We start from the raw sequence: 882,328 nt of genomic DNA, 5'->3' as shown, positions 1-882,328 counted from the left end.
GCGCGTGTGGAGGGCGATCATCTGTTCCTCGTCCGTCGGAAGGACCCAGACTGCGACGCCGCTCCCCGGGGTGCTGATCTGGGTGTCTCCACGTCTATTGGCCGCGGAGTCGAGTTGCACGCCAAGCCACGCCAGACGCTCGCAGATCGCAGCGCGGACTTCCGGACAATTCTCGCCAATGCCCGCGGTGAAGATGACCCCATCCAGGCCGCCGAGGGTTCCGGCCAACGCCGCCGCCTCCCGCGCCACCCGGAACACGAAGAGCTCGACGGCGTCCCGCGCCGGCGCCGCGTCGCTCTGGAGCAGCACCCGCATGTCGCCGCTCAGGCCGGAGACGCCCAACAGACCGGAATGCTCGTAAAGCAGGTCGCTGAGCCGCGCCCCGTCCAGGCCTAGCGTCTGCTGCAGATAGAGGATCACGCCCGGATCGATGGATCCGCAGCGCGTCGCCATCAACAGGCCATCGAGCGGGGTCGCGCCCATGGTGGTGTCGACGCTGCGCCCGTCCAGCAAGGCGCAGAGGCTCGCGCCCGAGCCGAGATGGGCGGCGACCACCCGCCCGCGGGCGACGGAAGGGTCCAATTGGCGCAGGCGGCCCGCGAGGTACTCGTAGGACAGGCCATGGAAGCCGAACCGGCGGAGTCCGTGCGCCTCATAGGACCGCGGCAGGCCGAGCCGGTCCACCACCGGATCGTGTCCATGATGGAACGCCGTGTCGAAGGCGAGCGCCTGAGGCAGGTTCGGACGGGCCTTGCCGATCTTGGCGGCCAGGTCGAGCGCCGGAAGCTGGTGGAGCGGCGCCAGCGGCGCGAGGGCCCGCAAGGCGCGGCCGATCTCCGGCGTCAGGATCACCGGCTCTCGGAAATGCGGACCGCCATGGACGACGCGGTGGCCCACCGCCCGCGCCGGCGTCTCAAGCTTGCCCTCGAGCCAGGTCAGCACGTCGACGACCGCGTCGCCGCGCCGCCCGCTCCGCACAGGGGGCGGCGCCGGCAGCGATCGGCCCTCGGCGTCCCAAACCCGGATCTCGGAGTCGGCGGATCCGTGGCGCAGGCGCGCGCGAAGGATGGGCTGCGCCTCAGGGCCGTCCACATCGAAGGCGCCGAGCTTGGTCGTCGAGGAGCCCGTGTTCACGGCGAGAAAGTATTGGGTCATGGCCGTCCCCGCCCGCTTGGTTCAGGCGGTCGCCAATGTCCGGTCGGGGCTGCGGTGCATCGACGTCTCGGCCGCCGCGACAGCCGTCTTAACGGCCATGAAGCTGTCCGGGTTGACCGAGATGGAGTCGATGCTGAGCTGCACCAGAAACTGTGCGAACTCCGGGTGGTTGCTCGGCGCTTCCCCGCAGAGCCCCACCTTGGCGCCCGCCCCGTGCGCCGAAAGGATCACGTGCTGGATCATCCATTGCACCGCCGCGTCCTGCTCGTCGAACAGTGGGGCCAGCTCGGCGGAGTCGCGATCGACGCCGAGGGTCAGCTGGGTGAGGTCGTTGCTGCCGATCGAGAAGCCGTCGAACAGCTCGGCGAACTGGCTCGCCAGGATCACGTTGGAGGGGATCTCGCACATGACGTAGACTTGGAGGCCGTCCTCTCCGCGAACCAGGCCGTTCTCGGCCATCACCTCCAGCACCCGGCGCCCTTCGCCGATGGTCCGGCAGAAGGGGATCATGACGATGACGTTGCGCAAACCGATGGCCTCGCGCAGACGGTGGATCGCGCGGCACTCCAGAGCGAAGCCTTCGCGGTAGCGCGGCGAGTAGTAGCGGGAGGCTCCCCGGAACCCGAGCATGGGGTTCTCTTCCTTGGATTCAAAACCCGCGCCGCCAATGAGGTTGGCGTACTCGTTGGTCTTGAAGTCGCTCATCCGGATGATCACCGGCTTCGGATGGAAGGCGACGGCGATCCGCGAGAGGCCGCGCGAGAGCCGGTCCACGAAATATTCGGTTCGATCGGCATAGCCGGCCGTCAGTCCGTCGATCGCGGCCCGCGCCGCCGGATCCTCGACCGCGTCGTAGTGGACGAGCGCCATGGGATGGACCTTCACGTGGTTGCTCACCACGAACTCCATGCGCGCCAGGCCCACGCCGTCGGCCGGCAAGCGCCACCAGCGGAACGCCGCGGCGGGGTTGGCGAGGTTGAGCATGACCTGGGTCGTGGTCGCCGGGATCGCGCTGGCGTCGAGCTCCTGCGCCTCGAAATCCGCGCGGCCCTCGTAGACGAAACCCTCGTCGCCTTCGGCGCAGGAGACGGTGATCTCCTGCCCTGCCTTGAGCACCCGGGTGGCCGTCTCCGCACCCACGATGGCGGGCAGTCCGAGCTCGCGGCTGACAATGGCGGCGTGGGACGTGCGGCCGCCGTGGTCCGTCACGATCGCCGCGGCCCGCTTCATGATCGGCACCCAGTCGGGATCCGTGGCGGTGGTCACCAGGATCGCCCCGTCCACGAACCGGTCGATGTCCCGGGGGCTGTCGATCCGGCAGACCTGGCCGGCCACGATGGCGTCGCCGATGGCCAGGCCCTTCGCCAGCAGGGCGCCCTTGGAGGTGATCCTGAAGCTGTGCAGGGCGCCGGCGCCGATGCGCGACTGGACGGTCTCCGGGCGCGCCTGGACAATGAAGATCTCGCCGCTCTCACCGTCCTTCGCCCACTCCATGTCCATCGGGCGGCCGTAGTGGGTCTCGATCGCGACGGCCCAGCGCGCCAGCGTCAGCACCTCGTCGTCGTTCAGCACGAAGCCGGACTGCTCGGCGGGCGTGGTGGGGACATTCCGCGTCGGGCGCTCACCGCCTTCGGCATAGATCATCTTCTGCGCCTTGCCGCCGAGGCGCTTCTCCAGGATCGGGACGATCCCCGGCTTGTCCAAGAGGGGCTTGAAGACCTGGTATTCGTCGGGGTCGACGGCGCCCTGCACGACGTTCTCGCCCAGGCCCCAGGCGCCGTTGATCAGCACGACCTTGTCGAATCCGGTCTCGGTGTCGATCGAGAACATGACGCCCGCGCCGGCCAGGTCCGAGCGGACCATCTGCTGGACGCCGATCGACAGCGCGACCTTCAGATGATCGAAGCCCTTGGTCTGGCGGTAGCTGATGGCCCGGTCGGTGAAGAGGGACGCGTAGCAGCGGCGGCAAGCCTCCAGCAGCGCGGCCTCGCCACGGATATTGAGGTAGCTCTCCTGTTGGCCGGCGAAGCTGGCGTCCGGGAGGTCCTCGGCCGTGGCGCTCGAGCGCACCGCGACGTCGGCGTCGGGCCTGCCGATGCGCTCGCAGAGCTCGCGGTAGGCGGCGCGGATGGCCTCGGCGTTCGCCTCGGGCCACGGCGCGGCCAGGATGGCCGAACGGAGCCGCGTCCCGGTGTCGGCGAGGGACGCCTTGCCGGCCGTCCAGTCACCGATGGCGGCCGCGATGACGGGACGCAGGCCGCTCCCGTCGAGGAAACGCCAGTAGGCCTCGGCGGTGGTCGCAAAACCGGGCGGCACGCGCACGCCGCGGTCGCCGAGATTGCGGACCATCTCCCCCAGCGAGGCGTTCTTCCCGCCCACCTGGGCGACCGACGCGCGATCGACCCTCTCGAATGGCAGGATCAGAGCGGCGGGCTGGGTCATGGCGTCAACTCGACAAGCAGGACGGTGGCCGGGGCGACGGCGAGGCCGCCGCGGGCCCTCAGGATGATTCAACTGACGCGGCCGCTCGGCGATCCTTACGCGGACAGAGTGGCGGCGGCGGTAATGTCGACCGGGCCGCCGCGTCTTGTGGTGTCAGGCGCTGTCCGCCCAGCTCAAGCGCCCCGATCGGAGAACGTCGTCAGCCATCGCCCCGCGACCGGGAGTTCTGCGAACGAGGTGCGATGCCACACGATCCGGTGAAGACTGGGCGTCAGCGTGGAGGCCGCCCGTGGCGCGCTTGATCCTTATCCTCGCCGCGGGCCTGCTGCTCGTTCTCGGTGGGGCCCGTGCCAACGCACAGCCCGCGAGCCCCCTCTCGGCCGCCGACCGGTCGCTCCTGCTCGCGACCCTCAGGGCCGCGCCCGAGCACGGGCTGCCGGCGAGCGAAGCCCGGCTGAAGGCCATCGAGCGCGACTTGGCCGCCGCCGATCCGGCGCAACGTGTCCAGGCCGAGGCCGAACTTCGCGTCGCCGTCATCGCTTACGCCCGCGCCCAGCGCGGCCTGCGGGTGCCGACCTCCCGCTTCCTGAACAACTGGGCCATCCGTCCGCCGCCCTATGACGCCGAAGCGGAACTCGCCAAGGCGCTGGCCACCTCGACCCTGGCGGCCTGGCTGGCCGGCCTGCCGCCGCAGGAGCCGCGGTATGCGGCGCTCGTGAGGGCATACGCCCGCTATCGCGCGATCGGGGTCGCCGGCGGCTGGCCTGCTCTGCCCAGCAAGACCGCCAAGCCGGGCGCCGTCGGCCCGGAGGTCGCGGCCTTGCGCCGGCGGCTGGCAGTGGAGGACGGAACCGTGGTGGTCCAGGGCGAGCGGTACGACGCCACCCTCTCGGCAGCCGTGTCCCGCGCCCAGGCGCGCTACGGCCTCAATGTCGACGGCGTGGCCGGGCCCAGCACGCTCGCGGCGCTCAACGTGCCGGTCGCCGCGCGGCTCGCGCAGATCCGCGCGAACCTCGAGCGCTGGCGCTGGGCGCCGCGGACGCTGCCCGGCGACCGCGTCGAGCTCAACATCGCCGGCGCCTGGTTCGACGAGTACGAGGGCGGCGACCGCGTACTCAGCATGCGCGCCGTCGTCGGCCGGCCGCAGGACCAGACCCCCAGCTTCATGGACCACATCCACGCGGTGGTGTTCTATCCCCCCTGGAACGTGCCGGCCCGAATCGCGCAGAACGAGCTCTGGCCCAAGGAGCGGCGCCAACCCGGATACCTGGCCAGCCAGGGCATCCGCGTCCTGCCCGGCGGTCGCCTGCAGCAGGCGCCAGGCCCCAAGAACTCGCTCGGCCTCATGAAGTTCGAGCTGGACGACCCCTATGCGGTCTATTTCCACGACACGCCGGCGCGCAGCCTATTCGCCCGGGAATATCGGTTCCTAAGCCATGGCTGCATGCGGCTGGAACGGCCCTACGATCTCGCCCGGCGCCTGCTGCGCAACGATCCCGACTGGACCGGCGGCAAGATCGACGCGGCGCTGAAGGCCGGGTTCACCCAGCGCGCGCCCATGACGCGGGTGATGGCCTACGTCTTCTATTGGACGGCGTTCGTCGACGACGACGGACAGATGCAGTTCCGCCCCGACGCCTACCGGTGGGACCAGGCGCTGCTTGGGATGCTCGGCGACTGACGCATCGGCGGCGCTGCAGCGCGCGGTGTAATGGTCCGCCGGACCTTGCGTCTAACCCATCACGACTTCGGCCGCCGGGACTCTTCCCCGCGTCGGCCGCAGCATGGGAGATGGACATGCAACTGGCGCGCGCCGGCTCCAGCCGCACCTTTGCCGCGATCGCGGTGCTGACGATCGCGCTCGCCGCTTGTGCGCCGCGGGCGGTCAAGGGCCAGTCGCAGGTCGTCGACGGGTTGAAGTTCGACTACGGCCTGGTGGCCGAACCGGCCGCCGGCGCCCCGCCCGCGAGCCATCCCGACGCATCGATGCATGGCGGCCCGCCCGCTCAGCCGAACAGCTACCACGTGGTCTTGAGCGTGGCCGACGCCAAGACCGGCCAGAAGATCGACGCTTCGAACGTGGCCATGGGCCTTTCCGGCCCCGGGCACCCCGGAACGAACATCGCGCCCATGGAAGCCATGATGGTGAACGGCCAGGCGAGCTACGGCCATTACGTCGTGCTGCCGGAACCGGGTTCCTACGAGTTCGAATTCCGCGTCACGCCGTCCGGCAAGCATCAGCCGGTGAAAGCCCGCTTCATTCTGGACCGGCCTGCCTAGTCCAAAGGAACAAAGACCGTGCCCGACCAACCCAACTCAAGACGCCTCCTGCGCGGTCTCATGATCGCCGCGCTCGGCGCGGCCATGGCCTATCTCTTCTTCGGGGAACACCGGGTGCATCTCCTGGGCTATTTGCCGTTCCTCTTCCTGCTCGCCTGCCCGCTTCTGCACATGACCATGCATGGCGGCCACGGCGCCCATGGCGGTCACGGCGGCTCTGGCGGTCACGGCCCTGGCGACAAGGCCGGCCCGTCCCAGACGGACGCGCCCCCGACGCAACCCACCCATCAGCACCAGTCCTGAGGAGCTTCCCATGCAGGAGCCACAAGCCTACGGCCTCTGGTCGCTCGTCATCCTGAACTCGGTGGTGTTCATCTTCTTCGCGTTCACCTTCTTCAAGCCAAAGACGGGCCGGGACTGGCGCTCCTTCGGCGCGTTCAGCGCCTTCCTCATCGCGCTCTTCACCGAGATGTACGGCTTCCCGCTGACCATTTACGTGCTCTCGGGCTGGCTGCAGAGCCGCTATCCGAACGTGAACTGGTTCAGCCACGACGCCGGGCATCTGCTGGAGATGATGTTCGGTTGGAAAGCGAACCCACACTTCGGCCCGTTCCACATCATCAGCGCGCTGTTCATCGGCGGCGGCTTCTGGCTGATCTCAGCCGGCTGGAGCGTGCTCTACCGCGCTCAGCGGGAGGGCAAGCTGGCCACCACCGGCCTCTACAGCAGGATCCGCCACCCGCAGTACGACGGCTTCATCCTGGTGATGTTCGGCTTCCTCTTGGAGTGGCCGACGATCCTCACCGTCGCGATGTTCCCGTTCCTGGTGTTCATGTACTGGCGCCTCGCGATGAACGAGGAAAAGGAGGCCCTGGCGACCTTCGGCGAGCAGTACGCCGCCTACAAGCGTGCGACGCCGGCCTTCTTCCCGCGGCTCGGGCGTCGGGACCGATCGTCGGGCCCGGCCCTCGGACGTTCCTGACGTCGTCCCGCCCCTCCAGCCCGACCGAGTTCCATGCGCACCATCACCGTCGATGTGTCGGGTTTCCGGACCCCGCTCGATCCGCTCGTCATCGAGAAGCACCTGCGCGCCCTCAAAGGGGTCCGCAGCGCCACCGCCAACTTCGCCTCCGCCTCGGCCAGCATCGACTATGACGAGGCGGCGGTCAGCGCCGGGGAACTGGAGCAGGCGGTGCGCGACTGCGGCTTCCACTGCCGCGGCGAACTGGTCCCGCAGCACGTCTGCGCGACAACGGGCGGGGCGGTCTCGCACCCGGCGCCGGCCCACGCGCACCGGCACGCGGCCACGCCCGGCGCGGCCGGCGGCCACGCCGATCACGACGACATGGCCGACATGGCCGACATGGGTCACGGCGCGGGCATGGACATGGCCGCCATGGCCCGCGACATGCGCAACCGGTTCCTCGTCGCGCTGGTCTTCACGATCCCGATCTTCTTCCTGGCCCCGATGGGCATGGAGGCGCTGCGGGTGGCGCCGCCGTTCGGGTGGCCGCTGAAGCCGACGCTGTTCGTCCTGGCGAGCGCGGCCATCCTCTACCCCGGCTGGACGTTCTTCGTCGCCGCGGTGCGCGCCCTGCGCAAGCGCGTCTTCAACATGGCCGTGCTGGTCCTCCTGAGCGTCGGCACCGGCTATCTGTTCAGCGTCGGGGCGACCTTCTTCTTCGAGGGGGAGCAGTTCTACGAGGCCTCGGCCCTGCTGTTGGTCTTCATCCTGCTGGGCCACTGGCTGGAGATGCGCGCCCGCGCCGGCGCCTCCGAGGCGATCCGCCGGCTGATGGACCTCGCGCCGCCCACCGCCAAGGTCCTGCGCGACGGCATGGAACGCGAGGTGCCCACGTCGGAAGTTGTGGTCGGCGACGTGGTCATGGTGCGGCCGGGCGGCAAAATCCCCGTGGACGGCGCGATCGAAGACGGATCGTCCGAGATCGACGAGTCGATGCTGACCGGAGAATCGCTCCCCGTCTCGAAGGGGGTCGGCGACACCGTGATCGGGGGCTCCATCAACAAGACCGGCGCCTTCCGTTATCGCGCCACCAAGGTCGGCGCCGACACGGCCCTGGCCCAGATCGTCAAGCTGGTGCAGGAGGCCCAGAACTCCAAGGCGCCGGCGCAGCTGCTCGCCGACCGCGCCTCGCAATGGCTGGTGCTGACGGCCATTGTTGTTGGGCTCGCGACCTTCGTCGTCTGGTTCTGGGTGATCGGCCAGACGCTGCTCTTCGCCCTAACCCTCACCATCACGGTCTTCGTCATCGCCTGTCCGGATGCGCTGGGTCTGGCCACGCCCATGGCGATCATGGTCGGCACCGGCCTGGGCGCGGCAAACGGCATCCTGATCAAGGACGCCGCCGCCCTCGAGGAGGCCGTGAAGCTCGACGTGGTGGTGTTCGACAAGACGGGCACCCTGACGACGGGGGAGCCCAAGGTCGTGCAGCTCACGCCGGCGGCCGGGATCGACGAGGCCGACCTCCTCTCGACCGCGGCGGCCCTGGAACAGGGTTCCGAGCACCACATCGCCAAAGCTGTCCTCGCCCGCGCCGAAGGGCTGCCGGTCAAGACCGCGCGCAATTTCGAGTCTTTCGGCGGCAAGGGCCTCAAGGGCGAGGTCGACGGCCGCCAGGTCCTGTCCGGCAACCAGATGCTGCTGGCCGACAACGGCGTCGAGCTGGGCGAGCTGGCGGCGGAGTCCGAGCGCCTCCAGGGAGCCGGCCGCACCGTCGTGCACATCGTCCGGGACGGGCGGGTCATCGGCATCATCGCCGTGGCCGATGCGCCGCGGCCCACGGCGAAAGCCACAATCCAGCGGCTGCAGGATCTCGGCGTGAAGGTCGCGATGATCACCGGCGACAACAAGGGCACGGCCAGTCGGGTCGCCGCCGAGCTCGGCATCGACATCGTGCTGGCCGAAGTGCTGCCGGGCGAGAAGGCCGCCAAGGTCAAGGAACTGCAGGCCCAGAAGCACCGGGTAGGATTCGTCGGGGACGGCGTCAACGACGCCCCCGCCCTGACCCAGGCGGACGTCGGCTTCGCCATCGGCGCCGGCACCGACGTCGCCATCGAGAGCGCCGACGTGGTGCTGATGCGCAGCGATCCGGCCGACGTGGTCAAGGCGATCGAGCTCTCGCGGGCCACCCTGCGCAAGATGCACCAGAATCTCTGGTGGGCGGTGGGTTACAACGTCATCGCCTTCCCGCTGGCCGCGGGCGCGCTCTATCCGATCACCCTGAGCCCCGAGGTCGCCGCCCTGGCGATGTCCGGCAGCTCGGCCCTGGTGGCGGTCAACGCCCTCCTGCTGAAGCGCACCCGGCTCGGCGCGAAGACGGGCGGCGCGGGGCGACCCCAGCCGGGCGCGCGCCTAGCCCCGCCGTAAGGTTTGGCGGCGGCGCGCGTCCTTCCGTGCGGCCGCTCAGAACGGTCGAGCCATCGGAGGAGACACCATGTCGACCACCCTCGATCAGTCCCGCCAGACCGGCGCCGCGCATCGCGGCGGCGTGGCGATCGTCCCGCTGGGACTTTCGCTATCCATCTTCCTGGCCGTGACCTTCCTGCTCTGCGCGCTCGGCGGGTTCCTGCCAGGCCTGGAGAACCTCCACTTCCTCGGGGCGCTCTATCCGAGCCTGGACTGGACGAGCCCGGCGCTGATCGTCGCCGGCGCGGCCTGGGCGTTCGCTTGCGGCTGGTACGTCGCCGTGTTCTGCGGCCTGCTCTACAACACCTTCGCCGGACAGCGCGGCTAAGGCGGCGGCCGCTCCGGCCGTACCGACGCCACCTGTCATCTGCCCCCGTCATGCGAGACTTCGTCCTGACACCGCTCGCGTCGAGCGCGAGCGTCGTCGAGGTGGTCGAGCGCAAGGGCGCGGGCCATCCTGACACCATCTGCGACGCGCTCGCCGAGCAGCTCTCGCGCGACCTCTGCCGCGCCTATCGCGAACGGTTCGGGACCATCCTCCACCACAACGTCGACAAGGCCCTGCTGAGCGCCGGACGCTCAGCCCCGGCGTTCGGCGGCGGGCGCGTCGAGCGCCCGCTCGAGATCTATCTCGCCGGCCGCGCCACAACGACGGCCGGCGGCAAGGACGTCCCGGTCGCGGACATCGCCATCGAGGGCGCGCGGCGGTGGCTGGGGGAGCATCTCCATGCCCTGGATGTGGATCGACACGCGCGCATCCACCCGGTGATCCATCCCGGCTCGGCGGATCTGCAGGGCCTCTTCAACCGCGGAGCCGCCGATGTGCCGCGCGCCAACGACACCTCGATCGGCGTCGGCTACGCCCCCCTGAGCCCGCTCGAGCAGCTGGTCCTCGCCGTGGACGCGGCCATCGCCGCGCGGGCGCATGCCAATGGCAGGCCCGCCTGGGGCGAAGACACCAAGGTCATGGGGGTCCGGATCGGGGCGCACGTGCGCCTGACCATCTCCTGCGCCCTGATCGGACGCCATCTCGCCGACCTCGACGCCTATCTCGCCGAGACGGCCGCCATCGAGCGTCTCGCGGTCGAGACCGCCGGCGCCTTCCCCTTCGAGTCCTGCGAGGTGACCGTCAACGCCGGCGACAGGCCCGAGGCCGGCGAGGTCTACCTCACGGTGACCGGGACGTCGGCCGAGGCGGGCGACGACGGCCAGGTGGGCCGCGGCAATCGCATCAATGGCCTCATCACCCCGGGGCGGCCGATGAGCCTCGAGGCGGCGGCCGGCAAGAACCCCGTCAGCCACGTCGGCAAGATCTACAACGTGGCGGCGCGCGACATCGCCCGTCGGATCGTGGAGACGATCCCGGGCGCCGCCCGAGCCGAATGTCTTCTCGTGAGTCAGATCGGCGCGCCGATCACCGAGCCGGCCGTCGTCGAGGTGCGGATCGACCATCCCGCGCGCGATATTCGGGTCGAAGTTCACGACGCCGCCCGGGCGATCGCCGCCGAAACGCTGGGCGGCCTAGGCGCCCGCGTGGAGGCCTTCGTGTCCGGCGAGGTCGGCCTCTACTAGGTCGCCCGGGTCGAGGCCAACCTTCCAACGATGTGAAGCTGACCTTCGCGACCTTCCCATGATTGGAATACTTGGTAGGTACTTATACCGTGTACGCGAGTTCTTTTTCACTGCTTAAGGCAATTGATCTAGCGCAAGGCTTGCTCGGCGAGCATGGGGCACTTTGCGGCCATCCTGAAGGGACGACCGCCGATGTCACTTGTAGCGACCGCCTGTACCGCCGCCGTTCCGGCAGATGATCGGGGCGTTCACCTCGTCTCAGGCGTCGCGCGGCCGGAAGAGGTGCTGCGCCTCGTGGAAATGCGTCTGCGGGCGGGCCGGCCGGGCCATCTGCGCTTCCTGCGGAGCCGCCTGCGCTCGCGGGAGGACGCCGAAGATGTGCTGCAGGAATTTGCGCTGAAAGCCATCCAGGGGGCGGGTCGGCTCACCGACCTCAGCAAGGTCGAGGCCTGGCTCGCCATCACGCTGCGCAACGCCCTCTTCGATCGCTATCGCCGCAACGCCGGTCGCGCCCGGCTGCAGGAGAGCGTGCGAGCTGAGCCGATCTGTGCGCCTGAGGAACCGGAGGCGCTCGACCGGCCGCTGGACTGCCTGAGCCGCGCCATCGACGGCCTGAAGCCCGAGACGGCCGCATTGCTGCGCCGCGCCGAGCTGCAGGAAACGCCCCTTAAGGCGATCGCCGCCGACCTGGCGATCACCGCCAACAATGCGGGCGTGCGCGTGCACCGTGCCCGCGAGGCGCTCCGCCAGGCGATGAAGGCCCGGTGCGCGGCTTGCGCCACGCCCTGCCCGCTGGCGGCGCGCTTCATCGATGGCATGGCGGCCTGAATCGGCCCGGGTCAGGTCCGCACGGCGTCCGCCAGCAAGCCGGCGAGCGGAATGCCGTTGCTCGGATGGGTGACCGCGTCGGTGGAAACGATGCGCTCGGCGACACCCGACAATTCGGCGTAAGCGTCATCGGCGAAGAGCGCATGGACGACCACGCAGACGGGCGGTCGAAAGCCCTGGGCGGCGAGCCCGCGGGCGGCCTCGATCAAGGTCCGCCCTGAAGAGGCGATGTCGTCGATCAGCACCGGCTGGCGCCCAGCCCACTGGCTCAGGTCAGGAGTCGCGATCTCGACGTTCCGATCGCCCCGGCGCGCCTTGCGGAGCACCACATAGGGGGCCTCTGAGCGGCCGGCGACGTCCGCCACCCACTGCTCGCTCTCGAGGTCCGGCCCGATGACCAGCGGCTGCGCGACGTTGGCGGCGATCCAGTCGGCGAGCAGGGGCGCAGCATGCAGGGCCACGGCCGGTACGGCGTAGATCTCGGCGAGCGCCTTGTGGCGATGCAGATGCGGATCCACCGTGATCACGCGATCGACCTCACGCGACAGCAGGTCGGCGAAGTAGGTCGAGGTCACCGCCTCGCCGGAATGGAACTGCTTGTCCTGGCGCATGTAGGCCAGATAGGGCGCGACCAGGGTGATGCGCGACGCGCCGAGCTCGCGCAGCGTGCGCGCGGCGAACACCAGGCGCAGGAACTGGTCGTCCGGCCTCGCCAGGGAGCAGACGAGAGCCACGTCGCGTCCCGCAACGACGGAGACGATCCGCACATAGGACTCCCCGTCCGGGAACCGCCGCGTTTCGAGGACGCCCGTCTCGGCGCCCAGCCGGTCCGCGAGGTCGCGGCCTTGCCGTTCCGACCCCGGTAAGGCGAAGACGAACGGGCCCGCGGTCACGCCTGGATCTCCACCAGATCGGGGTGCGCGCTGGCGTAGTCGAGCGCGTAGGCGAGCTCCCCGTCGGATTCCGCGTGGAGGGTGAGCAGCGGCTGTCCGGCGCCGATCTCATCGCCCAGACGCACCTCGAGTGTCAGGCCGGCGGCCTTGCGCTCCGGCGCGCCCGCGAGCTTCGCCAGGGTGGCGATCTGGCGATTGTTGATGTGAACCACGCGACCGGAGCGGCGCGCAAGGATCGGCGACTGGAGCCCCGCCGTGGGCGGCGTCCTCATCCCCCCCTGAGCGTCGCAGATCGCCTTGAACTTCGCCCAGGCCCGGCCGTCGGCAAGGACCGCCTCGGCGAGGACCGCGCCCTCCCCCGCCTTTGCGACGCCGGCGAGCTCGAGCGCGGCGCCCGCCAGGAGACAGGCTCGCGCGCTCAGGTCCTGGGGCGCCTCGGGGGCGTTCTGCAGCACCGCGAGGACATCGAAGGCTTCCAGCGCCGGCCCGACGCCACGACCGACCGGCTGGCTGCCGTCGGTGAGCACGCATCGGGTCTTCACGCCGAAGTGCGTGGCGACGTGCGAGAGGCGTTCGGCCAGTTCCTCGCCCGCCTCCGCGGACCGCACCTTGGCCGTTGGTCCGACCGGAAGATCGAGCACCACGTGGTTGGACCCCGCAGCGATCTTCTTGGAGAGCACGGAAGCGACCAGCTGGCCTTCGGTATCGACGTCCAGCACGCGCTCGACGCGGATGAAGATATCGTCGGCTGGGCTGAGGTTCACCGTGCCGCCCCAGACGATGCAGCCGCCTTCGGCGTCGACTACGTGGCGCATGGCCGCAAGATCGAGCTCGACCGGCGCCAGGGTCTCCATGGTGTCGGCGGTGCCGGCCGGCGAGGTGATGGCGCGCGAGGAGGTTTTCGGGCAGACCAGCCCGCAGGCGGTCAGGATCGCGACCACGATAGGCGTGGTCCGGTTGCCCGGCAGACCGCCGACGCAATGCTTGTCGACGACCATGTCGGCCTTCCAGCTCAGGCGATCCCCGACGTCGACCATGGCCTTGGTGAGAGAGATGGTTTCGCTTTCATCGAGCTGTAGAGCCGACGAGGCGGTCAGGAACGCGGCGAGGTGCACGTCGGTGTATCGCCCCGCCGCGACGTCGCGGACGATCGCGCCGATGGCGGGGTCGTCCAGGCGCGAACCGTAGATCCGCCGCCGGACGCTCGACATCGATTCCAGCGCCGGCGCGTGGCGGACCTGGATCGGCGCGCCCGGGGCCACGCCGAGCAGGCGCCACGCCTCCTCGGAAAGCGCGGCCTCGTCCAGCTCGAGGAGGTCGCCATCCAGCTGATAGAGGGTGGCGTAGACCTCGCGACCGCCGGCCATGAGCTGGACCTGGGAGCGGGCGGACAGCCCTTCCGCCCGGCACACATGGCAGTCGCGCCGCATCAGGACGATCGACTCGTGCTGTGCGAAGAGGCCCAGCCGCCGGGCGCGCAGCTGGTGCGCGCCTCTGGGGGAATGCGGATCGAGGCTCACAGCGTATGCGGCTCCATCATTTGCGGGACGACGCAATCCCAGCCGAGCTTGTCCTCGATCTTCAGGCGCAGCGCGTCCGAGGCGTTGGGCTCCCCGTGGATGATGAAGGTCTTCTTGGGCGGCCGCCGGAAGCCGGACAGCCAGCGCAGGATCTCGTCGGCGTCGGCGTGGGCCGACAGCATTTGCAGATTCTGGACCTCGGCGTTGATCGGGATCCACTGGCCGTGGATCTTGACCTCCTTGGCGCCCTCGACCATCGCTCGGCCGCGGGTGCCGGCGGCCTGGAAACCGGAGAACAGGATGGTGTTCCGGTGGTCCGGGCCATAGGCCTTGATGTGGTGCAGCACCCGGCCGCCCGTGGCCATGCCGCTGGCGGCGAGGATGACCTTCGGCATCCGGTCGGCCGTCACGGCCTTGGACTGCTCGACATCCCGGACGTAGGTGGCGATGTCGCACGATGCTGAACAGACATCCGGCGGCAGGCGATGGTCTTCGAGGTGCTTGCACAGCAGGTCCGTGGCATTGATCGCCATCGGGCTGTCCAGATAGATGGGGACGAGCCCCAGCCGTCCGGCCTGCTTCAGCTTCCAGAGGTGGTAGAGCAGCGACTGGGCCCGTCCGACCGCGAAGGTGGGGATGATCACCGTACCGCCGCGCTGGGTGGTCCGCTCGATGATGTCGCCAAGCGCCTCGTCCGGATCGCGCGTCTCGTGCTTGCGATCGCCGTAGGTGGATTCCACCAGAAGATAGTCCGCCTCCTCGACCGGTTCGGGATCGACCATCGTGGCGTCGCCGTAGCGGCCGAGGTCGCCGGAGAAGACCACCTTCGTCCCCTTCCAGTCGACCTGGACTGTGGCGGCGCCCAGGATGTGGCCCGCGCGGCGCAGCGTCACCCGGGCTCCGCCGGCGACCCGGGTCTCCTCGTGGAACGCGACGTCCGAGAAGAGCTCCATCGTCCGCTCTGCGTCGTGGACGCCGTAAAGCGGCAGCGCCGGCTTGTGCTTGCTGTAGCCGTGCCGGTTGGCGTCCTCGGCGTCCTTCTCCTGGATGTGGGCGCTGTCCTTCAAGATCAGCTCGGCGACATCGCTGGTGGCCGAGCTGGCGTGGATACGCCCGCGGTAGCCGTCCTTCACCAATCTCGGCAGATAGCCGGAGTGGTCCAGGTGCGCGTGGGTCAGCACGACCGCATCGATGGAGGCCGCCGGGATCGGCAGCGGCTGCCAGTTCTGCTCGCGCAGGCGCTTCAGGCCCTGGAACAGGCCGCAGTCGACCAGCAGCCGCTGTCCGTCCGCCTCCAGCAGATGTTTCGAACCGGTGACGGTGCCGGCGCCGCCGAGGCTGGTGAGTGTGATCACTTGGGATTCCTTGTTCAGCCGAGGCTCGCCTGGAGCGCGCGGGGGTTGGTCTTGCCCGCGACAGCGGTGGCTTCGCAGGGGTCGAGGAGATCGGAGAGGGGAGCCTTCATGACCTTCGCCGCCGCGTCGACGATGTGTCCCCAGGTGCAGCGGTTGGCGAAGAGCATGCCGAAGACATCGAGGGTGCCGCCCCGGCCGATGTAGCCCAGCGAGAGCATCCGATCCCGACCCGGATCGATCCGGCGCAACAGGCCCTGCATGGGTTCCGGCCGCGTGTGGGTCACCAGGACGCGCGGCAGGTCTGGAGGAAAGGCGGAGTTCAACGCCGCCTCGCCCAGCGTAGCGGCCGCTTCGAGCGAGTCTCGCGGCGCCCGCAAGCGGCCAGGCTCCAGCACCGCCGTCACACAGGCGCGGTGGCCGCGGGCCTGTAGACGATTGCACGCCTCCAAGGCCTCTATGGCCTGATAGGCGCCGACGGCCACGATCTGCACGTCGGCTTCAGCCGGATCGCCGGCCAGGTGGCCCCAGCCTCGCGTCGCGAATTCCATAGCGATCGGGCCGGCAAGAAGCGCCGGGAGCGGTCGCTTCGGCACGACCAGGCAGGCGATCTCTCCGCGGGTCCGATAGACCTCGGCCAGCCCCGCGACCGCGCTGTTGGCGTCGATGGGGAACAGCACCCGCGCGGTGTCGGACATCTCCCCCAGCAGCGCCTCGACGAGGGTGGGATCCTGGTGCGACTGCTCGTTCTTGGAATTCTCCCAGGTGTGCGACGTCGCGATCAGCGGGATGGAGATCCACTGGGGCGGAACCCCGACCTCCTTCTGGCGACGGGCGAAGACGATCTCCTGGCGAAGCGCGCCGAGCATCTTCACGGCGAAGGCCTCGTAGGAGATGATCAGGTTGAGGCCGCCCTTGTTGCCGAGCGCTGCGCCGCAGACCGCCTCCTCGTTGAGCGCCGTGATCACCGCCCCGTCGATGGCTTCCGCGGCGCCAGGCTCCGGCCGGTTCACCCGATGCTTCAGCCGATCGAGCGTGCGGCCCATATGGTTGCTGCGCAGCTCGTCGGGGTTCCCCACCCGCGGGCGCAGTCCGGGATTGGCGTCGACCAGGCCGACGACCCAGGCGTCGAGCGCGTCCATCGGCGAGGCCGCGACCTCCGTCCAAGCTGGGGGTGGCGCGCACAGGGCTGGCGGGTTGCGCGTCGCCGCGGCGTGGCGGCTCTCCAACGGCCGATGCTGGACGTCATGGGTCCTCAGGACGTCGATGGCCGCCGCGAGCTCGCGCTTGGGGACGAACAGGGATGCGGATGCGGCATTGAAGGTGTCCCGCGCGATGGCGTCCTGCCGCGGGTTGCCCTCCAGGGGCAGGTTGTGCGCGCGGTTCGTCCCAGCGCCCGGGAAGCCGAAACCCTTTACAGCCCGCGCGATCACGTAGGGCAGCGGGGCTGGATACCGGCGCTCGGGGTCGGCCGTGAAGCGTTTCACACGCTCCTCGGCCTCGAGGATCGCCCAGGCGAAGGCCGCCGGGTCGTGTCCGTCGATCACCATCGGATCGAACCCGCTCATCGACAGGTGACATTCCAGCCACGTCGCGCCGCCCTCCTGCTCGATCTCGCTCCGCTCCTCGATCCGGCGGCCGTTCAGGATCATCACCGGCGTGGCGAGGCCACAGTCCTCCGCCCGCCACCAGCGCGGCGCCCAGTCCGACCCACGCTGCTCCTCGAACGCCCCGTCGCTCAGGAACGCCACGAGGCTCTCACCCCGCAGTGGCATGTGGACGTACTGCAGCTCGGCGAATCCGAGGTAGCCGCCCTCCGCGACGGCGCCCGCGGTCGTTGGCCCGAGGTGGCTGCCCAACGGCGCCGCGGGCCGACCGTCGGGACGGATCTGATAGCCGTAGAAGTCGGACACGAGCTGCGAGAGGCCCGCTTCCGTGCGGGGGTATCGCGTCCGCTCGACGTCCGAGACATCCCCGGTCAGCACGTTCACAGCCTCGATGGCCGCAACGCAGTGCCCCTGACCCATCACCCAGGAGCGGGTGGCGCCCGACAGCACATTGGCGGTCAGGTAGCCCACGAAGGCCGGAACCATGTTAAGCGAACCGCCGGTGTGGCCTTCCGGATCGTCCTTGAAGGCTTCCTCCGGCAGGGGGGCGCCGGACAGGTCCACGCGCCTTGCGTAGGTCATGTGAACGACCAACCACATGGCCGCGCGCGTCAGCCGATCCGCAGCCGCCAGGACCCGGTACACGGATTCCGGATCCGGCCAGACGCCGCGCTGAACCAGCCGTTCGACGAGCACGGCGATCCGTTCGATGGTCGCCGGATCACGCCGAAGCAGGCCGAACCCGCGCGTCCAATCGTCGGCCCATTTTCGGCTCACGCAATCACCTCCGCACGCCTCAGGGCGTTGTAGGGTAGGACGTATGGGCGATCGATCGCTTACAGCCAACGAGCTTGCGCGGCATGGACAAACATCGTCTGTGTGAGACCCCAATCGGAGAACCCGGCAGCGATGTGCCTCTCGGCCCCAGTCAGCTTCACCGCGGCCGCCGTGCTCGTCCCGGCCGGAGCATTCGCGATCTGGCGTACGTGGCGCGACGACCGCCGCTTCGTCGGGATCGCAGCGCTTCCGATGCTGCTGGGCTTCCAGCAATTCGCCGAGGGCATGATCTGGATCGCTGGCGCCCACAACGACGTGGCGTCGACCGCGGTCTTTTCCCTCTACTACATGTTCTTCGCCTGGATCGGCTGGCCGGTCTGGATCCCCATCTCCGTCTACTTCACCGAGCCGCCGCGGCGGCATGCGCCGTACCTCATCTTTGCCGTCCTGGGCGGGATGCTCGGAAGCGTCCAGTTCCTCCCCTACCTGACCCATCAAGGCTGGCTGAAGGTCACCTTGCTCGAACACGCGATCCGCTACAGCGATGTCGAGCTGCTGGATGATATCATCAGCCGCCCGATGACCTACCTCCTCTACGTCTTCATCCTCCTGGCCCCGCTGCTGCTGGCGTCCGACCGCCGCTTGAAGATCTTCGGCGGCCTCGTGGGGCTCGTGCTCGCCATCACGGTGGGGTTCTTCCAGTGGGCCTACATCTCGGTCTTCTGCTTCGGGGGCGCGGTGGCTTCGGCCTACCTCCTGTGGGCGCTGCGGCGCGCTGCGTCGCCTGCGCCGCAGCCGTGTTGAAGGCGCCGGGCCGCCAACAGGATCGCATCCGTGTCGCCCCCGCTCGCCGCGGCGTCGCTCCGGGCCGGCGTAAGATCTGGCCGGAACCCGCGTCGTTAGAAGCAGCCGTCACGGGTGCGCGAGGGCGACACGGGAGACTGAGATGACGCATCTCGACCAAAGCGCGCTCGACCGGGTGGCGCCAGAACGCTTGGACATGTCGCTCGACGCGGGACTCCGCCGGTTCATGATCGGCGTCTACAACAAGGTGGCGCTCGGGCTCGTTCTCTCCGCCGGCCTGGCCTACCTGACGAGCATGGTCCCGCCGGTGCGGGACGCGATGTTCCGGACCACCGCCGACGGGCGCTTCGTCGGCTACACGCTGATCGGCATGATCGTCGCCTTCGCGCCGATCGTGGTCCTCTTGGGCTCCATGTTCGCCATGCGGACACCCACTGCGCGTGGCGCGAGCCTGCTCTATTGGACCATCAGCGCCCTGATCGGCGCCTCCCTGGGCGTCGTCGGCCTCGTCTACACGGGCGCCTCGCTCGCCACGACCTTCCTGATCACCGCGACAGCGTTCGGCGGCCTCAGCCTCTTCGGCTACACGACGAAGAAGGACCTGACGGGTTTCGGGAGCTTCCTCCTGGTGGGTCTCTTGGGGCTGGTCGTCGCCATGCTGGTGCAGATGTTCTGGAACCCGCCGGGCTTCTCGTTCGCGATCAGCGCCATCGGCGTCCTCATCTTTGCAGGGCTCATCGCCTACGACACGCAACGGCTGAAGCTCACCTATCACCAGCTGGGCGGCGACGCGGCGGCCTTGGGCGCGGCCAGCAGCTATGGCGCGCTCAGCCTCTATCTCGACTTCGTCAACCTCTTCCAGTTCCTGCTGAATCTGTTCGGACAAAGGCGCTGAACTGCGCAGGCGGCGCTCGCCCCGCGGTTCCACGCGCTTGAGCACGCCGGTCCGTTGAACGATCTTGCCTGGGCGCGCCGCGCGATGGCTCAAACAGGATTTCCATGACCCCCACGACACCCGCCTGGCTCGCCGCCACAGCAGTCGCCCTCGGCGCAATGGCGCCGACGATCGCCCTGTCCCACCCATCCGGCGCGGCGCCCGCGGCGCGGCATGCCTGGGCGCTGGCCGGGGAAGCGGCAGCCGCCGCACGCGTCGTCGACGCCTTCCACGCGGCGCTGAAGACGGGCGAACCGGACAAGGCCGCCGCGCTCCTGGCGAGCGACGTTCTGGTGTTCGAGGCCGGCGGCGCGGAACGGTCCAAGGCGGACTATGCCGCGGCGCACCTTGCCGCCGACGCGAAATTCGAGGGCGCCGCGGAGTCGACCCCGCAGCAACGGACGGGCGCGGCTTCAGGCGGCCTCGCCTGGATCGCGACGGAGGGGCGCGTGCGCAGCCAGTCGGGAGAGAAGGTCGTCGATCGCCTCACCACCGAGACGATGATCCTTCGTCGAACCCCGGAGGGCTGGCGGATCGTCCACATCCACTGGTCCTCCCGCGCGGCGTCGCCCCCGCTCCGCTGAGGCCTACGGAAGCGCGGCGCATGAGGCAGATCAAAGCGGCGGGTCGATGGGCTCGCTATCAGAGGGTACGGTCGGCGATGGACGTCCTGTCGGCGACGGTGCTATTTGGGAACCCATGTCGGTCAAGCTCGTAGTCCGGCTGCTGGCGATACTGGCCATCCTGGCCATTCCGCTGGCCGCGACGGCCGCCCCATCTGCGGGGGCGTCTTGCGATCCATGCCCGCCCGACTGCCCGATGATGGCCAAGGCTTCGACCACAGCCGCCACCGCCGCGACGCCCCCCGCGCCGGTGCGGGACGGCGGTTCGCACTTGCCATGCAAACCCGACGTCGCCTGTCTCGCCACAGTCTCGGCCATCGGCCTTCCCGGCGCGACGTCGATTCCCCTCGCTCCGGTCACGGCTGAGCGTTTTCGTTTCGCGCCGCTGGACGAGCTGCCGGCCGCCTCGCGCCCGCCCGACCGAAGTCTGAGGCCCCCCATCCAGCTCTGACCTCCTCAGACCCGGCGGTCGCCACCGCCGGCGCCCGCCGCCCTGCGCGGTGTCCCCGGAGTTGTCGGAACCATGTCCTCCCATCGATGGCTGCCCCTCGCGGCGGTCGCGGCGCTGGCCGCGGCCCCCGCCGCCGCAGAGCCCCTCACCTACGCCGGCGCGCTGGACCTAGCAGCCCGGTCCGCGCCCAGCCTTCAGGCGAGCGCCCTGAAGGTGGACGCCGCGCGGGCTGCCGCCCACGCGGCCGGCCGCCTGCCCGATCCGAAGCTCAGCGTCGGCGTCGACAACTTCCCGGTCTCCGGTCCGCCCGCGGGGCGCTTGAACGCCGACGAGATGACCATGGCCAAGGTCGGCGTCGTGCAGGACGTCCCCAACGCCGCGCGCCGGCGCGCCGAAGTCGCCGCCGGATCGGCCGAGATCGGTGTCGCCGAGGCGGAGGCGACCCTGCAGCAGCGCAATGTGCGGGTGGCCGCTGCGCTCGCATGGATCGACCTCGCCTATGCCGAGCGACGGCTCGCTGCTCTGGACCAGCTGGTGGGCGGACTGAAGGACCTCTGGTCGGCGCAGCCGGCCAGCGTGGCGTCGGGCGCCTCCCGGCCGGCCGTCGGCCTCGAACCGAGGCGCCTGCAGGCGACCTTCGCCGATCGGCGAAGCGAACTGGTCGCCGCCGTCGCCAAGGCCCGGGCGGAGCTCTCGCGCTGGACCGGCGATCGAGCCCCAACCACCGCGGGAGAGGCGCCCCATTACGACGTCGATCCTGCGGCGCTGCACGCCGCGCTGGACCGCCATCCGATCCTGCTCATAGCGGAGGCCGCCGAGCGGCGGGCCGACGCCGACGTCGACGCGGCGCGCGGAGCCACGCGGCCGGACTGGAGCTTTGAGGTCTCCTACGGCCGCCGCGACCCGATGTTCGGGGACACAGTGTCCGCGGGCGCAACCGTGAGCCTGCCTCTCTTCAAGAGCACCCGCCAGGAGCCCGTCATCGCGGCGCGTCTGGCCGACCGCAACCGCATGCGGATCGAGCGCGAGGATCGCCGCCGCGCGCTGGTGGCCGCCCTCGACGCCGACATCGCCGACCACGTGATGCATCACGACCAGTGGCGAAGGGCGGTGGAGGTCCTCGTCCCCACCGCCGAACAGCGTGCTCACCTGGAGCTCAGCAGCTACGCGGCCGGTCGCGCCGGCTTCGACGACATGCGCATGGCCTTGACCGACCTGGCCGACGCGAAGCTCGGGGCGCTGGAGCGCGAGGCGCTGGTCGCGCGAGACGGCGCCCGGATCGTCCTGACCTATGGGAGCGACCAATGAGCCGCCAGACCCTGCTCCTGTCGGCGGTCGGAGTGGCCGTCGCGCTAGGCCTCGGCTTCGCGGCAGGCCGGCTGACCAGCCATCCCGCGGCGCCGGCGTCCTCGCCCGCCCCGGCATCCGCCCGCAAGGTCCTCTACTGGTACGACCCGATGGTCCCGAACGAGCGCTATCCGGGGCCCGGTAAGTCGTCCATGAACATGGACCTCATCCCGAAGTACGCCGATGAGACCGCCGAGGCGGGCGTCCATATCGATCCGGCCCGGGTCCAGAATCTCGGCGTGCGGACCGCGACCGTCGAGCGCGCCGCCTTGCCCAGCGGCGTGACGGCGGCGGGTATCCTCGATTTCAACGACCGGGATGTCGCCGTCGTCCAGGCCAAGGCCGCGGGCTTCGTGCAGCGGGTCTACGGCCGAGCGCCGGGCGACGTCGTCGGCGCCGGGGCGCCCCTGGCGGACATCCTGGTTCCCGAGTGGGCCGGGGCCCAGGGCGAGTTCCTGGCGATGCGCCGCACCGGCGACGAGGCCCTGACCCGCGCGGCGCGCCAGCGCCTGCAGTTGGTGGGCATGCCGCCGTCGCTGATCGCGGCGGTCGAACGCAGCGGCCGGGTGCGGAATGTCGTCACCGTTTCGACGCCGACGGGCGGGGTGATCAAGACCCTCAGCGTCCGCAACGGCATGACCGTCGCCGCCGGCGCCACGCTGGCGGAGATCAACGGCCTGGCCCGGGTCTGGCTCAATGCGTCGGTTCCGGAAGCCCTGTCCGACGAGATCCGGGTCGGCGAGACCGCCACGGCCACCCTGGCCGCCTTCCCGGGCCGGACCTTCAACGGTCGGGTGACGGCGGTCCTGCCTCAAGCGCAGGCGGAAACCCGGACGCTTACCGCGCGCATCGAGCTGCCGAACCCTGGCGGCCGCCTGCGACCCGGCATGTTCGCGAGCGTCCGGTTCGGCGGAACCCTGCAACCCGCGCTCCTGGTTCCCTCCGAGGCGGTGATCCGCACCGGCAAACGGACGCTGGTCATGTTGGCCAAGCCCGACGGGCGCTACGCGCCGACGGAGGTCCGCACCGGACGCGAGGCGGACGGCCGCACAGAGGTGCTCGCCGGCCTCTCCGAAGGCGAGACGGTGGTCGCCTCCGGTCAGTTCCTGATCGACAGCGAAGCGAGCCTGGCAGGTCTTCGTCCCCGCCCCCTCGCGCAGGGCGCCGCCGACGCCCATGCCGGCCACGCCGGCCACGCCGCGCCTCAGGTCTTTGAAGGCGCCGGCCGGGTGGAGGCGATCACGGCCGCGACGATCACGATCTCACACGGCGCCATTCCCGCCGCCCAGTGGCCGGCAATGACCATGACGTTCCGGCTGCCGGACCCCGCCATGGGCAAGGGCTTCAGGGTGGGCGACCGGGTCGGGTTTGCGTTCGACGAGCCGCCGGAGGGGCCGACGGTGCGGCGTCTCACACCGGCGGGCGCGCGATGATCGCCGCCCTGATCCGCGCCGCCGTCCGCGGCCGGCTGCTCGTCATCCTCGGCGCGCTGGCGCTCCTGATCGCCGGCGCCCTCGCGGTGCGCTCCACGGCCGTGGACGCCCTGCCGGACCTCTCCGACGTTCAGGTCATCATCCGCACCAGCTATCCCGGCCAGGCGCCGCAGATCGTCGAGAACCAGGTCACCTATCCGCTGACCACCACCATGCTGTCGGTCCCGGGCGCCAAGACCGTGCGCGGCTACTCCTTCTTCGGCGACAGCTTCGTCTACGTGCTGTTCGAAGACGGGGCAGACCTCTACTGGGCGCGCTCCCGGGTCCTGGAATACCTGAACCAGGTGCAGAGCCGCCTGCCCGCGGCGGCCAAGGCGTCCCTAGGGCCCGACGCCACCGGGGTCGGCTGGGTCTACGAATACGCGCTTGTCGACCGCACGGGCCGTCACGACCTTTCCCAGCTTCGCGGCCTGCAGGACTGGTTCCTGCGCTATGAGCTGAAGACCCTGCCGGGCGTGGCCGAGGTCGCGAGCATCGGCGGCATGGTCAGGCAGTATCAGGTCGTGCTCGATCCGGTGCGGCTGGCGGCCTACGGGATCACCCATCAACAGGCGGTCGAGGCCATCCAGCGCGCCAACCAGGAGACGGGCGGCTCGGTGCTGGAGCTCGGCGAGGCCGAGTACATGGTCCGCGCGTCGGGCTACCTGAAGACCCTCGACGACTTCCGGGCCATCCCCCTGCGCGCCGCTGGCGGCGTGCCGGTGCGCCTCGGCGAGGTGGCGACGGTCCAGCTCGGCCCGGAGATGCGCCGCGGCGTCGCCGAGCTGAACGGCCAGGGCGAGGTCGCCGGCGGCGTGGTGATCCTGCGCTCGGGCAAGAACGCCCGCGCGACCATCGCAGCGGTGAAGTCCAAGCTGCAGGAGCTCAAGCGCAGCCTGCCGCCGGGCGTCGAGGTGGTGACCACCTACGACCGTTCACAGCTCATCGATCGCGCCATCTCCAACCTGACGCAAAAGCTCATCGAGGAGTTCGTGATCGTCGCCCTCGTCTGCGCGCTCTTCCTCTGGCACGTGCGTTCGGCCCTGGTGGCGATCCTCACCTTGCCGCTCGGCGTGCTCTTCGCGCTGCTGCTGATGCGCATCCAGGGGGTCAACGCCAACATCATGTCGCTGGGCGGAATCGCCATCGCCATTGGCGCGATGGTCGATGCCGCCGTGGTGATGATCGAAAACGCCCACAAGCGGCTGGAGCAGTGGGCGCACGAGCACCCCGGCCAGGCTCTCGATTCCTCGACGCGCTGGCGGGTGACCACCGAGGCAGCCGTCGAGGTCGGGCCGGCGCTCTTCCTTAGTCTGGTGATCATCACCCTGTCGTTCGTGCCGATCTTTTCGCTGCAGGCGCAGGAGGGGCGGCTGTTCTCGCCGCTCGCCTTCACCAAGAGCTACGCCATGGCCGGCGCCGCGATCCTGTCGGTGACCCTTGTGCCGGTGCTGATGGGCCTCTTGATCCGCGGACGGATCCCGGCCGAGCACGAGAACCCGGTGAACCGCTGGCTGACCGCCCTCTACCGGCCGGCCATCGACTGGACCTTGCGCCGTCCCCGGACCGTGCTGCTGATCGCGCTCGTGGCCTTCGCCACCACCGCCTGGCCCTTGAGCCGTCTGGGCGGCGAGTTCATCCCGCCGATGAACGAGGGCGACCTGCTCTACATGCCGTCCGCCCTTCCGGGCATCTCGGCGGCCAAGGCGGGCGAGCTGCTGCAACTGACGGACCGGATGATCAAGACGGTGCCCGAGGTGGCCACCGTCTTCGGCAAGGCCGGCCGCGCGGAAAGCGCCACCGACCCGGCCCCGATGGAGATGTTCGAGACCACCATCCAGTTCAAGCCCCGCGACCAGTGGCGGCCGGGCATGACGCCGGAGAAGCTCGTCGACGAGCTCGACCGGAGGGTGAAGGTCCCCGGCCTCGCCAACGTCTGGGTCCCGCCGATCCGCAACCGCATCGACATGCTGGCGACGGGCATCAAGAGCCCGATCGGCGTCAAGGTGTCCGGAACCAACCTCGCGGACCTGGATCGCGTCGCCGCCGCCATCGAGGCCGTCGCCAAGCGAACGCCGGGCGTCAGCTCGGCCCTGGCCGAGCGGCTGACCGGCGGGCGCTACGTGGACATCGACATCGACCGCGCGGCGGCCGCCCGCTACGGCCTCAACATCGCCGACGTGCAACAGATCGTCTCCGGCGCGATCGGCGGCGAGAACGTCGGCGAGACGGTCGAGGGCGTGGCGCGCTACCCGATCAACGTCCGCTACCCCCGCGAGCTCAGGGACAGCCTGGAGGGCGTCCGAAGCCTCCCGATCCTGACGCCGGCGGGCCAGCAGATCACCCTCGGCACAGTCGCAAACGTCGAGATCGCCGAGGGCCCGCCGATGCTGAAGACCGAGAATGCGCGACCGTCGACCTGGGTCTATGTGGACGTGCGCGGCCGCGACCTGAGCTCGGTTGTGAAGGATCTGCGGCGCGCCGTCGCCAGGGACGTCAAGCTGCCTGCGGGCGTCTCGATCCTCTACTCGGGCCAGTTCGAGTACCTGGAGCGCGCCGTCCAACGCCTGATCCTGGTCGTGCCGGCGACGCTCGCGATCATCTTCCTGCTGCTCTACGCCACCTTCCGCCGCTGGGACGAGGCCGGCCTGGTCATGGCCACGCTGCCCTTCGCGCTCACCGGCGGCGTCTGGATCCTCTACGGGCTGGGCTTCCACCAGTCGGTGGCCACGGGCGTCGGCTTCATCGCGCTCGCCGGCGTCTCGGCGGAATTCGGCGTGGTCATGCTGATCTACCTGAAGCACGCCCTGGAGGCCCGCGGCCCCGAGCCCGGCGAGGCCGCGACGGAAGCCGCGATCCGCGAGGGCGCCCTGCTGCGGGTTCGCCCCAAAGCCATGACCGTGGCGGTGATCCTCGCCGGCCTTACGCCCATCCTCATCGGCCACGGCGCGGGGTCGGAGGTCATGAGCCGGATCGCCGCGCCGATGATCGGCGGCATGTTGACCGCGCCGCTGCTGTCGATGCTGGTGATCCCGGCGGGCTATCTGCTCCTGCGCCGCCGGCGGCCGCTGCGCCAGCCCAGGGCCGGCGCAACGGGGAGCCGACCGAGCTAGCGCCGGGGATAGTCGCCGTAGTCGCGGTGGCTCCAATCGCCCTCGGCGTCCTGCTGCGCGTGGCCCTCCTCGTGGGCCTCGTGCATCACGTCGTGCAGCCGCTCGAGTCGCGCCTGGATGTCCCGGCCTTCCCAGGGGTTGAGATAGCCGTCGCGCGAGCGGTAGTAGGCCTCGCGCCGGCGGATATCGTCGAGCTGGCGGAAGAAGTAGCCGGCCTCCCGGCGTGAATAGGATCCGTCGCGCAGGCCGTGCTGGATGCCGGCGTATTCGTGCTGATAGAGCGCCTCGAACGACGGATAGCCGCCGAAGTACTGGGCATAGTCGCGCTCTTCCGGTTCGTGGGCCAGGGCGGGCGCAGCGATCGCGCCCAGCGCCACGGCCGCCAGGAGCGCAGTCAGGATCGTCTTCATGTGGATCTCCAAAGGCTGCGTGTCACGCGCCGGGAGAACGTTCCACACCGCGGCTGAGGTTCGCCTGACGCGCTCAGTCAGCCGCCGTTCATGCGCTTGCCAGGCGTCACCGTTCGCGATCCAGACCGCGGTCGCGTCCGACGGCCCTCAACAGATCGTCGCCCAGACGGCGTTGGGGGCGGCCGCGCTCCAGTCCGAGCTCGCTCCGTCGCGAGGCCAGCGCCTGCCGGAGTTCCGGATCCCGGTGTAGTTGGACAGCCAAGGCGCCGAAGAAGCGGTCCGCAGCCCGTTGGGCGGCCACATCATCGCCGGCCCTCGCGGCCTGCCGTTTGGCTTCGTTCCAAGCCGCCACGAAGCGATCGGCGCGCCGCGTGGCGGGCCCTTCCGGCTCCAGCCCCCGTCGAGCGGCGTAGCGGTCCAGATAGTCGAGGGTCGTGTCCTTGGGCCGCTCCCTGCTCAGCGTCGAGGTCAGCTCGCCGCGGCTGCGGAAGTCCTCCCGCGCATAGTGCAGGATCGCCTCCGTGCGATGGCGGGTCATGGCGACATAGGTCGCATGGCGGTCGAGGCCGCCGGTCGCCAGCAAGTGAGCGCGGTCCACCGTCACCCCCTGGCTCTTGTGGATCGTGGCCGCATAGCCGTGGTCGATGTGCGCGTACGCCCAGGTCGAGAAGGCGATCACCCGCGCGTCGGGGCCGTCGAGCCGGACCGCCAGGCTGCCGCCTTCGATCTGCTCGACGACGCCCAATGAGCCATTCTTGACGCCGAGCGACCGCTCGTTGCGCAGGAACATGACGCGGTCCCCCACCGCGAAGGCGCGTTCGCCGCGCTCCGTTTCGATGAGGTGGTCTTCTCCAAGGTGACCACTGGCCCTCAGGCGTTGTCGCGCCAGTCCATTCAGCTCGGCGACGTCGGCCCGGGTGTGCGCGAGTATGATCTGGCGCGCATCGGGATGCGCGGCGCGGGCCTGGTCCCAGCCCGCCACGACGCCCGCCCGCGCCTCGGCCCGCGTCGCATGTTCGACGACCGCGCCTTGCTCGGCGTAGCGCTCGAGCGCCTGGGACGTGCGGCCGGTGGCGAACTCCCGCGTCGCCTGCCGCTGCCAGTCCGCGGTCTGCCGGCGGACCTCGGTGATCTCGGCCGCCCCGTGGCGTTCGGCCAGGGCGCGGAAAGCGGCGCCGGCTTCGATGGCCTGGAGCTGCTCGACATCACCGACCAGCACCACCTTGGCGCCGGCGCGCTCCGCGGCGCCGAGGACACGTTCCATCTGGCGCGACCCGACCATCCCCGCCTCATCGACCACCAAGACGTCGTTCGGGCCAAGCCGGTCGCGGTCGTTCGCCCAGCTGTGCTCCAGGCTGGCGAGCGTGCGCGAGCGGATGCCGGAACCACCTTCGAGGCTCTCGCCCGCGATGCCCGAAAGCGCCGCGCCACAGACGGTCAGCCCCTGCGCCTCCCAGGCGTCGCGCGCCGCGCCCAGCATCGCGCTCTTGCCGGATCCGGCGTAGCCCACGACCAGCGCGAGGTCATGGCCCGAGGTGACGTGGGCCAGCGCCGCCGCCTGCTCGGACCCGAGCGCCGCGGCCCGCCCGTACGGACCCGCGCCGTCGACGCCATGGCCGCTGCGGCCGGCCAGCCGCTCGGCCGCGTCTTCCAGCCGCTGCTCGACGGCGAGCATGTCCCGCGTCGTGAACCGTTCACGCCCGGCGCCGTCCTTGCCCAGCGCGACCCGCTCGGGCGAGGTCCGCATCGCCGATAGCGCCCGCTGGAACTGCTCGGCGTCGTCGGTGTGCCGGTGCGCAAAGCGCATCAGGTCGTGGTCGGTGAAGGTGCTCTGCTGGCGGCTGATCGCATCGAGGCCGACCGACGGAGTCGCCGCGAGCACTTCGCCGTTCCGGCGCGCGATCTCGCGGTGCTCCGCGAGACGCTCCGCAAGCTCGCCGCGTTCGGCGCGACCCGAGGCTGCGGCGCCCACCTTGTTCTGCGGCTCGAGATCGATCCCCTGGTCCTTGAGGCTGCGGTGATCGACGGCGGCATCGATGTCGAGCGCAGCCAGCCGCGCGTTCACATGGTCCGCCCAGGCTTCGCGCCAGCTCACGAGCAGCTCTGTCCGGTTCCACGCGCGCGCCTTCTGGCCGAACCCCTCGGGGCTCGCCTCGCGCATCGTGAGCATCACGTGGGCATGGGGCTTCGGCGTTCCGTCGGCCGCGACGTCCCAGTGCACGTTGAGGTCGGCGACCATGCCGCGGTCGACGAACGCGCGCTGCACGAAATCGCGGGCCAGCTGAATCCCCTCGGCCTGGTTTATCTCCCGCGGGATGGCGAATTCCACCTCGCGGGCGAGCTGCGCGTCCCTGCGGCGCTCACCGGCCTCGACCTCGTTCCACAGCGTCTCGCGATCCCGCCATCGTGCCGGCGCGCCCTCCGGCAGCAGCACTTCCGAATGAACGACGCCGGCCTTGTTGGTGAAGTCGTGATGCCGGCCGAGCCGTTCATCGTTGAGGCGCGAGGCCGACCGATAGGCGGCCGCCGCCAACGCGCTCGAGCCGTTGGCGCGGCTGATCACCTTCGCGGAGAAGTGATAGATCGCCATGAGGCGCCACTCCGCAGCCGACGTCGGTCACGACGTATAAGCGCGCACTCAGACCTGCGGCCGTTCGTGACTCACGGGGCGCGGACTATCGCGCACTTGGCGAGCAAGCTCAACGTCTGGTAGCATTCTCCGCGGGGGCGCTTCCGTGGGAAGGACGACCGCCGCCATGCGCAAACCCCGCAACATCGACGCCGAACTTCGGGCGCTCGCCGACAAGGCCAAGGGGCTCAAGGCCCGCAAGATCACGCAGCTCGGCGAGCTCGTCGTGGCGACCGGGGCCGACAACCTGGACGCCGACACCTTGGCCGGTGCGCTGCTGAGCGCCCTCGAAGAACATGATGCGGACGCGAAGGAGGCGTGGCGCCGCAAGGGCGCCGCCTTCTTTCAGCACGCACGGCGCAGCGGCGCGCCGCGCAACCGAACTCCAGAGCACGCTCCGCGCGCTTCGTAGCAACTCCACCGCCGTCCGACGGGCGGAGGCCCGGCGGGCGCGGACGGACACGCGGAGTTGGGTCGTGGAACGACGCGAGCGGACGCACCGCCTCATCGAGCTGGGCGGGCTGGTGCAGAAGTCCGGTCTTGCCGAGCGCGTCGGCGACGATCGCGCGACGCTCTACGGCGCGCTGCTCTCGCTCGTGGACCGTCTTTCGTCGGACGAGCGGGAGACGACATTGGCGCTGTGGCGGCGGCGCGGCCGACGCGCCTTCGACCAAGAGCAGGCGCAGAAGGCGGCGGTCCAGGGCCCGCCGTCGGCCGCGCCATGATCGGCCGCTACATCGTCTGCGCCGTCTACCTTGTGCTGGGGTTCGCCATCGGCCAGATCCCCGGCGCGATGGCCGGCTGGTTCATCGATACGGTGGTGGGCGCCGGTCACGTCTGGCGGCCCATCGCCGTCTACGGCGGCGGCGCGCTGGGCGCCCTGATCGCGTTCGGCAACTGGAGCCGTCGCAACCCCCCTGGCGCAAAGACGGTCCATGGCTCCGCCCAGTTTGCGACGACGGCCTATGTCCGGCAGACGCTCGCCGACGCCGAGGGGCTGATCGTTGGCCGCGAACGCCGCCGCGGCGGGCGCCTGCTCCGACACGGCGGATCGGGTCATCTGCTGACCATCGCGCCGACCCGCTCCGGGAAAGGCGTGGGCGCCATCATCCCGAACCTGCTCGCCGGTGATCGTTCGGTGTTCTGCCTCGATCCCAAGGGCGAGAACACCGTCGTGACCTATGCGGCTCGGACGCGGTTCGGACCGGTCCATGTGCTCGACCCGTTCGGCGTCACCGGCATGCCGCAGGCCCGCTACAATCCGCTCGACCTGCTCGACCCGGAGAACCCGGACCTGATCGAGGACGCCGCGGTGCTCGCCGAGGCGCTGGTCTACGATCCGCCGGCGCACCTCGGCGAAGCGCACTGGAACGAGGAGGCCAAGGCGCTGATCGCCGGCCTCATGCTGCACGTGGCCTGCAGCCGCCCGCCCGCCGAACGGACCCTGGCTGCGGTCCGTGACCTGCTGAGCGGCAGCCCGGACGAGTTCGACGCGACGCTCGCGGAGATGCAGAGGAGCGCAGGCGCCGGCGGCCTCGTCCGCCGCGCCGCCAATCGGCACCTCTCCAAGAGCGACCGCGAAGCCGCCGGCGTATTGTCGTCGGCGCAACGCCACACGCACTTCCTCGACAGCGTCCGCATCAACGCCGCGATGGCGGGAAGCGACTTCCGCTTCTCGGACCTGAAGGCCTCCCGATGCACGGTGTTCCTGGTCCTACCGCCGGACCGCATCGACACCTATGCGCGATGGCTCCGGCTGCTCGTCGCCCAGGCGCTGCGCGAACTCGCGCGAGCCCCGGACCGCCACGCGCGCCCGGTGCTCTTCCTGCTCGACGAGTTCGCCACCCTGGGGCGGCTCGAGCCCATCGAGCGCGCCTTCGGACTGATGGCCGGCTACGGCGTGCAGCTCTGGGCGATCCTGCAGGACATGCACCAGCTGTGGGGCGCCTACGGCGAGCGGGCCGGCACCTTCCTGTCCAACGCGAGCCTGCTGCAGGTCTTCAACGTCGCCGACTACGAGACCGCCGACTGGATCTCGAAGTCCCTCGGGGCGACGACCGTGGCGTACGAGACCGGCGGGACGAGCGTCTCGCGCGCGCCCAACCAGCTCTTCAGCACCCACGGGTCATCGACGAGCACCCACCTGGCGCGGCGCGAGCTGTTGACCCCCGACGAGGTGATGCGGCTGCATCCCTTGCTGGAGATCCTGTTCCGGCCCGGCGAGCCGCCCGTCCTGGCCCAGAAGGTCCGTTATTACCTCGATCCCGAGTTCCGCGGCCTGTTCACCCCGGCGACGCATCCGACGCGGGAGATGAAGATCGACGCGGGCGCGACCGCCGCGCCGAGGTCTTTGGAGCCGCCGGAGCCTTCGTAGCCGACGGCTGCCAAGCCCGCGACGGACGCGTCTGCGCCTTCCTGACATTGACGGCCGCCGCGTCGATCGTGCTGGCGATATGGGCGGCGTAGAACTTCTCGATCATCTCGACGCTGGTGCGGCAGTTCTTGGCGATCTGGTAGATGTCCGCCCCTTCCATCAGCCGCAGGCAGATGTAGGTGTGCCTCAGGCTGTAGGCGGTCCGTACGTTGCCCTCCCGGTCGTGCTTGAGGCCGAGCTCGCCCAGCACGGTGTTGAAGAGCTCCCGCTGGACCTTGCCGAAGATCAGGTCGCTCTGGGCCGGCGCGCCGCGCGTGGCGAGCCGCTCGAACGGCAGGACCGCGCCCGGCATGCTCTTGCAATAGCCGACGCCGCGCTTGCCCCGCACCTCGATCTGCAGGATGCGCTCGCCGGTCGCGGGCTCGGTGACCGTCGAGACGTCGCGGAACTGCAGCCGCGACGCCTCGTCGGGGCGCAGCCCGGTGTTGGCCATGAACAGCACATAGTCGTGCAGCTTCTCGCACTGGGCGCGCCAGCGTTCGGCCTTCGGCGCGCGGGCCCGCTCGCGGGTGGCCTCGTAGAGCCGCTTGTACTCCTCGGGCGAGAACCAGGCGCGGTGCGAGACCTTCCCCGACTGCCGGTAAGGCGCGCTCATGTCCGGCAGCGCGTGGATCCAGCCCTGGCGGTTCGCCCACTTGAGGATCTGGCGCAGGGTGACCAGTTCCTGATGGAGGGTGCTCCTGGCGGGCGGCCGCCAGTCCTTGACGTCGCCGTCTTCCGGCGGCGTCATACGGCTGACCCGATAGGCCTGGATGCGGCCTGCGGTCATCCGGTGGAGCGGCGTTCGCCCGAAGAAGGGCTCGAGCCGTAGGCGGACGTGCCGCCCCTTTCCTTCGACATAGACCGCGTTGCGCTCGCCAAAGGTCAAGACCTGATATTCGGCAAGGAAGCCCTCGGCGGCTTCCTTGAAGGTGTGGCTACGCCCCTTTGGACCCGGCAGCCGCGCCCGGCGCAGACGGGCTTCCTCAGCGGCGACAATCTCGCCGCCGCGGCTGCGGACCCTGTGCTCGGTGTAGCGGTCCATGTACCAGTCGCGGGCGAACTCGGCCGCCAGAGCCAGGTTCTCCTGACGTGTGGACTGGCGAAGGTTGCGGCCATCCAGGTACGTCGAGCATTGCCAGTAGCGGCTGTTCTCCCGCCGATAGACGTGGAGCTTGCCGTCCATGAGCGTCAGTGGCTCACCGTCGGCCATGGCGCGCCTCCGCATCGCGCCCCCTCAGCCGCTCCATATTCGCGCAAGACGTGCAGTCTGCAACCTCGAACTGCGGGCGAGCGGCGGCGCCCGACGGCGCCGCCGCGACGGTCAGAGGGCCGATCGTTGCGCGCCGGGCTGCCGCCCGTGCAGGTGCTCGCAGGCGCGCTGAGCGTGCGCCGCAGCGGTGAAGATGAAGCGCTTGTCGCCCTTCAGCACCTGCAGCCAGCTGTCGAGATAGGCCGCATGGTCTTCGCGCGGGCTGAGTTCCAGCCCGAGATCGGCGCAGAGGAAGGCCGCGCCGAGTTCCGCGACCAGCTCCTCGCGGGCGTAGCCGTCGTCGCCCCAGCGCTGGCGCCCGAAGTCGCGGTCGAGGCGCGTGGGATGACGGGTCCAGTGCGTGCACTCGTGCGCCGCCGTCGCGTAGTAGCTCTGCGGATCGCAGAAGCACTCGAAGGGCGGCAGCTGCACGTAGTCGGGCCCCATGGCGTAGTAGGCCTGGGTTCCGCCGTGGCGGATGTCGGCGCCCAGGGCGGCAAAGAAGGCCTCGGCGTGGGCGATCCGGGCCGACACATCGAGCTTCGGTTCGGCGACGGCGTAGAAGTGCGCCGGCAGGCCCTCGACCTGCTCGACATTGAACACCGTGTAGGCCTTGAGGAACGGGATCTCCCGCTCGACGTCACGCCCGTCATCGCCCGTTTCGGTGCGGGTGAAGCGGTTGGCGTAGACCACCGTCGCGCCATGCTCGCCCTTGCGGACGTGCGCCCCGAGCGCCAGCGCCTGGCGGAAGGTCATCCAGATCGGGGCGGTGAACCCGTGGGCGACGGCTTCGGCCCACAATAGGACGATGTTGATGCCGCTGTAGGGTTCGCCGCCGTGGCGGAGCGGCCGGGTGATGCGGCCGGCCAGGTGCTCGGCCGACCAGGGCCTGGTCCAGGGACGCACGCCGCGCTCGAGATCGGCGACGATGGCGTTGGTGACCCGGGTGTAGAGGTCCGGCTTGGAGTCCGGGCGCGAGGTCTCGTTGAGGCGCGTCATGGCGCCCTCCTGTGAACTTGGGGTGTCTGGGGAGCGCGCCCCGCCGGCTGCGGCGGGGCGCATCGGGCGGGCGGTCAGTCGGCCTGGCGGCTGCGCGACCAGATCAGGCTGTAGCCCGACCCATGTTCGCCATCCGGGGCGTCGACGAGGCTGGCGTAGATCGGGGCCGGGAAACTCGGATCGTCCAGCTTGACCGAGAGGTAGTCCCGGTTCTCGCGGGAGGTCTTCTTCCAGGCGGCGCCGAACTCGGTCTGGCCGGCGAAGATGCGGAAGTCGGGGGCCTTGTCGTTGTCCTTCTCGACCTTGCGGAAGGCCGCCTGCTTGACGTTGAGGGTGAGGGTCTTGATCGCGCCGTTGTAGTTGCCGGCGTCGTCCATGCTGAAGGTGCCGATGGTCGCCATGGGAAGTCTCCTGAGGTCTGTCGGACCGCGCCCATCGCGGCCTCGATGGCGATCCGTGAGGACGAGGGGCGACGGCCGCCGCAGCCCGAAGGGCCCGGAGCGCAGCGGAGGACGCCGGCGGCGACTTGTTTGGCCCGCGAGGAATTGCGCCGCAGGCGCGAGGGGAAAGAAGTCGCTCAAGCCGGCGTTGCGGCGGACGGCGGGGCCGCCAAGCGGCCCGCACCCCTCGGCCAGATCAGGCCAGAGAGGCGGCCATGGGCCGGTGCGATCCTCAAGGGGAGGCCCTGGCGCTCCATCGTCCCAAGCCCTGGACGCCGGCGACGGCGCACGAAGAAGGGCCGCAGGCTCAACGCCCGCGGCCCTCAAGGTCAGGGGGACAAGGCCGCAGACGCGGCCCGCCGCCTCACGCGGCCTGTTCGGTCAGGTTCGACGCTTCCGGCTGAAGCTCCGGCGCGGGCTGAACCGGGACCGGCTTGCGCAGCAGCGGAGGTAGCCAGCCCGTCCCCGCCAACAACGCCTCGGCCTCGCTCGCCATGTCGGACTTCTTCAGGCCGCCGATCCGCTCGGCGGCCTCGTCCGACACCGCCTCGCGCACCGCCTCGGCGATCCGGCCCTTGGTGACGCGGCCCAAATAGCTCGCCACGGTGGGCGTCCAGTAGCCGGTCATGTCGAGGTCCACGGCCTCCGCCAGCCGGTCCGCGTGCGCCCAGGCGCCGGGCTTGCGGTCGAAGGGCGCCCGCACCGCGTTGACCGTCAGGCTCGCGCAGTGCGCCAGGAGGTCGAGCAGGTCCGTGGCGGTCAGCCCCTGCACGAACGACCAGAGGTCATCCGCCGCCTTCGGAACGCGGCCCGCCCAGGCCGCATGCCGCTCAGCGACGCTGCGTCCGGCGCGGGTGTCGTCGATGCCCGGCGCATGGCCGTCGAGGTCGGCGGACACGCTCTTGATCTCCAGGCAGGTCGGCCGCTCGTAGGCCGGGTAGAAGGCGGACAGGGCCAGGGCGTGGACCACCGCCGAGAGCGCCACCGTGGCGTTGGCCGCCAGGGCGTCCCCCAGGGCCAGGGTGCGCTGGGCGGTAAGATCGAGGACCAGCCGTTCGGAGAGCGGCGCGCCGCAGTCCTCCTCCGGCTCCTCGCCCTCCGGGGCGGGCTCGCCCCCCTCCCCCTCCGCGCGGACCTCAGTCTCACCGACCTCGGGCTCAGGCTCGGGCGCAGGCAGGTCCTCGGGCCGGATCAGGCCCCGCTCGATGCGGGCCACACCGTCCTGGCCGAGGATGACGAACACCCCGCCGCGCGCGATCTCCTGCGGATCGTAGGCCGTCCCGTCGCCGAAGGCGTCGAGGGCCGCGTCGATCTCCTTGAAGCGCGCCTCGATCTCGGGCGGAAGCTCCTCGACGGCGTCCCACTGGCTGACCAGGGCGTCGTACTCCTCCGACAGCGCGGCGATCTGCGCCGTCTCTTCCTCCGACCGCGCCACCGGATGCGGATAGACGCGGGCCAAGCCGAGCGCGCGCGGGAAGTCGATGTGGGGCTCCGCCCACTTCCACCCCTCCTTCAGCCGGACCGCCTCGGCGATCCCGTCCAACTTGTCGGCGACCAGCCGGTCCAGGAGCGCCGGGTCCTCGAACCAGCCCCCGCCGTCCTCGGTGAAGAGGTCGCGGAGGATGGTCCCGCCCGCCTCGCCGTAGGCCTCCGCGCCGATGAACACGGCGCGCCGGTCGCCGGCCGACACCTTCGCCTCGGTCATGGCGCGGCGGATCAGGTAGGGTGGGCGGTGCGCGCCCAGCTGGTCCAGAACCTGGGCTTGGCGGTCGTGGTCCTCGCTGACCGCGAAGGCCATCATCTGGTCGAGGGTCAGTTCGCCCGCCCGGTAGAGCTCCATCAGGACCGGATTCACGGCGCCGAGGCGAAGCCGCTGGCGCACCACCTGGGCCGACACGCCGAAGCGGGCGCCGATCTCCTCGGCCGACAGGCCACGATCCTCGGCGAGCCGCCGGAACGCCTCGAACTGGTCGGCCGGGTGCATGCCCGCGCGGGTGACGTTCTCGTCCAGACTGATCTCGTGCGGGTCGTGGCTGAGGTCCACCACGCAGCGCACCGGCGCGGTCTTCTTGATCCGCTTGCGCTGGGCCAAGAGGCCCAGGGCGAGGCGGCGTCCTTCCCCGATGGTGACGAGATAGCCGCCGGTCGGCCGCCCCTCCCCGTCCGTCTCGGGCTCCACCACCGGTGCCTGGAGGACGCCCTTCACCGCGATGCTGGCGGCCAGGGCCTCGATGTCGGCCTGCGCATGCGGGGTCCGCCGCGCGTTGCGCGGCGACCTCTTCAGCCTGTTGAGCGGCACGTCGATGACGTCGCCGTCCTGATGGATGACTTCGATCTGCTGGGTCATGGTCCTGCTCCTTCGGGGCATGGGTCGCAGGCGCAAGGCGCGCCTGCGGCCCTGCCCGTCGGCGAGACCGGGGGTGCAAGCGGAGGGGCGGCTTCGCGGGGAACCGGCTGCAGGGCTTTGAGGCCCTGTAGGCCTGCCGGTCCTCGCCCAGCCCGAAGCTGGGCGGAAGCCGCTCCGAAGCGCGCCGGGGGCGGAGCCCCAAGCCCCGACGCGCGTCCGCGCGTCGTCTTATGGGAGACCTGCCGCGCGCCAGCGCGGCGCAAGGGAGAAGGCTGCAAGGAGCCTGCGCGCCGTCAGGCGCTGCACGGCGGGACGCGCCGTCGAGCGGCCGGCGGCGCCGCAGGCGCCCGAAAGGGGCGGACCCGCAGGAGCCGCGTCAGCGGATGGCCGAGCACGCCCGCCGGCCGCTCTCCGAATCTTAGGGGGCGTTGCGGGGACCTCCCCGCTCGAAGGGGTCGGGCGAGACCGCGGGCTCGGCCGCAGGGGAAGGCCTTCCCCTCCCCCGACTCAGCGCCACGTGCCCGCGCGCGGCTACGCCGGCTTCAGCCGCACGCCAGGCCCACCGGTCTCATCGGCCTCCAGGAACAGGACCCCAGCGCCCTCGAGAGCCCGCTGCACCGCATCGACATTGGCCGCCGAGCTGCGACCAGGTCCGAGCTCACCTTCCATTCGCACTATGGTTGGGAGTGACACGCCGGAGCCCCTCGCCAAGTCAGGTTGGCTCCAGCCCAGCAACGCACGTGCTGCTTTGATCTGCGTGGCTGTCAGCACGATGATTTTCTAATCACTCTTGATAATTTTATGTTGACCACGAGGGTGGATGGGGTGATGATAAGATTATCATAGTTGATCAGTTGGTGAGTGTCATGAGCTCACGTCGAAAGACGGAGGGCGACGGCTTGCGCCTGCCCGAGTTGTCCCGCCGCGCCGTCATGGGCGGGACGTCCCTGATCGCGCTTGCCCCAAAGCACGCCGCGGCGGCGCCGGCCGCATCGGACGAGACCGTCCGGTGGTGCGCCCGCTGGCTGAGCTTGGACGCGCGCATCGCGCGCCTCCAGACGCGCTGGGGCCAGCTGGAGACGTGGCTCGCCAGGGAACATCGCTGGTTCAGCCTCACGCCTGAGCAGCAGCAAGCGCTACCCTGGGCGCGCGAGCTGCACGACATCGACGGATGCCTCGATACCTTGTTCGAGCAACGCGCGGCCCTGATGGAACGCGTGCCGCCGGCTGGCGCGCCGGATCTGTCCTCCATCATCGCAAGGCTGGCGGTGGCGGAGCGCCTGACCTGGCAAGAGGACCACCCCGAGGCCCACGCCCTCATCGTCGGGTCCCTTCTGGATCTCCGCGCAATGTTTCAACAGGGCTGACGAGCCCGGCGCGACGCCGGGCCCGCAAAGCGCCGTGATCGGACATTGGAACTGGTGCGGGAAGAGTAGACATTCGCTCTGAGGCGAGGTCGGCTTTCGGTGTGTCCCCCAATTGCGGGGTTAGCCGGTGACCTCCTCGGGGAGGACTAGGCCGAACCTGGCCAGCGTCCAAAGTCTCCCCCGGGCGATCCGATCGAACCGCGTCCACAGGAAATGATGCGGGTCCTCGGGGATTTCGCTGGTGATCACCTCATAGAGGCCATCGCGCGATAGCAGGCGGCATTCGCCCCAACCATCAGCTTGCCAAGCGTGGACGAGCTCACCGGGAGCGGCCGGTCGCATATCCGTGGCGCGATGGTTGAACTGATATTGAGGGCTCGGATAAGCCTTCAGGAATCGCTGCGTGGCGCAGGCGAAGAACCAATCGACGTTCGCTTCCACAGCACGATCGGCGGCTGCAATCAGGTCGTTGTTGGTGTGCCCCGCCGGGTAGATCAGCGTGATGTCGAGCCCCAGGTCCACCAGCGCGTCCACGAGCGGCTTAAAGTCGAGATCACCGGTGATGAGGGTCGCAGAGCTATACATGCCCCGCGCCGCCAAGCTCATCATGTCGACGGCCAGCTGAACGTCGACCATCTTCTGCGTCCAGGCTTTCTTGCGCCTGACCGCCTCGCCGCTGCGGACGTGATAGCCATCCTGGCGACCGATGAGCCCCAGCTCTTGGGCCTTCGCCTCGATCTGCTCGTCGCTGGCGTCGGCCCCCGACCGCGGAATTGCGTCGTAGTAGTAGACCTTGGCGTGCGTGCCGCGCAGGGCGCGGTAGTCGATCTCGAACACGAAACCCGGCTCAAGATATCGCTCTGACGCCGCTTGAATCATTTCCTGCAGGCAGGCGCCGTCGACAAACATATAGGCGGGGCGGTTGGGCAGGCTCTCTGAGACAGGTTGAAACATGCTGTACTCCCACCTCCTCTTGTCTCACGGGAGAGCTTAGTCGTTGGGTCATGCAGCGCCACCGTGCGCAGCGCGCCACGGCGAATACGCGCCATCAGCGGACCTTAGAGCCGGTGCGGAGAATGGACCTAAGACGCCTCACGATGCGCCGGTGCCCGCGCCCACCGATATCGCTGCGGCATGCGCAGCCACCCGCGCTTCGACCTCAGTGTAGAGATCCACGTTATGACCCCGCGCTGAAATGGAAATCGCTAGGGTATACCGGGCCTTGTCCTCCATGCGCCTCTGACCAACGTGAGTCTTCCACCAGCCGCTCCTGGGAACGATGGCGATCTGGTCGTGTCGCGCCAGCTCGATAGCGCGCCCCCGCCAGAGGTCGCAGTGCAAGGATCCCGCCGCCATTGCCTTAGGGCCTAGGAGCCAGTGGCTCGCTTCGGCTTCGGGCTTCTCGCCCTCGGCAGCCTGCGCCGCGTTGATCCGGGCTCGGAACTGGGCTCCGTTCTCTCCGGGGCGCTTCATCATGAAGCGCAGACCGAACGAGCGGTAGGTGTCTGGACGCGTGGCGGCGCGACCGGTGAGATTGGGCTCCATAAAGTAGGAAAGCGTCACCTTCAGTAGGACGATCTCGTTCTCAAGGGCCTCCAGGGCGTCGCGCGGCCAGGGCAGACTATAGAAGTGCATCTCATTGTAGACTGGGGGGCCCGCTGTTGGGCTGACGGCAAACGGCTGGATTTCCGCCTGAGCGATGAGGGTCAGGTCGTTGCGGGCTGAGCGGACAGCCCGCTCCAGGTCGGGCACACCATAGCCGACGCGCCGCACTAATTCCTGCTTGGCTGCTTTGCCCCCCAGACCGGGCTTAGTCGTCCAGTGCTCACCGCGGCCGATAAACAGGCTACGCAGGGGTGCCGGCCAATCGGCCGATTGAACGGTGAGCGCGCGATAGGTCTCAGGCCAGAGCCCTGGTAGCGCCGCCTCGAGTCGGCCCACGAAGTTGCCCGCCATAGCGGTGGCCGCGCTGGTCGCCCAGAACGGAGTGAGCGGCTCAGTCTGCACCTCTGCGCCTGTGGTGAGCAGGGAGACGGACGGGTTCCAGGCACAGAAGCCGGACCTGTCCATCAGCATGTTGCCCGCCTCGAATAGCACCTCCGGCTTAATCGGGGTGAGGTCGCGCGGAAGCATGTCCGACTGCAGGCTGAAGGGGCTGAGCGAATTGGCCGCCACCAGAGGCTGTAGCGGGTGGTCCTGGGGTACCACTGTCTCCTTGGCGGTGTAGCCGCCGATGGTAAGCGCGTTCCAGCTCTGGGCCGGGTCTTCGATCGGCTGCGGCGCCAAGACCTGCTCGGCCATCCCCTCGACGGAGTTGCCCGTCGCGACCAGCAACAGCCGCTTCGGCCGTTCCGAAGCCCGCTTGGGAGGATCGCCTTCGTCACCCGGAGACGCGCCGCCGGCGATCTGGTCCAGCGCACCGCTCCAGCTGGAGGGTCCGGCCGGCGAGAACTCGTCTGTAGTGGCTGCCAGGCAGTAGGTCCCGCAGGTCGCGCCGTGGGCGATCTCCACCATTGCCACGGCGCCTTGGGTGACCAGCCCGTAGTGGGCTGGCGCATGCCGATCGAAGCCCGGCGGCGGCAGCAGCTTCATCGAGACCGCGGCGTGGGTGAGGTCTACTGGCCGCTGATCGCTGAGAGGGCTTTCGAGATCGCCGTAGAGGACCAGGCCCACCATCCCAGTGCCATGCCCCCCTTGCGGGTGATGATCGTCGGCGCCCCAGGCGGCGTCGTAGGCGTAGGCGCCGGCCAGCCCCGGTTCGATCAGGGGGTGTCCGGCCGACACTCCGGTGTCGAGCACCGCCACGATCGGAGCCGCCGCGGTTGGCGGGACGATGCGCTCGAGCAGCTCATCGACGAACTCGCCTTGCCCCACTCCGCGATCGCCGCGCTCCAGGAAGGGCCGGATCGTGGCCGTCGCGGGCCGGACTTCGGCCACGGCCCCAAGGGTTTCGGCGATCAGCTCGCGAGCGCGCGCCGCACTCGCGTGCACCAGCACGATGATCGTGTCCGGAAAGATGAGGCGTTGCGGGTGGACGTCCAGTTCGCGGGCGCGGGCCCGGTTGGCGACGGCGTCGGCCACGGCGTCCGGTCGCCGGACCCAGAGCTCCCACCAGCGGGGCGGCGCGGCGAAATCTGTCGCTTCCGGGAAGAGGCTTTCGGCGGCACTCGCCCGAATCTGTTCGATGACCTCGAACTTTTCGAGGTCGGGACGACGCTGGTTGCCAGCATCGGCACCATAACTCTGGATGCGCCCCCTCAGGAAGCCACGCGACGCGTCCGGAACGAAGAGGATGGCACCTTCCGTGCGGTCCGGGTTGCGTCGGGTCTGCAGCTGCACCACGCCCTGCCCGGGAAATTCAAGCGCCGGAGGCACGCGGACGGCTTGGGCGCGGTCGCTCGTGGGGGGCATGGTCTCAAGGGCGACCAGGGCGCCGCGGCCCAGGCCCGGGATGTCGAGGCGGATGTCATCACGCGCGGCGGGGATAGCCGGCAGGGCCGCCGCCAACTGACCCAGCAGGCTCGCCGCGTGGGCGGCGTAGTCTTCGCGCAGCGGCTTCCGCACCTGCGCCTGCGACGGGTACTTGTAGGTCGTGGGCTCCCGCCAGGAATCGATAGAGATGTGCGGAAGGTCGCGTCCGTCGAAGTCGCCCCGATCGGCCATGGATTCCCGCTACGCGAATCTGTCCCAAAGGGGTCAATCTTGGGTGGTGAGCGCCTTAGGCTCAAGCCCCCCTGCGGAATCGTCCGCGCGCCGCCTGCCGGTCCCGCAACGCCTCGCAAAGCAGCTCAGGCGAGACGCCCTTGTCGCCATCCAGAATTGTCTGCTTCACTACTCGGTCCGCCGCGCGGGTCAGCTCGCCCTGACTTAGGCCAACGGCCAGATCGGCGGCAGCCGTCCAGACGCGCACGGGCAACTTCAGCTTGCCCAGACGACGTTGCACGATAGCACGCGCGCCGTCCGCGTCTGGAACTTCGTACGCGATGACCTCGTCGAAACGACGGGCCAGCGCATTGTCGAGGATCTCGACATGGTTGGTGGCGGCCAGCACCACGCTGTCGGTGGCGTTCGGTTCTTCCATGAAGGAGAGCACCGAGTTCAGCACCCGGCGGATTTCACCCACGTCGTTTGCCTCCGCCCGGCTGGCGCCGATCGCGTCGAACTCGTCCAGGAGATAGACGCCGCGCACCTGAGCGACCTGATCGAACAGCAGGCGGAGCTTGCCGGCGGTCTCACCGAAGAAGCGGCTAAACACCGAATCGAGCCGCACCGTGAACAGCGGCAGGCGGAGCTCTCCGGCCAAGGCCGAGGCGGTCATGGTCTTCCCTGTGCCGGGCGGCCCAACCAGCAGCAGGTGGGTGGAGGGACGCTGGCCGTGGTCGCGCAGGACGGTCCGCTCGCGCTGCTCACGGACCAACCGGTCGAGCTTCGCGCGGATAGGCAGGGCCAACACCATGCTGTCGAGGATGATCTTGGGATAGGCGCTATGGACAATCTCCTGCAGCTCGCCGCGCGGCCGAGCCAAGGGGATCGGCGAACGGCCGCCTGCACCGCCGGCCTCACGCTTGCGATCTCGCGCCTTCTGGACCAGCCTCTTCAGGCGATCGGCTTCGGCGTGGCGACCCGCACGCGCTTCATCGGCGGCGACCTGCAGGGCGAGCGAAAGGAATTGCTCCTCGTCGCCCTCGATATGGGAATTTAGCAGAGCGACGATCTGTTTAGCCGACATCGAAAGCCCCCTTCCCCGTCCGATAGAGGGTCAACGCCCAACCGTCGCATCTAACCGGCGCGCCGCTTAACGACGCGTTCACGCTGAAACCATCCATTAACGCAACCCAGAGACGGGCGCCATTGGCGACTGGTCGCACGGGAAGGCCGATGTGACGCCAAGCTGGAAGCGATTTTGTTCCCTCTTCGTTCTCGTGTCCAGTCGAAATCGCCGACTTAGGAGCGCGTTCACCCAGCGCACTTCCAATCCCTCAAAATCAAGAAGACGACGCCTGCCACGCTGGAGCGATTACCTTTTCTCTCAGATGTGACGGACAGCATCCTGCGAGCGGTCCTCGCGCCGCCCAACATCGAAGGAATGGCGGCGCTCGACGGTGATCGACCCCCAAGCGTGACTTCGGCGAGCGCACCTGTCCTGCACTGAGCCAACAGCGGATGTCAGCACTGGGCCCGAAACTTGACGTCCTTCCTCGACGGCCGTTCGTGAAGCGATAGGCAAGCTCTCGCCGCTACCTTAGGTTCGTCTATGATGGCGGAAGACATGGGCGAGGGCGCCGGACATTGGTCAACAGCTATCGAGTCGAAAACCAGGTCCACGAGGCCGACGACCTGATCCTCGGCTCCGAGGAGAGGACGGAGGTCGAGGCTCATCGCAGACGGATCGAACCCTGGCTCTCCGCCGTGTGCCAGAGCGAGCATCTGAACCTGCTGGTCGGGAGCGGTTTCAGCGCGGGCCTCGCGCTCGCCGCCGGCGGCAAGCCGGCCTCGATGGCGCCGGTGTCGATCGACACTTCGCTGGACGCCGCCATCAACGGCGATGCTGCGCTCGGGGCCAAGAAGATGAACCGTGGCGCCGCCAACATCGAGGATCAGTTCCGAAGCGCCCTTGCGCTTCATGCCGGACTTCAGGTGCTGAAGGATCCCCGCGCCACCGCTCTCAAGAGCGGGCTCGATCGGGCTCTCTCCACCTTCGCCAACAGCATCGTGGCCATGGAGCGGCAGATCTCGATGGCCGACATCTTTGACGCGGGCTCGGCGCGGAAGGTGGAGCGCCTGCTGACCGAATTCCTGCTGAGCTTCGCCAGCCGCACGGCTTCGCGAGACCGCCTCCACATCTTCACCACCAACTACGACCGGGTCATCGAGCATGGCCTGGACCTGCTGGGCGCTAGGCCGATCGACCGGTTCGTGGGCGCACTAACGCCGCGGTTCAGGGCCTCACGGTTTGAGGTGGATATCCACTACGCCCCGCCCGGCGGACGTGGTGACGCCCGGCCGCTGGAGGGCGTGGTGCGGCTGACCAAGCTCCATGGATCGGTGGACTGGCGCGAGATGGGCGGCGACATCGTGCGCGAGGCTTTGCCCTTCGGGGGACAGCGGACCCTCACGGAGGCGGAGGCTCAGGGCCTGATGATCTTCCCCAACGCCGCGAAGGACATCGAGACCGCGTTCTACCCGTACGCGGAGCTCTTCCGCGACTTCTCGACCGCAATCTGCCGGCCGAACGCCGCCCTGGTGACCTATGGCTACGGCTTCGGCGATGATCATGTGAACCGCATCATCCGGGACATGCTCACCATTCCCTCCACCCATCTGGTGGCGATCTCATACGACGACGCCGGTGGGCGGATTCCGGCCTTCCTGGAGGCTTGCGGTAGGCCGGCCCAGATCTCGTACCTGATCGGGCCCCAGCTGGCCGCACTGGAACCCCTGGCCGCGGATTTCCTGCCCAAGCCCGCGATCGACAGCATCAGCAAGCGCGAGACCGAGCTCTTGGAAAACCGGCGGCGGCCCGAGCCCGCGGCCAAGGCGGAACCATGATCCTCAGCAAGGTCGCGGGCCTTCACATCGGGTCTGTGGAGACCTCGTCCCCGGCGGAGCTGAAGGTCCTCCTGGACACCGACGCGCCCCACGACGTCGCCTTCAACGCAGGCCAGCCGCAGGGATTTCCGCGGCTGAACGGCTACGTCCTGGTCCCGAACGAGGCCGGGGCAGTCGTCGCAGTCATCGGGCGGATGACAATGGAGCCGGCGCCGCCGGGCAGCGCCTCCGAGCGTGAGGGGCGCGTGCCGCTGCCGGTTTCACGGCGCAGGCTTTTCGTCACTCCGATCGGGACCCTTGAGACGCGCCGCCTCGCGGGTGGCGCTACGAGCTACGCCTTGAAGCGCGGCGTTGGCTCCTACCCCGCCGTGGGCGATGCGGTCGCGTTGCCGACGGCCGACCAACTCCGGGCGGTCGTCGAGGCCTCCGGGACAGACCGCCGCGTCCAGATCGGCGCGTCGCGCCTGGCTCTTGAGGCTCCCGTCACGATCGATCCGGACAAGTTGTTCGGCCGCCACCTCGGCGTCTTCGGGAACACGGGCAGCGGCAAGTCCTGCACCGTGGCCGGCCTGATCCGCTGGTCGATCCAGGCCGCGGCCAAAGGCGAAAAAGCCAACGCTCGCTTCATCGTGCTCGACCCCAACGGCGAGTACCGGAATTGCTTCAAGGACCTCCGCAGCCTCATCGACGTAGAGGTGTTCAGCGCCGAGCCGCGAGAGGGTGAACGACCGCTGCGCGTGCCCGCGTGGATGTGGAACGGCCACGAATGGGCGGGTGTGGTGGAGGCCTCCCCTGGAGCTCAGCGGCCAGTGCTCATGCAGGCCCTGCGTCAGCTCCGAGCGGCGGCCATCAATGGCGCTGATCCCGAGGAGCCCGCCGGCCGTGTGCTGATCGCCGGGCACTTGCGCGCCCTGCTGGACTACCTGCGCGCGGAGCATGCCCAAGGCGTTGCGGCGCTGTCGAACTTCCCGCGCTTCAAGGCCATTCACGACAACCTGGAGGGTTTCAGGACTCAGCTGCAGCTGTTGCTTGAGGCGGTCGACCAGGAGGAGGATGCGCTCTTCGCCGCCATCGAAACCGCCATCGAGACGGTGACCGGGGTGAGGAAGCGGCGCACCTACGACCATCAGGGCGAAGAGCGCGTCGACCGCTTCCAGGCGGCGGACATCGAGGAGGTGATCATAGCGCTTGCGGACTTGGTAGAGCACTTGCCCACCTCGGCCATCGTCAGCGGCCCCTCGGAGGACATGCCGTCCCGCTTCGACCCCTATCGTCTGCCCGAGGCGATCAGCTTCCTTGCGACCGTTCAGCCCGGGAACATGCAGCAACACATGGGCGGGCTCGATCTGCGCATTCGCACGCTGCTCAATGACACGCGCATCACGCCGATCATTGCGCCGGACGAGGACACCAGCTCGCTGGCCGAGTGGCTAGCGGACATATTCGGGGGAAATGACGGACGCGGCCGGATCTCCATCCTGGATCTTTCCCTCGTCCCGGCCGACGTGCTCACCACCATCGTCTCGGTCCTCGGACGGCTGGTGTTCGAGGCCGCGCAACGCCACCGTCGGCTTTCCGGCGTGACCATGCCGACCGTTCTGGTGCTTGAGGAGGCGCACAACTTCGTCCAGCGCGCCGGGGCCGATACTGAGGACGGGCCGTCCGCCCGCTGCCGTCAGGTGTTCGAGAAGATCGCAAAGGAGGGCCGGAAGTTCGGGGTGGGCCTTCTGCTGTCCTCGCAACGGCCGGCGGAGCTCGCGCCGACGGTGGTTGCGCAGTGCAACTCCTTCGTCCTGCATCGGATCGTGAACGATCGCGATCAGGAACTGGTGGCGCGGTTGGCGCCAGATTCGACCGGCGCCTTACTGAAAGAGCTCCCAAGCCTTCCCACCCGGCAGGCGATCCTGCTGGGCATTGCCACCGAGATCCCGCTGGTATTCGAGGTACGTCCCTTGGCAGTCGCTGAGCGGCCGGACGCAGCGAATCCGGACTTCTGGGCGGCCTGGCGCAACGAACGGGAGATGAAGCTGGACTTCCCGGCGCTGGCGGCGAGCTGGGCGGAGTAGCATCGGGCTCGTGTCGCCTTGCTGTCGTTTCGGCATTTAGCCTCAACCCCAAGTTGGCGACAGCATCCAGGGTTCTGACGAGAAAGGCATGTAGGACGCTCAGGATCGAAGGCCGCGCGACCCACAGCTTCGATACAACGCAGGCGGTCATGCGGCTTGAGGCTCGGTTGAACTCCTCACTCACTCCGCATGCCGCCGAAGGCGGAAATTCCGAACGTCCGCACGGAGTCTGGGCCGGACCTCCGCGAGGCTCATCGAAGGCCTCCGCGCACGTGGGCTGCGCTCGGTCGTACTACAGTGACCTCCCAGCGCGACGCGACGCCGGCGTCGCTGATCGATCCTCACGACTGGCGCCTATCAGTGCCTTGGCCGCCGTCCCTCGAGCGCAGGTACTGCTTGTTCTTCTCGATGGCCGCCTCGACCGCCGCCCGGAGATTCGCAAGCGGCATCGTCGGCGGGCGAACGGGCGCCTGTAATTTCACGCCGCGATACCAGCCCGGCCGAGGAGGGATGGCGTCCTTCTTCATGTGGGCTCCATGGCGCAAGGCTGTGTCCCAAGGCTTCGGAATCGCGTCACTTCGGACCTCCATCGCTTTAGTAGCGGCGAGTCCGATGACCCATCTTCGTATCGTCAACCAGCCAGCCGAACTTGTGAAGCGCGTCATCCGGCGGACGGAACTGCGCAAGATCGTGCCACTCAGCGACACGACGATCTACGAACTGGAGCAACGCGGCGATTTCCCGCGGCGGTTCAACCTCACCCACCGATGCGTCGTCTGGGATTTGGCGGAGGTGGAAGCGTGGTTGGCGGAGCGTCGAGCCAAGTCGCAGGACCTGCCCAAGGCCACGCCGCCTGACGTTCGCCGCCGGCGGACCCGACCTGTGAAGGCTCGGTAGCCAGGCTTGGGCGCGGCTGCTGCGGTACGCGGAAGCACCAGGGCCAAGGCCGAGCGATCGGCGCATCCGGGGAGATGGTGCGGGCGGTCGGGATCGAACCGACATGACCAAAGGCCGCGGCATTTTGAGTGCCGTGCGTCTACCAATTCCGCCACGCCCGCGACGAGGCGGCTATCTAGCCCTGGAGAGGGGCGTTCGCCAAGAAGGCGCCTAGGTGTTCACCGGCGCCTTGGACGCGGAAGGAGCCTTCCGCGATTGAGGGCGGCCATTGAGGGCCGCTGCATCAAGGCGGGTCTTGATGTGTGACGCGTAGAATTTCTCGATCATCTCGACGCTGGTGCGACAGTTCTTGGCCACCTGATAGATATCCGCGCCTTCGAGCAGCCGGAAGCAGATGTAAGTGTGGCGCAGGCTGTAGGCGGTGCGCGGATTGCCATCGCGGTCCGTCTTCAGCCCGAGTTCGTCCAGCACGGCGTTCATCAGCTGCCGCTGGATCTTCCCGAAAATAAGATCGGTGGGCTTGGGGACGCCCCGCCGCTTCAGCAAGCGCTCGAAGGGCTCTACGGCGTCAGGCGTGCTCTTGCAGAAGCCGACGCCGCGCTTCCCGCGCACGTCGATCTCCAGGATCCGCTGGCGAGTGGGGCCGTCCATCACGATCTCTACGTCCCGAAACTCCAGGCGCTGGGCTTCGTCAGGACGGAGGCCCGTGTTCGCCATGAACTCCACGAAGTCGTGGAAGAGTTCGCACTCGGCGCGCCATCGGTCGCGCTTTGGGCTGCGGGCGCGCTCGTCAGTCGCGGCGCGCAGGCGCTCGTATTCTTCGGGCGAGAACCAAGCCCTGTGGGCGATCTTCCCTGACGTCTTATAGGGCGCAGACATGTCTGGGACTGCGGCGATCCAGCCGTGCCGGTTCGCCGATTTGAGCACCTGGCGAAGGGTGACCGTCTCCTGGTGCAAGGTGCTCCGGGCGGGTCGCTTGCCGCCAGTGTTGCCGAGGCGCGCGACGCGATACTGCTGGATGAGCCCCGCCGTCACTTCGCTAACCGGGCGTTTCCCGAAGAACGGCAGAAGATAGAGCTTCAGATGCCGCTCCTTGTTCTCAACATAGCGCGGGTTGCGCTCGCCCGCCGTGAGCACGCGGTACTCGGCCAAAAAGGCCTCTGCGGCTTGCTTGAAGGTCTTGGCTGTCGCCGAAGAAGGCGCTGGCTGCGGCAGCGCAGCCATCGCGGCGTTGAGACGCAGGCTGTGAGAGCCCAGCCGGTCCTCCGCGATACGGTCGAGCGCCCATTCGCGAGCGACGGTCAGCGCCGCGTCGAGGCGATCCTGATGGGTGGACGCTCGGTGATTTCGGCCGCGGAGATAGATGGCGCATTGCCAGAAGCGGCTGTTCTCGCGCCGATAAACGTGAACTCGGCCGTCCAGAAGGGTGTAGCGTTCGGCGGACATGTCTTCGGCTCCTGCTGAGGAGATGTGCAAGACATGTGCAAGTCTGGAAGCCTCTTAATCAGCTGATTTTACAGCAGAAAATAGACGTTCCTGGGTTTTGAGTCTGCCGCGTCTACCATTTCGCCACTGGGGCCCCGGTGCGCCGGGTTTGGGCGGGCGCGCACTCTAGCCAGAGCCGGCCGCCGGTCAACGCGTGGGAGACACGTCCACGGATCGGCAACGCTTCGCGCGCATTGAGCTTGGTCAATGTGCCCAGGACCCGTGCGGCGATGTTGCGTATAGGGTGGGCCTTGTATCGGGGGCTCACGCGGCGTAAATGATAATCACTCGCAAGAGCAGCAGGCGCCCCGCCCTATGCACGACATGTTGGCTCCAGAGATCTTGGCCGAACCGGTGAAGACCGAGGCCGCGGCCGCCGCCGAGGACGGCCGGCTGACGCGCCTGTCGCTGGCGCGGCCGGGCGACCGGGGCGTCATCGTCGAGGTGCGCGCCGAGACCCGCCCCGCCGACCACGGCGTCGGGGTCGAGGAGCTGCAGCGGCGGCTGCTGGAGTTCGGCTTCGTGGAAGGCGCCGAGATCGAGGTGCTGCACGAGGGCGCGATCCGCCGCGACCCGATCGCCGTGCGGCTCGATTCCATGCGCATCGCCCTGCGCCGGCGCGACGCCGAGGACGTCTGGGTCCTGCTGGAAAACCGATGAGCGAAGTCCTGGCCCGTCCGGCGCGCGTGGCGCTGGTCGGCAACCCCAACTCCGGCAAGACGGCGCTGTTCAACGCCCTGACCGGCGCGCGCCAGAAGGTGGCCAACTACGCCGGCGTCACCGTCGAGCGGAAGGAAGGCCAGCTGACCACGCCGGCCGGCCGCACGATCAGCGTGCTCGACCTGCCCGGCACCTATTCGCTGCGCGCCCGCAGCCCGGACGAGGCGGTGACCCGCGACGCGGTCCTCGGCAAGCTGGCCGGCGAGCAGGCGCCCGACGTGCTGGTCGCGGTGGCCGACGCCACCAACCTGCGCCTGGTGCTGCGGCTGATCCTGGAGCTGAAGGCCGTGGGCCGGCCGATGGTGCTGGCCCTCAACATGTACGACATCGCCCAGCGCCAGGGCCTGCGGATCGACCTCGCGGGCCTGTCGCGCGAGCTGGGCTGCCCGATCGTGACGACGGTGGCGACGCGCAAGCGCGGCATCGACGACCTGGTGGCCCAGGTGGACGCCCTGGCCGCCAAGGGCGAGCTGAGCGGCCAGAGCACCTGGCGCGAACCCGACGCGGGCGAGATCCGCCAGGCGCACCGCGAGGCCCAGCGGATCCTCAAGGCCCATGTCCGCCCGCCGGAGCGGCCGGACACCCTGACCGGCAAGATCGATTCCGTGCTGCTGCACCCGGTCGCCGGCCTCGCCATCCTGCTGGTGGTGCTGTTCCTGATGTTCCAGGCGGTGTTCACCTGGGCCGAGGGGCCGAAGGACCTGATCGACACCGGCTTCCAGGCGCTAGGCGCGTTCATCGCCGCCCACCTGCCCGAGGGGCTGCTGCGCGGCTTCCTGGTGGACGGGCTGATCTCCGGGGTGGGCAGCGTGCTGGTGTTCCTGCCGCAGATCCTGGTGCTCTTCCTGTTCATCATCCTGCTGGAAGACTTCGGCTACATGGCCCGGGCCGCCTTCCTGATGGACCGGATCATGGGCGGGGCGGGCCTGCACGGGCGAGCCTTCATCCCGCTGCTGTCGAGCTTCGCCTGCGCGATCCCGGGGATCATGGCGACGCGGGTGATCGACAACCGCCGCGACCGGCTGACGACGATCCTGGTGGCGCCGCTGATGACCTGCTCGGCGCGGATCCCGGTCTACACCCTGATCATCTCGGCCTTCATCCCGAACCAGACGGTGTTCGGCTTCATGAAGCTGCAGGGCCTCGTCATGTTCGGGCTCTACGCGACGGGCATCCTCTCGGCCCTGCTGGTCTCGTTCGTCACGCGGCGGCTGTTCTGGCGGGGGGCCGTCGAGCCGTTCCTCATGGAGCTGCCGACCTACAAGACGCCCGATCCGATGAACGTGGCCCGCAGCCTGTGGATCAGGGCCAAGATCTTCGTCAGCCGCGCCGGGCGGATCATCCTACCGCTGATGATCGTGGTCTGGTTCCTGGCCAACTTCCCGGCCGCCCCGGCCGGCGCGACGGAACCGGCGATCAACTACAGCCTGGCCGGCATGATCGGCCATGTGATCCAGCCGCTGCTCGCCCCGATCGGCTTCAACTGGCAGATGACGGTCGCCCTGATCCCCGGCTTCGCCGCGCGCGAGGTGGCGGTGGCGGTGCTGGGCACGGTCTATGCGGTCGGCGGCGACGCCGCCCCCGGCGCCCTGGCGACCTCGCTGGCCCAGCACTGGTCGGTGGCCACGGGGCTGTCGTTCCTGGCCTGGTACATCTTCGCCCCGCAGTGCGCCTCGACGCTCGGGGTCATCAAGCGCGAGACCGACTCCTGGCGCTGGCCGCTGATCGCCTTCGGCTACATGACCGCGCTCGCCTACCTGGCGGCGTTCACGACCTACCAGGTCGCCAGCGGATTCGGCCTCGGCTGAGCCCCAGGCGCCCGGCACAACCCGGGGTCGCATTAACCAATTGTTCGCCCTGAGCCTTAACCGGGCGTCAAATCTGCCGGGGCCAAAGTCGCTCCTGCCATGGGAAAGAACCTGGAACATTCCTCCGAGACGCACGGCAAAACGCCGGGCAAGGGCAAGCAAACCCTCGCCAAACGCGTCCGCGAGGTCCTGCTGGCGTTCGGCGGCGAAGCGCACCGAGCGTTGGTGATCGAGCAAGTGGCCCGTCAGATGGGCCACGACGTCCGTCAGATCCCCGAGGATCTGCAGCACGCCCTCATCCTGTCGTTCGAAGAGAACTGGCGCGACGAGCGCCGGCGAGCGGCCTACGGCTTCCACCTGCCGTTCGGCGAGGGGTCGCACCGCTGGAGCGTGCGGGTGCTGGAAGGCGCCACCGTCCACTAGCACGGCCGGCCGTCTGCAGCCCGGCCTCGTTCAGCCCGGTGGGTCGGCGTCCACCAGCTCGGTGGCGCGGGCCTGGAGCTTGAGGAGCAGGCGCTTGAGGTGCTCGACGTCGTCGGCGCTCAGGCCCTCGATCAAGGCCTGCTCGTAAGCCAGCGCCAGGGGCGCGATCTCGGCGTAGAGCCGCTCACCCTGGCTGGAGAGCGTCAGGACGTGGCTGCGCTGGTCCGCGTGGTGCGCGGTGCGCGCCACCAGATGGCGCCGGAGCAGGCCCTGGGCGGCGCGGCTGACCGTGACCTTGTCCATCACCGTGCGGGCGACGATCTGGCCCTGGGTCAGGGCGCCATCCTCGGCGAGCACGCAGATCAGCCGCCATTGCGGCACGGTCAGGCCGAAGCGGTCCTGGTAGGCGCGCGCGATGAGGCCGGAGACGGCGTTGGACGCCACCGACAGCCGGTACGGCAGATAGGCGTCGAGCTTGAGCCCGGCGTCCGTCTTCATGCCGCGGCGACCTCCTGCTCGATGGCGCCGAAGATGCTGTGGCGCCGGGCGTCCCTCATCTCGATGCGCACGGTGTCGCCGACCTTGAGGAACGGGGTCTTGGGCGCGCCGTGGAGGATGGTCTCCACCGTGCGGACTTCGGCGAGGCAGGAATAGCCGACGCCGCCCTCGGCGATCGGCTTGCCCGGGCCGCCGTCCGGCCCGCGGTTCGAGACCGTGCCCGAGCCGATGATGGAGCCGGCCGCCAGGCCGCGGGTCTTGGCGGCGTGGGCGATCAGGGTCCCGAAGTCGAAGGTCATGTGGACGCCGGCGTCCGCCTCGCCGAGCGGGGCGCCGTTGAGCTCGACCTCCAGCTTCCCGGAGAGCCGCCCGTCCTTCCAGCCTTCCAGCTCGTCGGGCGTGACCGCGACGGGCGAGAAGGCCGAGGCCGGCTTGGCCTGGAAGAAGCCGAAGCCCTTGGCGAGCTCGCCGGGGATCAGGTTGCGCAGGCTGACGTCGTTGCAGAGCATGACGAGGCGGATGTGCCCGAGCGCGGCCTTGGCGTCCACGCCCATCGGCACGTCGCCGGTGACCACCGCCACCTCGCCCTCGAGGTCGCAGCCCCAGGCCTCGTCCGCGAGCGGGATCGGATCGCGCGGCGCGAGGAAGCCGTCGGAGCCGCCCTGGTACATCAGGGGATCGGTCCAGAAGCTTTCCGGCATCTCGGCCCCGCGGGCCTGACGCACGAGCTGGACGTGGTTCACATAGGCCGAGCCGTCGGCCCACTGGAAGGCGCGCGGCAGGGGGCTGGCGGCGGAGTGCTCGTGGAAGCGCTCGCGCGGCACAGCGCCGTGCTCGAGGCTCTCGGAGAGGCCGCGCAGCTCGCCCTCGCAGACGTACCAGCGGTCGAGCGCCGCCTGCAGGGTCGGGGCGATGTGGCTGGCGTCGGTGAACCAGGCGAGATCGCGGGAGACGACGACGAGGCGGCCGTCGCGGCCGCCCTTCAGGGATGCGAGCTTCATGGGTGCTAGACGGTCTCCCGCTTGATCACGCGGGTCAGCCGGATCCCCGCCTCGTAGTTCTCGGGCTCATAGACGTGGACTTCCACCCGAATGTCGCCGCCCGGCTCGTCTTCCCACAGATAGCTGCGCTCGAACGACACTTCGCGGCCGCCCGGCGAGAAGCCGTCGAAGGTGTCGCCCCAGGGCGTCAGCTCGCGAAGCTGGCGCCAGGCCAGGGTGCAGGCGCGCTCCATCTCGTCGCGCGCGGCTTCGGCGAGGTCGGCCGCCAGGCTCATGAGGCCTTCCAGCTGTCGACGTAGGCCGGGTTCTCGACCGCCGCCGCGGCCTCGCCCACTTCGAGCGGATCGCGGGTGTCGATCATCACGGCGTATTCGTCGGTGGCGGGCTTGGCCTGGGTCAGCATGTTCTTCAGCGCCTTGGGGTGCGGCCCGTGGGTGAAGCCGGAAGGATGGAACGTCATCATGCCGGCGTCGATGTTGTCCCGGCTGAAGAAGTCGCCGGCGTGATAGAACAGCACCTCGTCGAAGTCGTCGTTGTTGTGGAAGAACGGCACCTTGAGCGCGCCGGGATCGGTCTCGAAGGGCCGCGGCGCGAAGGTGCAGACGACGAAGCGGTCCGAGACGAAGGTCGTGTGGACGCTCGGCGGCAGGTGATAGCGGTGGCTCATCACCGGCCGCAGGTCCGTGACGTTCAGGCGCACCGGCGCGAGCTCGCCGTGCCAGCCCACCGCGTCGAGGGGATTGTAGGGATAGGTGACGCGGGAGACCTCGCCGCGCTTCTTGATCTCGACCACGAACTCGCCGGCCTCGTCCTGGTGGGCGCGGAAGGCCTCGTCCATGACCGGGGTCTCGAGCATGGCCGGATCGAACAGGGCGTGGCCGCCGAGCAGGCCCTTGTCCGGCAGGCCGAAGTGGGTGTTGGTCGCCTGGATCATCAGCACGGCGGTCGGCTCGGAGGGCGCCAGGCGCCACATGGTGCCGCGCGGCAGGTAGAGGTAGTCGCCGGCCCGGTAGGCGAGGCGGCCATAGTCGCAGAAGAGGTCGCCGGCGCCCTGGTGGATGAAGAGGAGCTGGTCGCCGTCGGCGTTGCGGGCCAGGGCCGGCATGGCCTCGCCAAGCTTCCAGAAACGGATCTCGGTGGCCGGATTGAACAGCACCTTGCCCGCCGCCCAGGGCGACGGCTCGGCGGCGTTCAGCCGGGCGAGGTCGAAGGCGCGCGGACGCAGCGGCCCCTCGAACCTCACCCACCCCGTGGGCGGGCGGCGGTGGTGCAGGAAGGCGGCCGGACCGAAGAAGCCCTCCTTGGAGATCTCCCGCTCGTAGGTGCCGTCGGGCATGTCGGCGTGGGCCTGGCGGGAGTGGGCGCCTTGCGCGCCGCGGACCGGAATCCAGTTACGAGTCGCCATCACGGATCGTCCTTGTAGATGCCCACCTGCAGCGGCTCGCCGTCGGCGAGGCGGGCGCGGTACATGCCAGAGGTGTTGAAGCTCCAGGCCATGTGGCCTTGCGGGTCCACGGCGATCACGCCGCCGTCGCCGCCGAGCGCGGTCAGCTCATGCTGGATCACCTGGTCGAGGGCGGCCTGCAGCGGCAGGCCCTTGAACTCGACGAGGGCGCAGATGCGGTGGGCCACGGCCAGACGGATGAAGTACTCGCCGGTGCCGGTGGCCGAGACCGCGCAGCTGCGGTTGTCGGCGTAGGTCCCGGCGCCGATCAGCGGCGAGTCGCCCACCCGGCCCCAGCGCTTGGCGGTTGTGCCGCCGGTGGAGGTGCCGGCCGCCACGTCCCCGTTCGCGTCGCGGGCGACGAGGCCGACCGTGCCGAACTTGCGGACCGTTCCGGTGGGGCCCTCATCGTGCGCCAGAGCCGCGCGGCCAGCGGCCTCCGAGGCGCCTTCGGGCCGCGGCGGAATGGGCAGGCCCAGGGTTGTCAGGTCCTTCTGCAGCGCCCGCCAGCGCCGCTCGGTGAAGAACCAGGCGGGCTCGGCCTGCTCCAGGCCCTGGGCGGCGGAGAAGGCGTCGGCGCCGGCCCCGATCAGGAAGACATGCGGGCTCCTGGCCATCACCGCCCGGGCCAGCGACACCGGATGGCGGGTGCGCGTCACCCCCGCGACGGCCCCGGCGCCCAGTGACTTGCCGTCCATGACCGCGGCGTCGAGTTCGGTCTTCCCCTCGGCGGTGAAGACCGCGCCGCGGCCGGCGTTGAACAGCGGGTCATCCTCCAGGATCCGGATGCCGGCCTCGACCGCGTCGAGCGCCGCGCCGCCCGCCTTCAGCACCGCGCCGCCGGCCTCGACCACGCGGCCCATGGCCTCGCGATAGGCGCCGTCCTGCTCCGGCGTCAGGTGTGCGCGCTCGATGACGCCTGCCCCGCCATGCGCCACGAGAGCCCAGTTCGGCATTGCCGGCCTAGGCCTTGCCCGGCAGCACGCCGCGGCGGATCTGGTCGAGCTCGATGGACTCGAAGAGCGCCTTGAAGTTGCCCTCGCCGAAGCCCTCGTTGCCCTTGCGCTGGATGAGCTCGAAGAAGATCGGCCCGATCATGTTCTCGGTGAAGATCTGCAGGAGCAGGCCCTGGCCCTCCGTCGGCGCGCCGTCGAGCAGGATCTTGTCGGCTTGCAGGCGCTGGACGTTCTCGCCGTGGCCGGGCACGCGGCCGTCGAGCTGCTCGTAGTAGGTGTCGGGCGTGTCCTGGAACTTCACCCCCTTCTCCCGCATCGATTCCACCGACTGGAAGATGTCCTCGGTTCCCAGGGCCACGTGCTGGATGCCCTCGCCGTGGTACTCGCGCAGGAACTCCTCGATCTGGGAGTGCTCGTCCTGGCTCTCGTTCAGCGGGATGCGGATCTTGCCGCACGGGCTGGTCATGGCCTTGGAGAACAGGCCGGTCTGCTGGCCCTCGATGTCGAAGTAGCGGATCTCCCGGAAGTTGAAGATGCGCTCGTAGTAGTCCGCCCAGACCGACATGTTGCCGCGGTGCACGTTGTGGGTCAGGTGGTCGATGTAGGTCAGGCCCCTGGCGTTCTGGGCCATGGCCTCCTGGGCCCCCGGGATCGGCAGGAAGTCGACGTCGTAGATCTCCTGCGCGCCATAGCGGTCGACGAGGTAGAGGTTCGAGCCGCCGATGCCCTCGATGGCCGGGATGTTCAGCTCCATCGGGCCGACCGGACCGACCACCGGCTTGGCGCCCCGCTCGACCGCCAGCTTGAACGCCTTGGCCGCGTCCTTCACCCGGAACGCCATGGCGTTGGCCGAGGGGCCGTGGACCTTTCGGAACTCCGCCGGCTGGCCCTGGGGCTCCATGTTCAGGATGAAATTGATGTCGCCCTGCTGGAAGCGGAGCACGTTCTTCGAGCGGTGCCTGGCCGTGGCGGTGAAGCCCATCAGCTCGAACAGGCCCTTGAGCCGCTCTGGCTCGGGCGAGGTGAACTCGACGAATTCGAAGCCGTCGGTGCCCAGCGGGTTTTCGAACAGGTCGCGGGTCGGGGTTTTGGTCTGGATGGTCATGGGCGGGACTCCCGGTTTGGCGGAGGTCGTATCATCTGAAACTAATTCGCGATAGCCGTGTGACAACGCCCTTTCGCCGGCCCCGTGGCCCTGCTAGCTGAACTCCCGAACCTCCCTGCCGGATCGCCGATGCTTCGAAAGACGTACGACTGGGTCATGGGCCTGGCCGGCTCGCGCCACGCAGGCCCGGCGCTGGCGGCGGTGTCCTTCGCCGAGAGCTCCTTCTTTCCCGTCCCGCCGGACGTGATGCTGGCGCCGATGGTGCTGGCGCGGCCCGAGCGGGCCTACGTCTACGCCGGCCTCTGCACCGCGGCCTCGGTGCTGGGCGGGATGCTGGGCTACGCCATCGGCGTCTTCCTGGGCCCCCTGGCCCACCAGATCCTGGCGCTGTTCGGCCACCCCGAGGGCCAGCAGGAGTTCCAGGCCTGGTTCGCCCGCTACGGCCTGTGGATCATCCTCATCAAGGGGCTGACGCCGATCCCCTACAAGCTGGTGACCATCACCGCGGGCCTGGCGCGCTTCGACCTCTTCACCTTCGTCTGGGCCTCGATCGTCACCCGCGGGGCGCGGTTCTTCCTGACGGCGACGCTGCTCAAGTACTTCGGCCCGGCGATCCGCGCCGAGGTGGAACGGCGGCTGGCGCTCTATGCGGCGCTGGGCGTCGCCGCCCTGATCGGCGTGGTGGTCGCGCTCAAGGTCTTGGGCTGAGCCGTGAATTGGGCTTCTATCCGGCCCCGATGATCCTGACGCCCCTCCTCAACCGCTGGCGGCTGGCCGCCCTCGTCGTCTCGGCGGCGATGCTGGCCACGGCCCACGCCTTCCAGACCTTCGGCGGCTACCAGCCGTGCACCCTGTGCCTGCGGCAGCGCGAGGTCTACTGGGTGGTCGGGACGATCGCGCTCGCCTTCATGTTCCTGGTCCGCCTGCCCGGCGGGGCGCGTTTCCGCCAGCTTACCTGCTGGATCCTCGGCCTCGGCTTCCTGGTGAGCTTCGCCGTCGCGACCTACCACGCCGGGGCGGAGTGGAAGTTCTGGCCCGGCCCGTCCACCTGCTCGAGCGCCGGCTCGGCAGGGGTCAGCGCCCAGGCGATGCAGGACCTGCTCAACGGCGCCAAGATCAAGCCGCCGGCCTGCGATCAGGTGGTCTGGTCGCTGTTCGGCCTGTCCATGGCCGGCTGGAACGCGCTGATCTCGCTGGGGCTTGTGGGCCTGAGCGCGCTCGCCGCCCTGAACGAAAGGTCCAAGCCGTGACCGACAAGCCGATCCCCCCGCGGCCGGGCCGCGGCGCCCTCGCCCAGCGGATGGCCGAGATCCTGCGCGTCGACCACGCCGGCGAACTGGGCGCGGTGCAGATCTATCGCGGCCAGCGGGCGGTGCTGGGCTCGGCCCCGGGCCGGGACCGGATCAACGGCCAGCTCGCCGAGATGGAGGCCCAGGAGGCCGAGCACCTGGCGCGGTTCGACCGGCTGCTCACCGAGCGGGGGGTGCGGCCGACGGCGATGACGCCGGTCTGGCGGCTGGCCGGCTTCGCCCTGGGCGCCGGCACGGCCCTGCTCGGCGAGAAGGCGGCGCACGCCTGCACCGAGGCGGTGGAGAACGTCATCGAGCAGCACTACGCCGGCCAGATCGCCGAGATCGCCGAGCGCGAGCCGGAACTGGCGGCCGAACTGACCAAGTTCCGCGACGAGGAGCTGGCGCACCGCGACCTGGCGGTGGACGAGGGCGCGCGCGAAGCCCCAGGCTATGCCCTGCTGTCGGCGGTGATCCGCACCGGCTGCCGCGCCGCGATCAAGATCAGCGAGAAGATCTGAGCACAGCCGCGCCCAGCGCGCGGCCCCGGTTCAAATTGTCCATCTTCCGCCGCGGGTGAATCGCGGCAGGCTGCGCAGCCGGGCGCCTTGTCCACAGGCGTCCGCACCGCGCGTCGCCGCCTGGTTGCGGCGCGGGCGAAATGCATCCGCAGCGGAGTCGCACATGTCCGAAAGTTCTGCTTTTGTTCCGGAGGCGGTTGTTCCGGAAAGGGAGTCGAACATGGCTGACGCGCAACGGATCGCGACCCGTCCCTTCGCGCAGGCGCGCCTGCACCAGGCGCTGCTCGCCCGCTCCAGCCTGTGGGCGGTCTGCCGTTGCGGGCAAGAGGCCCAGATCGATCCGGCCAACTGGCTGGGCCAGGGCCTGAGGCGCCAGCCGCTGGGGGCGCTGGAGACGCGGCTGCGGTGCCAGTGCGGCGCCCGTCAGGCGCGGCTGGAGATCCGCGGCCTTTCCGAAGCCCCGGCCGGCCCGACCGGCGGCATCCACGTCTTCCGCTAAGACGGACCAGACGTTCGGGCGAGCATTCAGACGGGCGACGGCGCCAGCGCCTGAACGATGACGCGCGGCAGCAGGCGGCGCACGTCCTCGGCGCGGCAGAGTTCGGTGCCGTCGGCCATCAGCGCCGCCGAGCCCGCGGCCACCGCATAGGGGAAGGCCTCGGCCAGGGTCAGGTTGGAGGCGAGCGCCCAGACCATGGCGCCGAGGAAGCTGTCGCCGGCGCCGACGGTGGTGATCGGCTCGATGGGCAGGCCCGGCGCACGCAGCACAAGGTCCCGCGTCACCAGCATGGCGCCCTCCGCGCCGAGGGTCAGGGCGACGGCCTCCAGCCGGCGGCCGGCGATCAGCTCGCGGCAGGCGTCCAGCCGCGCGGCGTCGTCGGGCAGCGGCCGGCCGACCAGCTCGGAGAGCTCGCGCAGGTTCGGCTTGATCAGGAAGACGCGCTCATCGAGGGCGGCCTTGAGCGGGGCGCCGGCGCAGTCGAGCGCCAGCCGCGCGCCCCAGCTGCAGACGATCTCGGCCACGCGGGCGTAGAAGTCGTCGGGGGCGCCGGGCGGCAGGCTGCCCGAGGCGCAGACGATGTCCGGCTTGCGCGGCAGCTCGGCCAGGGCGCGAAGGCAGGCCATCCATTCGACGCCGTGGAGGTGCGGGCCGGGCAGGACGAAGCGGTACTGCTGGCCGCTGGCGGCCTCGAGCACGGTGAAGTCCTCGCGGGTCTCGCCGCCGGTCGGCACGACGATGGAGGCCACCTCCTCGCGCTCGACCAGCTGCTGGAGGAGCTGGCCGGTGAAGCCGCCGGCCGGATAGACCGCGATCGCCTCGGCGCCGAGGCGGCGCGCCACGCGGGCCACGTTGATCCCGCCGCCGCCGGGATCGCGGCGGCCCGGGCCGCACCGCAGCTTGCGCAGGGGCTCGACGCGCTCGGTCGAGGTCGAGACGTCGATACCGGGATTGAGCGTCAGGGTGGCGACGAGAGTCATGAACTGGGCCTCCGCCGGCCATGGTGGCGGGGCGGCCGGCGCGCGCCTTGAGGGAAGTCAATTGACCCGCATCAAGGAAGGGCCGGCGGGGGCGGCGCACAAGGGCGGTGCAATCGGTCCTTGCAAAGAGTGAAGCCCATGTCGTCGATCACCGCCGCCCCGGCGAAGACCCTCAAACACCCCTATGCCCTGCCCGGCCACCTGTCGCCGGAGCTGGCGCGCGTCCACGCCTACTGGCGCGGCCTGCTGCGCGGCGCGGCCGAGATGCCGTTCTGGGACGACGCCAAGCTCACCGACCTTCCCGACCTCGCGGACCGTCTGTTCCTGATCGACGTGCTGTCGCCGCCCGAGCGGTTCCGCTTCGCCAGCCTCGGCAAGGCGCTGACGGCCGAGGAGCTGGCCGGCCGCTTCCTGGACGAGATCCGTCCGGCCTCGCCGTTCGCCTTCCTCGCCTCCCAGGCCGCGGCGACGACCGAGAGCGCCCAGCCGACCTACTTCAGGGCCGAGAGCGAGCCCACGGCGGATCTGGGCGGCTACGCCCGCCTGCTGCTGCCCATGTGGGGCGAAGGCAAGATCTCGATGATCCTGGGCGCCGTCGACTTCGGCTGAGGCGCGCCCGCTGAAACGCGCACGGGGGCGCATCTCTCTCTGTCTTCAGTACCGGAGTAAGCCATGCCCGACCTGACCCCCGTGGGCGGTGAAGTCCTCGTCAACGTCGCCACGACCGGGACCCAGAGCCCCGCCGGCCTGGCCGTGCTGCGCGACGGGACCACCGTGGCGCTGTTCACCGACGACGGCGCCGGCGGGATCGCCAAGCTGCGGCTGTTCGATTCCCACGAGCAGCCGCTGGGCGGCGAGATCAGCCTGGGCCCGGCCTGGAACGCCCAGGTGACGGCGTTGGAGGGCGGCGGCTTTGCGGCGAGCTGGATCTCCACCGCGGCCGACCGTTCGGTGGTCCACCTGCAGACCTTCGACGCCGCCGGCCATGCCGTCGGGGCGGCGCAGGATCTCAAGAGCTACGACGAGAAGCTCGACCTGGCGTCGGGGATCAACAGCCAGCAGCACCCGCTCGGCCTGCACATGGCGAGCCTGGCCGACGGCGGCTACGCCGTCGCCTGGACGGTACAGGCCTCGGACTCGATGAGCTTCAAGACCCTGTCGATCCAGGGCCTCATCGTCCACGGCGACGGGCAGTCGCAGACCCTCGGCCAGATCGTGACCGGCGGGACCAAGGCGCTGGTCCCCTACGACACGGTGGCGACGCCGGTGCAACTCGCCGACGGACGGCTGATGCTGACCTGGTGGCAGCAGGCGGCCAGCGCGCCGGCCTCGCCGCAGGACCCGGTGTCCGGCCAGCACATCCTGATGTTCGACGCCGCCGGCGCGCCGATCGGCGCGGGCGTCCACCTCGACTCGGCCATGCCGGCCGACGGCGGGCCGATCGTCGACGGCTCGCACGGGCTGGGCGTCGCCGTGCTGGGCGACGGAGACGTGGCGTTCGGCTGGATCGCCGGCGGCAAGGTCTGGCTGTCGGTGTATCCGGAGAGCGGGCTGGGCCAGGGCAACCTGTCGGGCCGCACCGCGCCGGTGGCGGTGGGCGACACCAACGACGCGGGCGCGCCGCAGGTCGCCGAGCTCGGCGACGGGCGGCTGGTGGTGGCCTGGACGGCGGATGCGGCCGGCGGCAGCGACGTGCTGGCGCGGATCTACAGCGCCGGGGCGGTCCCGGCCGGCGCGGCCTTCCACCTCGGGGACATCACTAGCGGCGCCCAGGACCTGGCCCTGATCGCCGCCCACGGCGACGGGCTCTCGACCCTGTGGCGCGACGACAGCGGCCTGGCCTCGGGCGGCGGGACGGCGGACCTCAGCGGCGCGGGCGTGAAGCTGCAGCTTCTCGGCGCGGCGGCGAGCGGGCCGCATTCGCTGCTGGGCACGGCCGGGCCGGAAGTGCTGGCCGGCGGCGCGGGCGAGGACTGGCTGACCGGCTATGGCGGCGCCGACACCCTCTCCGGCGGCTTCGGCCACGACAAGTTCATCCTCGGCCAGGGCGCGGGCGTCGACCGGGTGCTGGACTTCACCGCCGGCGAGGACCTGATCCTGGTGACCGACGGCGCCGGGGCCATCGCCGACGGCTCCCACGGGGCGCTGATCTTCGACGCGGCGAGCCACACCCTGAGCTTCGATCCCGACGGCGGGCCGGGCCCCGCGGCGGCCGAGCCGCTGGCGATCCTCGACGGGGTAAGCCACGTCGGCGCAAGCGACCTCGCGGCCGGCTTCGCCCCGCACGCCATCAAGGTGATCGCCGCCGACGGCTCCATGGAAAAGACGGTCTTCGACGGCGGCGGCGCCGCCTGGGCGAGCACGGTGACCCAGACCAGCGCCGCGGGCGCGGTGACGAGCTACACGGTCAACCAGGACGACGGCTCTCACTGGACGACCTGGTTCGACGCCCCGGCGACGGAAACCTGGTCGAGCCGCACGGCGGTGGTCGACGCAGCGGGCGCGGTCAGCCTGTATGCCGTGACCTACGACGACGGGCGGCGCGAGGTGTTCAGCTTCGACACCCAGCACGCCCAGCCCTGGTCGCGGATGGTCGACGACTATGACGCGGCAGGGCGGCTCGCCACCCGCGCGACGGTCTATGACGATGGCGTGGTGAAGGTGGCCACCCTGGATGCGGACAACAGCCACCCTTGGAGCATGCTGGTCGACGTCTACGACGCGGCCGGCCGGCTCACCGGCCACTGGACCTACAACGACGACGGCACGTTCGTGGGCTGAGGCGCAGGCCGAGGCGCCCTAGGCCTCCAGCTCGATGTCCCAGTAGAGGTAGTCGAGCCAGCTTTCGTGCAGGTGGTGCGGCGGGAAGCGGCGGCCGTGCTCCTGCAGCTCGAAGGTCGAGGGGCGGCGCGGCTTGTGGCGCGGGTGCATGACCGCCTCGGCCGGCGTGCGGCCGCCCTTCATCAGGTTGCAGCGGGCGCAGGCGGTGACGATGTTCTCCCACGTGGTGCGGCCGCCGCGCGAACGCGGGATGACGTGGTCGAAGGTCAGCTCCTCGGTCGAGGCGCAGTACTGGCAGGTGAAGCTGTCGCGCAGGAACAGGTTGAAGCGCGTGAAGGCCGGCGGCCGGTCCTGGGCCACGTAGTGCTTGAGCGAGACCACGCTCGGCAGCCGCATCTCGAAGGACGGCGAGTGGACCATCTGGTCGTAGGTCGAGACCACGTCGACGCGGTCGAGGAACACCGCCTTGATCACCTCCTGCCACGGCCAGAGCGACAGGGGGTAGTAGGACAAGGGGCGGAAATCGGCGTTCAGCACCAGAGCGGGCCAGCCGGACGGCGGGCGGCTAAGCACCTCCATGAGAGGCGCTCCCGAGCTGTGGCTCCAAGCCTATGGACGCGTGTTGGACCCTGAAGACAAAGCCCTCTCAAGCGAATGCGCCAGCGGCGGATCGCCTCGGGCGGTCCCCGCTGCAGATCGAACTATACGCGTGATTCTGAGACAGCTCCATGTCGGGAGCGAAGTGGCCGGAGCTCGGCTCTACGGCCCGGCTTCCCCAAGCTCAAGTCTTGGTCGCGGGAAGCCACGGCCTCGCCCGGTGGGATGCGCGGGCGAGGCTCTAGCGGCGTCGCATCGGGCCCTTATGCGCCGACGGCGGCGGTGGCGCCAGCAAGCGCCAGGCCCAGGAACACCAGGGCGTACGAGGCGAGGGTGTCGAGGGCGCGGTTCATGGCGATCATGTCGAGCTCCTTATCGGTTGGGACGCCGGGGACCCGGCGCCATGTCCATCTGGACAACGCTTAGATAGCACAAATCTGAACAGTGCCTAGATGGCGATTGTTGCAGTGCAGCTATGCATAAATGCATGTACGCGCCGCACCGTCGGGGCCGTCGAAGTGACGGGAACGACGAAAAAGGGCCCCGGAAGGGTGCCCCTCTACGTCCGGCCTAGTTAAGGGGAGGTTTAGGCGCCGATCGCGGCGAAAGCCGCGGCCGAGGCCAGGCCGAGGAAGAGAAGGAACGCCGGAGCGACGCGGTCGAAGAGGCGTTCGAACCTGGAGAGTTTGGCGAGAGACATGGGACACACACCTTTGAGTTGGACGCCCGCCAAACCCCAGAGGGGAAGCGGGACTGTTCTTGTTGCGGCGCTTACATAGGCTCTATTTAAGCAGTGTCAACATATGAATTGCTGCAGCGCAGCCATTCATAAATGCATGAGATCTCACACGCCGACGGCGGCCAGAGCGGCTGCGGAAGCGAGTCCCAGGCCGAGGAGGAGGGCCGGGGCGAGGCGGTCGAAGAAGCCTTCGAAGCGAGCGATCTTGGCGAGAGACATGGGGCACACACCCTGAATTGGATCCCCGGGGGAGCGGGGCGCGTTCGTTATTTGAACAACGATAAGATAATCCCCATCTAAGCGACGTCAAGATGATCTTTACGTCGTCCAGATATCGATTAAAGTGGAGGTGCGATGAGAGAATCTCAAACCGCCGTTGAAGCCCGCCCCTACCACCACGGCGACCTGCGCCGTGCGCTGGTCGACGCCGCCCGCCGGATCCTCGAGGCCGAGGGCCCCTCGGCCCTGTCGCTCCGCGCCGTGGCGCGCGAGGCAGGCGTCAGTCCGGCGGCGCCCTACCACCACTTCAAGGACAAGGCAGAGCTGCTCGACGCGGTCGCCTCCGAAGGCTGGACCATGCTCGACGCGGCGATGGCCAAGGCCAAGACCGAAAGCTCTCCGCGGGCGGCGATGAACGCCCTGGGCGTGGCCTATGTCTGCTTCGCCCGCGCCAACCCGGCCCTCTATCGGGTGATGTACGACACCGCTCGCGACAAGGAAGCGCTGCCCGAGGCCATGCAGAAGGGCGAGGACAGCGCCTACTGCAAGGTGCGCGACACCCTGGTCGAGACCGGCGCCGATCCCGGCGCGACGGTCGACCTCGAGCTCGCCACCATCGCCGCTTGGTGCGCCGCCCATGGCCTGGCGGAGATGACGGGCTTCAAGCAGTTCGATCCGCTGAAGCAGGAACTCGGCGGCGAGCTGCTCTTCCTGCGGGCCGTGTTCTCCCACATGGGCCTGTTCCCGGGGCACCACGAGGACTAATCAAGCGGGGGTGACAAACACCTTCGTCACCCGCTTCGCCCCCTCGCCCACCGGCTACCTGCACCGTGGGCACGCCTTCTCCGCGCTCACAGCCTGGGAGGCCGCCCGCGCCGCGCCGGACCCCCTTGGCGGGCGCTTCCTGCTGCGCATCGAGGACATCGACCGGACGCGATGCCGGCCGGAGTTCGAAGCCGCCCTCGTCGAGGACCTGGCCTGGCTGGGGGTGAGCTGGGAGACGCCCGTGCGGCGCCAGTCCGACCACCTGGAGGACTATGCCGGCGCCTTGCGCGAGTTGGCGGAGCGGGGCCTCCTCTACCGCTGCTTCAAGACCCGCAAGGAGATCGCCGAAACCATCCAGAGCGCCCCGCACGGCGCCATGGAGGCCTATCGCGGCGAACCTCTGCCGCCGGCCGAGGAGGCGCGGCGGATCGAGGCCGGCGAGCCCTATGCCTGGCGGCTGTCGCTCGACCACGCCGAACGCACGCTCGGCGGCTTCGACACGCTCAGCTTCGTCGAGGAGGGCGAAGGGCCCAACGGCGAGCACGGGGTGATCGCGGCGCGGCCGCAGATCGGCGGCGACGTGGTGCTGGCCCGCAAGGACGTCGGCGTCGCCTATCACCTGGCGGTGGTGTTCGACGACGCCCTGCAGGGGATCACCCATGTGGTGCGCGGCCAGGACCTGTTCGAGGCGGCGCATGTCCAGCGCCTGCTGCAGGCGCTGCTCGGCCTGCCGACGCCCATCTATCGCCACCACCGGCTGCTCACCGGACCCGACGGCAAGCGGTTCGCCAAACGCGATAGGAGCGAGACGCTGCGCGATCTGCGCGAGCAGGGTAAGACGGCCGCTCAGATTCGGACGGAGCTCGGGTTTTGACGGACGTGACGGCCAAGGCGGGCGGAGCGGCGGGCGAGGGCGCCCCGCGCTGGCAGGCGCTGGCGGTGCTGGTGATGGGCGCCTGCGTGATCGGCCTCTCGCCGATCCTGGTGCGGCTGACCGAGACGGGGCCGGCGGCGGCTGGCTTCTGGCGCCTGGCCTTCGCCCTGCCGCTGCTGGCGATGATGACCCGGCGGTCCAACGGTCCGATCAGCCGGCCCTCGCCGCTGGCCCTGATCGCCGGCCTGATGTTCGCCCTCGACCTCGGCTTCTGGCACTACGGCATCAAGTACACCTCGGTGACCAACGCCACGGTGCTGTCCAACCTGACGCCCGTCGTGGTCACCGCCTTCGCCTGGATCTTCCTGAAGCAGCGCCCGCGGACCCTGTTCCTGGTGGCGGTGGCGGTGGCGCTCGGCGGCTCCTGGATGATGGCGCTGGAGAAGGGCGGCGGTCCGGGCGTCAACCCGCCGGTCGGCAACATCCTCTCGGCGACCACGGCCATCTGGTACGCCCTCTACATGATCGCCATCGGCGAGGGCCGCAAACGCGAGGGCGCGTCGAGCCTGATGTTCTGGTCGAGCGTCGTCGGCACGCCCCTGCTGCTCGTCGCCGCCCTGCTGCTCCGCGAGCAGATCATCCCGCTGGGGGCCGCCGGCTGGGCCGCCTGCGCGGGGCTCGGGCTGATGCATGTGGCCGGCCAGGGCTCGATCGCCTGGGCCATGGGCCGCCTGCCTACCTCGACCGCCTCCGTGGTGGTGCTGGTGCAGCCGGTGGTCGCCGCCTGGCTCGGCTATGTGCTGTTCGGCGAGGCGATCGGCCACATGCAGGCGCTCGGCGCGGCGGTGGCGCTGTCCGGCGTGGTGCTCGCCCAGTGGGCCTCGCGCCCGAAGGCCTGACGTCTCAGACCTTCTGCTGGGGCGGCAGGCCCCAGGCGCGGCGGGCGGAGTCGATGGCGGCGAGCTTGGCCTCGAAGACCGACCAGTCGTCAGCCTCGGCGATGGGCGCCCAGATCGCCTCGATCTCGTCGTAGAGCAGCTCCTCCGGCTCCCGCCGGGCGAAGTAGGGATGGCCCAGGCGCCCGGGACGGTCCGGCTCGTAGGTCTTCAGGAGACGCCGGAAGTCCTCGAAGCCTTCCTGGGCATAGAGCTCGGCACGCGGTCCGGCCAGGGCGCGCTCCTCGTCGGCGCAGAACCAGTCGAAGAAGAACGGCTCCCAGCGCAGCGGCTCCGAGCCCGCGGCGATGGCGCGGAACATGGCCTGGACGAAGCCGGCGTCCTCCTCCTCCGAGCGGGGCCTGAGACCCAGGCGATCGAGCATGGCGGCGATCAGTTCGCGGCGGTAGGCGGGGCCGAAGCCGTTCAGCGCCTCGACCAGCGGCTCGGTGGCGGTGACCAGGGAGAGGCAGCCGGCGAGCTGCTGCAGGTTCCAGAACACCGCCTCGGGCTGGCGGCCGAAGGCGTAGAGCCCGGCGCTGTCGAAATAGGCGGCGGTGAAGTTGGGGTCGTTGCGCGGCAGGAAGCGGTAAGGGCCGTAGTCGAAGCTCTCGCCGGTGATCGACATGTTGTCGGTGTTGAGCACGCCGTGGACGAAGCCGGCGGCCATCCAGCGGGCGGTGAGCCGCGCCATGCGCTGGACGACCTCGCCCAGCAGGGCGCTGGCCTTGTCCGCCGCGCGGTCCAGGTGCGGGTAGTAGTGGTCGATGACGTGGCCCACGAGCGTCTCAAGGGCGGCGGTCTTTTCGAAGAAGGCCTGGCGCTGAAAGGTCCCGAAACGGATGTGGCTGTGGGACAGGCGCACCAACACCGAGGCCCGCGTCGGCGAGGGCTCGTCGGTGCGCATCAGCGCCTCGCCCGTCTCGATCAGCGAGAAGGAGCGCGAGGTGGGCACGCCCAGCGCTTCGAGCATGGCGGTGGCCAGCACCTCGCGGACACCGCCCTTCAGGGTCAACCGCCCGTCGCCCTGGCGCGACCAGGGCGTCTCGCCCGAGCCCTTGGTGCCGAGGTCGAGGAGGCGGTTCGTCTCGGCCTCGCGCAGCTGGGCGTAGAGGAAGCCGCGGCCGTCGCCGAGTTCGGGGTTGTAAACGCGGAACTGGTGGCCGTGGTAGCGCTGGGCGAGCGGCGGGGCCAGGTTGTCCGGCAGGGGCTCGAAGCGGCCGAAATGACGGACCCACTCCTCATCGGTCAGGGTATCGAGCCCGACGCTCTGGGCGGCGCGGTCGTTGCGATAGCGCAGGATCGTCTTGGGGAAGTCGGCGGCCGCGACCGGATCGTAGAACTCCGCCCCCAGCTCCGGGAACTTCGGGTCGGCGCGGTAGGCGGGGGTCAGCGGCATGGACCCTCACATTGGCGCTTCCCGCGCCGCCTGCAATGGGCTTAGCCGCCGAGCAGCCGGGCGAGCATCAGGCCCGAGCCCAGCCCACCGACGAAGAACGCGACCCAGAGCAGCCATTCCGGCAGGCCGAGGTCGCTCCGGCGGCGGCGCTTGCCGACCTTGCCGAGGGCGGTGAAGTGGGCCTCGGCGTCGGCCAGCAGACGGGCGCGCAGCTTCGGCGCCTCGGCGCTCAGCAGCGGCTTCCACGGGTGGTCGAGCTTGTCGAGGGCGAGCGCCTGCTGGATGGCGCGGTCCACCGCCTGCTCGATCTTCTTCAGCAAGGCGTGCTCCCAGCGCTCGTTGGGCGTCAGCGGGCGGTTGATCGCCTCGTCGTAGCTGAGGAGGGCGTCCTTCACCGCCGGCTTCACCTCCGCCTCGATGGCCTCGGTGAGGATGAAGGCGACGCGGCGCATGTCCTGCGCCTGGAGGGTCTCGGCCTTGGCCTTCTCGCTGGCCAGCCGCCCGCCCAGCCGCTGGTCCAGGCGGGAAAAGATGCCGGAGACCCGATTCTCGAAGGCCGCATCGCTCATTGCCCGTGGAGGGTGTGGTGCGCCGCCCTGCGCGTCAACGATGCAGCCGGAGCGCTATCCGATGCGCACGCCCATGCCGCCGTCCACCGGCAGGATCGCCCCGGTGACGAAGCGCGACTCCTCGCAAGCCAGGAACAGGGCGGCGTAGGCGGTGTCCCAGGCCGTGCCCATCTTGCCGCCGAGCGGCACCTGGGCGTCGCGGCGGGCGCGGACCTCGGCCTGGCTCTCGCCGCGGGCGGCGGCGATGCCGGCGACCGCCATGGGGGTGTCCATGAAGCCCATCATGATGGCGTTGCAGCGCACGCCCCTGCGGGCGTTGGCCTGGGCGACCGAGGTGGTCAGCCGGTTCACGCCGGCCTTGGAGACCTCGTAGGCGAGCTGGGCGCCGCCGGCGATCGCCGCCAGGGAGGAGATGTTGACGATGGCGCCCGCGCCCTGCTCGCGCAGGACCGAGAGGGCCGCCTTGGTCATCAGCATCATGCCCTTGAGGTTGACCCCCAGGATGCGGTCGAATGCGGCCTCCTCGATCGCGTGGGCCGGCCCGTCGCCGCCGCCGCCGATGCCGACGTTGTTGACCAGCACGTCGAGGCCGCCGAAGCGGTCCTTCGCCGCCTGGACGAGGGCGGCGCAGTCGGCCGCCTTGCTGACGTCGGCCTGGACGGCGACCGCCTCGCCGCCCTCCCCGGCGATCATCCGCACCGTCTCCTCGGCGCGCTCGAGGATGCGGTCGGCGCAAACCACCCTGGCGCCTTCGCGGGCGAAGAGCAGGGAGATGGCGCGGCCGTTGCCGAGGGTCTCGCCCGGCGTCTGGCCGGCGCCGGTGACGATGACCCGCTTGCCTTCGAGACGGCCGGCCACGGCTCAGGAGACCTTCAGCTCTGGATCGACGGTCTGGCCGTCCTCGACCTGCACGCCGAAGGTGTTCAGGAACATCGAGACCTGGGTGTACTGGGCGGCGGTGAAGACCACGTCCATGCACTGCTTCTCGGACCAGTGGGCCTTCAGCTCGGCCCAGGTGGGGTCGGTGATGAACTGGTCGGCGTGCAGCTCGTCGCAGGCCTTGATGAGTACGGCGTCGGCCGGGCTCCAGCCGGCCCCGGCGCCCTGCTTGATGCGAACGATCTCGTCGGCGGTGAGGCCTGACTGCAGGCCGATGCGGGTGTGCTGGGTGAACTCGTAGCCCGAGCGGCAGAGATAGCCGATGCGCAGGATGACGATCTCGCGCTCGCGGGCCGGCAGGTCGTTGCGGCGGGAGAGCACATAGCCGCCCCAGTCGTTGAACCGCTTCAGGGCCTTGGGCGCGCGGGCCAGGGTGCGGAAGATGTTGAGCACCGGGCCGGGCCGGAAGGCTTCCAGCGCCTCGGCCTGCTCGGGCGTGAGCTCGGCGTCGGACAGGGGCGCGATGCGGGGCTTGGACAGTCTCATGGTTCCCTCCGGCACTTTGTTGGTTGGCCAACCTATAGCCGCCGCCGGGCCGCCGCGCAGCGCCGACGTCGATTGTGCTCGGATAGCGTGCTAACCGGGGCCCATGGCCCGGCGCATCACCCTCGATTTCCTGAAGACCGAGAGCGCTTCCGGCGCGATCCTGGCCACGGCGGCGCTGGTCGCCATCGTCATGGCCAACTCGCCGGCCGACGGGCTCTATTTCCGCTTCCTCGAGGCGCCCTTCACCATCCAGATCGGCGGCTTCGCCGAGACCCATCCGGTGCTGGACTGGGTCAAGGAAGGGCTGATGGCGATCTTCTTCTTCGTCGTCGGCCTGGAGATCAAATACGAGGTGCTGAAGGGCGAGCTGGCCAATCCCCGGCGCCTCGCCCTGCCAATCTTCGCCGCGCTCGGCGGCATGGCGGTCCCGGCGCTGATCTATCTGGCGCTGAACGCGGGCGCCGGCGGCGCGCCCCAGGGGTGGCCGACGCCGGTGGCCACGGACATCGCCTTCGCCATCGCCGCCCTGGCGGTCGCCGGGCCGCGGCTGCCGCCGGCGCTGCGCATCTTCCTTTTGACCCTGGCCATCGTCGACGACCTCGGGGCCGTGGCGATCATCGGCGCGGTGTTCACCACCCATGTGCGGGTGGCGGCCCTGACCGCGGCCCTCGCAGCCCTGGCCCTGATGGGGCTGATGGGCCGCTGGCGCCAGGCGCCCTACCTGTTCTACGCCCTCGGCTTCCTGATCGTCTGGGGCTTCACCTTCAAGTCGGGGATCTCGACCTCGGTGGCCGGGGTGGCGGCCGCCATGACCATCCCGGTCGAGCCGAGGAAGCCGGGCCGCCCCGGGGTGCTGCAGGACTTCATGGAGAGCCTGCACCCCTATGTGGCCTATCTGATCCTGCCGCTGTTCGCCTTCTGCGCGGCGGGCTTCGACTTCGGCCGGCTGTCGCTGGACGACCTGTTCGGCCCGGTGTCGCTCGGCGTGGCGCTCGGCCTCTTCCTCGGCAAGCCGCTCGGCGTGTTCGGGGCCATCGCCCTGCTGACCGGGCTGAAGATCGCCCGCCGGCCGATGGGGGCGAAGTGGGTCGAGCTGTTCGGCGTCTCCCTGCTCACCGGCATCGGCTTCACCATGAGCCTGTTCATCGGCGCCCTGGCCTTCCCCGGCGCCGGGCCCGAGCAGGGCCAGGTGCGGGCCGGGGTGATCATGGGCAGCGTGCTCTCGACCCTGGCGGGGTCGGCGGTGCTGGCCTGGGCGCAGGCGCGGCGCAAGGCGGAGGGCTGAGCCGCAAGCGCGGCCGCCGAACTTGCTTTCAGACGGCCTTTCGCGTATGTGCCCCGCTCTTCGGAGCCGCCTGGCCAAAAGGCATGCCAGGGCGGTTCATCAACACGACCTAGAAGGACGGGGCTTCGGCTCCGACGTGAAATGCCGAAACTGAAGACGAAGTCGGGCGCCAAGAAGCGCTTCAAACTCACGGCGTCCGGCAAGCTGAAGGCCGGCGTGGCGGGCAAGCGTCACCGCCTGATCAGCCACAACGCCAAGTACATCCGTCAGAACCGCGGGACCAAGGTGATGAGCGCGTCGGACGCGACCATCATCAAGAAGTTCCTGCCGTACGGCCTGTAAGGGAGATCTGACAGATGGCTCGCGTGAAACGGGGCGTTGTCGCCCACGCCAAGCACAAGAAGGTCCTCGAGCAAGCCAAGGGCTTCTACGGGCGCCGCAAGAACACCATCCGCACCGCCAAGGCGGCCGTGGACAAGGCCGGCCAGTACGCCTACCGCGACCGCAAGGTCCGCAAGCGCAACTTCCGCGCCCTGTGGATCCAGCGCATCAACGCCGCCGCGCGTCTGGAAGGCTTCACCTATTCCCGATTTATCTTCGGCCTTGAGAAGGCCGGGATCGAGATGGACCGCAAGGTGCTTGCGGACATCGCGGGCAAGGATCCGGTCGCTTTCAAGGCCATCGCCGACAAGGTTCGCGCCGCGCTGGCTTAAGGCCTGGGATCACCCGATCTCCAAAGCTTTCAAGAGCCCTCCGGCCGAACCGCCGGGGGGCTTTTTGCTGGCCCCCTTCACCCCGTGAAGACCTGAGGCTAGGACACCCGTCCCATGACTGACCTTTCCCAACTGCAAGCCGACCTGACGGCCCGCGCCGCCGCGGCTCAGGATCTGGCCTCGCTGGAAGCCCTGCGCGTCGAGGCGCTCGGCAAGTCCGGCTCCATCTCCGAGCTGCTCAAGGGCCTGGGCAAGATGAGCCCCGAGGAGCGCCGCGAGCAGGGCCCGGCGATCAACGGCCTGCGCGACGCCGTCGCCGCCGCCATCGCCGAGCGCAAGGCGGACCTCGAGGCCGCCGAGCTCGACGCCAAGCTCGCCTCCGAGTTCGTGGACCTGACGCTGCCGCCGGCCCCCGAGCGCCGCGGCCGGGTCCATCCGACCATGCAGGTGATGGACGAGATGATCGCGATCTTCGCCGAGATGGGCTTCGCCCTGGCCGAAGGTCCGGACATCGAGGACGACTTCCACAACTTCACGGCCCTGAACTTCCCGCCCAAGCACCCGGCGCGGGAGATGCACGACACCTTCTGGCTGCCCGAGGACGCGAACGGCGAGCGCAAGCTGCTGCGCACGCACACCAGCCCCGTGCAGGTGCGGGTGATGCAGCAGGGCCAGAACGGCAAGCTGCCGAGCTGGGTCGCCCAAGGCCAGGCGCCGCCGATCCGGGTGATCGTGCCGGGCCGGGTCTATCGTTCCGACAGCGACGCCACCCACACCCCGATGTTCCACCAGATGGAAGGCCTGGTCATCGACCGCGCCATCCACATGGGTCACCTGAAGTGGACGCTGGAGACCTTCTGCCGGCGGTTCTTCGAGACCTCGGCCGTGGTCACGCGGTTCCGGCCGCACCACTTCCCGTTCACCGAGCCCAGCGCCGAGATGGACGTGCAGTGCGACCGGTCCGGCGGCTCGATCAAGATCGGCGAGGGCGCCGACTGGCTGGAGATCCTCGGTGGCGGGATGGTGCATCCCAACGTGCTGAAGAACTGCGGCCTCGATCCCGACGAGTGGCAGGGCTTCGCCTTCGGCCTCGGCGTCGATCGCCTGGGCGCGCTTAAGTACGGCATGCCGGACCTGCGCGACATGTTCTCGGGCGATGTGCGCTGGATCGAGCACTACGGCTTCTCGGCCTTCCAGGCCCCCAACCCCGCCACCGGCCTGAGCTAAGGGAGAGCGCTGAGATGAAATTCACCCTCTCCTGGCTCAAGGACCACCTGGAGACCGACGCCGGCGTCGACCAGGTGGTGGACGCCATGACCATGGCCGGCCTCGAGGTCGAGCACGTGGAAGACCCGGCGGCCAAGCTGGCCGCCTTCTCGGTGGCCAAGATCGTCGAGGCCGTGCAGCACCCCAACGCCGACCGGCTGCGGGTCTGCCAGGTGGACACCAAGGACGGCCGCAAGGAGATCGTCTGCGGCGCGCCGAACGCGCGGGCCGGCCTGACGACCATCTACGCCCCGCTGGGCGCCTATGTGCCCGGCTCCGGCATCACCCTGGAGGCGCGCCCGGTCCGCGGCGTGGTCTCGAATGGCATGCTGTGCTCGGCCAAAGAACTGGAGATCGCCGAGGAAAGCGACGGCATCGTCGAGCTGCCGGACAGCCTCGGCGTCGGCGTCAGCGCCGCCGAGGCTTTCGGCCTGGAAGCCGTGGTCGACTTCGAGGTGACGCCGAACCGGGCCGACTGGCTGGGCGTGGCCGGCATCGCCCGCGACCTGGCGGCGGCGGGCCTCGGCAAGCTGAAGGACCTCTCGGTCGCGCCGGTGGCCGGCAAGTTCGCCGAGCCGATCGAGATCAAGGTCGACGGCGAGGCCTGCCAGGCGTTCGCCGGCCGGCTGATCAGGGGCGTGAAGAACGGGCCTTCGCCGGAGTGGCTGCAGCAGCGGCTGATCTCGGTGGGCCTGCGGCCGATCAACGCCCTCGTCGACGTCACCAACTACCTTTCCTACGACCGCTGCCGGCCGCTGCACGTCTATGACGCGGCGACGCTGAAGGGCGGCGTCATCGAGGCGCGCCTTGGCCGCGAAGGCGAGGCGGTCGAGGCGCTGGATGGCAAGACCTATCCGGCCGGCCCGGAGGTCTGCGTCATCGCCGACGGCTCGGGGGCCATCGGGCTCGGCGGCGTCATGGGCGGCGAGAGCACCAAGGTGACGGAGGCCACCACCGAGGTCTTCGTCGAGTGCGCCTGGTTCGATCCGATCCGCACGGCCCAGACCGGCCGCGCGCTGGGGCTGGTCTCGGACGCCCAGTACCGGTTCGCCCGCGGCGTCGATCCGGGCTTCGTGGTTCCGGGGCTGGAGCTGGCGACGCAGCTGATCCTCGATCTGTGCGGCGGCGAGCCCTCAGAGATCCAGATGGCCGGCGAGGTCCCCGCCCCGCCCAAGGCCTTCGCCTTCGACCGCGCCTACGTGAAGAAGCTGGCCGGCCTCGACCTGCCGGCGGCCAGGATCGACGCCATCCTGACCGCCCTCGGCTTCGAGCTTTCGGGCGATATGGTGCAGCCGCCCACCTGGCGGCGCGACGTGGAGGGCAAGGCCGACCTCGTCGAGGAAGTGGCGCGCATCGCCGGCTATCCGGCCCTGCCGTCCGAGCCCCTGCCCGAGATCGCCCGGCCGGCCGGCGGCATGCTGACCGTGCGCCAGACGCGGATGAGCAACGCCCGCCGCATGCTGGCGGCGCGCGGCTACGACGAGGCCCTGACCTGGAGCTTCATGCGCACCGACTGGGCGGCGCTGTTCGGCGGCGGCCAGGCGGAGCTGGTGCTGACCAACCCGATCGCCGCCGACCTCGCCTGCATGCGGCCGACGATCATCGCCAACCTGATCGAGGCGGCGGCGCGAAACGCCCGGCGCGGCTTCGAGGACGTGGCCCTGTTCGAGGTCGGCCCGCTGTATCGCGGCGACGGCCCCGGCGACCAGGTGACGGCGGTCACCGCCCTTGTCGCGCCGCATCCGCCGAAGAGCTGGATGAAGGCCCTGCCCGATCCGCTGTTCGCCCTGAAGGCCGACCTCATGGCCCTCCTCGACGAGCTCGGCGCGCCGGCGCTGCAGGTGGTTCAGGGCCAGGCCTCGCCGTGGTTCCATCCGGGACGTTCGGCCAGGCTGCAGCTCGGCCCCAAGAACCTGGTGGCGGAGTTCGGCGAGGTGCATCCCCGGATCCTGAAAGCGCTGGACGCCGAGGGCCCGATGCTGGCCTTCGAGCTGGTGCTGGAGAACATCCCTGAGCCGAAGAAGAAGTCGGTCAAGACCAAGCCGGCGCTGGAGCTCTCCCAGCTCATGCCGCTGACCCGCGACTTCGCCTTCGTTGTGGACGCGGCGACGCCGGCCGGCGAGCTGGCGCGGCCGATCCTGGGCGTCGACAAGCAGCTGATCGAAGCGGCTCGCGTGTTCGACGTCTACCAGGGGCCGGGCGTGCCGGAGGGGAAGAAGTCGATCGCCGTCGAGGTGACGATCCAGCCGCGCGAGAAGACCCTGACCGACGCCGAGATCGAGGCCCTGTCGGCCCGCATCGTCGCAGTGGCCGAGAAGGCGATCGGCGCCAAGCTGCGGGCCTAGCGGTCCGGGAGGGGATGCTGGCATGCTCGGGACATGTTCCCGGGCCCGGCGGCGTCCCCGCTCTTCCTGATCGACCTTGCGCTGCGCAGCGGCGCGGCGGTGCTGCTGGCGCTGCTGGCCGCCGTGCTGCTCCGCGACCACGGCCGGCAGACCGCCGCCCGGCTCGGCGCCGGGTTCATCCTCAGCGCCCTGGCCTATGTGGTCAGCTCCGCCCCCGGCTTCGACCTTGCGGGCCCGCTCGGCTGGCCGCTCGGCGGCCTGGCGGTGGGGGTCAACGTCCTCTTCTGGCTGTTCGCCCGCGCGCTGTTCGACGACGGCTTCCGGCCGCGGCCCGCCCACGCCGTCCTCTGGCTGGCGATCGTGCTGATGGGCCTCGTCCAGACGGCCAGCGAGAGCCTGGGGCCCGCGCCGGTGGCGGCGGCGCTCGGCACGCTGCGCGCGGTCCAGGCGGCGGGCTTCGCCCTGGCGGCCATCGCCCAGGCGCTGGCGAGCTGGCGGTCCGACCTCGTGGAGCCGCGCCGGCGCGTGCGGCTGGTGGTGGTGGCGGCGGCCTTCGCCCACACCATCCTCACCGTGATCGCCGCCGTGGCGACGCGCGGCCGGCCGGCCGCGCCCGAGCGGCTGGCGGACGTCGCCGCGCTGGCGGTCATCGCGCTCATCGCCGCCTGGAGCCTGCTGCGGACCGACGCCAGCGGCGTGCTGGGCGCCGCGCCCCGCCAGGCCGCCCCGGCGACGCGCGATCTCGACCCGGCTGAGCGGAAGCGGCTCGCCGAGCTCGAGCGGCTGATGCGGGAGGAGCGGCTCTACCGCCAGGACCGTCTCTCGATCGGAGAGGTGGCGCACCGCATGGGGGTGGCCGAATACCGCCTGCGGCGGCTGATCAACCAGAGCCTGGGGGAGCGCAACTTCAACGCCTTCCTGAACCGCTTCCGGATCGAGGAGGCGAAAACCGCCCTGGCCGATCCCGGGCAGGCGGAGGTCCCGATCCTGACCATCGCGCTCGACGCCGGCTTCAACTCGCTGGGGCCGTTCAACCGCGCCTTCAAGGCCGACACCGGAGCGACGCCGAGCGACTATCGTCGCACGCAGCTGGGCGGCGACTTGCCGAATTCGAAACTCGGCGCGAAGCGCGCCTCCGGCTGAGGGCAGATCGCGGCCTCCCAACTTCGGAAGGCCCCCATGCTTCGCACCTTGCTCGCTCCTGTCCTGGCGTTCGCCACCCTGCCCCTCGCCGGCTGCGGCACGCTGAGTCCCGTCCGCGCCGCGCGCGTGCCGACCGCCATGGCGGCGCACGAGATCTGCTCGGCCACCTTCGTCTCGGGTCAGGACCCGGAGCGGTTCTATCGCGAGGCGGTGGCGCCGCAGGTCGCGCCCTTGGCGGGGCTGCTGCGCCGCGATGTCGACCGCCAGGGCCAGGCGGTCACCACCAGCCTGGCGGGCCTGGCCCGCAGCCGGGCGGTGTTCCGCGGGCCGCTGGGCTGCGTCATCGATGAGGGCGTGACCCCGCCGGCCGTCGCCCTGCCGCGCGAGCGGGCGCCGGCCCTGCTGGCGCCGATCGCCGGACCCGCGCCCGTTGAGCCTGCCGACCCGGCGCTGAAGGCCGCGCTCGACCGCGCCTTCGCCGAGCCGGCGGCGGCGCCGCACCGCTGGACCCATGCGGTGGTGATCGTCCACGACGGCCGGATCGTCGCCGAGCGCTACGGCCCGGGTTATGGCGTCGACACTCCGGTGCACGGCTGGTCGATGACCAAGACGGCGACCAATGCGCTGCTCGGCGTGCTGGTCCGACAAGGCCGGCTGTCGATGGAGGCGCCGGCGCCCGTGGCCGCCTGGGCCGATCCGCGCGATCCGCGCCACGCCATCACGCCCGACGAGTTGCTGCGGATGACCAGCGGGCTGAAGCTCGGCCAGTCGCTGATGTCGGACTGGCGCACGGCCTTCGATCCCGCCGCCCAGACGATGTTCGCGGTTCCGGACATGGCCGGGGCCGCCGCGGCCGCGCCCCTCGCGCATGCGCCCGGGACCAGCTGGACCTATTCCGACGGCAGCACCGCCATCCTGGCGCGCATCGTCACGAACGCGACGGGCGGGCCGGCGGGCGTGCAGGCCTTCGCCCGCCGGGAGGTTTTCGACCGGCTCGGCATGGAGGATGTGACCCTGGAGACCGACGCCATGGGCTCGCCGATCGGCGCGACCCAGATGCTGGCGAGCGCGCGGGACTGGGCGCGGCTCGGCCTGCTCTACCTGGACGATGGGGTGGTGGGCGGCGAGCGGATCCTGCCCGCCGGGTGGGTCGCCTATTCCACGCGCCTGACGCCGGGCAGCGAGCGGTTCGGCTACGGCGCGGGGCTGTGGGTCAACGGCGACAACGATGGCGCGCGGGCGACGCGGCCGCACATGCCGGCCGGCAGCTTCATGGCCCGCGGGGCGCGCGGGCAGTACGTGGTCGTGGTCCCCTCGGCGCGGCTGGTGGTGGTCAGGCTCGGCGACGCCGACACCTTCGCCGGCGACATCCGCGCCGCCGACCGGCTGGTCGGCGACGCCGTGGCCTGGGCGAACGCCCGGCGCTGAACCTGCGTCCAGCCCATTGCGGGCGGGCGCGCGGTGACTACCTTGGCCTCATGGCCGAGCCCGACCGAACCCCGTCCCGCAAGCCCGCCGCCGAACGTGCGCTGGAGCTCTGGATCTTCCGCTCCCGCTGGCTGCTGGCGCCGTTCTACATCGGGCTGATCGTGGCGCTCGGCGCCCTGCTCGTCGTGTTCGCCAACGAGGCGGTCCACGAGCTGTCAGGCGTGATGTCGATGAAGCCGGAGGGCGCGATCCTCATGGCCCTGTCGATGATCGACCTGTCGCTGGCGGCCAACCTGCTGCTGATCGTGATCTTCTCGGGCTACGAGAACTTCGTCTCGAAGATCGACACCGGCGGGGACGAGGACCGGCCCGACTGGATGGGGGCGGTGGATTTCTCGGGCCTGAAGCTGAAGCTCATCGCCTCGATCGTGGCGATCAGCGCCATCGCCCTCCTCAAGGCCTTCATGAAGCTCACCGAGGGCGAGGGGCCGGACGACCGGACCCTGGCCTGGCTGGTCGGGGTGCACGTGACCTTCGTGGTCTCGGGCGTGCTGCTGGCGCTGATGGACTGGCTGTCGGGCAAGACCGAGAAGCACTGACGTCCCAGTCGACCAGGGCTCACTCGGCCGGAAGGATGACCTTCGTCCGGCCTGGACGCAGCGCAGCCGACCAGACCTTCAGCGGGTGCAGGTACTGGCCCATCGCGCCCTTGCCCATGTCCTCGCGCACGCCGAGCGGGACCTCGCAGGGGCCCGGCTGGTGGTAGGTGCCGAACGCGCGGTCGAAGACCGAGAACACCGTCGCGAAGTTCCAGCCGGCGCCCGGCACGTCGCGGGCGTGGTGCCAGCGGTGCATGACCGGCGAGTTGAACAAGAGGCCCGCCTTGCCGAGCGTCCAGGGCACGTCGGCGTGGATCACGTAGCCGTAGTAGTGACGCACGAAGACGTTGCCGGCCTGGGCCCAGAAGGGGAAGCCGAGGGCGGCGAGGATCACGGTGTCCAGCGCCGAGCCGAAGCGGTCGACCGGGTGCATGCGCTCGAGCGTGAACCAGGTCATGTGGGTGTCGGAGTGGTGGATGGCGTGGGCCGGCCACAGCCACTTCGAATGCTGGGCGCGGTGGCGCCAGTAGCCGACGAAGTCGCCGACGAAGACGGTGGCGAAGAGGGTCGGCGCCGGCCCGATGGTGGCCCAGAGCGCCGGCGCCTCGAAGCCCAGGCCGCGCTCGCGCAGCCAGGTCCCGAGCCAGGCGACGAAGAGCGAGACCGCGGGTGTGACGGTGAGCTGGTCGACCACGGACAGCACCATGGTGATGCGCGCCTGCGGCAGGGCGGAGCGGCCGTCCTCGACCCAGGTGGCAGGCTTCACCACGCGCGCCAGGGCGGCGAAGACCACCGCCAGCATGGCGAGGGCGACCAGGGCCTGCCAGAGACCGAGCGCGTCGTCGACGAGGAACTTGATGACCGGCGCCAAGGGACCCTCCACGCGCGCCATCCTGCGCGAGCGCGGCAAATCTTGGATTAACGGCCGGCGCGCAGGATGACGGCCTCGCTTAGAGGCGGAGCGCAGCGGCGCGATGAACTGGATCAAGGCCGGGAGACGGGGTGGCGGCCTGCGCCTCGCCCTGGCGATGGTCGGCCTCGCCGCGGCCGTCGCGCTGAGCGCCGAGCGGCTGTGGCTCGCCGCCGTCCAGCCGCTGTGGTTCGACGAAGCCTGGACCCTGGCGATCGCCACGGCGCCAGACTGGCGAAGCGTCGTCCACGAGGCCTGGATCGACGTCAACGCGCCGCTGTTCTACGCCCTCGCCCACGCCTGGACGGCGGTGGCCGGATCCTCGGATCTGGCGCTGCGCATCCCCGCCCTCGCCGCCGTGCTGATCGCCGCCGCCCTGCCGCTCGTCCGGCGCGTCGAGGGGCTGAAGCTCGAGGGCCGGCTGGCGCTGTCCATCCTGATCCTCGCCTGGTGGGGCGTGGACGTGTTCCTCGCGGGCCGCTGCTATGGGCTGCTGCTGGCCCTGACGACGGCCCAGACCCTCGCCTTCGCCGACCTGGCGCGCGCGCCGGGCGGCCGCCGGGCCTGGACCTGGGCGAGCCTCGCGGCGCTTTCGATCCTCACCCACTACTACGCCGCGATCCTCGTCGCCGTGCAGGGGCTGGCCTACCTGGCGAGCGGGCGGCGGGCGGCGCTCAAGACCTGGCCCGCGGCCCTGGCCTTCGCGCCCGCCCTCGCCTGGATCGCCTGGCACGCCCCGCGGCTGAAGGCCTATGCGGCGGGCGACGTCGCCTGGCACGCCGCCCTCGGCGCCGACCAGGCGGCCGGCATGGCGGGCTTTATCCTCGACCCCTCCGCGCCGGCGCTCGGGCTCGTCGCCGCGCTCGTGCTGGGCCTCGGCTTCCTGCTGGCGCGGAACCGGGCGGCGGACCAGCCCACGGCGCTGTGGCTGGCGGCCGGCTGTTCGCTCGTGGCCCTCGCCCTGACGCTGGCGTCGGGCGTCCTGCGCCCGAGCCTCACCGCCCGCTACCTGATCCCGGCCGCGCCCGGCCTGCTGCTCGGCCTGGTGCTGATGGCGCAGGGGATGCGGCGCCCGGCGCTGGCGACCGGCGGCCTGGTGATCGTCTACCTGGCGAGCGCTCTCTGGCCCGGACGGCTGGACGCTGGGCTGAGATCGCAGAGCCCCTATGGCTTCGAGGCGGCCTCGGCCGAGCTGACGCGGCAGGGCGTGAGCGACGTCGCCTTCGCCTGGGACCACGAGGTGACGGCCCTGATCCCGCCCGACACCCTGGCGCGGCTCGGCGGGGTGTTCTTCCGCCGGGCGGGGGCGAGCGTGCGCATGCATCCGGTGGTGACGCGGCCGGGCGACGACGTGAACCGCCTCGCCCTGGCGGCGGCGCGCGGCCCGCGGCCCGGGATCATCTGGATCTACAACCGCACGGGCCGCACGGCGGCGGCGCTCCATCCGCCGCAGATCGCGAGCGTCGATCCGCGATGGACCTGCCGGCGCACCGGCGACGAGAGCATCGGCGCCCTCGCCTGCTGGCGGCGCTGATCAGAACGGCAGGATGTGGCGCTTGCGGGTGTAGGCCAGGTAGCCGACGTTCGCGCCCAGCCGGAAGCCGATGCCCGCGCGCATGGGCGCCAGGATGATCTCGTCCGCCTGCTGGTAGTTCACCCCGATGCCGCCGATGAAATAGGCCGAGCCCTCGACCCCCGGGAAGCGCTGGAAGATCAGGTTCGGGTCGTCGAGGTGGTAGCAGAGGGTGAAGACGCGGCTGGCGTTGCCGCCGGTGTCGAAGCCGATCGACGGGCCCTGCCAGTAGACCTCGATGGGCGCGCGGTCCTTCATGTAGAGCAGGCCCTTGCCGTAGCGCGCGCCGATGCCGATGGCGCCGGAGCCCTCGGTGCCGGCGATGTAGGCGGTGGGCCGGCCCTGCTTGGCGAAGATCCGCTCGACGGCCGCGCCGGCGCTCTCGGCCGTGACGCCCAGGAAATCGGAGACCGAGCCGACGATCTCGTCCTCGGAATAGGTCTTGGCGTGCGGCGGGGGCGCGCCCTCGGCCGGATAGGCGGGCGTCGAGTTGGGGGTCGGCGGGGCTTCGGGCGGCGGCGGAGGAGGAGGCGGCGCGGCGCCGCGCGGCTCGGCCGGCGGCAGGGTGCGGGTCTCGGTCTGGGCGTGTGCGAAGCTCGCAGCCCCCAGGCTCACGAGTCCGGAGACGATCAGCGTACGGCGGTCCATCGGGCGCAAGGCCTCCAAGCAAGTCGTTCGATCAGCACCCCGCCCCCTGATTGCGGACCTGAGCTTAACGCCGGATTAACCACGTTCGCCCGGATGGCTCATCGGAGACATATCGAGCCCGCGACGCCGCGCGCCTCGCGAAGCGGCGGGAATGTGCTAGACGGGCGCGCAATGACGACCCCGCTCTCCAAGATCCGCAACTTCTCGATCGTGGCCCACATCGACCACGGCAAGTCGACCCTGTCCGACCGGCTCATCCAGGAGACCGGCGCGCTGACCCAGCGCGAGATGACCGAGCAGGTCCTCGACAACATGGACATCGAGCGCGAGCGGGGCATCACCATCAAGGCCCAGACCGTGCGCCTGCACTACAAGGCCGACGACGGCGAGACCTATGTCCTCAACCTGATGGACACGCCCGGGCACGTGGACTTCGCCTATGAGGTCTCGCGCAGCCTGGCGGCCTGCGAGGGCTCGATTCTGGTGGTGGACGCCTCGCAGGGCGTCGAGGCCCAGACCCTGGCCAACGTCTACCAGGCGATCGACAACAACCACGAGATCGTGCCGGTCCTGAACAAGATCGACCTGCCGGCCGCCGAGCCCGAGCGGGTGCGCCAGCAGATCGAAGACGTCATCGGCCTCGACGCCTCCGACGCGGTGGAGTGCTCGGCCAAGACCGGCATCGGCATCCACGACGTGCTGGAAGCGGTGGTCAAACGCCTGCCGCCGCCGAAAGGCGACCCGGACGCGCCGCTGAAGGCCCTGCTGGTGGACGCCTGGTACGACGCCTATCTCGGCGTGATCGTGCTGGTGCGGGTGTTCGACGGCACCCTGCGCGCCGGCCAGAAGATCAAGATGATGCAGACGGGCGCCACCTACCAGATCGACCGGATCGGGGTGTTCAGGCCCAAGCGCACCGACCTGGAAGAGCTCGGCCCGGGCGAGGTCGGCTTCATCACCGCCCAGATCAAGGAAGTCGCCCACGCGGCCGTCGGCGACACCATCACCGACGAACGCAAGCCCACGGACAAGCCGCTGGCCGGCTTCCGCGAGGTGCAGCCGGTGGTGTTCTGCGGCCTCTTCCCCGTGGACGCCGCCGAGTTCGAGGACCTGCGGGCCGCCATCGGCCGCCTGCGCCTGAACGACGCCTCCTTCACCTACGAGATGGAGACCAGCGCGGCCCTGGGCTTTGGCTTCCGCTGCGGGTTCCTGGGCCTGCTGCACCTGGAGATCATCCAGGAGCGGCTCTCCCGCGAGTTCGACCTCGACCTGATCGCGACGGCGCCGTCGGTGGTCTATCGGATCAAGCTCACCAACGGCGACGAGATCGAGCTGCACAACCCGGCCGACCTGCCGGACCCGGTGAAGATCGAGGCCATCTCCGAGCCCTGGATCAAGGCGACCATCTTCACGCCCGACGAGTACCTGGGCGGCATCATCAAGCTCTGCCAGGACCGCCGGGGCGAGCAGCGCGAGCTGTCGTACGTCGGCACGCGGGCGATGGTGGTCTACGACCTGCCGCTCAACGAGGTGGTGTTCGACTTCTACGACCGGCTGAAGTCGATCTCTAAGGGCTATGCCTCCTTCGACTACCAGATCGAGGGCTACCGCGAGGGCGACCTCGTGAAGATGTCGATCCTGGTGAATGCCGAGCCGGTGGACGCGCTCTCCATGCTGGTCCACCGCGACCGCGCCGAGACCCGCGGCCGCGGGATGGTCGAGAAGATGAAGGAACTGATCCCGCCGCACATGTTCCAGATCCCGATCCAGGCGGCGATCGGCGGCCGGATCATCGCCCGCGAGACGGTGCGGGCGCTGCGCAAGGACGTGACGGCCAAGTGCTACGGCGGCGACGCCACCCGCAAGCGCAAGCTCCTCGACAAGCAGAAGGAGGGCAAGAAGCGCATGCGCCAGTTCGGCAAGGTCGAGATCCCGCAGGAAGCCTTCATCGCCGCCCTGAAGATGGACGCGGACTGACGAACTCCCCCTAGGGGGAGGATCTGGCCGCGCTAGGCCTCGTCGCGCCCTTCGACGACCAGGATCTGGGCGCCGCCGCGGGGGTGGGCGACGTGTTCCTCGCCCTTCTGGATGTGCAGGATGTCGCCGGGCTCGAGGACGATGACGCGCTCCGCCCGGTCCGGGCCGCGGACATGCATGTCGACGATCCCGCCAAGAACGACGAACACCTCCTCGCCGGTGTTGGCGTGCCACTCGAAGGGCTGGTCGGTCCAGCGCAGCTTGACGAGCGCGTCCGGGATCTCGGCGATGTTCGGGCCGCGCCAGGCGGCTTCGGCGGTGAAGGCCGCCCCCTTGAAGGTCTGCATGGGGCCCTGCTAGAGCCGCCGCGTCGAGGCCGAAATGACAGACTTCCCACCTTTCCAGCCAGTCGACCTCAGCGCGGCCGGACCACCCGCCAGAGCCAGAGCGCATAGGCGAAGACCGCGAGATAGAGGCCGGTGAACACCCAGATCGGCAGGGGCCAGTAGATCAGGCTGTTGACGGTCCGCATGATCAGGGGATCGGCGCGGCCGCCGCCGGTGAGCGCGTCCTGCCACAGGGTCAGGACACAGGCGCGGCCGAGGACCGCCTGCACCGCGACCGCCGCCAGGGAAACGAGGTGCAGCGCCCGCCACCAGCGCACCCGCACCCAGACCCAGCCGCGCCAGGCGCCGAGCGGGGTGGCCACGAGGCCGAAGACATTGAAGGCGATGACCAGGAGGTGGAGCGCCAGCACCGCCCGGCCGAGCAACGCGGTCATGCCGCGAGCTTAGGCCTAAGCCTATGATGTGTCGCGGAACCGCCGCCGCGCCCGCGGGTTCGGCGCCCATGGCCATCGATCCCCGTGTCGCCTTCGACGAACCCCTCAATGTCACGGTTGCGGAGGGCGTGGTGGTCATCACCGGGCCCGACGCCGCGGCCCTCGCCCTGACGCCCGAGGCGGCCGACACCTCGGCCGAGCGACTGCGCGAGGCCGCCCAGGAAGCGCGGGAGAGCGGCGGCGAGCCGCCCCAGCCCATTGATCTGAAATAGGGCCGGCGCCCTAAGCTTCGCGCGCGATGCGCTTCATGTGCGACGAGATGCTGGCGAGGCTGGCCCGTCTGCTGCGCGCGGCCGGCTACGACACCCTGCTGGCCGCCGACGGCGGCCGCGACACGCCGATGCTGCAGCAGATCAAGGCCGAGGGCCGGGTGCTGGTCACCCGCGACCGCAGGCTGGCCGAGCGGGCCGGACCTTCGGCCGTGCTGCTGAGCCAGGACAAGACGGCCGACCAGGCGGCGGCGCTCGCCGCGCGGCTGCCGATCGACTGGGAGCACGCCCCCTTCACCCGCTGCGTCATCGACAATGCGCCGCTGCGCGAGGCGGACGAGGATGAGGTCGGGCGCATGCCGGCGGACGCCCGGGCGCTCGGCGGGCCGTACCGCGCCTGCCCGTCGTGCGGCCGGCTCTACTGGCCGGGCAGCCACGTCAAACGAATGGCGCGCCAGCTCCACGATCTCGCCCGAATGCGCCCGCAAGCTTGACTGTGAGGGCGGCGCGCACGACATCGGCGCCCATCCGACCTGGACTTGAAAGGGGCGTCCTATGCGCAAGCTGATCGTTCTGACCGCGGCCGCCGCCGCGCTGCTGGTCTCCGCCTGCAACACCGTCGAAGGCCTCGGGCGCGACGTGGAAGCCGCCGGCAAGGCGGTCACCTCCACGGCCTCCGACGCCAAGCACTAAAGACTGGAACAGGGGCCCGCGGACGGCGGTTCGGACCACGAACCCGAAAACCGCGAGGCCCCATGACCAGCTCCAAGCACAGCCCCTCCGGCCACACGCCGACCAGCCTGCCGCGCGACGATCTCCAGGACGATCCGGCGATCGGCGCCTCGCGCGGCACGACGATCTCCGGCGAGGATCCGCACATCCTGCGCGAGGGCGGCGCCAACACCGAGGAAGGCGACGCGCCGAACGACACCGACGCGACGGGCGCGCCGACCCCGCTCGAGCGCCAGAAGGACCATCCGAAGCGCCACTGAAGCGCCACGGCAGAGCTTTTTCTGCGACCTATGCGCCCGGGGCCCTTCCGTCGCCGCCGGCGCGGGCGCATATGGCGCTCATGCGTGAAACCGCTCATCCGATCGGCCCCTCGGTCATGCGGGGCCTGACGGGCCGCTGCCCCTCGTGCGGCAAGGGCCGGCTGTTCTGGAAGTACCTGAAGGTCTCCAGCCGCTGCGAGGCCTGCGACCACGACCTGGCGCGCTACCCAGCCGACGACGGCCCGGCCTATCTGACGATCCTCGTCACCGGCCACCTGATCGTCGCGCCGATGCTGTTCTTCCCGATCGTCTGGGAATCGAACCCGCTCTACTCGCTGCCGATCATCCTGTCGGCCCTGGCGGCGATCACCCTGACGGCCCTGCCGCGCATCAAGGGCGGCTGGATCGGCCTGATGTACGCCATCGGGGTGAAGGACACCGAGGCCCGCTTCCACACCGCCGACGCGGCCGACTGACTCCGGCCGCAGGCCACAGCGCTTCTTCTCCGGAACCTCCGCTTTGGGCCGTCCGTTCTGGAACGGCCAAGTCGGGACGTGACACGAAGGAGAGAAGCGTTGGGCCTTGGCACCATCCTGATCATCATCCTGATCCTGGCCCTGATCGGCGCCCTGCCGAACTGGGGCTACAGCCGCGGCTGGGGCTACTACCCATCCGGCGGCCTCGGCTTGATCCTGGTGATCATCATCGTCCTGGTCCTGATGGGCCGGATCTAGCGCTCGCCTCTTTGGCTTGAGCGCGAGGGCCGCTAGCATCGCCGCAACAGAGCGGGGGATGCATGGCGGCCAGCCAAACGGCAGATGAAGCGGCGCGTGGCGTGACGGCCATGTCGCCGCTTCAGCGCATCAAGGCGATCCTCGGCGGATCGGCGGGCAACCTGGTCGAGTGGTACGACTGGTTCGCCTACTCCTACGCCAGCCTCTATTTCGCCAGGCACTTCTTCCCGCACGGCGATGCGGTCGACCAGCAGCTGCAGACCGCGGCCATCTTCGGCGCGGGGTTCATCGCCCGCCCGCTGGGCGCCTGGCTGATGGGCGTGTTCGCCGACCGCGCCGGACGCCGCACGGCCCTGACCGCCTCGGTGGCGCTGATGAGCCTCGGCTCCTTCGCCATCGCCATCCTGCCGACCTATGCCCAGGCCGGCGTCTGGGCCCAGCTCGGCCTGCTGGCCGCGCGCCTGGTGCAGGGCCTGTCGCTAGGCGGGGAATATGGCGCGAGCGCCACCTACCTCTCCGAGATGGCGGGCCACAGGCGCCGGGGCTTCTGGTCCTCGTTCCACTATGTGACCCTGGTCGCCGGCCAGCTCTTCGCCCTGGTGGTGATCCTCATCCTGCAGGCGGTGCTGGCCAAGCCGGCGCTGGAGGCCTGGGGCTGGCGCGTGCCCTTCGCGGTGGGCGGGCTGCTGGCAGTGGTGGTGTTCTGGATCCGCACCGGCATCGCCGAGAGCAGCTCCTACCTGCGCGCCCAGGCCCAGCCGGAGCGGCGGCGCGGCGACACCCTGGCCATGATCCGCAGCCATCCGCGGGAAGTCGGCGCGATCTTCGTCCTGACCTCGGCCGGCTCGCTCAGCTTCTACGCCTACACGACCTACATGCCGAAATTCCTGGTCAACACCACCGGCCTGTCCAAGGACGCCTCGACCCAGGTGATGGCGGCGGTGCTGGTGATCTACATGCTGCTGCAGCCGCTGGTCGGCTGGCTCTCTGATCGGGTGGGGCGCAAGACCACCATGGCCGTCGGCCTGGGGCTCGGCGCCCTGGCGACCTATCCGGTGATGACGGCGATCGCCGGAGCGGGCAGCGCGGCGGCCGCCTTCGGGCTCGTGCTGCTGCTGATCCTCTGTCACTCGGGCTATGCGGCGGTGAACGCGGCGGTGAAGGCCGAGCTCTTCCCGACCCACGTGCGGGCGCTGGGCGTCGCCCTGCCCTACGCCATCGCCAACGCCCTGTTCGGCGGCACCGCGGAATATGCGGCGGGCTGGCTGAAGAAGGCCGGCCACGAGAGCGCCTTCTACGTCTATGTGGCCCTAGTCATGGCCGCGGCGGCCGTGGTGGCGGCGCGGCTGCGCAACACCAACCGCACCAGCCTCATCGAGGAGGACTGAGGTGAGCCTCGCCCTGCAGCCGCTCGACCTGCTGGCGCTGGCGATCTTCCTGGTCGCCTGGCTGTTCTACGAGCCGTTCCTCACCCAGCTCGGCCGCCGGGGGCGGCTGATCAACACCGACATGACGGTCATCCGCCACGCCTGGATGCGCAACATGGTGGGCCGGGAGAACCGGTTCATGGACGGCCAGCTTCTCGGCCAGGCGCTGAACTCCACCTCCTTCTTCACCTCCTCCAACCTGATCCTGATGGCGGCGATCGGCGGGGCCCTGTTCGGCGGCGAACGGACCTTCCGCTCGGCCTCGAGCCTGGCGCTGGTGCAGACCTCCTCGCGGGTGCTGTTCGAGGCGCAGCTCGCCCTGGTGCTGGCCTGCCTGGCGCGGGGCCTGCTCGACCTGATCTGGACGATCCGCCAGCTCAACTACTGCATCGCGGCGATCGGCGCCGTGCCGGTGCAGGTCCAGGACGAGGAGCACCACGCCTATGGCGACGTGGTCGCGCGGCTGCTCAATCCGGCCCTGAGCTCGTTCAACCGCGGCGTCCGCGCCTACTATTTCGCGCTGGCGGCCGCGGCCTGGCTGTTCGGCGCCTGGGCTTTCATGGCGGCGACGCTCGGCGCGGTGGCCCTGCTCGTCTGGCGCCAGCGCGTCTCGCCGACCGCCCGCGCCGTGGCGGACCTGCGGCGGCTGCTGGAGAAGGCCGAGGCGGAGCGCGCCTAGCCCAGCCCGAGCTCCAGGCGCGCCTTCTTCGTCAGCTTGGCGGCGATCAGCGAGTGCGCGGTGGCGATCCAGCCGGCGGCGTCCTCCGCCTCAAGGTCGTCGAGGTCGACGATCACCCACTGGCCCTTGGCGAGGTAGGGCGCCTGGCGGGCTGGGCCGCCCTCGTCGGTCAGGACGACGAAGCCGATCTCGCTGACCTTGAACGACAGGCCGCCGCGCAGGCCGCAGATGGCGAACACCTTGCCGCCGACCTTGTAGACGTCTGAGCCGCCCCACTGGACGACCTTGGTGGCCGCCGGCAAGGCCAGGGCGACCGCCTCCACTTCCTCGCGCGTCACGCCCCCAAGCCTCCCGGTCCCGCCGCCGTCAGGCGCGGACGCCGACCCCGATGGGGCAGGTCACGCCCGTGCCGCCGATGCCGCAATAGCCGTTCGGGTTCTTGGCGAGGTACTGCTGGTGGTAGTCCTCGGCGTAATAGAACGGGCCGGCGGGAGCGATCTCGGTGGTCACCTTGCCGTAGCCCTTCGCGGCGAGCGCCTGCTGGTAGGCCTCGCGGCTGGCCTCGGCCTCCGCGGCCTGGGCGTCGTTCACCACATAGATGCCTGAGCGGTACTGGGTGCCGATGTCGTTGCCCTGTCGCATGCCCTGGGTCGGGTCGTGGTTCTCCCAGAACAGCTTGAGCAGGTCGCGGTAGCTGACCTGGCGCGGGTCGTAGACCACCTTCACCGCCTCGGCGTGGCCGGTGCGGCCGGAGCAGACCTCCTCGTAGGTGGCGTTGGGGGTGACGCCGTTCTGGTAGCCGGCGGCGGTGACGTAGACGCCCGGGACCTGCCAGAACTTGCGCTCCACGCCCCAGAAGCAGCCCATGGCGAAGTAGGCGGTCTCCAGCCCTTCGGGGTAGGGCCCCTTCAGCGCATGGCCGTTGACGAAGTGGGTATCGGCCGTGGGGATCGCGTGGGCGCGGCCCGGCAGCGCCTCTTCCGGCGTCGGCAGGTCGAGCGACTTCTTGGCGAACAGCATGGGGAACGGGCCTCCTTGGAGGCTCCAAGATAGGGGCTCCGGACGGCGTTTGCACGCACGGCTGACGCCGGGGAACTTCCGTGCCAAGCTCGCATCGAACGCTGTTATGGGAGGAGGTGCGAGATGAGTCCCACCTTGAAGGCAGTGTTGTCGGTCGCCGCAGCGGCCGCGTTGGTTTCCATATCGGTCGGCTCCCGCGCCCTGGCCTCGGGCGGCGGGGGCGGCGGCGGCGGGTTCGAGGCGCCCAGCGCCTCGGCTCCGCAGTACGATCCGGCGGCGGAGTACGCCAAGGCCGTGGCGGCGCTGAACGCCAAGCAGTACCGCGACGCCGCCCGCGCCGCCCAGCACGTCACCGACGCCGTGCCGAAGAGCCCCGACGCCTGGCGGCTGCTCGGCGCCGCCAAGGCCGGCGACAATGACTGGAAGGGCTCCCGGCGGGCCTATGAGCGGGCCGTCAAACTCGCCCCGGACGCGGCGGTCGCCCACGCGGGTCTCGGCCTGGCCCTGGCCAACCTGAAGGACCCGAAGGCGCAGGCTGAGATCGACTGGCTGAAGGCCAAGGCCCAGGCCTGCGGCGACAGCTGCCCGGACGCCGCCAGCCTCAAGGGCATGGTGAGCGCCCTGGAGGCGGCCCAGCAGGGCGCCCGGCCCAGCGCCGCGCTCAGCGGATCGATGCTGTTCGGCGGTCCCAAGGCCGGGGACGCCGCCTACGTCCAGGCGGTCAGCCTGATCAACGAGGGCCGCTACGACGACGCCCTGGCCTCGCTGGCCAAGGCGCAGGCGGCGTTCGGGCCCCACCCGGACATCCTCACCTACGAGGGCTACGCCTGGCGCAAGAAGGGCGAGCTGGACAAGGCGGAGCGCTACTATCGCGCGGCCCTGGCGATCGCCCCGGACCACGTGGGCGCCACCGAATACTATGGCGAGCTGAAGGTGGTGCGCGGCGACCTCGACGGCGCCCGCAAGCTCCTGGCCAGGCTGGATCAGGTGTGCGCCTTCGGCTGCGCCGACGCCGAGGAGTTGCGCCGGTGGATCGCCCTCGGCCACGAGCCGCCGCGCTAGGCCTGGCGATCGCGACCGCCGCCGGGGCGCTCGGCCTGGCGGCGGAGCCGGGGGCCATCCGCGCCTTCCGCTGGGCGGCGCAGGACGTCGACCCGCAGGCCGCGTTCGCCCGGGAGCCGACCGAATGCCTGACCCTCCCGACCGGCCGCGCCGAGGCGCTGAAGGTGGAGGTGGGCCGGGCGGCGTTCCGCACGCCGCTCCTCCTGGGCGGCCAGGCGGCGCGGGCCGGGGTCGCCTGCGAAACCTGCCATGCGGGCGGACGCAGCAACCCGACGTTCCTGTTCCCCGGCGTCTCCGGCGCGCCGGGGACGGCCGACGTCACCGACTCGCTGTTCTCCAGCCATCGTGGCGACGGGATCGACAATCCGAGGCCGATCCCGGACCTCAGCGGCCCTAAGGCGCGGCTGAAGGTCGACCAGTCGCGGGCGAGCCGGAAGCTCGAGCCCTTCATCCGCGGCCTGATCGTCGAGGAGTTCGACGGGCCTGAGCCGCCGCCGGCGGTGCTGGACGGCCTGGCCGCCTATGTGCGCGCGCTGAGCCCGGCCGCCTGCCCGCGCGCGGCGAGCGCGCCGGTGACCCCCTCGCTCTATCTCGAGGACGCCAGGCGGGCGGTGCGCGCCGCCGAGGGCGAGATCGGGAGCGGCGACGCGCCCGGCGCGGTCCTCATGCTCGCCGCCGCCCGGACGCGGCTCGGCCAGATCGACGAGCGGTTCGCGGGCGATCGGCTGGCCGCCGTCCGCGCCGCGATCCGCCGCCAGGACGATCGCCTCGCCGCCGCCCAGGAGGCCGTCCGCCAGGGGCGAGCCGACGCCCGCGCCGGGCTCGAGGCCTGGCTTTCGGACTCCGTCCGGTTGGAGGCCGTGCTCAGGGCGAAGGCTCCCCGATCGCTGTTCGATCCGCGCCGTCTGACACAGGCCTTCAGGCGGCGCTTGCCCGGCTAGGCTTCCTCGCTATATTCCGCGCCTTCCAACGGGGCGGCCTGGCCGTTCCCGCGTGGGGTGAGGTGGCCGAGTGGTTGAAGGCGCACGCCTGGAACGCGTGTATAGGTGAAAGCCTATCGAGGGTTCGAATCCCTCTCTCACCGCCATCCCCATTGAAATACATGGGGATTTACACACCCCGGATGACAAACCCCCGGATTGATCCCCGGGATAGTCAGCTGCGATCGGTCCGAATTCTCGCCGCGGACATCACACCGCAACCTCCAAGCGTGGCTCAAAGCTCTCGAGCGTGGTGACGATGCGCGTTACCGACGGAGCGTCGAAGATGTCGCTGATCCCGTTTGGCGCTTGATCGGTGAACGGCGGCTCGTAGAGGGCTGCCGGATCCATTTTGCCGGATGAGGTCAGGTAGTCGACGATCATCTCTACGAAATGGATTTGGCGCGGCGACAGCGCCGTGCCTGCCAGGGCTTCATTGAAGGCGGTGAGAGCTGCGCGCCGTTCAAGCCCTACCAGCGAGCGGACGAAGTCCGGCAGATCCGGCATCTTGCGGATGCGGTCGAACTCTTCGGTCCCGGCTAACCCTGCATCCAGGAAGAGCTTCTGCAACTCGTCCAGATCGGTCGGCGTCAGCGGCCGGCCCTGGCGGAGACGGACGAGCGTCACGTGATCGGCATGCGCGTCGACATAGGCCCGCGCCTTGCGCCGGAACTGGGCGAGTGACGACGCGCCGCCCAAGTCCAGCAACTCCACCTCCCGTTTGGCGCCCATCACGTCGGCCACGTTCGTGGTGACGACCACCTGCTTGCCCGGCTCGATCAGGCTCATCAGGCCTCGCAGCCGCCGGCGCGCGACCTCGCCGGCCGCTTCAGCGCCTTCCATCTGGGCGTTGAAGAAGTCGAGATTGCCGAGGTAGTCGAAGACGTAAAAATATTCCTTGTCGCTCCGGTTGCCGTCCGCGTCGACGAAGATGCCTTCCCGCAGACGGGTACCCCGACCGATCATCTGCCAGAATTTCGATTTCGAGCGGACGATCTTGAAGAAGACGAGGTTGAGCACGTCCGGAATGTCGATCCCGGTGTCGAGCATGTCGACCGACACTGCAATGTGCGGCGTCTTCTCCGGTACTTCGAAGTCCTCGATAAGTGCGTGGGCGTATCGCACCTGATTGTCGATGAGACGGCAGAAGTGGCCCTTGAACGCCGGATAATTGGCATCGAACCGCTCGACTATGAACTCCGCGTGCCGGTGGTTCTTCGCAAAGATGATCGTCTTGCCTAGGCGGTCGCCGCCGGCCACCTTGAGGCCGTCTTCCATCAGCTGCTTGAGCATCTGGTCGACGGTGTTGATGTTGAAGAGCCAGTCGTTCACGTCCGCAGCGTCGACGCTGTCCGGTGGACCGTCTTCACCCCAGTCGAGAGCGTCCCACTCGTCCTTCTCGTCGTCGGTAAGGTCATCGTAGCGGATGCCCGCGCGGGGGAACTTGAGGGGCACATCGATCGCCTTCGGAGGCACAAGGAAGCCGTCCGATACCGCCTGCTTGAGGTCGTAAGCGTCCGTACCCGCCTTCACCGCGCGTATCGACGCCGGGTCCGATCTCGCTCGTGGTGCAGTGGACCCCGTCCGCCTTGAACCACAGATGCGCGCCGCCCGACGGCGTTCGGACGATGACGGGGGAAAGGGCTTCCCATCCGGGCACTGACGCGAAGCCGTCGTGTTTCACGTCAATATCCAGCACGTCGATTCCGCTGGCAGAGCCGGTCGGAATTCCGATCATTGCGTCAGGATGTTTGGTCCACCAGGCGTCAATCTGTGCGAGATCGCACGTGGCTTTCCTGAACCCCCCACTTCCCGGGACAGGGCGCCCCCCGCCGTCCCGATCAGGACCTACCAGCGGGCTCTTGTCCGCGGGTTTACAGGGAAATACGGGGATGCCTTTAGCCGCGTAGGCGAGCGCCGCATCCTTGAGGACGCCGCTCATCCCTCCTCCTCCACAGCGACGAGGACCACACCGTCCGGGCAGGACACGAGCAGCACGTTCTCGATGAGGGAATGCGCGGCATCCTCCGTCATTCTCGCCGCGGTACGGGAGCATGGATCCCACACCGAGATGCAGTCTCCAGGTTTCAGAACGAGGCCTTGGAAGAAGCCCCACTTGGACCGGATGACGAATAGCGGCGGCTCGCGCTCCGGATCCGGCCGCGCCGCCCCTCGCCGTGCCGAGCGGCTGTCGCTTCGCTGGGCCATAGGTCTCAAGGGTGGCCGTGAATTGCTCCCGGTGCTTCTTGTTCCGCCATTGGGCGGACTTGCTGGCGAAAAAGGCCTCCGCGGCCTCGCGGAAGGTGAGTTGGGTTTTCTGCTGAATGGTTGCAGCGTGGGCTTTTTCCGCCCGCTCGGCCGCCCGCGCTGCGGCTGGGTCCTCGCCCTCCCGCAGACGCTTCCGCATCTCTCTCGCCAGGTCCCGGGCCTCGTCTAGGTCGTAGGTGTGGGCCGGCCCAAGGCCCAGCCAGTGCTCCCTAGTTCTCGGCCTACCACTCGGCTTTAGGAGCGTTCTTCCCCTCTCATCGCGGATGACGCGTTCGTACCGAAACACCCACTGCCGGTTACGCGCCGATCGAACCTCAAGGTACAGGCCGAATCCGTCGCCATACCGCCCTGGCTCAGTCGCTCGCTCAACCTTCTTCAACGTAAGCGCCATCACTCACTCCCGCCGGAAAGGGACCCGGATCGGCCGAACCGACCCGCCCCGGTCGCTCCGGTCCGTTTTCGGTTGAAACCGGTCGCGTGGAAACAGGAATTTCAGGCTATCACGTTGTTTATGTTCAACAAAACTCCGACCTATGTCGGGAGTAGTCGGCGCTTACCGGGCCTTCTCGAACGATATGAGAACGGCCTCTCTCACCGCCAGCGCTCCGAGGGGCGCGGGCGGTTCTTGCCGACATCGCCGCAACCGAGACTGCGTCCGGCCCATTAGGGCCTCAAAGGCGCTTTTCCCGCATGCATGGCTCCAAGCTCGTCGTCCTGGCCGCGCTCGGCGGCAACCTGGCCATCGCGCTCGCGAAGTTCGTGGCCTTCGCCTTCACCGGCTCCTCGGCGGTGCTCACCGAAGCGATCCACTCGCTGGTCGACACCGGCAACCAGGGCCTCTTGCTGCTCGGCATGCGCCGAGGCGCCAGGGCGCCCGACGAGAGCCATCCGTTCGGCTACGGCATGGAGGCCTATTTCTGGTCGTTCATCGTCGCCCTGGCGATCTTCGCGCTGGGCGGGGCGGTGTCGATCTGGGAGGGCGTCGAGAAGATACGCGCGCCCGAGCCCATGCAGCGGCCGTGGATCAACGTCGTGGTGATCGCCGTGGCCATCCTCTTCGAGGGCGCTTCGTTCACCGTGGCGCTCCGCGAGTTCCGCAGCTTCTGGCGCGGCACGCCGCTGTTCCGCTCGATCCGCGGCAGCAAGGACCCGAACCTGTTCGCTGTGCTGCTGGAGGACAGCGCCGCCCTCACCGGCCTCGTCATCGCCCTCGTGGGCGTCAGCGCCTCCGCCTGGCTCGGCCAGACCTGGGCGGACGGGGCGGCCTCGATCCTCATCGGCCTACTGCTGGTGGCCGTGGCGGCCTTCCTTGCCAACGAGACCCGCAGCCTGCTGGCCGGCGAGGCGGCGACGCCGCGGATCGTGGGCGAGGTGCGCCGGGTGCTGGAGGCGGATCCGCGGGTGGCGGCGATCCCGGAGGTGCTGAGCATGCACCTCGGCCCACGCGAGATCCTGTTCGCCCTCACCCTGCATCTCTCCGATGCGCTCAGCCGCGCGGAGATGGAGACGGCGCTGGAGGAGCTGACGGCGAAGGTCCGGGCGATCGACGCGCGGATCACCCGCGTCTTCCTGCGTCCCGCCAAGCCTGCGCAGACGGTCGCCCGGGCCGACGGGCCGGATCAGTGGGCCAGGGCAGCCTCGCCCCTCAGCAGGGCCTCCACGTAGGCGACCATGGCCAGGAGCTGCTCCTCGCCCGCATCATCCTGGATCTCCAGGATCCGGCGCACGAGGACCGCGATGACCCGCGAGCGGTCGCTCGAAGCGCGGGCCAGAGTCAGGAACGTCTCGATCTCGTGCGGCGGCAGGACCGGCGCGCGGGCGGGGTCGAGTTCCAGCGCCACCTCGGACTCGAGGCCGAACGTCTCGGCCATGTCGGCGATGGCGCCGCGGCTCACCTGCACCTCGATGGCCTGGGCGACACCCTCGGCGTAGGGCGCCGGCAGGCCGAGCGGGCGCACCCGCCAGCCGGAGCCGGCCAGCATGCCGGGCAGGATCTCCAGGTCGATCATGCCGACGAGCCGTGTGGCGCCGCGGGCGCAGGCGACCTCCAGGGCGGCGAGGCGGATCTCCGCCTGCGGCTTGCGTCCGGCTCGGCCACGGCAGTGCGGGGCGGCGAAGTAGCGGCTGATCTCCCACACCTCGGCGACCTTCAGAGGCGGCTCGTCGTCGGCGACCAGGTGGGGGAAGATGTCGGCCAGCACCGAGCCCGTCTGCGCCGGCCGCATGCGCATCGAGCAGCCGACGCGCCCCTCCTCGTCCAGGCTCAGCAGATAGACCGCGAGGTGGTCGTCGTAGGGGTCGTATTCGCCGTCGTCGCGGACGGTCATCTCCGTCCAGCCGCGCTCCTCCACGAAGTGGGCCCGGCGCAGGCGGTGCATCTGCGCCAGGGCGTCCGCATAGAGATGTCGGTTCGCGCCGGTGACGACGTGGATCATGCCCTCGAGCCCCCCATGGCTTCGGCGTCGATCACACGCGGGCCGCAGTCTGGCGGGTAGTCGGCCGATCCGCCGACTTGCCGCCCTAGCGGAAGTCGTCGGGGTCGATCAGCCAGCCGCGGCGGGCGGCTTCGAGGATGGTCGGAATGGTCGCCTGATGGCCAAGCTTGGCCTTGGCGCGCTCGAGATGGGTCTTGGTGGTGCCGATGGAGATGTCGAGGATCTCGGCCACCTCCGGCGCCGTCTTGCCGCGCGACAGCCAGGTGAGCACCTGGGCCTCGCGGCGCGTGAGCACCGGGTCGGCCGGGCCGTCGTTCTCCAGTTCCAGCAACTGGACCCCGGCCACGGCGAACATCGAGGAGCAGGCCTGGAGCACGGCGCGGGCCTGGTCGGTGACGTCGGCGTCGCGGCCGGTGAGGAGCACGGCCGAAACCTCGCCATAGGCGCCGTGGATCGGCACCACCAGTCCCTCCGCTCCATTGGCGCGGGCCGTGGCGAAGAGATCGCGGGCCTCCTCGCTGACGGCGAGCGGCTCGACGTCGGTCCAGGTGAAGGCGCGGGTGGCGGAGAACACCGCGCGGAAGGTCGGATCGTAGTGCTGGCGACCGTCTGAGATGTACTGGTTGCGGCCGGCGATATCGCCGAGGCCGAAGAGAACGCGCGGGCGGATTGGACGGCCCGGCTCGGCCATCAGCACGCAGGTGGTCTGTTCGAAACCGAACTGGCTGATGAGGCCCGCGAACCGGGCCTCCAGCTCCGAAAGATTGCTGATCGACCGCGCTTCTCTAAGGAAGCTGAGGGCTTCCCCGTAGCGGTCAGTCATGCGTCAGCTCTCCCGGGCCAGGCTCCTCGCCAGTTCTAGGACAGCTCGGCGGACTCCGGGAGAGCGGATCTGCGCCAGGGCTTCGAGCAGGGGGGCGGCTTCGGGCTGGGTCAGCAGGTCCTGGCCCTCGTGCTTGTCGCCGGTGTCGAGCTGCTCCACCTCGGCCACCAGGTCCGCCACGTGGCAGTCCAGGGCCTCGCAGATGCGCACCATGGTGGAGAAGCTGACGCGGTTGGTGCCGCGCTCGTACTTCTGGATCTGCTGGAAGGAAACGCCGATGGCTTCTCCAAGCGCCGACTGGCTCAGGCCCCGCGCGTGCCGGCGCAGACGGATGGCGAGCCCAAGCGCCTGGTCCAACCTATCGGGACCACCCTCTTCCATGACAGTTTCCGCTGTTACAAGTGTTTGAGTCACTGATCGTCTAGCGGAAAAGCTTTGGGGACGCATCACGTCGGTTTCCGAACGAAATGGCGCCTACGCAACCGGGCCGCGAGCATATTCCGTAAGGTGATCGTTGGTCACCTAGACTGCGGCGCCCCGAAATCCACGCGCGAGGCGTGTAGAATGGGTGCGACCGCAGGCCGCACCTTATGTGTCTGTCGTGAAACCAAATCCGAGCTTCCGACCCGCCTCCAGCAGGATCGGACGCTGGCCACGGTGGATCTTGGCCAGGGCCGTCACGGGATCGAACCAGCCCGCGCGATCGACTTCGGGGAAGCGCTGCACCCGCCCGGAGCCGCGCGGCCACTCCATCTCGAAGAGGTTGCTGCGCACCTCGGCGACGTCGATGTCGGCTTCCACGAGCCAGGCGTGGATCGTCTTGCCGGACGGGGTGCGGCAGGGGGTGAGGGGCTGCGGCGCGCCGAGGATGGCCCGGCCGAAAAGCGGCTGGCCGAGCTCCTCCTCGAACTCACGGGCGGCGGCGGCCCAGGTCTCCTCGCCCGGCCCGACGAGGCTCTTGGGCAGCGACCAGGCGGCCTGGTCGCGGCGCGCCCAGAACGGACCGCCCGGATGGACGAGCAGGAATTCGACCTGACCTTCCGCCGTGTCGCGCGCCCGGCGCCAGGCCAGCACGCCGGCGCTGACCTCGGCGGCCACTCAGATCACCAGCGGCGGACGCGGCCGACGTCGACGTGGACGAAGTCGGAGGACGGATAGTAGCCGACGCCGCCGCGCTGCAGGCCGAGGGCGGCGTTGCGCAGGTCGGCCAGCTCGACGCCGGGGATGCGGATGTCCATCGCCAGGCCCTGCATGTGCAGGCTCTTGGTCGCCACGCCGTTGGAGCGTTCGTGCAGCAGGGCGTTGGTGTGGGGCGAGCGGTAGCCGGAGATGACGTGGACGGTCTGGGTGGTGTCCAGCCGGCCCTGCAGGGTGTTGACGAGGTCGAGCAGGTTGGGCGCGATCGGGTGGACGTCGCCGGTGCGGAAGTCGCGCAGCAGGCGGTTCATCGCCTCGAGCGCGTCGGGCAGGTACTCGCCGCCCTCGAAGTAGGTCGCCTTCAGCTTCTCGCCGGTGTGCAGGTTGAGCAGCGACAGGCTGCGCGGCTCGACCGCGGCGGCCCTGGCCGCGCCGCCGAACATCGTCGCGCCAGCGAATCCGCCGGCCAATCCTCCGGCCAGGCCGAGGGCGCCCTTCAAAAGATCACGGCGATGCGACTGCATGGTTGCTCCAGACTGCCCAGCTGAAGCTAACCTTGGCTTACCTCCGCGGGTCGGCGCAATCGGTTCCGGTGCGCGGCAAAGCGGCGCGGCGGACGGGCTCGGGCCCCAGCGCCGCCGCCAGCTTGCGGTCCCAGCCGTAGACGTCGGACTTGAAGTCGATCTCGCCGGCCTCGTCGGCGACCACGGTCCAGTAGGAGACGTAGAGCGGGACGGTGGTCTTCAGATCCACGCGGCGGGTGGCGCCGGCGGCGATGGCCTGGTCGACGTCGGCCTCGCTCCAGCCCTGGCGGGCGAGCAGGATGACAGCGAGGTCGCGCGGCTTCTCCAGCCGCATGCAGCCGTGGCTGAGCGCGCGGTTGCGCTTGCCGAACGCGCCCTTGCTGGGCGTGTCGTGCAGATAGACTCCGAACGGGCTCGGCAGGTCGAACTTCAACTGGCCGAGCGAGTTCTTGGGCCCCGGCTGCTGGATCAGCCGGCCGCTCGAGACGATGTAGTCGCCGCGCGCCAGATAGCCCGGGTCGCGCCGGACCTTGGGCCAGATCTCCTTGCTGGCGATCGAGGTCGGCACGAGCCACGGCGGATTGAAGACCACGGCGTTGATCTTGGAGATGAACATCGGGGTGTGGTGCTTGGGATCGCCGACCACGATCTTCATGCGCAGGATCGGCCGACCGCCCTGGAACAGGGCGGCGCGCTGGCCGCCGATGTCGACCATCATCCGCTCGGCCGGCAGGTTGCGGGGCATCCAGCGCCAGCGCTCGAGGTTGGCGCGGATCTGGTCCAGGCGGGCCTGGGCCGGGACGTTGAGCGCGGTGCGCGTCTCCGGCCCCAGCACCCCGTCGTCGGTCAGGTTGTGGCGTCTCTGGAAGGCGGCGAGCGCAGCGGTCAGCGCGGGATCGAAGCGGTCGAGTTCCGGGGCGGTGGACTGGCCGTAGCCCTCGGCGGACAGGCGCACGCGCAGCGCCTCCACCTCGGCGCTCCTGTCGCCCTCCTTGAGCTTGGCCTTGCCCGGCAGGCTGGTCCAGCCGCCGGCCGCGACCATGGCCTCGTAGCGGCGCTCGGCCGCCTGCAGCAGGCGGTACTGGCGGTTCGTGGGAGAGAGGGCCGCGAGCCAGGACCCGAGACGCCCGCCCGCCTGGGCGGCGGCGAGCTCGGCGGCCACGTCGCGGCGCGGCGGCTGGACGGCCCACATGCGGTCGACGGCGCTGGGACGCAGCCGCTGGCCGAGCTCGCGCTGGGCGTGGCGAACCACGGCGGCCTTGAGCTGGGCGTCCTCGGCGCCGGTGGCCGCCGCCTCCTCGGTGTCGCGCAGCGCCTGGACCATCAGCGCCCGGTCGGCCGCCGAAAGGGCCGGCGGCGCGGCGGGAGTCGGGGCGGGCGGCTGGGCCCAGGCCACGGCGGCCATGAAGACCGCCCCGGCGGCGGCGGCGAGGCTGACGGGAACGCGGACGCTGAACGAGATCGGGAACATGGACGCCATATGGCAGGTCGCGCCGGGCGGGCGCCTTGAGGCGGATCAACCCGGCCGCGAACCGGTGGCGAAGCGCGCCCCAGAAAGGAAAAGCGGACCCGCCGGCGAAGACGGGCCCGCTCTAGATTCGCCGCAGCCGGTTCGGGGGTTCAACTGCGGCCCGACCCTGGTCTCGCATGGAGCTCAGGACCCGCTTCGCCGGCGAGAGCGAAGCCTCTTCTGTGTAGCGGCGGGTTGGAGGGGGTGTTTGATCCAGAACAAATCGCGCGACTTTTCTGAACGCCCGGTCTGGCCGCCTTTCCGGCCCGATCTCAGGGGCCGGCGTTGGCCGAGGCGGTCGTGGTCGGTGCGGGCGGCGGCTCACAGGTCATCTCGGCCAGTCGCCCCTTGAGGAAGCCGCGGCGGACCATGCCGGCCAGCACGGCGGCGCGCAGGGCGCGGTCGCGTTGCTCGGCGCCGGTGACATGACGGACCACGCCGCGGAACGGCAGGCCGATGGCGCCGCCGACGAGATCGGCCGCCAGACCGCCGATGCTGAGGCCGCTGCCGGGCTTGTCGCCAGGCTTGAGGTCCGGGCCGAGGGCGGTGTCGAGCTCGGCGAGCTCGTGGGTCACCTGGGCGCAGGTCTTGACCTGCTCGCGGTCGTAGGGCTCGGCGACGGCGCGGGTGAGCACCGGCGGGGCCGCGTCGCGGATGAGGCTGAGGTCGCGCATGGGCTGCTGGACCGCGCGGCCCATGCCCTTGTCCTCGCCAGGCCTGGCCATGGGCTGGGCGGCGCAGGCGCCAAGCGCAGCCACCGCAAGGAGGGAGGAGAGGACGAGGTGTGGGCGCATGCGGGCCTCCGTTTCAGGACCGCAGACCAAGACCGCAGACCAAGACCGCAGACCGGGCGCGTCCGCACGGACGGACGGCCCGGCCCTGAGCTTGCCCACTCCGCCGCCGGCGGTCGCGTGCCGCGGCATTGGATACGGCGGGCTTGGCCGGTCCAGCCGAGCCCTGCCCTGTCGCGAGACGACGGGACACTATCCTGCTAGCCCCGTTCGGCGGGCCGCGAATTGATTGGCGTCAAAGCGTGACGGTCAGCGTCACTTGCCGGCCGGCGGCGCCTCGAGGCTGGCGATGTAGGCGGCGAGGTCGGCCATGTCGGCGTCGCTCATCTGCTGGGGCCGCATCTCGAAGTGGCCGAAACGGCCGATGCGCTTCAGCGCCTTCTCGAGGCCGATCGGATTGTAGCGCGCGGTGAGCTTGCGGAACGGCGGCGCGCCGTTGTTGGGACTGGCGCCTTCGCGCCCGACCGCATGGCACGCGGCGCAGCGTTGGGCCACCTCGGCGCCGTGGTCGACGGCCGGGGCCGGAGGCGCGGCCGCCAGCGTCGGGCCGGCGACCCCGACAGCCAAGGTCAAGGTCAGGGTGAGGGTCAGGGTCGAACAGGTTCGGCGCATGGCGGCCTCCCCGATTGGCTCAACCGCGGCGGGGGCGGCTGAAGAGCGCCACGCCGACGAGGGCGGCGACGGCGGCGAAGATGGCGCCGGCGGCGAACGGTCGGGCCTTGGCCTCACGTGCGGCGCGGACGGCGAGGGCCTTGCCCTGGACGCGGGCCTGGCCGGCGGCCCTGCGTGCGGCGACGCCGGCGCGTTCGGCGAACTCGGCGGCGGCCTCGCGGCCATCGTCGCGCAGGCGCGGCGCGGCCTTCTGCAGGGTGTGCTTCACGTCGCTCACCACGTCCTGGACGTCGCGGCTGACCTTGCGGGTGACGGACCTGGCCATGTCGGCTCCTCGTGCTGCTGGGCCGACATCAGCTTGGCCGCCGATCGGCCGCATTGACCGAGGTCAAGCCGGCGCCGGGCTCAGGCCGCCGGCGCGAGCTCCTCCAGCAGGGCCCGGGCGCGGGCCAGGATGCGTTCGCGGGCGGCGTCGTCCCCCGCCGACTCCAGCCGCTGGTCGAGCTCCAGGAGAAGCTGGCTGCGCAGGTTGTGCCAGTCGGGCGTGGACACGGCCTGGGGCCGCAGGCGCGGCGCGCCGAGCGGGGCCGCGGCGCTGGCGCCATCGGTGATCAGATAGCTCTCATCGAGCTCCGGCGTGGCGATCCGGTCGGCGGCCACACCCGCCGCGCCGAGGCGGCCGCGCAGGGCGGCAAGTCCTTCGGGCTCGCCGTGCGCCAGGAAGACCTGGCCGGCCGGCGCGCGCGCCTGGGCCCAGGCGACCAGGCCGGTGGCGTCGGCATGGCCGGAATAGACGTCGAGCGAGCGGATGCGGGCGCGGACCTGCACGTCGTCGCCCTGGATGCGCACCCGGCGCGCCCCACCCTGGAGGATGCGGCCGAGTGTCCCCACCGCCTGGTAGCCGGTGATCAGCACGGTGGCCTGGCGCCGCCACAGCAGGCGCTTCAGGTGCTTGCGCACCCGGCCGGCGTCGCACATGCCCGAGGCGGCCATGATGATGTGCCAGCCGGAGAGGCGCTCGAGCTGATCGCTCTCCCACGGCTCCTTGAGGAACTTCAGCCGCTGGCCGGCATGCAGGCCGGCGAACGGATTGACGCCGCTGGAGCGATTGTAGCCGCGCTCGCGGAACACCTCGGTCGCCTCGATGGCGAGCGGCGAATCCAGGAAGATGTCGGCCTCGGGGATCTGGCGGTCGTCCATCAGCTGCAGCAGGTCGGCGAGCAGCTCCTGAGTGCGCTCGACCGCGAAGGCCGGCATCAGCACCGGCCCGCCAGCCTCGTGCGCCGCATTGATCTCCTCGGCCAACATGGCGCGGCGCGTGGCCGGGTCGATGGCCAGGCGCTCGCGGTCACCGTAGGTGGATTCGAGGATGAGATGGTCGACGCCCGAAGGGCCGTCCGGGTCTTCGATGTAGTCGCGGCCGCCGGGACCGAGGTCGCCAGAGAACAGAAAGCTCGTCGGCCCCTCCGGCGTCTCGACATGGATCTCGATCGAGGCCGAGCCGAGGATGTGGCCGGCGCTCCAGTAGGTGGCGGTGACGCCGGGCGCGACCTCCACCGGCTCGTAGAGCTTCACCTTACTGAACAGCCGCATGGTCTCGTGCGCGTCGCGGGCGGTGTAGATCGGCTCCACCGGATCGCGGCCGCGCCGCTCGTTGCGGCGGTTGAGCTGGGCGACCTCGCTCTCCTGGATGTCGCCGGCGTCGGCCAGCATGATGGCGCAGAGGTCCCGCGTGCCGGCCGTGGCGTGGATCGGCCCCTCGAAGCCGGCCTTCATCAGTTTGGGCAGGAGGCCCGAGTGGTCGATGTGAGCGTGGGTCAGGAGGACCGCGTGGATCTCCTTCGGGTCGAAGGGAAAGGCGCCGTAGTTGAGCTGCTTCAGGGTCTTGGAGCCCTGGAACATGCCGCAATCGATCAGCAGCGTGGCCTGCGGGGTCTCGAGCCGCGCGCAGAAACCGGTGACGCAGCCGGCGGCGCCGTGGAAGGTCAGCTTGACGGGCAAGGATCAGAACTCCTGTTCGAGCGCGCCCGCGAGCAGGCCCGCCAGATGGATGGCGTTGGTCGGGTGCTCCACCGCATCGGTGGAGACGATCCGCCGCGCCCCGGCCCGCATGAGCCTGGCCTCGGCGCGCGCGTCGAACAGGGCGTGGACGACGGCGATCTCGGTGGTCTCGGCGCCCCGGGCGACCACCGCCTTCACCGCCTCGGCCAAGGTGCCGCCGGACGAGCAGATGTCGTCGACGATGGCGACGCGGCGGCCGGCGATCTCGGCGTCCTCGGGCAGCGTCAGGCGCACGTGCCGATCACCGTAGCGCTGCTTCTCGAACACCAGGCAACCGGCGCCGAGCCGGTCGGCGACGGCCTGGGCCCAGGGCGCGGACTCGGCGTCCGGGCCGATGATCAGGGGATCGCCGGCCGGTCCGATCGCGTCGGCGAGGAGCGCGGAGGCGGAGAGCACCGTGACCGGCCGGCCGGCGAACACCGGCGTCAGGTCGCTCGTCCGGTGCAGGTGCGGCTCGACCGTGACGATGCGGTCGAAGGCCGGGCCGAGCAGCGCGCCCATGACGTCACGGCTGAGCGGCTGGCCCGGCTCGAACACCATGTCCTGGCGCAGGTAGGGCATGTAGGGGGCGACGAGCACCAGCCGGCGCGCGCCGGCCCGCCGCAGGGCGTCGGCCGCGAGCAGCAGAGGCATGAGCTTGGGGTCCGGATCCTCGAGGGCGCGGTAGAGGATCGCCACCTCCGCCCCCTGCCCCACCTGCGGCAGACTCTCGCCGTCGGGGAAGCGGTGCAGGGCGATCTCCCGGAGCGGCCGGCCGAGGGCTTCGGCGAGACGCGTCGCAGGCGCGAGATCCTCCGAGAAGGCGAAGACGGCGGCGGTCACGTCTCCAGCCTCACGCCCGGATCCTCGCCCGCCGCCTCGATGGCGAAGGCGAAGTCGGACGGCTCGGAGCCGTAGATCCGGTAGAGCGGATCGCCGCTCGACACCGCCGAGCCGGTCTTGCGCAGGATCTCGATGCCGGCGCCTGGGTCGGTCGGCGCGCCAGCCAGCCGGGCGATGCCGGCGATCCGCAGGCAGTCGATGGCCGCCACGTGGCCGGAGCGCTTGGCGCGGATCTCGTGGACCATGTCGCCGGCGCGGTTGCTGACCGGCGAGGGGCCCTGGGCCTCGCAGATCTGCTCGAGCTTGGCCTTGGCCGCGCCGCCTTCGAGAAGCTCGCGGGCCCGGCGCTCGCCGGCCCCGCCGTGCAGGGCGGGATCGTTCTCCAGCACCCGCCCGGCAAGGCGGATGGCCTTCTCGCGCAGGTCCGCCGGCGCGTCCTCGCGGTTCTCCAGCACGGCCATGACGTCGCGCGCCTCGAGCACCGGGCCGATGCCGCGGCCGATCGGCTCGACGGCTTCGGTGATCAGCACCTCGACGTTGAGCCCGACCCCCTCGGCGATGTGCTCGAACAGCTTCTTGAGGCGCACGGCCGAGCGCGTATCGCGCACCTTGGCGGTCGGCCCCACCGGAATGTCGAGGACGAGGTGGGTCGAGCCGGCGGCGACCTTCTTGGAGAGAATCGAGGCGACCATCTGCTCGGGCGTGTCGATCGACAGCGGCCGCTCCACCGAGATCAGCACATCGTCGGCCGGCGACAGGTTCACCCGACCGCCCCAGACGACGCAGCCGTTGCAGCGCTCGACCACGGCGCGCATCTCCTGCTCGTCGAGATCGACGCGGGCGAAGACCTCCATGGTGTCGGCGGTGCCGGACGGCGAGGTGATGGCCCGCGAGGAGGTCTTGGGGATGATCAGGCCGTGGGCGGCGACGATCGGCGCCACGATCAGCGAGGTGCGGTTGCCCGGCACGCCGCCGATGCAGTGCTTGTCCACCACCATGGAGCCGTGGTCCCAGGTGAGCGTGCGGCCGGCGGCGATCATCCCCTTGGTAAGGGCGAGGGTCTCCTCGGGCGTCATGAAGCTGGCGCAGGCGACCAGGAAGGCGGCGATCTCCATGTCCGACCAGCGGTGGTTGGCGAGATCGCGGGCGATGTCGACGTAGTCGGCGTCCGACAGGGTCGCGCCGATGATCTTGGCGCGCACGGCGGCCAGGGTGCGGGCTGGCTGCGCCGGCGCGATGGTGACGTAGTCGCCGGGCTTCACGCCCAGGCGCCGGAACGCCGGCTGGGTCAGCCCGACCTCGTCGAGGCCGACGGCGGTCGGATCGTCGCTGATGTTGGGCACGGCGAGGAGGCTGAGCTCGCCCGCACGCACTTCGACCTTGCGCAGGCCGGCCAGGCGCTCGGGACGGACCGCCGGGCTGTTGCGCGGCAGGAGGACGACGTTTTCACGGAAGGTGTCGACGGCCACGAGCTTGGCCCGAAGGGGCGCGGGCCCGCTTCGGACGCTGGGCGCGGCGCCGCCGGACGGGCCCGGATTCAGGAGGTCAGGTTTCATTTCCACCGCCCGTTAGTGGCATGCGCCAAAGCGTCCCGCCCCTGATCTCGATCAAAGCGCGGATCGGCGCGCATGATCTCGATCAAGGCCTTGCAGCCTACCCGTGTGTTCCATGCAATGCACAGGAGGCCCCGTCATGAAGCACGCCATCGTCGTCGCCCACCCCAATCCCGATAGTCTGACCTGCGCGATCGCGCAGGCCTATGCCGAGGAAGCCAGGGCGATGGGCCACGACAGCGTCGTGCGCGACCTCTACCGCATGGGATTCGACCCATGCCTCAAGGCCGAGGAGATCCCCGGCCCCGCCGGCGCGCGGTTCGGCGACGACGTGGCGGCGGAGCGCAAACAGATCGCCGACTGCGACGTGTTCGGCTTCGTCTACCCCCTGTGGTTCAACGCCCCGCCGGCGATCCTGAAGGGCTATGTGGACCGGGTGTTCAGCCTCGGCTTCGGCTACGAGCCGGCCCTGCACGGCACCGACCCCCTGCTCTCCGGCCGCCATCTGATCAGCTTCACCACCTCCGGGGCGCCCGAAGCGTGGGTGCGCGACACCGGGGCGCTGAACGCCCTGACGGCGGTGTTCGACAGCCACGTGGCGGCAGTCTGCGGCATGACGCTGGTGGAGCACATCCACAACGGCGGCATCGTGCCGGGCATCACCGCCGAGGCGGCGGGCGAGATCCTGAAGGGCGTCCGCGCCGCCGTGCGCCGCTGCTTCGGCGCCGGGTCGGGCCTTCTCTAGCGGCTCCGGAAAACCCCTTAAGCGAAAGACCCGAATTTCGGCGCGCCCTGCCCAGAGGCACCTTCCATGCAACTTTCGGGAGAGAAGGAGCTCGACATGGATCTCGTCAAGGACGCGCCCGCCAAGGGCGCCGAGCTTGCGGCGGCCGACCTGGGCTGGAAGACGATCCTCGTCCATGTGGAGCCCGGCAAGCCCGCCGCCCCGCGCCTGGCGGCGGCCGTGGACCTGGCCAAGGGCTGCGACGCCCTGCTGATCGGGCTCGGCGCCGAGCTGGTGCAGCCGGTGATGTTCGCCGACCCCTACGGTTCCTGGGACGCCCAGGTGCTGACCGCCCTGCGCGAGCAGGTGCAGGACAACCTAGCCCACGCCGAGACCGATTTCACCAAGGCGGCCAAGGGCGTGCGCCACGAATGGCGCAAGGTCGAGGACAAGCCCTGTGACGCCATGGCCCGGGTGGCCCGCGGCGCCGACGTCATCGTCGCCGGCGGCATGCCGCTGGAGGGCGAGGACGGCTATCGCTCGGCCGATCCCGCCGAGCTGGTGCTGCTGGCCGGCCGCCCGGTGCTGGTCGCCCCGCCGGCCGGCGGGACCTTGAAGGCGAAGGCCGTGGTCATCGCCTGGAAGGAGACCCGCGAGTCCCGCCGCGCGATCGCCGACGCCCTGCCGCTGCTGGCCAAGGCCGACGACGTCGTGGTGGTCGAGATCTGCGACGAGGCCGAGGCCGTCGGCGACGCCCAGTTCCACGCCGCCGAAGTGGCCGAGGGCCTGAAGCGCCACGGCGTGAAAGCGCGCGGCAAGGCCGTCCAGGCGCCCGACGAAAAGGTCTGCCAGGTGCTGAACGAGGAAGCCAAGGCGATCGGCGCCGACCTGATCGTCGCCGGCTGCTACGGCCACAGCCGGATGAACGAATGGTTCTTCGGCGGCGTCACCCGCGACCTGCTGGCCAACCCCCAGCGCTTCATCCTGATGAGCCACTAGGCTCGACGCGAGCTCTCCCCCGCCCTTGCCTCAACTCTCGGGAGGCAGGAGCACCGCAGCCCCCGCGAAGGCGCCGTCCCGCAGATCCTGCAGGGCGGCGTTCGCGTCTTCGAGGCCATAGGTCTTCACGTGCGGGCGCACCCCGGCCCGGGCGGCAAGGGGCAGGTACTCGCGCCCGTCCTGGCGGGTGAGGTTGGCGACCGAGACCAGCCGCCGCTCCTCCCAGAGGATGGAATAGGGAAGGGCCGGGATCTCGCTCATGTGGATGCCGCCGCAGACGACGGTCCCGCCCTTGCGCACCGCCCTGAGGGCGGCGGGAACGAGGGCGCCCACCGGTGCGAAGATGATCGCCGCGTCGAGGGGTTCGGGGGGCGGCTGGTCCGAGCCGCCGGCCCAGGCGCAGCCGAGGTCGCGCGCCAGACCCTGCGCCGCCGCATCGCCCTCGCGCGTGAAGGCGTAGACCTGCTGCCCGGTCCAGATGGCGAGCTGGGCCAGCAGATGGGCCGCGGCCCCGAAGCCGTAAAGACCCAGCCGCTCCACCGGCCGGTGCTCGGCCGTCTTCTTCCAGCAGCGGTAGCCGATCAGGCCGGCGCACATCAGCGGCGCGGCCTCGGGGTCGGCGAGTTCGTCGGGGATCGGGAAGCAGAAGTCGGCGCGGGCCACCACCGCCTCGGCGTAGCCGCCGTCGCGGGTCCATCCGGTGAAGCCCGGGGCGTCGCAGAGGTTCTCCTCGTCGGCCAGGCAGTAGCGGCATCTGCCGCAGGTCTCGCCCAGCCAGGGGACGCCGAGCCGGTCGCCCGGCGAAACCCCGGAAACGCCCGGCCCCACGGCGTCGACAACGCCGATGATCTCGTGTCCCGGGACGATCGACGGCCGCACCGGCGGCAGGTCGCCGTCGACCACATGCAGGTCGGTGCGGCAGACGCCGCAGGCCCGCACCTTCAGGCGCACCTCGCCCGGCCCCGGCTGCGGCGCGGGCCGGACCTCTTTGCAGAGCAGCCGGCCGGGCGGCCGGCAGACCATGGCGAGCATGCAGCGCCTCGCAGCGTGAAGACGCCGCCGAGACTATCCGCGGCGCCCGCAAAATGGGAACAGGTTGACGCGTATCAACGCTGCTCCGGTCCTCCTTGGGACAAGACGTTCGACATGACGACACGCAATCTCGACGCCCTCTTCGAGCCGCGCGCCATCGCCTTCGTCGGAGCCTCGGCCCGGCCGGGCTCGGTCGGCGAGGTGATCACCCGCAACCTGCTCTCGGCGGGGTTCTCCGGTCCCGTGATGCTGGTCAATCCGAAGGGCGGCGAGATCCAGGGACAGGCCGTCCACGCGCGCATCGAGGACCTGCCGCAGGTCCCGGACCTGGCGGTCATCGCGACGCCGGCCGAGACGGTCCCGGCGCTGGTGACGGCGCTTGGTCAGAAGGGCTGCCGCGCCGCCGTGGTGATCAGCGCCGGCTTCGAAAGCGGCGGGCGCGAGGCCGAGCTGAAACAGGCGGTGCTGGACGCCGCCCGGCCGCACCTGATGCGGATCGTCGGCCCCAACTGCCTGGGCTTCCTGTCGCCGCTGCACCGGATCAACGCCAGCTTCGCCCACCGCATGCCGCAGGCCGGACATCTGGCGCTGGTGGCGCAGTCGGGGGCGGTGGCGGCCGCGGCGCTGGACTGGGCGCCGCCGCATGGGGTGGGCTTCTCGCACATCGTGACGGTGGGGGATTCCGCCGACGTGGACGTGGGCGACCTGCTCGACTACCTGGCGCTCGACGCCGAAACCGACGGGATCGTGCTCTACCTCGAGGGCGTCGCCGACGCCCGCAAGTTCATGAGCGCGGCCCGCGCGGCGGCGCGCAGCAAGCCGGTGGCGGTGATCAAGTCGGGCCGCAGCTCGGCCGGGGCCAAGGCCGCCTTTTCCCACACCGGCGCCCTGGCCGGCGCCGACGCGGTCTATGACGCCGCCTTCCGCCGCGCCGGCCTGCTGCGGGTCGACACCCTGGCCGAGCTTTTCGAGGCCGCCCAGGCGTTCAGCGCCGGCGTCCGCTCGTCCGGCGACCGGCTGGCGATCCTGACCAACGGCGGCGGGGCGGGCGTGCTGGCGGTGGACGCGCTGGAGGGCGCGGGCGCGGCGCTCGCCGAGCTTTCGGCCGAGACCCTCGCGGCCCTGGACGGGATCGCGCCCGCGCATTGGTCGCGGCGCAATCCGGTGGACATCCTCGGCGACGCCCATCCGGCCCTCTACGGCCAGGCCATGGAGGTGCTGATGCACGCCCCCGAGGTCGACGCGGTCCTCGCCCTGAACTGTCCCGTGGCGGTGGCGTCCTCCACCGAGGCCGCCAAGGCGACGGCCGACGCCGTGGCCCGGGCCGGTCGGCGCCACAAGCCGGTGCTGACGGCCTGGCTCGGCGAAGCCGGGACGGCCGACGCGCGCAGCCTATTCGCGACCTCGCGGATCCCCACCTACGACACACCCGAACAGGCGATCACCGCCTTTGGCCAGCTGGTCCGCGCCCGCCGCACCCACGAGCTGCTGGTCGAGGCGCCGCCGCCCGGCCCCGGCCCCACCGACCCGACCACCGCCCGCAAGATCGTCGAGGACGCGCTGCGCCAGGGCCGCACCGCCCTGACCGACCCCGAGGCCCGCGCGGTGCTGCGCGCCTATGGCGTCCCGGTGGTGGAGAGCCAGTCGGCCGCAACGCCCGGCGGCGCAGGCCTGGCGGCCGGGCGCATGGAGGGCAAGGTGGTGCTGAAGATCCTGTCGCGGGACATCAGCCACAAGTCGGACGTGGGCGGTGTGCGGCTCGGGCTGGAAGGCGCCTCGGAGACCGAGCTCGCCGCCCGCGACATGCTGGGCCGGATCGCCAAGCTGCGCCCGGAGGCCCGCGTCGACGGCTTCATCGTCGAGCCGATGATCGAACGGCCCAACGCCGAGGAGCTGCTGGCCGGCCTGGTGCAGGATCCGACCTTCGGCCCGGTGGTGATGGTCGGCCAGGGCGGGGTCGCGGTGCAGGTGACGGCCGACCGCGCCCTGGGCCTGCCGCCGCTGAATTCGGCCCTGGCCAGGGACATGGTCGCCCGCACGCGGGTCTCGAAGCTGCTCGCCGGCTATCGCGACCGGCCGCCGGCCGACCTCGAGGCGCTCGCGCGCGTGCTGGTCGCGCTGGGCGACCTGGCGAGCGACCTGCCCGAGGTCACCGAGCTCGACATCAATCCCCTGCTCTGTGACGCCGAAGGGGTCATCGCGGTCGACGCCCGCATCGGGGTGCGCACGCCGGACGCCCAGACGCCGCGGCTGGCGATCCTGCCCTATCCGGCGCAGCTGGCGCGCGACATCGAGGTGGGCGGCGAGACCCTCCGCATTCGCCCGATCCGGCCGACGGACGCCGACCGGCTGTGCGAGATGGTCGACCTGTCCTCGGACCGGGACGTGCGCCTGCGATTCTCCGGCGGGCTGCGCCGCCTGACGCCTGATCTCGCCCGGCGGCTGACCCAGATCGACTACGACCGGCACATCGCGCTGATCGCCGAAAATCCGGCCGGCGAGATCCTCGGCGTCGGCCGCCTGGTCTGCGCCCCGGAAGGCGACTCCGCCGAGTTCGCCCTGATGGTGCGCAGCGACCGCCAGGCGCGGGGCCTCGGCTCGTTCCTGCTGCAGGCGGTGGTCGACTATGCGGCGGCCAAGGGCATCGCGACGGTGTGGGGCGACGTGGCCCGCGACAACGAGCGGATGCGCGAGGTGGCCGCCCACCTGGGCTTCGTCGCCGAGGCGGCCCACGACACGGCGCGGGTGCGGATGACCCGACGCCTCGAGGCGCAGCCGGCCGAGGCGTGAGGAGGCGGCCTGAGGGGGCGCTTCAGGGCCGCTGCGGATGTCGGCTAAAGAAAAGAGCGCCGCCAGCCGGGAGGAGAGGGGGGACCGGCTGGACGGCGCTCGCAAGGAGCGCGTCGGGGGAACGCGCTCGGCTACAACGACGACGGAGGGGGATTGGGGGAGGTAAGGCCGTCGTCGGTCAGTGGGGCTTGCTGAGCGCGACTTCGACGTCACGCAGCAGGCCGAAGGCGCGCAGGTTCGAGGGGAGACGCATGGCCGCCCGCATCGCCTCTCGCATCGAGGCGAAGCTGGTGGCGGTGACCGGATCGGTCGTCCAGGCGGCCTGGCCCTGCGGGTTCAGCATCAGGTAGCTGGCCGGCTCGTCGGCGCGCAGCACGGGGCGCGACACCAGGGCGGGGTGGGCGGCGGTATGGGCGAGGGCTTCCGACATCACTGTCTCCATTCGTTCGTTGGCCCAAGGGTTACGGACCTGCGCCTTCCCCCGCCATTCGTGTCTGCTCCTTAGGGTTTCGACCTTACGGGATGCTACGTAGCCGCCGCCGGGGCCGGCGTCGGCCTAGCGGGGGCTTGCCGCGACGCAGCCCACGGGGCAGGTTCCCGCCACCGCTCACGCTCAGGATCTGATGGCTCGCAACGATTCTCCGCCGCCGCGCTCTTCCCGCGCCCTGCTGACGGGCTGCGGCGCAGCGGCCCTGGGTGCGGTGCTGGCGCTCCTCCTGCGCCTGAGCCTCGATCCCTACATGGGCGACAGCGCCCTCGGCTTCTCGCTCTACATCCCGGCGGTGGTCGCCGGAGCGGCCCTGGGCGGCGCCTTGCCCGGGATCCTGGCCACGGCGCTCGGCGTCGCGCTCGGCCTCGCCCCGCCGCTGCTGCGCGGCCACATCAACACCCCCGAATACTTCGCCGCCGGGATGTTCGTGGTCGGCGCGACGGCGGTGGTGATCGGCGGCGAGTGGTTCCAGCGGGCCCGGCGGCGCACCGACGAGATCGCCCGCAGCATGATGGACCGCGAGGCCCACCTGCAGTCGGTCCTGGACACCGTGCCCGACGCCATGATCGTCATCGACGAAGTCGGCGTCATGCAGTCGTTCAGCCAGGCGGCGCAGCGGCTGTTCGGCTGGACGCCGGACGAGGTGATCGGCCGCAACGTCTCCATGCTCATGCCCGCGCCCTACCGCGAGGAGCACGACTCCTACCTGCATCGCTACATGACCACCGGCGAGCGGCGGATCATCGGCATCGGCCGGGTGGTCGTGGGCGAGCGCAAGGACGGCTCGACCTTCCCGATGGAGCTGGCGGTGGGCGAGGCGCGCTCGCCCCACGCCCGGTTCTTCACCGGCTTCGTCCGCGACCTCACCGAGCGCCAGACCACCGAACGCCGGCTGCAGGAGCTGCAGTCCGAGCTGGTCCACGTCTCGCGCCTGACCGCGATGGGCGAAATGGCCTCTGCCCTGGCCCACGAGCTGAACCAGCCGCTGTCGGCGATCGCCAATTACCTGAAGGGCTCGATCCGCCTGCTGGCCCAGCCCGAGGTTCCCGTGGAGCGGCTGAACGACGCCCTGGAGAAGGCCTCGGAGCAGGCCCTGCGCGCCGGCCAGATCATCCGGCGGCTGCGCGACTTCGTCAGCCGCGGCGACACCGAGCGGCGGGTGGAGAGCCTGCCCAAGCTGGTGCAGGAAGCGAGCGCCCTGGCCCTGGTCGGCGCCAAGGAGCACGGCGTGCGCGTCCGCTTCCGCTACGACCGCGGCGTGGACCTGGTGCTGGCCGACAAGGTGCAGATCCAGCAGGTGCTGCTGAACCTGATCCGCAACGCGGTTGACGCCATGGAGGGCGGCCCGCGCAAGGAGCTGACGGTGGCGGTCCAGCGCGGGCCGGAGGACCTCGCCGAGGTGGTGGTGTCCGACACCGGGCCCGGCGTCTCCGACGAGGTGGCGGCCCAGCTGTTCCAGCCGTTCGTCACCACCAAGGCGACCGGCATGGGCGTGGGCCTTTCGATCTCGCGCACCATCATCGAGGCGCACGGCGGACGGATCTGGGTTGAGCGCGCGCCGGAGGGCGGGGCGGAGTTCCACTTCACCCTGCGCCTGGCCGAGACGGAGGAGATGGCGGATGAATAGCGGCGTGGTGCATGTGATCGACGACGATGCGGCCATGCGCGATTCCTTGTCCTTCCTGCTGGAGTCGGCGGATCTGGCGAACAAGACCTACGAGTCGGCGGTGGTCTTCCTCGAGCACGTGAAGCACCTGGAGCCGGGCTGTATCGTCACCGACGTGCGCATGCCCGAGATGAGCGGGCTCGAGCTCATCCAGCGGCTGAAGACGCTCGGCGTCACCCTGCCGATCATCGTCATGACCGGCCATGCCGACGTGCCGCTGGCGATCGAGGCGATGAAGGCCGGGGTCCACGACTTCATCGAGAAGCCGTTCGACGACGAGGCCCTGCTGACCGCCATCCGCGCCGCCCTCGCCCAGGCCGAGGACCAGGCCCAGCGCAGCGACGAGCTGGCCGGCATCCGCGGCAAGCTGGCCTCGCTCTCCACCCGCGAGCGCGAGGTGCTGCAGGGGCTGGTCGCCGGCCAGGCCAATAAGGTGATCGCCTACGACCTCGGCATCAGCCCGCGGACGGTGGAGATCTACCGCGCCAACGTCATGACCAAGATGGGCGCCGCCAGCCTCTCCGAGCTGGTGCGGATGACGCTCGCCGCGGAACGCGAGTAGTTTACGTAAGGATACGTAGAACCCCTTAAGGGATAGCCCCGAGTACCTTCAGGCAAAGGCTTGCGTCATGTCAGCTCGAGTTCACAAGGGAGCCGGGCATGTCGGGCCAACAACTGTACCTGGGCATGGTGGTCGTCGCCTATGCGGCGTTCATGCTGACCCTCTTCGCGGTCTCGTCCTTCGGCAAGACGAAGAGGTAGACGCCGGCTTCGGGTCGGGCGTTACTTACGAGGCGCCATGACCCAGAGCCGCCACCGGCCCTCCTCGCTCTATCGCCGCCGACGCCGGCCGCCGGGCCTCCTCAGCCGGCTCGGCCCGGGGCTGATCACCGGCGCCGCGGACGACGATCCGTCCGGCGTCGCCACCTATTCCCAGGCGGGCGCCCAGTTCGGCCCCAACATGCTCTGGACGGTGGTGCTGACCTATCCGCTGATGGTCGCCGTCCAGCTGATCAGCGCGCGCATCGGCCGGGTCACCGGCCGCGGCCTGGCGGCCAACATGGGCAAGGTGCTGCCGCGCCAGGTGGTCGGCCTGCTGGTGGCCCTGCTGTTCATCGCCAACACGGTCAACATCGGCGCCGACATCGGCGCCATGGGCGCCGCCGCCGAGCTGGTCACCGGCTGGGACGCCAAGGCGCTCACGGTGGTGTTCGCCGCAGCCTCGCTGCTGCTGCAGCTGTTCGTGCCCTACCACCGCTATGTCCATGTCCTGAAGTGGCTGACGCTGGCGCTGTTCGCCTACCTCGGCGTGATCTTCACCGTGCGGATCGACTGGGGCGAGGTGCTGACCCGCACCCTGGCGCCGCAGATGCCGCTGACCTCCGAGGCCCTGACCGTCGTGGTCGCGGTGTTCGGCACCACGATCAGCCCCTACCTGTTCTTCTGGCAGAGCTCGGAAGAGGTCGAGGAGCTCGAGGCCAACCACGAGCACGACCTGCTGCATTCCTCCGGCGCCAAGGCCAAGCGCGAGCTGAACCGCATCCGCTGGGACACGGTGGTCGGGATGCTGTTCTCGAACCTGATCGCCTTCTTCATCATCCTGACCACCGCCGCGACCCTGCACGTGGCCGGCAAGACCGACATCCAGACCTCGGCCGACGCGGCCCTGGCCCTGAAGCCGATCGCCGGGCCCATGGCGTTCGGCCTGTTCAGCCTCGGCATCGTCGGCACAGGCCTGCTGGCCGTGCCGGTGCTGGCTGGCTCTGCCGCCTACGCCGTGGCCGAGTCCTTCGACTGGAAGATGGGCCTGGAGCACGAGCCCTGGGAAGCGCCGGGCTTCTACTCGGTCATCGCCGCGGCCATGCTCCTGGCCCTGGGCGTGGTCTTCTCGCCGCTGGATCCGATCAAGGCGCTGTTCTGGAGCGCGGTGATCAACGGCGTCATCTCGGTGCCGATCATGGCCGGCATGATGCTGGTCGGCTCGCGTCGCCACGAGATGGGCCGCTACGTCGCCACCACGGGCATGCGGATCTTCGGCTGGGCGGCCACCGCCGTCATGGCCCTGGCGGTGCTCGCCATGTTCGTCTTCCCAGCCTGAGGTCCTGAAAATGCAGACCCGCGCCTCGCTGCTCGTCGCTCTGGTCGTTTCCGGCCTCGCCCTGGCGGCCGCCGCCTGCACGACCGCGACCGCGCCGGCCCCCGGCCCCGCCGCCGGCAACGCGTCCGGCCGCGCCTTCGTCGAGCGTGCCTGCGCCGGCTGCCACGCCACCGGCCCGAGCGGCGCCAGCGCCCATCCGCGGGCCCCGGCCTTCCGTGATCTGGCGCGCACGCGCAGCGACGCCCAGCTCGCCGCGGCGATCGGCGAGATCTCGCGGAACGGGCACGTGGAGATGCCGCCGATCTACGTCACCCCGGAGGAGACGACGGCGGTGGTGGCCTATATGCGCAGCCTTACCGGCCGCGCGAGCTGACCCGGGATCCGATCAGCCGGCGGCGCTCGCCGGCCGCCGCGGCCAGCAGGGCCAGACCGCTCATCAGCAGCCCGACCGCCGTCGGGCAGGCGGCGCAGTGGGGCAGGCCTTCCGAGCCGCAGATCGCGCCATAGGTCTGCGCCATCCAGCGCATGTGGACGACGGCGATCTCGCCGGAGACGGCGGCGCCGATGAAGCTCGCCGCGCCGGCGATCGTCAGGCCGGAACTCAGGGTGATGCGGGAAGCGGAACGGGTCATCACTGAAGGGCCTCTCGGCGGTACGCATCCGGGGACGCAAGCCCCGGTCGGATCAAGCTTCCTCATGCATGCGCCCGACGCGCGCCTTGATGCAGATCAAGGTCGCGCAATGCGGAAAGGCGCATCAGGGCCGCGACCCACCAAAGCGTTGTCGGGGATACATGTCAGTTCTCAGCAAACCGCGGGGGGAGGCGCCCTTTGACGCCGTCCTCCTTTTTGCGTTCGTGGCCGTGGGAGCATTCGTCTCCCTGCTCATGACCGCCTTCAGCCAGGACCCGCTGTTCCGGTTCTCCGGCTACATCTTCTTGGGAGCCTTCGTCCTCGCCGCCGCGGTGATGACGATCGGCCTCTCGGACGGCCGGTTCAAATCCGACCAGACCCGATACGAGGATGGCGTCGTCCGAGCAGGGGTGATCGCCACCATGTTCTGGGGCGTGGTCGGCATGCTCGTCGGCGTGCTGATCGCCTCGCAGCTCTCGTGGCCGAACCAGCTCTACTTCCCCGACATCCCGTGGCTGAACTTCGGACGCCTGCGGCCGCTGCACACCTCGGGCGTGATCTTCGCCTTCGGCGGCAACGCGCTGATGGCGACCTCCTTCTACGTGGTCCAGCGCACCTGCAAGGCGCGCCTGGCCGGCGGCATCTGGCCGTGGTTCGTGTTCTGGGGCTACCAGCTGTTCATCGTGCTGGCGGCGACCGGCTACCTGGCCGGCATCACCCAGAGCCGCGAGTACGCCGAGCCGGAATGGTACGTCGACCTGTGGCTGACGATCGTCTGGGTGGCCTATCTGCTGGTCTTCCTCGGCACCATCTGGAAGCGCCGCGAGCCGCACATCTACGTGGCCAACTGGTTCTACCTGGCCTTCATCGTGACCATCGCGATGCTGCACATCGTCAACAACCTGGCGATGCCGGTCAGCCTGCTGAACCACCGCAGCTACTCGGCCTTCGCCGGGGTCCAGGACGCGCTGACCCAGTGGTGGTACGGCCACAACGCCGTGGGCTTCTTCCTCACCGCCGGCTTCCTGGCGATGATGTACTACTTCGTGCCCAAGCGGGTTGAGCGGCCGGTCTACTCCTACCGCCTGTCGATCGTGCACTTCTGGGCGCTGATCTTCATCTACATCTGGGCCGGCCCGCACCACCTGCACTACACGGCCCTGCCGCAGTGGGCGCAGACGCTCGGCATGACCTTCTCGATCATGCTGTGGATGCCGTCCTGGGGCGGCATGATCAACGGCCTGATGACCCTCTCGGGCGCGTGGGACAAGCTGCGCACCGACCCGGTGGTCCGCATGATGGTCGTCTCGATCGCCTTCTACGGCATGTCGACCTTCGAAGGCCCGCTGATGTCGATCCGCGCGGTCAACGCGCTCAGCCACTACACCGACTGGACGATCGGCCACGTGCACTCCGGCGCGCTGGGCTGGGTCGGCTTCATCTCCTTCGGCGCCGTCTACTGCCTCGTGCCGTGGCTCTGGAAGAAGCAGGGGATGTACTCGAACCGTCTGATCGAGTGGCACTTCTGGATCGCGACGACGGGCATCCTGCTCTACATCGCGGCGATGTGGGTCTCCGGCATCATGGAGGGCCTGATGTGGCGCGAGTACACGCCGCAGGGCTTCCTGGCCAACTCCTTCGTCGAGACCGTCGCGGCCAAGCACATCGAAAACGTCATCCGCGCGATCGGGGGGCTCATGTACCTCTCGGGTGCGGTGATCATGTCCTACAACGTGTGGCGTACGATCCGCATGCCGAGCGTCGAATCCTCGAAGACGACGGCCATCGATCTCGCCCCCGCGGCCGCGCTGGCGGCGGAATAGGGGCCTCCTCCCATGTGGAAACATCACGCAAAGCTGGAGCGGCACTCCCTGCTGCTCGTCATCGGGATCCTCATCGTCGTCGCCATCGGCGGCCTGGTGGAGATCACCCCGCTCTTCTGGCTGGAGAGCACGATCGAGAAGGTGCAGGGCGTGCGTCCCTACACCCCCCTCGAGCTGGCCGGCCGGGACATCTACGTCCGCGAGGGCTGCTACCTCTGCCACTCGCAGATGATCCGTCCGCTGCGCGACGAGGTGGAGCGCTACGGCCACTACAGCCTGGCGGCCGAGAGCATGTACGACCACCCGTTCCAGTGGGGCTCCAAGCGCACCGGGCCTGACCTGGCGCGCGTCGGCGGCAAGTACTCCGACAGCTGGCACAAGCAGCACCTGGAGGACCCGCGGGCCGTGGTGCCGGAATCGGTGATGCCGCCCTACAAGTTCCTGGCCGAGAAGGAGCTGGACTACCACGACATCCAGCAGAAGCTCGAAGCCATGCAGAAGGTCGGCGTGCCCTACACGGCCGACGACGTGAAGAACGCGGCCAAGGACGTCGAAGACCAGGCCGATCCGTTCGCCAGCCCCAAGGGTCTGCAGGCGCGCTACGGCGCCAAGGTCAACCAGCGCGACTTCGACGGGAACCCGGACAAGGTGACCGAGATGGACGCCCTGATCGCCTACCTGCAGATGCTCGGCACCCTCGTCGACTTCCGCACCTATCACGCCGAAGACCCGAGGAACATGCGATGAGCGGCCTGACCTACGAGATGGTGGCCAAGTTCGCGCAGCAAGGCGGCCTCATCTACTTCGGCCTGATCTTCGCGGCCGGCACCGCCTACGCCCTGTGGCCCAAGCACAAGGAGGCGTTCGACCGCCTCTCCAAACTCCCGCTCGAGAAGGACGAGAGCGACCATGTCTGAGCGTAAGGTCGACGAGCATACGGGTGTCGAGACCACCGGCCACGAGTGGGACGGCATCCGCGAGCTGGACAACCCGCTGCCCCGCTGGTGGCTGTGGGTGTTCTGGGCCTGCGTGCTCTGGTCCGTCGTCTACTGGGTGCTGATGCCGGCCTGGCCGGGCCTGACCGGCTACACCCACGGCCTGATGCACAACTCGGCGCGCGCCAACGTGGACAAGCAGCTCGCCGAGCTGCGGGCCCAGCGCGGCGCCGAGGCGATCAAGCTGAAGGGCGCCTCGCTCGAGCAGATCGAGAAGGACCCGGAGCTGCAGAGCTACGCCCTGGCGCTCGGCGCCTCGGTGTTCGGCGACAACTGCGCCACCTGCCACGGCGCCGGCGGCACCGGCGGCAAGGGGTATCCGAATCTGCGCGACGACGTCTGGCTGCATGGCGGCACCCTGGAGCAGATCCAGCACACCATCACCTACGGCGTGCGCACCGGCGAGCCCACGGCGGTCTCCACCCAGATGCCGGCCTTCGGCCGCGATCAGCTCCTCAAGGAGAACGAGATCGACGACCTGACCGAGTATGTGGTGGCGCTGTCGCACCGTCCGGCCAACAAGGCCGCGGTGTACCGGGCGGTGACGCTCTATCGGGACCAGTGCGCGTCGTGCCACGGGGTCACTGGAACCGGCGACCAGGCGAAGGGCGCGCCGAACCTGACCGACAACGAGTGGCTCTACGGCCCGACCCGCGCCGACATCCGCGGGCAGATCTGGAACGGCCGCGGCGGCGTCATGCCGACCTGGGGCAAGCGCTTCGACCCTGAGACCATCAAAGCCCTCACCGTCTACGTCCACGCCAACGCAGGGGGTCAGTAGTTGCAGTGACCGTCGTCATCGATCGCACCAAGCCGCCGGAGAAGGGGTCCGACCCCGTCTCCGCGGCGGAGCGGGTGCGGCAGAAGAAGGGTTCGGGGGGCGGACTCTATCAATCGCGCGTACCGATCTATCCGAAGCTGGTCCACGGCACGTGGCGGCGCATCAAGTGGGCGGTCCTGATCGCCACGCTGGGCGTCTACTACGTCACCCCGTGGATTCGCTGGCACCGGCCCGAGGGCCTGCCGCAACAGGCGGTGCTGGTCGACTTCACCGGCCGCCGCTTCTACTTCTTCTTCCTGCAGCTGTGGCCGCAGGAGGTCTATTTCATCACCGGCCTGCTGGTGATGGCGGCCCTGGCGCTGTTCCTGATCACGGCGCTGTTCGGCCGGCTTTGGTGCGGCTACGCCTGCCCGCAGACGGTCTGGACCGACCTCTACATCTATGTGGAGCGCCTGTTCGAAGGCGACCGCAACGCCCGCATGCGGCTCGACGCCGAGCCGATGAGCTTCAACAAGGCCTGGCGCAAGACCGGCAAGCACGTGGTGTGGCTGGGCATCGCCTTCGGCACCGGCGGCGCGTGGATCTTCTACTTCCACGACGCGCCCTCGCTGATCCGCGACTTCTGGGTCGGCCAGGCGCCGCTCACCGCCTACATCTCGTGCGGCGTGCTGACGGCCACCACCTATCTGCTCGCCGGCTACATGCGCGAGCAGGTCTGCACCTACATGTGCCCGTGGCCCCGCATCCAGGGCGCCATGCTCGACGACCACTCGCTGCAGGTCACCTACCGCTATGACCGCGGCGAGCCGCGCGGGCCGCACAAGAAGGGCCAGACCTGGGAAGGCCGCGGCGACTGCATCGACTGCAACCAGTGCGTGGTCGCCTGCCCGATGGGCATCGACATCCGCAACGGCCCGCAGCTCGAGTGCATCAACTGTGGCCTGTGCATCGACGCCTGCAACGACATCATGGTGAAGGTCGGCCGGCCCAAGGACCTGATCTTCTTCGACACCGACCACGCCGTGGCCCTGCGCGCCAAGAAGGAGCCGGCGGCCTACCGCCTCCTCCGTTCGCGTACGATCTACTACTCGGCGGCCCTGGTGCTGGTCTCGGGCCTGATGCTCTGGGGCCTGATGAACCGGACCTTCCTGGACGTGCACGCCCTGCGTGACCGCAACCCGGTCTATGTGCGCCTGCAGGACGGCTCGATCCGCAACGGCTACACCCTGAAGATCGTCAATCGGACCTTCTATCCGAAGACCGTCACGGTGACCTTCAAGGGCGTGCCCGGCGCGCGGATGAAGACCCCTGGCGCCGACTCGGTGACCGGCCCGCTGCAGTTCAAGGTGGCCGGCAACCAGGACCAGTCGTTCCGCGTGTTCGTGATCGCCCCCAAGGGCGCGACCATGGCCACCAACGTCCCCGCCGAGTTCGAGGTCCGCTCGGACACCGACACGGCCGAGGCGAAGACCACCTTCATCTCGGGAGACCTGCGATGAGCCATCTCTCCGTCGTCGGCGAAGCCCGTCCGCGCGGCTTCCGGTTCACCGGCTGGCACTTCCTGGCGATCATCGTCGGCTTCTTCGGGGTGGTGATCGCCGTCGACGTCAGCTTCGCGGTGATGGCCTACAGGACCTTCCCGGGCGAGGTTTCGGTCACGCCCTACGAGGATGGGCTGCTCTACAACAAGAAGCTCGCCCAGATCGCCGCCCAGGAGAAGCTGGGCTGGAAGGCCGCCGCGGCGGCCGAGCCGACGGCGGTGGTGCTGCTGGTCGAGGACGCCAAGGGCCAGCCGGTGCGCGACCTGCGCATCTCGGCCAAGCTGGAGCGGCCGGCCACCGAGAGCGGCCGCATCAACGCCGCCTTCAAGGAAGTGGCCGCCGGCCGCTACGAGGCGCGCGTCGGCGGCCTTGCCGGAGCCTGGGACCTGACCGCCGAAGCCCGCGACTCGGCCGGCCATCTGTTCATGGCCGAGCGGAGGCTGACGTGGCCCTGACCTATCCGGCGGCGCCGGCGCCCGACTACTCCGCCTTCCTGCGCAAGCGCGAAGACGGCGCGCGCAGCCTCGACCTCTTGGTGAAGGGCGCGCGCTGCGCCAACTGCTTGGCCAAGATCGAGCGCGAGGTGCAGGGCCTGCCGGGCGTCGCCTCGGCGCGGCTGAACCTGACCACCGGCAAGCTCACCGTCGGCTTCGACGGCGCGGCCGGCGATGCGGCCAAGGTGGTCGAGGCGCTGGACAAGCTCGGCTATCCGGCGACCCCTTACGATCCGGCCCAGGCCCAGGTCGCCCACGACAAGGAAGGCCGCCGGCTGATCCTGGCGCTGGCCGTCGCCGGCTTCGGGGCGATGAACACCATGATGTTCTCGGTGCCGCTGTGGGCCGGGATCTTCGGCCAGGAGCTCGGCCCGGCGACGCGCACCGTGATGCAGTGGTTCGCCGCCGCCGTCGGCGGGCCCTGCGCCATCTACGCCGGCCTGCCGTTCTTCCAGTCGGCCTGGAACTCGCTGAAGCGCCGCCGCGCCAACATGGACGTGCCGATCTCGGTGGGCGTGATCCTCACCCTCCTGATCAGCTTCTCCGAGACCCTGCTGCACGGCCGCGACACCTATTTCGACGCCGCCGTCTCTCTGCTCTTCCTGCTGCTCATCGGCCGCTGGCTGGACCATCAGCTGCGGGCCAAGGCGCGCGGCGCGGCCGGCGACCTCCTGGCCATGCAGGCGCCCGCCGCCACCCGGCTCGACGCCCAGGGCCGCGAGCATCGCGCGCCGCTCTCCGAGGTCGCCGTCGGCGATCTCCTGGTGGTCCGGCCCGGCGAACGTATCCCGGTGGATGGGGTGATCGAGACCGGCGCCACCGACCTCGACAACGCCCTGCTGACCGGCGAGACGACGCCGGCCGCCGCCACTGCAGGCAACGCCGTGCGCGCCGGCGCCCTGAACCTCTCGGGCGTGATCACCCTCAAGGCCGCGGCCCGCTCCGAGGACTCCGCGGTGGCGGCGATCGCCCGCCTGGTCGAGGCCGGCGCCCAGTCCAAGTCGAAATACGTCCAGCTGGCCGACAAGGCCGCCGGCCTCTACGTGCCCGTGGTGCACCTCGCCGCGGCCCTGACCTTCGCCGGCGGCTGGGCCCTGGGCCTTGGCCCGCGCGAGGCGCTGCTGCGCGCCGTGGCGGTGCTGATCATCACCTGCCCCTGCGCGCTCGGCCTCGCGGTTCCGGCCGTGCAAATCACCGCCTCCGCGCGCCTCTTCCGCAAGGGCGTGCTGGTCAAGTCCGGCGCCGCGCTCGAGCGCCTGGCCGAGGTCGATCACGTGGTCTTCGACAAGACCGGCGTGCTGACCGAGGGCCGGCCGCAACTGATCGAGGCCGACGAAGTCGCGCTGCTGCGCGCCGCGCCGCTGGCGCGGGCCTCGCGCCATCCGCTGGCCAAGGCGCTGGCCGCCGAGGCCGGGATCGGCGTCGTCGCGGCCGAGGCCAAGGAACACGCCGGCCTCGGCGTCGAAGGCCTGATCGACGGCCGCCCCGCGCGCCTCGGCCGCGCCGCGTTCGTGGGCGCTGAGACCGAGGGCGACGGCGAGACCGAGCTGTGGTTCGCCGAAGAGGGCCACGCCCCGGTCCGATTCCGCTTCTCCGACACCCTGCGCCCGGACGCCGTCCAGGCGGTCGCCGCCCTGAAGGCCCGCGGCCTGACTGTCGAGATCCTGTCGGGCGACCTCGCCACCCCGGTGGCCCGGGTCGCCGAGACCGTCGGCGTCCGCGTCTGGCGCGCCGGCCTCTCGCCCTTCGAGAAGGCCGAGGCCCTCGAGGCCATGGCCGCCAAGGGCCGGAAGGCCCTGATGGTGGGCGACGGCCTGAACGACGCGGCCGCCCTCGCCAAGGCGCACGCCGCCATGGCGCCGGGCACGGCGCTGGAAGCCAGCCAGAACGCCGCCGACCTGGTGTTCTCCGGCGAGGGTCTGATGGCCGTGGTCGAGGCGATCGACACCGCCCGCCAGGCCCGCACCCGGGCGCTGGAGAACTTCGGCCTCGCCGCCCTCTACAACGTGGTGGCCGCGCCGGCCGCCATGTTCGGCCTGGTGAATCCCTTCGTGGCGGCCATCGCCATGTCCGGCTCCTCGCTGCTCGTCACCCTGAACGCGCTCCGCATGGGAGGCCGCAAATGAACATCGTCCTGTTCCTCGCCCCCTTCTCGGTCGGCCTCGGCCTGATGGCGCTGGGCGCCTTCTGGTGGACGCTGCGGGCCGGCCAGTACGACGACCCGGTGGGCGACGCCTCCCGCATCCTTCTCGACGACGACGACGACCGCCCGCTCTAGGCCGAGAGAGGCCCCAGTATGACCGCCACGCTTACCGCCCCGCTGTCCCGCGATCAGCTGATCGCCAAGTACGAGGGCCGTGCGCCCCGCTACACCAGCTATCCGACCGCCGTGCAGTTCACCCCGCAGGTGGACGCGGCGACCTATCGACGCTGGCTGGCGGAGCTGCCGACCGAGCGTGCGGTTTCGCTTTATGTCCACATCCCGTTCTGCGAGCGGCTCTGCTGGTACTGCGGCTGCAACACCCGGGCGGTGAACCGCCACGACCCGATCGCCGCCTACGTCCAGCTGCTCGTGCAGGAAGCCGAGCTGCTCGAGGCGGCGCTGCCGGGCAAGATGACGGCCGAGGCGCTGCACTTCGGGGGCGGCACGCCCAACATGCTGTCGCCCGACGACCTGGCGGTGATCTTCGCGGCCCTGCGGGCGGTGTTCCGCTTCGCGCCCGACGCCGAGATCGCCGCCGAGCTGGATCCGGCGGTACTGACCCGCGAATGGGTCGAGGCGGCGGGCTTCCACGGCATGACCCGGGCCAGCCTGGGCGTTCAGAACCTCTCGCCCGAAGTCCAGACGGCGGTTAACCGCATCGAGGCGTTCGAGGATATCGCCGCCTGCGTCGGCTGGCTGCGCGAGGCGGGCGTCCGCTCGATCAACTTCGACCTCATGTACGGCCTGCCGCGGCAGACGGTGGCCAACACGCTCTCCACCATCGACGGCGTCCTGCGCCTGAGGCCCGAGCGGCTGGCCCTGTTCGGCTACGCTCACGTGCCGTGGATGAAGTCGCACCAGAAATTGCTCGACGAGGCGGCCCTGCCCGGCCCGTCCGAGCGCCTCGACCAGTCCGAGGCCGCCGCCGAGCGGCTGGCGCAGGAAGGCTATGTACGCATCGGCCTCGATCACTTCGCGCTGGAGGGCGACGAGCTCGCCGTGGCCCTGAAGGAAGGCCGGCTGCACCGCAACTTCCAGGGCTACACCACCGACGCGGCCCAGACGCTCCTGGGGCTGGGGGCCTCGGCCATCGGCTCGCTGCCGCAGGGCTTCGTGCAGAACGTGGCCCAGGAGCTGCCCTGGCGCGCGGCGGTGCAGAAGAACGACCTGCCGATCGCCCGCGGCGTCGCCCTGACCGCCGACGACCGCTTCCGCGGCGAGATCATCGAGCAGCTGATGTGCAACCTCGCCGTGGACCTCGAGGCGGTCTGCGCCCGCCACGGCCGCCAGCTTTCCGAGCTGAGGGGCGAGATCGCCCGGCTGGCCGACTTCGCCGAGGACGGGCTGATCGCCTGGTCGGGCGCCAAGCTGACGGTCACCGACGCCGGCCGCGTGCTGGTCCGTTCGGTCTGCGCGGTGTTCGACGCCTACGTCGTCGCCGACGCCCAGCGCCACTCCAAGACGCTCTGACGAAAAAGACCCCGCGGACGAACCGCGGGGCCGAAGTCAGACGACAGATGAATTCGGTTCGGGGTTAGTTCAGGTCAGGCGTCCAGGGCCCGGTGGATGTCGCGCAGCAGGGCGTCGCCCAGCAGCGGCTTCTCGACGATCGGCACCCCGGCCTCGGCGGCCTCGGCGACCACGCTCCGGTGCGGGTGGCTGGTGATCAGGATGGCCGGCGAACTCACCTTGCGGTCGCGCAGCTGGCGCAGGGCTTCCAGCCCGCTGATGCCCGGCAGCTTCTGATCCAGGACGAGGCAGGTCGGCCGGTGCGGCAGCTGGCGCAGCAGCAGGGCCTCGCCGCTCTCGAAAGCCTCGACGTCGAAACCGTCGAGCTCAAGCGAGAAGGTCAGCGAGCCGCGCACAGCGGGATCGTCATCGACGACGACGACCAGCGGACGAGGGCTAAACGAATCCACGGCACTGTTCCATTGACGGGGACCAGGACAACCTGCGGGCCGGTCACGGCGGCGGTTTGATCCAGATCAAAAACTCCGGTTCAGGCTTTCAGGCTCTAGGCGGCGAGGCGTTCCAGGACTTCCCACTTGCGGACGCGGAACTGCCGGCAGGAGGCGAATTCGACGACCTTGGAGGACTGCAGCTGGGTCAGCATGCGGGAGACGGTCTCGATGGTCAGGCCGAGGTAGTCGGCGATGTCCTGGCGGCCCATCGGCAGGTCGATGGCCTCGGCCTCGCCGCGGCTGGCGAGGTCCATCAGGAAGGTGGCGACCTTCTCGGCGGCGGTCTTGCGGCCGAGCAGCAGGACGTGGTCCTGGGCCCGCTCGAGGTCGCGGCAGGTGGCTTCCCAGATCGCCCGGTCGAGCTCGCCTTCGTCCGCCTGGGCCTTCAGCGACGAGCGCTTGACCACCTGGATGGTGCAGTCGCAGAGCGCTTCGGCCGAGTAGCGGTGCTGGGCGCCGACCTCGAGGCCGAACAGGTCGCCCGTCTGGTAGAAGTCGCCCACCTGGCGGCGGCCGTCGGAGAGCAGGCGGGTCGTCCGCACCACGCCCGACACGACCCGGTAGACCAGGTCGGCGTCTTCTTCCTGGGCGTAGACTTCCTCGTCCTTGGCGAAGGTCATGCGCACGCCCAGGCGATCCATGACCTCGGTCAGGTTCTGCGACTGGATGGAGGTGCGGGCGTCGTCGAAGGGGTAGGCGAGGGTCATGGCGGCGGCTCCGGTTCGATGACCAGAAGCTACGTTCGACCCGCGTCATGGGAAATTCGGGACGAACCCTTACGGGCTTCTACGTAAACCGCGGGACGTGCCTACAACTTCAGGCCGAAGCGCGGCCCGGCCCAGGTCATGGCGAGGTAGAGGCCGATGGTCAGAAGGCAGCCGAGGCCCAGGGCCGGCCAGAACGGCATGCCGCGCCGGAGCATGGCCGGGATCGCCAGGAACATCGGCAGCGAGGGGAGCACGTACCAGAAGGTGGCCCCGGCGTGGGCCGCGAGGCGCTCCGGATCGCTCGTGTCCCGCCACAGCCACATCATGCCGAGCACCGAGACCAGCGGCAGGGAGGCGATGAGAGCGCCGAAACCCGGGCTGCGCTTGGCCACCTCCGACACCACCGCGATGATGACGCCGGAGATCCCGGCCTTGATCAGCAGATAGAGCATCCGCCCTCCCTCTAGAGCTTCGCCGCCCTCAGCCTCAGCGCATTGCCGATGACGCTCACCGAAGACAGCGCCATGGCGGCCGCGGCGATCTGGGGCGACAGCAGCAGGTTCATGGCTGGATAGAGCACGCCGGCCGCCAGCGGCACCCCCGCGACGTTGTAGACGAAGGCGAACACCAGGTTCTGGCGGATGTTGCGCATCACCGCCTGCGACAGCCGCCGCGCCTTCACCAGCCCCTGCAGGTCACCCTTCAGCAGGGTGACGCCGGCGCTCTCGATGGCGACGTCGGCGCCCGCGCCCATGGCCACGCCCACCTCGGCGGCGGCGAGCGCCGGGGCGTCGTTGACCCCATCGCCGGCCATGGCCACCGAGCGGCCCTCGGCGCGCAGCTTCTGGACCACCTTGGCCTTGTCCTCCGGCAGGACCTCGGCCTCGACCTCCTCGATGCCGAGCCGCTGGGCGACGGCGAGCGCGGTGGTGCGGTTGTCGCCGGTCATCATGACGAGGCGCACGCCCTCCGCCTTGAGCTGGGCGACGGCCTCGGGCGTCGTGGCCTTCACCGGGTCGGCGATGGCGAGCACGCCGGCCAGGCGGCCGTCGACGGCGGCGAACACGGCGGTGGCGCCCTCGCGGCGCAGGGCCTCGGCGCGGTCGGCCAGGGGCGAGAGGTCGACGCCCTGCTCCTCCATCAGGCGGGCCCCGCCGAGCGCCACCCGCCGGCCCTCCACCACGCCGGTGACGCCCTTGCCGACGGGGGAGTCGAAGTCGCTCGCCTCGGCGAGGTCGAGGCTGCGCTCCTGGGCGGCGCGCAGGATGGCGTCGGCCAGGGGATGTTCGCTGCCGCGCTCCAGGCTGGCGGCCAGGCGCAGGAGGCCCGGCTGGTCGAAGCCGGCGGCCGGCGCGATCTGGGTGACCGCCGGGCGCCCCTCTGTCAGGGTGCCGGTCTTGTCGACCACCAGGGTGTCGATCTTCTCGAAGCGCTCGAGGGCCTCGGCGTTCTTGATCAGCACGCCGGCGTGGGCCCCGCGTCCCACCCCGACCATGATCGACATCGGCGTGGCGAGGCCGAGGGCGCAGGGACAGGCGATGATCAGCACCGAGACCGCCGCCACCAGGGCATAGCCGAAGCGCGGCTCCGGCCCGACCAGCGCCCAGGCGGCGAAGGCGATCACCGCCACCGCGATCACCGCCGGCACGAACCAGCCGGACACCCGGTCGGCCATGCGCTGGATCGGCGCGCGGCTGCGCTGGGCCTCGGCGACCATCTGGACGATGCGCGACAGCAGGGTGTCGGCGCCGACCTTCTCGGCGCGCATGACGAAGGAGCCGGTCTTGTTGATCGAGCCGGCGATCACCTGGGCGCCCGTCTCCTTGGTGACCGGCATGGATTCGCCGGTGACCAGGCTCTCGTCGATGGAGACGCGGCCCTCGGTCAGGACGCCGTCGACCGGCACCTTCTCGCCGGGTCGCACGCGCAGGCGGTCGCCGACCTGGATGAGGTCGAGCGTTACCTCCTCGTCGGAGCCGTCGGCCTTGATGCGCCGGGCGGTCTTGGGCGCGAGGTTGAGGAGGGCGCGGATGGCGCCGGAGGTCTGGTCGCGGGCGCGCAGCTCCAGCACCTGGCCGAGCAGCACCAGGACGGTGATCACCGCCGCGGCCTCGAAGTAGACCGGCACCGCGCCGTCCATGCCTCGGAACGCCGGCGGGAAGGCGCCGGGCGCCAGGATCGCCGCCACGCTGTAGAGCCAGGCCACGCCCACGCCCATGGCGATCAGGGTGAACATGTTGAGGTTGCGGGTCCGCAGCGAGGCCCAGCCGCGGGCGAAGAACGGAGCGCCCGCCCACAGCACCACAGGCGTCGAGAGCGCGAACTGGATCCAGTTCGATGCGGTGGGCGAGAGGTAGCGGTGCAGGTCGAGGAAGTGGCCGGCCATCTCCAGCGCGAACACCGGAACCGTGAGCACGAGGCCGATCCAGAACCGCCGGCTCATGTCGGCCAGCTCGTGGTTCGGTCCGGCGTCGGCGGTGATCAGCTCCGGCTCGAGCGCCATGCCGCAGATCGGGCACGAACCCGGCCCTTCCTGGCGGATCTGCGGGTGCATCGGGCAGGTGTAGATGGTCCCGGCAGGCGGCGGCGGCTCGGCCGGACGGCTCTCCTTCTCGAGATATTTCACGGGGTCGGCTTCGAACTTGGTCCGGCAGCCGTTGGAGCAGAAATGGAAGGTCTCGCCCGCGTGCTCGGCGTGATGGGGCGTGGTGTTCGGGTTGACCTTCATCCCGCAGACCGGATCGGTCGCCGTCTTGCCGTCGTCGGCCGGCGCGGCGTGGTCGTGGTGATGGTGGGCGTGATCGGACATTCGCATTCTCCCGGCCCGGAGAGATATACCCCATGGGGGCATCTTGCAATTACCCGGCGGGGGTATATGTTCCGAGCCGCTGACGAGAAGGACTTCCGCCCATGAAGCGCGACAACAAACCGGGGCTGCTCAATCGCCTCAAACGCGTGGAAGGCCAGGTGCGGGGCATCGCCCGCATGGTCGAGGAGGACCGCTACTGCATCGACATCCTGACCCAGGTCCAGGCGGTGCGGGCGGCCCTCCAGAAGGTGGAGCACGAGCTTCTCAAGGACCACCTCGGCCACTGCATCGAGGGGGCGATCGTCAGCGGGGACAGGGAAGAACAGCGCAGGAAAGCCGCCGAATTGATCGAGCTTCTGGAGCGAACCAACCGATGACGCGCCTCTTCGCCACCACCGCCGCCCTGGCCCTTCTCGCCGCTCCGGCCATGGCCCAGCCCACGAACCAGCAGGCGGCGCCCCCCATGGAGCACTCCGGGATGGATCGGCCCGACATGGATCATTCCCAGATGGACCATTCCCAGATGGACCATTCGAAGATGGACATGGGCGAGATGGACGAAATGCCCGGCATGACGCACGCCGGCCACGCCATGAGCCAGGGCGCGCTCGGCTCCTACGCCATGACGCGGGAGGCCTCCGGCACCTCTTGGCAGCCGGACGCCTCGACCCATGAGGGCCTGCACCTGATGTACGGCCCGTGGATGGTCATGGCCCACGCCACGATCGACGGCGTCTACTCGTGGCAGGACGGTCCCCGCGGCGACGACAAGGGCTTCGTCTCCGGCATGATCATGAGCTCGGCGCGCCGCGAGATCGGCGACCATGGCACGCTGCAGTTTCGGGCGATGCTGAGTCCCGACCCGTTCATGGGCAAGCGCGGCTATCCGGAGCTGCTCGCCACCGGCGAGACGGCGGACGGCGTGACGCCGCTCGTCGACCGCCAGCACCCGCACGACCTCTTCATGGAGCTTTCGGGCGCCTACGCCTATCGCCTGACGGAAAAGGACAGCGTCTTCCTCTACGCGGGCCTGCCGGGCGAGCCAGCGTTCGGGCCGCCGGCCTTCATGCACCGGGCGTCGATCATGGACAGTCCGGAGGCGCCGATCAGCCACCACTGGCTGGACTCCACCCACATCGTCTTCGGCGTCGTCACCGCCGGCTATGTGCACGACAACTGGAAGGTCGAGGCCTCACGCTTCCGCGGTCGCGAACCGGACGAGCACCGCTTCGACATCGAGCACGCGACGCTCGACTCCACGGCCCTGCGCCTCTCCTACAATCCGACGGCGAACTGGTCCCTGCAGGCCTCGTGGGCGGACGTGAAGAGCCCCGAGCAACTCGATCCGGACACCGATGTGCGCAAGTGGTCGGCCAGCGCCATCTACACTGTGCCGTTCGGCGCGGACGGCTGGTGGTCCACCACCGCCGCCTGGGGCCGCCGCAGCGCCGAGCACCAGGACCTCGACGCCTTCGCCCTGGAGAGCGCCGTCAGGCTGAACCCGGCCTGGACCGTCTTCGGCCGCGCGGAGCGGATCGACACCGACGAGCTGGTGTTCACGGGCGGCCACCACGGCCCCACCTTCACCGTCGGCAAGGTGTCGCTCGGCGCGGTCCGCGACTTCCCAGTCAGCGAGCACGTGAGCGTCGGCCTCGGCGGCCTCTATGCGGTCAACTTCGTCCCCGGCGAACTGAAGGCGCTCTACGGCCGGTCAGAGCCCGGGGGCGCCATGGGCTTCGTGCGGCTCAAACTGCACTGAGACGGCGGGCCGGCGGAACCCTTCCGCCGACCCCGCTTTTTCGCAGCGTCAGCATGGAGAGGAGAGCCATGACGTCGCTGCACCGCGCAGTGCGCCCCACGCCGAACTTCACGGTCGTGAAGGTCCGCCGCATCAAGCACCGCATCCCGACCCCGGTGGGCCCGAGGCCTCGTGGCGAGGTGAACCAGGACCCGCCGGCCTGAGCCTTCGAGGCCAGGCCGGAGCCTCACCCAAAGGCGCCGTTGGCGCATGGAGGGTGCTGAGCTAGCGTCGCGTCATGAGCGACGCGATCCGTATCCTGGCCGACATCCCCGCCGCCCAGGCCAACGCCTTCGGCGACAAGCCGGCGGTCGAGGTCGAGGGCCGCACCCTCACCTACGCCGAACTCGATCGCCGCGCCGACAGGGTGGCGGGCCTCCTGGCCGCCGCCGGGGTCAAGCCGGGCGACCGGGTGTCATGGCTGGGCCGGGGCTCGGAAGCGTTCTTCGAGATCTTCTTCGGCGCGGCGCGGGCGCGCGCCTGCCTGGCGCCGATCAACAGCCGCCTCGCCCCGCCGGAGATCGCCTTCATCCTGAAGGACAGCGGCGCGGACCTGTTCTTCGTCACCCCGGACTTCTTCGACGTGGCGCAGGAGGTGGTCAGCCAGGTCGACCGGCCGATCCGCCTGATCGGGGTCGGCGACAGCCGGCCGGGGATCGAGAGCTACGAGGCGCTGCGCGACGCCGCCCCCGCCGGCCCGGCGCACACCCCCGTCCACGCCGACGACGTGCTGCAGCTCTACACCTCCGGCACTACCGGCCTGCCCAAGGGCGTGCGGCTCAACAACGCCAACTACGCCGCCTTCCTGAAGCTGCGGACGCAGGTCGAGGGCTTCGACTACGGCGCCGACGACACGGTGCTGATCGTCATGCCGCTGTTCCACGTGGCCGGGACCAACATCAGCTTCGCGGGCCTGGCGGCCGGCGGGCGGGTGATCGTCATGCCGGAGTTCAAGCCGGCCGAGGTGCTGCGCACGATGCAGGAGGAGCGGGTCGCCCACATCTTCCTGGCCCCGGCTATGATCAACATGCTGCTGCAGCAGCCGGAGATCGCATCGGCGGACTTTTCCGCCCTGAAGACCATCGCCTACGGCGCCTCGCCGATCAGCGAGGCGCTGCTGGCCGAGGCCAAGCAGCGGTTCGGCTGCGGCTTCATCCAGTTCTACGGCATGACCGAGACCACGGGCGCCGGCTCCTACCTGCCGCCCGACGCCCACGAGGGCGAGCTCTTGCGCTCCTGCGGCAAGCCCTGGCCGACCCTCGAGGTGACGATCATGGACGACGGGGGCCGCGAGGTCGGGCCCGGCGAGATCGGCGAGATCGCCATCCGCGGCGAGATCGTCATGGCCGGCTACTGGAACCGGCCCGAGGCCACCGCCGAGACCGTCACACCCGAGGGCTGGCTGCGCACCGGCGACGCCGGCTACCGCAACGAGCACGGGTTCTTCTTCGTCCACGACCGGGTGAAGGACATGATCGTCTCGGGCGGTGAGAACGTCTATCCGGCCGAGGTGGAGAACGCGATCCTGGGCTGCCCCGGCGTCGCCGACGCCGCGGTCATCGGCGTGCCCGACGCTCGCTGGGGCGAGGCGGTGAAAGCGATCGTCGTCCGCGCGCCCGGCGCCGATCCCCGACCCGAGGAGATCATCGCCTGGGCCCGCCAGCGGATCGCCGCCTACAAGGCCCCGAAGTCGGTGGACTTCATCGACGCCCTGCCCCGCAACCCGTCCGGCAAGGTGCTCCGCCGCGAGCTGCGCAAGCCCTACTGGGAAGGCCGCGACCGGATGGTGGGCTAAGAACCGGCGACCACCGGCCCGACCTCCTCGCGCGGGGCGCTTGGCGCGATCCGCAGGCGAAGCAGGCTGACGCAAGCCGCGAGGGCAGCCACCCCCGCCGCGCTCATCAGGGCCAGCGTCGTGGCGTGGGTTCCGGCCAGGTGGAAGAAGACCGCGACGGCGAGCGCGCCCGCGGTCTGGCCGAGGAGGCGCGCGGTGGCCAGCATGCCGCCCGCCGCGCCCGAGCGGTGCAGCGGGGCGGACGAGAGCATCGCCCGGTTGTTCGGTGACTGGAAGAAGCCGAAACCCAGGCCGCAGAGCGCCATGCGCCAGACGATCTGCCAGTCCGGCGCGCCGGGATGGAGGTTGGACAGGAAGGCGAGGCCGACGGCGAGCAGGCCAAGTCCGATCCCGCCCAGCAGGCCGGCCGGGAAGCGGTCGGCGAGGCGTCCAGCCAGGGGCGCGGCGACGCCGACGGCCAGCGGCCAGGGCGTCATCAGGAAACCCGTCTGCACCGCCGAGTGGCCGAGCACGGTCTGGAAGTAGAAGGGCAGGGAGACGTAGGCCAGCATCTGCGCCGCGAACGAGACCACCGAGGTGGCGATCGACAGGCCGAAGATCGGGATCGCCAGGAGGTCCAGCGGCACCAGCGGCGCCGGGCGGCCGAATTCCCGGCGGATGAGGATCACGAGCGCCACGGCGCCGACGGCCAGCTTGGCGAGGCCGATCGCCAGCCCCTCGCGCACGACGCTTTCCGCGCCGAGGATCAGGAAGCCGAAGGCCACGGCGTTGAGGCCGGCGGCGACGAAGTCCATCCGCTTGCCCGAGCCGACGGTCCGCGGCAGGGCGCGCGAGGCGATGGCGATGGCCACCGCGCCGATCGGGACGTTGATCGCGAACAGCCACTCCCAGGAGGCCACCGACAGGATCGCCGAAGCGACCGTCGGGCCGATGGCGGCGGAGATCGAGATGACGAGGGCGTTGAGGCCGATGCCCCGGCCGAGCAGGCGCTTGGGATAGGTGAAGCGCACCAGGGCGGCGTTGATGCTCATGATGCCGCCCGCGCCCAGGCCCTGCAGCACGCGCGCGGCGGTGAGCTCGGTCAGGGTGTGCGAGAGGGCGCAGCCGAGTGAGCCGGCCGTGAAGACCGCCAGGCCCGCCATGTAGACGCGCCGGTAGCCCAGCTTGTCGCCCAGCGCGGCCAGCGGCAGCAGGGTGACGGTGATCGCCAGCTGATAGGCGTTGACGATCCATATCGAAGAGGCGGCGCTGGCGTTCAGCTCGCGCGCGATAGTCGGCAGGGCCACGTTGGCGATGGCCCCGTCCAGCACCGACATGGCCATGGCCAGCCAGATGGTGGCCATGGACCAGTAGCGGCGCGGGATCGGCAGGCCGTCGGGCGTCGCCGGCGAGGCCTGCGCGTCGGTGTCGGAGGCGGGCGTCTGCATGGGTTCGGAAAACCCCTAGACCCGGGAGCCGTATCCCGGAAGCCCGCCCGCCGACGTCAGCCGGGGATCAGGCGCTGGCGGCCGCGCTCGGGCGCGCCTTCACGCGGTTGTACCAGTCGGTCAGCTTGGCGAAGCCGGGGTCCAGCGGCTGGCCCACCTGGAAGCCGAAGTCGATGAAGCCGAACAGCAGGATGTCGGCGAGGCTGAAGCGATCGCCGCAGATCCAGGGCCCCTTGAACTGGCTCTCCAGCCACTGCTCGCCGTCCTTGGCCATGGCCTTCAGGCCGGGGGAGGCCTCCGGCACGGTCAGCATGCGGTCCTTGAACAGCGGCAGGCCCTCGGCGAAGCGGAAGCCGTTGGCCATGGGCTCGCAGATCTTCAGGTCCACCCGACGGGTCCACATGCGGGTCTGCGCCCGCTCTTCCGGGGTGGAGCCGATCAGCGCAGGGGTCGGGTGCTTCTCCTCGAGGTACTCGCAGATGGCGGTGATCTCGGAGAGATAGGCGCCGTTGTCGAGCTCCAGGCAGGGCGTCTGGCCGGCCGGGTTCTTGCCCTTGTAGGGGTCCTGGCGGTTCTCGCCGCCCATGAGGTCCACCTCGACGCGCGGCACGTCCACGCCCTTCTCGGCGATGAACATCTTCACGACGCGCGGGTTCGGGCCGACGGACTGATGGAGCTTCATGGTGTTTCCCCTCTCAATTTGAGTGGGGGACCGTAGGAGGGCGCCGTCGCGTCGGTCAAACGAATCACCGAAACGTGTGGCCAAGTCAGAAAGTTACGAGCCTGTTAACTGTGGCGTTGTGTCGCGGAAAATGGCATAACGCCGTCCCATGACGTACCGGCAGCTGAAACCCGACCTCACGGGATCGAGCGAAAGTCTCGAGGATCTGCTCGAGCGCCTCCGGTCCCTCTCCAAGCACCCGATGGGCCCCAAAGGCCGGCGGTTCCCGCCCGGCTTCGGCCATTTCGTGAGTTCGCGTCGACCGCCCGGCGGCGCGGGCGCGGCGGAAGCCCCGATCCCGGCCGACAAGGGCCTGGCGGACGCCTGCGCGGCCTACTGAGCCCGACCTGAGGCCACCCTGAGCGCGCGAGATCAGGTGCGGGCCGCGCCGGCCACCACCTGATCGAGCGACGCCGGCCTGGGGCCGCCCGTCGCCCAGTCCAGCAACTCCACCGGATGGACCACCGGCGCCTGCACCGCGGGCGCGATCTGGGCTATGCAGCCGACATTGCCGGCGGCCACGACCAGCGCGCCGGTCCGCACGATGTTGGCCGCCTTGCGGTCGCGAAGCTGGTTGGCGAACTCCGGTTGCAGGATGTTGTAGACCCCGGCCGAGCCGCAGCAGAGGTGCCCCTCCGGGACCGCGCGCACGTCGAAGCCGGCCTCCGCGAGCAGCCGCGCCGGCGCCGTCGTCACCTTCTGGCCGTGCTGCAGCGAACAGGGCGCGTGATAGGCGACGCTGAGGCGCGGCCGGTCGGCGAGCGGCGGCAGGCCGACCTCGGCCAGGAACTCCAGGATGTCGCGGGCCTTGGCCGCCACCGGCGCGCCGGCCTCACCGAGCAGGTGGCCGTAGGCCTTCAGCGTCGTGCCGCAGCCGGCCGCGGTGGTGACGATGGCGTCGGGCGCCACATGGCCCCAGGCGAGCACGTTCTTGCGGGCCATGCCGCGCGCCTCTTCGGTGCGGCCGAGGTGCTCCGACAGGGCCCCGCAACAGCCCTCGCCGGCGGCCAGCACGACGTCGTAGCCCGCCCGCGCCAGCAGGCGGACGGCGGCCTCCCGGACCTGCGGCGCCATGGCCGGCTCGACGCAGCCCTGCAGCAGGATCACCCGCCCGCGCCGCGCCTCGACGGCGGGATAGGTCCCCGGGCCGCGGGGCGGCTTCATCGGCGACGGAACGAGCCGCAGCAGGGCGGCGATCGGACCCAGGCGCAGGCGGTGGAACCAGGGCTCCAGGTGCTGGACCGAACGGCCGAGGGCCAGCGCGGCTTTCAACCGATGCGGGTTGGTCATCACCGCCGGGATCAACCAGCGCAGCAGCCGCTCCCAGGGGGGACGCCGGTGATGGTCTTCGATGTAGGCCCGGGCGTGGCCGATCAGCTGGGCGTAGTCGACGCCCGACGGGCAGGTGGTGGTGCAGGCCAGGCACGACAGGCAGCGGTCGACGTGGGTGACCATCTCCTTGGTCGGGCGCCCGCCCTTCTCCAGCATGGTGCGGATCAGCTCGATGCGGCCGCGCGGGCTGTCACGCTCGTCGCCGGTCAGCACATAGGTCGGGCAGGTGGCCGTGCAGAAGCCGCAGTGCACGCATTTGCGCAGCGCCTGCTGGCTCCGGGCGTAGTCGGGATCGGCGAGCTGTTCTGGGCTGAAGTGGGTGCGCATGGTCAGATCCCCGTCCGGCCGGGATTGAGGATCCCCTGCGGATCGAACGCCGCCTTGACCCGCGCCGTCAGGGCCGCGAGCGCGCCGTCCAGCGGCTCGAACGCGGTCGCCTCGGCCTGGCCGCGATAGAGAGTGGCGTGGCCGCCGGCCGAACGGGCCGCCCGGCGCACCGCCGAAGCATCGTCGGACAGCGCCCAGACGAGCCCGCCGCCCCAGTCGTACACCACGTCGGAGAGGGCCTCGCCGATACGCCAGCCGGCGGCCGGCGGGACCGAGACGCGCCACAGCGGGCGCGGGTCGGCCTGGAAGGCATCCACCTCGCGCACCTGGGCCCAGAACTCGCGCGAGTGCTCCGCATCGAGCCGGTCGACCCGGCCGAATTCGCGCAGAGCCTCGGCCAGGCTCTCCACCCGCGCGGCGACCGAGGCCTCGAAACCTTCGAGCCTGAGCACTGTCACCGGCATCTGGGCCGCGAGCGGCGGCCGGGCGGCGACCGCGAGGGGCAGGTGCGCCGCGCCCGAGACCTCGACCGGCGCGTTCAGCGCCCGCGACATGGCTTGGATCGCCCGTCGGTCGTCGAGGCCGAAGACCAGCAGGCTCGCCTCGGTCTTGGCCCGCGGCAGCACCTTGATGGTCACCTCGGTCAGCACCGCCAGCGTTCCCCAGGAGCCGGCCATCAGCTTGGAGAGGTCATAGCCGGTGACGTTCTTCACCACCTTGCCCCCGGCCTTGAAGACCTCGCCGCGGCCGCTGACCGCGGAGAAGCCCAGCAGGTGGTCGCGGGCCGCCCCGGCGCGCACGCGGCGCGGGCCGGACAGATTGGCGGCCAGCACGCCGCCGAGGGTCGGCTCTCCCTTGGCTCCGAGCAGCTTGACGAGGCTCGGCGGCTCGAACGGCAGCATCTGGTTCTCGGACGTCACCAGCCGCTCCAGATCCGCAAGCCCGGCGCCCGGCCGGGCGGTGAGCACCAGCTCCTCCGGCTGGTAGTCGAGCACGGAGTCCAGCGCCTTGGTGCTGAGCGTCAGGACCGCGCCCTCGACGCGGCCGACGCCGCGCTTGGTGCCGCCGCCCATGACCTCGATCGGCCGCGCCTTGGCGGCGCAGTCGGCGAGGATCTCCAGCACCTCTTCGGGCGTGCCCGGCGTCTCCATGCGGGTGGGGGTGTCGAGCATCAGAACCTGGGAAGCTCGGGGAAGGCGATCTTGCCGCGGTGCACGTGCATGCGGCCGAGCTCGGCGCAGCGGTGCAGGACCGGGAAGACCTTACCGGGGTTGAGCAGGGCGTCGGGATCGAAGGCGCACTTGACCCGCTGCTGGCAGGCGAGGTCGGTGTCGTCGAACATCTCGCCCATCAGGTCCCGCTTCTCGACGCCGACGCCGTGCTCGCCGGTCAGCACTCCGCCGACCTCGACGCAGAGCTTGAGGATGTCAGCCCCGAAGGCCTCGGCCTTCTCGAGTTCGCCGTCCTTCTCGATGTCGTAGAGGATTAGCGGGTGCAGGTTGCCGTCGCCGGCGTGGAAGACGTTGGCGACGCCCAGGCCGTATTGGCGGGAGAGCGCGTTGATGCGCGTGAGGACCTGCGGCAGCTGGCGGCGCGGGATGGTGCCGTCCATGCAGTAATAGTCCGGCGAGAGCCGCCCGACCGCCGGGAAGGCCGCCTTGCGCCCGGCCCAGAAGGCGAGACGCTCGGCCTCGTCGCGGCTGACGCGGATGAAGTCGGCGCCGCGCGCCTGGGCCAGGGCCTTCACGTGGCCGGCCAGTTCGGCGCACTCGGCCTCCGGACCGTCCAATTCGACGATCAGCAGGGCCTCGGCCTCGGTCGGGTAGCCGGCGTGGACGAAGGCCTCGGCGGCCTGGATCGCGGGCTTGTCCATCATCTCCAGGCCGGCCGGGATGACCCCCGCGGCGATGATGTCGCCGACCGTCGCGCCGGCCGCCTCCACCGAGGGGAAGCCGAGCAGCAGGGCCTTGGCCACCGGTGGGGTCGGCAGGATGCGCACCGTGACTTCGGTGACGACGCCCAGCAGGCCTTCGGAACCCGTGACCAGGCCCAGGAGGTCGTAGCCGGCGGCGTCGTAGCCGCGGCCGCCGAGGCGCACGACCTCGCCGTCCATCAGCACCATCTCGACGCCGAGCAGGTTGTTGGTCGTCAGGCCGTACTTCAGGCAGTGCACCCCCCCGGAGTTCTCGGCCACGTTGCCGCCGATCGTGCAGGCGATCTGACTGGAGGGGTCGGGCGCGTAATAGAAGCCCTGCGCCTGGACCGCGCCGGTGATGGCGAGGTTGGTCACCCCCGGCTGAACCACCGCGCAGCGGTTGGCGTAGTCCACCTCCAGGATCTGGTTGAACTTGGCCATGCCGAGCACGATGCCGTCGGTGAGCGGCAGGGAGCCGCCGGAGAGCGAGGTGCCGGCGCCGCGCGGCACCACCTTGACCCCGTTGGCCTGGCACCACTTGAGCACATGGCTGACCTGCTCCGTGGTCTCGGGCAGCACCACCGCGATCGGCGTCTGCCGATAGGCCGAGAGGCCGTCCGACTCGAAGGGGACCAGCCCGTCGGGGTCGGCGACCACTCCCTCGCCGGGCACGATCTTGCGCAGCGCCCTCACGATCTCCCCCTTGCGGGCGATCAGGTCGGCGTCCGGGACGGGCATCTTCATCCCGCCCTGACTAGCGCGAAAGGGCGCCGCGGCTCCAGCGCTTCCCTGCCGCCGCGACATCGGCGCAAGCTCGGGCAAAAGGGAGGACGGCCATGGACATCCTGCTCGTCGACGAACCCGCGCCGCACGTGCGGCGCTTCACGCTGAACCGGCCGGAGAAGCGCAACGCCCTCTCCAACAGCCTGCGGGCCCAGCTGCTCGAGGGACTGGAGGCCGCCGACCGCGATCCGCAGATCCGGGTGATGATCCTGCGGGGCGCCGGGGCGTGCTTCTCGGCCGGCTACGATCTCGGCGGCGGCGCGGCCGAGCCCTACCCCTTTCAGACCGCGGCGGGCGCCGGCCAGTGGGCCCGCCACGTGGTCGAGGGCTGCTTCCGGATCTGGGACCTGGCTAAGCCGGTCATCGCCCAGGTCCACGGCTGGTGCCTGGCGGGCGGCTCCGAGCTCGCGACCGCCTGCGACCTGGTCTACGTCGCCGAAGACGCCCAGATCGGCTACCCGCCGGTGCGCATGATGAGCCCGCCGGACAACCAGTTCCACGCCTGGCTCTGCGGCCTCAGGCCCGCCATGGAGATGATGCTGACCGGCGACGCCATCGACGGCCAAGAGGCCGTCCGCGTCGGCTTCGCCAACCGCGCCTTCCCCGCCGAGCGGCTGGAGGCCGAGGTGCTGGCCATGGCCGAACGCGTCGCCAAGATCCCCACCGACGTGCAGCAGATGAACAAGCGCTCGGTGCACCGGGCGATGGAGATCATGGGCCTGCGCGCAGCCATCCGCGCCGGCACCGAGATCCAGGCGCTGGCCCTCACCACGCCCTCCAGCCGCGAGACCTTCGCCCGCTTCCGCGACGGCGTCCGCCAGGCGCTGGACGCCCGCGACGGCGACTTCGGCGACTACCGCACCAAGGGCGGCGACTAGATCGCCTCGACCACCGCCGCAAGGCCGCGGGCGACCGGCTCCAGCATCGCCGGCGAGGTCACGTCGGGCAGGTCGCGGCGGGTGTGGTGCAGGACGTGGCTGCCGACGAGGCTGAAGAGCGGCGCGTAGCCGCGCCGCTGGTATTCGGCGATCTCGCCGGGCGCGCGCTCCTTGTCGATGTCGATCGGCGCCTCGTACTTGAGCTGGCCCGCGAAGGCCTTGCGCGCCACCGGCAGCAGGGCCTCGCTCGCCGCCGCCAGGCGGCTGACCTGCGGATGGTCGAGGCGGGTGATCCTGCCGTCCGCGAGGGCGAAGTCGTAGCTCGCCACATTGGCGCCGATGTGCACCCAGCCGCGCGCCTCCGCGGGCCCGGGCGCCAGATGCTCGGCGAAGAGATGGCCGCCGTAGCCGTCGAACTCGTGGCCCGAGGCGGCCATGAAGACGAGGTTGCGGTCCGTGGCCGCCAGGCGGCGCGCGAGGCCGAGCCAGATCGCGATCCCCGAGCCCCGCTCGCCGGCGCATTCGAACCAGCCGCTCTTGGGCGTCGAGACGATCAGCGGCTTGCCCGTTCCCGGACGTCGGGCGACCAGGTTCTCGGCGCGGCCCTGACGCATCGCGCCGGCTATCGAGATGCGGCCCTCAGATCCAGTCGCCAGGAGGGCGGCGCTGCGGGCGGCGACCGCCACCACCGGAACCGGCCAGGCCGGCTGCTTGGGGGCGCAGTTGAAGGCCACGAGCTCGCCAAGCGGGTTCTCCGTGACCGCCACCACGCCGCTGGCGCCGGCCGCGATGGCGGCCTCGACCGGCTTGCGCCAGGCCTGGGAGACCTCGAGGGCGTGGCCCGTGCCGAACGGGAAGCGCAGCACCGCGATCGCGCCGCGGGCCGGCTCGGCCGTGATCCGCGCCGACGCCTGCCCCGCCGCCGGCGTCCAGAGCGGAAAGGCCGGAACGCTCGCCCCATCGACCGTGACGGTCGCGGCCTCGAGGTCGAACACCGGATAGTCGAAGCCCTGGCGCTCGACCGCATAGCCCTCGCGCTTCAGGGCCCGTTCGAGCCACGCCGTGCAGGCCTGGTCGCCGGCCGTGCCGGTCCGGTGCTCGCCGAGGGCCGCATAGGCCTTCACGTCGGCGTAGAGGGCCGCGCCGGACAGCGGATCGGCGGCGGCCCGGGCGCTCACGGCCGCCGACGCCGCCAGGCCGAAGCCGGCCGCTCCCACCGCTCGCCGCGTCCAACCCATCGCCGCATCACTCCCCCTTGAAGGCCGGCGTCCGTTTCTCGTTGAAGCTCGCCACGCCCTCGCGGCGGTCGGCGGTCTTGAACAGCCGGTTATAGTGCGAGAGCTCCAGCTCCATGGCGGCGGCGAGGTCCATGGCGGCGCCCTCGTGGACCACGTGCTTGAGCGCCTTCACCGACAGCGGCGCGTTGGCCGCGATCTTCTGGGCGGTCTCCAGCACCGCGGCCATCAGCTGGTCGGCCGGAACCACCTTGTTGACGATGCCGGCCTCGCGCGCCTCCTCGGCGGTGAGCGGCCGGCCGGTGGTGAGGATCTCGATCGCCCGCCGCTCGCCGGCCTGGCGGGTCAGGAGCTGGGTGCCGCCGAGCCCCGGCATGATGCCGAGTCCCACCTCGGGCAGGCCGAAGCGCGCATTGTCGGCGGCGTAGGCGAAGTCGCAGGCGAGCGTCATCTCGCAGCCGCCGCCCATGGCCGCCCCGTTGACCGCGGCGATCACCGGCACGTCGACGGCGAGCTGGGCGCGGATCATGGCCTCGAAGATCCTGTGCTGCTCGGCCCAGGCCTCGTCGGTCATGCCGTTGCGCTCCTTCAGGTCCGCCCCGGCCTGGAAGTGGCGGCCCTCGCCGGTCAGCACCACGCAGCGCACGTCGGCGCGGGTCTTGAGCGCGGCCCAGGTCTCCAGGAGCTCCAGGCCCATCTGGGTGGAGAGGGCGTTGGCGACGTCCGGCCGGTTGAACGCCACGACGACGACGCCGGGCGCGGGCTCGCTGATCTTGAGGGTCTCGGGCATCAGAAGCTCTTCGGCCTAGAATGACTTGGGCAGGTCGAGGACGTGGGTGGCCACGTGGGAAAGGATCAGGTTCGTGGAGATCGGCGCCACCTGGTAGAGGCGCGTCTCGCGGAACTTGCGCTCGATGTCGAACTCCTCGGCGAAGCCAAAGCCGCCGTGGGTCTGCAAGCACATGTCGGCCGCGTACCAGCTCGCCTCCGAGGCGGTGAGCTTGGCCATGTTGGCCTCGGCGCCGCAGGGAACGCCGGCCTCGAACTTGGCGGCGGCGTCGTCGACCATGTGGGCGGCGGCGGTCATCTGCACATAGGCCCGCGCGATCGGGAACTGGACGCCCTGGTTCTCGCCGATCTGGCGGCCGAAGACCTTGCGCTCCTTGGCGTAGGCGGAGGCGCGGTCGATGAAGAACCTCGCGTCGCCGATGCACTCGCTGGCGATCAGGATCCGTTCGGCGTTCATGCCGTCGAGGATGTACTTGAAGCCCTTGCCCTCCTCGCCGACCAGGTTCTCGGCCGGCACCTCGAGGTCCTCGAAGAACAGCTCGGTGGTGGCGTGGTTCAGCATGGTCCGCACGGGCCGGATGGTCAGACCGGCGCCGACGGCCTGCTTCATGTCGACGATCAGCACGCTCATGCCGTCGGACGGCTTCTTCGCCTGGTCGCGCGGCGTGGTGCGGCAGAGCAGGACCATCAGGTCGGAGTGCTCGGCCCGGCTGATCCAGATCTTGCGGCCCGAGACCACGTACTTGTCCCCCACTTTCTTCGCGAAGGTGGTGATGCGGGTGGTGTCGGTGCCGGCGTCGGGCTCGGTAACGCCGAAGGCCTGGAGGCGCAGCTCGCCCGTGGCGATCTTCGGCAGGTAGGCTTCCTTCTGCGCCGGGCTGCCGTGCCGCAGGATGGTGCCCATGGTATACATCTGGGCATGGCAGGCGCCGCCGTTGCAGCCCGAGCGGTGGATCTCCTCCAGCACCGCCGTCGCGGCGCGAAGGCCCAGCCCCGAGCCGCCGTACTCCTCCGGGATCAGCACCGAGAGGAAGCCGGCCTCGGTCAGGGCCCGGACGAATTCGGTGGGATAGGCGCGCTCGCGGTCGAGTTCGCGCCAGTACTGGCCGGGGAAACGGGCGCAGAGCTTGCGCACCGCGTCGCGGATTTCAGGGAAGGTTTCGCTCATGCGCCGGCATCAATGGCGCCTGCCGCTGGGGGAGCCAACCCTTCGCGGGCGCTGAGGGCTGGGATAGGCTGGCGACCAACAAGGGGAGGAACGCCATGCCCGAGCTCTCGTACGTGAGCGGGGTGAGCGACAGGCCGCTGATCGGCCAGACGATCGGGGCCTATTTCGACGCCGTGGCGGCGGGCCATCCCGACCGGCCGGCGCTGATCTCGCGCCATCAGCAGATCCGCTGGACCTACGCCGAGCTGAAGGACCGGGTCGACGCGTTCGCCGCCGGCCTGCTGGCGCTGGGGCTGGAGCCCGGCGACCGGATCGGGATCTGGGCCGCCAACTGCTGGGAATGGCTGGTCACCCAGTACGCCACCGCCAAGGCCGGGCTCATCCTCGTGAACATCAACCCGGCCTATCGGACGAGCGAGGCCGAGTACGCGCTCAACAAGGTGGCGTGCCGCGCGCTGATCACGGCGCCCAGCCACAAGACCAGCGACTATGTGGGCATGCTGCGCGAGCTCGCCCCCGAGCTGGCCGGCGCCCAACCCGGGCGGCTTGCCGCCCGGCGGCTGCCGCACCTGACGCTCGTCATCACGCTTGGCGAGGCGGCGCACGCCGGCTGCCTGCCCTTCGCCGAGGTCCTGACGGCCGGCGGCGACCAACACCGCGCACGCCTCGCCGAGATCGGCGCACGCCTGCAGTTCGACGATCCGATCAACATCCAGTTCACCAGCGGCACCACCGGCTTTCCGAAGGGCGCCACGCTCAGCCACCACAATATCCTCAACAACGGCTTCTTCGTCGGCGAGGCGATCGGCCTGCAGCCGGGCGAGAAGCTCTGCGCGCCGGTGCCGCTCTACCACTGCTTCGGCATGGTGATGGCCAACCTGGGCTGCCTGACCCACGCGGCCTGCGTGGTCTATCCGGCCGAGGCCTTCGAGCCCCTCGCGGTGCTTCAGACCGTCGAGGCGGAGCGCTGCGCCGTGCTCTACGGCGTACCGACCATGTTCATTGCCATGCTGGGCCATGCCGAGTTCGGGCGCTTCGACCTCTCGTCCCTGCGCACCGGCATCATGGCCGGCTCGCCCTGCCCCATCGAGGTGATGAAAGAGGTGGTCTCCCGGATGCACATGCCGGAGGTGACCATCGCCTACGGCATGACCGAGACCTCGCCCGTCAGCTTCCAGTCCTCGACCGACGATCCGCTGGAGCGGCGGGTCTCGACCGTCGGCCGCATCCAGCCACACCTGGAGGTGAAGGTCGTCGATCTCGAGGGCCGCATCGTGCCGCGCGGCGAGCCGGGCGAACTCTGCACCCGCGGCTATTCGGTGATGCTCGGCTACTGGGACGATCCGGAGCGCACCGCCGAAGCCCTGGACCGCGCCGGCTGGATGCACACCGGCGACCTCGCGACCATCGACGAGGGCGGCTACTGCAACATCGTCGGCCGCATCAAGGACATGGTCATCCGCGGCGGCGAGAACATCTATCCCCGCGAGATCGAGGAGTTCCTCTATCGCCACCCGGCCGTCCAGGACGTGCAGGTGGTCGGCGTGCCCGACACCCGCTTCGGCGAGGAGCTGGTCGCCTGGATCGTGGTCAGGCCCGGCGCCGCGCTGACGGAGGACGAGGTGCGAGCCTTCTGCAAGGACCAGATCGCCCACTACAAGATTCCACGGTACGTGAAGTTCGTGGAATCTTTCCCCACGACGGTCACGGGCAAGGTGCAAAAGTTCGCCATGCGCGAGGCAATGATTGCAGAACTCGACCTTGTGCTGGAAAAGACCGCCTAGCGCGCGGCGGCTCCGGCCGCGCGGGGGCCTGATCGGGGATATTTGCGAATGAGGAAGCTCGCCACGACCGTCGACCCCAGCGCCGACGGCTTCGCGACGAACGAGAAGGTCAACCGCGCCCTCGTCGAGGAGCTGCGCCAGCGGGCTGGCGAGGCGGCGCTGGGCGGGCCCAAGGCCTCGCGCGACCGCCACGAGAGCCGCGGCAAGCTGTTGCCGCGCGACCGGGTGATGCGCCTGCTCGATCCCGGCGCGCCGTTCCTGGAGGTCGGCCAGCTCGCCGCCTTCGGCATGCACGACGACGAGGCCCCCGCGGCCGGCATCATCACCGGCATCGGCCGCGTCTCCGGCCGCGAGGTGATGATCGTCGCCAACGACGCCACGGTGAAGGGCGGCGCCTACTACCCGATCACGGTGAAGAAGCACCTGCGGGCCCAGGAGATCGCCCTGCAGAACCGCCTGCCGTGCGTCTATCTGGTGGACAGCGGCGGCGCGAACCTGCCGCACCAGGCCGAGGTCTTCCCCGACCGCGAGCACTTCGGCCGCATCTTCTACAACCAGGCGCGGATGAGCGCCGAGGGCATCGCCCAGATCGCCTGCGTGATGGGCTCCTGCACCGCCGGCGGCGCCTACGTCCCGGCGATGAGCGACGAGACCGTCATCGTGAAGGGCCAGGGGACGATCTTCCTCGGCGGCCCGCCGCTGGTGAAGGCCGCGACCGGCGAGGTCATCTCGGCGGAGGAGCTCGGCGGCGCCGACACCCACGGCCGCCGCTCCGGCGTGGTCGACCACGTGGCGAACGACGACGAGCACGCGCTCTCGATCGTCCGCTCGATCGTCGCCAACCTGAACACCGTGAAGCGCGTCGACCTCGACCTCGCCGAGGCCCGGCCGCCGGCCTACGATCCGGAAGAGCTCTACGGCATCGTGCCGACCGACGTGCGCGCGCCCTACGAGGTGCGCGAGGTGATCGCCCGGATCGTCGACGGCTCGGAGTTCCACGAGTTCAAGCCGCTCTACGGCACCACCCTGGTCACCGGCTTCGCGCGGATCTGGGGCTACCCGGTGGCGATCCTCGCCAACAGCGGCGTCCTCTTTTCCGAGAGCGCGCTGAAGGGCGCCCACTTCATCGAGCTCGCCTGCCAGCGGAAGATCCCGCTCGTCTTCCTGCAGAACATCTCGGGCTTCATGGTCGGCGGCAAGTACGAGGCCGGCGGCATCGCCAAGGACGGCGCCAAGCTGGTCACCGCCGTCGCCAGCGCCAATGTGCCGAAGTTCACCGTCCTGATCGGCGGCTCGTTCGGGGCCGGCAACTACGGCATGTGCGGCCGGGCCTATTCGCCGCGCTTCCTGTGGACCTGGCCCAACAGCCGCATCTCGGTGATGGGCGGCGAGCAGGCCGCCTCGGTGCTGGCGACCGTGCACCGCGACGCCGGCAAGTGGAGCCCCGAGGAGGAGGAAGCCTTCAAGGCGCCCGTCCGCCAGAAGTACGAGGACGAGGGCAATCCCTACTTCGCCACCGCGCGCCTGTGGGACGACGGGGTCATCGACCCGGCCCAGACCCGCGACGTGCTCGGCCTCTCCATCTCCGCCTCGCTGAACGCGCCGGTTCCCGAGACGCGCTTCGGCGTCTTCCGGATGTAGGTCGATGGGTCTGGGCGCTCCCGAACTCGACGCCGCCACCGCCGACGCCATCGCCGGCGAGATCGGCCGCGCCTCCAAGCACGCCCTGCCGCCAGGAACGCCCTGCCCCAACTGCGGCACGCCCCTGCAGGGACCCTGGTGCCATGCCTGCGGCCAGAAGGGCGAGGCGTTCCATCGCTCCATCTGGCATCTGGCCGCCGAGGCCGTCGAGGGCCTCACCCACTTCGACGGCCGCTTCTGGCAGACCCTGCCCCGGCTGTTCCTCAAGCCCGGCCAGCTGACCCGCGACTACCTCGACGGGCACCGGGCCTCGCAGATCCCGCCGTTCCGGCTGTTCCTCGTGGTGCTGCTGCTGGTGTTCTTCGCCGGCGGCCTGAACCTCGGCGCCTCGCACCAGAAGTTCAAGCTGGCGACGCTGGGCGACCCGCAGGTGCAGGCCAAGCTGACGCCCGAGCAGAAGGCCAACCTGGAGTCGGCGCTGGGCGAGAAGGCCACGCACCTCCAAGCCAAGGACATCAACCTCGACATCACGGCCGACAAGGGCACGAACGCCTACTGGACGGCCAAGGTGAAGCACGCCCTGGAAGACCCTGAGGCGCTGATGACCGCGGTGGAACAGTGGGGCCACCGCTTCGCGGTCCTGATGCTGCCGGTCGCCGCCCTGCTGCTGACGCTCGCCTTCGCCTTCAAGAAGGACGTCTACGTCTTCGACCACCTGATCTTCTCGATGCACTCCCTGTCGTTCCAGGGGCTGCTGGTGACGGCCGGCTTCCTGCTCGGCATGCTCACCGACGCGGCTTGGCAGATCCTGTGGCTGGCGCCGGTCCACCTCTTCTTCCACATGCGCGGCACCTACCGCAGCGGCGTCGTCGGGACGCTGGCGCGCATGACCTTCCTGTTCTTCGGCTCCTCCGTCGCCGTCGCCGTCCTCATCGGCGCCCTGGTGATGGTGGGCCTGGCGACCATGCACTGAGGACCCAAGACCGCGATGTTCAAATCCCTGCTGGTCGCCAACCGCGGCGAGATCGCCGTCCGCGTCTTCGCCACCGCGCGCCGCCTCGGGCTCTCCACGGTGGCCGTCTATTCGGAGGCCGACGCCGAGGCCCTGCACGTGCGTGAGGCCGACGCGGCGGTCTGCATCGGCCCGGCCGCGGCGCGCGAGAGCTACCTCGTCCCGGAGAAGATCATCGCCGCGGCGAAAGCCGCCGGCGCGGAGGCGATCCATCCGGGCTACGGCTTCCTGTCGGAGAACGTCGAATTCGCCGAGGCGGTGACCGCCGCGGGCCTGATCTGGGTCGGTCCGCCGCCTGCCGCGATCCGCGCCATGGGCCTGAAGGACGCCGCCAAGGCGCTGATGGACAAGGCCGGGGTGCCGGTGACGCCGGGCTATCTCGGTGAGGACCAGAGCCCGGAGACGCTCGCCCGCGAGGCCGCCCGCATCGGCTTCCCGGTGCTGATCAAGGCGGTGGCCGGCGGCGGCGGCAAGGGCATGCGCCGGGTCGACCGCGCCGAGGACTTCGCCGACGCGCTGACGAGCGCCCGCCGAGAGGCCAAGGCCGCCTTCGGCGACGACCGCGTGCTGCTGGAGACCTATGTCACCCGGCCGCGCCACATCGAGGTCCAGGTGTTCGCCGACAGCACCGGCGAGACTGTCCACCTGTTCGAGCGCGACTGCTCGCTGCAGCGCCGCCACCAGAAGGTCATCGAGGAGGCGCCCGCGCCCGGCATGGACGAGGCGACCCGCGCCGCCGTCACCGCCGCGGCGGTCAAGGCCGCCCAGGCCGTGGGCTATGTGGGGGCCGGCACCGTCGAGTTCATCGCCGACGCCAGCGAGGGCCTGAAGCCGGACCGCATCTGGTTCATGGAGATGAACACCCGCCTGCAGGTGGAGCATCCGGTCACCGAGATGGTCACCGGCCTCGACCTCGTGGAATGGCAGCTGCGCGTCGCCGCCGGCGAGCCCCTGCCCCTGCGCCAGGACGAGATCCGCCTGACCGGCCATGCGGTGGAGGCCCGCCTCTACGCCGAGGCCACCGCCGGCGGAAAGTTCCTGCCGTCCACCGGCCGGCTCGAGCACTTCCGCCTGCCGGTCAGCGTGCGCGTCGATCCGGGCGTGGAGGAGGAGGGCGAGGTCACCCCCTTCTACGATCCGATGATCGCCAAGCTGATCGCCTACGCCCCGACCCGCGAGGGCGCGATCACCGAGCTCTGCGAGGCCTGCGACGAGGTCGAGGTGTTCCCGGTGAAGACCAACGCCGGCTTCCTCGGCCGCTGCCTCGAGAGCCCGGACTTCATCGCCGGCGACGTCGACACCGGCTTCATCGAACGCAACCTCGACACCCTCACCGCCGAGCCGGAGCCCAGCGCCGCGGCCCTGTCCGCCGCGGCCGGCGGGGCCATGCTGGCGGTCGAGGACGCGGTGGCCGAACCCCAGCCCTCGCCCTGGCGCGAGCTCGCCGGCTTCCGCCTGAACGCCGAGCCGGCCAACGCCGTGCGCCTGTTCCTGAACGGCCGCTCGGTCATGGCCAGGGCGGCGGAGGACCTGCAGCCGCGTTCGGTCCTGATCACCGACGACAACCACATCGTGGTCTTCGAGGCCGGCGAGGCCTTCGCCTTCTCCGACCATCCGCCGAGCGCCGATGCGGCCGAGGGCGGCGACGGCGAGGCCCAGGTCCGCGCGCCCATGCCGGGCAAGGTCACCGCGGTGCAGGTCAAGGCCGGCGATCAGGTGACCAAGGGCCAGACCCTGCTCACCCTCGAAGCCATGAAGATGGAATACGCCCTCGCCGCCCCGTTCGACGGCAAGGTCGCCGAGCTTTCGGCGGCGGTCGGCGCCCAGGTGGTGGAAGGCGCCGTCCTGGCGGTGCTGGAGAGCGCCTAGCCCTCGCGGGCTGCCGGGTTTAGCGTCGGCTCATGAGCCCGCGGTTCACGCCCGAGCAGATCGACGCCTGGCGCCGCGACGGCGGCGTGCTGGTGGAGGCCTTCTTCACGCCCGAGGAGGTGGCCGCCGTGCAGGCCGACTTCGGCCGGGTGTTCGGCGACGCCGCCGGCGCGGACCAGCCGCTGGTGAAGACCGCCGACGGCCAGGGCGGCGCCTTCCACGCGGCCCAGTTCAGGAACCTGGACTCCATCCCGTTCGACGGCTGCCACGCCCTGAACCTGATCGGCCTGCATCCGGCGCTGATCGCCTTCGCCCGCGCGGCCCTGGGCGTCGAGGAGGTCTACCTCTACCAGTGCCAGGCCTGGGCCAAGTACACCGGCGCGGCCGACTACGATCAGCCCTTCCACTGCGATTACCTCAACCACACCCTCGTCGCGCCGTCGGAGGACACCACCCGCAACACCTGCACGGTGATGTGCTACTTCAGCGACGTGACCGAGGGCCACGGGCCCATGCACTATGTGCCCCGGCCGCTGAGCGAGCCCATCGCCCCGCCCGAGGCCACCATCGGCGGCCCGCCGGAAGTCGCCGAGCTGCATCGCCGCCTCGCGCCCCACGCCCGCTCCACGGCCGGGCCGGCCGGATCGATCTTCCCCTACAGCATCGACCTCTATCACCGCGGCACGAACCTGACCGCGCCGGGCGGCGTGCGCTATGCGGTGACCGCCTGCTTCAAGCGGGCCGGCGACGATTCCATCGCCTTCACCGCCTGGCCCTTCCATCACATGAAGCCCTGGGGGCAGCTCTTCGCCCGCGCCACGGCCGACCAGCTGGCCTGCCTGGGCGTGCCCCGCCCGGGGGACCCGTTCTGGACGGAGACGACCCTCGCCCGCGCGCAGCGGCGCTATCCCGACTGGGATCTGGCGCCCTACCGCGCGGCGCTCCTCGCCAGCGCCTAGCCGGCGACGATCCCGGTGTCGTGCAGCCGCGCGATCTCGGCGGACGACAGCTTCAGCACCTCGGCCAGGACCTCATCGGTATGTTGGCCGAGCGAGGGCGCGGGAGCCACCGGCTTGCGGGTCTCCTGCGGGATGGTGCCCATCGCGCCGGGGATCGGATAGGTCAGGCCGCTCGGCTGGCGCACCGCCTCGAACAGCGGATTGTCCTTGTAAAGCCGGCGGTCCTCGAGGGCGGCCTCCAGCGACTGGTAGGCGCCCCAGGTGACGCCGCCGGCGTCGAAGGCCGGCGTCAACTCCGCCGCGGTCCTGGCGGCGAAGGCCTTCTCGAACAGCGGATAGATCCGCGCGCGATGGGTGAAGCGCAGCCCCTCGTCCACCGCGAAGGAGACGCCGAGCTCGCCCTCCAGGGCGGCGATCTCCCCGGAGATGCCGAGCGCCTCCAGGGCCTTCGACCACTGCTTGGGCGTGATCGCCAGCAGCATCAGCTTCTGGCCGTCCTTGGTGACGAAGTCGCGGCCGAAGGCGCCGAAGATGTCGTTGCCCATCCGCGGGCGCTGATGACCGGTCTGCATGGTCTCGGCGACGAAGCCGAGGTTGGCCATGGTCGCCGCAGCGATGTCGGACAGCGGGGCGCGGATCTCGCGGCCCTTGCCGTCCCGGTGACGCGCGATCAGGGCCGCGGCCAGGGTGAAGGCGCAGTAGGCGCCGGTGAGGAGGTCCCAAGCGGCCAGCACATGGTTGACCGGCCGCGGATCGTCGGCGGGCCCGGTCATCTGCGGCAGGCCGAGGGCGGCGTTGATCGTGTAGTCCATGCCCTGGGAACCGTCGGCCCAGCCCATGACGCGCACGCAGATGAGGTCGGGCCGGCGCTTGGCCAGCAGGTCGTAGGACAGGAAGCCGTCGACCGGGAAGTTGGTGACGAACAGCCCGCCGTCCTGCCCCGGGCCCTCGCCCGGCGCGGTGGCCAGGGCCTGGGCGATCTCGCGCCCCTCGGGCCGGGTGAGGTCGAGGGCGATCGACTTCTTGCCCTTGTTCAGCCCCTCCCAGTAGAGGCTCTTGCCGTTGTCGGCGAGCGGCCAGCGGCGGAAGTCGGGCCCGCCGCCGATGTTGTCGAAACGGATCACCTCGGCGCCCATCTGGGCGAGGTAGAGACCGCAGGTGGGCGCGGCCACGAAGGCCGAGCCTTCGACCACGCGAAGGCCTTTGAGCAGATCGTACATGCGGCGGTCCTTAAGCGGCCTGTCCCAAGGTCAGGCGAGGTGGGTCACGCCACCAGCTTGCCCACCTCCTCGACCTCCCCTGGCGTCAGCTTCCAGGCGGCGGTCGCGGCGTTGGCGCGGATCTGTTCCGGGCTCGTGGCGCCGGCGATCACCGAGGAGACCACCGGGTGGCCGAGCAGCCAGGCGAAGGCCAGTTCGAGGATCGTGTGGCCGCGCGCCTCGGCCCAGTCGGTGAGCGTCTCGACCTTGTCGAAGTTCTTGTCGTTGAGGGCCGCCGCGCCGCGCGCGCCCCAGGCCGCCAGACGGCTGCCCTCCGGCGGCGCCTCCCCGCGCCGGTACTTGCCCGACAGCAGCCCCGAGCCCAGCGGGAAGAACGGCAGGAAGCCGAGGCCGAATCGCTCGCAGGCCGGCAGCACCTCGTGCTCCACCTTGCGGTCGAGCAGGGAGTACTGGTTCTGGGCCGAGACGAACGGCGTCCGATGCGCCGTCCTCGCCTGCCAGTCCGCGTCGGCGATCTGCCAGCCGGCGAAATTGGAATTGCCGAGGTAGCGGACCTTGCCCTGGCTCACGAGGTCGTCGAGCGCGCGCAGGGTTTCCTCGACCGGCGTTTCGGCGTCCGGCTGGTGGAATTGGTAAAGATCGATGTAGTCGGTGCCGAGCCGGCGCAGGCTGTCCTCCACCGCGGTCATGATCCAGCGCCGCGAGCCGCCCTTCTTGGCGTCGTCGTCGCCGATGCGCATGCCGAACTTGGTGGCCAGCACCACCTGGTGGCGGCGCTTGCCGAGCGCCCTGCCGAGGAACTCCTCCGACTTCGTGCCGCCGTAGATGTCGGCGGTGTCGAACAGGGTGATCCCCGCCTCGATGGCCGCGTCGACCACCGCCTGGGTCTGCTGCGCGTCGATGCGCATGCCGAAGTTGTTGCAGCCCAGGCCGACCGCGCTGACCTTCAGGCCCGAGGCCCCGAGACGCCGCAGCTCCATGATCCGTCCCCTCACCTTTGTTGATTGGCTGACGCGACCCTAGTCCGATCGTCCGCTCCCGCGCCAGCGCGAGCGGCGCGCCAGACCCCGCGCCCTTCAGAATGGTTGCCGGCTGTTCACCGCGTTTGTTGGCGATATCGCAAGGCGGCGGCCGGTAACCCTATGAAGCACCTCAAAGTTTCCGCGGGCTTTGCCATATGCGCATGATCACCATCGTCAGTCTCGGCGCCTCGGCCGTGCTGGGCCTCGGCGCCCTGGTCGTCGCCAAGACCGTGCTGCCGAACGTGGCCGCCGCCAAGGCCGGCGTCGCCGCCTCGCCGGCCTCGGCCGGGGTGGCGATCGTGGTCGCCTCCAAGGACATCAAGTACGGCGACAAGCTCGACGCCAGCATGCTGACGATCGTCAAGGCGCCGGCCGAGGTCGCGCCCGTCGGCGCCTTCTCGACCATCCAGCAGGTCCTGTCGCAGGATCATGGCGGCGCGCCGGTGGCGCTGCAGCCGATCGCCGTGCGCGAGGCCCTGCTGCCCGCCAAGCTCTCCGGTCCGGGCGCCCGTCCCTCGGTCGCCGCCGAGGTCGCCGAGGGCATGCGCGCCTATACGATCAAGGTGACGGACGTCACCGGCGCCGGCGGCCATGCCCTGCCGGGCGACCACGTCGACGTCGTGCTGATGCGCGACCTGACGCCGACCGCCCAGAACCGCACCTACGTCTCCGACGTGGTGATCCAGAACATCCGCGTCCTCGGCGTCGACCTCAACGCCGACCTCGCCTCGAGCAAGGCCGCCGAGCCGAAGAACGTCACCCTCGAGGTGTCGGTGGAGGACGCCCAGAAGCTGTCCATCGCCGCCACCCTCGGCACGCTGTCCATCGCCCTGCGCCGCACCGGCGAGGCCGACGTGCAGCAGACCCGGATGATGGCGACGCCGGCCTTCCTGTCCAACGCCGGCGGCCTGCCCGCGTCCGGCGGCGTTCGCCGCGTGGTGAGCCGTGGCGGCGGGGTCTATCGCGGCCCAGGCCTGATCACCGTCGTCGAATATTCCGGCAAGGGCCGCGCCGCGGCTCCGGCGCCTGCGCCGGCCGCCCCCGCCCCTGCCGCCCCGTCCGCGCCGGCTAACGAAAAGCCCGCGGCCTGACCCCGATGCGGAGTTCGAAGCTTATGAAGCGTTCCCTGATCGGCTCCCCCCTGATCGGAGCCTTGGCCGGCGCGCTCGCCCTCTCGAGCCTGCACGTCGCCCCGGCGCAAGCCGCCACCCCGATGTCGGCCGAGCCAGCGGTCAGCCGCCGGATCACGGTGGCCAAGGACAAGACCCTGGCCTTCCGCCTCGCCGAGCCGGCGTCGAGGATCGTCGTCGCCCAGAGCGACATCGCCCAGGTGGTGCCCACCTCCGACCGCACCTTCTATGTGCGCGGCAAGGAGATCGGCTCGACGAACCTCCTGGTCTACGGCCCCGGCGGCCGGGTCGACCAGGTGATCGACGTCGACGTCGCCTATGACGCAAGCGGGCTGCAGGACGCCCTCGGCATGGCCTTCCCGGGCGAGCGGATCCAGGTCCGCAACGCCGGCCAGGGCCTGCTGCTCACCGGCCAGGTCTCCTCGACCGGCGTCGCCACCCGCGCGGGCGCCATCGCCGAACAGGCCGCCAAGGGCTTCGTGATCAACAACCTGACGGCGCGCGCCTCGCAGGAGGTGATCCTCGAGGTCCGGGTGCTGGAAGCCTCGCGCTCGGTGCTGCACGACATGGGCGTCACCGCCGACATCCACAACAACTCGTTCCAGTTCCTGACCACCCGCGGCCTCGTCGGCTCCGACGGTCCGAACGGCGTGCTCGGCCTGTTCGGCGGGGTCGGCAAGACCACCATCGACGTCGCCCTCGAGGCGCTCGAGAACAAGGGCCTGGTGCACACCCTGGCGCGGCCGAACCTCGTCGCCATCTCCGGCGAGAAGGCCTCGTTCCTGGCCGGCGGCGAGTATCCCTTCCCCGTGCCGCAGAGCGCCAACGGCAGCTCGACCACCATCACCATCGAGTTCCGCGAATACGGCGTGAAGCTCGACTTCCGCCCGGTGGTCCAGGACAACGGCCTGATCCGCCTGGAGGTCGCGCCGGAGGTCAGCCAGCTCGACCCGACCAACTCCCTGCGTATCAACGGCTACACCGTGCCGGGCCTGATCACCCGCCGCACCTCGACCACCGTCGAGCTGCGCGACGGCGCCGCCCTGGCCATCGGCGGCCTCTTCCAGCGCAACTACCAGAACAACATCAGCCAGGTGCCGGGCATCGGCGACATCCCGGTCCTCGGAGCCCTGTTCCGCTCGACCCGCTGGCAGAACAACGAGACCGAGCTGGTCATCATCGTGACCCCGCGGATGGCCACGCCGGCCGACTTCGCGGCGGCCCGGACGGCCTCGGTCAACGCGACCGAGCCCACGGTCCGCGACATGCTCCTGCGCGGCGACAACCTCGGCAAGGCGCCGCCCGCGCCCGCTCCGGCTCCCGTGCCGGCCCCGGCGCCTGCGCCGCTCGCCGCCGCCGTCCCCGCGCCGGTCTCGGCTCCCCTGGCGCCCACGAAGGGAACCCGCTGATGGCGCTGCTCGGATCCAAGGGCCGACAGAGCCCCGCGGGCGGGCTCGCCGGGCGCCGTGTGCTGGCGCTGGGAGCCTCGCTCGCCGAGCTGGCCGCGGAGCCCCTGGCCGGGGCCGAAGTCACCTCCGCCGGCGTCGAGGCCCTGGAGGGCCTGAGCCTGGCCGCCTGCGACCTGGTGCTGATCGACGCCGACGCCTGGGAGGCCGCCGCCCTCGCGGGCGCGGTCAAGACCCTGGCCGGCGCCAAGGCGCCGCCGCCTGTCCTGATGGTGGGCGAGAGCCTGCCCGCCGGTCTGGTGCGCAACCTCCTGCGCCTGGAACACGCCGATATCCTCGAGGCGCCGTTCTCGCCCGACCAGCTGGCTGCGGCGATCACCGGCCTGATGACCAACCTCGCCGCCGCAGCGGCCGCGCCCGCCGGCCCGGCCAGCGCCTCGCGCGTCTGGGCGGTGACGGGCGCGGTGGGCGGCGCGGGCGCCACCACCATCGCCGTCGAGATCGCCACCGCGCTCTCCGAGCGCCCGGGCAAGGAACGGGTCTGCCTGATCGACCTGAACTTCGCCGACGGCGCGGCCGCCGCCTATCTCGGCGCGACGCCGACCATGCGCCTGGCCGAGTTCGCGGCCAGCGCCGAGCGCATCGACCAGTCCGTGCTGCAGGCGTTCGTGACGCCGATCTCCGAGCGCTTCGACCTCCTGGCCCATCCGCGTGATCCGGGCGCCTTCGACCTCGCCTCGCGCGAGGCCGTCCTGCGCGTGCTGGAGATCGCCTGCGAGACCTACGACTGGGTGGTGCTGGACATGCCGCGCCACCGCCGCGCCTGGACCCTCGACGCGCTCGCCGGCTCCGACGAGGTGGTGGTGATCTCCGAGCTCACCGTGCCCGCCCTGCTCGCCGCCCGCGCCCTCTCCGACGAGATCGAGGACGGGCTCGGCACGGGCCTGAAGCCGCGCATCGTGCTGAACCGCCTGGCCAGCCGCATGTTCGGTCCCGCGCCGTCCATGGCCGAGGCCGAGCGCGCCCTGCAGCGCAAGGCCCTGGCCGGCATCTCGTCCGACTGGGAGGCGGCCGCGGCCTCGGCCAACCTGGGCGGTCCGATCGCCCAGCACCGGCCCAAGTCGAAGATCGTCAAGGACGTCCAGACCCTGGTCGAGAAGCTCGCCTCCGAGCCGGCCCGGCGCGACGGTCCGGTCACCATGAAAGGCGCCGCCTGATGGGTCGCTTCAGCCTGAGCCGCAAGGTCGAGACGCCGGCCCCGCAGCCGGCCCCCGCCCCCGAGCCGCCCAAGCCCGCGCCCGCCGCGCCCGTCGCCGCCGCCAAGGCCGAGCCGCGCCCCGCCCGGCCGGCGCCGCCCGCGCCGAAGTCGCCGCAGGCCCAGCAGATCGACATGCGCATGAAGCTGCATGCGCGCCTGATCGACGAGCTCGACCTGTCCAAGCTGGAGAAGCTCGACGAGAGCGAGCTGCGCCGCCAGGTGATGAACCTCGTGGCCGACTTCGCTCGCGCCGAGCGCCTGGCGCTGAACACCGCCGAGCTCGACGAGCTGGGCGCCTCGATCTACGACGAGATGGTCGGCCTGGGCCCGATCGAGCCGCTGCTCAAGGACGAGTCCGTCAGCGACATCCTGATCAACGGCCCCTACCAGGTCTATGTGGAGCGGCGCGGCGAGCTGGAGCTCACGCCGGTCCACTTCCGCGACAACGACCACCTGCTGCGGATCATCAACCGCATCGTCTCCGGCGTCGGCCGCCGGATCGACGAGAGCCAGCCGATGGTCGACGCCCGCCTGCCCGACGGCAGCCGCGTCAACGCCGCCATCCCGCCGATCGCCATCGACGGCGGCTCGGTCTCGATCCGTAAGTTCTCCAAGAGCCCGCTGAGCCTGGAGCGCCTGGTGGAATTCCAGGCCATGCCGATGTGCGTGGCCGACTTCCTGCACGGGGCGGTGAAGGCGCGCGTCTCGACCGTCATCTCCGGCGGCACCGGCTCGGGCAAGACCACCCTGCTCAACGCCCTCTCGGCCGCCATCAGTCCCGGCGAGCGCCTGATCACCATCGAGGACGCCGCCGAGCTGCAGCTCCAGCAGCCGCACGTGGTGCGCATGGAGACCCGGCCGCCGAACATCGAAGGCAAGGGCGAGATCCGCCAGCGCGAGCTGGTCAAGAACGCCCTGCGGATGCGTCCCGACCGCGTGATCCTGGGCGAGGTCCGTTCGGAAGAAGCCTTCGACATGCTGCAGGCCATGAACACGGGCCACGAAGGCTCCATGGCCACCATCCACGCCAACAACCCGCGCGAGGCCATCGGCCGCCTCGAGCAGATGATCGCCATGGGCGGCATGAACCTCAGCCCCGACGCCATGCGCAGCCAGATCGCCTCGGCGGTCGGCATGGTGGTGCAGGTCAACCGCCTGTCGGACGGCAAGCGGAAGGTGACCCACGTCACCGAGATCGTCGGCATGGAGGGCCAGGTGGTGCAGATGCAGGACATCTTCACCTTCAACCGCACCCACACCGATCCCGACGGCACGGTGCACGGCGAGTTCCGCGCCTCCGGCCTGCGACCCAAGTGCCTCGACGAGATGCTCCGACGGGGCATCGCCTTCGACGTCACCAACTTCGATCCCTCCAAGCCGCTGCCGGTGGGCTAAGCCATGGAAGCCGACTGGAAGACGCTGTTCATGGTCCTCGTAGGGGCGGCGGTTTTCACCGGCGCCCAGGCGGCCATCGGCCTGCTGACCACCGCCACCGAGCGCCGCAAGCTCACCCAGCGCCTCAAGGTCGCCGAGAAGGTCGACGGCCTGTCGGCGGTGATCCTCGAGCTGCGCAAGCAGCGCGGCCTCAACGCCAGTGGCGAGCGCGCCGGGCGCCTGCAGTGGCTGTCCGACCTGATCGTCGCCTCGGGCCTGCCCTACGACCAGAAGAAGTGGCTGACCTATGCGATCGCCGCCGCCGGCATCGCCGGGGCGGGCGGCTTCGTCCTGACCCACAATCCGCTGGCGATCCCGGTCGGCGCCGTGCTGGGCGGGGTCGCGATTCCGATCTTCTACCTGAAGTTCATGGCCGGCCGCCGGGCCAAGGCCCTGGGCTTCCAGCTGCCGCAGGCGCTCGAGATCATCGTCCGCAGCCTGGAGGCCGGTCACCCGGTGCCCACCGCCATCGCCCTGGTCGGCCGCGAGATGAGCGACCCGGTCGGTTCGGAGTTCGGCATGGCCGCCGACGAGATCGCCTACGGCGCGACGCTCGAGCAGGCCATCGCCCGCATGTCCGAGCGATGCCAGCATCCGGACGTCGACCTGTTCGCCGCCACCGTGCGCCTGCAGGAGCGGGCCGGCGGCAACCTGACCGGCCTTCTGAAACTCAACGCCGCCACGGTGCGCGATCGCCACAAGATGCGCCTGAAGATCAAGGCGGCCTCGGCCGAGGGCCGCGCCTCGGCCATGATCCTGACCTCGGCGCCGTTCGTCGCCTTCGGCCTGATCAACCTGACCAACCCGCACTTCTACGGCGACGTGAGCCACGAGCCGCTGGTGCGCTACGGCCTGATGGGCCTGCTCGTCTGGCTGGGCGTCGGCAACCTGGTCATGCGCAAGATGATCGACATGAGGCTCTGAAGACCATGGCGATGTCGCTCGAGAACCTCATCTACGCCGTCGGCCTGCTGCTGGTCGTCGGGGCCCTGGGGGGCGGCGCTTTCCTCGCCTTCGGCGAGCTGCGCCTGCGCTCGGCCCGGCGGGCGCGCTTCGCCGCCGCCGGCGGCGCGCCGACCGAGGTCAGCCGCGCCCCGACCAGCGGGGTCATCGCCGGCCAGGTGATGGCCGGGGTCCGCCGTCTCGGCCAGCAGAGCGCGGTACGCGACCCGGCCAAGCTGTCGCTGCTCCGCACCCGGCTGATGCAGGCCGGCTTCCACAACCGCGAGGCGCCGGTGATCTACCTCGGCGCCCGCGCCGCCACCCTGGTCATCGCCACGATCTGCGTCGTCCTCACCCTGCCGCTGATCGCCGGCGGCAAGGGCATGGGCGGCCTGCTGGTCGCCTTCCTGTTCGCCGGCGCCGCCATCTTCGGCCCGGACCAGGTGCTGAAGTCGCGCCGCACGGCGCGGGAGCGCGAATACGCCGACGGCTTCCCCGACCTGCTCGACCTGCTGGTCGCCAGCGTCGAGGCGGGCCTGTCGCTCGACGCCTCGGTAAGCCGGGTGACCGACGAACTCGTCCGCCGCTACCCGAACCTCACCGTGCACCTGCGTTTCCTGGTCCTGGAGCTGCGCGCCGGCCGCGCCCGCAAGGACGCCTGGTCCGCCTTCGCCGAGCGGCTCGGCATCGAGGACGCCCGCTCCCTGGCCACCATGCTGCGCCAGTCCGAGGAGATGGGCACGAGCCTCGGCGAGACCCTGTCGGTGTTCTCCCAGGACATGCGCTCCAAGCGGATGCTGAAGGCGGAAGAGAAGGCGCTCGCGCTCTCGGCCAAGCTGACCGTGCCGCTGATCATCTTCATCTTCCCGTGCCTTCTCGGCGCGCTGATGCTGCCGGCCGCCGCCCGCCTGGCGCACGTGTTCGGCAACGGATGAGAATTCAGGGGCGGCGGACCACCGTCTCGCCGCCCTTCATCACGAACACCGGCCGCTCCAGCACCGTGACGTCGGAGAGCGGATCTCCCTTCACGCCGACCATGTCGCCGAAGCGGCCGACGGCCACTTGGCCCACGTCGTGGCTCCACTCGCCGCCGAGCGCCTGGGACGCGTTGAGCGTGGCGGTCTGGATCGCCTGCAGCGGGCTCGCGCCATAGCGCACCATCACCGCGAACTGCCGGGCGTTCGTCCCGTGCGGATAGACGCCGGCGTCGGAGGAGAAGATCATCTTCACGCCGGCCTTCAGCGCCTTCCTGAAGTTCTGGCGCTGGATCTCGCCGATGTCGCGGTCCTTCTTCAGGTTCTCCGGCAGCACCCCGTTCTTGGCGCCCTCGGCCTGGGTGTAGTCGGTGTTGTAGATGTCCATCCCGAACCAGGCGCCCTTCTGGACGGCGAGGCGGATGCCCTCGTCGTCGACCAGGGAGACGTGCTCGATGGTGTCGACGCCGCCGAGGATGGCGGCCTTGATGCCCTCGGCGCCGTGGGCGTGGGCGGCGACCTTCATCCCCGTGCGGTGCGCCTCGTCGACGATCGCCTTGATCTCTTCGAGGGTGAGCTGCTGGGCGCCCGGCGTGTCGCCGTGGCTGAACACCCCGCCCGTGGCGCAGATCTTGATCACCGTCGCGCCGTACTTGTGCATCTGGCGGACCATCTGGCGGCCCTGGTCGGGGCTGTCGATCACCGAGGGCTCGCGCTGATTCATCGATGGCGGGAAGAAGGTCGAGTCGCAGTGACCGCCCGTGGAGCCGATGGCGTAGGCGGCCGCATCGATCCGCGGCCCCTCGATGAAGCCCTCGTCGATCGCCTGCCTCAGGCCCACGTCCTCGTAGTTCTCCGAGCCCACGTTGCGCACCGTGGTGAAGCCCGCCTCGAGCGTCGCCTTGGCGTGCCGGGTGGCGATGATCGGCCAGAAGCTGTCGGTGAACTGCAGGTAGTTGTAGCCGGAGTAGAGCGGCGAGGACGTCAGGTGGACGTGCATGTCGATCAGGCCCGGCAGCAGGGTCACGCCGGGCAGGTCGACCCGCTCCGCGCCGGCCGGCGCCGCATCGCCCTGATGACCGACCGCGGTGATCCGCGCGTCGGTGACGATGACCAGCGGCTTGTCGACGTACTTGCCGGTGGCCACATCCAGCAGCCGGTCGGCGGCGACCGCCACCGTCTTGGCCTCGGCCGCCCCGCTAGCCAGGCACGCAGCCACCCACCCGGCCGCAACCGCGGCCGCCACGCTCGACATCTTCATCGGGAACCCCCACGCGAACTCTACTGAAGCGCATGGCTTAGCACGCGCGCGCGAAGGTGACAGGGGGGCCGCCGTCCGCTATCGGGACGCCCGAAAGTTGGAGAGGGCCGCCACGTTGAGCGACGAGAAGCAAGAAGGCCAAGCTCAGGAAGGTCAGGGATGGGCCACGGCCAAGACCCTCGCCGAGGCCTTGCCCTACATCCAGACCTATGACCGCTCCACCGTGGTCATCAAGTACGGCGGCCACGCCATGGGCGAGGAGCAGGTCGCCAAGCTGTTCGCCGCCGACGCGGTGCTGCTCAAGATGCTGGGCGTCCATCCGGTGGTGGTCCACGGCGGCGGGCCGCAGATCTCCGCCTGGCTGGCCAAGGCGGGCGTGAAGTCGACCTTCGTCGACGGACTGCGGGTCACCGACGAGGCGACCATGGAGGTGGCCGAGATGGTCCTCTCCGGCGCGATCAACAAGGAGATCGCCTCCTGGATCACCCAGGCGGGCGCCGAGGCCGACGTGCGCGGCGTGGGCCTCTCGGGCAAGGACGCCCGGCTGATCACCGTCGAGAAGGTCCAGCGGACCAAGAAGGACCCGGACAGCGACGAGGAGCGTATCGTCGACCTCGGCTTCGTCGGCGAGCCCAAGAAGATCGACCCCAAGCTGATCCAGGCCCTGATCTACGCCGAGGAGGACTACATCCCGGTGGTCGCCCCGATCGGCGTCTCGGCGACCGGCGAGACCTACAACATCAACGCGGACACCGTGGCCGGCGCCCTGGCCGGCGCGCTCAACGCCAAGCGCATGCTGCTGCTGACCGATGTCGCCGGGGTGCTCGACAAGAACGGCGAGCTGATCCGCCAGCTGACCGTCGCCGAGGCCAAGAAGGCGATCGCCGACGGCGTCGCCACCGGCGGCATGATCCCCAAGCTCGAGACCGCCATCCACGCCGTCGAGGCGGGCGTCGAGGCGGTGGTCATCCTGGACGGCCGACGGCCCCACGCCATGCTGGTCGAGCTCTTCACCGAGCACGGGGCCGGAACGCTGATCTGCCGATGAGCGACCAGACCCCCGATCTGCGCCACGTGGACACCTGGCTCTTCGACCTGGACAACACTCTCTACCCGGTCGAGAGCGGCTTCATGCGCGAGATCGAGGGGCGGATGACGGCCTTCGTGGAGAAGGTCACCGGCCTGCCGCGGGACGAGGCCTACCGCCTCCAGAAGCAGTACCTGGCGGAGCACGGCCTGACGCTGCGCGGCCTGATGCTCAACCATGGCGTCGACCCGGCGGAATTCCACGCCCTGTTCCACGACATGTCGCTGGAGAGCCTGGCCCACGACCCGGCGCTGATCGCCGCCATCGCCCGCCTGCCCGGCCGGCGGCTGATCTTCACCAACGCCGACGACATCCACGCCCGTCGCGTGCTGGAGCGGCTGGGGCTGGCGTCGCTGTTCGACGACGTCTTCCACATCGGCTCCTTCGACTACACGCCCAAGCCCGATCCGGCCCCGTTCCGGCGGATGAGCGCCGAGCATGGCGTCGAGCCCGCCGCCGCCGCCTTCTTCGAGGACAGCGAGCGCAACCTGGCGCCCGCCGCGGACCTCGGCATGACCACCGTGCTGGTGGGCCCGCACGCGCCCGCCTCCACCGCCCCCTTCGTGCACCACCGGACCGACAAGCTCGCGCCGTTCCTCAGCGGCGCGCGGCTCAAGCAAGCCGCCTGAACGAAAGCATCTCCATGGACGACCTGAAGCGCATCATCGAAGCCGCCTGGGAAAACCGCGACGCGATCAACACCGCCACCAAGGGCGAGGTGCGCGAGGCCGTGCTCGAGACCATCGAGCGGCTCGACTCCGGCGCGCTGCGGGTCGCTTCGCGCGGCGACGACGGCGTCTGGACCACCCACCAATGGGCCAAGCAGGCGATCCTGCTGTTCTTCCGCCTCACCCCCAACGCCCTGGTCGAGGCCGACGCGCCCGGCCCCTACTGGGACAAGGTCCCGCTGAAGTTCACCGGTTGGGACGCCGGGCGCTTCGACGCGGCCGGCTTCCGCGCCGTCCCGGGCTGCGTGGTCCGCAAGGGCGCCTTCATCGCCAAGGGCGTGGTGATGACGCCCTCCTTCGTCAACATCGGCGCCTACGTCGGCGAAGGGACGATGGTCGACACCTGGGCCACGGTCGGCTCCTGCGCCCAGATCGGCAGGAACGTGCACCTCTCGGGCGGCGCCGGCATCGGCGGGGTGCTCGAGCCGCTGCAGGCCAACCCGACCATCATCGAGGACAACTGCTTCATCGGCGCCCGCTCCGAGGTAGCCGAGGGCGTCATCGTCCGCGAGGGCAGCGTGCTCTCCATGGGCGTCTACCTGACGTCCACGACTCCGATCGTGAACCGCCGCACCGGCGAGGTGACCACCGGCGAGGTGCCCCCCTATTCGGTGATCATGTCCGGCTCGCGCCCGAACCCCGTCGATCCCGCCCTGCCCGGCACCTACTGCGCGGTGATCATGAAGACGGTCGACGAGCGCACCCGCTCCAAGACCTCCATCAACGAGCTGCTCAGGGACTGAGGTCCTACTCCCCTTTCGGAGAAGGGGGGCTACTTCGCCGGATAGGGCGTGCCGTCCCGGTGCAGGTAGAGGTCGGTGGCGGGATCGGTCAGCATGTCGAGGTCGGGATAGTCGCAGGCGTCCTCGGCCGGCCGGCGCGAGCCCACCTCCAGCAGCACGGCCTCGCGGTCGGACCGGTTCTGCAGGTGGTGGCCGTCCGGCGCGCCCGCCGGGAAGGCCGCGCAGTCGCCGGCCCGCAGCACCTGTTCGCCGTCGTCGGTGACCAGCACCACCTCGCCCTCGACGATCCAGACGAACTCGTCCTCGTGGGTGTGCCAGTGGCGCTGGCTCGACCACTGGCCCGGCGGCAGCCGCATCAGGTTGACGCCGAACTGGCTGAGCCCGCCCGCGTCGCCGAGCTGCCAGCGCCGCCGCCCGCGGCAGGGCTCGTCGTAGGGCGGCGGATATGCCGTGCCGAACCGGGTCGGCGCCTTGTCGATGTCGATCTTGGGCATGGGCCCCTCATGCTCTAGGAAGAGCCCTACTTATGAACTCGAAGGCAAAGGTTCGAGCTTGATCGACGCCGTCGACCTCACGCGGGAGCTGATCCGCAAGCCGTCCGTCACCCCGGCCGACGCCGGGGCCATGGACCTGGTGGAAACGACGCTCAAGAGCCTCGGCTTTTCCTGCCGCCGCATGCGGTTCGGCCAGATCGAGAACCTCTACGCCCGCTATGGGACCGCCCGCCCCAACCTCTGTTTCGCCGGCCACACCGACGTGGTGCCGGTGGGCGACACGGCCGCCTGGTCCAAGGACGCCTTCGCCGCCGACGTGACCGACGGGGTGCTGATCGGCCGGGGCGCGGTGGACATGAAGAGCGCCATCGCAGCCTTCGCCGCCGCCGCCGCCAAAGCCATCTCCGCGGGCCAGGTGAAGGGCTCGCTCTCCTTCCTGATCACGGGCGACGAGGAGGGCGTGGCCCTCGACGGGACGAAGAAGGTGGTGGAGGCCCTCGCCGCCGAGGGCGAGGTCATCGACCACTGCGTGGTCGGGGAGCCGACTTCCTCGGAGACCTTCGGTGACATGGTCAAGGTCGGACGGCGCGGGTCGATCAACGCCGAGATCGAGGTCACCGGCATCCAGGGCCACGTGGCTTATCCACAGCGCGCCGCCAACCCGGCCCGCGTGCTGATCCCGATCCTGGCGGCCCTGCAGGCGCGAGTGCTGGACGAGGGCTATCCGGAGTTCCAGCCCTCGAACCTCGAGGTCACCTGGATCGACATGCCCAACAGCGCGACCAACGTCATCCCGGCCGCGGCGCGGGCCCGTCTCAACATCCGCTTCAACCCGAACCACACCGGCCAGGCCCTGGCCGACTGGATCGCCGCAGAAGCGGGCAAGGCGGCCGAAGGGACCCGCTGCCAGGTCAAGGTCGTGCCGCAGATCAGCGGCGAGGCCTTCCTCACCGAACCCGGCCCGTTCACCGATGTGGTCGCCGCCGCCGTGCGCGACGTCTCCGGCCGCGATCCGGAGCTCTCCACCTCCGGCGGCACCTCCGACGCCCGCTTCATCCGCGCCCTCTGCCCGGTGGTGGAGCTGGGCCTCGTCGGCAAGACCATGCACCAGGTGGACGAGCGCGCCCCGGTCGCCGAGATCCAGATGCTCCAGGCCGTCTACGAGCGCCTGATCGAGCGGTATTTCGCGGCGTTCGGCGGTTGAAGATGCTCCCCTTAGGGGGAGCTGTCGCGAAGCGACTGAGGGGGTTGAAGGGCAGGGCGTCAGGCGCTCGCGGGCTTCAACCCCCTCCGGCCCTCCGGGCCACCTCCCCCTGAAGGGGAGGACCTCAGTCCCCGTACCCCACCCCCATCAGATAGAGCCCCTCGGCGGGAGCCACGGGCCCGCAGGCGCGGCGGTCGCGCGCTTCCAGCGCCGTCTTCAGATCCTCGGCCGTCCAGCGGCCGACGCCGACCTCGGCCAGAGTGCCGGTCATCGACCGGACCTGCCGGTGCAGGAAGGAGCGAGAGGCGAACTCCAGGAGCACCTCGTCGCCCTCGCGGCGCACGGCGGCGAGGTCCAGCGTCTTCATCGGCGACTTCGCCTGGCACTGCAGGTCGCGGAAGGTGGTGAAGTCGTGGTGGCCGACGAGGGCCTGGGCGGCCGCGTGCATCGCGGCCGCGTCGAGCGGCTTCTTGACGTGCCAGACGCGGCCCTGGTCGAGCGCCGGCGGGCTGCGGCGGTTGAGGATCCGGTAGAGGTAGCGCCGCTCGGTGGCCGAGAAGCGGGCGTGCCAACCCTCCGGCGCCACCTGCGCGGACAGGATGGCGATCGGCTCGGGCACGAGGTGGGCGTTCAGCGCATCGCGCACCACGTCCGGCCGCCACTCCTTTTCGAGGTCGACGTGGACCACCTGGCCACTGGCGTGCACGCCGGTGTCGGTGCGCCCCGCCGCCTGGAGGCGCAGCGCCTGGCCGCAGAACGCCTTCACCGCCCGCTCGATGGAGGCCTGCACCGAGGGCAGCGCGCCCTGCGCCTGGAAGCCGTGATAGGGCCGGCCGTCGTACTCGACGAGGAGGCGGTAGCGGGGCATCAGGAAAGCTTCGTCCCGGGCGCCACGGCCTGGCCCCGCAGGAAGACCTCGGCGTCCTGCGCGCCGCGTCCCTCGCGCTGGACCTTCAGGAGGCGCACTGCGCCCTCGCCGCAGGCCACCAGCAGGCGCTCGTCGAGCACCTCGCCCGGCACGCCCTCGGCGTCCTCGAAGGTCGAGAGCAGCACCTTGACCCGCACAGGCCCCTTGTCCGTCGGCAGCTCGAACCAGGCGCCGGGATAGGGCGAGAGGCCGCGGATCCTGGCGTCCACCTCGCGGCCGGGCCTCACCCACTCGATGCGCGCCTCCCTGGGCCGGATCTTCTTGGCGTAGGTGACGCCCTCGGCCGCCTGCGGCGTCTCGGTCGCCTCCCCGCGCGCGATCAACGGCAGGGTGCGGACGAGCAGCTCCGCGCCGGCCTCAGCCATGCGGTCGTGGACGGTCTGGGCGGTGTCGAGCGGGCCGATGCGCAGGGTCTCGGTCGCGATGATCGGCCCCTCGTCGAGACCCTCGCTCATGCGCATCACCTGAACGCCGGTCACTGGATCGCCGGCCATCACGGCGCGCTGGATCGGCGCGGCGCCCCGCCAGCGCGGCAGCAGCGAGCCGTGCAGGTTGAAGGCGCCCAGGCGCGGCGCCTCCAGCACCTCGCGCGGAAGGATCTGGCCGAACGCCACCACCACCGCGGCCTCGAGGTCCAGCGCCTGGAAAGCGGCGATCTCGGCGGGGTCGCGCATGGAGGCGGGGGTGCGCACGGGGATGCCCTGGCTCTCGGCGTAGGCGTGGACCGGCGAGGGCTTCAGCTCGTGCCCGCGGCCGCGCGGGGCCGGCGGTTGGGAATAGACGCAGGCCACCTCGAAGCCCGCCTCCACGAGGCGCTTGAGCGAGGCGACGGCGAAGTCGGGGGTGCCGAGGAAGGCGAGGCGCATGGCGGCCATGTAGCGGTCCGCGCGGTCCCGTGCAAAATCGGCGACGGAACCGCCGGCCAAGCTTGGCAGTTAGAAGCCCGACCTCAGGAGGCGCTGCATGACCACCTCGAACCGGACCCTGATCACCGCCGCCGTGCTGGGACTCGTCTTCGCCGTCGCCGGCTGCAGCAAGGCCGACCAGCAGAAGACCAACACCGAGGCGAGCGCCACGGCGGCCGACGTCAAGTCCAGCGCCTCCAACGCCACCGAGGACGTGAAGACCGAAGCCAAGAAGCTCGGCGAGGATGTCAAGGAAAGCGCCAAGAAGAGCGGCAACGACCTGAAGGCGATCGCCAAGGACCCGGAAGTCAAGAAGGCCGCCGACGAGCTGAAGGGCTCGCTGAAGGACCTCGGCCACGCCGTGAAGGATGCGTCCAAGAAGGACAAGACCGACAGCGCGTCGAATACGAGCGAGGCGAAGAAATAGTCCGCCCTAGGCGGCCCGGACGAGCTTCTTGACCTTCTTCACCGCCTGCTCGCGCTTCAGCCGCGACAGGTGGTCGATGAAGAGCACGCCCTTGAGGTGGTCCATCTCGTGCTGGATGCAGACGGCGAAGAGGCCCTCGGCGTCCTCCTCCACCTGTTCGCCCTGGTAGTTGAGGTAACGCAGCTTCACCCGCGCCGGCCGCTCGACCTCCTCGTAGATCTCCGGGATCGACAGGCAGCCCTCCTCATAGGGGGCGGTGTCCTCGGACTCCCAGATGATCTCCGGGTTCACGAAGTAGCGCGGCTGCTTGTCCTCGCCCTCGCGGGCCAGGTCCATGACGATCACCTGCTTGGGCACGCCGATCTGGATGGCGGCGAGGCCGATGCCGGGGGCGTCGTACATGGTCTCCAGCATGTCATCCATGAGCGCGCGCAGCGCGTCGTCGACCTTCTCCACAGGCTCGGAGACCTGCTTGAGGACGGGGTTCGGCACGACAAGGATTTCGCGGATGGCCATGGCGAGCGAGGTAGGGGGCCTAATCCCGAGCGTCAAGGTGGGACATCGCCACCCTAGCCTTCTTCGCCGGCCACCAGCCGCACCTGCGGCGACTCGCCCTTGGAAAGCTTGGTGATCGGGCGCACGGCGCTCTCCAGCGCCTCCAGCTGCGGCACTTCCTTGCCCTCGTGGTCGACCTTCAGGTCCTCGAAGCGGCGGGCCTGGGTCAGCACCTGGGTTTCCAGCGAGCCGACGAACTGGTTGTAGCGGCTCACCGCCGCCTCCAGCGCCTTGCCCACCGAGCTGGCGTGGCCGCCCATCACGGCGATGCGCTTGTAGAGCTCCCGCCCGAGGTCGGCGATCTTGCGCGCGTTGGCCGCCTGCTCCTCGACCCGCCAGCCGTAGGCCACCGCCTTGCACAGGGCGAAGAGCGTCGAGGGGGTGACGATCACCACCCGCTTGTCCATCGCCTCCGTCATCAGGTCGGGCGCGTGGTCGAGGGCCGCCGCCAGGATCGAATCCCCAGGGATGAACATGGCGACGAAGTCCGGCGAGTGCTCGAACTGATCCCAGTAGGCCTTGGCCGAGAGGCCCTGGATGTGGCTGCGCACGCTCTGCACGTGGCGGCCGAGTGCGGCGGCGCGGCCGGCCTCGTCGGCCGCCTCCTGCAGCTCGAGGAAGGCGTTCAGCGAGCACTTGGCGTCGATCACGAACACCGCCCCGCCGGGCAGGCGCACGGTGACGTCGGGCCGTCGGCGCCCCTCGTCCGTGTCCGTGGAGGTCTGCTCCTCGAAGTCGTAGCGATGCGACAGACCCGCCGCCTCCAGCACGTTGCGCAGGGTCTGCTCGCCCCAGCGGCCCTGGACGCCCGCCCCGCGGCGAAGGGCGGCCGAGAGCTTGCGCGCCTCGTCCTGGGTGGCCGTCGAGGCCTGCAGCAGGGCTGCGATCTGCTCCTTAAGGCCGCCGGTCTCTTCCGCGCGGACCTTCTCCACGGCGGCGAGCTGCTCCTGGTACTTCTGCAGGGTCTCGGCGACCGGCTTGAGCTGCGCCTCCAGCTTGGCCTGCACGAGCTGCTCGCGGTTGTGCAGCACCTCCTCGTTGCGCTTCAGGATCGCCTCGGCGACGCTCTCGGCCGAGCGGGCGGCCTGGTCGCGCACCAGCACGGCCTGTTCTTCCAGCAGGGCCACCCGCGCCTCGGCGGTGGCGGCGCGCAGCCGCTCCTTGAAGGCCCACAGGACACCGCCCAGCGCCGCAGCGCCTGCGAGGATGGCGACGATGAGGATCGCGTTCATGGGTTGTTCTTACCGCGAACGCCGAGTCGCCGCCAGCACGGCGCTTCAGATACGCGGCGTCAGGCCGGACGCCTCGCGCGCATGGCCTGGGCGATGGTGCCATCGTCTAGCCAGTCGAGCTCGCCGCCGACCGGCACGCCGCGGGCCAGCATGGTCACCTGGACATTGGCGTTGGCCAGCCGGTCGGCGAGGTAGTGGGCCGTGGTCTGGCCGTCGACCGTCGCCGGCAGGGCCAGGATCACCTCGCGCACGCCCTCCTCGGCGGCGCGGGCGACCAGCGGGCCGATGCGCAGCGCCTCCGGCCCCACCCCATCGAGGGCCGAGAGCAGCCCGCCAAGGACGTGGTAGCGGCCGCGGAAGGCGCCCGCCCGCTCCATGGCCCACAGGGCCCCCACCTCCTCGACCACGCAGATCAGCGCGCCGTCGCGGCCTGGGTCGGCGCAGATGGCGCAGGGGTCCTGGGTGTCGAGCGAGCCGCAGACCGAGCAGGTCTTCACCCGCGCGGCGGCTTCGTTGAGCGCGTCAGCCAGGGGATTGAGCAGCTGCTCGCGCCGCTTCAGCAGCGCCAGGGCCGCACGCCGCGCCGACCGCGGGCCGAGGCCCGGCAGCCTGGAGAGCAGGCCGATCAGCCGCTCGATCTCGGGTCCGGCGGAGGCGGCCAAGCGCGGGTCAGAACAGTTTCGGCATGCCGGGCATGCCGGCGAGCGGTCCGGCCGCCTGTTTCATCAGCTCGGCCTGGGCGGCGTCCAGCTTGCGCTTGGCGTCGGCGTGGGCGGCGATCACCAGGTCGGCCACCACCTCGCCCTCGCCGGGCGCCATCAGGCTTTCGTCGAGGTCCACCTTGGCGAGCTCGCCCGAGCCCTTCAGCACCACCTTGACCATGCCGCCGCCCGAGGTCCCTTCGACCTCCAGCTCGGCGATCCTCGCTTGGGCCTCGGCCAGCTTCTGCTGCATGGCCTGAGCCTGCTTCATCAGGGAGCCTAGGTCCTTCACGCGTCAGTCCTCGTCATTGTCACTGTCGTCTTCCTCCGGCGGCGGCTCGGCGGCCGGCTCCGGGGCGGCGATGTTGCGGATGCCCACGATCTCCGCGCCGGGGAAGGCCTGCATGACCTCCTGCACGAAGGGGTCCTGTTCGATCTGGGCGCGGACCTCGCGCTCCTGGCGCTTCTGGCGCTCCCACAGGCTCTCGGCCCCGCCGCCGCCCTGGGCGGCGATCAGCCAGCGCTCGCCGGTCCATTCCTTGAGCCGGGCGACCAGCCGCTGGGCGAGGTCGCGCGGCGCGCCGGGCGCGGGCTCGTACTCGATGGCGCCGGGGCGGAAGCTGATCGGGCGCACGAAGCGCTCCACGTCGAGCTTCAGGGAGATGTCGCGCCGCTTCTCGATCAGCGCCAGCATGTCCTCGAAGGTCTGCAGCGCCATGGTCGGCTCGGCGGCAGGCCGGGCCTGGACCTGACCTTGCGGTTGGGCGCGGGCCACGGCCGCCACGCCGCCTCCCGACGACGCCGAAGCGCCGCCGCCCGCCCCGCCCCCGGACGGCCCGCCGCCGATCGGGCCGCCGCCCACGGCCTGGCCTTCCTGCAGCCGCTTCAGCGCCTCTTCGGGCCCGGGCAGGTCGGCCGCGTAGGCGAGACGGATGATCGCCATGTCGGCGGCCGCGGCCGCATCGGGAGCCCGGCGCACCTCGTCGTAGGCCTTCAGCGTCAGCTGCCAGATCCGCGACAGGGCGCCGGCCGAGACCGAGGCGCCGATCGCCGCCAGGCGCGCCGCCTGCTCCTTGGGCATGACCAGGGCCTGCGGGCCGATCGCCTTGGCCACCGAGGCGCCATGGGTGTGGTCCAACAGGTCCAGCATCACCTGGTCCGGATTGGCGCCGTAGCCGTAGATGGTGCGGAAGGTCTCGATGGCCGGCCCGGCCTCGCCGCGCATCACCTGCTCGAGCAGGCTGATGGTCTGCGCCCGGTCGGCCAGGCCGAGCATGTCGCGGATCGATTCGGCGGTGACCGTCTGGCCGGGCTCGGCCTGGACGATGGCCTGGTCGAGCATCGACTGGGCGTCCCGGACCGAACCCTCCGCGGCGCGGGCGATCAGCATCAGCCCCTCGGCCTCGACCCGCGCCTGCTCGTTCTCGCAGATCATCTCCAGGTTCTTGACGATCACCTCCGGCTCGACCCGGCGCAGGTCGAAGCGCTGGGTGCGCGACAGGATCGTCACGGGCACCTTGCGGATCTCGGTGGTGGCGAAGATGAACTTGGCGTGCGGAGGCGGCTCTTCCAGCGTCTTCAGGAGCGCGTTGAACGCCCCCGTCGACAGCATGTGCACCTCGTCAATGATGTAGACCTTGTAGCGCGCCTCGACGGGCGCATAGCGCACCCCGTCCAGCAGCTCGCGCATGTCGGCGACCCCGGTGCGCGAGGCGGCGTCGAGCTCCAGCACGTCCATGTGCCGGCCCTCGATGATCGCGCGGCAGTGGATGCCCTCTTCGCGCAGGTCGAGCGTCGGCTCGTGGACGCTGGCGGTCTCGTAGTTGAGGGCCCGGGCCAGGAGGCGCGCCGTGGTCGTCTTGCCGACCCCGCGGACGCCGGTGAGCATGAAGGCGTGGGCGATGCGGCCGGTGGCGAACGCGTTCTTCAGCGTCCGGACCATGGCCTCCTGGCCATAGAGGTCCTCGAAGGTCCGCGGCCGGTACTTGCGCGCGATGACGGTGTAGGCGGCGCTCTCCTGCGCCGGCGCGACGTCGGGCGCCCCGCCGAACATGTCGCGCGCGTTCGGGTCACGCTCGGGCGCCTGATCGTCGTCGAGCGTGAGGTCTTCGTCCGCCATCTGGCTCTTCAGGAGAGTGAGGTGGAGACCGGACAACGACCCGGAGCGAAACTCGTTACGGCTGCTTCCTTCCGGACCTGACCGGGTTGGCGAGGCGTCCGCCCGTCGCCGATCTCCGCCCCCTATATCGCTGGTGACGGGGCTTTCCGCAACCCGCCCGACCGCCGCAGCCGGTTGTCGTGACGCCGACGCCGAGGCGCCCTACAAGGCCGCCCATGGCTCTCGACGCATTCATGAACACCTTCGCCGGCAATCCGCTCGACCGCGCGAGCGACCGCCGTTCCGACAAGGACTGGATCGCCCGCCAGCTGGCGTCCGCCGACAGCCTGGCGCTCGCCATGTGGAACGGCCAGCCGCTGGTCGAGACCGGCAAGGACGGCGGGGTGCAGATCGCCTACCTGCCGACCAAGCTCGCCGCCGAGCTGGCGGACGGCAGCGAGCGGCTGCTGTTCATGGGCCTGTGGAAGGAGACCGCGGTCTTCGCGGTGGATCTGGAGGGTCAGGCCGATCCCGGCGACGGGCCGCTGCAGGGAATGGGCAAGTTCGAGGACCTGCGCCGCATCGCCCTCAAGCTGCCGCCCACCGACGCGGCGATCGTGTCGACCGCCAAGGCGATGTTCGAGTGGCGCCGGCGACACAAGCACTGCGCGGCCTGCGGCGAGCCGACCCGCGCCGTGGACGGCGGCTGGAAGCGCCAGTGCCCGTCCTGCGAGGCCGAGCATTTCCCGCGCACCGACCCGGTCGTGATCATGCTGCCCTACCATGGCGACCGCTGCATGCTGGGCCGCCAGGAGATCTGGCCCAAGGGCATGTTCTCGGCCCTCGCCGGCTTCCTCGAGCCGGGCGAGACGATCGAGGAGGCCTGCGCGCGCGAGCTGTCCGAGGAGGCCGGCCTGCGCACCCGCAAGGTGCGCTACCACTCCACCCAGCCCTGGCCCTACCCGTCCTCGCTGATGATCGGCCTGCTGGCCGAGGTCGAGGACGACGAGGGCACGCCCGACCAGACCGAGCTCTCCGAGATCCGCTGGATCACCCGGGAGGAGGCCAGGCAGCTGATCGCCGGCGGGCTCGAGGGCATGGCCTCGCCGACGCCGATGGCCATCGCCCACCAGCTCATCAAGGCCTGGGCCGAAGAGGGCTAGGCGCGCGCGGCGCGGAACGGATCGGCCGGATAGACCCCGAGGATCTCGAAGCGCTCGGAGAAGAACCGCAGCTCCTCGAAGGCCAGGGCCAGGCCCCGGTCTTCCGGGCGGCCGTCCACCTCGGCGTAGAAGAAGGTCGCCGTGAAGGCGCCGTTCTCCATGTAGCTCTCGAGCTTGGTCATGTTGACGCCGTTGGTCGCGAAGCCGCCGAGCGCCTTGTAGAGCGCCGCCGGCAGGTTACGGACCCGGAAGATGAAGCTCGTGATGCAGGGGCTGGTGAAGGGTGGCGGCGGCGGATTGGCCTCGGCCGTCATCACCAGGAAGCGCGTGGTGTTGTTGTGCTCGTCCTCGATGTCCCGCATCAGGATATCGAGGCCGTAGATCTCGGCGGCCAGCGCCGGCGACACCGCCGCCTTGCTCCGGTCGGGATGCTCGGCGAGCAGCTTGGCGGCCCCGGCCGTGTCGCCGGTCGCCTCGGTCTTCAGCTTCATCCGGCGGATCGTCTTGCGGCACTGGCCGAGGGCGATCGGCATCGACATCGCCGTCTTCACCTCGTCCAGCGTCACGCCCGGATTGGCCATCAGCTGGAAGTGGATCGGCTTGAACCGCTCGCCGATGATCTTCAGCCCCGACGAGGGCAGGAGGTGGTGCACGTCCGCCACCCGGCCGGCGATGGAGTTCTCCACCGGGATCATGCCGAGCTGGCAGGCGCCCGACTTCACCGCCTCGAAGGCGTCCTCGAAGCTGGCGTGCGGAACGGGCTCGTAGTCCGGGAAATAGGTCGAACAGGCTTCGTGGCTGTTGGCCCCGAGCTCGCCCTGGAAGGCGATGCGCGGCTTGGTCATGGGATCTTCCCGGCGTGCCGTTGGGCGAAGGATTGGGCGGCCTTCAGGTCGGCCGGCGTGTCGACGGAGATCGGCGCGGCGTCGGCCACCGCCGCCCAGATCGAGAGGCCGAGCTCGAGCGCCCGCAGCTGTTCGAGCTTCTCGCGGGTTTCGAGCGGCGAGGGCGCGGCGGCGTTGAAGCGCTCCAGCGCCTCGCGCCGGTAGCCGTAGATGCCGATGTGACGCCACACCGGCGCGTCGCCATAGAGGGTCGAGCGGGTGAAATAGAGCGCCCGGCCGGTGCGCCCGTCCGGCTGAAGCGACAGGACCGCCTTGACCACGTCCGGGTTGGCGCGGTCGTCCGGCCCGTGCTCGGGGGCCACCACCGTGGCGATGTCGCAGTCGGTCTGTTCGGCCAGCAGGCCGGCGCAGGCGGCCAGCACCGAGGGGTCCACGAAGGGCATGTCGCCCTGCAGGTTGATGACCACGTCGTGCTCGCCCGCCGGGTCCAGTTCGCCGAGGGCGGCGAGGATGCGGTCCGAGCCGGAGGGCAGGTGCGGATCGGTCAGGACGGCGCGGCCGCCGGCCCCTTCGACGGCGGCGACGATCTCGTAATCGCCTGCCGCAACGGCAACCGGACCGGCCCCCGCCGCCTCGGCCTGGCGCAGCACGCGCACGATCATCGGCAGGCCGCCGATATCGGCCAGCGGCTTTCCGGGCAGTCGCGTCGCGGCCATGCGCGCAGGGATGATGACGATGGGGTTCATGTGAGTGTCAGGGCGGTTGCGCGAGCGGCGGTAGCGTGTAAGAGAGCCGGGCGCAATAAGGGGCGGGATTCCCGCGCGTTCGCCGACCCGACGAGGGCCGGCCGTGGAGAGGGGCCGATTTAGGATCTATGAGCGATCTCACGTTCAACAAGGTCGCCGGCGCGCTGCTGGCGACGGGCCTGGCCGTTGTCGGCCTTCGCGAACTCTCGTCCGGCGTCTTCAACAAGGAGCCCGTGGCCAAGCCGGGCTACGCCGTGGAAGTCGCCGCTGAGGGCGGTGGCGGCGCGGCCGCCGCGGACGTTCCGCCGGACTGGGGCACGGTGCTGCCGAAGGCCGACGTCGCCGCCGGCCAGGCGGTGTTCGCCAAGTGCCAGTCGTGCCACAGCCTGACCGCCAACGGCACCGGCCCGAACCTGATGGGCGTGGTGGGCCGCAAGCCTGGCTCGGAAGCCGGCTTCGCCTATTCGCCGGCCATGCAGGCGTTCGGCGCCAAGACCCCGATCTGGGACTACGACCACCTCTACGAGTTCATCAAGTCGCCGCAGGCCTACGTGAACGGCACGAAGATGACCTTCGTCGGCCTGAAGAAGCCGGAAGACCGCGTCAACCTGATCGCCTACCTGCACACCCAGGGCTCCAGCCTGCCGGTGCCGCCGCCGAAGCCGGCGGCCGCCGCGCCGGCCGCCGCGGCCGAGGGCCAGCCCACCGCCACCGGCTCGACCGCCGGCGGCGCGACCGCGGGCGGCGAGAAGTCCAACGCCGGCGGTCCGGCCGGCCAGGGCACGGGCGCTCCGGCGCCGGGCGCGCCGGCCCAGACCTCCGCCTCCAAGGCCGCCCCGACCACCGCGGGCGCCGACAACAAGAAGTAATCCGGACCTCGGTCCAGACGGAAAAGGCGGCCTTCACGGCCGCCTTTTTTGTGCCTGACGCGTGACGCCGGCGGGTAGGTCCGTGGCTCGATCTAGGGCCGCCGGAACCCCGTCGGCTCGCCGTAGCCCTGGGCCGCGATGCGCGTGATCGCCTCGTCCAGCGGCTCGACGAAGGTCATCATGTGATGGCCGTTGGCGTGGACGATCCGGTCCTCGTCCAGCCCCATGGCCACGTGCCCCTTCCAGAACACGAGGTCGCCACGACCGAAGGCCTGGCGGCCGATCTCGCTGCCCATCGCCGCCTGCTGGTCGGTGTCCCGCGGGCAGGCCCGGCCGCAGGCGAACAGCGCCGCCTGCACCAGCCCCGAGCAATCGAGGCCGATGCTCTCGCGTCCGCCCCACAAATAGGGCGCGCCGAGGAAACGTTCGGCGATGCCGGCCGGATCGGCCGCGAAGGCGCCGATCGGCGTCAGATGCTCGAGGGTCATCCAGCCGGCGCCCGCCACCCTGGCGAGCCGCCCCTCGGTGGCCTCGACCGAAACGAGCGAATTCATCGAGTAGCAGCCGAGCGCCCGCGACTTGATGCTCGGCCCTTCGAACGCATAGGTCCGCAGCGCCGAGATTCGATGCGTGGGCGCCGGGCCCACCGGCCCCAGAGCCGCCGCCGGCACGAAGCCCACATAGCCGTCGCGCCGCGCCTGGCCCCAGACCCAGCCGTTGGCCTCTTCCTCCAGCTTGTCGAACAGCTCGCCGAACAGGAGCTGGTCCATCTGCTCGGAGCCGGCGTCCGGCGCCCGATGGATCCCCGCCGCCGGGACCACGCAGGCGAGCGGCTTCGGGTCCAGATAGACTTCCGCCGCCACCACCCCTTCCAGGGTGCGGCTGGCGATGCCGTCGCGCAGCGGCGTCAGGCGCGGGTCGAGGGTCACCGGAAGCGCTCCTTGAGCAGGTTGTAGAGGCCGCGGATCGCCTGGGCCTCGCCGCCCGTCGGGCGGCCCGGCTGGCTGCGCGGGTTCCAGGCGAAGATGTCGAAGTGCGCCCAGGCGCCGGCGGGGGCGAAGCGCTGCAGGAAGAGGGCCGCCGTCACCGAGCCCGCCTGGGCCCAGCCGTCGGGGTCGTTCTTGAGGTCGGCGATGTCGCTGTCGACGGCGGGGGCGTAGCCCTTCCAGAGCGGCATGCGCCAGACCGGGTCGGCGGTCTTCCTTGCGTGCGCCTCGATGGCGGCCGCGAGGTCCTCGTCGTCCGTGTAGAAGGGCGGCAGCTCCGGCCCGAGCGCGATGCGCGCCGCGCCCGTCAGGGTCGCGAAGTCCAGGGTCAGCACCGGCTCCAGCTCGGCCGCCCGGGTCAGGGCGTCGGCGAGTATCAGCCGCCCCTCGGCGTCGGTGTTGCCGACCTCGATGGACAGCCCCTTGCGCGAGGCGATGACGTCGCCAGGCCGCATGGCGTCGCCGCTGATGGCGTTCTCCACGGCGGGCACCAGCACGGCCAGCCGCACCGGCAGCCTGGCCGCCATCACCATCCGCGCCAGGGCCAGGGCGTGGGCGGCCCCGCCCATGTCCTTCTTCATCAGCCGCATGCCGGCGGACGGCTTGATGTCGAGGCCGCCGGTGTCGAACACTACGCCCTTGCCGACGATGGCCACCAGGGGCCGCCCGGCCTCGCCCCAGGCGATCTCGATCATCCGCGGCGCGCGCTCGGCCACGGCCGCGCGGCCGACCGCATGAACCGCCGGATAGTTGGCCTCCAGCAGCCCCTCCCCCGTCACCACCGTGATCTGGGCCCCATGCTGCTCGGCGATCTCGCGGGCGATGGTCTCGATCTGCAGGGGCCCGAGGTCGTTGGCCGGGGTGTTGACCATGTCGCGGGCCAGGGCGCAGGCGTGGGCGAGGTGGCGGACCTCCGCCACGTCGACGTCCTCGGCCACCAGCCGCGGCTTGTCGGCGTCGCGCGCCTTATAGCGGTCGAAGCGGTAGCTCCCGAGGGCGAAGGCCAAGGCCGCCTGGGCGCGGTCCACCTGCGCCGGCGCCTGGGCGATGCGATAGGTCCCCGCCGGCAGCTTGGGCGGCAGGGCGCGGAAGGTCATGGCCTCGGGTGCGTCACCCAGGCCGAACAGCACCTGCTCCACCTCGCCGGCGGGCGAGAGGACGCTCACCGCCTGGCCGGCCTTGCCCTTGAACTCCGCCAGAGCCGCGGCGCCGCGCGCCAGGGGCGAGGCGGCCTGGAGGAAGGCCGGGGTCTCGGCCTGGGTGAGCGCGATGACGGGAACGGCGGCGCCTTCGGCCGCCTCGAGGATCACTTCGGACATGGGCCGAACCTCGCCCAACCGGACCGCCGCCGCAACGCCTCAGAACGCCCGTAAGGCGGCCATGAACGGCGTCGCCGGGAAGGCCATCAAGGCGCCGGCGGCGATCGCCACGCCGTAGGGCACGTTCTCGCCCGGCTCGGCGAGGCGCGCGAACCAGGACGGGCCGGTCACGACATAGGGTCGCACGTAACCCGAGCGCAGGGTGAGGAGGCCGACCGCCAGCGCGCCGCCGGCCATGCCGGTCAGGGCCGCGTAAGTCAGGGCCGCGGGCCAGCCGAGCCACAGCGAGGCGGCGGCGAACAGCTTGGCGTCGCCGCCGCCGATCCAGCCCAGGGTCCACATGGCCATGCCGAGGATGAGGCCCACGACGCCGACGCCCAGGTGAAGGCCGATCTGCGGCAGGGTCAGTCCCATGGCCGGGGCGGCCAGGGCGAAACCGGCGATCAGCGCCGCCGAGATCCAGTTGGGGATGGTGTAGCTCGTCGCGTCGCGCAGGGCAGCGACGATCACGAGAGCCGGAAACACGGCGACGAGCAGGGCCTGCAGGACGTGGATCATGGGCGCGACCTCCGCAGCCACCATGACCTGCGCCGATGAACGGAGCGTTGAGCCCGCGACGTAATGAGCCGCAAAAGAAAAGGGCCCCGCGTGGTGCGGGGCCCCTTCCGGATACGCGTCTGCCGCGAGCTTACGGCAGGTTGTTGGCCACGTTGCCGAAGGTGTTGCTCAGCTTGCCGCCGAGCAGCGGCAGGACCGCCGCGATGGCCACGGCGACGAGCGCCGCGATCAGGCCGTACTCGATGGCGGTGGCGCCGGATTCGTCCTTCAGGAAGCGCTTCACGAACATGGTCTCTCTCTCCTAGTTCTGAGCGGCGCTGACTGAACGTGGGCCGCCGAAATGCAGGCGACAGTTATCGCGAAAGTTGTGAGCGAATTACTTCGTTGTATAGTTCACTTCTATTTACCAGAACGATCGCCGCCACTGTGCGGCGGGCAAAAGAAAAGGCCCTCCGTCGCCGGAGGGCCTCGCCAGGAAAAGCTGTCTTCAGGCTTACGGCAGCTTGTTCGCCACGTTGCCGAAGGTGTTGCTCAGACGGCCGCCCAGGGTCGGGAGCACGGCGGCGATGGCGACGGCCACGAGGGCGGCGATCAGGCCGTACTCGATGGCGGTGGCGCCGGATTCGTCATTCATGAAGCGCGAAACGAACTTGGTCATGGGGTGTCTCCTTCATCGGCGGGCAGGCGGCGGGAGGCTTCGTTCACCGCCTGCTCGCCCAATCGCAGGATCAATTTCGCGCATCGCGCTTAATTCCAAGTAAAGATCTAAGTAATCGCGCTGGCTTTTCTTTGGTTTACTGGAATTAATGCTGAACAGCGGTTAAGCATACGTCCGAAACCGACGAATTTTCCCCATACATTCCGCGCATTAGGAAATTCCGAGCGCGCCGAGAAGCAGGTCGACGAGCCGGCTGTCGCCGACGATTTTTCCGTCGAGCTCGGCGACCGGACGCAGGCCGATCAGGCTGTTGGTCAGGAAGATCGCCTCGGCGGCGGCCAGATCGGCGGGCCCGAACGCCGCCTCCTCCACCGCAATCCCGAGTTCGGCCGCCGCCGCGATCAGCCGCCCGCGGACGATCCCCGGCAGCACGCCGCATCCTAGGGCCGGGGTGAACAACCGCTCGCCGCGAATCCAGAAGAGGTTGGCCGCCGCCGCGCACGCGACCTCGCCGCGGGTGTTGAGCATCACCGCCTCGTCGCAACCCCTGGCGCGGGCCTCCCGGCGGGCGAGGACGTTGTCGAGGTAGGCCAGGGTCTTCAGCCGCGAGGCCGGCGAGCCGTCGTTGCGCCGCACCTGGGCGGTGGCGAGCCTCGCCGGGGCCGACGGGATCGGCGCGGGCGCGGCGGTGACCGCGAGGGTCGGACTGAGCGTCTCCGGCCGGTCGAGGCCGCGGCCGCCGCTTCCGGCGCTCCAGCTCACCCTTACAGCCGCGCGCGCGTGCGCGAGGCCGGCCGCCCTCAGCGCCTCTTCCATCCGGCGCTCGACCTCGCCAGCCCCGGGCGCCGGCAGGCCGAGGACGGCGCAGCCCTGCGCCAGCCGCGCAAGGTGCAGGTCCAGGTGGGCGAACGCCCCGCCCTCGGAGAGCACCGTCTCGAAGAGGCCGTCGGCCAGGGTGAAGCCGCGGTCGGTGGGATCGATCACGTGAGCTTGCGGCCGCCGCCCCGGACGAACATCAGCCCCACCAGACCGACCGCAAGCAGCAGCACGATGCTGGCGAAGCCGCCCTGCTGGCTGTGGGTCAGGCGCGTGCCGAGGTTGACGAGGCTCGGGGCCAGCCAGGCCGTGGCCACGCCGGAGAGGGCGTAGACGCCGAAGAAGGCCCCCGACTGGTCCGGCGGCGTCAGGCGCGTCAGCGTCGTGCGGCTGGAGGCGTACTGGCCGGTGATGAAGATGGCGTTGTTGAAGCCGATCAAGAGATAGATCAGGTCCGGCAGGGTCCTGAACACCGGCCCGTTCCACAGCGGCGCATGGGCCGCGGCGTCGTAGCTCCAGAAATAGAGGATCTTGTCCGGCGCCATGCCGAGCAGGGCGATCAACCCGACGATCGCGCCAAAGATCTCGATGCGCAGGGCGTTCTTGGGCCCAAGCCCCGCGTCGAGCCAGCGGCCGACGAAACCGCCGAGGACCGCGACGACGCTGAGGATGATGCCGGTGACCAGCAGCTCGAGCGGCCCCCACTTCATGACACCCGCCGCCAGCACGCCGAAGAAGAACAGCACCCCGTTCATGCCGTCGACGAAGAACATCCGCGAGCCGAGGTAGATCACCGCGTCGCGGTAGTGCTGCACGGTCTTCAGCATGCCCCAGAGCTCGCGCACCCCGTCGCGGAAGGCCTTCAGCACCGGGATCTCCGAACGCGGCGCATCGGGCGTGAACAGGAAGAGCGGGATCGCCCCGATCAGCAGGATGCCCGCCGCGAGCAGCGCGACGACCCGCTCCGGCTCGTGGGCGGCTGCGCTCAGCCCGAACAGCGGCTGGGCCGGCACCCAGCTCCAGCTCACCTTGCCGGGCAGGGCGAAGGCCCAGGCGGTGAAAGCGAGCGCCAGCACCGAGGCCGCGTTGCCGAGCGACAGCGCCAGGCCTGAGGCCTTGTGGGCGCTCTCCAGGCCAGCGGCGCGCACCAGCAGCGAGTTGTGCAGCACCTCTGAGTAGGCGAACAGCACATTGACCAGCAGGGCGATGGACATGGTGGCGGTGACCGACAGCGCGCTGCCGTCGGGCTTGGCCCACCAGAGCGCGGCGATCAGCGGCGTCATCAGTCCGACCGCGATGGCCAGCCAACCCTTGCGGCGGCCCAGCTTGTCGATGGAGGCGCCCAGGAACGGCGCCGTCGCCATAACGATCCAGCCCGCATACTGCTGCCAGCGGGAGATCACCTCCTGCCCCTTGACCGGGTCGCCGACCATCACCGACGCCACGTAGGGCATGAAGATGTAGATGGTCATCAGGATCACGTACGGATCCCGACCGCCCTGGAACACCGACCACGCAACCCCGCCCCGATTGAGCTTCTGGTCACCTCCCACCGTGGCGATCACAGGTGGGTCAATGGCGGAGGCAGGGCCATGGGCTTCGAGCGAAGTCGGGTCGATCAAGAGGGGCGTCCTTCCAGGGAGTCCGCCCTTATTGAGTGGGCGGTTTGCGGCGAACGTTAGCCGCATCCCCCGAGGGGCGCTAGGCGGCGAGCTTGGCGTCGGCGGCGGCCAGCACCGCCGCGGCGTCCAGCTTCACGCCTTGCGCGGCCAGGGCCTCGCAGAGGGCCGTCAGGCAGAGCCGCACGTGCCAGGGGGTCGCTGAAGCGCCCATCAGGCCGATGCGCCAGACCTTGCCCTTCAGCGGCCCGAGGCCGGCGCCGAGCTCGAGGTCCCAGTTCTTGAGCACATGGTTGCGGACGCCCGCCTCGTCGACGCCGTCGGGCACGACCACCGCGTTGAGCTGCGGCAGGCGGTGAGCCTCGTCGACCAGCAGCTTCAGGCCCGCCGCCTCGAGGCCGGCGGCCAGGGCCTGGTGCATCTTGGCGTGGCGCACGATCGCGGCCTGCTGGCCCTCCTCGAACAGCACCACCAGGCTCTCGTGCAGGCCGTAGAGGGCGTTGATCGGCGCGGTGTGGTGATAGGTCCGGCCACCGCCCCCACTTCCATCCGGGCCGCCCCAGTAGGACATCAAGAGGTTGAAATCGAGCAGCCAGTTGCGGACCTTCTCCTTGCGGTTCCGGATGGCCTCCTGCGCCCGCTTCGACAGGGCGATGGGCGACAGGCCGGGCGGCGCGGAGAGGCACTTCTGGGTGCCGGAATAGACCACGTCGGCGTCCCAGCCGGCGACGTCCACCGCGATGCCGCCCAGCGAGGTCACGGTGTCGACCACCGACAGCGCCCCGTACTTGCGGGCCAGGGCGCAGAGCGGGCCGGCGTCGGACCGCGCCCCGGTCGAGGTCTCGGCGTGGACGAAGGCCAGCACCTTGGTCGGCGCCTCGGCGAGCGCGGCTTCCACGCGCTTCACGTCCACCGGCTGGCCCCAGTCGTGGTCGACCGTAACCACCGTCGCGCCCGCGCGGCCGGCCATGTCGGCCATGCGGCCGCCGAAGGCGCCGTTGACGGCGATCACCGCCCGGTCGCCTGGCTCCAGCAGGTTCATGATCGCCGCTTCCATGCCCGCCGTGCCCGGCGCCGGCAGCGGCACGCAGGCGTGATCTGGGGCGTTGAACAGCCGCTGCAGCGCGCCCTTGATCTCTTCCATCAGCGACTGGAACTCGGGGTCCAGGTGGCCGATGGTCGGCCGCGCCATGGCGGCGAGCACGCGGGGGCTGACGTCGGAGGGGCCCGGCCCCATCAGGATACGGCGCGGCGGCTGGAAGCTTTGCATGATCACTCCGGTGTCTTAGGCGGCGGAGTGATTAGGCCTTCGCGGCCGCCTCGCGCAATCGTCGCCGGGCCGGATCAGCCCAGCAGGCGGCCGCGGATCTGCTCGCGCTGGTCGGCGGTGAGGCCGATCGCCTCCTCCAGGTAGCCATCGAGCGACCCGTGCGCCCGGCGTATGGCGGCGAAGGCCTCGTCGAGGAATTCCGGCTCGACTCCGACGATGTAGCGGATCACCCCGTCCTCCGGCATGCGCCCGGTGGTCTCGTGGATGAAGCCCTTGATCATGTCGGCGCGGGCCGCGGCGCGCACCGGATCGTTGGTCGCCAGATAGTCGGCGCGGATGTCCTCGTCGGCGACGCCGGCGATGTGGTGGGTGAGCGCGCAGATCACGCCGGTGCGGTCCTTGCCCGCCGCGCAGTGGACCAGGATGGCGCCGTCGGTGGAGGCCAAGGCCTCGAAGTAGCGCCGGTAGAGGTCGACGTAGCGCGGGTCGAGCGGAGCGGTCCGGTAGTAGTTGGTCATGTAGTCCCGGAACGAGGCCGCCGAGAGGTCGGACTCCTGGATGAAGTCCAGCCATTCCTGGCTGTGCTCCTGCTCGGCGTCCGAGGTGATCACCACGGGCTCGGGGCCCGTCGGCCAGGCGCGGTGCGGGAAGCGCTCCCGCTCGTTGGGCCGCCGCAGGTCGACCACCACCGAAAGGCCCAGCTCGGTCAGCTTCTGGAGGTCGGCGTCGGTGGCCGCCCCATGGTGGCCCGAGCGATAGAGCAGGCCGCGCCTCAGCCCCCGCCCGCAGGCGGTGTCGTAGCCGCCGAAATCGCGGAAGTTCTCGATGCCTTCGAAGGGGATGCGGCGGGTCATGCCTCGCCCCTTACACGCAAATGATGTCGAACGTCAGACGGACGCCACGTCACCGCCGGCCGCGATCTTGAGGCGCCGTTGGGGAACCCCGCCGACGCCCTTGCCGGGTCCCGACCCGACGGGCACGGTGCGCCGCCGCCGGACCGCTCCGCGCGTGAGAGGGAGAAGACAAGATGGCCACCTTGAAGCGATGGGTGCTGCGCCGCCGACCGGCGGGCGAGATCCAGCCGGGAGACCTCGACCTCGTGGAGGAGCCGATCCGCGACCTGGCGGAAGGCGAGGTGCTGGTGCGAACCCTCTACCTGTCCCTCGATCCCACCAACCGCATCTGGATGAGCGACCAGGATCAGTACATGCCGCCGGTGGGGATCGGCGACACCATGCGCGGCGGCTCCCTCGGGGTGGTCGAGCGGTCGCGCTCCGAACGCTTCAAGCAGGGCGACGTGGTCAACGCCGGCCTCGGCGGCTGGACCACCCACGTGATCTCCGACGCCGCCTTCCTGACCCCGGCGCCGCAGCTGCCCGGCGTCCCGCTGACCGCCTACATGAGCGTCCTCGGCGCCACCGGCCTGACCGCCTGGTTCGGCATGTGCGACATCGGCAAGCCGCAGCCCGGCGAGACGGTCGTCGTCTCGGCCGCCGCCGGCGCCGTGGGCTCGATCGCGGGCCAGATCGCCAAACTGAAGGGCGCCCGGGTGATCGGCATCGCCGGCGGCAAGGCCAAATGCGACTGGCTGACCGGCGAACTCGGGTTCGACGGCGCCATCGACTACAAGAACGAGGACGTGGGGACCGCGCTCGACCGGCTTTGCCCGAACGGAATCGACGTCAACTTCGAGAACGTCGGCGGCGACATCATGGACGCCGTGGTCTCGCGGATGAACAACTTCGGCCGCATGCCCCTGTGCGGCATGATCTCGACCTACAACGACGCCGACCGTCCGGCCGGGCCGAAGGATTTCGCGCGCGTGCTGATGCACCGGCTCACCATCCGCGGCTTCATCATCATCGACTTCCTGCCCCGCGCCGCCGAGGCGATGGCCGAGCTGATCCCGTGGGTGATGGAAGGCAAGCTCAAGTGGAAGGTGCACGTGGACCAGGGGCTGGAGGGCGCCATGGATTCCCTGCAGCGCCTGTTCACCGGCAACCATGACGGCAAGCTGCTGATCCAGGTGTCGCCCGAGCCCTGAGCCCAGGGCCGCCCCGAACGTCAAAGGGCGGCCCTTTCGGGCCGCCCTCCACACGCGTTCGGTTCGGCTCTCGATCAGTGGCGGTAGGTGAAGCCCATGAAGAAGAACCGGCCGAGGTCGTAGGCCAGGTCGTTGCCGGCGCCGATGGTCATGAACGGCGGATCCTCGCCGAACAGGTTGTTGACCCCGGCGTACACCTCCGAGCCCTCCAGCGGTTTGCCGAAGCGGTCGTCCAGCCGGTAGTGCACCGAGACGTCGTGGTAGAAGGTCGGGGAGATGAACGGCACGTTCCGCTCTTCCGAACGATCCACCGACACCGGGTCGAGGTTGAACAGCGCGGCCTTGCCCACGTAGCGGGTCTGCCAGTTCACCGTCCACGGGCCCTGCTTGTAGTTGACGGCCGCCAGGCCGCGCAGACGCGGGGTGCCCTCGTTGCTGGCGTTCACCGGCCGCCCTTCCAGCACCTGGTAGTTGGACGGATCGCCCTGGAACGGGAAGTTCCGCAGACGGGCGATGTAGTCGACCGTCATGTCGAAGCCGATGGCGCCCGTCATCCACTCGGTCGGCCGCCACCGGCTGGTGAGCGGCGAGACGTCGTGGTTGTAGGTGACGTGCAGCTCGTAGCCCTGGGTGTACAGCTTCGAGGCGTTCACGAAGGTCGTCTTGACGAAGTTGATATTGCCGTCAGCACCGCGCGTGAACAGGCTGCAATAGCTCGGGTCGAGATTGGCCGAGTCGTAGCAGTTGTTGATGATGTCCTGGGCCGCGACCTGGGTGATCGCGTCCTTGATCTTGATGGCGTAGAAATCGAGCGTCACCGCCAGGCCCGGCACTACCGGCGGCTGGAAGACGATGCCGCCCGTGTAGCTGATCGACTTCTCCGGATCGAGGTTCGGGTTGCCCGAGCTCTGGCCGACGATCGAGGAGTTCAGGTTGGCCACGAAGCCGGTCGGGATGCCCTGCTTGGCGCAGTTGGCGGCGTAGTTGGCGTGGCCCGTGATGTTCTCCACCGAGCACGGATCGGTGACGTTGAAATAGCCGGGGGACGGCGGCTGGAAGGCCTCGGAGATGTTCGGGGCCCGGATGGCGCGCGAATAGGTCGAGCGCAGCTTCAGCCACGAGACCGGCCCGTAGGTGCCGCTGAACTTGTAGGCGCCCACATTGCCGACCGTGGAGTAGTCGGCGCCGCGGTAGGCCGCGTCGAAGGTCAGCTCGTCGAGCAGCGGGGCGAAGCCCTTGAACACCGGGGCGTTCACCTCGACGTAGGCTTCCTTGACGTTGTAGCCGCCCGAGGAGTCCGACGAGAGGTTCTCGGTCGAGCCGTTGACCAGGGCCGGATCGTTGACGTCCTTGGTCCGCTCCATCCGGTACTCGGCGCCGACGGCCACGCCGATCGGGCCGCCCTGCAGGTTGAAGAACCGGCTGGTGTCGAAGTTGGCGTTCAGGCTCGCCACTTCCTGGCTCAGGGTGTCGCGGGTGGCGAACGAGCCGAAGGAGTAGCCGAACACCGCCGCGTTGTTCTGCTGGCCGAACGGGTTGTACGGCACACAGCCCGGGGCGGCGCCCGCGCCGATGCCGGTCTGCGGAGCCGAGGCCACGTTGATGCGGCAGGCCGGCTTGCCGGTGGCCGGGTCGATCACGGAGTCTAGCGCCGCAGCGAAGTTCTCGGTGATCATCAGGCTGTTGTTGGTGATGTGGTTCTTCACCTTGCCGTAGTTCAGCGAGGCGTCCCACTTCACGGTCGAGAAGCCGGCGTCGAAGTCACCGTTCAGCCCGGCCACCACGCGATAGGTCTTGCGGGTGATGTCCTGGGTCCGGCCGCCCGGCTGCAGGAAGGCCGAGATGAAGGGATAGTCGGCGGCGTCCGTGCCGGCGAGCGCCGCGGCCAGGTCAGGCCGGATGAACGCGTTGTCGGGGGCCAGCTGGTAGTCGCCGAAGGTGTAGGACGGCTGCACCGCGTTGCTGACGTCGGCCTGGACGTACTTGGCGTCGAGGGTGGCGTGCAGGTGGTCGGTGACGTCGAAGGCGAGGCGGAAGTCCGCGCCCTTGGTGTCGACCGGCGAGGCCTCCTGGTTGTAGTCGCTCTCGAAGTAGCAGTCCTGGCAGTCGGCCGGCAGCTGGCCGAAGGCGAAGCTGTTGTAGCCCGTGCGCTTCGCCACCGGGATCAGGTTGCCCTGGCGGTCGAAGGCGAACTGCGGGGCGAAGGTGTTGGCGTTGAGCAGGGTGCCGTTGGGCCCGAGGTACTCACTGCCGACGTGCGGGACGTAGATGGTGTCCGGGATGTGGTCGTTGCGGATCGGCGGGCGGCTCGACAGGAAAGTCGGGTCGACGCGGCCGGTCAGGTCGGCGGGGTTGGTGATGCGGCCCCAGTCGTTGGCGCCTGGGACGTTGCGGACCCAGATCGTCCGCTCCTTCTGCCAGAAGCCGGTGAGGTTCACGTTCAGCCGGTCGTCCAGGTAGCTGTGGCCGGCCATGAAGCTGCCGCTGTACTTCGTGCCGAAGCCATCGTAGCTGCCGATCTGGGCGTTGGCCTGGAAGCCGTCGAAGCGCTTCTTCAGGATGATGTTGACGACGCCCGACACCGCGTCCGAGCCGTAGATGGCCGAAGCGCCGCCGGTGACCACTTCCACGTGGTCCACGAGGGCGGTCGGAATCGAGTTGATGTCGACCGCGTTGTAGCTGACGTCGCCGTTCACGTGACGCTGGCCGTCGACCAGCACCAGGGTGCGCGACGGGCCGAGGTTGCGCAGGTCGAGCGCGCTGATGCCGGCAGTGTTGGAGAAGTTGTTCGAGTTCGCCCGGACGGTGCTGTTGGCGCCGACGGCCGGCAGCTGGACGATGATGTCGCCGAGGTTCTGCGGACCGGCCTGCTGGATCATGTTGGACGAGACCACCGACACCGGGGTCGGCTGCTCGAGGTTCGGCCGCGGAATGCGCGAGCCGGTGACGATCACTTCCCCGACGCTGTTGTCCGACGCCGCCGTCTGGGCCGACGCAACTCCAGCGAGCGTCATTCCAGCGAACAACGTTGTGCCCAACAGGGCAGATTTCCAGGCGATATTCATGCCCACTTCCCCAACAAATGACAAAAACGATCGCTGTTACGCGACGTTACGTAGGGAATAATTGGATGGCACGGTATGGGAGCGCGGCCACAAGATAACCGCAGTATCTCAACCTTTACGTGAGCGTAGTGACCTCGGCGCCACAATTCTGTCGCCTTGCGGCTCAGCCAGGGGCAATTGTGACGCCGTCGTCCGAACGGCGTCACCCGATCCCTCAGGCGAGCGGCTTCACCGGAACGGCGGCTCGTCGAAGCTGCGGAGCTTGCGCGAGTGCAGCCTGGCGCCCTCCTGGCGGAGCAGGTCCATGGTGGCGATGCCGATCTGCAGGTGCTGGCCGATGGCCCGCTCGTAGAAGGCGTTGGCCTGGCCGGGCAGCTTGATCTCGCCATGCAGCGGCTTGTCGGAGACGCAGAGCAGCGTCCCGTACGGCACCCGGAAGCGGTAGCCTTGGGCGGCGATGGTGGCGCTCTCCATGTCGATCGCCACCGCCCGGCTCTGGTTGAACTGCTGGGCGGAGGAGGAGTAGCGGAGCTCCCAGTTGCGATCGTCGGTGGTCACCACCGTGCCGGTGCGCAGGCGCCGCTTCAGCACCTCGCCGCTTTCGCCGGTGACGATCTCGGCGGCGCGGTTCATGGCCACCTGGATCTCGGCGATCGGCGGGATCGGGATCTCCGGCGGCAGCACCCGGTCGAGCACGTTGTCGTCGCGCAGATAGGCGTGGGCCAGGACATAGTCGCCGATGGTCTGCGAGCCCCGCAGGCCGCCGCAGTGGCCGATCATCAACCAGGCCTGCGGCCGTAGCACCGCCAGGTGGTCGCAGATCGTCTTGGCGTTAGAGGGGCCGACGCCGATGTTGACCAGGGTCACCCCCCGCCGGCCCTCGGCCATCAGGTGGTAGGCCGGCATCTGGTGCTTGCGCCAGGCGCCGGCGGCGATCTGCGCCTCCGGCTCCGGGGTGTCGGCGGTGACGTGCACATGGCCCGCGGCCGACAGCGCCGTGTAAGGCCCGCCGGCCTTCAGCTGCTGGCAGCCCCAGCGGACGAACTCGTCCACGTAGCGATGGTAGTTGGTGAACAGGATGTACTGCTGGGTGTGCTCCGCCGGCGTGCCGGTGTAGTGCGCCAGCCGCGCCAGGGAGAAGTCGGCGCGCAGGCCGTCGAACAGGGCCAGCGGCCGCGGCCCCTCGCCGGGGGTCAGCCAGGAGCCGTCGGCGATCTCGTCGCCGATGTGGGCCAGTTCCGTGGTCGGGAAGTGGCGGGCGATATCCTGCGAGCTGCGGTCGGCCAGCTCGATGTCGCGGGCCCCGTCCAGCACATAGGGGAAGGGGATTTCCTGGGTCGAGCGGGCGACCTCCACCTCGACCTCGAAGTCCTGCTGCAGCAGGGACAGCTGCTCGGTCAGGTAGTCGCGGTAGAGGTCCGGCCGGGTGACCGTCACCGCGTACTGGCCGGGCAGTCCGATGCGCGCGAAGGCGCGGCTGATGCGGGGATAGGGCCGTCCCTGCGGCCAGTGGAGCCGAAGCTCGGGATAGGTGAATGCCCGGTCGGCGCGCAACCTCGGGTCGGGCGGGGTTCCGTTGGCGAGGAACTCCCGGAGCGAGTTCCGGAGCGCATCGACGCTGCTCCGGTATTCATCTTCCAGCCGATCGACGATGCCGGCTGCATTCCTTTCAGTCATCATCGCGATTTATAGGCATGCAAGGCCCCGCTTGGCGAGCCGGCGGAATGGACGCGCCCGCACTTCGGGCTACAAAGGTCAAAACATTCCCCGGGGCGTCCTCTCCATGAATCGCAAGTTCACGAGCTTCCTCATCGCCGCCATGGTGCTCGGCGTGGCGGTCGGATGGGGGCTCAACCAGTACGCCTCGCCGGCCCAGGCCAAGACCGCGGCCGAGAACCTGTCGATCGTCACCGACGTCTTCCTGCGGCTGATCAAGATGATCATCGCGCCCCTGGTGTTCTCGACCCTCGTCTCGGGCATCGCCCACATGGAGGACGCCGCCACCATCGGCCGGACCGGCGCCAAGACGATGGGCTGGTTCATCTCGGCCTCGATCGTCTCGCTCCTGATCGGCCTCCTGATGGTCCACCTGCTGCAGCCGGGCGCGGGCCTCTCCCTCGCCCTGCCCGACGCCGGCCAGGCGACGAGCGCGGTCGACATGTCGAAGTTCACGCTCAAGAACTTCATCGTCCACGTCTTCCCGAGCTCGATCGTGGACGCCATGGCCAACAACGAGATCCTGCAGATCGTGGTGTTCTCGATCTTCGTCGGCACCGCCGTGGCCTCGATCGACGACCGCGCTCCGGCCGTCCTCGCCCTCGTCGAGCAGGTGGCCGCCATCATGCTCAAGGTGACCGGCTTCGTGATGCGCACCGCGCCGCTGGCGATCTTCGCCGCGCTCGCCTCGACCGTCGCCACCCAGGGCCTGTCGATCCTGGCCACCTACGCCAAGTTCGTTGGCGGCTTCTATCTATCGCTCGGCCTGCTCTGGGGCCTGCTGATCGGCGCGGTGGTGCTGATCGTCGGACCGCGCGCCCTGAAGCTGATCGCCGCCATCCGCAGCCCGGCCCTGCTGGCCTTCTCCACCGCCTCCTCGGAGGCCGCCTATCCACGCACGCTCGAGGAGCTGCAGAAGTGGGGCGTCAGCCGCAAGGTGGCGAGCTTCGTCCTGCCGCTCGGCTACTCGTTCAACCTCGACGGCTCGATGATGTACTGCACCTTCGCGACCCTGTTCATCGCGCAGGTCTATGGCATCCATCTCTCAATCGCCCAGCAGGTCACCATGCTGCTGCTGCTGATGGTGACCTCAAAGGGCATGGCCGGCGTGCCGCGCGCCTCGCTGGTGGTGATCGCGGCCACCCTCACCTACTTCAACCTGCCCGAGGCCGGCCTGCTGCTGATCCTCGCCGTCGACCACCTGCTCGACATGGGCCGCTCGGCCACCAACGTGGTGGGCAACTCGGTAGCCGCCGCCGTCGTCGCCCGCTGGGAGAACCAGATCGAGCCCCCGGAAGCGCAACCCGCGAGCGCCTGAGCCTGGCTCCTTCCCGGAGCGCACCGTCGCAGCCGCAGCTGAGGGAAGACATGGAGATCCGCCGGGACGATCTGTCCAGCGCCGAGACCCAGGCGCTCCTCCGGCTGCACCTGGCGGGCATGCACGCCAATTCGCCGCCGGGCCACGTGTTCGCGCTCGACCTGTCTGGACTGAAGACGCCGGACGTGACGGTCTGGAGCGCCTGGGCGGGCGAGGCGATCCTGGGAATCGGCGCCCTGCGGCGGCTGGACGCCGCCGCCGGGGAGGTGAAGTCGATGCGCACCCACCCCGACCACGTGCGCAAGGGCGTCGCCGCGGCCATCCTCGAGCGCATCATCGCCGAGGCGCGCGCCCAGGGGCTCGAGCGCCTCAGCCTCGAGACCGGCAGCGGCCCGGCCTTCGAGCCGGCCCTGCGGCTCTACCGCCGGCGCGGCTTCGTCAACGGCGAGGCGTTCGGCGATTACGAGGGCAGCGAGTTCAACCAGTTCCTGCACCTGCGGCTGACCTGACCTCCCCGGGGGCGGTGAGCGAGCCCGGCGGGAGCCTCGCCCTTAGATCCAGATTCACCATGTCCCTTGACCTGGGATTCACCTCACCTGGGCTCTTGTTCGGGTCTCTGTCCCTTGGTCCGAGGCCAAGCCCCGCGTGCCGGAACGTCCGCATATGGTCGAGTCAGCCGAACTCTCAGCGCTCGCCGCCCGCGTGGCCGAGCTCGAGTCCGAGCGCGAACTGACTCTGCGCCTGGCGCAGACGGACTCGCTCACCGGCCTGGTCAACCGGGGCGCGTTCACCGCCGCCCTCTGCGACCGGCTCGACCATGCGCGCGTGCAGGGCGGGCGGGTCGGCCTGTTCGTCATCGACCTCGACCGCTTCAAGCACCTCAATGACACCCTCGGCCATCACGCCGGCGACCTGCTGCTGGCCGAGATGGGCCAGCGCTTGCGCGAGGACGCGCAGGACGGCGAGCTCGTGGCGCGCCTGGGCGGCGACGAGTTCGCCCTGATCTCCGACGTCGCCGACGTGGCCGCCCGCGCGGCCCGGCTGCTGCAGCGACTCAGCCAGCCCCTGGCCATCTACGGCCGCAGCGTCTCGCCGGGAGCCTCGATCGGCGTGGCGGTCTATCCCGGCGACGCCGGCGACGCCTCGGACCTGCAGCGCTTCGCCGACATGGCGCTCTACCGGGTGAAGACCCGCGGCGGCCGGCGCTGGAGCGCCTTCGACGCCGAGCTTCGCGCCGAGAACGAACGTCGCCATACCCTCGAGGCCGAGCTTCGCCGCGCCATTCCGGCCGGCGAGATCGAGCCCTGGTTCCAGCCGGTGGTCGACGCCTCCAGCGGGCGCTTCGTCGGCGTCGAGGTCCTGGCGCGGTGGAACCATCCCGAGCAGGGACTGCTGGCGCCCGCCGCCTTCGTGCCGATCGCCGAGGAGCTCGGCATCATCGGCCGCATCGACGAGGCGGTGTTCGAGGCCGCCTGCGCCCGCGCCGCGCCCTGGGTCGCGGCCGGCCTGATCGAGAGCATCTCGTGCAACGTCAGCCCGCGCGACCTCCTCGACCCCGCCTTCTCGCGCAAGCTGATCGGGCGCCTCGCGCGCACCGCCCTGCCCGCGACCGCCCTGACGGTGGAGATCACCGAGACCTTCCTCCTGCAGGACCTCGGCCTCGCCCGCCGGCACATCGAGCGGCTGGCGGCCAAGGGCGTGCGCATCGCGCTCGACGATTTCGGCACCGGATATTCCAACGTCCGGGCGCTGATGAACCTGCCGATCCAGACCGTGAAGCTTGACCGCAGCCTGATCGAAGCCGTCGGCCGCGACGCGCGGGTGTCCAAGCTGGTCAGCTCCATGCTGCACGCCGCCCGCGCCCTGGGCGTCGGCATCGTCGCCGAAGGTGTCGAGGAAGAGGCCCAGGCCCTGTTCCTCCGCGCCGCCGGCTGCGACCGCATGCAGGGCTATCTGTTCGCCCGGCCGATGCCGGCCGAGGCCATGGAGCGCCAGCTCCGCGAGGGCCTCAGCCTCACCCTCGACCGGCCCGAACGGCGCCTCGAAACCCCGGCCGAGATCCTCCGTCGCCGCCTCGGCTGAAATTGCAGTTGAGGTCGTCGGGATCAAACAGGCGGCGCCGTGAGTTTCCTCTCCGCCCAAAGGCCGCCCGGGCTCGTTGAGACCCGGGACGGTCGCCCCTTGTCGGAGGAGACGTGTCTCGATGCGTACAGCAGCAACGAAGCTTACCCTCACGGCCCTGCTGACCGGCGCCGTCGCGCTCAGCGGCTGCGCTTCGATCGATTCGGTGAAGCGCGCCCAGGCCACGGCCGATCAGGCCCTGGCCATGGCGCAGTCGGACCAGGCCGCCTCGCAGCATGCGCAGTCGAGCGCCGATGCTGCCGCGGCGGCGGCCCAGCGCGCCCAGTCCAGCGCCGACGCCGCGGCCAGCGCCGCCCAGTCCGCCCAGAGCGCGGCCCAGGCGGCCAGCGCCCAGGTGGGCGACCTGTCGACCCGCGTGGACCGCATGCAGCGCCAGCGCGCGACGAGCGGCAAGCGCCACCACCGCACGCGCCACCACGCGCCGGCGGCGACCGGCGCCAACGCGGGCGAGCGCGGCTAGGTCCTGCGCTGCGGTTCCGGTCGCCCTGGGGGCGACCGGAAGCGCCTGGGGACGTTCAGCCCCTCGGCGACCGGAACCGCAGGTGCAGCTCGGTTTCGATGAGCTGACGGCGATGGTCGATCAGCCGCCGATGCTCGGCCGGCAGGGAGACGCCGACAATGGCTCCCTGGCCGCTGGCCAGGTCGCCGACCGGCAGGTCCATGACATAGGCCAGGAACGGCGCCCCGCCGCGGCCGCGCAGCACGATCTCGCCGTCCCAGGCCTCGCCGGCCTGTAGCCGGGCCATGATCGCCTCGGCCTCGGCGCGGCTGTAGCTGGCCGGCGTCAGGTCGACGACGTTTTGCCCGAGCGCCTCCTTGGCCTTCCACCCGTAGAGCCGCTCGGCCGCGTCGTTCCAGTAGGCGACCACGCCGGCGATGGTGGTCGCGATGACCGCGGTGTCGATGTAGGTCGGAATAGGATCGAGCATCAGCGCGGCGATGGCGGCGACGGCTTCGGCGACGCCGGACGGCAGAAGATCACGTTCGAACATGCAGGCTCCCGAGACCTGACCTCACAAGCCGCAGCGCGCCTCGCGCGGCTTTGATCTTCCGCAAAACGCCGTCGCGCTCCGCGTGGCTTCCGGCCGCGCTCGCGAACCCCCATATTCCGATCCTGGGCCGGGGGCGGCCTTCGAACATCGGACGCGATGCGCAACCACCTTCGCACCTTCATCCTGCTGGCGGCCCTGACGGCGCTGTTCGTCGGCGCGGGCTATCTGGTGGGCGGCCCGACCGGCATGGCCCTGGCCTTCCTGATGGCCGCCGGCATGAACCTGTTCAGCTACTGGAACGCCGACAGGATCGTGCTCTCCATGTACCGGGCCCGGCTGGTCGACGAGACCGACCCCGAGCCGCTGGTCCGCAACTATGTGGCCGACGTCTACGAGATGGCCGACCGCGCCGGCCTGCCACGGCCGCGCGTCCACGTCATCGACGAGGACCAGCCCAACGCCTTCGCCACCGGCCGCGACCCGGCCCACGCCGCCGTCGCCGCCACCCGCGGACTGCTGCAGATGCTGGACCGCCGCGAGATCCGCGGCGTCATGGGCCACGAGCTGACCCATGTGAAGAACCGCGACACCCTGACGATGACGATCACCGCGACCATCGCCGGGGCGGTCTCGGCCCTCGCCAATTTCGCCTTCTTCTTCGGGGGCCGCGACGAGGACGGCCGCCCTACGGGCCTGATCCCGATGCTGGTGGTGTCGCTGGTCGCCCCGCTCGCCGCGGCCCTGGTGCAGATGGCCATCAGCCGCGGCCGCGAATACGAGGCCGATCGCGGCGGCGCGGACATCTCCGGCGATCCGGAGGCGCTCGCCTCCGCCCTGCGCAAGATCGAGGCCTTCGCCCGCGGCGGCTACCGCAACCCGGAGGCCGAGGCGAACCCGGCCACGGCGCACCTCTTCATTATAAATCCGCTCGGCGGCCGGCCCGGGGACAACCTCTTCGCCACCCACCCCGCCACCGAGAACCGCGTGGCCGCCCTGATGCAGATGGCCGGCCGCGCGCCGGAGGCGCGGCCGGCTACGGCCGTGCCGATCACCGAGGCGGCGCGCGGCCCCTGGGGCTGATCCGCCCCTAGGCGGCGGGCCGGGCGGCGATGTCGCGCAAGCGCGCGAACAGCCGGCGCACCTCGGCCTCGTTGGCCGCCGCCAGAGCCTCCAGCGCCTGGCGCTGGGCGGACGGGGTCTGGGTCACCCAGCCTTCCTTCAGCTGGCGCACGAAGCCCATCCGGCCGAGCTCCATCAGCCGCCGGCGCACCCGCTCGCGCGGCATGCCGAGCTGGGTCGAGAGCCTGAGGCTCGGGCAGGGCGGCGCGCCCGGTCCCGTCGACCACATGGCGAGGAGGACGAGGCCGCTCATCAGCTCCCCGGTGAGGGCCACCATCCGGTCCGCGGTGCGCAGCATGAACTCGGAGAGCACCGTGTTGACCGGCCGCATGTGCGACGAAGGGAGGGGCCCGGGCAGGCTTTCCCCGGCTTGCAGGACGCCGATGCCGACCAGTTCGTCATGGAAGCGCTGCAGCCGCTGCAACCGCGCGGCCTGGATGCTCATGTGCGCCGGCGAGACGATCACCTCGCGCGGCACATAGGCCCCGTCGGGCGTCAGGACACAGCGACCGGCCTCGACCAGCGCCAGGACCCGCCGGCGCACGGTCTCGTAGGGCAGGGCGAGCGAGTTGGCCACGGCGTAGATGCTGATCGGCCGGCGGATCTCGTCGGGCAGGGCCTCGCCCGCCGCGTCCAGACGCTTGCGCTCCGGCTGGTTGCGCGAAGGCGCTATGTTGGCCTGGACGATGGCCGCGAAGACCAGCGGCTCCAGAAGGTCTCCGTCGCCGCGGCTGATGTTCGCCGCGTCGGTCACGAAGGCGGCCGAACGATGCAGGAGCTCGTCCAGCGCCACGCCTGTGCCTTCGACTAACTTTCTGGCCGTCCTGGTCGTCGCCGCCATGGCTTTGAATGTTCCGGTGATCTGCCGCCTTTGACAACGCTGTCCCAACGTCGCCCGCTGCGGCGAAAGCGCTTGCGAAACGCTGTTTGGATGGGCCCCATTCGATCGAAGGACGCCGGCGCGAGACCGGCGCCGCAGGAAGTCCGCTGGGAGGATCTGCCATGAGCGACGGATCGGTCGACCTCAGGAACGAGGCCCGCGCCCGGGTCTACGCCGAGCCGCTGGAGACGCTGAATCCGGCGCGCCCGGAACTCTTCGAGAACAACAGCTTCTGGCCGTACTTCGAGCGCCTGCGCGCCGAGGCCCCGGTCCACTTCACGCCGGAGAGCGACTTCGGCGGCTTCTGGTCGGTGACCCGCTTCGAGGACATCATGGCGGTGGACACCAACCACCAGGTGTTCTCCTCGGCCGACGGCATCGTCCTGCAGAGCCTGGAGGCCAAGGCCGAACAGGCGACGCGCCCGACCCGTCCCTCCTTCATCGCCATGGATCCGCCGCGCCACGACGAGCAGCGCAAGACGGTCAGCCCGGCCGTGGCGCCGGCCAATCTCGCGCGCATGGCCCCGGTGATCCGCGAGCGCGCCGGCGCCATCCTCGACGGCCTGCCGATCGGCGAGGAGTTCGACTGGGTCGACCTCGTGTCCAAGGAGCTGACGGCCATGACGCTGGCCACGCTCTTCGACTTCCCCTTCGAGCACCGGCGCAAGCTGACCTACTGGTCGGACATGTTCACCAACGCGCCCGGCCACGGCCCGGCCAAGAGCTGGGAGCACAAGCGGGAGGAAGCCAACAACTGCTTCGCCGCCTTCACCGAGCTGTGGAACGAGCGGGTGAACGCCGAGCCGCGTTTCGACCTCGTCTCCATGCTGGCTCACGGCGAGGCGACGCGGAACATGGATCCGCTCGAGTACCACGGCAACGTCGTGCTGCTGATCATCGGCGGCAACGACACCACGCGGAACACCATCTCCGGCTCGCTCTACGCCCTGAACAAGAACCCGGGCGAGTACGACAAGCTGCGCGCCAATCCGGCGCTCATCCCGTCCATGGTCTCCGAGACCATCCGCTGGCAGACCCCGCTCGCCCACATGGCGCGGACCGCCACCCAGGACCATGTGCTCGGCGGCAAGACCATCAAGGCCGGCGACCGGGTGGTCATGTGGTACGTCTCCGGCAACCGCGATGAGACCGCTATCGAGGATCCGGAAGCCTACCGGATCGACCGGGCCCAGCCGCGCAAGCACCTGTCGTTCGGCTTCGGCATCCACCGCTGCGTCGGCAACCGCCTGGCCGAGCTGCAGCTGACCATCATCTGGGAAGAGATCATGAAGCGCTTCCCGACGGTGCAGGTGGTGGCCGAGCCGACCCGCACCCATTCGATCTTCGTGAAGGGCTACGAGACCCTGCCCGTGGTGATCCCGGCGCGGAATTGAGGCAAGCTGATCCCGCGCCCCGGCGGGCGCGGGTGATCGGCATGAGCTTGGACGAGCGGCGTCACTATCACGTAGGCAACCTCAGGGCCCGGCTCATCGAGGCCGCGCGCGCGGCGCTGGAGACGGAGGGGCTGGCGGGCCTGAACCTGCGGGCCCTGGCCGCCCGCGCCGGCATCACCGCCGGCAGCGTCTATCACCACTACGCCGGCAAGACCGAGCTCCTGGGCGAGCTCGCCGGCTCGGGCTTCGCCGACCTGCGCCGCGCCCTCGAGCAGGCCGACCGCGCCGCCGGCGACGGCGGCCGCCTGCGCGCCTGGGCCCTGACCTATTTCGACTTCGCCCACCGCCAGCCGGCGCTCTATGGCCTGATGTTCGACCCCACGATCGCCGCCCTTCCCACCGTCGCCGAACCGCGCGAAGCGGCGCTCGACAACCTGCGCGGCCTCGTTGCCCGCGTCGCCGCCCAGCAGGAGCGCGAGCGGCCGGTCGAGCAGATCGCCCTGGCAATCTGGGCCGCCGCCCACGGCGCGGCGTCCCTGACCATCTCCGGGGCCGGCGGCGACCATCTGATGGAGGACGTCATCACCGGCCTCGAGGCGCTGTTCCGTCCCGCCTGAGGCCGCTCCTCTGCGCCGCCACAATCTGAACAGGCTTGCCCGCTTCCGTCCGGCCCGACATGAACCGACCCATGCGCAAGCTCCTCCTCGGATTCGGCCTCGCCCTCGGCCTCGCCGCCGCCTCCGCTGCGGCGGCCGCCCAGGGCTATTCCCCGGCCGCCCAGAAGGTGCTGACCCGCGCTCGCCTGGCGGCTGGCGGCGGCGCCTGGAACAGCCTGCGCGGCTGGCACGAGGCCGGCCGCCTCGGCGCCACGCCCTACGAGACCTGGCTCGATCCCCTGCGCTACGGCATGCGGGTGGAGACCCGCGAGGCCGACGGCCTGCACGTCCACGGCTTCAACGGCGGCGGCGACTGGCGCATCGCGCCCTCCGGCCAGGCCACCGGCGCCGACATCCGGGGCGTCATCTCGCAGACCCGTACCGACGCCTTCTTCGACATCCGCGGCTATTTCTATCCCGGCCGCTTCGACGCCCGCGGCGAGTACGTCGGCGTCCGCAGCTTCCAGGGCCGCAGTTTCGACGTGGTCATGGTCAAGCCCTGGGCCGCCGAGCCGCGCGAGCTGTGGTTCGACCGCCGCAGCCATCTGCTGGCCCGGATGGTCGACCGCACGGGCCCAAGGCCCGTCGCCCAGCAGTTCTCCGACTACCGCAAGGTCGGCGGGGTGCGGATCGCCTTCCGTATCTGGACCGAAGGCCCCTCCGGCACGCCCGTGGCGGTGCGCCAGATCGAGTCCGTCACCTTCGGCCCGGTCGACCGCAACCTGTTCAGCCTGCCCCGCCGCAACGCGGAGGCGGAGGCCGCGCCGGCGCCCGCCCGCTAGCGCCGCGAATAGACCGCGCCCTTGGCGTGGAGCAGGTCGCTCCAGCGCCAGGCGCCGGCGCCGAAGGCGATCCGCTGGCCGTCGGTCAGCGAGATCAGCACAAGGCCCCGCATCGGCTGGGCCCGGCACGCCTCCGGCGCGAAGCCGACCTCCACGGCGATCGCCTGGCGCACGCTGGCCAGGCCCCGGCCTTCCTCGCCCGGGCTCTGGATCCATTCGCCGTTCCAGATCAGCACCGCCTTGCCGCGATGGACCCCGGCGACGGCGCTGCGCACCCGCCCGTCGCGCCTTAGCGCCGTCTGCAGCCTCGCCACCATGTCGCAGGGCCGCCCGCCCGCGCCGTCGACCTCGCCGGCCCCGCCGCCGCCCTCGCCCTCGCCGGCCGTGGTGGCGCCGACCAGCTGGGCGTCGGTGAGCTCGGGCAGGGGCGCGGTCTCGGCGGCCTTGGCGACCACCAGGGGCTGGACCGGCGTCTGCGGCGGCGGCGTCTCGTGGACCTTGATCGCCGGCCGCGCCTTAGCTGGGGTCGGCGCGGGTTTGGGGACCGGCGAAGGGCTCGGCGCCGGCGGTGCGGGCGAGGGCTCCGGGTCGGGCGCCGGGACCTCCACGGGCTTCGGCGGGGGCTCGGCCAGGGCGACAGCGATCGGCTCGCTCTCCTGGATCACCAGCGGCGAGGACGCGCGGCTCATCAGTAGGGCGCCGAGCACCGCGGCGTGCGCCGACAGGCTCAGGGCCACCGCGCCCCAGCGTTTCGCTATTCGCCTGCCGCCCTCGGCCATGATCCTTCCGGCGCCGCTGAACCTCGGCCAGGAAGACCACGCGAGCGGGGCTGGATCGTGGCGAACGGTCAAGCTTGCCCCATTCAGGCCACGGTCGGGTCATGACCACGCCGCAACCCAACCTGCACTTTGCGAGTTGGCGATATGCCTCGGGGTGGGGTCAGGCTTGGAAGGAGAGGCTTTTTTGACCCACGCGATACTGAATACCCCGCTCAAGACCCCCGCGCTCAAGGCTCCGGTCCTGAAGAGTCTCGCCATCGGCGGCGCGGTGATCATGGCCGGGATCGCAGCCAGCGGCTGCGCCAGCCACAAGTTCGTCCGCGATCAGGTGGCCGTCGTCGATAACCACGTGACCGCCGTCGAGGGCACCGCCCGCGACGCGCTCGACCGCGCCAACGCGGCCCACAAGCTGGCCGAGGGCAAGTTCCTCTACCAGGTGGTCCTTTCCGACGACTCCGTGAAGTTCCCGACCGACCGGCACGCGCTGTCGCCGGAGGCCGAGCAGCGGCTCTCCGAACTGGCCGAGCGGCTGAAGGGCGAGAACAAGAACGTCTACCTGGAGATCCAGGGCCACACCGACTCCACCGGCACCGAGGCCTACAATGAGCAGCTCGGCGCTGCGCGGGCCGAGGCCGTGCGCCTTTATCTCAACAAGCAGGGCGTGCCGCTGAACCGCATGGCGACGATCAGCTACGGCCAGACCGTGCCGGTCGCGCCCAACGACACCAAGGAAGGCCGCTCGCAAAACCGTCGGGTGGCGATCATCGTCCTGAGCTAAGCGCTCGGGAACGCAGGCGGCGCGCGCCAGGCTCTTCGGCCAGCATCTTCAGCCCGGCCGCGCCGCCTCGCATAGGCACACCACCTCGCCGGCAAGCGCCGTCCCCCACGCGCCTGCCGCCTTTCCTGGCGTGCGGCTTCCGCCATGGCCGCGCCTGCGGTAAGCTTCACCATTGGGTCTTGGGGGGCTCCACGTGAAGAAGCTGATCTTAGCGGCGCTCGCCGCGGCCGCCATCGCCGGACCGGCCCACGCGGCTCCGACCTGCCAGGGAGAGGCCTGCGGCGACATCGCTTCCATCGGGGACGGCGACAGCGTGAGGCTGTCCAACCACGGAAAGCGGCCGGTCCTCATCATTTACAACGACGGGTGGGACGATATCTGGATGACGCTTCAGCCGGGCGAGACCAAGGCCACCGGCGAGGCGGTCCTGAGCATGTTCGCGCACTATGTGGCGACCGGGGCGAAGAAGAGGGCCGCCGGCCCTAACCCTCCTCAAAGCCGATAAACACCGCCGCTTCGTCGACGCTCTTGCGCTCAGAGACCACCGCGTTGGCGGGGAAGGTCTCGTCGGGCCAGCCGAGGGCGATGGACTTCATGATCACCTGGTCGTCGGCGATCCCGGCGTGCTCACGCACGACCGGCGACTGCATGATACCTTGGCTATTGATCACCGCGCCCAGGCCGCGGGACCAGGCGGCGTTGACCAGGGCCGTGGCGACGGCCCCGCAGTCGAAGGGCGCGTCGTCGCTGCCGTGCAGCTCCTTGTCGTAGGTCACGATGATGCAGACCGGCGCGTCGAACTGACGGAAGCCGCGCAGCACCCAGTCCTGGCGGCCCTCCTTGTCCTCGCGGGCGATCCCCATGGCGGCGAACAGCTGCTTGGCGACGCCGATCTGCCGTTCGCGGTGCTTGCCGGCGAAGGCCTCGCCGGTGCGGAATTCGCGGCTGTGCGGCACGCCGGCGAGGTTCCGTTCGGTGTTGCCGGCGCGGATCCGGTCCAGCGGCTCGCCGCTGATCACATAGAAATTCCACGGCTGGGTGTTCATCGACGAGGGCGCGCGCATGGCGAGCTCGAGGATCTCCTCGATCAGCTCCCGCGGCACCGGCTTGTCCAGATAGCCCCGGATGCTCCGCCGACCCTTCACCACCTCGTCGTACTGCAACGCCTGTCTCCCGATGTCTCGTTCGACCCCATCCTGCCACGGCTCGCCGCTGACGTCGGGTGAAGATCGTCGGGTGATTTACATCCGCGCCGCCAGCCCTTAAGAGCCTCACCCATGTCCGCCCGGACCATCCTGCCGATTACCCGCAAACCGACCCGCTCCGGCGGGGCGTCGGCGGGTGTGCGCGCGGTCTGAACCGAGCCTGACCCCCGAGAAGCCCCGCCGACGCGCGGGGCCGCTTCCTCACCGAAAGCCGCCGGTCCCCGCGCCTCCGCCCAACAGGAGACGTGACCTCATGACCCGCAACCTTCCCCAGGCGCCGAACGTCGGTATCGTCGGGGCGACCGGCCTCGTCGGCGAGATGATGCGCGAGATCCTCGCCGAACGCGGCTTCCCCGTCGGCCAGCTTCGCCTCTTCGCCTCGGCCCGTTCGGCCGGCAAGCGCCTGCCCTTCGCCGGCGGCGAGGTGGTCGTCGAGGACGCCGCCACGGCCGACTACGCCGGGCTCGACATCGTCTTCTTCTCGGCCGGCGGCTCCACCTCCAAGGCCCTGGCGCCCAAGGTCGCCGCCGCCGGGGCCATCGTCATCGACAACTCCTCCGCCTGGCGCGGCGACCCGGACGTCCCGCTGGTGGTCTCCGAGGTCAATCCCCACGCCCTGGCCTCGATCCCGAAGGGCATCGTCGCCAACCCCAACTGCACCACCATGGCGGCCATGCCGGTGCTGAAGCCGCTGCACGACGCGGCGGGCCTAAAGCGCCTGGTGGCCAGCACCTACCAGGCGGTCAGCGGCGGCGGGGTCGCCGGCATCCGCGAACTCGACCTGCAGGCCAAGGCCCTCGGCGAGGCCGGCCCGGCCCTCGCCCGCAACGGCGAGGCGGTGGCTTTCCCGCACGTGGAGAAGTGGCCCGTGCCGATCGCCTTCAACGTCGTGCCGCTCAACTATGTCCCGGCCGAGGACGGCTACACCGACGAGGAGCTGAAGCTGCGCGACGAGACCCGCAAGATCCTCGAGATCCCCGGCCTGCCGGTCTCGGGCACCTGCGTCCGCGTGCCGGTCTTCACCGGCCACTCGATCTCCATGAACCTCGAGTTCGAGCGCCCCCTGTCGGTCGAAGCGGCCCTCGCCCTGCTCGCCCAGGCCCCGGGCGTCGTCCTCGCCGACGTGCCGAACCCGCTCGCCGCCACCGGCCGCGACGAGGTCTTCGTCGGCCGCGTCCGCCCCGACCCGACCGTCGCGCACGGCCTGGCCCTCTTCCTCTCCAACGACAACCTCAGGAAGGGCGCGGCCCTCAACGCGGTCCAGATCGCCGAGGTGCTCCTGGCGCAGCGGCGGGCGCAGGCGGCGGCCTAGGCGCGCGCCTTCCTCTCCCCTCTACGCTTCGCGTGGGGGAGAGGAGGGGCAATCCCCGATCGATTGGCGCCACCTCCCCTCTCCCCGCTCGCGGGGAGAGGCGGAGAAACTCACTCCGCCGGCAGCACGTTCTCCGAGCGCTTCACCATCATCCGGTCGAATTCGGCCCAAACGCCTTCTTCGCCGTGCCACATGCCCTTGGTCGCAGCCTTGGAGTATTCGGTCGCGCGGGCTTCGAAGAAGTTGGCGTGCTCGACGCCGGAGAGCATCGACTGCAGCCAGGGCAGCGGGTTCTCCTTGACGCCATAGACTTCAGGAAGATGGAGCTGGCGCAGGCGCCAGTCGGCGATGAAGCGGATGTAGCTCTTGATGTCCTCGGGCGTCATGCCCTGGACCTCGCCGGCCTCGAAAGCGAGGTCGATGAACTTGTCCTCCAGGCCCACCACGGTGCGGCAGCAGTCGACGATGTCGTCGGCCACCGCCTTGGTCACCGCGCCGGTCTCGGCGTTGAAGGCGTGGTAGAGCTTGATGATCCCTTCGCAGTGCAGGCTCTCGTCGCGCACCGACCAGGAGACGATCTGGCCCATGCCCTTCATCTTGTTGTGGCGCGGGAAGTTCATCAGCATGGCGAAGGACGCGAAGAGCTGCAGCCCCTCGGTGAAGCCGCCGAACATGGCCAGCGTGCGGGCGATGTCGGCCGGGGTGTCGACCCCGAACTGCTGCATATAGTCGTGCTTGTCGCGCATGGCCTTGTAGTCGAGGAAGGCCGTGAACTCGCTGTCCGGCATGCCGATCGTTTCGAGCAGCAGGGCGTAGGCGGCGATGTGGATCGTCTCCATGTTGGAGAACGCCGCCAGCATCATTTTCACCTCGGTCGGTTTGAACACCCGGCCGTAGCGCTCCATGTAGTTGTCGTTCACCTCGACGTCCGATTGCGTGAAGAACCGGAAGATCTGGGTGAGCAGGGCGCGTTCGCGGTCGTTCAGCTTGGACGCCCAGTCCTTGCAATCCTCGCCGAGCGGGATCTCCTCCGGCAGCCAGTGGACCTGCTGCTGCTTTTTCCAGAACTCGTAGGCCCAGGGGTACCGGAACGGCTTGTAGGCGTAGGACGGCGTGAGCAGGCCAGGCAGGCTACGGACGTTGGTCACGGGCGTGGATCCCTGAATCGCGAGGTGCGGAACGACGACACGAACCGTGCCACTCAAACCGGTCAACATCTAGCGCCAAAGTGTCCGGGGGTCCCAAGATGTTGTGAATGGGCGGGGGATAAGGTGGCCCCGCCGTGAGATCGGTCGTGAAGTAAAAAGGCGGCCGAAGCCGCCCTTCTGCGTCCCCTTGCGTATTCCGCCGCTATTTCCGCGGGCGGATCGACAGGGAGAAGGCGACCATGTCGTCGTCGTGCGGGTCGATGCCGTACATGACGTGCTCGCCCTTCACCTTGCGGTGGACATAGCCGACCGAGGTCTGCACCGCGCCGCGCCGCCAGCCGACGCCGACCTGGGTGTCGCCGACCAGCTTGGAGGTCGCGTCGGTGGACCAGCCGGCCCGGTTCCAGCCGCTCTCGCCGTGCAGCATGTTCATGCCGACCGCGCGGCCCGAGGCGGCGGCGAAGAGATACCAGCGGCCCTGGTCGCCGAACGCGGAGCCATCCTTGACGCCCATGGACTTCAGCCGCTCGCCGGCGAGGTCGGCCTTGGAGACCGAGAGGGTGGCGCCGGCCTCGGCCGAGCCGCCGCCGGCCCGGTCGCCGCCGATCACCCCGACCCCGGCGTGGGGCGAGACGTCCACCGCCAGGCGGCCGGCGTCGAAGCTCACCGCGCCGGGCCATTTGCGGATCACGCTGACCTCGTAGTCGCTCGGGTCGACGGCGGAGCGCTGGGTCAGCGGAAGGTCGCCGGGCCGCGCCACGACCGCGCCCTGGCGGATACGTAGCGAATCGATGGGGCCGTCCGAGCGGGCGGACAGCGCCGCCTCGTCGGTGCGCCAGCTCACCAGGCCGGCGCCGGGGGCATAGGTGTCGTGGTCGAGCAGGGCGCCGATCGGGTCGGTCTCGACGGGCTTGATGTTCGGCTTGAACGCCGCCTGCGCGAGGGCGTCGCGGGTCGATGCGTGGGCCTTCGCCGCCGGCGCGGCCATCGCCGTGCCGCTCCAGGCGCCGCTTAGGGCGCCGCATCCGGCGCCACAACCCAGGACGATGGCCAGAACAGCCAACCGCCTCATCAGACGTTCTCCCAGCCCGCTTCTTTTGTAGCGCGGTTATCCCGCACCATTCCACGGACCTTCAAAGTCGCAAAATGAAATGCAGTTCCCGTGCCTAAATGGAATTCGTGACAGCACCTTGATGTGCCTCAATCGGGGGCGCTGAGCGGGCGCGAATGCCTGAAACAGCGAGGCTTCGCCCCGGTCCGGCCTTAACCAAGACGCCGGACACGAAAAAGCCCCCGGCGTCGCCGCCGGGGGCTCTTTTCATCTGACCTGAGCTACTGGCCTAACTCACTGGCAGGCCAAGCATTCCTCGTAGTCCGTCTTGGCCGCGCCGGCCATGTCGACCACCTGCTCGGCCACCTCGCCGCCGGCGTGGGCCGCCCGCTGCACCGACTTGGAGCGCAGATAGTAGAGGCTCTTGCAGCCCCGCTCCCAGGCCATCCAGTGCAGCATGTGCAGGTCCCACTTGTCGACGTCGCCCGGCAGGAAGACGTTGACCGACTGCGACTGGCACACGTCCGGGGTGCGGTCGGCGGCGAGCTCGATGACCCAGCGCTGGTCGATCTCGAAGGCGGTCTTGTAGACGTCCTTCTCGTCCTGGCTGAGGAAGTCCAGGTGCTGGACCGAGCCCTCGTTCTGCAGGATGGAGTCCCACACCGCCGGGGTGTTCTGGCCCTTCTCCTCGAGCAGGCGCTCCAGGTAGGGGTTCTTCACCGCGAAGGTGCCCGACAGAGTCTTGTGGCTGTAGATGTTGGCCGGGATCGGCTCGATGCCGGCGCTGGTGCCGCCGCAGATGATCGAGATCGAGGCGGTCGGCGCGATCGCCAGCTTATGGCTGAAGCGCTCCATCACCCCGCGCTCGGCGGCGTCCGGGCACGGGCCGCGCTCGGCGGCCAGGGTCCGCGAGGCGGCGTCGCATTGGCGGCGCAGCGTCTTGAAGAGGCGCATGTTCCAGCTCTTCGCCAGGGCGCTCTCGAAGGGCACGTTCTGCTGCTGCAGGAAGGAGTGGAAGCCCATCAGGCCCAGGCCCACCGAGCGCTCGCGGGTCGCGGCGTAGACGGCGTGCGCCATCTCCGGCGGGGCGCGCTGGATGAAGTCCTCCAGCACGTTGTCGAGGAAGCGCATCACGTCCTCGATGAAGGTCGGATGGTCGCGCCACTCGAGGAACTTCTCGGCGTTGACCGAGGAGAGGCAGCAGACCGCGGTCCGCTCCTGGCCCAGGTGGTCCTTGCCGGTGTGGAGCATGATCTCCGAGCACAGGTTCGACTGGCGGACCGACAGGCCGAGCTCGCGCTGATGCTGCGGCATCGAGCGGTTCACGGTATCGGAGAAGATCAGGTAGGGCTCGCCGGTCTGCAGGCGGATCTCGAGGATCTTCTGCCAGAGCGTGCGGGCGTCGACCTCGCGGATCACCTCGCCGGTCTTGGGGCTGCGCAGGCCGAACATCGCCCCGTCGCGCACCGCCTCCATGAACTCGTCGGTGATCGAGATGCCGTGGTGCAGGTTGAGGGACTTGCGGTTGAAGTCGCCCGACGGCTTCCGGATCTCCAGGAACTCCTCGATCTCCGGGTGGTGGACGTCGAGATAGACCGCCGCCGAGCCGCGGCGCAGCGAGCCCTGGCTGATCGCCAGCGTCAGGGAGTCCATCACGCGGATGAAGGGGATGATGCCGCTGGTCTGGCCCGCGCCCTTCACCTTCTCGCCGATCGAGCGGACGCCCCCCCAGTAGGTGCCTATGCCGCCGCCGTTGGAGGCGAGCGCCACGTTCTCGTTCCAGACGCTGACGATGCCGTCGAGGTTGTCGGGCACGGCGTTGAGGAAGCAGGAGATGGGCAGGCCGCGCGCCGCGCCGCCATTCGACAGCACCGGCGTGGCCGGCATGAACCACAGGTTGGAGATGTAGTCGTAGATGCGCTGGGCGTGCTCGGCGTCGTCCGCGAAGGCCGTGGCCACCCGGGCGAACATGTCCTGATAGGACTCGCCCGGCAGCAGGTAGCGGTCCTCCAGCGTGGTCTTGCCGAAGTCGGTCAGGTTGGCGTCGCGCGAGCGATCCACCTCCACCTTGCGCACAAGCTGCAGCTGCGGACGTTCCGGCCGCGCCTGGACCTGGCCCGCCGTTTCGGCAATCCCAACCTTCGCCGCTTCGCTCATCGTCCCCAAATCCATACTTTTGCGAGACTTACGGCCTCACCCCAGCCCGCCTCGCGCCCCCAAGATGTTGTGGGCGACACGCCCGAACAACCCACATATGGGGACACAGAGCCTAAGGAGTCGTCAATGAGGACAGCTCATCGGCGCCCAGGTTTTTTCGTTAACCAGACCTTAACGCGGTAAGGCCGCTCTCGGCAGATCAAGGCCTTGGCGGCGCCGCAAGGTCACCCCGCTCACGAGAGTGTGACCGGCCCGGACTCAACCCCTCAGCGGCCACACCATGGAGATGAGCAGGGTGCCCACGACCAGGACGAGCAGGGAGAGCGGCGCGCCCAATCGAGGGTAGTCCCAGAACCGGTAGCCGCCCGGTCCCATGACCAGGGTGTTGCACTGGTGGCCGATGGGCGTGAGGAAGTCGCAGCCGGCGCCGACGGCCACCGCCATCAGGAAAGCGTCGGGGTTGAGGCCCTGGTGGCGGGCGAATCCGGCCGCGATGGGCGCGAAGACCAGCACCGTGGGCGCGTTGTGCATGAAGGGCGCGCTGAGCATCGACAGCAGCATCAGAAGGCCAAGGCCCAGCAGCGGCGGGGCGGGGCCGAGGATCTGCGACAGGAAGGCCGCCGCCACCTCCGCCCCGCCGGTGGCGTGGATCGCCTCGCCCACCGGGATCAGGGCGCCCATCAGCACCAGCACCGGGCCGTCGAGCGCCGAATAGGCCGCGCGCATGCGAAGGCCGCCGAACGCCACCATGGCCACGGCCGCGCCGAAGAAGGCGATGGACACCGGCGCGACGTGGAAGGCGACCAGCAGCATGGCGGTCGTCAGGATCGCCAGGGGCGCGAACGCCCGGCGAAGGCCGCCCAGCCGCACGTCGCGTTCCACCAGCGGCAGCACGCCGAGGGTCTTGAGGGCGCCCGGCATGGTCCGCTCGCCGCCCTGCAGCAGGACGATGTCCCCGGGCCGCAGGCGCACCGTGTTCAACGCCTGGTTCAGGCGGTAGCCGCTGCGGCTCACCGCCAGCAGGTTCACCCCGTGCTTGCCGTGCAGGTCGAGGCGCTGGGCCGATTCGCCGCCCAGCATGGAATCGGGCGCGACCACCCCTTCCACCAGCAGCACCTCCTCGGTCGGCTCCTCCATGGCCACGGGCCGGTCCGAGCGGGTCAGCTTCAGCTTCGCGCGCGAGATCAGGCCGTCGAGGGCCTGCTGGGCGCCTTCCAGGAGGAGGACGTCGCCCGCCTGGAGGTGGGTGTTGGGGTGCGGCCGCGACCGCCGCTTGCCGTCCCTCAGGAGGGCGATGACAGCGACGTCGCCCTCGCCCGCCTTGTGCAGGTCGCCGATGCGCCGGTAGGGGCCGGTCCAGTCATCCGGCGCGCGCACCTCGGTGACGTAGGTGTTGGCCTCGAGCGCCGCCTCCAGGGTCTCGCCGGGCGGACGCGAGCGCGGCAGCAGGCGGTAGGCGAAGCACAGGAAAACCATCCCCATAGCGGCGAGTGCGAGGCCGACGGGGGCGAAGTCGAACATGCCGAACGGTGCGCCGAACAGGTTCTGGCGCACCTCGGAGACGATGATGTTGGGCGAGGTGCCGACCAGGGTCACCAGGCCGCCGAGCAGGGAACCGAAGGCCATGGGCATCAGCAGCCGGCTGGGGGGGGTGTCGGTGCGGCGGGCGGTCTGCAGGGCGATCGGCATCATGATCGCCAGGGCGCCGACGTTCTTGGTGGCCATGGAGAGCAGGGTCACCGCCCCGACGAACACCGGCACCTGGCTGGCGGCGCTCTTCAGCCGTGGCGCGATCGGCCTCAGCAGGGCCTCGATCAGGCCCGAGCGCGCGAAGCCGGCGCTGACCACCAGGGCCGAGCCGATGATCACCACCACGTCGTTGGAGAAGCCGTCGAAGGCCTTCTTGGCGGGCACGACGCCCAGCACCACGCCCGCCATCAGGGCGGCCAGGGCGACGACGTCGTAACGGAAGCGTCCCCAGACGAAGCAGCCGATCGTCACCACGACCAGGCCGAAGGCCAGGACCTGCTGATAGGTCATGCGTTCTCCCTGGCCCGATCCCCCATCCGGGATTCCTGGGATGGCCTGGGCATGAAACGCACAACGTGGCCGTAAGGCTGCTTTGTTGATCCCCGAATTTCGAGAGCCCCAAACGGAAAGAGCCCGGCCTCGCGGCCGGGCTCTCCCTAGAGACTTCCGAAGAAGCCGTCGTCAGATCGAGATCAGAAGTTGATGTCGATGGTCGAACGACGGTTCAGCGGCTCCTTCACACCGTCGCCGGTCTGCACGGCCGGTTGGGTCTCGCCCTTCCAGTCGACAGCCAGGGCGGTCTGGTTCACGCCCAGGCCCACCAGGGCGTCGGCGACCGCTTTGGCGCGGCGCTCCGACAGACGCTGGTTGTAGGCCGTGGAGCCCGAGGTGTCGGTGTGGCCGACGACCACGACCTTGGTCGCATGGCCGTCGTTCGCGTACTTGGCCGCTTCCTGCACGACCTGCTGCGCTTCCGGCGTCAGGATGTACTGGTCGAAGGGGAAGTACACGATGAACTGCTTCGCCTCGAAGGCCGGCGGCGGAGGCGGCGGCGGCGGAGGCGGAGGCGGCGGGGGAGGCGGCGGCGGCGGCGGGGGCGGCGGCGGCGGAGGCGGCGGCGGCGCGAACGAGTAGCGCAGGCCGAGCGTCAGCGAGTCGTCCTTGTACTTGCCCTTGAAGGTGCCGGGCTGCAGGCCGGCCGCGGCCGAGCCGGTGGACGCGAAGGTCGAGTCCGCGCCGCTCAGGTAGCGGTAGGTCAGGTCGACGTTCAGGCGGTCGGTGGCCTTCCAGGCCAGGCCGGCCAGCACCTGCCAGGCGAACGAGGTGTCGTCGTCGTCGATGGTCAGGTTCTGGATCGCCGGGTTGGTCGCGGAGATCACGCCCGGGATGTTGGAGAACTGGCCGTTCGCCTTCACCGACAGGTGGTTCACGCCGACGCCGGCGCCGATGAACGGATTGAGGTTCGACTCCGGCAGGATGTCGTAGATGACGTTGCCGAGGACGGTCCACGACTTCATGTCGCCGTCCGGCGAGCCGCAGTTCGGCGCCGTGGCCGAGCGGATCACACCGGGGGTGCAGAGGCCGATGACGGCTTGGTTCGAGCCGCCGCGGACCGAGTCGAGGTCACCGCCGCGATAGCCGAGCTCGAGCTCGACGCGCCAGTGATCGCTGACCTGGTAGCCAAGGCGCGCGAAGCCCGCCCAGTCTTCCTTCTGGTTGAAATCCCAGGTGTAGGGGATGCCGTTGGCGGCGTTCGTCGAAGAGGTCGCCCGGAGGCCTTCCGGCCAGTGGTAGCCGAGATCGACCGCGCCGTACCAACCGGGTTGCGCGGCAGCGCCGGAAGCGGTGAACACCGCGGCCATTGCGGCTCCCGCCAGGAGTTTGAACTTCATTCTCAGAGCCCTCTCGTTGCCCTCAGTGCTGCGGCCAATTGACCCAGCGGTTCTTATATCAAGGCCCCTCGGTCACGTAAGTGTCGCCGAAGCCACACTCAGTCCGCAATCTCGGGGCCCGTTTCAGCCTAGGCCAGGACCTTAGACGATGATCCCCTCTGCAATGGATGCGGAGGCGGGGAGACAGACTCCCCGACGATGGTCCTGATGGGCCTGGCGTCCATCCGAACCATCGAAGCTTGTGTAAAATCTTAATGCAGCACCTGCGCTCGACCGGCGCGCCCTACGCGCCAAGGCCGGAGAAGTCTTTGGATTTGCTTGTAAAGTGGACGCGAGGTCGCAGCGCCAATTTGGCGTCGCAAACGCTTCCGCAAGCTCCGGATCGGTGCCTACCGGCGACATTCAGCCCCACTGAACAGCCCTACGCGCCCCAATGTTGCGCCGCCCCTTAACGCCCACGGCTGCGCTTGGTTCCGTGATCTATCTCAAGTTTTCCGCCGCAATTTAGGCGCCGATCAGCCCGCGTTGCGGCGGGCCATCCGGCGGCGACCGCCAAGCGCGTCGGGCCGGTTCAGCTCGGCGCGGAATCCGTCCCGCCGTTCGTGCACCGAGGCGATCACCAGGCCCATCGGCACGCCGATCTCCACCAGCACCGCCTCGGAGAGCTGCAGGCTCGCCTCGACGGTCTCCGGCACCGCGTCCGTGGCGCCCAGCTCGTAGAGCCGCTTGGCGTGGCGGGCGTCGCGGGCCCTCGCCACAATGGTTAGATCGGGACGCAGCTGGCGTGCAACCTCTACGATAGTTTCCGCCCCTTCCGGATTGTCCATGGTGACGACCAAGGCCGCCGCCTCGGCCAGGCCGCAGCGCATCAGGAACTCGGGGCGCGAGGCGTCGCCGAAATAGACCCGCGCGCCGGCGTGGCGGCCGGCCTCGACCAGCCGCTGGTCCTCCTCCCCGGCCACCCAGGCGATCTCGTGGGCGTTCAGCATCTCGCCCACCAGCTTGCCGACCCGGCCATAGCCCGCCACCAGCACCTTCGGGCCCGGCGCAGCCTCCGGGTTCGGCGGCAGGTCGGGCGGGGCGGCCCGCCGGCCGCCGATGCGCGCGCCCGCCGTCGCCAGGGCGGGGATGGCGATCATCGTCAGGGTGACGGCGACCAGCACGCTCTGGCCGAGCGGTGCGGATACGAGCCCGCCCTCCATGGCCTGGCCGAGGATCACGAACGCGAACTCGCCCCCCGCCGCCAGCAACAGCCCCGCCTCGAGGGCGCTGCGCCAGGGCAGGCGGAAGAGCAGCGCCAGGCCGAAGACCACGGTGGCGTTCAGCGTCACCAGGCCCGCCGCCAGGCCGAGCACGGTCGCCGGATGGTCGAGCAGCAGGGGCACGTTGAGCCCGATTCCCACCGAGACGAAGAACAGGCCGAGCAGCAGGCCCTTGAACGGCTCGATCACCACCTCGACTTCGTGCCGGAACTCAGTCTCGGCGAGGAGCAGGCCGGCGATGAAGGCGCCCAGCGGCATGGAGAGGCCGGCGAAAGCGCTGACCAGGCCCGAGCCGATCACCACCAGCAGGCAGGCGGCCACGAACAGCTCCTCGCTCTTGGCCTTGGCCACCGAGCGCAGCATCGGCCGCAGGAGCAGCCGGCCGATGACCACCAGGGTGGCGATGCCCAGCACCGCCGGCGCGAAGGCGACCAGCAGGTTGGGCGTCAGCACCGCGTCGGCCTGGCGGCCGAGCAGGGCCAGGCCGACCAGCATCGGCGCGACTGCCAGATCCTGGAACAGCAGCACCGAGAAGGTGGCGCGCCCGGCCATGGTGTGCTGGCGATGGCTCTCGGCGAGCGTCGGCATGATCACCGCCGTCGACGACAGCGACAGGGCGCAGCCTAGCGAGATCGCCGCGCCCAGTGGCTGGCCGAGCGCCAGGGCCGTGCCCGCCCCCGCCGCCATGCAGACCAGCACCTGGGCCGCGCCGAGCCCGAAGACGAAGCGGCGCATCCGCCGCAGCCGCTCCCAGGAGAGCTCCAGCCCGATGGTGAACAGCAGGAACACCACCCCGAACTCGGCGAGCTGGGCGACCTCGTCGGGATTGTCGATGGTCAGGGCCGAGAGCCAGCTCACCTCGTGCGCCAGCCGGCCGAGCCCATAGGGGCCGAGCAGAACGCCCGCCGCCAGGAACCCGAGGATTGGGCTCACGCGCCAGCGCCGGAACAGCGGCACCACCACCCCGGCGGTGGCCAGGAACAGCACCACGTCCTTGTAGGCGCCCGGCTGGACGTGGCTTTCCATCAGCGCTCCTGGGTTCGCGACGACTTCGATTGGTCACTATGACCTAGGCCCGCCCGCTTGCGGAATCCCCCCAAAGGCATAGAGACGCCGCCATGCGCCCGATCGTCTTCGCCTCCGTCGCCACCTTCGCCCTCGCGCCGATTGGCGCCAGCGCCCAGATGTCAGGCCCGATCATGGTCTCCGATGCCTGGAGCCGGCCGGCCGTGCAGGGCACCACCGGCGCCGGCTTCATGACCTTGATGAACCATGGCAAGACGCCCCAGGCCCTGGTGAAGGTCGAGAGCCCGCTGGCGCGCAAGGTGGAGATCCATCGCTCGGCCATGACCGGTGGGGTGATGACGATGACCGCCCAGTCCAAGGTGGATATCCCGCCGGCCGGCATGGTGACCTTCGCGCCCGGCGGCTACCACCTGATGTTCATGGGCCTCGCCAAGGCCCTGAAGGCCGGGGACAAACTGCCCGCCACGCTCACCTTCACCGGCGGCCGCAAGGTCAAGGTCGACTTCGCCGTCGGCGCGGGCGCGCCGGGGGGCGCCGCGGGGGCGATGGACCATATGGATCATAAGGGCCACTGAACCCGGCCTGCCATATCAGGGGAGCTGATCTCCCCGGCTTCCTGATCGTGACGAAAAAATAACGTCCCTATTCCGCTGGGAGAGGGCATGGTCGCGCCAGTGAACTATTCGGGGTGAGATCTATCCTATGAAGACCTTCTGGTTTGCGGCCGCCGCGGCGACCGCCCTCCTCGCCGCTTGTCCGGCGCTGGCCGAGACGGCTGCGCCCGCCGCCGCGACGGCAGGCCCCGCGACCGACCTCACCAAGGCGCCGCGCCTTGGGACCTGGGGCTACGACCTCTCCAGCCGCGACCTCGCCGTGAGCCCTGGCGACGACTTCTTCCAGTACGCCAACGGCGCGTACCTCAAGACCCTGCAGATCCCGGCCGACCGCACCCGCTACGGCTCCTTCGACGTGCTCAACGAGCTGTCGCAGAACCGCATGCGCGCCGTGGTCGACAAGGCCGCCGCGGACAAGGCCGCCACGGGCGAGCGCGCCAAGGTCGGCGCCCTCTACCGCAGCTTCCTCGACGAGCAGAAGGTCGAGGCGCTCGGCGCCAAGCCGATGGCGGCCGACCTCGCCCGGGTGAAGGCGGCCAAGTCCAAGAGCGACATCGCCCGCATGATGGGCGCCTCCATGGCCGGCTTCGGCGGTTCCATCTTCTCGGCCGGCATGGCCGAGGACGCCAAGGACCCGGACCACTATGCGGTCTATCTCGGCCAGGCCGGCCTCGGCATGCCGGACCGCGACTACTACCTGCAGCCCAGCTTCGCCCCGCAGAAGGCCAAGTACGAGCAGTACGTGGCGAAGATGCTGACCCTGGCCCATTGGCCCAAGCCGGCCGAGAACGCCAAGGCGATCGTCGCCTTCGAGACGGAGATCGCGAAGGCCTCCTGGACCCGCGCCGAGCGGCGCGACGACGTCAAGATGTACAACGCCACGCCCGTGGCGGAGCTGCCCAAGCTGGCTCCCGGCTTCGACTGGAGCGCCTTCCTGACCGGCGCCAGGCTCACCAAGGTCAACCAGGTGGTGGTCGGGGAGAAGACCGCCTTCCCGAAGATCGCGGAGCTCTACGCCAAGACCCCGCTCGAGACGCTCAAGGCCTGGGAGGCCTTCACCCTCGCCGACCAGGCCGCGCCCTACCTGACGAAGGCCTTCGACGAGGCGCACTTCGATTTCCACAACAAGACCCTGGCCGGCCAACAGGCCGAGCAGCCGCGCTGGAAGCGTGGGGTCTCCCTGGTCGACACCCAGATCGGCGAGGCGCTCGGCAAGGTCTATGTGGCCGACTACTTCCCGCCGGAGAGCAAGGCCAAGATGCTGGCCCTGGTGGGCGACATCCGCACGGCCATGAAGGCGCGGATCGAGAAGCTCGACTGGATGAGCCCGCAGACCAAGGAAAAAGCGCTCGAGAAGCTCGCCACCCTGCGGGTCAAGATCGGCTACCCGGATAAGTGGCGCGACTACTCCGGCCTGGTGATCAAGGACGGCGATCTCTACGGCAACGTGCAGCGCGCCGCCGCCTTCGACTGGAACTTCCGGGTGGGCCGCCTCGGCGGCCCGGTGGACAAGGCCGAGTGGGGCATGACCCCGCCGACCATCAATGCCTACTACAACCCGACCGGCAACGAGATCGTCTTCCCGGCCGCCATCCTGCAGCCGCCGTTCTTCGACCCGGACGGCGACCCGGCCATCAACTATGGCGGCATCGGCGGGGTGATCGGCCACGAGCTGACCCACGGCTTCGACGACGAGGGCCGCCGCTACGACGCGAAGGGCCGGCTCACCGACTGGTGGACGCCTGAGGACGCCAAGCGCTTCGAAGCCGAGGCGGCCAAGCTCGGCAAGGAGTACTCGGCCTTCGAGGTCCTGCCTGGCGCGAAGATCAACGGCGACCTGACCATGGGCGAGAACATCGCCGACCTCGGCGGCCTGCTATTGGCGCTCGACGCCTATCACGCCTCGCTGAAGGGCCAGCCGGCGCCGGTGATCGATGGCCTGACCGGCGAACAGCGGGTGTTCCTGGGCTGGGCCCAGGTGTGGCGAGGCAAGATGCGCGAGGACCGTCTGCGCCAGCAGCTGGTCTCCGACCCGCACTCGCCCAACCAGGCGCGGGTCGACGTGCCGATTCGCAACATCGACGCCTTCTACGAGGCGTTCGGCGTGAAGCCCGGCGAGAAGATGTACGTCGCCCCGGCGGACCGCGTGCGGATCTGGTGACTTCTTCCCTCCCCCTCACGGGGATGGGACCTCCGCGAAGCGGACAGGGTGGGGAGGTGCGGGGACAGGCGGGAGCCTGGCCCTGGTCGCCCCACCCTTCTCGCGCCGTTCGTCACCCGCCCTGAAGGACAGGGACGTTTTTGACGCTGACGCTAAAAATTCGCTTTTGACAAAAATTTGGCCCGCTGCGGGGGATAATCGCAGCGGGCCTCATCTTGAGCAGTCGCTCTAATGAGCGGGCGTTTCCTCCCCGAAACGCCGGAGACCTCGGGACTAGTCGCCTTCATGTCTCTCGCCACATGAAGGAACGGCAATTTTCTGCCTGAGTCAACGGTCAGCAGCGCAGTTCCCGGCAAGGCTGGATCAGAATTTCGCGAGCGGACAAAAATTTACGCCGTTTTTTGACAGAACCGTCAAATAACGCGTTCGGCCAGTCGCGCCTTCAGGCGCTCGAACGGTGGGCAGCCGACCTCGAAGACGAAGTCCGGACGCGCCGCCGTGACGGGCCCAAGCCCTGCGGCGGTGAGCGCCAGGGAGGCGTCGGCCAGCTGGCCGGCATCGACCAGCAGGCCGTGCGGCCGCTTCGAGGCGCCGGCCGCCACCAGTCGGTCGACCGCGGCCGTTTCCTCCGCCCCGCCGGTAGCCGGCCAGGTGAGGGTGGCGCTGTTTCGCGCCGCGGTCCGCGCCTCGACGATCCGCAGCAGCCGCTCGGCCGCGGCCGCCTGGGTCTGGCTCCAGCGCGCCTGGAGGCTCGCCGCGAGCTGGGCCTGGCTCTTCAGGATCAGTCCGTCTGAGATCACCTTGAGCCCGTTCGCGACCAGGGTCGCGCCGGTGGTGGTGATGTCGACCACCAGCTCGGCCGCGCCGGACGCCGGCGCGCCTTCGGTGGCGCCCGACGATTCTGTGATCCGATAGTCGACCACCCCGTGGCGGGCGAAGAAGGCGCGGGTCTGGGCCAGGTACTTGGTGGCCACCCGCATCCGCCGGCCGGTGCGGGCCAGGTGCTCGTGGGCCACCTCCTCGAGGTCGGCCATGGTCTCCACGTCGAGCCAGCTCTTAGGGGCCGCCACCACCAGGTCGGCGCGGCCGAAGCCCAGCGCCTTGAGCAGCATGACCCGCGCGTCGAGATCCTCGCCCCGCTCGCGCAGCAGGTCCTCGCCGGTGATCCCGAGGTGGACCTCGCCGGCGTCCAGGGCGTCGGCGATGTCGGAGGCGGACAGCAGCCGCACCTGGGCGTCGGGCAGGCGCCTCAGCCTGGCGATGTAGCCGCGCGCCCCGCCCACCGACTGCAGGTCGAGCCCGCAGTCGCCCAGCCATTCCTCCACCTGTTCCTTGAGGCGGCCCTTGGAGGGCACGGCGATGATCAGGGGACCGCTCATGCCTCGCCTCCCGCGAACGCGCGCCAGGGCCGCACCATGCAGCCCACCGCCCGGCCCGACTGGCCGCCCAGCCGGGCGAGCAGGCCGTCATAGCGGCCGCCGACGGCCACCGGCCGCTCCGCGCCAAGGGCCTGGCTGCGGATCTCGAAGGTCAGGCCGTCGTAGTAGTCGAAGGCGTGGCCGAGGGCCGGGGCGAACCGCATGGCCTCCACGGGCGCGGCCTCGGCCAGGGCTTCCAGGCGCACCAGCCAGTCGTCCAGCGCCTTGTCCAAGGCCGGCGCCTTGCGGCCCGCCAGCGCCTTGACCTTCGGCAGGCCGGCGGCCGGGACGTCGGAGATGGCCATGAACTCGCCGATGGCGCGGGCTTCGGCGAGGCCCAGCGCCGGCGCCGCGGCCGCGTCGGAGCGGCGCGCCAGCCGGGCGGCGATCTCGGCGGGCCGTCGTCCGCCCACCGGCTCGATGCCGGCCAGGGCCCAGACCTCTTCCAGCAAAGCCGTCGCCTCCTCGGGCGAGCGCCCGGCCAGGAGCCCCGCGAGCCGGCTGCTCTCGAGCGCCTCTTTGGGCGCCTCGCCGGCCCGCGCCAGCTCGGCGGCCAGCATCCGGGGCCGGCCGGCCACCCGCTTCAGCCGCGCGGCGAGCGCCGCCGGCAGGGAGAGCGAGTCGATGAAGGCGCTGAACAGCCCCACATCGCCCAGCCAGAGCGTCAGGTCCTTGCGCCCGCCGGCTGCGGCCGCCCGCCAGGCGGCGGCGGCGATCTCGGCGTCGGCCGGCGGCGCGGCTTCGCCGGCGGGGGCGAACTGCTCCACCCCCATCTGCACGAACTCGTCCGGCTCCTCGCCGCGCGCGGCCCGGAACGCCGGACCCTCGTAGAAATAGCGCCCCGAGGCGCCCCCGCCCTCAATATGCCTGCGCGCCACCGCGACGGTGAAGTCGGGCCGCAGGCAGGCCTCGGAACCGCCCTCGGCCTGGACCACGAACAGTCGCGCCCGCATCGCCTCGCCGGCGAGGTCGAGCAGCAGGCCGAGCGGCTGCAGGATCGGCGCGTCGACCGCCTGCGCGTTCGGCGTCAGGGCGGCGCGGATCCGCCCGAGCGCCTCGGGCGGGACGGGGGGCTCGGTTCTCACGGGCGGGGGTCCAGGATCTTCTTGATGGTCGCCACCAGCTCGCTACGGGCGACGGTCGCCTGGCCCGGGCGCTCGGCGCGCCAGGCGGCGTTGTCGGTGACCCCCTTGGCCAGCTCGCGGCCGAGGTCGAGGTCTTTCACCGTGGCGGTCCCGGCGGCGAACTCGTCCTCGCCGATGATCACCGCCGCCGGCGACAGCCGCCGGTCGGCGTACTTCATCTGCGCCTTCATCCCCGACTGGCCCAGGTAGACCTCGGCCGGCAGCCCGGCGGCGCGCAACTCGCCGGCCACCGCGAAATAGTCGGCCATCCGCGCCTGGTCGAAGACGATCACCACCACCGGCCCACGCACGTCGGACGCTGCATCCTTGCCGGCCGCTCGCAGGGCCGCCGCCAGGCGCGAGACGCCGAAGGAGAAGCCCGTGGCCGGGGTGCGCTCGCCGGTGAAGCGGGCCACCAGGTCGTCGTAGCGGCCGCCGCCGCCGACCGAGCCGAAGCGCACCGGCTGACCCTTCTCGTCGGTGGCGTCGAGCAGCAGCTCGGCCTCGAACACCGCCCCGGTGTAGTACTCGAGCCCGCGCACGACGGACGGATCGAACACCGCCTGCGCGGCCCCGACCCCGAGGCTCGTCAGCGCTGCGTCGATCGCCGCCAGCTCCGCCAGGCCCTCGTCGCCCTCGGCCGACCCGCCGATGACATTGGCCAGCTGGCCGAGCGTGTCGCCCCGGCCTGCGCCGGCCTCGGTGAAGGCGAGCACCCGCTCGGCGGCGGCCGCGCTCAGGCCCGCGCCCTTGGTGAAGGCGCCGGACTCATCGAGACGCCCCTCGCCGAGCAGCAGGCGCACGCCCTCCGGGCCCAGTCGGTCGAGCTTGTCCACCGCCCGCAGCACCGCGAGCTTCTGGCCGTCGTCGGCGACGCCGGCCGAGGCCATCAGGCCATTGAGCAGCTTGCGGCTGTTGATCTTCAGGATCGCCGCGCCGGCCGGCACGCCGGCGGCCACCAGGCCTTCCGCGGCCATGGCGATGATCTCGGCGTCCGCCTCCGGGCGAGCCGAGCCCACCGTGTCGGCGTCGCACTGGACGAACTCGCGGAAGCGGCCCGGGCCCGGCTTCTCGTTGCGCCACACCGGACCGTAGGCATAGCGCCGGAAAGGCTTGGGCAGGGTCTCCCAGTTCTGGGCGGCGAAGCGGGCGAGCGGCGCGGTGAGATCGTAGCGCAGCGCCATCCACTGCCCAGAATCCGTATCTGGGTCGTCCTGCAGGGCGAAGACGCCCTCGTTCGGGCGGTCGGCGTCGGGCAGGAACTTACCCAGGGCGTCGGCGTACTCGAACGCCGGCGTCTCCAGCGGCTCGAAGCCGTAGCGCTCGTAGATCGCCGAGACGGCGGTCAGGATCTTCCGCTCCGCCACCAGGTCACGGGCGCGTCGGTCGATGAAGCCGCGCGGGGTGCGGGCCTCGGGGCGCTGGATGTCGCTCATGGCGCCGCGCTTAGCCTCTGCGGCGGCGTCACTCAAGGAAGGCTTGCTCGGAAGGTCCATCGGTCGGTCCTAAGGGTAGGTCTCGACGGACGGAGCCAAGGGGAGCCCCGTCCGCATTGGCGGGGCTCGGTGGGGGCTTGCGCTTAGGCCAGACGCTCCCAGGCCGATCCCGCGGGGGTCGGATGGTGGTGGTGGCCGTGATGATGCGAAAAACCGCTCATGGGGCTGGGCCTATAGCGGGGATATGTGAAGAAAGCGAGTCGGCGGCCCCAGCTGCGCCTCTGCCCGGGTCACGCCTTCAGCCGGGCGATCAGCGCCGCCGTCGACGGGTCGTGGTGGCCGGCCGTCCCGCCCTCCAGCTCGCCCAGCACGCGGCTCGCCAGGGACTTGCCGAGCTCGACGCCCCACTGGTCGAAGCTGTTGATCCCCCAGAGCACGCCCTCGACGAAGACCTTGTGCTCATGGAGCGCGATCAGCGCGCCGAGCCGCTCCGGGTCCAGCCGCTCGAGCACGAGGAAGCTTGAGGGCCGGTTCCCCTCGAAGGTGCGCTGCGGGGTGAGCGCCGCGATCTCGGCGGCGGGCAATCCCTTGGCCTCCAGTTCGGCTCGCACCTCGGCCGCGGGCCGGCCGACCAGCAGCGCCTCGGCCTGGGCGATGGCGTTGGCCAGCAGCTTCTTCTGCGCCGCGGGGTCGCCGTCCGTCGCCTCGCGCACGGCCAGGATGTCCACCGGCACGACGTCCGTCCCCTGGTGCAGAAGCTGAAAGAAGGCGTGCTGGCCGTTGGTGCCCGCATCGCCGAACACCGAGGCGGCGGTGAGCTGGCTCACCGGCCGCCCGTCCGCCGTCACCGACTTGCCGTTCGACTCCATCTCCAGCTGCTGCAGGAAGGCCGGGAACAGGCGAAGCCGCTGCGAATAGGGCACGACCGCCCGGATCGGCCGGCCAAGGGCGTTGCGGTTGAAGACGTGCGCCAGGGCCAGGAGCACCGGGGCGTTGGCCTCCAGGGGCGCAGTGCGGAAATGATCGTCCATGGCCGCCGCGCCGGCCAGCAGCCGCTCGAAGACCTCGAAGCCCAGGGCCACCGCGCAGGAGAGGCCCACCGCCGACCAGATCGAATAGCGGCCGCCGACCCAGTCCCAGAAGGCGAACACCTGCTCGGCCGGCACGCCGAAGGCCTGGGCCTTGTCCGGCGCGGCCGACACCGCCACTAGGTGCGCGTCCGAGGCCGGTCCCAGCGCGGCCCGCAGCCAGGCGCGCGCCGCCTCGCCGTTGGCCAGGGTCTCCTGGGTCGTGAAGCTCTTCGAAACCACCACCACCAGGGTTTCGGCCGGATCGAGCCCGGCCAGGGCCTGGGCCAGTTCGGCCGGGTCGACGTTGGCCGCGAAGCGCAGTTCGATCGTGGGCTCCAGCGGCTTCAAAGCCTCCCAGATCAGTCGCGGCCCGAGGTCCGAGCCGCCGATGCCGATGTGCACGATGGCGCGGAAGGCCTTGCCGGTCGCGCCCTTCAGCTCGCCCGAGCGCACGGCCCTGGCGAAGGCGGCCATCTTCGCCCGCGTCGCCTCGACCTCGCCCGAGACGGCCACGCCGGCGGCCTTGAAGTCCGCGCCCGCGGGCGCGCGCAGCGCCATGTGCAGGGCCGGCCGCGCTTCCGAGGCGTTGACGATCGCGCCGGCGAACAGCGCCTCGCGCGCCGGCTCGACGCCGGCCATCTGCGCCAGCACCAGGGCGGTGACCAGGTCGTCCAGCGACCAGGGCTGCTTGGAGAGGTCGATGAACAGCCCGGCGGCCGTCACGCTCAGCCGCTCCGCCCGGCCGGGCTCGGTCTCGAACAGCGACAGGATCTCGCTGTCCTGGGCCGTCTCCCCGGCCGCCAGCAGGCGGCGCCAGGCGTAGTCGATGGCGGAAGCGTCGGTCGCGGGCGGGCTCTGATCGTCCATGGCGCTCATTCTATTGTGCGGATGCGTACTTAACGCTGCAGCCGTACGGACGGGTCACGGGATGCGAGATCGGTTTGCCGGCCTTCAGCTCGGCGAGCGCCTCCAGCACATAGTCCTCGGCTCCCTTCAGGCTCTCGGGATCGACATAGGGCCGGTCGTCGATGCCGCCCATGTAGACCAGCTTCCCCGCCTCATCGATGATGAACATGTGCGGCGTGACCTTGGCCTCGTAGGCGCGCGCCACCCGGGCTTCAGGATCGAGCAGGATGTCGCTCGCCCGGCTCTTCTCCCTGGTGCGCCAGGCCCGCGCCTGCGCCGGGGTCATGTAGCCCGCGCTGTCCGGCGCGTCCGAGATCACCGTCAGCCAGACCACGCCCGCCTTCGCCGCCTCCGCCTGCTGGCGCTGCATGTTGCCGGCGTCATAGTGCTTGTGGGTGTAGGGGCAGGCGTCGCTCGCCCATTCCAGCACCACCGTGCGCCCCCTGAACTCCGACAGCGAGCGGGTGCGGCCGGCGGCGTCGCGGGCGCGGAAATCCGGCGCCGGCGCGCCCAGGACCGGTTGCGCCAGGGCGGGCGCGGCGAGCGCCAGCAGTGCGACGAGGATGGCGGCCAACTTGCTCATGCTCGCCAGAGGGCCCCTGTCAGGATTTTCGGGCGGCGGTCTCCAAGGCCTTGATGACCATGCCCTGGGTCAGGATCGCCGGCAGGATAGCCGGCTCGCCGCCGTTGGCGCCATAGACCAGATAGAGCGGCACCCCGGCCCGGCCGAAGCGGGCGAGCTCGCCGGCGATCACCGGGTCGCGCTTGGTCCAGTCGGCCTTGAGGTAGCTGATCCCGTTGGCCTTCATGGCCTTCACCACCGGCGCGGTGGAGAGCACCACCCGGTCGTTCACCTGACAGCTCACGCACCAGGCGGCTGTGTAGTTGACGAACACCGGCTTGCCCTCGGCCCTCAGCGCCGCCAGCCGCTCGGGGCTGTAGGGCTCCGACGCGGCCTCGGCGGTCTTCGCCCCCGCGCCGTCCGCCATCGGCGTCTCGGCGTAGGCCGGCCAGATCACCGCCGCCACCGCGGCCAGGGCCAGCAGCGCCGCGGCCCCGCCGGTGGTGAGAGGACGCCGTCCGGCCGCGGCGCTTCGCTGCGCCAGGCCGGCGAGCCAGGCCGCCAGCCCCAGCACGATGGCGGCGATCAGGATGCGCGCCAGGGCCGAGGCGCCGGCCTGCAGCGTCAGCACCCACGCCAGCCAAGCGGCCGCGCCGTACATCGGAAAAGCCAGGGCTTTGCGGAACACGTCCATCCACGGCCCGGGCTTCGGCAGGCGCGTCAGCAGCCCCGGCCAGAAGGTCACCAGCACGAACGGCAAGGCAAAGCCCACGCCCAGGGCCAGGAACACCGCGAGCCCGGCGGCCGGCGACTGAGTCAGGGCCCAGCCGATCGCCGTGCCCATGAAGGGCGCCGTGCAGGGCGCGGCCACCACCACCGCCAGGGCGCCGGTGAAGACGTCGCCGATCAGGCCGCCGCGGCTGGCGAGCCCCGCGCCGAGGCCCTGCAGCGAGGTTCCCACCTCAAAGACGCCGGAAAGGTCGAGAGCGATGGCCAGCATCAGGAGCGCCAGCACGGCCACCACCGGCGGCGACTGCAACTGGAAGCCCCAGCCGATCGCCGAGCCCGCCGCCTTCAGCCCGATCAGCAGGCCCGCGAGGCCCATGAAGGTGACCAGCACCCCCACGCCGAAGGCGAGTCCGTGCCGGCGCGCCTGGGCCTCCTCGCGGCCGCCGTGGCCGGCCAGCGAGGCGGCCTTCATGGCCAGCACCGGGAAGACGCAGGGCATCAGGTTGAGGATCAGCCCGCCCAGGAAGGCGAAGACCGCCGCCGAGACGAGGCCGAAGTCCGCGCCGCCGCCCTTGCCCCGCGCCGCAGGCGGACCCAGGCCCGCCGCGCCGGCCGGCGGTGCGCCGGGCCCGGCGGTGATCTCGTAGGCCGCGTCGTCCACCGCCAGGACGCCCGCCAGGCTCTTGGGCGGGCTCGCGCCCTGGAAGGCGTAGCCCGGCGTCAGGGTCAGGGTCAGCCCGTCGGGCCCGCGCTCGGCCGCCTGCGGCTTGGCATGGTCGATGACGGTGGAGTCGTAGGGATAGAAATAGGCGTCGTGGAGATCGGCGCCCTTCAGCGGGCCGCCGGTGACCGCCAGGACGAGGCCCTTGGCGGTCTTCTCGAACACGGCCGCCAGGCCCGCCGGCTTCGGCGCCGCGGCGACGCTCGCCTCGATGGGCCGGCCCCATTTGGGATCGAGGGGCGCGGCGGCGGGCGTCACCGGCAGGGTGATCTGCAGCGCCGCGTCCTCGGGCACGCAGATCTCCTTGCAGACCAGGAAGGCGGCCGCGGCCTTCAGAGTCACCCGCTCGCCCGGCCGGGCGTCGGCCGGCGCGCTCACCGGCACGGGCAGCAGCACCTCGTCCTCGTAACCGTAGTTGACCAGCGGCCCGACCGGCAGGCGCTTCGGCGTCGGCCAGATGAACTCGCCCGCCTTCCAGCCGGCCGGCAGGGTCCAGGTAAGCCGCGTCGGCTCGCCGCTGTCGCCGGCGTTGCGCCAGTAGGTGTGCCAGCCCGGCTGGATCTTCTGGCGCAGAGCGACGTGGATCGTCTGGCCTGGCGCGATCCCCTGCGCCTCGGGCACGAGCTCGGCGCTCAGGTGGCCCGTGTTGACGGCGTCGGCCTGGGCGGCGCTCGCCACGGCCAGATGCGCCATCACGGCCGTCAGCAGGGCAGCAAGCCAGCGCATCCAGACCTCGTTCCGCCGAACCCCCGAAGATGAGGGCTATATGGCCCGTCCCATGCCGTGACGCAAAGCAAGGCTCGCCTCGCGCCCGGCGCGCGGCCATCATGAGAGAGTCGCGTTCGTCCTTCGGAGACTGATCCAGTGCCCGCCCGCTTCGACGATATCGAGATCGGCCAGGTTGTGCCGCTTGGCGCCATGGCCGTGGACCCCGACGCGCTGGCGACCTTCATCTCCGCCTTCACCCCCGGCTGGACGCTCGACCGCGGGGCCCCGGACGCCATGGTCTACGCCATCTGGGCCAAGCTCGACGCGGTGGCTCACACCGATTGGCCGCAGACCAAGCGGCTCGGCGTCGACGCGCTGCGCTGGATGCGCAATCCGCCGCCCGGCGAGCTGCTGCGCGGCCGCATGACCGTCATGGCCAAGGATCCCGTGGGCGAGGACAAGGGCATCGTGATCTGCCAGCACGACCTCTTGGACGAGGCCGGCCGGCTGGTCTTCTCCTGCCTCACCCGCGGGGTGTTCCAGCGATAGGGGCGCGGCCCCTTAGGCGTTCGCGGCGGCTGGCTGGGCCGAGCGGGCCATGGCCAGGGCCACCAGGCGGTCCCAGCCGACCAGCGACACCAGGTGGGCGTAGATCTGGCCGAGCGCGCCGTTGTCGCGCAGCTCGACGAGCTTCTCGGCCGGCAGCTTGTTGAGCTTCTCTTCCGAGACGCCGAAGTACTCCGCGATCTTCTGCGGCGCGCCCTGGCTGCCGTCCGGATTGACCGGCGTGAAGTTGGCGACCTTCACCTCGAAGAGGTCGAGCTCCTTGAGCAGCTCGACGAAGGAGAGGGTGCGCTGACGCTCCTGCTCGAAGTTCTGGCAGAACTCCATGCAGCGCTTGGTGTAGTCGCTCGGCTCGCCGTCCTTCTCGAAGAACGCCATGTCGCCGCCCTCGACGATGAAGTCGGCCTGGCGGTCGATGCACAGCACCATCTGCTGGGCCGAGTCGTCCTGCGCGAACACGAACGGATAGCGGCGGATGTAGGCGGGGATGTAGACGCCCGGCTCGAACACGCCGCTCTCGTCGACGAACATGTTCTGACCCGAGTTCAGGCCCATGACGGCGATCGGCGTCTTCTCCTCGCCGACGAAGATGATCGGGCCGGAGACGGCGGCCAGCGGGAACTCGCCCACGGTGAGCGGCACGGCGTGGCCCTCGCGGGCGAACTTGAACGGCCGGTCGCTCTGCTTCACGCCCAGCTTGCCGTGCAGCTCGGGGGCCAGGGGCTCCGGCTGCTTGTAGAACAGGACGTTGCCGGTGACGGGGCTGTTGGCGGGAGCGGTGGTGGTGGTCATCCGAAGCCTTCGAGATCGAGAAGCATGGGCCGGTGCGCTCACCCCCACGCGAGGTCGCCGCTTCTAGCCCAACGGGGCGGAGGCGGCAATTGAGGCGGCTCGCCGCTTGCCGCGAACCGGGTTCGAGGCTTCAATCGCAACCATAAGTGAGAAGGCCCAGAACAAGGCCTCGAATTCTTGCAGCGCCCCATATTCCCGGAGGAAATTTCATGCCGATCTATTACCCCGACATCCTCGAGCAGAAGACCGAGCCGCGCACCTTCACCTATGGTGACAAGGACGTGATGCTCTACGCCCTCGGCATCGGCATGGGCCGCGACCCGATGGACGAGCGCGAGCTGCCGTTCGTCTATGAGAAGGACCTCAAGGTGGTGCCCACCGCCGCCACCGTGCTGGCCGCCGGCATGGGCCGACGCTCGGCCGCCCAGACGGAGCAGCGGCCCGGCCTGCGGGTCAGCCAGCTCAACTATCTCATGGTCGTCCACGGCGAGCAGAAGGTGGAGCTGCACAAGCCCCTGCCCGCCTTCGGGACCTTCACCGCCACCAGCCGCACGACCGGCGCCTTCGACAAGGGCAAGGACAAGGGCGCGGTGGTCGTCAATGAGACCGTGTGGACCGACGAGAAGGGCGAGAAGGTCGCCACCCTCACCGGCTCCACCTTCGCCCGCGGCGACGGCGGCTTCGGCGGTCCGAGCGACGGCGCGCCCGAGCCGCACGAGGTGCCGACGCGCAAGCCGGACCTCTCCGTGCCCTTCGACACCCGGCCCGACCAGGCGCTGGTCTATCGACTGAACGGCGACCGCAACCCGCTGCACTCCGATCCGGACGTCGCCCGCAAGGCCGGCTTCCCACGGCCCATCCTGCATGGCCTGTGCACCTACGGCATCACCTGCCGCGCCGTGCTCCAGGAGTTCTGCGACTACGACCCCACCCGCATCCTCAGCCACCAGGTGCGCTTCTCCGCCCCCGTCTTCCCGGGCGACACCATCACCGTCGACATGTGGAAGGACGGCGACGTGATCTCCTTCGAGGCGCGCGTGCTCGACCGGGGCGCCACCGTCATCAAGAACGGCAAGACCGTTCTGCGCAGTTAGGAGCCGCTTTGACCTTCAAGTACCTGCTTACCGGCGCGGTGCTGGCTGCGGCGATCGCCGCCGGCGCCGGCCTCGCCCAGGCCCTTCCGGCCCACGGGCCTTCGAAGACCCCGTCGGGCCCGCCCGTCGCGGGCCACCTGACCGGCTACCTGAAGAGCGACGACATCGACGGCGAGGCGGTGATCGGCCCGCCGCCGGCGCCGGAGTCCCCGCGCGGCCAGGCCGACCGGCAGATCTACCTCGCCACCCGCGCCGAGGCCGGATCGCCGCGCTGGTCGGAGGCGGTCCGCGACAACGACCTTTGGAAGGGCGGCGCGGTGGAGCGCTACGGCTGCGCCCTGGGCGTGCGGATCGACGCCAAGGCGACGCCCGTCACCTATCGCATGCTCCAGCGCATCGAGCTCGACGTGCGCACGGTCGGCACCCCGCCCAAGGACCACTACGGCCGCATCCGCCCGCTGATCGGCGACGACCGGCCGGTCTGCGTGCCGCGCGAGGACTGGATGAAGACCAACGCCTCCTATCCCTCCGGCCACGCCATGGCCGGCTGGGCCTGGGCCCTGGTGCTGAGCGAGATCGAGCCGGCCAAGACCGGGCCGCTGATGGCGGCGGGCTCGGCGATCGGCGACAGCCGGGTGATCTGCGGCGTGCACTACCAGTCCGACGTGGAGGCGGGGCGCAAGCTCGGCGCGGCCATGGTGGCGCGCCTGCATTCGGAGCCACAGTTCCGCAAGGACCTCGCCGCCGCCCGGGCCGAACTCGCCCGCGACCGCAAGGCCCCGCTGCGCTGCGACTACGCGCCCGCCGGGGGCCGTGCGGCCCCGTGACGCCTCACGCCGGCCGCGGCTGCGCCAGGAGGCCGTAGAGGTCCGTCCGCCGGTCGCGGAAGAAGCCCCAGGCGGCGCGGTGGGTGGCCAGGAAGTCGAGGTCGAACTCGGCCGACAGCACGCCCTCGTCCTCGCGTCCGAAGGCCGCCACGAGGTCGCCGCGGTGGTCGGCGATGAAGCTCGAGCCGTAGAACTGCTGGCCGCCGTTCGGATAGTTGTCCCAGGGCTCGAAGCCCGTGCGGTTGGCGCCGACCACCGGGATCACGTTCGACACCGCATGGCCCTGCATCGCCCGCCGCCACGGCGCGGCGGTGTCGAGGGTGGTGTCGTGCGGCTCCGAGCCGATGGCGGTCGGATAGAACAGGATCTCCGCGCCCATCAGGGTCATGGCCCGGGCGCACTCGGGGTACCACTGGTCCCAGCAGATGCCGACGCCCAGCCGTCCGAAGCGCGTCGGCCAGACGCGGAAGCCGGTGTCGCCCGGCCGGAAGTAGTACTTCTCCATATAGCCCGGGCCGTCGGGGATGTGGCTCTTGCGATAGACCCCGGCGAGGCTGCCGTCGGCGTCGGCAATGACCACGCTGTTGAAGTAGTGCGGCCCCTCCCGCTCGAAGATCGAGATCGGGATGACCACGCCCAGCTCACCGGCCAGCGGCGCCAGGGCGGTGACGCACGGATGCTCGCGCCAGGGATAGGCCTCGCCGAACCAGCGCTCCTCCTGGGCGACGCAGAAATAGGGGCCCTGGAACAGCTCGGAGGGCAGCACCACCTGCGCCCCCTCGCCGGCCGCCTGGCGGATGAAGCCCTCGGTCTTCTTGATGTTGGCGGCCATGTCGCTCCCGTAGGAGGACTGGATCGCCGCGACGTTGACGGTTCGCGCCATCAGGCGGGCTCCTGCTGGGTGATGCAGTGGAACGAGCCGCCGCCGGTCAGGATCGCGATCGACGGCAGGGCGATGACCTCGCGGCCGGGGAACAGGTGCTCCAGCGCCTGCACCGCGAACTCGGCCGGCTGCTCTTCGTACACGGGCACGATGACCGCCTTGTTGGCGATCAGGAAGTTCATGTGCGAGGCCGGGACGGGGCGGCCGCCCTCGCCTTCCACGAAGCCGGGCGAGGGGATGCGCGCCACCGTCAGCTTGCGGCCCGCCCCGTCGGTCATCTCCGAGAGCTTGCGGGCGGTGGCGTCGTAGACCTCGGCGTTCGGGTCGCCGCGCCCCCAGGCGATCGGGCAGGCGACGACGCCGGGCGCCACGAACCGCGCCAGATTGTCCACGTGCCCGTCGGTGTGGTCGTTGAGCAGGCCATCGCCCAGCCACAGCGTCTTGGTCGCGCCCAGCGCCCCGCCGAGGGCGGCCTCGGCGTCGCCGGCGCTCCAGCCGGTGTTGCGGTTGGGGTTGAGCAGGCACTGGGTGGTGGTCAGCACCGTGCCCTCGCCGTCGTGGTCGACGGCGCCGCCTTCCAGGATGAAGTCGTGGCGCACCAGCCGCGCGCTGGACGCCTTGGCGATCTGCTCGGCGACGGTGTCGTCGTGCTCGAGGTCGTACTTGCCGCCCCAGCCGTTGAAGCGGAAGCCCATGGCCACGGTCTCCTCGCGGCGCTTGGCGAAGATCGGGCCGGTGTCGCGCAGCCAGATGTCGCCGAAGGCGCCGGGCACGATCTCGATCCCGTCGACGTCACCCAGCATCTCGCGGGCTGCGGCCTCCCCGTCCGGATGGCCGGTCATCAGCATGACCCGCTCGCCGCCGGGGCCGGCGAGGGCGCGCGCCAGGGCGGCGACCTCTTCCTGAGCGGCCTCGAGGTCCTCCTGCCACAGCTCCGCATGGCTCGGGAAACCGAGCCACATGGCCCGGTGCGGGGCCCACTCCGGCGGGACGACGACGTTCATCCAGACCTCTCTCGCGAAGGACGCGCGCAGATGGGCGCCATCGGCGGCCACGTCAAGCATGGCCTTCGGCCCGCCAGGACCACAGGCCCCCACGAAAAAGGGCGGCCCGTGGCCGGGCCGCCCTCCGTCTCTCTCCGATCGTCGGAACGATCAGAACTCGTAGCGGAAGCTGATCTGCGCGTACCACAGCGACAGCAGGGAGTTGACCTGCTTGGTCACCGAGGTCGGCACGTTCGAGTAGCGGTAGCCGGCGCAGACCGGGTTCGTCGACAGGGTCGACGAGGTGGTCGTCGTAGCGTTGCCCGCCGCGTCGGTGCAGACCGCGCGCGCCAGCTGGATGGCGCCGGTGCCGGAGTTGTCGACCCACTCCGAGACGCGGCCCCACTTGTTGTTGAGCAGGTTCAGCACGTTGCGGACGTCGGCCTGGACCCGGAACTTGTGACCCTGGATCGGGCTCGGCAGTTCCTGGCTGACCGACAGGTCGAGACGCGCCACCGGGGCGTTGTCCTTGGAGTACTTCTCCAGGAGCTGGCCCTGCGGCAGGTTGAACTTCTGCACGTAGCTCTTGAACAGCGCCGCGTCGTTCGCCGTGGCGAAGGTCACGAAGCCGTACTTCAGCGGGTTGGTCGCGTCCGGCGCCGACATGTTCGGCACGTAGAGCGCCTGGGCGTTGCGGGTCACCCCGAACACCTGGCTGCGGCCGCTGGCCACGTCACCCATGGAGAAGCCGTAGGGACGGCCGTCCTGCTGCTCGGCGAACAGGTTGATGCGGGTCTCGCTGTCGCCGAAGAACTTGTGGTGGTAGCCGAACTCGAGCTTGTAGCGGTTCGGGATCTCGTAGACCGAGCGCCCGAGGTAGTCGCGGTTCGGGTCCATGCCGGCCGGAACGCTGCCGTAGAGCGAGCCGGCGGTGGTGCCGAAGAACAGGCCGGCGGTCAGATCGCGCATCTTCTGATGGGCGTAGCCGATGGCCAGGTCGCCACCCCAATCCCACGACTTCGAGAGAGTGAAGCCGGCGGTGTAGGAGTAGCCCTTGTCGCTCGAGCCCTCGATGATGTCGTTGCCGCCGGGCGCCGCGGCGCCGTTGTTCGACTGCTTGCCGGCGATAGCGCCGAGGCCGTCGTAGCGGATCCGGCCGTCCGGCAGGTACTGCTGGACGCCGTTGATCACCAGGCGCTGGGCGCGCAGGTCATAGAAGGTGAAGTCGTGCTGCACCTTCATGCCGACGAAGTCGGCGTTCAGGTTCCAGTCGCCCGGCAGGTGCCAGTCGCCCGACAGGAAGACCTTCCATTGGGCCGGCAGCTGGAACGTCGGCGACAGCGCGATCACCGAGCCCAGCGGGTTGATGGTCGGCGTGCCGCCGGCGATCAGAGTGCCCTGCTGGAGCTGACGCACCACGTTCGGGATCTGATAGCCGAAGTTGGAGTCGGAGGTCAGGTTGTCCAGGGCGGCCGAGCCGATGGCCTGGGTGAAGCCCGGGGTGTTGAAGGCGTCCGAGAAGCCCGCGCTGCTCCGGCGGATGTCCACCTGGGTGGTGGTGTAGCCGGTGTTGTAGAACGGCGTGCCGGTGAGCACGTCCGGGGCGCCGCCCGAGAACAGGCCGAGGCCGGCGTTGATCTTCAGGTCGGGGCTGACCTTCCACTCCGCCGACAGGCGCGGCATGACGATGGTCTGGCCGTCGATCGTCGTCGAGTTGGAGAAGCCGTACTTCGACAGGAAGTTCGGGTTCACGATCGGCTTGTCCGGATAGTCGTAGGTGTCGACCCGGACGCCCGCCGCGACCTTCAGGTTGTCGGTCACGTCCAGCGTGTCCTGGGCGAAGACCGAGTAGGTCCAGTAGGTGGTGTTGAAGCCGGCGTCGGCGGGGTTGCCGGTGACCGCGTTCTGGTACTGCAGCTCGCTCGCCTTGCCGGCGGTGAAGTCGGCCAGGGAGTCGAAGTAGTAGATGCCGTGCGACTGCGGCACGAACAGGTCTGCCGGGTTGGCGCGACGGGCCTGGGCGCCGAACTTGAAGAGGTGCGGCGGCAGCGAATAGTTGCCGGTGAACTGGAAGCGCAGCTCCTTCTCGCCGAGGGCGTTGGCGTGGCGGAACTGGTCAGGGCCGAAGTTCACCTGATCGAAGCCGGTCTGGCAGCTGGTCGGCGTCGCGTCGGAGGTCGGCGCGGTGCAGACCCGCACGTCGGCGTAGTTCTGGCCGCTCGGCGGCGTCTGCATGTCGACGTATTCGCGGCTCGTGGCCTTGAAGAAGGTCGAGAACCGGTCGGTCCAGTTCGAGTGCAGCTCGAGGGTGTAGGCCTCGTCCGAGTCGTAGCGGGTGTAGTTCTGCGAATCGAGCTGGATGGTCGTCTGGCCAATGTTCGGGCGCAGGACGTTCGAAGATTCCGCGTAGCGATAGGTGAAGCTCGCGCGGTGACGATCGTTGATGTTCCAGTCGAGCTTGGCCGAGTACTTCTTGTCCAGCACCGGGCTCGTGCGGGCGATGCCGCCGAGGTTGTACTTGCTGGCGTACTTGGTGTTGTAGGTGTTGACGACGCTGTCGACCGTCGCCTGCGTGCCGTTGTTCAGGAAGATGTTCGGCGCGCCGGACCCCTGGACGCCGAACTGCGCCGTCTCGGTGGTCTCGTAGTTCTCGTACGACACCGCGAAGAACAGGTGGTCCTTCCAGATCGGGCCGGAGAGGAAGCCGCCGTAGTTCCGCTGGGTGATCGACTGCTTGACCTTGGTGCTTTCGGTCTGCTTCCCGACCAGGCCGTCGTTCAGATAGTTGTCGAACAGCACGCCGTGGAAGTTGTTGGTGCCCGAGCGCAGCACGAGGTTCAGCGCGCCGCCCACGAAGTCGCCGTTCTCGACGTCGGTCGGCACTGCGGCCACCGCGAACTGGTCGACCGCGTCCAGCGTCACCGGGCCGCGGGCGGTGGTCATGCCGCCCTGGTTGAGGCCGAACTGGTCCTGGGCCGACACGCCGTCGACGGCGATGCGGTTGTAGCGGGGGTTGGAGCCGGCGATCGAGACGCCGCCCGAGTTGACGCCGATGCGGGCGCCGGCGTTGAGGTCCTGGGCCACCAGGATGTCGCGGCGGGCCAGGTCGCGCGGGTCGCGGTTGACGCTCACCACTTCCTGGATCTGCACGCGGTTGAGGACCGTCTTCGGGCCCTGCTCGGTGTCCTTCACGCCGGCGGCGGTGACGACGAGTTCCTCGACCTCGTTGGCGCCGGTGACGTCGATGTCGACGTCGGTGGTCTTGCCCACTTCGAGGAAGATGTTCCGCATCACCCGGGGCGGCGCGCCCTTGGTGGTGACGGTGATGGTGTACGGACCGCCGACGCGCAGGCCGCGCGCATCGAACGCGCCGCCGGCGCCGCTCGCCGTGGTCAGGCGCGTGCCGGACGGCGTGTGCAGCAGTTGAACCGAGGCGCCTTCGACGGGCGCGCCGCCGGACGTCACGACGCCGTGCACCGCCGACGTCGTTTCCTGCGCATAGGCCGCACTGGCCGCCGCACACATGAGCGCCGACACGGCGGCGCCAGCGGCGAGCCGCTTCATAGAAATCATGGAGAAACCCCCTTCATCGACCCATCGGGCCCGCCACCCCCGGCAGAGCCCGAATCCTGATGCCCCTATAGCGTGGAAAATCCGGACGTGGGTGACGCTTTTGCTACGGTGCGGCGTCGATGCGCAGCTTGTCGCCAACTGTGGCGCCGGCGCCTTTACAGGAGGCGGCGCGGCCTTAGGTTCCGCAACTCACGGTAAGGAAGGTCCATGGCGCGCGCCCCGAGCATTCGCAGCCCCGAAGCGTCGGATTGGAGCGCGGCGATTCTGTTGACGGCGGGCCTGACGCTCGCCCGCCTCGTCGCCCTCTTCCGCACCCCGCTCGAGCTCTATCCCGACGAGGCCCAGTACTGGCTTTGGTCGCGCACCCTCGACTTCGGCTACTACTCCAAGCCGCCGATGGTGGCCTGGGCGATCTGGGCCACCACCCACCTCGGCGACGCCGAGGCCCTGGTGCGCCTTTCGGCCCCGCTGTTCCAGGGCGGCGCCACGCTCGCGGTCTTCGCCATCGCCCGCAAGCTCTACGGCGGGCCGGCGGCGCTGGCCGCCGCCGCCCTCTACGCCCTGATGCCGGCCGTCCAGCTCTCCGGTATCGTCGTCGCCACCGATGCGCCTCTGCTCTTCTTCCTCGGCCTCAGCATCCTCGCCTACGTGCACCTGCAGCCGGCGACGGGCGGCCGGCGCCTGGCTCTGGCCGCCGGGTTCGGGGCGGCCCTGGGCCTCGCCTTCCTGTCGAAGTACGCCGCCGTCTATGCGGTCATCGGCCTTGCCCTGCACCTGATCCTCAGCCGCGAGGCGCGCCGCGCCTGGTCGCCGGCCGCCGCCGTCCTCGCCGCCGCCGTCTTCGCCGCCTTCCTGGCGCCCAACGTCGTCTGGAACGCCCACCACGGCTTCGCCACCCTGCACCACACCGCCGCCAACGCTGACTGGGGCGGCGGCTCGATGTTCAATCCGAGGGGCCTGGCCAGCTTCCTCGCCACCCAGTTCGGCGTCTTCGGGCCGATCCCGTTCGGCGTCCTGATCGCCGGCCTCGTGCTCGCCGCGCGCCGCAAGGCGATGGCGCGCGAGGACCTCCTTCTGCTGTGCTTCATCCTGCCGCCCCTCGCCATCGTCAGCGTCCAGGCGATCCTGTCGCGGGCCAACGCCAACTGGTCGGGGGCGAGCTACCTGCCGGGCGCGGTGCTGGTCGCCGCCTGGCTGACCCGCTGGCGGGCGCGCCGCTGGCTGACGGCGGCGATCGCCATCCAGGCCCTGCTCGCCGCCTATGTCCTGCTGGCCCTGGTCGATCCCAGGGTGGCCGACGCCACCGGCGGCTCCAACAGCCTCAAGCGCGTCCGCGGCTGGGCGGCGAGCGCGCGCCTGGTCACCGAACGCGCCCGCGTCGAGGAGGACGCCGGCCTCTCCGCCGTCGCGGTCAACAACCGCTTCCTCTACTACGCCCTCGCCTATTACGGCCGCGACTACTTCGGCCAGCCGGGCGCCCCGCCGCTCACCTATTGGCTGCGCACCGGCAAGCCGGCCAACCAGGCAGAATCCAACGCCCCGCTGAACGAGAAGGACGGCGTGCGCGTCCTGGCCGTCTCCTACGAGGGCTGGCTCATCGACGAGATGACCGGTGACTTCTCACGCGTGCTCGGCCGCGAGATCGACAGCGTCTGGCTGGACCGCAAGCACAAGCGCAAGCTCGTCATGTTCATCGGGCAGGGCTTCCGCCCCGCGCCGCGCGATCCGAAGACCGGCATCCCGCTTCAGCGGCCGCCCCAGACGGTCCTCAGCACCGCATCCCGCCCGCAGCCGACCCGATAGGCGTTGTAGCGCGCCGGATTCTTGTGGGCGAAGTCCTGGTGGTAGTCCTCGCCGACCCAGAACCGGGCGGCGGGCCGGATCTCCGTCGCCACCGAATGGCGCAGGGTCTTGGCCACCTTCGCCTTGACCGCCTCGGCCGCCTGGCGCTCGCCGGCGTCGGCGACGAACACCGCCGTGCGGTAGGTCGGTCCGCGGTCGCAGATCTGGCCGCCGGCGTCGGTCGGGTCGATGTGGTGGAAGAAGGCGTCCACCAGGGCTGGGTAGCTGATCTTCGCCGGGTCGTAGGTGACCTGGATCGCCTCGAGGTAGCCCTCGTGGTTCTGGTAGCTGGGGTTGGGCCGCGCGCCGCCCGCATAGCCCACCACCACCTTGGCGACGCCCGGCGTCCCCTCGATGTCGTGCTCGGCCGACCAGAAGCAGCCGCCGGCGAAGACCGCGGTCTTCAGCGCTGCGGCCGCCGGCGCCGCGTTTGCGCAGACGAGGGCCGCCGCGGCGCTCGCCGCGAAGAGACGGGTGTTCATGCGCACGCTCCGTGTCCTGTGGTTCGAGAATGGGCGCTCGCGGCCCGCTAATCCAGCTTCAGCGCGCGGTCGAGGCTGAGCGCGCCGCCGCCGCGGGCGATGAGGTAGAGCAGCAGCGCTGCCCAGGAGAGGTGGGTCGGCCAGGCGTCCGGGTAGACGAACACCTCAATCACCGTGGTCATGCCGAGGAAGGCCAGGGCCGAGACCCGGGTGAACAGGCCCAGCACCAGCAGGATCGAGAACAGGTGCTCCGAATAGGTCGCCATGTGCGCCGCGATCTCCGGCGGCACGAGCGGCACCCGATAGTCCTCGCGGAACAGGGTGTAGGTCCCGTCGGTGATGTGCAGGAAGCCGTCGACCTTCGAGCGGCCCGACAGGAAGAACACGCCGGCCACGCCGAGGCGGGTGACCAAGCCGATGGCGCTCTCCGGCACGCGGCGTGTCAGCGTCTCGGCGACAAGGCGGTAGGGATTGGCGGCGGGTCGCGGCGCGAGGGCGGCGGCGGTCATGGCAGTCTCCGTTCAGAGGGCGGGAGGTCAGAGGGGCAGGAGGCGCGAAAAGGCGCCGGCGGCGATCAGCTCGGCGAAGGTCGTCGCGAGCGGCAGGTCGGGTTGGGCCTCCAGCGCCGCCTCGGCGGCGAGCGCGAGGCTCGCGCCCTGACGGCAGGCGGCGAAGAAGGCGACGGCGCCGCGGCCAAGAACCCGCGTCTCCACCTCGAAACTCGGGCGGGTGAGCAGCAGGCCTTGCGGCTCGGCCTCGAGATCGGCGCCGTCCGGCGCCGCCTCGCCCTGGAGCGCGCGCCACAGGGACGGGATGGCGCAGTCGAACCACAGGGCGCCCGCCGCCGGATGCGGCTCGGCCCTGTGTGACGCGAAGTCCTCCGCCGCGAGGTCGGCCAGCGCCGCCGGCGCGAGCGGCCGCGCATCGGCGGCGAACTCGGCGCAGGTCCACGCCCAGTCGATGCGCGCCAGGTCGGGCAGGAACGGCATCTCCCGCGCCGGGGCAAAGCCCGCCAGCCAGTCGGGGAAGGCCTCGCCGTAGGCATGCAGGCTCGGCCGGCTCGGCGGATGGGCGCGGGCGAAGATCACGCCGGCCTGGCGCATCCAGGCCTCGCCCACCACCCGCTCGACGGTAGGGAACTGGGCGGCGAGAGCGTCGGCGCAGCCCTTGGCCACGGTGTTGCGATAGACCGAGACCCGCGCCTCGCCGTCGGCGCCGCGCAGCCACGGCGCCAGCGGCGCGATGTCGCCGGCGAGGGCCTCGGAAAAGGCGTCCTGGAAGGCCGACAGCTCACGCATCGGCGAGTTCCCGCGCGCCGGTCAGGAGGCCGTGCGCGCGGTCGCGCTCGGCCATCAGCACCGTGAAGTCGGGCAGGTTGTCGTCGCGCTCGATCAGGGTCGGGCGCGGCCCGATCCGTGCGATCAGGCGCTCATAGAGCCGCCACACTGGCTCGCTCACCGCCGCGTCGTGGCTGTCGATCAGCAGGCCCCCGGCGATGCGGTCGTCCAAGGTGTGACCGGCCAGGTGGATCTCGCCGATCGCCTCGGCCGGCAGGGCGTCCACATAGGCCTCGGCCGAATAGGCGAGGTTGTGGGCGCTGACGAAGACGTTGTTCACGTCCACCAGCAGCCCGCAGCCGGTGCGGCGCACGAGTTCGTAGAGGAAGCCCGTCTCGGTGAACGCGTGGCCGGCGAGCGAGGCGTAGAGCGCCGGGTTCTCGATCAGCACGCGGCGGCCCAGCGCATCCTGCATCCGGCCGATGTTGTCGGCGATGCGCGCCAGCGCCCCGGCGGTGCGGGGAAACGGCAGCAGGTCGGGCGCATAGGCGCCGCGCCGCGTCGACCAGGCGAGGTGTTCGGAGACCAGCGCCGGCTCGAAGCGGTCGATCAGCCGGCGGAGCGCGGCGAGATGCGCGCGGTCGGGCGCCTCATCGGCGGCCAGCGACAGGCCGACGCCGTGCAGCGACACGGGCCAGCGCTCGGCCACCGCGGCCAGGGCGGCGAGCCGGCGCCCGCCCTCGGCCATGTAGTTCTCGGGATGGACTTCGAACCACAGCCCCGCCGCATCCGCCGCGAGGGCGGGGGCGACATACTGGGGCTTGAGGCTGACGCCTGCGGTGAGGCTGTGGTTCATGGCGAAGGTCCCTTCGGGGGGAGGTCCTCAGGGGTGCGCGGGCTTAGGCCTTGGGGGACAGCGAGCCCATGCCCTTCGGCGTCTTGATGGTGACGCAGGTGCCCTTCGCCACTTCCTTGAAGGCGTTGCCGGCGTAGTCGGTCTTGGAGGTGCCGGCGCAGGTGGTGCCGGGGCCGGCCTTGCAGTCGTTCTGCCCGGCCTTGGCGACGCCGAAGCACTTCTCGGTGGCGGCCGGAGCCATCTTGCCCGACGCCATGTTGTTCTCGGCGGCCATGGCCGCGCCGCCCACCAGCGCGAGCAGGGTGGCGGCGGCGAAGGCGGTCTGGGTCTTGTTCATGTGGTAGCTCCTCGAGTTTTCGGCCCGCCAGGGCGGCGGGTTCGAGGGCTAGTTCGCGGCCGAGGTTTGGCGCGTTACAGCGTTTTTCGGATTTTTTATTTTGCGATTTGGGCTGTAACCTTCCGCTTCGGCGGGGCGAATTCATCCAGTTGGAGCGAGCTTTGGAGGCCGGTCTCGAACTCAGGCTGAAGATGCTGATGCTTCGCGCCCAGGACGGCGACGCCGCGGCCTGGCGGGCGCTCCTGGTCCAGTTGCAGAAGAGGCTCACGGCCTACTTCGCGCGCCGGCTCTCAGGGGACCTCGCCGTCGACGTCGACGACCTGGTGCAGGAGACGCTGATCGCCATGCACACGCGCCGCGTGACCTACGATCCCGCCCAGCCCTTCACGGCCTGGACGCACGCGATCGCGCGCTACAAGCTGATCGACTTCTGGCGTCGCCGCAGCCGCCGCCCGCACGTGGCGCTCGACGACGTGGCCGACGGCCTCTGGGCCGAGGGCGACCAGGAGGCCGCCGACGCTGCGGCCGATCTCGACCGTCTCCTGGCCAGCCTGCCGGAACGCCAGCAGGGCCTGATCCGCGACGTCAAGATCGAGGGCCTCAGCCTGGCCGAGGCCGGTGCGAAACAGGGCATGAGCGAAGGCGCCGCCAAGGTCTCGCTGCACAGGGCGCTCAAGGCGCTGACGATGAAGGTGGGCCGTGCAGACGGATGAGTTGATCGATCGTCTGGCGCTCGACGTCGCCCCGGTGCGCCGCGCCGCCGTCGGCCGGCGCTTCGCCGTCGCCCTGGTCTTCGGGGCGGCGGGCGCCTTCGTCCTGCTGCTCAACTGGCTGCACATGCGGCCGGACCTCGCGCAGGCCGTCCGCACCGCCCACTGGTGGCTGAAGATGACCTATGGCCTCGTCCTCGCCATGGCCGGCTTCGTGGCCGTCGAGCGGCTGTCGCGGCCGGCCGGCTCGGGGCGGCGCGGGATCGGCCTCGCCCTCGCGGCCTTCGCCCTGCTGGTCGTGCTCGGTGCGGCCCAGCTCGTGACCACCGCGCCGGAAGACCGCATGTCGGTCTGGCTCGGCCAGTCCTGGCGGCACTGCCCCTACAACATCCTGGCGCTGTCGGGGCCGCTGCTGCTGGCCAGCCTGTTCGTCGCCCGCGGCCTCGCCCCCACCCGGCTGGCGCTGGCCGGCGCGGCCTGCGGCCTCTTCGCCGGCGGCACGGCCATGGCGGTCTACTGCCTGCACTGCCCGGAGACCGAGCCCGCGTTCATCGCCACCTGGTATTCGGCCGGCGCGATCCTCACCACGGCCGTCGGCGCGGCGCTCGGCCGCTTCGCCCTACGCTGGCGCTAGGCTCTTCGCGACCTCGAGGGCCGGCTCGGTCTTGGCCTTCACCTCGTCGAGGCTGACGCCGGGCGCCAGCTCGAGCAGCGTCAGCGGGCTCTTACCGCGGTTCACCTCGAAGACGCCGAGGTCGGTGACCACCAGGTCGACCACGCCCTTGCCGGTCAGCGGCAGGGAGCATTGCTTGACGATCTTCGGCGCGCCCGACTTCTCGGTGTGCTCCATGACCACGACGACGCGGCGCACGCCGGCGACGAGGTCCATGGCCCCGCCCATGCCCTTCACCATCTTGCCGGGCACCATCCAGTTGGCGAGGTCGCCGGTGGGCGTCACCTGCATGGCGCCCAGGATGGACAGGTTGATGTGGCCGCCGCGGATCATGGCGAAGCTGTCGGCCGAGCTGAAATAGGACGAGCTCGCCAGCTCGGTGATGGTCTGCTTGCCGGCGTTGATCAGGTCCGGATCGGCCTCGCCCTCGTAGGGGAAGGGGCCCATGCCGAGCATGCCGTTCTCGCTCTGCAGGGTGACGCTCATCCCGGCGGGGATGTAGTTGGCCACCAGCGTCGGGATGCCGATGCCGAGGTTCACGTAGAAGCCGTCCTGCAGCTCGCGGGCGGCGCGGGCGGCCATCTCTTCACGGGTCCATGCCATCTTAGACTTCCTCTCCCGCCGCGGCGCCCACCGCTTCCTTGGGCCGGGTCGTCACTCGCTCGATGCGCTTCTCGAACACGGGCCCCTTCAGGATGCGGTCGACATAGATGCCCGGCGTGTGGATGTGGTCCGGGTCGAGCGATCCGACCTCCACCAGCTCCTCCACCTCGACCACCGTCGCCTTGCCGGCGGTGGCCATCATCGGATTGAAGTTCCGGGCGGTCTTTCGATAGACGAGGTTGCCCTCGGCATCGCCCTTCCACGCCTTGACGATGGAGAGGTCGGCCACGAGGCCCCGCTCCATCACATAGGTTTCGCCGTCGAACTCGCGGGTCTCCTTGCCCTCGGCGACCAGGGTGCCGACACCGGTCTTGGTGAAGAAGGCCGGGATGCCCGCGCCGCCGGCCCGGATCCGCTCGGCGAGTGTGCCCTGCGGATTGAACTCCAGCTCCAGCTCGCCCGAGAGGTAGAGCTTCTCGAACAGCTTGTTCTCGCCGACGTAGCTCGAGATCATCTTCTTGATCTGGCCGCCGGCCAGCAGGATGCCGAGCCCGAAGTCGTCGACCCCGCAGTTGTTGGAGACGACCGTCAGCTCCTTCACCCCCGAGGCGCGGATCGCCGCGATCAGGTTCTCCGGGATGCCGCAGAGCCCGAAGCCCCCGGCCATGATGGTCATGCCGTCGAAGAGCAAGCCCGCCAGGGCCTCCTCGGCGTTCGTCTGCACCTTGTTCGCCATGGCGGTTAGTTACGCTCGAAACGAGGGGTTGAGAACCGGTCGCGGCTTTATTTCATCATCTGATGAGATTTGGCGAGCCGAAAAACCGCGTGCACCGGGCGAGCAGCCGGGCTCTTTTCGCGCGATGAGTTCGAACGCCCTCCTGATCCAGGCCCTGGTCTATCTCGCGGCCGGGGTGATCTCGGTCCCGATCGCCAAGCGCCTGGGGCTCGGTTCGGTGCTGGGCTACCTGCTGGCCGGCGTCGTCGTCGGGCCGTTCGCGCTGAACCTCGTCGGCCAGGCGGGCGACGTCATGCGCTTCGCCGAGTTCGGCGTCGTCATCCTGCTCTTCCTGATCGGCCTCGAGGTGCGCCCGGCCCTCCTCTGGCGGATGCGCACCGCGATATTCGGCCTGGGGCTCGGCCAGCTCCTCGCCACCACGGCCCTCGTCGCCGCGGCCGGCATGGCGTTCGGCATCGCCCCGCGCACGGGGATCGCCGCCGGCCTGATCCTCGCCATGTCCTCCACCGCCATCGTCCTTCAGGGGCTGGAGGAGCGCGGCCTGCGCCAAGGGCCGGTCGGCGAGACCGCGTTCGGCGTGCTGCTCTTCCAGGACCTCGCCGTCATCCCGCTCTTCGCCCTCCTGCCCCTGCTCGCGGTCGGCGGCGCGGTCCCGGTCGCCGACCACGAGCCCCTGCTGCTCGACGGCTTGCCGGGCTGGGCCCGGGCGCTGGCTGTGCTGGCCGCCGTGGTGGTCGTCTGGGTGGCGGGGCGCTACCTGACCCGGCCGCTGTTCCGGTTCATCGCCGCCGCCCGCCTGCGCGAGATGTTCACCGCCTCCGCGCTCCTGCTCGTCGTCGCCGTCGCCGCCCTGATGGAGACCGTCGGCCTGTCGCCGGCGCTCGGCGCCTTCCTGGCCGGCGTCGTGTTGGCCGAGAGCGAGTTCCGCCGCGAGCTCGAGACCGACATCGAGCCGTTCCGCGGCCTGTTCCTCGGCCTCTTCTTCATCACCGTCGGCGCGGGGCTCGACCTCGGCGTGGTGGCCGCCCGCCCGGCCCTGGTCGCCGGGCTGGTCGCCGGGCTGATGATCCTGAAAGCGGTCGCCATGTACGGCGTCGGCCGCCTCTTCCGCCTCACCGAGCGCACCGCACGCACCAGCGCGGTGGCCCTCGCCCAGGGCGGCGAGTTCGCCTTCGTCCTCCTGGGCTTCGCCGCCGGCGCCCGCGTGCTCGACCCGGCCGACGCGCGCCTGCTCACCGCCGTCGTGGCGGTTTCGATGGCCGCCACGCCCCTCGTCTTCGCCGCCTACGCCCGGCTGGTGCTCGACCGCCAGGAAGACCGCGCCGAGCCCGAGCGCCTGCCCTTCGACGAGGGCGATCCCGACGCGATCATCGCCGGCTTCGGCCGCTTCGGTCAGATCGCCGCGCGCCTGCTGATCGCCAACGACTTCAACGTCGTCCTGCTCGATTCCAGCGTCGAGCAGATCGACGCCATCCGCCGCTTCGGTTGGCGGGTGCACTATGGCGACGCCAGCCGCCTCGACCTGCTGCGCACCGCCGGCGCCGAGAAGGCCAAGCTGCTGCTCGTCGCCATCGACGACCGCGACAAGACGCTGGAGGTCGTCGAGGCCGCCAAGGAAGCCTTCCCGCACCTGTCGATCATCGCCCGCGCCTACGACCGCCCGCACGCCTACGAGCTGCTCAAGCGCGGCGTCGACGCCGTCGAGCGCGAGACCTACGAGAGCGCCCTCAACTTCGGCCGCCACGCCCTCGAGCAGCTCGGCTTCACCGACCGGCGGGCGCTCAAGGCCGCGGTGCTCTTCCGCAAGCACGACGACGAGCTGTTCCGCGAGCTGCAGGCCTCCTATGGCCAGGCCGAGGATCAGTACATCAGCGCCACCCGCGCCTCTCGCGAGACCTGGGAGCGGCTGATCCGCACCGAGATGGCCAAGATCGCCGAGGCCGACGAGGACGAGGAGGCCGGCGAGGACGGCGGGCGCCAAACGTCGCGCCGTCTGGAGGCCTGATCCGACCAGGTGTAGGAAGGGCGCCATGAGCCAGGCTCCCACCCTCCAGCGCGGCATCGCGCCCGTCTCCTTCGCCGACTTCAGCCGCGACTTCGACGGCTTCTCCAAGGCGCTCGGGGACAGCTTCGCCCGGTACGGCTTCGCCGTCGTCGCCGACCACGGCATTCCGCAGGACCGCATCGACCTGGCGCTGCGCTCGGCCAAGCAGTTCTTCGCCCTGCCGGAAGAGACCAAGCTGAAGTACAAGCTGCCGGTGATGGGCCAGCGGGGCTACACCCCCTTCGGCATCGAGACCGCCAAGGGCCACGCCCACTACGACCTCAAGGAGTTCTGGCACGTCGGCCGGGACCTGCCGGAGGGCCACCGCTACCGCGACCACATGCCCGACAACGTCTGGCCCGACGCCGACGCCCCCGGGTTCCACAAGAACGTCGGCTGGCTCTACGGCGCGCTCGACGCCATGGGCTTCAAGGTGCTGGAGGCGATCGCCGTCTGGCTCGGCCTCGACCGCCACTTCTTCGAAACCACCGTGTCCGAGGGCAATTCGATCCTGCGCCTGCTGCACTATCCGCCGGTGCCGAAGGACGGGCCGCACATCCGCGCCGGCGCGCACGAGGACATCAACGTCATCACCCTGCTGCTGGGCGCCGAGGAGGCCGGCCTGGAGGTCAAGGAGAAGGACGGCAGCTGGCTGGCGATCAACCCGCCGCCCGGCTCCCTCGTCATCAACATCGGCGACATGCTGCAGCGCCTGACCAACCACAGGCTGCCGTCCACCACGCACCGGGTGGTCAATCCTTCGCCCGAGCGGCGCGGCTTTGCGCGCTACTCGACGCCGTTCTTCCTGCACTTCAACTCGGACTACCTGATCGAGACCCTGCCGAACTGCGTCGACGCCGAGCACCCGGACCGCTACCCGACGCCGATCACGGCCAACGAGTACCTCCAGGAACGCCTGCGCGAGATCAAGCTCGCCTAGGTCACGCCCCGTTGGCGGGGCGGGCTCAGATGGGCGCGGTCAGGTGGGCGCGCTCAGGTGGGCGCGCTCAGGTGGTCAGGGCCTCGGCCGCCTCGACGCCGCTCACGCTGACGTTCAGGTCGGTGATCAGGCCGTTGGCGATCGAATAGACCCAGCCGTGGACGCAGAGGTCCTGACCCCGCGCCCAGGCGTCCTGCACGAAGACGTCGGAGGCGACGTTCTTCACCTGCCGGATCACGTTGAGCTCCACGAGCCGGTCCCAGCGCGCGCGCTCGTCGGGCAGCCCGTCCAGCTCGCACTTGTGGTTGGCGTGCACCTCGCGGATCGGGTGCAGCCAGTGGTCGATCAGGCCCAGGCGCTTGCCGTCCACCGCCGCGGCGACGCCGCCGCAGCCGTAGTGGCCCACCACCAGGATGTGCTTCACCTTCAGCACGTCCACGGCGAACTGGAGGACGCTGAGGTAGTTGGCGTCCTGCGGCGGGGCGAGATTGGCGATGTTGCGGTGGACGAACACCTCGCCGGGGTCGAGATCGATGATCTCGTTGGCCGGCACGCGGCTGTCGGAGCAGCCTATCCACAGGTATTCCGGCGCTTGCTGGCCCACTAGGCGCTTGAAGAAGCTCGGGTCGACGGAGGTCTTCTTGTCGGCCCAGCGGCGGTTGTTGGCTTTCAGGTCCTCGAGCATGGCGCGCCTCTAGATCGATGGGACGGGCGCGACAAGCTTCCGTCGCGTCACTTTCGTTGGGTCAGGCGGGCCTGGCGTCCGGCTGCCGGTCCGGATGGGCCGCGGCGAAGGCGGGATGAGCCGCCGCCCGCTCGGCCACCGCGCGGATCGCCGGATAGGGCGCCACGTCGACACCGTAGCGCTCCGCCGAATAGACCTGCGGGATCAGGCAGCAGTCGGCCAGGCTCGGCGCCTCGCCAAAGGCGAAGCCCCGCCCATGACGAGCCACCATCGGCTCCAACGCCTTGAACCCGTCGTTGATCCAGCGCTGCGACCAGGCCTGCCGGCCGGCGTCGTCGACGCCCATCGCGGTGAGCTGCTGCTGGATCCGCAGGTTGTTCAGCGGATGGACGTCGCAGGCGACGATATCCGCCATGGCGCGCACCACCGCCCGGTCCTCGGGGTTGCCCGGCAACAGGGCCGGCTCCGGATGGGTCTCCTCGAGCCACTCGAGGATCGCCAGGCTCTGGGTGATCACCCGCCCGGCCTCGGTGACGAGGGCCGGGGTCAGCTCCTGCGGGTTGAGCGCGGCGTAGGCGTCCTCGTGTTGCACGCCTTTGGCGAGGTTCACCGGCGCGTAGTCGTACTCGAGGCCCTTCAGGTTGAGGCCGATCCGCACCCGGTAGGGCGCGGTCGCCCGCCAGTAGCTGTGCAGGACGAGGGCCATCTCAGACGATCCCGAAGGCGAGCGTTCCGACGCCCTCGACCTCGCCCTCGACCTTGTCGCCGCGGACCAGCGGGCCGACGCCCTCCGGCGTGCCGGTGAAGATCAGGTCGCCCGGCGCCAGGCGCCACAGCTTCGAGGCCTCGGAGATGATCTCGGCGACGTTCCAGATCATGTCGGCGACGGTCGCGTCCTGGCGCGTCTCGCCGTTCACCGAGAGCGCAATGCGGCCCTGCGGCGGCGCCCCGCTCCAGCGGCGGATCGCCGACATCGGCGCCGACTGGTCGAATCCCTTGGCGCTGTCCCACGGCTGGCCCTTGTCGCGCGAGGCGGCCTGCAGGTCGCGGCGGGTCAGGTCGACGCCGACGGCGTAGCCGAAGACGAGATCCAGCGCCGTCTCCACCGGCAGGTCCGCGCCGCCGCCCCCCAGGGCGACCACCAGCTCGATCTCGTGATGGAAGTTGGCCGTGCGCTGCGGATAGGCGACGTCGCGGCCCGGCTCGACCAGGGCGTCGGCGGGCTTGGCGAAGAAGAACGGCGGGTCGCGGTCATCGCCGCCCATCTCGCGCCGGTGGGCGGCGTAGTTGCGCCCCACGCAGAGGATGCGGCGCACCGGGAAGCGGGCGGTCTCGCCGTCGACGGGGGCGCTGACCGTGGCGGGAGGATCGATCACGTAGGAGGTCATGTCCAGCGACTTAGACCCGCGGGGCGGCCATGGAAAGCGGCGGCTATTTCAGCCGGTCGGCGAGCGCGCTCGCCACCTCGTAGTGGTGCTGGATCACTGGCAGGGTCTGGGTGGCGTACGCCTTCAGCGCCACGTTGTCGCCGTTCTGGGCGTAGTCCTGCGTCAGCGCCAGGGCTGCCCGGTGCGCCTTCACCTGGCCGGCCATGTAGGCCTTGTCGAAGCCCGCCGGATCGGCGCCGGAAAGCTCGGAGAGCGCGGCCTGCTGATCGTTGTCGAGGGCGCCGCCGGCCGGGAGCGCCTGGCCGGCGGACGCCAGGGCCTTCGTGAAGTCGTCGGACGACTGGCCGTGGTCGCGCAGCATCATCGCCGCGAAGCTCTTCACCTCGGGATTGGCCGCGCGCTGTGACGCCGCCTGGGCGGCCTGCAGCTCGAAGGCGTCGCCGGCCGCGGCCCTGGCCGCGAAGTCGGCGGCCGGCGTCGGCGGCGACGGCGCGGCGGCGATCACCATGGAGACCCGGCCGCTCGCCTGGCGGTCGGCGGTGAAGGCCGCCTGCTGCGCCCCCTCGCCCGCCTTGCCGCAGGCGGCGAGGCCGGCCAGGAGACACACGAGGAGCGGCAGTCGGCGGGGCATGGCGCCTCCGGACGTTGACAAGCGGCGCAGGGCACGGCTCCTGACGCCTTCGCCGAAAACGACACCGTCGCCTCGCCCGTTCCGCCGAAAGCCGCCGCTCCATGACCGACGCCGCCGCCCCGCCCGCCACAGGACCGCTGGCCGATCTGCGGGTGATCGAGATGGGCACCCTGATCGCCGGCCCGTTCTGCGGCCAGATCCTCGGCGACTTCGGGGCCGAGGTGATCAAGATCGAGGACCCCCGCGTCGGCGATCCCATGCGCCAGTGGGGCCGCAGCCTGCCCAAGGGCCAGTCGCCCTGGTGGCCGGTGATCGGCCGCAACAAGAAGTCGGTCGGCCTCGACCTGCGCACGCCGGAGGGCCAGGCGATCGCCCGTCAGCTCATCGCCTCGTCCGACGTGGTGATCGAGAACTTTCGCCCCGGCGCCATGGAGAAGTGGGGCCTCTCCTACGAGAGCCTCGCCGCCGAGAACCCGAAGCTGATCATGGCGAGGGTTTCGGGCTTCGGTCAGACCGGCCCCTATTCCCAGCGCGCCGGCTACGGCCTGATCGGCGAGGCCATGGGCGGCCTGCGCTACGTGACCGGCGAGCCGGACCGACCGCCGGCGCGCGCCGGCATCTCCATCGGCGATAGCCTCGCGGCCATGCACGCGGTCATGGGGATCACCATGGCCCTGCACGCCCGCGAGCGCACCGGCCGCGGCCAGGTAATCGACGCGGCCCTCTTCGAGAGCGTCCTGGCGGTGATGGAGAACCTGGTCACCGAATACGACCTGACCGGCTACATCCGCGAGCGCTCGGGCTCGATCCTGCCGGGCATCGCCCCGTCCAACGCCTACCCCTGCGCCGGGGGCGACATGATCCTGATCGGCGGCAACGGCGACACCGTCTTCGCCCGCCTCGCCGAGGCCATGGGGCGGCCGGATCTGAAGACCGACCCCAAGTTCGTCAGCCACGCGGCCCGCGGCCAGAACCAGGCCGAGCTCGACGCCATCATCGCCGACTGGACCGGCGGCCAGAAGCTCGACGACCTGCTGGCCCTGCTCGAAGCCAAGGGCGTGCCGGCTAGCCGCGTGTTCCGCGCCCCCGACATGCTCGAGGATCCGCAGTACCGGGCGCGCGAGGCCATCGTCGAGCTGCCGCATCCGGTGTTCGGCAAGGTGAAGATGCAGAACGCGTTCCCCAAGCTGTCGGCCACGCCGGGCCAGGTGCGCTGGCCGGGGCCGGCGCTGGGCCAGCATACGGACGAGGTGCTGCAAAGCGTGCTCGGCCTCTCCGCCGAACGCGTGGCGGAGCTGCGCGAGAAGGGCGTCGTCTGACGCCCGCGCAAGACGCGCCCTGGGTTCGCCCCAGGCGCGGGAGGTCGGGTCGCTTGATCCGGGCGATGTCCCATGGCCGCCGGTCCGGCCTCTGCGACTGAGCCGCAGATCCCCCGTCGCGCACTCTTAAGGCTCAGCTTGGCTTAGTCGAGGCGGCGCCTTGTCTCAGGTCAGCGTCAAGCCGTCGCAAGCAGTTCAGCCACCGCTGCGGCCACCTGGGTCACGTCGTAGGGCTTGCGGATCACCGGCGCGTCGAAGCCGCCGGGCCCCCCGCCCGCCTCGCCGTAGCCGGTGGCGAAGACGAACGGCACGTGCCGCGCCGCCAGGGCCTCGGCCACGGGCGTCACCGACTGGCCGTTGAGGTTGGCGTCGAGCACCGCCGCGTCGATCGGCCGGTCGAGCAGGGCCATCGCCTCCTCCAGCTCGTAGGCCGGGCCGATGACCTCGGCGCCGGCTTCGGAGAGCCCTGTCTCCAGCTCCAGCGCCAGCAGCACCGCGTCCTCGACGATCAGCACCCGCGCGCCCTTCAGGCTGGCCGCCCGGCCCGCCGGGGCGGCGGCCTCGGGGGCGCGCGCCGCCGGGGCTTGGGGCACGGTGTCCGGACGCGGCGCCAGCGCCGCCGCCCCGGCCCGTAGGGTCGCGCGCACGCCGGAGGGCCGGTATTCGACGCTCGCCCCGCCGTTCAGCTCGCGCCCGGTGACCTGCTGCAGCAGGGTCGAGCCGAAGCCACGCGTCTTTGGCGCGGTGACCCGCGGCCCGCCGCTCTCGGTCCAGACCAGCTCGAAGCCGCCGTCCGCCAGGCGCTCCCAGCGCACGTCCACGCGGCCGGCCTCGTTGGAGAGCGCTCCGTACTTGGCGGCGTTGGCGGCCAGCTCGTGCAGCGCCAGGGCCAGGGCGTTGGCCGCCCGCGGCGTCAGGAACAGCTCCGGCCCCTGCCAGCGGGTCTGGCCGGGAGCGATGGCGCCCAGCTCGGCGGCCGCCAGGTGGTCGATGGCCGCGCCGCGCCAGCGGGCGGCGGTCAAGAGCTCGTTGGCCGAGGCCATCGCCTTCAGCCGCCCGGCGAAGGCCTGCAGGAAGGCCTCCAGCGAGGTCGTCTGCTTGGCGGTCTGGCTGGAGAGGGACTGCACCGCGGCCAGCACGTTCTTCACCCGGTGATCGAGCTCGATCATCAGTTGCTGGCGGCGTTCCTCTTCGGTCTTGCGGGCGGTGATGTCCTCGGCGACGCCGGTGACGGTCCGCGCCTTGCCGGCGGCGTCGCGCACGATGATCCCGGCGATGCGGATCCAGCGCTGCCCCGGCTCCTTTGGATGCAGGTAGCGCAGCTCGAGGTCGAAGCCGTCCCCCTGCGCCAGGTTCGCGGCCCGGTCGGCGCGCAGCAGGCCGACGTCGTCCGGATGCACATAGGCGTCGAGGACCTCGCCGCCCTGGGCCGAGTGCTCGCCTTCCGGCAGGCCGGTGATCGCCGCCATACGCGGGCTGACGTGGATGACGTCCCGCGCCAGGTCCCACTCGAACTCGCCGAGGCCGGCCGCCTGGACAGCCCGCTCCAGGCGTGATCGGTCGGTCGGCCGGGCCAGGTCGTGCCGCGTCATAAGTCAAACATAGGCCGCGTCGCGGCGGTTCGCGACAAGGAACCCGCAGAACAGGGGAAGCCGAAAACTACGGTCCCGCTTAAGGGAACTCGCCAACAGCGCTCGCGTTTCGCGGCCCAGGATGGGGAAGGGCCTTGCCGCTCCGCCTTTGCCAGGAAGGCGGAACCGGCCTAGCATGACCGACGTTTCGGGAGCGCTTCCCCGCCGCCTCGCCCAGGCTGAGTTGGGGCTCGGTTTTGGGGCTCGATTTTGGAGACAGCAGATATGCCCGCGAACGCCGCAGATTACGCCGCCGACGAAACCAAGAATGGGGTCGAGACGGCCAAGAGCATGACGGCCGAAGCCCAGCGCACCTTCGCCGATGCGCGCGCCCGCATCGAACAGGTGGTGCAGGACGGCCTCGAACAGCTCCGCGCCCAGTCGCGCGCCTATGCCGACACCGCCGGCGAGCAGATCGACCAGGCCCAGCAATATGTCACCGAGCGCGTCCGCGAACGGCCCCTCGCCGCCACCGGCGTCGCCCTTGGCGTCGGCGTCCTGATCGGCCTGCTGCTGTCGGCCGGCCGTAAGTGATCTTCAAACGACTGATTTCCATGATCGCCGCCGTCGCCGCCATAGCGGCGGCGGCTGTCGTTGTGGTCATCGCGCTGTCGTTCGCCGTCTACGCGGCGCTGCGCGACCTGATCGGCCCGGCCTGGGCCGCAGCCGCCGTGGCCGGGGCCTTCGCCCTGCTGGCGGTGATCCTCGCTTTCCTGCTCACCCGCAAGGCCAAGCCCAAGCCGGTGAAGGGGGACGACCAGAACCTCTCGGCGCGGCTGATCGAGCTCGCCCGCGAGCGGCCGCTCGTGGCCGCCGGCGCCATGGCCGCGGCCGTGGTCGTGGTGGTGCGCAATCCGCGCATCCTCACCGCCATCGCCACCGCCGCCTTCGCCAGCCGCAAGCCGTCCAAATCCTGATCTTTTCCGAGCGGCGTTCGGTGGAACGGCCGGCCTCAGAGGGCGTTGACCTCCCGCAGACGCACCTGCGCCTGCGCCGTCAGCGCCGCCAGGCGGCGCGCTTGGAGAAGATCAAATGCTAGGCTGGGCCCTGACATTCCTGGTGGTCGCCCTGATCGCCGCTGTGCTCGGCTTCACCACGATCGCGGGGGCCGCGATGGGTGTGGCCAAGATCCTGTTCTACGTCTTCCTGGTGCTGTTCCTGGTTTCCCTGGTCATGCACTTCGTCAGGGGACGCGGGACCACGCTTTAACCGCCACGTCGGTCCACGGACCACGTGCGATAAGGCTCGAACCTCGAGCCGGTCCATGCAAGGGCGGCGATCCGTATCGCCGCCCTTTCTATATCGATGACATTGAACCCCGGCGGGACGCCGCGCTCGCGCACCGACAGGGTGCCCGCCCCCACCGCATAGGTCCGCCCGTCGCCGAACGGATAGGGCCAGACGAACGGCGCGTGGATATGGCCCGAGAGCACCAGATCGACCCCCGCCTCGGCGAAGGCGCGGGCCGCCGCCTGGCCGTTCCAGACCCGCGCGGTCATCGGCCCGCCGATCATCTCCATGAGCGGATGATGGCAGGCCACCACCCGCACGCACTCGGGGGCCGCCGCGTCGAGCCAGACCGCCGCCGCGCGCGCCTGGCGCGGGTCGATCTGGCCCTTGGACCAATTGAGGCGCGGCTGCGCGCCCCGCGCGGTGTTGAGCCCGCGCACGGCGAAGCCGTCTCCCAGATGGCTCTGGCTCCATGCCGGGCCGATCGCCGCCTCGAACCGTCGGAAGGGCGTGGCGATGCGCTCCACCCAGGCGAGGTAGGGCGCGTCGTGGTTTCCCGGCGTGACCAGCCGCGGCCCTTTGAGGCGCGCCAGCCATGCCGCCGCCGCGGCGAACTCCGCCGGCTCGGCGAAGCGGGTGAGGTCGCCCGAGATCACCGTCAGGTCGAACTCGCCGTCGTTGACGAACTCGGCCGCCGCGGCCACCGCCTCGCGGTTCTCGCCGCCGAAATGGATGTCCGACAGATGGACGAGGCGGGGCACGCCTCAGTCTTCCTTCGGCGGCGCGAGGATCCGCGCCACGTTCGGTCGCCAGCTCACCTCGGTGGAGGACGACAGTCGATGCAGCTCGCCGTCCAGCAAGGCGGGGATTCCCTTGGAGGCCCAGACCCGCGCCCGGCGGCATGGACGCGTCACCACCGCCGGGTCGTCGCGCCAGTCGCGCACCAGGGCGTTCAGCCCCAGCCGGAAGGCGTCGCCCGTGCCGTGCAGATCGAGCGCGGCGGCCTCCAGGGCCGGGGTCTCGTCGGCCATGGCGCGGGACACGTGCGGGCACATGAACACCACCGCCTCCGCCTTCTCCCGCTCGCCGCCGTCCAGGCTGTAGCGCAGCCGGCCGGAGAACGCCCGCTGGAACGCCCGCCGGGCCCAGGCCAGCGCCAGCCACGGCTCGCCGTAGCGCGCCGCCTCGCGGGCCGGCGCCCACAGGGCCGGCGAGCCCAGCACCGCGGCCACCAGGAATGGATGGTCGCCGACCATGCCGCCGCCGAGGTTGCGCGCCTCGCCCTCGGCCAGGGCCAGGGAAAGGGCGTCCTGCCAGGAGCGCTTGCCGTAGATCGTCCGCGGCAACAGGTTCATCGTCCCGCCGGGCAGCGGCGCCAGCAGCGGCCCCTCGGGCCCGCACAGCTCGGCGGCGGTCCGCGCCGTGCCGTCGCCGGCCAGCACGACGAGGAGGTCGGGCGCGGCGTCCACCGCCGCCCGCAGGCAGTTGGTCAGGTCGTGGGTCTCGGGCGCGCAGACGTGGGCGTTCAGCCCGTGGTCGGCGAAGATCTTCTCGATCTCGTCGGGCGCATCCTTGTCGACGCCTCCGGACGCCAGGTTGGCGACGACCTCGACGCGGCGGATGCGCGTCACGCTCGCGGTGTCCAGGATGGTCAGCCCGCCGCGTCGGACGCCTTGGCCCGCGCGCTGTCGGTGGCGTCGCGCACCGCCTGCCCGGCGTTGGCCGCGGCCGAGGGCGCCCGGTCGGCGGCGATCGACAGGCTGTGATCCACCACCTCGCCGGCCCGGCCGAAGGAGCCGTTGATCACCGCCAGCGCGAGCAGCACCAGGCCCACCAGGGCGAAGGCGAAGGTCAGGGTCATGCCGATCGGATGGCGCTTGCGGCGGGCGCGTTCGTCTCGCCGGCCGTGCTCGTACGCCTCGCGCAGGTCCTGCTTGTCCATCGCATCCCCCCGGACCGCGCCCGCTGACGTGTCACGGTCTTGAGGATCGTCGCCCAGGCGTCCGGCAACCATGGGACTGCTCCGCTAGAGGCTCTTCGTTGCGCCATCCAACGGCGTTCTTCCTCCCGGGTTCCGCGCCAGAGGCGGGGGAACTGCAACGCTTGACTGGCGTTAGGCCCGCCAGGGGACCCCGACTGGGGACAGCAAAGGAGAGCCAAGGATGCTCAAGCCATTGATCGCGCTCGCCGGCGCCGGCGTTCTGGTCGCCGCCTGCGCGGACGACCCGCACACCACCAACACCACGCTCGGCGGCGCCGCGCTCGGCGCAGTCGCGGGCGCCGTGATCGGCAACAACGTGGGCTCCGGCAATGCGGCGACCGGCGCGGCGATCGGCGCTGCGGTCGGCGGTGCGGCCGGCGCCGTGAAGGGCTGCCGGGACCAGGGCGGCTGCGGCTCGACGGCCAACGTCAACCGCCGCCAGTACTATGACGATCGTGCGGGCCGGTACTACTATTACGATCCTGCGACCGGCCGGTACTACTGGGAAGACGGCTCGCCGCGCTACTGAGGCGGACGGTTTCCGATCATCGATCGGCAGGGCGGCCGGACCTCCGGCCGCCCTTTATCGCGCCCCCTTCGAGGGGCTGGGAGTCTGAGGGCTGGAGGGGCAGATGAAGACCATGGTGCTGGCGACGGCCGTCGCCTTCGGGGCTGCGGCGAGCCTGGGCGGCTGCGCCACGGTGCAGAACGCCCGCGCCCGGCTGGTGCGCGCGTCCGCGCGCTGCGTGGACCAGACGGTGCAGATCTATTTCGAGCCGCAATCGGCGGCCCTGACCCGCGAGGGCCGGCTGGTCATCGATCAGGCGGCGAGCCAGGCGCGCGGCTGCCGCGTGACCACGGTCGATGTGGTGGGCCTGGCGGACGCCGCCGGCGCCCCTGACGCCAACCTCGAGCTCTCGAAGCGCCGGGCCGAGGCGGTCGCCGCCGCGCTCGCCGCCAACGGCCTGCCAGCCGCCGACTTCCAGGTCGGCGCCGCGGGCCAGGCCGGCGCCGTGACCGCCGACGGCAAGGCCGCGCCCCTGCGCCGCCGCGCCGACGTCACCCTTCACCTCGCCGCGCGCTGAGCCTGTCTCGGAACGCACGAAGGTGCATGAGGCGGCCATAAGGCCCGCCGCAAAGAAAGAGGCGGGCCATACGGCCCGCCAGTGTGCATCATCGAGAAAAGGGGTGCGGAGACGGCAGACTGGCATGGTCGCCAGTCTCAAGTCGGGGGGGGCGTCGCCGCCTCCGCACTGCCCTAAACACGCACTCCCCAAAAGGCGTTCCGCGTGCCGATCACTTTTTTCGAAAAAATTTGCGCGCCGCAGCCTGCCGCGCCCACGCGCTGCAAACGGGTCGACCAGACTCGCCCAGCACCCGCAAGACTTATCCACAGGCCCTAAAAACTCAAGCCGATTCTGAAGCTTGACCATGGACGGCCAGTCCGGATGGGCGCTTCCCTCCGCCCCGCCCCTGCGGCACTCTTGGCTTCATAAGAACGAAGGCGGGAGGAACGCCGATGCTGCTCGCGGGCGTGAAGGTCGTGGAGTGGTCGACCTGGGTGGCGGGGCCGGGCTGCGCCGCGGTCATGGCCGACTGGGGCGCCGACGTCATCAAGGTGGAGAGCGCCGCCGGGGACGCGACCCGCGGCTTCTGGCCCGACACCGAGGAGAGCCCGGGCAACCCGATCTTCTCCAACGAGAACCGCGGGAAGCGGGGGGTGGTGCTCAACACCGCCAGCCCCGCCGGACGCGCCGCCCTGCTGGCGATCCTCAAGGACGCCGACGTCTTCGTCACCAACGTCCGTCCCGGCGCCCTCAAGCGCGCCCGCCTTGACTACGAGAGCCTGAAGGACGAGCTGCCGCGGCTGATCTACGCCAATGTCACCGGCTACGGCCTCACCGGCCCGGAGGCCGACATCCCGGCCTTCGACCTGACCGGTTTCTGGACCCGCTCTGGCGTCGCCCACGCCACCATCCCGCCGGACCAGGAGCCCTTCACCTGCCGGCCGGGGTTCGGCGACCACGTCACCGCCCTCGCGACCCTCTCCGGCGTCCTCGCCGCCCTGCACGAGCGCCACGCCACCGGCCGCGGCCGCCAGGTGGAGACCGCGCTGATCCGCGCCGGCGTCTATGCGCTCGGCTGGGACTATTCGATCCACCTGCGCTACGGCGAGGCCGTCACCGCCCAGCCGCGCGACGACCGGCCCGGCGCCCTCTCCGGCTATTTCCGCACCCGCGACGAGCGCTGGTTCTGCGTCGCCTCGCGCGCGCCGCGCGACCTGCCGGCAGTGCTCGCCCAGCTCGGCCACGCCGACATGGTGGAGAACCCCCGCTACGCCGTGCCGATCCTCGACCTCGAGGCGGTGCGGGAGGTGCGGGCGGTGCTCGACGACGCCTTCGCCGGCCTCACCCTAGACGAGGTCAGGGCCCTGATGACGCGAGCCGACGTGATCTGGGCGCCCATGGCCACCCTCGACGAGGTCGTCGCCGACCCTCAGGCGCACGAGGCCGGCTGCTTCGTCGAGACGCCGGACGGCTGGGGCGGCGCCTTCGCCGCGCCCGCCGCGCCGGTCCGCTTCCCGGGCCTCGACCACGGCCCGCGCACGCCCGCGCCCCGCCTTGGCCAGCACACCCGTGAGGTGCTGCGCGAGGCCGGCTTCGGCGAGGCCGAGATCGAGGGGCTGTTCGCCGCCGGGGCCGCCCAGCAGGCCGTCTAGAAGCCGGCGTCGCGCAGGACGGCGTGGCCGATCCAGCTGGTGATGCCGGTGACGATCGCCGCCAGCACCGCCGCGACCAGGCCGTCCACGTGGAAGCCGCGCAGCAGGGCCGAGACGAGGAGGATCATCAGGGCGTTCACCACCAGCAGGAAGAGGCCCAGGGTCACCACCGTCAGCGGCAGGGTGAGCACGAAGACGATCGGCCGGATGAAGGCGTTGACGAGGCCCAGCAGCACGGCGGCCAGCAGCAGGGTCTCGGTGTCGCGCACCCGGATCCCCGGCACGAACCGCGCCGACAGCCACAGCCCCAGCGCGGCGAACAGCGCGCGGACGATGAAGTGCAGCACCATCTTATCGAGCTCCCGCCTCCGACGCGGCGAGTAGAGCCCCAAACTGCGCCGGAACGGAAGCGCTTCGGCGTGAAATACAAGCGGCGCAATTCGGCCGCGCCGCTGGGGCATGGCTCCGCGGATCGCGCAGCGGAGGGCCCGGATGAAGATGCTGAATCCGATGATCGTCGTGGGCCTCGTCGTCTCGCTCGCCGCCTGCGCCTCCGAGCCGCCGCGCCGGGGCGGCGGCCACGGCTTCCGCCGCGGTGGACCGCCCCGCGAAGGCATGGTTCCCGACGCCGACGGCGCGCGGCGCAGCGTCTTCATCAGCCCATCGGGTCAGCCATTCCGCGGCGCGGACGGGCTGCGGGCGTGGTTCGCCGCCGCCGACGCCGACCACGACGGGGCGCTCACGGCCGCGGAGTTCCAGGCCGACGCCATGGCCTTCTTCCAGGTGCTCGACGCCAACCACGACGGGACCGTCGACGGCTTCGAGGTCTCCGCCTACGAGCAGACCATCGCCCCCGAGATCGCGGCCATGGAGTTCGAGCGGCCGGACGCCGGCGGTCCGGGCTTTGGCCGCCGCGGCCGGGGTGGACGCCGCGGCCCGCCGGTCGGACCTCGCGGCCGCTACGCCCTGATCAACGAGCCCGAGCCGGTGGCCGGGGCCGACGAGAATGTCGACGGTCGGGTGACGGCCGAGGAGTGGAAGCACGCCACGGCCCGCCGCTTCGCCTTGCTCGACAAGGCCCGGACGGGCCGCCTCACCCTCGACGGACTGGAGGGCCGCAAGCCGCCCAAATCTTAACGCCGCCGCTCGCCGAACAAGGTTCCGTTCACCATTCCCCTGTAAGTTGCACTCAACCGCTGCGGCGGATTCCAAAAAGCCGCGACCAGAACGTCGCGACAGGGGAAGGCGGACGTGACCAAGGCGCTGGCCAAGCTGCTCGACGATCGGCTCGACGAAGTAGCGCGCACCTCCTGGTCCGTGCTGTTGGCCCGGGTCGTGGTCATCTTCGGCGCCGCCTGGATCAGCTGCAACCTGTTCGGGCTGAAGGTCGGCCTGGCCTGGTTCGTCGTCTGCCTCTGCGCCGAGGCGGCCACGCGGATCGCCTCGCGTAACGCCATGTGGGGCGGGTCGATGACCGTCCGCGAGCGGTTCGCCTACGTCCTCTGCATGATGATCAACTGCTGCGTCTGGTGCGGCATCGCGGTGCAGCTCTGGTTCGCCGGCTCGGACGCCTACCGGCTCACCGGCCTCGCCGTCCTGGCGACCCTCCTGATCCACGCTCAGTCGTTCTCGTTCCGCTCGCCGGTGACCCTGATGGCCATGGGCCTGCCGCCGACCGTGCTGTGGATCGTCCTGCCGAGCTTCCTGGGCGGCTACCATGGCGGTGACCTGCTGGTCGTCGCCTTCGGCTTCCCGCTGATCCTCGCCTATCTGGGCGTCACCGGCGCGGCCACCGCCCGCAGCACCATCCGTCTCACCGAGGCCGAGCGCCAGGCGGTGGCCGCCAACGACGCCAAGACCGCCTTCCTGTCCATGGTCACCCACGAGCTGCGCACCCCGCTCAACGGCGTGCTCGGCATGGCCCGCGCCCTGCAGCGCACGCCGCTCAACGCCCGCCAGCAGGGCTATGTGGAGACCATCCTGCGCTCGGGCGACGGCCTCTTGGCCATCCTCAACGACGTGCTCGACCTCTCCAAGATCGAGGCCGGTCGGATGGACCTCGAGGTCGCCGCCTTCGACCTCGCCGCCCTCGGCTTGCAGTCGACCGAGCTCTACGCTGAGGCCGCCGGCGCCAAGAAGCTGGCCCTCGCCTGCGAGGCCGACGCCCAGCTCCCCGCCCGGGTGCTCGGCGACGAGACCCGCGTGCGCCAGATCGTGCTCAACCTGCTCTCCAACGCCATCAAGTTCACCGACAAGGGCGGCGTCACCCTGACGCTTCGCCCCTCCCCCGGCGCCGACGGCGATGGCGGAGTGGAGATCCTCATCGCCGACACCGGCGTCGGCATGACGCCCGAGCAGATGACCCGCCTCTTCCGCCCCTACGCCCAGGCCGACGCCTCGACGGCGCGCAAGTACGGCGGCACCGGGCTGGGCCTGTCGATCTGCCGCAAGCTGGCGACCATGATGGGCGGCGAGATCACCGTCGAGAGCGAGCCCGGCAAGGGTTCGGTGTTCCGCGTCTGGCTGCCGCTGCCCGCCGCCGAGGCGGAGACCGTCGAGACGCCTGAGACCGCGCCCGCGGCGCTGCCGCCGCTGCGCGTGCTCGTCGCCGACGACAACCCGATCAACCTCGCCGTCGCCCGCGCCCTCCTCGAAGCCGCCGGGGTGGTGGTCGAGACCGCGGCCCACGGCGCCGAGGCCCTTGAGCGCCTCAGCCACGAGGCCTTCGACCTCGTCCTGATGGACGTGCACATGCCGGTGATGGACGGCATCGAGGCCGTCGGCCGGATCCGCGACGGCCAGGCCGGCCGCGCCTCCATTCCGGTGATCGCCCTCACCGCCGACGCCATGGCCGGGGAGGAGCAGCGCCTCAGGGCCGTCGGCTTCGACGCCCTGCAGCCCAAGCCCGTCCAGCCGACCGAGCTCTTCGCCGCCATCGAGCGGCTGGTCGCCGCCGCGCCCGGCGCGGCCCAGTCGGCGGCCTAGACCCTCACGACCTCGAGGTCCGGCACGGTCTCCTTCAGCCGGCCCCCGACGCGGATCGGCTCGATGCGGCGCGCCAGGCCGGTGGCCTCGTCGGTCTCGACGAACACGCCACACACCGTCGCCGGGCCTTCCGCCGGCTTGAACCGGCCGCCGTTGATGCGCGTGGTGAACCGTCGAAGCGGCTCTTCCTTGTCGTTGCCGATGACGCTGTCGTAGTCGGCGCAGGCCCCGGCGTCGGTCTGGTAGGCCGTGCCGCCGGTGAGGATCTGGGCGTCGGCGGTCGGCACGTGGGTGTGCGTGCCCACCACCAGGCTCGCGCGCCCGTCGCAGAAGTGGCCCATGGCCATCTTCTCCGAGGTGATCTCGGCGTGCATGTCGACGATCACCGCGTCGGCGGCGCCCCCCAGCGGGCAGGCCTCCAGCTCACGGTCGACCGCCGCGAACGGATCGTCCAGGCTGTCCATGTGGATGCGGCCGAGGAGGTTGATCACCAGTACGCGCCGCCCACGCGACGTCTCCAGGAGCTGCGCCCCGCGCCCCGGCGGATCGGCCAGGGCCGGATAGTTCGCCGGCCGCACGAGCCGCGGCTCGCGGACGATGTAGGTCAGCGCCTCCTTCTGGTCCCAGGCGTGGTTGCCGAGCGTCAGGCAGTCGGCGCCGGCGTCGAACAGCTCGCGCGCCGTGCCCTCGGTGATGCCGAAGCCGGCGGCCGCGTTCTCCGCGTTGACCACCACGAACTCGAGGTCGAGCCGGCGACGCAGGGCCGGCAGGTGCTCGGCCAGGCCCTCGCGGCCGCTGCGCCCCACCACATCCCCGAAGAAAGCAAATCGCATCGCTGGAACTTCAGTCCTTCTCGACCGGCTGATAACCGGCCTCGGTCAGAATGGCGTCGAGCCGCTGGTCGTGCGGCTCCATGGGGATCTCGTCCACCGCCTGTCCCGCATAGGCGAGGCCGAGGACGAAAACGGGTCCGGCGGCGCGAAGGTTCTCCAGCGTGCGGTCATAGTGCCCGCCGCCCTGGCCCAGCCGGCCGCCGCGCGCGTCGTAGGCCACGAGCGGCGTCACCACCACCCTAGGCGTCACCGCCTCGGCCGCCGCGCCGGGCGCCGGCACGCCCACCGCATCGGCCTCCAGCGCCTCGCCGATACGCCAGCGGCGGAACTGCAGTCGCCCGTCGCGGGCCTGCGCCGCCGGCAGGGCCACCGTCCGGCCGGCCGCCGCCAGCCGCTCGGCGAGCGGGGTCGGGTCGAGCTCGGAGCCCTGGGCATAATAGACCGCCACCGGCCCGTCGGGCAGGGCCTCGAGGGGCAGGGCCTCAGCGGCGCGGAAGCCCGCGTCGGGCGCCGCGGCAGCCAGGCTGCGCCGCAGCCGGCGCATGCGCTGGCGAAGCGCCGTCTTGTCGAAGGCAGGGGTCACGCGCTGGCTTGTACAGGAAAAATGGGCGGTGAGGAGAAAGGGTGGCGGCGCCGCGAGAACCGTGAAGGACTGTTTCATCCCCTCGACCTGGATACACCAGGTGGGCGCCGTTTGCCCGAGACCACGATCCCGGACAGGGACAGCTCCCTTAGAGAGAATTAAGGTCGCTGGGATATGTCGCCTTCGACGTGAGCCGCAGCACGACCCGCCGGCTCCCAAGGTAGTGGGCCGCGCCGGCGCGCGCTACCCCCCGAAGCTACCCCTCGGCCGCCAGCTTCTCGATCTTCGCCGCCGCGGCCTCCAGGGCCGAGACCGCCTTGGTCTCCAGCCGGCCGCGCTCGGTCTGCAGCCGGCCAACCTCGGCCTGCAGGGCGCCGAGCCGGTTCTTGGCGTCGGCCAGTTCGTCGGCCAGCAGCAGCGCTCCCATCAGGAACAGGCGCGTGTCGCCCAGCTGGCCCATGTCGGCGCTGACGTGGCGCACCTGCTGGTCGAACATCCGGGCGAGCTCGATCAGGTGCTGTTCCTGCCCGTCCTCGCAGCCCACCGCGTAGGGCCGGCCGTTCACCTCGACGGTCACCTGGGCCATGTCAGTGCTCCTGCGTCAGCTGCAGGGCCGGGGCCGCCCCGTCGAGGGCGGAGCGGATCTCCGCGATGGCGCGACCGAGCGCCGCAGAGGCCTCGGCGCCGGCTTCCTCCAGCGCCCGCTCGCGGGCCCGCGCCTCGTCCAGCTCGGCGGCCAGCTTGGCGCGGTCCTGGTCGAACAGCCCGCCGACCTCGGCGCCCGCCTGCTTCAGCTTCTGTGCGAGCCGCTGCTCCAGGGTGAGGATCGCCCGTTCCAGACGCTTGGCCGCCAACTCGAGGGCGCTTTCGCCGGTCATGCCATCCTCCAATAGACTCAAGGGTCTGGCGGACGATCTTAGACACGCCTTTCGCCTCTAGAGAAGGCGCCTGGCGCGGATCGGCCGCGGGGTGGGCCTAAGGCGGTATCGCGGCGGTTTCTTGACCCCGCGCCCATCGCATGCGAGGCCCCGCTCGCATTCCTTGACACCGCCACAATCAGGACCTCGATGCCCGCGCCGCTCAAGATCATGGCCGACGCCATCCGCGTGCTCTCTATGGACGCCGTGGAGAAGGCCAATTCCGGACACCCCGGCATGCCGATGGGCATGGCCGACGTGGCCACGGTGCTCTGGTCGAAGTTCCTGAAGTACGACGCCGCCGACCCGGCCTGGCCGGACCGCGACCGCTTCGTACTCTCGGCCGGCCACGGCTCGATGCTGCTCTACAGCCTCCTGCACCTGTCGGGTTTTAAGGCCATGACGATGGACCAGATCAAGGCCTTCCGGCAGCTCGGCTCGGCCACCCCCGGCCACCCCGAGTACGGCCACAGCCCGGGCGTGGAGACCACCACCGGGCCGCTCGGCCAGGGCCTCGCCACCTCGATCGGCATGGCCATCGCCGAGCGCCACATGGCGGCCCGCTTCGGCGCCGACCTCGTCGACCACCGCACCTGGGTGGTCGCCGGCGACGGCTGCCTGATGGAGGGCGTCAGCCAGGAGGCGATCGCCCTCGCCGGCCGCCTGAAGCTGTCGCGCCTCACCGTCCTCTGGGACGACAACCGCATCACCATCGACGGCGCGGTCTCGCTCTCGGACGCCACTGACCAGCTCGCCCGCTTCAAGGCCGCCGGCTGGGCGGTGAAGGCCATCGACGGCCATGACGTCGGCCAGATCCGCCGGGCGCTCGCCTGGGCCACCCGCCAGGACAAGCCCACCCTGATCGCCTGCCGCACCCAGATCGGCAAGGGCGCCGCCACCCTCGAAGGCCACCACGACACCCACGGCAAGGCCCTGGGCACCCAGGAGATCGAGGCCACCCGCGCCAAGCTCGGCTGGAGCCACGAGCCCTTCGTGATCCCCGACGAGGTCTATCGTCCCTGGCGCGCCGCCGGCCGCCGCGGCCGCAAGGACCGCAAGGCCTGGGAGGCCCGCCTTGCCGCCTCCGGCCAGAAGGCCGACTTCGAGCGCGCCGTCGCCGGCGACCTGCCGGCCCACGCCTTCGAGGCGCTCGACGCCTTCATCGCCAAGGCCGCCGCCGAGAAGCCCGCCGCCGCCACCCGCCAGCACTCCGGCGCGGTGCTCGAGCAGGTCTTCGGCCAGGTCCGCGAGATGGTCGGCGGCTCGGCCGACCTCACCGGCTCCAACAACACCTACGTCAAGAACACCCAGGTCCTCGACGCCCCCGACTACGCCGGCCGCTACGTGAACTACGGCGTGCGCGAGTTCGGCATGGCCGCGGCCATGAACGGCATGGCCCTGCACGGCGGCGTGATCCCCTACGGCGGGACGTTCCTGGTCTTCTCCGACTACGCCCGGCCGGCGATCCGCCTGGCCGCCCTGATGGGCGTGCGGGTGATCCACGTCGGCACCCACGACTCCATCGGCCTCGGCGAGGACGGCCCCACCCACCAGCCGGTCGAGCACCTCGCCTCGCTGCGGGCCATGCCGAACCTCAACGTCTTCCGCCCAGCCGACGCCATCGAGACCGCCGAGTGCTGGAAGCTGGCGCTCGACGCCAAGACCACGCCTTCGATCATGGCCCTGTCGCGCCAGAAGACCCCCGCCGTGCGCGGCGCCCCGGCCGGCGAGAACCTCTCGGCCCGCGGCGCCTACCAGCTCGCCGCCGCCGGCCATCCGGCCCAGGTGACGATCTTCGCCACCGGCACCGAGGTCGCCATCGCCCTCGCCGCCCGCGACATGCTGGAAGCCGACGGCGTCGGCGCTCGGGTGATCTCGGTCCCCTCCTTCGAGCTCTTCGAGCAGCAGCCGGCGGACTACCAGGCCGCGGTGATCGGCGAGACCGCGGTGCGCGTCGCCGTCGAGGCCGGCGTCAAGCAGGGCTGGGAGCGCTTCATCGGCGAGGCCGGCGTCTTCATCGGCATGAGCGGCTTCGGCGCCAGCGCGCCCGACAAAGTCCTCTACCCGCACTTCGGCATCACCGCCGAGGCGGTCGTCTCCGCAGTCAAGGCGAAGCTCTAAGGACGGGGTGAGGGCATGCGTCTCGGCACTCCCCTCTCCGACACCGCGCTCAAGGTCATGCTCCTGGGCTCGGGCGAGCTCGGCAAGGAGGTGGCGATCGAGCTGCAGCGCCTCGGCTGCGAGGTGATCGCCGTCGACCGCTACGACAATGCGCCGGCCATGCAGGTCGCCCACCGCAGCCACGTCGTCGTCATGACGGACGCGGCGGCCCTGCGCGCGGTCGTTGAGGCCGAGCGCCCGCACCTGATCGTCCCCGAGATCGAGGCCATCGCCACCGACGAGCTGGTGAAGATCGAGGCCGAGGGCCTGGCGACGGTCATCCCCACCGCCCGCGCCGCCCAGCTCACCATGAACCGCGAGGGCATCCGTCGCCTGGCGGCCGAGGAGCTGAAGCTTCCCACCAGCGCCTACGCCTTCGCCTCCTCCGAGGCGGAGCTCGCCCGCGCGGCCCTCGAGGTCACCGGCTTCCCCTGCTTCGTGAAGCCCGTGATGAGCTCCTCGGGCAAGGGCCAGTCCTACGTCGAGCGCCCCGACCAGATCGCCCACGCCTGGCGCTACGCCCTGGAGGGCGGCCGGGTCGAGCAGCCCCGCGTCATCGTCGAGGGGAAGGTCGAGTTCGACTTCGAGATCACCCAGCTCACCGTTCGCAGCCTCGCGGGCGGCGAGGTCGTCACCAGCTTCTGCGCCCCCATCGGCCACCGGCAGGTGAAGGGCGACTATGTAGAGAGCTGGCAGCCCCAGGCGATGAGCAACACCGCGCTCGCCCGCGCGCGCCAGCTCGCCAAGGCGGTGACCGACGCGCTCGGCGGTCAGGGCATCTTCGGTGTCGAGCTGTTCGTGAAGGACGACGAGGTCTGGTTCTCCGAGGTGAGCCCCAGGCCCCACGACACCGGCCTCGTCACCCTCGTCAGCCAGGTGCAGAGCGAGTTCTGCCTCCACGCGCGCGCCATCCTCGGCCTGCCGGTCGACGTCACCCTGCGCGAGCCGGGCGCCAGCGCGGTGATCTACGGCGGCCTGGACGCCGAGGGCGTCGCCTTCGAGGGGGTCGCCGAGGCCCTCGCCGTGCCGGGCGCGGACCTGCGCCTCTTCGGCAAGCCCGAGGCCTACGAGCGCCGCCGCATGGGCGTCGCCCTCGCCCGCGCCCGCAACACCGACCAGGCCCGCGCCCGCGCCGCCGAAGCCGCCGCCAAGGTCAGGCCGGTCCGCGGCTGAGCCTGCGCCCAAGGCGCTCCCAAGACGAACGACGCCTGTCGCGCTTCCCCTTCCAACGGACCTCAACCGCCGGTAGCGTCTCCACCAGAAACCCCCTGGGGAGGGATCCCATGCGCCGCCTGCTCATTGCTTGCGCCATCGCCGCCGTCGCCACCGCCGCCTCGGCGGCCCCGCCGGCGAAGCCGGCCGCCCCGCTGATCGCGCGGACCAAGTTGTTCGGCAATCCGAGCCGCTCGGCCGGGCGCGTCAGCCCCGACGGCAAGTGGATCTCCTGGCTCGCCCCGCGCGACGGGGTGATGAACGTCTGGGTCGCGCCGGTCGCCGACCCCGCCGCCGCCCGCCCGCTGACCGCCGAGAAGGTCCGCCCGATCCGCGCCTACTTCTGGTCGCCGGACTCGGCCATGGTGCTGTTCGTCAACGACAAGGGCGGCGACGAGAACTTCCTGCTCTACGGCGTCGACCTCGCCCGCGGCGCCCAGAAAACCCTCACCCCCTTCGAGAAGACCCGCGCCCAGGTGGTCGGCATCAGCCGGCTGGTGAAGGACCGCATCCTCGTCGGCATCAACAACCGCGACCCGCGCTGGCACGACGTCTACAGCCTCGACCTGAAGACCGGCGCCCTGACCCCCGTCTTCCACAATGACGGCTTCGCCGATTTCGGCGTGGATGCGCAGCTCAACCTCCGCACCGCCATGAAGCCGCGCCCGGACGGCGGCGCCGATATCTACCGGATCGAGAACAACCAGGTCGCCGCGAGCCCCGAGACCACCATTCCCTTCGAGGACACCGGCGGCACCGCGCCGATCAGCTACAGCCACGACGGCAAGACCCGCTACTGGCTGGAGAGCCGCGGCCGCGACACCTCCGCCCTGGTGGCCGAGGACCTCGCCACCGGCCAGCGCACCGTGCTCGGGCAAGACCCGCGCGCCGACATGGGCGAGGTCCTGGACGATCCAAAGACCGGCCGCATTCAGGCGTACGGCGTCGAGTACCTGAAGACCGAGTGGACTGCGCTCGACCCAGCCATCAAGCCCGACCTCGAGTTCCTGAAGCGCGAGCTGAAGGGCGAGCTCACCATCACCTCACGCAGCGACGACGACCGGCTCTGGATGGTCGCCGCCGACTCCGTCACCGCGCCGGTCACCTACTACCTCTACGACCGGCCGGCGAAGCGGCTGAAGCGCCTGTTCACCACCCGGCCCGAGCTCGAGGGCGCACCGCTCGTCGATGAGCATCCCGTGGAGATCAGGACCCGCGACGGCCTGACCGAGGTCTCCTACCTCACCCTGCCGCCGGGCTCCGACCCGAAGGGCCGCGGACGGCCGAGCCATCCGGTCCCCATGGTGCTGCTGGTCCACGGCGGGCCCTGGGCGCGCGACAGCTACGGCTCCAACAACCTCGCCCAGTGGCTGGCCAACCGTGGCTATGCGGTGCTGCAGCCGAACTACCGAGCCTCCTCCGGCTTCGGGAAGAAGTACCTGACCGCCGGCGACCTCCAGTGGGGCCGCAAGATGCACGACGACCTGCTCGACGCGGTGAACTGGGCGGTGACGAGCGGCGTCACCACGCCGGACAAGGTCGCCATCATGGGCGGCTCCTACGGCGGCTACGCCACCCTCGCAGGCCTCGCCTTCACCCCCACCACCTTCGCCTGCGGCGTCGACATCGTCGGCCCCTCCAACCTCAACACCCTGCTGGCCGCGATCCCGGCCTACTGGGAGGCCGGGCGGCGGCAAATGTACCGGCGCATGGGCGACCCGGGCACGCCCGAGGGTCAGGCGATCCTCAAGGCCGCCTCGCCGCTGTTCAAGGCCGACGCCATCCAGCGGCCGCTGCTGATCGGCCAGGGCGCCAATGACCCGCGGGTCAATGTCCGCGAGAGCCAGCAGATCGTCGACGCCATGAAGGCCAAGGGCCTGCCGGTGACCTATGTGCTGTTCCCCGACGAGGGCCACGGCTTCGCCCGGCCGGAGAACAACATCGCCTTCTTCGCCACCGCCGAGCACTTCCTCGAGCGCTGCCTGGGCGGGCGAAGCGAGCCGTTCGGCGCGGCCTTCGCGGGCTCCTCGATCACCGCGCCCTACGGCGCCCAGTTCGCGCCGGGGCTGAAGGAGGCGCTGCAGGCGGCCGGCAAGCCCGCCCCGTGACCGCTTTACAGGGAACAAGCATCACCTTGGGGAATTAAGGCGTCCGGACGAAGGCGCGGGGCGTCCTTCGTCACAATCCGTTGTCAGGCTTGACCTTCTCAAGCGTCGACATGGGGTTGACTTGAGGGGCTGCGCCCTCAAGAACGCCCCCCGCGCGCACGCGAACCCGCGTTCGCACGCCTTTTGAACGAGAGGGAGAAGCTCCAGATGACCGTTCGCGTCGCGATCAATGGTTTCGGCCGCATCGGCAGGAATGTCCTGCGCTCGATCGTCGAGCATGGCCGCCGGGACATCGAGGTCGTGGCGATCAACGACCTGGGCCCCGTCGAGACCAACGCTCACCTGCTGCGCTACGACAGCGTCCATGGCCGCTTCCCCGCCGAGGTGAAGGTCAATGGCGACACCATCGAGGTCGCCGGCTACGCCCCAATCAAGGTGACCGCCGTCCGCGACCCCAAGGAGCTGCCGCACAAGGCGCTCGGCGTCGACATCGCGATGGAGTGCACCGGCATCTTCACCGCGCGTGACAAGGCCGCCGCCCACCTCGAGGCCGGCGCCAAGCGCGTCCTCGTCTCCGCCCCGGCCGACAACGCCGACAAGACCATCGTCTACGGCGTCAACCACGAGACCCTGACCAAGGACGACCTCGTCGTCTCCAACGCCTCGTGCACCACCAACTGCCTGGCGCCGGTGGCCAAGGTCCTGCAGGAGCTCTGCGGGATCGAGCGCGGCTACATGACGACGATCCACTCCTACACGGGCGACCAGCCGACGCTCGACACCCTGCACAAGGACCTCTACCGCGCCCGCGCCGCGGCCATGTCGATGATCCCGACCTCGACGGGCGCCGCCAAGGCCCTCGGCCTGGTGATCCCGGAGCTGACCGGCAAGCTCGACGGCTCCTCGATCCGCGTGCCGACTCCGAACGTCTCGGTCGTCGACCTGAAGTTCGTCCCGGGCAAGTCGGTCACCGTCCAGCAGATCAACGAGGCGCTGGAAGCGGCCGCCAACGGCGCGCTGAAGGGCGTGCTGGCGGTCACCAAGGAGCCGCTGGTCTCGATGGACTTCAACCACAACCCGGCCTCGTCCACGGCCGCCCTGCCGCAGACCCAGGTGATCGACGGCGGCCTCGGCCGCGTCCTGTCCTGGTACGACAACGAGTGGGGCTTCTCGACCCGGATGAGCGACACCGCCGTCTACATGGCGAAGTTCCTCTGATCTGACGACCATGGCCGCTTTCCAGACTCTCGACGACGTCGAACTCGCCGGTAAGCGCGCCCTGGTGCGCGTCGACCTCAACGTCCCGATGGAGGACGGCAAGGTCTCCGACGACACGCGCCTGCGCGCCGCCGTGCCCACCATCGAGAAGCTGCGGGCGGGCGGCGCCAAGGTGATCCTGCTCGCGCACTTCGACCGGCCCAAGGGCAAGCGGGTGCCGAGCATGAGCCTGAAGCCCATCGCCCCGGCTTTGGCCGAGGTGCTGGGCCATCCGGTGGCCTTCGCCGACGACTGCGTCGGCCAGGTCGCGCGCGATGCGATCGCCGCCATGAAGCCGGGCGAGGTCCTGCTGCTGGAGAACGTCCGCTTCCATCCGGGCGAGGAGGAGAACGACGCTCAGTTCGCCGACGCCCTGGCGGCAAACGGCGACCTCTACGTCAACGACGCCTTCTCCGCCGCCCACCGCGCGCACGCCTCCACCGAGGCGCTCGCCCACCGGCTGCCGGCCTACGCCGGCGAGCAGATGCGGCTCGAGCTCGACGCCCTGCACCGGGCCCTCGGCCATCCCGAGCGACCGGTGATGGGCATCGTCGGCGGCTCGAAGGTCTCGACCAAGCTCGACCTGCTCAAGCACTTGGTGACCAAGCTCGACAAGCTGGCCATCGGCGGCGGCATGGCCAACACCTTCCTCTACGCCCAGGGGCACGACGTCGGCGCCTCCTACTGCGAGAAGGAGCTGGCCGAGACCGCCCGCGAGATCATCCGCCTGGCCGGCCAGAACAACTGCAAGCTCTTCCTGCCGATCGACATCGTCGTGGCCGAGAAGCTGGCCCCCGGCGCCCCGGCGCGGGTGCGCGACGTGGGCTCGGTCGACGATGACGAGCGCATCCTCGACGCGGGTCCCGAGACGGTCGAGCGCCTGTGCCGCGCCGTGGCCAATTCCAAGACCCTGATCTGGAACGGCCCGCTCGGCGTCTTCGAGATGAAGCCCTTCGACAAGGGCACCGTCGAGGCGGCGCGCTACGCGGCCGGGCTGGCCAAGGACGGCAAGCTGGTGGCGGTGGCCGGCGGCGGTGATACCGTCGCCGCGCTCAATGCGGCGGGCGTGGCGGACGACTTCACCTTCGTCTCCACGGCCGGTGGCGCGTTCTTGGAATGGATGGAAGGCAAAACCCTGCCCGGTGTGGCGGCGTTGAGCCGGTAAGAGGTTTTCAGAGGAAACGGCGATGGCCCGGATTACGCTCAGGCAACTGCTCGATCACGCCGCGGAGAACGGCTACGGCGTGCCTGCCTTCAACATCAACAACATGGAACAGGCGCTGGCGATCATGGAGGCCGCGGAGGCCACCGACTCGCCGGTCATCATGCAGGCTTCCCGCGGCGCCCGCTCCTACGCCAACGACATCGTGCTGAAGCACCTGATCGACGCCATGGCGGAGATGTATCCGCACATCCCGATCTGCATGCACCAGGATCACGGGAACAACGAGGCGACCTGCGCCACCGCCATCCAGTTCGGCTTCACCTCGGTGATGATGGACGGCTCGCTGAAGGCCGACGGCAAGACGCCCGCCGACTACGACTACAACGTCAAGGTCACCCGCAACGTCGTCGACATGGCCCACTGGGTCGGCGCCTCGGTGGAAGGCGAGCTCGGCGTGCTCGGCTCGCTCGAGACCGGCATGGGCGAGAAGGAAGACGGCCATGGCTTCGAGGGCAAGCTCGGCCACGACCAGCTGCTCACCAATCCGGACCAGGCGGTCGAGTTCGTGAAGGCCACCGAGGTCGACGCCCTGGCGATCGCCATGGGCACCAGCCACGGCGCCTACAAGTTCACCCGCAAGCCCGACGGCGAAGTGCTGGCGATGAACGTGATCGAAGAGATCCACCAGCGCCTGCCCAACACGCACCTCGTCATGCACGGCTCCTCGTCCGTGCCGCAGGAGCTGCAGGACATCATCAACCAGTACGGCGGCGAGATGCCTCAGACCTGGGGCGTGCCGGTGGAAGAGATCCAGCGCGGCATCAAGCACGGCGTGCGCAAGATCAACATCGACACCGACAACCGGATGGCCATGACCGGCGCGATCCGCAAGGTGTTCGCCGAGAAGCCCGGCGAGTTCGATCCGCGCGGCTACCTGAAGCCCGCCAAGGAGGCTATGCGCAAGGTGTGCGTGCAGCGCTTCGAGGAGTTCGGCACCGCCGGCTGGGCGTCCAAGATCACGCCACTGCCGATGTCGGCCATGGCCAAGCGCTACGCCTCGGGCGAGCTCGCGCCGAAGATCGGCGTCACCCGCGTCGCCGCCGAGTAGGCGCCGTCGAGGACGGTTCCGAAGGCCGCCGCTGGCGACAGCGGCGGCCTTCGTTGCTTCAGGCGTAGGCGGCGGCGATCAGCGCCTGGTCGCGCGGATCGCCGACAAGGTCCGTGCCCATGCGGTTCATGGCGTAGGCGATCGCCATCCGCCGCACCGGATCGACCACCACAAAGGAACCGCCCCATCCGGAGTGGCCGAAGGCACGCGGCTCGGGGCCGTAGAGGCCGTCGCTATTGAGGAGGAAGCCCGCGCCCCACCGGGCCGGCACGCCGAGCACCTCGTCGACACCGGCGATCCGCTCGCGCGTCGCCTCGGCCAGGGTCCCTGCCCCGAGGAGGCCGCCGGCCGCCACCTGGCCGAACAGGCGGGCGAGGGAGCGGGCGTTGGAGAAGCCGTTGGCCGAGACGAGCTCGCATTCGCGCCAGGCCGGCGTGTTGGGGGCGAGCGGATCGACCGCCGGATTGGTGTAGGTCGCGAGCTGCGACTCGTTCAGCTCCGGGCTCAGCATGTTCTCGGTGCCGAGCTCCGGCGGCGCCACCATCTCGGCCCGCCGCGCCTCCTCCGAAGCCGGCAGGCCGAGCGTGAGCTCGATGCCCATGGGCCCGGCCAGCTCCTCGGCGATGAAGGTCCCGAGGCTGCGGCCCTCGATGCGGCGGAAAAGCTCGCCCGCCAGCACGCCGATGCTGATCGCGTGATAGCCGGAGCGCGAGCCTGGCGGCCAGAAGGGCGCCTGGGCCGCGAGCCGCGCCGCCGCCCGCGGCTGGTCGTAGTAGTCCTCGATGGTCGCCGGGTCGCGGAAGCTGCACAGCCCCGCCTGGTGCGACAGCAGCATGGCCAGGGTGACGCCCGCCTTGCCCTGGGCGCCGAACTCCGGCCACCAGCGGGTGACCGGATCGTCGTAGGCCGCGAGCCCGCGGTCGACCATCAAGGCGAAGCACAGGGCGTTCACCGCCTTGGTCGTCGACCAGATGTTGACCACCGAGTCCGCCCGCCAGGGCCGCGCACCGGCGGCGTCCAGGCTGCCGCCCCAGAGATCGACCACCATCTCGCCGTCACGCATGATCGCCAGCGAGGCCCCGACGTCGCCGCGCTCGCGGAAGTTGGCCTCGAACTCACGCCGGGCGCTCTCGAAGCCCGGTGCGACGCTCCCCTCGATGCTCATCGAAACCTCTTGCTGCAGGTCACGCCGTCGGTGCGCGGCGCCCATAGACGCGGAAACGGTAGCGCCCGTCCACCTGCAGCCGCGCTGTCACGCGAGCCTGATGGCCTCGGGGCTGGAGCGACGGCCCGCCTCGGCCTAGGCTGCCGGAACTCCCAGGGCGTCCCGCAGATTGGGCTTCGGATGCACAGGCACATCACCGTCCTCGGTCTCGCCTTCCTCGGGCTCGCCGCCTTCGCGGTGTTCGCCGGCTGGGCGTTCTTCGAAGGCTCGCGGATCGGCGGCGGCTGGCGCAGCCTCGGGCCGATCTGGCCCTATGTGGTCGGGGGCGTGGTGGTGGTCGCAGCCCTCGCTGGCTTCCTCATGTGGCTGGCCTTCTATTCGGCCAACCACGGATACGACGAGCCCTACGATCCCGACGCCCCCTAGGCCTCGATCGGCGCGCCGCGCATCTCCTTCACGAACAGCGCGCCCACCACGACGGTCACCGCCGCCACGATGATCGGGTACCAGAGGCCGTAGTAGATATCGCCGGTCGCCGCGACCATGGCGAAGGCCGTGGTCGGCAGGAAGCCGCCGAACCAGCCGTTGCCGACGTGGTAGGGCAGGCTCATCGAGGTATAGCGGATCCGCGCCGGGAACATCTCCACCAGCGTCGCGGCGACGGGGCCATAGACCATGGTCACATAGATCACCAGCAGCCAGAGAAGCGCCACGACCAGCGGCTTGTTCATCTTCGCCGCATCCGCCTTGGCGGGGTAGCCGGCGGACTTCAGCGCCGCCGACAGCGTCTTGGTCCAGGCGGCCTTCTCGACCTTCAGCTCCGGCGGCGGCAGCACCTCGCCCTTGAAGCTGGGGATTCCGGTGTGGCCGATCCTCACCACCGCGACCGCTCCGGGCGGCGCGGCCTCGCTGGCGTAGGACACGCCCGCCCCCGCCAGCGCCGACTTGGCGAGGTCGCAGGAGGACGCGAAGGTCTTCTTGCCCACGGGGTCGAACTGGAAGGCGCAATCGGCCGGATCGGCGACGACCGTCACCGGCGCCCGCGCGCTGGCCGCGGCGAGGTCGGGGTTGGCCGCGACGGTCAGCGCCTTGAAGATCGGGAAGTAGGTGAGCGCCGCCAGGAGGCAGCCGGCGAGGATCACCGGCTTGCGGCCGATCCGGTCGGAGAGCCAGCCGAACACGACGAAGAACGGCGTGGCGAGCAGCAGCGCGATAGCCACCAGGCTGTTGCTCAGAGCGCCGTCGACCTTGAGCATCTTCTCGAGGAAGAACAGGGCGTAGAACTGGCCCGTGTACCAGACCACCGCCTGGCCGGCGGTGAGGCCGGCGAGCGCCAGGATGACCAGCTTGAGGTTCTTCCACTGGCCGAAGCTCTCGGCGAGCGGCCTGGCGGACGCCTTGCCCTCCTCGACCATGCGCTGGAAGACCGGGCTCTCGTTGAGCCGCAGCCGGATCCACAGCGAGACCGCGAGCAGGGCCGCCGAGACCAAGAACGGCACGCGCCAGCCCCAGGCCTTGAAGGCCGGCTCGCCGACCTGGTTGCGGACCAGGAGGATGACCACCAGGCTGAGGAAGAGGCCGAAGGTCGCCGTGATCTGGATGAAGCTGGTGTAGAGGCCGCGCTTCCCGTCCGGCGCATGTTCGGCGACGTACGTGGCCGCCCCGCCGTATTCGCCACCCAGCGCCAGGCCCTGGACGAGGCGCATGACGATCAGCGCCGCCGGCGCGATCACGCCGATCGCCGCATAGCTCGGCAGGAGCCCCACCGTGAAGGTGGAGAGCCCCATCAAGATCATGGTGATGAGAAAGGTGTTCTTGCGGCCCCAGAGGTCACCGAGCCGGCCGAACACCACCGCCCCGAACGGCCTCACCGCGAACCCCGCCGCGAAGGCCAGCAGGGCGAAGATGTAGCCGGTGGTGGCGTTCACGCCGGAGAAGAACTGGTCGGAGATGAACCCCGCCAGCGAACCGTAGAGGTAGAAATCGTACCATTCGAACACGGTGCCGGCGGAGGCCCCGCCGATCACCAGCCAGGTGTTCGTCCCCACGCGCTCGCGCGCCCCCGCCGCCGCCGCCACCATGCCGTTCCCCCCGAAACCGGTGTTCGGCGGGAGCCTATGGCCAAGGCGCGGCGGCTGGCAACGCGCTTAGTGGAGGGTCGGGCGGTCGCGGTTCTTGCGCCAGAGCTCCTCGGTGAGGACGTTGGCGAAGCCGATCCAGCCGACGTAGGGCGTGACCATGCCGGCGGCGGGCGCGTCGACCTTCTTGGCCCGCCAGACATAGGCGCCGGCCGTGCCGAGCGCGGCGGTGGCGGTCGCCAGTTGCCCGCCGAGGCGGCGCGGGCCGAGCGCCATCCACACCGCATTCAGCGCCTGGACCACGCCCCACAGCGTCAGGGCCTGGGTGCGGGCCGGGCTCTTCGGCGCGTTCCAGATCCGCAGGCCGGAGAGCGTCAGGGCCAGGAACAGCGGCGGCCAGATCAGGGAGAAGGCCGGCCGCGGCGGTTTGAACTTCGGCTGCTTCAGCTCCTCGTAGTCGGAGTAAGCCTCGGGATTGTCCTCGGTGGGCGCATTGGCCCGCGCGACGAGCGCCGAGGCGGTCACCGCCGCGGCCGTGAGGCCAAGGCCGATGAGAAGATGGCGCGCCGAGCGCCCACGGCTGTTGGCGAGGCTGTCCACAGCCCCGCGGATATCGATGCTCGGCATGCTGCCTCCCGCGTGTCCTGGCCCGGAAATCCATGGGCCCGGCGCGAGGTTCCGGCTCAGCTGTCGCCGAGATCGCCCATCGCGCTCTGCAGGATCAGGCTCGTGCGGCGGTCTGTCGCAATACGTGCGGACACTCTCGCGCGTTGTGGCGGCAGGGAGCGCATCGCCCGGCGGCGGGCGGGCGAGGCAGGGACATGGAATACGGGCTGCTGCTGTCACGGCTCCAGATCGCCGTGCCGTTCGCCTTCCACATCGTCTTCCCGGCGATCGCCTTGGGTCTTGCCAGCTATCTGGCGGTTCTCGAGGGGCTCTGGCTGACCACCCGCAACACGGCCTTCCGCAACCTTCGCCTGTTCTGGATCAGGATCTTCGCCGTCGCCTTCGGCATGGGGCTGGTCTCGGTGATCTGGATCCTCGCGGGCGGGGGCGTCGGCCAGGCGCTGACCGGCTGGCGCCCAGACCTGCTCTCCCCGGCGCTCGCCTATGGTCTCGGGCACATGATCCTGGCGGCCTATCTCGCCACGGCCCTCGTGGTCGGCGCGGCCTCGGCGTGGCGGCTGCTGAGGGAGCCGGACGAGGAGGAGTCCTGTCTCGCCATGAAGATGGCGGTCGGAATGTTCGCCATCGCCGCCCCGCTGCAGCTCGTCCTCGGGGATCTCTCGGGCGCCCGCTCGGCCGGCCCGGCGCCGATCGAGGCCGGCGCCGCGGGAGCCGTGGTGGTGGGTGTCGATCTGGCGCTGATGGCGCTCGGCGCCTGGGGGGCCTACCTGATCTGGCGCGGCCGGCTGGGCGGCGCGGCGCCGTTTCTGTGGACCTGCGTCGTGCTGGCGCCGGCCGGGATCGTCGGCGCCCTAGCGGGCTGGCTCGTGGCCGAGATCGATCGGTCGCCGGCGTCCCTGGTGGGAGCCGCCCAAGGCGTCCCCTCAGGGCCGTTCCTGACCTTCGTCGCGGTCTATGTGGTCGTCTTCGCCCTCGCCGCCTTCCACATCCTGACGCTGATCGGACGCGGGCCACGCCCGCTGCCTCTTGAAGGCGCCGCCTAGATGGGCTCTAGGGCCTTATGGCCCCGCCGCTCTGCCGCCTTTACCTGATCACCCCCCCGCGCCTCGACGACCTGGCCGCCTTCGGCCATGTGCTCGGCCACGCCCTCGACGCCGGCGACGTCGCCGCCCTGCAGATCCGCCTCAAGGACGCGCCCGACGAGGTGATCGCCGCGTCCGTCGACGTGCTGAAGCCCATCGCCCAGGCGCGCGGTGTGGCGGTGATCATGAACGACCGGCCCGACCTGGCCGCCAGCCTCGACTGCGACGGCGTGCACATCGGCCAGGACGACGCGCCCTACGCCGAGGCGCGCCGCATCGTCGGCAAGAACCGGATGGTGGGCGTCACCTGCCACGACAGCCGGCACCTGGCCATGGAGGCGGCGGAAGCCGGCGCCGACTATGTGGCCTTCGGCGCCTTCTTCCCGACGACCACGAAGGAGCCCAAGACCCGCGCCGACCCCGAGGTCCTGACCATCTGGCAGGAAACCATGGAGGTCCCCTGCGTGGCGATCGGCGGCATCACCGTGGACAACGCCCGCGGCCTGGCCGCGGCGGGCGCCGATTTCCTGGCCGTCTCGGCCGGGGTCTGGTCCTACGGCGAGGGTCCCGCCGCGGCGGTGAAGGCGCTCAACGCCGAGATCGCCAGGGGCATCGCCGACCGCGGCTGACGCCCGCCTTGCTTTGCGAGGCCCCTCACCCTAGGTTCCGCGCCCTCTATCCGTTCGAGATCTTTCCCATCGTGACCACCCAATCCGCCCTCCTGAAGGTGATGAGCGACGCCGCGCGCAAGGCCGCGCGCGGCCTGAACCGGGATTTCGGCGAGCTCGCCGAGCTGCAGGTCGCCCGCAAGGCGCCCGCCGACTTCGTCTCCGCCGCCGACCTCAAGGCCGAGCAGGTGCTGTTCGAGGCGCTGACCAAGGCGCGCCCGGGCTACAGCTTCCATGGCGAGGAACGCGGGCTGATCGAGGGCACGGACAAGACCCACACCTGGATCGTCGATCCGCTCGACGGCACCACCAACTTCCTGCACGCCATCCCCCACTTCGCCATCAACATCGCGCTGGAGCGCGAGGGCGTGGTGGTGGCGGCCGTCACCTACAATCCGGCGACCAACGAGCTGTTCTGGGCCGAGAAGGGCAAGGGCTGCTACGTCAACGACAAGCGCCTTCGCGTCGCCGCCCGCCGGCATCTGGACGAGTCGGTCCTCGCCACCGGCATTCCGTTCCTGGGCCACGGGCAGCACGGCCGCTTCCTGAAGGAACTGCACCAGATCACCCAGCGCGTGGCCGGCGTTCGCCGCTTCGGCTCGGCGGCCCTCGACCTCGCCTGGGTCGCGGCCGGCCGGTACGACGGCTACTGGGAGCGTGACCTGGCGCCGTGGGACCTGGCGGCGGGCGTGCTGATGGTCACCGAGGCCGGCGGCAAGGTGACCAACGCCGACGGCGGCGACGACGTGCTGGCCTCGGGCTCGATCTGCGCGGCCAACCTCGAGATCCATCCGCTGCTGCTCGAGCGGCTGGCCGTCGCCGCCAAGTAGGAACTGTCACACAAGTCTGTAAGCTGCGCCTCCATGCAGCTCACACGACGCGCCCTCGCCGCCGCCACCGCCGCGCTCGCGGCTTCTCCGGCCTTCGCCGCGGCGAGGCGACCGCGCCCGCTGGCCATCGCCCACCGCGGCGCCAGCGGCGAGCGGCCCGAGCACACCCTGATGGCCTACAAGCTGGCCATCGCCGAGGGGGCCGACTTCATCGAGCCGGACCTGGTGCCGACCAAGGACGGCCATCTGGTGGTGCGCCACGAGCCGGAGATCGGCGGCACGACCGACGTCGCCAACCATCCTGAGTTCGCCGGCCGCAAGACGACCAAGGTCATCGACGGCGAGACGCTCACGGGCTGGTTCACCGAGGACTTCACGCTCGCCGAGCTGAAGACCCTGCGCGCCCGCGAGCGCCTGCCGGGCCTTCGCCCGCAGAGCGCCAGGTACGACGGGCTCGAGACGATCCCCACCTACCTGGAGATGCTCGACCTCGCCCGCGCCGAGAGCCGCCGCCTCGGCCGAACCATCGGCACCTATCCGGAGATGAAGCATCCCAGCTACTTCGCTTCCATCGGCCTGCCGCTGGAGCATCGGCTGGCCGACTTCCTCAAGGCCAACGGCCTGAACAGCCACTCTGCGCCGGTGTTCGTGCAGTGCTTCGAGGTCGGGGCCCTCAAGACCTTCGCGACCCTCTCCAAGGCCCCGAGGGTGTTCCTCGTCTCGCGGGAGGGCGGCCCGGCCGACATGCCGAAGACCACCTATGCGGAGATGCTGTCGGGCTCCGGGATGAAGCAGGTCGCGGCCTTCGCCGACGGCCTCGGACCGGAATGGCCGATGGTCGTGCCGATCGTCGACGGCGGTCTTGGCCCGGCGACGCCGCTGGTGGCCGAGGCGCACGCGGCCGGCCTGAAGGTGCATCCGTGGACCGTCCGGGCGGAGAACGGCTTCCTGCCCGCCAAGTTGCGCAAGGGCGCGAACCCGGCCGACCACGGCGACGTCGACGCGGTCTACCGCGCCCTCTATGGCGCCGGGATCGATGGCCTGTTCAGCGACTTCACCGGGCTGTCGGTGAAGGTCCGCAACGAGATGTTCCCGGCCTAGGCGGCCTCGCCGAACTGCAGCGCCGCCAGGCGGGCGTAGAGGCCGCCCTTGGCGACGAGGTCGTGGTGGGTCCCCTCCTCGACCACCCTGCCGTCGTCCATGACGACGATGCGGTCAGCCTTGAGGACGGTGGCGAGGCGGTGGGCGATGACCAGGGTCGTGCGGCCGTGCATCGCCTTGTCGAGGGCGCGCTGGACCAGCTGCTCGTTCTCGGCGTCGAGCGCGCTGGTGGCCTCGTCGAGGAGCAGGATCGGCGCCTCGCGCACCAGGGCGCGGGCGATGGCCAGCCGCTGACGCTGGCCGCCGGAGAGGCCGCGGGCGCGCTCGCCGACCGGCGTCTCCAGGCCCTGCGGCAGGGCTTTCAGGAACACCTCGGCCTGGGCGGCGCGGACCGCCGCCAGGACCGCCGCATCGTCGGCCGCCTCGCGCCCGAAGCGCACGTTCTCCGCCGCCGATCCGGAGAACAGCGGCGAGTCCTGGGCCACCAGGGCCATGCGGGCGCGCACCTCGGCCGGATCGGCGTCGCGCACGTCGATCCCGTCCACGAGCACCCGGCCCGCCTGCGGATCGTAGAAGCGCAGCAGCAGCCGCAGCACCGTGCTCTTGCCCGCGCCCGACGGGCCGACCAGGGCCACCCGCTCGCCGGGCCGGACCGCGAGGCTGAAGCCCTTCAGCGCCGGCAGGTCGGGCCGGGCGGGGTAGGCGAAGGTCACGTCCTGCAGCGCCACCTCGCCGCGCGGCGGCACGGGAAGCGGCGTCGGGTTGGCCGGCGCGGCGACGCCGGGCTCGGCGTCGAGCAGCTCGCCGATGCGCTCCATGGCCCCCGCGGCCTTCTGGACGTCGCCCCAGGTCTCCCCGAGCGCGCCCACCGAACCGGCGGCCATCACCGACAGGATCGCGAACTGGAAGAGCGCGCCCCAGCTCATCGAGCCGGTGACGGCCGAGTGGACGCCCAGCCAGAAGATGCCGACCACGCCGTTGAAGACGACGCCGATGACGAGGGCGGTCATGACCGCCCGGGCGCTCATCCGCCGCAGCGAGGTGCGGAAGGCGGCCTCCACGGCGGCGCCGAAACGGCCTGACGCCGAGCCTTCGCGGCCGAACGCCTGGACCGTCTCCAGCGCATCCAGGCTCTCCCCGGCGTAGCCCACCGCCTCGGCGAACTGGTCCTGCGTCGAGGCGGTCAGCTTGCGCACCCGCCGGCCGAACAGGAACAGCGGCGCCAGCACCAGCGGGATCAGCAGCAGCACGAGGCCGGTCAGGTGCGGACTGACGACCACCATCATGACGAGGGCGCCGACCAGCATCAGGGCGTTGCGGGTGGCGATCGAGACGGAGGAGCCGACGAGGGTCTCGACGATCTGGATGTCCGTGGTCAGCCGCGACAGCACTTCACCCGTGCGGGTAGCCAGGAAGAAGGCCTGGTCCAGGGTCAGGATGTGGCCATAGACGACCTTGCGCAGGTCGGCGACGACCCGCTCGCCCAGCTTGGTGATGAAGAAGTAGCGGCCGGCGCTGGCGAAGCCGAGGGTCAGGGCCACGCCGCCGAGCAGCCAGAACCAGCGGTTCAGCCCATCCGCGCCGCCGCCCGCCTTGGCCGTGGTCAGATGATCGACCAGCAGGCGCACCGCTCCGGAGAGCCCGAGCGTGGCGCTGGTGGAGACCAGCAGGAAGAGGCTCGCCAGAACGGCGTCGCCCCAGTGATCGCGGACGAAGGGCGCCAGCCTGCGCAGGGCGCCGATGTTGCGGCTGCGGTCCCGCTTGGCGGCCGCCTCGGTGAGGCTCTGGGCGAGCGCCTGGCCGCTGTTGGGCCGGCCTGGCGCGGCGGATTCGCCGGACGGTTCACTCATAACCCACTCAAACCTTGCATTTCGCCCGACGTTTCAGCTATACGCGCGGCTCGTTTTCGAAGGCCCCCTCGCCGGCGGCCTCTTTTCTTTGGCCGCTCCTTTACGTCAGGCGCCCGCGCGATGAAACAAGACACGCACCCCGACTATCACTTCATCACCGTCGTGATGACCGATGGCACGACCTACAAGACCCGGTCGACCTATGGCCAGGAAGGCGCGACGCTGAACCTGGACATCGATCCGAAGACCCACCCGGCGTGGACCGGCGGCTCGCAGCAGCTGCTCGACCGCGGTGGCCGCGTGTCGCGCTTCAACGCCAAGTTCGGCGCCTTCACCCGCAAGTAGGCCGCGCTCGGCGCGGTCTCGGGCTCGCGGACGCGGGACGTGGCCGCCGCGAGCGGAACGATGTGTTCAAAAACCAAACGCCGCGGAGGATCTCTCCTCCGCGGCGTTTTCCGTTTCTCCCCCCAGAGAAGCGGATGTCCTCAGCCGATATCGCGGGGTCAGGTCCCGAAGGCCTGACGCAGGCGATCGATCTGCGACAGCACCGGGTGGGGCGCCTCGTCGACGGCGCCTTCCACGTACATGCGGCGATCGAGGTGACGAACACGGTCGTAGAGCCGCTCGGCCCTGTCGACGAGCTCCAGCAGTTCCAGCGGCAACTCGTCGGTGGCGTGATCGGGGTCTGCGGCGCGCGCTTCCTCGGAGTTCAGCCGATAGCGCTCCTCGCAGGCGGCGGCGGGCGCCATGTCCCCTTCGCGCACCGCGCGCTGGACGAGCAGCCAGGACGCCACCTGCATCAGCCGCGTGGTCAGGCGCATGCTCTCGGCGGCATAGGCGAGCGCCGCGTTCCGCGAGAGCGACTTCGAGGTCTGCCGGCCCGCGCCGTCCAGATAGCCCGCCGTCTCCTCCACGAGCTCCATCCCTTCCTGGAAGGTGCGCTCGAACAGCTCCGACCGGGCGAAATCCTGGATCACCTCGGCGCGCCAATCGGACGGGGCGTTAGCTTCGATCATCAAGAAGTCAGCCTCTCAATCTCTTCCCGCCCCAGGACGTCGCCCGTGACCCAGGTTTCATCCTGCAACCCCTGTGCCAACGCCCGCTCAGGTGGAGCGCGCGCCGAACAGGGCGTCGGCCGCCGCCCGGCCGGCGCGCTTGCGCTCGAGCTGGGCCTCGACCCGGGCGATCTCGGCCCTCAGCGTCTCCAGACGCTCCTCAAGCTCGACCACCCCGTACAACTCCAGGTCCTCGCGGACCGCCTCCGCCAGCCGCTGACCGCGGCCGATCCGAACTTCAGCAGGTTCTTCCACTCGCGAGCCTCCTTTGCCGGCCCCCGTTTGGGCGCTATCCAACCCCGGACCGGGCAGAGAAGCAAGATTCAGGGGACGAGGCCATGAGCGACACCATGACCGCCATCGCGATCGAGGGCGGCAAGGGCCCCGCCGACGCGCTGAAGCCGGAGACCCTCGCGCGGCCGGCGCCCGCCCCCGGCGAGGTGCTCATCAAGGTGCGCGCCGCCGGCGTCAACCGCCCGGACCTTCTGCAGCGCCTGGGGGCCTATCCGCCGCCGCCGGGCGCGCCGGCCACCCTCGGCCTCGAGGTCGCCGGGGAGGTGGCCGTGGCCGCGGGGCGCTGGAAGGTCGGCGACAACGTGTGCGCCCTGCTGGGCGGCGGCGGCTACGCCGAATACGTCGCCTGCGACGCGCGCCACGCCCTGCCGATTCCGAAGGGCTTCGATTTCGTCGAGGCCGCCGGCCTGCCGGAGACCGTCTTCACCGTCTTCGCCAACGTCTTCGAGCATGGGGCGCTCAAGGCGGGCGAGACCTTCATGGTGCATGGCGCGACTTCCGGCATCGGCGTGACCGCCATCCAGATGGCCAACGCCGCCGGAGCCAAGGTCATCGCCACGGCGCGCGGCGCGGACAAGGCCGCCCAGGCCAGGGCGCTGGGCGCGGACGTCGCCGTCGACACCACCCGGGAGGACTTCGCCGAGGTCGCCAAGCGCGAGGGCGGCGTCGACGTGGTGCTGGACATGGTCGGCGGCGACTATTTCGCCAAGGAGCTGGACGCCCTGAAGACCGGCGGACGGATCGTCTTCATCGCCTCGCTGGGCGGCGGCGAGGTGGCCCTGCCGATCTTCCGGCTGATGCAGAAGCGGGCCGTGGTCACCGGCTCCACCCTGCGGCCGCGCAGCGCCGACGAGAAGGCGCGGCTCGCCGCCGAGGTCGAGCGGGTCGTCTGGCCCTGGATCGAGGCCGGCAAGATCAAGACCGTGGTCGACGCCACCTTTCCGCTGGCAGTGGCCGCCGAGGCCCACGCCCACCTGGAAGCCGGCGCCCACGTGGGCAAGGTGGTCCTGACCGTCGGCTAACCTTCGCTAAGGCGCGGGAACGGGCGCTGCGGCGCGGCGTTCGCGCCGCATGCCCAAGCGCGCCCTGCAACGCGGCCTGACCGAACTGGGGGTGATGAGCGGCCACCCGGTCGCCTTCGCGATCCTCGGTCTCTATACCGTGGCCTGGGTGGTGTTCGATCGCGAGAGCCTGGACTTCCATGGCCTGGCGACCCTGGTCACCTGGACCATGACCCTGTTCATCCAGCGCGCGGAGCATCGCGACACCCAGGCCATCCAGGCCAAGCTCGACGAGCTGCTGCGGGCGCATGGCGATGCGCGCGACGAGCTCACGCATCTCGACGAACAGACCGCCGAGGAAATCGAGACGCATCGCGAGGAGGAGCGGTCCCGCGATCCGCGCTAGCCCTCAGGGACCGAAGATCCCCATCAGCAGCGGCCGCGCGAACACCGCCGGTCCGGCCTTCTGCTTCAGGCCCGGAACCCAGAAGCGGAGCTCCGAGGCGGCGTTGATGCCGGCGCCGAGCATCTGGGCGGCGATGAAGGGATCGACCGGCCGGATGGAGCCCTCGGCGATGCCGTCGGAGATCATCGAGGCGAAGCGGTCCGAGATGCGGGTCACCTGGTCCATCAGCGGGCCGTGGTAGGGCTCGGGGACGGCCGAGACCCCGGAGGGTCGCAGCATGGGCCCGGAGTCGGAGAGCTGGAATTCCGTGAGGGCGGCCGTCACGCTCGAGAGGCGGAGCCACTGGTCGCCGGGAAGCTCCATGGCCATGCGCTGCGCCCGGCGCAGCACGTCGAAGGTGCGTTCGAAGCAGGCGACGACGAGGTCATCCTTGGCGTCGTTGTGGTGGTAGAAACTGCCCTTGGTGACGTTGAGCTCGGCCGAGATCTTGTCGACCGACGCGCCGCGGTAGCCGCGCTTGTTGATCAGTCGGGTGGCCGCGAGCAGGAAGGTCTCGCGGCCGTTGGTCTGTCGATCCCGCGACAGCAGCTCATCGAGCTGCATGGCGCTCGGCTCCCACGCCCGGCCCGGGGCGGCGAACCCGTTCACGAGGATGTCGAACATCTTGTCGCGGACCCGCGGATAGTCCTCCGCGTCGTATTTCGACAGCCACGCCGCGGCCCAGAACAGCTGCTCCATCAAAAGATGGGTACGGGCCGCGCGCCGTCCCCGGCTGAGCCATTCGAGCTCAGGGCTGTCGAAGATCTGGCGCAGATGTCGGAACAGCCGGGCGTAGGCCTCGAAGGCCCGCTCCAGCACCGGCGAGTTGAGCGCCCCCAGATCCGCCAGGATCGGCAGGGGCGGCGCCTCGCCGACCACGGTCTGGCGCACGCGTTCGAGATAGAGATCGAGCAGGCGGCGAAGACGGTCCTGGGGCGTCGCCTCGACGAGGGCGGCGGCGACGATCTCCTCCATCTGCGCCATGCCGCGCATCATGCAGGCGCCGGCCAGCTCGTCCTTGCGCCGGAAGTAGTAGGTCACGCTGGTGGTGGAGAGCCCGACCGCGGCGGCGGCGGCGCCGAGCGTCAGGCCGCGCGCGCCGTGCGCGTTGAGAAGCACCGTGGCCGCGTCGAGGATCGCTTCCCGCTTGCGCTCAAACCTGTCGGTAGACCGAGCGACGTTACGCTGCATCTTGACGTTTCAACCCCGCAACTTTTCAAGCATTTGTGCATGCGGTTTGGTGGAACGCCAGCGCTTCTTTAATTCCCGAGCAGCGTCAACTCGACGCGAAGGGATAGGGCGAGATCGACTTTGTAAAGTCGTCCACGGTCAAGGTTCGGCTGATCGGCTCGGCCGCGCGCTGCGGGCAGGCGGGGCGCTCGCAGATCCGGCAGGCCGGGCCGATGGGGGTGGCCACGGGCTCGGCGAGGTCCAGGCCCTTCGAATAGACCAGCCGTTCGGCGTACTTGAGCTCGCAGCCCATGCCGATGGCCAGCTCTGCGTCCTCGCCAGCGTAGGGCGTGGAGACGCGCGACACCGTGCGCGCGATGGTGAAGTAACGCTCGCCGTCGGGCGTCTCGATGATCTGGGTGACGATCCGGCCGGGCGTGCGGAAGCTCGAATGGATGTTCCAGCGCGGGCAGGCGCCGCCGAACCGCGAGAAGGGAAAGGCCGCGCCGGCGAAGCGCTTTGAGATGTTCCCCGCCGAGTCCGTGCGCACCATGAAGAAGGGCACGCCACGCTGGCCCGGCCGCGCCAGGGTTGTGAGCCGGTGGCAGGCCTGCTCGAAGGAGACGCCGAAGCGGGCGCGGATCAGCTCGATGTCGTAGCCGGTGCGCTCGGCCGCATCGTGGAAGGCGCCGTAGGGCATCAGGACCGCGGCGGCCAGGTAGTTGGCGAGGCTCACCTTCAGAAGGTTGCGGGTCGGCCGGTCCGGGGGCGCGGCGCGGTCGGCGAGGCCGTCGAGCAGCGGTCCGTTCTCCAGCAGCGCCAGCTGGTAGGCGAGCGAGAAGGAGCGGCCGGCGCCGGTCAGCACCTCGGAGAGAAACAGCCGCCGGCGGTGATAGTCGAAGCGGCGCACGCTCTCGGGCAGGACGTCGACGGGCACGACGCGCACCTGGATGCCGTGGCGGCGCGCCAGCCGATCGCGGGCGGCCGTGTGGAACTCCTGCGGTTCGGCCTTGAGCTCGGCGGAGAGCAGGTCGGCCGCCTCCTCGAGGTCGGCGAAGTAGTTCTTCTGCGCCTGGATGAAGTCGCGCACCCAGTCCGACGGCGAGGGCTGGTCGAAGGTGCCCTCCTCCGGCCGGCCGACGGCGCCCAGCTCGGAGAGCCGGCGCTTCTCCAGGTAGGTGCGATAGAGGCGCACCATCGCCTCGGCGACGCCCGGCGCAGTCTCGGCCACCTCGGCGATCTCGTGGCGGGGCACGCCGAGGTCGCGGAACAGCTGGTCGGAGAGCACCTCGGCGAGGTCGCCGGCGCTGCCGCTCTCCTGGTCGTGCGACAGGGTCTTGAGGTCGAGGTCATAGGCCTCGGCCAGGCGCAGCAGCACCTGGGCGGTGACCGGCCGCTGGTTGCGCTCCAGCAGGTTGAGGTAGCTCGGCGAGACGCCGAGGTCCTCGGCCATGCGAGTCTGGGTCAGGCCGAGCTCGCGCCGCAGGCGCTTGAGGCGGGCGCCGAGAAACAGTTTGCGGTCGACGGTCGGCGGGTTGGCCATGGCTCTGTGAAATTGTCACAGATTTACAATTTTTACAATGTCTGCCTGTGACAGCGTGGCTTTTTCGCTGAGTGAAGCGGGTTCACATAGAGGGAATTCAAGCGTTAAAGGCCCGCGCGGCTTGTCAAAGCCACCCCAGATTACCCGGTAAAACGCGGAAGAGGCAGATGTCCTACCAAGACCACATCATCGAGATGAGCCAGCTCGTCAAAAACAAGAACGGCGCTTGGGACGGCATCGACCCGGAGGCCGTGGCCCGCATGCGCCTGCAGAACCGGTTCAAGACCGGCCTGGAGATCGCCAAGTACACCGCCGACATCATGCGCAAGGACATGGCGGCCTACGACGCCGACCCGTCCAACTACACCCAGTCGCTGGGCTGCTGGCACGGCTTCGTCGCCCAGCAGAAGATGATCGCGGTCAAGCGCCACTTCGGCACCACCAAGCGCCGCTACATCTACCTGTCGGGCTGGATGATCGCCGCCCTGCGCTCCGAGTTCGGCCCGCTGCCGGACCAGTCGATGCACGAGAAGACCTCGGTGCCGGCGCTGATCGAAGAGATCTACACCTTCCTGAAGCAGGCCGACGCCCGTGAGCTCGGCGGCCTGTTCCGCGATCTCGACGCCGCCCGCAAGGCCGGCGACCAGGCCAAGGAGCAGCAGATCCAGGACAAGATCGACAACTTCGAGACCCACGTCGTTCCGATCATCGCCGACATCGACGCCGGCTTCGGCAACGCCGAGGCGACCTACCTGCTGGCCAAGAAGATGATCGAGGCCGGCGCCTGCGCCATCCAGATCGAAAACCAGGTCTCGGACGAGAAGCAGTGCGGCCACCAGGACGGCAAGGTCACCGTTCCGCATGAGGACTTCATCCAGAAGCTCCGCGCGGTCCGTTACGCCTTCCTCGAGCTGGGCGTCGACAACGGCGTCATCGTCGCGCGCACCGACAGCCTCGGCGCCGGCCTGACCAAGCAGATCGCCTACTCGAAGACCCCGGGCGACCTGGGCGACCAGTACAACGCCTTCCTCGACTGCGACGAGATCACCCCGGCCGACGTCACCAACGGCGACGTGGTCATCACGCGCAACGGCAAGCTGCTGCGTCCGAAGCGCCTGCCCTCGAACCTCTTCCAGTTCCGCGCCGGCACCGGCGAGGATCGCTGTGTCCTCGACTGCATCACCTCGCTGCAGAACGGCGCCGACCTGCTGTGGATCGAGACCGAGAAGCCCCACGTCGAGCAGATCGCCGGCATGGTCGACCGCATCCGTGAAGTCGTGCCGAACGCCAAGCTCGCCTACAACAACAGCCCGTCCTTCAACTGGACGCTGAAGTTCCGCGAGCAGGTGTTCGAGGAGTGGGCGAAGGAAGGCAAGGACGTCTCGGCCTACGACAAGGCCAAGCTGATGAGCGCCGAATACGACGCCACGCCGCTGGGCATCGAGGCCGATCAGAAGATCCGCAGCTTCCAGGCCGACGGCGCCAAGCGGGCCGGCATCTTCCACCACCTGATCACCCTGCCGACCTACCACACGGCCGCGCTCAGCACCGACAACCTCGCCAAGGAGTACTTCGGCGAGCAGGGCATGCTCGGCTACGTCCTGGGCGTCCAGCGCCAGGAGATCCGCAACGGTCTCCCCTGCGTGAAGCACCAGAACATGTCGGGCTCGGACATCGGCGACGACCACAAGGAATACTTCGCGGGCGAAGCGGCCCTGAAGGCCGGCGGCGTCCACAACACCATGAACCAGTTCGCCTGATCCAAGGGCGACCGGCGGCCCAGGGCTCGCGCCCTGGGCTTTCCGGACCAGTTCAAGGGAGGCCGGCAACCCCGGCTTCAGAGTGCAGATGATGACCAAGGAACGCTTCTGGGTCGTCGGCGGCGAGTACAGCTGCCTGGCCTTCAAGACGCTGAAGAACGGCGCCCCTCAGGTGATGGGCCCCTACGAGACGCGCGATGAGGCCCGCGCGGCGTGGAAGCGGATCTCCGACGAGACCCGCAGCTGCGCCACCGCCCGGTACGCGATCGCCACCGAGCAGCTGACCCTGCCTCACTAGCCGTCCGACCCCACTTCCAGTGACTGGCTCCCTGCGGCCTCGGCGGCGGGGAGCCCTCTTCTCGATTACACTTTCAGAGCTTCTGAGAGCTCGGAGACCGCCATGTCCGTCGACCTCGCCGCCCGGCCCGTCCAGCTGAAGAACCCCGTCGAGGGCCGCGCCGCCGAGGTGCTGACGCCCGAGGCCCTGGCCTTCCTGGCCGAGCTGCACCGCCGGTTCAACGACCGCCGCCTGGAGCTCCTGGCCCTGCGCGACGAGCGCCAGACCCGCTTCGACGCCGGCGCCTCGCCCGACTTCCTGGCCGAGACCAAGGCCGTCCGCGACGGCGACTGGAAGGTCGCCCCGATCCCGGCCGACCTGCAGGACCGCCGCGTGGAGATCACCGGCCCGGTCGACCGCAAGATGATCATCAACGCCCTGAACTCCGGCGCGAAGGTGTTCATGGCCGACTTCGAGGACGCCTCCTCGCCGACCTGGGCCAACATGGTCGAGGGGCAGGTGAACCTGAAGGACCGCTGGGCCGGCAAGCTCGGCTTCACCGACGCCGCCACCGGCAAGAGCTATGCCCTGAAGGACAAGGTCGCGACCCTGATCGTCCGTCCGCGCGGCTGGCACCTGCCGGAAGCCCACGCCCTGGTCGACGGCGAGGAGATGAGCGGGTCGCTGTTCGACTTCGGCCTCTACTTCTTCCACAACGCCAAGGCGACGCTCGCCGCCGGAACGGGCCCCTACTTCTACCTGCCGAAGATGGAGAGCCATCTCGAGGCGCGCCTGTGGAACGACGTCTTCGTCTACGCCCAGGAGGCGCTTGGCGTGCCGAACGGCACGATCAAGGTCACGGTGCTCATCGAGACCCTGCCGGCGGCCTTCGAGATGGACGAGATCCTCTACGAGCTGCGCGACCACATGGCGGGTCTGAACTGCGGCCGCTGGGACTACATCTTCTCGTTCATCAAGCGCCTGAAGACCCACCCCGAGGCCCTGACGCCCGACCGCGCGGTCATGGGCATGGGCTCGGCGTTCCTGTCCGCCTACTCGCTGAAGCTGATCCAGACCTGCCACCGCCGCGGCGCCTTCGCCATGGGCGGCATGGCGGCCCAGATCCCGGTAAAGGGGGACCAGGCGGCCAACGAGGCGGCCTTCGCCAAGGTCCGCGCCGACAAGGAGCGCGAGGCCGGCAACGGCCATGACGGCACCTGGGTGGCGCACCCCGACCTCGTCCCCGTCGCCATGGAGGTCTTCGACCGGCTGATGCCCGGCCCGAACCAGCTCACCAAGCTGCGCGAGGACGTGAACGTCACCCGCGAGGACCTGCTGCGCGTCCACGAGGGCGAGCGCACCGAGCACGGCCTGCGCGAGAACATCCGCGTCGGCGTCCAGTACATCGAGGCCTGGCTGCGCGGCCGCGGGGCGGTGCCGCTCTACAACCTGATGGAAGACGCCGCGACGGCCGAGATCAGCCGCGCCCAGATCTGGCAGTGGATCCGCCAGAAGGCGAAGCTGAACGACGGCCGCGAGGTGACGCCGGAGCTGTTCCGCGCGCTGCTGGACGAGGAGATGGCGGCGCTTCGCCAGACCCTGGCGGCCGGCGCCTTCGACGGCGGCCGCTTCGCCGAGGCCCAGAAGATCTTCACCGAGATGAGCCTCTCGGACACGTTCGAGGAGTTCCTGACGCTGCCGGCCTACCGCGCCCTGGACTAGCCACAGGACTGACCTCTCACCTCATCCTTCGGGCGCGCCAGCCAACCACGCGCCCTTGGGATCTCGAACGGGCGTTCCCCCAGTCTGCGCCCCTTCGGTCGCCCGGTCCGGCCCCTCGCCGGCCGGGCGATTTTCGTTTGCGGCCTACTTGCGCGTCCAGGCGCCGCCGTTGGGCTTGTAGTACTCGCCCGGCTTCAGCTTGGCCTTCACGACGGTGTTGAAGGCCGAGGCGCCGGCGGCTTCGGGGCTGACGCCGTTCTTGGCGGCGGCCTCGCGGTAGAGCTGGGCGCGGCCGGCGTTGATCTCGTCCACCGCGGCCTTCAGGGCCGGGTCGGCGGCGCCGCTGACGAAGCCCAGGAAGCCGTCGCCCTGCTCGCCGACGATGCCGGCGGCCTTGGCGGAATCGACGCGGGCCTTGGCGTCCGACTGGGCGATGGCGACGGCGCCGGTGGCGAAGACCGCGCCGGCGAGGGCGAGGCCGAAGATGTTTCTGGCGTTCATGGGGCTACCTCAGAACAGGTCCGGGTTCTTCTGGATCAAGGCCTTCACGTCCTCGTCCAGGCGCAGGCGGACGTCGGCGTCCAGCTTGGCGTAGATGGTGATCGGATCGACCTTCACATGCACGGTCGGGGCGCAGGCGGCAGCGCCGGCCGTCACCGCGGCGTAGGCCGCCAGCATGGCGAGCGATCTGAAGCGTCGGATCATGGTCGGGTCCTTGGCCATTCCTATCCTCGTGTTTGCCGCCTCAACGCTGAACCGGCGGTGAACTGCGCAGCCGTTCGAAGTCGGCGTAGTCCTTCAAGAGGTCGTCCAGATTGAGCGTGGTGTCGAGGGTAAGATCGACGCCCGTGCCGGAGGGCAGCGGCAGCTTCCTGCCCATGAACTTCTTGCGGACGAGGTCCCACAGGGAGATGCGGATCTCCTGCGGCTTGGGCGGATCGTGGTAGCCGACGATGTGGAAGAGCACCCCCAACCGGCCGTTGGCGCGGGTGTTGAGGCCGGCGTCCAGCTTGTCGAAGGCGAGGTTCTCCAGCGCCTGGTAGGCGAAGTCGGTGAAGGTGTCGGTGAACTCGACCGCCTGCGCCGCCGCGGCCGGCGCCTGCACCGAGCCCTGGGCGGAAACCGAGGCCAGGGCCGTCCGGCTGATCGACAGGCGTCCGGGCGCGATGGCGTGAAGGTCGCCGCCGGAGACGCGGACCTTGTCGCCCTGCACCTCGAACGGCACATGGCCGGAGACGCGGGCGTCGAGGTCGACGCGGTCGCCGAAGGGCGAGGCCTCGACGAGGTCGTGAAGCTGGACCCCCTGCAGGTCGAGCACGCCCTGGATCGGCTGGTCGGCGACCAGCGGGATGGCCAGCCGCTCGACCTTGACGAGGCCGCCGCCCGTCGCGGCCTGGCCGCCGGTGACCACCAGGGCCTTCTCCTCGAGGGCGAAGGTGGTGGACAGGTCCGTGAGCGGCAGAACGGCGTCGATCCGGCGCGCCTTCAGCACCTGGCCGGGCGGGGCGATGAGCGGGGCGAGGCTGGTGAACCGCACGTGGCCCGAAAGCCCGGTGACCTGGCCGGCCGGGCTCTTGAAATCGAGCCCGGGCACGTCGAGCTCGCCGCTGCTCGTCGCGCCGTCCTTGGTCCAGCGGAAGCCGCCGGTGAAGGCCGCCTCGCCCTGCACGGCGGTCCCCAGAGGCTCGGCCAGCGGCGAGAGCTCGGCCGGCTGCAGCCCGCCCGGCGCGAAGGCGAGGCGCGGGGTGGTGATCTCGACGCCGCCGGCGCCGGAGCGGCCCTCGTGGCGCAGCACAGCGTGGGCGAGGACGGGGCCGGACTTGCTCGGCCGCTTCACGTCGAGGCCGCCGCTCCAGAGGTCGTGGGCGAGGCCGACGCGGCCGGCGATCAGCACCGGATGGAAGCGCGGCTTGTCGGCGGTGTCGTGGACCTCCGCCGAGGCGATCTGGAGGTCCGCCCCCAGCGCTCCGCCGCGGTCGGCCAGGCTCACCCGGCCGGCGCCCTGGGCGAGCCGCGCCTGGAGGAAGGGGACCGCGGCCCTGGCGCCCTCCGCCCGACCATGGAACGCCCAGCCGCCGGCCCCGAGGGTGAGCAGGGCGCCGCCGGCCGGGCAGACGCGGGTCTGGAGCGCCTCCACGTCGTTCTGGCCGAGCTCGACCTTGGCGGCCGAGACGTCGGCGCAGCGGCTGGCGGTCAGGCTGGTGACGCCGTTGGCGATCCGCAGGGTCCCGGCGGCGTCGAAGTTCGCCTTCTCCAGCGGCCCGATCGAGAGCACCGCCTTGGCCGAGCCCTCGGCCACCAGGCCCGAGTGGATGAAGCTGGCCCGGCGGACGTCCGCCGTCACCACCGGCAGGCCGCCGCCGGACGAGGTCAGCCGCCAGCCGGCGCCTGCGGGCGTCAGGCGCACCTCGCCGCCGCCGTCGGGCAGAAGGCGGGCCGGCGCGGTCAGCCGCACGGCGAGCCCCTGCGGACCGGCGCCGAGGGCGAGGCCCTGCAGGGAGACGCGGAAGGCGCGCACGCCCCGCTTCACCGCGGCGATCTCGGCGGAATCCTCCTTGGTGGACAGGCCGAGCCCGGTCCAGGCGCCGCGGCCTTCGGCGGCGCCGACGAGATCGAGCCTGGTCTCGCGGCCCAGGCTGAAGGATCCGGCGAGGTCGCCCGCCGCCGAGGCGAGGTGGAGGTCTGAGACCGCCAGGCCGTGGAGGTCTGCGGCCAGCTTGAGCCCGCCGGCCACCCGATCGCCGCCGTCGCGCCGCCAGGCGAGGTCCGGCGCGAGCGCCGTGAGCTGGACCGCCTCGGTCCGCGTGCCGCCGGCCAGCACCGCCCTGGCGCTCAGCGCGGCGCGCAGCGCGCCCTGGGCGGCCAGCGGCCTGGCGAGATCCGGGTAGACACCCTGGAAGCCGGCGGTCAGCAGGCCGTCGCGCGCCGTCGCCCCGTCGGCGTCGAGGGCGTGGAACGGCAGGTTGAGCTGGGCCTCGAGCCGACCGCCCTCGACGCGGGCCTTCAGCCGCGCCGCTCCCAGATCGGCGAGGTTATGGCCGCGGGTGAGACGTGCGGGCGCGGTGGTCGCGTCGAGGCTGACGAGGCGGCCGTCCCGAATGGCGGCGTCGAGGCTGGCCTGCAGCGGGCCGTAGTCGGTGGCGAGGAGCAGCCGGCCCTGCTCCAGAGCGACGGCGGGCGAAGGGGCGCCCGGGGTCGGCGGACGCTTGCGCATTTCGGCGATCAGGGGATCGAGGGCGCCCAGGGAGAAGCGCCCGGCGCGCCAGCTCGCCCTCAGCACCGGCCGGGTCAGGCGCACCGACGTCACCTGCACGCCCTTGCCGGCGATCAGGCCGGAGAGCGAATAGGTCACCTCCGCGCGCTCGACCACCAGGTCCGGGGCGACGGCGGGGCCGATGCGGACGCGGCCGACGAGACGGCCCGGCCCGATCTCCTCGAAGCTCGTCTCCGAGGCGATGCCGCGGGCGCGCAGCCAGTCGGTGACCGCCTCGCGGGCGAGCTGGCGCCGCGCCAGGTAGAGGGCCAGGACGAGGATGACGAGCCCAAGCACGACCGCCAGCACGGCGGCGGCGAGGACGCGGGAAACGCCCCGAACGCCTTGGCGGGTCTGTGCGGCCTGGTCGGTCACGGCGCTCCGATAGCTGACGGCATCCCCCATTGGATGCGGGAATGTCGCCTAAACCGTGACCGTTCCAAATCCCTTTAGCCGGCGGCCCCGCGCATCGGCAGGCTGGCCAGGGCCACGCCGCCGTCGACCGGGATGGTCGCGCCGACCACATAGTCCCCCGCGCGGCTGGCCAGGTAGATGGCGACGGCCGCCATGTCGTCGTCACGGCCGATACGGCCCTGCGGGATCGCCTGGGCGACCTCGTCGCCGTGGTCGCGGGCCGCGCGGTTCATCTGCGAGGCGAAGGCGCCCGGGGCGATGGCGGTGACCAGGATCTGATCCTTCACCAGCGTCGCGGCCATGCGGCGGGTCAGGTAGATCAGCGCCGACTTGGAGGCGTGGTAGGAATAGGTCTCGAGCGGGTTGAGGGCGATGCCGTCGATCGAGGCGACGTTGATCACCTTGGCCGGCTTGTCCGGCGTCGCCGCCGCCTTCAGCGCCCCGTGCAGGGCCTGGGTCAGGAAGAACGGCGACTTGACGTTGAGGTCCATGACCTTGTCCCAGCCGCTCTCCGGGAACTCGTCGAAGGGCGCGCCCCAGGCGGCGCCGGCGTTGTTGACCAGGATGTCCAGCTTGGGCTCGACCGCGGTCAACCGCGCGGCCAGCGCCTTGGCGCCCTCCACCGTCGAGACGTCCTGCGGCAGGGAGATGCAGTTCGGCCCGAGCTCGGCGGCGGTGGCGTCGCAGTCGGCGCCCTTGCGCGAGGAGATGTAGACCTTCGCGCCGGCGTCGATGAAGCCCTTGGCGATCATCCTGCCGATGCCCCGCGAGCCGCCGGTGACAAGGGCCACGCGGCCCTCCAGCGAGAACAGATTGATCGACATGGGCCTCTGGCCTCCCCTCGTTATTCGGTGGCGACCTGTTTAGCCGATCGGCGCCGTTGGGGAAGCCGCAAAGCCTTGTACGGCAACGGCTGAACAATTGACTCGCACCCCTGCGCCGGGGCCTATAACAACCGTTTGAATTTCGCGGCCGCCAGTCGACGAGCGGCCTCATTCCTAGTCGTTTTCCACATGTCGTTTTCGAGGACGCCCGCATGACCGAAATCAACTCGGTGACCACGCTGACGCAGGATGGCGACGTCGCCATCGTCACCCTCAACTCGCCGCCGGTGAACGCGCTCTCGGCCAACGTCCGTGACGGCCTCTTCGAGGGCTTCAAGCAGGCGATCGCCTCGGACGCCAAGGCGGTGGTCCTGATCTGCGACGGCCGCACCTTCATCGCCGGCGCCGACATCACCGAATTCGGCGGCGCCTCGAAGGGCGCCAGCCTGTTCGATGTGCAGAACATGATGGAGGGCTCGCCCAAGCCGGTGATCGCCGCGATCCACGGCACCGCCCTCGGCGGCGGCCTGGAAGTGGCGCTGTGCGCCCACTACCGCGTGGCCGTGCCCTCGGCGCGCCTGGGCCTGCCGGAGGTGAACCTCGGCCTGCTGCCAGGCGCCGGCGGCACCCAGCGCCTGCCGCGCATCGCCGGCGTCGAGAAGGCCCTGGAGATGATGACCTCGGGCCGTCACGCCCCGGCCAAGGAAGCCCTGGAGATGGGCCTCGTCGACGAGCTCGCCCCCGAGGGCCAGCTGAAGGAGGCCGCCGTCGCCTTCGCCCGCAAGGTGGTCGCCGAGAACAAGCCGCTGGTGAAGGTCCGCGACAACAACAGCAAGCTGGAAGCCGCCAAGGGCCATCCGGAGATCTTCGAGAACTTCCGCAAGGCCAACGCCCGCAAGTTCCGCGGCTTCCTGGCGCCCGAGTACAACATCCGCTGCATCGAGGCGGCGGTGAACAGCCCGTCCTTCGACGAAGGCCTGAACGTCGAGCGCAAGCTGTTCATGGAGCTGATGACCGGCTCGCAGTCGGCCGCCCAACGCTACTACTTCTTCGCCGAGCGCCAGGCGCAGAAGATCCCGGACGTGCCGGACGACACCCCCACCCGGGCGATCAACAAGGTCGGTATCCTGGGCGCCGGCACCATGGGCGGCGGCATCGCCATGAACTTCGCCAACGCCGGCATCCCGGTGACCATCGTCGAGCTGAAGCAGGACGCCCTCGACCGCGGCCTGGCGACGATCCGCAAGAACTACGAGCGCTCGCGCGGGGCCAAGCCGGAAGAGACCGAGAAGCGCATGAGCCTGTTGACCGGCTCGCTCGACATGGACGACTTCAAGGACTGCGACCTCGTGATCGAGGCCGTGTTCGAGCGGATGGACATCAAGAAGGACGTCTTCACCAAGCTCGACGCGATCTGCAAGCCGGGAGCAATCCTGGCGACCAACACCTCGGCCCTGAACATCGACGAGATCGCCTCGGTGACCAAGCGCCCCGAGGACGTCATCGGCCTGCACTTCTTCTCGCCGGCCAACGTCATGAAGCTCCTCGAGGTGATCCGCGCCGACCACACGGCCAAGGACGTCATCGCCACCTCGATGAAGCTGGCGAAGAAGATCGGCAAGATCGCCGTCCTGGCCGGCGTCTGCCCCGGCTTCATCGGCAATCGCATCCTGGCCCAGCGTCAGCGCGAGGCCCAGAAGCTGGTGTTCGAAGGCGCCATGCCGTGGGACGTGGACCGCGTGCTCTACGACTTCGGCTTCCCGATGGGTCCGTTCGCCATGAGCGACCTCGCCGGCCTCGACATCGGCTGGGTGAAGGAGAAGTCCAAGGGCGAGACCATCCGCGACGTGCTCTGCGAGATGGACCGCCGCGGCCAGAAGACCGGCGCCGGCTACTATGACTACGACGAGAACCGCAACGCCAAGCCGAGCCCGGTGACCGAGAAGATCATCAACGACTTCATCGTGAAGTCGGGCCGCAACCCGCGGAAGGTGAGCGACGAGGAAATCCTCGAGCGCTGCATCTATCCGATGATCAACGAGGGCGTGAAGATCCTCGAAGAGGGCAAGGCCATCCGCCCGTCGGACATCGACGTGGTCTGGGTCAACGGCTACGGCTGGCCGGTCTATCGCGGCGGCCCGATGTTCTACGGCGACCTGGTCGGCGGTCCGGCCAAGGTTCTTGAGAAGATGAAGGCGTTCCAGGCCACGATGGGCGACGACTTCAAGCCCGCGGCCCTGCTCGAGCAGCTGGCCGCCGAGGGCAAGAAGTTCGCCGACTTCAAGCGCTGATACGACCACCGGGCGGGCGGCTCCCACGGGCCGCTCGCCCTACTTTTTTACCTGCCACCTAACGTTAGGACACCCCTCCCCATGCGTGAAGCAGTCATCGTCGCCGCCAAGCGGACGCCCATCGGCAAGGCCTATCGCGGCGCCTTCAACAACACCTACGGCGCGACCCTCGCCGCGGAATCGATCCGCGCGGTGGTCGACCAGGCCGGCGTCGACCCCGGCGAGATCGACGACGTGGCGTTCGGCTGCGCCCTGGAGCAGGGCACGACCGGCAACAACATCGCGCGCCAGGCGGCGCTGCGCGCCGGCCTGCCGAACACCGTCTCCGGCATGACCATGGACCGCCAGTGCTCGTCGGGCCTGATGGCGATCGCCACGGCCGCCAAGTACATCATCAACGACGGCGCCCCGATCGCCATCGGCGGCGGCGTGGAGTCCATCTCGCTCGTCCAGAACGACAAGGTGAACCGCTACATGGCCACCGACCCGTGGCTGCGCGACCACGCGCCGGAGCTGGCCACCTCGATGATCGAGACGGCCGAGATCGTCGCCGAGCGCTACGGCGTCTCGCGCGAGGCCCAGGACGAGTACGCCCTGCAATCCCAGCAGCGCACCGCCCAGGCGCAATCGGAAGGCCGCTTCACGTCCGAGATCGTGCCGGTGACCACGGTCATGAAGGTGCTGGTCAACAAGGAGACCGGCGAGACCGCCGACAAGGAGATCACCATCGGCATGGACGAGGGCAACCGCCCGCAGACCACGCTGGAGGACCTGCAGAAGCTGCAGCCGGTGTTCAAGGGCGGCCGCTATGTGCCGCAGGGCAAGTTCGTCACCGCGGGCAACGCCTCGCAGCTGTCGGACGGCTCGGCCGCCGTGCTGATGATGGAGCGCAAGGAAGCCGAGCGCCGCGGCCTCGAGGTGCTGGGCGCCTACCGCGGCATGGCCGTGGCCGGCTGCGGCCCCGAGGAAATGGGCATCGGCCCGGTGTTCGCGATCCCGAAGCTGCTCGAGCGCAACGGCCTGAAGATCGATGACATCGACCTGTGGGAGCTGAACGAGGCTTTCGCCAGCCAGGTGCTCTACTGCCGCGACAAGCTCGGCATCGACCCGGCCAAGTACAACGTGTCGGGCGGCTCGATCTCCATCGGCCACCCCTACGGCATGACCGGCGCCCGCTGCACCGCCCACCTGATGTACGAGGGCAAGCGCCGCAAGGCCAAGTACGGCGTCGTCACCATGTGCGTCGGCGGCGGCATGGGCGCCGCAGGACTGTTTGAAATCTTCTGATTTCAAACAGGTCCGGCCGCGGCGCCCATCATCAAGAGTGGCTGAAATCGCTCCAGCGATTTCAGCGGGGCGCCGCAGGACTGTTTGAAATCTTCTGATTTCAACCAGGTCCGGCCGCGGCGCCCATCATCAAGAGTGGCTGAAATCGCTCCGGCGATTTCAGCGGGGCGCCGCAGGACTGTTTGAGATCTTCTAAGGTCTGAGACACAGCCACGATCGAGAGGGCCGCCCGCGAGGGCGGCCCTTTTTCGTGGTGCAGATCTCGCCCGATCTACTTCAAGATGTGAGGGCGTTAATTAAGGTAAATAATATCCTAATACTGCTTTTTCTATCGCCGCCCAGGGAACCGCCCAGTTTTCGCCGGATTTATACGGCGTCATGAGCCTCGAGGGACACAACTTATCGGAGCGACCGGCCGCTGCGCCGGCGCTGGAAGCGTTGTGACCATGGAAGAGCTCGAGCCCCTCTTCAGCCGCAGCCCGGCCCCTCGCCGCGAGGCTGAGGCGCGCCCGGATGACTGGGCCACGCGCGAGCTGAACCACCGCCTGGTCAACAGCCTGCAGCTCGCCGTCGACTTCCTCGGCCTGCAGCAGCAGCGCGCCGCCGACCCGGGCGCGCGCCAGGCGCTGGAGGATGCCATGGCCCGGCTCGCCGCCGTCGGGCAGCTTCACCGCTACCTGAGCGTCCAGGACCCCCACGCCCTGGTGGAGCTCTCGGCCTTCCTGCGCGGCCTTTGCGGGGTGGTCGGCCTCTCCACCGGCCTGGCTTGCGAACTCTCCGCCCAGCCGATCAGCGTGCCGGCGCACATGGCCCAGCACGTCGGCCTCCTCATCAACGAGTGCGCCATCAATGCCCGCAAGCACGCCTACGGCCACGACGGCGGAGTGCTGCGGATCGCCTGCGCGATCAGCCCCGGCCGGCTCACTCTGACCGTCGCCGACGAGGGGCCGGGCCTGCGGAGCGCACAGGGCCCGGGCCGCCAGGGGCTCGGCATGGACCTGATCGGGGCGATCGTGCGCCAGCTGCACGGGGCGTTCACCGCCGAGACCCGCGGCGGAGCGCAGTTCACCTTCACCATTCCGCTGGCCAGCGCCGTCCCGTTCGGCGGCCGCTCCTTCGCCGGCTGGAACGAGGTCTGATCCTTTCCGCGAATTCACGTGTCAGGCGACGGACCTGAAGCTATCGCGCCCTCCTTCCGGGGGGAGAACAGCGTATGTCGATGGTTCGTTTCCGCACTCTGGGCCTGGCCGCCCTGGCGTTCGTCGCGCTGGGGTGCGTCGCGCTGGCGGGAAGCGCCGCGGCGCAGAGCGCCGCCCCGGCGCTGAGCGCCGCTGACCTAGCCCTCGCCGAGGCGTTCATCGCCACCGCCAACAGCGCCGACCCCCGCGTCCGCGACGCCTTCCTGGCGCGCCACATGGCCGCCAAGCCGATGCTGCCGCCGGCGGAATTCCCGCTGATCCTGCAACGGATCGGGGCGACGAGCGGCGGCGTGCGCCTGACCTCAGCGAGCCGGCGCGGCCGGTTCATCCGGCTGATCGTCCAGGCCGCCAACGGCCGTACGGCGCGGATCGACCTCGACGTCGACCCTGCCGCGCCCGACAGCCTGCTGGGCGTGCTGCCGGTGGCGACGCCGACGCCCTACGAGGGGCCCAGGCTGACGGCGCCGGCGAGCCGGCGCGAACTGGCCGAGGCCATCGACCGGCGGGTGCGCTTCTCCGCCGAGCGCGACGATTTCTCCGGCGCGGTGTTGGTGATGAAGGGCGCCGAGGTGATCTACCAGGGCGCCTTCGGCCAGGCCGACAAGGACCTCGGCGCGCCGGTCACCCTGGACAGCCGGTTCAACCTCGGTTCCATGGACAAGCAGTTCACGGCGGTCGCCATCGCCCAGCTGGTCGAGCAGGGAAGGCTCAGCCTCGACAGCCGCCTGATCGACGTCCTGCCGGACTATCCCAACCGCGACGCCGCGCAGAAAATCACCATCCGCCATCTGCTCACCCACTCGGCCGGTCTCGGCATGCTGTGGGAGCGGCCGAAGTGGGAGCGGCTGACGACCTTCCGCCGCATGTCCGACCTGCTGCCGGTGTTCGCCGCCGAGCCCCTCGCGTTCGAGCCGGGGACGCAGTCGGACTACGCCAACGAAGGCTTCCTCGTGCTGGGGGCCGTGGTCGAGAAGGTCTCGGGCCAGAGCTGGTACGACTATGTCCAGAAGAACGTCTTCGACCGCGCGGGCATGAGTCACACCGGCTATCCGGCGCTCGACGAGATCGCGCCCGGCCGGGCCGTGGGTTACCGCTTCGGCGACGACGACCCCCTCGGCTTCGGCGCGCGGCGGCCGAACTGGACGATCGCCGTCTGGCGCGGCAACGCCTGCGGCGGCGGCTATTCCACGGTCGGCGACATGATCCGATTCCTGCAGGCGCTGCGGGATGGCCGGCTGATTAAGCCCGAGACGGCGGCCCTCTTCACCACCGCCGCGCCGCATGGCCTGGCCGACTACGGCATGGGCTTCGAGAACGCCCGCGCGGCCAACGGCCGGACGATCCGCGGCCACAACGGCGGCGGCCCGCAGTCGGGCATCAATTCCGAAGCCAAGATCGTCTGGGAGACGGGCTACGCCTATGCCGTGCTCGGCAACTACGACGCGCCCTTCGCCCAGGCCCTCGGTGGCGATATCGCCGAGATGCTGGCGCTCCAGGACTGAGCGGATGGCCTAGGCGAAGTCCTTCGCCAGCTCGGCCCGCGAGGCCGGGGAGACGCCGGCGAGGTGGCTGTAGTGCTCGTGGTCGCAGCCGACCAGGATCTGGGTCGCCGGATCGCGGAAGCGGGCGATGTGATCGGGCTTAAGCGGGAAGCGCAGGAAGTGCACCGAGGAGGTCTTGCCGTCCTCGCGGGTGCGTTCCACGTCGCCTTCGGGCACGCCGGACACCTTCTCCTCGCCGATCTGCAGGAAGAAGCGATCCTCCACCCCGCCGAGCCTGGCCAGCATCGCGGCGCGGCGCACCGGATCCTCGATCTCGAACAGCACCGTGGCGACGAGCTCGGAGCCCTTGGGGATCAGCGGATTGTAGGCCGCCAGCTCATCGGGCACCTGGGCCGCGCCGCCCTTCTCGATGAGCAGCATCTCCTGGATCTGGAAGAGCATGGTCTCGTAGCACTCGAAGTGCACCGTGCAGGCCGGCCCCAGCTCGACGCGGCGCAGGCGCTTGATCGGCAGCAGGGCGGCGCGGCGCTCCTTGCGCACCTTGGCGAACTCCGCGTCGGACAACAGGTCGGCGGGCGTCACTTCGCGTTGGGCTGAAGGCATCACATCAATCCATAGGCTTGGGCGAAGACTTCGATCGGATGGGCCTGGCGCGGCGGGTTCTTGCCGTCCTTGACCTCGGTCTCGAGGAGCTGGCCCAGGTGCTTGCAGGCGAGCGGGCAGTCCGAGCAGATCGTCTCGGCGTTCTTGCCGGCCATCTGGCGGGCGGCGGCGCGCCCGACCTTGTTGGCCACGGCGTGGGTCGCCTTCATCACCCCGAAGGTGCCCCCGTGGCCGGAGCAGCGCTCGACCAGCTCCACCTGGGTATCGGGGATCAGCTTCAGCATCTCGAGCGACTTGGCGCCCATGTTCTGGGCCCGGGCGTGGCAGGCGTGATGGACGGTGACGCCGCCGGCCACGGCGGTCAGGCCGGGCGCGACGCCGAGCGTTCGGTTCAGCTCGACGACATATTCGCAGACGTCGCGGGTGGCGCCGGAGAGCGCCTTCACCGAGGCGTCCTCGGGCAGCATCAGCGGCCACTCGAACTTCATCATCAAACCGCAGGAGGCGGTGAGGGCCACCACGTCGTAGCCCTTGTCGATCCACGGCCCGAAGGCGGCGGCGACCCGGCGGGCGCGGCCCGCCACGTCGGAGATGTTTCCGGCCTCGAGCTGGGGCATGCCGCAGCATTCCGGATAGACCAGCTCCACCTCGCAGCCCTGGTGGGCCAGCACCTTGGCGGCGGCCACGGCGGTGTCGGGCTCGTTGTAGTCGACGAAGCAGGTCGCATAGAGGGCGACCTTCTTCTTGCCGAAGGCCGGGCCTTGCGGATTGGGCGGGAAGGTCCCGCGCTTCACCCGGTCGGTGGCCGTCCTGGAGTGATAGGTCGGCAGCTCGGCCTCGGCGTCGATCTTGGCGATCGACTCCATGAGCTTGCGCAGCGGGGTGTTCTTGCGCGCCGTGGCCCAGTTGGCGATCGGGGCGACCGGCTTGGCGAGCTTGCCGTTGCGGTCGGTCTTGCCCAGCTGCTCGCGCACGAACTCGCGCTCGCCGGCCCGCCGCTTGGCGGCGCGGTAGCGCAGGATCAGGTGCGGGATGTCGATGTCGAACGGGTGCGGCGGGACATAGGGGCACTTCGTCAGGAAGCACATGTCGCAGAGGGTGCAGGCCTCGTCGACGTGGTCGTGCTCCTTGCGGCCGATGCCGTCGATTTCGCCCGTCGGGCTCTCGTCAATGGCGTCGAACAGCCTCGGGAAGCTGTCGCACAGGTTGAAGCAACGCCGGCACGTGTGACAGACGTCGAACTGGCGTTGCAGCTCGGCGTAGACCTTCTCGAGGTCGTAGTAGTCGTCGTCCTGCCAGGCGATCGGCCGGCGGAAGGGCGCATCGAGGCTGCCCTCTCGGCGAGGGTCTTTGACGTCTTCGCTCACGGGATCACCTTGCGGTCGGCCAGGATACGACTGTCATCCCGGAAGCCGCGGCGGCTTCCGGGACGACATTGAAGGAGAGAGCGGTCAGTCCAGGCCGTCGAGGGCGCGCTGGAAGCGGCCGGCGTGCGACTTCTCGGCCTTGGCCAGGGTCTCGAACCAGTCGGCGATCTCGTCGAAGCCTTCGTCGCGGGCCGTCTTGGCCATGCCCGGGTACATGTCGGTGTACTCGTGGGTCTCCCCGGCGATGGCGGCCTTGAGGTTGTCCGAGGTGCCGCCGATCGGCAGGCCGGTGGCGGGGTCGCCGACAGCTTCCATGAACTCCAGGTGGCCGTGGGCGTGGCCGGTCTCGCCTTCCGCCGTGGAGCGGAACACGGCGGCGACGTCGTTGTAGCCTTCCACGTCGGCCTTCTGGGCGAAGTAGAGGTAGCGGCGGTTCGCCTGGCTCTCGCCGGCGAAGGCGGCCTTCAGGTTCTCGAGGGTCTTGCTGCTCGCGAGGCTCATGGTGATCACTCCCTTATGTCTCGCCCGGACGCCGAAGGGCGTCCCTGGAATTCGGTGGGCCGGGGCCCGGCCGCAGTATGACGAGCGCGGCCGATAGAGCAAAATCGCTTCTCTCGATATCTCGCATAGATTTCATCTATATATGGCCTCGGGAACCGCGTGGCCGGCCCTGCGCTTGTTGGGCGACAGCGAGAGGAGCCTGACGATGGGCGACAAGAACCAGATGCAAGGTGACCAGGGGCGCGATCCGGGCCGCCAGCAGGGCCAGGGAAGCGACATCCAGGGCGAGGGCAACTACGACGCGGCCCGCCGCTTCGACGCCGAGGAGCGGTCCTTCGTCGAGAAGGGGCCCGTGGAGAAGAAGGCGCGCGAGGCCGAGCAGGCGCTCGACGGGCCCGAGGGCGAGGAGCTCGAGCGCGCCCGTCGCGAGAGCGGCGCCCGCGGCGGCGAGGCCGACGGCTGAGCCTCAGCCGGCCGCGTCGATCTCGGAGAAGGTCTTGCCCTTGGTCTCACGCGCCAGCAGGGCGGCCACGAAGCTGATCGCGCAGGCGGTCGCCACATAGGCCGAGATCGGCACGGTCGAGCCCGTGGCCTTGAGCAGGCCGATGGCGATGATCGGCGCGAAGGAGCCGCCGACGATGGCCGGCAGCTGGTAGCAGAGCGAGGCGCCGGAATAGCGCACGCGGGTCGGGAACAGCTCGGCGATGAAGGCCCCCTGCGGGCCATTCATGGCGCTGTGGATCAGCACGGCCAGAAACGTCGCGCCGGCGATCACCAGCGGCGAGCCGGTGCGCACCAACGGAAAGAAGGCGAACACCCAGAGTGACAGCCCCACCGCGCCGGCGATGTAGACCGGCCGGCGGCCGACGCGGTCGGAGAGCGCGGCCCACAGCGGCATGCTGGCCGCCCCGGCGACGCCGCCCGCCAGGACGCCGTTGAGCGCGACGCTGCGCGGCAGGTGCAGGACCTCGGTCAGGTAGGTCATGGCGAAGGCGGTGACCACGTAATAGGAGATGTTCTCCGCGAGCTTCAGGCAGGCGCCGAGCGCGACGCGGGAGCCCTTCGTCTTCAGCACCTGGACGATGGGGGCGGCGTGCGCCCCCTCGGCCTCTTCCAGGGCGGCCTCGAACACCGGGCTCTCGGCCACAGCGGAGCGCAGCCACAGGCCGACGACGATCAGGGCGGCCGAGAACAGGAACGGGATCCGCCAGCCCCAGGCCAGGAAGTCGTGCTCGGAAAGACCGGCCGCGAAGCCCGCGAGGATCGCGGTGGCCAGGAGGTTGCCGACCGCGCCGCCGGCCTGGACGACGCCGCACCAGAAGCCGCGGCGCGGCGCCTCGGCGTACTCGGCCGCCATCAGCATGGCCCCGCCCCACTCGCCGCCGACGCCGATCCCCTGCAGCAGGCGCATGAAGGTGAGGAGGATCGGGGCCAGCATGCCGGCCCCGGCGTAGGTCGGCAGCAGGCCGATCGCGAAGGTCGAGCCGCCCATCAGCATCAGGCTGGCCATCAGGAGCTTCTTGCGCCCGGTCCGGTCGCCGAAGTGGCCGAACACCACCGCCCCCAGCGGCCGCGCCAGGAAACCCAGCGCATAGGTGGTGAAGGCCAGCATGGCCCCGGTCAGGGGATCGGCCTTGGGGAAGAACACCCTGTTGAACACCAGGGCCGCCGCCGAGGCGTAGAGTAGGAAGTCGTACCACTCGATGGTGGTGCCGATGGCCGCGCCGAACACCGCTCGGCGGCGCTCCGATAGGGTCGCGATGCGGGGCAGCGCGCCGCGCGGGGCGGCGTCCAGGGTCGTCTCCGGGGCGGCGGTCATGCGGTCTCCGCGTCAATCTCGGCGAAGCTCTTGCCGCGGGTCTCGCGCGCCATCAACGCCGCGATGACGCTGACCGAGCAGGCGAGCGCCACATAGATGGCGATCGGCAGGGCCGAATGGGTCTGTTTGAACATGGCCAGGGCGATGATCGGCGCCAGCGAACCGGCGACGATCGAGGTCGCCTGGTAGGCGAAGGACGCGCCCGAATAGCGGAAGCGGGTGGGGAAGAGCTCGGCGATGAACGCCGCCTGCGGTCCGTACATGGCGCCGTGGCAGACGAGGCCGACGGCCACAGCCGCGACGATCAGCGGGGCGGAGCCGGTGTCGAGCAGGCGGAAGAAGGCGAAGGCCCAGAGCGCCATGCCGGCCGCACCGATCGCATAGACCGGGCGCCGGCCGACCCGGTCGGAGAGCCAGGAGAAGAGCGGCATGGTCACGACCTCCACCGCCGCCCCGATCAGCAGGGCGTTCAGCGCGATGGCGCGCGACAGGTGGGCGACCTCGGTCAGGTAGGTGATCGAGAAGGCGGTGAGCACGTAGTAGCAGATGTTCTCGCCCAGCCTGAGGCCCGCGCCGATGGCCAGGCCGCCAGGGCGCTTCCTCACCGCTTCGACGAGCGGCGCCTTGGGGATCTCATGCTCGCGCTCGGCGAGGGCCTGGAAGACCGGCGTCTCCTCCAGGCTGACCCGCACCCACCAGCCCACCGCCACCAGCACCGCCGAGAGCAGGAAGGGCACGCGCCAGCCCCAGGCCATGAAGTCGGCGTCGCTCTGGAAGGCGGCCATCAGCGCCAGGATGGCGGCGGCCACGAGGTTGCCGGCCGGCACCCCGACCTGGGGCCAGCCGGCCCAGGTCCCGCGCCGCTTCGCATCGCCGTATTCGGCGGCCATCAGCACCGCCCCGCCCCACTCGCCGCCGACGGCGAAGCCCTGCAGCAGGCGAAGCAGGGTGAGCAGCAGGGGCGCGAGGACGCCGACCTGGGCGAAGGTCGGCAGGAGGCCGATGGCGAAGGTCGAGCCGCCCATCATGACGAGGCTCGCCATCAGCAACTTCTTGCGCCCAATGCGGTCGCCGAAGTGGCCGAAAACGATGCCGCCCAGCGGTCGGGCGACGAAGCCGAGCGCGTAGGTGGTGAAGGCCAGCATGGCGCCGGTCAGCGGGTCGGCCTTGGGGAAGAACAGCTTGTTGAAGACCAGGGCCGCGGCGGTCCCGTAGAGGAAGAAGTCGTACCACTCGATGGTGGTGCCGATCAGGCTGCCGAAGATCACCTTGCGCATGGCGCCCGGCGCGGCGGCGGGCGGCGCGGCGCCCGCGGCGATGGTGCTCATGGTTCCTCCCGAACGGCCGATCATGACGCCGGCCTTGGCCGCACCATGCCCCGCGCCGCGCGCGGTGGCTACTTCGCCTTCAGGCTCGCCACATAGGCCCGCACAAGCGCGAGACCCTCATCGTGCACGGTGGATCGGCCGAGCTCGGGCATCATCACGCCAGGCTCGGTGGAGCCCATGCGGTGGACCAGGATCGAGCCGTCCGGGTCGCCAGGGGCGATGTCGAAGAGCAGGCCACCCGAACCCTTGCCGGCCGCGACCGGCCGCTTGCCGACGCCGATGACCGGCGCGCGGGTCTCCTCCAGGTCGAGGAACAGGCCGGAGTTGCTGGCCGCGCCGTGGGCGTTGTGACAGTGGCCGCAGTTGCCGTCGAGGTAGGCGCGGGCGCGGGCCTCGAGCGGTTCGCGCGCGTCGTTCCAGACCGCCGTCCGCGGTGCGGCGGCCGGCGCCGGCGCGCCGGCGAGCAGGCCCGTGCGGGTCCAGTGGGCGAGCTGGTTCTCGCGCCCCTCCGGATAGGCGTAGTCGCCGTTGAGATTGCGCGCCTTGGGCCCGATCGGCGTCAGGTCCTCGCCCACCGAGTGGCATTCCTTGCACTGGTTGGCGTTGGGCACCGCATAGTCCACGTGGCGCGGCCGACCGCCGGCGTCCAGGAAGTCGACGCCCAGCCGCTTGCCGGCGCGCTTCAGCACCGCCTCGGTCTGCTCCTCGTTCCAGACGTAGGCCAGCGCTACCCAGCCGCTCTTCCGGTGGATCAGCAGCCGCGTCTCGACGAAGCGCACCTTCTCGTCCGGGCGACGGAAGTCGGCGGGGTAGGCGAAAGTCTTGACCAGGGTCGCGCCGACCGGAAGGTCGAGCACCCCGCTCGGCCGGTAGCCGGCCTTCACGCCCGGCGGCAGGTAGAGGTAGCGCTGCTTGAGCGCATAGTCGGAGAACAGCGGCGTGTTCAGGGCATAGGGCGTGACGCCGGCGTTGGGCCGCCGCGCGCCCGGGTCGGTGAACAGGCGATAAGCGGAAAGCTCGGCCGCGGGCGTGTCGCTCATCAGGACGTCCCGCGCCACCGGGGCCGGCGGCGGGGCGGCCCCGACCAGCGCCAGGGCGAGGACCGCCGCGAACAGCCGCCTCAAAGCGTCGCCTGCGCCTTGGGCAGGACCACCGGCGCCGGCTCGGCGACGGCGCCGTCGTCGATGGCCGGGGTCACCTGCGGCTTGGCGGTGAACACCGCGCCGGGGGCGGCGAAGTGCAGGTTGGCGACCGGGCCGTCGGTGATCCGCACATGCACCGCCTGGGGCGCGCTGGCGCCCTTGGGCGTGAAGTTGGTCACCCCGTCCCAGATCACCGGCGGCAGGGCGCCGCCCATGGCCTTGGCCATGATCGCCCCACCCGGGAACTGCGGGTCGAAGCCGTTCTTGCCGATCTTGTTGTCGTGCACCGTGATGTCGCGCGGCAGCGGGTTGTAGGTCAGGTCCGCATAGTCGTTGGTGTAGGCGACCAGCATCACCGCTGCGGTGGCGTTGGCGTCGATGTCATTGCCGAACACGTGGACGTCACGGTTGGCCATGATCATCACGCCCGTGCCGGTCGGCACCTGGGCGACGATGTTGCCCTTGGGGGCGAAGTTCGGGGTGTCGTTCTGGACGACCCTGTTGTGGAAGATGCGGGTGGAGTGGCCGCCCATCTGCGGCAGGCCGGGCAGGTCGAAGACCAGGATGCCGCCGGCGTTATGGGTCGACAGGTTGTCGTGGACGTCGGCGTTCATCGAGTTCTCGATCTCGATGCCGGCGACGTTGAACTGCGCCGTGGAATTCCTGACCACGATGTTCTTCGACTGGCCGACGTAGATGCCGGCGTCGGAGGCGCCCTTCACGGTCACCTTGTCGATGAGGACGTTGGTGGAGCTCACCGGATAGACGCCGTAGGCGCCGTTGGTGGCCTTGGGCCCGCCGGTCCATTCGACCCGCAGGTTGACGAAGCTGATCTGGTCGACGCCCTTGGCCTTGATCCCGTCGCCCTTGGCGTCCTCGACTGCGAGGTCGCGGACCGTCACCTGGCTGGAGGAGATCAGGAGGCCCGAGCCGGAGCCCTTCTGGTCCTTGAACGAGAGCACCGTGGCCTCGGGCCCGGCGCCCTTGACCACCACGTTGGCGACGTCCAGCGACAGCCCGTCGGTGAGCTCGTAGCGGCCGGCGGCCAGCTCCACGGTGTCGCCCGGCTTGGCGTCGAGCAGGGCGGTCTGCACCTTCTCCTGGGCGTCGCCGCCCGGCGTCACCGCGATCACCTTCGCTTCGGCGGCGCTCGCCAGCAGCGTGGCCGACAACAGGCTCGACAACAGGGCCGCGCCCGTCAGCAGGGTCTTCATCCGATCCTCCCCGATCTTCTCGACGCCGCCTAAAACAGCGGTATGCCGTTGGCGGCAGGAAGGCCGGTTCGCCGCGCGCCGTCAATGCCGAGTGGGCCGGGGCGGGAGCCTCAGCTGCGGAAGTTGCGGAAGGTGATCGAGTAGCGGAGCTGGCCCACCGGCGGAATGGAGTGCTCCCATTCGGTGCGCGCCGCCCCGGAGAGCAGGTAGGCCGAGCGCGGCTCCAGCGTCAGGCTGGCGCGCTCGAAGCCTGCGGGCGTGCGCCGCCTGAGGCGGAAGACGCAGGGCGCCAGCAGCGAGATCCCGACCACCTCGGCGAACACCGGCCGGTCCCTGTGCCAGCCGATCGGGGCGCCCGGCTCGTACTTGTTGATCAGCACCTGCTGCAGGTCGGCCGGGGCGTGGCCGGCCAGGGCCGCCGCCGCCGCGCGCAGCGGCAGCAGCTCGCCCGGGATGTCGTCGGCCTTCAGCAGGTGGCTGCGGTTGAAGTCGTACTGCCAGCCGAAGGAGACGACCTGTCGGCGGCCCTCGTAGCCGCGGAACTCGAAGGCCCTGAATGGCAGGGTCCCGAGCCAGGCGGCCAGGGCGGCCTCGGCTTCGGCGTCGACGAACTCGCGGCGATAGACGAAACCATCCGGCAGGTGGGCCGGCGCGACGGGGGGCAGGTCGAACAGGCTGGCCTGGTGGGCGGGCGTCTTGGCCATAGCGCCATCCTAACGCGGCCGGCCTTGCCACGATGCGGCCATTGCGGCGTTGATGCTTTGGACGTCCGGTTTCCGCCGTGGTGCGCGCATGCAGCTCGAGTGCTTCAAGACCATTCCCGATCCGCCGCAGCTGATCCCTGGCCGGCCCGAGCGGCGCTGGATGGACGCCTTCGCCAGCCGCGCGCCCTACCGCTGCCTGCCGCTGACCATGGCCAACACCACCGGCTGGGAGATCCTCTGCCCGTTCGGCTTCACCGCCGAGTGGAGCGGCGGGACCTCGACGGCGGCGATCCGCATCATTCCGGACGATCCGAACATCAAGAACCCGCAGGGCTTCGTGCAGTCGCACTTCGCCTATGGGACCCTGACCTTCCACACCGGCTATCTGTTCCGCACCCAGCCCGGCTGGGCGGTGCTGACCTCGGGCCCGCCGAACCACCCCAAGCACGGCATCCAGCCGCTGACCGGCCTCGTGGAGACCGACTGGCTGCCCTTCCCCTTCACCATGAACTGGCTGTTCACCGCGCCCGGCCGCGTGCGCTTCGAGAAGGACGAGCCGTTCTGCTTCATCAACGTCGTCGAGCACAACCAGCTCGAGCGGTTCGAGCCGGTGCTGAAGACCCTCGACAGCGACCCCGAGCTGAAGCGCCAGTACGAGACCTGGTCGACCTCGCGGGCCGAGTTCAACCAGCAGCTCCAGGCCGGCGACCCCGACGCCCTCAAGCGCTCCTGGCAGAAGTTCTACTTCCGCGGCGAGACGCTCGAAGGCGACAAGGTCGAAAGCCACGTGAACAAGCGCCGGCTCAAGGCGCCCGAGACCGAGAAGTAGGTCAGCCGAGCCGCCCCACCGCCTCCGCCACCGCCTGCGTCTGTTCGAGGACGACCATGTGGCCGGCCTCGGGGATCGAGACCAGCTCGGCGCCGGCGATGCCCTTCTTGAAGGCGTGGGCGTAGGCCGGCGGGATCAGCCGGTCGCTGTCGCCCCAGACGATCACCGTGCGCGCCTTGATGCGGTAGAGCCGCTGCTGGAGCCCCCGTTCCGGGATGGGGAACAGGATGCGGCCCGCCATGCCGAGCTGGCGCGCGTTGGTCACCAGGTACTGCTGCAGGAAGCCCGGATCCTCGACGTTGCGCCCGGCGGTGAGCATGGCCGCGCCCGCCGCCTCGTCGTGGAACAGCAGCGCCGGCATCTCGTAGGGCAGGGTCGCGAAGAGGTCGGGGATCGGGTGGGCGTCGTCCCACAGGCCGGCCGGGGCGATCAGCGCCAGGCGGCTGACGTCGTTGGGCTGCACCGCGGCCATCTCGGCGGCGATCATGCCGCCCATCGAATGGCCGACGAGGATCGGGTCCTTCAGGCCGAGCGCGGCGGCCACGTCCCAGGTGTGGAGGGTGAAATCCAGCATGTCACGGATCTCGGGCGCCTCCTCGCTGTCGCCGTAGCCGGGGACCAGCGGGGCGTAGACGTGGTGCGTCTTGGCGAGGGCGGCGAGGAACGGATCCTCCGGCGTGACGCCGCCGGCGCCGTGCAGGAAGACGAGGTCGGGACCGGACCCGCCCTCGATGTAGCGGACCGGAACGTGGTGGGTCTGGACGGTCTTGAGTTCCATCGTGGCCTCCTCCCTCACTCGGCCGGGATCGGCGCGCGCGCCGGCGAGGCCGGCAGCGAGCCGGCGGCGACCTGGGCGATCGGCTTGCACCAGAACCGGTCGTCGTCGGCGTAGTCGGGGAACATGTTGCGCAGCTTGGGCATGACCTTCTCGGCGAACAGCCGGGTCGAATACATGCACTTGTCGGCGGGCATGTTCCCGACGTGCATCAGGCAAAAGATGTTGCCGACGTGCAGGCCCTTGATCAGGTCCTCCATCCGCTGGCGCACGGTTTCCGGCGAACCGGCGATGACGTGGCCCTGCTCGGTGAGGTCCTTCCAGGTGAGCTCGGCGTAGCCGCCGCGCGGCGGGGCGTATTGCGACAAGGCGCCGGTCTGGATGGTCTTGATGGTCCGGTAGCCGGGCGCGTCGGCGAAGCCCGGATAGACGTGCAGGCAGCGATTGTAGAAGTAGCTGACGTGCTCCGAATACAGCCGCTCGGCCTCCTCGTCGGTCTCGGCCACGCAGATCGTCTGGGCGAAGCCGGCGCGATAGGGACTCTTGTCCGGCGCGCCGCGCTCCTCCACCCGCTGCCAGTAGCCGTTCATCAGCGCCTGGGCCCGCAGGTACCCGGAGAAGCTGAGGTAGGAGTAGGAATAGGTGTTGTCGATGCAGAAGTCGTAGGTCTCGACCGAGCCGCCGCCGGGGATGTGCACCGGCGGATGCGGCTGCTGGATGGGCCGCGGCCAGATGTTCACGTGGCGCAGCTTGTTGTAGCGGCCGTTGAACGCGAACGGATCGCGCTCCGTCCAGGCGCGGATGATCAGCTCGTGCGCCTCGGCGTACTTCTCGCGGGTCAGCGAGGGGATCTGGCCGTAGCAGTAGTTGGTGTCCATCGAGGTGCCGACCGGGAAGCCGGCCACCAGCCGCCCGCCGGAGATGCAGTCCAGCATGGCGAACTCCTCGGCCACGCGGACCGGCGGATTGTAGAGGGCGATGGAGTTGCCGAGCACCACCAGGCCGACGTCCTTGGTGCGGCGCGCCAGGCCCGCGGCGATGATGTTCGGCGAGGGCATGATGCCGTAGCCGTTCTGGTGATGCTCGTTGACCCCGATGCCGTCGAAGCCGAGGTCGGCGGCGTATTCGAGCAGGTCCATATAGGTGTTGTAGACCTCATGGCTCTTCACCGGATCGAACAGGCGCTGGTCGATGTCGACCCAGACCGAACGGTTCTTCTCCCGGAAATCGTCCGGCAGATAGGGCCACGGCATCAGGTTGAACCAGGTGAACTTCATCGGTCTTCCTCCCATGCCCCGCCTCTGACGGGCGGTGGCTGAACGACGATAATCCAACGACGGGGGAGTCCAAGCGCCATACCGCTTCGACTTGCCGGATGTGAATCGGCCACCGGCTTTGCATCCGATGCTGCGCGAGCGTCCCGAGCGGCGTTAGAGAGGTCGCATGGCTTTCGAGATCCTCGACGTCCAGCCCATCTACGAGGGCTATTCCACCCTGGTCATGGCGACCCTCTCGGCGCCCGATGGCTCCACCTTCCGGCGCGAGATCGAGCACCACGGCGACGCCGCCTGCGTCCTGCCTTATGACCCAGAGCGGCGTTGCGCCCTGCTGGTCAGCCTGCCGCGGGCGCCGGTCACCTGGCGCGGCGGCCCCGACCAGCTCCTCGAGGCGCCGGCGGGGATGATCGACGAGGGCGAGGACGCGCAGACCTGCGCCCGGCGCGAGGCGCTGGAGGAGGCGGGGGTGAAGCTCGGAGCCCTGGAGCCGCTGGGCGCGGTCTACGCGAGCCCGGGGGTCTCCACCGAGCGCATCGCGCTCTATCTGGCGCCCTATGCCCGAACCGACCGGGTCGGCGACGGCGGCGGCCTGGACCACGAGCAGGAGCACATCACCGTGCTGGAAGTCCCCCTCGCCGAGCTCTGGAGCAAGCTGGAGGGCGGCGAGCTGACCGACCTGAAGTCCTTCACCCTCGTCTATGCGTTGAAGGCGCGTCGTCCGGAGCTGTTCGCATGACACCGGGTTTCATCGGCTGGGCCCTCGACCGCGGCGAGCGCGAGGCGCTGCTGAAGCGCTTCGCGCCGCGCTACCCCAAGCCGGTCGCCGACCACGTGACCCTGAAGTTCGGCGACGCGGCGGCGGCGCTGCCGACCGCCACGGCGGGCGAGATCGTCGGCGAGGCTGACGACGGCGCCGGCGTCCAGGCCATGGTCGTGCGCATCGGTGGAACGACAGACCGGCCGGACGGCTCGACCTACCACATCACCTGGTCGCTCGGTCCAGGCCGCCAGGCCAAGGAAAGCAACGACGTGATCCGGGACCGCGGTTGGCGGCCGTTCGAGGCGCCCGTGCCGCTGCGCCTGATCCCGAGCGCCTATCCGCGCTGACTGAGCAGGCTTGGCAGCAGGCCGACGAGCCGAGTGCTAAACACCTGATTTTGCAGGAACAATCTCGCGAATCGCGCATAGTTCCCTTGCGCGGCGCCCGCGCGCGCCGCGCATCGGACCAACAACGCCGAGGTTTGCGCATGATGGCGTCGCCCGAGTTCCGCAAGCAGCTGGAAGGCTACAGTCTGGCCACCGCGGAGATCCTTTACCGGATGCCGGACCATCCCAGCCTGCTGCAGAGCTACATCTGGCAGGACTACGATCTCTGTCCGGAATTCCCCGCCCTGCGGAAGTTCCTGGATTTCTGGAGCCGCACCCTGGACGGGCCGCTGTTCAAGGTGACCGTCGCCCACTGCCGGCTGATCAAGCCGGCGGAGCTGAAGGCTGTCGGCGCGGAGTTCAGGCTGCACTAGCCTCTTGTCACAGTCCCTCTAGCCAGGGCGCGGCGGGCGTGGACTGATGGCGGCGCTTCCCGTCGCCGAAAGTCCGCCGCTTGCGCCCCCTGATCCTCGCCTGCCTTGCCATTCTCGGGTTCGCGCTCGCCGGCTGCCAGGACAAGGTCCGGCGCCCCGCCTGCCCCGCCGGGCAGCGCTGCTTCGAGTTCGGCCTCGACCTGGAGCCCGCCACCCTCGACCCGCAGAAGGCCAACCTGATCTCCGAGAGCTGGGTGATCGGCGACCTGATGATGGGGCTGACCACCGAGGCGCCCGACGCCAGCCCGGCTCCCGGCGGAGCGACCTCCTGGGAGACCAGCCCCGACGGCCTCGTCTGGACCTTCCACCTGCGCCGCGACGCGCGCTGGTCCGACGGCGTCCCGGTGACGGCCGACGACTACGTCTTCGGCCTGCAGCGGCTGCTCGATCCGAAGATCGCCTCGATCTACGCCTACCTCGCCTATGTCATCGAGGGCGGCCAGGCGATCAGCGAGGGCAAGGCCGCGCCCTCGACGCTCGGCGCCAAGGCCCTCGATCCCTACACCCTGCAGCTCAAGCTCGCGCACCCCGCGCCCTACCTGCCCGAGCTGACCAAGCACCAGAGCTTCTATCCCGCGCCCCGGCACGTGGTGGAGAAGTACGGCGACAAGTGGGTGACGCCCGGCCGCTACGTTTCGAACGGTCCCTACAGGCTGGTCTCCTGGCGACTCGGCGACCACATCGGTCTGGCCAAGAACCCGGCCTTCTTCGACGCTGCCCACGTCTGTTTCGACCGGGTGGACTATTTCGCGACGCCCGACGCCATCTCGGTCGAGCGGCGGATCCAGCGCGGCGAGCTCGACGCCACCAACACCTTCCTGTCGAACCGGATCACGCGGCTGAGGTCGGTGATGCCCGGCTACGTGCGCACCCACACCTCCCTCGCCACCCTCTACATGTCGTTCAACCGCGCGGTCCCAGCGCTGCAGGACCTGCGGGTGCGCCGCGCCCTCTCTCAGGCGGTCGACCGCGAGTTCATCACCGGCAAGCTGCTGCGCGCCGGCCAGCAACCGGCCTACGCCTTCGTCCCGCCGGGGGTGGCCAACTATCCGGGCGGCGCGCGCACCGTCTGGGCGGGCCGGCCGCTGACCGCGCGACAGGCCGAGGCCAGGACGCTCCTGGCGCAGGCCGGCTATTCGCCGGGCCGGCCGCTGAAGCTGGAGATCAAGACCACCAACAATCCGGAAAGCCTGCTGCTCGCCCAGGCGGTGCAGGCCGACTGGCGCGCGATCGGCGTCGACGCGAGCCTCGTCCAGAACGACGGGCCCGTGGCCTTCTCAGCCTACGCCAACCGCGATTTCCAGGTGGGGATGATGGTCTGGTACGCCGACTTCAACGACCCGATGACCTTCCTGGGCCTGCTCAAGTCTGACACCGGCGCCCAGAACTACGGCGACTATCGCAATCCGGCCTACGACGCCCTGCTGGACGCCGCCGACCGGGAGGCGGACGCGGCCCGGCGCGGCCAGATCCTGGCCCGCGCCGAGCGGCTGATGCTGGCGGACGAGGGCACGGTTCCGATCGACTTCACCGTCAACCGCGCCCTGGTGAACCCGCGCATCACCGGCTGGGTGGACAACGCGGAGAACTTCCACCGCACCCGCTGGCTCTGCCCGCGCTGACCGGCGGAGCCGGTCAGGTGAGCGGGGCGGCGCGGTCAGTAGCTGCGCCACTCGTAGTGGCAGTGACGCTTGCCGTTGGACTTGGCGATCTGGTGGCCGGCCACGGCGCCAACGCCGGCGCCGATGATCGTGCCGCCGGTGCGGCCGCCGCCGTGGCTGACGGCGTTACCCAGCAGGCCGCCGGTGATGGCGCCGACGACGGTGCCGGTGTTCTTCGCATGTCGGCTCGCGCCGCAGACCAGCACCTTGTGCCGGCCATGTTGAGGTTGCGCGCTCGCGACCATCGGGGCCGCCGCCAGGCTCAGGGCGGAAACGGCGAGAGTCGCGGACGCGATCAGCTTGTTGCGCAAAGGTCAGTTCTCCTTGGTTGCGGCGACACGCATCGGTCTGAAACGCCTGAGATATGCTCAAGGTTGCCGTCCGCCGGCCAAACCGCCCTTTGGCCTTCATGCGGACAACCTCCGGAACCAACCGTCGCCTCTTGTCTTTTTTCGGGCATTCCGCCGGCCAACCTGTTGAAAGGCCGGCAGCTCGGAGAAACGCCATGTCTGTTCTTGCCTGGATTGTGCTGGGCCTGATCGCCGGCTTCATCGCCAGCAAGCTCGTGAACCGGACCGGCGGCAGCCTGCTGCTCGACCTCATCCTCGGTGTCGTCGGCGCGTTTGTCGGCGGCTTCCTGTTCACCCGCTTCGGCGCCGCCGGCGTCACCGGTCTGAATATCTATTCCATCCTTGTCGCCATCGTCGGCGCCGTGGTGGTCCTGTTCATCTACCACGCCCTGGTCGGCCGACGGGCCCTATAGGACCCTGAAGGCGCGTCTCCGGACACGTCCGGAGCGCTTGGGGAGAGTTAGGAAGGCCCCGCCGCGAGGCGGGGCTTTCTGCGTTCGGGGGTCGGAACGCCGCCAAGGCCCCGCGGGTTGGCTGCCCGAATCTGTGGTCCCGGAGCACCCGCCATGGCCGACATCCGCAAGACAGAGCAGCGCTCGGGACCGAAGACCGGCGCCGGCGGGGGCGCGGCCTACCGCACCGGCTATGGGGCGGGGGGCCTGGGTTCGGGCGAGGACCGCGCCGACCCGGACGAGGCGGTCCGCGAGACCGCGACCTGGGATGCGCCCGGCGTCACGCCCGACGGCCATCGCACAGGCTCCTCGACGGACGGCCCGCGCACCGCAATGGACGGCGAAAGCGAGCCCGAGGCCGGCGACGACGAGGCGGCGGACTAGTTCATCGCCGCCGCGAGGCCGAGCCCCGGCGTCGGGGCGCGGGCCATGATCACCGTCTGCGCGTCTATCCTGCGGCCGCGCCGCTCCAGCTCCAGATGGATGTGGTCGGTGATACCGGCATAGCGGCCCTGCAGGCTGTGCGCCGTGCCCACGGCGTGGCCGAGCTCCACCGTCTGGCCGACCTCCACCTTGGGGTTCACGTAGAAGACCCGCGCCTGGAGGTGCAGGGCCGGATTGTCGATCTCGACGTACTTGAAGCGCTCGTCGCCCGGATAGGCGTAGCCGATCTTCGAGACGTAGCCGGAGATCGGAGCGAGCACGAGCTGGCCCGACCGGCTGTCGTAGTCGACGCCCTCGTGCGCCCGGGCGCCGCCATCGCGCGAGGCGTGGAAATAGCCGTCGCCGAAAGCGTCATGGCCGCGCGGCTCCCCGCCGGTCGGATTGGCGAAGTCCGGCGCGCCGTCGCCGTCGATGTCGAGCCCGTCCCAGACCGGCCCCTGCGGAGCGAGCTGCACGGCCTCGCGCGGCGCCGGCGCCGAGGTCAGCTGGGCCAGGGCGGGGACGGCGTCCCCGTTCCGGGCCTCCGCACGCACCGCCGCCTCGGCAATCCCGAGGGAGCCCACAGCCACGCCGATAGCAAGCGCAAGTATGCCGCGCGGACCGAAGGATTCCACACGCTCGGCGATGCGATGAACGAGCGTGACTGTCGAGAGGATCTGGCGGCGCATGGAGCGCTAGATGGGACAAACGAGGCGGCGATCTAATGCGTCATCTCGCCGCGACAACGGCTATACTGACAGACACCTCGAAGAGCTGCCGGCCGCTCAGATAATTCTGGCGTGAATGGGGCGCCGCCTCGGCCGATCGCTTCGTCGACTCGGCGCCGTCGCAGCCGAACCGCGTTCCGCCGGATCCGCAGCGCAATTGTCATGAAGCGGCGCCATTTTGCGCGCCCTCATGAAAGCGATTCTCCGCCCCCTGTTCGCCGGCGCCTTCCTGGCGCTCTCCGCCCTCGGTTCCGGCGCCGCCGGGGCCGCGCCGCACAACGTGATCATCTTCGTGGCCGACGGGCTGCGCTCGCGGATCGTGACGCCGCAGACCGCGCCCGCCCTGGCGCAGGTGCGCAGCGAAGGCGTCGACTTCGCCAACAGCCACTCGCTCTATCCGACGGTGACCACGCCGAACGCCTCGGCCATCGCCACCGGCCACTACCTCGGCGACACCGGCGACTTCGGAAACACAATCTGGGTGGGGAAGGGCTTTCCCGCGCCCTACGCCTCGCCGCTGGCGGGGCTCGAGAACAACGTCGTCCTCTCGCACGTGAACGAGCGCTACGCGGGCAACTACCTCGGCGAGGTGAACCTGCTGACGGCGGCCCGCGCCAAGGGCTACGCCACGGCGGTTATCGGCAAGCAGGGCCCGGCCGGGGTCCAGGACCTCCCCGCGCTGGCCGGGCGGGAAGGGATCGTCATCGACGACGACACCGGCTGGAAGGACGGGGAGGGCGTGCCGCTGCCCCCAGGGATCGCCGAGGCCATCAAGGCGGCGGGCCTGCCGGCAGAGGCGCCCGACCGCGGCCTGAACGGGTCCGGCGGCGCCTACAACATGCCCGGCGCGATCGTCGCCAATGTGGAGCAGCAGGACTGGTTCCTGAAGGTGGCTACCCAGGTGCTGCTGCCGCGCTTCAAGGCCGAAGGCCGGCCGTTCGTGCTGGTGTTCTGGTCGCGCGATCCGGACGGCACCCAGCACAACGAGGGCGACAGCCTCAACAGCCTGACCCCCGGCATCAACGGGCCGACGACCATGGCCGCGATCCGGAACGCCTCGAACGACCTTCAGGCCCTGCGCGACGCCGTGAAGGGCCTGGGCCTGGAGGCCGAGACCGACATTGTGGTCACCGCCGACCACGGCTTTTCGGTGATGTCGCGCCAGAGCCGGACGAGCGGCGCGGCGAAGCTGAAGTACCGGGATGTGACGCCCGGCTTCCTGCCGCCGGGCTTCCTGGCCATCGACCTCGCCCGGGCGCTGAAGCTGCCGCTGCACGACGGCAACGGCCTGCCGGTCGACCTGAAGGGCGGCTTCCGGCCGAAGAACGGGGCGCTGATCGGCGCCGATCCGGCCCATCCCGAGGTGGTGGTGGCGCCGAACGGCGGCACGAACCTGATCTGGCTGCCGGGCGCCAACGCCAAGGCGCTCGCCCGCCGGATCGCCGCCTTCCTTGCGACCCAGGACTACACCGGCGCCCTCTTCGTCCGGGACGCGCTGGGGCCGGTTCCCGGCGCCTTGCCGACCAGCGCCGTCAACCTCGTGGGCGCCTCGCGCACACCGCCCCCCGACATGGCGGTGGGCTTCCGCAGCTTCTCCACCGGCTGCGCCGATCCGGAGGTCTGCGGCGCCGAGGTGGCCGACAGCGAGCAGCAGCAGGGCCAGGGCATCCATGGCTCGTTCGGCCGCCAGGACACCCACAACTTCATGGCCGCCACCGGTCCCGATTTCCGCAAGGGGTTCGTCGATCCGGCGCCGGTCAGCAACGCCGACTGGGCGCCGACCCTGGCCCACGTCCTCGGGTTCGACATGGCGCCGCGCGGCCGGCTCACCGGCCGGGTGATGGCCGAGGCCCTGGCCGACGGTCCCGCCCCGCCGGAGAGCAAGGCGCTCGTCCTGCGCTCGGCGCCGGCCGCCAACGGCTTCGTGACCGTGCTGAACGCCCAGGAGGCGGAGGGCCGGCGCTACTTCGACGCGGCCGGCATGCCGGGCCGGACGATCGGCCTCAAGCCCTAGTCGGAACTCTCGCCTAGAGGGTCCAGACGAGGGTCAGGACCGTGATCAGCACCGTGATCCAGATCAGGGTGTTGACCAGCATGCGGACCATGCCGCGCTCGTGCTCGTCGGAAATCCCCAGCCGGTCGCAGACCAGGTTCGAGGGCAGCATCAGCAGGCGGAACATGGGACGGGCCCTTCCAGAAAGCCTTCTATGAGGCGGCGACGCGCATCGGCGGCAGCTCGCCGCGGTGGGCGGCGATTCCGAGCTGCAGGCTCTGGGCGATGATCTCGGCCCGCGAGACGAACAGGGCCGCCGCCTCTGGCGGGCAGGTCTCAGCGGCCGTCTCGCGGAACAGGTGCAGCCAGCGCGCGAAGTGGGTCGCCCGCGCGTCGGGCAGGCGCACATGGGCGGCCATCGGCGCCCCGTGGAAGCGGCCGGTCATCAGGAGAACCGAGGACCAGAAGTCGCACAGCTTGGCGAGGTGCTCGTTCCAGTCGACGATCACCGCGTTGAAGATCGGCCCGAGCGCAGGGTCCTTGCGGACCTTGGCGTAGAAGGCGTGGACGAGGCCCTGGATCATGTCCTCGGTGACCCCGGCGGCGGTTCCGGGGGCCAGCTGGGCGCGGCGTTCCTGGATCGAGCTCATAAGATGTATTTAGAATATTGCTTATGGTTTGGCCAGGGCCTACCTGTCGCAGGCAAGGGCCGGTCGGCCCGATCGTGCGAAGGACCCCGCCGGTGCTCGTCCTCACCGAGCAGACGCCCAACCCGGACGCCCTGAAGTTCATTCCCGAGCTCGCCCCCGGGGCGCGCCTCACCGAGGGCGCGACCTACGCCTTGGCCCGCAGCGGCTTCGATGCGGCGCGCTCGACGCTGGCCGCGGCGCTGTTCGGGCTGGCGGGCGTCGAGCGGGTGTTCGTCGCGCCGGGTTTCGTGACCGTCACCCGCGCCGCCGCGGGGCCGCCCTGGAGCGCCCTGCGCTACGCCGTCATCGCCGCGATCGCCGAGCATCTGGCCTCCGGCGCACCGGCCATCGCCGACGACTCGCCGCCGGTCGAGGACGCCGGCCAGGATCCGATCGAGGAGGAGATCCGGCAGGTGCTGGGGCTGCATGTCCGCCCGGGCGTCGCCCGCGACGGCGGCGACGTGCTGTTCGAGCGCTTCGACGCCGACACCGGGGTGCTGTGGATCCGCATGCAGGGGGCCTGCGGCGGCTGCCCCTCCTCACGCCTGACCCTGAAGTCCGGGATCGAGCAGATCGTGCGCCGCTACGTTCCCGAGGTGGCGCGGGTCGAGGAGATCGGCGGGGCGCCCGCGCCCGCCGGAGCCTCGCGCCTGCGCCGCTGGATCGAAGGCTTCGGCGGCCGCGGCGCCGGCGCGCGGCCGGTGTTCACCCACGGCGGACGGGAGATCCCGCGGCGTCCGGAGCGGACGCCCTAGTCCGCGGGGACCTCGACGCGGCTCAACAGGCCCTCGAGGGCGGCGCGGTTCTCCACCAGGTCAGCGAGGGTGTAGCTGTCCAGCACCTTCAGGAAGGCCGCGCGGGCCTGGTGCATGGCGCCGCGGAGCCGGCAGGCCGGGGTGATGGCGCAGGTCGCGTTGACCAGATCCAGGCAAGGGACGAAGGCGAGGTCCGGCTCGGTCTTGCGGACCACCTCGCCGAGCACGATCTCGGCCGCCGGCCGGGCCAGCTTCAGGCCGCCGTTCTTACCGCGGGTGGTCTCGAGATAGCCGGCCAGGCCCAGCTCGTGGACCACCTTCATCAGATGGTTGCGCGAGATGCCGTAGCTCGCCGCGATGCCGGCGATGGTCGGCCGCGCCCGGGACGGCTCGCCCGACGCCTTGGGCTCGCCGGTGACGGCCACGTACATCAGAACCCGCAGGGCGTAGTCGGTATAGACGGTCAGGCGCATGGAAGGGTTCGTTGGCGACGGAAGCGGGACAGGAGCGAGGCAGCGAGGCCGGAAAATTGCGAGCCCGATTGCGAGTTCGGCGTCCAGCTTGCCCCGGCCGCGCCGGAACCTCCAGCGCGATCCCCTTAAAATACTGGCAGCCGGGTCGTCGAACGGCGCTTGCGCAAATCCGAGTTGGTTGGTTATCGTTGATAAGTTATCTTTGATCTGGATCAAGGGCGCCCTTGAGAGACGCCCGGACAGTGACGCCAAAAGCGCAAGAGGGAACCGTCCATGGATATGACCGCCAAGTCTCAGGCGAAGACCGAGCATTTCGACGTGCTGATCGTGGGCGCCGGCATCTCCGGCGTCGGCGCGGCCTATCACCTGAAGGAGCAGTCGCCCGACAGGAGCTTCGTGATCCTGGACGCGCTGGATGACTTCGGCGGCACCTGGCACACCCACAAGTACCCGGGCATCCGTTCGGACAGCGACCTCTACACCTTCGGCTACCGCTTCAAGCCCTGGGTCGGCGCGCCGATCGCCACGGCCGACGAGATCCTCAAGTACATGGGCGAGGTGATCGAGGAGAACGATCTCGAGCGCCACATCCGCTACAAGCACAAGATCGCCAACGCCCGCTGGTCGAGCGAGACCAACACCTGGACGGTCGAGGCCCAGCGCACCGACACCGGCGAGACCCTCACCTTCACCTGCAACTTCCTCTGGATGTGCCAGGGCTACTACCGCCATTCCGAGGGCTTCACGCCGGACTGGCCGGGGATGAAGGACTTCAAGGGCCAGATCGTCCACCCGCAGACCTGGCCCGAGAACCTCGACTACAAGGGCAAGAAGGTCATCGTCATCGGCTCGGGGGCGACCGCGGCCACCCTGGTGCCGGCGATCGCCGACGACACCGCCCACACCACCATGCTGCAGCGCTCGCCGACCTACTTCGTGCCGGGCCGCAACGTCGACGACATGGCCGACCAACTGCGCGCCCTGGAGATCGACGAGAACTGGATCCACGAGATCGTCCGCCGCCAGCGCCTGAAGATGGGCGAGGAGTTCACCCGCCGCGCCTTCGAGGAGCCGGAGGCGGTGAAGCAGGAGCTGCTGGCCGGCGTCTCGGCCTTCGTCGGCCCCGAGGTCACCGAGAAGCACTTCACCCCGCGCTACCGCCCCTGGCGCCAGCGCATCGCCTTCGTGCCGGAGGGCGACATCTTCCAGAAGGTCGGCGAGGGCAAGGCCAGCGTCGTCACCGACGAGATCGAGCGCTTCACCGACAAGGGCATCCTCCTGAAGTCGGGCCAGGAGCTGGAAGCCGACATCATCGTCACCGCCACCGGCTTCCGCCTGTGCGTGCTCGGCGATATCAAGTTCGAGGTGGACGGCAAGCCCATCGACTTCGCCGACACCGTCACCTACCGCGGCATGATGTTCACCGGCGTGCCCAACATGGTGTGGGTGTTCGGCTACTTCCGGGCCAGCTGGACCCTGCGCGTCGACATCATGGGCGACTTCGTCTGCCGCCTGCTGAACCACATGAAGAAGAAGGGCGTCGCCAAGGTCAGCGTCCAGCTGCGGCCCGAGGACAAGGACATGCCGCGCCTGCCCTGGATCGACGAGGACAACTTCAACCCCGGCTATCTGATGCGCGACATCGACCTGATGCCGCGCCGGGGGAACAAGCCCGAGTGGCAGCACACCCAGGACTACTGGGCCGAGCGCAACGAGCTCCCGAAGGTCGACCTCGACGGGCCGGAGTTCCGCTACGAGGGCCAGGCCGTGCGGCCCGAGGCGGTCGCCGCGGAGTAGGTTCAGACGCCCGCCTCTCCCGAGCGGAGCTTGGGAGAGGCTTTTCTTTGCGCGATCTCTACAGCTCGATCATGTCGAAATCGGCCTTGGCCGTGCCGCACATCGGGCAGCACCAGTCGTCCGGGAGGTCGGACCAGCGGGTTCCGGGCGCCAGGCCCTCGGCCGGATCGCCAGCTTGCTCGTCGTAGATGTAGCCGCAGGTGCGGCACTGCCAGGTCTTGTAGGAGGCGTCGCTCATGACTGTCCTTTGGGGCCGTTGGGAGGGCCGTTGGGGCGTCCTTCAGTCCCGAAGCTGAGGCGCAGGGTGGAAAGGCTGGTTTCGCGGATCGGGTCGACGTCGGTCTCGGGATCGACGAGCACCTGCATGGAGAGCCCCAGCAGCAGGGAGCCGATCATCAGGGCGGCGGCGTCGGCGTCGATCTCGCGCCGGATGGCCCCCTCGGCCTGGCCCTTCTGCACCAGGCCCTCGAGCCGGCGCTCGACGCGCGCGTGCTCGGCGGCGAAAGAGGCGCGCAGCTCGGTGGCGTCGGCCACCTGGGCCGACAGCAGCATGAAATAGGCGCGGGTCTCGCTCTGCTGCCCAAGGCCACGCAGGTAGAGGTCCACATAGGCCAGCACCGCCTCGAGGCCGGGCAGCTCGTCGATGCGGTATTCGGCGAGCGCCTGCTCCTGGCGCTCGTGCAGGTGCTGGATGACCGCCTCGATCAGCCCCTGCTTGGAGCCGAAGCGCTGGGTGGCGAGGCCCCGGCTGTAGCCGGCCCGACGTCCCACCGTCTCGAAGGTGGCGGCGCTGACGCCTTCGTCGGCCACCACCTCGATCGCCGCCTCCAGGAGGCTGCGGCCGGATTCGTCGCGGCGCTCGGCCTGGGTGCGGCGTCCGACGGAATGGGGGCTGATTTGCGTCACGGCTCCCCTGGTAACTTATTTGTTGGCTGACAAGCAAGTTAATGATAGCGACGTTCTGCCGGTCCGAACGCGGACCCAAGAAGATCAAGGAAACCCGAGGATGATGATCCCCAAGGACCTGGCCGACACCATCGTCGACCCGCGCGCCTACCAAGAGCGCAGCCGCAGCGACGAGGCCTTCAAGCGCCTGCGCGCCGAGGCGCCGCTGGCCGTCGCCCAGCCGGAGGGCTTCGATCCCTTCTGGGTCGTCACCCGCTTCGACGACATCCAGGCCGTCGAGAAGCAGAACGAGCTGTTCCACAACGGCGACCGCTCCACCGTCGTCACCACCATCGAGGCGGACCAGAAGGTCCGCGCCATGATGGGCGGCAGCCCGCACCTCGTCCGCTCGCTGGTCCAGATGGACAACCCCGACCACTTCGCCTACCGGCGCCTGACCCAGGCCTGGTTCCTGCCGCAGAACATCCGCGACCTCGAGGGCCGGATCCGCGAGATCGCCCGCGGCTTCGTCGATCGCATGGCCGCGCACGGCGAGCGCTGCGACTTCGCCCGCGACGTCTCCTTCCTCTACCCGCTGCACGTGATCATGGAGATCCTCGGCGTGCCGGAGGCGGACGAGCCGCGGATGCTGAAGCTCACCCAGGAGCTGTTCGGCAGCGCCGACCCCGAGGTGAACCGCTCCGGCTCGGCGAGCCTGGACGTCGACCAGGGCCTGGCCCAGCTGCAGGCCACGGTCATGGACTTCATGACCTACTTCAACGCCATGACCGAGGACCGCCGGAAGAACCCGCGCAAGGACCTCGCCAGCGTCATCGCCAACGGCGCCATCGAGGGCCAGCCGCTCGGCCACCTGGAGGCGATGAGCTACTACATCATCGCCGCCACGGCCGGCCACGACACCACCTCCAACACCACCGCCGGCGCGCTCTGGGCTCTTTGCGAGCACCAGGACCAGTTCCGGAAGCTGAAGGAGAACCCGGGCCTGATCCCCGGCCACGTGGAGGAATCCATCCGCTGGGAAACGCCGGTGAAGCACTTCATGCGCACCGCCACCGACGACGCCGAGCTGGCCGGCCAGAAGATCGCCAAGGGCGACTGGCTGATGCTCTGCTACCCGTCGGGCAACCGCGACGAGGCGCACTTCACCGACCCGTACCGCTACGACATCGAGCGCACGCCCAACAAGCACGTGGCCTTCGGCTACGGCGCCCACGTGTGCCTGGGCCAGCACCTGGCGCGCATGGAGATGCGGATCCTGTGGGAAGAGCTGCTGCCGCGCCTGGAGAGCATCGAGCTCGACGGCACGCCGACGCGCACCGCCGCCAACTTCGTCTGCGGACCGAAGTCGGTGCCGGTCCGCTTCAAGATGCACTGAGAACGATCGAACGGCCGAGCGTCGCATCAAGACGACGCCGGCCGCCCCTGGCTCCGGGCTGGGCGTGGGGGCCGGGAGGGGCGATGAGGAAGGAAACACCATGACGTCTCCGGCGATCGCCGCGAGCGCCGACCAGATCGACGCCGCCTGGATGACGGCCGCCCTCAGGGCGTCCGGCGCGCTCTCCCAGGAGGGCCGCGTGACAGGCTTCGACAGCAAGCCGGTGGGCAACGGCCTGGTGGGCGACAGCTTTCGCTTCACCCTCGCCTATGAGGGCGCGGGCCCCGAGGCCCCGCAGAGCGTGGTCGGCAAGTTCGCCGCCGCCGACGCCGCCAGCCGCGCCTCGGGCGCCGGCCTTGGCCTCTATGTGCGCGAGGTCTCCTTCTATCGCGAGCTCGCCCACACCGTCGGCATCATCACGCCGCGCACCTTCTTCGCCGACATCGATCCGGCGACCTCCGATTTCACTCTGATCTTCGAGGATCTGGGGCCGGCGCGGCCGGGCGACCAGCTCGCCGGCTGCTCGCCCGAGGACGCCCAGACCGCCGTCCTCGAGGCCGCCGCCCTGCACGCCCCGTGGTGGGGGAACCCGACGCTCGAGGCCATGCCGTGGATGCGGCTCTCCGAGGCGACCGCGCCGCAGATCCAGGCCGCCCTGCCCATGGTCGTGGCCGCCTTCAAGGACCGCTACGCCGGCCAGCTGGAGCCGGAGCTCATGGGCCTGGTCGACCGCCTGCCGGCCGCCGTGGTGGCGATGAACGCCGCGCGCGACGCCTTCCCGCTCACCGTCCAGCACGGCGACTTCCGCCTCGACAACATCCTCTTCGAGGTCCAGGGCGGCGCCCGGCGCATGGGCACGCTCGACTGGCAGACCGTGGCGCTCGGCCCCGGCGTCACCGACGTCGCCTACTTCTTGAGCGCCGGCCTCGACCCGGAGATCCGCCGCGTCCACGAGCGCGACCTCGTCGGGCTCTACCACGCCGAGCTGCAGCGCCTGGGCGTGACCGGCTACGACCGCGAACAGTGCTGGGCCGACTACCAAAAACTCGCGCTCCACGGCGTGCTGATGGGCGTCTTCTCGGCCATGGCCGTGGAGCGCACCGAGCGCGGCGACGCCCTGTTCCTCAAAATGACCCGCGGCGGCTGCCTCCAGGCCCTGGATCACCAGACCTTCGATCTCTGGGAGGCATGAGGGCGACCGCCGGTCTGCCGATCACGCGTTGCCATCTGCGTACGGCGCGCCTATCGCACCGGTTGTGCACTCCCCCTCGGTCCGCCGCCGCCTCCCGCGACTCAGCCGCGCGAGCCTGATCCGCAGTCGCCTGCACGCGCGGCGCGCACGGCGCACGGCCATCATCATCGCCGTCTCGGTGCTGGGCGGCCTGGCGGGTGCGGGATTCGCCCGGCTCAGCGACGGGGCGATGAAGGCCCACGCCGCCCTCTACGCGGCCGCCAAGTGGCCGACGCTGCTGCTCCTGCCGCTGGGTTTCGCCCTCGCGGCCTGGGTGACGCGCCGCTATGCGCCGGAATCGGCCGGCAGCGGCATCCCCCAGGTGATCGCCGCCGCCGAGGCGCGTTGGCACGGGCGCTGGGGCGGACAGCGGGTGACCCTGCGAACCGCCGCCTGGAAGGTCGTCCTCGCCGCCTGGCTCTATGTCTGCGGCGCCTCCATCGGCCGCGAGGGTCCGAGCGTCCAGGTGGTCGCCGGCATCGTGCGCTCGCTGACCCGCGGCCTGAAGGGCGGGCCGGGGCGGCGGGCCCTGATCCTGGCGGGCGGCGCGGCCGGCGTGGCTGCGGCGTTCAACACACCGATCGCCGGCGTGGTCTTCGCCGTCGAGGAACTCGCCAAGGGGTTCGAGAAGCGGACCCACACCACCGTCATCCTCGTGGTCGTGGTCGCCGGCTTCACCTCATATGCGGTGCAGGGCGACTACGCCTACTTCGGCCTGGGCTCGGGCGAGGTGACCCTCACCGCATCATGGCTCCTGGCGCCGCTGATCGGCGTGGTTGGCGGCCTCGCTGGCGGCCTCTTCGCCCGTGGCGTGGCCTTCTTCACCGGACCCGACCCGAACCCGGTGACCCGCTGGCGCCAGGCGCATCCGGTGGTCTTCGCCGGTCTCTGCGGGCTGGTGGCCGCGGTCGTCGCCGTGGCCTCCGGCGGGCTCACCTTCGGCGCCGGCTACGACGAGGCCAAGTCGCTGCTGCAGGACCACCCGGGCCGCGGCTTCGCCTTCGCCGTCTGGAAGTTCCTGGCCAACCTGGCGGCGGCGGTGTGCGGCGCGCCGGGCGGGATCTTTTCGCCCTCGCTCGCCACCGGCGCGGGGATCGGCGCGGCCTTCGCGCGGGCGGGCTTCGCCATCGCCGGGCGCGACGCGGTGGTGCTCGGCATGTCCGCCTATCTCTCCGGCGTCGTCCAGGCGCCCCTGACCAGCGCGGTGATCCTCATGGAGATGACCCGCGAACCGGGCCTCGTCGGCCCCCTGATGCTGGCCGCCCTGACGGCCCGCTGGGCGTCCGGCTGGATCATGCCCGAGCCGCTCTACCACCTGCTGTCGCGCAGCTGGCGGCCTAAGCCGCAGGGGTGAGGCGTCAGGGCAGGATGGCGGAGAGGGAGGGATTCGAACCCTCGATACCCTTGCGAGTATGCCGCATTTCGAGTGCGGTGCTTTCAACCACTCAGCCACCTCTCCGTACCGGGTGCGAGGCCGTCTGTTGAGGAGGCCTGCCGAGTGAGCGGCGGAACCTAATCAAGAGCCTCCGCCGCTGCAAGCGGGAAGCTTAGCGCGGCCACGGATCGGCAAGGCCGATCCGATCAGCGCGGATAGAGGATCATCTGGGTGCAACGGAACAGGGCCATGGTCTTGCCCGTCGTCTCGTTGATCGCCTCGGCGTCCCAGACCTGGGTCATGCGCCCGCCGTGGACCAGGCGCGCCTGGCAGGCGACCACCTCGCCTTCCTTGGCGGTGCCGAGATAGTTGGCCTTGAGCTCGATGGTGGTGAAGCCGCTGGCGCCCTCGGGCGCGGAGGCCATGCAGGCGTAGCCGCAGGCGCTATCGACGAGCGCGATCACCGAGGCGGCGTGCAGGAAGCCGTTGGGCGCCATGTGGCGCTTCGTGGCCCTGAAGCGACCCTCGGCCCGGCCGTTCTCGACCACCGACCATTCCAGCCCGAGCTCGCCCGGCAGCATGCCCTCCTGGCGCGCGGCGAACACCTCGGCGACATTGCCTTCCATCATCTGCGGATATCCCCTCGAAGAGCCCTTCTGACCTGAGGTGGGAAGGCGCCGCCGGGTAAGGCAAGGACCGGATCAGACCCGGGCTCAGAACCGGGCCGTCACCGCCAGACGGGCGGACCGCGGCTCCAGCGGGTGGATGTGGCGGTCCTCGACGCCCTGCGCCGGCTCGCCCGGCAGGCGGTCGACATAGACGTAGTCGGCGGCGTTCTGCCGGGAATCGAAGAGGTTGAAGACGTCGAGCTGCACGCGAAGGGTTGGCGTCAGCTTGTAGCCGAGGTCGAGGTTCACTTCCCGATAGCCGTCCGAGCGGTGCAAGTCGTCGGAGGAGAGGGCGTGGGCGCCGAGGTCGCGCAGTTCCACCGCGCCGAACCAGGGCCCGAGGTTATCCACGAGCACGCCGGCCGAGCCGACGAAGGCTGGCGCATCCTCGATGTGGTCGCCGGCCGGGTCCGGGTCGGTGTAGCGGGCGCGGCTGAAGGCGAGATTGGCGGAAAGCTCGATCCATGGCCGCGGGCGGTACTGGGCCGTGATCTCCACCCCGCGCCGGCGCCCGGGACGGCCCGCCTCGGTCTGGCCCACGTCGGCGTTGTAGGTCAGCTCCGAGGCGAACTCGGCCTGGAACAGAGTGACCGCCGCCTGCAGGTGCGGGACGGCGCTGGTCCGCAGGCCGACCTCGTAGCCCTTGGACTTCACTAGGAACGGCGGACGAGCGACGACGCCGACGTCGCTCAGCGTCCCCGCCCGCACGTCGTTGGAATGAAAGCCACGGCCGGCCGACAGATAGAGCTCGGTGCGCATCCAGGGGCCGAGGATCAGGCTGCCCTTGGGCTGCAGGAGGCCGGCCTGCTGGTCGCCCGAGATCCCGCCCACCAGGTTGGTGTCGCTGGCCGCGAAGTGGTCGGCGCGTAGGCCGCCGACCGCGCGGGCGTGATGGCCGAAATGGACCGTCGCCTCGCCGTAGGCGGAGAGGTTCCACTCCGCCACGCGGTCGGCCAGCAAGGTCGTCAGCGACGCCCGGGCGCGGGTGTGGCGGGCGTCCACATAGAGCCGGTCGTAGCGCCCCTGGAGGCCGACGATGGCGTCCGTCGGCAGGCCGAGGAGCGTGGTCCGGACGGCATAGCTGAGCGCGCCGCCGGCCGTCGTGCGGCGGTCGTTCTGGCCGTGCTGGTCGCCGTTCGCCGAATCGTCGAGGAAATGGGTGAAGTCGTTGAACAGGGTGAGCTGGCTGCGGATCGCGTAGGCGTTCGCCTCGATCCGGCCGCCGCCGAAGGCCAGCCCGAGATCGCGGGCGTATTCGGCGGAGAGGGAGAAGCGCTCCGAGCCGCCGCCGTCGGATGGATCGAGCGTGCCGAAGCGGCTGATCAGGCCCTGCCGCATGGCCCGCTCCGGCTGGTCGGTCGTGGCGTTCCACAGGCCGCGGTAATAGAGGGCGGTCAGCGACAGGCCGGCTTCGCCCACGTAGCGCAGCATGAGGTTGGTCTTGCGCAGGTTGTCCGGATGGTCCCACGGGCCGTCGAGATGCACCGCCTCGCCAGCCAGGATGAGCCGGTCGCCGCCGCGGAGTTCCAGCGTCGTGCCGGCGAACAGCCGCTGGTCGCCCACCGTGCCGGCGCTGGCGCTCACCTGGCCCGGCAGCTCGGCCACGAGGCCAAGGTGGTTGGCGCCCACCGAGGAGAAGTCGCCCTCGGTGGCATAGTAGGGCCCCTTGGTGAAGCGCACGCCGGCGGCGGCCTCGGGGATCAGGAAGTTGAGGTCGGTGTATCCCTGGCCATGGGCATGGGTGCGGGCGTTGACCGGCATGCCGCCGACGAAGGTGGCGAGGTCGGTGCCGTGGTCGAGATTGAAGCCGCGCAGCAGGTACTGGTTGGCCTTGCCCTCGCCGGAATGGACGGTGACGACGAGGCCCGGCACGGTCTCCAGGAGCTGGCCGACGCGATAGACGGGCCGCAGCTCCAGCTCCTGCTTGGTGATGACGCCCTCGGAGGCCGTGGCGGCCTTGCCGAGGACGTCCTGCGTCGAGGCGGTGACCACCACCTCGGACAGGGTCCTGCCGCCGCCACTTTCCGCAGCGTAAGCCTGGGCGCACGTCGAGGCGGCCGCGAGCCCCGCGGCGGCCGCCCACCCGAATGTCCACATGATGCTGTTTGCTGGACGCTACTTGCCGGCCGCCTTGGCGGCGACCTTGGCCTGGATGTCGGCCGGCAGCGGCGGCAGGGGATCGCCCTTGGCCGGGCCGTTGGCCTTCAGCTCCGGCTGGATCACGTACTGCTCGTGGCAGGCGGTGCACTCCTCGTAGAGCGCCGCGCCGGCCTTGAAGACCGCTTCCTTGTCGTGCTTCTCGGCGGCGGCCTTGGCGGCCACCGCGCGCTCGATGAGCACCTGGCTGTGGCGGTACCAGTCGGCTTCCGGCGCGCGGGCGCGGCCCGGCAACTGCATGGCGTTGCCCGCCTCGATGAGCGTGGCCGCCGCGTTCTCGAGCTTCGTCCAGCCTTCCTCGGTGGTCGGCGACAGGTCCTTCTCGCCCTTGGCGGTGACCTCCGTGCCGGAGCCCTCCCAGTACTGGAAGGAGGCGGGGTCGACCACGTGGCCCATGAACTCGTCCATCGGCAGGCTGGTGTTGAACTTGGCGGCGCCGGCCTCGGCCTTGGCCGCGGGCTTCGGTTGCGAGCAGGCGGCCATCAGGACAGCGGCGCTCAAGCAGGCGAGCATGGTTGTGGCGGTGCGCTTCAAGTTCTGTTCCCCCCGGATCCTCGTTTTGACTCGCCGGTCTGCGAGCGGCGGCGACCCAGCCTTACTTTGCCAAGCCGGCGTCCGTCCGCTTAATTACGGTGTCAGGCGCCGTTACAGCGACGTTACAGACACAAAGAACGGGCGGGGGGAGCGGCGTGGCCGCCGAGGACATCGCAGAACTCGCGGGGCGCCTGCGGGCGCGGCAGGCGCTCGGCCGGTCCGAGGTGCTGAACCGGCTATTCGACTTCCTGGCCGGGGCGTCCACGGAAGGCCGCAAGCCCAAGGAGCTGGAGGTGGCGGCCGCCGTGTTCGGCCGCGACGCGGGCTTCGACGGGGCGCAGGACGCCTCGGTGCGGGTCGCCGTCCACCGCCTGCGCCGCAAGCTGGAGGAATTCTATGCCGGGCCCGGCCGTGAGGACGAGGTGCGCCTCGTGGTGCCGCGCGGCGAGTACCGGCTGGAGACCGTGGCGGCCGCCGTCGCCGAGGCCGTCGCGCCGCCGCCGGCGCCGACCCGCAGGCCCTGGCGCATCGCGGCGGCTGTGCTGGTCGCGCTCAACCTCGCCGCCTGGGCCGGTTGGTGGGCGGCGCACCGCGACGGCTACGAGGGCCTGCGCCGCACCGCGCCGTGGGCTCAGCTCCTAGATCGCGACCGGCCGCTGCTGGTGGTGGTCGGCGACTACTACATCTTCGGCGACCTCGACGAGGCGACCGGGGCCGGGCGTCTGGTGCGCGAATACGGCGTCAACTCCGCCGCCGACCTCGACACCTGGCTGATGGACCATCCGGACCTCGTGGGTCGTTACCGCGACCTCGACCTCTCCTACCTGCCGGTCGGCGCGGCCCAGGCGCTGCGCGAGCTGATGCCCGTGCTGGCGCCGCGCACCGGCCGCCACGACGAGGTGCGGGTGATCACCGCCTCGGACCTCACGCCCGAGATGCTGAAGCGCGACGACGTGCTCTACGTCGGCTATCTGAGCGGGCTGAAGCTGCTGCGCGATCCGGTGTTCGCCGGCTCCCGCTTCCGGGTCGGCGAGACCTACGACGAGCTCGTCGACCTGAAGACCGGCCGCCGCTACGAGAGCCAGGAGGGGGGCCCCGTCGAGGGCCAATCGAGCCAGCGCGACCTCGGCTACTTCGCGGCCTTCCGCGGGCCTGGCGGCAACCGCATCGTCATCGTCGCCGGCGCCCGCGACACCGGCCTGATGCAGACCGCCGAGGCGGTGACCTCGAAGGGGACGCTGAAGGCCCTGCTGAAGTCGGCCGACGGCGCCGACGCCTTCGAGGGGCTCTACGAGGTGCAGGGCCTGAAGCGCGCCAACCTCGGCGGACGGCTGCTGGTGGCGAGCCCGCTGGACGCCCCGCGCATCTGGGCGCCGCCGAAGACGCCCCTGCCCTTCCCGGCCGGTTAGGCGATCGCCACACCTTTGTATTCGTCGCGCAGCTCGCGCTTGAGGATCTTGCCGATGTGGCTGCGCGGCAGGGTCGGCACCAGCTTGAGGTCGGCCAGACGCTGGGTCTTGCCGACCCGCTCGTTGAGCCAGGCCTTGAGCTCCTCGGCGCTGATCTTGGCGCCGGGCTTCAGCGCCACGAAGGCCACCGGCGTCTCGCCCCATTTCTCCGACGGCACGCCGACGACGGCGCTCTCGACGACATCCGGATGCTTGGCGAGCTCGGCCTCGAGGTCGCTCGGATAGATGTTGAATCCCCCCGAGATGACCATGTCCTTCTTGCGGTCCATGAGCGTCAGGAAGCCGTCCTCGTCGAAGCGGCCGACATCGCCGGTGCGGATGTAGCGCAGGCCCTCGGGCGACCACCACTCGGCCTCGGAGGTCTTGCCCGGCTGGTTGTGGTAGCCGACCATCATCGCGCCCGAGCGGCCGACCACCTCGCCGATCTCGCCTTGCGCCACTTCCTTGCCGTCCTCGTCGATCAGCCGGATGTCGTGGCCCGGCAGCGGCCGGCCCACCGTGTGCAGCTTGTCCGGGAATTCGTGGCACTGCAGGCCGCAGGAGCCGCCGCCCTCGGTCATGCCGTAGTACTCCACGAGCCCGCCCGGCCAGCGGTCGAGCACCTGGCGCTTGAGGGCCGCGGAGAACGGCGCGGAAGTGGAGAACTTCATCCGGTAGGACGACAGGTCGAAGCTGTCGAACTCGGGGTGGTCCATCAGCCGGCGGTACTGCACCGGCACCAGCATGGCGTGGGTGGCGCGGTGCTTCTGCGACAGGGTCAGGAACTGGTGGACGTCGAACTTCGGCATCAGCACCGCGGTGCCGCCGTTGGAGATCGTCGGCAGGAACGAGACCAGCGTGGTGTTCGAATAGAGCGGCGTCGAGATCATCGTCACGGAGTCGCCGGGATAGACGCCGCGGCGGATCTGGCCCCAGCGCATGCGGTGGGGCTGGACGATGCCCTTGGGCGCGCCGGTGGTGCCCGAGGAGTAGATGATGTTGAAGCCCTGGTCGGGGTCGACCTCGTGCAGCTGCGGCTTCGCGCCGACCGGCGCCAGCCAGTCCTCGAACGGCTGGCCGGCGGCCGAGCCGTCGAGCGAGACGCGCTTGGCCTTCACCTGATCCATCACCCCGGCCATGTGCTCGGCGAGCTGAGCGTCGAGGAAGAAGACCTTCGCGCCGCTGTCGTTGAGCTGGACGATCAGGCTCTCGGGCGTCGAGGAGGGGGCGAGCGGGGCCACCGTGGCCGAGGCGCGCAGGATGCCGAAGAAGGCCGCGCCATACTCGACCGAGCTGCTGGCGCAGATCGCGGCGACATCGGCCTTGCCCACGCCGTCGCGCTGCAGGGCCGTGGCGATGCGGTCCATCAGGGCGTCGAGCTCGGCGTAGGAGATCACCCGCCTGGCGTCGACCAGGGCCGGCTTGTCCTTCAGCTCCTTGGCCTGCTCGCGGATCACCGCCTCGATGGTCCCGAAATCTTGGGCGAGCAGCTCCTCGGCGGACATGGCCGATCCTCCTTCAAACAAATGTTTTGAGTATGCGGAAGCCTCTTAGCCCAAGGGCGCCCCAGCGTCAGCCCCCAAAGCCCGGCGGCGGCTTTGCGGCATGAGAAGCCTTGCTATCGCCGCCTTCGCCGGAGGAAAGTGAGGCACCGCCAGCCATAAGGCGGATCGCCATTTTTCAAGGCGCGGCCAGGAAATCGCTGGCCCGCCAGCCCGGGACGAAACGACCAGATGTCGGACGAATTCATCTCTTTCGGCGCCAAGCTCAAGCAGCACGCCCATTTCCAGCCCAACGCCCCCGCCGTGACCTGCGGGAGCACGACGCGGACCTACGCCGAGCTGCACGCCCGGACCAATCGCATCGCCCGCGCCCTCGCCTCGCTCGGCGTGAAGCAGGGCAACCTGGTGACCGTCGGCCTGCCCAACAGCGTCGGCTTCGTGGAAGCCTGCTACGGCATCTGGAAGCTCGGCGCGACGCCGCAGCCGATCTCCTTCCGTCTGCCAAAGGGCGAGCTCGAGGCGATCATGGACCTGGCGCAGACGCCGGTGGTGATCGGCGAGTTCAAGCACCAGATCGACCGGCCGCTGCTCACCGCCGAGGCGCTCGCCGCCATGAGCGACGACGAGAGCGATCTGCCGGATGCGATCCCGCCGATCTCGAAGGCGCCGACGTCCGGCGGATCCACGGGCCGGCCTAAGCTGATCCTGTCAGGCCAACCGGGCGTCTCGCCGAAGGAGACGCCGGAGCAGGGCGGCTTCCAGTTGAAGCCCGACTCCATCGCCCTGATCCCGGCGCCGCTCTACCACAACGCCCCCTTCGGCATGATGATGAGCACCACCCAGTTGGGCGGCCACCTGGTGCTGATGCCGCGCTTCGACCCGGAGGCGACCATCGCCGAAGTCGAGCGGACCAAGGCCAACTGGCTCTACCTCGTGCCGACCATGATGAACCGCATCTGGCACCTGCCGGACGAGACCAAGGCCAAGTACGACCTCTCCAGCCTGAAGACCCTCTGGCACATGGCCGCGCCGTGCCCGGCCTGGCTGAAGGAGGCCTGGATCCACTGGGTCGGGCCCGAGGTGGTGATGGAGCTCTACGCCGGCACCGAGGCCCAGGCGATCACCATCATCTCCGGTTCCGAATGGCTGACCCACAAGGGCTCGGTCGGCCGCGTCACCTTTGGCGAGATGAAGGTCTGCGACGACGAGGGCCGCGAACTGCCGGCCGGCCAGACCGGCGAGATCTACATGCGCCGCGCCCCCGGCACGCCGCCGACCTACAAGTACCTGGGCGCCACGGCCAAGACCCTGCCGGACGGCTGGGAGAGCCTCGGCGACCTCGGCTGGTTCGACGAGGACGGCTACCTCTACCTCGCCGACCGCCGCACCGACATGATCCTGGTCGGCGGCTCCAACGTCTATCCGGCGGAGATCGAGGCGGCCCTGCAGGAGCATCCGCAGGTGGAGTCCTGCGCGGTCATCGGCCTGCCGGACGAGGACCTCGGCAACCGCATCCACGCGATCGTCAACGCCAAGGGCAAGGTCGACGAGGCCGCGCTCCGAGCCCACGTCAACGAGCGGCTGGTCACCTACAAGCAGCCGCGCAGCTACGAGTTCGTCGACGAGCCGGTGCGCGACGACGCCGGCAAGGTGCGCCGCACGGCGCTCCGCGACGAGCGCATCGCCAGGCTGAAGCAGCCGGCCTGACCGACTGACCTTGGGTGCGGGGATGACAGCACGGCGCGCGCCGCGCTAAGCCGCGCGCCTATTCTTTCGACCGATACTTCCGGGGAGATTATGAGCATCAAGGGCAAGGCCTACATCATGGGCGCGTTCGAGCATCCGACGCGCGACGCGCCGGACAAGACGACCGCCCAGCTCCACGCCGAATGCGCCAAGGGCGCGCTCGAGGACGCGGGGCTCACCAAGGACGACGTGGACGGCTACTTCTGCGCCGGTGACGCGCCGGGTTTCGGGGCGCTCTCCATGCTCGACTACATGGGGTTGAAGAACGTCCGCCACCTCGACTCCACCGAGACCGGCGGCTCGTCCTACATCGTCCACGTCGGCCACGCGGCCCAGGCCATCGCGGCCGGCAAGTGCAACGTCGCCCTGATCACCCTGGCCGGGCGTCCCCGCCAGACCGGCAACCGGCCCGCCTCGCGCGCCGGCGGTGGCGGCGGCGCGCCCCAGGGCCTCTCCGACGGGCCTCCGGAGGCCGGTTTCGAGAACATCTACGGCGGCACCACCCACAACACCTACGGCATGTGCGCCATGCGCCACATGTACGAATACGGCACCACCTCGGAGCAGCTCGCCTGGATCAAGGTGGCGGCCAGCCACCACGCCCAGTGGAACGAGCACGCCTATCTGAAGAACGTGGTCACCGTCGAAGAGGTAGTGAACTCTCGCATGATCTCCGACCCGCTGCACCTGCTGGACTGCTGCGTGGTCACCGACGGCGGCGGCGCCCTGATCGTCACCAGCCCCGAGATCGCCAGGAGCCTGAAGCGGCCGAAGGTGAAGGTGATCGGCGCCGGCGAGGCGCCCAAGGGCCCGCTCGGCGGCCAGCACCTCGACCTCACCCACTCCGGCGCGGTGTGGTCCGGCCCGCGGGCGTTCGAGGAAGCTGGCGTCAAGCCGGCCGACATCAAGTACGCCTCGATCTACGACAGCTTCACCATCACGGTGCTGATGCAGCTCGAGGACCTCGGCTTCTGCGAGAAGGGTCAGGGCGGCAAATTCGTAGCCGACGGCAACCTCATCTCCGGCGTCGGCAAGCTGCCGTTCAACACTGACGGCGGCGGGCTCTGCAACAACCACCCGACCAACCGCGGCGGCATCACCAAGGTGATCGAGGCGGTCCGCCAGCTGCGCGGCGAAGCTCATCCGAAGGTGCAGGTGCAGAACTGCGACCTCGCCATAGCCCACGGCACCGGCGGCTCGCTCGGCGTGCGCCATGGCTCCGGCACCGTCATCCTCGAGCGGGAGGCCTAAGCGCCATGTCCGAGACCCAAGAAAAGCCCGCCCTGATGACCCGGCCGATCCCGGCCCCGGCCGTCACCGTCGAGTCCAAGCCCTTCTGGGACGCAGCCGCCGAAGGCCGCTTCCTGATCAAGCGCTGCAACGCCTGCGGCAAGGCCCACTGGTACCCGCGCACGATCTGTCCGCTCTGCGGCTCCGACGACACCGTCTGGCAGGAGAGCCCCGGCGAGGGCGTGATCTACACCTACTCGGTCATGCACCGCTCGCCGACCGGCCCCTACGCCCTGGGTTATGTGACCCTCGACGAAGGCCCGGCGGTGATGACCAACTTCGTCGACGTGGCCCCCGACGGGCTGAAGATCGGCATGCGGGTAAAGGTGAAGTTCCAGCCCACCGAGAACGGCCCGCCCGTGCCGGTGTTCACGCCGGTCTAGCGGCCAGTCGTTCCAGCAGCGGTTGCGCCTCCTGGGGGCGGCGCAGCCGGTGCTTGGAAAGGTGCGCGGCTTCGGGCGCCTCGAACAGGACGGCGTAGGCCGCCCGCCGCTCGTCGTAGGTGTCCCAGGCCCAGCGGATGGGGTGCTCCTTGTCCAGCCAGCGGCGAAACTCCTCGCGGTTGCCGGTGCCGGGCCAGAGCTCGCGCTTGGTGATCGCCCGTGCGAACGAACGCCAGAGCACGCGGCGAACGGTCAGCAGCCGCGGGTAGTCGAGCCAAACGAGGTGCGTGGCACGCGCCAGCACGAGGTCGCGGACCTTCGAATAGTTGCCCTCGCTCACCCAGGCGGGCGCCTCCACGGCCGCCGCCACCCGGCGGCGGAATTCGGGGACGTCGTGGGTGTTGAGGTCGCGCCAGTCCGCCTGCCAGTTGATGGCGTCGAGCTCCACGTGCGGGGCGCCGATCCGCGCCGCCAGGGCGCGCGCGAAGGTCGACTTCCCTGATCCGGAGGTACCGACCACCGCGACCCGCATTCACCCCGCCTCTCAGGCCTCCTCGGCCTCGCCGATCTCCGCCAGCACCTCCGCGGTATGCTCGCCGAGGCGGGGCGGATGGCGGCGGATGTTAGACGGGGTCTTGGCGAATTTCACCGGCGGCCGGATCAGCTTGTAGGTCCCGAGGTCCGGGTGCTCGTAGGGCTCGAAGAGGCCGACGGCGGCGATGTGCGGGTCGGCCTCTACGTCCTCCAGCCGGTTGGTCTTCACCACTGGGATGGACAGCGGCTTCAGGATGTCCAGCCACTCCTGGGTGGTCTTGGTGGCCGCGGCCTTCTCCACCAGGGCGTAGAGTTCGTGGATGTGCTTGGCCCGGGTCACATAGTCGGCGAAGCGCGGGTCGTTCTTCACCGCATCGCCATAGCCGGCCGCCTCGAAGAACTGGTCCCACTGCTTGTCGGTGTAGGGCAGGAGGCCGATGTAGCCGTCCTTCGTCGGGAAGGGCTTGCGGTTGGGGTTGATCACCCGGACGTAGCCGTACTGGCCGATCGGCGGCTCGAAGACGTGGTCGTAGAGGTGCTCGACCATCAGGAAGCTGGTCACGCACTCCAGCATCGGCACCTCGACGAACTGACCTTCGCCGGTGCGGGCGCGGTGCAGCAGCGCGGCGGTCACCGCCTGGGCCATGAAGAGGCCGGAGACCTTATCGGCCGCAAGGGTCGGCACCAGGCGCGGCGTGGGATCGCCATCGGTGCGCGGCAGGATGTCGGCCATCCCGGAGGCCGACTGGATGAGGTCATCATAGGCCGGCTCGCCGGCATAGGGCCCCTCGGAGCCGTAGCCCGCGGCGTGGACGTAGACGATGTCCGGCCGGATCGCCGCCACGTCCTCGTACGCGAGGCCCAGGCGCTTCAGCCCGTCGTAGCGCACCGAGGCGGCGAAGACGTCGCAGCTCTTGATCAGGCGGCGAAGGGCGCGCTTGGCCTTCTCGTCCTTCAGGTCCAGGACCACCGAGCGCTTGTTGCGGTTGATGGTCAGGAAGATCGGGCCCATGTCGCGCGGCGCAGTGTCGGGCACATGGCCGGCCCAGCGCATGATGTCGCCACCCCCGCCGCGGCCCGAGCCTGGGTCCTCGATCTTGATCACCTCCGCGCCCTGGTCGGCAAGGATCTGGGTGGCGTAGGCGCCATTGACCACGCTGGTGAGGTCGAGGACGCGGATGCCCTTCAGCGGGCCGGTCGCTTCCTTGGCCAGGTTTCTTGTTTCCGCCACGTGATCTATCCCCTCCTCGGTTCGGGCCGCTAAGATCACCCTACAAACCTGACGCTGCGTATGGGAGGGGCCGATGGACTTCGAGCTCTCTGACGAGCACCGGATGCTCAAGGAGTTGGTCGCGCGCTTCGTCCGCGACGAGCTGATGCCGCTGGAGGCCGGCGTCATGGCCCGCGAGGCCGAGGGCAAGGGCCTGGGCATCGGCGAGGCCGAACACAGGCGACTGGATCAGAAGGCCGGCGAGCTCGGCCTCTTCGGCCTCGACGCTCCCGAGGACGTCGGCGGCTCGGACCTGCCGATGACCGCCATGGTCGGGGTGGAGGAAGAGCTCGGCCGCTGCGTCACGCCCTACACCCTCCCGCCGGACAGCCCGAACCTGCGGATGCTGATGGCGACGGTCAACGAGCGCCAGCGCGAGGCCTATCTGGCCCCCTATGTGGCGGGCAAGACCGTCTCGGCGATCGGCATCTCCGAGCCCAGCGCCGGCTCCGATCCGGCGGCCATGACGACCCGCGCCGTGCGCGACGGCGACGACTGGGTGATCAACGGCCGAAAAATTTGGATCAGCCGCGCCGCGGACGCCGACTTCACCATCCTGATGGCGGTGACGGACCCGGAGAAGAAGGCGCGGGGCGGGATCACCGCCTTCATCGTCGACAAGGGAACGCCGGGCTTCAACGTCCTGCGCCGCATCCCGATGATCGGCGGCGCCTACACCTACGAGGTGGCGCTGGAGGACTGCCGTGTGGAGGGCTGGAAGCTGCTCGGCCAGGAGGGCGCGGGCTTCGCGCCCATGCAGACCCGGCTCGGCACCCGGCGCATCCAGATGGCCGCCTGGTCGGTGGGCATGGCCCAGCGGGCCCTCGACATGGTCATCGAGTACGCGCCCCAGCGGAAGACCTTCGGCGCGCCTTTGTCGGAGCGCCAGGCGATCCAGTTCTGGGTGGCCGAGGCCGCCACCAAGATCCACGCCACGCGCCTGATGACCTACCACTGCGCCTGGAAGCTCGACCGCGGCATGGACGTCCGCAACGAGATCTCGATGATCAAGTGGTTCGCCACCGAAATGGCGTATGAGACCGTGGACCGGGCCATGCAGGCCTTCGGCGCCATGGGCATGACCAAGGAGCTGCCCCTGTCGCTGATGCAGGCGAAGCTTCGGACCATGCGCATCTACGACGGCCCGACCGAGATCCATAAGTGGGTCGTGGCCCGCAACCTCCTGGGAACCCGAAAGTAAGGCGGAACGAGACGATGAAATCAGGCTTCGGAGATCATGTGACGGCGGCCCTCGACGGCCATGTGGCCGTGGTGACCATCAACCGGCCGCCGCACAACTTCGTCTCGGTGGAGTTCATGAAGGACCTCGCCGACGCCTGCGAAGCCGCCGACGCCGACGACAACGTCCGCGCCATCGTGCTGCAGGCCGACGGCAAGAGCTTCTGCGCCGGCGCCGACTTCCAGGCCTCCGACGACCGGGTGGCTGCCGGCATGGAGGGCGTCAACGCGCTCTACGTCCACGCCGTGCGGCTCTATTCGATCGAGAAGCCGATCGTCGCCGCCGTGCAGGGCGCGGCGGTGGGCGCGGGCCTCGGCCTGGCGCTGGTCGCCGACTTCCGCGTGGTCTCGCCCGAGGCGCGCTTCGCGGCCAACTTCGTCAAGCTCGGCTTCCACCCCGGCTTCGGCATCAGCCTGGCCCTGCCGCGCATCGTCGGCGAGCAGAAGGCGGCGCTGATGATGCTGACCGGCCGCCGGATCAAGGGCGAGGAGGCGCTGGCCTGGGGCCTGGCCGACGACATGGTCGAGGCGGACGCCCTGCGCGGCGCGGCCCTCGCGCTCGCCAGGGAGATCGCCGAGAACGCCCCCCTGGCCGTGGTCTCCACCCGCAAGACCCTGCGCGGCTCGCTCGCGGCGGCCATCAAGGCCCAGACCGACATCGAGCACCGTGAGCAAAGCGTGCTGCGCGCCACCGAGGATTTCCAGGAAGGCATCCGCTCGGTGAACGAGCGCCGCCCGGGCAACTTCAAGGGACGATGAGGGAGATGCTCCCCCACAGGGGGAGGATTTGTTCACCCGCGCTCGAAGCGCTGGCCGGCGGCGCGTTCGCACTCGGCGGCGAGCTCCTTGAAGAGCAGGGAGAGGATGACGAGGGCCCGGCCCTCCACGTCCGCCGCCTCCGCGCCCGGATGCCAGTCGACCATCATGTCGAAGGCCAGCTCGGGAACCATGGCGTTGCGGGCGAGGACGCTGACCGTCGCCGCGCCAGGATCACCCGGCCGCGCCCGGGCGGTGACGAGCCAGCGGAGCTGTTCGGGAGTGTGTTCAGCCATGCGGTTTCATAGACCGTCATGGCCGGGCTTGTCCTAGCCCTCGGTCGGCCCGGCCGGCCGCTGGGCGAGGGCCGCGGCTTCGCGGGCGAGGCGGGTGATGCGGTCCCAGTCACCGGCTCGCACCGCCTCCGGCGGGGCGACCCAGCTGCCGCCGACGCAGATCACGTTGGAGAGCGCCAGGTACTCGGCCGCATTGGCCGCGCTGACCCCGCCGGTGGGGCAGAACCGCGCCTGCGGAAACGGGCTGTGGAACGCCTTGAGGGCCGCGGGCCCGCCGGCGACATTGGCCGGGAACAGCTTGAAGCGCTCGAAGCCGGCGGCGAGGCCGGCCATCAGCTCGGTGGCGGTGGCGACGCCGGGCAGCAGCGGCACGGGGCCTTCGACGCGCTCACCCTCGATCAGGCCCGGCGAGACGCAGAATTCGCAGCCGAGGTCGGCGGCCGCCTGGCGCATGGCGCCGTCGAGCACCGTGCCGGCGCCGACGATCGCGCCCTCCACCTCGGCGATCATCGCCTCGATGCAGGCCGAGGCGACGGGCGTCCTGAAGGTCACCTCGAGCACGGGCAGGCCGCCGGCGACCAGGGCCCGGCCGAGCGGCACGGCGTGGGCGACATCCTCGATCACCAGGACCGGGATGACCGGGGCGGCGGCGAGGATCTCGTCGAGCGTCATAGCCGCTCCATCTGCTCCAGTTCGCGGGCCGACCCCAGGATCGCCGGATAGGGGTGCAGCACAAGAGCCGTCGGGATCTCCTGCACGAAATGGCTGAGGCGGCCCTTGGCCTCGAAGCGGGCGCGGAACTGGCTGGCCGCCAGCCGGTCGGCCATGCGCGGGGCGATGCCGCCGGAGATGAAGGCCCCGCCGCGGGCGCCGAAGCTCAGGGCCAGGTCCCCCGCCACCGAACCGAGGATGGCGCAGAAGCGGTCGAGCGCCGCGCCGGCGGCGGCGTCGCCGGCGGCTCCGGCCTCCATGACCGCCTTCTCGTTGGCGCAGGCGCCGTCGGTGTTCCCCAGTTCGCAGAGGCACCGGTAGATGTCGAACAGGCCCTGGCCGGAGAGCAGCCGCTCGATGGAGACGCGGCCGTACTTGGCCTGCAGCCGCTTCCAGATCTCCACCTCCACCTCGTCGGTCGGGGCGAAGCCGGCGTGGCCGCCCTCGGTGGCGATAGCGAGGTCGCCGAGCGGCCCGCGGGCCAGGCCCGCGACGCCGAAGCCGGTGCCGGCGCCCAGCACCACGATCGGGCAGTCGTGGCCGCCGCCGCGGATCGCCGGGCCGATGGGCTTCAGGTCCTCGGGATCGAGCCGCGGGCAGGCCAGGGCCTGGGCGGCGAAGTCGTTGAGCAGCTTCACCGCCTCGAACTCGAAGTGGGCGAGGAGATCGCCCTCCGAGACCTGCCAGTGCAGGTTGGTGAAGGTGATCTCGCCGTCGGTCACCGGCCCGGCCACGGCGATCACCGCGCGCGGCGGGCGGCGCTTGCCCATGGTCCGCTCCAGATAGTCGTCGATGACGTCGGTGAGCGAGGCGTAGTTGGCCGCCTGGTAGACGTGCAGGTTGCGGACGCGCCGATCGGTGTCCACCAGGGCGAAGCGGGCGTTGGTGCCGCCGACGTCGCCGACGAGGCCGAGGTACTGGGCTTTCATCAGGCGGCCTCGAAGAGGGTGCAGGCGCCGTCGTCGGCGCGGCCGGCGGCCTTGCGCATCCAGCCGAACAGGTCGCGGCCGTAGCCGAAGCCGGCCGCCGGCGCGCGCGCCGGGATGCGGGCCATCAGCTCCTCGCGCGCCACCTTGATCTCGAGGACCCCGGCGTGGGCGTCGAGGCGGATGATGTCGCCGTCGCGGACGTAGGCGAGCGGGCCGCCCTCCTCCGCCTCGGGCGTGACATGGATCGCCGCCGGCACCTTGCCGGAGGCGCCGGACATGCGCCCGTCGGTGACCAGGGCCACCTTGAAGCCCTTGTCGAGCTGGACCCCGAGGGCCGGCGTCAGGGAGTGGAGCTCGGGCATGCCGTTGGCCCGCGGTCCCTGGAAGCGGACCACCGCCACGAAATCGCGATTGAGCTCGCCACGCTTGTGCGCCGCCAAGAGCGCCTCCTGGTCTTCGAACACCAAAGCCGGGGCCTCTAGCACAAGATGCTCCGGCTTCACCGCCGAAGTCTTGATCACGGCGCGGCCGAGGCCGCCGGTCAGCAGGCGGATGCCGCCCTCGGACTGGAAGGGATCGTCGGCCGGCCGCAGGATGTCGCGGTCCAAGGACGCCGCGGTTCCCTCGCGCCAGACGAGCTCGCCGCCGTCGAGGAACGGCTCGGTCTGGTAGCGCCGCAGCCCCGGCCCGGCGACGGTCATCACGTCCTCGTGGGCGAGGCCGGCGTCGAGGAGCTGGCGGGTGACGAAGGCCATGCCGCCGGCCGCGTGGAAGGCGTTCACGTCCTCCGAGCCGTTCGGGTAGACCCGCGCGATCAGCGGGGTGACGCGGGAGAGGTCGTCGAAGTCCTCCCAGGTCAGGCGCACGCCGGCCGCCCGGGCCATGGCGATCAGGTGCAGGGTGTGGTTGGTCGAGCCGCCGGTGGCCAGGAGCCCGGCGACGGCGTTGACGATGCTCTTCTCGTCCACCACGGCCGAGAACGGCGTGTAGTCGTTGGTCCCGTCGCGGATCGCCACGGCCCGCTTGGGCGCCGCGGCCACCAGGGCGTCGCGCAGCGGGGTGTTAGGGCTGACGAAGGCCGAGCCGGGCAGGTGCAGCCCGGTCATCTCCATCATCATCTGGTTGGAGTTGGCGGTGCCGTAGAAGGTGCAGGTGCCCGGCCCGTGATAGGACTTCATCTCCGAGGTGAGCAGCTCCTCGCGGGTCGCCTTGCCCTCGGCGTAGAGCGCGCGGACGCGGGCCTTCTCCGCGTTGGAGACGCCCGAGCTCATCGGCCCGCCGGGCACGAAGATCACCGGCAGGTGGCCGAAGGCCGCCGCCCCGATGAACAGGCCCGGCACGATCTTGTCGCAGATGCCGAGCATCAGGGCCGCATCGAAGGCGTCGTGCGTCAGGGCCACCGCCGTCGACATGGCGATCACGTCGCGGCTGAACAGCGACAGCTCCATGCCCGGCCGGCCCTGGGTGACGCCGTCGCACATGGCGGGCACGCCGCCGGCGTACTGGGCCGTGGCGCCGATCGCGCGGGCCGCCGACTTGATGATCGGCGGGAAGCGCTCCAGCGGCTGGTGGGCCGAGAGCATGTCGTTGTAGGCGGAGACGATGGCCACGTTGGGGGCCGACGGGTCGCGCATTCGCTGCTTGTCGCCCTCGGGCGAGGCGGCGAAGGCGTGGGCGAAGTTCGCGCAGGAGAGCTTGCCGCGCCCCGGACCCGCGGCGCGGGCGGCGGCCATGCGCTCCAAGTAGTCGGCCCGGCTCTCGCGGCTGCGCTCGACGATGCGCTCGGTGACCTCGGCCGTGACGGGATGCATGGCTCGCCTCCTCAGCTCTCTCAGGACGGACCCTTGGGTGACGGGCTCCAGAGCACCCTGACGGGGACCTCGGACTGGTCGAGGATCGCCCGCACGGGCAGGTCCTCGCCGGCCAGGGCGCGCGCCGCCACCTCGCGCTTAGCCTCGCCGGCGATCAAGAGGAAGATGGCGCGCGACGCCAGCAGAGCCCGCAGCGTCAGCGAAACGCGCGCCAGCGGCGGCGCGCCGAGCCCCGGCGGCACGTCCACGACGAGCGCCGCGCCGGCCGGATCGAGATGGCGAGGCAGCGCCGGGTCGCCGGGCAGGAGGGACGCAATGTGGCCGTCCTCGCCCATGCCCAGCATGACCGCGTCGAACGGCAGGAGCCCCTCGACGACGGCCGGCTCCGGCTTTGGCCAGAGCGGCACGAAGTGGGCCTTGGCCGCCGCCTCCGCCAGCAGGCGTTCGCGCACCAGCCGGGCGTTGGCCTCGGGCGCCTCGGCGGCCACGCAGCGTTCGTCGGAGAGCGTCACCACCACCCGCGCCCAGTCGAGGCCCGGCGTGACGCGCAGCCGCTCGTACACCGGGCCCGGGGAGCGGCCGCCAGTGGCCACCAGGCACGCGCGGCCGCGGGTCTTCAGCCCGTCGGCCAGCGCCCGGGCGAGGCCGTAGGCGGCGGCCTCGGCAAGCGCGGAGCCGGTGGCGAACGTCTCGATCATCCCACTTCCCATAACGCCTTCCGCGCCTCGCGGAAGCTTCGCCGGGCCGTCTTCCGGACATCCCGCCCGGCATTGACCCGGGCCCAAAGGGCGCGCAGGTTTTGCAGGCGTCCAGGTCGAGGCCCACCGACAACCGGCGCCGCTGAGGCGGCGTTCCCGGCGGCTAGCGGGTTCGCATATGAGGATCGCACAGATCTCCCCCCTGTACGAAGCCGTGCCCCCACGGCTCTACGGCGGCACCGAGCGCGTCGTCGCTCACCTGTGCGACGCCCTCGCCGAGCTCGGCCACGACGTCACCCTGTTCGCCAGCGCCGAGGCCAGGACCCGCGCCCGGCTGGCGCCGGTCCGCGACCAGGCCATCCGCCTCGACCCCACGGCCCTGAAGTCCGACCTCGCCGCCCACATGAGCCAGCTCGCGGAGGTCCGCCGGCGGGCCCACGAGTTCGACGTGCTGCACTTCCACACCGACATGGTCCATTTCCCGTTCTTCGAGGACCTGGCGCACCACACCGTCACCACCCTGCACGGCCGGCTCGACATGAAGGACCTGGCGGGGGTCTATCGCCGCTGGCGGCAGTTTCCGCTGGTCTCGATCAGCGACGACCAGCGAAAGCCCCTGCCCTTCGCCAACTGGGCGGCGACGGTCCACCACGGGCTTCACGCCGACCTCTACCGCCCGTCGGCCGGCCACCGGGGCTATCTCGCCTTTCTCGGCCGTATCTCGCCCGAGAAGCGGCCGGACCGGGCGATCGCCATCGCCACGCGGCTCGGCCGGCCGCTGCGCATCGCCGCCAAGGTGGACCGCGCCGACCGGGCCTATTTCGACGACAAGATCGAGCCCTTGCTGCACCATCCCCTGGTCGCCTTCGTCGGCGAGATCGGCGACGCGGGGAAGTCGGGCTTCCTGGGCGGGGCCGAGGCCCTCCTGTTCCCCATCGACTGGCCCGAGCCGTTCGGCCTGGTGATGATCGAGGCCATGGCCTGCGGGACGCCGGTGATCGCCTACGACTGCGGCTCGGTGCGCGAGGTGGTGGAGGACGGACTGACCGGCTTCATCGTCCGCGACGAGGACGAGGCCTGCGCCGCCGTGGCCCGCCTGCCGACGCTCGACCGGGCGGCGATCCGGCGGCGGTTCGAGGAGCGCTTCTCCGGCCAGGCCATGGCGCGGCGCTATCTCGCCCTCTACGCGCGCCTCGCGCGGGGCGCCGCCGGCGCCCTCGGCGCGCTGGCCTGAGCCGTGGCTGACGCCGCGATGGACGATCTCGATCTCGCGCCCGGCCAGGACGCGCGGGTGGAATGGGGGCAGATGGAGGAACCGCGGGTCCCCGCCCGCCTCCACGCCCTGAAGGACCACGACACCTTCGTGGTGGCCGACAGCATGGGCGACATCCTGGGGCTGGCCGACGGGCTGTTCCACGACGACACCCGCATCCTGTCGCGCTGGCGCCTGCGGCTGGGCGCCCACTCGCCGACCCTGCTGTGCGGCGCGGTCAGCCAGGACAACGTCTTCTTCACCTCGCACCTGGTGAACGGCGCCCTGGTCACCCCCGGCGGTCCGGTCGGCCCGCCCGGAGTGCTGCACGTCGAGCGCAAGCGGCTGCTGTGGGAAGAGCGGCTCTTCGAGCGGATCACCATCGTCAACTACTCGCATGCCGTGGTCATGCTGCCCCTGGCCTTCGAGTTCGACGCCGACTTCCGCGACATGTTCGAGGTGCGTGGAGCGGTCAGGCCGCGGCGCGGCGTCCGCCGTCCGGTGGAGGTCGACGAGCGCTTCGTGCGCTTCCGCTACGAGGGGCTCGACCGGGTGGAGCGCTCCTCGACCATCGTCTTCTCCGATCCGCCCAGCCGGCTCACGGCCGACCACGCGGAGTTCCTCTACGCCCTGCAGCCCGACGGCCGGGTGGAGCTGCACGTGGAGATCGGCGCCCACGGCGGCTGCGTCCCCAGCCGCGAGCGGTTCCGCGCCGCCGCCGCCCGCGCCCGCTTCGCCATGCGCGCCCGCCGCCGCCGCGGCGGGCGGCTGCGCACCACCGGCGGACTGTTCAACGCTTGGGTGGAGAAGAGCCGGGCCGACCTGGCGCTGCTCACCACGCCGCTGCAGACCGGGCCCTACCCCTATGCCGGCATCCCCTGGTTCTCGACCGCCTTCGGCCGCGACGCCATCATCACCGCCTGGCAGATCCTGTGGTTCGATCCGAGCCTGGCCAAGGGCGTGCTCACCTACCTGGCGATGCAGCAGGCGGAGGAGGTCTCGGCCTTCCGTGACTCCGAGCCGGGCAAGATCATGCACGAGACCCGCCGCGGCGAGATGGCCGCCCTCGGCGAGGTGCCCTTCGGCCGCTACTACGGCGGGGTCGACACGACGCCGCTGTTCGTGGCGCTGGCCGGCGCCTATGCCGAGCGGACCGGCAGCCGCGAGCTGGTCGACCAGCTTTGGCCCCAGCTCGAGCGGGCCATCGCCTGGGTGGAGCGCCGGATCGACGACAACCCGTTCGGCCTGCTGGCCTACGCCAAGTCCTCCGAGAAGGGGCTCACCAACCAGGGCTGGAAGGATTCCGGCGATTCCATCTTCCACGCCGACGGCCGCTTCCCGCCGCCGCCGATCGCGCTGGTCGAGGTGCAGGGCTACGCCTTCGCCGCCTTCGAGGCGATGGCCAAGCTCGCCCGCCAGCGCGGCGACCTCGAGGACGCCACGCGCTGGACCGGGCGCGCCGAAACCATCCGCGCCCGGGTCGAGGAGCTCTACTGGATGGAGGCGGAAGGCGCCTACGGCCTGGCGGTCGACGGTGACGGCAAGCTGGCCCGCGTGCGGGCCTCGAACATGGGCCACCTGCTGTTCTCAGGCCTACCGTCGGCCGAGCGCGCCGCCCGGGTGATCAAGACCCTCACGGGGCCGGACTTCGCGTCGGGCTGGGGGCTCCGGACCCTGGCCGTGGGCGAGGCCCGCTACAATCCGATGAGCTACCACAACGGCTCGATCTGGCCGCACGACACCGCCATCTGCGCCATGGGCATGGCCCGCTACGGCGAGCGTAGGGGGGTGGCGCACATCACCGCCGGCATGTTCGAGAGCGCGGCTCAGTTCGAGATGCGCCTGCCCGAACTGTTCTGCGGCTTCCCGCGCTGTCCCGGCGAGCCGCCGGTGGCCTATCCGGTGGCCTGCCTGCCGCAGGCCTGGGCCGCCGGCGCGGTGTTCATGATGCTGCAGGCGTGCCTGGGCGTCCGGGTCGACGGCGAGGCCGGCCTCATCGAGGTCAAGGACCCGCACCTGCCGGTCGGCCTCGACCACTTCAGCATCCTCCAGCTCGGCGTCGGCGAGGCCAGCCTCGACCTGCATTTCGAGCGGCAGGGCGAGCGGATCGTCCTGCGCGGCCAGGACCGCCGCGTGAAGCTCGGCTAGCGCCGCGGCGTATGGGCGAGCCGCAGGATATTGGCCGCGCCCGGCGAGCCGATCGGCAGGCCGGCGAGGATCAGCACCCGCTGGCCGGGCGGGCCGAGGCCGGTCTTCACCGCCTGCTCGAGGGCGGCCTCGGTGAGATGCTCGGGATCGGTCGGCTCGGGCACCACCCGCGGCTCGACGCCCCAGGCCAGGGCCAGGCGGCGCGCGGTGTCGAGGTTGGGAGTCAGCGCCAGGGTCGGCTGCAGCGGCCGCTCCCGCGCCAGCCGCAGCGCCGTCTGGCCGGTCGTCGTGAAGGCCACGATGCAGGCGGTGGACGAGCTTTCCGAAGCCCGTCGGGCGGCGGCCACCAAGGCGTCGGCGTCGGCGTCCTCGACCGGGTACTCGGCGCGCATCAGCTCGGGCCAGCGCGGGTCCTGCTCCACCCGGGTGATGATGCGGTCCATCATGGTGACCGCTTCCAGCGGATAGTCGCCGGCCGCCGTTTCGGCCGAGAGCATCAGCGCGTCGGCGCCCTCGTACACCGCGCCGGCCACGTCCGAGGCCTCGGCCCGGGTCGGGGTCGGAGAGTGGGTCATGCTCTCCAGCATCTGGGTGGCGACGATCACCGGCAGGCCGCGCAGGCGCGCCGCGCGCACCAGCTTCTTCTGGAACACCGGCACCTCTTCCGGCGCCAGCTCCACGCCGAGGTCGCCCCGGGCGACCATGATCGCCTGGCAGAGGTCGAGGATCTCGTCGAGCGCCTCGAGGGCGGCGGGCTTCTCGATCTTGGCCAGCACGTTGGCGCGGCCCTTCACCAGGCTGCGCAGCTCGGCCATGTCCGAGGCGCGCTGGACGAAGGACAGGGCCACCCAGTCGACGCCCTCGTTGAGGGCGAAGGCGAGGTCCTCGCGGTCCTTCTCGGTCAGGGCCGGGATCGGGATCGACAGGTTCGGGAGGTTCAGCCCCTTGTGGTCGGAGAGCTGGTCCCCGGCCTCGACCACGGTCTCGGCGAAGTCAGCCCCGTGGCCCACCACCCGCAGGCGCACCTTGCCGTCGTCGAGCAGCACATGGGCGCCGGTGCGCAGGGCGGCGAACACCTCCGGATGGGGCACGCCGACCCGGGCGGCGTCGCCCGGCGTGCGGCTCATGTCGAGGCGGAAGTCCTGGCCGGGCTTGATCCGCGCCACCCCGTCGGCGAACTCGCCGAGGCGGATCTTCGGCCCCTGAAGGTCGGCCAGCACCCCCAGCGGGCGGCCGACGGCGGCCTCGGCCTGGCGGACCGCGCGGATGGTTCGCGCATGGTCGGCCTGGCTGCCGTGACTGAAGTTGATGCGGAAGACATCGGCGCCGGCGGTCGCGAGTTCGCGCACCCGCGCCGGGTCGCGACTGGCGGGACCGAGGGTCGCCACGATTCGGGCTCTGCGCGCGCGGATCATCCGGCGTCGGGATGTAAGGGAACGTTGTGCGCCGGGCAACTTATGCGCGTCCGGCGAGGCTTCCGGAGCCAATGTTTTTCGGTGCGCGTTAAGCGAGGACGCGCGGGGCGCGGGGCTTCGATTTCTGTGCGGACGACGAGCGGCGGAGCTGACAGCTTGAGCCAGACCTCATGACTCAGAACCTGGAGCTGTTTCCGATCGGCAACTGCGCGGCCAGCGCCCTCGTCGACGAGGCGGGCCGCTTCGTCTGGGCCTGCACGCCGAGAGTGGACGGCGACCCCTTCTTCTCGGGCCTGCTCTGCAGCCGCGATCCGGCCAGCGAGTCGGCCCGCGGCGTCTGGGCCGTCGAGGCGGAGGACACCCTCTCCATCCGCCAGTCCTATCTGCGCAACACCCCGATCCTCTCCACCGAGATCGTCGACCGCCACGGCGGGGCGCTGGAGGTGATCGACTTCTGCCCCCGCTACCGCCAGTTCGGCCGGGTCTACCGGCCGCTGGTCTTCATCCGCCTGATCCGACCGATCGCCGGCGCGCCGCGGATCCGTATCCGCATGCGGCCGACCTTCAACTACGGCGAGCGCGCCTGCGCCACGACCAACGGCTCGAACCACATCCGCTACGTCGGCGGCGAGACCACCATGCGCCTGACCACCGACGCGCCGGTCAGCCACATCCTGGAGGAGCGCGCCTTCCGGCTCGAGGAGCCGATCGCCATGTTCCTCGGCCCGGACGAGGGCTTCGACGCCGACATCGCCATCACCACCGAGCGGATGCTGCGCGAGACCACCTTCTACTGGCGAAGCTGGGTGCGCACCCTGTCGGTGCCGCTGGAATGGCAGGAAGAGGTCATCCGGGCGGCCATCACCCTGAAGCTCTGCGCCTACGAGGAGACCGGGGCCATCGTCGCGGCCCTGACCACCTCGATCCCGGAGCACCCGGTGGAGGACGGCGAGCCGGGCCGCAATTGGGACTACCGCTACTGCTGGCTGCGCGACGCCTACTATGTGGTCCAGGCCCTGAACCGGCTGGGCGCGGCCGACATGCTGGAGAACTACCTCGGCTATCTGCGCAACCTGGTGGACGTTGCGCGCCGGGGTCAGCTCGCGCCGGTCTATGGGCCGCGGGGCGAGCCGCCGGGCACCGAGCCCGCGCCCGCGCCCGCGCCGGGCCTGGAGCAGGGCGCGGGGCCATCGTCCGAGGAGGCTTCGCGGGCCGGCCATGTGCAGCCGGTCTACGGCGTGGGGCTCGAGCCCGTGCTCACCGAGTGGATCGCGCCGCATTTGGCCGGCTATCGCGGCATGGGCCCTGTCCGCATCGGCAACCAGGCGCACGAGCACCTGCAGCACGACGTCTATGGCCAGATCGTGCTCTCCACCGTCCAGGCCTTCTTCGACGAGCGGCTGTTCCGGCCGGCGACGGTGGACGACTTCTACGCCCTGGAGCCGATCGGCGAGCGCGCCTTCGAGCTGCACGACAAGCCGGACGCCAGCCTCTGGGAGTTCCGCGGCCGCGAGGCGGTGCACACCTATTCCTCGGTGATGTGCTGGGCGGCCTGCGACCGGCTGGCCAACGCCGCGGCGCGCGTCGGCCTGCCAGCCCGCTCGCACTACTGGGCGGAGAAGGCGCGCCAGGTCCGCGCCACCATCGAGGCCCGCGCCTGGAACGAGAAGCTCGGCCGCTACGCCGCGACCTTCGACGGCGATGAACTGGACGCGAGCCTCCTGCAGCTCATAGACGTGCGCTTCACCACCCCGGGCGATCCGCGCATGCGCGCCACCATGGAAGCGGTGGAGAGCGGGCTGCGGCGCGGCGGCTTCATGCTGCGCTACGCCCTGCCCGACGACTTCGGCCTGCCGAAGACGGCGTTCAACTTCTGCACCTTCTGGCTGATCGAGGCCCTGCACCTCTCCGGCCGCACGGCGGAGGCCCGCGACCTGTTCGAGCAGATGCTCGGCCGCCGCACCAAGGCCGGACTGCTGTCCGAGGACCTCGCCTTCGACGGCGAGGAGCTGTGGGGCAACTATCCCCAGACCTACTCCCTCGTCGGCCTGATCAACTGCGCCACCCTGCTGTCGCGGCCGTGGTCGACCGTGCGGTGAAGGACCGGGCCTGCCGGAACCTTCGCCGGCCGCCACCGCTTCCATGGGCATGGCAGAGCATGACCTGCGCGCCGCGGCCGAGGCCGCCAACCGGCTGATCTCGCGGATCGAGGAGATCGTCGCCGACCACCTGCAGCCCGGCCGCGACGCCGACGAGGCGCGCGGCTTCTACGAGATCGTCAAGGTCCTGGAGGACAGCCACGACGTCGCCGTCCTGCGCGAGGCCCTGGGCGACAGCCCGACCCGCTTCGGCGAACCGACGCCCTACGCGGCCGGCGACCACACGGGCTGAATTCTGCGGGCCGCAATCGGACCCGGCAGTCGCTCCTAGTCGTACCAGGCCCGCCCCGCCCGCTCGATGAGCGCGAAGGCCCCCGCCGGCCCCCACGAGCCGGCCGCGTAGGGCTTGGGCGTCAGGCCGGCTTCCTTCCAGGCGTCGGCGACGCCGTCGATCCAGCGCCAGGCCGCCTCCACCTCGTCGCGGCGCACGAACAGGGTGGAATTTCCGACGATGACGTCCAGCAGCAGGCGCTCGTAGGCGATGCGCCGGCGCGCGCCCGGCCCTTCGTAGGCGCGCAGCAGGGAGAGCGACAGCGGCAGGGACTGCAGCCGCATCCCCTCGCGGCTGATGCCCGGCGCCTTGTTCATCAAGGTGAGCTCGATGTCCTCGTCCGGCTGCAGGTCGATGACCAGGCGGTTGGCGGTGAGGTCCTGGCTGGCGGCGCCGCCGAAGATCGAGTGCGGCACCGGCTTGAACTGGATGGCGATCTGGGTGCGCCGCTCGGGCAGGCGCTTGCCGGTCCGCAGGAAGAAGGGCACGCCCGCCCAGCGCCAGTTGTCGATGTCGGCCCTCAGGGCCACGAAGGTCTCGATGTCGGAGGGCTGGCCGCGCTCCTTCTCGTAGGCATGGGCCGCCCGCCCGGCCACCACTCCGTCGCCGTACTGGCCGCGGATCGAGCAGCCCTGCGCATCGGCCCGGGTGAAGCCGCGGAGCGAGCGCAGCACCTTGACCTTCTCGTTGCGGACCGAGTCCGGCTCCATGTCCGACGGCGGCTCCATGGCCACCAGGCAGAGGAGCTGCAGCATGTGGTTCTGCAGCATGTCGCGCAGGGCGCCGTACTCGTCGTAGTACGGCCAGCGCTCGCCGACGCCTTCGGTCTCGGCCACGGTGATCTGCACGTGGTCGATGGTCAGGTTGTTCCACAGCGGCTCGAAGAGGGTGTTGGCGAAGCGCAGGGCGATCAGGTTCTGCACCGTCTCCTTGCCCAGGTAGTGGTCGATACGGAACACCCGCTCCTCGTCGAACACCGCCCCGACCGCGGCGTTGATCGCCCGCGAGCTCTCGAGATCGCGGCCGATCGGCTTCTCCAGCACGATCCGGCTCTCGGGTCCCGCGAAGCCGACCTTGGCGAGAGCCGCGCAGACCTTGGAATAGAGGCTGGGCGAGATGGCGAGATAGAACATCGGCCGGCTGGCCTGGGCCGTGTGCGGCTTGAGGGCGGCGAGCCCTTCGATACTGGTGGCGTCGGCGGGGACGTAGTCCAGCCGGCCGCAAAAGCGGGCCCAGACCGCCTCGTCCAGCCCTTCGGGCCGGCCCTTCAGGTCGCTGCGCACATGGTCGAGGAAGTCCTGCCGGCTGAGTTCGGCCCGGGCGGTGGCGACGATCTTGAAGCCGTCGGGCAGGAAGCCGTCGACGTCGAGGAAGTAGAGCGACGGCAGCAGCATGCGCCGGGCGAGGTCGCCCGTGGCGCCGAACAGGACGAGCAGGTCCGCACGCGGCGTCTCGGCCATCTGCGCCATCCCCTAGAGCTGCCAGGTCTCGACGCCCGCATAGCGCGGACTTCCAAACCAACGTCAAGGCCCAGGCGCAAGGTTCCGGACCAAGTTCCGCAGAGCTTCGAACAATTGGGATCGAAGCGGCCCAGTTGTGCGTTTCGTACCGGTTCGGGGGCGAGTTGATGTCGATCGAAGAAGTCACCGTTCAACTTCCCGCACCGAAGCCGCTGGCGCTTCGCGACTGCGCGCTGTTCCTGGATCTGGACGGCACCCTCGCGCCCATCGCCGCGAGGCCGCAGGACGTGCGCCCCGATCCGCGCCGCACGGACCTGCTGGAGCGCCTGGCCGAGCAGCTCGAAGGACGCCTGGCGGTGATCACCGGCCGCACGCTGGAGGACGCCGACCGGATCCTCGAGGGCCGGGTCGGCGCCATCGCGGCCGTCCACGGCCTGATCCGTCGCGATGCGCAGGGAACCCTGCACGCCCACGCCCCCCATCCGAGGCTCGCCGAGGCGGCCGAGGCCTTGCGCCGCTTCGCGGCCCGCGATTCCGGGCTGCTGGTGGAGGAGAAGGGCCTCTCCGTCGCCCTGCACTTCCGCCTGGCGCGGCACTGCGCCGACGCGGCGCGGGCCTGCGCCCGCCGGCTGGCCGCCGAGACCGGCCTCACCGTGCAGGACGGCGACATGGTCGAGGAGCTGCGCACCCCGGGCCCGACCAAGGCCGATAGCGTGCGCGCCTTCATGGCCGAGCCGCCCTTCGCCGGCGCGACGCCGGTGTTCCTCGGCGACGACATCACCGACGAGAACGGCTTCGCCGCGGCCCGCGAGCTCGGCGGCGCCGGCATCCTGGTGGGCGCGCCGCGCCCCACCGGCGCGCGCTATCGCCTCCCCGGCGTCGAGGCGGCGCTGGCCTGGCTGGAGGCCGCGCTTTGACCCGGCTGATCGTCGTCTCGAACCGCGTGAACCCGCCCACCGGCGCGGGCGAGGAGAGCGTCGGCGGCCTCGCCATGGCGCTCGCCGCAGCGCTGCGGGAATATTCGGGCCTGTGGTTCGGCTGGAGCGGCCAGTCGACGCCGACCTTCACCGGCCAGCTCTCGATGCAGAAGATCGAGGGCGTCACCGCCGCGACGATCGACCTCGAGGAGAGCGACGTCGAGGAGTACTACAACGGCTACGCCAACAAGACCCTGTGGCCGCTGTTCCACTACCGCACCGACATCGCCGCCTACGACCGGGCGTTCAACGAGGGTTACCAGCGCGCCAACCGCCGCTTCGCCGAGACCCTGCGCCCACTGATCGAGCCGGACGACCTGATCTGGATCCACGACTACCACCTGATCCCCCTGGCGCGGGAGCTGCGCCGACTGGGGCTGAAGAACCGCATGGGTTTCTTCCTGCACGTGCCCTGGCCAGCCTATCAGGTGTTCGTCACCCTGCCGGGCCACCGCCAGCTCGTGGAGTCGATGTTCGACTACGACCTGGTCGGCTTCCAGACCGAGGACTACCGCCAGGCCTTCGAGGAATATGTGCTGTCCGAAGCCGGCGGCGAGAAGGTCGGCGACGACCTCTTCAAGGCCTTCGGCCGCAGCGTCCGGGTCGGCGCCTTCCCGATCGGCATCGACGCGCCGGACTTCGCCCGCCTGATCAAGACCAACCGGGCCCGGCGCATGCGCGACCTGATGACCGCCTGCACGGTGTTCCGCCACCTGATCGTCGGCGTCGACCGGCTCGACTACTCGAAGGGCCTGGAGGAGCGCTTCACCGGCTTCGAGCGGTTCCTCGCCGCCGACCCGGACATGCGCCGCGAGGTGCTGATGCTGCAGATCGCCCCGGTCAGCCGCGAGAGCGTCGAGGCCTACCAGGAGATCCGCGCCCGGCTCGACGCCATCTCCGGCCGCATCAACGGCGAGTACGCCGACGTCGACTGGGCGCCGTTCCGCTATGTGAACAAGAACTACCGGCGCGACGAGCTGGCCGGCATCTACGGCGCGGCCCGCATCGGTCTCGTGACCCCGTTGCGAGACGGCATGAACCTGGTGGCCAAGGAGTTCGTCGCCTCGCAGAACCCGGAGGATCCGGGCGTGCTGATCCTGTCGCGCTTCGCCGGCGCCGCGCGGCAGATGAAGGAGGCCCTGCTGGTCAACCCCAACAGCCCGGACGAGATCGCCGACGCGATCCGCAGGGGCCTCGCGATGGACAAGCCGGAGCGGATTCGCCGCTGGAGCGCTCTGTTCGATAATGTCCAGCGCGAGGACGTGACCGCCTGGCGGGACGCCTTCGTGGACGCCCTCAAGGGGGTGGAGGAGCGACGCACCGCGCTGGCCAGTTGATTTAGGCCAGTTGATTTAGGCCAGTTGATTTAGGCCGGTTGAGAGGAGCCCACTTGGCCAAGGACCAGCTCGCCCGCTACCGCTCGATGCGGGACTTCTCGAAAACCGCGGAGCCCGCCGGCGCGGAGCACACCAAGGCCTCCAAGCGCCTGCGCTTCGTCATCCAGAAGCACGCCGCCACCCGCCTGCACTACGACTTCCGCCTGGAGCTCGACGGGGTCTTCAAGTCCTGGGCGGTGACCAAGGGCCCTTCCCTCGACCCGCACGAGCGGCGCCTCGCCGTCGAGGTCGAGGACCATCCGCTCGACTACGGCGACTTCGAGGGCACCATCCCCCAGGGCCAGTACGGCGGCGGCACGGTGATGCTGTGGGACCGCGGCTACTGGGAGCCGGAAGGCGATCCCCACGCCATGCTCAAGAAGGGCGACTTCAAGTTCCGCCTCGACGGCGAGCGGCTGAAGGGCAGCTTCGTGCTCGTCCGCATGAAGCGCCGCGAGCGGGAGAAGAAGGACAACTGGCTGCTCATCAAGCACCACGACGGCTATTCGATCGACGACAGCGGCATGGCGCTGGTCGAGGCGGAAACGACGTCCGTAGCCTCCGGGCGGCCCATGGAGGAGATCGCCGCGGGCAAGGGCAAGGGGCCCAAGCCGTTCATGACCGGCAAGGCGGGCCGCGCCTCGGCCAGGGCGGTGTGGAACTCCAACCGCGGCGATGACGCGCCCAAGGCCGCCGCCGCCCAGCCGCTGAAGGCCGCGCCGGCGCCGAAGCTGAAGGCCGCCGCCCTGCCGGGCTTCGTCGCGCCCGAACTCGCCAAGTCGGTGGACCGGCCGCCGCCGGGCGCCGGCTGGGCGCACGAGATCAAGTTCGACGGCTACCGGCTGCAGTTGCGCGTGCAGGGCGGCAAGGCGACCCTGAAGACCCGCGCCGGCCTCGACTGGACCGGCAAGTTCGCCGCCATCGGCGAGGCCGCCGAGCGCCTGCCCGACTGCATCATCGACGGCGAGGCCTGCGCCCTGGACGCCAACGGCGCGCCGGACTTCCCGGCGCTACAGGCGGCGCTCTCCGAGGGGCGAAGCGATCAGCTCGTCTTCTTCGCCTTCGACCTGCTGTTCGCCGAGGGCGCTGACCTTCGCGAGCGACCCTTGAGCGAGCGCAAGGCGAAGCTCGCCGAACTCATGAAGTCTGCTGGCGGACTGGAGCCGCGGATCCGCTACGTCGAGCACTTCGAGACGGCGGGGGATGCGGTGCTGCAATCGGCCTGCCGCATGTCGCTGGAAGGAATCGTCTCGAAGCGCCTCTCGGCCCCCTACCGTTCGGGGCGCGGCGAGGACTGGGTGAAGTCCAAGTGCCGGGCCGGGCACGAGGTGGTGATCGGCGGCTGGCTGGGGGAGACCGGCCAGGTGCGCTCGCTGCTGGTCGGCGTCCACCGGGGCGACAAGCTGGTCTATGTGGGCAAGGTGGGAACCGGCTTTGGCCGCGACACCGTGCGCCGCATCCTGCCGCGGCTCGAGGCCGCCGAGGCGAAGACGAGCCCCTTCACCGGCCCCGAGGCGCCCAAGAAGGGCGAGAACCTGCACTGGGCGCGTCCCGAACTCGTGGCCGAGATCGAGTTCGCCGGCTTCACCGGCTCGGGCATGGTGCGCCAGGGCGCCTTCAAAGGGCTGCGCGAGGACAAGCCGGCCGGCGAGGTGGTGGCCGAGGAACCGGCGCCCGTCGAGACCGTCGAGGCCGAGCCAAGGGTCGCACCCAGACCCGAACCCAGGGCCAAACCCGCGGCCAAGGCGAAGAGCGGCGACAAGAGCCCCGTGGTCCTCGGCGTCGTGCTGTCGAATCCCGACAAGGCGCTGTGGCCCGACGGCGGCGACGGGGCGCCCGTGACCAAGCTCGACCTCGCGCGCTATCTCGAGACCGTCGGCCCGTGGATGATGGAGCACCTGAAGGGCCGGCCCTGCTCGATCATCCGCATGCCGGACGGCATCGCCGGCAAGGAGCGCTTCTTCCAGCGCCACGCCGGCAAGGGCTCCTCGGCCCTGCTCACCGAGGTCCAGGTGTTCGGCGACCACAAGCCCTACCTGCAGGTCGACCGGGTCGAGGGCCTGATCGCCCTGGCCCAGATCGCCGCCATGGAGTTCCACCCCTGGAACTGCCAGCCGTTCCAGCCGGAGGTCCCGGGCCGCCTCGTGTTCGACCTCGACCCGGACGAAGAGATCCCGTTCACGCGGGTGATCGAGGGGGCGCTGGAGGTGAAGGCGCGGCTGGAGAGCCTCGGGCTGGAGGCGTTCTGCAAGACCACCGGCGGCAAGGGCCTGCACGTGGTCACCCCGCTCAAGGACGGGAAGGGCAAGATGGACTGGCCGACCGCCAAGGCCTTCGCCCGCGCGGTCTGCGACGCCATCGCCGCCGACGCGCCGGACCGCTACGTCGTCAACATGGCCAAGGCCAAGCGGACGGGCCGGATCTTCCTCGACTATCTGCGCAACGACCGCATGTCGACGGCGGTCGCCCCGCTCTCGCCCCGCGCCCGCCCCGGGGCCCCGGTCTCCTTCCCCCTCACCTGGGATCAGGTGAAGCCGGGGCTCGATCCCAAGAAATGGACGATCCGCACCGCCCCCGCCCTGCTCAGGAAGACCAAGGCCTGGGCCGACTACTGCGACGCCGAACGCCCCCTGGCCGATGCGACCCGCAAGCTCGGCAAGCGCTGAGAGGACGAGCGGCTCGCGGCTCGCGGCTCGCGGCTCGCGGCGGGTGAAGACTCGATCGCGCTTCATGTACTAGCGTTGCGCGAATGGTCGCGCCTGAGATCCGCCCCGCCAGGCCGGACGAGCTCGCTGGCGTGCTGGCGCTCTATCGGCAGCTCAATCCCGGCGATCCCGTCCTGAGCCTCGCCGCCGCCGAGCCGGCCTGGTCGGCGCTGCTCACCTCCGGCGTCACCACGACCTTCGTCGCGGACCTCGGCGGCCTGCTCGTCGCCTCCTGCACCCTGGCGATCGTCCCCAACCTGTCCCGCGGCGCACGCGCCTACGGAGTGATCGAGAACGTGGTCACCGACGCCGACCATCGCCGCAGGGGCTTCGGCCGCGCCGTCCTCGAGGCCGCGCTCGACAGGGCCTGGGCTGCGGATTGCTACAAGGTGCTGCTGGCGACCGGCTCCAAGCGGGAGTCCACCCTTCGCTTCTACGAAGGCGCGGGCTTCACGCGCGACGCGAAGACCTATTTCGAGATCCGCCGACCCTGAGGGGCGAAGGGTACCCGGGTCTCAAACTCCGCCCCTCCGCCTCGCGGCCGTGGCAGACACAATCGCGAAACAGCTTGGCCCTAGCCTCCGCGCAAAAGAGGGGGGAACCATGATCAGACGCGCGCTCGTCGCCGGCGCTCTTGCGCTGGCCGCCATCACGTCCGCCGCCGCGGCGCAGCCGGCCGGAGGGCTCGCCGCGGGGCCGGTGGTGAAGGTCCGCCAGGGCGCGCTGCAGGGAGCGAGCGCCGACGGCGTCTCCACCTGGCTCGGCATTCCCTACGCCGCCCCGCCGGTGGGCGAACTTCGCTGGCGCCCGCCGGCGGCCGGCCCGTCCTGGCGCGGCGTGCGCGAGGCCACCAAGCCCGGCGCGAGCTGCGAGAAGGACGTCGAGGACTGCCTCTACCTGAACGTCACCGCGCCGGCCGGGACCAAGCCCGGCGCCAAGCTGCCGGTGATGGTCTGGATCCACGGCGGCGGCTTCGTGATCGGCACCTCCATGGGATCGTTCGGCGCGACGCACGACGGGACCGAGTTCGCCAGAAAGGGCGTCATCACCGTCAGCCTGAACTATCGCCTGGGCCACGCCGGGTGGTTCGCCCACCCGGCCCTCGACCGCGAGGGCCACACGGCCAATTACGGCCTCGCCGACCAGATCGCGGCGCTGAAGTGGGTGCAGGCCAACATCGCCAGCTTCGGCGGCGATCCGAGGAACGTCACCGTGTTCGGCGAGAGCGCCGGCGGCATCTCGGTGCTCTATCTGATGCTGACCCCCGAGGCGAAGGGCCTGTTTCAGAAGGCGATCGGCGAGTCCAGCTTCCCGCGCCATACCCCCAATTCCCTGGAAAAGGCCGACGGCATGGGCGTGCGCGCCGCCAAGGCGGCCGGCGTCGATGGCGCGGACGCGGCGACCGCCGCCGCCCTGCGGGCCCTGCCGCTCTCCAAGCTGCCCTACGAGGGCGGCTTCGTGGAGCGCGCCCAGCCGATCCTCGACGGCAAGCTGATCGTCTCCGGCATCGCCCAGGGCTTCGCGGCCGGGCGGCAGGCCAAGGTCCCGCTGATCGTCGGCGGCAACTCCAACGAGGCGAGCCTCTTCCGGCCCAAGGCCGAGGACCTCGACAAGCTGCCGGCCGCGGCCCAGGCGGCGGTGCTCGCCGCCTACGACCCCGACCACACCAGCAACCGGCTGAAGATCGTCAACGACTTCGTCACCGACACCTACATCACCGAGCCGGACCGCAACCTCGCGAGGACGGCGACCAAGGCCGGCGAACCGGTCTGGCTCTACTTCTTCTCCTTCGTCCCGGAGAAGACCCGCGCCACCGCGCTCGGCGCCGGCCACGTCAACGAGGTCCGCTTCGTCTGGGGCGGTGAGAAGCAGCGGTTCGCGCCGGAGGAGGTCCCGGTCTCCAAGGCGATGAACGCCTACTGGGCGGCCTTCGCCAAATCGGGCAATCCGGACAGCGCCGGTGGCATGGCCTGGCCCAAGTTCGACGCCGCCCACGAGGCCTCGCTCGAATTCGGCGCCGACGGCGTGACCGCCCGCGAGCACCAGTTCAAGGATCGCCTGGACCTCGCCGAGAAGCTGCAGGGGAAGTAGCAAACGCCTCTCCCGCGGCAGCGGGAGAGGGGATCAGCACACCTGGCCGGCGCTCCAGCCGCTGGCCCAGGCCCATTGGAAATTGTAGCCGCCGAGCCAGCCGGTGACGTCCACCGCTTCACCGACGACGTAGAGGCCCGGTACGGCCTTGGCCTCCAGGCTGCGGCCGTCCAGCGCCTCGGTGGAGATCCCGCCGAGGGTCACCTCCGCGGTCCGGTAGCCCTCCGAGCCCACCGGCTTCACCCGCCAGCGGTTCACCGCGTCGGCCACGCGGCGCAGGGCCTTGTCGGGCTGGTCGGCGATCCGGCCGCCCGCGCCTTCAGCTTCGGCGAGATGGTGCGCCAGCCGCTGCGGCAGCCATCGGGAGAGCACCGTCGCCACCGCCTGCTTGCCGTGGCTCGTCTTGGCGGCCTTGAGGCCTTCGAAGACGTCGACGCCCGGCGCCATGTCCACCTCGATCGCCTCGCCCTCGCGCCAGTACGAGGAGATCTGCAGGATCGCCGGGCCGGAAAGCCCGCGGTGGGTGAAGAGCATGGCCTCGGCGAACGTCTGCCGGCCGCATTTCACCACCACGTCCACGGCGACGCCCGACAGCGCCTTGGTCTGCTCCAGCAGGCTGACGTCGAAGGTCAGGGGCACGAGGGCCGGCCGCGTCTCGGTCAGCGCCAGGCCGAACTGGCGGGCGACGTCGTAGGCGAAGCCGGTGGCCCCCATCTTCGGGATCGACTTGCCGCCAGTGGCGAGGACGAGCGAGGCGCAGGCGATGCGCTCGCCGCCTCCTCCCCTGCCTTCAAGGGCAAGCTCGAAGCCGTCCGCGAGCTTTTCGACCCGGTCGACGCTCGCGCCAAGCCGCAGGACGACGCCCGCGGCCTTCATCTCGGCCAGCAGCATGTCGACGATCTCGCGGCTGGAGCCGTCGCAGAACAACTGGCCCAGCGTCTTCTCGTGGAAGGCGATGCCGTGGCGCTCGACCAGGGCGACGAAGGCCGAGGGCGGATAGCGTCGCAGGGCCGAGAGGGCGAAGCGCGGATTGGCCGAGAGGTAGCGCTCGATCCGGCCGCCCTCGAGGTTGGTGAAGTTGCAGCGTCCGCCGCCGGAAATGCGGATCTTCTCGCCGGCCGCCTTGGCGTGGTCGAGGACGAGCACGCGGCGGCCGCGCTTGCCCGCCTCGATGGCGCACATCATGCCGGCCGCCCCGGCCCCCACAATGACGACGTCGAAGCGCTCCATGGGCGCTGCTTAGCCGGCTTGCCGCCCGCGCGTCATGGCTTAAAGAACCGCCGATGGCCTGGACCCGCCGCTACGAGGACGCCGAGCCCCAGCGGGTGAACCGCTGGCTGGCCCAGATGGGCGTCTGCTCGCGCCGCGAGGCCGAGGGGCTGATCGCCGAGGGCCTGGTCTCCATCGACGGCGAGCCGGTGGCCGACGTCGGCCGCAAGATCCTGCCCGGCCAGACCCTGACCCTTGCCGACCGCGCCGAGGCCGGGCTCTCGGCAAAGCTCACCGCCGTGCTGCACAAGCCGGTGGGCGTGGTCTCGGCCCAGCCCGAGCCGGGCCAGACACCGGCCGTGCGCCTGCTCTCGAAGGCGAACCTCACAGGCGAGGCGCCCTGCGTCCCGGACGCGGACACCAGCCTCGCCCCGCTCGGCCGCCTCGACATGGACAGCCGCGGCCTCCTGCTGCTCTCCGAGGACGGAGTGCTGGCCAAGGCGGTGATCGGCCCGGACAGCGAGCTGGACAAGGAGTACCTCGTCCGTGTGGCGGGCCAGGTGACCGAGGCGAAGATCCGCCAGCTCCGCTTCGGCCTGCGCCTCGACGGACGCCAGCTGCGCCGGGCGCGGGTCGACCAGCTCGGGCCCCAGAAGCTGCGGTTCGTGCTCAGGGAAGGCCGCAACCGGCAGATCCGCCGGATGTGCGAGCTCGTCGGCCTGACCGTCATCGACCTGTTCCGCGTCCGCATCGGCCCGCTGAAGCTCGCCGACCTTCCCGAAGGCCGCTGGCGCGCCCTGACGGGCGAGGAGCGCGAGGCGCTGATCTCCGCCTCCTCTCCCCCACGCGAAGCCTAGAGGGATCAGGCCCGCTTCTTGGCGGCCGCCTTCTTCGGGACCGCCTTCTTCGCGGGGGCCTTGCGGGCGGCGGGCTTCCGGCGCTCGCCGCCGGTCTGGCCGAGGCTGCGCTTGAGGGCTTCCATCAGGTCGATGACCTCCGCCTCCTGCGGCTCCTTCACCGCGGCGATCTTGTGGCCCTTCTCCTTCTCGCGGATCAGCTCGCGCAGGGCGTCCTCGTAGCGGTCGGTGAACTGGGAGGGATCGAAGGGCCCCTCGAGCTGGTCGATGATCTTGGCCGCGATGTCGACCATCTGGGCGTTGGGCTTCTCGTCCGGGATGCGGTCGAACAGCTCGTCGGGGTTCTTCACCTCCCGGTTCGAGCGGATCGAATAGGCGAGGATGCCTTTGTCGCGCGGCTCCAGCGCCATCAGCCGCTCGCGCTGGTGCATGACGAGGCGGCCGAGGGCGATCTTGCCGGCCTTCTCCATGGCCTCGCGGATGACGGTGAAGGCCTCCACCGCCATGTCGCCGTCGGGCACGAGGAAATAGGGGTCGTTCCAGTAGAGGCGGTCGATCTCGGCCTCGCCCACAAACCGCTCGATGTCCAGGGTGCGCGTGGTGGCGAGGCGCACGTTGGCGATCTCCTCGTCGGAGATCACCACGTAGTGGCCCTTCTCGATCTCGTAGCCCTTGACGATGTCCGAGCGATCGACGGGCCCGGTCTCCGGATCGGTGGGGATCATCCGGATCCGATTGTGGGTCGACTTGTGGAGCATGTTGAAGTGCACCTCGCTGGTGCGCGATGTGCCGGTGTAGAGCGCAACCGGACAGCTCACGAGCGACAAGCGCAGGTAGCCCTGCCAGGTAGGTCGCGTCGCCATGTCCGCATCTCCATCGTCGTTCCCGACTGCGGAAACGCGGCGGAAATTGATTCAGTTCGGGGACTTAGCCTCTCCATCCTCCCCGCAGGGGGAGGTGGCCCAACGGGCCGGAGGGGGTTGCAGCCCAAGAGCGCGCGACGCCCTGCCTGGCAATCCCCTCCGTCGCTTCGCGACAGCTCCCCTTTGAGGAGGAGCATGCTCAGTTCCCCAGCCCCAGCGTCGGCAGGGTGACGCGCTCCATGGCGTCGAGCTGGGGCTTGCGGAAATGGGTCCGCACGGCCGAGCCGGCGCCGAACTCCATCAGCTGGTCCTTGGCGGGATCGTAGGCCGGCCAGGCCTCGCCGCCGCAGCGCGGGACGCTGGTCTTGGCGAAGGCCACCCAGCAGGCGTGCATCAGCGAGGCCATGGCCTTGTCCTCCTCGGAGACCACGCTCATCGGCGTGCGCCGGCCCCAGTATTCGAAGACGTACTGGATCTCGGCCGCATGGCTCGCCCGCGTCATCGCCGGGCGGAAGCGGTTCCCGACATAAGAGAAGTAGTAGAGCCACGACGGCTGGCCGCCGGACGCCCTGGCCGCCACCCAGCGCGCCGGCCCGCCCATCACCCGGTCGGTGAAGATGGCGCGGGCCAGGGTCTCGTCGCCGGCCGCCGCCTCGTCCCGATAGATCAGCCGGGCGGCGGGCGGGATCTGGGCCTGGCGCTCCGGTTTGAAGGGCCCCGGCCCCATCAGGGAGTCCTCGCCGGAGTTGGAGCCGATGATCAGCGGCACATCTGCGAAATGGCCGTCGGCGAGCGCCTGGGAAGCGGTCTCGGTCATCAGCTTGCCGTCGGTGAAGGGGCCGTAGTCGGCGTCGAGCGCGACGAGCTTCTCCACCGGCAGGGCGCGCAGCTCGGCGGCCGTGGCGGTGGCCGGCGCCCCGGCCTTCTCCAGCAGGGCCGCGCCCTCGGCCTCCTTCTCGGCCAGGCTCGAGGGCCGGAACCAGCCGAGGCCGCTCTCGACGATGGCCTTGGCATAGAGCCCCTTGGCCGAGGGCGTCGCCAGCAGGGCGAGGGTCGACATGCCGCCGGCGCTCTCGCCGAAGACGGTGACGTTCCTCGGATCGCCCCCGAAGGCGGCGATGTTCCGCTGCACCCACTTGAGCGCCGCGATCTGGTCCATCAGGCCGAAGTCGCCGGTGGGCTCGGCCCCGGCCGCCTTGGTCAGGGCCGGGTGGGCGAGGTAGCCCAGCGGGCCGAGGCGGTAGTTGATGGCCACCAGCACCACCCCGTCGCGGGCGAAGTTCTGGCCGTCGTAGATCCAGCCCGCGCCGGTCCGGTGGCCGCCGCCGTGAATCCAGACCATGACGGGCGCCGCCTTCGCATTGCGCGGCGCGAAGACGTTGAGCTGCAGGCAGTCCTCGGAGGTCGGGCCGTTGGCGCCGCCCTCGTTGGGGGCGTTGTCGCCGCGCATCGGCTGCGGGCAGGAGGGGCCGGGATATATCGACAGGCGGTCGGCGGCCCAGGGCTGGACCGGCTGCGGCGGGCGCCAGCGCAGGGGCCCGACCGGCGGGGCGGCGAAGGGGATGTTGCGGAACACGTCGGCGTGTTCGTGCCGCACGCCGACCAGCACCCCGCTCTCGATCCTCACCCGGACCGTGGGCGGCGGCTGGTCCTGGACCGGAGCCTCGGCGTGAGCCGCGCCCGCCCTCAGCACCAGGCTCGTCAGCACCAGGCCCGCCAGCGCCCCCAAGATCCCCTCTAGGGCTATCCCGCGCATGATCGCCTCCCCGTTCCGTGAGGGGAAACCATGGGTGCGGCGCGTCGGCGCGGTCAACCTCCGGACTGGGGCCGGAACTTGACTCCGGCGCGAGGGTTACTAGAACAAAAATGGAACGCAATCCAGAACAGAAGGAGTCCGAAAGCCATGTCCGATTTTCGCGGGAAGGCGCTGGACGCGCTGCGCGCGGAGATCGCCGCCCTCGAAACGGGCGGGCGCTCGGCCACGGCCGTCCTGCCCTTCGGCGCCCCCGAGGTCGACGCCCTGCTGCCCGGCGGCGGCCTGCCGCTCGGCCGCTGGCACGAGATCGTCGGCCCGGGCCTGGAGGCCGAGACCGGCGTCGCCCCGGCGGCCTTCACCGCCCTGATGGCCGCGCCGCTCGCCCGCCGCGGCGAGACGGTCTGGGTGTTCCGCCGCGACGACCTGTTCGCCCCGGGCCTGACCGGCCTCGGCTTTCCCACCGAGCGGCTGATCCAGGTCTGCGCCCGCGACGAGGCCGAGACCCTGTCGGTCATGGAGGACGCCCTGTCGGCCGTCGGCGTCGCCGCCGTGGTCGGCGAGGTGGAGGACGTCGACCTCACCGCCGGCCGCCGGCTGCAGCTCGCCTGCGAGCGCCGCGGGGCCACCTGTTTCGCCCTGCGCCGGCGCCCGTTCGGCGGGACCGCCCGGCGCGAGGCGGGCTCGACCGCCGCCACCCGCTGGCGCGTCGCCTCCGCCCCGTCCGCGCCGCCGCAGGGCGAGTTCGGCCTCGGCGCGCCGCGCTTCGAGGCGGCGCTGGAGCGCTGCCGCGGCGGCCGCACCGGCGCCTTCCTGTTCGAGGCTCCCGGAGCCTTTGGCGGGGCCTATTCCTGGGAGATGAAGGATGGCGCGCATCCTCTGCGCCTGGTCGCCGACCTGGGCGATCGCCAACTGGCGCCGGCGCAACCCGACCGCCACGCGGCCTGACGAGCCGCCCAGCGGTGTCGAAGAAAAGACGGCCGGTTCGCCGCCTTTCGCCCTCGTGGAGACCGCCGGCGGAACCCGGCGCCTGACCGCCGTCAGCCTGGAGGCCGCGCGGCTCTGCCTCTATCCCGGCCAGAAGGTCACCGACGCCTTCGCCCTGGTCCCCGACCTCGTCACCGAGGAGGCCGAGCCCGCCGCCGACGCCGCCGCCCTGGAGGCGCTGATCGACTGGTGCGTGCGCTTCTCCCCTGCCGTCGCCGCCGACCCGCCCGAGGGCCTGTTCCTCGACATCACCGGCGTCGCCCACCTGTGGGGCGACGAGGCGGGGATGCTGGCCGACTTCCAGGCGCGGCTCTTGGCCAATGGCCTGCCGTTCCGCTGCGCCATCGCCGACACGCCCGGCGCGGCCTGGGCCGTGGCCCACTATGGCGAGGACGGGACCATCGTGCCGCCCGGCGAGCAGCAGGCGGCGCTCTCGCCCCTGCCGCCGGCGGCGCTGCGCCTCGACACGGCGGCCGCCGCCCAGATCGAGCGCCTGGGGCTGAAGCGGCTGGCCCAGGTCTTCGCCCTGCCCCGCGCACCCTTCGCCAAGCGGTTCGGCAAGGCCGCCCTGATGCGTCTCGACCAGGCGCTCGGCCGCAGCGCCGAGGCCCTGACCTATCGCCGCCCGCCCGCGCCCTTCGTCGCCGGCCTGGCCTTCGCCGAGCCGATCAGCGCGCCGGAGGACATGGCCCGCGTGGCCCGCGACGCGGCGGCCAGGCTCTGCGCGCGGCTGGAGCGCGAGGGCAAGGGCGCGCGCCGCTTCGAGCTCTTCTTCCACCGGCTGGACGGCAAGAGCCCCTCGGTGGCGGTGGGCCTCGCCCTGCCGGGCCGCGAGGCGATGCGCATCGCCAAGCTGATGACGCCGAAGATCGAGGCCATCGACCCGGGCTTCGGGATCGAGACCGTGACCATCACCGCCGCCGAGGTCGAGACCCTGTCCGGTCGCCAGGTGAAGCTGGAAGGCGCGGCCCAGCCGACGGTTGAGGACGGCCTCGCCCCGCTGGTCGACCGGCTGGCTAACCGCCTGGGCGCCGAGCGCGTCTGGCGGGCCGGGCCGGTGGAGAGCCACGTGCCCGAGCTGTCGGTGGCCCGCGAGGCGCCTTTCGCGCCGCCCTCCGAGGCGCGCGCCTGGGATCCGGAGGCGCCGCGGCCGGTGCGCCTGTTCCGCCGGCCCGAGCCGCTGGAAGGCGTCATCGCCCTCACCCCCGACGATCCGCCCAACCAGTTCCGTTGGCGCGGCCGCCTGCACCGCATCCGCCGCGCCGAGGGGCCCGAACGCATCGCCGAAGAATGGTGGAAGCGCGAGATCGAGGACGTCCGCGTCGCCCACGTGCGCGACTACTACCGGGTGGAGGACCAGGACGGCGCCCGCTTCTGGCTGTTCCGCTCAGGCCTCTACCAACCCGGAGAGCCGGCGAAGTGGTGGCTGCACGGGCTGTTCGGATGAAGGGCGCCATTCAAATGCTCCCCTCCAGGGGGAGCTGTCCGGAACGGACCGAGGGGGTCGACGCCCAAGGCGTCGGCGTTTCGCGGGCTGCAACCCCCTCCGTCGCTTCGCGCCACCTCCCCCTGCAGGGGAGGATCTTTCCGTGACCCGCTACGCCGAGCTGCAGGCGGCCAGCAACTTCTCGTTCCTGCGCGGGGCTTCGCATCCGTGGGAGCTGGTGGCCGGGGCCGACGCCCTGGGCCTGGAGGCGATCGGCGTCTGCGACCGCAACTCCCTGGCCGGCGTCGTACGCGCCTGGTCGCAGATGCAGGACCTCAAGGAGACCGGCTCGAGGATCCGCGCCTTGACCGGCTGCCGCCTCGACTTCGCCGACGGCACGCCGAACCTGCTCGTCTATCCCTCCGACCGCGAGGCCTATGGCCGCCTGACGCGCCTGCTCACGCTCGGCCAGATGCGCAGCCCCAAGGGCGAGTGCGAACTCCACTGGCGCGACTTCCTGGAGCACGCCCAGGGCCAGCTCGTCCTGGTGGTCCCGCCGGATCGACTGGACGCGGCGTTCGAGGCCGATCTTCGCCGGATCGCCGGCGAACTGCCCGACGTCTGGCTGGCCGCAGCGCGGCGCTATGGCGCGCGCGACCTGCACCGGCTCTCCAGGCTCGCCGATCTGGCGCGGACCTGCCGGGCGCCGATGGTGGCGGTGAACGACGTGCTCTACCACGGCCCCGAGCGGCGGCCGCTGCAGGACGTGCTGACCTGCATCCGCGAGACCTGCACCCTGGCCGAGGCGGGCCTGCGGCTGGAGGCCAACGCCGAGCGCCACCTCAAGGCGCCCGAGGAGATGGCGCGCCTGTTCGCCAGGTATCCCGGCGCGGTGGAGCGCAGCATCGAGATCGCCGGACGCATCGACTTCGACCTTTCCCAGCTCCGCTACGAATATCCCGACGAGCCGGTGCCGCCCGGCAAGAGCGCCATCCAGCACCTGCGCGACCTTTCATGGGCCGGGGCGAAGTGGCGCTATCCGGAGGGCGTGCCGGAGAAGGTGACCAAGCTCGTCGCCCACGAGCTGGAGCTGATCGAGAAGCTCGACTTCCCGAACTACTTCCTCACCGTCCACGACATCGTCCGCTGGGCGCGCGAGCAGGGGATCCTGTGCCAGGGGCGCGGCTCGGCGGCCAATTCCTGCGTCTGCTTCTGCCTCGGCATCACCGCGGTCGACCCGACCAAGCCCGACCAGGACCTGCTGTTCTCCCGCTTCATCTCCGAGAAACGCGGCGAGCCGCCGGACATCGACGTCGATTTCGAGCACGAGCGGCGCGAGGAGGTGATGCAGTACGTCTATCACCGCTACGGCCGCCACCGGGCCGCCATCGTGGCGACGGTGATCCACTACCGGCCGCGCATGGCGATCCGCCAGGTGGGCAAGGCGCTGGGGCTCACCGAGGACATCACCGCGGCCCTGGCGGGCACGGTCTGGGGCTCCTACGGCGACGGCGTGCCGGACGAGCACATCCGCCAGTGCGGCCTCGATCCGGACGCGCCGGAGATCCGGCGGGCGACGGCCCTCGCCCAGGAGCTGCTCGGCTTCCCGCGCCACCTCTCCCAGCACGTGGGCGGCTATGTGCTGACCAAGCGCCGGCTCGACGAGACCGTGCCGATCGGCAACGCGGCCATGCCCGACCGCACCTTCATCGAGTGGGACAAGGACGACATCGACGCGCTCGGCCTGATGAAGGTCGACGTGCTGGCGCTCGGCATGCTGACGGCGCTGAAGAAGGCCATCGACCTCCTTCCGCCGGGCCCTGACGGCTCGCGGATCCGCGACATCGCCGACATCCCGCAGGAGGAGCCGGGCGTCTACGAGATGCTGTCCCACGCCGATTCCGTGGGGGTCTTCCAGGTGGAGAGCCGGGCGCAGATGTCGATGCTGCCGAGGCTCAAGCCGCGCAAGTTCTACGACCTGGTCATCGAGGTGGCGATCGTCCGCCCCGGCCCGATCCAGGGCGACATGGTCCACCCGTATCTCAAGCGGCGCGAAGGCAAGGAGCCGGTCGTCTTCCCCGCACCCTCGCCGGAGCACGGTCCGGCGGACGAGCTGCGCCAGGTGCTCGGCAAGACCATGGGCGTGCCGCTGTTCCAGGAACAGGCCATGCGGCTGGCCATCGAGGCGGCGCGGTTTCCGGAGAGCGAGGCCGACGGCCTGCGCCGGGCGATGGCCACCTTCCGCGCCAACGGCCGGCTGCACGAGTACCGGGAGAAGTTCGTCGCCGGCATGACCGCCCGCGGCTACCAGCTCGACTTCGCCCAGCGTTGCTTCAAGCAGATCGAGGGCTTCGGCTCCTACGGCTTTCCGGAGAGCCACGCGATCAGCTTCGCCCTCCTGGTCTATGCCTCGGCCTGGGTGAAATGGAAGCACCCGGACGTGTTCTGCGCCTCGCTGCTCAACGCCCAGCCCATGGGCTTCTACCAGCCGGCCCAGCTGGTCCGCGACGCGCGCGAGCACGGGGTCGAGGTGCGCCCGCCCGACGTGATGTTCAGCGACTGGGACTGCACCCTCGAGGAGAAGGACGATCCGCGCACGCCCTATCGGCCGGTGCGGCTGGGGCTTCGGCAGATCAAGGGCCTGAAGCGCGAGGACGGCCTGGCCCTGACCATGGCCCGCGACGCAGGGGCGCGGACCCTCGAGGACATCGCGCTCCGGGCCGGGCTGTCGCGCCGGGCGCTGGAGCTGCTGGCCGAGGCCGACGCCTTCCGCTCGCTGGGGCTGGAGCGGCGCCAGGCGCTCTGGGAAGTGAAGGGGCTGGGCGGCGAGATCGGGGTCGAGAGAACCGCGCCGCTGCTGGCCCGCCAGGCCTTCAAGGAGACCCAGGTCGAGCTGCCGTTCATGAGCCAGCCGCAGCAGGTGGCGGAGGACTACCGGACCACCAGCCTGTCGCTGAAGGCCCATCCGGTGAGCTTCTACCGCGAGGACCTGACGCGCCAGGGCGTCGTCCCGGCCACGGCCCTGAAGACCGCGCGCGATCGCCGGCGCCTCTCCGTCGGCGGGCTGGTGCTGGTGCGCCAGCGCCCCGGCACGGCCAAGGGCGTGGTCTTCATGACGCTGGAGGACGAGACCGGCATCGCCAATGTCGTGGTCTGGAAGGACGCCTTTGAAGCCAACCGGCGCCTCGTCATGGGCGCCTCCTTCGTCGTCGTCCATGGCCAGGTGCAGAAGGAGGGCGAGGTGATCCACCTGGTGGCCGAGCGGTTCACCGACCTTTCCCACCGCCTGGGCGAGCTGCGCGAGGAGGAGGCGCCGCCCCCCTCGGTGCGCAGCCGCGTCACCGGACGGCTGATCCGCAGCCGGGACTTCCACTGAAGCTCCGCTCGACGCATGGTGCGCGCCATGGGGGAGCCAGCCAAACCGAAGGTCCCGCGCGGACCCAACGCCGAACGCCGCGCCTCGACGCGCGCGAAGATCCTCGCCGCGGGGGTGAAGTGTCTGGCCGAGTTCGGCTACGCCGCCACCTCCACGCCGCTGGTCGCCAAGATGGCCAAGGTGAGCCGCGGCTCGCTGCTGCACCAGTTCCCCACCAAGGTGGACCTCATCCTGGCGGTGGCCGAGCACGCCTGGCTGATCCAGCGCGACTATGTTCGGGCCGAGGTCGCCAAGCGCCCGACCGGCCGCGAGCAGTTCATCGGCGGGGTCCAGGCGGTTTGGAAGGGCCTTCAGCTGCCCGAGGCCATCGCCCTGATGGAGGTGATGATCGCCGCGCGCAGCGACGCCGAGCTCGCCGAACGCTACGACGCCTTCGCCGACGCGCGCGAGGCGGGCGTGTCGCGCACCCGCCGGCGCATGGCCATCGGCCAGCTCGGCGCGCCGGAACACTTCTCCGAGGTCGACGCCATGGCGCACCTGACCTCGGCCGCCCTGCGGGGCCTCGCGCTGGAGACGGTGTTCATCGGCCGCCCCACGGACAGCGCGGCCAAGGTGCTGGCGCTGCTGGAGGACATGCGCCGCCGCTTCGCCGACGAGGTCGAGGCCGAGCAGGCCAAGGCCGAGGACGTCTAGCCCACATCCTGTAGTCAACATTGACTACAAATATGCGACCGCTAAGCTTGACCCGTCAGAAGAGAAGAACGGGCCAGGGGAGGCGACGCAATGACCGACAACTCACATCGCACCGCCAGCCGCCGTGCGGTGATGGCGGCCGGCGCGGCCCTGGCCGCCGCCGCCGCCGCGCCGCGCGCCCTGGCCCAGACGCCCGCTCCCCCGGCCACGGCGCCCGCCGGCCTCGCGGCCGGCGGCGGCTCGTCGAAGATCTTCCGGACCACCGAGATCGCCACCGGCAAGGTTCAGGGCATCGCCAACGGCCCCGTCTGGGAGTTCAAGGGCATCCCCTACGGCGCGCCGACAAGCGGCCGGAACCGCTTCATGCCGCCGAAGCCGGCGGCCGCCTGGAGCGGGGTGCGCGAGTGCTTCGGCTTCGGCGAGTGCTGTCCGCAGACCCAGGCCGACATCCGGGGCGAGTACGGCCAGCTCATCCAGTGGGACCGGCACGACATCGCTGGCATGGGTGAGGACTGCCTGAACCTGAACGTGTGGACGCCGACCACCGATCGCGGCGCTAGGAAGCCGGTGTTCGTCGTCTTCCACGGCGGCGGCTTCGCCACCGGCTCGGGCAACGGCATCGGCTTCGACGGCAAGAACCTCGCCTACTACGCCGATGCGGTGGTGGTGACCGTCACCCATCGACTGGCCGCCTACGGCTACCTCGACCTGGTGGGGGCGGGCGCACCGTCGGAGTTCAGGTACGCCGGCGTGACCGGAATGATGGACCTTGTCGCCGCCCTGCAGTGGGTGCGCCAGAACGTGGAGAGCTTCGGCGGCGATCCCGGCAAGGTGATGATCTTCGGTCAGTCCGGCGGCGGGGCGAAGACCTCGACGGTGCTGGCCATGCCCGGCGCCAAGGGCCTGTTCCATCGGGCCGCCGTCCAGTCCGGCTCGGCCCTGCGGCTGGTGACGCCGGAAGCGGGCGCCGGGACCGCCGAGAAGCTCCTCAAGACCCTCGGCATCGGGCGGGCCAACTGGGGCGAGCTGCAGCGTATCTCCTGGCAGCGGCTCCTCGAGGCGCAGACCGCCACGGGGGGCAACTTCTCGCCGGTGATCGGCACCGACGCCCTGCCGAACCACCCGTTCGATCCCAAGGCGCCCGAGGTCTCCGCCGATGTGCCGGTGATCATCTCGACGACCCTGGAGGACGCCGCCCTCAGCCTGACCAACTTCGACCTCACGGAGGCGGGGCTCGAGGCGATTCTGGAGCAGCGCGCTCCCGGTCACGGCAAGGAGCTGCTCGGCCTCTACCGGCGCTACGATCCGGGCGCGACGCCGTTCCTTATCCAGGCCCAGGCCCTGACCGACGCCGGCGGTCGCCGGGCCGCCTACATCCAGGCGGCGCGCAAGGCCGCGCTCGGCGCCGCCCCCGCCTATGTCTACCAGTGGAACTGGCGCACCCCGGCCTACGACGGCAAGTTCGGCGCGGTGCACGGCATCGACGTTTCGGCCTCGCTGCACTCCTACCGCGACGCCTTCTTCGCCGGCTCGACGCCCGGCAAGCGGATGGCCGACCGGCTGGCCTCGACCTGGGCGGCGTTCGTCCGGACCGGCGATCCCAACAACGGTCACATCCCGCCGTGGACACCCTATTCGGACCAGCGCCGGGCGGTGATGGTGTTCGACAACGAGACGCGGCAGGAGATCGGGCCGCGCGGCGAAATCCGCGCCTTCTGGGAGGCCTATCCGCCGCCGCCCGGCCCGCGCGGCTGATCAGTGTCGGAATAAGGTGGTAAGCTTCGTCCTTGGGTCGGGAGGATCTCCATGGCCGAAGCCGTCCAACTGCTGATCGGCACGCGCAAGGGCGCGTGGCTGCTCAAGAGCGATGCGTCCCGCCAGGCGTGGCGCACAGAAGGCCCTCTGTTCCTGGGGCAGATCATCAACCACTTCCGGATCGATCCGCGGGACGGGACGACCATGCTGATGGCCGCCTCGACCGGCCATCTCGGCCCGACCATCCTGCGCTCGACCGACGGCGGGCAGAGCTGGACGGAGGCGAGCCGCCCGCCGGCCTTCCCCAAGGGCGAGCCGCACGGCCGCAGCGTGAACCACACCTTCTGGCTGGAGCCCGGGCACCCCGACGACCCCGGCGTCTGGTGGGCGGCCACCTCGCCGCCCGGCCTGTTCCGCTCGGCCGACGGCGGCGAAAGCTGGGAGAGCGTCGAGGGGCTCAACGCCCACCCCAAGGTCATCGACTGGCTGCCGCCGGACGGCGGCACCCCGGACGGAGCGATCGTCGCCGGGGTCGTGATCGATCCGCGCGATAAGGCGCACATGTACCTGGCGACCTGCTCGGCCGGCGTGCTGGAGACGGCCGACTACGGCGCCAGCTGGCGGCCGCTGAACCAGAACGTGCGCTGCGATTTCCTCCCGGACCCCTATCCGGAATACGGCCAGGACAGCCACCAGATCGCGCTGGCCCCGACCAATCCCGACCGCATCTGGCAGCAGAACCACTGCGGCATCTATCGCCTCGACCGGCCGGGCGAGCGCTGGGAGCGGATCGGCGAGGCCATGCCCAGCGACGTGGGCGACATCGGCTTCTCGATCGTGCCGCACGTGCGCGACGACCAGACGGCCTGGGTCTTTCCGATGGACGGGACGGAGGTCTGGCCGCGGGTCAGCCCGGGCGGGCGGCCTGCCGTCTACCGCACGCGCGACGGCGGGCGGACCTGGGAGCGGCAGGCCAATGGCTTCCCGGTCGAGCAGGGCTGGTTCACGGTCAAGCGCCAGGCGTTCTGCGGCGACGCCGGCGCGCCCCAGGGCCTCTATCTCGGCACCACGGGCGGGGAGATCTGGATGAGCGCCGACGAGGGCGAGAGCTTCCGCCAGGTCGCCGCCCACCTGCCCGAGATCTATTCGGTGACGGCCGCGCCCCTATGATCCCACGATGATCAACGTGCTGATCCCCTCGCAGCTCACGACCTACACCGACGGCGCCACGCGGGTGCCGGCGGCCGGCGCGACCGTGGACGAGGTGCTGATCGACCTCGACCAGCGCTTCCCGGGCCTGCGCTTCCGGGTGGTGGACGAGCAGGACCGGATCCGCCGGCACATGCGCCTGTTCGTCGGCCTCGAAGAGACCCGCTCCGTCGGCCGCGCCCTGGCCGACGGAGACGAGCTGCTGATCTTCGGGGCGCTCTCCGGCGGCTAGAACCGCAGGACGCGCGCTTCCTTCACGTGCGGCAGGGCGCGGATCTTCTCGACGAGGTTGTCGGCCGGGGGCTGATCGACGCCGACCATGGCGATGGCGTCCTCGCCGGCGGCGACGCGGCCGAGGTTGAAGGTGGCGATGTTGACGTTGGCCTCGGCCAGGAGTGCGCCGAGCGCGCCGATGAAGCCCGGCTTGTCGAGGTTGTTGACGTACAGCATCGTCGTCGAGAACGGCGCGTCGAGATCCATGCCCTTGACCTCGATGATGCGCGGGGCGCCGGCCATCACCGAGCCGGCGAAGGAGCGCTTGCCCTTCTCGGTGGTGACGGTGATGCGGATCAGGCTTTCATAGATCGGGCTCTCGTCCTGCTTGGATTCCGAGACGACGATGCCGCGCTCCTTGGCCACGGCCGGGGCCGAGACCATGTTCACCTCGGCCAGCATCGGCCGCATCACGCCCGCCAGGGCGGCGGCGGTCAGGGGGCGGGTGTTGAGCTGGGCCACGTCGCCCTCGTAGGCGATGTCGATGGCCTTGACGCCGAAGTCGACCATCTGGCCAGCCAGCAGGCCGAGCTTGTCGGCCAGCGCCACATAGGGCTTCAGGCGCGGCGCTTCCTCGGCGGTGACCGAGGGGCTGTTGAGGGCGTTGGTGACCGCGCCGGTGAGCAGGTAGTCGCTCATCTGCTCGGCGACCTGCAGGGCGACGTTCTCCTGCGCCTCGACGGTCGAGGCGCCGAGGTGCGGGGTGGCGACGAAGTTCTCGGCGCCGAACAGCACGTTGTCCTTGGCCGGCTCCTCGACGAAGACGTCGAAGCCGGCGCCGCCGACGTGGCCCTCGTCGAGCAGCTTGCGCAGGGCCTTCTCGTCCACCAGCCCGCCGCGGGCGCAGTTGACGATCAGCACGCCCTTCTTGGTCTTCTTCAGGTTCTCTTCCGACAGGATGTTGCGGGTCTTGTCGGTGAGCGGGGTGTGCAGGGTGATGACGTCGGCGCGGGCCAGGAGCTCGTCCAGCTCGACCTTCTCGACGCCGATCTCGACGGCGCGCTCGGGCGACAGGAAGGGATCGTAGGCGACGACCTTCATCTTCAGTCCCAGGGCCCGGTCGGCGACGATCGAGCCGATGTTGCCGGCGCCGATCAGACCGAGGGTCTTGCCGTAGAGCTCGACGCCCATGAAGCGGTTCTTCTCCCACTTGCCGGCCTGGGTGGAGGCGTCGGCGGCGGGCATCTGGCGGGCCAGGGCGAACATCATGGCGATGGCGTGTTCGGCAGTGGTGATCGAGTTGCCGAACGGGGTGTTCATGACGACGACGCCGGCGGCGGTGGCGGCCGGAATGTCGACGTTGTCGACGCCGATGCCGGCGCGGCCGATGACCTTGAGGTTCTTGGCGGCGGCGATGACGTCCTTGTCGGCCTTCGTGGCCGACCGGACGGCCAGGCCGTCATAGTCGCCGATGATCTTGAGCAGCTCTTCCTTAGGAAGGCCGGTCTTCACGTCGGCGTCGACGCCGCGCTGCTTGAAGATCTCGATGGCGGCGGGCGAGAGTTTGTCGGCGATCAGTACGCGAGGCATGGGTTTCGTCCTCTGTCGGGTAGCCCTCCCCGGCCCTTGGGCCAGGGAGGTTCATGTCGGGAAATCGGAAGCGGGAGGCGCGGCCGGTCAGGCCGGCGCGAACTCGGCGAGCGTGACCTCGAAGGCCCAGTCGAGCCACGGGGTCAGGGCCTCCAGGTCGGAGGAGTCGACGGTCGCGCCGCACCAGATGCGAAGGCCGGCCGGGGCGTCGCGGTAGCCCGCTACGTCATAGGCCACGCCCTCCTTCTCCAGCGCGGAGGCGAGCTTCTTGGCGAAGTCGGCCTGGGCGTCGTCGGACAGCGCCGTGACGCGCGGATCGACCACCTTCAGGCACACCGAGGTGTTGGAGCGGATCGAGGGATCCTCGGCCAGGAAGCCGACCCAGGGGGTCTTGGCGGCCCAGTCCTCGAGCACCTTGAGGTTCGAGTCCGCGCGGCGGCGAAGCTCGGCGAAGCCGCCGATCGAGGCGGCCCAGCGCAGGGCGTCGATATAGTCCTCCACGCAGAGCATGGAGGGCGTGTTGATGGTCGAGCCCTCGAAGATCTCGGCGTTGAGCTTGCCGGCCTTGGTCATGCGGAACAGCTTCGGCATGGGCCAGGCGGGCGTGTAGCTCTCCAGCCGGGCGACGGCGCGCGGCGACAGGATCAGCACGCCGTGGCCGGCCTCGCCGCCCAGCGCCTTCTGCCAGGAGAAGGTCACGACATCGAGCTTGGGCCAGTCGAGCGGCTGGGCGAAGGCGGCGCTGGTGGCGTCGCAGATCGTCAGGCCCTCGCGGTCGGCGGCGATGAAGGCCGCGTCCGGGATGCGCACGCCCGAGGTCGTGCCGTTCCACGGGAACACCAGGTCGGCGTCCTTGCGGACCTTGGAAAGGTCGGGCAGCTGGCCGTAGGGGGCGCTGAGCACCTCGGCTTCGAGCTTCAGCTGCTTGGTCACGTCGGTGACCCAGTCCTTGCCGAAGCTCTCATAGGCCAGCATCTGCACGGGCCGGGCGCCCAGCAGCGACCACATCGCCATCTCCATGGCCCCGGTGTCGGAGCCCGGCACGATGCCGATCAGGTAGTCGTCCGGAACCTGCAGTACCTCGCGGGTGCGGTCGATCGCCTCTTTCAGGCGCGCCTTGCCGAGCTTGGAACGGTGAGACCGTCCAAGGACTGCATTCTGGAGGTTTTCGGGGGTCCATCCGGGGCGCTTGGCGCACGGGCCGGAAGAGAACTCAGCACGCGCCGGACGCATCGCCGGCTTGGCGGGTGTAGTCACTGCGATGTCTCCCATCCTTGCAGATGGGCAGCGTCCCGTTGGGGGGACGTGGCCCGCCGGCCAACAACCCCGGTTCCTGCTGCAGCGCAAGAGAAAGTTTTCTGAAAGCGCCTTCAGCGCGGCGCTATGGCGCAGCCCGCCGGGGGCGACGCGCGCCTCAGGCGAGCTCGGCGAACGGCGGCGGGCTCGCCTCGGTCCGGCGCCGGCGCATGGCGATGATCGTGCCCGCGGCCAGGGCCACGGTGATGGCGAAGGTGTTGAGGTTGTTGATGACCGCGTGCGGCGTGTCCGACACCGAGCGCTCCGTCACCAGGTAGAAGGCGTCGAGCCCGAACTGGATGGCGTAGACCAGCATGACCGCGCCGAGCCAGAGGCTCGCGAAGCGCATCATCAGCAGCAGCATGAAGAGGGCGCAAAGACCGTCGACCGTCAGGTCGACCAGCTGGCTCTTGAGGAAGGCGTAGTTCGCGGTCGCCAGGACGAAGTTGGCGAGCACGGCCGCACCCCCCATCCGCTCGGCGACGCCGCCCTTGATCAGAGCGAAGAGGCCCGTCAGCAGGGAGAAGACGACCAACGCGTTGCTGAGCGCATACAGCATGTTGCACCCCTTAGATCACCAAGGGGTGCAACAACAGTTAAAGTCTTGAAACCTTAGGCGTCAGCCGACGTCTTGCAGCCGGACTTCGTCGGTGTTCTCGAGGAACACCGAGAGCTTCTGCACGCCGCCCAGGGTGGTGCGGATGCCGAGGCCGTCCTTGATCTGGTCCAGCTCGCCGTGCGCCGCGACGATGGCGGTGCGGGCCTCGCTGAGCGCCTTGATCGCTTCCATGAGCTTAGTCTGGGCCGCGTCCGCGGACACGGGCGACAGCTTCACGTCGCGCTGCGCTTGCAGGCTTTCGGCGAGAAGCTCGGAGGCTTCCTTCATCGCGCCGTCGATGGCCGCTTCGGTGGACCAGAGCTTCCGGGCCACGCGCTTCACCACAAAGATCTTTTCCATGTCCGGCCCCCCAAGGGCGTTAAGGTGAAAACCGCCGGTACGGTAAATGAATGGTAAAGCTCGCGGCAACCAGTTCATGAGTTGTTAACCATAATTTCTGCGTCCGAAGGTTGTATCGTGGCGCAAAAACAACATTTCTCCCGGGAGGCGAGCTGACTTTCCCCCTTCGCAACCCCTACGAGTGAAGCGAACCGTTAGTATTATTGACGTACAGCGGAAGCTCACGTGGTCCGATCGAAGGTCATGACCCAAGCTTCCGCCGGCTCCAGACCCGCGCCCGTTGCGACATTCCACGCCCGCGTTGCGCGGGTGGGCCTGATCACGACCCTGGTCGTGCTGATGGCCGCGTGCGCCACCTTCATGCTCCAGCAGTGGGCGGTGGCCCGCGCGCAATCGCATAGCGTCCTGCAGTCGCTCACCGAAATGACCGCGCGCACGGCCGCGCCCGCCCTCGCGCGCGGAGACACGGCGGCCGCCCAGGCGCCGTTGAGCGCCTTCGCCGCCGTGCCGCGGCTGGTGGCCAGCCAGATCACCGACCAGCACGGCCGCGTCGTCGCCCGCTACCAGGCCGCCAAGCCCGCCGACGGCGACCGTGACGAGGTGGTCCGCGACGTTGTCCAGGACGGCAAGGTCATCGGCCATGTCTCGATCACCATCGCGCGCCCGACGCTCGCGCCGACGCTGCCGAAGTACATCGCCCTGACCCTGGTGCTGCTGTTCGGCGGCATCGGCGTGGCCCTGTTCCTGGCCCGCAGCCTGGCGCACCAGGTGATCGCCCCGGTGCAGCGCCTCTCGGAAGGGATGCACAAGGTCGCCGCCGGCGGCAGCTTCGAGCCGGTCGAGGTGCAGGCCGACGACGAGCTGTTCCGCAGCCTCACCGCCAGCTTCAACCACCTGCTCGGCAAGCTCGGCGAGCGCGAAGACGACCTGCGGCGCGCCATGCGCGAGCTCGAGGAAGCGCGGGACGCCGCCAACGCCGCGAACGTGCTGAAGACCCAGTTCCTGGCCAACATGAGCCACGAGATCCGCACGCCGCTGAACGGCGTGCTGGCCATGGCCGAGGTCATGGCGATGGGCGAGCTCGACGCGGTGCAGCGCGACCGCCTCGACGTGATCCGCCAGTCGGGCAGCCTGCTGCTCGCCGTGCTGAACGACGTGCTCGACCTCTCCAAGATCGAGGCGGGCAAGCTCACCCTGGTGCTCGACGACTTCGAGCTCGGGGACGCCATGGCCGCGGCCGCCGAGCCCTTCCGCGTCATCGCCAGCGGCAAGGGGCTGAAGTTCGACTTCGCGGTCGCCGAGAACGCCCGCGGCTGGTGGCGCGCCGACAGCGACCGCCTGCGCCAGATCGTCGGCAACCTGCTGTCCAACGCCGTGAAGTTCACGCCGCGAGGGGCGGTGAAGGCCCGCGTCGACGTCAGCGCCGAGACCGGCGCGCTGCGCATCGTGGTCACGGACACCGGCGTCGGCATCGCGCCCGAGAAGCTGCCGACCCTCTTCGAGAAGTTCACCCAGGCCGACAACTCGGCGACGCGCCGCTTCGGCGGCACGGGCCTGGGCCTCGCCATCTGCCGCGAGCTGACCCAGATGATGGGCGGCTCGATCGACGTGGAGAGCCGCGAGGGCAAGGGCTCCACCTTCACCGTCGAGCTGCCGCTCGCCCGGGGTGAGCCGTCGGAGGCCGTCGCCGAGGGCGCGGACGGCCGCGGCGAGGACGGCGACCTGCGGCTCCTGGCGGCCGAGGACAACCCGACCAACCAGCAGGTGCTGCAGGCGGTCATGGATTCCCTGGGCATCGACATCGACATCGTGCCGGACGGCCAGGAGGCGGTCGACGCCTGGCGCACCGGCGGCTACGACCTGATCCTGATGGACATCCAGATGCCGGTCATGGACGGCATCGCCGCCGCGCGCGAGATCCGCCGGCTGGAACAGGACGGCGGCCGCCGCCGCACCCCGATCGTGGCCCTGACGGCGAACGCCCTGACGCACCAGATCGAGGAGTACCTCGCGGCCGGCATGGACGGCCACGTGGCCAAGCCGATCGAGATCGCCAAGCTCTACGAAGCGATCAGCGCCGCCCTCAACGCCGCCGCCGTCGGCGCGGCGGGCCAGGCCTCCGAGCCCGAGGCCTCCGCCGCCTGAGGCGGTCGCCCGCGAGGTGAACGGCGGACAACCGGCCCCTCAGACCCGCGTCAGCCGCCACATGGTCTTCTGACCTCCACGACGCCGGACCTTCCGGCTCCTGGAAAGGAAAGACCATGAAGAAGCTTCTGCTCCCGCTCGCCGCCGTCGCCGCGCTCGGCGCCGCGGCCGCCCCCGCCGCCGCCCAATCCTGGGGCTACGACCACCATGACCGCGGCGACTACGGCTATGGCGGCCGGCTCGACACCAGCTACGTGGACAGCCTCGACTGGAAGATCACCAACGCCGCGCGCGAAGGCCGCATCTCCTGGGGCGAAGCCCGCGGCCTGAAGCAGGACCTGCGTGAGGTGCAGCCGCTCGCCTGGCGCGTCCAGACCGGCGCCGCCAACCGCTGGGAGGCCGAGCGCCTGGAGCGCACGGTCGCGCACATCGAGCAGGCGGTGAACCGCGGCGGGCGCTACGGCCGATACGACCGTGGTGACCGTGACGACCGCTACGATCGCTACGATCGCAACTGGCGCTAGACGGCTCCCGGCAGGAAACCATACGGCCTCAGATGAGTTCTGATGGCCGTGTCGGGACAGAACCAAAGCAGAGGGACACCGAAGCAGAGGAACTGACCAATGACTAAGCTCAAGACCCTTGCGGCCGTGGCCGCGACCACCCTGGCTATTGGCGGCGCCGCTGTGACGACTGCCAACGCCCAGCCCTGGCGTCCTGCCTATGCTGACAATCGCCTGACCACGTCCTACGTGGACGGCCTCAACTGGAAGATCACCAACGCCGCGCGCAACGGCGCGATCTCCTGGGGCGAGGCCCGCGACCTGCGCGCCCAGGTGCGCAGCGTCCAGCCCCTCGCCTGGCGCGTCCAGACCGGCCGGGCCTCGCCGTGGGAAGTGCGCCGCCTCGAGAACGTCGTCGACCGCGTCGACAGCCTGACGAGCGGCTACGCCTACAACGCGCCGCGCTACCGCCACTGGTAAGCGCCGGAGCGTGACGGGCGAAGCGCCCCCGGAGAGCCTGCTGGGCGATCCGGGGGCGTTTCTCTGTGCGCTAGCGGAGCTGGCCGTCGAAGACGGTGACGGCGCGGCCGCGCAGCAGGACGCGCTCACCGCGGGCCTCGCAGTCGAGGTCGCCGCCGCGGCCGGGATAGGCCTGGTGGAAGCGCACCCCCGCGCGGCCGAGCTTGTCGGCGTAGAGCGGCGCCAGGATGCAGTGCAGCGAGCCGGTGGCAGGATCCTCAGGGATGCCGGAGCCCGGCGCGAAGAAGCGGTCGACCACGTCGTAGGGACGACCCACATCGGCCAGGGCGACCACGCCGATGTTGCCGGGCGCAGTGGCGGGCGAGACGACGGCGCCGAGGGCGGCGATGTCGGGGCGCAGGCCCCGCACGGCGGCCTCGTCCGCGAGCACGGCGATCAGGTAGCTGGACGCCCAGACCTCCACCGGCTCGACCCCGAGCGCGGCCGAAAGGCCCGTCGGCGTCGCAACGCGCGCGGGCGGCTGGGCGGGGAAGTCCATCTCGTAGCCCGCGCCGTCCCGGCGGACGATCAGCGGGCCGGACTGGGTGTCGAAGGTGACGGCCTCCGCCGCCACGCCGAGTTCGGCGAACAGGGCATGGGCGGAGGCCAGCGTCGCGTGGCCGCAGATCGGCACCTCGACGGTGGGGGTGAACCAGCGCAGGCCAAAGCGCGCCGGGTCGGCGGTCTTCAGCAGGAAGGCGGTCTCGGCCTGGTTGTTCTCGGCGGCGAGGGCCTGCATCCAGGCCGCGTCGCGCCAAGCGGCCTGGGGCTCGACCACACAGGCGGGGTTGCCCTTGAAGGGGCCGCTGGCGAAGGCGTCGATGGTCCACTGGCGCATGGGAGGGGCCGTCTTTTCTTGGAGTTGGATGGGCGTCTAGCAGCTATTGTGAATTAGCTAAATGGCTAATTACTGCAATCAAGGCTCGACCGAAAGTTCGGGCCAGCGGGCCTTGGCCGAGGCGGCGGTGCGGGCGAAGCCGTTGGTCCGTCGGTCCGGGTTGGGCCGCAGGCGCAGGGCGAAGATGTCGTCCAGTCCGAAGGGCGCGGCGATGGTCAGCCGCCCGTCCGTCTCCAGCCGCACGCCGACCGCGAACAGCGGGGAGACGAAGCGGCCGAGCGCCTCGGCGGTGCAGGTGAGCGGGGCGTAGGGCTCGCCGAACTTGCCCTCGAACCACAGGTGCACGCGCGCCTGGTTGCGCACCTCGACCATCTCGCGCAGCGGCGGCTCGAAGGCCGCAGCGACCTTACGGATCACCACGTCCTCTGCCTCGTAGGAGGTGTCGGAGGCGTCGAAATAGCCAAGGTCGTAGTCCTTGATCCCGTAGTCGAGGTCGCGGCCGGTCAGCTGGTTCAGCGCCCGCTGGTAGATCGCGCCCGAGAAGATCATCCAGTCCGGCAGGGCGAGGTCACGGGCGGTCGTCAGCACCTGCATCAAAGACGGCGAGGCCCGCAGGATATCTTCCAGCCGCCGTTCGAGGAGGTCGGTCATCGGCGCTCCCTTAGCGGCCAGGCGTGGTCGAGGGGGCCGTGGCCGGCGCCCAAGCCGGGCGCGCGGGCGATGGCCTCCTGCACATAGGCCCAGGCGCGGGCGACGGCCTCGGTGAGCGGCAGTCCCTGGGCAAGGCCCGCGGCGCAGGCCGAGGCGAGGGTGCAGCCGGTGCCGTGGGTGTGTCGGGTGATGATCCGCTCGGCCTCGAAGGCGGTCTCGCCCGCCGGGGTGACGAGCAGGTCGACGACCCGGTCGCCCTCCACATGGCCGCCCTTCATCAGCACCGCCTTGGCGCCCAGGGCCAGCAGGGCCTCGGCGGCGCGGCGCTGATCGTCGGGGCGTTCCACGGCGATCCCGGTCAGGGCCTGCGCCTCCGGGGCGTTGGGGGTGAGCAGGGCCGCGCGCGGAACCATCAGGTCGCGCACCGCAGCGACCGCGCGGTCGGCCAGCAGCGGCGCCCCGCCCTTGGCCACCATCACCGGATCGACCACCGCCGGCGCGCCGGGCGCCTCGTCCAGCAGGGCGGCGACGGTCTCGACCATGGCGACGTCGCCCAGCATGCCGGTCTTGAGGGCGTCGGCCCCGATGTCGGAGAGCACGGCCTCGGCCTGGGCGGCGACGACGTCGGCCGGGATCGGATGCACGCCGGTGACGCCGAGGGTGTTCTGCACGGTGACGGTGGTGATCGCCGTGGCCGCATAGCCGCCGAGCGCGGTGACGGTCTTGATGTCGGCCTGGATCCCGGCGCCGCCGCCGGAATCGGAGCCGGCGATGATCAGCACCCGTCCGCGGTGCGCAGGCGCCGTCGTCATGCCTGTCCCTCGCCCGCCTGCGCGATCGCCTGCCAGACCCGCAGCGCCTGGACCGTCTCGCGCACGTCGTGGACGCGCACCGCAGCGACGCCGGCCTTGGCGCCCCAGAGGGCTCCGGCGATGGAGCCGCCGAGCCGGGCGTCGGCCGCCGCCCCGCCATCGAGCCTGCCGATGAAGCTCTTGCGGCTGACGCCCAGCAGCACCGGAAAGCCCAGCGCCACGATGCGGTCGAGATGGGCCAGGAGCGGCAGGTTGTGACGGATCATGTGCTTGCCGAAGCCGATGCCCGGATCGAGCCAGATCTTGCCGCGCGCCACGCCCGCGGCCATGGCGGCCTCGGCCCGCCCGGCCAGCGCCTCGGCCACCTCGGCGGCGACGTCGTCATAGACGGGATCCGCCTGCATGGTCGCCGGCTCGCCCTTCATGTGCATCAGCACCACCTCGCAGCCGAGCTGGGCGGCGGTGGCCAGGCTGCCCGGCGCATGGGCGAGGGCGCTGACGTCGTTCCAGATCGTCGCGCCCGCCGCCACCGCCGCCCGGGCGACCGCCGGCTTCATGGTATCGACGGAGATGGCGATGCCGCTCTCCGCGCGGAGGGCGGCGATGAGGGGGACGACGCGGGCGATCTCCTCGGCCTCGGCGACCGGCGCGGCGCCCGGCCGGGTCGACTCGCCGCCGATGTCGAGGATGTCGGCGCCGGCCGCGATCAGGGCCCGCGCATGGGCGAGCGCGGCCTGCGGATCGGACCAGCGTCCGCCGTCGGAGAAGCTGTCGGGAGTGACGTTGACCACGCCCATGACACGGACCCCCGCGGGGCGATCCTGGGCGCCGATCAGCGCGCCGGACGGAAAGGTTGCGGGCGACGGGTCTGCCATTTGAGGACGCAATAGCTTCAAAGTCTTGGTATAGTGAAGGTCGCTCGGTGAGCTCGGTCCGGTCCTGCCGAGCTCAGGACACGACCGAGTTCGGGGAAGGACCGACTTCGGCCGGCGCCAGTAGGTCGGCCGCGGGGGTGTAGCATGATCCTCAACCCGTTGCGCCTCTACCGGCGCCGTCAGCGCCTGCGCCGTGAGGCGCTGGAGGAGGCTCAGTACCTGCGCCGCCGCCACGGCGAGGCCGCGGTGGACGCGGCCCGGGACCAGCTGCGCCGGAGCGACCTGACGAGCTGGGGCCAGCAGGTCATGGAACAGGCGCTGAAGCTGCTCAAGGGCGCTCGGGTCTGAGACCCGCGAGCCGCGCCGGCGGCAAGGGCTCCAGCGCAACTCTGAACTGGCGCGCGATCTGCTGGACCAGAGGGCGATTGTCCCATTCTGGAGCACCCCTGCCATGGCTCGTCACGCGCGGTTCGAGCGGTCCACGCCGGGGGGTGCGGTCCGCACCGCGCTGCGCCTGGCGCCGTGGGTCGTTTTCGGACCGATCACCGGATTCTTTACCGAGTTGGCGTTGCGTATGCTGCAGCGGGGACGCCCGGTCGCCGCCGCGCTGCTGATCTGCGCCAACATCGCCGCCGTGGCCTCCATTCCCCTGCTGACCGCCGCCATCGCCAGCAACGCCCAATGACCGCCGAATGACGGACGCGACCAGACCCGAGGCCGGCCCCGCCGGCGCCTTCGCCGGCATGGCGGGCCCGCGCGAGCGCCGGCCCGGAGCCCTCGCCGCGACGCTGTTCCTCGGCCTGCTGGCCGGCGGGATCGCCGCGCTGCTCGTGGGACTGCTCGTCAGCGGCCTCTGGGCGGGCGCCCTCGCCGCCCTCAAGGGCATGGGCTGGGTCGACGCCCTGGCGCTGCTCAGCGACAGCGGCCGCAAGGGCCGCACCCTCGGCAGCTACACCTTCGAGCTGGCGCTGCTGGGCTCCTCGTCGATCGCCGCCGCCCTCGCCTTCCTCGCCGTCGCCGCCGGCCTCGCGCGGCGCCGCATCCTCACCTTCGTCACCGCCGCCCGCCGGTTCCGCTGGAGCCACGCCCTGCTTGGGCTGGCGGTGTTCCTGCCGGTAGTGGCGCTGGAGATCTGGGTCGAAGGCCTGTCCGATCCCGCCCCCGGCATCGCCCCCATCCTGACGCCCGGCGCAGCGTTCGGAGAACGCCTCGCCTACGCCGCCGCGGCCCTCTCCTTCCTGTGGCTGGCGGCCTTCGGGGAGGAGGCGCTGTTCCGCGGCTGGCTGCTGCAGCAGACCTCCGCCTTCACCCGGCGGATCGCCATCGTCATTGCGGTGAACGCCGCCGTCTTCGCCCTGGCGCACGGCGACCTCGCGCCGGCGCCGCTCGTCGCCCGTTTCGCCATGGGCGCCGGCTGGGCCTGGGTCGTGCTGCGGCTCGGCGGCGTGGAGTTCACCAGCGGCGCGCACCTCGCCAACAATCTCGGCATCGCCCTCCTGGCCCGGCCGATCGTGCTGACCGTGCCGGAGCACGGCCCGACCCCCTGGCTGTCGCTCGGGCTGCAGACGGGCTCGGTGGCGGTGCTGGTGGTCGGGGTCGAGGCTTACCTACGGCGCCGCGTCCGCTGAGCGGTGGACCCCCACCCTATTCGGCCATGGCCTCGCCCGAGCCGCCGAACTCGGCCGGGAAGTCCTTCAGCTTGGGCAGGCCGTCGCGCATCGGCAGCACGGTCTCGGCGTAGTTGACGTGCACGCCCGGCTCGAAGGCCAGGGTCGGAATGGTGGCGGCGAAGACGTCGACGAGCCCGAGCGGCGGGTGGTTGGTCATCAGGTGGCCGCCGCAGACGTCGCAGTACTGGCGCTGGCTGAGCTCGGTCTTCTGGTAGGTCTTGAGGTGCTCGGCGCCCTTGGTGACCCTGACGTTCTCGGGCTTCCACAGGCTGAAGGCGTTGACCGGCCCGCCCGACCAGGAGCGGCACGAGCGGCAATGGCAATAGCCCATGGCCTCCGGCGATCCGGTGACCTCGATCTCGACCGCGCCGCAGAAGCAGCTTCCCGTGTGGCTCATCGCGCGCCTCGCTCGTCCACGCCGATTGAGCGCCGATCGTCCAAGCGTGACAAGGCCGCCCGCGGGGGCTGGGTTTTTTGCGGCCCGTCAGCCATCGACCTCGGCGCACACCGTATCGTCGTGACCGGCGTCGCGCAGCGCACGGCAGGCCGCCTGAGCCTGGATCTTCTTGACCCGCTTCTGCCCCGCGGTGCTCTTGGCATCGGCTTCCGTTGTCTGCCAGTCCTCCACCGCCTGGATCGCCGCGATGCGCAGGGAATCCGCCTGCGTGGCGTCGGCTGCGGCCGTCTTCCTGCGTTCCGCCGGATCGAGGCGCTCGGTGACGGGCGCGGCCACCTTGTCCGAATTGTCGGACAGCCACTTGCCGATCCCGGCGATCACCTTGTTGCCGTCGCGCACCTCGTGCACGTCCACCCGGAAGGTCACCGGAGTCGCCTGGGCCAGGTAGGCGTCGTCCTTGGCGATGAGGCCCTTCAGGCGCGTGAGCCTTTGCTGCCCGTCGGAGGTCTTCTTCTTCGCCTCCGCCTTTTCGAGTTCGTCGCGGTCCTTGCGGCGCTGGATGGTGTCAGCGAGCCGCGATTTCGCCGCGTCGGCGAGCGGCGGCATGGGAATCCAGTCGGTGGCGAGCGCGGCCAACTGGTCGGGCGCCACGGGCGCTTCGTTGGCCACGCGGCTGAGCAACAGGCTGCGCGTGGCGAGCGCGTCGCCGTTTCCGTCCTTCGACGGTTCCAGCAGGCTGATCGTCACCGTCAGGTCGCGGCCCTTGCCGTGGAAGCCGCCTTCGGTGAACGGCTTGCCCACATAGGCCTGCACCGGGACGAGGCGGAACGCCGAGCGGTCGTGCGAGACCTCGAGGCGCACCTCCATGTAGATCCCCGGCGCCCTGGCGAAGCCGACGCTCGGCAACCAGGCGGCGCCCTTGGGTCCGCCCGGATCTTCAGGCCTGCCCGTCAGCGCGACGCCATCTCCGCCCTTCACTCCGCTCGCGAAGCGCACGCACTTGCGGTAGCGGACGATGCTCGCCTCGTCGCTCGGCAGGGCGACCGCGTAGAAGTAGGTGGCGGTCTGGCCGACCACATGCACCTCGTCCGGGGCGGCCGCGTTCGCGAGCGCCGAGCCCAGCCCCTTGATCGCCGCGCCCACGGCCGGGCCGATGACCAGCGACAGGAGGCTGCCGGCCAGCGACTCGGCCCCGTCCCCGGCGTCCGCTCCGACGCAGTCGGAGGTGAAGTCCACCACCGTCACCAGGTTGTCCCTGGGGGCGGCCTGCGCCGCGCCCGAGACGGCCAGAGCCGATGCGCCCAGCAGGGCCGCAAACTTCCGCTTCATCTTCCCCTCCCCGATCCGTTCCGCGCCAGCCGGACGGGGCTGGCCAAGCTCGCCGCTAGGCTCGCCGGGACGGCGGCGGCGATACCGCCGCGCTCCATCAGCACGCCGGTCCCGGCGCGCCCGACAAAATCGCCGCACTCCTGGGACCCTGGGTTCTCGGCATTGTTCACGTGCACTCCGGCGACGGCCCAGACGCCGTCGTCGCGGCGCACGAACACCGGCGAGCCGCTGAAGCCCTTCTCGGTCTGGCAGCTGTGCTGGATGCAGGCGGAGCCGTCAGCGCGCACGGCCGTGTAGTCCCACAGCCTGCAATAGCCGGCGCCCACCTTCCGGGTGCTGCGCAGGGCCTCCGTCCAGGCGGGCGGGTCGCTGTGCCCGCCGGGCCCCGGGATGGCCCGCTCCGCATCGGCCAGCACGAAATAGCCCACCAGCAGGGCCTCGGAGACCATCACCCCGCTAAGCTGCGTCGGCGCCACAACGGCTGGGGCGGCGCGCAGGCGGACTGCCTGGGGCAGGCCGTGGGCCTCGATCACCAGGATATCGGACCGGCTCGACCTGAGGTTCGCGGGCGCAGGAAGGGGTTGCACGGCGGCGGGCGCCACCGGCGCATCCGAGACCGAGCGGTCCACGAGCGAGACCGTCGCCTTGGCCGCCTCCGGCCAGGGCTGGCCGGTGGCCGGGTCGAAGAAGCAATGACGGGCGGTCAGGAACCTGTCGCCGCCGACATGGACCGCCATGCAGTAGGGACCGTAGGCGCCGGAGATCACCGCCAAGTCCTGCAACGGCGGGGCCCCGCCCGGCGTCACCTTCTGCAGGCACGCCGCATCGAAGGCCTTGCTGAGGGCGATGAAGTCCTGGCGCTCGGGGTCGGTGCGGATCCGCGTCAAGCCGCCGTCGCTGTCGAAGAGCTCGTGCTCGGCCCTGTTGGCGAAATCGGTCCGGGCCTTGAGGCAGTCCGGTGTGTAGGCGCACACCGGTCCCGTCCACCCGACCACCTTGGCGCGGTCGCGCCATTGGGGCTTGAGGTTGGCCAGCGTCACGTCGGTGCTGCGCGGGTCGATCGTCTGCGAGGTCGCGCCCAGCTTGGTCAGGAAATCCGCCAGAGCCGAACTCTGCTCGCCTTCCCGGAAGCGGGTGATCAGCTCGGGTTTGGTGAAGGTCGGAAGGTCCTTCATCAGCTGCGGATCGATCACCACCTCGTTCGACGTGGTGGTCGGAACGCGCACCGTGACGATCCGGCCCGTGGGATCCTGCTTGAGCAGCACGCCCGCGGCTTCGCCCGCCGAAGGATGTTCCCGAAGCTCGGCAGCCCCCAGGCTCCGCAGTACGGTCAGATTGTCCGCGGATGAGTCCACGCCCTGCGCGCCCAGCGGCCCGGCGCGCGCGCCTGGTCCGACGGGCTGGGCAGCCGCGCCGCTCGCCACAAGCGCGACAACGAAGATCAGGGCTCGGATACGCGACATCAGCATCCCCCCCGACGCTGGATTGATCACGCACTGAAGCTTGAGAGCCCGGACGTCGCGAAGGTCACGCGCGCAGGCTCAAGGCGCCCGCAACGAGGACGCGACCTCAGACTGCGCAACACTTAACGTAATGTCCAGACGAATCTACTCGCCTCGGTTGATCTCGCGGAGATTGCATCGAGGCGCCGGGCGCCGCGACGCGCGCCGGCAACGGAGAGGAGCGGAGAGCGCCGCCTCAGACCTTCGCCGCAGCCTCCTCCAGGGTCGGCCAGTCGGTGTAGCCCCGGGCGCCGCCGCCGTAGTAGGCCGCCGGCGGCGCGACCGCGAGCGGCGCCCCCTGGCGCAGGCGCTCGACGAGGTCGGGGTTGGCGATGAAGGGTCGGCCGAACGCGATGATGTCGGCCGTGTCCGCCGCGCGGGCGGCGATGGCCATATCCCGGTCATAGAGGTTGTTGGCGATGAGCGCGCCCTTGAACAGGCGGCGCAGCTTCTGCAGGTCGAAGCTTGGCTCGGCGGTGCGCGAGATGCCGGTGTCGCCCTCCACGAGGTCGAGCCAGCCGACCTTCAGCTCGTTCAGCCGCTCGACGACATAGGTGAACAGCGGCTCGGGATCGGAGTCCCAGGCCTGGTAGGCGTGGCCGATGGGGGCGAGGCGGATGGCGGTGCGCTCGGGTCCCCAGACGCCGATGATCGCCTGCAGCACCTCGACCAGCAGGCGGGCGCGGTTCTCGATCGAGCCGCCGTAGGCGTCGTTCCGCTTGTTGGTCATGTCGCGCAGGAAGGCGTCGATCAGATAGCTGTGGGCGGCGTGCAGCTCGACCCCGTCGAAGCCGGCCTGCTTGGCGCGCACGGCGGCGGCCCGGAAGAGCTCGACGATCTGCTGCATCTCGTCCAGACGCAGGGCGCGCGCCTCCTCGTAGGGCTGCAGGCCCTGGGCGGTGAAGATCTGGCCCGGCTGGCGCATCGCCGAAGGGGCGACGGGCGGCTCGCCGCCGCTCAGCGAAGAGTGGCTGAGACGGCCGGCGTGCCAGAGCTGGCAGAAGATGACCCCGCCCTTGGCGTGCACCGCGTCGGTGACCTGGCGCCAGCCGGCGATCTGGTCGTCCGACCACAGGCCGGGGATGAACGGGCCGCCGCGGCCGCCGGGGGTGACCGGGGTCGCCTCGGTGATCAGCAGGCCGGCGGAGGCGCGCTGGGCGTAGTAGAGCGCCTGGAGCTCGCCCGCCTCCCCCGCGTCGTTCGAGCGCGTGCGCGTCAGCGGCGACAGCGCGATGCGGTTCTTCAGCCGCACGCCGTTGAATTCGCAGGGATCGAAGAGGTCGGTCATCGGGGGCTCCATCGCGCTCGACGCCAGCCTGGGAGGCGCGACGCCACGTCAGTCCAGGCTTGACGCACATCAAGGCCCGGCGGCGCCGCCTCGGCTTGGATCAGGCAAAACAGGCGAACGAGCGGGGCCGGATCTCTCATGCGCACGAAGCGCTCGACCATCCTTGTGACCGGCGCGGCCGGATTCCTCGGATTCCACCTCTGCCGCCGGCTGCTCGACGACGGCCATCCGGTGATCGGCCTCGACGACATGAGCACCGGCGTGCAGGCGCACGTCGACGAGCTCGAGAGCCATCCGGACTTCCGCTTCGTGCGCCACGACGTGCGCGAGCCGGCGCACATGCTGGCCCTGGAGAACATCGGCCAGATCTTCAACCTGGCCTGCCCCGCCTCGCCCGTGGCCTATCAGGCGCAGCCGATCAAGACGCTGGAGACCAGCGTCCTGGGCGTGCGCAACATGCTGCAGCTGGCCATGGCCCGCGGCGCGCGGATGGTGCACACCTCGACCTCGGAGGTCTATGGCGACCCGCAGGTCCATCCCCAGCCCGAGACCTACTGGGGCAATGTGGACATGAACGGGCCCCGCGCCTGCTACGACGAGGGCAAGCGCTGCGCCGAGACGATGATCTACGACTATCGGCGGGTGCACCGGGTGGACTGCCGGGTCGTGCGGATCTTCAACACCTATGGCCCCGGCATGCGCGAGGACGACGGCCGGGTGGTGTCGACCTTCGTGGTCGAGGCGCTGAAGGGCTCGGACATCACCATCCAGGGCGACGGCTCGCATACCCGCTCCATGTGCTACGTCGACGACATGGTGGATGGGCTGGTGCGGATGATGGCGGTCACGCCCCCGCCCGACGGGCCGGTGAACCTCGGCAATCCGCGCGAGATCAGCGTGCGCGAGTTCGCAATGATGGTGCTGGCGGCCACCGGATCGGACTCGCGGGTGGTGTTCACCCCCGAGGCGATCGACGATCCCCGGCAGCGGCGCCCCGACATCAGCCGCGCCGGGCGCGTCCTCGGGTGGACGCCGAAGACGCCGCTGGAAGACGGCCTGGCGCGGACCATCGACTATTTCCGCGGCCGGATGGCTGACCGCGCCCCACGGGACGTCGCGCCCGGCGCAGGCCGAACGGCGGAGGCGGCGGGATGACCCCGACCCCGCTCGACCCGAGCGGGGCGAATGCGGCGGGCGGGGCCGAGCAGGGCCCCGAAGAACGCCCCTGGGAGCTTCCCTGGGGGCGTCACGGCGCGCCGGCCTTCACCCTGGAGCGGGTGTTCCACGGCCGGGCCGCGGTCGCCAACCTCATGGGCCTGGCGGCCTGGTTCCTCGGCCTCTACTGGTTCTGGGTCTGGTGGTTCGAGCCGGGCCACTACACGACGCCGGTCCGCTGGCTCGCCACCACGGCGGTGCTCATCTGGCTGACCTGGGTGCCCGGCTATTTCATCGTCATCTTCAACAACGCCCGGGTGCTCAAGGGCCTGAAGGGCCCGCCGCCCGGCGCGCGGGTGGCGATCGTCGTGGCCAAGGCGCCGTCGGAGCCCTTCGCCCTGGCCAAGAAGACCCTGATGGCGGCCCTGGTGCAGGAGCGGGTGACGCACGACACCTGGCTGGCCGACGAGGATCCGGACCCCGAGACCCTGGCCTGGTGCGCCGCCCACGGGGTGAAGGTCTCGACGCGCAAGGGCGTGGCCGACTACCACCGGGCGGAATGGCCGCGGCGCACGGCCTGCAAGGAAGGCAACCTCGCCTATTTCTACGACCACTACGGCTACGATCGGTACGACTTCGTCAGCCAGTTCGACGTCGATCACGTGCCGGGGCGGTTCTACCTCTGGCACGCCCTGGCGCCGTTCAACGACCCGCGGGTGGGCTATGTCTCGGCGCCGAGCATCTGCGACGGCAACGCCGGGGAGAGCTGGGCGGCGCGCGGGCGGCTCTACATCGAGGCGAGCATGCATGGGGCCCTGCAGACGGGCTACAACGACGGCTGGGCGCCGCTGTGCATCGGCTCGCACTACACGGTGCGGACGGCGGCCCTGAAGGGCGCCGGCGGGCTGGGCCCCGAGCTCGCCGAGGACCACTCCACCACCCTGATCCTCAACGCCGCGGGTTGGCGCGGCGTGCATGCGGTGGACGCCATCGCCCACGGCCAGGGGCCGGAGACCTTCACCGACCTGGTGACCCAGGAGTTCCAGTGGTCGCGCAGCCTGGTGACGATCTTGATCCGGCACACCCCGCGCTACCTGTCGAAGCTGCCGCTGAAGCTGAAGTTCCAGTTCCTGTTCTCGGAGCTCTGGTACCCGACCTATTCGGCGATGATGGCGATCGCCTTCGCGAGCCCGATCGTCGCCCTGCTGACCCGCGCGCGCTTCGTCAACGTGACCTACGCCGACTACCTGCTGCACGTGGCGCCGATGTCGATCATGCTGATCGCCATGGCCTACTGGTGGCGCTCCACCGGCCTCTACAGGCCGGCCAACGCCAAGATCCTGAGCTGGGAGGGGGTCGCCTTCGTCTTCCTGCGCTGGCCGTGGTCGCTGATCGGCTCGGCGACGGCCGTCTTCGACTGCGTCGGCGGGCGCAAGGTGGACTTCCGGGTGACGCCCAAGGCGATGCTGCACACCGACCCGGTGCCGTTCCGGGTCCTGGCGCCCTATGTAGTCATCGCCCTGGCCTCGGCGGCGGCGGCCTGGCTGGTGAAGGAGCCGGGGTCGGCCGGCGGCTTCTACGTCTTCGCCCTGGTGGACGCGCTCTTCAACCTGGTCCTCATCCTCACCGTGCTGGTGCGGCATGCGCGCGAGAACCGCGGGCCCGTGTTCGGCAGGAGCCTGGCGGGCGCCCTCAACGCCGGCGCGGTGGCCGCGATCGCCCTGCTGATCGGTCTCGGCGCCTACGAGAACGGGCCGCGCGGCATCGCGGCGATGAACGCCGGCTTCACCGTCTTCACCCTCGCCGAGCCAAGCTCGCCGCCCGCCGGCGCCGGCCGCAGCCGGGCGGTCACCTGGCGCATCCGCCCCCGCTGGCACGGCTTCGCCGCCCAGACGCAGCCTGAGGCCGGATCGGAAGGGCCGCAGAGTCGGCGTCGCGGGCCCTGACAGACGCATCTGCCTGATCTGGATCAACGACGGCCTGGCTTGGGCGGGATGAATGGAGGCACACCGAACGCAAGAAAGTCAGTCATGCGCGAGCGCCTCCAAAACCTGTCCCGCCGGACGCTTCTCCAAGGATCCCTGGCCGCGGGCGGCGCCGCGGCGATCGTCACCGCAGGCGTGGGCGCCGGACCGGCCCTGGCCCAGGCCACGGGCGCGGGTCGCGACGTCACGCGCGACAAGCGGCCGGTGACGTATCCCGACGGGCTGAAGCTCGGCGCCTACGATCCCTACGGCGACTTCAAGGACGAGGCGGGCCTCGCCACCGAACACCTGTTCCTACCGTGGGAAGACGTCGAGCTCGGCGCCCTCGCCGCCGCCGATTCCTACGCCCTGCAGCGGGGCCGCAACGTCCTCGTGACCATCGAGCCCTGGTCCTGGGCCAAGGACTTCAACACCAGCCCGGCGCAGCTCAGGAACGCCATCCTCTCCGGCCAGCGCGACGACAACATGCGCGCGATCCTCAATGTGCTGGCCAAGTTCAAGAGCCCGGTGACCATCCGCTGGGCGCAGGAGATGGACAACCGCTTCTCCCGCTTCATCTGGGCGGCCTGGGCCGGACCGGACTATGTGAAGGCCTTCCAGCGCATGGCCGGCCTGATCCGCACGGTGACGCCGAAGGCGCAGATCATGTGGTCGCCGCGCGGCGAGCGGACCCTGGGCGGCTACTACCCCGGCTCCAAGTACGTGGACGTGATCGGCCTGACGGTCTTCGGCCTCGAGAAGTTCGACATGCTCGAGTACGGCCACGCCCGCAGCTTCGCCGAGTCCGTGAACCAGGGCTATTCGCTGACCGCCGGCTACGGCAAGCCGGTCTGGGTGGCCGAGCTCGGCTACGACGGCAGCCCGGCCTACGTCTCCAAGTGGGCGCAGGAAGTGGCTCAGAAGCGCCCCGAGTTCCCGCAGCTGAAGGAGGTCGTCTACTTCAACGACCGCGAGGTGTGGCCGTGGCCGCGCAACCTCGGCCGGCCCGACTGGCGCGTCGTCGCCGAGCGGCCGTTCCTCTATCCGCTCCGGGAGCGCCCGTAAGGGCGCGGCCGCCTCGGCCCAGGCTGAACCATGATGACCCAAGTCAAGGGCGAGGCGGGCGAGGGGGCCGGCACGGTCCTGGTGACCGGCGGGGCCGGCTATGTGGGCTCGCACGCCTGCAAGGCCCTGGCCGCCGCCGGCTTCCGGCCGGTGGTCTACGACAACCTGGTGACCGGTCATCCCTTCGCGGTGAAGTGGGGACCCTTCGAGCACGGCGACGTGCTCGACCGCAGCCGGCTGGACGAGGTGATCGCCCGCCATCGGCCGCGGGCCATCCTCCACTTCGCCGCCTTCGCCTATGTGCGCGAGTCCATGGCCGACCCGGGGCGCTACTGGCGCAACAACGTCCAGGGCAGCCTGACGCTGCTCGAGGCGGCCCGCGACGCCGGGGTCCGCGACATCGTCTTCTCGAGCAGCTGCGCCGTGTTCGGCATCCCCGCGGCGACCCCGATCGGCGAGGACGCGCCCCGGGCGCCGATCAGCCCCTACGGCGCCACCAAGCTCACCGTCGAGACCATGCTGCAGGACTTCGGCCGGGCCCACGGGACCCGCTGGGTGGCGCTGCGCTATTTCAACGCCGCCGGCTGCGACCCGGACGGGGAGATCGGCGAGTTGCACGATCCGGAGACCCACCTGATCCCGCTGGCGCTCGAGGTGGCGGCCGGCGAGCGGCCGCGGCTGACGGTGTTCGGCGCCGACCACCCCACCCCCGACGGCACCTGCGTGCGGGACTATGTGCACGTCGCGGACCTCGCCCGCGCGCACGTCGCGGCGCTGCAGCGGCTCGAGGCCGGCATGGCCTCCGCCGCCTTCAACCTGGGGGTCGGCCGCGGTTATTCGGTCCGCGAGGTGATCGAGACCGTGCGCGCCGTCACCGGGGCCGAGACACCCTTCACGGTGGCCCCGCGGCAGGCGGGCGACCCGCCGATCCTCATCGCCGATCCGACCCGCGCGGCCGGGGCGCTCGGCTGGGCGCCACAACTGCCCGAGCTCTCCGACATCGTCCGCACCGCCTGGAACTGGCGGGGCGCCAAGCAGGACGCGCGACAATGTGTCCTCGCTTAAGCATTGCCGTAAACTTCCTAGATGATCCTCACCGAGCAGCGTTCGCTGCGCATGAGGTCGTCCATGGACTCCAGGAACATCGGAAATTCGCGCCTGCGGGCGTTCGTCGCGACTGCGGCGGCAGTGTCAGCTCTGGCCTTTGCGGCCGCCGCCCAGGCCCAGCCCGGGCCGAAGGAGGCCGACGCCCAGCCCATCTCGGGGCCCATCTCGGGAATCGTCCAGGCCGAACCGGCCGCGGGCGGCTCGCAGACCGCCGCGCCCGCCGAGGTCAAGCCGGCGCTCTACGCCGGCCGGGCGCCCTACATCTGCTCGCCGAGCGGCTTCGGCGAGCGTTCCAAGTGCTTCCTCCGCTCGAGCCTGAGAGGCCGCTCGCGCTAGCCTGCTCCAAGTACGCATTCACCGGTCTTCCGGGCGTAGTTGAGCCGGTGCGAGGCGAATTCGCAGCGGACACCTCAACCCCGCCATCAATGGAGAGATCGGAATGAACCGCTTGCACGCGCGCCCCGCCCTGCTTTCAGGGGGATTGCTTTCAGGGGCGTTTTCCGGAGCCCTGGCGGCCGGCATGATCCTGGCCGGCACGGCCCATGCGCAAGGCGTGGAAGCGCCGGCCAACTCCGTGCTCGCGCCGTCGCCGCCGCCGGCGTCCGAAGGCACGCCGCCGAGCGGCTACGCCTGGGGCGGCGGCTGGATGAGCAATCACTACGCCGGCGCCTACGGCGGCGGCATGCTGGCGCTGAACCCGAACCGCAGCCTGTGGGAGGACGGCTTCGCCGTCCGCGGCGACATCTCGGCCGGCCGCTACAGCTACAACGCCATCGACCGCCACGTCGGCCTGTTCGACGGCGACCTGCTGGTCGGCTACCGCAAGGCCACTGAGGCCGGCAACTTCGGCGGCTATGTGGGCGTGGCCCACATCAAGCACGACAACAACGACCCGGCGGCGCGGCTGCGCGGCTCCAAGACCGGCGTGGCCGTGCTCGGCGAGTACAGCAACACGATCAACAAGAAGGTCGAGGTCAATCTGCAGGGCCGCTACGCCGAGCCCTTCTCCAGCTGGTCGGTCAGCGGCCGCGCGCTGTGGAAGATGGGCGACTACCAGTGGTTCGGCCCGCAGGTGAGCTTCCTGCGCAACGACGACTACAAGGAGATGACGGTCGGGCCGCTGCTCAAGACCATGACCAGCTTCGGCGAGGTCGGCCTCTCCGGCGGCTGGCGCCACCCGATCGATTCCAACAACAAGGACGGCTACTTCGCCTCGGTCTACGTGGCCGTGCCGATCCGCTAGGGCGCTGGGCGGGCGAGCGCAGCTCCTGCCCGCCTGATGCAGACGAAGAAGGCGGCCGCCGTGAGGCGACCGCCTTTTTTGGTTTCCGGATCCGCAGGTCGGCGCTTAGGCCGGCTCGGCGTCGGCCGGGCGGGGCGAGAGGGGCACGGCGACCGAGGGGCCGGCGGGCTTCTTGACCTCGGCTTCCTCGCGCACCGGGGGGACGCCCTTCAGCACATTGACGATCTCCTCACCGGAGAGGGTCTCGTACTCGAGCAGCGACTTGGCCAGGGTGTGGAGGGCTTCCAGCTTCTCCATGAGGATCCGGCGGGCCTCGTCCTCGCCGGCCTTGACCAGCTTCTTGACCTCTTCGTCGATGATCTTGGCGGTCGCTTCCGAGACGTTCTGGTTGCGCGCCACGGAGTGGCCGAGGAACACCTCCTCCTGGTTCTCGCCGTACTCGACGGCGCCCAGCTTTTCGGAGAAGCCCCACTTGGTGACCATGGCCCGGGCGAGCTTGGTCGCCTGGGAGATGTCCGAGGAGGCGCCGGAGGTGACCTTGTCCTTGCCGAAGATGATCTCCTCGGCGACGCGGCCGCCGAACAGGATCGCCAGGCGCGAGGTCATCTGCTCGTAGGTCATGGAGAACTTGTCCCGCTCGGGGAGCTGCATGACCATGCCGAGCGCGCGACCGCGCGGAATGATGGTCGCCTTGTGCACCGGGTCCGTGGCCGGGACGTTCAGCGCCACCAGGGCGTGGCCGCCCTCGTGATAGGCGGTGAGCTTCTTCTCTTCCTCGGTCATGACCATGGAGCGGCGCTCGGCGCCCATCATGACCTTGTCCTTGGCGTCCTCGAAGTCGCGCATGGTGACCATGCGGCGGTTCTTGCGGGCAGCCATCAGGGCCGCCTCGTTGACGAGGTTGGAGAGATCCGCGCCGGAGAAGCCGGGGGTGCCGCGGGCCACCACCTTGACGTCGACGTCGGCGGCCAGGGGGACGTTGCGCATGTGGACGCGCAGGATGCGCTCGCGGCCGTTGATGTCGGGGTTGGGCACCACGACCTGGCGGTCGAAGCGGCCCGGACGCAGCAGGGCGGGATCGAGGACGTCCGGCCGGTTGGTGGCGGCGATCAGGATGATGCCTTCGTTGGCCTCGAAGCCGTCCATCTCGACCAGCAGCTGGTTGAGGGTCTGCTCGCGCTCGTCGTTGCCGCCGCCCAGGCCCGCGCCACGATGGCGGCCGACGGCGTCGATCTCGTCGATGAAGATGATGCAGGGGGCGTTCTTCTTGGCCTGCTCGAACATGTCGCGCACGCGGCTGGCGCCGACGCCGACGAACATCTCGACGAAGTCCGAACCGGAGATGGTGAAGAACGGCACGCCGGCCTCGCCCGCGATGGCGCGCGCCAGCAGGGTCTTACCGGTGCCGGGCGGGCCGACGAGCAGGGCGCCCTTCGGGATCTTGCCGCCCAGGCGCTGGAACTTCTGCGGGTCCTTCAGGAAGTCGACGATCTCGGTCAGCTCTTCCTTGGCCTCGTCGACGCCGGCGACGTCCTCGAAGGTGACGCGGTTCTTGTTCTCGGTGAGCAGGCGGGCCTTGGACTTGCCGAAGCCCATGGCCCCGCGCGCCCCGCCCTGCATCTGGCGCATGAAGAAGATCCACACGCCGATCAGCAGCAGGATGGGCAGGGAGTTCAGGATGAAGCCCACCAGGGTGAAGCCGCCGGCCGCCTTGAAGTCGTAGTCGGCGTTGTGGGCCTTGAGGCTGTGCAGCAGGTCGTCCTGGTTGGTCGGGGTGACCGAGGTGAAGACGTGGTTCTGCGCGTCCTTGGCCTCCACGGCCGAGCCGCGGAAGATGGCCGACTTGATCTCGCCGGCCTCAGCCTTGTTGAGGAGCTGGGAATAGGAGATCTCGCTGGCCCCGGCCGCGTGGCCGCCGCCCGTCACCATGGAATAGATGCCGATCAGGGCGACGACGACGACGCCCCAGATGACGAGATTGCGCAGGTTCATCGGTTTCAAACCGCCTCAAGAAAATTGCGGGCTGGCTCTTAAAGATAGGACGCCGACCGTCGTTCCACCAGCAAACCGGCCTGTCGCGCGACCGAAGATCGCGCCTTGACCACAAATTTTGACCAGAAATGCGAAAGGCCGCGCCCTTACAGGCGCGGCCTTGAACTCATCGTCGCATCCCACCTGGGGCGCAGCGAAGTTACCGGCTGGGCTTCTTGGGGGCCGCGATCAGGCCTTCGCGCTGGGCGCGCTTGCGGGCGAGCTTGCGGGCCCGGCGCACGGCTTCCGCCTTCTGGCGGGCGCGCTTCTCGGACGGCTTCTCGTAATGGACGTGGCGCTTCATCTCGCGGAACGAGCCCTCGCGCTGCATCTTCTTCTTCAGCGCCTTGAGGGCCTGGTCGACGTTATTGTCGCGGACGAAAATCTGAACCAGAGGACTCTCTCCTGCCTATTCGATCCCGCTCGGCTCCCTGTCTCCCGAAAAGGGGGCGGCGGCGAGCGAACAAAAAGATTAAGGCCCGGAGGCTTGAGGCCTTCGGGTCCGAGCGCGGCGAGATACACCAAGAGACGGCCTGAGTCCACGCTCAGTCCACGTCGAGACGCGAGGAACGGAAAAGAGTAAGGGAAGGGCCATGAGCGACGCGTCGGGGCAGACTGACCGCAACGGGACCGACTGGGCCGCGGAGGCCGAACAGCGGCTGCTGGATGCCGCCCTCGAGGCCTGCGTCGCCGAGGGCTGGACGAGCCGCATGGCCCGTCAGGCGGGCAAGCGGGCCGGCTTCTCGGCCGGCGAGACCGAGCTCCTGCTGCCCAACGGTCCGGCGGACCTCGCCGCCCTCCTCTCCCGCCGCCACGACGGGCGGGCGATGCAGATCCTGAAGGACACCGATCCGGCGTCGCTGAAGATCCGCGAGCGGATCCGCGCGGCGGTGGAGGCGCGGATCGACGCGGCCGCCCAGGACGAGACCGCCACCCGCCATTGGCTGGGCTGGCTCGCCCTGCCGCAGAACCTTGCCCTGGGGGCCAAGCTCTCCTGGGAGAGCGCCGATGTGCTCTGGCGCTGGGCGGGCGACGCGGCCACCGACGAGAACCACTATTCGAAGCGCGCCATCCTGACCGGGATCCTCTCCGGGGCCATGGCCATCCGCATGGCCAGCGGCCGCGGCGACGCCATGCGCTTCGTCGACCGGCGGATCGCCGACGTGCTGCGCTTCGAGCAGTGGAAGGCGACGACCAGGGTGCGCCCCTCTCTGTGGCTGGCCGGCCTCGCCCACGCCCTCGGCAGGGCCCGCTACCGCACCGCGCCGCCTGCGGCTGCCGAACCCGAGATTCGGGACGTCCCCTAGCCCCGTCGGCAGAGCAGGCTGAGCCAGCGCTCGCCGCTCCGGTCGGCGCGGCTGTCGCCGACGACGTCCATGGAAATGAGCTGCAGGCCGCGCACCTGCGCCAGCAGTTCGGCCGCGCCCTCTTCGTCGAGGTCGGTGAAGCGGCGGCCGTTGGCGGGGCGCTCGAACGGCCCGTACTTGAAGGACATGAACCAGGCGCCGCCCGGAACCAGGGCGTCGCGCAGGCGGCGCAGGGTGGCGGGAAGGTCGACCCGCGGCACGTGCAGCAGGGAGCCGCAGGCCCAGATCCCGTCGAAATGGTCGCGCCAGGCCATCTGGTCGAAGGTGAGGACGTCGACGACTAGGCCGGTGTGCCGGCGGGCGATCTCGGCCAGGCGCGGCGCCGCCTCGGTCGCGGTGACCTCGAAGCCCATCTGGTGGAAGGCGAGCGCATCGCGGCCCGAGCCGCAGCCGGCGTCGAGCACCCGGCCGCCGGGCGCCACCTGGCTGGCGAAGAGGCGGCGGGCCGCGGTCATGTCGCTGTCCACCGTGCGGCGGAAGTAGTCCTCGGCGTTCTCGTCGTAGAAGCCGATGTTGGACATGGCGGCTAGAGCGCCTTGACCCGGTTGAGGTGGCCCATCTTGCGGCCGGGCTTGGCGTCGCGCTTGCCGTAGAGGTGGACGCGGGTCTCCGGCTCGGCGGCGAAGCGACGCCAGTCGTTCGCCTCCTCGCCCAGGAGGTTCAGCATCTCGACCCGGGCGGTCGGATGGGTCGGGCCGAGCGGCCAGCCGGCGACGGCGCGGATGTGCTGTTCGAACTGGTCGACCTCGCAGCCGTCCATGGTCCAGTGGCCGGTGTTGTGCACGCGGGGCGCGATCTCGTTCACCAGCAGGGTCCCGTCGCGCATCTCGAAGAGCTCGATGCCGATGACGCCGACGTAGCCGAGGCCCTTGAGCACCCGGGCGGCGATGCGCTCGGCCTGGTCGGCGAGGGCGGGCGTCACCTGGGCCGGGGCGATCGAGCGGCGCAGAATGCCGTGTTCGTGGTGGTTCTCGGCCAGGGGATAGACCGCGGTGGCGCCGTCGCGGCCGCGGGCGGCGATCACCGAGAGCTCGCGCACGAAGTCGGCGGCGGCCTCGAGGATCACCGGGACCCCGCCCAGGGCCTCGAAGGCGGCCGCGGCGTCGGCGGCGTGCTCGACCCAGCGCTGGCCCTTGCCGTCATAGCCCTCGCGGCGCGTCTTCATCAGCGCCGGGGCGCCGACCTGGTGAGCGGCCTCGACGGCCTCGGCGGCGCTGTCGGCCTTGGCGAAGGCGACGGTGGGCGCGCCGTTGGCGTTCAGGAACGTCTTCTCGACGAGGCGGTCCTGGGCGACCTCGAGGGCCTTGGCGCCGGGCGCCACCTCCACCCCCATCTCGACCAGCTTGGCCACCGAGGCGGCGGGCACGTTCTCGAACTCGTAGGTGACGACGGAGGCGACCTTGGCGAGCTTCTCGAGGCCGGCTGGATCGTCATAGGCCGCGGCGACCGCCTTGGCCGCGACGCGGGCGGCGGGGGCGTCCTTCTCCGGCTCGAGGATGGCGATGTCGAAGCCCAGGCGGCTGGCGGCCACGGCCAGCATGCGGCCGAGCTGGCCGCCGCCGAGGATGCCGATGGTCGAACCGGGAGCGAGCGGCAGGTCGGCCATGGCGGGGCTTTACGCGTCCTCGACGGTTTCGGCGACCGAGGCGGTCTGGGCGGCGCTGAAAGCAGCGACCCGGTCGGCCAGGGCGGCGTCGGTGACCGCCAGGATCCGCGCGGCGAGGATGCCGGCGTTCTTGGCGCCCGCCTCGCCGATGGCCAGGGTGCCGACCGGGATGCCGGCCGGCATCTGGACGATGGAGAGCAGGCTATCCATGCCCTTGAGCGCCTTGGACTCGATCGGCACGCCGAGCACCGGCAGGTCGGTCAGCGAGGCGGTCATGCCGGGCAGGTGCGCGGCCCCGCCGGCCCCGGCGATGATCACCTTGTAGCCGGCGGCCTTCGCGCCCTTGGCGAAGGCGTACATGCGCTCGGGCGTGCGGTGGGCGGAGACCACCTTGGCGTCGTAGGCGACCCCGAGCTCGTCGAGCATTTCGGCGGCCTTCTTCAGGACCGGCCAGTCCGATCGGCTGCCCATGATGATGGCGACCGGCGCGTTTGCGCTCATGTGGTGCTGCTTCCTTACGCCCCGGGTCGGGAAGGGCGCGGAGTATAGGCAGGCGCTTCCGTCGGGCAACCGTGAGGGTTAGGATTCTTCGACTCGGGGCGCGCGCCATTGATTCTCCTCATGGTTCGCCCCCGGCCCCGCGCGAGGCTCGCCGCATGAAGGGTGCAGGATGAAGGTCACGGGTTCGCGCAGCGAGCCGTTCTCCGCGATCCGCCGGCGGGCGCTGGCCCAGGCGGGCGCCCAGGCGGTCGCCGCCCCCGGCCCGACCGACACCGCCGCCTTCCTCGGCCTGACCGAAGCCGACCTGACGCCGGCCGTACGCGCCGCCCTGCAGACCCTGCTCGCCGAAGTCGACGACCTGCGCGGCGAGGTCGGGCGGCTGAAGACCCGGCTGGCCGAGACCGAGGGCCTGGCCGACCGCGACGCCCTCACCCCCCTGCTCAACCGGCGCGCCTTCCTGCGCGAACTGAACCGGGTGCGCACCTTCGCCCAGCGCTACGGCTCGCCGGCCAGCGTCGTCTATTTCGACCTCGACGGCTTCAAGACGGTCAACGACCGCTACGGCCATGCGGCGGGCGACGCGGCCCTGCGGGCGGTGGCCGAGCGGCTGCTGGCCAATGTGCGCGAGAGCGATGTGGTCGGGCGCATGGGCGGCGACGAATTCGCCGTGATCCTGATCCAGGCCGACCAGCAGGTGGCCGAGGCCAAGGCGGCTTCGCTCGCCCACGCCATCGAGAAGGAGCCGATCGCCTTCGGCGATTGGTCGGCGCCGCTGCACATCTCCTACGGCGTGCGCCAGATCAGCCTCGAGTTGGAGCCGGAGCAACTGCTGCACGAGGCCGACGCGGCGATGTTCAGCGCCAAGCGCCAGCGGGGCGCGGCCTAAGGCCGTCAGTCTTCAGTCTTCAGGCCGGGATGTCCGGCGTCAGCATGTCTTCGATGCGGGCGATCTCGTCCTTGAGCGCCAGCTTCTTCCGCTTCAGGCGGCCGATCAGCATCATGTCGGGCAGGGGCGAAAGGGCGATCGCCTGGATCGCCTGATCGAGGTCGGCGTGGTCCTGGCGCAGCTCGGCGAGCTTCTCGCGCAGGGCCTCCTCGGAGATGTCGGAAGGATCGGCCATCGGCGGCGCGATCCTAGCCCAGGGCGGCGGCGAGCGCAGCCAGCTCGGCGTCGGGGGCGGCGGGATTCCACGCCGCGGAGGCGGCCTTGAGGGCGTCCAGGGCGTGGGCGCCGCGCAGCTCATCGCCGGACAGCGCCTCGAGGGCTTCGAGCAGCACGCGCTCGGCCCTCAGCTCGGCGGCCTTGACCTCCTCGCGCAGGCCCTCGCGGGCCGCGTCCTCGACCAGCGGCAGGGCGGGCTTCAGCGCCCGGCGCGCGGCGCGGAGCGGCAGGATGGCGGCGTCCTGCCAGCGGCGGGCGAGATCGGCGGCGCGGGCCATCAGCGCCGGGTCTGCGGCCTCGGCCCAGACGGCCCAGAGCAGCAGCGGGGTGTTCTGGCCGAACTCGTCCTGCAGCCGCAGGCACTGTTCGGGCACGCCGGGCCGCGCATAGGCCTCCAGCGCCCATTCCCAGATCGCCATCAGGGCTCGCCCTTCAGGGTCGGCAGGTCCTCGCCCCAGCGCCGCACCGGCGTCCAGGAAAGGCCGAAGAGGTCGAGGGCGCGGCCCACCGACTGGTCGACCATCTCCTCCAGGCTCGAAGGCCGGGCGTAGAATGCCGGCATCGGCGGGGCGATCACCGCGCCCATCTGGGAGAGCTTGGCCATGGTGCGCAGGTGGCCGAGGTGCAGCGGGCTCTCGCGGACCATCAGCACCAGCGGACGGCGCTCCTTCAAGGTCACGTCGGCGGCGCGGGTCAGCAGCGAGGCGGTCACCCCGGTGGCGATCTCGCTCATGGTGCGCACCGAGCAGGGCGCGACGATCATACCCAGGGTGCGGAAGGAGCCCGAGGCGACGGCGGCGCCGATGTCGCCAACCTTGTGGACCACATCCGCCCGGGCGTTGGCCTCGGCCACGCCGAGACCGGTCTCCTGGGCGAGGGTCAGGGCGGCGGCCTTGCTCATGACGAGGTGGCTCTCGACGCCAAGCTCGCGGGCGGCGTCCAGGGCGCGCAGGCCGTAGACGATGCCGGAGGCCCCGGAAATCCCCACCACCAGGCGGGGACGATCCCCACCTGAGGAAGGCTGGGAGGGCTCGGCCGCCCCTGCGCTTGTGGCCATGCGGAAGGTCCTAAACGCCCTGTGCTCCGGCGCAGCTCAGCGGCGCCGCCTGCAAAGATATGTGATCTGACAGCCGAACACGACGGGTGTTCACTCCTTCGGCTGTCATTCAGCGAAGGAGGCGCTACGTCATGGCCGTGGAAGCCAGGCTCCGCGAACTCGGAGCTCGCCACCAGTCCCTGGAAAAAGCGATCCAGGACGAACTGCGAAGGCCCTCAGCCGACGACCTAAGGCTCCAGGAACTCAAGCGACAGAAACTCAAGCTCAAGGACGAGCTCGAATCCCTCCGAGCCGCGATGCACTGATTTCCCGACCGACGCAGATGAGCCCCTCCCCGATCCGGATCCCGGCCGGGGAGGGTCGCTGCGCGACGGTTTTCCTGCCGCCGGGTACCCCGACGATCAGTCTTCGTCGCCCTCGTCGCTGAACGACGAGAACACCGAGGCGGCGTCTTCGCGGGTCTCGCGGACCTCTTCGTGCGCCTCGTCGTCCACGGTCTCGGCGTCCTCGTAGACGCCGGTCTCGGAGGCCGGGCGCAGCGTCGGGCCATCCCCGGTGATGCCGCGCTTGGCGTCTTCCTTGGCCTTCTTGTCGGCGGCCTTGCGGACCACCTCGTCCAGCTCGAGCTGAGCGACGAGGCCGAGCGTCACCGGGTCCACCGGCTTGATGTTGGCCGCGTTCCAGTGGCTGCGGTTCCGGACCGAGTCGATGGTCGCCTTGGTCGTGCCGAGCAGGCGGGCGATCTGGCTGTCGGCCACTTCCGGGTGGTTGCGCAGGAACCAGGCGATGGCGTCCGGGCGGTCCTGGCGGCGCGACACGGGCGTGTAGCGCGGGCCCTTCTTGACCGGCTTGAGGAGCTCGGCGTGCCGGCTCTTCTGGGCCTTCATCCGGTAGCTGGCGTTCTTCTCCGCCTGGTCCAGCTCCTCGCGCGAGAGCTGGCCATTGGCGATTGGGTCGGCGCCGCGGATGTCGCGCGCCACCTCGCCGTCGGCGATGCCCTTCACCTCGAGCGGGTGAAGGCCGCAGAAGTCGGCGATCTGGTCGAAGGTCAGCGAGGTGTTGTCCACCAGCCAGACGGCGGTCGCCTTGGGCATCAGGATTTCGGTCATGGGCGGTCCCGTTGGGCGTGTTCCGCAGCGCGGATGGCTGGCTGCGGATATCGTGGTTCAGAAACAGAGCCGCCCGGCCTTTCGGCCGGGCGGGGTTGAGGCTTCCATATAGGCCCGAACGCCGGGCGAGGGAACGGATTTCGGCGTCAGGCCCCGAAGATCCAGCCCGGCGGCAGGCTCGACAGGGTGACGCCGTGCAGCGTCAGGCTCGATCCGCCGCCCAGGCTGATGGCCGTGTCCGAGCCCACCTGCGCGGCGGTGTAGGTGGTCCCCGGATCGAGCTGGATGCGGTCGCCCTCGGCGGCGTTGAAGTCGTTGATCACGTCGACGCCCTCGCCGTTGAAGGCGCGGAAGGTGTCGGCCCCGGTCCCGCCGGTCATGGTGTCGTTGCCGAGGTCGCCGGTCAGGTAGTCATTTCCGGCCCCGCCGGTCAGCACGTCGTTCCCCTGGCCGCCGCGCACCACGTCGTCGCCGGCGCCGCCGTCGGCGGTGTCGTTGCCGAGGTTGCCGTTGAGGATGTCGTTGCCGTCCTCGCCGTAGAGCACGTCGTCGTTCTGGCCGCCGGTCACCCAGTCGTTGCCGGCGTTGCCGTGCACCGTGTCGTTGCCGACGTTGCCGTTCTCGCGGTCGAAGGCCGCCCCGCCGTTGATCAGATCGTTGCCGCCGCCGCCGAACAGGGTGTCGCCCGTGTCCTGGCCGTTGAGGGTGTCGGCCCCGGAGCCGCCGAGCGCGGTCTCGATGGTCACGCCCTTGGCGACGGCGACGTTGCCGGTCAGCCCGCCGACGTTGGAGAAGAACCCGGGCCGCAGGTCGATCACCTGGTTCTGGTAGTAGCCGGAGAAGTCGAAGGTGTCGGCGCCGCCGGCGTCCCAGGCGGCGAACACGAGCTTGCTCGAGCTGGAGCTCGCCGCGAACCAGGCCTCGCCGGTGTTGGAGTTGAAGCCATAGACCGTGTCGCCGGTGCGGGTGGCCATGTTGGCCCCGTACTCGAGCTGAGCCGCGGCGATGTCGTCCAGCAGGGGGGCGGCGGCATAGGTCCCGCCGAAGCTGGCCCCGGTGTTGGTCTCGCTGAAGTAGCTCATCACCGTGTACTGGCGGTCGTCCTCGTAATAGGAGGCGTCGCTCGAATAGGTGAGGGTCTGGTCAGCGCTGGCGTTGTAGTCCGACGGATGGTCGAGGCCGATGGCGTGGCCGAGCTCGTGGACCAGCACCTGGCCGCCGTAGTTCCCCGTCGTCGGGGCCTGGTTGTAGCCGAAGGTGTTGTTGATCCAGACGTCGCCGGCCACCGAGCTGGCGGCGGTCGAGCCCGGGAAGTAGCTGAAGGCCGAGGCCCCCGCGACGCCGGACGAATAGTTGCCGAACAGGATGGCGGCGTTGTCGGAATAGGCGAACGGGCCGGTGTCGCCCGCGCCGACCCGCACGAAGTGGATGTTGGCCACGTCCGACCAGGCCTTCAGCGCCAGTTCCGCCTGGTCGATCTGCGCCTGGTTGAACTGGGAGAAGCCGGCGGTGTCGTCCGGCATGGTCGCCGGGGCGCTGGCCCGGTAGGCATAGGTGACGGTGAAGGCCTGGCCGAGCGCGCTGGACCAGCCCGGCGCGCCGCGGATGATCTGGCTGCCCGCCTCATCGATGGTGTAGCTGGTCTTGCCGTTCGGCCCGATGCCGGCGCGGGCGTCGGCGTTCAGATAGGCCTGCAGGCCGGACGAGGCATCGTAGGTCTCGGCCAGCGGGCCAACGCCGGACGCGTGCGCCGAACGGAAGTCGTCCTCGGGCCGCGTCGAGACGAGATCGATGGGCATGTGTTCCCCTGTAGCACACCCATCCCGGGCGAATTCTTAAGCCCAAATGGGCTCGCGAACAACGGCTGCAATTGCGGCGCAAGCGCGCAGAGGTTGTAGAAAAGCCGAGCTATTCCGGCGGCTTAGCTGAGCCGTAGGGCGCCGCGCCGGTGAGCGTCTGCAACCGCTGGGCGTCGAACGGGGCGGCGCTTTTCACGTCGTTGTCGAAGTAGGCGTAGACGTCGCGGCCCTCTGCGCGCCAGCCGGCGATGCGGGCCGCCCAGGCGGCGAGCTCGGCGTCGGGATAGCGGCCGTGGTAGCGCCCGCCGGGACCGTGGCCGCGGACATAGACCCACGAGGCCGTCACCTCCCAAGGCGAGGGCGCGGAATGGTGATCGGAGATGCAGAGCGCCGCGTCGAAGTCGGCGAGGATGCGGAAGACCTCCGGGGCGTACCAGCTGTCGTGCCGGAACTCGACCGTGTGCCGCCGCCCCTTGGGCAGGAGCTGCAGGAAGCCGGCCAGCCGCTCGTCGTTACGGCGCAGCTGCGGCGGCAGCTGGATCAGCGCCGGGCCGTAGTGGTCGCCGAGCGGGGCCATGCGGCCGAACACCAGGGCGACGGGCTCGGCGCAGTCGTTCAGCTTCTTGTTGTGGGTGATGAAGCGGCTGACCTTCCAGGCGAAGGTGAAGCCGGCCGGCGCGCGCCGGGCCCAGCCCTCCACCATGGCCTCCGAGGGCAGGCGGTAGAAGCTGGCGTTGATCTCGGCGGTGTCGAAGACGGACGCGTAGTGCGCGAGCCGGTCCCGGTCCTTGGTCCCCTCGGGATAGAAGGGGCCGGTCCAGTCCTTGTAGGTCCAGCCTGAGCAGCCGATGCGGAGCTCTGTCATCCTCTCACCGTCGTCATCCGCGGGACGCGCCCGGGATGACGAAAGAGGATGACGACGGTTCGGGTTGCGCCCCTAGTCCAGCGGCATGCGCCCGAGGATCTTCAGGCCGTAGCCGGCCGAGGCCGGCAGCACGGTCTTGGACGAGGACAGCAGCATGATGTCCCGCACCCCGAGGTCGAGGAGGATTTGCGCGCCGATGCCGTAGTCGCGCAGGATGTTTTCGCTCTGGTTGGCGTCCGGGCGGCCATAGCGCTCGGAGAGCCAGTGCGGGTTGGGGTCGCGGATGAACACCGCCACCCCGGCTCCGTCGTATTCGGAGATCGCCTGCAGGGCCTTCGGCACATAGTCGCGGCGAGCCTCGACGTGGCCCAGCATGTCGGCGGCCATATCGACGCGGTGCATGCGCACCAGGGTCGGCTTGTCGGGATCGATCTTGCCCTTGGCGAGGACCACGTGCTCGGTCTCGTCGAGGACGTTGCGGTAGACGATCATCCGGAAGCGGCCGCCGTAGGCGGAATCGAAGGGCCGCTCCAGCACCCGCTCGACCTGGCGCTCGGTGCGGCGCCGGTAGGCGATGAGGTCGGCGATCGTGCCGATCTTCATGCCGTGCAGCTGGGCGAAGGCGACGAGGTCGGGGAGCCGGGCCATGGTCCCGTCGTCCTTCATGATCTCGCAGATCACCCCGGCGGCGGAGAGGCCCGCCATGCGGCTGATGTCGACCGCCGCCTCGGTGTGGCCGGCGCGGATCAGGACCCCGCCGTCCTTGGCCACCAGCGGAAAGACGTGGCCCGGCGAGACGATGTCGTCGCAGCCCTTGGTCGGGTCGATCGCCACCGCGATGGTGTGCGCCCGGTCGTGGGCCGAGATGCCGGTGGTGACGCCCTCGCGCGCCTCGATCGAGACGGTGAAGGCGGTGCCGTGGCCGGACTGGTTGTCGGTGGCCATCGGCGGCAGGCGCAGCGCCCGCGCCCGCTCGGCAGTGATCGACAGGCAGATCAGGCCGCGCGCGTGCTTGGCCATGAAGTTGATCTGCTCGGGAGTGGCGAACTGGGCCGGGATGATGACGTCGCCCTCGTTCTCCCGGTCCTCGGCGTCCACCAGGATGTAGGGCCGCCCGTTGCGGGCGTCCTCGATGATGTCCTCGATCGGGCTGATCGCCGAGGTCATCGCATCCTCCGAGCTGGCGCCGCCGGACGAGCCGGGGGGCGGGACGAGATAGGGGCGCTTCATGGGCGGGCTCGCATATTGGCGAATTCCATGACCTGCTCGGCCACCGTGGCAAGCTGCCAGGCGTCCTTGGGTTCGCGGCATTCGCCCGCCTCGTCGAAGAGGCTGGTTCCGGCGTTGAGGGCTGCGCCGAACGGCGTCGGCCAACCCCGAAGGGCATGTATGATCGCGCGCAGCGCCATCAAGGTGGTTCCGGCGGCCTGCCAGCCGTCGGCGGTAATGATGGTCCCCACGGGACGGCCCTGGAAATAGGGCTTTTCGTCCTCGCGGGTCAGCTCGAGGGTGTCGAGGGCGTTCTTGATCACCCCCGAGATCGAGCCGTGGTAGCCGGGGCTGGCGACGAGGATGCCGTCGGCCGCCCGCACCGCCTCGGCCAGGGCCGTCTGCTCGGGCGTGGTCGAACCGGGCCTGGGATCGAAGATCGGCAGCTTGGACAGGAACTCGCCGCCGAACAGGCGGGTCTCGGCGCCCTTGGCCTCGGCCGCGCGCAGGGCGACGGCCAACGCCCGCTCCGTGGAGGAGCCGGCGCGGATGGTGCCGCCGAGGCCGACGATCAGGGGCTTCCGGCCGCTCACGCGGGCTCTTCCTGGAAGACCTTCTTGAGCTCGGTCTTGAGGATCTTGCCGTTGGCGTTGCGCGGCAGGGTCTCGGGCCAGAAGACCACCTTCACCGGCACCTTGAAGGCCGCCAGGCGCGAGCGCACCAGGTCCCGCAGCTCCTGCTCGGTCGCCTCGCCGCCCGGCTTGAGGTGGACCACCGCCGCGGGCTCTTCGCCGAGCGTCTTGTGCGGGATGCCGACGAGGGCGGCGTCCATCACCGCCGGATGGTCGTAGAGGACGTTCTCGACCTCGACGCAGTAGATGTTCTCGCCGCCGCGGATCAGCATGTCCTTGGCGCGGTCGATGATGAACAGGAAGCCTTCCTCGTCGATGCGGGCGAGGTCGCCGGTGCGCAGCCAGCCGTCGACGAAGGTCTCGGCGGTGGCCTCGGGCTTGTTCCAGTAGAGCTTCACCACCTGCGGGCCCTTGACCCACAGCTCGCCGACCGCGCCGGGGGCGAGGACGGTGACGCCGTCGGCCGGATCGCGGATCTGCATCTCGCCGACGGGGGCCGCCGGGCCGGCGCTCTCGGGCCGGTTCTCGTAGTCCTTGCCGAGGTGCGAGGTGAAGGTGGCGGTGGTCTCGGTCATGCCCCAGCCGTTGCCGGGGGCCGAGGCCGGAAAGACCTCGGGGATCTTGCGCACCAGCTCCGGGGCCGAGGGGGCGCCGCCGTAGGTGACGGACTGCAGGGACGAGAGGTCGTACTTCGTGCGGGCCGGATGCTCGATGAGCTGCCAGGCGATGGTCGGCACGCCGCCCGTGGCGTTGACCTTCTCGCGCTCGATGAGCTGCATGGCCGGCTCGGCGTCCCAGCGGCGCATCAGGACGATCTTGCCGCCGGCGTTGATCGTCGGGCCGAGGGTCGCGGAAAGGCCGGTGGCGTGGAATAGCGGCACCACCAGAAGGCTGGTGCGCTGCGGCGCGGTCTTCGGATCGACCACCGGGATCGGCTCGCCGGCGCGCAGGAAGTTGCGGGCCACCGAGATGCCGCCGGCGCCGATGTTGGAGGTCATGTTGCGGTGGGTGCCGAGCGCCCCCTTCGGCCGCCCCGTCGTGCCAGAGGTGTAGAGGATGGTGGCGTCGTCCTCCGGCCCGAGCTCGACGGCGGGCATGGGTTCGACGGGCAGTGCAGCCCAGCCGTTGACCGGGCCGATGACGTCCTCGAGCCGCTGGACGCGCGGATCGGCGGGCGCGTCGGCGAGGCGCGTGACGAGGACGCGCAGGAGGTCGGGACACTCGTCGAGGTGCGGCGCGATCCGCTCCAGCCGCTCGTCGTCGACGATGGCGACCTTGGAGCCGGAGTCGGCCAGGCCGTACTGCAGCTCAGGGCCGGTCCACCAGGCGTTCAGCGGAGTGACGATGGCGCCGGTGATGATCCCGGCGAAGAAGGCGACCGGCCATTCCGGCAGGTTGCGCATGATGACCGCGACCCGGTCGCCCTTGGTCACGCCCTCGGCGGTCAGGCGGTTGGCGAGGCGCACCGCGGCGCGGCCGAAGCCCTCGTAGGTGGCGCGATCGTCCTCGTAGACCATGAACTCGCGCTCCCCGAAGGCGCGGCCATTCTCGAACACGTGGCGCAGCGTCGGCGGGGCGTTCTTCCAGACCTTGGTCCGGATCCCGCGGATCACCTTCTCCTCGATCTCGAACGGCGCGCCCGGGGCGGTGAGACGGGCGTGGGCCTCGGCGATCGACATCACCGGCCAGGACTTGGGACCTTCGGACATGGAAATGGACTCGAAATTATCTGACGCATGAAAATCGGGCTCCCGCCCCGCCAGGGAGGGAGCCCGATGTCACTTATCCCCCGGCGCGGGCCGGCGGAAGCCTTTCGTGCGCGCGCCTCCCGCAAGGGGAGACGCGGGCAGGCACGGGGTGCTCAGGCCGGCTCGGCGGCCTTGCGGCGGGAGGCGTAGGCCTCCTTCAGCTCGGAGAGCTCCTTGGCGTAGCGCTTCTCCGCCTCTTCGCGCAGCTTGGGGATGTGGTAGCCGGGGAAGAGGTCGTTGTCGGGCCGGTAGTCCTTCAGGACCTGCTTGGCGACCGTCACCTTGTGCACCTCGGTCGGGCCGTCGGCGATGCCCATGACCAGCGAGCTGGTGACCATGTGCATGAACGGCATCTCGTTGGAGACGCCCAGGGCGCCGTGCAGGTGCGCGGCCCGGGTGGCGATGTCGTTGTAGACCTTGGGCATCATCACCTTGATGGCGGCGATGTCCTTGCGGACCTTCTGGTAGTCCTTGTGCTTGTCGATCAGCCAGGCGGTGCGCAGCACCATCAGGCGGAAGGCCTCGAGCTGGATCCAGCTCTCGGCGATCTGGTCCTGGACCATCTGCAGGTCGGAGAGCCGCCCGTCGCGGGTGGTGCGCGACACGGCCCGGCGGCACATCAGGTCCAGCGCGTTCTTGCAGGCCCCGACGGTGCGCATGGCGTGGTGGACGCGGCCGCCGCCGAGGCGGACCTGGGCGATGACGAAGGCGCCGCCGCGCTCGCCGAGCAGGGCGTCATAGGGCAGGCGCACATTGGTGTAGCGGACATAGCCCTCGTTGCCGCCGCCGATCTCGCCGCCGCCGCCGACCGCCACGTTGCGCACGATCTCGACCCCGGGCGTGTCGGTGGGGACGAGGAAGATCGAGGTGCGCCTGTAGGGATCCTTGGCGTCCGGATCGGTGATCGCATAGAGCACCAGCACCTTGGCGTAGCGGGCGTTGGTGGAGAACCACTTCTCGCCGTTGATCACCCACTCGTCGCCGTCGAGCACGGCGCGGGTCTTGAAGGTCAGAGGGTCGGAGCCGCCCGTCGGTTCGCTCATCGAGAAGGCGGAGCGGATCTCGCCGTTGAGTAGCGGCCAGAGGTACTTCTCCTTCTGCGCCTCGGTGCCGTAGTGGGCAATGATCTCGGCGTTGCCGCTGTCCGGCGCCTGGCAGCCGAAGACGGTGGGGGCGAGCGAGTTGCGGCCGAGCTTCTCGTTCATGAGGCCGAGCTTGAGCTGGCCATAGCCCTGGCCGCCGAGCTCGGGGCCGAGGTGGCAGGCCCACAGGCCCTGGTCCTTCACCTTCTGCTGCAGCGGCTTGATGAACTTCTCGCGGCCGAGCGGGCCGTGGACGGCCATGCCGAGGTGCGACAGCGGCTCGACCTCCTCGCGCATGAAGTCCTCGATCCAGTCGAGCTTCTTCTGGAACTCAGGATCGGTCTCGAAATCCCAGGCCATCGGCGTTCTCCCAGCAGATATATTTTCGAATTATCGGTACGTTTCTGAGGATCCCGGCATTATCAAACGGCCGTTCGGTTTACGCAACGTCCCTCTAGTCAGGTCTGACTAGAAACGCGCCTAGAAGGCGCCGCCGCGGCCCTGGCCGGCCGCGAAACGGGCGGCGCCTTCGCGGGAGGAGCCGGAGGCCAGGACGGCCATGCCGAGGCCGATCTCCCGGGCCTGGGCGGCGTCCCAGTCGAGACCCCACTGGTCGATGGCCGAGAGCCGGTCGTTGCGCATGCAGAGCTGCGGGAAGCCGGCGATCTGGCGCGCAAGGTCGAGGGCCGCGGCGAGCGCCCCGCCGGCCGGGGCGATGCGGTTGGCGAGGCCGATGTCGAGCGCCTCCTGGGCGGTGACCGGCCGGCCGGTGAGGATCAGGTCCATGGCCCGCGAATGGCCGATCAGGCGCGGCAGGCGCACCGTGCCGAGGTCGATCAGGGGCACGCCGAAGCGGCGGCAGAAGACCCCGAAGACCGCGTCCTCGGCGGCGACGCGCAGGTCCGCCCAACAGGCGACCTCCAGCCCGCCGGCCACGGCGTGACCCTCGACCGCGGCGATCACCGGCTTGCCGAGCCGCAGCCGGGTGCAGCCCATGGGGCCAAGGTCGCCCTCGGCATGGACCGGATTGCCGCCGCCCTCGCTGATCGCCTTCAGGTCGGCGCCGGCGCAGAACGCCCCGCCGCGGCCCTGCAGCACCGCGACGTCGAGCTCCTCGTCGGCGTCGAAGGCCTTGAAGGCGTCGTAGAGCGCCCGCGCGGTCGGTCCGTCGACGGCGTTGCGCCGTTCGGGCCGCTCGATGGTGACGACGGCGATGCGGCCATCCCGTTCGACGCTGACGGTGCTCATGAATTTCCTCCCTGATCGATGTTCATGTGGCGCTTGCGGGCGCCGGTAAGGCAAGGGCTAATGGCGGCCGACAGACCGCCCAGAAAGACGCCCGGAGGACCGCCATGGACCAGATGAGCCGCGCCACCTCGCTCGGATTTTCACCCGACCGCCTGGCCCGCATCGACCGCCACCTGAAGGCCTATGTGGACGCCGGCAAGCTGCCCTGCGCCCAGTTCGTCCTCGCCCGGCAGGGACAGGTGGTCCACCAGGCGCTGGCCGGCGAGCAGGACCCGGAGCGCGGCACGCCGCTCGCCGAGAACACCGTCTTCCGCATCTATTCCATGACCAAGCCGATCACCTCGGTGGCGCTGATGACCCTGGTCGAGGAAGGGCTGATCGCCCTCGACGACCCGGTGGCCAAGCACATCCCCGAATGGAAGGACCTCGGCGTCTTCGACGCGGGCATCGAGCCCGCCTTCATGACCAAGCCCTGCGCGCGACCGATGCAGGTGGTCGACCTGCTGCGCCACACCTCGGGCCTGACCTACGGCTTCCAGAACCGCAGCAACGTCGACGCCGCCTACCGGAAGCTGAAGCTCGAAGCCTTCCACGGCGGAGCCGACCTCGAAGGCTTCGTCCGCCAGCTCGCCAGGCTGCCGCTGGAGTTCTCGCCGGGCGAGGCGTGGAACTACTCGGTCTCCACCGACGTCTGCGGCTACCTGGTGCAGAAGGTGGCGGGCAAGCCGCTCGACGAGGTGTTCGCCGAGCGCATCTTCCGGCCGCTGAAGATGGTCGACACCGGCTTCTTCGTCCGCGAGGACCAGAGGAGCCGCTTCGCCGCCTGCTACGAGGCCAAGCCCGGCGGCGGCATCAAGCTGCAGGACGACCCCACCACCAGCCCCTACCTCGGCCCGCCGCAGCTGCTGTCGGGCGGCGGCGGCCTGGTCTCGACGGCCGCCGACTACCTGCGCTTCGCCAACATGCTGGTGAACGGCGGCGAGCTCGACGGGGCGCGGATCCTGGCGCCCAAGACCATCCGCCTGATGGCGTCCAACCACCTGCCGGGCGGGGCGGACCTGACCCAGATGTCGCGCTCGCTGTTCTCGGAGAGCACCAACGCCGGCGTCGGCTTCGGCCTCGGCTTCGCGGTGGTGTTCGATCCGCCGAAGACCCTGATCCCCTGCAGCCAGGGCGAGTTCTATTGGGGCGGCATGGCCTCGACCGCCTTCTGGGTGGATCCGGTGGAGGAGGTCACGGCGGTGTTCATGACCCAGCTCATCCCGTCCTCGACCTACGCCATCCGCCGCGAGCTGCGCACCCTCGTCTACGGCGCCCTGATGGAGACCAACGCCTAAGGCGGACTAGGAGCGGACCGGAGAGGGCTCACCGAGGGCCTTCTCCTCGGCCTCGATGATGGCCTCGCTCTCCTCGATCATCGGCTGGCCGAGCCCGGTGTCGGGCGCGTCCGAGCTCGGCCGCACGTCGAGCATGCGCGCCTTGCGCCAGCCGCCCCAGCGGTAGTAGCCCGCGGCCAACACCAGGGTCGTCAGGCTGCCGATCGGGAAGGAGAGCCAGACCGCGTCGGCGCCCATGGCCGGCATCAGCAGGTTGGCGAAGGGGATCCGCACCACCCACAGCGAGATCACCATGGCCAGCAGCGGCGGCCAGACCGCGCCGGTGGCGCGCACCACGCCGGAGAAGATGAAGGCCATGCCGAAGGCGATGAAGCCCCAGAGCACGAAGCTGTTGATGTGGACGGCGATCGGCAGGGAGGGGCTGGAGCCCGGCAGGAAGACCCGCAGGACGAGGCCCTCGGTCAGGTAGATCACCAGCACCGGGGCGGCGGTCATCAGGAAGGCGTAGAGCACGCCGGTGTGGGCCACCTTCTCCACCCGGTCGATCCGGCCGGCGCCGACGTTCTGCGCGGCCATGGAGGAGACCGCCGCGCCGAGCGCCATCGACGGCATCTGGACGTAGGTCCACAGCTGCGCCGCCGCGCCATAGGCCGCCGAGGTGTGCACGCCGTAGAGGTTGACCAGGCTCATCATGGTCACCGCCGCCAGGCTGATGACGATCATCTGGAAGCCCATCGGCAGGCCCTTGAGGATCAGGGTGCGGATGATCTTCAGGTCGGGGACCAGCAGGCCGAACTCGGCGGGCCTCAGCACCAGGATCGAGCCCGACCGGTAGAGGTAGGCCAGCATGGCGGCGAGCGTCACCGTCTGGGAGATCAGGGTGGAGAAGGCCGAGCCGGCGATGCCGAGCCTGGGGAACGGCCCGACGCCGATGATCAGCATCGGGTTGAGGATGACGTCGAGAACCACCGACATCAGGGAGAAGTAGAAGGGCGTGCGGCTGTCGCCCGTCCCCCGCATGGCCATCATCACGTAGCTGAAGAAGTACATGAACGGCATGGCGGTGAAGATCACCCGCAGGTAGGCGATCGCGTCGATCCGCGCGTCGGCCGGGGTGCGCATGGCGTCGAGGATGCCGGGCGTCAGCAGGTAGCCGGCGACGCCGACCATCAGCGACAGGGCCAGGAAGAAGGCGGTGCAGGAGCCGACCACCTTCTTGGCGAGATCGCGGTCCTCCGCGCCGATCGCCTGGCCGATCATGATGTTGGCGGCCATGGAGATGCCGAACACCGCGCCCAGCATCAGGAAGAAGATCTGGTTGGAGTTGGAGGTGGCGGTGAGCGCCGCCTCGCCGAGCTGGTGGCTGACCCAGAAGGCGTTGGCGGTGCCGTTCAGCGATTGCAGTATGTTGGAGCCCAGCACCGGCAGGGCGAAGGTGATCAGCGTCTTGCCGATCGGCCCGGAGGTCAGGTCCGGCCCCTTGCGGCCCCTCGCGCTGGCGTCCTTGGGCTGCAAGAGCTCTTCCCCATTTGGCCCGCCGGTATGCGCGGGCGCGCCGGTCACCCGGCCGCGGGGCGGCCGGAGACCGATTCTTCAAAATGCACCGAAATGGTAGGTAGCCGCCGCGCCGGCTTCAAGCGCGCGCCCACTCCAGCTTGAGCCGGCAGGGTTTCGCTGTAAGAGCAGGCTGTTGAGGGGCGCCGGTGGCGAAAGTCCGCCGACAAGCTAGAAAGACCGCATGAAGATCCTGATCACGGGCGGCGCCGGGTTCATCGGCTCGGCCGTCGTGCGCAAGGCGATCGCCGACGGCCACGAGGTGGTGAACCTCGACAAGCTGACCTATTCGGCGAACCTGGAGAACGTGGCCGGCGTGGCGGCGAGCCGGGCCTACGCCTTCGAAGAGGCCGACGTGGCCGATCCCCGGCGGGTGACCGACATCTTCGCGCGCCACCAGCCCGACGCGGTCATGCACCTGGCCGCCGAGAGCCACAACGACCGGGCCATCGAAGGGCCGATGGAGTTCGTGGTCTCCAACGTGGTCGGCACCGCCGTGCTGCTGGAGGCGGCGCGGGCCTACTGGAACGGGCTGCCGGCCGAGCGTAAGGCCGGCTTTCGCTTCCACCACGTCTCCACCGACGAGGTATTCGGCGCGCTCGGCGAGGACGGGGCCTTCTCGGAGGCGACGCCCTACGATCCCAACTCGCCCTACTCGGCCTCCAAGGCCGGCGCCGACCACCTGGTGCGCGCCTGGGGCCGCACCTATGGCCTGCCGGTGGTGATCACCAACTGCGCCAACAACTACGGGCCCTACCAATTCCCCGAGAAGCTGATCCCGACGGTGATCAGCCGGGCCATGGAGGGCAAGTCGATCCCGATCTACGGCGACGGCCGCCAGGTGCGCGACTGGCTGCACGTGGACGACCACGCCGAGGCCTTGCTGCTGGTGCTGACCAGGGGGCGGCTGCAGGAGACCTACTGCATCGGCGGCACGCCCAACCGGCGCAACCTGGAGATCGTTCAGCTGCTCTGCGCGGCGCTCGACAAGTACGCCCCGGCCAACACCGCCCACGCAGACAAGATCACCTTCGTCGCCGACCGGCCGGGCCACGATTTCCGCTACGCCATCGACGCCTCCAAGCTGAAGGCCGAGCTCGGCTGGCAGGCGAAAACCAGCCTCGAGGACGGGCTCGATGAGACCGTCCGCTGGTACGTCGAGAACAAGGACTGGGTGCAGCGCATCCGCGACCGCGGCTTCCACTCCGAGCGCCTGGGGCTGGTGAAGGCGTGAGCTTGCGGATCCTGCAGTTCGGCAAGACCGGGCAGCTGGCGACGGAGCTCCGCCGCCGCGCGGTGGAGGACGGCCTGGCGCTGAGCGCCCTGTCACACGCCGAGGCCGACTTCGCCGACCCCGAGGGCTGCGCGGCCCAGGTGGGCGCCCATGCGCCGGACCTGGTGGTCATCGCCGCGGCCTACACCGCCGTCGACCAGGCCGAGAGCGAACGCGAGCTCGCCTTGCGGATCAACGCCGAGACGCCGGGGGCGATCGCCGCGGCGGCCGACAAGGCCGGCGCCGCCGTGGTCCACGTCTCCACCGACTATGTGTTCGACGGCGAGAAGGGCGCGCCCTACGTCGAGACCGACCCGACCAACCCGCTCAACGTCTACGGCGCCTCCAAGCTGGCCGGCGAGGCGGCGGTGCTGGAAGCCTGCGCGCGGGCGACCGTGCTGCGCACCTCCTGGGTGGTCTCTGCCCACGGCAAGAACTTCGTGAAGACCATGCTGCGGGTGGCCGCGGAAGGACATCCGCTGAAGGTCGTCGATGACCAGTTCGGCCGCCCGACCGCGGCCGGCGACCTCGCCCAGTTCATCCTCGACCAGACCGCGCGGCTGACCGTCTCGGCGGGCGATCCGGCGTTCGGCCTGTTCCACTTCGCCAACGCCGGCGAGGTGAGCTGGAAGGGCTTCGCCGAGGCGATCTTCGAAGAGGCGCTCGGCGAGGCCGCGCCCAGGGTCGAGGCGATCCGCACCGCCGACCGCCCCTCGCCGGCGCGCCGGCCGCTACGCGGCACCCTCGACACCACGCGCCTGGAGCGCGTCTTCGGCTACAGCCCGCGGCCCTGGCGGACGGCGCTGGCCGAGATCATCGACGAGTTGAAGGTCACCTCATGAGGCGCGGCATCATCCTGGCGGGCGGCGCGGGCACGCGGCTGCATCCGCTGACCCTGGCGGTCTCCAAGCAGCTGCTGCCGGTCTACGACAAGCCGATGATCTACTACCCGCTGTCGGTGCTGCTGCTGGCCGGGGTGCGTGAGATCCTGATCATCACCACGCCGGAGGACCAGCCGCAGTTCAAGCGCCTGCTGGGCGACGGCTCGCAGATCGGCGTGCGGTTCGAATACGTCGTCCAGCCCACGCCGGGGGGCCTCGCCGAAGCCTACCTGCTGGGCGAGGATTTCGTCGGCGGCGAGCCGAGCGTCATGATCCTCGGCGACAACATCTTCTTCGGCCAGAACTTCGGCCAGATGCTGGCGAGGGCCTCGGCGCGAACCGAGGGGGCGACGGTGTTCGGTTATCCGGTGCACGATCCCGAGCGCTACGGCGTGGTCGAGCTCAGCCCCGAGGGCAAGGCGCTGTCCATCGTCGAGAAGCCGGCCAGGCCGAAGTCGAACTACGCGGTCACCGGGCTCTACTTCTACGACGGCCGGGCCAGCGAGCTGGCCAAGACCCTGACCCGCTCGGACCGCGGCGAGCTGGAGATCACCGCCCTCAACCAGCTCTACCTCGAGGCCGGCGAGCTGCACGTCGAGCTGCTCGGCCGCGGCTTCGCCTGGGAGGACGCCGGCACCCACGACAGCCTGATCCAGGCCGGCGAGCTGATCCGCACCTTCGAGCAGCGCCAGGGCCTGCGGATCGGCTGCATCGAGGAGATCGCCTTCCGCCAGGGCTGGATCGACGCCGCCCAGCTCAAGGCCATCGCCGACACCCAGGCCAAGAGCGAGTACGGCCGCTACCTGCGCGAACTCGCCGAGGCCGGCCCGGGGGTCGAGGAGCCGGCGGAGTAGGCGGGCGCCGCCCCCGGCGGGGCGTCCGTCAGGCGCTCGCCAGCGCGCTCTTCGTCCGGCCGTAGGCCAGGTAGACGACGACGCCCACGGCGTTCCACGCGAAGAAGAAGCCGATCGTCTTCGCCGACAGGCTGGTGAAGAGATAGAGGCAACCCAGCACCGCGGCCGGGCCGATGACCCAGACGAGCGGGGTGGTGAACGGCCGCTCCAGCTGCGGCGCGCGGCGGCGCAGCGCCATGACCGCGCAGGCGGTGGCGATGAAGGCCGCCAGGGTGCCGGCGTTGGCCAGGGACGCGATCTCGGAGAGCGGCAGGAAGCCGGCGATCACCGCCGAGATCAGGCCGGTCAGCACCGTCACCGCCACCGGCACGCCGCGCCGGTCGACGCCGGCGAGGCCGCGCGGCAGCAGGCCGTCGCGGGCCATGGCGAAGAACACCCGGCTCTGGCCGAACATGAAGACCATAATGACCGTCGGCAGGGCGACCACCGCGGCCCCGGCGATCAGCGAGGCGGCGCCCGGTCGGCCGAGCTGACGCAGGACGAAGGCCAGCGGCTCGGGGCTCTTGGAGAAGGCGTCGAAGGGCTGGGCGCCGAGGGCGGCGGCGGCCACCACCATGTAGATCAGGGTGCAGATGACCATCGAGCCGACGATGCCGATCGTCAGGTCCCGCCGGGGATTCTTGGCCTCCTCTGCGGCCGTGGAAATGGCATCGAAGCCGTAGAAGGCGAAGAAGATGATCGCCGCCGCGCCCATCACCCCGTACTTCTTGCCGTCGATCTCGTGCGCCCCGAAGCCGAAGGGTGCAAAGGGGTGGAAATGGCTGGCGTCGAAGGCCGGCAGGGTGAAGGCGACGAAGGCGGCGAGCGCCACCAGCTTCACGCAGACCAGGACGAAGTTGACCGTCGCGCTCTCGCGGGTGCCGACCAGCAGCATGCCGGTGACCGCGATGGCGATGAACACCGCCGGCAGGTTGACGATCCCGCCCGCCTCGGGGCCCGCCAGCAGGGTGGCCGGAATCGGCCAGCCGGCCGACCTGATGAGGCCGGTGGCGTAGCCGGCCCAGCCCACCGACACGGCCGAGCAGACCAGGGTGTATTCGAGGATCAGGCTCCAGCCGATCACCCAGGCGACCATCTCGCCGAGCGTCACGTAGGAATAGGTGTAGGCGCTGCCGGCCTGGGGCGTGAGCGAGGCCATCTCGGCGTAGCAGAGGGCGGCGCAGGCGCAGACCGCGCCGGCCACCGCGAACGAGAGGATCACGGCCGGGCCGGCGAGGCCCGCGGCCACGCCGGTCAGGGTGTAGATGCCGGTGCCGATGATGGCGCCGACGCCCAGCGCCACGAGGTGCGGCCAGCCGAGGGTCTTCTTGAGGCCCGAGCCCTCGCGATGGGCGGCTTCCACCGGCTTGCGGCGCGTGACGAAACTCATGTGCGAATCCCCCGAGGGCTGGAATCCCTGCCCTTTGGAGCGGCACCATGAGGGCATGAGCGGCCCCCGACAAGTGCCGTCAGGGGCGAAGTGTTGTGTGGCGTCCCGGCTTGCGCCAGCTTGGCGGCTCAAGATTTGGGGGAAGTCTCAGATGCGTCGCCTGCTCATCGCGCTCGTCCTGGTGCTCGTCGCGGGGCCGGCCCTGGCGGACGATCGGCCGCTCAACCGGCTGGTGGCCGACTACGAGGCCTGGGCCCTGGCCGACGATCCGTTCACCGCCGGCCGCGAAGGCGACAAGGCGGCCCTCGCCCGCCTGCCCGACCCGACGCCCGCGGCCGACGCCCGGCGCAAGGCGGCGCTCGGCGCCTTCCAGGCGCGGCTGAAGGCCATCGCGCCCAAGGGGCTCTCGTCCGGGGCGCGGCTGAACCGCGACTTCCTGGCCTGGACGCTGGATCGGCGCCTGAAGAGCCTTTCCTTCGACGAGGCGCGGCTGCCGTTCAATTCCGACGGCGGCTTCGACAACGAGCTCGACTACTTCGCCTCGACCACCAACCTCGACTCCGAGGCCGACGCGCGGGCCTGGATCGCCCGCCTGACCGCCCTGCCGGACTTTTACGCGGCCAACATCGACAACGCCCGCCGGGGCGCGCGCACCGGCTTCACCCAGCCGGTGGAGAACACCGAGGCGGTGATCGCCCGCGCCGAGCAGGAGGCCGCCCAGGCGCCGGAGACCGACCCGCTGCTGAAGCCGTTCGCGACCTTCCCCGCCTCCGTTCCGGCGGCGCGCCAGGCGGCGCTGCGGGCCGAGGCCGAGGGCTTGATCCGCGAGAAGATCCGGCCGGCCCGCGCGGCCTTCGTCAGCTTCCTGAAGACCGAGTACCTGCCGGCCTCTCGCAAGACCCTGGGGGTGCGCAGCGTGCCCGGCGGCGAGGCCTACTACCGCTGGCTGGTGGCCGACCACACGACCACGGACCTGACGCCGGACCAGATCCACGACATCGGCCTCTCCGAAGTGAAGCGCATCCGCGCCGAGATGGACGCGGTGATCGGCCAGACCGGCTTCAAAGGCGACCTGCCGGCCTTCATCGCCATGCTGCGCAAGGATCCGCGGTTCTACGTCACCAGCCGCCAGGCGCTGCTGGAGAAGGCCTCGGAGATCGCCAAGCGGGTCGACGACAAGCTGCCGCGCTACTTCGCGACCCTGCCGCGGCTGACCTTCGGCGTGCGGCCGGTCCCCGCCGAGATCGAGGAGACCTACACCTCGGCCCGCTACTTCGAGGGCTCGCCCAAGCAGGGCGTCGCCGGCGGGTACATGGTCAACACCAGCCACCTCGACCAGCGGCCGCTCTACGAGCTGCCGGCCCTGACCCTGCACGAGTCAGCGCCGGGCCATCACACCCAGATCGCCCTCGGCCAGGAGCTGGAGGACGTGCCGACCTTCCGCCGCGAGGCCGACGTCACCGCCTTCACCGAGGGCTGGGGCCTCTACGCCGAACAGCTCGGCGTCGAGATGGGCGTCTACCGAGACCCCTACGAACAGTTCGGCCGGCTCTCCATGGAGATGTGGCGCGCCTGCCGGCTGGTGGCCGACACCGGCATCCACTGGAAGGGCTGGACGCTGGACCAGGCCCGCGCCTGCTTCACCGAGAACACCGCGCTTGCGCCGCACAACATCGAGGTCGAACTCGCCCGCTACGTCGGCTGGCCCGGCCAGGCGCTGGCCTACAAGATCGGCGAGCTGAAGATCCTGGAATTGCGCCACAAGGCCGAGGCGGCGCTGGGCCCGAAGTTCGACGTCCGGCGCTTCCACGACGCGGTGCTGCTGGCCGGGCCCCTGCCGCTGAACCTGCTGGAGACGCGCATCGACGCCTGGATCGCCGCGGAGAAGGCGCGCGCCTGAGCCCTCCCCAAAACTGACGCCCGCGTCATCGAAACATTGATGCAACACGGGTATGCTGGATAGGATCGCTGAACGACGTTAAGTTCGGCGTTTCACACGCGGCCGCACGCACGGACCGCGGGATCGCCCGGCACAGACGGGGAGGAGATTTCCAGATGAAGACGGCGCGCATTTTCGTGCTCGCGGCGCTCGGTGGCGCGGCCCTGATGGCCGGCGCGGCGGCGACCGCCCTCAATCACAACGCCGGGCGCGCCGTGGCCGCGGAATCGGCGGCGGCCCAGCCGATGACCGTCGACAACTTCATGCTGGTCGACGCTGACCTCGGCGGCCACGAGCTCTACCGGATGGCCGACAAGTCGGCGATCGTGCTGATCACCCAGATGAACGGCTGCCCGATCTCGCGCAGCCAGGCGCCGGCCTACAAGGAGCTGCAGCAGCAGTTCGCGGGCAAGAACGTCGAGTTCATGATGCTGAACTCCAGCCTCCAGGACAGCCGCGAGGCGGTCCAGGCCGAGGCCAAGGAGGCCGGCTACGACATGCCGGTGCTGATGGACTCCAACCAACTGGTCGGCGAGTCCCTCGGCGTGCAGCGCACCGCCGAGGTGTTCGTCATCAACCCGAAGACCTGGCAGGTGGTCTACCACGGGCCGGTGGACGACCGCTCCGACTACGGCGGCGGGCAGAAGAAGGTGGAGCACCGCTTCGCCGCCGACGCGCTCACGGCCCTCCTGGCCGGCCAGCCGGTGCAGCAGGCCTCGCTGCAGTCGAAGGGCTGCCTGATCGACTTCCCGGCCAAGGCTAAGCCGCAGAAGATCTCCTACGCCCATGACGTGGCGCCGATCCTGGAGAAGAACTGCGTCTCCTGTCACCAGAAGGGCTCGATCGGCCCGTTCGCCATGGACAACTACGCCATGGTGAAGGGCTTCGCCCCGATGATCCGCGAGGTGATCCGCACCGACCGGATGCCGCCCTACAACGCCGATCCGCACGTCGGTAAGTTCTCGGACGACAAGAACCTGTCGGCCAAGGACATCAAGACCCTGGTCCACTGGATCGAAGAGGGCGCGCCGCGCGGCGACGGCCCCGATCCGCTGGCCGCCAAGCCGCACGTCGCCCAGGAGTGGCCGCTCGGCAAGCCGGACCTGATCCTCAACGTGCCGGCCTACACGATCCCGGCGACGGGCGTGGTCGACTACCAGCGGCCCTACGTCCTCAACCCGCTGACCGAGGGCAAGTGGATCAAGGCCTCGACCGTGAAGGTCGAGCAGCGCCAGGCGGTGCACCACCTCCTGACCGGCTACCTCAAGGAAGTGCCGGCCGACGGCAAGGCCAACGAGAGCCGCTGGGGCGTCTCGGTGGGCGGCTATGCGGTGGGCGCGGAGTCCGAGGTCTCGCCGACCAACGTCGGCACCTACCTGCCGCCGGGCGGCGCGGTGGGCCTGCAGGCGCACTACACCCCGTTCGGCAAGGAAGTGACGGACCACTCGCAGATCGGCCTCTACTTCTACAAGCCGAACGAGAAGCCGAAGCTGGTGCTGCACAACTCGGTGATCGTCGACAACTCGATCGTCCTGCCGCCGAACGACCCGCGTCACAAGGAAGTCGCCTACCTGGAGTTCGCGCACGACGCGCTGCTCTATTCGGCCTTCCCGCACGCCCACTACCGCGGCTACGCGGCCGACTTGTGGATCCGCTATCCGGACGGCAAGGAGAAGCTCCTGCTCAGCCTGCCGCGCTACGACTTCAACTGGCAGCGCGACTACAACTTCGCCGAGCCGATCAAGGTGCCGGCGGGCTCGAAGCTGATCGCCCACTTCATCTACGACAACTCCAAGGAAAACCCGGCCAACCCGGACCCGAACAAGACGGTGGTCTGGGGCGACCAGTCCTGGGAGGAGATGTTCTACACCGCGATCCGCTACCGCTGGGCCGACGAGACCTCGGATCGCTTCGTCAACTATGACGAGGCGCTGAACCAGGGCCGCATCTTCGGCATGCTGGACGACAACATCGACGGCAAGATCCAGCGGACGGAGCTGAAGGGCCAGGTGGGCGACAACCTCGCGAAGTATTTCGACCTGATCGACAAGGACCACGACGGCTCCCTCGACAAGGCCGAGATGGCCGAGGCCATGAAGATGATGGGCGGCTTCCGCCGCCGTCAGGCCGCCACCCCGGCGCCCGCGCCGGGCGCAGGCGCCGGCTCCGGGCAACCGGGCGCTGGCAAAGGCGGCCGCTGAGCGTGTAGGTCGGTCCCTCGCCTGACGCTGGGGACCGACCGATGCGCTTCCTGATCTACCACGCCTCCTATCACCGCCTGCAGGACGCCCTCGCCAAGGCCGCGCCCGGCGTCGAGTTTGTGCTGATGGACGACTCCGGCGCCCTCACCCTGGACACCCGGCCGATCGCCCTCGAGGAGGCAGGCGTCGAGGCCGCCTGGGCCAACGCCGAGGCCTGGTTCGGGCCGGCGGCGCGGGACTACACGGTCGCCATGCTGAAGAGCCCGGGGCTCAGGTGGCTGCAGAGCGGGGCGGCCGGTTTCGACCACCCGATGTTCAGCCAGCTGGTGCAGCGCGGCGTCAAGCTGACCACCAGCCACGGCCAGGCGGTCGGCATGGCCGACTATGTGCTGTGGGGCGTGCTCGACCACTTCCAGAAGGGGGCCGAGCGGCGCGCCGCCCAGGCCGCCCACCGTTGGGACCGGCTGCAGTTTCGCGACATCGAGCGCACGCGCTGGCTGGTGATCGGCTTCGGCTCCATCGGCCAGGGCGTCGGCCAGCGCGCAAGGGCGTTCGGCGCCCATGTGACGGGCGTGCGGCGCAACCAGGCGCCCCATCCGGCCGCCGACCTGATCGCCGCCGACAAGGACATCCCCGGCCTGCTGCCCGAGGCCGACGTAGTGGTCCTCTCCGTGCCGCTGACGCCCGAGACGCGTCACCTGGTCGACGCCGACTTCCTGGCGCGGATGAAGCCGCGCTCGGTGCTGGTGAACGTCGGCCGCGGCGGGCTCGTCGACGAGCCCGCCCTGCTGGCGGCCCTCGACAAGGGCGTACCGGAGTACGCACTGCTGGACGTCTTTGAGACCGAGCCCCTGCCGGCCGAAAGCCGGTTCTGGGACCACCCGCGGGTGACGCTCACCGCCCACGCCTCGGGGATCAGCGAGGGCCAGGCCCTGCGCAACGACGAGCTGTTCGTCGAGAACCTGCGCCGCTACGCCGCCGGCGAGCCGCTGCTGAACCTCGCCGATCCCAAGGACGTGCTGGCGGGCTAGTCCGTCCAGAGCTCCTGGATGTCGCCCTTGCGGTTCAGCATGCGGACCGCGCGCTTGACCACCTCGATCAGCCGCTCGCGGCGTTCGGGCACGTCGTAGGTCATGGCGCCGCGCGCGAGGCCTTCCAGCAGGAAGCGGCCGAGGTCGCGGCTGGTCTGGAAGCGCGGGTCGGCGCCGGCCTGGGCGATGGCGCCGAAGCGGGCGCCCACCTGGGCATGGTCGAAGGCGCTCTGCGCGTCGGCCAGCCGCTCGCGCAGCATGGGATCGGTGCGTGCGGCCGCCTCGAGCTCGGCGAAGGCGATGAACGGCGCCTCGTGCAGCAGCGACCAGTAGGCGTCGATGGCGTGCTCGGCGGCGTCGACCCCGGGCGCCGGCGGCTGTGAGGCGGCCTGCTCGAACAGCTTGGCGCGCTCCAGCTCGATGTGGGCGATGGCCGCCTCGACCAGCTCCTCACGGGTGGCGAAGTGATAGAGCATGGCGCCACGGGTCAGCTTGGCCGCGTCGGCGATCATGGCGTTGTTGGCGGCGTGATAGCCGACCTCAGCGAACAGCCGCATGGCGGCGTCGAGAATGCGCGCGCGGGTCCGCAGCGACTTGGGCGTCGCCTTGGCCGGGTAAGTACGGGCGTCCATCGGACCTTGTCGTCAGCGACCTGGGGAGGGTCTGCTCTGGGGGTCTAGGTAGTCGAACGGCGGTCTGGACGCCAGAAGGGCGCTCAACTGCGTCGAAATTGCGCCGCTTTGGCGCGGCATCGGGCGTTCGGGGGGCGCGGCGCCCGCCGATTCGGCGCTCAGGCCGGCGAACAGGGATCGATTGACAGCCGGACGCGAATACCGACAGTTGGCCTGCCACGAAAATCTGACAGTGGGGCTGTCATGAAAACGCCGTCTCCCCGGCCCTCTCCCAATCTGCGGGACCGCCAGCGGGAGGAGACGCGTGAGCAGATCCTGCGCGCCGTCGGCCGTCAACTGGAGAGCGCCCAGCTCGAGGACCTGTCGTTCTCGGAGATCGCCAAGGACGCTGGGCTCGGCGAACGGACCGTCTACCGCTACTTCCCCACCAAGGAGGCCCTGCTCGGCGCCTTCTGGGCCTGGCTGCAGAACCAGGCGGTCGCGCCCGCCGAGAAGCCGAAGAGCGCCGCCGCCCTGCCGCGCATCCGCGAGGCGATCACCGCCACCCGCGACGCCCACCGGCCGATGCGCATCCTGCTGGCCACCGACGCCTGGGAGCCGCAGGTCAACGGCGTGGTTCGCACCCTGACCCGGGTGGTCAAGGAGCTGCGCGATATGGGCCATGCGGTCGAGGTGATCAGCCCCGACCTGTTCAAGACCTTCCCGCTGCCGACCTATCCGGAGATCAAGGTGGCGATCGGCGCCTACGAGCCGGTGCAGGAGCGCTTCAAGGCCTTCGAGCCGGAGGCCATCCACATCGCCACCGAGGGCCCGATCGGCCTCGCCGCGCGGCGCATCTGCGTGGAATGGAAGCTGCCGTTCACGACCAGCTATCACACCCGTTTCCCCGAGTACGTCTCGGCCCGCCTGCCGCTGCCCCTGGCGGCCGGCTACGCCTACATGAAGTGGTTCCACAAGCCGTCGGGCCGGGTGATGGTCGCCACCCCGACCATGCGCGACGAGCTGTCGGGCCACGGCTTCCGCAACATCTCGTCCTGGTCGCGCGGGGTCGACACCGAAATCTTCCGCCCGCGCGGGCCCGAGGACGCGGACATCTTCAAGGACCTTCCGAAGCCGATCTTCCTCTATGTGGGCCGGGTGGCGGTGGAGAAGAACATCGAGGCCTTCCTCGGCCTCGACCTGCCCGGCACCAAGGTGGTCGTCGGCCCCGGGCCGCAGAAGGACGAGCTCGCCGCCAAGTACGCAGACGCGGTGTTCACCGGGCCGAAGTCCGGCGCCGACCTGACCGCGGCCTACAATTCGGCCGACGTCTTCGTCTTCCCCTCGCTGACCGACACCTTCGGCCTTGTCATCCTGGAAGCCATGGCCTCGGGCACGCCGGTGGCCGCCTATCCCGCCCCCGGGCCGATCGACATCATTCCGAACTCGGGCGCCGGCGTGCTGGCCCACTCGCCCACCGAGGGCCTGCGCGAGGCCTGCCTCGAGGCGCTGAAGCTCGACCGCAAGGCGGTGCGGGCCTTCGCCGAGACCTTCTCCTGGCGCGCCTGCGCGGAGGACTTCGTGCGCAACCTGCAGCCCTATCCGGAGCCCGAAAAGACCCGCTTCTGGCGCCGGTTGCGCCGTCTGGCGCGGGTGCGGCGGCGGCGGCCGGAGGCGGCCTAGACTCGCCCTACAGCAGCCGGCTGCGCATCGCCTGGCTGAGCAGGTCGATGAGGGTCACGGCCACGACGATGACGATGGCGATGGCCGAGACGGCCCGGTAGTCGAAGCCGTTGAGGCTGTCGAACAGCACCTGGCCGATCCCGCCGGCGCCGATCAGGCCGAGCACGGTGGCCGAGCGCGAGTTCGATTCGAAGCGGTAGAGGGCGTAGGAGGTCCACAGCGGCGCGACCTGCGGGATGACGCCCCAGACCACTTCCTGCAGCGGTGTCGCGCCCGTCGCGCGAACGCCCTCGATCGGGCCCTTGTCGATGGACTCGACGGCCTCCGAGAACAGCTTGGCCAGCACGCCGCCGGTGTTGAGCGCCAGGGCCATGACGCCGGCGAAGGGCCCGAGCCCGACGGCGACGATGAACAGGGTGCCTATGACCAGGTCCGGGATCGAGCGCAGCAGGTTCATGAGCACCCGCATGGACTGGGCGAGCCACGGCGGGGCGAGGTTGCGCGAGCAGGCGAGGCCGAACGGAATGGCCAGCAGCACCGCCAGCGAGGTGCCCCAGAGGGCGATCTGGATCGTCAGCCACATCTGGGCCACGTAGAGCCGCAGGTGGGCGAAGTCGGGCCGCAGGAACTCGCGGCCGAACTGCTGCATGTTCTGGGAATTGGTGAATAGGCGGGTGAAGTGGCCCACCTCCACCGGCTTGATGGAGATCAGCAGCAGGGCCAGCACACCGCCCCAGACCAGCAGGTCGGGGGCGCGCTGGGCGAGCGAGCGGCTCGGCGGCGAGGGAACCTCGCCCGGCTGGACGGCGGCGGTCATCAGACGTCGGGCTGGGCGGCGCGGCGCTGGGCGTTGGCGGCGCGGATCTGGTCGAAGGCGGCCTGGGCCTTGGCGATGCGCGCCTTGTCGCCGGTCTTGCGGGCCTCGCCGAGCTCGTTGGCGGCCTCCATCTCGCGGATCGGGTCGAGATAGGTGTCGTCGGCCGGCCGGAAGCCGCCGTAGGCCAGGTTCTTCAGGACCTCACGCTGCTTGTCGGCCTGCGGGCCCGTGCCCACGCCGTAGGTGAGGAAGAACTGGCGGATCTTCTCCTTCACGGCCGGATCGAGGTCCTTGCGCACCAGGATCGAGGATTCCGGCAGCGGCGGCGAGGTCCAGATGGTCTCGATGCGGGCGGCCGCCTCGGGGTTCTCGCGGGCGAAGAACAGGAGGCCGACGGTGTTGTTGGTGGCCACGTCCAGGACGCCGTTGGCCACCGAGTTCACATTGGCCTGGTGGCTGCCGTTCTTGACCGTCTTGAAGCACTGGGCGGGGTCGATGTTCTTCGGCGTGAAGAGGTAGGCCATGGGGGCGAGGGTGCCCGAGGTCGACTTGGTGTCGCCGAGGCCGAAGGAGTACTTCTTGCCGCAGGCCATCACCTTGTCGAGGGTGATGCCCGAGCCCTTCCTGACGATCAGCACCGACTTGTAGGTGGCGTCGCCGCCGGCGTCGACGACGCGGCCCAGCACCTCGGCGTCGGCGCGGCGCGTGGCCTCCAGGGCCGGATCGGCGGAGAACCAGCCGACCTGCACCTGGCCGAAGCGCATGGCCTCGATCAGCGAGGTGTAGTTGGTGGCGAAGTAGGGCTTCACCTTGACGCCGATCTGGTTCGACATGTCGTCGAGCAGCGGCTGCCAGAGCGGGCCCATGGAGGCCTGGTTCTCGGCCGACAGGATCGAGAAGGTCAGCTCCTTCGGCGTCTTGCCGGCGGTGGAGGGCTTCTCGCTGCAGGCGGCCAGCGACAGGGCCGCGGCCAGGCCGAGGACCATGCCCTTGAGGGCGCGGCCGCCAAGGAGGCTGCGACGGATCATTTGGGCGCTCCTTCCCAGAACACGTCCTCGAATTCCGGACCGTAGATGTCGATCAGCTTGTCACGCTTCAGCCCGGAGGCGGGACCGTCGTAAACGATTCTGCCCGCCTTCAGCGCGACCACGCGGTCGCAGTAGCGCAGGGCGTAGTCGACCTGGTGCAGGGTGACGACCACCGTCAGGCCGTCGGCCCGGTTGAGGTCGCGCAGGGCGTCCATCACGCGGCGGGCGGAGACCGGGTCGAGCGAGGCGACCGGCTCGTCGGCGAGGATGATCTTCGCCTTCTGGACGAGGGCGCGGGCGATGGCGCCGCGCTGCTGCTGGCCGCCGGAAAGGGTGTTGGCGCGCTGGCCGGCGTAGTCGGCGACGCCCATGCGGGAGAGCGCCGCCATGGCCGCGGTCTTGGTCTCGGCCGGCCACAGGCCGAAGAAGCCGCGCAACCGGTCGATTCGGCCGAGCGAGCCGAGCGCGACGTTGGTGAACAGCGACAGGCGGCCCACCAGGTTGAACTGCTGGAAGATCATGCCGATGCGGGTGCGCGTGCGGCGCACGTCGCCGGCGATGCGGCCGTTCTCCTGGACCGGGCCGCCGAACGCCTCGATGCGGCCGGCGCCGGTGTCGATGGTCTGCAGGGCGCTGATCGAGCGCAGCAGGGTCGACTTGCCCGAGCCCGACGGCCCGATGAGGGCGATCATCTCGCCCTTCCCAACCTCCAGGGACACCTGATCGAGCGCCCGTCGCGCGCCGAAGGTCTTGGAGGCGTTCCGTATCGACAGAACGGCGTCGGACATGGACGGCAGGGCTTCCCCGAAATCAGCACGCGCAAAGCGAGCCACCCCCCTGGATCGCCGAGCCTTGCGACGGCTTCATGACACGCCGGCGCCGGTTCGGTCCAGCCACCCGCGGTATCAGGCGATTCAAGCCTCTGATCGCCCAGAAGAAACAGGAGCTCAACACGGCGCGATAACCATGTTCTCGAAGTATGACAGTCTGACGCGCGGTAAGACTCTTTACATCCCCGACTGATACCCCTATTTGCGCGTCTTCCGGCGGACCCGATGTCCTAACAAGCGCTGCTAACGCCGGTCTGGGTTCAACAATTCCTTGGGGGTTGCGTGAGGTGCACACGTACCATACGCCCCTGGACCTGGTCCGCGAGCGGTCCCCGGAGCGTCCCGTCGCCCTAGCGCGACCGGACGTGGTGGCCACAGCGGCGCGCTGGTTCCAGGACAATTTCAAAGGTGACGTTTTCTACGCGGTGAAGGCGAACCCTTCGCCGTGGGTGGTCGAGACCCTCGCCGGCAACGGCGTGAACGCCTTCGACGTCGCCTCCATCCCTGAAGTCGAGCTGGTGGCCGAGCACGCGCCGGGCGCGCGCATGGCCTTCATGCACCCGGTGAAGAGCCGGGCGGCCATCGCCAAGGCCTACTTCGACTACGGGGTGAAGACCTTCTCGTTCGACACGCACGAGGAGCTCGCCAAGATCCTCGAGGCCACCGGCGGCGCCGACGACCTGTCGCTGATCGTCCGCCTGGCGGTCTCGGCGGACGGGGCGGCCTACTCGCTGTCGGGCAAGTTCGGCGTCGACCTCCACGAGGCCCCGTCCCTGCTGCTGGCCGCGCGCCGCGCGACCCAGGACCGCATGGGCGTCTCGTTCCACGTGGGCAGCCAATGCATGCGGCCGACGGCCTTCCAGGCCGCCATGGCCCAGGCGAGCCGCGCCATCGTGCGCGCCGGCGTCATGGTCGACGTGGTGGACGTGGGCGGCGGCTTCCCGTCGGTCTACCCGGGCATGGTCCCGCCGCAGATGTCGGACTACGTGGACTCCATCCAGCGCGGCTTCGCCGACATGATGGTCCACGAGGACACCGAGCTGTGGTGCGAGCCGGGCCGGGCGCTGGTCGCCGAGGCCCAGTCGATCCTCACCAAGGTCGAGCTGCGCAAGGGCGAGGCGCTCTATCTGAACGACGGCAGCTACGGCAGCCTGTTCGACGCCGCGCACGCCAAGTGGCCGTTCCCGGTGAAGCTCTATCGCGGCGGCGCCGAGGCTCAGGAAGTGGAGGGCCCCCTGAAGCCCTTTCGTTTCTACGGACCGACCTGCGACAGCCTCGACCACATGCCGGGCCCGTTCTGGCTCCCCGAGGACGTCCGCGAGGGCGACTATGTGGAGATCGGCATGCTGGGCGCCTACGGCGTGGCCATGAACACGCGCTTCAACGGTTACGGCGACGCCGAGACCGTGGTCGTGGGCGATGCGCCGATGGCGTCCATGTTCGGCCTGGCCGGCCGCACCATCCCCCTGCCGCGCGAGCGCCAGGAGGAGGAGCGCAAGGTCGTCCGCCTGTCGCGGCCAAAGGGCGCGGCCGGCAAGAAGCGCCGCAAGCGGTAACAACCGTCTTACGGGAAGTGTTATAGGCGCGGCCGGTCGCTCCGTCCCGGCCGCGCCTCGCTATTTGGACGGGCGCTCAAACCTCAAGGGAACGAAGGGTCATGAACGCTCCTTCCAAGAACACCAACAAGAAGGCCGAGCTGCTTTCGAAGACCGTCGAGCACGTGGCGATCGACCAGTACGACGCCCGCCCGGTGATCGACGCCATGCGCAAGATGAGCTTCACCAGCCGCGACACCGCGCGCGCGGCCGACATCTGGTCGATGTCGCTTGAGGACAAGGACTGCTCGACCTGGCTGACGCTGGCGGGCTCCACCTCGGCGGCCGGCTGCATGCACATCTACCGCGACATGGTGAAGTACGGGATGATCGACGTGATTGTGGCCACCGGCGCCTCGATCGTCGACATGGACTTCTTCGAGGCGCTGGGCTTCCGGCACTACCAGGCCCAGGGCGGCGTCGACGATCGCGACCTGCGCGACCTCTACATCGACCGGATCTACGACACCTACATCGACGAAGAAGAGCTGCAGAACTGCGACGGCACGATCTACGATCTGTGCAACGCGCTGGAGCCGCGCCCCTATTCCTCGCGCGAGTTCATCCACGAGATGGGCAAGTGGCTGGCGGCGGGCAACGCCAAGAAGCCCGGCAGCCTGGTGCAGACGGCCTATGAGGAAGGCGTGCCGATCTTCTGCCCGGCCTTCACCGACAGCTCCGCCGGCTTCGGCCTGGTGAAGCATCAGGTGGAGCGGATGAAGGAAGGCAAGCCCTACCTGACCATCGACAGCGTCGCCGACTTCCGCGAGCTCACCGACATCAAGATCAAGGCGGGCACCACGGGCCTGTTCATGGTCGGCGGCGGCGTGCCGAAGAACTTCGCGCAGGACACCGTGGTCTGCGCGGAGATCCTCGGCCACGAGGCGGAGATGCACAAGTACGCGGTCCAGATCACCGTGGCCGACGTGCGCGACGGCGCCTGCTCGTCCTCGACGCTCAAGGAGGCCTGCTCCTGGGGCAAGGTCGACGTCACCTGGGAGCAGATGGTGTTCGCCGAGGCCACCACCGTGGTCCCGCTGATCGCCTCCAACGCGTGGCATCAGGGCTCCTGGAAGACCCGCGAGAAGCGCCGCTGGGCCAAGCTGTTCGAAGCCAAGTAGGCCGTTCGACGGCCGACGGAACGAGGAAGCCCGCCGCGGTCGCCGCGGCGGGCTTTTTCGCGTCCGGCCGCCACACGGCCTGCGATCGGTTGAACCCCGGCCGCGGCTCTGCGACACCTGCCGCCTCAGGGGTTCGGGAGCAGGTCATGGGGATGAAGCTTGGCGCGGCGGCGGTCGCGAACGCCCTGATCCTGGTGGCGGGCGCAGCGATCGCCCAGCAGGCGGCTCCCCAGGCGGCGATGACGCCGGCGCCGCGGGCCTCCGGCTATCTCGGCGAGAGCGCGCCGGACACCTACGCCGTCCTGCCGCCGGCGCCCAGGCCCGGCGATCCGCGCGATCGCGCCGACCGGGAGATCTATCGCGCCACCCGGCGCTACGAGCACGACCCACGCTGGGCCATGGCGCAGAACGACGCCAACTCCGCCGGCATCGTCAAGGACCTGGCCTGCGCGCTCGGGGTCGAGCTGACGCCGAAGAACGCGCCGCGCACCCTGGCCCTGCTCGCCAAGGTGGCGCCTGATGCGAGCCGGGCGACGAACCGGCCGAAGGACATCTACCAGCGGCCCCGCCCCTACCTGCGCGACAAGGGCGCGATCTGCGTGCCGCGCGACGCCTCCCTGGCCGCCAGCCCCGACTATCCCTCCGGCCACAACACTTGGAGCTGGACGGTGGGCCTGATCCTCGCCGAGCTCGCCCCCGACCGGGCGGCCCCGATCCTCACCCGCGCGCGCGCATTCGGCGAGAACCGGCTGGTCTGCGGCGTGCACTCGCTGAGCGCGGTCGACGCGGGCCGCGACAACGGGGCGATCCTGGTGGCGGCGCTGCACGGCGTCGCCCAGTTCCGGTCGGACATGGACGCGGCGCGGGCCGAGGTGGCCGCCGCCCGCGCGGCCGGACCCGCGCCCGACGCCGCCGCCTGCGCCCAGGAAGCCGCGCTGATCGCCAAGAACCCGTACTGAACTCCACCATAGGCGCCTTGTCCGAACGCCTCGCGCCCCTCATCCTAGATACCGATGTTAGGTCTGGGGGAGCAGGCCATGACCGCACCCGCAACGGCCGCGCCGCTCGCGCCGCTCGGCGACGACGAAGGCCGGCTGCGGCTCATGAGCCGGCTGACGGTGGCCTATGTGCTCGACGCCGTCGCCATCGCCCGCGGCGACGGGCACGTGCTCGACACCCTTCTGGTCAGCGCCATCATCCAGGCCAACGTTCAGGAGATCAGCCGCCGGCCTGACCTGCACCGCGCCTACGCCGAGAGCGACGAGATCCCGCCCGACGATCTGCGCGTGCCGATTAGCATCAACGCCCTCTCCAGCTCCCTGCAGATCCCGTTCGAGACCGCCCGGCGTCGGGTGAAGGGCCTGGTGGCCGAGGGGATGTGCCGCACGGTCGGCGGCGGGGTCATCGTGCCGGCGGAGGTGCTGCAGCGGCCCCACTACTACGCCGACGCCTTCCGCGGCTTCCAGCGGCTGCAGACCTTCTATTACCAGCTGGCCGACCTCGGGCTGTTGCGCGACCTGCCGGCGTCGGCCGCCGAGCCCGGCGCCGTCTTCCCGATCCGCGCCGCGGCGCGCCTGGTAGGCGCCTACATGCTCCGGGTCGTCGAGGACCTGGCCAAGATCGGCGACCTGCTGGACGCCCTCATCCTGCTGGAGATCTTCCGCTCCAACGTCGCCGACTGGCCGGCCGACCTCGCCCATTCGGCCCCGATCCCGGACGACCGGCGCCTTCCCATGGCGGCCCAGTCCCTCGCCGTCCGGCTGGGCGTGCCCTACGAGACCGCCCGCCGGCGCGTCACCGCCCTGATGGAGGCCGGCTTCTGCGAGCGGGTGAAGGGCGGACTGATCGTGCCGGCCCGCACCCTCGCCGGGCCGAGGCTGCGCCCGGCGCTGATCGACAACGCGTCCAACCTGCACCGGCTGTTCGCCGCGCTGTCGCAGCTCGGGGTGCTGAAGGTCTGGGACGAGGCCCGACCGCTGGCAGGATGACGGGTCCGGCTAGATGCCGGCGTACCACTCGTAGCCGCGGTCCTCCCAGAAGCCGCCCTTGCCGCGCCCGAGATGGGCGAAGTCGGCCACCGCCTCCAGGCGCATGATGTACTTGGCCTGCTTGTAGCCGAGCTGCCGTTCGACCCGCAGGCGCACCGGGGCGCCGTGCGCGACCGGCAGGGCGGCGTCGTTCATCGCGTAGGCGAGGATGGTCTGCGGGTGATAGGCGTCGATGAGGTCGATGCTCTCGTAGTACTTGCCCGCCGCGCCAGGCTCCTCGCCGAGGCTGTCGGCGCAGTGGAAGACGATGTAGCGGGCGTCGGGCTTCAGCCCCGCCCGGTCGAGCAGCGGACCGAGCCGCGCCCCCTGCCACTTGGCGATCGAGGACCAGCCCTCGACGCAGTCGTGGCGGGTGATCTGGGTCCTGGCCGGCAGCGCGCGGAGCTCGGCGAGGCTGAGCTGCAGCGGCCGCTCGACGAGGCCGTCGATCACCAGCTTCCAGTCGGCGAAGCCGTTCGCGCTGTGGGCCACGTAGTCGGCGTCGCGCGGATCGATGGAGCCGTTGGGCTTGAAGTCGGGCGAGATGTCGGCGGCGGTGAACTCGCGCGCCAGAGCCTTGCGGTCGACCACCAGGCGCTGGACCCGACGGGTCAGGCCCTCGGCGCTCTTCAACATCCCGGCCGAGGTCGGGTTCTCGGTGAGCTTGTTGCAGGCGGCGAGCCACAGCCCGCCGAGGCCCGCGCCGGCGGCCTTCAGCCAGCCGCGTCGATCGAGGCTCATGCCGCCCCTCCCTCAGGTTTGTCGGCGTCGATGGCGTAACGGCCGGTGATCATGGAGCGCAGGTTGTTCCAGAGCCCGGAGGCGACGACCATCAGGAGGTGCACCAGCACGAAGAGGACGACCAGCGTGGCCGTCACGAAGTGGATCGAGCGCGCCGACTGGCGGCCGCCAAAGAGGTCCAGCAGCCAGGGCGCGCCGGCGTCGACGCCTGGCGACATGGTCAGGCCGGTGGCGACCATGGCCGGCAGGAGGACGAAGATCACGGCCAGGTAGGTCGCCTTCTGCAGGATGTTGTAGGTCCGGGCGGCCTCGCCCTTCGGGAACCGGAGCTGGGCGTGGGTGACGATCTCGTGCCAGACGTGGGCGGGCCTCAGCTGCCAGGCCCGGGGCCAGAGGTCGCGCTGGATGTGCCGCGTGAGGAAGCCCAGCGCCAGGTAGGCGAGGCCGTTCAGGACGAAGACCCAGGCGAAGAAGAAGTGCCAGCGCCGGCCGTCGGCCAGGTCGCGGTAGCTGGGGATCGTCGCCCAGGCGGGGAAGCCGCGCGGCTCGCCCATGCCCGGCCGCCCCGACCAGCCGAACAGGCCGGTGGTGTCGAACATGTGCCCGCCGAGCAAGGTGACGCCCACCGGCTGGCCGCCCCGCTCGCCCGGCAGCATGGCGAGCCAGGGATGGGCGAACACCGACTTGGCGCCCCAGTAGAGCGCCGGGTGGGCGTTGAAGATCTGCAGCCCGCTCATCAGCAGCAGGGTGAGCGCCAGCACATTGAGCCAGTGGGTCAGCCGCGTCGCCAGCGAGTGGCGGCGGATGAGGAGCTTGGCGGGCCGTGTCCCGCGCGCGTTCGCCATGGCGTCTCTCCCCCGTCCGTCGAAGTCTGCCACAGGGTGAGTTCGGCGGCGAGCCGGGGAAGGTTACAGCGCCCGCCGCGCGAAGGACGGGAACGCGGGCCCCGCCCCGGCGCTTCCCTCCGCGAGCAAACCCGATGGAGGCACGTGATGGCGGACGAACGCGAAGGCCAGTCCCACGACACCAAGCGCGCGGCGAACGAGGATCGGATCCAGACCTCCGGCCGCAAGGAGAACGACGCCCAGCCGCTCAACGCCTCGGACAACGAGGGCGGACCCGAGCGCTACCCCTCGGTGCGCCAGGACGATGCGGTGGAGCGCACCGGGCGGACCGAGCAGGTGACCGGTGAGAGCCGCAGCTTCCAGCCGAGCGCCAATCCGCAGCCGCGCCAGGGCGCTGGCGACACCTCCCCCGAGGCGGCCAAGCAGGAGGGGTTCGAGGGGCCGCAGGGCGACCCCAGCGAAGGCAAGCGCTAGGGCGCTCGCGCCCTAGGGAGCGACCGCCCGGCGCAGCGCCTCGGCGACGACGTCGGGCCGCTCCATGGGCAGGAAATGGCTCGTGCCGGGGACCACCTGGACGGTGATGCGCCCGTCGCGGGTCAGGCCGGCCTGATGGCCCTCGAGGCGGCAGGTGGAGGCGATCTCCGCCTGGCGGATGTCGATCGGACAGCGGCTCTGCGCGAAGGCCGCGAACGGGTCGTAGTTGTGGGTGCGGAAGTTCGAAGCCTCCCACGCCGGCGCGCAGGTGAGCGTCACCTGACCGTCGGCGGTGTCGCGGAACCCGGCCTCGACATAGTCGGCGACCTGTTCGGCGGTCCAGGTCTTGAAGGCGCCGCGGCCCTGGTAGGCCTCGCGGACCGCCGCCTTGGAGGGGAACACCGCCCGGCGGCGCGCCGCGCCCTGGGCGAGCGGGGATTCCTCCGCATCGGCGACCTTCGCAGACTCGAAGATCACCGGATCCAGAAGCGCCAGGCGCCGCACCCGGTCGGGCTGCGCCGCGGCCGCGAGCAGGCTGGTGGTGCCGCCCATCGAATGGCCGGAGAGCGCCACGGGGCGATCCGTCGCCGCCTCGAGGAAGGCCAGGAGGTCGTCGCGCATCTCGATCCAGCCTTCGCGCCCCTCGATCACCGTCGGCAGGGTTGTCGCGCCATGGCCGCGCAGGTCGATGGCGAGGATGCGCATCTCCCCGGCCAGCGGGCCGAGGATCGTGCGGTAGGTGCGAGCGTTGAAACCGTTGGCGTGGGAGAAGACGAGGTCGACCGCCCGCTCGGGCGGGCCGAAGTCGAGATAGGCCATCTCGCCGTCCCGGCTCGGCAGCGGCACGCGCCGCGCGACGGGTTCGTGACTGAGCTTCGCGTCCATGGAACCTCCCGACGAGGTCCCCATATAGACTTCACGCTAGGGAGACCAAGGGGAGAGACCGGCGATGAAGCCGCTTGCGACCATCGGCTACGAGCACGAGACCCAGGATGCGGTGATCAGCAAGCTGAGGGCGGCCGGCGTCGAGGTGGTGATCGACGTGCGCGCCGTGGCCGCCTCGCGCCGGGCCGGCTTCTCCAAGACCCTGCTGGCGGCGAGCCTGGCCGAGGCCGGCATCGACTACGTCCATTTCCGCGACCTCGGCACGCCCAAGCCGGGCCGCGACGCCGCGCACAAGGGTCACGTGGCCGAGATGCACAAGATCTACAAGGCGCACCTGGCAGAGCCCGCCGCGCAGCTGCAGCTCGCCAAGGCGACGGAGATCGCCCGCGAGCGCAAGGCCGCCCTGCTCTGCTACGAGGCCGACGCCGCCGGCTGCCACCGCCGCATCGTCGCCGACCGCATCCACGACGCGACGGGCTGCAAGGTCGAGGACCTCTGAGGAGCCGCTAGGTCTCCATCTCCGCGCCGGTGAGGTCGCAGCCGGCGACCTTGGCCTGGGTGAGGTCGGCCTCCAGGAGGCGGGCGCGCTTGGCCGAGGCGCCGCGCAGGTCGGCGGCGCGCAGGGTGGCGCGGGTCAGGTCGGTGCGCACGAAGCGACCCTCGGAGATCATCAGCGGGCCGAGCTTGGCGCCCCGAAGATCGCAGCGGGTCATCTGAGCGTCGACGAGCTTGGCGCCGCGAAGGTCGGCCTCGCGCAGGTCGGCGCCGCGGAAGTCGCAGCCGGTGAGGTCCGCGCCCTGGAGCTGGACCTTCTGCATGTCGAGCCCGAAGAAGATCGAGCCCGGGGCGCTGAGGCCGGTCAGGCGGCGGCCGCGCAGCGCCTTGAGCGGCCGGAAGTCGATGGCCGGCAGGCTGAGGATCGCGCCCTTGCGGCCGCCGGAGTCGCAATAGGTCTCGTGGTCGACCAGCACCTCGTCGAGGGCGCGGTCGTCGACGTAGACGATGGGCGGCGGGCCTTTCAGCACCTCGGTGAGATCGACGTTGTCGAGGTTGGCGTTGTCGAGGTTGGCGCCGGCCACCACCGTGCGCTTCATCGAGGCGCCGGAGAGGTCGGCCCCGCCGAGGTCGGCGCCCGACAGGTCCGCGCCGTCGAGCACGGCCCGCGTCAGCCGCGCGCCGGAGAGGTGCGCGCCGGAGAGGTTGGCGTCGGTGAAGTCGGAGGCCATGGCCACGGTCGAGGTCATCTGGGCGCCGGAAAGGTTGGCGCCGGTGAGGACCGCATAGTTGAGCTCGCCCGGGCGGTGCTCGTGGCGCAGGATGCGGAAGCCGTCGAGCTTGTCCTGCAGCGCGATGCGGCCCTCGCGCAGGTCGCAGCCGGAGAGGTCGGCGCCGGCGAGGTTGGCGCCGCGCAGGCAGGCGCCGCGCAGGTCGGCGCGCTTGAGGTTCGCCCGCCGCAGGTCGGCCTCGCGCAGGTCCGAGCCGAACAGGATGGCGCGAGTGAGATTGGTCTTGATCAGGCTGGCGCCCGTCAGCTTGGCGCCGGCGAGGTCGGCCTCGCGCAGGTCCAGCCCATCAAGCGAGCAGTTTGACAGGTCCGCATAGGTCAGCGACAGCCGCCGCCCGCCCGAGCGGCCCGCCAGATACTTCTGGTGAGCGTCGACGGCGTCGCGCAGGCTCTGGGCGTCGAGCGCCAGATGATAGGGTTGGGCTTGGGACGACATGCGGACCTTACAGGTCCGCGACCTTGGCCCGCCCGCGCTTAAGAAACGGTTGCACGGGCGCCGAAAAAGACGATTTCAGGTTTAGTCGATCCGGTATGCAACCCGGGCCGAGGCAGGGAGGCCGCCCGCTCGGGCGGCGCCCCCGAAACCTGGTCAGTTGCCGGCGCCGTCGCCGCGCGTGGCGGCGGCGATCAGGGCCGCGATGCGGTCGGTGGAGTCGGCCGCCTGGCTCAGGACCTGCAGCGGCCCGACGCCCGGACGGACGGCGGCGGCCACCTGGCTCGCGGCCTGCTGGGCCATGGCGATGGCGGTGTTCTCGGCCTTGGCGAAGCCCGAGGCGGCCATCACGCGGGCCTGGGTGTCCTGGTAGATGAAGCCATAGGTCGGATAGGTCGAGCCGCCCATGTCGCGGTTCGGGCCGTACCAAACCTTGACCATCGACCAGTCGCCGCCCTGGGAGACGTCGATCAGGGTGACGTCCTTCTCGATCTTGCCGCGCGAACCGTCGATGGGCGACCAGTTGGCGTGGGTGATCTGGATGACGCGGTCGGTGAGCACCTGGCTGACCACGGCCACGTGGCCGAGCTTCATCCGCTCGGTGGGCTTGAAGCAGAGGACGGCGCCGGCCTTGGGCTGGATGCCGCGCTCATAGCGGCCGATGGCCTGGGTCCACCAGGTATAGGCGTCGCCGAAGATCTGAATGCCGGAAGCCAGGCGCGCGAAGGTCGCGCACTGCCAATAGGTGTCCGCGACAGCGCCGGACGTGGGCGCGAGGATCAGAACGGCCGCGACGGCCAGGGAACCCAGCAGGGTTCTCGGTCGTTTCGACATGTTTTGGGCACTCCCCGACACTACGGGCTAAGGGATAACCCTATCTCCCAATGAGTGAAAAGAGGGTTTAAATCGATTCGGCCGCGACTCACGGCCGGTCATTCCGCGAACGCGGATCGCCTCGCCGCCCAATAGTTGCGAGACAAAAGAGCTTAGAAGCACAAATCCCTAACGCGCGACCCCGCTCACAGACAACTATGCCCGAAGCGGGCGCGGACCGACTGTCGTTAAGCTCTATAAACCAAGACGTTCTTCTCAGATCTACAGTGAGGCGACGCCCGATATTCTCACCTCACAAGATTGTAACGTGGTGAAACAAGCGCATCGGCGAGGCTAGCGCCTGTTTTCGCGCCGCCTGCGCTGCGCCGCGGCGGTGACTTCACAAAAATGCGAGGGCGGCCGCGCCTGCGATTTGTCCGAGATTTGGGCAGGCGCCGACCCTGCGCTGGGCGCATCGGGGCCTAGGCGGCGCCCACGGATCGGGTAGAAGAGCGGGCTGGGTATCCAACGAGGTCGGGACGCGAATGGACAATCTGGCGGCGCTGGTCACGAGCCCGGAGGCCTGGGCGGCGCTGGTGACCCTGGTAGTCATGGAAGTGGTGCTGGGCGTCGACAACCTGGTCTTCGTCTCGATACTGTCGAACAAGCTGCCGCCGGAAACCCGCGGGCGGGCGCGCCGGATCGGCATCGGCCTGGCGATGATCCTACGCCTGGTGCTGCTCTCGACCCTGGCCTTCATCGTCGGCCTGACCAAGCCGGTGTTCGCGCTGCCGTTCACCGCCCCGGCGGGGGCGGACGGACATCCGGTGATCGACCTCGCCTTCTCCTGGCGCGACCTGATCCTGCTGGCCGGCGGGCTGTTCCTGGTCTGGAAGGCGACCACCGAGATCCACCACTCGGTCGACCCGACGCCGAGCGACGACCTCCTCGACAAGCGGGCGCCGGTGCGGCTGGGCTTCACCGCGGCCATCGTCCAGATCTTGGCCCTCGACATCGTCTTCTCGATCGACTCGATCCTGACGGCGGTGGGCATGACCGAGCACCTGCCGATCATGATGGCGGCGGTGGTGATCGCCGTGGGCCTGATGATGGTCGCCTCCGGTCCCCTGGCGCGGTTCATCCAGAACAACCCGACGGTGGTGATGCTGGCGCTCGGCTTCCTGCTGATGATCGGCGCCACCCTGATCGCCGACGCCTTCGGGGTGCACGTGCCGAAGGGCTACATCTACGCCGCCATGGCCTTCTCGGGCCTGGTCGAAGGGCTGAACATCGCCGCCCGCAAGAACGCGGACAAGAAGACCGGTCATTGAGGGCGGGGGCCGCTCGCCCTAGCCTTCGGCCTTGAGGCGAATCACGCCTGGGACGACGCCGGGGGTTCGGGCGGCCCAATGCCCATCAGCTATCTGTCGCTGGCCCAGATCGCCAACCTGAGCGTCACCACGCTACAGGCGCTGACGACCACCCAGGTCTCGCAGATGACCTCGAGCCAGGTCGGGGCGCTGACCGGCACCGAGCTCGGGGCGCTGTCGGCCAGCCAAGTGCATGCGCTCACCGCCAGCCAGCTCAAGGGGCTGACGGCCACCCAGACGCCGCTGATCAACGACGCGATCGTCTTCGACACCACCCAGCTCCTGGCGCTGAACGGGACGCAGCTCAACGCCTTCACCGACAGCCAGTTCGCGGCCCTCGACGCCACCCATCTGGCGGCCCTGACGGCGGCGCAGCTCGGGGCGCTGACCACGACCCGCGTGGCGGGGCTCGACGCGACCCAGGTGAGCGGCATTTCGGCAACCCAGGTGAAGGGGCTGACCAAGACCCAGATCGCGGCGCTCAGCACCACCGACATCGGCGAGTTCTCCGCCACCCAGATCGGTGCCCTGACCGCGGCCCAGGTGGCCGGCCTCGCCGACACCCAGGCGGCGGCGCTCAGCCCGACCCAGCTCGCGGCGCTCTCGGCGAGCCAGCTCGCCAGCCTGACGACCAGCGCGCTCGCCGCCCTCGACGCCACCCAGATCGGCGCCCTCTCGGCTCCCCAGATCGGCGGGCTCACCGCCACCCAGATCGGCAGCCTCAGCGACACCGACTTCGCCGAGCTGTCGGCGACCCAGGTGAGCGGCTTCGCGCCGAGCCAGCTCGCCGCCCTCAGCCCCACCAGCCTGTGGTCGCTCGACGCCACAACGCTCGGGGCGTTGACCGCCAGCCAGGCGGCGGCCCTCACCACCACCCAGTTCGCCGGCCTGGCGGTGGCCGACTTCCCGAAACTGAGCGCGACCCAGGTGGCGGCCCTGACGCCCAGCCAGATCGGGGCGCTCTCCACCAGCGTGCTCTCGGCCTTCACCGACACCCAGATCGCGGCCCTCGACGCGACCCACGTGCAGGGCCTCACCTTCACCCAGATCGCCACCCTCAGCGTCACCGACTTCCTGCGGCTGGCGGCGACCCAGGTCGGCGCCTTCACCGCCACCCAGATGGGCGCGCTGTCGGTAAGCGAGTTCGACGTCCTGACGCCGACCGAGGTGTCGAGCTTCACCTCGACCCAGATCCGCGGCCTGTCGGCCTTCCTGACCCACAACCTCAGCAGCACCCAGGTGGGCGAACTCACCGCCTATCAGGTGGCGGCCTTCACCTCCGGCCAGATCGGCGTGCTCTCGGCGACCGCCATGGGGGCGTTCTCGACCACCCAGCTCAAGGCCCTAACCTCCAGCCAGATGGGCGGGCTGACCCTGACCGGCCTGCGCGCCCTGACCAGCACCCAGATCGGCCAGCTCTCCACCACACAGACCCAGGGCTTCTCCACCGCCCTGCTCGGCCAGATCACGGCCACCGATCTCGGGACCCTGACCTCGACCCAGGTAGGGGCGATGGCGAGCTCGCAGCTCGCGGCGCTGTCGACCACCACCTTCAAGGCCCTGTCGGCGACCCAGTTCGCGGCGCTGACCACGACCCAGGTGCGGGCCTTCTCGACCACCCAGGTGGCCAGCCTCGACACCACCGGCTTCGCGCGGTTGACGCTCGCCCAGTTCGCGGCGCTGACGGCGATGCAGACCGCCGCCCTGGCGGCCAGCCTGATGCCGACCCTTTCCACCACCCAGATTCAGGCCCTGACCCTGACCCAGATCCCGGCGCTGACGATCGCCCAGCTGCAGCAGTTCACCACCACCCAGCTCGCCGCCATGACCCCGGCGCAGCTCAATGCGCTGAGCGTCACCCAGGTCCAGAACCTGCCGGCTTAGAGGAAGCTGTAGGGGTCGATGTCGATGGCCACGCGGGTCTGCCCCTTCGGCCGCACGCGGGCCCGCCAGGCGGCCATATAGGCGGACAGGTCGACGGTGCGGTCGGCCCGCACCAGGAAGCGCTTGCGGCGGCGGCCGCGGATCAGGCTGAGCGGGGCGTCGGCCGGCCCGTAGACCTCGACGCCGGGCGTGTTGGGGGCGGCCTCGGCCATCTCGCGGCAGAAGGCGTCGAGCCGCGCGGCGTCGACGTCGGAGGCGACCACCGCGGCGAGGCGGCCGAAGGGCGGCAGGCCGGCCAGCTCGCGCTCCCCCATCTCGGCGGCGACGAAAGCTTCGCGATCCTGGGCGGCGAGGGCCTGCATGACCGGGTGGTCGGGGGCGTAGGTCTGCAGCAGGGCGCGGCCCGGGCGGTCCTTGCGCCCGGCGCGCCCGGTCGCCTGGGCGAGCAGCTGATAGGTGCGCTCGGCGGCCCGCAGGTCGCCGCCGCGCAGGCCGAGGTCGGCGTCGACCACGCCGACGAGGGTGAGGTTCGGGAAGTTGTGGCCCTTGGCGGCGGCCTGGGTGGCCACCAGGATGTCGATCTCGCCGGCCGCCATGGCCTCGATCAGGCGCTTGGCCTCGCGGGCGTCGAATACGGTGTCGGAGGAGAAGACGGCGACGCGGGCCTCGGGGAACAGGCTCCTCGCCTCCTCCTCCACCCGCTCCACGCCGGGACCGATGGACACCAGGCTGTCCCTGGCGCCGCAGTGCGGGCAGGCCTCGGGCTTGGCCATGGAGAAGCCGGTGAGGTGGCAGACGAGGCGGCCGGAGTAGCGGTGCTCGACGAGCCAGGAGTCGGTGTCCGGGGCGGTCATCCGCTCGCCGCAGGCGCGGCAGAGGACCAGGGGCGCATAGCCCCGCCTGTTGAGGAACAGGAGCACCTGCTCGCCGCGTGAGAGGGTCTCGCCCATGACCGCGACCAGCGGCGGGGAGAGCCAGCGGCCACTCTCGGGCGGGGTGTCGCGCAGGTCGATCAGGTCGATGTCGGGCAAGCGCGCGACGCCGTGGCGCGCGGAGAGCTTGAGCCAGTGGTAGCGGCCGGTCTCGGCGTTGCGCAGGGTTTCCAGGCTGGGCGTAGCGGAGGCCAGGATCACCGCCGACGCCTCGATCTTGCCGCGCGCCACGGCGAGGTCGCGGGCGTGATAGATGAAGCCCTCCTCCTGCTTAAACGAGCTGTCGTGCTCCTCGTCCACGACGACGAGCCTCAGGTTCCGGAACGGCAGGAACAGGGCCGAGCGCGCCCCGACCACGATGCGGCAGGCGCCGGAGAGCACGCCTTCCCAGACCCGGCGGCGGGCCGGCGGGGCGACGTCGGAATGCCATTCGCCCGGCTGGGCCCCGAACCGGGCGGCGACCCGGGCGATGACCGCCTGGGTCAGGGCGATCTCCGGCAGCAGGATCAGCACCTGGGCCGTAGGATCGGCGGCGAGCGCCTCGGCGGCCGCCTCCAGATAGACCTCGGTCTTGCCCGAGCCGGTGACCCCGTCGATCAGGGCCACCTGGAAGCCGCCGTCGCGGACGAGGCCGCGCAGGACCTCGGCGGCGGCCGCCTGGCTGTCGTTGAGCTTCGAGCCCGCCCGCAGCGGGTCCGGTGCCTCGAAGCGGACGGCGGGCTCGAGGGTGCGGACGGCGAGCGCGCCCTCCTCCAGGAGCCCCTTGACCACGCCCGCCGAGACGCCGGCGGCGCGCGCGAGGTCGGCGGCGCTGGCCGCACCGGCCTTGGCCGCCGCCAGGACCTTGAGCCGCGCCTCGGTCGGCCGACCCGGCAGGACGCCGGTGGGCTCGATCAGCTTCTGCGGCTTGGCCTTGGGCGCGCGGGCGCCGCGCAGGGCGATGGCGAGCGGCTGGCCCGGCGCATCCACCGCATAGCGGGCGGCCCACTGGACGAACTCGAGCGTCTTTTCGGGCAGGGCGGGCTCCTCGAGCCGCGCCTGCACAGCCTTGAGCGGGCGGTTGTGGCCGGCGCCGTCCCGCAGGCCGGTGACCACGCCGCGCATCAGGTTGGGGCCGAGCGGGGCGGCCACCTGGTCGCCCACCTGCAGTTCCATGCCCTCCGGCTCGGCGTAGTCGAAGGCTTCGGGCAGCGGCAGCGGCAGGAGGACGGAGGCGATGCGGCTCATGGGCGATCCTGGCCCTTCGCGCGCCCGTGCTCGCCCGCTACAAGGCTTCCATTCCCATTCAAGGTCTCAGCGATGCAGCTTTTCCTCGATTCCGCCGACGTGACGATGCTCAAGGACCTCGCCGCCACCGGCCTGGTGGACGGCGTCACCACCAATCCCACGCTGATCGCCAAAGCCGGTCGCCCCATGCTGGAGGTCATCGCCGAGATTTGCGAGATCGTCGAGGGCCCGGTGAGCGCCGAAGTCGCCGCCACGGAGTCGCAGGGCATGCTGGCCGAGGGCCGCAAGCTGGCCGCGGTCGCCTCGAACGTGGTGGTCAAGGTGCCGCTGACGCGCGAGGGGCTGATCGCCACCCACGCCTTCGCCCGCGAAGGCATCCAGACCAACGTCACCCTCTGCTTCTCCGCGCCCCAGGCCCTGCTCGCGGCCAAGGCCGGCGCCACCTACGTCTCGCCGTTCATCGGCCGGCTGGACGACTACGGCGCGGTCGGCTCGGAGCTGATCAGCGAGATCCGGGCGATCTACGACAACTACGACTTCGACACCGAGATCCTCGCCGCCTCGATCCGCAACCCGGCCCACGTGACCGCCGCGGCCATCGCCGGGGCCGACTGCGCGACCATCCCGCCGCCGGTTTTCAAGACCCTCTTCAAGCACCCGTTAACCGAGTTGGGGCTTCAAACTTTCCTGAGTGACTGGAAGAAGACAGGCCAGTCGATCCTTTGACCTGAAGGGGGCGGACATGGACGGATCGCAGGGCGAGATCGAAGGCGTCGCTCTCGAACCGTCGGCGGTCCGCCGCTTCCTCGCCGACAATCCGCAGTTCCTGCGCGAGGACCTCGGCCTCCTGGACGAGCTCGGCCTGCGCGTCGCGGCCGAGGGCAATGTGGTCGAGTTCGGCCCGGCCGCGCTCGCCCGCGTGCACGCCGCCCACCAGCGCGAGGCCACCCAGCGCCAGCAGCTGGAAGAAACCGCCCGCGCCAACTTCTCGGCCCAGGCCCAGACCCACGGCGCGGTCATCGACCTCCTCGACGCGCGCAACCATTCCGAACTCGCCTGGCGGCTCGACGAGTTGTCGCAGACCCGCTTCGGCCTCGCCGCCGCGGTGATCGCGCTGGAGCACCCGGAGCGGGTGCCGGCCGGCTGGAAGCTGCTGGTCGAGGGCCAGGTGGACATGATCCTCGGCAGCCCGAGCCGCCTGGCGCGCATGGGCTTTGCGCCCACCGCGCTCGGCCTGTTCGGCGAGCGCGCGCCGCAGGTGCAGTCCATGGCCATGGTGCGGATGTCGATCTGGGAGCCCGCCTGCCAGGGCCTGCTGGCGTTCGGCTCGGCCGATCCGGAAGGCTTCACCGAGGACATGGGCGCCGAGCTCGTGGCGTTCCTCGCCCGGGTGGTGGAGCGCACCGCCGAGCGCTGGCCGATCCTGTGAGGTCCGACGAGGCGCTTTCGGCCTGGCTGGAGCACCTGGCCAACGAAAGACGCGCCTCGCCCCGCACCCTGGAGGCCTACGGCTTCGCGGGGCGGCGCTATCTGGCCTTCCTGCAGGCGCACCGCGGCGAGACGATCTCGCTCAAGGACCTCGGCGGGATCACCGCCGGCGAGGTGCGCGCCTGGCTCGCCCACCTACGCCAGGGCGAGCATCCCCTGAGCCCACGCTCCCTGGCCCAGGCGCTGTCGGCGATCCGCACCTTCCACCGCTTCCTCGACCGCCGGCTCGACACATCCAATCCGGCCATCGCCCTGGTGCGGGGACCGAAGGTGAAGCCCGGCGCGCCCCGCCCGATCAGCGAGGACCAGGCGGCGGGCCTGATCGCCGAGCCGGCGCTCGACCCCGATCGCGAGGACTGGGAAGCCGCGCGCGACCAGGCGGTGCTGACCCTGCTCTACGGCTGCGGCCTGCGGATCTCCGAGGCCCTGTCGCTCAGGCGCTCGGACGCGCCGCTTCCGGAAAGCCTGCGGATCACCGGCAAGGGCTCCAAGACCCGGATCGTGCCGGTGCTGCCGGCCGTGCGCGACGCCATCGACGACTATCTCAAGGCCGTGCCGCACGTGCTGGACAAGGATGGGCCGCTGTTCGTCGCCAAGCGCGGCGGCGCCCTGTCACCCCGCCACGTGCAGGCGACGGTGCAGAACCTCAGGAGCCGGCTCGGCCTGCCGGCCAGCGCCACGCCGCACGCCCTGCGCCACTCGTTCGCCACCCACCTCCTGGGCGCCGGTGCGGACCTGCGCTCGATCCAGGAGCTGCTGGGCCATGCGTCGCTGTCGACCACCCAGCGCTACACCGAGGTCGACGCGGCGGCGCTGCTGAGCGCCTACAACAGCGCCCACCCGCACGCCTGAGCCTACTGCCCGCCCGCCGCGCGGCCGTCGAGCTCGACCTCGTAGGACACCACCACCGGAGCCGTGCAGCCCTCGACCTGCCGCAGGACGGCGATCTCGTGGTTGGCCTTGGGCAGCTCGCCCAGGCGACGATACTTCACCCGGGCGCGGTCCTGCGGACGCAACAGCAGGGCCGGATCGACCGGCGCGGCGGTCTGGATCGTCGCGGCCTGGCAGGCCGGCTTGGCGAGGGTCGGGCCAAAGCCCTGGATGACCCGGACGCCGGGCGCGGGCTGGGCGCCCTGGACCAGGCCGGCGGCGAGGATAGCGACGAGCATGGGAGCCTCCGTTCGCGTCTCCCGGGAGGATGCCGCCGGATGGCCGCGAGGAGCAAGACGTCTCCCGCAAGCGGGAGAAGCGAGTTCAGCGCTTCTCCTTGACCAGCCTCAGCCATTCCACGTCCGAGCCGGGATCCTGGCCGCGCTCGACGCAGGCGAAGCCCTCGCGGGCGTAGAAGCGCTGGGCGTGACGGTTGGGGAGCTGGACCTTCAGCGAGACCGGGCCGTCCGCGACGGCGCTCACGTGATCGAGGAGCGCCTTGCCGATCCCGTCGCCGCGCTCGTCAACATAGAGGGAGTGGAGGAAGTTCTGCGGCCGGTAGAAGGCGGCGAGGCCGAGGATGCGCTCGCCCGCGACGGCGACATAGACTTCCTCCTCGCGGGCCGCGCGCAGGAACTCCTCGCGGCGGTGCCGCTCGGGCGGCAACCAGGTGAAGGTCTCGCGCAGGACGCGGACATAGAGGTCGGCGCAGGCCGGAAGCTCGTCCGGCCTCGCCCGGCGGACCTGCAGACCCGCCGCCAAGCGGCCTTACGCCTGCATCGTCCACCCCTCGACGCCCATGGCGGCCTGGCGCAGCGCCTCGGAGCGGGTGGGGTGCGGGTGGCAGGTGCGCGCCACGTCCTCGGATGCGGCGCGGAAGGCCATGGCCACGCAGTACTCGCCGATCATCTCGGACACCGACGGACCGATCATGTGAACGCCCAGGACCTCGTCAGTGGCGGCGTCGGCCAGCACCTTCACGAAACCCTCGGTCTCGTGGTTGATCTTGGCCCGGCTGTTGGCGGTGAACGGGAACTTGCCGGTCTTGTAGGCGCGGCCCGCGGCCTTGAGCTCCTCCTCCGTCTTGCCGACCCAGGCGACCTCGGGGCTGGTGTAGACCACGCTCGGCACCAGGTCGTAGTCCACGTGACCCCACTTGCCGGCGATCATCTCGATGCAGGCGACGCCGTCTTCCTCGGCCTTGTGGGCGAGCATCGGGCCAGGGATCACGTCGCCGATCGCCCAGACGCCGGGCGCCGAGGTCTTGAAGTGGTCGGTCTCGATGACGCCGCGGGCGTTCGGCGTGACGCCGACGCTCTCCAGGCCCAGGCCCTCGGTGTAGGGCCGGCGGCCGATGGCCAGCAGCACGTAGTCGGCTTCCAGCGTCTCCGCGGCGCCGCCGGCGACGGGCTCGACGGTCAGGGTGACGCCCTTCTTCGAGGTCTTGGCGCCGGTGACCTTGGCGCCGAGCTTGAACACCATGCCCTGCTTGGTCAGGGCGCGCTGGAAGGTCTTGGCCGTCTCGGCGTCCATGCCGGGGGTGATGCGGTCGAGGAACTCCACGACGGTGACCTCGGCGCCGAGGCGGCGCCACACGGAGCCGAGCTCCAGGCCGATGATGCCGGCGCCGATGACCACCAGCTTCTTCGGCACTTCCGGGAGGGCCAGCGCGCCGGTGGAATCGACGATACGCTGCTGATCGACCTCGACGCCCGGCAGCCTCGAGGGCTCCGAGCCGGTGGCGATGACGATGTTCTTGGCGGCCAGGGTCGTGACCTTGCCGTCCTCGCCGGTGACCTCGACCTTGCCCGGGCCGGCGATCTTGCCGGCGCCCTTCACCCAGTCGACCTTGTTCTTCTTGAACAGGAACTCGATGCCCTTGGTCAGGGCGGTCACCGACTCGTCCTTCTGGGCCATCATCTGGCCGAGGTTGAGCTTGGGCGAGACCTCGATGCCGAGCTTGGCGAACTCGCCGTTCGCCGCCGCGAACAGCTCCGAGGCGTGCAGCAGGGCCTTGGACGGCATGCAGCCGACGTTGAGGCAGGTGCCGCCGAGCGTGCCGCGCTTCTCGACGCAGGCGGCCTTGAGGCCGAGCTGGCCGGCGCGGATGGCGGCGTTGTAGCCGCCGGGCCCGCCTCCGATGATGACGACGTCGTAAGTGGTCTCGGCCATGTCGCTTCTTCTCAAAGCAAGTCGGGGCGCACCCTAGAGCGCGCCCCTGAACATAATACGGAAAGCGGAAGGGGCGCTTAGAGGTCGAGCAGCAGGCGCTGCGGCTCCTCGATCGCTTCCTTCACGTGCACCAGGAAGGTGACGGCGCCCTGGCCGTCGACGATGCGGTGATCGTAGCTGAGCGCCAGGTACATCATCGGCCGGGCGACGATCTGGCCGCCGACCACCATCGGCCGCTCCTGGATCTTGTGCATGCCGAGGATGCCCGACTGCGGCGCGTTCAGGATCGGCGTCGACATCAGCGAGCCGTAGACGCCGCCATTCGAGATGGTGAAGGTGCCGCCCTGCAGATCTTCCAGGGCGAGCTGGCCGTCGCGGGCCTTCTTGCCGAGGGCGCCGATGGTCTTCTCGATCTCGGCGAGGCTCATCTGGTCGGCGTCGCGGACCACCGGGGTGACGAGGCCGCGCTCGGTGCCGACGGCCACCGAGATGTCGTAGTGGTTCTTGTAGATCAGGTCCTGGCCGTCGATCTCGGCGTTGACCTCGGGCACCTGCTTGAGGGCGTGGATCACGGCGCGGACGAAGAAGCTCATGAAGCCGAGCTTCACCCCGTGCTTCTTCTCGAAGACGTCCTTGTACTGGTTGCGCAGGGCCATGACGGCCGTCATGTCCACCTCGTTGAAGGTGGTCAGCATGGCGGCGGCGTTCTGCGCCTCCTTCAGCCGGCGCGCAATCGTCTGGCGCAGGCGGGTCATGCGCACCCGCTCCTCGCGCTCGTGGATCGGGCGCGGCGCGGCGGCGGCGGCCGGCGCGGCCGGGGCGTTGGCGCGGGACTCGAGCGCGGCCAGGGCGTCGCCCTTGGTGATCCGGCCGTCCTTGCCGGTGCCCTGGATGGCCGCCGGCTGGAGCTTGTTCTCGGCGACGATGCGCTGGGCCGACGGCGCCAGGACTGGTTCGGCCGCGCGCTTCCCGGAGGCGGCTTGGGGCGCGGACGTGTCGGGCACCGGGGCCGAGGTCGGGGCCGCCTTGCCGGGCTGCGGCTCCGGCTGCAGCTCGCCGGCCGGGACCGGGGTCGGCTTCGACGTCGGTGCGGCCGCCTTGGGGGCGGCCGCCGCGGCGGCGCCTTCGGTGATCTTGCCGAGCACCGCGCCGGGCTCGACCGTGGCGCCTTCCTCGGCCGAGATCTCGGCGAGCACGCCGTCGGCGGGGGCGGCGACCTCGAGGCTGACCTTGTCGGTCTCCAGCTCGACGAGGATCTCGTCCTTGCGCACCGTGTCGCCGGCCTTCTTGGTCCACTTGGCGACCGTCGCCTCGGTGACGGATTCGCCCAGCGCCGGCGTCATGATGTCGGCCATTTCGATGCGCTCCTCAGATCTTCAACACACAAACACAGTTGGTTGGCAAAGTCGGCTTGGCCAAGTCGCCAGTAGCTACGGACGGTCTCTTTACGCGAAGGCTTCCGTAAGGAAAGCCTCCAGCTCCCTCAGATGCCGGCTCATCAGGCCCGCCGCGGTGGAGGCGGAGGCCGGGCGGCCGACGTAGCGGGCGCGCTTGGCGTTCACGTCCAGGCGCTCGAGCGTCAGCTCCAGCCAGGGGTCGACGAAGGTCCAGCCGCCCATGTTCTTGGGCTCTTCCTGGACCCAGACCAGCTCGGCGTTCTTGAACCGCTTCAGCTCGTTGGACAGCGACTTCAGCGGCCAGGGATAGAACTGCTCCAGGCGCAGGATGTAGACGTCGTCGCGGCCGGTCTTGGCCCGCTGCTCGATGAGGTCGTAGTAGACCTTGCCCGAGCAGAGGATGACCCGGCTGATCTTGGCGTCCGGCTTGAGCGTCACGCCGCCCACGTCGCAGCCGGCCTCGGCGCCGTCGACCATCACGCGGTGGAAGCTGGTGCCCTCGGCCATGTCCGAGAGGTTCGACACCGCCCGCTTATGGCGCAGCAGGCTCTTGGGCGTCATGACGATCAGCGGCTTGCGGTATTCGCGCAGCAGCTGCCGGCGCAGAGCGTGGAAGTAGTTGGCCGGCGTCGTCGGATAGACGACCTGCATGTTGTCCTCGGCGCAGAGCTGCAGGTAGCGCTCGAGGCGGGCGGACGAGTGCTCCGGGCCCTGCCCTTCGTAGCCATGCGGCAGCAGCATCACGAGGCCGCTCATCCGCAGCCACTTGCGCTCGCCGGAGGAGATGAACTGGTCGACCACCACCTGGGCGCCGTTGGCGAAGTCGCCGAACTGGGCCTCCCAGAGGGTCAGGGTGTTGGGGTCGGTCAGCGAGAAGCCGTACTCGAAGCCGAGCACCGCCTCTTCGGAGAGCGCCGAATCCAGCACCTCGAAGTGGGCCTGGTTCGGACCGAGGTTGCGGAGCGGGAAGTACACTTCCTCCGTCTTCTGGTCGACGAGGCCGGAGTGGCGCTGGGTGAAGGTGCCGCGCACGCTGTCCTGGCCCGACAGGCGGACCGGGTAGCCCTGGTCGAGCAGGGTGGCGAAGGCGAGATGCTCGCCCGTGGCCCAGTCCAGCCCGGCTCCGGTCTCGATCGCCTCGCGGCGGCCGGCGATGACGCGGTCCACCGTCTTGTGGACGCTGACCCGCTCCGGGATGGTGGTGATCTTGCGGCCGAGGTCGAGCAGCTTCTGCTTGGAGACGCCGGTGACGTGGCGCTCCTCGCCGCCCGGCAGGGCCAGGCCCGACCACTTGCCGTCCAGCCAGTCAGCCTTGTTGGCCTTGTAGTTCTTGCCGGCGTCGAACTCGGCGTCGAGGAAGTCGTCGAACGCCTTGATCCAGCCGTCCACATCGCCCTGGCTGACCACGCCCTCGCCGATCAGGCGATTGGTGTAGAGCTGGCGCACCGACGGGTGGTCCTTGATCTTTTGGTACATCAAGGGCTGCGTCATCGTCGGATCGTCGCCCTCGTTGTGGCCGAACCGGCGGTAGCAGAACATGTCGACCACCACGTCCTTGCCGAACAGCTGGCGGTACTCGGTGGCGACCTTGGTGGCGAAGGTGACGGCCTCGGGATCGTCGCCGTTGCAGTGGAAGATCGGGGCTTCCACCATCAGGGCCACGTCGGAGGGATAGGGCGACGAGCGCGAGTTCTTGGGGCTCGTCGTGAAGCCGATCTGGTTGTTGACGATGAAGTGGATGGTGCCGCCGACGCCGTAGCCCTTGAGGCCGGAGAGGGCGAAGCACTCGGCCACCACGCCCTGGCCGGCGAAGGCGGCGTCGCCGTGCAGCAGGATCGGCAGCACGTGGCTGCGGCCGGCGGTCGGCGTCTCGCGCAGGGTGAAGGCCTGCTTGGCCCGCGCCTTGCCGATCACCACCGGATTGACGATCTCGAGGTGCGAGGGGTTGGCGGTCAGCGACAGGTGGACGTTGTTGCCGTCGAAGGCGCGGTCCGACGAGGCGCCGAGGTGGTACTTCACGTCGCCCGAGCCCTCGACGTCGGAGGGCAGGGACGAGCCGCCTTGGAACTCGTGGAAGATGACGTGGTAGGGCTTGCCCATCACCGCGGCCAGGACGTTCAGGCGGCCGCGGTGCGGCATGCCGATGATGATGTCCTTCACGCCCAGCGCGCCGCCGCGCTTGATGACCTGCTCCATGGCCGGGACCATGGCTTCGCCGCCGTCGAGGCCGAAGCGCTTGGTGCCGGGGAAGCGGCGGTGCAGGAAGCGCTCGAAGCCCTCGGTCTCGATCAGCTTCTTGAGGATGGCGACCTTGCCCTCCTTGGTGAAGGTGATCTCCTTGTCACGCCCCTCGATGCGCTCCTGGAGCCATGCCTTCTCCTTCGGATCGGAGATGTGCATGTACTGGACGCCGACGTTCCAGCAGTAGGTGCGGCGCAGGATCTCGAGGATCTCGCGCACCGTCGCCGTCTCGAGGCCGAGCACGTAGTCGAGGAAGATGGGGCGGTCGAAGTCGGCTTCCGAGAAGCCGTAGGTCGCCGGATCGAGTTCGGAGGCGTCCCCCGGCGTGGTGGCGATGCCCAGCGGGTCGAGATTGGCCTTCAGGTGGCCGCGCATCCGGTAGGCCCGGATCATCATGATGGCGCGCAGCGAGTCCAGGGTGGCGGCGCGCACCTGGTCGGTGGTGGCCGCCGGCTGGCGCTCGGCGATCTTGGTCTCGGTCTTGGCCTGGACCGCCGGCCACAGGCCGTCGAGGGCCGACAGCCAGTCGGGCCGGGCGGCCGGCGCCGAAGGAGCCGTCCACGCTGGCTTCTGGGCCTGGCGGCGGGCGTCCTCGGCCCGGTCGTGCAGGGTGGCGAAGAACGCCTGCCAGGACGGCTCGACGGACGCCGGGTTCTCGGCCCAGCGCGCGTAGAGGTCCTCCACGAAGGCCGCGTTGCCCCCGTAGAGGAAGGAGGTCTCGGCGAGCACCTCGTTGATCAGACCTGCGTCGTCCGCCATCTCTTCTTCTTCCCGGGCGGGGCCCGCGGAGCTTCTGACGAAGGAGCCGAGCGCGGACCGCCCTTACGCTAACAGTTCAGTCTCAGGCGCCCTTCAGCACCTCGAGCATGGTCGAGCCGAGCGCCGCCGGGGTGGGGGCGATGCGGATGCCCGCAGCCTCCATCGCAGCGATCTTGTCCTCAGCCCCGCCCTTGCCGCCGGAGATGATCGCGCCCGCGTGACCCATGCGCCGCCCGGGCGGCGCGGTGCGTCCCGCAATGAAGCCGACCATAGGCTTCTTGGTTGCTGAATTTTTAATGAATTCAGCCGCGTCTTCTTCGGCCGAACCGCCGATCTCGCCGATCATGATGATCGACTCGGTCTCGGGGTCCTTCAGGAACATGTCGAGCACGTCGATGAACTCGGTGCCCTTCACCGGGTCGCCGCCGATGCCCACGGCCGTCGTCTGGCCGAGGCCCACCTGAGAGGTCTGGAACACGGCTTCGTAGGTAAGCGTGCCCGAGCGGGAGACAACACCCACCGAGCCGCGCTTGAAGATGTTTCCGGGCATGATGCCGATCTTGCACTCGCCGGGGGTGAGCACGCCCGGGCAGTTCGGGCCGATCAGCCGGGACTTCGAGCCGCTCAGCGAGCGCTTCACCTTGACCATGTCCGCCACCGGGATGCCTTCGGTGATGCAGACGATCAGCGGGATCTCGGCGTCGATGGCCTCGAGGATCGAGTCGGCCGCGAAGGGCGGCGGGACGTAGATCACGGTGGCCTCGGCCCCGGTCTCCTTCACCGCCTCGCCGACGGTGTCGAACACCGGCAGGTCGAGGTGCTTGGTTCCGCCTTTGCCGGGCGTCACGCCGCCGACCATCTTGGTGCCGTAGGCGATGGCCTGCTCGGTGTGGAAGGTGCCCTGGGCGCCGGTGATGCCCTGGCAGAGGACGCGGGTGTTCTTGTTGATCAGGACGGACATGACTTAAGCGGCCCCCCGCACGGCCTTGACGATCTTTTCGGCGCCATCGGCCAGGTCGTTGGCCGGGATGACGTTGAGGCCGCTGTCGCGGATGATCTGCTTGCCGAGCTCGGCATTGGTGCCTTCCAGGCGAACCACCAGCGGCACCTTCAGACCCACCTCCTTGACCGCGGCGACGACGCCGTTGGCCAGCAGGTCGCAGCGGGCGATGCCGCCGAAGATGTTCACCAGGATGCCCTTCACGTTCGGGTCGGCCATGATGATCTTGAAGGCCGCCGTCACCTTCTCCTGGGTGGCGCCGCCGCCCACGTCGAGGAAGTTGGCGGGCTCGGCGCCGAAGTACTTGATGATGTCCATGGTCGCCATGGCCAGGCCCGCGCCGTTGACCATGCAGCCGATGTCGCCGTCGAGGGCGATGTAGGACAGGTCGTACTTGGAGGCCTCGATCTCCTTGGGATCCTCTTCGCTCTCGTCGCGCAGCTGCACAATCTCGGGATGGCGGAAGAGGGCGTTGGAGTCGAAGGACACCTTGGCGTCGAGCACCCGAAGATGATCGTCGGCGGTGACGATCAGCGGGTTGATCTCCAGCATCGACATGTCCTTGGCCAGGAACGCCGTGTAGAGCTGGCCGAGCAGCGTCGCCGCTTCCTTCGCCAGACCACCGGTCAGGCCCAGCGCCTTGGCGAGGCGACGGCCGTGATGCGGGAACACGCCCGTCGCCGGGTCGATGGAGAAGGTGACGATCTTCTCGGGCGTGGCGTGGGCCACGTCCTCGATGTCCATGCCGCCCTCGGTGGAGGCCACGACCGAGACTCGGCTCGTCTCGCGGTCCACCAGCAGCGACAGGTAGAATTCCTTGGCGATCGCGGCGCCTTCCTCGATGTAGAGGCGGTTCACCTGCTTGCCCGCGGGGCCCGTCTGGTGGGTCACCAGCACCCGGCCCAGCATCTCCTGGGCGTTGGTGCGGACCTCATCGGCGGACTTGACGACGCGGACGCCGCCCTTGGCGTCCGGACCCAGGCCCTCGAAGCGGCCCTTGCCGCGCCCGCCGGCGTGGATCTGGGACTTCACGACGAAAACGGGACCGCCGAGCTTCTTGGCGGCCTCGGCCGCTTCATCGACGGAGAAGGCGGCATAGCCGCGCGGGACCGCCACGCCGAACTCGGAGAGGACGGCTTTGGCTTGGTGTTCGTGGATGTTCATGAGGCCTTGAGGCGCTTTGCGGGAATGCCGCGCGCAAGTCCGACCTCGTTGCCGGGCTTCGAGCGGGTGGCCGGGGTTATAGGCGCCCCCTTTGGCGATGACAACCGCGTGAGGCGCTTAAAACGACGGTCTCTGACGCAGGGGCATCCGGTGGCTCGACGCGCCTGTTCCCCCTGAGGGAGCAAGGACTTGGCTGGCCTGCTAGCCGGCGTGTTCCAGGGCCGCCGTGGCCCGTCGCTCGAGCTTGCCCCAGCCGACCCGCGCGCCGTTCAGCGCCGCATCCAGGGAGCGCACCACCACCGAGTACATCAACTGGCGGTAGCCGAAGCGCTGGACCGGCATCCACATGATGTCGCCCCACGGCGCGCGGCGCTCGAGCGCCATGCCGAGCGCGCCGGCCGACAGGTCCAGGAAGATGAAGGCGGCCCAGTAGGCGAGCGGGCGGACGAGGTCGTCGGCCGACCATTCCTGCGGGTGCCAGATCCAGGAATAGGCCGAGGCCAGCAGACTCCAGACGATGGCCAGGTCGACCAGCGGGGCGATGGCGGTCAGCACGATCTGGAACAGCCAGATCTGCGGCAGGGCCACGAAGCCGAGCACCGGGTGCTTGAGGCTGAACAGGCCGGCGCGGTGCTTCCAGATGCATTGCAGGGTGCCGAACGACCAGCGGAAGCGCTGCTTGAGGAGGCCGGCGACGGTCTCCGGCGCCTCGGTGTAGGCCCGCGCGTCGGGGTCGAACTCCACGCGCCAGCCGGCGCGCTGACAGGCGAGCGTCAGATCCTGGTCCTCGGCGAGGGTGTCGGCCGGATAGCCGCCGAGTTCCTCCAGGGTGCGGCGGCGCCAGGCGCCGACCGCGCCCGGCACGACGGTGACCGCCCCGAGGGCGGCCAGGGCGCGGCGCTCCAGATTCTGGGCGGTGACGTATTCCAGGGCCTGCCAGCGGGTGATCAGGTTGTTGCGGTTGCCCACGAGGGCGTTGCCGGCCACCGCCCCGACCCGCGGGTCGACGAACCAGCGGGCGAGCTTGCCGATCGTGTCGGCCGGGAAGAGCGTGTCGGCGTCGAGCGCCACGACGATGTCGCCGTTCACCGACTCCATGCCGCGGTTGAGCGCCCGCGCTTTGCCGCCGTTCTCGAAGGTCAGGAGCTTGACCCGCGGCTCGCCGGCGAAGGCCTCGCGGACCACGTCGGAGGTGCGGTCCTTGCTGCCGTCGTCGAGGACCAGGACCTCGAGGTTGCGCCACTCCGAGGCGAGGATCCGGCGCACCGAGGCGACGATCACCTTCTCCTCGTTGAAGCAGGGGATCAGGACGCTGACCAGCGGCCCGGTGGCCGGGTCGAGGTCCGCCGGCGTGCGGCCCGGCGCAAGGAGGCGGTGCAGCAGGGCGAGCGGGGCCAGGAACAGCAGCCGCGCGACGCCGAGGGCGATCGCGCCGATGAACAGCCAGGAGAGCACCATCTCCACGTCGTGGAAGAAGCCGAAGCCCAGGCGATCGAGCGTCAGTTCCACGGACGAGCGGCTGGTGAGCGGCATCGCCTGCTCGGGGCTCATCCCGGCGAGTTCGGCGACGGTCACCAGGCGGTAGCCGTGGGCGCGGATCTCGTCGATCAGCATCGGCAGCGCCGCCACCGTGCGGCTGCGGTCGCCGCCGCTGTCGTGCAGCAGCACCACCTGGCCGGGGCGCACGGTGTCCTGCAGGCGGGCGATGGTGGTGTCGACGATGTGCTGCGGGTCGGGCTTCTTCCAATCGTCCGGGTCGATGCGCAGGCCGACGGAGAGGTAGCCCTGGTTCTGGGCCGCCAGGATCGGCGCCACCTCGCGCGGGGTCGAGGGCTCGGCGTCGCCGAAGAACGGCGGGCGGAAGAGCCGCGTCGAGTGGCCGGTGATGGTCTCGAACAGCCGCTGGGTGGCCGTCAGCTCCACCGTCGTCTGGGCGGCGGGGATCTCGGCGATGTTGGGGTGGGTCCAGGAGTGACCGCCGACGTCGTGGCCTTCGTTGACCTCGCGCTCCACCAGGTCGGGGAAGCGCTGCATGTTCTTGCCGATGACGAAGAAGGTCGCGGGCGCGTGCTTCTTCTTCAGGATGTCGAGGATCTGCGGGGTCCAGCGTCCGTCCGGCCCGTCGTCGAAGGTCAGCGCCACCAGCCCCGGATGGAAGCCGTAGCGCTGGATCACATAGGACGTCGGCAGGTCGTCGTAGGTCTCGCCCGAGATCAGACCGGTGTCGGGATCGAATTCCAGGGCCCGGTGGCCGGGGTGCGGGGTGTCGGAGACGTGCAGCACCTCGCCCTGGCCGTCGAAGTTCACGTCCTGGCCGGGCTTGAGGATGTCGAGGCCCTCGGCGCTGAGCTGGCCGTAGTTGTGGCGCAGCAGCTTCCAGGAGAGCTGGTCCTCGCCGCCCATCCGCCAAAGGGCGTAGCCCATCGGCCGGAAGCCGTCGGCGACCTTCATCTGGTTGAACAGGGTCGAGGCGTCGAGGAACCAGACGGTGTGGTCGCGGCCGTTCTCGCTGTAGTCGAAGTGCGGGTTGAGTTCGACGTCGTCCATGATCGGGCGGGCGCCGGAATCGTGCGCCCGCTGGGTCGCCTCGTTGAAGGTGACGGCCTCCGCCTTCCCCGGATCCTTGCCCTTCGGCATGGTCCAGTCATAGCCGTAGGCGCCCAGCGCCAGCACGGTATGGGCCGGATCGAGTTCGGCCATGCGCTGCTCGAGCGCCTGCTCGAACCACTCCTGGCCGGCGGTGGAGCCCGGATGCCCGGTGCCCCAGTGCTGGTCGTAGGCCATGAGCACGACCGTGTCCGCCGAGGCGGCGAGACGCTTCAGGGGGAAGCTGTCGTCGGTGAAGGGCGCGGTGACCCAGACCTCGCGGCCCGAAGGCTTCAGCGCCGCGCGGGCGGCGGCGACGAGGCCGGGATAGGCCTGGGCCGCCTGGGGCGAGAGGTTCTCGAAGTCGAAGACGTAGCCCGCGTAGCCGCGCTTGGGAGCCTGTTCGACGAGATTCTGGATCAGCCGCTTGCGGGCCGCGGGATTGAGGATCACCGCGTCGGCGGCCGGGCCGTTGAAGATGCCGTCCTTGGCGTTGTGCACGCCAGGCAGGATCGACGGCGGCTTCTTGGCCTGAGCGATGATGGCGCGGGCCTGGGCGTCGGAGGTGATCTCCACCTCGCCCTTGGCGCCCGAGAGCGCCACCCACTGCGGCGAGACCACGTCCAGCTGGTCGACGTGGTCGGCGAGCGACTCGCGGCTGTTCTCGTCCCAGGAGACGTAAAAGCCGACGGCCAGGGGCCGGGCGAGGCCGCCGCCGGCCGCCGGGCTGCGCGGATGCGGGATCTTGGTCCACTCCCGCCGACCCTTCAGTCGGTGGGTGTTCTCCTGGTGCAGGGCCTGGAGGACGCGCGGGTCCTTCAGCGTCAGGCTGGGCAGGCGGGGGGCGAAGGCCAGGGTGCCGAAGAAGGCCGCGACGGTCAGGGCGGCCAGCGCCAGGAGCAGGCCGCCCACCAGCCGGACCAGGCGCGCGCGACGTCCCGTCGGATCGTGGAATATCAGCTCGGCCATGGCAGTTCGGCAGGACGCCCCGGGTGGTCGTGCGCGCCATATGGGCCGCAAACGTGTCGGAAGCTAGTCACGCCGTGAGCGCCCGGGCCAGGTCAGGCAGCGAGAGACGCGCGACATCCTGTCGCTTCGCGCAGGGTCCCGGGGCTCGGTCAGCGCCGCGGTTGACACGATTCGGACAGGCGCCTTTCCTCCCGTGGAGACGGCGGCCGCGAGGGTTGCGCCGAACGGGGATGGCGACGCCGCCGTGGACGTGAACCAGCGCCTGGTCGAGGAGAGGGCCGCACCCGGCGAGGCTGCGCCCGCCATGGAGCGCCCCAACCCCGTCAGCTGGCGGCTCGTCGGCCGGGTGCTGGCGGTGGGCACGGCGATCGGCCTGTTCCTCAGCCTCCTCGGCCCGTTCGGGAACCTGAAGGTCTGGGCGGCGCACGCGGCTCTGAACTTCGCCTACAGCTGGATCGGTTCGCTCCTGGGGCTGGCGAGCGCACGCCTGAGCTGGCGGCTCGGTCTGTGGTCACGCGGGACCTGGGCGGCGGGGCTCGCCACCGGCATCCTCATGGCGCCGCCGATGTGCGCCGTCGTCTGGCTCGGGGTGACGCTGTCCAACGGCCATCCGCCGGCCAACCGCTACCTGCCGGAGATCCTGTGGGACACGGTCCTGATCTGCGTCGGCGCCTCGTTGGTCGCCATGCTGGCGGCGCGGCGGATGCCGGCCCAGCCGGCGCCGCCCCGGCCGGTCAAGTTCCTCGACCGCATCCCGCTGAAGCTGCGCGGCGGCGAGCTTTGGGCGGTCCAGGCCGAGGACCATTACCTCCGGCTCCACACCTCCAAGGGCCAGGACCTGATCCTGATGCGGCTCGCCGACGCCGTGGCCGAGCTGGACGGGATCGAGGGCGCCCAGGTGCACCGTTCCTGGTGGGTGGCGCGCGCCGCCGTGTCGGATGCGCGCCGCGGCGACGGCCGCGCGACCTTGACCCTCAAGGACGGCGCCGAGGTGCCGGTGAGCCGCACCTACGCCAAGGCGCTGCGCGAGATGCGCTGGATCTGATCGCCGGTGGCGGCTCGCTCCATCGCCTGAGACCGCTCACCTGAGACGATCCGTCTCGCGCCGGCTGCGGCGCAGGTTCTGGCGCAGCGGCGCTTTTTCGGTCTAACTGGCGGCGGGGAGAGTTCGGGGGCTGGCGCCCGCGCGGCCGCATGGCCGCGGGCAAGGCCTCCTGACGTCGAGGGACCAGCGTTCGGGGGGCACCCATGGTCCAAGACGAGTCTGCCGATCCATCATCTTCTGAGCCGCCTCGCGGCGAGCCGACGGCGCACGCGCCGCGCGTCAGCCGGGCGCTGCTGCTGGGCGGGGTCGCGGCGGCCTGCCTGCTCGGCGCGGGCGTGGGCCTGTGGGCGCGGCCGAGCGAGCTGGAACGTCCCGGCGCGTCGAAGGCCCAGCCCACGGCCATGGCTACGAAGCCGGCCGACCGGCGCCTGGCCATCGTGGTCGACGACACCCCCGCGCCGGTGGGCAAGCCGCTGGACGTGCTGAGCCGCCCCACCGTCGTCCCGCCGACGCCTCTCCCGCCACTGTCCGTTCCCGCCGCGCCGCCGGCCGCCCCCGAGCCGATGGCGCCGAAAGCCCCGCCCAGCGGACTGGTGCGCGTCGCCGCCCCCGTGCCCGGTCCGCTGGCGCCGGCGCTTCAGAAGCCGCCCGCGCCGCTGCCCGTCGCCAAGCCTGCCATCGCCGCCGCGCCCAGGCCGGCGGAGCCGAAGGCGGTCCCGAAACCGGCGACGCGCGTGGCGCAGGCGGAGGCGCCGAAGCCGAAGCTGAAGCCCCAGCGCCTGGCCGCCAACCACGCGGCCAGCCACAAGTCACGGCCGCCGCGCGAGGCCGAGGTCGCGGACGTGGCGCCGGCGCCCAAACCTCGCCATGGCTTGTCGGTCCTGACCCACGCCCTGGCCAAGCTCGCGCCGCACCACGCCCCGGCGGTCGAACCGGCGCCCGCCGAGGCGAAGCCGGCTCGCAAGCGTAAGCCCGAGCCAGAGAGCCGGCTGGCCAAGGCGAAGCCGCGGCCCGCGCGCGCCGCGCCGGTCAAGGTCGCGAGCGCGTCCCAGCGTTGCACCTCCGCCGATCCGGGCGAAGCGCTGGCCTGCGGCGATCCGAACCTCGGGGCCGCCGAGCGGCGAATGAACCGCGCCTATCGCGACGCGGAGGCGGCGGGCGTGCCGGCCGCCACCCTGGAACGCCAGCAGCAGCGCTGGCGTGCGGCCCGGGCCGCGGCGGCGCGAGAGGCGCCGTGGGCGGTCCGCGACGTCTACCAGGCCCGCATCGCCGAGTTGCAGGACCTGGCCCGCGAAGCCAAGGCGAACTGAGCCGCCGCCTACGGCAGGGGCGAACCGAATTCGCCTTTGTTAGCTCTGCGATTGCAACGGCGCGGCGCGGGCGGGGTTTAGCCGGGCGAGATGAGCAGGAGACCATCATGACCAGCGACCCCATGGGCGAGCCCTGGTCGGACACGACCTATCGCGGCTTCGCCGGGGCCGAGCCGCCCCCGCCGCGCCGGATGCGCCTGCCGCGCATCGGCCGCCGCGAGTTGATGATCGGGGCCGGAGCCGCGGTGGCCCTGGGCCTCGCGTTCGGCTTCCTGCTGCGACCGAACCTCGCCACCACCCATGACACCGACGCGGCCGAACGCGCCGCCCCGGCCGTGCCCGTGGAGGTCAACCGGCCGCCGCCGCCCGCGCCCTTGCGCTCCGACGGCAAGCTGGAGGTGCTGTCGCCCGACATGGCCGCCGCGGCGCGCATGCCGGCGGCCAGTGGAAGCTTCGCATCCGCGGCCGTCGCCGCCCCGGTGATGCCGAGCCTCGCCCCGCCGCCGCCGGCGCCGGCCGAGGTCCAGAACGGCCCGACGGTCATCCGCGGAATTCCGTCCGGCCCGCCGCCGGTCGCCGCCCGAAGCCGAGCCGGCGCTGACTGCGCGAGCGCCGCGGGCCTCGCCGATCAGATGATCTGCGGCGATCCGGAGGTCGCCGCCGCCGACCGGGAAATGAACCGCGCCTATCGCCGCGCGCTGCAGGCGGTCGCGCGGCCGGGCGCGCTGCGCGCCGACCAGCGGGACTGGCTGGCGATCCGCGAAGACGCCGCGCACCACTCGCGCCGCGCCCTCGCCCAGGTCTATCAGCAGCGCATAGATGAACTGAACGCCGCCGCGGAGGACCGCGACGGCGCTCAGGAAGCTCCGGAGTTCTAGGAGGCTCGGGCTTAGCCGAGCATGTCCTTGACGGTCTCGCGCTCGCCGACGAGCTCGTCGTTGGTGATCTTGATCTTCGACTTGGCGAAGTCGTCCATCTCGTAGGAGGTGATCACCTCGTAGCCGTCCGCCGTCGAGCGGACCGGCATGCCGGCCCAGACGCCTTCGGCGAAGCCGTAGCGGCCTTCGGAATCGACGGCCACGGAGTGCACCGCGCCCGGCGTGGCCAGGTCGCGCACGTGGTCGATCAGGGCGTTGGCGGCCGAGGCGGCCGAGGACTGGCCGCGCGCGTCGATGATGGCGGCGCCGCGCTTGCCGACGGTCGGCAGGTACTCGTTCTCGAGCCAGGCGCGGTCGGTGATCACGTCGGTGACCGCCTTGCCGCCGATCTTGGCGTGGGTGAAGTCGGCGAACATCGTCGGCGAGTGGTTGCCGTAGATGAACAGCTCGCTGACCTCGTTGATCGAGACGCCGGCCTTCTTGGCGAGCTGGGCGCGGCCGCGGTTCTCGTCGAGGCGCACCATGGCGGTGAAGCGGTTGCGCGGCAGGCGCTTGGCCTGGTTCGCGGCGATCATCACGTTGGTGTTGCAGGGATTGCCGACCACCGCGATGCGGGCGTTGTCGGCGGCCACGGCGTCGATCGCCTTGCCCTGGGCGATGAAGATCTTGCCATTGTCCTTCAAGAGGTCGGCGCGCTCCATGCCCGGGCCGCGCGGCTTGGAGCCGACGAGCAGGGCCCAGTTCACGTCCTTGAACGCGACGTTGGCGTCGTCGGTCAGCACCATGTCCTGCAGCAGCGGGAAGGCGCAGTCCTCGAGCTCCATGGCCACGCCCTTCAGGGCCTTCTGCGCGCCCTCGGTCGGGATCTCGAGCAGCTGGAGGATGACCGGCTGGTCCTTGCCGAGCATCTCGCCCGACGCGATCCGGAAGAGAAGGGCGTAGCCGATGTTGCCGGCCGCGCCGGTAACCGCCACGCGGATCGGGGGCTTCGTCGCCATGGGTGCTGCTCCGATTGTTGTCTTGGGGACGGCCGAAGGCCGCAACGTCGGCGGGGTCCCTAGCCCACCCTCAGTCTTGCTGCAATGCCGCAACGCAGCTGGCCCGGGCCTGGGCACTTGGCGATGGGGTGGGCTTGGTGTTCAAGCGGGGGCATGGTTCGCATCGATCCCGCCTTCCTGGCGACCTCCGAGGCGCTGGGTGAGCTGCCGCTCTGCCACGCACGGCTGCAGGCCGACGCCCGCTTCCCCTGGATCGTGCTGATCCCCCGCGTCGAGGGCGCCCGTGAGCTCGAGGATCTCGATCCGGGCCAGCGGCAGGCGCTGATGGAGGAGGTGCTGGCGGCGGGCGCGGCCGTACGGCGCACCGGGGACGCACTCGGGCGGCAGGTGACCAAGCTCAATGTCGGCCAGCTCGGCAACGTGACCCCGCAGCTGCACATCCATGTGGTCGGCCGGCGCGCCGACGATGCAGCCTGGCCGGGGCCAGTGTGGGGCGCGGGCGTGGCCGAGCCCTACGAGCCCGAGGCGCTGGCGACCGCGATGAGGGCCGCGCGGCAGGCGCTCGGCATCGCGGAGCCGGCCTAGGGCGCGGTCTTGGTGAGGGTCGCCGGCCGGCGGCGGCCGTTCTCGGCCAGCTCGCCGGACCAGCCTCCGGAGCCGGTGGCGGTCAGGGTGGCGATCGCCTGAACGCCCGGCGCGGGGGCGAAGCGCAGGATGAGCCGCGGGCCGTCGCGTTCCACGGCGTCGACGAAGCCGGACGCGCCGAGGGCGCCCGGGCGGCGGAGGTCGCGCCAGGCCGCCTCGACCTCGCCGTCGTGGTCGGCGAAGCGGATGGCGAACAGCGGGCCCTCGCCCCCGGCGGCGAGCGTCCAGCCGCCGTCGAGCGCGCCCTGGAAGCTCTCGGCCGCGGCGAAGGACTGGCGCACGCGCGCATCGTAGTCGGGCTCGGTCTGCCCCCAGGCGGGGGCGGCCAGGGCGAGCGCCGCCAGCACCGGCAGGGCGCGGGCCAAGGCCTCAGGCCTCCCGGGCGCCGATGGCGTCGGCCACCGCGATCAGCCGCTCGGCCTGAGCCAGGTGCAGCCGCTCGACCATCTTGCCCTCGACCTTGATGACGCCCCGGCCGGCGTTCTCCGGCGCCGCGTAGGCGGCGACGATGGTGCGGGCCCAGGCGACCTCGTCGCCGGGCGGGGCGTAGAGGCGGTTGGCCGTCTCCAGATGGCTCGGATGGATCAGGCTCTTGCCGTCGAAGCCGAGGGCGGCCCCTTGCGCGCATTCGCGGGCCAGGCCCTCGAGGTTGGTGATGTCGTTGTAGACCCCGTCGAGCACGACCAGGCCGTGAGCGCGGGCCGCCATGATCGCCAGCGACAGGGCCGGCAGCAGCGGGGTGCGCGCCTCGTCCAGGCGGCAGCGCATCTCCTTCACGAGATCGTTCGCGCCGATCACCCAGACGTCGAGCCCGCAGGCCCGGCTGGCGCCGGCCAGGGCGTCGAGGCGGAAGACCGCCTGGCAGGTCTCTATCATCCCCCACAGGCGCGCCCGGCCGGCGACCTGCTCGGCGCAGGACTCGATGTCGTCGGCGGAGGCGACCTTCGGCAGCAGGATCCCGTCCGGTCCCGCTTCCGCGACCGCCGCCAGGTCCGACCCGGCCCAGGGGGTATCGAGGCCGTTCACCCGGATCACCACCTCGCGTGGGCCGAAGCCGCCGGCCGCCACGGCCTCGACCGCCATCCTGCGCGCCTCGTCCTTCATGTCCGGAGCGACGGAGTCCTCGAGGTCGAGGATGATCACGTCGGCGGCCAGGGTGCGCGCCTTCTCGATCGCGCGGGCGTTGGCGGCGGGAAGGTAGAGCGCGCTGCGGCGCGGGCGGATCGGGGTCATCGCAAGCCTTGAGACTGAGCCTGGCGGCGCCAGGTGGCGCATGGAGCGGACGCAGGTTAGCCGCTAGAGTGCGCCCATGACCACACGCCCCGTCACCGAGCGCTACGACCCTTCGGCCAGGAACGTTCTCGGCGGCGAACTCGAGGCCTGCTCGCTCGATCCGGTGACCGGCTTCTTCCGCAACGGCTGTTGCGAGACGAGCCACGAGGACACCGGCATGCACACCGTCTGCGCGGTGATGACGGCCGAGTTCCTGGCCTTCTCCAAGGCGGTGGGCAACGACCTCTCGACACCCATGCCCGAGTACGGCTTCGCCGGCCTGAAGCCCGGCGACCGCTGGTGCCTGTGCGCGCCGCGCTGGAAGGAGGCGCTCGACGCCGGCGCCGCGCCAAAGGTGGTCCTGGCGGCGACGCACGAGGAGACCCTGGCCATCGTCCCGCTGGGCGTTCTGAAGGACCACGCCGTCGAGGCGTGAAGCCGCTCCCCGCAGCGCGCTACAGCCCGTATTCCGCCTCCAGCCGGTAGACCGCGCCCTCCTTGGTCTGGTGGCTGGAGAACAGGGCGAAGCTGTCCACACGGATCGGCGGCGACTTCAGGAGGTTGTTGGCCTGGACCCACTGGGCGACCTCGCCGGGGTCGGGCTGGCGCAGGTAGGCGAGGGTCACGTGCGGGTGGTAGCGGCGGCTCTCGGGCTTGAGGCCGGCGCGGCGGGCGGCGGTCTCGCAGGCCTTGGCGAGCCGGTTGAGCGCCGGGTTCTCGGCGACACCCGCCCAGATCACGTGGATGTCGCGGCCCTCGCCGAAGGCGCCGGCGCCGCTGAGCTCGATGTCGAAGGGCTCGGCGCTGAGCTGCGACAGCTCGGCGTCGAGGTCGCGGGCGAGGTTCTCGGGCATGTCGCCGAAGAACCGCAGGGTGATGTGCAGGCTCTCGGCCGGACGCCAGCGCGCGGCGTCGACGCCGGTCTGGCGGCGGGCGAGGCCCGCGGCGATCTCCGGCGGCAGGGGAAGGGCTGCGAACAGGCGGATCATGGCCCTTGTCTAACCCCCTTCCGTCCTCGGCAGAAGGTTAACAACCCTTTACTTTATAGGGCCTTGCTTCCGCCTTGGTGGGACCCGATATTTCGGTCGCGTCCGGTCTTGGGCGTTTGAATCAAGGGCTAAGCCTCAAATGAGCGACTTCAACCGCGGCTACGCGCGCACGATCCCGGCGGATCGCGCCGACATGTCGGTTGACGCGGGTCTCCGCAGCTTCATGCTCGGCGTCTACAACAAGATGGCGCTGGGCCTCCTGCTCTCCGCAGTCCTGGCCTGGCTGACCGCCGACTTCGCGCCGGTCCAGCAACTGCTCTACGTGGTCAGCCCCGAAGGCCGCCTGGTCGGCTTCACGGGCCTGGGCACGATCATCCGCTTCCTGCCGCTGGCGGTGCTGATCGGGGCCATGTTCATGCGCAACCCGAGCCCGCGCTCGGCCAGCATCGTCTACTGGTCGGTGGTCTCCGCGATCGGCGCCGGACTCGGCGTCTGGCTGCTGGCCTACACCGGCTCGTCGGTGGCGCTGACCTTCCTGATCACCGCCTCGGCCTTCGGTGCGCTGAGCCTGTTCGGCTACACCACCAAGAAGGACCTGACCGGCTTCGGCAGCTTCCTGATCATGGGCCTGTGGGGCCTGGTGATCGCCTCGCTGGTCGGCATGTTCTGGCACCCGGCGGGCTTCAGCTTCATCATCAGCCTGCTGGGCGTGCTGATCTTCTCGGGCCTCGTCGCCTACGACACCCAGCGCCTGAAGATGACCTACTACGCCCTCGGCGGGGACACCGCCGGCCTCGGCGTGGCCACCAGCTACGGCGCGCTGAACCTCTACCTGAACTTCATCAACCTCTTCCAATTCCTGCTGCAGTTCATGGGCAACCGCCGCTGACCGCAGCCGAAGAGACGAGATCGAGGGCCCCGGCGGGCGACCGCCGGGGCCTTTTCGTTGGGCTCAGCGCAGGCGGCCCATGACGTCGTAGGCGACCTGGGCGCCGATCAGTTCAGGGGTCGCGCGGCTCGATGCGGCGCGCCGCTCGAAGCCGTCCCGCCCGGCCACCAGGCGCGAGGCGCCGCGCGGCGGATCGCCGGTGGTGGCGAAGCTCGCCTTCAGGGTCGAGGTCGGCAGGTGGGTGACCCGAACGGTGAAGCGCACGCCGGTCGGCGAGGACGCGTCGTCGTCGGGCAGGATCTCGACCAGATATTGCACGCCCTTCTGCAGGGCGAGGGTCTCCAGGTGCTGGATGTCGAGCCGGTCGTCCTTGCCGCGCGCGGCCGAGACGCTTCGGATCAGCGCCTCGCGGCTCATCACCCGCGCGTCGGCGCCGATGAAGGCGTTCATCACCGAGCTTTCCACCGCCTTTGTGAAGAGCCCGTCGCGGAAGCCGTAGCGGCCGTCGTTGGCGCGCTGCTGATAGGTGCGGGTCTCCGCCACCACGGCCGCGCGGGAGGCCTCGCCGGCCACCGCCAGGCGATGGCCGCCGGCGACCACCGCGCCGCGCTCGGCGACGCCGGCGGCGGCCGAGGCGGTCACCGTGTCGTACTGGCTGGCCGAATCCTCGATCAGCTGGCGATTGAAGAAGACGAGGATGCTTGGCCGGCCGGCCCGCCGGCTCCAGGCCGAGAAGGCCGCCGCCACCGCGTGGTTGCCGGCGTCCGGGTCGGCCACGGCCGGGGCGGCGTTCACCGCCGGCATGTCCGGGCGATAGCCGGCCACGGCGGGCGTCTCCTCCCGGTACTGGGCGGCGGCCGGAGCCGCGCAGGCCGCGAGCGCCACGGCGGCCAGGAGGCGGGACTTCAGGGACATGAGACGGCTCCCGTTGCGGCGGCCTATTGGGCGCCGCGGATCTCGACGTAGTACTGGGTGGACGGCAGGCGCGCGGAGACCTGCTCGAAGGTGACCATGGCCTGCGGCTGGACGAAGAGGCGGGTCCAGGACTGCGCCGCGTCGGTGGGCACGCCGGCGGCGTCGAACCAGGAGGCGCGCGCCTCGATCGGGATCGCCACGTCGGTCTTGTTGCGGATCTGCACCGTGACCTTCCGGAACCCGGTCGGCGTCGTGGACAGGTAGACCCCCTCCACGTCCAACACGCTCTTCACCTCGTGGCGGGCGCCGGCGTAGCGGGCGAGGCCGGCGTCGATCACGCGCACCGAGTTGAGCGCCGGGTGGATGTCGTTCTGCTGGTCGATGCGCACTCCGCCCTCGGGGGCCTCGGGGGTGGCGCAGGCGGCGAGCGAGAGGAGGACGGCGCCTGCGGCGGCGGCTCGGAAGAGGCGGGTCTTGGTCATGGGGGGCTCGCTTTCGGTGGCTGGTGGGCGCGCACGAGGCAGAGGCTGGACCTGCCCTGCGTGTCGCATTGGATGGGCTGGTCCTCGCCCGCGACCGGGACGCCGTCCTTGAGGAAGCGGACGCTCATCTGCGGCGGCGGCTTGCCGCCCGTCGCCAGAGTGAGGACGTGGACGGTGTCGGGCAGCGACGACCAGGTGCGGGTGTCGGCCTGCGGCTTGGCGCTGGAGGAGACGAGCAGCAGCACCCCGGCGACGCCTCCGGCGATAGCCACCGCGTCGTTGGCTCCGGTGAAGTTGGAGACCACCACGCTGCCGTCGGCGATGAAGGAGCCGACCTGGCCGGTGTTCTGCTTCATCTGCGCCTTGCCCTGCAGGATGCGGTCGATCTGGCGCCCGCCCCGGGTCGAGGCCTGGAAGAAGATGTCTTCCATCGGATAGGCGCGCTGGGCGCCCGAGGGGCGCACCACCTCGGCCTGGTTCTCGGCGATGTTCTTGCCGCGCCGGTAGACGAAGTAGGCGTGGTCGGCGCCGTCGCCGAGCTTGCGCGGCGCGAAGCCGGTCTCGACCAACACCAGGGTGTCGTCCTTGGGCGCGATGCCCGGGAAGTCCGGCCGCAGCTTGGCGAGGATCGCCAGCGCCTGGTCGCGAAGGTCCTCGTCGTGGTTGAGGTGCGAGGCCCAGGCCTCGAGGAAGACGAGCAGGGCGAAGTCGGTGCGGTACTGCTGCTCCTCGGCGAAGGCGTCCTGCATCTGGCCCTGGCGGAAGGCCGCCCGGGCGTTCTCGTAGTCCCCGTCGTGGAGATAGAGCAGGCCCCGGTAGAGGAACGCCATGGCGCGCTCGTAGGGCTCGCCTTTGAAGTCCTTCGAGCCCTCGTCGTACCAGAGCTTGCGCGCCTTGGCGGCGTTGGGATCGTCGGCGAACACCGAGCCGATGCGGGCGAGGGCGTCGTCCAGGGCGACCTTGGCCTTCGGATAGTCCGAGCGCCACAGGGCCCGGGCGCCGATCTCCATCTCGTTGAGGACCCGATTGCGCTCGCCCTCCACCGGCAACCGCTGCTCGAAAGCCTCCGGACCGGCGTCGTAGGGCACGGGCGCGGGCGGCGGCGGGGCGGCCGCGCGCGCCGCCGCCGGCGCGAGGACCGCCGCGGCGATCAGGCAGGCGAGGCGGCGCACCGGCCTGGCCTCACCGGTAGACGACGTCGTCGCGGTTCTCCTTCTTGAACTCGTAGAGGTTCGACCAGACGATGGCGCCGTATTCCAGGTCGATGAGTTCGAAGGTGTACTGCGAGAAGCGCGAGGCCGTGCCCGTCCGCGGATCGAGGGCGTCGCGCGTGCCGATGCGGCCGACCAGCCGGTAGTCGGCGCCGGCCTGGGCGCGGGTGCGTCCCGTCGTACCGACATCGACCTTGCCGCTGTCCTTCAGGTCGCGCTCGAGCTCGACCATCTCGGCGTACTCGCGGCCGATGAACATGACGCGGCCGCCGGCGGCGCGGTTGAGGTTCACCCGGATGCGGTCGGTGATCAGCGACTTGTCGATGATCTCGGAGCTCTCGTTCCGGAAGTACTTGGAATCGATGATCACCCGCGGCGGCTTGGCCGCGTTCATCAGCTGCGGGACGGTCAGCAGGTCGCGCATCATGGCGTCGGCCATGGAGACGATGTCCTGAGATTCCGTGCCGATGCCCTTCACCGCGTCGGGCGAGGCCGTGTCCTTGTAGACGGTGGCCGAGGCGCCGGGCTTCAGCTTCTCGCGCGCCTCGGCGGTTCCGGCGAGGGCGGCGGCGGCCAGCACGACGGCGGCCAGGTTCACGGCTTTACACACGAGCGATGTCCTTCAGGCGATGGCCCTGAGCGGGAGAAGGGCCCGCGCGTCGGCGGGCCCTGGTGCGGCCACAGAGGCCGGGCGACCTACTTCACCGGCGCCGAGACGACGGCCGTGAGATAGACGTCCTTCATTTCCGGGTAGATGGACTCGGTGGCCTCGAGGATCTTCGGGTACTCGGGCGCGGTCGAGTACTTGGCGTACATGAACCGGCTCATGTCCTCGAGCGAGTTGAACGACAGGTCGGAGCTCGACTTCAGGAACTCCTCGCCGCCGATCGCCTTCAGCGCGATCGACCGGCCCATGGACTCGCCCGCCTTCTTGCCGAGGAAGCCGCCGATGAACGGCACCTGCTCCATGGCCTTCTGGCCGGCGTAGTTGCCGGCCATGCCGCCGATGGCGGTGGAGGCGCGGACCTGCATCGACTTGGTCACCCAGGCCGCGGTCACCCCGTCGGAGGTGAACGGGCTCATGTACTTGCCGCCGGTGCCTTCGATCGGCGCCGGCGCGGCCATCTTGGCCGGATCCGGCATCTTGGGCGCGCCCCAGGCGCAGAGCATCAGCGCGCCGGCGACGAGCGCCGGCAGATAGGCCTTCTTCATCTCAACTTCCCCCACAACCCCAATGAGGAGCTTTCCCCAGACGCCCGGCCGCGGCCGCGCGTGCTCCACCCTTTCGGCTAACACAGTGATTTCAGGGGCCGCTTCCCCCAGATAGGGTATGCGCGGGGCAGGGATCGCAGGATTTGCGCAGGCCGGAAGTGGGCCGGCGACCGCGTTTCTAGGGCGAGGGCGCGCCTGCGGTCTCGTCGAAACAGACCAGGCCCGGCGCATGGGCCCAGCGGATCTCCACGTCGTCGCGCGAGGACGCGGCGAAGACGGCGCACAGCCGATAGGTGGCCGCACCGGTGGTCTGGTAGCGGTAGGGCTGGCCGGTTTCCGGGTCGCGCAGGGTGGCGGCGGGGAAGTCGCCCGACTGGGCGGCAAGGACGTCCAGGCTCGGCGGCAGGGCGCGATGCCGGCGGTGGTAGGCGTCGACGGCTCCGGCGATGCGGCTCAGCGCCTCCGCGCGATCGGCGTCGAGGCGTCGCGAGCGCTCCTGGCCCGGTCCGCCCATGACCATGACGCCGGCGGCGATGGCCGCGGCCACCAGGGCGCCGGAGGCGGCGAGAAAGACGACGTGCGCCCTCACGCGGCTTCGTCCTTGCGGATGTCGGCGAGGAAGTAGCCGAAGGTCCCGCCGGCGATGACCGCCACGGTGGCCACCTTCAGCAGGAAGCGCGCGCCGAGCTCGCCGCCGAGCACGTTGTAGACCAGGGCCGAGACGTCGCCGATCAGAGCCGCGGCGGCGATGAACAGGGTGAGCCAGGTCAGCCACTTGCGCGGCCGGCTCTCGCGCTTGGTGGGGTCGCGGTCGATGGCCGCGTGGACGTGACGCAGGAGGAAGGCGAACAGCGGGAAGGCGACCACCAGGGCCGCGATGTTGCGCCGCACGCCGTCCATCAGCACGGCGTGGAAGACCCGCCGCGCGGGGTCAGGGACCGCGAGGTCGATGAAGCGGAAGACCAGCGCGCCGAGGTTCCAGGCGCTGGCGTAGAGCGCGGTGAACATCAGGGCGTAGACGAACACCTCCTGCGCCGAGAGATAGGGCCTGGGCCGCGGCACCGGCAGGGGAAAGTCGGTCTCGGCGAAGGCGGCGAGCGCGGCGTTGACGTCCGCCGGGCTCCAGCCTGCGTCATGCAGCGCCCCCGAGATCCGCTCGCGCGGCAGGCCCTGTTCGAGGGCGCGTCGGGTGAAGTCGAGAAGCTCGAGGTTCATCGCAGCTCCAGGGACGCCCGCGGGGGCGGGCCTGGCATTGATCTGGATCGGAGGGCTAGTCGACCACCTTGAAGCGGCCCTTGTCGAAGAACCGCAGCACCTGTTCGAGCTCGTGGCCGCGGCGCAGGATCAGGCCGCCGCGCCCGACCACCGCCCAGGCGCCCTGGCGCTTGGCGAGCGCCGGGCGCTTCTCGATGCGGTAGAGCGGCGCCTCGGAGGCGCGCTCGAACACGGAGAAGACGGCGGCCTCAGAGAGCCCGTCGATACCGTAGTCGCGCCACTCGCCGGCGGCGACCATGCGGCCATAGAGGTTGAGGAGCCGGTTGAGCTCTCGGCGGTCGAAGAACACCCGCGTCGGGCCGGACGAGGGGCCGGGACGCGGCGTGGACTGCTGAGGCGGATCGAATGCCATCTGGAAAGAGCCTGACTCGAATCTGTCACCGACGCCAGAGGGCGGCGCCAGAGGGCCTACGCGCCACCTGGCGGAGAGTTGCCGGTCTGAGACGCACAGCCCCGCCACGCCGCGAAATGACCTTATTTCGGTCCAGCCCGCGCCTGATGCGCCCACCAGATTGTACTCGTCGGTTGATCGGTGCTGTCGGTCCTGGATCCTGAACAGCCCCCCCAGCCCCCCTGGATCGGTAGGCCGGTCGACCGACGCTAGATTTCTCCTCCCCCAGCGCGAGCCCGCGCGGTCCCTCTCCAGGCCGCGCGGGCTTTCTCTTTTCCGCCCGTCGCGAGAGAGCCGTGATGGCGCGCAGCGGAGAGGCGCAAAGGGGTCGCGGTCTTCGCGTTCCGCGAAACCGGGATGAGGGTCAGTTCTTGGCCTGGGCGACGCCGAGGATGCGGCCGCCCTTGGCGGCCTGGACGATGACCACGGTCTTGAGGCCCTCGTCGGTGCGCTTGGGCAGGCGGAAGGCGACCGGGCGCCCCTTCCAGGCGCCGAGGCGTTTCACCTCGCGCACGACGTTCTTCTGGACGATGGTCTGGCCCTTGTTGTCGCCGCTCTTGACGGCGACGTCCTGCTCGCGCGGGTCGTAGCGGACGAGCCAGACCTCGGCGCCGCCCTTGGGCGGACGACCGGATCCCACGTCGACGCGCCGGCCGGCGGCGATGAAGCGGATGTCGGGCGGATTGTGGCCGGCCTTGGCGGCCTCCTTCACCAGGCGCTCGACCTTCTCGGTCTTGGCGCCCGAGGCCTGGACCCGGCCGTCGACCACGACCTGGGGCGTATAGGGCTCGTGCAGGGAGAGCTTGGCCACATAGGCCTTCTGGCGCTCGGCGAACTCGGGCTTGGCGAAGGTGTCGGCCCAGCCGAGGTAGTCCCAGTAGTCCACCGGGAAGGTGAGGACGAGGACGCCCTTCTGCTCGGCCAGCTTGGCCGCATAGGCGTTCGCATCGCCGCAGGCGCCGCAGCCCTGGGCGGTGTAGAGCTCGACCACCACCGGCGTCTTCGCGGCGGCGGCCGCAGGAAGGGCGAGCAGGATCAGACCAAGAAGCGCGGCTTTCCGCATTGCGGCGCACTTAACCGGAGTTCCGGCCCCGAGGATGTCAACAAGGCGTGAGTAGAAGCGGGCGGCCTGCGGATTCGCAAGCCGCCCGCCCCTGAGGTCAGGCTTAGCCCTGCCGCGCGAGGTTGCGCAGCACGTAGTTCAGGACGCCGCCGTTCTTGAAGTATTCGAGCTCGGTGGGCGTATCGATGCGGCAGCGCACCGGGAAGCGGGCGATGCGGCCGTCGGTGGCCCGGTAGAGCTCGACGATCAGCTGCTTGCGCGGCGACAGGTCGGTGAGGCCGCGGATAGAGACGATCTCCTCGCCGGTCAGGCCGAGCTTGTGCCAGCCTTCCTGGATGAACTGCAGCGGCAGCACGCCCATGCCGACGAGGTTCGAGCGGTGGATGCGCTCGAAGCTCTCGGCGATGACCGCGCGGACGCCCAGCAGCTTGGTGCCCTTGGCCGCCCAGTCGCGCGACGACCCGGTGCCGTATTCCTTGCCGGCGAACACCACCAGCGGACGGCCCTCGCCCTGGTAGCGCATGGCCGCGTCGTAGATCGACATGACCTCGCCCGAGGGGAAGTGCTTGGTCACCCCGCCCTCGATGTCGGGGGTGATGCGGTTGCGGATCCGGATGTTGGCGAAGGTGCCGCGCATCATGATCTCGTGGTTGCCGCGACGCGCGCCGTAGGAGTTGAACTCCGACTGCGGCACCTGGCGCTCACGCAGGTAGACCCCGGCCGGCGAGGTCGCCTTGATCGAGCCGGCGGGCGAGATGTGGTCGGTGGTGATCGAGTCGCCGAAGACGCCCAGAACGCGCGCCTCGATGACGTCCTTCACCGCCTCCGGCTCCATGCCCATGCCCTGGAAGTAGGGCGGGTTCTGCACGTAGGTGGAGCCCATGTCCCAGGAATAGGTCTGGCCGCCGGCGACCTTGATGCCTTGCCAGTTCTTGTCGCCCTTGAAGACGTCGCCGTAGCGGCTGGCGAACATCTTGCCGGTGACGTGCTTGCGCTGAAGGGCGGTGACCTCCTCGGTCGTCGGCCAGATGTCCTTCAGATAGACCGGCTTGCCGTCCTTGCCCTCGCCGATCGGATCCTTGTCGAGGTCGACCAGCATGGAGCCGGCGAGCGCGTAGGCCACCACCAGCGGCGGCGAGGCCAGGTAGTTGGCGCGCACGTCCGGGTTCACGCGGCCTTCGAAGTTGCGGTTGCCCGAGAGCACCGAGACGGCCACCAGGTCGTTCTTGTTGATCGCCTCGGAGATCGGCTCCGGCAGCGGGCCGGAATTGCCGATGCAGGTGGTGCAGCCGTAGCCCACCAGGTTGAAGCCGAGCGCGTCGAGCGACTTCGTCAGGCCGGCGGCCTTCAGGTAGTCGGTGACCACCTGCGAGCCGGGCGCCAGCGAGGTCTTCACCCACGGCTTCACCTTCAGGCCCTTCTCGACCGCCTTCTTGGCCACGAGGCCGGCGGCGATCAGCACCGAAGGGTTGGAGGTGTTGGTGCAGGAGGTGATGGCGGCGATCACCACGTCGCCGTTGCCGATGTCGAAGTTCTCGCCGTCGACGCCGACGCGCTTGTTGATCTCGTCGGCCTTGTTGAACTCACCGGCCATGGCGGCCTTGAATTCGCTGGACGCGTCGGAGAGCAGCACCCGGTCCTGCGGACGCTTCGGGCCGGCCATGGACGGCAGCACCGAGGCGAGGTCGAGCTCGAGGGTGTCGGTGAAGATGGGGTCCGGATCGGACGGGTCGTGCCACAGGCCCTGGGCCTTGGCGTAGGCCTCGACGAGCTCGACGCGGGCCGGGTCGCGGTTGGTGGCCTTGAGGTAGTCGATGGTCGCGTGGCTGACCGGGAAGAAGCCGCAGGTGGCGCCGTATTCCGGGGCCATGTTGGCGATGGTCGCCTGGTCTTCCAGGGTCAGGTTGGCGAGGCCCGGGCCGTAGAACTCCACGAACTTGCCGACCACACCCTTCTTGCGGAGCATCTGGGTGACGGTCAGCACCAGGTCGGTGGCCGTGGCGCCGTCGGGCAGCTTGCCGTCGAGGCGGAAGCCGATGACTTCCGGGATCAGCATCGGGATCGGCTGGCCGAGCATGGCGGCCTCGGCCTCGATGCCGCCGACGCCCCAGCCGAGGACCGACAGGCCGTTGATCATGGTGGTGTGGCTGTCGGTGCCGACGACGGTGTCCGGATAGGCCACTTCCTGGCCCTCGTCCGAGTTCGTCCAGACAGTCTGGGCCAGGTACTCGAGGTTAACCTGGTGGCAGATGCCGGTGCCGGGCGGCACGACGCGGAAGTTGTTGAAGGCCGAGGAGCCCCAGCGCAGGAAGCGGTAGCGCTCCATGTTGCGCTCGTACTCGCGCTCGACGTTCTCGCCGAAGGCCTTGGCGGTGCCGAAGTAGTCGACCATCACCGAGTGGTCGATGACCAGGTCCACCGGGTTCAGCGGGTTGATCTTCTCCGGATTGGCGCCGAGGTTGACCATGGCGTCGCGCATGGCGGCGAGGTCGACGACGGCCGGGACGCCGGTGAAGTCCTGCATCAGCACGCGCGCCGGGCGGAAGCTGATCTCGTGCTCGACCGAGCCCCTGTTCTCGAGCCAGGCGGCGACCGCCTTGAGGTCGTCGGCGCTCACGGAGTCGCCGTCCTCGTTGCGGAGCAGGTTCTCCAGAAGGACCTTCATCGAGTTCGGAAGGCGCGAGACGCCCGAAAGTCCGGCTTCCTCGGCCGCGCGAAGGCTGTAGTAAGCATAGGTCTTGTCACCCACCACGAGTTCGCGGCGGGTTTTCAGGCTGTCCACTGACGCCATGTGAGGGATCCTTCTCCTGTTCCCGGCCGCTCCGAATTCGCTTCAGGGATCGCGCGCTTTTAGAGGCGGACGCACAGGTTCCGTCTCCGCGCGGCGTACGTCCCCCAAGGCGACGGCGGCCGGGCGCTTCATAGGCCAGACCGGCGCCAAGGTCCATGCGCGGGGTCCCCATTGATTCACGCGCTCAGGATCGAAGCCCTCGCGGTGCGCCGGGGCGGCCGTCTGCTGTTCGAAAACCTGGCCCTGGAGCTCGGGCCCGGCGAGGCGTGCGCGCTCATCGGACCGAACGGATCGGGCAAGACCAGCCTGCTGCGCGCGGTGGCGGGCCTGGTGCGTCCGGAGGCCGGCGAGATCGTCTTCGACGGCGCCGAGGCCGACACCGCCCGCGGCGAGGGCCTGCACTTCATCAGCCACCAGGACGGGCTCAAGCCCGCCCGCACCGCCTGGGAGGAGCTGCGCTTCTGGAGCGCCTGGTGCGGCGCCGACGAGGCCCACGCCCGGGCCGCGGCCGAGGCGCTGGAGCTCGTTCCCCTGCTCGACCTCGAGGTCCGCCGCCTGTCCGCCGGCCAGCGGCGGCGCCTCGCGCTCGCCCGCCTGCTGGCCGCGCCCCGGCCGCTGTGGCTGCTGGACGAGCCGCTCAGCCCGCTCGACGCGCGCTGGCGCGGCCGCTTCGGCGAGATCATGGCCGATCACCTGGGCCGCGGCGGCCTTATCCTGGCCGCCGTGCACGATCCCCTGCCCGGCGCCACCAAGACCCTGGAGATCCCGTCGTGAGTTCGCTGGGGACCCTGCTGCGGCGCGAGACGGCGCTGGCCTGGGGCCGCGGCGGCGGACCGCTGGTCACGGTGGGCTTCTACGCCGGGGTCGCCACCCTGCTGCCGCTGGCCATCGGCCCGGACAGCCAGAAGCTCGCCGCCGTCGCCACCGGTGCGGCCTGGGTGGCTCTGGCGCTCGCCTCGCTGCTGTCGCTCGAGCGCCTCTTCGAGCGCGACTACGAGGACGGGGCGCTGGACCTCCTGACCCTGTCGACGACGCCCCTGGAGCTGACCTGCGCGGTCAAATGCCTGGGCCAGTGGCTGGCCACCGGCGCGCCCCTGGCGCTGGCCGCGCCGATCGCGGCGATCAGCCTCGGGGCCGACGTCCGCCTGGCGCCGATGATCTTCCTCTGCGCCCTGGCCGGCGGCCTCGCTTTCGCCTTCCTCGGCGGCATCGGGGCGGCCCTGAGCCTCGGCGCCCGGCGCGGCGGGCTGCTGACCGCGGTGATCGTCCTGCCGCTGTTCGTGCCGCCGGTGATCTTCGGCGGCGGGGCGCTCGCCGCCTATGCGGGCGGCCTGCCCTGGCAGGGCGGCATGGCGCTGCTGGGGGCCTATGCCGCCGCCGCCGTGGCCGTGGGCCCCCTGGCCATGGCCGGGGCCTGCCGCAACGCCCTCTCCTGAGTTGTCGCAGATCAACGACGGAACCCCGATTGGGGCGCGTGTAAGGGCAGGGGTGTAAGAAGGACTGCCCATGAAACTGACCAGCATCGCTCTCGCCGCCGCGCTCAGCCTGACCGCCGGCGCGAGCCTCGCCCAGCCGGCCCCGGCGCCGGCTCCGGGCGCCCACCAGCACATGATGATGCGCGAGCACATGGACCCGGCCCAGATGGCCGAGCGCCACGCCCAGCATCTGCGCGACGCCCTGCAGCTGCGGCCCGACCAGGAGCCGGCGCTCAAGGCCCTGATCGCCGCCATGCAGCCGCCGCCCGGCGCCATGGACAGGATGCGCGGCGAACACGAGGCCATGGGCAAGCTCACCACGCCCCAGCGCCTCGACCGCATGCAGGCGATGATGGCCGAGCACCAGTCGCGCTTCGCCCAGCACGCCGACGCCATCAAGCGCTTCTACGCCCAGCTCAGCCCGACCCAGCAGAAGGCGTTCGACGCCATGCCGATGATGGGTCACGGCATGATGGGCGGCCACGGCATGATGGGTGAGGGCATGAAGGGCCACGGCATGAAGGACCACGAAATGGGCCACCGGATGCACGGCGCCATGCCGGGCGCACCCGGCGCTCCGCCCGCCCCGCTGGCCCACTGACGCGACCAGGGCTCGAAGGCGTCCGTGACCGAACGGACGCCTGCAGCCCCACCGGCCCGCCGCGCCTGATCGCGGGCGCGCTTGCCGCAGGGCGCGGCGGGGGCTAATCGGCGGACATGATCCCGGCCCCCGCCTTCCTGGCCAATCCGGAGCGGTTCATGGCGTTCTCGCGCTGGGCCGCGCCGATGTTCGGCGTCATCGCCGCCGTGCTGGCGGCCGCCGGCCTGTGGCTCGGCTTCACCGCCCCCGCCGACTACCAGCAGGGCATGACGGTCCAGATCATGTTCATCCACGTGCCGGCGGCCTGGATGAGCATGTTCGTCTATCTCTGCCTCGGCGTCGCCAGCCTGCTGGCGCTGGTGTTCCGCCATGTGCTGGCGGACGCCGCCGCCCAGGCCGCGGCGCCCCTCGGCGCGGGCTTCACCCTCCTGGCCCTCGTCACCGGCTCGCTGTGGGGCCGGCCGATGTGGGGCGCCTGGTGGGTGTGGGACGCGCGCCTCACCTCCGTGCTGGTGCTGTTCCTGCTCTACGTCGCCTACATCGCCCTGCGCGCCTCCATCGACGACGAGGCCAAGGCCGGGCGGGCCGCGGCGATCCTGGCGCTGGTCGGCGCGATCAACCTGCCGATCATCCATTTCTCGGTGAACTGGTGGAACACCCTTCACCAGGGCGCATCCGTGTTCCGGCTCGGCGGCCCGACGCTCGCCACGGTCTACCTCTGGCCGCTGCTGCTGATGGGCCTGGCCTACATGTCGGCGTTCGGCGCGCTGTGGCTGGTCAGAATCCGCGGCGAGGTCTGGCGACGGCGCGCCGAGGCGGCCGCCCTGCGCGCCGCGAGAGCTTGAGCCCATGAAAGACTATTCCGCCTACATCTGGCCGGCCTATGGCGTGACCATCCTGATGTTCGCCGGCCTGATCTGGACCTCGCTCGCCCACGCACGGCGCTGGCGGAAGAAGGCGCAGGAGCGGGGCGTCAAATGAGCCGCTGGCTGACGTTCCTGCCGCTCGTCGTGCTCCTCGGCCTCGGCGTCCTCTTCGCCACCTTCGGCCTGCACCACAATCCGCAGGTCCAGCCCAAGGCCATGGTCGGCAAGCCGGTCCCTGACCTCGCCCTGCCCTCGCTGGACGACGGGACGCCGGTGAAGCTGCGCGAGATCGCCGGCGGCAAGCCGGTCATCGTCAACTTCTTCGCCTCCTGGTGCGCGCCCTGCGAGATCGAGGCGCCGGTGTTGATGCAGATGAAGGCCCAAGGCGTCCGCATGGTCGGGATCGCCTACAAGGACGCGCCGGCCAACACCCAGGGCTTCCTGAACCGGCTGGGCGACCCCTTCGCCCAGCGGCTCGTCGACCGCGACGGCGCCGCCGGCATCGAGTTCGGCGTCACCGGCGTGCCGGAGACCTATCTCGTCGGCGCCGACGGCGTGATCCTCGACAAGCACACCGGTCCGCTCGAGGCGGCGGACGCCAAGGCGTTGGCCGCGCGGATGTTAACCTCTCGTTGAGCCGCGCGCCGGCAAGCTCGCGTTAACCATGTTCTCGCCTGAGCCCCGCCCGTGACCTCGCCCGTCCGACCGCCGATCTTCCCGCCCAGCCAGGCGGCGCAGGCGCCCCGCGCCGAGGCCGGCCGCACCGCCGCCCAGAAGGCGTTCTTCGACATCGCCATGGGCAAGGCCACCGCGCCCGCCCAGGCCCCCGCGGCGGCCCCGACGGCGAGCGCACCGGCCGCGCCGAAACCGATTCAGAAGACGCCCGATCCGACCGCCGAGGCCCCGACCAGGATCCTGCGGCCCGGCTCGCTCCTCGACATTCGGGTCTGACACCAACCGTAAGCTGTGGTGAAAATTAACTTTTCCTAACAGGAACGGGCCGCGCGGGAACGTGTTTCCCCTGCATGACCGGACGGGATCAGAAGGTATATGAGGAGGCCGCCGCCCTGTGGCGCGAGGTCTTCGGCGAGCCGCCGCCGATCCGCGCAGACGGCGCCACCCTGCTCGACGTGGTCATGAAGGCCCTGCCCGAGAAGGGCTACGAGCGCATGACCTCCCCGTGGCTGCGGTCCTCGCAGATCCATGGCGGCCGCGGCCTGAACTCCTGAGGCCCTACTCCGTGGGTGGGGGCGGCATGTCCTCGGCGCGGATGTACTTGGCCAGGAACGGCGCCTGGGTGACCGAGAAGATCACCGTCAGGATGAGCAGGCCGGGAAAGCGGAACAGCACCCAGGTCGAGTCGCTCTGTGTCCGCCAGACCGCCTCGTTGGCGATCGCCAGGAACAGGAAGAACAGGCCGTAGCGCAGGGTGAGCTTGCGCCAGGCGTCCTCGGGCATGTCGAAGGTCTCGCCCAGCAGCAGCTTCAGCGGGTGCTTGCGCAGGGCCAGGCCGGCGAACAGCACCACCGCGAAGACGAGGTTCATCACCGTCGGCTTGATCTTCAGGAGCCGCGGGTCGTGGAAGAACAGCGACAGGCCGCCGAACACCAGGGCCGCGCCGCCGGCGATGGCCGGGAACGGCGCGACGCGGCGCTCGACGATTGCGCCGACCAGCAGAGCCACGGCCGAGCCGCCCACCAGCCACCAGGTCGCCTGGGGCAGGTTGCGGCCGGTGGCGAAGAACGCGACCAGGAAGACGACCAGGGCCGAGTAGTCGACGAAGTAGCGGATCCAGTCCCGCGTCCGCTGGTTCATTGCGGGACCTCCGAGAGGCCGACGACCGAGCGGGCGAAGGCGCGCGGGTCGAAGGGCTGCAGGTCGTCGATCCCCTCGCCGACGCCGATCAGCTTGATGGGGCTGTCCGAGGCCTGGGCGACCGGCACCAGGACCCCGCCGCGGGCGGTGCCGTCGAGCTTGGTCATGACGATGCCGCTGACGCCGATCTGGTTGCCGAAGATGTTCTCCTGGGCGAGGGCGTTGCGGCCGACGGTGGCGTCGAGCACGAGCAGGGTCTCGTGCGGGGCGTCGGGATCGAGGCGCTTGATGACCCGGATGATCTTCAGCAGCTCGTCCATCAGGCCCTGCTTGTTCTGCAGGCGGCCGGCGGTGTCGATCAGCACGACGTCGTAGCCCTGGGCCTTGGCCTTCTCGACGGAGTCGAAGGCGAGGGCCGCGGCGTCAGAGCCCGTGGGCCGGCTCTCGAAGTCGGCCTTGGCGCGGTCGGCCCACACCTTGAGCTGCTCGACCGCGGCGGCGCGGAAGGTGTCGCCGGCGACGATCATCACCTTGGCTCCGCGGCTCGTCAGGTCGGCGGCGATCTTGCCAAGCGTGGTGGTCTTGCCCGAGCCGTTCACGCCGATGAAGAGGACGATGTAGGGCCGCGGGCCCGACAGCGGGTCGAACGCGCCGACGCGGGCGGCCAGCTCGTCGCCGATCGCCTCCGCCAGCGCCTCCTTGATCTCGGCCTCGTCGACGTCCTTGCCGAACTTCTCGGCGGCGAAGCGCTCGGTGATGCGCGCCGCGGAGTGGGGCCCGAGGTCGGCCTCGATCAGCATCTCCTCGAGCTCCTCGAGCCGGGCCTGATCGAGCGGCGCCTTCTGGACGAAGGTCTGGGTGATCTGCTCGCCCATCGCCTTGGAGGTGCGGGAAAGACCCGCCGTGAGGCGCTGGAACCAGCCCTTTTTCGGTTCGCTCATGTGCCGGCTTCTAAAGCGACAGCCGGCAAAAGTGGACACCAGTTTTGCGTCCGGCGGCGCGCGGAGGCCCAAACCGCCGCTTGCCGCGGTCCACGCGTCACCGCAGGTTGGCGACCATGGACGCGCTGGCGCAGGCTCTGATCCTCCTGGACTACGCGGCCGTGGCGGTGTTCGGCGCCTCCGGCGCCCTGGCCGCCGCGCGCCGCAAGCACGACATCGTCACCTTCGCCTTCTTCGCGGCGATCACCGGCGTCGGTGGCGGCACGCTGCGCGACCTGCTGATCGGGGCGCCGGTGTTCTGGGTCCACCGGCCAGCCTATCTGGCGGTCACCCTGGCCGCGGCGGTGGCGGTCTGGATATTCGGCTGGGGCCAGGGCCGCGAGCGGTTCCTCACCTGGCTCGATGCGGTGGGTATGGCCGCCTACGCGGTGGTGGGCGCGCTGAAGGCGCTGTCGCTCGGAGCGCCGCCGCTTTCGGCCATCGTCATGGGGGTGCTGACCTCGACCTTCGGCGGCATCATCCGCGACGTCCTGGGCGAGGAGCCGTCGGTGCTCCTGAAGCGCGAGCTCTACGTCACCGCGGCCCTGGTCGGCGCCAGCGCCTTCGTCGGCCTCAACATGCTCGGCGTCGGCCTCATGGCCTCGGGCTTGGCGGCCGTGGCCCTGGGGTTCGCGACCCGGGCCGGCGCCATCCTCTTCCACTGGAGCCTGCCGGCGTTCCCCGGGCGGGCGCCGCCGCCCTAGGCCTCGTCCGGCTGCTGGCGCGAGACCACTCCGGCGAAGGTCTCCGCCGCGCCGAGGCCGGTCTTCAGGTTCGTCCAGGCCGGCAGCTCGCCGAGGTGATCCACGTAGGACAGCTTCTCCGGGAACAGCAGCTGGGTGACCGGAGGCGCCGCCTCCGGATCGTCGAGGGCGCCGATCATCACCCCGACATTGCCCTTGGACTCGAAGGTCAGCGGGGTCCCGCACCTGGCGCAGAAGCCGCGCTTCACCGCCTCCGAGCTCTGGAAATGGGCCGGCGGTCCGTTGGTCCAGACGAGCTCGAAGGCGTCGACATAGGGGCCGAAGAAGTTGCCCGTCGCCTTCTGGCACATCCGGCAATGGCAGATGCTGGCCGCCCCCAGACGTTCCGCCGTGAACCGCACCGCGCCGCACTGGCACCCGCCGCTGAAGCTCATTCCGCCGCCTCCAAGGCCTCGACATGGGCGATCGCCCGCTGGCCGTCATGGCCGGTGACGCGCAGGCGCACGATCGCGCCCGGCTGGCCGGCGCCTTCGAACGCGATCTCGGTGAAGTCTTCAGCGCGGGCCACGGCCGCCCGCTCCACGAGGGCGGAAAGCCTGCGACCGACCTGGGCGTCCAGGTGGCGGACGAGGGCGGCCTCGCCGGCGGCGCGCAGGCGGGCGGCCCGCGCCTTCACCACATCCCGCCGCAGCTGCGGCATGCGGGCCGCCGGCGTGCCGGGCCGCGGACTGAAGGGGAAGACGTGGAGGAAGGACAGGCCCGCCTCCTCGACCAGCCTCAGCGTGTTTTCGAACATCGCCTCGCTCTCGGTCGGGAAGCCGGCGATCAGGTCGGCGCCAAAGGCGACGTCGGGACGCACGGCGCGCACCTCGGCCACCAGCTTCAGCGCGTCGGCGCGCAGGTGGCGGCGCTTCATGCGCTTGAGGATCATGTCGTCCCCGGCCTGCAGGCTGAGATGCAGGTAGGGCATCAGCCGCGGCTCCTCGGCCAGGCAGCGCAGCAGATCGGGGTCGATCTCGGCGGCGTCGATGGAGGAGAGGCGCAGGCGCGGCAGCTCGGGCACGAGCTTCAGGATCCGCGCGACGAGTTGGCCGAGGCTCGGCTGGCCGGGCAGGTCGGCGCCCCAGCTCGTCACGTCGACGCCGGTCAGCACCACCTCCTGGTAGCCCTGGGCGGCCAGGCGACGGACCTGCTCGACGATCTCGCCGGCCGCCGCCGAGCGCGAGTTCCCGCGGCCGTAGGGGATGATGCAGAAGGTGCAGCGATGGTCGCAGCCGTTCTGGACCTCGACATAGGCGCGCGCGCGGTCCTTCAGCCCGTCGATCAGGTGGCCGGCGGTCTCGCGCACGCTCATGATGTCGTTGACCCGCACCCGCATGGGTTCGGCCGACGGCGCATAGGCGCCCGCCTCGCTCTTTTCGGCGTTGCCGAGCACGAGGTCGACCTCGGGCATGGCGGCGAAGGCGGTCGGGTCGATCTGGGCCGCGCAGCCGGTGACGATCAGCTTGGCGCCGGGCCGCTCGCGGCGGGCCTTGCGGATCGCCTGGCGCGCCTGGCGAACCGCCTCGTTCGTCACCGCGCAGGTGTTGAAGACCACCGCGTCGGCCAGGCCGTCCTCGGCCGCCCGCTTGCGGATGACCTCGCTCTCATAGGCGTTCAGCCGGCAGCCGAAGGTGACGATGTCGACATCCTTGGTCACGGCAGCTCGCCCGCGAAGTCGACGGCCGCCGGGCCGGTCATGATCACGTGGTTGTCGTCGCGCCACTCGATGAACAGCTCGCCGCCGTCCAGCTCGAGGGTGGCGGCGCGGTCGACGAGATCGCGGCGCGCGGCGGCCACCAGGGCCGCGCAGGCGCCGGTGCCGCAGGCCCTGGTCAGGCCCGCCCCGCGCTCCCACACCCGAAGGCGGATATGGCCGCGGTCGACCATCTGGGCGAAGCCGACGTTGACGTGCTCGGGGAACAGCGGGTGGCGCTCGATCGCCGGCCCGGCCTGAAGGATCGGCGCCTCGGCGATGTCGGTGACGAAGAAGGTGACGTGCGGATTGCCCATCGACACGCATCCGGGAGGCGCGCCGAGCTGGGGGTGTTCGTAGAGCACCACGTCGAGGGCGCGCGTGTCGTGCTCGGCGGCGAGCGGGATCTCGCGCCAGGCGAGGCGCGGCTCGCCCATGTCGACGCTGACCAGCCGCTCGCCCGCCTTTTTGGCGTAGAGCTTGCCGGCCTGGGTCTCGACGACCACCTCGTCCTTGCCGGTGGACTGCATCAGGAGCCAGCCGACGCAGCGGGTGCCGTTGCCGCAGGCGCCGACCTCCTCGCCGTCGGCGTTCCAGAAGCGCACGCGCGCGTCGACGCCGGGCGCCGGCTCGATGGCGATGAGCTGGTCGCAGCCGACGCCGCTCGTGCGATCGGCGATGGCGCGCACCTCCGCGGCCGTCGGCTGGAACGGCTGGGTGCGGGCCTCGACGACGACGAAGTCGTTGCCGAGCCCGTTCATCTTCAAGAACGGACGGCTCATGGTCGCGGACATATAGGCGAGATGCGCCCTTTGCGCACGCGCGGGGGAGACAGGCGCGGTTTCGTGACGCTAGAAACGGGGCATGAAATCGCTCGCCCTGGCGCTCGCCGCGCTCGTCCTTGCCGCTCCCGCCGCCCGTTCGCAGGAGATCAGCCCCGATCCCTTCCAATGGCTGGAAGACATCGACACGCCGAAGTCGATGGCCTGGGTCGAGAAGCAGAACGCCCGCACCGCCGAGCGGCTCGAGAAGGACCCGCGCTACGCGGCCTTCCACCAGGAGGCGCTGGCGATCTTCACCGCACAGGACCGTATCCCGACCCCGCACTTCCGGGCCGGCGGGGTCGACAACTTCTGGCAGGACGGCGCCCACGTGCACGGGCTGTGGCGGCACGCGAGCCTTTCCTCCTACCGCTCGGCGGCGCCGCAGTGGGAGACGCTGCTGGATCTCGACGCCCTCTCCAAGACCGAGGGCAAGAACTGGATCTGGAAGGGCGCGACCTGCCTGAAGCCGGATGAGCGGCTCTGCCTGGTCAGCCTCTCCAACGGGGGCTCGGACGCGGTCGAGGTGCGCGAATTCGACACGGTGGCGAAGCGCTTCGTCGACGGCGGCTTCCAGTTCGCCGACGGCAAGCAGAACGTCGAATGGGTGGATCGCGACACCCTGCTGGCCGACCGCGAGTGGACGCCCGGCGAGGTCACCGCCTCGGGCTACGGCTACGTGGTCAAGCTGGTCGGCCGCGCGGGCGCGCCGCGGGAGGTCTATCGCGGGACCGAGACCGACGTCTCGGCCCAGGGCGTGGTCCTGCGGGGCGCGGGCGGCAGGGCCGACGCGGTGATGATCCGCCGCGGCGTCACCTTCTTCGAAAACGAGTTCTACCTCGTCGGCGACAAGCCTTCGATCGGGGCGCCGACGCGCATCCCGCTGCCGCTGAAGGCCGAGTACCAGGACTATGTGGCCGGCCAGGCGGTCTTCACCCTGCAGGAGGCCTGGCATGGCTTCGGCGCCGGCGCCCTGATCGCCTACGACCTCGCGACCCTGAAGCGCGACCCGGCCGCCGCCCAGCCGACGCTGGTGTTCCAGCCGGGCCCACGCCAGGCGATCCAGTCAGTGGCCGCGACCAGGGACCGGCTGGCGGTCGACCTCCTGGAAGACGTGAAGGGGGCGCTGGACGTCTATGCCTATGCGGGCGGTCGCTGGACGGCGAAGCGGCTGCCGCTGCCGAAGGACGCCAACGTCGTGCTGGTGGACGCCGCCGGGGACAGCGACCAGCTGTTCGCCAATGTCGAGGGCTTCCTCGAGCCGACGGCCCTGTGGCTCGCCGACACCGCGTCCGGCCGGGCCGCGAAGCTGAAGCAGCTGCCGGCTCGCTTCGACGCGTCGAAGGACGTGGTCGAGCAGTTCTGGGCGACCTCCACCGACGGGACCAAGATCCCCTACTTCCTGGTCCGGCCGAAGGCGATGAAGGCCGACGGCTCCACGCCCACCATCGTGTACGGCTACGGCGGCTTCGAGCTCGCCAAGCCGCCGATCTACCTGCCGGAGATGGGCAAGATCTGGCTGGAGCGCGGCGGGGCTTATGTGATCGCCAACATCCGCGGCGGCGGCGAGTTCGGGCCGGCCTGGCACCAGTCGGTGATGCGCGAGAAGCGCCAGCTCGCCTTCGACGACTTCGCGGCCGTGGCCAAGGACCTGATCGCGCGTGGGATCACCTCGCCGCACCACCTGGGCATCTACGGTCGCTCCAATGGCGGGGTGCTGACCAGCGTCTCGATCACCCAGCATCCCGAGCTGTTCAACGCCGCGGTCATCGAGAGCCCGCTGATCGACATGCTGCGCTACAACCACCTGTCGGCCGGCGCGTCCTGGGTCGGCGAGTACGGCGATCCCGACAAGCCGGAGGACCGGGCGTTCATCGAGAAGTACTCGGCCTACCAGAACCTGAAGCCCGGAGTGAAATATCCGGAGGCCTACATCACCACCAACACCCGCGATGACCGCGTGCATCCGGGCCACGCCCGCAAGTTCGCCGCGCGGCTGGAGGCGATGGGGATCCCCTATCTCTATTACGAGCAGACCTTCGGCGGTCACGCCAACGACGCCGACCCGGAGCTCAACGCCCGGCGCTGGGCCCGGCACTATGTGTACCTGGCCCAGAAGCTGATGGACTGAGCCGAGACGCCCCTCCTTCGGGGAGGATCCGAAGGCCTCAGCTCTTCTCGATCGCCGCGGCGGTGTCGTCGAGGATGTTGACGATGCGGTCGATCTCCTCGGGCGTGATCGGGCGGCGCGACAGCCGCGCCTGCAGGGCCATGCCCAGATTGGCCATGGCGCGGCCGATGCGCGGGCGGCTGGACTCCGAGCTCTCCGCCACCTCGGCCATGCGGGCGAAGATCGCCTCCACGTGGGTGCGGGTCTCCTCGGTGAGCTTCTTGCCCTCGTCGGTCGGCTCGTAGAGCTTGCGGCCGGTCTCGCCGCCGGCCTGGCGGACGAGGCCCTCGTCTTCCAGCATGGCTAGGGTCGGATAGATGACCCCGGCGCTGGGGCGGTAGGCGCCGCCGGTGCGCTCCTCCAGCTCCTTGATCAGCTCGTAGCCGTGGCGCGGCTGCTCGGCGAGCAGGGCCAGGACCACGAAGCGGAGGTCGCCGTGCTCCAGCAGCCGGCCCAGCCGACGGCCGCCGCGCATGCGGCCGCGCCCATGGCGCTCTGCGTGTCGGGTCCAGTCACGGCTCATCCCATAGCTCCGGGGGTCGCGGATGCGCTCTTCATAACGGTCGTGTCTGTGGTGATGCCACATCGTTTTCGCTCCTATCGCGATATATCGATATTGCAGATATATCGAGATCGCATCGAAGCGCAAGCACTTTCGATATAGTCTAAATGTATCTAGGTGCGCAGGGTGTCGGCCAGGAGGCGGCCTTCGGCGGCGCGGCTGGACCCGGCGCGCCAGGCCACGACGATCTCGCGGCTGGGATGATCGGCAGCGATCGGGCGAACCGCGACCGGCGCGGCGTCGGTCAGCCCCGCCTCGATGGCCATGGCCGGCAGGAAGGTGACGCCCAGGCCCGAACCGACCATCTGCACGAGGGTTGGCAGTGAGGTGGCGGCGAACACCTCCTCGCCCGGCGCTGCCTTCGGCGGCTTCAGTCCGCAGGCGGCAAGGGCATGCTCGCGCAGGCAGTGGCCGTCCTCCAGGAGGATGATGTCCTCCTTCTCCAGGGCTTCGACCGTGGCGCTCTGCTGGCCGGCCAGCGGGTGGTTCGCGGGCACGGCGGCCATCAGCTCGTCGTCCGACACGTGAGCGTAGTGGAGGCCGGTGAGGTCGTAGGGCAGGGCGATCAGGGCGGCGTCGAGCTGGCCGGCGCGCAGGGCCGCGATCAGCCGGTGGGTCAAGTCCTCGCGCAGAAACAGGCGCAGCTTGGGGAAGCGCTCGCGCAGCAGCGGCAGGGCGCGCGGCAGCAGGAACGGCGCGATGGTCGGGATGACGCCCAGGCGGAACCGGCCGCTGAGCGGCTGGGAGGCGCTCTTGGCCGCCTCGACCAGCTCCTCCGCCTCGTTGAGGATGGTGCGGGCGCGGCGCAGGGCCTCCTCGCCCACCGGGGTCAGGATCACGCCCGCGCGGGAGCGCTCGACCACCGGAGCGCCCAGGCAGCGCTCGAGCTCCTGGATTCCGGCCGAGAGGGTGGGCTGGGTGACGTGGGCCGCCTCGGCGGCCCGCCCGAAGGCGCCGTTCTCGACGAGCAGCTTCAGGTACTGGAGTTGGCGAAGGGTGGGCAGCATGGGTCGAATATAGAGCCCATCTATGCGAATTCCAGGAACTATCGATTGGGCTTGTGGGCGGAGCCGGCCTATCTCAGGTCCCAGCGCGGCTCGCCTCCCTCCCAGCCCAAGCGGGCCGCCTGAAACGCTCCGGGGGACGGGCCCCCACGTTCCCCGGAGCCCATTCGCCACACCGCCTCACGGCGCGGCGGAGGCGTCTGGCCGGCCGGTCTCAACATACCGCTTCAGACGGGCGACCTGCTCGGCCAGCACGGTGTCGACCGGCGCGGCCCAGTGCTCCGCCAGCCCGCCCTTGGCGTAGCCGCCGACATCGTAGGTGAGGGTCAGGTCCGTGCCGCCGGGCGAGTCCTTGAGGGCGATCCCCATGTGCCCGGCCGCGCCGGTGAACTGCAGCGGTCCGAGGCCGCCGAACATCCTGAGCTGCGCACCCTGGTCCACATAGGTCAGCGTCATGTGGCGGACGAAGCCGCCCGCCAGCTTCTCGCAGAAGCAGCCGTTGGCGAGGTCGAGGGTCAGGTTGCGGGCGTCGCCCGACCAGCTGTGCTGGCTGTTCCACCAGGCGGCGGGCGTCATCAGGGCCGCCCACACCTTGGCCCGCGGCGCGAGGATGCCGACCTTCTCCGTCACCTCGAAGCCGGCCGGCGACTGGTCGGTCACCTCGGCCCGGGCGGCGCCGGCGACGAGGCTCATCGTCACGGCGGCGAGCGTCAGCATCTTGCGCATGGGGTTCCCCTTCCGGGCTCAACCCTAGCAGGTCGTCTCCCGCAACACGCGCGCCAGCCTACCCACGCCGGGGAGCATGGCCTGGGCCGGAAAGCCGGTGAAGCCGAGCATCAGCCCCGAGCGGGGCGGCGCGTCGTGATAGAGCCGGCTGATCGGGCGCACCACGAGGCCTCGCTGGGCCGCCGCGGCCTGCACGGCGACGTCCGACCGCCCGTCCTGCAGGAAGGCCATGAGGTGCATGCCCTGGTCGGGAACGTCGACCTCGAGGAGATCGGCGAGCTCGCCCTCGAGGGCCGCCACGAGCGCGTCGCGCTGGTCGCGGTAGGCCAGGCGGCGGCGGCGCACGTGGGCGGCGAAGTCGCCGCTTTGCATGAACTCCAGCACGATCGCCTGGGAGATGGTCGGCGGCTGGCGGTCGACCAGGCCGCGGGCGGTGGCGAAGGCGGCGGCGAGGGGCTTCGGCGCCACGAGGTAACCCAGCCGCAGCCCCGGGAAGAGCGACTTGTTGAAGGTGCCCACGTAGATCACCCGCTCGCCGCCATCGAGGCCCTGGAGCGAGGCCAGCGGCGGGCCCGAGTAGCGGAACTCCGAGGCGTAGTCGTCCTCGACGATCCAGGCGCCGGCCGCCCTGGCCCAGGCGATGAGCTCAAGGCGTCGGGCCATGGAGAGGGTGACCCCGAGCGGATACTGGGTGGAGGGCGTGATGAAGGCCATCCGCGCGTCCGGCGCGATCGCCACGCCGGCCGCCACGTCCAGGCCGGCGCGGTCCACCGGGATCGGGTGCAGCCGCGCGCCGACGGCCGTCAGGGCGCGCCACGTCGGCTCGTAGCAGGGATCCTCGACCCACACCGGCGCGCCGGGCTCGAGCAGGATGCGCGCCGCCAGGTCGGCGGCGTGCTGGGCGCCGGCGGTCAGCACCACTTGGTCGGGCTCGCAGACGACGCCACGGGCGGCCCGCAGGTAGTCGGCGATCACGGCGCGCAGCTCGGCCATCCCGGCCGGCTCGGTGTAGCCGAAGTGGATCGGATCCAGGCAGCGGAGCGCCTTGCGGGTAGCGCGCGACCAGGCGTCCTGGGCGCGGGCGTCCATCAGGGTGCGACCGTTGGTGAAGAGCTGCGGCTCGCGCGCGCCCGCCGGGAGCGTCAGTTCGGCGAGCTCGCGGACCCGCGGCGGCGGCTCGGGGGTGGCGGCCGGCTCGGGCTCGGCGGCGGGCCTGCGGACCTCCAGCACGCCGGACAGGTCGCCGGCCACGAAGGCGCCGGAGCCGCGGCGGCCCTCGATATAGCCCTCCGCCTGGAGGAGGTCGTAGGCTGCCACCACGCTGGCCCGCGCCACGCCGAGGTGCTCGGCCAGGCCGCGGCTCGACGGCAGGCGCCCGCCCGGCAAGAGCGCGCCCGCATGGATCGCCTCGCGCACCTGGTCGTAGACCTGGCGGATCACCGGCTCGCCGGCCTGCGGCGGGCGCCAGGCGTAGAGGTCGGCCCAACTGGTCTGCTGCATCATCGGAAACTGGACCTTTCGGCCAGACCACACAAGGCTTAGCCGGACCTCGACAGACACGGAGGCCCGAATGACCCCGCAGAAGATGCAGCTCGCCCACGCTCCGCTGGAGAACCGCTTCGTGCGCCTCGAGCCGATGGGCGAGGCCCACCGCGAGGATTTCCGCGCCGCCTGCAACGAGGACGAGGTCACCTGGCAGACGCTCTATCCGTTCTCCTACGCCGGCGAGCATTTCGACCCGAGCTGGGCGCGCGTGCAGCGCGACCGCGAGGCCGGGACCTTCCTGCCCTTCGCGGTGGTGGTCGACGGCCGCTGCCGGGGGATCAGCGGCTACCTGACCCCCGAGGCCACCAACGCCACGGTGGAGATCGGCGGCACCTGGTACCATCCCGACCTGCGCGGCGGCGCGGTGAACCCAGCGGCCAAGCGCCTGCTGCTCGGCCACGCCTTCGACGCGGGCGCCCGGCGGGTGCAGTTCAAGGTCGACGCCATCAACGCCCGCAGCCGCGCGGCGGTGACCAAGCTCGGCGCGGTGCAGGAAGGCATCCTGCGCCAGGACCGGCTGTGCTGGACCGGCCGGATCCGCGACACGGTCTACTTCTCCATCCTCAGGGACGAGTGGCCGGAAGTGCGCGAGCGGCTTGAGGCCCGGCTGGCGGCTTTCGAGCGGGAGCTGGCCGATGCCTGAGTTCACCCCAACCGAGCGCTCCCGGGTGCGGCGGCGGCCGCAGCGGGCCGCCTATGACGAGGCCACGGTCTACAAGGTGCTGGACGCCGGCATCCTCGCCCACGTCGGCTATGTCCTCGACGGCCAGCCGTTCGTCACGCCCACCGCCTACTGGCGCAAAGGCCGGCGGCTCTACTGGCACGGCGCCGCGGCGAGCCGGATGCTGCGGGCCGTGGGCGAGGGCCAGCCGGTGTGCCTTACCGTCAGCTTCCTCGACGGCTTCGTGCTCGCCCGCTCGGGCTTCCGGCACTCGCTCAACTACCGCTCCGTGCTGGCCTTCGGCCGCGCGCGGTTGGTCGAGGACCTGGAGGCCAAGCGCCTCGCCATGGACGACTTCATCGAGCGGCTCTATCCGGGCCGCACGACGAGCCTGCGTCCGGCGACGGAGGCGGAGCTGAAGCAGATCGCGCTCGCGGAAATGACCATCGAGGAGGCCTCCGCCAAGCAGCGCGCGGGCGGCCCCATCGACTACGCGCCGGACGAGGGCTGGCCGGCCTGGTGGGGCGAGATCCCGCTGGACCAGCGGCTTGGCGCGCCAAAACCCGCGGGGCTGGCCGCCGGGGCCGCGCCGCGGGTGGCCCTGGAAGCCGAGGCGCCCTGCGCGTTTCCGTTCTAGCCCCGCTCTAGGCCTTCTCGAAGTGCAGCGGACCGCCCCAGAAGGTCTCCACGAGGCCGTTCTGGGCGCCGGGGGCGCCGGTGGTCAGGAACAGGCGCTTGCCGCTGTGGCCGGGGTCGAACTCCGGATGCCGCTCCAGATAGCGCGTCAGGGCGTCGGCGGTCGCCTGCGGCTGGTGGATCAGCGGCGTGCCGGGGGGCAGGGCGGCGCGGAACAGGTCGGCGACGATCTCGTAGTGGGTGCAGCCGAGGATCGCCCGGTCGGGGGCGCGGCCGATGCGCTTGGCGAGGGCGGCGACGTGACGCTCGATCACCCGCTTCAGCTCCTCGCGGCCGGCGCCCTGCTCGATCATCCGCGCCAGTTCCGGGCAGGGCTCGGAGAACACCGCGACGTCCTGGCGGCGCTTGTCGATCTCGATCTCATAGACCCGGCTGCTGGTCGTCGCCGGGGTCGAGAAGACGCCGAGAATGTCGAGCTTCTCGACCTTGTCGCCGCGCCGCTCGGCCTCGTGCTCCCAGGGCAGACCGGTGGCCGCCTCGATGGTCGGGACGATGATGCCGATGACGTTCACCGGCCGACCGAGCGCCTTGCGGTAGCCCGGCAGCCAGGTCTGCTGCAGGCGGCGGAGCGCCACCGCGGCGGCGGTGTTGCAGGCCAGGACCACGAGGTTGCAGCCCTCGGCGAACAGCCGCTCGCAGCCGGCGCGGGTCAGCGCCACGATCTCCTCGCCGGGCCGCCCGCCATAGGGGCTGTTCGCCTGGTCGGCGAGATAGACGAAGTCGGCGGTCGGGAACCGCTCCACGAGCTTGTGATGGACGGAGAGCCCGCCCACCCCGGAGTCGAAGACGCCAATGGCCATGAGCTGGTGTTAGCGGGCGTCGCGGCGGACCGCCAGCGGCCAATCCGCCACGCCCGGCCGCCTCACTCGCAGGTGGCGTAGCAGGTGGGATCGCTGCCGAACCAGGTGCCGGGCGGCGGGAAGTAGCAATTGCCCTGCTGGTCCCAGGCCCCGGGGCCGCGGGTGCAGTTCTTCGCCGCCGGCATGGTCAGGTAGACGCTGCCGTACTGGCAGCTCATCTGGCCTCCGTCGACGCGCATGCCGATCAGCTTCAGGCCGGGGCCGTTGTTGTCGTAGCGGGCGAAGCCCGTGGGAATGCCCACCGTCGCCGCGATCGTCGCCGGGCAGGCGATGTTCCGCGTCGCCGCGGCCTTGGCCGTGGACGTCGGCTTGGCCGGCGACTGCAGTTTGGCCGGCTGGGCGAGCGCGACGCTTGGGGCGGCGGCGAATTGCGGGGCCAGCACGAGCGCTGCGGCCAGAAGGCCGGAAATCAAAGGCTGCAAGGTCAGCGTCTCCTCCAGGAACAAGCTTGACCGTAAGCTATGCCGTGATCCGCCGCTCAGGCGAAGAGGTCGCCTTGCGCCGCCGCCTTGGCCCCCTCGATTGCCAGCAGCCTGAGCTTGGTGTTGACCCCGCCGCGCGCCGAGAAGCCGCCGAGCTTCCCGCCCGCGGCCGTCACGCGGTGGCAGGGCACGACGATCGGCCAGGGGTTCTTGCCCAGCGCCTGGCCGACGTCCCGCGCCAGCAGCTTGTCCCCGAGCTTCTCGGCCACCTCGCCGTAGGTCAGGGTCTCGCCCGGCGGAATGGCGCGTGCGATCTCGTAGACCCGGGCGTGGAACTCCGGCGTGCGCGACAGGTCGAGGGCGACGCCCGTGAGGTCGGCCGGCTCGCCCGCCAGGAGGACGCGGATCGCCTCGATGGCCTGGGCGACGTCGGCCGGCGGCGGGGCTTCGACGATCTCCGGGAAGCGGCGCAGGAAGCTCTTGCGCGCGACCTCGGCCTCGCGCTCCGGAAGGTGCACCCCGACCAGGCCGGCCTCGCCCCAGGCGAGGCCAGCCCAGCCGATCTTGGTCTCGAACAGGGCGTATCGGGTCATGCCGCGAAAGATAGGCCGCACGACCGAGAACCGCTGGCGGCTTTCGGACCCGAACCTCGGATGCGGCGCAAGCCGCGCGGAGCCCGACGAAAATCGGCCGGCTGCGGGATTCCTTGACCTAAACCATCCACAGGCGCATAAGCGCGCCCTTCCGGCGCAACCTCGGTCAGCGCCCTCCACCGCCACGACCCCCATCACCATATGGGACGAGGGCGGCGAGGCCCCCCGTCCACGCAATCGTGCACGGGGGTCGATCGCGTTTGCGCCACTCCATTTTCGCGAATAGCGAAAATGGGCACTGGAAAAGCTACGCAATTCGCATCCGCGAATTGCTGGTGGAGTTCGTTTTGTTCGACGCGCTGTCAGATCGTCTGTCCACCGTCTTCGACCGGCTGTCCGGTCGCGGTGTGCTGTCCGACAAGGACATCGACGAGGCCCTGCGCGAGGTGCGCGTGGCCCTGCTCGAGGCCGACGTCGCCCTGCCCGTGGTGCGCGAGTTCATCGCCAAGGCCAAGGAGCGGGCGACCGGCGAGGCGGTGATCCGGGCGGTGAAGCCCGCCGACCAGGTGGTCAAGATCACCTACGACGGCCTCGTCGAGATGCTGGGCGGGGACAAGGAGCCCGAGGCCCTCAACCTCAGCCTCAACCCGCCGACGATCATCATGATGGCCGGCCTGCAGGGCTCGGGTAAGACGACGACCGCCGGCAAGCTGGCCCTGCGGCTCCAGAAGGAGCGCAAGAAGGTCCTGCTGGCCTCGCTCGACACCCGCCGCCCGGCGGCTATGGAGCAGCTGGCGACCCTCGCCACCCAGGCCGGCGTCGAGAGCCTGCCGATCGTCGCCGGCCAGGCCGCGCCGGACATCGCCAAGCGGGCCATGACGGCGGCCAAGCTCCAGGGCTACGACGTCCTGATCCTCGACACCGCCGGCCGCACGACCCTCGACGAGGCGATGATGAGCGAGGCGGCCGAGATCGCCCGCATCGCCAACCCGCACGAGACCCTGCTGGTCGCCGACAGCCTGACCGGCCAGGACGCGGTGCGCACCGCCAAGGCCTTCCACGAGCGCCTGCCCCTGACCGGCCTGGTGCTGACGCGAGCCGACGGCGATGGCCGCGGCGGCGCGGCGCTCTCGATGCGCGCGGTCACCGGCCTGCCGATCAAGTTCCTCGGCGTGTCGGAGAAGATCGACGGGCTCGACGCCTTCGACGCCCACCGGGTCGCCGGCCGCATCCTGGGCCAGGGCGACGTGGTCGCCCTCGTCGAGAAGGCCGCCCAGGACATCGACGCGGCCAAGGCCGAGGCCATGGCCAAGAAACTGGCCAAGGGCCAGTTCGACCTCGAGATGATGTCCGAGCAGCTCGGCCAGATGAAGAGGATGGGCGGCATGGAAGGCCTGATGGGCCTCTTGCCCGGCGTCCAGAAGGTCAAGAAGCAGATCTCCGAGGCCGGCATCTCCGACAAGATGCTCGACCGCCAGCAGGCGATCATCTCGTCCATGACCAAGGCCGAGCGGAAGAAGCCCGACATCCTGCAGGCCTCGCGCAAGCGGCGCATCGCCGCCGGCGCGGGCGTCGAGGTGGCCGAGGTGAACCGGCTGCTGAAGCAGCACCGCCAGATGGCCGACGCCTTCAAGATGATGAGCCGCGACGGCGGCAAGGGCTTCGCCCAGATGGCGCGCATGATGGGCGCCGGCGGCGGCAACCCGATGGCCCAGCTCAAGGCGCTGGGCGGCGGCAAGATGCCCCAGCCGACCCCCGAGCAGCTCGAAGAGATGCAGAAGCAGCTGCAGGGCCTCGGCGGCCCGGGCGGCCCGAAACTTCCAGGCCTGGGCGGACTGCCCGGCTTCAACCCCTTCAAGAAATAACCGGACTTAAAAGGACCTACCGATGCTGAAGATCCGTCTCGCCCGTGGCGGCGCCAAGAAGCGCCCCTACTACTCGATCGTCGTCGCCGACAGCCACGCCGCCCGCGACGGCCGCTTCATCGAGAAGGTGGGCTCCTACAACCCGCTGCTGCCGAAGGACCACGCCGACCGCCTGGTCGTGAAGGCCGAGCGCATCCAGGAGTGGATGTCCAAGGGCGCCCAGCCGACCGACCGCGTGGCGCGCGAGCTGGCCAAGCTCGGCATCACCAAGTGGGAGCACGGGAACAACCCGAAGAAGGGCGAGCCGGGCACGAAGGCCAAGGAACGCGCCGAAGAGCGCGCCCAGCGCGAGGCCGACCGCGCCGCCGCCGCGGCTGAAGCCGCCGCCGCCCCGGCCGTGGAAGAGGCTCCGGCCGTGGAAGAGGCTCCGGCCGAGGAAGCCGCTCCGGTGGAAGCCGCCGCCGAGGAGGCCCCCGCCGCCGAGGCCGCCCCGGCTGAAGAAGCCCCGGCCGCCGAAGAGGCTCCCGCCGCCGAAGCTCCGGCCGGCGACGAAGCCGCCGAAGGCTAAGCGTTCCGGGTGGGCGAGCCGCTCATCCTGGTGGGCCGCGTCTCGGGCGCCTTCGGCGTCCGCGGCGAGGTCCGCATCACGACCTTCACCGCCGATCCCCTGGCGCTCGCGACCTATCGCGACCTGAAACGCCAGGACGGGCAGCCGGCGCTGACCATCCTCTCCGCGCGCCTCGCCAAGGGCGGGATCATCGTGCGGACCAAGGAGGTGGAGACGCGCGAACAGGCCGAGGCCCTGCGCGGCCTGAAGCTGCACATCCCGCGCGACATCCTGCCCGAGCCGGAGGAGGACGAGTTCTACGTCACCGACCTGATCGGCCTCGCCGTCGAGACCTTGGCGGGCGAGCCGCTCGGCCGGGTCAAGGACGTGCGCGACTTCGGGGCCGGCGACCTGCTCGAGATCCAGCCGCCGGAAGGCGCGAGCTGGTATCTGCCGTTCACCCGCGAGTCGGTTCCGGAGGTGCGGATCGCCGAAGGCAAGGTCCTCGCCGTCCCGCCCCGAGAGGCCGAAGAGGCCGAAGACGCCGACTGATCCGGCGCAGTCAGGGCGCCGTTCACGCTCCCGGGAATTTCGGGAAGGCGGGCACCCCTTCGGGGAACTGGTGGAACTTCGGCGCGTCGGACGTCCACATGACCACCTGCGGCCCCTCGAACAGCGAGGTGTCGTCCATCGAGCCGACCTTGACGATGACGCCCTGCGGCAGGGCCGGCGCCCGGGTGGTGAGCGGCGCGCCGCAGGTTCCGCAGAACTCACGGGTCACGGCGTTCGGGATGTCGGTGCGCGTGAAGCGCTTGGGCTCGCCCTTGGTGTAGCGGAACCCCGCCGCCGGCATGGCCAGGAACAGGTTCTCCGCCCCGCCGGTGATGTGCTGGCATTCGCGGCAATGGCATTCGCCGCGCATCAGGGGCTCGCCCTCGCACTCGTAGCGCACCTCGCCGCAGTAGCAGCCGCCCGTCAGCTTCATCGCATCCTCCCGCTCTCGTTGGCGGGCAGCCTAGCTCAGGCCTTGGGCTTGCGCATCCGCATCAGGCCTTCCTGGGCGACGGAGGCCACCAGCACCCCGTCCTGGCGATAGATGCCACCGCGGTTGAAACCGCGGCCGCCCGAGGCCGAGGGGCTGTCCTGCACGTAGAGGTGCCAGTCCTCGAAGTTGGTCGGATGGTGGAACCACATGGCGTGGTCGAGGCTGGCCGACTGGAAGCCCGGCGTGCGCCAGCTGACCCCGTGCGGCCGCACCGCCGTGCCCAAGAGGCTCATGTCCGAGGCGTAGGCCATCACCACCTGGTGCATGCGCTCCTCGGAACCGACCGGCGTGCGCGAGCGGAACCAGAGGCGCTGGTAGGGATCCATCTTCGGCGGCGCGACCCCGTCGTTGCGCGGCTCGATGTTGCGGATCTCGATCGGCCGGACCTTGTCCATCCAGTCGATCTCGGCCTCGCCGGCGGCCTTCAGCCGCTCCAGCTCCTCGGCCCACTCGTCGCGCAGCCCCTCCGGCGAGGGCGCGTCCGGCATCTGCGCCTGATGCTCGAACCCCTGCTCCGGCGCCTGGAAGGAGGCGGCCAGGTTGAAGATCTGCTGGCCGTGCTGGACGGCGATCACCCGGCGGGTCGTGAAGCTGCCGCCGTCGCGGGAGCGGTCGACCTCGAAGACGATCGGCACGCGCGGGTCGCCCGGGCGGATGAAGTAGCAGTGCAGGGAATGGCAGACGCGCTCTTCGACCGTCTCGTAGGCGGCGAGCAGCGACTGGGCGATGACCTGGCCGCCGTAGATGCGGCCCGATCGGCCTTCGGGCGTGGTGCCGCGGAAGAGGTTCACCTCCAGGCGCTCGAGCCGGAGGGTGTCGACGAGGGTCTTCGTCGGAGCCTTTTGGCTCTGGGATTGGGCGGCGGCCATGGGGAGGGTCCGCTCCATGTTGCAACTGCGAAGTCGCCCCGCTTACGCGCGAGGCCCCGCCCAAGCAAGCTCCGAGCTTGACGTCGGGCGCGTCCTGGCCCCTTGAGCGGGCCATGTCGTTCGACGTCACCGTCCTAACCATGTTCCCCGAGGCCTTCCCCGGCCCGCTGGGCGTCTCCCTGATCGGGACCGCCTGGCGCGAGCAGGGGCTGTGGCGGCTTGAAACAGTGGACATTCGCGACTTTTCCAAGGATAAGCGCGGCTTCCTCGACGACACCCCTGCGGGTGGCGGTCCTGGACAGGTGATGCGGGCGGACGTGATCGCCTCTGCGCTGGACAGCGTGGAGCGTCGCGAACGGCCGCTTTTGTACATGAGCGCGCGGGGTCGGCCCCTGACCCAGGAACGCGTGCGTAGCTGGTCCGGCGGACCCGGGCTGATCGTCCTGTGCGGTCGGTTCGAAGGGGTGGATCAGCGGGTGCTCGACGCCCGCGGGTTCGAAGAGGTCGCCGTGGGCGATGCGGTCCTGGCCGGAGGCGAGGCCGCCGCGCTCGTGACGATCGAAGCGTGCGTCAGGCTCGTGCCCGGTGTGTTGGGCCAGCCCGAGAGTTTGAGTGAAGAGAGCTTCGAGGACCATCTCCTCGAGCATCCGCAGTACACCAGGCCGCGGACGTTCGAAGGGCGCGAGATCCCCGAAGTCCTGCTGTCCGGCCATCACGCCCAAATCGGCAAGTGGCGGCAGGCGCAGCGGGAAGAGACCACGCGGGAGCGGCGTCCGGACCTCTGGGCGAAGCGCCTCGCCAATCAACAGGCAAAGGGCAAGTAAAGCCCAGTAAGGATGAACCGATGAACGTGATCGAACAGCTCGAGCAGGAAGAGGCCCAGCGCCTTTCCGCCCGCAAGGTCCCGGAGTTCCGTCCCGGCGACACCGTCCGCGTCAACGTGAAGATCAAGGAAGGCGAGCGCGAGCGCGTTCAGGCCTACGAGGGCGTGTGCATCGCCCGCTCGGGCGCCGGCCTCCACGAGAACTTCACCGTGCGCAAGATCTCCTTCGGCGAAGGCGTTGAGCGGGTGTTCCCGATCATGTCGCCGATGATCGACTCCATCGAGGTGAAGCGCCGCGGCGTCGTGCGTCGCGCCAAGCTCTACTACCTGCGCGACCGTCGCGGTAAGTCGGCCCGTATCGCCGAGCGCGCCATGACGGCGGCCGCCAAGAACGAGCCCACCGAGACCCCAGCCTCGGAAGACTAAGCGCTTCCGGCCATCTGAATTCGAGCGGCGGCCCCGGCGACGGGGCCGCCGTTTTCGTTTCCGGGATCGGCCTCAGTTGCCGTCCTGGATGACCTCGGCGAGGCCCGCCGCCAGGTGGTCGAACATCAGCCGCATGCGCCGGCTGGTCTTCAGGTTCTCGTGCATGCAGACCCAGACCTCCATGCGGAACGGCAGGGCGCCTGGCAGCACCTGGGTCAGGCCGGCGCGCCGGGCGATGCCGTGCTGCAGCACTCCGATGCCGAAGCCGGCGCGCACGGCGGCGATCTGGGCCAGGTCGTTGTCGGTGCGGAAGGAGAAGATGTCCCGCGTCACCGGCCGGCCGAAGTCGGCGCCCTCGGGCAGGGTCGGCGGGCGGGTGTCGTAGCCGATGATCGTGTGGTCCTCGAGGTCGTCCCAGGTCTGCGGACTGCCGTGGCGCTTCAGATAGTCGGGCCGGGCGTAGAAGCCGACGCCGACCGAGCCCGCCTTCTTGGCCAGGAGGGTGTTCTGGGTCGGCCGCGACATGCGCACGGCGATGTCGGCGTCGCGCCGCGTGAGGTCCTCGATGCGGTTCGAGAGCACGACCTCGATGTCGATCTGCGGGTTCTTCTCGCGGAACGCCGAGAGGATCGGCGGCAGGACCTCGACGCCGACGATCTCGCTGGCCGTCACCCGCACCACGCCCGCCGTTCCGTCGGCCGCGCCGGCGGCGTCCCGGATCGCCGTCTGGGCGGCGGCGGCCATGTCGTCGAGGTGCGGCCGCAGCGCCAGGGCCAGCTCGGTGGCCTGCAGGCCCCGGGGACTGCGCAGGAAGAGCGGCGCGCCGAGCTCCTTCTCCAGCTGGTCGATGTGGCGGCCAACGGTGGGCTGGGTGAGGCCCCGCAGCTTGGCGGCGGCGGACAGGCTGCCGGCGGTGAGCACCGCGTGCAGGCTCTGGAAGAGGTCCCAATCGGGCAAATCAGCCATGCGTAATTGTAGAGCCGGGCCGAAAAGAAACGCAATTCCGTTCAGGTGGCCCGGGCTCCATGTTCAGCCCGAACAGGAGACCTGAGCCATGACTGCTCACACGCTCGGCCAGAAGCCCTTGGCCCTCGTGATCGGCGCCACCGGCGCCTTCGGCGGCGAGACCGCCCGCCAGCTCGTCGCCGGAGGCTGGCGCGTCCGCGCCCTGCACCGCCGTCCCGACCAGGCCCGCGTCCAGACCGGCCTCGCCGCGGACTGGGTGAAGGGTGATGCGATGAGCGCGTCCGACGTTCGCCGCGCCGCGGAGGGCGCCCGGGTGATCGTCCACGCCGCCAACCCGCCGGGCTACAAGAACTGGCGGGGGCTCGCCGCGCCGATGCTGGACAATTCGATCGCCGCGGCGAAGGCGGAGAACGCGCGCATCCTGCTGCCCGGGAACGTCTACAACTATGGCCCCGACGTGTTCGGCCGCCCGATCGACGAGGCCGCCGCCCAGACGCCGCGCACCCGCAAGGGCAAGATCCGCGTCGAGATGGAGCGCCGGCTGCGAGACGCCGCGCAGAGCGGAGCCAAGTCGCTGGTGCTGCGGGCCGGCGATTTCTTCGGGCCGGCCTATCGCACGGGCTGGATGGGCCAGATCATCTTCCAGGCCGGCAAGCCGATCCGCTCCCTGACCTATCCCGGCGACCTTTCGGTGCGCCACGCCTGGGCCTATCTGCCCGACCTCGCGGCCACCGCCGTGCGGCTGCTGGAGAAAGAGGACGAGCTGTCGGCCGTCGCCGGCTTCCAGTTCGCCGGCCACGCCTTGACCGGGCACGAACTGCGTGCCGCCTTCGAGCGGGCCGTCGGCCGCAAGCTGCCGGTGATGCCCTTCCCCTGGTTCGCGCTCGCCGCGGTCGGCCCGTTCAACGAGACGTTCCGCGAGCTCTACGAGATGCGCTACCTGTGGCGCGAAACGGTGACCATGGACGAGGCGCGGCTGAAGGCCGTGCTCGGGACCGTGCCGCACACGCCGATCGACGAGGCCGTCACGACGACCCTGACGGAGCTCGGCTGCGTGGCGCCGACCGCGACCGCGCGGGCGGCCTAGGGCTTGGCGCTGGTCCGCGCGGGCCAGGAGATCAGCATCACCGACATGGCCTGCTGATGCTGGGCCTGATCGTCCCACGCGGCGAGGATGCCGCGCGGCGGCTGGGGCGGGATCGGCGGCTCGACGGCGATGGCTGCGAGGGCCGCCACGAGGACGCCGGTCAGCACCACCAGTCCGCCCTCGACCCCGCGCTCGCGCACCGGCCGGCAGAGCTGCTCGACCCGCAGCTCGAGCGGGTGGCGGCTGCGCGCCGGCCAGTAGCAGCCGAGCGGCAGGGGCGCGGCGGCCAGCTGGGTCTTCAAGAGGGTCTTGGCGTAGGCGACGCGGCAGGTCGGATGGCGGCGCATCACCGCCGCGTCGCAGGCCAGCTCCTGATCCAGGCGCGCCAGATGGGCGGCGACGTGGACCAGCGGGTTGAACCAGGCGAGGCACTGGAAGAGCGCCATGACCGCGCCGGCGCGCGGATCGTCGCGGCTGATGTGCGTGCGCTCGTGAGCGCGGATCAGCGCCCGCTCCTCTTCGCTGAAGCGGCCATCGTCCGGCGGCATGACCACGCGCGGCGCCAGCACGCCGACCACCGCGGGCCCGGCGCGGCCCTGGCGGGCGGCGCGCAGGAAGGCGGCCTGGGCGCGCGCCATCAGGACGATGGCCAGGACCACGCCCGCGCCCCAGAGGCCGAGCAGGACCGGCGACAGGTTCGCCGGGGCGATGTGGTCGAGCGGCGCGAGCGCGGCCTTGCCGGTGCGTAGCGGGATCAGGGTCGCCAGGGCGGCGAGCGGCGGGGCGGCCCAGAGCCGGTAGGCCATCTCGGGTCCGAAGCGGCGGCGGGCCGGCGCGCGCAGCGCCATGACCGCCAGGATCACGGCCGCCGCGACCAGATTGGCCCGCAGGAGGGCGTCGACGACCTCAGCCATCACCCTTCTCCGCGTCGTCCTTCTCCATCTGGGCGATCAGCGCCTTGAGACGGTCGATCTCCTCGGCCGACAGCGGCCGGTGTTTGGCGTAATGGGCGACCAGGGGCGCCACCTCGCCGCCGAACAGCCGGTCCAGCAGGCCCTGGCTCTCGCCGGTCACGTAGTCGGCGCGGCTGACGAGCGGGCGGTAGCGCGCCCGGCCGCCGACCCGCTCGGAGGCGATGGCCTTCTTCTTCAGCAGCCGGTTGATGAGCGTCTTGACCGTGGCCTCGCCCCAGCCCTGCGGCCCGCCGACCTCGCGCACCAGGTCCTCCGCGCCCAGCGGGCCGCGGGCCCAGAGCGCCTCCATGATCTGGCTTTCCGCGCCAGAGATACCGGTCGAGATCCTTGCCGAGAGCCGGGCCATCTTCTTACGCCTGTAGAACGAGCCGAGCCTACGCCTGTAATCCCGGGCGTCAAGAGCGGCGCCCGAGGTCGGTTCCGGCAAGAATTTGCTGCGCCTGCACTCAGAATGCGGCGTTGCAGCACTAGACGTGCGCGCCTTTGCGGACCTACATGCGGCCCATGCCCGGAAAGACCCTGTACGACAAGATTTGGGACGCGCACGTCGTCGACCAGCAGGACGGCGAGGCCATCCTCTACATCGACCTGCACCTGATCCACGAAGTGACCTCGCCGCAGGCCTTCGCCGGGCTTCGCGCCGCGCACCGGCCGGTGCGCCGTCCCGACCGGACGCTCGCGGTCGCCGACCACAACATCCCGACCGAGGGGCAGAGCCTGGGCGTCGCGGCGGTGGCCGACGAGGAGGCGCGCCTGCAGCTCGAGATGCTGGGCCGCAACGTCGCCGAGAACGGCATCGAGTTCTTCCCGATGGGCGACATCCGGAACGGCATCGTCCACGTGGTCGGCCCCGAGCAGGGCCGCACCCAGCCGGGCATGACGATCGTCTGCGGGGATTCCCACACCTCGACCCACGGCGCCTTCGGGGCCCTGGCGCACGGCATCGGCACCTCCGAGGTCGAGCACGTCCTGGCCACCCAGACCCTGCGCCAGAAGAAGTCGAAGAACATGCGCGTCGTCATCGACGGCGCGCCGGCGCCGGGCGTCGGCGCCAAGGACTTCGCCCTGGCGGTGATCGGCGAGATCGGCACGGCCGGCGGCACCGGCTACGTCATCGAATACGCCGGCGAGGCGGTGCGGGCGCTCTCCATGGAAGGCCGAATGACGCTCTGCAACCTGACCATCGAGGGCGGCGCGCGGGCCGGCCTGGTGGCCCCCGACGAGACGACGTTCGAGTACATCAAGGGCCGCCCCGCGGCGCCCAAGGGCGGCGCATGGGAGATGGCGCTGAACTACTGGAAGACCCTGTTCTCCGACCCCGACGCGGTGTTCGACCGCGAGATCCGCATCGACGCCGCCCAGATCGCCCCGCTGGTCACCTGGGGCACCAGCCCCGAGGACGTCGTGCCGGTGACCGGGGTGACCCCCGACCCGGACAGCTACGCCAACCCCGACAAGCGGGCCTCCGCCGAACGGGCGCTGGAGTACATGGGCCTGGCGGCCGGCCAGCCGATCTCCGAAGCCAAGATCGACGTGGTGTTCATCGGCTCGTGCACGAACAGCCGGATCGAGGACCTGCGCGCCGCGGCCCAGGTGCTCGACGGCCGCAAGGTGGCGCCGGGCGTGCGCGCCATGGCGGTGCCGGGCTCGGGCCTCGTTCGCGCCCAGGCCGAGGAAGAGGGCCTCGACGAGGTGTTCAAGGCCGCCGGCTTCGAATGGCGCGAGCCGGGTTGCTCCATGTGCCTGGCCATGAACCCCGACAAGCTGCAGCCCGGCGAGCGCTGCGCCGCCACCTCGAACCGCAACTTCGAGGGCCGACAGGGCCGCGGCGGCCGCACCCACCTGATGAGCCCGGCCATGGCGGCCGCGGCGGCGGTCGCCGGCCACATCGCCGACGTCAGGGACTATCTGAAATGATCGACGGCCTGGACCACGTCGTCGTCGCGGTCCGGGACCTCGACTCCTCGGCGGAGGGCTATCGCCAGCTGTTCGGCCGCGCGCCCGTGATCCTGACCGGCGGCGGCGCCCGACGGGCCTGGTTCCAGTTCCCCAACATGGCGCTGGAGCTGATCGCGCCCGAGCAAGGCGCCGGCGGCGAGGGCCGGGCCGGCGATCGGGCGCGCGCCTGGCTGGAGAAGGGCGAAGGCGTCTGCGCGCTCGCCTTTCATGCGCCGGAGCTGGAGGCCACGGGCAAGCTGATGGCCCGCCGCGGCCTCGGCGCCGGCGAGCCTGCCGTCTCCCATCTGAAGGACGAGCGCGGCCGCGACCATGTCCTGCGCGCCGTGCGCCTCGACCCGGCCGCCACCGGCGGCCTCGAGATGGTGCTGATCGGCCGCGGCGAGCCGATCCATCCGCCGGAGCCGCAAGGGCCCGCCCCGATCGCAGCCCTCGACCATGTGGTGGTCACCACCGCCAACCCCGACCGGGCGTTGGCCGTCTATGGCGCCAAGCTCGGCCTCGACCTGCGGCTCGACCGCGAGAACACCGGCTGGAACGCCCGCCAGATGTTCTTCAGGTGCGGCGAGGCGGTGGTCGAGATCGGCGCCCGCATCGGCGGGCCGGTCTCCGATCAGCCGGACCGCTTCGGCGGCCTCGCCTGGCGGGTGGCCGACCCGCTCGCCGCCCAGGCGCGCATCGCCGCCGCCGGCTTCGACGTCTCCGAGGTCCGCACCGGCCGCAAGCCCGGCACCCACGTCTTCACCGTCCGCAACGCCCCAGGCGGGATCCCGACGATCATGCTGAGCCACCAACCCGCCGCTTCCCACGAGTCCGCCTGATGCAAGCCTTCACCCGCCTCGACGCCAAGGCCGCGCCCCTGCCGCTGGCCAACATCGACACCGACCAGATCATCCCCAAGCAGTTCCTCAAGACCGTGGAGCGCGAGGGTCTGGCCAAGGGCCTGTTCTACGACCTGCGCTTCGACGGCGAGGGCAAGGAGCGGGCCGACTTCGTGCTGAACCGGCCGGAGTACAAGGGCGCGGGCGTGCTGGTGGCCGGCGACAACTTCGGCTGCGGCTCCTCGCGCGAGCATGCCCCCTGGGCGCTCATGGACTTCGGCATCCGCTGCGTGATCTCCACCAGCTTTGCCGACATCTTCTACAACAACTGCTTCCAGAACGGCCTTCTGCCCGTGGTGCTGAAGGCGGACGAGGTCGCCCAGCTGATGGACGAGGCCAAGGGCGGCAACCACGTGGTGACCGTCGACCTCGAGGCCCAGACCGTGACCTCGCCGTCCGGCAAGGCCTTCCGGTTCGACATCGATCCGCAGCGCAAGGAGAAGATGCTCAAGGGCCTCGACGCCATCGGCGAGACCCTTCAGTCGGCCGAGGCCATCGACGTCTACGAGATGAAGCGCGCCCTGGCGCAGCCCTGGCTGGAAGACGCGTGAGCATCATCATCGCCGGCACGGTGCGGGTGCCGCCGGAGAACCTTGCGCGCTTCAAGCCGCACATGGAGGCGATGCTGGCGGCCAGCCGGGCGGAGGACGGCTGCCTAGTCTATTCCTACGCCGAGGATGTGGCCGAGCCCGGCCTGATCCGCGTGTTCGAGGCCTGGCGCGATCAGGCGGCGATCGACGCCCACTTCCAGACGCCGCACATAGCCGCCTGGCGCGCCGCCTGGCCCCAGTTCGGGGTTTCCGACCGCCAGCTCTCGCTCTACGAAGTCGCCGCCGAGCGGCGGCTCTAGCTCCGCGCGTCACCGTCAGACCCAGTCACACCGAGGACGACCCAGTATGACCGACCTGCTTCTCCTGCCCGGCGACGGGATCGGGCCCGAGGTGATCGCCGAGGTGAAGAAGGTGGCGGCCAAGCTCTGTCCGGACCTGACGCTCGACGAGAAGCCGTTCGGCGGCTGCAGCTTCGATGCGCACGGCACGCCCCTGACCGACGACGCCCTGGCCGCGGCCAAGGCCGCCAAGGCGGTGCTGATGGGCGCGGTGGGCGGCCCACAGTGGGCCGGCGCGCCGCGCGACAAGCGCCCGGAAGCCGGGCTCCTGGCCCTGCGCGCCGGCATGGGGGTGTTCGCGAACCTCCGCCCCGCGCTCTGCTTCCAGCCATTGGCCGACGCTTCGACGCTGAAGCGGGAGGTGGTCGAGGGCCTCGACATCATGATCGTTCGCGAGCTGACCGGCGGCATCTACTTCGGCAGCCCGCGCTTCATCGAGGAGATCCCCGGCGGCAAGCGGGCGGTCGATACCCAGGTCTACACCACCGGCGAGATCGAGCGGGTCAGCCGCATCGCCTTCGAGCTCGCGCGCGGCCGCCGCAACAAAGTGACGAGCTGCGAGAAGTCCAACGTGATGGACTCGGGCCTGCTCTGGCGCGAGGTGGTCACGGAGCTGCACAAGCGCGACTACGCCGACGTGCAGCTGGAGCACATGCTGGCCGACAACGCCGCCATGCAGCTGGTCAAGAACCCGCGCCAGTTCGACGTGATCCTGACCGACAACCTGTTCGGCGACATCCTCTCCGACGAAGCCTCGCAGCTCACCGGCGGCCTCGGCCTTCTGCCGTCGGCGGCGCTCGGCGTCGCCGGGACGCCGGGCCTCTACGAGCCGATCCACGGCTCGGCGCCCGACATCGCCGGCAAGGGCGTCGCCAATCCGCTGGCCGCGATCCTGTCTTTCGAGATGGCGCTGCGCTGGTCGCTCGGCCGGGCGGAACTGGCCGACCGTCTGTTCGCCGCCGTGGTGGCGGCGCTCGACGGGGGCGCCCGGACACCGGACATCGGCGGCCGACTCACCACCGCCCAGATGGGCGATGCGGTGGTCGCACAACTCTGAGGCGCCCTGCGGCGTCCTGACGCAGCCCGCCAGCCCCAGGAAAAATACGCCGTACAGACAAGGCCTTACCCTGTTCGGTCGCTCGCCTCCCCAAAATGGGGAGCTTGGGGGTGGCAATCCGATGTTAACTGCGTTCCCCAACTCCTGGGGGTAGGCGCTCGACCTTCGCTGTTCGGTGGCGCGAGCCAAGGAACCGCGAACGTCCGGCGCTCCGGTTCAGGAGGGTCAGGCGCCCATGGCGCTGGACGTCGCTTCACGTGCTCGGTTCAACCTGGAGAGAGCGGCCGTGCTGCTCTTGGACGACACGCCGATGGGCATGTCGATCCTGGTGCAGATCGTGACCGGCCTGGGCGCCAAGCACCTCTACCGTTGCACCAGCGTCGAGGCGGCCAAGGACGTCGCCATGACCGCCGAGATCGACCTGGCGATCGTCGACGCCATGGCGCCCGAGGGCAAGGGCTACGACTTCGTCGAGTGGCTGCGCCGCGAGGCCTCCGAGCCGAACTGCTACACCCCCACCCTGATCACCACCGCCCACACCCCGGCCAGCGACATCGTCCGCGCCCGCGATTGCGGTGGGCACTTCATCATCAAGAAACCCATCGCCCCCATTGTGATGCTCGAAAGGATCATCTGGGTGGCGAAAGCCGGCCGTCCCTTCCTGTTCACCGGGACCTATGTCGGACCAGACCGGCGGTTCCGGGACGACGGCCCGCCCGACGGGATCGGCCGTCGGCGGGAGGACCAGCAAAAGGCGGCGGAGGCGGAAGCCCACGCCGTCGGCGCCCCGCCACCCGACGAAGAAGCCCCGCCGGAGCGCAGCGCCGCCTCATGACCTCGGTCCGTTTCGTCTTTCCGAAGCCCAGGCTCAACGAGCTCCTACGCTCGCCGGGCGGCCTGCCCGTGGCCGAGGCCCTCGAACGCGCCCAGGCGAACCTCGAGAGCATCAAGCCGACCTGCGCGGCCGAGCTGATGGCGCTGCTGGAGCTGTGCGAAGCCTCCTACTGGAACCTGAAGGACGACTACGACGAGCCCGCGGTGACCGAGCTCTACACCTTGGCGGTGAAGGGCATCGGCGCGGGCGAGGTGTGCGGCGTGCCCGCCGTGGACCCGGCCCTGACCAGCTTCTGCGACCTGCTGGACCACCTGCGGACGCTGAAACGCTACGACCACGACGCCGTCGGCGTGCACGTGCGGGCCTGGCGCCTGCTGATGACGTCCGACCTGCCGAAGGCGGGCGCCGACCAGATCCTCGACGGCCTGACCAAGGTCAGCGGCCGCTACGGAGCCGAGGTCAAGGCCTCGGCCGACGCCGCCGCCTAGAGGGCCGTCTCAGCCTTCCACGGTCATCTGGGTCTGGGTGACGAGCGCGAGCAGCTTGCCGTCCTCGGCGGTGATCCGTGTCTGCCAGACGCTGGAGCGGCGACCGATGTGCAACGGCGTCGTTTCGCCGATCACCCGCGACCCCACCCTCGCCGAGCCCAGGAAGTTGGTCTTGCTCTCGAGCGTGGTGGTGCGCGCCCCCGGCGGCAGGTTGAGGAAGCCGCCGATGGCGCCGAGGGAATCGGCGAACGCCATGTAGGCGCCGCCGTGCAGGATGCCGCCGGCCGTGCAGAGGTCTTCGCGCACGGTCAGACGGCCGACGATCCGGCTCTTCTCGCGCTCGAGGATCTCCACGCCCATCAGATTGGCGAAGGGCATGCCGACGTCCTGGACGATGGCGGCTTGCGGCATGAAGGGCCTCTCCTGTGATGCTCGCTCCAGCCGAGCCGCTTCCGCCCCGCCCGTCAATGACCTCCGAGGTCATGGAGGTTGCGCAAGCCCAGCTCAGCGGCCATCTCACCCCCAGGCGCGTTTGCCTTGCCTCGGAAGCCCCCGGAGAGTACGGGGTCGCTCCCCGCTGAAATGGAGAATTGCGATGGGCTACCGGGTGGCCGTCGTCGGCGCCACGGGCAATGTGGGCCGCGAGATGCTGAACATCCTCGAGGAAGTGAACTTCCCCGTGGACAAGATTCACGCGATCGCGTCGCGCAAGTCCATCGGGCAGCTGGTCTCCTTCGGCGAGCACAACATCGCCTGCGAGGACGTCGAGCAGTTCGACTTCTCGACCGTCGACCTCGTGCTGATGAGCGTCTCCGGCTCGTTCTCCAAGGAATGGTCGCCGAAGATCGGCGCCGCCGGCCCGATCGTCATCGACAATTCCTCGGCCTGGCGGATGGACCCCGACGTGCCGCTGATCGTGCCGGAGGTGAATCCGGACGACGTCGAGTGGGCCGATCGCAAGAACATCATCGCCAACCCGAACTGCTCGACCGCCCAGCTCGTCGTGGCCCTGAAGCCGCTGCACGACCGGGCGAAGATCAAGCGCGTGGTGGTGGCGACCTACCAGTCGGTCTCCGGGGCCGGCAAGGAAGGCATGGACGAGCTGTGGGACCAGACCAAGGGCGTCTTCGTCCTCGGCCCGTCCGAGCCCAAGAAGTTCCCCAAGCAGATCGCCTTCAACGTCATCCCCTTCATCGGCTCGTTCCGCGACGACGGCTACACCGACGAGGAAGCCAAGATGTGGGACGAGACGCACAAGATGATCGATCCCGACATCAAGCTCACCGTCACCTGCGTGCGCGTGCCGGTGATGGTCGGCCACTCCGAGGCGGTGAACATCGAGTTCGAAAGCCCGCTCGACGAGGACGAGGCCCGCGAGATCCTGCGCGAGGCGCCGGGCCTGGTGGTGATCGATAAGCACGAGCCCACCGGCTACATCACGCCCAAGGAAGCCCAGGGCGAGTTCCCGGTGTTCGTCTCGCGCATCCGCAACGACCCGACGGTCGAGCACGGCCTGTCCCTCTGGGTGGTGGCGGACAACCTGCGCAAGGGCGCGGCGCTCAACGCGGTGCAGATCGCCGAGCTTCTCCACCAGCGCGGCCTCATCCGCCAAGCCGCGCTCGCCTAGGCCATGACGAACTCGTCGGCGTCCGGCGACTCCCGCCTGGCGCTGTCGGCGGGGATCGGCTGCTACCTCATCTGGGGCTTCGTGCCGCTGGTCTTCCAGACCATCGGCCACATGGGCGTGGGCCCGTGGGAGATCCTCTGCCATCGGGTGCTGTGGAGCCTGCCCACGGCGGGACTGCTGGTGGCGCTGGCCGGCCAGGGCCGCCACCTCGTCGAGGCGCTGAGGGCGCCGCGCGTCTTCGCCTGGCTGGCGCTCTCCTCGCTGCTGATCGCCACCAACTGGGTGATCTACATCGGGGCGGTGAACACCGGCCACGTGCTGGAGGCGAGCCTCGGCTACTACATCACCCCGCTGGTCAACATGGCCGCCGGCGCCCTGCTCTTCCGCGAGCGCATCGACCGGCTGGGCTACGCCTCCATGGCCCTCGCGGCAGTCGGCGTGGCGATCCAGGCGGTGGCCATGGGCGGCCTGCCGGTGATCTCCCTGGTGCTGGCGTTCAGCTTCGGCGGCTATGGCATCGTGCGAAAGCGGGTGGCGGCCGACGCCCAGACCGGCTTCTTCGTGGAGTGCCTGGTGGTCGGCCTGCCGGCCCTCGCCTACGTCGTCTGGCTGCAGCGCAGCGGCGCGGGGCACTTCGGCCACGGGGCGGCGGTGTCGGCGTGGCTGGTGGCGGCCGGACCGATCACCGCCATTCCCCTGGTCCTGTTCGCCTGGGCCGCGCGACGGATCCCGCTCTCGGCCATGGGCTTCCTGCAGTTCCTCTCCCCGACCATCGGCTTCTTCATCGGCCTGGCGGAAGGCGAGGCCTTCACCCCGCTCCGGGCGCTGTCCTTCGTCTTCATCTGGGGCGGGGCGGCGGTCTTCCTGTGGGGCGCCTGGCGCCGGGCGCGCTCGGTGCGGATCGCGGTCGCGGAGGCCACGCCGGCCGAATGATCGGTATGAAACAAGCGCTGCCCTAGCCCGAAAGAAGCCGCACTGGCGTCAATCCCAGGCCCCAAAGCGCCACAACGGTGGCCGGGGTCGGGGACACGACAGACCCACAGGGAGTTCTCCATGCGGCTTCTACCGATCCTCAGCGCCCTGGCGCTGGCCGTGCCTGCCATCGCTGCGGCCCAGGCCCCCGCTCCGGCCACGGGCGGCGCGTCCTCAACCACCCCGCCGGCCGCCGACGCCGCGGCCGGCGCGCCGGCCGCCTCGGCCGGGACGACGGCCAGCGTCGCCAGCGGCATGTCGGTGAAGGACAAGACCGGCGCCTCCATCGGCCAGGTGACGGAGGTCAAGGCCGACGCCAGCGGCAAGCAGGTGGCCACGATCAAGATGGGCGCCGACACCTTCGCCGTCGACACCTCCGCCCTCGCGGTCGACAACGGCGCGGCGACGATCAACGCCACCCAGGCCGAACTGAAGTCGATGCTGCCGAAGAAGAAGTAAGCGCGCTTTCCCCTTCAAGGGGCGCACACCCGGGCACGCGCGGATCCGCCGGCCCGGGTGTGTCTGTTTCTAGAGGCTGGCGTAGACCGCCTCGATCAGCCGGCGCGGCCGGTCGTCGCCCAGAAGCTGGGTCGACTGCTTGTTCATCACATAGGCGCCGCCGAGCTTGCGCTGCGGGTCGGCGAAGGCGCAGGAGCCGCCCCAGCCGGAGTGGCCGAAGGTCTCATCGCCCGGGCCCCAGGGATGGACGGCGGCGTTGCGCATGAAGCCGGCGGCCCAGCTCATCTCGAACGGCAGGACGAGGTCCTGGCCGCGGATCCGCTCGCGCGAAGCCTCGGCGATCAGGGCGGGCGACAGGATGGTCTCGCCCTCCAGCCAGCCGTCGTCGGCGAGCGCGCCCATCAGCCGAGCGAGCGCCTCGGCGGTGGCGTGGCCGTTGGCGGAGGGGATCTCCATGCGCCGCCACTCGGCCTGGCCGCGCCCCGCGGGCGAGGACCATGGCGTCAGGAAGGCGGCGCGGGTGGCGGGATTGAGCTGGCCGAAGGCGGGCAGGGCGCTGGGCCGCTGGAGCTCGGCGACGCGGTCGAACTCGGCGTCCGGCAGGCCGATCCAGAGATCGAGCCCGAACGGCTCGGCGAGGTCCTCGCGCAGGGCCACGCCCATCGTCCGGCCCTCGACGCGGCGGAAGATCTCGCCGGCGATGTAGCCGAAGGTGATCGGGTGATAGCCGCTCGCCGTGCCCGGCGGCCAGAGCGGCGTCATGGCGGCCAGGCGGGCGCAGATCAGGTCCCAGTCGAACCAGTCGGCCGGGTCCATCCTGTCAGGAAAGCCCGAGAGGCCCTCCTGGTGAGACATCGCCTGCTCGACGGTGATCGCGCCCTTTCCGGCTTGCGCGAACTCCGGCCAGACCGAGGCGATGGTCTGGTCGTAGGCGAGCTTTCCCTGGTCGACCAGGCGGGCGATCAGCAAGGCGGCGATGGCCTTGGTGGTCGAGAACACCGGCGTCAGGGTGCGCTGGTCGAAGGCGATGGTCCGCGCCCGGTCGGCGTGGCCGGCCCACAGGTCGACCACCGTCTCGCCGGCCTCCACAAGGGTGAAGCGGCAGCCGAGTTCCTCGCCGGCCGCGAAGTTGGCCGCGAAGGCGTCTTTGACACCGCCGAAGCGTGGGTCGGCGGAGCCCTCGATCTCGACCATCTAGAGCGTCGCCCTTTCCTCGAAGCCGTCGTGGCCTTCGTCCTGCGCCGCATGGCGGCGGATCGCACGCACCTCGGCGGCGGCCGGCCCGGTGGCGCAGGCCGCGACAAGAGCCTCGACGGCCTCAGGCGCGCCGACCACCAGCGCCTCGACCGAGCCATCGGCGCGGTTGCGGACCCATCCGGCAAGACCCAGCGCACGGGCCTGGCGCACCGTCCACCAACGGTAGCCGACGCCCTGGACGCGACCCTCGATCTCCAGCCGGACGGCGATGCGCATCAGAGCCGTTCAACCCGCACCGCGGCGGTGGGGTTCACCAGCCGGTCGGCGATCGCCACCAGCGGCAGGTCGGCCGAGCGCCGGGCGCGGGAGGCCGCGACCGCCTCGGCGGCGGCGCGGGCGGCCCGCTCGGCGGCGGCGGCCGGCGCCTCGCCGGCGAGGAGGGCCGCGCCGAAACAGGCGGTGACGAGATCGCCCGTGCCGTTCGGCGCCTGGTCGAGCCTGGGATGGGCGATCAGGACCGCCTGCGCCGCGTCGACCAGCAGGATGCCGATCTCGCCGTCGCGGGCAGGGACCGAGGTGATCAGGGCGGGGCGGCCGAGCCCGCGCGTCACGGCGACGGCGTCCTCGGCGCCCACGACCTCGGTTCCGGCCAGCCGGCCGAGCTCCCAGAGGTTCGGCGTGATCCAGTCGGCGAGCGGGACGAGGCGGTCGGCGACGGCCTCGGCCACCTCCGGCTTGACATAGAGGCCCTTAGGCGCGTCGCCCATGATCGGATCGACGATGAGCATCGGCCGCCGCTCGGCGCCGAGCCGCACCCGCTCCAGAAGGTTGGCGGCGATCTCCACCTGGGCGGCGGAGGAGAAATGGCCGGTGATGACGAGGTCGAGCATGCCGAACATGGCGTCGGCCTCGATGTCGGCGAGCATCCGGCGCAGCACCGCCGGCGAGGTCACCTCGCCCGCCGCCCCCGTGGCCGGGCTGCGGCCGAACATGACCGTGGGCGCCAGCACCGGATCGATGCGGTGGGCGGCCAGCACATACTGCTGGGCCGCGCCGCCGATCCGGCTGGCCGCCACGAAGGACGAGAGGATGAGCGCCACCGGCATAGCTTATTCCTAGCGCGTCGGGCCGGGCGCGTCAGCGGGCGCCCCGAAGGTGCGGTCGAGGCCGAAGCTGAGGCGCAGGCCCACGGCCAGGGCGTCCGGCAGGCCCGCGCGCGAGGCCGGATGGCGGACGTACTGCAGGTCCGGCTGCACGGCCAAGGCGTGGCTGAGCTGGTAGCGATAGGTGAGTTCGACGGTGGTCTCGGCCGCCGGCAGGCCCGCCGCCCGCCGCGCCGGTCCGCCCAGGCCCGCCCGCCCGACGGCGAGGCCGATGGCGTCGTCGGGCCGGCTGGCGAACGGGGCCTCGCGGGTGAGCCCGCCGCCCAGGTAGTCCGACACCGTCGCGACGCCGCGGTCGGTGAGGCCGGCGCGCAGCCACCCCTTCACATGCTCCACCGGCAGCGGCCCCTCGACGAAGGCATAGGTCCCGGCCCAGCCATGCTGGCGCAGGTCCGGCCGGTCGAGGCGGTCGAAGCTGGCGGTGTAGCGCCAGGCGCCGAGCGCGACGCGCGCATCCTCGCCGAGGCTCCAGTTGGCCTGGCCGATCAGCAGGGCGCCGTCCCGGGCCGATAGGCGCGCAGCAGCGAAGGCCTTGGGGTGGGCGAGGTCGCCGGGCGTGCCGCCGAACGCCGCCGCGGCGAGCGACAGGCGCTTCGAGGGCCGCCATCGCGCCTGGGCGCCCGGCGCGCTCACCGGGAAGATCGACGGGCCGTCGAGCCCGCTCTTGGACAGGTCCGGCCCGATGCCGTGCGAGCTGTTGAGGAACAGGCCGGCCGCGCCGATCGAGTCGAACTCGGCGTTGAGGTCGATCAGGCCCGCCTTCAGGTCGCCGCGCCCGAACCGGCGGGCGACCCAGGCCTCCATCAGCCGGTCGGTGCTGAGGGCTTCGATGTTGCTGGCGGTCTGGACGTCGCCGATGCGGCCGCCGCTGAGGCGCTCGCCGTTGGCGCGGAAATACTGCAGGCGCGCAGTCCAGCCCGGCAGGCCGAGGTGCGTCCCGTTGAAGTCGGCGACGAGCTGGAGCTTGTTGAGCTGAGTGTCGCCCACCTGCAGACCGCCGCGGGTGTTGCGCCAGAGGTCGAGGGTTTCGCGCAGGTGGAGGGCGAGGGGCGCAGGCGGCGGATCGTCGTCGTCGGCCCAGGCGGGCGCGGCCAGCAGCACGGCGGCGCAAAAGGCGGCGATTCCCGTCAGCCGACGGGCGCGAGGAGCTGGGGGCCGAGGACGGGCGTGGCGCATCGCCGGGCTCCGCGCAGGAGGCGCGCCGCCGGACCGATCGGCCCGGCGGCGGCTGGTCTCAGTAGCGGTAGTGGTCGGGCTTGAACGGGCCCTGGGGCGTGACGCCGATGTAGTCCGCCTGGTCCTTCGAGAGCTTGGTCAGCTTGGCGCCCAGCTTCTCGAGGTGGAGCATGGCCACCTTCTCGTCGAGGTGCTTGGGCAGGGTGTAGACCTTGGTCTCGTACTTCTTGCCGTGCTGCCACAGCTCGATCTGGGCGAGCGTCTGGTTGGTGAAGGAGGCGCTCATCACGAAGCTCGGGTGGCCCGTGGCGTTGCCGAGGTTCACCAGACGGCCTTCGGAAAGGACGATGATCTTCTTGCCGTCCGGGAATTCCACGTGGTGGACCTGCGGCTTGATCTCGTCCCACTTGAAGTTGCGCAGGCCGGCGATCTGGATCTCGGAATCGAAGTGGCCGATGTTCGCGACGATGGCGTTGTTCTTCATCTTCCGCATGTGGTCGACGGTGAGCACGTCCTTGTTGCCCGTCGCGGTGATGAAGATGTCGGCCTTGTCGGCGACGTCGTCGACGGTGACCACCTCATAGCCTTCCATCGCCGCCTGCAGGGCGCAGATCGGGTCCACTTCGGTGACCATGACGCGGGCGCCGCCGTTGCGCAGCGAGGCGGCCGAGCCCTTGCCGACGTCGCCGTAGCCGAGGACCACGGCGGTCTTGCCGGCCAGCATCACGTCGGTGCCGCGGCGGATGGCGTCCACCAAGCTCTCGCGGCAGCCGTAGAGGTTGTCGAACTTCGACTTGGTGACGCTGTCGTTGACGTTGATGGCGGGGAACGGCAGCTCGCCGCGCTCGGCCATCTGGTACAGGCGGTGGACGCCCGTGGTGGTCTCTTCCGAGACGCCCTTCACGCTGTCGCGGATCGCCGAATAGAAGCCCGGCTTTTCCTTCAGGTAGCGCTTCATCACGGCGAAGAGGGCTTCCTCTTCCTCGTTCTGCGGCTTGTCGAGGACCGAGGGATCCTTCTCCGCCTTCGGGCCGAGGACGCAGAGCAGGGTGGCGTCGCCGCCGTCGTCGAGGATCAGGTTCGGGTAGCCGCCGTCGTGCCACTCGAAGATCTTGTGGGCGTACTCCCAGTACTCGACCAGGGTCTCGCCCTTCACGGCGAACACCGGCGTGCCCTTCACGGCGATGGCCGCGGCGGCGTGGTCCTGGGTGGAGAAGATGTTGCACGAGGCCCAGCGGACCTCCGCGCCGAGGGCCTGCAGGGTCTCGATCAGCACCGCCGTCTGGATGGTCATGTGCAGGGAGCCGGCCACGCGGGCGCCCTTCAGCGGCTGGTCCTTGCCGAACTCGGCGCGCACGGCCATCAGGCCCGGCATCTCGGTCTCGGCGATCTCGATTTCCTTACGGCCCCAGTCGGCGAGCGCGATGTCTCTGACGATGTAGTCGGGCATGGGATGTCCTTGGGGCGATTTGGGAGGGGCGGTTTTCCGTGCCGGCTCCTATAGCGGCGCGTCCGCAAGGTCGCAACAAGGATATAAAGAAAGCTTTATGTCTCTGCCGTGGCGCGGTGGGGCCGTTTCCTGGAGCCGCCAAGGCACGAAACCCACGAACGGGCTGGGCGCGCGGATTTGCGGCGCGGACCGATCGGCTGCGCGGGGTTCGTGGGTTTCGTAGTGCTGGGCGCCTTCGGCTCGGGTCAGCCGGGGTCTTCCTTCTCCCCTTGCGGGAGAAGGGGGGCGGCGTCGAAGGCGTCGCGGTCTTGAGCGGCGGTGGAAGGGATCATCGACCCCTCATCCGTCGGGCTTCGCCCGCCACCTTCTCCCGCAGGGGGAGAAGGCAGGCCCAGGTCCATGCAGAGCCTGGCGATCTCGGCTTCGGGGGACAGGTCCAGGAAGTCGTCTTCGAGGGCGTCGGCGTCGAGGAGGTCCTCGAGGATGCTTTCGCGCCTGTCGGCGTCCTCGCCTTCGTACTCGGTCCAGATGAGCTGTTCGACCCGGGCTTTGATGCGGGTCTTGCGCAGGTCGACCTGGCGCTCACGGTCGGCGCGCACCGCCGCCTGGTCCTCGCGGACCGCGCGCTTGGCCTCGCGTTCGAGGCGCAGCTTGAGGGCCGCGGTCTGACGGACGGAGCGGGAGATGCGGTGGAAGGCGGCAGCGAGCTTGGCGCGGGTCTCCGGCTGCTCGGCCTCCATGGCGTCCTGCTGGATGCGCTCGGCCAATTCCATCCCGAGACGGAAGAGACGGCTCAGGCCAGCCTGGAGATCGACGTCGGTCGCCATGAACAAAAGTAGAACATGAAAATCCCGGAAAGGCAAATCCAATCTGCAGATGCTCCCCCCGAGGGGGAGCTGTCCCGGAGGGACTGAGGGGGTTGAGGGGCAGGGCGGCTGAGGGGTGAGTGGGGTTCAACCCCCTCCGGTCCTCCGGACCACCTCCCCCTCTTCGCGCTGCGCGCTGGGGGAGGATCGAGGGCCCTTGGGCCGTCATCCGGCGCGGAACCGTTCGCACGCGCCGGCCCTCACCCTTCCTCTCCCGCAGGCGGGAGAGGGCTTTAGGCCCAGAACGGCCGGTCGGCGGCGAGGCGGGTGAGGGCCTTGGCGGCGGCGGCGAGCGTCTTGGCCTTGTCGGCCATGCGCAGGCCCTCGAGTTCGCCGGCGGCGAAGGCGGCTTCGGGGGTAAGGTCGAGGCCGGCTAGCAGGGTCTCGGCGGTGGCGATGTCGTTGAGCACGCCGAGGTCATCCTGCAGGGTCTTGAGGCGGCCGACGAAGCGGTCGGCTTTCTTCTCCGAGAACAGACTGGCGAAGCCCTCGGCGGCGTAGCGCAGCTTCTTGGCCTCGATGCGCACCTCGTGACGGGCGGCGTCGTCGCGGGCCTCCAGGCTCTTGCCGCGCTTGACGAGTTTCCTGAGCCGCTTGGCGAGGACGCGGGCGGCGTAGTCGCGGGCCGGTTCGGCGGCAGCCTCGCCGCGGGTCCAGTCGCCGGTCTCCACCCAGGCCACGGCGTCGATCATCAGGGCGCGGAAGCGCTCGCCGGCGGCGGTCTCGCAGGCGGCCTTGCGCGCCTCTTCGCGGGCGGCTTCCACGGCCTCGCCCAAGGCCGGTAGGCCGGCGGGCGGGTTGGCCATCCTTTGGGCCGGCTCGAGGACCTCGGCGGCGAAGACGTCGAGATTGCGGGCCTGGTCGAACGCCTTGGCGAGCCAGCGCAGCTCGTCTTTCACGGACTGGTAGCCGGCGTCCTCGACCACGGGACGGAAGGTGGCCAGCGCGCTGCGCAGGCGGCGGGCGGCGACGCGCAGCTGGTGCACGGCCCCGGGCGTCGGCGCCTCGCGCAGCACCTGGGCGTTGGCCGCGATGTGGGCGAGGGCGTTGCGGGCGTTCGCCTGGAAGGCCTCGCCGACGCTGCAGTCGTGGCCGAGCACCACCTTCTCCTTGCGACGGGCGACCACCGGCTGGTCGGCGACGAGCGCCTGGCCACGCGTCGACTTGGTGTCGAACGACAGATAGAGCGGCGCGGCCCTGGAGAGCTCGCGGGCGAGCTCGAACAGCGCCTCGGGACGGCCGGCCTTCAGCTCCAGCTCGACCTCGCTGATCGGCGAGGCGCGGCGGCCGCCGGTGACCTCGCCCTGGTCGAGCGCCAGCTCGATCTCGGAGTCGCCATAGCGGACCAGCCGCTGGCGGCGATTGACCCGGACATTGAAGGCGGGCTTCAGCGCCGCGGCGTCGCCGTCGGTCAGGATCTCGCGCAGGGGCGCGAGCTCGGTCGGGGCCTGGTCGCCCTCGAGCGGCGCCTCGTACTCCTCTCGCGAGAGTCCGACGCCGCGCTTCATGGTCAGGACACGGCGGCCCTTGCTCTCACGCACCCGCAGCGAGACGCCGGCCTTCTGGAGGGCTAGGTCGGGGGTGTCAAAATATACGCTGATGAGTTCGCGGGACTCGTCGTCGCCGTCCGGCGCCGCGGCCAGGACCGCCCCCAGGTCGGAGGGCGCGCAGAGGAATTTCAGCTCGATTTCCCGAGACCCGCTCACGGTCGGCTCCGGCCGCGTTGGACGCGGACTCCTAGCAAATGTTGGCGAAGAAGCTCGTGACAGTTTGATGACAGAGTTCATTGGCGCTCCACGCCGCCCGCAGCCTTGATCCAGGTCAGGGGGGCGGCCTGACGCGGGGAAGGCGCCGTAAGGGAAAGCCGGCTTGCCCCACGCGTCGACGCGGGCTCTAACCGCCCACCGCAAGTTGAGGATCCCGCCGATGAACGCTCCCGTCCGTCCCGCATCGACCCTCGCGGCGGATCCCGCCCTGCCCCGTCACGACTGGACCCAGGCCGAGGTGGAGGCGCTGTTCGAGCTGCCGTTCACCGAGCTGGTGTTCCGGGCGGCGGAGGTCCACCGCCGGTGGTTCGACCCGACCGAGCTGCAGATCAGCCAGCTGTTGTCGGTGAAGACCGGCGGCTGCCCGGAGGATTGCGGCTACTGCGCCCAGAGCCAGCACTTCAAGACCGGCGTCGGCGCCTCCAAGCTGATGGACGCCGAGACGGTGATCGCCGCGGCCGCCGAGGCCAAGGCTGGCGGGGCGCAGCGCTTCTGCATGGGCGCGGCCTGGCGTGACCTGAAGGACCGCGACCTGCCCAAGGTGGCGGCGATGATTTCGGGCGTGAAGGCGCTGGGGCTGGAGACTTGCGCGACCCTTGGCATGCTGAGCCCCGAGCAGGCGCGGGCCCTGAAGGCGGCCGGCCTCGACTTCTACAACCACAACCTCGACACCGGCCCCGACTACTACGACCAGGTGGTCACCACCCGCACCTACCAGGACCGGCTCGACACCCTTTCGGCGGTGCACGAGGCGGGCCTCTCCACCTGCTGCGGCGGCATCGTCGGCATGGGCGAGACGCGGCGCGACCGGGCCGGGCTGCTGCGCCAGCTCGCGGTGCTGCCCGCCCACCCCGAGAGCCTGCCGATCAACGACCTGATGCCGATCCCCGGAACGCCGCTGGGCGGGTCGGAGGCGGTGGATCCCCTGGAGTTCGTGCGGATGATCGCCGTCGCCCGGCTGGTCTGCCCCAAGTCGGTGGTGCGCATCGCGGCGGGCCGCGAGCACATGAGCAAGGAGCTGCAGGCCCTGTGCTTCCTGGCCGGCGCCAACTCGATCTTCGTCGGCGGGCGGCTGCTGACCACCAACAACCCCGACCGCAACAGCGACGAGGCCCTGCTGGCCGACCTGAAGATGCGGCCGATGGGGACCGCCTGAGCAACCCTCTCCCCGATGCGAAGTCCGGGGGAGAGGCGATGGGCAGCAGATCGACGTGAAGGCCTGAGCCGGCTCGCGCCGTAAGCGGGAGACACGGGCGTCGGCCTGGCCCTAGCTCAACCGTCCTCGGGTCCCTATCTGGTGGGTCCTGGGGGTTCCAACTTGCAGCCGATCATCTCCATCCAGGGTCTGTCGAAGACCTACGCCGGCGGATTCCAGGCGCTCAAGAACGTCAGCCTCGACATCGGCCAGGGCGAGATCTTCGCCCTGCTGGGCCCCAACGGGGCGGGCAAGACGACGCTGATCGGGATCACCTGCGGCCTCGTCAATCCGACCTCGGGCAAGGTGCTGGCCGACGGCCACGATATCCGCGCCGACTATCGCGCCGCGCGGGCCAAGATCGGCCTGGTGCCGCAGGAGCTGTCCACCGACGCCTTCGAGACGGTCTGGGCGACGGTGAAGTTCAGCCGCGGCCTGTTCGGCAAGCCGCCGAACGACGCCTATCTGGAGAAGGTGCTGAAGGACCTCAGCCTCTGGGACAAGAAGGACGCCAAGATCATGGCGCTGTCCGGCGGCATGAAGCGCCGGGTGATGATCGCCAAGGCGCTGAGCCACGAGCCCAAGATCCTGTTCCTGGACGAGCCCACGGCCGGCGTCGACGTCGAGCTGCGCCGCGAGATGTGGGAGATGGTGCGCGGCCTGCGCGAAGACGGCGTCACCATCATCCTGACCACCCACTACATCGAGGAGGCCGAGGAGATGGCCGACCGGGTGGGGGTGATCTCCAAGGGCGAACTGATCCTCGTCGAGGACAAGGACGCCCTGATGCGCCAGCTCGGCAAGAAGCAGCTGACCCTGCACCTGCAGGAGCCGCTGACGGCCGTGCCGGAGGGGCTCGGCCAGTACCAGCTCGCCCTCGCCGCCGACGGCGCCGAGCTCGTCTACACCTTCGACGCCCAGGCCGAGGCGACCGGCATCGCCGAGCTGCTGCGCGAGCTCTCCAAGAAGGGCATCGACTTCCGCGACCTGCAGACCGAGCAGAGCTCGCTGGAGGAGATCTTCGTCAGTCTGGTGAAGGGGCGCGCCTGATGCTCAACGTGCACGCCATCAAGGCCATCTACCGCTTCGAGATGAACCGCTGGGTGCGCACCGTGGTGCAGAGCCTGGCCGCGCCGGTGATCACCACCAGCCTCTATTTCATCGTCTTCGGGGCGGCGATCGGGCGGCGGATGCCGGCGGTCGACGGGGTGAGCTACGGCGCCTTCATCGTGCCGGGCCTGATCATGCTGTCGATCCTCACCGAGAGCATCTCCAACGGCAGCTTCGGCATCTACATGCCCAAGTTCGCCGGCACCATCTACGAGGTGCTGTCGGCGCCGATCTCGGCGCTGGAGATCGTGCTCGGCTACGTCGGCGCGGCGGCGACCAAGTCGGTGATCCTCGGGGTGATCATCGCGATCACGGCGCGGCTCTTCGTGCCCTACGAGATCGTCCACCCCTTGTGGGCCCTGGCCTTCCTGGTGCTGACCAGCGTCACCTTCTCGCTGTTCGGCTTCCTGACCGGCATCTGGGCCGACGGCTGGGAGAAGCTGTCGATTATCCCGATGATGGTGGTGACGCCCCTGACCTTCCTCGGCGGCAGCTTCTATTCGATCGCCATGCTGCCCGGGGTCTGGCGCGAGATCGCCCTCTTCAACCCGGTGGTCTATCTGGTCAGCGGCTTCCGCTGGGCCTTCTACGGCGTCTCGGACGTCGGCGTCGGCGTCAGCCTGGTGGCCACCTCGGCGTTCCTCGCGGCCTGCCTCGTGGCGGTGACCTGGATCTTCCGCACCGGCTGGCGGCTGAAGACCTGAGGCTCGGGCTTACTCGTCCTCGTCGAAGCGGGACTGGACGAGGTGGGAGAGGGCGTCGAGGGCGGCCTGGGCCTCGGGGCCCTCGGCCTCGATCTCGATGCAGCAGCCGGGGCCGGCGGCGAGCATCATCAGGCCCATGATCGAGCGGGCGTCGACGGCCTGGCCGTCCTTGGCGACGCGCACCTCGGCGTCGAACCCCGAGGCGACCTTGACGAACTTGGCGGAGGCGCGGGCGTGCAGGCCGCGCTTGTTGACGATCTCGACGGTGCGGCTGAGCGGTTCGCTCACTTCTCCCCCGCCAGGACGTAGGAGGCGACCGAGATGTACTTGCGGCCGGCTTCCTGGGCGCAGGCGACGCAGTCCTCGAGGTTCTGGCGGTTGCGGACGCTGGCCAGCTTGATGAGCATCGGCAGGTTGAGGCCGGCGATCACCTCGGCGCGGGTCTGCTCCATCACCGAGATGGCGAGGTTCGAGGGCGTGCCGCCGAACATGTCGGTGAGCAGGATGACGCCCTGTCCGGAATCGACGCGGCCGCAGGCGGCCAGGATGTCCTGGCGGCGCTTTTCCATGTCGTCGTCGGGACCGATGCAGATCGCCTCGACCGCCGTCTGGGGGCCGACCACATGCTCCATGGCGAAGATGAACTCCTCCGCCAGTCGCCCGTGCGTGACGATCACGAGCCCGATCATGCCATTGCTCTCAAGGGTATCCCCACCCGCCGCGGCGTGAGACGTCTTCTCCGCGAGCCGTGCTACATACGACGATCAGGGCCACCGTCAAACCTCGCGAGCGCGCGACTGAGTTTCGCAGGGGCCGAGGATTCTCGTGCGGCGAGCACCACCAGCGGCAGCTCGCGGCCGAGGACGTCCAGGGTCTGCGGACCCGGGATCCGCTCGGGTTCGCCGCAGCGCGCGGCCAGCAGGATCTCGCAGAACGGCAGGTGCGGCTCGGCCACCACGTCGAGGCCGCGAACCTCGATGAGGCCGGCCAGGCTGTCCGGCGCACGGCCGAACAGCCGGCCTTCGGAGCGCCAGACGAGGGTGCGGTCGTCGGCCACCAGGCGGAAGCCGGCGTCCAGGCAGCGCAGGGCGAGGTCGCTCTTGCCGGACCCCGAGGGGCCCTCGATGAGCGCGCCGGCCCAGCGGCCGCGAAGGCGCAGGGCGACGAGGCCGGCGTGACGGACGCTCATCCCCGCGCCTCGGGCAGGGTGAGGATGAAGCTCGCCCCGCCCACCGTGCCGTCGGGATTCATCCGGTTGGCGGCGCGCAGGGCGCCGCCGTGGGCCTGGGCGATCTGGCGGGCGATGGAGAGGCCGAGCCCGGAGTTGCCGCCGAACGCCGCGCCCTTGGGCCGCGAGGTGTAGAACCGCTCGAACACCGTCTCGAGGTTCTCCGGCGGGATGCCCGGACCGGAGTCGGCGACCGTGGCGACCACCAGGTTCTTGGCCTTGGCGAGGCCGACCACCACCTCGCCGCCCGGCGGGGAGAAGGAGCGGGCGTTGTCGATCAGGTTGCGGAAGATCTGGCTCAAGGGGCCCTCGCGACCCATCACCGCCGGCGGCTCCAGTCCCTGGGGCGGCACGAAGCGGACACTGACGTCGCCCGGCTTGGCGGTCGCCTGGTAGAGGGCGACCACGTCGAAGATCAGCCGCTCCATGTCGATGAACTTCGGCTGGTCGCGCGACAGCTCGGCGTCAAGGCGCGAGGCGTTGGAGATGTCGGTGACCAGGCGGTCGAGGCGCTGGACGTCGTTCTTGAGGATGGCCAGCAGGCGCTCGCGCGCAGCCGGGTCCTTGACCAGGTCGAGGGTCTCCACCGCCGAGCGCAGGGAAGTCAGCGGGTTGCGGATCTCGTGCGCCACGTCGGCGGCGAAGCGCTCGATGGCGTCCATCCGCTCGGACAGCGAATCCGTCATGTCCTCGAGGCTGCGGGTGAGGTCGCCGAGCTCGTCGTCGCGGGTGGCGAGGTCGGGCAGGGAGATCGCCCGGGCGCGGGACAGGCGCACGCTGTCGGCGGCGCGCGCCAGGCGGCGCACCGGCTGGGCGATCAGCCGGTTGAGCAGCAGCGAGGAGGACAGGGTCACCGCGATGGCGATGAGGATGAACGGGATCAGCGCCGCGCGCTCGCGGGCGATGATCGCGTCGACGTCGTTGGCCTCCAGGGTGAGGACGCCGAGCACCGCCTGGACCCGCTGGATCGGGATCGACACCGAGACCACCCGCTTGCCGTCCTCGCCGACCCGCATCCCGGCCCAGCGCTGGCCCTTCAGGGCGTGGGCGACCTCGGCCTGCAGCTCCTGGTGCGCCTGTCTCTCCGACGGCGGGCTGCGCAGCCGCCGCAGCTCGAAGCGATTGCCGGTCTCGCCGCGCTTGCGGGCCGGCGGCAGGACGCGCCACTGCACCCGGTCGGCCACCCAGTCGCTGTCGGCGACGATGTGGCCCTGGGCGTCGAACAGCCGGGCGCGCTGGGTCTTGGGATTGGCCAGCATCTGCAGCATCTGGCTGCCGAGGGCCGAGTTCATCATCGGCTCGGGATCGCCGGCCGTGGCGTACTCGTCCATGATCGTGGCGATCAGCTCGCCCTGAGTGGTCAGGCTGTCGATGCGCGCGTTCACGAGGCCGCGGCGCAGCTCGTTCAGCACCAGGGCCCCGGCGATGAGGATCGCCAGGCCCAGGACGTTGAGGACGATGATCAGCCGCCCGAGGCGCGAGCCCGGCAGCCAACGGAAGCGCGATGGCTTCGCCGCCCGCTCAGGTTTCCCGGTAGCGGTATCCGACGCCATAGAGGGTTTCGATCGCGTCGAACTCAGGGTCCACTTCCCGGAACTTCTTGCGCATGCGCTTGATGTGGCTGTCGATCGTGCGGTCGTCCACATAGACCTGATCGTCGTAAGCCGCGTCCATCAGGTTGTCGCGGCTCTTCACGAAGCCGGGGCGCTGGGCGAGGGCCTGGAGCAGCAGGAACTCGGTGACGGTGAGCTTCACCGGCTTGCCGTCCCACAGGCAGTCGTGACGGGCGGGATCGAGGGTGAGCTTGCCGCGCTTGAGGGCCCGGGCGCTGGCCTCGGCCGCCGCGGCGGCGCTGCCGGCCGGCTCCTCGCCGTCGATGCCCGAGCGGCGCAGCACCGCCTTCACCCGCTCGATCAGCAGGCGCTGGCTGAACGGCTTGTGGATGTAGTCGTCGGCCCCGAGGTTGAAGCCGAGAATCTCGTCGATCTCGTCGTCCTTCGAGGTGAGGATGATCACCGGCAGGTCGGAGGAGCGGCGCAGCCGGCGCAGCACCTCCATGCCGTCCATGCGGGGCATCTTCACGTCCAGGATCGCCAGGTCCGGCGGCTCGTTCTCGAGCGCGGCCAGGCCCGCGGCCCCGTCGTAGTAGGCTTTGACGGCGTGGCCATGGCTCTCCAGCGCGAGGCTCACCGACGTGACGATGTTCTCGTCGTCGTCCACCAGGGTGATCTTGGCCATTCGGGTTCGCTGTCTCCTTCGAACACAATCGCGAAGCTAGTCGGCCTGCACCGTGGCCTCAATGGGGCGCGCCGCGAGGGGGCGTTTCGAAGCCTTCCGGAGGCCTTTTTCGAAAAGGCCGTATGCAAGTCTGTCCAATCAACGCGGCTTTAAGGTTGATCGATCAACTTATGCGGCGTCTCCGGGGGGAGCTGACCTAAAGATGGGTAACGGACGGGTGCATTTCGAGGTCTACGTCAGAAAGACGCCGGGCTCGACCTGGACGCTGGAAATGGCGACGGAGAACAGGGCGGCGGCGATCAGCTGCGCCGAGGATCTCTGGCGCGAGGGCCGCGTGGTCGCTTCCAAGGTCACCAAGGAGACCCTCGACGAGGAAACTCGCGGGTTCATGACGGTGACGGTCTTCAAGGCGGGCGATCAGACGATCGTTCACAAGAAGGCGGTCGTGCGCGAAAGCGTCGAGCCCGTCTGCGTCACGCCGCAGGACCTCTACACCATCCACGCCCGCGAGCGGATCGGCCGGCTGCTGGAAGGCTGGCTCGAGCGCAACCACGCCACCCCCTTCGAACTGCTGCACCGCCCCGACCTCGTCGAACAGCTCGAGAGCTCGGGCACCGACCTGCAGCACGCGATCCAGAAGATCGCCATCCCCGAGGCCCAGGCCCGCGGCGTCTCGGTGCACGAGATCATCCGCGCCTTCCACAGCCTCATCGAGCGCTCGATCGAGCGGCTGCTCAGCGACCGCAAGGCCGGCAAGCTGCCGGACGTGGACAAGGAAGGCTTCTGCGCCGCCGCCGAGCGCGTGGCGCACGAGCCGGAACGCGGCTACCTGCTGGGCGCCGGCGTCGCCGCCTCGATCTCCCCGGCCCGCGGCTGGACCGAGAAGGTCATGCGCCTGCTCGACCTCGCCGACGCCGCCCCGACCAAGGGCCCGGCCCGGGTGCTGGCCCTGGCGACCATCGCCCAGCCGCTGGCCGAGATCCTCGGCTCCAAGCCCGGCCTCGAGGACATCCTCGGCAAGGGGCTCGATCTCGGCGGCAACCTCGCCGCCATGACCCGCCTGGCGGCGGCCGATTCGGTCGACGCCCTGATCCGCATCGAGGCCTCGGTGGCCAAGGTGATGCCGCCGCTGTCGCCGGCCGCGACGCGCCTCGCCAAGTGGCTGGCCGACGACGCCTTCCTCGACGTCCGCTCGGCCATCGGCCAGCGCATCCTGCGCGAGCTGAACGGACCCCGGCGCCTGCGGCCCGGCGACGCCGTCTCCGAGATCGACGTGCTGCGGGCGCTCGCCATGTCGCTGACCGCGGCCGCCGGCAAGCTGCTGCCCCTCGAGGACGTGCAGTCGGCCTTCTCGGCGCGGTCGAAAATGCTGACCACCGGCGAGTTCGTGGAGGCCTACCTGGGCGCCGGCAAGTCGGCGCGCGAGGAGGCCGAGGCGCTGATCTGGCTCACCGAGAACGTCATCGGCCCGGCCAACAAGCGCCAGGCCGGCCGCTGGCTGAAGGCGGTGATCTCGTCTCTGAAGTTCGAGAAGGAATTCCGCAACGCGCCCGACGGGGTGGCCGGGCGGCTCGCCTCGCTGGCCAGCCTGCAGCGCGCAGCCGGCCGTTGCGGCCTGGTGGCAGAGGATTGCGAGCCGATCCAGATGAAGCTCGGCGACATCGGCGGCCTGGTGGAGGCCGACGCCCGCCTCACCCTGCAGCTCGCCAAGGCCAGCGCCTCGGCGGTGCATCGCCTGACCCTGCTGCTCAAGCTCGCCTGCGGCGAGACCGCGCCGCTCGGCCCCGCAGCCGACCGCGCCCGGGCCGAGGCCCTGAAGCTGGTCCGCCACGACGATCTCAGGATCGAGCTTTCCCAGGCGCCGGAACAGGTGGAGCAGATGCGCGGCCTGATCCAGCAGGCCGGCCTGGCCGCCTGACCCGATGCGCCGGCGTGATCTTCTGCCGCTGATCTGCCTCGTCCTGGCGCCGGCGTCGGCGCTGGCCGGCGAGAAGGAGGATCCGAAGAAGCGCGTCGGCGGCGCCACCTACGTGGCCATGGACACCCTGACCGGGGCCACCACCAAGGCCAACGGCCGCCGCGGCGTGCTGTCCGTGGAATGCGGGCTCGACATTCCCGACGCCGGCCTGCGGGCCCGCGCCGAGGCCTCGCTGCCCCGGCTGCGCGCGGCCTTCCTGCAGACGGTGATGATCTACGCCGCCGGCCTGCCGCCGAACGTGCCGCCCAACGCCGACTTCATCGGCCGCGCCCTGCAGCGCGAGGCCGACGCCGCCCTGGGCCGCCCGGGCGCGCGCCTGCTGCTCGGCGCGATCCTGGTGAGCTGAGCGGGATGCTCCCCCACAGGGGGAGCTGTCCGGAACGGACTGAGGGGGGTTGAGAGGCGAGGCGTCGAAGGCTCGGGGGCTTCGACCCCCTCCGTCGCTTCGCGACACCTCCCCCTGAGGGGGAGGGCCTGGGGCTTCAACCCCCTCCGTCGCTTCGCGACACCTCCCCCTGAGGGGGAGGGCCTGGGACGCCTCACATCGCGCTGATGCCGCCGTCGAGCTTGAGCTCGGCGCCGGTCATGAACTTGCTCTCGTCGGAGGCCAGGTAGAGCACCGCATTGGCGATGTCGTCCGGCTGGCCGATCTTGCCCAGGGGGACCTGCCGCGCGAGCTTGGCCTCGGCCTCCTCCTTGCCGAACTGCTGGCGCAGCGGGTCGAGGATCGGCGTGTCGATGAAGGTCGGGTGGATCGAGTTCGAGCGGATGTCGAGCTTCTGCTTGGCGCAGTGCAGGGCGATCCCCTTCGACAGCAGCCAGACCCCCGCCTTGGAGGCGTTGTAGGACGGCGAGTTGTGGGCCGCGATCAGGCCGGCGATCGAGGAGATGTTGATGATTGAGCCGGGCTGGTTCTGACGCATGTACTTCAGGGCGTGCTTGGTCCCGAGGAAGACCGAGTCGACGTTGACGCTCATCACCTTCTTCCAGTCGTCGAAGGAGAGCTGCTCGATGTTGCCGCCGATGGAGATGCCGGCGTTGTTGACCAGCACGCTGATCCCGCCCATGGCCGCATCGGCCTCCTCCAGGGCGAAGATCCACTGATCCTCCTTGGTGACGTCGAGCGGGAAGGCGAAGGCCGTGCCCTCGCCGTGCGCGGCGTTGATCTCCGCGGCCACCGCCTTGGCGCCCTCGATGTTGATGTCGGCGACGCTCACCTTGGCGCCTTCGGCCGCCAGCTTGCGCGCCATGGCCGCGCCCAGACCCTGGGCCCCGCCGGTGATGAAGGCCTTCTTGCCCGCGACCCGTCCTGGCATTTGGTGTCTCCTCCTTCGCTTCTTGTGGCCGCTCCCGCCGAGGTGTGAGGGCTGACTACTTTGCGCGGAGATCGCCGGCCGCCTGGTCCATGAACGTCGCCAGGGTCACGTCGAGTTCGGTGACCCCGTCGGCGTCGTGGGTGGCCAGCGTCACCTCGACCCGGTTGTAGACGTTGAACCATTCCGGATGGTGGTCGAGCTTGTCGGCCATCAGCGCCACCCGGGTCATGAAGCCGAAGGCCGCGTTGAAGTCGGCGAAGACGAAGGTCCGGCGGATGGCGTCGCGGCCGCCCTCGACCGCCGACCAGGCCGGCAGGCCCTTGAGCGCCTCGGCGGCGCCGATCTTCACCGGCCGGCTCATGCGAAGGAAAGGCCCGTGGCGGCGGCGAGCTCGGCCAGGGTCTGGTCGACGTCCACCACCTTGATGGCCTTCATGCCGAGCTCGTGGGCCGGCTTGCAGTTGATGCCGAGGTCGTCGAGGTAGACGCAGTTCTGCGGCGCCACGCCCAGGAGCTCGCACATCATCAGGTAGATCTTGGGGTCGGGCTTCCTGACGCCCGCCTTGGAGCTCTCGATGATGGCGTCGAAGAACGGCATCACCTGGCCCATGGCCCCTGCCGCCTGCTGGACCTCGTTCTGGCCGGGGCTGTGCATCGAGACCACGTTGTTGGTGATGCAGCCGACCTTGAAGTGCTGCTTGCAGGCCTTCAGCGCCTCGACCATCCGCGGGCGCAGCTCGCCGGAGAGCCTCGGAAGCACGTCGCGGCCGCGGATCGGGAAGCCCAGCGCGGTGGATTCCTCCAGGAACAACTCGTCGAAGCGGGCGGCGTCGATCTCGTTCCGCTCGAAAAGCGCCCAGGCGTTCTCGTGGTGGTTCGTGGCGTTGACCCGCCGGATGTGATCCTTCGGCGCGCCGATCTCGGCCTCCAGGCGGTTGAAGGCCTCGAACGGCGAGGAGGTGAAGACCCCGCCGAAATCCCAGATCACCGCCTCGACCGCCATCTGCCGCTCCATCTCCTGAACCCCAGGCGGTCTAGAGACGCCGACCGGGACGTGCAAGAAGGCGCGCATGGGTATCGACCGTCTGCCGGTGGTGCTGCGCCTGGGGCTCTACGCCCTGGCGATCGCCGTTCTGCTCTATCTGTGCCTGGCGCCGGCCCGCGAGCTGCCGCAGGTGAGCCTCTGGGACAAGGCCGAGCACGCCACGGCCTGGGCCGTGCTGGCCGGCCTCGGGCTGGTGCTGTTCCCGGCGCGCCCCTGGCGCGTGGCGGGCTTCGCCCTGGCGCTCGGGGTGCTGGTGGAGGTGCTGCAGGGCACGCCGGCGATCCACCGCGATTCCGACTGGCGCGACGTGGTGGCCGACACGGTGGGCGTCACCGTCGCCGGCGCCGGCTTCGCGCTCGTCGGACGGAGGCGCGCATGAGCCTGCCCCATCGCCCCTGGGAGGACGGCGGCGACTTCTCCATCGGGCTGAAGCCGATCACCGAGGCCCAATGGCTGGAGGGCGGCGAGGCGGAGCCCTGGCGGCGCAAGGACCCGCTGTTCGCCAGCGTCCCGGCGCTGGTGTGGGCCGAGGCGCCCGGATCGCGCGAAGCCCAGCAGGAGGTGCTGGAGCTGGTCGAGGCGGCCATCGGCCCCGCAGATCCGCAGGCGGAGGGACCGGGACAGGACTGGCCGCCGCTCTACGCCGCCGCCCGGCGGGTCTCCGACGACCTTTGCCTGATGCAGAAGATCGACGGTGAGTGGCGCCTGACGGCCCTGTCGCTGTCGGCCGGAAGCTTCTTCAAGGCCGGCGAGGTGGTGGGCAGGAGCCTGGCCGAGCTGCACGGGCCGGTGAACGGGTTCGGCGGCCGCTTCCTGACCCGCGTGCAGCGGATCTTCGAGGGGCTGCGGCCCGACCTGATCCTCGAGCGGCGCAACTGGACGGTGCTGAACACCCCGGAGCTGCACACCCCGGACTCAGGGCCGATCCGCGCCCGCATCGGCGAGATCGACGCGGCCGAGGCCGGCCGGGCGCTGAGCCTGCGGGTGGAGCGCCAGACCCTGCGCCGCCTGCCGCGCACCGGCGGCGCGCTGTTCACGATCCGCGTGTGGGTCGGGCCGCTGGCCAGCGTGGCGCAGAGCCCGGAGCGGCTCGCGGCCTTCACGCAGGCCTGGCGCAGCGCCACGCCGGACTTCCGCGCCTACAAGCGCTTCGACCTCTACGACGAGCTCGTCGAGGCCTTCGTGGCCGGGGCCCGGGCGGAAGCGCCCGAGGGCGCCGCCTAGGCCTCAGGCCCGCCCGTTGGCCCTCACCAGGTGGACGGTGGAGGCCTGGGGACCCTTCTCGCCCTCGCGCTCGTGGAAGCGCACGTGCGAGCCGACGGCGAGCTTCTCGAAGTCGCCGTTCAGGAGCGCGTTGCGGTGGAAGTAGATCTCCCGCCCGTCGCCGCTTTCCAGGAAGCCATAGCCGTCGACGGGGTACACTTGGACGACGCGGCCCATGGGCGGCTCCTCGTGGAGCTTCACCTGGCCCTGCGCCTTGCGGCGGCGGTCCTGCAGGCGCCGGCGCGCCGCGGCGAAGGCGTCGCGGACGGCGACGAAGGCGTCCTCGTGGGCGTGGTCGGCGGGCGGGTTGCGGTCGACCACCACGTCGGCGACGTCGGGGCCGGTGATCTGCAGGCGCACGGCGTAGAGATCGCCGTGGCGCTGGCGGTGGCTGCGGCCGATCACGGCCACGCGGCAGGAGGTGATCCGGTCGTGGAACTTCTCGAGCTTGGCGGCTTCGCGCTCGATCCGGGCGCGCAGCGCGTCCGAGGGTTCCAGGCCGCCTTCGAAGGTGATCTGCAGCGGAATCTGCATCGAATGCTCCAGATGGAGGAAGGTGGACTTCAGGCGGGCAGGACGTGGTCCAGCCACTTGGACAGGGTGGCGTCCGCCGCCTTGGTGAGGTCCTTGTCGAGGGCGCCCGCGACATTGGCCTTGTGCTGGGCGAGACGGGTGCGCAGCGGCTCGAGCAGGCGGGCCGGGGCGGCGACGACGACGCCCTGGTAGCCGTCGGCCTTGGCGATCTCGGCGGCGCGGTCGGCGACCTCGTGGACGAAGGTCTCCTTGGCCTGACGCTCGTAGTCGGCGCCGTGCACGTCATGGCGCTGGTTGGTGCCCGACTGCTGGCTGGCGAAGCCGGAGTTGCCCTTCAGCTCGCGGCGCAGGCCCTTGAGGCGGCCGGAGCCGTCGATCTCCGCGAAGGTGACGAAGTCGCCGGTCTCGTGGGAGCGCTCCACCAGGCGCGCATGGGCGCCGTCGGCGAGCACATAGAGCATCTTCAAGTGGGGCATCGCGACCTCATCCAAATCTCGGCCCCGCCGGGGCGGGGCCACCGAGGTCAAGCCTAGCCCCCGCGGGGGTGGCCGCTTTGACGCCGATCAAGTGGAGAGGAAGGCCGCTGGCGCACCCGACACGATTCGAACGTGTGACCTTTGCCTTCGGAGGGCAACGCTCTATCCAGCTGAGCTACGGGTGCGGGTCAGCGGAGCGGTGTCTCTAGCGGAAAGCCGGGGCGGCGGCAAATCGATCCCTCCGCTTTCGGCGCGGGATGCGAAGCGAACTCACGCCGCGCCGGTGACTTCGTCCCAGAAGCGTTTGGCCTTGCCGAGGAACTTGGCGGACTTGGGGTGCTGCTGCTCGCCGCAGATGCCGGCGAATTCGGTGAGCAGCTCCTTCTGGCGCGCGGTGAGGCGGGTCGGCGTCTCGATGAACAGCTCGACCACGAGGTCGCCGCGCTCGCGGCTGCGCAAGCTGGGCATGCCGCGGCCCTTGAGGCGCACGGTCTGGCCGGTCTGGGCGCCCTCGGGCACCTTGACCTCGATCTTGCAGTTGCCGTCGCAGTTCTCGCCGCCCATCAGGCAGGGCGCCTCGACCATGCCGCCGAGGGCCGCCGTGGCCATGGGCACCGGCACGGTGCAGAGCAGGTCCAGGCCGTCGCGCTCGAAAAGCTCGTGCGGGCGGACGGAGATGAAGATGTAGAGGTCGCCGCGCGGGCCGCCGCGGTCGCCCGCGTCGCCCTCGCCCGCCAGGCGGATGCGCGCGCCGTCGTCGACGCCGGCCGGGATGCGGACCGAGAGGGTGCGCTCCTTGCGCACCATGCCCAGGCCCCGGCAGTGCTCGCACGGGTCGAGCACCATGCGGCCCGAGCCGCCGCAGCGGGGGCAGGCGCGCTCGATGGAGAAGAAGCCCTGGGTCGCCCGCACGCGGCCGGCGCCGCCGCAGGTGGTGCAGGTGGTCGGGCTGGTGCCCGGCTTGGCCCCCGAGCCGTCGCAGGGCTCGCAGGTGAGGGTGGTGGGGGCGGTGATCTCCACCTCGGCGCCGGCGTAGGCCTGCTCGAGGGTGATCTCCAGGTCGTAGCGCAGGTCCTGGCCGCGGGCCGGGCCGCGGTTCTGCCGGCCGCGCATGCCGAACATGTCGCCGAAGATGTCGCCGAACACCTCGTTGAAGATGTCGTGGGCGTCGTGGAACTGGGCCCCGCCGCCGCCCATACCGTTGACGCCGGCGTGGCCGAAGCGGTCATAGGTGGCGCGCTTCTGCGGGTCGGAGAGGACCGAATAGGCCTCGTTCAGTTCCTTGAAGCGCCCGGCGGCCTCCTCGCAACCGCCGTTGCGGTCGGGGTGGTGCTCCATGGCGAGCTTGCGGAAAGCGGACTTGAGCGCGGCCTCATCGCAGCCGCGGTCGACGCCCAGGATCTCGTAATAGTCCCGCATCAGATCGTCTGGCGCCCAAAAATGTCACTGAAGGTTGAGGTGGGATGATCCCCGCCGCGCTGCAAGGCTTTTCGCCGAGCGGGCGGGGATCCCTTCACCGTGGAAGCGGCGGCGACGTTCCCCAGGACGACCAGATCGCATGTGATGACGCCGGTCGCCATGGGGCGCGTTGTCACGCCGACTTCTTGCCGTCGCCGTCGACTTCCTCGAACTCGGCGTCGACGACGTCGGAGTCCGCGGAGGCCTCGGCCGAGGCGCCGGCGCCTTCGCCGCCGCCGGCCTGGCCCTGCTGGGCCTGGTACATGGCCTCGCCCAGCTTCATCGAAGCCTGGATGAGGGTCTGGGTCTTGGCCGAGATCGCCTCGGCGTCACCCGATTCCAGCGAGCCCTTCAGGTCGTCGAGCGCCGTCTGGATCGCGGTCCGCTCGGCCTCGCCGACCTTGTCGCCGTGCTCGGCGAGGGCCTTCTCGGTCGAGTGGATGATGGCGTCGGCCTGGTTCTTGGCCTCGACCACCGCCTTGCGCTTTTCGTCCTCGGCCTTGTTGGACTCGGCTTCCTTGACCATGGCGTCGATGTCCGAATCCGAGAGGCCGCCGTTGGCCTGGATGCGGATCGACTGTTCCTTGTTGGTCGCCTTGTCGCGGGCCTGGACGTTGACGATGCCGTTGGCGTCGATGTCGAAGGTCACCTCGACCTGCGGCACGCCGCGCGGGGCCGGCGGGATGCCGACCAGGTCGAACTGGCCCAGCATCTTGTTGTCGGCCGCCATCGGGCGCTCGCCCTGGAAGACCCGGATCGTCACCGCCGACTGGTTGTCCTCGGCCGTGGAGAAGACCTGGGAGCGCTTGGTCGGGATGGTGGTGTTGCGCTCGATCAGCGGGGTGAACACGCCGCCGAGCGTCTCGATGCCGAGGGTCAGGGGGGTGACGTCCAGCAGCAGCACGTCCTTGACGTCGCCCTGCAGCACGCCGGCCTGGACCGCGGCGCCCAGCGCCACGACCTCGTCCGGGTTCACGCCCTTGTGCGGCTCGCGGCCGAAGAACTCCTTCACCGCCTCGACGACCTTGGGCATGCGGGTCATGCCGCCGACCAGGATCACTTCGTCGATGTCGGACTTCTTGAGGCCGGCGTCCTTCAGCGCCTGCTCGCAGGGGCCGATCGTCTTGGCGATCAGGTCCTCGACCAGGGCTTCCAGCTTGGCGCGGGTCAGCTTGATGTTGAGGTGCAGCGGGCCCGAGGCGTTCATCGAGATGAAGGGCAGGTTCACGTCGTACTGCGGAACAGACGACAGCTCCTTCTTCGCCTTCTCGGCCTCTTCCTTCAGGCGCTGGAGGGCCAGCTTGTCCTTGCGCAGGTCGACGCCCTGCTCCTTCTTGAACTCGTCGGCCAGGTAGTCGACGAGGCGCAGGTCGAAGTCCTCACCGCCGAGGAAGGTGTCGCCGTTGGTCGACTTCACCTCGAACACGCCATCCCCGATCTCGAGAATGGACACGTCGAAGGTGCCGCCGCCGAGGTCGTAGACGGCGATCTTCTTGCCGTCGTTCTTCTCGAGGCCGTAGGCCAGCGCCGCCGCGGTCGGCTCGTTGATGATGCGCAGGACTTCCAGGCCGGCGATCTTGCCGGCGTCCTTGGTCGCCTGGCGCTGGGCGTCGTTGAAGTAGGCCGGGACGGTGATGACCGCCTTCTCGACCTTCTCGCCGAGGTGCTGCTCGGCGGCTTCCTTCATCTTCTGCAGGATGAAGGCCGAGATCTGCTGCGGGGAGTAGTCCTTGCCGTGGGCGCGCACCCAGGCGTCGCCGCTCGGACCCTTGACGATCTCGTAGGGCACCATGCCCTTGTCCTTCTCGACCATCGGGTCGTTCCACTGGCGCCCGATCAGGCGCTTGATGGCGAAGAAGGTGTTGGACGGGTTGGTGACCGCCTGGCGCTTGGCCGGCTGGCCGACGAGGCGTTCGCCGTCTTCCATGAAGGCCACGACGGAGGGCGTGGTACGCGCGCCCTCGGCGTTCTCGATCACCTTCGGCTGCTTGCCGTCCATGATGGCGACGCACGAGTTCGTGGTGCCAAGGTCGATGCCGATGATCTTGCTCATTGAGAGTCTTGCTCGCTCCTTGATGGCGGACGCTGCGGGGAAGCCTTCCTAGGTGAAGCGCTTCTGACTGTGCCTCGTCCCCGGTTCGATCAGTCTCGGCCGGCGCTGGCCATACTCGCCAACACCGACGTCGCCTGCCGATATGGGGGAAATTGCGGGGCCTGCAAGAGCGAAAGCCCCTAATCCTGACAAGGACATACCCCCTTAGCACGGTTCAGCTGGCCATCACGAGACGCTTTGCAGAGCTTGAAGGTTCCCTCGGCCGGACGCGGCATTTGAACCCGCTGGCCCTTTGACTCCGCGACGAGCTGCGGCGCAGGATCGCACCTTCACGGTCATACCCGGCACAGAGCCATCGCGGAGGCGCCCATGGTCACCCTCACCCGTCCGGACGGAAACTGGGCCGGCGACCTCGACCTGACCCGGCGATCCATCGCCCTGGCCCTGGCCGGCGGCTATGCGGTGGCCGCCTTCTCGGCCGAGGCCGAGCCGATCCACACCGACGAGGCGGGCCTCGTCGCCGGCATGGTCGAGATCCCCGCCGCCGACCGGAAGATCCCCGGCTACCTCGCCCGGCCGTCCGGCAAGGGCCGCCATGCGGTGGTGCTGGTGAACTCGGAAATCTTCGGCGTCCACGAATGGGTGAAGGACGTCTGCCGCCGGCTCGCCAAGGCGGGCTATGTGGCGCTCGCCCCCGACCTCTTCGTCCGCGCCGGGGATCCCTCCAAGACCGTCGACATGAAGGCGGTCATGGACATCGTGAAGGCGACGCCCGAGGCCCAGGTCACCTCCGACACCGCCGCGGCGCTGAAGTTCCTCAAGGCCCAGCCGTTCGCCGACATGAGCCGGGCCGGCGTCACCGGCTTCTGCTGGGGCGGCGGCAAGACCTGGCTCGACTGCGAGCGCTTCGCCGAGTTCAAGGCCGGCGTCGCCTGGTATGGCCCCCTGAAGGCCGGGCCCTACCCGCGCACTCCGCCGATCGACCTGGTGAAGGACCTGAAGGCGCCGGTGCTCGGGCTCTACGGCGGCCAGGACAAGGGCATTCCCGCCGCCGACGTCGAGGCCATGCGCGCGGCCATCAAGGCGGCGAACAAGCCGGCCGAGATCATCGTCTATCCCGAGGCCCAGCACGGCTTCCTGGCCGACTATCGGCCGAGCTACGACGCCAAGGCCTCCGCCGACGCCTGGAAGCGGATGCTGGCCTTCTTCGCCGCGCACGGGGTCAGGTAGCCGCGCGCCCGTCGCTCGCCGCCGGCGTCAGTGCGGCGGCTCTTCGGGGGGCGGGGTGGCCTGCTGGATGAGGTCGCCGACGCGGTCCTGGGCCGGGGTGGCGTTGGTCGCGCCGCCCGGCTTGGCGGGCGGGGTGATCGGCGGCACCGGCAGGGTGTTGGTCGCCTGGTCGGCCGTGTCCTGGTCCTCGTCGTCAGTCTTGTTGGCCGCGGGCTTCTCGGCGGTCGGCGCCGGGCCCTCGATGCGCTCCTGGCTGAGCGGGGTGGCCTCGGCGGCGTTGATCACCGCGCCCGGCGCGCCGGCCTGGCCCGCGGGCCGCTCGCCCGGCAGGCGGCCGCCATGCTCCGGCGCATTGATGATCCCCAGGGCGAAGGCGGCCAGGGCGCAGAGCCCGAGCACGCCGGCGACCACCTGCAGAACGGGACGGGGCATGGTCCAAGTCATGGGCGTCCAAGTCATGGGCGGGGACCCTAATGCGGCGGAACCGGCGGCGGAAGAGGCCTGCCGCCCGCGCCATGGTAAACGCCCGTTAACGCCTCGCCGGGCAAACAGGGCCGAGATCCAAGATTGGGGCTTTGCGCATGGCGCGGGTGGCGCGGAAGACGGGAACGGCGTGGGCGATGGAGGTCGCGGGCCTGGCCTGGGCCCATCCGCACACCGCCCGCATGCGCGGCGGCTTCACGGCCGCGGCCGGCGTCGCCCTGGCGGCCGCCTTCGCCACCTACAATCCCGCCGACCCGAGCCTGAACGCCGCCGGCGGCGGCGCGCCCACCAACATCCTCGGCGGGCCCGGCGCCATGCTGGCCGACCTCGGGGTGCAGTCGCTGGGGATCGCCAGCGCCTTCGTGGCCCTGCTGATGGTCGTGCTCGGCCTGTCGCGCGTCACCGCCGCCTCCCCCGGCCTGAGCCGCAGCGAGATCCGTCTGCGGGCGCTGGTCGGCGCGCTGGGCGTCCTGACCCTGGCCGGCGCCCTGGCCGGCCCGCCGCCGCCCGCCGCCTGGCCGCTGGCCAAGGGCCTGGGCGGGCTGTGGGGCGATGCGCTGCTGGGCGGCCTTTCAGGCCTGATGCGGCTCGCCCACGTCCCGGCGGCCCACGCGGTGGGCGCCCTGGTGCTGGCGCTGGCCGGCGCCGGGGCCCTCGGCTGGGCGCTCGGCCTGCAGCGGCTGGACGTGGCGGGCTTCGCCGGCTGGGCGCGCGAGGCGGTCAAGCCCAAGGCCCCGATCACCCTGCCCGAGCGCAAGGCGCCGATCGCCCGCCGGGCGGTGCGCGAGCCCGGCATTCCGGAGGGCGCCCTCGATCCGGCGCCCGAGGCCGCCGCCTATGACTCCGAGCCCGCGCTCGACGCCGCCCCGCTGAAGGTGAAGCCGCCCAAGGCGCCGCCCAAGCCCTCGGCCCGCGAGGAGCGCGAAGCCCAGGCGACCTTCGAATTCGTGCGGCCGGGTGGCTTCCGCCTGCCCGAGCTCTCGATGCTGGCCAAGCCCAAGCCCCGCGCCGCCCAGTTCGACGAGGGCGCCCTGCGCCAGAACGCCCAGCTCCTGGAGAGCGTGCTGGCCGAGTTCGGCGTCCGCGGCCAGGTGGACCAGATCCGCCCGGGCCCGGTGGTCACCCTCTACGAACTGGTGCCGGCGGCCGGCGTGAAATCGGCCCGCGTCGTGGCCCTGGCCGACGACATCGCCCGCTCCATGAGCGTCGCCGCCTGCCGCGTCTCGGTGGTGCCGGGCCGCAACGCCATCGGCATCGAGCTGCCCAACCAGAAGCGCGAGACCGTCTATCTGCGCGACCTGCTGGCGGCGGCCGAATACGAGCGCGGCGGCCAGAACCTGCCGGTGGCCCTGGGCGAGACGATCGGCGGCGAGCCCTACATCGCCGACCTCGCCAAGATGCCCCACCTGCTGATCGCCGGCACCACCGGCTCGGGCAAGTCGGTGGGCGTCAACGCGATGATCCTGTCGATCCTCTACCGCCTGCCGCCCGAGCAGTGCCGGCTGATCATGATCGACCCCAAGATGCTGGAGCTGTCGGTCTACGACGGCATCCCGCACCTGCTGGCCCCGGTGGTCACCGACCCCAAGAAGGCCATCGTGGCGCTGAAGTGGACGGTCCGCGAGATGGAGGACCGCTACCGGCGGATGTCCAAGATCGGCGTCCGCAACATCGGCTCCTACAACGAGCGCGCCAAGGAGGCCCTGGCCAAGGGCGAGCACTTCGAGCGCACGGTCCAGACCGGCTTCGACGACGCCGGCCGGCCGATCTTCGAGAGCGAGAAGATCATTCCCGAGGCCATGCCCTACCTCGTGGTGATCATCGACGAGGTGGCCGACCTGATGATGGTCGCCGGCAAGGACATCGAGGGCGCGGTGCAGCGCCTGGCGCAGATGGCGCGGGCCGCCGGCATCCACCTGATCATGGCCACCCAGCGCCCGTCCGTGGACGTCATCACCGGCACCATCAAGGCCAACTTCCCGACCCGGATCTCCTTCCAGGTCACCTCGAAGATCGATAGCCGCACCATCCTCGGCGAACAGGGCGCCGAGCAGCTGCTGGGCCAGGGCGACATGCTCTACATGGCCGGCGGCGGCCGGATCACCCGCCTGCACGGGCCGTTCGTCTCCGACGGCGAGGTGGAGGCCGTGGCCAAGTTCCTGCGCGAGCAGGGTCAGCCGCAGTACCTCGAGGAGGTCACCGCCGGCGGCGAGGAGGAGGGGGACGAGGGCCCGAACCTCGGCTTCGGCGGCGACACCGGCGACGCCAACGACCTCTACGACCGCGCCGTGGCCGTGGTCACCCGCGACGGCAAGGCCTCGACCAGCTACATCCAGCGGCGGCTGCAGATCGGCTACAACCGCGCCGCCTCGATCATGGAGCGCATGGAGCAGGAAGGCGTCGTGGGCCCGGCCAACCACGCCGGCAAGCGCGAGATCCTGGCCGGCCCGCCGCCGTAATTGGCCTCTCCCGCCGCCGGGAGAGGGTAGGCCCTGCCCTCTCCCTCGGGCTTCGCCTCGGGGAGAGGCGACTAGCGCCGCCGCCCGCCGGGCTTGTGGCCCTTGGTCATGGGATCCGGCTTCTTCGGCAAGGTCCCGCCTTCGCTGGCGTAGCGCTCCTGGCTCGAGCCGAGGCCCATCTTCCCGGGAACCTGCTGGCGGATACGGCTCTCGCCGGACTCCAGGCGGCGGATCGCGTCGCGCAGCAGGGCGGCGGTCTCGAAGTCGCCTTCCGCGGCCGCGGCCGCCATGCGGGCTTTGAGGTCGTCGATCATCGTGCGTACAGGAACGGTCGGCTAAGCGTGGGCGTTGCCGCTTGTTCCACGAACAGGCCCAAATGTCGCCGCTCGCATGCGGCAGGCTAACGCCCATATGGATGCCAAGATGAGCTTCACCCGCCGGACTCTCGCCCTCGGCCTCGCGGCCGCCGCCCTCGCCGGACCGGCGCTGGCGCAGGGCGCCCTCAGCCCCGCCGACCAGGCGCTGGTCGACAAGGCGGCGACCTACCTGCAGGGCCTCACCGAGGCGCGCGGCCGGTTCGTGCAGACCGACGCCATGGGCAAGTCCACCCAGGGCACGGTCTATCTGAAGCGCCCGGGCCGGGCCCGCTTCGAGTACGACGCCCCGTCCGGCATGGTGGTGGTGGCCGACGGCGCCGCGGTGACCGTGGCCGACTCGCGGCTGATGACCTTCAACCGCTACCCGCTCGGCTCGACGCCCCTGTCGCTGTTCCTGGCGCGCAACATCCGGCTCGACCGCAGCGTGGCGATCACCGGCGTCGACCGCATTCCGGGCGGCTTCGTGATCGTCGCCCGGGACGGTGCGCGCAAGACGCCGGGCCAGCTCGCCCTGACCTTCCAGGACAGCCCGATGGCGCTGACCGCCTGGTCGGTGACCGACGCCCAGGGCCGCACCACCCGGGTGAAGCTGATCGGGCTGGAGCGGGCTTCGGGGCTCGACAAGGCGCTGTTCACGCCGCGCGATCCGCGCCGGAGCCGGCCCGCCAGTTCCTGAGGCCGGCACCAGATCTGCGACGTGACATTTGCGCAACACGCAAGATGTGGGGCGCGGTTTCGATTGACTTTGGAGCGCCTCTGTGGCCTTAATGCCACTACGCCGTCTGCGCAGTTCTGCGCGGACGAGTCCGTGCCGGAACAATCCCCTCCCGGCGGCGGCATGAGAGACAGACCCTCATCGCCCGGATGGCCCCACCATCCGGGCGTTTCTTTGCGACCTCGCGCGCATGGGCCGGCTTGCGCGAATGGGCCGCCTTCCAGAACCGGGCGGCGGCGCCATATGGATGGGCGATGCGCCTCCGCCTCTGCACCTGGAACGTCAATTCCGTCCGCCTGCGCGCCGAACAGGCCGCCCGCTTCGTCGCCGAGCAGGCGCCCGATATCCTGTGCATGCAGGAGATCAAGTGCCGCGAGGGCGAGTTCCCGAAGGAAGCCTTCGTGGAGATGGGCCTGCCGCACCTGAAGATCGCCGGTCAGAAAGGCTGGCACGGGGTGGCCATCGCCTCGCGCCTGCCGATCGAGGAGGTCGCGCCGCTGGACGTCTGCCGGGAAGGCCATGCCCGCTGCGTGGGCGGCAGGATCGCCGGGATCGAGGTGCACAACTTCTATATCCCCGCCGGCGGCGACGTGCCCGACAGGGCCGAGAACCCGAAGTTCGACCACAAGCTCGATTTCTACGAGAAGCTGACTGCCGAGCTTTCGAAGCGCGACCCGATGGCGCCGCTGGCGATCGTCGGCGACCTCAACGTGGCGCCGGGCGAGTTCGACGTCTGGAACCACAGGTACATGTCGAAGATCGTCAGCCACACCCCGGTGGAGATCGAGGCGTTCGCCGCCATGAAGGCCTCGCTGAACTTCATCGACCTGCCGCGCGAGACCACGCCCGAGCCGGAAAAGATGGCCTCGTGGTGGAGCTACCGGGCCCAGGACTTCCGAAAGTCGGCCCGAGGCCTGCGCCTCGACCACATCCTGGTGACGCCGGGCCTGAAGGACGCCGCCTTCCGGCTCGGTTGCGCGGCGAGCCGCGTGCACGAGGACGTCCGCGCCTGGGAGCGCCCCAGCGACCACGCGCCGGTCAGCGCGGACCTGGTGCTGTAGGGAGCCCAATCCTCCCCCACAGGGGGAGGTGGCCCGGAGGGCCGGAGGGGGTTGCGGCCCACAAACAGCCGACGCCTTGCCCTTCAACCCCCTCAGTCGCTTCGCGACAGCTCCCCCTGTGGGGGAGCATCCGAGGCGACTAAGGCGCGAGCTTGTAGCCGCCGGCTTCGGTGAGCAGGAGCTTGGCGTTGGCCGGATCGGGCTCGATCTTCTGGCGCAGGCGGTAGACGTGGGTCTCGAGCGTGTGCGTCGTCACGCCGGCGTTGTAGCCCCAGACCTCGGCCAGAAGCTCCTCGCGCGACACCGGCTTCTCTCCGGCGCGGTAGAGGTACTTCAGGATGTTGGTCTCCTTCTCCGTCAGCCGGATCTTCTTCTGGTTCTCGTCGACCAGCAGCTTGGCGGCGGGGCGGAACTCGTAGGCGCCGAGGCGGAAGACCGCGCCCTCGGAGTGCTCGTGGCTGCGCAGCTGGGCGCGGATGCGGGCGAGCAGCACGGCGAACTTGTAGGGCTTGGTGACGTAGTCGTTGGCCCCGGCTTCGAGGCCGGCGACGGTGTCCTCGTCGGCGGCGGCCGCGGTGAGCATGATGATCGGCGCGGCGACGCCAGTGGCCCGCATCTGGCGGCAGGCCTCGCGGCCGTCGATGTCGGGCAGGTCGACGTCGAGCAGGATGAGGTCGGGCCGGATCGCCTGGGCGGCGCGGACGCCTTCGCCGCCAGTGGCGGCCTCATGGGTCGCGAAGTCTTCCGCCTGGAGCTGCTCGGCCACGGCCCCGCGAAGGTCCGCGTCATCGTCGACGATGAGGAGGGTCTTGCGTTGAGCCATCGTCAGGAACATGCACCGTATGACGCCCAACGGGCAAAAGGATTTGAGGCTCCATGGTGAAGTTCGTGGCTCACCCGGACGGGCGCTTCGATTTCGGCCAGCGGACGCTGCGCTGCGCCCTGGGCCGCTCGGGCGTGACGCCGGCGGCGGAGAAGCGCGAGGGGGACGGGGCCTCCCCCGTCGGCGTCTGGGCGATCCGCAAGGTGCTCTACCGGCCGGACCAGACGGCCGACGGGCGCGCGCCGCAGACGGCCCTGCCCTGCGAGCCTATCGCGCGCGACGACGGCTGGTGCGACGATCCCGAACACGAGGCCTATAACCGCCCGATCAAGCTGCCGTTCACGGGCAGCTTCGAGAAGATGTGGCGCGACGATCATCTCTACGACCTGGTGGTCGTGCTGGCGCACAACGACGACCCGCCCCGCCCCTATCACGGCAGCTGCATCTTCATGCACCTGGCGAAGGAGGGCTATTCGCCGACCGAAGGCTGCGTGGCCCTCGCGCGCGAGGATCTGGAGGCGGTGCTGGCGGCCGCCAGGCCGGGCGATGCGGTGGAAATCGCCGCCGACTGAGCGGCCCGCGCTCGACGCGGGCAAGGGCGTTGACAGGAGCGAACAGCGTTCGCTACCTCGCGCCCATGGTCCGCAAAGCGATCACCGCGCAGCAGCAGCAGAACCGTCTTTCGACGGCGCGGGCGCGCGCGGGCCATCCGGACTAGGCGATCTCGCCCGATCCGAGCCCTGCCAACCCCGCCCGGCCGGCGGGGTTTTTTGATGCCGCGCGCCCGGGCTCCCTTCGAGGACCGCCAAGATGACCACTCACTATCCCGACGACGCCGCGATCGAGCGCCTGGCCCGCGGCCTGATCGAGCGCAGCCTGCCCAAGTCCGTATGGACCCACGCGGCCCATTTCGGCGCGGCGCTGTGGTTGCTCCGCGCTCATGGCCTCAGCGAGACCACCCGGCGCATGCCGTCGATCATCCGCGCCTACAACGAAGCCACGGCGACGCCGAACACCGACGACAGCGGCTATCACGAGACCATCACCCTGGCCTCGCTGAGGGCGGCCGACGCCCTGCTGGCGGCCCGGCCCGGCGCGCCGCTGCACGAGATCCTCGACGAGCTGATGGCGACGACGATGGGCCGCCCGGACTGGCTCCTCGCCCACTGGTCGAAGGCGGTGCTGTTCTCGGTCGCGGCGCGGCGCGGCTGGGTCGAGCCGGACCTCGCGCCCTTCCAGCCCTGAGGCGGCCTCAGGCCGCGGGCTTCGGCCGCGCCCCGAAGATCGCCGAGCCGACGCGCACGCTGGTGGCGCCGAAGCGGATGGCGGTCTCGAAGTCGTCGCTCATGCCCATGGAGAGCTTCGCGAGCCCGTTGCGCTGGGCGATCGCCTTGAGGAGGGCGAAGTGCGGACCGGCCGGCTCGTCCACCGGCGGGATGCACATCAGCCCTTCGGGATCGAGGCCGTAGGTCCCGCGGCAGGCGGCGATGAAGGCGTCGGCCTCGGGGGGCGTGACGCCGGCCTTCTGCGGCTCCTCGCCGGTGTTGACCTGGACGTAGAGGCGCGGCCGGCGGCCCTGCTTCTGCATCTCCTCGGCCAGCACCCGGGCGAGCTTCTCGCGGTCGAGGGTCTCGATGACGTCGAAGAAGGCGACCGCCTCCTTGGCCTTGTTGGTCTGCAAGGGGCCGATCAGGTGCAGGGTCAGGGCCCCCACGACTTGGGGCGCCTTGCCCTCCCAGCGCTGGTAGGCCTCCTGCACGCGGTTCTCGCCGAACACGGTCTGGCCGGCGTCGAGCACCGGCTGGATGGCCTCCCACGGCTGGGTCTTTGAAACCGCCACCAGGGTGACGTCCCTGGGATCGCGACCGGCGGCTTGCGCGGCGCGCCCGATCCGGGCCACCACGTCGTGATAGCCGGCGGCGCTATAGAGGGGCTCAGCCATTCCCGCGACCTTCTGGACCATGAGGCGGACGGCCGCGTTCCTAAATGGAGCCGCGGCGCGACGGAAGGGCCAAGCCCGCGCCCTGCCCGCCCTGCTGTTCTTCACCGACCCGCAGCGGACGCCCGACGCGGAGCCGATCGCCCGGACCCTGCCGCGCGGCGCGGCGATCGTGTTCCGGGCGTTCGGGGCGGCGGATGCGGCGGCGCAGGGCCGGCGGCTGAGGGCCATCGCGCGCGCCAGGGGACTGCGCCTGCTGGTCGGGGCGGATCCGGAGCTGGCGCGGGCGCTCGGGGCGGACGGGCTCCATCTGCCGGAGCGGCTCGGCGGTCGGGCGCGCGCCTGGCGACAGCCCGGCTGGATCGTCACCAGCGCCGCCCACTCCCTGGCCGCGGCGCGCCGGGCCAAGGCGGCGGGGGCGGACGCGGTGGTGGTCTCGGCGATCTTTCCCAGCGGCAGCCCCTCGGCCGGCGCGCCGATGGGGCCGGTGCGCCTGGCGCTGCTGGCGCGCCAGGCCGGCCTGCCGGTCTATGCGCTCGGTGGGGTGAACGACAAAACGGCCCGCCGTCTGAAGGACGCGGGCCTCGTCGGTCTGGCGGCGGTGGACGCCTTCCGGACCTGAACTAGAACTTGAACTTGGTCTCGAGACGGACGCGGGGCAGGCCCTCGTCCGGGGTGGGCGTCCGCGCGCCGGGTTGCAGCTGCTGATCGCCGAGGGCCACGGCGCCGCCGACGCGCAGCGACGGGGTGATCCGGAAGTAGGCGCCGGCCGCCACGTCGTTGAGGGTGCTCTGGCGGGTGTCGGGCTGCTGCATGTTGAGCGTCACGCCCCAGCGGCCGCGGCGGGCGTCGAGGTTGACGGTCTTGCCGCTCACCACCGGGCTCGCCGCCGGTTCGGCGCGGACGGAGAAGTCCACGCCCTTGGCCGCGTCGGCCGCCTGCGCGGCGGTCGCCGCGCCGCCTATCAGGGCGGCGGCGCCGATCAGCACAGCGATATGGCGGGCACGCATGCTCACTTACTTAGGTCCTCATGACCGTAATCGCAGCTCCACCGGAAAGGATCGGTCGGCCACACGGTCGAGGTCGATTAAATTCCGCCGTACTGCGGGGTCAACCGACTCCAGCGCCGCGGGGTCCCCGTTAACGCTCTAAGCCCGGAGGCTGTGGCCGATGGGTCACGCGATTCCTGTTTGGCGTCCGCAATGGCGTTGTTATAGAGGGCGCGGCGCGGGGGGCGCCGTAGCGCTTGCGACGCGCAGGCCGCCGCGGAAATTCATATGTGGAGACGGACGCGAATGGCGTTTGTGCGAGGCGTTTCGATGCGGCAGGCCGCAACCGGCGCGGTGGTGTTCGCCGCCCTGGGCCTGTCCACTCTTGGCCTTTCCGCCTGCTCGACCCCCCATCTGTTCGGCTCGAAGTCGAACAATGTGCCGAACCCGGCGAGCGCCACGTCCGTGTCGGTCAACGGCTACCTGTGGCGCGCGACGCTGGACACCCTGTCGTTCATGCCGCTGGCTTCGGCCGACCCCTACGGCGGCGTGGTCATCACCGACTGGTACGTGAACCCGGAGAAGCCCGACGAGCGCTTCAAGTGCACCGTCTACATCCTGGACTCGCGCCTGCGCGCCGACGGCCTGAACGTCACGGTCTTCAAGCAGACCAAGGACGCCGCGGGGAACTGGGTGGACGCCCCGGCCGCGACCCAGACCGAGACCGACATCGAGAACGCGATCCTGACCCGGGCGCGCCAGCTTCGACTTTCGAACATCAAGGGCTGATTCCAGCCCCGATCCGTTCGAAGGTCGGCCTCTCGTGACACAGGCGGTTGACCGGACGCACTAACCCAGTCCAAAGGCCGCCTGTCATGGCCCGCTACAATCCCAAAGAAACCGAGCCCAAATGGCGTCAGGCCTGGGCCGACGTCGATGCGTTCCGCGCGGCGATCGATCCGGCGCGCCCGAAGTACTACGTGCTGGAGATGTTCCCCTATCCGTCGGGGCGCCTGCACATGGGCCATGTGCGCAACTACGCCCTCGGCGACGTCATCGCCCGCTTCAAGCGCGCGCGGGGCTTCTCGGTGCTGCACCCGATGGGCTGGGACGCCTTCGGCCTGCCGGCCGAGAACGCGGCCATGGAGCGCGGCGTCGATCCGCGCGGCTGGACCTACGACAACATCGCCCGCATGCGGGACGAGCTGAAGGAGCTGGGCCTGTCGATCGACTGGTCCCGCGAGTTCGCCACCTGCGACGTGGAGTACTACGGCCAGCAGCAGGCGCTGTTCCTGGAGCTGTACGATCGCGGCCTGGTCTACCGCCGCGAGGCGACGGTGAACTGGGATCCCGTCGACCAGACGGTGCTGGCCAACGAGCAGGTGGTCGACGGCCGCGGCTGGCGCTCCGGCGCGGTGGTCGAGAAGCGCAAGCTGAACCAGTGGTTCCTGCGCATCACTGAGTACGCCGACCAGCTGGTGGACGACCTGGAGACCCTGGACCGCTGGCCCGAGAAGGTCCGCGTCATGCAGGAGAACTGGATCGGGCGCTCGCGCGGCCTGCGCTTCAGGTTCCCGTTCGCCGCGAGCGCGCCCGCCGGCTTCGAGGCCGGGCTGGAGGTCTACACCACCCGCCCCGACACCCTGTTCGGCGCGAGCTTCGTCGGCATCGCCCCCGATCACCCGCTGGCCGAGCTGGCGGCCAGGTCCGATCCCAAGGCGGCGGCGTTCATCGACAAGTGCCGCAAGGGCGCGATCTCGGAAGCCGAGATCGAGACCCAGGAGAAGGAAGGCTACGACACCGGACTGAAGGTGAAGCACCCGTTCGATCCGAACTGGGAGCTGCCGGTCTGGATCGCCAACTTCATCCTGATGGACTACGGCACCGGCGCGATCTTCGCCTGCCCGGCGCATGACCAGCGCGACCTGGACTTCGCCCGCAAGTACGACCTGCCGGTACGCCCCGTCGTGCTGCCGCCGGGCGAGGACCCCAAGGCGTTCGACGTCGGGACGGAGGCCTATGTCGGGCCGGGCGTGATCTACAATTCGCAGTTCCTCGACGGCCTGGACGTCGAGACCGCCAAGACCAAGGCCATCGACGTCATCGAGGGCCAGGGCCTGGGCCAGGGCGCCACGGTCTATCGCCTGCGCGACTGGGGCGTGGCGCGCCAGCGCGGCTGGGGCTGCCCGATCCCGGTGGTCCACTGCGAGAAGGACGGCGTCGTGCCGCTGCCGAAATCGGCCCTCCCGGTGGCCCTGCCGCAGGACCTGGACTTCGGCAAGCCGGGCAACGCGCTCGGCCGCCACCCGGCCTGGAAGCACACCACCTGCCCCAAGTGCGGCGGCCCGGCGACCCGCGAGACCGACACCCTCGACACCTTCGTGGATTCGTCCTGGTACTTCGCCCGCTTCGCCAATCCGCATGCGGCCGAGCCGATCGACAGGGCGGCGGCGGACTACTGGATGCCCGTCGACCAGTACATCGGCGGCATCGAGCACGCGGTGCTGCACCTGCTCTACGCGCGCTTCATGACCAAGGCCCTGGCCGACGCCGGCCGGCTGAGCGTGCGCGAGCCGTTCGAGGGCCTGTTCACCCAGGGCATGGTCACCCACGAGACCTATCGCCGGCAGAACGGCGAATGGCTGGAGCCCGGCGAGGTCGAGATCGTCGTCGAGGGCAAGACCCGGCGCGCGACGCTCGGCGGCACCGACGAGGTGGTCGAGATCGGCGACGTCGAGAAGATGTCGAAGTCCAAGAAGAACACCGTCGCGCCCGGCGAGATCTTCGAGGCCTACGGCGTCGACGCCGCACGCCTGTTCGTGATGTCCGACTCGCCGCCGGACCGCGACGTGCAATGGACCACCGGCGGCATCGAGGGCGCCTGGCGCTTCGTCAACCGCGTCTGGGACGAGTTCGAAAGCCAACCGCAGGGGGCGTCTTCGGGCCTCGCCGCGGGTTCCGACGATCCGGCCGCCCAGGCGCTGCGGGTCGCGACGCACAAGACGGTCAAGGCGGTCACCGAGGCCATCGAGACCTTCCGCTTCAACTCCGGCATCGCCCGCCTCTACGAGTTCCTGAACGCCCTGAAAGCGAACCCGGCCAAGGACGCCACGCCGGCGGTGCTGGCCGCGCGGCAGGAGGCTCTGGAGGCCTTCGCCCGCCTGGTCGCGCCGTTCACGCCGCACCTGGCCGAAGAGGCCTGGGCGCGGATCGGCGGTCAGGGCATGGTGGTCGCCGCGCCGTGGCCGGCCTTCGATCCGGCGCTCACCGAGGACGCGGTGAAGGTCCTGCCGGTGCAGGTGAACGGCAAGCGGCGTGGCGAGATCACCGCGCCGGCGGGCGCCGAGCCAGCCGACGTGGAGAAGATCGTGCTTGACGATCCGGAGATCGCACGGCGCCTTGAGGGCCTGACCATTCGCAAGGTGATCGTGGTGAAGGATCGCATCGTCAACATCGTGGCGGCCTGACGCATGAAGCGCCTCGCCCTCGCCGCCGCCCTGACCCTCGCCACCGCCCTCGGGGGCTGCGGGTTCGCGCCGCTCTACGGCCAGCCGGGGGTGACCTCGAACCTCGCCGCCATCGAGGTGGAGGCGCCGCAGGGCCGCACCGGCTTCCTGATGCGCCAGCACCTCGACGACGCCTTCGCCCGCGACCGCTCGGCCCGCGCCGCCTACCACATGCAGCTCGCCCTCTCCGAAGCGCGCTATCCACGCGGCGTGCGGGTCGACAACGTGGCGACGCGCTACGAGTACGTGCTCACCGCCACCTACGCCCTGACCACGGTGCCGGCGGGTGCGCTGGCCAAGCGCGGCACGGTGCGCGTCGAGCTGACCTACGACTCGGCCGACCAGCCCTACGCCTCGGTGGCCGCCCAGCAGGACGCGCAGGACCGCGCCGCCCAGGAGGCCGCCCGCCGCATCCAGCTCGAGCTCGCCGCCTGGCTGGCCAACGGGGCCAAGCCGAGCTGAACGGGCTGAGCGCCAGGGCCCTCGGGACATGATCCTCAACAAGCGCCCGGACATCGAACGCTTCCTGAAAGGGCCGGACGGCAAGATCCGGGCGGCGGTGATCTATGGCCGCGACATGGGCGTGGTGCGCGACCGGGGCCATGCCCTCGCCCGGACGATCGCCAAGGATCCGGACGATCCCTTCGACGTCGCCCAGCTCACCGACGGTGATCTCGACGCCGACCCCGGCCGGCTGGAAGGCGAGCTCGCCGCCCAGTCGCTGATGGGCGGGCGGCGGCTGATCCGCCTGCGCCTGACGAGCGACAAGGCCGGGCCGGATAAGACCGCGGCCGAGGCGCTGACCCGGCACGCGGCCGGCGAGCTCAATCCGGACGCCTTCCTGATCGTCGAGGCCGGCAACCTCGGGCGGGACTCGGCGCTGCGCAAGGCGGCGGAGAAGTCCGACGGGGCGGCCGCCATCCCCTGCTACGAGGACGAGCCGGGCGATGTCGCGCGCCTGGTGCGCGAGTTGCTGGCCAAGGACGACGTCGGCCTTTCCTCGGACGCCCTGAACCTGCTCGTCGCGCGCCTGCCCAAGGAGCGGGGCGTCGCCCGCCAGGAGATCGAGCGGCTGGCGCTCTATCTGGGGCCGGGCTCGGGCGCGGTGGCGACGCCGGCCGACCTCGAGGATTTCTTCGGCGTCGAGCCCGAGGCCTCGCTGGCGGACGCGGCGGCCGACGCCTTCGGCGGCAAGCTCGCCGACGCCCAGGCGGGCCTGCGCCGCGCCGCCCAGGAGGGCGAGGCCGGCCCGGCCGCGGTCCGCGCGCTGGGCATGCACCTCGGCCGCCTGCGCCGCACCCTCACCCTCGCCAAAGCAGGGGCGGGCCTGCAGGAGGCGGCCAAGGCCTCGGGCGTCTTCTGGAAACAGGAACGCGAGTTCCTGCGCCAAGCGCGGGCCTGGAGCCTCGACGAACTCGACAGGCTGCAGCCCGAGATCCTGGCGGCCGACAAGGCCTGCAAGAGCGCCGGCTCCCCCGACCAGCTCATCGCCCAGCGGCTGGCCCTGACCATCGCCGGCCGGGCGCGGCGGCTGGGGTTGTAAGGAAAGATGCTCCCCCACAGGGGGAGCTGTCGCAAAGGGACTGAGGGGGTTGAGCGGCCAGGCGTCCGACGCCCGTAGGCTTCAACCCCCTTCGGCGCTTCACCCTTCCTCTCCCCGCATGCGGGGAGAGGGGTTTCGCGTCACCGCCGCGTCAGGCGGCGGCAGAGCTCGTCGAGCTGTTCGAGGGTGGCGTAGCGGATGCGCAGCTCGCCGGCGCCGCCGCGGTCGATCACCTCCACGGCCATACCGAGCGATTCCTCGAGGTCGGCTTCGAGGGCGTGGGTGTCTGCGTCCTTGGGCTTGGCGCGGGGGCCGGAGGCCTTCTTCGGCGCATCGGTCTTGGCGCGCGCCAGGGCTTCCGTCTCGCGCACCGAAAGGCCTTTTGAAACAACGACTTCCGCCAGGGCCGCCGGGTTCTCGGCGGTGAGGATGGCGCGCGCGTGGCCGGCGGTCAGGCGGCCGGCCATCAGGTGCTCCTGGACGGTCGGCGGCAGGGTCGCCAGGCGCAGGGTGTTGGCCACGTGGCTGCGGCTCTTGCCGACCACCTTGGCCGTCTCGTCCTGGCTGTACTGCATGCGGCCCATCAGCGCCGCGTAGGCCTTGGCCTCCTCCAGCGGGTTGAGGTCGGCGCGCTGGACGTTCTCGACGATGGCGATCTCGTAGGCCTGGTTGTCGCCGAGCTCGCGCACCAGGGCCGGCACCGCCTTCAGGCCCGCGCGCTGGGCCGCACGCCAGCGGCGCTCGCCGGCGACGATCTGATATTCGCCTGGCTGCTGGCGCGAGGGCCTGACGAGGATCGGCTGCAGCACGCCTTTCTCGCGGATCGAGTCCGCCAGCTCGGCCAGTTCCTCCTCGGCGAAGTGGGTGCGCGGCTGCTCGGGATTGCGGTGGATCAGCTCGATCGGGATCTCGCGCGCGCCCTCCCCGGCCGGCGCCTGGCCGGCCTGGACCTCCTGGCCTTCCTCGGCCTCGCCCAACAGGGCCGACAGCCCGCGGCCCAATCCTCTGCGGTTTTCCGCCATCGGTCTTCCCTACGCCGCCGCCCTGCGCTCGCGCTCGCGCAGAACCACCTCGCGGGCGAGCTTCAGGTAGGCCTGGCTCCCCGCGCACTTGAGATCATAGACGAGCGCCGGCTTGCCGAACGACGGCGCCTCGGAGACCCGGACGTTGCGCGGGATCACTGTCTGATAGACCGCCTCGCCGAAGTGGGCGCGCACGTCGCTGGCCACCTGCTCCGACAGGCTGTTGCGCCGGTCGTACATGGTCAGGACCACGCCCTGGATCTCGAGCTTCGGATTGAGCGAGCCGCGCACCAAGTCGACCGTGCGCATCAGCTGGGTGAGGCCCTCGAGGGCGAAGAACTCGCACTGCAGCGGCACCAGCACCGCGTCGGCCGCCGCCATGGCGTTGACGGTGAGGAGGTTCAGCGACGGCGGGCAGTCGATCAGGACGTAGCTGTATTCGCCGGCCTCGCGGATGGCGTGCAGGGCGTCGCGCAGTTTGTAGGAGCGGCGCGGCGCGTTGCCGAGCTCCAGCTCGACGCCGGAGAGGTCGGGGTCGGACGGCGTCAGGTCGAGACCGGGCACGGCCGTGTGGACGATGGCGTCGGTGAGCGGCTTCTCGCCCATCAGCACGTCGTAGAGGGTGGTCTTGCGCTGGGCGCGGCCGACGCCGAGCCCGGTGGAGGCGTTGCCCTGGGGATCGCTGTCGATCAGCAGCACCCGCTCGCCCACCGCGGCCAGGGCGGTGCCGAGGTTGATCGCCGTGGTGGTCTTGCCGACGCCGCCCTTCTGGTTGGCGACGACCAGCACGCGTAGGCCCCGGAAAGACTGGTCAGACTTTGCGGGCACGCTTGAGCCTCCTCACGCGGACGATCCGGCCTCTCGGGTCGCTCAGGGACGGAACGGTCTCCGCCTCGAACTCCCAAGATTTTGTAGCCTCTTCCAGCTCAGACGCAACATCTTGTCCCTTGAGGAACAGGGCCGTTGCGCCCTTCTGCAGGTATGGCCGGGCATACCCGAGCAGGCGCGAGAGCGGCGCGCAAGCGCGTGCGGTGACGATGTCCACAGCCAGATCGAGGTTTTCCGCCCTGTCGTTGTGGACGCTGGCCGGCAGGTCGAGGGCGGCGACCACCTCGGAGAGGAAGCGGCAGCGCTTGGCCATGCTCTCGACGAGGTGGATGTGAAAGCCCTCGCGGCCCTTGCCGAGGATCGCCAGCACGATGCCGGGCAGGCCCGCGCCGGCGCCGAGGTCGGCCCAGGTGAGCGCGTCGGGCGCCAGCGGCAGGAGCTGGGCGCTGTCCCAGGCGTGGCGGTTCCAGAAATCGGGGATGGTGGCCGGCCCGACGAGGTTCATCACCTCGTTCCCGGCGGCCAGCATATCGCGGTAGCGCTCGAGGTTGGCCACCTGGGCCGGGCTCGCGCCGCTGGCCCGCGCGAAGGACGCTGCGTCGGTGACGGGCTCCACCTCAGGCCGCGCGGCGACGGACATGGGCGAGAAGCGCGGTCAGGGCGCCAGGGGTGACGCCTTCGATGCGGGCGGCCTGGCCAAGGGTCAGCGGCTTCACCGCGGCGAGCTTCTCGCGCACCTCGTTGGAGAGGCCGCCGACGGCGCCGTAGTCGAGATCGGCCGGCAGGCGCAGGTCCTCGTCCTTGCGGAAGGCGGCGGCATCGGCCGCCTGGCGGTCGAGGTAGCCGGCGTAGGAGGCGTCGATCTCCACCTGCTCGCGCACCGCCGGACTCCAGTCCGACAGCTCGGGCCAAAGGCGGGCGAGATCGTCGAAGCCAATCGAGGGATAGGCCAGGAGCTGGGTCAGGTTGCGGCGCTGGCCGTCGGCCTTCACCGGCAGCCCGGCCTTGGCGGCCTCGGCCGGCGTCAGGATCAGGGCCTCGGCGCGGGCGCGCGCGGCGGCCAGGGCCTGCGCCTTCTCCCCGAACGCGCGGGCCCGCGCCGAGCCGACGACGCCGAGCGCAATGCCCTTGGCCGTCAGGCGCTGGTCGGCATTGTCGGCGCGCAGGCTGAGGCGGAACTCCGCCCGGCTGGTGAACATCCGGTAGGGCTCGGTGACGCCGCGGGTCACGAGGTCATCGATCAGCACGCCGATGTAGGCCTCGTCGCGGGCGAACTCGGCGGGCGTCGATCCGCCGGCCGCGCGGGCGGCGTTGAGGCCGGCGACGAGGCCCTGGGCCCCCGCCTCCTCGTAGCCGGTGGTGCCGTTGATCTGGCCGGCGAGGTAGAGACCCGGCAGGCGCTTGGTCTCCAGCGTCGGATAGAGCTCGCGCGGATCGACGTAGTCGTACTCGATGGCGTAGCCGTGCCGCTTCACCGCCACCTGCTCGAGGCCGGGGATGGTGCGCAGGAAGAGGTCCTGGGTCTCGGCCGAGACCGAGGTCGAGATCCCGTTCGGATAGACCGTGTCGTCGTCGAGGCCTTCCGGCTCGAGGAAGATCTGGTGGCTGGTCTTGTCGCGGAAGCGGACGACCTTGTCCTCGATCGACGGGCAGTAGCGCGGGCCCTTGCCCGACACCCGGCCGCCGTACACCGCCGACTCGCTGAGCCGATCGGCGATGATCCGGTGGGTCTCCTCGGTGGTGTAGGTGACCCCGCAGGCGATCTGCGGCGTGGTGATCGAAGAGGTCAGGAAGGAGAACGGCACGGGCGCCTCGTCCGCCTGCTGCATCTCCAGGCGGTCCCAGGCGATGGTCCTGCCGTCGAGGCGCGCCGGGGTGCCGGTCTTCAGCCGGCCCAGGCGGAAATCGAGGGCGTAGAGCCGGTCGGAGAGGCCGATGGCCGGGGCATCGCCCACCCGGCCGGCGGGGATGCGCTCCTCGCCCCGATGGATCACGCCCTTCAGGAAGGTGCCGGTGGTCAGGACGACGCGCGGCGCGCGATAGGCTTCGCCGCTGGCGCCGAGCACGCCGGCCACCCGGCCGTCCTCGAGGATGAGGTCCTCGACGGCCTCCGCCTTCACCGTGAGGTTCGGCGTCGCCAGCATCTCGGCCTGCATGGCTTCACGATAGAGGCGCCGGTCGATCTGCGAGCGCGGGCCGCGGACCGCCGCGCCCTTGGAGCGGTTCAGCAGGCGGAACTGGATGCCGGACTGGTCGGCCAGGCGGCCCATCACCCCGTCGAGGGCGTCGATCTCGCGGACGAGATGGCCCTTGCCCAGGCCGCCGATCGCCGGGTTGCAGCTCATCTCGCCGATCGTCTCGACCTTGTGGGTGAGCAGCAGGGTGTGCGCGCCGAAGCGCGCCGCGGCCGCCGCAGCCTCGCAGCCGGCATGTCCGCCGCCGATGACGATCACGTCCCACATGGAGGCCGGCATATAGTCGATCGGCGGGCCTGTTTCACGTGAAACGTCGCCGCCGCGCCGCTATGTCGGGGATGCGACATTCGCGCCCACCTCTTGAAGGCGCCGCTTGGCGCACCACCTGAAGGGCAACTGGTCGTCCCTCCCCGTCGGAACGAGCCCCCCAAACTCCCGCGGTCCCGGAGCCGGCCAGCAGCTAGCAGACCTAGGTCGACCCGCGCGGCGCACTCTCCAGGCCGCGCGGGTTTTCTGTTTGGGCGTGTTTCACGTGAAACAGCGGCCGGCCTAAATCCTCCCCCCAAGGGGGAGGTGGCCCAGAGGGCCGGAGGGGGTTGCAGCCCACAGGCCCCCAACGCCCTGCCCCTCAACCCCCTCAGTCGCTTCGCGACAGCTCCCCCTGTGGGGAGCATCTATTTCCCGATACAGAACGTCGAGAAGATGCGGCCGAGCACGGCCTCCGGATCGATGCGGCCGGTGATCCGGTCGAGGGCGCGGGCCGCGAGACGGACGTCCTCGGCGGCGAGTTCCAGGCGGTCGTGTTCGGCCAGGGCATGGCGCAGGCGGGCCGCGGCCTCGGCGAGCAGTTCCTGGTGACGCAGCCGTGTGGCGGCCGGCGGCTCGGCCCCCGCCAGGGCCTCCACGACCCGCTCGGCGAGCAGGGACTTCAGCCAGGCGACGTCGTTCGGGCTTTTGGCGGTCACGGCGGCGACGGCGAGGCCGCGCGCCTGGGCCGCGTCGGCGGCCTTCCAGCCGGCCTCGTTCTCCGGCAGGTCGCGCTTGGTGATGACCAGCACGTCCCCCGGCTGCAGCTCGCGGGGGATCTCGACCGGCTCGGCCGAGGCGCCGTCGACCAGCCAGAGACGAAGGTTGGCGTCTTCGGCCCAGGCGCGGGCGCGCCGCACGCCCTCGGCCTCGATCTCGTCGGCGGTGTCGCGAAGGCCGGCGGTGTCGGCCAGCAGCAGCTTGTAGCCCTCGAGCACCAACGGAACCTCGATGATGTCCCGCGTCGTGCCCGGCGTCGCCGTGACGATGGCCGCCTCGCGGCCGGCGAGGGCGTTGAGCAGTGTGCTCTTGCCGGCGTTGGGCGCGCCCAGAAGCGCGATCCGATAGCCCTCGCGGATGGATGTTCCACGTGAAACATCGGCCGCAGCCGCCTCGAGCTCGCCGGCCAGGGCCTCCAGCACCGGCCTGGCCCGCCCCGCCACGTCGGTCGGCACCTCCTCGTCGGGAAAGTCCACCGCCGCCTCGAACATGGCCAGGGCCTCCTCCAGGGCGCCCCGCCAGCGCGCCTGGACCTCGGAGAGCCGTCCGCCGAGCTGCTCAAGCGCCTGGCGGCGCTGGGCCTCGGTCTCCGCCTCGACGAGGTCGGCCACGCCCTCCGCCTGGGCGAGGTCGAGCTTGCCGTGCTCGAATGCGCGGCGGGTGAACTCCCCCGGCTCAGCCAGGCGAAGGCCCAGGCCCGCCAGGGCGCCGACGAGGGCCTCGACCACGGCCGGGCCGCCATGCAGGTGGAACTCGGCGGCGTCCTCGCCCGTGTAGCTGCGCGGCCCCTTGAAGAAGAGCACCATCGCCTGGTCGATCTCGCGTCCGTCGGGGCCGAACAGGCGGCGCACGGCCGCGGTCCGGGCCTTCGGCACGTCACCGGCCACGGCCGCCACGGCCATGGCGCTCTTCGGCCCGGACACCCGGACGATCGCCACGGCGGCGCGGCCGGCGGCGGTGGCCGGGGCGAAGATCGTGTCGCTCATCCTAGGCGCCGGGGGTCTTGGCGCCCGCGGCGGCGGAAAGGCCGACCTCCATCAGCTTTCGGAACTGCTCCTGCGCCCCGGCGCCGAAGCTCATCCAGCTCTTCATCAGTTCGTCGGGCGACAGCGCGGTCATGTTGGCGCTCATCCGCGCCTGCATCTCCTTTACGAGCGCCTCGTTGAGGGCGCTGACGTCCGGCAGCCCCAGGAACCGGCGCGCCTCCTCCGGCGTGCAGTCCACCTCGACGGTCATCTTCATGTGGCTCTCCCGAGGGCCGCGATCTCGGCCCGCTTTCAGCTTTTCGATATGGCCCGGGCCGCGCTCTCCGCGCTAGTAGCGATGAGCATTCCAGTGAGGAGACGGCCCATGGGCGAGCGCACCACCATCACCACCAAGGACGGGTCCTTCTCGGCCTATGTGGCGAGGCCCCAGGCGGCCTCTGCCCCGGCCGTGGTGGTCATCCAGGAGATCTTCGGGGTCAACCAGGTGATGCGCGACATCACCGACGGCCTGGCGGCCCAGGGCTATCTGGCGATCTGCCCCGACCTCTTCTGGCGGATCGAGCCGGGCATCGACATCACCGACCAGTCCGAGGCGGAGTGGAAGCGCGCCTTCGAGCTGTTCAACGCCTTCGACGTCGACGCCGGGGTGAAGGACATCGCCGCGACCATCGCCGAGATCCGCAAGGACCCCGGCTGCAGCGGCAAGGTCGGGGCGGTGGGCTTCTGCCTGGGCGGGCTGCTCGCGTTCCTGACGGCGACCCGCACCGATGCGGACGCCGCGGTCTCCTACTATGGCGTCGGCATCGAGGGCCGCGTCGCCGAGGCGGAGAAGCTGGCCCGCCCGCTCCTGCTGCACATTGCCGAAGAGGACCAGTTCGTGCCCAAGGAGGCGCAGAAGGTCATCCTTCAGGCGCTCAAGGACCACCCGAACATCGAGATCCACACCTATCCGGGCCGCGACCACGCCTTCGCCCGGGTCGGCGGCGAGCACTACAACGAGGCCGACGCCAGGCTGGCCGGCGGCCGCACCCTGCAGTTCTTCAAGAAGACCCTCGGCTGATGCGCGCCATCCGTTTCGAGGCGCCAGGCGGGCCGGAGGTGCTCCAGCTCGTCGAGGTCGACACGCCCGCCCCCGGTCCGGGCCAGGTCCTGGTCCGGCACGAGGCCATCGGCATCAACTTCATCGACACCTACCAGCGCTCCGGCCTCTATCCGGTGAAGCTGCCGTCGGGCCTCGGCTCGGAGGCGGCGGGCGTGGTGGAGGCGGTGGGCGACGGGGTTACGCGCTTCAAGGTGGGCGATGCGATCGCCTACGCCGGCGGCGCCCTCGGCGCCTACGCCGAGCACGGCGTCGTGGCGACCGATCGCGCCGTGAAGCCGCCGGCGGGGATCGACGCCCGCATCGCCGCGGCCGCCCTGCTCAAGGGCATGACCGTCGAGGCCTTCATCCGCCGGCTGCATCGTGTGGAGCCGGGCGAAGTGGTGCTAGTCCATGCGGCGGCCGGCGGCGTCGGCCAGATCATGACACAGTGGCTGAAGGCGCTCGGGGCAGTCGTCATCGCCACGGTCGGCTCGGAGGAGAAGGCGCAGGTGGTCCACGACCTCGGCGCCGACCACGTGATCCTCTACCGCGAGCAGGACGTGGCCGCCGAGGTGAAGCGCATCACCGGCGGCGCGGGCGTGCCGGTGGCCTATGACTCGGTGGGCAAGGACACCTTCGAGGGCACCCTGGCGAGCCTGTCCCGGCGGGGCCTGTTCGTCAGCTTCGGCAACGCGTCCGGACCGGCCCCGCCGGTGGACCCGATCCGGCTGATGCGCGGCGGCTCGCTGATGTTCACCCGCCCCACCCTCTTCGACTACATCGCCACCACGGCCGAGCTCGACGCCAGCGCCGCGGCGCTGTTCGAGGTCATCGGCTCTGGCCAGGTGAAGATCGACATCGGCCAGACCTTCCCGCTGGCCGAGGCCCGGCGCGCCCACGAAGCGCTCGAGTCGCGGAGCACGGTCGGCGCCAGCCTGCTGATCCCCTGACCGGCGTTTCACGTGAAACAGGGGCCGGTTTCGACCGGCCTCTGTGGCGCAGCGAGCCGCAAGGGACACGCCTTTCGCCGCTAATTTCGCGACAGAGCCAATTTTCCAAAACGAAGGGGCTCCGGTTTCCCGAAGCCCCTGAAAACGTTCAGCTTTTCTAGTCGGTGATCTAGGTGTTCATCGACTGGAAGAAGTCGTCGTTGTTCTTCGACTGGCGCAGCTTGTCGAGCAGGAACTCGATCGCGTCTTGGGCGCCCATCGGGTTGAGGATGCGCCGCAGGATGTAGGTCTTCTGCAGGTGCTCCTTCGGGGTGATGAGCTCTTCCTTCCGGGTGCCGGACTTGAGCACGTCGATGGCCGGGAAGATCCGCTTGTCGGCGACCTTGCGGTCCAGCACGAGCTCGGAGTTACCGGTGCCCTTGAACTCTTCGAAGATGACTTCGTCCATCCGGCTGCCGGTGTCGATCAGGGCCGTGGCGATGATCGTCAGCGAGCCGCCCTCCTCGATGTTCCGCGCCGCGCCGAAGAAGCGCTTCGGCCGCTGCAGGGCGTTGGCGTCGACACCGCCGGTCAGCACCTTGCCCGAGGACGGGACGACGGTGTTGTAGGCGCGGCCGAGGCGCGTCACCGAGTCCAGCAGGATGACCACGTCGCGCTTGTGCTCGACCAGGCGCTTGGCCTTCTCGATGACCATCTCGGCCACCTGGACGTGGCGCGTCGCCGGCTCGTCGAACGTCGAGGAGATCACCTCGCCCTTCACCGTGCGCTGCATGTCGGTGACTTCTTCCGGCCGCTCGTCGATCAGCAGGACGATGAGATAGCACTCGGGGTGGTTCTGCTCGATCGACTTGGCGATGTTCTGCAGCATCACCGTCTTGCCAACCCGCGGCGGGGCGACGATCAGGCAGCGCTGGCCCTTGCCGAGCGGCGCGACGATGTCGATCACCCGGCCCGAGCGATCCTTCAGGGTCGGATCGTCGATCTCCATCTTCAGGCGCTCGTCCGGATAGAGCGGCGTCAGGTTGTCGAACAGCACCTTGTGCCGGACGTTCTCCGGCGCTTCGAAGTTGATCTGGTGGACGGTGACCAGGGCGAAGTAGCGCTCGCCTTCGCGCGGGGCGCGGACCGCGCCATCGACGCTGTCGCCGGTGCGCAGGCCAAACTTCCGGATCTGCGAGGGCGAGACATAGATGTCGTCGGGGCCCGGCAGGTAGTTGGCTTCCGGCGAGCGCAGGAAGCCGAAGCCGTCCTGCACCACTTCCAGGGTGCCCGAGCCCGAGATCTCCACCCCTTCCTCAGCGAGGGTCTTGAGGATCGCGAACATCATGTCCTGCTTGCGCATGGAGTTCGCGTTCTCGATCTCCAGCTGCTCGGCGAAGGACAGCAGGTCGGCCGGCGACTTGTCCTTCAGCTCCTGCAGGCTCATGCGCTTCAGGCCCATGGCGGCGATCGCCTTGGCCGCTTCGGTCGGCTCTTCCGGGCCGCCGTCGCCGTCGTCGCCCTGGCCTTCGGCCATCTGCGGCTCGAGGGTGTCGAGCTCGGGGGCGTCGACCTCCGGAGTGTCGGGCGCGTCGCTCGGGATGTTGTTGTCGTCTTGCATTTGAATTTACTCAGATATTTCGCGCCGCCGCCACAGAACGGTCTCCGGGCGCCGGCTTGTTGAAGCTGTAGGCGCGCGCTGCGCGCCGTTGTCTCGTCTCGTCGTCCCTGGGACGTCTCTTGGGGAACCGGCTGGGTCCGCGGCTGTCTCTCAGCGGCGGGAGCCGGGAAAAGGCGGGGCGCGCGGCGGATCACGCCACGCGTAAGGTCATCGGAACCACAGTTGGCCCGGCGAGGTCAAGCGCCGCGACAGTCGCAGGCTTCGCCCGCACCCCGCCGGCGAAGCCGCTAGCTTCCGAACTCCGTCGTCACGGCGATGACCATGACGATGGCGGCGATGAACGGCAGCTCGTTGGTCATGCGCCAGAACTTGGCGGTCCGCGGCCGCTCGCCGCGTTCGATCTTCTTGCGCGCTCCGGCGAGATAGCCGTGCCAGGCGGAGAGGAAGACGATGCCGGCGAGCTTGGTCAGCATCCAGGGCTTGAGGAGGAAACCCCAGCCGAGCCGCTGCGTCCCGTCCACATATATGAGCGCCAGGCCGAAGATGAAGGTCAGGATCATCGCCGGATTGATGATGATCCGCAGGAGCTTGCGCTCCCACACCTTGAAGTGGGCGTCGAACTCCGAGCCGGGGGGCGCGGTCTCGGTGTGATAGGCGAACAGTCGCGGCAGGTAGAGCATGCCGGCCATCCAGGCGATCACCGAGATGATGTGCAGGCCGCGCAGCAGATCGTACCAGTTCATCAGCCCCCTCCCGAGACGTCGTGGCCCTGCTCGAGCCCTTCCTCATAGCTCGACTCGGGCCGGCAGGCGCAGCGCGCAAGTCCCGCGCCGCATTGCCATGGACCGTAAGGCCGGGCGCCGTCCAGTCGGCCGAGGCTGAGGATCACCGCCTCCGCGAGGCCGTCGACGAAGGCCTGGCGCACGCCGGGCGTCGGGCTGCGCAGGTAGGGCGAGCAGCCGACCTCGGCCGCGAGCCTGGCGTATTCGTGGTCGAGCTCGACCAGGGTCTCCACATGCTCGGAGACGAAGGCCACCGGGGCGACGATGACGCCCTTGCCCTCGGCGCCGGCCCGCCGGATCTCCGCGTCTGTGGAGGGCTCCAGCCACTTGAGCGGTCCCACCCGGCTCTGGAAGCAGACCTCCCAGTCGGGCAGCTCCGGCAGCTGGGCGGCGATGGCGGCGGCCGTCGCCTGGATCTGCGCGCGATAGGGATCGCCGGCGTCGACGACCTTCTGCGGCAGCCCGTGAGCAGAGAACAAGAGCCTGATATTACTAGGCTTTCCGGCTGTTATCCACTTGTCGCGGATCGCCTCGGCGTGGGCCTCGATGAGGCCCCCGGCTGTCGGGTAGCAGCAGATCTCGCGGCTGCGGCCGGGGCCCTTGTAGGCCCGCTTCCAGTCCTTCAGCGAGGAGGCGGAGGTGGTCGTCGAATACTGCGGATAGAGCGGCAGGAGCACGATCTGGTCGGGAGCGAAGGCGGCCACCGCCTTGGCCGTCTCGGCGGCGAACGGCTTCCAGTAGCGCATGGCGATGAAGACCTTCGCCTCGTCGCCGGGCGCGAGCCTCTTCAGCGCCGCCTCGAGCTCGCGCGCCTGGGCCTGGGTTTCCGGCAGCAGGGGCGAGGCGCCACCCATGATGGCGTAGTTGGCCTGGGCGGTCTTCTCGCGGGTGGTGGAGATGAAGCGCGCCAGCGGATAGCGGACGAGGGCCGGCGCGCCGATGATCGCCGGATCCTTGAACAGGTTGTAGAGGAACGGCTTCACCGCGGCCGGCCCGTCCGGCCCGCCGAGGTTGAAGAGGACGACCGCGAGCTTCACGCCGCGGCCTTTACGCTCTTGCCGGTCACCTGAGAGACCACCCGGGCGATGTGCGGGATCGGCGTCGCCGGCATGATCCCATGGCCGAGGTTGAAGATGTACGGCCCGCCGCCCCATTGTTCGACGAGCTGCTCCACACGAGCGTCGAGGGCCGGGCCTCCGGCCAGCAGCAGCAGGTTGTCGAGGGCGCCCTGGATGGTCTTGCCCTGGGCCTGCAGCCGGCGGCCCATGGCGGCGCTCGCCTGGGTGTCCAGCGCCACGCACTCGACGGGAGAGCCCTGCGCATAGTTCTCGACCAGGGCGCCGGCGCCGCGCGGGAAACCAATGAACGGGGTCGTCACGCCGGCGGCGCGGACCCGCTCGACGATCGCCGCGTGCGGCTTGACGACGATGCGCTCGAAGACGTCCTCGGCCAGGTTCTCGGCCCAGCTCTCGAAGAGCTTCAGCGCCTGGGCGCCCGACTTCGCCTGCATGATCAGATAGCGCGCGGTGGCATCGACCAGCACCTCGAGAAGGGCGTCGAGCTTCTCCGGCTGCTCGTAGGCGAAGCGGCGGGCCGCCTCGCGGTTCGATCCCCGGCCCTCGATCATGTAGGTGGCCACCGTCCAGGGCGCGCCGGCGAAGCCGATCAGGGCCCGTTCGGGCTCCAGCTCGGCGCGGACCCGCGACAGGGTCTCGCCGATGTTGGCGAGCCGGCCGGTGGAGGCCTCCACCTGGTCGGCCAGGGCGGCGATGTCCGGCAGGGCGCCGAGCCGCGGCCCTTCGCCGGCCTCGAACCAGACGTCCTGGCCGAGCGCCTGCGGGATCAGCAGGATGTCGGCGAAGACGATGGCCGCATCGAGCGGGAAACGCCGCACGGGCTGGAGGGTCGCCTCGGCGGCCATCTCGGGGTTCATGCAGAAGCTGATGAAGTCCGCCGCCTTGGCGCGCAGTTCGAGATACTCCGGAAGGGACCGGCCGGCCTGGCGCATGAACCAGATGGGTGGCCGCTCCAGGGTTTCGCCGGTGAGGGCGCGCAGGAGCCGGGGCGTGATCGGATCGCTCATGTCAGGCGTTAAAGCCCGAGGGGACGCCGCGCTCAAGCCCGCCGGTCGGCGAGCCATACCCATCCGGCCTTCTTCCTTCCTGAAAGATTTAAAAATGGATTGAAGGAGGGAAGGTAGGGCCTGTCGAGGAGGTGGAAAACTCCGCCCCGCCCGCGACATCCCGGGCCTTATCCCCAGATCGTCCCAAGGCGCGCGGCCGCGTTCTCCCACCCCTGTGGAAAGCGGGGAGATGCGGCTTAGCCCCCTGCGGGCCTTAAGATTTCATTAACTGTTGGCGGGAGGAGGCGGCGTTGAGCCAGATCAATCCCGGCCATGTCGACAACCCGGCGGGCGCCGCAGCCGGCCGGCGCGGGCCTGGGGGTTAATGATCGGTAAACGGCCCGTCTTATGCCCGTCATGAATCCGGGCCGTGCGGGACCCCTTACCTTGCGCGATCTATCCCCAATCGCGCCGGGCTTCGCTAAGAGAGGTTCCACAGGACTTGTCCCCAGATATTTCGATCAGGACCCCGTCGCCGCCTTGCCGAACGCCGCCGCCCCCCCGCCGAGGCTCGCCACCTATTTCCACGTCCACCTGGTGTCGGACTCCACCGGCGAGACGTTGAACGCCATGGCGCGCGCCGTGTGCGCTCGCTTCGACAACGTCCTGCCCATCGAGCACATCTACGCCCTGGTCCGCTCGCAGCGGCAGCTCGACCGCGCCCTGGGCGACATCGAGGAGGCGCCCGGTGTCGTCATCCATACGATCGTCGACGAGAAGCTGCGCCACGCCCTCGAGGAAGGCTGCCGGCGGATGGACATGCCCTGCATCCCGGCCCTCGACCCGCTGGTCTCGGCCCTGTCGCGCTATCTCGGCGCCTCGACCACTACCCGGGTGGGCGCGCACCTGCGGCTCGACACCGACTACTTCAACCGCATGGACGCCCTGAACTACGCCATCGGCCACGACGACGGCCAGGGCGGCCAGGACCTCGACCGCGCCGACGTGGTGCTGCTCGGCGTCTCGCGGACCTCCAAGACGCCCACCTGCATCTACCTGGCCCACCGCGGCGTGCGCGCGGCGAACGTGCCGCTGGTGCCAGGCCGTCCCCTGCCCGATCGGCTGTTCCACCTGAACAACGCCCTGGTGGTCGGCCTGACCATCTCGCCGGACCGGCTGATCCAGATCCGCCGCAACCGCCTGCTCAGCCTGAAGGAGGAGCGGGAGTCGGCCTATATCGACGTGGATGCGGTGCGCGACGAGATCGTCCAGGCGCGCCGGCTCTACGAGCGCCACAGCTGGCCGGTGATCGATGTCACCCGCCGGTCGGTGGAGGAGACCGCCGCGGCGATCCTCAACCTGCTGCATGGCGGGCACGGCCAGGTGGAGGTGCTGGGTTGAGCGCTCCCGTGATCGCCCCCGTCATCCTGGCCTCGAAGAGCGCCGCCCGCCGCGCCCTGCTGGAGGGCGCCGGGGTGCCCATCGACATCGCCGTCGCCGGTGTCGACGAGGACGCGGTCAAGGCGGGCCTGCTGGCCGAGGGCGCGACCCCGCGCGACGTCGCCGACGCGCTGGCCGAGATCAAGGCGCTGAAGGTCTCCAACCTGAAGCCGGGCTTCGTCGTCGGCGCCGACCAGACCCTGGAGTTCAGGGGCCGGCTCTACGACAAGGCGCCGACCATCGAGGAGGCGCGCGCCCGTCTGAAGCTGCTGCGCGGTGAGCCGCACAAGCTGCACTCGGCGGTGGTCGTGGCCCGCGACGGCCAGGCCCTGTGGCGCGAGGTGGCGACCGCGACGCTCACCATGCGCGAGTTCTCCGACGCCTTCCTGGAGGACTATCTCGCCACCGAGGGTCCCGAGGCGCTGGCCTCGGTCGGCTGCTACCGGCTGGAAGGCCCCGGCGCCCAGCTCTTCGCCAAGGTGCAGGGCGACTATTTCACCATCCTCGGCCTGCCGCTGCTCGGCCTGCTCGACTTCCTGCGCAACAACGGGGTGCTGGCCGCATGAGACTGCCGATCACGGGCGCGACGGTGGTGGCAGGCGTCGCAGGCAACCCCGTGCGCCACTCCCTGAGCCCGGTGCTGCACAACGCCTGGCTGGAGGCCGCCGGCCTCGACGGCGTCTATGTCGCCTTCTGCCCGCCAGCCGACAACTTCGAGCGGTTCGCGAACGGCCTGCGCGGCGGCGCGATCCGCGGCCTGAACGTCACCCTGCCCTTCAAGGAGGCCGCCCTGGCGGTCAGCGACCGCGCCACCCCGAGGGCCGAGACCGCCGAGGCCGCCAACCTGCTGCTGTTCGAGGCCGACGGGACGATCACCGCCGACAACACCGACGGCCTGGGCCTGCTCGGCGCCTTCGCCCACCAGGCCCCCGGCTTCGACGCGAGGTCGGGACCGGTGGTGATCCTGGGCGCCGGCGGCGCCGCGCGCGGGGCGGCCGCGGCGTTCAAGGAAGCCGGCGCGCCGCAGGTGCGGATCGTCAACCGGACCCTCGCCAAGGCCGAATTCGTGGCCGGCGCCCTGGGCGTCGTCGGCCGGGCCTATGCGCTGGACGCCAGCGATGAGGCGCTGAGCGGCGCCGCGGCGGTGGTCAACGCGACCTCCGCCGGCCTGACCAACGGCGGCCGGCTGGACGTCTCGCTCAAGGCGACACCGGAGGCGGCGGTGATCATGGACATGGTCTACCAGCCGCTGATCACTCCCTTCCTCGCCGAGGCCCAGGCGCTCGGCCGGCGCACGGTGGACGGGCTGGAGATGCTGATCCGCCAGGCCGCGCCCTCGTTCGAGGCCTTCTTCGGCCGCCCGCCGCCCGAAAGCGCCGACGTCCGCAGCCTCGCCCTTCGCGCCCTGGAGCAGAAGACATGATCCTGATCGGCCTCACCGGCTCCATCGGCATGGGCAAGTCGACCACCGCGGCCATGTTCCGCGAGGCGGGCGTGCCGGTCTATGACGCCGACGCCGCGGTGCATGCGCTCTACGCCAAGGGCGGGGCGGCCGTCGGGCCCGTGGGCGAAGCCTTTCCGGGAGTGGTGAAGGACGGCGCCGTCGACCGCGAGGCCCTGCGCCAGAAGGTGCTGGGCCATCCGGAGGCCCTGAAGCGGCTGAACGCCGTGGTCCATCCCCTCGTCGGCCAGGACCGCATCGGCTTCTTCAAGGCCGCGGAGGATGCGGGCGCCGACCTCGTGGTGCTCGACATCCCCCTGCTGTTCGAGACCGGCGGCGACCGGAACGTGGACGCGGTGGTGGTGGTGAGCTGCCCGGCCGACGTCCAGCGCGAGCGGGTGCTGGCGCGGGAGGGCATGAGCCCCGAGCGCCTCGCGGCGATCCTTGCCCAGCAGACGCCGGACGCGGAGAAGCGGGCCCGCGCCGACTTCGTGGTCGACACCGGCAACGGCCTGGAGAGCGCCCGCGGCCAGGTGGCCGAGATCATCGCCGCCATGCGCGACCCGGCGCGACGTCCCGCCGCCCGCCGCGGCGGTTGAGCAAGCCGGCGAACCGCGCCACAAGAAGGTCATGGCGCGGGAGATCGTCCTCGACACCGAAACCACCGGCTTCGAGCCGCACCTGGGTCACCGGCTGGTGGAGCTCGCCTGCCTGGAGATCGAGGATTTCATCCCGACCGGCCGCAGCTTCCACGTCTACATCGACCCGTGCCGGGACATGCCGGTCGAGGCGGAGCGCGTGCACGGTCTGTCGGCCGCCTTCCTGAAGGGCAAGCCGAAGTTCGATCACCCCGAGGTGGTCGACGCCTTCCTCGATTTCGTCGGCGACGCCCCGATCGTGGCCCACAACGCCGGCTTCGACCGCGCCTTCGTCAATTGGGAGCTGAAGGCGATCAACCGCGTGGAGATCCACGAGGAGCGCTGGGTGGACACCCTGGCCCTGGCGAAGCGCCGCTTCCCGGGCATGCACAATTCGCTCGATGCGCTCTGCAAGCGCTTCAAGATCTCGCTCTCGGAGCGCGAGAAGCACGGGGCCTTGATCGACGCCAAGCTGCTGGCGGCGGTCTATCTGGAGCTGAAGGGCGGCCGTGAGCGCCGCCTGGAGCTGACCTCGGCGGCGGCGGTGAGCGCGGTGGCGGCGGCGACCCGCAACGAATATGGCGTGCGGCCGCGGCCGCTGGCGCCCCGTTCGACCGAAGCCGAGCGGGAAATCCACGCCGCCTTCATCCGCGACGTGCTCAAGAGCGACGAGCTCTGGAGCAAGTACGGGCTGTAAGGCCAGATGCTCCCCCCCGAGGGGGAGCTGTCGCGGAGCGACTAAGGGGCTAAACGGCAGGGCGGCAGACGGCCGAGGGCTGCGCCCCCCCCTTCGGCCCTCTGGGCCACCTCCCCATGAGGGGAGGATCTCAGGTCAGGCGTTGCCGACGACGGGGCCGGCGGCCTCGGCCTTACGCTGGGCGTAGACCTGGGCGAAGTCGATCGGATCGAGCAGGAAGGGCGGGAAGCCGCCTTCCGACGACAGGTCGGCGATGATCCGGCGGGCGAACGGGAACAGGTAGCGCGGGCACTCGACGAGCAGCACCGGCTCGAGGTCTTCCTGCGAGACGCCGGCGATCTGGAACAGGCCGCCGTAGAGGATCTCGACCACGAACAGGGTCCCGTCGTCGCGGCCGGCCTGCGCCGAAAGCTTCAGGTCGACCTCGAACAGGCCGTCCTCGCGGCCGCGGGCGTTCATCTCGACGCCAAGGTCGATCTGCGGCTGGGCGGCGCCGGCGCGCAGGCTCTCGGGCGCATGCGGGTTCTCGAACGAGAGATCGCGGATGAACTGGGCGAGGATGCGGATGCCCGGGGCTTCCGGAGCGCCCTGGCCCTGCGCGGCGCCGGCGTCGATATCGGTCATAGTTCGGCTTCAAATCCGTGGTCTGACGCGAACGGAACGCGCCTTGTTGCGCCGAGCGGCTATCACGCGGTCTTGACCGATGCAACGTCGCCCCTGACGGGGACGTTCCCAGGGCCTATATAGGTTCAAATCACTGTTCGAATTTCAGGAAGGCGTCTGTTGCCAGTCCTCGAGCTGATCATCTTTGCGGGCCTGGCCGTGCTGATCCTCTATCAGCTCTATTCGGTGCTGGGCCGACGGGTGGGCCGACAGCCGGAAGACACGCCGGCGACCGAGGCGGCGCGGAGCGGCGTGCGCCCGGCCGAACGGCCCATGGAGCAGGTCGAGGAGGGCGTCACCCTGACCGGCCTCGCAGCGGTGAAGGCGCGCGATCCCGGCTTCGACGTGGGCCACTTCCTGGCGGGTGCGAAGTCGGCCTACGAGATGATCGTCAAGGCCTTCTCCGAAGGCGACCGGGCGACCCTGAAGAACCTGCTCTCGGCGCCGGTGATGGCGAGCTTCGATGCGGCCATCGCCGCCCGCGAAGCCGAGGGCCGCACCGAGACCGTCGAATTCCTGCACACGCCGCGCGCCGACCTGGAAAAGGCCGAGCTGGCTGCCGGCGACCTGGCGCAGATGACGGTGCGCTTCCTGGCCGAGTTCCGCGCCCGCTCCAAGGGCCCGGAAGGCGAGGCGGTGGACGACCGCCGGACGGCCGAGCTCTGGACCTTCGAGCGCAGCCTCAAGAGCCGCGACCCCAACTGGACCCTGATCCACGTCGACGCCGCGGAGGCGTGACCCGGGTGACCCTGCGCGCGCTGGGCTCCGCGGCCTTCGCCGCGCTCCTGCTGGCGGCCTGCGCCACCGCGCCGCCGGCCCGTCCGGGCGGCGGACCGCCCTCGCCCTTTCCGCCTGAACCGCGGCCGCCCGAGCCCGTGGAGAAGACGCTGCCGGTCTCGGCCCTGCCGGGCTGGGCGGCGGAGGACCACGTCGCGGCCTATGACGCCTTCCGGGCGACCTGCGGGGCGGCGAAAGACGCCCAGATGGCGGCGGTCTGCCGGGGCGCGCGGGCGATCGGGCCGCTCGACCGCGACCACGCGCGACGGTTTTTCGAAGCGAACTTCGAGGCCGAGCGCCTGACGGGCGAGGGGGTGCTCACCGGCTACTTCGCCCCGGAGTATGCGGCGCGGAAGGCGCCCGACGCCGAGTTCTCCGCCCCGCTGCGCCGCAAGCCGGGCGACCTGAAGACGGTCGACGCCGGCCTCTTCGATCCGGCCCAGGCCGGCCATGCCGGCGCGGCCATCGACCCGCCCGGCGGCGCCCTGCAGCCCTATCCCGACCGCACCGCCATCGAGGCGCAGCCGGCGGCCGACGCGCTCGCCTGGATGCGGCCGGAGGACCTGTTCTTCCTGCAGGTGCAGGGCTCGGGCGTGCTGACGTTCGAGGACGGGCGGCGGATGAAGGCGCTCTACGCCGCCAACAATGGGCGGCCGTTCGTGGCGATCGCCAACCCGATGCGCCAGATGGGCCTGCTGCCGGCCGACAACACCTCCGGCGAGGCGATCCGGTCCTGGCTCGCCGCCCACCGCGGGCCCGAGGCCGACGCCATCATGCGGCTCAACCCGCGCTACGCCTTCTTCAGCCTGGCGGCCGACGACGGCAAACCGCCCGTCGGCGCGGCCAACGTCCCGCTGCCGGCCGGCCGCTCGCTGGCCATCGATCCCACCCGCCACCTGATGGGCGAGCTCTTCTGGGTCGACGCCGAGGCGCCGCTGCTCGCCGGCGCCTTCCCGGCCTACCGCCGGATGGCCACCGCCCTCGACACCGGCGGCGCGATCAAGGGCGACATCCGCGCCGACCTCTACGTCGGCCAGGGCGCGGCGGCGGGGGCCGAGGCCGGCCGCATCCGCCACACCCTTCGGCTCTACAAGCTCGCCCCGAAATGAAGCGGCCGTTGAAGCCGGAGGAGGCGCGGATCTGGGGCTTGGTGGCGGCCACCGTCCATCCCCTGCCCGGCCGCGAGACCCCGACCACCGAGGCCGCCCCGCCGCCCGCCAAGGATCCTGGCGCGGCGGGCCTGCGCATCCCGCCGCCGAAGGCGCAGGGTGCGAAGGCGTCGGCTCGCGAAGGCGTCGACGTCATCGAGCCGCGCCGCAAGCACCGGATCAGCAAGGAGCGCGAGGAGATCGGCGCGCGCCTCGACCTGCACGGCTACGACCAGGACCGCGCCCGCGCCGTGCTCGAGGCCTTCCTGCACCGCGCCTGGGACGACGGCTATCGCGCCGTCCTGGTGATCACCGGCAAGGGCTTCCAGGGCGACGGGATCCTGCGCCGCCGCACACCCGAATGGCTGGCCGCGCCCTATCTGGCGCACATCGTGGCCGGCGTGTCCGAAGCCCACCGTCGGCACGGCGGCGAAGGGGCGCTCTATGTGGCGCTGAAGCGCAAGCCGCGGGGCTAGGCTCCCCTAAGAAGGATTGCGGCTGGCCTTCTCGGCGAGGCCGGAGGTTCCTTCCCGCGCTTCGAGCTTGGCGGCGACCTCGTCGAGGCTGACCCCGGCGGCGGCGAGCACCACCAGCCAGTGATAGACGAGGTCGGCGCTCTCGGCGGCGATAGCGTCCTTGTCGGTCCCGATGGCGGCGATGACCGTCTCGACCGCTTCCTCGCCCAGCTTCTTGGCCGCGCGCAGCGGATCCGACAGCAGCTGGGCGGTGTAGGACGCCCCCTGATCGGCGGCCCGGCGCTCGGCGATGGTGGCGGAGAGGCGCGCCAGGGCCTCGGCGAAACGCTGGCTCATGCGGCGGTCTCCAGATCGGTGCGGCGCACCGGCACGCCGGCGGCGGCCATGGCGGCCTTCACCTCGGAGATCGAGACCTCGCCGAAGTGGAAGATCGAGGCGGCGAGCACGGCGTCCGCCCCGCCGACCTTCACCGCGTCCACCATGTGCTGGGCGTTGCCCGCCCCGCCCGAGGCGATGACCGGCACGGACACCGCCGAGGTGATCGCCTTGAGGAGCTCGAGGTCGTAGCCGATCTTGGCGCCGTCGCGGTCCATGGAGGTGAGCAGGATCTCGCCGGCGCCGTGGGCGACCGCCTCGATGGCGTAGTCGACGGCGTCGAGGCCGGTGTCGTTGCGCCCGCCATAGGTGAAGACGCGCCATTCGCCGGGGGCGGTGGCCTTGGCGTCGATGGCGACGACCGTGGCCTGGCTGCCGAAGGCGTCGGCGCACTCCGAGATCAGGCGGCGGTTCTCCACCGCGGCGGTGTTGATCGAGATCTTGTCCGCGCCGGCCAGCAGCAGGCGGCGGGCGTCCTCCACCTTGCGGATGCCGCCGCCGACCGAGACCGGCATGAAGCAGACCTCGGCGGTGCGGGCCACCACATCGAGGATGATGCCGCGGTTCTCGTGGCTGGCGGTGATGTCGAGGAACATCAGCTCGTCGGCGCCGGCCGCGTCGTAGGCCCGCGCCTGCTCCACCGGATCGCCCGCGTCGCGCAGGGAGACGAACTGCACGCCCTTCACCACGCGGCCGTCCTTGACGTCCAGGCAGGGGATGACGCGCACCTTGAGCATCAGGCGGCCACCTTCAGGGCTTCGGCCGGGACGATGTCGCCGTTGTAGAGCGCCCGGCCGAGCACCGCGCCGGCGATCGGCGTGCCCTTGCGGGCCTTCAGCTTGACGATGTCCTCCACCGAGGCGAGGCCGCCGGCGGCGATCACCGGGATGGCCACGGCGTCGGCGATGGCCCCGAAGGCCTCGACGTTGAAGCCCATGGTGGTGCCGTCGCGATCGATGTCGGTGATGATCAGCGCCGAGACCCCGACGTCCTCGAAGCGCTTGGCGACGGTGATGGCGTCGAGGTCGCTGTCCTCGGTCCAGCCCTGCACGGCGACCTTGCCCGCCCGCACGTCGACGCTGACCGCGATCTGCTCGGGGAACAGGCGCGCCGCCTCGCGGACGATCTCCGGCTCGCGCACGGCGACCGTGCCGAGGATCACGCGGCTGACGCCGGCTTCGATCCAGCGCTCGATGTCGGCCAGGGTGCGGATGCCGCCGCCGAGCTGCACCGGAATGCTCACCGCTTCGAGGATGGCCTCCACGGCCTTGGCGTTCACCGCCTTGCCCTCGACCGCCCCGTTGAGGTCGACGACGTGCACCCAGTGGAAGCCGCCGTCCGCCCAGGCGCGGGCCTGGTCGGCGGGACTGGAATTGAAGACCGTGGCCTGGCCGAGGTCGCCGCGCACCACGCGCACGCACTGGCCGTCCTTCAGGTCGATGGCGGGATAGAGGATCAAGGGCGCCACTCCAGGAAGCGCTTGAGAAGCGCGAGGCCAGGCTTTTGCGATTTTTCGGGGTGGAACTGAACCCCTGCGACGTTGCCGCGCGCAACGGCCGCGGGGAAGCGGTCGCCATGCTCGGCATAGGCCATCACGTCCGCCGGATCGCTGGGGAAGAAGGCGAACGAATGGGTGAAGTAGACCGCCTCGCCGTTGCGGAAGGGCGCGAACAGCGGGTGGTCGGCGACGTCGGACAGGGCGTTCCAGCCCATGTGCGGGATCTTGATGGCCGGATCGGCGGGCTCGAGCTTGCGCACCTCGCCGGGAATCCAGCCAAGGCCGGGCGTCTCGCCGAACTCCAGGCCGCGGCTGGCCAGGAGCTGCATGCCGACGCAGATGCCGAGGAAGGGGACGCCCCGGCCATGAACGGCGGCCTCCATGGCCTCGATCACGCCGGCGCGCGCCTGCAGGCCGGCCATGCAGGAGGCGAAGGCGCCGACGCCGGGCAGCACGACCCGATCGGCCTTGGCGATGAGGTCCGGATCATGGGTGACCACGATCTCGGCCGTTCCCTCGGCGATCCGCGCCAGGGCTTTCTCGGCCGAGCGCAGGTTGCCCGACCCGTAGTCGATCAGGGCGACGCTCTGCATGGATGAGTTCCTAGAGCACGCCCTTGGTGGAAGGGGCGTGGCCGTGGGTCTTTGGGTCGAGCTCCACCGCCTGGCGCAGCGCGCGCGCGAGCGCCTTGAAGCCGCTCTCGGCGATATGGTGCGAGTTGGCCCCGTAGAGCGTCTCGAGGTGCACGCAGGCCCCGGCGTTCATCGCGAAGGCGTGGTGGAACTCCTTGAACAGCTCGGTGTCCATGTCGCCGACCTTGGGCGTGCGGAAGTCCACCTTCCAGATCAGGTAGGGCCGGTTGGACAGATCGAGCGCGCAGCGCGTCAGGGTCTCGTCCATCGGGATGTAGGCGTGGCCGAAGCGGCGCACGCCCTTGAAGCCGTCGAGCGCCTGCTTGATCGCCTGGCCCAGCACGATGCCGGTGTCCTCGACGGTGTGGTGCATGTCGATGTGCAGGTCGCCCTTGGTCTCGACCTTCAGGTCGATGCCGCCGTGGCGGGCGAAGCTTTCCAGCATGTGGTCGAAGAAGCCGATGCCGGTGGAGATCTGGGACACGCCGGTCCCGTCGAGATCCACGCTCACGCGGATCTGCGTCTCCTTGGTGTCGCGCGCGACCTCCGCAGTCCTGCTCATTGTCGGCGGCTCATGCCTGCTAGTATCCCTTCGAGGCCGCCAGCTCTTTGAGGCTGACCTGCGGCCGCGGTCCGTAGTGCGAGATCACCTCGGCCGCCGCGAGCGAACCCAGCTTGCCGCAGAGCTGCAGCGGACGCCCCCGCGCGAGGCCGAACATGAACCCGGCTGCGTATTGGTCGCCCGCGCCCGTCGTGTCCACGACTTTTTCCACAGGCTCGGCCGCCACGGTCAGGCGCTCGCCCTTGGTCAGGATCACCGAGCCGTGCTCGGAGCGGGTGACGGCGGCCAGGGTGACCCGTTCGCGCAGGGCGTTCACCGCCTCATCGAAGCTGGAGGTCTCGAACAGGGCGGTCACCTCCGCCTCGTTGGCGAACAGGAGGTCCACCTGGTTCTCGATGAAGCCGAGGAGGGCGCCGCGGTGGCGCTCGACCACGAAGCTGTCGGAGAGGGTGAGGGCGATCATCCGGCCGGAGCCGTGGGCCAGGGCGGCGGCCTTGGCGAAGGCCCGGCGGGCCGGTTCGGCGTCGAACAGATAGCCTTCGAGATAGGCGATCTTGGCCCCCTCGATCACCGCCGCATCCACGTCCTCGTCGGTGAACTGGGTGGAGGCGCCCAGATAGGTGCACATGGTGCGCTGGCCGTCGGGCGTGACATTGATCATCGACACCGCCGTCGCCGGGCCGCCGGCGAGCGGCGCATTGGCGAAGTGGGCGCCGATGGCGCGCATGTCGTGGGTGAAGACGCCGCCGAGCTGGTCGTCGGCGACCTTGCCGAGGAAGGCGCCCTTGCCGCCGAAGCTGGCGAGACCGGCTATGGTGTTGGCCGCCGAGCCGCCGGAGGTCTCCACCCCGGCCGCCATCTTGGCGTAGAGGGCCGCCGACTGGTCCTGGTCGACCAGCATCATGGCGCCCTTGGTCAGACCCTGGCCGGTGATGAAGTCGTCTTCGGCCGGCGCGATCACGTCGACGATGGCGTTGCCGATGGCGGCGACGTCATAGAGGTCTGGCATGCTTGAGCTTTCGTTCGCAGGACCGGGCGGACTTAGCGGTAATGCGCCGCCTTGTCAGCGGCCGACGAACAGCTTGCGGCTTGGGCAGAGGTCGGCGACCGGGCATTCCTCGCATTTCGGGCGCCGGGCGACGCACACGTAGCGGCCGTGCAGGATCAGCCAGTGGTGGGCGCGGGTCAGGTAGGGCTGGGGCACGACCTGCTTCAGCTCCAGCTCCACCGCGTCCGGCGTCTTGCCGGCGGAGAGGCCCAGCCGGTGGGAGACGCGGAAGACGTGGGTGTCGACGGCGATGGCCGGTTCGACGCCGAGCTCGTTGAGCACCACCGAGGCCGTCTTGCGACCGACCCCGGGCAGGGCCTGCAGCTTCTCGCGCTCCAGCGGCACCTCGCCGCCGTACTGGTCGACCAGGATGCGCGAGAGGGCGATGACGTTCTTGGCCTTGGTGTTGAACAGGCCTATCGAGGAGATGAACGGCTTCAGCCCCTCCTCACCGAGCGCCAGCATCTTCTGCGGCGTGTCCGCGACCTCAAAGAGCCGACGGGTGGCCTTGTTGACCGAGACGTCGGTGGCCTGGGCCGAGAGCGCCACGGCGACCACCAGGGTGTAGGGGCTGTCGTACTCCAGCTCGGTGCGCGGATCGCTCTCCTGGGCCTCGAACCGCTCGAACAGCTCGGCGATGCGCGCCTGCTCGGCAGGCTTGAGCGTCTTGCGGGCGGGCGCTTTGGCGGGCTTGGCCATGGGGCTGCTATCCCACAAGGGGGAGTGGAGCGGAAGCGGCCGGCGGCTTATCCTGGCTCGGCATGCACGGCCCGCTCTACATGGACGCCGAGATCCGGCCCAACCGCTCGCTCACCGAGCGCGGGTTCATCGTGCTGATCTCGGTGGTGACGGCGGCCAATGTGGCCAGCGCGGCGGTGTTCGTCTCCATGGGGGCGACCTTCGTGCCGGTGTTCCTCGGCTTCGACGTGCTGGCGGTGATCGTCGCCTTCTGGGCGAGCTTCCGCTCGGCGCGGCGCATCGAGCGGGTGCAGGTCTCCTCCCGCGAGGTGCGGGTGGTGCAGCAGACGCCCAGGGACACGCGGCTCGTCTGGGAAAGCCCGACGGCCTTCACCCGGGTGCGGGTCGAGACCGACGACGGGCGGGCGGTGGGCGTGAAGCTGCTGCTCTCCGGCCGCGAGATGGACGTCGCCGCCGCTCTCAGCCCGCGCGAACGGGCCCAGTTCGCCGAGGCGCTGGAGCGGGCCATCTGGCGGGCCCGGCGCGAGCGCGGGTGACCGGCCGCTAGAGGATGAACTTCGACAGGTCGGCGTTCTTTGCCAGGTCGCCGATGCGGCCGGTGACATAGGCGGCGTCGACGGTCACGGTTTCGCCGGATCGGTCGGCGGCGGAGAAGCTGATCTCCTCCAGCACCTTCTCGAGCACGGTCTGCAGCCGGCGCGCGCCGATGTTCTCCACCGCCCCGTTCACCTGCACGGCGGCGTCGGCCAGGGCGTCCACGGCGTCTTCCGTGAAGACGAGCGTCACCCCTTCGGTGGCCAGCAGCGCCTGGTGCTGGCGGATCAGGTTGGCCTCGGGCTCGGTGAGGATGCGGCGGAAGTCCTCGCGGGTGAGGGCCTTCAGCTCGACGCGGATCGGCAAGCGGCCTTGAAGCTCCGGCAGGAGGTCCGAGGGCTTGGCCACGTGGAAGGCGCCGGAGGCGATGAACAGGATGTGGTCGGTCTTCACTGGCCCGTACTTGGTGGCGACGGTGGTCCCCTCGATCAGGGGCAGGAGGTCGCGCTGGACGCCTTCGCGCGAGACGTCGGCGCCGGCCCGCTCGCGGTTCGACGCGACCTTATCGATCTCGTCGAGGAAGACGATGCCCTGGTTTTCGGCGAGTTCGAGGGCTTCCTGGGTCAGGGCCTCCTGGTCGACCAGCTTGTCGCTCTCCTCGGCGATCAGCGGCGCCCAGGCGCCGGAGACGGTGGTCTTGTGGGTCTTGGTGCGGCCGCCGAGCGCCTTGCCAAAGATGTCGCCGAGGTTGAGCACGCCCATCGAGGCGCCGGGCTGGCCGGGAATGTCCATCATCGGCAACGCCGGGCCGCTGTCGGCCACCTGCAACTCCAGCTCCTTGTCGTCGAGCTCGCCGGCGCGGAGCTTCTTGCGGAACGCCTCGCGGGCGGCGGTGGAGCCGGGGCCGGTGAGGGCGTCGAGGATGCGCTCCTCGGCGGCGGACTCGGCCTTGGCGCGCACGGCCGCGCGGCGCTTCTCGCGGACCATGCCGATGGCGCTCTCGACGAGGTCGCGGACGATCTGGTCGACGTCCCGGCCGACGTATCCCACCTCGGTGAACTTGGTGGCCTCGACCTTGAGGAACGGCGCCTGGGCCAGGCGCGCCAGGCGGCGGGCGATCTCGGTCTTGCCCACCCCGGTGGGGCCGATCATCAGGATGTTCTTCGGGGTGACCTCGTCCCGCAGGTCCTGCGGCACGTGGCGGCGGCGCCAGCGGTTGCGCAGGGCCACGGCGACGGCGCGCTTCGCCTCGGCGTGGCCGACGATGTAGCGGTCGAGCTCGGAAACGATCTCGCGGGGGGAGAACTCGGTCATCGGCCTTAGATAGTCACGACTTGCCCGATTATGACTTCTGGGGCGGCGAGGGGAGCAGCTCGTCGAACAGCAGCCGCCAGCCGGCCGCGTCGTTGCGCCAGATCCTGACGTAGTGGCCGCGCCGTTCCTGTCCGTCCGTCGTCCATTTCGCGGCGCCGTAGGTCCAGGCGAGGTCGCCGGCCGAGGAGGCCTGGCCGCCGAGCGGCGAGAAGCTGACTGCGGTGGGGCGCGTCGCCAGCTCCGTCTCGATCTCGGCGCGGCTCGCCGGCGGCCTGGCTTTCGAGCCGACCACGCGGGCGTCGTCCGCCAGGACGGCGAGGTAGGCGCCCTTGAGGTCCTTGGCCGCGCCGGCCGCCAGGGCGCTCTCCGCGTGGCTGACCTGCTCCATCGCCTTGGCCGGGGCGCCGGCGGCGCGGGCCGCGGCCCTGGCGTAGGTCACCGGCGAGTCCTGCGGCGCCGCTCCGGTCGGATCGCTGGGCGGGCCGCCGTCGAACAGCCACTTCCAGCCGCCGTCCGGCTGGCGCGCCCAGACGGTGAAGTACCAGGCGCGCGGGGCGTCATTGACGCTGAACGGGCCGGTGGTGAAGCCGAGGTCGCCGGACCGGGCGATCCCGGCCCAGAGCGGCCACCAGACGAGCTTCGTCGTGCCGCCGTCGGGCGCCGCGCCATAGACCGCCTGGGCGAGCTGGGGCTCGGGATTGAAGACGATGCCGGTCGGCGCGGAATGCTTGAGGAAGCTCTGCTTGACGCCCAGCGCCAGGCCGTCGGCGGCGAAGGCCCGCTCGGCGGCGACCACCTGGGCCGGATCGGCTTTGGAGGCCATGTGAGGCGCAGCCCAGGCGGCCGAGGGCAGGACCAGGGCGGCGGCGAGGCCGGCGACGAGGGCCGCCGCGTCAGACGGTTTCAACGACGAGCTCCCGGTTGGTGTAGACGCAGATGTCGGCGGCGATGCCCATGGCCTTGCGGGCGATCGCCTCGGCGTCGAGGTCGGAGTCCATCAGGGCGCGGGCGGCGGCCAGCGCATAGTTGCCGCCAGAGCCGATGGCGGTGACCCCGCTCTCGGGCTCCAGCACATCGCCCATGCCGGTGACGGTGAAGATCTCGGTGGCGCTGGCGACGATCAGCATGGCCTCGAGCCGACGCAGGTAGCGGTCGGTGCGCCAGTCCTTGGCGAGATCGACGCAGGCCCGGGCCAGCTGCTCGGGATATTGCTCGAGCTTGGCCTCGAGCCGCTCGATGAGGGTGAAGGCGTCGGCGGTCGCCCCGGCGAAGCCGGCCACGACCTTGCCGCCCGCCAGCCGGCGGACCTTTCGGGCGTTGCCTTTGACGATGGTCTGGCCCATCGAGACCTGACCGTCGCCGGCGACGACGGTTGCGCCGCCCTTCCGGACGGCCAAGATGGTGGTCCCGTGCCAGTTCGGGTGCGGAGCGGCGTCGGACATGGCCGCCGATGTGGCCACGGCTCTAGGACAGGTCAAGTTACATGGTCTTCACCGACCAGGAGATCGAACGCTATGCACGCCACCTCGTGCTGCGCGAGGTGGGCGGGCCCGGCCAGCAGAAGCTGAAGAGCGCCAGCGCCCTGATCGTCGGGGCCGGCGGACTGGGCGCCCCGGCCGCCCTCTACCTGGCCGCGGCCGGGGTCGGCACGATCATCCTGGCCGACCCGGACGACGTGGATCTGTCCAACCTGCAGCGCCAGGTGATCTACACCGAGGAGGACCTCGGCCGGCCCAAGCCCGAAGCCGCCGCCGACCGCCTTGCGGCGCTCAATCCGCACATCTTCGTGGCCGGCTTCAACGGCGCCTTCTCCGACGAGACGGCGGACAAGCTGGTCGAGGGCGTCGACCTGGTGCTCGACGGCACCGACGACTTCGCCACCCGCTTCTGCGTCAACGCCGCCTGCGTCCGGCACGGCAAGCCGCTGGTCTCCGGGGCGATCGGCCGCTGGACGGGGCAGGTGGGCGTCTATCCCGGGCGGCCCTGCTACCAGTGCCTGGTGCCCGAGATCCCGCCGGACGCCGAAACCTGCTCGGCCGTCGGCGTGGTCGGCGCCCTGGCGGGGGTGATCGGCTCGATGATGGCCCTGGAGGCGATCAAGCTGATGACCGGGGCGGGCGAGCCGCTGACCGGCCGGCTGATGATCTACGACGCGCTCGCCGCCGAGACCCGGACGGTGAGGGTCGCCGCCGATCCGGAGTGCCCGGTGTGCGGCGGGGGCGCCTAGAGCCCCTCGCCTACAGCATCTGGGGCAGGACGCGGTCCGGCGGCTTGTGACCGTCCATCCAGGTGCGGATGTTGATGATCACCTTCTCGCCCATGTCGATGCGGCCCTCGATGGTGGCCGAGCCCATGTGGGGCAGCAGCACTGCGTTGGGCAGCTTGAGCAGCTTCGGATTGATCGTCGGCTCGAACTCGAAGACGTCGAGCCCGGCGCCGGCGATCGCGCGGCTCTCCAGCAGGTCGGCCAGGGCCTGCTCGTCGATGATCTCGCCGCGGGCGGTGTTTATGAGGATGGCGTGCGGCTGCATCAGCTTCAGCCGCCGGGCCGAGAGCAGGTGATAGGTGGCCGGCGTGTGCGGCGAGTGCACCGTGATGATGTCCATCCGGGCCATCATCTGGTCGAGGCTCTCCCAGTAGGTGGCCTCCAGCTCCTCGGCGATGCGCGGCGAGACCGGCTTGCGGTTGTGATAGTGGATCTGCAGGCCGAAGGCCTTGGCGCGGCGCGCCACCGCCTGGCCGATGCGGCCCATGCCGATGATGCCGAGCCGCTTGCCGGTGACCCGATGGCCCATCATCCAGGTCGGCGTCCAGCCGACGAACTGGCCCGCCTCCACCGCCCGCACGCCCTCCACGATCCGGCGCGAGACGGCCATGATCAGGGCCATGGTGAGGTCGGCGGTGTCCTCGGTGAGGACGCCGGGGGTGTTGGTGACGGCGATGCCCCTGGCCGTGGCGGCGGCGACGTCGATGTGGTCGACCCCGGCCCCGAAGTTGGCGATCAGCTTGAGCTTGTCCCCCGCCTTGGCGATCAGCTCGGCGTCGATCTTGTCGGTGATGGTCGGCGCCAGCACCTCGGCGCGGCCGACCGCGTCCTCGAGGCGGGCGCGCGTCATCGGCTCGTCTGAGAGGTTGAGCTCCGCGTCGAACAGCTCGCGCATCCTCGTCTCCACCGGATCGGGGAGTTTGCGCGTGACGATGACTTTCGGCTTGCGGGCGGGCATGTGCGACTTGAAAAGGGGACGTGCCTTGAGCGCTGCTTCGGCCGCGCCTGGGGCTTCACTTGAGCACCTCTAGCAAAGGGGCTCCGAGCGGCCAAGGCGAGCCGCGCGGGAATGGGGATCGGGTTGACGCGGCGGACAGCTTCCTTGGTGGGCGCCACCCTCGGTTTTCTGCTCGCGGCGAGCGCCGTCCCGAGCGCGGGCGCCGAGCGCCAGACCCCCTCGGGCCTGCCGGTGCCGCGCTACGTCTCCCTAAAGTTCGACCGGGTGAACGCCCGCGCCGGCCCTGGCGACGACCACAGGCTGCTGTGGGTCTACACGGTGAAGGGCCTGCCGGTGCAGGTGGTGGCCGAAACCTCCGAGTGGCGGCGCGTCTGCGATCCGCAGGGCGGCCTCGTCTGGGTGCACAAGCGGACGACTGACGGCCGCCGCATGGTGATGAACACCCGCGAGGCGCGGGTGACCCTGCTCCGCAGGCCCAAGCCGGACGCCAAGCCGGCGGCCTTCCTGAACTCGCGGGCGCTGGCGGCGTTGGACCGCTGCGAGAAGGGTTGGTGCCGCGTGAAGGCCGACGGCGTCTCGGGTTGGGCTCGGGAGGGCGACCTCTGGGGCACGGCCGAAGCGCCGCAATGTCATTGAGCCGTCGAACCGGCTCATGCTAGGGGCCTGACGCCTCAAGGGAACGAAAACACCAGATGACCAGCGTCAAGGCCAAGGACCATTACAGCTTCGACGAGCTCATGGCCTGCGCCCGCGGCGAGATGTTCGGCCCGGGCAATGCGCAGCTTCCGGCTCCGCCGATGCTGCTGTTCGACCGCATCATCAAGATCACGGACGAGGGCGGGAAATACGGGCTCGGCTACATCGAGGCCGAGTTCGACATCAATCCCAAGCTCTGGTTCTACGACTGCCACTTCATCGGCGACCCGGTGATGCCGGGCAGCCTCGGGCTCGACGCCATGTGGCAGCTGGTCGGCTTCTTCCTCGGCTGGATCGGCGGCAAGGGCCGCGGCCGGGCGCTCGGCTGCGGCGCGGTGAAGTTCGCGGGCGAGGTGACGCCGGACAAGAAGCTGGTCACCTACAAGATCGACATGAAGCGGGTGATCAACCGTCGCCTCGTCATGGGCATCGGCGACGGGGTGCTGGAAGCCGACGGAGAGCCTATCTATACGGCGGAAGACCTGCGCGTCGGCCTTTATCAGCGGTCGTAAGAATCGCGCAGACGGGAAGGAAGCATGCGCCGCGTCGTCGTCACCGGGATCGGGGTCGTGTCCTCGATCGGCAATAACGCCAACGAGGTCCTCGCCTCCCTGCGCGAGGCCAAGTCGGGCATCGTCGCCGCGCCGGAATACGCCGAGCTCGGCTTCCGCAGCCAGGTCCACGCCCCGCCGCAGATCGACTGGGAGTCGATGGTCGACCGCCGGGCGGCCCGCTTCCTCGCCCAGGGCACGGCCTTCGGCCACATCGCCATGGAACAGGCGATCGCCGACAGCGGCCTCGAGGACGGCGACATCTCCAACGAGCGCACCGGCCTCATCGTCGGCTCCGGCGGCGCCTCGACCCGCTCGATCATCGAGGCGGCCGAGACCGCCCGCACCAAGGGCCCCAAGCGCGTCGGCCCCTTCGCGGTGCCCAAGGCGATGAGCTCGGGCCCGTCGGCGACGCTGTCGACCTGGTTCAAGATCCGCGGCCTGAACTTCTCGATCTCCTCCGCCTGCGCCACCTCCACCCACTGCATCGGCACCGGCTACGAGCAGATCGCGATGGGCAAGCAGGACATCGTCTTCGCGGGCGGCACCGAGGAGATCGACTGGACGCTCAGCGTGCTGTTCGACGCCATGGGCGCGATGAGCTCGAACTTCAACGACCGGCCGGCGGTGGCCAGCCGCGCCTACGACAAGGACCGCGACGGCTTCGTGATCGCCGGCGGGGCCGGGATCGTGGTGCTCGAGGAGTACGAGCACGCCAAGGCGCGCGGCGCGAAGATCTATGGCGAGGTGGTGGGCTACGCCGCCAACTCCGACGGCTACGACATGGTCGCCCCGTCGGGCGAGGGCGCGGCGCGCTGCATGCGCCTGGCGATGCCCAACGACAGGCGGCCGATCGACTACCTCAACACCCACGGCACCTCGACGCCGGTGGGCGACATCAAGGAGATGGAGGCCGTGCGCGCGGTGTTCGGCGACAAGGCCCCGCTGATCTCCTCGACCAAGTCCCTGACCGGCCACAGCCTGGGCGCGGCGGGCGCGCAGGAGGCGATCTACTGCCTGCTGATGCTCAACAACGGCTTCGTCGCCGAGAGCGCCCACATCGACACCCTCGACCCAGCCTTCGCCGACCTGCCGATCCTGACCAAGCGCCACGACAAGCCGATCGAGACGGCGATGTCGAACAGCTTCGGCTTCGGCGGCACCAACGGCTGCCTGGTGATGAGCCGGGTCTAGACCCCCCGGCCGCGCCGCTCAGCCCTTGGCCTCGCCGTAGATCTCGAGGTGCTGGCGCTCCAGCTCCGAGGCGTAGCGGCGGGTGACGTAGGCCTCGCCGACCAGCCCCAGCACACGGCCCTCCTCGTCCACTACCGCCAGGTCGTCGGCCTCGGCCGCCTGAAAGGCGCGCATCACCGCCTCGATGTCCTGGTCCGGCGCCAGGGTCGCCTGCTGCTGGACCGCCAGGCTGGCGGCCTTGGCGTCGGGGTGGACGTCGTCGGCGAAGGCGGAGGGCGTCAGGAGGATGCCCGCGTAGCGGCCGGCGTCGTCGGTGAGGATCACCCGCGAGGTGGAGCCCAGGGGGAAGCGGCGGCGGAACTCGGCGATGTCGCCGTCGGCCGGGAAGACGCGCGTGTCCTGGCGCATCATGCGGCCCGCCGTGAGGGTGCGGATCCAGCCGACGTCGCGGGCGGAGCGGATGGTCTCGCCGCGCAGGTGAAGACGCCAGGTGGAGAAGGAGTAGCCGAACCGCTCGCGCACCACGGTCGAGGCGATCAGGGCGGCGGCGAGGGTGGCGGCGGCGACGCCGAAGTCGCGCGTCGCCTCCAGCACCAGGAAGCTCATCGTCAGGGGCCCGCCGACGATGGACACCGCCAGCGCGCCCATGCCCACGAGGGCCGCGTTCTGGGCTGAGACCTCCGTCGCCATCGGAATGTAGGCGATGGAGCGGGCGTAGATCTGGCCGAGCAGGGAGCCCAGGAACAGGGAGGCGAAGAACAGGCCGCCGCGGAAGCCGAAGCCCAGGGCCGTCGAGGAGGCCAGGATCTTGAGGCAGAACACCGTCGCCAGGAAGGCGATCGAGGCGTCCATGGACAGGTCGAGGTGCAGCGCCCCGTGGCCGGCCGACATGGTCTGGGGCGAGGCGATGGCGAGGCCGGCGAGGATCACGCCGCCGATCGCCGGCTTGAGGAACGAGGGTCCCGGCATCAGCCGCGCCAGCTGATCGACCCGGGCGGTCAGCCGCATGATCACCACGCCCGCCAGGGCGCAGACGAGGCCGAGCCCCCCGTAGAGCAGGTAGGCGGCGATGTCGGGCGCGCGCAGCGCCTGGACTTGGATCACATAGGGGATGCCGCCCAGCGCCTGGGCGGTGACGACGCTGGCCAGGGAGGCGGCGGCCACGGGCGCGATCGCCGAGGGCGTGTAGGAGCCAATGACGATCTCGAAGGCGTAGAAGGCGCCGGTGAGCGGCGCGCCGAAGGCCGCGCCGATGGCGGCGCCCGCTCCGGCGCCGACGAGGATGCGCATGTCGTGGCGGCGCATCTTCAGCCGCTGGGCGGTGAAGGAGGCGGCCGCCCCGCCCGCCTGGGCATAGGCGGCCTCGAGGCCAACCGAGCCGCCGACGCCGTTGGAGATCAGGGTCTGGGCGCAGACGATCGCGCTGTCCGAGAGCGGCAGGGCGCCGCCGTGCAGCGCGTTGGCCTCGACCACGTCGATGAGCGGGGCCTGGCGCCGGCGGCGCACCAGCCAGGAGACCAAGCCCAGCACGAGGCCCCCGAGCGGCAGCCAGATCATGTCGATGAGCTGGATGCGGGCCGTCGCCGAGAGATGCTCCTCGAAGTCGATCCCGTAGAACCACATCTGCAGATAATGGGCGATGCGCGCCTGGAAGACCGCCAGCAGGCCGGCGGCGGCCCCGACGCCGATCGACAGCACGATCAGCCAGAGCTCGCTTTCGCGCAGCCTCCGGCGCAGTCCGGCCAGGAACCGGGCGGGTCGCGGTCGCGGGAGATAGGGGATCTCGGCCATCGCTCCTGCCCGGTATCGCCCAGCCCGGGCGGGAAATGAAGCCTTTCAAGCCCAGGCTTGCCTAAGCCGGCCGCCCCGTCCACAAACCGCGGACCGGGAGAAGCGAGGGAGAGCCCACGTGGCCGAAGACTACCAGATGCCCAAGGGCGAGCTGATGAAGGGCAAGCGGGGCGTGATCACCGGGGTCGCGAACCACCAGTCCATCGCCTGGGGCATCGCCAGCCAGCTCGCCGCGCAGGGCGCCGAAATGGCCTTCCTGCACCTGCCGGGCATGGAGCGGCGCGTCGAGCCTCTCGCCGAGCAGGCGGGGGTCAAGGTCCTGGCGCCCATGGACGTCACCGACGACGCCTCGATGGACGCGGCGTTCGACACGGTGAAGAACGCCTTCGGGACGATCGACTTCTTCCTCCACGCCATCGCCTTCGCCAACAAGGACGAGCTGAAGGGCTCGTTCGTCGAGAACACCACCCGCGAGGGCTTCCTGCGGGCCATGAACATCTCGGCCTTCAGCTTCGTGGACTGCGCGCGCCGCGCCGCGGCCCTGATGCCCGAGACCGGCGGCTCGATCGTCACCCTGACCTACATGGGTTCCGAGCGGGCAATCCCGAACTACAACACCATGGGCGTCGCCAAGGCCGCCCTGGAGGCCGCGGTGCGCTACGCCGCCCGCGACCTCGGCCCCAGGAAGATCCGCGTCAACGCGCTCTCGCCGGGAGCCATGAAGACCCTGTCGCTGGCCGGCATTTCCGGCGGCCGCGGCATGCTGGCCAAGGGCCGCTCGCTGTCGGCGATGAGGGAAGACACCTCGATGGAGGGCGTCGCGGGCGCCGCCCTGTGGCTGCTGTCCGACCTCGGGCTGTCGACCACCGGCGAGGTGGTCCACGTGGACGCCGGCTTCCACATCATGGGCTTCACGGAAGACGAGGGCGGCGAGGGCTGACCCTTTCGGAGTGCGACATGGCGAAGTTCGACGCCGATGTGATCATCGCCGGGGCCGGCATGGCCGGGGCGACCCTGGGCCTGGCGCTCGCCAAGGCGGGGCTGAAGCCCCTGCTGATCGATCCCGTCGCCTTCGACGCCCAGATCGCCCCGACGTTCGACGGCCGGGCCTCGGCCATCGCCTACGCCAACTTCCGCCAGTGGCGCGCGCTCGGGGCCGCGCCGCATCTGGAGCCGCACGCCCAGCGTATCGAGCAGATCCTGGTCACCGACGGCCGCCTGCCGGGGGCCTCGGCGGGGGCTCATTCGCCCTTCTTCCTGCGCTTCGATTCCGAGGAGATCGCCGACCGCTCGGAGGGCGAGCCGCTCGGCTACATGCTGCAGAACCGGCACACCCGGGCCGGCCTCGCCCAGGCGCTGCTGGACGCCGGGGTCGAGGTGCTGGCGCCGGCCCGCGTCGTCGGCGCCGAGGCGGGGCCGCGCGAGGTGTCGGTGTCGCTGGCCGACGGCCGCACGCTCACCGCGCCGCTGGTGGTGGGCGCCGAGGGCCGCGGTTCGGTGATCCGCGAGCAGGCCGGGATCGGCACGATCGGCTGGGACTACCGCCAGGTGGGCGTCGTCGCGACGGTCAAACTCGACCGGCCGCACGAGGGCGTCGCCCACGAATACTTCCTGCCCTCGGGCCCGTTCGCCATCCTGCCGCTCACCGAGGACCGGGCGAGCCTCGTGTGGACCGAGAGCACGAGCCGGGGCGCGGCCCTCAAGTCGGCGCGCGACGAGGTCTTCCACGCCCACCTGCAGCGCCGCTTCGGCGACTTCCTGGGCGAGGCCAAGCGCCAGGGGCCGGTCTTCACCTATCCGCTCAGCCTGCAGCTCGCCGAGCGGCTGACCGCGCCGCGCATCGCCCTCCTGGGCGACGCCGCCCACGGCGTGCACCCGATCGCGGGGCAGGGGCTGAACCTCGGCCTCAAGGGAGCGGCCGCCCTGGCAGAGACCATCGTCGAGGCCGCGCGCCTGGGCGAGGACTTCGGCTCCGAGGCCGTGCTGGAGCGCTACGCGGCCTGGCGGCGGTTCGACACCGCCTCGCTCTCGGCCGGCATGGACCTGTTCGTGCGGCTGTTCTCCAACGACAACCCGCTGCTGCGGCTGGGCCGCGGCCTCGGCATGTCGGCGGTCAACCGCATTGGCCCGGCGCGCAAGTTCTTCATGCAGGAGGCCGGCGGCGCCGTCGGCGACCTGCCGCGGCTGCTCCGCGGCGAGGCGCTGTAAACGCGATGCTCCCCCTCAGGGGGAGCTGTCCGAAACGGAGTAAGGGGGTTGAGGGGCAGGCGCGCCTGAAGCCGGTGGGCTTCAACCCCCTCCGGCCCTCTGGGCCAACTCCCCCTGTGGGGGAGGACTTGGGCCCTACTCGCCCTCGCCCAGCTCGCGGGCTTCTTCCGGCAGCATGATCGGGACGCCGTCGCGGATCGGGTAGGCGAGCTTCGCCGAACGGCTGATCAGCTCGCGCTTGGCGCGGTCGAACTCCAGCGGGCCGTGGGTCACCGGGCAGACCAGGATCTCCAGCAGCCGCGGATCGACCTCTACGGCGGGGGCGGTGTCGGCGGGTTCGCTCATGGCGCCCGTCTACTGCATGGAGTGGCTTTCGTCATCGCCATCCTCCAGGCAGTCGATCTCGAGGAGGGTAGTGAGCGCCTCGAAGCGGTCGGTGAGGCCCGGCGCCTCGAGCAGCGCCTGCTTCTCGGCCGGATCGAACGGCAGGCCCATGGCGAGGCTGTTCACCAGCGGCTCCAGAGGCGCAGTGGTCGCCGTCTCCCAGTCGATGTCGAGATCGCGGTGGTTGAGGTAGCTCTTCAGCGCCTTGGCGAAGCGGCTGCGCACCGCCTCGGGCGCCTCGGCCTTCTCGTCGGTGGCGAGGTCGGCCTCGAAGCGGTCGTAGCGGGCGCGGACCTGGCGGTAGGGCGTCCGCAGGTTCAGCTCTTCCTGCGGCTCGAACCGGCAGAGGCCGGTCAGGGTGATGAGGTAGCGGCCGTCCGAGGTCTCGGCGTAGCTGGTGATGCGTCCCAGGCAGCCGACAGCCGCCAGGTTCGGCCGCTCGCGGTCGCCGCCCTTGGTCTGGATCATGCCGATCACCCGGTCGCCGGCCATGACGTCGTCGACCATGTTGAGGTAGCGCGGCTCGAAGATCTGCAGCGGTAGCTCGCCGCCGGGCAGCAGGAGCGCCCCATCGAGCGGAAACACCGGGATCAGCTGCGGCAGGTCCGCCGCCCTTCGATAGCCCGGCATGCGCGCCTCCCGTCCCAAGTGGGTCAGCTGAAAAGGATGGCCGACAGGCGTCGTCGGCCGGTTTTGGCGAGGTCGGACATGGGCCCCGCCGCCTCGAAAACCTTGAGCAGCTGCTGGCGCGCCGCCTGGTCGTTCCAGTCGCGATCGCGCTCGATGATGTGCAGCAGGTGGTCGGCCGCCTGGTCGAGATCGCCGGCGCCGGCCAGGGCCTGGGCGAGGGCGAAGCGGGCCTCGTGGTCGTCGGAGTTCTGGACCAGCCGGTGCTCGAACTGCTGTACCTCGGCCGATGGCGCGGCCTGCTCGGCCAGGTGCAGGGCGGCGCGGACGCTGTCGAGGTCAGGGTCCTTGGCGTCGGCCGGCGCCATGTCGAGGAGCTCGCGGGCCCGCTCGGCGTCACCGTTCTGCATGTAGAGCTTGGCGAGGCCGCCCAGCGCCTTGGGGTTCTCGGGGTCGTGCTGGAGGATCTGGGCGTAGGCCTGGGCCGCGCCACCGAGGTCGTTCACCTCGAGCGACTCCCTGGCGATCTCCAGCAGCTCGTCGACGGGCGAGGCGCCGCCGCCGCCGGCCTTCGCCAGCCGTTCGACGAAGGCCTTCACCTGGCTCTCGGGCAGGGCGCCCATGAAGCCGTCGATCGGCCGGCCCTCGTGGAAGGCGAACACCGCCGGGATCGACTGGACGCGCAGCTGGCCGGCGAAGGAGGGATTCCGGTCGATGTCGATCTTGACCAGCTTCACCGCGCCCTTGGCGGCGGTGACGGCCTTCTCCAGCGCCGGGCCGAGCTGGCGGCAGGGGCCGCACCAGGTGGCCCAGAAATCGACGATGACCGGCTGGGTCTTCGACGCCTCGATGACGTCGGCCATGAAGGAGGCGTCCGTGCCGTCCTTGATGAGGTCGCCCGCAACCCCGCCCGCCGCGCCGCCGCTCGGGGCTCCACTGGTCTCGCCGATCAGGGTCATGACCCAATCCCTCTCGAATCCGAACTCAAACGCTCGCCTGCACAGATGGTCGCAAGGCGCGCGGCCCGCAACGTCGGCGAGCTCACCGATCAACCACCTTCATGGCCTCGAAGTCCACCACCAGCGGCTCGACGCCGATGGCCGACAGGAAGGCGGTCAGGCCGGCCCGGGGCACGGTCGTCGTCGCGGTGTTGGTCAGCGGATGGAAGTTGACCTCGTCCGCCTCGGCCAGGGTGCGATCGAGCACAAAGCGGACGCGGCGGTCTTTGTCATTGATCAAGGCGAAGGCGGTCACCGAGCCGGGCGTCACGCCCAGCACCTCCTGCATGAGTTCGGCCGAGCCGAACGACAGCCTGGCCGAGCCGATCACCTGGTGCAGTCGCTTCAGGTCGATGGCCGCGTGGCCCTCGGCGGAGATCAGCCAGAGCTGGCCCTTGGCGTCCTTCAGGAACAGGTTCTTGGTGTGGGCGCCCGGGATGCGCGCCTTGATCTCCTCGCCCTCCTCGACGCGGAACACCGCCGGGTGGTCGAGGGTCCTGGGCTCGGCGCCGATCTTTTCCAGAAACGCCAGCAGGCCGGCGCGGGTGGTCTGTGCGGTCATCCTGCCTGGATACCTGAACTAGACGCCGAGGCGAGGGGAGGACTAAGGGTCGGGACCCGATTTCGTCTCTTTGGTCGAGCCTGCCCATGGAACTGGAGTGCTACCCCACCACCGAGCGGCCGCCGGAGCTGGTCCCCGGCCGTCCGAACCGCGCGTGGATGGATCATTTCGCCGAGCGCCACCCCTATCGCTGCCTGCCGCTGTCCATGGCCAACACCTCGGGCTGGGAGCTGCTCTCGCCGATGGGCTTCACGGCCGAGTGGACCGGGGGCAACCACCAGCAGGACATCCGGCTGACGCCCGACCATCCGCACCCCGACTTCCACAAGCACGCCCAGAGCCATTTCAGCCACGGCGTCCTGACCTTCCACTCCGGCTACCTGTTCCGCACCCCGCCGGGCTGGTCGATGTGGGTCATGGGGCCGCCGAACCAGGTGAAGGACGGGATCCAGCCGCTGTCAGGGGTGGTCGAGACCGACTGGCTGCCCTTCCCCTTCACCATGAACTGGCTGTTCACGCGCCCCGGCAAGGTGCGCTTCGAGAAGGGCGAGGCCTTCTGTTTCATCACCCTGCTCGAGGACAAGACCCTGCACGACATCCAGCCGGTGATCCGCCGGATGGATAAGAACCCCGAGCTGCGACACCAGTACGACGTCTGGGAAAAGCACCGCTCGGAATTCAACCAGAAGATCTTCCGCCAGGACCCCGAGGCGACCAAGCAGGCTTGGCAGCGCTACTACTTCAAGGGCGAGTTCCCGGAGGAGGTGGCGCCGGCCCGCACCGACCACGTCAACAAGCGCCGGCTGAAGGCGCCGAAATTCGGCGGATAGGCCGCTTGCCAAGGCGAGGGGCGTCTGCCATAAGCCCGCTCTCGAATTTCGGGGGCCGCCTTTTACAAGGCGATTTCCGAGGAGCGCGGGCGTAGCTCAGGGGTAGAGCACAACCTTGCCAAGGTTGGGGTCGTGAGTTCGAATCTCATCGCCCGCTCCAATATTCCGCACGATCACGATATCGCCACGGACCGGTCCTAGTGACCGGCCGCTGGCGCTTGTCTAAGCGTTGGCGGGAAGAGGCCTGTGGGGGGCGGACGATGACGCACGATCCGGCGCTGGAGGCGCACGAACACCGCGAGCATGCCGAGCATGCGGCGCACGAGCACGACAGCTTCATCTCGCAGGTGTCGATCACCGTGGCGGTGCTGGCGGTGCTGGCGGCCTCGATCGGCAGCCTGGAGACCGTCGAGGCCGGCGGGGCGATCACCGCGGCCAGCGAGGCGGTGCTGTCGCAGGACCAGGCCACCGACGCCTGGAACGAGTACCAGGCCGACAGCCTCAAGAAGCACCTCTACGGCATCGCGGCCGCCGCGCCGGGTCCGAAGGCGGAGGAATTCGCCCGCACGGCCAGGGAGCAGGTCGAGAAGCAGGCCGAGATCAAGAAGCGCGCTCAGGAGGGCGAGGCCGAGCGCGACAAGCTGATGGCGCAAAGCCGGCTGCACGAGCATCGCCACCACTGGCTGACCGGCGCGGCGACCATGGTCGAGATCGGCATCGCCATCTGCACCGTAGCGATCATCACCCGGCGGCGGCAGTTCTGGCTGGGCTCGATCCTTCTGGCCGTGATCGGCCTCGGGCTGTTCGGCGCCGCCTACCTGACCTGAGGCCTGACCTGAGGCCTGACCTCAGGCCGGGCGCGTCGGCGGCGCCGTTCAGGCCTATTTGCGCGGAGCCGGGTACTGGATGCGCGGCCGCAGGTTGTCGATCACCGCGCGGGCGTCGAAGGCGCGCGGATCGCCGGCCGGCTTGGCGCCATGGTGCATGACGACCTCGGCCGCGGCCTCGAAGCGCTCGACGGTGGTGACGTCCACCCGGTCGGCCCAGAAGGGGTCGCCCCAGAACGGATCCCAGCTGCGCCAGCCGCCGAAGCGGTGGCCGTAGTAGCGCCAGCTCGGCCGCCAGTAGCTGTAGCCGTACCAGGGGTGATAGAGCGGGTCCGGCTCGACGTAGGTGTGGGCGTCGCGGTTGGTGTGCCGGTCGACGATCTCGAACCAGTCGTAGCCCTGCTGGACCGTCAGCTCGGCCGAGCGGAACAGCAGGTAGGCCTCCACCGTCTCGCGCGAGGTGAGGCTGTTGCCCGCGAAGGTCACGCGCCAGCGATCCGGCTCCAGCCGCATCTCCGAATACCCGCCCGAGGTCGCCTGACCCGGAATATTCGGCTGGTACGGCGTGGGCGTCGCGCAGGCCGTGAGCCCGGCGGCCAAGGCCACGGCGGCGGCGAATGCGACGATTTTCTTTGCCATTGTTGGACTCAGGTTATCCAAGCGTCCCTCGAAGACGGACGTCTTGGCCACAACACTTCGCCGCAATTGTGGTTGCCTTGTTGCAGGTCAATTGCAGCCGCACGAACGTGGTCTTCAGGCGCCGGCGACCGCCAGCACATAGACGACGCGGCCCAGCGCCCCGAACAGCAGCACCGCGCAGGCCAGAGCCTGGATGACGAAGCCTGTCTCGCGCTTGGCCGGATCGGCCACGTAGCCGCGGCCGTAGAGCACGCGCCCGACGATCCAGACGAGGCCGACGCCGGCGGCCACCAGGTCGTTCCAGTAGAGGGCGAAGAGCCACATGGAGACCAGGAAGATCGGCAGCCACTCGAGGGTGTTGGCCTGCACCCGGATGCAGCGCTCGAGCACCGGGTCGCCGGTCATGGTCGGCGCCTGGATGCCGCACTTCTGGCGGGCGCGGGCGACGCCCAGGCCCATGCTGAAATAGAGGATGAGCGAGAGCAGGGTGACGATCGCCACCAGGCTGTGCGGTTGCATGTGACTTCCCCCCGAACGCCGGCGGTCACGCGGCCGCAGGCTTCACGGCGAAGCTGGCACGCTTCCGTGCGGAAGGGAACCGGCGCCGGCGGTCCCGCCGTTTTGTCGGCGCGACACAGCCTTTGGAGAAGGCCGATGGAGACGACATCCGCGGCGATCCAGGAGATCGACTACGACGCCGAGCGCGCCAAGCTGCTCGTGTGCTTCGCCTCGGGCGAGCGCTACGTCTATGTCGGCGTGCCGGGCGAGGTGCACCGCTCGTTCCTGGAAGCCGACTCCAAGCGCCGGTTCTTCCAGGCCGAGATCCAGGACCGCTATCCCTACAACCGGCTCGACAGCTGAGCGGCGCTACGCCGCGCCGCGCTTGTCGCGGTTGGCCTTCACCCGCAGGCGCAGGGCGTTGAGGCGGATGAAGCCGGCGGCGTCGCGGTGGTCGTAGGCGACCGCGCCTTCCTCGAAGGTGACCAGCTCCTGGTCGTACAGCGAATAGGGGCTGGTGCGGCCGATGACGGTGACGTTGCCCTTGTAGAGCTTCACCCGCACCTGGCCCGAGACCATCTCCTGGGACAGGTCGATGGCCGCCTGCAGCATCTCGCGCTCCGGGGCGAACCAGAAGCCGTTGTAGATCAGGCTGGCGTACTTCGGCATCAGCTCGTCCTTGAGGTGCATGGCGCCCCGGTCGAGGGTGATGCTCTCCATGCCGCGGTGGGCGTGGAGCAGGATGGTCCCGCCGGGCGTCTCGTAGACGCCGCGCGACTTCATGCCGACGAAGCGGTTCTCGACGAGGTCCAGGCGGCCGACGCCGTTGTCGTGGCCGAGCTGGTTCAGCTTGGTCAGCAGGGCGGCCGGCGACAGCTTCTGGCCGTCGATGGCGACGGGATCGCCCTTCTCGAAATCGATGGTGATGACGGTCGGCTTGTCGGGCGCGGCCTCGGGACTGATCGTGCGCATGTGCACGAACTCCGGCGGCTCGACGGCCGGATCCTCCAGCACCTTACCTTCGGAGGAGGAGTGCAGCAGGTTGGCGTCGACGCTGAACGGCGCCTCGCCCCGCTTGTCCTTGGTGATCGGGATCTGGTGCTTCTCGGCGAAGTCGAGCAGGGCCTCGCGGCTCTTGAAGTCCCATTCGCGCCAGGGGGCCACGACGCGGATGTCGGGATCGAGGGCGGCGTAGGAGAGCTCGAAGCGGACCTGGTCGTTGCCCTTGCCGGTGGCGCCGTGGGCGACCGCGTCGGCGCCAGTCTTGTGGGCGATCTCGATCTGCTTCTTGGCGATCAGCGGCCGCGCGATCGAGGTGCCGAGCAGGTACTGGCCTTCGTAGACCGTGTTGGCCCGGAACATCGGGAACACGTAGTCGCGGACGAACTCCTCGCGGATGTCCTCGATGAACACGTGCTCCGGCTTGACGCCGAGCATCAGCGCCTTCTCGCGCGCCGGGCCGAGTTCCTCGCCCTGGCCGAGGTCGGCGGTGAAGGTCACCACCTCGGCGCCGAGCTCCACCTGCAGCCACTTGACGATGGTGGAGGAGTCCAGCCCGCCGGAGTAGGCGAGCACGACCTTCTTGACGGGCTTGTCGGCCATGGGTGTCGGAAGTCCTGAAGTCGGGAGGAAAGACGTCGCGCGCCTTTAAGGGCAGGTGGCGCGCGGGTTCAAGGATTTAAGCGGCGCTCAGCGTCGCTCGAGGGCCGCTTTCAGCCATCGCAGGTGGAGGAGGGCGAGCAGCGAGGCGGCGGTGGCGCGGACGCCGAAGAGGATCACCGTGGCGTCGCCTTCCTGGTCGCGCGCCTGCAGGGCGAGCCAGAGGGAGAAGGCGAAGGCCGCGCCGGGCAGGGCCCAGATGCCGAGCCCCCGGCCGATCTCGCCGATGGGCAGGCGCAGCTTCTCGCCGGGCGTGGTCTGGGCCCAGGCCTGGCGCGAGGCGCCGAACATGATCGCCAGGGCCAGCACCCACAGCGCGTCGCCGAGGTAGGTCAGGATCACCCTACACCGTCACCTGGGCGCCCATCTCGACCACGCGGCCGGGCGGGATCTTGTAGAAGTCGGTCGGGTTGGCGGCGTTCTTCATCAGGTAGATGAACAGCTTGTCCTGCCAGAGCGGCATGCCGGACTGGGCCGAGGGCACCACCGAGCGGCGGCCGAGGAAGAAGCTCGTCGCCATGATGTCGAACTTCAGGCCGAGCTTGCGGCACAGGGCGAGGGCCTTGGGCACGTTCGGGCTTTCCATGAAGCCGTAGGTGACGTGCACCTTCTTGAAGTCGTCGTTGAGCGGCTCGATCCGCACCCGCTGGGCCTCGCTGACCCGCGGCGTCTCGGCCGTGTGCAGGGTGAGGATGATGTTCTTCTCGTGCAGCACCTTGTTGTGCTTGAGATTGTGCATCAGGGCGACGGGCGCCATGTCCGGGTCGGAGGTCAGGAAGATCGCCGTGCCGGGCGCGCGGTAAGGCGCGCGGGCCTTGAGGATCTCCGACAGCTCGGCGAGCGGCACCGAATCCCGGCGCGTCTTCTCGGTGAGGATCTGAGCGCCGCGGTTCCAGGTGACCATCACCGTGACGAGGCCCCCGCCCAGCACCAGGGGGAGCCAGGCCCCCTGCGGGATCTTCAGCAGGTTCGAGGAGATGAACACCAGGTCGAGGACGCCGAAGAAGCCGGAGGCGAGCGCCGCCTGCCACACCGGGCGCTTCCACATCCAGCGGACGATGACGAAGAACAGCAGGGTGTCGACGAACATCGCGCCGGTCACGGCGATGCCGTAGGCCGCCGCCAGGTTCGACGAGGTGCGGAACATCACCAGCAGGACCACCACGCCGACCATCAGGAAGGTGTTCACCTGCGGCACGTAGATCTGGCCGGCCTGGGTCTCCGAGGTGCGGCGGATATCGATGCGCGGGAACAGGCCGAGCTGCACCGCCTGCTGGGTCATGGAGAAGGCGCCGGTGATCACCGCCTGCGAGGCGATGATGGTGGCCAGGGTGACCAGCAGCAGGACCGGCCAATAGATCGGGTCCGGGATCATCCGGTAGAACGGATCGACCCGGTCGGCCGGGTGGCGCAGCACCAGGGCGCCCTGGCCGAGGTAGTTGAGCAGCAGGGCGGGCAGCGCCAGGAACACCCAGGCCGCCTGGATCGGCTTCTTCCCGAAGTGGCCCATGTCGGCGTAGAGCGCCTCGGCGCCGGTCACGGCCAGGAACACGCTGCCCAGGATGACGAAGCCCAGGAAGCCATTGTCCCACAGGAAGATCGCGCCGTAGTGCGGCGACAGGGCCCGGAAGATCGAGAGGTCTTCCTTGATGTGGAAGAGCCCAAGGCCCGCCAGCACCAGGAACCAGACGGCGGTGATCGGGCCGAAGAACTTGGCGACGCTCGCCGTGCCCTTGGACTGGACGAGGAAGAGGGCCACCAGGATGCCGATGGAGATCGGCAGGACGAACTCGCCGATGCCGTGCGGGGCGCCGGGCGCGTCGCGCACGCCCTCGACCGCCGAGAGCACCGAGACCGCCGGGGTGATGATGCCGTCGCCGTAGAACAGGGCCGCGCCCAGCATGCCGAGGAACAGCACCAGGCCCGAGCGCTGGGGTACGATCCGCTGGGCCAGCGCCATCAGGGCGAGCGTGCCGCCTTCGCCCTTGTTGTCCGCCCGCATGAGGAAGACGACGTATTTGACGGTGACGATGAGGATCAGCGCCCAGATCACCAGGCTGACGACGCCCAGCACCGCCAGCTGAGGGTCCACCGTGGCGCGCGAATGGTGCAGCGCCTCGCGCATGGCGTAGATCGGACTCGTGCCGATGTCGCCGAAGACCACGCCCATGGAGCCGAGCGCCAGGGCGAGGAAACTTTCGGAATGCGGGGAGTGACGGGTCTCCTCCGACGCCTCGGCGGCGCCGCCGGCGGGATCAGCCATCCATTCTCTCCGGGAACGCGCTTGTCGTGGTTCCCTTGGTCGGCCCCATGCCGTCGATCGGCGGGCGCGATACACCCAAAGCAGTTCCTGTTCAATGCCATGGCTCGCCGCCCTGGGGCGGCCGCCCTACGACGAGCCTCGGCGGCCCTTTGAATGCGCGGGCGGACGCCCTAGTTTCCGCAGGAGGCGCAAAGCGCCGCTTCGGGGGACGGCATGGATCGCAGATTGGCCCTGGTGACGGGGGCTTCCGCCGGGATCGGCGCGGCCTTCGCCAAGATCTTCGCCAGCCACGGCTACGACCTGGCCCTCACCGCGCGGCGCACCGATCGGCTGGAGACCCTGGCCGAGGAGATCCGCCTGCGCCACGGAGTCGAGACGCTGGTGGTCGCCGCCGACCTGGCCAAGGCGGGGGCCGCGGACCGGATCCTCGGCGCGCTCTCCGCCGAGGGCCGCAGCGTCGACGCCCTGGTGAACAACGCCGGCTACGGCCTGCCCGGAACCTTTGCGGAGACCAAGTGGGAGGACCAGGCGGCCTTCCTGCAGGTGATGGTCACCGCCCCCTGCGAGCTGGCGCACAAGGTGCTGCCGGGGATGGTCGAGCGCCGGTTCGGGCGGATCGTGAACGTGGCCTCCCTGGCTGGCCTCGTGCCCGGCGCCGCGGGCCACACCCTCTACGGCGCCTCCAAGGCGATGCTGGTCCGCTTCTCCCAGAGCCTGCACCTGGAGGGCGAGCCGAGCGGGGTGCACGTCACCGCCCTCTGCCCTGGCTTCACCTATTCGGAGTTCCACGACGTCAACGGCACCCGGGCCCAGGTCAGCGCCTCGACGCCCCCATGGCTGTGGCTCGGGGCCGACGAGGTGGCGGCGGCAGGCTACGAGGCGGTGGAGGCCAACCGCGCGATCTGCGTGCCCGGCGCGCCGAACAAGGCGATTGCCGCCGTCGCCAAGCTGATCCCCGACGACTGGGCCCTGGCGCTCATGGCCTCGCAGGGGCCGCGCTTCCGCAAGGTCTAGCGCGTCGCGTAGGGCTGGGCGGTCTCGTGGCGGATGAGGCCGCGGGTGGCGTCCGAGAAGCCGACCAGGATGAACTGCACCGCCATGGCGCAGAGGATCAGGCCCAGCACCCGCACGACGATGGTCAGCCCGATTTTGCCGAGCAGCCGGGTGATGACCGGTGTCGCCAGGAAGGACAGCAGCACGGTGAGAGCGACGGCGGCGATGACGCCGACGCCGGTCGCTGCGCCGGTCAGGCCGAAGGCGCGGCCCTGGCTGGCGTAGATGATGACGGTGGAGATGGCGCCGGGCCCGATCAGCAGGGGCATGGCGAAGGGCACGATCATCCGCTCGAACTGCCGTCCGGCCGCGCCCCGCTTGGATTTCGGCGCCGCCGCCGCGGCGGTCTGCGGGTTCTCCGCGCCGATCTCGCCGCGCACCATGTCGAGGCCGAGGATGAACAGGATCACCCCGCCGGCGATGCGAAAGGCCGGCAGGGAGATGCCGAAGAAGGCGAGCAGACTGAGGCCGGTGAAGTAGAAGAAGGTCAGGAAGCCGACCACGAACAGCGAGATGTAGAGGGCGATCTGCGCCCGGTCGCGGCTCGACACGCCCTGGGTGCCGGCCGCGAAGAACGGCACGTTCCCGACGGGATCGATCAGCGCGAACAGCGCCACGAAGAAGTTGACCGCGAACTCGCCCTGGCCCATGCACGGCTCTTAGCCCAATTCGCTGCGCCGCCGAACGCTCTTCGCGAGCGGGACCTCGCGCGCCTGCCAGATAAGGACCGCCCATGGCCGTCGCCGACCTCGTCAAGGCCGATCCCCGCCTGATCGTGCCGCTGGACTTCCCGACCGTCGAGGAGGCGCGGGCCGCGGTCGACCGGATCGGCGACGCGGTCAGCTTCTACAAGGTGGGGCTCGAGCTGTTCGCCACCGGCGGCATGGACTTCGCCAAGGCGCTGAAGGCCGAGGGCAAGCAGGTGTTCCTTGACTGGAAGCTGCACGACATCCCGACGACGGTGCAGAAGGCGGCGTCGGCGCTCTCCGGCTCCGGCGGCGACTTCCTCACCGTCCACGGCGAGCCGCAGGTGATGGAGGCCGCGGTGCGCGGCGTGGGCGGCTCGGGGCTCAAGGTGCTGGCGGTGACGGTGCTGACCAGCCTTACCGACGAGGACCTGAAGGCGATGGGCTACGCCGAGGGCGCCAAGGCGCTCGTCGAGCGGCGCATCCACCAGGCCCTGGCCGCCGGCTGCGACGGGGTGATCGCCTCGCCGCACGAGGCGGCCCTGGCCCGCGCGATCGGCGGCAAGGACTTCCTGGTGGTGACGCCGGGCGTGCGCCCCGATTGGTCGGCCAAGAACGACCAGGCCCGGGCGGCGACCCCGCTCGACGCGCTGAAGGCCGGCGCCTCGCACATCGTCTGCGGCCGGCCGATCACGGCGGCCAACGATCCGCACGCCGCGGCGTTGCGGGTCGTGGCGGAGATGTCCCAGGCGGGCTGACGGTCGCGCTCGGCGCGGGCCGCGCGTCAGAAGTCGCTGGCGATGCCCTTGCGCTCCCAATCGCCGAATCGCGTGGGTTCGGGGCCGCGCGGGCCGCGCACTTCCGGAGCCAGCTCGGACTTCGCCTCGGCAGCCTTGCGCTGGGCGGCTTCTTCGAGGGCGCGGAGAGCCTCGGGGCTGAGCGCCTTGCCGGGCGCGGCGTTGGGCGGGGCGTCTTTCATGTCGAAAATTTAAGGCCTTAGGGCGCCGCGCGCCAGATTGCGTCTCTCGCGGAACGCTGGTTTCTTGCCGGCAATCTCAATTTCTGTTCGGGGGAACAGCAGAATGTCCCGCATTTCCATCGCTTTCTTCGGCGCCGCCGTCGTCTACGCCCTCGGGGGGATGGTCCTCGGCATGTACATGGGCGGTTCGGGCGACCACTCGATGGCGCCGGTCCACGCCCACATCAACCTGCTCGGCTGGGCGAGCCTGGCGCTCATGGGCGCCTTCTACGGCCTCGCCGCGGACAAGGCGCCCGCCAAGCTCGCCTGGACCAACTTCGGCCTCTCCAATGTCGGCAACCTGATGTCCCTGCCGATGGTGGCCATGATCCAGTCGGGCAAGCCGCCGATCGTGCCGCTGCTGGTGGGCGGCGAGGTGCTGATCGTCGCCGGCATGCTGACCTTCGGCCTGTCCCTGATCGTCGTCGCCCGCGCCGCCCCGGCGGCGGCCGCCACGGCTTCCGGGATCAAGAAAGCCGCCTAAGTCTCTTGCGCCGGCGTCCCGATGCGGGCACGCCGGCGCTCGTGACCTCGACCGAAACCACTGAAGCCGCCGGCCGGCCCGCCCGGGCCGCGGCGCTCGACATCCTCCACGCCGCCCTGGCCGCCCGCGCCGGGCTGGAGGGGGGCCTCGCCCATCCCTCGGTCCGCGCCCTCGAGCCGCGCGACCGGGCCTTCGCCCGCGCCCTCGCCATGGCGACGCTCCGCCACCTCGGCGCCATCGACGCGGCGCTGCAGGCCCGGCTGAAGAAGCCGCCGCCCGAGCGGGTGGTGAACATCCTGCGCATCGGCGCGGCCCAGCTCTTCGTGCTGAAGACGCCGCCGCACGCCGCCGTCGCCGCCACCGTCGACCTCGCCCCCAAGAGCTTCACCGGCCTCGTCAACGCCGTGCTGCGCGGCCTGACGCGCGAGCCGCCGGATCTCGCCACGCCGGAGCTCCTGGCTCCGCAATGGCTCTACGCCCGCTGGATGAGCGCCTATGGCGCGGAGACGGCGCGCGCGATCGCCGCCCAGATCGGCGAGGAGCCGCCGACCGATCTCAGCCTGAAGCCGGGCGTCGCGCCCGAGGGGCTGGAGGGTGAGGTGCTGCCGGGCGGGAGCTTCCGCGCCGCCATGGCCGGCGACGTCACCGGCTGGCCGGGCTTCGCCGAGGGGCGCTGGTGGGTGCAGGACGCTTCGGCCGCCGTGCCGGCGCGCCTGCTGGCGGTCGGACCCGGCGAGACCGCGCTCGACCTCTGCGCCGCGCCGGGCGGCAAGACCCTCCAGCTCGCCGCCGACGGGGCCCAGGTGGTCGCCGTCGACCGCAACGGCCAGAGGCTGAAGCGCCTGCGCGAGAACCTGCGGCGCACCGGCCTCGCGGCCGAGGTGGTGGAGGCCGACGCCGCCGACTGGAAGGACGGACGGACCTTCGACGCCGTGCTCCTGGATGCGCCGTGCTCGGCGACCGGGACCTTCCGCCGCCATCCCGACGTGCTGTGGGTGGCGAGCCCCAAGGATGTCGCCAACCTCGCGGCGGTGCAGTCGCGCCTGCTGGACTCCGCCGCGCGCCGCGTGCGGCCCGGCGGCCGCCTCGTCTATTGCGTCTGCTCCCTGGAGCCCGAGGAGGGCGAGGCGCAGGCGGCGGCGTTCCTTTCCCGCACGCCCGGGTTCGCGCTCGAGCCGGTCGCGGCGGGGGAGGGCGGGGCGCCCGAGGCGAGCCTGCGCGCCGACGGCACGCTGCGCATCCTGCCGCAGCACCGGCCCGGCGGGACCGACGGCTTCTACATCGCCCGCTTCCGGCGGGCCGGCTGATCGGCTAAGGCCAAAGCATGACCGGCAAGACCATCATCGCGCCCTCCATCCTCGCCTCCGACTTCTCGAGGCTCGGCGAGGAGGCGCGGGCCGTGGAGGCGGCGGGCGCCGACTGGCTGCACGTCGACGTCATGGACGGCCACTTCGTGCCCAACATCACGATCGGCCCGGATGTGGTGAAGGCGCTGCGCCCGCACGTGAAGATCCCCTTCGACGTGCACCTGATGATCGCCCCCGCCGATCCCTACCTCGAGGCCTTCCGCGCCGCCGGCGCCGATCTCATCAGCGTCCACCCCGAGGCCGGCCCGCACCTGTCGCGCACCCTGCAGCGGATCCGCGAGCTGGGCGCCAAGGCGGGCGTGGTCTTCAACCCCTCGACCTCGCCGGAGGTGATCGCTCACATCATGGACCAGGTCGACCTGGTGCTGGTGATGAGCGTCAACCCGGGCTTCGGCGGCCAGAGCTTCATGTCCTCGCAGCTCAAGAAGATCGAGCGCCTGCGCCGGATGATCGACGAGACCGGCCGCGACATCCTGCTGGAGGTGGACGGCGGGGTCACCGCGCTGACCGCGCCCCAGTGCATCGCCGCCGGGGCGACGGCGCTGGTCGCCGGCACGGCCGTCTTCAAGGGCGGCCCCGAGAAGTACGCCGAGAACATCGCCGCTCTGCGCGGCTGAATCGCCCGCGGTCCCTGAGTCCGGTTGACCTGACGGCGCGCGCGGCGTTAATCCGCGCCCATCCCGCGTGACTGGCGATAAAGGTGGGCGACCACCGGGGAGCGCGGAGACCATATTCCGCCGCTCGCCTGGGCATTCCTTCGGTTTCAACCAGGAGAATGCCGTGCCTGCAGCCCCCGATTTCCCCGCCGCCCCCGACCGCGCCCCGATCAAGCGGGCGCTGATCTCCGTCTCCGACAAGACCGGCCTGATCGAGGCCGCCCAGGCGCTGAGCCGTATGGGAGTCGAGCTGGTCTCCACCGGCGGCACCCGCAAGGCGATCGCGGACGCCGGCCTGCCGGTGAGGGACATTTCCGACCTCACCGGCTTTCCCGAGATGATGGACGGCCGCGTGAAGACCCTGCACCCGGTGGTGCACGGCGGCCTGCTGGGCGTGCGCGATGCGCCGGAGCACAGACGAGCCATGGACGAGCACGGGATCGGCGGCATCGATCTCGTCTACGTGAACCTCTACCCCTTCGAGTCGACCATCGCGGCGGGCGCCGACTACGCCACCGCCATCGAGAACATCGACATCGGCGGCCCTGCGATGATCCGCTCGGCGGCCAAGAACCACGGCTATGTGGCGGTCTGCACCGAGCTCGCCGACCTGCAGGAGGTCCTGGCCGAGCTGAACGCGTCCGGCGCGACGAGCCTCGAGCTGCGCAAGCGCCTGGCGGCCCGCGCCTATGCCCGCACCGCCGCCTACGACGCGGCGATCTCCGGCTGGTTCGCGAAGACGCTGGGCGAGGACTATCCGCGCCGCAAGGCCTTCGCCGGCGAGCTTGTCCAGACCATGCGCTATGGCGAGAATCCCCACCAGAGCGCCGCCTTCTATCGCTTCGCGGCTCCGCGCACCGGCGTCGCCACCGCCACCCAGCTCCAGGGCAAGGAGCTCAGCTACAACAACATCAACGACACCGACGCGGCCTATGAACTGGTCGCCGAGTTCGACCCCAAGGCCGGCCCGGCCTGCGCCATCATCAAGCACGCCAACCCGTGCGGCGTGGCCACCGGCAAGACCCTGGCGGAGGCTTACGAGCGGGCGCTGGCCTGCGACCCGACCAGCGCGTTCGGCGGCATCATCGCCCTGAATTCGAAGCTGGACGCGGCCACGGCGGAGAAGGTGCTGGAGATCTTCACCGAGGTGGTCATCGCCCCGGAGGCCGACGAGGCCGCGGTGGCCCTCTTCCGCAAGAAGAAGAACGTCCGCCTGCTGGTGACCGGCGGCCTGCCCGATCCGTTGGCGGCCGGCGAGACCTTCCGCTCGGTGGCCGGCGGCTTCCTGGTGCAGGCCCGCGACACGGCCCACCTGACCGCGGCGGACCTCAAGGTCGTCACCAAGCGCGCGCCGACCGAGACCGAGATCCGCGACATGCTGTTCGCCTTCACCATCGCCAAGCACGTGAAGTCGAACGCCATCGTCTATGCGCGCGAGGGCCAGACCCTGGGCATCGGCGCCGGCCAGATGAACCGCAAGGACTCCGCCCGGATCGCCGCCCTGCGCGCCGCCGACTTCGGCCTCGACCTGAAGAGCTCGGCCTGCGCGTCGGAAGCCTTCTTCCCGTTTGCCGACGGCCTGATCCAGGCCGCCGACGCCGGCTGCACGGCGGTGATCCAGCCGGGTGGCTCGGTGCGCGACGAGGAGGTCATCCAGGCCGCCGACGAGCGGGGCCTGGCCATGGTCTTCACCGGCGTGCGGGTGTTCCGACACTAGCGCCCGCGATCATCCCCTCAAGGGGGAGGTGGCCCGGAGGGCCGGAGGGGGTTTCAGCCGCCCGCGTCTGAGCGGAGAACCCCCTCACCGGCTTCGCCGGAGCCCGCCCTGAGGGGGAGCAATTTGCACGGCTACTTCCGCCGCCGCCCCCGCTCCTCGGCGAGTTCGCGCAGGGCGGCGTTGGCGATGGTGAGCTTGGCGAACGACCAGGCGCCGCCGGCCTGTTCGATCTCGTCCACCGTGCGGCGCGCCGCCTCGGCCTTGTCGCGGCGCAGCCCGGCCCACTCCTCGACCGCGGCGCGGGCGCGCTCGGCGTCCTCGCCGGCCTTCTGCGAGCCGGCGTGCTCCATCACCGCGCGGGTGAGGACCGCCTGCTCGGCCAGGAGATCCTCCAGGAGCCGGCGCAGCGCCGTCCGCTCGAAGGAGTCGCCCACCGCGAAACCGGCCGCCGCCGCCCGCAGGCGGTCGAAGCCGAAGGCCGCGCCCGCGGCGTGGTAGAGCCGCGCGACGGCCGGCAGCGACCAGCTCGAGGCCTCGGCGAGGTCGACGAGGTCGGCGGCGGTGGTCAGCGACTGGACGATGGCCGCGCCCTCGGCGCAGGCCTCGGGCGCGCCGGCCTCGGCGAGCTGGCGCGTGCGGGTGGCGATCGCCCGCTGCTCGATGGGCGAGGCGACGCCCGGCATCAGGCCGCGCAGGCGCTTGAAGCCGGCCGCGTAGCGTTCGACGAGTGCGGCCACGTCGAGGTTCTCGCGCATCGCCCGGCGGGCGAGCCAGAAGGTCGCCCCGCGCAAGGCCGCCGCCAGCCGGCGGTAGAGGGCGAGCTGTCCCGCCGCCGGGATCCTGTTGTCGAGCGCGTCGACCGCCGCCCACTGGGCGTCGAGTTCGAGCACCGCCTTGGCCGCCTCATAGCCGGCGGCGAAGGCCCGCACGTCACAGCCGGCCGCCGCCATCAGACGCGACGGGAACGAGGGCCCGCAGCGATTGACGATGTCGTTGGCGATGACCGTGGCGATGATCTCGCGCCGCAGACGGTGGCGGCGCATGGGCTCGGCGTACTTGCGCAGCGGCTTGGGGAAATAGTCCTCCAGCACGCCTTCGTAGAACGGATCGTCCGGCAGGTCGCTGGCCACCAGCTCGCGCTTCAGCTCGAGCTTGCCGTAGGCGAGCAGCACGGCGAGCTCGGGCCGTGTCAGCCCCTGACCCGCCTGCCTGCGCTCGGCGAGGGCGGCGGCGTCGGGCAGGCCCTCGACCGCGCGGTCGAGGCGGCCGGCGGCCTCCAGCTCGGCCATGAACCGCGCGTGCGGCTCCAGTTCGCCCGGCGCATCCATCTGCAGGAGCGAGAGGGCGAGGGTCTGGTCGGAGTTGTGGGCCAGGACGTGCTCGGCCACCTCGTCGGTCATCGACTGGAGCAGGGCGTCGCGCTTCTTGCGGTCCAGGGTTCCAGTGCGCTCCAGGCCGCCGGTGAGGATCTTGATGTTCACCTCGTGGTCGGAGGTGTCGACGCCCGCGGAATTGTCGATGGCGTCGGTCTCGATGTGGCCGCCGAGCTTTGCGAACTCGATGCGGCCGGCCTGGGTGACGCCGAGATTGGCGCCCTCGCCGACCACCTGGACCCGCAGGTCGGCGCCGTTGACCCGCACCGCGTCGTTGGCCTTGTCGCCGACGTCGGCGTTGGCTTCGGATTTGGCCTTCACATAGGTGCCGATACCGCCGAGGAAGAGCAGCTCCACCGGCGCCTTCAGGATGGCGTTGATCAGCTCCGCCGGGGCCATCGCCTCGGCGCTGACGTCGAGCAGCTTGCGGACCTCGGCCGAGAGCGGGATCGACTTCTGGGTCCGGGGGAACACCCCGCCGCCCTTGGAGATGAGCTTCCGGTCGTAGTCGTCCCAGGACGAGCGAGGCAGGTCGAACAGCCGCTTGCGCTCGCTCCAGGACTTCGCCGGATCCGGGTCCGGGTCGAGGAAGATGTGGCGGTGGTCGAAGGCGGCCATCAGCCGGGTCTGCTTCGAGAGCAGCATGCCGTTGCCGAACACGTCGCCCGACATGTCGCCGACGCCGACGCAGGTGAAGGGTTCGGCCTGGATGTCCTTGCCGAGCTCGCGGAAGTGGCGCTTCACCGCTTCCCAGGCGCCGCGCGAGGTGATCGCCATGGCCTTGTGGTCGTAGCCGGCCGAGCCGCCCGAGGCGAAGGCGTCGCCGAGCCAGAAGCCGTAGTCCTCGGCCAGGCCGTTGGCGATGTCGGAGAAGGTCGCCGTGCCCTTGTCTGCGGCCACCACCAGGTAGGGGTCGTCGCCGTCGTGGACCACCACGCTCTTCGGATGGGTGACATTGCCGGCCGGCGTCAGATTGTCGGTGATGTCCAGGAGGCCCTGGAGGAAGATCTTGTAGGCCCGGACGCCCTCGGCGCGGACCGCGTCCGGCGAGCCGCCCTTGGGCAGCATCTTGGGGAAGAAGCCGCCCTTGGAGCCGACGGGCACGATCACCGCATTCTTGACCTGTTGCGCCTTCACCAGGCCCAGCACCTCGGTGCGGAAGTCGTCGCGCCGGTCGGACCAGCGCAGGCCGCCGCGCGCCACCGGGCCGAAGCGCAGGTGCACGCCCTCAACCCCGACGCTCCAGACGAAGATCTCGCGGAACGGCTTGGGCGCCGGCAGGTCGGCGAGCTGGCCGCTCGCCACCTTGAAGGAGATGTAGGGCTTGGGCGCGCCGTCAGCGCCGGGCTGGTAGAAGTTGGTCCGCTGGATGGCCGCCACCAGCATGGCGAGGCGCCGCAGCACCCGGTCGTGGTCGAGGCTCTCGACGGCCTGCAGGGCGTCGGTGATCTCGCCCATCAGCCGTTCAGTGGCCGCCTTGCGGGCGTCCAGGTCGCCCTTGGCCGCCGGATCGAAGCGCGCCTCGAACAGGGCGAGGATCAGCCGGGTGACCTCGGGATGGGCGGCCAGCGCCTCTTCCTGCACCCGCTGGCTGGGATCCAGGCCCGACTGCTGGCGGAAGCGGGCGAGGGCCCGGACCAGCGCCGCCTCGCGCCAGGGCATCGACAGCTCAAGCACCAGGCGGTTGAAGCCGTCGTTCTCGGTCTGGCCGCACCAGACGGCGACCACGGCGTCCTCGAAGGCCTGTTTGATCTCGGCGAAGACGAGGTGCTCGCCGCGCGGATCCTCGATCTCGAAGTCGTGCACCCAGACCGGTGCGCCGCCGCCCGGCGACACCGGGAAGCCCGCCTCGGCGAGCGCCTTCAGGCCCATGTTGTCGAGGATCGGCAGGACGTCGGCCAGCGCCGCCGGCTCGCCCGCGCGGTAGATCTTGAAGCGGAACTGGAGGGGGTTGTCCTTGGCGGTGCGGTAGGCGCGCACGCGGATCGTCTCGGCCGCGCCCATGGCCTCGATGACGGCGAGGTCGGCGAGCGCCTCCGCCGCGTCGAAGCGATCGCGGTAGCCGGCCGGGAAGGCCGGGCGATAGCGCAGCAGGACCTGGGCGAGGTCCTCCGGCTCGCGGCCCTGCGTCGCGCCTTGGGCGCGGACGGCCTCCTCGAAACGGTCCTCCCAGGTGCGGGCGGCCTCGGCGATCTCGGCCTCCACGGCCTTGAGGTCGGGCCAGGCGTGCTGGCCGGGGGTGAAGCCGACGATGTAGTGGACCCGCGCCAGGGCCCCGTCCGAGAAGCTCGGGTAGGAGGCCGAGACGTGGCCGCCGTAGGCGCCGGCCAGGATGCGGCCGGCCCGGGCCTCGAGGTCGGAGGTGTAGCGGTCGCGCGGCAGGAACAGCAGCACCGAGGCGAACCGGTCGAAGGGATCGCGGCGCTCGAACAGCCCGACCCGCGGCCGGTCGTAGAGGTGGAGGATGCCGAGCGCCTGGTCGAGCAGCTCGTCCTCCGTCACCTGGAAGAGCTCGTCCCGGGGATGGTTCTCCAGGATGTTCTTCAGCCGCTTCTCGTTGTGGCTGCCCGGCGCGACCTTGGCCCGGTCGAAGACCTTGGCGAGCTTCTCGCGCAGCAGGGGCACGGCGCTGGCCGGCTGATCGTAGGCCTCGGCGGTGAACAGGCCGACGAAGCGCACCTCGCCGTGCGGCAGGCCGCGGTCGTCGTAGCGCTTCACGCCGACGTAATCGAGGTAGGCGCGGCGGTGCACCCGGCTGCGGGCGTTGGCCTTGGCGACGGTGACCGCCGGGGCGGCGACGATACGCTCCTTGGCCTCCGCCATCCGCAGCGCGGGCTCGTGGGCGCGGCGCAGCACGGTGCGCTCGGGATCGCGCAGGATGCCGAGGCCGTCCTTGGCCTGGTAGACGGGCTCCTCCGGCGCATAGTCGCCGTTGGCCAGCTTCGGGTACTCGTAGGCGCGGGCGCCCAGGAAGACGAACTGCTCGGCCTCGAGCCAGCTCAGGAAGGCGACCTCCTCCGCGCTCGCCTTGTCCGGGTGGGCGCGGGTCTCGGCGACCGTGCGGCGCATCAGCTCCAGCATGGCGGGGAAGTCGTCCACCGCGGCGCGGACGTCGGCCAGGGTGGCTTTCAGGCCGGCCAGCAGGGCGGCCTCGCGGTCGGCGCCGACCGGATCGAGGATCACCTGCACCATCGATTCCCGGCGCGCCGTGCCGGTCGCGCCGCGCACGCCGGCGCGGTCGCGGGCGACCTCGACGATCGGGTGGAACATGGCGCGGACGGAGAGGCCCTGGTCGGCGATCTCGCCCATGATCGAATCCACCAGGAAGGGGGCGTCGTCCTGGACGATCTCCAGCCGGTCGAGCTTGGCCTTGCGGCCCTCGGCCGGGACGATGCGCATGGTCGGCCCGCGGCCCCGGCGGCGTTCGCCGAAGCGCCAGAAGTCGGCCAGGTTGGCGGCGAGCTCGGGGGTGGAGAGTTCGGGCAGCTCGTCGGGGGCGGCGTCGGCGGCGGCCTGGCCGGCGAAGTCGCGGGCGGACTCCTTGGCGGGGTCTTCGCCGAGCGCGGCCATGACGGCGCGCACCAGGCCGGCGGCGCGGGGATTGCGGCTCATCGGATGGCCCCCTGGAACGTGGGCGCAGGTCCAGAGACGAGGGCGCTGCCGCCAAAAACGAGGGCGCCGCCGGAGGAGAGTGTCCGGCGGCGCGTGGCTGCGCCGTGGGGGACCGGCGAAGCCTTCAGTGCTCGCAGCGTCCGCGGGCTTGGGGGACGGACGCCGGGGCTCGAACCGTCTCGATCCGAGCAAACCTTAGATGGGAACTGGCCGCGCAAATGGAAGACCCTGGTCACTGTTAGGCTCTCTCAGGCCGGCGCGCTGAGGCGTCGGCGGCTTCTTCATCGACCCGGTGCGGCCCTTCGTCGGGCGAGCGGCCGGGGGTGCGGTTGCGCAGCTGCTCGGGCTCGCCGTCGGCCGACAGCAGGACGGCGATCCAGCGTGCCCCCTTGAACTGGGCGAGGATGACCATCGCCATGACGGTCAGCGGCGTGGACAGGAACATGCCCGCGATGCCCCACAGAGCGCCCCAGAAGGCGAGGGCGAGCAGGACGACGATCGGGTCGATGTTGAGGCTGCGCCCCTGCATGCGCGGATAGACGACGTTGCCGATGACGATGCCGATGGCCTGCAGGGCGACCAGCAGGATGACCGCCGGCCAGTAGCTGTCGAACTCCATCAGGGCGAACAGCGGCGGGGCGACCCCGGCGAAGGTGCCGCCGATCACCGGGATGTAGACGGCCAGAAAGATGAGGAAGGCCCAGAAGACGGAGTTGTGCAGCCCGACCGCCGCCATGGCCACCCAGGACAGGCCGGCGACCATCAGGCCGGTGACCGTCTGCACCCACAGGTACTGCTCCACCGCATCGCGGATGCGCAGGAAGGTGGCGGTGGCGTCCTGGCGCTCGGCGCGCCCCGGGAAGAGGCCGACGATCTTGCGCTCGAACCCTCGCCGCGAGGCGAGGATGAAGCCCAGGTACACCAGCACGAAGGCCGCCGTGGAGGCGAAGCTCTGCAGGGCCCGGGCGACCTCGCCCAGGTACTGGGCCGGATCGAGCTGGCGGACGAGCTCCTGCACGGTGTGCGGCACGCGGACCCCGATCAGGCCGGCGACCCGGCCGATGACCTCCATCAGCTTCGGCGAGAAGTCGATCAGCTCCCCGAAGAACGACGGGGCGCGGGAGACGACCACGAAGGTCGCGCCGCCGAACAGCAGCACCGAGAGCAGGAGGGCCAGCGGCAGGGCGGCGCGCCGCGACACCCCGGGCAGGCGGTGCTCCAGCACCCGGGCGAAGCCGTCGATCATGATCGCCAGGAAGACGGCGAGGGCGAAGGGCGTCAGGATGCCGGACAGCCAGTAGGCGGCGCAGCCGGCGGCGATCACCGCCAGGACCACGAGGGCGTTGCGGGCGACGGCGGGGGTCTGGGCGGCGCTGGGCATACGGGCTTTCGCGAGGGCGTGCTCGACTGTCCCCGGCGGTTACGCCGGCGTCAACGGCGGTGACGGTTACCCCTATTCTAGACGGAATGGGAGTGAATTTGCCCTGCGCTTACGGGCAATCGACAATTTCCTGTCTCACCGCACGATTGCGTCGCTGTCCGGAGCCCCTGAGCGACGGCTCCGGCGTTTCGTTCTGGAAGGGTCTGCTGGAGAGAGAGCCATGGCGGGCGAAGGTGTGCTCATCGGGATGTCGGACAAACCCGAGGTGCTGCGGCTGGATCGCGCCAACCGCCACGGCCTTGCGGCGGGCGCCACAGGCACGGGCAAGACCGTCACCTTGCAGGTCCTGGCGCAGGGCTTCTCAGACGCCGGCGTGCCGGTCTTCGCCGCCGACGTGAAGGGCGACCTCTCCGGCGTCTGCCAGCCGGGCCAGCCGAACGACAAGCTCACCGCCCGCGCCAAGGAGCTGGGCGTCAGCCTCAATCCGCGCGGCGCGCCGGTGATCTTCTGGGACCTGTTCGGGGAGCAGGGGCATCCGATCCGGGCGACGGTGTCGGAGATGGGCCCGCTGCTCCTGTCGCGGATGCTGGAGCTCAACGAGGTGCAGGAGGGCGTGCTCAACGTCGTCTTCCGGGCGGCCGACGAACAGGGCCTGCTGCTGCTCGACTTCAAGGACCTGCAGGCGGCGCTCACCTACGCCTCGGACAACGCCCGCGAGCTCGGCGCGCGCTACGGCAACATCTCGCCGGCCACGGTGGCGACGATCCAGCGCAAGCTGCTGGTGCTGGACCAGCAGGGCGCGGCCGGCTTCTTCGGCGAGCCGGCGCTGCAGCTCTCGGACCTGATGCGCACCGATGCGGCCGGGCGCGGCTATGTCAGCCTGCTGGCCGCCGACCGGCTGATCTCCTCGCCCCGGCTCTACGCCACCTTCCTGCTGTGGCTGATGAGCGAGCTCTTCGAGGAGCTGCCCGAGGTCGGCGATCCGGAGAAGCCGCGGCTGGTGTTCTTCTTCGACGAGGCGCACCTGCTGTTCCGCGATGCGCCCAAGCCCCTGCTCGAGAAGGTCGAGCAGGTGGTGCGCCTGATCCGCTCCAAGGGCGTCGGGGTCTATTTCGTCACCCAGAACCCGGCCGACGTGCCCGACACCGTGCTCGGCCAGCTCGGCAACCGCATCCAGCACGCCCTGCGCGCCTACACCCCGGCCGAGCAGAAGGGGCTGAGGGCGGCTTCCGAAAGCTTCCGCCCGAACCCGGCCTTCGACACGGCCGAGACGATCCAGGCCCTGGCGGTCGGCGAGGCGCTGGTCTCGGTGCTGGACGAGAAGGGCGCGCCGACGGTCGTGGCGCGGACGCGGGTGCGGCCGCCGGACTCGCGGATCGGCCCGGCGACGCCGTCCGAGCGGCAGGCGGTGATCGCCCAGAGCCCGGTGCGCGGGCTCTACGACCAGGTCACCGACCGGCAGTCGGCCTATGAGATGCTGCAAGGGCGCGCGAGCCAGAAGGCGGCGGAGCCCGAACCCGCGCCGGCGCGCCAGCCGGCTCAGAAGCCATCGGAGATCGAGACGATGGCCAAGGCGTTCGGGACGTCGATGGTGCGGACCATCGGAACCCAGGTCGGCCGCGAACTGATCCGCGGCCTGCTGGGCGGGCTGACCGGCGGCAGCGGAAGCCGCCGCCGGCGCTATTGACCGCTTAGCGCGGCGCCATCCGGATCGCGCCGTCCAAACGGACGTGCTCGCCGTTGAAGTAGCCGTTGGTGACCATCTCGAGGGCCAGGGAGGCGTACTCTTCGGCATTGCCGAGGCGCTTGGGGAACGGCACCGAGGCGGCCAGGGCGGCCTTCACAGGCTCCGGGGCGCCCTGCATCAGCGGGGTGTTGAAGATGCCCGGCAGGATGGTGTTGACGCGGATGCCGTCGCCCATCAGGTCGCGGGCGATCGGCAGCGTCATGCCGACCACGCCGCCCTTGGAGGCCGAATAGGCCGCCTGGCCCATCTGGCCGTCGACCGCCGCCACCGAGGCGGTGTTGATGATCACGCCGCGCTCGCCGTCTTCCAGCGGCTCGAGGTCCAGCATGCCCTTCGCCGACTTGGCGATGCAGCGGAAGGTGCCCACGAGGTTGATCTGGATGATGAAGTTGAAGGCGTCGAGCGGGAAGTGCTTGGTCTCGCCCGTCTGCTTGTCGCGGCTGGCGGTCTTCATCGCGTTGCCGGTGCCGGCGCAGTTGATGAGGATCCGCTCCTGGCCGTGGGCCGCGCGGGCCTTGGCGAAGCCGGCGTCCACGTCCTCTTCCGAGGTCACGTTCACCTTGCAGAAGACGCCGCCGATTTCCTTGGCGACCGCTTCGCCCTTGGCTTCGTTCATGTCGAAGATGGCGACCTTGACGCCCTGGGCGGCCAGGGCCCGCGAGGTGGCCTCACCGAGGCCCGAGGCGCCGCCCGTGACGATCGCCGCGACATTTGAATTCAGTTTCATGGACGCACCGCTCCCGTAAGATCAGAAGGAAAATTGAGATCAGACCGAAAATTCTGGCGAGGCTTTAGCGCGATGAGCAGGGCCGAAAAAGTGTCACCCGGCGTCAACCCCGGGTTTGACCCGGCCGGGCCGCTCGACCCGAGCCGCTCGCTGGTCCCCCGCACGGTGCGCCTGAACGAGCGGATCGTCGCCCGCGGCTTCTGGCCGAAACTGACCAAGGCCGCCGCCCGCGTGCCCTTCGCGGCCGAGGCGCTGTCGGTCTGGTACTGCGTCCAGGACGCTCGCACCCCAGCGGGGGCCAAGGGAATGATGCTGGCGGCGCTTGCGTATTTCGTCCTGCCCACCGACGCCATCCCCGACTTCATCGCCGGCCTCGGCTACACCGACGACGCGGCGGTGTTCGCCGCCCTGCTGGGCCTGGTCGGCCGGCACCTGCGGCCCGAGCACAAGGACGCTGCGCGCGAGGCGATCGAGCGGCTGCGGCGCAAGAGCTAGGCGCAAGATCTAGGCGCAGGATTCAGATGGTCTGGGCCGCCTTGTGGGCGAGGTGCTCGCGCCAGGTGATGAACAGGGTCGAGGCGACGACGATGCCGGCGCCGATCGCGGTCCACAGGCCCGGAATCTCGTGGAACAGCAGGAAGCCGGCGGCGGCGGCGAACACCAGGCGGGTGTAGTCGATCGGCGACATGGCGGCCGCGTCGCCGATCTGCATGCCCTTGATGTAGCACCACTGGTTGACCGTCGCGATCGCGCCCATGGCCGCGAGCAGGGCGAGGTCGAGCGGGCGCGGCCAGCGCCAGTCGATCACCGCGCCCGGGATGGCCAGCAGCAGCCCGAGCGTCGCCGACCAGACGAGCAGGACCATCGGCGAATGGTCCCGGGTCATCACCTTCATGCCGAGGATGGTGAAGGCGAAGAGCAGGGAGGCCACGAGGGCCGCCAGGGCCGGGGCGCCGATGGCGAAGTGTCCGCCGGCGCCCGGCCGCACCATCAGGAGCACGCCGAGGAAGCCGATGACCGCCGCGCCGATCCGCAGGGGCCCGAGCTTCTCGCCGACGATGATCGCCGCCAGCGGCACCATCCACAGCGTCCGGGTGAACGACAGGGCGTTGGCGTCGGCCAGCGGCATCTTCTGGTAGGCGTAGAACTGCAGGATCATCGCCACCGTCCCCGCCGCGGACCGGAAGATCAGGATGCCCGGGCGGGTGGTGGCGAAGGCCGCGCCGCGATGCTTGAAGATCACCGGCAGCAGGATCAGGAAGCCGGCGAGCTGGCGATAGAAGGTCTGCAGCGCCGCCGAATAGCCCGCGCCCAGGTATTTGATGAGCGTGGTCATGGCGGTGAAGGTCACCGCCGAGGCCAGCATCCAGAGCGCGCCGTGGAGGTTGGGGCTGAGGCCCGACGGGCGGCGGACGTCCGGCCCGGCCGCGGCGGCCACGTTCAGCCCGCCTGGCCGGCGGGGGGCGGGACGAGGTCGCCGAGGATGGTGGCGAAGGGGCTCTCCATGGCCGTGTCCCACGAGTGCCGGCCGCCGACGGTGATGCCGCCGTCGACCACCAGGTGCGTGCCGGAGACGAACAGCGAGTCGTCGGACGCCAGGTAGAGCGCGGCCTTGGCGATGTCGTCGGGCACCCCGGCCTTGGGGATCGGCTGGGCCTTGGCGCCGTTGGCCGCGACCATGGCCGCCATCTGGTCGGCGACCTCGCGCGGCAGGCCGAAGGAGGCGCCGAAGATGGAGGTGGCGATCAGGCCGGGGCAGATGGCGTTGACGCGGATCTTCTGCGGCGAGAGCTGGGCGGCGGCGACGCGGCTCATGTGGATCACCCCGGCCTTGGCCGTGGAATAGGCGATCGGGCCGTAGCCGGCCTGCAGCCCGGCGATGGAGGCGGTGTTGATGATCGAGCCGCCGCCGCGTTCGATCATCAGCGGGGCGGCGTGCTTCATGCCGAGCGCCACCGCGCGCACCAGGATCGAGAAGATCCAGTCCCAGCCTTCGGTGGTGACCTCGGCGATGGAGGTCATCCGGTCCGAGATGCCGGCGTTGTTGAACAGCACGTCGAGGCCGCCGAACTCGGACTTGGCGAGGCCAAGGGCCGCGGCGATGTCCGCCTCCTGGGTGACGTCGCAGTGGGCGTAGCGCACCTGGCCCTTGAACCGCTGCTCGAGCATGCGGCCCTTCTCGTCCTGGATGTCGCAGGCGACGACGCGGGCGCCCTCCGCGGCGAACAGCTCCACGGTCCCCAGGCCAATGCCCGAGGCCGCGCCCGTGATCACCGCCACCTTGCCGTCCAGACGTCCCGCCATGATCCCCTCCCGGTTTATGGGTTATCAGCGATCACTAGCGGGACCTTGGGCCTCAGTCGATAGTGACGACGACCTTTCCCATCGCCTTGCGGCTGGCGAGGTGGGCGATGGCGTCGGCCGCCTTGGAGAGCGGGAAGCGCTCGGAGACGTACGGCTTGATCTTGCCGTCCTCGTACATCTTGAGGAGCTCGGCCACGCTCTCCTGGTGCCGCTTCGGGTTCTTGCCGACCCACGCGCCCCAGAACACGCCGACGATCTCGCAGCCCTTCAGCAGCGCGAGGTTCAACGGGATCTTCGGGATGTCGCCGGCGGCGAAGCCGACCACCAGGTACTTGCCCTCCCAGGCGATGGAGCGCAGCGCGGGCTCGGCGTAGTCGCCGCCGATGGCGTCATAGATCACGTCCGCGCCGTTCGGCGCGCTGGCGTCCTTGAACAGGTTGGCGAGCTCCTTCTGGCCATCGCGGTCGAAGGGGCCGCGGCCGTAGACCACGCCTTTGTCGGCGCCGTGCTTCTTGCAGAGGTCGACCTTTTCCTGGCTGGAAGCGGCGGCGATCACCGTCGCGCCCATCGCCTTGCCGAGCTCGACGGCCGCGAGGCCGACGCCGCCAGCGGCGCCCAGCACCAGCAGCGACTGGCCGGCCTTGAGCTGGGCGCGGTCCTTCAGCGCATGCCAGCTCGTGCCGTAGGTCATGATGAAGGCCGCGGCCTCGTCGAAGGGCATGGAGTCCGGGATCTTCACCAGCCGCGCGGCCTCGAGGGCCAGCTCCTCGGCCATGCCGCCCCAGCCGGTGTTGCCGAGCACGCGGTCGCCCGGCTTCACATGGGTGACGCCCTCGCCCACCGACTTCACCACGCCGGCCACCTCGCCGCCCGGCGCGAACGGGCGGGCCGGCTTGAACTGGTACTTGTCCTCGATGATCAGCACGTCGGGGAAGTTGACGCCGACCGCCTTCACCTCGACCACGGCGAAGCCGGGCTTGGCCTGCGGGCTCGGCACATCCTCAAGGACCAGGGTCTCGGGCCCGCCCACTTGCTTGCTCAGCAGCGCCTTCATCGAAGCTCTCTCCCCACGGGTCGTTTTCCAAAAGCCGGCGGACGCTAGCCCATTCGAACGGGCGTTTGAAGAACCTTGGCGCTCGGGTTCGCATCGACCCCGCCTCGCGTAGCGATTTGGTGAGCGGCGCGGGTCCACCTATATTCCGCGACCACCGCAAGCATCGGACCTCTTCCCTTGGGCGTGACCCTCGACCTTACGCGCGCGCCGGCGGCCCCAGCGCTGACCTCTGTGGCCGCCGCCAAGCCGAACATCACCGGCATGACCCGTGCGGAGCTGCGCGAGGCCATCGTCGCGGCCGGCGTCGCCCCGCCGGAGAAGGCCAAGATGCGCGCCAGCCAGGTCTGGCGCTGGATGCACCACTACGGCGTCACCGACTTCGCGGCCATGACCGACGTGGCCAAGGAGACCCGCGCGGCGATGGCCGACGCCTTCACCCTGGCCAGGCCGGAAGTGGTCGAGCGGCAGATCTCGAAGGACGGCACCCGCAAGTGGCTGATCCGCATGGCGCCGGGGATCGAGGTGGAGACCGTCTACATCCCCGACGTCGGCCGGGCCGGCGCGCTCTGCGTCTCCTCGCAGGTCGGCTGCACGCTTAACTGCACCTTCTGCCACACCGGCACCCAGGCGCTGGTGCGCAACCTCACCGCGGCCGAGATCGTGGCCCAGGTCCAGGTGGCCCGCGACGACCTCGGCGAATGGCCCTCGCCCAAGGAGGACCGCCGGCTCTCGAACATCGTGTTCATGGGCATGGGCGAGCCGCTCTACAATCTGGACAACGTCGCCGCCGCCATCGACATCATCGCCGACAACGAGGGCATCGCCATCTCGCGCCGGCGGATCACCGTCTCGACCTCGGGCGTGGTCCCCGAACTGGGCAATCTCGGCACGCGCACCCAGGCCATGCTGGCCATCTCGCTGCACGCCACCAACGACGCGCTGCGCGAGAAGCTCGTGCCGCTGAACAAGAAGTACCCGATCGCCGAGCTGATGGCGGCGATCCGCGCCTATCCCCAGCTCTCCAACGCCAAGCGCGTGACCTTCGAGTACGTCATGCTGAAGGGCGTCAACGACAGCCCGGCCGACGCCAAGGCGCTGGTCCAGCTGCTCAAGGGCGTGCCGGCCAAGATCAACCTGATCCCCTTCAATCCGTGGCCGGGCAGCAGCTACCAGTGCTCCGACTGGTCGACCATCGAGGCCTTCGCCGCGATCCTCAACCGCGCCGGCTACGCCTCGCCGATCCGCACGCCGCGCGGCCGCGACATCCTCGCCGCCTGCGGCCAGCTGAAGAGCGAGAGCGAGAAGCTGCGGGCCAGCGCCCGGCGCGCGGCGGAGCGCGAAGGCGCCTCCGGGGCCGCGTCGGAATAGCGCAGCTTTAGGGATCGTAGGGCTCCCCATGTTATCGGGGGGAGAGTCGCAAAGGGGCGGTCCCGCATGTTCCCATCGCCTGAGGTCCAGGCCTTCGCCACCGGCTTCCCGGTGACCCTTCTCCACGTCACGGTGACGCTCGCCCTGCTGTTCGCCGGCTCGGGCGTCTACATCATGCTGACGCCGCACAAGGAGGTGTCGCTGGTCCGCGAGGGCAACCTCGCCGCGGCGGTGTCGCTGGCCGGCATCCTGCTGGGCCTGGCGATCCCGCTCGCCGCCTCGATGAAGGCCTCGACGAGCCTGATCGACCTGACCCTCTGGGGCGTCGCCACCCTCGTGGTGCAGCTGCTGATCTCGCGCCTCACCGACCTCGTGCTGCACGGCCTGCCGCGACGCATCCAGGACGGGGAGGTGGCGGCGGCCACCCTGCTGGCGGCGGTGAAGGTCGCCACCGGCCTCGTGCTCGGGGCCGCCGTCGCCGGCTGAGACCTCCGATGCATTTTCCCAGGCTTCCCGATTGGTTGATCTACGCGGTGGTGGTGGCGGCGCTGCTGTTCCTCGCCGTGGGCCGCCGCGAGCGCGCCGACGCGCCGCCCGCCCCGCCGCCGCCGACGGAGGCCGAGGGCGGCATGCTGGCGCCCGCCTCGCCGTTCGATCCCTCGGTGGTGGTGGAGGTCGCCCAGAAAGCCGAGCCCGCCGCCGGCACCGCCTTCTCGGTGGCCGACAGCGGCGTCTGGGTCACCGCCCGGCACGTGGTCGATGGGTGCACCCAGACGGCGGTGGTGGTCGGTCCGGGCCGCGGCGTCGAGGCCCAGGTGAAGATCGATCCGCGCGGCGAGGCGGCCGTGCTGACCACCAACGGCGGGGCGCCGGCCCTGCCGCTCAACCTCGGCGGCGACCTGCGGCGCGGCGAGCGGGCCTTCCACCCCGGCTATCCGCAGGGCGAGCCGGGGGAAGCGACTTCGCGCCTGCTCGGCCGCGAGAACCTGGTGGTGCGCGGCCGCGGCGCGCGCACCGAGCCGGTGCTGGTCTGGGCCGAGGCGGGACGCACCGACGGCCTGCACGGCACGCTCGGCGGACTGTCGGGCGCGCCGGCCCTGGACGATCGGGGGCGGGTGATCGGAGTGACCATCGCCGAGGCGCCGCGCCGGGGGCGGATCTACACCACCTCGCCCGACACCGTGGCCCGCGCCCTGGGCGTGGTGCGCGAGCCGATCGTCAACAACGGAGCGAGCGAGGCGATCACGCCGGACAACTACGGCCGCGTCGCAGACGACCTGCGCCGCAGCCTGCGCATCGCCCAGGTCATCTGCCTGAAGACCTAGCCCTTGGCGGCTGCCGCCTTCTCGCGACGGTCGTGCAGCCAGCCGAGCAGCAGGAAGAGCAGGGCCGGCGGAACCGCCATCAGCCCCGTGCCCACGAAAGCCGTGGCGTAGGCGCCGAGCAGGCCGTGCGTCGGCGTCAGGGCCTCCACCGCCGCCCCGGAGAAGCCCTTCAGGAACTTGCCGAGCAGGGCGTAGGTCGAGGACAGCAGGGCGTACTGGGTGGCCGTGTAACCGAGGCTGGTCAGGCTCGACATGTAGGCGACCAGGGCGACGCCGGCGAAGGCCTGGGCGAAGCTGTCGAGCCCCATCACGGCGGCGAAGGTCGCCCCGTCCACATGGTAGGCCAGAAGCGCGAAGGCGGCGGTTCCGAAGCCTTCCAGCACCACGCCGATCATCAGCGCCCGGAAGACCCCCAGGCGGATCGAGGCGATGCCGCCCAGGGCGATGCCCGCGAAGGTGGCGAACAGCCCCACCGAGCCGCGCACCAGGGCCACCGTGTCCTTCGTCAGCCCGAGGTCGTGGTAGTAGGGGTTGTACATCGGCCCCATGACGAAGTCGGGCAGGCGGTAGAGCGCCACGGCCAGCAGCATGACCAGGCCCAGCCAGCGGTGCTTGCCGAAGAATTCGGCGAACGGACCGATCACCGCGTCGAAGAAGCCGCGCGGCGTCCACAGGGGCGCCTTGTCCTGCAGCGCGGCCTCGGCGCGGGCCGGCTCCATGGCGAAGAAGGTGGCGACGACCCCGATGGTCATGAGCGCGGCCATGGCGACGTAGCTCATCGGCCAGCCGACGCGGGCGGCGGCCGCGATCACCAGGGCGTCGGTGACCAGCAGCGCGACGCGGTAGCCGAGCTGGTAGCCGGAGGTCAGCAGGCCCTGCTCGTCGCTGTCGGCCGCCGCCTCGATCCGCCAGGCGTCGATGTTGATGTCCTGCGTGGAGGAGGCGAAGGCCACCAGGAGGGCGAAGGCGCCGATGGCGGTCAGGCCCGCGCCGGTCCCGACGCCGGCCATGCCGATCAGGCCGGCGATCACCAGGATCTGGGTGAACAGCATCCAGCCGCGGCGGCGTCCCAGCCGCCCGAGCAGCGGCACGTCGACCCGGTCGACGACCGGCGCCCACAGGTACTTGAAGGTGTAGGCGAGGCCGACCCAGGAGATGAAGCCGATCGCCTTCAGGCTCGTGCCTTCGTCGCGCAGCCAGTAGCCGAAGGTGTTTGCGGTCAGCAGGAACGGCAGGCCCGAGGCGAAGCCGAGCGCCAGCATGACCGTGACCTTGGGCTGGCGCAGGGAGGCGAGCACCTCCATCACGGTCCGCTTGCGGCGCGGCGCTGCGCTCGTGGTCATGCTCGGTCCCGGATCAGGAGCGCCCCCGCGCCCTAAAGGTCAGGCGAGCTTGGCGTGCGCCGCCGGCTGCGTCCAGCCGCGCCCGACCCAGCGGGTCAGCATGGCGCGCAGGGCGTCCGGCGAGAGCGGCTTGACCAGGAAGTCGTTCATCCCGGCGGCCAGGCATCGACGCCGGTCGTCCTCGAAGGCGTTGGCGGTCAGGGCCACGATCGGGGCCGTGACGCTCATGGCGCGGAGGGCGCGCGCGGCTTCCTCGCCGGACATGCCGGGCATGCGCATGTCCATGAGGATCAGGTCGTAGGCGCCGACCTTGGCCGCGGCGACGGCGTCCTCGCCGCTCGCCGCGTGATCCACCGAGCAGCCCTCGCGGGCCAGCAGGGCCTTGGCCAGGAGGGCGTTGATCGGATTGTCCTCGACCAGCAACACCCGCGCGCCGGGCGCCGCGGCCGCGGCGATGCGGTCGTCCTCCGGGCCGGCGGTGGTCTCGTGGCCTTCGCCGGCGGCGATGCGCACCCGCTCCACCAGCGAGGCGCGGCGCAGCGGCTTGATCAGGTAGCCGGCGAATCCCGCCCGGCGGTAGGCGCTCATCCGGTCGCGTTCCTCCGGCGCCAGGAGGACGATGGCCGGCCGATCGGCCCCAGGCCGCAGACGGCGCTTCAGCGGCTCGAGAGCATGGTCGATCAGCAGCACGTCGCCCGCCCGGGCGCGGTCCATCAGGTCGTCGAGGTCGGCGGTGACGAGCGCTTTGCCGTGGCAGCCGGTCACCTGGCGGCGGGCGGCCTCGCGCAGGATCGGGTTCGGCGAGGCGACGGCCACGCGGCGGCCGGCCAGGGTGCGGGCGAGGTTCGCTTCAGGCTGGGCGCGCAGGCTGGCCTCGAACCAGAAAGAGGCGCCGCCGCCCCGGCGGTCCTCGACGCCGACCTCGCCGTCCATGGCCTGGGCCAGGCGCCGCGCGATGGCGAGGCCGAGGCCTGCGCCGCCGGGATCGGCGCGGCCGACGTCGGCCTGGGCGAAGGCCTCGAAGATCCGCTCGCGCTCTGCGGCGGTGACCCCCGGCCCGGTGTCCTCGACGGTGAAGCGCACCCGTCCGGGCGCGGCGAAGTCGGCGGCGATCAGCACGCCGCCGGCCGGGGTGAACTTGATTGCGTTGCCGGCGAAGTTCAGCAGGATCTGGCGCAGGCGCGCCTCGTCGGCCCAGATCTCCGTCAGGGCGGCCGGGGCGGTCCAGGCGACTTCCAGGCCCTTCTCCCGGGCCCGCGGCGAGAGCAGCTCGGCGACGCCCCGCAGCAGGGTCTCGACGTCGGTGGACTCGGTGTGCAGCTCGACGCGGCCGGCGCCCAGCTTGGCGAAGTCCAGCACGTCGTTGACCAGGGTGAGCAGGTGCTCGCCGGACTCGCGCAAGGCGGCGGCATAGGCGCGCTGCTCGGCGGTGAGGCGCGTGCCCTCGAGCAGGCGCGCCATGCCGATGACGCCGTTGAGCGGCGTGCGGAACTCGTGGCTCAGCGAGGCCAGCTGCTCGGCGCTGATGGTGTCGCGACGGGGGCGTCGCTCGCTCAGGGGTCGGGGAGGTCTGCGCATCGGGCGCCGACCCTGCGCCCGAACGGCTTAACGGCTGGTCAAATCGTCGCAGATCTCAGCTGCGGACCTCAGCTGCGGACGCTGGCCATCTCCTGGGCCAGGGTCAGCAGGGCCGACCGGGCGCGCGAGTCCGAGATGGTGTTGAAGGCCCGCAGCATCTCGATCGCCCCGGGGCGGGCGAGCGCCCGGAACAGCTCGTCGTCCTCGTCCCTGGCCGGCCCGTCCTCGCCGACCAGGCCGGCGACGCTCGTCGAGAGGGCTTCGGCGGCGGCCACGAGGGTGGAAGCGGCGATGCGATTGGAGCCGCGCTCGTATTTCTGGACCTGCTGGAAGGATACTCCGAGCTTCTCGGCCAGATCGGTCTGCGACAGGCCGAGCTGGCGGCGCCTGGCGCGCAGGCGGGCCCCGATCGAAAGCTCGAGGGCGCGGTGCCGACCCTGGTCCTGAGCGTCCATGGCGTCTCTCCGAAGGCCAGATGAGCATACCTCAAGGACACGCCCATGTTGCGGAAAACTGGACGTGCAACGCTTGGCGGCGTTTATTAGCGCCATGCCCACGCGTACCGAGGCTTCTACCGACGCGGTCGGCCTGCTCACGCCCAGAGAGCGTGAGTGCCTGCGCCTGGTCGATCAGCATCTGTCCTCGAAGCAGATCGCGCGCGAGCTGGGCATGTCCAAGACCTCGGTGGACACCTACTGCGACCGCGCCCGCAAGAAGCTCGGCGTGGACGACCGCTACGCCGCCGCGCGCCTGCTGCGCCAGCTCGACGTTAACCATGTCCTGATCGAGTCAGGACAGGACACGATCAGGACAGACAATCGCCCCGCCCCCTGGCTGGATGAGCCGGCAACAGAGGGGGCGACCCATGGGCGACTGGCAGAACTTCGACAACCGCGACGTGATCGGCAAGGCGCTGCGTCTGCGCCGGGAGATCGACGACTTCGAGGCCCGCTGGCCGACGAGATCGGACCGCGGGGAGACGATCCCGACCTTCTCCTGGGAGCAGCTGGAGCGGCAGCTCGTCGATTTGGCGGCTACCGAGACCCAGGCGGAGATGGTGCGCCATCTGGTGTCGGCTACGCGCAAGCTCGCACCGTTCAAGCCTTCGGAAATGGTGCTGAGGGAAATCCTCTGCATGACCTGGGTTCTCTTGGACGAGAACTTCAGGCCCGAAGCCGACGAGGGCTCGGCCGAAATGAGCTAAGTCCCGCCGCCCGCCTGGGCGCGATCATGGGGCTCGCCGTCGTCACGGCCATGGCGTTCGGGGCCATGCTGGCGGGACTCCACGCGCTCCAGGAACTCGGTTCAAGTTTTTCCGGTCTCTGAGAACCGGATCGCAACCATACCCAACCTAGGACTGCGGACGCGCGCCACGAAGAGGGCGCGTGCAGGAGAGAACTCATGCTCAAAGAACGTCGGATGGTGGCCGAACAGATCGCTGGCGCTCTGTTCGAAGCTGAGGCGGCGATCGACGCCGCGATCAGCAAGACCGCTCAGCTCACCGGTGTGATGCCGGCGCTGCGCAAGCAGGCGGGCGCCTCGGCGCTCGTCGGCCAGGACGCCGTGGAACGGGCCAGCCAGGCCATCATGGCCCTGGCCGAGGCCCGTCGCGCGATCGTCGAGACCCACAAGGAGCTCAGCGTCGCACAGGTCCAGGTCGGCCTGGGGGCCGTGGCGATCGATGGCGGCGGCACCAAGCCCGCAACCTCGGCCCTCGGCGGCCGGGCGCTGCGTACGGTGAGCAGCGCGGCCTAAGCGCTTCGGCCGGCTCCGCCCGCAGCGGCGGAGCCGCGCCGTGCCTCTCCGCTCCGCCCCGCTTTTCAGGGCGCGCGCGCTCTGCCAGTTTGGCCGGGCGCCGAGGGGGGATCCGCCGCTGCACCACATGCCTGCGCTTCCTTACTGGATACCGGCCGTGGTCATCGGCTGCTCGTGCCTCTACGCCTGCTGGAAAGGCGGGACCGAGGAGCGCGTGGCGGCGGTCTATTTCGCCCTGGCCGCCCTCGCCGCGCCCTTCCTGCTCGACCGCCGGTGGGCCGGCACCCAGTGGGCGATGTTCGCGGTCGACCTCGGCTACCTCGCCCTGATGCTGGTGTTCGCCTTCCGCACCGCGCGCTGGTGGCCCCTGCCGGCGGCGGCGTTCCAGCTCCTGGCGGTCCTCACCCATGTGGCCAGCCTGTTCGACCATCAGCTGCGCGCCTGGGCCTATGTCACGGCCGGCGTCATCTGGACCTACCTCGGCCTCGCGGCGATCGTCGTCGGCGCCCACAACCGGGCGCGAGAGCGGGTCGTCCTGGCTTGAGCTGGCTCAACGCGCCGCGCGCCTGGCCCCGCTAGATCTTCGCCATCAGGCGGAGACAACACCATGGTCCCTCACGTCAGGACTTGCGCCCCGGCGGTCCTCGCCGCCGGTCTCGCGAGCCTTTTCCTCCCCTCAGCCCAGGCCGCGCCCGAAGCGCTGCGCGCGCCCCGGCCGCCCGCCGTCGCCTCCACATCGGCCTATCCCGTGCGCATCGATTGTCCCGCCACCAGCACCATGGACGTCCCGGCGACCTACCTCGCCCCCGGGTGGTTCGCGACCGGCCACGGCGTGGTGCTGCGGCGGCTGAAGCTGATCGAGTACCAGGGCAAGCAGGAGCTGAACTGCGAGTACGACCTTACCAGCGTGCCGAACAGCTACGCCACGGTGCTGCGCCATCCGGTGCCGCTCGGGTCCTGCGTCATGGGTCCGGACGAGGCGTGGTTTCAGTGCCGCGCCGGCACGCCAAAATAGCCAGCCCTCAGGCGGCCCCGAGCGCTGCCACGCGGCCGGGTGCGACCCGACGATAGATCAGCGCCTCGGCCACATGGACGCGACGCACGGCCTCGCTGCCCTCCAGGTCGGCGATGGTCCGCGCCAGGCGCAGGGTGCGCGTCCAGCCCCGCGCGGTGAGCCCGCCGGCCTCGGCCGCCTTGGCCAGCAGGGCGCGGGCGGGCGGATCGAGGGCGCAGATCCGCTCGAGCCAGTCGCCTTCCGCCTGGCAGTTCAGCGGCGTGGCGTTGATCCGGTCCTCGCCCGCGGCGTCGGCGACCCTGGCGGCCTGGAGGGCGCGCGCCTGCGCCACCCGCGCGGCGGCCTCGGCGGTGCCTTCCGCCGGCGGCGGCAGGGCGAGGTCGGCGGCGGTCACCGGCGGCGCCTCCACCTGCAGGTCGATGCGATCCATCAGCGGGCCGGAGACCCGGCCCTGGTAGTCGGTCTGGCAGCGCGGAGCGCGCCCGCAGGCGCCGCGGCCCGGACCGCCGTTCCCGCAGCGGCACGGGTTCATGGCCGCCACGAGCTGAACGCGGGCCGGATAGCGCACGTGGGCGTTGGCGCGGGCGACGATCACCTCGCCGGTCTCCAGCGGCTGGCGCAGCGAGTCCAGCGCCTGCGCGGAGAACTCCGGAATTATGTAGCAAACGCACCCAAAATTCTTATGTGAAATCAGTTCTCTATCCCATCATCGGGGTATGAACGATCTCATTCCCCCAGACGCCGAGCACCCGAACGTTCTGCACGCGCTGATAGGAAAGCGCGCCGAGATCGCCGGTCGCATTGAGCACACGCAGCTCCAGTTGCGCCATCTGATCACTGAGCTGGACCATCTCGACGCGACCATTCGAGTGTTCGACCCGACTGTCGACGTCGGCGACATCAGGTCCAAGCCCGTCCCTCCACGACACGCCGCATTCAAGGGAGAGGTCACTCGTATCGTCTTCCGGACCCTGCGCAGCGCCGACGGGCCGGTCACGTCGAGGGACATCGCGCGTCGTCTTATGACGGAGCGCGGATTGAACCCCGAGGACCGCGAACTCTCCATCATAATGGTGAAACGGGTCTGCGCCTGTCTCAGAGTGCAGAGGCACCGAGGACTTGTTCGGAACGCCCCCGCTGAGGGTAGCCTTCAGGGCTGGACGTTGGCGACCGGGGCGGAGGTCATCCGTCTGGATGACCGCCATGGCTAACCCGCATCCTCTAGAGATAGCCCCGACAGCCGTCATCAAGCGCCACCCTAGAGCGATTCCAGAGGCGCCCGGCGTCTACGTTTTCCTGTCGCCAAGGGGAGCCGATATCATGCGCTCGCTCCGCTTTTCAGCGCATCAGATAGAGCACCGTCTGAAGGTGGGCGGGCTAGATGCCCTCTACCTGGGCTCCACTTTAAACCTGCGGGCGCGCATCCATTCGCACCTGGGCGGCTACCGATCGAGCAACCTCGTGAGCACGATTCTGGCCGCGGAGCTGCGCTTCCACATCATTGCGGGGTCACCTGCTGAAGACATCGGAATTCTGAGTCAGCGCATTCGCGAGTGGTTGATCGCGGAGACGTGGACGGGACACGCCGTAACGGATGAATTCCGAGAGGCCGAGCGAAAATGGATGCGGGTAGGTAAGACATGCTTCAACATCACCCTGGGTAGCGCCAGACCCGGGGACTGTCGCCATTGGTGTGCGCAGCATTTTCCGCACCTGCGCCTGAGTTGAGAATGGGAGGACTCTGATGAGCGAGCCGACGATCACCTGCCCGAACTGCAAACACGAAATTAAGCTCACCGAATCCCTTGCCGCTCCGTTGATCGCTGCTACGCGCCAAGAATTCCAAGCGCAGTTGGTCAAGAAGGATGAGGAAGTTGCGGCGCGCGAATCTGCCCTGGAGAAAGAACGTGAGGCGCTTGCCCAGCAGCGTGCCGAAGTCGAGGAATTGGTCGGCGCCAAGGTGGAGGAAGCTAGGGCCAAGATCGCCGAGCAAGAGGCGCGCAAGGCTCGCGCGCTCATCGAAACCGACTTGCAGGAAAAGGATCGCTCCATCGCCGATCTGCAGACCGTGCTGCAGCAGCGGGAAGCCAAGCTCGCCGAAGCGCAGCAGGTGCAAGCCGACCTTTTGAAGAAGCAACGCGCGCTGGATGACGAAAAGCGTGAACTCGACCTGACCATCGAAAAACGAGTCCAAGAAATGCTTGGCTCAGTGCGGGACAAAGCCAAGCTCGAAGCTGAGCAGGCCCTCCAGTTGAAGGTTCGGGAGAAGGAGGAGACGATCGCCTCCATGCAGCGCCAGATCGAGGACCTTAAGCGCAAAGCGGAGCAAGGGTCGCAGCAGCTCCAAGGCGAGGTCCAAGAGCTAGAGCTTGAAAGCCTGCTGAGGTCGAAGTTCCCTCACGATGACATCGACGCCGTTCCAAAGGGGGAGTTCGGCGGCGACCTCATCCAGCGTGTGCGCGGCCCTGGCGGTCAAGTGTGCGGCTCGATCCTGTGGGAGATCAAGCGCACCAAAAACTGGAGCGATGGATGGCTCACTAAAGTCCGCGGCGACCAACGCGCGGCGAACGCCGACGTCTCCCTGATTATCTCTCACGCCCTTCCAAAAGACATGCTCACGAACTTCGACTTGGTGGACGGCGTCTGGGTGGCTGAGCCGAAATGCGCCGTCCCGGTCGCATTGGCATTGCGGGAGTCGATCATTGCGCTGGCCGCGGCCCGGCAGGCGAGCGAAGGCCAGCAGACCAAGACCGAGATGATCTATGCATATCTTACGGGGTCGCGGTTCAGGCACCGCGTCGAGGCCATCGTGGAACGCTTTACAGAGATGCAGGCCGATCTGCAGAAGGAGCGGACAACGATGACCCGGCTGTGGGCGAAACGCGAGGAGCAAATTCGCGCAGTGATCGAGTCAACCGCCGGGATGTACGGCGATCTTCAAGGCATTGCGGGCAAGAGCCTGAAGGAGATCGCTGCGTTGGACGTGCTCTTGCTTGAATCTCCTGAATAGTGGGCAAGCGCATGACCGACGCCGCTAAGATGGCCCCCCCTGCGTTCCGACGGGCGCGCTATGCTGTGGAGCGCACGGAGGAGGGCATGTCGGTGGTTGATATTTGGACTGGTCACACCGTCGTCCTAGGGCGAGCGCCTCAGATGGGCCTTACCGCGGCGAAGGCGGAGAAGCTTGTATGGAAGCTCAACTTCGCCGCCGGAGATCGCAACATTCGGCAGTAGCCACGCCCGCTCCTTAGAATGGCACCTCGTCTTCGAGTTCTTCGACGATCTGAACAGGCCATTCGCGACGACGCGGGACTTTCATCTTGTCGGCGGACGCACGACCCAACACGAGGCGCACAACTCGAACCAGCTCCGGCCGCTGGCCGTGGGTCGTGTAATAGTGTCCCTCGTCGAGGCCGTAGATCGGCATAACCGCGGCCTCAACGTGCTGAGCCATGAACAAGGCGAGCCCCTCCGCCTCAAGCTCCCTGAGGCGCTCGTTCAAATTGGCGATGCTCTCCAACTGCTGCACCACCGAGGGAAACTGCCGCGGCTCGTGGATCGGCGCCTCGTCCCACGGATCGGGCGGTAGGTGCTGCGCCAAGTCGCTCACGACATTCTTGAGCAGAGAAAGATTCTCACGGGTGGGCTCGACTTCATACTCCAGGCTGGCCAAGCGCGCCGCCTTGAGATCTTCGAGCAGTTTGCGCCCAGACTCGACAGGTCGAGCGGTAACCCAGCCCTCCTGTTGGTTTTCGTCCTCGCCTGGCTCCGCCCGTGCAAGAAGCGCGTCTGGCGGTACTCCCAAGGCAGCCGCGAGGTCCGCCAACGTTTCGGCCGAGACGGCGGCGCCGGCCTCGGCGCGCTGGACCGTTCTCCGTTCCACCCGCGCGAGCAGCGCGAGCTTCTCCTGAGTCATGGCGCGGGCTTTCCGAAGGCTCACAATCTTCTCCGCATCGCACTGCACTGCTTGGCTCCTTCGCTTTCTCAGTGAAGCCATGGCTAACTTGAATTCCTGCGACAGGGAGACGACGCGTCAGCGACCGCATAGCACAGCTAAGGCGACAGCATGGCGACATGTTGCGCCCCGGTGGGGTCATGCATGGGACAAACGCGCGCAACGATCACGAAATGTTGTGCGTGCGTCACCTTATCGGGCGCCGCCAGTAAATAATGACACCTTATCGCATGTATAGATAGTGCCACGTGTCACGATATTGGAGTCGTGGGATAGGATACACGTAGCGGGTGGCATTGATAACGCCCGTCTCGTCCGTAAATCGACGGATAACGATCTACGGATGCACGTTGGCGCAGAACTATCGCCTATCCGCGGCCTCACGGGACTTAAGTCCATTGAGTATCGCTCGCCTCTCCGAGGAAGAGGCTCGAAAGCAGTTTCGAGCTATACTGTTTGCTGCGACAGATGGGCGGCCGGTCTGCCCCCGATGCCAATGCGATGCCGCGCATGAATACAAAGTTCGCGCCGAATTCAAATGCAAACGGTGCGCGCGTCGATTCAGCCTCACGACTGGAACTCCGTTTCACCGGCGAAAGCTAAGCTTCAACAAGATACTCTGCGGGATCGCCATCTTTAGTCAAAGCCCCGCCGGAACAAGCGCCGTCCATCTAAGCCACGTTCTTCAGGTGAACTATCGAACTGCGTGGCGGATGGCTCACATGCTGCGTGAGTTCATAGCGACCCGCGACATCCCCAAGCTAAGCGGCTCCGTCGAAATCGACGGAGCGGAGTTCGGCGGCCATATTCGGCCGCGCAACATCAGGGCCGACGCCAAAGACCATCGCAAGTATCCATATCGCTCGCCGAAGCGGAAGAAAGTCTTGGTCGTCGCCGCGGAACGCGGCGGTCGCGTTCGAACTACCGTCGTTAAGCGGGAGAGCGACGCCAAACCGTTCATTCTCGAACACGTTGATCGGTCAGCTACAGTCTACACGGACTCGATGCCCGGGTGGAATGATCTGCATGCATTCTTTGACGTGAAGACCGTCAATCACAGCAAAGAGTATGTTTCGCAAGAAGCGAACACTAATCAGGCTGAAAGCTTCTTCTCCGAAATGCGTCGCTCACAGATTGGTGTCTACCACAAGGTCGCCGGGCCGTACTTTTCACGATATGGGGACGAACTCGCGTGGAGACACAACCACCGTCTATGCAGCGACAAAGCTCGCTGGGAATCCATGTGTCGCGCCGTGATACGGCGCGCCCCGTCGGAGTGGGTGGGCTACTCCTGGCGCAAACGTAGGAGGGCTACGGGAGCCGCCATCGCTTCGGCTTCTCGCCCTCAGAGAGGATGAGCCCACTCTCTGCCCGTCTCTTAAGTGCGCTGTCCACGGCGGCTACGATACGGGCGATGGTGAGTGTGTCGGTGGAGTCGACGCCGCGCATAGCGCGAACTGCCTCCGCCACCTCGTTCGTTGTCATTGGCCCAGTCGCTTTGCGCAGGACTGTGAGCGCGGCTTGAGACCAATACCCAGGGGGCTTGTTCTCTCGTTTTGGCGGCGCCGGCGAGAGTTCTCGGGGGCTAAGGGGAAAGCCTCGCGCTATAAGCTCAGCTCCCATCTCTTGGAGTTCGCGGCGCAACTCCTCCGCCTTGGCCATAGTCTCCTCATAGCGCGCAAGCCTGCGCCGATACATCTCCGCCAATTTCCATCGCGGAAGCGTGGCCATGGGCGCAGGCTGACTGAGCTTTGCTTACGAACGCTTAAAGGGGGGGTATGGCCAAGGCTCAGCGGAGACTGCCGCCCGCGCCTCAATTGGATCGCTCTCTCTCCCGACGTCAAAGCCCGAGGCTCTTGCGGCGGCCGAATTGAGTCGGACTGAGTCATCGCGTAGTTGTCGTGTGATGTACCCTAGGGATTGGAAGCTTTTCCTGCGGCACGGGCAGGGCAAAGAGATCGCTGTCGCGCAGCTTTCGGCCGATATGGTCGCGCATCTCAATGCCGCGTCAGATAAGGTCTTCTATCGCCACGATTATGTGATGAAGGCCTTTGCCCAGCACGGGACGAGGCACGATGACTTCGGCTACTTGTTTGACGTGGTTGACTATGGTCGCGCGCTGCTGGACCGACCGAACCACATTCTGTTCATGCACCTAACCCCGCGGGGCTGGTTTCAGGCTGCAGTAAAGTGTTCGAAAGACACGCGACGACTCTATGTCTGCACGTTTTACAAAACGAACAATTTGGAAGTGAATCGGAAGACTCGAAAATATCCGGTCCTCCGAAAAGACAAATGGACGGCATGAGCCGTCCATAAGCCGCGCGGTGGGGACTCCAGTATTCCCCCACATAATGCCAATTGGATCAGCTATTAACCAATCCGGCCACGGCCTGGAGATTCACCGTGTCGCACGCTCCGGAATACTAGCGAGCGATTCGGCACGAATCAACCGCGCAGACTCCGAATCACAAAAGAGTCAACGTGCATCCGGATCGAGATGCTCATTTCTCTCTGGCGCAAACTGGTGAGCCACCAGCCGACGCCGAGGTCGAGTTGGGTGGAAGATTAGGGCTCTGGGAATAGGAAGGCTGGGCGCTGGCACTTCGCCTCCGCGTATTCGACCAGATCGCTCCTCCTAATCCGTGTGTGGTCGTCTATGCTGATGCTGCCGAACTTGGCCAAGGTGGCGTCAATCCCGCTTAGCGGAGCCCGTGGAAGTTCTCCGTCATGAACTGCGGCCTTGAGCATGGCCAACTTGGCGTTGGCAGCGTCGCTCCGTGGGAACAGCGCATTCGTTGGCGGCAATTCTTCTGCAAATAGGCTTGCCGCCTCCCAGAGTTCGAACGAGCCGACCTTCCCCCACTCTGCGATGATCTTTCGCCGGTTGGCGTCCACTAGTGCGAGAGCAATGCGCCCGTCCGCCGCATTATGGCGGGGTGTGACCACTGGAGCTGGTGCTGTGGTGGGCTCGGTTGTTCCGGACCGCGGGGGCGCCACGACGCGGGCTTCCGGAGCAGACCGCAAAACTTGCTCAGCGGCCTCGACGCGCTGATGGAGCCGATAGGCCACGACCAAAAGGCCCGCCCCCACCAAGGCGGCAGAGATTATCTGCCACCCCCAGCCAGGGATGCCCCAATCCCGCAACTGCAGGACGCCGCTCACTGCGTTGTAGATGAAAACGGCTACGCCCCCGACGATGAGGACGACCGCCAACACCTCCTCGCGGACGAAGCGAATGATCCGCTGCATGCCGCGATCCTGCCCAGACTCCGGCCGCAACGGCAACGCTTGCTGCAGTTCGTTGGCACGTTTGGAGTTCCCCAAAGGCATTACGAACTTATTCATCTGGGCCCCCGCTTTGAGGGCACGTGTAGCTCGGCTCAAATCCGGTGATGTGCGCCGCCGTTCTGGCGGCAGTCGTTAGGACCTAGGTGTGTTTGCTACATAATTCCGGAGAACTCCGGCAGCTCGTCGAGGAACAGGACGCCGTTGTGCGCCAGGCTGACCTCGCCCGGCTTGGCCTTGAGACCGCCGCCGGTGAGGGCCGCCATGCTGGCCGAGTGGTGGGGGCTGCGGAACGGCCGGGCGCGGGTCAGCTGCCCACGGGCGATCAGGCCGGCCACCGAATGGACCATCGAGGTCTCGAGCAGCTCTTCGGAGGTCAGCGGCGGCAAGAGGCCCGGCAGCCGCTGGGCCATCATCGACTTGCCCGATCCCGGCGGGCCGACGAACAGCAGGTTGTGGCGTGGAGACCCCACTGCTACGAGGCTGTATGACCTCTCGAAGAGCCTACAGCTACGTCCGCTTCAGCACCCCTGAGCAAGCCCGGGGCGACAGCTTCCGCCGCCAATGGGCCATGGCCACCAAGTACGCGGCTGACCATGGTCTGGAGTTGGACGAGACGATGACCTTCCAGGATCGTGGCGTGTCCGGCTACGGGTCTCGCCCGCCCAGGCGGCCTCGGCGCCGCAGGGCTCCGGGCAGATGAGGCCGAGGTCGAGGCTGCCGGCGGCCATGGCGGCGGGCAGGGCGCCGGCCACCGCGGCGATGCGGCCGTCGAGCGACAGCTCGCCCATCGCCGCCCAGCCCTCGAGCGCGTCGGGCGGGATGACCCCCATCGCCGCCATCACGGCGAGGGCGATCGGCAGGTCATAGTGGCTGCCGACCTTCGGCAGGTCGGCGGGCGCCAGGTTGGCGATGATGCGGCGGCCGGGCCAGGCGAGGCCGAGGCCGGCGAAGGCGGCGCGCACCCGCTCCCGGCTTTCCGTCACGGCCTTGTCGCCGAGGCCGACGATGATGAAGGCCGCTTCCCCGGAGGTGAGCTGCACCTCCACCTCGACACGGACCGCCTCGACGCCTTGGAACGCCAGGGTGACGACGCGAGCGGCCATGTCTGCTTCCCGACCCCTACAGCTTGTGGTTCCAGTCAAGTTATCCACAAGGGGCTGATGCGCCCTGGGGCAAATCTGGAACCAAGCTGGAACATAACGGGAATAGCGCTACCGTATCCCGCGGGGTTATGCAAGCGCAGGTGGGCGGTTCGCGAAAAGCCTCAACCGGCGCGGATCGCCTCGATGCGCTGCCACATGATCTCGGCCGCATCGACGCCCGTGAACCGCTTCAGCGCCTGGGCGCCGGTGGGCGAGGTGACATTGATCTCGGTGAGGTAGTCGCCGATCACGTCGATGCCGACGAACATCAGGCCGCGCTTCTTCAGCTCAGGGCCGATGATCCCACAGAGCTCCCGGTCGCGGCCGGTGAGGTCCACCGGCTCGGCCCGGCCGCCTACCGCGAGGTTGGAGCGCACCTGGCCTTCCTTGGGCACGCGGTTGATGGCCCCGACGGGTTCGCCGTCGACCAGCAGGATCCGCTTGTCGCCCTTGGAGACGGCCGGAATGTACTTTTGGGCGATCACCGGCTCGCGGCCGATCATCACGTGCAGGTCGAGCAGGGCGTCGAGGTTGGGATCGTCGGCCAGCAGCCGCGCCACCCCCGAGCCGCCGCCGCCGTAGAGCGGCTTCAGGACGATGTCCCCGTGGCGGGCGCGGAAGTCGTAGATCGCCTCCTTGTCGGAGGTGATCAGGGTCGGCGGCTGCACGCCGGGGAAGCCGGTGACGAACAGCTTCTCGGGCGCGTTGCGCACCTCGGCCGGGTTGTTCACCACCAGCGTCTTCGGATGGATCACGTCCAGAAAGTGGGTGGAGGTGATGTAGGCCATGTCGAAGGGCGGGTCCTGGCGCAGCAGGACGACGTCGAACTCCGACAGGTCGCGCAGCATCCAGGGGCCGAGCTCGGCGTGGTCGCCCTTGACGCGCTTGACGCGGACCTCGCGGCCGCGGGCGTAGACCTTCCCCTCTTCCAGCGACAGCCGCTCAGGGGTGTAGACGAAGAGCGAATGGCCGCGTTCCTGCGCCCGCTCCATCATCAGGAAGGTCGTATCGCCTTCGATGTTGATCCCCTCGATGGGGTCCATCTGCACGGCGACCTTCAGCGACATGCGCCCTCTCCCCGAAACCGTTGACGGCTCCGGACATAGGGCCTCGCCGGCCGTTCGGCTAGTTCAGGCGCAGCCTGACGCGTTCGCGCTGGGCCCGGGCGGCGAGCGCGGCGCCTCCGTCCAGCGCCGTGGCGCGGGCCAGGGCCTCCAGCGCGCCGGCCAGGGCGCCCTGGCCCTCACGGGCGGCGGCGACGTCCAGCCAGGGCCGGTGGTCGTTGGGGTCGAGCAGGGCGCGGCGCAGGGCGGCCCGCTCGGCGCGGGGGTAGTCGCGCACCGCGCTGGCGCGGGCGAAGATGTTGTTCTGCAGCCGGATCAGGACGGCCCGGTCGGGCACCGGCGCCATCAGCCGGTCGAGGCGGTCGGCGACGTTGGGGGTAAGGCCCGCGTGCAGGGCGCGGCGGGTCAGCTCGGACGGCAGCACCACCCGGCCCTCGGAGAACGGGTCCAGGGCCAGCGGCCCCTCCTCGGTCTCGATGCGCAGCAGGAAGTGGCCGGGGAAATCGACGCCCTGGAGGTTCAGGCCGCACTTCCTGGCGCAGTGCAGGTAGTAGATGCCGAGCGCCACCGGCAGGCCCTTGCGTCGCTCGGCCACCGCGATGATGTCGGCGTTGTCCGGGTCCTCGTAGGTGAAGAGGTCCCCCGAAAGACGCAGGTCGCCGGCCATGGCCTCGGCGATCGCCTCCTCCGGGCTCTCACGCTCCAGCCGGCGCGCCAGGCGCTCGACGCCGACGCGCGCCAGATCCAGCGCCGCCTTGGGGTCGCGGCTCGGGTCCTCGTGGACCGCGCACGCGATCGCCGCCTCGAGCAACGGGAACTCGCCGTCCTCGCCGCTGCCGGCGTCCAGCAGGAAATCCTCGGCCTCTTCGCGCGTCATCCGTCCCGCCAGGGCTCCTCAAGCGCCCTTCCAAGCGTCGGGAATATGCACAGGAAGCCGCCCGGGCGCGAGGGCCACGAGATCGAGGCGTACCGCCGCACCCGCCAGATCGCGCCTGCGCGCCGCCAGGCCTGCGCCCGCACGCCGCAGGCGCTCGCGCTGATCGACGCCGACGGCCTCCAGCGCCGTGAGCAGATCGCCGCGCCGCTTGACCTCCACCACGGCGAGGACGCGGCCGCGCAGGGCGAGGATGTCGATCTCTCCCTGAGGCGTCTTCAGCCTGAAGCCGAGAATCCGGTAGCCCTTGAGCATCAGCAGCAGGGCGGCGATCACCTCGGCGCGGCGGCCCGTTACGCGGCCGGCGGCGCCCCGGCTGGCGCGGGCGGCGGCCCGGGCCGCCTTCATTTCTTCAGCTCCATGGCCCGGCGATAGAGATCGCGGCGGGGCAGGCCGAGCTGCTTGGCGACTTCGGAGGCGGCTTCGGCGGGCTTCAGCCGGGTGAGCGCGTCCCTGAGCGCCGTGTCGGCGTCGGCGGCGGTGGCGGCGGTCTCGCGGCCGGGGCCGACCAGGACGACGATCTCGCCCTTGGGCGCGGCGAACTGCGGGTCGGCGGCCAGGGCCGACAGCGGCCCCCGCACGACGGTCTCGTGCAGCTTGGTGAGCTCGCGGCAGACGACGGCCTCGCGGTCTCCGAGCACCGCGGCCATGTCGGCCAGACTGTCCGCCAGGCGCGAGCCGCCCTCGAAGAAGACCAGTGTGGCGCGGATGCCGGCCAGCTCCTCCAGGAAGGTGCGCCGCGCCGCGCTCTTGGGCGGCGGAAAGCCGGCGAACAGAAAGCGGTCGGTGGGCAGGCCGGCGACGGAAAGGCCGGCCAGCAGGGCCGAGGCGCCGGGGATCGGAAACACAGCGTGCCCGGCCTCGGCCGCTTCGCGCACCAGCCGATAGCCGGGATCGGAGACAAGCGGCGTGCCGGCGTCGGAGACCAGGGCCACGCGCTTGCCCTCGGCCAGGGCCGCCAGCGCCTTGGGGCGCGCCCGCTCGGCGGCGTGCTCGTCATGGCGCTCCAGTCTGGCCGAGAGGCCGAAGGCGGTGAGCAGCTTGCCGGTCACCCGCGTGTCCTCGGCCAGCACCAGGTCGGCGGCCGCCAGGACGTCGAGGGCGCGCAGGGTGATGTCGCGCAGGTTGCCGATCGGCGTCGCCACGACATAGAGCCCCGGCGCCAGCGGCGCGTCGTTGAGGGCGGGCGGGGGCAGGAGCCGGGCCATGGGGGCAGGCTTCGCCGGTCCGGAGCCGGATGGCAAGCGTCGGCGGCGCGGCATACCATGGCGCGATGCGCCAGCGCCTGGTCCGCCACCCCGACACCCCCTGCGACGCGGTCACCGAGATCGGGGTCGAGATCGCCCGTATCGCGCCGACCGTGCTGAAGCTGACCTATATGGTCCAGGGAGAGATCGCGCGGCTCGCCATACCCGCAGCCGCCGGCGCCGCGCGAACCGACGAGCTGTGGCGTCACACCTGCTTCGAGGCCTTCGCCAAGCCGGCCGGCGGCGAGGGCTATCTGGAGTTCAACTTCGCCCCGTCCGGCCAGTGGGCGGCCTACCGGTTCGACGGCTATCGGCAGGGCATGCGCCTCGCCGAGGACGTGGTCCTGCCGAACGTCGCGGTCCGGCGCGGGCCGGGCTGGCTGGAGATCGCCGCCCTAGCGGACGTCGGCGAGGGGCCGGTGCGGCTCGGCCTGTCGGCGGTGATCGAGGCGGCCGACGGGCGCAAGTCCTACTGGGCGCTCAGGCACCCGCCGGAAAAGCCGGACTTCCACCACCCCGATTGCTTTGCGCTGGAAATCCCCGCACCTCTGGCCTCATGAAATTCGGCATCGATCGTCTCCTGGCGGAGCCTGAGCTGCGCAAGCCGCTCGAAGGCCGCCGCGTCGCCCTCCTGGCCCACCCGGCCTCGGTCACAACGGACCTGACCCACTCCCTCGACGCCCTGGTGGCGACCGGTCTGAACGTCAGCGCCGCCTTCGGCCCGCAGCACGGCCTGCGCGGCGACAAGCAGGACAACATGGTCGAGAGCCCGGATTTCAACGATCCGGTCCACGGCGTGCCGGTGTTCAGCCTCTATGGGGAGGTGCGCCGCCCGACCGGCCAGTCGATGAACACCTTCGACGTCATGCTGGTGGACCTGCAGGACCTCGGCTGCCGCATCTACACCTTCATCACCACCCTGCTGTACGTGCTCGAGGCCGCCCAGGCGCAGGGCAAGTCGGTCTGGGTGCTCGACCGGCCCAATCCCGCCGGCCGGCCGGTCGAGGGCCTGACCCTGCGCCCCGGCTGGGAGAGCTTCGTCGGCGCCGGCCCGATGCCGATGCGCCACGGCCTGACGCTTGGCGAGCTCGGCCACTGGTTCGTCAAGGCGATGAAGCTCGACGTGGACTACCGGGTCATCGAGATGGAGGGCTGGGCGCCCGACCAAGGGCCTGGCTACGGCTGGCCCCTCGGCGAGCGGGTGTGGGTGAACCCCAGCCCCAACGCGCCCAACCTCTGGATGGCCAGGGCCTACGCCGGCACGGTGATGCTCGAGGGCACGACCCTGTCCGAGGGCCGCGGCACGACCCGGCCGCTGGAGCTGTTCGGCGCCCCGGACATCGATGCCCGCGAGGTGATCGCCGAAATGCGCCGCCTGGCGCCGCGGTGGCTCGAGGGCTGCCTGCTGCGCGACTGCTGGTTCGAGCCGACCTTCCACAAGCACGTCGGCAAGCTCTGCAACGGGGTGCAGATCCACACCGAGGGGCCGGCCTACGACCACGAGGCGTTCCAGCCCTGGCGGCTGCAGGCGCTCGGCTTCAAGGCCATCCGCCGGCTCTATCCGGACTACGACCTGTGGCGCGACTTCCCGTATGAATACGAGCTCGGCAAGCTGGCCATCGACGTGATCAACGGCTCGCCCCTGTTGCGTGAATGGGTCGACGATCCGGCCGCGACGCCCGGCGACCTCGACGCCCTGACCCGGCCGGACGAAGCGGCCTGGCGCGACGAGCGGCGGGCGTTCGAGATCTACCCCTAAGCGGCCAGTTCGGCGGTCAGCCGGTCCAGCACCAGCCGCCCCGCGGGGGTGGCGCGCAGACGCGCCGGATCGTCGGCCAGGAGGCCGAGGCCGATCAGCCCGGCGATCGTCTCCGCGGGAATGTCGAGCGCCGCGACTTCCTCGCGCGCGACGCCCTCGGCGATGCGCAGGCCCAGCAGGATCCGCTCTTCCGCCGCCTCGCGCGCGGTCAGGACCTCCCGGCTCGCAAAGCCGGCCCCCCGCTCCGCGACCGTGGCGATGTAGTCGGCGGGCTTGGCCGCCGCGAGGGTGGCGACCCGCCCTTCGGCCGTGACGATGCGGCCGTGCGCGCCCGGCCCGGCGCCCACATAGTCATGGCCCTGCCAGTAGACGAGGTTGTGGCGCGAGCGGGCCGCTTCGCCCCTCGCATGGTTGGAGACCTCGTACGCCTCGAAGCCGGCTGCCTCGAGCACCGACTGGGTGGTGTCGAAGAGGGCCGCGCCGAGCTCCTCGTCCGGCGGGACGAAGGTTCTGCGGCGGACCGCGCGGTCGAACGCCGTGCCGGCCTCGATGGTCAGCTGGTAAGGCGAGACGTGCTCCGCGCCCAAGGCGACGGCCGTCTCGAGTTCCGCGGCCCAGGCGGCGGGCGTCTGGCCGGGCCGGGCGTAGATCATGTCGATGGAGAGCCGCGGGAAGGCCGCGCGCGCCTTCTCGGCCGCGCGGACCGCGGCGGCCGCGTCATGGTTGCGGCCGAGGAAGGCGAGGGCCTCGTCGTCCAGCGACTGCAGCCCGAGAGACAGGCGGTTCACCCCGGCGTCGGCGAAGGCGGCGAACCGGTCGGCCTCGGCGTCGGTGGGATTGGCCTCCAGGGTCACCTCGAGGACGCCCGCGGGCGTCCAGAGCCGGCGGGCGGTCTCGACGATCTCGGCGGCCCAGGCGGGGTCCATCAGGGAGGGGGTGCCGCCACCGAAGAACACCGAGGCGAGCGCCCGGGGGCCGGTGATCGCCGCTTGCGCCTCGAGGTCGGCGAGGATGGCGCGGGCGAGGGCCGCCGGCTCGGCCTCGCGCCGGACCCGGAAGACGTTGAAGTCGCAGTAGGGGCAGATGCGCGCGCAGTAGGGCCAGTGGACGTAGACCCCGAGCGGCGGAAGGGGGGTCACAAGAGCGCCGCCTTCAGCTTCTCGAACGCCCGCGCCCGGTGGCTCATCCGGTCCTTCGCCTCGGGGTCCATCTCGCCGAAGGTCTCGTGGAAGCCGACGGGCACGAAGATCGGGTCGTAGCCGAAGCCTCGGGTCCCGCGCGGCGGGAAGGTCAGGGTCCCGTCCACCCGCCCCTCGACCACAACCCCGGGCCCGCCCGGCCAGGCGACCGCGAGGGCGCAGGTGAACCACGCCGAGAGGTCGTCGCCGTCGGCCTCTTCCAGCCGCTCCTCGACCTTCTTCATGGCGAGGGTGAAGTCCTTGGCGGGGCCGGCCCAGCGCGCGGAATAGACGCCCGGCTGGCAGTCGAGCGCCTTCACCGAGAGGCCGGAGTCGTCGGCGAGGGCGACGAGGCCGCTGGCCTCGGCCGCCGCCCGCGCCTTGAGCAGGGCGTTGCCGACGAAGGTCTGCTCGGTCTCCTCCGGCTCGGCCAGGCCGAGCTCGCCGGCGGTCACCAGCGTAAAGCGGTTCTCCAGGATCAGCGCCAGCTCGCGGGCCTTGCCGGGATTGTGGGTCGCCACCACCAGCTTCAGGCCGGGCTCGAGCTTCAGGACCATGGGTCACCTCCGGGCGCGGACCCTACCGCCCGCGCCCTGCTGTTGCATTGCAAAAGTTTAATATCGTTACTCGATATTCATTTGATCGAAAATCGATGCGGTCATATTGATCGTCGGCATCGGAACACCGCGTTCCACCCAAACACACGCTGCACCGCAGCAAATTCGGAGATACGGAAATGATCGCTCGCCTGAACGCCGCCCTGGACCGCACCGCCCTCACCGTTTTCATGACCGTCGCCGCCATCACGGTCTTCGCCTTCCCCTTCATGACGGTCGCGACCGCCAACGCGATCTACTAGGGTCGGCCGCTCGTGGGGTTCGCCCGGATCCGCGCCGGCTACCGGCGCGGCATGGCTGAGGGGCAGTTGATGCGCGCTCTGGGTCCAGGCTCGGTGTCGAGCTTCCTGAAGATCATCCTGGACGTGGTCTACGCCGCCCTGTGGGTCGGCGTCGGCGTGGCGGTCCTGATGGTCATCGCCGCCCTGCTGTTCACCTTCAACCCGGGCCTCCTGGACGACGTCAGCCTGTCGACCGGCCAGTTCGCCGGCAAGTGGCCGACCTACACCGGCGGCCTGGCCGCGGCCTCGCTCTACATGGGCGGCATCCTGGTCATCGTCGGCACTCTGCGGCGGATCTTCATGACCCTGACCGCCGGCGACCCCTTCCACCCCGACAACGTCCGCCGCCTGCGCCTGATCGGCGTCATCCTGGCGGCCCTGGAGCTTGGGCGCTATGTGGTCGCCGCCATCGGCCGCTGGCTGCTACCGGGCGTCGCCAAGGTCGACACCGACATGAGCCTCACCGCCTGGTTCTCGGTCCTCGTGGTCTTCGTGCTGGCGGAGGTGTTCCGCGAGGGCGCGCGCCTGCGCCGCGAAGCGGAGCTGACGATCTAGCCATGCCGATCCGCGTCCAGCTCGACCGCGTGCTCTTCGAGCGCCGCATGTCCCTGACCGAACTCGCCGACCGGGTCGGCGTGACCATCGCCAACCTGTCGATCCTCAAGACCGGCAAGGCGCGCGCCGTGCGCTTCTCGACCCTGGCGGCGCTGTGCCGCGAACTCGACTGCCAGCCCGGCGACCTGCTGACCTACGAGCCTGGTCCGTCGGACGAGCCCGACGACGACGAGATGGGCTAGCGGGCCGCCGCGCGCTGCAGCTCGCAGAGTTCGCGGATGCCCTTACGGGCCAGGGAGAACAGGGCCTCGAACTCGGCCTCGGAGAAGCCGCGCTTCTCGCCGGTGGCCTGAATCTCGACGATGTCGCCCTTGCCGGTCAGCACGAAGTTGGAGTCCGCCTCGGCGGTGGAGTCCTCCTCGTAGTCGAGGTCGAGCACCGGCGTGCCGGAGAACACCCCGCAGCTCACCGCCGCCACCTGGTCGAGGATCGGGTCCTTGGTGATCAGGCCCTCCTCCAGCATGTAGCGGGTGGCCTGGCGCAGGGCGACCCAGGCGCCGGTGATCGAGGCGGTGCGGGTGCCGCCGTCGGCCTGGATCACGTCGCAGTCGATGCTGATCTGCCGCTCGCCGAGGGCCTTGAGGTCGACGACGGCGCGCAGGGAGCGGCCAATCAGGCGCTGGATTTCCTGGGTGCGGCCGCTCTGCTTGCCCTGGGCCGCCTCGCGCCGGCCGCGGGTGTGGGTGGCGCGCGGCAGCATGCCGTACTCGGCCGTGACCCAGCCCTCGCCGCGGCCGCGCAGGAACCCGGGCACCCCTTCCTCCAGGCTGGCGGTCACCAGCACCTTGGTGTGGCCGAAACTGACCAGGCACGAGCCCTCGGCGTAGCGGTTCACCCCCGTCTCCAGGGTCACGGCGCGAAGGGTGTCAGGGCTGCGTTCGGAGGGGCGCATGGGGATATCTCGGAACCTGCTGATCGGTCGGGCGTCTTGCGCCGGAAGAGGTGGCGCTTATCCTAGATCGGGAAGGTCCAGTCCATGGGCGCTATTCAGAGATCGCCGAAGCCAAAGGTGCAGAGTCCCATCCTAGGCCGCGGGCCCTCGCTCGCCGAACTCGACGAACGCGCGCGCGACATCTTCCGGCGCATCGTGGAGAGCTATCTGGAATCCGGCGAGCCGGTCGGCTCGCGCACCCTGTCGAAGGCCGGCATCGCCCTGTCGCCGGCCTCGATCCGCAACACCATGCAGGACCTGACCCAGCTCGGCCTGCTGGGCGCGCCGCACGTCAGCGCCGGGCGCCTGCCGACCCACGCGGGGCTTCGGCTGTTCGTCGACGGTCTTCTGGAGGTGGGCGACGTGGCCGAGCAGGAGCGCCGCTCGATCGAGGCCCGGCTCATGGCCCATGGCCGCAACTACGAGGACGCGCTCAACGAGGCGAGCTCGATCCTGTCGGGCCTGGCCGGCGCCGCCAGCGTGGTGGTGACGCCGGTCCGCGACGCCGGGGTCAAGCACGTGGAGTTCGTCTCGCTCGGCGTCGAGCGAACCCTGGCGATCATGGTCTTCGAGGACGGCACGGTGGAGAACCGGCTGATCCGCCTGCCGGCCGGAGTGACGCCCTCGGCCCTGCAGGAGGCCTCGAACTTCCTCAATGCGCGCCTGCGCGGCCGCACCCTGGCCGAGGCGCGGGCCGACCTGAAGGCGCAGATCGAGACCGCCAGGCGCGACCTCGATTCCACCGCCGCCAGGCTGGTGGAGGACGGCCTTGCGGCCTGGGGCGGCGGCGAGGGCGAGGAGCGGGCGCTGATCGTCCGCGGCCGCGCCAACCTGCTCGAGGATCCCGAGGCCCTGGACGACCTGGAGCGGGTGCGCTCGCTGTTCGCCGACCTCGAGGAAAAGGGCCAGCTCATCCAGCTGCTCGACGGGGTGCGCGACGGCCAGGGGGTGCGCATCTTCATCGGCGCCGAGACGCGGCTGTTCTCGCTTTCGGGTTCCGCCGTCATCGCGGCGCCCTATATGACGGGCTCCCAGCGCGTGGTGGGCGCGATCGGCGTGATCGGGCCGGCGCGGCTGAACTACGCCCGGGTCATCCCGTTGGTGGACTATACGGCCCGCGTGCTGGGCCAGGTGATGAACGCTTAAAGAGAAGAGACCTAGATGTCCGAAGACATGGATCCGCCGGTCGACGCGACCGCCGACAGCGCCGAGATCGAGGCGCTCAAGGCCGAGGTCGCGGGCCTCAAGGACCAGGTGCTGCGCTACGCGGCCGAATCCGAGAACACCCGCCGGCGCGCCGAGCGCGAAGCCAACGACGCCCGCGCCTTCGCCATCCAGAAGTTCGCCCGCGACCTGTTGGGTGTGGCCGACAACCTGTCGCGCGCCCTGGCCGCCCACCCGTCCGACAACGCCGATCCGGCGCTGAAGAACTTCATCCTCGGCGTCGAGATGACCGAGAAGGAGCTGACGGCGGCGTTCGAGCGGAACGGGCTGAAGAAGATCCATCCGGCCAAGGGCGACAAGTTCGACCCCCACCAGCACCAGGCGATGATGGAGCTCGCCGAGACCGACGTCGCGCCGGGCGCGGTCGTCGAGGTCATGCAGTCCGGCTACGAGCTGCTCGGACGACTCGTGCGTCCGGCCATGGTGGTCGTCGCCGCGAAGAGCGCCGGCGGGGCCAAGCCGAACGGCGGCTACGGCGCGGGCGAGGGCGGCGAGTCCGGGGGCTCGGTCGACACGCGGGCCTGACGGCCCCGCTTGCGAGCGGCGGTTTTCGGAGCCTAGGCTGAGGCTCCAGGCAGTCCGGCGCTGCGGCGCCGGCCTGCCGAGTATGCGTCCCTTCCTCAACGAGCCGGTCGCCTCTGCGCGGGGCGGGCGAATTGAAAGGGCTAGTCATGAACCTGCCGACCTTCGTCACGACGGCCGCGCTCGGGCTGATGCTCGCGCCGGCGTTCGCCGCGTCCGCGCCCCCCGCCAAGGCCGAGAAACCCGCGCCGCCCGAGGCGACGGTCCGTCACTTCATCGACAGCTTCAACAAGGGCGACCTGAAGGCGGCCGCGGCCACCCATACGGCCGACGCGGTGATCATCGACGAGATGCCGCCGCACGTGTGGCGGGGCCCGAATGCGTTCCAGGCGTGGACGGGCGACCTGCAGAAGGCGAGCCAGGCGGCGGGCCAGACCGACGAGCGCGTCACGCTGGGGCCCGCGGTCCGGAGCGACGTGAACGGCGAGACCGCCTACGCCGTCGTGAAGGCGACCTTCAGCTTCAAGCAGAAGGGCAAGTCGATGTCGGAACCCGCGGAAATGGTGGCCGCGCTTCGCCGCGAGGGGGGCGGCTGGAAGATCGCCGGCTGGGCCTGGAGCGGCGGCGCCCCGCACCCATCTGCGGCCAAGCCGAAGCATTAGGATCGGGCAGCGGCGCCGCTCCCTCACGGACCCGCTTCCGCCCGCTTCGAATTTCGCTATTGTCCGTGGTCCCTTCCAGTCGGGGCGTGGCCGCGAGCGAATCGGCCATGCGGTGAGGTCCGGGACACAGGCATGAAGCTGACGATCGAGCGGGCGGCGCTGTTGAGGGCGCTTGGGCACGTGCAGAGCGCCGTGGAGCGGCGCAACACCATCCCCATCCTGTCCAATGTGCTGCTGTCGGCGGAGCGCGACCGGCTGATCTTCTCGGCGACCGATCTCGACATGGAGATCGTCGATGAGGCCGCGGCCCAGGTCGATCAGCCCGGCCAGATCACCGCGCCCGCCCACACCCTCTACGAGATCGTCCGCAAGCTGCCCGAGGGCGCGGACGTGTCGCTGAGCTTCACCGGCGAGGACCCCCGCCTGACGGTCCAGGCCGGCCGCAGCCGCTTCAACCTGCCGGTCCTGCCGGCCGGCGACTTCCCGGTGATGTCCTCCGAGGGCCTCTCCGGCGCGATCACCATCGACGTCACCGACCTCATCCGGCTCGTCGACAAGACCCGCTTCGCCATCTCGGCGGAGGAGACCCGCTACTATCTGAACGGCCTCTATCTCCACACGGTGGTCGAGGACGGGACCCAGAAGCTGCGCGCCGTCGCCACCGACGGCAGCCGACTGGCGCTCGCCGACATGCCGGCGCCCGAGGGCGCGGCCGGCCTGCCGGGCGTGATCGTGCCGCGTAAGACCGTGGGCGAGGCGCGCCGCCTGCTGGAGGACGCCGGCGAGAACGTCGAGCTGCAGATCAGCCCCCAGAAGGTCCGCTTCGCCTTCAACGGCGCGGCCCTGACCTCCAAGGTCATCGACGGCAACTTCCCCGACTACAGCCGGGTCATCCCGAAGGACAACACCCGCTCGGTGCAGGTGGACGCCAAGCTGTTCGCCCAGGCCATCGACCGCGTGGCCACCATCTCGGCGGAGAAGAGCCGCTCGGTGCGCCTCGCCTTCGAGCCGGGCAAGGTGGTGCTGACGGTCCGCAACATGGAAGCCGGCCAGGCGGTGGAAGAGCTGGAGATCGACTACGACGGCGACGCCTTCGAACTGTCGTTCAACGCCCGCTTCCTCCTGGACATCACCGACCAGATCTCCGGCGACACCGCCGAGCTGCGCTTCGGCGGCCCCAACGACCCGGCCCTGGTGCTCGATCCGGCCGACGGCTTCGTCCAGTACATCCTGATGCCGCTGCGCGTCTGAGCGGGCGATGAAGCTCAACCTCGGCTGTGGCAACCGCAAGCTCGCGGGCTTCGTCAACGTCGACGCCGCGCCGGAGTGCGAGCCGGACCAGGTCGTCGACCTGGAGACCTTCCCCTGGCCCTGGGCGGACAACTCCGCCGAGATGGTGGTGCTGACCCACGTGCTGGAGCACCTGGGCGCCGAGACCAAGGTGTTCCTCGGGGTGATGAAGGAGCTCTACCGCGTCTGCGCGCCGGGCGCCCGGGTGCAGATCGCCGTGCCCCATCCGCGCAGCGACAACTTCCAGGGCGACCCGACCCACGTGCGGGCGATCTCGCCGAAGATGCTGCGGCTGTTCGACCGGGCCCTGAACGACGAGTGGAAGGCCACGGGCGCGGCCAATACGCCGCTGGCCCACTACACCGGCGTCGACTTCGCGATCACCAACACGGTGCTGCTGCTGCAGGAGCCCTATGCGGGCCAGCTTCGCTCCGGCGCGCTCACTCAGGAGCGCATGGTCGAGCTGGAGCGGACGCTGTTCAACGTCGGCGACGAGTGGCAGATCGAGCTCGTCGCGCGGAAGTGACGGGCCTTAGTGCCCGTGCGGGCCTTCGTAGACGCCGGGCGCCAGGCGCTCGTCCTCCGCGCCCTCGGAGCCGGCGGCCAGCACGAAGCGGCGATCGCAGTAGGGGCACTCGACGAACGTCGCCTCGCCCATCTCCAGCCAGACGCGCGGATGGCCAAGCGCGCCGCCGACGCCGTCGCAGGCGATCCGGCCCGAGCGCACCTCGACGACCTCGGGGGCCGGCAGGTTGGGCGTCAACGCCGGCTGGGCGGGCGCCGGTTCCGGGCGCTTCTGGGCCTTGGCGCCCTGGTTTCGAACTTGGCGAGCCATCTGAAATTCCCTGACCGGCCGCGGAAGCTTGGCGCGGCGCGGACGCCGCCCTAGGTATGCGAGGCGGCTTCGCCCCGTCAACGACTGGAGACCCCATGGAGCTTCCCGAATTCGCCATCGAGGCCAAGGGCCTGGTCAAGACCTACGCCGCCACTAAGACGACGCCCGAGATGCGGGCGCTGAAGGGCGTCGACCTGGCCATCCCGCGCGGCTCGATCTTTGGCCTCCTGGGGCCGAACGGGGCGGGGAAGTCGACCTTCATCAACATTCTGGCGGGGCTCTGCCGCAAGACCTCTGGCCAGGTGAAGATCTGGGGCCGCGACATCGACGAGCGGCCGAGGGACGCCCGCGCCGCCATCGGCGTGGTGCCGCAGGAGATCGCCGCCGATCCGTTCTTCACCCCGCGCGAGGCGCTGGAAGTCGCCGCCGGCATGTACGCGGTGCCGCCGAAGGAGCGCCGCACCGACGAGCTGCTGACCGCGCTCGGCCTCGCCGACAAGTCCAGCGCCTACGTCCGCCAGCTCTCCGGCGGCATGAAGCGGCGCCTGATGGTCGCCAAGGCGATGGTCCACAATCCGCCGGTGCTGATCCTCGACGAGCCGACCGCCGGGGTGGACGTGGAGCTGCGCCGCCAGCTCTGGAACTACGTGCTGGAGCTGAACCGGCGGGGCGTGACCATCGTGCTCACCACCCACTACCTGGAAGAGGCCCAGGAGCTCTGCGACCAGATCGCCATCATCAACCGCGGCCTGGTGGTCGCCTGCGAGCCGACCACGACGCTGCTGCGCCGGATGGACACGCGCAAGGTGCTGGTGACGCCGGAGGAGCCGGTGGAGGCCGCGCCGAACCTGCCAGGCTTCGACACCCACCTGCTGCCGAACGGCGGCTTCTCCGTCAGCTACCGCACCGGCCAGTCGAGCGTGGAGCAGGTGCTGGCCGCCATCCGCAAGGCCGGCCTGCACATCAAGGACATCTCCACCGAGGACCCGGACCTCGAGGACGTCTTCGTCAGCCTCACCTACGCGGCCGAGGAAGCCGCGGCGGTCTAGATCGGCGCGGTCTCGCTGCTGAAGGCGGCGACGTCGTCCATCAGGCCGGCGACGGCGGCGGCCACCAGCTCGCCGCCCTTTTCGGGCGTCGCCTGGCCGGGGTCGGAGCCCATACGGCCGTCCGGATAGCGGGCGCGGAAGTCGATCGCCTCGCGGATCGGGCCCGTCGGCGCGATCTGCGGCGCGTAGTTGGCGGTCTTGATGGCGTCCGGATAGGCCCACTGGGTGACGGCGATCTCGGACGGCGTCGCGTGACTGCCGTGGCCGGTCGGGAACTGGCGGTTGGCGAGCGGCAGGACGCCCTTCAGCTCCCACCAGTTCTTCAGTTTCATGGCGAAGCCGCGCCGCTTCTCCAGGAAGGTGGCCTCGGCGTAGATCTCCGAGAAGGCGGCCTCGACGGTGGCGACGTTGCCGCCGTGACCGTTCAGGAAATAGAGCCGCTCGAAGCCGGCCAGCCCCAGGCTGCGGCACCAGTCGCCGATCGCCGCCATGAAGGTCGAGGGCCGCAGGGCGATGGTGCCCGGAAAGCCGAGATGGTGCTGGGCCATGCCGATGTTGAACGTCGGCGCGACCATGAGATCGGGGTGCTGCTTCTGCGCCTCGTGGGCGATGATCTCCGGGCACAGCCAGTCGGTGCCGAGCAGGCCCGTCGGCCCGTGCTGCTCGTTGGAGCCGATCGGAATGACCACCGTCTTCGAGCGCTTCAGGTAGTCCTCGATCTCCATCCAGGTGGAGAGGTGCAGCAGCATGGCGACGTCCTTCTGAGGTCCCTGGCCTAGCAAGCCCGCGGAGGCCGGCCTAGCCCTTCTTCGGCGGCTCGGCGGGGACCTCGATCTTGCGGTCGGCGGCGGGCATAGCGACGAGGCGCCAGCCGTTCGGCTGGCGGGCGAAGGTCAGGATGCAGGCCTGGGCCGGGGTGAGGTCGTGCACGCAGACGTGGTCGCGGTCGATGCGCTTGCTCATCAGCGCGACCTGGGCGGGCGAGGGCGGGGCGGCGAGCGGCGCCTCGGTTCCCGCCGCGACGAGGTGCAGAAGGTCCGGGCCGATCATCCGGTCGAGGGCGGCGTCGGAGGGGCCACCGTCGACTTCCAGCCCGCTCTGCTGGGCGAGGCCGGCGATCTGCCGGCGCAGGTCAGCGCGCACGGCTTCCCGGTCCGTGTGGTCCTCGAAACCCTTGGCGTCGCCGCTGGCGACGGCGGCCAGCAGCCCCTGGGCGGCGGCCTGGGGCTCGGCGTCCCCCTTCCGGCCGCAGGCCTGCGCCAGGAGGAGGAGGGCAAGGAGGGCGGCCGCCCGGAACTGTCGAACCATGGGCCGGACCATGGCCGCGCCGCCGCCGAGGGGCAAGCTTGGCCACAAGCGGTTCGCGCAAGTCTTGCGTGAGCCGGGCCGGAGCGCGTATTCGCGCCCAGGACATGCCCGCCGCCGCCACCCAGACCGCGACCTACGATCCCTCGCGGACGCTCTATTCCCTGCATGTGCCGAAGACCGCCGGCACGAGCTTCCGCCACGACCTGGAGAGGTGGTTCGGGGCGGAGAACATGGGCTACCACTACCATGGCTACCATCGCGAGCCGCCGCCGCGCTTCGAGCCGCGGGCCGGCCTTTGCGTGCACGGCCATTTCAACCGCCTGCGCGGAATCGGCGTGCGGCGGTACTATCCCGAGGCCTCGCAGTTCATCGTCTTCCTGCGCGATCCCTTCGACCGCTTCGTCTCCAACTGGCGCTACCTGCAGTTCCAGGTGCGAGACGGCTTTCGGGTGCCCGAGCTCGACGACAACCCCACCTTCGCCGGGTGGCTCGACCGCCGCCGCCGCGCGGCCGAAGAGGGCGAGGACCCGTTCTCCTACCTGGCCCAGCTGCCCGATCCGGTGGACCCGGCGCGGGCCGGCGAGGCCTTCGGGTCTGAGTTCGTCGGGGTCGGCATCGCCGAGCGCTATGCGGAGTCCATGCGCATGTTCGCCGCCGCGCTGGGCAAGCCCGCGCCTGAGGGCGTCACCCGCCTCAACACACGCACCGATCCGCACCGCGAGGGCGAGACCCACGAGGATCTCTCGGCCTACCGGGCTGAGTACGAAGCCGCCTTCCCGCTGGAATACGCCGTCTACCGGGCCGGCCTGGCGCGGCTCGAGCGCGATCTGCAACGCCTCGGCGCCTGAGCCGGCGGGGCGCCTCACCCAGGGGCGGGTTGCGCCGGGCGACGTCGGGGCATAGTGGCTTTGGCAAGGGCGGCGACGACGACTTGGGAGTGAGACGATGAGTGAGGTCGAGGTCTTTCCGGTTCCGGCGGAATGGGCGAAGCGGGCCCACCTGGACCAGGCCGCCTACGAGGCCGCCTGCCGTCGGGTGGAAGCCGATCCGACCGGCTTCTGGACGGACGTCGCGCGCCGGCTCGACTGGATGACCTTCCCCACCGAGATCAAGGACGTGTCCTTCAACAAGGAGGACTTCCACATCCGCTGGTACGGCGACGGGATCCTCAACGTCTCGGTCAACTGCCTGGACCGGCACCTCGCCACCCGCGGCGACCAGACGGCGATCATCTGGGAAGCCGACGACCCCCACATCTCCACCAAGCTCACCTACAAGGAGCTGCACGCCCGCGTCTGCCGGATGGCCAATGTGCTCAAGGCCAAGGGCGTCAGGAAGGGCGACCGCGTCACCATCTACCTGCCGATGATCCCCGACGCGGCCGTGGCCATGCTGGCCTGCGCGCGGATCGGCGCGGTGCACTCGGTGGTGTTCGGCGGCTTCTCGCCCGACAGCATCGCCGGCCGCATCCAGGACTGCGACTCCAAGCTCGTCATCACCGCCGACGAGGGCCTGCGCGGCGGCAAGGTCGTGCCTCTCAAGCTCAACGTGGACGAGGCGCTGAAGACCTGCCCGGGCGTGACCGACGTCATCGTCATCCGCCGCACCCAGGCCGAGGTGCCGATGACGGCCGGCCGCGACCACTTCTATTCCGACCTCAAGGACAGCGTCTCCGACCGGTGCGACCCCGAGCCGATGAACGCGGAGGACCCGCTGTTCATCCTCTACACCTCCGGCTCCACCGGGAAGCCGAAGGGCGTGTTGCACACCACCGGCGGCTACCTGGCCTGGGCCTCCTACACCCATGAGCTGGTGTTCGATTACCGGCCCGGCGAGGTCTTCTGGTGCACGGCCGACGTGGGCTGGGTGACCGGCCACTCCTACGTGGTCTACGGCCCGCTCGCCAACGCCGCCACGACGGTGATCTTCGAGGGCGTGCCCAATTACCCGACCTCCTCGCGCTTCTGGGAGGTCTGCGACCGGCACCAGGTGGAGATCTTCTACACCGCCCCGACCGCCATCCGCGCCCTGATGCGCGAGGGCGACGCGCCGGTGAAGGCCACCTCGCGCAAGTCGATTCGACTGCTCGGCACCGTCGGCGAACCGATCAACCCCGAGGCCTGGCTCTGGTACCACCGCGTGGTGGGCGAGGAGCGCTGCCCGATCGTCGACACCTGGTGGCAGACCGAGACCGGCGCCACCCTGATGAGCCCGCTGCCGGGCGCCACGGCCCTGAAGCCCGGCTCCTGCACCAAGCCGCTTCCGGGCGTGAAGCCGCAGCTCGTCGACGCCGACGGCAAGGTCCTCGAAGGCGCCATCAACGGCAACCTCTGCCTGACCGATTCCTGGCCGGGCCAGATGCGCACCGTCTACGGCGACCACCAGCGCTTCTTCGACACCTATTTCTCGACCTATCCTGGCAAGTACTTCACGGGCGACGGCGCCCGGCGGGACGAGGACGGCTACTACTGGATCACCGGCCGGGTGGACGATGTCATCAACGTCTCCGGACACCGCCTGGGCACCGCCGAGATCGAGAGCGCCCTCGTCGGCCACGATGGCGTCGCCGAGGCCGCGGTGGTCGGCTATCCGCACGAGATCAAGGGCCAGGGCATCTACTGCTACGTGACCCTGCGCACCGACGTGGAGCCGTCCGATTCCATTCGGGCCGACCTGCGCCAGTGGGTGCGCCGCGAGATCGGGCCGTTCGCCGCGCCGGACGTGATCCAGTTCGCCCCGGGCCTGCCCAAGACTCGTTCGGGCAAGATCATGCGCCGCATCCTGCGCAAGATCGCCGAGGACGACCTCTCCAACCTGGGCGACACCTCGACCCTCGCCGATCCGGCGGTGGTGGACGACCTCGTCAAGAACCGCGGCCACCGGCGCGGCGAGGAGCAGCTGAGCGTCGCCGGCCACAAGCTGAACGCCCTCGACCTCGAGGCCTGCCTCAGGGCCCACGACGCGGTCGCCGACGCGGCGGTGGTCGGCGTCCCGGCCAAGGGCGGCGAAGAAGCGATCCACGCCTTCGTGCGGCTGGAGCCGGACGTCACGCCGACCGACGTGCTGCAGGCCGACATCAAGGGCTGGATGCGCCGCGAGATCGGGGCCCATGCCGCGCCGGAAGTGGTGCAGTTCGTGGCCGCCCTGCCGCACACCAAGTCGAACGAGATCGCGCGCGGGCTCCTGAAGAAGGTGGCCGAGGGCCAGACCAGCGGCCTCGACACCGCCGACCTCGCCGACCCGTCGGTGGCCGAGGCGCTGGTGAAGGGCCGGGCGAAGGCCGAGGCCTGAGCCTCGGGCGCGGCGCAGCCGTCTGGTCTGGCGCGCGCCAAGCGCTAGGTTGGCGGCGATGCGCCTCGCCCTCTTCCTCCTCGCCGTGCTCGCCGCCGCCTCGGCGGCGGCGGCCTTCGACCTGGCCCCGCGCGAGCAGGCGGCGCTGGACCAGGGCCGGCCGTTCGTCGACGTCCGCCCCGCCGCCGACGGCGACTCCGGCCTGATCCAGGCCGCCATCGACATCGAAGCCTCGCCGGAGGTCGTGTTCTCCGTGATCGCCGACTGCGACCTCGCCCCCCGGATGGTCATGAGCCTGAAGAGCTGCCGCATCACCGAACGCGACCCGGCCGGCCGCTGGGACGTCCGCGAGCAGGTCTCCAAGATGACCTTCCTGCCCTCGGTGCGGAACGTCTTCCGCTCCGACTACGAGCCGCCGCGCGCGATCCGCTTCCACCGGGTGTCCGGCGACCTGAAGGTCTACGAGGGCGAATGGCGGATCGAGCCCCGCGGCGCCGGCGCCCGCGTGACCTACGAGGCGCAGGTCGGGACGCCGTTCCGGGTGCCGCGGCCCCTGGCGCGCATGGGCCTCAGGATGGAGGTGCCGCGCGCCCTCCTGGCGTTGCGCCGCGAGGCCCTGGCGCGGGCCCGGGCGTACGGACGATGAGCGTCGAGCTGCCCGCGCCCCTGCGCGCCGCCATCGAGCAGGAACTGGAAGGGGTCTCGCGCAAGGACCTCGCCCAGCGCGCCGGCCGGACCACCGCCGCCTACCGCGCCGGCCAGGGCTCGGCCGGGGTGATCCGCAGCACCGCGGACGCGCTCGCCTACGCCCTCGCTCGACTGCCCGCCACCTACGCCGCCTGCACGAGCGTCCTCGACGCCTTGGCGGAAGCGGCTCCCGGCTTCGCCCCCAGGTCGCTGCTCGACGCCGGGGTCGGCACCGGCGCGGCGAGCTGGGCCGCCAGCGCGGCCTTCGACCTTTCGGCGGTGAGCTGGCTGGACGAGAGCGCCATCTTCCTTGACCTGGCGCAGCGCCTGGCGAAGGCCGGCCCGGCGCCGCTGAAGGGCGCCGACGCCCGCCGGGGCGATCTCGCCGCCGGCGGCCCGTTGCCGAAGGCCGAACTGGTCATGGCGAGCTATGCCATCGCCGAGATCGCCCCGGCCGCCCAGGGCCGGGTGGTCGGCGCGCTCTGGGAGGCGTGCGAGGGCGTCCTGGCCCTGGTGGAGCCCGGCACGCCGGCCGGCTTCCAGCGGATCCTCGCGGCGCGCCGGGAGCTGATCGAGGCCGGCGCCCGCATTCTCGCGCCCTGTCCCAACGCCGGCGACTGCCCGCTGGCCGCGCCGGACTGGTGCCACTTCAGCGTCCGGCTGCCGCGCAGCCGCGATCACCGCCTTGCCAAGGGCGCAGAGGTCCCGTTCGAGGACGAGAAGTTCGCCTACCTCCTGGCCGCGCGCCCGACCGTCGAGGTCGAGCCGCCGGCCGGGCGCATCCTGGCGCCGCCGCGGGCGGGCAAGGCCGGGGTCGAGCTGAAGGTCTGCGGACGTGATGGGCTGGAGACGCGCGCGGTCCCCCGCCGGGACAAGGCGGCCTACGCCGCCGTCCGCCGGCTGGGCTGGGGCGATCGGCTGCCTTAGGCGCTCTCGCCCCGCATCTGGCGCAACTGGGCCTCCCGGATCCTCAGGTCCTGCTGCACGTGCGGGACGAGGAAGTCGATGAAGGCGCGGATGCGCGGGGTGTCCTTCAGGTCCCGCCGGGTGACGATCCAGGACGAGGCGCGCGCCTCCGCGATCGGCTCCGAAAGGCGCAGCAGGTTGGTGTCGGCATCGGCCAGGAGGCAGCCGATCGGCGCGATCCCAAGGCCGGCGCTCACCGCATGGCTGAGGTTGGAAAGGCTGTTCGAGATGTGCGCCGGCGGCTTGCCGCCCGCCTGCTGCAGCATCCAGGCGACCCCCGGCATCATGCCCTGGGCGGTCTCGCAGCTGATCAGGTCGTGGTCCTTCAGGTCTTCCAGGCTGGTGAGCACACCCATCCGCTCGGCGTAGTCGCGGCTGCAGTAAAGGGCGAATTCGTAGTCGGCGATCTTGCGGGCCACGAGGTCGGAGATCGGCAGGGCGCGCCCGGAGCGGATCGCGAGGTCGGCCTCGCCGGCCTCGATGTCCAGGGCCTCGTCGGTGATCACCATGTCCACCTGCACCTCCGGGTACTGGCGGCGGAAATGGGCGATGGCCGGCGTCACCCAGAAATTGGCCAGGATCTCGCTGCAGGTGAGCTTGATCGAGCCGGCGAGGCCGCGCTGATGCGCCTGGGCGCGATTGCCGAACGCGACGGCGGCGCGCTCCACCTTCTCCGCCTCGGCCTGGAGGTCGCGGCCGGCCTCGGTCAGGCGGCTGCCCGACTGGCCGCGCTCGAAGAGGCGCACGCCCACCGCCGCCTCCAGGGACTCGAGCCGGCGGGCCACGGTCGTCTGGTTGACGCCCAGCGCCTTGGCCGCCGACAGCGTCGAGCCGCCGCGGGCCACGGCCAGGAAGGCCTTGAGGTCGTTCCAGTCGTACATGGCTGCATTCTGCGATTGTGCAGAACCTGCCTGCAAGAGCGCTGATTGCAGCCGCGCCGCTTTGCCTTTAACCCCGCGCCCTTCCGAACACCGGTCGCCGAGCGCGACTCGTCCACTCCGCTGAAGACTGTTCCGAAGAGGGCCTGGGGCAATGAAGCTCTACTGCGATCCGATCTCCACCACCTCGCGGCCGGTGATGCTGTTCATCGCCGAGCACGGGTTGGACGTCGAACTCGTCCATGTCGACCTGATGACCGGCGGCCACCAGGACCCCGCCTATCTCGCGGTCAATCCGAACGGCATCGTGCCCTATCTGGTGGACGGCGACTTCGCCCTCGGCGAGTCCTCGGCGATCCTCAAGTACCTGGCCGAGAAGGTGGGCTCGCCGGCCTACCCCGCCGAGCTTCGCGCCCGCGCCAAGGTCAACGAGGCGCTCGACTGGCTGAACACCCAGCTCCACGAATACTACTGCCTCTTCACCATCTATCCGCACATGGGCGTGCCGCACGGCCTCGATCCCGTGATCGCCCAGGGCCTGATGACCTATGGCGAGAGCCACTGCGTGCGCTGGCTGAAGGTGCTCGACGAGGTGATGCTGAAGGATCGCAAGTTCCTGTGCGGCGACGACATCACCCTGGCCGACTATCTCGGGGCGGCCTACGTGACGCTCGGCGAAATCGCCGCCTTCGACCTCAGCCCCTATCCCAACATCGAGGCGTGGGTGGCGCGGATGAAGGCGCGCCCGCACTGGGACAAGACCTACGCCGGCTTCTACGGCATGGTCGCCGTGCTGCGCGGCCAGGCGGCCATTCCCGCCTGAGGCGAACGGGCTGACGCTCACACGCACGCTTCCTAAGACCGGCGGCGGTGCTAAGGATTCCGGCTCCTCGAGTTCGGGACCTTCCGCATGCTCCGCACAGCGCCCGCCGCCGCCGGCCTGATCCTCTCGCTGATCCTATCCCTGGCGTTCGCGCCCGCCGCTCAGGCGGTGAGCCCGGCGACACCGCCGGGGGCGGCCGAGGTCCCGCCGATCCAGTTCAAGCAACGGCGGCTGGCGAACGGCCTCCTGGTGCTCACCTCCGAGGACCGCGCCACGCCGAACGTGTCGGTGCAGGTCTGGTACGGGGTCGGCTCGAAGAACGACCCGGTGGGCCGGTCCGGCTTCGCCCACCTCTTCGAGCACCTGATGTTCAAGGCGACGAAGGATCTCCCGCCCGAGAGCTTCGACCGCCTGACCGAGGATGTCGGCGGCTTCAACAACGCGTCCACCTGGGACGACCTCACCAACTACTACGAGGTGGTGCCGGCCAACCACCTGGAGCGGCTGCTCTGGGCCGAGAGCGAGCGGATGAGCGCGCTCGTCATCGACCCGGCGTCCTTCAAGTCCGAGCGCGACGTGGTCAAGGAGGAGCTGCGCCAGCGGGTGCTCGCCTCGCCCTACGGCCGGCTGTTCTCGCTCTACGTCCCGCAGGCGACCTACAAGGTCCACCCGTACCATCGGCCCGGCATCGGCTCGATCGCCGACCTCGACGCGGCGACGATCGACGACGTGCGCGCCTTCCACCAGGCCTTCTATCGGCCCGACAACGCCGCCCTGGTCGTTGTCGGCGCCTTCGACGAGGCCAAGCTGGACGCCTGGGTCGACCGCTACTTCGGCGGGCTGAAGCCGCCGAAGCTGCCCATCAAGCGGGTCACGGCCGTGGAGCCGCCCCGCAAGGGGCCGGGCGTGTTCGACGGCTATGGCCCGAACGTGCCGCTGCCGGCGGTGGCGATCACCTGGCTCGGGCCGAAGGCGTCCGATCCCGACGCCCCCGCGCTGAAGCTGCTCGACCAGATCCTCTCGGGGGGCAAGTCGTCCCGGCTCTACGACAGCCTGGTGTACGAACAGCGTATCGCCACCGAGGTCTATTCCAACGCCGACCTGCCCCAACAGCCGGGCAACTTCATGGTCGGGGCGGTGATGGCCTCCGGCCACGGGATCGCCGAGGGCGAGAAGGCGCTCCTCGCCCAGGTCCAGCGGCTGCGCCAGGCCCCGCCCAGCGCCGCCGAGCTCGAGGAGGCGAAGAACGAGCTGATCGCCGCCAAGCTCCGCGAGCGCGAAACCATCGACGGCCGCGGCTTTGCGCTCGGCTACGCGGTCCGCATCCAGGGCGACCCCAACAAGGCCAACACCGAGCTCGCCGATCTCGCGGCGGTGACGCCGGAAGAGGTCCAGCGCGTCGCCCAGAAGTACCTCGATCCCGAACGGCGAATGACCATCCGCTACCGCTCCGAGAGCGAGCGGCCCAAGGGCCAGCCGGCGCCCAAGGAGGCGCCGCCGCCGAAGCGTGTCGTGAAGTACACAGGGCCGGTCTTCAGCCTCGCCCCGCCGGCGCAGCGCCAGAAGCCGCCGCCGATCGCCGCGCCGATCCAGCCGGTGCTGCCCAGGCCCGCCGAACGCACGCTCGCCAACGGGCTGCGGGTGATCGTCGCCCAGTCCACCGACCTGCCGCTGGTCACCGCCGACCTGACCATCAGGACCGGCGCCTGGGCCGACCCCGAAGGCCTGGCCGGCGCGGCCTCGATGACCGCCGACATGCTGACCGAGGGGACAAAGACCCGCTCCGCGCGGGAGGTCGCCCGCCAGGTGGAGGCGCTCGGCGCGACGCTCGAGTCCGGCGCCAATCTCGAGGCCTCCTCGGTGACGCTGAACGTCATGCCCGACAAGCTGACCAAGGGCCTGCCGATCATGGCCGACGTGGCGCGCAACCCGGCCTTCGCCCCCGAGGAGCTCGAGCGCCAGCGCCAGCTCGCCCTCGACAATCTGTCCGTCGCCTACCAGGAACCGGGCCAGGTGGCGGGCTTCGCCGCCGCGCCCGTGGTGTTCGGCGGCACGCCCTTCGGCCACGTGGCCAGCGGCACGCCGGAGAGCCTCAAGAAGCTGACGCCGTCGGACCTCGCCGCCATCCACCGCGCCTGGTTCCGGCCCGACAACGCCATCCTGGTGTTCACCGGCGACATCGCTCCCGAACAGGCCTTCGCCCTGGCCGAGCAGACCTTCGGCGACTGGGCGCGGCCCGCCGAACCCCTGCCGCCGGCGCCGGTGATCCGCCCCGATCCGCGGCCGAAGGCCATCGCCATCGACCTGCCCGGCACGGGCCAGGCGGCGGTCACGGTCGTCAAGCCCGGCGTCGCCCGCAGCGATCCGGACTACTACACCGGCATCGTCGCCAACACGGTGCTGGGCGGCGGCTATTCGGCCCGGCTGAACGAGGAGATCCGCATCAAGCGCGGGCTCTCCTACGGAGCGTCCTCGCGGCTTTCCGCCAATCGGACGACCGGCTCGTTCCGCGCCTCGGCCCAGACCAAGAACGCGTCCGCGCCGCAGGTGCTCGACCTGATCCGGGCCGAGATGGGCAAGCTCGCCGCCGCTCCGCCGACGGCGGACGAACTGACCGCCCGCAAGTCGGTGCTGGTCGGCTCCTTCGGCCGCGAGCTCGCCACCACCAACGGCCTCGCCGACATTCTGGGCAACCTGGCGCTCTATGGCGTGCCGCTGGATGAGGTGGGCCGCTACACGGCCAAGGTGGAGGCCGTGACGCCGCAGGGCGTGCAAGGCTTCGCCGGCAAGGTCCTGTCCCCCGACGGCGCCAGCGTCATCGTCGCCGGGGACGCCAAGGCCTTCGCCGGCCCGCTGAGGGCCAAGCTGCCGGACCTGGAGGTGATCCCGGTGGACCAGCTCGACCTCGGCTCGCCGTCGCTGAGAAAATCCAGGTAACGGCGGTCGGTGGGATGTTGCGGCGCAGCAACGGCGTCACCATGTGTGGCGTCCGCGGCGCAGCCGCGGCTTGTGGGACGCCATCAATCGGGGCTTTGCAGCGCCACCATGCGCAACCTGGCGGAAATCTCGGCCACGGCCAGCCTGTTCGGCTGCGCCCTCGTCTATGCGGCCCAGACGACTGCCGCGCAGGCGGCGCCGGTGGACTACGCCGCGCAGGACGCGGCGCTCGCCCGTGAGCTGGTCGAGGTCGGCGTCTGGGTCAGCCGGCCCCTCGCCCAATGCTATGCGCGCGAGCTGGCCGTCGACGGCCTGCAGGACGGCTCGGAGCCGGCGCGCGCCCTGGCCTGCGATGGCGGCGCCCTGTCGCCGACGGTCGGCTAGGCCGCCCGCCCGGTCCACAGCGAGAGGTCCCGTTCCCGCCCGATGAGGGCGAGGCCCGAGGCGATCGATTCCAGCTCCGCTCCGCTCTCGATGCGCTCGGCCGGGAAACGGCGGCGGAAGATCTCGCGCACCGCGGGCACCAGCGAGGATCCGCCGGTCAGGAACACCCGGTCGATGCCTTGGGGCGCCAGGCCCGCATCCGCCAGGGCCGCGTCGACCGCGCTCTCGATCTGGCCGAGCTCCGGGGCGATCCAGCCCTCGAACTCTCGCCGGGCCACGGACCGGGCGATCTCGATCGAGCCGGCCTCGAAGCGGAACTCCGCCTCCTCCTGCGCCGACAGCGCCTCCTTCAGCTGCGAGACCGACCGGTAGAGCCGGTAGCCGTAGTTCTCGTCGAGGGTCTCGATCAGGCGGGCGATCTTCTCCGGCTCGACGGCCTCGCGCAGCAGGCTGCGGATCTCGCGCATGTCGCGGCTCGCCCGCATCAGGGCGAGTTGGTCCCAGCGCGCGAAGGCGGCGTAGTAGCGGTTGGGCACCGGCAGCGCCTTGCCGTAGCTCGCATAGCTCGACCCCTTGCCGAGCTCGGGCGAGACCAGCTGGTCGATGATCCGGTAGTCGAAGGCGTCGCCGGCGACCCCGACTCCGGCCCGCCCGAGCGGCGTCGACCGGATCTCCCCGCCGTGACGTTCGAAGCGGATGATCGAGAAGTCGCTCGTGCCGCCGCCGAAGTCGCCGACCAGGACGGTGGCGTCGTGGTCGAGCGTTCGGGCGAAGAAGAAGGCCGCGCCCACCGGCTCGTAGGCGTAGAGGATCTCAGAGAAGCCGAGGCGCGCGAAGGCGGTCTCGTAGCGCTGCAGGGCCAAGGGTTCCGAGGGCGCCGCGCCGGCGAAGGTCACCGGCCGGCCGACGATCACCCGCGCCGGCAGCTCGGCCATCTCGGCCCCGGCATAGTCCCTGAGCTTCAGCAGGAAGGTGGAGAGCAGGTCTTCGAATCGGTAACGGCGGCCGAGGATCTGGGTCTCGGTGAAGCTCTCGGAGGCCGCGAAACTCTTGAAGGACTGGATGAACCGGGTCTCGACCGGGTCCTCCACATAGGCCTCGATCGCCCAGGGGCCGGCCGCGACCGTGCGCTCGCTCGGCCGCTCGGGCGGGGCGTGGAAGGACAGGCATGAGCGGAAGGCGAAGAGCTCGCGCTCCGGCGCCGGGAACCTGACCAGATGCGCCGGTCCGTCCGCGCCGGCGAGCGCCACCACCGTATTGGTGGTGCCGAAGTCGATGCCGATCGTAAGGGGCCCGTGCGGAAAGGGGCTGGGACTCATCGAACGCGCTCCTGATCGGCGGGGGGCGGGACGGCGATCGCCCGCTCCCCCGACCGGCGCGCGACCTAGTTCGACGTGACTGCTGCGCCCCGCATCAGGACTCGATCTCAGCGAGCGGACGATCGTAGGCGCACAGCGTCGCCATCTGCAGGATGCGCGAGACCGACGCCGACAGCGGGCAGATCTGCACCGACCGCTCGAGGCCGAGCAGCATCGGGCCGATCACCGTCGCCCCGCCCATGGACTTGAGCAGCTGGGTGGAGATCGCCGCCGAGTGGATAGCCGGCATGATCAGCACGTTGGCCGGGCCCGAGAGCCGCATGAACGGGTAATTGCCGCGCCGCGCCGGTTCGAGCGCCAGTTCCGGCGGCATCTCGCCTTCGTACTCGAAGTCGATGCCTTCCATCTGGTCGAGGATGGCGACCGCGTCGCGCACCTTCTCCGAGCGCTCGCCCATCGGGTTGCCGAAGGTCGAATAGCTCATGAAGGCGACGCGCGGCTTGAAGCCCAACGTGCGCACCGCGCCCGCCGCCTCGATCGCGATCTCGGCGAGGTCCTCGGCCTCCGGCATCTCGGTGACGTTGGTGTCGGCGATGAACAGGGTCCGGCCCTTGGCCAGCACCACGCTCATGCCCATGACGCGGCCGCCGGGCGCCGGGTCGATCACCCGCAGCACCTCCTCCAGCACCTGGTCGTAGGCGCGGGTGACGCCGGTCACCATGCCGTCGGCGTGGCCGAGCGCGACCATGGCGGCCGCGAAGGAGTTGCGGTCCTGGTTGACCAGGCGCTGGACGTCGCGGCGCAGGTAACCCTCGCGCTGCAGGCGCGCATAGAGGTGGTCGACGAAACTGGCGTTCCAGTGCGACAGCCGCGCGTTGACGATCTCCAGCTTGGCTTCGACCGGATCGAGGCCCACGAGCTTCATGTTCTCGTGCACCAGCTCCTCGCGGCCGACCAGGATGGCGTCGCCGAGGCCTCCCGACTGGAAGGCGTAGGCCGCGCGGATCACGCTCGGCTCCTCGCCCTCGGCGAAGACGATCCGCTTCTTCGGCCCCGCCAGCACCGCGCCCTGCAGCTTCTGCAGGAAGGCCGCCGTGGGGTCGAGCCGCTGCGCCAGGCTGGCGCGGTAGGCGTCCATGTCCTCGATCGGCTTGCGCGCCACGCCGGTGTCCATCGCCGCCTGGGCGACGAAGGGCGGGATGTACCAGATGAGGCGCGGGTCGAACGGGGTCGGGATGATGTACTCGGGCCCGAACTTCAGCTGCATGCCGTGATAGGCGGCGGCCACCTCGTCCGGCACGTCCTCGCGGGCGAGCTGGGCCAGGGCGTTGGCGCAGGCGACCTTCATCTCCATGTTCACGCGCCGGGCCCGAACGTCGAGCGCGCCGCGGAAGATGTAGGGGAAGCCGAGGACGTTGTTGACCTGGTTCGGATAGTCCGAGCGGCCGGTGGCCACGATCGCGTCGGGACGGACCGCGTAGACCTCTTCCGGCGTGATCTCCGGATCGGGGTTGGCCATGGCGAAGATGATCGGCTTGGGGGCCATCAGCTTGACCATCTCGCCGGTCAGGGCGCCCTTCACCGATGTGCCGATGAAGACGTCGGCGCCTTCGAGGGCTTCGGCCAGGGTGCGCTTGTCGGTGGGCACCGCGTGCGCCGACTTCCACTGGTTCATCGCCTCGGTGCGGCCCTGGTAGAGGACGCCCTTGGAGTCGACGGCGATGACGTTGTTGTGCGGCACACCCATGGCCTTGATCAGGTCGAGGGTGGCGATGCCGGCGGCGCCCGGGCCGTTCAGCACGACCTTCACCGTCTTGATGTCGCGGCCGGTGATGGCGCAGGCGTTGATCAGGCCGGCGGCCGAGATGATCGCCGTGCCGTGCTGGTCGTCGTGGAAGACCGGGATGTCGAGGAGCTCCTGCAGCTCCGTCTCGATCCGGAAGCACTCGGGGCTCTTGATGTCCTCGAGGTTGATGCCCCCGAAGGTCGGGCCGATGTTCTTGACGACGGTGATGATCTCGTCCGGATCGGTGGCCGAGACCTCGATGTCGAGCGCGTCCACGTCGGCGAACCGCTTGAAGAGCACCCCCTTGCCCTCCATGACCGGCTTCGACGCTAGGGCGCCCAGATTGCCGAGGCCCAGGATCGCGGTGCCGTTGGAGATCACCGCCACCAGGTTGCCCTTGGAGGTGTACTCGTAGACCTCGTCCGGGTTCTCCGCGATGCGCAGCACCGGCACGGCCACCCCCGGCGAATAGGCGAGGCTCAGGTCGCGTTGCGTCGCCATCGGCTTGGTGGCGGCGATGGCGATCTTCCCGGGCTTCGGGTCGCGGTGGAAGGCGAGGGCTTCCTCGTCGGTGAATGTGCGTTTTTCGGCGTCGCTCATGGCGCGCGGCGGAGTCCTTGAGCTTGGGGGGCGTTGAGGGGCGGAACCTATAGAGACCTGGGCCTCGCCAAACAACCTTCACCCTGAGGGAGCGGCGCCTATGAGGGAGCGCAGATCAGGTCGACGGCGGCCCGCGCCACCCGCTGGAGCCCCTCGCGGTCCTCGCCGGTGCGGGCGCGGATCGCCAGGGTGTGCAGCGTCGCCGTGGCGATCGTCGCCGCCGCGTCGGGCGTGATCCCGCCCGCCAGCTCGTTCGCAGCGCGGGCGAAACGGCCGCGGAAGACCTCGTCTTCGTCAGCCACGAAGGCCGCCGCCAGGGCACGGGCTTCGGGATCGTTCACCGCCTGGGTCACCGCCGTGCCGACGATGAAGCAGCCGCGCTGGCCCATCTCGCCGGCCACGTAGGCGCCGATGGCGGCGTCGAACAGGCTCGAGAGCACCTCGCGCAACGTCCCCTCGCGGCCGAGCATCGCCGTCATCGCGGTCCGTGCGCCCGTCCGCGTGTGCTCGAGCGCGCGCATGTAGAGCGCGTGCTTGTCGCCGAACGCGGCGTAGAGGCTCGGGCGGTTCAGCCCGGTGGCCTCGGCGATGTCGTCCAGGCTCGCGGCCGCATAGCCGAGGTTCCAGAAGACGCCCCGCGCCTTCTCCAGCACCTCGCCCTCGTCGAAGCTGCGGGGGCGGCCGCGCCGCCGGGGCGCATCGCCTGCATTATTTTGTACCACTTCGCAAACAATCCTTGACGTGCGACCATTATGTGCGAGACGGTATATAAATCACAGACCGGAGTCTCGCCATGGACCTCTACTTCTCCCCGCTCGCCTGCTCGATGGCCAGCCGGATCGTCGTCTACGAGACCGGCGAGGCGGCGCGCTTCCACCGGGTGGACACCAAGGCCGGCCGCACCGCCGACGGCGCCGATTACCGCACGATCAATCCCAAGGGACTGGTGCCGGCCCTGCGCACCGAGGACGGCGAGGTGCTGACCGAGAACGCCGCCATCCTGCAGTTCCTCGCCGATCGGGCGCCGCAGGCCGGTCTCGCGCCGACGGGGTTCCAGCGCTACCGCCTCCAGCAGTGGCTGAGCTTCGTCGGCTCGGAGCTGCACAAGTCGGTGTTCACCCCCCTGCTCAGCCCAACGGCCGACGCCGCGGCCAAGGCGGCGGCCCGCAAGGCGGCCGAGCCGCGCTTCGCCTACCTGGACGAACACCTGGCCGGCCGCGAGTGGCTGCTCGACGACTTCAGCGTCGCCGACGCCTACATGGCCGCGGTGCTCAACTGGGCCCAGTTCGTGGGGCTCGACCTCGCGCCCTGGCCGAACGTGGCGGCCTATCGCGAGCGCCTGCACGCCCGCCCCTCGGTGGCCCGGGCGCTTGGCGAGGAGATGGAACTCTACCGGCAGGCGGCCTGAGTCCGGCGCCGACGCCGGAATGGATTGACCCCGCGCCTTCCCTCGCGATGCTAGCGGCTCGTTCGCCGTTCGCCCGGGGGAGGCGCGTTTGACTGAGCCGCTGAAGATCGCCATCGCAGGCGCCCTGGGCCGCATGGGCCGGGCCGTGGCGGCCATGGTCGAGAGCCAGCCGGGCCTGGTCGTCGCCGCGCGGTTCGACCGGCCGGGGATCGACGCGGAGGGACTCGTCACCCAGGACGAGGCCATGAGCCTGGCGGACGTGATCATCGACTTCACCACCCCGGACGCTTCCGCGGCCCTGGCCCAGGCCTGCGCGGAGACCGGCGGCCCGGCGCTGGTGGTCGGCGCCACGGGGATGAAGGACTCCCACATCGCCGCCATCGACGAGGCGGCGCTGGCCATCCCGATCGTCCGGACCGGCAACTACTCCCTGGGCGTCAACATCCTGATGGGCCTCGTCCGGCAGGCCGCGCGCCTGCTGCCGCCGGACGCGTACGACATCGAGATCTTCGAGGCCCACCATCGCCACAAGGTCGACAGTCCCTCGGGCACCGCCCTGATGCTCGGCCGCGCGGCCGCCGCGGGGCGGGGCGTCGAACTCGATCAGGTCGCGGTGCGCGGCCGCGACGGCATCACCGGCGAGCGCCGGGTGGGCGACATCGGCTTCTCGGTGATGCGCGGCGGCGGCATTATCGGCGAGCACCAGGTGACCTTCGCCTCGGAAGAGGAAATCGTGACCCTCTCCCATTCCGGCATCGACCGGTCGCTGTTCGCCCGCGGCGCGGTGGCCGCGGCGCGCTGGGTCCCGGACCGGCCGCCCGGCGTCTACGACATGCAGGATGTCCTCGGTTTCTCGAAGGAGGCCTGACCATGGCCGATGTGCTGGAGCTCGACGCGGGCGGCCAGCTCGCGGCCCTGGCGGGCAAGCGGATCTCGGCGGCCGAACTCCTCAAGGCGGCCATGGCCCGCCACGAGCAGACCCACGAGGCGCTGAACGCCGTGGTCATGGCCGACCCGGAACGGGCGCTGGAGCGCGCCAAGGCCATCGACGACCTGAGGGCCAAGGGCGAGGCGCTCGGCCCGCTCGCCGGCCTGCCCATGACCATCAAGGACACCCTCGATGTGGTCGGCATGCCGGCCTCCTCGGGGCTCGAGGCCATGCGCCGGCGCCAGGCGGAGGACGCCACCTCGGTCGCGCGGGCCCGGGCCGAGGGCGCGGTGATCTGGGGCAAGACCAACACCCCGGTCATGGCCGCGGACTGGCAGACCTACAATCCCCTCTACGGGACCACGAACAATCCGTGGGATCCCTCGCGGACGACCGGCGGCTCCTCCGGCGGCGCCGCGGCGGCGCTGGCCGCCCGGGTGACGGCCCTCGAGATCGGCTCGGACATCGGCGGGTCGCTGCGCGTGCCGGCGAGCTTCTGCGGGGTGTTCTCGCACAAGCCCACCTGGGGGCTCGTGCCCCAGCACGGCCACGTCCCGCCGCGGCCGGGCTCCTGGGTCGAGCGCGACCTCAACGTGGTCGGGCCGATGGCGCGCTCGGCCCGCGACCTGCGCCTGCTGCTCTCGGTGCTGGCGGGCGGCTCGGTCGCGCCCAAAGCCCAGCCGGCCGACCTCGCCAAGGCGCGGATCGGGCTCTGGATCGAGGAGCCCCTGTTCCCGCTGGATCCGGAAGTGCGGGCCCTCATCGAGACCCTCGCGGTCGAGCTGGCCCGCGCCGGCGCGGAGGTGACGCCGATCGCCTCGCCGGTGGACGCGCGGACGCTGATGGGCGCCTATCACACCCTCCTCGGCGGCGTCCTCGGCGAGGACCTGCCGCCGCAGGCCCTGCGCCAGATGCAGATGATGCGGCCGTTCGCCAGGATGGCGCTCAAGCGCGGGGCCGACCCCCTGTCCCCCGCCGCCATGGCTCTGGCCTACACCGCCACCCATCGCGAGTGGATGGAGGCTGACGCCGTCCGCTGCCGCCTGCGTCACGAGATCGAGCCGGTGTTCGAGCGCTTCGATGCGATCCTCGCGCCGATCACGCCCCTGGCCGCCTTCCCGCACGACCATCGGCCGTTCCAGTCGCGCAGCCTGCGCCTCTCCACCGGCGCGACCATTCCCTACAATTCGATGCTCAACTGGATCGCGCTCGCCACGGCCCTCGGCCTGCCGGCGACGGCGATCCCGGCCGGTCGCGCCGCGGCGAACCTGCCGGTCGGCGTCCAGCTCATCGGACCGTCCGGCGGCGACGCGCGCACCCTCTCCCTCGCCCAGGCGATCGATGAGAATATCCGCGGCTTCATCGCCCCCGGGACCTTCACCGAGGTTCGCGTCTGAGTGAGCTTGTCGGGCGACCATCGCCCGGGGCTGCGCAACCGCCCTTGCCCGCCGACGCCTAGGTCCCAACGCAAACGGGCGGCCCAAGGGCCGCCCGCGCAGTGTCTGTAGTGATGGCGCCGATCAGGCGCCCTTCTTGCCCTTGGAAGGCGCGGCGGCCGGCGGCGCCGCGGCCTTGGCGGCGGCTTCGGCGGCTTCCTTCTCCTGGTTGCGAGCGCCGGCGAGCATGCCGGGCAGGGCGTAGTTGCCCTCGTGGCAGGCGTATTCGTAGAGCTCGCCCTTCAGGGTCGAGAACTCGTACTCCCCGCCCCACGGCTTCTCCCACAGGCTCGGGTCGTCGATGGTGAACTGGTAGAGCAGCCGGTTGGGGGCCACCCGCGTGAAGCGCTCCGTGACCTTCAGGTTCTTCCACGAGCCGAAGAAGTTCTGCTGCTCGGGGATGTTGGTGGTTTCGACCACCAGGGTGTCGCCCTCGTAGTGGCCCACCGAGTCGCCCATCCACGGCCGCACCCCGTCGGTCCGGTGCTGGGCGTTCAGGCGCACGATCCGGATGTCGTGGACCATCTCAACGTCGATGGCGACGTAGGTCGGCGTCTGAACGATCTGGTAGTTGTTGTTGTAGAAGCCGTTCGGGAACATCGGCGGCCCGGCGTTGCGGCCGAAGCCCAGGATGCAGCGCTCGCCGAGCGAGCGGGTCTCGTAGGAATCGAACGAGCCGAGGCCATTGCGGAAGCCAGCCGGCGCGGGCGCCCCGTCGCGGCGCTTGGGCGGACGGCCGTCGCTGGTGGTGATCAGGGAGGTGCGGGGCTCGCCGCCAACGCGCATGACCTGCGAACCGGGGTCGAGCCAGCCGATGTTGTAGCCGCCCACGTCGCCGCCGGCCGCCGCGAACTCGGGACGCACGTTCTTCTCCACGCCCTGCTGCACGCCGGCGTTGGGGTCGGTCGGCTTGTTGCCCTCGGCGAACTGCCGGGCCATCTCGGACTCTTCAGCCTTCACCGCATCCGGCGGCATGACCAGCTGGGCGCCGTACTTCGGGTTGCGGATCAGCGGGGTGAGGGTCGCATTGGTCCAGTTGCCGGCCAGGTCCGGCTGGCCCATGGCGTTGCGCGGCGCCTTCCAGGCGGCGGCGGGAGCAGCCGAGGCCGCCTTCGCCGGGGCGGCGAGGGAGGGGCCGGCGAGGGCCAGGCCGAGGGCCGTGCTGACGGCGAGAATGGCTGCGCGTTTCAATGGTCTGCTCCCCAAATATCGTTTTTAGCGTCTAGGCGCGGATATCTATCCGGCCGTACTTATCGTTCAATTTTACGAACGGTGTGTCCGCCCGGCAATGATTGAGAACGCCGGTCGTGATTTCTTGCGAGACGCCGCGCTCCGCCTGACGAGCCCGAACGGGTCGCAGCGGCGCGGCCGAGGATACAAGGGGGGACTTGGGATGAGGGTCGTCGGGATCTTTGCGCCGTTGCTCGCGGCGATGGCGGGCCTCGTCCTGTCCGGCCACGCTTCGGGAGGCGCCGCGCAGGCCCAGCCGATGGCGGCGGGCTCGGCCCTGTTCCAGCAGCGCTGCAAGGCCTGTCACGAACCGGCGGTGGAGCGCGCGCCGGGCCTTCCCGAGCTTGCCCGCCGACCCAAGGACGACATCGTCAGGGCCCTCACCTCCGGCGTCATGGCGCCCATGGCCGCCGGCCTCAGCGACGCCGACAAGGAGGCGATCGCCGGCTACATCGTCTCGACCGCCGCGGCCGCGACGCCGAAGCCGCCGCCCGGCGCCGGGACCGAGATGCCGCAGATCGCGCTGAAGACCGGGCCGATCGGCAAGGATCCGAAGTGCGCCCGCGTCCCGCCGATCCGGCCGCAGGCGGGCGACTGGGCGAGCATGGGCGTCGACGAGCGGGCCAGCCGCTTCCAGCGCAATCCCGGGCTCGCCGCCGCGGACGTCCCGCGGCTGAAGCTGAAGTGGGCCTTCTCCATGACCGGCGGCGGCCAGCCGGTGGTCGTCGGCGACTGGCTGTTCGTCACCAACCGCTCCGGCAAGTTCTATGCGCTGGACGCCAGGAGCGGCTGTGTGCGCTGGTCGGTCGACGACCTGGTGGCGCGCACCACGCCGATGATCGTGCGATCGAAGATCGCGCCCTCCGGCTGGGCCACCTTCATCGGCCAGAGCGACCGCGTGGTCCGCGCCTTCGACGCCCAGACCGGCAAGGAGCTGTGGCGCAGCCCGATGCTCGAGGACCACAAGGCCTCGCTGCTCACCGGCACGCCGGTGGTGGCCGGCGACAAACTCCTCGTGCCGATCTCCTCGATCGAGGAGGCGGCGGCCATGAGCAAGGCCTACGTCTGCTGCACCTTCCGCGGCTCGCTGGCCGCCCTCGACCTCGCCACCGGCAGGCTGCTCTGGAAGACCCACACCATCTCCGAGCCGCTGCGGGCCCATCGCGAGTCCGACGGCAAGACCCTGACCGGCCCGGCCGGCGCCGCCATCTGGGCCGCGCCTTCCCTCGATACGAAGCGCGGCCTCGTCTACGTGGTCACCGGCGACAGCTACACCGATGTCGACACCATCGGGGCCGATGCGGTGATGGCCATCGAGATCGCGACCGGCAAAATCCGCTGGCAGCACCAGGTCACCGCCAAGGACAACTTCGTCATGGGCTGCGGGCCGATCTCAGCCACCGGCAACTGCCCGACCCCGCTGGGTCCCGACTTCGACTTCGGCGCCACCCCCGTCCTGATGACCCTGAAGGGCGGCAAGCAGGTGCTGGTCGCCGGCCAGAAGTCCGGCCTCGTCTACGGCTTCGATCCCGACACCGGTTCGCTGCTGTGGAAGACGACGGTGGGCTCGGGCTCGGCGCTCGGCGGCGTGGAATGGGGCATCGGCGCGGACGACGCCCGCGTCTATGTGCCGATCTCCGACCTCGGCCTGGTGTTCGCCGAGATGCGCGGCATCAAGACGCCGGCTCCGGCCAAGCCGGGCCTCTACGCCCTCGATCCCGCCAACGGCGCCATCCTCTGGTCCGCGCCGGCGCCCAAGGCGCCGTGCCACTACGCCAGCGATGGTGAGAAGCCGAGCGCCTGCGCCCGCTCGCTCTCGGCGGCGCCGGCGGTGATCCCCGGCGCGGTGTTCGAGGGCGGCCTCGACGGCTGGCTCAGGGCCTACGACGCCCGCACCGGCAAGGTGATCTGGGAATATTCCACCACCGCCCAGACCTACGACACGCTCAACGGGATCAAGGGCCAGCCGGGCGGCGGCATCGACGGCATGGGCCCGACCGTCGCCCACGGCATGGTCTATGTGACCAGCGGCCACAACGGCGCGGCGCGGGTCGGGTCGAACGGAGTCAATGTGCTGCTGGCCTTCTCGCCGGACGGCAAATAGCTCGGCCTCAGCCCGCCGCCTCCTGCAGGGCGGCGGGCAGCTCGTCCGGCAGCTCGCGGGCGAGGAAGCCCAGGGGGCCGATCCGCTCGGTCAGCCGCGCCCCGGCGCGGGCGTGCAGCCAGACGCCCCAGGCCGCCGCGCCCAGCGGCGAACAACCCCGCGCCAGCATCCCGCCGATCACCCCCGCCAGCACATCGCCCGAGCCGGACGCGCCGAGACCTGGCAGGGCGGCCCGATGTCGCCAGGCCGCCCCGTCCGGCGTGACCACGAAGGTCTCGGCGCCCTTCATGACCACCACGGCCTGCAGCCTGCGGGCGGTCTCCCTGGCCATGCGCAGCGGGTCGTTCTCCACCTCACGGCGGGCGGCTCCGGTCAGGGCGGCCATCTCGCCGGCATGGGGCGTGACCACCAGCCGTCCGCCCGCGCGCCGCACATCCTCGGTTCGTTCGGCGAGGCCCGTCAGGGCCGCCGCATCGATGACGAAGGCCGCCGCGTCCGCCGCTTGCAGCGCCCGCAGGGCGAGCTCGCCCGCCACCGCGTCCTCCATCATGCCGGGGCCGATCACCACCGCGTCGGTGGCGGCGAGCTGCGGGGCGAGGCGCTCGGCCGCCTCGCCGGCGATCTCGCCGGCCACGGCGGGCACCTCCAGGATACGCGCCTCCGGCATGGCGAGGGCCAGGGCGGGCGCGAGCGCGGCGGTGGCGGCCATCTGCAGCTTCCCGGCCCCGACCCTCAGGCCGGCCACGCCGACCAGGATCGCCGCGCCCGCCACCTGCGCGCCGCCGGCGACCACCAGCAGCCGCCCGCGGTCCTCCTTGTCGCTGTCGGCCTTCAGGGCCGGCGGCCCGCAGCCGCGCAGCATTTCCAGGTCGATCGCGCCCGGCTTCGTCACATCAACTGGCTCACTTCGGCGCGACCGGCGCATCCGCGGCGGCGGTGAGCGGCGCCCCCGCCGCGACCAGCGGCGCGGTGAAGTTGTAGCGATGCAGGGCCAGTCCGCCGGACGGGCCGGCGTGGGGGTCGAAGCGGTACTCGGTGACCCCGCAGTTCATCACGTCGCCCTGGGCGTCGATGGCCAGGATCTCCTGCTCGGTGAGCTTTTCCAGCAGATAGCGCAGGCAGAGCACCACCACCTGGTGCCCGACGATGATCACCCGCTGGCCGGCGTAATGCAGGCTGAGCGTGTCGAGTGCGCTGCGCAGCCGCAGGATCACGTCGCACCAGCTCTCGCCGCCGGGCGGGCGGTGATAGAACTTGCCCACGTGAGCGCGCAGCTCGGCCTGCTGCGGGTGCAGCTCGAGGATCCCCGGGGTGGTCAGCCGGTCGAGGATGCCGAACTCGCGCTCGCGCAGCCGCTCGTCGAGGCAGTGCGCCGGCGCGCCGGGCGCGAGGCCGCCGGCGCGGCCGATGATCTCGGCGGTCTGCACCGCACGGACATAGGGCGAGCAGAGCACCGCCTCGGGCCGCTCCTCGCGCGGAAGGCCCGCGTACCAGCGCCCCAGCGCTTCGGCCTGCTCGACGCCGCGGGGACTGAGAGGGACGTCCTGGTCGCGGGTCTCGAGGGCGATGCGCGCCAGTCCGGCCAGCCGCGCTTCGTCGCGCGCGACATTGCCGGCGCTCTCGCCGTGACGGACGATCCAGAGGACGGAAGGCCAGCGCGACACCATGCGGCTGACCAAACGCGCCGGGCCGCCCTGCGGCTCCGCGTTGTCACGGTGAAACGCTCCCGCCATGCGGGAAATGGGCTCCGCCCTCGCTGGGCGTGCAGTTTTTCTCCGCCAGTTTACGCAGCGTTCCCTGCAAGGGCTATCAGAAAATCTACGTAGCTTAACCGTAGCAGGTCGGGTGTGTGCGCCTATCTATTCGATAGGAATTGCTCGATGAACCGCCTGCCCAGCCTTTTCGCCGCCGCCGCGGTGGCCGCCCTCGCGACGGCCGCCGCCGTCCCGGCCCACGCCACCGACGGCTATTTCATGAGCGGCTACGGCGCCCAGTCGAAGGGCCTCGCCGGCGCCGGCCTCGCCTATCCGAAGGACAGCCTGGCGCTCGCCACCAACCCGGCGGCGGCCACCGCGCTCGGCGATCGCTGGGACGTCGGCGTCGATGTCTTCACCCCCAAGCGCGAGGCGGCCTATCGCGGCACGGCTCTCGACAGCAGCTACTCCGGCGACGACAAGAAGACCGCCTTCATCCCCGAGGCCGGCTATGTGCGCCAGCTGAACGACCGCCTCGCGGTGGGCCTCGTCGCCTACGGCAACGGTGGCATGGTCACCGCCTACCGCGACAATCCCTTCGCGCGTTTCGGCGCTTCCGGCACGGCCGGGGTGGAGCTGCAGCAGCTCTTCATCTCGCCGACCATGGCCTACAAGCTCACCCCGACCCAGAGCGTCGGCCTCTCCGTGAACCTCGCCGGCCAGACCTTCCGGGCGCGCGGTCTCCAGCCGTTCGCCGGCTTCAGCCAGGATCCGGCCCACTTCACCAACAACGGCGTCGACACCGAGTACGGCGCGGGCGTGCGCCTGGGCTACCTCGGCCAGCTCACCGACCGGCTCTCGGCCGCCGCTTTCTGGCAGTCGAAGACGGCCTTCCACGAGTTCAAGAAATACCGCGGCCTGTTCGCCGAGCGCGGCGGCTTCGACGCGCCCTCCACCTACGGCGTCGGCCTGGCGTTCAAGGCGACGCCGCAGCTGGACCTCGTGGCCGACTGGCGGCGCATCGAGCTCTCCAAGGTGAAGTCGGTCGGGACCTCCCTCGCGCCGCTGTTCGCCGGCGTGCCGTTCGGCGCCGACAACGGCCCCGGCTTCGGCTGGCGCGACGTCGACGTCTGGAAGGTGGGCGCCAACTACAGGATCAACGACGCCTGGCAGGTCCGCGCCGGCTACGACCACGCCAAGAACCCCGTCCCGTCCAGCCAGACCCTGCTCAACATCGTCGCCCCGGCGGTGGTCACCGACCAGTACGCCGCCGGCGCCACCTGGTCTCAGCTGTCGGGGACCCGTCCCTCGGGCCTGGAGGTTACCGGCTACGTCCAGTATTCGCCGAAGCAGACCGTGCGCGGGTCGGGCTCGATCCCGGCCAACTTCGGCGGCGGCAACGTCGACCTGTCGATGAGCGAAACCATCTTCGGCCTCGCCGTGGGCTGGAAGCACTGAGCGGAGGCGTCATGCACCCCTACCTGCAGTCCCTGATCGGCGGCCTGATGATCGGCGCGGCCAGCGCCGGCCTGCTGCTGGTCAACGGGCGGATCGCCGGGATCAGCGGCATCCTCTCCAATGCCGCCGCGCTTAGGCCCGGCGCCTGGCGGTGGGCCTTCCTCGGCGGTCTGGCCGCGGTCGGGCTGGTGGCCCTGGCCCTCGGACGCGCTGCGCCGCTGGCGCTGACCGAGACCGCGCCGGGGCTGCTCGTGCTTGGCGGCCTGATCGTCGGGGTCGGGACCCAGGTCGGCAACGGCTGCACCAGCGGCCATGGGGTCTGCGGACTGTCCAACCTGTCGCGTCGCTCGCTGGTGGCGACCGCGACCTTCATGGCCGTGGCGGGGCTCACCGTGCTCTTCGTCCGGCACGGGGCCCAGCTCTTCGGAGGCCTGTCATGAGATCCCTCGCCGCCGCCTTGTTCGGCGTCCTCTTCGGCGCCGGCCTGCTCGTCTCGGGAATGCTCGATCCGGCCAAGGTGATCGGCTTCCTGGACGTGGCCGGCGCCTGGAACCCGCAGCTCGCCTTCGTCATGGGCGGGGCGATCGCCGCCGCCTTCCCGGCGTTCCTGATCGCCAAGCGTCGCCGCACGGCCCTGCTGGGCGGCCCGATCCAGCTTCCCGAGACCAAGCTCCTCGACGCCCGCCTGGTCGGCGGCGCGGCCCTGTTCGGCCTCGGCTGGGGTCTGGTGGGCATCTGCCCGGGGCCGGGCGTGGTGCTGCTCGGCTTCGCCGGGCCGCACGCCTGGCTGTTCGGAGCGGCGATGGTGGCCGGCCTGCTGGGCGCGCGTTTTGCAATCCGGCCGCGCCTGCCGACCGTCGCCCCGGTGGCCGAGCCCGCCCGTCCCTAGGCCTTCTTGACGAACTCGGCGCGCAGCACGAGGCCCTTGATGCCCTCGTAGCGGCAGTCGATCTCCTGGTCGTCGCCGGTCAGGCGGATCGAGGGGATGACCGTGCCGCGCTTCAGCGTCTGGCCCGCGCCCTTGACCTTCAGGTCCTTGACCAGGACCACCTTGTCGCCGTCGGCCAGGAGGTTGCCGACGCTGTCGCGGACCTCCACCTGGCCGGCCGTCTTGGCCTTCTCGGCCGCCTCGGCGGCGCTGATCCACTCGCCGGTGGCCTCGTCGTAGACGAACTCTTCCTCGCCGCCGCTCATCGCGCAGAACTCCTTACAGAGGGCCTCACTGGGCGCCTCATTGGGCGCCGGTCGAGCCGAAGCCGCCGGCGCCGCGGGCGGTCTCGTCGAGGCTCGCGACCTCGCTCCACTTGGCCTGCACCACCGGGGCGATCACCAGCTGTGCGATGCGGTCGCCGCGGCGGATGGTGAAGTCCTCCTCGCCGAGGTTGATCAGGATGACCTTCACCTCGCCGCGATAGTCGGCGTCGATCGTGCCGGGCGTGTTGAGGCAGGTGATCCCGTTCTTGGCCGCCAGGCCCGAGCGCGGCCGCACCTGGGCCTCGAAGCCGTCCGGCAGCGCGAAGGCGAGGCCGGTCGGCACCATGGCCCGCGAGCCGGGACGCAGCACCATCGGCGCGTCCTCCGGCACGGCGGCGCGCAGGTCCATGCCCGCGGCGTGCGAAGTCTCGTAGGCCGGCAGCGGCAGGTCGGTGTTGTGCTCCAGGCGGCGGATCGGGACGACGGGGGCGGTCACTTCAGCTCCTCGGCCATGCGTTGGGCGAGCCGACGGGCCACCTCGGCCTTCGGCGCGGCCTCCCATCGCTCGATTCCCGTGTTCGTGACGATGGCCACGGTGTTGGCGTCCCCGCCCATGACGCCCGCGACGCTGACGTCGTTGGCGACGATCCAGTCGCAGCCCTTCCTGGCGAGCTTGGCCTGGGCGTTGGCCTCGACGTCGTTGGTCTCGGCCGCGAAGCCCACCACCAGCGTCGGCCGCGCCTTGCCCTTGGACAGGGTCGCCAGGATGTCGGGGTTCTCGACGAGCCGGATCGGCGGGGCTTCGCCGCCGTTCTTCTTGATCTTGGCCTGGCCGACGCTCTCGGGCCGCCAGTCGGCCACCGCGGCGACGCAGACGGCGATGTCGGCCGGCAGGGCCGCCTCGCAGGCGGCCAGCATCTCTTGGGCGGTCTCCACCGGGACGCGCTTCACGCCCGCCGGCGCCGGCAGCGCGACGGGGCCGCTCACCAGGGTCACCTCGGCCCCGAGGCCGGCGAGCGCGGCGGCGATCGCATAGCCCTGCTTGCCCGACGAGCGGTTGGTGATCACCCGCACCGGATCGATCGGCTCGGCGGTTGGACCCGCCGTGACGATGGCCCGCTTGCCGGCCAGCGGTCGGGCGGTCTGCAGCTCGGCGAGGATGGCCTCGAAGATCGCCTGCGGCTCGGCCATCCGGCCCGGACCGAACTCGCCGCACGCCATGGCGCCTTCGTCCGGCCCGACGAACCGCACGCCGTCGGCCTTCAGGGTCTCGAGGTTCCGCCGGGTGGCCGGGTGATCCCACATGCGCACGTTCATCGCCGGCGCCATCAGGACCGGCTTGTCGGTGGCGAGCAGGGTCGTGGAGGCGAGGTCGGAGGCGAGGCCGTTCGCCGCCTTGGCCATCAGGTCTGCGGTGGCCGGCGCCACGACCACGAGGTCCGCCGAGCGCGAGAGCTCGATATGCCCCATCTCCGCCTCGTCGGTGAGGGAGAAGAGCTCGGAATAAACCTTGTCCTCGCAGAGCGCTGACAGGGACAGGGGCGTCACGAACTCCGCCCCGGCCCCGGTGAGGATCGGCCGCACGCCGACGCCGGCCTTCTTGAGCAGGCGGACGAGCTCCAGCGACTTGTAGGCCGCGATCCCGCCCCCGACGATCAGGAGGATCCGCTTCTCGTCCAAGGCTTTCCGCCCCCTTCGACTGACCGGCCCCGCTTTACGCCAGATGGGGCCCGCGGCCAAACCCGCAAGCCGCCCGTTCCGCCGGCGTTCCGCCTCGCGCAACTTTTGCGGGAAAGGGACTCGACAAGCGTGCAGTTCTCTGTTCTTTCTTTGTTCCAACCTTGGCTATAACCGGGAGAGAAGAGATGGCTGGGTTCAGGACGGCGCTTGGGTTGGCGCTGGGGATTTCCGCGGCCGCTGCGGTGCTCAGCGCCTGCGACAACGGCCCCTCGGCCGTGCATGCGAAGTCGGCGAGCCAGGGCGCGGCGCCTGCCGCCGGCGCCTCGGACGAGCGGAGCGGCTATGCCAGCCGCGATCGCGGCGCGGAGCCGGGCGTCGACCATCGCAAGGACGAGGTGAAGCTCGTCGACGGCAAGCCGATGTGGTCGCCGTCGAAGCGGTTCTCGGCGGAGGAGAACGCCGAGCGCTCCTACGAGCGCAACGGCGAGGCCTTCGGCGCCCGCTCCATCGACCAGTACGTGAAGAAGGCCCACGCCTTCGTCGACCATCCGCCGGCCGGCACCCTCACCCTGACGCGGGCCAACGGCGACACCCTGTTCTACGATCCGAAGGCCAATGTCTTCGCGGTCGCCAACAAGGACGGGGCGCCGCGGACGATGTTCAAGCCCGACGAGGGCCGCGCCTACTGGGACAAGCAGAAGGATCGCGAGTCCAAGCGCGAGGCGAGCCGTTCGGACCGCCGTCACCGCTCCAGCGACGACGAGGCCTAGCGCAGCAGCGTCCCGGCCAGGAACGCCAGGCCGGAGAGCACGGCGCCGAGCGCGACCCAGGGCCAGGGCGAGAGGTGGTGGATCTCGGTCTCCACCACGTGCTCGGCCCGAATGAAGGGGGTCTCGGCCATGCGGGCGAGGCTCTTCACCGCGGCCCTGGCGTCCTCGGCGAAGCGGCGGACCTGGTTGGCGGGCGAGAGCTCGCGGGCGATCCAGCGCCGGACGACCGGCTCGGAGGCGGCCCAGATGTCGTGGTCCGGGTCGATCCGGCGGGCGACGCCCTCGACCGTCATCATGGTCTTCTGCAGCAGGACGAGCTCAGGCCGCAGGCGCATCTCGAAGAGGGCGGTGATCTCGAAGAGCTGGGTCAGCACGCGGCTCATCGGCACGCCGCTGGCCGGCTGCCCGAAGATCGGCTCGCCGACGGCCCGCAGCGCCTGGGCGAAGGCCGCCACGCTGTGGCGCTCCGGCACATAGCCGGCCTCGAAGTGGACTCGGGCCACCTTGTCGTAGTCGCGCTGCAGGAAACCCCAGAGGATCTCGGCCAGGTAGCGCCGCTCGGGCGCGCCGAGCCGGCCGATGATGCCGAAGTCCACCGCCGTCAGCTGGGCCGGGGCGGCGACGAACAGGTTCCCCTCGTGCAGGTCTGCGTGGAAGACGCCGTGGTCGAGGGCCTGGGCCAGGAAGGCGCGGATCAGGTTCTCGGCCAGGGCCCGGCGGTCGAGGCCTTCCAGCTCCAGGGCGTCCGGCTCGGAGAGCGGCCGGCCCTTGGCCCATTCCATGGTCAGGACCCGCTTGCCGACGCCTTCCCAGATCACGACGGGCGCCCGCATGTAGCCGTCCTCGGCCATGACCTCGCAGAGCTCGTCGGCGCCGGCGGCTTCCAGCCGCAGATCGAGCTCGAGCTCGGTGGCGCGGATGACCGTCGCCGCGAAGCCGCGCGGCTCCAGTCGGCGGGCGGGCGGGGCCCAGCGGTCGACCAGCCGGGCGGCGAGGGCCAGCACCTCGGCGTCGTCGGCGACGCGGCGCTCGATCGCCGGCCGCAGCACCTTCACCGCCACCTTGCGCCCGTCCAGCAGGGTCGCCTCGTGGGCCTGGGCGAGGGAGGCGGCGGCGACGGGCTCGCCGAAGGCCGCGAAGACGCTCTCCAGCGGCCGACCGAGAGAGGCCTCGATCTGGGCGCGGGCGAGCGCGGTGGGGAAGGGCGGCAGGCGGTCCTTCAGCCGCGACAGGTCCTCGGCGAATTGGCGGCCGAAGATGTCGGCGCGGGTGGAGAGGAGCTGGCCGAGCTTGATGGCCACCGGCCCCAGCCGCTCGAGCGAGCGCGCCAGGCGCTCGCCGGGCCGCCCCACGCGCGCCTCGCGTCCGGCGAACAGGCGAAGCGTCTTCGAGAGGGTTCGGACGGGCTGGGAGTAAAGGGCGTCCAGCTCGTCCGGCAGCAGGGCGTCGTTGCGCACCAGGACCCAGGCGGCGCCGAGGAGCCGACCGAAAGCGCCGATCCCGCTCATCGGCTCAGAGCGCCCGCCCGGTGTGCAGGGCCGCCACCCCGCCCGAGAAGTTGGTGATGTCCACGAACTTGAAGCCCGCCTCGCTGATCATGGCGGCGAAACGCTTCTGGTCGGGAAAACGTCGAATGCTCTCGACGAGGTACTGGTAGGAGTCGCGGTCGCCGGCGACCCGCTGGCCGATCTCCGGGATCACCTTGAAGGAATAGGCGTCGTAGAGCTTGCGCAGCGCCTCGGTGGTGGGCCGCGAGAACTCCAGGCACAGGAACCGCCCGCCGGGCTTCAGCACGCGGCGCGCCTCCCGCAGGGCCTTGGAGATGTCGGTCACGTTGCGAATGCCGAAGGCGATCACATAGGCCTCGGCGCTGGCGTCTGGCAGCGGCAGGCGCTGGGCGTCGCCGACCGCCCAGGCGATCTCTGGCTCCGAGCCGCGCTCGCGGCCGGCCATGATCATCTCGGCGTTGTAGTCGACGATCACCACCTTGGCGTCGGGGCCGCCTCGCCGCGCCTTGGCCTGGCGGGCCAGCTTGGCGACGCGCCGGGCGATGTCGCCGGTGCCGCCGGCGCAGTCGACGATGGTCTCGCCGGGCTGCGGGTTCAGCCGGGCGGCGACCGCGTCCTTCCACAGCCGGTGCACCCCGCCGCTCATCAGGTCGTTCATCAGGTCGTAGCGGCCGGCCACGCGGTCGAAGACGCCGCGCACGAGGCCCGGCTTGGCCTCGGGGTCCACGTCGCGGAAGCCGAAGGTGGCGGTGGGTCCGGTCATGGGTCAGCCTCATAGCCTTCAAGGCCCTGGCGCGCCATCCCGACCATGCCTAGGTTCGTCGGGCATGCCTGAACTTCCCGAGGTCGAAACCGTGCGCGGCGGCCTGGCCCCGGTGCTCGAGGGCCAGCGGCTGGCCCGCGTGGAGGCCCGCCGGCCGGACCTGCGCTTCCCGTTTCCCGACAACTTCGTCCAGGAGCTGACCGGCGCCCGCATCCTCAGGCTGGAGCGGCGCGCGAAGTACCTGCTCGCCCGCCTCGACCGCGAGGACACCCTCGTCATGCACCTCGGCATGAGCGGGCGCTTCGAGATCGCCCGGGCCGAGGGCGAGGAGCGCCCGGGCCACTTCCACTACGCGCCCGATCCCGACCCCAGGCACGCCCACGTGGTCTTCGAGACCGACGCCGGCGCGCGCGTCACCTACTACGACCCCCGCCGCTTCGGCTTCATGGGCCTGGTCAACACCGCCACCCTCGACCTGCACCCCTGGTTTGCGGGGCTCGGCCCTGAGCCCCTGTCCGACGCCTTCGACGCGGCGCATCTGAAGCACGCCTTCGCCGGCCGCAAGCAGGGGCCCAAGACCCTCCTCCTCGACCAGCGGATCGTCGCCGGCCTCGGCAACATCTACGTCTGCGAGGCCCTGCATCGGGCGCGCATCTCGCCCTTCAAGCCTGCGGGACGGATCTCGGCCGCGCGGCTCGGGCCGCTGGTGACGGCGATCAAGGACGTCCTGGCCGAGGCGATCCGCGCCGGCGGCTCCACCTTGCGCGACTACGCCCAGGCTGACGGCGCACTCGGCTATTTCCAGCACCGCTTCCGCGTCTACGACCGCGAAGGGCGGCCCTGCCCGAACGACGGCTGCCCGGGCGTCATCGCCCGCAAGGTCCAGGCCGGCCGCTCCACCTTCTACTGCCCGACCTGCCAGAAGTGAGCTCGCGCATGAAATCCCCGTCCCGCGCCGTCTGGGCCGCCGTCGTGGGCGCGGTCGCGACCCTCGTGGTCGCCGGACCGGTGTGGGCCCGGCCGCCGGTCTGGGTGGTCAGGGACAAGGATTCCGAGATCGTGCTGTTCGGCTCGATCCACGTCCTGCCGCCGGGGCTCGACTGGCAGCCGCCGGAGCTGAAGTCGGCCCTCGCCCACGCCGACGACGTCTGGTTCGAGCTGCCGGTGGACGTCTCCACCGAAACCGAGACTGCGCGGCTCGCGAGCCAGCTCGGCCTGCTGGCCCCGGACAAGTCGCTGTTCAAGATGATGCCCGCTGCCGACGCCGCGCGGATGATGCGCATCGCCCAGGCCTACGACCTCGCGCCCTCCCTGCTCGACCGGCTGCAGCCCTGGCTGGCCGAGGTGGCGCTGGCCGGCGCGGCCTATCGCAAGGCCGGCGCGGCGACGGGGTCCGGCGTGGAGCAGACGCTGGCGGCGGAAGCCCCGGCTAAAGCGCAGCGGCGCGCCTTCGAGACCCCGGCCGAGCAGCTGCAGATGTTCAGCCAGACGCCGATCCCCGACCAGATCGCCTCCCTCAGCGAGACGCTGAAGGAGATGGAGGACAAGCCGGACGAGTTCGAGGTGCTGGTGCGGGCCTGGAACCGGTCCGACATCCCCGTCCTCGAGCGCGAGGCCATCGATCCGCTGCGCAAGGCCTCTCCGTCGCTCTTCCGGCGCATGGTGACCGACCGCAACGAACGCTGGATCGCCACCCTGCAGGAGCGGCTCAAGGGTCACGGCCGCACGGTGGTGGTGGTCGGCGTCGGCCACCTGATCGGAGCCCAGGGCCTGCCGGCCCGCCTGCGGGCGCTTGGCTATTCGGTCGAGGGGCCTTAAGCGGCGAAGGACAAAGACAAGACCCTTAGGAGCGGGCCATGGCCTTCGAGACCCTACTCGTCGAGACGACAGACGGCGTCACCCTGATCCGGCTGAACCGGCCGGAGGCGCTGAACGCCCTGAACTCCCAGCTGCTGGACGAGCTCTGCGCCGCCCTCGACGCGGCCGAAGCGGACGCCGCCGTCGGCTGCGTGGTGCTGACCGGTTCGGACCGCGCCTTCGCCGCCGGCGCCGACATCAAGGAAATGTCGGACAAGACCTACGCCCAGATGTTCGCCCTCGACTTCTTCACCAAGGGCGCGCGCCGGATCGAGCAGTTCCGCAAGCCGATCATCGCCGCGGTGGCCGGCTATGCGCTCGGCGGCGGCTGCGAGCTCGCCATGCTCTGCGACTTCATCATCGCCGCGGAGACCGCCAAGTTCGGCCAGCCCGAGATCAATCTCGGCGTCATGCCGGGCATCGGCGGCACCCAGCGCCTGACCCGCCTCGTCGGCAAGTCCAAGGCCATGGACATGATCCTGACCGCCCGGATGATGGACGCGTCCGAGGCCGAGCGCGCCGGCCTCGTTTCGCGCATCGTGCCCGCCGACAAGCTCCTGGAGGAGACCCTGGCCGCGGCCAGGAAGATCGCCGGCCAGTCTCCGCTGGCCGTGATGATGAACAAGGAGCTGGTCGAGGCGGCCTACGAAACCACCCTGACGACGGGCGTGGCCATGGAGCGGCGGCTGTTCCACTCGCTCTTCGCCTTCGAGGACCAGAAGGAAGGCATGGCCGCCTTCATCGACAAGCGTCCGCCCAAGTTCACGGGCCGCTGATCGGTGCGGATCCTCGCCTTCGGCGACAGCTTCGTCATCGGCGCCGGCGATCCCGACCATCTGGGCTGGATCGGCCGCGCCCTGGCGGGCCGGCGCGAGATCACCCTCTACAACCTCGGCGTTCGACGCGAGACGAGCGCCGACATCGCCGCGCGCTGGCGGGCCGAGGCCCTGCCGCGGATGGTCGACCACGAGCCGATGCGGATCGTGTTCTCCTTCGGCTGCAACGACTGCAACCTGGAGGACGGCGCGCTGCGGGTGCCGACCGCCAAGTCCCTGCTGAACGCCCGCGCCATGCTCACCGAGGCGGCCCGGCTGGCGCCGGTGCTGATGGTCGGCCCGCCGCCCACCGCCGAGCCTGACGTGGTGGTCCGGGCGGAGGAGTTGAACGAGCACCTGAAGGTCCTGGCCGCGCGGCTGCAGGCGCCCTTCATCGACGTCTTCCGCCCGCTGGCCGCCGACGGCCTGTGGGTCCGCGAGGCGGCGGACTGGGACGGCGCCCACCCCGGAGCGGCCGGTTATCAGCGGATGGCCGACCTGGTCGCCGCCCATCCGGCGTGGCGGACTTTCACGGGCGTCGACTGAATGGCCAAGAATGCGCGCACGGCCATTGACCGGGGGCCGGTCCTTGCGTATATCCGCGCCTCCGAATTTCACGCCCGGTTCTGCCGGGCGCGTCCGTTTTTGTGAGAAGCTCAGACGATGGCCAACACGCCCGGCGCCAAAAAGGCGGTCCGCAAGATCGCCCGCCGCACCGAAGTCAACAAGTCGCGCCGTTCGCGCGTCCGCACCTTCCTGCGCAACTTCGACGAGGCGGTCACCGCCGGTGACGTCGACAAGGCCAAGGCGGCCTTCATCCAAGCCCAGTCGGAGCTGATGCGCGCGGTCACCAAGGGCGTGCTGCACAGGAACACCGGCTCGCGGAAGGTGTCGCGTCTGGCGGCCCAGCTGAAGAAGCTCTCCGCGGCCTGAACCGGCGTCGGGCGGCGGGAGTTTACCCCGCTGCTCCGCTAGGAATTTGGCTTCGAAAAGGCGTCCTCCGGGGCGCCTTTTTTGTTGCCTACGGCGCCGCTTTGGGTGCGACGCGTGCGGCCAAACTACCCACTCGAAGTTCGAAAATTTGGCGTTTCCCTTGGCCGAAAAAGGGCTCCTCGCGAGTCAATGAAAATATCAACCGGGGCCGCTAAGAATCCCCGTTGACCGGCCACTGGCCCCGACTAGTCTCAGCGGTCTTACAGGCGTCTTTGAGTGATCCCGGGCTTAAACCTGGGCGCCGGCGAACACATCTGTTCCCGGAGTAAGCGTCTGTTTGTCTTGAGAAAAGCCGGCCGGGGCGAGGGGTCCCGGACTGGTTGGCGGGTTCGATGGGGTTGGCAAGGATGATGAGCGGGGGGGCTGCGGGAGCTATGGCTGGCGCTCCGGCTACGGCCGTGTGGACGAAGACGTGCCAGGTGCTCAAGCACGAGCTGGGCGAGGCGACGTTCGGGTCCTGGCTGGGCCAGGCGTCGCTGCGCGAAAGCGGTGACGATGTGTGCCTGGTGGCGGCCACCGGCGTGGCCCGGGACTGGATCCGTCGGCATGCCTGGCGTCGTATCGGCGAGCTGTGGGCGCAACACGATCCGATGGGTCGTCGTCTGGACCTGAAATCTCGCATGGAGATGGATTCCGCCGGCGCCATGGCCGCGCCGATGGGCGCGCCGCTGGCCGCCAACGGCGGCGGCGCGGCCGCCGTAGCCGCCGCGCCGGCGATCTTCGAGGTGGAGGCCGAAGCCGCCCCTGTGGCCGCCCGCCAGGGCCGCCTGCTGGGCCTGCAGGAACGCTTCACCTTCGACACCTTCGTGGCGGGTCCCGCCAACGAATTCGCCTTCGCCGTGGCGCGCCGCGTGGCGTCCTGGGCCGACGGCCACTTCAACCCGGTGATGTTCCACGGGCCCTATGGCTTCGGAAAGACGCACCTCCTCAACGCGCTCGCCTGGGAGGCCATCCGCAACGAGCCGTCCAAGCGCGTGGTCTATCTGACCGCCGAGCGGTTCACCTCGACCTTCGTGCGCGCCCTGCAGGACCGCCAGACCGCCCAGTTCAAGGAAGAGCTGCGCAACGCCGACCTGCTGCTGATCGACGACGTCCATTTCGTCGCCGGCAAGCCGACCACCCAGGAGGAGCTGTTCCACACGCTCATCTCGCTGGTCGAGGACGGCCGCCGCGTGGTGATGACCGCCGACCGCTCGCCCACCGAGATCTCCGAGATGGAGCCCCGGCTGCGCTCGCACCTGCAGGCGGGCCTGGTCTGCGGCATCGAGCCGGCCGACCGGACGCTGCGCCTTGGCATCCTGCAGCGCAAGCTGGCCACCCTGGCCCTCCAGGGCGGCTTCAAGCCCGACGCGCGGCCCGACGTGCTCCAGTTCCTCGCCGACCGCTTCACGGACAGCGTGCGCGAGCTGGAAGGGGCCCTGAACACCCTGGTGGCCCGCGTGGGGCCCCAGGTGGCCAACCTCTCCCTGGACGAGGCCCAGTCGATCCTGCGGCCGCACCTGAGCTGCAATGAGCGCCGCGTGACCGTGGACATGATCCAGAAGACCGTCGCCGAGCACTACAGCCTCAAGCAGGCCGACCTGATCTCCGAGCGCCGCGCCCGCGCCGTCGCCCGGCCGCGCCAGGTGGCCATGTGGCTCGCCAAGCAGATCACCACGCGGTCGCTGCCGGACATCGGCCGCCGCTTCGGCGGGCGCGACCACACCACCGTGCTGCACGCCGTGCGCCGCATCGAGGCGCTGAAGACCGAGGACGCAACCATCGCCCGCGACATCGACGTCCTGATGCGCAAGCTGCGCGGCTGACGACCGACTAGAGTTTGAGGAGAGTAACGAGGGGCCCGCCGCAAGGCGGGCCTTTTTGTTTGCGCCTGTCCTCCCTGACGGCGGGAAGAAAACGAAAGGGCGGCTGGATCGCTCCAGCCGCCCTCTGGTCGTTCAGGCTGTGAAACCTGCCGGGCCTTAGGCGTCGGCGGCTTCCTCGGCCTTCTCGTCCTTCTTGGAGAGGTCTTCGCCGGTCTCCTGGTCGACGACCTTCATCGACAGGCGGGTCTTGCCGCGATCGTCGAAGCCCAGGAGCTTCACCTTCACGGACTGGCCTTCCTGCAGGACGTCGGAGACCTTGTCGACGCGCTGGTTGGCGATCTGGCTGACGTGCACCAGGCCATCCTTCGAGCCGAAGAAGTTCACGAAGGCGCCGAAGTCGACGATCTTCACGACCTTGCCGGTATAGATCTGGCCGACCTCGGGCTCCGAGGCGATACCCTTGATCCACTCGCGGGCGGCGTCGATCTTGGCCTGCTCGGCGGCCGCGATCTTGATCGTGCCGTCTTCGCCGATGTCGATCTTGGCGCCGGTCTTCTCGACGATCTCGCGGATCACCTTGCCGCCGGAGCCGATCACTTCCCGGATCTTGTCGACCGGGATCTTCATGGTCTCGATCTTGGGCGCGTACTCGCCGAGGTGGGCGCGGGGCGCCTCCATGGCCTTGGCCATCTCGCCGAGAATGTGCTCACGGCCGCCCTTCGCCTGGGCGAGGGCCTGACGCATGATCTCCTCGGTGATGCCGGCGATCTTGATGTCCATCTGCAGCGAGGTGATCCCATCCTCGGTGCCGGCCACCTTGAAGTCCATGTCGCCGAGGTGGTCCTCGTCGCCCAGGATGTCCGACAGAACCGCGAAGCCGTCCTTCTCGAGGATCAGGCCCATGGCGATGCCGCTGACCGGCTTCTTCAGGGGAACCCCGGCGTCCATCAGGGCCAGCGAGGAGCCGCAGACCGAGGCCATCGAGGACGAGCCGTTGGACTCGAAGATCTCCGAGACCAGACGGATCGTATAGGGGAACTCCTCGACGCTCGGCAGCATCGGGCGGATGGCCCGCCAGGCGAGCTTGCCGTGGCCGACTTCACGACGGCCGGGCGCGCCCATGCGGCCGGTCTCGCCCACCGAGAAGGGCGGGAAGTTGTAGTGCAGCATGAACTTCTCGAAGTACTTGCCTTCGAGCGCGTCGATCAGCTGCTCGTCGTCGCCGGTGCCGAGGGTGGCGACCACCAGGGCCTGGGTCTCGCCGCGGGTGAACAGCGCCGAGCCGTGGGCCCGGGGCAGCACGCCCACTTCGGAGACGATCTGGCGGACCTGGTCGACCTTGCGGCCGTCGATCCGGATGCCGGTGTCGAGGATCGAGCGCCGGACGATGTCGGCCTCGAGTTCCTTGAAGACGCCGCCCAGCTTGTTGGAGTCGTAGCCGTCCGGGTTGGCTTCGGACTTGGCGAACTTGGCGACCGCCTTGTCCTTCGCCGCGCTGATGGCCGCGTGGCGCTCCATCTTGCCGGTGATCTTGTAGGCGGCGGCGAGGTCCTTGGAGATCAGCTTGCCGACCTCGGCCTTGAGGGCGTCGGTGTCGTCGGGCTGGAAGTCGAAGGGCTCCTTGGCCGCATGCTCGGCGAGCTCGATGATCGCGTCGATGACGGGCTGCATGCCGGCGTGGGCGAACATCACCCCCTTCAGCACTTCGTCCTCGCTCATTTCCTTGATCTCGGACTCGACCATCATGACGGCGTCCGTGGTGCCGGCGACCACCAGGTCCATCCGGCTTTCCTTCATCTCGTCGAGCGTCGGGTTGAGGACGTACTCGCCGTTCACGTAGCCGACGCGGGCGCCGGCGATCGGGCCCATAAAGGGCGCGCCGGACAGCACGAGGGCGGCCGAGGCGGCGACCATGGCGACGATGTCGGGATCGTTCTCGAGGTCGTGGGCGAGCACGGTCGCCACCACCTGGACCTCGTTCTTGAAGCCCTTCACGAACAGCGGACGGATCGGCCGGTCGATCAGGCGGGAGGTCAGCGTCTCCTTCTGGGAGGGCGCGCCCTCACGGCGGGGGAAGGAGCCCGGGATCTTGCCCGCGGCGTAGAACTTCTCCTGGTAGTTCACCGTGAGCGGGAAGAAGTCCTGACCGGGCTTCGGGCTCTTGGCGTACACCGCGGTGGCCAGGACCATGGTCTCGCCGTAGGTGGCGAGGACGGCGCCGTCGGCCTGGCGGGCCATGCGGCCGGTTTCGAGCGTGAGCTTCTTGCCGCCCCACTCGATCGTCTTGCGTTTGATATCGAACATTTTCGGTTTCTTTCTCATCCCGCGGGCGGATTCCTCGCGGGGGCGGACAGGGCGTCGGGTTTCCGAAATCCTCTCCAGTCGAACAGGCGGATGAGGATTTCTCTCGAACCCTCGGCGTACGGACGGGTCCCGTTACGGGAAACCCTGGAAGCGCCGCATCGGGTCCCCCGGCCTGTTACGGAGGAGCGGCTTAGAGAACTGGCCCCAGCCCGCCGCACCGTGAAGAGGTCCGACGGGGCCGGGGTGATCGGGCTTGGCCTTAGCGGCGCAGGCCCAGCTTCTCGATCAGCGACTGATAGCGGCCCTCGTCGGACTTCTTCAGGTGGTCGAGCAGCGAACGGCGCTGCGAGACGAGCTTGAGCAGGCCCCGGCGCGAGTGGTTGTCCTTCTTGTGCGTCTTGAAGTGCTCGGTCAGGTTCGCGATGCGCTCGGAGAGGATCGCCACCTGGACTTCAGCGCTGCCCGTGTCCGCTTCGCCGCGGGCATGGGTCTTGATCAGTTCCGCCTTGCGGTCGGCCGTAATCGACATCGGTTCAGTCTCCGCTCTTTTCAAGATGGAAGACCCGCGAGGGTTCGAGCCGGCCCGCGCGCATCTCGCAGAGGGCGACCATCGATCCGCCCGCCATGGCGGAAACGGTGCGCGAGCCCGGCTTGAGCCTGGCTTTCACCGCTTCGACCTGTCGGGGAACGAGAACGATCGACCGTCCCTGCTTCAACCGGAAGGCGTCTTCATCGGTCACGGCCAGCGCCGGGATGTCGTCCAGCGCGGTCTCGACCGGAAGCAATGCCTCCGATTGGCGGGCCTTATGCCCTAAATCTTCCAGATTATCCAGCGTAACGGCATTTTCCTCCGTGAACGCCCCGACCCGGGTGCGCCGCAGCTCGCTCACGTGAGCGCAGGCGCCGAGCGCGTCCGCGATGTCGCGGACCAGCGCCCGGACGTACGTGCCCTTGCCGCACTCGGCCTCCAGGACCACGTGGTCCGCGTCCGGCGCGGCGACCACCCGGATATCGTCGATCCGCACCGGCCGCGCCTTGAGCTCCACCGTCTCGCCCGCCCGGGCGAGGTCGTAGGCGCGCTCGCCGTCCACCTTGATAGCCGAGTAGGCCGGCGGGACCTGCTCGATCTCGCCGACGAAGCCGGGCAGCACGGCGGCCACCGCGTCCGACGTCGGCCGCACGTCGCTCTCGGCCAGCGTCGCGCCCTCGCGGTCGAGGGTCGCGGTGGTGCGGCCCCAGGCGATGGTGAAGCGGTAGGCCTTGTCGGCGTCCATCAGGAACGGGACCGTTTTGGTCGCCTCGCCCAGGGCGATCGGCAGGATGCCGGTGGCCAGCGGATCGAGGGTGCCGGCGTGGCCGCCCTTCTGGGCGTTGAAGATGCGCCGCACGCGGCTGACCGCGTGCGTCGAGGTCAGGTCGTAAGGTTTGTCGAGGTTGATCCAGCCCGAGACCGCATCGCCCTTCCGGCGGCGGGCCATCAGTCCTCGTCCTTCCAGCTGTCCGAGGGCTCCTGCGGCCGCAGATCCTGCTGCACCCGCGGATCGTCGAACAGCCGGTTCATCCGGGCCGCCTCGTTGAAGCTCTCGTCGTGCAGGAACTTCAGGTCCGGCGTGAACTTCATGTCGATCATCCGGCCCAGCCGGCCGCGCAGGAACTTGGCGTGGCGGTTGAGGCCCGCGACGACCTCCGGCGCGTGGCCGCCGCCCAGCGGCTCCACGAAGATGGTGGCGTGGCGCAGGTCCGGGCTCATGCGCACCTCGGTGACGGTCACCGAGACGCCGGCGAGGTCGGTGTCGGAGATCTCCTCCTCGCGGAGGATCTCGACCAGGGCGTGGCGGACCAGTTCGCCGGCGCGCAACTGGCGCTGCGAGGGACCGGAGGGTGCGCCCCGGCCTTGGTGCGGATGGCGTGACATCGTTCGAAACCTTCTCAGGCCTGGGGCGCGGTTCGGACGCGGCCCTCAGGGGAAGCGGCGGCTTCTAGGCGCGTGGGTCCGCGAAGTCCAGCCTCACGCCCCCGTCCGCTCCTTGAAGAAGGCGATCACCCGCTGTTCGGCGGCCTTGGTCGGGCCGGTCTCGGCGAGGTTCAGGGTGAGCACCGAGTGCGGGTGTTTGAGCGGTCCGGGCGCAGCGTCCTCGGGGTCGATCTCGATGGCCTCGAAGCGGTCGCCGAATTCGCGCTTGAGGGTCTCGAACCGCGCGTCGGGGACGAAGGGATCGCCGTAGAAGCGCAGGCCGATCATGGACAGGTCCTCCTCGGCGAAGCGCTGCTTGGCGCAGGCGATCTCGGCCGGGAAGGCGTCCAGCCCGGCGGCGTTCCTCTTGCCCATGGGCAGCGAAGGCTGGGAGAGCACCGGCGCGACCATCGCCGGCTCGGTCATCATGGCGAGGGCGAAGCCGCCGGTGAAGCACATGCCCACGGCCCCGACGCCCTTGCCGCCGCACTCGGCGTGGGCCTTGCGCGCCAGGGCTCGCAGCCAGTCGACGATGGGCGAGGACTTGCCGGTTCGCCAGGCGTTGAACTCGAAGCGCACGCACATGCCGGAGAGCATGGTCAGGGCGCCGGCCGGGTGCGTCGCCGGCCGCCCGGGGACTCCGAACAGCACCGGCAGGAAGACGGTCATGCCGGCCTCGGCGACCCGGTCGGCGAAGCGGACCACGCCCGGATGCAGGCCGGGCATCTCGTGGATGATGATCACCGCCGGGCCGGAGCCCTTGCGATAGACGGTCCGCGTCCAACGGCCGTCGTCGAACTCGGTCTTGGCGTAGCCCGCCAGCGCGGCCTCGTAGCCCATCGTCGCACCCCCATCACCCTGATCCCCAGGGTGGCGGATCGGCGAGCTTCAACGCAAGCCTTACAGCTTCAGCTTGAGGTCCTTCATATCGCCCTCGAAGCCGGTGAGCTTCCAGACGCCGTCCTCCTTGGTGAAGATCAGCGTGCAGGGGCCGTCCTTCTTCTTCACCGCGCAGACCCGGCCGTCGGGCAGGGGCTTCAGGGCGCCGGCGATGGCCACGGCGCCGGGGATCTTCGTCTGTTCCGAATAGCCGTACTGCTGGGCCACCAGCTTGAAGACGCTGGGCTGCACGAGAGTGTCGCCGGCGAATTCCGCCAGGCCCGGCGCCAGCGCCGCGAGCGCGCCGTAGCGCTTGGCGGCCTTCTCCTCGATCTTGGCCTGGATCTCGCGCTTCAGGGCCGGGCGGTCGACGTGGGCGTCAAAGGCGGCGACGTCGTTGTCGCGGATCGACACCAGGAGGGCGTGGACGTCGTTGGCCGCATCCAGCCGGTGGGCCGTGGCGCAGGACGCCACGAGGCCGGCGAGGGCCGCGATGGCGAAGATCTTGGGCGCGAAGATCTTGGGCGCGAGGGTCTTGCGCAGGGAGATCATGGCGGCGCCTGTCGTGTGAAGCGAAGCATTGCGGTGTCATAGCCCAGGGCGCGGACGCGCTGAACGAGTTCCTCCCGCCGCGCGGGGCTGGGCTGAGCCTCGCGGGTGAGAATCCAGAGGAAGCGGCCGGAGCCCTCGCCGACGATCGCCCAGCTGTAGTCGTCGGCGCGGTCCAGCACCCAGTAGTTGGCGAACAGGGCCGGGCCGAAGAAGCTGACCTTCAGCTTGGCCCCGTTGCTGCCGGCGACGGGCGTCGCCTTGCCTTTGGCCACCTTCACCGGGCCGTCCGGCGCGCCTGCATGGCAGGTGTTGGTGACGTCGATCTTGCCGTCGGGCCGCAGGGCATAGCGCGCCGTCACGCCCTCGCAGCCCTTTTCGAAGGCCATGTCGTAGCGGGCGAACTCGTGCCAGAGGCCGAGATAGCGCGGCAGCTCGACCGCCTTCGCCGGCTGCGGCACATGGGCGTTGCCGGAAGGGCCGGCGATGCAGCCGCTCAGGGCTCCAGCGATTAGGAGCGGGGCGAGGCGGCGAAGGTGGGCGAAGGCGACCATCGCAGTCTCAGATAGGCGCTGTTTGCGGCGGCGCTACGGCGCCGCAGCGTTCAGCTCCTTCAGCTGCAGATAGATCGCCGTCACGCCGGGGTAGGCGAGGGCCGTGGTGGCGGTGGCGATCAGGGCCGAGCCGAACACACGCGGGACCGAGAAGATGTCGAGCGAGCCGAAGCTCGCCGCGAGCCCCACCGCGCCCAGCACCGACTGGACGAAGGCCTGGGCGATGAAGAACAGCAGGAAGACGGCGAACAGCATCCAGCGGTGGCCGCGCGTCAGGTCGGTGCTGCGGCGGAAGCTCTCGGTGATGCCGGCCTGCTCGGCCATCAGCGCCGGACCCGAGACGCACCACATGAGCGCCAGGATCACCCCGGGAACCACCAGCAGGATCATGCCGGCCAGGACGCCGAGGAAGAACAGAATGTTGAGGCCGAGCAGCGGCAGGAACATCTGGCCGCCCCGGCGAAAGACCTCCTGTGGCGTCGGCGTCTCGCCTTCCAGCTCGCTGAGAGACAGGCTGTAGAGGCTCGCCGCCAGGAACGAGGTGGCGAACAGCATCACCACCATGTGCAGGAGACCGAAGCCCGAGAAGAAGATGTCGCTCGGCGAGTGCAGGTGGCGGCCGGTGAGCAGTCCCCCCAGGAAGCTCGGAACGCCGGCGAGCAGGGCCGAGAGCCCGAGGACGAAGCCCGGCCGCTTGCCCGTTACGGCCAGGGTGTCGCGCACCACCCGGCCCAGGTCGAGCTTGCCATGGCTGGCGCTGGCGATGTCGGTCATCTCTTGGTCCCCCCATGAACCTCACAACCCTTCCGCAAGGTAAGCACGGGTTCGGCCACCTGTCATCGCCAACGAAAAAGCCCCGGAGGCTCGCTCCGGGGCTTTGCCAAGTGCAGTTCTGGACGGGGCGCTTACAGCGACCGCTTCACTTCCTCGAGGTTGAAGCACTCGATGACGTCGCCGGCCTTGATGTCCTGGAAGCCCTGGAACGCCATGCCGCATTCCTGGCCCGACTGGACCTCGTTGACCTCGTCCTTGAAGCGCTTGAGCGTCTGCAGGACGCCCAGTTCGAGCACGACCACGTCCTGGCGGACGATACGCACCCGCGCGCCCTTGCGGACCACGCCCTCGGTGACGCGGCAGCCCGCGACCTTGCCCACCTTGGTGATGTCGAAGACCTGCAGGACTTCGGCGTTGCCGAGGAAGGTTTCGCGCTGGATCGGCGCCAGCATGCCCGAGAGCACGCCTTTGATGTCGTCGATCAGGTCGTAGATGATCGCGTAGTAGCGGATCTCGACGCCTTCGCGCTCGGCCAGGTCGCGCGCCTGCTTGGAGGCGCGGACGTTGAAGCCGAGGATCGGCGCGCCGGCGCCCTTGGCCAGCAGCACGTCGCTCTCGTTGATCGCGCCGGCGCCGGAGAGGATCACGCGGGCGCGGACCTCGTCGGTGGCCAGCTTGTCGAGCGAGCCGACGATGGCTTCGGCCGAACCCTGGACGTCCGCCTTGATGAGCACCGGCAGCTCGGAGACCTTCTTGTCGGCGAGCTTGGCCATCATGTCGGCCAGCGAGGCGCCCAGCGCAGGCGCGCCGGTCTTCTCGCGCTTCTGACGCTGGCGGTACTCGGTGATCTCGCGGGCGCGGGCCTCGTTCTCGACGACCGCGAAGGGCTCGCCGGGATCGGGGGTGCCGTCGAGGCCGAGGATCTCGACCGGGGTCGAGGGACCGGCTTCGTCGAGCTGTTCGTTGCGCTCGTTCAGCAGGGCGCGGACACGGCCCCAGTTAGCGCCGGCGACGACGATGTCGCCGCGCTTCAGGGTGCCGCGCTTGACCAGAACGGTGGCCACCGCGCCGCGGCCGCGGTCGAGCTGGGACTCGATGACGATGCCGTCGGAGGTGCGGTTCGGGTTGGCCTTCAGGTCGAGCACCTCGGCCTGCAGGAGGATGGCCTCCACCAGGTCGTCGAGGCCCATCTTCTGGGTCGCGGAGACCTCGACCGCCTGGGTGTCGCCGCCCAGGCTCTCGACCACGATCTCGTGCTGCAGCAGCTCGTTGATCACGCGGGTCGGGTCGGCGTCCGGCTTATCGATCTTGTTGATCGCCACGATGATCGGCGCGCCGGCCGCCCGGGCGTGCTGGATCGCCTCGATGGTCTGCGGCATGACGCCGTCGTCCGCCGCCACCACCAGGATGACGATGTCGGTGGCGTTGGCGCCGCGCATCCGCATGGCCGAGAAGGCTGCGTGGCCAGGGGTGTCGAGGAAGGTGACCCGCTGGCCGCCTTCCAGACGCACCTGATAGGCGCCGATGTGCTGGGTGATGCCGCCGTGCTCGCCCGACACCACGTCGGTGGAGCGCAGGGCGTCGAGCAGGCTGGTCTTGCCGTGGTCGACGTGGCCCATGACGGTGACGACCGGCGGGCGTGGCTCCATGGCCTCGTCCACGTCCTCGGCGCCGATGAAGCCTTCTTCGACGTCGGCCTCGGACACGCGCTTCACGGTGTGGCCGAACTCGGTGGCCACCAGCTCGGCGGTGTCGTTGTCGATCACGTCGTTGATCTTCAGCATCACGCCCTGACGCATCAGGAACTTGATGATCTCGACGCCGCGCACGGCCATCCGGTTGGCCAGCTCGGCCACCGTGATGACGTCCGGGATGACCACTTCGCGGGCCACGCGCGCCTGTTCCTGGACGCCGCCCTTGCGCTTCTCACGCTCGCGTTCGCGGGCGCGGCGCACGGAGGCCAGGGAGCGCATCCGCTCGGCGCTGCCCTCGTCGCCGCCGGCCACCGCCTGGATGGTCAGGCGGCCTTCGCGGCGCTGAGGGGCGCCGCGGACGCGGCTGATCGCCTTGCTCGGCGCGGCCTTGCGGCGATCGTCCTCGGTGTCGTCGGGACGGCGGTCGAGGTTGGCCGAGCCGGGGCGCGGCGCCTGGCGGGCGGCGCGCTGGATCTCGGGGGTGGCGGGCGGAGAGGCGGCGCCGATGCGCGGCGGACGCGGACCGCCCGGACGGCCGTCGCCGCGCGGGCCGGCCGGCCGCGGGGCCAGGGCCGAATAGCGGACGGTGCCTTCGGGACGCGGGCCGCCTTCGGCGCGCTGCGGACGGTCGCCGCCCGGACGCGGGCCGCGATCGTCGCGCGGCGGCCGCGGGCCGCGGTCGTCGTCGCGCCGCGGGGCGCGCTGGTTGAAGGTCGCGCCTTCGAAGCGGGCCGACGGCCGCTCAGGCCGATAGGTCGTCGTGGAGGCCCGGTCGTCCCGACGGTCGGGCGAGGGCTGGTAGGTGCGGGTCTGGCCCGATGAGGACGCGGCGGGGCGAGGCGCCTCGCTACGGGGGGCCTCGCTGCGGGGAGCCTCCGCACGCGGAGCTTCGGGCCGCGGAGCCTCGGCGCGCGGCGCTTCCGGAGCGCGGGCGGCCGGCGCTTCGACCGGCGGCGGCGCCGCGGGCGGCGCTGCTTGCGGCGCAGGTGCGGCGGCCGGAGCCTCGGCGGCCGGCTGCTGGGCGGCGGCGGCCTGCTGAGCGGCGGCGCGGGCGGCGGCCGCGCGGGCTTCCGCCTCGGCGCGGGCGCGCTCTTCGGCGGCCCGGCGGTCGGCGGCCTGGCGCTCCTGCTGCTGGCGCGCGAGCTCGATGGCGCGCTGGCGGGCGGCGCGCTCTTCAGCCGAGAGGCCGTCGTTCGGCTGCGGTCCGCGCGGCGCCTGCTGCGTCGGGGCCGGACCCGGGCGGGTCTCCTGCACGCGGCGCTCGGCCGAGGACGGCGCGGCGAGGTTGCCGGCCGGCTGGGTGTGCGTGCGCGGACGTTTGGTCTCGACGACCACCGTCTTCGAACGGCCGTGGCTGAAGCTCTGCCTCACCGTGCCGGCGCTGACCGATCCCGCCCCACGGGGCTTGAGGGTCAGAGGCGGACGTCCACCCGGGGTGGGACCGCGGCCATTGTTGTTGTCGTCGCTCATTCGCTCGCTTTACTCACCGACCGGGCGGTCCCGGCCAACAGATCGAAATTCCAATGCCGGCGTCCGGGACTTTGGTCCCGGTTCGCCATTCAAGGCTCCTCGCGCCAACTCTCAGGAAGGAGCGGGCAGAAGCCCGACAACCGATGGACGTCCTGCGCCCAGCGTTCGGCGGCTCGCCCCGCAAGGAAGGCGGTGTGTATCACATTCTCCAGTCCCAAGGCCAAACCCAATTCCGCCGCCGTGAAGACGCCGATCAGGCCCGGGACCCTGGGCTGCTTGCGGGCCATGGCCCAGAGCTTGCGGCGGCCGTCGTGGGCGCCGTCCGACGCCTCGATCAGCCACGCGGTTTTCTGGGAGGTGATGGCCTGGGAAACCTTTTCGAATCCTGAGGTAAGCTCGCCCGCCTTCCGTGCAAGGCCCAAGCCGGCCAAAAGACGGCGTTTCAGCAGGATTTCGACCTGTGTCGCGAGGTCGCCCGGCGGGGCCAGCTTGGCCTTGGCGGCGCGGGAGAAGAGGTTCTTCTTCGCCGCGGCTTCCACCGAGGCGCGGTCGGCCGCGACCCACAGTCCCCGGCCCGGCAGCTTGCGGGCGAGATCCGGCGTGACCAAACCGTCGGGCCCGGCGACGAAGCGGATCAGCGCCTCCTCCTCCATCACCTCGCCGGAGACGATGTCGCGCCGTTCGCGGTCTGCTGCAGCTTTCGTCTCGGCGGCCACTTCGGCTTCGAACCCCGCAAAATGCGAAAGACACGAAGCCGGGGGACGGCCCCGCCTTCGTGCCTTCACAGGTCTCAACTCACGACCGGGCCTTTCGGGCCAGGCCGCACGCGTCAGGCGTCGCGCGCCTCGCCTTCCATCTCGGCCTCGGCATAGGCCTCGGTGTCCTCGATGGCGGCCTCGTCGCCGAGTTCCTCACCGAGGTCTTCCTCGGGCTCGGGCTCCGGCGGCGCCTCGACCCAGCCCATGGCCACGCGGGCGCGCATGATCAGCAGCTCGGCGTCGGCCGGATCCAGGCCGAAGCTCTCGAGGATGCCCGGCTCGCGGACGCGCTCGCCGTTCTTGCTCTCGTACCAGCCGCGCAGGTCGTCCGGCACCAGGCCGGCGAGGTCCTCCACGGTCTTCACGTCGCCTTCGCCGAGGGCCACGGCCATCGGCAGGGTGACGCCCTCGATCTCCAGAAGGCCGTCCTCGACGCCCAGCTCGCGGCGCTTGGCGTCGTACTCGGCGGCTTCCTTCTCCAGGTAGTCGCGGGCGCGGGCCTGGATCTCCTCGGCGGTGTCCTCGTCGAAGCCTTCGATGGCCGCGATCTCCGAGGGCTCGACGTAGGCGACGTCCTCGACCGAGGCGAAGCCTTCGGTGACCAGCAGCTGGGCGATCACCTCGTCCACGTCCAGGGCTTCCTGGAACAGGGCCGTGCGCTCGGTGAACTCGCGCTGGCGGCGCTCGCTCTCCTGGCTCTCGGTGATGATGTCGATCTGCCAGCCGGTCAGCTGGCTCGCCAGACGGACGTTCTGGCCGCGGCGGCCGATGGCCAGCGACAGCTGCTCGTCCGGCACGACCACTTCGACGCGGTTGTCTTCCTCGTCCATGACGACCTTGGAGACTTCCGCCGGCGCCAGGGCGTTGACGATGAAGGTGGGATCGTCCGGCGACCACTGGATGATGTCGATCTTCTCGCCCTGCAGCTCGGCCACGACCGCCTGCACGCGCGAACCGCGCATGCCGACGCAGGCGCCCACGGGATCGATCGAGCTGTCGTTGGAGACCACCGCCATCTTGGCGCGGCTGCCCGGGTCGCGGGCCACGGCGCGGATCTCGATGACCCCGTCGTAGACCTCCGGCACTTCCTGCGCGAACAGCTTGGCCATGAAGCCGCCGTGGGCGCGGCTGAGCAGGATCTGCGGGCCCTTGGTCTCGCGGCGGACGTCGTAGATGTAGCAGCGGATCCGGTCGCCGATGTTGAAGTTCTCGCGCGGGATCGACTGGTCGCGGCGCATGATGCCCTCGCCGCGGCCCAGGTCGACGATGACGTTGCCGTATTCGACGCGCTTGACGACGCCGTTCACGATCTCGCCGACGCGGTCCTTGAACTCCTCGTGCTGGCGCTCGCGCTCAGCCTCGCGGACCTTGCCCATCACCACCTGGCGGGCCATCTGGGTCTGCACCCGGCCGAACTCGAAGGGCGGCAGGGTCTCCTCGTAGGTCTTGCCCACGAAGGCGTCCTTGTCGGTGCGCTTGGCGTCGGCCAGGCGGATGATGCCCGCCGGCTCCTCGAAGGGCAGCTCGTTGCCTTCCTCGTCGAACCCGCCGCCGAAGGTGGCCTCGTCGTCCACCACCGTGACCACGCGCTTGATGGTGGTCTCGCCGGTCTTGGGATCGATGTGCACGCGGATGTCGTGCTCGGCGCCATAGCGGGCGCGGGCGCCCTTCTGGATGGCGTCCTCGATCGCCTCGATGACGATCTCCTTGTCGATCGCCTTCTCGCGGGCCACGGCCTCGGCGATCTGCAGAAGCTCAAGCCGGTTGGCGGAAATGCCGGTCAGGCTCATGGGATTTGCCTCTTACTCGGTGTCTTGTTGTTGCAGTCGGGCGGCCCGGGATTGGGCGCCGCGTTTCATCAGCTCGTCGGTCATCACCAGCTTGGCTTCGACGATCCAGGCGAAGGGGATGAGGGTGGTCTCCTCCTCGCCTTCCAGGTCGATGGCGATGTTGTCGCCGTCGACGCCCGCCAGCACGCCGCGGAAGCGCTTGCGGCCCTCGGCCAGGCGGTCGAGCTCGAGGCGCGCCTCGTAGCCCTCGTAGGTCTCGAAATCTTCCTTGCGGGTCAGCGGGCGGTCGACGCCTGGCGAGGAGACTTCCAGGGTGTATTCGCCGGCGATCGGATCGGCGGCGTCCATCACCTCGGAGATGGCGCGCGACAGCTTGGCGCAGTCCTCGATCAGCATCTCGCCGTTGGCGTCTTCGGCCATGATCTGCAGGCGGCGCTTCTCGGACCCGCCCATCAGGCGCAGCCGGACGATGCCGTAGCCCGCGGCCTCGGCCACGGGGTCGAGCAGCTCCAGCAGTCTTGCGTCCTCGGCGGTCTTCCCGCGCATGAGCTTGGCCGTCCTCCGGCAAAGAAAAAAGCGGCCGGGCCGGGGCCCGCCGCTTGAAAGCGCCATCCAGCGCGATCAGCGATGTTGTGGGGAATATAGGCCGGCCGCGCGCCTTTGTCAGCCCTCATTGCGTGGACCCCTTTCCTCAGGCGTGCGGATGGTCCAGAGAGCGCGCCTCTTTGTGTGTCCCTCTTCAGAAGGTCATCCTCCCCATGGACCTCTCCAAGATTCCCGTCGGGCAGAACCCGCCCTACGACGTCAACGCGGTCATCGAGATCCCGCAGGGCGGCGAGCCGGTGAAGTACGAGCTCGACAAGGAAAGCGGCGCCATGTTCGTCGACCGCTTCCTGCACACCGCCATGTTCTATCCGGGCAACTACGGCTTCATCCCGCACACCCTCGCCGACGACGGCGATCCGATGGACATCATGGTGGTGGGGCCGACGCCGGTGGCGCCCGGCGTGATCATCCGCTGCCGTCCCATCGGCGCCCTGATCATGCGCGACGAGGCGGGCGGCGATGAGAAGATCCTCGCCGTGCCGGTGGACAAGCTGCACCCCTATTACGGCGGCGTGGATTCCTGGCGGGCCCTGCCCTCGATCGTCACCGAGCAGATCGCGCACTTCTTCAAGCACTACAAGGACCTGGAGAAGGGCAAGAGCGTCGAGATCGTGCGCTGGGCCGACGCCGAGGAAGCCGGCGACCTGATCCGCCAGTCGATCGAGCGCTACGCCGCCGAGGCGTGAGGGTGGGCCGATGCTCCCCCTCGGGGGAGCATCGTCAGGCCCGCTCGAAATCCAGGAACACCGGGGCGCAGTCGCCCAGGCGCTTTTCCTCATAGCGGGTGGTGACGTGGTCGGCCGGGCGCTTGCGCCAGTCGTCCGCGCGGTCGGCCCTCCAGCGGAAGGCGGGATTGGCCAGGATCCGCTCCAGGGCCCAGTCCACATAGTGGGCGACATCCGAGGCGAAGCGCAGGCGCCCGCCCGGCTTCAGCACACGGGCCAGCTCGGCGACGGTCTCGGCCTGGATCAGTCGCCGCTTGTGGTGGCGCGCCTTGGGCCAGGGATCGGGGAACAGCACGAACACGCGCTCGACGCTGGCGTCGGGCAGGCGGGCCAGGAGCTCGCGGGCGTCGCCGTCCTGGACGCGGACGTTGGTCAGGCCCTGCTCGTCGATGTGGCGCAGGGCGCTCGCCACCCCGTTCTGGAAGGGCTCGGCGCCGATAACCAGCACGTCGGGACGGCGGGCCGCCTGGGTGGCCATGTGCTCGCCGCCGCCGAAGCCGATCTCCAGCCAGCAGGCGCGGGCCTGCGGGGCCAGCGCCTTGGGATCGAAGGGCTCCTGCGGCGCCCGGATCCGGGGCAGCAGGCTGTCCAGCAGCGCGGCCTGCCGCGGCTTGATCGGCCGCGACTTGATGCGGCCGTAGGTGCGCAGGGCGGGGTGAGCTTCGTCGGACATCGTCAGCCAACTACCACGTGTCATCCCGGTTTTGGCGCAGCCAAGGACCGGGACCCACGACGTCGATGATCCAGGCCTGAATGAGACGACGCCGCGGGGCGTCTCCGAAATCCGGCGCGATGGGTCCCGGACAAGCCGCTCTGGCGGCTTTCCGGGATGACACCCAGGCTTACGCCAGGCCGCGCAGCTGGTCGACGAGGTCCGTGCGCTCCCAGGAGAAGCCGCCCTCGTTGTCGGGCTGGCGGCCGAAGTGGCCGTAGGCCGCGGTGCGGGCGTAGATCGGGCGATTGAGGCCGAGGTGCTCGCGGATGGCCCGCGGCGTGGCGCCGCCGATCATCTCCGGCAGGGCGATCTCGAGCTTGGCCGGGTCGATCTCGCCGGTCTCGTGCAGGTCGACATAGAAGCTCAGCGGCTGGGCGACGCCGATCGCATAGCTGATCTGGATCGTGCACTTCTTGGCCAGGCCCGCGGCGACAACGTTCTTCGCCAGGTAGCGGCAGGCGTAGGCGGCCGAGCGGTCCACCTTGGTCGGATCCTTGCCAGAGAAGGCGCCGCCGCCGTGCGGCGCCGCGCCGCCGTAGGTGTCGACGATGATCTTGCGGCCGGTGAGGCCGGCGTCGCCGTCCGGACCGCCGATCTCGAAGCGGCCCGTCGGGTTGACGTGCCACTTGGTCTTCTTGGTGATCAGTCCCTCGGGGAAGACGCTCTCCACATAGGGGCGGATCTCGGCCATCAGCCGCTTGGGCGTGCAGCTGTGCAGGCCGATGCGCTTCTTGTGCTGGGTCGAGACGACGATCTGCAGCACCTCGACCGGGCGGCCGTTCTCGTAGCGCAGGGTGACCTGGCTCTTGGCGTCGGGCTCGAGCACGTGGCACTCGCCGGAGTGACGCACCTCGGCCAGCTTGCGCAGGATGTCGTGCGAGTACTGCAGCGTCGCCGGCATCAGCGCGGGGGTCTCGTCACAGGCGTAGCCGAACATGATGCCCTGGTCGCCGGCGCCCTCGTCCTTCTTCTCGGAGGCGTCGACACCCTGGGCGATGTGCTGGGACTGTTCGTGCAGGTAGCAGGCGTACTTGGCCTTGGCCCAGTGGAAGCCCTTCTGCTCGTAGCCGATGTCCTTCACCGCCTGGCGCACCTTCGGCTCCAGGCTCTTCACGATCTCCTTGGTGAGGGCCTTGTTCTCGGCCTTCGAGGCGCCCGGCCGGCCGGCGCGGACTTCGCCGGCCAGGACGATGCGGTTGGTCGTCACCAGGGTCTCGCAGGCGACGCGCGCCTCCGGCTCGACGCTCAGGAAGGCGTCGACCACGGTGTCGGAGATCCGATCGGCGACCTTGTCCGGGTGACCCTCGGACACGCTCTCGGAGGTGAAGATGTAGTTGGAACGGCTCAAGCGCTCTCTCCGGAAATCACGGCCGCGCGCGCCCGGATTCGCTCCGGGGGGCGGCCGTCTAACGAGGTCGCAAAGCCTATAAAGAAGTCTTTATGTCCCGCCAAGCGCGGCCGAATGCGCCGACGCGGAAATGGGGCCCGACGTCGGGCCCGCTCAAGCCGCCGCGTTCAGGCCTCGACGCTTTCCGGCTCTTCCACCAGCGCCCGCACCAGCTCCAGCACCTTGCGGCGCAGGCGGGCGCTTTCGATGCGCGGGAAGGTGGCGGCGAGCTCCAGGCCCTCGGGCGTCAGCAGGAAGTCCTGCATGCTCTCCCGCGGCAGGTGCTCGGCGCCCATCTCGAGCAGGCCCTCATAGAAGTAGGCGATGTTGGTGCGCAGCGCCTGCGACAGCTCCCACAGCTTCGAGGCGCTGACCCGGTTGGCCGCGCGCTCGTATTTCTGGATCTGCTGGAAGGTCAGGCCCACCGCCTCGGCGAGCCGCTCCTGGCTGATGCCCAGTTCCTTCCGGCGCATCCGGATGCGCAGGCCCACGTGCCGATCCACAGGGTTCGGCCCGCGGTCGAGTTCAACAAGCTTGTCCATGCCCCCTCCGTAGCGGCGCTTCTAAGGAGGCGATTTACGCCGCTGTCAATCGACCATCGGTCGCTGAAAGCGGTTCGCAACGATCACCAGCGCCGACAGAACGAGCATCAGGGCGAAGCCGGTGTCGCCGAAACGGGCGTAGAGGGTGGGCCTGAGCGCCGGCGGCAGGCGCGCGTCGATGACCCCGAGCTCGCCGAGTCCGAGCCGCGCCCCGGATTGGGTACGGCCGAAGGCGTCGATCACCGCCGAGACGCCGGTCGGCGTCGCCCGTACGATCGGCAGGCCTTCCTCGATGGCCCGGTAGCTCGCCATGTTGAGGTGCTGCAGCGGGCCGCTCGTGCGGCCGAACCAGGCGTCGTTGGAGACATTCAGGATCCATGCCGGGCGCAGGCCCGAGCGGACGGCGGCGGCGCGGGTGAAGCCGGGGAACAGGGCCTCGTAGCAGATCAGCGGCTGGACCGCCGGCACGCCCCAGGGCGTCACCGGTTTGGGCTCCGGCCCGGCGGTGAAGTCGTCGGGCATGTGCACGAGGCTGCGGAAGCCCACCTTGGTGGCGAGCTTGCCCAGCGGCATGTACTCGCCGAACGGCACCAGCCGGTACTTGTCGTAGATCGCCGTGACCCTCAGCCCCTCGGCCTCGCGGCGGAAGGCGATCAGGCTGTTGAAGTAGAGGTAGTCGGTCTCGCCCGGCCGGGCCTCGGCGCGGTTGGCGCCCATCAGCAGTGTCTGGCCGGGATCCAACGCATCGCGCAGGCGCGGTCCATAGGGCGAGCCCGGCGACACCAGCTCGTCGATCACCGCGGGCAGGGCGCCTTCGGGCCAGACGACGATGTCGGGATGGGCGGGCCCGGCCTTGCGGGACAGGCTGACGTAGGTCTCGAAAATGGAGGCCAGGTTCTCCGGCTTCCACTTGTCCTTCTGGTCGATGTCGGCCTGGACCACGCGGATCAGCGGGGCGCCCGGCGCGGGCGTCGGGGCCTGGGAGATGCGGATCGCGCCATAGGCGTAGAGCAGGCCGACGAAGCCGGCGATGACGGCGGCGGTGATCGCCTTCTCCGCCCGGCTGGTCCGGTCCAGCAGCAGGGCCGGCGCGGCGCCCAGCGCCAGCGTCAGCCAGCTCAGGCCATAGGCGCCCACCAGGCTGGCGGCCTGCGATGGCGCCGAGCCGGCCCGCCAGGCCTCGCCCGGCAGGTCCCAGGGAAAGCCGGTGAGCACGTGGCCGCGCAGCCATTCCAGCAGCGCGAAGCAGCCGGCGAAGACGAGGACGCGGGCGGTGTTGTTGCGCGCCGCCAGCCGATAGGCGAGGCCGGCCGCACCCCAGAACAGGGCGAGGCCTCCGGCCATCAACGGCAGGGCGATGGGGGCCATCCAGGCCTGGTTCTTGGCGTCGACGAAGAACGGCTCGACGATCCACCAGCAGCCGACGCCGAAGTAGCCGACGCCGGCCAGCCAGCCGCGCAGGAACGCCGAGCGCAGCGGGCGCTCGCCCACCGCATCCAGCAGCCCCATCAGCAGGGCGTAGCCAAGCAGGCCCGGCAGGACCCCGAACGGCGGATGGGCCAGGGCCGCGGCCAGGCCCGCGCACAGCGACCAGAGGCGAAGGGCCCAAGGTCGGCGCAATGCGGGCCGGGGCGATGGAGGAAGCGGCTGCGTCAACGGCTCAGGATCAGGTTTCTGAGGCGGCCACGGCCGAGCGGCGCACGCGCACCCGCTTCACCCGCCGCGGATCGGCCGACAGCACCTCGATCAGATAGCCGCCCGGGTGAGCGATGGTCTCGCGCCGCTGCGGCACCCGTCCGGCCAGGGCGTTGACGAGGCCCGCCACGGTGTCGATCTCCTCGTCGAGGTCGGGCGGGGCGAGATCGACCCCCTCGCCGAGGGCGGCTTCCAGGTCCTCGAGCGAGGCGCGCCCGTCCACCAGCCAGCCGCCGTCGTCGCTGGCGATGCCGCCGGCGACCTCGTCCTCGGCCTCGTCGTGCTCGTCGGAGATGTCGCCGACCAGCTTCTCCAGCAGGTCCTCCAGCGTCACCAGGCCGTCGGTGCCGCCGAATTCGTCGATCACCAGGGCCATGTGGGTCCGCTTGGCGCGCATCTGCGCCAGGAGGTCCGAAGCCGGCATGGAGCCCGGCACGTAGAGCACCTCGCGCAGCAGGTGCCGCCGGCCCTGCAGCACCTTGTCCTCGGGCTTCGGCCGCCGCGCCGGCTTGGCGGCCAGCAGCTTGAAGACGTCCTTCACGTGGACGACGCCGCAGGGCTCGTCGAGGGTCTCCTTGTAGACCGGCATCCGGCTGTGCTCGGCCTCCACGAAGCGGTCGACCAGCTCGGCGAAGGTGCAGCCCCTCTCGATGGCGACGATGTCGGCGCGGGGCTTCATCACGTCGTCGACGGTCAGGTCGTCGAAGGCGCGCGCCTGGCTCACCAGCTCCTCGGCGGCGGCGTCGGACGGCTCGTCGGCGGCGTGGTGCGCCTCGGGCTCGCGCCCGCGGAATCGGTCGAACAGACCCATCAGACCCCGTCGTCGGGGCGGATCGGATCGACTGGACGGGTCGTCAGTCATGGTCTCCCTCGCCGGCCGCGTAGGGATCGGGAATCCCCAGTCTGGCCAGGACCACACGCTCGAGGCCCTCCATGTCGGCGGCCTCCTCATCGGTCATGTGGTCGTATCCTAGAAGGTGGAGCACCCCGTGCGCCACCAGATGCTGCAGATGATGGGCCAGCGGCTTGCCCTGTTCGGCGGCCTCGCGGGCGCAGGTCTCGTAGGCCAGGGCGACATCGCCCAGATGCTGTTCCGGATTCGGCGGCGCCGGGAAGGACAGGACGTTGGTCGGCTTGTCCTTGTCGCGGAACTGGGCGTTCAGCGCCCGCACCGCCTCGTCGTCGGTGAGCAGCACGACGAGGTTGCGGTCCGTCAGGCGCTCCTCGGCGAGGACCGCCTCGGCGACGGCGCGCGTCAGGGCCTCGGCGTCGGCCAGGGCCGCCGTCCAGGCCGCAGCCTCGATCTCCACGTCGATCAAAAGCTGCGTCCGCGCTTGGCCGCGTCGGCGTCGTAGGCCCGGACGATCCGCTCGACCAGCGGGTGGCGGACCACGTCCTCGGCCGAGAAACGGACCACGCCGATGCCCTTCACGTCCTCGAGCAGGCCCACGGCATGGGCGAGGCCGCTGTCCTGCGGATTGACGAGGTCGATCTGGGTCGGGTCGCCGGTCACCACCATCCGCGCGCCTTCGCCGAGGCGCGTCAGCACCATCTTCATCTGCAGCCGCGTGGCGTTCTGCGCCTCGTCGACGATGATGTAGGCGTGGCTCAGGGTGCGCCCGCGCAGGAAGGCGATCGGCGCCACCTCGATCTCGCCCTTCTCCCGGCGACGGCGCAACTGCTCGGCGCCGAGGATGTCGGTCAGCGCCTCCCAGACCGGGGCCATGTAGGGGTCGACCTTCTCGGTCAGGTCGCCGGGCAGGAAGCCGAGCCGCTCACCCGCCTCGACGGCCGGGCGCGAGACGATCAGCCGGTCGACCTCGCCGCGCAGCAACAGGCCCGCGCCGTGCGCCACCGCGAGGAAGGTCTTGCCCGTGCCGGCCGGGCCGAGCCCGAAGGTCAGGTCGCACTTGGCGAGCGCCTGGAGATAGTTGGCCTGGGCCGCCGTCTTGGGCGCCACCTGGCCGCGCCGGCCGACCGGCAGGCCGCCGGCCGAAGCGCCTCCTGGGCCGCCGGACTTCGCCTGGCCGATGGCGACGCGCACGTCCGCCTCGGCGATCTCCAGCCCCTGGTCGGCCCGCTCGGCGATGGTCTGCACCGCCTTCTTGGCCTGGGCCCGGGCTTTGGAGTCGCCCTGCACGGACACCCCGCCGCCGGGCGTCTCCAGGAGCACCCCGAAGGCGTCCTCGATCAGGGCGGCATGGCGTGAATTGGCGCCGGCCACCGCGCGCACCGCGGCGTCCGACAGGTGGATGAACTCGGGCGCGCGGCTCAAGTCGGGTTCCTCAAGCGGTCTCCAGTTCCAGCACGCCGGCCAGGCTGTTCCTGGCTGCGCTGTCGACACGCACCGGAACGATCTGGCCGAGCAGGCGATCCGGGGCGGTGGCGTGGACGGCCTGGAGGTAGGGGCTGCGGCCGATCAGCTGGCCCGGATGACGGCCCGCCTTCTCGAACAGCACCGGCAGGACCCTGCCTTCCTGGCTCAGGTTGAAGGCCGCCTGCTGCTCTTCCAGGAGGGCCTGGAGCCGCGCCAGCCGCTCGTCCTTCACCGCCTCGGCGATCTGGCCCTGCATGGCCGCGGCCGGGGTGCCCGGGCGGCGCGAGTACTTGAAGGAGAACGCCGAGGCGTAGCCCACCTCGCGGATGAGCTGCAGGGTGGCCTCGAAGTCCGCGTCCCGCTCGCCGGGGAAGCCGACGATGAAGTCGCCGCTGATGGCGATGTCCGGCCGCGCGGCGCGGATCTTATCGATCAGGCGCAGGTAGCTCTCGGCGGTGTGCGCCCGGTTCATCGCCTTCAGCACCTTGTCCGAGCCGGACTGCACCGGCAGATGCAGATAGGGCATCAGCTCTTCCACCTCGCCGTGGGCGGCGATCAGCGCCTCGTCCATGTCGCGCGGGTGGCTGGTGGTGTAGCGGATGCGGTCCAGGCCATCGATCCTGGCCAGCCGGCGGACCAGGGCGGCGAGCCCGCCCCCCTTTTCGTCGTCCGGCGCTGCGTAGGCGTTGACGTTCTGGCCCAGCAGGGTGACCTCGCGCACGCCCTTCTCCGCCAGCGCCCGGGCTTCCGCCTCGATGGCCTCGGCCGGGCGCGACCACTCCGCGCCGCGGGTGTAGGGCACCACGCAGAAGGTGCAGAACTTGTCGCAACCCTCCTGCACCGTCAGGAAGGCCGTGACGCCGGTCGGCCGGCGCTCGGTCGGCAGGGCGTCGAACTTCTCGTCGGCCGCGAAGTCGGCGGCCAGCCGCTCGCCGCGGGCGCGGTGGGCGCGGGCGATCAGCTCGGGCAGCTGGTGATAGGACTGCGGCCCGACCACGAGGTCCACCGCAGGCTGGCGGCGCATGATTTCCTCGCCCTCCGCCTGGGCGACGCAGCCGGCGACCGCGATGGTCATCTCTGCGCCCTCGCCGGCGCGCGCCTGCTTCATCAGCTTCAGTTGGCCAAGCTCGGAATAGACCTTCTCGGTGGCCTTCTCGCGGATATGGCAGGTGTTCAGCACCACGAGGTCCGCGGCCGCGGGATCCTCGGTCACGCCATAGCCCAGCGGCGCCAGCACGTCGGCCATCCGCTCGCTGTCGTAGACGTTCATCTGACAGCCGTAGGTCTTGATGTAGAGGCGCTTGGTCGCCGCGGGATCGGACATCAGTCTTCCAGGGGAACGCCGAACAGCTCGAGCCGGTGGTCGATCAGCCGATAGCCGAGGCGTCGGGCGATCGCTTCCTGCAGGGCCTCGATCTCGGGGTCCGAGAACTCCATCACCTTGCCGGTCTTCATGTCGATCAGGTGGTCGTGGTGGACCTCAGGCTGCTCCTCATAGCGCGAGCGCCCGTCTCGGAAGTCGAGCCGGTTGATGATCCCGGCCTCCTCGAACAGGCGCACCGTCCGATAGACCGTGGCGATCGAGATGTGCGGGTCGATGGCGTGGGCGCGGCGGTGCAGCTCCTCGACGTCCGGATGGTCGTGCGCGTCGGACAGCACCCGGGCGATCACCCGGCGCTGCTCGGTCATGCGCATGCCCTTGTCGACGCAGAGCTTCTCGATACGGTCCGGCAAAAGGGGCTCCTGAAATACGTTCGGCGGCTAAAATAAGGTCAAGTGGACGTGACGTTAAGCGGGGGTGTTAAGCCGGGGTGTTGAGATCGAGGCGCATGACCAGGGCGTCGATCATGCCCTCGGCTCCGCGATCGTAGTAGCGCTTGCGCAATCCGGCGCGACGGAATCCGAGGCCGGCATAGAGGGCGCCGGCCCCGTCGTTGTCCACCGCCACCTCGAGGAAACAGGCCTCGGCGCCGGCTTGCCGGGCAACGCCCAGGGCCGCGGTCATCAGCGCCTTGGCGACTCCGAGCCGGCGGGCTTCGGGCCGCACGCCGACGGTCAGCACCTCCATCTCGCCGGCCGCGATGCGGCTGAGGATCACGCCCAGCGGCCGGTCCTCGTCGTCGACAGCGAGGAAGCCGAACACCCCGTCGCCCTCGAGCAGGTCCTCGAAGTCCTCCTCGCGCCAGGAGTCGGCGAAGGCGCCGGCGTGCGCCTGCGCCATACCGGCGGCCTCGGTGGCGGTGGCGCGGATCAGCTTCATGCGGCGGGATTGTCCCGGGCGCTGGCCGGCAGCTTGGCGTCGGGCGCGCGCAGATAGAGCGGGCGAAGGGGCGAGGGCGCGCGGGCGGCGCCCAGGCGCGCCACCTTGCGGGCGTCGCAGCCCTCGGCGGCGATCACCGGCGCGCCGGTGATCATCGGCGCCAGCAGGGCCGCGCCGGAGCCGACCAGGGTCGGGGTGCGGCCGCCGGCGATCTCGGCCAGGCGCGCGGCGGCGGTGTCGATGTGCAGGGCGTCGGGCGCCATCAGGGCGTGGCCGTCCTCGAAGGCCTGCAGGTAGATCTGGTCGCGGCGGGCGTCGATGGCGGCGAACACCAGGCCGGGCGCCTCGGCGGCCAGCGCCTCGAGCGTGCCGACGCCCGCCGCGCCGATGGAGAGCGAGGCCGCCAGGCCCTTGGCGAAGGCGACGCCGACGCGCAGGCCGGTGAAGGAGCCGGGGCCGACGGTCACGGCGATCCGCTCCAGGGCGCCAAAGGCGAGCCCGGCGTCGGCCATCACCGCCTGGGCCATGGGCGCCAGCCGCTCCTGGTGGCCGCGGGCCATCACCTCCGCCCCGTAGGCGAGCACGCGCCCGCCGCCCCCCGCCTCGGTGTCGAGGACGGCGACGGAGCAGCTCGAAAGGCAGGTATCGAGTCCGAGGACGATCACGCCCGCCCGATAGCGGGTCTAGAGCGTCTGTTCCACCCGTGTGACCTCGGGAACGTAGTGCTTGAGCATGTTCTCGACGCCGGCGCGCAGGGTGGCGGTGGACGACGGACAGCCCGAGCAGGCCCCGCGCATGTTGAGCCAGACAACCCCGGTCTCAACGTCGAAGCGGCTGAACAGGATGTCACCGCCGTCCTGGGCCACCGCCGGGCGGATGCGGGTGTCAAGCAGGTCCTTGATCTCGGCGACGATCTGGGCGGTCTCGCCCTCGTAGACGCCCTCGTCATGGCCGACCGCCTCGCCCTCTCCCGCGAACAACGGCTTTCCGGAGGAGAAATGATCCATGATGGCCGCCAGGATCGGCGCCTTCAGGTGCGACCAGTCGTGGGTCTCGGCCTTGCCGACGGTCAGGAAGTCGGGGCCGAAGAAGACGCGGGTGACGCCCTCCAGCCCGAACAGTTCGGCCGCCAGAGGCGCGGCGGCGGCCTCCTCGGCGCTACGGAAGTCGCGGCTGCCCTCGCCCATCACCTCGCGGCCGGGCAGGAACTTGAGGACTTCGGGGTTCGGGGTCGCTTCGGTCTGGATGAACATGGGCAAGATGTGAGGGCAGGCGGCGCGCCTTGCAAGCGCGCCAAACGCCTCTCCCCTCGCCGAGCGAGGGGAGAGGGTAGGATGAGGGGCGGCTGGGCCAGCTCCCGATGACGCCTCAAGGGCCCTCGGGCGGGCATCCGGTGCGAACCGACTGCACGAGCCGGCCCCCACCCTGCCCTCTCCCGCACGCGGGAGAGGCGATCAGCCGGCCCAGAAGCCGACGATCTTGCGCACCTCGGCCATGGTCGGGGCGGCGATCTCGCGGGCGCGGGCGGCGCCCTCGGCCAGGACCCGGTCGATCTCGGCGGGGTCGCCCAGCAGCCGGCGCATCTCGCCGCCGATCGGGCCGAGCTTCTCCACGGCGAGGTCGGCGAGCTTGGGCTTGAACACCCCGAAGCCCTGGCCGGCGAATTCGCCCAGCACCTGTTCGGAGGTCATCTCCGCCAGCGCCGCATAGATGCCCACCAGGTTCTCGGCCTCGGGCCGCTCCTTCAGTTCCTCCAGCGTCGCCGGAAGCGGCTCCGGATCGGTGCGCGCCTTGCGGATCTTCTGGGCGATGGCGTCGGCGTCGTCGGTCAGGTTGATGCGCGAGTAGTCCGACGGATCGGACTTCGACATCTTCGCCTTGCCGTCGCGCAGGCTCATGATCCGCGCCCCGGGCCCCTGGATCAGCGGGTCGGGCAGGGGGAAGTAGTTCGGCACGCCGAAGTCGTGGTTGAACTTGCCGGCGATGTCGCGGGTCAGCTCCAGGTGCTGCTTCTGGTCCTCGCCCACCGGCACGTGGGTGGCCTTGTAGATCAGGATGTCGGCCGCCTGGAGCACCGGATAGGTGTAGAGCCCGACGCTCGCCCGCTCCTTGTGCTTGCCGGATTTCTCCTTGAACTGGGTCATCCGGTCGAGCCAGCCGAGGCGGGCGACGCAGTTGAACACCCAGGCGAGCTCGGCGTGCTCGGGCACGCCGGACTGGGCGAAGATGCTGGCGACCTTGGGGTCGAGGCCGGTGGCCAGGTAGGCGGCGGCGATCTCGCGCACCTGCTGCTTCAGCTTCGCCGGGTCCTGCCACACGGTGATGGCGTGGTAGTCGGCCACGAAGATGAAGGTCGGCGTCTCGTGCTGCAGCTTGGCGAACTTGGCGAGGGCGCCGAGATAGTTGCCCAGGTGCAGGTCGCCCGACGGCTGGACGCCGGAGAGCACGCGCTTGGGGCCCGCGTAGGGGGCCGGAGCTTGGTCGGTCATGATGGGATCGGCTTCTGGTACGAACGGACGTGCGGGGGCAAGCCCCCGTTTCGGATCAGGGGTTCGGGCCTAGGCCCGCCATCGCCAGCTGCTGGTCGTCCGGAGCGCCATGATGGCTGCGATCTAGTCCCAGGCCTGGCCTAGGGCAAGTCCGCCGGACCTTCCGGCGCCGCGCCCTTGCGCCGCCGCAGCGCCGCCTTGGCCTCGGTGAGGGTCAGGCCGCCGACGGCGAACAGCAGCAGCGGATAGATCGCCCCGGCCGCTATCACCACGACGACGATGGCCAGCTCCTTGCCGTGCACCGGGCCGAAGGCGATCGCCGAGAGCACGTGCTCGATGGCGCCGCGGAAGTGGGAGGCGAGGCCCAGCAGGCCGCCGAGCACGACGCTGGCGATAAGGATGCGCAGCACCCGCGACACCGCCCGCGCGCTCGGGGTGTAGTGGTCGCGGCGATGCAGCTCCCAGGCCATCATGATGACGTTCAGCCACCAGGCGACCGCGGTGGCCGCGGCGATCCCGGCGACGCCGATCAGGTGGAACAGGGTGACGCCGACACCGATGTTCACCCCCACCGTGATCAGGCCGTAACGCATCGGCGTCTTGGTGTCCTGGTGGGCGAAGAAGGCGCGATTGAAGATCTGCGCCAGGACGAAGGCCGGCACGCCCCAGCCGTAGTGCATCAGCGCCGCCGCCGTCTGGTGGGCGTCGGCGGTGGTGAATTCGCCGCGGGTGTAGAGGGCGTCGATCATGAAGAACGGGATCGAGGCGAGCGCGGCCGCGGCCGGCAGGCACAGCGCCAGGGCGAAGACGATCGCCTGGTCCATGGCGGCGCGGGTGGCGGGCTTGTCGTCGGCGCTGGCGGCCCGCGAGAGCTGCGGCAGCAGGGCGACGCCGATGGCCACGCCCACGAGGCCCTGGGGCAGCTGGTAGAGACGGTCGCACACCGCCAGCCAGGTCCGCGCGCCGTTCACCTGGCTGACCAGGATGCCCGAGACGAAGATGTTGATCTGGGTGGCGCTGGCGGCGATGGCGCCCGGCACCGCCAGCATGATCAGCTTCTTGATGTCCGGCGTCAGCCGCGGCCAGCGGAAGCCGACATGGGCCCCTGTCCGCTTGCAGCCCCACCAGAGCAGGGCCGCCTGGCTGATGCCGGCGAAGATCACCCCCACCGAGGCCCACTCCGCCGCCTGGACCGGCGTCTTGGTCGGCAGCACGGCGACCAGGGTCCAGAGGTTCAGCAGGATCGGCGCCGAGGCCGACAGGATGAAACGGTTGCGCGCGTTCAGCACGCCGGACAGGTGGGCGTAGATCGCCATGCACGGCAGGTAGGGCATGGTGATCATGGTCAGGATCACCGCCAGGTGGAACTTCTGCGGGTTGGCCGCGAAGCCCGGCGCGATCAGGTACATCAGCCAGGGCATGGTCAGCTCGGCCAGCACGGTGATCGCGATGGTCGCGGCGGCCAGGACGGCCATGGCGTCGGCGGCCAGCACGTCGGCCACTTCTTCGCCGTCCTTCTCCAGGCTGCGCGAATAGGCGGGCACGAAAGCCGCGGCGAAGGCGCCCTCGGCGAAGATCCGCCGGAACAGGTTCGGGAACGCCGCGGCGGTGTTGAAGGCGTCGGCCGCGAAGGTGGCGCTCGCGCCCATGGCGTAGGTGACCGCCAGGTCGCGGAAGAAGCCCATGAACCGGCTGATCAGGGTGAAGCCGGAATAGACCATCGACGAGCGGATCAGTCCGCCCGGCTTGGCCGGAGCTGGCTTGGCGGCGGCGCGCTTGGCGGCGGGCTGGTTCACGGGAATCGGCGTCTCGGTCACGGGCGCAGGCTAGCGTGCGCCGCGGGGGCGCGCGCGCTGCAAATTAGCGCGGGTCAGCCGTTGGCCTTGCGCCGCTTGGGCTTCTTGCGCAGCGGCGGACCATCGCCGGGCGGCGGGCCCTTGCGGGGGCCGGGCCGCGCATTGCGGGGCGGGCCGGATCGCGTCTGCGGCGCTGCGCCGCGCGGCGCCTTCGGGCCCGGGGCGCCCGCCGGCTCGACCCGCATGTCGCCGGCCTCGCGCGCGGCCTTGATCGCCTCGCGGAAGCGCGGCTCGGCCTCGGGCGAGATCTCGAACTTGGTCTCGCGGTCGAAGATGCGGATCTCGCCGATGTCCTTCTTGGTCACGTGGCCGACCCGGCAGATCAGCGGCACGAGCCACTTGGGATCGGCGTTGTTGCTGCGGCCGACCGCCATGCGGAACCAGGCGCCGCCGCCCACGGCGTGGTCGGCGGAGGCGCGGCGCTCGGGCCGTTCGGAGCGTTCGGCCCGCGGACGCTCGCCGCGCGGCGGCGGCGGCGCGCCGCCACCCTCGTCGAACAGCTCCTCCGGTTCGGGCAGGCGGGCGCGGTAGAGGCGCACCAGGGCCGCGGCCACCGCCTGGGGCGTGCTGCCGGCCAGGATGCGCTCGGCCAGGGCCTGGTCCTCGGGCGAGGCGGGCTCGGTCAGGGCCGGATCTGCCAGCAGCCGCTCCTCGTCCTTGGCGCGGATCTCCTCGGCCAGGGGCGGCCCGGACCACTGGGCCTCGATGGCGGCGGTGTCGAGCAGACGCTGGACCAGGCGCTGCTTCTGGTAGGGCGCGAGGATCACCGAGACGCCCTTGCGGCCGGCCCGGCCGGTGCGGCCGCTGCGGTGGAGAAGGGTCGCCTTGTTGGCCGGCAGGTCGGCGTGGATCACGAGGCCGAGGTCGGGCAGGTCGAGGCCCCGGGCGGCCACGTCCGTGGCGACGCAGGCGCGCGCATGGCCGTCGCGCAGGGCCTGGAGCGCGTCGCTGCGCTCCTTCTGGGAGAGCTCGCCCGACAGGGCCACGACCGGGAAGCCGCGCTCGCGCAGCGCCCCGTAGAGCTGGCGCACCCGCTCGCGCGTGGCGCAGAACACCAGGGCGCCGGGGGATTCGAAGTAGCGCAGCAGGTTGACGACGGCGTGCTCGACGTCGTTGGGCGCGACCCGCACGACCCGGTACTCGATATCGCCGTGGGCTTCGTCGCGACGCGTGGTGTCGATGCGCTCGGCGTCGCGCTGATAGCGGCGCGCCAGGGCGGCGATATCCTTGGCGATGGTCGCCGAGAACAGCAGGGTCCGCCGCTCGGCGGGCGTGGAATCGAGGATTTCCTCCAGGTCTTCCCGGAAGCCGAGGTCGAGCATCTCGTCGGCCTCGTCGAGGACCACGACGCGCAGGGCCGACAGGTCGAGGTTCCCCCGCTCCAGGTGGTCGCGCAGGCGCCCGGGCGTGCCGACCACGACGTGGCAGCCGGCCTGCAGGCCGCGCTGCTCGCGCCGCGCATCGGTGCCGCCGACGCAGGTCTCCACCCGCACCCCCGCCTCGGCGTACAGCCACGCCAGCTCGCGGCTCACCTGCATGGCGAGTTCGCGGGTGGGCGCGATGACGAGGCCCAGCGGCGCCCCGGGCGCGCCGAAGCGCTCGGCCCCGCCGAGCAGCGGGCCGGCGGCGGCGAGGCCGAAGGCGACGGTCTTGCCCGAGCCGGTCTGGGCGCTGACCAGCAGGTCGCGGTCGGCCTCGGCGGCGAGGACGGCGGCCTGCACGGGCGTGGGCTCGGAGTAGCCCTGCGCGGCGAGCGCGCGGGCCAGCGCCGGGTGGGTCTGCGGAAACGGCATCGAAAATCCTTCGCCCGTCAGGAAAAACGCGGACGGTCGCGCCTTGGATCGGAGCGGCGCGCCGAATGCAAGCTCCGAGATGAGGGCGCGCGGCCCTTCGGCTCAGCGCGCGACGCTGGCGCGCGCCCGTTGCAGGTTGGCGCGGCGGCCCTGCGCCTGCTCATCCTCCGGCTCGGCCAGGGCCGCCAGGACCGCGGCCTTGACCGCGTTGCGCTTGCGCGCGTCCCCGAGCTTCTGCCCTGCGGCGTCGACCACATAGAAGGCGTCCACCGCCCGCTCGCCATAGCCGTCGATGTGCGCCGAGACGATGGAGAGCCCGGCGTCGGACAGGGTCTTGGCGAGGGCCGCCAGCAGGCCCGGTCGGTCGCGTCCCGAGGCCTCGACCACGGTCGCGGTCTCCGAGGCGTCGTTGTCGAAGGTGACGGTGGGGGTGATGTCGAAGGCGGCGCTGCGGCCGAGATCGCCGGGCCGCCGCGTCTCGCGCGCAGTGGGCTCGCCGCGGGCGGCGGCCTCCAGCGCCTGGATCAGCCGCTCCAGGGCGCGCGGATCGTGCACGCCATAGGGCTCACCCGCCGCGTCCTGCACATTGAAGACGTCGAGCGCCTGGCCGGTGCGCGAGGTGAAGACCCGCGCCCCCACCACGTTGCCGCCGAAGCCGGTGATCGCCGCGGACAGGTCGACGAACAGGCGCGGGCGGTCGGCGGCCGCGACCGCCACCTCCGCCGCATTCCGCTCGGGCCGGACCCGCCCTTCGGCGGCCGCCCCGCCACCGGCCTGCGCCTTGCGCGCCAGACGGCCGTGCGACAGCACCTCGGCCTCGGTGAAGGCGGTGAAGTAGGCGTCCTCCATGGCGTCGGCCCAGGCCTCGGCCGCCGGGTCGATCTTGGCGAGGGCCACGCGGGCGTCGTAGGCGGCGTTCTCGAGATAGCGCCGCAGGGCCTGGGCCGCGCCTTCCGAGCCGCGCCCGCCGCGGAACACCGCCTCTGTGGCGTGGTAGAGCTCGCGCATCAGCTGGCCCTTCCAGCCGTTCCAGACGCCCGGTCCCACCGCCCGGATGTCGGCCACGGTCAGCACTTCCAGGAGGCGCAGGCGCTCGGGCGTCTCCACGATCCGGGCGAAGTCGGCGACGGTGCGTGGGTCGGAGACGTCCCGCTTCTGGGCGAAGTCGCTCATGACCAGGTGGTGCTCCACCAGCCAGGCGACGAGCTCGATCTTCGAGCGGTCCAGTCCCAGCCGCTCGCAGGCCTGGCGCGCTGCCCGCGCGCCGGCCTTCTCCTGGCCGCCGGCCCCGCCCTTGCCGGTGTCGTGCAGCAGCATGGCCAGGAAGAGGGCTTCCTTGTCGGCGATCAGCGGCAGGATCGAGGTCGCCAGCGGGTGGTCCTCGGCGAAGCGCCCGGCCGCGATGTCGGCGATCACCCCGACGGCGCGCAGCGTGTGCTCGTCCACCGTGTACGAGTGGTACATGTTGAACTGCATCTGCGCGACGATGCGGCCGAACTCCGGGATGAACCGGCCGAGCACGCCGGCTTCGGTCATCAGGGTCAGGGTCCGCTGCGGGTCGCGCCCGCGCGCCAGGATATCGAGGAAGACCTTGGCCGCGTGATGGTCGCGGCGCACTGGCGAGGTGATCAGGCCGGCCGCCCGGGTCGCGGCGGTGAAGGCGTCCGGGTGCAGGTCGAGATTGCGCTCGTCGGCGATCTTGAACAGCCGCAGCAGGTTGACCGGATCGCGCTCGAAGACCTCGACCCCGTCCACGTCGAGGCGCCCGCCGACCTCGTGGAAGCCGGGCACGTCCAGCGGCTTGCGCCTGTGCTTGCGGTTGTTGATCAGCCGCGAGAGGCCGCGCGGCTCGCTCTTCACCCGCTCGGCCTCGAGCTTGGCGGCGAACACGCGGGTCAGCGCCCCGACCTCCTTGGCGAACAGGAAGTAGCGCCGCATGAACCGCTCGACGGCGGGATTGTCGCCGCGGTCGCCATAGCCCATCCGCCGGGCGATCTCCGGCTGCAGATCGAAGGTCAGCCGCTCCTCGGGCCGGCCGGTGGTGAAGTGCAGATGGCAGCGCACCGCCCACAGGAAGTCGAACGCCCGGATGAACGCCCGTACTTCGCGGCCGGTGAACATCTCCAGCTGCATGACCTTCTCGATCGGCTGCCCCGGATGCAGGTACTGCGCGATCCAGAACAGGGTGTTGAGGTCGCGCAGGCCGCCCTTGCCCTCCTTGACGTTGGGCTCGACCATGTAGCGGCTGGCGCCGGCGCGGTTGTGGCGCTCGTCCCGCTCCTTCAGCTTGGCGGCGACGAACTCGGCGCCCGTGCCCTTCACCACCTCGGCCTGGAAGCGCTTGATCAGCTCGTCGGCGAGGGCCTCGTCGCCGGTCAGGCGCCGGGCCTCGAGGATCGAGGTGCGGATCGTGAAGTCCTCGCGGGAGAGCTTGATGCACTCCTCGACCGTGCGCGAGGCGTGGCCGACTTTGAAGCCCAGGTCCCACAGGGCGTAGAGCATGTACTCGATCACGCTCTCGACGTGGGCCGTCTGCTTGTAGGGGCGCAGGAAGAGCAGGTCGATGTCGCTGAACGGCGCGAGGGTGCCGCGGCCGTAGCCGCCCACCGCCATGAGGGCCAGGCGCTCGCCCTCGGTCGGGTTGCGGGCCCGGAACACGTGGACGGTGGTGAAATCGTAGAGCGCCGAGACCACCTCGTCGGTGACGCCGGACAAGAGGCGCGCGGTCTCGATGCCGCCGGCCCCATTCTCCAGACGCTCCTTGGCGATCATCCGCCCGCGGAACAGGGCGTCCTTGAGGATCTTCAGCGCGGCCTTGCGCTGGCCGGTCTCGTCGCCAAGGTGCTCGAGCGCGGCGGCCGACAGCTGGGCGCGCAGGCGCACGCCGTCGACGACGTATTCCAGGCGGGTGGGGCGCAGGCGGGGCGGCATGGCTCGTCCCGAGATATAGGGGAGTTTCGGCCCAAGCGCATGGGTTTGGCGCAAGAGCCGACGCCGCGGATCAGGCGATCGCCAGGAACTTGATCAATCCGAGCGCCAGGAGGGTGATCAGCGCCAAGGACAGCAGCACCACGCCCGTGACGCTCGGCCCGGCCCGGGCGACGTCCTTGAGGTCGACGCCCAGGCCGAGGCCCGCCATGGCCACGACGGTCAGCTGGCCGGCCGCCTCGGCGGTGGGCCGGAGGGCGGCGTGCGGGATCAGGTCGGCCGAGCGGGCGGCCGCCAGGGCCAGGAAGCTCAGCACGAACCACGGCGCGACCTGGCCGATCTTCGGCCCGTGGCGGGCGGCGCGCTCGCCGCGGCCGTAGAGCCAGGCCAGCACCAGGAGGATCGGCCCGAGCGTCAGCACCCGCACCAGTTTGACAAGGGCTCCGACCTGGGTGGCGAGGGCGCCGGCCGGCGCGGTGGCGGCCAGCACCTGCGGCACGGCATAGACGGTCAGGCCCGCCAGCACCCCGAAGGCCTTCGGCGGCAGGTGCAGCGCCTGGGCCAGCAGCGGCAGGGCCAGCACCACGGCGACGCCGAGGACGGCGGTGAAGGCGATGGAGGCGGCGACCTCCTCGCCCTCGGCCTCGATCACGGGGGCCACGGCGGCGATCGCCGAGTTGCCGCAGATCGAGTTGCCGCAGGCCACCAGGGTCGCCATCCGCGGCGCGAGCCCGAAGGCGCGGCCCACGAGGTAGCTGCCGGCCACCGCGGCGGCGACCAGCGCGAGCGTCCCGCCGAGCAGGCCCGGCCCCATCGACAGGATCGCCTGGGCGCTCACCGTCGCGCCCAGCAGGGCGACGGCCACTTCGAGCAGGGTCTTGGCGGAGAACTGGACGCCCGGGGCGAAGCGCTCCCCCGGCCGCCAGGCGGTGCGCACCGCGGTCCCGATCAGGATCGCCAGCACCAGCGCTTCGAGCGGCGGGCGCCCGAACAGGTGTTGCTCCAGCGCAGCCGCGCCCAGCGCCGCGCCGGCGACGGCAAGGCTCAGGGCAAGACCGGGAAGGAGGCGAAGCGGGGCCATGGCGGCAGAGTCGCGCCAGGGTCGAAACAACTCCAACGCATTAAAAAGACAGAACTGATCGATTTTGCTTATGTATGGACCGTGACCCTCGAGCAGCTCCGCATCTTCGCCGCCGTCGCCGAACGCCAGCATATGACCCGGGCGGCCGAGGCGCTGAACCTCACCCAGTCGGCGGTCAGCGCGGCCATCGCCGCCCTGGAAGGCCGTTACGGCGCGCGCCTGTTCGAGCGCGTCGGCCGGGGGGTCGAGCTGTCCGCCGAGGGCGCGGCCTTCCTGCCCGAGGCGCGCGCGGTGCTCGAACGCGCCGAAGCCGCGGCCCGGGCCCTGGACGACCTCGCCGGCCTGCGACGCGGGCGGCTGACGCTCGCGGCCAGCCAGACCGTGGCCAGCTACTGGCTGCCGCCGCGCCTCGCCCGCTTCGCCCGCGCCCATCCCGCGATCGGCCTGAAGCTGATGGCCGGCAACACGGCCCAGGCCGCCGAATGGGTGAAGAGCGGCTCGGCCGACCTGGCGTTCGTGGAGGGCCAGATCGAGACGGCCGAGCTCGCGCGCGCACCGGTCGGCGGCGACACCCTCGGCCTCTACGCCGCGCCGGACCACCCGCTGGTGGGGCGCCCGATCGGGCCCTCCCAGCTCAAGGCGGCGAGTTGGGTGCTGCGGGAGACCGGCTCGGGCACCCGCTCCCACTTCGAGCAGGCACTGGCCGCCCGCGACGTTCCGATCCAGGCGCTCTACGTTCGCCTCGAGACCCCGTCCAACGAGGCGGCGCTGGGGGCCGTGGAGGCTGGCGGACTGGTCACGGCGGTCTCCGATCTCGCCGCCGCGGCCCTGGTCGGGGTCGGCCGCGTGAGCCGCCTCGCCTGTGAGTTGCCGCCCCGCGATTTCGCCCTCCTCGCCCATCGCGAGCGGCGTCGCAGCCGCGCCGCGGCCGCCTTCCTCAAAATGCTCTAGCGGGCGCTTCCTAAAGCCGCCGCGATCCCTATGTTGCGCGGCCCCATGGCGACGGTCTGCAGATGAGCAAGGGCTCCTACCGGGGCGGCTCCACCCTCACGGGATGGAACGCCAACGGCTATGTGCCGGCCTCGCGCAAGCTGAAGGCCCGCGGCCGCACGGCTCAGTCCAAGGCGGAGAGCGCGCTCAAGGACGAACTGGTCCGCAAGCGCCACGGCCTGATGCCGCGAAAGCCCGATCTGCGCGCCAAGGACGAAGCCAAGGTCGAGGCCAAGCAGAACCTTCGCAAGAAGAGCCGCACCACGGCGCCCATCGTGGTGAAGCTGAAGCGCCGGCGGGCGAAGACCCGGGGCCTGTCCCCTCTTCCGCGCCAGCGGGAGAGGTAGGGTGAGGGCCGGCTCGGCTGACTCTGGAGAAAGGGGCGTCAGGCCAGAAGGCCCTTGAGCTTGTAGAGCGCGTCCATAGCCTCGCGCGGGCTCATGCCGTCGGGGTCGAGGGCCTTGAGCGCCTCCTCCACCACGCTGGGACCGTACTTCGCCTCGGGCTCGGCTACGGCGGCGAAGAGGGGCAGGTCCTCAAGGTGCGCCGGTGCGCCCGCCTCGCGCTCGAGCCGCTCCAGCACGTCGCGCGCCCGCGACACCACCGCCGGCGGCACGCCGGCGAGCTTGGCCACCTGCACGCCGTAGGAACGGTCCGCGGGGCCGGGACCCGCTTCGTGCAGGAAGATCAGGTCGCCGTTCCACTCCTTGGCCCTGAGGCTGAGGTTGGCGACGTAGGCGAGCCGGCCCTCGAGGGTGGCGAGCTCATGATAGTGCGTGGCGAAGAGGGCCCGGCAGCGGTTCACCTCGTGCAGCGCCTCGGCGCAGGCCCAGGCGATGGCCAGGCCGTCGTAGGTGGCGGTGCCGCGGCCGATCTCGTCGAGGATGACCAGGCTGCGCGGCGTCGCCTGGGTGAGGATGGCCGCGGTCTCGACCATCTCGGCCATGAAGGTCGAGCGGCCGCGCGCCAGGTCGTCGCCGGCGCCGACGCGGCTGAACAGCTTGTCCACCACCCCGATCCGCAGCCGCTTGGCCGGCACGTAGCAGCCGGCCTGGGCGAGCACCGCCAGGAGGGCGTTCTGGCGCAGGAAGGTCGACTTACCGGCCATGTTCGGGCCGGTGACGATGGAGAGCCGGGCGCCGGCCGCGCCGACGCCGTCGAGCCGGCAGTCGTTAGGGGTGAAGGCCTCGCCGGCCCGCTTCACCGCGGCCTCGACCACTGGATGGCGGGCGGCCTCGGCCTCGAAGGCAGTGGAGCGGTCGACCGTCGGGCGGCTGGCGCCCGCGTCCTCGGCCCATTCGGCCAGCCCCGCGGCGACATCGAGCCGGGCGGCGGCCTCGGCGGCGGCCTGGATCCCGTGGGCGACGCGGATGGCCGCCTCGCGCCAGGCCTCGAAGGTCTCCGCCTCAATGGCGAGGGCGCGCTCGCCCGCCTGGGCGATCTTCGCGTCCAGCTCGGCCAGCTCGACCGTGGTGAAGCGCACCTGGTTGGCCAGGGTCTGGCGATGGATGAAGGTTGCGTTCAGCGGCGGCGCCATCAGCGGCTCGGCCGCCTTGGCGGTGGTCTCGACGAAATAGCCCAGCACCGCGTTGTGGCGGATCTTCAGGGCGACGCCGCTGTCGGCGGCCAGCCGCGCCTCGAGGCCGAGGATCACCCGGCGGCTGTCGTCGCGCAGGGCGCGCGCCTGGTCGAGCTCGGGCCGCACGCCCTCGGCCACGAAGCCGCCGTCGCGGGCGAGCGCCGGCAGTTCGCCGCCCAGGCCGTCCTTCAGCATGGCGCGGAAGTCGGCGAGGTCGGCGTGCAGGGCGGGATTGAGCGCCCGCAGGGCGGCGGCGATCTCCTCCGGCGGCTGGACCAGCGGGTCGCGCATGGAGGCGAAGAGGGCGGTGATCTGCTCGGCCATGCCGAGGCCGTCGCGCAGGGCGCCGAGGTCGCGCGGCCCGCCGCGGCCGAGCGCCAGGCGCGAGAGGGCGCGGGCCATGTCGCCCATGCTGCGCAACAGCTCGCGAAGGCGCTGGCGCTGGGCGCGGTGCTCGATGAACCAGGCGATGGCGTCCAGGCGGGCGTCGATGGCGGCGGGGTCGAGCAGCGGCCGCGCCAGACGGGCCGCCAGGAGGCGCGCGCCCGGCGCGGTGATCGTCCGGTCGATGGCCGCCAGCAGCGAGCCGTCCCGAGACCCGGAGGTGGCCTTCTCGATCTCCAGGCTCGACCGTGTCGCCGGGTCGATGACCATGACGTCGGCTTCGCCGGCCCGGCGCGGGGCCGAGAGCGCCGGCGCCTTGCCGGCCTGGGTGGTCTCGAGGTGGGCGGCGATCAGGCCGAGGGCCGAGACTTCCGCGCCCGAGAGCTGGCCGAAGCCGTCCAGGGTGTCGACGCCGTAGAGCCGCTTCAGCCGTGCCTCGGAGGCGGCCGGCTCGGCGAGCGCCTGGGGCAGGGGCTGGACGAAGCCGCCGGCCGCCTTCAGCGCCGCGGACACCGCCTCGTCGGCGAACAGCCGGTCAGGGACCAGGATCTCGGAGGGGCTGAGCGCGGCGAGGGCCGAGGCCAGGCCGGGAACCTGCACCGCCAGGCATTCCACCTCGCCGGTGGAGAGCTCGACCGCCGCCACGGCCGCCGCGCCGGCCCGCACCGAGATCGCCGCGAGGCGATTGGCCCCGCGGGCGTCGAGCAGGCCTTCCTCGGTCAGGGTGCCGGGGGTCACCACGCGCACCAGATCGCGGCGGACGACGGACTTCGAGCCGCGCTTCTTGGCCTCGGCCGGGCTCTCCATCTGCTCGCAGACGGCGACCTTGAAGCCCGCGCGGATCAGCTTGGCGAGATAGGCCTCGGCCGCGTGCACCGGCACGCCGCACATCGGGATCGGCTGGCCGCCGTGCTCGCCGCGGGCGGTGAGGGTGATGCCGAGCGCCGCGGAGGCCTTCTGGGCGTCCTCGAAGAACAGCTCGTAGAAGTCGCCCATGCGGAAGAACACCAGCGCGTCGGGCTGGCGGGCCTTGGCCTCGAAGAACTGCGCCATCACCGGCGAGGCGCCGGCGGCGGGATCTCTCTCAGGAATGGTGGGGGCCTGGGCGTTCATGGATTCGGGAGGATCGCAGATTCGCCGAGGCTAAAGGTCGCCCCGCCCCGCGTCAGCCCCCGAACCCCCTTGAACCTCGGCCCGGCAGCGCCAAGCTGTGGAAGGATGTCGCAATCTCGTGGCGCGTCGGTCTCTCACCTCGTCCTGCCGGCCGGTCCCGCCGACGCCGAGGCCTTGGCCCACGTCCATGTGCGGGCCTGGCGCGAGACCTACCGGGGCATGCTGCCGGACGCCTATCTGGCGCGGATGAGCGAAGCCGACTACGCCCGCCGCTTCCGCCGCGCCCTGACCCATCCCGGACCGCACGAGGTGACGCTCGCCGCCGTCGCGCGCGAGGGCCTGGTCGGCTATGCGCAAGGCGGTCCATCCCGGGCCCGCATCGAGGGCGAGGCGGAGATCGCCACCCTCTACCTCCTGCCCGAGGTCCAGGGCCTGGGTCTGGGGCGGCGGCTGCTGGTCGGGGCCGCGCGGGCGCTGGCGGCCCAGGGCGCGCGGTCGCTGATGATCTCGGTGCTGCGCGACAACCTGCGCGCCCGCGGCTTCTACGAGCACCTCGGCGGCGCGGCCGAGCCGCCGCGGCCCGAGCGCGGGCCCGGCGGCGCCCTCCTGCACGAGGTCGCCTATCGGTGGCCGGACATCAGCACCGTGATCTGATCAGAAACTCTTGCCGGGCATGGCCAGGCGGCGGGTCTGCTGCTTGGGCCGGCCCTGCCAGTCGAGGTCCTCCGGCTTGACGATCGCCGAGGCGTCCTTGGCCACCGCGTTGGGGGTGACCAGCTCCGGGACCTTTTCGCCCAGGGTCGCCGGGGCCGCGGCCGGGGCGGGGGTGGCGATGGGGGCCTGGGCGGCGGCCATGACCGGCCCGTCGGTGGTCGCCGAGACCAGCGCGCGCTGGGTGGCGGCCTTGCCGAGGTTGTCGAGGGTGGCGACGCGGATGCCGGCGCTTTCGCCGCCGGCGTAGCGGCCGCCGAAGGCGGGCGGCAGGCCGGCTCCGCCGGTCCAGCGGTAGAAGATGTGCTGGCCGACCACGGCGACCTTGACGAGAGTCGGGCTCCAGTAGGGGGCCACGTATTCGGCGTGATAGTGCGTCGCCTCGCCCACCTTCTTCATCACATAGCCATTGAGCGCCGCCTCGGCGACCTTGCGGGCGCGGGCCCAGGCGGCCTCGTCGGGCTTGCGCGCCAGCGCGCCGTCGCAGGTGAAGGTGAACTGGCAGCCGGTCTTGTGGTCGGCGCCCTGGAAGACGACGCCGCAGACGCTCTTGGGGAAGGCCGGGTGGCGCATGCGGTTCAGCACCACCTGGGCGACGGCGCGCTGGCCGTCCGTGCTCTCGTAGCCGGCCTCGTAGTAGATGGCGGCGGTCATGCAGTCGACCGCGCGGGCCTCGTCGAGCACGCCCTCGGTGACCAGCTTGAACGGCTTGGCGGCCGGGTTCGGCCCCTTGGCGATCGGGTTGGCGGCGTTCCACTTGCGCGCCTGGTCGGGGTCGAGGTCCTGCAGCCGGATGACCTCGTCCGGCGCGTCGACCGCGGGCTGAGCCTGGGCCGTGGCGACGGCCACCGGGCCGAGGCGGGCGCTCATCAGCCGCGCCTCGTGGCGCGACGGCGCGGCCGCGATCGCCAGGCCTGCGCTCATCGCCACGACGAGCGCGAGCTGCGCCCCCGCCAGGTGGATGGCGTGGTCGAGATCTTTCAGCTGGCGCAGGCGATGAAGCAAAGCGTCCCCCGGAGTTCGGCCCTACGGCCCCGCTCGCAACGCGCGACCCCATAGGCCGGGGACGCGGCGGAGGCGAGTCGAAAATTTACGCGTGGTTAACCGTCTCATTCCGAGACATGCGCAAATTCAATGCACTAACCGGGCCGCCACGAGGCCGCGCGGAATGCCGATTTCGCTCAGGCGGTGAACACCGCCCCGTCCCTCACCACCACCTGCCAGTCGGTCAGGCGCTGGCCTGTGCAGGGCCCGGCGACGCAGGCGCCGCCGAGGTCGAATAGCGCCCCGTGGCCGGCGCAGAGGATGTGGCGCGCGTCGCGCGTCAGGTAGCGGTCGTCGATGCCGGCCAGGGGCCAGCCGGCGTGCGGGCAGGAGTCCACGAAGCCCGCCACGTGCTCGCCCTGGCGCACCAGGAAGCCGGCGAACAGCCAGCGCTCGGCGCGAAAACGGAAGCCCTTGGAGCCCGGGTCGGCCAGCTCCGCCACGTCGCAGAGCCGCACGCCGGCCGCGGGCTTCGCCGGATTGTCAGATCTGTCCAAAGGTCGTCCGGAACGGCCGGATGTCGACCGACTGCCAGAGCCCGGCCTTGGTGTAGGGGTCGTTGGCGTTGAACGCCTTGGCCGCCGCCAGGTCCTCGGCCTCGATGATCATCAGCGAGCCGGCCATGTCGCCCTTCTCGTCGAGATAGGGGCCGCCGAGCTTCAGCATGCCGGTGCCGCCGACCCAGGCCAGGTGATCCTGGCGCGCGCCCATGCGCACCTCGAGCGAATTGGGCTTGTCGATGCAGGAGAGGGCGAACAGCGGCATGGTCAGGCTTCTTCCTTCAGCGGCCGGGCCAGGAGGCCCACGATGGCTTCGTCGACGCCGGTCTCGCCAGCCAGGATGGCGGCGACGGCGTTGCAGATCGGCACCTCGACGCCGAGCCTGGCGGCGAGCTGGCGCACCGCCGGGGCGGAGGCCACGCCCTCGGCCACCGAGAGCTTGCCGGCGAGGGCCTCCTCCAGCGTCTGGCCGCGGCCCAGCGCCAGGCCGACGGAGTTGTTGCGCGACTGGGCCGAGGAGCAGGTGAGCACCAGGTCGCCCAGGCCGCAGAGCCCGGCCAGGGTCTCGGCCCGCGCGCCCAGGGCCACGGCGAAACGGGTCAGTTCGGCGAAGCCGCGGGTGATCAGGGCCGCATGGGCCGAGCGGCCGAGGTCCTTGCCCTCGACGATGCCGGTGGCGATGGCGAGCACGTTCTTCACCGCCCCGCCGGCCTCGGCGCCGATCATGTCGGTGACGCGGTAGGGCCGGAAGGCCGGCGTCGCGATCGCCTCGGCCAGTCGCCTGCCGAGGTCCTCGTCCGGGCAGGCGAGGGTGATGGCGGTCGGCAGGCCCATCGCTACCTCGCGGGCGAAGGACGGGCCCGACAGCACCGCCGGCGCGGCCTGGGGCACGGTCTCGGCCAGCACCTCGGTCATCAGCTTCAGCGAGGCCTGCTCGACGCCCTTGGCGCAGAGCACGATGGGCAGACCCGGCTCGACCATGGGCGCGAAGGCGGCAAGCGTGGAACGCAGGTGCTGAGCCGGCGCCACGGCGAGGATGAAGTCGCTGCGCGCCAGGTCGACGAAGTCGTGGGTCGCGTGGATCGAGGCGTCGAGGGCCACGCCCGGCAGGAACAGCTTGTTCTCGTGGACGGCGTTGACGTCGGCCACCACCTCGGGCTCACGCGCCCAGAGCACGGGCTCCAGCCCGGCCCGGGCGCTTACCTGGGCGAGGGCGGTGCCCCAGGCCCCGCCGCCGATCACGCCGACACGCTTCACGCCTTGGCTCCCTTGCGTCCTGCGACATGGGTGGGATGGGCTGCGGCCGCCGCCGCGTCCAGCGGCCAGCGCGGCCGGGCGGGCGCATTCAGCGGGTCGGCCATGCCGAGCGCCAGCCGTTCGGCGCCGGACAGCGCGATCATGGCGGCGTTGTCCGTGCAGTAGCGGAGCGGCGGAGCGCTGAAGCTGAAGCCGCGCTCGGCCGCCACCTCCATCAGCCGCTGGCGCACCGCGCCGTTGGCGGCGACCCCGCCCGCCACCACGAAGCGCAGGTTCCGGCCCTCCTGCTCGCGGGCATAGAGCTGCATGGCGCGGTCCGAGCGCTCGGCGAGCTGGCGCGCGATCGCCGCCTGGACGCTGGCCGCCAGGTCGCGACGCTCGTCGTCCGTGCTCAGCCCCTCGGCGAGCCGCGCCGCGGCGGTCTTGAGGCCGGAGAAGGAGAAGTCGCAGTCCTTGCGGCCCAGCAGCATGCGCGGCAGGGCGAAGCGCTCCGCATCGCCGCCCTCGGCCAGCCGCTCCAGCGCCGGCCCGCCGGGATAGGGCAGGCCCATGGTCTTGGCGATCTTGTCGAAGGCCTCGCCGGCCGCATCGTCGATGGTCGAGCCGAGCCGCCGGCAGGCGCCGACGCCCTCGACGCTGAGCAACTGGCAATGGCCGCCGGAGACCAGCAGCAGCAGGAAGGGATAGGGGATGTCGGCCGCCAGCCGGGCCGAGACCGCGTGGCCCTCCAGATGGTTCACCGCCACCAGCGGCAGGCCGCGCGCCAGGGCCACCGCCTTGCCGAAGGAGAGGCCGACCATCACCCCGCCGACGAGGCCGGGCCCGGCGGTCGCGGCGACGCCCGTCAGCTCGCCATAGCCGAGGCCGGCTTCGGCGAGCGCCCGCTCGGCGATAGCGTCGATGGATTCCACGTGCGCCCGGGCGGCGATCTCCGGCACCACCCCCCCGAATGGCGCGTGTTCGGCGATCTGGCTCGCCACCACCGAGGACAGCACCTCGACCGTGCCGTCCGGGGCGCGGCGGACCACGGCCGCGGCGGTCTCGTCGCAGCTGGTCTCAAGTCCCAAGACGGTCTGGCTGGGGTTCATCCGGTTGCCGCTCGCGCCCGGCTCCTGTAGCGAGGCGCATCTTCATGAACGCTTGCAGGTAGACCGAGGCCCGTGCCCACGCAACCAGTCGTCCGTATCGGCGCCCGCGGCTCGAAGCTGTCCCTGGCCCAGGCCGGCCACATGCAGCGCCGCATCGCCGCCGCCCTCGGCGCCGCCCCCGAGGACGCCGAGAAGGTCGCCCCGCTGATCGTCATCACCACCACCGGCGACCGCGTCCAGGACCGCCGCCTGCTGGAGATCGGCGGCAAGGGCCTCTTCACCAAGGAGATCGAGGAAGCCCTGCTCGACGGCCGCATCGACTGCGCGGTGCACTCCATGAAGGACATGCCGGCCGACCTGCCCGAGGGCCTGTGCATCGCCGCCATCCCCGAGCGCGAGGATCCGCGCGACGCCTTCGTCAGCCTGACCGCCGAGCGGCTGGAGGACCTGCCCAAGGGCGCGCGCCTCGGCACCGCCAGTCTGCGGCGCCAGGCGCAGTCGCTGCACCGGCGCCCCGACCTCGACGTCCAGATGCTGCGCGGCAACGTCGACACGCGGCTCGCCAAGCTGGCGGCCGGCGAGGCCGACGCCATCCTGCTGGCCTATGCGGGCCTGCGCCGGCTGGGCCTCGGCGACCGCGCCAGCGCCCTGATCGATCCGGCCGAGTGCCCGCCGGCCCCCGGCCAGGGCGCGCTGGCCATCGAGACCCGCATCAGCGACCGCGACCTGCCATGGGTGGCGGCGCTGCGCGACCATCCGACCACCGTCGCCGTCGCCGCCGAGCGCGGCGCCCTGCAGGCCCTCGAAGGCTCGTGCAAGACGGCCATCGGCGCCCACGCCTGGTTCGAAGGCTCCAGCCTGAAGCTGATCGTCGAGGCGCTGTCGCCCGACGGCGCACGGCGCTTCCGCCACGCCGGCGACGTCGACCTCGGCGAACTCGCGGACGCCGAGGCCTCGGCCCGGGCGCTCGGGGTGTCGCTCGGCGAGGCGGTCAAGGCGGAAGCGGGAGACGCGATTTCGCTCTGAGGCGACACACGCCAGCCGCGAGAATCCGACTCGCCTCTTGCGTCCTCAGGGTTGCAGGCGCCAAAGGATAATCCAGTTCGTTTAGGAACGCGGAATGGCCCCGCGCCGACAGAAGATCTGGATCACCCGCACCCAGCCGGGGGCGGACGCCACCGCCGAGCGCGTGCGGGCCATGGGACATGAGGCGGTGGTCGCGCCGCTGCTCGCCGTCCGCGCGGTCGAGGATCCGGTCATCGACCTCAGGGGCGTCGCCGCCCTCGCCTTCACCAGCGCCAACGGCGTGCGCGCCTTCGCCGAACAGTGCGGCGAGCGGGACCTGCGGGTGTTCGCGGTCGGCGCCGCCACCGCCCAGGCTGCCCGCAGCGCCGGGTTCAAGACCGTGCTGTCGGCCGACGGCGACGTCGAGGCCTTGGCCGAGGGCATCGCCTCGCGGCGCACCCAGCTGCGCGGCGCGGTGCTGCATCCCGGGGCCGTCGAGCCGGCCGGAGACCTCGCCGGCGCCCTGGAGAAGCATGGGGTCGAGGCGCGCCGCCTGATCCTCTACGAGACCGGGCCGGTGAAGCTCTCGGACGCCGAGGCCGAGGCGCTGGTGCGCGCCGACGCCGCCCTCCTGCACTCGCCCCGCGCCGCCAAGGTCCTGGCGCAGGTGCTGAAATCCCACCCGGCCCCGAACCTGCGGGCCCTCGGCCTCTCCAAGGCGGTCATCAAGCCCCTGGCCCGCACGCCGATCGCCGTGAAGGCCTGTCCGCCCTTTCCGCTCGAAGCTGCGCTGCTGAATCTGATAGACCGGGGGCCATGAGCCCGCGTCAGCACGCCGACGTCTCTGCGCCGAAGGATCCTGCGGAATACCGTCCGCGCGCCCTCAAGGGGGGCGTCAGCCCATGGGCCGTCCTGGTCCTGAGCCTCGCCTGCCTGGCCGCCGGCATGGCGGTGGCGACCTTCGCGCCCAAGTATTTTGCCACCCGGCCGGCCGCTCGCCAGCCGGAGGCGCCGCCCGCGCCCGAGCCGCTGCACACGCTCACCGTTCCGGCCGCGCCGGAGGCGATCACCCCGCAGACGACGGTCCCGGCCCTCGTCCAGGCGCCGCAGCTCGAACGTCTCGAAGGCCGCGTCACCAGCCTCGAGGCCCAGGCCAACCGCGCCAACCACGCCGCGGCTGCGGCCCTCGCCGCCGCCGCCCTCGTCGAGGCGAGCCAGGGGTCGCGCCCGTTCCCCGAGGAGGCCGCCGCCCTGCGCGCCGTCTCGCCCGACTCGCCCGAGCTCGGACAGCTCACTCGCCTGGCCGCCGCCGGCGCGCCCAGCCGCGAGTCACTGACGGCCAGCTTTCCCGACTACGCGGCCCGCGCCGCCAGCGCCGCGCGCAAGCCGGGCGAAGGCGCCCCCCTCTCCGACCGCATCGCCTACTACCTGTCGCAGGTGGTGATGGTCCGCCGGGTGGGGGACGTGGCGGGCGAGGGCCCGGACGCCCAGCTCGCCCGCGCCGAGCGCTCCGTGGAGGACGGGGACTTCGACCGCGCCTTCGCCGCCCTCGACAAGCTGCCGCCGGCCGCCCGCGACGCCATGGCCCCCTGGCGCACCCGCGCCGAGCGCCGGGCCGAGGTCGACCGCCTGGCGGCCAGCCTGCGGGCCCGGGCGCTCGCCGAGCTCGCGGCCGTCAGCCGGAGCGGCGCATGATGGGGCGCACATGATTCGCGGCGGCATCGTCATCTTCATCGTCGCGGCGGTGGCCGTGGCGATCCTGGCCCTGACCGGCGATCCCGGCCGCGCCAGCGTCGCCTGGCTCGGCTGGCGCGCGGACATGACCGCCGCCACCCTCGTGCTGATCGTCTTCTTCACCTCCCTGGTCGCCACCGTCGGCTGGCGCACCCTCTTGTGGATCCTCGCCGCGCCGCAGCGCGCGGCCCGCGCCCGCGAGGACAACCGCCGCCGCCAGGCGGGCGAGGCCCTGACCCGCGGCTTCCTGGCCGCGGCGGCTGGCGACGGGCTCGAGGCGCGCCGCCTCGCCCTCAAGGCCGCCGACCTCGCCGAGGAGACGCCCGGCCTGGTCCGTGTGCTTGCCGCCCAGGCGGCCGAAGCCGCCGGCGACCTCGCCGCCGCCGAGGCGGCCTACACGGCCATGCTCGGCTTCCCCGAGATGCGGCTCGCGGGCCTCAAGGGGCTGATGGACCTCGCCTTCGAACAGGGCGACCGGGACACGGCGCTGAAGTACGCCGAGCAGGCCTATGGCCAGACCCGCGCCGCCCGCTGGGCCTGGCGCGCCCTGCTGGAAGCCCGCCTCGACGCCGCCGACTGGCAGGCGGCGCTGGACCTCGTCAAAGGCGCCCTCGACCGCAAGATCGTGCCGCCGATCACCGCCGAGCGGGCCCGCGCGGCGCTGCTGGCCGCGCTCGCCGCCCAGCTCGAGCATTCGCCCGAGCCGAAGGCCCGCGCCCAGGCGCTCGACAACGCCGTCGAGGCCGCCAAGCTGCAGCCCGGCTTCGCGCCAGGCGTGGTCATGGCCGCCCGCCTGCTGGCCCAGGACGGCAAGCTGGCCAAGGCCGAGGGGGTCATCGAACAGGCCTGGAAGACCGCGCCGCACCCGGCGCTGTGGCTCGCCTACCGCGACCTGCGCACCACCGAGACCCCGCAGCAGCGCGCCAAGCGCCTGCGCGAGCTGGCCGGCGAGAACCCGACCCACCGCGAAAGCCGCATCCTGCATGTCGAGCAGGCCCTGGTCACCGGTGACGCCGCCGCCGCCCGCGACGCTGCCCGCGCCCTCGAGGGCGAGCCGGTCACCGCCCGCACCGCCGGGCTCCTGGCCCGCGTCGCCTACGCCTCCGGCCAGCCGGACGAGGCGCGGGTCTGGATGGCCCGCGGCATGTCGGCCCCGCACGAGCCGGACTGGTCCGACCTCGATCCCGAGGGCCGCGCCTTCGCCTACCACGCCTCGGACTGGGCGCGGCTGGTGGCGACCTTCGCCGAGACCGGCGAGCTGATCCACCCGCGCTTCGAGCGCCACGAGCGGCCGATGAGCGAGCTGCCGGAGCTGCCGATCTCCTACGCCGACTCCGCGCCCTTCCTCGGCCCGGACGGCCGCGAGCCGGTCCTGCACCCGGCCGAGGACCACGGCTTCGACGAGGAGGAACCGGTGGAATCCATGGGCCCCGCGCCCCGTCGCCGCGGCGCTGTCCGTCGCCGCTTGGCGAGCGGCCGTAGAGCCGCTAAATAGGCGCCTCCCGAGCGGCCGGGTCCTCCGGTTCGCGCTCTGGAACGCCCCTTGGGCCGCCATAGCTCAGCCGGTAGAGCGGCGCATTCGTAATGCGTAGGTCGGGTGTTCGAGTCACCCTGGCGGCACCATCCTTCTCCCGAGATCCTCATCTTACGACCGCGGGCGCCCCTCAATCGGGGATGTTCGGCCGGGCCAGGCCTTGGCGAAATGCGGCCATGGGGACGGTGGTCACCGACTGGGCGGCGGTCTTCGCTGCGGACGGGCCCGGCGCGCGAGCGCGGCGGCCGGTCCGGCGCGCGCCGGCCTATGCGGGCGACGACGCCGGCGAAGGCGTCGCCCTCGCGCTCGCCGCCCTGCAGGCTTCCGGTGTCAGCGCCGCCCTCTGCCGCTGCGACGGTCACGTCCTCGGCCTCACCGGCCGGGCCGCGCGCCTGACGTCGGAGAGCTGGCCGTGGCGCGTGACCGAAGGCCGGCTCGACGCCGCCGCCTCGGGCGACCGCGAACGCCTGCACGACCTTCTCGCCCGCGCCGCCGACGGCTCCGACGCGGAGGAGGAGGCTCAGACGCACGGCGACCCGCGCGTCACCCGGCTGGCGGTCTTCTCGCGCGCCGGGCCGATCCTGTTGGTCAGCTTCGGCGGCGGCGCCGACCTCGACCTCGCCGCCTGGCGCGCGCGGTTCGGCTTCACCGCCGCCGAATGCGAGATCGGCGCGGCCGTCACCGTCGGCCGCTCTCCCAGCGAGATCGCCGCGGCCCGCGGCGTCTCGGTGCTCACCGTGCGCACCCAGCTCAAGACCATCTATCAGAAAGCCGGGGTCAACCGGCTCTCCCAGCTCGCGGCGCGACTGCTCGACGCCGGTTAGGCGCCGCCGCGCCGACCCTTGCCGTGCGTCCCGGCGCCTGCGATTCTGACGCGCGATGACGGCTGTCCCGCACGCCTCCGCCCTGAACTCCACCCGGAACTCCACCCGGCGCTCTGCGCCGGAGTCGGGCCCGGATGGAGCCGCGGACAGGTCTGCGCAGCGCGAGCACATCATCGACACCCTGATCCTGGAGCGGGCGCCGCGGCTCGCCGCCACGCCGCTCTGGCCGGTGCTGCGGCCCGCCCTCTACGCCATGCTCGACTATGCCAAGGCGCGCCGCATGGCCGACGCCATCGCCGGCATGGCCGGCCGCGAGGCGCTGGAGCACGTCTCGCGCCTCCTCGCCCTCGAGGTCGCCGCCTCGGGGCTGGAGCGGATCCCCCGCCAGGGACGCGTGGTGGTGGTCTGCAACCATCCCACCGGCATCGCCGACGGGGTGGCGGTCTATGACGCGCTCAAGGCCATCCGTCCCGACCTCTGCTTCTACGCCAACTCCGACGCCCACCGGGTCTCGCCGCGCTTCGACGAGGTGCTGATCCCCGTGGAGTGGGTGGAGGCCAAGCGCACCCGCGAGCGCACACGCCTGACGCTGCAGCTCACCAGGGAGGCCATGGAGGCCGAGCGCTGCCTGGTGATCTTCCCGGCCGGCAAGCTCTCGCGGCGCGGGCCCGACGGCCTGCTCACCGATCCCGCCTGGGCGCCGAGCGCGGTGTCGCTGGCCCGGCGCCACGAGGCGCCGGTGGTTCCGATCCACGTGGCCGGGCCCTGGGCGACCCTGTTCCACCTGTTCGACCGGTTCTCGCGCGAGCTGCGCGACATCACCCTCTTCCACGAGCTGCTCAACAAGAAGGGTCAGGTGTTCAGCCTCACGGCGGGGCCGGCGATCGCGCCCGCGGCCCTGGCCGGCGAGGCGGCCGAGGTCACCGAGCGCCTGCAGCGCCACGTGGAGCGCGTCCTGCCCGGCAGTCCCGAGCTTCCGTTCGCATGAGGCCCGCCGCGTGAGACTGGCCGACGAAGCGGCCACCGCGAGGCTCGGGCAGGCGATCGCCGCCGCGCTGCGACCCGGCGAGGCGGTCTGCCTTTCCGGCCCGCTCGGGGCCGGCAAGTCGACCCTGGCCCGCGCACTGGTCCGCGCGCTGACGACTCCCGAGGAGGACGTGCCGTCGCCGACCTTCACCCTCGTGCAGTTCTACGAAGGGCCGCGACTGAAGGTCGCCCACTTCGACCTCTATCGCCTGTCGAATCCGGACGAGGCCTATGAGATCGGTCTCGACGAGGCGCTGGACGAGGGCGCGGCGGTCATCGAGTGGCCGGAGCGGCTGGAGGGCCAGCTTCCCGGTGATCGACTCGATGTAGAGATCGCCCCCGACGACGACGGTGAAGGCGAGGGGCGGCGCGTGCGGCTCACCCCTCATGGCGCGTGGGAAGGGCGTGAGCTTGGATTTGGCGAAGGGCAGTGATCGCGAGGCGCTGAAGCGGGCGTTCCTGGAGTCCGCGGGCTTCGGCGCGGCGGAGCGGATCGCCATGGGCGGCGACGCCTCCACCCGGCTCTACGAGCGCCTGCGCATGCCGTCGGGCCAGAGCTTCATCTTCATGGACCAGCCGCCGGCCCTGGAGAGCGCGGTCTGCCCGCCCGGCGCGACCGAGGCCGAACGCATGGCCCTGGGCTACAACGCCGCCTCGCGCCTCGCCGCCGGCTCGGTGGCGGCCTTCGTGACCATCGCCGCCTACCTTCGTTCCCTCGGCCTTTCGGCGCCGCAGGTCCCGGCCCACGACATCGACCAGGGCCTCGCCGTGCTGGAGGATCTGGGGGACGGGCTCTACGCCACCCTGATCGCCGAGGGCCTGGGCGAGCGCCCGCTCTACGAGGCCGCAGTGGACGTGCAGGTCGCGCTGCACGCGCAGCCGCCGCCGGACGTGCTGCGGGAAGGCGACGCGGCCTGGCCGCTCCTCACCTACGACGCCCTGGCCCTCAAGGTCGGGACCGACACCTTCCTCGAATGGTGGCCGCAGTTCGCCGGCATGCCCGCGTTCGGTGCCGAGGCGGCCGCCGAGTGGGAGGCGCTCTGGACGCCAATCTTCGCCCGCGGCGCGGCCGGGGCGAGCGTCTTCACCCACCGCGACTACCATGCCCAGAACCTGCTCTGGCTGCCGCAGCGCGCCGGCGCAGCCCGCGTCGGCCTGCTCGATTTCCAGGACGCCCTGCGCGGTCACCCCGCCTGGGACCTCCTGCACCTGCTGCAGGACGCCCGCCGCGACGTCTCGCCGGAGCTGGAGGCCGCCATGCTCGACCGCTACCTCGCCGCGCGCCCAGGTCTCGACCGCGCGTCGTTCCTGGCCGAATACCGCGAACTCGCCGTCTCCAACGCCGCGCGCATCCTCGGCCGCGTGTTCGCCAGGCAGGCGCTCCTCGGCCGGACGCAGTACAAGGCCTTCATGCCCCGCACCTGGCGCTATCTCGAACGCAACCTGACCGACCCGGCGCTCGCCGGGCTCAAGGTCTGGTTCGACCGCCACGTCCCCGCGGAGTTCCGCGCGTGAACGGGGCCGGCCCCAAGACCGCGATGGTGCTGGCGGCGGGCCTCGGCACCCGCATGCGGCCGCTCACCGACCACACCCCCAAGGCGCTGATCGAGGTCGCGGGCCGGCCGCTCATCGACCATGTGCTCGACCGCCTGGCGGACGCCGGGGTCGAGCGCGCGGTGGTCAACGTCCATCATTTCGCCGACCAGATGGAGGCCCATCTTTCCCGGCGCAGCGACCTCGAGGTGCTGATCTCCGACGAGCGCGGGGAGCTGCTGGATTCCGGCGGCGGCATCCAGCACGCCCGGCCATTGCTGGGCGAGGCGCCGATCTTCGTCGCCAACATCGACTCCCTGTGGCTCGACGAGGGCCTGCCGCCGCTGGAGAGCCTCAAGCGCGCCTGGCGGCCGCAGGACATGGACATCCTGATGCTGCTGGTCCGCCGCGGCCACGGCATCGGCTTCGAGGGGCCGCAGGGCTTCTTCATGGACGAGGCCGGCCGCCTGACCCACTCCACCTCGCCGGACGTCGTGACGCCCTTCGCCAACATCGGCTTCGGCATCCTCAAGCCGCAGGTGCTCGACGACCAGCCGAAGGCCGGCCCGTTCCCGATCCAGCCGGTCTGGCGCCGGCTGCAGGCCGAGGGACGGTTCTTCGGCGTCGAGATGCAGGCCTTCTGGATGCACGTGGGCGACCCCGCCGCGCGCGACGCCGCGGAGGCGAGGCTCAAGGAGCTCACGTGAGGCCAGCCCCAGGGACCGCGGTTTTCCTGGATCGGCCGGCGCCGCGCTGGTTCAACATCCCGGCACACCGGCCGTTCGTGCAGGACCTCGCCCTGGGACTGATGGACGCCCTGGCGCCGCTCGGCCCCGAGGCGCTCTCGCAGGCGACCATCCTCACCCCCACCCGCCGCGGCGCCCGGGCCCTGGCCGACGCCTTCGTCGCCGCTGCGTGCGGGCGGGCGGTCCTGCCGCCGCAGATGCGCCCGCTCGGCGACCTCGACGAGGGCGAGCCGCCCTTCGAGCCGGGCGACCTGGCCCTCGATCTGCCGGCCGCCATCGATCCGCTCACCCGCCGCTTCGAGCTGACCCGCCTTGTGGCCGGCCACGCCGGCCTGCTGCCGGGCCGCGAGCTCACGGCCGCCTCGGCCCTGGAGCTCGCCGACGCGCTCGGCGGCTTCTTCGACTCCGCCCAGATCGAGGAGGTCGAGCTGGCCGGCAAGCTGGAGGGCCTCGTGGCCCAGGACCTCGCCGAGCACTGGCAGGTCTCCCGCGGCTTCCTCGAGGCGGCCATCGAGGCCTGGCCCAGGCGGCTGGCCGAGCTCGGCCTCGCCGATGTCAGCGAGCGGCGCGTCACCCTGCTGCGGCGGCTGGCCGACACCTGGACAGCCCGCCCGCCCCAGGGGGTGCTGGTCGCGGCCGGCTCCACCGGCACCGCGCCGGCCACCCGCGACCTGCTGGTCGCCATCGCCGCCGCGCCGCAGGGCTGCGTCGTCCTCCCCGGCCTCGACGAAGGCCTTGCCGACCGGGCCTGGGCCAAGGTCGACGTCCAGCATCCGCAGGGCGCGCTCAAGCGCCTGCTCGACCACGCCGGGGTGGCCAAGGATCAAGTGGCCATCTGGCCCGCCTCCGGCGGCGCCGACGCCCAAGGCCGCTGGCGGCGGCGGATCGTCAACGAGGCGCTTCGGCCGGCCGAGGAGACGGCCGACTGGCTGGGCGTCATCGCCCGGCTGCGTCAGGCCGAGGCCGGCGCGCCGGCCGATCCCATCGCCGAGGGGCTGGAGGGCCTCTCCCTGGTCAGCGCGCGCACCGAAGAGGAGGCCGCCAGCGCCGCGGCCCTGCTGCTGCGCGAGGCGCTGGAGACCCCCGAGCGCACCGCCGCCCTCGTCACTCCCGACCAGGCGCTGGCCCGCCGCGTGACCGCCAAGCTCGCCCGCTGGGGCGTGGTCCCGGACTCCTCGGCAGGCGAGAGCCTGGCCGGCTCCCCGTGCGGGGCTCTCGCCGCCCTGCTGGCGCGCGCCGCGGTCGATCCGCTGGATCCGGTGGTCCTGCTCGGGCTCGTCAAGCACCCCTACGCCCGGCTCGGCCGCGCGCCGGAGGACCTGGCGCGCCTCTCCGAGATCCTGGAGCGCTGCGCCCTCCGCGGCCCGCGCCCGCGCAGCTGGGACGAACTCGCCGCCCGCCTGGCCGGGCGCGGGGGCGAGGCCCAGCCTCTGGCGGCGGACCTGCGCAGGATCGTCGAAACCCTCGCCTGGACGGCCGGCCACGACGCCCCGGCCGCCGCCGCGCGCCGCCTCGCCGCCGCCATGGAGGCGGTCGCGGCGGACGCGTCGGGTTCGACGGGCGACCTCTGGGCCGGCCACGGCGGCGAGGCCATGGCCCGGCTGATCGCCGCGCTGATCGCCGACAAAGGGTTGCCGAGCGTCGATCCGCGCGGCTTCGCCGATCTCCTGGAGCGGCTGACCTCGGGCGAGACCATCCGCTCGGGCGGAGCCACCCACCCGCGCCTGCGCATTCTCGGCGCCATCGAGGCGCGGCTCGTGCGCGCCGACCGGCTGATCGTCGCCGGCCTGGAGGAGGGCGTGTGGCCGCGCGCCGCGCCGCTCGATCCGTTCCTGTCGCGCCCGATGCGCCGCGAGCTCGGCCTGCCCTCACCCGAGCGCCGCATCGGCCTCGCCGCCCACGACTTCGCCCAGGCCGCCTGCGCGCCCGAGGTCATCCTGCTCCACACCGAGCGGCGCGAGGGCGCGCCCTCGGTGAAGTCCCGCTGGCTGTGGCGGCTGGAGACGCTGGCCGCCGGCGCCGAGGTGGAGATCCCCGGCCGACCCGAGGCGCTCGCCTGGGCCCGCGCCCTCGACGCGCCGGGCGAGTACCGCCCCGCAGCCCGCCCCGCGCCGGTCCCGCCGCTGGCCGCCCGGCCGCGGGAGATGGCCGTCACCCGCGTGGAGACCCTGACCCGCGACCCCTACGCCGTCTGGGCGCGCGACATCCTCAAGCTCTTCCCGCTGGACCGGCCGGACGTGGCCGCCGACGTGCGCGCCCGCGGCACCGCGATCCACGCGGCGTTCGAGCGCCTGGCCGAGGCCTATGCGGAAGACACCGCCGCCGAGCGGTTCGAGTCCTACTACCTCGAGGAGCTGGAGAAGGCCGGCCTGCCGCACGAGGCCCTGGCCCGCGAACAGGCCCTGGCGCGCGAGGCGGCGCAATGGGTCGCCGAGCTGGAGGCCGAGCGCCGCGCCGACGGGCGCGCGGTGCACGTGGAGCTGAAGGGCGAGCTCACCTTCGCCGCCCCGGCCGGACCCTTCAAGGTCACCGCCCGGGCGGACCGCATCGAGGCCACGCCCGAGGGCTTCGGGCACATCCTCGACTTCAAGACCGGCAAGGCGCCGTCCAAGAAGGAAGTGTCCACGGGCTTCTCGCCCCAGCTCACCCTGACCGCGGCGATCCTGGCGGCCGGCGGCTTCGCCGAACTGGGCAAGCTGGAGCCTGGCGACCTGACCTATCTCGAGGTCACCGGCCGCAAGCCCGCCGGCAAGGTGGAGACCCGCGCCGCGGCGGGCGAGGAGAGCGCCGAGGCCGCGGCCCGCGCGCTGGAGGGGCTGAAGGCCCTGATCGAGCGCTATGACGGGCCCTCCCAGCCCTATCCCTCGCGCACCGCGCCCCAGTTCGTGAAGGCGCGCGTCTCGGACTACGACCATCTGGCCCGCGTCTTCGAATGGTCCACCAGCGGCGAGGAGGGCGAGGAGTGAGCCTCATCGACGCCGCCCGCCCCGCCGTCGATCCGCAAGGCCTGGCCGCCGATCCGCGGCTGTCGGCCTTCGTCACCGCCAACGCCGGCTCGGGCAAGACCAAGACCCTGATCGACCGGGTCGCGCGCCTGCTGCTGGCCGGCGCCGAGCCCGAGACCATCCTCTGCGTGACCTACACCAAGGCCGCGGCCGCCGAGATGCAGCGGCGGCTCTACGAGCTGCTCGGCGGCTGGTCGGTGCGCGCCGACGACAGCCTGCGCGAGGCGCTGGCGAAGCTCGAGGGCCGCGACCCCGCCGCCTACGATGACCGCCGCCTGTCCGAGGCGCGCGCCCTCTTCGCCCGCGCCCTGGAAACCCCCGGCGGCCTGAAGATCCAGACGATCCACGCCTTCTGCGAGAAGCTACTGCGCCGTTTCCCGCTCGAAGCCGGCGTCTCGCCCGGCTTCCGGGTGATGGACGACGCCGCCTCGGCCGCCGTCGCCCAGGCCGCGCGCCGGGCGGTCGCCCGCCACGCCATGAAGGGCGAGGGGGCGGTGGCCGAAGCCTATGCGCGGTTCTCCGTCGCGCTCGACTTCATGAGCTTCGAGGCGATGTTCGCCGACTTCGAGACCCGCCGCGGGGCGCTCGCCGCGTTCCTGCAGCGGGAGGGCGGGCTCGCCGGGGCCATGGACTGGGTTTGGAGCGCCTGCGGCTTCGCGACGCCGGACGACCCCGAGGCGATCGCCCGCGCCGCCATGGCCACCCTCGATCGCGATCTGTGGCGCCAGGCGGTGGCGGTGCTGTCGGCCGGCACGGCCACCGACCAGAAATGCGCCCGCCAGATGGGCCTCGTCGCGGCCGACCCGCAGGCGGAGCTTTCGGCGGCGCTCGGCGTCTTCTTCACCCAGGGCGGCGAGGGCACAGCCGCGACCTGGGTCGCCAAGACCTCGGGCCTGAAGGCCCGCGAGGAGCTGCGGCTGAAGCTGCTCTCCGAGCAGGCCCGGTTGGAGGCCGCCCGCGACCGCGTGCGCGCCGCCCAGGTCGCCTGGGACACGGTCTACGCCTTGACCCTGGCCGACGCCTACCTCACCGCCTACCGGCTGGAGAAGGACCTCGCCGGCGCCCTCGACTTCACCGACCTGATCGAGAAGACGCGCCACCTCCTGCGCAGCGCGCCGGCGGCGGCCTGGGTGCTCTACAAGCTCGATGGCGGCGTCGACCACATCCTGGTGGACGAGGCCCAGGACACCGCCCCCGACCAGTGGCGCATCGTCCGCGCCCTGACCGAGGAGTTCTTCTCCGGCGACGGTGTCGACCCTGAGGCCGGCCGCACCCGCAACCTGTTCGTCGTCGGCGACGAGAAGCAGTCGATCTATTCCTTCCAGGGCGCCCAGCCCGAGCTCCTGATCCACGAGTTCGAGTTCCATCGCGACCGGGCGACCGGCGCCGGATTCCGCTTCGAGCGGGTGGACCTCCTGGCCTCCTGGCGCTCGACGCCGCAGGTGCTGTCCTTCGTCGACGCCGTCTTCGCCCCGGCCGAGCTCGCCGGCGCGATCCAGCCGCGGCCCGACCTGGAGCCCATCCTGCACCAGCCGATGCGCGCCGATCACGACGGCTGCGTCGACGTCTGGCCGCTGGAGAAGGAGCCGGAGAGCCCGGAGCGCCAGGCCTGGGACGCGCCGCTCGACGCGACGCCCGAGGACAGCGCCAACCGCTCCCTTGCCCGCAAGATCGCCTGCGAGATCCGCGACCTGATCGCCCGCGGGGATGCGGTGTTCGACAAGGAGCGGCGCGAGTGGCGGCCGGCCAAGGCGGGCGATGTGCTGATCCTCGTGCGCCGCCGGCGGGCCCTCTTCGAGGAGATCCTGCGGGCCCTCAAGCAGGAGGGAATCCCGGTCGCCGGCGCCGACCGGCTGGCGCTCTCCGAGCATATCGTCTTCGACGACCTGCTGGGGCTCGCCCGCTTCGCCCTGTTCCCCGGCGACGAGCTGACTGTGGCGGCCCTGCTGCGCAGCCCGTTCTGCGAGGTCTCCGACGACAGCCTCTACGACCTCGCCTTCGGCCGCGAACGAGAGCCGCTGTGGGAGCGCCTGCAGCGCCGGGCCGGCGAGCGGCCGGAATGGAGCGAGGCGGCGGCCTTCCTCTCCGAGGTGCTGGCCCGCGGCCGCACCGCGCGGCCGTTCGAATTCTACGCCGGAGTGCTCGGCCTGACGGACGGCCAGGGGCGGTCCATGCGCCGGCGGCTCCTGCGCCGGCTCGGCGGCGAGGCCGAGGACGCGCTCGACGAGTTCCTGGCCCAGGTGATGGCGGCCGAGGGCCGCGGCGTGCACGAGCTGGAGCGTCTGGCCTTCGACTTCGAAAGCCTCTCGATCACCGTCAAGCGCGAGATGGAGGCCGCCCGCGACGAGGTGCGGGTGATGACCGCCCACGGGGCCAAGGGGCTGGAGGCGCCGATCGTCTTCCTGCCGGAGACCACGCTCACCCAGACCCAGCGCGGCTCGCCGCTGATGGAGACGGAAGCCAGAGAAGGCCTGGGATCCGGGTTCCTGTGGTGCGCCTCGTCGGCCCGCGACTGCGGGGCCTCGGCCGCGGCCCGCGAGCGCCGCGCCGGGCGTGAGGCGGACGAGGCCTACCGCCTGCTCTACGTGGCCCTGACCCGCGCCCGCGACCGCCTGGTGCTCTGCGGCCGCGCGCCCAAGCGGGGCGACGAGGCGAAGCTGAAGGGCTGGTGGGGCGCGGTCTCCGCCGCCCTCGACCAAGACGAGGTGGCCCCCAAGGTCCGCACCGTCGCCTGCGGCGAGATGCAGGTGCGCCGCTATGGCCCCGACCCGCGCGCCCTCGGCGCCGCCGGCGTCGCCGTGACCGCCGCCGCCACCCTGCCGGCCTGGGCGGGTGCGCTCGCCCCGCCCGAGGCCTTCGGCCGATACGCCTCGCCCTCCGACCTTGGCGAAGGCGCCCGGGTCGCCGCCCCTTCGCCGCTGGCGGAGACCGGCGGCCTCGGCCGCTTCCGGCGCGGCGACCTGATCCACAAGCTGCTGCAGCTCCTGCCCGACCTGCCGGCCGAGGGCCGCGCGGCCGGGGCCGCCGCCCTGCTGGGCCGTGAGCGGGACCTGGACGCGGCCCAGCGCGCCGAGATGACCGCCGCCGCCCTCTCGGTGCTGGACGATCCTCGCTTCGCCGAGGTGTTCGGCCCCGGCTCGCGGGCCGAGGTGGCGATCGCCGGCTCCGCGGCGGCCCTGCCGCCGGGCCTGAAGATCTCCGGGCGGATCGACCGCCTCGTCGTCCTGCCCGACCGGGTGCTGGTCGCCGACTTCAAGACCAACCGGCCCTCGCCCTCGGCCATCGCGGACGCCGACCCGGCCTATCTGCGCCAGATGGCGATCTACTGGGCGGTGCTGTCGGAGGTGTTCCCGGGCCGTCGCATCGAGGCCGCGCTTGTGTGGACCGACGGCCCCAAGCTGATGCCCGTGCCAGAAAACTTGATAACGGCAAGCCTTGCGGGACTCAGCGCAAGCGGTTGATACGAGCTATAGCGCCGCCTACATCGGCGGATCGGAGGACCGCGAACCCGCGTTCGCTGGTCGATCCGAAGGTTTTAGGAGCTTCCACATGAGCAGCGTGAAGGTCACCGACGAGTCCTTCGAGCAGGACGTCCTGCAGGCCGACAAGCCGGTGCTGGTCGATTTCTGGGCCGAATGGTGTGGTCCCTGCAAGCAGATCGCCCCCGCCCTGGAGCAGATCGCCGAGGAGCTCGCCGGCAAGGTGACCGTGGCCAAGCTCAACATCGAAGAGAGCCCGACCACCCCCTCGCGCTACGGCGTGCGCGGCATCCCGACCATGATGCTCTTCAAGGGCGGCCAGATGGCCTCCATGAAGGTCGGCGCGATGCCGAAGGCGAAGATCGTCGAATGGCTGACCGAGGCCGGCGTCGCCGCCTGAGGCGGCCGGCCTGACAAACGACTGGCGGACGGCGGCGGAAACGCCGCCGTTTGCATGTGGGGGGTGAGATGAAGCTCTATTCCGACGACCAGTCGCCGTTCTGCGCCCCAGTGCGCGCGGCGATCTACGCCAAGGGTCTGGATCTTTCGATCGAACCGCCACCTGGCGGGTTGAAGAGCGAGGAATACGCCCGCGCCTCGCTGACCGGCACCATCCCGTGCCTAGTGCTCGACGACGGCTCGCCCCTGCCCGAGAGCGCGGTCATCATCGACTATCTCGAGGACCGCTTCCCGGAGCCGGCGCTGCTGCCGCAGGGCCCCGAGGCCCGCGCCCGGGTGCGCCTGCTGCGGGCCTTCGCCCAGGACCTGACCGCGGCCGTCGTCGGCCTGTTCCACGACCTGCAGGAGGGCGGCGGCGAGGCGGCCAAGGCGAGGGCGCGAGAGAAGATGGAACGCGCGCTCGGCCTTTTGGAGACCAGCATGTCCGAGGACGGCTTCGTCGCCGGGGCGGACTTCACCCTGGCCGACTGCGTGCTCGGCCCGGCGCTGCAGGGCGTGCCGGTCATGGGGCCGCTGGTCGGTCGGCCGACCCTGCTGGAGGACCACCCGCGCGTGGCCGCCTACTTCGGCCGGGTCAGCCAGCATCCGCCGGTCGGCCGCGTCCTCGGCGAGGTCCAGGCGGCGCTCGCAGCCAGCGGCTTCAGCTTCGGCTGAGTCGTGGGTGGGCCCTGGGTCGGCTCTGAGTCGGCCCTAGGTCGGCCACGTCTCCGGGCTCATGGCCAGCACCTCGCCGGCGAAATGCAGGCCGCCGCAGACCAGCAGGTGCGGCGCGGGGCCCTTGCCCGAGAGCGCCTTGCGCACGCCGGCTTCCACATCGGCGACGATCTCGGTCTCCAGGCCTGCGGCCAGGGCGGCGGCGGCGATGTCCTCGGCCGGCGCGGCGTTGGGGCTGTCGAAGGTCGTCGCATAGACCTTCGGGTGCATCTCGGCGAAGGGCCGGAAGAAGCCCTCGGCGTCCTTCCTCGCGAACATGCCGGCGACCAGCACCAGCGGCCGCGGATCGCGGTCGACGAGTCGCGAGGCGGCCTCGGCCAGCGCCCGGCCGGCGTGCGGATTGTGCCCGCCGTCGAGCCACAGGTCCGCGCCGCGCGCCCGGGCGAGCTCGGCCAGCGGGCCCTTGGTCAGGCGCTGGAAACGCGCCGGCCAGAAGGCGCCCGAGACGCCGCCGGCGATCGCCTCCTCGCTCACCGAATGGTCGAAGGTCAGGGCCGCCGCCACGGCGAGGCCGGCGTTCTCGAACTGATGGCCGCCGAACAGCGAGGGCGCCGGCAGGTCGAGCAGGCGGTCGGGCATCTGCACCATCAGCCGGCCGCGCTCCTCCCAGGCGTCGAAGTCGCGGCCCATGAGGAACAGCGGCGCCATGCGGTCGTCGGCCTCGCGCTCGATGACCTCCAGCGCCTCCTCCATCTGCCGGGCGACCACCACGGGCCGCCTGGGCTTGATGATGCCGGCCTTCTCCCAGGCGATCTTCCAGAGCTCCGGCCCGAGCATCTCGAGGTGGTCGTAGTCGATGGGCGTGATGACGCTCACCGCCGGGGCTTCGAAGACGTTGGTCGCGTCGAAGCGTCCGCCCAGCCCCACCTCGACGATGCAGAGGTCGGCCGGCGTCTCGGCGAAGGCCAGCAGGGCGAGGACGGTGGTGATCTCGAAGAAGCTGATCGGCTGGCCGGCGTTGGCGTACTCGACCCGGGCGATCAGCGCCTCCAGGGCGTCGTCGCTGATCAGCTCGCCGGCCAGGCGGATGCGCTCGGCGAAGCGCACCAGGTGCGGCGAGGTGATGGCGTGGACCTTGAGCCCCGCCGCCTCGGCGATGGCGCGCATGTAGGCAACCGTCGAGCCCTTGCCGTTGGTGCCGGCCACATGGATCACGGGCGGCAGCCTGGTTTCGGGATGGCCGAGCGCGGCCAGCAGGCGCTCCACGCGCCCGGTGGTCAGGTCGATCAGGCTCGGATGGTTGGCGCGCAGCCGCTGGATCACGGCGTCCGACGCGCGGATCGGATCGTACATCTCTCAGGTCCTCCCCTGTCCGGGGAGGCGGGTCCGGATCACGCCGCTTTCGAAGGCGCGCGCCCCATGGTCAGAGTCTTCAGGATCGAGCCCAGGACCGCCGGCAGCTCGGCGCGGGTCACCACCCGGTCGATCATGCCGCGCTCGACCAGGAACTCGGCCCGCTGGAAGCCGGCCGGCAGGGTCTCGCGGATGGTCTGCTCGATCACCCGGCGGCCGGCGAAGCCCACCAGGGCGTTCGGCTCGGCCAGGTGGACGTCGCCCAGCATGGCGTAGGAGGCCAGCACCCCGCCGGTGGTCGGGTCGGTCATCACCACGATGTAGGGCAGGCCCGCGGCCTTGACCTCGTTCAGCGCCAGGGTGGTGCGCGCCATCTGCATCAGCGACAGCGTGCCTTCCTGCATCCGTGCGCCGCCGGCGGCGGTGAAGATCACGAACGGGACCTGGCGCTTCACCGCTTCCTTGGCGGCGGCGATGAACGCCTCGCCCACGGCGATGCCGAGCGAGCCGCCCATGAAGGCGAAGTCCTGCACCGCGGCGACGGCGGGCTGGCCGTCGATGGTTCCGTAGCCGATCGCCAGGGCGTCCTGCTCGCCGAGCGCCTTGCGCGTGGCGGCCAGCTTCTCGCCATAGGGCTTGATGTCGGGGAATTTCAGCGGATCGTCGACCGTCGCCGGCGCAGCGATGCGCTCGAACTGGCCGTCGTCGAAGGTGACCTTCAGGCGCTGGGTGGCGCCGATCCGCATGTGGTGGCCCGAGGGCGTCACCCACAGCGCCGCCTCCAGATCGGGGCGGTAGATCATCTCGCCCGTCTCGGGGCACTTCACCCAGAGGTTCTCGGGCGTGTCGGCGCGCTTCTGGAACGCCTTGCGGACGCCGGGCGCGATGCGCGACAGCCATCCGGACCGCTCTCGCGGGGCTGCCGGGCGGGCCGGCTTGTCGTTCTTCTGGTCAGCCATCGCCATGGGGTCTTAGACCGTCAGTTGGCCGATACGGGCGGAGCGCACAGCCTTAGCCAATGATTCGGCTTTGAGAAGAACCCGCGCGCTCACGTCTTCGTTCATCTCCACCGCTTCGGCCACTTCATCCACAAGCGCGGAGCCGACCACGGCCGCGTCCGCCACCCGGGCTATCGCGGCAGCCCTTTCCGGAGTCTTGATCCCGAAACCGACCGCCACCGGCAGGCCCGAGGCCTTGCGCACCCGCTCGACGGCCGGCGCGACAGCCTTCTCGTCGGCTTCCTTCACGCCGGTCACGCCCGCGACCGAAACGTAATAGACGAAGCCGGAGGTGTTCCTGACGATCACTTTCAGCCGTTCGTCGTCGCTGGTCGGGGTCGCCAGCCGGATCAGGGCGATCTGCACCGCGTCGAGGGCGACGAGCAGGGGATCGGCCTCTTCCGGCGGCAGGTCGACGACGATCAGCCCGTCGATCCCGGCCGCCGCCGCCGCCTGGGCGAAGGCCTCGTAGCCCTGGTGGAACAGCGGGTTGGTGTAGCCCATCATGATGATCGGCGTGGTCTGGTCGCCCTCGCGGAACCGCCGCGCCAGCTCGAGCGTGCCGGCCAGGGTCATGCCCTTCTTCAGCGCCCGCTGGGCGGCGCGCTGGATCGGCGGGCCCTCGGCCATCGGGTCTGAGAAGGGAAAGCCCAGCTCGATCAGGTCGGCGCCGGCCGCGGGCAGGCCCTTGAGGATCTTCAGCGAGGTCTCGGCGTCGGGATCGCCGGCCATGACGTAGGAGATGAAGGCCGCGCGGCCTTCGCGCTTCAGCTCGGCGAAACGCGCTTCGATACGGGCCTTGGTCAAATCTGACGTCCCAGGTGGGCGGCCACGGTGGCGACGTCCTTGTCGCCGCGGCCGGAGAGGTTCAGCACCACGACGCCGCCCTTGCCCACCTCGCGGGCGATGTCCCCGACGCGGGCGATGGCGTGGGCGCTCTCGATCGCCGGCAGGATGCCCTCCAGTTCGGCGCAGAGCTGGAAGGCGGCCAGGGATTCCTGGTCGGTGGCGGTCAGGTAGGTGGCCCGGCCGACGTCGTGCAGCCAGGCGTGCTCGGGACCGATGCCGGGATAGTCGAGGCCGGCGGAGATAGAGTGGGCCTCCTCGATCTGGCCTTCGCGGTCCTGCAGGAGATAGGTCAGGTTGCCGTGCAGCACGCCCGGCTCGCCGCCGTTGATCGCCGCCGCATGCCGGCCGCTCTCCATGCCCTCGCCGGCTGCCTCGACGCCAAAGATCTTCACCTCGGCGTCGTTGAGGAACGGGTGGAACAGGCCGATGGCGTTGGAGCCGCCGCCGACGCAGGCGACGATGGCGTCCGGCAGCCGGCCTTCCTGCTCCAAGATCTGCTCGCGCACTTCCTGGCCGATGACCGCCTGGAAGTCGCGGACCATGGCCGGGTAGGGGTGCATGCCCGCCGCCGTGCCGATCAGGTAGTAGGTGTCGTGGACGTTGGTCACCCAGTCGCGGAGCGCCTCGTTCATGGCGTCCTTGAGGGTGGCCGAGCCGGAGGTCACCGCCCGCACCTCGGCGCCGAGGAGGTTCATCCGGAAGACGTTGGGCTTCTGCCGCTCCACGTCCACCGCGCCCATGTAGACGACGCACGGCAGGCCGAAGCGGGCACAGACGGTGGCGGTGGCGACGCCGTGCTGGCCGGCGCCGGTCTCGGCGATGATGCGGGTCTTGCCCATCCGCCGGGCCAGGAGGATCTGGCCCATGCAGTTGTTGATCTTGTGGGAGCCGGTGTGGTTCAGCTCCTCGCGCTTCAGGTAGATCTTCGCCCCGCCGAAGTGGTCGGTCAGCCGCTCGGCGAAATAGAGCGGCGAGGGGCGGCCCACATAGTGGGTCAGGAAGCTCTTCAGCTCGGCCTGGAAGGCGGGGTCGGCCTTGGCCGCCGCATAGGCCTGGTCCAGCTCGTGGACCAGCGGCATCAGCGTCTCGGGCACATACTGGCCGCCGTAGTCGCCGAAGCGGCCCTTGGCGTCGGGGTAGGCCGAATAGTCGTTGGGTCTGGCGGGCGCGTTCACGAGAATTTCGGGGCCTTCAATCAGGCCTTGCGGACGGCGTCCAGGAACGCCGTGATCAAGGCGGGGTCCTTTAAGCCGGGTCCGCGCTCCACGCCAGAGGAAACGTCCACGATAGGCGCGCCCGAGCGGGCGATCGCCTCGCCCACGTTCCACGGGTCGAGCCCGCCGGCCAGCAGCCACGGGCGTTGGAAGCGGCGGCCTGCGAGCAGGGTCCAGTCGAACGGCTCGCCAAGGCCGCCGGGCCGCTCGGCGTCCTTCGGCGGCTTCGCGTCGAACATCAGGTGCTCGGCGACCCCCTCGTAGTCGCGGGCGGCGTCCACGTCGGCGGCCGCGGAGACGGGCAGCACCTTGATGACCCCGCGCCCGCTGCGGGCGGCGATCTCGCGGGCGCGGCTCGGGCTTTCCTTGCCGTGCAGCTGGACGAGGTCGGGGGAAAGCCCCGCCACGATGCGGTCGACCTCGGCGTCGCTGGGATCGACGGTGAGGGCGACGATCTTGACCCCCCTGGCCCGCGCCGGCTCGGCCAGCCGCCGGGCGGCCTCGGGCGCGATGTTGCGGGGACTCTTCTCGAAAAAGACGAAGCCCAGGAAGCCGGCGCCGCCCTCGACGGCGGCCGTGACCGCCTCCGGCGTCCTCAGCCCACAGATCTTCGCGCCTACGCTCATGGCGAGGCATTAGGGGGCTGAACGGCCCGCCCGCAAGTCCGGAACAGCGCCAGTGGGTAGGCTGTTCATGGGGCGACCCTCAGGAGAACCTCCATGCCTCACGCCCAAAACGGCTCGTTCGGCCGCCTTGCCGCCGGCGCCGCCCTCGGTCTCGCCGCCGGCCTCGTCCTGCCCCACGCCCGCAAGCTCGCCATGCAGGGGCCGACCATGGCCGCCGGCAACTGGGTGGAGGCGCTGACCGCCGAGCACCGGATGGTCGAGAAGATGTTCGAACAGCTGATGACCACCACCGAGGACGAGATGGCAAAGCGCGAGATGCTGCTGAGCAAGATCGCCTACGCCCTCAACAAGCATGCGATCCAGGAGGAGAACGTCATCTATCCGGCGCTCTCGGAGAACGCCTACGCCGACCAGTCGCGGCATCTCGCCGAAGAGCACCTGCAGATGAAGACCTTCATCTACGACCTGCGGCGAATCCCCTCGACGGACGCCCAGTGGATCATCAAGGCGCGCGAGTTCTTCGACGCCGTTCTCGCCCATGCCCGCGAGGAGGAACAGGAGGTCTTCCCGGCCTTCCGCGACAGCCTGCCGGCCGAGGAGAACGGCAAGCTCACGGCGATGATGAACTGGGAAGGCCTGAAGGTCGCCTGACGCAGGCCAGGCCATCCCGGACGCACGGAGCGCGAGCCGGGATCGAAGGGGTCAATGCCGGGTCGGAGTCTCGGGCGCCTGCGCCTTGAGGAGGTCGCGGATCTCCATCAGCAGGGCTTCCTGCGGGGTGGGCGGCGCCTTCTCGGAGTCCGGCTTGGCGGCCTCGCGGCGGCGGATGGTGTTGACCAGCTTGACCAGCAGGAAGACCACCCAGGCGACGACCATGAACTTGATCAGGGTATTGAAGAAGGCGCCGTACTGGATCGCCACCTCTTCGTTCGCCTTGGTCAGAGGATTGTCTGGCTTCAGCACCCACTGCATGTGGGAGAAGTCGATGCCGGACATCAGGAGGCCGATCGGCGGCATCACCACCTGATCCACCAGCGCCTTGACGATGTCGTTGAAGGCCGCGCCGATGATCACACCGACGGCCAGGTCGATGACGTTGCCGCGGGCGATGAACTCGCGGAACTCGCCCAGGATGGGCACCCGCTTCTCCGCTGCTTTGAGGGGATCCGGCAGGGTGACGGCCATGGGCTCTTACTCGTCCGTTGCGTTGAGCCGCTCACGCAGCTCCTTGCCGCTCTTGAAGAAGGGGACGTGCTTGGCGCGGACCGACACCGGCTCGCCGGTGCGGGGGTTGCGCCCGGCCCGGGCGTCGCGCGAGCGCACCGACAGCGCGCCGAAGCCGCGCAGCTCGACCCGGCCGCCCTGCTCGAGGGCCTGGATCATGCGCTCCAGCACCACGCCAACCACGCGCTCGATGTCGCGCTGGGTCAGGTGCGGGTTTTCCTCGGCAAGCTTGGCGATCAGCTCGGACTTGATCATCGGGACCCCTTGAACGGCGCGACCATGGAAGAGTCCGCCTTTGTATTCAAGGCGCAAATCGGGGTTATGCGCCGCTACGGCCAAGCTTTTCGAAACTGTGGCATTGCAACCCTGGGGCGCACGCCGGCCGCGATCGGCTCAACCGAGGCGAATCCTGGCTGATCCTGGCGGGATTCACAAAAGAAAACGGCGGACCGGTCGCCCGATCCGCCGCTTCGGCGTCAGCTTGGAGCTGAAACCTATTCCTTCTGGGCCTTCTCGCGGAGAGCCGCGCCCAGGATGTCGCCCAGCGAGGCGCCGGAGTCCGACGAGCCGAACTGCTCGATGGCTTCCTTCTCCTCGGCCATTTCCAGCGACTTGATCGACAGCGAGACGCGGCGCGCGGCCTTGTCCACGTTGGTGATCTGAGCGTCGACGCGGTCGCCCACGGCGAAGCGCTCGGGGCGCTGGTCGGCGCGGTCGCGCGACAGGTCCGACTTGCGGATGAAGGCCGTCATCGGCGCGTCGTCCTCGCCGAACTTCACCTCGATGCCGCCCGAGGTGATCTCGGTGACGGTGCAGGTGACGGTCTGGCCCTTGCGGTAGCTGTCGCCCTGCATCGGGTCGCCGGCCAGTTGCTTGATGCCGAGCGAGATCCGCTCCTTCTCGACGTCGACGTCGAGAACGCGGGCCTTCACCATGTCACCCTTGTTGTAGCGGGCGATGGCTTCCTCGCCGGACACGGTCCAGTCGAGGTCCGACAGGTGCACCATGCCGTCGATGTCGCTGTCGAGGCCGATGAACAGGCCGAACTCGGTGGCGTTCTTGACCTCGCCTTCCACGGTCGAACCGATCGGGTGAGCCTCCAGGAAGGCCTCCCACGGGTTGGCCATGGCCTGCTTCAGGCCCAGCGAGATGCGGCGCTTGGAGGCGTCCACGTCCAGCACGACGACTTCCACTTCCTGCGAGGTGGAGACGATCTTGCCAGGGTGCACGTTCTTCTTCGTCCAGGACATTTCCGAGACGTGCACCAGGCCCTCCACGCCGGCTTCCAGCTCCACGAAGGCGCCGTAGTCGGTGATGTTGGTGATGCGGCCCTTGAACTTGGCGCCCACCGGGTACTTGGCCTCGACGCCGTCCCACGGGTCCGACTGCAGCTGCTTCATGCCGAGCGAGATGCGCTGGGTCTCGGGGTTGATCTTGACGATCTGCACCTTGACCGTGTCGCCCACCGCCAGGACCTGGCTCGGGTGCGAGACGCGCTTCCAGCTCATGTCGGTGACGTGCAGCAGGCCGTCGATGCCGCCCAGGTCAACGAACGCACCGTAGTCGGTGATGTTCTTGACCACGCCTTCGCGGACTTCGCCTTCCTGCAGCTGGCTGACCAGCTCGGTGCGCTGCTCGGCGCGGGCTTCCTCGAGGATGGCGCGGCGCGAGACCACGATGTTGCCGCGCGGGCGGTCCATCTTCAGGATCGCGAACGGCTGCTCGCGGCCCATCAGCGGGCCGACGTCGCGCACCGGACGGATGTCCACCTGCGAGCCGGGCAGGAACGCCGAGGCGCCGCCCAGGTCGACGGTGAAGCCGCCCTTCACGCGGCCGACGATCACGCCGTTCACCGGTTGGTTCTGCTCGTAGACGGCCTCCAGACGCGTCCAGGCTTCCTCGCGGCGCGCCTTTTCGCGGCTGATCACCGCTTCGCCCATGGCGTTCTCGACGCGCTCCAGGAACACCTCGACGGTGTCGCCGGGCTTCAGCGGGGCCTTGCCGTCCTCGCCCGGGCCGAATTCCTTCAGCGGCACGCGGCCTTCGGTCTTCAGACCGACGTCGACGATGGCGAAGTCCTTCTCGATGGCCACGACCTTGCCGTGGACCACTTGGCCTTCCATCAGATCACGCCCGCCGAGGGACTCGTCGAGCAGCGCGGAGAAGTCGTCGCGCGTGGGGTTGAGGCTTAGATCGTCAGCCATGAGTCACTTTCGTCTTCGAATGGCGTATGGCCCCGCTGCGATCGCAGTCGGAGTCCAGGCGCCGGGTTGAGAGATTTGATCGCCCGCGGCCGTCCAGAGGCTAGGCGCGGTTGGATTTGCTCGGTCGGGAAGGCTTCCTTCAGGAAGCGTCCCAACGGGCGCGCGCCGCCTCGACGATGCGGCGGGCCGCATCGGCGGCCTGCTCTATAGTCATTTCGGAGGTGTCGAGCAACACCGCGTCCTCGGCCGGGCGCATCGGGGCGGCGCCGCGGCCGCCGTCGCGGGCGTCGCGCCGGCGGATGTCGGCCAGGATGTCCTCGTAGGTCACGGCCTCGCCCTGGCCCTGGAGCTGCTTCCAGCGGCGCTCGGCGCGCACCTCCGGCGTCGCGGTGACATAGAGCTTGGCCGGCGCCTGCGGCCAGATCACCGTGCCGATGTCGCGTCCGTCCAGGATCGCGCCGGCCTCCTGGCCTGCGAAGGTCCGCTGGAAGTCCAGCAGGGCGTCGCGCACCCGCGGATGCACCGCCACGCGGCTGGCCAGCTCGCCGGCCTCGCGGGTCCGCAGCGCCGGGTCGCCGAGCTGATCGGCCGTCAGCGTCACCGCCGCGGCCGCGCAGGCCGTCTCGTCGTCGAGGTCCTCGCCCGCCCGCTTCGCCAGCACCCCGACCGCCCGATAGAGCAGGCCGGTGTCCAGCACCGGCAGGCCGTAGGCCTCGCCCAGCCGCGTCGCGATCGTCCCCTTGCCCGACGCCGCCGGCCCGTCCACCGCGATGACGAAGGCGCCGGTCATACCGCGGCGATCTCGCCGCCCAGGCTGCGCATCAGCTCGACGAACCCCGGGAAGCTGGTGGCGATCATGCCCGGCTGGTCGACGCTGACGGCCTCCCCGCTGGCGAGGCCCAGCACCAGGTGGCTCATGGCGATCCGGTGATCGCCGTGGGTGGTCACCGCCGCCCCGCCGGCGACGCCATGGTTGGCGCGCACCGCCCCGACCACCGTCAGCCCCTCCGGCTCCTCCTCGACGGCGACGCCGCAGGCTTCCAGGCCGCGGGCCATCAGGGCGATGCGGTCGCTCTCCTTGACGCGCAGCTCGGCGAGGCCCCGCATCACCGTCGGCCCCTCGGCGAAGGCCGCCGCGACGCCGAGGATCGGATATTCGTCGATCATCGAGGGCGCCCGCCCGGGCGGCACCACGACGCCGGTCAGGGCCGAGTGGCGGGCGGTGATGTCGCCCACCTGCTCGCCGCTCTCCTCGCGCACGTTTGAATAAGTCAGGTCGGCGCCCATCTCGCGCAGGGTCTCGAAGAGGCCGGTGCGCAGCGGATTGAGCAGGACGCCTTCCACCGTCACCTCCGAGCCCGGGGTGATCAGGGCCGCCACCAGCGGGAAGGCGGCCGAGGAGGGATCTCCCGGCACGCGCACGAATGTCCCGGTCAGGGCCTGGCCGCCCGGCACGACGATGCGGCGCTCGTCGTCGGCGTCCTTCACCTCGACGTTCACGCCGAAGGCCCGGAGCATGCGCTCGGTGTGGTCGCGCGTGGCCTCGGGTTCGATCACCTCGGCTCCGCCGGCGGCGTTCAATCCGGCCAGCAGCACCGCCGACTTCACCTGCGCGGACGGTTCGGGCAGGCGGTAGGCGATGCGCTTCAGCCCGCCGCCCTTCAGCGTCAGGGGCAGGCGTTCGTTGGAGCGGGCCGTCCAGCTCGCGCCCATCTCGCCGAGCGGCTTGAGCACCCGGCGCATGGGCCGGCCGCGCAGCGACTCGTCGCCCGTGAAGGTGGCCGCCAGGTCGTAGCCCGCCGCCGCGCCCATGATCAGGCGCACCCCGGTGCCCGAGTTGCCGCAGTCGACCACGTCCTTCGGCTCGGCCAGGCCGCCGTGGCCTCGCACGCGCCAGGCGCCTTCGCCCAGGCGCTCGACCTCGGCGCCGAAGGCGGCCATGGCCGCGGCCGTGCGCTTCACGTCCTCGCCTTCCAGAAGGCCTTCGATCTTGGTCTCGCCAGTGGCCAGCGCACCCAGGATCAGGGCGCGATGGGAGATGGACTTGTCCCCCGGAGCCCGGACGCGCCCCTTGAGCGGTCCGCCGCGCCTGGCGGTCAATTGCGCCGCCGTCATCGGTTGAAAACGAGCCTCCCGAGGCCTTGGGATTTCACGAGGGGGATTGCTTTTGACAGCCGCCCTCCCTCATGGCAAGGGAGCCGGCTTCCGCGACATCCGAGACCTCAGAGGCACGCGACATTGGCCACTCCCGAGCTGGGCGCCAAACAGATCTGCCCCAACTGCCAAGCTAAGTTCTACGACCTCAACAAGCGGCCGGCCCATTGCCCCAAGTGCGGCAACGAGTTCGACCCTGACGAGGCGATCCGCAATCGGCGGGTCCGCGCCCGCGTGGCGACGCCCGAGCCCGAGCCCGACGAGGATCGTGACGATCAGGTCAAGGGCGGCGCCGAAAGCGACGAGGACGAAGAAGAGGACGTCGGCGCGCCCGAGCTCGACGAAGTCGTCGACGAGCCGCCGCTGGGCGGCGACGACGACGAGGACGACGCCGAGCCTGCGCCGGCGGTCTCCGAGGACCTCGGCGAATTCGCTGACGACGAGGACGTGGAAGACGCCGACGACGTGCCGTTCCTCGAGGAAGACGACGACGATTTCGACGATTCCGAGATCGAGGGCCTGCCCGACGGCGACGAGGAATAGGGTCGAAAATCAGGGGCTGGCCGGGGCCGCGACAAAAATCGTCTCCGGCCGCTCTTGATCTTGTCGATCTGTCTGAATAGGTTCCGCGCCTCTCGCGGGACCAACCCCTGCCGAGAGATGACCTCGGGGCTATAGCTCAGTTGGTAGAGCGCTTGAATGGCATTCAAGAGGTCAGCGGTTCGACTCCGCTTAGCTCCACCATGGAGGCCCGCCGGACACCCCGGCGGGCCTTCGCCTTGTCCGGCGTGGTGTCGTCCGGCGCCCTCTCCGGAACCCTGCTGCTCCTGAGTCTGGCCGGCCTTGCGCTCGCCGCGTGCGACGAGGCCAAGCCGCGCCCGCCGGTCCCGGCCGAAGGCCAGCCGCCGCCGGGGCCGCGCGACGCCGCGGCCGCCGCCAAGCGCGCCGAGGCCGAGGCCAGCCTCAGCAAGGAATCCCTTCCCGACACCGTCGCCTGGGCCAAGCCCTATGTCGGCGAGAAGCTCGACCGGCTGTTTCCCAAGCGCGACGGCGCCTGCGTCGGCAACACCGACCTCGTGACCCAGCGCTACGGTGGCGAGGCGCCCGGCGTGCGGGTCCTCGGCTGGGCCTGGGATCCGGCGGCCAGGAAGCCGCTCCAGCACATGCTGCTCTCCGACGAGCGCGGGACCATCGTCGGGGCCGGGGAGACGGGGGCGGAGCGCACCGACGTCACCGCGGTGCGCAAGGATGTCACCTCGCACCTGACCGGCTGGCTGGGCTACACCGCCAAGACCCGCGGCGAGGTGGATGGCTGGGCCCTGATGCCGGACGGCAAGACCCTCTGCCCGCTCGGCCACTTGACCCTCTGACGGCCGCGCTTCCGAGCGGCTATAGCAATCCCTAAGACTTCGCCCCCATCCTGCCGGACCTCATGACCGCCACCACCACCAAGGCCGCCGCCCAAGCCGCACCCGCCGCGGCGCCGGTCGCCGTGCGCTCCAGCCGTGGCAAGCGGCTGTCGCTGGTGGTGCCGATGCACAACGAGGCGCCGGTGTTCGACGCTCTGTTCGAGCGGCTCGAGGCCACCGTGGGCAAGCTCAGGATCGATCTCGAGATCGTCTGCGTCGACGACGGCAGCCGCGACAACACGCTCGACCTCCTCCGCGCCAAGGCCAAGGCCGACAAGCGCATCCGCGCCGTCGCCCTCAGCCGCAACTTCGGCAAGGAGGCGGCCCTCACGGCGGGCCTCGAGGCCGCGACCGGCGACATGGTCGTGCCGCTCGACGCCGACCTGCAGGACCCGCCGGAGCTGATCGCCGAGTTCGTGGCGCTGTGGGAGCAGGGCTACGACGTGGTCTATGGCGTGCGCAGCGACCGGACCAGCGACACAGTGCTGAAGCGGACCACCGCCAACCTGTTCTACCGTGTGTTCAACATGCTCTCGGACTATCCGATCCCGGCCTCCACCGGCGACTTCCGGCTGATGGACCGACGGGTGGTCGAGGCGCTGATGCGCCTGCCCGAGCGCAATCGCTTCATGAAGGGCCTGTTCGCCTGGGTCGGCTTCCGCCAGGTCGGCGTGCCCTACGTGCGCCCGGCGCGCATGGCCGGCGAGACGGCCTGGGGCTATCGCAAGCTGATGCGTTTCGCCGTCGACGGCCTGACCGCCTTCACCACCCTGCCGCTGCGCATCTGGACCCTGGTCGGCATCGGTTCGGCCGTGCTGGCGGTGATCACCGGCCTCGGCCTCATCGTCCGCGTGCTGGTGGTCGGGCGCGACGTGCCCGGCTACGCCTCGCTGATGGTCGTCCTGTTGTTCGGCTTCGCCCTGCAGATGATCGCGCTCGGCGTCATGGGCGAGTACCTCGGCCGCATGTACCAGGAGGTGAAGGGCCGCCCCACCTACCTGGTCAAGGACCGCATCGGCTTCGACTCCTGATGGAACGCGCCGTCTACGATCAGATGCGGGTCCTGCAGCGGGACCACTGGTGGTTCGCCGCCCGCCGCGAGATCCTCGCCGGCCAGATCGGCCGCCTGCCGCTGCCCCGTCCGGCGCAGATCCTCGAGGCCGGCTGCGGCCCGGGCGGCAACCTCGAGATGCTCAAGCGGTTCGGCGAGGTGGTGGCCATCGAGCCGGACGACGAGAGCCGCGCCTATGCCGCCGAGACCTTCGGGGTCGACGTCCGCGGCGGCTTCCTGCCCCAGTCGGCGCCTGATTTCGGCAAGGCCTTCGACCTCGTCGCCTGCTTCGACGTCATCGAGCACGTGCCCGACGACGCCGGCGCGGTCGCCCGGCTCGGCGAATACCTCAAGCCGGGCGGCTACATGGTCACCACCGTCCCGGCCTGCCCCTGGATGTGGAGCGACCACGACGCCGCCCACCACCACCAGCGCCGCTACAAGCTGCCCGCCTACCGCCGCCTGTTCGAGCAGGCGGGGCTGAAAGTGCTGCGCGCCAGCCACTTCAACACCCTGCTGTTCCCGCCGATCGCCGCGGTGCGGCTGGCCAAGAACGCCATGGGCCGCACCGGCGGCGACGAGGGCATGCCGGGCGCGCCGGTGAACGCCCTCCTGAAGACCGTGTTCGGCGCCGAGCGCGGCCTGCTGGCCGCCGCCGACCTGCCGTTCGGCGTCTCCATCCTGCTGATCGCCCAGCGCCCGCTGCAGCGTCCCGCCGAATGAGCCTGCGGGCCGACGCCGCCACCGTCCGCCAGGGCGGGACCTTCCTCGTGGTCGGCCTCGCCGCCACGGCGGTCCACGCCGCCGCCTCCCTGGCCGCTCGCGAGCTCGGGCACCTGGCGCCCACCGCCGCAACCACCGTCGGCTACCTGTGCTCGGTGGGGATCTCCTACCTCGGCAACGCGCGCTTCACCTTCGGACGGCCGGCGCTCGACGGGGCCCAGTTCGTCCGCTTCCTCGTGGTGTCGCTGATCGGTTTCGCCGCCAACCTCGGCGTCACCCACCTCTTCGCCGAGGTGCTGAAGTGGCCCTTCGTCGCCGCCCTTGGGGTCGTCGTGGTGGTGATCCCGGCGCTGTCGTTCACGGCCTCCAAACTCTGGGCCTTCGCCGAGCGGCGCGCTTAGCCCAGGCCGGTCTCTGGCCCGTCTTTGGCCCGTCTTTGGCCCGTCTCAGGCCGGCAGCTCGCCCTCGTACAGCACGCCCGGCATGCCGCTCGAGTCGTAGTAGACCACCGCGCCTTCCGCGAAATAGTGGCCGACGATCGAGCGCCGCGACTTCGACATGTCGAGCCGCATCGAGCCGGCGTGCATCAGGTTCTCGTGCCAGATCAGCACCGTGCCGGCCTTGGGCCGGTAGACCTCGCGGCGGAACTTGTTGTCGAGCAGGCGAGTCCAGAGCGGCGTCACGGTCTCGCCGAACTGGCTCCAGTCCTCGCCGACCTTGGGGATGCCGGCGTCCTTCATATAGACGCGCGGCAGGCGATGGCTGCCGGGGAAGACCACCAGCTCGCCGGAGTCCGGCTGCACGTCTTCCAGCGCCGTCCATACCCCGCACATCCGGCCGGCCGGGAACGAGGTCAGGTGGATGGTGTCCTGATGGTGCTCCTGCTGGGAGCCGAACACATAGGTGAGCGACTGGCAGGGCCGGCCCGCCGCGCCGAAGATCAGGCGCAGCATCCTGATGACCTTGGCGTGCAGCCAGAGCTCGCGGATCGCCGGGTACTGGAGGTGCAGGTTGTGCAGCCGCTGGCTGACCCCCCACTCGTAGCCCTCGACCTTCTTGGCCACCGCGTCGTCGAGCGCCGCGTTGAGCCGGCTCAGCAGGTCCTCGTCCACGACGCCGGGGACGACCATGAAGCCGTCGCGCGTGAACTGGCGCAGGGCCTCGACCTCCTCGGGGCTCGCCTGGCCCGTGTCGCCGAGCATCTTCAGGTGCGCCTCGATCGCCTCGGGCGAGCGGTCGTACCAGGCGGCGAGGCTGTCGTCGGCGTAGTCGTAGAGCCGCGCGTCCAGCTCATCCACCACCAGGGCGACGCCGCGCGACGTCAGGCTCCGGCGGGTGATCTCGGCGAGCTCGCCCTCGTTGCGCACCTTCAGGGTCAGCCGGGTCTGGGCCAGCACCGCGCCGGCGGCGTCGGCCAGCTCCAGCCGCACCGCCAGCGGTCCGTTGGCGACCAGGTGGCCGTGGATCGCCACCCAGGTGCGCAGCTCCTGCGGCCCGAAGCTCAGCGGCTTCTCGAAGGCGGGCGTCGCCGCCGCGCCCACGAAGACCCGCAGCGTCGCCGTGGTCGGCGCGGCCGCCTTGGCGGCCAGCTCCACCGTCAGCAGGCCCGAAGTCGGCTGGCTTTCGGCCGAGGACCCGGCGGTCAGGCCGACGGCCGGCTCCTGCGCGGATCGGGCGGGGCGGGGCCTGTCGAACAGGCGAAGCAGGGAGCGCACGTGAAACATCCTGGACTTGCGCCCACACCCTGGGCGCGCGGCCAACCAACCTGCGTTAAGGTCCCGGCGTCAAGAGGCGGGCGCGGCGGGTCCTGGCCCCTTGCGTTGAAAAGGCCCTTCCGACGTCCCACATAGAGCTTGTCCGGATGAGCCGCGCCGCTACCGGGCGGCCCGTCCGGAGAGTCGCTTCAGGCAAGGACTCTGATGGGAATGAATCGCTCGATCCTCTTCGACAGCCCATTTCTGCTGGGCTTCGAACACACCCGCGCCCTGGCCGAACGCGCCGCCAAGGCCGCCGCCGAAAGCTATCCGCCCTACAATGTGGAAGACCGCGGCGACGACGGGATCCGCATCACCCTGGCCGTGGCGGGCTTCTCGCCCGACCAGCTCGAGGTGACCGTCGAGGACCGCCAGCTGGTGGTCGCCGGCCGGCGGGAGGCGGGCGCCAAACCGGAAGAGGCCTACCTGCATCGTGGTATCGCCTCGCGGGGGTTCCTTCGGACCTTCGTCCTGGCCGACGGCATGGTGGTGGAAGGCGCGACCCTGGAGCACGGCCTACTCCACATCGACCTCGCCCGGCCGGAGCCGGAAAAGCGGATCGTCAAGGTTCCGATCCGCAGCGCCGGTTGAGCCGATCAGTTGAGCGAGGCCGAAAGGTAAGTAGTGACGGCCGGATGGTCCGGCGTCGAGTGCATAGGATGGTTGGCTGAACCGGCGACCGTCCGACGCGTTGAGTTCTCGGAGGTGGTCATGATGACACCTGTACTGTCGACTGAAGCCTTTGCCGCGCTGGGCGCGCCGCAGCTGGTCTATGTGAGGCCCGTGAAAGCCGCGGAAATCATCGCCAGCGTGCCATCGGCCCAGATCCAGGGGATCGAGCTAGATCCCGACCAGACCCTTTACGCGGTGCACCGCGCCGACGGCGAGCGCCTCGCCGTCCTCACCGACCGCGACTCCGCGGTCGCGGCCGCCCTCGCCCACGAGCTGGCCCCGGTCTCGGTGCACTGAGCATCGCCAAGCGCCGCCCTCCTTCTCCCGCCTCAGGGGGAGGGCGGCGTGGAGGCACGAACTTCCAACCACGGATTTCACGGACCCTACGGACGACACCGTCCGCGCCATCCGTGCGGTCCGTGGTTTTCGATTGAGGTGTCAGGCCGCGCTGGTGCGGACCGTGTCGCCGTCCTGCACCAGGATGGCGTGGATGGCGTCGGCGCCGCGGGCTTGTCGCAGGCGCTCGCGCACCTCGCCCTGACGCAGCAGGCGCGACACCCGGGCCAGCGCCCGCAGGTGCTCGGCCCCGGCGTCCTTCGGGGCGAAGAGGGCGAACAGCAGGTCGACCGGCTGGTCGTCCACCGCGTCGAACGTCACCGGCTGCTCCAGGCGCACGAAGACGCCGCGCATCCGCTCCAGGCCTTCCAGCCGGGCGTGCGGCACGGCGACGCCGTGGCCGACGCCGGTGGAGCCGGCGGTCTCGCGCTCGGCCAGGGCGTCCAGCACCTCGCCGCCGTCCAGCCCGAAGCTGCGGGCGGCGATTTCCGAGATGACGGCTAGGGCTTGGCGCTTGTTGGCGGCGCTCACGCGCAAGGCGATCGCGCTGCGATCGAGGAGGTCGCCGATGTTCATCTGTCTCTGAACGCTCACAAAGTCACAGGCCCGCCCCTGCGGGGCGGCTCCTTTAGAACGGACCCTCACTAGCGTCTAGTGCGCCGAAGGAGTTCCGTCCGCCCCATCCCCTTTGACTCCCCGTTGGCCGCCGCCGTTCGCGCTGTCGTTGGCGCCTGGGCTGCGATCGGGGTCTATCCAGCCGATATTCCCGTCCGCGCGGCGATATACCACGGACAATCCGCCGTGAGCGGCGTTCCTGAACACGATTGTTTGAGATTCGGTCAGGTCCAGTTCCATCACCGCCATGGCCACGGTCATGGTGCGGACCGGGCGCTCCGTCTCGGCGATGACCACCGGCTCGGGGAAGCTCAGCTCCGCCTCCTCCTCGAAGGCCTCGTCCTCCTCCTCGGTGGGCTGGAGCACGAAATAGGCGGCGGTCTCGGCCTGTTTGGCCTGGGCCTGGAGGTGATGATCCTTGAGGCGCCGGCTGTAGCGGCGGACCCGCTTCTCCATCTTCTCCAGGGCGGCGTCGAAGGCCATGTGGGCGTCGCCGCCGACGCCGTGAGTGGTCATCTGGGCGCCCGAGGCCAGGGTGACGGCGCAGTCCACCTTGAAGGCGGCGCCTTCTCGGGTGACCACGACGTCCGCGCCGCCTCCGCGGTCGAAGTACTTCTCGATGCGATTGGCGAGTTCGTCGGAGACCCGCGCACGCAGGGCCTCGCCGACGTCGACGTGCTTGCCGGTGACTTGGACTTGCATATGCGATCAACGCGCCCGGCCCCGGAAGGTGTCAAGGCCATGACGATCGCGTGCGAGACGCCCCGGATCGCCGCGTTCAGGCGGCGGTGATGGCTCCGAGAACCTGGCCCAGCCCGCGGGCGATCAGGCCCGCCGCCAGCACCAGGACGCCGGCGCTGGCCGCCGTCAGGGCGTAGCCCACCAGGGCCAGGGCGCCGTCGCGCTGGACGAGCGCCAGGGCGAGGACGCTGACCGCCGCCCCGGGCAGCAGGTTGCCGAGCGGGATCGGCAGGATCAGCACGATCGCCAGCACCGAACAGATGAGGCCGATCAGCCGCTGGCCCCAGGACCCGAACAGGAAGTGCAGCCGCGGCTTCGACACTGCCTCGGCCCGTTCCAACCAGGGCAGCACCCGCGGCAGGCCCTTCTTCAGGTCGGCGGTGGGCACGTCGCGGCCGCGCAGGCCCTGCGGGATCCACGGCGCGCGCGCGCCGAACAGCAGTTGCGGCCCCAGCAGCACCAGCGGCAGGCCGAACACGGTGGTGCCGCCGGGCGGCAGGGGCAGGGTGCAGGCCAGGCCGAAGATCAGCAGAAGGGCGCCCAGGGCGCGGCCGCCGAACCGGTCGATCAGCTCGCCGACGGAGACGCGCTCTTCGTCGGCCACCTCGCGGAGGACCTCGGACAACGGTCGATGGTCAGGGGCTTTGGGCATTCGCCCCATCATCTGGCCACGCCGCGTGTTGGAACCAAGACCCTGGAGGTTGCAGGCCGCAGATTTTGCTGCGTCAGACCGCCGCCTTCAGCATGCGCCGGCGCTCCACCGACGAGGGGATGCGCATGGCCTCGCGGTACTTGGCCACGGTGCGCCGGGCGATGTCGACGCCGGCTTCCTTGAGGATCTCGACGATCCGGTCGTCGGAGTGGACGTCCTCTTCCTTCGCCTCGGCCTCGATCAGCTGGCGGATCTTGTGGCGCACGCTCTCGGCCGAGTGGGCCTCGCCGCCTTCGGTCGCCTGGATCGCCGAGGTGAAGAAGAACTTCAGTTCGAACAGGCCCCGCGGGGTGGCGATGTACTTGTTCGAGGTGACGCGGCTGACCGTCGACTCGTGCATGCCGATCGCCTCGGCCACGGTCTTCAGGTTCAGCGGCCGCAGGTGCTCCACCCCGAACGCCAGGAAGGCGTCCTGCTGGCGGACGATCTCGGAGGCGACCTTCAGGATCGTGCGGGCTCGCTGGTCGAGGCTCTTCACCAGCCAGTTGGCCTGGGCCATGCAGTCGGCCACGAAGGCCTTCTCCTGGTCCGAGCGCGCCGCCTTGGAGACCTGGGCGTGGTAGCGCTGGTCGACCAGCAGCTTGGGCAGGGTGTCGGAGTTGAGCTCCACGTGCCACAGCCCGCCGGGGCCTTCCTTGACGAAGACGTCCGGCGCCACCGGCTGGGCCGCCTCGCCGCCGAAGGCCGCCCCCGGCCGGGGCGTCAGGCCCTTCAGCTCGGCGACCATCTCGCGCAGGTCCTCGTCATCGACGCCGCAGGCCCGCTTCAGCGCCGCCATGTCGCGCCGCGCCAGGAGCTGCAGGTTGTCGAGCAGGGCCGCCATGGCCGGATCGTAGCGGTTGCGGTCCTTCAGCTGCAGCATCAGGCATTCGCCGAGGTCGCGCGCGCCCACCCCGGTCGGCTCAAAGCCGTGGATGACGCCCAGCACCTGTTCGACCAGCGCCAGCTCGCAGCCGAGGCGCTCGGCGGTCTCCTCGAGGTCCAGGCGCAGGTAGCCGCCCTCGTCCACCGCATCGATCAGCACGGTGGCCACGGCGCACTCGGCCGGCGTGAGGCCGGAGACCGCCAGCTGGTCGTGCAGGTGCTCGTGCAGGGTCTTCTCGCGGGTCAGGCTGTCGCCCAGCCCCTCGAGGTCGCCGTCGAAGCCGCCCTTGCCGGCCTTGGACCAGTCCACCGAACCGCCGGCGTCGGCCGCCGCCGACGCGTCGGCGGCATCGCCCGTGGCCCGCTCGCCGGGGCTGGATTCGTCGGGGGTGACGTCGAGGTCGTGACCCGCATCGCCTGCGTCGTGGCCGGCGTCCCCGGCCTCGGCCGCCGCTTCGTCGCGCTGCGCGTCGAGGGATTCGACCCCTTCCGGTTCGCCGTCCTCGCGCTGCAACAGCGGGTTGCGCTCCAGCTCGGCCTCGACGAACGCCTCGAGCTCGAGGTTCGACAGCTGCAGCAGCTTAATGGCCTGCTGCAGCTGGGGCGTGATGACCAGCCCCTGTCCCTGCCGAATCTCGAGCCGCGCACTGAGCGCCAAGGAAGCCCCCTCTGGCCGTAACTCTGGCCGTAACTCTGGCCGTCACTGTTGGCCGATGCCGCAGGCCACTGGCCTGTTTCTTGCTGAGGGAGGCTAGAGTGCGTTCCCCACCGATTGGTTAACCGCGCAGCTTGCCGGATCTCGTCAGGCGGCGACCGCCTCGGCGCCCTGCGCCCGCCAGGCGAACTCCGGGTAGAACTCGGCCATCATGCGATCGACATAGGCGGTGAGGTTCTCGAACTGCTCGGCCTGCCGGCGCAGCTCGCTTTCGAAGTAAGGCGTCAGGATGAAGGCGAGGACCGCGAACACCGTGGCGTCCGCCCCGCAGGGCCGCTCGCCCATCAGGTAGGGCTTGGCGCCGAGCACGGCCGACAGGGCCGCCAGCGAGCGCATGCCCAGGGCGACGATCTCGGCCTCGGAATGGCGGCCGATGCCGACGGCGAAGACGTTGCCGCGCACCGCTTCCTGCACGTCGCGCCGCACCGCCTCGCGGACGGCCTCGGGCACGTCGTCGAAGAAATGGGCGGGGCCTTTGCGGAAGTTGTCGGCGATCAGCCAGCGGGCGTGGACGCCGGTCCAGGCGAGGTGGTTCTCGCACATCCGCTCGATGGCCCAGGCCTGGCCGCGCTGGGCGCAGTCCAGCCCCTCGTCGAAATCCAGGCCATAGGTGCGCTCGAGGAACCCTCGGATAAAGGTGGAGTCGGCGATCCGCTGGTCGCCGGCGTCGATGAACGGCAACTGGCCCTTGGGCGAGTCCGCACGATCGCCCTTCAGCTTGCGATAGGGCAGGGCGGCCATCTTCAGCTGCACCTCGGTCTTGGTCACATAGGGACTGATCTCCGGCAGGCCGAAGCCTTCGCCCACGCCGTAAAGGGTGATCATCGCGCGCTCTCCATCGTTGACACGACAGGGTTACGCGGGGTCTGTTGCCAGCCTTCTGTCAGCAGCTTGGCAAGGGGAGCCGGGTGTAGCCATGCGGCGCGCGGACCGCCTCTTCCAGATCATCCAGATCCTGCGCCGCCACCGCGGGCCGGTGACCGCCGACGTCATCGCCGCCGAGCTCGAGACATCCAAGCGCACGGTCTATCGCGACATCGCCGACCTCTCGGCCCAGCGGGTGCCGATCCGCGGCGAGGCCGGCATCGGCTATGTGCTGGAGAACGGCTTCGACCTGCCGCCGCTGATGCTGACGCCCGACGAGGTGGAGGCCGCCGTGCTCGGCGCGCAGTGGGTGGCCAGCCGCGGCGATCCCGAACTCGCCCGCGCCGCCCTCGACCTGATCGCCAAGATCGGGGCCACGGTGCCCGAGCGCCTGAGGCCCATGGTGCTGGAGCCCGCCACCCGCGCCGCGCCGAACCACCGCGCCCTGCCGGACCGCCTCGACATGGCGGCCGCCCGCCGCGCCATCCACGAAGGGCGCAAGATCCGCCTCGTCTATCGCGACGAGCAGGAGCGCGAGACCGAGCGCGTCGTCTGGCCCTTCGCCCTCGGCTACCACGAGGCCGTGCGTCTCCTGATGACCTGGTGCGAGCTGCGCCGGGATTTCCGCAGCTTCCGCACCGACCGGGTGTCCGTCGCCGAGTTCCTGGACGAGCGCTACCCTGACCGCCCGGCCGCGTTGCGCGCCCGCTGGCGCAAGATCCAGATGGACGAGTGGCGCGAGCGCCAGGCGGCTCGCAGCGAGGCGGCGGAGTAGCGCGATCCTCACCCCGCGTCAGCGTTGACCGCTCCGCCGCGCCGGACGCTGATGCCGCAAAGCCCGGCCCGCAGAGTCCGGCAGCGTGTGTGGGAGGTGTGGCGTGCATGACATCGTGATCCGCGGCGGGACCATCGTCGACGGGACGGGCGCGGCGCCGGTGACCGGCGACCTGGCCATCGACGGCGGCCTGATCTCGGCGGTCGGGCGCGTGGAGGGCCAGGGGCGGCGCGAGATCGACGCCGCCGGCTGTATCGTGGCGCCCGGCTTCATCGACCTGCACACTCACCTGGACGCCCAGGTCGGCTGGGATCCGGCGATGACGCCGATCGCCTGGCACGGCGTGACCACCGCCCTGATCGGCAACTGCGGCCTGACCTTCGCCCCCTGCAAGCCGTCCGACCGGGCGATCCTCGCCGGCATGATGGAGACGGTGGAGGACATTCCGCGCGAGGCGATCCTCTCGGGCCTGCCGTGGAGCTGGGAGGCCTACGAGGAATACCTCGACACCCTCGATTCCATCGGCCCGGGCCTCAACGTCGTCGGTCTCGTGGGCCACAGCGCCCTGCGCTACTACGTGATGGGCGAGCGGTCCTTCGACGACCAGGCCACGCCGACCGAGCTCGGCGCCATGTGCGCCGTGATGGACCGCGCCATGGCCCGCGGGGCGCTCGGCTTCTCCACCAACCGCTTCGAGCCGCACAAGGCGCCGGACGGCCGCTCGATCCCGGGCACCTTCGCCGACGTTTCCGAACTGATCGCCATCGCCAGGGTCGTCGCGGCGCGCGGCGGCCTCGTCCAGGCGGTGGGCGCCCACCCCGATGTGCTGCGCGAGCTGGCCGATGCGACCGGCGTGCGGATCCTGTTCAGCTATGGCGTGGGGCCGAACGCCGGCGACGGCCGCCGCGCGGCGGGCCTGCTCGACGGCCTGTGCGAGGGCCGCGACATCACCGCCATCACCCACGTGCGCGGCACCGGGTACCTCTACAACCTGATGGGCATGCTGCCCTTCCGCGGACCGGCCTGGGAGGAACTGCGCGCCCGCGATTCCGCGGGCCGGATGGCGGCGGTCCGTGACGGGGCCTTCGCCGGGCGGCTCGTCGCCGAGGCCCGCTCGCGGGTGCAGTTCAGCCAGGTCTTCGACCTCGGCGACGGGACGACGCCGGTTTATGCGGCGGCTGACGAGCTCAGCGTCGAGGCGCAGGCCGCGGCGGCGGGCGAGACCGTGGCCGAGCTGATGGTCCGCCGCTGGCGCGAGACCGACGGCCGCGCCTTCTTCAACTACCGCATGTTCTCCCCGAGCGTGGACGAGCTCAGCGAGGTGATCCGCGGCGACCATTGCTTCCCGGGCCTCGGCGACGCCGGCGCCCACGTGGCCCAGGTGATGGACGGCGACTGGCCGAGCTTCATCCTCGCCTACTGGGTGCGCGAGCGGCGGCTGTTCAGCCTGGCCGAGGGCGTGCGCCGGATGACCTCGGGCCCGGCCCGGGTGCTCGGCCTTGCCGACCGCGGCGTGCTGGCGCCGGGCAAGCGGGCCGACGTGGCGGTGTTCGACTTCGACCAGGTCTCGGAGCTGCAGCCGACCACGGCCCACGACTTCCCGGGCGGCGCCCCGCGCTACATCCAGCGCGGCCGCGGCTATCGCGCCGTGCTGGTCAACGGCGAGGTGAGCCTGGAGAACGACGAGCTGACGGGCGTGCGGTCGGGGCGGGTGTTGCGGCCCGGCGAACAGGAGCGCCGGCCCGAGGCGGTCAGTTGAACCGGTCGCCCAGGTAGACGCGGCGGACCTCGGGGTCGTCGACGATCTCGTCGGGACGGCCCTCGAACAGCACCTCGCCGGCATGGATGATCGAGGCGCGGTCGATGATGTCCAGCGTCTCGCGCACGTTGTGGTCGGTGATCAGGATGCCGATGCCGCGCTGCTTGAGGTAGCTGATCACCTCGCGGATGTCGGCGATGGCCAGGGGGTCGATGCCGGCGAACGGCTCGTCCAGCAGCATGAAGGCCGGCTCCGAGGCCAGCGCCCGGGCGATCTCCACCCGCCGCCGCTCGCCGCCGGACAGCGACACCGCCGGCGCGTTGCGCAGGTGCTCGATGTGCAGCTCCTCGAGGAGCTCGGTGACCATGTCGCGCGCCTTCTTCTTGTCGCGCTCGCGCAGTTCGACCACGGCCATGACGTTCTCGCCGACGCTCATGCCGCGGAAGATCGAGGTCTCCTGCGGTAGGTAGCCGACGCCCATCCGGGCGCGCTGGTACATCGGCAGGGCGGTGATGTTCTCGCCGTCGAGGTAGATGGCGCCGTAGTCGGCCGGGATCAGGCCGGTGATCATGTAGAAGCAGGTGGTCTTGCCCGCGCCGTTGGGGCCGAGCAGGCCCGCCACCTCGCCGCGGCGCAGGCGCAGCGACACGCCCTTCACCACCGGCCGGCCGCGGAACGACTTGCCGATGTTGTCGACGACGAGGCCTTCGCCCGCGAGGCCGGGCAGGCTGGCGGACCGGTCCTGCTTCAAAGGGGCTACCTGCGCTGGCCGGCCTGAGCCGGCTGCTGGGGCTTGCTGGACTGCTGCGGATAGAAGACGCCGCGCACGCGGTTGGGCTTGTTGCGGCCCTGGGCGGAGCCGACCATGTGGCCCTCGCCGGTCTTGGTGTTGATCACCATGCGCTCTCCGCGCAGCACGTTCTGGCCCTGGGCCGCCACCACGTCGCCGGTCACGGTGAGGGTGTCGGTGGTCGCCTCATAGAGGGCGTTGTCCCCGTGCACCCGCTGCTGCGGCGTCACATAGTAGACCGCCCCTTGCGCTTCCATGCGGATGAGGTCGCCGCAGTTGCCGCCGCCGGCGGAGCCGGGGCGCGCGCCCTTCTGGAAGTACATCTTCAGCAGATCGGTGCGCAGACGGGCGTTGTCCTGCAGCGCCTCGACATTGCCGCGCCAGGTCGAGACGCACTCGTTGTTCGCCGTCTCCAGTTGGTCGGAGGCGATGTCCACCGGGCCCTTGCCCTGCGACAGCTGGGCGGCCGCCGGACCGGCGAGGAGGACAGCGACCACAGCGGCGATTGGCGCCGCGATCGTGGGAAGGCTCTTCATAGCGTGCGTTTCCACCAGCCTACTTCTTCGGGTTCAGGCGGGTGTGCACGCCGCCCTGGAAGACCATCCGTTCGCCCTTGTCATAGACGCCATAGGACTTCGCATCGATTTGTCCAAGAGCACCGGAGCCCTGAACCGGCCCTGAACCGACCAGCTCGCCCGTCTTCGTGTCGAACTGTGACGCTGCGGTCTCAAATGCCCCCTGGGACGACGACATCCGCACCCCGCCGCTGACTTCCAGCTTGCCGGAGTTCTCGTGGAAGACGCCCTGCTTGGCGACCAGGCGGGTCGGGTCGGGCCCCTGCTCGTCGAGCACCAGGGCCGGATGGTCGAGATAGACCTTCTGGTAGTCCTGGGCGTCGCGGGTGGCGCTGGCGGCGGTGACCACGAAGGCCCGGCCCTTGTCGTCGCGGCCGACGAAGCGCGGATTCATCAGCCGGATCGGCTGGTTGGTCTCCTGCGTCGGCTCGGCGCCGGGCTTCAGGGCGTTGAAGGCCACCAGGCCCGCCAGGCTCAGGACGATCACCGCGATCAGCCCCGGCGCCGCCACGCGCAGGACGCGCACGGCCCGGCTGCGCCGGCGCCAGCGCTCGATGTTGCGCTCGCGCAGCGTCGCTTCGTTCGGCGGGGTGTTGAGGCGCTCGGTCACCATGAGCGACGGCCTCAGCTATGGGCGAAGATGTCGGTGTCTTCCCAGCCGGCCACGTCCAGCAGGGCGCGGTGGGGCAGGAATTCGAAACAGGCCTTGGCGAGGGCGTCGCGGCCTTCCCGCGCCAGCATGTCGTCGAGGCGCGCGCGCAGCGCATGCAGGTGCAGCACGTCGGAGGCGGCATAGGCCACCTGGTCGTCGGACAGCTTGGCCGCGCCCCAGTCCGAGCTCTGCTGCGCCTTGGACAGGTCGACGCCGATGAGCTCCTTGGTCACGTCCTTCAGGCCGTGGCGGTCGGTGTAGGTGCGGGCCAGCTTGGAGGCGATCTTGGTGCAGTAGACCGGAGCCGTGACCACGCCGAGGTGCAGGAAGAACATGGCGATGTCGAAGCGGCCGAAGTGGAAGATCTTGGTCACCGCCGGGTCGGTCAGCAGGCGCTTCAGGTTCGGGCAGTCGTAGTCGGGCCGGCGCAGCTGGACCACATGGGCGTCGCCCTGGCCGTCGGAGAGCTGGACGACGCAGAGCGGGTCGCGGCCGAGCCGCAGGCCCATGGTCTCCGAATCGATGGCCACCGCCGAGGCGCTCGCCAGAGCGTCGGCAGGAAGGTCGCCATCGTGCAGGAAAGTCGTCACAGCGTCTCGCTCGCTCCTCGGCGATCTGGCGCCGACTCCCAATATAGAGGGAGGGACGGCGCTCCGGAAAGCACCGCCGGGCGAAACCCTCTTCCAACCGATGGTGCCCAGGAAAGGACTCGAACCTTCACGGCCGTTAAGCCACTGGCACCTGAAGCCAGCGCGTCTACCAATTCCGCCACCTGGGCCCGACCCACCGGATCGCGCGAGCCGGCTTCCATAAAGGTCGGAATTCGGTCGGTCAACGGGGACCGTCACAGCTAATTCAGACGTCGCATTGCGGCGCGGGGCCGCATCGTCTATCGGCATCCTCCGCGGACACCAGCTTTCCAGACGGCCAGCGCAAATGCAGAATCTCGTCACGGTCTTCGGCGGTTCGGGCTTCATCGGCAGCCAGGCCGTTCGTCAGCTCGCCAAGGCCGGCTGGCGGATCCGGGTGGCCGTGCGCCAGCCCAACCTCGCCTACGCCATGCGCCTGCACGGCGACGTCGGCCAGATCGACGTGGTCCAGGCCAACATCCGCAACGAGGCCTCGATCCGCCGTGCTCTCGAAGGCGCGACCGCGAGCCTCAACCTCGTCTCGGTGCTCTACGAGCAGGGCCGCCAGGGCTTCCAGTCGCTGAACGTCATGGGGGCCCGCAACGTGGCCGCCGCGGCACGGGCCGAGGGCGTCTCGCGCGTGGTCCAGATGTCGGCCCTCGGCGCCGACCTCGAGTCCGAGTCCAAGTACGCCCACACCAAGGCCGAGGGCGAGGTGGCGGTGCGCGAGATCTATCCCGACGCCGTCGTCGTGCGCCCCTCGATCGTGTTCGGTCCCGAGGACGACTTCTTCAACAAGTTCGCCTCCATGGCGACCACCAGCCCGTTCCTGCCGTTGGTCGGCGGCGGCAAGACGCGCTTCCAGCCGGTGTTCGTCGGCGACGTGGCCCGCGCCCTGACGATCGCGGTCACCTCTTCGGAAGCCGCGGGCCAGACCTACGAGCTGGGCGGCCCGGCCGTCTTCACCTTCCGCGAGCTGATGGAAATGATCCTGGCGGAGATCGACCGCCGCCGCGTCCTGCTGCCGCTGCCCTTCGCCGCGGCGGAGGCGATCGGCTCCCTGGCCGAGCTCGGCAAGGTCCTCGTCGCGCCGCCGATCACCGCCGACCAGGCCAAGCTGCTGCGCGCCGACAATGTGGTGAGCGGCCGGTACCCCGGCCTCGCCGATCTCGGCATCACGCCCACCACCCTCGAGGCGGTGCTGCCGACCTACCTCTACCGCTACCGCAAGGGCGGCCAGTACGCCGACCAGGACGAGCGCGAGCTCGCCGCCGGCCGCGCCTGAGGCCGCCTAGAGCAGGTAGAGCGCCGCCAGGCCGGCGCCGCCGACCAGGATGCGGAACCAGCCGAACGGCGCCATGCCGCGGCGGGTGAGCAGCGCCAGCATGGCCCGGATCACCACGAGGGCGACCACGAACGACACGCCGAAGCCGATGGCGATCAGCGGGATCTCGCCCTTCACCGCCATCAGCTCGTGGCGGTTCTTGTAGGCGTCGACCACGAAGGCGCCGGCCATGATGGGGATGGCCAGGAAGAAGGAGAACTCGGCCGCGGCCTTCTTCTCCACCCCCAGCAGCATCGAGCCGACGATGGTCGAGCCCGAGCGCGAGGCTCCCGGGATCAGGGCGAAGCACTGGAAGAGGCCGATGCCGAGCGCCGTGCCGAGCGGCAGCCTCATGGAGTCGGTGCGGCGCGGCGGCGGCGCCAGGCGGTCGATGAACAGGAGGATGATCCCGCCGAGGATCAGCGAAATGCATTGCGTCGTGGGGCTGTCGAACAGCACCTTCTTGATGAAGTCGTGCGCCAGCACCCCGATGGTCGCCGCCGGCAGGAAGGCGATCAGCAGCGACAGGACGAACTTCCGCGCCTGCGGGTCGCTCGGCAGCCGGACCAGCACGTTCCAGAACCGGCCGAAGTAGAGGACCACCACCGCCAGGATGGCGCCGAGCTGGATGAGCACGGCGAAGGTGTCCCAGAAGCCGTCCGGCAGGCCGAGCAGCCGCTTGGTGAGCAGCAACATCCCCGTCGACGACACCGGGATGAACTCGGTCAGCCCCTCCACGACCCCCAGGATGACGGCGTTGATCCAGTCCGGCACGTGGCGCTCCCCCAAATCCGCTGCGCGGCAGAGGGCGCCAATATGGTGAACATCGGGTTCATCTCAAAATTGGACTAAATGAGTTCGCCGGCCGCGCTGTGCTGGCCGGAGCGTCACCTTGCCGCGGAATCATCGTCCATAATCGGGACGAAAGCCTTCCGTTGCGTCCGCGCGCGTCTTAGATGGCGGCTCGCAGGAGGGCGTCTCATGGCCGAGCGGATGCTGAAGTTCGTCACCACGCCGCGGGCGATGCCCGAGAAGCGCGCGGCGGAAGCGCGCGCCGGCGACTTCCACGAGATCTATGCCGACTTCATCGACGCCAAGGCCCGCGAGCAGGCCTCACGTTGCTCCCAGTGCGGCGTGCCGTTCTGCCAGACCCATTGCCCGCTCCATAACAACATCCCCGACTGGCTGCGGATGACCGCCGAGGGCCGGCTGGAGGAGGCCTACCGCCTGTCGCAGGCGACCAATCCCATGCCGGAGATCTGTGGCCGCATCTGCCCGCAGGACCGCCTCTGCGAGGGGTCCTGCGTCATCGAGCAGTCCGGCCACGGCACCGTCACCATCGGCGCGGTGGAGAAGTACCTCACCGACAAGGCCTGGGAGCAGGGTTGGGTGGCGCCGCTCGTCGCCGGCGAGGCGCGCGGCCAGAGCGTCGGCGTCGTCGGCGCGGGTCCCGCCGGTCTCGCGGCCGCCGAGCGCCTGCGCGAGTTCGGCTACGCCGTCACGGTCTACGACCGCCACGACCGGGCCGGCGGCCTCATGGTCTATGGCATCCCCGGCTTCAAGCTCGAGAAAGACGTCGTCGAGCGCCGCACCCGCCGCCTCTCCGAGGGCGGCGTCGAATTCCGCCTGGGCTTCGAGGTCGGCCGCGACGCCAGCCTGGCCGACCTGCGCCAACGTCACGACGCGGTGCTGATCGCCACCGGCGTCTACAAGGCCCGCGACCTCGAGCTGCCCGGCTCGGGCTCGGCCGGGGTCGCCCCGGCGCTGGCCTACCTCATCGCCTCCAACCGCGCCGAGTTCGGCGAGGCCGTGCCGGCCGACCTCGACGCCCGCGGCCGCCACGTGGTGGTGGTCGGCGGCGGCGACACCGCCATGGACTGCGTGCGCACCGCCATCCGCCAGGGCGCCGCCTCGGTCACCTGCCTCTATCGTCGCGACAGGGCCAACATGCCCGGCTCGGTGCGCGAGGTGGCCAACGCCGAGGAGGAGGGCGTGCTCTTCGAATGGCTCGCCGCGCCCAAGGCGATCACCGGCGACGCGCTCATGGCCGCCGGCGTCCACGCCGCGCGCATGCGGCTGGCCGCGCCCGACGCCACCGGCCGCCAGGCGCCGGAGGAGATCCCGGGCGGCGATTTCGAGGTGAAGGCCGACCTGGTCATCAAGGCCCTGGGTTTCGATCCGGAGGACCTGCCCGATGCCTTCGCCGCGCCGGACCTCGGCGTCACCCGCTGGGGCACGCTGAAGACCGACTTCCGCACCCTCGCCACGACCGTCCCCGGCGTGTTCGCCGCCGGCGACATCGTGCGCGGCGCCTCGCTGGTCGTCTGGGCCGTCCGCGACGGCCGCGACGCTGCCGAGGCCATGCGCCGCTATCTCGAATCGCAAGCCGCCGGCGCCGCCGCGCGGATCGCCGCGGAGTGATGCCGATGGATGAGATCCAGCACTACCTCGCCGAACGCCAGCGGCTGATCGAGGCCCACGCCTATGATCCCGCCATGGAGCGCGATGCCTGCGGCGTCGGCCTCGTCGCCGCCATCGACGGCCAGCCCCGCCGCGAGGTGGTCGAGCTCGCCATCCGCGCCCTGAAGTCCGTCTGGCACCGGGGCGCCATCGACGCCGACGGCAAGACCGGGGACGGGGCCGGCGTGCTGGTCTCCGTGCCTCAGGACTTCTTCGCCGACCAGGTGACCCGCATCGGCCACGTTCTGCGGCCGGGGCCGATCGCCGTCGGACAGGTCTTCCTGCCGCGCACCGACCTCACCGCCCAGGAGGCGGCCCGGACCATCGTCGAGGCCGAGGCCCTGCGCTTCGGCTTCTACATCTACGGCTGGCGCCAGGTGCCGGTGGACACCTCGGTGATCGGCGAGAAGGCCAACGCCACCCGTCCCGAGATCGAGCAGATCATGCTCTCGCCGCCGCCGGGCATGGACGGCGAGGCGCTGGACCGCGCCCTCTTCCTCTGCCGCAAGCGGATCGAGAAGCGCGTCGCGGCGGCCAACATCCAGCACTTCTACATCTGCTCCCTGTCGGCCCGCTCGCTGATCTACAAGGGCATGTTCCTCGCCCAGCACATCGACGAGTTCTATCCGGATCTGAAGGACCCGCGGTTCACCGCGGCGGTGGCGATCTTCCACCAGCGCTATTCGACCAACACCTTCCCCGAGTGGCGGCTGGCCCAGCCGTTCCGGATGTTGGCCCACAACGGCGAGATCAATACGCTCAAGGGCAACGTCAACTGGATGAAGTCGCACGAGATCCGCATGGCGGCCTCGGCCTTCGGAGACCTCCAGGACGACATCAAGCCCGTGATCCAGCCGGGCGGCTCCGACAGCGCCGCCCTCGACAACACCTTCGAGGTGCTGGTCCGCGCCGGGCGCGATGCGCCCATGGCCAAGACCCTGCTGATCCCCGAGGCCTGGAACGCCAAGACCGCCGAGCAGATCAAGCCGGCGCACCGGGCGCTCTACGCCTACTGCAACGCGGTGATGGAGCCGTGGGACGGCCCGGCCGCGATCTGCGCCACCGACGGCCGCTGGGTGATCGCCGGCAAGGACCGTAACGGCTTGCGGCCGCTGCGCGTGGCGGAGACCGCCGACGGCCTGATCATGGTCGGCTCGGAGGCCGGCATGTGCCGGGTCGAGGAGACCCGCATCGTCCGCAAGGCCCATATCGAGCCCGGCCGCATGCTGGCGGTCGACCTGGCCGAGGGCCGCCTCTACGCCGAGGCCGAGATCATCGACCGGCTGGCGACCCAGCACCCCTACGACCGCTGGCTCGGCAACATGGTCGACCTGGAGGAGCGCATCGGGCCCGGCGCCGAGCCGCGCCTGTTCGAACGCGAGGCCCTGATGCGCCGGCAGATGGCGGCCGGCCTCAGCCTCGAGGACCTCGAGCTGATCCTCTCGCCCATGGTCGAGGAGGCCAAGGAAGCCGTCGGCTCCATGGGCGACGACACCCCGCTGGCCGTGCTGTCGGACCACCACCGTCCGCTTAGCCACTTCTTCCGCCAGAACTTCAGCCAGGTGACCAACCCGCCGATCGACTCGCTGCGCGAGACGGCGGTGATGAGCCTCAAGACGCGCTTCAAGAACCTCGGCAACATCCTCGCCGAGGACGAGGCCCAGACCGACGTCTTCGTGATGGAAAGTCCGGTGCTGACCACCGGCATGTACGAGCGCCTGGTCGAGGCGATCGGCGAGAAGCACATCGCAGTGATCGACTGCACCATGCCGCTGCCAGTCGACGAGAGCCGGCCGGGCGACGCCCTGCGCGCCAACCTCGACCGCGTCCGCGCGGAGGCCGAGGACGCGGCCCTGCGCGGCTGTTCGACCATCGTGCTGTCCGACCTCGCGGCCGGACCCGAGCGGGTCGCCCTGCCGATGGTCCTGGCCACCGGCGGGGTCCACACCTGGCTGGTCGAGAAGGGGCTGCGCTCCTACGTCTCGCTGGTCGTCCGCGCCGCCGAGTGCCTCGACACCCACAGCTTCGCCGTCCTGGTCGGCGTCGGCGCAACCGCGGTGAACGCCTACCTCGCCCAGGAGAGCTTCATCGACCGCATGGAGCGCGGCCTGACCGGCGAGCTGTCGCTCCGCGAGCTGTGCCTGAACTACAAGAGAGCGATCGAGACCGGCCTTCTCAAGATCATCGCCAAGATGGGCATCTCGGTGGTCTCCTCCTACCGCGGCGGCCGCAACTTCGAGGCGGTGGGCCTGTCGCGCGCCCTCGTCGCCGAGTTCTTCCCCGGCATGCCTTCGCGCATCTCCGGCATCGGCCTCGCCGGCATCGAGGAGCGGACGGTCGAGCTGCACCGCAAGGCCTGGAACCCGGCCGCGGTCACCCTGCCGGTCGGCGGCTTCTACAAGGCGCGCCGCGCGGGCGAGGCCCACGCCTTCGAGGCGCGGATGATCCACACCCTGCAGTCGGCCTGCGACCGCGGCGACTACGGGCTCTACAAGCGCTGGTCCGAAGGGCTCTCCGCCCAGCCGCCGATCCAGCTCCGCGACCTCCTGGACGTGCGCCCGGACGGCAAGCCCGTGCCGCTCGACGAGGTCGAGAGCGTCAACGAGATCAGGAAGCGCTTCCTGACCCCGGGCATGAGCCTCGGCGCCCTCAGCCCGGAGGCGCACGGCGTGCTCAACATCGCCATGAACCGGATCGGCGCGAAGTCGGTGTCGGGCGAGGGCGGCGAGGACCGCGCGCGCTATCGGCCGCTGCCGAACGGCGACAACCCCAACTCCGCCGTCAAGCAGATCGCCTCGGGCCGGTTCGGAGTCACCGCCGAGTACCTCAACGAGTGCCGCGAGATCGAGATCAAGGTCAGCCAGGGCGCCAAGCCCGGCGAGGGCGGCCAGCTTCCCGGCTTCAAGGTCACCGAGCTGATCGCCCGGCTGCGCCATGCGACCCCCGGCGTGATGCTGATCTCGCCGCCGCCCCACCACGACATCTACTCGATCGAGGATCTGGCCCAGCTCATCTACGACCTGAAGCAGATCAACCCCGAGGCCCGGGTGACGGTGAAGCTCGTCGCCATGACCGGCATCGGCGCGATCGCGGCAGGCGTGGCCAAGGCCAAGGCCGACGTCATCCTGATCTCCGGCAACGTCGGCGGCACCGGCGCCTCGCCGCAGACCTCGATCAAGTATGCCGGCTCGCCGTGGGAGATGGGCCTCTCCGAGGCCAACCAGGTCCTGACGCTCAACAACCTGCGCCAGTTCGTGCGCCTGCGCACCGACGGCGGCATCCGCACGGGCCGCGACGTGGTCATCGCCGCCATGCTGGGCGCGGAGGAGTTCGGCATCGGCACCGCCAGCCTCATCGCCATGGGCTGCATCATGGTCCGCCAGTGTCATTCCAACACCTGCCCGGTGGGGGTCTGCACCCAGGACGAGGCCCTGCGCTCCAAGTTCGCCGGCAGCCCTGAGAAGGTGATCAACCTCTTCACCTTCATCGCCGAGGAGGTCCGCGAGATCCTCAGCGGCCTGGGGGTGAAGTCGCTGCAGGAGATCGTCGGCCGCACCGACCTGCTGGTGCAGGTCTCCCGCGGCGGCGAGCACCTCGACGACCTCGACCTGAACCCCCTGCTGGTCAAGGCCGACCCTGGCCAGAACAAGCCGTTCTGCACGGTCGCGGGCCGCAACGAGGTGCCCGACACCCTCGACGCCCAGATCGTCCGCGACGCGGCCCCGTTCCTCGAGCGGGGCGAGAAGATGCAGCTCACCTACACGGTGGCCAATACCCAGCGGGCGATCGGCACGCGCGTCTCCTCGCACATCGTCCGCAGGTTCGGCATGGACGCCCTGGCGCCCGGCCACCTGACCGTTCAGCTCAAGGGCTCGGCGGGCCAGAGCCTCGGGGCCTTCGCGGTCCAGGGCCTGCGGCTGGAGCTCACCGGCGAGGCCAACGACTACGTCGGCAAGGGCCTGTCGGGGGCGACGGTCGTCATCCGGCCCTCGCCGCACCTGGCCGCCGGCCGCAACGCCCTGATCGGCAACACCGTGCTCTATGGCGCAACCTCCGGCGCCCTGTTCGCCGCCGGCCTCGCCGGCGAGCGCTTCGCGGTGCGCAACTCCGGCGCCACGGCGGTGGTCGAAGGCTGCGGCGCCAACGGCTGCGAGTACATGACCGGCGGCACGGTGGCGGTGCTGGGGCCCGTGGGCTTCAACTTCGCGGCCGGAATGACCGGCGGCATGGCCTTCGTCCACGATCCCGAGAACCGCTTCGCCGCCTGCGTGAACGGCGAGAGCGTCGTCGTCGCCCGGGTCGCCGACGGTCACTGGGCCGAGGTGCTGAGGGCGCTCGTCGAGACCCACGCCCGCGAGACCGGCTCGCACCTCGCCCACGAGCTGCTCCGCGACTGGAGCCGCGCGAACGCCCAGTTCTGGCAGGTCTGCCCGAAGGAGATGCTCTCCCGCCTCGAGCACCCGGTCGAAGTCGCGGCGGCCTAAGCCAGCTCCGGCTCCGGGCCCACATAGCGCGCGCGGGGGCGGATCAGGGCGTCGGTCTGACCCTGCTCGATGGCGTGGGCGATCCAGCCGGCGCAGCGGGCCACGGCGAAGAGGGCGAAGGGGGCGTCCTCGGCGAGCTTCAGCGACTCGCAGGCGGCGACCAGGGCGAAGTCGATGTTGGGCGCCATGCCGCTCGTGCGCATCACCGCCTCGCTCAGCGCCGCCAGCGCCGGCGGCGCCGCGAACCGCCCCAGGAGGGCGGCGGCGCGCGGGTCGCCGTCCGGATAAAGCGGGTGGCCGAAGCCGGGCAGGGCGCGGTCCTCGCTGAGCCGGTTCTCGATCGCCCTGGCGGGTCCGAGGCTCTCGGCTTCGGCGGCGAAGGTGCGCACCGCCGCCGTCGCCATGCCGTGACGTGGCCCGGTCAGGGTCGCGAGGCCGGCGAGGGCCGAGGCCGCCAGGGACGCGCCCGTCGAGGCCGCCACCCGCGCCGCGAAGGCCGAGGCGTTCAGCTCATGGTCGGCGACCAGCACCAGGCAGCGGCGGATGAGGTCCGCGCCGGCGCCGCCGGGCCCCACGCCCCAGGCCAGCGCCAGGCGGTTGTGGATCGCCCCGCCGCCGACCTCGCCGGCGATGGCGTCGGTCAGCACGTCGAGCAGGGTCGCCGCCTCCACCGCCAGGGCCAGCGCCGCCTTGCCGCGGGCCGGCGGGTCGGTCGCCGCACGGCGGGCCATTGCCAGGAAGCCGCGGGTGCGCATGTCGGGCGCCGCAGGCGGCTCCGGCCGCTCCGTGCGTTTCAGCGCCGCACCGTGGCCGCCGCGCAGCAGGCGGGCCACCGATTCCAGGGTCTCGGTGTCGGCCAGCCGGATGGCGTCGCGGCCGCGGTAGAACAGCCGCCCGCCGCTCACCGTGGTGATCTGGCTCTCCAGCACCGGCTCGCCCCAGGCGATGGCGCCGGCCGCCACGTCCGACACCTTGCGGCTGCGCGATTTCTGCTGCGTCAGGGCGGCGATGTCGGCCGCCCGGTAGAGGCTGCGGCGCGGGTCGTGCGGGTCCGGCCGCACAGCCACCCGGCCGCGGCTCACATAGGCGTAGAGCGTCTGGGGCCTCACCCCAAGCCGCTCGCGGGCCTCCTCGGCGACGATCCAGTCCAGTCCAGGCATATGTTGATTATGTTGATCAAGATTGACGGGGCCAGTCTGACGTCTTTTCTGCAGTGCAGCAAGATTGGAGATCGCACATGTCCGCATCCGCCGTTCACGTGTCCGATGGGCTCGAAGACGTCGTCGCCGCCGAGACCGTCCTCTCCGAGGTCGACGGCCAGGCCGGCCGGCTGATCATCCGCGGCCGCTCGCTCGACGACCTGGCCGGCCGCGCCGCCTACGAGGACGTCCTGCACCTGCTGTGGGACGGCTTCTTCGCCGACCTGCCGAAGGACCTCGGGCCCGCCCTGGGCGCCGCCCGCGCGGCGGTGTTCGCCGAGGTGACGGCTCTCGACACCGGCCTTCTCGACCGCACCCCGATCGAGGCCATGCGCGCGCTCACCGCGCGGCTCGCCGACGGCGACGAGCTGGAGGTCGCGCTGCGCCTCGTGGCCGCCCCCGCGGTGTTCACCGCCGCGGTGGTCCGCGGGCAGGCGGGCGAAGCGCCGGTGCGCCCCGACCCCACCCTCAGCCACGCCGCCGACATCCTGCGGATGATCAAGGGCAAGGCGCCGTCGAAGGGGGAGGCCGACGCCCTCGACACCTACCTCGTCACCGTCAGCGACCACGGCCTCAACGCCTCGACCTTCGCCGCCCGGGTGATCGCCTCGACCCGTGCCGGCCTCGCCTCGGCCGTGCTCGGCGGGATTTCGGCGCTGAAGGGCCCGCTGCACGGCGGCGCGCCCGGCCCGATCATCGACATGCTGGACGGCATCGGCGCGCCCGAGAACGCCCGCGCCTGGCTGGAGGACGCGCTCGCCCGCGGCGACCGGCTGATGGGTTTCGGCCACCGGGTCTACCGGGTCCGCGATCCGCGCGCCGACGCGCTGAAGAAGGCCGTGCGGCGGATGGGCGAGGGCTCCAACGTCCTGCCCGGCCGCCTGGAATTCGCCGAAGCCGTCGAGCAGGCGGCGCTCGCCATCCTCAGGGAGAAGAAGCCGAACCGCACCCTCGACACCAACGTCGAGTTCTACACCGCCCTGCTGCTCGAGGCCCTGGCCTTCCCGCCCACCGCCTTCACCTGCGTCTTCGCCATGGGCCGGGTCGGCGGCTGGGTCGCCCACGCCCGCGAGCAGCTGGCCGGCGGACGCCTGATCCGCCCCCAGTCGCTCTACGTCGGGCCGATGCCGAAGGTCGCGGCCTGAGCTGCGAGTCGTTAGCGCTGGCCTCCGGCGGCGGCGGCGCTAACTTCCCGGGCCGATGAACACGGTCCATGGCCTGAGCCCCGCCGAAAGCGCCGCCCTCACCCGGCGGGTCACCCTCCTGTCGGTGACCACCGCCGCGGTGCTGGTGACCATCAAGCTCGTCGCCTGGCTGGCCTCGGGCTCGGTCGCCCTCCTGGCGTCCATGGCCGACTCCGGCCTCGACCTGATCGCCTCGCTCGGCACCTTCTTCGCCGTGCGCTACGCCGTCGCCCCGCCGGACACCGAGCACCGCTTCGGCCACGGCAAGGCCGAGGCCTTCGCCAGCCTCATGCAGGCCGGCCTGGTCTTCGCCTCCGCCGCCCTCATCGCCCGCGAGGCGATCGGCGACCTGTTCGGCGCGCACCCCTTGAAGGACACCGGCTGGGCGATCGCGGTGATGGTCGTCTCCACCGCCCTGACCTTCTTCCTGATCACCGCCCAGACCCAGGTCCTGAAGAAGACCTCCTCCGTGGCGGTCTCCGGCGACCGGGCGCACTACGCCTCGGACCTCGCCTCCAACATCATCGCCCTGATCGGCATCGGGGCCTCGGCCTGGCTCGGCTACAACAATCTCGACGCCATGGCGGCGATCCTCGTCGCGGCCCTGCTGCTGTGGGGCGCGGTCGGCGTGTTCCGCGAAGCCTCGGCCCAGCTCATGGACCGCGAACTGTCCGACGAGGCGCGCGCCAAGATCGTCGCCCTGATGACCGAGGACCCGCGCCTTTCGGACGTGCACCAGCTGCGCACCCGCGCCTCGGGCCCGTACGTCCATATCCAGATGCACGTCGACCTCGACCCGGACCTGACGCTGGAGGCCGCGCACGAGGCCATCGTCGCCGCCGAGAAGCGCGTGCTCGCCGTCTTCCCGTCGGCCGACATCATCGTCCACGCCGACCCCAAGGGCCGCGCCGAGCCGCACGGCGGCGCCTTCTCCGAGGCCCATCACGCCGAAGCGTGACCGCAACCCGTTACAGTAAACGGGTGCTTAAGGGGTGCGGCCTCAGTTCAGGCCGTTGATTCTCCGTCAGGACGGCTTAAGCCCCCCGCCATGGACCTCACCCTGCACCACTTCCCGCTCGACCCGGCCTCGCGCCAGGTGCGGCTGGCGCTGGGCGAGAAGCGGCTGCCGTTCACCGAAGTCCAGGTCCGCTACTGGGAGCGGCCGCGCGAGTTCGCCAAGCTGAACCCCTCGGGCATGACGCCGGTGCTGGTCGCCGGCGACGGCGACGACCGGCTGGTGCTCTGCGAGGCGCGCGCCATCCTCGGCTGGCTGGAGGAGGCCCATGCCGAGCCGGCCCTGCTCGGCCGCGAGGCCGCCGAGCGCGCCGAGGCGCGGCGGCTGATCCAGTGGTTCGACCGCAAGTTCGAGTACGAGGCCGGCGGCTTCATCCTGCACGAGAAGATGGAGAAGCGGCTCCTGGGCCTCGGCGCCCCCGAGCTCGCCAACCTGCGCCAGGGGCGCGAGGGGCTGAAGAACCACCTGTTCTACATCGACGGCCTGCTGCAGGCCCGCGAATGGCTGGCCGGCCGGCGCCTGTCCCTGGCGGATTTCGCCGCCGCCGCCCATCTGTCGGTCATCGACTACTTCGGCGACGTGCCCTGGGCCGACTTCCCGGGCGTGAAGACCTGGTACATGAAGCTGAAGTCCCGGCCCGCCTTCCGGCCGCTCCTCAACGACCGCTGGCCGGGCCTCAATCCGGCCAGGCACTATGACGATCTCGATTTCTGAAGCCGACAAGGACGTGATCCGCGCCGAGGCCAAGGCGCTGGGCTTCGACACCTGCCGCTTCACCGATGTCGAGCATCTGGGCGACGACGCCTGGCCCGCCGCCGCGCGCCTCGCCGACTATGTGGCCAAGGGCCGCCACGGCGACATGGGCTGGATGGCAGAGACCCTGGAGCGCCGCCGCCATCCGCGCGCCATGTGGGACGGCGCCCGCTCGGCCCTCGTGCTCGGGGTCAACTACGGGCCCGACCACGACCCGCTGGAGATCCTGAAGCACCCGGACCGCGGGGCGATCAGCGTCTACGCCCAGGGCGACGACTACCACGACCTCGTCAAGTCGCGCCTGAAGGCCCTGGCCCGCTGGCTGCAGGCCCGCTTCGGCGGCGAGCTGAAGGTGTTCGTCGACACCGCCCCGCTGATGGAGAAGCCGCTCGCCGAGCGCGCCGGCCTCGGCTGGCAGGGCAAGCACACCAACCTCGTCTCGCGCCAGTTCGGCTCCTGGCTGTTCCTCGGCTCGATCCTCACCGCCCTGGAGATCCCGCCCGACGCGCCCGAGCGCGAGACCTGCGGCTCCTGCCGCGCCTGCCTCGACATTTGCCCGACCAAGGCCTTCCCGGCGCCGTTCCAGCTCGATGCGCGGCGCTGCATCTCCTACCTGACCATCGAGCTGAAGGGGCCGATCCCGCGCGAGCTGCGCCCCGCCCTCGGCAACCGGATCTACGGCTGCGACGACTGCCTGGCGGTCTGCCCCTGGAACAAGTTCGCCGCGACCGCCGCCGAGCAGAAGCTCCAGGCCCGCGAGGCCCTGCGTGCACCGACCCTGGCCGAGCTCTCGCGCCTCGACGACGCCGCCTTCCGCGCCGTGTTCTCCAAGAGCCCGGTCAAGCGCCTCGGCCGCGATCGCTTCGTACGCAACGTGCTCTACGCCATCGGCAATTCCGGCGACGCCGCCCTTTGCCAGGAGGCGCTGCGCCTGCTGGACGATCCTTCGCCCCTGGTCCGCGGTGCGGCCGCCTGGGCGCTCGGCCGACTGATGGACGAGGGCGCATTCGACGCGCTCAGGGCCGAGCGGATGCCGCTGGAGACCGATCCCGAGGTGCGGTCGGAATGGAGCTGATCAGCGGCTGGCGATGACCTTGGCCTGGGCGTCGGCGGTTTCGCGCGTGGCGTCGGCGCGGGCCTGGGCCTGGCGCTTCACGATGTCCGCCTCGCGCGCCAGGGCGTCGCCGCGCACCTGCAGGCGCTGGCCGGTGTAGCCGCCGGCCTGCTTGGCCTGGGCGTGCAGCCCCTCCGCCTGCTGTTCGAGCGCGGCGGCCTGCGACTTGGCCTGCGCCTCGATCTGGCTCGCCTGCCGGTCGGCGGCGTTCTTGAGGGCGTCGGCCTGTTTGTCCTGCGGACTCTTCTGGCAGGCCGCCAGCGCGCCCATCGCCAGAAGGGCCACGCAAGCTCGCGTCATCATCTTCGGACCTCCGCGTTCCGCGCAGCAAAGCGACGAAACGCGGCCGTGGTTCCGGGCCGGGTCAGAAGGCGATCGCGCCCAAGTCCTTGAGCCTGGGGAGCTTCTGGTCCTTCTCCGACAGCACCGGCTCGTGGTCGATCGGCCAGGGGATGGAGAGGTCCGGATCGCTCCAGATCACCCCACCCTCCAGTTCCGGCGCATACTGGCCGTCGACCTTGTAGAAGAGCTCGCAATCGTCGGTGAGGGTGCAGTACCCGTGGGCGAAGCCGCGCGGCACGAAGAGCTGCTCGCCGCCGTCCGCCGTCAGCTCCGCGCCGACCCACAGGCCGAACGAGGGCGAGCCCGGACGCACGTCCACCGCCACGTCGTATATCGCGCCCTTCAGCACCCGCACCAGCTTGCCCTGGGCGTGCGGCGCCTTCTGGAAATGCAGGCCGCGGATGGTGCCCTTCTTGGCGTTGAAGGCCTGGTTGTCCTGCACGAAGGGGTCGGTCAGGCCGGCCTTGGCCATGACCTTCTCGCTCCAGGTCTCGGCGAACCATCCACGCGCATCGCCATGGCGCTTGGGCGTGATAAGCAGGACTTCGTGCAGCGCGAGCGGCGTGATCTCGGTCATGTCGGCTTGAGGCAGGGGAAAGACGCCCTCGGATGGCCCGACAGGCCCAGAAAGACAACCAGAAAGACAAGCCTCCGTCGCCGGCCGTCAGCGTCGTCGTGGTCACCTTCCAGAGCGGCCCGACCCTCGCCCGCTGCCTGGCGGCCCTGAAGGCGCAGACCTTCACCGACTTCGAGCTGATCCTCGTCGACAACGCCTCGGCCGATGGCGCCGCGCAGGCGGCCGCCGCCGTCGATCCCGCCATCCGCCTGATCGCCAACCGCGAGAACCGCGGCTTCTCCGGCGGCTGCAACGACGGCGCCCGCGCCGCCCGCGGCCGCTGGCTCGCCTTCCTCAACCCCGACGCCTACGCCGAGCCCGACTGGCTGGCGCGGCTGATGTCCGCCGCCGCCGCCCATCCGGACGTGCGCGCCTTCGCCTCGCGCCAGCTCATGGCCGACGATCCGGCGCGCCTCGACGGACTCGGCGACGTGATGGCCTCGGCCGGCTTCCCGTTCCGCGGCGGCTACCGCCAGCCCGACCCCGGCCTCTCAGCCATGGGCGAGGTGTTCTCCGCCTGCGGCGGCGCCATGCTCATCGATCGCGGCCTGTTCCTCGACCTCGGCGGCTTCGACGAGCGGCTGTTCTGCTATTGCGAGGACGTCGACCTCGGCTACCGGCTGCGCCTTGCCGGGATGCGCACCCTGGTGGTTCCCGACGCCGTCGTCCGCCACGAGGGCTCGGCCTCGAGCGGCGGCCCGCGGTCCGACTTCGCGGTCTTCCACGGCACCCGCAACCGGCTCTGGGTGTTCGTCAAGGACACCCCGCCGGTGCTGTTCTGGCTGACCTTGCCGCTGCACCTGGCGACCACGGCCCTGCTGTTCGCGCGCCACGCCACGCGGGGCGAACTCGCCGCTCCCTGGCGCGGGCTGATGGCGGGCCTCGCCGGCCTGCCGCTGGCGCTCGCCATGCGCAGGGAGGCTCAGGCGGCCCGCAAGGTGGGCTCGCTGGCCATCGCCCGCGCCATGACCTGGAACCCGCTCGACCTCTTCATGCGGCGCGTCGTCGTCCGGCCGATCAGGACCCGCTGATCAGGCTCCCGCGGCGGCCCACTCGGTCAGCCGGCGCATGAAGGCCGCGCCGCGTTCCATCTGGCTGATCTCGACATATTCGTCCGGCTGGTGGGCCTGGGCGATGGAGCCGGGTCCGCAGAGCACGGTGGAGAAGCCCGCCCGCTGGAACTGCCCGGCCTCGGCCGCATAGCTGACCACCCGGGCCGGCCCGTTGTCGCCGGCCAGCCTCCGCGCGAAGGCTTCGGCCGCCCCGTCCGTCTCGGGCGCGAACGGCGGCACGTCGGAGAACTGCTCGATCCGCACCCCGCCTTCCGGCGCGCGCGCCTTGATCTCGCCGTCGAGCGCCGCCGCCTCTTCGAAGAAGCCCTTCAGCACCGTCTCGGTGTCAAACCCCGGCGGGCAGCGCAGGTCGAAGTGGAAGTGGCACTCCCGCGCTAGGATGTTGTGCGCCGTGCCGCCGTGGATCACGCCGATGGTCAGGGTCGCCCCCTTGGGGGTGAAGGGCGAGGCAGGATCTGCCTCCCGCTCCAGCCGCTCGGAGATCTCCACCAGGGCGGCCATCAGCCGGATCGCCGCCATGTTGGCCGAGACACCCTGCTGGGTCTGGCTCGAATGGGCCTCGCGGCCGGTTACCGTCACGTGGAAGGTGGCGATGCCCTTGTGGCCGCTGACCGCCTCCATGTCGGTGGGCTCGCCCACCACCACCAGCGAGGGCAGGGGCAGTTCGCGCCGGATCGTCTCGATCATCGCCGGCGCCCCCAGGCAGCCGATCTCCTCGTCGTAGGAGAAGGCCAGGTGCACGGGCTTCTTCGCATCCGCCTTCGTGATCTCCGGCGCCGCGGCCAGGGCCAGCGCCAGGAACCCCTTCATGTCGCAGGTCCCACGCCCATAGAGCCGCCCGTCGCGGGCGGTCAGGGTGAAGGGATCGGAGCTCCACGGCTGGCCGTCCACCGGCACCACGTCGGTATGGCCCGACAGCACCACCCCGCCCTCGACCGCCGGCCCGATGGTGGCGATCAGGTTCGACTTCGTGCCGTCCGCATTGGGCACCCGCCGGTGCGGGATCGAGAGATCGTCGAGATAGTGCTCCACCCACTCGATGAGGGCGAGGTTCGATCCGCGCGAGGTGGTGTCGAACCCGACCAGCGTCTGCAGGATCTCGGCGGCCTGTTCATAGGTGGGCATGGGCCGGAGGCTAGATCAAACTCTCGACGTTCGCGATCAAGATCCTCCCCCGGAGGGGGAGGTGGCCCAAAGGGCCGGAGGGGGTTGAAGCCCACAGACCTCCAACGCCCTGCCGCGCAACCCCCTCAGTCGCTTCGCGACAGCTCCCCCTGTGGGGGAGCACCTGCTCCTCTACCCGTTCGCCACGCGCCCGGGGCCCGGCAGCACGCCGAGGAGCTCGATCTTGAAGATCAGCACGGCGTTGGGCGGGATCTCGCCGCCGCCGGCGCCCTCGGCGCCGTAGCCGAGGTTCGGCGGCACGTAGAGAATCCACTCGTCGCCCGGCCGCATCAGCGGCAGGGCTTCCTGCCAGGCCGGGATCAGGCCCTTGAGCGGCATGGCCGCCGGCTGGCCGCGCTCGTAGGAGCTGTCGAACACCTTGCCGTTCGCCAGCTTGCCCTCGTAGTTGACTTTCACCTCGTCGCCGAGCTGCGGCCGCATGCCGGTGGGCTCGCCCGAGCGGACGACCTTGAACATCAGACCCGACGGCAGCTTCTGCACGCCGGGCTCGGCTGCGGTCTTGGCCATGAAGGCCTGGGCCTCGGCGTTGGCCTGGCTGAGCTTGGCCGGGTCCGGCTTGGCCGGGCCGTGGCAGGCGGCGAGGGCCCCGGCGAGGGCGAAGACGCCGGCGAGGGCGAGGATCGCACGGCGCATCAGACGGCCCTCGGCGGGTAGCCGTGCTCGCGCAGGGCGTCCATGACCTCCTGGGCGTGCTGGGCGTCGCGGGTCTCGATCATGATGTCGAACTCCGCGCCCTTGGCCGGCACGTCGAGGGCCAGGCGGTTGTGCGCCACCTCGATGATGTTGGCGCCCATCTGCCCGATCACCGCCGAGACGGTGGCCAGCAGGCCCGGGCGATCGTCGCCGATGATCCGCAGGGAGACCAGCCGCTGGTCGCGGACCAGCTCGCGGGTCAACACCGAGGCCAGCAGGCGGGTGTCGATGTTGCCGCCGGTGATGACCAGGCCGCACTTCTTGCCCTTGAACTTCTTCGGGTGCGCCAGCAGCGCCGCCAGGGCGGCCGAGCCCGCGCCTTCGGCCACGGTCTTCTCGACGTTGGCGTAAAGGGCGATGGCGCGCTCGAAATAGGGCTCCTCGATCAGCAGCACCTCGTCGATCAGCGGCCGGGCGATGGCGTAGGTCTCGTCGCCGACCTCCTTCACCGCGATGCCCTCGGCGATGGTCGAGGCGTGCGGCGAGGCGGCGGTGTTCATGCCGCGCATCTTGGCCGTGAACGAGGGGTACATGGCCGGCTCGACGCCCACGATGGAGATGTCGCTCTTGATGTGCTTGGCGACCGTCGCCATGCCGGCGATCAGGCCGCCGCCGCCGATCGGGATCGGCAGCACCTCGAGGTCGGGCACCTCCTCCAGCATCTCCAGCGCCACCGTGCCCTGGCCGGCCATCACCTTCACGTCGTTGAAGGGGTGGACGAAGGTCAGCTCGCGCTCGTCGCAGAGCTTGCGGGCGGTGCCCGAGGCCTCGTCGTAGCCGTCGCCGTCCAGCACCACCTCGGCGCCGTGGGCGCGCGTCTGCTGCACCTTCACGAACGGGGTGCCGCGCGGCATGACGATGGTCACCGGAATGCCGAGGCGCGCGGCGTGGTAGGCCAGGCCCTGGCTGTGGTTGCCGGCGCTAGCGGCGATCACCCCGCGCTTGCGGGCGTTCTCGCCGAGCTGCAGCAGGGCGTTCAGCGCCCCGCGCTCCTTGTAGGCGGCGGTGAACTGCAGGTTCTCGAACTTCACCCACACGTCGGCCCCGGTAATCTCCGACAGCGTCCGCGAATGCCGGCAAGGCGTGCGCTCAATGTGCCCCTGCAGCCGGTCTCGGGCTGCGAGGATGTCGTCGAAGGAAAGGGTCATGGGTAAGCCGGTTGGTACGCCGCAGACGGCGAAAGGCCGGCAACCTAACGGCCGAGGCCCCCCGGGGCAATGTTCCCCGCTTCGCAGGTGCGAAATGGCCGCCCGCTGACGGCCCGTCTACAGCAGGTCCGCCCGGCCCTTGGCCTTGAGCTGCTCGACCAGGGCCTTGACCGCGGCCGGGTCGTCCTTGGCCGCCACCAGCACCACGCCGTTTTCCACGATCACCACCAGGTCCTGCACGCCGGCCAGGGCCACCGTCGGCCCGTCGGTGCGCACCAGACAGCCGGCGCTCGCGACGCTGACCACGTCGCCGTGCAGGGCGTTCTGGTCGTCGGCCTGGTCGGCGAGCTCCCAGAGCGCCCGCCAGGCGCCGACGTCACTCCAGCCCAGCTCGCAGGGCGCCACCACCGCCTTGTCGGTCTTCTCGAAGACCGCGTAGTCCACCGAGATCGCGGGCGCCTGGCCGAAGGCTTCGCCCAGCCGCACCTCGCGCCCGCGCCGCGCCGCCGTCGCCACCGCCGCCTCGGCCGCCGCCGCGACCTCGGGAGCGAGCCGCCGCGCCTCGTCGAGGAACGCCTTCGCGCCGAACAGGAAGAAGCCGGCGTTCCAGGTGTAGTCGGGATCGGCCACATAGGCCCGGGCGGTCGCCAGGTCCGGCTTCTCGACGAAGGCCGCCACCGGTCGCACCGCGCCCTGCGAGGACGCCGCCCGGATGTAGCCGTAGCCGGTCTCGGGCCGGTCGGGCCTCAGGCCGAAGACCACCAGCTTGCCGGCCTCGGCGGCCGGCCGGCCGGTCTCGATGGCGGCGCGATACGCCTCGAGGTCCTTGATCACGTGGTCGGCGGGCGCGAGCAGCACCAGGCCATCGGGGTCGCGCTCGGCCACCAGGGCCGCCGCGGCCACGGCGCAGGCGGCCGTGTTGCGCGCCACCGGCTCCAGCACGATCAGCGGGTCGAGCCCCGCCTCGGCGAGCTGGCGGCCTGCGATGGCCGCATGGCTCTCGTTGCAGATGACGATCGGCGGCTCGAAGCCCTCGCCGCTGGCCCTCAGCGCCGTCTCCTGGATCATCGTCCGCTGGCCGCCCAGCGCATGGAATTGCTTGGGGGCGCCGACGCGGCTCACCGGCCAGAGCCGCGTGCCGGCGCCGCCGGACATGATGACAGGGGTGATCTTCGCCATGGTCGAGCTTTAGGGCCTGTCGGGGCTTGCGTCGAATTCGGCGACCCGATGGCCGGGCGCGATCTCCGTCAGCTCGGACGCGATCTCCGCGAGGCCCTCCGGCCGTTTCAGCCGCACGCGCGTGCGCTCGACCCCGGGGTCCGGAACCGGCGCGGCGGACAGCAGGGCGCGCGTGTAGGGGTGGCGCGCATCGGAATAGAGACGCTCGGCGTCCGCCTCCTCGACCACGCGCCCGCGGTAGAGCACCAGCACCCGGTGGCTGATCTCGCGCACCACCGCCAGGTCGTGGCTGATGAAGATCATCGAGAGGCCGAGCTCCGCCTGCAGGGCGATCAGCAGATCGATGATCTGGGCCCGGATCGAGACGTCGAGGGCCGACACCGCCTCGTCGCAGATGACGAGCTTCGGCTTCAGGATCATCGCCCGGGCGATGCCCACCCGCTGGTTCTGGCCGCCGGACAGCTCGTGCGGGTAGCGGTTGATCAGCGCCGGATCGAGCCCGACCTTCGCCATCATCGCCCGCGCCGCGTCCTCGCGCGCCGCGCGGCCGAGCTCCGGCCGGAACACCGTCAGCGGCTCGGCGATGGAGGTTCCGATCGTGGCCCGCGGGTCGAGGCTGGCGAGCGGGTCCTGGAAGACGATCTGCAGGTCGCGCCGCGCCTTGCGCAGGGTCTCGCGTTCGGCGTGGGTGATGTCGCGCCCCATCACCGTCACCGTGCCGGCGGTCGCCGGGATCAGGTTCAGCGCCGCCCGGGCCAGGGTCGACTTGCCCGAGCCGCTCTCGCCGACCACGGCCAGGGTCTCGCCCTGGCGCACCTGGAACGAGACCCCATCCACCGCCTTCAGCACCCGCTTTGCGCCCAGCAGACCTTCGGACATCGGGAACCAGACCCGCACGTCCTCGCCGGCCGCCACCACCGGCGCGTCGGCCGCCACCGGCGCCACCACCGGCCGCCCGCCGCGGCCGGTTCGGTCGAGGCGCGGAATCGCGTCCAGCAGTTGGCGGGTGTAGGCGGTCTTCGGGCTGGAGAAGATATGTTCGACCGCGCCTTCCTCCACATAGGCGCCGTCCTTCATCACGCAGACCCGGTCGGCGAGGCGCGCGATCACGCCCATGTCGTGGGTGATCAGCACCAGGGCCGCGCCGCTCTCGCCCGTCAGCTCGGCCATCAGGTCGAGGATCTCGGCCTGCACGGTCACGTCCAGCGCCGTGGTCGGCTCGTCGGCGATGAGGAGCTGCGGGCCCGTCGCCATGGCCGCGGCGATCATCACCCGCTGGCGCATGCCGCCGGAGAGCTCGTGCGGATACTGTCGGGCCCGCCGCGCCGCCTCCGGGATGCGCACCTTCTCCAGCCACTCGCGGGCGCGCGCCTGCGCCTCGGCCCCCGACAGCCCCAGGTGCTGGCGCAGCGGCTCGGCGATCTGCTCGCCGATCCGCACGTGCGGGGTCAGGGCGGTCAGCGGGTCCTGGAAGATCATGGTCATCTTCGAACCGCGGATGCGGTTCAGGGCCCGCGGCCTCAGCCCCAGCAACTCTTGCCCCTGGAACCGCACAGACCCGCTCGCCCGGCCGTTGCCGGCCAGGAGGCCCATGGCGGCCATGAAGGTCTGGCTCTTGCCCGAGCCGCTCTCGCCGACCACGCCGAGCGTCTCGCCGCGCCCGACTTGCAGCGAGACGCCGCGCACCGCCTCCACCGCCCCGTCGGGGGTCGCGAACCGGACGCGCAGGTCTTTGAGCTCGAGGACGGGGTCGGCCATTCGCGGTCGAGCTAGACACGGATTCAGGCAATTTGAAATCGCCTCCGCCGCCGGGCCCGCTATAGACTGGCCCCGTGTCCGACAGTCCGCTTGATAGCCATCCGCGCCCGGCCCTGTTCCTCGACCGCGACGGGGTCCTGAACGAGGACCGCGGCTATGTCTCCCGCTGGGAGGATTTCGCCTGGATCCCCGGCGCCCGCGAGGCGGTGGCCGCCTTCAACGCCGCCGGCTGGATCGTCGTCGTCGTCACCAACCAGTCGGGGGTCGGCCGCGGCTACTACACCGAGGACGACATGCACGCCCTGCACGGGCGGATGGGCGAGGAACTGGCGGCGGTCGGCGGCCACATCGACGCCTTCTACTTCGCCCCGCACCATCCGGAATCGCCGATCGAGCACTACCGCCATCCCGACCCGCCGGACCGCAAGCCGAACCCCGGCATGATCCTGCGCGCGCTCGCCGATTGGCCGATCGACCGCGAACGCTCGGTGCTGGTCGGCGACAAGCCCTCCGACATGGAAGCGGCGGCCCGCGCCGGAATCCGCGGCCTGCTGTTCGGCGGCGGCGACCTCAAGCGCTTCCTGATCGACGAGGCCCTGCTGCTCGCCTAGCCGCCCTCCATCTGGGCCAGCATCCGGTCCAGCGTCGCCAGTTCGTCGGCCTCGCCGGGCGGCTTGTCCCAGCGGGTGCGGCTGATGCGCGGGAAGCGCATGGCCACCCCCGAGCGGTGCCGCGTGGAGCGCTGCAGTCCTTCGAAAGCCACCTCGAACACCAGCCCGCGGTGCGGCTCGGCGATCACCGCCCGCACCGGCCCGAAGCGCTCGGTGGTGTGGTCGCGGACGAACTTGTCGATCTGCTTCAGCTCCTCGTCGGTGAAGCCGAAATAGGCCTTGCCGACCGGCGTCAGCACGCGGCCGCCGTCCTCGCCTTCCGTCCAGACGCCGAAGGTGTAGTCGGAGTAGAAGCTCGAGCGCTTGCCGTGCCCGCGCTGGGCGTACATCAGCACCGCGTCGATCAGGTACGGGTCGCGCTTCCACTTGAACCACGGACCCTTCGGCCGCCCGGCCTCGTAGATCGAGTCCCAGCGCTTCAGCATGACCCCCTCGGCCACCTGCGGGTCGCCGGCCGGCGGCTCGGCGCGCAGCGCCGCGAGCGTCGCCCAGGTCTCGAACGGCTGCAGGGGCGAGAGGTCGATGCGCGGGCTCGCCTGGCGCGCCACGAAGGCCTCCAGCCGCTTGCGCCGCTCGGCGAAGGGCAGGGTGCGCAGGTCCTGCGCCCCCTCCGCCATAAGGTCGTAGGCGCGGATGCCGGCCGGGTATCTGGCCACCAGCTTCGCATCGACGCTCTTGCGGTTCAGCCGCTGCTGCAGCTCGGCGAAGCTCGCGACCTTACCCTCGCGCAGCACCAAGAGCTCGCCGTCGATCACCCCCTCTTCGAGGAGGGCGTCCACCACGTCCGGGAAGGTGCGCGAGATGTCGTCGCCCGTGCGCGTGTAGAGCCGCCGGACCCCGCCCTCGTGGACGAGCTGGACCCGGATCCCGTCCCACTTCCACTCCGCCGCATAGTCGGCCGGATCGAGCTTCGCGAAGTCCACCGCCTCGTCGATGGCCTGGGCCAGCATCGCCGGCCGGAACCGTCCCGGGTTCTCGGCGGACGGCTTCTCGCTGCGTCCCTCCAGCCAGGCGAACAGGTCCTCGTACGGCGGGTGGAGGGCGTGCCACAGCTCCTCGATTTCGGCCGGGTCGACCGTGAAGCCCTGGGCCATCTCCGCCGCCGCCCGCTTGGCGAGCCTGGCGGTCAGCCCGACCCGCAGCTCGCGGGTCATCAGCTTCAGCAGGGCCCAGCGCTCGCGCGGGTCCTCCATGGCGTCGAGCCAGCCCTCGATCAGCCGCTGAACCTCGGCGCGGCTGGTCGTGCGCAGGGCCTCCACCACCTCGGAAAGCTGCGGCTCGCGGTTCGCGCCGGGGCGCCTCGGCCAGACCAGGGCCACCGTCTCGGCGAGGTCGCCCACATAGTCGTAGGACCACCAGAAGAGCTGCGGGTCCATCCGCTCTTCCACCGCCTTCCGGATGAAGGCCGGCTTGGCCGCATCGAACGCGAGGTCGCCGGTCAGGGCGGCGAGGGCCCAGCCGCGGTCCGGGTCCGGCGTGTCGCGCAGGTAGTCGCGGACGAGCCGCAGCTTGGCGTTGCGCGAGGACGTCAGGCTCAGCCGGTCGAGGAGTTCGGCGAAGGCGCGCACCTAGTCCTCGTCCTCTTCCTCGTAGCCCACCAGAGCGAGGGCGCGCGCCGGCACGCCGTGCAGGCTCGCCCACCTCGCCAGCGCCTCCTCGCGGCCGTGGGTGATCCACAGCTCGCCAGGGCGCAACTCGTCCACCGTGGCGGTCAGCTCGTCCCAGTCGGCGTGGTCGGAGATGATCAGCGGCAGCTCGACCCCGCGCTGGCGCGCCCGCGCCCGGACCCGCATCCAGCCGGAGGCGAAGGCGCTCACCGGATCGGGGAAGCGCCGGCTCCAGCGGTCCTGCAGGGCCGAGGGCGGGGCGACGATGATCTGGCCGGCGAAATCGGTCTTTGCCGCCGTGGTCGCCGCCCGCAGGTCGCCGAGGTCCACCCCGTGCCGGACGTAGAGCGCGTTCAGCCGTTCCAGGGCGCCGTGCACATAGATCGGCGCGTCCCAGCCGGCCTCGCGCAGGAGGGCGATGATCCGCTGCGCCTTGCCGAGCGCATAGGCGCCCACCAGGTGCGCCCGATCGGGGAACTGCGCCACCGAGCGCAGCAGCCGGCCGACCTCGTGGCCGGCGTCGGGATGGCGGAACACCGGCAGGGCGAAGGTCGCCTCGGTGATGAACACGTCCGCCGGCACGGGCTCGAACGGCGGGCAGGTCGGGTCGCGCCGGCGCTTGTAGTCGCCGCTCACCACCATGGTCAGGCCCCGCCAGCGGACCACCGCCTGGGCCGAGCCCAGCACGTGGCCGGCCGGGACCAGACTGACCTCCACGCCATCGCGGTCCACCCGCTCGCCGTAGGCCGCCGCCTGCCTGGCCTCGGCGAAAGCCAGGCCATAGCGCTCGGCCATGATGTCCAGGGTCGCCGCGGTCGCCAGCACAGCCCCGTGGCCGGCCCGGGCATGGTCGGAGTGGCCATGGGTGATCACCGCCCGGGCCACCGGCCGCACCGGGTCGATGTAGAAGTCGCCGGGCGCGCAATAGAGCCCCTCGGGCTTCGGGCAGAGCAGGTCCTGCGGCCGGATCATGCCTCTGAACCTAGGGGCCCCGTGGGGCGGCGCAACCTTACCAAGTATTCATCTTGTGAATTCGGCGTCATGACTAACACTTAACGAGTATTCGGACCGGACGTTGCGTAGAACGCTCTCATCGGGACGACGAAGTCCGCCGCCCCCGCCCCGCAAGGGGCCCCAACCCAGGAGAGAGACCATGACCCACGCTTCGTCCCCGTTCCTCGGCTTCGCCAACCTCGTGATGGCCGCCACGCCGCTGCTGGCCCTGTTCGTGGCCTATGTGGTTCCGGTCATCCGCTGAGCTGACCCGCCTCCGAAGCTTCCCCTCGGGCAAGATTGACCCCCGACCGGTTCGCCCCTAACCCCGAAGGGATGAGCCTCGATCCAGAAACGCTCAGCCAGCTTGGCCAGCACATGGCGACCACCGTCCCCCAGGCGGCCGCCCTTGGCTTCCAGTTCATCTCCGCCGGGGACGGCCGTGGCTGCCTCACGGTCCCCTGGCGGGAAGAGCTCGTCGGCGATCCCGACACCGGCGTGATCGCCGGCGGCGTCGTCACCAGCCTCCTCGATCACACCTGCGGGCTGGCGATCACCTCGGGCACCGGCGGTCGGATGTTCGGCACCGCCACCCTCGACCTGCGGATAGACTACATGCGCGCCGCGGCCCCGCGCTCCGGGGTCACCTGCGAGGCGCACTGCTACAAGCTCACCCGCTCCATCGCCTTCGTCCGGGCCGAGGCCTGGGACGTCGACCGCGCCGACCCGATCGCCACAGCCCAGGCCGCCTTCATCCTGAACCGCCCGCCGGAAGCGGCCGTCGCCGAGGCGCCGTCCAAGCCATGAGCGATCCGGCCCGCCAGCTCGAGGACTTCCTCCAGCGCGTCCCCTACGTCCGCTTCCTCGGCATGCGCGCCGAGCTGGCCGGCGACGAGATGACCGCCATCCTGCCGTTCTCCCAGCACCTGATCGGCAACGTCATGCTGCCCGCCCTGCACGGCGGGGTGATCGGCGCCTTCCTGGAGACCACCGCGCTCGCCCAGCTCTCGGTGGCCCAGGCCGCCTCGCCCGGCGGCCAGAAGATCGCCAAGACCATCGACGTCACCATCGAATATCTGCGCCCCGGCCGGCCGCTGACCACCTACGCCCGCGCCGATCTGCGCAAGGTCGGACGGCGCATCGCCAACGTCCACGTGGAAGCCTGGCAGGAGGCCCGCAGCCACCCCATCGCCTTCCTGCGCGGCCACTTCCTCCTGGCCGGCGAATAGGCGCCTATTTCGGAGCCGCCGCCTTCTCGGTCCTGATCTGGTCGAGCGAGGCCTGCGCCTTGGCCATGCCCGCCGCATCGCCCTTGGCCTTGGCCTCGGTGAGCTGGCCGATGGCCTCGATCTCGCGCACCGGCAAGAGGTGCGAGTTGTCGGCGTGCTTGAAGGGCCCGGTCTGGATGCGCTCCAGCACGGCCCGCTGGCGCACCGCCTCGGGCGTGTCGCCGACGCCGTAGCTGAAGATGAACTTGGCGATCTTGGCCTTCATGGCGGGATCGAGGTCGGCGCGCCAGACCATCGGGTCCTCCGGGATGGTCGGCGAGCGCCAGATCACCTCCAGGTTGGCCAGGGTCTTGCGCGCCATGGGCGTGTCCAGCACGGCCATGCGGTCCATCGAGCGGGTGTTGTCGGTGGCCGCGTCCAGCAGGCCCGAGCCCACCGCGAACAGGTTGGCCTCGGCGTTGGCCGAGCGCACGGTCTTGAAGCACTTGGCCGGCTCGATGCCGCGCGGCGAGAATAGATAGGCCATGGGCGCCAGGGTGCCCGAGGTCGACTTGGCGTCGCCCATCCCGAAGTTGACCGTCCGGTCGCACTTCAGGAGCTTCTCCAGCGTCAGGCCGTGGCCCTTGGGCACGACGATCACTCCCTGGTAGCCGTCGTGGCCTTCGGGGTTCGTGGTCCGCGCGAACACCTCGCCGCCGCCCCGCCGCACGGCCTCCAGGCCCGAGGCGTTGGTGAACCAGCCGAGGTCCGACTGCTTGAAGCGCATGGCCTCGATGGCGGCGGTGTAGGTGGTGCCGAAGAACGGCTTCACCGGCACGCCGATGCTGCGCTCCATGTCGGTCAGGAACGGCCCCCATTCCTGCATCTGGGTCTGCGGGTTCTCCGTCGAGACGATGGAGAAGGTCAGGCCCTGCGGCTTTTCGGCCGCGGCGGGCGCCTCGCCCTTGCCGCAGGCCGTCAGGACGAGGAGCGCGCTCAGCGCGAGGAGGCGTCGGATCATCCGTCCACCATAGCCCAGCTTTGTGACGCCCCGTCAAAACCGCCGACATTCCCCCCGGCGGTCAGATCAAGACTTGAGCCCGCGCGCTCAGGGGCGTACCGGCACGGCCCATGTTGCAAGGTCTCTCCCACCAGGCCCGCGAAGCGAAGAGCTGGCCGTTCGAACAGGCGCGCATCCTCCTGGACCGCATCCTGCGCCTGCGCCTCTCCGACGCCGAGCGCGACCTCGCCTCGGCCCTGATCGCCCAGGGCAAGTTCGACGAGCTCGTCCGCACCCTGCCCGAGGCCTTCGCCCGGCCCGTCGTCTTCCAGTGCGGCTACGGCGCCTCGGGCCTGCCGCACATGGGCACCTTCGGCGAGGCCGCCCGCCCGACCATGGTGCGCGGCGCCTTCCGCGCGCTCACCGAAGACGCCATCCCGACCCAGCTCATCGTCTTCTCCGACGACATGGACGGCCTCCGGAAGATCCCCGACAACGTGCCCAACCGCGCCATGCTGGAGGAGGATCGCGACAAGCCGGTGACCTCGGTGCGCGATCCCTTCGGCGAGCACGAGAGCTTCGGGGCCCACAACAACGCCCGCCTGCGCGCCTTCCTCGACGGCTTCGGCTTCGACTACACCTTCATGTCGTCCACGGAGACCTACAAGTCCGGCCGCTTCGACGAGGTGCTGCTGCGCATCCTCGAGCGCTTCGACGCGATCCAGGCGGTGATGCTGCCGACGCTCGGCGAGGAGCGCCGCGCGACCTATTCGCCCTTCCTGCCGATCAGCCCCAAGACCGGCCGCGTCCTCCAGGCGCCGACGCTGGAGCGCCACCTCGACCGAGGCACCATCGTCTTCCCGGACGAGGACGGGACCCTCACCGAAGTCCCGGTGACCGGCGGCCACGTGAAGCTGCAGTGGCGCCCCGACTGGGCCGCCCGCTGGACGGCCCTCGGCGTCGATTTCGAGGCCTCGGGCAAGGACCTGGTGGACAGCGTCCGGGTCTCGAACCGGCTGGTGAAGGTGCTCGGCGGCGAGCCGCCGGAAGCCTTCCACTTCGAGCTCTTCATGGACGAGAACAACCAGAAGATCTCCAAGTCCAAGGGCAACGGCCTGACCATGGAGGAGTGGCTGCGCTACGGCACGCCCGAGAGCCTAGCCTACTACATGTACCAGTCGCCGAAGTCGGCCAAGCGCCTTTACTTCGACGTGATCCCCAAGGCGACGGACGAATACCTCTCCCACCTGGACGCGTTCAACAAGGCGCGGGGCGAGAGCGACCGGCCGGCGATCGACAACCCGGCCTGGCACGTCCACCGCGGCGCGCCGCCGCAAAAGGGCTCGCCGGTCAGCTTCTCCCTGCTGCTCAACCTCGTCTCGGCGGCCGACGCCTCGACGGGGGACATCCTCTGGGGCTTCCTGGAGCGCTACCTGCCGGGCGCGACCCCGCAGTCCGAGCCCCTGCTCGACAAGCTCGTGGGCTACGCGCTCAACTACTACGAGGACTTCGTGAAGCCCTCGAAGAAGTTCCGCGCCCCCGACGCCAAGGAGCGCGCGGCGATGGAGGAGCTCTCGAAGCGGCTGAAGGCCCTGCCCGCCGACGCCGACGCCGAGGTGATCCAGAACGAGGTGTTCGAGGTCGGCAAGACCGCCGGCTTCGAGCCGCTGCGCGCCTGGTTCGGCGCCCTCTACGAGGTGCTGCTGGGCCAGCCCACCGGCCCCCGGTTCGGCTCCTTCGCCGCCATCTTCGGCCTTGCCCGCACCACGGCCCTCATCGACCGCGCCCTGGCCGGCGAGCTGACCGCCGCGTAGCTCAGCCCGTCTACGCCCCCAGCCCGCGGCGTACCCGATTTCGTGCAGAATCAGCGCCGAAACCCTATATAGAGGGCTGACATTCCGTCAGGGCCTCACGCGCGCGTGCGCGAGGAAGACGAGGCCCGGCCGCCCCAGCTGGACGACGCATGAGCGAAGACAACGAGATCCCTTCGGATTCCAACGGCGGCGCCGAGTACGGCGCGGAGTCGATCAAGGTCCTCAAGGGCCTCGACGCGGTGCGCAAGCGCCCGGGCATGTACATCGGCGACACCGACGACGGCTCGGGCCTGCACCACATGGTCTACGAGGTGGTCGACAACGCCATCGACGAGGCCCTCGCCGACTACGCCACCCGCGTCGAGGTGATCCTCAACGCCGACGGCTCCTGCACGGTCACCGACGACGGACGCGGCATCCCTACCGACATCCACGAGGGCGAGGGCGTCTCGGCGGCCGAGGTCATCATGACCCAGCTGCACGCCGGCGGTAAGTTCGACCAGAACTCCTACAAGGTCTCCGGCGGCCTGCACGGCGTTGGCGTCTCGGTGGTCAACGCGCTCTCCGACTGGCTGCGGCTGCGCATCCACCGCGGCGGCATGACCCACGAGATGGAGTTCCGCCGCGGCGATCCGGTCGCGCCCCTGGCCATCGTCGGCAAGTCGCCGCTGCGCGAGAACGGCGAGTTCCTGACCGGCACCGAAGTCACCTTCCTGCCGTCGATCGAGACCTTCTCGTTCATCGAGTTCGACCGGAAGACGCTCGAGCACCGCCTGCGCGAACTCGCCTTCCTGAACTCCGGCGTGACCATCTGGCTGAAGGACCTCCGCGAGGCCGAGCCCTTCGAGGAGGTCATGCACTACGAGGGCGGCATCGAGGCCTTCGTGCGTCACATCGACAAGGCCAAGACCCCGCTGGTCAAGGACCCGATCGTCATCCGCGGCCGCCGCGAGAACGTCGAGGTCGACCTCGCCCTGTGGTGGAACGACAGCTACCACGAGAACGTCCTCTGCTTCACCAACAACATCCCCCAGCGCGACGGCGGCACGCACCTCGCCGCCTTCCGCTCGGCGCTCACCCGGATCATCACCGGCTATGCGGAGAGCTCCGGCGCGGCGAAGCGTGAGAAGGTCTCGGTCAGCGGCGAGGACGCCCGCGAGGGCCTGACCTGCGTGCTGTCGGTGAAAATCCCCGATCCGAAGTTCTCCTCCCAGACCAAGGACAAGCTGGTCTCCTCCGAAGTCCGTCCGGCCGTGGAGGGCCTGGTCAGCGAGGGCCTCGGGACCTGGTTCGAGGAGCACCCCAACGACGCCCGGATGATTGTCACCAAGATCGCCGAGGCCGCCGCCGCCCGCGAGGCGGCCCGCAAGGCCCGCGAGCTCACCCGCCGCAAGTCGGCGCTCGACATCACCTCCCTGCCCGGCAAGCTCGCCGATTGCTCGGAGAAGGATCCGGCCAAGTCCGAGATCTTCCTGGTGGAAGGCGATTCCGCCGGCGGCTCGGCCAAGCAGGCGCGCAACCGCGAGAACCAGGCGATCCTGCCGCTGCGGGGCAAGATCCTGAACGTCGAGCGCGCCCGCTTTGACAAGATGCTGTCGAGCGAGCAGGTCGGCACCCTGATCACTGCGCTCGGCGCCGGCATCGGCCGCGACGACTTCGACATCGAGAAGGTCCGCTACCACAAGATCATCCTGATGACCGACGCCGACGTCGACGGCGCCCACATCCGGACCCTGCTGCTCACCTTCTTCTACCGGCAGATGCCGGAGGTGATCGAACGCGGCTACCTCTATATCGCCCAGCCGCCGCTCTATAAGGCGTCCAAGGGCAAGTCGGTCCGCTACCTCAAGGACGACGCCGAGCTCGAGATCTACCTGATCGACGAGGGCGTCGACGGGGCCACCCTCGACCTCTCCAGCGGCGAGCGCCTGGCTGGCCAGGACCTGCTGGCCCTGGTCACCACGGCCCGCGGCGCCAAGGCCAATGTCGAGCGCCTCGCGGCGCGCGCCCCCGCCTTCGCCATCGAGCAGGCGGCCCTCGCCGGCCTCCTCGCCGAGGGCGGCGATGCGGAGAAGGCGGCCAAGCGGCTCGACCTCTACGCCGAGGAAGGCGACGGCCCCTGGCAGGCCGAGTCGGCCGCTGGCGGCGGCTATGTGTTCAGCCGCGTCAAACGCGGGGTCTCCGAGCGCATCGTCCTCGACGAGCTCCTGCTGCACGCGGCCGACGCCCGGCGCCTGGCCGAGCGCTCCCGCGAGCTCGCCAAGATCTTCGAGGGCGCGGCCACCTTCACCCGGCGCGACCGGGCGACCACCGTGCGCGGCCCGATCGACCTCGTGAACGCGGTCATGGACAACGGTCGGCGCGGCCTTTCCATCCAGCGCTACAAGGGCCTGGGCGAGATGAACGCCGACCAGCTCTGGGAGACCACGCTCGACGCCGACGCCCGCACCTTGCTGCAGGTGAAGGTCAACCACGTGGACGACGCCGACGACATGTTCAGCCGCCTGATGGGCGACCTCGTCGAGCCGCGCCGCGAGTTCATCCAGGAAAACGCCCTCGACGCCGAGGTCGACGTCTAGGAGCCGGCGCCTCTCCCGCTCGCGGGAGGGGCTTCAGCCCTCGAAGCCGCGCACCACCTCGAGCACGGCGTCGCCGTAGCGGGCGAGCTTGCCCTCGCCGACGCCGTTCAGCCGCACCAGCGCCGCGCGCGTGCCGGGCCGCGCCCCGGCGATCTCGGCCAGGGTTGCATCGTGGAAGATGACATAGGGCGGCACGTGCTGGGCCTTGGCCTCGCGCGCCCGCCAGGCGCGCAGGGCCTCGAACAGGCCCTGGTCGTGCGGCGCGATGGGGTGGCTGTCGCCGCGCTTCTTGCGCCGCACCCTGGGCTCGCCCTCGGCCGGCTTGCGCATGGTCACCCGGCGCTCGCCGCGGAAGACCTGCTTCACCGCCTCGGCGTCGCCGATCCCGACCAGCGGGCGGCCGTCGTTGGGATCCTCCTTGAGGAGGGCCTCGAACAGCAGCTGCTCGGCGAGGTCGCGCCACTGCACGGCCGACAGCTCCGTGCCGATGCCCCAGGTCGACAGCCCGGCCTCGAAGTCGGTGACGTCCTTGGTCTTGCCGAGCAGGTGGTCGACGAGGCGGCCGCGACCGAACCGGCCGCCCAGCCGATGGGCCGCCGACAGCGCCTTCTGGGCCGGCTCGGTGACGTCGATGGTCTCGACCGTCCCGGCGCACAGGTCACACTGGCCGCAGGCCTCGACGCCCTCCTCGCCGAAATAGCGGCGCACCGCCGCCGCCCGGCAGCCGGCGCCGTCGAGCAGGGCGTAGAGCTGGCGGACCTTGCGGGTCTGCACCTGCTTGACCTCAGCGTCGACGTCGCGGTCCCCGATGCGCCGCAGCGCCCAGGCCATGTCCGAGGCGCCGTAGAGGGTGATGCCCTCGGCCGGGTCGCCGTCGCGCCCGGCGCGGCCGATCTCCTGCCAGTAGGCCTCGATCGAGGCCGGCGGATCGGCGTGGATGACGAAGCGGACGTCCGGCTTGTCGACCCCCATGCCGAAGGCGATCGTCGCCACCATCACCGCGGCGTCGGCTTCCAGAAATTCCTCCAGCCGCTCCTCGCGCAGGCGGCGGTCGAGGCCGGCGTGATAGGCGAGCGCCGGCACGCCTGCGCCGCGCAGCGCCTCGGCCAACTTCTCGGTGCCTTCGCGGCTGCCGGCATAGACCACGCCCGAGCGGTTCGGCCGCGCGGTGACCAGCTCGATCACCCGCTTCTCCTTCGCGCCCTTCTTGCGCTCGGCCGAGAGGATCAGCTCGGGCCGGGCGAAGCTCGCCACGAACTCGGCGCAGCCCTCGAGCCGCAGCTCGGCGCGGATGTCCTCGCGGGTCCGGGCGTCGGCCGTCGCCGTCACCGCCAGGCGCGGCACGGTCGGGAACAGCTCGGCCACCCGGCCCAGCATCCGGTACTCAGGCCGGAAGTCGTGGCCCCATTGGCTGACGCAGTGGGCCTCGTCGATGGCGATGAGGGCCAGCGGCGTGCGCTTGAGCCGGTCCAGCATCCAGGGCTGCATCAGCCCCTCGGGCGAGACGTAGAGCAGGTCGAGCTCGCCGCGCTCGATGCGCCGCCAGGTCTCGCTGCGCTCGTCCAGCCCGATGTTGGAATCCAGCCGCGCGGCGGCCACGCCGGACTGCTGCAGCGCCGCCACCTGGTCGGTCATCAGGGCGATCAGCGGCGAGACCACCAGGCCGAGGCCCGGCCGCACCAGGCTGGGGATCTGGTAGCAGAGGCTCTTGCCGCCGCCGGTCGGTAACACGGCCATGGCGCTGCGCCCGGCCAGCACCTCCTCGATCACCTGCGCCTGCAGACCGCGGAAATCGGCGTGGCCGAAGGTGCGGCGCAGGATGTCGCGCGCGACCTCGAGGGGCGCAGCTTCAGGTTCGGCGACGGCGAGGGACATTCGTCCTTTATGGGCGCGAATCAGCGCCGAGGCGATGCGTCCTTGTGGTGTTCAGCCCGCAGCGTCGAGCCGGCTGATGGAGATCTTCTGCGCCCAGTGCGAGCCCATCCGGTTCTGGAAGAACGAGGGCCGATCCTCCAGGACCTCGGTCTCCAGCCATAGACGCTTCAGGTGGCGGACGCGGCCGCTCTCCCGGTCGTCCACATAGGCAGTGCGCCCGTGCAGCACGTGGTAGTTGTTGATGAACTGCATGTCCCCGGGCTGGAAGTCCATCAGCACCGAATAGGCGCCGCTCTCGGACATCTCCTGCATCCAGGTCAGCGCCTCCTCCGCCTTGGCGGTGAGGCGCGGCGCGTCCGCATGGCGTTGCGAGGCCAGGATGTAGGGCCGGATCAGGCGCATGAACAGCCGCTCGCCGTGGCGCGTGAACACCGGCATCGGATACCAGCCGCGCCCGCCGGGCGGCTGCTCCCCGCGGTAGTCGTACGGCTGTGGCTTGTAGAGCTCTGCGGCGAGGTCCGGCCGTTCGCGCACCAGCCGGTTGTGCAGGGCCACCGAGTTGCAGACCGCCGAGAGCCCGCCGGAGACGCCGCTCTGCAGGCAGAGCAGGCCGACGAGATCCGAGCCGTCGCAGTGGAAATCGAGCCCGATCTGGCCGAGCTCGTTGCCGCGGGCGGTCGGATCGCCCGGCTGCTTTCCCTGATCGGTGACATCGCCCAGCACGTGGCCCTTGGCGTTCTGCGGCCACGGACGCCCGAGGTGCGCGCCAATACCCCAGTACGCGAGGCACATCTCGTCGTTGGACCACCGCTGGCGCGGCAGGCCCCGGATCAGCACAAAGCCTCGGCCGTTGATCAGCTCGGCTTCGATGCGCTTCAGCCGCGGGCCGAGCGTCGGCAAGGGGAAGTCCGCCTTCCCGATCTGCAGGAAGTCGTCCGAGACCTTGCGTGCGTGAGCGACGGCGGCGCCGAGCTCGAGGATGTCCGCCTCGCTGAGGTGTTCGGTCCAGGCGGCGGGGTCGGAGACCTGCTCTGCCGTCCACTCGCACTGCGGTTCGAGCTCGACCGGCACGACCTGTGCCGGCGCGATCTCGGGGCGATCGTCCGCCATGGGCCTCTCCCTATTCCGCCGCCATCGCCGCGGGCGTCGTCTGGGCGCCGCGTAGCAGCCGGCCGGGCAGGGCGCCGGTGGGCTCGCCGTCGCGATAGGTCACCTGGCCGGCGACGATGGTCGCCGCATAGCCCTCCACCCGCTGGATCAGCCGGCGGCCGCCGGTCGGCAGGTCATAGGCCACCTCCGGCGCCTTCAGCTTCAGCCGTCCGTAGTCGATGACGTTGAGGTCGGCGCGGTAGCCGGGCGCCAGGATCCCGCGGTCGTAGAGCCCGACCAGTTCGGCCGTGTCTCGCGCCTGGGCCTTGATCATCTTCTCCAGGCTCACCTTCGGTCCGCGCGTGCGGTCGCGCGTCCAGTGGACGAGGTTGGTGGTCGGGAAGGAGCCGTCGCAGATCATGCCGACGTGCGCCCCGCCGTCCGAGAGGCCGGGCACCACCTGCGGATGGTTCAACATTTCGTAGGCCGGGTCGAGATTGCACCAGGCGTAGTTCAGGAACGGCAAGTAGAGCATGCCGCGCCCGCCGTTGGAGAGCATGTGGTCGAGGGCGACCTCCTCCGGCGTCAGGCCCCGCTGGGCGGCGATGTTGGCCACCGTCCGGTCCGGCGTCGGCTCGTAGTTCGGCTCCGATCCCAGGAGGAACATCTTGTCCCAGGCCCGCGGCTGGGTTCCGGCGAAGCCGCGCACGTGCTCCACCTCCTCGGCCATCAGCCGGGCGCGGTAGGCGGGGTCGGAGAGGCGCGCCACGCGCTGATCGAGCGGCAGGTCCTTGATCGCCTGGTAGCTCGGGTGCTGGCTGAACGGGTTCAGCGTCAGCTCGAAGCCGAACAGCACGCCCACCGGCCGGCTGGCGGCCTGCGCCTTCATCGGCAGGCCCTTGGCGTGGGCCTTGGCCAGGCGATCCAGAAGATAGCGGAACTGCTCCGGGTCGCGCGGGCTCTGCACCATCGAGAACGACAGCGGCCGCCCCGAGCGCTCGACGATCCGCTGCAGCATGTCGAACTCCGCCTCCGGATCGGCGAAGTCGGAGACGAACTGCAGCACGCCGCGGCCGGCGGCGGCCAGGCCCATGGCGATGCCGGTGAGTTCGTCCTCGCTGGCGGTCAGGGTCGGCGTCGGCTGGCCGTCGGAGGTCTTGTGGTTCAGGGTGCGGGAGGTGGAGAAGCCGAGCGCGCCGGCCTCCATCGCCCGCTTGGCGATCGCCGCCATGGCGTGGATGTCGGCCTCGGTGGCCGGCTCGCGGTTCGCGCCGCGCTCGCCCATCACATAGACGCGCAGCGCCGCGTGCGGCAGCTGGCTGCCGATGTCCACGTCGAAGTTGCGGCGCGCGAGGCTGTCGAGATAGTCGGGATAGCTCTCCCAGTTCCACGGCAGGCCGGCGCTCAGCACAGGGAAGGGGATGTCCTCGACGCCTTCCATCAGCCGGACGAGCCGGTCGTGGTCCTCGGGGCGGCAGGGCGCGAAGCCGACGCCGCAGTTGCCCATGATCACCGTCGTGACGCCGTGCCAGGACGAGGGCTGCATGCGCTCGTCCCAGGTGGCCTGGCCGTCGTAGTGGGTGTGGACGTCAACGAAGCCCGGCGCGACCACCATGCCCTTGGCGTCAATCTCCTCGGCGCCCGCGCCGGCGATCCTGCCGACGGCCGCCACGCGCCCGTCCTTGACACCGACGTCGGCTTCGAAGCCCGGCTGTCCCGTGCCATCGACGACGGTCCCGCCGCGGACCACCAAGTCATAGGCTCGTTCCATGGATCGCCTCCCTTCAGGCGCTGTCGCTTTGTTCTTTCTCCCAATTTGCCGCCCTGACGGTGGGGCCGGTCAAGCGAGGAGTCGGTATGGCGGCCCCGGGTTCGTCCTTCGGAGGCGCTTACGAACCGTTCAGCCTGTTTGATTCCGGCCCGTTAAGGCCCGTGGCGGAAACTGGGCGAAAGCGCGAACGGAAGAGGGACCCGTTATGACGCCCAAACTGCTGGTGGCGGCTATCGCGGCGCTCGCGATAGCCGTGGGGTGTGCATTGCCGACGGCGCATGGCGACAGCGCCAGCGCGCGTGAACAGATTCCGACGCTGGAGATCGGCAAGGGCTGATCGCTCGCGTACGCTGAGCCCGTGAGTCGCGGGCCCTTCACCTTCTACGAATTCTTCGCCGGCGGCGGCATGGCCCGCGTGGGCCTCGGGCCGCGCTGGTCGTGCCTGTTCGCCAACGACTTCGATCCGGTGAAGGCGGCGACCTACCGCGCCAACTTCACCGACGCCGCCGACCATCTGCGGGAAGGCGACGTCTGGCGGCTGGGCGTGGCCGACCTGCCGGGCCAGGCCGACGTCGCCTGGGCGTCGAGCCCCTGCCAGGACTTCAGCCTCGCCGGCGCGCGCGCGGGCCTCGCGGGCGGCCGCTCCTCCGCCTTCTACGGCTTCTGGCGGCTGATGGAGGCGCTGGGCGCCGAAGGGCGCGGGCCGCGGACCATCGTCATCGAGAACGTCTCGGGCCTGCTCACCTCGCACGGCGGCGCCGATTTCGCGGCGGTAGGCGAGGCGCTCGCCTCCCAGGGCTATCGCTTCGGCGCGCTGGAGATCGACGCCGCCGCCTTCACCCCGCAGTCGCGCCCCAGGGTCTTCATCATCGCGACGCGCGATCCGATCCCCGCCGCCCTCGTCGGCGACAGCCCCTGGCGCACCCGCGCGGTACGCGCCGCGGCCGGGCGCCTGCCGCCCCACCTCGCCGGGCGCTGGATCGACTGGGCGTGCCCGGCGCCGCCGGCCCGGAACGCCGACCTCGCGGCCATCCTGGAGGACGACGCCGCCGTCGCCTGGCACCCGCCGGACCGCACGGACCGCTGGCTGGCGCTGATGTCGCCCCTCCACCGCGCCCGCCTGGAGGCCGCCCGCGCCCGGGGCGAACGGACGGTGGGCGGGGTCTTCCGGCGGATGCGCATCGAGAACGGGGCCAAGGTGCAACGGGCCGAGGTTCGCCTCGACGGCCTGGCGGGCTGCCTGCGCACGCCCCGCGGCGGCTCCTCGCGCCAGGTCATCGTCGTCGTCGACCAGGGTCAGGTCCGCACCCGCCTCCTCACCCCGCGCGAGGCGGCCCGACTGATGGGCCTGCCCGACGCCTATGTGCTGCCGAAGTCGGCCACGGCCGGGTTGCACGTCGCCGGCGACGGGGTGGCGGCGCCGGTGGTCCGCTGGCTGGCCGAAACCATCCTCGAGCCGCTGCTCGCCGCGCCTGCCGCCATCGCCGCCGAATAGGCGTTTAGAAAAGCTGGGGGCGGCGCCACGTACGCGCCCTTCCATTCGCCTCAGGAAGTCTTAGGTTCGCCGGACACGAAGGGCTGTTTTCCCAGCAGGTTTCCCAGCAGGTTTTCCAGAGGTCCCGTTCCATGGACGCCACCCCCGACAAGGTCTACGACGCCGCGCGCTATCATCGCGAGGGCCGGGGCAGGATCTACGACTCCGTTCTCGACCTCGTGGGCGACACCCCCATCGTGCGCCTGCCGCGCCTGATGGCCGCGCTGAAGCCGAAGGGCGAGGTGGTCGCCAAGCTCGAGTTCTTCAATCCGATCGCCTCGGTGAAGGACCGGATCGGCGTGGCCATGGTCGAGTACCTGGAGGCCAAGGGCGTTCTTAAGCCCGGCGGCACCATCGTCGAGCCCACCAGCGGCAACACCGGCATCGCGCTCGCCTTCGTCGCCGCCGCCAAGGGCTACAAGATCATCCTCGTGATGCCCGAGAGCATGTCGCTGGAGCGGCGCAAGATGCTGCTGCTGCTCGGCGCCAAGCTCGAGCTGACGCCGCCTGAGAAGGGCATGGCCGGCGCGGTCGCGCGCGCCAAGGAGATCGTCGAGGCCACCCCCGGCGCGGTTATCCCGCAGCAGTTCGACAACGCCGCCAATCCGCTGATCCACCGGGTCTCCACCGCCGAGGAGATCTGGCGCGACACGGACGGGCGCGTGGACGCCGTGGTCTCCGGGGTCGGCACCGGCGGCACCATCACCGGCGTCGGCCAGGTGCTGAAGGCGCGCAAGCCGTCGGTGAAGATGATCGCCGTCGAACCGACCACCTCGGCCGTACTCTCCGGCGGCCAGCCTGGGCCGCACAAGATCCAGGGCATCGGCGCCGGCTTCGTCCCCTCGATCCTCGACCGCGGGATCATCGACGAGGTGGTGCAGGTGACCAACGACGACAGCTTCGTCATGGCCCGGCGGATCGCCCGGGAGGAAGGTATCCCGGTCGGCATCTCCTCCGGGGCGGCCCTGACGGCGGCCTTCGACGTCGCCTCGCGCGACGACATGGAGGGCAAGCTCATCGTCACCATCATCCCGAGCTTCGCCGAGCGCTACATCTCGACGGCGCTGTTCGAGGGGCTGTGATCCTGCGTCCTCTCCCCTCGCGCGGCGAGAAGGGAGAGGTCGGGGGAGGGGGGCGGTGAGCGACGTCTATCCGCCGGAGAAGCGCTCGGCGGTGATGCGCCGGGTGAAGGGCAAGGACACCTCGCCCGAGCTCGCCGTGCGGCGGGCGCTGACGCGGCTCGGGGCGCGCTACCGCCTGCATCGCAAGGACCTGCCGGGCCATCCGGACATCGTCATGCCGGGGCGACGGCTGACGCTGTTCGTCCACGGCTGCTTCTGGCACGGCCACGACTGCGCCCGGGGGGCCCGGGTGCCCAAGGCCAACCGCGATTATTGGGTGGCCAAGGTCGAGCGTAACCGCGCCCGCGACGCTCGCAGCCGCGAGGCGCTGCAAGCGGCTGGCTGGCGGGTCGAGACCCTCTGGGAATGCGAGCTCAAGGACGCCGCAGCGCTCGAGGCCAGGCTGCGCGGTATTCTGCGGACGACCTAGCCGCGTCCGAACAGGCGCCACCCGTCTCAGGCCGGCTCGCGCTCTTCCACCACCACCTCCGTCTTCACCGAATTGGCGATGAAGCATTCCTCGTGGGCCAAGTGGTGCAGGTGCTCGCTTTCCTCGGCGCTCGGGGCGCGGCCGGCATAGGAGATGGCGGGGCGCAGGGTCACCCGCGTGACCGCCATGCGGCCCTCCGGCGTCTTTTCCATCACCCCCACCGCTTCGTCCACGTAGCGTTCGACCACGAAGCCGGCCTCGCGCGCCTTATGCAGGAAGGTCAGCATGTGGCAGGTGGAGAGCGAGCCGACGAGCATCTCCTCCGGGTCGACGGCGTTGGGCGCGGCCCACTTGTTGCCGACCACGTGGTGCGAGGCGGTGCCCGGCACCTCGACGCCCGAGCCGAAGCTGAGCGTATGGCCGCGACCGTAGCGGCCCTTCAGGAAGTCCTCGGGGCTCGCCTGCAGCGTCCAGTCGGTGGTGGCGCGATAGCTCGCCATCAGAACGCCTCCGCTGGGAGGGCCATCAGGAGCTCGGCGCCGGTCTTCAGCTTGGCGAGGTGGGCGGCGGTGTCGGGCAGGACCCGCTCCATGTAGTAGCGTCCGACCGTCAGCTTCTCGGCGTAGATCGGATCGCTCGCGCCGCCGGCGATCGCCGCCTGGGCGGTCTCGGCGGTCAGCGCCCACATGTAGGCCAGCGCCGTCAGGCCGAAGAGGTGCAGGTAGTCGGTAGAGGCGGCGCCGGCGTTGTCGGGATTGGCGAGGCCGTTCTGCATCAGCCACATGGTGGCCTCCTGCAGCTGGGCCTTGGCCGTTGCCAGCGGCCCGGCGTAGGGCGCGAGCTTGTCGTCGCCGGCGTGGGCTTCGACGAAGGCGTCGATCTCGGCGAAGAAGGTCATCACCGCCCGGCCGCCGTCGGCCGCCAGCTTGCGGCCCACGAGGTCCAGCGCCTGGACGCCGTTGGCCCCCTCGTAGATCAGGGCGATGCGCACGTCGCGCAGGTACTGGCTGGCGGGGAAGTGCTCGGTGAAGCCCGAGCCGCCGTGCACCTGCATGGCGTCGGAACAGACCCTGAAGCCGCGGTCGGTCAGGAAGGCCTTCAGCACCGGCGTCATCAGGGCCATGTAGTCGTGGCCCTTCTGGCGCACCGCCTCGTCGGGGCTGGCCTGGGCGAGATCGCCGTGCAGGGCGGTCCAGAACAGGAAGGCGCGGCCGCCCTCGATGATCGCCCGGCTGTCCAGCAGCATCCGCCGCACATCCGGGTGGACGATGATCGGATCGGCCGGGCCGTCGGGGTTCTTCGGGCCGGTCAGCGAGCGGCCCTGCAGGCGCTCCCTGGCGAACTGGGCGGCGGCCTGGTAGGCCGCCTCGGCCTGGGCGAGGCCCTGGAGTCCGACCCCGAGGCGCGCCTCGTTCATCATCACGAACATCAGGGCGAGGCCGCGGTTCTCCTCGCCGATCAGCCAGCCGGTCGCCTCCTCGTGGCTGATCACGCAGGTGGCGTTGCCGTGGATGCCCATCTTCTCTTCGAGGCCCAGGCACTTCACCGAATTGCGCAGGCCGGGCTTGCCGTCGGCGTCGGGGATGAACTTCGGCACGATGAAAAGGCTGATGCCGCGGGTGCCGGCCGGCGCCCCCTCGATCCGGGCCAGCACCAGGTGGACGATGTTCTCGGTCAGGTCCTGCTCGCCGCCGGAGATCCAGATCTTTTGCCCTGAGATCCGGTAGGTCCCGTCAGCCTGCGGGACCGCCTTGGTGCGCAGGAGCCCGAGGTCGGTGCCGCAATGCGGCTCGGTGAGATTCATGGTGCCGCCCCACTCGAACGAGGCGAGCTTCGGCAGGTAGAGGTTCTTCTGCTCGTCGGAGCCGCCCGCCAGGATCGCCGAATAGGCGCCGTGGGTCAGACCCGGGTACATGGAAAAGGCCATGTTCGCCGAGGAGCTCATCTCCGAGAAGGCGAGGTTGACCACGTGCGGCAGGCCCTGGCCGCCATAGGCGGGCTCGGAGCCGAGGCCCGGCCAGCCGCCTTCCACCAGGGCCTTGTAGGCGTCCTTGAAGCCTTTCGGCGTGGTGACCGTGAAGTCGGGGTTCCAGGTGCAGCCCTGCTTGTCGCCGACCGGATTGAGCGGGGCCAGCACCTCGGCGGTGAACTTCGCCGCCTCGTCCAGGATCTGCTCGACGGTGTCCATCGACGCGTCCGCGAAAGCCGGCAGGTTGGCGTAGCGGTCGAGCTTCAGCAGGTCCTTGAGGACGAACAGGTGGTCGCGAACGGGGGGCTGGTAGGTCATGGACGCTCCGGTGGCGAGCCCTCGGGGTGGCCGCGCGCGGCGGCCATCCCCTTGGGTCAGTGCGTCGGACGAATACCAGCCGAAGCGGCCTGCGGCCTAGTGCCCCGCTTGGTCCGGGCTCAGTGTTCGACGCCGTCCAGCTGGCGCCGCATCGCCTGGTCGTAGGCCTCGGCGCGCGGCATGAGGTCCGGGCGGCTGGTCTCCAGGCGCTTTTCCATCGCCTCGACGCCGCGCTGCAGCTGGGCGATCTGTTCGTCGATGTCGACCTTCTGGCGTTCCAGGGCGACGATCCGCTCGCGGAACTTGCGCAGCGACTTGGCGGCCTGCTGGGCGCCGTTCTCGTCGGCTTCGTAGAGGTCGAGGATCTCGCCGATCTCGGCCAGCGAAAGGCCCACGCGCTTGCCCTGCAGGATCAGCTGCAGCCGGGCGCGGTCCTTGTAGTTGTAGACGCGGTTGAGCCCCTCGCGCGCTGGAGCCAGCAGCCCCTTGTCCTCATAGAAGCGCAGGGCGCGCGGGGTGCATTTGAACTCAAGGCAGAGCTGGCGGATCGTATAGGAACGATGGGGCCGGCGCAGGTCGGCGATCATGGGCTTCCTCCCGGTGATGCGGGTTATTCTTACGGCGTCAACCTAAAGCCCTGCTTGCCGTTTACGTCAAGGTCGTTGACGCGCTGGTTAACTGCGGCAAGTTGACGTTGATAACCTAGGGTGAGCGCGGGCCGATGCGCCTCAGCTCGCCAGGGCGTAGCCGCTCAGATCGGCGTCAGCTCGGCGCCTTCCACCTTCACGCCCTGGGCCCGGCCGGCGATGCCCTCGAAGAGGTGCTCGTCGGCGCCGGTGAGGAAGGCCTGAAGGCCGAGGGCTTCGATCTCGTCGAAGAGGGCGCCGCGGCGGCGGGCGTCGAGGTGGGCCGCGACCTCGTCGAGCAGGAGGATCGGGCCGGGATCGGCCGGCGTGCGCGCCAGGCGCGCGGCCTGGGCGAGGACGAGGTTGAGGATCAGCGCCTTCTGCTCGCCGGTGGAGCACTCCGCGGCCGGGCGATCCTTCTCCAGGTGGGTGACGGCGAGATCCCCGCGGTGCGGGCCGGTCAGCGCCCGGCCGGCCGCGGCGTCGCGGTCACGGGCGGTCCTCAGGGCTGTCGCCAGACGCGCCTCGATCTCGGCCAGGTCGGCCCCGGCGCCGGCCATCTGCTCCCACTCGCCGGTGAGCGACAGGCGGGCCTGGGGAAAGGGCCGCTCGCCGCGGCTCTCGATCTCGGACTGCAGGGCCGAGAGGGTGCGTGCGCGGGCCTCGGCCATCAGGGCGCCGGCCTCGGCGAGCCGCGCCTCGAGCGCGTCCAGCCACGCCGCGTCGGCCGGGCCCTCCGTCAGCAGGCGCATCCGCTCGCGCATCGCCTTCTCATAGGCCTGGGCGTGCGCGGCGTGCCGCGGCAGGCCGGCGAACACCAGCCGGTCGAAGAACCGCCGCCGGTCGCCGGCCCCCTCGAGGAACAGCCGGTCCTGCGCCGGGGTGAGCCAGACCTGGCGGATGTGCTCGGCCAGCCGCCCGGGCGGCACGCTCTCGCCCTCCAGCCGGACGGTGCGCCGGCTCGCGCCGGCTTCGGCGACTCCGGTGCCGATGCGCGTCTCCTCGCCGTCGGCGGCGACGGTGGCGGCCACCGCCCAGGCCCGGCCACGCGTCTCGCCGGGAAGCCGGCGGCCCACCTCGGCGAGGCTCGATCCACGCAGGCCGCGGCCGGGCGTCAGCAGGCTCACGGCCTCCAGGAGATTGGTCTTGCCGGCCCCGTTCGGCCCCACCAGGAACACCGGCGCGCCCGTCATCGCGAGCTCTGCCGCCTCGTAGGACCGGAAGTTGGTCAGGGTCAGGCGGGTGAGGGCCGTTCGCACGGGATGGGTCTTACAGGGTTTCGCACGTCGATGTCCGCATCCGGCGAGCGGATGTCACACGAGCCCCTATATCTCCGTCTTCAGGCGAAGCTTGGAAGGTTCGGAGGGATCATGAGCCAGAAGGACAAGGCGGAGGCGTTCCGCAAGCTGCACACCGGGGCCGAGATCCTGGTGCTGCCCAACGCCTGGGACGGCGCCAGCGCGGCCATCCTGGCGGACGCGGGAGCCAAGGCGGTGGCCACCTCCTCGGCGGCCGTGGCCTGGGCCCATGGATATCCGGACGGCGACGCCCTGCCGCGCGAACGCCTGCTGGCGACCATCGAGGCCGCCGCGCGAGCGGTGGGCGACAAGCCGCTGACCGCCGACATCGAGGGCGGCTACACCGACGACCTCGGTGAACTGGCCGAGGTGATCGCCGCAGTGATCGGGGCCGGCGCGGTCGGGATAAACCTCGAGGACGGCAGGCGCGATCCGGCGCTGCACGCCAGGAAGATCACCGCCGCCCGCAAGGCGGCCGACGCCGCCGGCCTGCCGCTGTTCATCAACGCCCGCACTGATGTGTATCTGAAGGGCCTCGCCGAGGGTCACGCGGCCTATACGGAAGTCGTGCAGCGGGCCGAGCGCTACAAGGACGCCGGGGCCGACGGCTTCTTCGTCCCGGGACCCAAGGACGAGGATCTGATCGGCCGCCTGGCCGACGCCATCGCCCTGCCGATGAACATCATGCTGCTGCCGGGGATGGCGAACGCGGAGCGCCTGCAGGCGCTGGGCGTGCGGCGTCTCAGCTCGGCCACCGCGCCGTTCCGGGCCGCCTACGCGCCGCTCGCCAAGGCGGCCGCCGCCTTCATCGCCACCGGCGAGGCCAGCGCCTGGGCGGCGGGGGCGGAGGGCCTGGCGAACCTCAACCAGCGGTTCGGCTGACCCGCGGCCCGCAACGCGCCGCGTCGCAGATGACCTTGTGGCCCGGCGCGCCTATCTTGGGACGATGAGCGACACTCTCGACTCCCCGACCCAAGCGCCGCCCCAGACCTTGGCCGAGACCCCGCGCGAGCCGACACAGGACGGGCCCAAGGTCCGGCTCTATCTGGTGGACGGGTCGGGCTTCATCTTCCGGGCCTTCCACGCCCTGCCGCCCCTGACCCGCAAGACCGACGGCCTGCCCGTGGGCGCGGTGTCGGGCTTCTGCAACATGCTGTGGAAGCTGCTGGTCGACATGAAGGCCCAGGCCGACGCGCCGACCCACCTGGCGGTGGTGTTCGACCACTCCGAGAAGACGTTCCGCAACAAGCTCTACGACCAGTACAAGGCGCACCGGCCGCCGCCGCCCGAGGACCTCGTCCCGCAGTTCCCGCTGGTGCGCGAGGCGACCAAGGCCTTCGGTGTCCCCTGCCTGGAGCTGCCCGGCTACGAGGCCGACGACCTGATCGCCGCCTACGCCTGCAAGGTCCGCGACATGGGCGGCGAGGTGGTCATCGTCTCGTCCGACAAGGACCTGATGCAGCTGGTCGGCGATCGGGTGTCGATGCTCGACACCATGAAGAACGTCCGCATCGGCCCCGATCAGGTAATCGAGAAGTTCGGCGTGCTGCCGGACAAGGTGGTCGACGTGCAGGCCCTCTGCGGTGACTCCGTGGACAACGTGCCTGGCGCCCCCGGCATCGGCATCAAGACCGCCTCGGCCCTGATCAACGAGTACGGCGACCTCGACACGCTTCTGTCCCGCGCCTCGGAGATCAAGCAGGAGAAGCGCCGCCAGACCCTCATCGACTTCGCCGACCAGATCCGGCTTTCGCGCGAGCTGGTGAAGCTCGACTGCGACACGCCCCTGCCGAGCCCCATCGACGACCTGTCGGTGAAGGATCCGGAGAGCACCGAGCTCGCCGAGTTCCTCGAGCGCATGGAGTTCCGCACCATCGCCCGCCGCGTCGAGGCGCACCTGAAGGGCGAGCACGGGATCGAGACGCCGAAGCCGGAGGCCAGGCCGCTGGCCGCGCCCAAGCACGCGGCGATCGATGTCAACGCCTATGCCTGCGTGCGCGACATCGAGACCCTGGACCGCTGGATCGCCCGCGCCCACGAGGTGGGGATCGTCGCCTTCGACACCGAGACCGACGCCCTTTCGGCCTCCAGCGCCAATCTCTGCGGCGTCTCCCTGGCCGTGCAGCCGGGCGAGGCCTGCTACATCCCCGTCGGCCACGAGCACGAGCACGAGGCCACCGGCGGGCTCGACTTCGAGGCCAAGAGCGCCGTCGAGCAGATCCCCTGCGAGGAGGTGATCGCCCGGCTGAAGCCGTTGCTGGAAGACCCGGCGGTGCTGAAGGTCGCGCAGAACGGCAAGTACGACCTCGCCGTCCTGAAGCGCTACGGGATCGAGGTGGGGCCCATCGAGGACACCATGCTGATCAGCTTCGTGCTGGAGGGCGGTCTTCGGAAGAGCCACGGCATGGACGAGCTCTCCAAGCAGTGGCTGGAGCACGAGCCGATCAGCTTCAAGACCGTGGCTGGCACGGGCAAGGCGCAGAAGAGCTTCAAGCACGTCGAGCTCTCCCAGGCGACCTGCTACGCGGCCGAGGACGCCGACGTCACCTTGCGGCTCTACGAGCACCTGCGGCCGCGCCTGGCGCACGAGCACCTGCTGACGGTCTACGAGACGCTCGAGCGGCCGATGCCCAGGGTCCTGGTGGACATGGAGCTGGCCGGCGTGAAGGTCGATCCGGACCGGCTGCGCCAGCTCTCCAACGACTTCTCGGTCCGCATGGGCGAGCTGGAGATCGAGGCGCACCGTCTGGCTGGACGGCCGTTCAACCTCGGCAGCCCAAAGCAGATCGGCGAGGTGCTGTTCAAGGAGATGGGGCTGGCGTCCGGCAAGACGACCGCCACCGGCGCCATGTCTACCGACGCCTCGATGCTGGAGGATCTCGCCGCCCAGGGCCACGAGCTGCCGCGCGTGCTGCTCGACTGGCGTCAGCTCTCGAAGCTGAAGGGCACCTACACTGACAACCTCGTGGCGGCGATCGACCCGAAGACCGGCCGCGTTCACACCTCCTACTCGCTGGCGGCGGCGACCACCGGCCGCCTTGCCTCGTCGGATCCGAACCTGCAGAACATCCCGGTCCGGACGGAGGAGGGGCGCAAGATCCGCCGTGCCTTCATCGCCGAGCCCGGCCATGTGCTGATCAGCGCCGACTACAGCCAGATCGAGCTGCGGCTCCTCGCCCACATCGGCGACATTCCGCAGCTGAAGAAGGCGTTCGCCGACGGCCTCGACATCCACGCCATGACGGCCTCGGAGATGTTCGGCGTGCCGATCGAGGGCATGCCCGCCGAAACCCGCCGGCGAGCCAAGGCGATCAACTTCGGCATCGTCTACGGCATCTCGGCCTTCGGCCTGTCCAACCAGCTCGGCATCAGCCGGGAGGAGGCAGGCGCTTACATCAAGACCTATTTCGAGCGCTTCCCGGGGATCCGCACCTACATGGACCGCATGATCCAGCAGGTTCGCAGCCAGGCGTTCGTCACCACTATCTTCGGGCGCAAGGTCCACGTGCCGGCGGCGCGCGGGAAGAGCCAGGCCGAGCGATCCTTCGCCGACCGCGCGGCGATCAACGCGCCGATCCAAGGCGCGGCCGCCGACATCATCCGCCGGGCGATGATCCGCATGCCCGATGCGCTGCGCGAGGCCGGGCTGACGGCCAGGATGCTGCTGCAGGTGCACGACGAACTGGTCTTCGAGGCGCCAGAGGCGGAGGCCGACAAGGTGATCGCCGTGGCCAAGCGGATCATGGAAAAGGCGGCCGAGCCGGCCATCGCCCTGTCCGTGCCGCTGGAGGTCGAGGCGCGCGCCGCGACCAACTGGGACGACGCGCACTGATCTAGCGGGCGCGCAATCGTTGCGCTGCTGCGCTCCCGAGCGGATGCGCGCCGGTCAGGCCGCGGGCTGGGCGGCGCGGCGGTGGGCGCGTACCTGCAGCACTTCCTGCTCGTCGTGGTGCAGGCGCACGGCGGTCAGCACCCCGGTGGCGTAGGCGCCGGTGTCGACGCCGAGCCGGTTGGCGGTGAGCTGCGGCTCCTCCATCGGCGTGTGGCCGTGGACGATCATCTTCTCGAAGCGGCCGCGCTCCTGGAGGAACTCCTGGCGGATCCACAGGAGGTCGCGCTCGGTCTGCTGGGCGAGCGGTACGCCGGGCCGCACGCCGGCGTGGACGAAGGCGTAGTCGCCCTCGGTGACCATCAGCTCCAGCGAGCGGTAGAAGGCCAGGTGGTCGATCGGCAGGGCCTCGGCGAAGGCGTCCCGCACCGGCCGCCAGGCCTGCGGGTCGGTGCGCTGGGCGGGCGGCTGGACGCCGTAAGAGGCGAGGGTCGCGGCCCCGCCGTGCTCCAGCCAGGTGGCCCCGAACGCCGGCTCGTCGAGGAACTGCAGCAGGGCCTCCTCGTGGTTGCCCTTCAGCACCCGCACTTCGAACTTGGGCCAGCTCTTCATCTGCAGGATGAGGTCGACGACGCCCCGGGAGTCCGGCCCGCGGTCCACATAGTCGCCCAGGAAGACCAGCATCGGGCGCGCATCGGCGCCGGCGGCGCTCGACTGGGCGGCGACCGCGTCCTTGGCGATGTCGTGCAGCAGGGGCCCGAGCACGTCGAGCCGGCCGTGGACGTCGCCCACGGCGTAGATCAGCCGGCCTTGGGTGGACGGCGCGAGGTCGCGCTCGCGACTGCGGCCGAAAAGACGGGCGAACACCTTGAGCCACTTCCCCCTTCAGTAACCGCCAGGATACGGCGCGCCGCCGCGCGCTTCAACGAAGGCGCGATTAGGCCGCAGGCGGCGGGGCGGTGTAGCGGGAAAGATCGGCCAGGCCGAGCCTCTGTTCGATGGCGCCCACCTGCTGCAGGGCCAGGTCGAAGCCGTCGCCCTTGAAGGTGTCGTGCTCGATGTCCTCGAACTTCTCCGACCATTCGGCCAGGCCCTTGTCGCCGATGGCGGCCTTCCAGGCCTGGAACACGACGGTGTCCTCCAGGGCGGCATGCGCCTCGTACATCCGTGCGAAGCTCTCCAGGGCGGCAGCCACGGGCTCGCCGTCGCCGAGCGAGGGCGCCTTGGTCCGGGCAATGACGTAGTCGTTGATCTGCCGTCCGCGGCCGTGCTGGGCGATCAGGGTGTCGATCAGACCGGCCGCCGGCCCGCCGGCCTTGAGCACCATCGGGAAGACGTGCGCCTCCTCCAGGCCCTTCTCATGGTAGCTCTCGCCGAAGGTGCGGAACAGGTCTGCGGCCGACGCCAGGGCCGCCAGATCGAAGGTCTTGGGCTCGCGCCGGATCACCGCGGCGGTCTCGCGATAGACGATCAGCAGGCGGCGCAGGACGCCGTGCTCGCGCATCAGGTCCTCGGTGGCCGAGACTTCGGGCGTCTTTTCCTTGTCCTCCTTGGACTTGGCGCACCCCGGCAGGGTGAGCGCGGCCGCGGCGCCGACCAGGCCAAGGCTCGCGAAAGCCGCGCGCCGCGAGACGTCGTTGGGGGAATTCGACATGGGTAGCAGCCTCCTCGGCGACGGGACGCCCGTTCCACCTTAACGCGCAAGTCGCCCGGCGCCGTCGCTCGCGCCAAGCTTGAGCATGAACTATTGCGCCAATGCTGCACCCTGAGGGCGAAGATGAGGCGGCCTGTGTCGGGTTGTTGACAGTTTCAGCGCATCATCCGCCAGATCGCGCCTCAAGTTTGCTACGGGCAGGCCGTGACCGTCGCCACCAGCGCAGATCCCGTCGGAACCCTTGAGACCGCCCTGGCCCATGCGGGCCGGCTGCTGGCGGCCGAGCCGTCCATGGCGCGGGCCCAGGCGCAGGAGATACTCAGGGTTGTCCCGGACCATCCCCAGGCCCTGCTGATCCAGGGCCTCGCCGCCTCGCGGCTCAGCGACGGCCCCGCCGCCCTGAAGGCGCTGGAGCGGGCGGTGGCCGTGGCCCCGAACTACCCGCCGGCCTGGCTGGCGCTGGCCGACCAGCGGCGGCTGGCGGGCGATGCCGCCGGGGCGGACCTGGCCTACGACCGCCACATCCAGGCCTCGGCGCGCGATCCGGAGCTGGTGGCGGCGGCGACTGCGCTGGTCGACCAGCAGCTCGCGGTGGCCGAGCGCCTGTTGCGCGATATCCTTAAGCGGCGTCCGACCGACGTCGCGGCGATCCGCATGCTGGCCGAAGTCGCCGCCCGGCTCGGCCGCTACGAGGATGCGGAGATGCTGCTGGGCCGCTGCCTGGAGCTGGCGCCCGGCTTCACCGCCGCGCGGCACAACCTCGCCGCCGTCCTGCACCGCCACAACAAGCCCATGGAGGCCCTGGCCGAGGTGGACCGGCTGCTCGCGGCCGATCCCGGCAGCGCCAGCTACCAGCTCCTCAAGGCCGCGATCCTCGGCCGCGTCGGCGAGTACCAGGGCGCCATCGCCCTCTACGAGGCGGTGCTCGCCGGCTACCCGACCCAGCCCAAGATCTGGATGAGCTACGGCCATGCGCTGAAGACGGTGGGCCGCCAGGCCGAGGCGGTGGCCGCCTACCGGCGCTGCGTGGCCCTGCAGCCCGCCTTCGGCGAAGCCTGGTGGAGTCTGGCGAACCTCAAGACCGTGCAGTTCAGCGACGAGGACCTGGGGATCATGCGCCGCGAGGCGGGGCGCGGGGACCTCGAGGCCGAGGACCGGCTTCACCTCGAGTATGCGCTCGGCAAGGCGCTGGAAGACCGCGCCGAGGACGAGGCCGCCTTCGGCCACTACGCGGCCGGCGCCGCCATCCGCCGCGAGCAGCTGCGCTACGATCGGGACGACAACACCCGCCACATGCGCCGCTCCAAGGCGCTGTTCACCCCCGGCTTCTTCGCCGAGCGGGCGGGGACGGGCGCGCCGGCTGCGGACCCGATCTTCGTCATCGGCCTGCCGCGGTCCGGCTCGACCCTGATCGAGCAGATCCTCTCCAGCCACAGCCAGGTGGAAGGCACCCAGGAACTGCCGGACATCATCTCCATCGCCCGCCGGCTCGGCCGGGCAGAGGGGCGGGAGAGCGCCTATCCGGAGGTGCTGGCGGAGCTGTCGCCGAAGGCGTTGCGCGAACTCGGGGAGGAGTACCTCGCGCGCGCCGCGGTGCATCGCAAGCTCGGCCGGGCCTTCTTCATCGACAAGATGCCGAACAACTTCGCCCACCTCGGCCTGATCTGCCTGATCCTGCCGAACGCGAAGATCGTCGACGCGCGCCGCCATCCGCTGGGCTGCTGCTTCTCCGGCTTCAAGCAGCACTTCGCCCAGGGCCAGGGCTTCACCTACAACCTGACCGATATTGGCCGCTACTACGCCGACTACGTGGAGCTGATGGCCCACTTCGACGCCGTCCTGCCGGGCCGCGTCCACCGCGTGATTTATGAGCAGATGGTGGCCGATCCGGAGGCGGAGACGCGCCGCCTGCTCGACCACTGCGGTCTGCCCTTCGAAGAGGGCTGCCTTCGCTTCTACGAGAACGACCGGGCCGTGCGGACCGCAAGCTCCGAGCAGGTCCGTCAACCGATCTTTAGGGATGCTGCCGACCATTGGCGGCGATTTGAACCGTGGCTGGACCCACTGAAGGCCAGCCTGGGACCAGTGCTCGATCACTATCCCGAAGCGCCAGCGTATCCGGCGTAAGGGCTACCCGGGGGATATCATGACCATCGAAACCAAGCGGCCGCTCGCGGCCAAGGCGACGTCGCTCGCCGCAGGCCTGCTCGCCACCACCATGCTGACCGCGGCCGCCGCGCCGGCCTTCGCCCAGGGAGCCGCGTCAAGCGGCGGCGGCGCCCAGCTCGAGGAGCTGGTCGTCACGGCGCAGAAGCGCGAGGAGAACCTGCAGAGCGTGCCGGCCTCGATCCAGGCCCTCTCGACCCAGGCGCTCGACCAGCGCGTGGTGAAGGGGCTCGAGGACTATGTGAAGTTCCTGCCCAGCGTGTCGTTCAAGACGGCCGGCCCGGGCTTCACCAGCGTCTACATGCGCGGCGTCGCCTCGGGCGAGAACGGCAATCACTCGGGCCCGCGCCCGAGCGTCGGCGTCTATCTCGACGAAATGCCGGTGACGACGATCACCGGTCCCGTCGAGCCGGTGATCTACGACATCGCCCGCGTCGAGGTGCTGGCTGGACCGCAGGGCACACTCTATGGCGCCAGCTCCCAGGCCGGCACGATCCGCATCATCACCAACAAGCCGAGCACCACCGGCTTCGCGGCGGGCTACGACCTCGACGTCAACTCGGTCGCCCCGCACGGGGACCTCGGCTACACGGCCGAGGGCTACGTCAACCAGCCGCTGTCCGACCGCGCCGCCATCCGCCTCGTCGGCTGGTACGAGCATGACGGCGGCTACATCGACAACGTCCACACCACGCGCACCTATCCGGTGTCGGGCATCACCCTCGACAACAAGGCCCGCGCCGAGAACAGCTACAACGACATCGACATCGTCGGCGCCCGCGCGGCCCTGAAGCTCGATCTCAACGAAAACTGGACGGTGACGCCCGGCGTCATGGCCCAGAAGGCCGAGCAGAACGGCCTCAACGCCTACGATCCGCACCTCGGCGACCTCAATGTCGGCCACTTCCTGCCCGACACCGCCACCGACAAGTGGGTAATGGCCTCGCTCACCGTCCAGGGCAAGATCGCCAACCTCGACGCCACCTACGCCGGCGCCTACATGAAGCGCCACGTGGACACCCAGTCCGACTATTCGGACTATTCCTACTTCTACGATCAGGCGCCGTACTACTACGGCAACTACATCACCGACGCCGCGGGCAACCTGATCGACCCGTCGCAGTTCGTGGTCGGCCACGACCGGTACACCAAGGAAAGCCACGAGTTCCGCGTGGCCTCGCCGGCCTCTGACCGGTTCCGCTTCGTGGCCGGCGTGTTCTACGAGAAGCAGCAGCACAACATCGAGCAGAACTACCTGGTCCAGGGGCTCGACCCGGCCCTGTCCCCGACCGGCCACCCGAACACGCTCTGGCTCACCAAGCAGCTGCGCACGGACATCGACGAGGCGGTGTTCGGCGAGGCGACCTACGACGTCACCTCCAAGCTGTCGGTTACCGGCGGCATCCGTTTCTTCCGGGCGGACAATTCGCTGAAGGGCTTCTTCGGCTTCGGCTCCGGCTTCTCCAGCGGCACCGGCGAAGCCAAGTGCTTCGGGCCGCCCGTGGTCTCCGGCGCGCCGTGCACCAACCTCAACAAGACCACCAAGGAAGACGGTCACACCTACAAGGTGAACGCCACCTACCATCTGACCGACGACAAGATGGTCTACGCCACCTACTCCACCGGTTACCGGCCCGGCGGCATCAACCGCCGCGGCACGGTTCCGCCCTACCAGTCCGACTACCTGAAGAACTACGAGGTGGGCTGGAAGACGACCTGGGCGGACAACTCCCTGCGCTGGAACGGCGCGGTGTTCCTCGAGAAGTGGGAGAAGTTCCAGTTCTCGTTCCTCGGCGCCAACGGCCTGACCGAGATCCGCAACGCCCCGCAGGCGGAGATGAAGGGCCTCGAGACCGAGGTGAACTGGGTCCCGGCCGAAGGCCTGACGCTGTCGGGCGGCGGCGCCTACACCAACGCCAAGCTGACCAAGCAGTACTGCGCCGACATCACCCAGCCGAACTGCTCGAACCCGGCGGCGCCGAACGGCACGGAGCTGCCGATCACGCCCAAGTGGAAGGGCAACGTGACCGCCCGCTACGAGTGGAATACGGCCTATGACCTGAAGGCCCACGTCCAGGGCGCCCTGGTCTACGAAGGCGCGCGCTGGACCGACCTGCGGGTGCTCGAGCGCGGCATCATCGGCCGGATGCCGTCCTACACCACCGCCGACTTCACGGCGGGCGTGGAGCGGTCCAACTGGCGTCTCGAGGCCTACATCAAGAACGCCTTCGACGAGCGCGGCCAGGACAGCCGCTACGCCGAGTGCGCCACCCAGGTGTGCGGGCCGCAGACCTATGTCGTGCCGATCAAGCCGCGCCTGATCGGTATCCGCTTCGGCCAGTCCTTCTAGGCCAGGGCGTCAACGATCGACGGCGGGCCGCCGGGCGGGGACGTCCGGCGGCCCGTTTGCTTTGGCGCTACTGGCAATAGTGGCGCAGGCCGTCGCCGCCGAGATAGGTCCGGCTGCGCCGATCGTAGCTGCGGTACTTGCGGGCGCAGTAGGAATCCCAGTCGCCGCCGGCGGTGCGGGCGTGGTCGGCCTGCTCCATGGAGCCGACGATCGCCGCGCCGAGCGCGAAGCCGACGATGCCGGCGATCAGGGCCGAGCTGTCGTCATGGTCGCGATCGCGATCGCGGTGACGGCGCTCGTAGTTGCGGGCCCAGCGCTCGCGCTCATAGCTGCGGCGGCCCCATTCGTCCGGGCCGACCCAGCGGCCGTTATAGTAGTAGCGCTGCGGGTTCGCCTGATAGGGGGCCGGCGGCGGCGGCCGGCCGACATGACCGCCCGGAGGAGGGGGCGGCGGATAGCCGGGCTGGGCGGCGGCCAGGTCGGCGGCGATCAGGCTGGCGACGGTGGCCAGCACCAGGGACACGGGTGTTCGCACGGGACGGGCTCCTGTGAGCGGGAGCCGCACCCTGGACCGGCGGCGCGATCCGTCCTTGACCGGGATCAACGGCCCGTGGGGCCGTCCAGCTCCTGGTGCTCCATGTCCGAGAGCAGCATCAGGGCGCCGAGCGCCCCGGCCGGCGACAGTCGCTCCGGGGCGAAGCCGTCCCCGCTCGCGAGCTCCTGCGGGGCGGCGGCCCGCGCGCACATCAGCCAGCCGGGGAAGCTGCGCGAGGAGACCTCGCGGCTCTCGATCACCGTGACGTCCCGGTGGCGCGGGTCGGCGGCGATGGCGCCGAACACCTGCTGGACGGCGCTGCGCTCCCCCTCCAGCGCCTGCAGGAAGCGGCCGTTGCAGGCCAGCAGGGCGCCGGTGAGGTTGAGCGCGCCGTTGCGACGGGTCGAGGCCGCCAGGATGGCCCCGAGGCTTTCGGCGAGGTCGCCGCAGGCCGCCGGCTGGGCGGTCGAGAAATACATCAGCCGGTAGAGGCCCGCAGGCTGCCGCGCGGGGCTCCGGGGCAGCTCCATCATGCGGTCCAGCATGCGGGCGGACGGGGAGGCGGGCGCCGTCGTCTGGCGCACGCAGACGCCCTCGCGCGACACCTCGACGGTGACGCCCGCACGGGCGAGCGCCTCCAGCAGGGCGTCGAGCGTGCGCGCGTTGGCGTTCACGCGTCCGCGGATCGCCTCCAGCCGCTTCACGGTCTCCAGGCTGATGCCACTGGTCGACGCCAGACCCGCCTGGTCCAGGCGCGCCATGGCCCGCGCGGCGCGCAGGGCCTCTCCGGTCAGAAACAAAGTCCCTCCCCAAAGGTCGGTGGACGTGATCGCGCGTGGACCGACCGCGCCGTCCGAGCCTGGGCGGCGCTTTGGCAAACCACAATCGACCGGCGCGTGAGACTGCGGATTACTCTCATTAAGATTGTCGAAATTGGGGTATGCGGGCGGCCCTCCGCTACGCCAGGTTGGCGTGCGCCGCCCACTCCACCGGGAGGATCTAAGTAGTCGACCGGAAGAGACCGTGACGCGCCGCCTGCCTAAGAACGCCGCCGGGAAAGGGGACGGGTCTTGAACACGCCGCGGGTCTACGAGCTGAGGGTTCTGAAGCGGGCGGGCGCCTGGCGCAGCCACGAACTCGTCTGCACGCCCGCGGAGGTCATGATCGAAGCTCAGCGCCTGCGCCGCGAACCCGGCGCGCGGGTCGTCGAAGTGCGCCACGCAGGCGAGCACCTCTACGCCCTGGGCTGAGGGCGGTCGGTCCGAAGGCATTGGAAGATCCTGGGGAGCCATCCCGAAGGGATGGTGGAGCCGAGGGGAGTCGAACCCCTGACCTCCTCATTGCGAACGAGGCGCTCTACCAACTGAGCTACGGCCCCAGGAAGGCGCGGAATAAGGCGATTGCGCCCGGCCCTGTCAAGCGCCCTTCGCGCCGCTCGCCTTTGCCGCAGCCGAAAAGCTGGTTAGAAGCGGGACATGGGCAGCTTCCTCTATTTCATCGTCGACGCGCTGCTGGGCCTTCTGGTCTGGGCGATCATCATCAGCGCCATCCTGTCGTGGCTGGTGGCCTTCGACGTCATCAACCTGAGGAATCGGATCGTCTATTCGATCGCTCACTTCCTCGAGGCGGTGACCCGGCCGGTGCTGGCGCCGTTCCAGCGCCTCATCCCGCCTCTGGGCGGCGTCGACATCACCCCGATCATCGCGCTGCTGATCATCCAGGGCGTGCGCCGCTACCTGCTGCCGATGATCTTCGGGCCCATCCAGGCGGCCCTGGGCTGATCCCATGCAGTTCGCGGTGCGCGTGACGCCCAAGGGCGGGCGCGACGCCATCGACGGCTGGATCCGCGACGAGGCCGGCCGGCCGGTGCTCAAGGTGCGGGTCTCAGCGGCCGCGTCCGACGGCGCTGCCAATGCGGCGGTCATCGTGCTCCTCGCCAAGGCGCTGAAGATCCCGAAATCGGCCCTGACCCTGGTCGCCGGCCAGACCTCGCGGCTGAAGCGCTTCGAGGCGCCGGTCGGCGAGGCGGAGCTGCAGGCCGCCTTCGGCCTACCGCCAGCCTAGGGGTTCCAGGCCCGCTCGCCGTGGGCGGAGAGGTCGAGCCCCTCCTCGATCGCCTCGTCGCGGGCCCGCAGCCCGACGGTCTTCTCGCAGAGGAAGGCGAGCGCCAGGGTGGCCACGGCCGACCAGGCCACGGTGACGACGACGCCGATCACCTGGGTCAGGGCCTGTCCGGCCATGCTGACGCCCCGCGCGTAGCCGGCGCCGCCGAGCCCCTTGGCGGCCAGGACCGAGACCAGCAGGGTTCCGAGGATGCCGCCGACGCCGTGCACGGCGAAGACGTCCAGGCTGTCGTCGATCTTGAGACGATGCCGGACGAACTCGACGGCGTTGTAGCAGACGAAGGAGGCCGCGGCGCCCAGGACCACCCCGCCCACCGGGCCCACATAGCCCGAAGCCGGCGTCACGGTGGCCAAGCCCGCCACCACGCCGGTGACAAGGCCGACCATGCTGGCGCGCTTGAAGCGAATCCACTCGATCAGCGCCCACACGAGGCCGGCGGTCGCGGCCGACAGGTGGGTGGCGACCAGGGCCGCGGCGGCGTCGCCGTTGGCGGCCAGCGCGGAGCCGGCGTTGAAGCCGTACCAGCCGACCCACAGCATGCCGGCGCCCATCATGGTCATGCCGGGATTGTGCGGCGGCGAGAGGTCGCGGGGGTAGCCGTCGCGCGGCCCGAGCCGCCAGGCCAGGAGGATGGCCGAGGTCCCGGCGGTGGCGTGCACCACCAGGCCGCCGGCGTAGTCCATCACGTGGCGGCTCATCAGCCAGCCGCCGCCCCACACCCAGTGGGTCACCGGCGCATAGACGATCAGCAGCCAGAGCGCCGAGAAAACCAGCACCGCCCCGAAGCGGATGCGCTCCACGAAGGCGCCCACGATGAGGGCAGGAGTGATGACCGCGAAGGTCATCTGGAAGGCGAAGAAGGCGAGCTCCGGCAGGCCGTTGGCGACGCTGTCGCGCCGCACCCCGACGAGGCCGAACTTGGCCAGGTCGCCGATCCAGCCGCCGCCGCCGGAGAACGACAAGGTGTAGCCGCCGAACAGCCAGATCACCGAGGCGAGGCACGCGATGCTGACGCAGTGCATCATCACCGACAGCACGTTCTTCATCCGCACCAGGCCGGCGTAGAACAGGGCCAGCCCGGGCAGGGTCATGAACAGCACGAGGGCCGTGGCGGTCAGCACCCAGGCCGTATTGGCGGCGTCGATCGTCGTCATCTGCCTCCCCCGCAGTCGCCGAACTGCCTCCATATCAGGCAGCGCCTGGGCGGAATATCCGCAAAGTTCGTCGGAGGCAAATGGCTAAAAATTAGGCACCTGTGCAGTTCGCGGGCGCCGCCGGGGGAGGGGTCCGGGATATTTCTTCGACCGGTTCGGAACTTGTCATTTGACAGGGGGTTCTCCACCCAGCCTCTCAACGACTTGCCTGTCGGACACGAGCGGCTCCCGACCGACCCGGCGGAACACCCTGGCATCCCCCCGACCTCGCCGGGTCGGTCGGCCCCTCGCAGCGGGGCCACTTCTCTCCTCAACTCAATCACACCCGCGCGAAGCTCGGCCGTGGACGGGAACGTCGTCAGGTCTCGCCTGTTTTCTTGGAAGCGTTCGAGAGAAGGAGGCCAAGATGCCGGACCGGCGCGGCGAGCCTGCGGCTCGCGACAACGATCCAAAGGCCAGCGATCCAGGAACTGAACAGTCGACGGCGGGCCAGTCGCACGCCGGCGGGTACGAAGGCGGCGACCCGGGCTACGGCCGCGGCTACGGCCGGGATTTCGGCGGGGCCGGGCGCAACCAGGGCTTCGACGGCAGCTGGGGCGCAGGCTACGGCGGCAGCGTCGCGCCGAGCGACTACCGTGAAGGTTTCGGCGGCGAGGCCTACGGCGGCGGCATGAGCGCCGGCGACTATGACCGCAGCTTCGGCGGCCGCGGCGAGACCTTCGGGGCCGACGACCGCAGCTGGATGGACATCTGCGCCGACGACGAGGCCGCCGGCCGCAGCCACCATCGCGGCCGTGGACCCAAGGACTGGAACCGCGAAGATCAGCAGGTCTACGAGGCCGTCTGCGAGCGGCTGCTGCGCGACCCGCTGCTCGACGCCCGCGGCATGAGCGTGGAGGTGGAGGAGGGCGTCGTCACCCTGAGCGGCGAGGCCCGCCATTCGTCCGATCCCTCGCTCGCCAAGCTGCTGGCCTCCGAGGTCGCCGGGGTGAAGGCCGTCCGGGCGGAACTCGTCATCCGTCCCGGCCCGCCCGAGCCGCCGCCGCCGATGGTGCTGAACGCCTTCGGCATCCCGATGGAGCCGCGGTACTACTGAGCCGGTCTGGCGCGGACGGCTGTTCTCGGCCACGATCGACCCATGCCCCGTTCCCAGTCGCGCTCAGACCTCGCCCGCCTGATCGACGAAGCCCGCCGCGTGGTGGTGTTCACCGGCGCCGGGATCTCCACCGAGTCCGGCATCCCGGACTTCCGCTCCCCGGGCGGTGTGTGGAGCCGGATGAAGCCGATCTATTTCCAGGAGTTCGTCTCCGACCCTGACAAGCGGCGGGAGGCCTGGTCCCGCGCCTTCTCCGGGCGGGCCGGCTGGACCGGGCGGGCGCCGAACCAGGGTCATCACGCGGTGGCGCGGCTGGTGGCGCGCGGCAAGGCGGGCGCGGTGATCACCCAGAACGTAGACAACCTGCACCAGGATTCCGGCGTGCCCGCGGACAAGGTGATCGAGCTGCACGGCAACGCCAGCTACGCCAAGTGCCTGGAGTGCGGCGAGCGGCATGAGCTGGCCGAGCTGAAGGTCGGCTTCGAGAAGGCGGGCGAAATCCCTTACTGCCGGGTCTGCGGCGGCCTGGTGAAGACCGCAGTCATCTCCTTCGGCCAGGCCATGCCGGAGCTCGAGATGCGCCGCGCCGAGGCCGAGACCCTGGACTGCGACCTCTTCCTGGTGCTGGGCTCCTCGCTGGTCGTCTATCCGGCGGCAGGGTTCCCGATCCTCGCCAAGCGCAACGGCGCACGGCTCGCCATCGTCAATCGCGAGGCCACCGAGATGGACGAGATCGCCGACCTGGTCCTGCACGACGAGATTGGGCCGGCGCTCGGCGAGATCGTCCCGGCGGGGTGAGCCGCCTCAGCGGTGGGCGTGGTTGTCCCCGCCCTTGCGCTTGGCGGCCGTGTCGCGGCCGATGATCTTCGAGAACAGGCTGTCCTCGTCGTAGAGCAGGGCGAGGTCGCGGGCCTCGAACTCCTCGAAGAACTCTTCCCAGGAGATCGCCTCGAGGGCGTCGTGCTCCGAGTTCGGCGCCTCGGGAAACATGATGCGGATGATCCCCACGTCGCCGCCCCTGTGGGTGCGTTTGACCGCCGCCGGCTGGCCGCCGTGGGTTTCGGCCCATTCGCGGATCTCGTCGTGATTGGTGGTGGTCCGCGCGCCGCCGCTGCGATCGTGGCCGTCCGACCGGCTTTCACCGGGCCGGGACCCGGAAGCCTTCGTCGCCGGCTTGCGGGCGCCGCCATCGAGGCCGTGGCGCTCCATGTAGGGATGGGTGTGGTGGTGCAGCTCGCCCTTCTCGTCGCGGTATTCGCGGGCCTTCAGGTCGGCTTTGCGGGCTTCGTCGTCCTTCGCCATGGCGCAAACTCCGTGCAGCGTCTCGCCATGGCGAACCGGCGCGGGGCGGCGGCGGTTTCAGCGGCGCCGCAGCGGCCTCATTTGCACCATCGAACATTGACATTCGCCGGCCGCGAGATTTGAGCAGGTTCCCATGATGACGAACGCATTGCGCGCCCATCGCCTCGCGACGCTCCTGGCCCTCGGAGCCGCCGTCGCCCTCTCCGGCTGCCTGACCCAGCGGGTCAAGCCGACGCCCAGCAAGGCCGTGGCCGATGCCCGGGCCCATCGCACCGCAGCGCCGGCCCCGGCCTGTCCGGTCCTCGGCGACACCGCGAGTGTCGGCTTCGGCTTCGGCGCGGCGACCATCGGTGAGGTCGCGCAGCCCGAGCTGGAGCGCGTCGCCCAGCTTCTCGCCTGCCACCCGCAGGTGAGCGCGGTGATCGTTGGCCAGGCGGACGGCCATGGAACGGATGCGGAGCAGAAGACGCTCGCCCAGGCGCGCGCCGAGGCGGTGGCCGCGGGCCTGCGCAGCCGAGGCGTGGCGGCGGCCCGACTTCGCCTTGTCCAGGGCGCCGCGCCACCCGCCGCCGAGGGGCGCCTGGTGGTCATGGCCGAAGGCCGCCGCTGGTAGGCTCAGCCCGCCACGAGCACGCTCTTGATGTTGACGAACTCGTGGATGCCGAACTCCGAGCATTCGCGGCCATAGCCGCTCTCCTTCACCCCGCCGAACGGCAGGCGCGGGTCGGAGCGGACGTTGGCGTTCACGAAGCTCATCCCCGCCTCGAGTTCCTCGGCGGCGATGCGCTCGCCGCGCGCGAGGTCGGAGGTCAGCACCCCTGAGCCGAGGCCGAAGCGCGAGGCGTTGGCGATGGCGATCGCCTCGGCCTCGCCGGCCGCTTCGATGACCGCCGCCACGGGACCGAACACCTCCTCGTCATAGGCCGGCATGCCGGGCTTCACCTCGCTCAGCACGGTGGGCGGGTACCAGGCGCCGGGCCGGTCGGGGATCTCGCCGCCGGTCAGCAGGCGCGCGCCGGCCGCCACGCTGCGGCGCACCTGATCGTGGATGTCGTCGCGCGCCTTGACGCTCTGCAGCGGACCGAGCCGAGTGGCCGCATCGTTCGGGTCGCCCATGCGGTAGGCCTGCATCTTCTCGACCAGGGCCGCCTCGAAGGCCTCGCGCACCGGGGATGTGACGATGAACCGCTTGCCGGCGATGCAGCTCTGACCGGCGTTGACCATCCGCGCCGCCGCGGCGACCTCGGCCGCCTTCTGCGCGTCCGCGTCGGACAGCACGAGATAGGCGTCGGAGCCGCCGAGTTCGAGCACGCACTTCTTGAGCACTCCGCCGGCCGCGGCGGCCACCTGGCGGCCTGCCTCGACGCTGCCGGTCAGGGTGACGGCGGCGAGATGGTCATCCTCGATCAGCTCGCGGACCGCCTTGCCGGGGATCAGGGCGGTGCGGAACAGCCCCTCGGGGAAGCCCGCCTCGCGGAACACGGCCTCGATGGCGAGCGCGCAGCCCGGCACGTTGGAGGCGTGCTTGAGCACCGCGGCGTTGCCGGCCATCAGGGTCGGGGCGGCGAAACGGAAGACCTGCCAGAACGGGAAATTCCACGGCATCACCGCCAGCACCACGCCCAGGGGGTTGAAGGTGACGAAGGCCTTCGAGCCCGGCCCCATGTCGACCGGCCGGCGCGCCAGGAAGCCCTCGGCGTGCTCGGCGAACCAGTCGCAGTTCACCGCGCATTTCTCGATCTCCGCCAGGCCCTCGGTCCGGGTCTTGCCCATCTCGGCGGTCATCAGGGCGGCGAACTCTGCCTGGCGGCGGCGCAGCACGGCGGCCGCCGCCCGCATCCGCTCGGCCCGCTCGGCGAAGCTCGTGCGCCGCCAGCCCAGCCAAGCGGCATGGGCCTCGCGCGCGAAGCCCTTCGCCTCTTCGCTGGTGTGCCCCCTGTAGCTTTGTCCGGGCCGATCGGTCGCGGGATCGACCGCGATCAGGCGAGGGGCGGCGCCGGCCTCCCGGTCTGCGGATTGGTCGCGCTCGGGCGCGGTGCGGTCGTCCATGGCCCTCGAACTCCTCTGCCCACCCGCCGAGCGAACCGCGGCGACGAGCCCCGGTTCCCCCGCGCGACATCTGGTCCCGCCGGGCCGCGTTGACAATGCATAAGGCCGTCACGACCACTGTCGGTTGAGGGACGTCGCTACCAGGGGGCCGCGCGGCATGTCATTCGAGACGGAAGCGGTCACCCTGTCGGGCAGCGGCCTGACCTTCATCAACTACTACGACGCGAGCGTCACGGCGGCCTATCGCTCGGCGATCATCGCCGCCGAGCACGAGCTGCAGAGCCACTTCACCAACCAGGTGACCATCGGGGTCAATTTCGCGCTCGCGCCGCTGTCCGCCAATTCGGCGGCGACGAACGGCTTCAACACGCTGACCTTCAGCTACGCCAACCTCGCCGCGGCGCTCCGCACCCACGCGGCGAGCAGCGACGACGCCCTGGCGGTGAACGGTCTGCCGAGCGTGGATCCGTCGGGCGGTGCAGGCTTCGCCATTCCGGTGACGCAAGCGCGGATTCTGGGCCTCGCGGCGCAGGCCAACTCCGACGACGTGGACGTCACCCTCAACAGCAACCTCACCTGGAGCTTCGGCCAGGACGCGATCGGCGCGATCGAACACGAGATTACCGAGGGCGGCTTCGGCCGGGTGGCGAGCCTGGGGCTGCAGGGAAGCCATTGGCAGGCGCTCGATCTCTTCCGCTTCACCGCCGCCGGGGTGCGCGACTACACGGGCGGCTCCGATGGCCAGGCGACCTATTTCGGGATCGACGCCAGCCACGTCTTCACGGCCCTGCCGTACCACTCGGCCTTCGCCAGCGGCACGGACGACGGCGCCGACCTCGGCGACTGGGAGCACAAGTTCCTCAACGGAGCGACCCCGGTGCGGGGCGACGCCTTCGGCTCCGGCGGCCCCAACGCCCCCGGCAGCATCTCGGCCACCGACCTTCGGGTGCTCGACGTCATCGGCTGGAACTCGACCCCCTTCACCCCGGCGGCGGACGATTACGCCAACAGCCAGGCCGACGCGGCCCATGCCATCGGCCAGTTGTTCCCCGGGGGCGCGGCGATCTCGGCCAGCCTGCAGCAGGCCGGCGATCGGGACTGGTTCGCCGTCCAGTTCCAGGCGGGCGCGACCTACACCATCAGCGAACAGGGCTGGAAGGCCGGGGCCGGAACCCTCGCCGACCCCTACCTGCGGCTCCATGACTCGAGCGGCGCCGAGGTCGCGTTCAACGATGACGTGATCAGCGGGACCAACCCGGACGCCCTGATCACCTTCACCGCCCCGACCAGCGGGACCTACTACGTGGAGGCGGGCGCCTTCGTGGACGGCTACGCCGGCTCCTACCGGCTGAGCGTCAGCGGCGCGTCGTCCGACCAGCCCACCGCCGGGCCCGACGCGCTGACCGCCAGCGCCAGCCAGACCCAGATCGACGGCGGGGCGGGAGATGACACCATTTCCGGATGGTCGGGCGGCGACAGCCTGTTCGGCGGCGACGGCAATGACATCATCAATGGCGGCTCGGGTTTCGACCGCACCAACGGCAATGCCGGCAACGACACCGTCCACGGCAACGCCGGCGACGACTGGGTCACGGGCGGCAAGGACAACGACGCCCTGTTCGGTGACGCCGGAAACGACATCCTGAACGGTAATCTCGGCAATGACACCGAATCGGGCGGGCTCGGAAACGACACGGTCCGCGGCGGCCAGGGCGATGACGTGCTCTACGGCGGCGACGGCGCGGACTACATCACCGGGGACCTCGGCAACGACACCATGACCGGCGGCGCGGGCGCCGACACCTTCCGGGCCTTCAATGGCGAGGGGGCCGACGTGATCACCGACTTCACGGCCAGCGAGGGCGACCGCGTCCAGCTCGATCCCGGCACGACCTACACGACGGCCCAGGTGGGCGCCGACACCGTCATCACCCTGGGCGGCGGCGCCTCGCTGACCCTGCAGGGCGTGACCCTGGCCGACCTGCCCAGCGGCTGGATCTTCGGCGCCTGACCGCCCTCGAAGGCGCCCCTGCGTCAGCCGATCGCGAGGCGCGCCAGCCGACGCCTAGCGGCCGGGCCGGCGAAGGCCTAAAACGCCGGCCATGCGTGACATCACCCACTTCATCGACGGCGCCTCTGTCGCCGGAACCAGCGGTCGCTTCGGCGACGTGTTCAACCCCAACACCGGCGAGGTCCAGGCCCGGGTGGCCCTGGCCACCGAGGCCGAGCTCGACAAGGCGGTCCAGTCGGCCCTGCGGGCTCAGCAGAACTGGGCCCTGGTCAACCCGCAGCGGCGCGCCCGGGTCATGTTCGAGTTCAAGCGGCTCGTCGAAGCGCGCATGGACGAACTGGCCGAGCTGCTCTCCTCCGAGCACGGCAAGGTCATCGCCGACAGCCGGGGCGACGTGCAGCGCGGGCTCGAGGTCATCGAGTTCGCCTGCGGCATCCCCCATGTGCTGAAGGGCGAGTACACCGAAGGCGCGGGCCCGGGCATCGACGTCTATTCCATGCGCCAGCCGCTCGGTGTCGTGGCCGGCATCACCCCGTTCAATTTCCCGGCGATGATCCCGATGTGGATGTTCGGCATCGCCATCGCGACCGGCAACACCTTCATCCTGAAGCCGTCGGAGAAGGATCCCTCGCTGCCGGTGCGCCTGGGCGAGCTGATGATGGAAGCCGGCGCCCCCGCCGGCGTGCTCAACGTGGTGCACGGCGACAAGACCGCGGTCGACGCGATCCTCGACCACCCCGACATCAAGGCCGTCAGCTTCGTCGGCTCCTCCGACATCGCCAGTTACGTCTATTCCCGCGGCACGGCGCACGGGAAACGCGTCCAGGCGATGGGCGGCGCCAAGAACCACGGCATCATCCTGCCCGACGCCGACATGGAGCAGGCCACCAAGGACCTGATCGGCGCGGCGTACGGCTCGGCCGGCGAGCGCTGCATGGCGCTGCCGGTGGTGGTGCCGGTCGGCAAGAAGACCGCCGACGAGCTGCGCGAGCGCGTGCTCGCCGAGATCGACACCCTCAAGGTCGGCCTCTCCACCGATCCAGCGGCCCAGTACGGGCCGGTGGTCTCAGCCGCGCACAGGCAGCGCGTCGAGGACTACATCCAGATGGGCAAGGACGAGGGCGCCGAACTGGTCGTCGACGGCCGCGGGTTCAGCCTGCAGGGCTACGAGAAGGGCTTCTTCATCGGCCCGAGCCTGTTCGACCAGGTGAAGCCGTCGATGCGCACCTATCAGGAGGAGATCTTCGGGCCGGTTCTGCAAATCGTCCGCGCCGAGACCTTCGAGGAGGCGCTCGCCCTGCCGTCCGAGCACCAGTACGGCAACGGCGTCGCCATCTTCACCCGCAACGGCCGCGCGGCGCGCGAGTTCGCCCAGCGGGTGAACGTCGGCATGGTCGGCATCAATGTGCCGATCCCGGTGCCGGTCGCCTATCACACCTTCGGCGGCTGGAAGCGCTCGGCGTTCGGCGACACCAACCAGCACGGCATGGAAGGCGTAAAGTTCTACACCAAGGTGAAGACCGTCACCGCCCGCTGGCCCGAAGGCGCGGTCGAGGACTCGGCCTTCGTCATCCCGACGATGCAGTAGCGATCCTCGCCCCGGAGCACCGCTCCGGGGCGGGACATTGCCCTTATCCGCGTCGGCTGATGATGTCCTTCGTCCGCTGGCGGGTCAGGCGCCCCTGGCCGCGCTCGGCCTCGGTCTTGACGCCCTTGCGGCTGCCGGTGGCGGAGTAGGTGACGCCTTCCTCGGCCTCGTGGCCCCAGGCCTGCTCGGGATTGTCGTCCTGGCCGATATCGTGGATGTCGACCCCCGGCGGTGTTCCGGCGCCGAGATCGCCCGCGTCGTCGATGCCGGCGGCGTTGCGTTCGTCGAAGCTGCGGGACTCGCCGCGCTGCCCGGCGCTGGCCGCCGCGGCGCCCATGTCGCTGGAGCCCCGGCCGCGATCGTCGCCCGCGCCGGCGGGATCGTTCTCGAAGGGCTCGAGCCGCTGCGGATCGGTCGCGTGCTGGTCGCGGTTCGGGGCCTGCTGGGCGTTCATCTCCTTCTGTCCGACGCCCAGTCCCTGCATCTCGGCGCGGTTCGCCTGAGGCGTGGAGGTGCGGAAGGTGCGGTCGTCTTCGGCCATGGGAGGTCTCCTTTCGACGACCTCCTAACCCGTCGCCGCCGAGCCCGTTCCTTGCGCCCGGCCGCGCGCCCGGCTAGGCGGAAGGGGCCCATGCCGTCCGCGCTCCACGACGCCTACGACACGCGCCTGGCCGCAGGCGATATCCGGCCCGACCCTGCCCAGGCGGCGGCGTTGCGCGCGCTCGTGCGCCTCGAGGGCGACCTGCAATCCGCCGAGCCGGGCGGGCTGAAGAAGCTGTTCAAGAAGGCCCCGGCCAGCCAGCGCGGGGTCTACCTGTTCGGTCCGGTCGGCCGCGGCAAGTCCATGCTGATGGACCTGTTCTACGAGACCGCGCCGGTGGCCCTGAAGCGGCGCACCCATTTCCACGTCTTTTTGGGTGAGATCCACCGGCTGATCGACGCCTGGCGCAAGGGCGATGCGGCGGCGCGCAAGGCGCGCTTCGGTCAGGCCAAGGGCGATGATCCCATCCCGCCGATCGCCGACGTGGTGGCGGCCGAGGCGAAGCTGCTCTGCTTCGACGAGTTCCAGGTGACCGACATCGCCGACGCCATGATCCTCGGCCGGTTGTTCGAAGCGCTGTTCGCCCGCGGCGTGACCCTCGTGACCACCTCCAACCGGCTGCCGGACGAGCTCTACAAGAACGGCCTCAACCGCCAGCTCTTCCTGCCCTTCATCGACCTCCTGAAGCGGCATGTGGAGGTGGTCGAGGTGGACGGGCCGCACGACTACCGGCTGGACCGGCTGCGCGCCGCCGGCACCTGGTTCTCGCCGAACGATCCGGACAACCAGCGCACCTACGACGCCCTCTGGCAGGACATGCTCGGCACGGAGGAGGAGAGCGGCGCGACCCTGGAGGTGCTGGGCCGCAAGATCCACCTGCCGCACGCCTCTGGCGGCCTCTTGCGGGCGACCTTCTCGAGCCTCTGCTCGGTGGCGCTGGGGCCTAACGACTACCTGGCCATCGCCGCCAACTTCCACACCCTGTTCCTCGAGGACGTGCCGAAGCTGTCGGCCAACCGGCGGGAGGAGGCGCGGCGCCTCGTCATCCTGGTCGACGCCCTCTATGAGGCCCGCACCAAGCTCATCGTCCTCGCCGAGGCCGAGCCGATCCAGCTCTACCCGGCCGGCGACGGCGCCTTCGAGTTCGAGCGGACCGCCTCGCGCCTGCAGGAGATGCGTTCCGCCGACTGGCTCGCTGAGGCCTAGGCGGCTCTGAGGCTTTCCACCAGCTCGCGGGCGAAGGGGCGCAGCTGCGCCTCGGCGCGCACGACGATCTTCAGCTCGCGCAGCGCCCAGTCGTCGGCCAGCTCGACGACACCGAGCGACATGGTGCGCGCGGCCCGGGCCGCGGTGGACTGGGGCACGATGCCGACGCCGACGCCGCACTCCACCAGCCGGCAGACCGCGTCGAAGGAGCGGAGCTGGACGCGCAGGCGCAGGGGCCGGCCCTCGCGCGCGGCGCGGGCGGCCAGGAACCGCTGCAGCGAACTCGAGCGCTCGAGGCCGACGAACTCGCAGTCCAGCACCTCGGCGAAGGTGACCGCCTCGCGGCCGGCCAGGGGATGGCCCGCCGCCGTCACCACCACGAACCGGTCCGACCGGAAGGGGTAGGTCGCCAGCGCTCCGACATCGACGGTGCCGGCGACGATGCCGACGTCGGCGACGCCCTCGGCCACGAGGCCGACGATTTCGTCGGACAGCTTCTCCTCGAGGTCGACGCTGACCTGCGGGTGTGCCGCCAGGAAGGACGACAGCGCCTCGGGCAGGAATTCGGTGAGGGCGTTGGTGTTGGCCAGGAGGCGGACCTCGCCGGAGAGACCGCCGGCGAACGCGCCGAGGTCCTCCTTCAGGCGGGCGCTCTGGGCGAGCATGGCGCGGGCGTGCTTGAGCAGGGTGCGGCCGGCCTCGGTGGGGCTCACCCCGTGGCGCGAGCGGGTGAACAGGGGCGCGCCCAGCGCCTCCTCCATCCGCCGGATGCGGGTCGAGGCGGCGGCCAGCGCCAGGGCGCATTTCTCAGCGCCGCCGGTGATTGAGCCCGCGTCGACCGTCTCGCAGAACAATCGCAGGTCGGTGAGGTCGTAGCGCATCCTTCGCCTTTCGCGAAGGAAGCCTACAGCAAACACGCATTGCGCAGGTAGTGGCAAACGATCCAAGTTTCGGCGTTCGCGAAGGTGGCCCGCGTGCGTTCGCGCGATCGGGCCCGGCTTCGTTGACAGGCCCCGGCGCGGGACTAGAAACGCCGGGTCCGAGCAAGGGTGCGGGAGGCCCGAAGACATGAGCGACGCCTCGAAGGCAATGCGGGAGCGGCCGCTCTCGCCCCACCTGCAGGTCTGGCGCTGGCACATCACCATGGCCACCTCGATCCTGCATCGCGCTACCGGCGTGGCGCTCTATGTCGGCGCCCTGATCGCGGCGGCCTGGGCCGTCTCCCTGGCCAAGGGGCCGGAGGCCTACGCCCAGTTCAAGGGGCTGATGGGCTCGCCGCTCGGCAAGGTCGTGATGTTCGGCCTGACGCTCAGCTTCTTCTACCACCTGGCGAACGGCGTCCGGCACCTCGTCTGGGATATGGGCAAAGGCCTCGACGTGAAGACCGCCAACGCCACCGCCGTCCTGGTCTTCGCCTTCACCGCCGCCGCGACCATCGCCGTCTGGGCGATCGCCATGATGACGGGAGCCATCTGATGGCCAGCTATCGCACGCCGCTCTCCCGGGCCCGCGGCCTGGGCGCCGCCCACCACGGGGTGGGCCACTGGATATCCGAGCGGGTGGGGGCCGTCGCCCTCGTGCCGCTGACGCTGTGGGGCGTGTTCGGCGTCCTGCGCATCGCCGCCGGCGACTACGGCGCGGCGGTCGCCTGGATCAGCCAGCCGCTCAACGCGGTGCTGATGGTCCTGACCCTCGCCATCGCCTTCTGGCACATGCACGGCGGCCTGCGCGTGGTGATCGAGGACTACATCCACATCACGCTCAATAAGAGCGCCCTGCTCATCCTGAACCTTTTCGTCTGCGGGCTGGCGGGGGCGCTGGCCGTCTTCTCCATCCTGAAGGTCGCGCTGGGAGGCGCTTGAGGACCCCATGGCGACTTACGATTTCATCGACCACAAGTTCGACGTCGTCGTCGTCGGCGCCGGCGGCTCGGGCCTGCGCGCGGCGCTCGGCTGCGCCCAGGCGGGGCTGAAGACGGCGTGCATCTCCAAGGTGTTCCCGACCCGCTCGCACACCGTGGCGGCCCAGGGCGGCATCTCCGCTTCGCTCGGCAACATGAGCGAGGACGACTGGCGCTGGCACATGTACGACACCGTCAAGGGGTCGGACTGGCTGGGCGACCAGGACGCCATCGAATACCTCTGCCGCAACGCGCCGGCCGCGGTCTATGAGCTGGAGCACTGGGGCGTGCCGTTCTCGCGCACCCCGGAAGGCAAGATCTATCAGCGCGCCTTCGGCGGCATGACCCGCAACTACGGCGAGGCGCCGATCCAGCGCACCTGCGCGGCGGCCGACCGGACTGGCCACGCCATGCTCCACACCATGTATGGTCAGAGCCTGGCGCACGAGACCGAGTTCTTCATCGAGTACTTCGCCCTCGACCTGATCATGGACGAGGGGACCTGCCGGGGCGTCACGGCCTGGAAGCTGGACGACGGCACCCTGCACCGCTTCCAGGCCCAGTTGGTCATCCTGGCCACCGGCGGCTACGGCCGGGCCTACTTCTCCTGCACCAGCGCCCACACCTGCACGGGCGACGGCAACGCCATGGCGCTGCGCGCCGGCCTGCCGCTGCAGGACATGGAGTTCGTGCAGTTCCACCCGACCGGCATCTACGGCGCCGGCTGCCTGATCACCGAAGGCGCCCGCGGCGAAGGCGGCTATCTGACCAACTCCGAGGGCGAGCGCTTCATGGAGCGCTATGCGCCGTCCGTGAAGGACCTCGCGCCGCGCGACATGGTCAGTCGCGCCATGACCATCGAGATCCGTGAAGGCCGGGGCGTTGGTCCGAAGAAGGACCACATCTTCCTGCACCTCGATCACCTGGATCCGAAGATCCTGGCCGAGCGCCTGCCCGGCATCTCCGAGAGCGCCAAGGTGTTCGCCGGCGTCGACGTGACCAAGGAGCCGATCCCGGTCCTGCCGACCGTGCACTACAACATGGGCGGCATCCCGACGAACTTCTATTCGGAAGTGGTCACCAAGAACGGCAAGAACCCCGACCAGGTGGTGCCGGGCCTGATGGCGGTGGGCGAGGCGGCCTGCGTCTCGGTGCACGGCGCCAACCGCCTGGGCTCCAACTCGCTCATCGACCTCGTGGTGTTCGGACGCTCCGCGGCCCTGCGGGCGGCGGACACCGTCAAGGCCGGCGAGAAGCAGCCGGAGCTGAAGCCGTCGATGACCGAGAGCCACCTGGCCCGCTTCGACCGCCTGCGCAACGCCAACGGCTCGACCACGACGGCGGCCCTGCGCCTCGAGATGCAGCGCGCCATGCAGGAGGACGCCGCGGTGTTCCGCACCGGCGAGAGCCTGAAGTCGGGCGTCAAGCGCCTGGCCGCGGTGCACGCCCAGCGCGGCGACCTCAAGGTCTCCGACCGCGGGCTCATCTGGAACACCGACCTGATGGAGACCCTCGAGCTCGACAACCTGATCGGCCAGGCGGCCGTGACGGTGAACGGCGCGGCCAACCGCACCGAGAGCCGCGGCGCCCACGCCCGCGAGGACTTCCCGGACCGCGACGACGCCACCTGGATGAAGCACACCCTCGCCTGGTTCGACGACACGTCGGGCAAGGTGAAGATCGACTACCGCCCGGTGCACTCGTTCACCATGACCAACGACATCGCCTACATCCCGCCGAAGGCGCGGGTGTACTGAGCGCGGAAGGAAGAGACGGCAGATGGTTCAGCTCACGCTTCCGAAGAACTCGGTGGTCAAGAAGGGCCGCCACCACCCCGCGCCGGCCGGCTCGGGGCGGACCAAGACCTTCCGCATCTACCGCTACGATCCGGACGATGCGTCCAATCCGCGGTGGGACACCTACGAGGTGGATGTCGACGCCTGCGGCCCGATGGTCCTGGACGTCCTCATCCACATCAAGAACACCATGGACTCGACACTGGCGTTCCGGCGGTCGTGCCGGGAAGGCGTCTGCGGCTCCTGCGCCATGAACATCGGCGGCCGCAACACCCTGGCCTGCACCCACGGCTGGGAGGAAGTGCCCGGCAAGGACGTGCAGATCAGCCCGCTGCCGCACATGCCGGTGGTCAAGGACCTGGTCCCGGATCTGACCCTGTTCTACGCCCAGTACGCCTCCATCGAGCCCTGGCTGCACACCGACACGCCGGAGCCCCAGAAGGAGTGGATCCAGAGCCCCGAGGACCGCGAGAAGCTCGACGGCCTCTACGAGTGCATCCTCTGCGCCTGCTGCTCGACCTCGTGCCCGAGCTACTGGTGGAACCAGGAGAAGTACCTCGGCCCGGCCGCCCTGCTGCACGCCTACCGCTGGCTGATCGACTCGCGCGACGAGGCCACCGGCGAGCGCCTGGACGCGCTGGAGGATCCCTTCAAGCTCTACCGCTGCCACACAATCATGAACTGCGCCCAGGTCTGCCCGAAGGGCCTGAACCCGGCCAAGGCGATCGCCGAGGTCAAGAAGATGATGATGGAGCGCGTGGTCTAAGCCCGGTCCTGGCCCTGACCTCGCGTCAATTCGCCAGAGGATTCGGCAGAGGAAACGCCCGTTCGGCCGGCTACGGGCAATTACCTAAGTTGACGCCGGTGTCATTTTTGGGCATCGGCAAAGCATGACCGAACTTTCGGCGCACGTGGTGATCCTTGGCGCGGGCCACGCCGGCGGCACGCTGGCGGCCCTGCTGCGCCAGTACGGCCACGAAGGCCCCATCACCCTGGTGGGCGACGAGCCGATCCCGCCCTACCAGCGCCCGCCGCTGTCGAAGGCCTGGCTGAAGGGCGAGGCCGACGCCGAGAGCCTGGCGCTCAAGCCGCTCGAGTTCTACGCCGAGAACCGCATCGACTTCCGCCCCAGCACCCGGGCCGTGAAGCTGGAGCGCAGCGCCAGGCGCGTGCACCTCGCCGACGGTTCGACCCTCAGCTACGACATCCTGGTCATCGCAACCGGCGCGCGGGCCATCGCCCTGCCGATCCCCGGCGCGGAGCTTGGCGGCGTCATGTTCCTGCGCACCGCCGCCGACGCCGAGCAGCTCAAGGCCGCCGTCGGTCCGGGCAAGACCCTCGCCGTCGTCGGCGGCGGCTACATCGGCTTGGAAGTGGCCGCCTCCGGACGGGCCCTCGGGGCCGAGGTGGTGGTCCTGGAGCGCGAGGAGCGGGTGCTCGCCCGCGTCGCCTGCCAGGCGCTCTCCGACTTCTTCACCGCCTATCACCAGCAGCACGGCGTCAAGTTCGAGCTCGGCGCCAGCGTCGTCGGCTTCGAGGGCCAGGGGAAGGTCAGCGGGGTCAGGCTCGCCGACGGCCGCACACTCGCCTGCGACGCCGTCGTCGTCGGCGTCGGCGCGACCCCCAACGACGAGATCGCCAAGGACGCAGGCCTGGAATGCGCGCGCGGCGTGGTGGTCGACCTCGAGGCCCGCACCTCCGATCCGGCGGTGTTCGCCATCGGCGACGTGACCCACCGGCCGATGCCGATCTACGAAGGGCGCATGTTCCGCATGGAGAGCGTCCCCAACGCCCTTGAACAGGCCAAGCAGGCCGCCTGCGCCATCACCGGCCGTGCGGCGCCGGCCGGCGAGGTGCCCTGGCAGTGGTCGGATCAGTACGACCTGAAGCTCCAGATCGCGGGCTACGCCTTCGACGTGGACGAGATCGTCATCCGCGGCGATCCCAAGACCGCCAAGTTCGCGGTCTTCCACCTGAAGGGAAAGCAACTCCAGTCGGTCGAGGCGATCAACGCCCCGCCGGAGTTCATGATGGGCAAGCAGCTCATCGGTAACCGCAAGCCGGTCGACAAGATCAAGCTTGCCGATCCATCCATCTCCATGAAAGAGGTCGCCGCTTAGACGGCGCGCGTTAGGGCAGGACCATGGCCAAGATCACCTACATCGAACACGACGGGACCGAGCACGTCATCGACGTCAAGAACGGCCTCTCGGTCATGGAAGGCGCGGTGAAGAACAACATCCCGGGCATCGACGCCGACTGCGGCGGGGCCTGCGCCTGCGCCACCTGCCACGTCTATGTGGACGAGACCTGGCTCGCCAAGACCGGCGACAAGTCGGCCATGGAGGAGTCGATGCTCGACTTCGCCGAGGGCGTCGAGCCGAATAGCCGCCTGTCGTGCCAGATCAAGGTCTCCGACGACCTGGACGGCCTCGTCGTCCGCATGCCGGAAAGCCAGCACTAAGAGGCTTGCGAACGGGCGGCGCGAGGCGCCCGCCCGCCGCCATCCCTGTCTAGCGGACCACGCCGCAGGCGAGGCGCGCGCCGCCCCCGCCGAGCGGCGGCGTGTCCGCATAGGTGTCGCCGCCGGCGTGGATCATCAGGGCGTGGCCCTGCAGCTCGGCCACGGACTTGAACCGCGGCGCGGCCAGCGTCTGGCGCGCCGTGCCGTCCGCCGCCACCTCGATGCGTGGCAGGTCGCCCAGGTGGCCGGCCCCCTCAGGCCCCATGTGCGTCTTGGTCTCGCCTGGATCGAGGTGCGCGCCGGCGCCGCCGGCCGGCGTCACCGTGCCATCGGCCGCGGCGGCCGGGGCGCACGACGGGTTGCCGTGCAGGTGGAAGCCGTGCTGGCCCGGCGGCAGGCCCTTGAGGTCGAGGGCGATCGAGACGCCCTTCGGGCTGTCGCTCAGCGTCACCTGGCCCACCGAGGCCCCCGGCCCCTGCGGGGTGGCAAGCGCCATCGGCACCACCAGGCTGGCGGCGGCGGCCGATCCGGCGAGGGCCGTGGCGGCGAGGCCCGCCAGGGCGGCGGCAAAGGTCTTCGGGGTCATGGTGGTCTCCTCAACGCGCGGGCGTCGCAGGAGGTATAGCATCGGGCGCGCTCAGCGGCAGGCGATGGCGACGACGGGCCTGGCCAGGTCCGCTCGGCCCTAGGCCCCGCGCTCCAGGACGCTCTCGGCCACGCCGCCCTTTTCGATCCGGACGCCGAGGTAGCGCATGACGCCGTCGCTGAAGCTGATGTCGGCGAGGGGGATGCTGGCGTCGCGCTGGAGCTGGTTCACGTCGCCGAGCGTCAGCCGCAGGGTCATTCCGTCGCGAGCGAACCCGTCGGCCTCGGCCTTCTCGATCTCGGTCCGGAAATGGACGGCGGCGGAGGCGCGGCGTGCGGGTGCGGCTTTCATCGGACCGGGGATCTCATGAGATTTTCCAGACGCTTACTAGCATGTCTGGAGGCGCCCGTGAGGATTTCTGGTGAAAATACTTGCGAAATCGGGTCGGAAGGCCCATCTTCGACAAATCAAATATCGCTTTGGCTCGCCTGGCGCCTTCGCCGAAATCCAGAATTTCGGCCCGCACTAGTTTTCGACCCTCTCCGAAAATTTGATCTCCACGTCCATCCCGGGCGGGAGAACTCATGTCCGGAAAGGGACAATCTATGCAAACCGGCACCGTAAAGTGGTTCAACGGCCAAAAGGGCTTCGGCTTCATCCAGCCGGACGCCGGCGGCAACGACGTCTTCGTGCATATCTCGGCCGTCGAGCGCGCCGGCCTCGGCACGCTCAACGAAGGCCAGAAGATCGGCTTCGAGGTCGAGCGCGACCAGCGCAGCGGCAAGATGTCCGCGGGCCAGCTGCAGGCGGTCTGAGGCCATCCTGCTCGGGCGGCGGCCCGCCTGACGGCGGGGCGCTCGCCCGGCCAGTCCGAGTAAAGCTGTGAATTACCGATACCGGACCGCCCCCGAGGCGGTCCTGAGTGACATCCTCGCCCGCGATCCGCAGGCGAGCCTGCACGACATCCGCCACGCCCATCCCAGCCTTCGGCGCCTGTCGCTCGATCAACTGGGCCTGCGGGTCGGCCGCCTTCTCGACGGTCGCGCCGCCCGTTCCCTCAAATAACCGGAGCCCCGCCGATGGACGTTTCCGCCGACGCCGTGCTGCACAAGCACCAGATCAAGGCCGACGAGTACCGCGCCCGGGCGCGTGAGGCGTTCGCCGCCGCCGAGGCCGCCACCCTGGACCGTGTCCGCGAGCAACGCCAGGCGGCCGCCGCGAGCTGGGCGGAGCTGGCCGACGCCGAGGACGCGCGCCTGGTCACCCGCCGCGCCCGCCTGGCGGAGGGTGCGAAATGAACGAGACCCAGAGAAGCGGCTACGCCGAACGCCTGAAGACCGCCGCCGAGGCGCGCAAGGCGCTCCTCGCCAAGTTCCAACCGAGGGCCGCTGTGACGGCCGCCGAACCCATCGACCGCGCCGCGCGCAAGGCGGCCGAGCTCGCTCAGGTGCGCCAGACGCGCGCCGCCGCCAAGAGCGCGCGCATCGAGGCTGCGGCCCAGGCGCTCGAGGCCGAACGCGAGGCTGCGGCGGCGATCGAGGCTGCGGCGCTCGAGGCCAAGCGGGGCGAGCGCAAGGAGCGCAAGGCTCTGACCAAGGCCGAGGCCAAGGCCAAGCGAGACGCCCGCTACGCCGCCCGCAAAGCCCGCAAGTAACCCCGTCCCGGCAAGGAGCCTCACATGGCGAAGGAAGACCTCGTCGAATTCGACGGCCAGATCATCGAACTCTTGCCCGAGGGCCGCTTCCGCGTGCGTCTCGAGAACGACCACGAGATCCTGGCCTACACGGCCGGCCGCATGAAGAAGAACCGTATCCGCTCCATGGTCGGCGACCGCGTCACGGTGGAGATGACGCCCTACGACATGGACCGCGGCCGCATCACCTACCGCCACAAGCCCGAAGGCGCGCGCGTCGGCCCCGGGCCCGCACGACCGCAGTTCCGCCGCCGCTGAGGCGGCTCAGGCGCTGAGGCCCAGCTCCGGCTGGGCCGCCGCCGCCTGGGCTTCTTCCGGCAGGTGGCAGGTGAAGGTCGCGCCGGCCCCCGGCTCGCTCTCCAGCGCCACCCATCCGCCGTGCAGCTCGGTGAGCGCCTTGACCAGCGCCAGGCCAAGGCCCGGGCCGCCGCGCTCGCGGCCGATGAAGCGGTCGAAGATGTGCGCCTGGACATGGAAGGGAATGCCCCGCCCGGTGTCCGCGACGGTGAGCTGAACCTCGCCCAGGGCCTTGCGGGCGCCAAGCGTGATCGTCCCGCCGCCGGTGGTCTGGGTCAGCGCGTTCTCCACCAGGTGATCGAGGATCTGGGCCAGCCGCTTGGCGTCGCCGCGGATCAGGCCGACGTCCTCGCTGGTCTCGGTGGCGATGCTGACGCCGGCCCCCGCCGCCCGCTCGTTCCAGCGCGCCGCCACCCCGATCAGCATGTCCGACACCCGCACGTCCTCAAGGTCGAGCGCCATCTCGCCGGCGTCGATCTGGGCCATGTCGAGCACGTCGTCGATCGAGCGGGCCAGTTGGGTCGCCGCGGACTTGACCGCGGCCGCATGCTGCTTGCCGCGCTCGGAGAGGATGTCGCCGGAGTGCTCCAGCAGCTCGGAGTAGCCGATGATGGTCGTCAGCGGCGTGCGCAGCTCGTAGGAGACGTTGCCCACGAAGTCGCGCTTCAGCCGCTCGGCGTCGGCCAGGGCCGCCTCGCGGTCGGCGAGCGCGCTTTCCAGCTTCTTGGCGTCGGTGACGTCGGTGAACGCGATCAGGGTCGCCCCGTCCGGCAGCGGCCGCGACTGGTAGGCCACGATGCGCGAGTCCGAGGTCTTCACCTCGCCCGTCATCGGCGCGCGGGCGTTGGGGTCCGGATCGGCCACGCGGCCCTTCAGCTCGCGCCAGAACGCCCGGTCGTGCAGCTTGGGCACGCACAGCTCGACCACGCCCTCGAAATCCCCCGCCGCCTCGAGCTGGGCCGGGGCGATCTGCCAGAACTTGGCGAAGGCGTCGTTCGAGAGCCTGAGGCGTCCGTCCGAGCCGAACACGGCCACCGCATCGGAGAGCTTGTCGAGGGTCGCCTGCTGCACCTCGATGAGGGCGTTGTACTGGGCCTTCAGCTTCAGCTCGCCGGTGATGTCGGAGAACAGCAGCAGCAGGCCGCCCATCGGGTGCGGCTGGCGAACCACCTTCAAGGTGCGCCCATCGGGCAGGCTCCAGAGGTCGTCGGCGGCGGGGCCGAGCTGCTCGTAGCGGGCGAGCTCGGCGGTCTTCCACTTGGCGTAGTCGGCGGTCTCGGGCAGGCGGCGGCGCTGGCGCAGGCGGTCGAGCACCTCGCCGTGCGTCGGCCGGTCCGCCAGCCAGGCCGGCTCCAGCCCCCACAGCTCGGCGAAGGCGGCGTTGTGGAACATCAGCCGCTTGCCCTCGCCGAAGATCGCCACCGCCTCGGCGATGTGGTTCAGCGTCTCGTCGTGCGCCTCGACGTTGCGCTTCAGCGCCTCGCGGATCTCCTCCACCTCGGTGACGTCGTCGGTCCAGACGCCGACCCCGCCGCCCTCTAGCGGCTGGGCGGTGACGCGGAAGGCGCGGCGGCGGCCCTCCACCGTCGACCAGCGGACCGCGTCCCGCTTCTGGCCGAGGTTGGCCGCCTCGCTGGCGATGGCGTCGGCGCCGCGGTCGAAGGCGAGGCCCCGCGCGGCCGCGTCGTCGAGATCCTGGGCGTCCACCGCCCGCAGCCAGGCAGCGTTCACCCACACCGGCGAGCCGTCGGCGGCGGCGATCCACGCCGGGCAGGCGCGGGCGTCGAGGAAGGCGGCGAACCGGGGCGCGGTCGGCAGGGCGGCGTCCTCGCCCACCGCCGCCGAGACCCGCAGCCAGGCGATCGCCCCGGCCGCCCGGCCCTCCACAGAGACCGCGCCGGCCTCGCCGCGGACTTCGAAGGCGCAAGGCTCGCCGCGCTCGAACAGGGCGCGCAGCCGGCGGGCGTGGTCCGGGTCGGCGCGCATCAGGGCGTTGACCAGCGCCTGCGGTTCGGCCGGCTCGACGCCCAGCACCCGGGCGCAGACCCCCAGGCTCTCCTCGCCCGAGGCCAGCAGCGCCTGGCCGTCCTCGACGGCGAGCAGGGTGGAATCGAAGGCCTCGGCGGAGGCCTGGGCGGCGTCGGCGCGGTTCTCGATCACCGCCAGCCGGCGGGTCAGGCCTTGCACTTGCAGGGCGGCCTGGCGCCGCTGGGCCAGGGCCCAGAGCACGGCGCAGATCGCCAGCGACACCGCGCCGGCCGCCGCCGCCAGGATCAGATCGTACGCGCCCATCCCTGCTCCGGCGAATCACTCCCTCGGAGCCTACGCCCACATCCACATCGCCGCATCCGCGGCGCATTTTCCGCTTAAGAGTTTGGCGTCATGATCGGGGCCGTGAACGCCATCCTCTATCCCGTCGCCGTCAACCCGGAGCAGGCCCTCTCGCGGCCCCTCGGCCGCGCCGCCCGCGAGCGCGAGGCCAGGGCCCTGGCGCGCGAGGGCGTGGTCTTCGCGACCGAGCCGGTCGGCCCCGCCTTCCCGAGCCGCGAGGCGGCGCTGGAGGCCTATCGCGAGCGCATCGAGGCGCTGAACGCCGAGGACCGCTATTGCCAGCTCGTCGAGCGCATCGTCACCGAGCCGGGACGCCTGGCGCGGCTCGCGCCGGTCAGCCCGACCTTCGAGAACGGCCGCCGCTGGCCCGCGCCGCCGACTGAGCCGCCGCGCACCGTCTGGCGCCTTCTGATCAGCTACTGGCGGCCCGCCAGCGCCCCCACCGCCGAGGCGCCCCAGGCGCGCGTCGCCCGCAAGGCCGGTTCGGAGGTCGCGCCCGAGACGCTGAAGGCCATCGCCCGCCAGCCCCTGAAGCCGGTCAAGCCGCAGCAGCCGCTCGACATCGGCCTCTTCGAGACCCGCCTGCCCGAGGCGCCCCACATCGTCGTGCCCGATGAGTGAGGCGTCCGCCTTCGGCCGCGCTCCGTCGCTCGACGACCTAGCCGCCCTGGCCGAGGCGGCGTTCCAGGCCCTGCCGCCGCAGTTTCGCCGGATGACCGGCGAGGTGATCTTCCGGGTCGACGACTTCCCCGACGAGGAGGTGCTGGAGAGTCTCGGCATCGAGGACCCTTTCGAGCTCACCGGCCTCTACCAGGGCCTCGACCTCAGCCGCCGCTCGCTGTTCGATCCCTCGCCCCAGCCCTCGATGGTGTTCCTCTACCGCCGTCCGATCCTCGACGAGTGGGCCGCCCACGGCGAGATCACCCTCCAGGAGCTCGTGGCCCACGTCCTGGTCCACGAGATCGGCCACCACTTCGGCCTCTCCGACGCCCAGATCGCCGCCATCGAAGCCGAGTGAGCAATCGCCTCTCCCAAGCGAAGACTTGGGAGAGGGCAGGGTGAGGGCCGGCTCGTGCAGAAGGTTCCGCGCCGGATGACAGGTCGAGGGCCCTCGACGCGCAATCCGGAGCCGGCCCAGCCGGCCCTCACCCTGCCCTCTCCCGCCGGTGCGGGAGAGGGAAGCTGTTCCAACAAAAGATGACGCCTCCGTCACCTTCCTTGACGCTTCACGTGGCGCGCGTATCTTTCGCGGCTCGACAGAACGACAGTGGGCGAATGCGCGCCCCTCGAGGAGATCCGCTCATGGCCGCCGACGGCAACATCACCAAGGACATCATCTACGACGCCGTGGCGCCGGACGACTTCGAGTCGATGCTGGAGCTCGACCGCTACAACGCGCGCTCGACGGCCTTCGACAAGATCATCTCCGCGACCCACGACCACTTTTGGGATCCGCTCGACGCCAAATACATCGACTTCTCCGAGCCCTTCGACATGGAGAACGAGATGATCCTCCCCGAGACCATGATCGGGGCGCTGCAGACCGACTATGTGCGGAACCACCTGAAGACCGAGAAGGAGCGGGTGGCCTTCGCCAACGCCTCCACCCTGCGGACCTTCTCCTCGATCCTGCACGGCGAGCAGGGCGCGCTGAACCTGTCGGCCAGCCTCTGCCACGTGCTGAAGGACCAGGGCGCGCAGGAGTACGCGGCCAACCAGACGCGCGAAGAGGCCCGCCACGTCACCGCCTTCGCCAAGTACATCAAGGCCCGCTGGGGTCGCCCGGTGGAATGCGGCCCGACCCTGAAGGCGCTGCTGGTGGAGATCATCCACGCGCCGGAGGTCTACAAGAAGATCATCGGCATGCAGATGCTGGTCGAAGGCCTGGCCATGGGCGCCTTCGCCACGATCTTCAGCCAGACCAAGGATCCGCTGGCCAAGAAGCTGACCCAGCTCGTCATGACCGACGAGGCCTTCCACCACAAGTTCGGGAAGATCTGGGCCGACCGCACCATCCCGCACCTGTCGGCGGCCGAGCACGAGATCATCGAGAACTGGGCCGCGCACTGCTTCCAGACCCTGCTCTTCAACCTCGTGGCGCCGACCCAGCAGCGCGACCTCTACGAGGAGTTCGGCCTCGATCCGGAGCGCGTCATCCAGGAGATGGCGGCGATGGTCACCGACGAGACCCGTCGCGAGAACATGAAGGAGCAGTCCAACATCTTCCGCGTCCTGGTGAAGACCCTGCTCAACGCCGGCATCATCACCGACCGCACCAAGGCCTTCTATGCGACCTACGTCGACATGGAGGAGCTGAAGAGCGAGGGCGACAAGATGGTCGGCGACGACATCGCCGAGGAGGGCATCAAATACCTCCAGGAGATCAACTTCAAGGATCGCGCCAAGCAGATCCTGATCGCTGCCGAATAGGCCGCCTTCCACGAACCGACAGCCAGCGCCCGCCGGGACCCCTCGGCGGGCGCTTCGCTGTCCGCGCCCTTGGTGCGCAGCCGGCGAGAAACGGCGCCTGGCCGGTAACCAGTGCGGCGGAATGACCCGATCGCCGCCATTAAACGGTTAAGGTCGAGGCCCTATATTGCGGCCATATGAAGCGCCGGGCGCGACGCGCCGGGCGGTTTCCACAAGGCCGTCGCACGGATATTGGGGCGCGATGCTGAAGCGATTCATCCTCTCCGCCGCCGCGCTCGCCGGCGCGGCCCTCTCCCCGGCGCTCGCCACCCCGGCCGCGGCCGCGCCCGCCGGGCCGCGGATCGAGCTCACCCAGATGATGGGGCGCTGGTACGAGGTCGCCCGCATCCCCAACCAGCTGCAGAAGGGCTGCCAGGCCGGCGCCTCCGACTGGACCCGCGCCGGCGACGGCTTCGCGGTGGTGCAGAGCTGTCACAAGGGCGCGCCCGACGGTCCGGTCACCGAGTGGAAGGCCCGGGCCCGCAGCATGGACCCGGCGACCAACTCGATCTTCAAGATGAGCTTCTTCGGCGGCCTCGTGACCCGCGAGTACCGCGTCCTCGACCATCGCCCCGAACAGGGCTGGCTGATCCTCTCCACTGACGACGGCAAGTACCTCTGGCTGATGAGCCAGAAGCCGACCCTGACCGCCGCCGTCCGCGCCCAGGCCCTGGCCCGCATCAAGCAGCTCGGCTTCGACGTCGGCCGCCTCGAGTTCCCGCTTCCCGCGCGGAGCTAGGCGCGTCGCGCGGGACTCTTTGGTGGCGCGCGATCGTCGCGCTGATGCGCTCCCGACCCGACCGCGCCCAAGCTTGCATCCGGAACGTAGCCGGAACATGGTTTCGGACATGGACGTCTCCGTCACCGTCGTATCGGTCTCGCGGCCCGAGACCACCGCCGCCGTCACCCGCGGGGCGGCGCGGCTGCTGACCGCGCTCGGCTACGCGCCGCTCGCCGAGGTGACCCTGCCCAACGGCCGGCGCGCCGACCTGATGGCGCTGGGCCCGAAGGGCGAGCTCTTCATCGTCGAGGTGAAGTCGAGCCTGGAGGACTTCCGCACGGACCAGAAGTGGCACGAGTACGGCCCCTACTGCGACGCCTTCGCCTTCGCCGTGGCGCCGGAATTCCCGCGCGACATCCTGCCGGAAGAGCCTGGCCTCATCGTCGCCGACGCCTTCGGCGGGGCGGTGCTGCGCGAGGCGCCCATAGCCCCGCTCGCCGGCGCCCGCCGCAAGGCGCTCACCATCGCCTTCGGCCGGCTCGCGGCCCTGCGTGCGGCGGGCGTTCAGCAGGCGGAGCTTTAGCCTCTCCCGCGAATGGGAGAGGAGAGAGCTTACCGCGGAGCGCGCTTGGCGAGGATCCGCTGCAGGGTGCGGCGGTGCATGTTGAGCCGGCGGGCGGTCTCCGAGACGTTGTGGTTGCACAGCTCGTAGACCCGCTGGATGTGCTCCCAGCGCACCCGGTCGGCGCTCATCGGGTTCTCCGGCGGGGCCGGGGCGTCGCCCTTGGCCAGCAGGGCGCGGACCACGTCGTCGGCGTCGGCCGGCTTGGAGAGATAGTCGACGGCGCCGGCCTTCACCGCCTGCACCGCCGTGGCGATGTTGCCGTAGCCGGTCAGCATGATGATCTTGGCGTCGGGCCGGGCCTCGCGCACCGCCTCGACCACCTTCAGGCCCGAGCCGTCCTCCAGCCGCATGTCGAGCACGGCGTAGGCGGGGGCGGCGCTGCGCACCGCGGTCAGGGCCTCGGCGACGCTGCCGACCAGCACCGGCTCGAAGCCGCGCTGCTCGAGCGCGCGGCCGAGCCGCGTGCGCAGCGGCGCATCGTCGTCGAGGAGGAGCAGGGATCTGTCGGGCAGGGCCGCGACGTCGGAGGAGAGGTCGGTCATACAGTTACCCCTGGTTGTGGTGCTCCCTAAACGCACCACTGCGGCATCCTGTCGCACGTTTCAGTCCTTCGACAAGTCCCGTGCGGGTTCTCGGGCCCATTATTCAGCCCCGACTTCGATGCGGCCCCGGGGCCATCGCGCGGAGACGATGGCGCCGCGGGGACGTCCGTTCTGGAATGTGACCACGGCGCCGGTCCGCTCCAAGAGCGTCTTGGAGATGAAGAAACCCAGGCCCATGCCGATGTGGCCGGTCCGCGAGCCCTCGGCGCCCGGCCGGGTTGTGACATAGGGCTCGCCCAGCTTGGCCAGGATCTCCGGCGCGAAACCGGGCCCGTCGTCACGGACCTCCACGGAAATGGTCTCGGCGTCGAAACGGGCGGTCACCAGCACCTCGGCCGCGGCGAAGTCCACTGCATTTTCAACGAACGAAGTGAGCGCATGGATTATCTCAGGCATTCGCTGAATATCGGGCGCGTGTGTTCCTGCGGCGCCGGTGACGATCGCCTCGACGCGCACGTCCTTCACTCCGGCGTGGGGCTCGATCACCTCCTGCACGAGCTGGCGCAGCGACAGCCGCTCGTGGACCTCGTCGGAGGCCTTGTCTGGGGTCTCGGTCAGCCGGCGCAGGATCTCGCGGCAACGGTCGGCCTGGGCCATCAGGAGCTCGGCGTCCTCCTTCACGCCCGCCGTCGGGGCCTCGCGGGCCATCTCCTTGGCGACGATGGCGATGGTGGCCAGCGGCGTGCCGAGCTCGTGCGCCGCCGCCGCGGCGAGGGCGCCGAGGGCCGAGAGCCGCTGCTCGCGTGACAGCACGGTCTGGGTGACGTCGAGGGCCAGCGCCATCCGCGCGGCCTCCGCCGCCGCCTGGCGGACGTAGCCGGCGATCAGGGCGATGCCCGTGATATTGGCGATGGCGGCGGCCACTCTATAGGGCCTGGAGACGACGATCGCCGCCCCGTCCGCGCCCGGCAGGGGCAGGGCGAGGAAAGCCAGGAACAGGGAGGCGAGGCTCGCCAGGACAGCCAGGGCGAGCGTGTGGCGCACCGGCAGGGTGGCCGCCGCCAGGGTCACCGGCGCGATCAGCAGCAGCACGAACGGATTGCCCGTACCGCCGGTCAGGAACATCAGGGCGGTGATCTGGACGATGTCGACCGCCAGCTGGCCCGCCGCCTCGAGGTCGCCCAGGGTCCGCTGGCCCGGACTGGCGACGCCGGTCAGCAGGTTGATCCAGGCGCCGGCGCCGATCACCCCGAAGCACAGCGGATAGGGCGGATGGACGCCCAGGCCGAGTCCGGCGGCCATCAGCAGCAGGGCCTCGCCGGCCAGGACCAGCCAGCGCTGGGTGACCAGGGTTCGCACCCGCAACCGTCCGCCGTGGGCCGCCGCGTCGCCCCATTCGCCCATGGGCGTGCGGCCGTCGCCTTGCGCCGGCGCGGCGGCGGTCTTATCGAGGCCGGCGACGGGCTTCAGCGCCGCCGCGGCGGGGGTCCGCACACTGACCATCGGCTGTCAGGATCGCCCGCGAAAGCGCCGCTGACGAGCCCAAATGCGCAGGGAAAGGGCGTCAGATTCCATGAGCCGGGGGTTCATCGCCGTTCTCGCCGTCCTCGCCATCGCCTTCGCGGTGATCACAGGGCTTGCCGTCCAAAGGGGGATCCTGAGCCCCCATCCCCAGCAAACCGCCACCTTGGGCGGTCCGTTCCAACTGGTCGACCAGACCGGCCGCCCGCGCGACCAGCACATCCTCGAGGGCAAGTGGACGGCGGTGTTCTTCGGCTACACCAACTGCCCCGACGCCTGCCCGACCACCCTGTTCGCCCTCGGCCAGACGGAGAAGCTGCTCGGGGCCAAGGCGGCCGACTTCCAGACCATCTTCATCTCCGTCGATCCGGCGCGCGACACCCCGGCCCAGCTCGCCAGGTACCTGTCCAATGACGCCTTCGCGCGCCACGTCACCGGCCTGACCGGCTCCCAGGCGCAGGTCGACGTCGCCGCCAAGGCCTACAAGGTGTTCGCCCAGAAGGCGGGCGAGGGCCCCGATTACACGGTCAACCACTCGACCTTCACCTATCTGATGAACCCCAAGGGCGGCTTCGCCTGCGTGATCCCCTACAACGCCCCGCCCCAGCAGATCGCTTCGCAGGTGCAGAAGGCCATGGCGCAGGGCCCCAACGCCGAGAGCTGCTGACCGAAGGGCTGGCGAGCGAGGGCGGCGGGCGCATTGTCGCGCCCCGCGGAGGGACACAGCCAAGCTATGGACCCGATTAACTCCTTCGGTGTTATGTTGCGGCGCACCATATTGGACCGCACATGCTCTATACGCTCTACGAAGCCGGCTACTACGCCGCCACTCCCTGGCGGTTCGCGGCCTTGGCCGCCAAGAATTTCTGGTCCTCGCCGCTGAACCCGGCGCGCGACACCGACTTCGCCCGCAGCGCCTATGCGGCCTCCGACCTCTTCGCCAACCTGACCCGCCGCTATGGAAAGCCCCAGTGGGGCATCGACATGGTGGAGTGCGACGGCCATCCGGTGCGCGTCCATCCGCGGGTGGTGTGGGCGACGCCCTGGGTCAAGCTGCTGCACTTCAGCCGCGACAGCGACGATCTGAAGGCCGCCGGCCGCGCCAAGCCCGAGCCGCCCGTGCTCATCGTGGCGCCGATGTCCGGCCACTACGCCACCCTGCTGCGCGGCACGGTCCAGGCCTTCCTGCAGGACCACGAGGTCTACGTCACCGACTGGGCCAACGCCCGCGAGGTGCCGGTCTACGAGGGCAAGTTCGACTTCCACGACTACATCGAACATGTCCGCCAGATGCTGACGGTGCTCGGCGGCCGCGCCCATGTGGTGGCGGTCTGCCAGCCGGGGCCGGCCGTGCTCTCGGCCGCCGCCCTGATGGCCGAGGATCAGGATCCCAACCGTCCGGCCTCGATCACCGTCATGGGCTCGCCGATCGACGCGCGCCTCTCGCCGACCGTCACCAACCGCCTGGCCGAGGACCGGCCCTTCGCCTGGTTCGAGTCCAACATGATCTACGCCGTGCCGCCGCCGCATCCGGGCGTCGGCCGGCGGGTCTATCCGGGCTTCGTCCAGCTCACCGCCTTCATGTCGATGAACCTCGAGCGGCACCAGGAAGCGCACATGCGCTACCTGCAGCACCTCATGGAGGGCGACGGCGATTCCGCCGACAAGCACCTCAAGTTCTACGACGAGTACCTCTCGGTGCTGGACCTGACCGAGGAGTTCTACCTCCAGACGGTCGACAAGGTGTTCCAGCGCTACCTGCTGCCGAAGGGCGAGCTGGAGCACAACGGCCGCCTGGTCCGCCCCGAGCTGATGACCGACATCGGCCTGCTTACCGTCGAGGGCGAGAACGACGACATCTCCGGCATCGGCCAGACCCAGGCGGCCCACGGCCTCTGCTCGGGCCTGCCCGCGCACCTCAAGGAGGACTACGTCCAGCCGGGCGTCGGCCACTACGGCGTGTTCAACGGGGCGCGGTTCAACAGCGAGATTTACCCGAAGGTCCGCGCCTTCATCCGGCGAGTCGATCCGGCCTTCGAATAGCCGCCGAGCCGACCTACATTGCCCTCCACATGAGTCCCTTCGGCCGGTCACTCGCCGACGGTGACCGGCTGGAAGTGGCCGGCGCCGTCGTGACGCTCAAGATCAACCGCCGCGCCCGGCGCGTCTCGCTGCGGCTCGACCGCACGCGCCGCCAGATCGTCGCCACCGCCCCCTCCGCGCGCCGCCTTTCCGAGGCCGCCGCCTTCGCCCGCGAGCGCGCCGGCTGGATCGCCGAGCGCCTGGCCGAGCTGCCGCCGCCTTCGCCAATCCGTCCCGGCATGACGCTGGAGATCTTCGGCGAGCCCGTCCTGCTCGAGACCGGCTCGGGCCGCGCCCGCTGGCACGAGGGCAGCGCCTTCACGCCCCACCGCATCTCGGCCATGGGCGAGGGCGAGGGCTTCGCCCGGGCGGTGATCCTGGTGATCAAGAAGCGCGCCCTTCAGGTCTTCACCGAGCGGACGGCGGTCTATGCGGCCGAGCTCGGCGCGCCGATGCCGAAGGTCGCGATCATGGACGCCAAGGCGCGCTGGGGTTCCTGCCGCGCCGGCCGCCACGGCCAACCCGGCTCGATCCGCTATTCCTGGCGCCTGGCGCTCGCACCCTTCGCCGTGGCCGACTATGTCGCCGCCCACGAATGCGCCCACCTCAAGGAGCTGAACCACGGCCCGCGCTTCTGGGCGCACGTGAAGGCCCTGGTGGGTGACGAGCGCCCGCACCGCGCCTGGCTGCGCGCCGAGGGCGCCAGGCTCCACGCCTTCGGGACCTAGGAGCGACAGCCAGGAAAAGTGGGAACCGCTTTTCCGTCCGGCTGCGCGACCAGAAAATCAGTACGGCGGGGTGTTGGCGTCGGCCGGGGCGCGCTGGTCCGGCGGCGTGTCGTCCGGCAGCTCGGACGGCGGCTGGATCATCTGCTGGCCGTTCAGGAGATCGCCGATGGCGTCGGCCGGCTCGGGCGGCGGCGCTTCGCCTCCGGGGATCGGCTCCACCTTCAGGCGCGGCAGGGCGGCGGTCATGTAGTCGCGCCAGATGCCCGCCGGCGCGGCCCCGCCGGTGACCTTCTTCATGGGCGTGTTGTCGTCCTTGCCGACCCACACCGCCGTCACGAAGCCGCCGGTGTAGCCGATGAACCAGGCGTCGCGGTAATCGCTGGTGGTGCCGGTCTTGCCGGCCAGGTCGTAGCCGCCCACCTTGGCGCGCATGCCGGTGCCCGAGGTCACCACCTGGCGCATCATCCGGATCATGTACGAGAGCGCCGGCTGCCCGATCACCGCCCGCCGCTCGGGCGCGCCGACGCCGTGATCGAAAAGCACCTTGCCCGAGGCCGTGCGGATCCGCTCGATGGCGTAGGCCTTGGCGTAGAAGCCGCCGTTGGCGAACGGGTCGTAGGCCTGGGCCATCTCCATCGGGCTCACCTCCACCGCGCCGAGCGCCATGGAGGGATCGAGCTGGATCGGCGAGGTGATGCCGAGCCGGCGGGCCGTGGCCGCCACGTTCGAGGTGCCGACCTCGTTGGCCAGCCGCGCCGCCACGGTGTTGATCGACTCCTTCAGCGCCGTCTCGAGCGTGATCGGCCCGAGGTACTTGCCGGTGTAGTTGCGCGGCTGCCAGTTGCCGATGGTGATCGGCTCGTCGACCACCGGCGTGTCCGGCGTGCGGCCGGCCTCCATCGCGGTCAGATAGACGAACGGCTTGAAGGACGAGCCGGCCTGGCGGCGGGCCATGGTCACGCGGTCGAACTGGCTCTGCAGGTAGTTGACCCCGCCGACGTAGGCGCGCACCCGGCCCTCGCCGTCGAGCGAGACCAGCGCCGCCTGCTGGACGCCCTGGTTGGCGGCCTCGGCGACGCCCTTCTGCAGGGCCTGTTCGGCGGCCGCCTGCAGCGGCAGGTCGAGGGTGGTCTCCACCACCAGGTCTTCGGTGGGCTCGCCCACCAGCTGGCGCACCTGGTCGTCCAGCCAGTCGGTGAAGTACTGCGCCCGCTGGTTGGCCAGCACCGGGTTCACCCGCACCTTCTGCTGGAAGGCCTGGTCGCGCTCCTGGGGCGTGATGGCGTGGATGCGGACCATCTCGTCGAGCACGATGGTGGCGCGCCGCGCGGCACGGTCGGTGGCCGCCACCGGCGAGTAGCGCGAAGGGCCCTTCATCATGCCGGCCAGCAGGGCGCTCTCGCCGAGCGTCAGCTGCGAGGCGGGCTTGTTGAAATAGCGCTGACTGGCGGCCTCGATGCCGTAGGCGCCGGCTCCGAAATAGACGCGGTTCAGATAGAGCTCGAGGATCTGCTTCTTGGAGAACTTGGCCTCCAGCCAGACCGCCAGGATCAGCTCCTGCACCTTGCGCCGGTAGGTCTGGCTGGGCGTCAGGAACAGGTTGCGGGCGAGCTGCTGGGTGATCGTCGAGCCGCCGCGCAGCGGACCCCCGTGATGGGTGGCGTTGTAGGCGACGCTGCGGGCGATGCCCCAGGGGTTGAAGCCGAAGTGCCAGTAGAACCAGCGGTCCTCGATGGCGATGAACGCCTTCGGCACATAGGCCGGCAGCTTGTCGAGATCGACGGGCGGCGCGTACTGGCTGCCGCGCACCGAGATCAGCCCGCCCGAGCGGTCCAGGTAGGAGACCGACGGCTGGCGCTTCACCTCGTAGAGCTTGGAGGTGTCGGGCAGGTCGATGGCGAAGACCGCGAAGAAGGCGACCAGGAAGATCAGCCCCCAGACGCCGAGCACCAGCGTCCAGTAGATCAGCGCCTGCAGGGGGGAACGCTTGGGGCGGGGGGCGTCCGGGCCGTGACCGCCGGGTCCCGGCGACTGCGCTCTGGCCATGTCGTCCGTCGTTCCTGTCGTCGAGTTGGGCCGCCCCGACCCGGCCCGTTGCTTACCTCACCGCACGCATGCGCGCGACAAGATTGACGGCCGATGAATGGACGGGGGCGCCGGCCCCAGCTCTGCATTCACGCATATCGGTGTTGCGAAAAAAGCGGTTGCCGTCGATCTTAACACCGTTATCTTAGCGATGCTCAGTTCGTTGTGCGTCGCCGGAGGGGATAACCGGCGTCGATCCACGCGGCGGACTGAGCCGCTGCCCGATCTTGAGCAACGTCATCTCCCTGAACCGCTGGAGGGCTCTTCATGAAGCTCCAAACCCTTGCGGCCGCCTGCGCCGCCCTCGTCTCCCTGTCCGCCACCGCCGCCTTCGCGTCGGAGCCGGTGACCGCCAAGCTGCAAGCTCCGGTCGCCGAAAAGACCAAGTTCATCGCCGGCGGCGCGATGTTCGTCTGTGAAGGCGACGCGTGCGTGGCGAACGCCCCGACCTCGCAGACCTTCGCCACCTCCACCTGCAAGGCCATCGCCTCCAAGGTCGGCGCCGTCGCCAGCTTCAGCGCCCGCAAGGCGCTCGACGACGCGCGCGTCACCGAGTGCAACGCCGCGGCGCCGGCCAAGACCGCGCTCGCCAAGCAGTAAGGCTTTCAAGTTCTCCCCAGCGGCTCCGTTGTCGAGCGCTGCACCTGAAAAGGGCGCCGGTGTCCGGCGCCCTTCTTTTATCCGGCAATGCCGCCCTCAGTGGAAGATCCAGTCCTGGGCGGTGGCGGCGCCGGGAGAGACGTGGTCGAGGGTCGCCACGAAGCTGCCCCAGGGATCGGCCGAGCCGCGGCCATCGCTGTCGAAATAGAGCCAGCTTCCGCCCGAACCGTTGTAGATAAGCTTGACGTAGCCGTCGCCGATCGGGTCCGCGCCCGAATAGCCGGCGCCGGCTAGCAGCCCCGCCACGTCAATCCTGTCGGTCCCGGCCGTGAAGTCGGTGATCTCGGCCGCGCTCCAGGGCAGGACCTTGAAGACGAAGTGGTCGGCGCCGCCGGAGCCGGTCATCACGTCCGGCCCGTGCGCGCCGGTCAGGGTGTCGTTCCCCGCCCCGCCGATCAGGGTCGAGCCGCCGTCGGAGGCCTGCAGCGTCTGGTCGCCGCCGACCAGCGGCGGCGGCGGGGGCGGATCGCCCACCGGACTGCTGGCGCTGGCCGTTCCCGACAGCTTGGCCCAGGTGAGGCCCGAGGCTGCGACCCCGTCCAGGTGGATCACATAGTCCGGCCATTGCTGGCCGCTGGCGTGGCCGTCCTTGTCGAACAGCACCTGGGTCCCGCCCTGGCCGTCGTCCATGAGCCAGACATAGCCGTCGGCGACCGGATCGGCGCCGGCGGAGCCCGCGTCGCGGAACAGGCCCGAGAGGTCCAGCCGGTCGGTCCCGAGCGAGAAGTCGGTGATCTCCGCCGGCGCCCAGGGGGCGTGGGCGAAGACGAAGGCGTCGTGCTCGCCGCCGCCGGTCAGGCGATCCGGCCCCTGGCTGGCGTTGAGGGTGTCGTCGCCCGCGCCCCCGACCAGGGTCGCCCCGACCTGGCTGGCGGTCAGCACCTGACCGCCGCTCGTCGTCGCGGCGGCGGCGGTCTGCAGATGGAAGCCGAAACCCACCGGATAGCTGGCCGAGCCGGAGGCGTCGGTGACGCGCACCCAGCCGGTGTAGTCGCCGTCGCCAGACGTCGGCAGGGTGATGTCTATATAGCCGCGCGCGACGTCGTCCGGCGTGATCGCGATCCCGCCGCCCTGGTTGTCGTAGTGGGCCACGCCCTTGTCCAACTCGACGAAGGCCTCGCCGGCCTGGGCGACGCTGATCCGCACGGTCGGGATCGCGTCGTCCGTGGTCGCGCCGTTGGCCAGGGCGCCGGTCTGGGCGCCGACGTCGTCCATGACGGTCACGCCGGGCTTCGCCGGCGTCGACAGGCTGCCCGCCGTGTGCGGGTCGAAGGTGAGGGTGCGGATCGTGCCGCCGTCGCTCCAGTTCACCGCGATGTCGCCGCCCGCGCCGGGGGTGATCGAGGTGATCTGTCCGGCGAGCTGGATGTGGCCGTAGTTCAGGCTGTGGCCGGCGGCGTCGTAGAACTCGAGCAGGGGCGTCGAGGCGTCGAGCCCGCTGTCGGGCAGGATGCCGTGGAAGTCCACCAGGAACCCACCGTCGGAGCCGGCGGTCAGGTGGAAGTCGGTTCCCGCCGCCGTGCTCGAGTGGGCGGTCGTGGCGCCGTCGGCGCCCTGGATGCTGATCTCGCCCCAGGATCCGCCGGGCGAGGCCGCCGAATAGACGACGGCGTAGCCCCCGTTGCTGAGGCCTTCCACGTCATAGGGGCCGCTGACGCGGTAGCTGAAGGTCAGCTCGGCGCCGAGCTTGGCGCCCGCCGCGTCGTACTTCTGCGCGTGAAGGACATTGGGCCCGCTGGTGTCGAGCCAGGATTCGACGTGGCCGCCATCGGCGGTCGGCGTGGACAAGGTCATCTAAGGGGCGCCCCCAGCACTCGGTTTACTCGACCACGCCCGCCCCCGCGGCGGAGCGCGTCTCTCCGCCACTTGGAACCGCCCACGGAGGGGCCGGTTCCTATGGCCAAGCCCGTCCGGGAGCGTCGCCGCAATCACATCGGCGAGATCGCGGTGACGCTTGATCTCAGGTGAAGATGAAGTCCGAAGCCGACAGGCTCGAGGCCGGGACGTGGTCGATCGTGGCGAGGAACGTCCCCCACTGATCCGCCGAACCGTGGCCGTCGGTGTCGAAATAGAGCCAGGTGTCGCCCTGACCGTCGTCGACCAGCCTGACGTAGCCGTCGCCGATCGGATCGCTGCCCTGGTAGTGATAGGCGGCCAGCAGGCCCGACAGGTTGATGTGGTCCGTCCCGTCCGCGAAATCCGTGATCCGCGAAGGGCTCCAGGGCAGCGGGTTCCAGACGAACTGATCCGCCCCGGCCCCGCCCGTCATGGTGTCGGGCCCCGTGCCGCCGTCGAGGGTGTCGTTCCCCGGGCCGCCGGTGAGGTTCGAGCCGCCGTTCTGACCCGACAGGACGACGCCCTGGCCATTGGGCGGCGGCGGACTGGTCGGGTTGCCGCCCACCAGGTCGTCCCGGGTGATCGCGCTGGCCGGGACGTGGTCGAGGGTCGCGATGAACGAACCCCACGGGTCGGCCGAACCATGCCCGTCGGTGTCGAAGTAGAGCCAGGTGTTCCCGTGCCCATCGTCGACGGGCTTGACCCAGCCGTCGGCCACGGGATCGGTTCCTGAGTAGTGGTAGGCGAAGAGCAGGCCTGTCAGGTCGAGCAGGTCCGTCCCGTCGGTGAAGTCCGTGACGTGCCCGGGACTCCAGGGAAGGTTGTTCCAGGCGAAATGGTCGGCCCCGCCGGCCCCCGTCATGGTGTCGGGGCCGGGCCCGCCGGTCAGCGTGTCGTTCCCCGATCCGCCGGCGAGATCGGAGCCGCCCGCCTCGCCCTGCAGCGCCTGTCCGCCGGCGGCGGGCGGCGGCGGGGGCGGCGGGCTGGTCGACGTGCCGCCGACCAGGTCGGCGCTGGTGATCTGGCTGGCCGGGACATGGTCGAGGGTGGTGACGAAGCTCCCCCACGGGTCGCCGGAGCCGTGGCCATCCCGGTCGAAATAAATCCAGGTATTGCCGGACCCGTCGTCGATCGGCTTCACATAGCCGTCGGCCACCGGATCGGAGCCGGAATAGTTCGCCGCGGAGAGCAGCGCCGAGAGGTCCAGACGGTCCGTTCCGTCGGTGAAGTCGGTGACGTGGCCGGGACTGTAGGGAACGGCGTTCCAGGCGAAGTGGTCGCCGCCGCCGCCGCCCGTCATGGTGTCCGGACCCGAGCCGCCGATCAGGGTGTCGTCGCCAGATCCTCCCTGCAGGTTGGAGCCGCCGTCCTGGCCCCGGAGCACCTGGCCGCCGGAAGGCGGCGGGGAGGTCTGGAGGGTGAAGCTGGTGTCCGCGCGCGGCGTGGTCAGGCCGTCGGCGTCCAGGAAGCGGGCCGACGCGGCATAGGCGCCGTCGCCCTGGGCGGCGCTCATCGTCACCTCCACATAGCCGCGCGCGATGTCGGCGTCGGTGGTGTGGACCTCGGTGCGGATGGAACTGCTTTCATGGCTCAGGCTCACCACCACCTCGCCGGCTTCGCGCACCGCGACGCGGAACGTCGGGGTGGCGTCGTCGGTCGTGCCGCCGGTCGTGATCTGACCCATCTGGGGCCCGTAATCGTCCCAGGCGCTCAGCGAGGTGGGCGCCGGACCGGTCAGGGCGCTGGCGTGCAGCGGGTCGAGGACGAGCGTCCGGCTGGCGCCGAAGTCGTCCCAGTTCACGTCGATCCTGCCGCCGGCCTCGGCCACCACAGAAGTGACGGGCCCCAGCATGTGCAGGTCGTTCGACATGGAGACGCCGGCGTTGTCGTAGGTGTGCAGGATGGTGTCGCCGGTGCTGACCACGTCCACCCAGTTGGTGAGGAAGCCGCCGGCCGCGCCCGCCGTCGCCACGGCGTTGAAGCCGGTGGTGATGGTTGTCAGCACCGCGCCGTGAGCGTCGACGACCGGACCCTTGCGGTTCGTGAAATGGTCGCCGTCCAGGAACAGGGCGACGGAGTTCCCGCCGTAGAGGGGCGTGATGGAATAGTCGCTCGGCTGGCCGCTCTCGTACTGGCCCATGAACATCTGGCCGACCGTGTGGCCCGCCGGGTCGTAGCGTTGGACGAGGGCGGTGTAGAACGGGATGCTGCTGTTGAAGGTGTAGCTCACCGTATGACCGCCGTCGGTCATGTCGGTGCGCAGGACGCCGCTCGTCGGCGCCAGGTCGAACTGCAGGGTCCCGCTCGCCACCTGCGCGCCGCCGCTGTCGTAGGCGCCGACCGTGAAGGGCTGCAGGTCGGACTTCACGTAATGGGCGGCGACGTCGACATAGCCGCGGGCGACGTCGTCGGCGCTGACCGCCGCCTGGCCCACGTCCGTCCCCATGTCGCTGACCTTGATCGTCTCCCCGGCCTGGATCGCCGCGCCGGAACTGGTGGTCAGCCAGACGCGCACCACCGGCGTCGGATCGTCGGTCATCTGGTTGGTGGTGATCAGCCCCTGCTCGGGGCCGTAGTCGTCGACAAGGGCGATGGAGAGGCTGTCGGTCATGACGGGCTCGCGGGTCGGGCCACGGCCCAAAGTGGGGCGGCGGCCTAGGCCCGGCGCAAACCAGCCACGCTCGGCCAATGTTCCGCCGCATTCCGGCCAGCGTTTCGATCCCGCTCCGCGACGAAATAACAAAGAGTGTGAGCATTACGCTGCGGCGCCCCGTCCCCTTGTGTTGCGAGGCGTCAGGTCGCGTGCTATCAGGCGCGCGGCTTTGGGCCGGGGTCGTTAAGGCCCCTTAGCCTGATGTGCTTTTTCCAAGCGCTTTCAAGCCTTTAGTCGCCGCGGCGCCTTCCGCAGCGGCTTAGTCATACCGACCGGGCGGACGAGATTAAGTGGCGGACGAATCCAACGCGTCGAACGTAGGCGGCCGATATGCGCAGGCCTTGTTCGACCTCGCGACCGAACAGAACGCAGTGGCGGCCGTCGAGGCCGACCTGAAGTCGTTGAAGAAGGCCCTCGCCGAGAGCCGGGACCTGAAGGTCCTGCTCGCGTCGCCGGCGTTCAACGCCGAGGACAAGGGCAAGGCCCTGTCGGCGATCGCCGTGAAGGCGAAGTTCAACGGCGTGACCAAGAAATTCCTGGGCCTGCTTGCGGCGAACGGCCGCGCCAGCGCCCTGCCGGCCGTGATCGCCGCCTTCGAGGCCCTCGCGGCCAAGGCGCGCGGCGCGGTGTCGGCCGAGGTGACCACCGCGATCCCGCTGACCGCCGCCCAGACCAAGGGCGTGGCCGCGGCCCTGCGCCAGGCGCTAGGCAAGGATCCTGAAATCTCGACCCGCGTCGATCCCGCCCTCCTCGGCGGCATCCGCGTGAAGGTCGGTTCCCGTCTGTTCGACGCTTCGCTCCGTTCGAAGCTCGATTCTCTGAAATTCGCCCTGAAGAGAGCGTAAGCCCATGGATATCCGCGCCGCCGAGATTTCGGCCATCCTCAAGTCGCAGATCGCCAATTTCGGCGAGGAAGCCGACGTCTCCGACGTCGGCCAGGTGCTGTCGGTCGGTGACGGCATCGCCCGCGTGTTCGGCCTCGACAACGTCCAGGCCGGTGAAATGGTGGAGTTCCCCTCCGCCGGCGTGAAGGGCATGGCCCTGAACCTCGAGCGCGACAACGTCGGCGTCGTGATCTTCGGCGAAGACCGCGCCATCAAGGAAGGCGACGAAGTCCGCCGCCTCTCCGAGATCGTGGACGTGCCGGTCGGCAAGGGCCTGCTGGGCCGTGTCGTCAACCCGCTGGGCGAGCCGATCGATGGCAAGGGCCCGATCCAGAACGTGGCCGAGCGCCGCCGCGTGGACGTCAAGGCGCCGGGCATCATCCCGCGCAAGTCGGTGCACGAGCCGGTGCAGACCGGCCTCAAGGCCATCGACACCCTGATCCCGATCGGCCGCGGCCAGCGCGAGCTGATCATCGGTGACCGCCAGACCGGCAAGACCGCCGTGGCGATCGACACCATCCTGAACCAGAAGGCGGTCAACGCCGCCGGCGACGAGAGCCAGAAGCTCTACTGCATCTACGTGGCCGTCGGTCAGAAGCGCTCGACCGTCGCCCAGATCGTCAAGACGCTCGAGGAGCGCGGCGCCCTCGACTACACCATCGTGGTGTCGGCGACCGCCTCGGAGCCGGCCCCGCTGCAGTTCCTGGCGCCCTTCGCGGGCTGCGCCATGGGCGAGTGGTTCCGCGACAACGGCATGCACGCCGTGATCATCTATGACGACCTCTCCAAGCAGGCCGTCGCCTACCGCCAGATGTCGCTGCTGCTGCGCCGCCCGCCGGGCCGCGAAGCCTATCCGGGCGACGTGTTCTACCTGCATAGCCGCCTGCTCGAGCGCGCGGCGAAGCTGAACGACGACAACGGCTCCGGCTCGCTCACTGCCCTGCCGGTCATCGAGACCCAGGCCAACGACGTGTCGGCCTACATCCCGACGAACGTGATCTCGATCACCGACGGCCAGATCTTCCTCGAGACCGACCTGTTCTTCCAGGGCATCCGCCCGGCGGTGAACGTCGGCATCTCGGTGTCGCGCGTCGGCTCCTCGGCCCAGATCAAGGCGATGAAGGCCGCGTCCGGCCCGATCAAGGGCGAGCTCGCCCAGTACCGGGAAATGGCCGCCTTCGCGAAGTTCGGCTCCGACCTCGACGTGGCCACCCAGCGCATGCTGGCCCGCGGCGAGCGCCTGACCGAGCTGCTCAAGCAGCCCCAGTACGCGCCGCTGGCCGTCGAGGAGCAGGTGGCCGTGATCTACGGCGGCACCCGCGGCTACCTCGACAAGATCGCCACCGCCAACGTGGGCCGTTGGGAGCGCGAGCTGCTCTCCTTCCTGCACGCCAAGCACCAGGACATCCTCGACGAGATCCGCACCAAGAAGGACCTCGGCCCGGTGGAAGACCGCCTGAAGGCCGCGCTCGCGTCCTTCTCCGACAACTTCGCCTGATCCTGGCCTGAACGACGGAGCTGAGTAGCCGGCGATGGCCAGCCTCAAGGAGATGCGCAATCGGATCGGAAGCGTGAAAGCCACGCAGAAGATCACGAAGGCGATGCAGATGGTGGCGGCGGCCAAGCTGCGCCGTGCGCAGGACGCCGCCCAGAGCGCCCGGCCCTACGCCGAGCGCATGGCGAACGTCATCGCCAACCTGGCCGCGGGGGTCTCCGGCCCCGGCGCGCCGAAGCTGCTCGTGGGCACGGGCTCGGATCGCCGTCACCTGGTGGTGGTGGCGACCGCCGACCGCGGCCTGGCCGGCGGCTTCAACTCGTCCATCGTCCGCACGGCGCGCGACCGCATCCAGTCCCTCCTCGCCGAGGGCAAGGACGTGCGGGTGATCGTGGTCGGCCGCAAGGCCCGCGACCAGCTGCGCCGCCTGTTCGGCGACCGCTTCGTCGAGGTCTTCGAGGCCGGCGGCAACCCCTCGCTCGACCGGGCCGAGGAGATCGCCGCCAAGATCCGCGAGATCTTCGAAGCCGGCGAGACGGACGTCGTCAGCCTGATCTATTCGCGCTTCCAGTCGGTGGTCAGCCAGGTCCCGACCGTGAAGCAGCTGATCCCGGCCGAGGTGGCCGAGGGCGGCCGGACGGTCGATCTCAAGGGCGCCGCCTACGAGTACGAGCCGGACGAGGAGAGCATCCTCGAGACCCTGCTGCCGCGGAACATCACCACCCAGGTGTTCTCCGCCATGCTGGAGAACCAGGCCGGTTTCTTCGCCGCCCAGATGACGGCGATGGACAACGCCACCCGCAACGCCGGCGACATGATCGCCAACCTCACCCTGCAGTACAACCGCACCCGCCAGGCGCAGATCACCAAGGAGCTGATCGAGATCATCTCCGGCGCCGAGGCGCTCTAGGAAGAAGAGCCCGTCATGTCTGAAGCTCCCGCCAAGAAGACCGCCGCCAAGAAGGCTCCCGCCAAGAAGCCGGCGGCCCCGAAGGCTTCCGCCAGCAAGGCCCTCGTCGCCAAGGGCGTCGCCTCCGGCCGCATCGTCCAGGTCATCGGCGCCGTCGTCGACGTGGAGTTCGACGGCCACCTGCCGGCGATCCTGAACGCGCTCGAGACCTCGAACACCGACCAGCGGACCGGCCAGCCGTTCCGCCTGGTGCTCGAGGTCGCCCAGCACCTGGGCGAGAACACCGTCCGCACCATCGCCATGGACACCACCGAGGGCCTGACCCGCGGCCAGGCGGTGACCGACACCGGCGGCCCGATCACCGTGCCCGTCGGCCCGGCCACCCTCGGCCGCATCATGAACGTCATCGGCGAGCCGATCGACGAGGCCGGCCCGATCTCGGCCGACACCGTCTCGGTGATCCACAAGGAAGCCCCGTCCTTCGCCGAACAGTCCACGACCCCGGAAGTGCTGGTCACCGGCATCAAGGTCGTCGACCTGCTCTGCCCCTACACCAAGGGCGGCAAGATCGGCCTGTTCGGCGGCGCCGGCGTCGGCAAGACCGTGACGATGCAGGAGCTCATCAACAACATCGCCAAGGCCTACGGCGGCTACTCCGTGCTGGCCGGCGTCGGTGAGCGCACCCGCGAAGGCAACGACCTCTACCACGAGATGATCGAGTCCGGCGTGAACCAGGCCGGCGGCGGCGGCAACTCCCGCTGCACCCTGGTCTACGGCCAGATGAACGAGCCCCCGGGCGCCCGCGCCCGCGTCGCCCTCACCGGCCTGGCCCAGGCGGAGTACTTCCGCGACCAGGAAGGCAAGGACGTGCTCCTGTTCATCGACAACATCTTCCGCTTCACCCAGGCCGGCTCGGAAGTGTCGGCTCTGCTGGGCCGCATCCCCTCGGCCGTGGGCTATCAGCCCACCCTGGCCACCGAGATGGGCAACCTGCAGGAGCGCATCACCTCCACCAACAAGGGCTCGATCACCTCGGTCCAGGCCATCTACGTGCCGGCCGACGACCTGACCGACCCGGCGCCGGCGACCTCGTTCGCCCACCTCGACGCCACCACCGTTCTGTCGCGCGACATCGCCGCCCAGGGCATCTTCCCGGCGGTGGACCCGCTGGACTCCACCTCGCGGATCCTCGACCCGCTGGTGATCGGCGACGAGCACTACACCACCGCCCGCCGGGTGCAGGAGGTGCTGCAGCAGTACAAGGCGCTGAAGGACATCATCGCCATCCTCGGGATGGACGAGCTGTCGGAAGACGACAAGCTGGTCGTCGCCCGCGCCCGGAAGATCACCCGCTTCCTGTCGCAGCCGTTCCACGTGGCGGAGCAGTTCACCAACCAGCCCGGCAAGTTCGTCGACCTGAAGGACACCATCCGCTCCTTCAAGGCGATCGTGGACGGCGAGGTCGACCACCTGCCGGAGCCCGCCTTCTACATGGTCGGCTCCATCGAGGAGGCGATCGAGAAGGCCCAGCAGCTGGCCGCGGAAGCCTAAGCGCCGATGGCCGACAAGCTCCACTTCTCCCTGGTCTCGCCGGAGCGCGAACTGTTCTCCGGCGAGGTCGACCAAGTCGACGCGCCGGGGTCGGAAGGCGACTTCGGCGTCCTGGCCGGCCACGCGCCGTTCATGACGGCGCTCAAGGAGGGCCAGGTCCGCGTGCACAATGGCGGGCGGGTCACCGCCTACGACGTGCGCGGCGGCTTCGCCGACGTGACGCCCGAGGGTCTCACCATCCTCGCCGAGCACGCGACGGAAGCGGCCTAAGGGACTGAATTCTCTGCCGCCGGATCGGGCGCCCCCCGGTCCGGCGTTGTCGTATTATGCGGCGTGTAAATTCGCCGCCAAGCAGACGCGCTCAGGCCTTGCGCACCTCGCCGTGCTTAAGTTTAGTGCGCGCCGGGAACCCAGGGGTCCGAAACGTCCATGCGCACCGCTTACCTTTCACTGATCGTCGCCGCCGGCCTCGCCGGCTCGGCCTATGCCCAGGCGCCCGCCGTCACCGCGGCGCCCTCCACGCCGACTCCGGCGGCCGCGCCGCCCTCGGCCCCCGCGCCCACCACATCGTCGGCGCCGCTGTCGCAGACCTCGCCGGTTCCGGCCGCCGTGCCCGCCACCCCCGCCGGCGCCGCGCCGCAGGGCGTGCCCCCGGGCCCGGCCCCCGCGGCCGAGGCCGCCCCGCCGCCGGCCCTGCCGACCAGCGGCGATGGCGCGGTGGTGCTGAACGTGCTCGAGAAGGTCTGTGTGCCGCTGGTCCGCGGCGGCAAGCTGGAGCAGCTCGCCCCCGCCGCCGGCCTCAAGAAGAACCGCCGGGACGACACCTGGGTCGGTCCGCTGGGCGGCGACCGGGCCTACACCGTCACCGTCTTCCCGCAGGGCGTGAACAAGGACGTCTGCCTCGCCGAGGTCCACTTCGCGGTCGGTCAGGACGAGCCGATCGTCAAGGCGATCAACGTCTGGTCGTTCCTGCACAAGCCCGAGCTGATCCTGCAGGCCAACTACGTGGCCGTCGACGCCGACGGCGTGAAGCGCGTGCGGAAGTCCTGGGAGCACCTGGAGTCCAACGCCTCGACGGCGGTGAACTTCACGACCTGGCGCAAGCCCGACGACAGCCCGCTGAACAAGGGCTACGACACCGGCCAGCTCTTCTACCAGGAGCGCACCGGTCAGTGAGTTCGGCTCGGTGAGCCTGCCCCAATGACCCTGACGGACGCCGCGGGCCTCTGCGGCGTCCTTCTCATTCTGGTGGCCTACGCCGCGGCCGCCGCGGGCAAGCTCGATCCGCAGCGCCCGGCGTCCCTGGCCGCCAACCTGGTCGGCGCGGGCCTGATCCTGTTGTCGCTGGCCAAGGATTTCAACCTCTCGGCCGCCGCCATGGAGGGCGCCTGGGCGCTCGTCTCCCTGGCGGGGCTCGTCCGCATCGGCTGGAAGCGCCTCAGGCGCTAGGCCGGGCCGCGAAGCTCTCGAAGGCCCTGGCCACCGCCTCGTAGGCCGGCCGCTTGAACGGCACGATCAGCCCCGGCGCCTCGGCGAGATGCCCCCAGCGCCAGGCCTCGAACTCCGGATGGCCGTCGCCGGAGAGATCGAACTCGCCCTCCTCGCCGTCGAAGCGATAGGCGAACCACACCTGTTTCTGGCCCTTCCAGCCCTGGGCGATCTTCGAGCCCCTGGCCTCGGGCGGGAAATCGTAGCTGATCCAGCCGTCGGTCCGGCCGAGGCGCGTGACCCTCACCGCGCCGGTCTCCTCGGCGAGCTCGCGCAGCGCCGCCGCCTCCAGGTCCTCGCCCTCGTCGACGCCGCCCTGCGGGAACTGCCAGCACCAGGGCGGCGGCGTCCCCGCGCGCTTGCCGAGCCAGACGCGCCCGTCCGGGTGGAACAGGACCACGCCGACGTTGGGCCGATACTTCGAAAGATCCATCTATCTCCGGACCGCCAGCGCCGAGGCCGGCGCCAGCTGCAGTCCCCTCTCGCCGATGCTGGCCGACCACTTGGCGACCTTCTCGAGGGTGACAGGATAGGCGAAGCCGGCGCCCAGCGCCTGGCCTCTCTGCATGGCGCCCGATTCCAGCGCCGCCAGCTGCTGGTCGATGGCCGACTGGCTCAGCTGGTCGTCGATCACCCGCTCGGCCGAAGCGCGCGGCAGGCTGCCGGTGTTGAGCCGGGCGCCCGAGCCGTCGTCGATGAAGCCGAGGCCCCGTCCGCCCGTCGCGCTGGCGAAGGCCTGATAGGCGGCCGGCGAGGCCAGGAAGCGCGAGCCCAGGTAGTTGGTCAGGCCGTAGTAGCCGGTGGCCCGCGACAGCACCCACTCCAGCTTCTTCACCACTTCGGGCGGCGAGCCGTCGGCCATCAGGGTGTAGGGGCCGGGATCGTTGTCGGGATAGTCCATGGGCTCCATGGGCGTCTCGAGCAGCACCTCGTGGCCATGGGCGCGCGCCTCGTCGATCCAGCCCTGCAGGCCCTCGGCATAGGGGGCGAAGGAGAGGGTGATCTCCGGCGGCAGGGTCTCGATCGCCTGGCGGGTCGCCCGGGCGTTCAGGCCCAACCCGCCGATCACCAGGGCGACCTTGGGCCGACCGTTGGAGACGAACGGGCGCTTGTAGCCGTCGAACGGCGTGCGGCCATCGGCGGAGATGATCGGCAGCGGGCCGCCCGGACCCGGCGCATAGAGGCCGGCGATCGGCGCGGCGGGCAGGGCCCCGGCCACGGGCTTGGCGGAGGCGCCGGAGTTCCAGGTGATCCCGGCCGCCGCGCTCAGCGGACGCTCCGAGAGGCGGACGATGTCCTCGGTCACCGTCAGCGACCCGGCCGCCGGCGCCAGGGCCTCGCGCCAGCCCACCGGCGCGTGGCGCAGGTAGGGATAGAGCGGCTCGCGCACATGCGGCGGGCCGGACGTCATCGGGCCGAGGAGGAAGACGAGGCCCGCGAGCGCGGCCAGGAACAGGAGCCCCGCCCCGGCCAGCCCGAGCTGGCGTTTGGCGAGGCCCGTCTTGGGGGCGGTCAGGCGGGGAAGCGCAATGCTGGCCAAGCTAGGAGGCTCCTTCGAAAGGAGCCTCCGCCGATATGGTTAACGGGGGCTTGCCGCCCCTTACTTCTGGACCGGCGGCTTCACCTCGGCGACGCGCGCCTTGGTGTTGATGATTTCCGCCAGCTTCGCCGTGGGCTTCGGCAGCTTCGGCGTCGCCGCCACCGAGCCGTAACGCAGCACGTCCTCGCCACGGGCGAGCTGGAAGTCCTTCTTGGTGTCGAAGCCTTCCGGCGGCGCCTCGGCGGGCTCGTGGGCGGCCACGCGGGTCTTGCCGTCCTGCGAGTTGAGCGCGTTCTTGAAGGAGGCTTCCGAGAACTGGAAGGCGCGGTTGGCGATCGCCTGCGCCTCGTCCTTGGTCGCCGCCACCTCCAGGTCGGGGGTGATGCCGGTCTTCTGGATCGAACGTCCGGAGGGGGTGTAGTAGCGCGCCGTGGTCAGCTTCAGGGCGCCGTCCATGCCGCCGCGCAGCGGGATCACGGTCTGCACCGAACCCTTGCCGAAGCTGGTCAGGCCGACGATCTGGGCCCGCTTGCGGTCCTGCAGGGCGCCGGCGACGATCTCGGCGGCCGAGGCCGTGCCGCTGTCGATCAGCACCACGATGGGCATGCCGTTGGTGATGTCGCCCGGACGGGCGTTGTAGCGCTCCACGTCGCGCGGATCGCGGCCGCGCTGGGAGACGATCTCGCCGCCTTCCAGGAACAGGTCGGAGACGCCGACCGCCTGGTCGAGCAGGCCGCCCGGATTGCGCCGCAGGTCGAGGATCAGCCCCTTCATATTGGGGTTCTGGGTCTTCAGCTTGTTGAAGGCCTCGGTCGCCTCGTCGGTCGTCTTCTCGCCGAAGGAGGAGATGCGGAGCACGCCGTACTCGCCGTCCATCTTGCTGCTGGCGGTCTTGGTCTTGATCACCTCGCGGACGATCTTCACGTCGAAGGGATCGGACTTCTCGCGGGCGATGGTCAGGGTCACCGCCTCGCCGGGCTTGCCGCGCATCTGCTTGACCGCGTCGTTGACCGACAGGCCGAGCACGGACTCGTTGTTCACGGCGGTGATGTAGTCGCCGGGCTTCACCCCGGCCTTGGCGGCGGGGCTGTCGTCCATCGGCGAGATCACCTTGACCACGCCGTCCTCGCTGGTGACCTCGAGGCCCAGGCCGCCGTATTCGCCGCGGGTCTGGTCGCGCATCTCGCCGAAGCTCTCGGGGTCGAGGTAGCCGGAGTGCGGATCGAGCGAAGTCAGCATGCCGTCGATGGCCGCCTGGATCAGCTTGGTGTCGTCGACCTCTGTCACATACTGGTGCTCGACGGTGTCCAGCACGTCGCCGAACAGGCCGAGCATGCGGTACGTCTTGGCCCGCGGCTCGGCCGACGCCAGGGCGTGGCTCGAGACGTAGGCCATGGATCCCGCGCCGAGCACGAAAGCGGACACGCCGATCAGGAGGTACTTTTTCATCGCCTCAAGAGGCTCCCTGTGCGGCCAAGCCGCCGATGATACGAGCCCCTTTAGCCCGCATTGACCTTCAGCCACCGCGCCGGATCGACTGGAGAGCCTTGGTCCCGGACCTCGATGTAGAGTTCCGAAGTGGATTGTCGACCATCCGGCATCCATCCGACAGCCTGACCCGCCGCGACGGATTGTCCGACCGAAACGGACGAACGATCCAGGCCTGCCAGGACCAGATGGTATCCACCGCTGAGTCTTAAGATCAAGATCACGCCCCAGCCCTTCACGGGGCCGACGTATTGCACCAGCCCGGCGCCCGGACTGGCGACCTGGGCGCCCTTGGGCGCGGCGAAGGTCACGCCGTTTGCCCTGCCGCCGCTCGCCAGGGGATCGCCGAACCGCCGGACGACGGCGCCCGGCGTCGGCCGGAACAGGGCCTCGGGCGCGCGGGTGGGGAAGGGCGCCTCGGCCTGTGGGCCGCGCAGCGACAGCTCGGGCGTGGCCGGCGGCGCCTTGGCCTCGGCCGCCTCGCTGTCTCGGGTGAACAGCGCCTCGCTCTCCACCGCCGCCAGCCGGCGCTGACGCATCATCTCGCCGGCGGACTGGGCGTAGCCGCGGGCGCGGGCCTGCAGCTCCGGCGTCATCGCCTTGACCAGGATCGCCGCCCGGACGGCGTCCTTGGCGTCGCGCGGCGAGACCAGCAGGGCTGGCGGCGGGTCGCGCTTGAGCTGCTCCAGCACCGACAGCAGGCGCGAGAGCTGGCTCATGTTGTGCGCCTGCTCGGCGGAAAGCTCGGTCTCCTCCGCGTTCAGCCGCGCCAGCCGCTCGGCCGTCTCGGCGAGCGCGATCCCGCCCACTATGAGGGCGGCCAGGCTTGCGGGGATCCAGAAGCGGGCGGCGGTCATCAGTCGCGATGATACGGCGAACCGGCGAGGATGGAGACCGCCCGATAGACCTGTTCGGCCAGCATGGCGCGGGCCAGGGCGTGGGGCCAGGTCTGCGGCCCGAAGGCGAGCTTCGTCTTGGCGGCCTCCAGGAGCGAGGCGTCCAGCCCGTCGGCCCCGCCGATCACGAAGGCGAGCCTGCGAACGCCCTGGTCGCGCAGCCGGCCGATCTCGGCGGCGAAGTCGCGCGAGGCCATGGCCTTGCCGTGCTCGTCACAGGCGACGAGGTGGGCGCCCTCGAGATGCGGCTTGAGGGCCTCGGCTTCCGCCGCCTTGCCGGGCTTGCGGCTTTCCACTTCGAGGATCTCGACAGGGCCGAGACCGAGGGCGCGGCCGGCCGCGGTCGCCCGCTCGGCGTAGAGCCTGACGAGCTCGGCCTCGGGGCCGCGGCCCAGGCGATGGATGGCGACGATGGCGATCTTCAAAGCGGCGGCGGCGCGCGGAAACCGCCGAACTCCCGTTCGAGCAGGGCGGCGAAGCCGATCGTCGTCCGGTCCTCCAGGTAGGGTCCGATGATCTGCGCCCCGATCGGCAGGCCGCCGCGGGTGAAGCCGATGGGAACGGCGGTGGCCGGCAGGTTGGCGACCAGCGGCACGCCGGGCCAGCCGAGCTGGTCGAAATAGGGTGTCGGCTTGCCGTTGATCAGCAGGGTGCGCTTCTGCGGATCCTGTTCCTCGACGTGCGGATAGGCGACCGTCCCGAACGCCGGCGCCAGCACCACGTCGAACTCGCCGAACAGCTCCGCCCAACGGCGGCGCAGGGCGAGCTGGCCGTCCTGCAGCCCCATCCAGGCGTGGGCGTCGATCGGCGTCGCACCGGGCGCGCCGCGGCTCAGGGTGGTGTTCAGCAGGCCCATGTAGATCTCGCGGCCCTGCGCGAGGTCGGGCAGCAGGTCGCTCTCCCGCGCCACCTCCGCGCTGAGGTCGTCGAGCCGCCTCGCAAGGTCCGCCAGGGCCGCGCGCACCTCGTCGTCGAGCGCCACGCCGGGCAGCTCTTCGAGCACCAGCACGCGATGACCGGCAAGGGTCGCATGGCGCGGCGCCGGCAGCTCGAGACGGTAGCCCACCGCCTCCATCTCGTCGGGCCCGGCCAGGACGTCGAGCGCCAGCTGCAGGTCCAGGGCGCTGCGGGCGAGGGGGCCGACGCAGGCCAGGGCCGGCGGCATCCCGTCGAGCCCCGGCGGGGCGTGGCCGCGGCCCGGCACGAGGCCGTAGCTCGGCTTGTGTCCGTAGACCCCGCAGAAGGCCGCCGGCACGCGGATCGAACCGCCGATGTCGGAGCCGAACTCCAGCGGGACCATGCCGGCCGCCAGGGCGGCGGCCGATCCGCCGGACGATCCGCCCGGCGTGCGGGTCGGGTCCCATGGGTTGACCGTGCGGCCATAGACCGGATTGGTCGCCTGCCAGTCGGCCAGGAACGGCGGCACGTTCGTCTTGCCGAGGATCACCGCGCCCGCCGCCTTCAGGCGCGCCACGCCGACGGAATCCTCCGGCGCGGTCCAGCCGCTGAAGGCCGGGCTTCCCCAGTTGGTCGGCAGCCCGCCGACATTGTGGGATTCCTTGACCGTCATGGGCACGCCCAGCAGCGGCCGCCGCTCGCCGCGGCGAAGGGCGGCGTCGGCGGCCCTCGCCTGGGCGCGGGCGCGCTCGAAGTCGCGCACCACCACCGCGTTGATCGCCCGGTCGCGGTCCTCGATGCGGGCGATGGCCGCCTCGGTCGCCTCGAGCGCGCTGACCTTGCCGCTCGCCAGGGCCTCGGCGAGCTCACCGGCGGTGAGGTCCATCAGCTCATGCGAAAGCGTTTCGGACATGGCGTTTCCTCCCGCCGGGCATGGTGATCGGCGAGGGGCGGTAAGTCTACGGTCGAACCGGCGCGATCAGCTGACGGCGCGTTGCGCCGGCGGCTCCACCGACCAGATCTTCTCGATGTTGTAGAAGCTGCGGACCTCGGGCCGGAACAGGTGGACGATGACGTCGCCGGTGTCGATCAGCACCCAGTCGCAGTGCGGCAGGCCTTCCACCCGGGCGCGGCCATAGCCTTCTTCCTTGAGCGTCCGCAGCAGGTGGTCGGCCATGGCGCCGACATGCCGGTGCGAACGGCCCGAGGCGACGATCAGGCCGTCGGCCACGGCGCTCTTGCCCTTGAGATCGATGAACACGACGTCCTGGGCCTTGTCGTCATCGAGGCGGGCCAGGATCAGGTCCTCCAGAGCGGTCGTGCGACTCTGGTCGTCCTGCGAGACTTCGGCGCTCACCGCCGGGGGCGGGGCGGAGGTCTCTTGCGCGCGGGGCGCGGTCTTACGTTGCAGCGGGGTGCTCCTTTGAAATCCTCGCTCGGACTAACCCTAACACGGATCTGGGGCCCGGGTCAGCCGCCCTCACGAACACGTCAGATCGCGAGGCTCAGGACGTGGGTCGGCGCTGGCGTTCCCGCAAGGCGGTCGAGGACTGGAAGTTGAAGGGGCCGCGCAGGAAGACCCAGACCGGCGGCTTGGCGCCCGGGAGCAGGCGGGCCTGGGACGAGGGGCGGCGGAAGCGGGCGAAACGCCGCGCAGCCGGGGCGTAGCGGGCCTTGAGCGCGATCCACGGGCGCGACACCACCGCCACCGGAATTTCGCGCATGATCTGGGTCCAGCCGCGCCAGCGGTGGAAGGAAGCCAGGCTGTCGGCGCCCATGATCCAGACGAACTTCACCCGCGGATAGCGCGCCTGCAGGGCGCGCACGGTGTCGATCGTGTACTGCGCCCCGATCCGCGTCTCGGCGTCGGAGACGATCATCCCGCGCTCGTTGGCGAGGCGGCGCGCGCCCGCCAGCCGGTGCGAGAGGTCGGCGGTCTCGTGGCTGGATTTCAGCGGGTTCTGCGGCGAGACCAGCCAGATCACCTTATCGAGGCCCAGGCGCCGCCTGGCGGTCTCGGCGACGTGGGCGTGACCCTCGTGGGCGGGATTGAACGAGCCGCCGAACAGCCCGACCCGCATGCCGGGCTCCAGGTGCAGCCCCAGGCGTAGCGCGCCCTTGCGGCCGGCGGCGGGCAGGCGTCGGGCGGGGCCGGCGAACCACATGCTGCGCGTCGGGTCCGGCTCAGGCCTGCCGCGGCGGGGCCGCCTGGCCGCCGCGGTCGAGGTCGGTGTCGGTCTGGGTGACGCGGGCGCGGACGGTGAAGACGCCGTCGCCGGCCAGCACCCCGCCGCGGGCGAAGAGGCGGCCCTGCTCCCAGTTCGAGAGGCCGAGCTCGGGCCGGTTGAGGGCGTACTGGCCGTCCACCCAGCGGGTGAAGCCGTCGCCGACGAACGGCGCGTCGATGGTCTCGTAGAAGCGCGCGTGCGCCTCTGGGTCTTCGGCGATCAGGCTGGCGACGAAGCGCGGGCTGTGCCGGTTGAACAGCTGCACCGCCTGGCCGACGGAGTCGACGATCTTCAGGCTGACCTCCGGCGTCTCCTCCCACTCCCACTCGCGGCCGAGGTCCGCATCCTCGATCAGCTCGACCAGGGGCTCCTCGCGCGGGCCTTCGGCGCGGACCACGGTGACCGCCGCGCTCAGCCAGTCCTGCGGGAGCAGCGAGATGTCGGCCTGGGCCACGTGCAGCTTGCAGCCCTTGCGCCGCTCGCCGGCCCGCGTCAGCGCCTCCAGGAACACCGGCACGAGTTCCTCGGCGCGGCTGCGGACGATGCAGCAGACGTTCAGGGTGTTGCACACCTTGCGGTCCAGCGAGTGGTAGGCCGCTGCGTAGAAGCGGTGCGGATCGGCGCTCTGGTCGGCCACCATCCAGGCGCCGCCCGTGCCATGCAGGCTCACCGGCGTGCCGGCGGCGCGGGCGATGGCGCCCAGCTGAGCCACGGCCGGACCCGATCCCCGCGCCACGGCCAAGGACAGCCGCTTGTCGGCGAACATCGCCCAGCCGGCGGCGTGGGCCGCGGAGTCCACCAGAACGGCCGCGCCCTCTGGCAGGCCTGCCGCCTTCAGCGCCGGCTCCAGCGCGATCTTCATGATCGCCTTGGCCGTGCCGAGCGCGTCGGAGCCGATCCGGAACACCGCCGTGTTGCCCGCC

Annotated in this window: 871 protein-coding genes, 9 tRNA genes, 2 other RNA genes, 8 pseudogenes and 1 riboswitch (2 of these 891 cut by a window edge); of the genes and pseudogenes, 434 read left to right on the top strand and 456 right to left on the bottom strand. The window is 70.5% G+C overall.

Going from position 1 to position 882,328, the window contains the following annotated elements; genetic code table 11:
• Positions 1 to 1,155, bottom strand: the 5' portion of a protein-coding gene (locus DJ017_RS06030) for an acetate/propionate family kinase (protein ID WP_111527861.1). 57 nt of this gene lie to the left of the window's left edge; the window shows 1,155 of its 1,212 coding nt (coding positions 1-1,155); its start codon is at positions 1,153 to 1,155; its stop codon lies beyond the left edge, outside the window.
• Between the two features lie 21 nt (positions 1,156 to 1,176).
• Complete coding sequence (gene ppsA / locus DJ017_RS06025; RefSeq protein ID WP_111527860.1) at positions 1,177 to 3,597, bottom strand: phosphoenolpyruvate synthase; 2,421 nt, start codon at positions 3,595 to 3,597, stop codon at positions 1,177 to 1,179.
• Between the two features lie 289 nt (positions 3,598 to 3,886).
• On the opposite strand from ppsA, the gene DJ017_RS06020 reads away from it, so the two are divergent.
• The 8 genes from DJ017_RS06020 (at position 3,887) to DJ017_RS05985 (ending at position 11,704) form a co-directional block, all read left to right on the top strand.
• Positions 3,887 to 5,278 carry a L,D-transpeptidase family protein gene (locus DJ017_RS06020; RefSeq protein WP_111527859.1) on the top strand — a complete coding sequence of 464 codons (1,392 nt, stop codon included), beginning with the start codon at positions 3,887 to 3,889 and terminating at the stop codon, positions 5,276 to 5,278.
• A gap of 116 nt (positions 5,279 to 5,394) precedes the next feature.
• Positions 5,395 to 5,877: a hypothetical protein gene (locus DJ017_RS06015; protein ID WP_111527858.1), complete on the top strand. Its 483-nt coding sequence runs from the start codon at positions 5,395 to 5,397 to the stop codon at positions 5,875 to 5,877.
• Between the two features lie 18 nt (positions 5,878 to 5,895).
• Complete coding sequence (locus DJ017_RS06010; RefSeq protein WP_227000040.1) at positions 5,896 to 6,180, top strand: DUF2933 domain-containing protein; 285 nt, start codon at positions 5,896 to 5,898, stop codon at positions 6,178 to 6,180.
• Between the two features lie 10 nt (positions 6,181 to 6,190).
• Positions 6,191 to 6,859: a methyltransferase family protein gene (locus DJ017_RS06005; protein ID WP_111527856.1), complete on the top strand. Its 669-nt coding sequence runs from the start codon at positions 6,191 to 6,193 to the stop codon at positions 6,857 to 6,859.
• Between the two features lie 33 nt (positions 6,860 to 6,892).
• Positions 6,893 to 9,265 (top strand): heavy metal translocating P-type ATPase, encoded by a 2,373-nt coding sequence (locus DJ017_RS06000; protein ID WP_111527855.1) that lies wholly within the window; start codon positions 6,893 to 6,895, stop codon positions 9,263 to 9,265.
• Positions 9,266 to 9,332: 67 nt separating this feature from the next.
• Positions 9,333 to 9,632, top strand: coding sequence for a hypothetical protein (locus DJ017_RS05995; protein ID WP_111527854.1), 300 nt, complete (start codon positions 9,333 to 9,335; stop codon positions 9,630 to 9,632).
• Positions 9,633 to 9,682: 50 nt separating this feature from the next.
• Positions 9,683 to 10,876: a methionine adenosyltransferase gene (locus DJ017_RS05990; RefSeq protein ID WP_111527853.1), complete on the top strand. Its 1,194-nt coding sequence runs from the start codon at positions 9,683 to 9,685 to the stop codon at positions 10,874 to 10,876.
• Positions 10,877 to 11,029: 153 nt separating this feature from the next.
• On the top strand, positions 11,030 to 11,704 hold the full coding sequence (locus DJ017_RS05985; RefSeq protein ID WP_111527852.1) for an RNA polymerase sigma factor: 675 nt from the start codon (positions 11,030 to 11,032) through the stop codon (positions 11,702 to 11,704).
• An 11-nt stretch (positions 11,705 to 11,715) separates the two neighbouring features.
• Here the strand turns inward: DJ017_RS05985 and DJ017_RS05980 are convergent, their stop codons facing one another.
• The 4 genes from DJ017_RS05980 to DJ017_RS05965 are packed head-to-tail and all read right to left on the bottom strand — an operon-like array spanning position 11,716 to position 17,853.
• Positions 11,716 to 12,597 (bottom strand): ribose-phosphate pyrophosphokinase, encoded by an 882-nt coding sequence (locus tag DJ017_RS05980; RefSeq protein ID WP_111527851.1) that lies wholly within the window; start codon positions 12,595 to 12,597, stop codon positions 11,716 to 11,718.
• Entirely contained in the window at positions 12,594 to 14,117 is a 1,524-nt protein-coding gene (locus DJ017_RS05975) for a thymidine phosphorylase family protein (RefSeq protein WP_111527850.1), read from the bottom strand. Before DJ017_RS05975 ends, DJ017_RS05980 begins: the two co-directional genes overlap by 4 nt.
• Positions 14,114 to 15,472, bottom strand: coding sequence for an MBL fold metallo-hydrolase RNA specificity domain-containing protein (locus DJ017_RS05970; protein ID WP_111527849.1), 1,359 nt, complete (start codon positions 15,470 to 15,472; stop codon positions 14,114 to 14,116). The genes DJ017_RS05975 and DJ017_RS05970 overlap by 4 nt, the downstream gene beginning before the upstream one ends.
• Positions 15,473 to 15,486: 14 nt before the next feature.
• Complete coding sequence (locus DJ017_RS05965) at positions 15,487 to 17,853, bottom strand: phosphoketolase family protein (RefSeq protein ID WP_227000039.1); 2,367 nt, start codon at positions 17,851 to 17,853, stop codon at positions 15,487 to 15,489.
• 132 nt (positions 17,854 to 17,985) lie between these two features.
• On the opposite strand from DJ017_RS05965, the gene DJ017_RS05960 reads away from it, so the two are divergent.
• The 7 genes from DJ017_RS05960 (at position 17,986) to DJ017_RS05935 (ending at position 26,597) form a co-directional block, all read left to right on the top strand.
• The gene (locus DJ017_RS05960; RefSeq protein WP_111527848.1) at positions 17,986 to 18,657 is read left to right on the top strand and encodes a DUF6629 family protein; all 672 of its coding nucleotides are present in this window, start codon (positions 17,986 to 17,988) and stop codon (positions 18,655 to 18,657) included.
• Between the two features lie 142 nt (positions 18,658 to 18,799).
• Positions 18,800 to 19,552: a Bax inhibitor-1/YccA family protein gene (locus DJ017_RS05955; RefSeq protein WP_111527847.1), complete on the top strand. Its 753-nt coding sequence runs from the start codon at positions 18,800 to 18,802 to the stop codon at positions 19,550 to 19,552.
• A gap of 104 nt (positions 19,553 to 19,656) precedes the next feature.
• Complete coding sequence (locus tag DJ017_RS05950) at positions 19,657 to 20,175, top strand: YybH family protein (protein ID WP_111527846.1); 519 nt, start codon at positions 19,657 to 19,659, stop codon at positions 20,173 to 20,175.
• 115 nt (positions 20,176 to 20,290) lie between these two features.
• Positions 20,291 to 20,665, top strand: a complete 375-nt coding sequence (locus tag DJ017_RS20025; RefSeq protein WP_133255391.1) for a hypothetical protein — start codon at positions 20,291 to 20,293, stop codon at positions 20,663 to 20,665.
• A gap of 72 nt (positions 20,666 to 20,737) precedes the next feature.
• The gene (locus DJ017_RS05945) at positions 20,738 to 21,973 is read left to right on the top strand and encodes a TolC family protein (RefSeq protein WP_111527845.1); all 1,236 of its coding nucleotides are present in this window, start codon (positions 20,738 to 20,740) and stop codon (positions 21,971 to 21,973) included.
• Complete coding sequence (locus tag DJ017_RS05940) at positions 21,970 to 23,445, top strand: efflux RND transporter periplasmic adaptor subunit (protein WP_111527844.1); 1,476 nt, start codon at positions 21,970 to 21,972, stop codon at positions 23,443 to 23,445. Before DJ017_RS05945 ends, DJ017_RS05940 begins: the two co-directional genes overlap by 4 nt.
• A complete protein-coding gene (locus tag DJ017_RS05935; RefSeq protein ID WP_111527843.1) occupies positions 23,442 to 26,597 on the top strand; it encodes an efflux RND transporter permease subunit in 3,156 nt (1,051 codons plus the stop codon). The genes DJ017_RS05940 and DJ017_RS05935 overlap by 4 nt, the downstream gene beginning before the upstream one ends.
• Here DJ017_RS05935 and DJ017_RS05930 read toward each other — a convergent pair.
• Complete coding sequence (locus DJ017_RS05930) at positions 26,594 to 27,007, bottom strand: hypothetical protein (RefSeq protein ID WP_111527842.1); 414 nt, start codon at positions 27,005 to 27,007, stop codon at positions 26,594 to 26,596. The two genes, DJ017_RS05935 and DJ017_RS05930, sit on opposite strands and share 4 nt — an antisense overlap.
• A 106-nt stretch (positions 27,008 to 27,113) precedes the next feature.
• Positions 27,114 to 29,597, bottom strand: a complete 2,484-nt coding sequence (traA, locus tag DJ017_RS05925) for a Ti-type conjugative transfer relaxase TraA (RefSeq protein WP_111527841.1) — start codon at positions 29,595 to 29,597, stop codon at positions 27,114 to 27,116.
• A gap of 166 nt (positions 29,598 to 29,763) precedes the next feature.
• Here traA and DJ017_RS05920 point away from each other — a divergent pair, with 166 nt between their 5' ends.
• The 3 genes from DJ017_RS05920 to DJ017_RS05910 all read left to right on the top strand — a co-directional run bounded on the left by DJ017_RS05920 (position 29,764) and on the right by DJ017_RS05910 (position 32,010).
• Positions 29,764 to 30,048, top strand: a complete 285-nt coding sequence (locus tag DJ017_RS05920) for a conjugal transfer protein TraD (protein WP_111527840.1) — start codon at positions 29,764 to 29,766, stop codon at positions 30,046 to 30,048.
• A 64-nt stretch (positions 30,049 to 30,112) separates the two neighbouring features.
• Positions 30,113 to 30,361: a conjugal transfer protein TraD gene (locus DJ017_RS20760; RefSeq protein WP_227000038.1), complete on the top strand. Its 249-nt coding sequence runs from the start codon at positions 30,113 to 30,115 to the stop codon at positions 30,359 to 30,361.
• Entirely contained in the window at positions 30,358 to 32,010 is a 1,653-nt protein-coding gene (locus DJ017_RS05910) for a type IV secretory system conjugative DNA transfer family protein (RefSeq protein ID WP_133255390.1), read from the top strand. The genes DJ017_RS20760 and DJ017_RS05910 overlap by 4 nt, the downstream gene beginning before the upstream one ends.
• On the opposite strand, the gene DJ017_RS05905 is transcribed toward DJ017_RS05910, so the two are convergent.
• The 6 genes and pseudogenes from DJ017_RS05905 to DJ017_RS21025 all read right to left on the bottom strand — a co-directional run.
• Complete coding sequence (locus DJ017_RS05905; protein ID WP_227000037.1) at positions 31,919 to 33,262, bottom strand: tyrosine-type recombinase/integrase; 1,344 nt, start codon at positions 33,260 to 33,262, stop codon at positions 31,919 to 31,921. The genes DJ017_RS05910 and DJ017_RS05905 overlap by 92 nt on opposite strands.
• A gap of 111 nt (positions 33,263 to 33,373) precedes the next feature.
• Positions 33,374 to 34,300 carry an ArdC family protein gene (locus DJ017_RS05900; protein WP_111527838.1) on the bottom strand — a complete coding sequence of 309 codons (927 nt, stop codon included), beginning with the start codon at positions 34,298 to 34,300 and terminating at the stop codon, positions 33,374 to 33,376.
• Between the two features lie 74 nt (positions 34,301 to 34,374).
• Positions 34,375 to 34,701: a DUF736 domain-containing protein gene (locus tag DJ017_RS05895; protein WP_111527837.1), complete on the bottom strand. Its 327-nt coding sequence runs from the start codon at positions 34,699 to 34,701 to the stop codon at positions 34,375 to 34,377.
• Positions 34,702 to 35,104: 403 nt separating this feature from the next.
• Positions 35,105 to 37,087 carry a ParB/RepB/Spo0J family partition protein gene (locus tag DJ017_RS05890; protein WP_227000036.1) on the bottom strand — a complete coding sequence of 661 codons (1,983 nt, stop codon included), beginning with the start codon at positions 37,085 to 37,087 and terminating at the stop codon, positions 35,105 to 35,107.
• A 531-nt stretch (positions 37,088 to 37,618) separates the two neighbouring features.
• Complete coding sequence (locus DJ017_RS20755) at positions 37,619 to 37,756, bottom strand: hypothetical protein (protein ID WP_227000035.1); 138 nt, start codon at positions 37,754 to 37,756, stop codon at positions 37,619 to 37,621.
• A 6-nt stretch (positions 37,757 to 37,762) separates the two neighbouring features.
• Positions 37,763 to 37,858: pseudogene (locus DJ017_RS21025) on the bottom strand (transcriptional regulator); the annotation flags it as partial.
• A gap of 128 nt (positions 37,859 to 37,986) precedes the next feature.
• Here DJ017_RS21025 and DJ017_RS05880 point away from each other — a divergent pair.
• Complete coding sequence (locus tag DJ017_RS05880) at positions 37,987 to 38,454, top strand: helicase (RefSeq protein WP_227000034.1); 468 nt, start codon at positions 37,987 to 37,989, stop codon at positions 38,452 to 38,454.
• 120 nt (positions 38,455 to 38,574) lie between these two features.
• Here DJ017_RS05880 and DJ017_RS05875 read toward each other — a convergent pair whose 3' ends face one another.
• The 3 genes from DJ017_RS05875 to DJ017_RS05865 all read right to left on the bottom strand — a co-directional run bounded on the left by DJ017_RS05875 (position 38,575) and on the right by DJ017_RS05865 (position 43,183).
• Complete coding sequence (locus DJ017_RS05875) at positions 38,575 to 39,408, bottom strand: NYN domain-containing protein (protein ID WP_111527833.1); 834 nt, start codon at positions 39,406 to 39,408, stop codon at positions 38,575 to 38,577.
• Between the two features lie 138 nt (positions 39,409 to 39,546).
• A complete protein-coding gene (locus tag DJ017_RS05870) occupies positions 39,547 to 42,117 on the bottom strand; it encodes a S8 family peptidase (protein ID WP_111527832.1) in 2,571 nt (856 codons plus the stop codon).
• A 61-nt stretch (positions 42,118 to 42,178) separates the two neighbouring features.
• The gene (locus tag DJ017_RS05865; RefSeq protein WP_111527831.1) at positions 42,179 to 43,183 is read right to left on the bottom strand and encodes an AAA family ATPase; all 1,005 of its coding nucleotides are present in this window, start codon (positions 43,181 to 43,183) and stop codon (positions 42,179 to 42,181) included.
• Between the two features lie 560 nt (positions 43,184 to 43,743).
• Between DJ017_RS05865 and DJ017_RS05860 the strand changes: the two genes are divergently transcribed.
• Together DJ017_RS05860 and DJ017_RS05855 are read left to right on the top strand one after the other, a co-directional pair.
• Positions 43,744 to 45,003: an SIR2 family protein gene (locus DJ017_RS05860; RefSeq protein ID WP_111527830.1), complete on the top strand. Its 1,260-nt coding sequence runs from the start codon at positions 43,744 to 43,746 to the stop codon at positions 45,001 to 45,003.
• Entirely contained in the window at positions 45,000 to 47,069 is a 2,070-nt protein-coding gene (locus DJ017_RS05855) for an ATP-binding protein (protein ID WP_111527829.1), read from the top strand. Before DJ017_RS05860 ends, DJ017_RS05855 begins: the two co-directional genes overlap by 4 nt.
• A gap of 341 nt (positions 47,070 to 47,410) precedes the next feature.
• Here DJ017_RS05855 and DJ017_RS20020 read toward each other — a convergent pair whose 3' ends face one another.
• On the bottom strand, positions 47,411 to 47,596 hold the full coding sequence (locus DJ017_RS20020) for a hypothetical protein (RefSeq protein WP_133255389.1): 186 nt from the start codon (positions 47,594 to 47,596) through the stop codon (positions 47,411 to 47,413).
• An 85-nt stretch (positions 47,597 to 47,681) separates the two neighbouring features.
• Between DJ017_RS20020 and DJ017_RS05850 the strand changes: the two genes are divergently transcribed.
• Positions 47,682 to 47,966, top strand: coding sequence for a helix-turn-helix transcriptional regulator (locus tag DJ017_RS05850; protein WP_111529989.1), 285 nt, complete (start codon positions 47,682 to 47,684; stop codon positions 47,964 to 47,966).
• A gap of 75 nt (positions 47,967 to 48,041) precedes the next feature.
• On the opposite strand, the gene DJ017_RS05845 is transcribed toward DJ017_RS05850, so the two are convergent.
• Positions 48,042 to 48,127 (bottom strand) — tRNA-Leu (locus DJ017_RS05845).
• A 49-nt stretch (positions 48,128 to 48,176) separates the two neighbouring features.
• Entirely contained in the window at positions 48,177 to 49,412 is a 1,236-nt protein-coding gene (locus tag DJ017_RS05840; protein ID WP_111527828.1) for a tyrosine-type recombinase/integrase, read from the bottom strand.
• A gap of 381 nt (positions 49,413 to 49,793) precedes the next feature.
• Here DJ017_RS05840 and DJ017_RS05835 point away from each other — a divergent pair, with 381 nt between their 5' ends.
• From DJ017_RS05835 to DJ017_RS05825, 3 genes are all read left to right on the top strand, one after another.
• Positions 49,794 to 50,111 (top strand): FeoA family protein, encoded by a 318-nt coding sequence (locus DJ017_RS05835; protein WP_377284530.1) that lies wholly within the window; start codon positions 49,794 to 49,796, stop codon positions 50,109 to 50,111.
• Positions 50,108 to 51,979, top strand: coding sequence for a ferrous iron transporter B (feoB, locus tag DJ017_RS05830; RefSeq protein ID WP_111527826.1), 1,872 nt, complete (start codon positions 50,108 to 50,110; stop codon positions 51,977 to 51,979). Before DJ017_RS05835 ends, feoB begins: the two co-directional genes overlap by 4 nt.
• A 99-nt stretch (positions 51,980 to 52,078) precedes the next feature.
• Positions 52,079 to 52,402 carry a hypothetical protein gene (locus tag DJ017_RS05825; protein ID WP_111527825.1) on the top strand — a complete coding sequence of 108 codons (324 nt, stop codon included), beginning with the start codon at positions 52,079 to 52,081 and terminating at the stop codon, positions 52,400 to 52,402.
• A 30-nt stretch (positions 52,403 to 52,432) separates the two neighbouring features.
• Here DJ017_RS05825 and DJ017_RS05820 read toward each other — a convergent pair whose 3' ends face one another.
• The 6 genes from DJ017_RS05820 to hppD are packed head-to-tail and all read right to left on the bottom strand — an operon-like array spanning position 52,433 to position 57,406.
• Positions 52,433 to 52,900 (bottom strand): MarR family winged helix-turn-helix transcriptional regulator, encoded by a 468-nt coding sequence (locus tag DJ017_RS05820; RefSeq protein WP_111527824.1) that lies wholly within the window; start codon positions 52,898 to 52,900, stop codon positions 52,433 to 52,435.
• Positions 52,897 to 53,901: a fumarylacetoacetate hydrolase family protein gene (locus tag DJ017_RS05815; RefSeq protein WP_111527823.1), complete on the bottom strand. Its 1,005-nt coding sequence runs from the start codon at positions 53,899 to 53,901 to the stop codon at positions 52,897 to 52,899. Before DJ017_RS05815 ends, DJ017_RS05820 begins: the two co-directional genes overlap by 4 nt.
• Before the next feature lie 5 nt (positions 53,902 to 53,906).
• The gene (locus DJ017_RS05810; RefSeq protein WP_111527822.1) at positions 53,907 to 54,176 is read right to left on the bottom strand and encodes a hypothetical protein; all 270 of its coding nucleotides are present in this window, start codon (positions 54,174 to 54,176) and stop codon (positions 53,907 to 53,909) included.
• Positions 54,173 to 55,306 carry a homogentisate 1,2-dioxygenase gene (locus tag DJ017_RS05805; protein ID WP_111527821.1) on the bottom strand — a complete coding sequence of 378 codons (1,134 nt, stop codon included), beginning with the start codon at positions 55,304 to 55,306 and terminating at the stop codon, positions 54,173 to 54,175. The genes DJ017_RS05810 and DJ017_RS05805 overlap by 4 nt, the downstream gene beginning before the upstream one ends.
• Positions 55,306 to 56,301 (bottom strand): isoaspartyl peptidase/L-asparaginase family protein, encoded by a 996-nt coding sequence (locus DJ017_RS05800; protein WP_111527820.1) that lies wholly within the window; start codon positions 56,299 to 56,301, stop codon positions 55,306 to 55,308. The genes DJ017_RS05805 and DJ017_RS05800 overlap by 1 nt, the downstream gene beginning before the upstream one ends.
• 7 nt (positions 56,302 to 56,308) lie before the next feature.
• Complete coding sequence (gene hppD, locus DJ017_RS05795; protein WP_111527819.1) at positions 56,309 to 57,406, bottom strand: 4-hydroxyphenylpyruvate dioxygenase; 1,098 nt, start codon at positions 57,404 to 57,406, stop codon at positions 56,309 to 56,311.
• Between the two features lie 129 nt (positions 57,407 to 57,535).
• On the opposite strand from hppD, the gene DJ017_RS05790 reads away from it, so the two are divergent.
• The 4 genes from DJ017_RS05790 to DJ017_RS05775 all read left to right on the top strand — a co-directional run bounded on the left by DJ017_RS05790 (position 57,536) and on the right by DJ017_RS05775 (position 59,715).
• A complete protein-coding gene (locus DJ017_RS05790; RefSeq protein WP_111527818.1) occupies positions 57,536 to 58,114 on the top strand; it encodes a YqaA family protein in 579 nt (192 codons plus the stop codon).
• A gap of 29 nt (positions 58,115 to 58,143) precedes the next feature.
• Positions 58,144 to 58,656, top strand: a complete 513-nt coding sequence (locus tag DJ017_RS05785; RefSeq protein WP_111529988.1) for a disulfide bond formation protein B — start codon at positions 58,144 to 58,146, stop codon at positions 58,654 to 58,656.
• A 50-nt stretch (positions 58,657 to 58,706) separates the two neighbouring features.
• Positions 58,707 to 59,216: a demethoxyubiquinone hydroxylase family protein gene (locus tag DJ017_RS05780; protein ID WP_111529987.1), complete on the top strand. Its 510-nt coding sequence runs from the start codon at positions 58,707 to 58,709 to the stop codon at positions 59,214 to 59,216.
• Positions 59,217 to 59,436: 220 nt separating this feature from the next.
• Positions 59,437 to 59,715, top strand: a complete 279-nt coding sequence (locus tag DJ017_RS05775; protein WP_111527817.1) for a hypothetical protein — start codon at positions 59,437 to 59,439, stop codon at positions 59,713 to 59,715.
• A 26-nt stretch (positions 59,716 to 59,741) separates the two neighbouring features.
• Here the strand turns inward: DJ017_RS05775 and DJ017_RS05770 are convergent, their stop codons facing one another.
• A complete protein-coding gene (locus tag DJ017_RS05770) occupies positions 59,742 to 60,695 on the bottom strand; it encodes a 1-phosphofructokinase family hexose kinase (RefSeq protein ID WP_111527816.1) in 954 nt (317 codons plus the stop codon).
• Between the two features lie 138 nt (positions 60,696 to 60,833).
• On the opposite strand from DJ017_RS05770, the gene DJ017_RS05765 reads away from it, so the two are divergent.
• Complete coding sequence (locus DJ017_RS05765) at positions 60,834 to 61,304, top strand: PAS domain-containing protein (protein WP_111527815.1); 471 nt, start codon at positions 60,834 to 60,836, stop codon at positions 61,302 to 61,304.
• A gap of 63 nt (positions 61,305 to 61,367) precedes the next feature.
• On the top strand, positions 61,368 to 63,476 hold the full coding sequence (locus DJ017_RS05760) for a calcium-binding protein (RefSeq protein ID WP_111527814.1): 2,109 nt from the start codon (positions 61,368 to 61,370) through the stop codon (positions 63,474 to 63,476).
• A gap of 18 nt (positions 63,477 to 63,494) precedes the next feature.
• Here DJ017_RS05760 and DJ017_RS05755 read toward each other — a convergent pair whose 3' ends face one another.
• Positions 63,495 to 64,055 carry an HNH endonuclease gene (locus tag DJ017_RS05755; RefSeq protein WP_111527813.1) on the bottom strand — a complete coding sequence of 187 codons (561 nt, stop codon included), beginning with the start codon at positions 64,053 to 64,055 and terminating at the stop codon, positions 63,495 to 63,497.
• Between the two features lie 1,111 nt (positions 64,056 to 65,166).
• On the opposite strand from DJ017_RS05755, the gene DJ017_RS05750 reads away from it, so the two are divergent.
• From DJ017_RS05750 to DJ017_RS05740, 3 genes are read left to right on the top strand one after another with little or no spacing between them, the layout of a single operon-like run.
• Positions 65,167 to 65,796: a TetR/AcrR family transcriptional regulator gene (locus tag DJ017_RS05750; RefSeq protein WP_111527812.1), complete on the top strand. Its 630-nt coding sequence runs from the start codon at positions 65,167 to 65,169 to the stop codon at positions 65,794 to 65,796.
• Positions 65,797 to 65,806: 10 nt separating this feature from the next.
• Entirely contained in the window at positions 65,807 to 66,670 is an 864-nt protein-coding gene (gene gluQRS, locus DJ017_RS05745) for a tRNA glutamyl-Q(34) synthetase GluQRS (protein WP_111527811.1), read from the top strand.
• Positions 66,671 to 66,675: 5 nt separating this feature from the next.
• Positions 66,676 to 67,569 (top strand): DMT family transporter, encoded by an 894-nt coding sequence (locus DJ017_RS05740; protein WP_227000204.1) that lies wholly within the window; start codon positions 66,676 to 66,678, stop codon positions 67,567 to 67,569.
• Positions 67,570 to 67,573: 4 nt separating this feature from the next.
• Here the strand turns inward: DJ017_RS05740 and DJ017_RS05735 are convergent, their stop codons facing one another.
• The 4 genes from DJ017_RS05735 to DJ017_RS05720 are packed head-to-tail and all read right to left on the bottom strand — an operon-like array spanning position 67,574 to position 70,998.
• Positions 67,574 to 69,004 (bottom strand): protein adenylyltransferase SelO, encoded by a 1,431-nt coding sequence (locus DJ017_RS05735; protein ID WP_111527810.1) that lies wholly within the window; start codon positions 69,002 to 69,004, stop codon positions 67,574 to 67,576.
• A gap of 41 nt (positions 69,005 to 69,045) precedes the next feature.
• The gene (locus DJ017_RS05730; protein ID WP_111527809.1) at positions 69,046 to 69,573 is read right to left on the bottom strand and encodes a hypothetical protein; all 528 of its coding nucleotides are present in this window, start codon (positions 69,571 to 69,573) and stop codon (positions 69,046 to 69,048) included.
• 54 nt (positions 69,574 to 69,627) lie between these two features.
• A complete protein-coding gene (locus DJ017_RS05725; protein ID WP_111527808.1) occupies positions 69,628 to 70,431 on the bottom strand; it encodes an SDR family NAD(P)-dependent oxidoreductase in 804 nt (267 codons plus the stop codon).
• A gap of 3 nt (positions 70,432 to 70,434) precedes the next feature.
• Positions 70,435 to 70,998: a carboxymuconolactone decarboxylase family protein gene (locus tag DJ017_RS05720; protein ID WP_111527807.1), complete on the bottom strand. Its 564-nt coding sequence runs from the start codon at positions 70,996 to 70,998 to the stop codon at positions 70,435 to 70,437.
• 103 nt (positions 70,999 to 71,101) lie between these two features.
• Here DJ017_RS05720 and nhaA point away from each other — a divergent pair, with 103 nt between their 5' ends.
• From nhaA to DJ017_RS05680, 8 genes are all read left to right on the top strand, one after another.
• Positions 71,102 to 72,283: a Na+/H+ antiporter NhaA gene (nhaA, locus tag DJ017_RS05715; protein ID WP_111527806.1), complete on the top strand. Its 1,182-nt coding sequence runs from the start codon at positions 71,102 to 71,104 to the stop codon at positions 72,281 to 72,283.
• 141 nt (positions 72,284 to 72,424) lie between these two features.
• Positions 72,425 to 72,625 (top strand): 50S ribosomal protein L35, encoded by a 201-nt coding sequence (gene rpmI / locus DJ017_RS05710; protein WP_111527805.1) that lies wholly within the window; start codon positions 72,425 to 72,427, stop codon positions 72,623 to 72,625.
• Between the two features lie 14 nt (positions 72,626 to 72,639).
• Positions 72,640 to 72,996 (top strand): 50S ribosomal protein L20, encoded by a 357-nt coding sequence (gene rplT, locus DJ017_RS05705; protein ID WP_111527804.1) that lies wholly within the window; start codon positions 72,640 to 72,642, stop codon positions 72,994 to 72,996.
• A gap of 114 nt (positions 72,997 to 73,110) precedes the next feature.
• Positions 73,111 to 74,223 (top strand): phenylalanine--tRNA ligase subunit alpha, encoded by a 1,113-nt coding sequence (pheS, locus tag DJ017_RS05700; RefSeq protein ID WP_111527803.1) that lies wholly within the window; start codon positions 73,111 to 73,113, stop codon positions 74,221 to 74,223.
• A 14-nt stretch (positions 74,224 to 74,237) separates the two neighbouring features.
• Positions 74,238 to 76,607 carry a phenylalanine--tRNA ligase subunit beta gene (gene pheT, locus DJ017_RS05695; RefSeq protein ID WP_111527802.1) on the top strand — a complete coding sequence of 790 codons (2,370 nt, stop codon included), beginning with the start codon at positions 74,238 to 74,240 and terminating at the stop codon, positions 76,605 to 76,607.
• Positions 76,608 to 76,640: 33 nt separating this feature from the next.
• Positions 76,641 to 77,750: a helix-turn-helix domain-containing protein gene (locus DJ017_RS05690; RefSeq protein ID WP_111527801.1), complete on the top strand. Its 1,110-nt coding sequence runs from the start codon at positions 76,641 to 76,643 to the stop codon at positions 77,748 to 77,750.
• Positions 77,751 to 77,786: 36 nt separating this feature from the next.
• The gene (locus DJ017_RS05685; protein WP_111527800.1) at positions 77,787 to 79,178 is read left to right on the top strand and encodes a serine hydrolase domain-containing protein; all 1,392 of its coding nucleotides are present in this window, start codon (positions 77,787 to 77,789) and stop codon (positions 79,176 to 79,178) included.
• A gap of 50 nt (positions 79,179 to 79,228) precedes the next feature.
• Complete coding sequence (locus DJ017_RS05680; RefSeq protein WP_111527799.1) at positions 79,229 to 79,777, top strand: TIGR00645 family protein; 549 nt, start codon at positions 79,229 to 79,231, stop codon at positions 79,775 to 79,777.
• Positions 79,778 to 79,796: 19 nt separating this feature from the next.
• Here DJ017_RS05680 and DJ017_RS05675 read toward each other — a convergent pair whose 3' ends face one another.
• Entirely contained in the window at positions 79,797 to 80,648 is an 852-nt protein-coding gene (locus DJ017_RS05675; protein WP_165830533.1) for a sterol desaturase family protein, read from the bottom strand.
• A 103-nt stretch (positions 80,649 to 80,751) separates the two neighbouring features.
• Here DJ017_RS05675 and DJ017_RS05670 point away from each other — a divergent pair, with 103 nt between their 5' ends.
• Positions 80,752 to 82,221, top strand: a complete 1,470-nt coding sequence (locus DJ017_RS05670; protein ID WP_111527797.1) for a hypothetical protein — start codon at positions 80,752 to 80,754, stop codon at positions 82,219 to 82,221.
• Here the strand turns inward: DJ017_RS05670 and DJ017_RS05665 are convergent, their stop codons facing one another.
• Positions 82,222 to 82,908 carry a DUF1134 domain-containing protein gene (locus DJ017_RS05665; protein ID WP_111527796.1) on the bottom strand — a complete coding sequence of 229 codons (687 nt, stop codon included), beginning with the start codon at positions 82,906 to 82,908 and terminating at the stop codon, positions 82,222 to 82,224.
• Between the two features lie 171 nt (positions 82,909 to 83,079).
• On the opposite strand from DJ017_RS05665, the gene lepA reads away from it, so the two are divergent.
• Positions 83,080 to 84,885 carry a translation elongation factor 4 gene (gene lepA, locus DJ017_RS05660; protein ID WP_111527795.1) on the top strand — a complete coding sequence of 602 codons (1,806 nt, stop codon included), beginning with the start codon at positions 83,080 to 83,082 and terminating at the stop codon, positions 84,883 to 84,885.
• Between the two features lie 32 nt (positions 84,886 to 84,917).
• Here the strand turns inward: lepA and DJ017_RS05655 are convergent, their stop codons facing one another.
• Together DJ017_RS05655 and DJ017_RS05650 are read right to left on the bottom strand one after the other, a co-directional pair.
• A complete protein-coding gene (locus tag DJ017_RS05655; RefSeq protein ID WP_111527794.1) occupies positions 84,918 to 85,232 on the bottom strand; it encodes a cupin domain-containing protein in 315 nt (104 codons plus the stop codon).
• Positions 85,233 to 85,300: 68 nt separating this feature from the next.
• Positions 85,301 to 85,666 (bottom strand): DUF2784 family protein, encoded by a 366-nt coding sequence (locus DJ017_RS05650; RefSeq protein ID WP_111527793.1) that lies wholly within the window; start codon positions 85,664 to 85,666, stop codon positions 85,301 to 85,303.
• A gap of 68 nt (positions 85,667 to 85,734) precedes the next feature.
• Between DJ017_RS05650 and DJ017_RS05645 the strand changes: the two genes are divergently transcribed.
• The 8 genes from DJ017_RS05645 to DJ017_RS05610 all read left to right on the top strand — a co-directional run bounded on the left by DJ017_RS05645 (position 85,735) and on the right by DJ017_RS05610 (position 89,767).
• Positions 85,735 to 85,938, top strand: coding sequence for a hypothetical protein (locus DJ017_RS05645; protein ID WP_111527792.1), 204 nt, complete (start codon positions 85,735 to 85,737; stop codon positions 85,936 to 85,938).
• Between the two features lie 35 nt (positions 85,939 to 85,973).
• A complete protein-coding gene (locus DJ017_RS05640; RefSeq protein WP_227000033.1) occupies positions 85,974 to 86,429 on the top strand; it encodes a Mut7-C RNAse domain-containing protein in 456 nt (151 codons plus the stop codon).
• Positions 86,430 to 86,490: 61 nt separating this feature from the next.
• Positions 86,491 to 86,628 carry an entericidin A/B family lipoprotein gene (locus tag DJ017_RS05635; RefSeq protein ID WP_111527790.1) on the top strand — a complete coding sequence of 46 codons (138 nt, stop codon included), beginning with the start codon at positions 86,491 to 86,493 and terminating at the stop codon, positions 86,626 to 86,628.
• A gap of 62 nt (positions 86,629 to 86,690) precedes the next feature.
• Complete coding sequence (locus tag DJ017_RS05630; RefSeq protein ID WP_111527789.1) at positions 86,691 to 86,927, top strand: hypothetical protein; 237 nt, start codon at positions 86,691 to 86,693, stop codon at positions 86,925 to 86,927.
• Positions 86,928 to 87,007: 80 nt separating this feature from the next.
• Positions 87,008 to 87,403: a DUF983 domain-containing protein gene (locus DJ017_RS05625; RefSeq protein WP_111529985.1), complete on the top strand. Its 396-nt coding sequence runs from the start codon at positions 87,008 to 87,010 to the stop codon at positions 87,401 to 87,403.
• 99 nt (positions 87,404 to 87,502) lie between these two features.
• Positions 87,503 to 87,661: a DUF3309 family protein gene (locus tag DJ017_RS05620; protein WP_111527788.1), complete on the top strand. Its 159-nt coding sequence runs from the start codon at positions 87,503 to 87,505 to the stop codon at positions 87,659 to 87,661.
• Positions 87,662 to 87,771: 110 nt separating this feature from the next.
• The gene (locus DJ017_RS05615) at positions 87,772 to 89,049 is read left to right on the top strand and encodes an MFS transporter (RefSeq protein ID WP_227000032.1); all 1,278 of its coding nucleotides are present in this window, start codon (positions 87,772 to 87,774) and stop codon (positions 89,047 to 89,049) included.
• A gap of 1 nt (position 89,050) precedes the next feature.
• Complete coding sequence (locus tag DJ017_RS05610; protein ID WP_227000031.1) at positions 89,051 to 89,767, top strand: DUF599 domain-containing protein; 717 nt, start codon at positions 89,051 to 89,053, stop codon at positions 89,765 to 89,767.
• Here the strand turns inward: DJ017_RS05610 and DJ017_RS05605 are convergent.
• The gene (locus DJ017_RS05605; RefSeq protein ID WP_111527786.1) at positions 89,764 to 90,105 is read right to left on the bottom strand and encodes an MmcQ/YjbR family DNA-binding protein; all 342 of its coding nucleotides are present in this window, start codon (positions 90,103 to 90,105) and stop codon (positions 89,764 to 89,766) included. The genes DJ017_RS05610 and DJ017_RS05605 overlap by 4 nt on opposite strands.
• Positions 90,106 to 90,133: 28 nt before the next feature.
• The gene (msrA, locus tag DJ017_RS05600) at positions 90,134 to 90,787 is read right to left on the bottom strand and encodes a peptide-methionine (S)-S-oxide reductase MsrA (RefSeq protein ID WP_111527785.1); all 654 of its coding nucleotides are present in this window, start codon (positions 90,785 to 90,787) and stop codon (positions 90,134 to 90,136) included.
• A gap of 123 nt (positions 90,788 to 90,910) precedes the next feature.
• On the opposite strand from msrA (DJ017_RS05600), the gene DJ017_RS05595 reads away from it, so the two are divergent.
• From DJ017_RS05595 to DJ017_RS05585, 3 genes are all read left to right on the top strand, one after another.
• A complete protein-coding gene (locus DJ017_RS05595; protein ID WP_111527784.1) occupies positions 90,911 to 91,849 on the top strand; it encodes a tetratricopeptide repeat protein in 939 nt (312 codons plus the stop codon).
• Positions 91,816 to 92,790, top strand: coding sequence for a hypothetical protein (locus tag DJ017_RS05590; RefSeq protein WP_111527783.1), 975 nt, complete (start codon positions 91,816 to 91,818; stop codon positions 92,788 to 92,790). Before DJ017_RS05595 ends, DJ017_RS05590 begins: the two co-directional genes overlap by 34 nt.
• Before the next feature lie 56 nt (positions 92,791 to 92,846).
• Positions 92,847 to 92,936: transfer RNA gene (locus tag DJ017_RS05585), tRNA-Ser, on the top strand.
• Between the two features lie 103 nt (positions 92,937 to 93,039).
• On the opposite strand, the gene DJ017_RS05580 is transcribed toward DJ017_RS05585, so the two are convergent.
• Both DJ017_RS05580 and DJ017_RS21020 read right to left on the bottom strand, forming a co-directional pair.
• On the bottom strand, positions 93,040 to 94,362 hold the full coding sequence (locus DJ017_RS05580; protein ID WP_165830531.1) for a type I restriction endonuclease subunit R: 1,323 nt from the start codon (positions 94,360 to 94,362) through the stop codon (positions 93,040 to 93,042).
• On the bottom strand, positions 94,244 to 95,488 hold the full coding sequence (locus DJ017_RS21020; RefSeq protein WP_111527782.1) for a bifunctional DNA primase/polymerase: 1,245 nt from the start codon (positions 95,486 to 95,488) through the stop codon (positions 94,244 to 94,246). The genes DJ017_RS05580 and DJ017_RS21020 overlap by 119 nt, the downstream gene beginning before the upstream one ends.
• Positions 95,489 to 95,787: 299 nt before the next feature.
• Between DJ017_RS21020 and DJ017_RS05570 the strand changes: the two genes are divergently transcribed.
• Positions 95,788 to 96,762, top strand: coding sequence for a cation diffusion facilitator family transporter (locus tag DJ017_RS05570; RefSeq protein ID WP_111527781.1), 975 nt, complete (start codon positions 95,788 to 95,790; stop codon positions 96,760 to 96,762).
• Here DJ017_RS05570 and DJ017_RS05565 read toward each other — a convergent pair.
• The 12 genes from DJ017_RS05565 to DJ017_RS05510 all read right to left on the bottom strand — a co-directional run bounded on the left by DJ017_RS05565 (position 96,717) and on the right by DJ017_RS05510 (position 107,368).
• Positions 96,717 to 97,532, bottom strand: coding sequence for an acyl-homoserine-lactone synthase (locus tag DJ017_RS05565; RefSeq protein ID WP_111527780.1), 816 nt, complete (start codon positions 97,530 to 97,532; stop codon positions 96,717 to 96,719). The two genes, DJ017_RS05570 and DJ017_RS05565, sit on opposite strands and share 46 nt — an antisense overlap.
• 85 nt (positions 97,533 to 97,617) lie before the next feature.
• Positions 97,618 to 98,355: a helix-turn-helix transcriptional regulator gene (locus DJ017_RS05560; RefSeq protein WP_111527779.1), complete on the bottom strand. Its 738-nt coding sequence runs from the start codon at positions 98,353 to 98,355 to the stop codon at positions 97,618 to 97,620.
• A gap of 3 nt (positions 98,356 to 98,358) precedes the next feature.
• Positions 98,359 to 98,712: a helix-turn-helix domain-containing protein gene (locus DJ017_RS05555; RefSeq protein ID WP_193539989.1), complete on the bottom strand. Its 354-nt coding sequence runs from the start codon at positions 98,710 to 98,712 to the stop codon at positions 98,359 to 98,361.
• 231 nt (positions 98,713 to 98,943) lie between these two features.
• Positions 98,944 to 99,453 (bottom strand): NUDIX domain-containing protein, encoded by a 510-nt coding sequence (locus tag DJ017_RS05550; RefSeq protein WP_111527777.1) that lies wholly within the window; start codon positions 99,451 to 99,453, stop codon positions 98,944 to 98,946.
• A gap of 5 nt (positions 99,454 to 99,458) precedes the next feature.
• Positions 99,459 to 100,016: a DUF882 domain-containing protein gene (locus DJ017_RS05545; protein WP_111527776.1), complete on the bottom strand. Its 558-nt coding sequence runs from the start codon at positions 100,014 to 100,016 to the stop codon at positions 99,459 to 99,461.
• A gap of 37 nt (positions 100,017 to 100,053) precedes the next feature.
• The gene (locus tag DJ017_RS05540; protein WP_133255388.1) at positions 100,054 to 101,487 is read right to left on the bottom strand and encodes a L,D-transpeptidase family protein; all 1,434 of its coding nucleotides are present in this window, start codon (positions 101,485 to 101,487) and stop codon (positions 100,054 to 100,056) included.
• Between the two features lie 311 nt (positions 101,488 to 101,798).
• Positions 101,799 to 102,320 (bottom strand): hypothetical protein, encoded by a 522-nt coding sequence (locus DJ017_RS05535; protein ID WP_111527774.1) that lies wholly within the window; start codon positions 102,318 to 102,320, stop codon positions 101,799 to 101,801.
• 252 nt (positions 102,321 to 102,572) lie between these two features.
• Positions 102,573 to 102,929, bottom strand: a complete 357-nt coding sequence (locus DJ017_RS05530; protein WP_111527773.1) for a c-type cytochrome — start codon at positions 102,927 to 102,929, stop codon at positions 102,573 to 102,575.
• A 19-nt stretch (positions 102,930 to 102,948) separates the two neighbouring features.
• Positions 102,949 to 103,254 carry a hypothetical protein gene (locus DJ017_RS05525; protein ID WP_111527772.1) on the bottom strand — a complete coding sequence of 102 codons (306 nt, stop codon included), beginning with the start codon at positions 103,252 to 103,254 and terminating at the stop codon, positions 102,949 to 102,951.
• An 80-nt stretch (positions 103,255 to 103,334) separates the two neighbouring features.
• Positions 103,335 to 104,930: an MBL fold metallo-hydrolase gene (locus DJ017_RS05520; protein ID WP_111527771.1), complete on the bottom strand. Its 1,596-nt coding sequence runs from the start codon at positions 104,928 to 104,930 to the stop codon at positions 103,335 to 103,337.
• A gap of 3 nt (positions 104,931 to 104,933) precedes the next feature.
• Complete coding sequence (locus DJ017_RS05515) at positions 104,934 to 105,812, bottom strand: ribose-phosphate diphosphokinase (RefSeq protein WP_111527770.1); 879 nt, start codon at positions 105,810 to 105,812, stop codon at positions 104,934 to 104,936.
• Positions 105,809 to 107,368, bottom strand: a complete 1,560-nt coding sequence (locus DJ017_RS05510) for a thymidine phosphorylase family protein (protein WP_111527769.1) — start codon at positions 107,366 to 107,368, stop codon at positions 105,809 to 105,811. The genes DJ017_RS05515 and DJ017_RS05510 overlap by 4 nt, the downstream gene beginning before the upstream one ends.
• 136 nt (positions 107,369 to 107,504) lie before the next feature.
• Here DJ017_RS05510 and DJ017_RS05505 point away from each other — a divergent pair, with 136 nt between their 5' ends.
• Together DJ017_RS05505 and DJ017_RS05500 are read left to right on the top strand one after the other, a co-directional pair.
• Positions 107,505 to 108,110 (top strand): NAD(P)H-dependent oxidoreductase, encoded by a 606-nt coding sequence (locus DJ017_RS05505; protein ID WP_111527768.1) that lies wholly within the window; start codon positions 107,505 to 107,507, stop codon positions 108,108 to 108,110.
• Between the two features lie 66 nt (positions 108,111 to 108,176).
• The gene (locus DJ017_RS05500) at positions 108,177 to 109,088 is read left to right on the top strand and encodes a universal stress protein (RefSeq protein ID WP_133255387.1); all 912 of its coding nucleotides are present in this window, start codon (positions 108,177 to 108,179) and stop codon (positions 109,086 to 109,088) included.
• 30 nt (positions 109,089 to 109,118) lie between these two features.
• Here DJ017_RS05500 and DJ017_RS05495 read toward each other — a convergent pair whose 3' ends face one another.
• Positions 109,119 to 110,120 carry a zinc-dependent alcohol dehydrogenase family protein gene (locus DJ017_RS05495; protein ID WP_111527766.1) on the bottom strand — a complete coding sequence of 334 codons (1,002 nt, stop codon included), beginning with the start codon at positions 110,118 to 110,120 and terminating at the stop codon, positions 109,119 to 109,121.
• A gap of 114 nt (positions 110,121 to 110,234) precedes the next feature.
• Here DJ017_RS05495 and DJ017_RS05490 point away from each other — a divergent pair, with 114 nt between their 5' ends.
• Positions 110,235 to 112,910 (top strand): bifunctional acetate--CoA ligase family protein/GNAT family N-acetyltransferase, encoded by a 2,676-nt coding sequence (locus DJ017_RS05490; RefSeq protein WP_111527765.1) that lies wholly within the window; start codon positions 110,235 to 110,237, stop codon positions 112,908 to 112,910.
• Between the two features lie 178 nt (positions 112,911 to 113,088).
• On the opposite strand, the gene DJ017_RS05485 is transcribed toward DJ017_RS05490, so the two are convergent.
• Positions 113,089 to 113,340: a hypothetical protein gene (locus DJ017_RS05485; protein ID WP_111527764.1), complete on the bottom strand. Its 252-nt coding sequence runs from the start codon at positions 113,338 to 113,340 to the stop codon at positions 113,089 to 113,091.
• A gap of 193 nt (positions 113,341 to 113,533) precedes the next feature.
• Here DJ017_RS05485 and DJ017_RS05480 point away from each other — a divergent pair, with 193 nt between their 5' ends.
• From DJ017_RS05480 to DJ017_RS05465, 4 genes are all read left to right on the top strand, one after another.
• A complete protein-coding gene (locus tag DJ017_RS05480) occupies positions 113,534 to 115,027 on the top strand; it encodes a PAS domain S-box protein (protein WP_111527763.1) in 1,494 nt (497 codons plus the stop codon).
• A complete protein-coding gene (gene fixJ, locus DJ017_RS05475; protein ID WP_111527762.1) occupies positions 115,020 to 115,628 on the top strand; it encodes a response regulator FixJ in 609 nt (202 codons plus the stop codon). The genes DJ017_RS05480 and fixJ overlap by 8 nt, the downstream gene beginning before the upstream one ends.
• A 237-nt stretch (positions 115,629 to 115,865) precedes the next feature.
• On the top strand, positions 115,866 to 117,164 hold the full coding sequence (locus DJ017_RS05470; protein WP_111527761.1) for an NRAMP family divalent metal transporter: 1,299 nt from the start codon (positions 115,866 to 115,868) through the stop codon (positions 117,162 to 117,164).
• Between the two features lie 10 nt (positions 117,165 to 117,174).
• Positions 117,175 to 117,537, top strand: coding sequence for a c-type cytochrome (locus DJ017_RS05465; RefSeq protein ID WP_111527760.1), 363 nt, complete (start codon positions 117,175 to 117,177; stop codon positions 117,535 to 117,537).
• On the opposite strand, the gene DJ017_RS05460 is transcribed toward DJ017_RS05465, so the two are convergent.
• Positions 117,518 to 117,796 (bottom strand): hypothetical protein, encoded by a 279-nt coding sequence (locus DJ017_RS05460; RefSeq protein ID WP_111527759.1) that lies wholly within the window; start codon positions 117,794 to 117,796, stop codon positions 117,518 to 117,520. The genes DJ017_RS05465 and DJ017_RS05460 overlap by 20 nt on opposite strands.
• Before the next feature lie 161 nt (positions 117,797 to 117,957).
• Here DJ017_RS05460 and ccoN point away from each other — a divergent pair, with 161 nt between their 5' ends.
• Genes ccoN through hemN form a run of 9 tightly spaced genes read left to right on the top strand, consistent with a single transcriptional unit; the run spans position 117,958 to position 127,103 of the window.
• A complete protein-coding gene (gene ccoN, locus DJ017_RS05455) occupies positions 117,958 to 119,619 on the top strand; it encodes a cytochrome-c oxidase, cbb3-type subunit I (protein ID WP_111527758.1) in 1,662 nt (553 codons plus the stop codon).
• A gap of 12 nt (positions 119,620 to 119,631) precedes the next feature.
• Complete coding sequence (ccoO, locus tag DJ017_RS05450) at positions 119,632 to 120,366, top strand: cytochrome-c oxidase, cbb3-type subunit II (protein ID WP_111527757.1); 735 nt, start codon at positions 119,632 to 119,634, stop codon at positions 120,364 to 120,366.
• Positions 120,363 to 120,536 carry a cbb3-type cytochrome c oxidase subunit 3 gene (locus DJ017_RS05445; protein ID WP_111527756.1) on the top strand — a complete coding sequence of 58 codons (174 nt, stop codon included), beginning with the start codon at positions 120,363 to 120,365 and terminating at the stop codon, positions 120,534 to 120,536. The genes ccoO and DJ017_RS05445 overlap by 4 nt, the downstream gene beginning before the upstream one ends.
• Positions 120,529 to 121,395: a cytochrome-c oxidase, cbb3-type subunit III gene (gene ccoP / locus DJ017_RS05440; protein WP_111527755.1), complete on the top strand. Its 867-nt coding sequence runs from the start codon at positions 120,529 to 120,531 to the stop codon at positions 121,393 to 121,395. The genes DJ017_RS05445 and ccoP overlap by 8 nt, the downstream gene beginning before the upstream one ends.
• Positions 121,396 to 121,400: 5 nt before the next feature.
• Positions 121,401 to 122,894: a cytochrome c oxidase accessory protein CcoG gene (gene ccoG / locus DJ017_RS05435; protein WP_111527754.1), complete on the top strand. Its 1,494-nt coding sequence runs from the start codon at positions 121,401 to 121,403 to the stop codon at positions 122,892 to 122,894.
• Positions 122,891 to 123,391, top strand: coding sequence for a FixH family protein (locus tag DJ017_RS05430; protein WP_111527753.1), 501 nt, complete (start codon positions 122,891 to 122,893; stop codon positions 123,389 to 123,391). Before ccoG ends, DJ017_RS05430 begins: the two co-directional genes overlap by 4 nt.
• On the top strand, positions 123,388 to 125,556 hold the full coding sequence (locus DJ017_RS05425; protein ID WP_377284537.1) for a heavy metal translocating P-type ATPase: 2,169 nt from the start codon (positions 123,388 to 123,390) through the stop codon (positions 125,554 to 125,556). The genes DJ017_RS05430 and DJ017_RS05425 overlap by 4 nt, the downstream gene beginning before the upstream one ends.
• Positions 125,553 to 125,708, top strand: coding sequence for a cbb3-type cytochrome oxidase assembly protein CcoS (gene ccoS / locus DJ017_RS05420; protein WP_111527751.1), 156 nt, complete (start codon positions 125,553 to 125,555; stop codon positions 125,706 to 125,708). Before DJ017_RS05425 ends, ccoS begins: the two co-directional genes overlap by 4 nt.
• Positions 125,709 to 125,726: 18 nt before the next feature.
• On the top strand, positions 125,727 to 127,103 hold the full coding sequence (gene hemN, locus DJ017_RS05415) for an oxygen-independent coproporphyrinogen III oxidase (RefSeq protein WP_111527750.1): 1,377 nt from the start codon (positions 125,727 to 125,729) through the stop codon (positions 127,101 to 127,103).
• Positions 127,104 to 127,177: 74 nt separating this feature from the next.
• On the opposite strand, the gene DJ017_RS05410 is transcribed toward hemN, so the two are convergent.
• The 4 genes from DJ017_RS05410 to DJ017_RS05395 form a co-directional block, all read right to left on the bottom strand.
• A complete protein-coding gene (locus DJ017_RS05410; protein ID WP_111527749.1) occupies positions 127,178 to 127,552 on the bottom strand; it encodes a response regulator in 375 nt (124 codons plus the stop codon).
• 95 nt (positions 127,553 to 127,647) lie between these two features.
• A complete protein-coding gene (locus tag DJ017_RS05405) occupies positions 127,648 to 128,301 on the bottom strand; it encodes a helix-turn-helix domain-containing protein (protein ID WP_111527748.1) in 654 nt (217 codons plus the stop codon).
• 101 nt (positions 128,302 to 128,402) lie between these two features.
• Entirely contained in the window at positions 128,403 to 128,753 is a 351-nt protein-coding gene (locus DJ017_RS05400) for a DUF3147 family protein (RefSeq protein WP_111527747.1), read from the bottom strand.
• Positions 128,754 to 128,764: 11 nt separating this feature from the next.
• Positions 128,765 to 131,110, bottom strand: a complete 2,346-nt coding sequence (locus tag DJ017_RS05395) for a heavy metal translocating P-type ATPase (RefSeq protein WP_111527746.1) — start codon at positions 131,108 to 131,110, stop codon at positions 128,765 to 128,767.
• 101 nt (positions 131,111 to 131,211) lie between these two features.
• On the opposite strand from DJ017_RS05395, the gene DJ017_RS05390 reads away from it, so the two are divergent.
• The 4 genes from DJ017_RS05390 to DJ017_RS05380 all read left to right on the top strand — a co-directional run bounded on the left by DJ017_RS05390 (position 131,212) and on the right by DJ017_RS05380 (position 134,703).
• Complete coding sequence (locus tag DJ017_RS05390; protein WP_111527745.1) at positions 131,212 to 131,487, top strand: metal-sensitive transcriptional regulator; 276 nt, start codon at positions 131,212 to 131,214, stop codon at positions 131,485 to 131,487.
• A complete protein-coding gene (locus DJ017_RS05385) occupies positions 131,484 to 132,869 on the top strand; it encodes a hypothetical protein (protein WP_111527744.1) in 1,386 nt (461 codons plus the stop codon). The genes DJ017_RS05390 and DJ017_RS05385 overlap by 4 nt, the downstream gene beginning before the upstream one ends.
• A gap of 68 nt (positions 132,870 to 132,937) precedes the next feature.
• Positions 132,938 to 133,072 (top strand): hypothetical protein, encoded by a 135-nt coding sequence (locus tag DJ017_RS20940; RefSeq protein ID WP_264371479.1) that lies wholly within the window; start codon positions 132,938 to 132,940, stop codon positions 133,070 to 133,072.
• A 74-nt stretch (positions 133,073 to 133,146) separates the two neighbouring features.
• Positions 133,147 to 134,703 (top strand): long-chain-fatty-acid--CoA ligase, encoded by a 1,557-nt coding sequence (locus tag DJ017_RS05380; RefSeq protein WP_111527743.1) that lies wholly within the window; start codon positions 133,147 to 133,149, stop codon positions 134,701 to 134,703.
• Here the strand turns inward: DJ017_RS05380 and DJ017_RS05375 are convergent.
• Both DJ017_RS05375 and DJ017_RS05370 read right to left on the bottom strand, forming a co-directional pair.
• On the bottom strand, positions 134,700 to 136,130 hold the full coding sequence (locus tag DJ017_RS05375) for an MFS transporter (RefSeq protein WP_111527742.1): 1,431 nt from the start codon (positions 136,128 to 136,130) through the stop codon (positions 134,700 to 134,702). The two genes, DJ017_RS05380 and DJ017_RS05375, sit on opposite strands and share 4 nt — an antisense overlap.
• A 67-nt stretch (positions 136,131 to 136,197) precedes the next feature.
• On the bottom strand, positions 136,198 to 136,812 hold the full coding sequence (locus DJ017_RS05370) for a glutathione S-transferase family protein (protein WP_111527741.1): 615 nt from the start codon (positions 136,810 to 136,812) through the stop codon (positions 136,198 to 136,200).
• 148 nt (positions 136,813 to 136,960) lie between these two features.
• Here DJ017_RS05370 and DJ017_RS05365 point away from each other — a divergent pair, with 148 nt between their 5' ends.
• On the top strand, positions 136,961 to 137,191 hold the full coding sequence (locus DJ017_RS05365; protein WP_111527740.1) for a hypothetical protein: 231 nt from the start codon (positions 136,961 to 136,963) through the stop codon (positions 137,189 to 137,191).
• 32 nt (positions 137,192 to 137,223) lie between these two features.
• Here DJ017_RS05365 and glcF read toward each other — a convergent pair whose 3' ends face one another.
• Genes glcF through DJ017_RS05350 form a run of 3 tightly spaced genes read right to left on the bottom strand, consistent with a single transcriptional unit; the run spans position 137,224 to position 141,169 of the window.
• Complete coding sequence (glcF, locus tag DJ017_RS05360; protein ID WP_111527739.1) at positions 137,224 to 138,510, bottom strand: glycolate oxidase subunit GlcF; 1,287 nt, start codon at positions 138,508 to 138,510, stop codon at positions 137,224 to 137,226.
• Between the two features lie 2 nt (positions 138,511 to 138,512).
• Positions 138,513 to 139,682 carry a glycolate oxidase subunit GlcE gene (gene glcE / locus DJ017_RS05355; RefSeq protein ID WP_227000030.1) on the bottom strand — a complete coding sequence of 390 codons (1,170 nt, stop codon included), beginning with the start codon at positions 139,680 to 139,682 and terminating at the stop codon, positions 138,513 to 138,515.
• Positions 139,682 to 141,169, bottom strand: a complete 1,488-nt coding sequence (locus tag DJ017_RS05350; protein WP_111527738.1) for an FAD-linked oxidase C-terminal domain-containing protein — start codon at positions 141,167 to 141,169, stop codon at positions 139,682 to 139,684. The genes glcE and DJ017_RS05350 overlap by 1 nt, the downstream gene beginning before the upstream one ends.
• A gap of 92 nt (positions 141,170 to 141,261) precedes the next feature.
• Between DJ017_RS05350 and DJ017_RS05345 the strand changes: the two genes are divergently transcribed.
• Positions 141,262 to 142,086, top strand: a complete 825-nt coding sequence (locus DJ017_RS05345) for an enoyl-CoA hydratase-related protein (protein WP_111527737.1) — start codon at positions 141,262 to 141,264, stop codon at positions 142,084 to 142,086.
• Here DJ017_RS05345 and DJ017_RS05340 read toward each other — a convergent pair.
• From DJ017_RS05340 to DJ017_RS05330, 3 genes are read right to left on the bottom strand one after another with little or no spacing between them, the layout of a single operon-like run.
• Positions 142,083 to 143,324, bottom strand: a complete 1,242-nt coding sequence (locus DJ017_RS05340) for a zinc-binding metallopeptidase family protein (protein ID WP_133255386.1) — start codon at positions 143,322 to 143,324, stop codon at positions 142,083 to 142,085. The two genes, DJ017_RS05345 and DJ017_RS05340, sit on opposite strands and share 4 nt — an antisense overlap.
• Before the next feature lie 7 nt (positions 143,325 to 143,331).
• The gene (locus tag DJ017_RS05335) at positions 143,332 to 144,111 is read right to left on the bottom strand and encodes an enoyl-CoA hydratase/isomerase family protein (RefSeq protein ID WP_111527735.1); all 780 of its coding nucleotides are present in this window, start codon (positions 144,109 to 144,111) and stop codon (positions 143,332 to 143,334) included.
• Between the two features lie 15 nt (positions 144,112 to 144,126).
• Positions 144,127 to 145,278 (bottom strand): acyl-CoA dehydrogenase family protein, encoded by a 1,152-nt coding sequence (locus DJ017_RS05330; protein ID WP_111527734.1) that lies wholly within the window; start codon positions 145,276 to 145,278, stop codon positions 144,127 to 144,129.
• 95 nt (positions 145,279 to 145,373) lie between these two features.
• Between DJ017_RS05330 and DJ017_RS05325 the strand changes: the two genes are divergently transcribed.
• From DJ017_RS05325 to DJ017_RS05305, 5 genes are read left to right on the top strand one after another with little or no spacing between them, the layout of a single operon-like run.
• Complete coding sequence (locus DJ017_RS05325; protein ID WP_111527733.1) at positions 145,374 to 147,062, top strand: AMP-binding protein; 1,689 nt, start codon at positions 145,374 to 145,376, stop codon at positions 147,060 to 147,062.
• Positions 147,063 to 147,110: 48 nt separating this feature from the next.
• Complete coding sequence (locus DJ017_RS05320) at positions 147,111 to 148,703, top strand: carboxyl transferase domain-containing protein (RefSeq protein WP_111527732.1); 1,593 nt, start codon at positions 147,111 to 147,113, stop codon at positions 148,701 to 148,703.
• A 4-nt stretch (positions 148,704 to 148,707) separates the two neighbouring features.
• Positions 148,708 to 149,676 (top strand): DUF3667 domain-containing protein, encoded by a 969-nt coding sequence (locus DJ017_RS05315; protein ID WP_111527731.1) that lies wholly within the window; start codon positions 148,708 to 148,710, stop codon positions 149,674 to 149,676.
• A gap of 15 nt (positions 149,677 to 149,691) precedes the next feature.
• Positions 149,692 to 151,584 (top strand): acetyl/propionyl/methylcrotonyl-CoA carboxylase subunit alpha, encoded by a 1,893-nt coding sequence (locus DJ017_RS05310; protein ID WP_111527730.1) that lies wholly within the window; start codon positions 149,692 to 149,694, stop codon positions 151,582 to 151,584.
• A gap of 32 nt (positions 151,585 to 151,616) precedes the next feature.
• Positions 151,617 to 152,543 (top strand): phytanoyl-CoA dioxygenase family protein, encoded by a 927-nt coding sequence (locus DJ017_RS05305; RefSeq protein ID WP_111527729.1) that lies wholly within the window; start codon positions 151,617 to 151,619, stop codon positions 152,541 to 152,543.
• Here the strand turns inward: DJ017_RS05305 and DJ017_RS05300 are convergent.
• Together DJ017_RS05300 and DJ017_RS05295 are read right to left on the bottom strand one after the other, a co-directional pair.
• Positions 152,540 to 153,763: a CoA transferase gene (locus DJ017_RS05300; protein WP_111527728.1), complete on the bottom strand. Its 1,224-nt coding sequence runs from the start codon at positions 153,761 to 153,763 to the stop codon at positions 152,540 to 152,542. The two genes, DJ017_RS05305 and DJ017_RS05300, sit on opposite strands and share 4 nt — an antisense overlap.
• A 44-nt stretch (positions 153,764 to 153,807) precedes the next feature.
• Positions 153,808 to 154,743, bottom strand: a complete 936-nt coding sequence (locus DJ017_RS05295) for an aldo/keto reductase (RefSeq protein ID WP_111527727.1) — start codon at positions 154,741 to 154,743, stop codon at positions 153,808 to 153,810.
• A 203-nt stretch (positions 154,744 to 154,946) separates the two neighbouring features.
• Between DJ017_RS05295 and cpaB the strand changes: the two genes are divergently transcribed.
• Genes cpaB through DJ017_RS05265 form a run of 6 tightly spaced genes read left to right on the top strand, consistent with a single transcriptional unit; the run spans position 154,947 to position 161,890 of the window.
• Positions 154,947 to 155,876, top strand: coding sequence for a Flp pilus assembly protein CpaB (cpaB, locus tag DJ017_RS05290; protein WP_165830530.1), 930 nt, complete (start codon positions 154,947 to 154,949; stop codon positions 155,874 to 155,876).
• A gap of 23 nt (positions 155,877 to 155,899) precedes the next feature.
• Positions 155,900 to 157,324 carry a type II and III secretion system protein family protein gene (locus tag DJ017_RS05285; protein WP_165830529.1) on the top strand — a complete coding sequence of 475 codons (1,425 nt, stop codon included), beginning with the start codon at positions 155,900 to 155,902 and terminating at the stop codon, positions 157,322 to 157,324.
• A complete protein-coding gene (locus DJ017_RS05280; RefSeq protein WP_111527724.1) occupies positions 157,324 to 158,538 on the top strand; it encodes an AAA family ATPase in 1,215 nt (404 codons plus the stop codon). Before DJ017_RS05285 ends, DJ017_RS05280 begins: the two co-directional genes overlap by 1 nt.
• Complete coding sequence (locus DJ017_RS05275) at positions 158,538 to 159,974, top strand: CpaF family protein (RefSeq protein WP_111527723.1); 1,437 nt, start codon at positions 158,538 to 158,540, stop codon at positions 159,972 to 159,974. The genes DJ017_RS05280 and DJ017_RS05275 overlap by 1 nt, the downstream gene beginning before the upstream one ends.
• Before the next feature lie 3 nt (positions 159,975 to 159,977).
• Complete coding sequence (locus DJ017_RS05270; protein ID WP_111527722.1) at positions 159,978 to 160,937, top strand: type II secretion system F family protein; 960 nt, start codon at positions 159,978 to 159,980, stop codon at positions 160,935 to 160,937.
• Positions 160,938 to 160,942: 5 nt separating this feature from the next.
• On the top strand, positions 160,943 to 161,890 hold the full coding sequence (locus DJ017_RS05265) for a type II secretion system F family protein (protein ID WP_227000029.1): 948 nt from the start codon (positions 160,943 to 160,945) through the stop codon (positions 161,888 to 161,890).
• Positions 161,891 to 161,894: 4 nt separating this feature from the next.
• On the opposite strand, the gene DJ017_RS05260 is transcribed toward DJ017_RS05265, so the two are convergent.
• Entirely contained in the window at positions 161,895 to 163,190 is a 1,296-nt protein-coding gene (locus DJ017_RS05260; protein ID WP_111527721.1) for a Xaa-Pro dipeptidase, read from the bottom strand.
• A 115-nt stretch (positions 163,191 to 163,305) separates the two neighbouring features.
• On the opposite strand from DJ017_RS05260, the gene argB reads away from it, so the two are divergent.
• Genes argB through dapD form a run of 3 tightly spaced genes read left to right on the top strand, consistent with a single transcriptional unit; the run spans position 163,306 to position 165,748 of the window.
• Positions 163,306 to 164,238, top strand: a complete 933-nt coding sequence (gene argB / locus DJ017_RS05255; RefSeq protein WP_111527720.1) for an acetylglutamate kinase — start codon at positions 163,306 to 163,308, stop codon at positions 164,236 to 164,238.
• Positions 164,235 to 164,906, top strand: a complete 672-nt coding sequence (locus DJ017_RS05250; RefSeq protein WP_111527719.1) for a pyrimidine 5'-nucleotidase — start codon at positions 164,235 to 164,237, stop codon at positions 164,904 to 164,906. The genes argB and DJ017_RS05250 overlap by 4 nt, the downstream gene beginning before the upstream one ends.
• 14 nt (positions 164,907 to 164,920) lie before the next feature.
• On the top strand, positions 164,921 to 165,748 hold the full coding sequence (dapD, locus tag DJ017_RS05245) for a 2,3,4,5-tetrahydropyridine-2,6-dicarboxylate N-succinyltransferase (RefSeq protein ID WP_111527718.1): 828 nt from the start codon (positions 164,921 to 164,923) through the stop codon (positions 165,746 to 165,748).
• A gap of 29 nt (positions 165,749 to 165,777) precedes the next feature.
• Here dapD and DJ017_RS05240 read toward each other — a convergent pair whose 3' ends face one another.
• The gene (locus DJ017_RS05240; RefSeq protein ID WP_111527717.1) at positions 165,778 to 166,242 is read right to left on the bottom strand and encodes a cupin domain-containing protein; all 465 of its coding nucleotides are present in this window, start codon (positions 166,240 to 166,242) and stop codon (positions 165,778 to 165,780) included.
• On the opposite strand from DJ017_RS05240, the gene dapE reads away from it, so the two are divergent.
• Entirely contained in the window at positions 166,241 to 167,446 is a 1,206-nt protein-coding gene (gene dapE, locus DJ017_RS05235) for a succinyl-diaminopimelate desuccinylase (protein ID WP_111527716.1), read from the top strand. The genes DJ017_RS05240 and dapE overlap by 2 nt on opposite strands.
• A 124-nt stretch (positions 167,447 to 167,570) precedes the next feature.
• On the opposite strand, the gene truA is transcribed toward dapE, so the two are convergent.
• Together truA and fmt are read right to left on the bottom strand one after the other, a co-directional pair.
• Positions 167,571 to 168,314, bottom strand: a complete 744-nt coding sequence (gene truA, locus DJ017_RS05230; protein WP_111527715.1) for a tRNA pseudouridine(38-40) synthase TruA — start codon at positions 168,312 to 168,314, stop codon at positions 167,571 to 167,573.
• Positions 168,314 to 169,240, bottom strand: a complete 927-nt coding sequence (gene fmt, locus DJ017_RS05225) for a methionyl-tRNA formyltransferase (RefSeq protein ID WP_111529981.1) — start codon at positions 169,238 to 169,240, stop codon at positions 168,314 to 168,316. The genes truA and fmt overlap by 1 nt, the downstream gene beginning before the upstream one ends.
• A gap of 97 nt (positions 169,241 to 169,337) precedes the next feature.
• Between fmt and DJ017_RS05220 the strand changes: the two genes are divergently transcribed.
• Positions 169,338 to 169,706, top strand: a complete 369-nt coding sequence (locus DJ017_RS05220; protein ID WP_111527714.1) for a hypothetical protein — start codon at positions 169,338 to 169,340, stop codon at positions 169,704 to 169,706.
• A gap of 6 nt (positions 169,707 to 169,712) precedes the next feature.
• Here DJ017_RS05220 and def read toward each other — a convergent pair whose 3' ends face one another.
• The 6 genes from def to ffs all read right to left on the bottom strand — a co-directional run bounded on the left by def (position 169,713) and on the right by ffs (position 174,431).
• The gene (def, locus tag DJ017_RS05215; protein ID WP_111527713.1) at positions 169,713 to 170,222 is read right to left on the bottom strand and encodes a peptide deformylase; all 510 of its coding nucleotides are present in this window, start codon (positions 170,220 to 170,222) and stop codon (positions 169,713 to 169,715) included.
• A 53-nt stretch (positions 170,223 to 170,275) separates the two neighbouring features.
• Positions 170,276 to 171,493: a DNA recombination protein RmuC gene (locus DJ017_RS05210; protein WP_111527712.1), complete on the bottom strand. Its 1,218-nt coding sequence runs from the start codon at positions 171,491 to 171,493 to the stop codon at positions 170,276 to 170,278.
• A 59-nt stretch (positions 171,494 to 171,552) separates the two neighbouring features.
• The gene (gene recR / locus DJ017_RS05205) at positions 171,553 to 172,155 is read right to left on the bottom strand and encodes a recombination mediator RecR (protein ID WP_111527711.1); all 603 of its coding nucleotides are present in this window, start codon (positions 172,153 to 172,155) and stop codon (positions 171,553 to 171,555) included.
• 7 nt (positions 172,156 to 172,162) lie between these two features.
• Positions 172,163 to 172,486, bottom strand: a complete 324-nt coding sequence (locus DJ017_RS05200) for a YbaB/EbfC family nucleoid-associated protein (protein WP_111527710.1) — start codon at positions 172,484 to 172,486, stop codon at positions 172,163 to 172,165.
• A 3-nt stretch (positions 172,487 to 172,489) separates the two neighbouring features.
• On the bottom strand, positions 172,490 to 174,313 hold the full coding sequence (locus tag DJ017_RS05195; protein ID WP_111527709.1) for a DNA polymerase III subunit gamma/tau: 1,824 nt from the start codon (positions 174,311 to 174,313) through the stop codon (positions 172,490 to 172,492).
• Between the two features lie 19 nt (positions 174,314 to 174,332).
• Positions 174,333 to 174,431: signal recognition particle sRNA small type (ffs, locus tag DJ017_RS05190), an RNA gene on the bottom strand.
• A 97-nt stretch (positions 174,432 to 174,528) separates the two neighbouring features.
• Between ffs and nudC the strand changes: the two genes are divergently transcribed.
• Positions 174,529 to 175,455 carry an NAD(+) diphosphatase gene (gene nudC / locus DJ017_RS05185; protein ID WP_111527708.1) on the top strand — a complete coding sequence of 309 codons (927 nt, stop codon included), beginning with the start codon at positions 174,529 to 174,531 and terminating at the stop codon, positions 175,453 to 175,455.
• On the opposite strand, the gene DJ017_RS05180 is transcribed toward nudC, so the two are convergent.
• Both DJ017_RS05180 and DJ017_RS05175 read right to left on the bottom strand, forming a co-directional pair.
• Complete coding sequence (locus tag DJ017_RS05180) at positions 175,452 to 176,300, bottom strand: prephenate dehydratase (RefSeq protein ID WP_111527707.1); 849 nt, start codon at positions 176,298 to 176,300, stop codon at positions 175,452 to 175,454. The genes nudC and DJ017_RS05180 overlap by 4 nt on opposite strands.
• A complete protein-coding gene (locus tag DJ017_RS05175) occupies positions 176,297 to 177,046 on the bottom strand; it encodes a 3-deoxy-manno-octulosonate cytidylyltransferase (RefSeq protein ID WP_111527706.1) in 750 nt (249 codons plus the stop codon). The genes DJ017_RS05180 and DJ017_RS05175 overlap by 4 nt, the downstream gene beginning before the upstream one ends.
• A gap of 128 nt (positions 177,047 to 177,174) precedes the next feature.
• Here DJ017_RS05175 and DJ017_RS05170 point away from each other — a divergent pair, with 128 nt between their 5' ends.
• Positions 177,175 to 177,915 (top strand): c-type cytochrome, encoded by a 741-nt coding sequence (locus DJ017_RS05170; RefSeq protein ID WP_111527705.1) that lies wholly within the window; start codon positions 177,175 to 177,177, stop codon positions 177,913 to 177,915.
• A gap of 92 nt (positions 177,916 to 178,007) precedes the next feature.
• On the opposite strand, the gene DJ017_RS05165 is transcribed toward DJ017_RS05170, so the two are convergent.
• The 9 genes from DJ017_RS05165 to DJ017_RS05125 all read right to left on the bottom strand — a co-directional run bounded on the left by DJ017_RS05165 (position 178,008) and on the right by DJ017_RS05125 (position 185,995).
• A complete protein-coding gene (locus tag DJ017_RS05165) occupies positions 178,008 to 178,844 on the bottom strand; it encodes a C40 family peptidase (RefSeq protein ID WP_111527704.1) in 837 nt (278 codons plus the stop codon).
• Positions 178,841 to 180,220: a leucyl aminopeptidase family protein gene (locus DJ017_RS05160; protein ID WP_111527703.1), complete on the bottom strand. Its 1,380-nt coding sequence runs from the start codon at positions 180,218 to 180,220 to the stop codon at positions 178,841 to 178,843. The genes DJ017_RS05165 and DJ017_RS05160 overlap by 4 nt, the downstream gene beginning before the upstream one ends.
• Positions 180,221 to 180,259: 39 nt before the next feature.
• Entirely contained in the window at positions 180,260 to 180,775 is a 516-nt protein-coding gene (locus DJ017_RS05155) for an A24 family peptidase (RefSeq protein ID WP_111529980.1), read from the bottom strand.
• A 133-nt stretch (positions 180,776 to 180,908) separates the two neighbouring features.
• Positions 180,909 to 181,067 (bottom strand): Flp family type IVb pilin, encoded by a 159-nt coding sequence (locus DJ017_RS05150; protein WP_111527702.1) that lies wholly within the window; start codon positions 181,065 to 181,067, stop codon positions 180,909 to 180,911.
• Between the two features lie 204 nt (positions 181,068 to 181,271).
• Positions 181,272 to 181,436: a Flp family type IVb pilin gene (locus tag DJ017_RS05145; RefSeq protein ID WP_111527701.1), complete on the bottom strand. Its 165-nt coding sequence runs from the start codon at positions 181,434 to 181,436 to the stop codon at positions 181,272 to 181,274.
• A 210-nt stretch (positions 181,437 to 181,646) separates the two neighbouring features.
• Entirely contained in the window at positions 181,647 to 182,420 is a 774-nt protein-coding gene (locus DJ017_RS05140) for an aminotransferase class IV (RefSeq protein ID WP_111527700.1), read from the bottom strand.
• Complete coding sequence (locus DJ017_RS05135) at positions 182,417 to 183,724, bottom strand: MFS transporter (RefSeq protein ID WP_227000028.1); 1,308 nt, start codon at positions 183,722 to 183,724, stop codon at positions 182,417 to 182,419. The genes DJ017_RS05140 and DJ017_RS05135 overlap by 4 nt, the downstream gene beginning before the upstream one ends.
• A gap of 229 nt (positions 183,725 to 183,953) precedes the next feature.
• Positions 183,954 to 185,141, bottom strand: coding sequence for a pyridoxal-phosphate-dependent aminotransferase family protein (locus tag DJ017_RS05130; protein WP_227000027.1), 1,188 nt, complete (start codon positions 185,139 to 185,141; stop codon positions 183,954 to 183,956).
• 74 nt (positions 185,142 to 185,215) lie between these two features.
• Complete coding sequence (locus DJ017_RS05125; protein ID WP_111527697.1) at positions 185,216 to 185,995, bottom strand: tyrosine-protein phosphatase; 780 nt, start codon at positions 185,993 to 185,995, stop codon at positions 185,216 to 185,218.
• Between the two features lie 173 nt (positions 185,996 to 186,168).
• Between DJ017_RS05125 and DJ017_RS05120 the strand changes: the two genes are divergently transcribed.
• Complete coding sequence (locus DJ017_RS05120; protein ID WP_111527696.1) at positions 186,169 to 187,185, top strand: NADP-dependent oxidoreductase; 1,017 nt, start codon at positions 186,169 to 186,171, stop codon at positions 187,183 to 187,185.
• A 74-nt stretch (positions 187,186 to 187,259) separates the two neighbouring features.
• Here DJ017_RS05120 and DJ017_RS05115 read toward each other — a convergent pair whose 3' ends face one another.
• Complete coding sequence (locus tag DJ017_RS05115; RefSeq protein WP_165830528.1) at positions 187,260 to 190,199, bottom strand: TonB-dependent receptor plug domain-containing protein; 2,940 nt, start codon at positions 190,197 to 190,199, stop codon at positions 187,260 to 187,262.
• A gap of 279 nt (positions 190,200 to 190,478) precedes the next feature.
• Complete coding sequence (locus DJ017_RS05110; protein ID WP_377284527.1) at positions 190,479 to 191,930, bottom strand: AMP nucleosidase; 1,452 nt, start codon at positions 191,928 to 191,930, stop codon at positions 190,479 to 190,481.
• Between the two features lie 103 nt (positions 191,931 to 192,033).
• On the opposite strand from DJ017_RS05110, the gene DJ017_RS05105 reads away from it, so the two are divergent.
• The 4 genes from DJ017_RS05105 to DJ017_RS05090 all read left to right on the top strand — a co-directional run bounded on the left by DJ017_RS05105 (position 192,034) and on the right by DJ017_RS05090 (position 195,886).
• The gene (locus DJ017_RS05105) at positions 192,034 to 193,284 is read left to right on the top strand and encodes a dicarboxylate/amino acid:cation symporter (RefSeq protein WP_111527694.1); all 1,251 of its coding nucleotides are present in this window, start codon (positions 192,034 to 192,036) and stop codon (positions 193,282 to 193,284) included.
• A 50-nt stretch (positions 193,285 to 193,334) separates the two neighbouring features.
• The gene (locus DJ017_RS05100; protein WP_111527693.1) at positions 193,335 to 193,793 is read left to right on the top strand and encodes a GNAT family N-acetyltransferase; all 459 of its coding nucleotides are present in this window, start codon (positions 193,335 to 193,337) and stop codon (positions 193,791 to 193,793) included.
• 154 nt (positions 193,794 to 193,947) lie between these two features.
• The gene (locus DJ017_RS05095; protein ID WP_111527692.1) at positions 193,948 to 195,366 is read left to right on the top strand and encodes a putative bifunctional diguanylate cyclase/phosphodiesterase; all 1,419 of its coding nucleotides are present in this window, start codon (positions 193,948 to 193,950) and stop codon (positions 195,364 to 195,366) included.
• A gap of 121 nt (positions 195,367 to 195,487) precedes the next feature.
• The gene (locus DJ017_RS05090; RefSeq protein ID WP_111527691.1) at positions 195,488 to 195,886 is read left to right on the top strand and encodes a hypothetical protein; all 399 of its coding nucleotides are present in this window, start codon (positions 195,488 to 195,490) and stop codon (positions 195,884 to 195,886) included.
• Positions 195,887 to 195,941: 55 nt separating this feature from the next.
• On the opposite strand, the gene DJ017_RS05085 is transcribed toward DJ017_RS05090, so the two are convergent.
• Positions 195,942 to 196,418 (bottom strand): PAS domain-containing protein, encoded by a 477-nt coding sequence (locus tag DJ017_RS05085; RefSeq protein ID WP_111527690.1) that lies wholly within the window; start codon positions 196,416 to 196,418, stop codon positions 195,942 to 195,944.
• A gap of 156 nt (positions 196,419 to 196,574) precedes the next feature.
• Between DJ017_RS05085 and htpX the strand changes: the two genes are divergently transcribed.
• Positions 196,575 to 197,498 carry a zinc metalloprotease HtpX gene (htpX, locus tag DJ017_RS05080; protein ID WP_111527689.1) on the top strand — a complete coding sequence of 308 codons (924 nt, stop codon included), beginning with the start codon at positions 196,575 to 196,577 and terminating at the stop codon, positions 197,496 to 197,498.
• Positions 197,499 to 197,505: 7 nt separating this feature from the next.
• On the opposite strand, the gene DJ017_RS05075 is transcribed toward htpX, so the two are convergent.
• Positions 197,506 to 198,330, bottom strand: a complete 825-nt coding sequence (locus DJ017_RS05075) for a hypothetical protein (RefSeq protein ID WP_111527688.1) — start codon at positions 198,328 to 198,330, stop codon at positions 197,506 to 197,508.
• Positions 198,331 to 198,539: 209 nt separating this feature from the next.
• On the opposite strand from DJ017_RS05075, the gene DJ017_RS05070 reads away from it, so the two are divergent.
• The 3 genes from DJ017_RS05070 to DJ017_RS05060 all read left to right on the top strand — a co-directional run bounded on the left by DJ017_RS05070 (position 198,540) and on the right by DJ017_RS05060 (position 201,249).
• The gene (locus DJ017_RS05070) at positions 198,540 to 199,811 is read left to right on the top strand and encodes a cytochrome P450 (RefSeq protein ID WP_111527687.1); all 1,272 of its coding nucleotides are present in this window, start codon (positions 198,540 to 198,542) and stop codon (positions 199,809 to 199,811) included.
• 41 nt (positions 199,812 to 199,852) lie between these two features.
• On the top strand, positions 199,853 to 200,428 hold the full coding sequence (locus tag DJ017_RS05065; protein WP_133255385.1) for a TetR/AcrR family transcriptional regulator: 576 nt from the start codon (positions 199,853 to 199,855) through the stop codon (positions 200,426 to 200,428).
• A 71-nt stretch (positions 200,429 to 200,499) separates the two neighbouring features.
• Positions 200,500 to 201,249, top strand: coding sequence for a hypothetical protein (locus DJ017_RS05060; protein WP_111527685.1), 750 nt, complete (start codon positions 200,500 to 200,502; stop codon positions 201,247 to 201,249).
• Here DJ017_RS05060 and DJ017_RS05055 read toward each other — a convergent pair.
• A complete protein-coding gene (locus DJ017_RS05055) occupies positions 201,246 to 202,028 on the bottom strand; it encodes a hypothetical protein (RefSeq protein WP_111527684.1) in 783 nt (260 codons plus the stop codon). The genes DJ017_RS05060 and DJ017_RS05055 overlap by 4 nt on opposite strands.
• 274 nt (positions 202,029 to 202,302) lie before the next feature.
• On the opposite strand from DJ017_RS05055, the gene DJ017_RS05050 reads away from it, so the two are divergent.
• Both DJ017_RS05050 and DJ017_RS05045 read left to right on the top strand, forming a co-directional pair.
• The gene (locus DJ017_RS05050; protein WP_111529978.1) at positions 202,303 to 202,806 is read left to right on the top strand and encodes an OmpA family protein; all 504 of its coding nucleotides are present in this window, start codon (positions 202,303 to 202,305) and stop codon (positions 202,804 to 202,806) included.
• A 193-nt stretch (positions 202,807 to 202,999) separates the two neighbouring features.
• Positions 203,000 to 203,311 carry a hypothetical protein gene (locus DJ017_RS05045; RefSeq protein WP_111527683.1) on the top strand — a complete coding sequence of 104 codons (312 nt, stop codon included), beginning with the start codon at positions 203,000 to 203,002 and terminating at the stop codon, positions 203,309 to 203,311.
• Here DJ017_RS05045 and DJ017_RS05040 read toward each other — a convergent pair.
• The gene (locus DJ017_RS05040) at positions 203,289 to 203,969 is read right to left on the bottom strand and encodes a nitroreductase (protein WP_111527682.1); all 681 of its coding nucleotides are present in this window, start codon (positions 203,967 to 203,969) and stop codon (positions 203,289 to 203,291) included. The genes DJ017_RS05045 and DJ017_RS05040 overlap by 23 nt on opposite strands.
• Before the next feature lie 295 nt (positions 203,970 to 204,264).
• Between DJ017_RS05040 and DJ017_RS05035 the strand changes: the two genes are divergently transcribed.
• Positions 204,265 to 205,323 carry an aspartate-semialdehyde dehydrogenase gene (locus tag DJ017_RS05035; RefSeq protein ID WP_111527681.1) on the top strand — a complete coding sequence of 353 codons (1,059 nt, stop codon included), beginning with the start codon at positions 204,265 to 204,267 and terminating at the stop codon, positions 205,321 to 205,323.
• 110 nt (positions 205,324 to 205,433) lie between these two features.
• Here DJ017_RS05035 and DJ017_RS05030 read toward each other — a convergent pair whose 3' ends face one another.
• The 6 genes from DJ017_RS05030 to DJ017_RS05005 form a co-directional block, all read right to left on the bottom strand.
• Entirely contained in the window at positions 205,434 to 206,471 is a 1,038-nt protein-coding gene (locus DJ017_RS05030) for a ribonucleotide-diphosphate reductase subunit beta (RefSeq protein WP_111527680.1), read from the bottom strand.
• A gap of 202 nt (positions 206,472 to 206,673) precedes the next feature.
• Complete coding sequence (locus DJ017_RS05025) at positions 206,674 to 207,543, bottom strand: lipid A-modifier LpxR family protein (protein ID WP_111527679.1); 870 nt, start codon at positions 207,541 to 207,543, stop codon at positions 206,674 to 206,676.
• 273 nt (positions 207,544 to 207,816) lie between these two features.
• Positions 207,817 to 209,679, bottom strand: coding sequence for a ribonucleoside-diphosphate reductase subunit alpha (locus DJ017_RS05020; RefSeq protein WP_111527678.1), 1,863 nt, complete (start codon positions 209,677 to 209,679; stop codon positions 207,817 to 207,819).
• Positions 209,680 to 209,937: 258 nt separating this feature from the next.
• Complete coding sequence (locus DJ017_RS05015) at positions 209,938 to 211,719, bottom strand: SLC13 family permease (RefSeq protein WP_111527677.1); 1,782 nt, start codon at positions 211,717 to 211,719, stop codon at positions 209,938 to 209,940.
• 182 nt (positions 211,720 to 211,901) lie between these two features.
• On the bottom strand, positions 211,902 to 213,101 hold the full coding sequence (locus tag DJ017_RS05010) for an OmpA family protein (RefSeq protein ID WP_111527676.1): 1,200 nt from the start codon (positions 213,099 to 213,101) through the stop codon (positions 211,902 to 211,904).
• Positions 213,102 to 213,616: 515 nt separating this feature from the next.
• Positions 213,617 to 215,389, bottom strand: a complete 1,773-nt coding sequence (locus tag DJ017_RS05005; protein WP_111527675.1) for a cation:proton antiporter domain-containing protein — start codon at positions 215,387 to 215,389, stop codon at positions 213,617 to 213,619.
• A 92-nt stretch (positions 215,390 to 215,481) separates the two neighbouring features.
• Between DJ017_RS05005 and DJ017_RS05000 the strand changes: the two genes are divergently transcribed.
• Complete coding sequence (locus DJ017_RS05000) at positions 215,482 to 215,964, top strand: copper chaperone PCu(A)C (RefSeq protein ID WP_111527674.1); 483 nt, start codon at positions 215,482 to 215,484, stop codon at positions 215,962 to 215,964.
• A 127-nt stretch (positions 215,965 to 216,091) separates the two neighbouring features.
• The gene (locus tag DJ017_RS04995; protein ID WP_111527673.1) at positions 216,092 to 218,164 is read left to right on the top strand and encodes a M13 family metallopeptidase; all 2,073 of its coding nucleotides are present in this window, start codon (positions 216,092 to 216,094) and stop codon (positions 218,162 to 218,164) included.
• Between the two features lie 413 nt (positions 218,165 to 218,577).
• On the opposite strand, the gene hisG is transcribed toward DJ017_RS04995, so the two are convergent.
• The 6 genes from hisG to DJ017_RS04965 all read right to left on the bottom strand — a co-directional run bounded on the left by hisG (position 218,578) and on the right by DJ017_RS04965 (position 226,856).
• Complete coding sequence (hisG, locus tag DJ017_RS04990; RefSeq protein ID WP_111527672.1) at positions 218,578 to 219,543, bottom strand: ATP phosphoribosyltransferase; 966 nt, start codon at positions 219,541 to 219,543, stop codon at positions 218,578 to 218,580.
• Complete coding sequence (locus DJ017_RS04985; protein WP_111527671.1) at positions 219,540 to 220,667, bottom strand: ATP phosphoribosyltransferase regulatory subunit; 1,128 nt, start codon at positions 220,665 to 220,667, stop codon at positions 219,540 to 219,542. The genes hisG and DJ017_RS04985 overlap by 4 nt, the downstream gene beginning before the upstream one ends.
• Positions 220,664 to 222,142, bottom strand: coding sequence for a histidine--tRNA ligase (hisS, locus tag DJ017_RS04980; RefSeq protein WP_111527670.1), 1,479 nt, complete (start codon positions 222,140 to 222,142; stop codon positions 220,664 to 220,666). The genes DJ017_RS04985 and hisS overlap by 4 nt, the downstream gene beginning before the upstream one ends.
• A 290-nt stretch (positions 222,143 to 222,432) precedes the next feature.
• Positions 222,433 to 224,079, bottom strand: coding sequence for a glucose-6-phosphate isomerase (gene pgi, locus DJ017_RS04975; protein WP_111529977.1), 1,647 nt, complete (start codon positions 224,077 to 224,079; stop codon positions 222,433 to 222,435).
• Positions 224,080 to 224,089: 10 nt separating this feature from the next.
• Entirely contained in the window at positions 224,090 to 224,701 is a 612-nt protein-coding gene (locus tag DJ017_RS04970) for a redoxin domain-containing protein (RefSeq protein ID WP_111527669.1), read from the bottom strand.
• A 19-nt stretch (positions 224,702 to 224,720) separates the two neighbouring features.
• Complete coding sequence (locus DJ017_RS04965) at positions 224,721 to 226,856, bottom strand: protein-disulfide reductase DsbD family protein (protein ID WP_111527668.1); 2,136 nt, start codon at positions 226,854 to 226,856, stop codon at positions 224,721 to 224,723.
• 138 nt (positions 226,857 to 226,994) lie between these two features.
• Here DJ017_RS04965 and DJ017_RS04960 point away from each other — a divergent pair, with 138 nt between their 5' ends.
• A complete protein-coding gene (locus DJ017_RS04960) occupies positions 226,995 to 227,387 on the top strand; it encodes a hotdog family protein (protein ID WP_111527667.1) in 393 nt (130 codons plus the stop codon).
• 12 nt (positions 227,388 to 227,399) lie between these two features.
• Here the strand turns inward: DJ017_RS04960 and DJ017_RS04955 are convergent, their stop codons facing one another.
• A complete protein-coding gene (locus tag DJ017_RS04955; protein WP_111527666.1) occupies positions 227,400 to 228,194 on the bottom strand; it encodes a SapC family protein in 795 nt (264 codons plus the stop codon).
• Positions 228,195 to 228,403: 209 nt separating this feature from the next.
• On the opposite strand from DJ017_RS04955, the gene DJ017_RS04950 reads away from it, so the two are divergent.
• Entirely contained in the window at positions 228,404 to 229,288 is an 885-nt protein-coding gene (locus DJ017_RS04950; protein WP_111527665.1) for a MaoC/PaaZ C-terminal domain-containing protein, read from the top strand.
• A gap of 8 nt (positions 229,289 to 229,296) precedes the next feature.
• Complete coding sequence (locus DJ017_RS04945; protein WP_111527664.1) at positions 229,297 to 230,115, top strand: acid phosphatase; 819 nt, start codon at positions 229,297 to 229,299, stop codon at positions 230,113 to 230,115.
• A gap of 4 nt (positions 230,116 to 230,119) precedes the next feature.
• On the opposite strand, the gene aguB is transcribed toward DJ017_RS04945, so the two are convergent.
• The 3 genes from aguB to DJ017_RS04930 all read right to left on the bottom strand — a co-directional run bounded on the left by aguB (position 230,120) and on the right by DJ017_RS04930 (position 235,554).
• Complete coding sequence (gene aguB / locus DJ017_RS04940) at positions 230,120 to 230,998, bottom strand: N-carbamoylputrescine amidase (RefSeq protein WP_111527663.1); 879 nt, start codon at positions 230,996 to 230,998, stop codon at positions 230,120 to 230,122.
• Positions 230,998 to 232,002 carry an agmatine deiminase family protein gene (locus DJ017_RS04935; RefSeq protein WP_111529976.1) on the bottom strand — a complete coding sequence of 335 codons (1,005 nt, stop codon included), beginning with the start codon at positions 232,000 to 232,002 and terminating at the stop codon, positions 230,998 to 231,000. The genes aguB and DJ017_RS04935 overlap by 1 nt, the downstream gene beginning before the upstream one ends.
• 150 nt (positions 232,003 to 232,152) lie before the next feature.
• Positions 232,153 to 235,554, bottom strand: a complete 3,402-nt coding sequence (locus tag DJ017_RS04930) for a TonB-dependent receptor (RefSeq protein ID WP_227000026.1) — start codon at positions 235,552 to 235,554, stop codon at positions 232,153 to 232,155.
• A 267-nt stretch (positions 235,555 to 235,821) separates the two neighbouring features.
• Between DJ017_RS04930 and DJ017_RS04925 the strand changes: the two genes are divergently transcribed.
• Positions 235,822 to 237,357: an ArnT family glycosyltransferase gene (locus tag DJ017_RS04925; protein WP_227000025.1), complete on the top strand. Its 1,536-nt coding sequence runs from the start codon at positions 235,822 to 235,824 to the stop codon at positions 237,355 to 237,357.
• Here DJ017_RS04925 and msrA (DJ017_RS04920) read toward each other — a convergent pair.
• The 5 genes from msrA (DJ017_RS04920) to DJ017_RS04900 are packed head-to-tail and all read right to left on the bottom strand — an operon-like array spanning position 237,300 to position 240,348.
• Positions 237,300 to 237,878 carry a peptide-methionine (S)-S-oxide reductase MsrA gene (gene msrA / locus DJ017_RS04920; protein WP_111527660.1) on the bottom strand — a complete coding sequence of 193 codons (579 nt, stop codon included), beginning with the start codon at positions 237,876 to 237,878 and terminating at the stop codon, positions 237,300 to 237,302. The two genes, DJ017_RS04925 and msrA (DJ017_RS04920), sit on opposite strands and share 58 nt — an antisense overlap.
• A gap of 47 nt (positions 237,879 to 237,925) precedes the next feature.
• A complete protein-coding gene (locus DJ017_RS04915; protein WP_111527659.1) occupies positions 237,926 to 238,387 on the bottom strand; it encodes a DoxX family protein in 462 nt (153 codons plus the stop codon).
• 27 nt (positions 238,388 to 238,414) lie between these two features.
• Positions 238,415 to 239,176 (bottom strand): HvfC/BufC N-terminal domain-containing protein, encoded by a 762-nt coding sequence (locus DJ017_RS04910; protein WP_111527658.1) that lies wholly within the window; start codon positions 239,174 to 239,176, stop codon positions 238,415 to 238,417.
• Positions 239,169 to 240,011 carry an MNIO family bufferin maturase gene (bufB, locus tag DJ017_RS04905; RefSeq protein WP_111527657.1) on the bottom strand — a complete coding sequence of 281 codons (843 nt, stop codon included), beginning with the start codon at positions 240,009 to 240,011 and terminating at the stop codon, positions 239,169 to 239,171. The genes DJ017_RS04910 and bufB overlap by 8 nt, the downstream gene beginning before the upstream one ends.
• A 43-nt stretch (positions 240,012 to 240,054) precedes the next feature.
• Entirely contained in the window at positions 240,055 to 240,348 is a 294-nt protein-coding gene (locus tag DJ017_RS04900; RefSeq protein ID WP_111527656.1) for a BufA1 family periplasmic bufferin-type metallophore, read from the bottom strand.
• Between the two features lie 197 nt (positions 240,349 to 240,545).
• On the opposite strand from DJ017_RS04900, the gene DJ017_RS04895 reads away from it, so the two are divergent.
• Positions 240,546 to 241,061, top strand: coding sequence for a sigma-70 family RNA polymerase sigma factor (locus tag DJ017_RS04895; protein ID WP_264371478.1), 516 nt, complete (start codon positions 240,546 to 240,548; stop codon positions 241,059 to 241,061).
• The gene (locus DJ017_RS04890) at positions 241,048 to 241,692 is read left to right on the top strand and encodes an NrsF family protein (protein ID WP_111527655.1); all 645 of its coding nucleotides are present in this window, start codon (positions 241,048 to 241,050) and stop codon (positions 241,690 to 241,692) included. The genes DJ017_RS04895 and DJ017_RS04890 overlap by 14 nt, the downstream gene beginning before the upstream one ends.
• Here DJ017_RS04890 and DJ017_RS04885 read toward each other — a convergent pair.
• Together DJ017_RS04885 and DJ017_RS04880 are read right to left on the bottom strand one after the other, a co-directional pair.
• Positions 241,678 to 242,334, bottom strand: coding sequence for a 3-oxoacid CoA-transferase subunit B (locus tag DJ017_RS04885; protein ID WP_111527654.1), 657 nt, complete (start codon positions 242,332 to 242,334; stop codon positions 241,678 to 241,680). The genes DJ017_RS04890 and DJ017_RS04885 overlap by 15 nt on opposite strands.
• Before the next feature lies 1 nt (position 242,335).
• Positions 242,336 to 243,070 carry a CoA transferase subunit A gene (locus DJ017_RS04880; RefSeq protein ID WP_111527653.1) on the bottom strand — a complete coding sequence of 245 codons (735 nt, stop codon included), beginning with the start codon at positions 243,068 to 243,070 and terminating at the stop codon, positions 242,336 to 242,338.
• 124 nt (positions 243,071 to 243,194) lie between these two features.
• On the opposite strand from DJ017_RS04880, the gene DJ017_RS04875 reads away from it, so the two are divergent.
• Together DJ017_RS04875 and DJ017_RS04870 are read left to right on the top strand one after the other, a co-directional pair.
• On the top strand, positions 243,195 to 245,075 hold the full coding sequence (locus tag DJ017_RS04875; protein WP_111527652.1) for a monovalent cation:proton antiporter-2 (CPA2) family protein: 1,881 nt from the start codon (positions 243,195 to 243,197) through the stop codon (positions 245,073 to 245,075).
• A gap of 25 nt (positions 245,076 to 245,100) precedes the next feature.
• Positions 245,101 to 246,054: an isopenicillin N synthase family dioxygenase gene (locus DJ017_RS04870; protein WP_111527651.1), complete on the top strand. Its 954-nt coding sequence runs from the start codon at positions 245,101 to 245,103 to the stop codon at positions 246,052 to 246,054.
• Between the two features lie 67 nt (positions 246,055 to 246,121).
• Here DJ017_RS04870 and DJ017_RS04865 read toward each other — a convergent pair whose 3' ends face one another.
• The 4 genes from DJ017_RS04865 to DJ017_RS04850 form a co-directional block, all read right to left on the bottom strand.
• On the bottom strand, positions 246,122 to 246,739 hold the full coding sequence (locus DJ017_RS04865; RefSeq protein ID WP_111527650.1) for a carbonic anhydrase: 618 nt from the start codon (positions 246,737 to 246,739) through the stop codon (positions 246,122 to 246,124).
• 61 nt (positions 246,740 to 246,800) lie between these two features.
• Positions 246,801 to 247,445, bottom strand: a complete 645-nt coding sequence (gene maiA / locus DJ017_RS04860) for a maleylacetoacetate isomerase (protein WP_111527649.1) — start codon at positions 247,443 to 247,445, stop codon at positions 246,801 to 246,803.
• 1 nt (position 247,446) lies between these two features.
• Positions 247,447 to 248,127: a fumarylacetoacetate hydrolase family protein gene (locus tag DJ017_RS04855; RefSeq protein WP_111527648.1), complete on the bottom strand. Its 681-nt coding sequence runs from the start codon at positions 248,125 to 248,127 to the stop codon at positions 247,447 to 247,449.
• 43 nt (positions 248,128 to 248,170) lie between these two features.
• Entirely contained in the window at positions 248,171 to 248,758 is a 588-nt protein-coding gene (locus tag DJ017_RS04850; protein ID WP_111527647.1) for a DUF4142 domain-containing protein, read from the bottom strand.
• Positions 248,759 to 248,859: 101 nt separating this feature from the next.
• On the opposite strand from DJ017_RS04850, the gene DJ017_RS04845 reads away from it, so the two are divergent.
• On the top strand, positions 248,860 to 250,077 hold the full coding sequence (locus tag DJ017_RS04845; RefSeq protein WP_111527646.1) for a CaiB/BaiF CoA transferase family protein: 1,218 nt from the start codon (positions 248,860 to 248,862) through the stop codon (positions 250,075 to 250,077).
• A gap of 176 nt (positions 250,078 to 250,253) precedes the next feature.
• Here the strand turns inward: DJ017_RS04845 and DJ017_RS04840 are convergent, their stop codons facing one another.
• Positions 250,254 to 251,669, bottom strand: coding sequence for an HWE histidine kinase domain-containing protein (locus DJ017_RS04840; protein WP_111527645.1), 1,416 nt, complete (start codon positions 251,667 to 251,669; stop codon positions 250,254 to 250,256).
• A gap of 264 nt (positions 251,670 to 251,933) precedes the next feature.
• Here DJ017_RS04840 and DJ017_RS04835 point away from each other — a divergent pair, with 264 nt between their 5' ends.
• The 3 genes from DJ017_RS04835 to DJ017_RS04825 all read left to right on the top strand — a co-directional run bounded on the left by DJ017_RS04835 (position 251,934) and on the right by DJ017_RS04825 (position 252,917).
• Entirely contained in the window at positions 251,934 to 252,242 is a 309-nt protein-coding gene (locus tag DJ017_RS04835; protein ID WP_111527644.1) for a DUF883 family protein, read from the top strand.
• A 20-nt stretch (positions 252,243 to 252,262) separates the two neighbouring features.
• Complete coding sequence (locus tag DJ017_RS04830; RefSeq protein ID WP_111527643.1) at positions 252,263 to 252,625, top strand: hypothetical protein; 363 nt, start codon at positions 252,263 to 252,265, stop codon at positions 252,623 to 252,625.
• 115 nt (positions 252,626 to 252,740) lie between these two features.
• Entirely contained in the window at positions 252,741 to 252,917 is a 177-nt protein-coding gene (locus DJ017_RS04825) for a DUF1328 domain-containing protein (protein ID WP_111527642.1), read from the top strand.
• Here DJ017_RS04825 and DJ017_RS04820 read toward each other — a convergent pair.
• Genes DJ017_RS04820 through DJ017_RS04810 form a run of 3 tightly spaced genes read right to left on the bottom strand, consistent with a single transcriptional unit; the run spans position 252,914 to position 254,880 of the window.
• Positions 252,914 to 253,699: a metallophosphoesterase family protein gene (locus DJ017_RS04820; protein WP_111527641.1), complete on the bottom strand. Its 786-nt coding sequence runs from the start codon at positions 253,697 to 253,699 to the stop codon at positions 252,914 to 252,916. The two genes, DJ017_RS04825 and DJ017_RS04820, sit on opposite strands and share 4 nt — an antisense overlap.
• Before the next feature lie 3 nt (positions 253,700 to 253,702).
• On the bottom strand, positions 253,703 to 254,569 hold the full coding sequence (locus DJ017_RS04815) for a diacylglycerol/lipid kinase family protein (protein ID WP_111527640.1): 867 nt from the start codon (positions 254,567 to 254,569) through the stop codon (positions 253,703 to 253,705).
• A 20-nt stretch (positions 254,570 to 254,589) separates the two neighbouring features.
• A complete protein-coding gene (locus DJ017_RS04810; RefSeq protein WP_111527639.1) occupies positions 254,590 to 254,880 on the bottom strand; it encodes a hypothetical protein in 291 nt (96 codons plus the stop codon).
• Positions 254,881 to 255,100: 220 nt separating this feature from the next.
• Here DJ017_RS04810 and DJ017_RS04805 point away from each other — a divergent pair, with 220 nt between their 5' ends.
• From DJ017_RS04805 to DJ017_RS04795, 3 genes are all read left to right on the top strand, one after another.
• A complete protein-coding gene (locus tag DJ017_RS04805; protein WP_111527638.1) occupies positions 255,101 to 255,448 on the top strand; it encodes a YMGG-like glycine zipper-containing protein in 348 nt (115 codons plus the stop codon).
• A 103-nt stretch (positions 255,449 to 255,551) separates the two neighbouring features.
• Positions 255,552 to 256,004 carry an OmpA family protein gene (locus DJ017_RS04800; protein ID WP_227000024.1) on the top strand — a complete coding sequence of 151 codons (453 nt, stop codon included), beginning with the start codon at positions 255,552 to 255,554 and terminating at the stop codon, positions 256,002 to 256,004.
• 434 nt (positions 256,005 to 256,438) lie between these two features.
• Entirely contained in the window at positions 256,439 to 257,638 is a 1,200-nt protein-coding gene (locus DJ017_RS04795; protein ID WP_227000023.1) for a CaiB/BaiF CoA transferase family protein, read from the top strand.
• Here DJ017_RS04795 and DJ017_RS04790 read toward each other — a convergent pair.
• Positions 257,635 to 257,985, bottom strand: a complete 351-nt coding sequence (locus tag DJ017_RS04790; RefSeq protein WP_111529972.1) for a phage holin family protein — start codon at positions 257,983 to 257,985, stop codon at positions 257,635 to 257,637. The genes DJ017_RS04795 and DJ017_RS04790 overlap by 4 nt on opposite strands.
• Before the next feature lie 145 nt (positions 257,986 to 258,130).
• On the opposite strand from DJ017_RS04790, the gene DJ017_RS04785 reads away from it, so the two are divergent.
• Together DJ017_RS04785 and DJ017_RS04780 are read left to right on the top strand one after the other, a co-directional pair.
• The gene (locus DJ017_RS04785; protein ID WP_165830527.1) at positions 258,131 to 258,775 is read left to right on the top strand and encodes a hypothetical protein; all 645 of its coding nucleotides are present in this window, start codon (positions 258,131 to 258,133) and stop codon (positions 258,773 to 258,775) included.
• 114 nt (positions 258,776 to 258,889) lie between these two features.
• Complete coding sequence (locus tag DJ017_RS04780; protein ID WP_111527636.1) at positions 258,890 to 260,623, top strand: ATP-binding protein; 1,734 nt, start codon at positions 258,890 to 258,892, stop codon at positions 260,621 to 260,623.
• On the opposite strand, the gene DJ017_RS04775 is transcribed toward DJ017_RS04780, so the two are convergent.
• The 5 genes from DJ017_RS04775 to DJ017_RS04755 form a co-directional block, all read right to left on the bottom strand.
• Positions 260,620 to 261,456, bottom strand: coding sequence for a TIGR00282 family metallophosphoesterase (locus tag DJ017_RS04775; RefSeq protein WP_111527635.1), 837 nt, complete (start codon positions 261,454 to 261,456; stop codon positions 260,620 to 260,622). The two genes, DJ017_RS04780 and DJ017_RS04775, sit on opposite strands and share 4 nt — an antisense overlap.
• Before the next feature lie 10 nt (positions 261,457 to 261,466).
• On the bottom strand, positions 261,467 to 262,039 hold the full coding sequence (locus DJ017_RS04770) for a 5-formyltetrahydrofolate cyclo-ligase (protein ID WP_227000022.1): 573 nt from the start codon (positions 262,037 to 262,039) through the stop codon (positions 261,467 to 261,469).
• Between the two features lie 43 nt (positions 262,040 to 262,082).
• A non-coding RNA gene (gene ssrS / locus DJ017_RS04765) (6S RNA) lies at positions 262,083 to 262,244 on the bottom strand.
• A 51-nt stretch (positions 262,245 to 262,295) separates the two neighbouring features.
• Entirely contained in the window at positions 262,296 to 262,625 is a 330-nt protein-coding gene (locus DJ017_RS04760) for a cell division protein ZapA (RefSeq protein ID WP_111527634.1), read from the bottom strand.
• 1 nt (position 262,626) lies between these two features.
• On the bottom strand, positions 262,627 to 262,917 hold the full coding sequence (locus tag DJ017_RS04755) for a DUF4164 family protein (RefSeq protein WP_111527633.1): 291 nt from the start codon (positions 262,915 to 262,917) through the stop codon (positions 262,627 to 262,629).
• Between the two features lie 189 nt (positions 262,918 to 263,106).
• Here DJ017_RS04755 and tkt point away from each other — a divergent pair, with 189 nt between their 5' ends.
• From tkt to fba, 6 genes are all read left to right on the top strand, one after another.
• Positions 263,107 to 265,077: a transketolase gene (gene tkt / locus DJ017_RS04750; protein WP_111527632.1), complete on the top strand. Its 1,971-nt coding sequence runs from the start codon at positions 263,107 to 263,109 to the stop codon at positions 265,075 to 265,077.
• Positions 265,078 to 265,092: 15 nt separating this feature from the next.
• Positions 265,093 to 266,289, top strand: a complete 1,197-nt coding sequence (gene purT / locus DJ017_RS04745) for a formate-dependent phosphoribosylglycinamide formyltransferase (protein ID WP_111527631.1) — start codon at positions 265,093 to 265,095, stop codon at positions 266,287 to 266,289.
• 110 nt (positions 266,290 to 266,399) lie between these two features.
• Positions 266,400 to 268,436: a S9 family peptidase gene (locus tag DJ017_RS04740; protein ID WP_111527630.1), complete on the top strand. Its 2,037-nt coding sequence runs from the start codon at positions 266,400 to 266,402 to the stop codon at positions 268,434 to 268,436.
• A gap of 207 nt (positions 268,437 to 268,643) precedes the next feature.
• Positions 268,644 to 269,654, top strand: coding sequence for a type I glyceraldehyde-3-phosphate dehydrogenase (gap, locus tag DJ017_RS04735; RefSeq protein ID WP_111529970.1), 1,011 nt, complete (start codon positions 268,644 to 268,646; stop codon positions 269,652 to 269,654).
• 10 nt (positions 269,655 to 269,664) lie between these two features.
• Positions 269,665 to 270,858: a phosphoglycerate kinase gene (locus DJ017_RS04730; protein WP_111527629.1), complete on the top strand. Its 1,194-nt coding sequence runs from the start codon at positions 269,665 to 269,667 to the stop codon at positions 270,856 to 270,858.
• 22 nt (positions 270,859 to 270,880) lie between these two features.
• Positions 270,881 to 271,966, top strand: coding sequence for a class II fructose-bisphosphate aldolase (fba, locus tag DJ017_RS04725; RefSeq protein WP_111527628.1), 1,086 nt, complete (start codon positions 270,881 to 270,883; stop codon positions 271,964 to 271,966).
• A gap of 58 nt (positions 271,967 to 272,024) precedes the next feature.
• Here fba and DJ017_RS04720 read toward each other — a convergent pair whose 3' ends face one another.
• Positions 272,025 to 273,131, bottom strand: coding sequence for a serine hydrolase domain-containing protein (locus DJ017_RS04720; RefSeq protein ID WP_111527627.1), 1,107 nt, complete (start codon positions 273,129 to 273,131; stop codon positions 272,025 to 272,027).
• A 180-nt stretch (positions 273,132 to 273,311) separates the two neighbouring features.
• Here DJ017_RS04720 and DJ017_RS04715 point away from each other — a divergent pair, with 180 nt between their 5' ends.
• Positions 273,312 to 273,557 carry a hypothetical protein gene (locus DJ017_RS04715; protein ID WP_111527626.1) on the top strand — a complete coding sequence of 82 codons (246 nt, stop codon included), beginning with the start codon at positions 273,312 to 273,314 and terminating at the stop codon, positions 273,555 to 273,557.
• Here the strand turns inward: DJ017_RS04715 and DJ017_RS04710 are convergent.
• Positions 273,554 to 275,212 (bottom strand): MFS transporter, encoded by a 1,659-nt coding sequence (locus DJ017_RS04710; RefSeq protein WP_111527625.1) that lies wholly within the window; start codon positions 275,210 to 275,212, stop codon positions 273,554 to 273,556. The genes DJ017_RS04715 and DJ017_RS04710 overlap by 4 nt on opposite strands.
• Positions 275,213 to 275,278: 66 nt before the next feature.
• The gene (locus DJ017_RS04705; protein ID WP_111527624.1) at positions 275,279 to 275,836 is read right to left on the bottom strand and encodes a TspO/MBR family protein; all 558 of its coding nucleotides are present in this window, start codon (positions 275,834 to 275,836) and stop codon (positions 275,279 to 275,281) included.
• A 194-nt stretch (positions 275,837 to 276,030) separates the two neighbouring features.
• On the opposite strand from DJ017_RS04705, the gene DJ017_RS04700 reads away from it, so the two are divergent.
• The 4 genes from DJ017_RS04700 (at position 276,031) to DJ017_RS04685 (ending at position 279,517) form a co-directional block, all read left to right on the top strand.
• On the top strand, positions 276,031 to 276,879 hold the full coding sequence (locus DJ017_RS04700) for a cytochrome ubiquinol oxidase subunit I (RefSeq protein WP_165830526.1): 849 nt from the start codon (positions 276,031 to 276,033) through the stop codon (positions 276,877 to 276,879).
• A gap of 17 nt (positions 276,880 to 276,896) precedes the next feature.
• Positions 276,897 to 277,547, top strand: a complete 651-nt coding sequence (gene thiE, locus DJ017_RS04695; RefSeq protein WP_111527622.1) for a thiamine phosphate synthase — start codon at positions 276,897 to 276,899, stop codon at positions 277,545 to 277,547.
• A 71-nt stretch (positions 277,548 to 277,618) separates the two neighbouring features.
• Positions 277,619 to 278,416: an inositol monophosphatase family protein gene (locus DJ017_RS04690; protein ID WP_111527621.1), complete on the top strand. Its 798-nt coding sequence runs from the start codon at positions 277,619 to 277,621 to the stop codon at positions 278,414 to 278,416.
• A 33-nt stretch (positions 278,417 to 278,449) separates the two neighbouring features.
• Entirely contained in the window at positions 278,450 to 279,517 is a 1,068-nt protein-coding gene (locus DJ017_RS04685) for a glycerophosphodiester phosphodiesterase (RefSeq protein ID WP_111527620.1), read from the top strand.
• Here the strand turns inward: DJ017_RS04685 and DJ017_RS04680 are convergent.
• Entirely contained in the window at positions 279,514 to 281,367 is a 1,854-nt protein-coding gene (locus DJ017_RS04680) for an ABC transporter transmembrane domain-containing protein (RefSeq protein WP_111527619.1), read from the bottom strand. The two genes, DJ017_RS04685 and DJ017_RS04680, sit on opposite strands and share 4 nt — an antisense overlap.
• 120 nt (positions 281,368 to 281,487) lie before the next feature.
• On the opposite strand from DJ017_RS04680, the gene rpmE reads away from it, so the two are divergent.
• Entirely contained in the window at positions 281,488 to 281,712 is a 225-nt protein-coding gene (rpmE, locus tag DJ017_RS04675; RefSeq protein ID WP_111527618.1) for a 50S ribosomal protein L31, read from the top strand.
• A gap of 158 nt (positions 281,713 to 281,870) precedes the next feature.
• Here the strand turns inward: rpmE and rcdA are convergent, their stop codons facing one another.
• A complete protein-coding gene (gene rcdA / locus DJ017_RS04670; protein ID WP_111527617.1) occupies positions 281,871 to 282,383 on the bottom strand; it encodes a protease adaptor protein RcdA in 513 nt (170 codons plus the stop codon).
• Between the two features lie 87 nt (positions 282,384 to 282,470).
• Positions 282,471 to 282,677, bottom strand: a complete 207-nt coding sequence (locus DJ017_RS04665; RefSeq protein WP_111527616.1) for a DUF1192 domain-containing protein — start codon at positions 282,675 to 282,677, stop codon at positions 282,471 to 282,473.
• 83 nt (positions 282,678 to 282,760) lie between these two features.
• Between DJ017_RS04665 and DJ017_RS04660 the strand changes: the two genes are divergently transcribed.
• Positions 282,761 to 283,738 (top strand): NAD(P)H-quinone oxidoreductase, encoded by a 978-nt coding sequence (locus tag DJ017_RS04660; protein WP_165830525.1) that lies wholly within the window; start codon positions 282,761 to 282,763, stop codon positions 283,736 to 283,738.
• Positions 283,739 to 283,787: 49 nt separating this feature from the next.
• Positions 283,788 to 284,123: a low affinity iron permease family protein gene (locus DJ017_RS04655; RefSeq protein WP_111527615.1), complete on the top strand. Its 336-nt coding sequence runs from the start codon at positions 283,788 to 283,790 to the stop codon at positions 284,121 to 284,123.
• Between the two features lie 3 nt (positions 284,124 to 284,126).
• On the opposite strand, the gene DJ017_RS04650 is transcribed toward DJ017_RS04655, so the two are convergent.
• Both DJ017_RS04650 and DJ017_RS04645 read right to left on the bottom strand, forming a co-directional pair.
• A complete protein-coding gene (locus DJ017_RS04650; protein ID WP_111527614.1) occupies positions 284,127 to 285,353 on the bottom strand; it encodes a TetR/AcrR family transcriptional regulator in 1,227 nt (408 codons plus the stop codon).
• 85 nt (positions 285,354 to 285,438) lie between these two features.
• Positions 285,439 to 286,875: a helix-turn-helix domain-containing protein gene (locus DJ017_RS04645; protein ID WP_111527613.1), complete on the bottom strand. Its 1,437-nt coding sequence runs from the start codon at positions 286,873 to 286,875 to the stop codon at positions 285,439 to 285,441.
• Positions 286,876 to 287,042: 167 nt separating this feature from the next.
• Between DJ017_RS04645 and DJ017_RS04640 the strand changes: the two genes are divergently transcribed.
• The 3 genes from DJ017_RS04640 (at position 287,043) to aceB (ending at position 290,634) form a co-directional block, all read left to right on the top strand.
• On the top strand, positions 287,043 to 288,635 hold the full coding sequence (locus DJ017_RS04640; RefSeq protein ID WP_111527612.1) for an isocitrate lyase: 1,593 nt from the start codon (positions 287,043 to 287,045) through the stop codon (positions 288,633 to 288,635).
• A gap of 91 nt (positions 288,636 to 288,726) precedes the next feature.
• The gene (locus tag DJ017_RS04635; RefSeq protein ID WP_165830524.1) at positions 288,727 to 288,933 is read left to right on the top strand and encodes a DUF4170 domain-containing protein; all 207 of its coding nucleotides are present in this window, start codon (positions 288,727 to 288,729) and stop codon (positions 288,931 to 288,933) included.
• A gap of 102 nt (positions 288,934 to 289,035) precedes the next feature.
• Complete coding sequence (aceB, locus tag DJ017_RS04630; RefSeq protein ID WP_111527610.1) at positions 289,036 to 290,634, top strand: malate synthase A; 1,599 nt, start codon at positions 289,036 to 289,038, stop codon at positions 290,632 to 290,634.
• 144 nt (positions 290,635 to 290,778) lie between these two features.
• Here the strand turns inward: aceB and DJ017_RS04625 are convergent, their stop codons facing one another.
• The 4 genes from DJ017_RS04625 to DJ017_RS04610 all read right to left on the bottom strand — a co-directional run bounded on the left by DJ017_RS04625 (position 290,779) and on the right by DJ017_RS04610 (position 295,125).
• Positions 290,779 to 291,135 carry a YdbL family protein gene (locus DJ017_RS04625; protein WP_111527609.1) on the bottom strand — a complete coding sequence of 119 codons (357 nt, stop codon included), beginning with the start codon at positions 291,133 to 291,135 and terminating at the stop codon, positions 290,779 to 290,781.
• Positions 291,136 to 291,144: 9 nt separating this feature from the next.
• Complete coding sequence (locus tag DJ017_RS04620; RefSeq protein WP_111529968.1) at positions 291,145 to 291,339, bottom strand: YnbE family lipoprotein; 195 nt, start codon at positions 291,337 to 291,339, stop codon at positions 291,145 to 291,147.
• 40 nt (positions 291,340 to 291,379) lie between these two features.
• On the bottom strand, positions 291,380 to 294,262 hold the full coding sequence (locus tag DJ017_RS04615) for an intermembrane phospholipid transport protein YdbH family protein (protein WP_133255384.1): 2,883 nt from the start codon (positions 294,260 to 294,262) through the stop codon (positions 291,380 to 291,382).
• 74 nt (positions 294,263 to 294,336) lie between these two features.
• Positions 294,337 to 295,125, bottom strand: a complete 789-nt coding sequence (locus DJ017_RS04610; RefSeq protein ID WP_111527607.1) for an SDR family oxidoreductase — start codon at positions 295,123 to 295,125, stop codon at positions 294,337 to 294,339.
• Between the two features lie 212 nt (positions 295,126 to 295,337).
• On the opposite strand from DJ017_RS04610, the gene DJ017_RS04605 reads away from it, so the two are divergent.
• From DJ017_RS04605 to DJ017_RS04590, 4 genes are all read left to right on the top strand, one after another.
• Complete coding sequence (locus DJ017_RS04605) at positions 295,338 to 297,416, top strand: 3-hydroxyacyl-CoA dehydrogenase NAD-binding domain-containing protein (protein ID WP_111527606.1); 2,079 nt, start codon at positions 295,338 to 295,340, stop codon at positions 297,414 to 297,416.
• Between the two features lie 81 nt (positions 297,417 to 297,497).
• Positions 297,498 to 298,703: an acetyl-CoA C-acyltransferase gene (locus DJ017_RS04600; protein ID WP_111527605.1), complete on the top strand. Its 1,206-nt coding sequence runs from the start codon at positions 297,498 to 297,500 to the stop codon at positions 298,701 to 298,703.
• Between the two features lie 446 nt (positions 298,704 to 299,149).
• Positions 299,150 to 299,842: a sensor histidine kinase gene (locus tag DJ017_RS04595; protein ID WP_111527604.1), complete on the top strand. Its 693-nt coding sequence runs from the start codon at positions 299,150 to 299,152 to the stop codon at positions 299,840 to 299,842.
• A gap of 74 nt (positions 299,843 to 299,916) precedes the next feature.
• Entirely contained in the window at positions 299,917 to 301,404 is a 1,488-nt protein-coding gene (locus DJ017_RS04590) for a serine hydrolase domain-containing protein (RefSeq protein WP_111527603.1), read from the top strand.
• A gap of 9 nt (positions 301,405 to 301,413) precedes the next feature.
• Here DJ017_RS04590 and DJ017_RS04585 read toward each other — a convergent pair whose 3' ends face one another.
• The 3 genes from DJ017_RS04585 to DJ017_RS04575 all read right to left on the bottom strand — a co-directional run bounded on the left by DJ017_RS04585 (position 301,414) and on the right by DJ017_RS04575 (position 303,875).
• Complete coding sequence (locus DJ017_RS04585; protein ID WP_111527602.1) at positions 301,414 to 302,007, bottom strand: DUF3501 family protein; 594 nt, start codon at positions 302,005 to 302,007, stop codon at positions 301,414 to 301,416.
• A complete protein-coding gene (locus tag DJ017_RS04580; protein WP_111527601.1) occupies positions 302,007 to 303,374 on the bottom strand; it encodes a heterodisulfide reductase-related iron-sulfur binding cluster in 1,368 nt (455 codons plus the stop codon). Before DJ017_RS04580 ends, DJ017_RS04585 begins: the two co-directional genes overlap by 1 nt.
• Before the next feature lie 84 nt (positions 303,375 to 303,458).
• Positions 303,459 to 303,875, bottom strand: a complete 417-nt coding sequence (locus DJ017_RS04575; protein ID WP_111529967.1) for a rubrerythrin family protein — start codon at positions 303,873 to 303,875, stop codon at positions 303,459 to 303,461.
• A 205-nt stretch (positions 303,876 to 304,080) separates the two neighbouring features.
• Between DJ017_RS04575 and DJ017_RS04570 the strand changes: the two genes are divergently transcribed.
• Positions 304,081 to 304,338 carry a hypothetical protein gene (locus tag DJ017_RS04570; protein WP_227000021.1) on the top strand — a complete coding sequence of 86 codons (258 nt, stop codon included), beginning with the start codon at positions 304,081 to 304,083 and terminating at the stop codon, positions 304,336 to 304,338.
• Positions 304,339 to 304,341: 3 nt separating this feature from the next.
• Here DJ017_RS04570 and DJ017_RS04565 read toward each other — a convergent pair whose 3' ends face one another.
• The 5 genes from DJ017_RS04565 to DJ017_RS04545 all read right to left on the bottom strand — a co-directional run bounded on the left by DJ017_RS04565 (position 304,342) and on the right by DJ017_RS04545 (position 310,082).
• Positions 304,342 to 305,694 (bottom strand): MFS transporter, encoded by a 1,353-nt coding sequence (locus DJ017_RS04565; protein WP_111527600.1) that lies wholly within the window; start codon positions 305,692 to 305,694, stop codon positions 304,342 to 304,344.
• The gene (locus DJ017_RS04560; RefSeq protein ID WP_111527599.1) at positions 305,691 to 307,022 is read right to left on the bottom strand and encodes an MFS transporter; all 1,332 of its coding nucleotides are present in this window, start codon (positions 307,020 to 307,022) and stop codon (positions 305,691 to 305,693) included. Before DJ017_RS04560 ends, DJ017_RS04565 begins: the two co-directional genes overlap by 4 nt.
• Positions 307,023 to 307,090: 68 nt before the next feature.
• Positions 307,091 to 308,146: an SO2930 family diheme c-type cytochrome gene (locus tag DJ017_RS04555; protein ID WP_111527598.1), complete on the bottom strand. Its 1,056-nt coding sequence runs from the start codon at positions 308,144 to 308,146 to the stop codon at positions 307,091 to 307,093.
• Positions 308,143 to 309,378, bottom strand: coding sequence for a parallel beta-helix domain-containing protein (locus tag DJ017_RS04550; RefSeq protein ID WP_111527597.1), 1,236 nt, complete (start codon positions 309,376 to 309,378; stop codon positions 308,143 to 308,145). The genes DJ017_RS04555 and DJ017_RS04550 overlap by 4 nt, the downstream gene beginning before the upstream one ends.
• Positions 309,379 to 309,488: 110 nt before the next feature.
• Positions 309,489 to 310,082 carry an alpha-ketoglutarate-dependent dioxygenase AlkB gene (locus DJ017_RS04545; protein ID WP_111527596.1) on the bottom strand — a complete coding sequence of 198 codons (594 nt, stop codon included), beginning with the start codon at positions 310,080 to 310,082 and terminating at the stop codon, positions 309,489 to 309,491.
• 88 nt (positions 310,083 to 310,170) lie between these two features.
• Here DJ017_RS04545 and DJ017_RS04540 point away from each other — a divergent pair, with 88 nt between their 5' ends.
• Positions 310,171 to 310,911 carry a DUF6065 family protein gene (locus DJ017_RS04540; protein ID WP_111527595.1) on the top strand — a complete coding sequence of 247 codons (741 nt, stop codon included), beginning with the start codon at positions 310,171 to 310,173 and terminating at the stop codon, positions 310,909 to 310,911.
• Position 310,912: 1 nt separating this feature from the next.
• Here DJ017_RS04540 and DJ017_RS04535 read toward each other — a convergent pair whose 3' ends face one another.
• Together DJ017_RS04535 and DJ017_RS04530 are read right to left on the bottom strand one after the other, a co-directional pair.
• Positions 310,913 to 311,689 carry an alpha/beta fold hydrolase gene (locus DJ017_RS04535; protein ID WP_111527594.1) on the bottom strand — a complete coding sequence of 259 codons (777 nt, stop codon included), beginning with the start codon at positions 311,687 to 311,689 and terminating at the stop codon, positions 310,913 to 310,915.
• Positions 311,690 to 311,703: 14 nt separating this feature from the next.
• Complete coding sequence (locus DJ017_RS04530) at positions 311,704 to 312,963, bottom strand: LLM class flavin-dependent oxidoreductase (protein WP_111527593.1); 1,260 nt, start codon at positions 312,961 to 312,963, stop codon at positions 311,704 to 311,706.
• 166 nt (positions 312,964 to 313,129) lie between these two features.
• Between DJ017_RS04530 and DJ017_RS04525 the strand changes: the two genes are divergently transcribed.
• The 4 genes from DJ017_RS04525 to DJ017_RS04510 all read left to right on the top strand — a co-directional run bounded on the left by DJ017_RS04525 (position 313,130) and on the right by DJ017_RS04510 (position 316,165).
• Positions 313,130 to 313,699 carry an NUDIX domain-containing protein gene (locus tag DJ017_RS04525; RefSeq protein WP_111527592.1) on the top strand — a complete coding sequence of 190 codons (570 nt, stop codon included), beginning with the start codon at positions 313,130 to 313,132 and terminating at the stop codon, positions 313,697 to 313,699.
• Positions 313,696 to 314,070, top strand: a complete 375-nt coding sequence (locus tag DJ017_RS04520; RefSeq protein WP_111527591.1) for a hypothetical protein — start codon at positions 313,696 to 313,698, stop codon at positions 314,068 to 314,070. The genes DJ017_RS04525 and DJ017_RS04520 overlap by 4 nt, the downstream gene beginning before the upstream one ends.
• Positions 314,071 to 314,210: 140 nt before the next feature.
• Positions 314,211 to 314,483, top strand: coding sequence for an usg protein (locus DJ017_RS04515; protein ID WP_111527590.1), 273 nt, complete (start codon positions 314,211 to 314,213; stop codon positions 314,481 to 314,483).
• Between the two features lie 80 nt (positions 314,484 to 314,563).
• Entirely contained in the window at positions 314,564 to 316,165 is a 1,602-nt protein-coding gene (locus DJ017_RS04510) for a peptide ABC transporter substrate-binding protein (RefSeq protein WP_111527589.1), read from the top strand.
• 35 nt (positions 316,166 to 316,200) lie between these two features.
• Here the strand turns inward: DJ017_RS04510 and DJ017_RS04505 are convergent, their stop codons facing one another.
• Complete coding sequence (locus DJ017_RS04505) at positions 316,201 to 316,515, bottom strand: glycine zipper 2TM domain-containing protein (protein WP_227000020.1); 315 nt, start codon at positions 316,513 to 316,515, stop codon at positions 316,201 to 316,203.
• Between the two features lie 194 nt (positions 316,516 to 316,709).
• Between DJ017_RS04505 and DJ017_RS04500 the strand changes: the two genes are divergently transcribed.
• Positions 316,710 to 316,967, top strand: coding sequence for a GlsB/YeaQ/YmgE family stress response membrane protein (locus tag DJ017_RS04500; RefSeq protein ID WP_111527588.1), 258 nt, complete (start codon positions 316,710 to 316,712; stop codon positions 316,965 to 316,967).
• A 153-nt stretch (positions 316,968 to 317,120) separates the two neighbouring features.
• Positions 317,121 to 317,390 (top strand): hypothetical protein, encoded by a 270-nt coding sequence (locus DJ017_RS04495; RefSeq protein WP_111527587.1) that lies wholly within the window; start codon positions 317,121 to 317,123, stop codon positions 317,388 to 317,390.
• On the opposite strand, the gene DJ017_RS04490 is transcribed toward DJ017_RS04495, so the two are convergent.
• Positions 317,387 to 318,118 carry a M23 family metallopeptidase gene (locus DJ017_RS04490; RefSeq protein ID WP_111527586.1) on the bottom strand — a complete coding sequence of 244 codons (732 nt, stop codon included), beginning with the start codon at positions 318,116 to 318,118 and terminating at the stop codon, positions 317,387 to 317,389. The two genes, DJ017_RS04495 and DJ017_RS04490, sit on opposite strands and share 4 nt — an antisense overlap.
• A 229-nt stretch (positions 318,119 to 318,347) precedes the next feature.
• On the opposite strand from DJ017_RS04490, the gene DJ017_RS04485 reads away from it, so the two are divergent.
• Positions 318,348 to 320,171: an alkaline phosphatase family protein gene (locus DJ017_RS04485; RefSeq protein ID WP_111529964.1), complete on the top strand. Its 1,824-nt coding sequence runs from the start codon at positions 318,348 to 318,350 to the stop codon at positions 320,169 to 320,171.
• A gap of 13 nt (positions 320,172 to 320,184) precedes the next feature.
• Here the strand turns inward: DJ017_RS04485 and DJ017_RS20230 are convergent, their stop codons facing one another.
• Together DJ017_RS20230 and DJ017_RS04480 are read right to left on the bottom strand one after the other, a co-directional pair.
• Positions 320,185 to 320,337 (bottom strand): hypothetical protein, encoded by a 153-nt coding sequence (locus DJ017_RS20230; RefSeq protein ID WP_165830523.1) that lies wholly within the window; start codon positions 320,335 to 320,337, stop codon positions 320,185 to 320,187.
• 25 nt (positions 320,338 to 320,362) lie between these two features.
• Positions 320,363 to 320,800: a group III truncated hemoglobin gene (locus DJ017_RS04480; RefSeq protein WP_111527585.1), complete on the bottom strand. Its 438-nt coding sequence runs from the start codon at positions 320,798 to 320,800 to the stop codon at positions 320,363 to 320,365.
• Positions 320,801 to 320,874: 74 nt separating this feature from the next.
• Here DJ017_RS04480 and DJ017_RS04475 point away from each other — a divergent pair, with 74 nt between their 5' ends.
• On the top strand, positions 320,875 to 321,594 hold the full coding sequence (locus DJ017_RS04475) for a NifU family protein (protein ID WP_227000019.1): 720 nt from the start codon (positions 320,875 to 320,877) through the stop codon (positions 321,592 to 321,594).
• Here DJ017_RS04475 and DJ017_RS04470 read toward each other — a convergent pair.
• Positions 321,591 to 322,067: an Rrf2 family transcriptional regulator gene (locus DJ017_RS04470; protein WP_111527583.1), complete on the bottom strand. Its 477-nt coding sequence runs from the start codon at positions 322,065 to 322,067 to the stop codon at positions 321,591 to 321,593. The two genes, DJ017_RS04475 and DJ017_RS04470, sit on opposite strands and share 4 nt — an antisense overlap.
• A gap of 279 nt (positions 322,068 to 322,346) precedes the next feature.
• Here DJ017_RS04470 and DJ017_RS04465 point away from each other — a divergent pair, with 279 nt between their 5' ends.
• Positions 322,347 to 323,864 carry a flavin-containing monooxygenase gene (locus DJ017_RS04465; RefSeq protein WP_227000018.1) on the top strand — a complete coding sequence of 506 codons (1,518 nt, stop codon included), beginning with the start codon at positions 322,347 to 322,349 and terminating at the stop codon, positions 323,862 to 323,864.
• Between the two features lie 58 nt (positions 323,865 to 323,922).
• On the opposite strand, the gene DJ017_RS04460 is transcribed toward DJ017_RS04465, so the two are convergent.
• Both DJ017_RS04460 and DJ017_RS04455 read right to left on the bottom strand, forming a co-directional pair.
• On the bottom strand, positions 323,923 to 324,102 hold the full coding sequence (locus DJ017_RS04460) for a rubredoxin (protein ID WP_111527581.1): 180 nt from the start codon (positions 324,100 to 324,102) through the stop codon (positions 323,923 to 323,925).
• On the bottom strand, positions 324,099 to 324,770 hold the full coding sequence (locus tag DJ017_RS04455; protein WP_227000017.1) for a TetR/AcrR family transcriptional regulator: 672 nt from the start codon (positions 324,768 to 324,770) through the stop codon (positions 324,099 to 324,101). Before DJ017_RS04455 ends, DJ017_RS04460 begins: the two co-directional genes overlap by 4 nt.
• A gap of 100 nt (positions 324,771 to 324,870) precedes the next feature.
• Between DJ017_RS04455 and DJ017_RS04450 the strand changes: the two genes are divergently transcribed.
• The 3 genes from DJ017_RS04450 to DJ017_RS04440 all read left to right on the top strand — a co-directional run bounded on the left by DJ017_RS04450 (position 324,871) and on the right by DJ017_RS04440 (position 328,730).
• Positions 324,871 to 326,145 carry a cytochrome P450 gene (locus tag DJ017_RS04450; protein WP_111527580.1) on the top strand — a complete coding sequence of 425 codons (1,275 nt, stop codon included), beginning with the start codon at positions 324,871 to 324,873 and terminating at the stop codon, positions 326,143 to 326,145.
• A gap of 100 nt (positions 326,146 to 326,245) precedes the next feature.
• Entirely contained in the window at positions 326,246 to 327,337 is a 1,092-nt protein-coding gene (locus DJ017_RS04445) for a phosphotransferase (protein ID WP_111527579.1), read from the top strand.
• 64 nt (positions 327,338 to 327,401) lie between these two features.
• On the top strand, positions 327,402 to 328,730 hold the full coding sequence (locus DJ017_RS04440) for a chloride channel protein (RefSeq protein ID WP_227000016.1): 1,329 nt from the start codon (positions 327,402 to 327,404) through the stop codon (positions 328,728 to 328,730).
• A gap of 15 nt (positions 328,731 to 328,745) precedes the next feature.
• Here DJ017_RS04440 and DJ017_RS04435 read toward each other — a convergent pair.
• The 4 genes from DJ017_RS04435 to DJ017_RS04420 form a co-directional block, all read right to left on the bottom strand.
• Positions 328,746 to 328,835 (bottom strand) — tRNA-Ser (locus DJ017_RS04435).
• Between the two features lie 122 nt (positions 328,836 to 328,957).
• Complete coding sequence (locus tag DJ017_RS04430) at positions 328,958 to 329,380, bottom strand: PaaI family thioesterase (protein ID WP_227000015.1); 423 nt, start codon at positions 329,378 to 329,380, stop codon at positions 328,958 to 328,960.
• 84 nt (positions 329,381 to 329,464) lie between these two features.
• Positions 329,465 to 331,516, bottom strand: coding sequence for a TonB-dependent receptor (locus DJ017_RS04425; protein ID WP_227000014.1), 2,052 nt, complete (start codon positions 331,514 to 331,516; stop codon positions 329,465 to 329,467).
• 18 nt (positions 331,517 to 331,534) lie between these two features.
• Positions 331,535 to 332,077 carry a hypothetical protein gene (locus tag DJ017_RS04420; protein WP_133255383.1) on the bottom strand — a complete coding sequence of 181 codons (543 nt, stop codon included), beginning with the start codon at positions 332,075 to 332,077 and terminating at the stop codon, positions 331,535 to 331,537.
• 188 nt (positions 332,078 to 332,265) lie between these two features.
• Here DJ017_RS04420 and DJ017_RS04415 point away from each other — a divergent pair, with 188 nt between their 5' ends.
• On the top strand, positions 332,266 to 333,519 hold the full coding sequence (locus DJ017_RS04415) for a hypothetical protein (RefSeq protein ID WP_111527577.1): 1,254 nt from the start codon (positions 332,266 to 332,268) through the stop codon (positions 333,517 to 333,519).
• Here the strand turns inward: DJ017_RS04415 and DJ017_RS04410 are convergent.
• On the bottom strand, positions 333,516 to 335,063 hold the full coding sequence (locus DJ017_RS04410) for a class I adenylate-forming enzyme family protein (protein ID WP_111527576.1): 1,548 nt from the start codon (positions 335,061 to 335,063) through the stop codon (positions 333,516 to 333,518). The two genes, DJ017_RS04415 and DJ017_RS04410, sit on opposite strands and share 4 nt — an antisense overlap.
• A gap of 228 nt (positions 335,064 to 335,291) precedes the next feature.
• On the opposite strand from DJ017_RS04410, the gene DJ017_RS04405 reads away from it, so the two are divergent.
• From DJ017_RS04405 to DJ017_RS04395, 3 genes are all read left to right on the top strand, one after another.
• Complete coding sequence (locus DJ017_RS04405) at positions 335,292 to 336,767, top strand: AMP-binding protein (RefSeq protein WP_111527575.1); 1,476 nt, start codon at positions 335,292 to 335,294, stop codon at positions 336,765 to 336,767.
• Positions 336,768 to 336,857: 90 nt separating this feature from the next.
• Entirely contained in the window at positions 336,858 to 338,057 is a 1,200-nt protein-coding gene (locus DJ017_RS04400) for a thiolase domain-containing protein (RefSeq protein WP_111527574.1), read from the top strand.
• A gap of 5 nt (positions 338,058 to 338,062) precedes the next feature.
• Positions 338,063 to 338,479 carry a Zn-ribbon domain-containing OB-fold protein gene (locus DJ017_RS04395; protein WP_111527573.1) on the top strand — a complete coding sequence of 139 codons (417 nt, stop codon included), beginning with the start codon at positions 338,063 to 338,065 and terminating at the stop codon, positions 338,477 to 338,479.
• Here DJ017_RS04395 and DJ017_RS04390 read toward each other — a convergent pair.
• Positions 338,466 to 339,011 carry a P-loop NTPase family protein gene (locus DJ017_RS04390; RefSeq protein WP_111527572.1) on the bottom strand — a complete coding sequence of 182 codons (546 nt, stop codon included), beginning with the start codon at positions 339,009 to 339,011 and terminating at the stop codon, positions 338,466 to 338,468. The genes DJ017_RS04395 and DJ017_RS04390 overlap by 14 nt on opposite strands.
• Before the next feature lie 12 nt (positions 339,012 to 339,023).
• Entirely contained in the window at positions 339,024 to 340,244 is a 1,221-nt protein-coding gene (locus tag DJ017_RS04385; protein WP_111527571.1) for a CaiB/BaiF CoA transferase family protein, read from the bottom strand.
• Positions 340,245 to 340,317: 73 nt separating this feature from the next.
• Between DJ017_RS04385 and DJ017_RS04380 the strand changes: the two genes are divergently transcribed.
• Complete coding sequence (locus DJ017_RS04380) at positions 340,318 to 341,484, top strand: acyl-CoA dehydrogenase family protein (RefSeq protein ID WP_111527570.1); 1,167 nt, start codon at positions 340,318 to 340,320, stop codon at positions 341,482 to 341,484.
• A gap of 38 nt (positions 341,485 to 341,522) precedes the next feature.
• On the top strand, positions 341,523 to 342,281 hold the full coding sequence (locus DJ017_RS04375) for an enoyl-CoA hydratase/isomerase family protein (protein ID WP_227000013.1): 759 nt from the start codon (positions 341,523 to 341,525) through the stop codon (positions 342,279 to 342,281).
• 32 nt (positions 342,282 to 342,313) lie between these two features.
• Here the strand turns inward: DJ017_RS04375 and DJ017_RS04370 are convergent, their stop codons facing one another.
• Genes DJ017_RS04370 through pgl form a run of 5 tightly spaced genes read right to left on the bottom strand, consistent with a single transcriptional unit; the run spans position 342,314 to position 346,723 of the window.
• Positions 342,314 to 342,574 (bottom strand): hypothetical protein, encoded by a 261-nt coding sequence (locus DJ017_RS04370; RefSeq protein WP_111527568.1) that lies wholly within the window; start codon positions 342,572 to 342,574, stop codon positions 342,314 to 342,316.
• A gap of 33 nt (positions 342,575 to 342,607) precedes the next feature.
• Positions 342,608 to 343,246, bottom strand: a complete 639-nt coding sequence (gene eda / locus DJ017_RS04365) for a bifunctional 4-hydroxy-2-oxoglutarate aldolase/2-dehydro-3-deoxy-phosphogluconate aldolase (RefSeq protein ID WP_111527567.1) — start codon at positions 343,244 to 343,246, stop codon at positions 342,608 to 342,610.
• The gene (gene glk / locus DJ017_RS04360; protein ID WP_111527566.1) at positions 343,243 to 344,214 is read right to left on the bottom strand and encodes a glucokinase; all 972 of its coding nucleotides are present in this window, start codon (positions 344,212 to 344,214) and stop codon (positions 343,243 to 343,245) included. The genes eda and glk overlap by 4 nt, the downstream gene beginning before the upstream one ends.
• Positions 344,214 to 346,025: a phosphogluconate dehydratase gene (edd, locus tag DJ017_RS04355; RefSeq protein WP_111527565.1), complete on the bottom strand. Its 1,812-nt coding sequence runs from the start codon at positions 346,023 to 346,025 to the stop codon at positions 344,214 to 344,216. Before edd ends, glk begins: the two co-directional genes overlap by 1 nt.
• Positions 346,026 to 346,045: 20 nt before the next feature.
• On the bottom strand, positions 346,046 to 346,723 hold the full coding sequence (gene pgl, locus DJ017_RS04350; RefSeq protein WP_111527564.1) for a 6-phosphogluconolactonase: 678 nt from the start codon (positions 346,721 to 346,723) through the stop codon (positions 346,046 to 346,048).
• A 178-nt stretch (positions 346,724 to 346,901) separates the two neighbouring features.
• On the opposite strand from pgl, the gene DJ017_RS04345 reads away from it, so the two are divergent.
• Both DJ017_RS04345 and DJ017_RS04340 read left to right on the top strand, forming a co-directional pair.
• Positions 346,902 to 347,957: a glycosyltransferase family 4 protein gene (locus DJ017_RS04345; protein WP_111527563.1), complete on the top strand. Its 1,056-nt coding sequence runs from the start codon at positions 346,902 to 346,904 to the stop codon at positions 347,955 to 347,957.
• A gap of 3 nt (positions 347,958 to 347,960) precedes the next feature.
• On the top strand, positions 347,961 to 350,123 hold the full coding sequence (locus tag DJ017_RS04340; RefSeq protein WP_227000012.1) for an amylo-alpha-1,6-glucosidase: 2,163 nt from the start codon (positions 347,961 to 347,963) through the stop codon (positions 350,121 to 350,123).
• On the opposite strand, the gene pyk is transcribed toward DJ017_RS04340, so the two are convergent.
• Positions 350,120 to 351,538 (bottom strand): pyruvate kinase, encoded by a 1,419-nt coding sequence (gene pyk / locus DJ017_RS04335; protein ID WP_111527561.1) that lies wholly within the window; start codon positions 351,536 to 351,538, stop codon positions 350,120 to 350,122. The genes DJ017_RS04340 and pyk overlap by 4 nt on opposite strands.
• A gap of 170 nt (positions 351,539 to 351,708) precedes the next feature.
• Between pyk and DJ017_RS04330 the strand changes: the two genes are divergently transcribed.
• Complete coding sequence (locus tag DJ017_RS04330) at positions 351,709 to 353,637, top strand: glycoside hydrolase family 15 protein (protein WP_111527560.1); 1,929 nt, start codon at positions 351,709 to 351,711, stop codon at positions 353,635 to 353,637.
• 49 nt (positions 353,638 to 353,686) lie between these two features.
• Positions 353,687 to 353,929, top strand: coding sequence for a hypothetical protein (locus DJ017_RS04325; RefSeq protein ID WP_133255382.1), 243 nt, complete (start codon positions 353,687 to 353,689; stop codon positions 353,927 to 353,929).
• A gap of 35 nt (positions 353,930 to 353,964) precedes the next feature.
• Here DJ017_RS04325 and zwf read toward each other — a convergent pair whose 3' ends face one another.
• Positions 353,965 to 355,428 carry a glucose-6-phosphate dehydrogenase gene (gene zwf / locus DJ017_RS04320; RefSeq protein ID WP_377284526.1) on the bottom strand — a complete coding sequence of 488 codons (1,464 nt, stop codon included), beginning with the start codon at positions 355,426 to 355,428 and terminating at the stop codon, positions 353,965 to 353,967.
• A 167-nt stretch (positions 355,429 to 355,595) separates the two neighbouring features.
• Here zwf and otsB point away from each other — a divergent pair, with 167 nt between their 5' ends.
• From otsB to DJ017_RS04295, 5 genes are all read left to right on the top strand, one after another.
• Entirely contained in the window at positions 355,596 to 356,345 is a 750-nt protein-coding gene (gene otsB, locus DJ017_RS04315; protein ID WP_111527557.1) for a trehalose-phosphatase, read from the top strand.
• Positions 356,342 to 357,742 carry an alpha,alpha-trehalose-phosphate synthase (UDP-forming) gene (locus tag DJ017_RS04310; protein WP_111527556.1) on the top strand — a complete coding sequence of 467 codons (1,401 nt, stop codon included), beginning with the start codon at positions 356,342 to 356,344 and terminating at the stop codon, positions 357,740 to 357,742. Before otsB ends, DJ017_RS04310 begins: the two co-directional genes overlap by 4 nt.
• A 53-nt stretch (positions 357,743 to 357,795) precedes the next feature.
• A complete protein-coding gene (ligD, locus tag DJ017_RS04305) occupies positions 357,796 to 360,447 on the top strand; it encodes a DNA ligase D (RefSeq protein WP_111527555.1) in 2,652 nt (883 codons plus the stop codon).
• Between the two features lie 83 nt (positions 360,448 to 360,530).
• The gene (locus tag DJ017_RS04300; RefSeq protein ID WP_111527554.1) at positions 360,531 to 360,980 is read left to right on the top strand and encodes a GNAT family N-acetyltransferase; all 450 of its coding nucleotides are present in this window, start codon (positions 360,531 to 360,533) and stop codon (positions 360,978 to 360,980) included.
• 109 nt (positions 360,981 to 361,089) lie between these two features.
• Complete coding sequence (locus tag DJ017_RS04295) at positions 361,090 to 362,577, top strand: carboxylesterase/lipase family protein (protein ID WP_111527553.1); 1,488 nt, start codon at positions 361,090 to 361,092, stop codon at positions 362,575 to 362,577.
• A 33-nt stretch (positions 362,578 to 362,610) separates the two neighbouring features.
• On the opposite strand, the gene DJ017_RS04290 is transcribed toward DJ017_RS04295, so the two are convergent.
• Complete coding sequence (locus DJ017_RS04290; protein ID WP_111527552.1) at positions 362,611 to 363,807, bottom strand: BaiN/RdsA family NAD(P)/FAD-dependent oxidoreductase; 1,197 nt, start codon at positions 363,805 to 363,807, stop codon at positions 362,611 to 362,613.
• 53 nt (positions 363,808 to 363,860) lie between these two features.
• Here DJ017_RS04290 and DJ017_RS04285 point away from each other — a divergent pair, with 53 nt between their 5' ends.
• Positions 363,861 to 364,643 (top strand): pseudouridine synthase, encoded by a 783-nt coding sequence (locus DJ017_RS04285; protein WP_111527551.1) that lies wholly within the window; start codon positions 363,861 to 363,863, stop codon positions 364,641 to 364,643.
• Between the two features lie 5 nt (positions 364,644 to 364,648).
• Here DJ017_RS04285 and ku read toward each other — a convergent pair whose 3' ends face one another.
• Positions 364,649 to 365,506, bottom strand: coding sequence for a non-homologous end joining protein Ku (ku, locus tag DJ017_RS04280; RefSeq protein ID WP_111527550.1), 858 nt, complete (start codon positions 365,504 to 365,506; stop codon positions 364,649 to 364,651).
• A 199-nt stretch (positions 365,507 to 365,705) separates the two neighbouring features.
• Positions 365,706 to 367,262, bottom strand: a complete 1,557-nt coding sequence (locus DJ017_RS04275) for a carboxylesterase/lipase family protein (protein WP_111527549.1) — start codon at positions 367,260 to 367,262, stop codon at positions 365,706 to 365,708.
• 147 nt (positions 367,263 to 367,409) lie between these two features.
• On the opposite strand from DJ017_RS04275, the gene DJ017_RS04270 reads away from it, so the two are divergent.
• The 7 genes from DJ017_RS04270 to DJ017_RS04240 all read left to right on the top strand — a co-directional run bounded on the left by DJ017_RS04270 (position 367,410) and on the right by DJ017_RS04240 (position 376,937).
• On the top strand, positions 367,410 to 368,207 hold the full coding sequence (locus DJ017_RS04270) for an ImuA family protein (RefSeq protein ID WP_111527548.1): 798 nt from the start codon (positions 367,410 to 367,412) through the stop codon (positions 368,205 to 368,207).
• Positions 368,125 to 369,693, top strand: coding sequence for a DUF6504 family protein (locus DJ017_RS04265; RefSeq protein WP_111527547.1), 1,569 nt, complete (start codon positions 368,125 to 368,127; stop codon positions 369,691 to 369,693). Before DJ017_RS04270 ends, DJ017_RS04265 begins: the two co-directional genes overlap by 83 nt.
• A 142-nt stretch (positions 369,694 to 369,835) precedes the next feature.
• Entirely contained in the window at positions 369,836 to 373,048 is a 3,213-nt protein-coding gene (locus DJ017_RS04260; RefSeq protein WP_111527546.1) for an error-prone DNA polymerase, read from the top strand.
• 27 nt (positions 373,049 to 373,075) lie between these two features.
• The gene (locus DJ017_RS04255; protein ID WP_165830522.1) at positions 373,076 to 373,741 is read left to right on the top strand and encodes a TetR/AcrR family transcriptional regulator; all 666 of its coding nucleotides are present in this window, start codon (positions 373,076 to 373,078) and stop codon (positions 373,739 to 373,741) included.
• 90 nt (positions 373,742 to 373,831) lie between these two features.
• Positions 373,832 to 375,496, top strand: a complete 1,665-nt coding sequence (locus DJ017_RS04250) for a carboxylesterase/lipase family protein (RefSeq protein ID WP_111527544.1) — start codon at positions 373,832 to 373,834, stop codon at positions 375,494 to 375,496.
• 51 nt (positions 375,497 to 375,547) lie between these two features.
• The gene (locus DJ017_RS04245; protein WP_111527543.1) at positions 375,548 to 376,666 is read left to right on the top strand and encodes a WD40/YVTN/BNR-like repeat-containing protein; all 1,119 of its coding nucleotides are present in this window, start codon (positions 375,548 to 375,550) and stop codon (positions 376,664 to 376,666) included.
• A gap of 7 nt (positions 376,667 to 376,673) precedes the next feature.
• Complete coding sequence (locus DJ017_RS04240; protein ID WP_227000011.1) at positions 376,674 to 376,937, top strand: MoaD/ThiS family protein; 264 nt, start codon at positions 376,674 to 376,676, stop codon at positions 376,935 to 376,937.
• Here DJ017_RS04240 and serA read toward each other — a convergent pair.
• The 4 genes from serA to DJ017_RS04220 all read right to left on the bottom strand — a co-directional run bounded on the left by serA (position 376,934) and on the right by DJ017_RS04220 (position 380,762).
• The gene (gene serA / locus DJ017_RS04235) at positions 376,934 to 378,508 is read right to left on the bottom strand and encodes a phosphoglycerate dehydrogenase (RefSeq protein ID WP_111527542.1); all 1,575 of its coding nucleotides are present in this window, start codon (positions 378,506 to 378,508) and stop codon (positions 376,934 to 376,936) included. The genes DJ017_RS04240 and serA overlap by 4 nt on opposite strands.
• An 87-nt stretch (positions 378,509 to 378,595) precedes the next feature.
• Positions 378,596 to 379,780, bottom strand: a complete 1,185-nt coding sequence (locus tag DJ017_RS04230; protein WP_111527541.1) for a phosphoserine transaminase — start codon at positions 379,778 to 379,780, stop codon at positions 378,596 to 378,598.
• Between the two features lie 142 nt (positions 379,781 to 379,922).
• Positions 379,923 to 380,363, bottom strand: coding sequence for a hypothetical protein (locus DJ017_RS04225; RefSeq protein ID WP_111527540.1), 441 nt, complete (start codon positions 380,361 to 380,363; stop codon positions 379,923 to 379,925).
• A gap of 60 nt (positions 380,364 to 380,423) precedes the next feature.
• Positions 380,424 to 380,762: a hypothetical protein gene (locus tag DJ017_RS04220; protein WP_111527539.1), complete on the bottom strand. Its 339-nt coding sequence runs from the start codon at positions 380,760 to 380,762 to the stop codon at positions 380,424 to 380,426.
• A gap of 243 nt (positions 380,763 to 381,005) precedes the next feature.
• Between DJ017_RS04220 and DJ017_RS04215 the strand changes: the two genes are divergently transcribed.
• The 3 genes from DJ017_RS04215 to DJ017_RS04205 all read left to right on the top strand — a co-directional run bounded on the left by DJ017_RS04215 (position 381,006) and on the right by DJ017_RS04205 (position 383,890).
• Positions 381,006 to 382,907, top strand: a complete 1,902-nt coding sequence (locus tag DJ017_RS04215) for an ATP-binding protein (RefSeq protein WP_111527538.1) — start codon at positions 381,006 to 381,008, stop codon at positions 382,905 to 382,907.
• A gap of 116 nt (positions 382,908 to 383,023) precedes the next feature.
• Entirely contained in the window at positions 383,024 to 383,431 is a 408-nt protein-coding gene (locus DJ017_RS04210; protein ID WP_111527537.1) for a hypothetical protein, read from the top strand.
• A 99-nt stretch (positions 383,432 to 383,530) separates the two neighbouring features.
• Complete coding sequence (locus DJ017_RS04205; protein WP_111527536.1) at positions 383,531 to 383,890, top strand: hypothetical protein; 360 nt, start codon at positions 383,531 to 383,533, stop codon at positions 383,888 to 383,890.
• Between the two features lie 70 nt (positions 383,891 to 383,960).
• Here DJ017_RS04205 and DJ017_RS04200 read toward each other — a convergent pair whose 3' ends face one another.
• The 4 genes from DJ017_RS04200 to folP all read right to left on the bottom strand — a co-directional run bounded on the left by DJ017_RS04200 (position 383,961) and on the right by folP (position 387,027).
• On the bottom strand, positions 383,961 to 384,767 hold the full coding sequence (locus tag DJ017_RS04200) for a PhzF family phenazine biosynthesis protein (RefSeq protein ID WP_111527535.1): 807 nt from the start codon (positions 384,765 to 384,767) through the stop codon (positions 383,961 to 383,963).
• A 78-nt stretch (positions 384,768 to 384,845) separates the two neighbouring features.
• On the bottom strand, positions 384,846 to 385,418 hold the full coding sequence (locus DJ017_RS04195) for a nucleotidyltransferase family protein (protein WP_111527534.1): 573 nt from the start codon (positions 385,416 to 385,418) through the stop codon (positions 384,846 to 384,848).
• Positions 385,415 to 386,230 (bottom strand): bifunctional hydroxymethylpyrimidine kinase/phosphomethylpyrimidine kinase, encoded by an 816-nt coding sequence (thiD, locus tag DJ017_RS04190; RefSeq protein WP_111527533.1) that lies wholly within the window; start codon positions 386,228 to 386,230, stop codon positions 385,415 to 385,417. Before thiD ends, DJ017_RS04195 begins: the two co-directional genes overlap by 4 nt.
• Complete coding sequence (folP, locus tag DJ017_RS04185; protein ID WP_111527532.1) at positions 386,227 to 387,027, bottom strand: dihydropteroate synthase; 801 nt, start codon at positions 387,025 to 387,027, stop codon at positions 386,227 to 386,229. The genes thiD and folP overlap by 4 nt, the downstream gene beginning before the upstream one ends.
• 222 nt (positions 387,028 to 387,249) lie before the next feature.
• Here folP and DJ017_RS04180 point away from each other — a divergent pair, with 222 nt between their 5' ends.
• The 3 genes from DJ017_RS04180 (at position 387,250) to DJ017_RS04175 (ending at position 388,733) form a co-directional block, all read left to right on the top strand.
• Positions 387,250 to 387,453, top strand: coding sequence for a hypothetical protein (locus DJ017_RS04180; protein ID WP_111527531.1), 204 nt, complete (start codon positions 387,250 to 387,252; stop codon positions 387,451 to 387,453).
• 103 nt (positions 387,454 to 387,556) lie between these two features.
• Positions 387,557 to 387,790 carry a hypothetical protein gene (locus tag DJ017_RS20015; RefSeq protein ID WP_133255381.1) on the top strand — a complete coding sequence of 78 codons (234 nt, stop codon included), beginning with the start codon at positions 387,557 to 387,559 and terminating at the stop codon, positions 387,788 to 387,790.
• A gap of 7 nt (positions 387,791 to 387,797) precedes the next feature.
• The gene (locus tag DJ017_RS04175; RefSeq protein ID WP_111527530.1) at positions 387,798 to 388,733 is read left to right on the top strand and encodes a CPBP family intramembrane glutamic endopeptidase; all 936 of its coding nucleotides are present in this window, start codon (positions 387,798 to 387,800) and stop codon (positions 388,731 to 388,733) included.
• A gap of 16 nt (positions 388,734 to 388,749) precedes the next feature.
• Here the strand turns inward: DJ017_RS04175 and DJ017_RS04170 are convergent, their stop codons facing one another.
• The 4 genes from DJ017_RS04170 to DJ017_RS04155 all read right to left on the bottom strand — a co-directional run bounded on the left by DJ017_RS04170 (position 388,750) and on the right by DJ017_RS04155 (position 393,291).
• The gene (locus DJ017_RS04170) at positions 388,750 to 389,172 is read right to left on the bottom strand and encodes a GFA family protein (RefSeq protein ID WP_111527529.1); all 423 of its coding nucleotides are present in this window, start codon (positions 389,170 to 389,172) and stop codon (positions 388,750 to 388,752) included.
• An 87-nt stretch (positions 389,173 to 389,259) separates the two neighbouring features.
• Positions 389,260 to 390,501, bottom strand: a complete 1,242-nt coding sequence (locus DJ017_RS04165; RefSeq protein ID WP_111527528.1) for a hypothetical protein — start codon at positions 390,499 to 390,501, stop codon at positions 389,260 to 389,262.
• Positions 390,498 to 391,766, bottom strand: a complete 1,269-nt coding sequence (locus DJ017_RS04160) for a trypsin-like serine peptidase (protein WP_165830521.1) — start codon at positions 391,764 to 391,766, stop codon at positions 390,498 to 390,500. Before DJ017_RS04160 ends, DJ017_RS04165 begins: the two co-directional genes overlap by 4 nt.
• Before the next feature lie 433 nt (positions 391,767 to 392,199).
• Positions 392,200 to 393,291 (bottom strand): alkene reductase, encoded by a 1,092-nt coding sequence (locus DJ017_RS04155; RefSeq protein ID WP_227000010.1) that lies wholly within the window; start codon positions 393,289 to 393,291, stop codon positions 392,200 to 392,202.
• Between the two features lie 138 nt (positions 393,292 to 393,429).
• Here DJ017_RS04155 and DJ017_RS04150 point away from each other — a divergent pair, with 138 nt between their 5' ends.
• From DJ017_RS04150 to bcsS, 6 genes are all read left to right on the top strand, one after another.
• The gene (locus tag DJ017_RS04150) at positions 393,430 to 394,446 is read left to right on the top strand and encodes a UDP-glucuronic acid decarboxylase family protein (RefSeq protein WP_111527525.1); all 1,017 of its coding nucleotides are present in this window, start codon (positions 393,430 to 393,432) and stop codon (positions 394,444 to 394,446) included.
• A complete protein-coding gene (locus DJ017_RS04145) occupies positions 394,443 to 396,392 on the top strand; it encodes a glycosyltransferase (RefSeq protein ID WP_227000009.1) in 1,950 nt (649 codons plus the stop codon). Before DJ017_RS04150 ends, DJ017_RS04145 begins: the two co-directional genes overlap by 4 nt.
• A gap of 84 nt (positions 396,393 to 396,476) precedes the next feature.
• Positions 396,477 to 397,475, top strand: a complete 999-nt coding sequence (locus DJ017_RS04140; RefSeq protein ID WP_111527524.1) for a glycoside hydrolase family 26 protein — start codon at positions 396,477 to 396,479, stop codon at positions 397,473 to 397,475.
• A gap of 30 nt (positions 397,476 to 397,505) precedes the next feature.
• A complete protein-coding gene (gene galE / locus DJ017_RS04135; protein WP_227000008.1) occupies positions 397,506 to 398,540 on the top strand; it encodes a UDP-glucose 4-epimerase GalE in 1,035 nt (344 codons plus the stop codon).
• Between the two features lie 21 nt (positions 398,541 to 398,561).
• Positions 398,562 to 398,918 carry a hypothetical protein gene (locus tag DJ017_RS04130; RefSeq protein ID WP_111527523.1) on the top strand — a complete coding sequence of 119 codons (357 nt, stop codon included), beginning with the start codon at positions 398,562 to 398,564 and terminating at the stop codon, positions 398,916 to 398,918.
• A gap of 184 nt (positions 398,919 to 399,102) precedes the next feature.
• Complete coding sequence (bcsS, locus tag DJ017_RS04125) at positions 399,103 to 399,825, top strand: cellulose biosynthesis protein BcsS (protein ID WP_165830520.1); 723 nt, start codon at positions 399,103 to 399,105, stop codon at positions 399,823 to 399,825.
• 105 nt (positions 399,826 to 399,930) lie between these two features.
• On the opposite strand, the gene ftsH is transcribed toward bcsS, so the two are convergent.
• A complete protein-coding gene (ftsH, locus tag DJ017_RS04120; RefSeq protein ID WP_111527521.1) occupies positions 399,931 to 401,817 on the bottom strand; it encodes an ATP-dependent zinc metalloprotease FtsH in 1,887 nt (628 codons plus the stop codon).
• A 199-nt stretch (positions 401,818 to 402,016) separates the two neighbouring features.
• Positions 402,017 to 402,250 carry a 30S ribosomal protein S21 gene (rpsU, locus tag DJ017_RS04115; protein WP_111275467.1) on the bottom strand — a complete coding sequence of 78 codons (234 nt, stop codon included), beginning with the start codon at positions 402,248 to 402,250 and terminating at the stop codon, positions 402,017 to 402,019.
• Positions 402,251 to 402,449: 199 nt separating this feature from the next.
• On the opposite strand from rpsU, the gene DJ017_RS04110 reads away from it, so the two are divergent.
• Positions 402,450 to 403,163, top strand: coding sequence for a COQ9 family protein (locus DJ017_RS04110; protein ID WP_111527520.1), 714 nt, complete (start codon positions 402,450 to 402,452; stop codon positions 403,161 to 403,163).
• Here the strand turns inward: DJ017_RS04110 and DJ017_RS04105 are convergent.
• The 3 genes from DJ017_RS04105 to purE are packed head-to-tail and all read right to left on the bottom strand — an operon-like array spanning position 403,160 to position 405,330.
• Positions 403,160 to 403,744 (bottom strand): class I SAM-dependent methyltransferase, encoded by a 585-nt coding sequence (locus tag DJ017_RS04105; protein WP_111527519.1) that lies wholly within the window; start codon positions 403,742 to 403,744, stop codon positions 403,160 to 403,162. The genes DJ017_RS04110 and DJ017_RS04105 overlap by 4 nt on opposite strands.
• 5 nt (positions 403,745 to 403,749) lie before the next feature.
• Entirely contained in the window at positions 403,750 to 404,829 is a 1,080-nt protein-coding gene (locus DJ017_RS04100) for a 5-(carboxyamino)imidazole ribonucleotide synthase (protein ID WP_111527518.1), read from the bottom strand.
• Between the two features lie 9 nt (positions 404,830 to 404,838).
• A complete protein-coding gene (gene purE / locus DJ017_RS04095) occupies positions 404,839 to 405,330 on the bottom strand; it encodes a 5-(carboxyamino)imidazole ribonucleotide mutase (protein ID WP_111527517.1) in 492 nt (163 codons plus the stop codon).
• A gap of 169 nt (positions 405,331 to 405,499) precedes the next feature.
• Between purE and DJ017_RS04090 the strand changes: the two genes are divergently transcribed.
• Positions 405,500 to 406,216, top strand: a complete 717-nt coding sequence (locus DJ017_RS04090; protein WP_111527516.1) for a GGDEF domain-containing protein — start codon at positions 405,500 to 405,502, stop codon at positions 406,214 to 406,216.
• Between the two features lie 19 nt (positions 406,217 to 406,235).
• Here DJ017_RS04090 and DJ017_RS04085 read toward each other — a convergent pair whose 3' ends face one another.
• From DJ017_RS04085 to DJ017_RS04075, 3 genes are read right to left on the bottom strand one after another with little or no spacing between them, the layout of a single operon-like run.
• Positions 406,236 to 406,451, bottom strand: a complete 216-nt coding sequence (locus tag DJ017_RS04085) for a YdcH family protein (protein WP_111527515.1) — start codon at positions 406,449 to 406,451, stop codon at positions 406,236 to 406,238.
• Positions 406,452 to 406,464: 13 nt separating this feature from the next.
• A complete protein-coding gene (locus DJ017_RS04080) occupies positions 406,465 to 406,911 on the bottom strand; it encodes a TIGR02444 family protein (protein WP_111527514.1) in 447 nt (148 codons plus the stop codon).
• Positions 406,911 to 407,549, bottom strand: coding sequence for a UbiX family flavin prenyltransferase (locus DJ017_RS04075; protein ID WP_111527513.1), 639 nt, complete (start codon positions 407,547 to 407,549; stop codon positions 406,911 to 406,913). Before DJ017_RS04075 ends, DJ017_RS04080 begins: the two co-directional genes overlap by 1 nt.
• 131 nt (positions 407,550 to 407,680) lie before the next feature.
• On the opposite strand from DJ017_RS04075, the gene DJ017_RS04070 reads away from it, so the two are divergent.
• Entirely contained in the window at positions 407,681 to 407,854 is a 174-nt protein-coding gene (locus DJ017_RS04070; RefSeq protein ID WP_111527512.1) for a YdcH family protein, read from the top strand.
• Between the two features lie 96 nt (positions 407,855 to 407,950).
• Here the strand turns inward: DJ017_RS04070 and DJ017_RS04065 are convergent, their stop codons facing one another.
• The 8 genes from DJ017_RS04065 to DJ017_RS04030 form a co-directional block, all read right to left on the bottom strand.
• A complete protein-coding gene (locus DJ017_RS04065) occupies positions 407,951 to 408,658 on the bottom strand; it encodes a DUF1013 domain-containing protein (RefSeq protein WP_111527511.1) in 708 nt (235 codons plus the stop codon).
• Between the two features lie 146 nt (positions 408,659 to 408,804).
• On the bottom strand, positions 408,805 to 410,457 hold the full coding sequence (locus DJ017_RS20980; protein ID WP_165830519.1) for a M10 family metallopeptidase C-terminal domain-containing protein: 1,653 nt from the start codon (positions 410,455 to 410,457) through the stop codon (positions 408,805 to 408,807).
• Positions 410,458 to 410,566: 109 nt separating this feature from the next.
• Positions 410,567 to 411,322: a DUF72 domain-containing protein gene (locus DJ017_RS04055; RefSeq protein WP_111527510.1), complete on the bottom strand. Its 756-nt coding sequence runs from the start codon at positions 411,320 to 411,322 to the stop codon at positions 410,567 to 410,569.
• Between the two features lie 72 nt (positions 411,323 to 411,394).
• Positions 411,395 to 412,552 (bottom strand): 3,4-dihydroxy-2-butanone-4-phosphate synthase, encoded by a 1,158-nt coding sequence (ribB, locus tag DJ017_RS04050; RefSeq protein WP_111527509.1) that lies wholly within the window; start codon positions 412,550 to 412,552, stop codon positions 411,395 to 411,397.
• A complete protein-coding gene (locus DJ017_RS04045; protein ID WP_111527508.1) occupies positions 412,549 to 413,124 on the bottom strand; it encodes an NADPH-dependent FMN reductase in 576 nt (191 codons plus the stop codon). The genes ribB and DJ017_RS04045 overlap by 4 nt, the downstream gene beginning before the upstream one ends.
• The gene (locus tag DJ017_RS04040; protein ID WP_111527507.1) at positions 413,121 to 414,872 is read right to left on the bottom strand and encodes a class I adenylate-forming enzyme family protein; all 1,752 of its coding nucleotides are present in this window, start codon (positions 414,870 to 414,872) and stop codon (positions 413,121 to 413,123) included. Before DJ017_RS04040 ends, DJ017_RS04045 begins: the two co-directional genes overlap by 4 nt.
• A 152-nt stretch (positions 414,873 to 415,024) precedes the next feature.
• Positions 415,025 to 416,353: an acyl-CoA dehydrogenase family protein gene (locus DJ017_RS04035; RefSeq protein ID WP_111527506.1), complete on the bottom strand. Its 1,329-nt coding sequence runs from the start codon at positions 416,351 to 416,353 to the stop codon at positions 415,025 to 415,027.
• 120 nt (positions 416,354 to 416,473) lie between these two features.
• Complete coding sequence (locus DJ017_RS04030) at positions 416,474 to 417,241, bottom strand: crotonase/enoyl-CoA hydratase family protein (protein WP_111527505.1); 768 nt, start codon at positions 417,239 to 417,241, stop codon at positions 416,474 to 416,476.
• A gap of 104 nt (positions 417,242 to 417,345) precedes the next feature.
• On the opposite strand from DJ017_RS04030, the gene DJ017_RS04025 reads away from it, so the two are divergent.
• Positions 417,346 to 418,578: a serine hydrolase domain-containing protein gene (locus tag DJ017_RS04025; RefSeq protein WP_227000007.1), complete on the top strand. Its 1,233-nt coding sequence runs from the start codon at positions 417,346 to 417,348 to the stop codon at positions 418,576 to 418,578.
• A gap of 6 nt (positions 418,579 to 418,584) precedes the next feature.
• On the opposite strand, the gene DJ017_RS04020 is transcribed toward DJ017_RS04025, so the two are convergent.
• Entirely contained in the window at positions 418,585 to 420,093 is a 1,509-nt protein-coding gene (locus tag DJ017_RS04020) for an MATE family efflux transporter (RefSeq protein ID WP_111527504.1), read from the bottom strand.
• Between the two features lie 223 nt (positions 420,094 to 420,316).
• Here DJ017_RS04020 and rfbB point away from each other — a divergent pair, with 223 nt between their 5' ends.
• Genes rfbB through rfbA form a run of 3 tightly spaced genes read left to right on the top strand, consistent with a single transcriptional unit; the run spans position 420,317 to position 423,140 of the window.
• Positions 420,317 to 421,366 (top strand): dTDP-glucose 4,6-dehydratase, encoded by a 1,050-nt coding sequence (rfbB, locus tag DJ017_RS04015; RefSeq protein WP_111527503.1) that lies wholly within the window; start codon positions 420,317 to 420,319, stop codon positions 421,364 to 421,366.
• Positions 421,363 to 422,247, top strand: coding sequence for a dTDP-4-dehydrorhamnose reductase (rfbD, locus tag DJ017_RS04010; protein ID WP_111527502.1), 885 nt, complete (start codon positions 421,363 to 421,365; stop codon positions 422,245 to 422,247). The genes rfbB and rfbD overlap by 4 nt, the downstream gene beginning before the upstream one ends.
• Entirely contained in the window at positions 422,244 to 423,140 is an 897-nt protein-coding gene (gene rfbA / locus DJ017_RS04005; protein ID WP_111527501.1) for a glucose-1-phosphate thymidylyltransferase RfbA, read from the top strand. Before rfbD ends, rfbA begins: the two co-directional genes overlap by 4 nt.
• Before the next feature lie 28 nt (positions 423,141 to 423,168).
• Here the strand turns inward: rfbA and DJ017_RS04000 are convergent, their stop codons facing one another.
• Positions 423,169 to 424,569 carry an amino acid permease gene (locus DJ017_RS04000; protein ID WP_111527500.1) on the bottom strand — a complete coding sequence of 467 codons (1,401 nt, stop codon included), beginning with the start codon at positions 424,567 to 424,569 and terminating at the stop codon, positions 423,169 to 423,171.
• A gap of 151 nt (positions 424,570 to 424,720) precedes the next feature.
• Here DJ017_RS04000 and DJ017_RS03995 point away from each other — a divergent pair, with 151 nt between their 5' ends.
• The 3 genes from DJ017_RS03995 (at position 424,721) to DJ017_RS03985 (ending at position 429,740) form a co-directional block, all read left to right on the top strand.
• Positions 424,721 to 426,469 (top strand): DUF885 domain-containing protein, encoded by a 1,749-nt coding sequence (locus DJ017_RS03995; protein ID WP_111527499.1) that lies wholly within the window; start codon positions 424,721 to 424,723, stop codon positions 426,467 to 426,469.
• A 155-nt stretch (positions 426,470 to 426,624) separates the two neighbouring features.
• Positions 426,625 to 428,709, top strand: coding sequence for a redoxin family protein (locus DJ017_RS03990; RefSeq protein ID WP_193539988.1), 2,085 nt, complete (start codon positions 426,625 to 426,627; stop codon positions 428,707 to 428,709).
• Between the two features lie 41 nt (positions 428,710 to 428,750).
• On the top strand, positions 428,751 to 429,740 hold the full coding sequence (locus DJ017_RS03985; protein ID WP_111527498.1) for a D-2-hydroxyacid dehydrogenase: 990 nt from the start codon (positions 428,751 to 428,753) through the stop codon (positions 429,738 to 429,740).
• Here DJ017_RS03985 and DJ017_RS03980 read toward each other — a convergent pair.
• Positions 429,737 to 430,372 carry a TetR/AcrR family transcriptional regulator gene (locus DJ017_RS03980; protein WP_111527497.1) on the bottom strand — a complete coding sequence of 212 codons (636 nt, stop codon included), beginning with the start codon at positions 430,370 to 430,372 and terminating at the stop codon, positions 429,737 to 429,739. The genes DJ017_RS03985 and DJ017_RS03980 overlap by 4 nt on opposite strands.
• 243 nt (positions 430,373 to 430,615) lie before the next feature.
• Between DJ017_RS03980 and DJ017_RS20735 the strand changes: the two are divergent.
• Positions 430,616 to 430,810: pseudogene (locus tag DJ017_RS20735) on the top strand (TetR/AcrR family transcriptional regulator); the annotation flags it as partial.
• Positions 430,811 to 430,936: 126 nt separating this feature from the next.
• Positions 430,937 to 432,034 carry a glycosyltransferase family 4 protein gene (locus DJ017_RS03975; RefSeq protein ID WP_227000198.1) on the top strand — a complete coding sequence of 366 codons (1,098 nt, stop codon included), beginning with the start codon at positions 430,937 to 430,939 and terminating at the stop codon, positions 432,032 to 432,034.
• Positions 432,035 to 432,041: 7 nt separating this feature from the next.
• Here DJ017_RS03975 and phnE read toward each other — a convergent pair whose 3' ends face one another.
• From phnE to phnC, 3 genes are read right to left on the bottom strand one after another with little or no spacing between them, the layout of a single operon-like run.
• The gene (gene phnE, locus DJ017_RS03970; protein WP_111527495.1) at positions 432,042 to 432,851 is read right to left on the bottom strand and encodes a phosphonate ABC transporter, permease protein PhnE; all 810 of its coding nucleotides are present in this window, start codon (positions 432,849 to 432,851) and stop codon (positions 432,042 to 432,044) included.
• A complete protein-coding gene (gene phnD, locus DJ017_RS03965) occupies positions 432,851 to 433,879 on the bottom strand; it encodes a phosphate/phosphite/phosphonate ABC transporter substrate-binding protein (RefSeq protein WP_111527494.1) in 1,029 nt (342 codons plus the stop codon). Before phnD (DJ017_RS03965) ends, phnE begins: the two co-directional genes overlap by 1 nt.
• Positions 433,876 to 434,667 (bottom strand): phosphonate ABC transporter ATP-binding protein, encoded by a 792-nt coding sequence (phnC, locus tag DJ017_RS03960; protein WP_111527493.1) that lies wholly within the window; start codon positions 434,665 to 434,667, stop codon positions 433,876 to 433,878. Before phnC ends, phnD (DJ017_RS03965) begins: the two co-directional genes overlap by 4 nt.
• 329 nt (positions 434,668 to 434,996) lie before the next feature.
• On the opposite strand from phnC, the gene DJ017_RS03955 reads away from it, so the two are divergent.
• The 4 genes from DJ017_RS03955 (at position 434,997) to DJ017_RS20730 (ending at position 439,413) form a co-directional block, all read left to right on the top strand.
• Positions 434,997 to 436,265 carry a type III PLP-dependent enzyme gene (locus DJ017_RS03955; protein WP_111527492.1) on the top strand — a complete coding sequence of 423 codons (1,269 nt, stop codon included), beginning with the start codon at positions 434,997 to 434,999 and terminating at the stop codon, positions 436,263 to 436,265.
• A gap of 101 nt (positions 436,266 to 436,366) precedes the next feature.
• Positions 436,367 to 437,425, top strand: coding sequence for a 1,9-bis(guanidino)-5-aza-nonane synthase (locus DJ017_RS03950; RefSeq protein ID WP_111527491.1), 1,059 nt, complete (start codon positions 436,367 to 436,369; stop codon positions 437,423 to 437,425).
• Positions 437,426 to 437,571: 146 nt separating this feature from the next.
• A complete protein-coding gene (locus tag DJ017_RS03945; protein WP_111527490.1) occupies positions 437,572 to 438,384 on the top strand; it encodes an acid phosphatase in 813 nt (270 codons plus the stop codon).
• A gap of 78 nt (positions 438,385 to 438,462) precedes the next feature.
• Positions 438,463 to 439,413 carry a hypothetical protein gene (locus DJ017_RS20730; RefSeq protein WP_227000006.1) on the top strand — a complete coding sequence of 317 codons (951 nt, stop codon included), beginning with the start codon at positions 438,463 to 438,465 and terminating at the stop codon, positions 439,411 to 439,413.
• A gap of 9 nt (positions 439,414 to 439,422) precedes the next feature.
• Here the strand turns inward: DJ017_RS20730 and DJ017_RS03935 are convergent, their stop codons facing one another.
• Together DJ017_RS03935 and DJ017_RS03930 are read right to left on the bottom strand one after the other, a co-directional pair.
• A complete protein-coding gene (locus tag DJ017_RS03935) occupies positions 439,423 to 440,193 on the bottom strand; it encodes a molybdopterin-binding protein (RefSeq protein ID WP_111527489.1) in 771 nt (256 codons plus the stop codon).
• A complete protein-coding gene (locus DJ017_RS03930; protein ID WP_111527488.1) occupies positions 440,190 to 441,038 on the bottom strand; it encodes a cytochrome b/b6 domain-containing protein in 849 nt (282 codons plus the stop codon). The genes DJ017_RS03935 and DJ017_RS03930 overlap by 4 nt, the downstream gene beginning before the upstream one ends.
• Positions 441,039 to 441,185: 147 nt before the next feature.
• Here DJ017_RS03930 and DJ017_RS03925 point away from each other — a divergent pair, with 147 nt between their 5' ends.
• Entirely contained in the window at positions 441,186 to 441,512 is a 327-nt protein-coding gene (locus tag DJ017_RS03925; RefSeq protein WP_111527487.1) for a hypothetical protein, read from the top strand.
• Between the two features lie 12 nt (positions 441,513 to 441,524).
• Here DJ017_RS03925 and DJ017_RS03920 read toward each other — a convergent pair whose 3' ends face one another.
• Positions 441,525 to 442,397, bottom strand: coding sequence for an alpha/beta fold hydrolase (locus DJ017_RS03920; RefSeq protein WP_111527486.1), 873 nt, complete (start codon positions 442,395 to 442,397; stop codon positions 441,525 to 441,527).
• A 64-nt stretch (positions 442,398 to 442,461) separates the two neighbouring features.
• Here DJ017_RS03920 and DJ017_RS03915 point away from each other — a divergent pair, with 64 nt between their 5' ends.
• Entirely contained in the window at positions 442,462 to 442,896 is a 435-nt protein-coding gene (locus DJ017_RS03915) for a DUF488 domain-containing protein (protein WP_111527485.1), read from the top strand.
• A gap of 7 nt (positions 442,897 to 442,903) precedes the next feature.
• Here DJ017_RS03915 and DJ017_RS03910 read toward each other — a convergent pair whose 3' ends face one another.
• The gene (locus DJ017_RS03910; protein WP_111527484.1) at positions 442,904 to 444,118 is read right to left on the bottom strand and encodes a pentapeptide repeat-containing protein; all 1,215 of its coding nucleotides are present in this window, start codon (positions 444,116 to 444,118) and stop codon (positions 442,904 to 442,906) included.
• 153 nt (positions 444,119 to 444,271) lie between these two features.
• Positions 444,272 to 444,949, bottom strand: coding sequence for a CHAP domain-containing protein (locus DJ017_RS03905; protein WP_111527483.1), 678 nt, complete (start codon positions 444,947 to 444,949; stop codon positions 444,272 to 444,274).
• Between the two features lie 524 nt (positions 444,950 to 445,473).
• On the opposite strand from DJ017_RS03905, the gene DJ017_RS03900 reads away from it, so the two are divergent.
• Both DJ017_RS03900 and DJ017_RS03895 read left to right on the top strand, forming a co-directional pair.
• Positions 445,474 to 446,259 carry a TerC family protein gene (locus tag DJ017_RS03900; RefSeq protein ID WP_111527482.1) on the top strand — a complete coding sequence of 262 codons (786 nt, stop codon included), beginning with the start codon at positions 445,474 to 445,476 and terminating at the stop codon, positions 446,257 to 446,259.
• A 78-nt stretch (positions 446,260 to 446,337) separates the two neighbouring features.
• On the top strand, positions 446,338 to 448,182 hold the full coding sequence (locus tag DJ017_RS03895; RefSeq protein ID WP_111527481.1) for a hypothetical protein: 1,845 nt from the start codon (positions 446,338 to 446,340) through the stop codon (positions 448,180 to 448,182).
• On the opposite strand, the gene DJ017_RS03890 is transcribed toward DJ017_RS03895, so the two are convergent.
• Positions 448,179 to 450,341, bottom strand: coding sequence for a primosomal protein N' (locus DJ017_RS03890; protein WP_111527480.1), 2,163 nt, complete (start codon positions 450,339 to 450,341; stop codon positions 448,179 to 448,181). The genes DJ017_RS03895 and DJ017_RS03890 overlap by 4 nt on opposite strands.
• 72 nt (positions 450,342 to 450,413) lie before the next feature.
• Here DJ017_RS03890 and fsa point away from each other — a divergent pair, with 72 nt between their 5' ends.
• The 3 genes from fsa to DJ017_RS03875 are packed head-to-tail and all read left to right on the top strand — an operon-like array spanning position 450,414 to position 452,681.
• Positions 450,414 to 451,067, top strand: coding sequence for a fructose-6-phosphate aldolase (gene fsa, locus DJ017_RS03885; protein ID WP_111527479.1), 654 nt, complete (start codon positions 450,414 to 450,416; stop codon positions 451,065 to 451,067).
• 16 nt (positions 451,068 to 451,083) lie between these two features.
• On the top strand, positions 451,084 to 451,770 hold the full coding sequence (locus DJ017_RS03880; protein WP_111527478.1) for a DUF484 family protein: 687 nt from the start codon (positions 451,084 to 451,086) through the stop codon (positions 451,768 to 451,770).
• A complete protein-coding gene (locus DJ017_RS03875; RefSeq protein WP_111527477.1) occupies positions 451,767 to 452,681 on the top strand; it encodes a tyrosine recombinase XerC in 915 nt (304 codons plus the stop codon). Before DJ017_RS03880 ends, DJ017_RS03875 begins: the two co-directional genes overlap by 4 nt.
• A 2-nt stretch (positions 452,682 to 452,683) precedes the next feature.
• On the opposite strand, the gene DJ017_RS03870 is transcribed toward DJ017_RS03875, so the two are convergent.
• The 8 genes from DJ017_RS03870 to DJ017_RS03835 all read right to left on the bottom strand — a co-directional run bounded on the left by DJ017_RS03870 (position 452,684) and on the right by DJ017_RS03835 (position 465,047).
• On the bottom strand, positions 452,684 to 452,998 hold the full coding sequence (locus DJ017_RS03870) for a hypothetical protein (RefSeq protein WP_111527476.1): 315 nt from the start codon (positions 452,996 to 452,998) through the stop codon (positions 452,684 to 452,686).
• Positions 452,999 to 453,083: 85 nt separating this feature from the next.
• Positions 453,084 to 453,521: a GNAT family N-acetyltransferase gene (locus DJ017_RS03865; protein ID WP_111527475.1), complete on the bottom strand. Its 438-nt coding sequence runs from the start codon at positions 453,519 to 453,521 to the stop codon at positions 453,084 to 453,086.
• Between the two features lie 6 nt (positions 453,522 to 453,527).
• On the bottom strand, positions 453,528 to 454,931 hold the full coding sequence (lpdA, locus tag DJ017_RS03860) for a dihydrolipoyl dehydrogenase (protein ID WP_111527474.1): 1,404 nt from the start codon (positions 454,929 to 454,931) through the stop codon (positions 453,528 to 453,530).
• A 77-nt stretch (positions 454,932 to 455,008) separates the two neighbouring features.
• Positions 455,009 to 456,286, bottom strand: coding sequence for a 2-oxoglutarate dehydrogenase complex dihydrolipoyllysine-residue succinyltransferase (gene odhB, locus DJ017_RS03855; protein WP_111527473.1), 1,278 nt, complete (start codon positions 456,284 to 456,286; stop codon positions 455,009 to 455,011).
• Between the two features lie 90 nt (positions 456,287 to 456,376).
• The gene (locus tag DJ017_RS03850; protein WP_111527472.1) at positions 456,377 to 459,328 is read right to left on the bottom strand and encodes a 2-oxoglutarate dehydrogenase E1 component; all 2,952 of its coding nucleotides are present in this window, start codon (positions 459,326 to 459,328) and stop codon (positions 456,377 to 456,379) included.
• 82 nt (positions 459,329 to 459,410) lie between these two features.
• Entirely contained in the window at positions 459,411 to 460,289 is an 879-nt protein-coding gene (gene sucD / locus DJ017_RS03845) for a succinate--CoA ligase subunit alpha (RefSeq protein ID WP_111527471.1), read from the bottom strand.
• A 3-nt stretch (positions 460,290 to 460,292) separates the two neighbouring features.
• A complete protein-coding gene (gene sucC / locus DJ017_RS03840; RefSeq protein WP_111527470.1) occupies positions 460,293 to 461,492 on the bottom strand; it encodes an ADP-forming succinate--CoA ligase subunit beta in 1,200 nt (399 codons plus the stop codon).
• Between the two features lie 201 nt (positions 461,493 to 461,693).
• A complete protein-coding gene (locus DJ017_RS03835; protein ID WP_111527469.1) occupies positions 461,694 to 465,047 on the bottom strand; it encodes a glycosyltransferase in 3,354 nt (1,117 codons plus the stop codon).
• Between the two features lie 739 nt (positions 465,048 to 465,786).
• On the opposite strand from DJ017_RS03835, the pseudogene DJ017_RS21015 reads away from it, so the two are divergent.
• The 3 genes and pseudogenes from DJ017_RS21015 to DJ017_RS03820 all read left to right on the top strand — a co-directional run.
• Positions 465,787 to 466,092, top strand: a pseudogene (locus DJ017_RS21015) (LytTR family DNA-binding domain-containing protein); the annotation flags it as partial.
• A 203-nt stretch (positions 466,093 to 466,295) separates the two neighbouring features.
• A complete protein-coding gene (locus tag DJ017_RS03825; RefSeq protein WP_111527468.1) occupies positions 466,296 to 467,402 on the top strand; it encodes a hypothetical protein in 1,107 nt (368 codons plus the stop codon).
• Between the two features lie 107 nt (positions 467,403 to 467,509).
• The gene (locus tag DJ017_RS03820) at positions 467,510 to 468,280 is read left to right on the top strand and encodes a lysozyme inhibitor LprI family protein (RefSeq protein WP_111527467.1); all 771 of its coding nucleotides are present in this window, start codon (positions 467,510 to 467,512) and stop codon (positions 468,278 to 468,280) included.
• A gap of 11 nt (positions 468,281 to 468,291) precedes the next feature.
• Here DJ017_RS03820 and DJ017_RS03815 read toward each other — a convergent pair whose 3' ends face one another.
• Positions 468,292 to 469,278, bottom strand: a complete 987-nt coding sequence (locus DJ017_RS03815; protein ID WP_111527466.1) for a malate dehydrogenase — start codon at positions 469,276 to 469,278, stop codon at positions 468,292 to 468,294.
• Positions 469,279 to 469,431: 153 nt separating this feature from the next.
• Between DJ017_RS03815 and DJ017_RS03810 the strand changes: the two genes are divergently transcribed.
• Positions 469,432 to 469,863, top strand: a complete 432-nt coding sequence (locus DJ017_RS03810) for an HIT domain-containing protein (protein ID WP_111527465.1) — start codon at positions 469,432 to 469,434, stop codon at positions 469,861 to 469,863.
• On the opposite strand, the gene DJ017_RS03805 is transcribed toward DJ017_RS03810, so the two are convergent.
• Both DJ017_RS03805 and DJ017_RS03800 read right to left on the bottom strand, forming a co-directional pair.
• Positions 469,860 to 470,288, bottom strand: a complete 429-nt coding sequence (locus DJ017_RS03805) for a hypothetical protein (RefSeq protein WP_111527464.1) — start codon at positions 470,286 to 470,288, stop codon at positions 469,860 to 469,862. The genes DJ017_RS03810 and DJ017_RS03805 overlap by 4 nt on opposite strands.
• 4 nt (positions 470,289 to 470,292) lie before the next feature.
• A complete protein-coding gene (locus DJ017_RS03800) occupies positions 470,293 to 471,156 on the bottom strand; it encodes an HpcH/HpaI aldolase/citrate lyase family protein (protein WP_111527463.1) in 864 nt (287 codons plus the stop codon).
• 76 nt (positions 471,157 to 471,232) lie between these two features.
• Here DJ017_RS03800 and DJ017_RS03795 point away from each other — a divergent pair, with 76 nt between their 5' ends.
• Positions 471,233 to 471,631 carry a DUF2237 family protein gene (locus DJ017_RS03795; protein WP_111527462.1) on the top strand — a complete coding sequence of 133 codons (399 nt, stop codon included), beginning with the start codon at positions 471,233 to 471,235 and terminating at the stop codon, positions 471,629 to 471,631.
• 19 nt (positions 471,632 to 471,650) lie between these two features.
• On the opposite strand, the gene thpR is transcribed toward DJ017_RS03795, so the two are convergent.
• Positions 471,651 to 472,184, bottom strand: coding sequence for an RNA 2',3'-cyclic phosphodiesterase (thpR, locus tag DJ017_RS03790; protein WP_111527461.1), 534 nt, complete (start codon positions 472,182 to 472,184; stop codon positions 471,651 to 471,653).
• A gap of 139 nt (positions 472,185 to 472,323) precedes the next feature.
• Here thpR and DJ017_RS03785 point away from each other — a divergent pair, with 139 nt between their 5' ends.
• Positions 472,324 to 473,073: a Bax inhibitor-1/YccA family protein gene (locus tag DJ017_RS03785; RefSeq protein ID WP_111527460.1), complete on the top strand. Its 750-nt coding sequence runs from the start codon at positions 472,324 to 472,326 to the stop codon at positions 473,071 to 473,073.
• 63 nt (positions 473,074 to 473,136) lie between these two features.
• On the opposite strand, the gene DJ017_RS20010 is transcribed toward DJ017_RS03785, so the two are convergent.
• The 10 genes from DJ017_RS20010 to acnA form a co-directional block, all read right to left on the bottom strand.
• Positions 473,137 to 473,988: a hypothetical protein gene (locus DJ017_RS20010; RefSeq protein ID WP_133255379.1), complete on the bottom strand. Its 852-nt coding sequence runs from the start codon at positions 473,986 to 473,988 to the stop codon at positions 473,137 to 473,139.
• Between the two features lie 23 nt (positions 473,989 to 474,011).
• Complete coding sequence (locus tag DJ017_RS03775) at positions 474,012 to 474,470, bottom strand: putative periplasmic lipoprotein (RefSeq protein ID WP_111527459.1); 459 nt, start codon at positions 474,468 to 474,470, stop codon at positions 474,012 to 474,014.
• Positions 474,467 to 475,642: a hypothetical protein gene (locus DJ017_RS03770; protein ID WP_111527458.1), complete on the bottom strand. Its 1,176-nt coding sequence runs from the start codon at positions 475,640 to 475,642 to the stop codon at positions 474,467 to 474,469. The genes DJ017_RS03775 and DJ017_RS03770 overlap by 4 nt, the downstream gene beginning before the upstream one ends.
• Positions 475,643 to 475,652: 10 nt before the next feature.
• Positions 475,653 to 476,291: a penicillin-binding protein activator LpoB gene (locus DJ017_RS03765; RefSeq protein ID WP_227000004.1), complete on the bottom strand. Its 639-nt coding sequence runs from the start codon at positions 476,289 to 476,291 to the stop codon at positions 475,653 to 475,655.
• An 86-nt stretch (positions 476,292 to 476,377) separates the two neighbouring features.
• Positions 476,378 to 476,893 carry a hypothetical protein gene (locus DJ017_RS03760; protein ID WP_111527456.1) on the bottom strand — a complete coding sequence of 172 codons (516 nt, stop codon included), beginning with the start codon at positions 476,891 to 476,893 and terminating at the stop codon, positions 476,378 to 476,380.
• A 178-nt stretch (positions 476,894 to 477,071) separates the two neighbouring features.
• Positions 477,072 to 477,482, bottom strand: a complete 411-nt coding sequence (locus DJ017_RS03755) for a hypothetical protein (protein WP_111527455.1) — start codon at positions 477,480 to 477,482, stop codon at positions 477,072 to 477,074.
• Positions 477,479 to 478,108: a DUF5671 domain-containing protein gene (locus DJ017_RS03750; RefSeq protein WP_111527454.1), complete on the bottom strand. Its 630-nt coding sequence runs from the start codon at positions 478,106 to 478,108 to the stop codon at positions 477,479 to 477,481. Before DJ017_RS03750 ends, DJ017_RS03755 begins: the two co-directional genes overlap by 4 nt.
• A 55-nt stretch (positions 478,109 to 478,163) precedes the next feature.
• Positions 478,164 to 478,520 (bottom strand): DUF2794 domain-containing protein, encoded by a 357-nt coding sequence (locus tag DJ017_RS03745; protein ID WP_111527453.1) that lies wholly within the window; start codon positions 478,518 to 478,520, stop codon positions 478,164 to 478,166.
• Positions 478,521 to 478,923: 403 nt separating this feature from the next.
• Positions 478,924 to 479,622, bottom strand: a complete 699-nt coding sequence (locus DJ017_RS03740) for a DUF1223 domain-containing protein (RefSeq protein WP_111527452.1) — start codon at positions 479,620 to 479,622, stop codon at positions 478,924 to 478,926.
• A 103-nt stretch (positions 479,623 to 479,725) separates the two neighbouring features.
• Complete coding sequence (acnA, locus tag DJ017_RS03735; RefSeq protein ID WP_111527451.1) at positions 479,726 to 482,413, bottom strand: aconitate hydratase AcnA; 2,688 nt, start codon at positions 482,411 to 482,413, stop codon at positions 479,726 to 479,728.
• A 171-nt stretch (positions 482,414 to 482,584) separates the two neighbouring features.
• Between acnA and ccmA the strand changes: the two genes are divergently transcribed.
• The 8 genes from ccmA (at position 482,585) to DJ017_RS03695 (ending at position 486,584) form a co-directional block, all read left to right on the top strand.
• Positions 482,585 to 483,187 (top strand): heme ABC exporter ATP-binding protein CcmA, encoded by a 603-nt coding sequence (gene ccmA, locus DJ017_RS03730; protein ID WP_111527450.1) that lies wholly within the window; start codon positions 482,585 to 482,587, stop codon positions 483,185 to 483,187.
• Entirely contained in the window at positions 483,184 to 483,849 is a 666-nt protein-coding gene (gene ccmB, locus DJ017_RS03725) for a heme exporter protein CcmB (protein ID WP_111527449.1), read from the top strand. Before ccmA ends, ccmB begins: the two co-directional genes overlap by 4 nt.
• A gap of 70 nt (positions 483,850 to 483,919) precedes the next feature.
• The gene (locus tag DJ017_RS03720; protein ID WP_111527448.1) at positions 483,920 to 484,489 is read left to right on the top strand and encodes a Spy/CpxP family protein refolding chaperone; all 570 of its coding nucleotides are present in this window, start codon (positions 483,920 to 483,922) and stop codon (positions 484,487 to 484,489) included.
• Between the two features lie 116 nt (positions 484,490 to 484,605).
• Positions 484,606 to 485,334 carry a heme ABC transporter permease CcmC gene (gene ccmC / locus DJ017_RS03715; RefSeq protein ID WP_111527447.1) on the top strand — a complete coding sequence of 243 codons (729 nt, stop codon included), beginning with the start codon at positions 484,606 to 484,608 and terminating at the stop codon, positions 485,332 to 485,334.
• Between the two features lie 4 nt (positions 485,335 to 485,338).
• The gene (gene ccmD / locus DJ017_RS03710; RefSeq protein ID WP_111527446.1) at positions 485,339 to 485,470 is read left to right on the top strand and encodes a heme exporter protein CcmD; all 132 of its coding nucleotides are present in this window, start codon (positions 485,339 to 485,341) and stop codon (positions 485,468 to 485,470) included.
• Entirely contained in the window at positions 485,467 to 485,991 is a 525-nt protein-coding gene (locus tag DJ017_RS03705; RefSeq protein WP_111527445.1) for a DsbE family thiol:disulfide interchange protein, read from the top strand. Before ccmD ends, DJ017_RS03705 begins: the two co-directional genes overlap by 4 nt.
• Before the next feature lie 51 nt (positions 485,992 to 486,042).
• The gene (locus DJ017_RS03700; RefSeq protein WP_111527444.1) at positions 486,043 to 486,306 is read left to right on the top strand and encodes a hypothetical protein; all 264 of its coding nucleotides are present in this window, start codon (positions 486,043 to 486,045) and stop codon (positions 486,304 to 486,306) included.
• A 74-nt stretch (positions 486,307 to 486,380) separates the two neighbouring features.
• Complete coding sequence (locus tag DJ017_RS03695; RefSeq protein WP_111527443.1) at positions 486,381 to 486,584, top strand: hypothetical protein; 204 nt, start codon at positions 486,381 to 486,383, stop codon at positions 486,582 to 486,584.
• 4 nt (positions 486,585 to 486,588) lie between these two features.
• On the opposite strand, the gene DJ017_RS03690 is transcribed toward DJ017_RS03695, so the two are convergent.
• Complete coding sequence (locus DJ017_RS03690; RefSeq protein ID WP_111527442.1) at positions 486,589 to 487,170, bottom strand: inner membrane-spanning protein YciB; 582 nt, start codon at positions 487,168 to 487,170, stop codon at positions 486,589 to 486,591.
• Positions 487,167 to 488,111, bottom strand: coding sequence for a signal recognition particle-docking protein FtsY (ftsY, locus tag DJ017_RS03685; RefSeq protein WP_111527441.1), 945 nt, complete (start codon positions 488,109 to 488,111; stop codon positions 487,167 to 487,169). Before ftsY ends, DJ017_RS03690 begins: the two co-directional genes overlap by 4 nt.
• A 116-nt stretch (positions 488,112 to 488,227) precedes the next feature.
• Between ftsY and DJ017_RS03680 the strand changes: the two genes are divergently transcribed.
• Positions 488,228 to 488,854: a trimeric intracellular cation channel family protein gene (locus DJ017_RS03680; RefSeq protein WP_111529952.1), complete on the top strand. Its 627-nt coding sequence runs from the start codon at positions 488,228 to 488,230 to the stop codon at positions 488,852 to 488,854.
• Here the strand turns inward: DJ017_RS03680 and DJ017_RS03675 are convergent.
• From DJ017_RS03675 to dapF, 3 genes are read right to left on the bottom strand one after another with little or no spacing between them, the layout of a single operon-like run.
• A complete protein-coding gene (locus tag DJ017_RS03675) occupies positions 488,851 to 489,288 on the bottom strand; it encodes a GFA family protein (protein ID WP_111527440.1) in 438 nt (145 codons plus the stop codon). The genes DJ017_RS03680 and DJ017_RS03675 overlap by 4 nt on opposite strands.
• Positions 489,285 to 490,553 (bottom strand): tRNA (N(6)-L-threonylcarbamoyladenosine(37)-C(2))-methylthiotransferase MtaB, encoded by a 1,269-nt coding sequence (mtaB, locus tag DJ017_RS03670; protein ID WP_227000003.1) that lies wholly within the window; start codon positions 490,551 to 490,553, stop codon positions 489,285 to 489,287. The genes DJ017_RS03675 and mtaB overlap by 4 nt, the downstream gene beginning before the upstream one ends.
• The gene (dapF, locus tag DJ017_RS03665; RefSeq protein ID WP_165830518.1) at positions 490,550 to 491,371 is read right to left on the bottom strand and encodes a diaminopimelate epimerase; all 822 of its coding nucleotides are present in this window, start codon (positions 491,369 to 491,371) and stop codon (positions 490,550 to 490,552) included. Before dapF ends, mtaB begins: the two co-directional genes overlap by 4 nt.
• Before the next feature lie 82 nt (positions 491,372 to 491,453).
• Between dapF and DJ017_RS03660 the strand changes: the two genes are divergently transcribed.
• Entirely contained in the window at positions 491,454 to 493,541 is a 2,088-nt protein-coding gene (locus DJ017_RS03660) for a prolyl oligopeptidase family serine peptidase (RefSeq protein ID WP_111527437.1), read from the top strand.
• Between the two features lie 37 nt (positions 493,542 to 493,578).
• Here the strand turns inward: DJ017_RS03660 and DJ017_RS03655 are convergent, their stop codons facing one another.
• From DJ017_RS03655 to pdxR, 4 genes are all read right to left on the bottom strand, one after another.
• A complete protein-coding gene (locus DJ017_RS03655) occupies positions 493,579 to 494,103 on the bottom strand; it encodes a PadR family transcriptional regulator (RefSeq protein ID WP_227000002.1) in 525 nt (174 codons plus the stop codon).
• A 152-nt stretch (positions 494,104 to 494,255) separates the two neighbouring features.
• Entirely contained in the window at positions 494,256 to 495,149 is an 894-nt protein-coding gene (locus DJ017_RS03650) for a hydrogen peroxide-inducible genes activator (protein WP_111527436.1), read from the bottom strand.
• A gap of 177 nt (positions 495,150 to 495,326) precedes the next feature.
• Positions 495,327 to 495,872, bottom strand: a complete 546-nt coding sequence (locus DJ017_RS03645; RefSeq protein WP_111527435.1) for an SRPBCC family protein — start codon at positions 495,870 to 495,872, stop codon at positions 495,327 to 495,329.
• Between the two features lie 24 nt (positions 495,873 to 495,896).
• Positions 495,897 to 497,372 (bottom strand): MocR-like pyridoxine biosynthesis transcription factor PdxR, encoded by a 1,476-nt coding sequence (pdxR, locus tag DJ017_RS03640; RefSeq protein ID WP_165830517.1) that lies wholly within the window; start codon positions 497,370 to 497,372, stop codon positions 495,897 to 495,899.
• Positions 497,373 to 497,442: 70 nt separating this feature from the next.
• On the opposite strand from pdxR, the gene DJ017_RS03635 reads away from it, so the two are divergent.
• On the top strand, positions 497,443 to 498,060 hold the full coding sequence (locus DJ017_RS03635) for a GNAT family N-acetyltransferase (protein ID WP_227000001.1): 618 nt from the start codon (positions 497,443 to 497,445) through the stop codon (positions 498,058 to 498,060).
• Positions 498,053 to 498,715 carry a pyridoxamine 5'-phosphate oxidase family protein gene (locus DJ017_RS03630; RefSeq protein WP_111527433.1) on the top strand — a complete coding sequence of 221 codons (663 nt, stop codon included), beginning with the start codon at positions 498,053 to 498,055 and terminating at the stop codon, positions 498,713 to 498,715. The genes DJ017_RS03635 and DJ017_RS03630 overlap by 8 nt, the downstream gene beginning before the upstream one ends.
• A 7-nt stretch (positions 498,716 to 498,722) precedes the next feature.
• Here the strand turns inward: DJ017_RS03630 and DJ017_RS03625 are convergent, their stop codons facing one another.
• The 3 genes from DJ017_RS03625 to DJ017_RS03615 form a co-directional block, all read right to left on the bottom strand.
• The gene (locus DJ017_RS03625) at positions 498,723 to 499,574 is read right to left on the bottom strand and encodes a glutamate racemase (RefSeq protein WP_111527432.1); all 852 of its coding nucleotides are present in this window, start codon (positions 499,572 to 499,574) and stop codon (positions 498,723 to 498,725) included.
• A gap of 62 nt (positions 499,575 to 499,636) precedes the next feature.
• Positions 499,637 to 500,056, bottom strand: a complete 420-nt coding sequence (locus DJ017_RS03620; RefSeq protein WP_133255378.1) for a hypothetical protein — start codon at positions 500,054 to 500,056, stop codon at positions 499,637 to 499,639.
• A gap of 56 nt (positions 500,057 to 500,112) precedes the next feature.
• Positions 500,113 to 500,649, bottom strand: a complete 537-nt coding sequence (locus DJ017_RS03615; RefSeq protein WP_111527430.1) for a methylated-DNA--[protein]-cysteine S-methyltransferase — start codon at positions 500,647 to 500,649, stop codon at positions 500,113 to 500,115.
• A 347-nt stretch (positions 500,650 to 500,996) separates the two neighbouring features.
• Between DJ017_RS03615 and ffh the strand changes: the two genes are divergently transcribed.
• Genes ffh through rimM form a run of 3 tightly spaced genes read left to right on the top strand, consistent with a single transcriptional unit; the run spans position 500,997 to position 503,613 of the window.
• Positions 500,997 to 502,514 (top strand): signal recognition particle protein, encoded by a 1,518-nt coding sequence (gene ffh, locus DJ017_RS03610; RefSeq protein WP_111529949.1) that lies wholly within the window; start codon positions 500,997 to 500,999, stop codon positions 502,512 to 502,514.
• Positions 502,515 to 502,536: 22 nt separating this feature from the next.
• Complete coding sequence (rpsP, locus tag DJ017_RS03605; protein ID WP_111527429.1) at positions 502,537 to 503,082, top strand: 30S ribosomal protein S16; 546 nt, start codon at positions 502,537 to 502,539, stop codon at positions 503,080 to 503,082.
• A 9-nt stretch (positions 503,083 to 503,091) separates the two neighbouring features.
• On the top strand, positions 503,092 to 503,613 hold the full coding sequence (gene rimM / locus DJ017_RS03600) for a ribosome maturation factor RimM (protein WP_111527428.1): 522 nt from the start codon (positions 503,092 to 503,094) through the stop codon (positions 503,611 to 503,613).
• A gap of 22 nt (positions 503,614 to 503,635) precedes the next feature.
• Here the strand turns inward: rimM and DJ017_RS03595 are convergent, their stop codons facing one another.
• Both DJ017_RS03595 and DJ017_RS03590 read right to left on the bottom strand, forming a co-directional pair.
• A complete protein-coding gene (locus DJ017_RS03595) occupies positions 503,636 to 504,046 on the bottom strand; it encodes a GFA family protein (protein ID WP_111527427.1) in 411 nt (136 codons plus the stop codon).
• Positions 504,047 to 504,081: 35 nt separating this feature from the next.
• A complete protein-coding gene (locus tag DJ017_RS03590) occupies positions 504,082 to 504,975 on the bottom strand; it encodes an acyl-CoA thioesterase (protein WP_111527426.1) in 894 nt (297 codons plus the stop codon).
• A 113-nt stretch (positions 504,976 to 505,088) separates the two neighbouring features.
• Here DJ017_RS03590 and trmD point away from each other — a divergent pair, with 113 nt between their 5' ends.
• Positions 505,089 to 505,799, top strand: coding sequence for a tRNA (guanosine(37)-N1)-methyltransferase TrmD (gene trmD / locus DJ017_RS03585; protein ID WP_111527425.1), 711 nt, complete (start codon positions 505,089 to 505,091; stop codon positions 505,797 to 505,799).
• Between the two features lie 20 nt (positions 505,800 to 505,819).
• Positions 505,820 to 506,224, top strand: a complete 405-nt coding sequence (gene rplS, locus DJ017_RS03580; RefSeq protein WP_111527424.1) for a 50S ribosomal protein L19 — start codon at positions 505,820 to 505,822, stop codon at positions 506,222 to 506,224.
• Between the two features lie 72 nt (positions 506,225 to 506,296).
• Here rplS and DJ017_RS03575 read toward each other — a convergent pair whose 3' ends face one another.
• A complete protein-coding gene (locus tag DJ017_RS03575) occupies positions 506,297 to 507,190 on the bottom strand; it encodes a LysR family transcriptional regulator (RefSeq protein WP_111527423.1) in 894 nt (297 codons plus the stop codon).
• 88 nt (positions 507,191 to 507,278) lie between these two features.
• On the opposite strand from DJ017_RS03575, the gene DJ017_RS03570 reads away from it, so the two are divergent.
• Positions 507,279 to 508,277 carry an NAD-dependent epimerase/dehydratase family protein gene (locus tag DJ017_RS03570; RefSeq protein WP_111527422.1) on the top strand — a complete coding sequence of 333 codons (999 nt, stop codon included), beginning with the start codon at positions 507,279 to 507,281 and terminating at the stop codon, positions 508,275 to 508,277.
• Here DJ017_RS03570 and DJ017_RS03565 read toward each other — a convergent pair.
• Positions 508,274 to 509,191 (bottom strand): M56 family metallopeptidase, encoded by a 918-nt coding sequence (locus DJ017_RS03565; protein WP_111527421.1) that lies wholly within the window; start codon positions 509,189 to 509,191, stop codon positions 508,274 to 508,276. The two genes, DJ017_RS03570 and DJ017_RS03565, sit on opposite strands and share 4 nt — an antisense overlap.
• Positions 509,184 to 509,597, bottom strand: coding sequence for a BlaI/MecI/CopY family transcriptional regulator (locus DJ017_RS03560; protein ID WP_111527420.1), 414 nt, complete (start codon positions 509,595 to 509,597; stop codon positions 509,184 to 509,186). The genes DJ017_RS03565 and DJ017_RS03560 overlap by 8 nt, the downstream gene beginning before the upstream one ends.
• Before the next feature lie 158 nt (positions 509,598 to 509,755).
• Here DJ017_RS03560 and leuC point away from each other — a divergent pair, with 158 nt between their 5' ends.
• From leuC to DJ017_RS03525, 7 genes are all read left to right on the top strand, one after another.
• Positions 509,756 to 511,168 carry a 3-isopropylmalate dehydratase large subunit gene (leuC, locus tag DJ017_RS03555; protein WP_111529948.1) on the top strand — a complete coding sequence of 471 codons (1,413 nt, stop codon included), beginning with the start codon at positions 509,756 to 509,758 and terminating at the stop codon, positions 511,166 to 511,168.
• Positions 511,165 to 512,028 (top strand): VOC family protein, encoded by an 864-nt coding sequence (locus DJ017_RS03550; RefSeq protein WP_111527419.1) that lies wholly within the window; start codon positions 511,165 to 511,167, stop codon positions 512,026 to 512,028. The genes leuC and DJ017_RS03550 overlap by 4 nt, the downstream gene beginning before the upstream one ends.
• A complete protein-coding gene (gene leuD, locus DJ017_RS03545) occupies positions 512,028 to 512,639 on the top strand; it encodes a 3-isopropylmalate dehydratase small subunit (RefSeq protein WP_111527418.1) in 612 nt (203 codons plus the stop codon). The genes DJ017_RS03550 and leuD overlap by 1 nt, the downstream gene beginning before the upstream one ends.
• Complete coding sequence (locus DJ017_RS03540; RefSeq protein ID WP_227000000.1) at positions 512,636 to 512,938, top strand: putative quinol monooxygenase; 303 nt, start codon at positions 512,636 to 512,638, stop codon at positions 512,936 to 512,938. The genes leuD and DJ017_RS03540 overlap by 4 nt, the downstream gene beginning before the upstream one ends.
• Before the next feature lie 46 nt (positions 512,939 to 512,984).
• Positions 512,985 to 514,034 (top strand): 3-isopropylmalate dehydrogenase, encoded by a 1,050-nt coding sequence (leuB, locus tag DJ017_RS03535; protein ID WP_111527417.1) that lies wholly within the window; start codon positions 512,985 to 512,987, stop codon positions 514,032 to 514,034.
• A 286-nt stretch (positions 514,035 to 514,320) separates the two neighbouring features.
• Positions 514,321 to 514,869: a response regulator gene (locus tag DJ017_RS03530; RefSeq protein WP_165830516.1), complete on the top strand. Its 549-nt coding sequence runs from the start codon at positions 514,321 to 514,323 to the stop codon at positions 514,867 to 514,869.
• A complete protein-coding gene (locus DJ017_RS03525; RefSeq protein WP_111527415.1) occupies positions 514,866 to 515,357 on the top strand; it encodes a hypothetical protein in 492 nt (163 codons plus the stop codon). The genes DJ017_RS03530 and DJ017_RS03525 overlap by 4 nt, the downstream gene beginning before the upstream one ends.
• 9 nt (positions 515,358 to 515,366) lie before the next feature.
• Here DJ017_RS03525 and DJ017_RS03520 read toward each other — a convergent pair whose 3' ends face one another.
• Positions 515,367 to 515,768: a PaaI family thioesterase gene (locus DJ017_RS03520; RefSeq protein ID WP_111527414.1), complete on the bottom strand. Its 402-nt coding sequence runs from the start codon at positions 515,766 to 515,768 to the stop codon at positions 515,367 to 515,369.
• Positions 515,769 to 515,952: 184 nt separating this feature from the next.
• On the opposite strand from DJ017_RS03520, the gene DJ017_RS03515 reads away from it, so the two are divergent.
• From DJ017_RS03515 to DJ017_RS03505, 3 genes are all read left to right on the top strand, one after another.
• Positions 515,953 to 516,984, top strand: a complete 1,032-nt coding sequence (locus tag DJ017_RS03515; RefSeq protein ID WP_111527413.1) for an aspartate-semialdehyde dehydrogenase — start codon at positions 515,953 to 515,955, stop codon at positions 516,982 to 516,984.
• A gap of 3 nt (positions 516,985 to 516,987) precedes the next feature.
• Complete coding sequence (gene rarD, locus DJ017_RS03510) at positions 516,988 to 517,917, top strand: EamA family transporter RarD (RefSeq protein ID WP_111527412.1); 930 nt, start codon at positions 516,988 to 516,990, stop codon at positions 517,915 to 517,917.
• Between the two features lie 120 nt (positions 517,918 to 518,037).
• On the top strand, positions 518,038 to 518,415 hold the full coding sequence (locus DJ017_RS03505) for a hypothetical protein (protein ID WP_111527411.1): 378 nt from the start codon (positions 518,038 to 518,040) through the stop codon (positions 518,413 to 518,415).
• A 69-nt stretch (positions 518,416 to 518,484) separates the two neighbouring features.
• On the opposite strand, the gene DJ017_RS03500 is transcribed toward DJ017_RS03505, so the two are convergent.
• The 7 genes from DJ017_RS03500 to DJ017_RS03470 all read right to left on the bottom strand — a co-directional run bounded on the left by DJ017_RS03500 (position 518,485) and on the right by DJ017_RS03470 (position 525,973).
• The gene (locus DJ017_RS03500; protein ID WP_111527410.1) at positions 518,485 to 519,609 is read right to left on the bottom strand and encodes a serine hydrolase domain-containing protein; all 1,125 of its coding nucleotides are present in this window, start codon (positions 519,607 to 519,609) and stop codon (positions 518,485 to 518,487) included.
• Entirely contained in the window at positions 519,610 to 519,888 is a 279-nt protein-coding gene (locus tag DJ017_RS03495; RefSeq protein WP_111527409.1) for an acylphosphatase, read from the bottom strand. It lies immediately after the preceding gene.
• A complete protein-coding gene (locus DJ017_RS03490) occupies positions 519,888 to 520,718 on the bottom strand; it encodes a PfkB family carbohydrate kinase (protein ID WP_111527408.1) in 831 nt (276 codons plus the stop codon). Before DJ017_RS03490 ends, DJ017_RS03495 begins: the two co-directional genes overlap by 1 nt.
• 9 nt (positions 520,719 to 520,727) lie before the next feature.
• Positions 520,728 to 521,876, bottom strand: a complete 1,149-nt coding sequence (locus DJ017_RS03485) for a carbohydrate porin (RefSeq protein ID WP_165830515.1) — start codon at positions 521,874 to 521,876, stop codon at positions 520,728 to 520,730.
• 133 nt (positions 521,877 to 522,009) lie between these two features.
• Positions 522,010 to 523,401 carry an adenosylhomocysteinase gene (gene ahcY, locus DJ017_RS03480; protein WP_111527406.1) on the bottom strand — a complete coding sequence of 464 codons (1,392 nt, stop codon included), beginning with the start codon at positions 523,399 to 523,401 and terminating at the stop codon, positions 522,010 to 522,012.
• Positions 523,402 to 523,646: 245 nt separating this feature from the next.
• Complete coding sequence (locus DJ017_RS03475) at positions 523,647 to 524,228, bottom strand: flotillin family protein (RefSeq protein WP_133255377.1); 582 nt, start codon at positions 524,226 to 524,228, stop codon at positions 523,647 to 523,649.
• Between the two features lie 272 nt (positions 524,229 to 524,500).
• On the bottom strand, positions 524,501 to 525,973 hold the full coding sequence (locus DJ017_RS03470) for a CYTH and CHAD domain-containing protein (protein ID WP_165830514.1): 1,473 nt from the start codon (positions 525,971 to 525,973) through the stop codon (positions 524,501 to 524,503).
• A 220-nt stretch (positions 525,974 to 526,193) separates the two neighbouring features.
• Here DJ017_RS03470 and bioB point away from each other — a divergent pair, with 220 nt between their 5' ends.
• From bioB to DJ017_RS03455, 3 genes are all read left to right on the top strand, one after another.
• Complete coding sequence (gene bioB, locus DJ017_RS03465) at positions 526,194 to 527,189, top strand: biotin synthase BioB (RefSeq protein WP_111527403.1); 996 nt, start codon at positions 526,194 to 526,196, stop codon at positions 527,187 to 527,189.
• Between the two features lie 162 nt (positions 527,190 to 527,351).
• Positions 527,352 to 528,278, top strand: a complete 927-nt coding sequence (locus DJ017_RS03460; RefSeq protein ID WP_111527402.1) for an ABC transporter ATP-binding protein — start codon at positions 527,352 to 527,354, stop codon at positions 528,276 to 528,278.
• Complete coding sequence (locus DJ017_RS03455) at positions 528,278 to 529,042, top strand: ABC transporter permease (protein WP_111527401.1); 765 nt, start codon at positions 528,278 to 528,280, stop codon at positions 529,040 to 529,042. The genes DJ017_RS03460 and DJ017_RS03455 overlap by 1 nt, the downstream gene beginning before the upstream one ends.
• A 9-nt stretch (positions 529,043 to 529,051) precedes the next feature.
• On the opposite strand, the gene DJ017_RS03450 is transcribed toward DJ017_RS03455, so the two are convergent.
• The 5 genes from DJ017_RS03450 to DJ017_RS03430 form a co-directional block, all read right to left on the bottom strand.
• Positions 529,052 to 529,330: an HPr family phosphocarrier protein gene (locus DJ017_RS03450; protein ID WP_111527400.1), complete on the bottom strand. Its 279-nt coding sequence runs from the start codon at positions 529,328 to 529,330 to the stop codon at positions 529,052 to 529,054.
• Positions 529,327 to 529,731, bottom strand: coding sequence for a PTS sugar transporter subunit IIA (locus tag DJ017_RS03445; protein WP_111527399.1), 405 nt, complete (start codon positions 529,729 to 529,731; stop codon positions 529,327 to 529,329). Before DJ017_RS03445 ends, DJ017_RS03450 begins: the two co-directional genes overlap by 4 nt.
• 62 nt (positions 529,732 to 529,793) lie before the next feature.
• Positions 529,794 to 530,231: an HPr kinase/phosphorylase gene (locus DJ017_RS03440; RefSeq protein ID WP_111527398.1), complete on the bottom strand. Its 438-nt coding sequence runs from the start codon at positions 530,229 to 530,231 to the stop codon at positions 529,794 to 529,796.
• Positions 530,228 to 531,823, bottom strand: coding sequence for a stimulus-sensing domain-containing protein (locus DJ017_RS03435; RefSeq protein ID WP_111527397.1), 1,596 nt, complete (start codon positions 531,821 to 531,823; stop codon positions 530,228 to 530,230). The genes DJ017_RS03440 and DJ017_RS03435 overlap by 4 nt, the downstream gene beginning before the upstream one ends.
• Positions 531,792 to 532,508 carry a response regulator transcription factor gene (locus tag DJ017_RS03430; RefSeq protein WP_111527396.1) on the bottom strand — a complete coding sequence of 239 codons (717 nt, stop codon included), beginning with the start codon at positions 532,506 to 532,508 and terminating at the stop codon, positions 531,792 to 531,794. The genes DJ017_RS03435 and DJ017_RS03430 overlap by 32 nt, the downstream gene beginning before the upstream one ends.
• Positions 532,509 to 532,710: 202 nt before the next feature.
• Between DJ017_RS03430 and DJ017_RS03425 the strand changes: the two genes are divergently transcribed.
• Both DJ017_RS03425 and DJ017_RS03420 read left to right on the top strand, forming a co-directional pair.
• The gene (locus DJ017_RS03425) at positions 532,711 to 534,426 is read left to right on the top strand and encodes a hypothetical protein (protein WP_111527395.1); all 1,716 of its coding nucleotides are present in this window, start codon (positions 532,711 to 532,713) and stop codon (positions 534,424 to 534,426) included.
• A 4-nt stretch (positions 534,427 to 534,430) separates the two neighbouring features.
• Complete coding sequence (locus DJ017_RS03420) at positions 534,431 to 534,832, top strand: hypothetical protein (protein ID WP_111527394.1); 402 nt, start codon at positions 534,431 to 534,433, stop codon at positions 534,830 to 534,832.
• Positions 534,833 to 535,025: 193 nt separating this feature from the next.
• On the opposite strand, the gene DJ017_RS03415 is transcribed toward DJ017_RS03420, so the two are convergent.
• Genes DJ017_RS03415 through DJ017_RS03405 form a run of 3 tightly spaced genes read right to left on the bottom strand, consistent with a single transcriptional unit; the run spans position 535,026 to position 536,804 of the window.
• Entirely contained in the window at positions 535,026 to 535,802 is a 777-nt protein-coding gene (locus DJ017_RS03415; RefSeq protein WP_111527393.1) for an SDR family oxidoreductase, read from the bottom strand.
• A gap of 55 nt (positions 535,803 to 535,857) precedes the next feature.
• Entirely contained in the window at positions 535,858 to 536,163 is a 306-nt protein-coding gene (locus tag DJ017_RS03410) for a 4a-hydroxytetrahydrobiopterin dehydratase (protein ID WP_111527392.1), read from the bottom strand.
• On the bottom strand, positions 536,160 to 536,804 hold the full coding sequence (locus DJ017_RS03405) for an HAD-IA family hydrolase (RefSeq protein ID WP_111527391.1): 645 nt from the start codon (positions 536,802 to 536,804) through the stop codon (positions 536,160 to 536,162). The genes DJ017_RS03410 and DJ017_RS03405 overlap by 4 nt, the downstream gene beginning before the upstream one ends.
• Positions 536,805 to 536,871: 67 nt before the next feature.
• Here DJ017_RS03405 and DJ017_RS03400 point away from each other — a divergent pair, with 67 nt between their 5' ends.
• Complete coding sequence (locus DJ017_RS03400) at positions 536,872 to 537,225, top strand: VanZ family protein (RefSeq protein WP_111527390.1); 354 nt, start codon at positions 536,872 to 536,874, stop codon at positions 537,223 to 537,225.
• Entirely contained in the window at positions 537,222 to 538,070 is an 849-nt protein-coding gene (locus tag DJ017_RS03395; protein WP_111527389.1) for a heme-dependent oxidative N-demethylase subunit alpha family protein, read from the top strand. Before DJ017_RS03400 ends, DJ017_RS03395 begins: the two co-directional genes overlap by 4 nt.
• Positions 538,071 to 538,073: 3 nt before the next feature.
• Here the strand turns inward: DJ017_RS03395 and DJ017_RS03390 are convergent, their stop codons facing one another.
• The 5 genes from DJ017_RS03390 to dnaK all read right to left on the bottom strand — a co-directional run bounded on the left by DJ017_RS03390 (position 538,074) and on the right by dnaK (position 542,630).
• The gene (locus tag DJ017_RS03390) at positions 538,074 to 538,643 is read right to left on the bottom strand and encodes an HPF/RaiA family ribosome-associated protein (RefSeq protein WP_111527388.1); all 570 of its coding nucleotides are present in this window, start codon (positions 538,641 to 538,643) and stop codon (positions 538,074 to 538,076) included.
• Between the two features lie 29 nt (positions 538,644 to 538,672).
• Positions 538,673 to 539,119: a host attachment protein gene (locus DJ017_RS03385; protein ID WP_111527387.1), complete on the bottom strand. Its 447-nt coding sequence runs from the start codon at positions 539,117 to 539,119 to the stop codon at positions 538,673 to 538,675.
• Positions 539,120 to 539,227: 108 nt separating this feature from the next.
• Positions 539,228 to 539,304: transfer RNA gene (locus DJ017_RS03380), tRNA-Arg, on the bottom strand.
• 85 nt (positions 539,305 to 539,389) lie between these two features.
• Entirely contained in the window at positions 539,390 to 540,538 is a 1,149-nt protein-coding gene (dnaJ, locus tag DJ017_RS03375; RefSeq protein WP_111527386.1) for a molecular chaperone DnaJ, read from the bottom strand.
• A gap of 172 nt (positions 540,539 to 540,710) precedes the next feature.
• Complete coding sequence (gene dnaK / locus DJ017_RS03370; RefSeq protein WP_111527385.1) at positions 540,711 to 542,630, bottom strand: molecular chaperone DnaK; 1,920 nt, start codon at positions 542,628 to 542,630, stop codon at positions 540,711 to 540,713.
• A 369-nt stretch (positions 542,631 to 542,999) separates the two neighbouring features.
• On the opposite strand from dnaK, the gene DJ017_RS03365 reads away from it, so the two are divergent.
• On the top strand, positions 543,000 to 543,860 hold the full coding sequence (locus DJ017_RS03365; protein WP_111527384.1) for a dienelactone hydrolase family protein: 861 nt from the start codon (positions 543,000 to 543,002) through the stop codon (positions 543,858 to 543,860).
• Positions 543,861 to 543,887: 27 nt separating this feature from the next.
• On the opposite strand, the gene DJ017_RS03360 is transcribed toward DJ017_RS03365, so the two are convergent.
• On the bottom strand, positions 543,888 to 544,292 hold the full coding sequence (locus DJ017_RS03360; protein ID WP_133255376.1) for a relaxase family protein: 405 nt from the start codon (positions 544,290 to 544,292) through the stop codon (positions 543,888 to 543,890).
• Positions 544,293 to 544,441: 149 nt separating this feature from the next.
• Here DJ017_RS03360 and DJ017_RS03355 point away from each other — a divergent pair, with 149 nt between their 5' ends.
• The gene (locus DJ017_RS03355; RefSeq protein ID WP_111527382.1) at positions 544,442 to 546,802 is read left to right on the top strand and encodes an FtsK/SpoIIIE family DNA translocase; all 2,361 of its coding nucleotides are present in this window, start codon (positions 544,442 to 544,444) and stop codon (positions 546,800 to 546,802) included.
• Between the two features lie 71 nt (positions 546,803 to 546,873).
• Here DJ017_RS03355 and DJ017_RS03350 read toward each other — a convergent pair whose 3' ends face one another.
• Entirely contained in the window at positions 546,874 to 547,116 is a 243-nt protein-coding gene (locus tag DJ017_RS03350) for a UvrB/UvrC motif-containing protein (RefSeq protein ID WP_111527381.1), read from the bottom strand.
• 97 nt (positions 547,117 to 547,213) lie between these two features.
• Here DJ017_RS03350 and DJ017_RS03345 point away from each other — a divergent pair, with 97 nt between their 5' ends.
• The gene (locus DJ017_RS03345) at positions 547,214 to 547,855 is read left to right on the top strand and encodes a LolA family protein (protein WP_226999999.1); all 642 of its coding nucleotides are present in this window, start codon (positions 547,214 to 547,216) and stop codon (positions 547,853 to 547,855) included.
• Positions 547,856 to 548,148: 293 nt separating this feature from the next.
• A complete protein-coding gene (locus tag DJ017_RS03340; RefSeq protein WP_111527380.1) occupies positions 548,149 to 548,955 on the top strand; it encodes an exodeoxyribonuclease III in 807 nt (268 codons plus the stop codon).
• A gap of 139 nt (positions 548,956 to 549,094) precedes the next feature.
• Here the strand turns inward: DJ017_RS03340 and DJ017_RS03335 are convergent, their stop codons facing one another.
• Entirely contained in the window at positions 549,095 to 549,778 is a 684-nt protein-coding gene (locus DJ017_RS03335; protein ID WP_165830513.1) for a response regulator transcription factor, read from the bottom strand.
• A 53-nt stretch (positions 549,779 to 549,831) separates the two neighbouring features.
• On the opposite strand from DJ017_RS03335, the gene DJ017_RS03330 reads away from it, so the two are divergent.
• Together DJ017_RS03330 and DJ017_RS03325 are read left to right on the top strand one after the other, a co-directional pair.
• Positions 549,832 to 550,350: a L,D-transpeptidase family protein gene (locus DJ017_RS03330; protein ID WP_226999998.1), complete on the top strand. Its 519-nt coding sequence runs from the start codon at positions 549,832 to 549,834 to the stop codon at positions 550,348 to 550,350.
• A 238-nt stretch (positions 550,351 to 550,588) separates the two neighbouring features.
• Positions 550,589 to 551,023, top strand: coding sequence for a hypothetical protein (locus tag DJ017_RS03325; protein WP_111527378.1), 435 nt, complete (start codon positions 550,589 to 550,591; stop codon positions 551,021 to 551,023).
• A 7-nt stretch (positions 551,024 to 551,030) separates the two neighbouring features.
• Here the strand turns inward: DJ017_RS03325 and DJ017_RS03320 are convergent, their stop codons facing one another.
• Complete coding sequence (locus tag DJ017_RS03320; protein ID WP_111529944.1) at positions 551,031 to 551,720, bottom strand: YggS family pyridoxal phosphate-dependent enzyme; 690 nt, start codon at positions 551,718 to 551,720, stop codon at positions 551,031 to 551,033.
• Between the two features lie 19 nt (positions 551,721 to 551,739).
• Between DJ017_RS03320 and DJ017_RS03315 the strand changes: the two genes are divergently transcribed.
• On the top strand, positions 551,740 to 552,339 hold the full coding sequence (locus tag DJ017_RS03315) for a thiamine phosphate synthase (protein ID WP_111527377.1): 600 nt from the start codon (positions 551,740 to 551,742) through the stop codon (positions 552,337 to 552,339).
• Position 552,340: 1 nt separating this feature from the next.
• On the opposite strand, the gene DJ017_RS03310 is transcribed toward DJ017_RS03315, so the two are convergent.
• Complete coding sequence (locus DJ017_RS03310) at positions 552,341 to 552,727, bottom strand: NtrZ family periplasmic regulatory protein (RefSeq protein WP_133255375.1); 387 nt, start codon at positions 552,725 to 552,727, stop codon at positions 552,341 to 552,343.
• A gap of 309 nt (positions 552,728 to 553,036) precedes the next feature.
• Here DJ017_RS03310 and DJ017_RS03305 point away from each other — a divergent pair, with 309 nt between their 5' ends.
• From DJ017_RS03305 to holA, 4 genes are all read left to right on the top strand, one after another.
• Positions 553,037 to 553,495 carry a DUF3576 domain-containing protein gene (locus DJ017_RS03305; protein ID WP_377284616.1) on the top strand — a complete coding sequence of 153 codons (459 nt, stop codon included), beginning with the start codon at positions 553,037 to 553,039 and terminating at the stop codon, positions 553,493 to 553,495.
• An 86-nt stretch (positions 553,496 to 553,581) separates the two neighbouring features.
• A complete protein-coding gene (gene leuS, locus DJ017_RS03300; RefSeq protein WP_111527374.1) occupies positions 553,582 to 556,173 on the top strand; it encodes a leucine--tRNA ligase in 2,592 nt (863 codons plus the stop codon).
• A 3-nt stretch (positions 556,174 to 556,176) separates the two neighbouring features.
• A complete protein-coding gene (gene lptE / locus DJ017_RS03295; RefSeq protein WP_111527373.1) occupies positions 556,177 to 556,674 on the top strand; it encodes an LPS assembly lipoprotein LptE in 498 nt (165 codons plus the stop codon).
• A 28-nt stretch (positions 556,675 to 556,702) separates the two neighbouring features.
• Complete coding sequence (holA, locus tag DJ017_RS03290) at positions 556,703 to 557,755, top strand: DNA polymerase III subunit delta (RefSeq protein WP_111527372.1); 1,053 nt, start codon at positions 556,703 to 556,705, stop codon at positions 557,753 to 557,755.
• Positions 557,756 to 557,895: 140 nt separating this feature from the next.
• On the opposite strand, the gene DJ017_RS03285 is transcribed toward holA, so the two are convergent.
• From DJ017_RS03285 to DJ017_RS03260, 6 genes are all read right to left on the bottom strand, one after another.
• A complete protein-coding gene (locus DJ017_RS03285; RefSeq protein WP_111527371.1) occupies positions 557,896 to 558,777 on the bottom strand; it encodes a ParB/RepB/Spo0J family partition protein in 882 nt (293 codons plus the stop codon).
• 9 nt (positions 558,778 to 558,786) lie between these two features.
• On the bottom strand, positions 558,787 to 559,605 hold the full coding sequence (locus DJ017_RS03280) for a ParA family protein (RefSeq protein WP_111527370.1): 819 nt from the start codon (positions 559,603 to 559,605) through the stop codon (positions 558,787 to 558,789).
• Entirely contained in the window at positions 559,589 to 560,245 is a 657-nt protein-coding gene (gene rsmG / locus DJ017_RS03275) for a 16S rRNA (guanine(527)-N(7))-methyltransferase RsmG (protein WP_111527369.1), read from the bottom strand. Before rsmG ends, DJ017_RS03280 begins: the two co-directional genes overlap by 17 nt.
• Positions 560,223 to 562,067, bottom strand: a complete 1,845-nt coding sequence (gene mnmG, locus DJ017_RS03270) for a tRNA uridine-5-carboxymethylaminomethyl(34) synthesis enzyme MnmG (RefSeq protein WP_165830512.1) — start codon at positions 562,065 to 562,067, stop codon at positions 560,223 to 560,225. Before mnmG ends, rsmG begins: the two co-directional genes overlap by 23 nt.
• 407 nt (positions 562,068 to 562,474) lie before the next feature.
• Positions 562,475 to 563,812, bottom strand: a complete 1,338-nt coding sequence (gene mnmE / locus DJ017_RS03265) for a tRNA uridine-5-carboxymethylaminomethyl(34) synthesis GTPase MnmE (protein WP_111527367.1) — start codon at positions 563,810 to 563,812, stop codon at positions 562,475 to 562,477.
• Between the two features lies 1 nt (position 563,813).
• Entirely contained in the window at positions 563,814 to 564,068 is a 255-nt protein-coding gene (locus DJ017_RS03260) for a DUF6489 family protein (protein ID WP_111527366.1), read from the bottom strand.
• Between the two features lie 108 nt (positions 564,069 to 564,176).
• Between DJ017_RS03260 and DJ017_RS03255 the strand changes: the two genes are divergently transcribed.
• Positions 564,177 to 564,872, top strand: a complete 696-nt coding sequence (locus DJ017_RS03255) for a dienelactone hydrolase family protein (protein ID WP_111527365.1) — start codon at positions 564,177 to 564,179, stop codon at positions 564,870 to 564,872.
• Positions 564,872 to 565,843 carry a quinone oxidoreductase family protein gene (locus DJ017_RS03250; RefSeq protein WP_111527364.1) on the top strand — a complete coding sequence of 324 codons (972 nt, stop codon included), beginning with the start codon at positions 564,872 to 564,874 and terminating at the stop codon, positions 565,841 to 565,843. The genes DJ017_RS03255 and DJ017_RS03250 overlap by 1 nt, the downstream gene beginning before the upstream one ends.
• A gap of 169 nt (positions 565,844 to 566,012) precedes the next feature.
• Here the strand turns inward: DJ017_RS03250 and rho are convergent, their stop codons facing one another.
• The 4 genes from rho to hemE all read right to left on the bottom strand — a co-directional run bounded on the left by rho (position 566,013) and on the right by hemE (position 570,308).
• Positions 566,013 to 567,443, bottom strand: coding sequence for a transcription termination factor Rho (gene rho / locus DJ017_RS03245; protein WP_111527363.1), 1,431 nt, complete (start codon positions 567,441 to 567,443; stop codon positions 566,013 to 566,015).
• Positions 567,444 to 567,730: 287 nt separating this feature from the next.
• Positions 567,731 to 568,186, bottom strand: a complete 456-nt coding sequence (locus tag DJ017_RS03240; protein WP_111527362.1) for a CopD family protein — start codon at positions 568,184 to 568,186, stop codon at positions 567,731 to 567,733.
• The gene (gene hemH, locus DJ017_RS03235; RefSeq protein ID WP_111527361.1) at positions 568,186 to 569,262 is read right to left on the bottom strand and encodes a ferrochelatase; all 1,077 of its coding nucleotides are present in this window, start codon (positions 569,260 to 569,262) and stop codon (positions 568,186 to 568,188) included. The genes DJ017_RS03240 and hemH overlap by 1 nt, the downstream gene beginning before the upstream one ends.
• Positions 569,259 to 570,308: a uroporphyrinogen decarboxylase gene (gene hemE, locus DJ017_RS03230; protein WP_111527360.1), complete on the bottom strand. Its 1,050-nt coding sequence runs from the start codon at positions 570,306 to 570,308 to the stop codon at positions 569,259 to 569,261. Before hemE ends, hemH begins: the two co-directional genes overlap by 4 nt.
• A gap of 519 nt (positions 570,309 to 570,827) precedes the next feature.
• Between hemE and DJ017_RS03225 the strand changes: the two genes are divergently transcribed.
• The 5 genes from DJ017_RS03225 to dnaQ are packed head-to-tail and all read left to right on the top strand — an operon-like array spanning position 570,828 to position 574,503.
• Positions 570,828 to 571,688, top strand: coding sequence for a pyruvate, water dikinase regulatory protein (locus tag DJ017_RS03225; protein ID WP_226999997.1), 861 nt, complete (start codon positions 570,828 to 570,830; stop codon positions 571,686 to 571,688).
• Positions 571,685 to 572,293: a Maf family protein gene (locus DJ017_RS03220; protein WP_226999996.1), complete on the top strand. Its 609-nt coding sequence runs from the start codon at positions 571,685 to 571,687 to the stop codon at positions 572,291 to 572,293. Before DJ017_RS03225 ends, DJ017_RS03220 begins: the two co-directional genes overlap by 4 nt.
• The gene (gene aroE / locus DJ017_RS03215; protein ID WP_111527358.1) at positions 572,290 to 573,150 is read left to right on the top strand and encodes a shikimate dehydrogenase; all 861 of its coding nucleotides are present in this window, start codon (positions 572,290 to 572,292) and stop codon (positions 573,148 to 573,150) included. The genes DJ017_RS03220 and aroE overlap by 4 nt, the downstream gene beginning before the upstream one ends.
• Positions 573,147 to 573,767, top strand: a complete 621-nt coding sequence (coaE, locus tag DJ017_RS03210; RefSeq protein WP_111527357.1) for a dephospho-CoA kinase — start codon at positions 573,147 to 573,149, stop codon at positions 573,765 to 573,767. The genes aroE and coaE overlap by 4 nt, the downstream gene beginning before the upstream one ends.
• 31 nt (positions 573,768 to 573,798) lie before the next feature.
• Positions 573,799 to 574,503, top strand: coding sequence for a DNA polymerase III subunit epsilon (dnaQ, locus tag DJ017_RS03205; RefSeq protein ID WP_111527356.1), 705 nt, complete (start codon positions 573,799 to 573,801; stop codon positions 574,501 to 574,503).
• Between the two features lie 135 nt (positions 574,504 to 574,638).
• On the opposite strand, the gene secB is transcribed toward dnaQ, so the two are convergent.
• A complete protein-coding gene (secB, locus tag DJ017_RS03200) occupies positions 574,639 to 575,127 on the bottom strand; it encodes a protein-export chaperone SecB (protein ID WP_111527355.1) in 489 nt (162 codons plus the stop codon).
• A 159-nt stretch (positions 575,128 to 575,286) separates the two neighbouring features.
• On the opposite strand from secB, the gene timA reads away from it, so the two are divergent.
• From timA to DJ017_RS03185, 3 genes are read left to right on the top strand one after another with little or no spacing between them, the layout of a single operon-like run.
• Positions 575,287 to 575,904 (top strand): TIM44-related membrane protein TimA, encoded by a 618-nt coding sequence (timA, locus tag DJ017_RS03195; protein WP_111527354.1) that lies wholly within the window; start codon positions 575,287 to 575,289, stop codon positions 575,902 to 575,904.
• Complete coding sequence (locus tag DJ017_RS03190) at positions 575,901 to 577,052, top strand: MltA domain-containing protein (RefSeq protein WP_111527353.1); 1,152 nt, start codon at positions 575,901 to 575,903, stop codon at positions 577,050 to 577,052. The genes timA and DJ017_RS03190 overlap by 4 nt, the downstream gene beginning before the upstream one ends.
• Positions 577,049 to 577,567: a Smr/MutS family protein gene (locus DJ017_RS03185; RefSeq protein WP_111527352.1), complete on the top strand. Its 519-nt coding sequence runs from the start codon at positions 577,049 to 577,051 to the stop codon at positions 577,565 to 577,567. The genes DJ017_RS03190 and DJ017_RS03185 overlap by 4 nt, the downstream gene beginning before the upstream one ends.
• 6 nt (positions 577,568 to 577,573) lie before the next feature.
• Here DJ017_RS03185 and DJ017_RS03180 read toward each other — a convergent pair whose 3' ends face one another.
• Genes DJ017_RS03180 through nth form a run of 7 tightly spaced genes read right to left on the bottom strand, consistent with a single transcriptional unit; the run spans position 577,574 to position 582,381 of the window.
• On the bottom strand, positions 577,574 to 577,903 hold the full coding sequence (locus DJ017_RS03180; RefSeq protein ID WP_111527351.1) for a phosphoribosyl-ATP diphosphatase: 330 nt from the start codon (positions 577,901 to 577,903) through the stop codon (positions 577,574 to 577,576).
• Entirely contained in the window at positions 577,900 to 578,679 is a 780-nt protein-coding gene (gene hisF, locus DJ017_RS03175; RefSeq protein ID WP_111527350.1) for an imidazole glycerol phosphate synthase subunit HisF, read from the bottom strand. The genes DJ017_RS03180 and hisF overlap by 4 nt, the downstream gene beginning before the upstream one ends.
• Positions 578,679 to 579,401, bottom strand: coding sequence for a 1-(5-phosphoribosyl)-5-[(5-phosphoribosylamino)methylideneamino]imidazole-4-carboxamide isomerase (gene hisA / locus DJ017_RS03170; RefSeq protein WP_165830511.1), 723 nt, complete (start codon positions 579,399 to 579,401; stop codon positions 578,679 to 578,681). Before hisA ends, hisF begins: the two co-directional genes overlap by 1 nt.
• On the bottom strand, positions 579,398 to 580,033 hold the full coding sequence (gene hisH / locus DJ017_RS03165) for an imidazole glycerol phosphate synthase subunit HisH (RefSeq protein WP_111527348.1): 636 nt from the start codon (positions 580,031 to 580,033) through the stop codon (positions 579,398 to 579,400). Before hisH ends, hisA begins: the two co-directional genes overlap by 4 nt.
• A 10-nt stretch (positions 580,034 to 580,043) precedes the next feature.
• Positions 580,044 to 580,634, bottom strand: a complete 591-nt coding sequence (hisB, locus tag DJ017_RS03160) for an imidazoleglycerol-phosphate dehydratase HisB (RefSeq protein ID WP_111527347.1) — start codon at positions 580,632 to 580,634, stop codon at positions 580,044 to 580,046.
• A 19-nt stretch (positions 580,635 to 580,653) separates the two neighbouring features.
• Positions 580,654 to 581,643: an adenosine kinase gene (locus DJ017_RS03155; protein WP_111527346.1), complete on the bottom strand. Its 990-nt coding sequence runs from the start codon at positions 581,641 to 581,643 to the stop codon at positions 580,654 to 580,656.
• A 54-nt stretch (positions 581,644 to 581,697) separates the two neighbouring features.
• Positions 581,698 to 582,381 carry an endonuclease III gene (nth, locus tag DJ017_RS03150; protein WP_111527345.1) on the bottom strand — a complete coding sequence of 228 codons (684 nt, stop codon included), beginning with the start codon at positions 582,379 to 582,381 and terminating at the stop codon, positions 581,698 to 581,700.
• 62 nt (positions 582,382 to 582,443) lie between these two features.
• Between nth and DJ017_RS03145 the strand changes: the two genes are divergently transcribed.
• Positions 582,444 to 582,917: a DUF2244 domain-containing protein gene (locus DJ017_RS03145; protein ID WP_111527344.1), complete on the top strand. Its 474-nt coding sequence runs from the start codon at positions 582,444 to 582,446 to the stop codon at positions 582,915 to 582,917.
• 7 nt (positions 582,918 to 582,924) lie between these two features.
• Here DJ017_RS03145 and hslU read toward each other — a convergent pair whose 3' ends face one another.
• The 3 genes from hslU to hslV are packed head-to-tail and all read right to left on the bottom strand — an operon-like array spanning position 582,925 to position 585,671.
• A complete protein-coding gene (gene hslU, locus DJ017_RS03140; RefSeq protein WP_111527343.1) occupies positions 582,925 to 584,229 on the bottom strand; it encodes an ATP-dependent protease ATPase subunit HslU in 1,305 nt (434 codons plus the stop codon).
• 28 nt (positions 584,230 to 584,257) lie between these two features.
• Entirely contained in the window at positions 584,258 to 585,136 is an 879-nt protein-coding gene (locus tag DJ017_RS03135) for a nuclear transport factor 2 family protein (RefSeq protein ID WP_111527342.1), read from the bottom strand.
• Positions 585,123 to 585,671 carry an ATP-dependent protease subunit HslV gene (gene hslV / locus DJ017_RS03130; protein ID WP_111529942.1) on the bottom strand — a complete coding sequence of 183 codons (549 nt, stop codon included), beginning with the start codon at positions 585,669 to 585,671 and terminating at the stop codon, positions 585,123 to 585,125. The genes DJ017_RS03135 and hslV overlap by 14 nt, the downstream gene beginning before the upstream one ends.
• A gap of 41 nt (positions 585,672 to 585,712) precedes the next feature.
• Here hslV and DJ017_RS03125 point away from each other — a divergent pair, with 41 nt between their 5' ends.
• Entirely contained in the window at positions 585,713 to 586,456 is a 744-nt protein-coding gene (locus tag DJ017_RS03125; protein WP_111527341.1) for a HesA/MoeB/ThiF family protein, read from the top strand.
• Between the two features lie 10 nt (positions 586,457 to 586,466).
• Here DJ017_RS03125 and DJ017_RS03120 read toward each other — a convergent pair whose 3' ends face one another.
• The gene (locus tag DJ017_RS03120) at positions 586,467 to 587,453 is read right to left on the bottom strand and encodes a 2-hydroxyacid dehydrogenase (protein ID WP_111527340.1); all 987 of its coding nucleotides are present in this window, start codon (positions 587,451 to 587,453) and stop codon (positions 586,467 to 586,469) included.
• A 111-nt stretch (positions 587,454 to 587,564) separates the two neighbouring features.
• On the opposite strand from DJ017_RS03120, the gene DJ017_RS03115 reads away from it, so the two are divergent.
• The 3 genes from DJ017_RS03115 to fabB are packed head-to-tail and all read left to right on the top strand — an operon-like array spanning position 587,565 to position 589,894.
• A complete protein-coding gene (locus tag DJ017_RS03115; RefSeq protein ID WP_111527339.1) occupies positions 587,565 to 588,089 on the top strand; it encodes an SH3 domain-containing protein in 525 nt (174 codons plus the stop codon).
• A gap of 56 nt (positions 588,090 to 588,145) precedes the next feature.
• Positions 588,146 to 588,661, top strand: coding sequence for a 3-hydroxyacyl-[acyl-carrier-protein] dehydratase FabA (fabA, locus tag DJ017_RS03110; protein ID WP_111527338.1), 516 nt, complete (start codon positions 588,146 to 588,148; stop codon positions 588,659 to 588,661).
• Positions 588,662 to 588,685: 24 nt separating this feature from the next.
• Positions 588,686 to 589,894, top strand: a complete 1,209-nt coding sequence (gene fabB, locus DJ017_RS03105) for a beta-ketoacyl-ACP synthase I (protein ID WP_111527337.1) — start codon at positions 588,686 to 588,688, stop codon at positions 589,892 to 589,894.
• Positions 589,895 to 589,912: 18 nt separating this feature from the next.
• On the opposite strand, the gene DJ017_RS03100 is transcribed toward fabB, so the two are convergent.
• Positions 589,913 to 591,685, bottom strand: coding sequence for a chloride channel protein (locus DJ017_RS03100; RefSeq protein ID WP_111527336.1), 1,773 nt, complete (start codon positions 591,683 to 591,685; stop codon positions 589,913 to 589,915).
• A 118-nt stretch (positions 591,686 to 591,803) separates the two neighbouring features.
• Between DJ017_RS03100 and DJ017_RS03095 the strand changes: the two genes are divergently transcribed.
• Together DJ017_RS03095 and DJ017_RS03090 are read left to right on the top strand one after the other, a co-directional pair.
• Positions 591,804 to 592,625 carry an enoyl-ACP reductase FabI gene (locus DJ017_RS03095; protein ID WP_165830510.1) on the top strand — a complete coding sequence of 274 codons (822 nt, stop codon included), beginning with the start codon at positions 591,804 to 591,806 and terminating at the stop codon, positions 592,623 to 592,625.
• A 17-nt stretch (positions 592,626 to 592,642) separates the two neighbouring features.
• Positions 592,643 to 593,893 carry a UbiH/UbiF/VisC/COQ6 family ubiquinone biosynthesis hydroxylase gene (locus DJ017_RS03090; RefSeq protein ID WP_111527335.1) on the top strand — a complete coding sequence of 417 codons (1,251 nt, stop codon included), beginning with the start codon at positions 592,643 to 592,645 and terminating at the stop codon, positions 593,891 to 593,893.
• 135 nt (positions 593,894 to 594,028) lie between these two features.
• Here DJ017_RS03090 and DJ017_RS03085 read toward each other — a convergent pair whose 3' ends face one another.
• The 4 genes from DJ017_RS03085 to DJ017_RS03070 form a co-directional block, all read right to left on the bottom strand.
• Complete coding sequence (locus DJ017_RS03085) at positions 594,029 to 594,238, bottom strand: Trm112 family protein (RefSeq protein WP_111527334.1); 210 nt, start codon at positions 594,236 to 594,238, stop codon at positions 594,029 to 594,031.
• Between the two features lie 9 nt (positions 594,239 to 594,247).
• On the bottom strand, positions 594,248 to 594,907 hold the full coding sequence (locus DJ017_RS03080) for an LON peptidase substrate-binding domain-containing protein (protein WP_111527333.1): 660 nt from the start codon (positions 594,905 to 594,907) through the stop codon (positions 594,248 to 594,250).
• 23 nt (positions 594,908 to 594,930) lie between these two features.
• Positions 594,931 to 595,863: a thioredoxin family protein gene (locus tag DJ017_RS03075; protein ID WP_111527332.1), complete on the bottom strand. Its 933-nt coding sequence runs from the start codon at positions 595,861 to 595,863 to the stop codon at positions 594,931 to 594,933.
• Positions 595,864 to 595,945: 82 nt separating this feature from the next.
• Positions 595,946 to 596,464, bottom strand: coding sequence for a prolyl-tRNA synthetase associated domain-containing protein (locus DJ017_RS03070; protein ID WP_111527331.1), 519 nt, complete (start codon positions 596,462 to 596,464; stop codon positions 595,946 to 595,948).
• Between the two features lie 86 nt (positions 596,465 to 596,550).
• On the opposite strand from DJ017_RS03070, the gene DJ017_RS03065 reads away from it, so the two are divergent.
• From DJ017_RS03065 to DJ017_RS03055, 3 genes are all read left to right on the top strand, one after another.
• Positions 596,551 to 597,294, top strand: coding sequence for a DUF6065 family protein (locus DJ017_RS03065; RefSeq protein ID WP_111527330.1), 744 nt, complete (start codon positions 596,551 to 596,553; stop codon positions 597,292 to 597,294).
• An 85-nt stretch (positions 597,295 to 597,379) separates the two neighbouring features.
• A tRNA-Gly gene (locus tag DJ017_RS03060) sits at positions 597,380 to 597,454 on the top strand.
• A 100-nt stretch (positions 597,455 to 597,554) separates the two neighbouring features.
• The gene (locus DJ017_RS03055) at positions 597,555 to 598,121 is read left to right on the top strand and encodes a DUF4337 family protein (protein ID WP_111527329.1); all 567 of its coding nucleotides are present in this window, start codon (positions 597,555 to 597,557) and stop codon (positions 598,119 to 598,121) included.
• 54 nt (positions 598,122 to 598,175) lie between these two features.
• Here DJ017_RS03055 and DJ017_RS03050 read toward each other — a convergent pair whose 3' ends face one another.
• Both DJ017_RS03050 and DJ017_RS03045 read right to left on the bottom strand, forming a co-directional pair.
• Entirely contained in the window at positions 598,176 to 598,760 is a 585-nt protein-coding gene (locus DJ017_RS03050) for a CC0125/CC1285 family lipoprotein (RefSeq protein WP_111527328.1), read from the bottom strand.
• A 114-nt stretch (positions 598,761 to 598,874) separates the two neighbouring features.
• Positions 598,875 to 599,279 (bottom strand): MAPEG family protein, encoded by a 405-nt coding sequence (locus DJ017_RS03045; RefSeq protein WP_111527327.1) that lies wholly within the window; start codon positions 599,277 to 599,279, stop codon positions 598,875 to 598,877.
• Between the two features lie 135 nt (positions 599,280 to 599,414).
• Between DJ017_RS03045 and DJ017_RS03040 the strand changes: the two genes are divergently transcribed.
• A complete protein-coding gene (locus tag DJ017_RS03040; protein WP_111527326.1) occupies positions 599,415 to 599,621 on the top strand; it encodes a KTSC domain-containing protein in 207 nt (68 codons plus the stop codon).
• Positions 599,622 to 599,627: 6 nt separating this feature from the next.
• Here the strand turns inward: DJ017_RS03040 and DJ017_RS03035 are convergent, their stop codons facing one another.
• The 3 genes from DJ017_RS03035 to DJ017_RS03025 all read right to left on the bottom strand — a co-directional run bounded on the left by DJ017_RS03035 (position 599,628) and on the right by DJ017_RS03025 (position 603,180).
• Positions 599,628 to 600,860: an argininosuccinate synthase gene (locus tag DJ017_RS03035; protein WP_111527325.1), complete on the bottom strand. Its 1,233-nt coding sequence runs from the start codon at positions 600,858 to 600,860 to the stop codon at positions 599,628 to 599,630.
• Between the two features lie 87 nt (positions 600,861 to 600,947).
• On the bottom strand, positions 600,948 to 601,259 hold the full coding sequence (locus DJ017_RS03030; RefSeq protein WP_111527324.1) for a hypothetical protein: 312 nt from the start codon (positions 601,257 to 601,259) through the stop codon (positions 600,948 to 600,950).
• 1 nt (position 601,260) lies between these two features.
• Entirely contained in the window at positions 601,261 to 603,180 is a 1,920-nt protein-coding gene (locus tag DJ017_RS03025; protein WP_111527323.1) for a potassium transporter Kup, read from the bottom strand.
• 213 nt (positions 603,181 to 603,393) lie between these two features.
• On the opposite strand from DJ017_RS03025, the gene DJ017_RS03020 reads away from it, so the two are divergent.
• A complete protein-coding gene (locus DJ017_RS03020) occupies positions 603,394 to 604,194 on the top strand; it encodes an SDR family NAD(P)-dependent oxidoreductase (RefSeq protein ID WP_111527322.1) in 801 nt (266 codons plus the stop codon).
• Here the strand turns inward: DJ017_RS03020 and DJ017_RS03015 are convergent.
• Entirely contained in the window at positions 604,191 to 604,883 is a 693-nt protein-coding gene (locus DJ017_RS03015) for a MarC family protein (RefSeq protein WP_111527321.1), read from the bottom strand. The two genes, DJ017_RS03020 and DJ017_RS03015, sit on opposite strands and share 4 nt — an antisense overlap.
• An 83-nt stretch (positions 604,884 to 604,966) precedes the next feature.
• Between DJ017_RS03015 and pyrF the strand changes: the two genes are divergently transcribed.
• Positions 604,967 to 605,677 carry an orotidine-5'-phosphate decarboxylase gene (pyrF, locus tag DJ017_RS03010; RefSeq protein WP_111527320.1) on the top strand — a complete coding sequence of 237 codons (711 nt, stop codon included), beginning with the start codon at positions 604,967 to 604,969 and terminating at the stop codon, positions 605,675 to 605,677.
• A 26-nt stretch (positions 605,678 to 605,703) separates the two neighbouring features.
• On the opposite strand, the gene DJ017_RS03005 is transcribed toward pyrF, so the two are convergent.
• On the bottom strand, positions 605,704 to 605,898 hold the full coding sequence (locus DJ017_RS03005) for a DUF1674 domain-containing protein (protein WP_111527319.1): 195 nt from the start codon (positions 605,896 to 605,898) through the stop codon (positions 605,704 to 605,706).
• Between the two features lie 103 nt (positions 605,899 to 606,001).
• Here DJ017_RS03005 and DJ017_RS03000 point away from each other — a divergent pair, with 103 nt between their 5' ends.
• The 4 genes from DJ017_RS03000 to purH all read left to right on the top strand — a co-directional run bounded on the left by DJ017_RS03000 (position 606,002) and on the right by purH (position 610,161).
• Positions 606,002 to 606,421 (top strand): hypothetical protein, encoded by a 420-nt coding sequence (locus tag DJ017_RS03000; protein WP_111527318.1) that lies wholly within the window; start codon positions 606,002 to 606,004, stop codon positions 606,419 to 606,421.
• 41 nt (positions 606,422 to 606,462) lie between these two features.
• Positions 606,463 to 607,728 (top strand): RsmB/NOP family class I SAM-dependent RNA methyltransferase, encoded by a 1,266-nt coding sequence (locus DJ017_RS02995; RefSeq protein WP_226999994.1) that lies wholly within the window; start codon positions 606,463 to 606,465, stop codon positions 607,726 to 607,728.
• 17 nt (positions 607,729 to 607,745) lie between these two features.
• The gene (gene rpe / locus DJ017_RS02990; protein ID WP_111527316.1) at positions 607,746 to 608,405 is read left to right on the top strand and encodes a ribulose-phosphate 3-epimerase; all 660 of its coding nucleotides are present in this window, start codon (positions 607,746 to 607,748) and stop codon (positions 608,403 to 608,405) included.
• A gap of 57 nt (positions 608,406 to 608,462) precedes the next feature.
• A riboswitch (ZMP/ZTP riboswitch) is annotated at positions 608,463 to 608,546 on the top strand.
• A gap of 22 nt (positions 608,547 to 608,568) precedes the next feature.
• A complete protein-coding gene (gene purH, locus DJ017_RS02985) occupies positions 608,569 to 610,161 on the top strand; it encodes a bifunctional phosphoribosylaminoimidazolecarboxamide formyltransferase/IMP cyclohydrolase (RefSeq protein WP_111527315.1) in 1,593 nt (530 codons plus the stop codon).
• 131 nt (positions 610,162 to 610,292) lie between these two features.
• Here purH and DJ017_RS02980 read toward each other — a convergent pair whose 3' ends face one another.
• Both DJ017_RS02980 and DJ017_RS02975 read right to left on the bottom strand, forming a co-directional pair.
• Positions 610,293 to 615,146, bottom strand: a complete 4,854-nt coding sequence (locus tag DJ017_RS02980) for an NAD-glutamate dehydrogenase (protein ID WP_111527314.1) — start codon at positions 615,144 to 615,146, stop codon at positions 610,293 to 610,295.
• 238 nt (positions 615,147 to 615,384) lie between these two features.
• Positions 615,385 to 616,527, bottom strand: coding sequence for an AI-2E family transporter (locus DJ017_RS02975; protein ID WP_111527313.1), 1,143 nt, complete (start codon positions 616,525 to 616,527; stop codon positions 615,385 to 615,387).
• Positions 616,528 to 616,747: 220 nt separating this feature from the next.
• Here DJ017_RS02975 and DJ017_RS02970 point away from each other — a divergent pair, with 220 nt between their 5' ends.
• Complete coding sequence (locus DJ017_RS02970) at positions 616,748 to 618,214, top strand: helicase HerA-like C-terminal domain-containing protein (protein WP_111527312.1); 1,467 nt, start codon at positions 616,748 to 616,750, stop codon at positions 618,212 to 618,214.
• A 4-nt stretch (positions 618,215 to 618,218) separates the two neighbouring features.
• On the opposite strand, the gene DJ017_RS02965 is transcribed toward DJ017_RS02970, so the two are convergent.
• Positions 618,219 to 619,001, bottom strand: coding sequence for an SDR family NAD(P)-dependent oxidoreductase (locus DJ017_RS02965; RefSeq protein WP_111527311.1), 783 nt, complete (start codon positions 618,999 to 619,001; stop codon positions 618,219 to 618,221).
• Between the two features lie 72 nt (positions 619,002 to 619,073).
• Between DJ017_RS02965 and DJ017_RS02960 the strand changes: the two genes are divergently transcribed.
• Positions 619,074 to 619,496 (top strand): YkvA family protein, encoded by a 423-nt coding sequence (locus DJ017_RS02960; protein WP_111527310.1) that lies wholly within the window; start codon positions 619,074 to 619,076, stop codon positions 619,494 to 619,496.
• Between the two features lie 22 nt (positions 619,497 to 619,518).
• Here DJ017_RS02960 and DJ017_RS02955 read toward each other — a convergent pair whose 3' ends face one another.
• The 3 genes from DJ017_RS02955 to DJ017_RS02945 form a co-directional block, all read right to left on the bottom strand.
• Entirely contained in the window at positions 619,519 to 620,367 is an 849-nt protein-coding gene (locus DJ017_RS02955; RefSeq protein ID WP_111529940.1) for a DMT family transporter, read from the bottom strand.
• A 74-nt stretch (positions 620,368 to 620,441) separates the two neighbouring features.
• Positions 620,442 to 621,305 carry an SDR family NAD(P)-dependent oxidoreductase gene (locus DJ017_RS02950; RefSeq protein WP_111527309.1) on the bottom strand — a complete coding sequence of 288 codons (864 nt, stop codon included), beginning with the start codon at positions 621,303 to 621,305 and terminating at the stop codon, positions 620,442 to 620,444.
• Between the two features lie 52 nt (positions 621,306 to 621,357).
• Positions 621,358 to 622,359 (bottom strand): NADPH:quinone oxidoreductase family protein, encoded by a 1,002-nt coding sequence (locus DJ017_RS02945; RefSeq protein WP_111527308.1) that lies wholly within the window; start codon positions 622,357 to 622,359, stop codon positions 621,358 to 621,360.
• Between the two features lie 177 nt (positions 622,360 to 622,536).
• Here DJ017_RS02945 and rlmN point away from each other — a divergent pair, with 177 nt between their 5' ends.
• The 3 genes from rlmN to DJ017_RS02930 all read left to right on the top strand — a co-directional run bounded on the left by rlmN (position 622,537) and on the right by DJ017_RS02930 (position 625,052).
• Positions 622,537 to 623,727: a 23S rRNA (adenine(2503)-C(2))-methyltransferase RlmN gene (rlmN, locus tag DJ017_RS02940; RefSeq protein WP_111527307.1), complete on the top strand. Its 1,191-nt coding sequence runs from the start codon at positions 622,537 to 622,539 to the stop codon at positions 623,725 to 623,727.
• A gap of 66 nt (positions 623,728 to 623,793) precedes the next feature.
• A complete protein-coding gene (locus tag DJ017_RS02935; protein WP_111527306.1) occupies positions 623,794 to 624,213 on the top strand; it encodes a DUF350 domain-containing protein in 420 nt (139 codons plus the stop codon).
• A gap of 8 nt (positions 624,214 to 624,221) precedes the next feature.
• On the top strand, positions 624,222 to 625,052 hold the full coding sequence (locus tag DJ017_RS02930; protein WP_111527305.1) for a S1 family peptidase: 831 nt from the start codon (positions 624,222 to 624,224) through the stop codon (positions 625,050 to 625,052).
• Here the strand turns inward: DJ017_RS02930 and DJ017_RS02925 are convergent.
• The 3 genes from DJ017_RS02925 to DJ017_RS02915 form a co-directional block, all read right to left on the bottom strand.
• Positions 625,049 to 626,395, bottom strand: coding sequence for an AmpG family muropeptide MFS transporter (locus tag DJ017_RS02925; protein ID WP_111527304.1), 1,347 nt, complete (start codon positions 626,393 to 626,395; stop codon positions 625,049 to 625,051). The two genes, DJ017_RS02930 and DJ017_RS02925, sit on opposite strands and share 4 nt — an antisense overlap.
• Positions 626,396 to 626,434: 39 nt before the next feature.
• Positions 626,435 to 627,973 carry a response regulator gene (locus DJ017_RS02920; protein ID WP_111527303.1) on the bottom strand — a complete coding sequence of 513 codons (1,539 nt, stop codon included), beginning with the start codon at positions 627,971 to 627,973 and terminating at the stop codon, positions 626,435 to 626,437.
• A 68-nt stretch (positions 627,974 to 628,041) separates the two neighbouring features.
• Entirely contained in the window at positions 628,042 to 628,428 is a 387-nt protein-coding gene (locus DJ017_RS02915; RefSeq protein ID WP_111527302.1) for a helix-turn-helix domain-containing protein, read from the bottom strand.
• Here DJ017_RS02915 and DJ017_RS21010 point away from each other — a divergent pair.
• From DJ017_RS21010 to DJ017_RS02890, 5 genes and pseudogenes are all read left to right on the top strand, one after another.
• Positions 628,427 to 628,714: pseudogene (locus DJ017_RS21010) on the top strand (response regulator transcription factor); the annotation flags it as partial. The gene DJ017_RS02915 and the pseudogene DJ017_RS21010 sit on opposite strands and share 2 nt — an antisense overlap.
• Positions 628,715 to 628,838: 124 nt before the next feature.
• Positions 628,839 to 629,177 carry a hypothetical protein gene (locus DJ017_RS02905; protein ID WP_111527301.1) on the top strand — a complete coding sequence of 113 codons (339 nt, stop codon included), beginning with the start codon at positions 628,839 to 628,841 and terminating at the stop codon, positions 629,175 to 629,177.
• 197 nt (positions 629,178 to 629,374) lie between these two features.
• Positions 629,375 to 629,728 carry a hypothetical protein gene (locus tag DJ017_RS02900; RefSeq protein WP_111527300.1) on the top strand — a complete coding sequence of 118 codons (354 nt, stop codon included), beginning with the start codon at positions 629,375 to 629,377 and terminating at the stop codon, positions 629,726 to 629,728.
• 127 nt (positions 629,729 to 629,855) lie between these two features.
• Positions 629,856 to 630,272: a hypothetical protein gene (locus DJ017_RS02895; protein ID WP_133255373.1), complete on the top strand. Its 417-nt coding sequence runs from the start codon at positions 629,856 to 629,858 to the stop codon at positions 630,270 to 630,272.
• 63 nt (positions 630,273 to 630,335) lie between these two features.
• Positions 630,336 to 630,743 (top strand): hypothetical protein, encoded by a 408-nt coding sequence (locus DJ017_RS02890; RefSeq protein WP_111527298.1) that lies wholly within the window; start codon positions 630,336 to 630,338, stop codon positions 630,741 to 630,743.
• Between the two features lie 7 nt (positions 630,744 to 630,750).
• Here DJ017_RS02890 and DJ017_RS02885 read toward each other — a convergent pair.
• Positions 630,751 to 631,398, bottom strand: a pseudogene (locus tag DJ017_RS02885) (ATP-binding protein); the annotation flags it as partial.
• A gap of 61 nt (positions 631,399 to 631,459) precedes the next feature.
• Here DJ017_RS02885 and DJ017_RS02880 point away from each other — a divergent pair.
• Genes DJ017_RS02880 through DJ017_RS02875 form a run of 3 tightly spaced genes read left to right on the top strand, consistent with a single transcriptional unit; the run spans position 631,460 to position 633,753 of the window.
• Entirely contained in the window at positions 631,460 to 631,954 is a 495-nt protein-coding gene (locus DJ017_RS02880; protein WP_111527297.1) for a hypothetical protein, read from the top strand.
• Positions 631,938 to 632,471 carry a GIY-YIG nuclease family protein gene (locus DJ017_RS20005; protein WP_133255372.1) on the top strand — a complete coding sequence of 178 codons (534 nt, stop codon included), beginning with the start codon at positions 631,938 to 631,940 and terminating at the stop codon, positions 632,469 to 632,471. Before DJ017_RS02880 ends, DJ017_RS20005 begins: the two co-directional genes overlap by 17 nt.
• A 16-nt stretch (positions 632,472 to 632,487) precedes the next feature.
• Entirely contained in the window at positions 632,488 to 633,753 is a 1,266-nt protein-coding gene (locus DJ017_RS02875; protein WP_111527296.1) for a DUF2130 domain-containing protein, read from the top strand.
• A 237-nt stretch (positions 633,754 to 633,990) separates the two neighbouring features.
• Here the strand turns inward: DJ017_RS02875 and DJ017_RS02865 are convergent, their stop codons facing one another.
• Entirely contained in the window at positions 633,991 to 634,740 is a 750-nt protein-coding gene (locus DJ017_RS02865; RefSeq protein WP_111527294.1) for a helix-turn-helix domain-containing protein, read from the bottom strand.
• 248 nt (positions 634,741 to 634,988) lie between these two features.
• Between DJ017_RS02865 and DJ017_RS02860 the strand changes: the two genes are divergently transcribed.
• Both DJ017_RS02860 and DJ017_RS20000 read left to right on the top strand, forming a co-directional pair.
• Positions 634,989 to 636,056 (top strand): IS1595 family transposase, encoded by a 1,068-nt coding sequence (locus DJ017_RS02860; RefSeq protein ID WP_111527293.1) that lies wholly within the window; start codon positions 634,989 to 634,991, stop codon positions 636,054 to 636,056.
• Between the two features lie 548 nt (positions 636,057 to 636,604).
• Positions 636,605 to 637,006: a hypothetical protein gene (locus DJ017_RS20000; RefSeq protein ID WP_133255371.1), complete on the top strand. Its 402-nt coding sequence runs from the start codon at positions 636,605 to 636,607 to the stop codon at positions 637,004 to 637,006.
• A gap of 260 nt (positions 637,007 to 637,266) precedes the next feature.
• Here DJ017_RS20000 and DJ017_RS02855 read toward each other — a convergent pair whose 3' ends face one another.
• Entirely contained in the window at positions 637,267 to 637,950 is a 684-nt protein-coding gene (locus DJ017_RS02855) for a hypothetical protein (protein WP_133255370.1), read from the bottom strand.
• Between the two features lie 206 nt (positions 637,951 to 638,156).
• A pseudogene (locus tag DJ017_RS21005) lies at positions 638,157 to 638,459 on the bottom strand (ATP-binding protein); the annotation flags it as partial.
• Positions 638,460 to 638,473: 14 nt separating this feature from the next.
• Here DJ017_RS21005 and DJ017_RS21000 point away from each other — a divergent pair.
• On the top strand, positions 638,474 to 638,689 hold the full coding sequence (locus DJ017_RS21000; protein WP_226999992.1) for a recombinase family protein: 216 nt from the start codon (positions 638,474 to 638,476) through the stop codon (positions 638,687 to 638,689).
• Here the strand turns inward: DJ017_RS21000 and DJ017_RS20995 are convergent.
• The 5 genes and pseudogenes from DJ017_RS20995 to rsmI all read right to left on the bottom strand — a co-directional run.
• Positions 638,640 to 639,092: pseudogene (locus tag DJ017_RS20995) on the bottom strand (magnesium chelatase domain-containing protein); the annotation flags it as partial. The gene DJ017_RS21000 and the pseudogene DJ017_RS20995 overlap by 50 nt on opposite strands.
• Positions 639,093 to 639,253: 161 nt before the next feature.
• Positions 639,254 to 640,198, bottom strand: coding sequence for a glutathione synthase (gshB, locus tag DJ017_RS02845; RefSeq protein WP_111527291.1), 945 nt, complete (start codon positions 640,196 to 640,198; stop codon positions 639,254 to 639,256).
• Between the two features lie 58 nt (positions 640,199 to 640,256).
• A complete protein-coding gene (locus DJ017_RS02840) occupies positions 640,257 to 641,072 on the bottom strand; it encodes a SirB1 family protein (protein WP_111527290.1) in 816 nt (271 codons plus the stop codon).
• An 18-nt stretch (positions 641,073 to 641,090) separates the two neighbouring features.
• Positions 641,091 to 641,477, bottom strand: a complete 387-nt coding sequence (locus DJ017_RS02835) for a YraN family protein (protein WP_111527289.1) — start codon at positions 641,475 to 641,477, stop codon at positions 641,091 to 641,093.
• On the bottom strand, positions 641,474 to 642,337 hold the full coding sequence (gene rsmI, locus DJ017_RS02830) for a 16S rRNA (cytidine(1402)-2'-O)-methyltransferase (RefSeq protein ID WP_111527288.1): 864 nt from the start codon (positions 642,335 to 642,337) through the stop codon (positions 641,474 to 641,476). The genes DJ017_RS02835 and rsmI overlap by 4 nt, the downstream gene beginning before the upstream one ends.
• 65 nt (positions 642,338 to 642,402) lie before the next feature.
• Between rsmI and DJ017_RS02825 the strand changes: the two genes are divergently transcribed.
• Positions 642,403 to 642,936: a DOMON-like domain-containing protein gene (locus DJ017_RS02825; protein ID WP_111529939.1), complete on the top strand. Its 534-nt coding sequence runs from the start codon at positions 642,403 to 642,405 to the stop codon at positions 642,934 to 642,936.
• On the top strand, positions 642,933 to 644,135 hold the full coding sequence (locus DJ017_RS02820) for an exo-beta-N-acetylmuramidase NamZ family protein (protein ID WP_111527287.1): 1,203 nt from the start codon (positions 642,933 to 642,935) through the stop codon (positions 644,133 to 644,135). The genes DJ017_RS02825 and DJ017_RS02820 overlap by 4 nt, the downstream gene beginning before the upstream one ends.
• On the opposite strand, the gene hemW is transcribed toward DJ017_RS02820, so the two are convergent.
• Complete coding sequence (hemW, locus tag DJ017_RS02815) at positions 644,132 to 645,274, bottom strand: radical SAM family heme chaperone HemW (RefSeq protein WP_111527286.1); 1,143 nt, start codon at positions 645,272 to 645,274, stop codon at positions 644,132 to 644,134. The two genes, DJ017_RS02820 and hemW, sit on opposite strands and share 4 nt — an antisense overlap.
• On the bottom strand, positions 645,271 to 645,870 hold the full coding sequence (rdgB, locus tag DJ017_RS02810; protein WP_111527285.1) for an RdgB/HAM1 family non-canonical purine NTP pyrophosphatase: 600 nt from the start codon (positions 645,868 to 645,870) through the stop codon (positions 645,271 to 645,273). The genes hemW and rdgB overlap by 4 nt, the downstream gene beginning before the upstream one ends.
• A gap of 179 nt (positions 645,871 to 646,049) precedes the next feature.
• Between rdgB and DJ017_RS20930 the strand changes: the two genes are divergently transcribed.
• The 3 genes from DJ017_RS20930 (at position 646,050) to DJ017_RS02800 (ending at position 647,008) form a co-directional block, all read left to right on the top strand.
• The gene (locus tag DJ017_RS20930) at positions 646,050 to 646,172 is read left to right on the top strand and encodes a hypothetical protein (RefSeq protein ID WP_264371477.1); all 123 of its coding nucleotides are present in this window, start codon (positions 646,050 to 646,052) and stop codon (positions 646,170 to 646,172) included.
• Positions 646,173 to 646,241: 69 nt separating this feature from the next.
• Positions 646,242 to 646,766 (top strand): DUF2975 domain-containing protein, encoded by a 525-nt coding sequence (locus tag DJ017_RS02805; RefSeq protein ID WP_111527284.1) that lies wholly within the window; start codon positions 646,242 to 646,244, stop codon positions 646,764 to 646,766.
• A gap of 2 nt (positions 646,767 to 646,768) precedes the next feature.
• Positions 646,769 to 647,008, top strand: coding sequence for a helix-turn-helix domain-containing protein (locus tag DJ017_RS02800; protein ID WP_111527283.1), 240 nt, complete (start codon positions 646,769 to 646,771; stop codon positions 647,006 to 647,008).
• Here DJ017_RS02800 and rph read toward each other — a convergent pair.
• Positions 647,005 to 647,718: a ribonuclease PH gene (rph, locus tag DJ017_RS02795; protein ID WP_111527282.1), complete on the bottom strand. Its 714-nt coding sequence runs from the start codon at positions 647,716 to 647,718 to the stop codon at positions 647,005 to 647,007. The two genes, DJ017_RS02800 and rph, sit on opposite strands and share 4 nt — an antisense overlap.
• Positions 647,719 to 647,802: 84 nt before the next feature.
• Between rph and hrcA the strand changes: the two genes are divergently transcribed.
• The 5 genes from hrcA to DJ017_RS02770 all read left to right on the top strand — a co-directional run bounded on the left by hrcA (position 647,803) and on the right by DJ017_RS02770 (position 651,981).
• Positions 647,803 to 648,903, top strand: a complete 1,101-nt coding sequence (hrcA, locus tag DJ017_RS02790) for a heat-inducible transcriptional repressor HrcA (RefSeq protein ID WP_111527281.1) — start codon at positions 647,803 to 647,805, stop codon at positions 648,901 to 648,903.
• A 15-nt stretch (positions 648,904 to 648,918) separates the two neighbouring features.
• A complete protein-coding gene (grpE, locus tag DJ017_RS02785; RefSeq protein ID WP_111527280.1) occupies positions 648,919 to 649,506 on the top strand; it encodes a nucleotide exchange factor GrpE in 588 nt (195 codons plus the stop codon).
• 146 nt (positions 649,507 to 649,652) lie between these two features.
• Positions 649,653 to 650,165 (top strand): nuclear transport factor 2 family protein, encoded by a 513-nt coding sequence (locus tag DJ017_RS02780; protein WP_111527279.1) that lies wholly within the window; start codon positions 649,653 to 649,655, stop codon positions 650,163 to 650,165.
• Between the two features lie 132 nt (positions 650,166 to 650,297).
• Positions 650,298 to 651,416: a DNA polymerase III subunit beta gene (gene dnaN, locus DJ017_RS02775; RefSeq protein ID WP_111527278.1), complete on the top strand. Its 1,119-nt coding sequence runs from the start codon at positions 650,298 to 650,300 to the stop codon at positions 651,414 to 651,416.
• Between the two features lie 7 nt (positions 651,417 to 651,423).
• The gene (locus DJ017_RS02770) at positions 651,424 to 651,981 is read left to right on the top strand and encodes a class I SAM-dependent methyltransferase (RefSeq protein WP_111527277.1); all 558 of its coding nucleotides are present in this window, start codon (positions 651,424 to 651,426) and stop codon (positions 651,979 to 651,981) included.
• Positions 651,982 to 651,987: 6 nt separating this feature from the next.
• Here DJ017_RS02770 and DJ017_RS02765 read toward each other — a convergent pair whose 3' ends face one another.
• Positions 651,988 to 652,290 carry a zinc-finger domain-containing protein gene (locus DJ017_RS02765; protein WP_111527276.1) on the bottom strand — a complete coding sequence of 101 codons (303 nt, stop codon included), beginning with the start codon at positions 652,288 to 652,290 and terminating at the stop codon, positions 651,988 to 651,990.
• Positions 652,291 to 652,385: 95 nt separating this feature from the next.
• Between DJ017_RS02765 and DJ017_RS02760 the strand changes: the two genes are divergently transcribed.
• Positions 652,386 to 653,339, top strand: coding sequence for an ABC transporter ATP-binding protein (locus DJ017_RS02760; RefSeq protein WP_111527275.1), 954 nt, complete (start codon positions 652,386 to 652,388; stop codon positions 653,337 to 653,339).
• On the opposite strand, the gene DJ017_RS02755 is transcribed toward DJ017_RS02760, so the two are convergent.
• Positions 653,336 to 654,088 carry a creatininase family protein gene (locus DJ017_RS02755; RefSeq protein ID WP_111527274.1) on the bottom strand — a complete coding sequence of 251 codons (753 nt, stop codon included), beginning with the start codon at positions 654,086 to 654,088 and terminating at the stop codon, positions 653,336 to 653,338. The genes DJ017_RS02760 and DJ017_RS02755 overlap by 4 nt on opposite strands.
• A 49-nt stretch (positions 654,089 to 654,137) precedes the next feature.
• Positions 654,138 to 654,647, bottom strand: a complete 510-nt coding sequence (locus DJ017_RS02750) for a DUF2939 domain-containing protein (RefSeq protein ID WP_133255369.1) — start codon at positions 654,645 to 654,647, stop codon at positions 654,138 to 654,140.
• A gap of 104 nt (positions 654,648 to 654,751) precedes the next feature.
• On the opposite strand from DJ017_RS02750, the gene DJ017_RS02745 reads away from it, so the two are divergent.
• From DJ017_RS02745 to DJ017_RS02730, 5 genes and pseudogenes are all read left to right on the top strand, one after another.
• On the top strand, positions 654,752 to 655,495 hold the full coding sequence (locus tag DJ017_RS02745; protein ID WP_111527272.1) for a sulfotransferase family 2 domain-containing protein: 744 nt from the start codon (positions 654,752 to 654,754) through the stop codon (positions 655,493 to 655,495).
• Positions 655,496 to 655,592: 97 nt separating this feature from the next.
• Positions 655,593 to 657,521, top strand: a pseudogene (gene acs, locus DJ017_RS02740) (acetate--CoA ligase); the annotation flags it as partial.
• On the top strand, positions 657,495 to 657,938 hold the full coding sequence (locus DJ017_RS20710) for an AMP-binding enzyme (RefSeq protein ID WP_227000197.1): 444 nt from the start codon (positions 657,495 to 657,497) through the stop codon (positions 657,936 to 657,938). The pseudogene acs and the gene DJ017_RS20710, both read left to right, overlap by 27 nt.
• 58 nt (positions 657,939 to 657,996) lie before the next feature.
• Entirely contained in the window at positions 657,997 to 658,584 is a 588-nt protein-coding gene (locus DJ017_RS02735) for an SRPBCC family protein (protein WP_133255367.1), read from the top strand.
• Positions 658,581 to 659,552, top strand: coding sequence for a small ribosomal subunit Rsm22 family protein (locus DJ017_RS02730; protein WP_111527269.1), 972 nt, complete (start codon positions 658,581 to 658,583; stop codon positions 659,550 to 659,552). The genes DJ017_RS02735 and DJ017_RS02730 overlap by 4 nt, the downstream gene beginning before the upstream one ends.
• Here the strand turns inward: DJ017_RS02730 and DJ017_RS02725 are convergent.
• The gene (locus tag DJ017_RS02725; protein WP_111527268.1) at positions 659,549 to 660,472 is read right to left on the bottom strand and encodes a LysR family transcriptional regulator; all 924 of its coding nucleotides are present in this window, start codon (positions 660,470 to 660,472) and stop codon (positions 659,549 to 659,551) included. The two genes, DJ017_RS02730 and DJ017_RS02725, sit on opposite strands and share 4 nt — an antisense overlap.
• 151 nt (positions 660,473 to 660,623) lie before the next feature.
• On the opposite strand from DJ017_RS02725, the gene DJ017_RS02720 reads away from it, so the two are divergent.
• The 3 genes from DJ017_RS02720 (at position 660,624) to DJ017_RS02710 (ending at position 664,613) form a co-directional block, all read left to right on the top strand.
• Entirely contained in the window at positions 660,624 to 661,292 is a 669-nt protein-coding gene (locus DJ017_RS02720; RefSeq protein WP_111527267.1) for a glutathione S-transferase family protein, read from the top strand.
• Positions 661,293 to 661,379: 87 nt separating this feature from the next.
• Positions 661,380 to 664,229: a M16 family metallopeptidase gene (locus DJ017_RS02715; protein WP_111527266.1), complete on the top strand. Its 2,850-nt coding sequence runs from the start codon at positions 661,380 to 661,382 to the stop codon at positions 664,227 to 664,229.
• A gap of 108 nt (positions 664,230 to 664,337) precedes the next feature.
• Positions 664,338 to 664,613 carry a hypothetical protein gene (locus tag DJ017_RS02710; RefSeq protein ID WP_111527265.1) on the top strand — a complete coding sequence of 92 codons (276 nt, stop codon included), beginning with the start codon at positions 664,338 to 664,340 and terminating at the stop codon, positions 664,611 to 664,613.
• On the opposite strand, the gene DJ017_RS02705 is transcribed toward DJ017_RS02710, so the two are convergent.
• The 3 genes from DJ017_RS02705 to DJ017_RS02695 form a co-directional block, all read right to left on the bottom strand.
• Positions 664,610 to 665,932, bottom strand: a complete 1,323-nt coding sequence (locus tag DJ017_RS02705; RefSeq protein ID WP_111527264.1) for an Hsp70 family protein — start codon at positions 665,930 to 665,932, stop codon at positions 664,610 to 664,612. The two genes, DJ017_RS02710 and DJ017_RS02705, sit on opposite strands and share 4 nt — an antisense overlap.
• A gap of 94 nt (positions 665,933 to 666,026) precedes the next feature.
• Complete coding sequence (locus DJ017_RS02700) at positions 666,027 to 668,318, bottom strand: NADP-dependent malic enzyme (protein ID WP_111527263.1); 2,292 nt, start codon at positions 668,316 to 668,318, stop codon at positions 666,027 to 666,029.
• Between the two features lie 98 nt (positions 668,319 to 668,416).
• The gene (locus tag DJ017_RS02695) at positions 668,417 to 669,040 is read right to left on the bottom strand and encodes a TetR/AcrR family transcriptional regulator (RefSeq protein WP_165830507.1); all 624 of its coding nucleotides are present in this window, start codon (positions 669,038 to 669,040) and stop codon (positions 668,417 to 668,419) included.
• 71 nt (positions 669,041 to 669,111) lie between these two features.
• On the opposite strand from DJ017_RS02695, the gene DJ017_RS02690 reads away from it, so the two are divergent.
• The 3 genes from DJ017_RS02690 (at position 669,112) to DJ017_RS02680 (ending at position 672,051) form a co-directional block, all read left to right on the top strand.
• A complete protein-coding gene (locus DJ017_RS02690) occupies positions 669,112 to 669,726 on the top strand; it encodes a glutathione binding-like protein (RefSeq protein WP_111527261.1) in 615 nt (204 codons plus the stop codon).
• Between the two features lie 88 nt (positions 669,727 to 669,814).
• Entirely contained in the window at positions 669,815 to 670,594 is a 780-nt protein-coding gene (dapB, locus tag DJ017_RS02685; protein ID WP_111527260.1) for a 4-hydroxy-tetrahydrodipicolinate reductase, read from the top strand.
• A gap of 2 nt (positions 670,595 to 670,596) precedes the next feature.
• Positions 670,597 to 672,051, top strand: a complete 1,455-nt coding sequence (locus DJ017_RS02680) for an amidase family protein (RefSeq protein WP_111527259.1) — start codon at positions 670,597 to 670,599, stop codon at positions 672,049 to 672,051.
• Positions 672,052 to 672,174: 123 nt separating this feature from the next.
• Here the strand turns inward: DJ017_RS02680 and DJ017_RS02675 are convergent, their stop codons facing one another.
• Positions 672,175 to 673,281, bottom strand: a complete 1,107-nt coding sequence (locus DJ017_RS02675; RefSeq protein ID WP_111527258.1) for a hypothetical protein — start codon at positions 673,279 to 673,281, stop codon at positions 672,175 to 672,177.
• A gap of 241 nt (positions 673,282 to 673,522) precedes the next feature.
• Here DJ017_RS02675 and DJ017_RS02670 point away from each other — a divergent pair, with 241 nt between their 5' ends.
• Positions 673,523 to 675,424 carry an outer membrane protein assembly factor BamB family protein gene (locus DJ017_RS02670; RefSeq protein ID WP_165830506.1) on the top strand — a complete coding sequence of 634 codons (1,902 nt, stop codon included), beginning with the start codon at positions 673,523 to 673,525 and terminating at the stop codon, positions 675,422 to 675,424.
• A 7-nt stretch (positions 675,425 to 675,431) separates the two neighbouring features.
• Here DJ017_RS02670 and DJ017_RS02665 read toward each other — a convergent pair whose 3' ends face one another.
• Both DJ017_RS02665 and DJ017_RS02660 read right to left on the bottom strand, forming a co-directional pair.
• Positions 675,432 to 676,316: an NAD(P)H-hydrate dehydratase gene (locus DJ017_RS02665; protein WP_226999990.1), complete on the bottom strand. Its 885-nt coding sequence runs from the start codon at positions 676,314 to 676,316 to the stop codon at positions 675,432 to 675,434.
• A gap of 10 nt (positions 676,317 to 676,326) precedes the next feature.
• The gene (locus tag DJ017_RS02660; RefSeq protein ID WP_111527255.1) at positions 676,327 to 677,091 is read right to left on the bottom strand and encodes a histidine phosphatase family protein; all 765 of its coding nucleotides are present in this window, start codon (positions 677,089 to 677,091) and stop codon (positions 676,327 to 676,329) included.
• 213 nt (positions 677,092 to 677,304) lie between these two features.
• On the opposite strand from DJ017_RS02660, the gene DJ017_RS02655 reads away from it, so the two are divergent.
• From DJ017_RS02655 to DJ017_RS02645, 3 genes are read left to right on the top strand one after another with little or no spacing between them, the layout of a single operon-like run.
• Positions 677,305 to 678,576 (top strand): OmpP1/FadL family transporter, encoded by a 1,272-nt coding sequence (locus tag DJ017_RS02655; RefSeq protein WP_111527254.1) that lies wholly within the window; start codon positions 677,305 to 677,307, stop codon positions 678,574 to 678,576.
• A gap of 11 nt (positions 678,577 to 678,587) precedes the next feature.
• Entirely contained in the window at positions 678,588 to 679,016 is a 429-nt protein-coding gene (locus DJ017_RS02650; protein WP_111527253.1) for a YeeE/YedE family protein, read from the top strand.
• Positions 679,013 to 679,465: a DUF6691 family protein gene (locus tag DJ017_RS02645; protein WP_111527252.1), complete on the top strand. Its 453-nt coding sequence runs from the start codon at positions 679,013 to 679,015 to the stop codon at positions 679,463 to 679,465. Before DJ017_RS02650 ends, DJ017_RS02645 begins: the two co-directional genes overlap by 4 nt.
• On the opposite strand, the gene DJ017_RS02640 is transcribed toward DJ017_RS02645, so the two are convergent.
• The 3 genes from DJ017_RS02640 to coaBC form a co-directional block, all read right to left on the bottom strand.
• On the bottom strand, positions 679,462 to 679,674 hold the full coding sequence (locus DJ017_RS02640; protein WP_227000196.1) for an alkylphosphonate utilization protein: 213 nt from the start codon (positions 679,672 to 679,674) through the stop codon (positions 679,462 to 679,464). The two genes, DJ017_RS02645 and DJ017_RS02640, sit on opposite strands and share 4 nt — an antisense overlap.
• A 133-nt stretch (positions 679,675 to 679,807) precedes the next feature.
• Positions 679,808 to 680,266 (bottom strand): dUTP diphosphatase, encoded by a 459-nt coding sequence (gene dut, locus DJ017_RS02635; protein WP_111527250.1) that lies wholly within the window; start codon positions 680,264 to 680,266, stop codon positions 679,808 to 679,810.
• The gene (gene coaBC, locus DJ017_RS02630; RefSeq protein ID WP_111527249.1) at positions 680,263 to 681,450 is read right to left on the bottom strand and encodes a bifunctional phosphopantothenoylcysteine decarboxylase/phosphopantothenate--cysteine ligase CoaBC; all 1,188 of its coding nucleotides are present in this window, start codon (positions 681,448 to 681,450) and stop codon (positions 680,263 to 680,265) included. The genes dut and coaBC overlap by 4 nt, the downstream gene beginning before the upstream one ends.
• A 185-nt stretch (positions 681,451 to 681,635) precedes the next feature.
• On the opposite strand from coaBC, the gene DJ017_RS02625 reads away from it, so the two are divergent.
• Positions 681,636 to 682,220 carry a hypothetical protein gene (locus DJ017_RS02625; protein WP_111527248.1) on the top strand — a complete coding sequence of 195 codons (585 nt, stop codon included), beginning with the start codon at positions 681,636 to 681,638 and terminating at the stop codon, positions 682,218 to 682,220.
• On the opposite strand, the gene ubiB is transcribed toward DJ017_RS02625, so the two are convergent.
• Positions 682,217 to 683,728, bottom strand: coding sequence for a 2-polyprenylphenol 6-hydroxylase (gene ubiB, locus DJ017_RS02620; protein ID WP_111527247.1), 1,512 nt, complete (start codon positions 683,726 to 683,728; stop codon positions 682,217 to 682,219). The genes DJ017_RS02625 and ubiB overlap by 4 nt on opposite strands.
• 4 nt (positions 683,729 to 683,732) lie before the next feature.
• The gene (locus DJ017_RS02615) at positions 683,733 to 684,491 is read right to left on the bottom strand and encodes a class I SAM-dependent methyltransferase (protein WP_111527246.1); all 759 of its coding nucleotides are present in this window, start codon (positions 684,489 to 684,491) and stop codon (positions 683,733 to 683,735) included.
• Between the two features lie 64 nt (positions 684,492 to 684,555).
• Here DJ017_RS02615 and mutM point away from each other — a divergent pair, with 64 nt between their 5' ends.
• From mutM to dnaA, 6 genes are all read left to right on the top strand, one after another.
• The gene (gene mutM, locus DJ017_RS02610; protein ID WP_111527245.1) at positions 684,556 to 685,419 is read left to right on the top strand and encodes a bifunctional DNA-formamidopyrimidine glycosylase/DNA-(apurinic or apyrimidinic site) lyase; all 864 of its coding nucleotides are present in this window, start codon (positions 684,556 to 684,558) and stop codon (positions 685,417 to 685,419) included.
• Positions 685,420 to 685,427: 8 nt separating this feature from the next.
• Positions 685,428 to 686,309: a TraB/GumN family protein gene (locus DJ017_RS02605; protein WP_111527244.1), complete on the top strand. Its 882-nt coding sequence runs from the start codon at positions 685,428 to 685,430 to the stop codon at positions 686,307 to 686,309.
• A gap of 38 nt (positions 686,310 to 686,347) precedes the next feature.
• The gene (locus DJ017_RS02600) at positions 686,348 to 687,124 is read left to right on the top strand and encodes an enoyl-CoA hydratase (RefSeq protein ID WP_111527243.1); all 777 of its coding nucleotides are present in this window, start codon (positions 686,348 to 686,350) and stop codon (positions 687,122 to 687,124) included.
• Positions 687,125 to 687,127: 3 nt separating this feature from the next.
• The gene (locus DJ017_RS02595; protein ID WP_111527242.1) at positions 687,128 to 687,709 is read left to right on the top strand and encodes a GDSL-type esterase/lipase family protein; all 582 of its coding nucleotides are present in this window, start codon (positions 687,128 to 687,130) and stop codon (positions 687,707 to 687,709) included.
• Between the two features lie 117 nt (positions 687,710 to 687,826).
• Entirely contained in the window at positions 687,827 to 688,096 is a 270-nt protein-coding gene (rpsT, locus tag DJ017_RS02590; protein ID WP_111527241.1) for a 30S ribosomal protein S20, read from the top strand.
• Positions 688,097 to 688,488: 392 nt separating this feature from the next.
• Positions 688,489 to 689,961 carry a chromosomal replication initiator protein DnaA gene (gene dnaA, locus DJ017_RS02585; RefSeq protein ID WP_111527240.1) on the top strand — a complete coding sequence of 491 codons (1,473 nt, stop codon included), beginning with the start codon at positions 688,489 to 688,491 and terminating at the stop codon, positions 689,959 to 689,961.
• Positions 689,962 to 690,117: 156 nt separating this feature from the next.
• Here dnaA and pnp read toward each other — a convergent pair whose 3' ends face one another.
• The 12 genes from pnp to rimP form a co-directional block, all read right to left on the bottom strand.
• Positions 690,118 to 692,265, bottom strand: coding sequence for a polyribonucleotide nucleotidyltransferase (gene pnp, locus DJ017_RS02580; RefSeq protein ID WP_111527239.1), 2,148 nt, complete (start codon positions 692,263 to 692,265; stop codon positions 690,118 to 690,120).
• 259 nt (positions 692,266 to 692,524) lie between these two features.
• Positions 692,525 to 692,794, bottom strand: a complete 270-nt coding sequence (gene rpsO, locus DJ017_RS02575) for a 30S ribosomal protein S15 (RefSeq protein ID WP_111527238.1) — start codon at positions 692,792 to 692,794, stop codon at positions 692,525 to 692,527.
• Between the two features lie 4 nt (positions 692,795 to 692,798).
• Positions 692,799 to 693,743, bottom strand: coding sequence for a tRNA pseudouridine(55) synthase TruB (gene truB, locus DJ017_RS02570; protein WP_111527237.1), 945 nt, complete (start codon positions 693,741 to 693,743; stop codon positions 692,799 to 692,801).
• Positions 693,743 to 694,180, bottom strand: coding sequence for a 30S ribosome-binding factor RbfA (rbfA, locus tag DJ017_RS02565; RefSeq protein WP_111527236.1), 438 nt, complete (start codon positions 694,178 to 694,180; stop codon positions 693,743 to 693,745). Before rbfA ends, truB begins: the two co-directional genes overlap by 1 nt.
• A gap of 93 nt (positions 694,181 to 694,273) precedes the next feature.
• Positions 694,274 to 695,059 (bottom strand): dienelactone hydrolase family protein, encoded by a 786-nt coding sequence (locus DJ017_RS02560; protein ID WP_111527235.1) that lies wholly within the window; start codon positions 695,057 to 695,059, stop codon positions 694,274 to 694,276.
• A gap of 60 nt (positions 695,060 to 695,119) precedes the next feature.
• Positions 695,120 to 695,650 carry a DUF2939 domain-containing protein gene (locus DJ017_RS02555; RefSeq protein WP_111527234.1) on the bottom strand — a complete coding sequence of 177 codons (531 nt, stop codon included), beginning with the start codon at positions 695,648 to 695,650 and terminating at the stop codon, positions 695,120 to 695,122.
• Positions 695,647 to 696,201 carry a lipocalin family protein gene (locus DJ017_RS02550; protein WP_111527233.1) on the bottom strand — a complete coding sequence of 185 codons (555 nt, stop codon included), beginning with the start codon at positions 696,199 to 696,201 and terminating at the stop codon, positions 695,647 to 695,649. The genes DJ017_RS02555 and DJ017_RS02550 overlap by 4 nt, the downstream gene beginning before the upstream one ends.
• A 33-nt stretch (positions 696,202 to 696,234) precedes the next feature.
• Complete coding sequence (locus DJ017_RS02545) at positions 696,235 to 696,975, bottom strand: hypothetical protein (RefSeq protein ID WP_111527232.1); 741 nt, start codon at positions 696,973 to 696,975, stop codon at positions 696,235 to 696,237.
• A 131-nt stretch (positions 696,976 to 697,106) separates the two neighbouring features.
• On the bottom strand, positions 697,107 to 700,139 hold the full coding sequence (gene infB / locus DJ017_RS20925) for a translation initiation factor IF-2 (RefSeq protein ID WP_111527231.1): 3,033 nt from the start codon (positions 700,137 to 700,139) through the stop codon (positions 697,107 to 697,109).
• 89 nt (positions 700,140 to 700,228) lie between these two features.
• Positions 700,229 to 700,855, bottom strand: a complete 627-nt coding sequence (locus DJ017_RS02535; protein ID WP_111527230.1) for an RNA-binding protein — start codon at positions 700,853 to 700,855, stop codon at positions 700,229 to 700,231.
• Between the two features lie 113 nt (positions 700,856 to 700,968).
• The gene (gene nusA / locus DJ017_RS02530; protein WP_111527229.1) at positions 700,969 to 702,687 is read right to left on the bottom strand and encodes a transcription termination factor NusA; all 1,719 of its coding nucleotides are present in this window, start codon (positions 702,685 to 702,687) and stop codon (positions 700,969 to 700,971) included.
• Between the two features lie 12 nt (positions 702,688 to 702,699).
• Positions 702,700 to 703,233, bottom strand: coding sequence for a ribosome maturation factor RimP (gene rimP, locus DJ017_RS02525; RefSeq protein ID WP_111527228.1), 534 nt, complete (start codon positions 703,231 to 703,233; stop codon positions 702,700 to 702,702).
• A 212-nt stretch (positions 703,234 to 703,445) separates the two neighbouring features.
• Here rimP and ppa point away from each other — a divergent pair, with 212 nt between their 5' ends.
• Positions 703,446 to 703,979: an inorganic diphosphatase gene (gene ppa, locus DJ017_RS02520; protein WP_111527227.1), complete on the top strand. Its 534-nt coding sequence runs from the start codon at positions 703,446 to 703,448 to the stop codon at positions 703,977 to 703,979.
• Between the two features lie 34 nt (positions 703,980 to 704,013).
• On the opposite strand, the gene trmB is transcribed toward ppa, so the two are convergent.
• From trmB to DJ017_RS02435, 17 genes are all read right to left on the bottom strand, one after another.
• Entirely contained in the window at positions 704,014 to 704,691 is a 678-nt protein-coding gene (gene trmB, locus DJ017_RS02515) for a tRNA (guanosine(46)-N7)-methyltransferase TrmB (protein WP_111527226.1), read from the bottom strand.
• 169 nt (positions 704,692 to 704,860) lie between these two features.
• Positions 704,861 to 706,081, bottom strand: coding sequence for a methionine adenosyltransferase (gene metK / locus DJ017_RS02510; protein ID WP_111527225.1), 1,221 nt, complete (start codon positions 706,079 to 706,081; stop codon positions 704,861 to 704,863).
• A 167-nt stretch (positions 706,082 to 706,248) separates the two neighbouring features.
• Entirely contained in the window at positions 706,249 to 706,662 is a 414-nt protein-coding gene (locus DJ017_RS02505) for a helix-turn-helix domain-containing protein (RefSeq protein ID WP_111527224.1), read from the bottom strand.
• A gap of 45 nt (positions 706,663 to 706,707) precedes the next feature.
• On the bottom strand, positions 706,708 to 708,282 hold the full coding sequence (gene lnt, locus DJ017_RS02500; RefSeq protein WP_226999989.1) for an apolipoprotein N-acyltransferase: 1,575 nt from the start codon (positions 708,280 to 708,282) through the stop codon (positions 706,708 to 706,710).
• A gap of 46 nt (positions 708,283 to 708,328) precedes the next feature.
• Positions 708,329 to 709,168 carry a hemolysin family protein gene (locus tag DJ017_RS02495; RefSeq protein ID WP_226999988.1) on the bottom strand — a complete coding sequence of 280 codons (840 nt, stop codon included), beginning with the start codon at positions 709,166 to 709,168 and terminating at the stop codon, positions 708,329 to 708,331.
• 43 nt (positions 709,169 to 709,211) lie between these two features.
• A complete protein-coding gene (gene ybeY, locus DJ017_RS02490; protein WP_165830504.1) occupies positions 709,212 to 709,676 on the bottom strand; it encodes an rRNA maturation RNase YbeY in 465 nt (154 codons plus the stop codon).
• Complete coding sequence (locus DJ017_RS02485) at positions 709,673 to 710,632, bottom strand: PhoH family protein (RefSeq protein WP_111527222.1); 960 nt, start codon at positions 710,630 to 710,632, stop codon at positions 709,673 to 709,675. The genes ybeY and DJ017_RS02485 overlap by 4 nt, the downstream gene beginning before the upstream one ends.
• A gap of 10 nt (positions 710,633 to 710,642) precedes the next feature.
• Complete coding sequence (miaB, locus tag DJ017_RS02480; protein ID WP_111527221.1) at positions 710,643 to 711,998, bottom strand: tRNA (N6-isopentenyl adenosine(37)-C2)-methylthiotransferase MiaB; 1,356 nt, start codon at positions 711,996 to 711,998, stop codon at positions 710,643 to 710,645.
• The gene (locus DJ017_RS02475) at positions 711,998 to 712,369 is read right to left on the bottom strand and encodes a Fur family transcriptional regulator (RefSeq protein WP_111529936.1); all 372 of its coding nucleotides are present in this window, start codon (positions 712,367 to 712,369) and stop codon (positions 711,998 to 712,000) included. The genes miaB and DJ017_RS02475 overlap by 1 nt, the downstream gene beginning before the upstream one ends.
• A 106-nt stretch (positions 712,370 to 712,475) precedes the next feature.
• Positions 712,476 to 712,934, bottom strand: coding sequence for a GNAT family N-acetyltransferase (locus DJ017_RS02470; protein ID WP_111527220.1), 459 nt, complete (start codon positions 712,932 to 712,934; stop codon positions 712,476 to 712,478).
• A complete protein-coding gene (tsaB, locus tag DJ017_RS02465; RefSeq protein ID WP_111529935.1) occupies positions 712,931 to 713,596 on the bottom strand; it encodes a tRNA (adenosine(37)-N6)-threonylcarbamoyltransferase complex dimerization subunit type 1 TsaB in 666 nt (221 codons plus the stop codon). The genes DJ017_RS02470 and tsaB overlap by 4 nt, the downstream gene beginning before the upstream one ends.
• Positions 713,597 to 713,617: 21 nt before the next feature.
• A complete protein-coding gene (locus DJ017_RS02460; RefSeq protein WP_111527219.1) occupies positions 713,618 to 714,187 on the bottom strand; it encodes a NifU family protein in 570 nt (189 codons plus the stop codon).
• Positions 714,188 to 714,388: 201 nt separating this feature from the next.
• Positions 714,389 to 715,423 carry a tryptophan--tRNA ligase gene (gene trpS / locus DJ017_RS02455; RefSeq protein WP_111527218.1) on the bottom strand — a complete coding sequence of 345 codons (1,035 nt, stop codon included), beginning with the start codon at positions 715,421 to 715,423 and terminating at the stop codon, positions 714,389 to 714,391.
• Between the two features lie 140 nt (positions 715,424 to 715,563).
• Entirely contained in the window at positions 715,564 to 717,240 is a 1,677-nt protein-coding gene (murJ, locus tag DJ017_RS02450) for a murein biosynthesis integral membrane protein MurJ (RefSeq protein ID WP_264371476.1), read from the bottom strand.
• A 53-nt stretch (positions 717,241 to 717,293) separates the two neighbouring features.
• A complete protein-coding gene (locus DJ017_RS02445) occupies positions 717,294 to 719,072 on the bottom strand; it encodes a DEAD/DEAH box helicase (RefSeq protein WP_111527217.1) in 1,779 nt (592 codons plus the stop codon).
• 102 nt (positions 719,073 to 719,174) lie between these two features.
• Entirely contained in the window at positions 719,175 to 722,003 is a 2,829-nt protein-coding gene (locus DJ017_RS02440) for a [protein-PII] uridylyltransferase (RefSeq protein WP_111527216.1), read from the bottom strand.
• A 70-nt stretch (positions 722,004 to 722,073) separates the two neighbouring features.
• A complete protein-coding gene (locus DJ017_RS02435) occupies positions 722,074 to 723,081 on the bottom strand; it encodes a YeiH family protein (RefSeq protein ID WP_111527215.1) in 1,008 nt (335 codons plus the stop codon).
• An 81-nt stretch (positions 723,082 to 723,162) separates the two neighbouring features.
• On the opposite strand from DJ017_RS02435, the gene DJ017_RS02430 reads away from it, so the two are divergent.
• Positions 723,163 to 724,032, top strand: a complete 870-nt coding sequence (locus DJ017_RS02430; RefSeq protein WP_111527214.1) for a LysR substrate-binding domain-containing protein — start codon at positions 723,163 to 723,165, stop codon at positions 724,030 to 724,032.
• Between the two features lie 62 nt (positions 724,033 to 724,094).
• Positions 724,095 to 724,418, top strand: coding sequence for a hypothetical protein (locus DJ017_RS02425; RefSeq protein ID WP_111527213.1), 324 nt, complete (start codon positions 724,095 to 724,097; stop codon positions 724,416 to 724,418).
• A 38-nt stretch (positions 724,419 to 724,456) separates the two neighbouring features.
• Here DJ017_RS02425 and mutS read toward each other — a convergent pair whose 3' ends face one another.
• Positions 724,457 to 727,147, bottom strand: a complete 2,691-nt coding sequence (gene mutS / locus DJ017_RS02420; RefSeq protein WP_111527212.1) for a DNA mismatch repair protein MutS — start codon at positions 727,145 to 727,147, stop codon at positions 724,457 to 724,459.
• A 105-nt stretch (positions 727,148 to 727,252) separates the two neighbouring features.
• Between mutS and DJ017_RS02415 the strand changes: the two genes are divergently transcribed.
• Positions 727,253 to 727,801 (top strand): GNAT family N-acetyltransferase, encoded by a 549-nt coding sequence (locus DJ017_RS02415; protein ID WP_111527211.1) that lies wholly within the window; start codon positions 727,253 to 727,255, stop codon positions 727,799 to 727,801.
• On the opposite strand, the gene DJ017_RS02410 is transcribed toward DJ017_RS02415, so the two are convergent.
• The 5 genes from DJ017_RS02410 to tsaD all read right to left on the bottom strand — a co-directional run bounded on the left by DJ017_RS02410 (position 727,802) and on the right by tsaD (position 731,747).
• Positions 727,802 to 728,863, bottom strand: coding sequence for a cell wall hydrolase (locus DJ017_RS02410; protein ID WP_226999987.1), 1,062 nt, complete (start codon positions 728,861 to 728,863; stop codon positions 727,802 to 727,804).
• A 176-nt stretch (positions 728,864 to 729,039) separates the two neighbouring features.
• Positions 729,040 to 729,399: a Rieske (2Fe-2S) protein gene (locus DJ017_RS02405; protein ID WP_111527210.1), complete on the bottom strand. Its 360-nt coding sequence runs from the start codon at positions 729,397 to 729,399 to the stop codon at positions 729,040 to 729,042.
• Positions 729,386 to 729,667 (bottom strand): YciI family protein, encoded by a 282-nt coding sequence (locus DJ017_RS02400; RefSeq protein WP_111527209.1) that lies wholly within the window; start codon positions 729,665 to 729,667, stop codon positions 729,386 to 729,388. Before DJ017_RS02400 ends, DJ017_RS02405 begins: the two co-directional genes overlap by 14 nt.
• Positions 729,668 to 729,669: 2 nt before the next feature.
• Positions 729,670 to 730,659 carry an NAD(P)H-dependent glycerol-3-phosphate dehydrogenase gene (locus tag DJ017_RS02395; RefSeq protein WP_111527208.1) on the bottom strand — a complete coding sequence of 330 codons (990 nt, stop codon included), beginning with the start codon at positions 730,657 to 730,659 and terminating at the stop codon, positions 729,670 to 729,672.
• A complete protein-coding gene (gene tsaD / locus DJ017_RS02390; RefSeq protein ID WP_111527207.1) occupies positions 730,656 to 731,747 on the bottom strand; it encodes a tRNA (adenosine(37)-N6)-threonylcarbamoyltransferase complex transferase subunit TsaD in 1,092 nt (363 codons plus the stop codon). The genes DJ017_RS02395 and tsaD overlap by 4 nt, the downstream gene beginning before the upstream one ends.
• 72 nt (positions 731,748 to 731,819) lie before the next feature.
• Between tsaD and hemC the strand changes: the two genes are divergently transcribed.
• From hemC to DJ017_RS02320, 14 genes are all read left to right on the top strand, one after another.
• The gene (gene hemC / locus DJ017_RS02385) at positions 731,820 to 732,773 is read left to right on the top strand and encodes a hydroxymethylbilane synthase (protein ID WP_111527206.1); all 954 of its coding nucleotides are present in this window, start codon (positions 731,820 to 731,822) and stop codon (positions 732,771 to 732,773) included.
• Between the two features lie 94 nt (positions 732,774 to 732,867).
• Positions 732,868 to 733,572, top strand: a complete 705-nt coding sequence (locus DJ017_RS02380; protein WP_111527205.1) for a uroporphyrinogen-III synthase — start codon at positions 732,868 to 732,870, stop codon at positions 733,570 to 733,572.
• On the top strand, positions 733,569 to 734,447 hold the full coding sequence (locus DJ017_RS02375; RefSeq protein ID WP_111527204.1) for a COG4223 family protein: 879 nt from the start codon (positions 733,569 to 733,571) through the stop codon (positions 734,445 to 734,447). Before DJ017_RS02380 ends, DJ017_RS02375 begins: the two co-directional genes overlap by 4 nt.
• Positions 734,448 to 734,457: 10 nt before the next feature.
• The gene (locus DJ017_RS02370; protein ID WP_111527203.1) at positions 734,458 to 735,981 is read left to right on the top strand and encodes a heme biosynthesis protein HemY; all 1,524 of its coding nucleotides are present in this window, start codon (positions 734,458 to 734,460) and stop codon (positions 735,979 to 735,981) included.
• Between the two features lie 52 nt (positions 735,982 to 736,033).
• A tRNA-Thr gene (locus DJ017_RS02365) sits at positions 736,034 to 736,109 on the top strand.
• A gap of 87 nt (positions 736,110 to 736,196) precedes the next feature.
• On the top strand, positions 736,197 to 736,844 hold the full coding sequence (locus DJ017_RS02360) for a helix-turn-helix transcriptional regulator (protein WP_165830503.1): 648 nt from the start codon (positions 736,197 to 736,199) through the stop codon (positions 736,842 to 736,844).
• A 55-nt stretch (positions 736,845 to 736,899) separates the two neighbouring features.
• Entirely contained in the window at positions 736,900 to 737,832 is a 933-nt protein-coding gene (locus tag DJ017_RS02355) for a 1-acyl-sn-glycerol-3-phosphate acyltransferase (protein WP_111527201.1), read from the top strand.
• A gap of 10 nt (positions 737,833 to 737,842) precedes the next feature.
• A complete protein-coding gene (gene tsaE / locus DJ017_RS02350; RefSeq protein WP_111527200.1) occupies positions 737,843 to 738,304 on the top strand; it encodes a tRNA (adenosine(37)-N6)-threonylcarbamoyltransferase complex ATPase subunit type 1 TsaE in 462 nt (153 codons plus the stop codon).
• Positions 738,288 to 739,385 (top strand): N-acetylmuramate/N-acetylglucosamine kinase AmgK, encoded by a 1,098-nt coding sequence (gene amgK, locus DJ017_RS02345; protein WP_227000192.1) that lies wholly within the window; start codon positions 738,288 to 738,290, stop codon positions 739,383 to 739,385. Before tsaE ends, amgK begins: the two co-directional genes overlap by 17 nt.
• On the top strand, positions 739,382 to 740,110 hold the full coding sequence (locus tag DJ017_RS02340; protein WP_319417939.1) for a nucleotidyltransferase family protein: 729 nt from the start codon (positions 739,382 to 739,384) through the stop codon (positions 740,108 to 740,110). The genes amgK and DJ017_RS02340 overlap by 4 nt, the downstream gene beginning before the upstream one ends.
• The gene (addB, locus tag DJ017_RS02335; RefSeq protein ID WP_226999986.1) at positions 740,107 to 743,115 is read left to right on the top strand and encodes a double-strand break repair protein AddB; all 3,009 of its coding nucleotides are present in this window, start codon (positions 740,107 to 740,109) and stop codon (positions 743,113 to 743,115) included. The genes DJ017_RS02340 and addB overlap by 4 nt, the downstream gene beginning before the upstream one ends.
• A 5-nt stretch (positions 743,116 to 743,120) precedes the next feature.
• A complete protein-coding gene (gene addA, locus DJ017_RS02330) occupies positions 743,121 to 746,615 on the top strand; it encodes a double-strand break repair helicase AddA (protein WP_377284525.1) in 3,495 nt (1,164 codons plus the stop codon).
• Between the two features lie 88 nt (positions 746,616 to 746,703).
• The gene (gene trxA, locus DJ017_RS02325; protein WP_111527197.1) at positions 746,704 to 747,033 is read left to right on the top strand and encodes a thioredoxin TrxA; all 330 of its coding nucleotides are present in this window, start codon (positions 746,704 to 746,706) and stop codon (positions 747,031 to 747,033) included.
• Between the two features lie 68 nt (positions 747,034 to 747,101).
• Positions 747,102 to 747,746, top strand: coding sequence for a glutathione S-transferase family protein (locus tag DJ017_RS02320; RefSeq protein ID WP_111527196.1), 645 nt, complete (start codon positions 747,102 to 747,104; stop codon positions 747,744 to 747,746).
• Between the two features lie 36 nt (positions 747,747 to 747,782).
• On the opposite strand, the gene DJ017_RS02315 is transcribed toward DJ017_RS02320, so the two are convergent.
• From DJ017_RS02315 to DJ017_RS02295, 5 genes are read right to left on the bottom strand one after another with little or no spacing between them, the layout of a single operon-like run.
• Complete coding sequence (locus tag DJ017_RS02315; protein WP_111527195.1) at positions 747,783 to 749,099, bottom strand: bifunctional folylpolyglutamate synthase/dihydrofolate synthase; 1,317 nt, start codon at positions 749,097 to 749,099, stop codon at positions 747,783 to 747,785.
• A 38-nt stretch (positions 749,100 to 749,137) separates the two neighbouring features.
• Positions 749,138 to 750,064: an acetyl-CoA carboxylase, carboxyltransferase subunit beta gene (accD, locus tag DJ017_RS02310; protein WP_111527194.1), complete on the bottom strand. Its 927-nt coding sequence runs from the start codon at positions 750,062 to 750,064 to the stop codon at positions 749,138 to 749,140.
• Positions 750,065 to 750,070: 6 nt separating this feature from the next.
• On the bottom strand, positions 750,071 to 750,904 hold the full coding sequence (trpA, locus tag DJ017_RS02305; protein WP_111527193.1) for a tryptophan synthase subunit alpha: 834 nt from the start codon (positions 750,902 to 750,904) through the stop codon (positions 750,071 to 750,073).
• Positions 750,901 to 752,121 (bottom strand): tryptophan synthase subunit beta, encoded by a 1,221-nt coding sequence (gene trpB / locus DJ017_RS02300; RefSeq protein WP_111527192.1) that lies wholly within the window; start codon positions 752,119 to 752,121, stop codon positions 750,901 to 750,903. The genes trpA and trpB overlap by 4 nt, the downstream gene beginning before the upstream one ends.
• A gap of 20 nt (positions 752,122 to 752,141) precedes the next feature.
• Positions 752,142 to 752,786 carry a phosphoribosylanthranilate isomerase gene (locus DJ017_RS02295; RefSeq protein WP_111527191.1) on the bottom strand — a complete coding sequence of 215 codons (645 nt, stop codon included), beginning with the start codon at positions 752,784 to 752,786 and terminating at the stop codon, positions 752,142 to 752,144.
• Between the two features lie 93 nt (positions 752,787 to 752,879).
• On the opposite strand from DJ017_RS02295, the gene DJ017_RS02290 reads away from it, so the two are divergent.
• Positions 752,880 to 753,437, top strand: coding sequence for a hemerythrin domain-containing protein (locus DJ017_RS02290; protein ID WP_111527190.1), 558 nt, complete (start codon positions 752,880 to 752,882; stop codon positions 753,435 to 753,437).
• A gap of 51 nt (positions 753,438 to 753,488) precedes the next feature.
• On the opposite strand, the gene mscL is transcribed toward DJ017_RS02290, so the two are convergent.
• From mscL to aroA, 5 genes are all read right to left on the bottom strand, one after another.
• The gene (mscL, locus tag DJ017_RS02285) at positions 753,489 to 753,926 is read right to left on the bottom strand and encodes a large-conductance mechanosensitive channel protein MscL (RefSeq protein ID WP_111529930.1); all 438 of its coding nucleotides are present in this window, start codon (positions 753,924 to 753,926) and stop codon (positions 753,489 to 753,491) included.
• A 51-nt stretch (positions 753,927 to 753,977) separates the two neighbouring features.
• A complete protein-coding gene (locus tag DJ017_RS02280) occupies positions 753,978 to 754,265 on the bottom strand; it encodes an integration host factor subunit beta (RefSeq protein ID WP_111527189.1) in 288 nt (95 codons plus the stop codon).
• Positions 754,266 to 754,504: 239 nt separating this feature from the next.
• Positions 754,505 to 756,214 carry a 30S ribosomal protein S1 gene (gene rpsA, locus DJ017_RS02275; protein ID WP_111527188.1) on the bottom strand — a complete coding sequence of 570 codons (1,710 nt, stop codon included), beginning with the start codon at positions 756,212 to 756,214 and terminating at the stop codon, positions 754,505 to 754,507.
• Positions 756,215 to 756,353: 139 nt separating this feature from the next.
• A complete protein-coding gene (gene cmk, locus DJ017_RS02270; RefSeq protein WP_111527187.1) occupies positions 756,354 to 757,004 on the bottom strand; it encodes a (d)CMP kinase in 651 nt (216 codons plus the stop codon).
• Positions 757,001 to 758,329: a 3-phosphoshikimate 1-carboxyvinyltransferase gene (gene aroA, locus DJ017_RS02265; protein ID WP_111527186.1), complete on the bottom strand. Its 1,329-nt coding sequence runs from the start codon at positions 758,327 to 758,329 to the stop codon at positions 757,001 to 757,003. The genes cmk and aroA overlap by 4 nt, the downstream gene beginning before the upstream one ends.
• 123 nt (positions 758,330 to 758,452) lie before the next feature.
• Between aroA and DJ017_RS02260 the strand changes: the two genes are divergently transcribed.
• The 6 genes from DJ017_RS02260 (at position 758,453) to DJ017_RS02235 (ending at position 761,952) form a co-directional block, all read left to right on the top strand.
• Positions 758,453 to 758,911 carry a TIGR02300 family protein gene (locus DJ017_RS02260; protein WP_111527185.1) on the top strand — a complete coding sequence of 153 codons (459 nt, stop codon included), beginning with the start codon at positions 758,453 to 758,455 and terminating at the stop codon, positions 758,909 to 758,911.
• A 125-nt stretch (positions 758,912 to 759,036) separates the two neighbouring features.
• Positions 759,037 to 759,112: transfer RNA gene (locus tag DJ017_RS02255), tRNA-Ala, on the top strand.
• Positions 759,112 to 759,738, top strand: coding sequence for a hypothetical protein (locus tag DJ017_RS02250; protein WP_133255366.1), 627 nt, complete (start codon positions 759,112 to 759,114; stop codon positions 759,736 to 759,738). Before DJ017_RS02255 ends, DJ017_RS02250 begins: the two co-directional genes overlap by 1 nt.
• A 62-nt stretch (positions 759,739 to 759,800) precedes the next feature.
• Positions 759,801 to 760,808, top strand: coding sequence for a glycosyltransferase family 2 protein (locus DJ017_RS02245; RefSeq protein ID WP_111527183.1), 1,008 nt, complete (start codon positions 759,801 to 759,803; stop codon positions 760,806 to 760,808).
• Positions 760,808 to 761,551 carry a class I SAM-dependent methyltransferase gene (locus DJ017_RS02240; protein ID WP_111527182.1) on the top strand — a complete coding sequence of 248 codons (744 nt, stop codon included), beginning with the start codon at positions 760,808 to 760,810 and terminating at the stop codon, positions 761,549 to 761,551. The genes DJ017_RS02245 and DJ017_RS02240 overlap by 1 nt, the downstream gene beginning before the upstream one ends.
• Positions 761,548 to 761,952: a GtrA family protein gene (locus DJ017_RS02235; protein WP_111527181.1), complete on the top strand. Its 405-nt coding sequence runs from the start codon at positions 761,548 to 761,550 to the stop codon at positions 761,950 to 761,952. Before DJ017_RS02240 ends, DJ017_RS02235 begins: the two co-directional genes overlap by 4 nt.
• Before the next feature lie 45 nt (positions 761,953 to 761,997).
• Here DJ017_RS02235 and DJ017_RS02230 read toward each other — a convergent pair whose 3' ends face one another.
• Complete coding sequence (locus DJ017_RS02230; RefSeq protein WP_165830502.1) at positions 761,998 to 763,266, bottom strand: phytanoyl-CoA dioxygenase family protein; 1,269 nt, start codon at positions 763,264 to 763,266, stop codon at positions 761,998 to 762,000.
• 210 nt (positions 763,267 to 763,476) lie between these two features.
• Here DJ017_RS02230 and DJ017_RS02225 point away from each other — a divergent pair, with 210 nt between their 5' ends.
• On the top strand, positions 763,477 to 763,896 hold the full coding sequence (locus tag DJ017_RS02225; RefSeq protein WP_111527179.1) for an Hsp20 family protein: 420 nt from the start codon (positions 763,477 to 763,479) through the stop codon (positions 763,894 to 763,896).
• 123 nt (positions 763,897 to 764,019) lie between these two features.
• Entirely contained in the window at positions 764,020 to 764,274 is a 255-nt protein-coding gene (locus tag DJ017_RS02220) for a DUF1150 family protein (protein ID WP_227000191.1), read from the top strand.
• 141 nt (positions 764,275 to 764,415) lie between these two features.
• Here the strand turns inward: DJ017_RS02220 and ptsN are convergent, their stop codons facing one another.
• From ptsN to DJ017_RS02195, 5 genes are all read right to left on the bottom strand, one after another.
• Positions 764,416 to 764,889 carry a PTS IIA-like nitrogen regulatory protein PtsN gene (gene ptsN / locus DJ017_RS02215; protein WP_111527177.1) on the bottom strand — a complete coding sequence of 158 codons (474 nt, stop codon included), beginning with the start codon at positions 764,887 to 764,889 and terminating at the stop codon, positions 764,416 to 764,418.
• A gap of 75 nt (positions 764,890 to 764,964) precedes the next feature.
• Positions 764,965 to 765,630 carry a ribosome hibernation-promoting factor, HPF/YfiA family gene (gene hpf, locus DJ017_RS02210; protein WP_111527176.1) on the bottom strand — a complete coding sequence of 222 codons (666 nt, stop codon included), beginning with the start codon at positions 765,628 to 765,630 and terminating at the stop codon, positions 764,965 to 764,967.
• Between the two features lie 76 nt (positions 765,631 to 765,706).
• Positions 765,707 to 766,294 (bottom strand): exopolysaccharide biosynthesis protein, encoded by a 588-nt coding sequence (locus tag DJ017_RS02205; RefSeq protein WP_226999984.1) that lies wholly within the window; start codon positions 766,292 to 766,294, stop codon positions 765,707 to 765,709.
• Between the two features lie 100 nt (positions 766,295 to 766,394).
• Positions 766,395 to 767,903, bottom strand: a complete 1,509-nt coding sequence (rpoN, locus tag DJ017_RS02200; RefSeq protein WP_111527174.1) for an RNA polymerase factor sigma-54 — start codon at positions 767,901 to 767,903, stop codon at positions 766,395 to 766,397.
• 144 nt (positions 767,904 to 768,047) lie between these two features.
• On the bottom strand, positions 768,048 to 768,785 hold the full coding sequence (locus tag DJ017_RS02195) for a glutathione S-transferase family protein (RefSeq protein WP_111527173.1): 738 nt from the start codon (positions 768,783 to 768,785) through the stop codon (positions 768,048 to 768,050).
• Positions 768,786 to 768,876: 91 nt separating this feature from the next.
• Here DJ017_RS02195 and DJ017_RS02190 point away from each other — a divergent pair, with 91 nt between their 5' ends.
• The gene (locus tag DJ017_RS02190; RefSeq protein WP_111527172.1) at positions 768,877 to 769,599 is read left to right on the top strand and encodes a helix-turn-helix transcriptional regulator; all 723 of its coding nucleotides are present in this window, start codon (positions 768,877 to 768,879) and stop codon (positions 769,597 to 769,599) included.
• A gap of 103 nt (positions 769,600 to 769,702) precedes the next feature.
• Positions 769,703 to 771,358, top strand: a complete 1,656-nt coding sequence (locus DJ017_RS02185; protein ID WP_165830501.1) for an N-acyl-D-amino-acid deacylase family protein — start codon at positions 769,703 to 769,705, stop codon at positions 771,356 to 771,358.
• On the opposite strand, the gene lptB is transcribed toward DJ017_RS02185, so the two are convergent.
• The 5 genes from lptB to DJ017_RS02160 form a co-directional block, all read right to left on the bottom strand.
• A complete protein-coding gene (gene lptB / locus DJ017_RS02180; protein WP_111529929.1) occupies positions 771,351 to 772,085 on the bottom strand; it encodes an LPS export ABC transporter ATP-binding protein in 735 nt (244 codons plus the stop codon). The genes DJ017_RS02185 and lptB overlap by 8 nt on opposite strands.
• A gap of 29 nt (positions 772,086 to 772,114) precedes the next feature.
• Positions 772,115 to 772,684, bottom strand: coding sequence for an LptA/OstA family protein (locus tag DJ017_RS02175; RefSeq protein ID WP_111527170.1), 570 nt, complete (start codon positions 772,682 to 772,684; stop codon positions 772,115 to 772,117).
• Positions 772,685 to 772,703: 19 nt separating this feature from the next.
• Positions 772,704 to 773,336 carry an LPS export ABC transporter periplasmic protein LptC gene (gene lptC, locus DJ017_RS02170; protein WP_111527169.1) on the bottom strand — a complete coding sequence of 211 codons (633 nt, stop codon included), beginning with the start codon at positions 773,334 to 773,336 and terminating at the stop codon, positions 772,704 to 772,706.
• 11 nt (positions 773,337 to 773,347) lie between these two features.
• A complete protein-coding gene (locus DJ017_RS02165) occupies positions 773,348 to 773,965 on the bottom strand; it encodes a ribonuclease D (RefSeq protein WP_111527168.1) in 618 nt (205 codons plus the stop codon).
• A gap of 101 nt (positions 773,966 to 774,066) precedes the next feature.
• Positions 774,067 to 774,153: transfer RNA gene (locus tag DJ017_RS02160), tRNA-Leu, on the bottom strand.
• A gap of 158 nt (positions 774,154 to 774,311) precedes the next feature.
• Between DJ017_RS02160 and DJ017_RS02155 the strand changes: the two genes are divergently transcribed.
• Entirely contained in the window at positions 774,312 to 775,289 is a 978-nt protein-coding gene (locus DJ017_RS02155; RefSeq protein WP_111527167.1) for a complex I NDUFA9 subunit family protein, read from the top strand.
• Between the two features lie 6 nt (positions 775,290 to 775,295).
• Here DJ017_RS02155 and DJ017_RS02150 read toward each other — a convergent pair whose 3' ends face one another.
• Complete coding sequence (locus DJ017_RS02150) at positions 775,296 to 776,102, bottom strand: undecaprenyl-diphosphate phosphatase (protein WP_111527166.1); 807 nt, start codon at positions 776,100 to 776,102, stop codon at positions 775,296 to 775,298.
• A gap of 207 nt (positions 776,103 to 776,309) precedes the next feature.
• Here DJ017_RS02150 and DJ017_RS02145 point away from each other — a divergent pair, with 207 nt between their 5' ends.
• Positions 776,310 to 777,749: an NAD(P)-dependent oxidoreductase gene (locus tag DJ017_RS02145; protein WP_111527165.1), complete on the top strand. Its 1,440-nt coding sequence runs from the start codon at positions 776,310 to 776,312 to the stop codon at positions 777,747 to 777,749.
• Between the two features lie 5 nt (positions 777,750 to 777,754).
• Positions 777,755 to 782,272, top strand: a complete 4,518-nt coding sequence (gene gltB / locus DJ017_RS02140) for a glutamate synthase large subunit (RefSeq protein WP_111529928.1) — start codon at positions 777,755 to 777,757, stop codon at positions 782,270 to 782,272.
• Here the strand turns inward: gltB and DJ017_RS02135 are convergent.
• Entirely contained in the window at positions 782,269 to 783,432 is a 1,164-nt protein-coding gene (locus DJ017_RS02135) for a citrate synthase (protein ID WP_111527164.1), read from the bottom strand. The two genes, gltB and DJ017_RS02135, sit on opposite strands and share 4 nt — an antisense overlap.
• Positions 783,433 to 783,530: 98 nt before the next feature.
• Here DJ017_RS02135 and DJ017_RS02130 point away from each other — a divergent pair, with 98 nt between their 5' ends.
• The 4 genes from DJ017_RS02130 (at position 783,531) to queG (ending at position 787,498) form a co-directional block, all read left to right on the top strand.
• Positions 783,531 to 784,616, top strand: a complete 1,086-nt coding sequence (locus DJ017_RS02130; protein ID WP_111527163.1) for a citrate synthase/methylcitrate synthase — start codon at positions 783,531 to 783,533, stop codon at positions 784,614 to 784,616.
• Between the two features lie 55 nt (positions 784,617 to 784,671).
• Positions 784,672 to 785,613 (top strand): cation diffusion facilitator family transporter, encoded by a 942-nt coding sequence (locus tag DJ017_RS02125; protein ID WP_111527162.1) that lies wholly within the window; start codon positions 784,672 to 784,674, stop codon positions 785,611 to 785,613.
• A 90-nt stretch (positions 785,614 to 785,703) separates the two neighbouring features.
• Positions 785,704 to 786,384, top strand: coding sequence for an FtsZ-binding protein FzlA (gene fzlA, locus DJ017_RS02120; RefSeq protein WP_111527161.1), 681 nt, complete (start codon positions 785,704 to 785,706; stop codon positions 786,382 to 786,384).
• A complete protein-coding gene (gene queG / locus DJ017_RS02115) occupies positions 786,365 to 787,498 on the top strand; it encodes a tRNA epoxyqueuosine(34) reductase QueG (protein WP_111527160.1) in 1,134 nt (377 codons plus the stop codon). The genes fzlA and queG overlap by 20 nt, the downstream gene beginning before the upstream one ends.
• On the opposite strand, the gene DJ017_RS02110 is transcribed toward queG, so the two are convergent.
• Together DJ017_RS02110 and rfbC are read right to left on the bottom strand one after the other, a co-directional pair.
• Complete coding sequence (locus DJ017_RS02110; protein WP_133255365.1) at positions 787,499 to 787,840, bottom strand: hypothetical protein; 342 nt, start codon at positions 787,838 to 787,840, stop codon at positions 787,499 to 787,501.
• Between the two features lie 61 nt (positions 787,841 to 787,901).
• On the bottom strand, positions 787,902 to 788,456 hold the full coding sequence (gene rfbC, locus DJ017_RS02105) for a dTDP-4-dehydrorhamnose 3,5-epimerase (protein WP_111527158.1): 555 nt from the start codon (positions 788,454 to 788,456) through the stop codon (positions 787,902 to 787,904).
• A gap of 32 nt (positions 788,457 to 788,488) precedes the next feature.
• Between rfbC and DJ017_RS02100 the strand changes: the two genes are divergently transcribed.
• Positions 788,489 to 789,526: a glycosyltransferase family 2 protein gene (locus DJ017_RS02100; RefSeq protein WP_111527157.1), complete on the top strand. Its 1,038-nt coding sequence runs from the start codon at positions 788,489 to 788,491 to the stop codon at positions 789,524 to 789,526.
• On the opposite strand, the gene argE is transcribed toward DJ017_RS02100, so the two are convergent.
• From argE to DJ017_RS02075, 5 genes are all read right to left on the bottom strand, one after another.
• Positions 789,527 to 790,693 carry an acetylornithine deacetylase gene (gene argE, locus DJ017_RS02095; protein WP_111527156.1) on the bottom strand — a complete coding sequence of 389 codons (1,167 nt, stop codon included), beginning with the start codon at positions 790,691 to 790,693 and terminating at the stop codon, positions 789,527 to 789,529. It lies immediately after the preceding gene.
• A gap of 171 nt (positions 790,694 to 790,864) precedes the next feature.
• A complete protein-coding gene (locus DJ017_RS02090; protein ID WP_111527155.1) occupies positions 790,865 to 791,386 on the bottom strand; it encodes an FKBP-type peptidyl-prolyl cis-trans isomerase in 522 nt (173 codons plus the stop codon).
• Positions 791,386 to 792,594: a threonine ammonia-lyase gene (locus tag DJ017_RS02085; RefSeq protein WP_111527154.1), complete on the bottom strand. Its 1,209-nt coding sequence runs from the start codon at positions 792,592 to 792,594 to the stop codon at positions 791,386 to 791,388. The genes DJ017_RS02090 and DJ017_RS02085 overlap by 1 nt, the downstream gene beginning before the upstream one ends.
• 117 nt (positions 792,595 to 792,711) lie before the next feature.
• On the bottom strand, positions 792,712 to 793,773 hold the full coding sequence (locus DJ017_RS02080; protein WP_111527153.1) for a mannose-1-phosphate guanylyltransferase/mannose-6-phosphate isomerase: 1,062 nt from the start codon (positions 793,771 to 793,773) through the stop codon (positions 792,712 to 792,714).
• Between the two features lie 9 nt (positions 793,774 to 793,782).
• Positions 793,783 to 795,531 carry an ABC transporter ATP-binding protein gene (locus tag DJ017_RS02075; RefSeq protein WP_111527152.1) on the bottom strand — a complete coding sequence of 583 codons (1,749 nt, stop codon included), beginning with the start codon at positions 795,529 to 795,531 and terminating at the stop codon, positions 793,783 to 793,785.
• 74 nt (positions 795,532 to 795,605) lie between these two features.
• On the opposite strand from DJ017_RS02075, the gene DJ017_RS02070 reads away from it, so the two are divergent.
• Positions 795,606 to 796,142, top strand: coding sequence for a D-glycero-alpha-D-manno-heptose-1,7-bisphosphate 7-phosphatase (locus DJ017_RS02070; protein ID WP_111527151.1), 537 nt, complete (start codon positions 795,606 to 795,608; stop codon positions 796,140 to 796,142).
• On the opposite strand, the gene DJ017_RS02065 is transcribed toward DJ017_RS02070, so the two are convergent.
• Both DJ017_RS02065 and DJ017_RS02060 read right to left on the bottom strand, forming a co-directional pair.
• Positions 796,139 to 797,770 (bottom strand): cisplatin damage response ATP-dependent DNA ligase, encoded by a 1,632-nt coding sequence (locus DJ017_RS02065; protein WP_111527150.1) that lies wholly within the window; start codon positions 797,768 to 797,770, stop codon positions 796,139 to 796,141. The two genes, DJ017_RS02070 and DJ017_RS02065, sit on opposite strands and share 4 nt — an antisense overlap.
• Positions 797,771 to 798,781, bottom strand: coding sequence for a ligase-associated DNA damage response exonuclease (locus tag DJ017_RS02060; protein WP_111527149.1), 1,011 nt, complete (start codon positions 798,779 to 798,781; stop codon positions 797,771 to 797,773).
• A 357-nt stretch (positions 798,782 to 799,138) separates the two neighbouring features.
• Between DJ017_RS02060 and DJ017_RS02055 the strand changes: the two genes are divergently transcribed.
• Complete coding sequence (locus DJ017_RS02055; RefSeq protein ID WP_111527148.1) at positions 799,139 to 799,609, top strand: PaaI family thioesterase; 471 nt, start codon at positions 799,139 to 799,141, stop codon at positions 799,607 to 799,609.
• Positions 799,606 to 800,031 carry a PaaI family thioesterase gene (locus DJ017_RS02050; RefSeq protein WP_111527147.1) on the top strand — a complete coding sequence of 142 codons (426 nt, stop codon included), beginning with the start codon at positions 799,606 to 799,608 and terminating at the stop codon, positions 800,029 to 800,031. Before DJ017_RS02055 ends, DJ017_RS02050 begins: the two co-directional genes overlap by 4 nt.
• A 4-nt stretch (positions 800,032 to 800,035) precedes the next feature.
• On the opposite strand, the gene phnD (DJ017_RS02045) is transcribed toward DJ017_RS02050, so the two are convergent.
• Positions 800,036 to 801,031 (bottom strand): phosphate/phosphite/phosphonate ABC transporter substrate-binding protein, encoded by a 996-nt coding sequence (gene phnD / locus DJ017_RS02045; RefSeq protein ID WP_111527146.1) that lies wholly within the window; start codon positions 801,029 to 801,031, stop codon positions 800,036 to 800,038.
• Positions 801,032 to 801,141: 110 nt separating this feature from the next.
• Here phnD (DJ017_RS02045) and DJ017_RS02040 point away from each other — a divergent pair, with 110 nt between their 5' ends.
• Complete coding sequence (locus DJ017_RS02040; RefSeq protein ID WP_111527145.1) at positions 801,142 to 802,824, top strand: lysine--tRNA ligase; 1,683 nt, start codon at positions 801,142 to 801,144, stop codon at positions 802,822 to 802,824.
• Between the two features lie 149 nt (positions 802,825 to 802,973).
• Positions 802,974 to 805,403 (top strand): DNA topoisomerase (ATP-hydrolyzing) subunit B, encoded by a 2,430-nt coding sequence (gene gyrB / locus DJ017_RS02035; RefSeq protein ID WP_111527144.1) that lies wholly within the window; start codon positions 802,974 to 802,976, stop codon positions 805,401 to 805,403.
• Positions 805,404 to 805,436: 33 nt separating this feature from the next.
• Here gyrB and recQ read toward each other — a convergent pair whose 3' ends face one another.
• The 3 genes from recQ to DJ017_RS02020 are packed head-to-tail and all read right to left on the bottom strand — an operon-like array spanning position 805,437 to position 810,138.
• On the bottom strand, positions 805,437 to 807,278 hold the full coding sequence (recQ, locus tag DJ017_RS02030; protein ID WP_111527143.1) for a DNA helicase RecQ: 1,842 nt from the start codon (positions 807,276 to 807,278) through the stop codon (positions 805,437 to 805,439).
• 51 nt (positions 807,279 to 807,329) lie between these two features.
• A complete protein-coding gene (locus DJ017_RS02025; protein ID WP_111527142.1) occupies positions 807,330 to 808,388 on the bottom strand; it encodes a TauD/TfdA family dioxygenase in 1,059 nt (352 codons plus the stop codon).
• A 10-nt stretch (positions 808,389 to 808,398) separates the two neighbouring features.
• The gene (locus tag DJ017_RS02020) at positions 808,399 to 810,138 is read right to left on the bottom strand and encodes an N-acyl-D-amino-acid deacylase family protein (protein ID WP_111527141.1); all 1,740 of its coding nucleotides are present in this window, start codon (positions 810,136 to 810,138) and stop codon (positions 808,399 to 808,401) included.
• A 205-nt stretch (positions 810,139 to 810,343) separates the two neighbouring features.
• Here DJ017_RS02020 and DJ017_RS20920 point away from each other — a divergent pair, with 205 nt between their 5' ends.
• The 4 genes from DJ017_RS20920 (at position 810,344) to DJ017_RS02005 (ending at position 813,223) form a co-directional block, all read left to right on the top strand.
• The gene (locus DJ017_RS20920; RefSeq protein WP_264371475.1) at positions 810,344 to 810,475 is read left to right on the top strand and encodes a hypothetical protein; all 132 of its coding nucleotides are present in this window, start codon (positions 810,344 to 810,346) and stop codon (positions 810,473 to 810,475) included.
• Between the two features lie 21 nt (positions 810,476 to 810,496).
• Positions 810,497 to 811,633, top strand: coding sequence for a DNA cytosine methyltransferase (locus DJ017_RS02015; RefSeq protein WP_111527140.1), 1,137 nt, complete (start codon positions 810,497 to 810,499; stop codon positions 811,631 to 811,633).
• Positions 811,634 to 811,764: 131 nt separating this feature from the next.
• On the top strand, positions 811,765 to 812,754 hold the full coding sequence (cysK, locus tag DJ017_RS02010; protein ID WP_111527139.1) for a cysteine synthase A: 990 nt from the start codon (positions 811,765 to 811,767) through the stop codon (positions 812,752 to 812,754).
• Positions 812,755 to 812,809: 55 nt separating this feature from the next.
• Positions 812,810 to 813,223, top strand: coding sequence for a very short patch repair endonuclease (locus DJ017_RS02005; RefSeq protein WP_111527138.1), 414 nt, complete (start codon positions 812,810 to 812,812; stop codon positions 813,221 to 813,223).
• 26 nt (positions 813,224 to 813,249) lie between these two features.
• Here DJ017_RS02005 and DJ017_RS02000 read toward each other — a convergent pair whose 3' ends face one another.
• From DJ017_RS02000 to recF, 4 genes are all read right to left on the bottom strand, one after another.
• Complete coding sequence (locus DJ017_RS02000; RefSeq protein WP_111527137.1) at positions 813,250 to 813,723, bottom strand: OsmC family protein; 474 nt, start codon at positions 813,721 to 813,723, stop codon at positions 813,250 to 813,252.
• Positions 813,723 to 815,510, bottom strand: a complete 1,788-nt coding sequence (locus DJ017_RS01995) for an acyl-CoA dehydrogenase C-terminal domain-containing protein (RefSeq protein WP_111527136.1) — start codon at positions 815,508 to 815,510, stop codon at positions 813,723 to 813,725. Before DJ017_RS01995 ends, DJ017_RS02000 begins: the two co-directional genes overlap by 1 nt.
• Before the next feature lie 119 nt (positions 815,511 to 815,629).
• Positions 815,630 to 816,097: a MerR family transcriptional regulator gene (locus DJ017_RS01990; RefSeq protein ID WP_111527135.1), complete on the bottom strand. Its 468-nt coding sequence runs from the start codon at positions 816,095 to 816,097 to the stop codon at positions 815,630 to 815,632.
• Positions 816,098 to 816,261: 164 nt separating this feature from the next.
• Positions 816,262 to 817,395 (bottom strand): DNA replication/repair protein RecF, encoded by a 1,134-nt coding sequence (gene recF / locus DJ017_RS01985; protein ID WP_111527134.1) that lies wholly within the window; start codon positions 817,393 to 817,395, stop codon positions 816,262 to 816,264.
• A gap of 111 nt (positions 817,396 to 817,506) precedes the next feature.
• Here recF and DJ017_RS01980 point away from each other — a divergent pair, with 111 nt between their 5' ends.
• The gene (locus DJ017_RS01980) at positions 817,507 to 818,316 is read left to right on the top strand and encodes an isocitrate lyase/PEP mutase family protein (RefSeq protein ID WP_111527133.1); all 810 of its coding nucleotides are present in this window, start codon (positions 817,507 to 817,509) and stop codon (positions 818,314 to 818,316) included.
• A 64-nt stretch (positions 818,317 to 818,380) separates the two neighbouring features.
• Entirely contained in the window at positions 818,381 to 821,266 is a 2,886-nt protein-coding gene (polA, locus tag DJ017_RS01975) for a DNA polymerase I (RefSeq protein ID WP_111527132.1), read from the top strand.
• Between the two features lie 54 nt (positions 821,267 to 821,320).
• On the opposite strand, the gene DJ017_RS01970 is transcribed toward polA, so the two are convergent.
• Complete coding sequence (locus tag DJ017_RS01970) at positions 821,321 to 822,130, bottom strand: metallophosphoesterase family protein (RefSeq protein WP_111527131.1); 810 nt, start codon at positions 822,128 to 822,130, stop codon at positions 821,321 to 821,323.
• A gap of 70 nt (positions 822,131 to 822,200) precedes the next feature.
• Positions 822,201 to 822,917, bottom strand: a complete 717-nt coding sequence (locus tag DJ017_RS01965; protein WP_111527130.1) for a hemerythrin domain-containing protein — start codon at positions 822,915 to 822,917, stop codon at positions 822,201 to 822,203.
• 204 nt (positions 822,918 to 823,121) lie between these two features.
• Here DJ017_RS01965 and DJ017_RS01960 point away from each other — a divergent pair, with 204 nt between their 5' ends.
• Together DJ017_RS01960 and DJ017_RS01955 are read left to right on the top strand one after the other, a co-directional pair.
• Complete coding sequence (locus tag DJ017_RS01960) at positions 823,122 to 825,044, top strand: tetratricopeptide repeat-containing sulfotransferase family protein (protein ID WP_226999983.1); 1,923 nt, start codon at positions 823,122 to 823,124, stop codon at positions 825,042 to 825,044.
• A 19-nt stretch (positions 825,045 to 825,063) separates the two neighbouring features.
• The gene (locus DJ017_RS01955; RefSeq protein WP_111527129.1) at positions 825,064 to 827,433 is read left to right on the top strand and encodes a TonB-dependent receptor; all 2,370 of its coding nucleotides are present in this window, start codon (positions 825,064 to 825,066) and stop codon (positions 827,431 to 827,433) included.
• A 67-nt stretch (positions 827,434 to 827,500) separates the two neighbouring features.
• Here the strand turns inward: DJ017_RS01955 and DJ017_RS01950 are convergent, their stop codons facing one another.
• Positions 827,501 to 827,968 carry a BA14K family protein gene (locus DJ017_RS01950; protein WP_133255364.1) on the bottom strand — a complete coding sequence of 156 codons (468 nt, stop codon included), beginning with the start codon at positions 827,966 to 827,968 and terminating at the stop codon, positions 827,501 to 827,503.
• Positions 827,969 to 828,033: 65 nt separating this feature from the next.
• Positions 828,034 to 828,768 carry a BLUF domain-containing protein gene (locus tag DJ017_RS20225; protein ID WP_165830500.1) on the bottom strand — a complete coding sequence of 245 codons (735 nt, stop codon included), beginning with the start codon at positions 828,766 to 828,768 and terminating at the stop codon, positions 828,034 to 828,036.
• 270 nt (positions 828,769 to 829,038) lie between these two features.
• On the opposite strand from DJ017_RS20225, the gene DJ017_RS20220 reads away from it, so the two are divergent.
• On the top strand, positions 829,039 to 829,218 hold the full coding sequence (locus DJ017_RS20220; protein ID WP_165830499.1) for a hypothetical protein: 180 nt from the start codon (positions 829,039 to 829,041) through the stop codon (positions 829,216 to 829,218).
• 52 nt (positions 829,219 to 829,270) lie between these two features.
• Here the strand turns inward: DJ017_RS20220 and DJ017_RS01940 are convergent.
• Positions 829,271 to 829,346, bottom strand: a tRNA-Ala gene (locus tag DJ017_RS01940).
• Positions 829,347 to 829,443: 97 nt separating this feature from the next.
• On the opposite strand from DJ017_RS01940, the gene DJ017_RS01935 reads away from it, so the two are divergent.
• Positions 829,444 to 829,749, top strand: coding sequence for a YggT family protein (locus DJ017_RS01935; RefSeq protein ID WP_111527126.1), 306 nt, complete (start codon positions 829,444 to 829,446; stop codon positions 829,747 to 829,749).
• A gap of 4 nt (positions 829,750 to 829,753) precedes the next feature.
• Positions 829,754 to 830,032 carry a DUF167 family protein gene (locus tag DJ017_RS01930; protein WP_111527125.1) on the top strand — a complete coding sequence of 93 codons (279 nt, stop codon included), beginning with the start codon at positions 829,754 to 829,756 and terminating at the stop codon, positions 830,030 to 830,032.
• On the opposite strand, the gene DJ017_RS01925 is transcribed toward DJ017_RS01930, so the two are convergent.
• Positions 830,029 to 831,246: an ammonium transporter gene (locus DJ017_RS01925; RefSeq protein WP_226999982.1), complete on the bottom strand. Its 1,218-nt coding sequence runs from the start codon at positions 831,244 to 831,246 to the stop codon at positions 830,029 to 830,031. The genes DJ017_RS01930 and DJ017_RS01925 overlap by 4 nt on opposite strands.
• Before the next feature lie 406 nt (positions 831,247 to 831,652).
• Here DJ017_RS01925 and DJ017_RS01920 point away from each other — a divergent pair, with 406 nt between their 5' ends.
• Together DJ017_RS01920 and DJ017_RS01915 are read left to right on the top strand one after the other, a co-directional pair.
• Positions 831,653 to 832,342 (top strand): BON domain-containing protein, encoded by a 690-nt coding sequence (locus DJ017_RS01920; protein ID WP_111527123.1) that lies wholly within the window; start codon positions 831,653 to 831,655, stop codon positions 832,340 to 832,342.
• A gap of 42 nt (positions 832,343 to 832,384) precedes the next feature.
• On the top strand, positions 832,385 to 833,140 hold the full coding sequence (locus DJ017_RS01915) for an SIR2 family NAD-dependent protein deacylase (protein WP_111527122.1): 756 nt from the start codon (positions 832,385 to 832,387) through the stop codon (positions 833,138 to 833,140).
• A gap of 6 nt (positions 833,141 to 833,146) precedes the next feature.
• Here the strand turns inward: DJ017_RS01915 and DJ017_RS20690 are convergent, their stop codons facing one another.
• Positions 833,147 to 833,644: a hypothetical protein gene (locus DJ017_RS20690; protein ID WP_226999981.1), complete on the bottom strand. Its 498-nt coding sequence runs from the start codon at positions 833,642 to 833,644 to the stop codon at positions 833,147 to 833,149.
• Between the two features lie 136 nt (positions 833,645 to 833,780).
• On the opposite strand from DJ017_RS20690, the gene DJ017_RS01905 reads away from it, so the two are divergent.
• The gene (locus tag DJ017_RS01905; protein WP_165830498.1) at positions 833,781 to 834,257 is read left to right on the top strand and encodes an OmpA family protein; all 477 of its coding nucleotides are present in this window, start codon (positions 833,781 to 833,783) and stop codon (positions 834,255 to 834,257) included.
• Between the two features lie 2 nt (positions 834,258 to 834,259).
• On the opposite strand, the gene DJ017_RS01900 is transcribed toward DJ017_RS01905, so the two are convergent.
• Positions 834,260 to 835,693 (bottom strand): NAD-dependent succinate-semialdehyde dehydrogenase, encoded by a 1,434-nt coding sequence (locus DJ017_RS01900; protein WP_111527120.1) that lies wholly within the window; start codon positions 835,691 to 835,693, stop codon positions 834,260 to 834,262.
• Positions 835,694 to 835,850: 157 nt separating this feature from the next.
• Here DJ017_RS01900 and DJ017_RS01895 point away from each other — a divergent pair, with 157 nt between their 5' ends.
• Positions 835,851 to 837,704 carry an NF038122 family metalloprotease gene (locus tag DJ017_RS01895; protein ID WP_111527119.1) on the top strand — a complete coding sequence of 618 codons (1,854 nt, stop codon included), beginning with the start codon at positions 835,851 to 835,853 and terminating at the stop codon, positions 837,702 to 837,704.
• A 91-nt stretch (positions 837,705 to 837,795) separates the two neighbouring features.
• A complete protein-coding gene (locus DJ017_RS01890; protein ID WP_111527118.1) occupies positions 837,796 to 839,292 on the top strand; it encodes a CoA-acylating methylmalonate-semialdehyde dehydrogenase in 1,497 nt (498 codons plus the stop codon).
• A 43-nt stretch (positions 839,293 to 839,335) separates the two neighbouring features.
• Here DJ017_RS01890 and DJ017_RS01885 read toward each other — a convergent pair whose 3' ends face one another.
• Positions 839,336 to 839,833: a hypothetical protein gene (locus DJ017_RS01885; protein WP_111527117.1), complete on the bottom strand. Its 498-nt coding sequence runs from the start codon at positions 839,831 to 839,833 to the stop codon at positions 839,336 to 839,338.
• A gap of 90 nt (positions 839,834 to 839,923) precedes the next feature.
• Here DJ017_RS01885 and zapE point away from each other — a divergent pair, with 90 nt between their 5' ends.
• Complete coding sequence (zapE, locus tag DJ017_RS01880; protein ID WP_111527116.1) at positions 839,924 to 841,039, top strand: cell division protein ZapE; 1,116 nt, start codon at positions 839,924 to 839,926, stop codon at positions 841,037 to 841,039.
• Here zapE and DJ017_RS01875 read toward each other — a convergent pair.
• The gene (locus tag DJ017_RS01875; protein ID WP_111527115.1) at positions 841,036 to 841,920 is read right to left on the bottom strand and encodes a LysR family transcriptional regulator; all 885 of its coding nucleotides are present in this window, start codon (positions 841,918 to 841,920) and stop codon (positions 841,036 to 841,038) included. The two genes, zapE and DJ017_RS01875, sit on opposite strands and share 4 nt — an antisense overlap.
• Positions 841,921 to 842,107: 187 nt before the next feature.
• Between DJ017_RS01875 and sdhC the strand changes: the two genes are divergently transcribed.
• The 6 genes from sdhC (at position 842,108) to DJ017_RS01845 (ending at position 847,199) form a co-directional block, all read left to right on the top strand.
• Positions 842,108 to 842,515 (top strand): succinate dehydrogenase, cytochrome b556 subunit, encoded by a 408-nt coding sequence (sdhC, locus tag DJ017_RS01870; RefSeq protein WP_111527114.1) that lies wholly within the window; start codon positions 842,108 to 842,110, stop codon positions 842,513 to 842,515.
• Positions 842,515 to 842,901 carry a succinate dehydrogenase, hydrophobic membrane anchor protein gene (gene sdhD / locus DJ017_RS01865; RefSeq protein ID WP_165830497.1) on the top strand — a complete coding sequence of 129 codons (387 nt, stop codon included), beginning with the start codon at positions 842,515 to 842,517 and terminating at the stop codon, positions 842,899 to 842,901. Before sdhC ends, sdhD begins: the two co-directional genes overlap by 1 nt.
• 7 nt (positions 842,902 to 842,908) lie before the next feature.
• Positions 842,909 to 844,696: a succinate dehydrogenase flavoprotein subunit gene (sdhA, locus tag DJ017_RS01860; RefSeq protein WP_111527113.1), complete on the top strand. Its 1,788-nt coding sequence runs from the start codon at positions 842,909 to 842,911 to the stop codon at positions 844,694 to 844,696.
• Positions 844,697 to 844,718: 22 nt separating this feature from the next.
• The gene (locus tag DJ017_RS01855; protein WP_111527112.1) at positions 844,719 to 845,501 is read left to right on the top strand and encodes a succinate dehydrogenase iron-sulfur subunit; all 783 of its coding nucleotides are present in this window, start codon (positions 844,719 to 844,721) and stop codon (positions 845,499 to 845,501) included.
• Between the two features lie 124 nt (positions 845,502 to 845,625).
• On the top strand, positions 845,626 to 846,855 hold the full coding sequence (locus DJ017_RS01850) for an NAD(P)/FAD-dependent oxidoreductase (protein WP_111527111.1): 1,230 nt from the start codon (positions 845,626 to 845,628) through the stop codon (positions 846,853 to 846,855).
• A 23-nt stretch (positions 846,856 to 846,878) separates the two neighbouring features.
• The gene (locus DJ017_RS01845; RefSeq protein ID WP_111527110.1) at positions 846,879 to 847,199 is read left to right on the top strand and encodes a 2Fe-2S iron-sulfur cluster-binding protein; all 321 of its coding nucleotides are present in this window, start codon (positions 846,879 to 846,881) and stop codon (positions 847,197 to 847,199) included.
• Positions 847,200 to 847,248: 49 nt separating this feature from the next.
• Here DJ017_RS01845 and sodC read toward each other — a convergent pair whose 3' ends face one another.
• A complete protein-coding gene (gene sodC, locus DJ017_RS01840; protein WP_111527109.1) occupies positions 847,249 to 847,785 on the bottom strand; it encodes a superoxide dismutase family protein in 537 nt (178 codons plus the stop codon).
• Positions 847,786 to 847,884: 99 nt separating this feature from the next.
• Positions 847,885 to 848,136 (bottom strand): hypothetical protein, encoded by a 252-nt coding sequence (locus DJ017_RS01835; RefSeq protein ID WP_111527108.1) that lies wholly within the window; start codon positions 848,134 to 848,136, stop codon positions 847,885 to 847,887.
• Between the two features lie 254 nt (positions 848,137 to 848,390).
• On the opposite strand from DJ017_RS01835, the gene DJ017_RS01830 reads away from it, so the two are divergent.
• The 5 genes from DJ017_RS01830 to infA all read left to right on the top strand — a co-directional run bounded on the left by DJ017_RS01830 (position 848,391) and on the right by infA (position 849,736).
• Entirely contained in the window at positions 848,391 to 848,600 is a 210-nt protein-coding gene (locus DJ017_RS01830; RefSeq protein ID WP_111527107.1) for a cold-shock protein, read from the top strand.
• Between the two features lie 67 nt (positions 848,601 to 848,667).
• Positions 848,668 to 848,850 (top strand): hypothetical protein, encoded by a 183-nt coding sequence (locus tag DJ017_RS01825; RefSeq protein ID WP_111527106.1) that lies wholly within the window; start codon positions 848,668 to 848,670, stop codon positions 848,848 to 848,850.
• A gap of 14 nt (positions 848,851 to 848,864) precedes the next feature.
• Positions 848,865 to 849,083 (top strand): hypothetical protein, encoded by a 219-nt coding sequence (locus DJ017_RS01820; protein ID WP_111527105.1) that lies wholly within the window; start codon positions 848,865 to 848,867, stop codon positions 849,081 to 849,083.
• Positions 849,080 to 849,439, top strand: coding sequence for a DUF6481 family protein (locus DJ017_RS01815; protein ID WP_111527104.1), 360 nt, complete (start codon positions 849,080 to 849,082; stop codon positions 849,437 to 849,439). Before DJ017_RS01820 ends, DJ017_RS01815 begins: the two co-directional genes overlap by 4 nt.
• 24 nt (positions 849,440 to 849,463) lie before the next feature.
• The gene (infA, locus tag DJ017_RS01810; protein ID WP_111527103.1) at positions 849,464 to 849,736 is read left to right on the top strand and encodes a translation initiation factor IF-1; all 273 of its coding nucleotides are present in this window, start codon (positions 849,464 to 849,466) and stop codon (positions 849,734 to 849,736) included.
• A 6-nt stretch (positions 849,737 to 849,742) separates the two neighbouring features.
• On the opposite strand, the gene divL is transcribed toward infA, so the two are convergent.
• On the bottom strand, positions 849,743 to 852,067 hold the full coding sequence (gene divL, locus DJ017_RS01805; protein ID WP_111527102.1) for a cell cycle protein kinase DivL: 2,325 nt from the start codon (positions 852,065 to 852,067) through the stop codon (positions 849,743 to 849,745).
• Between the two features lie 90 nt (positions 852,068 to 852,157).
• Between divL and DJ017_RS01800 the strand changes: the two genes are divergently transcribed.
• From DJ017_RS01800 to mmcB, 5 genes are all read left to right on the top strand, one after another.
• Positions 852,158 to 852,727 carry a hypothetical protein gene (locus tag DJ017_RS01800; RefSeq protein WP_111527101.1) on the top strand — a complete coding sequence of 190 codons (570 nt, stop codon included), beginning with the start codon at positions 852,158 to 852,160 and terminating at the stop codon, positions 852,725 to 852,727.
• Entirely contained in the window at positions 852,720 to 853,124 is a 405-nt protein-coding gene (locus tag DJ017_RS01795; RefSeq protein ID WP_111527100.1) for a metallopeptidase family protein, read from the top strand. The genes DJ017_RS01800 and DJ017_RS01795 overlap by 8 nt, the downstream gene beginning before the upstream one ends.
• A gap of 284 nt (positions 853,125 to 853,408) precedes the next feature.
• Positions 853,409 to 854,536 (top strand): ferritin-like domain-containing protein, encoded by a 1,128-nt coding sequence (locus tag DJ017_RS01790; protein WP_111527099.1) that lies wholly within the window; start codon positions 853,409 to 853,411, stop codon positions 854,534 to 854,536.
• Positions 854,537 to 854,777: 241 nt separating this feature from the next.
• Entirely contained in the window at positions 854,778 to 855,314 is a 537-nt protein-coding gene (locus DJ017_RS01785) for a lipocalin family protein (RefSeq protein WP_111527098.1), read from the top strand.
• Between the two features lie 109 nt (positions 855,315 to 855,423).
• Positions 855,424 to 855,879 carry a DNA repair putative endonuclease MmcB gene (gene mmcB / locus DJ017_RS01780; protein WP_111529924.1) on the top strand — a complete coding sequence of 152 codons (456 nt, stop codon included), beginning with the start codon at positions 855,424 to 855,426 and terminating at the stop codon, positions 855,877 to 855,879.
• Positions 855,880 to 855,908: 29 nt separating this feature from the next.
• Here mmcB and DJ017_RS01775 read toward each other — a convergent pair whose 3' ends face one another.
• Positions 855,909 to 856,463 (bottom strand): ActR/PrrA/RegA family redox response regulator transcription factor, encoded by a 555-nt coding sequence (locus DJ017_RS01775; protein ID WP_111527097.1) that lies wholly within the window; start codon positions 856,461 to 856,463, stop codon positions 855,909 to 855,911.
• A gap of 99 nt (positions 856,464 to 856,562) precedes the next feature.
• Positions 856,563 to 857,966, bottom strand: a complete 1,404-nt coding sequence (locus tag DJ017_RS01770) for an ActS/PrrB/RegB family redox-sensitive histidine kinase (RefSeq protein WP_377284523.1) — start codon at positions 857,964 to 857,966, stop codon at positions 856,563 to 856,565.
• A 70-nt stretch (positions 857,967 to 858,036) separates the two neighbouring features.
• Here DJ017_RS01770 and DJ017_RS01765 point away from each other — a divergent pair, with 70 nt between their 5' ends.
• From DJ017_RS01765 to DJ017_RS01755, 3 genes are all read left to right on the top strand, one after another.
• Positions 858,037 to 858,651, top strand: coding sequence for an SCO family protein (locus DJ017_RS01765; protein ID WP_111527096.1), 615 nt, complete (start codon positions 858,037 to 858,039; stop codon positions 858,649 to 858,651).
• 122 nt (positions 858,652 to 858,773) lie between these two features.
• Positions 858,774 to 860,027: a polyhydroxyalkanoate depolymerase gene (locus tag DJ017_RS01760; RefSeq protein ID WP_111527095.1), complete on the top strand. Its 1,254-nt coding sequence runs from the start codon at positions 858,774 to 858,776 to the stop codon at positions 860,025 to 860,027.
• A gap of 29 nt (positions 860,028 to 860,056) precedes the next feature.
• Positions 860,057 to 860,794 (top strand): M48 family metallopeptidase, encoded by a 738-nt coding sequence (locus DJ017_RS01755; protein ID WP_111527094.1) that lies wholly within the window; start codon positions 860,057 to 860,059, stop codon positions 860,792 to 860,794.
• A 57-nt stretch (positions 860,795 to 860,851) separates the two neighbouring features.
• Here DJ017_RS01755 and DJ017_RS01750 read toward each other — a convergent pair whose 3' ends face one another.
• Positions 860,852 to 862,840, bottom strand: a complete 1,989-nt coding sequence (locus DJ017_RS01750; RefSeq protein ID WP_111527093.1) for a transglycosylase domain-containing protein — start codon at positions 862,838 to 862,840, stop codon at positions 860,852 to 860,854.
• Between the two features lie 306 nt (positions 862,841 to 863,146).
• Here DJ017_RS01750 and DJ017_RS01745 point away from each other — a divergent pair, with 306 nt between their 5' ends.
• Positions 863,147 to 863,479 (top strand): CC_3452 family protein, encoded by a 333-nt coding sequence (locus DJ017_RS01745; protein ID WP_111527092.1) that lies wholly within the window; start codon positions 863,147 to 863,149, stop codon positions 863,477 to 863,479.
• 96 nt (positions 863,480 to 863,575) lie between these two features.
• Here DJ017_RS01745 and DJ017_RS01740 read toward each other — a convergent pair whose 3' ends face one another.
• Both DJ017_RS01740 and DJ017_RS01735 read right to left on the bottom strand, forming a co-directional pair.
• Complete coding sequence (locus DJ017_RS01740) at positions 863,576 to 865,333, bottom strand: type I secretion C-terminal target domain-containing protein (protein ID WP_111527091.1); 1,758 nt, start codon at positions 865,331 to 865,333, stop codon at positions 863,576 to 863,578.
• Positions 865,334 to 865,499: 166 nt separating this feature from the next.
• On the bottom strand, positions 865,500 to 867,986 hold the full coding sequence (locus DJ017_RS01735; protein ID WP_111527090.1) for a type I secretion C-terminal target domain-containing protein: 2,487 nt from the start codon (positions 867,984 to 867,986) through the stop codon (positions 865,500 to 865,502).
• 332 nt (positions 867,987 to 868,318) lie between these two features.
• On the opposite strand from DJ017_RS01735, the gene DJ017_RS01730 reads away from it, so the two are divergent.
• The 7 genes from DJ017_RS01730 (at position 868,319) to DJ017_RS01700 (ending at position 874,317) form a co-directional block, all read left to right on the top strand.
• Entirely contained in the window at positions 868,319 to 868,873 is a 555-nt protein-coding gene (locus DJ017_RS01730; RefSeq protein ID WP_111527089.1) for a F0F1 ATP synthase subunit delta, read from the top strand.
• 4 nt (positions 868,874 to 868,877) lie between these two features.
• Positions 868,878 to 870,410: a F0F1 ATP synthase subunit alpha gene (gene atpA, locus DJ017_RS01725; RefSeq protein WP_111527088.1), complete on the top strand. Its 1,533-nt coding sequence runs from the start codon at positions 868,878 to 868,880 to the stop codon at positions 870,408 to 870,410.
• Between the two features lie 34 nt (positions 870,411 to 870,444).
• Positions 870,445 to 871,317: a F0F1 ATP synthase subunit gamma gene (locus DJ017_RS01720; protein WP_111527087.1), complete on the top strand. Its 873-nt coding sequence runs from the start codon at positions 870,445 to 870,447 to the stop codon at positions 871,315 to 871,317.
• A gap of 15 nt (positions 871,318 to 871,332) precedes the next feature.
• On the top strand, positions 871,333 to 872,868 hold the full coding sequence (atpD, locus tag DJ017_RS01715) for a F0F1 ATP synthase subunit beta (RefSeq protein ID WP_111527086.1): 1,536 nt from the start codon (positions 871,333 to 871,335) through the stop codon (positions 872,866 to 872,868).
• Between the two features lie 6 nt (positions 872,869 to 872,874).
• Positions 872,875 to 873,138, top strand: a complete 264-nt coding sequence (locus DJ017_RS01710) for an ATP synthase F1 subunit epsilon (protein ID WP_111527085.1) — start codon at positions 872,875 to 872,877, stop codon at positions 873,136 to 873,138.
• A 159-nt stretch (positions 873,139 to 873,297) separates the two neighbouring features.
• Positions 873,298 to 874,044, top strand: coding sequence for a hypothetical protein (locus tag DJ017_RS01705; RefSeq protein WP_111527084.1), 747 nt, complete (start codon positions 873,298 to 873,300; stop codon positions 874,042 to 874,044).
• 24 nt (positions 874,045 to 874,068) lie between these two features.
• Complete coding sequence (locus DJ017_RS01700) at positions 874,069 to 874,317, top strand: CBU_0592 family membrane protein (protein WP_111527083.1); 249 nt, start codon at positions 874,069 to 874,071, stop codon at positions 874,315 to 874,317.
• On the opposite strand, the gene DJ017_RS01695 is transcribed toward DJ017_RS01700, so the two are convergent.
• The 9 genes from DJ017_RS01695 to DJ017_RS01655 form a co-directional block, all read right to left on the bottom strand.
• The gene (locus DJ017_RS01695; protein ID WP_111527082.1) at positions 874,307 to 874,789 is read right to left on the bottom strand and encodes an RNA pyrophosphohydrolase; all 483 of its coding nucleotides are present in this window, start codon (positions 874,787 to 874,789) and stop codon (positions 874,307 to 874,309) included. The two genes, DJ017_RS01700 and DJ017_RS01695, sit on opposite strands and share 11 nt — an antisense overlap.
• A complete protein-coding gene (locus tag DJ017_RS01690; protein ID WP_319417938.1) occupies positions 874,790 to 875,896 on the bottom strand; it encodes a divergent polysaccharide deacetylase family protein in 1,107 nt (368 codons plus the stop codon).
• Positions 875,897 to 875,956: 60 nt separating this feature from the next.
• Positions 875,957 to 877,345 (bottom strand): S41 family peptidase, encoded by a 1,389-nt coding sequence (locus DJ017_RS01685; RefSeq protein ID WP_111527081.1) that lies wholly within the window; start codon positions 877,343 to 877,345, stop codon positions 875,957 to 875,959.
• 50 nt (positions 877,346 to 877,395) lie between these two features.
• Complete coding sequence (locus tag DJ017_RS01680; RefSeq protein WP_111527080.1) at positions 877,396 to 878,241, bottom strand: murein hydrolase activator EnvC family protein; 846 nt, start codon at positions 878,239 to 878,241, stop codon at positions 877,396 to 877,398.
• Positions 878,241 to 878,705 (bottom strand): 23S rRNA (pseudouridine(1915)-N(3))-methyltransferase RlmH, encoded by a 465-nt coding sequence (gene rlmH, locus DJ017_RS01675; protein ID WP_111527079.1) that lies wholly within the window; start codon positions 878,703 to 878,705, stop codon positions 878,241 to 878,243. The genes DJ017_RS01680 and rlmH overlap by 1 nt, the downstream gene beginning before the upstream one ends.
• Complete coding sequence (locus DJ017_RS01670) at positions 878,702 to 880,090, bottom strand: amidase family protein (protein ID WP_111527078.1); 1,389 nt, start codon at positions 880,088 to 880,090, stop codon at positions 878,702 to 878,704. Before DJ017_RS01670 ends, rlmH begins: the two co-directional genes overlap by 4 nt.
• 66 nt (positions 880,091 to 880,156) lie before the next feature.
• The gene (rsfS, locus tag DJ017_RS01665) at positions 880,157 to 880,534 is read right to left on the bottom strand and encodes a ribosome silencing factor (RefSeq protein WP_111527077.1); all 378 of its coding nucleotides are present in this window, start codon (positions 880,532 to 880,534) and stop codon (positions 880,157 to 880,159) included.
• A gap of 148 nt (positions 880,535 to 880,682) precedes the next feature.
• Positions 880,683 to 881,342: a nicotinate-nucleotide adenylyltransferase gene (locus tag DJ017_RS01660; protein ID WP_111527076.1), complete on the bottom strand. Its 660-nt coding sequence runs from the start codon at positions 881,340 to 881,342 to the stop codon at positions 880,683 to 880,685.
• Between the two features lie 19 nt (positions 881,343 to 881,361).
• A protein-coding gene (locus tag DJ017_RS01655; protein ID WP_111527075.1) for an aldehyde dehydrogenase family protein crosses the window boundary here: on the bottom strand, positions 881,362 to 882,328 show its 3' portion. Its footprint extends 602 nt past the window's final position; only the last 967 of its 1,569 coding nucleotides appear in the window; its start codon lies off the right edge, out of view — the gene reads right to left on this strand; it ends in the stop codon at positions 881,362 to 881,364.

Source organism: Phenylobacterium soli, assembly GCF_003254475.1.
Lineage (GTDB): Bacteria > Pseudomonadota > Alphaproteobacteria > Caulobacterales > Caulobacteraceae > Phenylobacterium > Phenylobacterium soli.
Note: the sequence above shows the minus strand (reverse complement) of the source record. Positions and strands in the feature narration are given on the sequence as shown.

Bases quoted from the DNA above. Each gene is read 5' to 3' on its own strand.
- DJ017_RS01765 (WP_111527096.1), top strand. From the start codon at position 858,037: ATGAGCCGGGGGTTCATCGCCGTTCTCGCCGTCCTCGCCATCGCCTTC.
- DJ017_RS05595 (WP_111527784.1), top strand. From the start codon at position 90,911: ATGAGTCCCACCTTGAAGGCAGTGTTGTCGGTCGCCGCAGCGGCCGCG.
- DJ017_RS03500 (WP_111527410.1), bottom strand. From the start codon at position 519,609: ATGGTCGAGATCGAGGGCTCCGCCGACCCACGCTTCGGCGGTGTCAAA.
- DJ017_RS03125 (WP_111527341.1), top strand. From the start codon at position 585,713: ATGGTCTTCACCGACCAGGAGATCGAACGCTATGCACGCCACCTCGTG.
- DJ017_RS03350 (WP_111527381.1), bottom strand. From the start codon at position 547,116: ATGATCGACGACCTCAAAGCCCGCATGGCGGCCGCGGCCGCGGAAGGC.
- DJ017_RS02660 (WP_111527255.1), bottom strand. From the start codon at position 677,091: ATGGTGTCGCGCTGGCCTTCCGTCCTCTGGATCGTCCGTCACGGCGAG.
- DJ017_RS05630 (WP_111527789.1), top strand. From the start codon at position 86,691: ATGACCAGCTCCAAGCACAGCCCCTCCGGCCACACGCCGACCAGCCTG.
- DJ017_RS01935 (WP_111527126.1), top strand. From the start codon at position 829,444: ATGGGCAGCTTCCTCTATTTCATCGTCGACGCGCTGCTGGGCCTTCTG.
- DJ017_RS04540 (WP_111527595.1), top strand. From the start codon at position 310,171: ATGCAGCTCGAGTGCTTCAAGACCATTCCCGATCCGCCGCAGCTGATC.
- DJ017_RS03975 (WP_227000198.1), top strand. From the start codon at position 430,937: ATGCGCATCCTGCTGGCCACCGACGCCTGGGAGCCGCAGGTCAACGGC.
- DJ017_RS01890 (WP_111527118.1), top strand. From the start codon at position 837,796: ATGCGTGACATCACCCACTTCATCGACGGCGCCTCTGTCGCCGGAACC.
- DJ017_RS04380 (WP_111527570.1), top strand. From the start codon at position 340,318: ATGGACTTCGAGCTCTCTGACGAGCACCGGATGCTCAAGGAGTTGGTC.
- DJ017_RS02865 (WP_111527294.1), bottom strand. From the start codon at position 634,740: ATGGCTTCACTGAGAAAGCGAAGGAGCCAAGCAGTGCAGTGCGATGCG.
- DJ017_RS03890 (WP_111527480.1), bottom strand. From the start codon at position 450,341: ATGAGCCGCATCGCCTCCGTCCTCCTGCCGCTGCCGCTGCCCGAAGCC.
- DJ017_RS03445 (WP_111527399.1), bottom strand. From the start codon at position 529,731: ATGATCGGGCTCGTGATCGTCACGCACGGGCGACTGGCGGAGGAGTTC.
- DJ017_RS03025 (WP_111527323.1), bottom strand. From the start codon at position 603,180: ATGGCTGATCCCGCCGGCGGCGCCGCCGAGGCGTCGGAGGAGACCCGT.
- DJ017_RS05175 (WP_111527706.1), bottom strand. From the start codon at position 177,046: ATGAACCCCATCGTCATCATCCCTGCGCGCATGGCCGCGACGCGACTG.
- bufB (WP_111527657.1), bottom strand. From the start codon at position 240,011: ATGAACCACAGCCTCACCGCAGGCGTCAGCCTCAAGCCCCAGTATGTC.
- holA (WP_111527372.1), top strand. From the start codon at position 556,703: ATGATCCTCAACAAGCGCCCGGACATCGAACGCTTCCTGAAAGGGCCG.
- DJ017_RS03260 (WP_111527366.1), bottom strand. From the start codon at position 564,068: ATGAAGATGACCGTCGAGGTGGACTGCACGCCGGAGGAGGCGCGCCGG.
- DJ017_RS04650 (WP_111527614.1), bottom strand. From the start codon at position 285,353: ATGCAGCGTAACGTCGCTCGGTCTACCGACAGGTTTGAGCGCAAGCGG.
- hslU (WP_111527343.1), bottom strand. From the start codon at position 584,229: ATGACCGAGTTCTCCCCCCGCGAGATCGTTTCCGAGCTCGACCGCTAC.
- DJ017_RS03115 (WP_111527339.1), top strand. From the start codon at position 587,565: ATGGGGATCGGGTTGACGCGGCGGACAGCTTCCTTGGTGGGCGCCACC.
- DJ017_RS03880 (WP_111527478.1), top strand. From the start codon at position 451,084: ATGGACGGATCGCAGGGCGAGATCGAAGGCGTCGCTCTCGAACCGTCG.
- DJ017_RS02110 (WP_133255365.1), bottom strand. From the start codon at position 787,840: ATGATGACGCGAGCTTGCGTGGCCCTTCTGGCGATGGGCGCGCTGGCG.
- DJ017_RS01740 (WP_111527091.1), bottom strand. From the start codon at position 865,333: ATGACCTTGTCCACGCCGACCGCCGATGGCGGCCACGTCGAATCCTGG.
- hppD (WP_111527819.1), bottom strand. From the start codon at position 57,406: ATGACCATCCAGACCAAAACCCCGACCCGCGACCTGTTCGAAAACCCG.
- DJ017_RS02965 (WP_111527311.1), bottom strand. From the start codon at position 619,001: ATGAAACTGAATTCAAATGTCGCGGCGATCGTCACGGGCGGCGCCTCG.
- DJ017_RS04515 (WP_111527590.1), top strand. From the start codon at position 314,211: ATGATGGCGTCGCCCGAGTTCCGCAAGCAGCTGGAAGGCTACAGTCTG.
- DJ017_RS02375 (WP_111527204.1), top strand. From the start codon at position 733,569: ATGAGCCCGCGTCAGCACGCCGACGTCTCTGCGCCGAAGGATCCTGCG.
- DJ017_RS03870 (WP_111527476.1), bottom strand. From the start codon at position 452,998: ATGCTCGTCGCTATCCTCGCCGCCGGCCTGGTCCAGGGCGCCCAGCCC.
- DJ017_RS02235 (WP_111527181.1), top strand. From the start codon at position 761,548: ATGAGCCTGCGGGCCGACGCCGCCACCGTCCGCCAGGGCGGGACCTTC.
- DJ017_RS03335 (WP_165830513.1), bottom strand. From the start codon at position 549,778: ATGGCTCAACGCAAGACCCTCCTCATCGTCGACGATGACGCGGACCTT.
- DJ017_RS01705 (WP_111527084.1), top strand. From the start codon at position 873,298: ATGCGCACCGCTTACCTTTCACTGATCGTCGCCGCCGGCCTCGCCGGC.
- DJ017_RS04075 (WP_111527513.1), bottom strand. From the start codon at position 407,549: ATGGCCACAAGCGCAGGGGCGGCCGAGCCCTCCCAGCCTTCCTCAGGT.
- DJ017_RS20010 (WP_133255379.1), bottom strand. From the start codon at position 473,988: ATGTCCCTGAAGTCCCGCCTCCTGGCCGCCGTGGCGCTCGCGGCCTGC.
- DJ017_RS04140 (WP_111527524.1), top strand. From the start codon at position 396,477: ATGCGCGAGCGCCTCCAAAACCTGTCCCGCCGGACGCTTCTCCAAGGA.
- DJ017_RS03525 (WP_111527415.1), top strand. From the start codon at position 514,866: ATGACCTCGGTCCGTTTCGTCTTTCCGAAGCCCAGGCTCAACGAGCTC.
- DJ017_RS02655 (WP_111527254.1), top strand. From the start codon at position 677,305: ATGAACCGCCTGCCCAGCCTTTTCGCCGCCGCCGCGGTGGCCGCCCTC.
- DJ017_RS03745 (WP_111527453.1), bottom strand. From the start codon at position 478,520: ATGGCATTCGATCCGCCTCAGCAGTCCACGCCGCGTCCCGGCCCCTCG.
- DJ017_RS04325 (WP_133255382.1), top strand. From the start codon at position 353,687: ATGGCAGAGCATGACCTGCGCGCCGCGGCCGAGGCCGCCAACCGGCTG.
- DJ017_RS04610 (WP_111527607.1), bottom strand. From the start codon at position 295,125: ATGTCGATCAATCTGTTCTCGCTGGAGGGCCGCGTGGCCCTTGTCACC.
- zapE (WP_111527116.1), top strand. From the start codon at position 839,924: ATGCCGTCCGCGCTCCACGACGCCTACGACACGCGCCTGGCCGCAGGC.
- DJ017_RS04575 (WP_111529967.1), bottom strand. From the start codon at position 303,875: ATGAGCCTCGCGAGCAGCAAGACCCTCGAGAACCTGAAGGCCGCCTTC.
- DJ017_RS03320 (WP_111529944.1), bottom strand. From the start codon at position 551,720: ATGGCTGAGCCCCTCTATAGCGCCGCCGGCTATCACGACGTGGTGGCC.
- DJ017_RS03935 (WP_111527489.1), bottom strand. From the start codon at position 440,193: ATGAGCCTCGATCGACGCGGCTGGCTGAAGGCCGCCGGCGCGGGCCTC.
- leuS (WP_111527374.1), top strand. From the start codon at position 553,582: ATGGCCCGCTACAATCCCAAAGAAACCGAGCCCAAATGGCGTCAGGCC.
- ccoS (WP_111527751.1), top strand. From the start codon at position 125,553: ATGAACATCGTCCTGTTCCTCGCCCCCTTCTCGGTCGGCCTCGGCCTG.
- DJ017_RS04635 (WP_165830524.1), top strand. From the start codon at position 288,727: ATGACCAAGGAACGCTTCTGGGTCGTCGGCGGCGAGTACAGCTGCCTG.
- DJ017_RS03905 (WP_111527483.1), bottom strand. From the start codon at position 444,949: ATGTCGAAACGACCGAGAACCCTGCTGGGTTCCCTGGCCGTCGCGGCC.
- lptC (WP_111527169.1), bottom strand. From the start codon at position 773,336: ATGGTGACCGAGCGCCTCAACACCCCGCCGAACGAAGCGACGCTGCGC.
- infB (WP_111527231.1), bottom strand. From the start codon at position 700,139: ATGAGCGACGACAACAACAATGGCCGCGGTCCCACCCCGGGTGGACGT.
- DJ017_RS02645 (WP_111527252.1), top strand. From the start codon at position 679,013: ATGAGATCCCTCGCCGCCGCCTTGTTCGGCGTCCTCTTCGGCGCCGGC.
- trxA (WP_111527197.1), top strand. From the start codon at position 746,704: ATGAGCAGCGTGAAGGTCACCGACGAGTCCTTCGAGCAGGACGTCCTG.
- phnD (WP_111527494.1), bottom strand. From the start codon at position 433,879: ATGATCCGTCGCAGCCTCCTTGGCGGCCGCGCCCTCAAGGGCATGGTC.
- DJ017_RS04760 (WP_111527634.1), bottom strand. From the start codon at position 262,625: ATGGCCCAGGTGACCGTCGAGGTGAACGGCCGGCCCTACGCGGTGGGC.
- DJ017_RS02930 (WP_111527305.1), top strand. From the start codon at position 624,222: ATGCATTTTCCCAGGCTTCCCGATTGGTTGATCTACGCGGTGGTGGTG.
- hisH (WP_111527348.1), bottom strand. From the start codon at position 580,033: ATGCAGAGCGTCGCCCTGATCGACTACGGGTCGGGCAACCTGCGCTCG.
- DJ017_RS04065 (WP_111527511.1), bottom strand. From the start codon at position 408,658: ATGACCGAAATCCTGATGCCCAAGGCGACCGCCGTCTGGCTGGTGGAC.
- DJ017_RS04040 (WP_111527507.1), bottom strand. From the start codon at position 414,872: ATGTCCGAAGGTCCCAAGTCCTGGCCGGTGATGTCGATCGCCGAGGCC.
- mnmG (WP_165830512.1), bottom strand. From the start codon at position 562,067: ATGTGGGACGTGATCGTCATCGGCGGCGGACATGCCGGCTGCGAGGCT.
- DJ017_RS02725 (WP_111527268.1), bottom strand. From the start codon at position 660,472: ATGTACGACTGGAACGACCTCAAGGCCTTCCTGGCCGTGGCCCGCGGC.
- DJ017_RS04275 (WP_111527549.1), bottom strand. From the start codon at position 367,262: ATGCGCGGGATAGCCCTAGAGGGGATCTTGGGGGCGCTGGCGGGCCTG.
- DJ017_RS02605 (WP_111527244.1), top strand. From the start codon at position 685,428: ATGAAATCCCCGTCCCGCGCCGTCTGGGCCGCCGTCGTGGGCGCGGTC.
- DJ017_RS04595 (WP_111527604.1), top strand. From the start codon at position 299,150: ATGGAAGAGCTCGAGCCCCTCTTCAGCCGCAGCCCGGCCCCTCGCCGC.
- DJ017_RS02970 (WP_111527312.1), top strand. From the start codon at position 616,748: ATGGCGGGCGAAGGTGTGCTCATCGGGATGTCGGACAAACCCGAGGTG.
- DJ017_RS05510 (WP_111527769.1), bottom strand. From the start codon at position 107,368: ATGAAACCTGACCTCCTGAATCCGGGCCCGTCCGGCGGCGCCGCGCCC.
- DJ017_RS02000 (WP_111527137.1), bottom strand. From the start codon at position 813,723: ATGGCGAGCTATCGCGCCACCACCGACTGGACGCTGCAGGCGAGCCCC.
- DJ017_RS04840 (WP_111527645.1), bottom strand. From the start codon at position 251,669: ATGACGCGGCACGACCTGGCCCGGCCGACCGACCGATCACGCCTGGAG.
- argE (WP_111527156.1), bottom strand. From the start codon at position 790,693: ATGCCCACCTATGAACAGGCCGCCGAGATCCTGCAGACGCTGGTCGGG.
- DJ017_RS05020 (WP_111527678.1), bottom strand. From the start codon at position 209,679: ATGAGCGAAGCGGCGAAGGTTGGGATTGCCGAAACGGCGGGCCAGGTC.
- DJ017_RS05780 (WP_111529987.1), top strand. From the start codon at position 58,707: ATGGCCGAGATCCTGCGCGTCGACCACGCCGGCGAACTGGGCGCGGTG.
- DJ017_RS04525 (WP_111527592.1), top strand. From the start codon at position 313,130: ATGGCTTTCGAGATCCTCGACGTCCAGCCCATCTACGAGGGCTATTCC.
- DJ017_RS04370 (WP_111527568.1), bottom strand. From the start codon at position 342,574: ATGGCTGAACACACTCCCGAACAGCTCCGCTGGCTCGTCACCGCCCGG.
- accD (WP_111527194.1), bottom strand. From the start codon at position 750,064: ATGGCGATGGCTGACCAGAAGAACGACAAGCCGGCCCGCCCGGCAGCC.
- DJ017_RS05790 (WP_111527818.1), top strand. From the start codon at position 57,536: ATGCTTCGAAAGACGTACGACTGGGTCATGGGCCTGGCCGGCTCGCGC.
- DJ017_RS05785 (WP_111529988.1), top strand. From the start codon at position 58,144: ATGATCCTGACGCCCCTCCTCAACCGCTGGCGGCTGGCCGCCCTCGTC.
- DJ017_RS04285 (WP_111527551.1), top strand. From the start codon at position 363,861: ATGGCCTGGACCCGCCGCTACGAGGACGCCGAGCCCCAGCGGGTGAAC.
- DJ017_RS03895 (WP_111527481.1), top strand. From the start codon at position 446,338: ATGCCCATCAGCTATCTGTCGCTGGCCCAGATCGCCAACCTGAGCGTC.
- rarD (WP_111527412.1), top strand. From the start codon at position 516,988: ATGACGAACTCGTCGGCGTCCGGCGACTCCCGCCTGGCGCTGTCGGCG.
- DJ017_RS04620 (WP_111529968.1), bottom strand. From the start codon at position 291,339: ATGATCCGACGCTTCAGATCGCTCGCCATGCTGGCGGCCTACGCCGCG.
- DJ017_RS04520 (WP_111527591.1), top strand. From the start codon at position 313,696: ATGACACCGGGTTTCATCGGCTGGGCCCTCGACCGCGGCGAGCGCGAG.
- DJ017_RS03055 (WP_111527329.1), top strand. From the start codon at position 597,555: ATGACGCACGATCCGGCGCTGGAGGCGCACGAACACCGCGAGCATGCC.
- DJ017_RS05160 (WP_111527703.1), bottom strand. From the start codon at position 180,220: ATGTCCGAAGTGATCCTCGAGGCGGCCGAAGGCGCCGCCGTTCCCGTC.
- DJ017_RS04400 (WP_111527574.1), top strand. From the start codon at position 336,858: ATGAGCATCAAGGGCAAGGCCTACATCATGGGCGCGTTCGAGCATCCG.
- DJ017_RS03680 (WP_111529952.1), top strand. From the start codon at position 488,228: ATGGACGCGCTGGCGCAGGCTCTGATCCTCCTGGACTACGCGGCCGTG.
- DJ017_RS04460 (WP_111527581.1), bottom strand. From the start codon at position 324,102: ATGAGCGACGCCTCCTACAAGACCTGGCAGTGCCGCACCTGCGGCTAC.
- DJ017_RS01790 (WP_111527099.1), top strand. From the start codon at position 853,409: ATGGCCGCCGACGGCAACATCACCAAGGACATCATCTACGACGCCGTG.
- nth (WP_111527345.1), bottom strand. From the start codon at position 582,381: ATGGCCAAGCCCGCCAAAGCGCCCGCCCGCAAGACGCTCAAGCCTGCC.
- DJ017_RS03520 (WP_111527414.1), bottom strand. From the start codon at position 515,768: ATGCCGCAAGCCGCCATCGTCCAGGACGTCGGCATGCCCTTCGCCAAT.
- DJ017_RS01955 (WP_111527129.1), top strand. From the start codon at position 825,064: ATGACCATCGAAACCAAGCGGCCGCTCGCGGCCAAGGCGACGTCGCTC.
- DJ017_RS04915 (WP_111527659.1), bottom strand. From the start codon at position 238,387: ATGACCGCCGCCGCCCTCGCGCCGCGACCCGCCGCCAATCCCTACCGC.
- trpS (WP_111527218.1), bottom strand. From the start codon at position 715,423: ATGACCGACCAAGCTCCGGCCCCCTACGCGGGCCCCAAGCGCGTGCTC.
- DJ017_RS03005 (WP_111527319.1), bottom strand. From the start codon at position 605,898: ATGAAAGACGCCCCGCCCAACGCCGCGCCCGGCAAGGCGCTCAGCCCC.
- DJ017_RS03690 (WP_111527442.1), bottom strand. From the start codon at position 487,170: ATGAACCAGCGGACGCGGGACTGGATCCGCTACTTCGTCGACTACTCG.
- DJ017_RS03800 (WP_111527463.1), bottom strand. From the start codon at position 471,156: ATGACCCCGATCCGCCCGCGCCGCAGCGCGCTCTACCTTCCCGCCGCC.
- DJ017_RS05345 (WP_111527737.1), top strand. From the start codon at position 141,262: ATGGACATCCTGCTCGTCGACGAACCCGCGCCGCACGTGCGGCGCTTC.
- bcsS (WP_165830520.1), top strand. From the start codon at position 399,103: ATGATCCTGGCCGGCACGGCCCATGCGCAAGGCGTGGAAGCGCCGGCC.
- dapE (WP_111527716.1), top strand. From the start codon at position 166,241: ATGGGCCCCTCATGCTCTAGGAAGAGCCCTACTTATGAACTCGAAGGC.
- DJ017_RS20015 (WP_133255381.1), top strand. From the start codon at position 387,557: ATGGCTCGTCACGCGCGGTTCGAGCGGTCCACGCCGGGGGGTGCGGTC.
- DJ017_RS02220 (WP_227000191.1), top strand. From the start codon at position 764,020: ATGACACCTGTACTGTCGACTGAAGCCTTTGCCGCGCTGGGCGCGCCG.
- DJ017_RS03390 (WP_111527388.1), bottom strand. From the start codon at position 538,643: ATGCAGATTCCGCTGCAGATCACCTTCGAAGGCGGCCTGGAACCCTCG.
- DJ017_RS02760 (WP_111527275.1), top strand. From the start codon at position 652,386: ATGGAGCTTCCCGAATTCGCCATCGAGGCCAAGGGCCTGGTCAAGACC.
- DJ017_RS03420 (WP_111527394.1), top strand. From the start codon at position 534,431: ATGCGCCGGCGTGATCTTCTGCCGCTGATCTGCCTCGTCCTGGCGCCG.
- DJ017_RS05180 (WP_111527707.1), bottom strand. From the start codon at position 176,300: ATGACCAAGCCGCGCATCGCCTTCCAGGGCGAGCTCGGGGCCAACAGC.
- rplS (WP_111527424.1), top strand. From the start codon at position 505,820: ATGAACGTGATCGAACAGCTCGAGCAGGAAGAGGCCCAGCGCCTTTCC.
- serA (WP_111527542.1), bottom strand. From the start codon at position 378,508: ATGCCTCGCGTACTGATCGCCGACAAACTCTCGCCCGCCGCCATCGAG.
- DJ017_RS05720 (WP_111527807.1), bottom strand. From the start codon at position 70,998: ATGAGACTGTCCAAGCCCCGCATCGCGCCCCTGTCCGACGCCGAGCTC.
- rpsA (WP_111527188.1), bottom strand. From the start codon at position 756,214: ATGGCTGACGATCTAAGCCTCAACCCCACGCGCGACGACTTCTCCGCG.
- DJ017_RS03250 (WP_111527364.1), top strand. From the start codon at position 564,872: ATGCGCGCCATCCGTTTCGAGGCGCCAGGCGGGCCGGAGGTGCTCCAG.
- DJ017_RS03775 (WP_111527459.1), bottom strand. From the start codon at position 474,470: ATGACCAAGACCCGCCTCTTCCGAGCCGCCGCCGCAGGCGCCGTCCTC.
- DJ017_RS03360 (WP_133255376.1), bottom strand. From the start codon at position 544,292: ATGCCCCGTCCCGTTCTGCAGGTGGTCGCCGGCGTGCTCGGGCTCTGC.
- DJ017_RS02980 (WP_111527314.1), bottom strand. From the start codon at position 615,146: ATGAGCCGCAATCCCCGCGCCGCCGGCCTGGTGCGCGCCGTCATGGCC.
- dapD (WP_111527718.1), top strand. From the start codon at position 164,921: ATGGACGACCTGAAGCGCATCATCGAAGCCGCCTGGGAAAACCGCGAC.
- DJ017_RS01835 (WP_111527108.1), bottom strand. From the start codon at position 848,136: ATGAAAGCCGCACCCGCACGCCGCGCCTCCGCCGCCGTCCATTTCCGG.
- DJ017_RS04150 (WP_111527525.1), top strand. From the start codon at position 393,430: ATGCGCACGAAGCGCTCGACCATCCTTGTGACCGGCGCGGCCGGATTC.
- rpsP (WP_111527429.1), top strand. From the start codon at position 502,537: ATGCTGAAGATCCGTCTCGCCCGTGGCGGCGCCAAGAAGCGCCCCTAC.
- DJ017_RS02425 (WP_111527213.1), top strand. From the start codon at position 724,095: ATGAGCAAGGGCTCCTACCGGGGCGGCTCCACCCTCACGGGATGGAAC.
- DJ017_RS02550 (WP_111527233.1), bottom strand. From the start codon at position 696,201: ATGGTCGCCTTCGCCCACCTTCGCCGCCTCGCCCCGCTCCTAATCGCT.
- DJ017_RS01710 (WP_111527085.1), top strand. From the start codon at position 872,875: ATGGCCGACAAGCTCCACTTCTCCCTGGTCTCGCCGGAGCGCGAACTG.
- DJ017_RS03990 (WP_193539988.1), top strand. From the start codon at position 426,625: ATGAAGACGGCGCGCATTTTCGTGCTCGCGGCGCTCGGTGGCGCGGCC.
- dnaQ (WP_111527356.1), top strand. From the start codon at position 573,799: ATGGCGCGGGAGATCGTCCTCGACACCGAAACCACCGGCTTCGAGCCG.
- DJ017_RS03400 (WP_111527390.1), top strand. From the start codon at position 536,872: ATGGGTATCGACCGTCTGCCGGTGGTGCTGCGCCTGGGGCTCTACGCC.
- folP (WP_111527532.1), bottom strand. From the start codon at position 387,027: ATGGGCGTGGTCAACGTCACTCCCGACAGCTTCTCCGACGGCGGACGC.
- DJ017_RS03560 (WP_111527420.1), bottom strand. From the start codon at position 509,597: ATGGCCCGGCTCTCGGCAAGGATCTCGACCGGTATCTCTGGCGCGGAA.
- phnC (WP_111527493.1), bottom strand. From the start codon at position 434,667: ATGTCCGACGCCGTTCTGTCGATACGGAACGCCTCCAAGACCTTCGGC.
- DJ017_RS04720 (WP_111527627.1), bottom strand. From the start codon at position 273,131: ATGAGCATCGAGGGGAGCGTCGCACCGGGCTTCGAGAGCGCCCGGCGT.
- DJ017_RS03650 (WP_111527436.1), bottom strand. From the start codon at position 495,149: ATGCTGCCCACCCTTCGCCAACTCCAGTACCTGAAGCTGCTCGTCGAG.
- DJ017_RS20020 (WP_133255389.1), bottom strand. From the start codon at position 47,596: ATGAAGAAGGACGCCATCCCTCCTCGGCCGGGCTGGTATCGCGGCGTG.
- DJ017_RS04855 (WP_111527648.1), bottom strand. From the start codon at position 248,127: ATGACCTCCTACGTGATCGATCCTCCCGCCACGGTCAGCGCCCCCGTC.
- DJ017_RS05365 (WP_111527740.1), top strand. From the start codon at position 136,961: ATGACGTACCGGCAGCTGAAACCCGACCTCACGGGATCGAGCGAAAGT.
- nhaA (WP_111527806.1), top strand. From the start codon at position 71,102: ATGGCCCGGCGCATCACCCTCGATTTCCTGAAGACCGAGAGCGCTTCC.
- DJ017_RS05305 (WP_111527729.1), top strand. From the start codon at position 151,617: ATGAGCCCGCGGTTCACGCCCGAGCAGATCGACGCCTGGCGCCGCGAC.
- DJ017_RS04640 (WP_111527612.1), top strand. From the start codon at position 287,043: ATGTCCTACCAAGACCACATCATCGAGATGAGCCAGCTCGTCAAAAAC.
- DJ017_RS04710 (WP_111527625.1), bottom strand. From the start codon at position 275,212: ATGGTGGCGGCGGCGGCGGGGGCGCGCGAGCGCGTGGGGACGAACACC.
- DJ017_RS01990 (WP_111527135.1), bottom strand. From the start codon at position 816,097: ATGATCGCCGACCTGCGCCGGCCCCATCGTTCCTATACGATCCGCCAG.
- DJ017_RS05340 (WP_133255386.1), bottom strand. From the start codon at position 143,324: ATGGGTTGGACGCGGCGAGCGGTGGGAGCGGCCGGCTTCGGCCTGGCG.
- DJ017_RS03660 (WP_111527437.1), top strand. From the start codon at position 491,454: ATGAAATCGCTCGCCCTGGCGCTCGCCGCGCTCGTCCTTGCCGCTCCC.
- DJ017_RS05985 (WP_111527852.1), top strand. From the start codon at position 11,030: ATGGGGCACTTTGCGGCCATCCTGAAGGGACGACCGCCGATGTCACTT.
- DJ017_RS02820 (WP_111527287.1), top strand. From the start codon at position 642,933: ATGAAATTCGGCATCGATCGTCTCCTGGCGGAGCCTGAGCTGCGCAAG.
- DJ017_RS05805 (WP_111527821.1), bottom strand. From the start codon at position 55,306: ATGGCGACTCGTAACTGGATTCCGGTCCGCGGCGCGCAAGGCGCCCAC.
- DJ017_RS05640 (WP_227000033.1), top strand. From the start codon at position 85,974: ATGTGCGACGAGATGCTGGCGAGGCTGGCCCGTCTGCTGCGCGCGGCC.
- DJ017_RS02840 (WP_111527290.1), bottom strand. From the start codon at position 641,072: ATGACGCGCGAAGAGGCCGAGGATTTCCTGCTGGACGCCGGCAGCGGC.
- DJ017_RS03395 (WP_111527389.1), top strand. From the start codon at position 537,222: ATGAGCCTGCCCCATCGCCCCTGGGAGGACGGCGGCGACTTCTCCATC.
- DJ017_RS03410 (WP_111527392.1), bottom strand. From the start codon at position 536,163: ATGAGCCGGCCGGTGAAGATCGGCGCCGCCGAGGCGCTCAAGGGCCTG.
- DJ017_RS05545 (WP_111527776.1), bottom strand. From the start codon at position 100,016: ATGCAGTCGCATCGCCGTGATCTTTTGAAGGGCGCCCTCGGCCTGGCC.
- DJ017_RS02135 (WP_111527164.1), bottom strand. From the start codon at position 783,432: ATGCCTGGACTGGACTGGATCGTCGCCGAGGAGGCCCGCGAGCGGCTT.
- DJ017_RS02905 (WP_111527301.1), top strand. From the start codon at position 628,839: ATGGGCGACTGGCAGAACTTCGACAACCGCGACGTGATCGGCAAGGCG.
- pheS (WP_111527803.1), top strand. From the start codon at position 73,111: ATGACTGACCTTTCCCAACTGCAAGCCGACCTGACGGCCCGCGCCGCC.
- DJ017_RS04550 (WP_111527597.1), bottom strand. From the start codon at position 309,378: ATGAAGACCCTGCTGACGGGCGCGGCCCTGTTGTCGAGCCTGTTGTCG.
- DJ017_RS02315 (WP_111527195.1), bottom strand. From the start codon at position 749,099: ATGTACGATCCGATCCGCGCGTCGGACGCCGTGATCCAGCGGCTGCGC.
- DJ017_RS05540 (WP_133255388.1), bottom strand. From the start codon at position 101,487: ATGTTCCCGATCTCGTTCAGCGTCCGCGTTCCCGTCAGCCTCGCCGCC.
- cmk (WP_111527187.1), bottom strand. From the start codon at position 757,004: ATGACCGGCGCCTTCGTCATCGCGGTGGACGGGCCGGCGGCGTCGGGC.
- DJ017_RS04445 (WP_111527579.1), top strand. From the start codon at position 326,246: ATGACGTCTCCGGCGATCGCCGCGAGCGCCGACCAGATCGACGCCGCC.
- DJ017_RS03155 (WP_111527346.1), bottom strand. From the start codon at position 581,643: ATGCCAGACCTCTATGACGTCGCCGCCATCGGCAACGCCATCGTCGAC.
- rpmI (WP_111527805.1), top strand. From the start codon at position 72,425: ATGCCGAAACTGAAGACGAAGTCGGGCGCCAAGAAGCGCTTCAAACTC.
- DJ017_RS20920 (WP_264371475.1), top strand. From the start codon at position 810,344: ATGACGCCCAAACTGCTGGTGGCGGCTATCGCGGCGCTCGCGATAGCC.
- DJ017_RS05295 (WP_111527727.1), bottom strand. From the start codon at position 154,743: ATGGAGCTGCGGCGTCTCGGGGCCTCGGGCCTGAAGGTCAGCGCGGTC.
- def (WP_111527713.1), bottom strand. From the start codon at position 170,222: ATGGCCATCCGCGAAATCCTTGTCGTGCCGAACCCCGTCCTCAAGCAG.
- DJ017_RS05535 (WP_111527774.1), bottom strand. From the start codon at position 102,320: ATGCGCCCACACCTCGTCCTCTCCTCCCTCCTTGCGGTGGCTGCGCTT.
- DJ017_RS02880 (WP_111527297.1), top strand. From the start codon at position 631,460: ATGAACGATCTCATTCCCCCAGACGCCGAGCACCCGAACGTTCTGCAC.
- rfbB (WP_111527503.1), top strand. From the start codon at position 420,317: ATGAAGATCCTGATCACGGGCGGCGCCGGGTTCATCGGCTCGGCCGTC.
- DJ017_RS04465 (WP_227000018.1), top strand. From the start codon at position 322,347: ATGACCGCCAAGTCTCAGGCGAAGACCGAGCATTTCGACGTGCTGATC.
- DJ017_RS01820 (WP_111527105.1), top strand. From the start codon at position 848,865: ATGGACGTTTCCGCCGACGCCGTGCTGCACAAGCACCAGATCAAGGCC.
- DJ017_RS05125 (WP_111527697.1), bottom strand. From the start codon at position 185,995: ATGACCCGCCGCATCCCCTTCGAAGGCATCGAGAACTTCCGCGATTTC.
- DJ017_RS01980 (WP_111527133.1), top strand. From the start codon at position 817,507: ATGAGCCAGAAGGACAAGGCGGAGGCGTTCCGCAAGCTGCACACCGGG.
- DJ017_RS05910 (WP_133255390.1), top strand. From the start codon at position 30,358: ATGATCGGCCGCTACATCGTCTGCGCCGTCTACCTTGTGCTGGGGTTC.
- DJ017_RS03595 (WP_111527427.1), bottom strand. From the start codon at position 504,046: ATGAAGCTGACGGGCGGCTGCTACTGCGGCGAGGTGCGCTACGAGTGC.
- DJ017_RS05385 (WP_111527744.1), top strand. From the start codon at position 131,484: ATGACGCGCCTCTTCGCCACCACCGCCGCCCTGGCCCTTCTCGCCGCT.
- infA (WP_111527103.1), top strand. From the start codon at position 849,464: ATGGCGAAGGAAGACCTCGTCGAATTCGACGGCCAGATCATCGAACTC.
- DJ017_RS02040 (WP_111527145.1), top strand. From the start codon at position 801,142: ATGTTGCAAGGTCTCTCCCACCAGGCCCGCGAAGCGAAGAGCTGGCCG.
- DJ017_RS05645 (WP_111527792.1), top strand. From the start codon at position 85,735: ATGGCCATCGATCCCCGTGTCGCCTTCGACGAACCCCTCAATGTCACG.
- DJ017_RS02440 (WP_111527216.1), bottom strand. From the start codon at position 722,003: ATGCCGCCCCGCCTGCGCCCCACCCGCCTGGAATACGTCGTCGACGGC.
- atpD (WP_111527086.1), top strand. From the start codon at position 871,333: ATGTCTGAAGCTCCCGCCAAGAAGACCGCCGCCAAGAAGGCTCCCGCC.
- DJ017_RS01995 (WP_111527136.1), bottom strand. From the start codon at position 815,510: ATGACCTACCAGCCCCCCGTTCGCGACCACCTGTTCGTCCTCAAGGAC.
- rbfA (WP_111527236.1), bottom strand. From the start codon at position 694,180: ATGTCACGCCATCCGCACCAAGGCCGGGGCGCACCCTCCGGTCCCTCG.
- DJ017_RS04600 (WP_111527605.1), top strand. From the start codon at position 297,498: ATGCGTGAAGCAGTCATCGTCGCCGCCAAGCGGACGCCCATCGGCAAG.
- DJ017_RS04470 (WP_111527583.1), bottom strand. From the start codon at position 322,067: ATGCGCCTGACCGTCTATACCGACTACGCCCTGCGGGTTCTGATGTAC.
- DJ017_RS04085 (WP_111527515.1), bottom strand. From the start codon at position 406,451: ATGGCCGATCCTTCCGACATCTCCGAGGAGGCCCTGCGCGAGAAGCTC.
- DJ017_RS02975 (WP_111527313.1), bottom strand. From the start codon at position 616,527: ATGCCCAGCGCCGCCCAGACCCCCGCCGTCGCCCGCAACGCCCTCGTG.
- truB (WP_111527237.1), bottom strand. From the start codon at position 693,743: ATGGCCCGCCGCCGGAAGGGCGATGCGGTCTCGGGCTGGATCAACCTC.
- DJ017_RS05335 (WP_111527735.1), bottom strand. From the start codon at position 144,111: ATGCCCGAGACCCTCAAGATCAGCGAGCCCGCGCCCGGCGTCGTCGTC.
- gltB (WP_111529928.1), top strand. From the start codon at position 777,755: ATGGATGAGATCCAGCACTACCTCGCCGAACGCCAGCGGCTGATCGAG.
- DJ017_RS03240 (WP_111527362.1), bottom strand. From the start codon at position 568,186: ATGAACTGGTACGATCTGCTGCGCGGCCTGCACATCATCTCGGTGATC.
- rpsT (WP_111527241.1), top strand. From the start codon at position 687,827: ATGGCCAACACGCCCGGCGCCAAAAAGGCGGTCCGCAAGATCGCCCGC.
- rfbA (WP_111527501.1), top strand. From the start codon at position 422,244: ATGAGGCGCGGCATCATCCTGGCGGGCGGCGCGGGCACGCGGCTGCAT.
- DJ017_RS04490 (WP_111527586.1), bottom strand. From the start codon at position 318,118: ATGCGCCGCCAGATCCTCTCGACAGTCACGCTCGTTCATCGCATCGCC.
- DJ017_RS03425 (WP_111527395.1), top strand. From the start codon at position 532,711: ATGGGTAACGGACGGGTGCATTTCGAGGTCTACGTCAGAAAGACGCCG.
- DJ017_RS03050 (WP_111527328.1), bottom strand. From the start codon at position 598,760: ATGGCAAAGAAAATCGTCGCATTCGCCGCCGCCGTGGCCTTGGCCGCC.
- DJ017_RS03035 (WP_111527325.1), bottom strand. From the start codon at position 600,860: ATGGCCGACAAGCCCGTCAAGAAGGTCGTGCTCGCCTACTCCGGCGGG.
- DJ017_RS02470 (WP_111527220.1), bottom strand. From the start codon at position 712,934: ATGAAGCTGATCCGCGCCACCGCCACCGAGGCCGCCGGTATGGCGCAG.
- DJ017_RS02505 (WP_111527224.1), bottom strand. From the start codon at position 706,662: ATGGACAAGCTTGTTGAACTCGACCGCGGGCCGAACCCTGTGGATCGG.
- DJ017_RS20000 (WP_133255371.1), top strand. From the start codon at position 636,605: ATGTACCCTAGGGATTGGAAGCTTTTCCTGCGGCACGGGCAGGGCAAA.
- DJ017_RS01885 (WP_111527117.1), bottom strand. From the start codon at position 839,833: ATGGCCGAAGACGACCGCACCTTCCGCACCTCCACGCCTCAGGCGAAC.
- DJ017_RS03985 (WP_111527498.1), top strand. From the start codon at position 428,751: ATGCGCTTCCTGATCTACCACGCCTCCTATCACCGCCTGCAGGACGCC.
- DJ017_RS04810 (WP_111527639.1), bottom strand. From the start codon at position 254,880: ATGGACAAGCAGGACCTGCGCGAGGCGTACGAGCACGGCCGGCGAGAC.
- gyrB (WP_111527144.1), top strand. From the start codon at position 802,974: ATGAGCGAAGACAACGAGATCCCTTCGGATTCCAACGGCGGCGCCGAG.
- DJ017_RS05380 (WP_111527743.1), top strand. From the start codon at position 133,147: ATGAGCGACGCGATCCGTATCCTGGCCGACATCCCCGCCGCCCAGGCC.
- DJ017_RS02920 (WP_111527303.1), bottom strand. From the start codon at position 627,973: ATGCGCAGACCTCCCCGACCCCTGAGCGAGCGACGCCCCCGTCGCGAC.
- DJ017_RS05055 (WP_111527684.1), bottom strand. From the start codon at position 202,028: ATGGCCGAGGGCGGCAGGCGAATAGCGAAACGCTGGGGCGCGGTGGCC.
- DJ017_RS03430 (WP_111527396.1), bottom strand. From the start codon at position 532,508: ATGGCCAAGATCACCCTGGTGGACGACGACGAGAACATCGTCACGTCG.
- DJ017_RS01755 (WP_111527094.1), top strand. From the start codon at position 860,057: ATGAGTCCCTTCGGCCGGTCACTCGCCGACGGTGACCGGCTGGAAGTG.
- DJ017_RS05825 (WP_111527825.1), top strand. From the start codon at position 52,079: ATGGGAAAGAACCTGGAACATTCCTCCGAGACGCACGGCAAAACGCCG.
- glcF (WP_111527739.1), bottom strand. From the start codon at position 138,510: ATGCGCACCCACTTCAGCCCAGAACAGCTCGCCGATCCCGACTACGCC.
- DJ017_RS04850 (WP_111527647.1), bottom strand. From the start codon at position 248,758: ATGCCCCGCCGACTGCCGCTCCTCGTGTGTCTCCTGGCCGGCCTCGCC.
- DJ017_RS04405 (WP_111527575.1), top strand. From the start codon at position 335,292: ATGTCGGACGAATTCATCTCTTTCGGCGCCAAGCTCAAGCAGCACGCC.
- hslV (WP_111529942.1), bottom strand. From the start codon at position 585,671: ATGTCCGACGCCGCTCCGCACCCGAACTGGCACGGGACCACCATCTTG.
- DJ017_RS03090 (WP_111527335.1), top strand. From the start codon at position 592,643: ATGGCGAAGTTCGACGCCGATGTGATCATCGCCGGGGCCGGCATGGCC.
- DJ017_RS05065 (WP_133255385.1), top strand. From the start codon at position 199,853: ATGAGCTTGGACGAGCGGCGTCACTATCACGTAGGCAACCTCAGGGCC.
- DJ017_RS03815 (WP_111527466.1), bottom strand. From the start codon at position 469,278: ATGGCGACGAAGCCCCCGATCCGCGTGGCGGTTACCGGCGCGGCCGGC.
- DJ017_RS03355 (WP_111527382.1), top strand. From the start codon at position 544,442: ATGGCGCGGGTGGCGCGGAAGACGGGAACGGCGTGGGCGATGGAGGTC.
- DJ017_RS05240 (WP_111527717.1), bottom strand. From the start codon at position 166,242: ATGCCCAAGATCGACATCGACAAGGCGCCGACCCGGTTCGGCACGGCA.
- DJ017_RS01830 (WP_111527107.1), top strand. From the start codon at position 848,391: ATGCAAACCGGCACCGTAAAGTGGTTCAACGGCCAAAAGGGCTTCGGC.
- purE (WP_111527517.1), bottom strand. From the start codon at position 405,330: ATGAGCGCAAACGCGCCGGTCGCCATCATCATGGGCAGCCGATCGGAC.
- DJ017_RS03040 (WP_111527326.1), top strand. From the start codon at position 599,415: ATGGAGACGACATCCGCGGCGATCCAGGAGATCGACTACGACGCCGAG.
- dnaK (WP_111527385.1), bottom strand. From the start codon at position 542,630: ATGAGCAAGATCATCGGCATCGACCTTGGCACCACGAACTCGTGCGTC.
- nudC (WP_111527708.1), top strand. From the start codon at position 174,529: ATGGCTCTCGACGCATTCATGAACACCTTCGCCGGCAATCCGCTCGAC.
- pnp (WP_111527239.1), bottom strand. From the start codon at position 692,265: ATGTTCGATATCAAACGCAAGACGATCGAGTGGGGCGGCAAGAAGCTC.
- DJ017_RS03475 (WP_133255377.1), bottom strand. From the start codon at position 524,228: ATGGCGACCGACGTCGATCTCCAGGCTGGCCTGAGCCGTCTCTTCCGT.
- DJ017_RS02475 (WP_111529936.1), bottom strand. From the start codon at position 712,369: ATGCGCATGACCGAGCAGCGCCGGGTGATCGCCCGGGTGCTGTCCGAC.
- DJ017_RS03000 (WP_111527318.1), top strand. From the start codon at position 606,002: ATGTCCCGCATTTCCATCGCTTTCTTCGGCGCCGCCGTCGTCTACGCC.
- DJ017_RS03630 (WP_111527433.1), top strand. From the start codon at position 498,053: ATGCCTGAGTTCACCCCAACCGAGCGCTCCCGGGTGCGGCGGCGGCCG.
- DJ017_RS01750 (WP_111527093.1), bottom strand. From the start codon at position 862,840: ATGGCCAGAGCGCAGTCGCCGGGACCCGGCGGTCACGGCCCGGACGCC.
- DJ017_RS04450 (WP_111527580.1), top strand. From the start codon at position 324,871: ATGATGATCCCCAAGGACCTGGCCGACACCATCGTCGACCCGCGCGCC.
- DJ017_RS03405 (WP_111527391.1), bottom strand. From the start codon at position 536,804: ATGGCGGTCGAGGCGGTGATCTGGGATTTCGGCGGGGTCTTCACCTCC.
- DJ017_RS05905 (WP_227000037.1), bottom strand. From the start codon at position 33,262: ATGGCCGACGGTGAGCCACTGACGCTCATGGACGGCAAGCTCCACGTC.
- DJ017_RS05840 (WP_111527828.1), bottom strand. From the start codon at position 49,412: ATGTCCGCCGAACGCTACACCCTTCTGGACGGCCGAGTTCACGTTTAT.
- DJ017_RS05500 (WP_133255387.1), top strand. From the start codon at position 108,177: ATGCAACTTTCGGGAGAGAAGGAGCTCGACATGGATCTCGTCAAGGAC.
- DJ017_RS05505 (WP_111527768.1), top strand. From the start codon at position 107,505: ATGAAGCACGCCATCGTCGTCGCCCACCCCAATCCCGATAGTCTGACC.
- atpA (WP_111527088.1), top strand. From the start codon at position 868,878: ATGGATATCCGCGCCGCCGAGATTTCGGCCATCCTCAAGTCGCAGATC.
- DJ017_RS04950 (WP_111527665.1), top strand. From the start codon at position 228,404: ATGCCGATCTATTACCCCGACATCCTCGAGCAGAAGACCGAGCCGCGC.
- DJ017_RS05210 (WP_111527712.1), bottom strand. From the start codon at position 171,493: ATGAACGCGATCCTCATCGTCGCCATCCTCGCAGGCGCTGCGGCGCTG.
- leuD (WP_111527418.1), top strand. From the start codon at position 512,028: ATGCAAGCCTTCACCCGCCTCGACGCCAAGGCCGCGCCCCTGCCGCTG.
- DJ017_RS02380 (WP_111527205.1), top strand. From the start codon at position 732,868: ATGGCCCCGCGCCGACAGAAGATCTGGATCACCCGCACCCAGCCGGGG.
- DJ017_RS01920 (WP_111527123.1), top strand. From the start codon at position 831,653: ATGCCGGACCGGCGCGGCGAGCCTGCGGCTCGCGACAACGATCCAAAG.
- ppa (WP_111527227.1), top strand. From the start codon at position 703,446: ATGGACCTCTCCAAGATTCCCGTCGGGCAGAACCCGCCCTACGACGTC.
- DJ017_RS05800 (WP_111527820.1), bottom strand. From the start codon at position 56,301: ATGCCGAACTGGGCTCTCGTGGCGCATGGCGGGGCAGGCGTCATCGAG.
- DJ017_RS02925 (WP_111527304.1), bottom strand. From the start codon at position 626,395: ATGACCACGAGCGCAGCGCCGCGCCGCAAGCGGACCGTGATGGAGGTG.
- hemN (WP_111527750.1), top strand. From the start codon at position 125,727: ATGACCGCCACGCTTACCGCCCCGCTGTCCCGCGATCAGCTGATCGCC.
- DJ017_RS05875 (WP_111527833.1), bottom strand. From the start codon at position 39,408: ATGTTTCAACCTGTCTCAGAGAGCCTGCCCAACCGCCCCGCCTATATG.
- DJ017_RS02720 (WP_111527267.1), top strand. From the start codon at position 660,624: ATGAAGCTCTACTGCGATCCGATCTCCACCACCTCGCGGCCGGTGATG.
- DJ017_RS04955 (WP_111527666.1), bottom strand. From the start codon at position 228,194: ATGACCACCACCACCGCTCCCGCCAACAGCCCCGTCACCGGCAACGTC.
- DJ017_RS03180 (WP_111527351.1), bottom strand. From the start codon at position 577,903: ATGAGCCAGCGTTTCGCCGAGGCCCTGGCGCGCCTCTCCGCCACCATC.
- DJ017_RS05960 (WP_111527848.1), top strand. From the start codon at position 17,986: ATGTGCCTCTCGGCCCCAGTCAGCTTCACCGCGGCCGCCGTGCTCGTC.
- DJ017_RS03625 (WP_111527432.1), bottom strand. From the start codon at position 499,574: ATGGCCATTGGCGTCTTCGACTCCGGGGTGGGCGGGCTCTCCGTCCAT.
- DJ017_RS05465 (WP_111527760.1), top strand. From the start codon at position 117,175: ATGCAGACCCGCGCCTCGCTGCTCGTCGCTCTGGTCGTTTCCGGCCTC.
- DJ017_RS06015 (WP_111527858.1), top strand. From the start codon at position 5,395: ATGCAACTGGCGCGCGCCGGCTCCAGCCGCACCTTTGCCGCGATCGCG.
- DJ017_RS03075 (WP_111527332.1), bottom strand. From the start codon at position 595,863: ATGACCCTGATCGGCGAGACCAGTGGAGCCCCGAGCGGCGGCGCGGCG.
- trmD (WP_111527425.1), top strand. From the start codon at position 505,089: ATGTCGTTCGACGTCACCGTCCTAACCATGTTCCCCGAGGCCTTCCCC.
- DJ017_RS04715 (WP_111527626.1), top strand. From the start codon at position 273,312: ATGCACAGGCACATCACCGTCCTCGGTCTCGCCTTCCTCGGGCTCGCC.
- DJ017_RS03505 (WP_111527411.1), top strand. From the start codon at position 518,038: ATGCGGCTTCTACCGATCCTCAGCGCCCTGGCGCTGGCCGTGCCTGCC.
- DJ017_RS05370 (WP_111527741.1), bottom strand. From the start codon at position 136,812: ATGAAGCTCCATCAGTCCGTCGGCCCGAACCCGCGCGTCGTGAAGATG.
- DJ017_RS01895 (WP_111527119.1), top strand. From the start codon at position 835,851: ATGTCATTCGAGACGGAAGCGGTCACCCTGTCGGGCAGCGGCCTGACC.
- DJ017_RS20940 (WP_264371479.1), top strand. From the start codon at position 132,938: ATGACGTCGCTGCACCGCGCAGTGCGCCCCACGCCGAACTTCACGGTC.
- DJ017_RS03285 (WP_111527371.1), bottom strand. From the start codon at position 558,777: ATGGCGGAAAACCGCAGAGGATTGGGCCGCGGGCTGTCGGCCCTGTTG.
- DJ017_RS01760 (WP_111527095.1), top strand. From the start codon at position 858,774: ATGCTCTATACGCTCTACGAAGCCGGCTACTACGCCGCCACTCCCTGG.
- DJ017_RS04530 (WP_111527593.1), bottom strand. From the start codon at position 312,963: ATGAAGTTCACCTGGTTCAACCTGATGCCGTGGCCCTATCTGCCGGAC.
- DJ017_RS04965 (WP_111527668.1), bottom strand. From the start codon at position 226,856: ATGCGCTGGCTTGCTGCCCTGCTGACGGCCGTGATGGCGCATCTGGCC.
- DJ017_RS05265 (WP_227000029.1), top strand. From the start codon at position 160,943: ATGGCGATGTCGCTCGAGAACCTCATCTACGCCGTCGGCCTGCTGCTG.
- sucD (WP_111527471.1), bottom strand. From the start codon at position 460,289: ATGTCCGTCCTGATCAACAAGAACACCCGCGTCCTCTGCCAGGGCATC.
- DJ017_RS05565 (WP_111527780.1), bottom strand. From the start codon at position 97,532: ATGATCCACGTCGTCACCGGCGCGAACCGACATCTCTATGCGGACGCC.
- DJ017_RS05315 (WP_111527731.1), top strand. From the start codon at position 148,708: ATGGGTCTGGGCGCTCCCGAACTCGACGCCGCCACCGCCGACGCCATC.
- DJ017_RS05655 (WP_111527794.1), bottom strand. From the start codon at position 85,232: ATGCAGACCTTCAAGGGGGCGGCCTTCACCGCCGAAGCCGCCTGGCGC.
- DJ017_RS04195 (WP_111527534.1), bottom strand. From the start codon at position 385,418: ATGACCGACCTCCTCGAACGGCGGCTGGAAGATATCCTGCGGGCCTCG.
- DJ017_RS03070 (WP_111527331.1), bottom strand. From the start codon at position 596,464: ATGACCGCACAGACCACCCGCGCCGGCCTGCTGGCGTTTCTGGAAAAG.
- DJ017_RS02680 (WP_111527259.1), top strand. From the start codon at position 670,597: ATGGCCGATGTGCTGGAGCTCGACGCGGGCGGCCAGCTCGCGGCCCTG.
- DJ017_RS04295 (WP_111527553.1), top strand. From the start codon at position 361,090: ATGATCAGACGCGCGCTCGTCGCCGGCGCTCTTGCGCTGGCCGCCATC.
- DJ017_RS02700 (WP_111527263.1), bottom strand. From the start codon at position 668,318: ATGAGCGACGCCGAAAAACGCACATTCACCGACGAGGAAGCCCTCGCC.
- DJ017_RS06005 (WP_111527856.1), top strand. From the start codon at position 6,191: ATGCAGGAGCCACAAGCCTACGGCCTCTGGTCGCTCGTCATCCTGAAC.
- DJ017_RS20025 (WP_133255391.1), top strand. From the start codon at position 20,291: ATGTCGGTCAAGCTCGTAGTCCGGCTGCTGGCGATACTGGCCATCCTG.
- otsB (WP_111527557.1), top strand. From the start codon at position 355,596: ATGTCGATCGAAGAAGTCACCGTTCAACTTCCCGCACCGAAGCCGCTG.
- DJ017_RS02360 (WP_165830503.1), top strand. From the start codon at position 736,197: ATGGGGACGGTGGTCACCGACTGGGCGGCGGTCTTCGCTGCGGACGGG.
- sdhC (WP_111527114.1), top strand. From the start codon at position 842,108: ATGAGCGACGCCTCGAAGGCAATGCGGGAGCGGCCGCTCTCGCCCCAC.
- DJ017_RS02915 (WP_111527302.1), bottom strand. From the start codon at position 628,428: ATGGACGCTCAGGACCAGGGTCGGCACCGCGCCCTCGAGCTTTCGATC.
- DJ017_RS04705 (WP_111527624.1), bottom strand. From the start codon at position 275,836: ATGCCGAGCATCGATATCCGCGGGGCTGTGGACAGCCTCGCCAACAGC.
- DJ017_RS05900 (WP_111527838.1), bottom strand. From the start codon at position 34,300: ATGACGCGCCTCAACGAGACCTCGCGCCCGGACTCCAAGCCGGACCTC.
- DJ017_RS02835 (WP_111527289.1), bottom strand. From the start codon at position 641,477: ATGAAGGCGGCCCGGGCCGCCGCCCGCGCCAGCCGGGGCGCCGCCGGC.
- rpe (WP_111527316.1), top strand. From the start codon at position 607,746: ATGACCGGCAAGACCATCATCGCGCCCTCCATCCTCGCCTCCGACTTC.
- DJ017_RS04700 (WP_165830526.1), top strand. From the start codon at position 276,031: ATGGAATACGGGCTGCTGCTGTCACGGCTCCAGATCGCCGTGCCGTTC.
- DJ017_RS05670 (WP_111527797.1), top strand. From the start codon at position 80,752: ATGAACTGGATCAAGGCCGGGAGACGGGGTGGCGGCCTGCGCCTCGCC.
- DJ017_RS03435 (WP_111527397.1), bottom strand. From the start codon at position 531,823: ATGGCGTCGGATACCGCTACCGGGAAACCTGAGCGGGCGGCGAAGCCA.
- DJ017_RS02320 (WP_111527196.1), top strand. From the start codon at position 747,102: ATGAAGCTCTATTCCGACGACCAGTCGCCGTTCTGCGCCCCAGTGCGC.
- DJ017_RS02750 (WP_133255369.1), bottom strand. From the start codon at position 654,647: ATGGTTCGACAGTTCCGGGCGGCCGCCCTCCTTGCCCTCCTCCTCCTG.
- galE (WP_227000008.1), top strand. From the start codon at position 397,506: ATGATGACCCAAGTCAAGGGCGAGGCGGGCGAGGGGGCCGGCACGGTC.
- DJ017_RS05000 (WP_111527674.1), top strand. From the start codon at position 215,482: ATGCGCCCGATCGTCTTCGCCTCCGTCGCCACCTTCGCCCTCGCGCCG.
- DJ017_RS02650 (WP_111527253.1), top strand. From the start codon at position 678,588: ATGCACCCCTACCTGCAGTCCCTGATCGGCGGCCTGATGATCGGCGCG.
- DJ017_RS03255 (WP_111527365.1), top strand. From the start codon at position 564,177: ATGGGCGAGCGCACCACCATCACCACCAAGGACGGGTCCTTCTCGGCC.
- queG (WP_111527160.1), top strand. From the start codon at position 786,365: ATGACGATCTCGATTTCTGAAGCCGACAAGGACGTGATCCGCGCCGAG.
- fba (WP_111527628.1), top strand. From the start codon at position 270,881: ATGGCCCGGATTACGCTCAGGCAACTGCTCGATCACGCCGCGGAGAAC.
- lepA (WP_111527795.1), top strand. From the start codon at position 83,080: ATGACGACCCCGCTCTCCAAGATCCGCAACTTCTCGATCGTGGCCCAC.
- DJ017_RS03440 (WP_111527398.1), bottom strand. From the start codon at position 530,231: ATGAGCGTCCGTCACGCCGGCCTCGTCGCCCTGCGCCTTCGCGGCCGC.
- DJ017_RS05930 (WP_111527842.1), bottom strand. From the start codon at position 27,007: ATGAAGACGATCCTGACTGCGCTCCTGGCGGCCGTGGCGCTGGGCGCG.
- DJ017_RS04995 (WP_111527673.1), top strand. From the start codon at position 216,092: ATGAAGACCTTCTGGTTTGCGGCCGCCGCGGCGACCGCCCTCCTCGCC.
- DJ017_RS02705 (WP_111527264.1), bottom strand. From the start codon at position 665,932: ATGAGTCCCAGCCCCTTTCCGCACGGGCCCCTTACGATCGGCATCGAC.
- DJ017_RS05750 (WP_111527812.1), top strand. From the start codon at position 65,167: ATGAGAGAATCTCAAACCGCCGTTGAAGCCCGCCCCTACCACCACGGC.
- DJ017_RS02770 (WP_111527277.1), top strand. From the start codon at position 651,424: ATGAAGCTCAACCTCGGCTGTGGCAACCGCAAGCTCGCGGGCTTCGTC.
- DJ017_RS03945 (WP_111527490.1), top strand. From the start codon at position 437,572: ATGGGGATGAAGCTTGGCGCGGCGGCGGTCGCGAACGCCCTGATCCTG.
- DJ017_RS03740 (WP_111527452.1), bottom strand. From the start codon at position 479,622: ATGCGGAAAGCCGCGCTTCTTGGTCTGATCCTGCTCGCCCTTCCTGCG.
- lptE (WP_111527373.1), top strand. From the start codon at position 556,177: ATGAAGCGCCTCGCCCTCGCCGCCGCCCTGACCCTCGCCACCGCCCTC.
- DJ017_RS03615 (WP_111527430.1), bottom strand. From the start codon at position 500,649: ATGACCCGATACGCCCTGTTCGAGACCAAGATCGGCTGGGCTGGCCTC.
- DJ017_RS03575 (WP_111527423.1), bottom strand. From the start codon at position 507,190: ATGGCTGATTTGCCCGATTGGGACCTCTTCCAGAGCCTGCACGCGGTG.
- DJ017_RS04430 (WP_227000015.1), bottom strand. From the start codon at position 329,380: ATGATGGAAGGCAATGTCGCCGAGGTGTTCGCCGCGCGCCAGGAGGGC.
- DJ017_RS01930 (WP_111527125.1), top strand. From the start codon at position 829,754: ATGCAGTTCGCGGTGCGCGTGACGCCCAAGGGCGGGCGCGACGCCATC.
- DJ017_RS03675 (WP_111527440.1), bottom strand. From the start codon at position 489,288: ATGAGCTTCAGCGGCGGGTGCCAGTGCGGCGCGGTGCGGTTCACGGCG.
- DJ017_RS02960 (WP_111527310.1), top strand. From the start codon at position 619,074: ATGAGCAGGGCCGAAAAAGTGTCACCCGGCGTCAACCCCGGGTTTGAC.
- ptsN (WP_111527177.1), bottom strand. From the start codon at position 764,889: ATGAACATCGGCGACCTCCTCGATCGCAGCGCGATCGCCTTGCGCGTG.
- DJ017_RS03455 (WP_111527401.1), top strand. From the start codon at position 528,278: ATGCTCAACGTGCACGCCATCAAGGCCATCTACCGCTTCGAGATGAAC.
- DJ017_RS04585 (WP_111527602.1), bottom strand. From the start codon at position 302,007: ATGCCTTCAGCCCAACGCGAAGTGACGCCCGCCGACCTGTTGTCCGAC.
- DJ017_RS05850 (WP_111529989.1), top strand. From the start codon at position 47,682: ATGACCCATCTTCGTATCGTCAACCAGCCAGCCGAACTTGTGAAGCGC.
- DJ017_RS04825 (WP_111527642.1), top strand. From the start codon at position 252,741: ATGCTAGGCTGGGCCCTGACATTCCTGGTGGTCGCCCTGATCGCCGCT.
- ku (WP_111527550.1), bottom strand. From the start codon at position 365,506: ATGGCGACGCGACCTACCTGGCAGGGCTACCTGCGCTTGTCGCTCGTG.
- DJ017_RS05285 (WP_165830529.1), top strand. From the start codon at position 155,900: ATGAAGCGTTCCCTGATCGGCTCCCCCCTGATCGGAGCCTTGGCCGGC.
- hrcA (WP_111527281.1), top strand. From the start codon at position 647,803: ATGGGCGCTATTCAGAGATCGCCGAAGCCAAAGGTGCAGAGTCCCATC.
- mmcB (WP_111529924.1), top strand. From the start codon at position 855,424: ATGGACGTCTCCGTCACCGTCGTATCGGTCTCGCGGCCCGAGACCACC.
- nusA (WP_111527229.1), bottom strand. From the start codon at position 702,687: ATGAGCCTGACCGGCATTTCCGCCAACCGGCTTGAGCTTCTGCAGATC.
- DJ017_RS04970 (WP_111527669.1), bottom strand. From the start codon at position 224,701: ATGAGCAAGTTGGCCGCCATCCTCGTCGCACTGCTGGCGCTCGCCGCG.
- DJ017_RS03120 (WP_111527340.1), bottom strand. From the start codon at position 587,453: ATGCCCGCCCGCAAGCCGAAAGTCATCGTCACGCGCAAACTCCCCGAT.
- DJ017_RS02755 (WP_111527274.1), bottom strand. From the start codon at position 654,088: ATGCTGCTGCACCTCTCCACCTGGATGGAGATCGAGGACTACCTGAAG.
- DJ017_RS05375 (WP_111527742.1), bottom strand. From the start codon at position 136,130: ATGCAGACGCCCGCCTCCGACACCGACGCGCAGGCCTCGCCGGCGACG.
- fabA (WP_111527338.1), top strand. From the start codon at position 588,146: ATGACCAGCGTCAAGGCCAAGGACCATTACAGCTTCGACGAGCTCATG.
- DJ017_RS04035 (WP_111527506.1), bottom strand. From the start codon at position 416,353: ATGGCCTGGGATTTCGAGACCGATCCTGAGTTCCAGAAGAAGCTCGAC.
- ccoO (WP_111527757.1), top strand. From the start codon at position 119,632: ATGTGGAAACATCACGCAAAGCTGGAGCGGCACTCCCTGCTGCTCGTC.
- DJ017_RS03695 (WP_111527443.1), top strand. From the start codon at position 486,381: ATGACCGGACGGGATCAGAAGGTATATGAGGAGGCCGCCGCCCTGTGG.
- DJ017_RS05480 (WP_111527763.1), top strand. From the start codon at position 113,534: ATGGCTCGCAACGATTCTCCGCCGCCGCGCTCTTCCCGCGCCCTGCTG.
- rsmI (WP_111527288.1), bottom strand. From the start codon at position 642,337: ATGGCCCGGCTCCTGCCCCCGCCCGCCCTCAACGACGCGCCGCTGGCG.
- DJ017_RS02025 (WP_111527142.1), bottom strand. From the start codon at position 808,388: ATGGCGGACGATCGCCCCGAGATCGCGCCGGCACAGGTCGTGCCGGTC.
- feoB (WP_111527826.1), top strand. From the start codon at position 50,108: ATGAGCGAAGTCCTGGCCCGTCCGGCGCGCGTGGCGCTGGTCGGCAAC.
- DJ017_RS01680 (WP_111527080.1), bottom strand. From the start codon at position 878,241: ATGACCGCCGCCCGCTTCTGGATCCCCGCAAGCCTGGCCGCCCTCATA.
- DJ017_RS02895 (WP_133255373.1), top strand. From the start codon at position 629,856: ATGCCTGCGCTTCCTTACTGGATACCGGCCGTGGTCATCGGCTGCTCG.
- maiA (WP_111527649.1), bottom strand. From the start codon at position 247,445: ATGGCCCTCGTCCTGCACAGCTACTGGCGGGCGACCGCGCCCTACCGG.
- DJ017_RS03365 (WP_111527384.1), top strand. From the start codon at position 543,000: ATGGTCACCCTCACCCGTCCGGACGGAAACTGGGCCGGCGACCTCGAC.
- DJ017_RS02745 (WP_111527272.1), top strand. From the start codon at position 654,752: ATGCCCGCCGCCGCCACCCAGACCGCGACCTACGATCCCTCGCGGACG.
- DJ017_RS04935 (WP_111529976.1), bottom strand. From the start codon at position 232,002: ATGAACGTCGTCGTCCCGCCGGAGTGGGCCCCGCACCGGGCCATGTGG.
- DJ017_RS05685 (WP_111527800.1), top strand. From the start codon at position 77,787: ATGCTTCGCACCTTGCTCGCTCCTGTCCTGGCGTTCGCCACCCTGCCC.
- DJ017_RS04775 (WP_111527635.1), bottom strand. From the start codon at position 261,456: ATGCGATTTGCTTTCTTCGGGGATGTGGTGGGGCGCAGCGGCCGCGAG.
- DJ017_RS01775 (WP_111527097.1), bottom strand. From the start codon at position 856,463: ATGACCGACCTCTCCTCCGACGTCGCGGCCCTGCCCGACAGATCCCTG.
- DJ017_RS04000 (WP_111527500.1), bottom strand. From the start codon at position 424,569: ATGAGTTTCGTCACGCGCCGCAAGCCGGTGGAAGCCGCCCATCGCGAG.
- pheT (WP_111527802.1), top strand. From the start codon at position 74,238: ATGAAATTCACCCTCTCCTGGCTCAAGGACCACCTGGAGACCGACGCC.
- DJ017_RS02240 (WP_111527182.1), top strand. From the start codon at position 760,808: ATGGAACGCGCCGTCTACGATCAGATGCGGGTCCTGCAGCGGGACCAC.
- DJ017_RS04155 (WP_227000010.1), bottom strand. From the start codon at position 393,291: ATGACCGACCTCTTCGATCCCTGCGAATTCAACGGCGTGCGGCTGAAG.
- rdgB (WP_111527285.1), bottom strand. From the start codon at position 645,870: ATGGTCCTGAAGCTCGAGCCCGGCCTGAAGCTGGTGGTGGCGACCCAC.
- DJ017_RS02190 (WP_111527172.1), top strand. From the start codon at position 768,877: ATGCGGCGCGCGGACCGCCTCTTCCAGATCATCCAGATCCTGCGCCGC.
- mutM (WP_111527245.1), top strand. From the start codon at position 684,556: ATGCCTGAACTTCCCGAGGTCGAAACCGTGCGCGGCGGCCTGGCCCCG.
- DJ017_RS05220 (WP_111527714.1), top strand. From the start codon at position 169,338: ATGACCACCTCGAACCGGACCCTGATCACCGCCGCCGTGCTGGGACTC.
- DJ017_RS03015 (WP_111527321.1), bottom strand. From the start codon at position 604,883: ATGGGCCAGGGCGAGTTCGCGGTCAACTTCTTCGTGGCGCTGTTCGCG.
- DJ017_RS03835 (WP_111527469.1), bottom strand. From the start codon at position 465,047: ATGGCCGAGCTGATATTCCACGATCCGACGGGACGTCGCGCGCGCCTG.
- DJ017_RS03100 (WP_111527336.1), bottom strand. From the start codon at position 591,685: ATGGCCGAGATCCCCTATCTCCCGCGACCGCGACCCGCCCGGTTCCTG.
- DJ017_RS03785 (WP_111527460.1), top strand. From the start codon at position 472,324: ATGAGCGACTTCAACCGCGGCTACGCGCGCACGATCCCGGCGGATCGC.
- DJ017_RS02050 (WP_111527147.1), top strand. From the start codon at position 799,606: ATGAGCGATCCGGCCCGCCAGCTCGAGGACTTCCTCCAGCGCGTCCCC.
- DJ017_RS04895 (WP_264371478.1), top strand. From the start codon at position 240,546: ATGCTTCGCGCCCAGGACGGCGACGCCGCGGCCTGGCGGGCGCTCCTG.
- DJ017_RS04205 (WP_111527536.1), top strand. From the start codon at position 383,531: ATGACTAAGCTCAAGACCCTTGCGGCCGTGGCCGCGACCACCCTGGCT.
- DJ017_RS04755 (WP_111527633.1), bottom strand. From the start codon at position 262,917: ATGACCGGCGAAAGCGCCCTCGAGTTGGCGGCCAAGCGTCTGGAACGG.
- DJ017_RS04655 (WP_111527615.1), top strand. From the start codon at position 283,788: ATGCCCAAGCGCGCCCTGCAACGCGGCCTGACCGAACTGGGGGTGATG.
- DJ017_RS04590 (WP_111527603.1), top strand. From the start codon at position 299,917: ATGTCGATGGTTCGTTTCCGCACTCTGGGCCTGGCCGCCCTGGCGTTC.
- aroA (WP_111527186.1), bottom strand. From the start codon at position 758,329: ATGACGGCGGCGCAATTGACCGCCAGGCGCGGCGGACCGCTCAAGGGG.
- rfbC (WP_111527158.1), bottom strand. From the start codon at position 788,456: ATGACCGAGATCACGCCGCTCGCGCTGCACGAAGTCCTGCTTATCACG.
- fabB (WP_111527337.1), top strand. From the start codon at position 588,686: ATGCGCCGCGTCGTCGTCACCGGGATCGGGGTCGTGTCCTCGATCGGC.
- DJ017_RS05765 (WP_111527815.1), top strand. From the start codon at position 60,834: ATGTCGTCGATCACCGCCGCCCCGGCGAAGACCCTCAAACACCCCTAT.
- DJ017_RS05920 (WP_111527840.1), top strand. From the start codon at position 29,764: ATGCGCAAACCCCGCAACATCGACGCCGAACTTCGGGCGCTCGCCGAC.
- DJ017_RS03720 (WP_111527448.1), top strand. From the start codon at position 483,920: ATGAAACTGACCAGCATCGCTCTCGCCGCCGCGCTCAGCCTGACCGCC.
- DJ017_RS04425 (WP_227000014.1), bottom strand. From the start codon at position 331,516: ATGTGGACATTCGGGTGGGCGGCCGCCGCGGGGCTCGCGGCCGCCTCG.
- DJ017_RS05395 (WP_111527746.1), bottom strand. From the start codon at position 131,110: ATGTCCGATCACGCCCACCATCACCACGACCACGCCGCGCCGGCCGAC.
- ccoN (WP_111527758.1), top strand. From the start codon at position 117,958: ATGTCAGTTCTCAGCAAACCGCGGGGGGAGGCGCCCTTTGACGCCGTC.
- divL (WP_111527102.1), bottom strand. From the start codon at position 852,067: ATGGGCGCGTACGATCTGATCCTGGCGGCGGCGGCCGGCGCGGTGTCG.
- DJ017_RS04845 (WP_111527646.1), top strand. From the start codon at position 248,860: ATGACCGACGCCGCCGCCCCGCCCGCCACAGGACCGCTGGCCGATCTG.
- DJ017_RS04835 (WP_111527644.1), top strand. From the start codon at position 251,934: ATGCCCGCGAACGCCGCAGATTACGCCGCCGACGAAACCAAGAATGGG.
- DJ017_RS03930 (WP_111527488.1), bottom strand. From the start codon at position 441,038: ATGGCGAACGCGCGCGGGACACGGCCCGCCAAGCTCCTCATCCGCCGC.
- bioB (WP_111527403.1), top strand. From the start codon at position 526,194: ATGAACGCTCCCGTCCGTCCCGCATCGACCCTCGCGGCGGATCCCGCC.
- DJ017_RS06000 (WP_111527855.1), top strand. From the start codon at position 6,893: ATGCGCACCATCACCGTCGATGTGTCGGGTTTCCGGACCCCGCTCGAT.
- DJ017_RS05775 (WP_111527817.1), top strand. From the start codon at position 59,437: ATGGCTGACGCGCAACGGATCGCGACCCGTCCCTTCGCGCAGGCGCGC.
- DJ017_RS03570 (WP_111527422.1), top strand. From the start codon at position 507,279: ATGACTGCTCACACGCTCGGCCAGAAGCCCTTGGCCCTCGTGATCGGC.
- DJ017_RS05325 (WP_111527733.1), top strand. From the start codon at position 145,374: ATGCCCGAGCTCTCGTACGTGAGCGGGGTGAGCGACAGGCCGCTGATC.
- DJ017_RS05110 (WP_377284527.1), bottom strand. From the start codon at position 191,930: ATGATGACTGAAAGGAATGCAGCCGGCATCGTCGATCGGCTGGAAGAT.
- DJ017_RS04685 (WP_111527620.1), top strand. From the start codon at position 278,450: ATGCAGCTCACACGACGCGCCCTCGCCGCCGCCACCGCCGCGCTCGCG.
- DJ017_RS04105 (WP_111527519.1), bottom strand. From the start codon at position 403,744: ATGTCCAACATCGGCTTCTACGACGAGAACGCCGAGGACTACTTCCGC.
- DJ017_RS20755 (WP_227000035.1), bottom strand. From the start codon at position 37,756: ATGGAAGGTGAGCTCGGACCTGGTCGCAGCTCGGCGGCCAATGTCGAT.
- DJ017_RS02060 (WP_111527149.1), bottom strand. From the start codon at position 798,781: ATGATCCGGCCGCAGGACCTGCTCTGCCCGAAGCCCGAGGGGCTCTAT.
- DJ017_RS05815 (WP_111527823.1), bottom strand. From the start codon at position 53,901: ATGAAGCTCGCATCCCTGAAGGGCGGCCGCGACGGCCGCCTCGTCGTC.
- DJ017_RS04220 (WP_111527539.1), bottom strand. From the start codon at position 380,762: ATGGAAAAGATCTTTGTGGTGAAGCGCGTGGCCCGGAAGCTCTGGTCC.
- ahcY (WP_111527406.1), bottom strand. From the start codon at position 523,401: ATGCCCGACTACATCGTCAGAGACATCGCGCTCGCCGACTGGGGCCGT.
- DJ017_RS02290 (WP_111527190.1), top strand. From the start codon at position 752,880: ATGCCTCACGCCCAAAACGGCTCGTTCGGCCGCCTTGCCGCCGGCGCC.
- DJ017_RS05050 (WP_111529978.1), top strand. From the start codon at position 202,303: ATGGCCGGGATCGCAGCCAGCGGCTGCGCCAGCCACAAGTTCGTCCGC.
- DJ017_RS02670 (WP_165830506.1), top strand. From the start codon at position 673,523: ATGGCGGGCCTCGTCCTGTCCGGCCACGCTTCGGGAGGCGCCGCGCAG.
- leuC (WP_111529948.1), top strand. From the start codon at position 509,756: ATGCCCGGAAAGACCCTGTACGACAAGATTTGGGACGCGCACGTCGTC.
- ribB (WP_111527509.1), bottom strand. From the start codon at position 412,552: ATGAAGCGCCCCTATCTCGTCCCGCCCCCCGGCTCGTCCGGCGGCGCC.
- purT (WP_111527631.1), top strand. From the start codon at position 265,093: ATGCGTCTCGGCACTCCCCTCTCCGACACCGCGCTCAAGGTCATGCTC.
- DJ017_RS01770 (WP_377284523.1), bottom strand. From the start codon at position 857,966: ATGGTCAGTGTGCGGACCCCCGCCGCGGCGGCGCTGAAGCCCGTCGCC.
- DJ017_RS04175 (WP_111527530.1), top strand. From the start codon at position 387,798: ATGACGGACGCGACCAGACCCGAGGCCGGCCCCGCCGGCGCCTTCGCC.
- DJ017_RS03950 (WP_111527491.1), top strand. From the start codon at position 436,367: ATGAACGCTCCTTCCAAGAACACCAACAAGAAGGCCGAGCTGCTTTCG.
- DJ017_RS04795 (WP_227000023.1), top strand. From the start codon at position 256,439: ATGCTGCTCGCGGGCGTGAAGGTCGTGGAGTGGTCGACCTGGGTGGCG.
- rsmG (WP_111527369.1), bottom strand. From the start codon at position 560,245: ATGTCCGTCGCCGCGCGGCCTGAGGTGGAGCCCGTCACCGACGCAGCG.
- DJ017_RS02805 (WP_111527284.1), top strand. From the start codon at position 646,242: ATGCGCGCTCTGGGTCCAGGCTCGGTGTCGAGCTTCCTGAAGATCATC.
- hisB (WP_111527347.1), bottom strand. From the start codon at position 580,634: ATGAGCAGGACTGCGGAGGTCGCGCGCGACACCAAGGAGACGCAGATC.
- ccmD (WP_111527446.1), top strand. From the start codon at position 485,339: ATGAAAGACTATTCCGCCTACATCTGGCCGGCCTATGGCGTGACCATC.
- DJ017_RS04800 (WP_227000024.1), top strand. From the start codon at position 255,552: ATGAAGACCATGGTGCTGGCGACGGCCGTCGCCTTCGGGGCTGCGGCG.
- DJ017_RS02615 (WP_111527246.1), bottom strand. From the start codon at position 684,491: ATGACCGGACCCACCGCCACCTTCGGCTTCCGCGACGTGGACCCCGAG.
- DJ017_RS03415 (WP_111527393.1), bottom strand. From the start codon at position 535,802: ATGCCAGGACGGGTCGCGGGCAAGAAGGCCTTCATCACCGGCGGGGCC.
- DJ017_RS02875 (WP_111527296.1), top strand. From the start codon at position 632,488: ATGAGCGAGCCGACGATCACCTGCCCGAACTGCAAACACGAAATTAAG.
- DJ017_RS04730 (WP_111527629.1), top strand. From the start codon at position 269,665: ATGGCCGCTTTCCAGACTCTCGACGACGTCGAACTCGCCGGTAAGCGC.
- DJ017_RS04180 (WP_111527531.1), top strand. From the start codon at position 387,250: ATGATCCTCAACCCGTTGCGCCTCTACCGGCGCCGTCAGCGCCTGCGC.
- DJ017_RS02900 (WP_111527300.1), top strand. From the start codon at position 629,375: ATGCTCAAAGAACGTCGGATGGTGGCCGAACAGATCGCTGGCGCTCTG.
- ccoP (WP_111527755.1), top strand. From the start codon at position 120,529: ATGTCTGAGCGTAAGGTCGACGAGCATACGGGTGTCGAGACCACCGGC.
- DJ017_RS05625 (WP_111529985.1), top strand. From the start codon at position 87,008: ATGCGTGAAACCGCTCATCCGATCGGCCCCTCGGTCATGCGGGGCCTG.
- DJ017_RS04110 (WP_111527520.1), top strand. From the start codon at position 402,450: ATGAGCGACGCGTCGGGGCAGACTGACCGCAACGGGACCGACTGGGCC.
- DJ017_RS03340 (WP_111527380.1), top strand. From the start codon at position 548,149: ATGCGCCTCCGCCTCTGCACCTGGAACGTCAATTCCGTCCGCCTGCGC.
- DJ017_RS01695 (WP_111527082.1), bottom strand. From the start codon at position 874,789: ATGGATCTTTCGAAGTATCGGCCCAACGTCGGCGTGGTCCTGTTCCAC.
- DJ017_RS01905 (WP_165830498.1), top strand. From the start codon at position 833,781: ATGACGAACGCATTGCGCGCCCATCGCCTCGCGACGCTCCTGGCCCTC.
- DJ017_RS03705 (WP_111527445.1), top strand. From the start codon at position 485,467: ATGAGCCGCTGGCTGACGTTCCTGCCGCTCGTCGTGCTCCTCGGCCTC.
- grpE (WP_111527280.1), top strand. From the start codon at position 648,919: ATGTCCGAAGACATGGATCCGCCGGTCGACGCGACCGCCGACAGCGCC.
- DJ017_RS02710 (WP_111527265.1), top strand. From the start codon at position 664,338: ATGCGCAACCTGGCGGAAATCTCGGCCACGGCCAGCCTGTTCGGCTGC.
- aguB (WP_111527663.1), bottom strand. From the start codon at position 230,998: ATGGCGCGAACCGTCAACGTCGCGGCGATCCAGTCCTCCTACGGGAGC.
- DJ017_RS05935 (WP_111527843.1), top strand. From the start codon at position 23,442: ATGATCGCCGCCCTGATCCGCGCCGCCGTCCGCGGCCGGCTGCTCGTC.
- DJ017_RS04660 (WP_165830525.1), top strand. From the start codon at position 282,761: ATGAGCGACACCATGACCGCCATCGCGATCGAGGGCGGCAAGGGCCCC.
- DJ017_RS05035 (WP_111527681.1), top strand. From the start codon at position 204,265: ATGACCCGCAACCTTCCCCAGGCGCCGAACGTCGGTATCGTCGGGGCG.
- pgl (WP_111527564.1), bottom strand. From the start codon at position 346,723: ATGATCGAGACGTTCGCCACCGGCTCCGCGCTTGCCGAGGCCGCCGCC.
- rpsO (WP_111527238.1), bottom strand. From the start codon at position 692,794: ATGTCGATTACGGCCGACCGCAAGGCGGAACTGATCAAGACCCATGCC.
- DJ017_RS02765 (WP_111527276.1), bottom strand. From the start codon at position 652,290: ATGGCTCGCCAAGTTCGAAACCAGGGCGCCAAGGCCCAGAAGCGCCCG.
- leuB (WP_111527417.1), top strand. From the start codon at position 512,985: ATGACCGACCTGCTTCTCCTGCCCGGCGACGGGATCGGGCCCGAGGTG.
- DJ017_RS05170 (WP_111527705.1), top strand. From the start codon at position 177,175: ATGAGCGATCTCACGTTCAACAAGGTCGCCGGCGCGCTGCTGGCGACG.
- DJ017_RS04395 (WP_111527573.1), top strand. From the start codon at position 338,063: ATGTCCGAGACCCAAGAAAAGCCCGCCCTGATGACCCGGCCGATCCCG.
- DJ017_RS03825 (WP_111527468.1), top strand. From the start codon at position 466,296: ATGGTCCAAGACGAGTCTGCCGATCCATCATCTTCTGAGCCGCCTCGC.
- DJ017_RS04165 (WP_111527528.1), bottom strand. From the start codon at position 390,501: ATGAAGCGGAAGTTTGCGGCCCTGCTGGGCGCATCGGCTCTGGCCGTC.
- DJ017_RS05690 (WP_111527801.1), top strand. From the start codon at position 76,641: ATGTTCCCGGGCCCGGCGGCGTCCCCGCTCTTCCTGATCGACCTTGCG.
- DJ017_RS05945 (WP_111527845.1), top strand. From the start codon at position 20,738: ATGTCCTCCCATCGATGGCTGCCCCTCGCGGCGGTCGCGGCGCTGGCC.
- aroE (WP_111527358.1), top strand. From the start codon at position 572,290: ATGAGACTGCCGATCACGGGCGCGACGGTGGTGGCAGGCGTCGCAGGC.
- DJ017_RS01785 (WP_111527098.1), top strand. From the start codon at position 854,778: ATGCTGAAGCGATTCATCCTCTCCGCCGCCGCGCTCGCCGGCGCGGCC.
- DJ017_RS04570 (WP_227000021.1), top strand. From the start codon at position 304,081: ATGGGCGACAAGAACCAGATGCAAGGTGACCAGGGGCGCGATCCGGGC.
- DJ017_RS05070 (WP_111527687.1), top strand. From the start codon at position 198,540: ATGAGCGACGGATCGGTCGACCTCAGGAACGAGGCCCGCGCCCGGGTC.
- sodC (WP_111527109.1), bottom strand. From the start codon at position 847,785: ATGACCCCGAAGACCTTTGCCGCCGCCCTGGCGGGCCTCGCCGCCACG.
- DJ017_RS04900 (WP_111527656.1), bottom strand. From the start codon at position 240,348: ATGAACAAGACCCAGACCGCCTTCGCCGCCGCCACCCTGCTCGCGCTG.
- msrA (WP_111527785.1), bottom strand. From the start codon at position 90,787: ATGCTGTTCGCCAAGAAGTCGCTCGACCTGCCGACGCCGGAAGAGGCG.
- DJ017_RS01795 (WP_111527100.1), top strand. From the start codon at position 852,720: ATGAGTGAGGCGTCCGCCTTCGGCCGCGCTCCGTCGCTCGACGACCTA.
- DJ017_RS03655 (WP_227000002.1), bottom strand. From the start codon at position 494,103: ATGAGCCGTGACTGGACCCGACACGCAGAGCGCCATGGGCGCGGCCGC.
- DJ017_RS05665 (WP_111527796.1), bottom strand. From the start codon at position 82,908: ATGGACCGCCGTACGCTGATCGTCTCCGGACTCGTGAGCCTGGGGGCT.
- DJ017_RS03820 (WP_111527467.1), top strand. From the start codon at position 467,510: ATGACCAGCGACCCCATGGGCGAGCCCTGGTCGGACACGACCTATCGC.
- DJ017_RS03810 (WP_111527465.1), top strand. From the start codon at position 469,432: ATGGTTCGCATCGATCCCGCCTTCCTGGCGACCTCCGAGGCGCTGGGT.
- DJ017_RS03925 (WP_111527487.1), top strand. From the start codon at position 441,186: ATGGCGGACGAACGCGAAGGCCAGTCCCACGACACCAAGCGCGCGGCG.
- DJ017_RS03045 (WP_111527327.1), bottom strand. From the start codon at position 599,279: ATGCAACCGCACAGCCTGGTGGCGATCGTCACCCTGCTCTCGCTCATC.
- DJ017_RS05270 (WP_111527722.1), top strand. From the start codon at position 159,978: ATGGAAGCCGACTGGAAGACGCTGTTCATGGTCCTCGTAGGGGCGGCG.
- hisF (WP_111527350.1), bottom strand. From the start codon at position 578,679: ATGCTCAAGGTGCGCGTCATCCCCTGCCTGGACGTCAAGGACGGCCGC.
- DJ017_RS05770 (WP_111527816.1), bottom strand. From the start codon at position 60,695: ATGACTCTCGTCGCCACCCTGACGCTCAATCCCGGTATCGACGTCTCG.
- DJ017_RS04560 (WP_111527599.1), bottom strand. From the start codon at position 307,022: ATGAGCACCATCGCCGCGGGCGCCGCGCCGCCCGCCGCCGCGCCGGGC.
- fsa (WP_111527479.1), top strand. From the start codon at position 450,414: ATGCAGCTTTTCCTCGATTCCGCCGACGTGACGATGCTCAAGGACCTC.
- DJ017_RS03635 (WP_227000001.1), top strand. From the start codon at position 497,443: ATGACCCCGCAGAAGATGCAGCTCGCCCACGCTCCGCTGGAGAACCGC.
- DJ017_RS05250 (WP_111527719.1), top strand. From the start codon at position 164,235: ATGAGCGACCAGACCCCCGATCTGCGCCACGTGGACACCTGGCTCTTC.
- DJ017_RS05870 (WP_111527832.1), bottom strand. From the start codon at position 42,117: ATGGCCGATCGGGGCGACTTCGACGGACGCGACCTTCCGCACATCTCT.
- DJ017_RS03995 (WP_111527499.1), top strand. From the start codon at position 424,721: ATGCGTCGCCTGCTCATCGCGCTCGTCCTGGTGCTCGTCGCGGGGCCG.
- rcdA (WP_111527617.1), bottom strand. From the start codon at position 282,383: ATGATCGAAGCTAACGCCCCGTCCGATTGGCGCGCCGAGGTGATCCAG.
- rimP (WP_111527228.1), bottom strand. From the start codon at position 703,233: ATGCGCGGGAAGACCGCCGAGGACGCAAGACTGCTGGAGCTGCTCGAC.
- DJ017_RS03325 (WP_111527378.1), top strand. From the start codon at position 550,589: ATGACCACTCACTATCCCGACGACGCCGCGATCGAGCGCCTGGCCCGC.
- odhB (WP_111527473.1), bottom strand. From the start codon at position 456,286: ATGGCCGACATCATGACGCCGGCGCTGGGCGAATCCGTCACCGAGGCG.
- DJ017_RS03495 (WP_111527409.1), bottom strand. From the start codon at position 519,888: ATGCGCATCGCCGTCCGGCTGGAGATCGAGGGTCGCGTCCAGGGCGTC.
- DJ017_RS04080 (WP_111527514.1), bottom strand. From the start codon at position 406,911: ATGGCGATCTGGGAATGGGCGCTGGAGGCCTATGCGCGGCCCGGCGTG.
- DJ017_RS04930 (WP_227000026.1), bottom strand. From the start codon at position 235,554: ATGATTTCTATGAAGCGGCTCGCCGCTGGCGCCGCCGTGTCGGCGCTC.
- DJ017_RS01900 (WP_111527120.1), bottom strand. From the start codon at position 835,693: ATGGACGACCGCACCGCGCCCGAGCGCGACCAATCCGCAGACCGGGAG.
- hemE (WP_111527360.1), bottom strand. From the start codon at position 570,308: ATGAGCGATCCGATCACGCCCCGGCTCCTGCGCGCCCTCACCGGCGAA.
- coaE (WP_111527357.1), top strand. From the start codon at position 573,147: ATGATCCTGATCGGCCTCACCGGCTCCATCGGCATGGGCAAGTCGACC.
- DJ017_RS02055 (WP_111527148.1), top strand. From the start codon at position 799,139: ATGAGCCTCGATCCAGAAACGCTCAGCCAGCTTGGCCAGCACATGGCG.
- DJ017_RS02600 (WP_111527243.1), top strand. From the start codon at position 686,348: ATGGCCTTCGAGACCCTACTCGTCGAGACGACAGACGGCGTCACCCTG.
- DJ017_RS20980 (WP_165830519.1), bottom strand. From the start codon at position 410,457: ATGCCCATCGATCTCGTCTCGACGCGGCCCGAGGACGACTTCCGTTCG.
- DJ017_RS05895 (WP_111527837.1), bottom strand. From the start codon at position 34,701: ATGGCGACCATCGGCACCTTCAGCATGGACGACGCCGGCAACTACAAC.
- DJ017_RS02250 (WP_133255366.1), top strand. From the start codon at position 759,112: ATGGAGGCCCGCCGGACACCCCGGCGGGCCTTCGCCTTGTCCGGCGTG.
- DJ017_RS04625 (WP_111527609.1), bottom strand. From the start codon at position 291,135: ATGAACGCCAGAAACATCTTCGGCCTCGCCCTCGCCGGCGCGGTCTTC.
- fixJ (WP_111527762.1), top strand. From the start codon at position 115,020: ATGAATAGCGGCGTGGTGCATGTGATCGACGACGATGCGGCCATGCGC.
- DJ017_RS01915 (WP_111527122.1), top strand. From the start codon at position 832,385: ATGCCCCGTTCCCAGTCGCGCTCAGACCTCGCCCGCCTGATCGACGAA.
- DJ017_RS20005 (WP_133255372.1), top strand. From the start codon at position 631,938: ATGACCGCCATGGCTAACCCGCATCCTCTAGAGATAGCCCCGACAGCC.
- DJ017_RS05430 (WP_111527753.1), top strand. From the start codon at position 122,891: ATGAGCCATCTCTCCGTCGTCGGCGAAGCCCGTCCGCGCGGCTTCCGG.
- DJ017_RS05105 (WP_111527694.1), top strand. From the start codon at position 192,034: ATGAATCGCAAGTTCACGAGCTTCCTCATCGCCGCCATGGTGCTCGGC.
- DJ017_RS05025 (WP_111527679.1), bottom strand. From the start codon at position 207,543: ATGAGGCGGTTGGCTGTTCTGGCCATCGTCCTGGGTTGTGGCGCCGGA.
- DJ017_RS04215 (WP_111527538.1), top strand. From the start codon at position 381,006: ATGACCCAAGCTTCCGCCGGCTCCAGACCCGCGCCCGTTGCGACATTC.
- DJ017_RS02715 (WP_111527266.1), top strand. From the start codon at position 661,380: ATGCTCCGCACAGCGCCCGCCGCCGCCGGCCTGATCCTCTCGCTGATC.
- DJ017_RS05260 (WP_111527721.1), bottom strand. From the start codon at position 163,190: ATGAAGATGTCGAGCGTGGCGGCCGCGGTTGCGGCCGGGTGGGTGGCT.
- DJ017_RS05530 (WP_111527773.1), bottom strand. From the start codon at position 102,929: ATGCGCCGAACCTGTTCGACCCTGACCCTCACCCTGACCTTGACCTTG.
- fzlA (WP_111527161.1), top strand. From the start codon at position 785,704: ATGGACCTCACCCTGCACCACTTCCCGCTCGACCCGGCCTCGCGCCAG.
- DJ017_RS02125 (WP_111527162.1), top strand. From the start codon at position 784,672: ATGAACACGGTCCATGGCCTGAGCCCCGCCGAAAGCGCCGCCCTCACC.
- DJ017_RS02460 (WP_111527219.1), bottom strand. From the start codon at position 714,187: ATGTTCATCCAGACCGAAGCGACCCCGAACCCCGAAGTCCTCAAGTTC.
- DJ017_RS05195 (WP_111527709.1), bottom strand. From the start codon at position 174,313: ATGGCGGACGAAGACCTCACGCTCGACGACGATCAGGCGCCCGAGCGT.
- DJ017_RS04390 (WP_111527572.1), bottom strand. From the start codon at position 339,011: ATGCGGGTCGCGGTGGTCGGTACCTCCGGATCAGGGAAGTCGACCTTC.
- DJ017_RS02625 (WP_111527248.1), top strand. From the start codon at position 681,636: ATGGCTGGGTTCAGGACGGCGCTTGGGTTGGCGCTGGGGATTTCCGCG.
- htpX (WP_111527689.1), top strand. From the start codon at position 196,575: ATGCGCAACCACCTTCGCACCTTCATCCTGCTGGCGGCCCTGACGGCG.
- DJ017_RS05400 (WP_111527747.1), bottom strand. From the start codon at position 128,753: ATGCTCTATCTGCTGATCAAGGCCGGGATCTCCGGCGTCATCATCGCG.
- ppsA (WP_111527860.1), bottom strand. From the start codon at position 3,597: ATGACCCAGCCCGCCGCTCTGATCCTGCCATTCGAGAGGGTCGATCGC.
- DJ017_RS03550 (WP_111527419.1), top strand. From the start codon at position 511,165: ATGATCGACGGCCTGGACCACGTCGTCGTCGCGGTCCGGGACCTCGAC.
- DJ017_RS03330 (WP_226999998.1), top strand. From the start codon at position 549,832: ATGGTGAAGTTCGTGGCTCACCCGGACGGGCGCTTCGATTTCGGCCAG.
- zwf (WP_377284526.1), bottom strand. From the start codon at position 355,428: ATGGCCGAGACGCCGCGTGCGGACCTGCTCGTCCTGTTCGGCGCCACG.
- DJ017_RS02080 (WP_111527153.1), bottom strand. From the start codon at position 793,773: ATGGCGAAGATCACCCCTGTCATCATGTCCGGCGGCGCCGGCACGCGG.
- DJ017_RS04645 (WP_111527613.1), bottom strand. From the start codon at position 286,875: ATGGCCAACCCGCCGACCGTCGACCGCAAACTGTTTCTCGGCGCCCGC.
- DJ017_RS03565 (WP_111527421.1), bottom strand. From the start codon at position 509,191: ATGGCTGAGGTCGTCGACGCCCTCCTGCGGGCCAATCTGGTCGCGGCG.
- DJ017_RS04870 (WP_111527651.1), top strand. From the start codon at position 245,101: ATGAGCCAGGCTCCCACCCTCCAGCGCGGCATCGCGCCCGTCTCCTTC.
- DJ017_RS02295 (WP_111527191.1), bottom strand. From the start codon at position 752,786: ATGAGCGTAGGCGCGAAGATCTGTGGGCTGAGGACGCCGGAGGCGGTC.
- DJ017_RS02560 (WP_111527235.1), bottom strand. From the start codon at position 695,059: ATGGGCTACGAGGCCGCGCTGGCGGGCTACGCCAAGACCGAGTTCGAC.
- hisG (WP_111527672.1), bottom strand. From the start codon at position 219,543: ATGAGCGGTCCCCTGATCATCGCCGTGCCCTCCAAGGGCCGCCTCAAG.
- DJ017_RS04410 (WP_111527576.1), bottom strand. From the start codon at position 335,063: ATGTCCGCCGAGGAGCTGCTCGCCCAAGATTTCGGGACCATCGAGGCG.
- DJ017_RS05135 (WP_227000028.1), bottom strand. From the start codon at position 183,724: ATGACCATCTACATCTTCATGCCCTACGTGGCGTCGGTGATGGTCGGC.
- DJ017_RS02800 (WP_111527283.1), top strand. From the start codon at position 646,769: ATGCCGATCCGCGTCCAGCTCGACCGCGTGCTCTTCGAGCGCCGCATG.
- DJ017_RS04345 (WP_111527563.1), top strand. From the start codon at position 346,902: ATGAGGATCGCACAGATCTCCCCCCTGTACGAAGCCGTGCCCCCACGG.
- DJ017_RS05145 (WP_111527701.1), bottom strand. From the start codon at position 181,436: ATGACCAAGTTCGTTTCGCGCTTCATGAATGACGAATCCGGCGCCACC.
- DJ017_RS04805 (WP_111527638.1), top strand. From the start codon at position 255,101: ATGCTCAAGCCATTGATCGCGCTCGCCGGCGCCGGCGTTCTGGTCGCC.
- DJ017_RS02945 (WP_111527308.1), bottom strand. From the start codon at position 622,359: ATGAAGGCGCTGCTGAGCAAGCAAGTGGGCGGGCCCGAGACCCTGGTC.
- DJ017_RS02225 (WP_111527179.1), top strand. From the start codon at position 763,477: ATGAATCGCTCGATCCTCTTCGACAGCCCATTTCTGCTGGGCTTCGAA.
- pyrF (WP_111527320.1), top strand. From the start codon at position 604,967: ATGGCCGTCGCCGACCTCGTCAAGGCCGATCCCCGCCTGATCGTGCCG.
- tsaD (WP_111527207.1), bottom strand. From the start codon at position 731,747: ATGAACCCCAGCCAGACCGTCTTGGGACTTGAGACCAGCTGCGACGAG.
- DJ017_RS04605 (WP_111527606.1), top strand. From the start codon at position 295,338: ATGACCGAAATCAACTCGGTGACCACGCTGACGCAGGATGGCGACGTC.
- DJ017_RS05005 (WP_111527675.1), bottom strand. From the start codon at position 215,389: ATGGAAAGCCACGTCCAGCCGGGCGCCTACAAGGACGTGGTGCTGTTC.
- DJ017_RS04230 (WP_111527541.1), bottom strand. From the start codon at position 379,780: ATGGGAGACATCGCAGTGACTACACCCGCCAAGCCGGCGATGCGTCCG.
- DJ017_RS05300 (WP_111527728.1), bottom strand. From the start codon at position 153,763: ATGTACGATCTGCTCAAAGGCCTTCGCGTGGTCGAAGGCTCGGCCTTC.
- rph (WP_111527282.1), bottom strand. From the start codon at position 647,718: ATGCGCCCCTCCGAACGCAGCCCTGACACCCTTCGCGCCGTGACCCTG.
- DJ017_RS05485 (WP_111527764.1), bottom strand. From the start codon at position 113,340: ATGTCGGAAGCCCTCGCCCATACCGCCGCCCACCCCGCCCTGGTGTCG.
- dnaA (WP_111527240.1), top strand. From the start codon at position 688,489: ATGGGGTTGGCAAGGATGATGAGCGGGGGGGCTGCGGGAGCTATGGCT.
- DJ017_RS05095 (WP_111527692.1), top strand. From the start codon at position 193,948: ATGGTCGAGTCAGCCGAACTCTCAGCGCTCGCCGCCCGCGTGGCCGAG.
- DJ017_RS05680 (WP_111527799.1), top strand. From the start codon at position 79,229: ATGGCCGAGCCCGACCGAACCCCGTCCCGCAAGCCCGCCGCCGAACGT.
- edd (WP_111527565.1), bottom strand. From the start codon at position 346,025: ATGCATCCCGTCACGGCCGAGGTCACCGAGCGCATCGTCGAGCGCAGC.
- DJ017_RS03645 (WP_111527435.1), bottom strand. From the start codon at position 495,872: ATGCGCAAGATGCTGACGCTCGCCGCCGTGACGATGAGCCTCGTCGCC.
- DJ017_RS04055 (WP_111527510.1), bottom strand. From the start codon at position 411,322: ATGACAGAGCTCCGCATCGGCTGCTCAGGCTGGACCTACAAGGACTGG.
- DJ017_RS04245 (WP_111527543.1), top strand. From the start codon at position 375,548: ATGGCCGAAGCCGTCCAACTGCTGATCGGCACGCGCAAGGGCGCGTGG.
- DJ017_RS02935 (WP_111527306.1), top strand. From the start codon at position 623,794: ATGTTCCCATCGCCTGAGGTCCAGGCCTTCGCCACCGGCTTCCCGGTG.
- DJ017_RS05275 (WP_111527723.1), top strand. From the start codon at position 158,538: ATGGGTCGCTTCAGCCTGAGCCGCAAGGTCGAGACGCCGGCCCCGCAG.
- DJ017_RS05650 (WP_111527793.1), bottom strand. From the start codon at position 85,666: ATGACCGCGTTGCTCGGCCGGGCGGTGCTGGCGCTCCACCTCCTGGTC.
- DJ017_RS01720 (WP_111527087.1), top strand. From the start codon at position 870,445: ATGGCCAGCCTCAAGGAGATGCGCAATCGGATCGGAAGCGTGAAAGCC.
- DJ017_RS02950 (WP_111527309.1), bottom strand. From the start codon at position 621,305: ATGGCGGGACGTCTGGACGGCAAGGTGGCGGTGATCACGGGCGCGGCC.
- DJ017_RS05115 (WP_165830528.1), bottom strand. From the start codon at position 190,199: ATGACGCTCGCTGGAGTTGCGTCGGCCCAGACGGCGGCGTCGGACAAC.
- tkt (WP_111527632.1), top strand. From the start codon at position 263,107: ATGCCCGCGCCGCTCAAGATCATGGCCGACGCCATCCGCGTGCTCTCT.
- DJ017_RS02890 (WP_111527298.1), top strand. From the start codon at position 630,336: ATGGTCCCTCACGTCAGGACTTGCGCCCCGGCGGTCCTCGCCGCCGGT.
- ftsH (WP_111527521.1), bottom strand. From the start codon at position 401,817: ATGAACCTGCGCAATCTCGTCATCTGGGGCGTCGTCGTCGTCGCCCTG.
- DJ017_RS02955 (WP_111529940.1), bottom strand. From the start codon at position 620,367: ATGCTGGCCTCGGCGGTGACCTTCACCGCCATGACCACGCTCATCAAA.
- DJ017_RS04240 (WP_227000011.1), top strand. From the start codon at position 376,674: ATGATCAACGTGCTGATCCCCTCGCAGCTCACGACCTACACCGACGGC.
- DJ017_RS05010 (WP_111527676.1), bottom strand. From the start codon at position 213,101: ATGAAGTTCAAACTCCTGGCGGGAGCCGCAATGGCCGCGGTGTTCACC.
- DJ017_RS04495 (WP_111527587.1), top strand. From the start codon at position 317,121: ATGGCCGACATCCGCAAGACAGAGCAGCGCTCGGGACCGAAGACCGGC.
- msrA (WP_111527660.1), bottom strand. From the start codon at position 237,878: ATGAACACCCGTCTCTTCGCGGCGAGCGCCGCGGCGGCCCTCGTCTGC.
- DJ017_RS05350 (WP_111527738.1), bottom strand. From the start codon at position 141,169: ATGAAGATGCCCGTCCCGGACGCCGACCTGATCGCCCGCAAGGGGGAG.
- DJ017_RS05950 (WP_111527846.1), top strand. From the start codon at position 19,657: ATGACCCCCACGACACCCGCCTGGCTCGCCGCCACAGCAGTCGCCCTC.
- DJ017_RS03490 (WP_111527408.1), bottom strand. From the start codon at position 520,718: ATGCCGGTGGCGCTCATCCTCTCGTCCTTCGTGGCGGCCAGCCGGATC.
- DJ017_RS02735 (WP_133255367.1), top strand. From the start codon at position 657,997: ATGCGCCTCGCCCTCTTCCTCCTCGCCGTGCTCGCCGCCGCCTCGGCG.
- dnaN (WP_111527278.1), top strand. From the start codon at position 650,298: ATGAAGCTGACGATCGAGCGGGCGGCGCTGTTGAGGGCGCTTGGGCAC.
- DJ017_RS05460 (WP_111527759.1), bottom strand. From the start codon at position 117,796: ATGACCCGTTCCGCTTCCCGCATCACCCTGAGTTCCGGCCTGACGATC.
- DJ017_RS03795 (WP_111527462.1), top strand. From the start codon at position 471,233: ATGACCACACGCCCCGTCACCGAGCGCTACGACCCTTCGGCCAGGAAC.
- cysK (WP_111527139.1), top strand. From the start codon at position 811,765: ATGGACGCCACCCCCGACAAGGTCTACGACGCCGCGCGCTATCATCGC.
- DJ017_RS01875 (WP_111527115.1), bottom strand. From the start codon at position 841,920: ATGCGCTACGACCTCACCGACCTGCGATTGTTCTGCGAGACGGTCGAC.
- DJ017_RS04145 (WP_227000009.1), top strand. From the start codon at position 394,443: ATGACCCCGACCCCGCTCGACCCGAGCGGGGCGAATGCGGCGGGCGGG.
- DJ017_RS03080 (WP_111527333.1), bottom strand. From the start codon at position 594,907: ATGCCGGGCTATCGAAGGGCGGCGGACCTGCCGCAGCTGATCCCGGTG.
- DJ017_RS20690 (WP_226999981.1), bottom strand. From the start codon at position 833,644: ATGGCGAAGGACGACGAAGCCCGCAAAGCCGACCTGAAGGCCCGCGAA.
- phnE (WP_111527495.1), bottom strand. From the start codon at position 432,851: ATGACCGCCGCCGTCCAGCCGGGCGAGGTTCCCTCGCCGCCGAGCCGC.
- polA (WP_111527132.1), top strand. From the start codon at position 818,381: ATGAGCGACACTCTCGACTCCCCGACCCAAGCGCCGCCCCAGACCTTG.
- DJ017_RS01670 (WP_111527078.1), bottom strand. From the start codon at position 880,090: ATGTCCGAAACGCTTTCGCATGAGCTGATGGACCTCACCGCCGGTGAG.
- DJ017_RS05820 (WP_111527824.1), bottom strand. From the start codon at position 52,900: ATGAAGACGGACGCCGGGCTCAAGCTCGACGCCTATCTGCCGTACCGG.
- DJ017_RS04740 (WP_111527630.1), top strand. From the start codon at position 266,400: ATGCGCCGCCTGCTCATTGCTTGCGCCATCGCCGCCGTCGCCACCGCC.
- DJ017_RS05890 (WP_227000036.1), bottom strand. From the start codon at position 37,087: ATGACCCAGCAGATCGAAGTCATCCATCAGGACGGCGACGTCATCGAC.
- DJ017_RS03980 (WP_111527497.1), bottom strand. From the start codon at position 430,372: ATGGACGCCCGTACTTACCCGGCCAAGGCGACGCCCAAGTCGCTGCGG.
- DJ017_RS03020 (WP_111527322.1), top strand. From the start codon at position 603,394: ATGGATCGCAGATTGGCCCTGGTGACGGGGGCTTCCGCCGGGATCGGC.
- DJ017_RS04100 (WP_111527518.1), bottom strand. From the start codon at position 404,829: ATGGCCGACCTGCCGCTCGCTCCCGGTTCGACCATCGGCATCCTCGGC.
- DJ017_RS05495 (WP_111527766.1), bottom strand. From the start codon at position 110,120: ATGCTCGCCATGGTCTGCCGGCCGCCCGGCCGGCTGCTCTGCAAAGAG.
- DJ017_RS05635 (WP_111527790.1), top strand. From the start codon at position 86,491: ATGCGCAAGCTGATCGTTCTGACCGCGGCCGCCGCCGCGCTGCTGGTC.
- DJ017_RS04485 (WP_111529964.1), top strand. From the start codon at position 318,348: ATGAAAGCGATTCTCCGCCCCCTGTTCGCCGGCGCCTTCCTGGCGCTC.
- DJ017_RS05390 (WP_111527745.1), top strand. From the start codon at position 131,212: ATGAAGCGCGACAACAAACCGGGGCTGCTCAATCGCCTCAAACGCGTG.
- sdhA (WP_111527113.1), top strand. From the start codon at position 842,909: ATGGCGACTTACGATTTCATCGACCACAAGTTCGACGTCGTCGTCGTC.
- DJ017_RS05570 (WP_111527781.1), top strand. From the start codon at position 95,788: ATGCATGGCTCCAAGCTCGTCGTCCTGGCCGCGCTCGGCGGCAACCTG.
- DJ017_RS02175 (WP_111527170.1), bottom strand. From the start codon at position 772,684: ATGAAGAGCCTTCCCACGATCGCGGCGCCAATCGCCGCTGTGGTCGCT.
- DJ017_RS02085 (WP_111527154.1), bottom strand. From the start codon at position 792,594: ATGACCCTTTCCTTCGACGACATCCTCGCAGCCCGAGACCGGCTGCAG.
- dapF (WP_165830518.1), bottom strand. From the start codon at position 491,371: ATGAGCCGTCCGTTCTTGAAGATGAACGGGCTCGGCAACGACTTCGTC.
- DJ017_RS03760 (WP_111527456.1), bottom strand. From the start codon at position 476,893: ATGAAGAAGGCCTATCTGCCGGCGCTCGTCGCCGGCGCGCTGATGCTC.
- DJ017_RS03310 (WP_133255375.1), bottom strand. From the start codon at position 552,727: ATGCGTGCCCGCCATATCGCTGTGCTGATCGGCGCCGCCGCCCTGATA.
- DJ017_RS04565 (WP_111527600.1), bottom strand. From the start codon at position 305,694: ATGACCGCCGCCCCGGAGACGACCCTGGACGCCGCCCCGCGCGGCGCG.
- mnmE (WP_111527367.1), bottom strand. From the start codon at position 563,812: ATGAGCGACACGATCTTCGCCCCGGCCACCGCCGCCGGCCGCGCCGCC.
- DJ017_RS05060 (WP_111527685.1), top strand. From the start codon at position 200,500: ATGCGCAAGCTCCTCCTCGGATTCGGCCTCGCCCTCGGCCTCGCCGCC.
- rpmE (WP_111527618.1), top strand. From the start codon at position 281,488: ATGAAACAAGACACGCACCCCGACTATCACTTCATCACCGTCGTGATG.
- hpf (WP_111527176.1), bottom strand. From the start codon at position 765,630: ATGCAAGTCCAAGTCACCGGCAAGCACGTCGACGTCGGCGAGGCCCTG.
- DJ017_RS01965 (WP_111527130.1), bottom strand. From the start codon at position 822,917: ATGTCGAATTCCCCCAACGACGTCTCGCGGCGCGCGGCTTTCGCGAGC.
- DJ017_RS05015 (WP_111527677.1), bottom strand. From the start codon at position 211,719: ATGACCTATCAGCAGGTCCTGGCCTTCGGCCTGGTCGTGGTGACGATC.
- DJ017_RS05130 (WP_227000027.1), bottom strand. From the start codon at position 185,141: ATGCAAAGCTTCCAGCCGCCGCGCCGTATCCTGATGGGGCCGGGCCCC.
- ccmC (WP_111527447.1), top strand. From the start codon at position 484,606: ATGATCCCGGCCCCCGCCTTCCTGGCCAATCCGGAGCGGTTCATGGCG.
- ftsY (WP_111527441.1), bottom strand. From the start codon at position 488,111: ATGAGCGAACCGAAAAAGGGCTGGTTCCAGCGCCTCACGGCGGGTCTT.
- DJ017_RS05085 (WP_111527690.1), bottom strand. From the start codon at position 196,418: ATGTTCGAACGTGATCTTCTGCCGTCCGGCGTCGCCGAAGCCGTCGCC.
- DJ017_RS01700 (WP_111527083.1), top strand. From the start codon at position 874,069: ATGACCCTGACGGACGCCGCGGGCCTCTGCGGCGTCCTTCTCATTCTG.
- DJ017_RS21000 (WP_226999992.1), top strand. From the start codon at position 638,474: ATGACCTCTCGAAGAGCCTACAGCTACGTCCGCTTCAGCACCCCTGAG.
- DJ017_RS05560 (WP_111527779.1), bottom strand. From the start codon at position 98,355: ATGACTGACCGCTACGGGGAAGCCCTCAGCTTCCTTAGAGAAGCGCGG.
- DJ017_RS04270 (WP_111527548.1), top strand. From the start codon at position 367,410: ATGTCCGATTTTCGCGGGAAGGCGCTGGACGCGCTGCGCGCGGAGATC.
- DJ017_RS02355 (WP_111527201.1), top strand. From the start codon at position 736,900: ATGACGGCTGTCCCGCACGCCTCCGCCCTGAACTCCACCCGGAACTCC.
- DJ017_RS05150 (WP_111527702.1), bottom strand. From the start codon at position 181,067: ATGTTCGTGAAGCGCTTCCTGAAGGACGAATCCGGCGCCACCGCCATC.
- DJ017_RS05730 (WP_111527809.1), bottom strand. From the start codon at position 69,573: ATGAGCGATGCGGCCTTCGAGAATCGGGTCTCCGGCATCTTTTCCCGC.
- DJ017_RS20930 (WP_264371477.1), top strand. From the start codon at position 646,050: ATGATCGCTCGCCTGAACGCCGCCCTGGACCGCACCGCCCTCACCGTT.
- DJ017_RS20730 (WP_227000006.1), top strand. From the start codon at position 438,463: ATGACCGCACCCGCAACGGCCGCGCCGCTCGCGCCGCTCGGCGACGAC.
- lpdA (WP_111527474.1), bottom strand. From the start codon at position 454,931: ATGGCCGAGACCACTTACGACGTCGTCATCATCGGAGGCGGGCCCGGC.
- mutS (WP_111527212.1), bottom strand. From the start codon at position 727,147: ATGAACGCCCAGGCCCCCACCATTCCTGAGAGAGATCCCGCCGCCGGC.
- DJ017_RS04330 (WP_111527560.1), top strand. From the start codon at position 351,709: ATGACTCAGAACCTGGAGCTGTTTCCGATCGGCAACTGCGCGGCCAGC.
- DJ017_RS04680 (WP_111527619.1), bottom strand. From the start codon at position 281,367: ATGAGTGAACCGTCCGGCGAATCCGCCGCGCCAGGCCGGCCCAACAGC.
- DJ017_RS04250 (WP_111527544.1), top strand. From the start codon at position 373,832: ATGACCGACAACTCACATCGCACCGCCAGCCGCCGTGCGGTGATGGCG.
- aceB (WP_111527610.1), top strand. From the start codon at position 289,036: ATGTCCGTCGACCTCGCCGCCCGGCCCGTCCAGCTGAAGAACCCCGTC.
- DJ017_RS04880 (WP_111527653.1), bottom strand. From the start codon at position 243,070: ATGGCGAACAAGGTGCAGACGAACGCCGAGGAGGCCCTGGCGGGCTTG.
- DJ017_RS02435 (WP_111527215.1), bottom strand. From the start codon at position 723,081: ATGGCCCCGCTTCGCCTCCTTCCCGGTCTTGCCCTGAGCCTTGCCGTC.
- DJ017_RS04830 (WP_111527643.1), top strand. From the start codon at position 252,263: ATGATCGCCGCCGTCGCCGCCATAGCGGCGGCGGCTGTCGTTGTGGTC.
- DJ017_RS05100 (WP_111527693.1), top strand. From the start codon at position 193,335: ATGGAGATCCGCCGGGACGATCTGTCCAGCGCCGAGACCCAGGCGCTC.
- DJ017_RS01815 (WP_111527104.1), top strand. From the start codon at position 849,080: ATGAACGAGACCCAGAGAAGCGGCTACGCCGAACGCCTGAAGACCGCC.
- DJ017_RS02245 (WP_111527183.1), top strand. From the start codon at position 759,801: ATGACCGCCACCACCACCAAGGCCGCCGCCCAAGCCGCACCCGCCGCG.
- DJ017_RS03910 (WP_111527484.1), bottom strand. From the start codon at position 444,118: ATGTCGTCCCAAGCCCAACCCTATCATCTGGCGCTCGACGCCCAGAGC.
- DJ017_RS05855 (WP_111527829.1), top strand. From the start codon at position 45,000: ATGATCCTCAGCAAGGTCGCGGGCCTTCACATCGGGTCTGTGGAGACC.
- DJ017_RS03145 (WP_111527344.1), top strand. From the start codon at position 582,444: ATGCACGGCCCGCTCTACATGGACGCCGAGATCCGGCCCAACCGCTCG.
- DJ017_RS03900 (WP_111527482.1), top strand. From the start codon at position 445,474: ATGGACAATCTGGCGGCGCTGGTCACGAGCCCGGAGGCCTGGGCGGCG.
- DJ017_RS05755 (WP_111527813.1), bottom strand. From the start codon at position 64,055: ATGGAGGTGCTTAGCCGCCCGCCGTCCGGCTGGCCCGCTCTGGTGCTG.
- DJ017_RS02100 (WP_111527157.1), top strand. From the start codon at position 788,489: ATGGCCCGACAGGCCCAGAAAGACAACCAGAAAGACAAGCCTCCGTCG.
- DJ017_RS05320 (WP_111527732.1), top strand. From the start codon at position 147,111: ATGAGGAAGCTCGCCACGACCGTCGACCCCAGCGCCGACGGCTTCGCG.
- DJ017_RS05310 (WP_111527730.1), top strand. From the start codon at position 149,692: ATGTTCAAATCCCTGCTGGTCGCCAACCGCGGCGAGATCGCCGTCCGC.
- dnaJ (WP_111527386.1), bottom strand. From the start codon at position 540,538: ATGCGGGACTATTACGAGATCCTGGGCGTCGACCGCGGCTGCGATGAG.
- DJ017_RS03515 (WP_111527413.1), top strand. From the start codon at position 515,953: ATGGGCTACCGGGTGGCCGTCGTCGGCGCCACGGGCAATGTGGGCCGC.
- DJ017_RS05120 (WP_111527696.1), top strand. From the start codon at position 186,169: ATGGCCACCTTGAAGCGATGGGTGCTGCGCCGCCGACCGGCGGGCGAG.
- DJ017_RS05735 (WP_111527810.1), bottom strand. From the start codon at position 69,004: ATGCCGCTGACCCCCGCCTACCGCGCCGACCCGAAGTTCCCGGAGCTG.
- hisS (WP_111527670.1), bottom strand. From the start codon at position 222,142: ATGAGCGACATCCAGCGCCCCGAGGCCCGCACCCCGCGCGGCTTCATC.
- DJ017_RS04885 (WP_111527654.1), bottom strand. From the start codon at position 242,334: ATGGCATGGACCCGTGAAGAGATGGCCGCCCGCGCCGCCCGCGAGCTG.
- DJ017_RS03915 (WP_111527485.1), top strand. From the start codon at position 442,462: ATGAAGCCGCTTGCGACCATCGGCTACGAGCACGAGACCCAGGATGCG.
- DJ017_RS05490 (WP_111527765.1), top strand. From the start codon at position 110,235: ATGACGACACGCAATCTCGACGCCCTCTTCGAGCCGCGCGCCATCGCC.
- DJ017_RS04300 (WP_111527554.1), top strand. From the start codon at position 360,531: ATGGTCGCGCCTGAGATCCGCCCCGCCAGGCCGGACGAGCTCGCTGGC.
- DJ017_RS21020 (WP_111527782.1), bottom strand. From the start codon at position 95,488: ATGGCGCTTACGTTGAAGAAGGTTGAGCGAGCGACTGAGCCAGGGCGG.
- DJ017_RS03345 (WP_226999999.1), top strand. From the start codon at position 547,214: ATGGATGCCAAGATGAGCTTCACCCGCCGGACTCTCGCCCTCGGCCTC.
- thiD (WP_111527533.1), bottom strand. From the start codon at position 386,230: ATGACGACGGCGCCTGCGCACCGCGGACGGGTGCTGATCATCGCCGGC.
- DJ017_RS05330 (WP_111527734.1), bottom strand. From the start codon at position 145,278: ATGAGCGAAACCTTCCCTGAAATCCGCGACGCGGTGCGCAAGCTCTGC.
- DJ017_RS05810 (WP_111527822.1), bottom strand. From the start codon at position 54,176: ATGAGCCTGGCGGCCGACCTCGCCGAAGCCGCGCGCGACGAGATGGAG.
- DJ017_RS02495 (WP_226999988.1), bottom strand. From the start codon at position 709,168: ATGGGTCTGTTCGACCGATTCCGCGGGCGCGAGCCCGAGGCGCACCAC.
- DJ017_RS02730 (WP_111527269.1), top strand. From the start codon at position 658,581: ATGAGCGTCGAGCTGCCCGCGCCCCTGCGCGCCGCCATCGAGCAGGAA.
- eda (WP_111527567.1), bottom strand. From the start codon at position 343,246: ATGACGCTCGACGAGATCCTCGCCGCCGCCCCGGTCATCCCGGTCCTG.
- DJ017_RS02855 (WP_133255370.1), bottom strand. From the start codon at position 637,950: ATGCAGCGGATCATTCGCTTCGTCCGCGAGGAGGTGTTGGCGGTCGTC.
- DJ017_RS04875 (WP_111527652.1), top strand. From the start codon at position 243,195: ATGAGTTCGAACGCCCTCCTGATCCAGGCCCTGGTCTATCTCGCGGCC.
- DJ017_RS05615 (WP_227000032.1), top strand. From the start codon at position 87,772: ATGTCGCCGCTTCAGCGCATCAAGGCGATCCTCGGCGGATCGGCGGGC.
- DJ017_RS03315 (WP_111527377.1), top strand. From the start codon at position 551,740: ATGAGGCGGACGGCCGCGTTCCTAAATGGAGCCGCGGCGCGACGGAAG.
- pgi (WP_111529977.1), bottom strand. From the start codon at position 224,079: ATGGACGATCAGAGCCCGCCCGCGACCGACGCTTCCGCCATCGACTAC.
- pdxR (WP_165830517.1), bottom strand. From the start codon at position 497,372: ATGCAGCAGACCAGTTGGGCCGACCTCTACGCCTGGCGCCCGCCGCAG.
- DJ017_RS04130 (WP_111527523.1), top strand. From the start codon at position 398,562: ATGATCCTCACCGAGCAGCGTTCGCTGCGCATGAGGTCGTCCATGGAC.
- DJ017_RS04255 (WP_165830522.1), top strand. From the start codon at position 373,076: ATGGGGGAGCCAGCCAAACCGAAGGTCCCGCGCGGACCCAACGCCGAA.
- DJ017_RS05470 (WP_111527761.1), top strand. From the start codon at position 115,866: ATGACCCAGAGCCGCCACCGGCCCTCCTCGCTCTATCGCCGCCGACGC.
- DJ017_RS02370 (WP_111527203.1), top strand. From the start codon at position 734,458: ATGATTCGCGGCGGCATCGTCATCTTCATCGTCGCGGCGGTGGCCGTG.
- DJ017_RS02545 (WP_111527232.1), bottom strand. From the start codon at position 696,975: ATGACCGACATCGCCAGCGCCAGCCATGGCAAGCTCGACCTGGGCCGG.
- DJ017_RS05525 (WP_111527772.1), bottom strand. From the start codon at position 103,254: ATGGCCAGGTCCGTCACCCGCAAGGTCAGCCGCGACGTCCAGGACGTG.
- DJ017_RS02075 (WP_111527152.1), bottom strand. From the start codon at position 795,531: ATGGCCGACCCCGTCCTCGAGCTCAAAGACCTGCGCGTCCGGTTCGCG.
- thpR (WP_111527461.1), bottom strand. From the start codon at position 472,184: ATGATCCGCCTGTTCGCAGCCCTTCCCCTGCCGCCGGAGATCGCCGCG.
- DJ017_RS04290 (WP_111527552.1), bottom strand. From the start codon at position 363,807: ATGGAGCGCTTCGACGTCGTCATTGTGGGGGCCGGGGCGGCCGGCATG.
- DJ017_RS02690 (WP_111527261.1), top strand. From the start codon at position 669,112: ATGGACCTCTACTTCTCCCCGCTCGCCTGCTCGATGGCCAGCCGGATC.
- DJ017_RS04030 (WP_111527505.1), bottom strand. From the start codon at position 417,241: ATGAGCACCGTCAGCGTCGAACGGGATGGCCGCATCGCCGTCGTCACC.
- acnA (WP_111527451.1), bottom strand. From the start codon at position 482,413: ATGGCGTCAGTGGACAGCCTGAAAACCCGCCGCGAACTCGTGGTGGGT.
- gshB (WP_111527291.1), bottom strand. From the start codon at position 640,198: ATGTCGCTGAAGGTCGCCGTGCAGATGGACCCCATCGAGGGGATCAAC.
- DJ017_RS01845 (WP_111527110.1), top strand. From the start codon at position 846,879: ATGGCCAAGATCACCTACATCGAACACGACGGGACCGAGCACGTCATC.
- glk (WP_111527566.1), bottom strand. From the start codon at position 344,214: ATGAAAGCCCAGTACCTCGGCCTCGTCGGCGACGTCGGCGGCACCAAC.
- gap (WP_111529970.1), top strand. From the start codon at position 268,644: ATGACCGTTCGCGTCGCGATCAATGGTTTCGGCCGCATCGGCAGGAAT.
- DJ017_RS02825 (WP_111529939.1), top strand. From the start codon at position 642,403: ATGCGCCAGCGCCTGGTCCGCCACCCCGACACCCCCTGCGACGCGGTC.
- DJ017_RS02155 (WP_111527167.1), top strand. From the start codon at position 774,312: ATGCAGAATCTCGTCACGGTCTTCGGCGGTTCGGGCTTCATCGGCAGC.
- DJ017_RS05445 (WP_111527756.1), top strand. From the start codon at position 120,363: ATGAGCGGCCTGACCTACGAGATGGTGGCCAAGTTCGCGCAGCAAGGC.
- DJ017_RS02780 (WP_111527279.1), top strand. From the start codon at position 649,653: ATGAACCTGCCGACCTTCGTCACGACGGCCGCGCTCGGGCTGATGCTC.
- DJ017_RS02280 (WP_111527189.1), bottom strand. From the start codon at position 754,265: ATGATCAAGTCCGAGCTGATCGCCAAGCTTGCCGAGGAAAACCCGCAC.
- DJ017_RS05995 (WP_111527854.1), top strand. From the start codon at position 9,333: ATGTCGACCACCCTCGATCAGTCCCGCCAGACCGGCGCCGCGCATCGC.
- DJ017_RS03385 (WP_111527387.1), bottom strand. From the start codon at position 539,119: ATGCCCCACTTGAAGATGCTCTATGTGCTCGCCGACGGCGCCCATGCG.
- DJ017_RS01850 (WP_111527111.1), top strand. From the start codon at position 845,626: ATGACCGAACTTTCGGCGCACGTGGTGATCCTTGGCGCGGGCCACGCC.
- DJ017_RS03920 (WP_111527486.1), bottom strand. From the start codon at position 442,397: ATGGACGCGAAGCTCAGTCACGAACCCGTCGCGCGGCGCGTGCCGCTG.
- DJ017_RS02145 (WP_111527165.1), top strand. From the start codon at position 776,310: ATGGCCGAGCGGATGCTGAAGTTCGTCACCACGCCGCGGGCGATGCCC.
- DJ017_RS04170 (WP_111527529.1), bottom strand. From the start codon at position 389,172: ATGAGCCACACGGGAAGCTGCTTCTGCGGCGCGGTCGAGATCGAGGTC.
- DJ017_RS05865 (WP_111527831.1), bottom strand. From the start codon at position 43,183: ATGTCGGCTAAACAGATCGTCGCTCTGCTAAATTCCCATATCGAGGGC.
- recQ (WP_111527143.1), bottom strand. From the start codon at position 807,278: ATGTCCCTCGCCGTCGCCGAACCTGAAGCTGCGCCCCTCGAGGTCGCG.
- thiE (WP_111527622.1), top strand. From the start codon at position 276,897: ATGGCCCCGCCGCTCTGCCGCCTTTACCTGATCACCCCCCCGCGCCTC.
- DJ017_RS04535 (WP_111527594.1), bottom strand. From the start codon at position 311,689: ATGGAACTCAAGACCGTCCAGACCCACCACGTTCCGGTCCGCTACATC.
- miaB (WP_111527221.1), bottom strand. From the start codon at position 711,998: ATGTCCGATCCCGCGGCGACCAAGCGCCTCTACATCAAGACCTACGGC.
- DJ017_RS01855 (WP_111527112.1), top strand. From the start codon at position 844,719: ATGGTTCAGCTCACGCTTCCGAAGAACTCGGTGGTCAAGAAGGGCCGC.
- DJ017_RS02400 (WP_111527209.1), bottom strand. From the start codon at position 729,667: ATGCCGCTGTTCGCCCTCTCCTGCATCGACAAGCCCAATTCGCTCGAG.
- ubiB (WP_111527247.1), bottom strand. From the start codon at position 683,728: ATGAGCGGGATCGGCGCTTTCGGTCGGCTCCTCGGCGCCGCCTGGGTC.
- DJ017_RS04225 (WP_111527540.1), bottom strand. From the start codon at position 380,363: ATGCTGTATGCGCTCAGCAACGCGTTGGTCGTCTTCTCCCTGCTGACG.
- cpaB (WP_165830530.1), top strand. From the start codon at position 154,947: ATGATCACCATCGTCAGTCTCGGCGCCTCGGCCGTGCTGGGCCTCGGC.
- DJ017_RS02445 (WP_111527217.1), bottom strand. From the start codon at position 719,072: ATGCCGTTTCCGCAGACCCACCCGGCGCTGGCCCGCGCGCTCGCCGCG.
- DJ017_RS04910 (WP_111527658.1), bottom strand. From the start codon at position 239,176: ATGCGTGAGCTGTCGGCCTTCCAGGACGCCTTTTCCGAGGCCCTCGCC.
- DJ017_RS04265 (WP_111527547.1), top strand. From the start codon at position 368,125: ATGGCGCGCATCCTCTGCGCCTGGTCGCCGACCTGGGCGATCGCCAAC.
- DJ017_RS20230 (WP_165830523.1), bottom strand. From the start codon at position 320,337: ATGTTCCGCCTGCTGATGCTGCCCTCGAACCTGGTCTGCGACCGGCTG.
- sucC (WP_111527470.1), bottom strand. From the start codon at position 461,492: ATGAACATCCACGAACACCAAGCCAAAGCCGTCCTCTCCGAGTTCGGC.
- DJ017_RS02020 (WP_111527141.1), bottom strand. From the start codon at position 810,138: ATGGAACGAGCCTATGACTTGGTGGTCCGCGGCGGGACCGTCGTCGAT.
- rho (WP_111527363.1), bottom strand. From the start codon at position 567,443: ATGCAAGACGACAACAACATCCCGAGCGACGCGCCCGACACTCCGGAG.
- DJ017_RS05280 (WP_111527724.1), top strand. From the start codon at position 157,324: ATGGCGCTGCTCGGATCCAAGGGCCGACAGAGCCCCGCGGGCGGGCTC.
- traA (WP_111527841.1), bottom strand. From the start codon at position 29,597: ATGGCGATCTATCACTTCTCCGCGAAGGTGATCAGCCGCGCCAACGGC.
- DJ017_RS04500 (WP_111527588.1), top strand. From the start codon at position 316,710: ATGTCTGTTCTTGCCTGGATTGTGCTGGGCCTGATCGCCGGCTTCATC.
- trmB (WP_111527226.1), bottom strand. From the start codon at position 704,691: ATGTCCGACGAAGCTCACCCCGCCCTGCGCACCTACGGCCGCATCAAG.
- rplT (WP_111527804.1), top strand. From the start codon at position 72,640: ATGGCTCGCGTGAAACGGGGCGTTGTCGCCCACGCCAAGCACAAGAAG.
- DJ017_RS04200 (WP_111527535.1), bottom strand. From the start codon at position 384,767: ATGCGCCAGTGGACCATCGACGCCTTCGCCAGCGGCCCCTTCAAGGGC.
- DJ017_RS01800 (WP_111527101.1), top strand. From the start codon at position 852,158: ATGATCGGGGCCGTGAACGCCATCCTCTATCCCGTCGCCGTCAACCCG.
- secB (WP_111527355.1), bottom strand. From the start codon at position 575,127: ATGACCGATATCGACGCCGGCGCCGCGCAGGGCCAGGGCGCTCCGGAA.
- truA (WP_111527715.1), bottom strand. From the start codon at position 168,314: ATGCCCCGCTACCGCCTCCTCGTCGAGTACGACGGCCGGCCCTATCAC.
- fmt (WP_111529981.1), bottom strand. From the start codon at position 169,240: ATGCGCCTCGCCTTCCTCGGCACCCCCGACTTCGCCGTCGCCTCGCTC.
- DJ017_RS03305 (WP_377284616.1), top strand. From the start codon at position 553,037: ATGCGGCAGGCCGCAACCGGCGCGGTGGTGTTCGCCGCCCTGGGCCTG.
- DJ017_RS04025 (WP_227000007.1), top strand. From the start codon at position 417,346: ATGGACCAGATGAGCCGCGCCACCTCGCTCGGATTTTCACCCGACCGC.
- DJ017_RS03850 (WP_111527472.1), bottom strand. From the start codon at position 459,328: ATGGCGGACGACGCAGGTCTGATCAACGAGGTGCTCGCCGAGACCTCC.
- pyk (WP_111527561.1), bottom strand. From the start codon at position 351,538: ATGATCCGCGCGCGCAGAGCCCGAATCGTGGCGACCCTCGGTCCCGCC.
- DJ017_RS04070 (WP_111527512.1), top strand. From the start codon at position 407,681: ATGGCCGTGGAAGCCAGGCTCCGCGAACTCGGAGCTCGCCACCAGTCC.
- DJ017_RS04785 (WP_165830527.1), top strand. From the start codon at position 258,131: ATGAAGATGCTGAATCCGATGATCGTCGTGGGCCTCGTCGTCTCGCTC.
- DJ017_RS01685 (WP_111527081.1), bottom strand. From the start codon at position 877,345: ATGAAAAAGTACCTCCTGATCGGCGTGTCCGCTTTCGTGCTCGGCGCG.
- DJ017_RS01925 (WP_226999982.1), bottom strand. From the start codon at position 831,246: ATGACGACGATCGACGCCGCCAATACGGCCTGGGTGCTGACCGCCACG.
- DJ017_RS02090 (WP_111527155.1), bottom strand. From the start codon at position 791,386: ATGCGCCGTGCGATCCTCGCCCTCGCCGGCGTCTTCGCCCTCGCCGGG.
- DJ017_RS05955 (WP_111527847.1), top strand. From the start codon at position 18,800: ATGACGCATCTCGACCAAAGCGCGCTCGACCGGGTGGCGCCAGAACGC.
- DJ017_RS02415 (WP_111527211.1), top strand. From the start codon at position 727,253: ATGTCGCAATCTCGTGGCGCGTCGGTCTCTCACCTCGTCCTGCCGGCC.
- DJ017_RS01660 (WP_111527076.1), bottom strand. From the start codon at position 881,342: ATGTGGTTCGCCGGCCCCGCCCGACGCCTGCCCGCCGCCGGCCGCAAG.
- glcE (WP_227000030.1), bottom strand. From the start codon at position 139,682: ATGCTCGACACCCCCACCCGCATGGAGACGCCGGGCACGCCCGAAGAG.
- DJ017_RS02555 (WP_111527234.1), bottom strand. From the start codon at position 695,650: ATGATCTCCCTGCGCAAGACCCTCGCGCCCAAGATCTTCGCGCCCAAG.
- DJ017_RS05090 (WP_111527691.1), top strand. From the start codon at position 195,488: ATGCGTACAGCAGCAACGAAGCTTACCCTCACGGCCCTGCTGACCGGC.
- DJ017_RS04480 (WP_111527585.1), bottom strand. From the start codon at position 320,800: ATGAGCTCGATCCAGGAACGCCGCGCCCAGCTGGCCCCCGGAACCGCC.
- DJ017_RS04865 (WP_111527650.1), bottom strand. From the start codon at position 246,739: ATGCTCGAGGACCTGAAAGCCAACAACCGCCGCTGGGCCGACAAGAAG.
- DJ017_RS02195 (WP_111527173.1), bottom strand. From the start codon at position 768,785: ATGATCACCCTTTACGGCGTGGGCGAAGGCTTCGGCCTGCCGGAGATC.
- DJ017_RS03065 (WP_111527330.1), top strand. From the start codon at position 596,551: ATGGAACTGGAGTGCTACCCCACCACCGAGCGGCCGCCGGAGCTGGTC.
- phnD (WP_111527146.1), bottom strand. From the start codon at position 801,031: ATGATCCGACGCCTCCTCGCGCTGAGCGCGCTCCTCGTCCTGACGGCC.
- DJ017_RS05940 (WP_111527844.1), top strand. From the start codon at position 21,970: ATGAGCCGCCAGACCCTGCTCCTGTCGGCGGTCGGAGTGGCCGTCGCG.
- DJ017_RS04545 (WP_111527596.1), bottom strand. From the start codon at position 310,082: ATGGCCAAGACGCCCGCCCACCAGGCCAGCCTGTTCGACCTGCCCCCC.
- DJ017_RS01745 (WP_111527092.1), top strand. From the start codon at position 863,147: ATGAAGCTCCAAACCCTTGCGGCCGCCTGCGCCGCCCTCGTCTCCCTG.
- DJ017_RS05760 (WP_111527814.1), top strand. From the start codon at position 61,368: ATGCCCGACCTGACCCCCGTGGGCGGTGAAGTCCTCGTCAACGTCGCC.
- DJ017_RS01735 (WP_111527090.1), bottom strand. From the start codon at position 867,986: ATGACCGACAGCCTCTCCATCGCCCTTGTCGACGACTACGGCCCCGAG.
- DJ017_RS03750 (WP_111527454.1), bottom strand. From the start codon at position 478,108: ATGAACCTCGAGCTTCTCGACTTCACCCGACGCGCCCTCGAACAGGGC.
- DJ017_RS04210 (WP_111527537.1), top strand. From the start codon at position 383,024: ATGAAGAAGCTTCTGCTCCCGCTCGCCGCCGTCGCCGCGCTCGGCGCC.
- DJ017_RS03085 (WP_111527334.1), bottom strand. From the start codon at position 594,238: ATGAGCGAACCCGCCGACACCGCCCCCGCCGTAGAGGTCGATCCGCGG.
- sdhD (WP_165830497.1), top strand. From the start codon at position 842,515: ATGGCCAGCTATCGCACGCCGCTCTCCCGGGCCCGCGGCCTGGGCGCC.
- DJ017_RS05405 (WP_111527748.1), bottom strand. From the start codon at position 128,301: ATGACCCTCGCCTACCCCTTCGACGACGCCCGCACCTCCATCCAGTCG.
- DJ017_RS03185 (WP_111527352.1), top strand. From the start codon at position 577,049: ATGAAGCGGCCGTTGAAGCCGGAGGAGGCGCGGATCTGGGGCTTGGTG.
- DJ017_RS04090 (WP_111527516.1), top strand. From the start codon at position 405,500: ATGAAGGTCACGGGTTCGCGCAGCGAGCCGTTCTCCGCGATCCGCCGG.
- DJ017_RS05990 (WP_111527853.1), top strand. From the start codon at position 9,683: ATGCGAGACTTCGTCCTGACACCGCTCGCGTCGAGCGCGAGCGTCGTC.
- DJ017_RS03590 (WP_111527426.1), bottom strand. From the start codon at position 504,975: ATGGCCGCCGCCCAATCCCAGAGCCAAAAGGCTCCGACGAAGACCCTC.